Raw genomic sequence first — 857,500 nt, 5'->3', positions numbered from 1 at the left:
CACTTGCGCTTCCGATCTCTCGGAAGCGGGAGGCGAATTCTACAGCGTTACACGCTGCTGTCAACACCTCTTTTTCAACTTCCTTTTGGCTTCGATGAACTGAAGCAACCTGCTGCCGAAACCTACATAACTCATTGAATCTCAAGGAGTTTTCCGTTTCGACTGCGCTGGAAGTGGGGCGAATTATAGACATCTGAAATCTGCCGTCAACCCTTAATTTAGCTTTTCTATCGATCAGTTGAAAAAGGCCTCTTCCATATAGACGTAACTCAATCGAGTGCGCAGTATATTGCCCAACACCAATAATAATGCCTTGCTCTCACCTTGGACGATGCCACGCAATGAATGACCAGCCACGATCTCTTGCCTCAATGCTGTTCCCGGTTGGCCTGCTATTAATAGCCATGGCGTCGATCCAGTCCGGCGCCTCTCTGGCCAAAAGCATGTTCCCTATCATCGGCGCTCAGGGGACCACCACGCTGCGCCTGATCTTCGCCAGCGTGATCATGCTGTTGATACTGCGTCCATGGCGCGCCAGGTTAACCGCCAAATCATTGCGCACGGTCATTGTCTATGGCATGGCATTGGGCGGTATGAACTTCCTCTTCTATATGTCATTGCGCACGGTGCCGTTGGGAATTGCCGTCGCCCTCGAATTTACCGGGCCACTGGCCGTAGCCATCTATGCCTCCCGCCGCGCCATCGACTTTCTCTGGATCGCCTTGGCCGCCGCCGGTTTGATGTTGCTGATACCAACAGGCGCAGCCAGTGCTGGAATCGATCTGGTAGGCGCCGGGTATGCACTGGGAGCAGGTGTCTGCTGGGCGCTATACATTCTGTTCGGCCAGAAGGCTGGTGCCGATAATGGTGTAACGACTGCAGCATTAGGAGTAATGATCGCAGCACTGTTCGTCGCCCCTATCGGCATCGTGCATGCAGGTGCCGCCCTGTTGACTCCCTCCCTGATCCCGATTGCCATCGGTGTTGCCATCCTGTCCACCGCCCTGCCCTACACACTGGAGATGGTCGCCCTCACCCGCCTGCCGGCACGCACGTTCGGCACATTGATGAGTATCGAACCAGCCTTCGGAGCGTTATCGGGCCTTCTGTTTCTGCATGAATTCCTCACACTGTCACAATGGATGGCGATCCTCTGCATTATTCTGGCATCCGTCGGCGCCACCATGACCATGGGTAGTGCTGCCAAACCCGCCATCGCGGCTGATTGAAAGAGGTTTTTACGAAGGTCTGGCAATTGGCGCGCATTTAGGCCATGTTTAGACCCGTAACCCAATGCCAGACATGGATTTTTTCGGACAGGGATTTCACAACGCTTAAAGCGCAAGCGAACACAGGCAAACCCGAGCGTCAGACTCGTGGCCGCTATAAGGACGGTAATGAAACGAATTTTGATACTGATCGCCATACTGGCTGTTGCGGGTTGTGCGGCGACTTCGGAAACTCAGGTAAAACGCGGGAAAAAAGGGCTGCACATCAACTGCTCCGGGCTATCGTCCTCCTGGGACAAGTGCTACGCCAGTGCCGCCAGTGCCTGCTTGCCGAAAGGCTACAAGGTCATCGCCAAATCCGGTGACGCCGTGGAAGAACCCGGCGACTACCCGTTCGGTCTCAATCCTGCGGGTTACACCAGTCGCAGCATGATCGTTATCTGCAAATAGATCAGCGCTGCCCGGCAATCTGCCGGCCGATCTCTTCATGGCTGGACTTCAGCACAGCTTGCTGAACGTCCGGCGTAGCCAACATGCGCGCTACCACCAATGCCCCGACGCATTGCGACAATACCGACCACGCCAGGGTCTCGCTTTCCAGTATCTGCGCCCAACGCGCCTGAAGCCGACAAATCCACAGCTCGGCCTGTTCGCGCACCTGCACATCCGATCGGGCAATTTCTGCCCCCAGCGCCGGCAACGCGCAACCGGCCTCAGGCTGTTCTACGTGGGCCATGCTCAGATAGTGTTTGAGACAGCGTTCCAGTCGCGCACGATCCTGCGTGCCCTCGCCTCCCAGTCGCTCAAGGCTTTGCCCCAACTCACGCTCGACGATGGCGGTGAACAACGCATCCTTTGACGAAAAGTGACTGTAGAACGCCGCACCACTCAATCCGATCGCCTTCATCAAACCATCGACGCCTACTGTGGAAAAACCGCTGCGCTTTGCCGACAGCGCGCTGCTCTGCAGTAACTTTTCCCGTGTTTCCAGCTTATGACTGGCGGAGTAACGCATGTGTTTGCCCTCGAATCGACTGCCTTGACGTTGCCTGGATCCTAGCATAACGTTCGTTCACTTAACGATCGTTTAATAAAGGGATTCACCCATGAACAACAAGAAGGTCGTATTGGTCGTCGGCGCTGGCGATGCCACGGGCGGAGCGATTGCCAAGCGTTTTGCCAAAGAGGGATTCATCGCCTGCGTCACCCGACGCAGCGCCGACAAACTGCAACCGCTAGTGGACGCGATCAACGCTGAAGGCGGCGAAGCCCATGGCTTTGCTTGTGATGCACGCAAGGAAGAAGATGTCATCGCCCTGATCGAAGACGTCGAAACCCGTCTCGGGCCGATCGAAGCCTTTGTCTTCAATATCGGCGCCAACGTGCCATGCAGCATTCTTGAAGAAACCGCGCGCAAGTATTTCAAGATCTGGGAGATGGCCTGTTTCTCAGGATTTCTCAATGCTCGTGAAGTGGCCAAACGCATGGTCTCTCGCCAGCGCGGCACGATTCTCTTCACCGGAGCCACCGCCGGACTGCGCGGCGCTTCCGGATTCGCCGCATTCGCCGGCGCCAAGCACGGCATCCGCGCACTGGCGCAAAGCATGGCGCGGGAACTGGGACCAATGAACATCCACGTCGCCCATGTGGTGGTCGATGGTGCGATCGACACCGATTTCATTCGCAACAGTTTCCCCGAGAAGTACGCCACCAAAGATCAGGATGGCATCCTCAATCCCGAGCACATCGCCGAGAACTACTGGTATCTGCACAGTCAGCCACGGGATGCCTGGACGTTCGAGCTGGATCTGCGCCCGTGGAACGAACGCTGGTAAGCCCACGCCATAACAATAAAGAGAGAGAAGCCCTAATGACCAAAACCGTGGAGTTCTATTTCGACCTCGGCAGCCCTGCCACCTATCTTGCCTATACCCAGTTACCGAAGATTTGCGCCGAGACCGACAGTGAGCTGATCTACATTCCGATGCTGCTCGGTGGCGTATTCAAGGCGACCGGCAACGCATCGCCGGCAATGATCCCGGCAAAGGGTCGGTATATGTTTGAGGATCTGGACCGCTACGCGAAACGCTACGGGGTGCCGCTGAGATTCAATCCGCATTTCCCGATCAACACACTGATGTTGATGCGTGCGGTCACTGGCATCCAGTTTCGTCAGCCAGAACGCTTTGAGGCGTTTATCGATTGTCTGTTCACGGCGCTATGGGTTGAAGGGCGCAGCCTGGACGAACCGGAAACGGTCGCTGCCGTGCTGAGCGAACACGGTTTCGATCCGCTTGAAGTGCTGGCACTGACTAACGACGAGTCCGTCAAAGCCATACTCAAGGACAACACCGAGACCGCGGTTAAACGCGGCGTGTTCGGCGCGCCCAGCATGTTTATCGGCAAGCAGCTGTTCTTTGGCCAGGACCGGCTCGATTTCGTTGAAGAAGCCTTGCGCCAAGGCTAGGCGATCATTCAGGCGCTGGTAACAGCGCCTGAATTCCACCTGATCAGATGGCGGCAGTGCGGCTGTTCAGCCATTCCAGCGCGGCACCTTCAAGCAACGGGCTCAGGCGCTCACGCACTTGCGCGTGATAGTCGTTGAACCACTGCTTCTCTTCCTCAGTCAGCAGCGCCGGCAGCAGGCAACGCGTGTCGATCGGGCACAGCGTCAAGGTTTCGAACTTGAGGAATTCACCGAACTCGCTGCTGCCCGCCTCGCGGTTCATCGCCAGGTTCTCGATGCGCACGCCCCAACGCCCCGGACGGTAGGTGCCTGGCTCGATGGAAGTAATCATCCCCGGCTGCATGGCCGTCTGCGGTGCAGGCGCGGCCTGATAGGCAATCACCTGTGGGCCTTCATGGACGTTGAGGAAGTAGCCAACGCCGTGACCGGTGCCGTGACCGTAATCCACGCTGTCAGCCCAGATCGGCGCGCGGGCAATGGCGTCGAGCAGCGGCGAGAGAATGCCTTTCGGGAACTGTGCACGCGACAAGGCAATCACGCCTTTCAACACCCGCGTGCAATCGCGCTTCTGCTCTTCGCTCGGCGTACCGACCGGCACCATCCGCGTGATATCCGTGGTGCCGCCCAGGTATTGACCGCCCGAGTCGATCAGCAGCAAGCCATCACCCTCAATTACCGCGTGCTCTTCTTCAGTGGCGTGATAATGCGGCATCGCGCCGTTGGCGTTGAACGCGGCGATGGTGTTGAAACTCAGCGATACATAATCCGGACGACGTTCGCGGGCAGCGGTGAGCTTTTCGTCGATGGTCAGTTCGGTAATGCGTTCGCGGCCCCAGGCCGATTCCAGCCAGGCGAAGAATTCGCACAGCGCCGCACCGTCCTGCTCCATCGCTTGGCGGATGTGCTGAGCATCGGCTTCACTTTTCTGCGACTTGGCCAACGTGGTCGGGTTCAAGCCTTCGACCAGCTTCACGCCGCTGTCGAGGTTATCCAGCAAACCACTGGTCACTCGCGCCGGATCAACCAACAGGCTCGCGCCACTCGGCACGTCACGCAGGGCATCAGCGACTTCTGTGTAATCACGCAGCGTTACACCATCCGTCTCCAGCACCGCGCGCAAATCTGCGTCGACCTTGCTCAGCGCTACGAACAACGTGGCCTGGTGCTGACCGATCAAGGCAAATGAAACAAACACCGGGTTGAACGACACATCGCCACCGCGCAGGTTGAACAGCCAGGCGATGTCGTCGAGGGTTGCGATAAAGTGCCAATCAGCCCCGCGCGCTTGCAAGGTTTCGCGCAGCTTGGCGAGTTTCTCGCCACGGCTGACGGTCGCTTGCGGTGGCAGATGCTGATAGATCGGTGCATTCGGCAGGCTCGGGCGATCGCGCCAGACTTCCTGCAGCAAATCGATGTCGGTACGCAGACGTGCACCGCGTGCTTCCAGTTTGCTGCTCAGGGTACGCGCCGATGCCACGGCCATCACCGCACCGTCAACCGCGACCACGCCACCTTCCGGTGTCTGCTCGGCAAGCCAGTCCAGGGGGCTCGGTTGACCGGGTTGCAACTTGACCAGTTCGATACCGCTGCCCTTGAGCTCCTTGGTCGCCTGTTCCCAGTAACGACTGTCGGCCCAGACGCCGGCGAAATCAGCGGTGACGATCAACGTCCCGACCGAACCATGGAAGCCCGACAACCACTGCCGACCTTGCCAGTAACCCGGCAGATATTCCGACAAGTGCGGGTCGGCGGACGGCACCAACAGTGCGTGAATGCCTTCGCGGCGCATCAGTTCACGGGTGTGCGCCAAGCGCTGGGGCACCGATCCTTCGGTCGAGGTCTGGGTACTCATCATGTCTCCTGCTAATCACTTCATCGTTATTGTTCGTAGCCGTTAGGTCGGCTCGTTTAAAGCCCTGTCGCCCAGAATGCCGGAGCACTGGCGCAGGCGGTCTTGATCAGTTGAACAGCCTTGTCGACATCCTCGGCGGTAGTGAAGCGGCCGAGGCTCAGGCGAATGGTGCGACTGGCCAGATGCGCGTCATGACCCAGCGCCAACAGCACGTGGGATGGCGTGTTACTGGCCGAGTTGCAGGCCGAGGTCGCGGAAAACGCGATCGAGTGACTCAGCACCGCGCTGTTGAATTCGCCTTCGCTGAAGGTCAGGCTCAAGGTGTGCGGAATACGTTGTGTGGCGCAGCCATTGAGGCGCACGCCCGGCAAACTCAGCAGTTGTTCGAGCAAGCGCTCACGCAGCGCGACGATGGTTTGCTTCTCGGCCTCGAATGCCTCGGCGGCCAAGGCAAACGCGCTGCCCATGCCGGCAATCTGGTGCGTCGCCAACGTCCCGGAGCGCAAACCGCCCTCGTGACCACCGCCATGAATCTGCGCCTGTAAACGCTGCTGCGCTCGTGGGCCGACATATAACGCACCGATGCCTTTCGGGCCGTAAAGTTTGTGCGCCGAAAACGACATCAGATCCACCGGCCATTGCCCCAGATCGATGGCCACTTTGCCGGCGCCTTGCGCCGCATCGACATGAAACAACGCCTCGCGACTGCGCACGACTGCGCCGATCGCTTGAACATCGTTGACCGTACCCAACTCGTTGTTGACCAGCATCAGCGACACCAGAAAGGTGTCCTCACGCATGGCTTCACTGACCGCTTGCGGCGTGATCAGGCCATCGGCGTCTGGCACCAGATAAGTCACGGCGATGCCGGCGTCCTGCAATTGGCGAGCGGTATCGAGGATGGCTTTGTGTTCGATCTGACTGGTAATGATGTGGCCGCCGGACACCCCGCGCGCCTGCGCCACGCCTTTGAGGGCGAGGTTATTGGACTCGGTGGCACCGGAGGTCCAGACAATCTGTTCGGCATTGGCGCCGACCAGTTCGGCGACTTGCCGACGGGCCTGCTCGACCGTCTGCCGGGCCTGCTGGCCGTAGGCATGGGAGCTGGAAGCCGGGTTGCCAAAGTTACCGTGAAACCCCAGACACTCGATCATCACCTGGATGACCCGCTCGTCAACCGGGGTGGTGGCGGCGTAATCGAAATACAACGGACGTGTGTTCATAAAAGACTCGCAGAGCGTGTTCCGGGATCAGGAGGCTCGTGTCTGCAAACGGCACGGCGCAGCCTTGTGAGCTGCGCGTCGGTTCGAGAGCGTCATCAATACCTGATCGGATGCCGTTAAAGAAGAACAACTTCATTCAAAGTGCGTAGGAACGCTCCTGAAGTCGAGCTTAACAGGCATCCGGCCTGCGGTTGAAGCGATGCGTCAGCTAAAGCTTTCGAGAAGTAACGGGTACAGCGAAATCACCAGTAGTGCGGCCATGCCCCAGTTGAACACGCGCAGCCAGCGCGGATCCTTCAGCACATTGCGCAACAACGTACCGCACGCCGCCCAGACGCCGACACTCGGCAGGTTGATGATGGCAAACACCGCGGCAATCACCACGACATTGGTGAAATAGCCCTGCATCGGCGTGTAGGTGCTGATGGCGCCGATCGCCATGATCCACGCCTTGGGATTGACCCACTGAAACGCGGCCGCGCCGAGGTAGCTGATCGGCTTCGCCTCGCCTTCGGCGCTATCGCCGACCGGCCCCGAGTGGGCGATTTTCCACGCCAGATACAACAGATACGCCGCGCCGACATAGCGCAGAACCGTGTAGAGAATCGGATAGTTCTGAAACACCGCGCCGAGGCCAAAGCCCACGGCCACCACCAGAACAAAGAAGCCGCAAGTAATCCCGAGCATGTGCGGGATGGTGCGGTTGAAGCCGAAATTCACTCCCGATGCCAGCAACATGGTGTTGTTCGGCCCCGGCGTAATCGAGGTGACAAGGGCAAACAGGGCAAAGCCCAACAGCAGGTCAAGCGAGAGGTTCATGGCAGGCAATCCATCAGGGTCATTCAGGTGTTGACCCTATCCCACACCGCCCGGCAAGCCCACGGACAGTTGGGTAAAACTTCTACCAGTACAGTTTGTTTTCAGCTAGGACGACCGTGCAGCTGTACGGCACGTTCGGCACTCATTTCAGCTTTTTTGTCGAACTGGGTCTGACCGAGTAATTGCGCTTTTTTCGCGTGGTATTCGTCGAAGGACAGGCCGCTGCGATTGAGCGCTTCCATCGCCAATTCGCGGGATTCTTCATCAGTGTAAGGACGCAGTTCCGGCGAAACGTGTCCGGCACAACCGGCGAGTACGGAGACAGCGAGCAACAGGGAAACAGTCAGTAAACGATTCATGGGAGCGTCCTGGCGAGCAATGGGGAGTCGATGGACAAAGGCTACGCCCGGGCACGCTCGCGCAGAAATCAACGCTCTCAATAGTGGCTATCAGAAAATCGACACGCGTCGGCGCATATCTCCTAACGATCTATAAATATCAATTAACGTTCTTTTACGGAATAACAAACTGCCTTTATAACTTCATCCATGCGCCGACCACTGTTGCTCCAGCAACTGTTGCCCAGCCAACACCGATTCAACAAAGCGCCCTGATATTCACAGGGACGATCGCCACGCTAACGCTAAACGCCTTGTAAACCGGGGCTTCCAGGAATTGGTACAGCGCTTGCTCAGAACCGGTGAATCATTCACTGCTCGCTGAGCAACTGTTGAAAAAGGAACTGATCATGTCGCGTCCCCTGAAAGTCGTCGCCCTCTCCGGCGGCACCTGGCGTCCGTCCCGTACCTTGGTGCTGACCCAAGCCCTGCTCGCCGAACTGGCCGGGCACCTGACCATCGAAAGTCATTTGATCGAACTCGGTGATATCGCTCGCCCGCTCGGCGCTGCGCTGTCGCGTCAGGAACTCAGTGCCGAAGTTGAAGCCGAGTTGCAGGCCATTGAACAGGCCGATCTGCTGATCGTGGCCGCGCCGGTTTATCGCGGTTCCTACCCGGGTCTGCTCAAGCACTTGTTCGACCTGATTGACCTCAACGCACTGATCGACACGCCGGTGCTGCTCGCCGCAACCGGCGGCAGCGAACGCCATGCGCTGGTCCTCGATCACCAGTTGCGGCCGCTGTTCAGCTTTTTCCAGGCCATGACCTTGCCGATCGGTGTGTACGCCACCGAAGCCGACTTCGCCGATTACCAGATCACCAGCGAACTGTTGAAAGCGCGCATCCGCCTAGCGGCCGAACGCGCAGCGCCGCTGTTCGCCACACAAATCAAACCCTTGCTGAAAATTGCCTGAGGAGCCGTTCATGGATGTTTTCTGGTTCCTGCCGACCCACGGTGATGGCCACTATCTGGGCACCACCCAAGGCGCGCGCCCGGTCACTCTCAACTATTTGAAACAAGTGGCGCAGGCCGCTGACAGCCTTGGTTACCACGGCGTGCTGATTCCCACCGGGCGCTCCTGCGAAGACTCCTGGGTGATCGCTTCGGCACTGGTGCCTTTGACCGAGCGCCTGCGTTATCTGGTGGCGATCCGTCCGGGGATCATCTCGCCGACGGTCTCGGCGCGCATGGCCGCAACCCTCGATCGACTGTCCAACGGCCGCTTGTTGATCAACGTGGTAACCGGCGGCGATCCGGACGAGAACCGTGGCGACGGCAGTTTCCTCAGCCACGCCGAGCGCTATGAAGTCACCGATGAATTCCTGAAGATCTGGCGCCGCGTGTTGCAAGGCGAAGCGGTGGATTTCGACGGCAAACACCTGAAGGTGCAGAATGCCAAGGCGCTGTATCCGCCGGTGCAGAAACCCTATCCGCCGCTGTACTTCGGCGGCTCCTCCGATGCGGCGCATGATCTGGCCGCCGAACAAGTCGACGTCTATCTGACCTGGGGCGAACCACCGGCCGCTGTCGCGGAAAAACTCGCCGATGTACGCGAGCGCGCGGCTCGGCACGGGCGCAAGGTCAAGTTCGGCATCCGCCTGCATGTGATCGTGCGCGAGACCGCCGAAGAGGCCTGGAAAGCCGCGGACAAACTGATCGAACACATCAGCGACGAGACCATTGAAGCGGCGCAGAAATCCTTCTCGCGTTTCGACTCCGAAGGTCAGCGGCGCATGGCGGCGTTGCATGATGGCCGTCGCGATAACCTCGAAATTGCCCCTAACCTGTGGGCCGGCGTCGGCCTGGTGCGCGGCGGTGCCGGTACGGCATTGGTCGGCGATCCGCAGCAAGTGGCGGCGCGGATCAAGGAATACGCGGACCTGGGCATCGAGAGTTTCATCTTCTCCGGTTATCCGCATCTGGAAGAGGCTTACCGCTTTGCCGAGCTGGTGTTCCCGCTGTTGCCCGAGCCTTACGCCAGTCTGGCCGGGCGTGGTGTGACCAATCTGACCGGGCCGTTTGGCGAAATGATTGCCAATGATGTGCTGCCCACGAAAGCCGATGCCTGAACCGGCCCCACTGTAGGAGCGAGCCTGTTCCGGGCGGCGTTCCGACGAATGCGGTGTGTCAGCCAACGATGATGTCGATTGTGCTGACTTCATCGCGAGCAGGCTCACTCCTACAGGGGATTGCGTCGATTCTTTGAGGAATACCGTGTGACCGCCAAACCACAAAGTACTTTGTTATCCCCGCTGCAGACCGCCCGCCAACTGGCCGCCGAATTTGCCCTGACCGCCGTCGAGCGTGATGAACGTGGCGGCACACCGAAGGCCGAGCGTGATGCCCTGCGCGACAGCGGCTTGCTGGCCTTGAGTATTCCGACCCGCTACGGCGGCCTCGGCGCCAGCTGGAGTGAAACCCTGCAAGTGGTCCGCGAGTTCGCCAAGGTCGACAGTTCGATCGCCCACGTTTTCGGTTTTCATCATCTGATGCTCGCCACCGTGCGCCTGTTCTCGCGACCGGAACAATGGCAGCCGTGGTTCGAACAGACCGCGCGGCAGAACTGGTTCTGGGGCAACGCGCTGAACCCGCTCGACACTCGCACCGTGGTCAAGGACCTCGGTGGCTGGCGCGAGTTTTCCGGGAAGAAAAGCTTCTGTTCCGGCGCCAGCGATTCACAGATGCTGATCGCCTCGGCGGTCGATGAAAGCGCCGGCGGCAAGTTGCTGATCGCGGCGATTCCCAGCGGCCGCAGTGGCATCACCCTGCACAACGACTGGAACAACATCGGCCAGCGTCAGACCGACAGCGGCAGCGCCACGTTTGAACGGGTGCGCGTCGAAGAGTCGGAACTGCTGCTCGATCCCGGCCCGTTGAGCACGCCGTTCGCCTGCTTGCGACCGTTGATTGCGCAACTGACCTTCACACACATGTTTCTCGGGATTGCCGAAGGCGCTTTCGAAGAGGCGCGGCAATACACCCTCAGCGAAACCCGGCTCTGGCATAAATCCTCGGCGCGCGATGTGCGCGAAGATCCGTACGTGCTCGCGCATTACGGTGAGTTCTGGGTGGCGCTGGAAGGCATTCGTCTGCTGGTCGAACGCGCGGCCGCATTGCTCGATGAGGCCTGGGCCAAAGGCGCGAACCTCAGCGCCGAAGAGCGCGGTCGTGTCGCCACCGCGATTGCCACCGCCAAAGTCGCCGCCAGCCGCCAGGGTCTGGAGATTTGCAGCCGCTTGTTCGAAGTGACCGGCGCGCGTTCGACACACGCGTCCCTTCGTCTCGACCGCCACTGGCGCAACCTGCGCACGCAGACCTTGCACGACCCGCTGGACTACAAACTCCATGAGTTGGGCGACTGGGCGCTGAATCAGTCGCTGCCGGTGCCGACCTTCTATTCCTGACCTGCCTGCATTTGAACTGAAAAGAAGGACGAGCCCATGCAACTGCTGACCCTACCGCCCTCCCCCGCGCTCGCCACGTCGATCCGCGCCACCGCGCAGGTGTTCGAAGACCCGAAGTCCCAGGCCCTGCTCGAGCATCTGCAGCAGGTCGCGCCGAGTGAAGCGAGTGTGCTGATCATCGGCGAGACCGGCACCGGCAAAGAATTGGTGGCGCGGCATATTCATAACCTCAGCAATCGCCGTCATCGGCCGTTTATCGCGGTCAATTGCGGGGCGTTTTCCGAATCGCTGGTGGAAGCGGAATTGTTCGGTCATGAAAAAGGCGCGTTCACCGGCGCGCTGAGCGCCAAGGCCGGATGGTTCGAGGAAGCGGATGGCGGCACGTTGTTTCTCGATGAGATCGGCGATCTGCCGATGGCGATTCAGGTGAAGTTGTTGCGGGTTTTGCAGGAGCGCGAAGTGGTGCGGCTTGGCTCGCGTAAAAGCATCCCCATCGATGTACGGGTGCTGGCAGCGACCAACGTGCAACTGGAGAAAGCCATCAATGCCGGCCATTTCCGCGAGGATCTGTACTACCGCCTCAATGTGGTCAACCTGGAATTGAGTCCGTTGCGTGAGCGTCCCGGCGATATCCTCCCGCTCACGCGCCATTTCATCGAGGCCTACAGCCAACGCCTCGGTTACGGTCGGGTCAGTATCAGCCCCGGCGCCGAGCACAAGCTGCGTGCTTACAGTTGGCCGGGCAACATTCGTGAACTGGAAAACGTTATCCACCACACCCTGCTGATCTGCCGCAACGGTGTGATCGAACGCGATGACTTGCGCCTGTCGAATCTGCGCATCGATCGCCCGGACGATCATCACAGCAGTGCCGACGATTCACCGGAGGCGTTGCTGGAACAGGCCTTTCAAAAACTCTTCGCGCAGCAGGCCGGCGCGTTACACGAAAAAGTCGAAGACGCCTTGCTGCGCGCGGCGTATCGCTTCTGCCATTACAACCAGGTGCACACCGCCGCGTTGCTCGGTTTGAGCCGCAACGTCACGCGCACGAGGCTGATCAAGATCGGTGAACTGGCGGTGAACAAGCGGCGGCTCACGGAAAATCTGCAAGGCGAGCGCTTGATCCAGCTGTCGATCTAGCCAACCAGGTGACAGTGCAGCGCATCGTCGTGACTGCGGGCGATGCTGCTCAGCACCTGAAACGAGTTGAAGGTGACGGTTTTCGCCTGATGGGTGTGAATCAGTTGCCAGAAATCCTGCTCGCCGCTCTCGAAGCTGCGAAATGCCGCCTCCCCCGCTTCGCGGGATTGCCATTGCAGAAAACTCAGCACCCGCCGGCCGTCATCGCTGGCTTGCACACTGGCGCTGACAAAACCGTCGTAACGCTGAGCCAGGCGCTCGGTTTGCCTCGACAGTGCGGTGACCAGCGCAGGTTGTTGGCGTGGTTCGATTTCAAATTCGATCAATTGGGTAAAACTGCGGTTGTTCATGGAATGCCCCCACTCAGCGTAAGACGAGCCTTGCGACTCGAAGACCTGCAGGGTAAAACCTCCAGTTAAGTCAAGGTCAAGAGCTGTCTTCAAATGATCAGCAAAGAAAATGTGCACAAACAGTTGACGGTTGGCGAAGTCGCCGCACGCAGTGGCGTGGCCGTCACCGCCCTGCACTTTTATGAATCCAAGGGCCTGATCAAGAGCCAGCGCAATGCCGGCAATCAGCGACGCTATCCGCGTGAAGTGCTGCGTCGGGTGGCGTTGATCAAAGTCGCGCAGCGGCTGGGGATTCCGCTGGCGGAGATTGGCGAGGCACTGAAAATCCTCCCGCAGGATCGTGCGCCCAGCGCGGCCGACTGGAAAATCCTTTCGCAGCAATGGCGCCGGGAACTGGATGAGCGAATCGAGCAACTGACGCTACTGCGCGATCGGCTCAATGGCTGCATCGGTTGCGGCTGTTTGTCGATGGAGGCCTGCCCGCTGCGCAATCAGGGCGATGTGCTGGGTGAACAGGGGCCAGGGCCGCACTTTCCCGAAGACTGACGCTCGTCGGGCAAAAATCTGCATGGCGAAGACGGTTCTATAGTGAATCTTCCACAAATCCGGTGGAGCCACATCCCATAGAACAACAATCAGGGAGAACGTCATGAGCGTCAAACCCATTCCCGAGGGGTATCACAGCATTACCCCGTATCTCGGCATCCACAAAGCCGCCGAGGCCATCGATTTCTATAAAAAAGCCTTCGGCGCCACCGAAGTCATGCGTCTGGACATGCCCGACGGCGGCATCGGCCACGCCGAACTGCGCATTGGCGACAGCGCGATCATGCTCGGTTCGCCGTGCGATCAGGGGCCGTTGAGCAGTCCTGATAAAGCCGTGTCGGTGGGTTTGCATCTGTATGTGACCGATGTCGACAAGTCGTTTCAACGGGCGCTGGATGCCGGCGCGACGACGGTGTCCGAGGTCAATGATCAGTTTTACGGTGATCGCAGCGGGACGTTGAAGGATCCGTATGGGCATCTGTGGTTTCTTGCCTCGCGCAAGGAGGATCTGACTGAAGAGCAGATCAAGCAGCGGGCGATGGAGATGTTTCAGCAAGGTTGAGGATTTCAGTGTCTGGACTGGCCTCTTCGCGAGCAGGCTCGCTCCCACAGGGTTTCGTTCGGTGGCATAGATAATGGTCACACCGGAAATTACTGTGGGAGCGAGCCTGCTCGCGAAGGGGCCGGCACTGGCGACCCGAGCCTCATGAACACACTTCATGAACCGGCCCACCACGCTTTGCCCCTTGCCGCAAACGCCGGACAATTTCAGGATGCAGCCAACAAGAACCCTGAAAAAGGATCAGCCCGATGTTTGCCGGATTCCGCAAAGACCAGCGCCACGTCAACGGCGTCGACATCGCCTACCGCCTCGGCGGCAGCGGCCCCGGCCTGTTGCTGTTGCACGGCCATCCGCAGAGCCACGTGATCTGGCACAAGATTGCCGAACAACTCGCCGAACACTTCACCGTGGTCGCCGCCGACCTGCGCGGTTACGGTGACAGCAGTCGCCCGGCGGCCGATGAGTTGCACATTAATTACTCGAAACGCGAAATGGCTCGCGACAATGTCGAGTTGATGCAGTCGCTGGGCTTCGAAGAATTTTCGATCCTTGCCCACGACCGCGGCGCACGGGTCGCCCATCGTCTGGCCCTCGACCACCGCGCCGCCGTGCAACGGATGATGCTGCTCGACATCGCGCCGACCCTGTCGATGTATGCGCAAACCAACGAAGCCTTCGCCCGCGCGTATTGGCACTGGTTCTTCCTGATCCGGCCGGCGCCATTGCCGGAAACCTTGCTCGAAGCCGATCCCGAGAGTTATCTGCGCAGCGTGATGGGCAGTCGCAGCGCCGGACTCAAGCCGTTTACTGATGCAGCCTTCGGCGAATACCTGCGTTGCCTGCAACAACCGGGCAGCGCCCGTGGTATCTGCGAAGACTATCGCGCCAGCGCCGGCATCGATCTTGCGCACGACCGCGCCGACATCGCGGCCGGGCATCACCTGAATCTGCCACTACGCGTGTTGTGGGGCGCCGAAGGCACGGTCGGACGCTGCTTCGAGCCACTCAAGGAATGGCAGCAAGTGGCGGCCAACGTCAGCGGTCAGGCATTGCCCGCCGGCCATTACCTCGCCGAAGAAGTTCCCGAGCTGCTGCTGGCCGAAGCACTGGCCTTTTTGCGCTGAGCAGAGGCATCGAGCCTCGGTGCTATGCTGGCGGCTTGTGCCGCCAGTGTTCGTTTTGACATGTCCCAGAAGAAAGACACCGTGCCCCTGCCCGAAGACCTGCGTGTGCTGCTCACCGTGATCCGCAAGAACGGCTTTGCCGCTGCGGCCGATGAGTTGGGCCTGTCTCCGGCCTATGTCAGCAAACGCATCCAGATTCTCGAAACCACCCTTGGCACTCGCCTGTTGCACCGCACCAGCCGTCGCGTCTCGCTGACCGAGGATGGCGAACGCGTGCAGCGCTGGGCATTGCGCATCCTCGATGATTTTCAGCAACTGCACGACGAACTGTCCGACGCCCACGACAGCCCGCGTGGGCGTTTGCACATCTGCAGCAGCTTCGGTTTCGGGCGCAATCACGTAGCCCCAGCGGTGTCGTTGCTGGCCGAACGTTATCCAGAACTGGAAATTCGCCTCGACCTGTTTGACCGGGTGGTGGACATCATCAATGAAGGCTTCGACCTGGAGATCCGCGTCGGCGATGACCTGCCCGGCCAGCACATCGGTCGACGCCTGGTCAGTAATCGGCGAGTGCTGTGCGCGGCTCCCGGTTATCTGCAACGTCGCGGTACGCCACAAACCCTGGACGAACTGCAGCAGCACGATTGCCTGGTGATCAAGGAGCGCGACAACGCCTTTGGTGTCTGGAATCTGGATCGCGATGGCGGACAAGAAAGCGTGCGGGTCAGCGGGCCGTTGTCGTCCAACAACGGCGAGATTGTTTTGCAGTGGGCGCTGGATGGGCGTGGGGTGTTGTTGCGGTCGTTGTGGGATGTAAAGCCGTTGCTGGAACAAGGGCGCTTGGTACAGGTGCTGGACGAATACAGCCAGAGTGCCAATGTCTGGGCGGTGTACCCGACACGGCTGGCGCATTCCGGGAAATTGCGCGCGTGTGTGGAGTTTTTGCAGGCGCATTTCAAAAGCCTGTCGCTGTAGCCAGAACACCACCCCCCTGTAGGAGTGAGCCTGCTCGCGATAGCGGTGGATCGGTCAAAGTTGTTGTGTCTGACACACCGCTATCGCGAGCAGGCTCACTCCTACAGGGGATCAGTGGTGTGTCAGCAAAGCCAAGGGTTGTTGGCCAGATGTTCGCGTTCGAAGGCCTTGATCTGTTCGCGGCGTTGCAGGGTGCTGCCGATAGCGTCCAGACCGAGGAGCAACGCAGTCTTGCGCAGGGTATCAATCTGGAAATCGATTACGCTGCCATCCGCCAGGCTGATGTGTTGGGCCTCCAGATCAATACTGATCCGCGCCGTTTCAGCCTGACCGGCAAGCTGTCCGATGCGTTGCACCTGCGCTTCATCCAAGGTGATCAGCAACACCCCGTTACGCTGGCAATTGTCGTAGAAGATCCCGGCGAAACTGCTGCCGATCAACGCGCGGATGCCCATCTGCTGCAAGCCCCAGACCGCATGCTCACGGCTCGAACCGCAACCGAAATTCGGCCCGACCAGCAGAAAACTTGCGCCCTGCCATGCCGGTTTGTTCAACACGAAATCGGGGTCGGGGCTGCCATCGCGCAAAAACCGCAGATCGAAAAACACCCCGCGATCCAGCCCTTGCCGGTCGATGCCTTTGAGAAACTGCTTGGGCATGATCACGTCCGTGTCGACATTGGCCGCCAATAACGGTGCGGCCTGGCCGCTGACTTGCGTGAAGGGCTGCAGGCTCATGAGCGTTCTCCAAAGTGGCGGATATCGGTGAGTCGACCGCTGATTGCCGCTGCGGCGACCATTGCCGGGCTCATCAGGTGGGTGCGGGCACCGGCGCCCTGACGGCCTTCGAAATTGCGGTTGGTGCTGGACGCGCAGCGGTCGCCGGGGGCGAGGACGTCGTCGTTCATCGCCAGGCACATCGAGCAGCCCGACTGACGCCATTCAAAACCGGCGTCGATAAAGATCTGCGCCAGCCCTTCGGCCTCGGCCTGAGCGCGAACTTCGCTGGAGCCGGGGACAATCATCGCCCGCACATGCCCGGCCACGTGCTGACCGCGCACGACGCTGGCGGCATCTCGCAGGTCTTCGATCCGCGCGTTGGTGCACGAACCGATAAAGGCGTGGCTGATGACGATATCGCTGAGCGCCATGCCCGCTTCCAGGCCCATATAGTTGAGGGCGCGGCGCATGTCCTGACGCAGGATCGGGTCGCTGATCGCTTGCGGATCCGGGACTCGCGCACCGATCGCGGCAGCCTGATCGGGGCTCGTGCCCCAGGTGACCATCGGTTCCAGCACGCTGGCATCGAGGTGAATCTCGCGGTCAAACACCGCGCCCGGATCACTGCGTAATTCGCGCCACTTCTCCACGCCCCGCTCCCACAACTCGCCTTGCGGCGCTCGCGGCTTGCCCTTGAGATAAGCGAAGACCTTGTCATCCGGCGCCATGAATGCGCCGCGCGCGCCGGCCTCGACTGCCATGTTGCAGATGGTCATGCGCGCTTCAACGCTGAGGGCGTCGATGGTCGAGCCGCAGAACTCGATCGCGTAGCCGCTGGCCCCGGAGGCGCCGATGCGGCCGATCAGGGCCATGATCACGTCTTTGGAGGTCAGGCCCGGCGCCAGTTCGCCGTCCACAGTCACGCGCAGGCTTTTCAGACGTTTGTAGACCAAGGTCTGCGAGGCCAGCAGATGCTCGATCTCGGAAGTACCGATGCCGAAACCGAAGGCGCCGAGCGCGCCATAGGTGGTGGTGTGGCTGTCGCCAGCGGCAATCACCATGCCGGGCAGAATAAAACCCTGCTCCGGGGCGATCACGTGTTCGATGCCCTGACGTTTGTCGAGAATGTCCAGCAACTCGATGCCGAAATCGCGGCAGTTCTCCGCCAGATACGCCACTTGCCGGGCGCCGCCCGCGTCAGGCATTGCCGCGACGCGCACAGGCGTGGTCGGGTTGACGTGATCGACCACTGCCAGCGCCGTGCCCGGCCGCCAGACGTCGCGTCCGGCGGCACGCAAACCGCTGAATGCCTGCGGGCTGGTGTATTCGTTGATCACCTGACGATCGATATACAGCAGGACATGGCCCTGATCGTCGAGGCGGCACACCGTGTGCGAATCGATATGTTTGTCGTAGAGGGTTCTGGGACTCATCAGGGCGCTCACTCAGGGAAATCGGGTGATTCCCATCATAGGGAGCGCGGGTAGGCCATCAATTGGCAGAGAGTAATGGCGTCATCCATGAATCGTGTTTGATCCCCTGTACGCAGCAAAACCCTGTAGGAGCTGTCGAGTGCAACGAGGCTGCGATCTTTTGATCTTGTTTTTAAAGATCAAGATCAAAAGATCGCAGCGTGCCGCAGCTCCTACAGTGGAATCTCTCACACCCTGCGAATTGGGAAACATTTGCTTTCATATCATCCTTCGGGATTTTCCGCGCTCATCCGTCCTATATAGATGCAGGCCGTTCGCGTAGGCAAAAGCCACGACCGGTCGTTCGGGGATCCCGTGCTGCGAAGCCCGTAGCCACGCGCCCTTTCACCGACAACAAGACGCGCAATCATGTCGAAGAAATCCCGCTCCAAACTGTGGTTCCTCGTTCATAGCTGGCTGGCATTACCGATCTGGTTCTTTGTCCTGATCGTCTGCGTCACCGGCACCCTGGCGGTGGTCAGCCAGGAGATCGTCTGGCTGGCCAACCCGCAGATGCGCGCCAGCCAGCCAGCGGACGATGCGCCGCGACTCGGTTATGAGGAAATCATAACGGCCATCAAAACCGCAGAACCGCTGGCACTGGTGCAACGCATCAGCCGCCCGGACGAATCCCATTTCGCTCTTGATGTCACGCTCAGCTATCCGGACGGGCGTTCGTTGGTGACCTACGTCAACCCATATACGGGTGTTATTCAGGGTACGGCACCGCAATTCAATTTCCAGGCATTCACCCGCGCCCTGCATGGCTGGTGGCTGGTGCCTTTCACCAACGGTTATAGCTGGGGCTGGTATCTGGTATCGGCTCTGAGCTTTCCGCTGCTGGCATCGCTGATTACCGGGCTGGTGGTCTATAAACGGTTCTGGAAAGGCTTTTTCAGCCCCACGCTGCGTTTTCGTCACGGTGCGCGGATTTTCTGGGGTGATTTCCATCGCCTGAGCGGTATCTGGTCGATCTGGTTCATCGCGGTGATTTCCATCACCAGCACCTGGTTTCTGATTGAAGCGGTGCTGTCCGATAACCACATTTCCATTTCCAGCGAAGCGATCATTCCAGCCATGGCCCGTGACAGCGTGCCATTGACTGCCGATGGTCTGCCACCCGCCCGGATCAACCTGGATCGCGCCATCGAAATCGCCCAGCAAAAAATCCCCGGGCTGGAAGCCAGTGACATCAACATGCCGTTCAATGCCTACAGCCACCTCGATATCCGCGGTCGCGGCTGGTATCCCCTGATGTTCCAGAGTGCAACACTCAATCCCTACAGCGGCGATATGGCGTCTTCTCGAGTGCTGTCCGACCGCTCCTCGCTGGAATTTGTCACCGAATCCATGCGCCCGCTGCACACCGGTGATTTTGGTGGACTGTGGATCAAGCTGATCTGGTTCTTCTTCGGGCTGATCCTGAGCATGATGGTGCTCAGTGGCTTGTTGATCTGGACCAAACGCACTGCCCTGGCCACCGCCAACGCGCTCAAGCGCGAGAACAAGAAACAACGCGCCAATGCGCAACCACTCGTCAACCGTGAACCTTCGGAGGCCAGCCTGTGAGCAAGATCACCACCGCCCCTCAGCCTTCACGACTGAGCCTGTTCTGGCATAAATGGCGCTTTCACATCAACGTTCTGTTGCTGCTGATCCCGCTGGGGTTCATGCCCAAATACTTCTCCGACGCGGCGCTGTTTCGCGGTGACGCCGGCCTGGGCGAGCGCGAAATCGGTGAAATACAGGTCGGGCCGTGGAGCCTGCGCCTGGCCGAGCTGCGCAATGAAGCGCCACGCTCCGACGGTCCCGCCGGTTACCTGAAAGCCTTCAGCGCCGCGCTGTGCACCGCCTGCGTCGAGCCGGTCAAGGCAACTTACCTGCGTATCGGCAAACCGCGCAGCCTGCGCGCCGCCGGGGTGATTTTCTTCGGCACGCCTTACCGCATGGGCACGCAACTGCCGGTCCCGGTAAAAACCCCGGCCGACGCCGAACTGTGGATCACCATGGAAGGCTGGGACGGCAGCATGCATCAGGCTTCGATCCCTCTGAGTCAGGCCTCCCCCGCCACCATCGCCTGGTTGAACCAACAAGGAGCCAAACCATGACCCGCCCTTTCCGCCTGCGGCTGAGCGCCGTGCTGCTGGTGCTGTGCGCCGGCTTCAGTGCCAGCGCGCTGGCCCACAACCCGATGTGCGAATGCAAAGCCATCGACGCCGAGCAGATCAAATGCACCGGCGGTTTCTCCGACGGCAGCGGCGCGCCGGGGGTGACCCTCGATGTGATCGGCTATGACGAAACCATTCTGGTGCCGGGCAAACTCGGCAGTGATTCGACCCTGACCTTCAAGAAACCCGGCGCCGAGTTCTACGTGCTGTTCGATGCAGGTCCGGGCCACGTTGTGGAAATCGATCAAGCGGATATCGAAGCCCCATGAGCACACCAACCACCCAAATCGTGCGTCCGGCCGGTGCCGGTCATGAAACCCTCAATGTGCTGCTGTTGTGCCTGTTGATCCTTGCGGTCGCCGGCTCAGTCGTCGCGTGGCGCGGGGTTTCCCATGAACCGGAGCCGGTGGCCACCAATCAACTCGACGCGCGCCGCGACCTCAGCGCTTCCGAACAAGGCATCTACGCCGACCTGCGGGTGACCCTCGATGAAATCCGCTTGCTGCGCGAAGAACAGCAAGCCCTGCCGACGCCGCAAACCCTGGCCGACGAAGGGTTTGCTCCGTTTGCCCTCGACGCAAGTTCGGTCAGTCGCGGGGGCCACGCCTGGCAGTTGCTGGGGAATACCGCCTATTTCGGCCATAGCCAAAGCACAGCCGTCGCCGGTTCGTTCGTGATGTTGCTCAGCGCTGACAACAAGGCTGCGCCGGACATCTGGCTCAACCGCGATGCCAATCTGCAAGCGCCGACCGAACTGACCGAAGCCGCCTTGTCCGCCTCTGGCTGGAAACAGATCGTCGCGCAATACGATGCCGGGGTTACCCGCGAACATCGCCATTGATTCCTCGCCCTCATCCGAGAGAAGACCGTTTGCCCATGTCTATTTCATCGCCTCGCCGTCCATTGTTGCGTCTGTTCCTGCTCGGCCTCTGCGCCTGCCTGCTGAGTCCACTGGCCAGCGCCGATCAGGCCAAACGCCTGCGCATCGGCATTACCTTGCACCCGTATTACAGCTATGTGGCGAACATTGTCGGCGACAAGGCCGAAGTCGTCCCACTGATCCCTGCCGGTTTCAACCCGCACGCTTATGAGCCAAGGGCCGAGGACATCAAACGCATCAGCGGGCTGGATGTGATCGTGCTCAACGGTGTCGGCCATGACGACTTCGCCGACCGCATGATCGCCGCCAGCGAAACGCCGAACATCAAAACCATCGAAGCCAACGAGAACGTGCCGTTGCTGGCCGCCACCGGGGTTGCCGCACGCGGTGCCGGCAAAGTGGTGAACCCGCACACGTTCCTGTCGATCAGCGCCTCCATCGCTCAGGTCAACAACATCGCCCGCGAACTGGGCAAACTCGATCCGGACAACGCCAAGACCTACAGCCAGAACGCCCGCGCCTACGGCAAACGCCTGCGGCAGATGCGCGCCGATGCCCTGGCCAAACTGACTCAAGCGCCGAACGCCGAACTGCGTGTGGCCACCGTGCACGCGGCTTACGACTATCTGCTGCGGGAGTTCGGCCTGGAAGTGACTGCTGTGGTCGAACCGGCGCACGGCATCGAGCCAAGCCCAAGCCAGTTGAAGAAGACCATCGACCAATTGCGTGAACTGGACGTGAAAGTGATCTTCTCGGAGATGGATTTCCCCTCCACTTACGTCGAAACGATTCAGCGTGAGTCCGGGGTGAAGCTGTACCCGCTGTCGCACATTTCCTACGGTGAATACACCGCCGACAAGTACGAAAAGGAAATGACCGGCAACCTCAACACCGTGGTGCGGGCTATTCAGGAGTCGGGCGCATGACTTCCAGAGAAAACCTTTCCCCCGAAAACACCGAGCCCCCTGTGGGAGCGACGGTGCGACGATTCGACCTGCTCGCGAAGGCGCCGGATCAGCCGACATCTTTGTTGAATGACACACCGCTATCGCGAGCAGGCTCACTCCTACAGGTTATGGGGCCGACGCTGGATTTCGCGCAGGTTTGTCTGACGCTGGGGCGCACGACGATTCTGGACAAGGTCACCTTCCAGGTGCAGCCCGGCAGCGTACACGCGCTGGTCGGCCCGAACGGTGGCGGCAAGAGTTCGCTGATCAAAACCCTGCTCGGGCAAATGCCCCATCAGGGCCGGCTCAGCCTGCAATGGCCCGGCGAACCCGGCACCATCGGTTATGTACCGCAGGCGCTGGAGTTCGATCGCGGCCTGCCAATGACCGTCGACGATTTCATGGCGGCCATGTGTCAACGTCGCCCGGCGTTCCTCGGTTTGAGCAAGCGTTACGCCGGTGCCATCGGCGAAGCGCTGGAACGCGTCGGTATGCAGGACAAACGCAAGCGCCGCATGGGCGCGCTGTCCGGCGGGGAACGGCAGCGGGTGCTGCTCGCACAAGGCTTGATTCCGGCGCCGCAACTGCTGGTGCTGGATGAGCCGATGTCGGCCCTTGATGAAGCCGGGATTCAGGTGTTCGAGCGCCTGCTCAATGACTGGCGCGCGGCGGGCATCACCGTGCTGTGGATCGAGCACGATCTGGAAGCGGTCGGACGCCTGGCCAATCGGGTCACCGGTCTGAACCGTCGTGTGCTGTTCGACGCCACGCCACAACAGGCGCTGACCCCGGAACGTCTGCTTACGCTGTTTTCCACCCATCCACGGAGCGCTGTCTGATGAGTTACGAAGCCTTTCGTTTGATGGTGCAAGGCTGGGCCTCGTCCGGTTATCTGCCGGAAGCGCTGGCCTACGGTTTCGTGGTCAATGCGTTGCTCGCCGGCCTGCTGATCGGCCCGGTACTCGGCGGCCTCGGCACGCTGGTGGTGGTCAAACGCTTCGCGTTTTTCTCCGAAGCAGTCGGCCACGCGGCGCTGACCGGTGTCGCCATCGGCATCCTGCTCGGCGAACCCTACACCGGCCCGTACGGCAGCCTGTTCGGTTACTGCCTGTTGTTCGGCATTCTGCTCAATTACCTGCGCAACCGCACCGGTCTGGCGCCGGACACCTTGATCGGCGTGTTTCTGTCGGTGTCGCTGGCACTGGGTGCGAGTCTGCTGCTGATTCTCGCCGGCAAGATCAATGTGCACATTCTCGAGAACGTGCTGTTCGGTTCGGTACTGACTGTCAACGGCAACGATCTGGCGGTGCTGGCCATCGTCGGGTCACTGGTCATGGCTCTGGCCTTGCCGTTGTACAACCGCATCATGCTCGCCAGTTTCAACCCGCAACTGGCGGCCGTGCGCGGGGTGGCGGTGAAGACTCTGGATTATCTGTTCGTGATTCTGGTGACGCTGATCACCGTGGCGGCGGTGAAAGTCATCGGTGCGATTCTGGTTGGCGCACTGCTGGTGATTCCAGCGGCAGCGGCGCGTTTGCTCAGCCAGTCGCTCAAGGGTTTCTTCTGGTGCTCGGTGCTGATCGCCACGGTCAGCACGCTGTGCGGGATCCTCGCGCCGATCGTGTTTGACCTGCCGATTCCGTCCGGCGCCGCGATCATTCTGGTTGCCGGTATTGCCTTCGCCCTCGCCGCCATTGCGCGCGGGGTTGTCCCGAGCTTGAAAGGGAATCTTGGATAAATGACTTTTTCACTGCGAAAACTGACCTTGGCCATGACCCTGTGCGGCGTGGTCTGCACGCCGTTGATGGCGGCCGAAAAAGCTAAGCCGCTGCAGGTACTGGCCTCATTGCCCATCACCTTTGGCTTGGCAGAAGCGCTGCTCAAGGGCACTGATGTCAATCTCGAACGCGCGGCGCCAGCGAACCTCCCGGGCAGCCGTCAGAGTGCCTACTTTACGGGGCGTGGAGCTCCGGCCCTGAGCAAACTGGCAACCGGTGCCGATGCCGTCATTGGCGTGCGCTCGCTGTGGCCAGATGACCAGTTGTACCCGATCGCCCGCCGCAGCAACATCCGCATCGTTGAAGTCGATGCGGCGCGTCCGGTCGACGGCGCCCTGCCGGGCATTGCCGTTCAACCGGATCTGAAGGTCGATGGCTTGAACAGTCAGCCATGGCTGGCAAGCAACAACATGGGACGCATGGCGGATGTGATGGCGGCGGATCTGGTGCGCCTGGCACCGAGCGCCAAGCCGAAAATCGAGGCCAACCTGGCGACGTTGAAGCAGCGTTTGCTGAAGCTCAGCGCCGACAGCGAAGCGCGTCTGGCCAGTGCCGACAATCTGAGTGTGATGAGTCTCAGCGATCACTTTGGTTATCTGATCGGCAGCTTGAATCTGGAACTGATCGGCGAGGATCCACGGCCTGATGCCGAGTGGACGGCTGAGGATCTGAAAAAACTCACGGCAACGCTCAAGGACAATGATGTCGCGGTGGTGCTGCATCATCGGCAGCCATCGGACGCGGTGAAAGCGGCAATTGCCGAGTCGGGCAGTCATCTGGTGGTCTTGAGTACCGATGCGGCGGATCCGGTGGCGGAGCTGGAAGGCAATGTGGATTTGCTGCTCAAGGGCTTGAGCGGGGCTTAGTTTCAGTCGGAACTGCGTTATCGTTCTTCGCGAGCAGGCTCGCTCCCACAGGGTTTTGTGCACGACACAGATCCCATGTGGGAGCGAGCCTGCTCGCGAAGGGGCCAGCACGGGCAACACAAATCCAAGGCAAAAAAAACCCGCTGACTGTCACCAGTCCAGCGGGTTTGTTTTTGCCCGGCCGCTTATTGCGCGGCGGCCTGCCCTTCCATCTTCTGGCGCAGGCTCAGCGGACGCATGTCAATCCAGGTTTCTTCAATGTAGGCCAGGCATTCCTTCTTCAGGCCGCTCTTGCCCACAGTGCGCCAGCCTTCTGGCACGGCTTTGTAATCCGGCCAGATCGAGTATTGCTCTTCGTGGTTGACCACGACTTGAAAGAGGATGTCCTCGCGGTCGAATACTGACGTCATGCTGCTTCTCCATCGTTGTAAGGGTGGGCTGCACGCGGGGTGCAGCCGGGTATGTAGAAAGAACGTTCGGCGCGGCGAAAAATTTACAGCGACGCGATGGCGGCGGCCAAAGCGCGACCGAAGATTTCCGCAACATGGTCGATTTCAGCTGCGGTAATCACCAGCGGCGGCAGGAAACGCACCACCGCGCCATGGCGACCGCCCAGTTCCAGAATCAGGCCGCGTTTGAGGCATTCGCGCTGGACCATCGGCGCCAGTCGCGCAAACGCCGGCGGATGACCGAGCGCATCCAGTGGGCCGTTCGGCTCGACCAGTTCGACGCCGAGCATCAGGCCACGACCACGAATATCGCCCAGTTGCGGGAAGTCGCGTTGCAGGATGCGCAGGTGCTCGCTGAGGCGCTCGCCCATGGCAGAAGCGTGTTCGCAGACCTTGTGCTCAACCAGATAACGCATCACCGCAGAACCTGCCGCCATGGCCATCTGATTGCCACGGAAGGTGCCGGCGTGTGCGCCCGGTTGCCAGGTGTCGAGCCAGTCGCGATAGACCACCACGGCCAACGGCAGGCTGCCGCCGATGGCTTTGGACAACACCACCACATCCGGGGTGATACCGGCGTGTTCGAAGGCAAACATCTTGCCGGTACGGGCGAAACCGCTCTGGATCTCGTCGACGATCAGCGCCACACCAGCCTTCTCGGTGATCCGGCGCAAGCCGCGCAGCCACTCGATGTCCGCCGGAATCACCCCGCCCTCACCTTGCACCGCTTCGACGATCACCGCTGCGGGCAGCTGCACGCCGGCCTCGGGGTCGTTGAGCAGGTTTTCCAGGTAACTCAGGTTGGCTTTTACACCCGCCGCGCCACCGAGGCCGAACGGGCAGCGGTAGTCATACGGGAACGGCATGAACTGCACGCCATTGCTGAGCAAGGCGCCCAACGGCTTTTTCGGCCCGAGGCTGCCCATCAGGCTCAACGCACCCTGGCTCATGCCGTGATAACCACCGGAGAACGACAGCACGGTGCTGCGCCCGGTCGCCGTGCGTACCAGCTTCAGCGCCGCTTCCACAGCATCGGTACCGGTCGGCCCGCAGAACTGGATTTTCGCTTCAGCCGCGAGGGCCGATGGCAGCAGACCGAACAGATCCTGGACAAACTGATCCTTGACCGGCGTGGTCAGGTCGAGGGTGTGCAGCGGCAATTCATCGGCCAGCACCTGCTGGATCGCTTCGATCACCACCGGGTGGTTATGCCCCAGCGCCAGCGTGCCGGCACCGGCCAGGCAGTCGATGAAGGTGCGCCCTTCGACGTCTTCGACGTACAGGCCTTTGGCGCGTTTCAGGGCCAGCGGAATACGTCGTGGATAGCTGCGGGCGTTGGATTCCTGTTGAGCCTGACGGGCCAGCAATGGCGATTCACTGAACTGGTACAACGTTTCGGCCGGCGCCGAAGTAACCCGAGCCGACGACTCTTCGATAAGGCTGGTGGCGACTGACATCTCTCGACCCCTCAATTGGCTATGGATAGTGACCAAAACAGCACACCGGACAGGTGCGCATTCCGATCACGGGGCGCACTTGCAGGTTTTCCTGTTCTGGAAACGCTTAAGGGGCCTGAGGATTTAGCCCGTGATCGAGTTGTCAGCCCGGCAATGCCAACGGCTTGCGCATGGGCAGGGCCTGCAAGCCTCGGTATTCGAAGGGCGGCGCAGACTCGCGATAACCCAGACGCCGATAAAAAGCGCGGCCGGTGCGCGTGCTGTTGAGGTCAGCGTGAAGCACTCCGCGAACCCGCAACCAGCCCTCCAGATCCTGCATCAGCGCCCGCCCGACGCCGCGCCGAAAGGATTCCGGCTGCACGTAACACAACGAAATGTCGCCACCGGCCTGGGCCATGCCGACACCGACCGGTTTGTCCGCCAGCAACGCGATACACAGATAGAAGTGCGGGTCGGCGAGCCGGGCACTGATGAAATCGGCGGACTGCTGGCCGATCCAGTCGCTGACGAGTGGCGGGTGATTACGGTGATCGAGTGCACAACCGATGCGGATCGAACGTTCGATGATGCGGCTGATGATACCGGCGTCGGCCAGGATGGCCGGACGAATGCAGATGGGTGCTTCCATGGCGCAGTTCCCTCAATCCATTGAGTCAAAGCTGCGTTGACCTTACCCCCAGGCCAAGCGGATAGCGAACGTCGAGAGGTTACATTTGATGTGCCACATCACCCTCCCCCCTGTGGGAGCGAGCCTGCTCGCGAAAGCGGTTTGCCAGCCACATTGATGTTGAGTATGCCGCCGTCTTCGCGAGCAGGCTCGCTCCCACAGGGGATTTGCGGTGAGGTCAGACAGGTTGCAACGGCATGGTCAGTTCGACCCGCAGGCCATCCGGTCGGCTGTCGAAATGCAGGGCGCAGTCACAACGCTGGACGATCGCCTGAACAATCGCCAGGCCAAGGCCGCAACCGGTGCTCTGGCCGTTGCGCCAGAAGCGCTGGGTCAGATGTTGCAGATCATCCGGCGCGATCCCCGGGCCATGGTCGCGCACAACAAACCGTACGCGGTTGCCAATGGTCTCCAGGCTCAGCTCAACCGCACAATCCTCGGCGGTATGACGCAGGGCGTTGTCGAGCAGATTGCGCAGCGCCGCAATCGACAGCACGGCCGGCATCTGCAGCGCTGCAGCGGAAAGCTCGGTCGGCAGTTGCAGTTTGATGCGCAGGCGCTCGCCACCCGTGGCGTCTTGAATCGCCAGGCGTGCCACTTGCTCGGCGCAGCATTGCGAACCGTCATCGAACGACAGACTGCCCTCGACCCGCGCCAGCAATAGCAATTGTTCGAGCGTACGATGCAAGCGATCAGCGCCCTCCTCGGCCCGCGCCAGCGACTGATCGCGGGCGCTGCCATCGGTCATGCGCGCAACTTGCAGATGGGTCTTGATCGCTGTCAGCGGACTGCGCAGCTCATGCGCCGCGTCACCGGTCAAACGGCGCTCACGCTCAATGGTCTTGCCGATGCGCTGGAACAACTGGTTCTGTGTTTCGAGCAGCGGCTTCAATTCGCTGGGAAAAGTCTGAATCTGCAATGGCTCGAGCGAGTCGGCGTTGCGCCGCATCAGCGCCTCACGCAGACGGTTGAGCGGCGCCAGCCCCTGGCCGATGCCCAGCCACAACAGGCACAGGCAGCCGAGCAGCGCCACGCCCACCGGCACCGATGCCGCCAGCAGAATCGACATGTTCAGGGCTTCGCGCTCGATCTGCCGATCGGCCGTGGTGATGCGCACATCGCCGCGGGCCAGGGTGAAGCTGCGCCACGGCGCGCCGTCGATCATCTGGTCATGGAAGCCCATCTTCTCGGCTTCCAGTGCCTGTTCGGGATTGTTGTGGCTGCGCGCGAGAATTTCCCCGCGCAACGAACTGACCTGGCAGGCCATGCCGCCGGGGATATTCAGTTGCTCGGCACTGAAGTGGGTGCCCTCGCCTTTGCTCGGCAAAGTCGGCAACTGTTCCAGCAGCCCGGCGACCATGCGCGCCGACGCCACCAGACGCTGGTCGAGGGAAAACATCATCTGATTGCGCAGGTCACTGAGCATCCAGGCCGCCGCCAGCGCCCAGATCAGCGCAAACGCAGCGCCGAGGGTCAGGCTCAGGCGCAGTCGCAGGCTCATCACTTGTCTTGCTCTCCACCGTCGGCCGGGCCAAGGCGATAGCCCAGACCGCGCACGGTTTCGACGATGCCTTTACCCAGTTTGCTGCGCAGGTGATGGATGTGCACGTTCAGCGCGTTGCTTTCCAGTTCATCGTTGAAGCCGTAGACGCTGTCTTTCAACTGTTCGGTGGACAGCACCCGCCCACGATTGTGCAGCAGCGCCTGCAACAGCGATTGCTCGCGGCGCGACAGGTCCACCGGTTGCCCGGCCAGCATGGTTTCACGACTGCTCGGGTCGTAGGTCAGCGCACCGTGCTCGATCAGGTTGACGCTGCGCCCGGCAACCCGGCGCAACAGGGTTTGCAGACGGGCGAACAGTTCACGCAGATCGAACGGTTTGAGCAGGTAATCGTCAGCCCCGGCCTGCAGACCGTCAACGCGGTCGGTGACCGAGTCGCGCGCGGTCAGAATCAGCACCGGAATTTCCAGGCCGCTCTGCCGCAATTGTTGCAGCAACTTGAGGCCATCTTCGTCGGGCAAGCCGAGATCGAGCACCATCACGTCAAATTCGGCGACCTTGAGCATCGCCCGCGCTTTCGACGCGGTGTTGACGTGCTCGACGGTCAAACCCTGAGCCGTAAGACCGGCAACGATGCCACTGGCAATCAGCTCATCGTCTTCGCAAACCAGTACGTGCATGGGTGCTCCGTGGATAAAAAAGGCGAGTGAAGCAGGCGAGGATTAAGCGGCAATTATGACCGTCACCGGTGTTTACGCAAAGCCGGGCAAAAACATCGGGGCGCCACCTGACGCTGGGACTCACTCTGCGCTGAAACTTTCCCACTAATAAAGAAACACATTCTCCCTATGTAATAACCCTTCGATCATTTAGTTTTCGACCGGTAAACACCAACAACTTTAAAGGGACTTAAGAAACATGCCTAACCTAACAAACTTCGTCGCGATCGATTGGCGTTCCGGTCCTGATCGTATTTATTTCTTCTTCAAGGACAGCAACACCTATTCCCGATTCGATATCGGTGACAATAAGGTATCCGCCAACTATCCGGCATTGGTCGGCGGTAACTGGGACAGCTTTGGCCCCCATGCCAAAGACTTGCGTTTCGGACTGACAACCACTTCATTCGGCTGGAACACCTCGTCCGATGAAGATATTGCGTGGTTGTTCTTCTATCTGGGAGCCACACCCGTGGTGTGTAAATACAACCAGGACAAGGACAAGGTCGATGCCTTCTATAAAGTTGCCGATTCGATCTGGAAGCCGATACTGCCCTACTTCGACAAGATCATCGCCGGTACCTGGTTCCAACTGACCGGTCAGCCGTTTCTGTTCAGATTTATTCTGAACGACGGACACTATCTATCGTTTAACTACAAGGCAAAGACCCTGACTTACAAATCCTTCGGGGATTATCAACTTGGGGCGCTGAAACCGTACAAGGACCGCATCATCACGGCAGCGCAAAATGACCGGACTTTCGCCGACAGCTACTGGTACATTTTCCTGACCGACAACCAATACCTGACTTACAACATTCAGTCCGACCGTCTGGTCTCCGGCCCGCAAACCATCAATGACCAGAACTGGCCAGGACTGCTGCGCGGCTGATTGGCCGAAACCGGAGGGCCTTGTAGGATAGGGTTAATTATCGGTTAATCGCCGCCGCCCATTCTGCACCTCACTTGCACAGGGACAAGGCTCCTCCATGCGTCATTTTTTTCTCTTTTTTGCTCTGCTGATTTCCAGCCTGGCCCAGGCCGGGAACAATCCATTTGATACCAAACCGGAGTTTCTGCCGGTCGACAAGGCGTTCGTGCTCACCTCCGAACGTCTTGAGTCCGGTGAAACCCAGCTGTTCTGGCAAATCACCGACGGCTATTACCTGTATCAGAAACGCTTGAAATTCGATGGACTGAGCGCGCAGCAGCAGCCCGCGCTGCCTGAAGGCGAATCCCACAGCGACGAGTTCTTCGGTGAACAACCGGTCTATCGCCAAGGGCTGGAAGTGAAAATCCCGGCAACCGCCACAGGCCAGATCAAGGTCAGCTATCAGGGCTGTGCCGACGCGGGGCTGTGCTATCCGCCGCAAACCCGGGTGATTGACCTGGGCGGCAAGGCCGCGGTGGCCGCAGGTGCAGAAGCACCCGATCAGGCTTTGGCCAGCAGCCTGCAACAACGGGCGCTGGGCTGGAGCCTGCTGGTGTTTTTCGGCCTCGGACTGTTGCTGGCCTTCACTCCGTGCACATTGCCGATGCTGCCGATTCTGGCCGGCATGGTGGTCGGCAGTGGCGCGACCCCGCGTCGCGGTTTCGCGCTGGCCGGTAGTTATGTGATCTGCATGGCGCTGGTATATGCGGCGATGGGTGTGATTGCTGCGCTACTCGGCGCGAATCTGCAGGCGTGGTTGCAGAATCCGTGGCTGCTCGGCACGTTTGCCGCGATCTTCGTCGTGCTGGCCTTGCCGATGTTCGGTTTCTTTGAACTGCAATTGCCGGTGGCCCTGCGCGACCGCCTCGAACACGCTTCGCGCAGTCGCAGCGGTGGCAGCCTGATCGGCGCCGGGGTGCTCGGTGCCTTGTCCGGTCTGCTGGTCGGCCCGTGCATGACCGCGCCACTGGCCGGTGCGTTGCTGTACATCGCGCAGAGCGGCAACGCGCTGCACGGTGGCTTGATCCTGTTCTCGCTGGGCATCGGCATAGGTGTGCCGTTGCTGTTGCTGGTGACCGTGGGCAATCGCTTCCTGCCCAAACCCGGCGCCTGGATGAACCTGCTCAAAGGTGTGTTCGGTTTCCTCTTCCTCGCCACCGCGCTGTTGATGTTGCGCCCGGTGCTGGATGCTTCGTTGTGGCTGGGCCTGTGCGGTGCACTGTTATTGATCGCCGCGTTTTGCGCCTGGAAACAGTCCGAAGGTTTTGGCCGCGTTGCGCAGTTGTTCGGCGCCAGTTCGTTGTTGCTCGGGTTATGGGGCAGTCTGCTGGTGATCGGTGCGGCGGGCGGCAGCGATGATCCGTATCAGCCGTTGCAGGTCTACAGCGCCGGCCGCGCCAGCGCAGCGCAGCCATCGGCGCATGACGCGTTCACCACGATCAAGGAGCCGGCGGCGCTGCAACGCGAACTCGATGCCGCCAAGGCTCAGGGTCAGTGGGTGCTGCTCGATTACTACGCCGACTGGTGTGTCTCGTGCAAGGTCATGGAGAAGCAGGTGTTCGGCAAGGACAAGGTCATGCAAACGTTGAGTGACGTACGCCTGCTGCGCCTCGATGTCACTGCCGACAATGCCGCCAGCCGTGAATTGCTCAGCCGCTACAAAGTGCCGGGGCCACCGAGCTTCGTCTGGATCGGCACGGATGGCGAAGAACGCCGCAGCCAGCGCATCACCGGCGAAGTCGATGCCGAGACGTTTCTGCAACGCTGGGCGACCACCCGGGAAGCCAATTAATGCTGACTTTGACCCTCGGCACCTTTGCCATTGCGCTTAATCACCTGCTGCTGATCAGTGCCCTGGCGCTGGCGACCTTTGTCGGCTGGCGGGTGGCCAAGCGTGGTGGCGATAACCCCGAGTCGGCGTTGTTCAGCCTGTTTCTGCTCGGGATGCTCGCGGCGCGTGTTGCCTTTGTGTTGCTGTACTGGTCGCACTATCGCAATGACCCGTGGCAGATCATTGATTTGCGTGACGGTGGTTTCCTCGCCTGGCCGGGCGTGATCGTGCTGCTGCTGGTGGCGCTGTATCGCGGCTGGCGCCGACCGGGCTTGCGTCGCCCGCTGGGTTTTGGTGTGGCCAGCGGCGTGGCGTTCTGGCTGTTGGCGACGCTGTCGCTGAATATCTATGAACAAGGCACCCGGCTGCCGGACATCTCCCTGCGCAATGCGGCGGGGGAAACCATTCAGCTCAGCGACTATCAGGGCGGCCCGCTGGTGATCAATCTGTGGGCGACCTGGTGTCCACCGTGCCGGCGCGAGATGCCGGTGCTGGAAAACGCCCAGCAGCAACGACCCGACCTGACCTTCCTGTTCGTCAATCAGGCCGAAAGCATGCAAAGCGTGGCGACATTTCTCGAAACCCAGGGCCTGAGCCTGAACAACGTGCTGTTCGACCGCAGCGGCCGGCTGGGTCAGGCCGTCGGTTCCATGGCCTTGCCGACTACGCTGTTCTATAGCCCGGACGGTCGATTGCTGACCAGTCACTTGGGCGAGCTGTCCAACGCCAGCCTGGCGCGGGCGCTGGAAAACTTCGCCACCCCGACCCCGAATTCGAACCCGGCCACTGCTCCGGCCACCTCTGCAAGGAAACTGCCATGCCCCGCCTCCGCCACCTGCTGACGCTGACTCTGGGCAGCGCCCTGCTGCACTTGCCGTCGGTGCAGGCCGCTGAAGAATTGCCTGCGGCGATCAAGCAGATCGAAGCCAAAGGCGCGAAAATCGTCGGTCAGTTCGATGCCCCCGATGGTTTGCGTGGTTATGCGGCGCAGTATCAGAATCGCGGCATGGCGCTGTACCTGACCCCGGATGGCAAACACGTGATTCTCGGCAATATGTACGACGCCGACGGCAAAGACCTGAGCAGCGAGCCGCTGCAAAAAATGGTGTATGCGCCGATGGCCAAGGAAGTCTGGGCAAAGTTCGAGGCGAGCAACTGGATTCAGGACGGCAACAAGGATGCACCGCGCACCGTGTACCTGTTCAGCGATCCGAACTGCCCTTACTGCAACATGTTCTGGGAACAGGCGCGGCCGTGGGTGAAATCCGGCAAGGTGCAACTGCGGCACATCATGGTCGGCATCATTCGTGAAGACAGCCCGGGCAAATCGGCCGCGTTGCTGGCTGCGAAGGATCCGGCCAAGGCGCTTGAAGATCACGAAAAGGCTGGCAAGGGCAGCTCGCTCAAAGCCCTGAAAGATATTCCGGTGGCGGTGCAGAGCAAACTGGCGGCGAACATGCAGTTGATGGAAGACCTGGATTTGCAAGCCACGCCGGCGATCTTCTACATGGATGACAAGGGTGAGTTGCAACAGCAGCAAGGCGCGCCTTCGCCGGACAAGTTGGTGAAGATTCTTGGGCCTAAGTAGCTTCGGGTTTTAAGTAGCTTCGGGGTTGTTGGCGCCTGAGATGACGCCTTCGCGAGCAGGCTCGCTCCCACAGGGATCGAATGTGTTCACAGCCTCTGTGTTCACTGCGGTCACTGTGGGAGCGAGCTTGTCTCCGGGCGGCGTTCCGACGAAGAACGGTCACCCGGTCTAACGGTTGCGCTCGTTCAGAAAGGCAAACAACGCCTCGGTGACAAACTGCGGATTCTCCAGATTGGAGATATGCCCCGCCTCCGGCACCAGCACCCACGGGCAACCGATCAACTCCGCCATTTCCTTTGTTTCCGACGGTGGTCGCGGTTTGTCCTGATCGCCGCACATTACCAGCGTGGTCGCCGCATTCAATTCGCTCAGCCGTGGCAACAAATCATCCCGGCCAAAGGTGATACGTCCCATCGGCACGATGCTTTCGCGCAGCCGATCCGACGAGTACGCCGCCAGTTTCGCGCGGAAATCCTGATACAGCGCCGACTGCGGATCGATCCCCGGACGGAAGAAGATCGGCACGACGATGTCCAGTAATTGCTCGGAGATCTCGCCGGTTTCTTCGATCTGCTTGAACAGCGAGAAGTAGTATTGCCGGGTGGGTTCAGGTTCGACGCCGACGTAGGTGTCCATCAGCACCAGACCGTTGATGCGCTGCGGTGCCGACAACGCCAGGCGTACGCCCCACATGCCGCCGACCGACAGGCCAACCAGCGTGACGCGGTCGATATCCAGATGATCGAGCAAGGCCTGTGCCTGACGGGCTATGTCATCCAGTGATGCCGTGCCTTCAGGCAACCGCCCTGACTCGCCATGGCCCCACAGGTCCAGCGCAATCACCCGATAGTGCGGCGACAAAGCGGCAATCTGCGGTGCCCACATGGCCTGGTCCCACAGATAGCTGCCGGCCAGCAACACCGCCGGGCCTGAGCCTTGATCAATGTAATGCAGCGCTTGTCCGTCAACCGTGAAAAAAGGCATCGACCACCCCCGCGACAAAAAAAGAGAACCGGCAGACTGAGCTGCCGGTTGCTGGTCGTCAACCCTGCAAATGTACGCGTTTGTACCGCCGCCATTCGCGAGCAGGCTCGCTCCCACAAGGGATTTTGTGAACGCCAATAATCCAGTGTAGGAGCGAGCCTGCTCGCGAAAGGGCCAGTGCAGCCACTAGAGAATCAAAGCCCCTCCAGCTCCGCCATCAGATCATTCAACCGATCGACCTTCTCCTCAGAGATATCACTCGCCGCCAGTCCATCGATGTACTCGGCCAGTTCCTCCACCGTGCTGCACTCGAACATCGCCCGCAGCGGCACATCGCGCTGCAGGGTTTTCTGCACCCGCGAAGCGATCTGCGTGGCCAGCAATGAATGCCCGCCCAGCTCGAAGAAGTTGTCGCGGACACCGACCTGCTCGACCTTCAACACCTCGGCCCAAATGTCCGCCAATGTCTGCTCGAGATCATTGCGCGGCGCCAGATAATCCTGACTTTGCAACTGGCCGATTTCCAGTGCCGGCAAGGCGTTGCGGTCGAGTTTGCCGTTGGCATTCAGCGGCATCTGATCGAGCCACAACCAGTGCAGCGGCACCATGTATTCCGGCAGTTCGGCGCGCAGGCGCTGCTTGATCCGCTCCAGGCGTTCGCTCGGATTGAGTGCCGAATCGGCCGCAACCAGATAGCCGACCAAGTGCTTGCCGTTGACGCCTTCCTGCACCCCGACTGCGCCATCGCGCACTTCCGGTTGCTCATGCAGACGCGCCTCGATCTCACCCAGCTCGATGCGGTAACCGCGAATTTTCACTTGATGGTCAACCCGGCCAACGTATTCCAGCACGCCATCACTGCGACGCCGCGCCAGGTCCCCGGTGCGATACAGACGCTCGCCCGGCGCACCGAACGGATTCGGCACAAACACTGGCGCGGTGCGCAACGGATCGCTGACATAACCGCGACCGACACCCGTCCCCGCCACGCACAACTCACCCACCGCACCCAACGGCACCAGTTCCAGCGCGCCATCAAGCAAATAAAGCAAGTTGTTGTCGGTTGGCGTACCGATCGGCAAATAACTGCCGCGCGTCGAGGCCATGTCGACACGGAAGAACGCCACGTCATCGGAGCATTCCGCCGGGCCATAAGCGTTGACCAGCCCGATGTCCGGGTAACGCAGCAGCCATTGGTGCGCCAGTTCAGGCGGCATCGCTTCACCGGTCGGCAACATCCAGCGCAAGCCATCGAGGCTCAGGCGATCCGAGGCGAGCATGCCCTGAATCAGCGATGGCACGCTCTCCAGAACGGTGATGCCCTGCGCCTGCACATGCACCAGCAAACCTTGCGGATCGTGGGCAATCGTATTCGGCACGATGTCCACGCGCGCACCGAACACCGGTGCGGCAAGGAACTGCCAGACCGAAATATCGAAGCTTTGCGAAGCGGTCTGGGCGATCACGTCGGCGTCGCTCAAATTCAAGTACGGCACCTTGCTCAATTGGTTGTTGAGCATGCCGCGTTGCTCGACCATCACGCCTTTCGGCAGGCCGGTCGAACCCGAGGTGTAGATCACGTAGGCGAGGTTGTCCGGGCCGCTGTAAATGCCCAGGTTCTGCGCCGACGTTGCCGCCGCTTGAATTTCTTCCCAGACCAGCAAGCGCGGGCGATTGGCGCAGCTGAATTCATCCAGCAAGGTCTGCGCCTGTTCAAAGCATGTTTTAGAGCAGACCAGCACCGGCGTGCGGCTCAGCTCAATGATGCGCTGCAGACGCTGGCTCGGCAGGCCCGGATCCAGTGGCAGATAACCCGCGCCAGCCTTGAAGCTGCCGATGATCATGCCAAGCAGATCGAGATTACGCTCGGCGAGCAGCGCCACCGGTTGATCCATCTGCACACCCGCAGCGACCAGTGCATGGCCGAGACGGTTGGCGTTGTGATTCAGTTCTTCATAACTCTGCCGCTGATCAAGACACGTGGCTGCAATGCGCTGCGGATGCGCGGCAACCTGCGCCTCGAACAGCGCAACGTAGCTCTGCTCCAGCGGATAATCGTGGGCACTCTGGTTGCAACCGTGGAGCAGGAAGTCCTGTTCCTCGCCACCCAGCAGCGGTAGATCAGCCATGTCGCCGTGGAAGCCATCGACCAGCGCCAGCAACAAACGCTTGAACTCGCCGAGCATGCGCTCGATGGTCGATTCATCAAAGTAACGCTGGTCATACGACAGGTGCAGACCGAGGTCATCGCCCGGGTAGCACACCGCCGTCAGCGGGAAGTTGGTGTGGGTTCGGCCGGAGTCCGAAGTCGCGTTCAGGCTCTGCGCCCGATCCAGCACCGAGACTTCCACCGGGGCGTTCTCGAAGACGAACAGGCTGTCGAACAGCGGCTGGCCTTTCGGCAGTTCGCTCTGTTCCTGAATGCTCACCAGCGGCAGGTATTCGTACTCGCGCAGCTGCATGTTGCTGTCGAGCAAAGCACTGAGCCACTGACGCACACTGCTGCGCTGATCGTCCTCAGGCATCTTCACCCGCAGCGCAATACTGTTGATGAACAGGCCGACCGTGCGTTGCATTTCCGGCATGTCCACCGGACGCCCGGCGACGGTCACGCCGAACAGCACGTCACGATCGCCGCTCATACGGCGCAGCACCAAGGCCCACGCGGCTTGGGCAAAGGTGTTGATGGTCAGTTGATGGGCCTGCGCCAGTTCACGCAGACGCGCACCGTCCTCGACATTCAGGCGGGTGTAGCGGTCGCCAACGACCATACCGCCGCTTTCACCGGCGTGTTCGCGCAGGAACGGACGATCGCTCGGGATCGGCGTGGTGCGTTCGAACCCTTGCAGATTGTGCTGCCACCACTGCCGCGCTTCGGCCAGGCTCTGACGTTGCAGCCAGCCGATGTAATCGCGATAACGCGGCGGCACGGCAAGTTGCACTTCACGACCCTCACCCAACGCGGTGTAGATTTCGAAGAAGTCATTCATCAGCAACGAGCGGCACCAGGCATCGATGAGGATGTGGTGGTTGCTCATCATGAACCAGTAGCGCGCCGCGCCGACCTTGATCAGGCGCAGGTGAAACGGTGCCTGATTGAGCAGATCGAAACCGGCCTCGCGCTCGCTCTTCAACAAGGCTTGCAGCTTGGGTTCCTGCTCGGTGTCGGCGATGGCGCTCCAGTCCAGATACTCGATCGGCGTGTGACCCGGGGTGTGAATCACTTGCAGCATGTCTTCGCCGACGTTCCAGCAGAACGACGCGCGCAGCGCTTCGTGACGGGCGATCACCGCTTGCCAGGCCTGGGCGAAACGCTCGGCGTCGAGTTCGCTGTTGATGCGGTAGCGATCCTGCATGTAGTACAGACCGGTGCCCGGTTCGAGCAAGGTGTGCAGCAACATGCCTTCCTGCATCGGCGTCAGCGGATAAACGTCTTCGATGTGTGCGGCCGGCACCGGCAAGGCATCCAGTTGCGCCTGAGTCAGTCTGGCCAGCGGGAAGTCCGACGGCGTCAGCCCACCGGCCTCGTCTTGCAGGCAATGGGCGATCAGGCTTTGCAGCTCGCCGAGGTAGGCATCGGCCAGATCGTTGATGGTTCGCGCCTCGTAACGCTCGGCGCTGAAGGTCCAGCGCAGGAGCAATTCACCGCCGTAAACCTGGCTGTCGATGCTCAACTCGTTCGGCAATGGCGCCTGCGGATCGTGGGCGGCACCGACGGGTTCATCCAGCGGACGGAACAGCGCATCGCTGCCGAAACTCTGGTCGAACTGGCCGAGGTAGTTGAAGGTGACCGGCGCATGCGGCAGCGCGGCCATGCTGCGCTGGCTGAGGTCATCGGCGAGATAACGCAGCACGCCATAACCGAGGCCTTTGTGCGGCACGGTGCGCAGCTGTTCTTTGATCGCTTTGATCGAAGCGCCCTGCCCGGCGGCTTCTTCAATATTGTGCGGGGTCAGGCGCAGCGGGTAAGCGCTGGTGAACCAGCCGACGGTTCGAGTCAGATCGATCTCGTCGAACAGGGTTTCACGGCCGTGGCCTTCCAGTTGAATCAGCGCCGACGGTTGACCGCTCCAGCGGCAGAGTACGCGGGCCAATGCGGTCAGCAGCAGATCGTTGACTTGCGTGCGATAGGCGGCTGGCGCCTGTTGCAGCAACTGTTTGGTGTGCTCGGCATCGAGGCGCACGCTGACGGTTTGCGCGTGACGATTCTGCTGGCCGCCCTGTGGATTTTCACAAGGCAGATCGGCATTCGGGCCGGCCAGTTGGGTCTGCCACCAGTTGAGTTCTTCGCGCAGGGATTCGCTGCCGGCGTAGTCCTGCAAACGCGCGGCCCAGTCTTTGAAGGCACTGGTTTTCGCCGGCAGTTTCACCGCTTGTTCGGCGTCGAGTTGGCGATACACCGTTTGCAGATCGTCGAGCAGAACGCGCCACGACACGCCGTCGACCACCAAGTGATGGATCGCGATAAACAGGCGTTGCTGATCTTCAGGGCCGTCGACCAGCAAGGCGCGAACCAGTGGGCCGTTTTCCAGATCAAGACTGCGTTGCGCATCAGCGAACAGCGCTTCGCACTTGTCCATCGAGGTGACGCGCACTTGCCACAACACGGCTGCATCAGACACCGGTTGGTGCGTGGCTTGCCACTCGCCATTGGCCTCGGTAAAGCGCAGACGCAGGGCGTCATGCTGCTCGATCACCGCCAACAACGCCTGCTCCAGACGATGCGCTTCGAGGGTCGCGGTCGGCTCCAGCAACAACGCCTGGTTCCAGTGCTGACGCTCATGGATTTCAGTGTCGAAGAACCAGTGCTGAATCGGCGTCAGGCGCGATTCACCCGACACCAGACCTTGCTCGGCCGTGACCTGCTCAGTGCGGCTGGCCACAGCGGCCAAAGTCTGCACAGTCTGATGCTGGAACAGATCGCGCGGGCTGAAATGAATGCCCTGCTGCCGTGCGCGGCTGACCACTTGGATCGACAGAATCGAATCGCCGCCCAATTCAAAGAAGTTGTCGTTGAGGCCGACCTGCTCGACGTTGAGCACTTCGCACCAGATCTGCGCCAGGGTCTGTTCCAGTTCGTTGCTCGGCGCGACGTAGTCCTGACGATTCAACTCAGGATCCGGCGCCGGCAACGCGCGGCGATCGAGTTTGCCGTTGGCGGTCAGCGGCATGCTCGCCAGCAGAATCAGATGCGTCGGCACCATGTAATCCGGCAGTTGCGCCTTGAGGTGCGACTTGAGGGCTTCGCGCAGCTCGGCCTGCCTGGCTTCGCTTTGCTCGGCGACTTCAGTCACCAGATAGCCGACCAGTTGTTTGCCGCTTGGCGCATCGAGGGCGAGCACCACGGCTTCGCGGATCGAGTCGTGATCGAGCAGGCGCGTTTCGATTTCGCCCAGTTCGATACGGAATCCACGGATCTTCACCTGATGGTCGATCCGGCCCAGGTATTCCACCAAGCCATCGCCACGCTGGCGCACCAGGTCGCCGGTGCGGTACATGCGCCCGCCATCGGTGGCAAACGGGTCAGCGACAAAGCGCTCGGCGGTGATGCCCGGACGATCGTGATAGGCCTGCGCCAGACCGGCGCCGCCGACGAACAACTCACCGGTCGCGCCTTGCGGCACCAGCGCCAGATCGGCGTCGAGAATATAGGCGACACGCGCGCCAATCACGCTACCGATCGGCACACTGCCGGCGCCCTCTTCCAGCACTTCCGGCGCCAGACTGGCCAGTGGCATGACCACGGTTTCCGTCGGGCCATACGCGTTGAAGAACATCGCTGGTTTGAACGCCGCGCGAATCCGTTGCAGGTGTTCGCCGGTCAACGCTTCGCCGCCGGTGATGATCATCCGCACCGGGAGGATTTCGTTTTGCGTCGAGAGGAACTGCGCCAACTGGCTGCCGTAGCTCGGGGTAAAACCGAGCACGTTGATTTTATGCGTGCGGATCAAACCGCAGATTTCTTCCGCGTCCCACTGACCCTGCGCACGCAACACCACCTGCGCACCGCTGAGCAACGGCACTAACAGTCGCTCGGTGGCGGCGTCGAAGTTGATCGAATAGAAGTGCAGCTCGCAATCGTCCGGGCGCATGCCGAAACGCTCGATCACCGCTTGGCAGTGCATGGCGATTTCGCCGTGGGAGACCATCACGCCTTTCGGTTTACCGGTCGAGCCCGAGGTGTAAATCAGGTAGGCCTGATGCTGCGGCAGACTGATAAACGGCAGCTCAGTGGCCGGATAAGCGTCGAGTGCCGCGCGGTCATCTTCCAGGCACCAGCGCGCCACGCTCGGCGGCAGATCACCGAGGGCTTTGAACATCGCGCGATCACTGAGCAGCAAGCCGATGCGGCTGTCTTCGATCATGTAGTGCAGACGGTCGAGCGGGTATTCGGGGTCGAGCGGCACGTAGGCGCCGCCAGCCTTGAGAATCGCCAGCAGGCCAATGACCATTTCCAGCGAACGCTCCAGCGCCAGACCGACGCGCACTTGCGGGCCAACGCCACGCTCACGCAAGGCCCAGGCCAAGCGATTTGCGCGGGCGTCGAGTTCGGCGTAGCTCAGGGTCTGCCCGGCGAAAGTCAGGGCCGGCGCGTCTTTGCGCGCCAGCGCTTGTTCGGCGAACAGGTGATGAATGCATTGATCGAGACGATGCTCGCCCGGCTCGATGCCAAGGCTGTGGAGCAGATGCTGTTGCTCGGGCTGATCGAGCAGCGGCAATTCGCTGAGACGTTGTTGCGGATCGGCGATCAACGCTTCGAGCAGATTGCGCCAATGCTTGGCCATGCGTGCGATGGTCGGTTCGTCGAACAGATCGGTGCTGTAAGTCAGGCAGCAACCGAGGCGATGGTCGAGGTCGGTGACTTCCAGGTTGAGGTCGAACTTGGTCGCTCGCGCATCGTTGGCCAGATATTCGACGGTCATCCCGGCGAGCATGCGGCTCTGCTGGAATTCCCAGCGCTGCACGTTGCACATCACCTGGAACAGCGGGTTGTACGCAGCGCTGCGCGGCGGCTGTAGCGCTTCAACCAGATGATCGAATGGCAGATCCTGATGGGACTGGCCTTCGATCACGGTGTGACGCACCTGCTCGAACAATTCGCCGACCGACATCATGCCGTCGAGCTGGCAACGCAGTACTTGCGTATTGAGGAACGCACCGATCAGCCCTTCGCTTTCCGGACGGATGCGGTTGGCTACCGGCGCGCCGATGCGCAGATCGGTCTGGCCGCTGTAGCGGTAAAGCAACGTGGCCAGTGCGGCGGTCATGGTCATGAACAGGGTCAGACCGTTTTGCGCGTTGAACGCACGAACTCGCGCCGCGAGGTCATCGCTCAGATCGAAGCGGAACAGTTCACCCTGATGGCTTTGCACCGGCGGACGCGGGCGGTCGCCCGGCAGCTCCAGCAATGGATGCTCACGACCGAGTTGCGCCGTCCAGTAGTCGAGTTGGCGCTGACGCTCGCCGGATTCCAGCCAGTTGCGCTGCCAGACGCTGTAGTCGAGGTACTGCACCGGCAGCGGCTCAAGCGGCGAATCACGGTCGTCAACGAACGCTTCATACAGCGCGCTGAGTTCACGGGCGAAGATGTCCATCGCCCAGCCTTCGGTGACGATGTGGTGCAGAGTCAGGACAAAGTAATGCTCCTGCTCGGCGGTCTTCACCAGGCAGGCGCGCAGCAGCGGGCCGGTTTCCAGATCGAACGGCAGATGCGCTTCTTCGTCAGCCAGTTGCTGAACCTTTTGCTCGCGCACATCGGCGGCAAGTTTTGAAAAATCCTTCCAGCCCATGCGTACGCCGGTTTCGGCATGCACCTGCTGACGGGCGACGCCGTCGACGCTCGGGAACGTGGTGCGCAGGGTTTCGTGACGCAGGATCAGTGCTTGCAGTGCGGCCTCGAAACGCTCGACGTGCAACACGCCGCGCAGACGCGCCATGCCGCCGACGTTGTACGCGGGGCTGTCCGGTTCCATCTGCCAGAGGAACCACATGCGCTGTTGCGAGTAGGACAGCGGCACCGGTTTGCTGCGATCAACCTTGTCGATCGGCGGCTGCTTGTTGGTGCGGCCGCTGGCCTGGATCAGGCGAATCTGTTCGGCAAAATCGCCGAGTTCGCTGTGTTCGAACAAGGCGCGCAACGGCAGTTCGACGTCACAGGCCTGACGGCTGCGCGAGATGATTTGCGTGGCCAGCAGCGAGTGACCGCCGAGGGCGAAGAAGTCGTCGCGCAGGCCGACTTGTGCCAGACCGAGCACTTCGCGCCAGATCGCGGCGACTTGCTGTTCAAGCTCCGTGACCGGCTCTACATGTTCGCGCACTTGCCATTGCGGCTCGGGCAAGGCGCGGCGGTCGAGTTTGCCGCTGGGGCTTAGCGGCATTTCATCCAGACGCATCAGTTGCGCCGGGACCATGTATTCCGGCAGCTCAGCGGCCAGTGCGGTTTTCAGGCGCGTGATTTGTTCGTCTGCAACTTCGCTCGCATCGGATGCGGTGAAGTAGCCGATCAGCTGTGCGCCGGCAGCAGTTTCGCGCACCAGCACCACGGCTTGGGCGACGCCGTCCTGAGCGAGCAGACGCGCTTCGATTTCTTCCGGTTCAACGCGGAAGCCACGCAGTTTGACTTGCTGATCGAGACGGCCGAGGTATTCGATCACGCCATCGCAGGTCCAGCGCGCACGGTCGCCGGTACGGTACAAACGTGCGCCCTGCTCGCCCAGCGGATCGACGACAAAACGCTCTGCGGTCAGCGATGGACGGCCGAGGTAACCACGGGCCAGACCGACGCCACTGATGCACAACTCACCCGGCACACCGGCCGGCACTGGATTGAGATCGGCATCGAGAATGCGGCAGATCACATTGCCCAGCGGACGGCCAATCGGCGAGCGCTCGCCATCGGCCGCGGTGCAATGCCAATGGGTAACGTTGATTGCGGTTTCGGTCGGGCCGTAACGGTTGTGCATTTGCACCGCCGGCAGTTGCGCGAGTACGCGGTTGCGCAGTTCGGCCGGCAGTGCTTCACCGCCGGAGAATACCCGGCGCAGGCGGGTGCATTCGGCGCTCAGCGGCTCGTCGATAAACAGCGAGAGCAGCGGCGGCACAAAGTGCAGCGTGGTCACGCCATATTCTCTAACGAGCTGGGCGATGCGATGCGGATCGCGGTGTTCACCGGGGCCTGCAATCAGCAGGCGTGCGCCAGTGATCAGCGGCCAGAAGCATTCCCACACCGACACGTCGAAACTGATCGGCGCCTTTTGCATCAGCACATCGGTTTCATCGAGGCGGTAAGTGTTCTGCATCCATTGCAGACGTTCGGCCAAAGCAGCGTGGGTGTTGCCGACGCCTTTCGGCTGGCCGGTGGAGCCCGAGGTGTAAATCACATAGGCGAGGTTGTCACCGTGCAGGTGTAGACCCGGTGCGTGGCTCGGCCAGTTCTCCAGATGCAACGCGTCCATGGCGATCACGCTGACGCCATCGCTGGCCGGCAAACGCTCGAGCAATTCAGTCTGGGTCAGCAGCAATTCGACGCCGCTGTCGCTGAGCATGTAGGCCAGACGATCCGCCGGGTAATCCGGGTCCAGCGGCACGTAGGCGCCACCGGCCTTGATGATCGCCAGCAGGCCAATCAGCAGTTGCGGCGAACGCTCGGCGGCGATGGCCACGCAGACATCCGGGCCGACGCCTTTGTCGCGCAGGTAGTGCGCGAGGCGGTTGGCTTGTGTGTGCAGTTCAGCGAAGTCGAGGCTGCCGCCCTCCCACACCAGCGCGGTGCGTTCCGGGGTTTGCCGCACCTGTTCATTCAGCAGTTCCGGCAGCCATTGTTGCGCCGGGGTGCACGGTGCGACGCCCCAGTTTTTTTGCTGATCGTGTTCGCCGCCGGTGAGCAATTGCAGGTCGCCGATGGCTTGCTCCGGACGTTCGCAGACGTCGCGCAACAGGTTGCTGAAATGCTCGGCCAGACGCTCGATAGTCGCGGCGTCGAACAGTTCACTGGCGTAGTCGAACGACAGGGTCAGACGACCGTTACGGTCTTCTTCGCTGTGCAGTTGCAGATCGAACTTGGCTTCACGGCTGTGCCACGGCAGTTCTTCGGCGAGCACACCCGGCAGACGCTTGAGTGCGCTCAGATCGCGTTGCTGATGGTTGAACATGACCTGGAACAGGCCTTGTTCACGGGCTTGCGGGAAGGCTTCGAGGAGTTGTTCGAACGGCAGATCCTGATTCGCTTGTGCACCGAGTGCGGCTTGACGGGTCTGGGCCAGCAGTTCGATAAACGACAGGCGCGAATCGATCTCTGCACGCAGCACTTGAGTGTTGATGAAAAAGCCGATCAGGCCCTGGGTTTCCAGGCGCGGACGGTTGGCATTCGGCACGCCGATACGAATGTCGCGCTGACCGCTGTAGCGATGCAGCAGGCTCTGCAACGCCGCGAGCAACAGCATGAACGACGTCGATTGGTGAGCTTGAGCCGTCTGGCGGATCGCATCGCTGAGGCTCGCGCTCAGACGCACAGTGTGGCGTGCGGCGCTGCGGATTTGTTGAGCCGAACGTGGATGATCGGTGGCCAGTTCCAGCGTCGGATGCTCGTCACCCAGTTGCGCTTTCCAGTACGCCAGTTGCCGCTCGCCTTCACCTTGCGCCAGCCATTGGCGCTGCCAGCTGCCGTAGTCGGCGTACTGGGTTGGCAGTGGCGCAAGGCTGGCCGTCGCCCCTTGCGAAGCGGCGGCGTACAGCCGCGAGAACTCGTCGATCAACACGTTCAGCGACCAGCCGTCGGCGATGATGTGGTGCAGCGTCACCAGCAGTTGGTGATCTTCGTCGTCGAGACGCACCAGCGTCACCCACAGCAGCGGACCTTTTTCCAGGTCGAACTGGGTGCGTGCTTCGTCTTCGCGAATCTGCAGAGCACGGGCTTCGCGTTGATGCTCTGGCAGGTCGCTGATGTCGATCAGTTGCAGATTGAATTCGGCGGCGGCAGCGACTTGTTGCAGGGCCACGCCGTCGCGCTCGAAGAAGCGTGTGCGCAGGGATTCGTGGCGCTCGATCAGTTGCTGGAAGCTGGCGCGCAAGGCGTCTTCGTCGAGTTCGCCACGCAGACGCAGGGCACCGGGAATGTTGTAGGCGCTGCTCTGCGGGTCGAGCTGCCAAGTGATCCACAGACGGTTTTGTGCCAGCGATTGCGGCATCGGCTCGCTGCGCGACAACGCGGTGATTGCACCTTGGGCGCTGCCGCCGTCCTGCTGTTGTTGGGCCACGGCAGCGGCAAATGCAGACAAGGTCGGGGCTTCGAAGAGCAGGCGCAGGTTCAGCTCAAGAGCGAGTTCTTCGCGAACGCGGGCGATGACTTGCGTGGCGGCGATCGAGTTACCGCCGAGCAGGAAGAAATGATCGTCGGCGTTGACCTGTTTGACGTTGAGTTGCTCGGCCCAGATCTTGCCGATCAGGGCTTCGAGTTCGGATGCGCTGGTGGTCGACTCTGGGGCTTCGGCTGCGGACGACGGGAACACCGCGTAGCTGTCGAGGCTGCCATCGGCCAGGCGATTGCGGCACGCCGAGCGCTGCAATTTGCCACTGGAAGTTTTCGGCAAGGCGCCGGGATTAAGCAGCACCACCACGCTCGGGGCTTCCTGATAAGCCTCAGCCACGGCTTGGCGAATCGCTTTGATCAACGCTTCCGGCGGCAGGATTTTCTGCACGCTGCGGCTGATTTCTGCGGCAATACCGATGCCCTCTTCGCCATTCTGGCTGACGGCAAATGCAGCGACGCGGCCCTTGCGCACCACTTCCACTTCGTTCTCGACGGTCTTCTCGATGTCCTGCGGATAGAGGTTGTGGCCACGCACGATCAGCATGTCTTTCAGGCGACCGGTGATGAACAGTTCACCATCGCGCGTGAAACCCAAATCACCGGTGCGCAGCCAGGTGCGGCCGGCGTGCTGGACAAAGGTCTTGGCGCTGGCCTCGGGGTTGCGCCAGTAACCGTGAGCGATACTTGGGCCGGCAGCCCAGACTTCGCCGACGGTGTTGTCGGCCAGTTCTGCGAGGGAGTTTGGTTCGACGATCAGCACCGCATGCTCGGGTTGGCTGATGCCGCAACTCATGATCGGGTTGCCTTCGCCCGGCTCCGCGCGGTTTTGTGCCAATGCCTGATCGTCCACGCGCAGCGCCGGGATGCCGGTGCCGCGCGGGGTGCCGGCGACGAACAGTGTGGCTTCGGCCAGACCGTAGGAGGCCATGAAATTGTCTGTGCTGAAACCGCACGCGGTGAACTTCTCGGCGAAGCGCTCAAGGGTGTCGAGACGGATCGGCTCGGACCCGGAATACGCCACGCGCCAGCGGCTCAGATCGAGACGCTCAAGCGCCGATTCGCTGACCCGCTCGCTGCACAAGCGATAGGCGAAGTCCGGCCCGCCGCTGATGGTGCCGCCGTATTCGCTGATCGCTTCGAGCCAGCGCAATGGTCGGCCGAGGAAATACGCCGGCGACATCAGGATGCACGGCACGCCGCTGAAGATCGGCTGCAACAGGCCACCGATCAAACCCATGTCGTGGTACAGCGGCAGCCAGCTGACGATGACGTCGTCGGGGTTCACGTCGATGCCGAAACCATGACGGATCAGCAGTTCATTGGCGACCAGATTGCCGTGGCTGACCTGCACGCCTTTGGGCAATGCGGTGGAGCCGGAGGTGTATTGCAGGAAGGCGATGTGATCTTGCGGCAGGCTCGGTTCGACCCAGTTTTCGGCTTGAGCGCTGTCGAGCGTGTCGACGCACAACAGCGGCGGCGCACCTTCGATCTGTTGCAAGGCGTCGCGCAGATCGGCACTGGTCAGCAGCAGGCGCGGCTCGGCGTCAGCGATGATCGACAGCAAACGCTCCTGATGGTGACGGCGCGCCGATTCCGGCGGATAGGCCGGCACCGCGATCACGCCGGCGTACAGACAACCAAAAAACGCCGCGACGTAGTCCGGGCCGCTGGGAAACAGCAACACCGCGCGATCGCCGAATTCCGCTTGGGCCTGCAACGCCGCCGCTATCGTACGCGCGCGCTCATCCAGTTCGCGATAACTGAGTACCACAGCCAGCTCTTCGCTTTCGGCAAGAAAACGCAAAGCCAGTCGATCCGGCGTCAGGGCCGCGCGGCGCTGGAGGGCTTGGACCAGGGTGCTGGGGAGTTCGAACGCGTCGGTCATGAGGTTTCCTGCCTGAATTCGGCTTGCTAATGGAATCGGGTTACTGCGTCACACCCTTCGAAGGGCATGCAGGGCGCGGTCTGTGCCGACCGCGCAAGGCATCGGAATGCTGTCTGGCCGGGGATGTGCACCCGGAACCATTCACCAATGAGAACGGATGACGTCTTGAAATAATTAGTCGGCGGGCGGGATCGCCAATGGGGCCGGGGTGTGGCGGCGTGTCGCAGTTCTCAGAACGCACCTTTGTAGCGCATTACTTCTCTTTCTCAATTGACAATCATTATCATTCAACATAATTTGTCGCTCGATGTGTAGGACGGCCCCCTCCCCAGGCGTCCCACTAACCTATTGGCAGCAAGGTGATTTCCATGACGGAACAAGTATCCACAAGCAGGTGCGATTCACCGCTACTTCAGGCATTCGTCGACAATCGACTGATTCTGGTCAAGATTGCAGCGCGCATTACCGGCTGCCGGTCGCGCGCCGAAGATGTGGTGCAGGATGCGTTTTTCCGACTGCAGTCGGCGCCACCGATCACGTCGTCGATCAAGGCTCAACTGAGTTATCTGTTCCAGATCGTGCGCAACCTCGCTATCGATCATTACCGCAAACAGGCGCTGGAACAGAAGTACTCCGGCCCTGAAGAGGAAGGGCTGAATGTGGTCATCCAGGGTGCTTCACCGGAAACCTCGCACATCAACTTTTCGACTCTGGAAAACATCGCCGACGCACTGACCGAGCTGCCCAGCCGCACTCGCTATGCGTTCGAGATGTACCGCCTGCACGGCGTGCCGCAAAAGGATATCGCCAAGGAACTGGGCGTTTCGCCAACCCTGGTCAACTTCATGATTCGTGATGCACTGGTGCACTGCCGCAAGGTCTCGGGCAGTCGCCGGGATGCGGTGGCTGTGGGTCGTCGCTGAGACCGCGTCGACAGATAAAAAAGATCGCAGCCTTCGGCAGCTCCTACATTGCAATGCATTCTTCTGTAGGAGCTGCCGAAGGCTGCGATCTTTTGCTTTTAAATGACCTCAGGCCAATTTGCACCGATCAAAAAACCGCTCACGCCCCAGGATCATCAGCGCCGCACGCTTGTGCGGGAAGTCGAACTCTTTCTCACAGTGAAAGCACTGATTCTGCATATGGCCGATCATCTTCGCGTTGTCCGCCCGAGGTTCAGCGACCACGCGTTGCGTGCGCGGATCATCGAGAAACAGGTAATGCACCAGCGCCGATAACCAGCTCGCCACTTTGTGCGGGCCACGGTGATCCTCTTCACCGACCAGCATGTGAATACCGCGATCGTAATTGTCGGCGTCATAAAACGGCGCAATGCGATCTTCCTTGGCCCAGTAGGCTTCGAAATAGGCAAACGGCTGATCATCGAAACAGCCAATCAGCGTCAGCGTGTGCGGATCAGCATCGAGTTTGCTCAGGTATTCGCGGTGCTTCTCGATACTGCCCTCTTCCTGCCAGAAACTGGCAACGCGCGGGCTGTTCTGCCAGCGGTTGAAGCGCGGCAGGTCTTCTTCGATCTCTACCGTGCGCAGGGAAATCCACGCACCCAGACGCGCATCGAAACGCCGATACACTTCGCCCCGCGGCTTCACCGGACGCAGCGGATGACGCTTGCCCTGGCTGATGACCATTTGCTGCGGATAGCTGCCTGCCAGCGAAGTGCCGAGCCACGGTTGTGGCAATTGCCAGAACAGCGTGCGTTCACAGCGGTATTCACCCGCCACTTCGGTGTTCACCAGCAAGCCACTGAGCAAGGCTTCGGTCGGCGGCTGATCCAGTTGCCAGGTCAATTGCTGGCACGCCGGATCCCGGGCGAACAGCCAGTAGCAAGCCGCCCATAGCGCCTGGCCCGGCGGCAGCGCAAAACGTTCATCGAGCTGGATCGGCCCCTTGACCTCCCGATCAAGACGCAGGCGGATCAGCGGTTGTCCGTCGAGGCTAAGGCTCAGACGGCTTTCAGTTGCATCGGCTTGGAGTTGACTGCCCGAGGGCAACGCCAGGGCAGTCAGATCATTCAGATTGGACATGGGTCAGGCTCACGATAATCGTCGACAGTTCAACGAAGTGACGTGATCCGGGCGGGAAAATTTAGCTTGGAGCACAAATCAGTGCCTCAGCGGTGAAGCACCGGCACCACTGCAATCTTGTACGGATCGAAAATTTTCAGCATCTGGCCATTGTCGCGCAAACCTTGCAGCATCTTGCCGAACGCCTCACCAGTGATCGGCGCCGCCGGGCGAAGAATGGCGTAATGGTGATAAACCTGATCGATGCGTTGCGACACCAGCAACTCGTCGCGCACCTTCTCGTTGCGCAGCAGGTAATCGCTCAGGTACGAGCGGGTCACCAGGGCAATATCCGCACGCGAGCGCAGCACCATCAGCAGGTTACTGTCGTGGGAATAGGTCAGCGTGGCGTTGAAATTCTGCGCGAGGAATTTGGGGTCGGCGTTGAAGTTGGCGAATTCGTAGTGATAACCGCTGAACAGCGCCAGACGCTTGCCGGTGAGGCTCGCAAAGTAACTTTGCTGACGACCGTCTTCGCGTTGCGCAACGAAAATCTCCGCATCCTCGAGGCCCATATCGACATCCGTATGGGGAATTTCCTTCCAGCCCCAATCGGGATTCTCGAAAATCGCCATGTCGATCCGGCCCTGCTTGAAATCCCCGAATCGCCGCGGAATAGAGGTCGGTACCAGGACAAACTGATAGTCGCTTTGCAGGCGATTAAGGGCCTCGACCAGTTGCGGCAAGAGGCCTGTATCGGCACCGTTTTCCGGGCGAATGGTGTAGGGCGGAAAATGCGCCGCGCCCACCCGAACCAGTTGCGCTGCCTGAGCGGGCAATACCCATGATGCAGCCAGCGCTGCGAGCATCAGCCCCGCGGCCGTCCGGATTGGCAAAGACTTCAAAACACCCCACTCCCCGAAAAAATACCGATCAATGCATTCAAGCTAGGCGGTTTCGCCCAGTTAGCCAGTTTCCCGGCCCGATAGAAAGTCGCTCAACGCTCTTCGAGGACCAGAATCAGCGCCTCATCCGCCAACTGATCGAGGCTCAAACTGCCACCTGCACGGAACCAGGTGGTGGTCCAGGACAGTGCACCGGTGAGGAAACGTCGAGTAATAAATACATCACCGCGGATAAATCCGGCGTCCTTCGCTTCACCCAGCACTTGCAGCCATATGTCTTCGTAAACGTCACGCAAAGCGAGAACCTTGGCCTGGCCGTCTTCGGACAACGAACGCCACTCGTAGACCAGCACGGCCATCGCCTCGCCACTGCCGCCCATGATCGATTGCAATTCGCAACGGATCAGCGCCAACACGCGCTCACGCACATTGTTGGCATCGGCCAGTGCGGCGCGCATCAATGCAGTGTTGTAGCGGATGGTTTCTTCCATCACCGCACGGAGAATTTCATCCTTGCTTTTGAAGTGATGAAAAATACTCCCCGACTGGATGCCGACTGCGCCGGCCAGATCGCGCACCGTAGTGCGTTCGTAGCCTTTGTTGCGGAACAGGTGAGCGGCCACTTGCAGCAGTTTGCCGCGGGCGCTGTCCGGGTCGGTCAACTGGCCTTGATCGACCAATTCGCGCATGACCCTCAGGGCTTTTTGCTCGTCCACCCGTTCTCTCCTACAGTCGATCAGTCTGTTGCCCCCTGAAACCGCAGGGTTGCGCGCAATTTAAGCCGCCAACGACGACCAAGCAAGCGCTTGGGCAGAAGATAGTTTCAACTGTTTACAAACCAAGCGCTTGCTTGGTAGCCTCCAGACACTTCTGTCGCAGGTTGCTGAGTCGGAGATAAAAATGCCAACCACCGTTCGCATCGGATGCGCCAGCGCATTCTGGGGTGATACATCGACCGCCGCCGCGCAGTTAGTGGAGGGTGGCAAGCTGGATTACCTGGTGTTCGATTACCTCGCCGAGATCACCCTGTCGATCATGGCCGGCGCACGCATGAAGGATCCTCAGGCGGGGTTCGCCGGCGACTTCATCGAAGTACTGACGCCGTTACTGCCGCAACTCGCCGGGCAGAACATCCGGGTCATCAGCAATGCTGGCGGGATCAACCCGCAAGCCTGCGCCGCCGCCCTGCAAGCGGCCTGCGACAAGATCGGTATCAAGCTGAAAATCGCGGTACTGCTCGGCGATGATCTGCAACCACAATTCAAACACCTCAGCGGCGTCACCGAGATGTTCAGCGGCGCCCCGCTGCCGCCGATGTGCGTATCGACCAACGCCTATCTCGGCGCGCCGGGCATCGTCGAAGCCCTGCGCCTGGGCGCCGACATCGTCATCACCGGGCGAGTAGTCGACAGCGCCGTGGTCAGCGCCGCGCTGGTGCATGAATTCGGCTGGTCGTGGCACGACTACGACAAACTCGCTCAGGCCGCGCTGGCCGGGCACATCATCGAATGCGGCGCACAATGCACTGGCGGCAATTTCACCGATTGGCGTGACGTGCCGGATTACGAACACATCGGTTTTCCCATCGTCGAAGTCAGCGCCGACAGCCAATTCATCGTCAGCAAACCCGAGGGTTCCGGCGGACTGGTCACACCGCTGACCGTCGGCGAGCAGATGTTGTATGAAATCGGCGATCCGCAGGCGTATCTGTTGCCTGACGTGGTCTGCGATTTCACTCACGTCAAACTCCAGCAGCAAGGCAAAAACCTCGTTCATGTCCACGGCGCCAAAGGCCTGCCGCCCAGCGACAAATACAAGGTCAGCGCCACTTTCCCGGACGGCTTCCGCTGCACCGCCAGTTGCCTGATCGCCGGTATCGATGCGGTGGACAAGGCGCGGCGCGTCAGTCAGGCGATCATCACCAAGACAGCGGAAATGTTCAGCCAGCGCGGCTGGCCGCCCTACAGCGAAACCGATATCGAATTGCTCGGCAGCGAAGCCACCTACGGCCCCCATGGCCAGCGCCACGACAGCCGTGAAGTGGTGATCAAACTCGCCGTGCGTCACCCCAATAAACAGGCACTGGTGCTGTTCTCCCGGGAAATCGCCCAGGCCGCCACCGGCATGGCACCAGGCCTGACCGGTATCGTCGGCGGGCGGCCAACGGTGTATCCGCTGATTCGTCTGTTTTCATTCCTGATCGATAAAAGCGCCTGTACCTTGCAGATTGATCTGGCCGGCGTTCGCCATCCTTGTACCCTGCCCTCATTGGCAGCGCTCGACAGTGAAGATTTGCCGATTGCCCAGCACCCGCCGAAACCTCAAGGCCGCGCCGATGCCAGTGTGGCGCTGGTGAAACTGGCCGTGGCGCGCTCCGGTGACAAAGGCAATCACAGCAATATAGGCGTGATCCCGCGCAAACCCGAATACCTGCCGTGGATCGCCGAAGCGCTGACCCCGGCCGTCATGGTCGACTGGATGAGCCATGTGCTCGATCCGGTCCACGGCCGGGTCGAACGCTGGTATCTGCCCGGCACCCACAGCCTGAATTTTCTTTTGGAAAACGCCCTCGGCGGTGGTGGCGTGGCCAGTCTGCGTATCGATCCGCAAGGCAAAGCCTTCGCCCAGCAACTGTTGGAAATCCAGATCCCGGTGCCGCAGAGCATCGCCGAACAGCTCGACTAGAGGATGGTTTGCATGGCTTACGCGTCGATTTTCCACGCCGATCTGTTCAGCGGCCAGACCATCATCGTAACCGGCGGTGGCAGCGGCATTGGTCGCTGCACCGCGCATGAACTGGCAGCGCTCGGTGCCAATGTGCTGCTGGTCGGGCGCAAACCGGAAAAACTGCAAAAGGTCGCCGTGGAAATTGCCGAGGACGGTGGCCGCGCACACTGGAAGGCCTGCGATATCCGTGATGAAGAAGCGGTGAAACAACTGGTCAGGGAGCTGATCGTCGAGCATGGGCCGATTCATGGTCTGGTCAACAATGCCGGCGGCCAATACCCGTCGCCATTGGCTTCGATCAATCAGAAAGGTTTCGAAACCGTGTTGCGCACCAATCTGGTCGGCGGTTTCCTGATGGCGCGGGAAGTGTTCAACCAGTCGATGAGCAAACACGGCGGCAACATCGTCAACATGCTCGCCGACATGTGGGGCGGCATGCCCGGCATGGGCCACTCGGGGGCCGCGCGTTCGGGCATGGACAATTTCACCAAGACCGCCGCTTTCGAATGGGGTTATGCCGGCGTGCGGGTCAACGCGGTGGCGCCGGGCTGGATTGCCTCCAGCGGCATGGACACTTACGAAGGCGCGTTCAAAGCGGTGATTCCCACCCTGCGTGAACATGTGCCGCTCAAGCGTATTGGCACCGAATCGGAAGTCAGTGCGGCGATTGTATTTCTGCTCAGCCCGGCGGCGGCATTCATCAGTGGCAGCACGCTGAAAATCGATGGCGCAGCCAGCCTCGGCAGCCGTGCATGGCCGTTGCACAAGGCCACTCACAGTGAGTCGTTCAACGGCTTTCACCGTGCGTACTTGCCAGATGTGCTCAAGGACAAGGAGTAAGCCATGCCGCAGATCCAGTCCCGACTCGACCCGCACAGCGAAGCGTTTGCGCGCAATCGTGCAGCAATGCTCGCAGCCATCGAGCAAGTGCAGCAGCTCGAACAAAATCTGCTGAATAAAGCAGCCGAAGCGAAGGAGAAGTTCGACAAGCGCGGGCAATTGCTGCCGCGCGAACGCCTGAACCTGTTGCTCGATCCCGGCGCGCCGTTCCTCGAACTGGCCAGCCTCGCCGGCTACAAATTGCATGACGACAAGGACGGCAGCTCGGCCGGTGGCGGGCTGATCGCCGGTATCGGTTACGTCTGCGGCATCCGCGCGATGATCGTGGCGAACAACAGCGCGATCAAGGGCGGCACGATCTCGCCCAGCGGCCTGAAAAAATCCCTGCGCCTGCAACAGATCGCTCAGGAAAACAAACTCCCGGTGATTACCCTCGCCGAAAGCGGCGGTGCCAACCTCAATTACGCGGCTGAGATTTTCGTCGAAGGCGCACGCAGTTTTGCCAATCAGGCACGGATGTCGGCAATGGGTTTGCCGCAGATCACCGTGGTGCACGGCTCGGCCACGGCGGGCGGTGCTTATCAACCGGGGTTGTCGGATTACGTGGTAGTGGTGCGCGGCAAGGCCAAGCTGTTTTTAGCCGGCCCGCCGCTGCTCAAAGCGGCCACCGGTGAGGTCGCCACCGATGAAGAACTGGGCGGCGCAGAGATGCACGCGCAGGTCGCCGGGACGGCTGAATACCTCGCGGAAAACGATGCCGATGGCGTGCGTCAGGTCCGCGAAATCCTGCGCATGCTGCCTTGGAATGAGCAACTGCCGTGGCTGCCGGAGCCGCAATACAAAGAACCGCTCTACCCGATCGATGAATTGCTCGGGCTGATCCCCGATGATCCGAAAAAGCCTTATGACGTGCGCGAAATCATCGCGCGCATTGCCGACGAGTCTTGCTTCGTCGAATTCAAGGGCGAGTTCGATCAGCAAACCATTTGTGGCCAATTGAAGATTCAGGGCCGCGCCTGCGGTTTTATCGGCAACAACGGCCCGATCACCCCGAACGGTGCGAGCAAAGCGGCGCAGTTCATTCAACTGTGTGATCAGAGCCAGACACCGCTGCTGTTCTTCCACAACACCACCGGTTTCATGGTCGGCACCGAATCCGAGCAGCAAGGCGTGATCAAACACGGCTCGAAACTGATTCAAGCGGTGGCGAATGCGCGGGTGCCTAAACTGACGATGGTCGTCGGCGGCTCCTACGGTGCCGGCAACTATGCGATGTGCGGACGCGGCCTCGACCCGCGCTTCATCTTCGCCTGGCCGAACAGCCGTACGGCGGTGATGGGCGGCGCGCAGGCCGGCAAAGTCTTGCGCATCGTTACCGAAGCCAAACAATTGAAAGACGGATTGGTACCCGATCCGAAGATGCTCGACATGCTCGAACAGGTCACCGCGCAGAAACTCGACAGCCAGTCCACCGCGCTCTACGGCAGTGCCAACCTGTGGGACGACGGGCTGATTGACCCGCGTGACACGCGCACCCTGCTCGGCTATTTGCTCGATATCTGCCACGAAGCCGACATTCGCACGCTGCAACCCAACAGCTTCGGCGTCAGCCGGTTCTGACCGCCACGGATCTTACGGAGAACAATAAAAAATGATCTTCACCCCGGAACACGAAGCCCTGCGCCGCACCGTCCGCCAGTTCGTTGAGCACGAGATCAATCCGCACGTCGACGAATGGGAAAAGGCCGGGCGCTTTCCCATTCACGAAATTTTCCGCAAGGCTGGCGACCTCGGTTTGCTGGGCATTTCCAAACCGGAAAAATTCGGCGGTATGGGTCTCGATTACAGCTATTCGATTGTCGCCGCTGAAGAGTTCGGCACTATTCACTGCGGCGGCATTCCGATGTCGATCGGCGTACAGACTGACATGTGCACGCCGGCCCTCGCCCGTTTCGGCTCTGATGAATTGCGCGAAGAGTTTCTGCGACCGGCAATCAGCGGCGAGCAGGTCGGCTGCATCGGCGTTTCCGAAGTCGGCGCCGGCTCCGATGTCGCCGGGCTGAAAACCACCGCGCGCAAGGACCGCGACGACTACGTGATCAACGGTAGCAAGATGTGGATTACCAACTCGCCGAGTGCCGATTTCATTTGCCTTTTGGCCAACACCTCGGACGACAAACCGCACATCAACAAGTCGCTGATCATGGTGCCGATGAACACGCCGGGGATCAGCCTCAGTTCGCATCTGGACAAACTCGGCATGCGCAGCTCGGAAACCGCCCAGGTGTTTTTCGACAACGTGCGCGTACCGCAGCGCAATCGCATCGGCCATGAAGGCGCCGGGTTCATGATGCAGATGCTGCAGTTTCAGGAAGAACGTCTGTTCGGCGCGGCGAACATGATCAAGGGTCTGGAATATTGCGTCGATAGCACCATCGAGTACTGCAAGGAGCGCAAGACCTTCGGCAATGCGTTGATCGACAACCAGGTGATCCACTTCCGCCTCGCTGAATTGCAGACCGAAATCGAATGCCTGCGCGCATTGGTTTACCAGGCCACCGAGCAATACGTGAAAGGTCAGGATGTCACACGGCTGGCGTCGATGGCCAAGCTCAAGGCCGGACGTCTGGGCCGCGAAGTCAGCGACAGCTGCCTGCAATATTGGGGCGGCATGGGCTTCATGTGGGACAACCCGGTGGCCCGTGCCTATCGCGATGTGCGGCTGGTGTCGATTGGCGGCGGCGCCGACGAAATCATGCTGGGGATCATCTGCAAACTGATGGGCATCCTCCCGGGGAAAAAGAAATGAGCGGCCTGCCGGATTGCCAGACGCTGTTGCTGGAGCTGCATGGCGGCGTGCTGCACATCACCCTCCATCGACCGGACAGCCGCAATGCCATGAGCCTGCAGATGGTCAGCGAACTGCGCGCGGTGCTGGCGGCTGTGCGCGATGACCGTGCGGTTCGGGCGTTGGTGCTCAGCGGTGCCGGTGGGCATTTCTGTGCCGGCGGCGATATCAAGGACATGGCCAGCGCTCGCGCTCAGGGCTGCGAGGCTTACCGCGATTTGAATCGCGCGTTCGGTGCCTTGCTGGAGGAAGCACAGCACGCGCCGCAAGTGCTGATCACGGTGCTGCAAGGCGCGGTGCTTGGCGGCGGTTTCGGGCTGGCCTGTGTCAGCGATATCGCGATTGCCGATCATCAGGCGCAATTCGGCCTGCCGGAAACCAGCCTCGGCTTGCTGCCGGCGCAGATTGCGCCGTTTGTGGTGCAGCGTATCGGCCTGACCGAAACCCGCCGATTGGCGCTGACGGCTGCGCGTTTCGATGGGCATCAGGCGCGGCGTCTGGGGCTGGTGCATTTTGTCGAGCAGGATGCGCAGGCGCTTGCCGAGCGGCTCGATGAGGTGTTGCAGCATGTGCTGTGTTGCGCGCCGGAGGCGAATGCGATGACCAAGAAATTGTTGTTGGCGAGTGCCGGGCAGCCTTCGAGTGAATTGCTTGACGAGGCGGCGCAGTGGTTTAGCGAAGCGGTGACTGGCGACGAAGGGATCGAGGGCACCATGGCTTTTGTGCAAAAGCGGAAACCGCGGTGGGCTACCTGAAAGCATCCCGAGCAGGCTCACTCCTACATTTGGAATGCGTTCCCCTGTAGGAGTGAGCCTGCTCGCGATGAGGCCATCACATTCACCGCCAAAACCTCAGGAAACCTGACCATGCCCGCCATCCACAAAATCCTGATCGCCAACCGCGGTGAAATCGCCTGCCGCATCCAGCGCACCGCCCAAGCGCTCGGCTACCGCACCGTCGCCGTCTTCAGCGACGCCGACGCCGAGGCCCTGCACGTCAAAATGGCCGATCAGGCCGTACACATTGGCCCCGCCCCCGTGCAGCAGTCGTACCTGAACATTCCGGCGATCCTCGACGCCGCCCAGCGTAGCGGCGCCGACGCCATTCACCCCGGCTACGGTTTTCTCTCGGAAAACGCCGAGTTCGCCCGCGCCTGCGAACACGCCGGGCTGATCTTCATCGGCCCCAGCGTCGAAGCCATCGAATTGATGGGCAGCAAACGCCGCTCGAAAATCGCCATGCTCGAAGCCGGCGTACCCTGCATCGCCGGTTATCAAGGTGCCGAACAGGACGATGCGACCCTGCTGCGTGAAGCCGAGCGCATCGGCTATCCACTGATGATCAAGGCCAGTGCCGGCGGGGGTGGGCGCGGCATGCGCCTGCTGCACAGCGGCGCTGATTTGCCGGCGCAATTACGCACTGCGCGCTCCGAAGCACTGAACGGTTTCGGCAGCGACGAATTGATCCTCGAACAGGCATTGATCGAACCGCGGCATGTCGAAGTGCAGTTGTTCGGCGATCAGCACGGCAACCTGATCTACCTCGGCGAACGCGATTGCTCGATCCAGCGTCGCCATCAGAAAGTCATCGAAGAAGCGCCCTGCCCGGTGATGACCGCCGAACTGCGCCAAGCCATGGGTGAGGCAGCATTGAAGGCCGGGCGCGCAGTGAACTATGTCGGCGCCGGCACCGTGGAGTTTTTGCTCGATGCGCGCGGGCAGTTCTACTTTCTGGAGATGAACACGCGCCTGCAAGTCGAGCATCCGGTGACTGAATTGATCACCGGGCTGGATCTGGTCGCGTGGCAATTGCTGGTCGCCGAGGGGCAGCCGTTGCCACTGACTCAGGACCAGGTCCAGCTCAACGGGCATGCCATGGAAGTGCGGCTTTACGCCGAAGATCCCGCCCAAGAATTCCTCCCGCAAACCGGCCGTGTCGAAGCCTGGGAGCCGGCGCTGCAGCACGGTGCGCGAATCGATCATGGCTTGCTGGAAGGACAATCGATCAGCCCGTTCTACGACCCGATGCTGGGCAAACTCATAGCCTTTGGCGCCACTCGCGAAGAGGCCCGGCGCAAACTGTTGCGCGCGGTACAGGACACGGTGTTATTGGGCGTGCAAAGCAATCAACGCTTGCTGGCCAGCCTGTTGCAACATCCGCAGTTCATCAGCGGCGAATTCAGTACCGCGTTCATTGCCCGCCACTTCAGCGAACACCCTTGCTTGCACCGTTACATGCCCGATGCCGAGGAACTGGCGATCGCAACAGTGCTTTTCTATCAATCCAGCGCCCTGGCCCATCGCGCGCCGCTCACCGGCTGGCGCAACAATGCCAGTGTGCCGCTGCATTATCGACTCGGGCTTGATGATCAGAACTGGACAGCGCAACTGCTCGCTCACGCGCAAGACGCCTTCACCGTGCAGGTTGCCGAGCGCACGCTCGAGTTAACACTCATCGATCAGGACACGCAGTCGCTGACACTGCAAATCGACGGTTTGCGCCAGCGTCACGCGTATCGACTGGATAGCGGGCACCTCTGGCTGTTCACCCACCCCGGCAGTCTGCGCCTGGAGGATCGAACTCACGCGGTAATCGACAGTCAGACCAGCGTCAGCTCCGGCACCCTGAAAGCGCCGATGGACGGTGCCATCGTCGACGTTCTCGTCAGCGAAGGCAGCCCGGTCAGCAAAGGTCAGTTGCTGGTGGTACTGGAGGCAATGAAAATGGAGCACCCGCTCAAGGCCGGCATCGACGGCGTGCTCAAGCGGGTGCAGGTCAAGGTCGGCGATCAGGTAAAAAATCGTCAGGTTCTGTTGCAGGTCGAGTAGTCGCCCACACACGCATGCGGGTTTTGACTACGCTCTGAGTTATCAGAACGCGGAAATCAGGAACCCTGCGATGCCTCACTGGCTGGTCATAGATCTGGAAGCCACCACCGATGAGGGTGGCTGGCCGGTCACCGAAATGGAAATTATCGAGATCGGCGCCACCCTGGTCGATCGCACCGGGCGCGAGCAGGATCACTTCCAGCGCTTCGTCAAACCGACGCGGCGGCCGTTGCTGACGCCATTTTGTCGTGAACTGACGCACATCACCCAAGCCAATATCGACTCGGCGCAGCCGTTGAACGAAGTCTGGCCGGCGTTCGAACGCTGGCTCGCGCAACATCAGACGCGACTCGAAGGCTGGGCCAGTTGGGGTGATTACGATCGCAAGCAATTGCTCCAGGAATGGCAACGCCTGCACATCGACAGCGCCTTGAGCCATGTGCCGCACATGAACCTCAAACAACGCTTCGCCAAGGCTCGACGCCTGGAGCGGCCCCTGGGTCTCAACGGCGCACTGCAACTGGCTGGCATGCAGTTCAGCGGTCAGCAGCACCGGGCGCTGGAGGATGCGCGCAACACCGCGCGGCTGTTGCCACTGGTCTTGCCACTCTAGGGTCAATTAGAGACTCAGCGGACAGACGTCGGGCAGGTGACGGCGCCAGACGCCTTGTGCATACTGGCCGCCTCCAATTTTTAGCCCTTTTCGAGGAATCGCCCATGTTTAAAGTCAACGAGTACTTCGACGGCACCGTCAAGTCGATCGCCTTTGGCACCGCTGAAGGTCCGGCGACCATCGGCGTCATGGCCCCGGGCGAATACGAATTCGGCACCGCTCAGCGTGAAATCATGCACGTGGTGTCTGGCGCACTGACCGTCAAACTGCCAGACAGCAGCGACTGGGAAACCTTCGCCGCTGGCAGCCAGTTCAACGTCCCGGCCAACAGCAAGTTCCAGCTGAAGGTTGCGGTCGACACCGCTTACCTGTGCGAATACCGCGGCTAAAACAACGGTTTCATTGCACCAATGAAAATGCCCGTGTCCAAGGACACGGGCATTTTTCGTTGCAGTGACGGCTTATTCGAGAATCTCCACTGGCATCCCGACTTCAAGCCGACCATTGCTGTCATTCACCAGATTCTGGCCGAACATCGCGCCGTCGGCTTGAGCACGATATTTCTGCAAGGTGGCCAACGGCTCGCGATCGGCACTGCGCTCACCGGTTTGCGGGTCAATTGTGGTGAGGATGCAGCGCGAACACGGCTTGACCACACGGAACTCGACATCGCCAATGCGAATCCGCTTCCAGCCGTCCTCGGCGTATGCCTCGCTGCCCTCGATCACCAGGTTCGGCCGGAAGCGCAACATTTCCAGCGGACGCCCGACTCTGTCCGAGAGATCCTGCAGGGACGCCTCGCCGATCAACAGCAGAGGAAATCCGTCGGCGAACGCGACCTGATCATCTTCGTAGCCATAGCCAGCTTGCGTGGTGCGAGCGCGATCCAGCGGCACCTGCACCAGACGGGTCGGTTTTCCAATGAAATCGCTGACCCAGCGCGCTGCTTCTTCGCCGGCATCCGGCACGCGCAAAGTGTCACGCCAGATCGTCACACCGCGCAGTTCGGCGTCATTGCCCGGCAAGGCGATGTCGATGGGAGAGTGTTCAGGTGCGTTCAAGGTCAGACCGCCTTGCGCATTCCACAGCGCCGACAACTGACTCATCTTCGCTTCGGCGCGCTGGGTCAGGAAACGGCCGCTGGCTTCATCCACGAGCATCCAGCGTCGGTCACCATCAAGCCCCAGCTTGTCGAGATCGGCGCTTTTTAGAGCGTCGACTTTGCCGGATTTCAACGGGTAACGATAAAGCGCGCTCAGACGCAGCATGGCCAGCTCCCTGGAGAATAAAAACGCCACCCTATACGAGCTTTATCCGCGAATCAAAGCCAGAGTTTGTAAAGCGCAAATCCCTTGTGGGAGCGAGCCTGCTCGCGAAAGCGATATTCGATTCAACCCATGTGTCGAAATTGAATCCGCCATCGCGAGCAGCCTCGCACCTGCAGGGTTGCGTTATCAGGCCGGAACTTCGTCGAGCATCAGGCGCTGGCGCACCACGTCAACCAGTTTGTCCGGCTGGAACTTGGAGAGGAAGTTGTCGCAGCCGACCTTCTTCACCATCGAGTCGTTGAAACTACCGGACAGCGAGGTGTGCAGCACCACGTACAGACCACGCAGACGCGGGTCGTTGCGGATTTCGGTGGTCAGGCGATAGCCGTCCATTTCCGGCATTTCCGCATCGGTGAAAATCATCAGCAGCTTGTCGGTCATGTTCACGCCGGTATCAGCCCAGCCCTTGAGCATGTTCAACGCCTTCAGGCCATCGCTGGCAATGTGCATTTTCACGCCGAGCTGGCCGAGCGTGTCACGCAGTTGCGAAAGCGCCACGTTGGAGTCGTCCACCAGCAGCACTTCACGGCCACGGGCGCGTTCCAGTACCGGATCATCGAGCTTTTCACGCGAGACCTTGGCGTTGTACGGGACGATTTCAGCGAGGACTTTCTCGACGTCGATGATTTCCACCAGTTGATCGTCGACCTTGCTGATAGCGGTCAGATAATGCTGACGCCCGGCACTGGTCGGCGGCGGCAGAATGGCTTCCCAGTTCATGTTGACGATGCGATCCACGCCACCAACAAGGAAGGCCTGTACCGAGCGGTTGTACTCGGTGACGATGATCGTGCTGTTCGGACCCGGCACCAGCGGACGCATGCCGATCGCCTGCGACAGATCGATCACCGGCAAGGTCTGACCGCGCAGATTGACCACTCCGCACACAAACGGGTGACGCTGCGGCATCAAGGTCAGCTTCGGCAGTTGCAGCACTTCCTGAACCTTGAACACGTTGATCGCGAACAACTGACGCCCGGCCAATCGAAACATGAGAATTTCCAGGCGATTCTCACCCACCAGTTGCGTGCGTTGGTCTACCGTGTCGAGAATGCCGGCCATCAATGACTCCTGGGCTTGTTCTGATGAATTCACTATGTGAGGTTATCGGCGGCAAATGGCGGTTCTTGATTGCCAAGCCAGACCCCGTCAAAAATGCCATGATCGGGCATTGATGTCACATTAACATCATGCTTTACTGGCGCAGTGATTTTCATCTGCTACATTCTCTGCGGCGCGACCTCGGTTTGCACGGTAGGTTCCCGCGCCTAAGGGATTCCCCTAGTAACAATCAGGCCCAACCTGATATTCGCAATATCCAATAGCCATTAATGTGACGCCATTCTCATTGCATGAACGGAGTCAGGCTATTGTGTGCGATCGCAATTCAGCGGAAACAAGCCCTCTGGAACCCCTCAGTCTGTGCACCTGCACGTCTGGGCGCGATCTCCCGACGATCCATGACCGTCGCCACAAATGGCATTCCCCCATCAGACATGACGTTGTGGAGATAAGCATGCCGATCGACCGTAAAGAGTGGGCGCAAAGGTTCCCCGAATTTCTTGTCGAGGCTGAAACGCTCCTGGCCAAGTCCGAAGAATGCCTCAGCCATTTGCAGTTGATCAGCAATGACAAGGACGCCATCGACTGCATGCTCAGCACCCTCCTCAAGCTCGCGAGCAGGGCTGAAGCACTGGCGCTTGAAGCCATTTGCGAGTTCTCCCTGCACATTTACAGCTTGCTCAATCTGGCGCAGGATCACGTCGATCTGCACGAACAAGCCCTGGATGCCTTGAAGGATTGCTTTACGTTGATGGCCTGGCAACTTGAATTGGTCGATCAGAGCACCGGACAGCTGAGCCTTGATGAAAGCGAGCAGATTTCGCTGATTGAAGCGTTCGCCTTCCAAGTCGGCCAGCCGCAATTTCAGCCAGCCGTTTCTCCCAAACGTTTGCCTCTGCCGAGCTACGCAGAGCGACAAGCCTGACAGCGCGCCTCCCTGTCCCAGGAACTCGTCGCCTTACACAGCCCTGTCGTTATTGAATAGTTCATACCTGCCAGCGACAAATCGAATTAAATAATCACGCCTGACTCAAGCGGATATTTTTCGCCGGACTCAGGGTTTGCCTGTGTCTGAAGAGCACAACTTCAGGTAACGCCGATATCTTTTAATCGACTTCTCCATTATGGAACTCGCGTCCAACATGGCGTAATTCCTGACCCTTTGGACATATATAGCAAACGCGACCAACGGTATGTTAAGTGGTATTATGCCGCCCACTAGTTGCTTTCAAGTTAATGGCACAGTGACTTCAGAGACAGCCATCCAGCAAAGTTGGCGGCCCAATACATTCACTGAACCGCGTTGAAATCAACAACATAATTGACAGCATTTTCAGACAGAGATCCGCCAGCCACCGGCCGGTCTGCCCGCAGCGAACATCCATTGGCTCCATCCGCTATGTACGCCAGCCTCAAGTCAATCTCCACATGGCCACCCTCCCGGGAAAATGCACGCCGGTTCACGCTCATACTGTGTGTGGCAGCCACACTCGGGAGCCTGTTGACCTATGGTTTTTCCGCGCAACTTTGCCTGGGGCTGCTATTGCTGAACATCGCAGCCACCGCCTGCGTCTGGGTGCAATATCGGCTGTCACGCAAATCGATCAAATTTCAGCCACAGGAACTCGCTGATCGCCTCCTGGAAGTCCAGGAAAACGAACGTCACCGCCTCAGCCGAGAGTTGCACGACGATATAGGCCAACTGCTGACCGCCGCCAAACTGCAGAGTGACTGGCTCAAACGGCGCATGCCGGAAGACTTGCAGGAACAATGCACAGCGCTGTGCGACACGCTCGAAGAAACCCTCAACAAGGTGCGCGACGTTTCGGCCATTCTCAATCCACGCCAGTTGACCAGTCTGGGTCTTGAGGCGAGCCTGCGTGCACATCTGCTCAAGACAATGGCCAATACCAGCGTGCACTGGAGCCTTGATTGCCAGCAACGCCTCAATGGCATCCCGGAAGAAATGGCCGTCGCCGCCTTTCGCATCACCCAGGAGGCAGTGACCAATATCCTGCGACACGCACAAGCGAAGAATCTGGTGATACGCGTACAGCGCCTGCCGAAAGGCTTGACGCTGATGATCAGCGATGACGGTCTGGGGTTTGCCCCGGCGGCCAATCCTGGTCGTGAAGGACAGCGGGGCATGGCCGGGATGGCCGAACGGATCGAGCAATTGGGTGGCACCCTGAGCGTCGTCAGCGAGCCGGGCAAAGGCACTCGAATCGAAGCACTTTTCCCCTGGGCGCCCCGTGCACTCGAGCGGGCCAGTACGAATAAGGTTATGCGTTGACTTGCAACTTACTTCTGGTGGATGACCACTCGCTGATCAGGGCCGGCGTGCGTGCTCTGGTGCTGGATATTCCCGGTTACGCGGTGATTGGCGAAGCCAATGACGGCTCGCAACTGCTCGAAATGGTCGAGCAACTGAGCCCCGATATCGTGCTCCTGGATATATCCATGAAAGAAACCGGCGGCCTTGAAGCCCTGCAACGGCTCAAGCGTGTGCGGCCGCAAAGCAAGGTGCTGATCCTGTCGATGCACACCGACCCGGCGTTGATCATGCAGGCGCTGGAGTCCGGCGCCTATGGCTACCTGCTGAAGGACACCACAGCCACTGAACTCGAACACGCACTGGAAGCCTTGCGCAACAACGAGCGCTATTTGAGCCCCGCCATCGCCCACACCGTGATCAACCAGGCATTGACCCGCAATCAGAAACAGCAGCCGGAAACCGCCGACTCGCACAACCTGACCGCGCGACAACTGGAGATCCTGCGCCTGATCGTGCGTGGCAAATCCACCCGGGAAATCGCCAACGGACTGGGCCTGAGCATCAAAACCGTCGAGACCCACCGCTCGCAGATCATGAAGCGTCTGCAAATCTACGACGTGGCAGGCCTGGTGCTGTTCGCCGTACGCGAGCAGATCATCAGTCTTGATGACTGATTGACGATTTAATGGTCAATAGCGGCGAGTCCTTTGGCAGATGGACCTGCAGCGCCGCCGGACGCGCCTCGAAACGCATGCTGTCGCCTTCCAGCGGCTCACCATCAAGATTGATGTAAAGCCCTTCGGACATTTTGATTTCGACCCACGGCAATCGGGTTCGCACGAACATGTTGTCGATGCCGAAACCGTCGCTCAGCAGGTTCTTCAATGTACCGACAAGCTCCTGGGGCGCCGGCAGAATGCTGATATCCAGCAGTCCATCGTCGGCCAGCGCTTGTGGGCACAACACATGCCCGCCTCCGGCCTGACGGCCATTGCCGATGCCCAACGCCAGCAGCTCGCCGCTCCAGTGAAAATCAGGGCCTTGCAACTCGCCATAAGCGGCATGCAGTTCGCTGAATCGTGACAAACCAGTGAACAGATATGCCGCTCCCCCGAGTACTTTTTTCAGATCCTCTGAAGTATTGGCGGTGACCTGACTGCCGAAACCACCGGTGGCCATGTTGAGGAAGATTTGCCCGCCCACCTGACCCAGATCAATATCACGCGGCGCCACCTCCAGAAGCTCGAGGGCCTCCGCCGGTTCCAACGGAATGCCCGCGGCACGGGAAAAGTCGTTGGCGGTTCCCAAAGGCAAAAGTACCAGGCTGGCTTTGTGCGGATGCGCCGCGAGTGCTTCGGCAATATCGCGCAACGTGCCGTCGCCACCCCCCGCAATAATCTGTGTGTAACCCTCCGCCAGTGCTTGCTCCACCCATCGCTGGGCATCCCCCGCCTCCCAGGTCAGGCGTACAGCCAGGTCCCAGCCTTGTTGGCGCTTGTTCTCGACCGCGGTGCGAACCGCCTCGTTGAGTGCCTGCTTGCCATGCAGGATCAACAGTGCCCGGCGTTCACTCATAGCGTCACTCCCTGAATTGACTTGGTTAGGTCATCTTGACCGCTGAAGCACGCAAAAGAGCCACCTGTGGCCTAATTAATTCAAGCTCGGGAGAGCGGCGTCCTACATAACCGGTATTTTTTCTTACAAAACATGAGGAATCGGCTCAATTGACCATGCATGGCCATTGGTTCACCGTGTGCTGGCGGTATCAATCCTCAATCCAACAACACAAGGAAGTGCAGGTAATGAATGGATACGCCCCCAGGGCTCCGGACAATTCGATTCGTATAAACGTCGGCCAGCATGCATTTGAAGCAACCAGTGGATGTTTTTATGCCAAGCCATGAAGCCAGAATTCCAGTGAGCCCGGTCGCCCCTCTCGGCGAAAGTCGCGCGAATCAAAAGCCCAACTTCAAAAACAGCGCCAAGACCACCGGAGAAGTTCATATGGAACCTCGCGTGACCGAACTCGAAACCCATTTGAAATACATTCGACGGGACATGGACGAAGTCCGCAGTGACGTCAGGACAATCAAACACCGTCTGGCCTACTCTGCAGGCGCGACCGCGGTAGTGCTGGGTCTGTTGGGTTGGGTGGCGAATAGCCGATTCGACCAGCTTGTGACACTGGTCAGCAACTGACCGAATTGCACACGCAGGTATCGGCTGAGTCGTTCGGCACCTGCGCACGCACAACGGGATCAGCCGAGAAGGTCACTCAGCGGAATAAATGCGACCTGGTCTCCTTCGCTCAGCGTGCGGCCCTCCAGGACCTCCACCAGACCGTCCGCCCAGGCTGCGCTGCGTAGCACACCGGAACTCTGATTGCGGTAAACAATCGCCCGCCCTTGCTCGAGACGTCCTCGCAGGTATTCACGGCGATTGCCCGCAACGGGCCAGGCAAAGCCCGCCGGCACCGGGAATTTCAGAGGCTCGACGCCCTGCACACCCTGACGACGCAACAGATAAGGCCGAGCCAGCAGCGCAAAGGTCACCAACGTAGACGCCGGGTTGCCCGGTAAGCCGATGACCGGCACATCGCGAAAATGTCCGAATGTCAGCGGTTTCCCGGGTTTGATGGCCAACTTCCAAAGGGCCAACTCGCCCTCTTCCCGTAAGGCTATGCCGAGAAAATCAGCTTCACCCACCGATACACCACCAGTGGAAAGTATCAGGTCAACATCCTGCAGATCCGTCAAACGGGCACGGGTCAAGGACAGATCGTCCGGGAGAATTCCGGCATCGATCACTTCACAGCCCAAACGTTGTAACCAGCTGCACAGAACCACGCGATTGCTGTTGTATATCTGCCCCGGCCCCAGCGGCTGACCCGGCTCGACCAATTCATCTCCTGTGGAGATCACCGCCACTCGAACCTTGCGTACTACCTTCAGGCCAGCGCAGCCCAATGACGCGCAAAGGCCTTGCTCGATAGGACCGAGCCGGGTGCCAGCCGTCAGGATCAACTCGCCTGCGGTTGTTTCCTGGCCTTGCGGGCGAATGTTCTGCCCGATTGTCATCCGCTCGATGAAGCGCACACAGCCATCGGCCTGAACCTCCGCGTTTTCCTGCATCTCTACACAATCGGCACCCGATGGAACCGGTGCACCGGTGAAGATCCGCACACAAGTTCCAGGCTGCAAGGGTTCAGGAAATTGTCCGGCGAATACCTTTTGACTGACCGGCAGTGGGGTACCCGTCCAGTCGGCCAGATTGAGGGCATAACCATCCATGGCGCTATTGGGCCAGGGCGGTAGATCCAGGGTTGAAACCAGATCTTCGGCCAGCACTCGACCCTCGACCCGAGCCAGCGGCAAAAACTCATGCTCGACAATGGGCGAGGCCTCGGCCATTTCCAGCAGGCGCGCCAGCGCTACCTCGACCGGCATCAACGAGCCCGTTCTGCCCGTTTTACCCGCGCGATTCACAAGGTGCCGCCTGTTTCAAATGAGGTACGAAATTGCATGGTCGATGGCGGGCGTCCAGTTGCTCACCAAGAATGCCATCCCACCCTGTACGCACAGCATTGGTCGAACCTGGCAGGCAGCAAACCAGCGTGCCATTGGCCAGACCGGCCAGCGCTCGGGATTGCACGGTCGAGGTACCGATATCAGCCACAGATATCTGCCGGAACAACTCGCCGAAACCATCCACTTGCTTGTCGAGCAGGCACGCGACGGCTTCCGGCGTGCTGTCGCGCCCGGTAAAACCGGTGCCACCAGTGATCAACACAACCTGCACAACATCGTCGGCGATCCAGTTGGCAACTTGCGCGCGAATTTTATAGAGGTCATCTTTGAGCAGAACCCGCTCTGCCAGATGGTGACCGGCGGCCGCCAGGCGATCGACGAAGACTTGGCCTGAAGTGTCGGTTTCCAGGGTCCGGGTATCGCTGACAGTCAGCACCGCAATATTAAGCGGCACGAAAGGTACATCAGCCTTGGCTTTCATAGGCTCGTCCAGTTGTAGGAGAAACAGCCCGGTGTTATATCACAGCGCCCCATTTCTTTGCCGCCCCTCTGGAGAGCTGCCATGACTGTGAATTCGCAACTGCCGCCCTGCTCCATTCTGCTTCTGGCGGGCGGGCGCGGCCAACGTATGGGCGGTCAGGACAAAGGTCTGCTGCAGTGGCAGGGTGAACCGTTGATCGCGCACTTGCAGCGCCAGACTCGTCCGCTGACCGATGACTTGATCATCTCCTGCAATCGGAATCGCGAGCGTTATACACCGTTTGCAGACCAATTGGTGGGAGATGACGAAGAAGATTTTCCAGGCCCCTTGGCTGGTATCCGCGCAGGCCTGAAAGCCGCGCGTCACCCCCACCTGCTGGTACTGCCCTGCGATGTCCCGAGGATCGATGCCACGTTGCTGCAGGACATGCGCGAAACCGCCAATCTGAATCATGACAAACCTTTAATGTTGCGCCATGACGGGCATTGGGAACCTCTGCTCTGCGTAATTCCGGTAGCCTTGTTGCCGGCCTTTGAGGCAGCGTGGAATGCTGGGGAGCGCAGCCCCGGGCGAGTAATGCGCAGTCTCGGCGCCACCGCGTTGCAATGTCCCGACAATGACCCGCGACTGGCCAACCTCAATACCCCCGAACTGTTAAATGCGCACAACACTGTGTCAGACTGACACCATTCAAGGAACTCTCACGCCTTGTATACGTCTCAAGCTCAGTAACCAAAAGAATTCCCATTCGGAGACACACCCATGACTCAACGGACCCTCGCCACTTTCATGCTCGCACTGGGCCTTGCCACCCTCGCCGGTTGCTCGTCGCCTACAGTGATCACCTTGAATGACGGTCGCGAAATCCAGGCCGTCGACACCCCGAAATACGATGACGATTCGGGCTTCTACGAGTTCAAACAGCTGGACGGCAAAGAAACTCGCATCAACAAGGATCAGGTTCGTACCGTTAAAGAGCTGTAAGCTCTGGGTCGATACCGGATACAGAAAAGCCCGCATTGATTGCGGGCTTTTTCATGGGCGCTCGAAAAACGGCTTCGACGTCACCATTGCAACTTGATCCGGCTCTCGAACTCGCGCTCTGCGCCGGTAACCGGATCAATGAACCGCAACCCCTGCGCCAGCAGTTTCAGCGGATTGTCGTAGTCGTCCTCGACGTCCTTCAACACATCCGGATAAAACGGATCGTTGCAGATGCTCGCGCCCAACGCCGTCATGTGGACACGCAGTTGATGTTTTTTGCCCGTCACCGGAAACAAGCCGTAGCGCCACAGATCGCCATTCTTTTCTCTGACCTCCACCGCCGTTTCGGTATTGCTGGCACCGGCGCCTTCCTGCATGCGGAAAAACGGTTCGCCATCCACCAGGCGGCTCTTGTGCACCAAAGGGAACTTCAGATCAGGCAGCGCCGGGGCGATGGCTTCATAGCGCTTGTCGATCTGCCGCGTCGGGAACAACGACTGATAGGCTGATCGGGTTTGCGGATTGGCCGAGAAAATCACCAGTCCCGCCGTATGCCGGTCGATGCGGTGCAGCGGCACCAGGTGCGGATTGTCCAGGCGACGAATCAGCCTGCGCAACAAGGTTTGCTCAACGTATTCGCCGGCAGGCGTGACCGGCAGAAAATGCGGTTTGTCAGCCACTACCAGATGTTCGTCGGCATACAGGATCGACTCGACCACCGGGATCGGCTTCTCGTCCGGCACTTCACGAAAATAGTGAATCCGCAGACCTTCCTTGTAGGGCAAATCCACCGGGATCGGCTGGCCATGGCCGTCCAGCACACGTCCCCGAGCGATGCGGTCCAGCCACTGCTCACGGTCGATGGCGCTGAAATGCTCGCACAGGCAATCGAGTACGGTCAGCCATTTACCGGGCGGCAGATAAAGTGTGCTCGCCTGATTCTGAGCAGCAGAGAATGTAGATGTGGACATACGGAAATCGAACCCTCAATGCAGGGCGGCATTATCCAGCAGTGAGGGAAACGAACCTAGCGCAGAATGTTCAGGCCGGAATTGTTTTCAGCGCTGCGGCATCGGTGAACTCCTTGAGCCAGCGCAAGACATCGACTGCGTCCCAGCGTCCCGGATCGTATAAGGCGTAAAGCAACCCCTGATAACCGACCACATCCAGTTGCTTGTGGTAACCGGCACGCTGAAACAAGGCCTCGATCTCGGCAAAGCAGGTGTTGAAGTGCAGTTTGTTGAAGGGCGTCTTGCCTTCGGTGACCAACCCGTCCAGGCGCAATTCGAGAACGGCCTCGCGCACCACGTCAACCGACATCCGGTTCACGCTGTTCTTCAACTGTTCGACATTGACCACGGTTCATCCCTCTGACGCATTTACTGTATGAACATACAGTAACCGAACAATCCGCAAAATGCCAAGGAATGGATGGCAGCGGCGACCGGCGGGATGAACCACAAAAGCGGATTAACCCAGAAACGCGACGACTTCATCAGCACTGAATGGCCAGTCCAGTTCTGCCCCGGTGTCGATGCGGCGCAGCACCGGAATTCTCAGGCTGTATGCCGCATACCAAGACTCATCCTCAGCAATATCGACCAATTCAACCAGCAGGCCATGCTCGACAAGAGGCATCAGTTCGGCCTCGGCGACTTCACACAAATGGCATCCAAGGGTGCCAAACAGCTGACATTCAGGAGGCATGATTGCTCAACCAAAAAATGAGTGGGCCTATTCTAGGCCCCACCTGAAAACCCGTCGAGCCACCGCCGCCCAAAGGCTCCAGCGCCCCGACAAAGGTTCACAGGCAAAACCCTGACGCAAATCAGTCCGCAGAAAAACCTTTTACGCGATCCTCCCGGACTTTTTACCTCTACGCTTGAAAAGCCTGAATCTGACATCGGAGTGTCCAGTGTTCGCCAATCTGTTGATCATCCTCGCCTCGTCCCTTGTGGTGATTGCCCTGTTCCGTCGCCTGCGGTTGCCACCGGTTCTGGGTTATCTGTGCGTAGGATTGCTGGTCGGACCGAGTGCGTTCGACTGGGTCAACGAGAGCGAACACTTGCCCGACGTCGCGGAGTTGGGGGTGGTGTTTCTGTTGTTTTCACTGGGTCTGGAGTTCTCCCTGTCGAAGATGATCGCGCTGCGCCAGGTCGTGTTCCGTCTCGGCAGTCAGCAGGTGCTGGTCAGCACCGCGCTGCTCGGGCTGCTATTGATGCTGTTGGGCATGCCGATCACACCGGCGCTGTTGCTCGGCGCCGGGCTTTCGCTGTCATCGACTGCGATTGTGACCAAAGAGTTGGGCAGCCTTGGCGAGGTGTTCAGCAGCCACGGCCAGAATGCCGTTGGTGTTTTACTGTTTCAGGACGTTGTCGCGGTATTGCTGCTGACATTGGTGCCCGTGTTCGCCGGCAGCAGCGAGCAAGCCTGGTACTGGGCGCTGCCGCTGACGCTGGCAAAAACCGTGGTGCTGTTTGTCGGGCTGCTGCTGGCCAGTCGCTGGATACTGCCAAGGTTGTTCCATGAAGTGGCAGCGTCACGCTCGGCCGAGTTGTTCGTGCTGCTGGCACTGGTGATTGTGTTGTTGACCGCCTGGCTGACTCACCTGCTGGGCCTGTCCCCCGCCCTCGGTGCATTTCTGGCGGGGATGTTGCTCGGTGAAAGCCACTATCGTCACCAGATCGAGGCCGACATCCGGCCATTTCGCGACATCCTTCTAGGTGTGTTCTTCGTCAGCATCGGCATGCTGATCGACCTGCAACTGTTCGTCAGTCACAGCCTGCTGATTCTCGGACTTACCGTCGGTTTGATGGTGATCAAGGGCATCGTCGTCGCCTTGTTGGTGAAGTGGCGCGGCAGTGACAGCGAAACAGCGTGGCGCAGTGGTCTGGCGTTGGCCCAGGGAGGCGAATTCTGCTTTGCACTGATGGCGCAGATGCAACAAAACAGCATGATGCCCGAAGGGCTTGGCAACCTTCTGCTCGCGGCGACGTTCTGCTCGATGCTGCTGACGCCATTGTTGTTGCGCGCAGCACCCCGCGTCGCTGCAGGGCTGCACCGCAAACCCAATCAAGAGGCACAGATCGAAGAGATCAGCGCGCTCAACGCCGACCTCAACCAGCACGTGGTGATTTGCGGCTACGGCCGGGTCGGCCAATCCATCGGTCGTTTCCTGCGCAATGCCAAACAGCCTTATATCGCGCTGGACAATGACCCGGTACGGGTACAGGAAGCCGCCAGTGGGGAAAGTGACGTGCATTACGGCGACTCGTCGCGCGGCGAACTGCTGACCGCCGTTGGCCTGCTGCGCGCACGACTCTGTGTGATTGCCGTGGATCAAACCGACGTCGCCCTGCGCATTCTCAAGGAAGCACGCCGCCTCAATGATCAGGTGCCGATTCTGGTGCGCACCCGCGACGACAGCCAATTGGCGGAGCTCAAAGCCGCAGGCGCCACCGAAGTAGTGCCTGAGCTATTGGAATCCAGCCTGATGCTCGGCTCTCACGCCTTGATCATGCTCGGGTTGCCGGCGCGTCAGGTTCAGGAAAAAGTCGATCAGGTGCGAAGTGACCGTTATCGCCTGCTCCACGGCTTTTACCGTGGAGCCGACGATGAAGAGACCTAATCCTGGCTCACTGCGCCGATCTTGTGCAGCGACAGATCCGCGCCGTAATACTCTTGTTCCTGACTCAGGCGCAGCCCGTGCAACGCCTTGATCACGCCGTACACGACGAAGCCACCGATCAGCGCCACAGCGACACCGAGCGCGGTGCCGATCAACTGGCTGATCAGGCTGACGCCGCCAATACCGCCAAGCGCAGTCTGGCCGAAGATCCCGCAGGCAATCCCGCCCCAAACACCGCACAAGCCGTGCAATGGCCATACGCCCAACACATCATCTATGCGCCATTTCACCTGCGCGGCGGTAAAGCACCAGACGAACAGCGCGCCGGCAATTGCACCGGTCACCAGCGCCCCGACCGGATGCATCAGATCGGAGCCGGCACAGATTGCGACCAACCCGGCCAATGGGCCGTTGTGCAGAAAGCCCGGGTCATTGCGCCCGACGAGCAGCGCCGCCATGGTGCCGCCGACCATCGCCATCAACGAATTGACTGCTACCAGACCACTGACGCCTTGCAGGGTCTGCGCGCTCATCACGTTGAAGCCGAACCAGCCGACAATCAGAATCCACGAACCCAATGCCAGAAAGGGAATGCTCGACGGTGCGAAGGCCACCAGGCGACCGTCGCGATAACGGCCATTGCGCGGCCCCAGCAACAGCACCGCCGCCAGCGCCAGCCAACCGCCCATGGCATGCACCACCACGGAACCGGCGAAATCATGGAAAGCGGCACCGAACTGCGTCGTCAGCCACGCTTGCAGACCGTAGTTGCCGTTCCAGATCATGCCTTCGAAAAACGGATAGATGAACGCAACGATCAACGCCGTGGCGCACAACTGCGGCACAAAACGCGCGCGCTCGGCGATACCGCCGGAAATGATCGCCGGGATCGCAGCGGCAAAGGTCAGCAGGAAGAAAAACTTCACCAGTCCATAACCGTGATCGGCACTCAACACCGCCGCCGGCTGCATGAAGGTCACACCATAGGAGATCCAATAGCCTATAAAGAAATAGGCCAGGGTCGAGACGGCGAAATCACTGAGAATCTTCGACAGCGCATTGACCTGGTTTTTCTGACGGACCGTACCAACCTCCAGAAAGGCGAAACCGGCGTGCATCGCCAGCACCATCACCGCACCGATCAGAATGAACAAGGTATTGGAGCTGTGAACCAGGGTGTCCACAGCGCTTTGCAGATTTTCCATAAGCAGGCAGACCTAAAGGCGAAAAAGGCACCAAAGCGGTTCATGCGTACATTTCATGCACCAAGTTGCGACCAAGCAGTCACGAAACGCAGGGTTCGGCGAACTGCTTTGGCGCACCAGGTCGATGTCCTGACACAAACCGGGATTGTTTGGGATAAGGTTTCTCAACGCGCACGCCCGGCAACAGCGCACAACAGCCGGGCAACGCACCATGACACAGCAAAAGTTGTACCAGTCATTTGTACTGAACCTTCGCGCAAGGCTCATACTCGAACGCTTCAGACGTCACTTACGGAGATCCACCCATGGCCAGCATCAAGGCAAAGACTGCTCAAGAAATCCTCATGAACGATTTCCAGACTTTGGTCGCCGACACCGAACGCTTGCTCGAGCACACCGCCACCCTGGCCGGCGATCAGGCTGATGAGCTGCGCGAGCAGATCCACGACAGCCTGCTGCGCGCCCGCGAAACCCTGAAACTGACCGAAGACACCCTGCGTGATCGCGGTCAGGCTGCGGTCACTGCCACTGAAGATTACGTGTCGGCCAACCCTTGGCAGTCCGTCGGTATCGCTGCTGGTGTCGGCTTCCTGATCGGCCTGCTGGCCACTCGGCGCTGATTATGTCGATCGGTGAATCCGGCCCGACTGCGGGCACCGCCTCTTCCACGCGGCGCTTGGGCGCCGCCGTTCTGGGTCTGCTGCACAGCCATGTCGAGTTGTTCGGCATCGAATTGCAGGAGCAGAAATCACGTACCGTCAGCCTGTTGCTGTTTGCAGGTCTGGCCCTGGTCTTTGCCCTGTTGTTGCTGGTGGGGTTATCGACCTTGGTGATGATCGTGTTCTGGGACACGTATCGCCTTGCCGCAATCATCGGCCTGTGCGTTTTCTATACCTTGGCCTCGATCTTTTGCGGACTTCGCCTCAAGGCAGCGATCTTCGATGAATCCTCGCCTTTCCACGGCACGCTCGAAGAGCTGGCCAACGACCGGGAGCGCCTGCTGCCATGAGCCTTCCTGAACTTCCACATAACAGTTCCCGCCGGGAAATGCGCAAGGCGCTGATACGTCTGCGCATGGAAATGCACCGTCAGGAAATCCGCCATGAAGCCGGGCAGGTGCTGCAACCTCTGCAGCGCGTGCGCGGCATGACGCAAAGCTTGCAGGGCGGTTTCGGGATAAAGCACGCGCCGTTATGGGGTGTGGCGGCGGTGACGCTGCTGGGTTTCATCACCGGCAAAGGCACCAAAAGCGGCGGCGTGGGTGGTTTGACCCGATTGGTTCGTCTTGGCACAAGTCTTGGGCCGCTGATCAAAATGGTCATGCAAAACTCCGGCAAACGCTGAAGTACTGCATCTGGCCACATTCTTGCAACATTCTCGGGATGGACCTCTTTTACCAAGAGGTTCAATCCTGAACGCCTATCCGGTCGACAGGTTCAACCAGAACAAGAACGACTAAGGAGGCTCCGTGATCGACGGGCAACCGCTCGCCTGCTTTCAACCCTTCATCGATACCGCCACCGGCCGGATTGCCGGCGTCGAAGCACTGGGCCGGCTGCGCCAGGCCGATGGACAACTGGTGTCGGTCGGGCCGCTGTTCGCCGACCCGCGTACTCCGGCCATCGCCTTGCGCCGTCTCGACCGACAGATCCGCGACAATGCCTTGAGCCGCCTGCATGAAGCGCCCTCGGACTGGTTTCTCAGCCTCAACATGTCGCCGCGCTGGATCAGTCGCTTACGCCCCGAACAAGCGCTGCCAAGTCTCAAGCAAATCGCGCGACACCTTGTCGATCCGCAGCGCATCGTTTTCGAGATCACTGAACTGGGCGGCAACGGCCAACGTCTGGCCGAAGTGGTCGAGCGTTATCGCGAGGCCGGGGCACGAATCGCCATTGATGATTTTGGCGCGGGCTATTCACAACTGGATCGGGTGCTGGCGCTGCAACCGGACATTCTCAAACTCGACATGCGCCTGTTTCAGGCCGCCGCACTCGGTGGGCCGAGCAGTGATGTGGTCAAGGCGTTGGCGCAGATGGCCGAAAAGACCGGTTGCTGGATTATCGCTGAAGGCGTCGAAACCGAGGCGCAGTTGAATTTCGCTCTGGAGTGCGGATCGCGGTACGTGCAGGGTTTTCTGTTCGCTCGGGCGCAGGAAGCTTTTTACCCCACAGACGCTTTTGTGCAACGCTTCGCCGGACTGCGTCAACGCTATGTCCGGCAGAAACTGGCAGAACGGGCCCGCTTGATGCAAATGCGTCAGCAACTGGGCGAATTGATGACCATTCTGCAGAACTGGGCGCAAGCTCACGCACCGCTGAGCGCATTGCCACAACTGGACGCCTTTCCATGGCTGCTGCGGTTCTATCAATGCGACCGCCACGGCACGCAACTGACACCTAATCTGGAATGGCGGCACAGTGGCTGGATCGCCGACAATCGCTATTTGGGGCACAACTGGTCATGGCGTCCGTACTTCTATCATTTACTCGCTGAAGGCTGGGAGGAGCGGCGCCTGACGCTGTCCAACACCTACCGCGATGCAACCAGCAACCAGTATTGCCTGACGGCCGGGCAGTTCTTCGACAATGGCGAACGTCTGCTGCTGATCGACATTGATGCTGCAGGGCTGTAGTTGCGCTTGCAGGCTCAGAGCCGAACCGGGAAGCTAGGGCGAGCGTTGCCCATTAAGTTTCCACACCACAGCGGGGAAACTAATTGGCCCCCCAGTCACCTGTCGGAGAGAATCAGCCTTGGATTGGCAAACCCTGCTCAACCGCGAACGTCTCGGAAAGCCCCTGCACAGCCCGCAAGAACTTGGCCGCAGTCCTTTTCACAAAGACCATGACCGCATCATCTTCTCCGGCGCCTTTCGGCGTCTGGGCCGAAAAACCCAAGTGCACCCGGTCACCAGTAACGACCACATTCACACACGCCTGACCCACTCGCTGGAGGTCAGTTGTGTCGGCCGCTCGCTGGGCATGCGCGTCGGCGAAACACTGCGTAGCGCCCTGCCACAATGGTGCGACCCCAGCGATCTGGGCATGGTGGTGCAATCGGCATGTCTGGCCCACGACATCGGCAACCCGCCGTTCGGTCACTCCGGTGAAGATGCCATTCGCCACTGGTTCCAACAGGCAGCCGGGCGTGGCTGGCTGGACGGCATGAGCGAAGCCGAGCGCGGCGACTTCCTCAATTTCGAAGGCAACGCCCAAGGCTTTCGCGTGCTCACTCAGCTTGAGTACCATCAGTTCGACGGCGGCACCCGCCTGACCTACGCCACCCTCGGCACCTATCTGAAATACCCGTGGACAGCCCGTCACGCCGACTCCCTCGGTTACAAGAAACACAAGTTCGGCTGTTATCAGAGCGAACTGCCGCTTCTGGAGCAAATCGCTCAGAAGCTGGGCCTGCCGCAACTGGAAGAGCAACGCTGGGCGCGCCATCCGCTGGTCTACCTGATGGAGGCGGCGGACGACATCTGCTACGCCTTGATCGACCTGGAAGACGGTCTTGAAATGGAGTTGCTGGAGTACGCTGAGGTCGAATCGCTGTTACTCGGATTGGTGGGCGATGATCTGCCGGAAACCTATCGTCAGCTAGGCCCGCAGGATTCACGACGACGCAAGCTCGCCATCCTGCGTGGCAAGGCCATCGAACATCTGACCAACGCAGCGGCGCGAGCGTTTGTCGAGCAACAGGACGCACTGCTCGCCGGCACGCTGCATGGCGATCTGGTCGAGCACATGCATGGCCCGGCCAAGCGCTGTGTGTTGAACGCCAAGGACATTGCCCGCAAGAAAATCTTTCAAGACAAGCGCAAGACCCTGCACGAAATCGGTGCCTACACGACGCTGGAGATTCTCCTTAACTCCTTCTGCGGCGCCGCGCTGGAGCAACACAACGGTCGCACGCCATCGTTCAAGAGTCGGCGCATCCTCGACTTGCTCGGTAATAACGCACCGGATCCGCAGGGTTCTTTGCATACGTCGTTTTTGCGCATGATCGATTTCATCGCCGGCATGACCGACAGCTACGCCAGCGACATGGCGCTGGAGATGACCGGTCGTTCCAGTCACTGACCCGAATGCATTCAACCTGCCGATAGCGTCGGCCGGTTGAATGCGCAATGATCACTTTCTTGACTTGGAACCTGGATTGACACTTGCCTATTTCGAATAATTCTGTGGCAGGATGCAGCGGCGAAAAATACAAACAACAAGCGACTGTCCCGAGCATTTAAACATTGAACAAAAAGCCATTTACAGCCAGCACTTGCAAAACATTCACGACCAACTATAAGCCGATGAACACCCTGCACTTCCTTACGTCATACCTAGTTTGATCGTAGTCCCTTTCCTCATTAGCTGTAGGAACAATCCGATAACACGACTGGAGCCAAGTCAGCTCATGCGAGCGCTCATTCAACTGAGCTAAGGTGCGCGCTTTATTCGTGCTTGTATGGGACTTGATTATGAACTCCGTTTTTATTGTCGACGATCACCCGGTCATCCGTCTCGCCGTTCGAATGCTGCTGGAACATGAAGGCTACAAGGTCGTCGGCGAAACCGACAACGGGGTCGATGCCATGCAAATGGTGCGCGAGTGCATGCCGGACCTGATCATTCTCGACATCAGCATTCCCAAACTTGATGGCCTGGAGGTACTTGCCCGCTTCAACGCCATGAGTTCGCCGCTCAAAACCCTGGTGCTGACTGCTCAATGTCCGACGTTATTCGGTATTCGTTGCATGCAGTCCGGTGCCTCCGGATATGTCTGTAAACAGGAAGACTTGAGCGAACTGGTCAGTGCGATAAAAGCCGTGCTGTCCGGTTACAACTATTTCCCCAGTCAGGCGTTGAATCCGGTTCGCAGCGACGATACTCGTTATGCAGAACTGGAACTGTTCAAATCCGTCAATGATCGCGAATTAATGGTTTTGCAGTTATTTGCCCAAGGCCGTACCAACAAGGAAATAGCCAAGGGCATGTTTCTGAGCAATAAAACGGTCAGTACCTATAAAAAACGCTTGATGCAAAAACTCAAAGCCAAATCCCTTGTAGAACTTATCGAGATGGCCAAACGCAACGCACTCGTGTGAGACCCCGCATGCCCAGTCGTTTGAAAGACTATTTAATTGCATTGAGCACAGGTCTGTACCTGAGTGCCAATGTGTTTGCCATGCCCGTTGATTCACCGGACTATGCCTTGCTCAGCCGATCGGCAGGCGAGCCGGTGCCGGTTGTATTGGAACAGTCTCAACGACAGTGGCTGCAAACGCGCGACGAGTTGATACTCGGAACGTCCGCTCCTGACTATCCACCGTTCGACATGACCGTCAGCGGTCACGATTATGAAGGTCTCACCGCCGACTATGTCGGGCTTGTCGCTCAAGCCACAGGTTTGCCGATCAAGGTCAAACGTTTTGCCTCCCGGGATGCTGCCATTCGCGCTCTGGTCGATGGTCAGATTGACCTGCTCGGGACAGCCAACGGCTATGAATCCGCCAATGCCAACCTTGCGCTGTCCGAACCGTATGCCAACGATCAACCTGTGCTCGTTACCCGCGAAGGCGAAACCCGCAGCCTGAGTAAAGGCCTGGCAGGATTGCGCCTGAGCATGGTCTACCACTATCTGCCTCTGCATGAGGTCAAGGCGCTGTATCCCAAAGCGCTCATCACCTGCTATCCCTCCTACCAGAATGCCATTAACGCCGTGGCCTTCGACCAGGCCGACGTGTTTCTCGGCGACACGATCTCAACCCACTACATGATCAACAAGGGCTACCTCAACAACGTGCGCATGGCCAATTTCGGCAAACAGGAGGCCCAGGGGTTCAGCTTCGCCGTACGTCGAAACAATCCGCAGTTATTGAATATCGTCGACGCCGTGCTTAAAGCGGTGCCGCGTAGCGAGCGCGAGAACATTGCCAAACGCTGGAGCGCCGGCAGCGACCTGCTGCTCACCGACCAGAAACTGCAACTGACCGAACGCGAAGAAACATGGCTGCAGCAGCATCCGGTAGTGAGCGTGGTGGTGAATGAGGCCTATGCGCCGCTGACCTTCTTCGATGACGCAGGCAATTTTCGCGGGATCAGCGCCGATCTTCTCGAACTGATTCGCCTGCGCACCGGCCTGCGCTTCGAGGTCCATCGCAGCCGCAACGACGCCGAGATGATCAAACAGATCGATGACCACCAGGCCGATCTCATCGCGGCCTTGCTGCCGACCGCCGAGCGAGAAAAAACCCTGAGTTTCAGTCGGCCCTATCTGGAAAACTCCTATGTGCTGCTGACGCGCAAGAGTGCCGACAGTCCGACTAATCTGGGTCAGCTCAAAGGCAAGCAACTGGCGATCGCCCAAGGCAATCCCCTGGTCGAGTACCTGCGACGCGAATTTCCACGGATCCAGTTGATCGAAACGGCAGATACCTTCAGCGCCGTCTCGCTGCTCGCCAAAGGCCATGTCGACGGTGCGGTGAATTCACTGGTGATCGCCAACTACTTCATTTCTTCGCGAATCTTCGAGCAGGCGCTGCAGATCACTACCACCATCGGCACCGGTCAGGCCGAGTTTTCTCTGGCAACCGCACGTGACAACACGGAACTGGGCTCGATCATCAACAAAGCGCTTCTGAGCATTTCCCCGGAAGAACTCGGCGTCATCAACGGGCGCTGGCGTGGATATTCCAGCGCCTCGCAAAACATCTGGCGCAATTACCAGCGCCTGTTCTATCAAGTGATCATCGGCGCCTGCCTGCTCCTGTTGCTCCTGCTTGCCTGGAACGCCTACATGCGACACCAGATCAAACAACGCCAGGCGGCTGAGCGGGCCCTGAACGATCAGTTCGAATTCATGCGCTCGCTGGTCAACGGTACGCCGCATCCGATCTACGTACGCGATCGCCAGGGTCTGCTGCAAAGCTGTAATGACAGCTATCTCGAAGTGTTCAATGCCAAGCGTGAGGACGTGATAGGCAAAAGCGTCATGCAGGGCACCCTGAGCAACGCTTTCGAGGCCCAGGCCTTTCATGCCGATTATCAGCGAGTGGTCGCCGAAGGCACTGCGCTGGTGCTCGACCGGCCTTTGCACATCGGCAAACGACGCCTGACGATCTATCACTGGATACTGCCGTACCGAGACTCCAGCGGCGACGTGAAAGGCATCATCGGTGGCTGGATCGACATCAGCGAACGCCGACAGCTGTTTGAGGAACTGCGTGCGGCCAAGGAACAGGCAGATGACGCCAACCGGGCGAAAAGTACATTCCTGGCCACCATGAGCCATGAAATCCGTACGCCCATGAATGCGGTGATCGGCATGCTTGAACTGACGCTCAAACGCATCGATCAACACCATCCGGATCGCTCTTCGATCGACACTGCCTACCACTCGGCCAAGGATCTGTTGGGTTTGATCGGCGACATCCTCGACATCGCACGGATCGAATCCGGACGCCTGAGTCTGTGCCCGGAACGGGTCAATCTGGTGGACACAGTAGCGTCTGTCGCAAGAATCTTCGACGGCCTGGCCCGGCAGAAGAATCTCGCTTTGCAAGTCATCTTCAATCCGCCGGATCTGGCGGTCGATGTATGCCTGGACCCACTGCGTTTCAAGCAAGTGCTATCCAATCTGATCAGCAACGCCATCAAATTCACTGAGCAAGGACACATCAGAATCAGCGTCGACCTCATGACCACTGATGTGCCTGGGCGGGCTCTGATGCAATTGACCGTACAAGACAGCGGTGCGGGTATCAGTGCAGAGGATCAGCAACGATTGTTCGAGCCCTTTGCCCAGGCAGAAAATAGCCCTCAGCAAGCCCGAAGTGGCGCAGGTCTGGGGCTGGTGATCAGTCGCAACCTGTGTGAAATGATGGGCGGCCAGTTGCAATTGAGCAGCCAGCCCGGCATCGGAACACAGGTCTGCGTTTCCCTGCCCCTGGACAGCTTGCCGGCACAGGCGAGCGCGGCCAGGGATGAGCCAGCGATCAAGACCTCGCAGACACCGCTGCGCGTTCTGGTGGTGGATGATCACCCGGCCAATCGTTTGTTGATGTGTCAGCAACTGGAATTTCTCGGCCATCACTTCAGCATCGCCGAGAACGGCTGTAGCGGACTCGAACGCTGGAAAGAAGGCGCCTTCGATCTGGTGATTGTCGATTGCAACATGCCTTTGATGAACGGTTATGAACTGACGCGCGCCATTCGCCAGCATGAGCTGCAGAACCGCCTCCCACCTTGCTCGGTGCTGGGTTTCACGGCGAATGCGCAACCTGAGGAAATCCAGCGTTGCAAACAGGCAGGCATGAACGACTGCCTGTTCAAGCCCCTGAGCCTGAGTCTGCTCAGCCAATGGATCGACGGCATCGCAGCGGCGTCGCCCCCACCGGCATTCAACCTGCGAAATCTGAACATGTTGACGGGCGGCAGCCCTGCCCAGGCCCGGCGCTTGCTGGTTGAACTGCTCAAGAGCAGCCGCCTCGACCGACAGGAACTGCTCGCGCTGTCGCCGCAGGGTGATCGCGGAGCCTTGGCGGTGGTCGCTCACAAGATCAAGGGGGCCGCACGCATCGCTCAGGCATCACGGGTAATCGAATGCTGCGACGCCCTGGAGCTCGCCTGCACGCAAGACTTGGCGACAAACGAGATCGCTCGTCGTTGCGAGGCGATCAACCGGGCGATACTCGAACTGGAGCAAGCCTTGCAGCAACAATTGGCATTGTCCGATCAAGGCACGATGAGCGTGCCTTAACTATGCTTGGCGCTGAGCAGTGAGTTAAACATCATGGAGAACCTGAAATGCCCAGCCCACTGCGCCCGGAACAGCGCCGGTTCCCGCTGCACGTGCACATCAGTGTCATGTTCACGTTTCTCCTGCTGCTCACCGGCGTGGTGCTGGGGTTGTTCAATTATCGCCAGACCACGCAGATCATCCTGTCGAGCAGCGACAAGCTGTTCAGCCGGATCGAACAGGACGTGCGCCTCGACCTGTCCGCCACCTATCAGCCGATCCGCCATTTGTTGAGCCTGTTGGCGGTCAATCCCGCTACACAGGCCTTGGCCCTGGAACAACGATTGCCGCTGCTCAGGCCGTTCAGCCAGTCGCTCAGTGATAACCCGAATCTGGCCTCGCTGTATCTGGGTTACGCCAACGGTGATTTCTTCATGGTGCGCCCGCTTCGCACCTCGGCGATCAAGGCCCTGTTCAAGGCTCCAGAAGCGGCGGCTTATCAGGTGTGGAGCATCGAGCATGACCCGCAAGGGAAAGCGCGCTCGCAATCGCTGTTCTTCGATCAGGCCCTGACCCCGATCGGCCACCAGGAAAATACCGACGCCCCTTATGATCCGCGCAACCGCGCCTGGTTCATCAATGCCCGCCAGCAAACCGAACAGATCACCACCGAACCCTATGTGTTTTTTTCAACCCACAATGTCGGCACCACACTGGCCCGGCGCAGTGGTGAAAACGCAGTGATCGGTGCCGACCTGACGCTGGCTGCACTGTCTGCGACCCTGAGCAAACATGTGGTCACGCCCTCCACTGACATTGCCCTGTTCGATGCCGACGGTAACGCCGTGGCATACCCCGACAGCAGCCGTCTGATCGTCGACGACAGCTCCACGCATCTGGCCAAAGCCACCGACCTGAGTCCGAGCCTGCACGCGTTGCTGTCCGCAGAGCACACGGGCAAGCGACTGGAAGTCGATGGCCGGCAATGGATAGTCGCTCGCAGCAGCATTGAGGAAGGTGGCCCCAAAGGCTTGCAGTTGGCACTCCTGGTGCCGGAAGACGAATTGCTGGTCGATGCCTATCGCATGCGCTGGCAAGGCGCGTTGATTACCTTGGCCACCTTGCTGTTGTGCCTGCCACTGGGTTGGGTAATCTCGCGGGTTCTGGTCAAACCGCTACATGCGCTGGTCAAGGAAGCCGACGCGATCCGCAGCTTCGATTTCAACTTTCCGCTGACTCGACGCTCGCCGGTACTGGAAGTCGACCAGTTGAGCGTGTCGATGGCGCGGATGAAAGACACGTTGGCGAGTTTCTTCCGCATCACCGACACTTTGGGCGCCGAAACCCGATTCGCCCCATTGCTGCAACGGGTGCTGTTCGAAACGGTACAGATCGCCCAGGCGCAGGCAGGGTTGATCTATCTGCGTGAAAGCGACAGCAGCCGTATGGAGCCTTACGGGTTGGTGATCGATGGCACGCCTCAGGCACTGGAAGCGTTCGACATTCAGGGCCACGACCTGCAACAAAGCACAGGCCCGGAGTGGTTCGAACAATTGGTCAGCGCCAACAATGTCGTCAGCAATTTCGGCGTCGATCAGGCCGCCGATCTGCAGAAAGTCCTGATGGTGATGCAATCGCCACGGGTTCATCTGATCGGCATCCGCCTGCACAATCGCCACGACGAAACCATCGGCCTGTTGATCCTGCTGGTCAACGACAGCGGCACGGCAGCCGACCTGGAAAAACTGCGCCCTGACCGTATCGCTTTCTTGCAGGCAGTGTCAGGCGCTGCCGCAGTGAGCATCGAGAGCCAGCGCCTGCAAGCCCGCCAGAAGCAGTTGCTCGACGCCTTTATTCAGTTACTTGCCGGCGCCATCGACGCCAAGAGTCCTTATACCGGCGGGCATTGTCAGCGCGTGCCAGAGCTGACGCTGATGCTCGCCCAGGCAGCGGCCGCCAGTCAGGCGCCGGCGTTCAGTGCCTATCAGCCGAGCGAGGATGAATGGGAGGCCTTGCACATTGCCGCATGGCTGCACGATTGCGGCAAGGTAACGACGCCGGAATACGTGGTCGACAAGGCGACCAAACTGGAAACCATCAGCGACCGCATTCATGAGATCCGCACCCGTTTCGAAGTGCTCAAGCGTGATGCCTGGATCAGCTTTTGGCAGGCGCGGGCCTTGGGCGGCGATGAGACAGGATTGGCGCAGTTGCGCGACGCCACACTGGCGGCGCTGGACGACGATTTTGCGTTTGTCGCGCGTTGTAATCTGGGCAGTGAGGCCATGGCTGAAGCGGATCTGCAACGTCTTGATCAACTGGCGCAACGCACCTGGATGCGCACCCTTGACGACCGACTGGGCGTGTCATGGGAGGAAAACCGGCGTCAGGCGCGCACGCCCCCACCGATCTTGCCGGTCAGTGAAAAACTTCTGGCAGACAAGCCCGAGCACTTGCTCGCACGTGACCCGAACGAGTTGATTCCCGAAGACAATCCATGGGGCTTCAAGCTGGATGTACCGCGCTACAAATACAATCGCGGCGAGCTGTATAACCTGAGCATCAGCCGCGGCACCCTGACCCGCGAAGAGCGCTATGTGATCAATCATCACATGGTGCAGACGATCATGATGCTCAGCCACCTGCCCTTCCCCGGCCACCTCGACAGCATTGCCGAGATCGCCGGCGGTCATCATGAAAAAATGGACGGCACCGGTTACCCGAAACGCCTGAAGCGTGAGGACATGAGCCTGCCGGCGCGAATGATGGCGATTGCCGATATCTTTGAGGCGCTGACCGCAGCCGACCGCCCGTACAAGAAAGCCAAAACCTTGAGTGAGGCGCTGGCCATCATGGCGACCATGTGCCGCGAAGCGCACATCGATGCCCAGCTGTTTGGATTGTTCATCAATGAAGGCGTGTACATGCAGTACGCCGTGCGTTTTCTCGATCCCGCGCAGATCGACAAAGTCGATCCGGCCAGCCTGTTGCACAAGGCTGGCCTCACCGCGTGATCAACAGTCGGTCAGACGCAGGAAAATTGCCGCCAGTTGCTCGATACCGGCCTGATCCTGCTCAGCAAAACGCGCCAGTTTCGGGCTGTCGAGGTCGAGCACACCGATCAGACGCCCTTCCTTTACCAGCGGCACGACCAGTTCACTGTTCGAAGCGCTGTCACAGGCGATATGGCCGGGGAATGCATGCACGTCTTCAACCCGCTGGGTTTGCAGAGTGGCCGCCGCCGCACCGCACACACCACGACCGAACGGAATACGCACACAGGCGATCTGCCCCTGGAACGGGCCGAGCACCAGCTCGCCGTTGCGATTGAGGTAAAAACCCGCCCAGTTCAGGTCATCGAGCTGGTTGAACAGAAACGCCGAAAACTGCGCGGCGTTGGCGATGAAATCGCGCTCGTCCGCCAGCAGCGATTCCAGTTGTGCGGCCAACATGCCATAGCCTTCAAGGCCCTGGCCGCTTTGTTGCAAATCAATCATGCCTTGTGCTCCAACAATTTCAGTCCCACCCAGTAACGGGCGAATTGGTACGCGCAACGTCCGTTGCGATTACCGCGGCCGGTGGCCCAACGCACGGCGAGGATGTCCAGTTCTTCATCACGCTGCCAGCTCAGACCGGCCTTGGCCGCCAATTGGCCGATCCAGTGCTCGACGACGTTAAGGAAATGTTCTTGGGTAAACGGGTAGAACGACAGCCACAGACCGAAACGGTCCGACAGCGCGATCTTGTCTTCCACGGCTTCGCTCGGGTGCAGTTCGCCGTCGACGCGTTTCCAGTTTTCGTTATCGCTTTCCTTCTCCGGCACCAAGTGGCGACGGTTGGAAGTGGCGTACAGCAAAACGTTGTCCGGGGCCTGCTCAAGCGAGCCGTCGAGCACGCTTTTGAGCACGCGATAATCGCCTTCTCCGGATTCGAACGACAGGTCATCGCAAAACAGCACGAAACGTTGCGGCAGTTTACCGATCTGCTCGACCACCCGCGGCAGATCCGCCAGATGATCGCGCTCGATCTCGATCAGGCGCAGGCCCGCGGCGGCGTGTTCCGCCAGCAAGGCGCGCACCAGCGACGACTTGCCGGTACCGCGCGAGCCCCAGAGCAACGCATGGTTGGCGGGCATGCCATCAAGAAATTGCTGGGTGTTGCGCCCCAGTTGTTCGAGCTGACGGTCAACACCGATCAGGTCGGACAGACGCATGTCGAGGCTGACCTCCAGCGGCAACAGGTAGCCGCTGCGCCCGTCGCGCTGCCAGCGCGCCGCCAGACAAGTGCCCCAGTCGATCACCGGTCGTGGTGCCGGCAACAGCGGTTCGATCCGCGCCAGAACCGACTCGGCGCGTTCAAGAAAAGCATTCAATCGGGAATCCACGTCTTCTCCTCGTGCACGTTCACAGTGATGATGACGATCCAGCGGCGACGCACAGATCAGAATTCACCTACCAAGCCTTGTTACAAGGCGATTCGGGAACCTCGGTATCCATACATGATCGACTATGCTTGAGCAGCGAAGGGAAACGGAAGTGGTTCAACACCCCATGGATATCAAATTCACCCACCGGCTGTCTTACAAGCAAGCCAGGCTTACCGTGCTGGTCGGGTTCATTCTGGGCACGCTGCTCAGCCTGCTGCAAATCGGCATCGATTATGCCAGTGAAGACGCCTCCATCAACCGGGAAATCCTGTCTTTGCTGGAAATCAGCCATAACCCGGCCTCGCGGATCGCCTACAACATCGACGCCGAACTGGCGCAGGAACTGACCCTGGGGCTGTTGCGCTCGCCGGCGATCATTTCTGCGCAACTGATCGACAACAACAGTACGGTGCTGGCCAGCGTCAAACGCCCGGAGCTGCAAAGCGGATATCGGGTGATCAGCGACTTCCTGTTTGGCGCCAAGCGCCAGTTCGAGGATCGTCTGTATCTGGATCATCTGCCCAACGAATCGCTGGGGGTGTTGAGCCTCGAGGTCGACACCTATGCCTTTGGCAGCCGCTTCCTGCGCCGGGCCGAGGTCACCCTGCTCAATGGTTTCGCCCGCAGTCTGATTCTCACCGGCATCCTGTTGGCGCTGTTCTACGTGATGCTGACCAAACCGCTGGTGCGGGTGATCCGCGAACTCAGCGGGCGCGACCCGCGCAGCGCCGAGCCGACCACACTCGAGTGCCCGTCCGGCCACGGCAACGATGAAATCGGTGTGCTGGTCAAAGTCGCCAATCAGCAATTCGAGAACATTGCCACCGAGATCCAGCAGCGGCGTAACGCCGAAAACCGCCTGACCGACTACCTTGGGCAACTGGAAAACATCGTCTCGGCACGCACCGCCGAACTCAAGGCAATCAACGCCCGGCTCAGCCAGTCCAATCAGGAACTCGAAGTCGCCCGCAGCACCGCTCTGGAAATGGCCGAAGCCCGCTCGGCGTTCCTCGCCAACATGAGCCATGAGATCCGCACGCCGCTCAACGGCCTGTTGGGGATGATCGCACTGTCACTCGACGGCCCGTTGAATGCCGAGCAACAGCAACAACTGTCGATCGCGCACGATTCGGGCAAGGTGCTGGTGGAATTGCTCAACGATATCCTCGACCTGTCGAAATTCGATGCCGGGCAACTGGAGCTTGAGCACATCCCGTTCGATCTCGGCTCGTTGATCGAAGACACCGCCAACCTGCTGTCGCAGAACGCTGCACCGAGCGTCGAGCTGACCTGCCTGATCGACCCGCACTTCCCGGCACTGGTGCTGGGCGATCCGACTCGCGTGCGGCAGATCGTCAGCAACCTGCTGTCCAACGCGCTGAAATTCACCCGTTTCGGCCGGGTGGACGTGCGCTTGTCGACCTACCAGGATGGGGTGCGCATCGAGGTCTGCGACACCGGCATCGGTATCGCCCAGGACGCGCAGCTGAAAATCTTCCAGCCGTTCACTCAAGCGGGCGCCGGCATCACTCGCCAGTACGGCGGCACCGGGCTGGGGCTGGCGCTGACCTACAACCTTTGCGAAGCGATGCAGGGGCGCCTGACCATCAGTTCCGAGACCGGGTTTGGCAGTCAGTTCTGTGCCGAGCTACCTCTGCCCTGCCATACCCGCGCGCTGGCACCTGCGCCGCTGCACGGGAAAATCCTCGCCATCACCGCCGCCAGCAGTGGCTTGGCGGAACTGCTGCAAAGCCTGCTGCCGGTGTGGGGACTGACATACGAGCAGCGCACCATCGATGACTCACTGCTGGGCCTGACGCCGGACGTGGTGATCACTGATTGTCCGGAGTGTCTGTTCGGCCTGCGCCCGACGCTCGTTGCGCCGATTTTGCTGGTGACCGCCTACGGCAGCTTCCTGCCGAGCGAAGAAGCGGCCGCGCTCACACCTCTGCAACAACAGGCACGACCGTTGGCGCGCAACGCGCTCTACCAGAACCTGCGGCGCACGCTGCAGCCGGACGTGGTTGCAATCAACGATGCGCAGCTCGAAACCGCTCCCTCGGTGCTGCGCGGGCGGGTGTTGCTGGTGGAGGACAACCCGGTCAATCAACTGGTGGCCAAAGGCATGCTCGGCAAACTGGGCTGCGAGGTCATCGTCGCCGCCCATGGTGCCGAAGCGCTGGATCAACTGGAGTATCACGAATTCGATCTGGTGCTGATGGACTGCAACATGCCCGTGATGGATGGCTACGAAGCCAGCCGGCAGATCCGCCAGAGCGGGCGCTGGCCAAACCTGCCTATCGTCGCCCTGACTGCCAACGCAATGTCCGAGGAGCGCGAACGCTGCCGTGCGGCAGGTATGAGCGACTATCTGGCCAAGCCGTTCCGCCGCGAAGAACTGGCGGCACTGCTCGATCAGTGGATCCCGACTACGACAGCGCTTTGATCTGCCCCAGCAAGTGATCGAGACCTTCACGCAACTCATTGAGCCGGTCCAGATCAACCCCGCTGTCGCACAGTAACCGGGCCTTGAGCGGCCCGACCTGCTCGCGCAAGGCTTGCCCTGCCGGTGTCAGGCTCAGGTGCACTTCGCGCTCGTCACGCGTCGAACGCTGGCGCTGCACCCATTGCAACTGCTCAAGACGCTTGAGCAATGGCGTCAGCGTGCCCGAGTCCAGAGCCAGGCGCTCGCCCAACGCCTTGACGGTCGGCAGCTCCGGCGCGGCGTCCTGCCATTCCCACAACACCAGCATCGCCAGATATTGCGGATACGTCAGGCCGAGCTGATCGAGCATCGGCTTGTAGGCGCGAATCACCGCCCGGGAGGCGGCGTACAACTTGAAGCACAACTGGCTGTCGAGCTTCAGCGAATCGACCGGCAGGCTGTTCATTTGAGCAGAGCTTCGATCTCGCGGCTCAGGTCCTGCGGCTTGGTGGCCGGGGCGAAGCGCTTGACCAACTGGCCGTCCTTGCCGATGAGGAACTTGGTGAAGTTCCACTTGATACCTTGCGAACCGAGTACGCCCGGCGCGCGTTTCTTCAACTGCACGAACAAAGGATGCGCGCCGGCGCCGTTGACTTCGATCTTCTTGAACAGCGGAAAGCTGACGCCGAAGTTCAGCTCGCAAAACTCACTGATGGCGCCTTCGTTACCCGGCTCCTGCTTGCCGAACTGATTGCACGGGAAGCCCAAAACCACCAGCCCCTGATCCTTGTAGGTCTGCCACAGTTCTTCGAGGCCTTTGTACTGCGGGGTGAAACCGCATTTGCTGGCGGTGTTGACCACCAATACCGCCTTGCCGGCGAAATCGGCCAGGGTCTTTTGCTCACCCTCGATCGTGGTGCAGGGGATGTTCAGCAGGTTGTCGCTCATGGCACTGGGCTCCGCAGACAGGTCAGGAAGGGCCAAACATAGCGAGCAATTAAATTGTGTGCAATTTAATTATCGAATAACAAGGCGACCCGAGGGTCGCCTTCAATCGTTTATGCGCGCGGTTCGAGGTTCAGACACACCGAGTTGATGCAATAACGCAGACCGGTCGGTGGCGGACCGTCGGGGAAAACATGACCCAGATGCGCATCGCAGCGCGCGCACTTCACTTCAGTGCGGATCATGCCGTGCGTGGTATCACGGATTTCCGTCATCGCGCTTTCGCCGATCGGCGCATAGAAGCTCGGCCAGCCGCAGCCGGAATCGAATTTGGTCTTGGAATCGAACAGCGCTTCGTTGCAGCAAACGCAGTGGTAGACACCGTCGGTCTTGGTGTCGTTGTATTTGCCGGAGAACGGGCGCTCGGTCGCACTCAGACGACAAACGTTGTATTGCTCGGGGTCGAGCATCGCCCGCCATTCTTCCAGGGTTTTTTCCAACTTTTCCATCATCACACCTCAGCGGCTGAAAAAGCCCGATCTGTACCTTTTCCACGGATCGGGCGGCACGTATGATTGCGCCTCGTCACGCACCAGTCTGGCAGCCAGACCGGGCGCATTCAAACGGATTATGGGAGCCACGGCTCAAGACGTCCGCCTGTGTGAAAACACAGGAATCCCAGCACGGTTGTCCATTCGCCGCCTGGATCGTTCATTTTCGGGATCACATCGCCATGCAGTTCAGCAAATCGAACAAGCTCGCCAACGTCTGCTACGACATTCGCGGCCCGGTGCTCAAGCACGCCAAACGACTGGAAGAGGAAGGCCAGCGCATCCTCAAGCTGAATATCGGCAACCCGGCGCCGTTTGGTTTCGAAGCGCCGGACGAAATTCTTCAGGATGTGATCCGCAACCTGCCGACCGCGCAAGGCTACAGCGACTCCAAAGGCCTGTTCAGCGCGCGTAAAGCAGTGATGCAGTACTACCAGCAAAAGAATGTCGAAGGTGTCGGCATCGAAGACATCTACCTGGGCAACGGCGTGTCCGAGCTGATTGTGATGTCGCTGCAGGCGCTGCTCAACAACGGTGACGAAGTGCTCGTGCCGGCCCCGGACTATCCGCTGTGGACCGCCGCCGTCAGCCTCGCTGGTGGCAACGCCGTGCATTACCTGTGCGACGAAGGTGCCGACTGGTTCCCGGATCTGGCCGACATCAAGGCCAAGATCACCCCGAACACCAAAGCCATGGTGATCATCAATCCGAACAACCCGACCGGCGCGGTGTATTCGAAGGAAGTATTGCTGGGCATGCTGGAAATCGCCCGTGCGCACAACCTGGTGGTGTTTTCCGACGAGATCTACGACAAGATTCTGTACGACGATGCCGTGCACATCTGCACCGCGTCGCTGGCGCCGGACCTGCTCTGCCTGACCTTCAACGGTCTTTCGAAGTCGTACCGCGTGGCCGGTTTCCGCTCTGGCTGGATCGCCATCTCCGGGCCGAAACACAACGCCCAGAGCTACATCGAAGGCATCGACATGCTGGCCAACATGCGCCTGTGCGCCAACGTGCCGAGTCAGCACGCGATCCAGACCGCACTGGGTGGCTATCAGAGCATCAACGATCTGGTGTTGCCACAGGGTCGCCTGCTCGAACAGCGCAACCGCACCTGGGAGTTGCTTAACGACATTCCGGGGGTGAGCTGCGTCAAGCCGATGGGCGCGCTGTATGCGTTCCCGAAAATCGATCCGAAAGTCTGCCCGATCCACAACGACGAGAAATTCGTCCTCGACCTGCTGCTCTCCGAGAAGCTGCTGGTGGTGCAAGGCACGGCGTTCAACTGGCCATGGCCGGATCACTTCCGCGTGGTCACCCTGCCCCGCGTCGACGATCTGGAAATGGCCATCGGCCGTATCGGCAATTTCCTCAAGTCCTACCGCCAGTAACTGGCCAGCGGTGCGCAACGGGCAAACGTTGCGCACTGTCTGATTCAGCAACACTTCTGCGTTCCGCCTCTGCGCACGCCTTCTACACTTGCGATTCGTACCGTTTACCTGCGTCCAGCGTAATGGCGACGGGTCGCGGCTGGTAGTCATCCCTATCGGTATCTGTCGTGGGAAATGTGCCTGGCACCAAAGAAATCGCTGTAGGACACAGTTTGAAATAGTCACTCAGTTGAATAGCCCGGTGCAGCACCTTATATACCCCGCAGTACGCTACATCTTTAGCTTGAGGAGATTTCTACAACCATGATGCGCATCCTGCTGTTTTTGGCCACTAACCTGGCGGTCGTGCTGATAGCCAGCATCACCCTGAGCCTGTTCGGCTTCAACGGGTTCATGGCGGCCAACGGGGTTGATCTCGACCTTAGTCAGCTGCTGGTTTTCTGTGCGGTCTTTGGTTTCGCCGGCTCGCTGTTCTCGCTATTCATTTCCAAGTGGATGGCGAAAATGAGCACCGGTACCCAGATCATCAGCCAGCCACGTACCCGGCATGAGCAATGGCTGCTGCAAACCGTCGAGCAACTGTCCCGCGAAGCCGGGATCAAGATGCCCGAAGTCGGTATTTTCCCGGCCTATGAAGCGAACGCGTTCGCCACCGGCTGGAACAAGAACGACGCGCTGGTCGCGGTCAGCCAGGGCTTGCTCGAGCGTTTCTCACCCGATGAAGTGAAAGCCGTACTGGCCCACGAAATCGGTCACGTCGCCAACGGCGATATGGTTACGCTGGCGCTGATCCAGGGCGTGGTGAACACCTTCGTGATGTTCTTTGCGCGGATCATCGGCAACTTCGTCGACAAGGTCATCTTCAAGAACGAAGAAGGTCAGGGCATCGCTTACTACGTGGCGACCATTTTCGCCGAACTGGTACTGGGCATTCTGGCCAGTGCGATCGTCATGTGGTTCTCGCGCAAGCGCGAATTCCGTGCCGACGAAGCCGGCGCACGTCTGGCCGGCACCAGCGCAATGATCGGCGCACTGCAACGTCTGCGCGCCGAACAGGGTCTACCGGTGCACATGCCGGACACCCTGAACGCCTTTGGCATCAACGGTGGCATCAAACAGGGCTTTGCCCGCATGTTCATGAGCCACCCGCCGCTGGAAGAGCGTATCGACGCGCTGCGTCGTCGCGGTTGATCAGATTGGCGTAAAAACAAGAGGCCCGCAGTGATGCGGGCCTTTTTTGTTGTCATGATTAGTTAGCTGTTCTCACTGGCCTCATCGCGAGCAGTCTCACTCCTACAGGGTTCTGTGGCGGTCACACAATCTGCGATTCAGCACAAATCACTGTAGGAGTGAGCCTGCTCGCGATGAGGCCAGAAAATCCCACGCTATTTATCGGGAAGAAATGCGGTAAACCCGCTCCTCCAGCCGCGTCACGCCCGACTGCAAGAACTTCCCGCTCTCACTCAGCACATCCTGCTCTTCCAATACCTCCACCTGCCAGACACCTCCTAGCAACCGCTGCACTTCATCATCCCCCACCGCAAACGGTGGCCCCGGGATCTGCGCCTGATTGTAATCCAGCGTAATCAGCAACCCTTGCACACCTTGCGGCAGAATCCGCTGAAGATGCGCCGCATAGCGCTCACGCATTGGCGCTGGCAAGGCAATCAGTGCGGCGCGATCGTACAACGCTGTGCAATCGGCCACATCGCTCGCCGTCAGCGCAAAAAAGTCCCCGCACCACAACTCGAAGGCATCGCTGCGATAGACCTTGAACGCGCCCTTCTCGCTGATTTGTGGCTGCACCTGATGCTCACTGAAAAAGTTCTCGACGGCTTTTTCCGACAGTTCGATCCCGAGCACCCGATGACCGCGCCCGGCCAGCCACGCCAGATCCAGACTTTTCCCACACAAAGGCACAAGCACCCGCGCCGATGCCGGAGCCGTCCAGTGCCGCTGCAGATACGGGTTCACCTCGGGCAGATGAAAACCAATCTGCCCCGAAGCCCACTTCTTGTGCCAAAACTCAGGCTGCATGTATCACTCCCAATAATTCGATCAAAAAGCATCAAAACTTATATTAGATTTAGATCAGTGAACTGACTGAAGATGGGTTCATCTTAACGCTCAGGAACCCATCATGTTTCCCAGCCTGTTTATTTCCCATGGTTCGCCCATGCTGGCGCTGGAGCCCGGCGCCAGTGGCCCGGCGCTGGCGCGTCTGGCCGCCGAATTACCGAAACCCAAAGCCATCGTGATTGTTTCTGCGCATTGGGAAAGCCACGAACTGCTCGTCAGCAGCCATGCGCAACCGGAAACCTGGCACGACTTCGGTGGCTTTCCGCGTGCATTGTTTGAAGTGCAGTATCCGGCGCCGGGTGATCCGCAGTTGGCCGCTGAGGTGGCCGATCTGTTGACTGCCAATAATCTGCCAGCACGCCTCGATCCCCAGCGTCCGTTCGATCACGGTGTCTGGGTGCCGTTGTCGCTGATGTACCCGCAAGCGGATATCCCGGTGGTGCAGGTCTCCCTGCCGAGTCGCGCTGGCCCGGCGCTGCAAACCCGGGTCGGCCGCGCGCTGGCGAGTCTGCGTGATCAGGGCATTTTGCTGATCGGCTCTGGCAGCATCACCCACAACCTGCGCGAACTGGACTGGCACGCCGGCCCGGAAAGTGTCGAGCCGTGGGCGCGGGATTTCCGTGACTGGGTGATCGAGAAGTTGGCGGCCGACGATGAGGCGGCGCTGCATGATTATCGCCAGCAGGCGCCGCATGCGGTGCGCAGCCATCCGAGCGATGAGCATTTGTTGCCGCTGTATTTTGCCCGGGGCGCCGGTGGTGAGTTCAGCGTGGCGCACAAGGGCTTCACGATGGGTGCGCTGGGCATGGATATTTATCGTTTCGGTTGACGCCTTCGCGAGCAGGCTCGCTCCCACAAAGGCAAAAATCAGGCAAAAAAAATCCCCGAACCAGTCGGGGATTTTTTATGTTCGATCAATCAGCCCAAGGGCGGATCAATCTTCGCGATAGCGACGCAGTTTCAGCTGCTTACCGGCAACGCGAGTGTCCTTCAGTTTGGTCAGGAGTTTGTCCAGACCATCTTCCGGCAGCTCGACGAGGCTGAAGCTGTCACGCACCTGGATGCGACCGATCGCTTCACGGGCCAGACCGCCTTCGTTGAGGATGGCGCCCAGCAGGTTTTTCGCAGCGATACCGTCACGCGCACCCAGCGCGGTACGGCAACGAGCACGGCCTTCGCCCAGAGGCATTGGCGCGCGACGCTCGCGGTCACCACGATCAGGACGATCACCGGTGCGCTCAGGACGGTCGCCACGCGGTGCGTTGTTCGGCACCAGTGGACGTTCCTTCTCGATCGCCGCCAGGTTCAGCGCTTGACCGTTGGTGGCTTTGCGCAGCAGCGCAGCAGCCAGGGCACGCGGGGTGCAACCGATGTCTGCAGTCAGACGATCGAGCAGCTCACCGTGAGTCGATTCAGCATCAGCGACCAGCGGCGACAGGCTGTTGGTCAGTTTCTTGATGCGCGCATCGAGAACAGCTTGAGCGTCCGGCAGGCGAACTTCAGCGACTTTCTGACCGGTTACACGCTCGATCACTTGCAGCATGCGGCGCTCACGCGGAGTCACCAGCAGCAGTGCACGACCTTCGCGACCAGCACGGCCGGTACGGCCGATACGGTGAACGTAGGATTCCGGGTCGTACGGCATGTCAACGTTGAACACGTGAGTGATGCGCGGAACGTCCAGACCACGAGCGGCAACGTCGGTCGCCACAACGATGTCCAGACGGCCATCTTTCAGCGAGTCGATGACGCGCTCACGCTGGTTCTGGGCGATGTCACCGTTCAGCGCCGCGGCTTTGTAGCCTTTGGCGTCGAGGGCGCTGGCCAGATCCAGGGTCGCTTGCTTGGTGCGCACGAACATGATCAGAGCGTCGAAGTCTTCCACTTCCAGCAAGCTGAGAACGGCCGAAGTCTTCTGGTCAGCGTGAACCAACAGGTGAGCCTGTTCGATCGCGGTAACGGTCTGGGTCTTGGTCTGGATCTTCACGTGTTGCGGATCGCGCAGGTGGCGTTCGGCAATGGCGCGGATCGACTGCGGCAGGGTCGCCGAGAACAAAACGGTCTGACGGGTCGCTGGCAGAGCCTTGAAGATGACTTCCAGGTCATCCATGAAGCCCAGCTTCAACATTTCGTCAGCTTCGTCGAGAACTAGGTGGTTCACGGTCGACAGAACTTTTTCGTCGCGACGCAGGTGGTCGCACAGACGGCCCGGAGTGGCGACAACGATCTGTGCGCCATTACGGATTGCTTTCAGTTGTGGGCCCATAGGCGCGCCGCCGTAAACGGCCACAACAGTAACGCCCGGCATTTGCTTGGCGTAGGTTTCAAAAGCGGTTGCTACTTGCAGCGCCAACTCACGAGTTGGCGCCAGGATCAGGGCTTGCGGTTCGCGCTTGGCAGGATCGATGCGGTGCAGGATAGGCAGTGCGAACGCGGCGGTTTTACCGGTACCGGTTTGCGCCTGGCCAATCATGTCCTGGCCGGCCATGATGATCGGGATCGATTGCTGCTGAATCGCCGAAGGCTCTTCGTAGCCGGTCGCTGCGACGGCTGCAAGAATATTCGGGTTAAGATTAAAAGCGGCGAATCCGCCGGTTTCCTGGGTCATGGGTCTGCCTCTAAGTGCATCCGCAAAGACCCATGCTCCAAAGCTGCGCATGCCGTGTTGAGACTCAAGAGTCGCCCTGGCAGCTTTGTCGGCGGGGATTTGCGAAAACGAATGAATGAAAAAAAGAATCGTCCGGGAAGAGCCCGCAATGCGGACGTGCAGCCGAAGCTGACTTCGGGAAATGCGCTACCTAAACGCGGCCCGGTTAAAGGCCGGCGCGCACTATACCGGATTTTGCCCAAAAAGGGAGCTTTTTTTATCGTCAAAATACCTGTGTCACCGCTGTGTAACGGGGTTTTGCGGATAATCGCGCCAAGGTCTATTTTTCAAAGGCCCGGCCCTGCGGGCGATGACGCTAAAACGATTCATCGACGTGCGGCATACCGTCGCTGCCACCGCCCTTCCCGCCTGAGGATTTCGCCATGAATCAGCCCTGCCCCGGCCGCGTCAGCCGTGAACGCCGTGGTCACGTCCATCTGATTGGCCTGGATCGAGCGGCCAAGCGCAATGCTTTCGACCTCGACCTGCTCAATGAACTCAGCCTGGCCTATGGCGAGTTCGAGGCCGACAGCGAAGCGCGGGTGGCGGTGGTGTTTGGTCACGGCGAGCACTTTACCGCTGGTCTGGATCTGGTCAGCGCCAGCGGCGCACTCGCTGAAGGCTGGCAGGTTCCGACCGGTGGTTGCGACCCGTGGGGTGTTTTCGTCGGACCACGGGTGAGCAAACCGGTGATTGTCGCCGCGCAAGGTTATTGCCTGACCATTGGTATCGAGTTGATGCTGGCCGCCGACATTAACCTGTGCGCGAGCAATACCCGCTTCGCGCAAATGGAAGTGCAGCGTGGGATCTTTCCTTTTGGTGGCGCGACTCTGCGATTTCAGCAGATTGCCGGCTGGGGCAATGCGATGCGCTGGTTGCTGACCGGCGATGAGTTCGATGCGCACGAGGCGTTGCACCTGGGGTTGGTGCAGGAAGTCATGGCCAGCGAAGACCTCCTGCCGCGGGCGATTGAATTGGCAGAGCGGATTGCCCGGCAGGCGCCATTGGGGGTGCAAGCGACGTTGCTGTCAGCGCGACAGGCTCGGTATGAGGGTGAGACCGCGGCGGCGCAGGCATTGCCAGCACTGGTGAAAAAGTTGCTGGCCAGTGAGGATGCCAAGGAGGGGGTGCGGTCGCTGGTGGAGCGGCGTCCTGGCATTTTCAAAGGGATCTGAAATTTTCGCAGGTTATCGACCCTCTTCGCGAGCAGGCTCGCTCCCACAGGGAAATGCATTCCAATGTGGGAGCGAGCCTGCTCGCGAAGGGGCCATCACAGATGCCTCAGGTGGCTGGGCGAATACTGTTGATCAACGACTGCAACGAATACCCCAGCTTCGGCGCCAACGATTCGGCCCGGGCAGTCAGCGCCTGCATGTCCAGCACCTGATCGAGGTCCGCCGGTACAATCAGAATCACATTGCCCTCCTTCACCGGCAGCTCCCAATAATGCCGGTGATACAGCCCGCGCAACAACGCCGCACCCAACGGCTTGCCATCATCGGTGGCCCACTGGTTGATCACCAGCCAGCCGCCCGGATTCAGGCGTTTCTGGCAATCACCGAGAAAACTCCAGGCAAGATGCCCGACGCCCGGGCCGACATCGGTGTACAGGTCGACGAAAATCAGATCCGCAGGCTCTGCCGTTGGCAGCAATTCAAGCGCATCGCCGACGCGGATATACAACCGTGGATCATCATCCAGGCCAAGGTATTCGATGGCCAGGCGCGGCACATCCGGACGCAGTTCAATGGCTTCGACATCGTCCAGCGGCAGAAACTTGAGGCAGGCCTGAGTCAGCGTTCCAGCGCCGAGCCCGAGAAACAGCGCACTCTCCGGCTGCTCATGGCACAACGCGCCGATCAGCATCGCCCGGGTGTAATCGTATTCGAGCCAGCTCGGGTCGGCGGTGAACACGCAGCTTTGCTCGATGGCATCGCCGAACTCGAGAAAGCGGTAATCAGCCACTTCCAGCACGCGAATCACGCCGAACTCATCCTGTACTTCGGCGAGCAGATGCTCGACGCGCTCCTCAGTCATTTCGTCTCCTGATGGTCACCGGGCGCGGTGACGCGATGGCACCGCTGTGGCACCGTGGCAAAGCGGCGATTGTCGGTGATGGGACGGGAGCAGGTCACGCACTAATTGCTGCTAACATGGCCTTCCGTGCGTAGACCCCTAGAGACCGTGATGAGCCAACCGTGGAGCCCTGACAGCTGGCGCGCCCTGCCGATCCAGCAACAACCGCAATACCCCGACGCCGCGCACCTGCGCCAGGTCGAGCAAACCCTGGCCAGTTATCCGCCGCTGGTGTTTGCCGGTGAAGCGCGCGAACTGCGCCGGCAGTTTGCCGAAGTCACTCAGGGCCGGGCCTTCCTTTTGCAGGGCGGCGATTGCGCGGAAAGCTTCGCCGAGTTCTCCGCGGCGAAGATTCGCGACACCTTTAAAGTGTTGCTGCAAATGGCGATCGTCATGACCTTCGCCGCCGGTTGCCCGGTGGTCAAGGTCGGGCGCATGGCCGGTCAGTTCGCCAAGCCGCGTTCGGCCAACGACGAGACCATCGATGGCGTGACGCTGCCGGCTTACCGGGGCGACATCGTCAACGGCATCGGTTTCGACGAGAAAAGTCGCGTACCGGATCCGGAGCGCCTGCTGCAGTCCTATCACCAGTCCACTGCCACGCTGAACCTGCTGCGCGCGTTCGCTCAGGGCGGTTTTGCCGACCTGCATCAGGTGCACAAATGGAATCTGGATTTCATCGCCAACTCGGCGCTGGCCGAGAAGTACAGCCACCTCGCCGACCGCATCGATGAAACCCTGGCATTCATGCGCGCCTGCGGCATGGACAGCTCACCGCAACTGCGCGAAACCAGTTTCTTCACTGCCCACGAAGCGCTGCTGCTGAATTACGAAGAGGCCTTCGTACGTCGCGACAGCCTGACCAACGATTACTACGATTGCTCGGCGCACATGCTGTGGATCGGCGACCGCACCCGCCAGCTTGACGGTGCACACGTCGAATTCCTCCGTGGCGTGAATAATCCTATCGGCGTGAAAGTCGGCCCGAGCATGAACCCGGATGACCTGATCCGTCTGATCGACGTGCTCAACCCGGACAACGATCCGGGCCGTCTGAACCTGATCGCACGGATGGGTGCGAACAAGGTCGGCGATCATTTGCCAGCGCTGATCCGCGCGGTGCAGCGTGAAGGCAAGCAAGTGCTGTGGAGTTCCGATCCGATGCACGGCAACACCATCAAGGCCAGCAGCGGCTACAAGACCCGCGACTTCGCGCAGATTCTTGGCGAAGTGAAGCAGTTCTTCCAGGTGCACGAAGCGGAAGGCAGTTATGCCGGCGGCATTCACATCGAGATGACCGGGCAGAATGTAACCGAGTGCATCGGTGGCGCGCGGCCGATTACTGAAGATGGTTTGTCGGATCGCTATCACACCCACTGTGATCCGCGGATGAATGCCGATCAGTCGCTGGAATTGGCGTTTCTGATTGCCGAAACCCTGAAGCAGGTTCGCCGCTAGACCGCGTCGCCTGAAATCGCTAGCAGGCTAGCTCCCACAGGGGATTTGTGTCGTATACAAACCCCCTGTGGGAGCTAGCCTGCTCGCGAAGAGGCCGGTTCAGTCGCCCCCAATCTGTGCCAATGCCACCCGCAACCGCGCCGCACTCTCACGCTGACAATTGAGCTGCACCCGATCAAGCCCCAACCAGTCCGCCATCTGCCGCAAATTAGCGGCCAGCGCCAACATCCCTTCTTCATCCAGTCCCGGCTCCTCCTCGTGCACCGCATGCACCGCCAACTGCCCCGCCGCCCGCTCGGCGCGCAAATCAACCCGCGCCGCAATTCGCTCGTTGTGCAAGAACGGCAACACGTAATAGCCGTAAACCCGCTTGTCCTGCGGCGTGTAAATTTCCAGCCGATAACGGAAATCGAACAACCGCTCGGTGCGACTGCGCTCCCAGATCAACGAATCGAATGGCGACAACAGCGCACTGGCCGCCACCTTGCGCGGGACTTTCGGCTCCGGCAGGCAATAGGCGATTTGCCGCCAGCCGGCGACCTCGCACAGTTGCAATTGCCCGGCCTCGACCAGCTCCGCCAGACGTGGGCGCGCATCCGCCGGATTCAGACGAAAGTAATCGCGCAGGTCTTTTTCGGTGCCGACACCCAAGGCCTGCGCCGCGTGCAGCAGCAACCCTCGCTGCGCCTCGGCTTCATCCGGCAGAGCTTGTTGCAGGATCGATGACGGGATCACTCGCTCCGGCAAATCATACAAACGCTCGAAACCACGACGCCCCGCCACCGTTACTTCACCGGCCGCAAACAACCATTCCAGCGCATGCTTTTCCGCGCTCCAGTCCCACCATGGTCCGGCCTTGTCTTCGCGAATCGACAAACTGCCGGCGCCCAACGCGCCTTGCTCTTCAACCGAATTCAAGACCCGGCGAACCACGTCCTGCTGCTCACGACCGAATTTCGCCAGTTGCTGATAGATATCCTCGCCGCGCCTGGCTCGCTGCATGCGCCAAGCCATCAACGAATACATCGACAGCGGCAGCAATGACGCTTCATGTCCCCAGTATTCAAACAGCGTACGACGTCGCCCCGAACTCCAAGCAGCCTGGTCGAGCAAATCGGAGGAATAGGAGCCGAGACGGGAGAACAGCGGCAGGTAATGCGAGCGCACCACCGCGTTGACGGAGTCGATTTGCAACAAACCCAGCCGTTCGATCAGCCGGTTGACGTGAGCGGCTTTGACAGTCGGCGGCTGGCGCCCGTTGAAGCCTTGGGCAGCCAGCGCCAGACGTCGCGCCTGTTTGATGGAAAAGGATACTGTTGCGGGCATGAGCATCTCCTTGTCTGCTCGCAACCTACCTCACTGGAAGTTGGTTTGTGTAGCGCTCTGCTCATCATTTATGCATCGGGTCATCCCAGAACGGCCGCACGGCTTCGTGTTCAACGTCGGCACGACTGATGCCGATGTCCTTCAACGCTTCGTCACTCAGACTGGCGAGCAACTCGCGTTCACGGTGCAGTTCGTACCAGCGGCTAAACTTGTGCAGCAGGTCGGAAACGATATGGCCGTGGCCGGAAAATTTTGATTCGTCTACATACTCTCTTTGACCTTTCATCGTGTTGCCTCCTTTGTGGATGGCTCAAGTCTCACGCCGGCGCTAAGATCAATCCAACAAATGTTTCTGATGGCATGCATCACGGAGATTCATCAATTGTCGGCCTACCCCAGTATCGATACCGATGTCCTGCGCACCTTTGTCGCGATTGCCGATCAGGGCGGTTTCACCCGCGCCGGCGAAATGGTCAACCGCACACAATCGGCGGTGAGCATGCAGATGAAGCGTCTGGAAGAAGACGTGTTGCAGCGACAGTTGTTCGAGCGCGACGGCCGTCAGGTGCGCCTGACCGCTGAAGGCCAGGTGCTGCTCGGTTACGCGCGGCGCATCCTCAAGTTGCACAGTGAAGTGTTCAACACCTTGCGCGAGCCACACATGGTCGGCACGGTACGCATTGGTACACCGGATGATTACGTGATGCGTTTCCTGCCGGGAATTCTGTCGCGGTTTGCGCAGTTCTATCCGCTGATCCAGATCGAAGTGCATTGCGAGTCGACCAAACAACTGCTGCAGCGCACCGACCTGGACTTGTCGATTGTCACCCGCGAACCGGGCAACGAGATCGGCCAACTACTGCGCAAGGAGCGTTTTGTCTGGGCCGAGGCGCAGAATTTCAGCGCCCACGAACAGACGCCGCTGCCCTTGGCGATGTTCAACAGTGATTGTTTCTGCCGCTTGTGGGCGTGTAATGCGCTGGATGCGATGGGCCGCGAATATCGCATCGCTTACAACAGCACCAGCCTTTCGGCATTGATGGCGGTGGTCAGCGCCGGTCTGGCGATCACCGCGCAACTGGAGAGCCTGATCACCCCGGACATGCGCATTCTCGGCGCCGCCGAGGATCTGCCGCTGCTGCCAGAGGCCAGCATCATGCTGATCCGCAACCTGAACAATCCGTCGCCGATCACCGAGTGCCTGGCCGAGCACATCGTCGAAGGCTTCAAACTTTAAACGCGAGCATCACCGCACACAGCACCAGGAAACCGCAGAACAGCCCACGCAGGAGTTTTTCCGGCATCGCGTGGGCGACTTTCACCCCCCAACTGATGCTGGCCAGACCACCGATGGCCAGTGGCAGACCGATCATCCAGTCGACTTCGTGGTGTACCGCGTAAGTCACCAGGGTCACGCCGGTGCTTGGCAAGGCCAGCGCCAGCGACAGACCTTGAGCAACCACTTGCGTGGTGCCAAACAGGCTAGTCAGCACCGGCGTTGCCACCACCGCCCCACCGACACCGAACAAACCGCCCATGGTCCCGGACGCCGCACCGAGCACGCCAAGCCAAGGCCAGGAATAGCGCATTTCAGACGTCGCAGCGGGTTGCTTGCCGAACATCTTCAGCAGGTTGTACGCCGAGAGCACCACCAGGAACGCGACAAAGCCGATGCGCATGGTTTGCGCATCAATGCCCACCGCCCAGATCGAACCGATCCACGCAAAGCAGAAGCCCATCACCGCCAAGGGCAACGCATGCCGCAGTTCAATGCGATTGCGCTGGTGATAACGCCACAGCGCCAGCATCACATTTGGCACGACCATCACCAGTGCGGTGCCTTGGGCAATCTGTTGATCAAGGCCAAACCACACACCGAGCAACGGAATGGCAATCAAACCGCCGCCGATGCCGAAGATGCCGCCAAGTGTGCCAAGGGCGGCGCCGAACAGCAGGTACAACACAAACTCCATCACAGCAAATTCCTCTCACGTCAGGCGATTCATCCTACGCAGTCACGGCTGGCGGGGAAACGCATAGCAACGCACAATGGCTATGCCGATTTCGCACAAGCGTTGAACCGATATGAATCCCAATCAATTGACCGATCAACTCGGGCTGTTTCTCGACGTGCTGGAGAGCGGCAGTTTTTCCGCCGCTTCGCGCCGCCATCCGCTGACACCTTCGGCCGTCGCTCGACGGATCGACAGTCTGGAAAGCGCCGTTGGCAGCCAGTTGTTTGTCCGTAGCACCCATGCCGTGCGCGCAACGCCGGCAGGCCTGGCGTTTGCTGAACGCGCGCGACGGATAGTCGCCGAATTGCAACTGGCCCGCGCCGAGGCTGTGTCCCTGAGCAGTGCGCCCGAGGGTTTGATCCGCATCGATGCCCCCGCCGCGTTCGGGCGCCGACATCTGGCGCCGGTGATTGCTGACTTTCTCGTCCTGTACCCGGGGCTGGACGTGCAGTTGCACTTGATCGACAGTTTCGTCGACATGGGCGGCTCGAACCTGGGCAAAGTCGATCTGGTGCTGCGGGCCGGGCAGATGGCGGATACGCGAGTGGTGGCCACACCGCTGGCGAGCATGGTGCGCATTGCCTGCGCCAGCGCCGATTATCTGCAGCGCCGAGGCATGCCAAACACGCCCGCGCAGTTGCATGAACATGATGGCCTGGACTGGGAAGGCCTCGCCCCACCCTTCGCTTGGCGCTTCGAACAGGACGGGCAGATGCAATTGCACCGTCCGGCGCGCATCCGCATGAGCGCCAACAATGCCGAGGCCCTGGTCTGCGGCGCTCTGGCCGGCTTGGGCATCGCGCATCTGCCGACGTGGCTGGCCAGCGAATACCTGTTGCGCGGCGAATTGCTGCCGCTGTTCTGCGAAAACGGCCTGCCCAAACCGGAGTCCACCGGCATCTACGCGCTGCGCATGGAACAACAAACCAACTCGCGCAGCCGCTTGTTGCTTGAATATCTCAAGACCCGCTTCAGTCCGGTGCCGCCTTGGGATCTGGCGTTGCAGCGCGATCTGGGCAGACATTGAATCCGGAGAATTATCTGGCGCATTAAAGGTTCGAGCGCTAGATTCATGACCATCATCGAACAAGGCTTTGACATGACTTCCGAACGCGACACCTGCGACGACCTGCTCCTCGACAATCAGGCGTGCTTCGCCCTGCATTCCACTTCGCTGATGATGACCAAGGTCTACAAGCCGCTACTGCAAGCCTTGAATCTGACCTACCCGCAGTACTTGGCGATGATGGTGCTGTGGGAGAAGGATGGTTTGACCGTCGGAGAAATCAGCTCGCGGTTGCTGACCGATCCCGGCTCGCTGACTCCGCTGCTTAAACGGCTGGAAGCTGAAGGCTTGCTCAGCCGTACGCGCAGTCGTGAGGATGAGCGCGTGGTAATTGTTGAACTGACCGAACAAGGCCGTGCATTGAAAGAGCAAGCCCAGACGGTCCCGCAATGCATTCTCGGCGCCAGCGGCTTCTCTCTGGAACGCCTGCAGAAGCTGCAATCAGAGTTGCAGGCGCTACGTAGCCATCTACAAGAAAGCCTTAGCTAAGGCCCACCAATCCTTGTACGAGTAAGCCTGCTCGCGATAGCGGTGTGCCAGTCAACTCAGAAGTCGACTGAACCAACGCTATCGCGAGCAGGCTCACTCCTACATTTGATCTCGTCGTCTGAAGAATATTTTTCAACGCCTGATCTCCCCGCCATCCCCTCTAAATCGCACTGTTCAGGCTGACCGAGCGATTCGCCGTTTTGTCGAAACGCAGATTTTTCAAAAATTTATCTTGCGCACTAAATATTAGCGCGATACATTCATCTCGCACTTACTTAGCGCACAAACAATTAGCGCACACAAACACACTCAATGAGGCTCACACCATGCAAACTCTCTACACCGCAATCGCAACCTCCACTGGCGGCCGTGATGGTCGTGCGATCTCCAGCGACAACATCCTCGACGTCAAACTCGCTACCCCGAAAGAACTCGGCGGTGCCGGCGGCGCGGCGACCAACCCAGAGCAACTGTTCGCGGCTGGCTACTCGGCCTGCTTCATCGGCGCACTGAAATTCGTTGCCAGCCAGACCAAACGCAAAATTCCTGACGACGCCTCGATCACCGCTCACGTCGGTATCGGCCAGATCCCTGGCGGCTTCGGTCTGGACATCGATCTGCACATCAGCCTGCCAGGTCTGGAACAGGCCGACGCTCAAGCGCTGGTCGACGCCGCTCACCAGGTCTGCCCGTACTCCAACGCCACCCGTGGCAACGTCGATGTGCGCCTGCACGTTACCGTCTGATCACTGATGCCCCAGGCCCGAACAGGAAATGAACATGCACACTTTCAGCAAAGTCTTGACCGGTACCCTTCTCGCCCTGTCTATCCACAGCGCTTTCGCCGGTGATGTCGAACACAACACTCAGGCATTTCTCGATGTGCTGAATGCCGGCACCGGCAAACCGATTGAACAGCTAACGCCCAAAGATGCCCGCGCCGTGCTGGTCGGTGCGCAGTCCGGGATCAAGTTGACGCTGCCCAAAGCGGACGTCAGCGAGAAGACCATCCAGGCCGATGGCCAACCGTTGAGCCTGACCATCGTCAGGCCGGCCGGGCTCAAGGGCGAGCTGCCAGTGTTCATGTTCTTCCACGGCGGTGGCTGGGTGCTGGGCGATTTCCAGACGCACGAGCGGCTGGTGCGGGATCTGGTGGTGGGTTCGGGAGCGGCGGCGGTGTTCGTCAATTACACGCCTTCGCCGGAGGCGCATTACCCGGTGGCGATCAACCAGGCTTACGCCGCAACGAAGTGGGTCGCCGAGCACGGCAAAGAGATCAATGTCGACGGCAAGCGCCTGGCCGTGGCGGGCAACAGCGTCGGCGGCAACATGGCGGCCGTGGTGGCACTGATGGCCAAAGACAAAGGCACTCCGGCGATCAAATTCCAGGTGTTGTTGTGGCCAGTGACGGACGCCAATTTCGATACCGGCTCCTACAATCAGTACGCCGAAGGACACTTCCTCACGCGTAACATGATGAAGTGGTTCTGGGACAACTACACCACCGACGCCAAACAGCGAAACGAGATCTACGCCTCGCCGCTGCGGGCAACCACCGCGCAACTGAAGGGCCTGCCGCCCGCACTGGTGCAGACCGCAGGCGCCGATGTGCTGCGCGATGAGGGTGAAGCCTACGCACGCAAACTCGACGAGGCGGGTGTCGCGGTGACGTCGGTGCGGTACAACGGCATGATTCACGATTACGGCTTGCTTAACGTGGTGAGCCAGGTGCCGGCGGTGCGTTCGGCGATGCTGCAGGCTTCGCAGGAGTTGAAGGAACATCTGAAATAACCGCATCTCCCTGTAGGAGTGAGCCTGCTCGCGATAGCGGTAAATCATTCAACGAAGATATTGGCTGGAATGACGCTATCGCGAGCAGGCTCACTCCTACAGGGGATTGTGTGGAACTCAAATCCCAGGCACAAAAAAGCCCGACTCAATGGTCGGGCTTTTTCTTTCCGCAAAAACCGATGCTTATTTAGCACGGCCTTTGTAGGAACCGCCTTCACGGGTGTCGATTTCGATCTTGTCACCGATTTCGATGAAATCAGCAACTTGCAGCTCGGTACCGTTAGCCAGCTTGGCTGGCTTCATGACTTTGCCGGAAGTGTCGCCGCGAGCCGAACCTTCGGTGTAGTCAACTACGCGCACGATGGTGGTCGGCAGCTCTACGGAAACCAGACGCTCTTCGAAGAAGATCGCTTCGCAAACATCGGTCATGCCTTCTTCAACGAAAGGCAGAACAGCTTCGATGTCTTCAGCGTTCAGCTCGTACATGGTGTAGTCAGTGGTGTCCATGAACGTGTAAGTGTCGCCGCTGATGAAGGACAGGGTCGCTTCTTTGCGGTCGAGGATTACGTCGTCCAGTTTGTCGTCAGCGCTGTAAACGATCTCGGTCTTGTAACCGGTCAGCAGGTTTTTCAGCTTGGTCTTCATGATCGCGCTGTTACGGCCCGACTTGGTGAATTCAGCTTTCTGAACCAGCCAAGGATCGTTCTCGAGACGGATCACGGTACCGGGTTTCAGTTCTTTACCAGTTTTCATTGCGAATATCCGAATTTGGATGGGATTTACAAAAATCTAGGCCGCGTATCATATCCAATTTAGGTAAAACTGTACCAGCGCTGCGGCAAGATCGGCCTGCAAGCCTTGTTCCAGACACCACTCCTCGGCTTTTTCCTGCAGTTCTGGCCAATGATTACGGGCCGCGAGCCAGTGTTCACCGATTGGCCGGCCGGCGCTCCAGGCCTGCCAGAGACCGTTCATCGCCTCGGCAGCGGCCGGTGACAGGCCTTTTGTATAGAGCGCGAGGAAGGCGTCGAGCTTATCCAGATGGATGTCTTCGTCCTGCTGATAGATGTGCCAGAGCATCGGTCGCCCCGCCCATTGCGCGCGGACGAATGAGTCCTCACCGCGCACCGCGTTGAAATCGCAGCACCAGAGCACGTGATCATATTGATCCTGTCGGACGAACGGCAGCACTTGTACGGTGAGCGACTGACGCACATGAATCGCACCGACCGCCAGGGCTTCCACCTCGAGCCAGCGCGCCACATCGCCGAGAATCCGCCCTTCCGGCACCAGCAGATGGGTCGGCGCGGTGTCCGCTGCCAACACGTCCAGCCAACTGGCCAGCCCGGCATTCTCGTAGGCAAACAGCGAAATCAGCTGGGCGTCAGGCGCACGATCGATCCCGAGGCCTTGCAGGAATTGGCGCTGAGCCTCGGCATCCTGCTGAAATTGCCGACGCTGCTCGAGCAATCCTCGCTCACGCAACAGCCCGCCAGTACCCGGTTGAAATCCCGGAAAGAAGAAGAATTTCTGCACCGATTTGTATTTGACCGACGGCAACCCGTGACAGCCGATCACCCAGTCTTCGGCACTGAGGTAGTCGAGGTTCATCCACAGCGGCGGCTGTTCACGCCCTGCCATCGCGTCCATGTAATCACTCGGTAACTGACAGGCAAACGCGGCGATCACCACATCCGCCGCATCCGTGTGCTCCCACTCAACCGGCCAATGCCGCACTTCGACGCCTTGTTGCGATTGCTGTGCGGCGTTTATATCGATCGCCGGGCAAATGCGTTCGAATGCGCGCAGATCATCGACCCACAAGCGCACTGCCAAACCATGCTCAGCCACCAACTGCCGGGCCAGACGCCAGGTCACGCCGATGTCGCCAAAGTTGTCGACCACGGTGCAGAAAATATCCCAGCGGGGTTTCAATTCAGGCATTCAAGACTCCCGTTGGCAAAAGCACCGATTGTCCGCATAAATGACCTCGCGCAGAAGAGCCGACGGCGATTAATCTTCGTGCGACAATCGCTACTTGCCCGTCATCATCCGCCAGGAGGCAGCCATGCCCTATCGCCCCAACCCGCGTCGCCCTTTGCCTGTTCAGCTTAGCGCGCTGCATCTGACCGGCAGTATTGCCCTGGGCATGTGGCTGGGCTTTGTCGCCATTGCACTGACCTGCTGGCTGCTGTCGCATTTGCTGTTCAAAGAACAACTGGCACCGGTTGCCCAGGCTGTGCAGCAATTGGCTAATCCGCCGGCGGTGCAGGTGCAGCCGGATATCCCGCCGCAGAGCCCGCTGTTCCAACAGTACGAAGAAAACCTGCGCAAGAGCGAGCAGCAAGTGCGCATGGATCAGGCCCGCAGCAGCATTCGCAATCAGTCAAATCCAAAGTGCCAGTTCTGGCTGCAGCAGGATCAGACCGCTCCAAGCGAAAAGAGCCGCGCCAACGTTTTGCAATTCTGCGATTGATCATGAACAAGCACATCGTCCACCAACTGATTCTCGACAAACTGCGCATCGACCTCGACATCGCTGAGCGCGCCGCGCAAACCGCTTACGAAACCGCGACCCACGAAGAAAACATCGCCGAGAACAAGTACGACACGCTTGGGCTTGAGGCGTCGTATCTGGCGGCCGGGCAAGCAAAAAGAGTCGAGGAAATCCGTCAGTCACTGGCGCTGTGCCAGAACCTGACGCTGCGTGCCTACGATGAAAATCGAGGTATCGAAGTCGGCGCCTTGCTCGGCCTGGAAGACGAAAAGGGTCGCGAGCAGTGGCTGTTTCTGGCACCGGATGCGGCAGGCCTGAAAGTCGACGTAGTCGGTCAGCCGATAACCGTGATCACCCCGCGCTCACCGCTGGGCAAAGGTCTGCTGGGCAAGTGCGAAGGCGATGAGGTGGAGATTCTGGTGGCGGGCACCCGGCAACAGTTCGCTGTCACCGAGGTGCTCTGAGGCAATTGCTTAGTGGACGGGCAGTTCGACGCCGTCGAACAGCTCTTCCAGTTCCTGCTTGTTGTGGCACTGAATGGCTTTGGCCATGACTTCGCGAGTCAGGTGCGGGGCGAACTTCTCGATGAAGTCGCACATGAAACCACGCAGGAAAGTGCCGCGACGGAAGCCGATCTTGGTGATGCTCGATTCGAACAATTCGCTGGCATCCAGTACCACCAGATCGCTGTCGAGTTTGGTGTCGACCGCCATTTTAGCGACGATGCCCACACCCAGGCCCAGACGTACGTAGGTTTTGATCACGTCGGCATCGGCCGCGGTGAACACTACTTTCGGTGTCAGACCGCGATGACTGAAGGCTTCGTCGAGTTTGGAGCGGCCAGTGAAGCCGAACACGTAAGTCACAATCGGGTATTCGGCCAGTGCTTCCAGCGTCAGCTTCGGCAGCTTGGTCAGAGGGTGGCCCTGGGGCACGACCACGCAACGGTTCCAGCGATAGCACGGCATCATCACCAGATCGCCGAACAGCTCCAGCGCTTCGGTGGCAATGGCAAAATCGACGGTGCCGTCAGCAGCCATTTCGGCGATCTGCATCGGCGAACCCTGGTGCATGTGCAGCGCTACGTCGGGGTATTGCTTGATGAAATTGCTGATCACCGGTGGCAGCGCATAACGTGCCTGGGTGTGGGTGGTGGCGATCGACAGGGTGCCTTTTTTCTCGTTGGAGAATTCCTGGGCGATCTGCTTGATACTCTCGACCTTGCGCAGAATCTCACCGGCAGTGGTGATGATGCGCTCGCCGGCCGGGGTCACGCGGGTCAGGTGCTTGCCGCTGCGGGCAAACACTTCGACGCCGAGTTCGTCTTCCAGCAGGCGGATTTGTTTACTGATGCCCGGTTGCGAGGTGTAAAGGCTTTGGGCTGTAGCGGAAACGTTGAGGTCGTGGTGCGCCACTTCCCAGATGTAGCGCAATTGTTGAAGCTTCATATGTATCCCTCAAAGCAGGTAGACGCCACGGGCATCAGCGACGGTATATAACTATATTAATGGTTTAGAGAATAAATCTAGAACTTTTTTATCAAAGCGCCATTATTCCTGCTTCAGCGATCCTCCCGCCGCCGGCGCTCCACTAACGGCACCATATAAACCGGCACCTTGGCCAATTGCAGGACCCGCGCTGCCGTGCGCCCCAACGGTGTTTCCGCGCCCACCCCATGACTGTGACTGCCTACGATCAGCAAATCGACAGAGAGTTTTTGCACCTGGTCGAGGATCACCTGTGACGGATCGCCCTGCACCACGCGCACCGCGCGAATCCGCTGCAGATCCTGCTCACCTTCATCCCCGAGTTCTTCGCGAAAACTATCCAGCACCCGCTGCTCGATATTGGCGATGACTGTTTTCAGACCCTGGCTGTGAAATTCGTTCAATGCCTGCTCGTCCAGATAACTTTGCAACACCGATTCGGCAAACAGCCCCATCGGCTCCACCGCGTGCACCACATACAAATCGGCATTGAACGTTCGCGCCAACGCCAGGGCATGCTGCATCACTAACGGGGCGTACAGACCGAGGTCAGTGGCATACAGCATCGAACGAATCATATGACCTCCTCGCGTGCCAACATGGCGGAGATTTGATTCAGCTTAGCAGTGCCTTGGCGACTACGACGGGCGACGCAACGTCTTGAACCAAAGGGCTTTAGACCGACGGTTCGTTGCTGATGCCGTGCGGCACGTGGCCAGTGGCAACGACTTCGCGGGCGAGTTCGCAGTGGCCGGCCTGATCGTCGAAAAACACGTCGGCGGCAAACGCTTCGAGGAATGCCGATTTGGTCAGGCCGCCGAGGAACAGTGATTCGTCGAGGCGAATGTCCCACTCACGCAAGGTGCGGATCACCCGCTCATGCGCTGGCGCCGAACGCGCGGTGACCAGCGCTGTGCGGATCGGGCAATCATCATCGGGAAACTCACGCTGCAACAGATTGAGCGCCGCCAGAAAGCCTTTGAACGGCCCGCCACGCAACGGCTCGCGCGCCGACTCGCGCTCCTTGGCCTGGAACGCTTCGAGCCCGCCAGACTGATAGACGCGCTCCGACTCATCGGAAAAGATCACCGCATCGCCGTCGAAGGCGATGCGCAATTCGTCACTGGCCGCACGACTGGCACCACCGGACAGAATCGTTGCGGCGGCGAATCCGGCGTCCAGCGCCGCGCGCACATCTTCGGCATGCGTCGACAGAAACAGGTCGCAACCAAAGGCTTTCAGATACGGATACGGACTGCGCCCACCAACAAACGCCGCGCGGGAAATCGCCAGGCCATAATGATGAATCGAGTTGAAAACGCGCAGGCCCGTGTCGGCGCTATTGCGCGAGACCAGAATCACCTCGACCCGCGCACGGCCAAGACGACTGTTGAGTTTCAGGAGTTTTTCCACCAGCGGGAAGGCATCGCCGGGCGCAAGAATTTCGTCTTCATGCTCGATCTGATATTGCCGATAGGCTTCAACGCCGCTCGACAGATAGACCTTGTGGCTCTCGCTCAGGTCGAACAAGGCGCGCGACGAAATCGCCAGCACCAGTTTGTCATCGATGTTCTTGGCCATTGCCTTCCCCGCTTTCCCCAAAAAAACCGACTCGGGTGTTACGTCGGTCGATAAAACTCAACGCTCGATACAGCGCTTCGATCCGCGGCAGTTCACACCCGGTCGCTTTCGCCGCCACCAGTGGCCGAACGTAGATCGCTTGCAGCTCCAACGGTCGCTTATGCATAAAATCCTGATACATGCTCGGCCAGTAGTCGGGAATTTTCTCGGTCATCGTGAACAGGAAATCGGCATAACCGGGCGGCACTTGCAGACCGCATGCCTTGGCGCCCTGCACGACCTCGGCCATCAACGCCTGGATCAAAGCGCGGCTGTCGGCATCGGCCATCAGCGATGTGGTACCCGCACCGAGCAGTACCGACAGACCGTTGTAGGGAATATTCCAGACCAGTTTCTGCCAGCGTGCGTGATGCAGGTTGGGCATTGCCTGGGAATCGATTCCAGCGGTGCGGAACAACCCAGCGCCTTCTTCGACAATCGCCATGCGCGCGACATCATCAATGGCCGGGCCGCTGTGATAGCCAATGTTGACCGCCCCAAGTGCTTGGTGGGTGACCACTCCCGGCCCCTCGCGGTGCACGCAGATCAGGCACAAACCACCCAGCAGGTGCAGAGAGTCGGGGAGCAATTCACGCAAGCTGTCTTCGACGTCGAGGCCGTTTTGCAGCACCAGCACTTTCGCATCCGGTTTGGCCGCTTGAATGATAGAAGGCGCGAGGCCGGCGTTGCTGGTGGTTTTCGTCCCGACCAACAGCCAGTCGCATTTCGGCATATCCTCGGCAGCCGAATAGGCCTGCACCGGATTCAGTGTCAGCGGGCCATGCACCGCGCTGTTGATGTGCAAACCGCGCTCGGCCACCGCCGAAAACTCGCTGCGCAACAGAAAGTGCACATCGAAACCGGCACGCGCCAGCATTACGCCGTAGAAACCACCAATTGCGCCGGTGCCGATAATCCCCACCTTCGGTTTATCAAAGCCTGGTTTATTCACTGCCCCCATCATGGCAACTCCTCTGCAACTCGACCGAGTGCCTGCGCCAGCGCCGCGCTCAACGCATCGGCCGTCAGGCGCGTGTGCAATGCCCCAAAGAACTCACCGTCGCGCACCAAAAACAGCGCCGGCAAATGAAAGACCTGATAGCGCTCGACCAACCCGCCGTTGTCGCCGGCATCGATCCAGCACAACTGATTGATGGCGAGATCAAGTCCCGGCAACACCTCGCGGGCATAACGGCAACTGGCGCAGCCGACACTGGTGAAAATCACCAGCGAAACGCCGCTCATCGCCAATAGCCGTTGATCGGCGTCGAAATCGGTCAGTTCGGATTCGACCACTATACTGGGGGAAACAATGTCAAATGACCGACACAGGGAGTCTGTGCTCATGGGACGTTTCATTCCTCATCCGGACGAGGTGCCGGTTGAATTAACCTTGCTCAAGCCTGAGTGTATTTCCAGGCAACAGCTGCACACTATCAGCCTCGGCGGCATCGCTTGCAATTACCACCGTGCCTGGCGTCATGGCACAGCGCTGCAAGTGCGCATGCCGACACTCAACGCCGACATCTGTTATCCGGGCTATGTGGCGTGGTGCCTACGGCGTAAAAAAGGCTATCTGGTGGGCATCGCGTTTACCGATGAGCAGACGCTGTTCAGCGCGCGAATGGGTGAACAAGTGTGTCAGATCGAGCGCTACTGCCGCATGCACGAAACCCACGATGACCTGCAAGAAATTCAGGCGGTGGCCCTGCAATGGGTCGAGCAACATGCCGACGAGTTCTCCCACGACAGCGTGCGCAAGGCTTTTGCGCAGGCAGCGCTGGACTAAAGCACCTTTTGCCCATTGTCGAGCAGGCGCTTTACGCGCTAAGGTTCCGCTCCCCGACGCGCTTTAATCTGCTGTGCTCCGCCGCGCGGGGATCGCTGGCGGCCGGCACCCGTGACCTGACGAGTAAACGATGGCTGATTTACCGATCAACGACCTAAACGTCGCCTCTAACGAGACCCTGATCACTCCCGATCAGCTCAAGCGTGATATCCCTCTGAGCGATGCTGCCCTGCGCACCGTCACCAAGGGCCGCGAAGTCATTCGCAACATTCTTGATGGCACCGACCACCGTCTGTTCGTAGTGATCGGCCCGTGCTCGATCCACGATATCAAGGCTGCCCACGAATACGCGGATCGCCTCAAGGTGCTGGCGGCGGAAGTCTCCGACACCCTGTATCTGGTCATGCGCGTGTATTTCGAGAAGCCACGCACCACCGTCGGCTGGAAAGGCCTGATCAACGATCCGTATCTGGACGACTCGTTCAAGATCCAGGACGGTCTGCACATCGGTCGTCAGTTGCTGCTGGATCTGGCCGAAAAAGGCCTGCCAACCGCCACCGAAGCCCTCGACCCGATCTCCCCGCAGTATCTGCAGGACCTGATCAGCTGGTCGGCCATTGGCGCGCGTACCACTGAATCGCAGACTCACCGGGAAATGGCTTCCGGCCTGTCCTCGGCCGTCGGCTTCAAGAACGGCACCGACGGCGGTCTGACGGTGGCGATCAACGCCTTGCAGTCGGTCTCCAGCCCGCATCGTTTCCTCGGTATCAACCAGGAAGGTGGCGTGTCGATCGTCACTACCAAAGGCAACGCCTACGGTCACGTGGTGCTGCGCGGTGGCAACGGCAAGCCGAACTACGATTCGGTCAGCGTTGCCCTGTGCGAGCAGGCGCTGGACAAAGCGAAGATCAAGCCGAACATCATGGTCGACTGCAGCCACGCCAACTCCAACAAGGATCCGGCGCTGCAACCACTGGTGATGGAGAACGTCGCCAACCAGATCCTCGAAGGCAACCAGTCGATTATCGGCCTGATGGTCGAGAGTCATCTGAACTGGGGTTGCCAGGCGATTCCAAAAGACCTCGCCGACCTGCAATACGGCGTGTCGATCACCGATGCCTGCATCGACTGGTCCGCCACCGAGAACACGTTGCGCAGCATGCACGCCAAGCTCAAGGACGTGTTGCCGAAACGCCAGCGCAGCTGATCCGCGTTTTACAGGCATAAAAAAACGCCGGGCATTGCCCGGCGTTTTTGTGTGTGCGATTCAGATCTTGGCGGCGCGGCGCTGATGGCGCTCCATGTAGCGCTCGACGTAAGAGCAGGACGGGATCACCGTGTAACCCATCTCTTCGGCGTACTGCAGCGCGCTTTCGGTCAGCGCTGCGGCAATGCCACGGCCACGCAGGGCGTTGGGCACGAAGGTGCGATAGATATCCAGGGTCTGTTTCCCCAGATCCATATAGGTCAGGTAGGCACGATGACCGTCCACATTGGTCTCGAACTGATGACCAGCCTGGTCATGGTGGATGGACAACGCCTCGCTCATCACTACTCCTCGCGGGTCTTGAATTCTGACCCCTACCTTACCGATGTTTTTCCGGCGAAGGAACATCTACGCCACCCCGTGCCTGATGGACACCGAGAAGAGCCACACCGATCTCGCGCAACCTGGCACCTGATAAATAGTAGGCACCATTGGCAAAAATGCTCAAGGTACGCTCGTCATCAAGCGAGTTGGCGTGGGTTGCTCCGATGGACGCAGGGTGAGCCTGGGAGAAGATCTTCCCGGGCCGCTCACCTGAACATTGCCGGATGTTGAGACTTAAGACGTGCAGCGTTTTTTAAAGTCACCTCAACATGCACAAAGATAAGCGAAGCAGCACGCAGAATCGGAACAAAAGTGTGGACGTATTCATCTAGAAAGACTTTAGCCAAGACTGCAAAAACAGCACGCGGCAGCGGGAACTTTTTCTCATTAACTCGCTCAGCTCGGGGCTTGCAGCTGGGTATTTTTTAAACAACGCAGTTAAAAGTTGCTCGAAAAAGAATCAACGCCTACAATTTTTTTTGCTTCTTGCCTCACGTCAGTTTACTTACTACAAGTAATGGGTAGTATGTACGCCGGCTATTTCCTCAATCGTGAGGAGACAGCCACTTAATTGAAAGTCCTTGAAGGGGAACACGATGAACAACGTTCTGAAATTCTCTGCTCTGGCTCTGGCCGCAGTTCTGGCTACCGGTTGCAGCAGCGCATCGAAAGAAACCGAAGCACGTCTGACCGCTACTGAAGACGCAGCTGCTCGCTCCCAGGCTCGTGCAGACGAAGCTTACCGTAAAGCTGATGAAGCTCTGGCTGCTGCTCAAAAAGCACAACAGACTGCTGACGAAGCTAACGAGCGTGCTCTGCGCATGCTGGACAAAGCTAGCCGCAAGTAATAATCCTTCGGGGTTGTTATCGAGCCGACCCGATTTTTCGGGTCGGCTTTTTTATGTCCGATGCTTTTCCCCGGGCAATAAAAAACCCGCCGACACTCCACGCATCGGCGGGTTCTGCACCCCGACTTATTGCTGCAAGTCGATCGGTGTACTCGAGACCATCGGCGCCGAGGTACTCGGTGTGCCGATTTCCGTTGGCAGGCCATCTTCGGCTGCGACCACATCACGCACCACATCCCAGTTCACGCGCAGGTTGCTGGTGACGTCTTCACGCTTGAGCATCGCGTTGATCACCGCAGTGTGCTTGTCGACCACCGACGGGTTGCCCTTGTCGTCGATCGGCGTGTGCGCTTCCAGATAAACCTTGCCGCCACTGCTGCCGAACTTGTAAGCATCGTTGAGGATGCGCACCGACGTGCCTACCGGCACCATGCCGGCCATTTCCAGCACGTTGTTGTTGAACATGCGGAAGCAGCCGTGACTGGTGCGCATGCCGATACCGAATTTCTTGTTCGAGCCGTGGATCAGGTAACCCGGGGTGCCCAGGGTGAACTTGAACGGACCCAATGGGTTGTCCGGGCCGGCCGGCACTACGTTCGGCAGCGGATCACCATCTGCGGCGTGTTCAGCCTTGATCGACGCGGGAGGCGTCCAGGTCGGATTTGGCGTCTTGGCGGTGATCGAAGTATGGGCGATTGGCGAACCCCAACCTTCACGACCGATACCCAGCGGGAACGTGTAAACCACGTTCTTGCCTTTCGGGAAGTAGTAGAGGCGGTACTCGGCAAGGTTGATGACGATGCCTTCACGCGGGCCCGGCGGCAGAATGAAACGGGTCGGCAAGACGATTTCGGTGCCGGCGCCTGGCAACCAGGCATCGACGCCCGGGTTGGCCGCGACCATCTCCGAGTAGCCCAGATCGTACTTCGTGCCCAGATCGGCGAAAGTGTCTTCGTACTTGGCTTTGATCACCTGCACCTGACCGATGATGTCTTCACCGGGTGGTGGCAGGGGAAACTCCAATGCAGCAACGGGACCGGCCACACACAGGGCGGCAAGTGACAGGCAGCGGGTGACGGCAGGAAAGCGCGGCAACATCCGGAAAATCCTTCGCATGATCAACAAGGGTATAAGGGCGCGATTGTACACCGCACTTTGAATATTCGGGGAGCCACGCCGATGGACCGTGCTGAATGCGAAAAGATCGCAGCCTTCGGCAGCTCCTACAGGATTACGCGAACCCATGTAGGAGCTGCCGAAGGCTGCGATCTTTTGACCTTAAAGCTCGAAACGCAGCTCCGGCCAGATCGGCGAGGTGCCGCGCTTCTGCGATTCCAGAATCGCCCGGCAGAGCGAGCACAGGCGCTGATCCTGAAACACCCGACGATCCACACTCGACCAGCGCGGCTGCGCCGGCAGCAGGCTGCCGCACAGGGTCCGATCGGCCGAGCCACCGAGTTCGAGTTGCCGCGTCACCAGATGCACCCGCACTTCCTGGCAGGCGAACAGATCCAGCTGCTCGTCAGGCTCGATCAGTTGGTAGGCAAACAGGGACCAGGCAGAACGCGACATCGGGGGCTCCAAATAAGGGGGCGCCACATTAGCCGAAAGCCTGCCCTTAGAAAAGCCTCATAACAGCGGTTTTAGCGTCGGCCAGACATTTTCCAGCAACTTGCCCTGAGCCCCGGCTGCCGGGTGCAGTCCATCGGCCTGCATCAAGTCCGGATGCCCGCCGACGCCGTCGAGGAAAAACGGTACCAGCGGGATCTTTTTATCGTCGGCGAGTTTGCCGTAGACCTCGGCAAAAGCATCGGTGTAACGCTTGCCGTAATTGGGCGGCAGCTGCATGCCGAGCAACAGCACCTTGGCCCCGCTCTGACGCGAGCTGTCGATCATCGAGGCAAGATTTTGTTGCAATTGATTTGGCGGCATTCCGCGCAAGCCATCGTTGCCACCCAGTTCGAGGATCACCAGTTCCGGCTTATGCTCTGCAAGCAGCGCGGGCAGGCGCGCCTGGCCTCCGGCACTGGTGTCGCCGCTAATGGAAGCATTGACCACTTTGTCGTCGAAACCCTCCTGTTTGAGCCGTTGTTCGAGCAACGACACCCACCCCAAGCGGGTATCCAGTCCGAAACCGGCGCTGATACTATCGCCAACGATCAGGACAGTACCCGCCGCTGCGTTCTGGGCCATGCACATCAAGGCCAGGCCAGCACTCAAAAACCACACACGCATCGGATTCTCCATGGGCGCAAGCATTCTCACCGCGAAGAACCTCAGCAAAGTGGTTCCCAGCGCGGAAGGTGAACTGACTATCCTGCACGAACTCAGCCTGGAACTGAACAAGGGCGACAGCCTGGCCATCGTCGGCGCGTCCGGTTCCGGTAAATCCACCCTCCTCGGCTTGCTCGCCGGTCTCGACCTGCCGAGCAGTGGCGAAGTCATTCTCGCCGGCCAGGGCCTGAGCAATCTCGATGAAGACCAGCGCGCACGCATTCGTGCCGAGCATGTCGGTTTCGTCTTCCAGTCGTTCCAGTTGCTCGACAGCCTCAATGCGCTGGAAAACGTCATGCTGCCGCTGGAACTCGATGGCCGCAAAGATGCCCGTGAACGCGCAACTGAATTGCTGCAACGGGTCGGCCTCGGCCAGCGCCTGACGCATTCACCGCGCCAGCTCTCCGGTGGTGAGCAACAACGTGTGGCGATTGCCCGTGCGTTTGCTGCCGAGCCTGACGTGCTGTTTGCCGACGAACCGACCGGCAACCTCGACAGCCACACCGGCGAGCGCATCAGCGATCTGCTCTTCGAATTGAACAAGGAACGCGGCACCACCCTGGTGCTGGTGACCCACGACGAACGCCTGGCCCATCGCTGCCGGCGCCTGATCCGTCTTGAAGCCGGGCTGTTGGTCGCCCCTCTGGAGCCTTGATGGCACGTTTGCCGCTGTTGCGTCTGTTCAGTCTCGCCATTCGCCAACTCATGCGCGATGCCCGCGCCGGGGAATTGCGCGTGTTGTTCTTTGCGCTGGTCGTGGCGGTGGCGGCAAGTACCGCCATTGGTTACTTCGGCGCCCGCCTGAACGGCGCCATGATGCTGCGCGCCACCGAATTTCTCGGCGCCGACCTGGTGCTTGAGGGAAGTTCGCCGGCCCGTGAAGAACAGATCAGGAGTGGCACCGAGCTGCGCCTGAAGCATGCGCAAGTGGTGGAGTTTTCCAGTGTCATCGCCACCGACAACGGCATCCAGCTCTCGAGCATCAAAGCCGTCGACCGCGCCTACCCGTTGCGCGGTGAACTGAAGAGCGCACCTGCTCCCTTCGCCGCCGAAGAAACCGGCGGTGAACCGCAACCCGGCGAAGCCTGGGTCGAAGCACGTCTGCTGACCGCATTGGATCTGAAGATCGGCGACAGCATCGATGTCGGCATGAAGACGTTGAAACTGGCGCGCGTGCTGACCTACGAACCGGATCGCGCCGGCAACTTCTATAGCCTCACGCCGCGGGTGATGATCAACCTCGATGACCTCGCCGCCACCGGTGTCGTGCAACCCGGCAGCCGCGTGAGTTACCGCGAACTGTGGCGCGGTGAACCGCAGGCGCTGGAAACCTATCGGCAACTGATCAAACCCGGGCTCGCCGCCAACCAGCGGATTCAGGATGCGCGCGATGGCAACCGGCAGATTGGCGGTGCCCTCGGTAAGGCCGAGCGTTATCTGAACATGGCCAGTCTGGTCGCCGTCCTGTTGGCCGGCGTGGCAGTGGCGTTGTCGGCGAACCGTTTTGCCAGTCGCCGTTTCGATGCCAGTGCGTTGTTGCGTTGCCTCGGTCTTTCGCGCCGGGAAACCATGGTGCTGTTCAGTTTGCAGTTGACCGTGCTCGGCTTGTGCGCCGCGCTCAGCGGAGCGCTGCTCGGCTGGCTGGCACAACTGGGTTTGTTCGCGCTGCTGCATGATTTGTTGCCAAGCGATGTGCCACCGGGCGGTCTGTTTCCAGCCATCGCCGGAATCGGCACCGGGTTGGTGGCGTTGGCCGGTTTCGCCTTGCCGCCGCTGGCCGCATTGGGTCGCGTGCCGCCGCTGCGTGTACTGCGCCGGGACATGCTGCCGATTCCGTCGAGCACGTGGATGGTTTATGGCGCCGCTCTGGGTGCGCTCGGTTTGATCATGTGGCGCCTGAGTCTGGATCTGCTGCTGACATTCGCCCTGCTCGGCGGTGGCGTGGTCGCCGCGTTAGTATTGGGTGGTTTGCTGTTGTTGCTGCTGCAAAGCCTGCGGCGGATGCTCGCCCGTGCTTCGCTGCCATGGCGCTTGGGCCTCGGCCAGTTGCTGCGCCATCCGTTGGCAGCGGCCGGTCAGTCGTTGGCATTCGGCCTGATTCTGCTGTCGATGGCCTTGATCGCCCTGTTGCGTGGTGAACTGCTCGACACCTGGCAAAACCAGTTGCCGAAAAACGCGCCGAACTACTTTGCCTTGAACATTCTTCCGGCAGACAAACAGGCTTTCACCGATCACCTGGTCAAAGTGTCCGCGCAAGCGGCGCCACTGTATCCGGTGGTACCGGGGCGGCTGATCAGCATCAACGGCGAAGCCGTGCAGCAAATCGTCAGTAAGGATTCGGCCGGCGACCGCGCCGTGCAACGCGACTTGAGTCTGACCTGGGCCGCTGATTTACCGGCGGGCAACAAGCTCACTGCGGGTGAATGGTGGAAGGATCAGCCAACCGATGGTGTTCCCGGAGTATCGGTGGAAGGCAAAGTCGCCGAAAGCCTCAAGCTCAAACTCGGCGATCACATGGTGTTCAGCGTCGGCGGGGTCAATCGTGAAGCGAAGGTCACCAGCCTGCGCGAGATCAACTGGGACAACTTCCAACCGAACTTCTTCATGATCTTCCAGCCCGGCACGCTGAAGGATCTGCCGGCGACTTACCTGACCAGTTTCTATCTGGCCCCCGGTCATGATCAGCAGATCGTCGAACTGTCGCGCACCTTCCCGGCGGTGACCATTCTTCAGGTCGAAGCGCTGCTGGAACAACTGCGCAGCATCCTCGCCCAAGTCACCTTGGCGGTCGAATATGTGTTGTTGTTTGTTTTGGCAGCGGGCATGGCCGTGCTGTTTTCCGGCCTGCAGGCGACGCTCGATGAACGCATTCGCCAAGGTGCGCTGTTGCGTGCGCTGGGGGCGGAGCGGCAGTTGCTGATAAAGGCGCGGCGCATCGAATTCGGCCTGCTCGGTGCAGTGAGTGGTTTGCTCGCAGCCATCGGTTCGGAAGTGGTGAGCCTGGTGTTGTATCGCTACGCATTCGATCTGCCGTGGCAACCGCATCCATGGCTGCTGGTGCTGCCGTTGATTGGCGCGGCGCTGATTGGCGGTGCAGGCGTGTTCGGTACGCGCCGGGCGCTGAATGCAAGTCCGCTGACAGTGTTGCGCGAGGGTTGATAGACTCAAGCCGTCCCGATTCCGAGTCTTTTCAAGGAGGCCGCTTGGCCACAAATATCATCACTCGCGGTGGCCACGACGCACTGAAGGCAGAGCTTGATCACTTATGGCGTGTCTATCGCCCCGAGATTACACAGAAGGTTGCGTGGGCGGCCTCGCTCGGCGATCGCAGCGAGAACGCGGACTACCAGTACAACAAAAAACTGCTACGCGAAATCGATCGAAGGGTCAGATATTTGCGCAAACGACTGGAAGACGTCAGGGTGGTCGACTACTCCCCGGAGCAGGAAGGCAAGGTGTTTTTCGGCGCGTGGGCCGAGGTCGAGAATGACGACGGTGAAATCAAAAAGTTCAGGATCGTCGGTTACGATGAAATTTATACGCGCAATGACTACATCTCCATCGACTCACCGATGGCTCGGGCGCTGCTGAAGAAAGCGGAAGGCGACGAAGTCATCGTCCAGACGCCGACCGGTGAGGCAACCTGGTATATCAACAAAATCTCCTATGAATGAATCGACACGCCACGGTGTCGACTCACTCACAGGATTGCCTGACGTCCCTTTACTCCTCGAGCAGAGTCTTTGCAGCGAAGCGTCGACGCTTGAAATACATCCAAAGTCCGACGACGAGCAGCGCAGTCAGCGGTAAGCCATGAAACAGTACGATCACCTGTGCCGGAGCCAACATCACGTAGAAAGGCCCGACGATCAACATTCCGACGCCGAAACCTGTCATCTGCACGAGCGTCAATAAACTGAACAATGGCAAACGCAGCGCATCCGGCTCGCTTTGAGCACGCGAGATCAGTGCCACCTCAGTAATACCATCGCCCAGACCGGCCCAGACGATAAAGATCAACGCCAGCCACAACTGCGTTTGCTGAAACGTGCAGATAAAGCCGGCGGACATCAGCGCCACCCCCACCAGGAACAGACGCTCCATCGCCAGCGTGCCCCGCCCTTTCAACAAGCCATTGGCCAAACGTGCTCCTGCGAATTTGCCACCGGCCCAGACGGCCAGCAAATACCCCATGACGGTGTTCGCCGAATCCGAACTGATGTACCGGGACAGAACAGGGAAGCCGACATTGTGTGCCGCGCTGCCCAGCGTATCGAGCAGGCTGATGATCACCATCGCAGCCAGAACCGGTGAACTGCCAAGTCCATGCGTCAGCGAGCGCCACTCGTCACCCAATCCCCTGTGCACCCTGGCGGACAGCGGATACAACGCACGCAACGGCAGAATAAGCGTGGCAGCCATTACATAAGTGACGATGTTCGTTGCGAAAACCGCTTCAAACCCCCAACCGGCAATCAGCAACCCGGAAATCAGACTGCCGAAGACCGCACCGGCGGCGGCGGCCGAAGTCAGCCATGCATTCGTGGACACGCGCTGATCGGGCGCGACCCAGATCGGCAATTGACTATTGAGTCCGATGGCAAACAGCGAATTGCACAATCCGATGCCAAACGCTATGAACGGCAGAATGTTCAGTTGATGCGCCGGCACAAGAAAGATCAGCGGAGACAGCAAGAGTGCCCTGCAAAGATCCAGTCCCACCAACGTGCTGCGGCCGGCATATCGCCTGAAAAGAGCAGTCCCGAACAGGCTGGCAACAATGCCGCCAACCACGCGGCACGCCAGGAAAACACTGACATAGACCACACTCTGACTGAGCCAGTAAACATAGGTGGATAACGCCACCATATTGAGAAAGGCACCAAAATCGGAAACGCCCCGGGCAAAAACAAGGAGATGCCCATTGCGGGCAGACCGTATCAACGCAGATTCCTTGATCATCGGGTGAGCGCCTTCTCATCCGTGGCCTGGCGGCGAAAACCCACCAGCAGCAGGTCACGCCAGGCCGGTTGCCGAGCCGCCACTTGCCGGACGTCACCGGCACGGTGATAGACAAGGCGGTCATCAATCACGACGGTCTCGAGGAACTGCGCCATGGTTACGTTTAACAGACAACTGTCCGGGGACTGCGTGGCGAAGACTTCGGACTTCACCGCCATCGTGTTGTGCGCATCGATGAAGTGCATGAAAACCCAGTCGAGGCCATCCTGATGAATACCCGACGTTGTCGGACTGCTGGCCTCGTTGTCCGCCTTCACGCGAAATTGATGAATATCGATGCAGTACCCACACTCATCCAGTTGCGCGCCGAGCACGGCCATGTCTACCGCCAGCAGTTGCTGCAAGACAGGATGAGCAATGAAACCGTCTTCGGCATAGCTCAGGGTATTCGTCCCTTGGCGATAGTTGACCGGATAGACCACTGATGACGTGTATTCGGCATTTCTGTCCATCTCCAGTTCACCGCAGGGCAATCGCCGATAACGCAATATGCGCCGCTCCCGATGGGTGTAATCCTTGAAAGCGTCGTCCCGCACCAGGTTCGACCAGTAAGCACGAAAGCTTTCCTGTTCACCGGGTGCGATGTCGATCAATGCGCGAATGTGACGATCATGGCAGTAGTGGTGTTGCCTCAAGTGTTCGCTGATCCGTGAAATTTCCATGGCTCTAACCCGCGTGCCGTTGATCGATGATTGCACTCAGGTTGTGCATCACCGCGTCGTGCATGGCATGAGCCTGTGCAGCGTTGTCGACCTTGACCCAGCATTTGAGCAAGTAGTGTTCTTCTATATCGGCGTCGATATAACCTCCTGGTTCCTGAACGGCGTATTCGACGACCGCCTCATGCCCCTTCAGGAAGTCCACGCCCTCAAATCCTTTGAAGACGCCACTTTCTTGCGGGTAAACAGCTAACATCGCATAGCTTTGCGCGCACTCGGCGGCCTCTTGGGTCGCACGCTCAAGCTCAATATCCGTGGTCTGCTCACCGAGCAGCAATGAGACATAGAGTTGATACGGATCCAGCTTCGCCAGATCGCGCAACGCAGCGTTGACGTACAGCCCCCCGAGTCGTGGATTGATCTCGATGACGACCGGCCCGTCCTCGGTCAGCCGGAATTCGAAATGTACCAAGGCGTTCGTCAGACCGACCGCCCGCAAGCACTCGATGGCGTATTGGCGAATATCGGCGCATTCGCCATCGGTAAAGGATGCAGGAGGTGTAATCAGCAAGTTCTCAAGCACCGTACCGCTGCGTTCGGTCAACATGAGCTTTTCGTTGATCAGGACGGGATGAACCCGTTCGCCGATAACCATGCATTCGACAGTACCTTCGACGCCTTCGATGTAACCTTCCAGCAAAATGCTCTGGCCCGGAATGTAGTTGCGCGGGGGGCCATCACCCTCGGGCAAAACGTGCGTACACCCATAAAAATCTGCGCAAGACGCTTCGCCATGGTGTGCAAGAAAAAGCGCATAGTGGCTGCGCAGTTCACTCCAGTTGGTGCATTTGCGGATGAACGCCGAAGCACCGCCAAAGGCCGGTTTGATGATCAGTGGATAACCGATCCGGGCCGCGCCCTCTTCAAGCTCCTGTTGGTTATTGCACAGGGCAAATGGCACCGACCTGAGGCCATGCCGGGACAAAACCTGACGCATCACGAACTTGTTATTGCAGGCTGCAATAGCATCGGGGCAGGCATAGACCAGGCCGAGTTGCTGACAGACTCGAGCAACAATGCAACCCACCTGCCCCTGAGCGGAGGCGTGTCCGGCATGGCAGAAAATGGCGCGGACGTTGTACTGTCCTTCCAGCTCCTTGACCAAATCAAGAATGGCATCTTCGCGCAACGCTTCGAGCAGGAACAATTCGTCACAGTCCTGCCGCAGCCGCTCCAAATAATCACGCCCCGATACTGCCGCAACCAGACAGGCAAGATCGCGTGAACGTCCTACCGCGAAGTGTGGTTCACGATAGTTGTAACGGGCAGAGGGACTCTCATCGACATCAACAAATAAAATCGCGTCTTTTTTCACACTGTCACCACCTTGGTTTAAAGATTTCATTTACACGTCGTGCCAACTGCAACGTTTTCCACTCCAGTTCGTGAACGTGTAATAACGCTGACCGTCGCGCCATTCGAAGCGTGGTAAATCTTCAGCCTGTTCGAAATCCAGCAGTGGAACAGTGAACTTTCCCTGAGCGTGCGGAAGTACATATTCCGGCATGGCAATATTCGACACACGTCGCTTCAGGCGATTCATCAGTGCTATGGCGTGACTGATTGAAGCCTTGTATTCGGATGCCCCGGGAGAGAATGGCATGAAGTGGTACAAGTAATAGGGCTTGACCCCCATGCGATAAAGATCAATAAACAACTTATGAAGGGTTTCTTCGTTATCATTGACTCCGCGTAACAGCGGCATGTTCGAGAAAACAACCGGAACCGAACCTTGAATACGTTCAATCGCATTGACGAAGTCAGTACTGAGTTCCAGGGGGTGACAGACATGGACACCGAAGGCATTGACCTTGTACTTCTTCAGCATTGCCACTAGCTCATCGGTCACCCGAAACGGGTTGAAACTCAAGGCACGCGAGTGAATACGAATGAGCAGGTCTTCGCTGATCGCGCGCAACGCAGCCAGGTTTTCCTCAAGTTTTCGGTCGGAGAGCATCAGCGGATCGCCGCCACTGAGGATGACTTCTTCAATGCCAGGTGTATTGCGGATGTATTCGAGCGAATCCAGAAACGAATCCGAGTTGGCGTTGGCTTTCTGTGTATCCACTTGCAAAGTGCGAAGGGCTTCAAAGCAGAACTGACAATAAGCATTGCAGGTATTGGTCATCCGCAGAATGACACGGTTATCGTACTTATGCTGGCAGATAGGGGTTTTCATTTCATGATGCAACTCCCAGTTTTCCGAAGTACCGTCGTAGTCGCCCGGCACATTCTCGTTCCAGTAAGGCACCACTTGCCGCCACAGCGGATGTTCAGTTACTTGACTTGAGTTGAGCGAGTTCATAATCAAATCGATGTAATAAGGCGTGATTTGCATCTTCCGCCCTTGCAGGTTGCTTTCGATATGAACGCTGGTTTCGTCGCCCCACCCACCACAAACTTCACGAAGTGCTGGTTCGTCACGCACGGCATTTTTCTGTTGCCAGCGCCAATCATTCCACTGGCTGGAACCGAGAATGTTTTTTTGAAAGGTCGACATTTATCCGTTGCCTCACATAACAGTTTTTATTTTAATGATGAGCTTCTCGTTGGCGTAAGCTCGCCCTCCTTGCAGAGGGACAGGCTCGACAAGAACAACTCTTTATTGATTGATTGTTATAAACCCGAACTAACCGTCGGCCATCTCACGCACTTCGCGATAGAAGCCTTCTGCAGACTCTACTTCGCTCAGACGTTGCCCTCTGATCCAGAGAAAGCGCGTAGCCACCTGATCGATAAACTCCCGATCATGCGAGGCGAAGATACAGGTCGCCTGATGCTGCACCAGTTCCTGCTCCAGTGCTTCCTGCCCCTGAATATCGACATGGTTGGTTGGCTCATCGAGCAAATAGAAATTCGGCTGTTCAAGGCGCAGTACCAACAGCAATAAGCGAACACGCTGCCCTGCACTGAGTTGTGCGATCGGCCGGCCATGCAGGCCCAGTTCGAAGCCGGTTGATACCAGCAATGAAGTGGTCCGGTTTTCGTGCAGACGAAAGCGCTCGCTGATGTACCGCAAGGGTGTCGAGCCGGCATCAAGCGCCTGCATCGCATGGTCGACATAGCCGCAGGAAATGGACGGCGGGATGCGAATACCCGCCTGGGCGCCCGCTTCATGGTCCATGACGGCTGCGTGAATCGCCTGAATCAGGCGTGTTTTCCCTGCGCCATTGCGCCCCAGGATCACCACCCGCTCCCCCTGCCAGATCCGTAGTTCGTCAATACCGAGCAACAGCTGATTATCGGGTGTGCGCAAGGTGAACTTTTGAAACTCCACCACCACCTTCGCATGCGTGCCACTGTTGCTTAGCTGAATCTCGCGAGGTTGTTCATGAACCGCACGGGGAATGGCATCGGCCAGCGTCTGGATTTTCCGATCAAGCTGGGCGGAACGTTTGAGTGCCGCATCGCTGTGCTTGTTGACGCCGATCTGGCGCAATTGGTGGGCGCTTTTGCGCATTCGTTCGAGGTGCCTGGTATCACGCTCGCGACGGCTATCGTCGGCGCGATCTTCAGCCTCCAGCAAGTCGACAGCCCGGCTGTAAGGATGAGTGAAAAACCGCGAACGCGCCGGCCTGACAAACAACGTTGAATCGGTCACGTTGTCGAGAAAGCGTCGATCATGGCTGACAATGATCATGGGCGTATCGCCAGCGTTATCGCGAATCCACCGTTCGAGCACCAGCACCTTTTCCAGGTCGAGAAAGTTGGTTGGCTCATCCAGCAAGGCAATGTCCGGATTGCCAAGCCAGGCTCGCGCAATAAGGGCAAAACGTTGCCAACCGGCACTCAAATCAATCAAATGCTGCTGGCGAACAGGCGTCGGAACATGCAGCACATCGAGGATGTAGTCGACCTCCCACTCGCGCGCGACGTGATCGCCCGGCGGCAATGCCAGGGCCACACACTGTCGGAATGACATACCGAGCAGCGCCTTCGGTACGTGTTGATCGACATGGGCAATACGCAACCCGCGCTGGATCGAGACGCTGCCTTGCGTCGGTTCAAGTTCGCCAGTGATGCACTTGATCAGCGTGGATTTTCCCGCGCCGTTAATGCCGACTACACCGATTTTTTCCTGATTGGCGATGCGTAAATTGATGTCGCTTACCAATGGTCGTGCGTAACCGAGTTCCACATCCTGTAAAACGAGTTTGCTCATTTGCCCTTCTTGATCGGTCCGTTTGCGTAAATCTGTCCAGCGCAAAACTGTCAGGGATAACAGTCGCCTGCAGATTGTCTCCTTCGCGACGCGCTTCTACACTGCGCACCCTGATGACTCATGCAGAATAAAAAATGTTCATACGAAACAAACTGGTGCCCGAACTCATCGTCACCGACTTGCCACGCAGTCTGCAATTCTGGACAAACCTGATCGGGTTCGACGTCGCCTATCAGCGTCCAGAAGAAGGCTTCGCCTATCTTGATCTGCATGGCGCGCAAATCATGCTGGAACAACACAATAGCGTCGAACAGCAGTGGCTTTCGGCCGAACTGGTGGCGCCGTTTGGCCGGGGCATCAATCTGCAGATCGAAGTCACGTGCGTCGACAGCGTCATTGAGCGCCTGCAAACCGCTCAGTGGCCGCTGTTTCTGCAGCGCGAAGTCGTCTGGTATCGGGCGGGCGACAAAGAGATCGGTCAGTGCCAGTTTCTGGTCCAGGATCCAGATGGGTATCTGGTACGCCTGGTCGAAAATCTCGGTGAACGTTCCGTGTTCCAATCAGTTACCCGACCTTGATCAAAAACAAGCCAGCCCAACAGCCGCTGACTCGTGGATTTTCAGACGCCCTAGCCGTTAGTGGGTTCGACTCCGATTGCAACTGACGATGCAGACGTGCCTCGCAATGACGCGTGCACCTGATACAACGCTATTGCGGCCAGACCGATGCACACGGCACACGCAGCAATCAACAAATGACTACCGCCGGCGGTGAACAATACCCCGCCCAGTAAAGGCCCTAAGAAGAAGCCAATCTGTTTGACTTCACCGGCGCCAAAATACAGTGCCTTGTTGTGTGCCGGGGCGATTTTGTCCATGAACACTTCGAAGCAGGGAAACAACAGTGTCTCGCCGATGGAAAACACCACCACTGCCAACAAGCTCATGACGAACACATGCACGTCCACGGTAAAGATCAGGAATCCGACGACCAGCAAAACGATACCGGCGATCACTGTCTGGTTGAACGGCAACCACTTCATGTATCGCAGATGAATGACCTGGAAAATGATCACCACCGCCGCGTTCAACGACACAAGAACACCGAAGCTGGGTCTTGCACCCGCTGATTGCTCGACAATGATCGGCATGAACGCCTCATAACTGCCGTAGGCCATCAGCACCAGCGCAAAGGCTACAACCCAGCAGAGCAAGCGGAAGTCCTTGAGTACCACGAACTTTCCAAACGTCGTGCGAGGCTCATCGTGGCGCTCGACCTTGAAGTCACCGATGTGCAGGAACGCCAGCGTCAAAAGGAAAAAGGCTACATAAACCACCGACGTCAAAGTGAATGCGCCGCTCGCCATGTACTCGTAAGCGTAAACGCCTACCAGCGGGCCAACGACACAGCCGATATTCATCAGCATATAGCGCAGACGGAAATATTTTTCCCGCTCGTGAGGCAGGCACACGCAGGTCATGGCTGCGCGAATAGTGCTGTCGAAAAATGACTTTCCAATACCGAACAGCACCAGGCCCAGGACAAACGTTTCAACATCCTTGGCCACGGCCAATGTCATGAAGGCGGCGCAATTGATGATCGCCGAGGTGCGAATCGAACGCACGTACCCCCAGCGATCGCCGATCATTCCACAGATAAATCCGAAGAAAAATACCGTTGCAGGCCAGACGCCTGACACTAGCCCGATTTCATAAACCGACAGATGAAAAACGTTATAGGCGTGCAAACTGACCAAGGGAATGGACAGGAAGATACCGAAGGTGCTGAGTGCGCTACCAATGAGCAGCACCCACATACTCTTGAGGTGTGAGTTACTTGCTTTCATTTCGGGTCTCTAATTTATAGAAGAAACTGGTTTCTCGTCCCGGAGGCGGCGCAGGTTTGGATCGCAAGGGATTCTTGATCAACGAGCGCAACAATTGAACGTTCAGCTCGATGTAACCCACGGGTGGATGCTTGAGCTTTTCTTCGATCAGTTTGTGCGCCGCCGGAATCTTGTCGGGCGGTACTTGCGGGAAGCAATGATGGGCAGCATGAAAGTTACTGTTGTGATTGAAGAAGCTGAATAGCCTGTTCTGACGAGCGAAGGTTTGCGTGTTCTGCAAAGGATCATCACCCGCCTCCACTCCGGAATGCTCGCCAATCACATAGAAAAAATTCAATGAGAAGGCCAACTGCACGGGCAGCCAGTAAACCAGCAGGACTTGCAGTGGAAACAGCCATGTCAGCCACAGCATCGCGACCATGAACCCCAATGACAGCCACGCGTCGACTTTCACCTCCCGGCACGCTTTCTCACTGCGCACAAAAAACGGGAAGTAGCCGAAAAGACTGCCGATCGACATCCGTGCAAAAGCGCTGATGTAATCCCAGTTCAGGGCGAACCAGAAATACTGCCAGACGTTGCGGATCTCGCCAGCCGGCTCGGAGTCTCCGATCACTGTCGTGCGCCGGTGGTGCTGCATGTGAAAAAACTTGTATGCGGCAAAGTTCATCAACATCGCGCTGGCCAGGAATTGGCCGAAGCGCCGGTTCATGTGCTTTTGGCTAAAGAATGTTCCATGACAACAGTAATGCATCACCGAAAAGAACCCGGCCATCATAAAACCGTTGGCGGCGACGAGGAACACTTTGAACAACACACCTATCGGCTGCAGCAACACCAGCGATGACACTACCAGCAACCCGAATGTGGCGATCAGTCGAGAATAAGCATAGCGATTCGAACGTTTGAGCAACGACGGCTCGACTCTGATCACAATGCCACCTCCTGCGCTGCCAACTGACAGACACGCGCGGTGGCCTGGGCAAATATCTCGGCAACCACTTGTTGTTCTTGTGCTGCCAAGTGGGAGGTCACGGCAAGGTTGCGCGCCGGTAACGACAGCAATCCGAAGGGATCCTCAGCTTCGCCTCTGTTTTCGACCCATTCGTGGTAATAACCATCTATGAGGCAAAAGGCGTCGGGGTGCGTTACCAGGAACGTCCGGAGAGCAACCGGGCAAATGATCTTCGGATTGGAAAGATTGAAAATCGTCGCATCCGGCCGGAGCCGATTCAGCAGTCCCGAATCGAACAGAGAGTGGGTCTGTTCGCTGTAGGTCATGTGAATACAGACGACATCCACTTCACTGACCAGACTTTCCAGCGACTTGTACTCAAGCTCGAGGCTGGCCTCAAGCGGCAGATCGCGACTTCTCGACCAATAGCACACCTGCTCGCAGCCACGCTGTTTCAACTGACGCGCCAACGCTTTGCCAATAGCCCCCAGCCCGACAATACCGATCTTCAACGAGCTCAGTGCAGGTCGCGGTGTTTGCAGCCATTGCCCGCCTTGTTTTACGCCGGCAATGCTTTCAAAAACCCGGGCGGTGCATACAGTTATCATCGCCAACGTGAATTCGACGACCGCCCCCACGTTCAAATGGGGAGTATTGAATATCCGGATCCCGCGTTCACTTGCATAGGCGACATCCACGAAACTTGAAGTTCCAGTACCCATGACGACCAGATTTTCCAGATCGCGAGCCGCATCGATCACGGTCGCCGAAAGATATTCGGGGCCACCCAGAATGTAATCCTCGACATCCGGCAGCACCTCGATGATCTGCTGGAGATCGCGCGGACGGCGGATATGAATCAACTCGAAATCTTGTGGGAATGCGTCAGGCGGGACATCAAAGTCACCTGTGATCAAAACTTTTCTCACGACTAGGCCCCTTCCAGGCAAGGTGTACGGGCCTCGCCAAGTTCGACCTCGAGTACCTCCAGTGCATGCCGCAGTCGCGATATGGAAAAGGCAAACTGCTCGTCCGGCTTCATCAATGCAATACGCAGACGATCATGGCCGGCGACGTGATGGCTGTTCCAATAGAAGTACCGACCCGGCAAGGCGGCGACATCGTATTGAGCCAGGTAATCAATGAGTTCGAGATCCGTCATTCCGGTTTTTTCAATATTCAACCACATGATGGTCATGGTCGAATCGGGATCGACTTCTTCAACCGATACCAACGTATTGGCCAGTTGCTCGCGAACCGTTTGTGCATTTTTCATGACCAGCGCGTGAATATAGGAAACACCGCCCAAGCTGATCGTATGTTCGATAAATGCGCTGATCAATTTCAACGAAAGATTGGAAGAGCATAGATAGATCTCTTCGTAGATATTGCGTATCAAGGGTGCAATATCAGCACTGTAAGACAGCAAGCTGGCTTTGGTATCGAGGGTTGGCCATTGTTTTCCGGAGTCTTCAAGAATGATGAATGAAAGTTCTTTCTCCGTTAACAATGCGTACTCATCGACGTGTGTCCGGTGGCAGAACCGAAACGATGTGTCGAGAATCAGCACGACATCGAGTTGTTTGCACAGATCGATGATTTCAGTCATCAGTGATTGATTGATGACCAATCCGGTCGGATTGTTCGGATTGACCAGGAAAACCGCGTTCAACTGCTTTTCCTGAATCAGCGTTTTCAACGCCTGAGTATCATTGATGGACGACTCTGGAATGGGCTCGAGCTCGACCTCACGACGCCTTAACAGTTGTGCGAGGTTGTCAAACGTCGGTTCAACCAGACCCACGCGATATTTCATCGCCCTTGCCCAGGCACCGACGATATCAATGCTGTTAGACGCGGTGGGACAAATGGAAAAACATTCATGCTGGCGAAGACCGTCCAGACCAAAATATTCGGCGAACGTGTCTTTGAACTCTTTCTCCATTTGCGGAACCGTCGTCTCGGCGGCATGATTCCATAGTTCAGGCAGTGCGGAAAGAACCGGTTGATAATGGGTTTTCGCAGAAATATAGCTATGACCGTCTGCCAGGTTGTATTGTGCCGACAGCCCGAAAACTTCAAGTTCAGTCAGGTTTTTGTTTTTATGATCAGGTGAACGTTTCATCAGTTCTGCGCCCCTACGCGATAATTCTTCATCAAGTGCTGCAAGGTGTCTTTCATCAAACGATGGTCTGGCGAGTTGAATACAAAGGCGCCGAGGTTCGAGGTATACGAGAAAAAGCTCCCGGTATAGTCGTCTTCGTTTGTCGGTATGAACGTCCAGGTCGGCGCCAAATATCCGTTCAGATCAGGGACGCTTACTTCACCCACTTTCGGTGCATGAGCCTGAGGTGCTTGCTTGGGGAAAATCACCCAGCCGAACTGCTCGCTGTCTTCACCTGGAACCTGGGGAGCGATTCCCAATTGGCACTGGATATGCGCTACGTCGAGATTCAGACCGGTGGCATATTCGATGGAAGGCACGATGTAGCAACCACCTGGGCGCGCGCCGATTTCCAGAAACACGCGTTCACCGCTGCTGGTTAAAAATGCTTCGAGGTGGAACGCGCCATCAGGCAATTGCATCACGGCATGCACTTCTCTGGAGAATTCCAGCCAGCGCTTGTGCTCCTCGCGATCCTCTACCGAATGCGAAGCCAGTGGTTGCCCATTGATGTAATTCAGGCAGGTGCCAACGTATTGCGAAGGCACACAGAACATCACTTCGCCGCCAAGAATGTATCCATCGATATGCAGAATTTCGCCGACAATGAACTCTTCGAGTTCCAGATCATTTAGCGAAAACTCGGTGAATGCGACCTCCTTATCAGTAAGTGTTCCCTGGAAATTTTTCGCCAGTTCCAATACCTCTTGTGGCGTACGGAGGACACTTATACCCTTACTACCGGCATACGATCGCGGCTTGACCACCACCGGCAGCAAGCTGTGATCAGCGAGCAGTTGATCTATCGTATAGAGTACAGGCGTACGCACACTCGACCCCAGCAGCGACTCTTTCATCACTACTTTGTCCCTGAACTTGAGCATTTCGCCAACTGTAGGTCCCGCGACGGCCAAGCGTTCTCTCAACTCGGCTGCCAGAATCACCGAATACTCATCAGTAGCGATTACCAGGTCAAATGGCCCCCAGCTACGGCACTGCTCAACCCCGGCATCGATCGCGACACGATTACGCAAGTCATCGATTGCAAACACATTAGCGAACAGTCCATCTGAAGCTGAGGACTCTTCGCCAAATTTCTCGACGAAAACCGAATAGTCCTCCTGCGGAATCGCACCCTTTTCCAGCATGCGGGCAAGACGTTGTTCAATATCAGACGACGAAGATACAACCAGAACTTTTTTCATAATTTGATCAGGTAGTCCGCAATAGAGTAAGGGAGCTCGTACTTATCAAGAGTAATATCGGGCTCGGGATTAACTTCGATCACATAGATTTCGCCATTGTCCGCCTCAACCAGATCGACACCCGCTACGACTAGACCGAGCGTCTGCACAGCTCCAACAGCCAGGTTGTAGATGTGTTCCGGCAAGTTATCGGGACTGAGGAAGACAATCTCACCCCCACGCGTACCATTACAGATTGGCAGTTCGTCATCCGGGTTGTAAGCAAACCGCTGGTTGCACACAATGACCTTGCCGTCGACGACATCGACTCGCCAGATAAAGCGGTTCTTCCGTTCGACAAATGTTTGCATGATCGCCATGCCATCACGCGCCAACATTGCCGTGATCGCCGCCCGGTTGTTGTCGTCGGGATAAAGATAAACATCGTCAGCGCAACAACCGAGAATCGACTTCACGACAAACTTGCATTGAGATTGAAGGCCGGCCAGGTCATCTATTTGGGCGAGACTGTAAACAATCGCAGTTTCAGGTGCGGGCACGCCGCGTTCTTTGAACAGTTGCGCGGTCAAGGCTTTATTACGCGCTACAGTGTAGTGCGACGGTTCATTGATAATCGGGATATCACCACTTAACTTCTGCAGACTGGGCAGCAATGCAAGTTGGGTCGAATAGCTGCGGGTCAATTCGCCCATGCGATCCAGGTAAATGGCATCCAGCCCCTTCAAACAATCAGCCACCCCAAACCCGAACGTCAGTGCCGAGTAGTGAATAAACTGCACCGTTGAACCCTGCGCTATGACGCGCTGTGCAATTTTGTCCAACAGTGGGTGCATATCGTCATGAATGATCCCAATATTCTTAGCCACGGTATTCCCTCACAATGCATCGTTTCTTGACGCCCAGGCGCGGCAGTTCATCCACAAGAAAAACCTTGAAGTCGATATCTGCACCAAACACCGGGAGAAACCGTTGAGTAAATGCTTCTACCGCGTGCCCGCAGTCCTGACCATTGCGTGCAGGTTTAATCAGGAGATGAACTTCCCTCAGGGTCTTTTGCACAACGCGAAATTCAGCGACGCCGGCCGACTCCGGTAACAGCGTGGTATCGGAAATTTCCAGGATGAGGCCAGGATCGATCTGGCCAAACATTGGACTGAGCAGACTCATATCCTGACGCCCGATGATTCGCTCCAGACGCCTCAGCCCCATGTCCGGCACGGCGCACTTCCATTGCGCGTAATCGCCTTGGTTGTAGCGAATCCTCGGCATGGTGAAGTTCCACAAATCGGTACCGATCACTTGCTCCATGCTTTGCTCGTCGGCAGCAACGAGTTCAACATGAACGGTGTCTTCAGCCACCATGTAGGAGCCATCTCGCTGTTCCCAAGCAATGATGCCGAGCTCTTCCGACGAATATTCATCCAGTATCGGAACACCCGTCAGCTTCTCGACTTCGCGTCGTTCGCCAGTCGATGAACTTTCACTATTAGTGGTAAATGCGAGAATCCCCAACGCTTTCGCGTCGGGCAGCAGTCGGGCCACTTTCAAGACGTGGTTGGCAACACCGGTGATCAGTTTTGGCCTGACCCGGCGGATATGCTCGACGACTTTTTGCGTATCGGCGTTCAAACCGACGGTAAATGTCTTGTACTCACCGAAGATGCTCGTCAGGAAAAACGGTTCGTAGTAGATCGAGTACATCCAGTCTTCCGGCGCAAGACGCTGGCCCATCATCTGTTCAAACATGAAAAGGCGTTTGACGAACCAGTGACGCTGGCGGTCGGTATCGTTAATTACCGACAACGGCACGCCGGTAGAACCAGAAGTCCTGGACATGAAGTTAATCTTCACATAGGGATTTGCCGACACCTCTGCGTGCACTTCCTGCAAATCGGCCTTGTACACGATCGGCAACTTCGAGAAGGCTTCCAGAGAGTTGAGATCCCCTGGTTCGAAGCCGACCCCACGGTAGAGTCGGTTATAAAAAGGAATGTGCTGATAGGCATACCCAACCAGGGTTTGAAGACGTCGCAGCGTCGCCTGATCAAGTATCTCGCGACGAGTATTTTCCAGCTCCTGATAAATATTGCGTGTGTCGTGGAATTCTCTTAGACATTCAAGATGGTGTTCAAGAGTTTCGGCCGGCCAAATCGCCGTGCGCACGACATTATCGAGCAACTCGACAGGGCTGCCGGCCTGCTCATAAACATCGGTATACGTAATCGCTTTATTCATAATTACTGTCTTGATTTTATAATGAATTGAATAAAAACACCGACCATCGCACTCAGCGATAGCCGATACTTCACGCACCCTGCATGAGTACACACTACTGAAGAGCAGTTAATAGTTTAGTAAACAGTTACTCTTTTATTATTCAGGAGTCTTCTTCAACAACCCCAGACACGCTCAATCAAGTTCGACCCGAAAAATAATCGTTACCGCCTGCCTTTAACCAATCCTCACGTAATGGCGTAAAGACATCCAGGTCGACAGCATCTTCCAGACACAGAGCGCTATGCGGAACATTGGCAGGAATATGCAATATTTCACCGGCCGCAACGATCGCCTCCTTCTCCATATTCAGACCGTAGCGAAAAAGAACTTTCCCGGAAAGAATGTAGGTGAACTGTTCATTGGGATGACGGTGTTCAGCTACAAACGCATCTTTCTTGAGAAAAAGCTTGGCCATCATTAATTGATCACCTGAGACAACCTGCCGGTCGATATACTCGTTCAGAACTTCTCTGGGCACATCAACCCAACTACCGTAGCTGCTTCCATTCAATCCAGACATCCCCACCTCACAGGTTTCTACCGCTCTTTTTATTATCGATATCCCGTCAGCGATGCGTACTCAGGAGCGAGACTTCCAACGGCTCCGGCGTATCACTGGATCGGGTCATTTTGTCGAGAATATTGTCGGTCGCCAGACGACTCGCTTCCTCGATAATGACATCTTCCTGACCGGCCACCAGGTTGCGCTCGGCCAATCGTTTGTAGAGCTCGAACTCGCTGACGGCGAACTTTCTGGCGGCCCTTTGAACGTGCGGGACATAACCGGAGAACAACCCATACAAGCCACTGGCAATGTTGGAAATCTGAATATGCGGAGTTTCCGGCTGCAATAATTTGTCGGCATCCTTAACCAGTTCGATCATGCGTTCGAATGATGTCGATACCGCCACGCCACTGCGTTCGAGAATGGCTACGAGAGGTTCCAGTTGCGTGTTGCCTGCGCCCGCCCCAAACCCTCGGATACAGCCGTCGACAATAGATGCACCGGCTTCTACAGCTACCAGGGTATTGGCTACGGCAACGCTCAGATTGTTATGCCCGTGGAACCCCACCTGAATATTCAAGTGATTGCTCAACAGACCAATACGCTCACGCACCATGTTCGGACTGGAATAGCCGGCACTGTCCATGATGATCACGGCATGGGCCCCGTAATCTTCCATCAACTTTGCTTGCTCAAGGAGTTTCTCGGGGCTGGCCATGTGCGCCATCATCAACACACCATAGGCTGTCTTGCCGGCAGTTCTGGTTTGCTCGATGAACCGCGCAGTGATGTTTGCCTCAGTGCAGTGACTGGCTACACGTACGATATCCACACCGATGTCGAGCGCCATGGCAATGTCCGCAGACTTGCCCAAGCCAGGGATAAAATGAACGCCCAATAAACTGCGCACCAGTTGCGCCCTTGCAGCTTCGAGCATCTCGCGGTCCGACACGGCGGAGAAACCCAGCAAACTGGAAGACCCCCCGAGGCCGTTTCCGTGGCCTACTTCGACAATATCGATTCCAGCTTTTTCGGCAGCAGCGGCGTAACCGCAAACCTGTTTCAGCGACAGTTGATGCCGGATCGCATGGTTACCGTCTCTTAGAGTGGAATCACTGATAATGACCGACACACCGACCTCATTTTCCAATGGAAGCATATTTATGCTCGGCGACTGCAATGGCCGCACAATTGATGATATCCAGATTACCGGCATAACTGGGCAGGTAATCGCCACTGCCGTGCACTGTCAGACTCAGAGTGATGCAGCTGTTATTCTCCATCGGCTGCAGAACCAATTGATAACCAGGGACATACGACTGAACATTTTCAACCATCTGCGCGAGTTGCTGTTCAACCAGAGCAAAGTCAGCATACGTTGCACGTGCATATAGCGTGGTCTGCATGCATATACCCGGGTCGGCGGGATTTATATTAAGGATAGCCTTGGTTTGTCGCGCCCCAGTGAACATACCCAGTGCATATTCGGTGGTGGTCATATATTCATTTATGTTTTCACGCGTGGCGATACCGGCACTTCGCGAAGAAATGGTGGAGACCACTTCCAAATAATCTATTGACTCTACCGATTGGGCCAGGGCATAGGCCAGGGGAAGACTGGCCTGGCCGCCGCACGTAATCAGATTTACATTCTGGGCATTTTCAATGTTTTGCAGATTGATCGATGGAACACATAACTCACCCAGCTTGGCGGGAGTCAAATCAATTGCGAAAGTTCCACTCTTCTTGAAAAAGTCATTATGTATGAGATGCGCTGCGGCAGAGGTGGCATCAAACACCATATCGAAGTGCTGGACGTTATCCTTGAGAAACTCGATCCCGTCGCTTGATGTTTCCACACCCACTGACTTGGCAATAGACAGCCCGTCACTGTGTTGATTGCGTCCTACGACAAAAGCCAGTTGCAGATTTCTGGAAGCCAAGACTTTATACATCAGATCAATACCGATGCTTCCGGAACCCAGTATGGCTACTTTCGCCGGATGTGACCGCGCACTCATACCTTATCCTTCGGAATTATCATTTTTAGCGCCCTGGGATGTTCAGCATATGCGGCACGCACATAGCTATCTGAAAAAGTCAGTGACTGTAGTCTTTATTTTTATTGAAATCCGTTCGATGGTCCAAGCTTCACCGCACATCAATCTTTACTCAAACTACCGGCGCCCGCACAAAACGTATTGTACGTTTGTGCAGAACTTTACACGCTCAATAATGGTGCATTTAAAAATTCACTCCTATTACCTAGCGGGCTTCGCGGGCGGTTTTACGGGAGGTGTAAACATTTTTTAGTAATGGGTTGTTACATCAGCTCATAGAGTGCTAGATTCTGTCGCCTGCGATTAAGCGACAGAATGCCCGGCACTCTGCTCGCTGCTTTGCAGCAAGGTGTTGCAGCGGTTTGAAAGGACGTTAGTGCTATAGATGTAGCTCAAGGAGGAGTAGTGCAGTCGCTCGCCCATAATAAAGATAAAGAGTGTCGAATCACCTGTACCGGCAAAATCGAACGCATTGAGGGATACTTGTCGACAAAGGCAACAACCCCTCACCGACATGATACTTACTCAATCGGGCGAACCCTGTCGGGCGTCCATAACATCGCGTATCGAGGATCTGTTCGTCATAGCCTGCCGGGCAGCACGTTTGTACTTCACCCGGATGAAGAACATTCAGGCGCTGCTGCGACAGAGGACGGCGTGATTTATCAGGTTCTTCAGATTGAACCCGCGCTGATCCAGCAAGTGCTTGGCGGAAAGCCACTGCCTTTCGTCGCGGAAGGCATTTCCACCAATCGTCGTCTGTTCGACGCCACCGCCCGCCTTTTGCAAGCCGTTGATCACCCGCAGGATCCGCTGCAAGAGGACGATGCGATCTTTGACCTGGCAATGGCTCTGAACGATGCTCATGGCCTTCCTGCTCCGGCGCACTCCTATGATTACAAGGCCGCAGAACGTGCCAGAGCGTTCATCCTTGATTCCATTGAACACACCATCACCATGGAAGAGTTGGCCGACAGCGTCGGTCGCGACCGATGGGCGTTATCGCGGGACTTCAGAATACTGTTCGGCACCAGCCCGCATCGCTATTTGAACATGCGCCGTCTCGATCAAGTGAAAGCAGGCCTGGTTAATGGCGAATCGCTGACAGAAGCAACGATCAATGCTGGATTCTTCGATCAGAGTCATATGACACGCCATTTCACCAAAACCTTCGGCCTGTCCCCGGCCCGCTGGTTGAAGTTGCGCGAAAACAGTTCGACCCCCTCGTCCTCGGCAGCGCTTGATCTGGATTACGCCGCGTTCGGATCTTAGGCAAGACGTCCCCTCTCCTAGCGGCGGGTAATCAGGCCCTGCCGCGCAACGCGGATCAGTTGCTTGATCATCTCCGGCGCATCTTCCGCACTCGGTGCCTGAATCACTGCCAGATCAAAACTGTCGCTGGCAAAACGCGCCAGCGACTCGCCGTCTTCGACGAACTGGATCAGGAACGCGGCAGGACCGCCGCTGCGACGTGGCCAGCCATCGAGATAACGCAACAGCGTCGGCTGATGTTTGCCGCCAAGGAGGATTTTCGGGTTGCGTTGAGTGATATGCGCAGTGATCGGCGCGGGACGTGCTGGAGGGCGTAGTGCATTCATCGTGTCGTGTCTCTGCCTCAAAAGTCTGCATGGCAGGTGAGAGGCAACACCGAACCAGCGCTTTAGCGGTATTTCGAAGCCCTGTTCCGGCTTCTGACGGCAACTGTTGAAGTCACCTGGCGCCCCGCAAGTAGCTGTTTAAATCGGCGCATGGGCAACATCCTAGAGAACGTGACCGATCAGTGTCAAGAATCAGCCGCAACAAAAAAAGGCCCGCACAATGCGGGCCTTTTCCTTGAGCCAGAGCGCTTAACCGGCGATGGCGCGGTCCACCGAGAGCTTGCCGGCGCCTTCGATCAGCACGGCGAGGCTGCCACCGAGCAGGGCCAGCGCGAACTCGTAACCGTTGTTGGCCATAAACAGACCGTTACTGATGTGTACGGTGAAGATCGCCACCAGCGACAGGAAGGTCAGGCCCAATGCTGCCGGACGTACCAGCAGGCCGATGATCAAGGCCAGCCCGGCGAAGAATTCAGTGCCGCCAGCAAGGGTCGCCATCAGGTAGCCCGGGTGCAGGCCAATGCTGTCCATGTACTGAGCCGTGCCCGCCAGACCATAACCACCGAACAGACCGAAAAGTTTTTGCGAACCGTGCGCAGCGAAGATTACGCCGACCGCAATACGCAGGATGGTCAGACCGTAGCCAGCGCGGGTGAACAGTACTTTGTTGATCAGAGAGCTCATGGGGCATTCCTTGTTTTGCGAGAAGTTGTGTGTGTTGGTTGGCCGCTATATTAATCAGTAAATTTCATGTTAAAAGCGCAAATATTCCGCCATAACAATCAGTTTATTAGATCATTTCCGTGAGACGACTTTTTGCGCCCCGGGCTCCAACGACTCCCGCTCCCGGTCGAACGCCAAGTAATACTTGTTCACGCTATTAACATAGCTGACCGGCCCCATTCCCACCTGCTCCATAGCGATGCGCTCGACCTGGAAGAACCACTGATTGGGGTTCAGCCCGCGCCGCCGGGCTTCAGCGCGCATGCCCTGCACGCGCTCGGGGCCGATGTTGTAGGCCGCCAAGGTAAAGGCCATGCGCTCGCGCTCATTGAGCTTGGGGCTGTTGAAGAACTTGCGGCGGATCATCGCCAGATATTTGGCCCCGGCCTGCACATTCGCATCAAGATTCTGAATGTTGCTCACGCCGACTCGCTGAGCGGCGGACGGGGTGATCTGCATCAGCCCGGTCGGGCCACTGCCGCTGCGGGCATTGGGTTGCAGGCGTGATTCCTTGAACGCCAGTGCGGCCAGATTGAGCCAGTCCATGTTCTGCGCCTGCGCGTGCTTTTGCAGGGTCGGACGCAGTTTTTCCAGGCGCTGGCGGTCAGCCTTGGCCAATGGATAGTGGACTTGATAGAGACGGCGATAGATGCGCAGAAACGCGGCATCTTCGTTGGACGGTTTCTTGTAACCACCGAGGAAGCGGTCAATGCTCGCGCGCAACATCGCAGCATCGCGGCGTACAAACCAGTATTCCTCGCCCGGCTCGCTGATCATCAGTTGCCGGTCAAAACGCAATTTCGGCAGGATCTTGCCCCAGCGTTCGGCAATCGGCTGCTCAACGATGGTCAGGTGAAAAATCCCGCCCTGAACCATCTCCAGCACATCTTCGACCGCCAGCGTCGGATCAACCCATTCGATCTTGATCGGCGCCAGTTTGTGCAACGCCAGTTTCTGGTTGAGCTGACTGACCGCCTCCCCCGCCGCACTGCCGGTCGGCAACGCCAGGGTTTTGCCGGAGAGCTGCTCGACCCTGGTGTAGCGGCGCTCACCCTTGATCCCGACCAACACCAGCGGCACGTTGCTGGCGATCGGTTCGCTGCTGGCCACGGCATAGCCAGATTGCAGATCGAGCAATTCGCCCGGCGCGACCAGATCACCCTCGCCACGCTGCAAGGCGCCGAGCAGTTGATCCTTGGCTTTGGGGATGATTTTGAGGGTAAGTTGCTGGCCATCGCGGGCGTGGCCGTTGAGGTATTGCTCGAAGGCGCGCAGGCGATGGTATTCGACGCCAATGGCCTGCCCCTGAACTTCACCGGAGCTGTTGCGGCTCTGATTGACCAGCACGCGCAACACGCGGCTGCTGCGGATCTCGGACAGGTCGCGCACCTTGGCGGCCGGCACGGCTTGCAGCGGCCCGGGCAGGCGCGCGACCGCCGTCATCGGCAGCAGTAACGATCCACACAACAGCAGCAAAACCGAGGGACGAACCATCCACTCTCCGGAAAGAATAGGGGGCGATTTCATTTTAAAATGTCGAAATCACCGACGAAAACAGAGCGCCATGAGCGCTGGCAACGTGCGAGAGACTGGCACAGTAATGGCACTTCTACCAAACCGGTCTGCGTCGCGGCATCAACAGACAGCTATAACTTGTTGTAGTTCTTGGCTTTTCTTATGAATCTACAGCTCTGGTATGCTTTCCGGCCTTCGGCCCGAGGTAGCAACCATGCAACTCATCGATATCGGCGTCAACCTGACCAATCCCAGTTTCGCCGACAAACATCAGGCCGTGCTTGATCGCGCCTATGCCGCCGGCGTGTGCCAACTGGTGCTGACCGGCACCAGTGTCGAGGGCAGCGAGCAAGCCCTGGAGCTGTGCCAGCAACTCGATGAAAGTGGCCAGCGCCTGTTCGCCACCGCCGGTATTCACCCGCATTCGGCCAGTGACTGGAACGCTGACAGTGCCCGTCGTTTGCGCAGCCTGCTGCAAGAGAAAAACGTCGTTGCCGTGGGTGAATGCGGTCTCGATTTCAACCGTGATTTCTCGCCGCGCCCACAGCAGGAAAGAGTCCTCGAAGAGCATTTGGCCTTGGCCGTTGAACTGCAGTTGCCGGTGTTTCTGCATGAGCGTGATGCCAGCCAGCGCCTGCTGGAAATCCTCAAAGACTTCCGCGATCAATTGCCCGCCGCTGTGGTGCATTGCTTCACCGGCGAGCAAAAAGCCTTGTTCAGCTATCTCGATCTGGATCTGCACATCGGTATCACCGGCTGGATCTGCGACGAGCGCCGGGGCACGCATTTGCATCCGCTGGTGAAAGAGATCAAACGCGGGCGCTTGATGCTGGAAAGTGACGCGCCTTACCTGCTGCCGCGCACCTTGCGACCAAAACCGAAAAACGGCCGCAATGAACCGGCGTATCTGACCGAAGTGCTGCGTGAAGTGGCGTTGCATCGCGGCGAGACCGAGGAAGATCTGGCGGCGCACACCACTGCGTGTGCCCGCGCGTTCTACAACCTCCCCGCCCTTCCTGACACACCATAATTCCCTTGTGGGAGCGAGCCTGCTCGCGAAAGCAGTGGTTCAGATGGCAATGATGTTGACTGACACGCCCTCTTCTCGAGCAGGCTCGCTCCCACAGGGGGGCGATGTGTTCTTTTGATATGTATCAAGATCCGCATATCTGCATAGCGGCACAATAATGGCACCTTGCCAAAACTGTTTCCGCTATCAGAGAAGACCTCCATGGGTGCCTGGCTTAGCAATATCTCGCTGAAATACAAATTCTGGGCGGTCAATGCGGTCGCCTTCGTCACCACCCTGCTGCTGGTGCTGTACGCCGTGCAGCTCGAACAACAGGCGCGCAGTCACGCATCACAGGCCTCGGCGCAAGCCCAGGCACAACTGCTCAAAGCCTGGCCGGCCGGGCAGCCGCTGCCGAAAGGCGAGCAGGTGCTGACCTTCAAACGCGGCGAAGCACCGCGCCTGAATGCTCAACCCTTACTGGAAATCACTGAAAGCAACGGCTGGAACGCAATCAATCACATGCCGCTGTTCGGCGACAACCCGTTGATGGGCGCTGAGGTGTTCAGCCGCGCCGATGGCCAACAGGTTGCGGTGATTGCCTATGGCCCGAGCCTGAGTCAGGTATTCAGCGAGCGTTTCGCCAACTATGCGGTGGCGGTGTTCATTCTGATGTTCGCCATGCTGTGTGCCTCGCAATTGCTGATCCGCTTCCTGCTCAGCCAGCTCAATACCTTGAAAGACGTGATGCTCCACGTCGAGAAAAGCGGCGATCTCTCGGCCCGTGTTCCGTTGGCCGGCAAAGACGAAGTCGGGCAGATGGCCAATGCGTTTAACGCGATGCAGGCCGGTTATCAGCGCGTTGTCAGCACCGTGGCCAACACCGCACGGCAACTGGATGTCGGTGCGGCGCGGCTGGCGTCGAGCATGAACGAAGTGCGTAACGGCATGCTCGGCCAGCAGAGCGAAACCGATCAGGCCGCTACCGCGATCAATGAAATGACCGCCACGGTTTATCACATCGCCCAACACGCCGGCGCCACCCGCGATCTGTCGCAGACCGCTGATGGCCTCGCTGGCAGCGGTCAGCAAGTGGTTGCGCGGGTGCAGCATTCGATTGCCGGGTTATCCAGCGGCGTACAGCAGACCGCCGAGATGATTCAACGGCTGGCCGAAGACAGTCAGAAGATCAACGGCGTGGTCAGCGTGATTCACAGCATTGCCGAGCAGACCAATCTATTGGCGTTGAACGCTGCGATCGAAGCGGCCCGTGCCGGTGAGATGGGCCGCGGTTTTGCAGTGGTCGCCGATGAAGTGCGCAATCTGGCCAAACGAGTACAGACTTCGACCGACGAGATCACCACGATGGTCTCGGCCTTGCAGGCTGGCACCCGCGACGCGGTGGATTTCATGCAGGAGAGTTCGTACAAGGCCGACGATTGCGTGCAGCAAGCACAAGAGGCCGGTGCGGCGCTGGCGGAAATCACCGGGGCGGTGGCGCAGATGCGTGAAAGCAATACGCAGATCGCCGTGGCGGCGGAGCAGCAAAGCCAGGTCGCCGAAGAGATGAACCGGGCGGTGGTGAGTATTCGTGATGTGACCGAGAACACCGTGCAGCAGACTGTGGATTCGGCGACGACCAGTAATGAGCTGGCGACGTTGGCCGGGGAGTTGAGCAAGGCAATAGGTCAGTTGAAGCTTTGAAGTTCAAAAGATCGCAGCCTTCGGCAGCTCCTACAGGTGTACGCATTTCAATGTAGGAGCTGCCGAAGGCTGCGATCTTTTTTGTCCATCATTACTATGATGCCAATAGCCAACCTTGATTCGCCGCCCTCCGCGCCCGGGCCTATTCTTCAACCATAAGTTCAACATGGATCGAGGAGTAGAAAACATGGGCAAACGTCACCCCAACCTTCCCGCGTGGCAATGGCGCGCGTACCCCGGTAATCATCAGCACCCGACCAATCTGGTGTTGCACCTGATCGCCGTGCCGTTGTTCATCGTCGCGTTTCTGCTGATCGTCTCCGGGGTGTTCAGCCTGAGCCTGGCCAGCGTCGCCATCGGCGTGATCGGTATCGTTGCGGCGCTGGGTTTGCAGCGTCACGGCCACAGCCTGGAGGCGCAAGCCTCCGAGCCGTTCAGTGATCGTAAAGATGCCGTGTCGCGCTTATTGGTCGAGCAGTTCCTGACCTTCCCGCGCTTCTTTCTCAGCGGCGGCTGGTGGCGCGCCTGGCGTGAGCGCCACCGTCGGCATTGAGTCAGGCGAAAATCGTGACGGTCTGACGACTCATCGCAATCAATTCACCTTCAGCGCTCCACAACTTGGCGGCGACATGGCCGTAGCCGTCGGCGGCGTACTCGATGTCGGCGAGGTATTGGCACCAGTCCAGCGTGCTCAAGTCACGTAACGGCTGAACGAATTCGATGGTCCAGGTCAGCGTGCTGCCCGGGGCGGGCTTCTTCAGATACGGCAACAGCGCGGGCGGCCATGCATCTACCAAGGCCAGCAGATGCGCCTCTTTGACCGGCTCTTCTTTGACATCGCCGCGTAACCGTACCCAGCCTCCCATCAGCCGCGATTGATTGCCGGTGAACGGCATGCCGCCGACGCTCCAGCGCATCGCCAGATGACGCATGAATTCCGGGGTCACACCTTTGATGTAAGGCAGCTCCTGGCATTCGTCCCAGTGTTTCATTGCCGGCGCCGGATACGCTTCCACGGCGACTTCCGAAGGCCGCGAGGCACCGAAGCTGCCTTGAATGATCGTTACCACCTGACCATTCTGCATCGCCCGGCCCATGACCTGGCTGACAGCTTTGCCTTCACGCAGCACATCCACTTCGAAACTCACCGGGACTTCGGGCTCGACCGGGCCGACAAAAGTGATCGCCAGTGAACGCACCGGCCGATCGGCCGGGACTTTCGCACGCATGGCTTCGTATTGCAGCGCGGCAACCAGACCACCGAAACTGGCACGGCCCTGACCCCATTCGGCAGGAATCGTCAGTTCCGGTTGGCGACGGACCGCATCGAGCAGATCGCTAAAGCGCATGGGGCAACCTCAGAAAACGAGAAAGGAATGCAGCGATCTTAACCAGACCTGCAGAGCGCCGCAGCGTCTATTCCGGTCAAAGAGACTGACAGAAAGGCCTTAAACCCATATCAGCCACACTGAAATCCCTTGTAGGAGTGAGCCTGCTCGCGATAGCGGTCTGACAGCCAACACAGTTGTTGAATGTCAGACCGCTATCGCGAGCAGGCTCACTCCTACAGGGAATTTGTGGTGATTCAGGATTATTTGAAACAGGCTGAACTGAGTTTTTCCAGCACGCGATCAGCCTTGCTTTCAGCGTTGATCATGGTGGCCTGCCAAGTGGCGACGCACGGTTGAAGGTCCGCCTCCAGCTCAGCTTTCGCCAACCATTGCCAGCAATCGTGCCAGTCGCCCAACGCGCCCTGGGCCGACTTCAATCGCGCCAGCGCCGCCTCGGGCAGACGATCCAGTTCAGGATAGGCTTCGATGCCGTAGCGCACGCGTTTGATCAGCAAGCGCAAGCGATGACGGTCGTGCGCCGGATCGTGCAGTGCTTCGTCGAGTTTCTGCCATTGCTTGCCGAGGCGTTTTTCGATGCGCTTGTCCAAGCCTTTGAGCAAGCCCTGACGCTGGGAAGCGCGCAGGAATCGCGGGAAAGCGTCGAGAATCATCAGCAGCGAAGCCACCTCGGCACTCGCCGCCAGCGCCGGATAGGCCTCGGCCATTTGCGCCATGCGCCGCTGCGCGGCTTCAGGCTGATCATGCTGGAGCAGATACGCCGCCAACACCTCGCGATCACGCCAGGGGGTGGTCAACTGGCCGACTGCCGAAGCGGCGTCTTCCAGTTGCTCGACACCCGGCAAGCCACGCAATGGCCGCAACAGGCTGCGCAAGCGCCGCACCGTAGTGCGCAGATCGTGCAGCGCCTCGGGGTCGGTGCGTGCCGTCAATCGCGCCTGACAGGCCAACAGACGCACCTCCAGACTCAGGACATGAGCCACCAACCGGTCAACCAACGCAGACATCACTTGCTCCTGATTCAAATGGCTCTGACGATCATTCTGCTGCCCAGCGAACGCAGCCTCCTTGCTTCACGTCAGCAGCTTAGCGGCCGGCGCGGGATTCGCGAATGTAGAAACGCGCTTTCTCGGCTTTCTTGCTGCAGCCTTCGAACCCTTCGAATTGTTGCTGGGTCTTGGCGGCGGTCAGCAGCGACAACGCTTTGGAGTAGCTGACGGTGCCGGCAAAGCCTTCGGCCTTGGCCAGATCCAGCTCATGCCAGGCCGCGTCGAGCTGGCTGCCGCAGCTGTCGCGGTAAGCGGTTTTACCGGCGCAACCGGCCAATACCAAAGCCATCAACGGCACACAGATCCAGGCTTTCATCACTCACACCTCAAAATAGGTCAACAGTCGTGCAGGTAAGACGGCTTGGCTGCGAAAAAGTGCCTCGCCGGCGGGTGAAACCGCGCAACTGAGAAGGATAGCGCCGAAGGGTCATGCAGTATCGAAAAAACGACGTCACCGGCGCACTCAACGACCTCGGCGATTGAGCCAGCCCGACGATGGGTGCATTGTGCAACCTTGTCGGGAGGAAGTTTGATGAAAAAGCGTGTCGCACTGGTGCTGGGCTCCGGTGGCGCCCGGGGTTATGCCCATATCGGAGTCATTGAAGAGATCGAACGACGCGGTTACGACATCGCCTGTATTGCCGGATGTTCGATGGGCGCCGTGGTCGGCGGGATCTACGCCGCCGGAAAACTCGACGTTTACAAGAACTGGATCGAAAGTCTCGACTATCTGGATGTGCTGCGGTTGGTGGACGTGAGTTTCCGACTCGGCGCGATTCGCGGCGAAAAGGTCTTCGGGCAGATCCGCAAGATCGTCGGCGAGATCAACATCGAAGACTTGCGCATCCCCTACACCGCCGTCGCCGCCGACCTCACCAACCAGCAGGAAATCTGGTTTCAGGAAGGTTGCCTGCATCAGGCCATGCGCGCCTCGGCGGCGATTCCGAGTCTGTTCACGCCGGTGATGCAAGGCAATCGCATGCTGGTCGACGGCGGTATTCTCAACCCGTTGCCAATCGTGCCGGTGGTGTCGAGCCACTGCGATCTGATCATCGCGGTCAATCTCAACTCGACCAACCAGCGTCACTACAAATTGCCGGTGATCCAGCGCCCCGCCGCGTTCCGCTCACGCTTCGACAACCTGATCAGATCGCTGGGGTCGAAGATGCCGTTCCGCCGAACACAGGCCGAGCAACTGTTGCGGCTCGAGCAGGAAGCGCTGCGCGCCGAAGCAGCAGACATCAACCCTTGGCTGGAAGGCGCCGAGCCGGAGAGCCAGCAACCGGCCGCCGCGCCCGAGCGTGAAGGCGCGCCGAAATCGGCGACCGGTTCGTTCATCATCGATAACGTCGGGCCGGCCTCGCTGCTGGATTTGATCAACCAGAGTTTCGAGGTGATGCAGACCTCGCTGGCGCAGTACAAGATTGCCGGGTATCCGCCGGATATCCTGATCAACGTGCCGAAGCGGGTGTGCCGGTTTTTCGAGTTTTACAAGGCGCCGGAGTTGATCGCGTTAGGGCGCGAGATTGCGCGGGATACGCTGGATCGGTATGAGAGCGAGCAGGGATGATCTGAGCTGATTTCCCGGGTGTGTTTGATGGCCTCTTCGCGAGCAGGCTCGCTCCCACAGGGGATTTGTGAACCACGCAGATCCAGTGTGGGAGCGAGCCTGCTCGCGAAGAGGCCAGATCAGCCAACATCACTCAACAGCCGATAACCAACCCCGGCTTCAGTAACAATAAACCGCGGCCGCGTCGGATCATCCGCCAGCTTCTGGCGCAAATGCCCCACCACAATCCGCAGATAATGGCTGTCCTCGGTGTGCGTCGGCCCCCAGATATCCTTGAGCAATTGCTGCTGGGTAATCACTCGCCCCGGATGCCGCGCCAGTTGCGCCAGCACCGCGTATTCCTTGCGGGTCAGCGCCACTTCGACACCATCGAGCAACACCCGCCGATAGGCCAGATCCACCGTCAACGGGCCGAAACTCAATGCCGCCTGCTGCGCCTCCCCTGCCGGCGCCTGACGCAACAAGGCGCGGACCCGAGCAAGGAATTCCTGAATGCCGAACGGCTTGGTCACATAGTCATTGGCGCCGCCATCCAGCGCCTGGACTTTCTGCCCTTCGCTGGCGCGCACCGACAGCACCAGCACCGGCGCCGTGGCCCACTCGCGAAACTCGCGCAGCACTTGCTGGCCGTCCATGTCCGGCAGGCCTAAATCGAGCACCAGCAAGTCCGGTTTGTTCAGCGCGGCCTGCGCCAACCCTTCCGTACCGGTGCCGGCCTCGAGCACTTTGTAGCCCTGGGAAGCGAGGCTGATGCGCAGGAACTTGCGGATCTGCGGTTCGTCGTCGATGACCAAAATGGTCGCGATCTGGCTCATGAATTCACATCAACACAAATGATTGGCAAGAGAGTAGCGCAGTCGGCTTCAGCCTTCATCGTCCATCCCCGGTTGCGCCTGCAACGGCAAGTGCAAGGTGATGCAGGTGCCGCGTCCGTCGATGCCGTCGGCGACACTGATGCGACCGCCGTGCGCACCGACCATGCCCTGACAGATCGCCAGGCCCAGGCCGGTGCCCTGGCCGCCGCGATCACCCCGGGCAGCGGTGTAGAACATGTCGAAAATCTTCGCCCGCTCGTCCTCGGGAATCCCCGGTCCCTCGTCGCTGACCGAGAAGAAAATTTCCTGGTCATTCGCTCCCGCATTCAGTTGCAAACGACCGTGCGCTGGCGAAAAGCGCGCGGCGTTTTCCAGCACATTGACCAGCGCCTGTTCGATCAACGCGGCATGCACGAACAACAGCGGCAACTCGCTCGGCACATCGGTGCTGACCTGCAAAGGCGCCAGCACTGCGCGCAGACGATTGAGCGAACTGCCGACGATGTCGGCCGGCGACACCCAGTCTCGCGCAAGTTTCAACGCACCGTGGCCGAGGCGGGTCATGTCGAGCAGATTCTGGATGTAGCGATCGAGGCGTTCGGCTTCGTCGCGAGTGCCTTCGAGCAGTTCACGACGATCCTCCAGCGGGATCGCTTCGCCGAGGGCCAACAGGCTGTCGATGCTGCCGCGCATGGCGGTCAGCGGCGTGCGCAAATCGTGGGACACGGAGGCCAGCAAGGCACTGCGCAGTTGTTCGGTTTCACCGTGCAGGCGCGCAGCTTCCAGATCATCGGCCAATTGCGCGCGCGCCAGCGCTTGGGCGAGCGGCTGACTCAATGCGGTGAGCAAGCGGCGACGCTGGCCACTCAAGGTCTGGCCTTCTTTCGCGCAGACACCGAGCAGCGCCAGCGGTCCGTCCTCGACCGACAGCGGCCACCACCACCAGCGTCCGAATGGCAGCGTGCCGGTGCCCATGCCCGCCGGTTGATCGTGCTGCCAGGCCCAGTCGGCGGCGGCGCGTTCGGACTCGGTAAACTCCAGCGGCCCGCCGGTCTCGACTTTCCAGCCGCCCTGGCCGTCGCGATTGAGCAGGCACAGTTGCAGATCGCTCCAGCCATTGAGGTGTTGCGCGGCGGCGCTGACCACGGCTTGGCGATCGGTCGCGGCGGTGAGTTTGCGCGACAGGTCGAGCAGTTCGGTGGTCTCTTCCTGGGTGTCGCGCAACGCCTGCAATTGCCGACGCTGACGCGCCGCTAGGTTGCCGGTGAGCGCCGCCATCAGCAGGAAAAACAGCAGTGTCAGCACGTCTTCTTCGCGCTGAATGCTGAAAGAAAAATTCGGCGGAATGAACAGAAAATCGTAGGTCAGAAACGACAGCGCCGCACAGGCCAGCGCCGGGCCGAGACTGCTGCGCACCGCGACCAGCAACACGGCCGCGAGGAACACCAGCGAGATGTTCGGCAGCGGCAGCACGCTCGACACCGCCCACGCCAAGGCACTGGCCAACACCGTGGCAACCAGCGCCAGCGCATAGTCGAACCACACCAGTGTCAGCGGGTTTCGCGGGCGTGACTGCGGGTGTTCATGATCATTGTCGAGGACGTTGATTTCCAGCCCATGGGCTTGACGCAACAGACGCGCCGCCAAGCCACCACCGAACAGTCGACGACGCCAACTCGGCCGAGACTGGCCGACCAACACCAGACTCGCACGGCGCTCGGCAGCATGCTGGACCAAGGTTTTCGCGACTTCACCGGCGCGCAATAAAACCACTTCACCACCGAGGCGCTCCGCCAATTGCTGAGCGCTTTGCAGACGCAGGCGTGATTGCTCGTCGCGCACCGCACCGTTATCGACATGCACCAGACTCCACGGCAGATGCCGGCGCTGGGCGACGCGACTGGCATGGCGCACGAGGCGTTCGGCCTGCGCATCACCATCGACGCCGACCAGTAATCGGCCACGCACCGCCGGAGCGGCCTGACCGAGCTGGCGATAGCCTTGGGCGAGATCGTTATCGACCTGCGCGGCGGCGGTTTGCATCGCCAGCTCACGCAACGCGGTGAGGTTGGTTTGGGTGAAAAACGCATCGATCGCCGCGCGCGCCTGCTCCGGCACGTAGACCTTGCCTTCACGCAAGCGCTCGAGCAATTCGCGCGGCGGCAGGTCGATCAGCAGCAGTTCGTAAGCTTCTTGCAGCACCCAGTCCGGCAGGGTTTCGCGCACTTGCACACCGGTGATGCCGCGTACCTGATCGTTGAGGCTTTCCAGGTGCTGGACGTTGACCGTGGTGAACACGTCGATGCCGGCGGCGAGCAATTCCTGAATGTCTTGCCAGCGTTTCGCGTGGCGGCTGCCGGGGGCGTTGCTGTGGGCGAGTTCATCGACCAGTACCAACTTCGGCTTGGCCGCGAGAATGCCGTCGAGGTCCATTTCTTCGAGCATCACGCCACGGTATTCCGAGCGTACCAACGGTTGCTGCGGCAGGCCGCCGAGCAGCGCTTCGGTTTCCGCCCGGCCGTGGGTTTCGACGACGCCCGCAATAACTTTCACGCCTTGGCGCAGCTGTGTGTGCGCAGCCTGAAGCATGGCGTAAGTCTTGCCGACACCGGGGGCGGCGCCGAGAAAAACCTTGAGCCGGCCACGGCCGTCACGGGGCAGGTCTGCTAACAGCGCGTCGGCGCGGCCGGAGTCGCTCATGCTTGATGTTCTCTCTTCCTGATTGATCGTTCCCACGCTCTGCGTGGGAATGCAGCCCGGGACGCTCTGCGTCCCACCAAAGCGGACGCGGAGCGTCCATTGATGCATTCCCACGCAGAGCGTGGGAACGAGCATCGACTACATTTTTTCCAGTGCCATGTTCAGCGCCAGCACATTCACCACCGGCGGCCCCACCAGCGGCTGTTCGATGTGTTTATCAAGCAACTGCTGCAACGACGCTACCGGCACATTTCGCGCTGCCGAGACACGCGCCAGTTGATAGGCAATTGCTGCCGGTGGCAAGTGTGGATCGAGGCCACTGCCGGAAGTGGTCAGCAGCGCCAGCGGCACCGGACCCTGGCCGGGAACCTGCAGTTTGTTGGCGTCGTCGATCACCCGCGTGGCGAGTGTCGGATTGCTCGGCGCCAGATTGCTCGCGCTGCTGGAAACCGTAGCAAACGCACCGGCGGACGGACGTGGATGGAACCACGCATCGCCGACAAAATCCTGAGCAATCAGCGACGAGCCGCGGACCTTGCCGTCGGCGTCATGCACCAGGCTGCCGTTGGCCTGCTCGGGAAAGGCGACTTGCGCGACGCCGGTTACTACCAGTGGATAGGCGACGCCGGTGACCAGGGTCATCAGCACCAGCAGGCTCAGGGCCGGACGTATCATTGTGGACATTGCAAGATCCTCGAATTCGTTGGGCAAACTTTGGTGGGGTGTCAGGGGGATCTTTTCCCCCCTCACCCCAGCCCTCTCCCCCAAGGGGGCGAGGGGGAAAGGGAGCCGATCTTTGTGCAGTTCAAACCTGAGTTCGACTCGGGATTTCAGGTCGGTACAGCTTCCGTAAACACCTAGGTCAGTCCCCTCTCCTCCAAAGTCGCCAAGGGGATAGGGAGCCGATTTCTGTGCTTTTCAAAACCTGAGTTCGGCTCGATATTTCAGGTCGGTGCAACTCTCGTAAACACCTCGGTCAGTCCCCTCTCCATCCGGGAGAGGGTTAGGGTGAGGGGCTCTTTTCCGCCTCACACCAGATGCAGCGCCGTGAGCAGCATGTCGATCGCCTTGATCCCCACGAACGGCACCAGAATCCCGCCCAATCCATAAATCAACAGATTGCGTCGCAGCAACGCCGCCGCACTCGCCGCTTGCACGCGCACACCGCGCAGCGCCAGCGGAATCAGCACGACGATGATCAAGGCGTTGAAGACAATCGCCGAGAGAATCGCGCTCTGCGGACTGGTCAGTTGCATGATGTTCAGCACGCCCAGTTGCGGATAAATCGAGGCGAACAGCGCCGGCAGAATCGCGAAGTATTTGGCGACGTCGTTGGCGATGGAAAAGGTCGTCAGCGCACCACGGGTCACCAGCAATTCCTTGCCGATCTGCACCACGTCGAGCAGCTTGGTCGGATCGCTGTCGAGGTCGACCATGTTCGCCGCTTCGCGGGCAGCCTGGGTGCCGTCGTTCATCGCCATGCCGACGTCAGCCTGGGCCAGCGCCGGAGCATCGTTGGCGCCGTCGCCGCACATCGCAACCAAGCGACCGTCGTTCTGCTCGTGGCGAATGCGCGCGAGTTTCTTCTCCGGGGTGGCTTCGGCGAGAACATCATCGACGCCCGCTTCAGCGGCGATGGCAGCGGCGGTCAGCGGGTTGTCGCCGGTGACCATCACGGTGCGGATCCCCAGTTTGCGCAGTTCGGCAAAGCGTTCGCGGATGCCCGGTTTGACCACGTCCTTGAGGTGAATCGCGCCGAGCAATTTGCCGTCGGCACAGACCAGCAGCGGAGTGCCGCCGCTCTGGGCGATCTTGTCGATTTCCCGCGACAGTGCCGGGGCCAGATCCGAGCGTTTTTGGCCGAGGAAACTCAGCAGCGAATCCACCGCACCTTTGCGGTAGACACGGCCCTGATAGTCGACACCGGACAAACGGGTTTCAGCGCTGAACGGCACGGCGGTCAGGGTTTCCAGCGCCGGCTCAGGCTGCGGGTGCAGACCGCGCAGGTATTCGACGATGGATTTGCCTTCAGCGGTTTCATCGGCAAGCGAAGCAAACAACGCACCTTCGGCCAACTCGCGACCACTCACACCCGGCGCGGCATACACCGCGCTGCAACGACGGTTACCGAAGGTAATGGTGCCGGTCTTGTCCAGCAACAGCACATGCACGTCACCCGCCGCTTCCACTGCACGACCAGACTTGGCGATCACATTGAGGCGCACCAGACGATCCATCCCGGCGATACCGATCGCCGACAGCAAACCGCCGATGGTGGTCGGGATCAGCGTGACCAGCAGCGCCACCAGAAACACCAGCGGCAGGCTGCCATTAGCGAAATGCGCGAACGGTTGCAGCGTCACGACCACCAGCAGGAAGATCAGGGTCAGGCCGATCAGCAGGATATCCAGCGCCACTTCGTTGGGCGTCTTCTGGCGTTTGGCGCCTTCGACCAGCGCGATCATGCGGTCGAGGGTCGACTCGCCGGGGTTGGCGGTGATCTGCACCAGCAACCAATCGGACACCAGTCGTGTGTTGCCGGTAACAGCGGAACGGTCGCCACCGGACTCACGAATCACCGGCGCCGATTCACCGGTGATCGCCGCTTCGTTGACCGCCGCGATGCCTTCGATGACTTCGCCGTCACCGGGGATCATTTCCCCGGCTTCGACGCGCACCACATCGCCTTTGCGCAGGCTAGCGGCTGGCACCACTTGAAAGCTGCCATTGGCCTGTTTGCGCCGTGCGCTGAGGCCTTCGCTGCCAGCCTTGAGGCTGTCGGCGCGGGCCTTGCCGCGACCTTCGGCCAAGGCTTCGGCGAAGTTGGCGAACAGCACGGTGAACCACAGCCACAGGGCGATTTGCGCGGCGACGAAGGTCGGCACGTCGGCATCGGGAATGAAGCACAGCACGGTGGTGAAAATCGCCGTCAGCTCAACCACCAGCATCACCGGCGAACGCTTCAGTTGCCGTGGGTCGAGCTTGACGAAAGCTTGCAGCAGCGCCGGCCGCCACAGGGCCGAGATTGCGGTTTTCGGTGCTTCTGCCGACTTGGTCGGCTCTGCAGGTTTTGCAGGAACGTGCATATTCATGATGGATTCCTTAGAAGCCCATACTTAAATGTTCGGCGATTGGACCGAGCGCCAGAGTCGGCAGGAAGGTCAGGCCGCCCACCAGCAAAATGGTCACGGTCAACAGGGTCACGAACAGCGGGCCATGGGTCGGGAAGCTGTTCTGCCCGATCGGTGCGGTTTTCTTCATCGCCAGGCTGCCGGCCAGGGCCAGAACCGGGAGGATGTAACCGAAGCGGCCGATCAACATGCCCAGACCAAGCATCAGGTTGTGGAACGGTGTGTTGGCGCTCAGTCCACCGAACGCCGAACCGTTGTTGGCACTGGCGGAGGTGTAGGCGTAGAGCAACTGGCTGAACCCGTGCGGGCCGGGGTTGCTGATGGTCGCTGCAGCACTGGGAACCGCTGCGGCAATCGCACCGAGCACCAGCACGCCGACCGGCATGACCAGCAAGGTCACCACCAGCAATTGCACCTCACGCGCCTGGAGTTTCTTGCCGAGGTATTCCGGCGTACGGCCGATCATCAGACCGGCGAGGAACACCGCGATCAGCACGTTGAGCAACATGCCGTAGAGCCCGGCACCGACGCCGCCGAAGATCACTTCGCCGACCATCATGTTGACCAGCGCGACCATTCCGCTAAGCGGGTTGAGGCTGTCGTGCATGCCGTTGACCGAGCCGTTCGAGGCCGCCGTGGTGGTCACCGACCACAGCACCGTGGCGGTGGTGCCGAAGCGCGCTTCTTTGCCTTCCAGCGGTGCAGTCTGTTCAACGGCAGCGTTGTTCAGCGTCGGGTTCGGTTGATATTCGGCCCACAGCGAGGTCGCGCCGCCGATCAGGAACAGCGCGAGCATGCAGGCGATGATCGCGCGGCTCTGACGCAGGTCCTTGACGTAGTGACCGAAGGTGAACACCAGCGCCACCGGGATCAGAATGATCGAAGCGACTTCGAACAAGTTGCTCCACGCGGTCGGGTTCTCGAATGGATGCGCCGAGTTGACGCCGAAGAAGCCACCACCGTTGGTGCCCAGTTGCTTGATCGCAATCTGGCTGGCGGCCGGGCCGAGCGGGATCACTTGATCAACGCCCTGCATCGTCACCGCGTTCACATACTGCGCAAAGGTCTGCGGCACGCCCTGCCAGACCAGATACAGCGCCAGTAACAGGCACAGTGGCAGCAAGCCGTAGAGGGTGGCGCGGGTCATGTCGACCCAGAAGTTGCCGAGGGTTTTCGTCGATTTGCGGCCGATACCGCGGCACAGCGCAACCAGCACGGCGAGGCCGGTGGCGGCGCTGACGAAGTTCTGCACGGTGAGGCCGACCATCTGGCTCAGGTAGCTGAGGGTCGCCTCACCGCTGTAGGACTGCCAGTTGGTGTTGGTCATGAAACTGACCGCGGTGTTGAACGCCTGGGTCCATTCCTGGCCCGGCAGGTTCTGCGGGTTCAGTGGCAAGTGATCCTGGAACAACAGAATCGCGAACAGCAGCAGGAAACCGGCGAGGTTAAACGCGAGCAGCGCCAGCGTGTACTTCTGCCAGCTCTGTTCCGCCTGCGGATCGACCCCGGCAATGCGATAGCAACCGCGCTCGACCGGGCCGAGAACCGGCGTCAGCCAGGTGCGCTGGCCTTCCATCACTTTGTAGTAGAAGCGCCCGAGGAACGGCGCCGGCAGCAAGACCAGCGCAAAAAACGCGAGGATCAGCCAATAGTCATAACTGTGCATAGCCGCTCCTAGTTCCGATCCGCGCGCAACAGCGCAACCAACAGATAAATGAACAGCCCCACTGCCAATAGCAGTGACACCCCGTCCAGAACGCTCATGGAAGATCTCCGTGTTACGGCGTATTGCCGTGTGTGCAGGCATTGTCGGAAAGGAGGCTGTAAAGGAACGAGAGCGAGGGTGTTGGCTGTGCATAAAGAAAGCGTAAAGAGTGGGTTTATGCGGGCGTTACAGCAGGTTTTTGCGCCGTCAGGCCGGGCCTCTTCGCGAGCAGGCTCGCTCCCACAATTTGAAATGCATTCCCCTGTGGGAGCGAGCCTGCTCGCGAAGACGGCATAACCGCCAACATCGCACCCAACTGGCGCACAAAAAGCAGCTATCCCATCGCGAACATCCCCGATACGACAGCTTTCAACTCATTACGACTTGTTTCAGCGCACTGGCACGTCCACTGCAAACGCCCTACCCCGAGCTTTCCAAACCGTTCAGGGAGCAACCGCATGAACACACAACTCAAACCCACACTGGGCACTTTGCACCTGTGGGGCATCGCCGTAGGGCTGGTGATTTCCGGAGAATACTTCGGCTGGAGTTATGGCTGGGGCGTCGCCGGGACGCTGGGTTTCCTGGTGACCTCGTTCATGGTCGCGACCATGTACACCTGCTTCATTTTCAGCTTCACCGAACTGACTACCGCGATTCCCCATGCCGGCGGGCCGTTTGCCTACAGCCGTCGCGCCTTCGGTGAAAAAGGTGGATTGGTCGCAGGTCTGGCCACGCTGATCGAATTCGTCTTCGCGCCACCGGCCATTGCCCTGGCGATTGGCGCCTACCTCAATGTGCAGTTTCCGGCACTCGATCCGAAACATGCAGCCGTCGGCGCCTACATCGTGTTCATGGGCCTGAACATTCTTGGGGTGAAACTGGCGGCTACTTTCGAGCTGATTGTTTGCGTGCTGGCCGTCGCCGAGTTGCTGGTGTTCATGGGCGTGGTCGCGCCGGCGTTCAGTTTCAGCAACTTCGCCCTGAATGGCTGGGCGGGGTCGGATGTGTTTGGCGCACCGGCGATTGCCGGGATGTTCGCCGCTATTCCGTTTGCGATCTGGTTCTTCCTCGCCATCGAAGGCGCAGCGATGGCTGCCGAAGAAGCCAAAGACCCCAAGCGCACGATTCCCAAAGCCTACATCAGCGGCATTCTGACTCTGGTGCTGCTGGCGATGGGTGTGATGTTCTTTGCCGGCGGTGTCGGTGACTGGCGCACCTTGGCCAACATCAACGACCCGTTGCCGCAAGCCATGAAAACCGTGGTCGGCGACAACTCTGGCTGGTTGCACATGCTGGTGTGGATCGGCCTGTTCGGCCTGGTCGCCAGTTTCCACGGGATCATTCTCGGCTACTCGCGTCAGTTCTTCGCGCTGGCCCGCGCCGGTTATCTGCCGGCCTCGCTGGCGAAACTCTCACGCTTCCAGACGCCGCATCGCGCCATCCTTGTCGGCGGCATCATTGGCATCGCGGCGATTTACAGCGACGGTCTGATCAACCTCGGCGGCATGACCCTCACCGCCGCGATGATCACCATGGCCGTGTTCGGCGCGATCGTGATGTACATCATGAGCATGCTCAGCCTGTTCAAACTGCGTAAATCGGAACCGAATCTGGAGCGTACTTTCCGCGCGCCGTGCTATCCGTTGATTCCAATGATTGCATTGGTGCTGGCGGTGGTTTGTCTGGTGGCGATGGCCTGGTTCAACGCGCTGATCGGCTTGATCTTCCTTGGCTTCATGGCGGTCGGTTTCGGCTACTTCCTGCTGACCGGACAACTGCGTGCCGACGCACCGGCCGATGCGATGCTGACCGGTAATTGAGGGATTTCGGGTGTACCGGGTACAAGCGGCCTAGAATGGAACCACTGCGAGTTCACTTCGCTCAAAAGTGGTATGCAGCGTTGCACGGCGAAATCCTCGTCCGTCGACCTGCCCTTAAGGAGAGCCGTTATGCCTTGGTATGCCTGGTTGATTCTGGTCGTTGCAATCGGCTCGATCGTCGGCGGATTGATGATGTTGCGCGACACCGCCAACAAGGTCGATCTGACCGATGAAGAACGCAAGCGCGTTGCCCAACGCAATGCCGAAGCAGATGCCAAAGACGCCCAAGACCGTTGAACACAACCCCGCCTGATCGGCGGGGTTTGTGCTTTTTATAGCCATTGGACCTATCCGCACGCTTTTAAGAAGTAGAAGTACAGTCACCATCTAATTTTCCTTGGTTAAGATGGGGACATTGTTGCGGAGAGTTCCAGATGCGTTATTCGCAGGACCATAAAGCCCAGACCCATCAGCGCATCATCAAGGAGGCTTCGGCACGCTTTCGCAAGGACGGAATCGGCGCTACCGGTCTGCAACCCCTGATGAAAGCGCTGGGCTTGACCCATGGCGGTTTCTACTCACATTTCAAATCCAAGGACGAGTTGGTCGAGAAGGCTTTGCAAGAGGCCGGCAACCAGGTCGACGGGTTATGTGCCGAGATTTTTTCGCAGGATAATCCGCTTGATGCCTTTATCGAGACGTACCTGTCCGAATGGCACCAGACATCGCCCCATGAGGGTTGTCCGTTGCTGACCATTTCTTCCGAGCTGGGCCTGCGCGGCCAACCCAGCCCCACCAGCGACGTGGTCCTCAATGCTCGGCTGGAGCAGATCGAGAACAGCCTCGAAGGTGAGAACAGCGCTGACCGCGCCATCGTCATCATGTCGACACTGGTCGGCGCGCTGCTGCTGTCACGCAGCGTCGCGGATGCCGAGTTTGCGCAACGCATTCTCGATGTCACCCGCGATCACCTGAAGAACCGCGACTAAGCCTGCCAGCGCTTGAACAGCACGCTGGCATTGACTCCACCAAACCCGAAACCATTGGACAGTGCATATTCGATCGACATCGGCCGCGCCTGGCCATGGACGATGTCCACCCCTGCGCTTGCCGGATCCGGATTGTCGAAATTCAAAGTCGGCGGTACCACCTGATCACGAATTGCCAAGAGCGTGAAGATCGCTTCAAGCCCGCCAGCGGCGCCGAGCAAATGACCGGTGGCTGACTTGGTCGAGGTCACGGCGATTTTATTCTGCGTGCCGAACAACGCTTTGATCGCCGCCAACTCGCCGAGGTCGCCCACCGGGGTCGAGGTCGCGTGAGCATTGAGGTGCTGCACCTGATCCGGCGTGATTGCCGCCTGCGCCAATGCCAGCGTCATCGCCCGCCGCGCGCCACTGCCATCTTCAGGCCCGGCCGTCAGGTGATAGGCGTCGGCACTGGTGCCATAACCGACCAGTTCCGCCAGCGGCGTCGCGCCTCGGGCCAAGGCATGCTCCAGGGATTCGATCACCAGCAGCCCCGCGCCCTCGCCCATCACGAAACCGTCGCGCCCGCTGTCGAACGGCCGAGATGCGCGCTCCGGGGTGTCGTTGTAACCGCTCGAGAGTGCCCGTGCTGCCGCGAAACCGGCCAGACTGACGCGGTCTATGCAGGCTTCCGCGCCACCACACACGGCAATATCCGCTTCGCCGGCGCGGATCAATCGCGCCGCATCGCCGATCGCTTGAACACCCGCAGCGCACGCCGTCACCGGCGCGCCCAAAGGACCTTTGAGGCCATGCTGAATGGACACGTGCCCTGCCGCGAGATTGACCAGAAACGACGGGATGGTGAATGGCGACAAACGCCGAGGACCGCGGCTGTCGGTCGTGCGAACAGCGTCGGCAATCGCGCCGAAACCGCCGACACCGGAGCCGATGATCGTCGCTGTACGTTCTTGGTGTTTGCTCTCTGACGGATGCCAGCCAGCCTGTTCCAGCGCCTGCCGGGCAGCCTCCATGGCGAACAGAATAAAGCGGTCCATCTTCTTCTGTTCCTTGGGTGGCGTGGCGCGATCCGGATCAAATCCTGCTTCAGCGTCCTCTTCCAGCGTCGGCACCGCGCCGCCGACTCGCGTGGGCAAATCAGCGACCGTTGCCTCAGGCAAGTTACGCAGACCAGAACGCCCGGCCAGCAAGCGCTGCCATACGACTTCAAGATCGCTGCCCAAGGGTGAAACCAGGCCCATGCCCGTGACGACTATTCGACGCGAATCCATACCGTGGTGACCTCTGATCATTTCAATTGCCGGACTTGTAGCGTTGGGCTGCCGTACTGCGGGAAAGGTTCGGCGCCATGACATGGCGAGCCGCTACAAATGCGTGCCATTCGCCTGCGTCAGGCAGCGAAGGAATGGTGATCAACTCGCCCTGATCCAGCCCGGCCAGCGCCGCATCGACCATCTCGCCTGCATCCATGACCATTTCTGCCGGAATGCCGCTGGCATCGATACCGGAGCGTTCCCAGATTTCGGTGCGGGTTACACCCGGCAGCACGGCCTGGATCCGTACGCCGGTGCCTTCAAGTTCGCTGTTCAACGTTTGAGTCAGGCTCAATACGTAGGCTTTGCTGGCGCTATAAGTGGCGTTAAAACGTTCCGGAAACAATGCCACCACCGAGGCGATATTGATGATCGTGCCACGCCCGGCCTTGGCGAAACCGGCGGCGGCTGCCGACGCCAGGCGCGTGACGGCGGTGATGTTCAACTGAATCAGTTGCTCCAACTGGTCCATATCGGCGTTGGCCAGCAGTCCGTCCGCCGCCACACCGGCGTTATTGACCAGCAAGCTGAGGCTGGAATCGCTGCGCAAGCGTTGTTCGAGTTTGAGCACATCGTCCTTCTGGGTCAGATCTGCCTTGAGCACCTCAACCTGAACGCCATGGGCATCACGCAACTGGCTCGCAGCACTTTCCAGACGCTCCTTGTCACGGGCAACCAGCAACAGATCAAAACCACGTGCCGCCAAACGGTCAGCGTAAATTGCGCCGATACCGGACGATGCGCCAGTGACTAAAGCTGTTCCTTGGGAATGGGCAGAATTCATGACGATGCTCCTGATGCGCTTAAAGGGAGATTGATCTTTGAATCGGAGACTCAAGCGAGACGCAAATTATTATAGGCATAATCCCGCAGCAATATGATAGTCGTAATTTTTACTCTTCCGACGGGCGCCCATTGGGCAGCCGAAGCCACGAGCACCGCAGAATATAAAAGGCCAGTCAGTGACCGGCCTCATGGTGTTGAACAAGTAGCTTAGTCGATAGCGCAGCGATCGCTGAGCAGCGAGACGGTTCTGCGCAGGTTCTGACGCCAATGAAAAAGCCGATCAAATGATCGGCTTTCTGAATCGAGAAGGGCCTTAATTGACTTCGAGTTTATCGCGATTCCGATCCAGGATCGCTTTACCGATACCCTTCACTTCCAGCAATTCGTCGACTGAAGCAAAAGGCCCATTGGTCTCACGGTAAACCACAATGGCCTTGGCTTTCGCCTCCCCCACACCCGCCAGTTCACGTTGCAAGGTCGCCACATCCGCGTCGTTCAAATTGACTTTACCATCCTGCGTCTTGGTCGCAACGTCCTGCGTCAGCGAGACATTGGCAGCCTCTGGGCTGGGCGCCGGCGCTGCGATAACCGCAATCGAGGCGCTGGTGAGCAGGGCAAAAACCAGAGAGTAGAAGTAACCAGTACGCATAAGTGACGCTCCATGACATCGATTGATTAGAAGCAGCTTTTCCTAAGCTGCCTCCCAACGTTAGGCGATGTGTGCGAGCTGTCAAAAATGTGTCAGTTACAGAATGTGAGGAGATTACGGATCGAGCCGGCGCTGCTGATAAATCCAGTCCACGATATCGCCGGAGGGTACGTAACCACTCACGGTTTCTCGCAGCAACTGACGCACGCGAGCGTAATCATCACACTCGACTGCCGCCAACAACTCGCTCAGACGTCCCTTCAGCACGTCCCACGCAATGTGATCCTCACTGGCCGTCATGATCATCGGATGCGAAGTCGCTGAAACATCGTCACCAATTAGCAACTCTTCGTACAGCTTTTCTCCAGGTCGCAACCCCGTGAACTCTATGGAAATATCACCTTGGGGATTGCGCTCCGAGCGAATGCTCAACCCAGACAGATGGATCATCTTTTCCGCCAGCTCGACGATCTTCACCGGCTCCCCCATGTCGAGGACGAAGACATCACCGCCCTGCCCCATCGACCCCGCCTGAATGACCAACTGCGCCGCTTCGGGAATGGTCATGAAGTAACGGGTGATTTTCGGATGGGTGACTGTAAGGGGGCCACCGGACTTGATCTGGCTATGGAACACCGGGATGACCGAACCCGACGAGCCGAGGACATTGCCGAAACGCACCATAGTGAATCGGGTCTTGTTCACCCTCGACACATTGGCCTTGTCGCCGAACAGTACCGGAGCCACCTCACGGCTGAGGGCTTGCAGCGTCAGCTCGGCCAAGCGCTTGGTACTGCCCATTACATTGGTCGGACGTACGGCCTTGTCGGTCGAGATCAAAACGAAATTCGACACCCCTGACTGCAACGCCGCTTGAGCTGTATTAAGCGTGCCGATCACATTATTGAGCACGCCTTCAGCGATATTGTGCTCAACCATCGGTACATGCTTATAGGCTGCTGCATGATAGACCGTGTCTACTTTCCAGGATTTCATGACGTCGAGGAGTTTGTCCGGATGACGAATCGATCCAAGGATCGGCAGCAACCTGACGGATATCGACTTACGACTGCCACGCTGCTCCAGCTCCGACAAAATGCTGTACAGGTTGAACTCGCTATGGTCGAACAAAATCAGGGTAATCGGGCCCAAGGCAAATATTTGCCGACACAGCTCCGAACCGATAGAGCCGCCCGCGCCAGTGACCATGACCGTCTTGCCTTTGATGCAACGCTCGAGCAAATCAGGTTGCGCAGGCACCGAATCTCGCCCTAGCAAATCCGCGATATCCACTTCCTGAATATCTTCGACCTTGACCCGACCGCTGGCCAGATCGGTAAAGTTCGGGACGCTGCGGATATGAAGTGGAAAGCCCTCAAGCAAATTCAGGATTTCCCGGCGCCTGGCACGGGTAGACGATGGCAACGCAAGCAGAATTTCCTTCGCTCCGGTCACATCGATCATCTGCTGAATATGCTTGGGCTTGTAAACCTGCAGGCCCGAGATGGAGCGATCAGAAATGCCCGGATCATCGTCGATGAACGCGACCGGGCGCATGACGCGTCCCATGCGCAGCGCCGCCACCAGTTGATTCCCGGCAACGCCCGCACCATAGATGGCGACCTTGGTCAGCCCATCATCTCGGTTGGTGAAGGGGACATGCTGTACCGCAGTAAACCAGTCCCCCATAAAATACTGGCGCATCAACAGACGGAGTCCGCCGATGATCACCATGCTCAACCACCAATAGTTGAAGATAATCGAGCGCGGCACAACCGTTTCATGGTTGCTGTACCAGTAAACAATCAACGCGAGGATCAACGATGAAAGACTGACAGCCTTGATAATTGCGACCAATGCGTCATTGCCAAAATAACGCATGACAGCCCGGTACATGCCGAACCGGATAAACAGGGGAATCGCCACGAGAGGCGCGGAAGCGAACAACCACATATGGACCCGCAACGGGTTGTACATGTCATCGATGCCGAGGCGGACAATAAAGGCCAACCACAGCGCCAGCCAGACCAGTACGATATCGGTGGCGACCTGAATCAACCTTTTGCGACGCCGGGGCAATCCCAGCAGATACGCTCGAACCTTATCCATCATCCCGTCCACTACCTCAGCACGTTCCTTTCAACTGAATTACTGCGCCGAATCCTGTGATGCAGACGACGTTGACAGCACACTAAACAGTAACATTGTTTTTCAAATATTGGAGGTTCGACCTTCCAATTGTCCCGCCTTGTACTTGACTGCCAGCCATACCAGCGGCACATAGGCCAGGATCAGAGCCAGGGTGCCATCCCAATTGTAGAGGACCACTCCCAACGCAATGGGCAGTAGCCAAAGCAGGTTGATCAGGCCAACGACAAGCGTGACAGGACGATGGCTACCGTGCGAACGGGATGCAAACTGATAGGCATGGCTGCGATGCGCTTCGTAGACCTTGTCGCCGCGAAACAGGCGCCTGAACAGCGTGAACGTGGCATCAACAATGAACACACCCAGCAGAATCAGCCACCCCCACAACAAACCGGGTGAGACCCAGGCCGCTTGCAGGGACAGAAGCCCCAGCACGACGCCGAGAAAACCACTGCCTGCATCGCCCATGAAAATTTTTGCCGGCGGAAAATTCCAGCACAAGAATCCCACGACACATGCAGCCAGAAGCACAACGGGCCATACAAGCTGCAGATTGCCACTGACCCCGTATAGAAGTGCCCCGCCGACGCACACGGTGATCGCTTCAAGGCTGGCAATACCGTCGATACCGTCCATGAAATTGTAGAGATTAAGCATCCACACCAGGTAAACCACAGCCAGAAGGTGCCCGATCCAACCTGCGTCGATGGCAAACCCAAGCACAGTAAACGGCGCCAGCCCGCCCAGCCAATAAGCCCCCCACGCTGCAGCGAAGAAATGCGCAAGCAACCGCCACCGCGCGGCAATATGCCCATGATCATCGAGAAAGCCGATCACAGCCGTGATGCCGCCCGCGCCGAGGAAAGCGAGCAACACAGCAGAAGAAATCAGCCCCCAACCGAACAGCGCCACCAGAGCAGCGCTATAACTCAGGACGATTGCCACGCCTCCGCCACGCGGAGTCGGCACGGAGTGAGAACTGCGACCGTTTGGAACATCCAGCAGACTGCGCGCCAGCGCATAGCGTCGCAGACCGGCTGTAAGGGCAAATGAAACAGCCGCCAGCAGCGGAACAATCCAGTAAAGGTTCATGACTTGTGAGATTCCAGATAAGCCCGCACGGTAGCGCTCAGTCCTTGATCAAGACTCACTGGGGGGACCCACCCCAAGAGCCGTCCATTTTTGCTTATATCAACCTGAAGGGAGCCGAAAAGTCGCTGAGCAAGTGCTTCCTTACCCACAAGTCTCGCGCCCAGACGCATAAGCGGCACAGGAAAAGGCATCAACCTTGCGGGTTTGTTAAGCGCATGACCGATTCTGCGCAGTAACTCCGTTGTGGATACATCATCCCCATCACTGGCAAAGAACGTCTGATTGGCTGCTGCCGGATGGGAGAAACACGTCACGATCAGATCAATCAGGTTATCAATTCCCACCAGACTGCGCTTATTGTCGATCGCACCAAATGGCAATGGCACTCCTCGTTCCAGCCAGCGCATCATGCTGAGAAAGTTTGCTTTCACACCCGGACCGTACACCAGCACGGGCCTGACAATGACGACTTCCATCGATGACGACGAAGAGAGTTGGCGCAGTGCTTCTTCAGCCTCGCATTTGGAAATGCCATAGGGATCAGTGGGGGCAAAAGGATCGTCTGCCGTAAATGCTCGACCCGCAACAGTGGACTCGCCATTCACCTTGACCGAGCTGATGTAGATAAACCGTCGCACACCCGCTTTGACGGCCTGCCGTGCCAGATTCAGCGTGCCATCGACATTGATCAGGCGAAACTCGGCCAAGGGGTCCCCGGCCTGCTCGTCCATCACGTGGACACGCGCAGCGGCATGCACGACAACGTCGACACCGGCCAAGGCATCCTGCCAATCCGCTGTGGCTGTCAGGTCCGGGACATTGAACTTGAGCACCGACGCTGGCAACGCCACGCTGTCGCGCCTTATGGCCGTGCGCAAGGAGTATTCACCGCGTTCGGCCAATTTCCTTAACAAGGCGCCGCCAAGAAAGCCCGATCCACCTGTTACTAAGAGGGTGCTAGCGCTCATCTATCTCATTCTTCAAAAGCAAAATCATTGTGAACAAGGCATTGGCCTTGTCCCTTAGCGCCTGAAACGCATTTATTGAAATGGCGATGCATCGTACTGGCCAACAAGCCACGTCACAAAATGCGTAATCGCACGGATTTGTTACACGGTTATCCAGAAAATCAAGCACGCATCACGGCGGGGCACCCTGTAAACCCGGGCTGCCGCTCTCAACAGTGAAAACTGATGCACGAACATGTTACCTGATTGAGCTCCGTCCGCCGGTCCATCTCCCTGCGCGCAGGCTGCTAAGCACTACTAGGGCAAAGGTATTTTCGCTACAATGCGCGTTTTGACTTTGGTCATTTAACATTAGTCAGAGGGCGCATTTCGCAGTAATGCCTTCGACAAGGACTTTTCTGACCATCGAGTCATTTATTCGCAACGGAGTGCTAGGTGCATAGCCCCTCAACAACAGATTCCAAAGTGGATACTCACCAAGCAAATCAACTCGGGCAGACAAACTCCTTTAACCGCTTATCGTCCAGACGTGTCGCGGTACTCATGTGCACGTTCAACGGCCAGCGTTTTCTGTCCGAACAATTAGCTTCCATCGCCGCTCAGACCCACGAAAACTGGGACGTTGTGGTCTCCGACGATGGCTCCACCGATCAGACCCTGGACATTATCGCTACATTTTCCGCAAGCCAGAACAGAGCAGACCGTGTCCGCGTTTTCAATGGCCCGAAACGCGGTTTCGCCACCAATTTTCTGACCCTCACCTGTAACGAGGCTATTCAGGCAGATTTTTATGCCTGGTCTGATCAGGACGATATCTGGCTGAACAGCAAACTCGAGACGGCATTGACCTGGTTGCAAACGGTTCCCGCAGGCGTTCCCGCACTTTATTGCGGTCGAACCCGTGGGATGAATGCTCTGGGAAAACCCATGGAGTGCTCCCCTCTGTTCTCTCGTCCGCCGACGTTTGCCAATGCGCTGGTACAGAGCCTGGCGGGAGGCAATACGATGGTGTTCAACCAGGCGGCGCGTGACTTGATGCTCGATGCAGGCGGCCATCTGGATATCGTCTCCCACGACTGGTGGGCCTATCTCCTGGTAACGGGTGCCGGTGGCCAGGTTGCCTACGACGCACAACCCTTCGTTCTGTATCGTCAACATGACGGCAATCTGGTAGGCGCCAACTCCGGATTGAAAGCCCGACTGTCAAGGCTTGGCATGATGTTCAAAGGACGATTTTCCAACTGGAACGACCAGAACATTCGCTGCCTGACCTCGGCACGCCGATTACTGACTGCCGAGAATCAGCAAAAGCTCGACTGCTTTCGACTGGCGCGAAAAAGCCACCTTCCAGGCCGTCTGCTTGGACTGCTGCGCGCCGGCGTTTACCGCCAGACACTGCCAGGCAACATCGGACTTTTCCTGGCTGCCATCGTGAAGGGCATTTGATCGATGACCGCCCATCAAACGTTTCGCAGCGGCGATTACAGTGTCTACGCACAGGCAGACTTCAGCCATGGCGCTGCGTCAACCGGACATTTCCAGTCGCCAGTTTCAGGCGATCCGACTAACGTCGCCCACACCCTCTTTCCACTTACCGAACGGCCGCCATTGGAGCTTTTGCCTTGAACATGCATGATTCATTTCCAACGTCGCCTTTGAGAATGCTGATCAGCGCAATCAAAAACCGTCAGCTGATCATGCAACTGACTAAGCGGGAGATTTCCTCTCGTTATCGCGGTTCCGTTGGAGGCGTAGCATGGTCGTTCATCAATCCATTGCTATTGCTAGCCATTTACACATTTGTTTTCTCGACCGTATTCAACGCACGTTGGGGTGGCGCTGCGGGCACAGGGTCAAAGGTCGACTTTGCATTGATTCTGTTTACCGGCCTGATCATTCATGCGTTTTGCGCCGAGTGCATCAACTCGGCACCGAAATTGATCACCAGTAACGTCAACTTCGTGAAGAAAGTCGTTTTCCCGATCGAAACCCTGGCCCCTACTTCAGTGCTGAACGCCTTGTTCCATCTGTGTGTCAGCCTGTCGGTATTGCTGGCCGCACAACTGGTGTTCAATCATTCAATACCTCTCACCGCGCTGCTATTCCCTTTCGTTCTGCTGCCTTTGATCCTGATGGTGATAGGCCTTTCCTGGATCCTGTCCGCACTCGGCGCCTACATTCGCGACATCGGCCAGGTCACGGGCATGGCAGCCACAGCGCTGCTGTTCCTTTCACCCGTTTTCTATCCAATCAGCGCCTTGCCTGAAGAGTATCGCGGCTGGCTGTATATCAACCCGCTGACCGCGATCATCGAAAACGGTCGTGCGACCATGCTTTTCGGTCAGGCTCCGGATCTGCACACATTGGGCACGAGCTATATCGTCGGCATCGTCATTTGCTGCCTCGGCTTTGCATTCTTTCAAAAAACACGCGCAGGCTTTGCTGATGTCCTCTAAAGATGTTGCCATTCACGTCAATGGCCTCTCTAAGCGTTTCAATATGTACGAGAAAGCACACGACCGCTTGCTCCAGATGATCCTGCCGTCGAAGAAACTTCACCATGAGTTCTGGGCACTCAAGGACATCAACTTTGAAGTGGCACGTGGCGAATCCGTTGGCATCATCGGCAAAAACGGCTCGGGCAAATCCACCCTCCTGCAGATTATCTGCGGCACGCTGACGCCGACCTCCGGCACGGTTAATGTCGATGGGCGCATTGCTGCGCTGCTTGAGCTTGGCTCAGGTTTCAATCCGGAATTCAGCGGGCGGGAAAACGTTTATCTCAACTGTGCGATTCACGGCTTGAGTCGCAGCAAGACCGATGAACTGATGGATGACATCCTGTCTTTTGCGGATATTGGCGAGTTCGTCGACCAACCCGTAAAGACTTATTCCAGCGGTATGTTTGTGAGGCTGGCTTTTTCTGTCCAGGCCAACCTGAAACCAGAAATCCTGATTGTCGACGAAGCCTTGGCGGTCGGCGATGCGCTGTTTCAGAAACGCTGCTACGAACGAATCGAAAAGCTCACCAGCAATGGCACCACCCTGCTGTTCGTCTCCCACGATGAAGAATCGGTGCGGACCCTGACGCAGCGGGCGATCTTCCTGTCGAATGGGAAAATTGAAAGCATCGGGTCTTCGGCAGACGTCATCCTCGATTACCGCAGGAACCTGCACGAACAGGAAAGTCTTTACCTGCAACAGTTGACGAAAAACCTTTCCGACAAGGCTGCGCAACATCAGAAGGACGATAACAAGGCTGCCAGGACCGAATCGAAAACTGCCGACCGGTTCTCCTTCGGTAATCAGGATGCCGAGGTTCTGGATGTGCGCGTGTTGAACGCCGAGGGCGAAGAGACCCAGGTTTTCTATGCCACGCAGACGGCTGTCATTCGCGTGTCCTTCCGCTGCAACGTCGATCTTGAGCACCTGAATGTGAGCCTGCGTCTTCGCAACAAGGAAGGCGTCAAGATTTACTCCTGGGGCACGCTGAACCAGGACATGGCCATTGCCGCCAATCTGGCGACGGGCGAGACCTTCTGGACCAAGACATTCACTGCCGGCACCGAGTCATCGGTTGATTTTCAGTTTGAATGCAGTCTGGGCGCCAACCTTTACGAAATTCAGGCTGCCATATCCCAGGAAGGCAAACCTTACTACGCCGAACAACGCATTCTTCACTGGCGAGACGAGGCGGCATTTTTTACGGTGGCGACCAAGCCCCGCGAATACCATTTTGGCGGTGTCCTCGACCTCCGCATGAAAGCAATCGAAATCAAGGGCTGAGCCAATGACTATTTCCACCACAAACATTTGCTCGGCATCACTGACGGCAGGGGAACGCCACCAACTGGTCTCGCAGGTACTTTCAGCCTGTGGTAACGGCAAAGTGCTGCATATCGGCCTGCCAGATACAGAGCTGCTGCGGGCCTTCCTGCTGGCGGGTGTGCAGGCGTACAACGTCTTCCCGGGTGCTGAAACCGAGTGCGGCAATGCACAGCTTCCAGGACGTTTCATTGCATGGGACGGTGCTGACCTGCCATTGGACGACGAGAGTTTTTCGACGGTATTGATCACTCATGCCGACGACGCAGCTCTCTCCCTCAAGCGCTTGGCTGTCGAAGCGCCAAGAGTCTCGAAACGCAACATCTTCCTGTTTCTGGACACCAGTTCCGAACCCGACACGAAAGAAGCCCGCAAGGCATGGGAAATGCTGTTCTTCGAAAACGGCGTACGCAAACACCCTGCCTACTATCGCGTCAACGACTACCAGTCGCTGCAATATGAACAAGGCAAAATTGCCATTCCGCTTGAGAAGCTTCCCAAGGAAGCCGCCACCGTTTATCCATTGGAAGCGCTGAAAGACGAGCGCGACCTGCACATGGACATGACGCGCGAGCCTGGCAGTCGCTCCGATGGCCATATCATTCGCTATCTCCTGGCCAGTCGCTATGTGCGCAACGGCGACCGCATCCTCGACGCAGCCTGCGGACTGGGTTACGGCGCCTATACTTTGTTCAACTGCTCGGACGCCAGCTCGATCCTCGGCGTTGATGGCAGCAACTACGCAGTCAAATACGCTGAAAAAAACTTCTCTGCGGTCAATTCGCAACTCACCTTCAAAGAAGGCTGGCTGCCGGAAGCGCTGAACGATATTCCGGATAACTCGATCGACCTCATTACCTCGTTTGAAACCTTGGAACACGTACCGGATCCGGTTGGATTGCTGGCAGAGTTTTACCGGGTCCTGAGTCCGTCCGGGCGAATCGTACTTTCCGTTCCAAATGACTGGTCAGACGAAACCGGAGAAGATCCGAACGAATTCCACTTTCACGTCTACACGTGGGAGCGCATCGTTAAAGAACTGGAAAAAGACTTCATCGTCGAAGCGGCTTACGCCCAGACAGCGGATCAATACAAACCGAAAATCAACAACGCCTACGAGTGGGCAGTCGGTATTCGCGAGCTGTATGAAGTAGACCCCAAGACATTGATCGAAAAAGATCCGTCTTGTGAATGGTGCCTTCTGGTCGGCATGAAATCGCCGACACTGGGCGCAACCGTGCCTTACCGCGAAACCACCTACGATCTCTATCCGGAAAACCCGGGATGGAAGGTCACGCGTTTTGACGACTATGCCAACCCCTGGCTGGTGAAAGGCCTGGTCACGATCGGTCATCGCATCGAAGACAGTCAGAAGCTGCTCGAACTGTCCCGCGAAGTGGCCGCTCAAGCCTCGGCAACCTCACCGGACCTGGGGGCGGCACTGTGCATTCAGGCTTACCAACTGCTGCAAGCCCCCACACTGACGGTGAATCAGCTGGAAGTGTTTGCAAAAGACGCTGACGCTTACATGGATCAGGCGGATCATTCACCGCAGCAGTTGCGCTGGAAAGTATCGATATCGTTCGTTATGGCCCAACTCTGGCAGGCCGCAGGCGACACTGATCGCGCCATTGATCTGTATAAAACTTGTGTGGCCTATGACTGCACCCAATACAGCCCGACTCTGATTACCAAGCAAATCAGGTCGTACCTGAATCTGGGTTTGATCGAGTCCGGCAAAGGCAACAATCAACAGGCTGCGTTGTATTGGCGTACAGGCGTAATCAGCGCAGAAAAGGCCCTCGCCATCGATTGGTGCGCCTCAATGGGCTCGCTCGAAAAACCGACCGATTTTGGTATGTCCGAACTGGGCGCCATTGTCGAACTCGCTTCTTCGTGCGCTTATGCCTTGCGATACGTTTCCAACACTGAGGATCGCACCCCGCAATGGTGGCATCAGCATCTTCGTGACCGCGACTCTCAACTGTCGAGAGTGCCCGGTATCGTGGCGGAAACCGCGCGACTGAATCGGGTGGTCATCGACAAAGATGCGACCATTCAGTCTGTGATCACGCAGACCGAGGTCGCCGTACAGGCCGCCATCACCAAGACTGAGGCGGCGTTTCACTCTGCGATCACACAGACGGAAGAAGCGTTCGTGTCCGCCATCTCGCAAACCGAGGCAGCGTTCCAATATCTCATCAACAAAACAGAGGCGGTTGCTGAGTCCGCCATCAATCAGAGTCAGAATCTGAACTCCACGCTGGATGAGGTTAATGACGCCCTGCAAGAAGCACTGGCTGCTTCTGAAGCAAGGCAACAGGAGATCAGCGCCCTGAACCAGCACCTGGAACAAAAGAACGCCATCGTGCAACTGCTTAACGCTGAAGTCGCACATCGCGAGCAACGGCTACAAACCATCGGCCGGAGCCGGCTGTTTCGTTTGAGTCAGGCATTTGCAGCGCAACCCAACGATCTGAAGAAATACCTGCGCATCGCCTACACGCTCGCCTCCCTCGTGACCCCTGCCCCCGCACGTCGTTTGCTGAGTCCGACCGTCTCGGCCTTGAAGAAAAGCCTGAGAGGCCAGCCACCGGCTATTGTGTCGAACACTGACGCGCCCGCCGACATCAATGAAGACACTTACATCGTCAAGCAACCAGCCAGGCTGAACGCGGTCCGGCCGCGGGTGCTGCATGTCATCGCCAACTTCATGACCGGCGGCTCCTCACGCCTGGTGGTGGACATCTACGAATACCTGGGCGATCGGTTCGAGCAAAGTATTCTGACCAGCCATGCGCCGACACCCGCCGCGTATTCGGGCATCACCATCAAGGAAATCAAACTGTCTGCAGACGAGATGCCTTTTGTCGAGTACCTGCAAGCACTACAACCAGAAGTCATTCACATGCACTACTGGGGCGATTGTGATGAACCCTGGTATGACCAGACCATGCGTGCCGCGCAACAATTGGGCATTCCTGTCATCCAGAACATCAACACACCGGTTGCGCCTTACTTGTCGCCCGCCATCAAGCGTTACGTGTACGTCAGTGATTACGTTCGCAACGTTTTTGGACAAGCAGAAGCACCGAATGCAACGGTTTATCCCGGCTCCGACTTCTCGATGTTCAAAGCCGATGCGCCCAATCAGACTGCTACCGACACGATCGGCATGGTTTACCGACTGGAAACAGACAAGCTTAATGCTGACTCCATTACTCCGTTCATCAAAGCCGTACAGAAACGCCCGCAGACCCGCGTATTGATTGTCGGTGGCGGAAGTCTGATGGAGACCTTCAAGGAAGCGGTGAACTCGGCAGGCGTATCAGACAACTTTGAGTTCACCGGTTATGTCGCCTACTCGCAACTGCCGGACTTGTACCGCCGCATGAAGCTGTTTGTTGCGCCGGTCTGGAAAGAAAGCTTCGGCCAGGTCAGTCCTTTTGCGATGCGCATGCATGTTCCGGTTGTCGGATATGACATCGGTGCAATTGGCGAGATTGTCGATGACAGCAGCCTGCTCGCCCCTTACGGCGATGCGGACAAGCTCTCTGACATCATCGTAGACCTGCTGAATGACAGTGCTCGTCGCACCTACATTGCCGACCGTCACAGCGAAAGAGCCGAGGCTCACTTCTCGATCCAGGCGATGATTGAGAACTACGACCAGATCTATGCCGAAACCCTGGCGGAAACCAAACAATGAAGATCGTTTTTTTTGTGCACTGCTTCTTTCCGGATCATTTCTACGGAACAGAAACCTATACGCTGGAACTGGCCAAGAATTACCGCAAGTGGGGCCACGATGTAGTCATTGTCAGCGCCTTGTTTCAGGGCGAACCCGCGGCGGCGGAATTGATCACTCGATATGAGCATGAAGGCTTTGAAGTTGTCCTGGTCGACAAAAACAAAATCCCTCACGTCAATATCAAGGAAACGTACTACCAGGCGGAGATGCGTCCGGTCTTGACCGATATTCTCGCCGACTTGAAACCGGACATCGTTCACGTCACCCATTTGATCAACCACACCAGTGCCTTGCTCGAAGCGACCAAGGCCTTGGGCATTCCGACCTACGCAACTTTCACGGACTTCTTCGGTTTCTGCCTGACCAATAAACTGGAAGCAGCCGACGGTGCACTGTGCGCAGGCCCGTCCAGAACTCGCAGCAACTGCGTGGCCTGCTACTTGAAAGAGACTGCGCGCACGTCGAAAGAGGGCTGGATCAAATACGCAAACAATGGCACGTCAGCCAAGCTCATCGCCAGCGCCGTAACTGCTCTGCGCAAAATGCCGGGCGTGAAAAACAGTGTGTTCGATCAAACGATCGACTACATCGCGGAGCGCCCGGACATTCTTGGGGCTCTTTACAACGGCTCCTACGCCGGTGCCGTCGCGCCAACCACCTTTTTAAGGGAAGCCTATGTCAACAACGACATCAAGGTCCCCATGAAAACCTTGTGGTTCGGCATCGACGTCGACCGCACGCCGAAGCCGGAACGAGACGCCGAACACATTCCAGTGATCGGTTTCATCGGCCAGATAGCACCGCACAAAGGTACAGATCTGCTGATTGATGCCTTCAATCGCCTGCCAAAAGGCAGTGCAAGATTGGTGATCTATGGTCCGACCGACCAGGATCCGGCGTACATGGAAGAATTGAAAGCCAAAAGCGCCGGTACGCAAATCGAGTTCCGCGGCGTTTTCGAGAGCAAGGATATGGTCAATATTCTGCGCGACATGGACACCCTGGTGATCCCGTCACGCTGGTATGAAAACAGCCCACTGGTGCTGTTGAACGCTCTGGCCACCCACACCCCTGCCCTGGTATCGGATGTGCGCGGCATGACCGAGTTTGTAGAGGCCGGGGTAAACGGAGAGATATTTGATCGCGGCAGCGCCGAAGATCTTTATCGCAAGCTGTCGGCCTGGGTTGCCAACCCGCAAGCCCTTTACGATCTCGCGAAAACCACGAACTACGAGAGGACGCCGGAAATCATGGCCCGAGAGACATTTGCCATGTATGCGAAGACGCCTGAAACGGTCTGACGGTTTTGTATTGAACAGCAGGGGCCAAGGACGGCCGATGCTGTACGCACTTCACATTCGCTTCAAATACCAAGCGCACGGGATTCACTTATGCATGCGACAGTCAAACTTGACGCACTGACATCATTACGTTTTTTTGCCGCTGCAATGATCGTTCTGGGACACACCCATGGAGCTTTTGGCTCTTTGGGGCTGGCAACGACGCTGTCCCTGGCCCAAGGTGTATCCTTCTTCTTCGTACTCTCCGGCTTTATCCTGGCGTACAACTATCCAACGCTCGCTACACGCCAGGAAACTGCCCATTTTTTTAAAGCACGCATAGCCCGGATCTGGCCTGCACACATTGCAGCAATCATCTTGCTGTACCTGCTGACGTCCGGTTGGAACCTGGGTGGGCTGACCTATCTTCAGGCTATATTTACAGCCTTGGCCAACCTGTTTCTGATTCAGTCCCTTATCCCCCTCAGAGATGTATTTCTCACATTCAACGGTGTCGCCTGGAGCATCTCGACCGAGATGTTCTTTTACTTCAGCTTTCCGTTATTGATTTCCAGTTTTATCCCGGGCTGGAAAGTAAAACTGATTTTCCTGAGTACCGTGGCAGCATTGTTTTTCGGATTCGCGATCGCTTGGAATGTACCGGCAGATGATGCAGCGCCATCGGTGAGCCTGATGGGCCTGTTTTATGTGAACCCATTTGTTCGGATCATTGAGTTTTTTGCAGGGGTCCTCGCTTGCGGGGTGTATCAGAAAATCCACAGCCGTACCAAGAACCAATCCGGCCTGCTCTTTTCCGCTGCAGAGTTACTGGTCGTTGTGCTCGCAGTATTCGCAATGTGGATAACGCCAAAGCTCACGACTATTTTTGCCATGCACGGTGCCATTGGCAGCGCCGTAAACTATTACCTGATCAAGTCCGGCAGTTTCCTGTTTTTTGCAGCCCTGATTGTTGTATTCGCTCTCGGCAAGGGTGTGTTTTCCAAAGCCCTCTCCGCACCTTTTCTCGTGCTGTTGGGAGAAATCAGCTTTTCGCTGTACCTGGTACACATGACGATCTTTCAGTGGTACATGGCAAACTCCTTGTACTTCAGCCATCTTCCGCTTCTTGTGCAAACTGCCGGCTACTGGGCTATCGCCCTGTCAATGGCGTTTCTTCTGCACAAAGCCGTGGAGAACCCCTGCCGCAAGTTGATCCTGAGTGTAAACAAAACCACGATCCCAAAAGCCCTGAGCACGGCATACAATGTAAGAGCAAGTGCCTACCTCGCAGCAGCAGGTGCCTTGATCCTGGCCCTCAATGTATTACCCGCAGCGTTCGCCCCCAAAGGCTGCCAATCAGACGAATGCACTTACCTGGTCAAGAACCACGCATTAACCAGCTCACCGGAATTTGGTGAAAATCTGCGCCTGGTCGCCGCTAAATCCGTGAAGACGAGTTCAGGCGGCGACAACATCGAGTTGGCCTTCGAACTGATCAAGCCTCTTCCCAAGGGATATATTCTGGCGGTTCACCTCCTGGACAAGAACGCGGAGATTCTCGACAAGTCGGACACTGCGCTTTCAAAGTCTGAAAAGCTGAGGCCAGGGGATCAATGGACAGAGGTTGTGACACTCACAGCAGGTCTCAGTAAACCCTCACCGCAAATGCTGGGACTGGCAGTTTATCTTGACCCGGCCAGCCCGATTGCTGTGCACAGCAAGGTCTCTGACTATAACGGACGCCGAGCGCTACTCCAGCTCTCAAACATCCAATCCAATTAAAAGCCTTAGACTTTGGTGAGAATCATCGAAATTATTAAAATACGCAGCGCTGTTGACCACCATGCAAGGTGAAACGCCTTTTGCCAATGGCAAACGTATTCTGCTGTGCGTTCATCAGTTTTTTCCGCAATTTTCTGCGGGAACAGAAGTGCTTACATTATCGACTGCTCAGGCACTGAGAGACGAAGGCTACATTGTTGAAATTGTGACGGCGCAGCTTCAGGGAGAAGAAAACCTGAGTCTTGCCTCTTACGATCATGAAGGCTTCAGGGTTCATCAACTACTGGTGCCCTACATCGCAGGGAAGTTCTCCAGCACTACGCTAGTGGATGAATACAACAACCGTGCGGTATATGCCCCCTTCAAAGGTCTGCTTGATCACTTCCAACCGAATCTAGTGCATTTCTTTCATTTCAAAAACCTGACGATATCAGCACTTCAAGCGTGCGTTGACAAGAATATTCCAACGGTTTACACCCCTACCGACTACTGGATCAACTGCCGATCCTGTCAGCTAGTAAAACCCTGGGGTCAGAATGAGTGCTCTGGACCAAGTCTTTTGGCAAGTAACTGCCTCAAACACGTAGCCATTAATAACCAGAAGGGCACCATGCGCCGGCTTTTGGCGCATACGCCTCAGGTACTATTTTCCGCGTTGATGCTGGCTGCGTCCGCGCCAATCAATACCCGCTTCAAGAACATCATGCTGGCCATGACGGATCTTCGCAATCGTGAGCAGACCATTGCCCAAGCCATGCTCAAAATTGATAAAATTTTACCGCCTACACTATTCATAGAACATTTACTGATCAACGCGGGAATCCCCCAGCATAAAATCAGACGCCTCAAATACGGAATCCAGCCGCCAATCATCTATCCAGTTGATCTGGATCGAATCAAAGTGGCAGGAAAGACTCCCACTATCGGTTTTATTGGAACGCTGACAAACCACAAGGGTTGTCATGTTCTCCTGCAGGCCATCAAGCAACTTCCAAACATGGACGCGGACGTTGTTATTTACGGCGATACACAACAAAACCCGGATTACGTGAAAAATCTCGACGGGATTATTCAGAATGATCCACGAGTTCGGTTCATGGGAACTTTCCCTCACGAACGAATTGGTAGCGTTTTGCAATCGCTGGATGTACTGGTCATCCCTTCTACGTGGAGAGAAAACGCGCCGCTCGTGTTATTGAACGCTTTGGCTTGCGGCACCCCCATCATCGCAAGCGACGTAACGGGAATAACTGAATACTTGGGGGAAAAGGATAACGTAACAGTATTCGAGCCTGGAAACGCCGAAGAATTGGCGCAAAGTCTCCGGTCGTGCCTTGCATTGAATAATGAGCACGCCCACAATCATGGCGCAGGAAGGATAGCCGGTGAACCGCTGCACGCCTACATCAGCGTACTATCAGGTGTATATGCGGATCTCATGCAAATTCATGAAAAATTGGAATAAATTATGAAGTATGTAATTTTCGGCGGCGGTGGCTTCATCGGCTCGAACATAGCGGACAAGCTCCTTGCAGAGGGCCACAGCCTGCGAATCTTCGAAAGGCCCCGAGTCCCTCCGTACCGCGTGTTCGAGGCCCATGAGAACGTTGAATGGATCGCTGGAGATCTTCAAAGCAAACACGACCTTGAAGAAGCGATCAAAGGCGTAGATGGGGTACTCCACTTGGTATCTACTACCCTGCCTAAATCTTCTAATGATGATCCTATTTATGACATTCAAACGAATGTCATTGCGACACTGAACATGCTGAATGTGATGGTGGAGCAAAAAGTTGAGCAGATCGTGTTTATATCATCAGGTGGCACCGTTTACGGGAAGCCCGTGCAATGCCCACTTTCCGAAGAACACCCCACTGATCCAGAAGTATCCTACGGCATCAGCAAACTCACCATCGAAAAATACCTGTATCTCTACAAGAAGCTCCACAATATCAAACCGGTGATTTTAAGGGTTGCCAACCCTTATGGCGAAAGACAACGAATTGAAACGGCACAAGGTGCAATTGCAGCTTTTGTAAGCAGAGCGACAGCGGGAAAAACCATAGACATCTGGGGAGATGGCTCGGTTACGCGAGACTATATATATATAAAAGATATCGCCAACGCATTCTCGAAAGCCCTCAAGTACCAAGGCTCTGAGATTGTTTTTAACATCGGCTCAGGCGAAGGGACATCACTTAACGCGCTAATCGATCTTATTGAGAAGATAACTGATAACGCAGTGACTCGTAACTTCATGCCCGCACGAGCTTTCGATGTGCCTATCAACGTACTTAATTGTTCGCTTGCAGAAAGGGAACTTGGTTGGAAGGCAGAGTTCAGTCTTCATGATGGGCTGAGGCACACAATTAACTGGTACATTGATAGCCTGACAACCGAAAAGAACAAAGGTTAAGTTAAACCATCAAATCAACGGGGCAAAAAAAACCGCTTGCCCCGTCTACAGAGTAAAAAATTGGAGACGGTTACTTGGGATTGTAATATCCACTGCATGCGCGGAAAAGTACCGCCAACACAGCTAGATTCCCCTTAATTCCGTTGATTTTAGTTGGAACTTTGCCGATCGGATATCGCCTTACCGTCGCCAATTCTTTGCATTGGAAACCGAGTTTGGGAGCCCTGTAGCTAAGGTATGCAAGCAATTCGTATGTCATAAAGACATTGCGAAATGGCAAAATCCTGGTATCCAGCAGCATCTTGCGACTATAGGCCCGGAACCCCTGAGTGGTGTCTGTCCACTTAAACCCCGACGAAAGACTCAGCAAAGGTGCATGAATCAATCGAATGGCCAGGTCTCTCGATTTCGGCGTATTTTCTGCAACGCCGCCTTCCAGGAATCTGGAGGCTTGCACGAAATCTGTTCCTTTATCTAGCTCGGCGATGAATTGCGGTATGGCGTCCGGATCATCCTTGTCATTACCGTCAATAGTAACAATTCCCTCATACCCTTGATCGAGAGCGAAGGCATAGGCACAGCGTAATTGCGCACTCAGCTTGCCTGGTCCACGCTTGATTAATAATCCGCGGACCTCGTTGCGACGCAGAAACTCTGCATCGAGTGAGTTATCAGTACTGCCACCGTCTACGATAATGATGTCGGCATGTTCGCTAATAGTCAGGCGACTCATTCTATCTAGAAGGCTTCTGATTCGATCACCTTCGTTAATGACCGGAATCACGACACACCAACGCTTCGAACGACCCAGCCACAGGCTTTCTTCGTACGCGGGCACCTCCCAACTGAGGCGAGTATTATCGGTTTTATCTGTAATCATGTTCATCGTTACCATTAAGTCGAGCGAAGTGTGATCAAGAACACACCGATAATTACCAAGACAATCCCTGCCAATGTCGTGGTATGGAACGGCTCTCTGAATACAAGCACTGAAGAGATAGCAACGGCTGCAACAGCACCGGCGGTGAGAACCGGGTGCGCTACGTTCAACGGTAAACGCGCCAACGCAGCTGCGTAAAGGAGAAATGCCGTACCGTACAATCCCAAGCCCAGCCAAAACGGCCAGTTCGTCAGCGCCGCAAAGGGATCGGAAAATGAAGGGAATTTACGTGGTGCCATCATCGCCATTTTAATTAATACGCTGGCAGACGCATTCGACAAAATGCCCACTATCAGGATTATCCACTTCATGAAGCGCACCCGGATAAGTTTTCTCGGTAGCAACTGACAGCAACGCCCAATGCGCGCTCTATTGATACCGGATTCGGTTCGCTCTTCAGCCCCAACATCTCAATGCAGACGACATGATTAGGTAAACGCTCGTGGAGAATACGGCTCATCGTTACATGATCGGTAGCACCATCCCCTAAGGGCACCAGGTTGGGCTCACTGGCGTGAACATGACCAATAATATCTGCACACTGATCAAGTGTTAATAAAGGATCTTCATTGGAAATCGTTATTGCCCCAGTATCAAACTGCATTCTGATAAAGGGGTGATCGACTTCCCGGACGACTTGCGCGGTCTCAGTATTGGTTACCATATAGTTTGCGCCATAGCAGACCGGATTCGGTTCCAAACAAATGGTAGTGCCATATTCCCCAGCGATGTCTCCAATTGCGCGAAAAAAAGGAATCGCAATTGAGGATACCTCGTTGTCTGACAATCCACTTCGATCCCTGTTTTTTGGAGATCCGAAAACCAGAAATTTTGCACCCAGGCCTTGGCCGACACGACACACATGAGACAAATGCTTGATCAGCTCACCTCTGCTGCGGTCAGAACCGAACACATTCAATCCGGTTGTGCCAAAGAGCAAAGACTGCATACCGGTTATTTCCACCCCCTTGGCTTTCCACCAGTCCCGGACGCTCAATATATCTTCTTTTCGAGCGTTAGCCAGATCAGGAAAATATTTGCTTGGCGCCACATCGATGGCATCAACCGAGTATTGCTTCAGTAGTCCCGCGACGCTTTCGTCGTCCTGCGGATCCCATGCAATATTTGAGATAGATAGCCTCATTGCGCAAGGTTCTCTATCTTCGGTTCGGACTGAACATAGGCCCTGACCGCCTGAATGGTTTCCCGCGAACTATACTGGTAACGACCACTGCCGCCGAACAAATGAGCATGATTAGTCTGCATATTGTAAACAGCCGCAGGCTGATCTTTTACATTATCAAATTCAACACCAAAACCGAGCTCGGATATATGTCCAACAGACACGGGAGCAGCGGTCAAATGAACAAGTTTCAAACCCGAACTAAGCGCGATCGAGATATCATACCAAAGATTAACCATCGGATAGAATTGAAAAACACCCCGACTATCGATAGCTTCAAGGTTATTCCGATTGAGAAAGTCGTAAATAATATTTTTCCGTAAACCAGGCCCAACTAACCCGGGAAGGCGGACAATCAGATGCTCAGAAAAATGACCTTCAACAAACTTCTCTAGCATCCTCCTATTCAGGCCGTAAGGATGAAGCCCGATTTCATCAACGTGCGTATTTTCATCAACATCGACTGCCTTCATGAAAACATCTACAGTACTGATCAAAATGAATCGCTTACATTTGACGGTCTTGAGAACTTCAATCAGCCCACGTATATTTTCGAGATCGGCTTCCGGCTGCGAGTTGGCAATCCACTTTTGCGCGGGGGCGCCAGAGCAGACGACGGTGTCAAATTCCCGCCCCTGAATATCGGCAATATTCGTGGATCGGTAGAGACAATCAAAATGGGTTTGATTTAATAGTGTCCCGCCGACAAATCCACTGTAACCAATGAGTGCACTAGCCATCGTATCCTCCTTACGGGCGACATTGATAATCACTGTTTAACCTCAATTAGATGAGGATAACCATCCAGGTTTGGATTTAAAGGATTACCACTGACAGTCACATTAATATACTGTTCACTGTACTCCAACGCAGTAATCTCTCGCACTCCGGCATCGGAAAAATTTATTCCAGCACCAACAACCAATGACTGTCTATTTGAAAAATCATTTTTGACAAAAAATCGTGTTCCAGAAACTCCGTTCACCCAATTCGCATCAGTAAGATTGAAAGCAGCAAATGTTTTCGCCTGGAGTTGCTTATCAACAAGCATTGAATCCCGCCATATGATGTTGATTGAGCCGTTCACTATTGAATACTGACCAAAATCAATCTTGCTTATACTATAGTTTGGCAACTTCACCAGGGCAATGCACGATACTGAATGCCGAGAAGGCCAATAAGGGGTAGGCACCTCGAATCGCTGCCATTCGAAATCCAGATTTTCGAATTGATCAGCGCCTGATGAAGCCCCGGTCTTATATACATGCAAGTAAAATGTCTTACTTTTATCAAACCGGCGGCAATCGCGCGAATACAGAGCCAACTCTCCACTCCGTGTAGCTTTTGCAACGATCCCGACCGATGTTTTTATCTCACTACCTGGGTCCAACTCCAGCTCGGCCAAACTCTGTTCGAATACCTTTCCTTGCTCATAATTAAAACTGAAGCTAACAAAAGCCAGCATTCCCAAGATATGAAAAAGCATCATCACGGGTTTATGCAGCGAGCGCTGCTTTAACGATAGCTTTAAATCCTCGACACACAAAACAAAGTAAGAAATCAAAACGTAGGTCAGAGCCTGGACAAACCCGAAATACCATAAAACGTAGTTTAATTGAGTATGGATGTAGGAGTGCCCTTTGGCAAGAATCAGCCAAGAAGCGGAAGCGCTAAAAAAAACAAATAAGGTTATGCCATTTTTAAAGTCGAACTGGCGCCTGGAAATAGAAGCATATAAAAATCCAGTCAAAGAAAGTAGAATCAACCACTTGAACAAGGCACCTGGCAGATAGAAAAAAACCGCAGTTTCCCAAATATTGATATAGCGTTTCACTACATCTAGCGGAGAACTTTGAAGCGACGCTTTGAATACATCATCAAAGGTAGATGGATCACCATACGTACGTCGCTTGACATCCTGCTCAAAGATATTTTGCAGTCCAGCGACAATCGTGTCACCGCGCATTCCCGCATGAAGCAATAGAGCAAAAACAAAACCGAGTACGCATAATGCGAAGGTGAGTACAAAAAATTTCAGATTACGCCGATGGTCAGGACGCTCCTCGCGAAAAAAGGGAGCAATAAGGAATACAGAACAGGCGAATAGCGTAATCGCGGAGAGGTACTCATAACCTGCCAAACTCTTCAGAAAAACTGCCGCACCAGTAAGGCCGCAAAACATGAATTTCTTGGCACGCTCATTAGACTTGTATGCTAACGCCGCAAATACCGCAGGTAAAAACCACAGAACGGGGACCCAATAAAGGTTTCTTGCGAAAGCAATGACCCAAGGAGAACTGATCATTACAACAAAAAAAATTGCGGCAAAACGCCCATTATATACTTTCGCATACAACAGTGTGAGCAACCCGACAACCAGTGCAAACAAAACAGAGTTCAATAACTGCAGTTCTGCGACCGAATGAAGACTAAACAAAGAATAAGAAGCTGAGAAGAACAGCCCTTGAATACCATACTGTGACTTATAGGGTGAATAATAAACATCCTTGCCAGCAGCCTCGCCGGCAAATACGGGATAAGCGTCCAACATATTTTGGTTGTAATCGAATTTCTGCCCAATCGACATGAAACCTATATGGGAACCGCCTTTATCCAGACCAGAATCATCCGCAAAAATCCCTCCTAGCACCAGCGCTTGAGAGCCTTTGTCGAAATTATCAAAAAAATAGTCATTAGCAAAATTAAAAAAATTAAGCTGAAAACTTAGCGTAGCTACTATCACCATGGCAAAGAGTTTTAACAAACTCACCTTCCCATTAATCAAGGCGTTCAGCATCTAGCTTCTCCAGCACATCATAAATATTATCAATCTTTCCACCAAGTATTGAAAAACACTTTGGTAAATCTTCGTATTTTTCAAACAAAATTGGCCGACCATCATCACTTTCGTTTTTCATTAGAATTGTCTTGACTTCAAACAATGACTCCACATATTGCGCCGTTGAAAGTGATGGAAGATATCTGGATACATCTCGCACCATACGGTCAACCTGTGAAACCCTTCTGTAATCGTTTAGTTTTCCATAAGGGCTTATCCCAGGCTCATCCACCCACTGAAGGTGTGGCGTGTATCTGACATGAGAAAGTGTGTGAAGATTTCTTGCCGGAAATGGCATCAACGAGAAAAAAGGCCCATCCATAACAGTAATACCCAGGCCCTTCAAGGGAGCCGGCATATCCATAAGTGCCATCTCGGTAATTTCTTGTTTCAACTTCGTCCTTATACCCGGAAAATCACCCTTCAACTGATTGATTCCGCTGTAACTGCAGTTAAAAATATATCGACTGGACACGGAGCTGAAATTGCCATCCTTACTCTTGAAGATAACACCAAGCTCACCATTCACCGCCTTAGAGATAGACTCTACTTCGGTTTCAAGCAGCAAATTTACACCTAGATCTTGCAATTCACTGAGAGCCCTCTTGGCAACAAGATCAGAGTTGAAAGCATACTCCTTGACCAAATAAACCTGCTCAATCAGGCGTGAATCGAATAGCTTTCGCATTTCCGGATCTGGCGCATGTACCTCCGCCCCAATATCAGCACAGAATCGAACAAACTGTTTCGCTGTAACCTTTGAGTTACGTCTGGAAATAGCATATAGCTTGGTAAATTCCTGATTTATAGCCTCAGGCCAATCTTGCACAAACTTTGGCAGATTGAGACGACTGCGAAATGCGGTAGTAAAGCTTCTCGGATAGTGATATCCGTTATGCACTCGCGCTTGATTATTATAGGATGCTCGTTTTAGAAGAGATGCTTCTCTCTCTACAACCAGAACCCTTTCGAAGCCACGATTTTTTGCGAGATAAATAGCGATGGCGCAGCCATAAAAGCCTCCACCAATAACTACCGCATCGAAATCCGTCTCAGACATTGGCATTATTACTCCGCTCGCCAACTAAAACGGAGCCATCTTCAGAAGAGATCGAAACCTCCTCGATATTCAGTTTTTCACGCCGCGTGATCTTGGAACTCGTCAACTCTTGTGCGACATGGTACAACGGTGCCTCATTAGACAGACTCGCCATATGCAGGATATATTCCCCGAGCACAAGCAATACCAATGAAATCAGGAAAAACATTCCCGACTGCTGAAGTGAAACACTAATCCACCCTGGAGCAACATTGGTTTTAAACAGGCCAACCGAAATAACATAGATACAATAAAACAAGTTCGCCATCGCGCCAAACAACGAAAGAGAGGTAACAAGCCGCATGGGCGCTCTGGTAGTCGATACCAACAGCCGCATTCCTCTATCAATACTCTCTGCCAAACGCTTGGGTTGCGATGTTTTTGGCGGTGCACTATATGAAAGCCGCACTTGGGAGAAACCTCCCGTCGCTGGAAGGTGACGATACGTCATAGCCGACTGAGGATGCTGCAGGATGAAGTTAATCACTTTTTTGCTAAGCAATCGAAATTGTGGAGCCTCTTTTGCAAGATGCACCCCATTGAAGTGATTGTACAGGCCATGGAAAACAGCAAACGCGCCCCTGTAAGCGAGACTTTGAGAGTTTTTTTGCTCGTTATTGGCAAAAACAACATCTACACCATCGATCGCCTTTTTGAGCATAGTCGGTAAAAATTCAATGCTGTCGGTAAGTGGATCAATCACCGCAACAAAATCACCCAACGCACTTTCAAGCCCCACCCAGGAAGCAGTGTCCGAATCTACCTCCTTGGTGAGTGCGTAAACCTGGAGATTTGCGATTCCATCTTCGCTTGTCAGACGCTTCATCACCGAAATACTTTCATCTTCAGAAGCATTGTCGACGATTATTATTTCGTAATCACGTACGATATCCGAAATTACATTAGTGGCATTCGTGATGATACTTTCAAGATCCAGTGCCTGGTTCCGAACCACAAAAACAATGGATATAAAACAAGGAAAAAAATTCATGCCATCATCCCTCTAGACAAAAAATACAAATAGCCCTTCAAAACACCATCTCTATATATTGAGACTTTAATTTCTCGACGAGTCATTCGCTGACAAGTCACCAAAAAGGCCTCTTTATCCGCCAGCTATAACCCTGAGACAGCAAACAAAAAAGAAGAATATTTTATCTCGCACACGACGGCGACATTTCCACGCATTCAGCGAAAGGGCGAAAAACCTGAACCTTCCCATCGGCTTCGACGAACAGGCGAATGGGTGAAAATCCGCGCCCACAAGGCCTGATATCAAATTGACCTGTGAAAACCACCATCCATCCTGGATGGCTTTATATCTTGCTATAAGGGATTTGATTCCCGTATTAGCTCCGACCTGATTGTGCTGGTGTTGGCGATACTGCATCGTTGAGTGCGCGTCGATAAACCACTTATATCCATGTGTACGAGCAAAAGCATAAAAATACCAGTCATGAAGACTGACAGATTGAAGCAGCTCCCAGTTACGTAGCATCGACTCTTTCAAAGCGTCGGCGAGCCCCCTTCGAAATACATAAGTACAACCTGGTCCTGCAGCCTCAAACAAGAAATCCCATTCAGCCTGAGGTTGTGCTTTGTCCAGTACACGTGTCCTGCCGTCAGGCCAAAATGCAGTGACGTTGCTGGAGTAGGCATCGCCTTGGTGGTGCTGGAGCATTGCTATGGAACGCTCCAGTTTATCCGCATCCCAAATATCATCCTGATCAGAGAACGCAACATAGTCATAACCGTCGAACGCGACGTCACGAATCAGGCGGAAAAAGTTGCGAGCAGCGCCTCCGAACACCTCGGAGACAGGCAGAAGAACTATGTCGGAGTACTTCGCAGCACTCGCGGCGCACCACTGCTCGGTACCATCAGTGGATGGATCGACACTGATGTAAATCGTCAAATCCACCGCCGTCTGGCGGCGAATTGACTCAATCTGTTCTTCTAGCCAGTGCACACCATTGTAGGCCGCCAGCAAAACAGCGATTCGGGGTTTTACCGGCGTATGATTTTGGCGAGCACTCACGAAACATCCTTTGCATCAAATCGCCATTTCAGCGATTAGTTGGCTCCAAGAGTTTCTGCAAGTACTGGCCATAACCAGTCTTCTTCAGCGCATCGGCTTGGGCACCGAGTTGCTCAGCAGTGATCCAGCCGTTGTGGTATGCGATCTCTTCCAGGCAAGCCACCTTGAGGCCCTGACGCTGTTCGATGGTGTGTACGAAGTGACTGGCCTCAAGCAGCGAATCGTGCGTGCCTGTATCGAGCCAGGCAAATCCACGACCGAGCATTTCAACACTCAGCGTCTTTCTTTCAAGGTACGCACGGTTGACGTCAGTAATTTCCAACTCACCACGCTCAGATGGCTTGATGCCCTTCGCGATCTCGACGACATCGTTATCGTAGAAGTACAGCCCGGTCACGGCGTAGTTGGATTTAGGCTTGAGCGGTTTCTCTTCAATACTCAGAGCACGGCCCGTTTCGTCGAATTCGACAACACCGAAACGCTCTGGATCAGACACGTGATAACCGAAGACAGTAGCGCCTGTTTGCTGAGTGCTCGCAGAACGCAAATTGTCCGAGAAGTGCTGCCCGTAAAAGATATTGTCACCAAGAATCAGGCAGCAAGGATCTTTGCCAATGAACTCTTCACCGATGATGAATGCCTGGGCCAGACCGTCGGGACTAGGTTGTTCTGCATAGGTCAGCTTGATCCCGTAAACGCTTCCATCACCTAGCAATTTGCGAAAACAAGGCAAATCTTCCGGCGTGGAGATGATCAGGATTTCGCGCATCCCCGCCAGCATCAACACGGACAGCGGATAGAAGATCATCGGTTTGTCGTAGATCGGCAGCATCTGCTTGGAAACGCCAAGGGTCAGCGGGTGCAGGCGTGTACCCGAACCACCAGCGAGGATGATGCCTTTACGATTTGTCGTGGTCATTTGTTCAGAACTTCCCTAAGCATTCGGTTCACACCACTTTGCCAATCCGGCAAGTGTAGATAAAATTTGGCACGTAACTTCTGGGTATCAAGACGTGAGTTCAGGGGCCGTTGCGCAGGAGTCGGGTAAGCAGTCGTGTCGATTGGATTGACGGCCGTTACTGCAAGTTTTTCCCCATTGGCCTGAGCGAATGCAATGACATGAGCCGCATACCCATGCCAAGACACTTCGCCGCTGGCCGCCAAGTGATAAACACCTGAAAGCTCCGGCTGCTGCAACGCCTGGCGAATGGCCAAAGCGCTTACATCCGCTATCAGATCAGCCCCTGTCGGAGCTCCGATCTGGTCCGCGATAACATTCAGCGTTTCCCGATCCTTTGCCAACCGCAACATCGTCTTGGCGAAGTTGTTGCCGCGCGCTGCGTAGACCCAACTGGTCCGGAAGATCAGATGCTTGCAGCCCGACGCAATGATCGCCTGCTCGCCTGCCAGCTTACTCGCACCGTACTGATTCACCGGGCCGACAGCATCCGTCTCCAGCCATGGAACGGAACCAGTACCATTGAAGACATAATCGGTTGAATAATGAACCAGCCAGGCATTCAGAGCAGCTGCCTCTTCGGCCAAGACCTGCATCGCCTGGCCGTTCACAATGAAGGCCAGCTCAGCTTCTGATTCTGCCTTGTCGACTGCGGTGTACGCAGCGGCGTTGACGATGACATCGGGCTTGATCTGTCGGATCGTCGCACGCACGGCGGCCAGATCGGCGAGATCACCACACAGCCCATCGGCAGTCTGGCGATCCAGCGCAATCAACTGGCCAAGCGGCTCGAGCGAGCGCTGCAGCTCCCAACCTACCTGACCGTTCTTACCCAGCAGAAGGATTTTCATGCCTTGTTCGAGCGATCCGCATAGTTCTGATCGATCCACTGCTGGTAGCTGCCGCTCTTCACGTGCTCAACCCACTCAGCGTTATTCAGATACCATTCGACAGTCTTGCGAATACCGGTCTCGAAAGTTTCTTCCGGCGTCCAACCCAGCTCACGCTGAATCTTGCTCGCATCGATTGCATAACGCACGTCATGACCTGGACGATCCTGAACATAAGTAACCAGGCTGGCATGAGGGCGGTGGGGCGAATCAGGACGCAACTCATCGAGCAACGCACACAGGGTATGCACCACTTCGATGTTTTGTTTCTCGTTATGACCACCGATATTGTAAGTCTCACCGATGACGCCTTCGGTCACGACTTTGTACAACGCGCGCGCGTGATCTTCGACATGCAACCAGTCACGAACCTGATTACCTTTGCCATACACCGGCAGAGGTTTGCCTTCCAGCGCATTGAGAATGATCAGCGGGATCAGCTTCTCAGGGAAATGGCACGGGCCGTAGTTGTTCGAACAGTTGGTTACCAGAGTCGGAAGACCATAGGTACGAGCCCAAGCGCGAACAAGGTGATCAGAGCTGGCCTTGCTGGCCGAGTATGGCGAGCTTGGCTGGTAAGGCGTGGTTTCGGTGAAGAGGTCTTCCGGACCTTCGAGGTCTCCGTAAACTTCGTCAGTCGAAATGTGGTGGAAGCGGAAATTGGCTTTACGCGCATCATCCAGCGCAGCCCAGTAGTGGCGGGCAGCTTCAAGCAGCGTGTACGTGCCGATGATATTGGTCTGGATGAACTCGGACGGACCGGAGATCGAGCGATCAACGTGGGATTCAGCGGCCAGATGCATGATTGCATCTGGCTGGTGCTCGCGCAGGACACGGTCGATCTGATCACGATCACAGATATCGACTCGTTCAAATGCGTAGCGCGAATTCTGGCTGACTTCTGCCAAGGACTCCAGATTGCCGGCGTAAGTCAGTTTATCGACGTTAACGACAGCATCGGACGTGTTGGAAATGATGTGACGGATGACTGCCGAGCCAATAAAGCCGGCGCCGCCGGTAACTAGAATTTTCACGCGAACGATACCCTTGAGCTGCGGACAGCGCTGCCGATGAGCGCTGTCTAATCCATGAATGCAGAAGCCACTCGCAGTTGGCATCTGTCAGAGTCAGTCTGAATCGACATGCAATAAGGCAAGATCGAACAAGGGACGCATTTTACAGCTTAATGATGGTTTTACTAATGGATAAAGACAGGCAGAGGCGCAATTTCGACAGACGCCCCGCCCCTTGCCGCTTCAGACCAGTCGCTTGCGCGCAGCTCTGGACGAGCGTCCCAAAAACCAGCCCAGCACTGGACCAATCAACATGCCAATGAGCAACGCCAATACAACGACCAGCGAAACCGGCAACTGCGGCCCAGACAAACCTAGAAACAATAAAGACACCGATTGCTGATTCTCCAGCACAAACGCCAGAATCGCCAAGACCAGTAAAAGAATGAATACACCAAGAAAAATGCGCTTAAGGTTACGCATGAGTAACCCCTTGAGAGATAGCGACTGTCAAACCCCCTCCTCCTCTTCTTCGTTCACGCGATCACGCAACTCCTTGCCCGGCTTGAAGTGCGGAACGAATTTACCGTCCAGACTGACCGATTGACCGGTCTTGGGATTACGACCAACGCGCGGTGCACGGTAGTGCAGAGAGAAACTGCCAAACCCACGGATCTCGATACGATCACCGGTAGCTAGACATTGGGACATTTGTTCAAGCATGGTCTTGATGGCCAACTCCACATCCTTGGATGAGAGCAGCCCTTGATGGGTGACAATTCGTTCGATCAACTCCGACTTCGTCATATTTTTCCCTTCTTTTTCAAGCAGCTAGATCAGCGCTTGAAAGGTTTTAGCACGCCCGGAAGATTTTGAACAGCCCAGGGATTGACATATCTTCCACCGCGTCGAAACGCCCGTTTTCAGGGCATCACAGCAACAAACAGGGCACAGCATGCTTAACGGCATATCACCAGCATGGTTCGCGTCACGTAGCCCGCCGGGTTGAAGCCAAAAGGAAACTCATCTTCATCCTTGGCATCATCTGATCTCGTGATCACTTTGTAGCCCGCGCCCTTGCACTCCTTCGCCGCGCGCTTCTGGCATTTCTCCCAGCCAGAGCCCAACCCAGAGCAGTCGACCTCTATACCACTGACACCACGCACGGCATGAGTCTTGGCACTGGTCGTACAGCCAGCCAGAACCAGTACAGCCATGAGGACAATAAACTTGTTCATCCACTTCCTTATGCCAGGCAACTGCCCGACGACTACACACTTAAGACCAAGCTTAGTCGTGAATAGGCGATTGATCCTATTAAAGAAACAGACCGCCCTGAAGCGGGATTGGTTTCACTAAAACCCTCATGCATGACTCGAAACACTAAATCGCGGGCACAAAAAAGGGCGACCGAAGTCGCCCTTTTTATTGCCCAATCAGAACTTAGTTCTGTTTGGCCGCCATTGCCTGGCGCAGCAGGCCAGCCATGGTGGTGTCAGCTGCTTCACCTTCCGGAGCCGATTTCAGGCTCTGGATAGCTTCTTTCTCTTCAGCATCATCTTTCGACTTGATGGAGAGTTGGATCACGCGGCTCTTGCGATCAACGCTGATGATCTTGGCTTCTACTTCCTGGCCTTCTTTCAGAACGTTGCGCGCGTCTTCAACGCGGTCACGGCTGATTTCGGATGCTTTCAGAGTCGCTTCGATATCGTCGGCCAGAACGATGATGGCGCCTTTGGCGTCAACTTCTTTCACGGTGCCAGTAACGATTGCGCCTTTGTCGTTAACCGAGACGTACTCGGAGAACGGATCGCTTTCCAGTTGCTTGATACCCAGGGAGATACGCTCGCGCTCTGGGTCAACCGACAGGATAACGGTGTCCAGCTCGTCGCCCTTCTTGAAACGACGTACGGCTTCTTCGCCCACTTCGTTCCAGGAGATGTCGGACAGGTGAACCAGACCGTCGATGCCGCCGTCCAGACCAATGAAGATACCGAAATCGGTGATCGACTTGATGGTGCCGGAGATTTTATCGCCCTTGTTGAACTGGCCAGAGAAATCTTCCCATGGGTTAGATTTGCACTGCTTGATGCCCAGGGAGATACGACGACGCTCTTCGTCGATGTCCAGAACCATAACTTCCACTTCGTCGCCGACTTGTACGACTTTCGAAGGGTGGATGTTCTTGTTGGTCCAGTCCATTTCCGAAACGTGTACCAGACCTTCAACGCCTTCTTCCAGCTCAGCGAAGCAGCCGTAGTCGGTCAGGTTGGTTACACGGGCGGTAACGCGAGTGCTTTCTGGGTAACGGGCTTTGATAGCAACCCATGGATCTTCGCCCAGTTGCTTCAGGCCCAGGGAAACACGGTTGCGTTCGCGATCGTATTTCAGAACCTTAACGTCGATTTCGTCACCAACGTTGACGATCTCGGAAGGATGCTTGATGCGCTTCCAGGCCATGTCGGTGATGTGCAGCAGGCCGTCCACGCCACCCAGATCGACGAATGCGCCGTAATCGGTGAGGTTTTTGACGATACCTTTGACTTGCTGGCCTTCCTGCAGGGATTCCAGCAGAGCTTCACGCTCGGCGGAGTTCTCGGCTTCCAGGACGCTGCGACGGGAAACGACAACGTTGTTGCGCTTCTGGTCCAGCTTGATGACCTTGAATTCCAGCTCTTTGCCTTCCAGGTGCGTGGTGTCGCGCACTGGACGGACGTCAACCAGGGAACCTGGCAGGAACGCACGGATGCCGTTAACGTCGACAGTGAAGCCGCCTTTAACCTTACCGTTGATAACGCCCTTGACCACTTCCTCAGCTGCGAAGGCCGCTTCCAGAACGATCCAGCACTCAGCGCGCTTGGCTTTTTCACGGGACAGCTTGGTTTCACCGAAACCGTCTTCAACCGAATCCAGAGCAACGTGAACTTCGTCACCGACATTGATAGTCAGATCGCCAGCGTCGTTGTAGAACTGCTCAAGCGGGATGAGTGCTTCAGACTTCAGGCCAGCGTGAACGGTTACCCAGCGAGCTTGGTAATCGATATCAACGATAACACCGGTGATGATGGAGCCTGCCTGAAGGTTCAGGGTTTTTAGGCTTTCTTCAAAGAGTTCCGCAAAGCTTTCGCTCATTTTAATTCCTGTAAATGAGGGCGAAGGATACGCCCATCTCCACACCCCAGACGGTGTGGGTTAGTTTCATATAGAAGAAGCGCCGCAGGACTATGACTGGTCCCCTGTGGCCTTCTTGGTCACCCGGCGATATCGCGAATGGCGATCTCGCTCATGATGCGTTCAAGCACCTGATCGATGGACAACTCCGTGGAATCCAGCTGTATGGCGTCAGCCGCCGGCTTAAGCGGGGCTACCGCTCGCTGGGTGTCACGCTCGTCGCGTGCACGGATCTCATCTAGCAGACTCGACAGACTAACACCCTCGACTTTGCCCTTCAACTGCAAATATCGACGGCGCGCCCGCTCCTCGGCACTGGCGGTCAGGAAAATCTTCAATGGCGCATCGGGAAAAACCACCGTACCCATATCGCGGCCGTCGGCCACCAGGCCCGGCGCTTCCTGGAAAGCACGCTGACGCTGCAGCAGCGCCTCGCGTACGGCGGGCAATGCAGCCACTTGCGAAGCGCCGGAACCGACGCTTTCGGTGCGAATGACATCGCTGACTTCGTCACCTTCCAGGATGATCCGTTGCAGCTGACCTTCGGTCGCGGCAATGAACTGAACATCCAGATGAGCGGCGAGTTTCTTCAGCAGCTCTTCATTGGTCAGGTCGACACCATGATTGTGCGCAGCAAACGCCAGCAGGCGATAAAGCGCACCGGAATCCAGCAGATTCCAGCCCAGACGCTTGGCCAGAATCCCGGCGACCGTGCCCTTGCCCGAGCCGCTTGGCCCATCAATGGTGATGACCGGTGCAATGTTTTTCACGACTGAGCCTCTTGTGCCACACGAATACCGACCTGCCCGCACAGCGCGAGGAAGTTGGGGAACGACGTCGCGACGTTGGCGCAATCATGGATGCGGATCGGTGCAGTGGCGCGCAACGAGGCAACGCTGAACGCCATCGCAATACGGTGATCGCCGTGACCATGCACTTCGCCGCCGCCGATCTGGCCGCCATCGATGATAATGCCGTCTGGGGTTGGCTGGCATTTCACGCCCAGCGCCAACAGACCGTCCGCCATCACCTGGATACGATCCGATTCCTTGACCCGCAGCTCTTCAGCGCCAGTCAGCACGGTACGACCTTCGGCGCAGGCAGCCGCCACGAACAGCACCGGGAATTCGTCGATGGCCAGCGGAACCAGCTCTTCGGGAATCTCGATACCTTTGAGTTTAGCTGCCCGCACGCGCAGGTCAGCCACCGGCTCGCCACCCACTTCACGCTGGTTTTCCAGGGTGATGTCAGCACCCATCAGGCGCAGGATGTCGATCACGCCGGTACGAGTCGGGTTGATGCCGACGTGCTCGAGCACCAGCTCCGAACCCTCGGCGATCGAGGCCGCTACAAGGAAGAATGCCGACGACGAGATGTCGCCCGGCACTTCGATGTGAGTGGCAGTCAGCTTACCGCCCGACTCAACCGATGCCGTGGCACCTTCAACGCTGACCGGATAACCGAAACCACGCAGCATGCGCTCGGTATGGTCGCGAGTCGGAGCCGGCTCGGTCACGGTGGTCTTGCCTTCAGCGTACAGACCGGCGAGCAGCAGGCAGGACTTCACCTGGGCACTGGCCATCGGCATGGTGTAGGTCAGACCCTTGAGCTTGTGCCCACCACGAATGGTCATCGGTGGACGACCTTCAGCAGCGGTTTCGATCACAGCACCCATCTCACGCAGTGGATTGGCCACGCGATTCATCGGGCGCTTGGACAGCGACGCATCGCCGGTCAGCGTGCTGTCGAAGTTCTGCGCAGCCAACAGGCCGGACAGCAGGCGCATCGAGGTACCGGAGTTGCCCAGATAGATCGGGCCCGGCGCCGGTTTCAGACCGTGCAGGCCGACACCGTGGATGGTCACGCGGCCGTGGTGCGGGCCTTCAATGACCACGCCCATGTCGCGGAATGCCTGCAAGGTCGCCAGAGCGTCTTCGCCCTCAAGGAAGCCTTCGACTTCGGTGACGCCTTCGGCCAGCGAGCCGAGCATGATCGAGCGGTGGGAAATGGATTTGTCACCCGGTACGCGAATACGACCGGACAGGCGGCCACCAGGTTGAGCCAGGAAGATCAGATCGTTGGAATTCATAGCGTCCACATAGGCCCTGCGGGCCAGGATTTTACTGAAATGCTCGCGGGCAACCCGGGCGCGCGTGAAAACGCCCAACAATTGGTGCCCATCCCCTGCATCGACCGCGTCGCGCAAGGCGTCGAGGTCGCTGCGAAATGTATCGAGTGTGCGCAGGACGGCCTCGCGGTTGGCGAGGAAGATGTCGTGCCACATCACCGGGTCGCTTCCGGCGATTCTTGTGAAATCGCGGAAACCGCCCGCAGCGTAACGGAAGATCTCAAGATTTTCATTGCGCTTGGCCAACGAATCGACCAGACCAAAGGCCAGCAGGTGCGGTAGATGACTGGTCGCGGCCAGCACCTCATCGTGACGCTCGACCTGCATGTGCTCGACGTCGGCGCCCAATTCACGCCAAAGACGATCGACCACCGCCAACGCCGCCGGATCGGTTTGCTCGAGCGGCGTGAGAATCACCTTGTGACGACGGAACAGCTCGGCATTGGAGGCTTCCACCCCGCTCTGCTCGGAACCGGCAATCGGATGCCCCGGCACGAAACGCGCCGGCATACCACCGAACGCTTCGGTTGCCGCGCGCACCACATTGCCTTTGGCGCTACCGACGTCGGTGAGAATCGCCGAACCCAGATCCATGTTCGCCAACCGCGCGAGTACTTTTTCCATGGCCAGAATCGGCACCGCCAACTGGATCACGTCAGCGCCCTGACAGGCTACTGCCAAGTCACCCTCACAGCGATCAACCACGCCCAACTCGACCGCCAGCTTGCGCGATTGCGGATCGAGATCGACCCCAACCACTTCGCGGCAAACGCCGCTTTCACGCAAGCCTTTGGCAAACGAACCACCGATCAACCCCAGACCGACCACCACAAGGCGACCGATCATAGGTGCAGCAGATTGCAGTGCAGTGACATCACCCACGAGCCAGAACCTTGCGCAGCGCTTCAAGGAAGCGGCTGTTTTCCGCCGGCAGACCGATGGTCACCCGCAGGTGGTTCGGCATGCCGTAGTTGGCCACCGGACGCACGATCACTCCTTCGCGCAGCAAGCCCTGAAACACCGGGGCTGCGACTTGAGCGAGATCGACGCAGATGAAGTTGCCTTTGGATTCGATCCAGCTCAGCCCCAACTCACGGAAGCCGGCCTGCAACTGCTGCATGCCCGACTCGTTGAGCTGGCGGCTTTGCGCCAGATATTCCTCATCCTTCAGCGCCGCACAGGCTGCCGCGAGGGCGAGACTGTTAACGTTGAATGGCTGGCGAACACGGTTCAGTACATCAGCCACAACCGGGGTCGACAGACCGTAGCCAACACGCAATGCCGCCAGACCATAGGCCTTGGAGAACGTGCGCGACACCAGCAGATTCGGGTAAGCGGCAAGGAAATCCAGACCGTCCGGCAGATCGCTGCCTTCGGCGTATTCGATGTACGCCTCGTCGAGCACCACCAGCACATGCTCCGGAACATCCTGCAGGAATTCGTCCAGCGCTTCAGCGCCGAACCAGGTCCCGGTCGGGTTGTTCGGGTTGGCGATAAACACCACGCGGGTGTTGGCATCGATAGCGGCGAGCATTGCTGGCAGGTCATGCCCCCAATCCTTGGCCGGTACCACTTTGGCCTGAGCACCGACCGCTTGAGTCGCAATCGGATACACCGCGAACGCGTGCTCACTGAACACAGCGTTCAGGCCCGGCGCCAGATAGGCACGCGCAACCAGCTCAAGAATGTCGTTGGAACCGTTGCCCAGCGTGACCTGATTCAGCTCGACGCGGCATTGCTCGGCCAGCAGGGATTTCAGCGCGAAACCGTTGCCGTCCGGGTAACGCGTCAACTCGGCCAGCTCTTCGCGGATCGCCGCCAAGGCTTTCGGACTGGCACCCAGCGGGTTTTCGTTGCTCGCCAGTTTGACGATTTTTGCCGGATCCAGGTCCAGCTCGCGCGCCAGTTCGTCCACAGGCTTGCCCGGAACGTACGGCGAAAGTTGTTGCACGCCCGGCTGTGCCAGAGCGAGGAAGTTGCCACTCATTTGCTACCGCCCCTTAGAGAACTGCTTTCGGGTAGGAACCCAGCACTTTGAGTGCTACTGCTTCCTGACTGATCTTTTCCAATACACCTTTGATCAACGGATCACGGTGATGGCCGACGAAGTCGATGAAGAACACGTAAGTCCATTTGCCGCTGCGCGACGGACGCGTTTCGATACGGGTCAGGTCGATCCCGTTGTCGTGGAACGGCACCAGCAACTCATGGAGCGCGCCGGGCTTGTTGCTCATCGACACGATGATCGAAGTCTTGTCGTCGCCGGTCGGCGGCACTTCCTGGTTACCGATCATCAGGAAGCGCGTCGAGTTGTCAGGACGGTCTTCGATCTTCTCGGCCAGACGGGTCAGGCCATACAGCCCTGCCGCCATGTCGCCGGCAATCGCCGCCGAGTTCCACTCGCCTTTAACCCGCTTTGCCGCTTCAGCATTACTGGAAACCGCGACGCGCTCGACATTCGGGTAATGCGCATCCAGCCACTTGCGGCACTGGGCCAGCGACTGCGCGTGGGAATAGATGCGGCTGATGCTGTCGGTCTTGGTACTTTCACCGACCAACAAGTGATGGTGAATACGCAGCTCGACTTCGCCACAGATGACCATGTCGTGCTCAAGGAAGCTGTCCAGCGTGTGGTTGACCGCGCCCTCGGTGGAGTTTTCCACCGGGACCACGCCAAAATTCACCGCACCGGCTGCCACTTCACGGAACACTTCGTCGATCGCCGCCATTGGCTTGCTGATCACCGCGTGACCGAAATGCTTCATGGCCGCCGCTTGGGTGAAGGTGCCCTCAGGGCCGAGGTAAGCCACTTTCAGCGGCTGCTCCAGCGCCAGGCACGACGACATGATTTCGCGGAACAACCGCGCCATCTCTTCGTTGCCCAACGGCCCCTGATTGCGCTCCATCACCCGTTTGAGCACCTGAGCTTCACGCTCGGGACGATAGAACACCGGCACTTCGCCTTCGGCCAGCGAGGCCATCTTTACTCGCGCGACTTCCTGGGCGCAACGCGCACGCTCACTGATCAGCTCCATGACCTTAGTGTCCAGAGCATCGATGCGAACGCGCAGTGCCTTGAGTTCTTGCTCGGACATCAGCCGTGCTCCTTCTCGAATTCAGCCATGTACGCCACCAGCGCGTTGACCGCAGTGATGTCGACGGCGTTATAGATGGAGGCGCGCATGCCGCCCACGGAGCGGTGGCCCTTGAGGTTGAGCAGACCGCGCTCTTCGGCACCGGCGAGGAACGGTTTGTCCAGACGGTCATCAGCCAGACGGAACGGCACGTTCATCCACGAGCGGTCCGACTTGTTGATCGGGTTGCTGTAGAGGCCGCTGGCGTCGATGAAGTCATACAGCGTGCGCTGCTTGACGTCATTGAGTTTAGCGATCGCGTCAACGCCGCCCTGCTCTTTCAGCCACTGGAACACCAGACCGGACAGGTACCAGGCCAGAGTCGGCGGGGTGTTGTACATCGAGCCGTTATCCGCCGCGACTTTGTAGTCGAGCATGGTCGGGCACAGCGCACGCGCCTTGCCGAGCAGGTCTTCGCGGATGATGTTGACGACGATACCGCTCGGGCCGATGTTTTTCTGCGCGCCGGCGTAGATCATGCCGAAACGCGAGATGTCGACCGGACGCGAGAGGATGTCCGAAGACATGTCAGCTACCAGCGGCACATCACCGACTTCCGGAATCCACTGGAATTCCAGACCACCGATGGTTTCGTTCGGTGCGTAGTGAACGTAAGCGGCGTCTTTCGACAGGTTCCACTCGTTCTGGCCCGGGATGGCGAAATAGTCGTAAGGCTTGGCGGTAGCGGCAACGTTGACGTGACCGTAGCGCGAGGCTTCTTCGATGGCTTTCTGCGACCAGATACCGGTGTCGATATAGTCGGCCGAGCCGTTTTCCGGCAACAGGTTCAGCGGGATCTGCGCGAACTGCTGGCTGGCGCCACCTTGCAGAAACAGCACTTTATAGTTCGACGGGATATTCAGCAGGTCACGCAGATCCTGCTCGGCCTGGGTGGCGATGGACACGAACTCATCGCTGCGATGGCTCATTTCCATGACCGACAGACCCTTGCCGTGCCAATCAAGGAGTTCACCCTGGGCACGCTGCAGGACAGCTTCAGGAAGCGCCGCAGGACCGGCGCAGAAGTTATAGGCTCGCTTGCTCACATCCAATCTCGCTCTGATTTGGTGGTCACTTAAATCTATTGGTCTGCGGATGATCGTTCCCACGCTCTGCGTGGGAATGCATCGGATGACGCTCTGCGTCATGGGACGCGGAGCGTCCCGAGCGGCATTCCCACGCAGAGCGTGGGAACGATCCTGTGCAGTGTCGCAAATTTTCAAACAGGACAAATAACAAGGGGGCGAATTCTCATCCGCCCCCTTGTTTGTCCGCTTATTCTTGCGGTTCTTCGTCTGCTGCGGCGTCGAGTTGCTGGTCTTCACCGGCATCGTCGTTTACGACAGTGCCTTCGAATTCCTCGCCCTCTTCACCCTCGAGCTCTTCCCCTTCGACTTCCGAAGGCTCCTGAACCCGCTCCAGTCCGACCAGGGTTTCATCCTTGGCCAGCTTGATCAGCGTCACGCCCTGAGTGTTACGGCCCAGGCTCGACACTTCGTCGACACGGGTACGCACCAGAGTGCCCTGATCGGAGATCAGCATGATTTCTTCGCCATCCTGCACCTGAACCGCGCCGACCAGACGGCCATTACGCTCGTTGCTGACCATGGCGATTACGCCCTGACCGCCACGCTTGTATTCAGGGAACTCGGTAATCGCCGTGCGCTTGCCATAGCCGCGCTCGGACGCCGTCAGGATTTCGCTGCCTTCTTCCGGAATCAGCATGGAGATCAACTTCTGCCCTTCCGGCAGACGCATACCACGCACACCGCGGGCGGTACGGCCCATGGCGCGAACTTCGGATTCCTTGAAGCGAGTCACTTTGCCGCCGTCGGAGAACAGCATGATTTCCTGCTCGCCATCGGTGATGGCGGCGGAGATCAGGATGTCGCCTTCGTCCAGCTCCAGCGCGATCAGACCGACGCTGCGCTGACGACTGAAGGCCACCAACGGGGTCTTCTTGACGGTACCGTTGGCGGTCGACATGAAGATGAACGGTGCTTTCTTGCGGTCGGCAGCCTTGATGCGAGCGCGACGCTCTTCATCAGTCTCGTTGCTGTTTTCGATCTCTTCTACATCAGCTTCAGCGCCTTCGGCTTCTTCTTCATCAGCCTGACGCTTCATGGCTTCGAGATCGACCGGCAGCATGGTGGTGATGTACTCGCCTTCGCTCAATGGCAGAAGGTTGACCAGCGGACGACCACGGGCGGCGCGGGAGGCTTCCGGAATCTCGTAGGTCTTGAGCCAGTACACCTTGCCTTTGCTGGAGAACAGCAGCAGCGTGGTGTGACTGTTGGCAACCAGCAGGTGAGCAATGTAGTCCTCATCCTTGACGCCGGTCGCCGATTTGCCTTTACCGCCACGACGCTGAGCCTGGTACGCAGCCAGCGGCTGGGTCTTGGCGTAGCCACCGTGGGAGATGGTCACGACGCGTTCTTCTTCCGGGATCATGTCACCCAGGGTCAGGTCGAGACGGGCATCGAGAATTTCGGTGCGACGCACGTCGCCGTATTCGGCGCGGATCACTTCCAGCTCTTCGCGGATCACTTCCATCAGGCGCACAGCGCTGTTGAGGATGCGGATCAGCTCGCCGATCTGGTTGAGGATCTCTTGATACTCAGCCAGCAGTTTTTCGTGTTCCAGACCGGTCAGACGGTGCAGACGCAGTTCCAGAATGGCTTGCGCCTGTTCTGGCGACAGGAAGTACTTGCCTTCGCGCAGACCGTATTGCGGGTCGAGGTTTTCCGGACGGCACGAATCGGCACCGGCACGCTCAACCATCGCCACCACTGCCGAGGATTCCCACGGCGTGCTGACCAGCGCTTCTTTGGCTTCCGAAGGGGTCGGCGAGGCTTTGATCAGGGCGATGACCGGGTCGATGTTCGACAGGGCAACGGCCTGGCCTTCGAGGATGTGACCACGCTCGCGCGCCTTGCGCAGCTCGAACACGGTGCGACGGGTAACGACTTCGCGACGGTGACGGACGAAGGCTTCCAGCAGATCCTTGAGGTTGAGGATGCGTGGGCGGCCGTCGATCAGCGCAACGATGTTGATGCCGAATACCGATTGCAGCTGGGTCTGGGCGTAGAGGTTGTTGAGGATCACCTCAGGCACTTCGCCGCGACGCAGTTCGATCACGACGCGCATACCGTCCTTGTCGGACTCGTCGCGCAGTTCGGTGATGCCTTCCAGCTTCTTCTCTTTGACCAGCTCGGCGATCTTCTCGATCAGACGCGCCTTGTTCAGCTGGTAAGGGAGTTCGGTGATGACGATCTGCTGACGGCCACCGACCTTGTCGATGTCTTCAATGATCGAGCGGGCACGCATGTAAATACGCCCGCGGCCGGTGCGGTAGGCTTCGATGATGCCGGCGCGACCATTGATGATCGCGGCGGTCGGGAAGTCCGGACCGGGGATGTATTGCATCAGTTCATCGACGGTCAGCTCAGGGTTGTCGATGAGCGCCAGGCAACCGTCGATGACTTCACCGAGGTTGTGCGGCGGAATGTTGGTCGCCATGCCCACGGCGATACCGCTGGAGCCGTTGACCAGCAGGTTGGGGATACGGGTCGGCATGACCGCCGGGATCATTTCGGTGCCGTCGTAGTTCGGCACCCAGTCCACGGTTTCCTTGTGCAGGTCAGCCAGCAGTTCGTGCGCCAGTTTGGTCATGCGCACTTCGGTGTATCGCATGGCCGCAGCGTTGTCGCCGTCGACCGAACCGAAGTTGCCCTGACCGTCTACCAGCAGGTAGCGCAGGGAGAAAGGCTGAGCCATACGAACGATGGTGTCGTACACGGCAGTGTCACCGTGCGGGTGATACTTACCGATCACGTCGCCGACAACACGGGCAGATTTCTTGTACGGCTTGTTGAAGTCGTTGCCCAGCTCGCTCATCGCAAACAGTACGCGACGGTGCACGGGCTTGAGGCCATCGCGCGCATCCGGCAGTGCACGGCCGACGATCACGCTCATCGCGTAGTCGAGGTAGGACTGTTTCAGCTCGTCTTCGATATTGACCGGGAGGATTTCTTTGGCCAGTTCGCCCATGAGAAGCCTGATTCCTTTTTCTGGTGAAACTTCGTCATATCCATGTGGGAGCAACGAAGCTCGTCGGGGCCGGCCGAGTGCCATGCGCCGACTTACGACAAATCAACATTGGATCGCGGATTTGCGCAGTAAAGACAGCTCCGTGGAGCTGCCTCGGAAAACGCCGGATGTTATCACAAAGGCCGCCACGCACCTATCCCCCTGATGCGCATGGAGCATAGTTAGTTGACCGGTGACAGGCTTAACGGGGACGAGAGAGGCTCAGAGCTTCTTTGAATGCAGAAATGGGGTTCGGTTTAGCGATGTTTATTGACTTTTAGGGCCCTTTCGCGAGCAGGCTCGCTCCCACATTGCTTCGTGGCGATCACAAAACCTGTGGGAGCGAGCCTGCTCGCGAAGAGGACAACGCAGACATCAAGCCAATCAGTGCAGGCGTTTGCGGCACATCAACTGGGCCATTTTCGCGGTATCCGGACGCTCGACGATGCCTTTTTCGGTGACGATCGCGTCGATGAGATCCGCCGGCGTCACGTCAAATACCGGATTGAACGCTTCAACATCCGCACCGACACGCTTGCCGCCGACCTCCAGCAACTCGGCGCCGTCACGCTCCTCAATCGGAATGTCGTCGCCGCTGGCCAGGTTCATGTCGATGGTCGAACTCGGCGCCACCACCATGAAACGCACGCCGTGGTGCATGGCGTTGACCGCCAGTTGATAGGTGCCGATCTTGTTCGCCACATCACCGTTAGCCGTGATGCGGTCGGCGCCGACGATCACCCAGGTCACGCCTTTGGTTTTCATGATGTGCGCAGCAGCGGAGTCAGCATTCAAAGTGACCGGAATGCCTTCGTTGGCCAGCTCCCACGCAGTCAGGCGCGAGCCTTGCAACCATGGGCGGGTCTCGTCCGCATAAACGCGCTCGACCATGCCTTCAATAAAGGCTGCACGAATCACTCCCAACGCCGTACCGAAACCACCGGTAGCCAGCGCGCCGGTATTGCAGTGGGTCAGAATCGCCTGGGCGTTGCCCTGATGTTTGCGGATCAGGTCGACGCCGAGCTGCGCCATGGTCAGGTTGGCTTCGCGGTCGCTTTCATGAATGGCGATGGCTTCGGCCTCCAGTGCCATCAGCGGATCGGCGTTTTCTTTCAAGCGATCGAGGCGATCGTGCATGCGACCCAGGGCCCAGAACAGATTGACCGCTGTCGGACGAGAATCCGCCAGCAAGGCGAAATCCTCTTCCAGCGCCGCGTACCAATCGCCACCTTCAGCGATCCGCGCACGCGCCGCGAGGACGATGCCATAGGCCGCACTGATGCCGATAGCCGGCGCGCCACGCACCACCATCGAGCGAATTGCCTCGGCCACGCCGGCGGCGCTGGTGTAGGCAATCCAGGTTTCTTCGAACGGCAAAATACGCTGATCCAGCAGGTGCAGCGCGCCATCTCGCCAATCGATGGCCTTTACTTTCTCCGCAGCCAACAGTCGATCGCGCATCCCACACCCCGCACTCATGAACAAAAGCCGCCGATTATAGCGATCCCCCCGCGAAGACGCTCGGGTATACTTCGCCATCCTTTACAAAAGCACTGGAACCGACCCTCGATGCCGAAACCTGCCATTGCGCTCGACTTATTATTGCTGCCGACCTGGCTGGTACCCGTCGAACCTGCAGGCGTTGTGCTCAAGGAGCACGGCCTGGGCATCCGCGACGGTCGCATCGTGTTTATCGGCCCGCGCGCCGAAGCATTGAAGTGTAACGCCACGGAAATCCGCGAACTGCCGGATGTGTTGCTGGCTCCGGGCCTGATCAATGCGCACGGCCACGCAGCGATGACGCTGTTCCGCGGCCTGGCCGATGATCTGCCGCTGATGACCTGGCTGGAAAACCACATCTGGCCGGCCGAGGCCAAGTGGGTCGATGAAGACTTCGTTCGTGACGGCACTGATCTGGCCATTGCCGAGCAGATCAAGGGCGGCATCACTTGTTTCTCGGACATGTATTTCTTCCCGAAAGTCGCCAGCGAGCGCGTGCACAACAGCGGCATTCGCGCGCAGATCGCCATTCCGATCCTCGATTTCCCGATCCCGGGCGCCAGCAGCGCCGATGAAGCCATTCGTCAGGGCGTCGAACTGTTCGGCGATCTGAAGCATCACGAACGCATCAAGATCACCTTCGGCCCTCATGCACCGTACACCGTCGGCGACGAGAATCTGGAAAAAATCCGCGTGATTGCCGAGGAGTTGGACGCCTCGATCCATATGCACGTGCACGAAACCGCGTTCGAAGTTCAGCAGTCACTGGAGCAGCGCGGTGAACGCCCGCTGGCCCGCCTCGGCCGCCTCGGTCTGCTCGGCCCGCGCTTCCAGGCCGTGCACATGACCCAGATCAGCGATGACGACCTGGCGTTGCTGGTAGAAAGCAACACCAGCGTGATCCACTGCCCGGAATCCAACCTCAAACTGGCCAGCGGTTTTTGCCCGGTCGAGCGTTTGTGGCAGGCTGGCGTCAACGTGGCCGTTGGCACCGATGGCGCCGCCAGCAATAACGATCTCGATCTACTCGGCGAAACCCGCACCGCTGCGCTGCTGGCCAAAGCCGTCGCCGGTTCCGCCACCGCACTCGACGCCCATCGTGCGCTGCGCATGGCCACACTGAATGGCGCACGGGCACTGGGAATCGAAGCACAGGTTGGCTCACTGGAGATCGGCAAAGCTGCCGACATCGTCGCTTTCGACCTGTCCGGTCTGGCGCAGCAACCGGTGTATGACCCGGTTTCGCAGCTTATATACGCCACCGGCCGCGACTGCGTGAAGCATCTGTGGGTCGCCGGCAAACAACTGCTCGACGACCGCCGCCTGACGCGACTGGACGAAGCACAACTGGGCGCCACCGCCCGGGCCTGGGGCCAGCGCATCAGCGGCCACAAAGAATCGTAAAAACCCCGGAACACAAACCGGGGCTACAGCCTTTTTCAAGTTTTAGAGGATTTAACATGAGCAACGTCGACCACGCCGAAATCGCCAAATTCGAAGCCCTGGCCCATCGCTGGTGGGATCGTGAAAGCGAATTCAAACCGCTGCACGACATCAACCCGCTGCGGGTCAACTGGATTGACGAGCGGGTCAATCTGGCCGGCAAGAAAGTCCTCGACGTCGGTTGCGGCGGCGGCATCCTCAGCGAAGCCATGGCGCAACGTGGCGCCACTGTGATGGGCATCGACATGGGCGAAGCGCCGCTGGCGGTCGCGCAACTGCATCAACTGGAATCCGGCGTCAACGTCGAATACCGCCAGATCACCGCCGAAGACCTCGCTGAAGAAATGCCTGAGCAGTTCGACGTAGTGACCTGCCTTGAGATGCTCGAGCACGTACCGGATCCATCGTCAGTCATCCGCGCCTGCTTCCGCATGGTCAAGCCCGGCGGCCAGGTGTTCTTCTCGACCATCAACCGCAACCCGAAGGCGTATCTGTTCGCCATCATCGGCGCTGAATACATCATGAAGCTGCTGCCGCGCGGCACCCACGACTTCAAGAAATTCATTCGCCCGTCCGAGCTCGGCGCGTGGAGCCGTATGACCGGCCTGACCGTCAAGGACATCATCGGCTTGACCTACAACCCGCTGACCAAGCATTACAAGCTGGCCAACGACGTTGACGTCAACTACATGATCCAGACCCTGCGCGAGGAGTAAGCCGATGGCCATCAGAGCAGTTCTCTTCGACATGGACGGCACCCTGCTCGACACGGCGCCGGACTTCATCGCCATCTGCCAGGCGATGCGCGCTGATCGCGGCTTGCCGCCGATCAACGACAAGCACATCCGCGACGAGATTTCCGGCGGCGCCAAAGCCATGGTCGCGGTGACGTTCTCGATGGACCCGGAATCGCCGGGCTTCGAAGAACTGCGCCTGGAGTTTCTTGAGCGCTATCTGGTCGGTTGCGCCGTACACAGCAAGCTGTTCGACGGCATGGGTGAACTGCTCGCCGATATCGAGAAGGCCAATTTGATCTGGGGCGTGGTGACTAACAAGCCTTTGCGCTTCGCCGAGCCGATCATGCAGCAACTGGGATTGGCGGAGCGTTCGGCCTTGCTGATCTGCCCGGATCACGTGAAGAACAGCAAGCCGGATCCGGAGCCGTTGATCCTTGCGTGCAAGATGCTTGATCTGGATCCGTCGAACGTTCTGTTTGTGGGCGATGATCTGCGTGATATCGAATCGGGCCGCGACGCCGGTACGAAAACCGCTGCGGTGACGTTTGGCTACATTCACCCGGACGACAATCCACGTCACTGGGGCGCGGACGTTGTGGTGGATCATCCGTCGGAGTTGCGCAAGGTGCTCGATAGCGCGCTTTGCAGTTGCTGAGACCTGACGCGGAGCGTCACTGCCTGCATTCCCACGCAGAGCGTGGGAACGATCTGACTTGATGAGGTTTTTATGTTTGATTACTCCGCTCGTCCCGAATTGCTCAAGGATCGGGTCATTCTGGTCACCGGTGCCGGTCGTGGCATTGGCGCGGCGGCCGCGAAAACCTACGCCGCTCATGGCGCTACGGTATTGCTGCTGGGCAAAACCGAAGCCAATCTGACCCAGGTCTACGACGAGATCGAAGCCGCCGGCCATCCGCAACCGGCAGTGATTCCGTTCAACCTCGAAACCGCCCTGCCCCATCAGTACGATGAGCTGGCCGTGATGATCGAGAGCGAATTCGGTCACCTCGACGGATTGCTGCACAACGCTTCGATCATCGGCCCACGCACGCCGATCGAGCAGTTGTCCGGTGAAAACTTCATGCGCGTCATGCAGGTCAACGTCAACGCCATGTTCATGCTGAGCAGCACTCTGCTGCCGCTGCTCAAGCTGTCGCAGGATGCATCGGTGGTGTTCACTTCCAGCAGCGTCGGGCGCAAAGGCCGGGCGTACTGGGGCGCTTATGGCGTGTCGAAGTTCGCTACCGAAGGCCTGATGCAAACCCTGGCCGATGAAGTCGACGGTGTGGCGCCAGTACGCTCGAACAGCATCAACCCCGGCGGTACGCGCACCAGCATGCGTGCTCAGGCCTATCCGGGGGAAAACCCGCTGAACAATCCGACGCCGGAAGAAATCATGCCGGTCTACCTGTACCTGATGGGCCCGGACAGCACCGGCATCAACGGCCAGGCATTCAACGCGCAATAACTGCCATACGTCGCATTTGTTGCCGCGGCAGATTCCTGTCGCGGCACGCATTTGCCGCTGATGACTGTCATATTTCAGTCAATTTTCCAGCGCATCCATCCCTCATCATCAGCCAACTCATTGATTCAAAACGGTTTAAATAAAACCGAACCGAATGGCACGACTTTCGCTCTAATTTCTCTCAAAACAAGCCACGTGAAGGCAATGGGGCGAGCCCGATTTCGATAGCTTACTAATCGTCATCCGGCAGACTAGACTTACGCCAAACGTCCTACGGGACTGATGGATCAGTACGACGCGCAGCCCATAGCCGCTCTCACCCAGCCTGTAAGACAGACTTACTGCTAAGGGTTCACGCCATATGAAATCACCCTCCCAGACCAATGCAATTGACTTTGACAGTGCCAAATTGCAACGCCTGGGCTTTGGTCAACTGCCGCCCCTTCTGGAGCGACCGGCCAATCTGGCGCAATTGCGTCAGCAAATGAGCCTGCAGCTGCAAACCAGTCTTGAGCCGCAACGCATCCTCGGCCTGTTTTTCCGCGAAGTTCAGCGCCTTGTACCGCTGGACGCGCTGAGCTACGTGCACCAGGGCAGCGATCTGCGCCTGGAGTTCGGTACCCGCGGCCACCATTCGATCAGCTATAGCCTGAGCCACGAAGGCGAGCATATGGGCGAACTGGTGTTCCGTCGCAATCAGCGCTTCAACGAACAGGATCAGGGCAACCTTGAATCGCTGTTGTCGTCGCTGCTGTACCCGATGCGCAATGCCCTGCTCTACCGCGCCGCCACGCAGAGCGCCCTGCGTGATCCGCTGACCGGCGCCGGTAACCGCATCGCCATGGAGCAGACCTTGCAGCGCGAGATCGACATGTCGCGTCGGCATGTGCAGCCGCTCTCGGTGCTGATGCTCGACATCGATCACTTCAAACGGGTCAACGACAGCCACGGCCACAGCGCCGGCGATGACGTACTTAAAGCCATCGCCGCGACCATCAAGGCGCAGCTGCGCAATGTCGACATGGTATTTCGTTACGGTGGCGAAGAGTTTCTGGTGCTGCTGTCCAATACCGGCCGGGATGCGGCCGCAATGGTCGGCGAACGGCTGCGCTATGCGACGCAGGCAGCTGAATACTATGCGGACGGGCAGTTGATCGAATTGACTGTGAGCCTGGGATGTTCGACGTTGTTACCGGGCGAATCGGCCGACAGTTTGCTGCGCCGCGCTGACAGTGCGCTGTACGTGGCCAAGCGTGAAGGGCGTAACCGGTTGGCCATGGCGGGCTGACACCTTTCGAGCAGCACAAAACAGTGTGGGAGCGAGCCTGCTCGCGAATGCAATCGGACATTCAACCATGAGTTGACTGACGGACCGCTTTCGCGAGCAGACTCGCTCCCACATTAGTTTCATGTAGCCGGAATCAGCTCTCGACTACCGCCCTGCGCTCTCGGTTGACCAACAAGCGTTCCGACGTTTCCAGTTGCATGCAACGCTCCAGAAACAGGTACATGTAGTCGTAGCTCTTGCACACTGCCTGACGCAGTTCTTCCTGCAAAGCCTTGGTCGGGTTCATCCCGGCCAGGGTGCAGATGATTTCCAGCGCCTCCCAAGGGTGAGCATCGTCATACTGGGCGTGCATCTTCAGCCACTTCATTGCACGCTTGCGGTCTTCTTCAGGAAACGCCGCCGCGTAAACTCCCGTCGAACAAACCACAGCCGACCACTCCCCGGTCGCGCCCTCGATGGCGTAGTTGGTGGCGGCGATAGCCACGATCAGCGAATCGGCCGAACTGGTGTGCCAGCACCAGTGACTCAGGGCATGCAGTTCCGGTGGCACATGTTGGGCCTGGAGATCTTCAAGACTGACGCCATGGGCACGACTCCAATGCACCCAGTAATCAGCGTGATTGAGTTCAACGCGGATATTGCGCATCAGCCAGCGCCGCGCCATGTCTTCGCCCGGGTGGCGGGCAAACCGGGTTTTGGTGAGATTCTGCGCCATGTACAACGCGAACTGCTCGACCACTGGCCAGCCGCCAATCAGGTACTGACGCATGGTTCTGGCACTGAGCTTGTTATCCCGCATGCGCATATACAACTCATGTTCGACAACCCGGCGCTTGCTCTCGCTGCAATCCTCAATGAGCTGTTGCGCCCAGGCAGGATAACTTGCAGCTTCCATGAGTGGTCCGGTTCGGTTGAATGTGTCGATCACTGTTCGGCTCCTTTTGATTTGTGATTGTAAGGATCGGCGAGAGACTTCAACGGAACGTGCCAGGCGCTTTGAATAACAGCGGCTGCGGTCTGGCGGGCCGACTTTGCAAACTGTCACAGGTAAACAACTGTGGGCGTTCTATAACATAACCCTGAGCGTAGTCCACACCGATTTCAAGCAATGCCTGCTCGATCTGGGTTGTTTCAACAAACTCGGCAATTGTCTGCTTACCCATGACATGCCCGATGTGATTGATCACTTCGACCATTGCGCGGTTAATCGGGTCGTCCAGCATATCCTTTACGAAACTCCCGTCGATCTTCAGGAAGTCTACAGGCAAATGTTTCAGATAAGCGAATGAAGACATTCCGGCACAAAAGTCATCAAGTGAGAAATAACAACCTAAGCCTTTGAGTTCATTAATAAATCTAATTGCACTCCCCAAGTTTGAAATTGCACTGGTCTCGGTAATTTCAAAACAAATCATTTCAGGCGGTATCGCATAGTTAACAAATTGCTCTCGCAGAAAGTGCAAAAACGCGTCATCTCCTATAGTAATGCCTGACAGATTAATCGCACACATCGCTAATGGCCGTTTATGCTCTTGCGCAATACATTGAGCAATAACCTTAAATACGTTCTGAACTACCCAGCGGTCCAGTTGACTCATCAAACCATAGCGTTCGGCGGCTGGAATGAAACTGTCCGGCAGAATCATCCGCCCGGCTTCATCATGCAGTCGCAGCAGAATCTCGATGTGCCCACCCATGTTGTCGCCCGGCTTGAGCGGCGCGATTTCCTGGGCGTACAGACAAAAACGGTTTTCTTCCAGCGCCATGTGCAGACGCTGCACCCACGCCATTTCGCCAAAGCGCAGCGACAGCTCGGAATCGTCGGCGTGGTAGACCTGCACCCGGTTGCGGCCCTTCTCCTTGGCCATGTAACAGGCCATATCGGCCGCGCGCAGTGAGGTTTCGAGGGTGGTCGGGGTTTGTGCGATATGCACCAGACCAATGCTCACCGTGGTCAGGAATGGCCGCCCCTTCCAGACAAAATGCAGATTCTGCACCGTCTGGCGCAACGCCTCGGCTATCTTTTCCGCCGCTTCCGGTGCGCAGTTCTCCAGCAGAATGCCGAATTCATCACCGCCAAGGCGCGCCAGCGTATCGCCTTCGCGCAGCCCCGATTGCAACAACGTGCAAATGTGCCGCAACAGCTCATCACCGGCGGCGTGACCACAGGTGTCGTTGACCAGTTTGAATTGATCGAGGTCGAGGAACATCAGCGCATGCCGCCCGGAATGGCGCGTAAGGTTGTGCAGCGCCTGCTCCAGGCGATATTCAAACTCGCGGCGGTTGGCCAGCCCGGTCAGCGCATCATGGGTCGCCTGCCACGACAGATTGGCGATGTATTGCCGCTCCTGAGTCATGTCGTGCAGCACCAGCACCGTGCCGCTGACCTTGCCGGCATTACGGATCGGCGCGCCGACCAGCGTCACCGACAACGTTGTGCCATCGAGGCGCTGGATCAGTTTCGAATGCTCGCTACCGCCGCTGAGTTTGCCGCTCAGAATGTGCTCGATCAGCGTCAGGCCTTCGGCCTGAGCGTTGTCGTCGAGCAAATTGAACAGCGCGGCCAGCGGCAGGCCGGCCGCCTGCTCGGCCTTCCAGTGAGTCATGGATTCGGCGGCAGGGTTCATGTAATCGATGGCACCGCTGACATCGGTGGTGATGACGCCATCACCGATCGAATGCAAGGTGACGTGCGCCCGATCCTTCTCCAGTTGCAGCGCCTCGGCAAAGGCATGACGCTGCTTGAGCAGTTTGTGTGTGCGCCACAAGGCCAGCACGATCAACCCAAGTGCCGTGGCCAGGTTGGTGAACAGCAGCAGACGCATGATCATCCGCGAGCCTTCGCCCAAAGCATCGCTGAAGGCTTTCGCCGCCGGGGTGACGCCATCATTGATAGCGAAAATCCGCGCCTTCCAGCGCTGGACATCGGCACTGTTGGCGGTGTTCTGCGAGATGCTGCGGTGCATCTCCTGCGCCACATCATCCAGCTCGACCAGATAGGCGTCACCGACGGTCCAGCGATCAATGGCAGTTTCCAGATAACTGAAATGGCGGAAGTTGAGGTACAGCCAGATCAGGCTGGAGACGTCATCCGGGTGGTTGCCGCCCTTGAGAATACCTTCGCGCGCTGCGGCCAGATCCGGCGGTTGATGATCCAGCGCCAGGCGCAACTGATGCCCGCCTTGTGGCACGGCAATCGCGTTGCGGTATTTGAGGAAAATTGCCTCGTCGCGGCTATCGGCATACAGATTGAGGTAGTAGATCGCGTCTTTCTGGCCCTTGGACCAAAGGCTTTCACCGGCGACATAACCGCGAACGGCCGACAGCACGTAAAGACTCACGCCACCCAATAACGCTTGAAACAACACGACGGCAATAAATGGCCAGACGATGCCCAACAACCGTGGCGTTCCGAGAGTCCGCTTTTGCTTCATGAGATCCCTTGCGCAAGCACTGCCAGATGAACACCGGAAAATCCCGCTCCTGACAGCTCAGCCTAGGCTAATTTTCGCCAAGTCAAAGGGACAGCTCTGCCGTCCTCTAGGTCGATTGTGCAAATGGCTGGTCTGCGTGAACGTTCCGGTTGAGTTTACTCAATGCAATTCAAGCACTAAGCACAGAAACCGGAACGAAACTCAAGGGCGCTGGATCTGCTGCAGGTGACCATAGAGCTTGGCATACAGGCCACCGTCAGCGATCAACTGCTGATGATCGCCGTCTTCAGCGACCTGACCACCATCGAACACCAGCACGCGATCAGCCTGCTTCACCGCTGACAGACGGTGGGCAATGATCAGCGTGGTGCGGCCATTGAGAAAGCGCGCCATGGCCTGATGCAGGTTGTATTCGGTGGCGGCGTCGAGGGCCGAAGTGGCTTCGTCGAGGATGACGACTTTCGGCTCGGCGAGGATCATCCGCGCAATGGCCAGACGTTGCCGCTGACCACCCGACAGACGCACACCGGAACGACCGACAATACTGTCCAGGCCATTGGGCAAGGCGCGGATGGTCGCTTCGAGCTGAGCGATTTCCAGCGCCTGCCAGCAGGCTTCGTCACTGCGGGTGCGGCCCATGGTCAGGTTGGCGCGCACGGTATCGTTGAACAGCGCCGGGTGCTGCAGCACCACCGCGACGTTTTCCCGCACCGTGTCCAGGCCGATCTCCTGCTGGGTCGAACCGCCGAAACGGATGCTGCCGGACACTGGCGTATACAGCCCGAGCAGCAATTGCACGAGGGTACTTTTGCCACCGCCGCTGGCGCCGACAATCGCGACTTTTTCACCGGGAGCGATCGACAGATTCAGTTGATCCAGCACCAGCTCGTCACCGTAGCCGAAGCTCAGGCCTTGCACCTGAATGCCGACGGTGTCGCGGCCCTTGAACGGATCGACGCCGCCGGGATATTGCGGCTCATCGGCGCGCGCCAGCAGTTCGTTGATCCGCGCCAGCGCCCCGCCCGCCGCGTAGTAGGCGTATTGCAGGTTGAGCAGTTGTTCGACCGGGCCGATCATGAACCACAGGTAGCTGAACACCGCGAGCATCTGACCGATCGACAGGTCGGAGAACAACACCGTGAGCATCGCCGCCGCGCGGAAAATGTCGATGCCGAACTGAAACAACAAGCCGCTGGCGCGGTTGGAAGCGTCGGTTTTCCACTGCGAGTTGACCGCGTAGTTGCGCACTTCCTGCGCACGCAGGCCGAGTCGCCCAAGGAAGAAGCCCTGACGGTTGCCGGCACGGATCTCCTGAATCGCATCAAGGGTTTCGCTCAACGCTTGAGTAAAGCGTGAGGTGCTGTCGTTCTCGAGTTTCTTCAGGTGTTTGACGCGTTTGCCCAACTGCACCGTGGCGTAGATCACCAGCGGGTTGAACAGCAGAATCAGCAGCGCCAGTTTCCAGTGCATCCACATTAGAATGCTGGCGGTGCCAACCAGCGTCAGCATCGCCACCAGAAAACGGCTGAGGGTTTCGCCGACGAATTTGTCGAGGGTATCGAGATCGGTGACCAGATGCGTGGTCACCGTGCCGCTGCCGAGGCTTTCGTATTCGCCGAGGGAAATGCGCTTGAGGCGTTCGATCAAGCGCACGCGAATGCGGTAAACGATGTCTTTGGCCAAGCGCGCAAACAGGCGCGACTGCAATACGCCAAAGCACAGCGAGCCGCATCGCAGAGTCAAGGTGACCAATAGCATCAGACCGATGTAGCCCGCCGCTTGCTGCCACATCGACGGCAGTACATGGTTCATGACTTGCAGTGCCGCATCGCCGTGGCCGAGCAGGACTTCGTCCACCAGCAATGGCAGCAGCAATGGGATCGGCACGCTGCACAGCGTCGCCAGCACAGCCACGCCGTTAGCGATCCACAGGGATTTTTTGTGAGTGAGTGCCAGTCGCCGGACTTCTGCCCAGCTCAGCCGGTCGACATGCTTTACGGCTGGCGTGTCATCGGCCCGATCAGACACAGGCCGCACGCTCCAGCCAGCGGCCGAGCAATGGCGACAGTTCACTGAGCGGTTGATAGCCGTTGGTCAGCAGTGCCAGTTGGCCGTTGCGCTCGGCCAGCAGGGTCGGAAAACCGGCGATACCGAGATCCTGCACCCAACTGAAATCGGCCTGAGTCGCTTTGTGCTGATCGGCATGATCGAACAACGCAGCGAATTCGATGCGCGGCACGCCGGCCTTTTCTGCCAGCTCGACCAGCACGCTGGCCTGGGTGACATCGCGACCTTCAGCGTAAAACGCCTGCTGGATCAGCCCGACGAGTTTCCACGCGCAATCCGGCGCCAGGCTGCGCGCAGTAACGATCGCCCGGCAGGCCGGCTCAGTGTCATAGACAAAACCATCGGGCAACGCACCGTCGAACTTGAACGCCTGACCGGTGGCCTCGGTGACCGCTTGCCAGTGTTCAAGAATGTAGCGACGCGTAGTCGGCTCCAGCGCCGAGCCACTGCCGGTGCGCAAACCACCGACCACCAGATGCAACTCCACCCCGGCTGCCTGCGCCTGCTCGACCAATGCCTTGGCCACCGGAGCAAAACCCCAGCACCAGGAACACATCGGATCCATCACATAGAGCAGGCGTGCAGACATGGTTAAGCCTCGGTGGATGCTTGCTTGTAGTTGTAGCCGATCGGGTGCGGCATGTTGCGCGCCTTGGCCAGTTCGATCTGCTTCTGCCGATCGATGGCGCTGCGGCGGGTTTTCTCGCTCAGCTTGTCCCAGCAATGCGGGCAACTGATGCCGGCGACGTAATGCTCGGAGGCGCGATCTTCAACACTGACCGGTGTGCGGCATGCATGACATTGATCGTAGTCGCCTTCGCTGAGGTCGTGACGCACGGTCACGCGGTTGTCGAACACGAAGCAGTCGCCCTGCCACTTGGTTTCCTCCTGCGGCACCTCTTCAAGGTACTTCAGGATGCCGCCCTTGAGGTGGTAAACCTCTTCGTAGCCTTCGCCGAGCATGTAGCTCGAGGCTTTCTCGCAGCGAATGCCGCCGGTGCAGAACATCGCGACCTTCTTGTGCACGGCCGGATCGAAGTGTTCTTTGATGTAGTCAGGGAATTCGCGAAAACTGGTGGTTTTCGGATCGATGGCGCCTTCGAAGGTGCCGATCGATACTTCGTAATCGTTGCGCGTGTCGATCAACAGCACTTCCGGGTCGCTGATCAACGCGTTCCAGTCTTGCGGATCAACGTAGGTGCCGACCTTTTTGTTCGGGTCGACGCCTTCGACACCGAGAGTGACGATCTCTTTCTTCAGTTTGACCTTGGTGCGGTAGAACGGCTGCTCGTCGCAGTACGACTCTTTGTGATCGATGTCGATCATGCGTGGGTCGTTCTTCAGCCAGGCGAGCAGGCCATCAATGCCTTCGCGGCTGCCGGACACGGTGCCGTTGATGCCTTCTTCGGCGATCAGCAGAGTGCCTTTGATCTGGTTGTCGACCATCGCTTGCAGCAGGGGCTCGCGCAGGTCAACGTAATCTTCGAGGGTGACGAACTTATACAGTGCCGCCACGACAATCGGTTGTGTCATGGGTATTTCTCCAGGTGGCTACCCTCGCAAAGGGTGAACCGGATTCAAAAAAAAACGCGCCGGGTAAGCGGCGCGTTGCGGATTCTAGCAAAAAACCGAAGCTTAATGCTTGCTGCCGCCGGCACAGGTTGGCGACGCCGGAGCGGCGCCGATCTCTGCCCATTCCTGCGGGGTGTAGGTGTGCAGCGCCAACGCATGGAACTCGCCCATCAGCTCGCCGAGCGTGCCGTAGACTTTCTGGTGGCGCTTGACCCGGTTCAGGCCGTCGAACTGCGCGCTGACCACCACAGCCTTGAAGTGCGTCTGCAACCCGCGACTGTGCATGTGGCTTTCATCCAGCACTTGCAGGTGCTCAGGCTGAAGCAGGGCCAGCGTCGATTCGATGCGTTGTTGCATGGTCATCACGAACTCCGCTTACGGCTTTTTCTTGGCCGGAGCAGCGCCTTTCGGGGCCAGCTCGTTGGTCATGTCTTCCAGCAGTTTGTTGACTACCGGTACCGCGCTTTCCAGTTTGGCCTGGGTCATCTGGGCCGATTGCTGAGTCAGCTGCGGCATTTTTTCCAGGACTTTCTTGCCCAGTGGCGACTGGTAGAACGCGACCAGATCTTTCAGCTCGGATTCGCTGAAGTTAGTGGTGTAGAGCTTGACCATGTCAGGCTTGAGCTTGTTCCAGCCGATGGCCTGATCCAGCGCAGCGTTGGCTTTGGCCTGGTAGGTTTCCAGCACGGCTTTCTTGGCTTCCGGGGCTTTGGTCTGCTCAAAACGCTGAGCGAACATTTGCTGCACTTGCATGTACACCGGAGTGCCGAGCTTGTCAGCGTGGGCCAGGGTCAGGAAAGCTTCGGCACTGGCGTTGTGGCTGGCGGTATCGGCAAGCACCTGGCCGCTGGCGCAAACCAGTGCAACCGCGGTGCAGATGGCACGAAGACGAGTCATCGAGTTTCCTTTTAAGCAAAGCGAGGTCAAACCCCAAGGGCGACCATTCTGCGCCTAAAAAACCTCGTGGCTCAACCCCCGGGCCTTGCCGCGCTTGATTGGCGGGGTTTTACCGGTCAACAATCGGATCGAGGGAACCACCTGGGCCCGACCGGGCCTAAACTGCGCAAACAGACCAACAGGAGTGTGCACGATGAGCCGTATCGAAACCGACAGCCTGGGCCAGATCGAAGTCCCGGACGACGCCTACTGGGGTGCTCAGACGCAACGCTCGCTGATCAACTTCGCCATTGGTCAGGAACGCATGCCGCTGCCGGTATTGCACGCATTGGCCCTGATCAAGAAAGCCGCCGCCCGCGTCAACGATCGCAACGGTGATCTGCCTGCCGACATCGCCCGCCTGATCGAACAGGCCGCTGACGAAGTCCTCGACGGCCAGCACGACGACCAGTTTCCACTGGTGGTCTGGCAGACCGGCAGCGGCACCCAGAGCAACATGAACGTCAACGAAGTCATCGCCGGGCGCGCCAACGAACTGGCCGGCAACCCGCGCGGCGGCAAGACGCCGGTGCACCCGAACGATCACGTCAACCGCTCGCAAAGTTCCAACGACTGCTTCCCCACTGCGATGAGCATCGCCACCGCGCAAGCTGTGCAGGAGCAACTGCTGCCGGCGATTGCCGAGTTGTCCGGCGGCCTCGCTGAACTGGCCGCGCGGCACATGAAACTGGTGAAAACCGGGCGTACGCACATGATGGATGCGACGCCGATCACCTTTGGCCAGGAGCTCTCCGGATTCATAGCGCAGCTGGATTACGCCGAGCGCGCCATCCGCGCGGCGCTGCCGGCGGTGTGTGAACTGGCCCAGGGCGGCACCGCGGTCGGTACCGGGCTGAATTCGCCGCACGGTTTCGGTGAGGCGATTGCCGCGGAACTGGCGGCACTGTCCGGTCTGCCCTTCGTCACCGCGCCGAACAAGTTTGCCGCCCTCGCCGGCCACGAACCGCTGACCAGCCTCTCCGGCGCGCTGAAAACCCTCGCCGTGGCGCTGATGAAAATCGCCAACGACCTGCGCCTGCTCGGCTCCGGCCCACGCGCAGGCTTTGCCGAAGTGCGCCTGCCGGCGAATGAGCCGGGCAGTTCGATCATGCCGGGCAAGGTCAATCCGACCCAATGCGAGGCACTGTCGATGCTGGCCTGTCAGGTGCTGGGCAACGATGTGACCATCGGCATTGCCGCCAGTCAGGGTCACTTGCAGTTGAACGTATTCAAACCGGTGATCATCCACAACCTGCTGCAATCGATTCGCCTGCTTGCCGACGGTTGCAGCAACTTCCAGCAGCACTGCATCGCCGGGCTGGAGCCGGATGCCGAGGTCATGGCCCGACATCTGGAACGTGGGCTGATGCTGGTGACGGCGTTGAATCCGCACATTGGTTATGACAAATCAGCGGAGATTGCCAAGAAGGCTTACAGCGAAGGGCTGACCTTGCGTGAGGCGGCGTTGGCGTTGGGCTATCTGACCGACGAAGAGTTTGATGCGTGGGTGCGGCCGGAGAACATGATCGAGGCGGGCGCCAAGGGCTGAGATTTGTAGCGTTTCTTAATAAGTCATCGCGAGCAGGCTCATTCCTACAAGGGAATGCGTTCCAAATGTAGGAGTGAGCCTGCTCGCGATGGCCCTGACGCGGTTAGCCTGCCGCCATCTTCATCCGCCGCGCCTTCAACCCGGCAATCAAGGAAGGCCCCAACGCCACCAGCGCCGAACCCAGTACAACCAAGACCGCGCCGCCATAACCCAACCCATTGATCTGCTCGGCATGCACATATTCCGGCCAGATCCCCGCCGCAATTGCCACCGCGCCAAACGTCACCAACGGCGTAATCGCCAACGTCGCACTGACCCGCGACGCCTCCCAATGCGCCAGCGCCTCAGCGAATGCGCCATAGGCAATCAACGTGTTCATGCAGCACGCCAGCAACAGCCAGCCCTGCAACGGACTCAGATTCAGCGCTTCGAGCGGATGCACCCACGGCGTCAGCAACACTGCGCAGAACAGATAAATCACCATCATCACCTGCAGCGAATTCCACACCGTCAGCAATTGCTTCTGGCCCAACGCATAGAAGGTCCACACCGTCGACGCCAACAGCACCAGCAAAACCCCTGCGGTGTAATCCGACAGCGAGGTCAGCAGCTCCGCCAGCCGCTGATTGAAGAACAGCACAAAACCGATCAATAGCACCGCCAAGCCAATCCCCTGGCCGATACTGAAGCGTTCCTTGAACACAAACAGACTGGCGATCAGCAACATGATCGGCCCCATCTGCACCACCAGTTGCGCGGTGCCGGGGCTGAGCAGATTGAGGCCCATCAGGTACAGCACATAGTTGCCAACCAGCCCGAGCACCGCCATCAGCACCAGCCAGCCGCCCTTCGGCCCAAGCACTTTGCGACCAGGCAAACGTTTTACCGCCGCCAGATAGATGAACAGGCAGCCGCCAGACACCAGCAGACGAAACCAGGTCACCGTGACCGGGTCCATCACCAGCAATACCTGTTTGAGCTTGATCGGCAGGATGCCCCACAGAAACGCGGTCAGCAGCGCCAGGAACAAGCCGTAGACCCAGCGACCGGATGAAATGTGCATGGAAACCCCAAAGCCTGCTGACAAGTGCGCTCATTCTAGGCGCGCAGCAGGTCGGGACACAGGGACAGTTAAGGCCAGGACGCGAATGCAACTGTGCAGGTCGCAGCATAAAATTGACGCTGCGCCGTTGATCGGCTGATCGGGCGAGCCAAGTGCTTCAGGCATAAGCTCATTGGATCCCCTTTCAGCACATCAGCCAAGGAGACCGCTCATGTTAGGAATGCGCGCCCGCGACAACGCCCCCGAAATGCACTTTCGCAGCGACCGGGTGTGCCGGGTCAATGGCGAACTGTTTTTCAGCACTCGGGAAAATACCCTTGAGGGGCCGTTTGAGAATGCCGAGAAGGCTGAGCAGGAAATAAAGGCTTATATCGCGCGGATGCAACTTCTGGATTACAACCGGACACCCAACTGATGCCATCGCGAGCAGGCTCACTCCTACAGGGGAACGCATTCCAATTGTAGGAGTGAGCCTGCTCGCGATAGCAATCCACCAGTCTACAAAACACTTCCTGGCTTAACGCACCGCCTCAAACAACCCCGTCGCCCCCATCCCCCCGCCCACACACATCGTCACGATCCCATAACGCAAATTACGCCGCTGCAACTCGCGCACCAGATGCCCGACCTGCCGCGATCCGGTCATGCCAAACGGGTGACCAATGGAAATCGAGCCGCCGTTGACGTTGTACTTGTCGTTATCGATCTCCAGCCGATCTCGGCTGTACAGGCACTGCGAAGCAAACGCCTCATTCAGCTCCCACAAGTCGATATCCGCCACCTGCAAACCTTTCGCCTTGAGCAGCTTGGGCACCGAGAACACCGGGCCGATGCCCATTTCGTCCGGCTCGCAGCCAGCCACGGTAAAACCACGGAAGAACGCTTTCGGCTTGAGCCCCAGTTGCAGGGCTTTTTCCAGGCTCATCACCAAGGTCATCGAGGCGCCGTCGGACAGTTGCGACGAGTTGCCCGCCGTTACCGAACCGTCCTCGGCGAACACCGGCTTCAGCCCGGCGAGGTTTTCATAAGTAGTGTCGGGGCGGTTGCAATCGTCGCGATCCACCACGCCATCGAGAATCTGCACTTCACCGGTGTTTTTGTCCTCGACGCGGTACTTCACCGCCATCGGCACGATTTCATCGTTGAACAGCCCCGCCGCCTGAGCTTGCGCGGTGCGAATCTGACTTTGCAGCGAATAACGATCCTGCGCTTCACGGCTGACGCCATAACGCCGCGCGACCACTTCAGCGGTCTGGCCCATCGTGTAATAGATGCCTGGCGTCTGCTGTTTGAGCAGCGGGTTGATCAGGTGATCGGTGTTGACGCTTTTCATCGTCAGGCTGATCGACTCGACGCCGCCGGCAACGATGATATCGCTGCAACCCGAGGCAATCTGGTTGGCGGCAATCGCAATCGCCTGCAAGCCCGAGGAGCAAAAACGGTTGAGGGTCATGCCGGCAGTGCCGGTGCCCAGACGCGACAGCACCGCAACATTACGACCGATGTTGTAGCCCTGCGCGCCCTCGTTGGAGCCTGCACCAACGATGCAATCCTCGACGCTGGCCGGGTCGATGTCGTTGCGTTCAAGCAGGGCGTTGACGCAATGAGCCGCCATGTCATCGGGACGGGTCTGGTTGAACTTGCCGCGAAAGGATTTGGCCAGGCCAGTCCGCACGCTGTCGACGATCACCACTTCACGCATGGCATACCTCATTGTTGTGGTCAGTTGAGAGTGGACCTGAGCATAAGTCCACCGCATCAACCACCGCGACAATCATTCACCCCGCGTATGCGCGTCTATCGGCTCAGTCCTTGTGTTTCTTCGCACGCTTGTCGGATTTCTCGAAGGCGTCTTCCAGCGCGCGGTTGATCGTGCGCAGCACCTTGACCCGCGCCCAGCGTTTGTCATTGGCCTCGACCAGGGTCCATGGCGAGATCTCGGAACTGGTGCGGTCGACCATATCGCCCACGGCGCCGCGATAGGCGTCCCACTTGTCGCGATTGCGCCAGTCGTCTTCGGTGATCTTGAAGCGCTTGAACGGGATCTCTTCGCGCGCCTGAAAACGCTCCATCTGCGTGTCTTTATCAATGGCCAGCCAGAACTTCACAACGATCACGCCGGCGTCAGCCAATTGCTCTTCGAAATCGTTGATCTCGCCATAGGCGCGCAGCCAGTCGGCCGGCGTGCAGAAACCCTCGACGCGCTCGACCAAGACCCGGCCATACCAGGAACGGTCGAACACGGTGAACTTGCCGCGCGCCGGAATGTGCCGCCAGAAGCGCCACAGGTACGGCTGCGCACGTTCCTCTTCAGTCGGCGCGGCAATCGGCACGATGTTGTATTGACGCGGATCGAGCGCCGCCGCGACCCGGCGGATCGCCCCGCCCTTGCCTGCCGCGTCGTTGCCTTCGAATACCGCGATCAGCGCGTGGCGGCGCATGCGTTTGTCGCGCATCAATCCGGACAGGCGTGCCTGCTCGGTGATCAGTTGTTCTTCGTAGTCTTTCTTCTCCAGGCGCTGGGTCAGGTCGAGGCTGTCGAGCAGGTTCAACTGATCGACCGGCGTGCCCAACGGCGCGGCGCTGACATCGTGGGGATGAACGTCCGGACGCTTCAGCGCATTTTGCAAACCTTCGAGCAGAATCTTGCCAACCGCCAGGCTGCGGTAGTTGGCGTCGGCGCCTTCGATCACATGCCACGGCGCGTAATCACGGCTGGTACGGCGCAGTACTCGCTCGCCGTATTTGACGAACTTGTCGTAAGTCTCCGACTGCTGCCAGTCCAGCGGGCTGATGCGCCAGCTGTGCAACGGGTCATCGGCCAGTGCCTTGAGTCGCGCCTTCATCTGTTTCTTGGACAGGTGAAACCAGAACTTGAAGATCAGCGCGCCTTCATCGCAGAGCATCTTTTCCAGACGCTCGGCACCGGCAATCGCCTGATCCAGACGCGGATCCTTGAACAAGCCGTGCACCCTGCCCTGCAGCATCTGGCTGTACCAGTTGCCGAAGAAAATCCCCATGCGCCCCTTGGCCGGGAGCATCCGCCAGTAGCGCCACGCCGGTGGCCGCGACAATTCCTCATCAGTCTGCTGATCGAAAGTGCGCACCTCGATCAGGCGCGGGTCCATCCACTCGTTGAGCAATTTGACGGTCTCGCCCTTGCCCGCACCCTCGATGCCGTTGATCAGGATGATCACCGGAAAACGCTTCTGCTGCTGCAATTCGAACTGGGCTTCGAGCAAGGCTTCACGCAATGCCGGGACGGCCGCCTCATAGGTGTCTTTGTCGATGGCGTGACCGATTTCAGCGGATTCAAACATGGGACGGCTCCTTCCAGGATTCAGCAAGACTAGCGGATTGGGCACAGCAGCGGCGCAGAAATTCCCGCGGGTGGCGGATTGTCCGTCAGTCTCGGCGACAAGCCTTGCCATGGATCAAGCAACGCCTGCGCGATCGGCTAGAATGGCCGCCTTGTCGTTGCCGAGCCTGCCATGAAAGCCGTATTGCCCCACGCCCAACTCGACTGGGATGACCAGGGACGCCCGCGTTCGCGGGTGTTCGATGACGTGTATTTTTCCGACAAATCAGGTCTGGATGAAACCCGTTATGTGTTCCTCGAACAAAACCGTCTGGCCGAGCGCTTTGCGGCGTTGCCGGCAAGCGGTCGGTTGGTTATTGGTGAAACCGGGTTCGGCACCGGGCTGAATTTTCTCTGTGCCTGGCAGTTGTTCGAGCAACACGCCGTCGCCGGTGCGCGGCTGCATTTTGTCAGCGTCGAAAAATATCCGCTGAGCCCGGCAGACTTGCAGCGGGCCTTGGCCTTGTGGCCGGAACTCAAGCCGCTGGCCGATCAGTTGCTGCGCCATTACGTGGCGATCCATGCCGGTTTTCAGCGCATCACTCTGGCCAACGGCCGCGTGACGCTGACGCTATTGATCGGCGATGCACTGGAGCAACTGCCGCAGCTCGATGCGCAGATCGACGCGTGGTTTCTCGACGGTTTCGCCCCGGCGAAAAACCCCGACATGTGGACTGCCGAACTGTTTGTCGAACTGGCGCGACTGGCAGCGCCCGGCTCGACCATCAGCACTTTCACCAGCACCGGTTGGGTACGACGTTTGCTCAACGCTGCCGGGTTCAAAATGAAGCGCACGCCGGGTATCGGCCATAAATGGGAAATTCTGCGTGGCGAATTTCTTGGCTGGCCGCAGGAGGTTGCGCCGCCAGCGCCGGAAAAGCCGTGGTTTGCTCGCCCTGCGCCGATCGCCGCTGAGCGTCGTGCGCTGGTGATCGGCGCCGGTCTTGCCGGATGTGCCACGGCGTCCAGTCTGGCGGCTCGCGGCTGGCAAGTGACGTTGCTCGAACGCCATGCAGCCGTGGCGCAAGAAGCCTCGGGCAATCCACAGGGCGTGCTGTACTTGAAACTGTCCGCCCACGGCACGGCGTTGTCACAACTGATTGTCAGCGGTTTCGGTTACACCCGACGCCTGCTGGAAACCCTGCAACGCGGCACCGACTGGGACGACTGCGGCGTGCTGCAACTGGCATTCAATGCCAAGGAAGCCGAGCGCCACGCGCAATTGGCGCAAGCCTTCCCGGAAGATCTGTTGCAATGGCTTGATCAGCCCGCGGCGCAGGCCCGCGCCGGTGTCGGTCTGGCCCATGGCGGCTTGTTCTACCCCGAAGGTGGCTGGGTGCATCCGCCCGCGCTCTGTCAGGCGCAAGCGGCGCAGCCAAACATCGAACTGCTCAGTCATCGCGACGTGCTGGAAATACGCAAGGTCGATGATCAGTGGCAAGCCTTCGACGGCGAATGCCTACTCGCCAGTGCCCCCGTAGTCGTGTTGGCCGGTGCTGCCGAGATCAAGCGTTTTGCGCAAAGCGCCGAGCTGCCACTCAAGCGCATTCGTGGGCAGATCACCCGTTTGGCACAGACCGAACAGAGTCAGGTATTGGCCACAGTCGTCTGCGCTGAAGGCTACGTCGCTCCTGCACGACTGGGCGAACACACCCTCGGTGCCAGTTTCGACTTCAATAGTGACGACCTCACCCCGACCACCGCCGAACACCAGGGCAATCTGGCAATGCTTGCAGAGATCTCCGCTGATCTGGTCGCACGCCTGACCATCAGCGAGCAGGATGTCGACAACCTTGAGGGGCGCGCCGCGTTCCGCTGCACCAGCCCGGACTACCTGCCGATCGTCGGTCCGCTGGCCGACCGCAGCGCTTTCATCCAGGCATACGCGGTACTGAGCAAGGATGCCCGGCAAGTGCCGGACATCGCCTGCCCCTGGCTCGACGGTTTATACGTCAACAGCGGTCACGGCTCGCGCGGTCTGATCACCGCGCCGCTGTCCGGCGAGTTGCTCGCCGCGTGGCTGAACGATGAGCCGTTGCCCCTGCCCAGAAGCGTGGCCGAGGCCTGCCACCCCAACCGTTTTGCGTTGCGTCAGTTGATACGCGGCCGGTAAAACCTTACGCATCGGGCATCGCACAGATGCCCAGATCCATCAGGCGTATCGCGTCCCCGGTCAGGCGCTCGAGCACCGCTTCCTCTGCCTGCTCCCGTTCGAGTCCGATTGCCTCGACCTGGCTGCGAAAATCGGCCGAGGTCAGGTTCTGCGCTTGTTCGTATGCTGCATTCATCCGATCCGGGAAGATTTCATTGATGCTGGCGAATTGGCGGGGGAACGTGCGCTTGAGGTAATCGCACCAGAACGGTTGACGCAGCATGAATCTCAGCCATTCGGATGACAGCTCAGCGGTGTCGACCATGTTCCTTGCCCGCTCCAGATCCGCCTGGCTCACTTTGGCCAGGACCGAAAATCGCATGTTGCGCGGTTGCCCCGGCAGGTCAAGCTGATCGGCAAGACCGATACGAAAAGCGAGGTTGACTTCCAGTGGATCGACGGTCGGGTTCTTGCCCACATGGTCTTGAGCGATCTGGTTCAGCTTGTCCAGCCTGAACAGGCCGCGACCGAGCTGGAGCAAAGGTCTGGCCGTGATAATGCGGCCACCCGCAAGGTTGGTCAGCTTGTCGACTTCCACCGCGACCTCGAGATGGCTGAAGTTGAGCGCCGCCGAATCTGTACAGTTTATCGGGTTGGCCGCCTGGTTCAGCACTTGCTCGCACAAGACCGCATCGGACTCGGCGGCCTCGAGCACTGCCCACACCCGTCGGTGCATGTCGTGACTGACCTTCTCCGAATCCGCCGTGTTGCCGAGTTCGGACAACAACTGGAACAAACCCTCAGCCTTGGGCTCATCCTTGAAGGCGGTCCAGATGCGATTACGCCGCCCCCACTCCGCGCCGGCGCCTTCCTTGAACCACAGCGCACGCGCCTTCTGTTCGTCGAGACGGGCGATATCATTTTCCAGATAGCCCATACCGATGCCGACGTTGTTTCGATAATCGGCCAGGTGCGTGCTGCTTGCCAGCGACAAGGGATTACCTCGCAAGTTGACGGCGCGGCTGAAACCTCTGGAGGTCTTGAACAACCAGTCCGGCAAATCCCTGATGTTGTTATCACGCAGATCCACCCAGTCCAGAACGGGCAATCGCGCCAGGCCCTTGGGCAATTCGGTAGCCTGTGTCTCGCGCAGGGACAGCGTGCACAGATCCAGCATCTTGCTCACGTCCAGGGTTGCCCCCAACGGATTACCGTTCAGATTCAAGAGGTGCAGCGTGCGCAAGTTGCCCAACTTCGCCAGCGTGTGTTCGGTCAGCTTGATCTGGTTGCCCGCGAGGCTCAACCGGGACAGATGGGGCAGGTGCGACAATACCTCGGGCAAGCGGGTGAGTTTGTTGCTGTCGAGTTCCAGAGACTCGACTTGCTTGAATGACTTGAGGAAATAAACAAGATCGTCATCCTGGTCCATGTTCTTCAGCGACAAATGCTTTAAATGGTCGAAGTTCAGCCCTGAAGGCAAAGTCGGCAATTTTCCCACACGCATCCCGTCAAGATTCAGCGCGTAGACGGATTTTCCACTTGCATCGTTCACCGTGAAAAGTCGTCGGAACCCATCCTGTATCTGCTCAGCCGTCGACTTGCGACTTTGCCGTACTTCTCGCACATCGCCACCGAGCGCCTCCATCGCGACTCGATCCTCACTCCAGGCGTCCAGTACGTCGCGCAGTTGCTCGCGTTCACGGCGCAACGCTTTTACCCGGATCGCGCGGGTCAGCGCGTCGGTGCCCAACCCATCGATAAATTCGCTGGCCTGGGCCTCGGAAAAGCGCGGATAGAGTTTTCTCACCTTGCGCAGTAGCGCCCGCGGATGAGCGGTCGCGGTCGATGCATGATCGGCTTGAATACACGCGACTTCGGCGGCCGGCGCCGCAAATTTGCCATCGGTCAAGAGACGGGCACTGGCCTCACGATCATCCAGCGCAACCTGCAGCAGTTGTTTGCGCAGCCGCGCACTGTCAGCGCTGACCGGATCGGGAAAACCGGCAGCGTTACGCTGGCGCGGCGGGAGTGCCTTGAGGATGGCGGCATAGAGGTCGTCGGGACCTGCGGCCACGCGACCGAGGGGTTTACCGTCGCCGGCGAACACTTCATAACCGCCACCGGACTTGACCAGCGTGCACGTGTTCAACGGCGTCGCCGACTCACTGCCGATGGCCTCCAGCACTGGCCCGGTCAGGGTCTTGTCACGCAGCGCAAGACGCAGTCCAGCGTCCCAGCCACTCAATCCCTGTAGTAACCCGATAGTCAGTTTTTCGCTGTCGGCATTGGCGACCTGCGGCATGTGCAGCCCGCTCAGCGCACGATCAAGACGCACCTGGGCAGTGGCGTTGCGGACTTTCTGTGCGAGGCGCAAAGGCACCCGCCCGGTCGAACGCAAATGGATGCGCTCGACACTCGGCGCCTGATCGATCAAACGCTGGGCATAGCGCGCAGGGATGTCTGCAAAGACGCTGCGCAACTTCTTCACCTCGTCAGTATCGCTCTGGTCATAACGTTGATACATCCGCTCGAAAACCGAACGACGATCCGCTTTCAAAGCCGCACCCAGACTTCTCGCCAGCGCCTGCCTTTCGCTGCCGGCATTGGGCCTGGTCCCCAGCAACGTATCGACTTCTTCCTGATAGAGGCCATCGATCACCGTTTGAAGTAATTGACCGCTATCCAACTGGTCCTGGCTGACAACCACACTGAGGGTGTCATCGGCAATGCGGGTGGCCGGATACCTGGCCGTGACGTTGGCGTCGTCATCGATGACCTCAATATAACGATCAGTCGGCCAGCCCGGCAGTTTCGGCAAACCGTGCAGTTGTTCCTGCAACGGCTGGCCAGAATGCGTTTCACCTTTTTCCAGCTCGCGGATAAGTTTGCGCAGCTGGCGTCCGATGCGCAGCCGCTCCACGCTGTCGCGCAGGCGCACCGGCAGCGCCAGATTGTCGCTAAAGGCGCGGTACAACTCATCGTGGGTGACACCACTCAGTCGGCGCACAATGTCGATATCGCTGTCGACGAATTCACTCAGATGCGGGTCCATGCGCTTGAGGGTATAGGCCGCGCTGTTCCACTGTGCTGGGTCTTCAGCGGCAAATCGCCAGCCGCCCTCGACATGTCGCTCAAGCTCGGGGACATAGGCTTGCAAGCGCTGGGGATGGGCCAGGCGCCAGCGATGGGTCTGCGTATCGATGGTTCCGGAAACGATTCGATGATCGACGCGGCCGACGATGTTGCCGCTGATCTCGTATAACTCTTCGGAGTCAGCGGCGACCGTAAACCCCACAGGCAGCCGATGCTCATAGCTCGCAAGATCAGGCTTCCACAGCCGCGGTTTGCCAAGCGCATTGGTGACAGCAATGAACTGTCCGAAAAACTCCGGATGACCACGGACCAGTTTGCGGCCAAGCGTCCCCACCACCTTCTGTCCGGCGCCAAAAGCCGCCATCAAGGCAATATTTTCCGCCACGCTCAACAGGTGTGAAAACGCCTGCTGGTGGTCGCCGCGACGCCAGTCCTCGACACCCTCGTATACCTCCGCCAACAGTTGTCCGACCGCGACGCCCATCATCAATTGCCCCACGACCGGCACAAAAAACCCGGCCACCGAGGCAATCGTCACACCCATCTGAAGGAAATCGAGCAGGCGCTTCTGCCGCACGTCCTCATCGATGTCAGCCGTCGGCACCGCGAGTTTGCGGGCGTCGAGTTGCAGTTTGCCGACGTGGCTCTGCACCATGAATTCGAACAGTGGCACGGTGATCGGCAACTGCCTGATGTGCCCCAGATCCGCCGTATCGGCGAAGGTCTTGAAGAAGTCCGCCTTGTCATCTTCGTCGATGTTGTTGGCGAAATAGTCCTTGTAGCTTTTCACCTTCAATTGCTGCGTGAGGTACTGCTTGAACGCGGTAAAGCTCGGGTATTCGAACAAGGGCCTTTCGGGCTCGTTGGCCATGTACACCAGGCACCATTGATCCGGGTACAACTCGAACGAGCGAGCAGAAAACACCACCACGCCCCAGATACAACTGTCGAGTATCTCGACGCCTTGCATGATCAACGGGCGTTGCTGGTATTGCAGGGTTTTCGCTGACACCACGCCATCAGCGGCAATCAGGCTTTGGATCGTCTGCACGCCTGCCGGTGTGATGTGTTGTCTGAGCCCGGCCAGATGCATGTCCAGTTGCAGCAGGTGTTTTTTCATCGTCGCGATGTCGCGGGTCATCGCGCTGGACGCTACGACCTCGCCGGCACTGTCCTTGAGGCCGAACACTGCCTGGAAATGTTCCTGATAGCGCTTTCCCAGATCCAGTTCGCGACAGAATCTGGCAAACGACGCCGGGGTCAACCCAGGCACGCCTGACGGCCTACTGGCCACGCGCACCAGGCTGCCGACGGGATAGTCTTCAGCTTCCTCGTCCTCACTGAAGTTCTGCATCGCCGCTTGCAATAACGTCTGGGTGGCATGCGGAACCGTTTCAATCGCCTCGCCATCGGTGGAAGTCGGCGGGCAACCGCAATCGGGGCCCGGCAGACTCAACAGGTCTTTCTCGACGTCGAATACCGCTGACCACTTGCTGCTCAGCGCACGGGTCAACTCGGTTTTGCAGAACGTGTTCAAAGGCGTGAGCCGCAGCAGGTCCTTGTCGACCTGCAGTTGAGAGACGTGCAAGTCTCGCGCGGTTTGATCGAGCGCAACCAGGGTGGCGGCCGGACTCTTGAGGAGCATGTCAGGCAGGCTCTTTTGCAATGCCTCGGCGCTGTCCAGATCGCCGGTGGCTTCGAGCAAGGCGCTGAGAATCCCGTTCTGAGTCAGCGCCGGCGGTACGGATTTTTTCTGTGTAGTGATCATCGGCAATAGTCCTTTATTGCAGGTTTGAGGTTTAACCGTACCAATACAAAGTCAAATAAAACACTTTTAACTGATATTTTTCGCCAGTATCAAAACCGGCATATTTCGCCGTTGACAGTGCGGTATCCATTTATATCCAGCATTCAAAATACTGCTAAACCCGACCGGCAAACCATTGAATAATGGCGTTATTCCTGAGCAACACTTGCGCCTACTATGGAAGTTCAATTCAAGGAACGAGTTTGCTGCCATGCCCCCATCAACAACGGATACACCGGTCAAAATCAAACACCTGCACACTGCAAAAACAATTGAACATTACCTGTCGGAAAAACTGGCAAATGCAGATAAAAGGAAAATCACCGAGTATCGAGAAACCCTTGAACAGGCACATCCCTACCAGGTTTTTTTCGACAACTTGTTAGCCCCGCTTAAAACCCCAGACGACTTCTGCAGGCAACGACTTCAGGAGGCATTGCAAAATAAATACAACAGTCAGCTCAATCCCCAGGACTTGATCAGGCTCCAGCCCCGGCATTCCGTGAGCAAGGCGATGCCTCTCTACACCTTGCTCGACGCTGCAATGTTGAACTTCACCGACATCGAAACAGCAGCGCATTATTTTTCCGACGATAGCGAGACACTCACTGACGCTCAAGACATACCAACCGAGGGCTCCACGAACACCAGGATTGGCGCCCGCCAATTCGCTGCATTGAGCCGTATGCTTGATCTTGGAGTGCAGTATCAAAACTACATATCGCGAACTTTCAACGTGTCTTCAGTCAAATTGAACGGTCTGCGCCTGGCAAAACTCAACATGAAGTTGGCGGCCTATGGCAAATACTTCAGCAATGACATCCATCAATCCCTGTGGTTCATGCTGAAAAATCTGAGCCGCGGATCGGCAGATATTGCCAATGGGGATAATTTTAACAATGCACCCCTCCAGTTGTATTCGGTACAACTGTTTGGCAAGTATCTTGTAGACGCGGTTTTAATTACCTGTCGCCTGACAGATCAATCAACCCAGGATCGCTACCTGATATATGTACCTAATGATACGGGCCCCGGCTTTTACCTCAACCCTGACGAAGACAACTGCAGAATCACCCTGGCGGTCGAGCTGCTCGGGCAATCCTCATTGCGCAAAGTGTTCGCCTCCCGACTGCCCAAAACAGATCAGAACGGGTTTCTGACAAGTAACTTGTCTTCCATCTCGTTTATTGACGACATTACGTTTCACCCGTTAAAACAGCGGTTGTTCGAATACATCGCCAGTCGGCATCTGGATACATTTCTCGCCGATGCCAGGCAGTGCGCCGTTCCCGTAGCGGACATCAGCAGATCAAACCATCAGCAGCGGCGAGAGCCCCCTGAACTTCAGCAACGCCGGATGCTATGCGAAACACTGACTGACGACTTCAGCAGGCGTCTGCGCACCTGCGCAACGGATGCGCTTATAAGCGAAGTGTTTACCGGCGTAGAAGGCTGGACGTCCGCTGAAAAGTTGCATGCGATCCATCAACTGTTGGATCTCAAGGAAAAGTCATCCTTGGCCGGTGATGGTGAGCCAACGGCAGCCTTATAACTTATCGTTCTAAAACTCCATTTCCCGAGGCGGGTCAGTTTCTGAGTACCCGCCATTTTGGCGAGGTAGCGTTTGACCCCTCCCCAACGGAAAAACCGGTAAGGACTTTATGTGCGGATTAGCTGGCGAGTTACGTTTTGATCAACAACCTGCAGACCTTGCAGCGATCGAGAGAATCACCCATCACCTGGCCCCTCGCGGCCCCGACGCGTGGGGCTTCCATGCCCAAGGGCCGATTGCCCTCGGGCATCGTCGCCTGAAAATCATGGACCTGTCGGATGGCTCGGCGCAGCCGATGATCGACAGCCAACTCGGCCTGTCGCTGGCCTTCAACGGCGCGATCTACAACTTCCCGGAGCTGCGTGCCGAACTCGAAGCGCTGGGTTACGCCTTCTATTCCGGTGGCGACACCGAGGTGCTGCTCAAGGGCTACCACGCCTGGGGCGAAGCGCTGCTGCCGAAACTCAACGGCATGTTCGCGTTTGCCATTTGGGAACGCGACGCGCAACGTCTGTTCATCGCCCGCGACCGTCTCGGCGTGAAGCCGTTGTACCTGTCGCGCACCGGCCAACGCCTGCGCTTTGCTTCGGCATTGCCAGCACTGCTCAAGGGCGGTGACATCAACCCGATCCTTGATCCGGTGGCGCTCAATCATTACCTGAATTTCCATGCCGTGGTCCCGGCGCCGCGCACCTTGTTGGCCGGCATCGAAAAACTGCCACCGGCGACCTGGATGCGCGTTGAAGCCGATGGCCGCACCGAGCAGAAAACCTGGTGGACCCTGCCCTACGGCCCACATGAAGACGAGAAAAACCTGACGCTGGAAGACTGGGTCGACCGCGTTCTCGACAGCACCCGCGAAGCGGTGGCGATTCGTCAACGTGCGGCGGTGGATGTCGGTGTGCTGCTCTCCGGCGGTGTCGATTCGAGCATGCTCGTCGGCCTGTTGCGTGAAGTCGGTGTGGAAAACCTGTCGACCTTTTCCATCGGTTTCCAGGATGCCGGCGGTGAGCGCGGTGACGAATTCCAGTACTCCGATCTGATCGCCAAACACTACGGCACTCAGCACCACCAATTGCGCATCGACGAGAAAGAGATCATCGAACAACTGCCCGCCGCATTCCGTGCGATGAGCGAGCCGATGGTCAGCCACGACTGCATCGCTTTCTATCTGCTGTCCCGTGAAGTGGCCAAGCACTGCAAAGTGGTGCAGAGCGGCCAGGGCGCTGATGAGCTGTTCGCCGGTTATCACTGGTACCCGCAAGTCGACGGTGCGGCCGATCCTTATGCGGCCTATCGCAACGCGTTTTTCGACCGCAGCTACGACGACTACGCCGCCACCGTGCAGCCGAAATGGCTGACTGCGCATGACGCTGCCGGCGACTTCGTCAAAGAACATTTCGCCCAGCCCGGCGCTGATGCTGCCGTCGACAAAGCTCTGCGTCTGGACAGCACGGTGATGCTGGTCGACGACCCGGTCAAACGCGTCGACAACATGACCATGGCCTGGGGTCTGGAGGCGCGTACGCCGTTTCTCGACTATCGACTGGTTGAGCTCTCGGCGCGTGTGCCAGGCCAATTCAAGCTGCCCGATGGCGGCAAACAAGTGCTCAAAGAAGCCGCGCGCCGGGTCATCCCGAGTGAAGTGATCGACCGCAAAAAAGGCTACTTCCCGGTGCCCGGCCTCAAGCACTTGCAGGGCGATACGCTGAACTGGGTGCGCGAGTTGCTGCTCGATCCGAGTCAGGATCGCGGCCTGTTCAACCCGGCCATGCTCGACAAATTGCTGACCGATCCGCAAGGCCAACTGACGCCGTTGCGCGGTTCGAAGCTGTGGCAACTGGCAGCTCTGAATCTGTGGCTCAGTGAACAAGGAATCTGATCGATGAAACCCCACGCCACGGCCATCAACCAACGGCTGCTACGCGGTCAGACACCGTCCTATGAACGCTTGCAGGCTCGTCTGGCCGAAGACGGCAGCACGCTGGCCGCCGACCCGATTGCGCTGCATTGCGGCTGGGGCCGCTTGCTGATCGGCCACACGTTTCCCGACCCGGCATCGCTCGCGCAGGAACTGCTCAAAGAGCAGCCCGGCGAGCGCGACATCGCCTTGTACGTCGCCGCGCCGCAGCAGATTCTCGGCCTGGAGCCGACGCAACTGTTTCTCGACCCGTCCGACACCTTGCGCCTGTGGTTCAGCGATTACCGACAGGCGACCCGAGTGTTTCGCGGCTTCCGTATTCGCCGCGCGCAAAGCGAAGCGGATTGGCAGGCGATCAATCAGTTGTACCAGGCGCGCGGCATGTTGCCGATCGATGCCACGCGACTGACACCGCATCATCAGGGCGGCCCGGTGTACTGGCTGGCCGAGGATGAAGACAGCGGCGCGGTGATCGGCAGCGTCATGGGCCTCAACCATCAAAAAGCCTTCAACGACCCGGAAAACGGCAGCAGCCTGTGGTGCCTGGCGGTTGATCCGCAATGCTCGCGCCCGGGTGTCGGTGAAGTGCTGGTGCGGCACCTGATCGAGCACTTCATGAGTCGTGGCCTGAGCTATCTCGACCTGTCGGTGTTGCACGATAACCGTCAGGCGAAAAACCTCTACGCCAAACTCGGTTTCCGCAACCTGTCGACCTTTGCCATCAAGCGCAAGAACGGCATCAATCAGCCGCTGTTTCTCGGCCCGGGGCCGGAGGCGCAGTTCAATCCGTATGCGCGGATCATCGTAGAAGAAGCCCATCGGCGCGGCATCGACGTGCAGGTGGACGACGCCGATGCCGGGCTGTTCACCCTCAGTCATGGCGGGCGCCGCGTGCGTTGCCGCGAATCGTTGAGCGACCTGACCAGCGCAATCAGCATGAGCCTGTGCCAGGACAAAAGTCTGACCCATAAAGTGCTGAAAGGCGCCGGATTGAACCTGCCGTCGCAGCAACTGGCGGGCAATGCCGACGACAATCTGGCCTTCCTCGACGAGCATCAACGGGTGGTGGTCAAGCCGCTCGACGGTGAACAGGGCCAAGGCGTGGCCGTGGATTTGCAAAGCATCGAAGAGGTGCAGCAAGCCATCGAAACCGCGAAGCAATTTGATAGCCGCGTGCTGCTCGAAAGTTTCCACGAAGGTCTCGATCTGCGGATTCTGGTGATTGGCTTTGAAGTGGTGGCAGCGGCGATTCGCAAGCCTGCCGAAGTGGTTGGCGATGGTCAGCATTCGATCGGCGCATTGATCGAGGCGCAGAGTCGGCGGCGGCAAGCGGCCACCAGCGGTGAGAGCAAGATCCCGCTGGACCACGAGACCCAGCGCACCTTGCATGCCGCGGGTTATGACTACAGCAGCATTCTGCCGGCCGGTGAACATTTGTTTGTGCGCCGTACGGCGAATCTGCACACCGGCGGCACGCTGGAAGATGTCACGGCGATTCTGCATCCGACGTTGGTCGATGCCGCGGTAAGGGCGGCGCGGGCGCTGGATATTCCAATGGTCGGCCTCGACTTGATGGTGCCGGCGGCGGATCAGCCGGAGTACGTGTTTATCGAGGCCAACGAACGCGCCGGGTTGGCCAATCATGAACCGCAGCCGACGGCGGAGCGGTTTGTCGACTTGTTGTTTCCGCACAGTCAGCCGGCGATTTAACCCTTTCCTGATCGTTCCCACGCTCTGCGTGGGAACGCCTCACCGGACGCTCTGCGTCCACTCTTGGGACGCAGAGCGTCCCCAGCTGCATTCCCACGCAGAGCGTGGGAACGATCAGTGCTCAACCCATCAGGAGTTTCCATGACCACGCAAATCCCCGAACCGGATCTCAACTACCTGCAAAAAGTCCTGCTGGAGATGCTCGCCATTCCCAGCCCCACCGGTTTTACCGACACCATCGTGCGCTACGTCGCCGAGCGTCTGGAAGAACTCGGCATCCCCTTCGAAATGACCCGGCGCGGGACCATCCGCGCCACGCTCAAAGGCAAAAAGAACAGCCCCGACCGCGCCGTTTCCGCGCACCTGGATACCATCGGCGCCGCCGTTCGTGCGATCAAAGACAACGGTCGCCTGACCCTCGCCCCGGTCGGCTGCTGGTCGAGCCGTTTTGCCGAGGGCAGCCGCGTCAGCCTGTTTACCGACAACGGCGTGATTCGCGGCAGTGTCTTGCCGCTGATGGCCTCCGGGCACGCGTTCAACACTGCCGTCGATGAAATGCCGATCAGTTGGGACCACGTCGAACTGCGCCTGGATGCCTATTGCGCGACCAAGGCCGATTGCGATTCCCTGGGTATCAGCATCGGCGACGTGGTCGCGTTCGATCCGCTGCCGGAGTTCACCGAAAGCGGCCACATCAGCGCCCGTCACCTCGATGACAAAGCCGGGGTTGCCGCGCTGCTCGCGGCACTCAAAGCCATCGTCGACAGTGGTCAGGAACTGATGATCGACTGCCACCCGCTGTTCACCATCACCGAGGAAACCGGCAGCGGCGCGGCGGCGGCATTGCCTTGGGACGTCAGTGAATTTGTCGGCATCGACATCGCGCCGGTCGCACCGGGGCAGCATTCCAGCGAACACGCGGTGAGTGTGGCGATGCAGGATTCCGGGGGCCCTTACGACTATCACTTGTCGCGACATTTGCTGCGTCTGGCCGGTGAAAACGAACTGCCGGTGCGCCGTGACCTGTTCCGCTATTACTTCAGCGATGCGCATTCAGCGGTGACGGCGGGCCACGATATCCGCACGGCCCTGCTGGCTTTTGGTTGTGATGCGACCCATGGTTATGAGCGTACGCACATCGACAGCCTGGCGGCGCTCAGTCGCTTGCTGGGGGCTTACATCTTGAGTCCGCCGGTATTTGCCAGTGATGCAGCGCCGGCGAATGCCTCGCTCGATCGCTTCAGTCATCAGATTGAACATGACACGCAGATGGAGAGCGATACGCGGGTGCCGTCGGTAGACAGTCTGGTGGGGCAGCGTAACGATAGTTAGATCTTTGTTGGCAGAACCATCGCCTTCGCGAGCAGGTCGAATCGTCGCACCGTCGCTCCCACATTTGGAATGCGTTCCCCTGTAGGAGTGAGCCTGCTCGCGATGGCGTCAGTACAGGCAACACAAAACTGGCAGCCAACCCGCAATCGCCGTAGCATCCCGCCATTGATTCAGCCGAGGTGCCCATGCTCATTCCCTACGACGCTCTTGAAGTCGACACCCTCACCCGCCTCATCGAAGATTTCGTCACCCGCGACGGCACTGACAATGGCGATGACACGCCGCTGGAAACTCGCGTGCTGCGCGTGCGTCAGGCACTGACCAAAGGCCAGGCGCTGATCGTCTTCGACCCGGAAAGCGAGCAGTGCCAGTTGATGCTCAAGCACGATGTGCCCAAGCATCTGTTCGACTGAACGTCTCAGCGGAGCTTTTCGGTGGCCTGCTTGCGCTTGATCCGGTCATAGACCTCGGCGCGGTGCACGTTGACCTTCTGTGGCGCCTCGACGCCAAAACGCACGCTGGAACCGTTCACTGACAGAACGCGCAAGGTGATGTCGTCACCGATTGAAATCAACTCACCAACGACACGGCTGAGTACAAGCATGAGATTCGTCCTTCAGGGTTAGCGAACCCTGAAGATGCGCGGCTTGCCGTGGCTCTACAATGCGCGCCGAGCAAATCAGTTTTACCTTACACCCCTTCTCGCTTGGAGCTGTCAGACGATTCCCACAAAACCATCAGGCCGCAGAAAACCGCGGCCCGAACAGAATCACGCTGGCGCCGATCACGCACAACGCCACACCGATCCAGTCCGAACCCAATGGGCGAACGCGCTCGACTACCATCAGCCAGCCAATCGACGCAACGATGTAGATCCCGCCATATGCGGCATAGGCACGCCCGGCGTAGTTGGCTTCGACACGGGTCAGTAACAAGGCAAACAGGGTCAGACTGAGCAGCGCAGGAATCACCCACAACGCACTTTTGCCCTGACGCAGCCACATGAAGAAGGCGAAACAACCGGCGATTTCAAACAGCGCCGCGAGGAAGAACCATAAGTAATTGAGCATTGATGCGTCTCGACAGGGTGACCATTGCGGCCACCCTAACGACGCCGCCGACAACGGGCAAGGTCAGCCGTTGTTCTGTTTGGCTTTCGCGCGCATTTTTTCCGCCATGGAAGTCATTTCGTTGTAGAGCAGTTGTGGGTTCTTCTGCTTGATTGCCCAGGCCATGCGACCTTGTTCGTGGGGCAGGATCATGAATTCGCCGGCCGCTACTTGCTGATAGATGTAGTCGGCGATATCCGCCGCGGTGATCGGCGAACTTTCCAGCAACTTGCCGACCTGCGCTTTCATCGCCGGCGTCGGGCCACGGAAAGAGTCGAGCAGATTGGTCTGGAAGAATGACGGACAAACCACATGCACGCCGACTTCCTGTTGTGCCAGTTCAATCAACAGACTTTCCGAAAGCGCCACCACGCCAGCCTTGGCCACGTTGTAATTACTCATCGCCGGGCCTTGCATCAGTGCGGCCATGGAGGCGATGTTGATGATTTTGCCTTTGCTTTGCTCAAGTAGCGGCAGAAACGCTTTGCAGCCCTTGACCACGCCCATCAGGTTGATCGCGATCTGCCAGTCCCAGTCTTCCAGCGACAGCTCGCTGAAGAAACCGCCCGACGCAACACCGGCGTTGTTGACGATGATGTCGATGCCACCCAGCTTCTCTTCGCAGGCTTGGGCGAATGCGGTGAGCTGGCTGTAATCACGCACATCGCAGCGCTGAGTGAAACCGTCACCGCCCGCCTCGCGGACCATTTTCAGGGTTTCCTGCAGGCCGGGTTCGCTGACATCGGACAAGGCCAGTTGCCAGCCTTCACGCGCCCAGCGCAGCGCGATTTCGCGACCCAGGCCCGAGCCCGCACCAGTGATCATCATGCGATTTTGCATAGCACACAGCCTTGTTGTTCCGGGGAAGATGCGCCGAGTGTAGCGAAGGATCGGCGCGCGCCCACGCTCCATCAAGTTGCTGAATGCAAGATCAAAAGATCGCAGCCTTCGGCAGCTCCTACTTGGATTCGTGTAGGAGCTGTCGAGTGAAACGAGGCTGCGATCTTTTCGCTGCAAAGGAAATAATCGAGCAATCCAAATACATTAAAAAAACATTGAATTTTCTTTCACGCGCACCGGTCGGAATTTGTAAGCCGTCTGGAATTACTTATTCTCCAGTCGCCCTTGAATACCAAGACTTCTCGAACACTATCAACAAGGAAATCGACATGGGCACAATTCTAATCATTATCCTGATCCTGTTGCTGATCGGTGGTCTGCCGGTCTTCCCGCACTCCAGAAGTTGGGGTTACGGTCCATCGGGCATTATCGGCGTGGTGTTGGTGGTGCTGTTGGTCCTGCTGTTACTCGGTCGGATATAACGATTCAAGCGCAAAAAAAAGAGGCCCTGTTCAGGGCCTCTTTTTTATTGCGCGGATTTTATTGTCGGCAAGCGATCAATCCGGCTTGCCGTGAATGACGCCAGCGGTGTTATCCATCAGGCTTTTGGTCGCCGTTTGCAGGAACGCTTCCAGCTTGAGTTTCAACTCGGCGGTGCGCGGTGCATTCGGAACGACTTCGGCGTGCGGGTTGGCACCCAACTGGTACTGCCACATCTTCGGCCCCATGTCTTTGTCTCTCGGCAACACCAGAATCTGGTCGGCCGTAACGATAGCGGTGGTCTGCTCACTGCCCGACGGTTTGATCACACCGAAACCGGTGTCGCCTTCCGGCAGGTTGAGCAAGTCACGGCCCCAGCACTGATGGCGCACTTCGCCGCCCAGACGGCCCATGATGGTCGGCACGATGTCGATCTGCGTGCCGACAGTGTGGTCACGGGTACCGAACTTCTCCTGAATGCCCGGCGCAATCATCAGCATCGGCACGTTGAAGCGGCCCAGGTCCATTTCGGTAATCTGGCGCTCGTTGCCAAAACCGTGGTCACCGACGATGACGAACAGGGTTTCCTTGAAGTACGGCTCTTTGCGCGCCTTCTCGAAGAACTGACCCAGCGCCCAGTCGGAGTAGCGCATGGCGGTCAGGTGCTCGTTGAGCGAGCCACGATCGGTTACGCGCTCGACCGGCAACGGCGTCGGCAAGGCGTATGGCGTGTGGTTGGACAGGGTTTGCAGCAGCGCATAGAACGGCTTGCCGTTTTCGCGTGCTTTCAGCTCCTGCAGACCACGGTCGAACATGTCCTGGTCGGACACGCCCCAGGTCGGATCGGAGAACACCGGGTTGACGAAGTCGTTACGGCCAACGAAGTTGGTCATGCCCTGGTTGCTGAAGAAGCCCGACTGGTTGTCCCAGGCGAAGTCGCCGTTGTAGACGTACACGTCGTCGTAGTCACGGGCGCTGAGCACCTGCGGCAGGCCGGACAGCTTGTGGCTGCCTTCCGGGGTCTGCATCAGGTATTCGAAACCTGGCAGGTTGGGGAAGCAGGCCATGGTCGCGAACATGCCCTGGTGGGTGTGCGTCCCGTTGGAGAAGAAGCGGTCGAACAGCAGGCCTTCCTTCGACAGTTTGTCCAGGTATGGCGTGATGTTGCCTGGCGCGCCCAATGCACCGACCGAGTGACCGGCCATGCTTTCCATCAGGATCACCACGACGTTCTTGATCGGCAGGGTCTTGTCGGCCGGCGGCGTGTAATCACGGCGCACGGCGGCAATATCGGCATCGACCAGTTTGTCGTCAGGCATCAGCAGCATGTCGCGCACGACTTTCTGCGCCTGCTCTTGCGGCAACGTGGCTTTCCAGATGTTGTCGCGATCCTCGCCCATGCGCGACTTGGCGGCCTCGATCAGCGACAGCGTGGCGTTGAGGCCGAGCTGGTTGGCGAAGTTGGAATCAGTGGTGTAGACGTCACCCCAACGCATTGGCGGGCCCTGACGCAGAGTGCCGCGAGCGGCGACCACGCAGATCAGCAGGCAGACCACGAATACAGCCAGGCGGGTGTACCACGGCGCGACCTGACGGCTGCTGACGCTGCCGCCGCTGAAAGGCCCGCGCGGACGGGTGGCACGGTCGGCGCCTTTGAACGCCAGCGTCAGGATGACGGTGCCAATGGCCCACGCCAGCAAGTAGCGCACCACCGGGAAACCGTACCAGAGCATGCTCATCACGGTCTTCGGGTCTTCTTTCACGTACTGGAACACCAGACCATTGAGGCGCTGGTGGAACTCACGGTAGAAGTCCATCTCCATCAGGCCGAGGAACAGCGCAATGCTCGACGCGACCGTCAGCCACAGACGGAAGAAGCCGCGCGCAGCCATGGCGCGGGCACTGAACAGCGCCAGCACCAGCGGAATGCACAGGTAAACCACCAGGCGCAGGTCGAAACGCAGGCCGTTGGCGAAGGCTTCGAGGAAGGTCGAAGCCGGGGTGTCGAGGATCATCTCGCGGTTGTAGACCAGCAGCGCGAGGCGCAGCACGGAAAACATCACCATCATGACCAGTGCACACAGCAGCGTGTAGGCCAGATGCGATTTGACGGTCGGTTGCAGCAGGCGAGCAGAAGATCGCTGCTGATTCAGGGCGTCCGGGTTTGCCATGTCGTTTTAGGACCCATTGGAAGTTGAAGTTGCAAAAATACAGCGGCGCCATGCCCTCTATTGGTCATTCCCGACCCCGGGGCTTGCGCAGTGCGCAAATGTTGCACGATCACCCGCACCATTGCCATTGATTACTGCCCCGCCGCCAGAGACTTTCATTTACAACAGCGGGCAAACAGCGCGGGCGGATTGTCGGGAACACTTTGTGAAAATTTCGTGCAACGCATATCTGGAAACACAATATAGATACAAAACAAAACGCCCCGAATCGATCGGGGCGTTTGCCTGTACACGCGACTTTACTTCTCGGCGCGTTCTTTCAGAGCTTTCAAGGTATTGAACGGCGCATCAACAACGAACTTGTTGGCAACCATCGCCGGCACGCTGCCACCTGGTTCGGTGTGCACCTGATAAGTGACTTCAACCTGGTCGCCCTTCGGTACGAACTTCCAGAAGCCTTTGACCTGCTGCACGCGGACAAAGCCTTTTTCTTCAGGAACGTACGTCGGCAGACCTTTGAGGTTGCGGGTCAGACTGCCGTCGGCGCCTTCGACGGTGGTGACTTCGATCACCGAGTCACGCGGAGTTACCGGCCAAGGCGTATTGAACTGGCTATAGGTCCAGCTCTTGTCGCCTTCGTGCTTGAGCAGTTTCTGGGTCTTGCACTCGTGAATCCAGGCGCAGGCGCCGGAGACGTCTTCCTGCAGTGCGCGCAGTTTGGCAACGGTGGTTTTCATCAGCGCAACGCCCTGGTAGGACTTGTAGTCCGAACCCGGCACTTCACTAAGGGAAACCTTGATGCCGTCCTCGTTCTTGGCGACTTTCCAGTCTTCAGCCTGAGCGACGGACGTGGCCAGCACAGCGGTCAAACCACACAACACAGCGATACGATGCAGCGAACCCATAGTCTTATTCCTTATTGTTGAAGTTCCGTTCGTTTGACACATCACGCCGCCGTCATCTGCTCCCACCAGCCTATCAACCTGATCGCTTCTTCCGAACTGCTACCACAGACTTCGACATCCGCCGCGAAGCCGGAACAGACTGCCGGGCGCTCCGGACGGCCGAAAATGCTGCAGAGGTTTTCGACCGAGAGCTGCACGCAACGTTCGCCGGCAGGTTTGCCATCAGGCATGCCGGGAATCGGCGAACTGATGGAAGGGGCAATGCAGCAAGCGCCACAGCCTTCACGGCATTTCATGACGAACGTTTCCTCGCGACGGGCGATGTGTAAAAAGGACGGGGAACAGAGTAACCGCTAAAACGGCTGTTTTAAATTCCCTGAACCGGGGTTTCTGCCGATTACTGAACATGACTGACCAGTCTCCGACAAAGCGTCTGGTCTGCGGGTCACAGATGACCTGAATTTACTGCTTGAATTCGAAATCCAGCGCCGCACCTTCGACTTCGCGACGCTCTTCATTGCGCAGTTGCAACTGCATTTCGTTGCTGAGCAAGCGGCCGTTGAGCTGGAATCCGTTGTTTTTCTCGCCAAACATCTGCGGCAGGATCGGCTCGCGCTTGGGCATTTCAACCGTGCCCTGGGGCTTCAATTCCTCGACCATGTCCTTGGGCAGGCTCAAATCGAGTTTGGCCGACGGCAACCTGGTTTTTACCACTTCACTGGCGGGTTTCGATTTCGAGGCGACTGGCTTGCGCTTCTTGATGACTTTTTGTTGAGGTTTCTTCGCGGGAGCTGCCTTCTGCGCAGCCGTGGCTTTTTTAGCGGGACTCGTCGCAGCCGGTTTTTCCTGAACTGCAGCGGCCACGACGCCAGGCGCATGACCGATCATCAGCAAACCCAGCAACACCCAAGCAGCAGGAAAAATCGCTTTCATGAACCCAACGACGCTAACGGCAGAGGGCCATATGCTCGCTTGTTGAACGCCACAAGACAAGCATCACCCACCGCTCGTTCAGAATCCGCCAGCGGTTTCCTGACACAGTTGCGTCGCCAGCAACCCAAGGGTCATCAACGCCCGCTCCGCCTCGCGGTTCCACGGAATCCCGCAGTTCAGGCGGATACAGTGGTTGAACTGCTCGGTATTACTGAAGATCAGCCCCGGCGCGATGCTGATGCCCTGCTGCAACGCACGCACATGCAATTCTTGTGTATTGACCCTGCCCGGCAGACTCACCCAAAGGATGAAACCGCCCGTGGGCCGGGTCATTTGCGTGCCTTCGGGGAAGTACTGCTGCACTGCTAACTGGAAGGCGCTGAGGTTTTTCCGGTATTCCTGGCGGATGTACCGTAAATGCCGGTCATAACCACCGTTTTCCAGATAAGCGGCAATCGCCATCTGCGTCACGCTGCACGCCGAATGGGTGCTGAAAGTCTGCAAGCGCTGGATTTCCTGCTGGTACTTGCCAGCGATCATCCAGCCGATGCGTACGCCGGGTGACAAGGTTTTGGAGAAGCTCGAACAGTAGATCACCCGATCCAACCGGTCATAGGCCTTGAGCGCTTTGGTTTTGCCTTGCTCGAACATCAGTTCGCCATAGATATCGTCTTCGACGATCTGGATATCGAAGTCCGAGGCCAGGCGCAGCAACTGTTTCTGCCGTTCTTCGGGCATGGTGCCGCCCAGCGGATTGCTCAGCCGCGTGGTCAGCACCAGCGCTTTGATCGACCATTGGTTGGCCGCCAGTTGCAGGGCTTCGAGGCTCATGCCGGTGGCGGGATCGCTGGGGATCTCGATGACTTTCAGGCCGAGCAGGTCAGCCAGTTGCAGCAGACCGTAATACGTCGGCGACTCAGCGGCGATCAGATCGCCCGGCCGGGTCAGCACACGCAACGACATCTGCAGGGCATCGACGCAACCGTGGGTGATCACCACTTCCGACGGATCGACCACCACACCAGCATCGCGCATACGGATCGCTACCTGGCGGCGCAGCGGTTCAAAACCGGGGCTGAACATGTAGCTGAAGGCGCGCGGGCTATGGAAGCGGGTGACCTTGGCCAGTTGCTGATGCAGTGCGCGCACCGGCAAGTAATCGACACTTGGCACCGCAGCGCCCAACGGGAACACACCTTCACGACGAGATTCGACCAGCACCTGTTGAATGATGCTGCTGCGAGTGACCAGCCCCGGCCGCTCGACCCGGGCAATGTCCGGCGTCGGCGCAGTCAGCGCGGGGGTCTGATGCACGTAATAACCGGACTGCGGGCGCGCCCGAATCAAGCCCTGATCTTCGAGATTGGCGTAGGCCTGCAACACCGTTGCATGGCTGACGTTGAGCTGCGAACTCATCTTGCGCACCGAAGGCACGCGCTCCCCCGGTTGATAGACACCACGGCGGATGTCTTCGGCCAGTTGCTGAGCAATACGTTGGTAGAGCAAGAGATTGGTCATGACGCAGCACTCGATTTCACGGGCATTTTATTCTTGTGTGAAACAATACCGGAACAGTTTAGAAGTGTACTGGGACAGTTGCCACATTACTCGACCATACAGTGCGGTGTCTGCCCCTGACTGTACTGATTTGTGGGCCATTCGACAGACGTAAAAAAGCCCGGCACTGCATGACAGCCCGGGCTTTCCAGAGACGCAACCCTTAACGGGCGGCGCCGAGCTGGCCTTTTTCGTCGGAGAAGACGATTTCAACCCGACGGTTCTGTGCCCGCCCGCGCTCGGAAGCGTTGGCGTCCACCGGATACTCGTCGCCGTAGCCTTCGACCTGAATGCGTTTGTCGTCGATGCCCAGGTCCATCAGCACGTCCGCCACCGATTGTGCGCGGTCACGGGACAGTTTGAGGTTTTCCTGTTTGCCGCCGGTGCTGTCGGTGTAGCCCTCGATGCGCACCACGCGTTTCGGGTTCAGTTGCAGGAACTGCACAATCTTCAGCACGACGCGGTTGGCCGAGTTTTTCAGCTCCGCTTCACCGGTGTCGAACAACACATCGCCGAGGGTCATAACCAGACCGCGATCAGTCTGCGTGGTGGCCAGTGCGACGATCTGCTCTTCGAGCCATTTGCCCTGCTGCTGCACGCTCAACAGTTTCGATTCACGCAGGGCCAGTTGCAGGCGCTGACGTTCCAGTTCGAGCTTGGCCGCGCGCTCTTCGTTGAGCACCTGATTGGTGTGCTCGCGGGCGATTTCACTGTAGCGCTGGCTCAGGTAGGCGTAATGCACCACGTCTGATCCGCTGCCCCAGTAGGTCGACAGGCGATCGGCACGGGCCAGCGACTCACCGGCGCGGATCACGTCTTTCGGCGCGATGCGCAGCACGTTGGAGTCTTCCTTGACCTTCTGGAAGTCAGCGCTGGCTTCTTGCAGCGCGGATTCGCTGTGTTGACCGGCGCAGCCGTACAGGCTGGCACAACCGGCGAGAATCAAACCGCCGAGAACTTTCGACTTGAAGCTCATTGGGCATCTCCCAGTTGCTTGCGCAGTCGGACGATGCGGGTATTGAGCACATTCACCTGCTCTTCACTTTTTTGCGTCAGCACTTTGGCTTCGGCCAGACGTGCATCCAGTTCCGCCTGCTCGGAACGCATGCGCGCATTCCGGTAGGACTCGTCAGCCATGTTGCCTTTGGCGCGGTTGTATTTGGTTTCGGCCAGTTTCATTTCCGGCACTTCGTCGGCAGTAGCGCCAACAGCCTTGGCCTGGGTGATGGCTTGCTCGGTCAGGCGCATTTGTTCGATGGGTGCCGGATCGGTCGCGCAACCGGCCAGAGCCAGAACGGCCACAGCCGCGAAAAGAGGTCGAATACTCACTAAGAATCCCTACTGTTTTGGGGCACTGACAGGTGGTTGCGGCTGTTGCTGCTGCGCCTTCCAGCGCTCGATATTGCGTTGCAGCGCGGTTTCCGTCAGTCCGGACGCGGGCAATTCTGTCATCTTTTTGGCCAACTGTCCGCGCAACCACGGATCGTTGCACGCCGAGTTATGGGAAACCGCGAGAAACAGCCCCGGGCGGTCGATGGGTTGCTCGAACGCCAGCAGGTCATTGGCCATGCCCAATGCCTGCGCGGCGGCCATGCCTGAGTAACGGCCGGCGAGTACATATTCCACTTCACCGAGGAGCAGTTTCTGAAAGGCTTGAGTGAGGTTGGCTGTCCGGGTCAGGGTCAGATTCTGCTCGGCGAAAGTGCCGAATGCCTGGGTGATTCGAGACTTTTCCGACAACGCGCCGGCGTGGCCATGCAGGTCTTTGGCTTCGCCGTAGACCAGCGTCGAGCCTTTGCGTGTCCACACCAGATAGTCGTTTTCCAGCAATGGCGGATGGATGTAGTCGAGGTTTTCCAACTCAGTGAAGGTCAGCGGCGCATCGGCCAGCATGTCCATGCGCCCACTGCGCACTTCGTCGAGGGCTTGCGAGCGTTTGCCGGCGTAGAGCAACTCGACCTTGATGCCGAGATCCTTGGCCACTTGTTGCAACAGGTCGGCGCTGGCGCCGATCAACTGCTTGGGATTCTGCGGGTCCTGCCACAGATACGGCGGTGCATCCGGGCTGCCGGTGACGACGAGGCGCTCGCATTTTCCGGCGGCCATCACCAGCCCCGGCAACAGGGCCAATCCCAACAACCATCCGCAACGCAGATCCATGGCAACACGCTCCCACTCAAATCCAAGACAAAAAAAAGCCCGACCAAAAGGTCGGGCTCTTTATAAGTGAAGCCGCTGGATTAGACCAGCTTCTCCAGCTCAGGGACGGCTTCGAACAGATCCGCCACGAGACCGTAATCGGCCACCTGGAAGATCGGCGCTTCTTCGTCCTTGTTGATCGCAACGATCACTTTGGAGTCTTTCATACCGGCCAGATGCTGGATCGCGCCGGAGATACCGACGGCGATGTACAGCTGCGGCGCAACGATCTTGCCGGTCTGACCGACCTGCATGTCGTTGGGTACGAAACCTGCGTCGACCGCAGCGCGCGAAGCACCGACGGCAGCACCCAGCTTGTCGGCCAGGGCGTACAGGTGTTTGAAGTTGTCGCCATTCTGCATGCCGCGGCCGCCGGAAACGACGATCTTGGCAGCGGTCAGTTCCGGACGATCGGACTTGGCCAGTTCTTCGCCAACGAAGCTCGAAGTGCCCGCGTCGTGTGCAGCGCCGACGGCTTCAACAGCAGCCGAACCACCTTCAGCGGCAACCGGGTCGAAACCGGTGGCACGCACGGTGATCACTTTGATTGCAGCGGTCGACTGTACGGTAGCGATGGCGTTACCGGCGTAGATCGGACGCTTGAAGGTATCAGCGCTTTCGACCGAGATGATCTCGGAGATCTGGTCAACGTCCAGCTGCGCAGCAACGCGCGGCAGGATGTTTTTGCCGTTGGAGGTAGCGGCAGCCAGGATGTGGCTGTAGCCAGCGCCCAGCTCAGCTACCAGCGGAGCAACGTTTTCCGGCAGCTGATGCGCGTAAGCCGCGTTGTCAGCATTCAATACTTTGCTCACGCCAGCGATTTTCGCAGCGGCTTCAGCCACGGCGCCAGCGCCCTGACCTGCAACCAGAACGTGAATGTCGCCGCCGATTTTGGCAGCAGCAGCCACGGTGTTCAGTGTGGCCGGGGCCAGCACTTTGTTGTCGTGTTCAGCGATTACCAAGATAGTCATTTTTAGATTACCTTCGCTTCGTTTTTCAGTTTCTCGACCAGTTCAGCCACCGACTTGACCTTGATGCCTGCGCTGCGTGCAGCCGGCGCTTCGACTTTCAGGGTCTTGTTGGTGGAGGCGGTGGAAACGCCCAAAGCGTCCGGAGTCAGCACTTCGAGAGGCTTCTTCTTGGCTTTCATGATGTTTGGCAGGGACGCATAACGCGGCTCGTTCAAACGCAGGTCGGTGGTGACGATTGCAGGCAGTTTCAGGGAAACAGTCTGCGCGCCGCCGTCGATTTCGCGAGTCACGGCAACGCTGTCGCCCGAGACTTCGACTTTCGACGCGAACGTGCCCTGACCGTAGCCGCTCAATGCAGCGAGCATCTGGCCGGTCTGGTTGTTGTCGCTGTCGATGGCCTGCTTGCCGAGGATCACCAGCTGCGGCTGTTCCTTGTCGACCACAGCCTTGAGCAGCTTGGCCACGGCGAGCGAGGTCAGATCTTCAGCGGATTCGACGAGGATGGCACGGTCGGCACCCAGAGCCAGTGCGGTACGCAGCTGCTCCTGAGCGGTGGTCGGGCCGATGGAGACGACGACGATTTCAGTCGCAACACCTTTCTCTTTCAGGCGTACGGCTTCTTCCACTGCGATTTCGCAGAACGGGTTCATCGACATCTTGACGTTGGCGAGATCGACGCCGGAATTGTCCGCCTTGACGCGAACCTTGACGTTGTAATCCACAACGCGTTTGACAGCTACAAGAACCTTCATGGATTCCTCGTTACTCTCCGGTGAAAAGAAAGTCGCCTAGGCGAACCTGGCGGTTGATGCTCATCAGGCTAAAAGGGCACCTCTAAAAACGCCGACCGGGGTGCGAGGTAATTGCACGGCCTTGAGGGGTGCGACCGTTCGTCAGTGGTGACCGACAAGTCATTGATCCTCACGCTGTGTAAACTGCGCGCCAGACTGCGCTGCGCATCACTCTCAACCACCTCTGCCCTGTCTTTAGACGTGCTCTTGAAACCGCCAGTCTGCCTACGACGAGCGCAAAACCGCCCGTATCTTGACCGGAACGCCTATTCCGGTCAATACAGCAAAATGACCATTCATAAGCCGCGCTTCTTTGATTTCTCTGGGCTGGAGCCGATTCAAACAAACGTTTGTATTGGACGCTCGGAGTGGTGTAGATATAATGCGCCGCCTAGAGAGAAAGGTCTGTTCTCCAATATTCCCCTTGACGTTAACGTAAAGGAATAGCGGATGCGACATCAAACCTCCAAATTAGAAAAAAAACTGTTGAGCCTTGAGTAGGAGATAGCCTGTGGAACGCGAATACATGGAATTCGACGTGGTCATCGTCGGTGCCGGCCCCGCTGGCCTGTCCGCCGCCTGCCGTCTGAAGCAGAAGGCCGCCGAAGCCGGTAAGGAAATCAGCGTCTGCGTGGTCGAAAAAGGCTCCGAAGTCGGCGCACACATCCTGTCCGGTGCCGTGTTCGAACCACGCGCTCTGAACGAACTGTTCCCGGACTGGAAAGAACTCGGCGCCCCGCTGAACACACCAGTGACCCGCGACGATATTTTCGTGCTGAAAAACGCCGAAAGCGCGCAGAAGATTCCAGACTTCTTTGTGCCCAAGACCATGCACAACGAAGGCAACTACATTATTTCCCTCGGTAACCTGTGCCGCTGGCTCGCCCAACAGGCCGAGAACCTTGGCGTAGAAATCTACCCGGGCTTCGCCGCCCAGGAAGCGCTGATCGACGAGCAAGGCGTGGTTCGCGGGATCATCACCGGTGATCTCGGCGTCGACCGCGAAGGCAACCCGAAAGAAGGCCTGTACACCCCGGGCATGGAACTGCGTGGCAAATACACGCTGTTCGCCGAAGGCTGCCGTGGCCACATCGGCAAGCAACTGATCAAGCGCTACAACCTCGACAGCGATGCCGACGCCCAGCACTACGGCATCGGCCTGAAAGAAATCTGGGAAATCGACCCGGCCAAACACCAGCCAGGTCTGGTGGTACACACCGCCGGCTGGCCGCTGGACATCATGGGCACCGAGAACACCGGTGGCTCGTTCCTCTATCACCTGGAAAACAACCAGGTCGTAGTCGGCCTGATCGTCGATCTTTCCTACAGCAACACTTACCTGTCGCCGTTCGACGAGTTCCAGCGCCTCAAGCATCACCCGGTGCTGGCGCAGTACCTCGAAGGCGGCAAGCGCATCAGCTACGGCGCTCGCGCGATCTGCAAAGGTGGCCTGAACTCGCTGCCGAAAATGGTCTTCAAGGGCGGCGCGCTGATCGGTTGCGACCTCGGCACCCTGAACTTCGCCAAGATCAAAGGCAGCCACACCGCGATGAAGTCGGGCATGCTCGCCGCTGAATCGGTAGCTGACGCGTTGTTCGCGGAGAAGGACGGCACTGAAGAACTGACCACTTATGTGGACGCGTTCAAGAAGAGCTGGCTCTACGACGAACTGTTCGCCAGCCGTAACTTCGGCCCGGCAATCCACAAGTTCGGCGCCATCGTCGGCGGCGGTTTCAACTGGCTCGATCAGAACATCTTCGGCGGCAAACTGCCGTTCACTCTGCACGACACCAAGCCGGATTACGCTTGCCTCAAGCTCGCGGCCGACTGCAAGAAGATCGACTATCCGAAGCCGGACGGCAAACTCAGCTTTGACAAGCTCAGCTCGGTGTTCATCTCCGGTACCAACCACGAAGAAGAACAGCCTTGCCACCTCAAGCTGACCGACCCGAGCATCCCGATCAGCAAGAACCTGCCGCTGTACGACGAGCCGGCGCAGCGCTACTGCCCGGCCGGCGTGTACGAAGTGATCACCAAGGAAGACGGCGAGAAGCGCTTCCAGATCAACGCCCAGAACTGCGTGCACTGCAAGACCTGTGACATCAAGGACCCTTCGCAGAACATCACCTGGGTCACGCCGGAAGGCGCTGGTGGCCCGACTTATCCGAACATGTAAGTCGAAGCGCTGAACAACAAGGCTCCCGATTTGGGGGCCTTTTTTGTTGCCCGCAATTCCTCTGACACCACAAAACAACTGTGGGAGCGAGCCTGCTCGCGAAAGCGGTGTGTCATATAAAGATGATGTCGATTGATACAGCGCCTTCGCGAGCAGGCTCGCTCCCACAAGGGATCTTCGTCGGATCAGGCAGCGCGCTCGTCTCCAGGACTACGCTCAAAGTAGCGCTTGTACTCGCGGCTGAACTGCGACGTACTCTGATACCCCACCCGATGCGCCACCTGCGCCACACCCAAGCCTTCGGCGACCAACAACGTCTGCGCCTTCAACAAGCGCAAACGCTTCAGATACTGCACCGGCGACAACAACGTGCTGCGCTTGAAATGCTCATGAAACGTCGACACGCTCATGTTCGCGCAACCGGCCAGGGTCTCGACATTCAACGGTTCGGTGTAATGCGCGTGCAGATGACTGATCGACGCCGCCACCCGCGCGAACTGCCCCTGCTGTTCGACCAGCGCGCGCAACACATCGGCCTGCGGCCCGCGCAACGCCACGAACAACAACTCGCGCACCCGCGCCGGCCCGAGAATCTGGCATTCCAGCGGATCGTGCAGGCAACTGAGCAAGCGCTCGACACAGCCACGCATGTCATCGTCGAGCACCACCGAGGTCATCGACTCCGGCGTCTGCGCCGGAATATGCCGGCCCGGCGCCAGCCCCATGGCCAGCACCAGCTCACCGAGCAACACCCGATCAATCGCCACCGACACGCCGAGCAACGGCGCATCCGGCAAGGCAAAGGTCTCGCATTCGAATGGCACCGGCAGCGCCTGAATCAGATAATGCCCGGCGCCATATTCCATTGTGCGCGGCCCGAGAAACGCCAGTTTGCTGCCCTGGGCGATGATCATCAGGCTCGGTTCATAAATGTGCGGGCCGCGGGCGACGTCACAACTGGCGCGCAACACTTGCACACCGGGCAACCCGGTCGGGGAATAACCATCGCGCAGCGCCAGCGGTTCGATCAGCGAAACCAGCCGCGCATTGGCATCAAGATGACGGGTCAATTGCATCGAATTGCTCTTCACAAAAAATCACGAAAATAAGGGATGAAAGCATCATCGCAGATCCTTTTGCCAATGCGACCGATCAAACCCGCATGCCGGAGGATTAGGCATGAGACCCGGAGAAATCGTCATGGCCGACCGGTCAGTCGACGCCCAAAATGCGCCGCCTCACTTGTTCCTGCTTTTGCGAGGTTTCACATGTATACCGCCATCGGTTATGCCGCCCAATCGGCCACCACTCCCCTCGCCCCGATGAAGTTCGAACGTCGCAGCCCGCGCGCCGATGACGTCGCGATCGAAATCCTTTACTGCGGCGTCTGCCACTCCGACATCCACCAGGCGCGCAACGAATGGGGTATCGCCGTTTACCCGTTGATGCCCGGCCACGAGATCGTCGGAAAAGTCACCGCGATCGGTGCGAATGTCACCCAGCACAAAGTAGGCGATCTGGTCGGCGTCGGCTGCATGGTCGACTCGTGCCGCACTTGCGAAGCCTGCCAGTCGAACCTTGAGCAATATTGCCTCGAAGGTCCGACCATGACCTACGCGACTCCGGATCGGGTCGACGGCAGCAACACCATGGGCGGTTATTCCGACAGCATCGTCGTCAGCGAACACTTCGTCGTGCGCATCCCGGAAAAACTGGCCCTCGCCAGCGCCGCACCGATTCTCTGCGCCGGCATCACCACCTACTCGCCGCTCAAGCACTATGGCGTCAAGGCTGGCGACAAGGTCGGGATTCTCGGCATGGGCGGTCTGGGCCACATGGGCATCAAGTTCGCCAAGGCCATGGGCGCCGAAGTCACGCTGTTCACGCGCTCGGCGAGCAAGGCTGAAGAAGGCCGCCGTCAGGGTGCCGATCATGTGATCGTTTCCACCGACGCCGAGCAGATGAAAGCCGCTGCCGGTTACTTCGACTTCCTGCTCGACACCATTCCGGTGCAGCACGATCTCAACCCGTACCTCGACACCCTGCGCTTCGACGGCGTGCACATTCTGGTCGGTCTGATCGAGCCGATCGATCCACCGGTACACGCCGGCAAACTGGTAATGAGCCGCCGTGTACTGGCCGGCTCGTTGATCGGAGGCGTCGCCGAAACCCAGGAAGTGCTGGATTTCTGCGCCGAGCACAACATCACCTGCGATATCGAAATGCTCGACATCCGCCAGATCAACGAGGCTTACGCGCGCATGATCGCCGGCGACGTGAAGTACCGTTTCGTCATCGACATGGCGACGCTCAAGGTTTAAACCTTCAGGCCAAGCTCTGCCGAGAGCCGGGCTGTGACCCCTTTGATCAGGGGAATCAGCTCGGCCATTTTTTCCAGCGGCATGTACGGCACGGTGCTGGCGATACTGATCGCCGCGACAATGCCCTTGCTCGCATCGCGAATCGGCGCCGCCACGCAGCGGATCGACGGTTCGTTGTCCTCCAGATCGAAGGCGTAGCCACCGGCAACGTACTCGGTCATGCGCTGCTCAAGCTGTTCCCACGACTGCTGGGGATGCTGCGGCCAGAACTGACTTTTCCCACCCGCCGGCAGGCTGATGTCGTACAGACGCTGCCAATCTTTCGGCGAGTCATCGAGCATCAACGCCTTGCCAATCCCGGTGCGCGCCAACGGCATGCGATGGCCGACCCGCGAACGCATTTCCGGACCATTGCGGCCCGGATTCTTCAGCAGATACAGCACCTCGTCGCCTTCACGAATGCCCAAATGCACGGTGTCGCCGGTCAGCGCCGACAACTCGTCCAGATACGGCCCGGCCAGGGTCACCAGCGGCAACTCTTCGCGCGCCTGAAAACCCAGCTCGATCAGCTTCGGCCCGAGCAGGTAACCGACTTGCGGCACCACGCGCAGGTAGCGCTCGTCGACCAGGCAACTGGCCAGACGATGGGTGGTGCTGCGCGTGGTGCCGATCAGCCGGGCAATCTCCTTGAGATCGCGGGCGCCACTGGCCACCGCTTGCACCACACCCAAGCCACGCAACAGCGTCTGCGTGCCGGTGGGCGCGGCGTCCTTGGTTTTTTCCGGAGCGTCTTCCTGCATATCCAGCCTTTACCGTTGAGCGAGGGAACGGGCGGCATTATGGTCGCCCGACGCAGACCACTACAACTCGATACGCTCGACCTTGCCGACCAGCAGCACGTAGGACAAAGCACCGATCAATGCGAGAACCGCGATATAGGTGATTGCTGGCGCGAACGAATCGCCGCTGGCGAGGAAGCCGATAACGATCGGCGTGGCGATCGCCGACAGGTTGCCGATGAAGTTGAACACCCCGCCGGTCAGCCCGAGCAAACGCGCCGGCGCCAACGTCGACACCAGCGACCAGGTGATCGAGGCCAGACCATTGCCGAAGAACGCCAACGCCAGAAAGGCAATCACCAGCGGCGTCGATTCAACGAAGTTGGCACCGATGATCGAGGTGGAAATCAGCAGCCCGCCAATGATCGGCAACTTGCGCGCGAAACCGACGGTGTAGCCGCGACGGATCAGGAAGTCGGAAAAGAACCCCGAACACAACACACCAATAAACGCGGCGAGAAACGGCAGCGACGCCAACAGGCCGGACTTGATGAAGTCCATGCCACGATACTTCACCAGATAAGTCGGGAACCAGGTGAGGAAAAACCACAGCGTCGAGTTCAGGCAAAACTGGCCGAGGTAGATGCCCCACAACTTGCGCTTGGTCAGGACGATGCCCAGATCGGTCCAGCTGAACTTGGCTTTGACCTTGGCCGACTCTTGCTGAATATCGACCAGACCACCGCCCTCGCGGATCAGGTCGATTTCCGCCTCGTTCGCGCCTTTGAAATCCCGTGGCTCGCGATACACCGCGTACCAGATCGCCGCCCAAATGATGCCCACCGCGCCGGTCGCGACGAAGACCATGTGCCAGCCGAATTCGTGTTGCAGCCAGGCCAGTACCGGGGTCAGGAATGCCAGGCCGACGAACTGCCCCGACGTGTAAAAACCAATCGCCGTGGCGCGTTCACGCTCGGGGAACCACGTCGTGACCACGCGGCTGTTGATCGGATACGCCGGCGCTTCCAGCGCACCGACCGCCATGCGCAATACAAACAACGCGATGAAACTCGCAGCGAAACCGAGCATCACCGTAGCCACAGACCACAACAACAAAGCGACGCTGTAAAGAATCCGTGGCGGCACGCGATCGACCAGCCAGCCGCCGGGGATCTGCATGGCGGCGTAAGTCCAGCCGAACGCAGAGAAGATCAGGCCGACGTGAATCGGGTCGATGCCCAGCTCACTGGTCAGCGCCGGCGCAGCAATCGACAGGTTACTGCGGTCGAGGTAGTTGATGACCACGGTGATAAACAGCAACACCATGATAAAAAACCGCTTGCGGCTGGGCGCGACTAAAGACGCCTGCCCGATGAGGGTTTGCGGTTGTATGGGGAGAGCCTCTTTTTATGTTTATTGAGGTCGGCCTGAGGCCTGATCGTTCCCACGCTCCGCGTGGGAATGCAGCCCGGGACGCTCTGCGTCCCAAAAGCGGACGCAGAGCGTCCATTGAGGCATTCCCACGCAGAGCGTGGGAACGATCTCACAGGGTTTTGTGGTGTGTCAGGCAGGACTCACCACTCGGCAAAGCTGCCATCGGCATGGCGCCAGATCGGGTTGCGCCAGCGGTGGCCGACGGCTGCGCGCTCGATCACGTATTCCTCGTTGATCTCGATACCCAACCCCGGCCCGTTCGGAATCTTCACAAAACCTTTGTCGTAATCGAACACCCGCGGATCTTTCACGTAATCGAGCAAATCGTTGCTCTCGTTGTAATGGATACCGAGGCTCTGCTCCTGGATAAACGCGTTGTAACAAGCCGCGTCCAGTTGTAAACACGCCGCCAGTGCAATCGGCCCCAGCGGGCAATGCAGTGCGAGCGCCACGTCGTAGGCTTCGGCCATGTTGGCGATCTTGCGGGTTTCGGTGATGCCACCGGCGTGCGAAGCATCCGGCTGGATGATGTCGACGTAGCCTTCGCTCAACACGCGTTTAAAGTCCCAACGCGAGAACAGTCGCTCGCCGAGGGCAATCGGTGTGCTGGTCAACGGCGCCAGCTCTTTCAACGCTTCATAGTTTTCGCTGAGCACCGGCTCTTCGATAAACATCAGTTTGTACGGATCGAGTTCCTTCATCAGCACCTTGGCCATCGGCTTGTGCACGCGGCCATGGAAGTCGACGCCGATGCCGACGTTCGGCCCGACCGCGTCACGCACGGCAGCGACGTTGGCCAGCGCCAGATCGACTTTCTCGAAGGTATCGAGGAATTGCAGTTCTTCGGTGCCGTTCATTTTCACCGCAGTAAAACCACGGCTCACCGCCTCTTTCGCCGCACGCGCGGTATCGGCCGGTCGGTCGCCGCCGATCCACGAATACACGCGAATCTTGTCGCGCACCTGGCCGCCGAGCAGATCACTCACCGACACCCCGAGGGCCTTGCCCTTGATGTCCCACAGTGCCTGATCGATACCGGCCAGCGCACTCATGTGAATCGCGCCGCCGCGGTAGAAGCCGCCGCGATACAGGACGGTCCAGATGTCTTCGATATTGCGTGGGTCTTTGCCGATCAAGTAGTCGGACAATTCTTCGACGGCAGCGGCAACGGTGTGTGCGCGGCCTTCGACCACAGGCTCGCCCCAACCGGTCACGCCCTCGTCGGTTTCGACCTTGAGAAAGCACCAGCGCGGCGGGACGATGAAGGTGGTGAGTTTGGTGATTTTCATCTTTTTGTCTCTCTTATAGATGCAGCGCACGCAGCGCCAAAAAGTCTTAGCGAAGGGCCTTCCACGCGGCCACGTAGGCCTTGGCATTCACCGCCACTTGCTCCGCCGTCATGCCCGGTTTGAACAGGCCGGAACCGAGACCGAAACCTTTCACGCCAGCGTCGATAAACGCCTGCATGTTGTCCGGTGTGATGCCGCCGACCGGCGCCAGCACCGTGCCGGCCGGCAACACCGCGAGCCAGGCTTTGACGACGGCCGGGCCCATCTGCTCGGCCGGGAACAGCTTGAGAATGTCCGCGCCCTCCTCCAGCGCCGCGAACGCTTCCGTCGGTGTGGCAACGCCCGGCGACAGGAACAGCCCCGCCGCTTTTGCCGCGCGCAAGACCTTGGCGTCGCTGTGCGGCATCACAATCACTTGGCCGCCGGCCTCTTTCACCAACGCGACCTGTTCCGGGGTCAACACCGTACCGGCACCGATCAGGCAATCGGCGGGCAAGGTCGTGCGCAGGATGCGGATACTTTCGTACGGCGAAGGGGAATTGAGCGGTACTTCGATGACGCGAAATCCGGCTGCATACAGGACTTCTCCGACAGCGGCAGCTTCCTGCGGATGCAGGCCACGCAGAATCGCGATCAGACCGTTTTGCGCCAATGCTTGCTTGAGCATGTCAGGCCTCCAGTCAGGGTTAACGGGATGAGGAATCGATCAGCCCGGCGGCCAGCGCCAGTTGCCACAGACCACGCTCGGTGGCCTGTTCGGCCAGCGTCACGTTGCTGAAGCCACAGGCGTCGAGGGCGCGGCTGTAGCGCGCACAGAGTTGCGCGTTGCCGATGAGGATGATCGAAGGAAGATTCGGGGTGTTGCGGCGACGCCGCTGAACGATGGCGAGCGCGGCCAATTCATGGCCGATCATCAGGCCGGACAGATAATCCGCCTGCGCGGTCGGGCTGAGTTCGCCGGTCAGGCCCAAGGTACGGGCACTGAATAAGGTCGACAGCACGCCCAGTTCACCATCTGCCGACTGCGCAACCTGCACACCGCGGTCAAACGCCAGAGCATCGAACGTCGCGCCTTGCTTCAGGGTTCGGCCGAGAATGCTGTGTTCGCTGAGCACGGCGAACACTTCGCCGGTCATGAACGTATCGAAATGGGTAATGCAGCCATCGACGACGTCGACCCATTTCGAGTGACTGCCCGGCAGACCGATCAACAGATCGGCACCTGCCTCAATCGGCAGATTCTGCAGCACACCGAGCACTTGGGTTTCTTCGCCACGCATCACGTTCGGCAGGCGCGAACGCTGAATCACACCCGGCACGATATGCACGACCGTGCCGCGCAGACTGACAACTGTTTGTAGGGAGCTTCCGAGATTGGCGACGTTCGCCGGCGTCTCGCAGTAGGCCGCTTCACGCCAGCCCTGCGCACTGCCGACCATGCCGCAGGCAATCACCGGCAGATGAGGCTGCGCATCGAGCCAGTCACCGCACGCCTCGTCGAACGCCAGTTCAAAACCATCGGCGCATTCGCGACCGTTGATGACTCGCGGCGTCTTGGGCAGTTGCATGATCCCGGACGACAGCGCGCGCTGCTCCAGCACCACACCACCCGCCGCGAGTTTGTAAGCACGTAATGAGGTCGTCCCCCAGTCGAGCGCGATCAATTGCGCCAGCATCGCTTCACCTGTTTTGTTTTTGGCAGTGAGTGCGACGGACTATAGACCTCTCAGACGGGAAATCTCAATATGTAATTTTGCATCCCACATTATGGGATAAAGCAATCATTGCACGCGCTGCTGTTCAATGACGTGTACGAGGTCAGTTGCTGGAATCAGCATTGACTTCGAATAGTATCCCCCGAATGAGTAAGCTGAGGTAAACACTCTGCAAGAGACGGCGTTACGTTCATTTAATAATGCCAGCAGTTCTTCCGCGCTCATGAAAACATTTGAAACGCCCTCATCCTCCTTTCTCACTGCGGACAATCTAGACGTATAAATATGGTCTAAACCAGACTTATCGGCGTCAACCTCAACAAGATTACCAACAAAATAATTAGTCAATTTATCGGAGCTTTCAAATTCAAGCTCTTTATCCAGAGAGCAAAACAATGTTTCACCCAACTGTGTTTCTCCCGTCGCATCCTTAAAAAAATTCAACACATCGGTCTTCGAACTAAAGCGAACACTCCAAGACAAACTATCGCCCCCTGTAGCGACAGAAATGAATTCAATCTCGGTATCAGGAAGAATCGGCCGCTTGGCACAAGAACTACATAGAAGCATCGTCAGCACAATAAATAGTCGTATCATTTTTTCGATTCCAAATATTGAGTCACTCGTTCATAAACTATATCGCACGCAGACTTTCCACCTTGAAGTTTGGAGCCGAAAAGCATGCCTGCCTGCCGATGATTCGCAATGATCGCCTCATTTATATCCGGGCCAGACGTCATGATCCAACGCTCTCCCAAGCTGGCAACAGTATCTGAATCGTCTTTTTCCTTCGGGGATGCCAATACATTGATCCAGTAATCTGCCGCGGGCTTTGGCGTCGTGAAATAAATATCAGAAAACATCCATACACCTGTACCACCGCCAACAGGATCGAGTGTTACCAACATCTTGACTGTATAACCTCGTTCTTTCAAAATCGAGGTCAAATGTGCACCATTCCACCCCCCAAGGCTATGACCAACAATCACAAGATAAACCGTCTTATCCCCTTTTAACGGGCGTATTACATACTTCTCGATATCCTTCTCACCGCGAACATCCTTATAGCTTATATAAGGTAAATTAACGTCGAGTTTTTGTTCCGGAGACAGTCTGTTCGACAACTGATTCCACGCATTTTGCACGTTATGATGAGGAGGTTCATTCTGATAATACTCCTCTTTATCCCCAGCACCGCCAATAAAGAAAACGGCTACCTTTTTCACTTTGACAGTAACTTGCTTGACGCTCTGGTCAGTCTTGCAGGTCAACTCATGTCCAGCCACTTCAGTTTTGCAGTCTCTGAGTGCAGGATTTTCGACTTCCATTTCGATCACTCTACAAACAATTTAATAGTTTCAGCCAAGTGAGAACTCACCATATGGGTAAAGCCCTGCTCATTGGTGATGCCATGTTCTATGCGCCCATCACCTCGCTGGATCGCATACGGATGATCGGGGATAGGCTCGCCAGTCGCCTCGTTAACCACTTGCAACCTGTCCGTAAAATGCACCGGCATCGGCAACAGCCCACTAAACGCCGCCCCTCCACCACTCTGCCCAATGATCACAGTCCCCGAACCACCAACCACGACATTGCCATGGCCTCCGGTGCTGTCGAGCGTGGCGGCATTCAAGCCGTTGATAAAAACGGTGCCGGAAACGGCTCCGGTAATCGGGCTGCCACACGCCGATTTATCGGTCATGCGCGCGGCGGCGAGGCCGTCGAAGAAGACGTCGGGCGAGCCGGAAACAATCGGGTTGGTGCCATGGCCCGGCAATGGGCAGGCGGTCGGGTCGGTGACGCGTGCAGCGGGTTTACCACTCAATTCAAAGCTCCTTGCTTCAGGGGTTCCGGGTGCGGCTGATGAATATCGATGTCGGTCGCGGCGAAGCGCCAGCGGTTGTCGACGGGGTCGAACAGGGCGTGGCAATGCTCACGGCTGTCGGGTGATGCGGCGGTTTGCAGGTGTCGCCAGGCTTCGTCGGTTTGCCAGGCCAGTTCGGCCGGCGTCGCATCGTCGAGTTCGTTGAGCCAGGCGTTGTAGTTGCGCAGGTGATTACGCTCGTAAGTCGATTGCAGCAGTTCGGCCATTTGTGCGCCGAGGTCGAGATGATGCTGGGCCGTCCACTGGCCGATATCGGAATAGACGTACCAGCCCATCGGCATCAACCCGCCGTCCTTGAGCAGCGAATGCCCGGCAGGGGCGACGAAACCGCAACAGACGTGCAGTGTCAGCCAGCCTTGATGAGCGTCGATAAACGCCGTCGGATCGAAGGTGCACAGCGGTATCACGCGGTAATCGGCGAGCCCGGCACTGCGCGTCATCAACTCGGCATCGAGGCGTGACACGAACGCACGAATGGCGCTGCCGCCCGTGCGGTTTGTCATGCACAGAATGTCGACCGGCTGGCGCTGGGGGTTGTCGCTCGAGCCTGAGTTTTTCACCAGGCCATACAGACGCATTGACACCCGTAGTCCGCTCATCGCCGGTCACTCGTTGACGCGGCGAAGGCTCCACGGGCGTGGAGAAGTTGTGCCAGAGGCATTGCAGGTGTCGTCCGTGAGCGCGCAAAAATGGCGCGTAGAATGCCGGACTAGAGCGCTGGCGACAATCGAATTACTGCCGGATTGCCATCATTGTGGTCAGCCCTCGGCAAACTCACGCAGGACCTGGCCATCCATGCGGTAGCGCACCCACTCTTCCTGAGGTTGTGCGCCAAGGGACTTGTAGAAATCGATGGCCGGCGTGTTCCAGTCGAGCACGCTCCATTCGAAGCGACCGCAGTCGTTGTCGCAGGCGATTTTCGCCAGGTGGCGCAACAAGGTTTTGCCAGCACCGCCGCCGCGTTGCTCCGGCGTGATGTAGAGGTCTTCGAGGTACAGGCAGTTGCTGCCGAGCCAGGTCGAATAACTGAAGAAGAACACCGCGAAACCGATCGGCACGCCGTCGCGCAGGCAGATCAGGCCATGGGCGGTGGCGCCTTCGCCGAACAGGCTGCGCTCGATGTCGGCAACGCTGGCGATGACTTCGTGGCGGGCCTTTTCGAAATCGGCGAGTTCAGTAATGAAGGCGAGGATTTGCGGGGCATCGCTGGGGGTCGCCGGGCGGATTTCGATCGTCATGGACGGGCCTTGTCGGAAAAGGAAAACGCCATACTAAGGTGGTGAGCGGCGCTCGTCACATGGCAAAACACACACTACCCTGCGCACTGTTGCAAACATTGCAGTTCCCTGTGGGAGCGAGCCTGCTCGCGAAGGCGTCCTTTCAGTCACCTGAATTGTTGATTGACAGACAGCATTCGCGAGCAGGCTCGCTCCTACACAGGGGACTTCGACAATCTGAAAGGATGCTTATGAAGCGTGAGTTTTTCACACCCGTGGCGGCACTGGCAGCAGAGTTGCTGCCGCACGCATTGGAGCCGTCCGACGACGGCGCCCACGACCTCGCCCACTTGCAGCGCGTCTGGCACAACGTGCGTACGTTGCATGAAGAAGAAGGCGGTGATCTTGAGGTGCTGTTGGCCGCCGTGCTCTTGCACGATTGCGTGGCCGTCGAGAAGAATTCACCGCTGCGTTCGCAGGCTTCGCGGCTGGCGGCAGATAAAGCTTCGGCAGTGCTGGCCGATCTGAACTGGCCCGAAGAAAAAATCACCGCCGTCGCCCACGCCATCGAAGCCCACAGTTTCTCCGCCAACATCACTCCGCGCAGCCTTGAAGCGAAAATCGTCCAGGACGCCGATCGCCTCGACTCACTCGGCATGCTCGGCGTCGCCCGTACCTTCTACATCGCCGGGCGTATGGGCTCGGCGCTGTACGACCCGCAGGATCCCGAAGCGAAACAGCGCGACTATGACGACAAACGTTTTTGCCTCGATCACTTCCAGACCAAACTGCTGCACCTCGCCGACGGTTTCCAGACTGCCGCCGGCCAGCGTCTGGCGCAGATCCGCCATCAGCGTCTGAAGGGTTTCATGGAGCAGTTCAAGGAAGAGATCGGCATCGCTTGAGCATTACTCCGGCGTGCAGTGATCCTGACTTCGCCAACCTCAGACCTAAGCCGCATGCCTGACGTGTTAAACAGACGACGCTGAATTTTTCCGGTCAAGGAACCGCGTCATGTCGCCAGCAACACCCAAGGTTTCAGGCAAGCTGTTCGGCCTGTTCTGTCTCGCCAGTTATCTGCTGTCGCTGTCCTATGGCTCGACGTTTTTGCTGTCGCTGCTGATCGGCTCTCGCGGCGGCAATGAACACGATGCCGGCAGTGTGATTTCGGCGGCGATGCTCAGTACGTTTGTTGCGGTACTGGTGTCCGGGCATCTGTCGGACTGGCTCGGCGCGGCGCGCTCGATTGCAGTATTCGGTCTGTTGCTGGTAGCGGCGAGCCTGGGTTTTGCGATGACGCCGGGGTTTGGGCATTTGCTGTTGTTTTTCGGCTTGCTGTTGGGATTGGGTTGGGGTGTTTTCTATACGTTGGGGCCGATCATCGTCGCCAGTCTGGTGACGCCGGCGCAGCGGGCCAAGTACTTTGCGTTGTTGTCGGGCAGCATGATGTCCGGTATCGGCAGCGGGCCGCTGCTAGGTCGTGCGGCGAGTGCAGTGGGTTTGCCGGTGACCTCGGCGTTTTATCTGGCGGCACTGGCGAGCCTGGTTGGCGTGCTGTTGTTCTGGCAACTCGGGGCTCGATTGAAAAGCACGCAAGTAACCTCGACCGCGAGAATCACTTGGCGAGCGACCACCCAAGTGCTCGGTTCGCGCGCGCTGTTCCCGATCATCATGGTTGGTCTCGGCGGTTGCGTATTCGGCGGTCTGTCGAGTTTTCAGACCAGTTACGCGGCGGCACGCTCGCTGGATTATTCGTTGTTCTTTCTCGGTTTCATGAGTGCGGCAATCAGCAGCCGGATGTTGATCGCCGGCTATGTGGTCAAGCGTGATCCGCTGCGCGCTTCTTGCCTGTTGTCGGGGCTGATGCTCGGCTCGATCGTGCTGTTCGCCTTCGGCGTACACAGTGGATTCACCTATTTGCTGGCGGCGTTGATGCTCGGCGTCGGGTATGGGCTGACGTATTCGGTGATCAACGGACTTGCGGCTAACGAAGCGCCGACCGGCACCACGTCACAGGCATTGCTTCTGTTCAGCCTTGCTTACTTTATCGGCGTATTCGGTTTCCCTTTGCTGGCCGGGAAAATCATCGTTGAACAGGGCATGGCGACGCTGCTGCTCACGGTATTGGCTGTGGCACTTGTGAACTGGCTGATCACCGTGGGTCGTCTGCTCTGGCGTCGACTCAAGCTCAAAACGGCAACGGCAATGCAGACCGTTCGTCGCTGATCAGGCACCAATCCGCTCACCGGGCAGACCAACGACAGGTAAGGATTCCAATCACTGGAGACGCCCTATGATCCCGTCAAGGTTGACCGCTTTCGTATTCAGCGCCCTGCTCTGCCCTGCGGTTTTCGCCGCATCCGCCACCGCTGCGGGCACCGGCCCTACCGATCCGACCCCACCACGCGCGCCCGCCATCAACAGTGCCCCCGGAATGAACACCGATGGCTCTGGCGTGCCGTTGATCAATCAGCCTCCCGCCACCGGGACCGACCCGCGCACGCAGGGCAGTGACCCGGGTCGTCAGGGCGGCATGAACACTCCCGACGCCCCCGCCACGCCAGACAACGCGGGCCCCGGCGTCGGCTCTAAAACCACCACTGGTGGCTCCGGTTCCGAAGGCTCCGGTCAGTAGTTCGCCGACGCGAGCGTCCTATTCAATCCAATGAAGAGGTAACCATGAACGTCGATAAAAACCTGGAAAAAGAAGTCCTCACCCGCCTGCTGCACGCTCACCCGAGTGGTCTGGGCAAGGAGGTGCTGGACAATTACCGGGGCGAGAAAGTCGTGGCCAGCGCCCTCGCCGCCCTGCAGGAACGCGGACTGATTCACCATGGTCATGTGACCTGCAACGAGGCCGGCGAACATTCGTTGAACCTGCCGATCAAGCTCAGTGCCGCTGGCGTTGAGGCGGCGCGCAAGCTGGATAGCTGAGCGATGTGATCGCTGATCATGCAGGAGCTGCAGTTGGCTGCGATCTTTGCTTTTATAAGATCAAAAGATCGCAGCCTTCGGCAGCTCCTACATTGGATCTGAGGCGAACATAAATCCCCTGTGGGAGCGAGCTTGCTCGCGAAAGCTATCTATCAGGCGCCTCCGGAATCGAAGATAAACGCATCCACCTCAGCCGCGCCCGGCGAAGTCGCCGGCCCCCACCGCGTCACCGCCAAAGCCGCCGCCGCATTCGCCCGTCGCGCTGCTTCATGGGCAGACAAACCCTGCGCCAACCCTGCGACAAACACACCGGCATGGGCATCACCGGCACCGTTGCTGTCCACGGCTTTCACGGCAAACCCCGGCACATGCCGACGCTCGTCACCTTGATGAATCCAGCAACCTTGCGGCCCGTCACGCACAACCATCAGCACGTCGTTGGGCAGATGCTCAGCGAGACGATCAAGCGCCACCGCAATCTCTTCAGCCCCGGTAAACCGCAGCGCTTCAACACTGTTGCTGGTCCACACATCAATGCGTGGCAGCAGCGCTTGCATCATCGGCGAGTCGGGCGATTCCACCAACGGGCCCGGATCGAACACCACGTTGATCGCGTCCGGCAACGCCAGCGTCCAATCGAGCAATGCCTGCGCCTTGCCTTCGTGGAGCAAGCTGTAGCCGCTGAGGTAAACGTAATCACCCGCCTCGGCGGCAACGCTGTTCAGATCCTCTTCGGTCACCTCACCTTCAGCGCCGATATAGGAAATGAAACTGCGCTCGGCCGACGCATCGGTCAGCGCCACACATAAACCGGTGTCCTTCTGCGCGGGTTCGGTGATGCCGATGTGAATCCCCTCGGCGTTCATCGCCTGCCGCGCCAGATCACCGAAACGCCCAGTGCCATGGCGACCGAGATATACCACCGGCAGGCCGTTACGCAGCGCTGCCGCCATCACATTGAACCCGCCACCGGCTTCGAAACCGGCCGACTGCGCCAGCACGTCACCACCAATCTGCGGCAGTTTATCCACGGCCATGACCAGGTCGATGATGACCTGGCCGGTGTGCAACATCTTAGGCATGAGCATTCTCGGTTTGCGCAGCGCGGCGATCTTTCGCCCCGCCCAGTACAAAGTAAATCCCACCAGCGACGACGAAAGTCACGATCCAGCCGAGGCCGTTGTGGCCCAGCCAAGAGTCGGACAGGAAGCCTTTGAACCAGACGTTCTCGGCGGTGGTGCCAATGGTGGTAAAGCTGAAGCCGAGGACGATGGCAATCGCCCACGCGCCAAATGCACGCCACTCGATGCCGCCGCGATACCAGTAGGCACTGCTCGGGCTGACGTCGAGCAGATCTGTCGGGCTGTAGTAGTGACGGTGAATCAGATCAACGACGAAGATCCCGACCCACGCAGTGATCGGCACCGCCAGCAGGGAAATGAAAGTGATAAATGGGCCGTAGAAGCTATCGGCGATCAGCATGAAGTAAATCGAACCGGCGAAGATCGCGACAATATCGACCACCACCGCGTAGACGCGTTTGACCTTGAGGCCGAGGGTCAGCGTGGTCAAACCAGCGGAATACACCGACAGGTTGTTCGACAGCAGCAAACCACCGAATGCGGTGATCAGGTACGGCACCGCCATCCAGGTTGGCAACATGTCGCGGATTGCCACGATCGGGTCAGTAGCCGACGCCAGATCGTTGTTGCCCACCGACAGCAGACCGCCAAGGGTGATCAGCAGGACCAGTGGAATGCCCGCGCCGAACGCGGCGGACGCAACCAGTCGCACAGCCTTGACGCTGCGATGTTGGTAGCGCGACATGTCTGCACCAGCGTTGGCCCAACCGATGCCGGTGCCCGCAGCCATGGTGCCGATACCGATGATCATTGCGCTCATCGGCGCTGGCGTGGCGTTGAACACCGCGCTCCAGTCGATGGTCGCGCAGAGGAAGCCACCGACGAGAATGTTCAGCGCACCGAAGACGTAGGTCGCCCACTTCTGAATCACTAGCAAGGTCGCATGGCCAAGACCGGACACCGACAGGGTCAGCAGAACGAAAATGGCGATGAAGATCAGCGTCAATATCGGTGCGCTTTTCGCTTCCACCGGCGAGCCGAACAGAATCGAGCACAGCGACAGCAGCACGAAAGCGGCAGTGGTGGTGTTGACGGTTTCCCAACCGAGACGCGACATCAGCGAGACCAGCGTCGGGCCGATATTGCCGCGCACGCCGAAGATCGCTCGCGACAACGTCAGGCTCGGTGCGCGACCACGGCGACCGGCAATCGAGATGATCCCGACCACCGCGAACGAACCGGCAGCACCGATGATCGCGACGATAATTGCTTGCCAGATCGCCAGCCCGCGAAACGCCACCAGCGTCGCGCCCAATGGCAGGCCGAGAATGGAAATGTTGGCGGCGAACCAGACCCAGAACAGTTGCAGCGGGTGGCCGTTGCACTCGGCTTCCGGAACCGGTTCGATGCCGCGGGTTTCCAGTTGCCCGGCGCTTTGCCCGACGTTTGATGAACTCATGAAGGTGCTCCTGTTTGCCTTTTTTGTGGTTGTGGCAATGATGCAAAACGACAAGACATCGCGGCCATCCTCGGCCTGTCTGCGCGATCCATTGCGGGTAAGTATTCAAGATTTGCAGTGCGGCCTTCGCGAGCAGGCTCGCTCCCACATGGGTTATGTGAACACTACAAATCCAATGTGGGAGCGAGCCTGCTCGCGAAGACGTCAGTTCAATCAGCGCAAGACCAACAGCCCCTGCACCAACGGCTCAAGCTCCAGATGATTAACGGCCTTCACCGTATCAATCATCTCGGCAGGCCAGCTCTCAAGGCCCAGGCAGGCACCGAGCATCGCGCCAAGAATCGCCGCGATGGTGTCAGTGTCACCGCCAAGACTGGCGGCCATGCACAGCGCATCAAACGCGCTCATCTCACCGACCGCCACTTGCTGCGCCAGCGCGAACGAGACCACCACCGACTCCTGCGACGCCACCGAAGTGCCAATCACGTCGTAGAGCAGATCCGCCAGCAAGGCCTTGTCGCTATCGACACTGATGGTGCGCGCCCAACTGATGCGCGAAGCAATACGCCCACCGGCGACCCAGTGCCCGTGCGACTCGGCTTGCTGAGCGATGTGCTGACCGAGGTTCAACGCCTCACCCAGGTCCATGCCGTTGATGCCGGCGGATACCACCGCCGCCACGGCTGCCGCACTGGAAATCCCCAGTGTGGTGTTGTGCGTGACCTGGCAGGCCTGCACCACCGCCGCAATAAAGCGCTCCGGATCAGAAACATCCGCCGCAATCCCCACCGGCGTAATGCGCATCGCCGCGCCGTTGGTAGTGCCGTAGCGCCCGGCCTCTTCCGGCGAATGGCCGGCGAGGATCATTTCAATGGCGCGTTTGGTCGACGGCCCAAGCAAATCCTGCGAGCCCTTGGCCTGCATCTCGGCTTCCCATTCGATCAAGCGTTGCGCAAGGATTGCCGGTTCGATGCGACCCTTGCCTTCGACCAGCAACTCGCCGACCAGAATGGCCTGTTCGGTGTCGTCGGTGATCGAGCCTTTGGGCATGTTTGCGGCGATCGGCTGCAACGGACCTGCGTCCTGCAGATCGGTGATCTGGCCGAAACGGGTCTTGATGGTTTCGCGGTTCAGCGATTGCGTCGGCATGCCCAGCGCATCACCGAGGGCCAGGCCATAGAAAGCGCCGAGGGCACGGTTGAGCGCGGTCATTTCGATTCTCCAAATTGCAGGTGCAGACGGAAATGCACCGGGTCGAGCAGGCTTTCGACCAGCTCCATGAACCGGTTCTGCCGGTCGTAAGTGGTGCGCAGGGCTTTGAGGAACACCGTGCCCTCAGGGCGGCCAAGCAGTGCGGCGTCTTCGGCATTCAACGGTTCGGCGCCGATCCATTGATCGCCGCGTTCGCCGATGTAGCCGTAGGCGGCCAGGGTGATGGTCAGTGAATTGTCGATCAGACCAACGCGCGGCAGGCTTTCCAGGCCGCCGGTGGCCGGCATCAATGAGCGTTCGAGAGAGACCAGCGTGCCTTCGCTGGAGCGGCGGCGACGGTCGAGGGTGATGAATTGGTCAGTGCCGAATCGCGATAGCAGGTCTGGCCGGGTCACGGCTTCCAGACGCAACACTTCGGTATTGATCATCGCCCCGCTGTCGGCCAAGGCCTGCGCCCAGCCGCTGCGCTGGTCGAGGGCGACACCGTCGAAAGTGACGATGGAGCCGACGCCGCTTTGCGTGGCGATGTAGTTACGCCGTTTCAGTTCGGCCAGCGCTTCGCGCAGCGTGCCTCGGCTGACTTGGAATTCTTGAGCCAACTGATGCTCGCCGGGCAACAGAAAGCCGTCCTCCATGAGACCGCTTTCGATGCGCCGGACGAGTTCGTCGACCACCCGTTGTTTCTTGTCAAATCGTACCTGTCTAATCATGTACAAATTGATACCCGAAACGGGTGCGGGCGGGCAAGAGATATTTGGTAGTTCGGACAGAAGGCGGGAAGATCAACAGCACCCTCACCCTAGCCCTCTCCCGCAGGGAGAGGGGACTGAATGGGGATGCTCAAGAGGTACGCCGACCTGAAAGTGCTTCGCCGAATCCATAATCGACGAGCACTGTCAGGTTGACGGATCACCTCGGTCGGCCCTTCCCCTCACCCTAGCCCTCTCCCGGAGGGAGAGGGGACTGAATGGGGGATATTGTGGAGGTTCGCCGACCTGAAGGTACTTTGCCGAATCCACAATCGACCCGAAAGTGCTGTTCCGAATCCATAGTCGACGAGAACTTTCAGGTCGACGGATTACGCAAGACCACTCGGTCGGCCCCCTCTCCCTCCGGGAGAGGGCTGGGGTGAGGGTAGCCTTTGACTCAGCGTTGTTTCAGGCGGTCAATCACCACGGCCAACAGCAAAATCGACCCACGAATCACATACTGATAAAACGTGTCGATGTTCTTCAGGTTCATCGCATTCTCAATAATCGCCAAAATCAACACCCCGGCAATCACATGCCGGATCATGCCAATCCCGCCGCTCAACGACACCCCGCCCAACACACAAGCCGAGATCACCGTCAGTTCAAAACCCTGGCCAATCATCGGCTGCCCCGAGGTCATCCGCGACGCCAGAATCACCCCCGCCAACGCACCAATCACCCCATGCACGGCAAAGATAATGATCTTGGTCCGGTCAACGTTCACACCCGCCAGCAACGCCGCTTCCTGGTTACCACCGATGGCCATGGTGTTGCGCCCGTAGGTGGTGTAATTCAGCAACCAGCCAAAAAACAGAAAGCAGACGATGGTGATCAGAATCGGCACCGGCACGCCGAACAACTGGCCATTGCCGAAGACAAAGAACGATTCCTGCGACACGCCCACCGCTTTGCCGTTGGCAAAAATGTACGCCAGCCCACGAACGATCTGCATGGTCGCCAACGTCGTGATCAAGGCATTGACGCGCAACTTGGCAATCACAATCCCGTTGATCAACCCGACAATCAGGCCCATGACCAACGCCGCACTGACACCGAGAAATACGCTGTTGGTGTCACGCATCACCACCGCCGCGACCACGCCAGCGCAGGCAATCACCGAGCCCACCGACAAGTCGAAATGCCCCGACGCCAGGCAGTACAACATCGTGCACGCGGCAATCCCTGTGGTGGAAATCGCCAGGCCGAGGCCACGCATGTTCAGCGGCGAGAGGAAGTTGTCGATCAGCAAGGTGCAGGCGACAAAAATGCCCACGGCCGCCAGCAGCATGACCCAGTCGTCGAGGAAGCGGCGCATGTCCAGAGGTTTGCGCTCTTTGGGCAGGGTTTCGTTTTGGGTTGTCATCATAGTCACCTCTCAGTTCGCCACGCCGTCAGCGCGGTGGCGCGGCAAAGCCAGTTGCAGCAGGTTGGATTCATTGGCCTGGTCACGGCTGATTTCGCCGCGCAAAGCGCCTTCGCAGAGCACCAGAATGCGGTCGGAAATACCCATCACCTCCATCAGATCGCTGGACACCACGATCACCGAAATGCCGTCGGCGGCGAGGTTATGGATGATCTGGTAGATCTCGGCTTTGGCGCCGATGTCGATGCCGCGAGTGGGTTCGTCGAGCAGCAAGACCTTCATCGGCATCGACAGCCAGCGGCCAAGAATGGCCTTCTGCTGATTGCCGCCGGAAAGGAATTTGATCTGCTGGCCGGCGTGCGGGGTTTTCACTTTCAGGGCTTTGATCTGTTTGTCAGCGTTGCCCTTTTCCCACAGACCGCGAATCAGGCAGCCGAGACCCGAATGGGCACCGCGTGCACTGATGTTGATGTTCTCGGCGACGCTGGCCAGCGGGATGATGCCTTCCTTCTTGCGGTCTTCCGGACAGAGCAAAATGCCCGCCGCAATCGCGTCGCGCGGTGAACGCAGTTTCAATTCATGACCGCGCAATTCGAGGCGTCCGGCGGTGTTGCGCTCCAGCCCGCTGAGCAGGCGAAACAGCTCGGTGCGCCCTGCCCCGACCAGTCCGAACAGGCCAAGAATTTCACCTTTGTGTGCCTCGAAACTGATCGGCTCGCGCAGACCCGGGCCGAGCAGGCCGGAGACCTTCAGAGCCACGGCGCCGCGTGGACGATGGCGATAATCGTAGATGTCCTGAATGTCGCGACCGACCATGCAGGTCACCAGTTGATCATGGGTCAACTGGCTCATGTCCTCGAAAGTGCGCACGTAGCGACCGTCCTTGAACACCGTCACCGCGTCGCAGATGCGGAACACTTCTTCCATGCGATGGGAAACATAAAGCACGACTTTGCCTTCGTCGCGCAGGCGGCCGATGATCGTCATCAAGCGGTCGATTTCGCGGGCCGAAAGGCTGCTGGTCGGTTCGTCGAAAGCGATGACGTGGGCGCCGCGCGACAGCGCTTTGGCGATTTCCACCAGTTGTCGCTGGCCGAGGGACAAGCGTCCGACCTTGGTCTGCGGATCGATTTCGTCGGCCAGGCCTTTGAGGCAATTCAACGCTCGCTGGCGTAACACACCGCGGTTGATCAAACCGAAACTGGCCGGCAGATGGCCGAGAAACAGGTTTTCGGCGACGGTCATTTCCGGCACCAGATGCAGCTCCTGGTGAATCACCGCGACGCCGCTGCCGATGCTGTCGGCAGTCGATTTGAACGCCATGGTCTGCTCGCCGATCTGCAACTCACCGCTGCTCGGAATATAAGCACCACCAAGAATTTTCAGCAGGGTCGATTTGCCAGCGCCGTTTTCGCCCATCAAGGCATGAACCTGCCCCGGATGCGCGACGAAACTGATCGCGTCCAGCGCCTTCACCCCGGGAAAGGTTTTGCCGATCCCGTTGAAGCGCAGGCTGCCGCTGGCGCTGTGTTGTTGTGTTTGTACTTGCGCGTGCATAAAGCCACCTCTTCACACCAAAAAACGGCCCGGCTGCCCGGGCCGTCGCGGCATCAGTTCCACAGGCCGATTTTTTCCAGCTCTTGCTTGAAGTTGTCGCGGGTGATCAGGGTGACGTCGTCCATGGCCGTGTACTTCGGCGGTTCTTTGCCGGTGGTGACCCACTCGAACATCATCTCTGCAGTTTTGTAGCCTTCGATGTGCGGGCTTGGCAGCATCGAACCGAAGAAACCACTGTTAGGCTTTTTCAGTTCGCCGATGGCGTCAGTGCCGTTGATGCCGATGCCGATCACGTTGGCCGCGGCAAAACCGGCGGCTTCGGTGGCGCGTACGCCGCCGAGCACGGTGTTGTCGTTCATACCGCCGATGATCAGGTTTTTTGCGCCGCTCGGCAGTTTCACCAGCGCCGAGTTGGTCGCGTCCATGCTGCCCGGTACGTCGAGGGTTTTCAGCGCGGCGAAGAGGATGTGATCCTTCGGCATGCCGGCGTCTTCAAGGGATTTCACCGAGCCGTCGGTGCGTTTCTTGCCGGTGTCGAGTTCGTTGTAGGTGTTGACCACCGCGTAGGTGTCTTTCCAGTCCCAGTTGCGTTTCTTCGCTTCGGCGACCATGGCGTTGCCCTGCTTCTGGCCGACTTCGAACGCGGCCATGCCGAGGTACGGCACGTCTTCCATGAACTTGCCGTTGGCGTCGACGAAACGGTCATCGACGGCAATCACTTTGAGGTCATTGAGTTTGGCTTTGGCCATGATCGCCGGGCCGAGCGAGACATCCGGCGGGCAGATCACGAAGCCCTTGGCGCCGTTGGCGGCAAGGCTGTCGATGGCCGAGAGGGTTTTCTCGCCGTCCGGCACGGCAATCTTGATCAGTTCGAAGCCCTTGTCCTTGGCGGCTTTCTCGGCGAAAGCCCACTCGGTCTGGAACCACGGTTCTTCCGCCTGCTTGACCAGAAAACCGATTTTCACGGTGTCGGCAGCGAGCAGCGCACTGCTCAGGCTGAACGCGGTGACCGCCAGGGCGGTACTGCACAGGGTACGAATCCCGAAACGACGTTTCATAAGCTGACTCCTTGTTATTTTTTTTGAGCAATGTTTGAAAAGCGTTAAAGCGTGTTCCTGCAAAATCTTCTGACAATAGTCATATCGTATGATGATTGGATTGCAAACGGATTTATCCGCGTGAAAGCCACTGCGCTCAGTCGTGGTACATCACCGAGCGCCCACCATCGATGGTGATGCATGAAGCATTGATGAATGGCGCTTCATCACTGGCCAGAAAAACCGCAGTCATCGCCACTTCGAGTGGCTGACCGATGCGTTTCGGCGGGTGCAGATCGAAGGCGCGCTGACGTTCGGCGTGCGGGTCGGCGAAACCGTTCCAGTAATCGACGTTCAGTTGCGTTTCGATATAGCCCGGCGCGATGGCGTTGACCCGAATGCCTTTCGCCGCGTATTCGATGCCGAGCGCGCGGGTCAGGCCGAGCAAACCGTGCTTGGCCACCGGGTACGGGAAGCAGCCAGGAATGATGTGACTGGAATGGGTCGAGGCAATGTTGATGATGCTGCCGACGCCCTGCTCGATCATCTGTGGCAGCACCGCTTTGCAGCCGAACCAGGCGCCGTCCAGATCGATGGCGAAGCAGCGATGCCAGTCTTCTTCGGTCATCTCCAGCGGATCGCGGAACACGTTGACCCCGGCGCAGTTGACCAGCACATCGATACGCCCGTGCAGTTCAACCGCGCGTTTGGCCATGGCGTGCAGATCCTGCTGACGCGAAACATCAGCCTTCAGCGCTTGGATTTCGTAACCCTGCTCACGCCAGTGGGCGGCAACCTGCTCGACTTTTTCGGCCTGGATATCGCTGATAACCAGTTGCGCTTGCTGCGAGGCAAAGGCAGCGACGATGGCTTCACCGATGCCTTGCGCAGCACCGGTCAGCAGCACGACCTTGTTTTTCAGACGCTCGCCCTTCGGCGGTGCGGGCACCGGCGGCAGGGAAAGAGGTTCAGCCATGGATCAGGACTCCTGTTTCGCAAGCGCAAAAAAAACGGGCATCTGCCGATGTCCGGTCTGGAAGGCGGTTTGAACGAAACAGGCAGGCGCGGCCGACGGCATCGAGCCGTTGCGAGACGCGGACTCCACGCGGGAGTGCGATAGACATTCGCTGCATCACTTCACCTGTTTTGTTCTTTTTAAGTGTGAGTGCGTGTTACTGCTGGAGCCGACTATAAACCCGACCGCCAAATAATCTCAATATATAATTTTGCATCCCATATTTTGGGATTTAATCCGCAAAGCGCGTACAGAGTTTTCCTGCGACATCCACGCGCATCGACAGTACCGCGCCATCCAGTGGATGGTTGTGCGGACTCTGGGCGCTGGTGATGAACAGGGTTTTCAGGTCTTCACCGCCGAACACACAACTGGTCGGGCGGCTGACCGGTAGATCGATCTTGCGCTCGACGTGGCCGTCTGGTGTCAGGCGCAGCAGGCAGCTGCCGTCCCATCGGGCATTCCACACGTAGCCTTCGGCGTCCATTGCCGAGCCGTCCGGGCCACCCTGCTGATCGGGACCGTAGAAGACTTGTGCAGCATCGAGGTTGCCGTCGGTGTGAATGAAATATCGGTGCAGTGTGCTGTCGAGGCTGTCGCCGAACAGCAGCGTGGTGCCGTCATCGCTCCACAACAAGGTGTTGGGAATTCCCAGATTACGCAGTAAGGGTGTGACGCGTTTATCCGGATCGACGCGGAACAGGCCACCGGAGCGACGGGTGATCGGCAGATCTTCGCCTTGCTCGCCGATATTGTTTTGCATGGTGCCGAGCCACAGACGACCTTGACCATCGCAACGCGCTTCGTTGGGACGATTGCCCGGTTGCGGGTCGGCGACGCAGAACAGTGTCAGGCGCGGTTCGAGGCCTGGGGAGTCGAGATCGAGGCGATAGACGCCGCTGCTCAGGGTCACCAGTGCGTCACCGCTGGCGCAGGGGATGAACGCGGAGACGTGCTCGGGCATCTGCCAGATCTGCACGTTCTGGCCGATCAGGCGCAGGGCCTGTTTGCCGGCGATATCGACCCAGTACAACGCCTGGGTCGGCGCGTCCCAGAACGGGCCTTCACCGAGTTGGGCGCGGTGTTGGGTCAGGGCGGTCCACGGCATATCAACTCCTCGGATCTTGTTGTTGTTTAATGTGGGAGCGAGCCTGCTCGCGAAAGCGTCGTGTCAGTCGATGCATGAGTTGCCTGATACACCGCCTTCGCGAGCAGGCTCGCTCCCACAGGGAAATGTGTATTAACCAGCTTTTTTGTCGGCCATGACTTTCGGGTAAAAGCGCTTGATTGCCAGATCCGCGTTGTCGATCAGAGTCATGCACGCCCAAACGCCGCGCGCTGAATCTCGCGCCGCGATGGCATCCGCCATGTCTTTGTGAATCGGCAGCGTACGGCGCAGTTCATCCGGGTCGGCCGCAGAAACTTCAAACGACACCGCGAGCAACGCGCCGAGCGCCGGAACCATTTGTTCGATGAATTGATTGTGGCTGGCGGCGAGAATGCATTCGTGGAAGACCTGATCGGCGCGGTTGTAATCGATGCCGCTGTCGACCGCGCGCTCAAGGGCGTTGTAGGCCAGTTGCACCGCTTCGATCTGTTCCAGGGTCGCCCGCTCGCAAGCCCAGCGCACGGCCATGGGTTCGATGGTGCGGCGCAGATCGAGCAAGTCATCGACGAAGTTTTCCGGCAAGCCGTTGCGCGACAGCCAACCGACCACTTGCGGATCGAACAGGTTCCAGCGCCGTACCGGCAGCACGCGGGTGCCGACTTTCGGTCCGACTTCGAGCATGCCTTTGGCGACGAGGGTTTTGATTGCTTCGCGAATTACCGTGCGACTGACGCCGAGCTGCTCACCCAGATCGGCCTCGACCTTGATGGTCTGCCCGGGTTTGACCTGGCCAGCGGCGATCCAGCTGCCCAGCCAGTCGACCGTGGATGCGTGAAAGCTGCTGGACATGAACACCTCAAAGCGGATCGCGATGGGTGATCAAGCTAATCATCATACGATTAAGTGTCAACGACAAAAAAGATCGCAGCCTTCGGCAGCTCCTACAGGTGTACGCCATGTAGGAGCTGCCGAAGGCTGCGATCTTTTAAGGTTCGAGGCCGATGCGGAAGAACTCGCCGCCGCTCCATACACCGAGCCAACGCTGCCCGTCGATTTCGCGACTCACCGCCAGTTCCACCAGTTGGTAGAACACATTGCGATGAATCAGCGCTTCAAGGTTGGTACGCACATGCACGTAGGGCGCGGGCTCTTGTGTCGTCGGATCAATCTCGACCCGGATCGGATGCTCAGGCCCCGCTTCAGCGGTTTCATCAACGTTGGTGGTAAAGCGCAACAGCTGCGTCTCCCCTTCGCCTTCAACCTCGACGGCAATCGCCACAAACGGCGCATCGTCGACCTTGATCCCGACCTTCTCGACCGGGGTGATCAGGAAATAATCATCGCCATCGCGGCGCATGATCGTCGAGAACAGCTTGACCATCGGTTTGCGCCCGATCGGCGTGCCCAGGTAATACCAGGTGCCGTCACGGGCGATGCGCATGTCGATGTCGCCGCAGAAGTCCGGGTTCCACAAGTGCACCGGCGGCAAGCCTTTGGTTTTCGGGATCTGTCCCAACAGGTCATTGGCTTTTTGCGGGCCGCTCATGGCGTTCTCCTTGAATTATTGGTCGCCGACTCCCAACAGGCTGCGCGCGTACTGGGCCAGCGGCGGGCCGATCAGGTCTTCGGGCTTGCTGTCGTGGAACGTCAGTAAACCGCCACGACTCTTGATCCGTGCAGTATCAATCAAATACTGGGTGCTGGTCTCGATCAACATGATCTGAATCACGCCGCCGTCGATGCCGAGGCGATCAACCGCTTCTTCATCGAGCCACTCATCGGAGTTGCCGATGCGGTCGTCAGCTTTGGCGAAACGCGTGTACAGCAGATAGTGCGCACCGGCATCGCGAGCTTCGCCCATCGCCTGATCGAGACCTTCCGGCGCGCGGGCACGGCGGACCATCGGGAAGTATTCGACGAAGCCCTTGAAGGCCTCTTCAGCCACTACGTTCGGGCGCGGGTAGGAACCACCCGGCGGCGCAAAGGCGCCCTGGGCGATGTAGATAAATGAGTCCGGCTGAATGCGGAAGTTGTTCACGCGGCGGCTGTCGCTGTGATCGAGCAGGCCCGCGTCGCTCATCTGATAGCGAGTGCCTTCGGCCATATCGCTGACAGTCATACAGCCGCCAAGCGCCAAAACGGCCAGCAGCAAAACCAGGCTACGCATCCTATTCCTCCAGAGGCCGGTGACGGAAAACCGGCGAATGGCCGTTGGATGCAGCTTTTGCGCCAGCTCAAGAAATTTGTTGATGGTTAAATCGTATTCGCGAGCAGGCTCGCTCCCACAGGGGGAATACATTCCAAGGTGGGAGCGAGCCTGCTCGCTAAAGCAGTTGATCAGCCGCCGATAATTTTCATCACTGTCGCGCCACCGGAGAACGCCACTTCCTGCTTGTCGCCCAACGCCTTGACCAGCAAACGCTGCAGCGCTGGCAACGCCTGATGACGCGGCTTGTCAAGCAGATCACCGACATAGTGGCGGTTGCTCGACGACAGACAGCCATGCAGCCAACCAGTCGACGACAGGCGCAAGCGCGAGCATGTCCGGCAGAACGGCACGCTTTCGTTGGCGATCACACCAAAGTTGCCCAGACCGGGAATGGCGTAACGCACGGCGGTGGCGTCTACGGGCGCATCGGTTTGCGCGTATTCATAACGTTCGCCAATCAGCTCCAGCAACTGTTGCAGACTGACGAACTGTTGCAGGAACGCATTGTTGTCCTTGGCCAAGTGGCCCATGCGCATCAGCTCGATGAAGCGCAGTTCGTATCCACGCTCCAGGCAGTAGTCGAGCAGCGGCATCACTTGATCAAGATTCTGCCCCCGCAACGGCACCATATTGACCTTGATCTTCATCCCCGCCGCTTTCGCCTGATCCATGCCATCGAGCACGGTGGCCAGATCGCCGCCTCGGGCGATGCTGCGGAACGCGCCGGCGTCGAGGGTATCGAGGGATACGTTGATCCGGCGCAGACCGGCTTCCACCAGCAGCGGCAGTTTTTTCGCGAGGAGTTGGCCGTTGGTGGTCAGGCTGATGTCGTCCAGGCCCATCTTGCCGACGGCGGTCATGAACGATTCAAGTTTGGGGCTGACCAGCGGCTCACCGCCAGTAATGCGCAAGCGCTCGATACCGGCGGCTTCGATCAAATACGCCACACCGCGGGCCATGGCTTCGGCCGACAGTTCATCCTGCGCAGCCACCAGCCGCTTGCCGTTCGGCACACAGTAGGTACACGCGTAATTGCAGGCTGAAGTCAGACTGATCCGCAAATTGCGAAAACGCCTGCCTTGACGGTCAACGATCATGATCACTCCGGCGAAAGGATTTCGAGCCGCTAAAACTTGACTCACAAATCAAGTTTTAGCAAGCCCTATGCCTGAGTATATTCCTGCGGTACTGCGACATGTAGCGAAATCATGGCGCAATAAGACAGCTGAATGGCTCAGCTGCTCGGCGTTTCCGGGTCGCGCTTGCGCTTGTTGCCCATGCGCACGCCGATGTCCATCAGGAACTGGAAGAAACCTTCCTGATCTTCCAGCACATTGCTCCAGAACGGCGAGTGATACAGCGCCACGGCGCCGTGCACCAGCGCCCAGGATGCGCAGTAATGGAAGTATGGCGGCACGTCTTCGAGCTTGCCCTCGCTGATGCGGCCCTTGATCAGCAGGGTCAGGCGTTCGAAGTTGGAGGCACGGATCTTGTGCAGCTCCTCGACCATCTCCGGCACCTGATTGCCCTTGACCACCTTCTCTTCGAGGCGGTCGAACAGGCGATAACGCTGCGGGTCGCGCATGCGGAATTCGAAGTAGGCTCGAGACAGCGCTTCCTTGTCCTTGTCGACATCGGCCGAATGCAGCAGCTCGTTCAAATCGCGCTCGTAATCGAGCATCAGGCGCAGATAGATCTCGGCCTTGGATTTGAAGTGTTTGTAGATCGTGCCTTTGCCGATACCCACGGCATCAGCAATCATCTCGACGGTGACACTGTCTTCACCTTGGTCGAGGAACAGCTTGAGCGCGGTATCGAGAATTTCTTGCTCGCGGCGACGAAACTCACGGACCTTACGAGGTTCTTTGTGCATAAGAAAAGGTCTGAAGGGTCAAAATTCGAAGCCGCGTATTATGCCTAACTTGCGCAAAATTGCACGGATCATCCGACCATATCTGTGTTTCATGTTCGTTTTGAGAACGTTTTGGGCGCAATGAGAACTCAACTGAAGCAAACGTATTCCAAATTTGTTTAAAAACCCCGACCGGCTAACTGGACTGCACGCCAGACTGATCAATACTTGAACTGTCGGGCGACATCTCCCCCAAGTGTCGCGCCGGTAAAGGTACCAAGGGACCGCGTGCCTTTGTTTTACTCCTAATGGTCTTAACCCGGATTCACCCCCCAGAACCCGGGTTTTTTTTGCCTGCGATTTAACGCTTGGCCCAGCTACCTGCACATCACTACTGTAGGAGCTGCCGCAGGCTGCGATCTTTTGCCTTTGCCTGTCAAAATCAAGATCAAAAGATCGCAGCCTTCGGCAGCTCCTACACGGCAGATTTAACGGAGGCCAGCGGGAACAGACGCTTGAAGTTCTCGGTGGTCTGTTCGGCAAAACGCTCGTAGTTCTCACCGCGCAGCATCGCCAGGAATTCCGCCACTTCGCGCACGTACTGCGGCAGGTTGGGCTTGCCGCGATAAGGGATCGGTGCCAGATACGGTGAATCGGTTTCCACCAGCAGACGATCCGCCGGGACTTTGCTCGCCACATCACGCAGAGCATCGGCATTACGAAAGGTGACGATGCCCGACAGGGAAATGTAATAACCCATGTCCAGTGCAGCTTTGGCCATGTCCCAGTCTTCGGTGAAACAATGCAGCACACCGGCCTGCGGCAAGGCAGCGTCGCGCAGCAGCTCAAGGGTATCGGCACGGGCGCCACGGGTGTGGATGATCACCGGTTTGCCAGTCTGCTGCGCCGCCTGCAGGTGCAAGCGGAACGATTCCTGCTGCAATTCGGCAGCTTCAGGCTCGTAGTGATAGTCGAGACCGGTTTCACCGATCGCCACCACTTTCGGATGGTTGAGTTCGTGCAACAGCCAGTCCAGCGCAGGCGCCGCACCGGGTTGCACATCGAGCGGATGCACGCCGACCGAACAGTCGACATCGTCATAACGTTCAGCCAGCGCTTTGACGTCGGCAGCGTTGTCAGCACTCACGCCGATGCACAGAAAGTGCCCTACCCCGCGCTCACGGGCCGCATCGAGTGCAGCATCCAGCGAGCCGTCGTGGGCGGCGAGGTCGAGGCGATCAAGGTGACAATGGGAATCTACGAGCATAAAAAGACGGCTACTTACATCGTATGAGTGGGACGGTCGGATTTAAGCGCTCCGGCCAGATGGGTTTCGATGCGACTGCGCGCGGTGTTGTCGCCCTCGTTGAACTGGACGCCGACACCGGCAGCGCGATTGCCTTGCGCCCCTTTGGGGGTGATCCACGCGACTTTGCCGGCCACCGGGATCTTTTCGGCCTCGTCCATCAGGTTGAGCAGCATGAACACCTCATCGCCTAACCTGTAACTCTTGTTGGTCGGGATGAACAAGCCACCGTTCTTGATGAACGGCATGTAGGCGGCGTAGAGCACCGACTTGTCCTTGATGGTCAGGGACAAAATGCCGTTACGCGGCCCCGGGCTGACAGGTTCATTCATGTTGACCTCCACTGCTGATGTTCAGAGTCTAGGTACACATTGTTATCTTTGACCAGGCAATCCCGCCCATTGAACCAACAATGCTTCCAGCAGCAGGGCCGGATTGAGGTTGGCCTTGCTCATGACCTTCTGCCGCTGGGCGAGAATCCAGTCCTGAATCTCGAGGACTTTGCCTTGCGCACTTTTCTGCGCCAGGTACTGCACGACTTTACGCATATCGGTCAGGCCGAGGCCGGCTTCATCCTGAGTCAGCTGATAACGCAGGATCAGGCTCGACCAATCGCAGAACCAGTCAAACAGCCGCAGCATGGGAATGCTTTTCCATTCCTCCGCCAGTTGCGTCGGCGATTGCTGCTGCTTGAGCAGCTTCTTCACGCCTTCGACCACTTGCGCACGTTGCTCACGCACGCCTTGGGATTGCAGACTGACGGCCATCAACGGCGAGCCAGCCGCCAGCGTCAGCAATTCGACACGTTCGTCTTCGGAGCAATCGGGCAACGCTTGCGCCAGCCATTGCAGGCTCATTGCCTCGCCCGGCAGCGGACAGGCCTGCTGCACGCAACGGCTCTTGATCGTCGGCAACAAACGACTGGTCTGATGGCTGACCAACAGCAAAATCGTATCGCCGGAGGGTTCTTCAAGACTCTTGAGCAAGGCGTTGGCAGCGTTGATATTCATCGACTCGACCGGCTCGATCAGCACCACTTTGCGTCCGCCCATCTGCGCGGTCTGCACCACGAAACTGACGAGGTCGCGCACCTGATCGACCTTGATTGCCTTGTCGGCTTCTTCCGGTTCGAGAATGTAATTATCGGGGTGGCTGCCAGCCTTGAGCAGCAGGCAGGATTTGCACTCGCCACAAGCTTCCGGCGTCGGCCGCTGGCACAACAGACTGGCCATTAAACGCTCGGCCAGTGCGCGCTTGCCGATCCCGGCCGGGCCATGCAGCAGATAGGCGTGAGCGTGTTGCTTACGCCCGGCCAGTTGCTGCCAGAGGCTGTCTTGCCATGGATAGGCCTCAGCCACGAGCCAGCTCCAGCAGGTTCGGAATCAAGGTATCCAGCGATTGTTGAACCTTGGCCAGTGGCTGACCGGCATCGATGCGCACATAGCGCGCGGGATCGGCTTCGGCGCGCTTGAGGAACGCGCTGCGCACCGCCTCGAAAAACGCTCGCCCCTCCAGTTCGAAACGATCCAGACGCCCACGGGCACTGGCGCGGGCGAGACCGATTTCCACTGGCAGATCGAAAATCAACGTCAGATCCGGGCGCAGATCGCCCTGCACGAACGTTTCCAGGGTGGCAATACGCTCCAGCGACAGACCGCGCCCGCCACCCTGATAGGCGTAAGTGGAATCGGTGAATCGATCACACAGCACCACCGCGCCACGGGCCAGCGCCGGACGGATCACTTCAGCCAAATGCTGAGCACGCGCGGCGAATACCAGTAACAGCTCGGCGTCCGGGTTCATGACCTCGTCGGCGGGCGCCAGCAGCACATCGCGAATCCGTTCGGCCAATGGCGTACCACCCGGCTCGCGGGTCAGCACCACTTCAATACCGGCGGCGCGCAGGCGCTCGGCGAGGTATTCGCGGTTGGTGCTTTTACCGGCGCCTTCCGGGCCTTCCAGGGTAATAAACAAGCCAGTCACAGGCAGTCCTTAATCAAAGTCATTGCGTGTTTTGTGGGGCGGCGGCTTCCGGTGCCGGGTTCGGTGCCGGCTCCTGCGGTGCAACCTGCGGCAACGCTTCCGGCACAGTATCCGGTGATGCGCCTGGAATCGCTTGTTCCGCAGCCGGAGCCGCTTCAGGCGCTACCGCCGGCGCAGGGCTGGAACGGTAATCCGCACGGCGCTTGAGCTGGTACTCACGCACTGCATTGTTATGCGCATCGAGATCATCAGAGAAGACATGGCTACCATCGCCACGCGCGACGAAGTACAGGCTGGTGCCTTCCACCGGGTTCAACGCCGCATGAATCGCTTCACGCCCGACCATCGCAATCGGTGTCGGTGGCAGCCCGGGAATCACATAAGTGTTGTACGGCGTCGGTTCTTTCAAATGCGCGCGAGTCAGTTTGCCGTTGTAACGATCACCCAAACCGTAAATCACCGTCGGATCGGTCTGTAGTTGCATGCCCAAGGCCATGCGGCGCACGAAGACACCGGCAATCTGCCCGCGCTCTTGCGGCACACCGGTTTCCTTCTCGACCAGCGAAGCCATGATCAGCGCTTGATACGGTTCGGTATAAGGCACATCGGCAGCGCGACTCTGCCACTCTTTGGCCAATACTTCGTCGAGACGATCAAAGGCCTTTTTCAGCAGTTCGGCATCGGACATGCCGCGCACGAAGCGGTAGGTATCGGGGAAAAACCGCCCTTCTGGAAACAGTCCTTTATGGCCAATTTTCGCCATCACGTCGCTGTCGCTCAAACCGTTCAGGGTCTGCTCGACCTTGTCATCCTTGGCCAACGCCGCACGCACCTGATGGAAATTCCAGCCCTCGACCAGCGTCAGGCTGTACTGCACCACTTCGCCACGCTTCCACGAATCAATCAGACCATTGACGGTCATTCCCGGCTGCATGCGGTATTCACCGCTGTGGATCGGTGTGCCGGCGAGATTGAAACGCCAGTAAACCCGCAACCAGAACGCGTCCTTGATGACACCATCGGTTTCGAGTGAAAGGAAAGTACGGGTCGGTGTTGAGCCTTTCGGCACATCCAGCAGCTCTTCCTGCGTGATGTTCAGGGGCTGTTCCAGCGCGGAATGAATCTTCCAGGCGCTGGCGCCCATCAGCAGCCCTGCCAGAACCAGTCCGGTTTCCAGCAGCAGCAAAAGTTTACGTCTCACAAATCAGGCATCCAGTAGGGCGCGGGCAATGGTTTGCAGTTTACGGGTGAGCGGACCAACCGGCCAGCTCAGTGCAGCACAGGCGCGTACCGGCCAGACGCCATACACGCTGTTGCAGACAAACACTTCATCAGCCCATTGCAGCTGTTCGAGGCTGATGTCGGCGATCTGCGTGGGAATAGCCAGTGACTCGGCCTGAAACAATATTTCGGCGCGCATCACACCGGCAACGCCGCAACGTTTGAGGTCCGGCGTTATCAGCGCACCATCGCGCACGATGAACAGATTGCTGAACACCCCTTCAATGACGCGGCCGACCTGATCGAGCATCAAGCCTTCGGCGTGCTCGCTGTCCTGCCATTCGGCACGGGCGAGAACCTGCTCCAATCGATTGAGATGTTTGAGTCCAGCGAGAAGCGGCTGTTTGGACAGTCGCGTGTTGCATGGAAACAGGCGAACGCCTTGTTCAGCATGAACAGCAGGATAAGCCGCCGCAGGATTGCCTTGCAGAATACGTCGGCCCGGTGCCGCCGGATCGGGAGCATAACCGCGCAAACCGTCGCCACGGGTGAGGATGAGCTTGAGCACGCCCTCGCCCATCGCTGCCGCATAGCTCAGCAACTCATCGCGGACCAGCTCGATATCGGCCGCGATGGCCAGACGCGCACAGCCATCGGCCAGACGCGCCAAGTGCCGATCCAGCAGGATCGGCTGGCCGCTACGCACGGCGATCGTCTCGAACAGACCATCACCGTAAGCCAGGCCGCGATCTTTCAGCGACAGACTGTCAGCCGGTTGACCGTCGACCCAGCAGTCCATCAGCCTGCAAACCGGCGGAATGCCAGGGTGCCGTTGGTGCCGCCAAAACCGAAGGAGTTGGACAGCACGACATCGATATCCATGTTGCGCGCAGTGTGCGCGACAAAATCGAGATCGCAGCCCTCGTCCGGCTCATCGAGGTTGATGGTCGGCGGCGCTACCTGGCTGTTGATCGCCAGCACGCTGAAGATAGCTTCAACCGCGCCCGCCGCACCTAGCAGGTGACCGGTCATCGACTTGGTTGAGCTGACCGCCAGTTTGTAGGCGTGATCACCGAACACGGTTTTGATCGCGTTGGCTTCGGCGAGGTCGCCGGCCGAAGTCGAAGTACCGTGAGCGTTGATGTATTGCACTTGATCGGCGTTGATCTTCGCATCGCGCAGCGCGTTGGTGATGCAGCGTGCTGCACCGGCGCCGTCGGCAGGTGGCGAGGTCATGTGGAACGCATCGCCGCTGGTGCCGAAGCCAATCAGCTCGGCGTAGATAGTCGCGCCGCGCGCCTTGGCGTGCTCCAGCTCTTCGAGAACCAGTGCACCAGCACCGTCGGACAGGACGAAGCCGTCACGGCCCTTGTCCCATGGACGGCTGGCGCGGGTCGGTTCGTCATTGCGCGTCGACAGCGCACGGGACGCGCCGAAGCCGCCCATGCCCAGACCGCAGGCGGCCATTTCGGCACCGCCGGCAATCATCACGTCGGCTTCGTCGTACATGATGTTGCGCGCCGCCATGCCAATGCAGTGCGTACCGGTGGTACATGCGGTGGCGATAGCGTAGTTAGGCCCCTGTGCACCCAGATGGATGGACAGAAAACCGGAAATCATATTGATGATCGAGCCTGGCACGAAGAATGGCGAGATTCGACGCGGGCCCGTCTCATGCAGGGTACGGCTGGTTTCTTCGATATTGGTCAGACCGCCGATACCCGAACCCATGGCCACGCCAATGCGTTCACGGTTGGCGTCGGTGACTTCCAGACCGGCATTGCGCACAGCTTGAAAGCCGGCAGCGAGGCCGTACTGAATGAACAGGTCGAGCTTGCGCGCTTCCTTGACCGACAGGTATTCCTCGACATTGAAGCCCTTTACCGAGCCGCCAAAGCGGGTGGAATAGGCAGAAAGGTCGGTGTGTTCGATCAGACCAATGCCACTGCGGCCAGCCAGAATGCCCTGCCAACTGCTCGGCACATCCGTGCCCAGTGGCGACAACATACCCATACCGGTGACTACGACGCGTCTACGCGACACAGCACTCTCCTTTTTCAAATGACGACGACTTTGCATCAGGCCTAAAGAAAAAACCGCACGCCATGATGGCAGTGCGGTTTTTCCATGACAGCAAACAACGATTACAAACTATTACGCCTGGTGGCTAGTAACGTAGTCGATTGCAGCTTGTACAGTAGTGATCTTCTCAGCTTCTTCGTCAGGGATTTCGGTCTCGAATTCCTCTTCCAGAGCCATCACCAGCTCAACGGTGTCAAGGGAGTCGGCACCCAGGTCTTCTACGAAGGAAGCGGTGTTGACCACTTCTTCTTCTTTAACACCCAGTTGCTCGGCAACGATTTTCTTGACGCGCTCTTCGATGGTGCTCATACCTTGTTTTCACTCCTAATGGACAAATTCAGGCAGCTGGCCAGTGGGTAAGTGTATAGAAAGACTTTTCAGTTTTTCAACTGAAAGCTTCACTCCTCAAACCCTGCGACCCTCTGCCTATAAATAGATTGCAGCTTTATAACGGATTTTAGACAGCTCGTATGACATTTTTTTGAAGCAATCCGTCACATTTTACTTACATGTACATCCCACCGTTCACCGGGATTGTAGCCCCAGTGACGTATGCCGCACCGTCGGATGCAAGAAAAGCGACCACAGACGCGATCTCTTGAGCTTGTCCCAGACGACCCAGCGGAATCTGCGTCTGCAAGGCTTCACGCTGTGCTTCAGGCAGTTCGCGCGTCATGTCGGTGTCGATAAACCCTGGGGTTACCGAGTTCACCGTAATCGAACGCGAACCGACTTCACGCGCCATTGCACGGCTGAAACCTTCCAGACCGGCCTTGGCGGCTGCATAGTTTACTTGGCCAGCGTTGCCCATGGCACCCACCACCGAGCCAATACTGATAATTCGACCCCAACGCGCCTTGGTCATGCCGCGCAGAACGCCCTTGGACAGGCGGAACAGACTGTTCAGGTTGGTATCGATCACGTCGTACCACTCGTCGTCTTTCATGCGCATCATCAGGTTATCGCGGGTGATGCCGGCATTATTGACCAGGATCGCCACTGGCGCACCAAACTGCTCCTGAATGCTTGCCAGCACCGCGCTGACCGATTCGTCGCTGGTGACGTTGAGTTCGAAACCCGTGCCCTGAATACCGTTTTCCTTCAGGGTCGCGGCAATGCGCTCAGCGCCTGAAGCGGAAGTCGCGGTACCAATGACGATGGCGCCCTGACGACCCAGTTCCAGCGCGATAGCCTGGCCGATACCGCGGCTTGCACCGGTGACCAGTGCAACTTTACCTTGCAGACTCATGCAAGTTTCTCCTGATTTTCAGGCTTGCGCTGCACGAGCGGCAGCGAAAGCATCTGGGGTATTGAGGTTGGAAGTCGTCACGCCTTCGGCGCAACGCTTGTTCAGACCGGCCAGTACTTTGCCCGGGCCGCATTCGACCAGATTGGTCGCGCCTTTGGCGGCCAGCGTCTGTACCGACTCGACCCAGCGCACTGGCTTGTACAATTGTTCAAGCAGATCACGCTTGAGGGTTTCCAGATCAGCCGGCACTTGCGCGCTGACGTTCTGAACAACCGGAATCTGCGGCGCCTGCCAGTCAATGGCGGCGATGGATTCGGCAAAACGCTCGGCCGCCGGGCGCATCAGCTCGCAGTGCGACGGCACGCTCACCGGCAGCGGCATGGCGCGCTTGGCACCACGCGCCTTGCAACCTTCGATGGCGCGCTCGACAGCAGCCTTGGCACCGGCAATAACTACTTGGCCCGGCGAGTTGAAGTTGACAGCGCTGACCACCTCACCTTGCGCAGCTTCAGCGCAGGCTGCCAGCACGTCGGCATCCTCGAGACCGAGAATGGCAGCCATGCCGCCCTGCCCGGCCGGAACCGCTTCCTGCATCAGTTGACCACGGCGCTCAACGAGCTTGACCGCGTCAGCCAGCGTCAGGCTGCCAGCAGCAACCAGCGCGCTGTACTCGCCCAGGCTGTGACCGGCAACAAAGGCCGGACGCGCGCCACCTTCAGCCAGCCACAGACGCCACAGGGCGACCGAAGCGGTCAGAATGGCCGGTTGGGTTTTATCGGTTTGATTGAGCTGCTCTTCCGGGCCCTGCTGGGTCAGTGCCCACAGGTCATAACCCAGAGCCTCAGAGGCTTCTTTGAAAGTTTCGAGGATCAACGGATATTCCGCGCCCAGCTCGGCCAGCATGCCGAGGGACTGCGAACCTTGTCCTGGAAAGACGAATGCGAGGGAAGCAGACATGTAACAAGCCCCTAATGATCTTGTCGTCGGAAAATGACGCCCCACTGAGGGACGCAAGAAACTGACAGTTTGGATGGCCCTTTGAACCGGGCGGTCACATTTAAGCATTGTCCGACGAAAACGCCTAAGACAACAAATCCTCCAGACGACCGTGGAGGCGTTCGGGCAAGTTCTCCTGAATCTCGATCAGCGCGCGCTGAATCGCACTCTGAAAGCCCTGAACCCCCGCCGAACCGTGACTTTTCACGACGATGCCCTGCAAACCGAGAAAGCTTGCGCCGTTATGTCGCGCCGGCGCCAGATCGGCCTGCAAGCGCTTCATCAGCGGCAACGCCAAAGCCCCCACGGCACGGGAGGCGAGATTTCTTTTGAACAACGCTTCAATGCGCGCAGCAATCATCGTCGCCAGGCCTTCGCTGGACTTGAGCAGGATATTGCCGACGAAACCATCACACACCACGACATCGGCCTCGCCGCGATACAAACCGTCGCCTTCGATAAAGCCGATGTAGTTGATGCCACGGGCAGCCTGCAACAACGTTGCGGCCAGTTTGACCTGCTGATTGCCTTTGATGTCTTCGGTGCCGATGTTGAGCAGTGCGACGCGCGGACGATGGATGCCCAGCGTCTGCGCCGCCACCGAACCCATCACCGCAAACTGCAGCAGATGCTCGGCACTGCAATCGACATTGGCGCCCAGATCGAGCAACTGACAAAAGCCCTTCTGCGTAGGAATCGCCGCCACCATTGCCGGGCGATCGATGCCCGGCAACGTCTTCAGCACGAATCGCGAGAGCGCCATCAACGCACCGGTATTGCCGGCACTGACACAGGCTTGAGCCTTGCCGTCACGCACCAGTTCCAGGGCGACACGCATCGACGAGTCCGGCTTGCCACGCAAGGCCTGGGTCGGTTTTTCGTCCATGGTGATGACTTCGCTGGCCGCAACAATTGTCAGGCGCGCGCGATCGGCAGCCGATTGGCCGTTGATCAATTCTTCAAGAAGGGAGGGTTGACCGACGAGGGTCAGGTGCAGCGAGGGCGTAGCAGACAGGCAAGCAAGGCTGGCCTGAACAATGCTGCGGGGACCGAAGTCCCCGCCCATTGCGTCAATCGCGATGACTTGAGCGGACAAGTGATTACTCGTCAGCGCCCTTGTCGATCACTTTACGGCCACGGTATACGCCTTCTGGCGATACGTGGTGACGCAGGTGAACTTCACCAGTGGTTTTTTCTACAGACAGGGTGCTAGCCTCGAGAGCGTCGTGCGAACGGCGCATGTCACGGGCAGAGCGGGATTTTTTGTTCTGCTGAACAGCCATAATTGATTAACTCCTAAACGTTTGGGTCACGCTTTAACTGCGCCAATACACTGAACGGGTTGGACCGCGTTACCTCGTCCTCGCTCGGTTCGGGCTCATCTGCTCCCGCCGGCTGCTGGCATTCTTCCGGATGATGAGCAGGCACAATAGGCAAAGCGAGCAAAAGCTCCTCTTCGACCAGTGACTGCAGATCCAATGGATCTTCGCCCAGTTCCAGCACGTCATAACCTTTCGGTAACGACTGGGTATTCGCACCCTCCTTCACTACAGCGTAACTGCATTCGCTGTGGATCGGCAGGGTGACCAGCTCAAGACAACGCTGGCAAACCATTTTGACCTCGGTGTCGATAAAGCTGTGGATCACCACAGATTTACGTTCATCTCGTTCAAAAACGAATTTCGCCTGCACCGTACCGACATCGTCGGAAAGCGGGTCGCAGAGTCTCTTCAAATCGGCCAGCAGCAGTTCACCTTGAAGGGTGGTGCCACGGTCAGCCAATTTGCGCGGGTCAACGTGAGGTGGAATCGGGTCATTCAACATAGGCGCAGCATTATAGGGATGCACCCACCCATGTCAAAGGAAATTGTGCCCTGTCCGTCACTTGCGTGCCTCCGCTAGAATTCGCATCTGCCTCAGGAGACGCGAATGCTGCCTTTATTACTCGCTTCAAGCTCGACCTATCGCCGCGAATTGCTCGCCCGCCTGCACCTGCCGTTCGTCTGCAGCTCGCCGGATATCGATGAAAGTCATCGCCCGGGCGAGTCAGCCACCGAACTGGTCAAACGCCTCGCCGAACAAAAAGCCCGGGCACTGGCTGACAGCCACCCCGCTCACCTGATCATCGGCTCGGACCAGGTTGCCGTACTCGGCGAGCAGATCATCGGCAAGCCGCACACCTTCGAGAAGGCTCGCGAACAATTGATGGCCGCGAGCGGCGCCAGCGTAACCTTTCTGACTGGCCTGGCACTGCTCAACAGCCAGACAGGCCAATGCCAGGTTGACTGCGTGCCGTTCACCGTACACATGCGCCAGCTCGATCAGGCGCGCATCGAGCGTTACCTGCGCATCGAGCAACCATATGACTGCGCAGGCAGCTTCAAGGCTGAAGGGCTGGGTGTGAGCCTGTTTCAATCCACCGAAGGCCCTGACGCCACCAGTCTGATCGGCCTGCCCCTGATTCGCCTGATCGACATGCTGCTGACTGAAGGCGTGCAGATCCCATAAAGCAAAAGATCGCAGCCTGCGGCAGCTCCTACAGGGGAATGTAAAACCCCGTAGGAGCTGCCGCAGGCTGCGATCTTTTGATCTTTACAACGAATTAACGCAACGAAGGCCCGTGGAACCCCATCCACATCGCCAACTGCTCAGCCACACTGGCACCGAGCTTCTTCGAGAAACGATCAAACGGCGACTCCTGCACAGTGAAGTCCACCAACTCCTTCTCGCCGATCACATCCCGCGCCACCGAACTGGCATTGCCCAGACCATCAATCAAGCCCAGCGGCAGCGCTTGCTCGCCCGACCAGACCAATCCGGAGAACAGCTCTGGATGATCCTTGTCCTTCAGACGATCACCACGCCCCTGCTTGACGCTATTGATGAACTGCTTGTGCGTGGTATCGAGCACGCTCTGCCAGAACGCCGTTTCTTCAGGCTTTTGCGGCTGGAACGGATCAAGGAACGATTTATGCTCACCCGAGGTGTACGTACGACGCTCGACACCCAGCTTCTCCATGGTGCCGACAAAACCGTAACCGGCCGCCGTCACACCAATCGAACCAACCAGACTCGCCTTGTCGGCGTAGATCTGATCCGCCGCGCTGGCGATGTAATAGGCACCGGACGCACCGAGATCGGAAATGACCGCATACACCTTAATCTCCGGATGCAGGCCGCGCAGGCGCTTGATCTCGTCATACACGTAACCCGACTGCACCGGACTGCCGCCCGGGCTGTTGATCCGCAGGATCACACCCTTGACCTTCTTGTCCTCGAACGCCGCCCGCAGACTGCCGACGATGTTGTCGGCGCTGGCCGGTTCTTTGTCGGCGATCATGCCGGTGACGTCGATCAACGCGGTGTAGTTCGGTCCGCGCGTGGCGCTTTTTTCCATGTCCATCAGCGGCGTGAACAGAATCAGCGCCACAAACAGATAAACAAACGTCAACAGCTTGAAGAAAATCCCCCAACGGCGCGAGCGACGCTGTTCCTGCACGCCGGCGAGCAGCGTTTTCTCCAATAGCTTCCAGCTTTTCTGGTCACCGTCGTCGGCACTTGCCTTGGCCGGTGCTTTCCATTCGTCGGTCATGCCATCCACCCCAGCAAAAACGTATTAGGCCTGCTTCTCCAGCCAGGCATGCAATTCGGAAAAACGGTCGATCGACAGGCGCGGCTCGAACTGCTGCAGCGATTCGATCGATTGCGCGCCATAACTGACCGCCACCGAATCCATCCCCGCGTTACGCGCCATCAGCAGGTCGAAGGACGAATCGCCGACCATCAGCGCCTGCTCGGCGCGCACGCCGCAATGAGCAAGGATCTGCTCCAGCATCAGAGGGTGCGGCTTGCTCGCAGTTTCATCGGCGGCGCGGGTGATATCGAAATAATTTTCCCAGCCATTAGCCTTGAGCACTCGATCCAGACCCCGGCGATTCTTGCCGGTGGCGACGGCCAGGTGATAACCCTGCTCACGAAACGACGCCATCGACTCGACTACGCCTTCGAACAACGGCGAAGGCACGGCTTCTGCGGCGATGTAGTGATCGGCGTAATACTCGCGAAACAAGGTCATTTCGGCGTCGCTGATTTCGGGATACAGCGTACGGATCGCCTCGGGTAAGCCCAGACCGATGATGCCTTTTACGGCGAAATCATCACGTAACTCGAAACCGGAACGCCCGGATGCCGAGTGCATCGCCTCGACGATCCGGTGAATGGAATCGGCCAGGGTGCCGTCCCAATCGAAAATCAGCAGTTTGTAATCAGATGGGCGCACTCAATCGCTCCACGGTCTTGGCCCACATTTCATCGACCGGCGCCTGCAAGGTCAGCTTGCCGCCATCAGGCAGCGGCACGGTCAGCATGTAAGCGTGCAGGAACAGGCGCTTGCCGCCCAGATCGCGGATTTCCTTGGTGAAATCCTCGTCGCCATACTTGCTGTCACCAGCAATGCAATGGCCAGCATGCAAGGTGTGCACGCGAATCTGGTGGGTACGTCCGGTAACCGGTTTAGCCTCGACCATGGTGGCAAAGTCACCGAAGCGGCGCAGCACCTTGAACATCGTCAGGGCTTCTTTGCCTTCGTCATTGACTTCGACCATACGCTCGCCGGAACGCAGATTGCTCTTGAGCAATGGCGCGCTGACTTTCTTGATCGAGGTCGCCCAGTTACCGCGCACCAGCGCCATGTAGCGCTTGTCGACGCCGTCGCCACGCAGCTGCTCGTGCAAGTGGCGCAACATGCTGCGCTTTTTGGCGATCATCAGCAGGCCGGAGGTGTCACGGTCGAGGCGGTGCACCAGTTCCAGCTCCTTGGCATCGGGACGCAACTGACGAAAGGCTTCGATCACGCCGAAATTCAAGCCACTGCCACCGTGAACCGCAATGCCGGCGGGCTTGTTGATCACGATCAGGGCTTTGTCTTCGAAGACAATCGAGGCTTCCAGGCGCTGCAATAAACCCTGGGCCAATGGCACCGGCTCGTCGCGCTCAGGCACGCGAACGGGCGGCACGCGCACGATATCACCGGCCTGCAGCTTGTATTCTGGCTTGATCCGACCTTTGTTCACGCGCACTTCGCCTTTACGCAAAATGCGGTAAATCAAGGTCTTGGGCACGCCTTTGAGCCGGGCGAGGAGAAAATTGTCGATTCGTTGGCCGGCATACTCCGGCGAGACTTCAAGCAATTGAATGCCTGGAGTCGAAGGGGCAGTAGTTGTCATGCCGCGGATGATAACAATTTTTATGGAATTGAAGCACTTAATCATTGCTGCTATAGTCGCGAACGCCGCCAAAAGCGGCCTGGACAGAGGAACCACGGTCAAAAACCGGCCCTGACCAACGCAATTCACCAGGACGCGAGGCCGTCCTACGGGGCTTTCGCTACGTAACGGTGGAGTTTTCAGTTGTAACGAGCGCAGGTGACATGAGGCCTGAATTACACCGCCGAGCAGAGTTTTAACTCGCCTGGCAGGCACACATTCAAGGCCAGTTCACAAAGTGCAGTCAGCTGCAGATGACCCCGAGCGAATGTTTCGGAAACAACGCCTGAATTAGCCATGATGCGTGACCTCCCCTTTCGGAGCTCACGGTAAATGCCAACCCGCTGCGGATTCTGCGCGCGGCAGCACCCGAATTATCAGGGATACGTGTAGGGTGGAGATGCACAACCGCTGGACTGTGTAGCAATAGGCTTTATCAAGACGCTTCATCTCGTCCACAGCCGCCGGTTGATTCCTCCTCCTGACTGAGTGCTTAAGTAGCCACAGCAAGCAGGACGCGTACGTCGCTGTATCGGCCCAATTGGCCGCATATCGCTGGACACGGGAATGGCCAACCACTCCCGACGCACCTGACACCGACCGTGAGAAGTCGTGTGTGCCGAACGCCGTTTCCGGCAGCCCGGAAACCGACGGTACTACATGAAAAGAATGCTGATTAACGCAACTCAACCCGAAGAGTTGCGTGTTGCACTGGTAGATGGCCAACGCCTCTACGACCTGGACATCGAATCCGGTGCACGCGAGCAGAAGAAGGCCAACATCTATAAAGGCCGCATCACTCGCATCGAACCAAGCCTTGAGGCTGCCTTTGTCGATTTCGGCTCCGAGCGCCACGGCTTCCTGCCCCTCAAAGAAATCTCCCGCGAATACTTCAAGAAAGCCCCTGAAGGCCGCGTCAACATCAAGGACGTCCTGAGCGAAGGCCAGGAAGTCATCGTTCAGGTCGAAAAAGAAGAACGTGGCAACAAGGGCGCCGCCCTGACCACCTTCATCAGTCTGGCCGGTCGTTACCTCGTGCTGATGCCGAACAACCCGCGTGCCGGCGGTATCTCCCGTCGCATCGAAGGCGAAGAGCGCAACGAACTGCGTGAAGCGCTGAACGGTTTGGTTGCACCGGCCGACATGGGTCTGATCGTGCGCACTGCCGGCCTTGGCCGTAGCAGCGAAGAAATGCAGTGGGACCTCGATTACCTGCTGCAACTGTGGACTGCTATTAAAGAAGCCTCGCTGGATCGCTCCGCGCCATTCCTGATCTACCAGGAAAGCAACGTGATCATCCGCGCCATCCGCGATTACCTGCGCCAGGACATCGGCGAAGTGCTGATCGACAGCGTTGAAGCCCAGGACGAAGCCCTGACCTTCATCCGCCAGGTGATGCCGCAGTACGCCAGCAAGATCAAGCTGTACGAAGACAGCGTACCGCTGTTCAACCGTTTCCAGATCGAAAGCCAGATCGAGACCGCTTTCCAGCGCGTCGTTGAACTGCCTTCCGGCGGCTCCATTGTCATCGATCCAACCGAAGCTCTGGTGTCCATCGACATCAACTCGGCGCGCGCCACGAAAGGCAGCGACATCGAAGAAACCGCTCTGCAAACCAACCTTGAAGCCGCCGAAGAAATCGCCCGTCAGTTGCGCCTGCGCGACATCGGCGGCCTGATCGTCATCGACTTCATCGACATGACCCCTGCCAAGAACCAGCGCGCCGTGGAAGAGAAAGTCCGCGAATGCCTGGAAGCCGACCGCGCCCGCGTGCAGATCGGCCGCATCTCGCGCTTCGGCCTGCTGGAAATGTCCCGTCAGCGCCTGCGTCCATCCCTGGGCGAAAGCAGCGGCATCGTCTGCCCGCGTTGCAACGGCACCGGCATCATCCGTGACGTTGAATCGCTGTCGCTGGCGATCCTGCGCCTGATCGAAGAAGAAGCCCTGAAAGACCGCACTGCCGAAGTGCGCGCTCAGGTGCCGATCCCGGTCGCCGCGTTCCTGCTCAACGAAAAACGCAACTCGATCACCAAGATCGAACTGCGCACCCGTGCCCGCATCATCATTCTGCCGAACGACCACCTCGAAACCCCGCACTTCGAAGTTCAGCGTCTGCGTGATGACAGCCCGGAAGCCGCGACCAACCAGTCCAGCTACGAAATCGCCGCTGCGGCTGCCGAAGTCGAAGAAGTCCAGCCAGCCGCCGCGACCCGCACCCTGGTTCGCCAGGAAGCCGCGGTCAAGACTGCTCCGGCCCGTGCCAACGCTCCGGTTCCGACCGAAGTCGCCGCACCTGCCGCTCCGGCACCGGCTCCAGTTGCCGCGCCAGAGCCAAGCCTGTTCAAAGGCCTGGTGAAATCGCTGGTCAGCCTGTTCGCCACCAAAGAAGAGCCAGCCGCTCCGGTTGTGGTTGAAAAACCAGCCAGCGAACGTCCGGCCCGTAACGAAGAGCGTCGCAACGGTCGTCAGCAGAGCCGCAACCGTAACGGTCGCCGCGATGAAGAACGCAAGCCACGCGAAGAACGTGCGCCACGTGAAGAACGCGCCCCGCGTGAGCCGCGCGAAGAGCGCGCGCCACGTGAAGCCCGTGAAGTCCGCGAGCCTCGTGAAGCCCGTACCGAAGCTGCACCGGCCGCTCGTGAAGAACGCGCGCCACGTGCACCGCGTGAAGAACGTGCACCGCGTGCTCCGCGTGAAGATCGCAAGCCACGTGGCGAGCGTGAAGAGCGTGTACGTGAACTGCGCGAGCCACTGGACGCCGCTCCAGTGACTGCAGACACCGCAGCCGTTACCGCTGAAGAGCGTCCGGCCCGTCAGCCACGTGAAGAGCGCGCACCGCGTCCGCCGCGTGAAGAGCGTCAGCCACGCGCCGAACAGGCCGCTGCTGCCGTCGCTGAAGAAGAAGTGAACAGCAACGAAGAGCAACTGCCGGAAGACGGTTCGGAGAACGCCGAAGGCGATCGCCCACGTCGTCGTTCGCGCGGTCAGCGTCGTCGCAGCAACCGTCGTGAGCGTCAGCGTGATGCCAACGGCAACGTGATCGAAGGCTCGGAAGAATCCGAAGCCGGCGAAAACGCTGAAGAGCCAAGCACCGCCGATCTGGCTGCTGGCCTGGCTGTCACCGCCGCTGTTGCCAGCACCGTGATCAGCGCTCCGGCCGAAGCTCAAGCCCACGAGCAAGCTGAACGCGCTACCGCTGCCGTGCAGGAAACTGCTGCAGTGGAAGCGCCGGTTGTTGAAGCGACTACGCCAGTTGAAGTGGTTGCTGCTCCGGAAGTCGAAGTGGCTCCGGTTCAGGAAACCCTGCCTCAGGTTGAGCCTGCACCAGTTGTGGTTGCCGAACCGGCTGTTGAAACCGTCGCTGAAACCGTGACCGAAACCGTGCGTGAAGTTCGCGAAGAGCAGACTGCCTTCAACTGGGTTGCCGAGCCGGCTGTTGCTGAAACACCTGCGCCAGTGGTTGAAGCGCCGGTTGTTGAAAAGCCAGTGTTCGAAGCGCCTGCGGTTGAAGCTCCTGTGGTTGAAGAGACCAAAGTTGCCGAGCCAGTGGTCGTTGCTGAACCAGCGCCAGTGTTCGAAGCGCCAGTGGTTGCCGAAGCGCCAGCTCCAGTGGTTGAAGCACCGGCTCCGGTCAGCGCCCTGACACCAAGCGGCCGCGCGCCGAACGACCCACGTGAAGTGCGTCGTCGCAAGCGTGAAGAAGAGCGTCTGCAGAAGGAAGCCGAACTGGCTGCCGCAGCTGCTCCTGTTGCTGAAGTGGTCGAGGCAGCGCCTGCCCCGGTCGCTGAAGAAGCGGTTGTCGAAGCGGTGATTGCTGAAGCACCACGCTCCGTTCAGGACGCGGTCGAGCAACACCAAGAGGCCGAGGAAAAAGAGCACGAGCCTAAACCACTCGTGTAATTCACGAAGCCGTTAAAAAGCCCCGTCCGGTGAAAACCTGGCGGGGCTTTTTTATGCCTCGATTTTTTGTGGTGGACTCTAGACCCAACCCCCTCACCCCAGCCCTCTCCCCACGGGGCGAGGGGGAAAGGGAGCCGATCTCCGTGTGCTTCAAGGCCGGAGTTCGACTCGAAGTTTCAGGTCGGTGTACCTTGAAAGAACACCTCGGTCAGTCCCCTCTCCCTCTGGGCGGTCCGACGTTTCGGGAGGGTTAGGGTGAGGGCTTCTAAGGAATTCACACAGATCTCAAGACGAGGCAAAAACCAAAGCCTCAGGCACATCGATATCCCACAGCACACCTGGGTCATCGACGGCAATCTCCACCACCCTACCCTGCTTGAACAAAGGCCGAGCCCCACGATCGCCGCTCAACGCCTGCAACCCCAAACCAAACGACCGCCCAAACCCCACCGGATGACCAAACTCGCCCTCCTGCACCGGCACGCTCACCGCATCGTCAGCAATCGCCGCAACCACCCGCTCGATACTCGACGGCAAGATAAACGGCATATCCCCCAGCACAATCAACCAGCCATCGGCATCTGGGCAAGCTGCAACCCCGGCGGCAATGCTGTCACCCATTCCGGTCGACTCGATCGAGACAACTTCACAGCCATACGCCTGTGCCATGCGCATCGCCTGCGGTCGTGCTTCAGCTGTCACGAGTACGCGCTTATCCAGACTGGCCGGCAGATTCACCAACACCTGCTCGATCACCGAACGCACCGCGCCATCACGCCCGGTACAGTCCGCCAGCAACTTGTCTTTGTCGGCACCTGCCACCTGGCGAAAGCGGCTGCCCTCGCCTGCAGCCAGCACAATTACCGCAATGGATCGACTCATGCGTCCTCCAGTGTTTTCTTCTGCTTCAACTCGACGCCGTTCTTGATCGCGACAATTTCCGCCAGCAAGGACAAGGCAATTTCCGCCGGCGAATGACTGCCAATGTGCAAACCGATCGGCCCGTGCAGTCGATCGATCGCCTGTACCGACAAGCCTAGCTGAGCCAGATTTTCCCGGCGCTTCTGGCTGTTGACTCGAGAGCCGAGAGCGCCGACATAGAAGGCTGGCGAATCCAGCGCCGTGAGCAGCGCCATGTCATCCAGACGCGGATCGTGAGTCAACGCGACAATTGCTGTGCGCTCATCGGTCTGGATGCTCAACACCGCGTCATCCGGCATGCCCGGGACGAAGCGACCGTGATGCTCTTCCCAGCCGTAAACGAATTCGCTGCGCGGATCGCAGATCAGCACTTCGAAATCCAGCAGTCGCGCCATGTCCGCGACGTAGCGCGACAATTGCCCGGCGCCGATCAACAGCAGACGCCAGCGCGGGCCGTAAATGGCCCGCAGGGTTTTGCCATCGAATTCCAGCGCATCGGATTTACTCGCCGACGTCAAAACCACTTCACCGGTTTCGATGTTCAACTCGCGCGCAACGATCTCGTGAGCCTCGCAACGGGCCAGCAAATCGGCAACCCACGCAGGGTCGCCGACCCGTTCTTCGGTCAGCCGCAAAGTGCCGCCACAAGGCAATCCGAAGCGCGCGGCCTCTTCACGGGTTACCCCGTAAGTGATCAATTGCACTGGCGGCCCATCGGTGGCAATGCGGCCATCGTGCAGACGGGCAATCAAGTCATCCTCGACACAGCCGCCCGACACCGAACCGATCACCACGCCATCTTCGCGCAAGGCGAGCATGGCGCCAGGCGCACGCGGCGCCGTGCCCCAGGTCTGCACCACGCTGAACAGCACCACCCGCTGTCCGGCGCGGCGCCATTCGAGGACGCTGCGCAGAACATTGAGGTCGACGCTGTCCATTACGCCTCTGCCTTCTGCCAGCCCTGCAACTGATAGCGCACCGGCAGGTTGCGGATGCGCTTGCCGGTGGCGGCGAAGATCGCGTTACACAAGGCTGGAGCAATTGGCGGTACGCCCGGTTCGCCGACACCACCCAAGGGCACGTCACCCGGCGGCGTCACCAGATGCACGGCAACTTCCTTCGGCGCCAGCGACATGCGCGCCACTTCGTACATATGGAAATTGTCCTGCTGGACCTTGCCGTCCTTGAAGCTGATTTCGCCCAGCACGGCATTACCGAGGCCCATCACGCAGGCGCCTTCGAACTGCGAACGGATACGTTCAGGGTTGATCTGCGGCCCGCAATCAACGGCGATGTCAGCCTTGTGGACGATCAGCGTGCCGTCGTCTTTGACCTCAACTTCAATCACCGCTGCCACATAGGTGACGAAGCTGTAGTGCACCGCCAGGCCAAGACCCCGACCCTTGGGCAGTTTGCGCCCCCAACCGGCTGCTTTCGCGGCGGTTTCCAGCACGGTGCGCATGCGTCCGGTGTCGATCGGATACCGCTCGGGAGATTCACCGTAGTTCCACTCTTCGCTCAAGGTGCGCGGGTCGATCTGCCGATCCGGGCCGAGCAGTTTGATCTGGTATTTGAGCGGATCTTCTCCGGCCTTGTGCGCCAGCTCATCGACGAAACTCTGGATCGCGAAACCGTGGGGAATGTTCGACACCGAGCGATACCAACCAACCCGCGTGTGCACGGTCGCCTCAGGGTTTTCCAGGCGCACATTGGGAATCGCGTAAGCCATGTTGGTAAAACCCATGCCCAGTTCGAACGCGGCTTCATGGTTCATGCCCGGCGCGAACAACGCAGTGATGCTCGGTGCCACGGTCCGATGCAACCAGCCGGACGGCATGCCGTCCTTGCCCACGCCCGCCTTGAGGTACTCAGCAGACACAGTGTGGAAATACGAGTTGTGGATGTCATCCTCACGCGTCCACTGCACCCGTACGGCTTTGCCGGGAAACTCTTTGGCGAGAATCGCTGCTTCAACAACGAAATCCGGCTTCGATTTGCGACCGAAACCGCCGCCAAGCAACGTGACATTAAAGGTGACATTGTCGAAAGGCAGCCCAAGACGCTCGGCAATGCGCTCGCGGGTGACTTGCGGTGCCTGACTCGGCGCCCAGGCTTCGCAGACACCATCCTTGTAACGGGCGATGGCGACCATCGGCTCCATCGGCGACTGTGCCAGATGTGGCAAATAGTACGACGCTTCGAGCGTACTCGCGGCGCCGCTCAGGGCCTTGTCGATATCGCCAGTGTTGCGCACCACTTTGCCGGGTTTCAGCGAGGCGGCTTCCAGTTCCTTGCGATAAGCAATCGAGTCGTAACTGGCGTTCGGGCCGTCATCCCATTCGATCTTCAGCGCCTCACGGCCCTTGATCGCTGCCCAGGTATTGCTGGCGACGACTGCCACGCCACCCAACGGCTGAAACTCCGAAGGCAGCGGCCGGCTTTCGATCTGCAGCACTTTGAGCACGCCGGGGACTTTCAGTGCGGCGCTGTCATCCACTGATTTGACCTTGCCGCCGTAAACCGCCGGACGGGCGATGGTCGCGTACAACATGCCATCGAAATGCACATCGGCGCCAAACACCGCACGACCGTTGACGATGTCGGCGCCGTCGATGGCTTTGCTGCCTTCCTTGCCGATGTAGCGAAACTCCGACGGCTGCTTGAGGCGCAGGCTGTTACGCGCTGGTACTGGCAACGCACTGGCTGCGGCGGCGAGTTCGCCATAGCCCAGCTCACGGCCGGACGGTTTGTGAATGATTTTATGCAACTGCGCGTGGCATTCGCCGACCGGCACTTTCCACTGCGCAGCGGCGGCCTGCTCAAGCATGGTGCGCGCCGCCGCGCCGCAACGCCGCATCGGCTCGTACCAGTGACGCATGCTGCGCGAGCCGTCGGTATCCTGATTGCCGAAGCGAACTTCATCACCCGGCGCCTGCTGCACTTTGACGTGCGCCCAGTCGGCTTCCAGCTCATCGGCAACGACCATGGTCAGACTGGTGCGCACACCCTGACCCATTTCCGAACGGTTGCACACAACGGTGACGGTGCCGTCGGCGGCGATGCTGACGTAGACCTTCGGATCATCGATCCAGCCATTGGGCATGCCATCGGCGCCGAACTGTTTCGGCTTGTCCTCGGCCAACGCATCCTGCCAGCCCCAACTCGCCGCCAGCACCAGCGCGCTAGTGGCGCCAATGCCTTTGAGGAAACCGCGACGGCTGAGATTGCTCAGGGCGAAATCATTCGGCAGGCGGCTCATGCCTTGGCCTCCTTCAAATGGGTGGAGGCTTGGCGGATCGCAGTCTTGATCCGGTTATAGGTGCCGCAGCGGCAAATGTTGCCGACCATGGCTTCTTCGATCTGCTCGTCGCTCGGATTCGGATTGGTCTTGAGCAATGCAGTGGCCGACATGATTTGCCCGCCCTGACAGAAACCGCATTGCGCTACAGCCGTGTCGAGCCAGGCTTGCTGGACCACCTGGCCGACCGGGTCAGCGTGCAGGTTGTCGATGGTGGTGACGTTCTGGCCGACCACCGAACCGATCGGCGTGATGCAACTGCGCGCCGGCAAGCCATCGATATGAATGGTGCACGCGCCGCACAGGCCCATGCCGCAGCCGAATTTGGTGCCGTTGTAACCGGCGACATCACGAATCGCCCACAACAGCGGCATGTCTTCAGTGACATCGAGGGGATGGTCTTGACCGTTGAGTTTCAGGGTAATCATGGGCACGCCCGCATATTTTTAGTGGTTATGGGGTCGAGCAATCTGCCGCCGGAAAATCAGCGGTGTGGTTCGCGCAGATCGACTCAGGCTAATCAGGCTCTCTTGTGCTGACGGGAACGTCTGCACCGGGCCTTTGGTGGAGCAAATGACGGCTATCGTTAGCTCGCTAAGTTAACCCAGCGTTAACAAAAAAGCCCTGCACTTTTTTATCAGTGCAGGGCTTCGGATGGCTTTTTGAAAGCGTAGCCTCAATAGCGGTTAGGCTCCATTTCCAGCTCGACATTGAAACGTTCGGCAATGTCTTTCTGGATGCGTTGCGCCAGATCGAGCAGTTGCAGACCGGTCGCCGTGCCGTAATTGACCAGCACCAGTGCCTGCAATTTATGCACGCCGGCATCGGCCTCACGGAAACCCTTCCAGCCAGCGCGCTCGATCAACCAGCCAGCAGCCAGTTTCATCTGCCCGTCCGGTTGCGCGTAAGCCACCACATCCGGATGCTGCGCTTTGATCTGCGCGACGATGGCCGCCGACACCAGCGGATTCTTGAAGAAGCTGCCGGCATTGCCGAGCACTGCCGGGTCCGGCAGTTTTTCACTGCGGATGCTGCAAATCGCGCGACTGACATCGGTCGGCGTCGGCTGCTCGATGCCCTGCTCGGTCAGGCGCTGGCGCACCGGGCCGTATTCCAGATGCAGGTGCGCGACGCGGTCGAGGGTAAAACGCACGCGCAGAATCAGCCAGCGTCCCGGCTGTTGCTTGAACAGGCTGTCGCGGTAGGCGAAGTTGCATTCTTCGAGTGTAAAGTCGCGCAGTTCGCCGGTCTGGCGATCCAGCGCGGTGAGCCCGGCAAATACATCCTTGATCTCGACACCGTAGGCACCGATGTTCTGCATTGGCGCAGCGCCGACCGTGCCGGGAATCAGGCTGAGGTTTTCCAGTCCGGAAAAACCCTGCGCCAGGGTGTATTGCACAAACGGATGCCAAGGCTCGCCAGCTTCAGCTTCGATCACCACACGGTCGCCGTCATCGCTGATCACGCGGATGCCACGGGTGGCCATGCGCAATACCAGCGCCGGAATGTCCGCCGTCAGCAGCAAATTGCTGCCGCCGCCGATCACCAGCAACGGCACATCGTGCGCGGTGGCATACGCCAGCGCCTCACGGACATCGGCATCGCTGTGGGCTTCGGCGAACAGTTGCGCGCGCACATCGACGCCAAAACTGTTGAACGGTTTCAGGGAAACCTGCGGTTGCACCTGCAAACTCATAACCGGCCCTTCACTTCGATCAACAATTGGTCACAAGCCGCTTCGATCAGATCCAGCACCTGCTCGAAACCCTGATCGCCGTCGTAATACGGATCCGGCACTTCATCGACCAGCCCGGCATAGCGGCGCAGAAACAGGTCCAGCTCGGCTTTGCCGGTGGACGGCTGCAACGCCTTGAGGTTGCGCAGGTTACTGTTGTCCATCGCCAGAATCAGGTCATAACTGGCGAAATCGGCACGGCTGACCTGCTGCGCGCGTTGCGCCGACAGGTCATAACCGCGCACTTTGGCCGCGGCCTGGCTGCGTTTGTCCGGCGGGTTGCCGACGTGCCAGTCACCGGTGCCGGCGGAAGCCACTTCGACTTGATCAGCCAGCCCCGCTTCACGCAGTTTGTGCCGCAATACGCCTTCGGCCGTGGGCGAACGGCAAATGTTGCCCAGGCACACAAACAGAACGCGCATCAGGCCCCCAGCAGGCGACGAACGCGCTCAAGGTCTTCGGCAGTGTCGACGCCGGTTGGCGGCGCGATCAGCGCATCGGCGACATGAATGCGTACGCCGTGCCACAGGGCACGCAGTTGTTCGAGCGATTCAGTGTTTTCCAGCCAGCACGGGCCCCAGCTCACAAAATCGTGAAGGAAACCGGCGCGGTAGGCATAAATGCCGATGTGACGACGGTACGGCACACCTTCGGGCAATTGCTCGCGGCTCTTGGCAAAGGCATCGCGCGCCCACGGCAAGGTCGCACGACTGAAGGTCAGCGCCAGACCGTTGAGGTCGCTGACGACCTTGACCACGTTCGGGTTGAACAGGGTGTCGACGTCTTCGATCGGCTCGGCCAGCGTGGCCATACGCGCTTCGGTATGGGCAGCCAGATTGGCGGCAACCTGATCGATCACGCTCGGAGGGATCAGCGGCTCGTCACCCTGCACATTGACCACGATGGCGTCAGGCTCAAGGCCCAGTTTCGCCGCGACTTCGGCCAGACGGTCGGTGCCGGAGTTATGATCTTCACGGGTCAGCACCACTTCGGCGCCAAAGGCCTGGCAGGCCTCGACGATACGCGCATCGTCAGTGGCAACCACCACACGAGTGGCGCTGCTTTTGCTCGCCTGTTCCCAGACGTGCTGGATCATCGGCTTGCCGGCGATGTCCAGCAGCGGTTTGCCCGGCAAGCGGGTCGAGGCGAAACGCGACGGGATGACAACGGTGAAGGCAGTGGTCATTTATCCAGACGCTCGTCGGTGGTCAGGGTGCGGGCTTCGCTTTCGAGCATCACCGGGATGCCGTCTCGGATCGGATAGGCCAGACCAGCACCCTTGCTGATCAGTTCGGTCTTGTCGGCGCTGAGCTTGAGCGGGCCTTTGCAGATCGGGCACGCGAGGATGTCGAGCAATTTGGTGTCCATGAACTTTCCCTGATAAATGAGTTAAGGCAAAAGCCGATCGGGCAACAGGCGCATCAGCTGTGTGTCGAACCAGGCCACGAAGGCCGGCGACGGCACGGCATCGACCGCCAGATACCACCAGTCGGCAGCAGCGAAGGCACGGCACTTCACCGCGTCCTTTTCGGTCATCACCAATGGCAATGACGGTGTGAAATTCAAGGCCTGCACGCTGTATTCGGCGTGGTCGGCAAACGCATGGGGGACTGCGCGCCAGTCTAGCGCTTCGAGGGTATTGAAGAAACGTTGCGGATTGCCGATCCCGGCGACGGCGTGGACGCTCTGACCCGGCGGAAAATGCTCGAGCGATTTGCGCTCGCCACTGCGCAGATTGACCAGCGCGGTGGGTTGCAGACGAAAAGCGAAACCGTCGTCGCGATCTTCGGTGGCACCGTTGAACAGCACGCCGTCGACGCTTTGCAGGCGTTCGATCGGCTCGCGCAAAGGCCCGGCGGGCAGGCAACGCTTGTTGCCGAGGCCGCGAGCGGCGTCGATCAACACCAGCTCCAGATCCCGCGCCAGACGATAGTGCTGCATGCCGTCATCGGAGAGGATCAGATCCAGCGGTTCGCTGGCGAGCAAGGCTTTGACGGCGGCGCTGCGATTGGGGTCGATCATCAGCGGCACGCCGGTGCGCTGGACGATCAGCAGCGGTTCGTCGCCGGCGATATCGGCGGTTTGATCGGCCTCAACACGCCACGGCAGCTGTGGTGGTTTGGCACCGTAGCCACGGCTGACCACGCCGACACGCAAACCGCTGCGTCGGCAATGTTCGATCAACCAGAGAATCATCGGCGTCTTGCCGGTGCCACCGACGGTGATATTGCCAACCACGATCAACGGCACCGGCGACTGATAAATCTCGCCTTCGCCATCGAGAAAGCGCTGGCGTTTACCCACCACCACGCGGCGATACAACATTTCCAGCGGCCGCAGCAGCGTCAGGGCCGGATGCCCCTGATACCACGCGGCGAGCAAACGATCAGACAGGCTCATCAGGATTTGGGCGCCGCCTCGACCGTGGTCATGCGCAGATGGCTGAAACCGAGCTTGCCGGCCGCGTCCATGGCGGTGATCACGGATTGATGCTGCGTCTTGCCGTCGGCACTGATCGACAACGGCATGTTGGTGTCACCGTTGGACTCTCTCTGCATGGCTTCCATCAGGGTCGCCAGATCGTTCTTCGGCAGAATCTTGTTGTTCACCGAAAACACGCCTTCGGCGCTGATGGCCACGTCGATCTGCTTGAGCTGCTGGTCTTCGGCCGGGGAGCCGCTGACCGCTTCCGGCAGGTCAACGCGCAACTGGGTTTCGCGAGTGAACGTGGTGGTCACGACGAAAAACAGCAGCAGAATGAACACCACGTCGATCAGCGACGCAAGGTTGATATCGATGGTTTCCCGAGGCTTGCGACGGAATTTCACACCCGGCCCTCGGCCAGATCGACGTCACGATCGCCCTGCACTACCTCAACCAGTTTGATCGCTTCCTGCTCCATGCCCACCACCAGTTCATCGATGCGGCGTTGCAGGAACCGGTGGAAGAACACTGCCGGGATACCCACCATCAGGCCTGCTGCAGTGGTGATCAGCGCCTTGGAGATACCGCCGGCAAGGACCGAAGCGTTGGTGGTCATGCCGGAACCGGTGAAGGCGCTGAATATGTCGATCATGCCCAGCACCGTGCCCAACAGACCCAGCAGCGGCGACATGGCAGCGATGGTACCCAGCGCATTGACGTAGCGTTCGAGCTCGTGAATAACCCGGGCGGCAGCCTCTTCAATGCACTCTTTCATGATCTCGCGACCATGCTTGGAGTTGGCCAGGCCCGCCGCGAGGATTTCCCCCAGCGGCGAATTGGCGCGCAATTCCTTGAGTTTTTCTTTATTGAGCTGCTTGTCCTTGATCCACACCCAGACCTGGCCCAACAGATGCTCGGGGGTGACGCGACTGGCGCGCAGGGTCCACAGGCGCTCGGCGACGATCGCCATGGCCGCGATGGAGCTCAGAATGATCGGCAACATCATCCAGCCGCCGGATTTGACCAATTCCCACACAGTGACAGTCCCCTCGAAAAAGTGCGCCACTTTACCATACCGATCCGCGATTAAGACCCGCCGCTCCGACGACCGTGACACCCCATTCGCCCATATGCCGATCAGCGGGCCAGCGCGGGCGGATCACGCCAGAAACGGCGCTGATGACGCATCGTCATTGGCGGCGTGAAGGTGCCCAGTTGCAGATGAATGGCGCCTTGCTCGGCGCTGTCGTAAATGTGCAGGCCCAGTTTGCGGTAACGCGCCATCACGGTTGGGTGGGGATGGCCAAAGGAGTTGCCATGGCCTCGGGAGATCAGCACAGACTCCGGCTTCAAGACTTTGAGCAGCGCCATTGACGATGAACTGCGGCTGCCATGATGAGGCGCTTGCAGCCATTGCGTCGGCACGGCCAGTGGACTGTCGAGCAGCACGCGTTCGGCGTGGGTGTCGATGTCGCCGGTCAGCAGCAGGCGCTCGCCATTGGCCTCGATCTGCAATACGCAGGAACGCTGATTGCTGTCGCGGGCGTCCGACCATTGCCAGAGTTGAAAACGCACGCCGTCCCACTGCCATTGCTGCCCACTAGCACAGGCTTCGGCACCCAACTGCGCGGGCAGTCCCGCCGGGTCGCCGCTGATCACTTGATCGACGGTCAAACCACCAGTAATCGCCAAAGCGCCGCCAGCGTGATCGGCGTCCGCATGGCTGAGCAGCATCAAATCGAGTTTTTCCACATTGAGTTTGCGCAACGCGGGCAGCACCACCCGCTCGCCGAGATCGAAATCGCCAAAGCGCGGTCCAGCGTCGTAAAGCAACGTGTGATGACGGGTGCGGATCAGGATGGCCAGGCCTTGACCAACATCAAGTTGCCAGATATCGGCCACCCCTTCATCCAGGCGCTCGCGTGGCGGCACAACCAATAGCAACAGCAATGGCCAGCCCAGCGCACGCATCGGCACGCCGCGCGGCAACAGCAACAATACGGCACCGAGGCTGCCGAGCAACCAGACCCAACCCGGCACGGCGGCGGCTGTCCATGCCGGCCACTGCCCGGCAATCACCGCCAAAGCGCTAAACAGCACGTCGATCAAACCGCCGGCCAGCCACAAAAGACCTTCCCCGACATGCGGCACCGGCAACATCAGCGTGCCGAGCAGTGCCGGCGGCAACACCACGAGGCTGACCCAAGGCACCGCCAACAGATTTGCCAATGGCCCGCTCAGGCTGATCGGCAGATTCAGTGCCAGCAACACCGGGCACAGACCGATGGCTATCAACCATTGCGCCCGCGTCCAGGTTTGCCACCAACGCCACCCACCCAAGCGGCCACCAAAGGTAAAAATCAACACTGCTACGGCCGTAAAGGACAACCAGAAGCCGGGGCGCAGGCTGGCCAGGGGATCGAGCAAAAGCACCGCATTGAACGCCAGCAACAACGGCCACCACGCACCAAGATGACGAAAGCGCAGGCGCCACAACAGCACCAGCCCGACCATCACGCAGGCGCGCTGTACCGGTACGTCGAAACCGGCAAGGAGGCCATAACCGAGCGCAGCCGCGAATGCCAGGCCGCAGGCCCACGGCAGCCAGGGCCAGCGCAGCGGCCACAGGCCAAAGCGGGCCAAGCCGGCAACCAGCATGTACATCACCGCCGCCAGCAAGCCAATGTGCTGACCGGAAATCACCAGCAAGTGCACGGTGCCGGTATCCTGCAAAATCTGCCAGTCCTCGCGACTGAGTCCCGAGCCATCGCCCAGCACCAGCGCCGCCAATGCCCCGGCCCGCCCCTGTGCGTCCACCTCGAGCAAACGCTGCCGAATACTGTCGCGCCAGGCCCAGCGTGCCTCGCTCAGGCGTTGGCCGTCCTTGATCGTGCCGGTCACACCGATGCGTTGCGCCAGTAGCCACGCCTCGTAATCGAAAGCGTCCGGATTGAGCAAACCACCGGCACGCTTGAGCTTGACCGCCAGACGCCAGCGCTCGCCGCTGTTGACCGGCGGCCCGCCGTACCAGGCCAGGCGCATCAGGGGTGGCAGTTTTTCGTGACGGGAGAGCGTATCAGCCAATTCGAAACGCACCACGCCGTCGCTGTTCTGCGGCAACCCGACCACCCGCCCTTCAACCCACCGGGTTTCGCCATCCAGCCCGGCCGGCAAACGGTCATTCAACGCCCACTGCGCACCGACACTGGCCCACGTGAAGCCAAACAGCAAAAACGCCAACGGATAGCTGCGAAACGGCAGCAGCATCAAAGCCACAACCGGCAACAACAGCAGCAACCAGACCGGCGGTAATGCCGGCATAAAAACCGCGACCAGCAGACCGACTGCGAGCGCCATCATCCCTGTGCGCATAAGCCCGTCCTTGAGAGTTCCACACTTAGGCATAGCGGGTGTCGGGCACGTCCGTCGTCAACAATTGTCACAAAGTCTGAATGGGCGCTTCGTAGAATCCAGACATACTTGCCGCCTTAACCGACCGAGAAGCCTTATGCCCCGGCGCTTATTCAAACGTTACATGCCCGACCCGACGAGCATCAGGGAACACAAATCCTTACGCTTTCTCGGCAAGTTGCTGCATGACCCGAACCTCTGGCACCTCAATCGTCACTCGGTCGCACGGGCGATGGCGGTCGGCCTGTTCGCCGCATTCCTGCCGATTCCGGCGCAGATGCTGGTGGCCGCCGCACTCGCCGTCATGGTGCGGGGGAACATGCCGATTGCAGTCAGCCTGGTGTGGCTGACCAATCCGATCACCATGCCGGCGGTGTTCTTCTGCACTTATCAGGCTGGGGCGTTTTTGATGGACGTGCCCGCCCGGCATCTTCCGGATGAGCTGACCTGGGAATGGATCAGCGGCGAATTGTCGACGTTGTGGCAGCCGTTTCTGCTCGGCTCGGTGGTGGTAGGGCTGGTGCTTGGCGCCCTCGCCTATTGCCTGGTGATGATGTATTGGCGCTGGTGGGTCGCGCGGCAATGGGCGCGGCGCAAGAAAAGCCGCATGCGCTGAATGCAAAACGGCCTCCGCAGTGGGAGGCCGTTTTGATTTGTGGCGTTTGCATTCGCGAGCAGGCTCGCTCCCACACTGGATCTTTGTTGTGCCGAAGATCCCCTGTGGGAGCGAGCTTGCTCGCGAAGCAGTCGACTCGGTCTGGAGTCAGGTACGCATCCCGCGCCCACTCACCAGCAACCGTGCACAACCGAGGTACAACACAACGGTCGCCACCAGCATAAAGGTGATCGCGATGCCGATGCGGATATCCGACACACCGAGAATGCCGTAACGAAAAGCGTTGACCATGTGCAGCACCGGGTTGGCCAACGAAACGGTCTGCCAGAACGGCGGCAGCAAGGTGATCGAGTAAAACACCCCACCCAGATACGTCAGCGGCGTCAGCACAAAAGTCGGGATGATCGAAATATCATCGAAGTTGCGCGCAAACACGGCGTTGATAAAGCCCAGCAGCGAAAAGATCGTCGCCGTCAGCACCACCACAAGGATGGTCACCCCGAGGTGATGCACCTGCAGATGGGTGAAGAACAGCGACAGAATCGTCACGATCACGCCAACCATCAGCCCACGCAACACGCCGCCAATGGTGAAGCCGATCAGAATCGTGTGCGGCGATACCGGCGACACCATCAATTCCTCGATCGAACGCTGGAACTTGCTGCCGAAGAAACTCGACACCACGTTGCCGTAGGAGTTGGTGATCACCGACATCATGATCAGCCCCGGCACGATGTACTCCATGTAAGTGAAGCCACCCATGTCACCGATCTGGCGACCGATCAGGTTACCGAAGATCACGAAGTACAAAACCATGGTGATCGCCGGCGGCAGCAGCGTTTGCGGCCAGATCCGCGTGAAGCGTTTGACCTCGCGGTAAACAATGGTCTGCAGGGCGACGAGGTTGGGACGGAATTCGGAACTCATACCGCCACCTTCGACAGATTTTTCTCCACCAGGGACACGAACAGCTCCTCGAGGCGATTGGTTTTGTTACGCAGGCTCAGCACTTCGATGTTCTGCTGCGCCAACTGGGTGAACAACGCCGTGATGCCCATGGATTTGTCGACCTGGACTTCGAGAGTGTGGCCGTCGATCAACCGGGCCGGATAGCCGAGCAATTGCGGCGCGGCGTGCAAGTCGTTTTTCAGGTCCAGCAGGAAGGTTTCCACGTGCAACTGGCCCAGCAATTGTTTCATGCTGGTGTTCTCGACGATGGTGCCGTGGTCGATGATGCCGATGTTGCGGCACAACTGCTCAGCCTCTTCCAGATAGTGCGTGGTGAGGATGATGGTGATGCCTTTCTGGTTCAGTTCGGTGAGGAACGTCCACATCGAGCGACGCAGCTCGATGTCGACGCCTGCGGTCGGTTCATCGAGGATCAGCAGACGTGGTTCGTGTACCAGCGCACGAGCGATCATCAAGCGCCGCTTCATGCCGCCGGACAACGAACGCGACGGCACATCGCGCTTGTCCCACAGGCCCAGTTGGGTCAGGTACTGCTCGGCGCGTTCCTTGGCGATCTTCGCCGGAATGCCGTAGTAACCGGCCTGGGTCACGACGATGTCGAAGGTCTTTTCGAACTGGTTGAAGTTGAATTCCTGGGGCACCACGCCGATCGAGCGCTTGAGCTGCGCAGGATTCTTGTCCAGGTCATGACCGAAGATATTCACGCTGCCGCTGGTCTTGTTGACCAGGGTCGAGAGAATGCCGATGGTCGTGGATTTGCCGGCTCCGTTAGGGCCGAGCAAGGCGAAAAAATCACCTTCGGCGACGTCCAGATCGATACCACTCAAGGCCTGGAACCCGTTGCCGTAGGTTTTGGTTAGCTGCCGGATGGACAGAGCGGAACTCATATCTGATTTACGCACCATTGAAAGAAAAAAGGAGACGGCGGCGAAGGATCGAACCGCAGCGCAAGTGCGCAATGGTGCTTGCCGCCGCCGTACAAGTACAGTCAAGTGTGTCGATAGTAGGTATTAAGTCAACGCGGTCATGACGGCTTTCTGGTAGGCCGGACGCTGCTTCAGGCGCTTGTACCAGGCTTGCAGATGCGGTTGCGGGGCGCGTTCGATGGGCATCTCGAACCAGGCATAAATGAAACTGCCGAGCGGAATATCACCCATGCCGATGTCTTTTCCGGAAAGATAAGGCTGACTGGCCAAGGCATTGTCGGCCATGCTCAGCAGCTCATTGCATTCCTTGATCGCGGCGTTGATCGCGGCCCAGTCCTGCTTGTCCGCCGGCGTGCGCAACACGCCCCAGAACACCGTGCGGAAGGGACCGGCAAAACTCGACGTGGTCCAGTCCATCCATTTGTCGGCGATGGCGCGAGCTTGCGGATCGGCCGAATACCAGTTGCTGTCGGGCGCATGCCTGGCCAGCAGATAGCGAACGATGGCGTTGGATTCCCACAGCACAAAACCGTCGTCCTCGATCACCGGCACCCGACCGTTCGGATTCATCGCCCGGTACTCAGGAGTGTCGACTACGCCGAATGCGCCACCGGCATCGATCGCCTCGTAAGCCAGACCGAGTTCCTCGGCGGCCCACAACGGCTTCCTGACATTCGATGAGTTTTTCCGTCCCCAGATCTTCAGCATGACCGCCTCTTTTCAAATGAGTGGGCAGGCAGCATACGCCGGATCAGACGCGGCTCAAATCACTCTGCATATCGCCCAGCAATGGCGGCTGCTGATCGGTGAACAGGTGCGGATAGCACTTTTGCAGATGCTCGAAGAAGAACGTTTCCGGGACATCGGCGAATGGACCGTGATCGACCAGATACTCCATCAACTGCGCACCGTCGCGGTTGAACGGGTGGAAAACGCTGTCGTTGATACCGTCGAACTCAAGCGGCGCGACATTGAACAACTCGCAGAGCTTCTGGTTGAACGCCGGTGTTGCCTTGATCCAGCGATCATTGAGAAAGAACTCGGTATAGCCGTGCATGGCGAACATATCGCTTTTCAGCAACTCGAGCAGACGCGGGGTCGACAGGTGATTTTTCACATCGGCCAGACCGATGCGCGCCGGGATCCCGCAATGCCGCGCGCAACCCGCCAGCAGCGTGGCTTTCGGTACGCAATAACTCTCCCCCGTCGCCAACGCATAGCTGCCACGCAAGGTCTGCGGATCGCGACTGAAGGTGTAGGGGTTGTAGCGCACCGCCTCACGCACGGCGTAATAAAGACTGATCGCCTGCTCGAGTGGATCGCGGCTGGCACCCCGATGTTGTTCGGCGAACTCCACCACCGCCGGGTGGTCACTATCGATGAAGCGGCCGGGACTCAGATACTCGTGCATGACGACAATCTCCTGGGTGAGCCCCGAGTCTAGCGACAGCTTCAGCACAGAGATAACGACGTTTCGGCCAAACTTGGACGCAAAGACGCGGGATCGGCGAACGATTTCCCACACGTGTTGCCCACCGAACCTACGAAAACCATCCGGGGTTTCCCACGATTTCAATCACCTTGCTCTGACCACCCGCTTTTACAGATGCCGTCTAAGCTCTGGAGGGTCGATTTGCCTTGGTTCACGGAGGACTGAATATGCTGTTGTTGTGGATACTGGTTTTGATCGTTGGCGTGGCGTATCTCGCCCACCGGCGCATCGCCCCGCTGCCTGCGTTGGGCATTGTTGCCGTCTACTTGTTGGCGATGGGTATTTTCAGTCACGCGCCGGGCTGGTTATTGGTGATCTTGTGGGTCTTGCTGGCGGTGGTCGCTGCACCGTTGCTGCTGCCTGACCTGCGCCGCAAACATTTCACCGCGCCGCTGTTCAACTGGTTCCAGAAAACCCTGCCGCCGATGTCGCAGACCGAACGCGACGCGATCGACGCCGGTACCGTGTGGTGGGATGGCGAGCTGTTCAGCGGCCGTCCGGACTGGGACAAACTGCTGGCCTATCCGAAAGTACAACTCACTGACGAAGAACAGGCGTTCATTGATGGCCCGACCGAAGAACTCTGTGCCATGGTCACCGACTGGCAGATCGGCCAGTCGATGGACCTGCCGGCCGAAGCCTGGACGCACATCAAGGAACACGGCTTTTTTGCCCTGATCATTCCGAAAGAATTCGGCGGTAAAGGCTTCTCTGCATACGCGCACTCGCAAGTGGCGATGAAACTGGCCACCCGCAGCGGTGACCTCGCCTCCACTGTCATGGTGCCGAACTCACTCGGCCCGGCCGAACTGCTGCTGCATTACGGCACCGACGAACAACGCAACCACTACCTGCCGCGTCTGGCCCGGGGCGATGACATTCCGTGCTTTGCCCTCACCGGCCCGCTCGCGGGTTCCGATGCCGGGGCGATGCCCGACACCGGGATCATCTGCAAAGGTCAGTGGGAAGGTCAGGAAGTCATCGGCCTGCGCCTGAACTGGGAAAAACGCTACATCACCCTCGGCCCGGTCGCGACTCTCCTCGGCCTGGCTTTCAAGGCCTATGACCCGGAACATCTGCTGGGCGACAAGGAAGACCTCGGCATCAGCCTGGCGCTGATCCCGACCGATACCGCCGGCGTGGAAATCGGTCGTCGTCACCTGCCACTGGGTGCTGCGTTCATGAACGGCCCGAACTCCGGCAAGGATGTGTTCATCCCGCTGGACTTCCTTATCGGCGGTCAGGAAATGCTCGGCAAGGGCTGGATGATGCTGATGAACTGCCTGTCGGTCGGCCGTTCGATCTCGTTGCCAGCCGTCGGTACCGGCGCGGCGAAATTCACCAGTCTGGTCACCGGCCAGTACGCGCAGATTCGCGAGCAGTTCAATGTGCCGCTGTCGGCCTTCGAGGGTATTCAGGAAGCCATGGCGCGCATCGGCGGCAACGCATGGATGATGGATGCCGCGCGGATGCTCACTGCCAACGCGGTGGACCTGGGCGAAAAACCTTCGGTGCTGTCGGCAATCCTCAAGTATCACCTTACCGAGCGCGGCCGTGAGTGCATCAGCCACGCCATGGATGTGCACGGCGGCAAGGCGATCATCATGGGCCCGAACAACTACCTCGGGCGCAGCTGGAACGGTGCGCCGATCTTCATCACCGTGGAAGGCGCGAACATCCTCTCGCGCAACCTGATGATCTTCGGTCAGGGCGCGATTCGCTGCCATCCGTTTGTGCTCAAGGAAATGGCGCTGGCGGGGCGTGAGGACAAGGATCAGGCGCTGAAAGAGTTCGACGGCTTGCTGCTCAAACACATCGGTTTTGCCGTGAGCAACGCCGCCAGTACGCTGGTGCTGAACCTCGGCTTCGGCCATTTCGAACACGCGCCGGGCGACAAGATCAGTCAGGGCTACTTCCGCGCACTCAATCGTCAGGCAGCGGCATTCGCCATGCTCGCCGACTTCAGCATGATGCTGCTCGGCGGCGAGTTGAAACGTCGTGAACGTCTCTCGGCACGTCTGGGCGATGTATTGAGCAACCTGTATCTGGCCTCTGCCGCGCTCAAGCGTTATCACGATCTGGATTCGCCGGCGTACATGGAGCCGCTGTTCCGTTGGGCGATGGAAGAAAGCCTCGGCCAGTCGGAACGGGCGCTGGATGAATTGCTGCGCAACTTCCCGAACAAAGTGTTTGGCTGTCTGTTGCGCGCCATCGTATTCCCGTTTGGTCGTCGTCACAAAGGCCCGTCGGACAAACTCGGTGCCGAAGTGGCTGGCGTCATTGGTCGCGCCAAGGGTGATCCGGCGCTGGAAGAACTGCTTGCCGGTTGCTATCGCCCGCAGTCGGCAGACGATGCCGTCGGCGCGCTGCAACACGCCAGCGATCTGCTGAATGCCGCGCAGCCGTTGCACAAAAAACTGCACACCTCGCTGAAAAGCGGTCAGGTCAAACCGGTCGCGGGCGAACACGCCATCGATGCCGCGCTTGAAGCTGGAGTATTACAACCGGTGGAAGCGCAGAGTCTGCGCGATGCCGAAGCGGCGCGACGCAAGGTGATCGATGTCGATGATTTCGACAAAGAGGAGTTGATGCTGGCAGAGGGCAAAGTCCGCTGATCCTGACAACCATGTCCAAGAGGGCGCAGGAGCTTTATACTCCCGCGCCCGTTTTGCTCTTGAGGACTTATCTCGTGTCCAACGTCGTTGCCGATCATCTTGTATTACTCGACCACCTGCGCAGCATCCTGGTCGCCGTAGGTGAGGCCGAACAGGTTCCCGAAGAAAGCCATGCCCTGTTCCTGGAGCGCTTCGACGAACTGCTCGCATCGCTGCCGATCGATCCGATCGAAAGCCAGTACTTGGGCCAGGACATCCTGACTCAAGTGATTAGCCGTTACCCGCAGATCGCCCACCTGATCCCGCGCGATCTGCTGTGGTTCTTCGCCGGTGACTGCCTGCACTACCTGTCCGATGAAGAGATCGACATGTATCAGGCCCTGGAAGAACGCCGTTACGAAGCCGAACAGAACGATGAACCGTTCGACTGGAATCAGGAAAAACAGCTGCTGGCGATGTCCGCTCAGGACAGCAAGCACTGATTTAACTGTTTGGTTGAAAATCAAAAGATCGCAGCCTTCGGCAGCTCCTACAGTGGACTCACGCAATCCCCTGTAGGAGCTGCCGAAGGCTGCGATCTTTTGCTTCTGCGTTACAGCAATCCCTCGCTTTCCGGTAATTCATACGCCATGGCTGCGTTACTCGCACCACCTGACTTGCCCGGCTTGCTCAAGGTCGGCTCTTTCTGCAGACACTCCACCAGATAGTCGATAAACACGCGCAACTTGGGAGGCAGATAGCGCGTCGGCGAATGCAGCAGCCACAGTCCGCCGTGATAGGACGCCAGAAAGGTCCAGTCCGGCAGCACCTGCACAATCAACTTCTGCTCAAGTGCGTAACGGGCAGTGAAATACGGCAGGCTGCCGATGCCGATGTGCTGCAACACCGCACCCAATCGCACACCGGTGTGATTGGCGGCATAGCGACCGCGCACACCCACCGTCACTGCCTTGCTGCCTTTCTTGAATTTCCAGCGTGCGTCGCTGGGGGTCTCACCCAGATAAATACAGCTGTGATTGAGCAAATCATGAGGGTGAGTCGGGGTGCCGTGCTCGGCCAGGTACTGCGGCGTGGCACAGAGCAAATGATCGATGGTCAGCAATTGCCGCCCGACCAACCCGGCCGGTGGTCGATCCGTAATACGAATGGCCAGATCGACATGGTCGTCGATCAAATCGACCTGGCGATCTTCCAGTAGCAACTCGACATCAACCTTGGGATAACGCCGCAGAAACTCTGGCATGTGCGGATGAATCACAAACCGCCCGACTGCTTTTGGCACGCTGACCCGCACCAGCCCTTCCGCTTCATGGGTGAACTGGCCACTGATTTCCATCACTGACTTGGCCGCGCTTACCATCTCCTGACAACGCTTGAATACCTCTTCGCCGCCATCACTCAAACGCAGCTTGCGCGTAGTGCGCTGCAACAGTCGCGTAGCCAAGGCTTTTTCCAGCCGCGAAATACTGCGACTGACCGCCGACGGCGATGAACCCATTTGCCGAGCCGCTTCAGAAAAGCTGCCGGTCTCCACGACCTTCACGAAGATTGCCATCTCACCAAGCAGCGGGAGCGGAAGATTTATGCTCACAGCGCACAAGTCCTTTGATGTTTTAACGGATTATCACGTTATTACACGATTCATATAATAAAAATAGAAATTTAAATTAGGGCATGGAATATGACGCTTCGCCTCTTTTTCCATAGTGATGACCTCAAGGCTAATGTAGAAGTCCTCGACTGCACGCCCCACGAGAACGAATTTGCCGTGGTGCTGCGCGCCACTCTGTTCCATCCGCAAGGGGGTGGACAGCCCTGCGATACCGGCTGGATCGATGAGAGCCAGGTATTACGCGTCGTACAGGAACCGGACCGGATCGTTCATTACGTCGACCGCCCGGTAAAGCTTGGCATGACTTGTATCCGGGTCGATGGAGAACGCCGCAGCTTCAACACCCGTATGCATTCGGCCGGCCACCTGATCGGACATTTCGTTCAGGCCATGGGCTGGATGCCGATCAAGGCACACCACTGGCCGGATGAAGGTCGAGTGCAATTCAAACCCGGCGATGCTGCGCAGGAAGTCGACACCGAGACCGTTCAAACCGGGATCGACCACTGGATCGAGCACGACCTGCCCCGCCTGACCTCGCTACGCGAAGGTGCGCGGGAAATCGGTTTTGGTGAACTGCCCGCCTATGGCTGCGGCGGCACCCATGTACGTAGCCTGAAGGATCTGGGCACAGTCACGATCGCGTCCCTTTCGCAGAAGAAAGGCACGTTGTCCGTCCACTACAGCGTGGATTGAGCATTTCGGGCGCTGCCTCACGCAGCGTCCGACGCCGGGGGAACCGCATTCGCCGGTTCCGTTGACTATCGATAGATGGACCTAAAAACAATGATGCTAGACGTCGAGCGTCTCGATGAGACGTGCATAAAAAAACTGGCCAACGAAGAAGTCCTCGCCATCCGCGTCAAAGGTTTTCTGCCTGAGCCGCTGGCCATTCAGATTGGCAACAAAATTCTTGCTCCAGGTTTTGAGGGTTACATCAACGCACCGAGCATCGGCCGCATCGGCATGGCTTTTTATGAGGCGGAAAACCAGCCGTTACTGATCGAAGACTACTTCGAACGCGCCACCAGCAACATCGCGGAACTGCGCAATCGCTGCGCCCCCTATTCCTCACCGATCGATACCTTGCGCTGCATGCTCGACGAATCCTGGCCGGCCGGCGCACACCTGGAAAATCTCTACGGCCGGAAAATGTATGTCGGCCTGTCGCGAGTAGTGAAACCCGGCGTGTGCTTCCTCGCCCATCACGACATCTTCGCCAAGGACGCCCCGGACAGTTTCCAGGCCCGCAGCCTGGAGGCGCAGTTCGCCTGCAACGTCTATCTGAACATGCCCACCGAGGGCGGTGCGCTGCAGATGTGGGACGACGACATCACCCCGGATCAGTTCGACGAGATGCGTGGCGACAGTTACGGCATCGAACCGGCGCTGCTCGGCCCACCCGCGCTGGAAGTCCGACCGCAACCCGGCGATTTCATCATGTTCAATTCGCGTCGCATGCACTCGGTGACCCCGGGCGTGGCAGATCCGCGCTTGAGCCTTTCCTTTTTTGTCGGCTATCGCGGCAATGCTTCACCCCTGACCTACTGGAGCTGAGATGTATTCGAATTATCTGGGCGAGTTTCTGGCGCTGGCTACTATTCACTTCCTGGCTGTGGTTGCTCCCGGCCCGGACTTCGCGGTGACTATTCGCCAAAGCGTACGCTTCGGCCGACTGGTGGGTATCTGCACGGCGCTGGGTATTGGCGCGGGGATTTCCGTACACGTGCTGTACACGCTACTGGGCGTGGGGGCATTGATGCACACGACCCCTTGGTTGTTGACCGTCGCCAAAGTGATCGGCGGTGCTTACATCCTGTATTTGGGTATCAGTCTGCTGCGCAGTAAACCCAAATCGGCCCTTGAAGGTGAGAAAAACAGTGAGGAGCCGGTGGTTGCCCAAACCTTGTTCAAAGCCTTCAGCACCGGTTTTCTGACCAACGCAACCAACCCCAAGGCCACGCTATTTTTCCTGGCCATTTTCACAACGATCATCAGCGCCGAAACCCCTCTGCAAATCCAGGCGTTATATGGTTTGTGGATGTGTTTTGTAAACGCGCTGTGGTTCGTGATCGTGGCGCTGTTTTTCTCGAGCAGCAAAGTACGCCTGCTGTTCATGCGCATGGGACATTGGTTCGAACGCACCATGGGCGTGGTGCTGATTCTGTTTGCCGGCCGCCTGATGCTATCCTGGTAGGCAGACGCAAAACGCAAAAAGGCCCGCCGAATCGCTTCGACGGGCCTTTTTCTGCATGACCTGATGGCACAACCACACATCACGCGCATACAAAAACGCCGCTCTATTGAGCGGCGTTTTTGTGAATATGGAGCGGGAAACGAGACTCGAACTCGCGACCCCGACCTTGGCAAGGTCGTGCTCTACCAACTGAGCTATTCCCGCAATGGCGTCCCCTAGGGGACTCGAACCCCTGTTACCGCCGTGAAAGGGCGGTGTCCTAGGCCACTAGACGAAGGGGACACAGGCTACAACTTTCACTAATAAAAACGCCGCTCACGGAGCGGCGTTTCTAGAATTTGGAGCGGGAAACGAGACTCGAACTCGCGACCCCGACCTTGGCAAGGTCGTGCTCTACCAACTGAGCTATTCCCGCAAATGGCGTCCCCTAGGGGACTCGAACCCCTGTTACCGCCGTGAAAGGGCGGTGTCCTAGGCCACTAGACGAAGGGGACACGCTACCCGGAACACATGGTGTGTGTTTCGGTGTCCAGATCCGCATCCGAAGACTTGGCTCTGGTTTCACTCAGCACCGCCCGAAAGCAATGCTGTTTAAAATTGGAGCGGGAAACGAGACTCGAACTCGCGACCCCGACCTTGGCAAGGTCGTGCTCTACCAACTGAGCTATTCCCGCATTGGCGTCCCCTAGGGGACTCGAACCCCTGTTACCGCCGTGAAAGGGCGGTGTCCTAGGCCACTAGACGAAGGGGACACGCTACAACATTCACTCCCTGCCGCGCTTCGCTGTGTGCTTTACGCTGCAAGTGGCGCGCATTCTATGGATGGATTGAGAGGTCGTCAACCCCTTGATATAAATTTATTTAAATCAATGACTTCGACCTGCTTTACGGCAGCAACCGGGCTTTTCCGTCGCCCGACGATTGACGCCTATATTCCGCCACTCGCCAAGACGTTATAGTCCACCGCACAGTGATGGCAATCTGCACCCGCAGCGCCAGCATTCATATAAGCAGCGTGCGGCCGATACAGATTGAACCTGCCGATCCAACCAGTCGAGCGGCGCTAGGCGGTTAAATGCCCAGCCACTACACTCGCATGCGAACCCTATAAAGAGGTCTTACCGGTGACACCACTCATGATCACCCTGCTAGTCATAGCCGGGATCGCAATTCTGATCGCCATTGGCTACATGAACCATGTGGTGGAAAACAACAAACTGGAGAAGGCCCGTACCAAGGTCGAACTCAACGACCGCCTGCGCCGCTGCGGCGAACTGACCGAGACCTTCCCGGGCCAGTTCATGACCCCTGCACTCAAACTGCTGCTGACCCGTCTGGAACTGAACGTCTGTCAACGTCTGTTGAACCTGGAAAAAACCAGCGCCACCACCAAAGCACGCATCAGCGAACTGAGCGCCCTGGTCGCCCAAGGCGAATCGATCCCGGTCAACAACCCACCGGCGCCGATCCTGACCGAAGCCAAGGCAAAAGACGTACGCTTCCTGCTCGAAGCCCTTCACGGCCAGATCACCCGCGCCGCCCACGATGGCTTCCTGCCACCGAACGAAGCCAAGCACTGGATCCGCGAAGTCCGCCACATCCTGGTGCTGCTGCACATCGAATTCTTCAACAACCTCGGCCAACAGTCCCTGCAACAAAACCAGCCCGGCCAGGCCCGCCTCGCCTTCGAACGCGGCGTGCAATACCTGCGCAAACAGCAGGACCCGCAGGTGTATGCAGAACAGCTGCAATACCTGGAAAAACTGCTGGCCCGCGCCAACGCCCAGGTCATGGACAAGATTGCACCGGTTGAGGGTGAAGAGAACCAACTGACCGCCGGCCTCAAAGATGCCGAGGCCGATGCCGACTGGAAGAAGAAAGTGATTTACGACTGATTGCAGATGTCGAAAAAGAAGCCACCGAGAGGTGGCTTTTTTGTGGGTTCGGGGGAGTGAACCTGATAGAAAACCGGTGAATGTGAGGCCGCTTTCGCGAGCAGGCTCGCTCCCACAAGGGGGCTGAGTACATCTGACAGAGGTTGGTCGGCTATCCGGCCGCCATCGCGAGCAGGCTCACTCCTACAATGGGATTGAGTACATCCGGCAGAGATGGGTTGGCTGCAAGGCCGCCATCGCGAGCAGGCTCACTCCTACAATGGGATTGAGTACATCCGGCAGAGATGGGTTGGCTGCAAGGCCGCTTTCGCGAGCAGGCTCGCTCCCACATGGTTTGAGTACATTCGGCAGAGATTGGTCGGCTGTCAGGCCGCCTTCGCGAGCAAGCTCGCTCCCACAGAAGAGCAAGAGCAAAACCCGCAGTGCTTCTGCCTCTCACCACTCAACAGGATGAGCGTTAGCTCGGCTGCCGCTCTTGATCTTGATCCACGGGCGACGTCGGAAGGCTGAGTGGAGGGATTGATCCGGGGGTGGGAGCGCAGCGACCGTTTGGCGCAGCCAAACACAGCGAGAGGAGGTGCAGCGAAGCAAACCGTAGGCGCTGCGCCCGGATCGATCCCGGAGCGAAGGAACCCCGAGCCCCAGCGAGCGGGCCGCACGTAGGAGCAAGCCTTTTTGGTTACTTTTTCGGCGCCTGGAAAAAGTGACCCGCTGTAAGAGCGGAACCGTCAGCGGCAACACCCGCAGCAACGGATATACCCCCAAAAACCCCTAGAGCCTGGTCGGCCCAAAGGCCGCCAAGCCCAAAGCGTCAAAGCCGAAAATGCCCAACCATCCCGCGCAACTCACTCCCCAACTGCGCCAGCTCAACACTCGAAGCCGCATTCCCGCGCATCGCGATCGACGACTGATCTGCACTCGCGCGAATACTCGTCACACTGCGATTGATCTCCTCCGCCACCGAACTCTGCTCCTCGGCCGCCGCCGCAATCTGCTGATTCATCTGCTGAATCAACGACACCGCCACCGCAATACTCCCCAGCGCACTCTCGGTCTGCAACGCATCACTCACCGCCAGCTTCACCAACTCCCCGCTGCTCTGAATCTGCTGCACCGACGAATGCGCCGCCGAGCGCAATGCACTCACCAGCCGTTCAATTTCCTCAGTCGATTGCTGCGTGCGCCGAGCCAGTGCGCGCACCTCATCGGCCACCACCGCAAAGCCCCTGCCCTGCTCCCCGGCCCGGGCCGCCTCGATCGCGGCATTCAGCGCCAGTAGATTGGTCTGCTCAGCGACGCTTTTGATCACCCCCAGCACCGTCCCGATATTCTGGATTTCCGCACTGAGGCTTTCGATGCTGGAACTGGCCGACGTCGCCGAATCAGCCAATAGCTCAATGCGCGCCATGCTCTGGCGCACCACCTGCTGACCACTCTCGACCTTGTCATCCGCCGTCTGCGCAGCCAACGCCGCCTCTTCGGCATTGCGCGCAACGTCATGCACGGTGGCGGTCATCTGGTTCATTGCCGTGGCGACCTGCTCGGTTTCTTCCTTCTGGCTGCTGACCTCAAGGTTGGTCTGCTCGGTGACCGCCGACAGCGATTGCGCCGAACTGGCCAGTTGCTCGATACCTGCTTGCAACCCGCTGACAATCGCACTCAGTCCTGCACCCATCTGCTGCATCGCCAACATCAACTGGCCGATCTCGTCACGCCGGGTCACCTCCACGGTCGCACTCAAGTCACCGGCGGCAATCTGCTGGGCGACTTGAATCACACTGCGCAGTGGCGCGACGATAAGACGAGTAATCAACCACGCGGCCAGCAATCCGACCAACAACGCCAGCGCCGATGAACCAACGATCAGCAGCGAGTTTTTCTTCAGTTCCGCCTGCATCGCGCCGTCTTCAGCGACATAAGCCTGATTCACCCGCTCGACCACTTGGTCGGCACGCTGGTGCAATTGCTCGTAGACGGTTTTTTCCTGCGCGAGCAATCCGGTGTACTCGGCCAGTTTGTCGTTGAAACCGGCGATATGCCCGGACACTTCATTGAGCACGGTCAGGTAACCCTCGTCCTTGACTGTGGTTTTCAGTTCTTCGGCTTGCGCCTGAGCCTGCGCGGCCTGTTCGATATTGCCCTTGCCGGCACTGTCGGCATCGCCCTTGCGGCTTTGATCGAGGCGAATCCGCGCTTCGTTCATCGCTTGCAGCATCAACCGCGACACCTGACTGACCTGGTTGGCCTGCTCAATGAACTGCGCTCCGTCCTTGCCCTCGGTGTCCTTCAAGGTATACGCACCGTCGTCGGCAAGTCCGGCCTGCAACACATCGAGGTTATTGGCCACACTGGACACCGACCAACTGGCCATTTCCAGTGCGAGGTCCTTGGCCTGGGTCAACGATACAAACTCATCGAACGCTTTGCGATAAGCGCCGAGCGACTGCTGCACATCATTCATGACCGGCACATTGGCCGCCGACTGGGCCTTGAGCTGATCAGCCAGAGCAACCAGTTCGTCGACGCCCTTACGCAAGGCATCGGCGGTTTTCGGATCGCCGCGCAAGGCATATTCCTGCTCGAGCAGGCGCACTTTGAGCAGGCCACTGTTAAGCGAGGACATCTGTTTCAGCCCGTCGAAACGCTGACTGATGGTTTGCAGGGACCAGACGCCAATGGCCGCCACCAGCGCGGTCAGAAGCAAAACCAATACAAACCCGATACCCAGTTTTTTTGCCATACCGAGGTTGGCAAAACGTCCTTGCATGGCCGAAATCATTGCGCTTAGTCCCCTGCCATTGTCAGTAGAGCGAAGAGTCGCAACGGCCATCCACCCGCACAAGTCTCTGGTGTCGGAATAATGGCAAAAAGCTACGCCCGCGTCGTTTTCAGAACGCTTGAGGTCGATCCGAACCGGTGTTGCGAAAAAACTGCCGAGCGCGTGGATCGCAGGCGTATGCGACGTTGATGCGCAACCAGTCGCCCGATTCGCCACAGGGACTGAACGCATCAGGCGCTGACAGCAACACGCCGCAGTACTGCGCCTGCCGGCGTACCCGAACATGATCGGTCATGCGCGAGCGCGCCCAGATGAACAACCCACCCGCAGGCTTGCCGAAAACCTCCCAATCGGCGTCCTCCAGCGCCTGCAGCGCGGCGGCACGATCGGCATTCAAGCGTTGGCGCTGGCGCTGCACCAGTTTGCGGTAAGCGCCGCTGACCATCAGGCTGGCCAGCACCGCCTCGGTAAACCTCGACGCCCCCAAGCCGCTGATCATCTTGACCTGAGCCAGTCGCCTGACCATTTCGGTTTCGGCGAAGACAAACCCGACCCGCAACGAACTGCTCAGCGTCTTGGAAAAACTGCCCACATAGATGACCCGCCCCTCATCATCCAGCGCCGCCAGTCGCGTACCGTTGCCCGTATGCAAATCCGCGTAGACATCGTCTTCGATCACGCGCAAATCATAGGCCTTGCTCAGTTGCAGGATGCGTTGGGCCACGCTCGCCGACAGGCAGCTTCCGGTGGGATTGTGATGATGGCTGTTGATGAACAATGCGCCAGGCCGAAACTGTTGCAGCAAAGCCTCCAGCGCTTCGATATCCGGCCCGTTCGGGGTACGACGCACCTCGAGCATACGCACGCCGTGCAGGCGCAGGAGATCGAACAGCGGCGCATACCCTGGCGTCTCGACCACCACGCAGTCTCCGGCCTTGAACAAGCTGCGCACGATCAGATCCAGCGCGTGGCTCGCGCCGCAGGTACTCAGCAACTGCGAACTGCGAGCCTCGATACCGAACAGCTTCAGACGTTTGACGATCTGCTCGCGCAACGCAGGAAGTCCCAAAGGCGTGCTGTAGTTGAACAGGCTGGCCATATCGGTGCGCGCCACCTCGCGCAGCGCATAGCTGAGGTCGTCAGGCTCGCGCCAGCTCTGCGGCAGACCACCGGCCCCCAGCTTCACCCCCCCGGCTGCCTCGCACACTGCATCACACCAGGCATAGCGGCCCTCGAATGGCGCCAATTCATCATCGGCGCCCAGTGTCGACGGCGAGGCGGCAACAATGAACCCGGAGCCTTGGCGGGCGCTCAGAACGCCCTGCGATACCAGCCGTTCACACGCCTCGACAACACACGACTGACTGAGCAGATTATCCCGGGCGATTTGCCGCACGGAGGGCAAACGGGTGGCCGGCACTACGCCACTTTGCAGGATCCACTCGGTCAGTCCGTCAACAATCTGCTGCACGACCGGCACCATTGCCTGTCGATCAATTCTCAATTCCATGAGCAAGCAAACTCCTGTCCGTTTTGCTGGCGGCAGTAAATCACAGCCGCGCCGGACAGGCTGTGCGACAACGCCGCCAAAAGCGACCGTTCTAACCATTTGATACACATTGTTTAAGGGGCTTCACGGAACTGACCGTGATCCATAAAAAAGCCCGCAACGAATGCGGGCAGTTTTTATTGCGCGTTGTTCAGAATGCGGTGACGCCGCCGTCGACTGCCAGCGAGTGGCCGGTGGTGAAAGCGGCACCGTCGCTGCACAGGTACAACACAGCGCTGGCGATTTCCTCGACTTTACCGATGCGCCCGACCGGGTGCATGGCATTGGCGAATTCGCCCTTCTTCGGATCGGCCTCATAGGCGCGACGGAACATGTCGGTATCGATCACCGCCGGACACACAGCGTTGACGCGGATTTTCTTCTTGGCGTATTCGATGGCTGCCGATTTGGTCAAACCGATCACCGCATGCTTCGACGCCGCATAGATGCTCATCTTCGGTGCCGCGCCCAGCCCCGCGACTGAGGCGGTATTGACGATCGCCCCGCCGCCCTGAGCCAGCAATAGCGGCAGTTGATACTTCATGCACAGCCAGACGCCCTTGACGTTGACGCCCATGATCGCGTCGAACTCATCCATCGAGCCGTCGGCCAGTTTGCCTTTTTCGATTTCGATGCCGGCATTGTTGAAGGCATAGTCGAGACGGCCGTAGGTATTGATGACCTCGTCCATCAGATTTTTCACTTCGCTTTCGACGGTCACGTTGCAGCGCACGAAGGTCGCTTCGCCGCCGGCTGTACGAATAAGCGCTACCGTACCCTCGCCTCCTGCCGCATCCAGATCGGCCACCACCACTTTCAAACCTTCGGCGGCGAATGCCTGGGCGGTCGCCCGGCCGATGCCGTTGGCCGCGCCAGTGACTACGGCAACTTCACCGGAAAACGTCATGCTCATTGTTGTGTCCTCGGAGGGATAGATGCAGGGGATTTGCAGCATAGCCATTGAGGTATGAGGAGCGTCAGCACTATCCAATGGCTGTTTAGGTGCCCATGCGTCGCAGTGATAAAACCGTCCCGGTGATCATCACTGCACTGGATCGGCGTGCATTCGCCGCATCAGCCAACCTTGCGCCAATGCCGCTGAGGGTCTATCAACAAGGCTTCATTCCGTTCGAGTGCCTGCCATGACCAACCAGACCAATCGCCAGTTCCTGCTCGCCAAACGCCCGGTGGGTGCGGCCAACCGCGAGACCTTCACCTATCAGGAAGTGCCGGTCGGCGAACCGGCGGCGGGCCAGATTCTGGTCAAGAACGAATACCTGTCCCTCGACCCGGCCATGCGTGGCTGGATGAACGAAGGCAAGTCCTACATCCCGCCGGTGGGTATCGGCGAAGTCATGCGTGCACTGGGCGTGGGAAAAGTCATCGCCTCGAACAATCCCGGATTTGCCGTCGGCGACTACGTCAACGGCGCCATTGGCGTGCAGGATTACTTCCTCGGCGAGCCCAGAGGTTTCTACAAAGTCGACCCGAAACTGGCGCCGCTGCCGGTGTATTTGTCTGCGCTGGGCATGACCGGCATGACTGCGTATTTTGCCCTGCTGGATGTCGGCGCACCGAAGGCTGGCGACACCGTGGTGTTGTCCGGCGCTGCGGGTGCAGTAGGCAGCATTGCCGGACAGATTGCCAAGATCAAAGGCTGCCGCGTGGTCGGCATTGCCGGCGGCGCCGACAAGTGCAAGTTCCTCATTGATGAACTGGGCTTCGACGGCGCCATCGACTACAAGTCCGAAGATGTCGTGGCCGGGCTTAAACGCGAATGCCCGAAAGGCGTCGACGTGTATTTCGACAACGTCGGCGGCGACATCCTCGATGCGGTGTTGAGCCGCTTGAACATGAAGGCACGGGTGGTGATCTGCGGTGCGATCAGCCAGTACAACAACAAGGAAGCGGTCAAAGGTCCGGCCAACTACCTGTCGCTGCTGGTCAATCGCGCGCGGATGGAAGGTTTTGTGGTGATGGACTATGCCGCGCAATACGCCAGCGCCGCGCAGGAAATGGCCGGCTGGATGGCCAAGGGGCAACTCAAGAGCAAGGAAGATATCGTCGAAGGTCTGGAGACCTTCCCGGAGACGCTGATGAAATTGTTCAGTGGTGAGAACTTCGGCAAGTTGGTGCTGAAAATCTAAAATCACCACAAAACAAATGTAGGAGTGAGCCTGCTCGCGATAGCGGTGTGTCAGTCAACATTAACGTTTTTGACACACCGCTATCGCGAGCAGGCTCACTCCTACAGGGTTTTGCGGTGCCTGATCAGGCGATTTCGGCTACAACCGACGCCAATGCCTTGGCCGGATCCGCCGCCTGGCTGATCGGACGGCCAATCACCAGATAATCGGAACCGGCATCCAGCGCCTGACGCGGGGTCAGAATGCGGCGCTGATCGTCCTGCGCGCTGCCGGCCGGACGAATCCCCGGAGTCACCAGTTGCAGCGACGGATGCGCGGTTTTCAGTGCCGAGGCTTCCAACGCCGAGCACACCAGACCGTCCATACCAGCCTTCTCGGCCAGCGCAGCCAGACGCAGCACTTGTTCTTGCGGCTCGATGTCCAGACCGATACCGGCCAAATCTTCTCGTTCCATCGAAGTCAGCACGGTCACGCCGATCAGCAACGGTTGCGGGCCAGTGCGCTTGTCGAGCACTTCACGGCAAGCAGCCATCATGCGCATACCGCCGGAACAGTGAACGTTGACCATCCACACGCCCATCTCGGCAGCGGCTTTTACGGCCATCGCAGTGGTGTTGGGAATATCGTGGAATTTCAGGTCGAGGAACACTTCAAAACCCTTGTCACGCAGGGTGCCAACGATTTCTGCGGCGCAACTGGTGAACAGTTCCTTGCCCACTTTGACCCGGCACAGTTTCGGGTCCAACTGGTCGGCCAGCTTCAGTGCGGCGTCACGGGTGGGGAAATCCAGGGCGACGATGATAGGAGTCTGGCAGGCGGACATGAATGGGCTCTCAGGCAGGTCGAAATCGGCGCGCATTGTAGCGGAACCGGCGGCGGCGCGGCACCCGATGATCGGTAAATCGTCGCGCCGACCGTGATCAGCATAGCGCTCGCTGCTATTGTGTCGACTCCGATACACAACCGACATGCCAGCAACAAGCACCCGCGCTAGCCTCGCCAGCCGCAACACGTCCTTACATCAGCACTTCCCGCCTCACGGCTGGACGCCTATGCTGAAACCACCACCTCGCAGCCCATCTTTTGTGGTTGGCGGCCTACTGGCAGATGAACAGCCTCATGCACAACACCCAAATGACCGCGACGGATGAGCCTAAAGACGACAAGCGCTGGAGCATTCGTGCGCTGATCGTCGACGATGACGTGCCGATCCGTGAGCTGATGATCGATTACCTTGCGCGCTTCAACATCCACGCCAGCGGCGTCACCGACGGTGCGGCTATGCGTCAGGCGCTGCTCGCCGAGCATTTCGACGTCGTCGTGCTGGACCTGATGCTGCCCGGCGAAGACGGCTTGTCGCTATGCCGCTGGCTGCGCGCTGAATCGGACATCCCGATCCTGATGCTCACCGCACGTTGCGAACCGACCGACCGCATCATCGGCCTGGAACTGGGCGCCGATGACTATATGGCCAAACCGTTCGAGCCACGCGAACTGGTCGCGCGCATTCAAACCATTCTGCGCCGGGTGCGCGACGATCGAACCGAACAGCGCGCGAACATTCGTTTCGACAACTGGCGTCTGAACAGCGTCCTGCGCCAGTTGATCGCCGACGATGGTCTGGTGGTGCCGCTGTCCAACGCCGAATTCCGCCTGCTGTGGGTGTTTATCGAACGTCCGCGTCGGGTACTCAGCCGCGAGCAACTGCTCGATGCGGCCCGGGGTCGCTCGATCGAAGCGTTCGACCGCAGCATCGACCTGCTGGTCTCGCGTCTGCGGCAGAAACTCGGTGACGACCCGAAAGCTCCACAGTTGATCAAAACCGTGCGCGGTGAGGGTTACCTGTTCGACGCGCGAGACATCGGCTGATGCGGGCGCGCTTCGACACGCTGTTCGGCCGCCTGTTTGGCGTGCTGTTCGTGGCGATTGTCCTGGCGCACCTGCTGGCGTTCGCCTGGTTCCGCCTCTACGGCCCACCGCCGCCTCCGCCGCCGCCGGAATTCTCCCAAGGCGCCAACGGCCAACCAATGGCGCAAGACCCACGCTACCCGCCACGGCCACCGCGTCCGTGGTTCGGTGGCCCGGTGGTGCCGCTGACCTTTCAGTTCATCACGCTGATGATCGCGGCATGGTACGGCGCCAAACTGCTCAGTCGCCCGATCCAGCGCCTGAGCGACGCCGCCGAACGCCTCAGCGAAGACCTCGACAGTCCGCCGCTTGACGAGTCCGGCCCGCGGGAATCGCGACAAGCGGCACACACCTTCAACCTGATGCAGCAACGCATTCGCGAACAGGTGCAGCAGCGCGCGCGGATGCTCGGTGCCGTGTCCCATGATTTGCGCACACCGCTGTCACGCCTGAAACTGCGCCTGGAAAACATCAGCGATGAAAAGCTGCAAGGCCAGATGCGTCAGGATCTCGACGACATGATCGGCATGCTCGACGCCACCCTCACTTACCTGCACGAACAGCGAACCAGTGAAGCCTTGCAGTTGATGGATGTGCAGGCGCTGGTCGAGTCACTGTGCGAAAACGCTCAGGACCAGGGCGCCGACGTGCACGTCAGCGGCCATTGCGCACCGTTGCCGGTGCAGCCGATGGCGCTGCGTTCGTGCATCAACAACCTCATGGACAATGCTCTGCGTTACGCCGGGCAGGCGCGGATTGAATTGCAGGATCAGCGCGAGCAACTGCTGATCCGCGTGATCGACCACGGCCCGGGGATTGCCGAGGACAAGCGTGAAGCGGTGTTTGAACCGTTCTATCGCCTGGAAGGCTCGCGCAATCGCAACTCTGGCGGTGTGGGGTTGGGGATGACCATTGCCCGCGAGGCAGCGCAACGTTTGGGTGGCCAGCTCAATCTTGAAGAAACCCCCGGCGGTGGCCTTACCGCCATCATTCGCCTGCCGCGCCCCTGAGAACACCACCGCCCCCTGTGGGAGCGAGCCTGCTCGCGAAGGCGTCATCTGATCCAACATCTCTTTTGAATGTACCGCCCTCTTCGCGAGCAGGCTCGCTCCCACAGGGGTTCGGCGGTGTTCATTCTGCCGTGTGTACCGTCCGGTACAAACCCCACATACCCCCGACAACTTGCGCCCTGACGCTGCATAAGCCGGTACACCCACCGGTTTTCCATTCCAAGGAGTGAGTCCGATGATCGGTAGCGTCAGCAATTACACGAGCTATACCAGCACCAGCAGCACCTCCACGCAAAACGCCCGCAGCCAGCAACTGCAAAAAGAACTGTTCGCCAAACTCGACAGCAACGGCGACGGCGCGGTGGATCAGGACGAACTGAAAAGCGTCCTGTCGCAGAAGTCCGACGACGGCCTGCTGGCCAACCTGAGCAAACAGTTCGGCGATCTGGACAGTGACGCCAGCGGCAGCCTCAGCGCCGAAGAAATGACCGCCATGGCGCCCCCTCCGCCACCGCCACACGATCAAGCACCAGACACCGACCTCGCCGACGCCCTGATCAGCACCCTCGACAGCGATGGCGACGGCGCCATCAGCAGCGACGAACTGAGCAGCGGCCTGACCAGCGCCGGCAGCACCGCCGACAGCAACGAACTCTTTTCCGCCCTCGACAAGAACAAGGACGGCACCGTCAGCCAGGACGAACTCACCGCCAGCCTGACCCCGCCACCTCCACCGCCGCCACACATCAACAGCGACGAACTGTTCAGCCAGCTCGACGCCGATGGCGACGGCAGCGTGACCGCGACAGAACTGAGCAGCGCAGTACAGACCAGCGCCAGCGCGACTTCAACTACTGACACCAGTGCCGCGCTGCTCAAGGTTCTCGATAGCGACAGCAGCGGCGGTGTCAGCAGCGACGAGCTGAAAGCGGCTTTACAGGCAGGGCGAGAACGGCCGGATGAAGAACAGACCGCTTCTACCCAGAGCACCACCGAAGCCCTGAACCGCATGATTGCCAATCTGAGCAAACAGTACTCGCTGGAGAAAACGGCGTCGGTGGGCAAGTATTTGAATGTGGCGACTTGAGTCGAAGACACTATTTGCCGCGGACAATCAAAAGCCCCTCACCCTAGCCCTCTCCCAGAGGGAGAGGGGACTGACCGAGGTGTTTGGGAGAGGTACGCCGACGTGCGATACCGCGTCGAACTGAGGCTTTGAAAAGCACACATTTCGGCCCCCTCTCCCTCGGGAGAGGGCTGGGGTGAGGGGCAGCTACAACGCAAATCAAACGCCGAACACCCCACGCTCTTCACCACTCAATAGGCCGAGTGTCAGCTCGCCTGCTCTTGATCTTGATCCACGGGCGACGTCGGAAGGCTGAGTGGAGGGATTGATCCGGGCGTGGGAGCTCAACGACCGTTTGGCGCAGCCAAACACAGCGAGAGGAGGTGCAGCGAAGCAAACCGTAGGCGCTGCCCCCGGATCGATCCCGCAGCGAAGGAACCCCGAGCCCCAGCGAGCGGGCCGCACGTAGGAGCAAGCCTTTTTGGTTACTTTTTCGGCGCCTGGAAAAAGTGACCCGCCGTAAGGGCGGAACCATACTCAGCAACACCCACAAAAACGGATATGCCCACAAAAATCAGCGCCGCTCTTCAACCCGAGACTGACTCTTACTCCAATCCGTCAACAAACTATAAGCCACCGCCAACAACGTAGGCCCGATAAACAACCCGATAAACCCAAACGCAATCAACCCGCCAAACACCCCAAGCAACACAATCACCAACGGCAAATTCCCCCCGCGGCTGATCAGATACGGCTTGAGCACGTTGTCCACGCCACTGATGATGAACGTCCCCCAGATCCCGAGAAACACCGCCATCCCATAATCACCCTTCCAGGCCAGCCAGGCCGTGGCCGGCACCCACACCAACGGCGGCCCCATCGGAATAAGACTCAACAGGAAAGTGACAATCCCGAGCACCAACGCCCCCGGCACCCCGGCAATCAAAAACCCGATCAACGCCAGAACCGCCTGCGCCGCTGCCGTCCCGATCACCCCGTTGACCACCCGCTGCACCGTGCCAGCGACCAATTCGATGTAATACCCGGCGCGATCACCGATCAAACGCTCCAGCAAACTGTGCACAAACGCCGCCAGCCGTGGCCCGTCACGATAGAAAAAGAACACAAAGACAATGCTCAGGGTCAGCTCGAGAATCCCGCCGCCAATCTGCGCACTGCGCGCCAGCAGCCAGTTGCCGACCTGCCCGAGATACGGTTTGACCGAGACCATCAGCGCCGCACCTTGCTGATCGATGCTGTCCCACAGTCCCACCAGCCGCTCACCAACAAACGGCACAGCCCCCAGCCAGGCCGGCGCTTCCGGCAGACCGTCGACCTGCACATCCTTGATAAACGCCGTGGCATCGCGCACATGATCGGCCAGGTTGAACCCCAGCCAGACCAGCGGTGCGGCCACGAGCAACATCCAGCCCAACGTCAGAATCGCCGCAGCCAGCGACTCCCGGCCATTGAGCCAGCGGGTCAACAGGCGCATCAGCGGCCAACTGGCAAACGCCAGCACCGCGCCCCAGAACAGTGCCGACCAGAACGGCGCCATCACCCACAGACTGGCCCCAAACAACACCAGCAGCAGGATCTGCACCAGCAGGCGATCGTTATTGAGCATGTAAGGTCTCGAAAAAGTCAGTCAGGCAAAGAGTAGGCGAACACGCGATTCGTGCTCGCCTGAAACAGCTTAACGCAACAGATCGATGCGCAGGCCAGAGCCTTCGACACTGCCGGTTTCCATGCGCGCCGCGCGCACGCCCTGATTGATCAGCGCCTGGCGCCAGGCTTCGGCCTTGGGCCCGGACACCGTGACCCGCAACGTCGTGTCGAGGTTCAGGCCACGGGAAATCAGCCGTAGCCAGGTATCATCCGGCTCATTCACGCGATCAGGGAAATCCAGCTCTCCGGTGCTTTTGAGCTGACGCAACAGCGTCGCCGAGGTCGGCAGCAGCTCACCCAACGGTGCCATTGCTTCGAACTGTTCGACATGCAGATAGGCTTTGCGATTGCCGCGAGTAATGCTGTAAAGCGCCACCAGCGTGTTGTCCTGCGGCGGCGCCAGCCTCAACAGCAGATAGGCCTGTTGCTCGTCGGCGCCATACAGTTTGGCGTTACCGAACACTTCGTTGGCCCACAGACTGCTTTCGCCGCAATCTCGCGCCTGACACCAGAACAGCAATTCAGCGTCCTGCTTTTGCAAGGCTTCGCGGGCGGCGGTGAACGCTTCGGTGGCGGAATGTTCGGGTGGCAACTCGTAGGTCACCGAAGTGGTTTGGCCACGTGCGGTGACCTGGCCATCGAAACGCAGCTGGCCGCTGATCTTGCGGATTGAACCCAGCGGATAGATCCGCTCAAGCTCCACGGGCGGGCGATAGTCGACGATTTGCGCGTCGGCCAGACGCGGCACGATCTGCAAGTCCTGACTGCCCGGCACATCGGCGGCGAACGAAACGGTACTGAAACAGCACAGTGCCAACAGACTGAGTGACCGCATAGTCAGCCTCATCGGATCGGCATGACTGGGTAATTCGAGGTCGCAGCGGTGTAGAAATCCATCGTGGTTGTCTCCCATTTCAACCCGCCCAGCCTCGACAGTTGCCCGCAGCAAGTCAAGGAATGGCGAAGAACCGATTGAAACAGTCTGCGACAAGGTCGGCCCCGGCCTCATCGTTCAGGTGCAAATGGTGCCCGCCCGCCAACTGTTCCCGGCTAAAGGGTAGACGCTCCAGCAGCTCGGGATGTTTGGCCAGCATGCCGTCAGCCGCGACCACCAGATGCGCCGGACAATTGACCCGCAACGCAAAAGCCATCGCCTGTTCCTCGGTCAGGCGCAGCGGTGATGGCAGGGTCAAGCGATTGTCGGTGCGCCAGGTGTAGCCGCCGGGCACCGGCATCAGCCCGCGCTGAGCCAACAATTCAGCCGCCTCACGGCTGACTGCGACCAGACCTTTCATGCGCGCCTCGATAGCACGGTCGAGGCTGTTGTAAACCGGTTTGCGCTTCTCGCGCAGATCCAGTTGCGCTTGCAGAGCCATGCCCATGCGCTCGGCGGCGTTTTCGCCTTTGTCTGTAGGAGGAATGACGCCGTCGATCAGCGCCAGATGGCTAATGCGTTCCGGCAACGACCCCGCCAGCACCATCGAGACAATGGCGCCCATCGAATGCCCGAGCAGGCCGAAACGCTTCCAGCCCAATTGCTCGGCAACCTGCAGCACGTCATGGGCATAATCCCACAGCGCATAGCCGGCGCCATTCGGTCGGTGCCCGGAATGCCCGTGCCCGGCCATGTCCAAAGCGATGATGCGCAAGCCTTTGAGCTTGGGCGCCAAACGGGCAAAGCTGTTGGCGTTGTCGAGCCAGCCATGCAGCGCGATCACTGGCAGACCGTCCTCGGGACCGAACAAATGCGCGGCCAGTTCGATATGCGGCAGGCTCAGGCGCACTTCTTCGAAGCTCGGGCTCATGCGCAATCCTTGTGCTGACGGTTTTCCCAACGGGTAAACAGGTTCTTCAACAACCGTGCGGTGTCCTGCGGGCGCTCAAGCGGGAACATGTGCCCGCCGGGCATGCTCAGTGCCTCACCCTGGGCCAGACGCGAAACGAAACGGGTGTGATGGCGCATGACCACACGACTCTTGTGCCCGCGCACCACCGCCAGCGGCACCTGCAATTGCCGGGTGCGGCCAGGACTGGTGTGCGGCACGCCGCGATAGATGCTGATCTCGGTGGCGGGGTCGAAACGCAGGCGCAGTTTGTCGCCGACCTGATGCAAACCGTGTTGCAGGTAGGCATCAAAGCATTCCGGATCGAAACCACGAAACAGTGTCTTGCCAGCAAAATAGCTGCGCGCACTGTCGAGGTCGGCGAACTCTTCCCGCCGGCCCAGGGTGCGGCCCGCCGGGGTCAGTCTGTCGATGAAGCCAAAACGCTTGGCGGCACGGATCACCCACTGATCAGTGCGAGTCAACACGGGTGAATCAAGCATCACCACACCGCGATACAGCTCAGGGCAACGTAGCGCCGCGTGCAGGTGCAACACCCCGCCAAAGGAGTGGCCAACGCCCCACACTGGTTGATCCTGTTGCTGCAAATGGTGGATCAACTCATCGACAAGGTTGTACCAGTTGTCGTCCGCCGGGAAACGCGGGTCATGGGCATGCTGCTCCAGATGCGCAACCCGGTACTCAGGCGCCAGCGCCGCGAACAACTTGCCATAGGTGCCCGAGGGAAATCCGTTGGCGTGGGCGAAAAAGATCGGTTGCGACATGCTGGTAAATCCATGAGCGGGAAACGTGGCGTTGATTGTCCGTAAGACCGCGTCCTGGAGCAATGACCGTAACTGCCAGGAATGGTGGCGATGTTGTTTTATCCATAAGCGCAGATTGCACCAGTCGTCGCAAACTTCGCTCAACTGTAATTTCTGACAGTTGACCGTCCGGCCCCGTTGCCGAATAACTGAGTCCGGTTCACTGGCTACGGAATGTGACATTCATGCACGCTTACACGCCGACCGTTTCTGTGACGGATCCACGCAGGCTGAACATTGCTACGGTGTCCTATTGCCGTGACACACACGCTGCGGTGGTCGAAGCGCGAATCTACCGCCAGCGCTACGACGCTGTCGGTCGTCTGACTGATGTCTGCGATCCCCGCTTGCACGCCCTGCAAGCGCGCGAGCCAAATGCTGCACCGAACATGAAACTGCGTTCCAGCCTCACTGGAGCGCTCCTTGGCAGCGAATGTGTTGACGGGACTAGTCAACTGACCTTGCCAGGGGCAGCCGGTCAACGCCTGATCGACTGGGACGGCCTGCTGACCCAAACGCAGACCCGCTACGACTTGATGCTGCGTCCGGTCAGTGCCATCGAACAGACCTGTGGGGGGAATGCCAGAAACAGCACATTTTTCACTTACGGTGACAGTACGCCAGCGACTGCAGGGCGCAACCAGTGTGGGCGAGTTGTCCGCCATGACGACAGTGCCGGTACTGAATTCTTTCCGCTCTACGCCCTGAGCGGTGTCCCGATCGCGTGTGTTCAACATTTCCTTGACCAACTCGATGAACCTGACTGGCCGGAAACCGAGGCACAGAGGGATCTGTTACATGAAAGCGGTCAGGGCGCAGCAACCTATTTCAGTCTCAACGCATTGGGGGAGGTGGTCAGCCTGCAAGACGCAATGGGCAACCAAAAGCGACTGCAACTGAACATTGCCGGACAACTGAAACAGATCAGTCTGAAAATCGCGGGAGATACGCAAGAGCGGGTATTACTGCTCGACATCCAGTACAACCCCGACAATCAAATCGTGCGCCAGGTGGCCGCCAATGGCGTGGTCAGCCAGCACCGTTACGATCCGCAAAATGGTCGACTCGAGCAAATCAGTGCCGAGACTTCCGGCAGGCCCACGCTGCAAAAACTGGTTTATCGCTATGATCCGGTGGGCAATATCCTCAGCATCCACGACATGGCACAACGCACGCGCTTCTTTCGCAACCAGAAGATCGAACCGCTCAGTACCTTTACTTACGACAGCCTGTACCAATTGATTTCAGCCACTGGCTGGCAACGAAGCAACACGTCGAATGGCCCCGCAGCCCCCGTTTTCACCTCCCCGCCAGACTCCGCGCAACTGGAAAACTACTGTGAGACGTACACGTACGATGCTGCCGGCAATCTCACGATGCTGGTGCACAACGCGGTCAGCCAGAGCTGGACGCAGCGTACGGCGATCTCGCGGTACAGCAATCGGGGACTTGAACAATCCGACGATGGAACGCTACCCGACGAGCCTGAAATCGCCGCCGCATTTGATGCCAATGGCAACCGCAAAACTCTGCAGCCCGGGCAGCTATTGCAGTGGAACGCTGGCAGGCGATTGAGTCAGGTTGATCAAGTCATACGCCAACAGGCTGCGAATGACTGCGAACGCTACGTGTACAACGGTGCCGGCCAGCGCAAGCGCAAGGTTCGTCTCGTATACATGGAGGGCATCGCGCAACGGCATGAAACGCGCTACTTGCCAGAGCTGGAAATACGCGAGTCGCCCGACGAAGCCCGGCAGGTCATTTCAGTGCAGGCGGGACGCTGTGCGGTTGAGGTTCTGCATTGGCCCGGCAAAGGTGTGGCAGCCAATCAATACCACTACAGCTTCAGCAATCATCTGGGCTCGAGCATGCTGGTGTTGGACCATCAGGGAGACACCGTCAGCGAAGAACACTATTTCCCCTACGGTGGTACTTCCTGGTGGGCGGGCCCCGATCAGGTTCAAGCGAGCTACAAGACCCGTCGCTACGCAGGCCAGGAGCGCGATGCCACAGGACTTTATTACTATGGGCAGCGCTTTTACGCACCTTGGTTGATGCGCTGGATCAGTCCCGACCCGGCCGGCATCGCCGATGGTCTGAACCTGTTTTTGATGGTACGCGGCAATCCTGTCAGGTTCGTCGACAGACAGGGACTGGCGGGGGTAGATACCGCCAGGGCAGCGGGCGCGACAGCCGCTCGAGAGTTTTTCAGCGCAGCCGTTGGCTCGGCTGTCCAGGCGGCTTTCGTGGGCTTCTTGCCGGCGGCGAACACGGCGGTGACGATTGGCGGTGCGGTGGCCGGCGCCATTTCGGGCGGCATCAGTGGCTACGCCGGGTCCAACTGGGCGCAAAGTTCAATGTCCATCGACGACCCGGGAAGCTGGGGGCCGCTGGCGGCAAAAATCGGTGGCGCCGCATTGGGTGCGGCGTTGGGTGCCGCGCCTTCCTTGCTCGGCATACTCGATCCAAGAGGCAATACTGCGGCTGCCAATCAGATTGGCGGCGCATTCGGTACGGTGTTTCGTGAGATGTCGGCCCAGTACCTCGCCAATGTCGGCCAAAGCAATCCCTCCATCGGCCGTGTCGACCTGGCCACGGGAGCGGCCAGTGTCGGGGCAGCAGGGTTGGCAGCAGGCGCCACCGGTTTCGCAGGTTCAGTGCTGTTAGGCACGGATGTGACTGGAAACGCTCTGCAGTCGATTCTTTCTGTCTCGGCGGTGACGGCCACCAGCGCTGCCGGCGCCTCTGTTGTAAGAGGGATGCGCGGCACGCCGGCCAGGCCTTCGAGCAACAGCGATCCAACCTTCAACCCCGACAACGCCTTGATAGGCTTCAGCACCCGCCACTTCTTCATGTCTCTAGGGCAAATCGCCAACCTGGCGGTTGCACAAATTCCCGGATACGACGCCCTGGACGTACACACTCGAACAGCGGTGAACCGGGCAGTCGTCAGTGCCGTCGGCGATATACGCTCGACGTTTGTCACAATTGCAACGCCCGGTTTAAGCGCAGAACTGGGCCGAACCTCCTGGGACCTTGAGAGGAATCAAGTCGGCGCCGACATCCGTCGAGAAAGTCCGCCGATTTCGAGCAATGCAGATTTTGACCCCGCCGCCACTGAAGTTTTGCATTTCGTCAGTGAAACGGGGCCGGGACAACGAAAATACTCCCGGTCACAACTGAATTTCTGAGCGCGTTAGCGCGGTTGAGAGCAGCCATCGCCATCAACGTGCCGGCGGCTGCTCACCCAGCGGCACAACCGCCATGGTCAGCCGCGATACACAACTGGCCTTGCCTTCATCGCTGGTCAAACGGATATCCCACACATGAGTGGTGCGACCAATATGAATCGGCTTGGCCACCGCCGTCACCCGGCCACTGCGCAAGCCGCGCAGATGGTTGGCGTTGATCTCAAGCCCTACGCAATAAAACTTGCTGGCATCGATGCACAGGTAACTGGCCATCGAGCCGACGGTTTCCGCCAGCACCACCGACGCACCGCCGTGCAGCAAACCGTACGGCTGGTGGGTGCGATGGTCGATGACCATGCTCGCGGTCAGCGATTCCTCGTCGAACGCTTCGAAGCGGATGTCCAGCACTTCGCCGATGGTGTTCTTCTGGATTGCGTTCAACTGCTCGATGTTCGGAGTGGTTCGCCACAAGCTCATCGCAGACTTCCTTTGTTGTTGTAGTGGTCGCTCAATCCTGCCACAGCACCGCCTCGCTGCGCTCGCTCCATTCTTCGAAACGCGCGCCATAGGTGTCTTCGATGACGTTGCGCTTGATCTTCAGCGTCGGCGTGAGGAAGCCGTTTTCCACCGCCCAACTGTCCTTGACCACCACCAACCGGCGCAGGCGTTCATGCTTGTCGAGCACGGCGTTGACCTCCTCCAGGAGTTTTTCCAGGCTCGAATGCAGACTCGCCCGGCCCTCCTCCTGATTGACGCTCGACAGCACACACAAACCCAGTGGCGCACTCAAACCGTCCCCCACCACGCACACCTGTTCGATGCGGGAATGCACGGCCAGACGATTTTCGATCGGCGCCGGGGCGACGTATTTGCCTTTGCTGGTCTTGAAGATTTCCTTGAGTCGACCGGTCAGGCGCAGGCGCCCGTCAGCATCCTGCTCGCCCTTGTCGCCGGTGCGCAGAAAGCCGTCTGCGGTGAGGGTTTCGGCGGTCTTCTGCGGTTCCTTGAAATAGCCGAGCATGTTCGCCTGACTGCGCACCTGCACCTCGCCCGACTCATCGATACGTACTTCGACATCCGGGCACGGCTTGCCGATCCAGCCCTGCTTGTATTGCCCCGGCAGGCAGATGTGCGAGTAGCCGCAACTCTCGGTCATGCCGTAGACCTCCAGCACATCCAGGCCAAGTTTCTGATACCAGGCGAGCAAGGTCTGCGGCACCGGCGCGGCACCGGACAACGCCACGCGCAAAGCATCCAGCCCCAGGCCTGCCAATACCTTGTGCCCAACGCGCTTGCCAATGAATGGCAGACCGAGAAGAAAATCCAGACGTTTCGCCGGGATCTTGCTGTACACGCCCATCTGGAATTTCGTCCAGATGCGCGGCACGCCGAACATTGCGGTCGGCCGCGCTCGCTGCAAGTCAGTGATAAAGGTTTCCAGGCTCTCGGCGAAGAACACGGTCTGCCCGGTATAGATCGACGCCAGTTCAACGAACATACGCTCGGCGACATGGCACAGCGGCAGGTACGACAGCAGCCGATCGTTCTCGTTAAGTCCGAACAGTTGCGTGCCACGCGTGGTGGCGAAACCGAGATTGGCAAAACTGTGCATCACGCCTTTGGGCAGGCCGGTGGTGCCGGAGGTGTAGATGATCGTTGCCAGTTGTTCGGCGGCTGGACGCGGATCGTCCTGAATCGGTGAGCTGCGCTGCAGGTCGGCCCAACTGAAATCAAAATCCCCGGGCGGGTGCAGTGGCAGGCTGATGGTCGGCAGCTCCGCCGGCACGCCTTTGGACATGTTCGGCCAGTCGTCGAGTTTGCCAATGAAAGCCAGAACGCTTTCCGAGTGATTGAGCACTTGGGCGACGGAGTCGGCGGTGAGGTTGGGATACAGCGGAACGGAAACGTGCCCGGCCATCCAGATCGCCAAGTCGGCGATGATCCAGTGCGCGCAGTTTTTCGAGATCAGGGCGATATGGCTGCCTTGCGGTAACTCGCGGGCGCGCAACCAGTGCGCGGCGCAGCGAGCCTGATGGCCGACGTCGGCCCAGCTCAGCGTCTCGACCTGCCCGCCACCAATGGGCTGCACGAGGAAGCGCTGGCGCGGGTGCCGGGCTTCACGTTCGTAGAATACGTCCAGCGGCAAACGGAAGGCGGCAGACATGCGACTCGCTCCTGTTTTTCGGGTCTGGAGCAAGCGTAGTCAACCAAGCAAGTGCTTGGTTGGAAAATTCAGACAAATCATTTCATGGCTTACGCAGAAACCAATGTGGGAGCGAGCCTGCTCGCGAATGCAGTGTGTCAGACACATAAAGGGTGAATGACACGCCGCTTTCGCGAGCAGGCTCGCTCCCACAAGGGATCAGCGTTACGGATGTTTGAGGCTGTTGAGGGTCATCGAGCCGATGAGCAACTCTGGGCTTTCCAGCTCGGCCAGGCCGGCCGTGCTGACCTTCTCCGGTGGATACCCGGCGCCATGCTGCAAATAACTCAGCAAATTACCCACCAGCGGGTTATGGCTGACCAGCAGCACATTGCTCACCGCCACCAATTGCTCGGCGACCTTGTCCGGATCGGTCTCCGGCGTCAGCCATTCGACCGTGCGAATCTCCGGCTCGAAACCCAGCGCTTCGCGAACAATCTGCGCGGTTTGCTGCGCACGCAGATAAGGGCTGGCGTAGATCGCCGTCAGCGGCTGGCCGATCAAACGCGCGGCGCTGCTCAAGGCTTCTTTGCGACCAACATCGGTCAGTTCCCGTTCGGAGTCGGGGCACGAGCCGTAAGGCACGGCCTCACCGTGACGCAATACCCAGAGTTTCATAGCTTGGGTTCCTCATCCCGGACCGGATGCGGCGCCGGTGCGACGGCGTGCGGCGCTTCACCTTCCGGAGTACGCGGCGTTGGCCAGTCGGCGAACGGCCAGGGTTTCTGGTCGCTGTGGAAGCTGCCGAAGCGGCCGATCTGCGCCAGAAACTGGCTCAGGCTGTCGCCAAAATTCATCAGGCTGGCGCTCGGGGCGCCATAGATCAAACGATAGATCAGTTGCACCAGCACCACCGCGCCGAGGATGAACTGCGCCACTTGCCAGACCAGCACATAGACGATCATCCACAACACCCGCAGGAGGATGGATTCGTACTTGGCTTCGGTTTTCGGATCGTTCATGGCTTGCTACTCCCGGCTCACTCAGTTGAAACCACTGGTGGAAATAAAATCGACGTCGGTTTTCGGCTCCGCTCGCATCAGTAGACCGATCACCTGCTCCAGCGTGCGTCCTTCAAACAGGATCGCATGCAGCCCGGCGACCAGCGGCATGTACACGCCGACTTCCTGAGACTTGGCCTTGAGCACCTTGAGGGTGTTGACGCCTTCGGCGACTTCACCAAGGCGCGACACCGCTTCTTCGAGACTCAAACCCTGGCCGAGGGCGAAGCCGACCTGATAGTTGCGACTCTTCGGCGACGAGCAGGTCACAATCAGATCGCCAACACCGGCCAGACCGAGGAAGGTCATCGGGTTGGCGCCCTGATTCACCGCAAAGCGAGTCATCTCGGCCAGCGCGCGAGTGATCAGCATGCTCTTGGTGTTCTCGCCCATTTCCAGCGCCACCGCCATGCCGGCGATGATCGCGTAGACGTTTTTCAACGCCCCGCCCAGTTCGACACCGAAACGGTCAGCGCTGGCGTAAACGCGGAAGGTGCGACCGTGCAGCGCGGCTTGCACGGCTTTACAGAGTTCTTCGTCTTCGCTGGCGACCACGGTGGCGGTCAGCGCGTGCTCGGCGATCTCGCGCGCCAGGTTTGGCCCGGACAACACGCCGATGCGCGCATTCGGGGCGATCTCTTCGAGAATCTGGCTCATCAGTTTGAAAGTCTGGGCTTCGATGCCCTTGGTCAGGCTGACCAGCATCTTGCCGCTCAACCGCTCGGCGTGGGCGGCGAGCACCGTGCGCAATGCGCTGGACGGCAGTGCGACGAAGCACAAATCACAGGCGTCGAGGGTTTCCTGCAGATCGGTGACGGCGGTCACCCCCGGCAGAATCTTGATGCCTTTGAGGTAACGCGGGTTTTCGCGATTGACCCGGATGGCCTCGGCCTGCTCGGGGTCACGCATCCACTGCCGGACTTGATGGCCGTTCTCGGCCAGTAGATTGGCCACGGCGGTACCAAAACTTCCGCCTCCCAGGACCGCAATCGGGCGCTGTTCAGTCATATGCAATCCGTTAATCCATACCAGTGGCGATGGCGGCATTATACGGGGCGGCCAACGCGCGGCCAGCCCCAGCAACAATTACCGACACTTGTAGGAAGAAGACCAATAAAACCTAGGAAAATGCCTGCAACGTGACTGGAAAAGTCGCTGCCCTCGGTTAACATGCGCGCCAATTCTTCGCTATCAAGGTTGTGTCGTGTCTTTTGGCTCTGCTTCCCCGCGTTCGTCCATCTTACTGGCGCTACTGTTCAGCCCGGTATTAATGGCGGACGACCTGTTCATGGACAACGAAGCACTGCCGCAGGTGCTGACCGCCACGCGCCTGAAACAGACGCCAGCGGAAGTGCCGGGAAGCATGACCGTACTCGACAGCGAACTGATCAACGCCAGCGGTGCCCGCGACATCAGCGAACTGCTGCGCCTGGTGCCGGGGATGATGGTCGGCAACATCAGCGGCAATCAGGCGGCAGTCAATTACCACGGCACCAACGCCAGCGAAGCGCGGCGCATGCAAGTGCTGATCGACGGCCGTTCAGTCTATCGTGCCGGATTGTCCACGGTGGACTGGAGCGATATTCCGGTGGCCATGGAAGACATCGAGCGCATCGAAGTGTTTCGCGGCCCGAACACCGTCAGTTACGGCGCCAACGCGCTGATGGCGGTGGTCAACATCATTACCCGCCACCCGGCGGACAGCCACGGCACGCGGTTGAAGTACACCCGTGGCCAGCGCGGCATCAATGATTTCTATGCCAGCCAGGGCACCGGCTGGAATGGCGGTGATCTGCGCCTGTCGTTGTCTGGTCAGGAAGATGACGGCTTCGACAGCGATCGCAGCGGCGCCGATTACCGCGACAGCCGTCGCTTGAATCGCTTCAGTCTCGCGGTCAGCCACACCCTCAGCGATAACCAGAGCCTCGACTGGCAGGTCAACGCCAAGGACGGGACAAACCAGCGGCCGTACACCTACCGCCCGGTGTTCTCCGGGATTACCGACGCTGGGAACAATTCCGACGTGGTAGCCAAGGATTACGCTGGTTCGGTGCGCTGGAACCTCGACATCAACCCTGAACACAGCCTTTATATACAAGGCTCGGCGCAACACTGGGATCGCCAGCAAACCTGGCGCGCCTGTGATGCCGAGGTGTCATTCAGCCCCGAGCTGACGCAGCTGTGGCAGCTCAACCCGAATTACACCGAACGTCTGGCGCGCAATATCACGCAGTTCACCGGCCCTGGCGCGGCGCCCGGCACGCCGCAGGAAATGGCCTTGGCCAATCAGGTGCTCGATCAGTGGCGCAACGGCGCCAGTCGAACCCTGTGCGGCGACATCGACCAGAGTGCCCGCGAATCGCGCTACGACCTCGAACTGCAGGACACCCTCAGCCTGTCCGACAGTCTGCGTCTGGTCAGCGGCATGAACTATCGTTACGACCGCGCCGACTCCGAGACCTACTTCAATGGCACGCTGGACGACACCACGTGGCGCGCGTTCGGCCAACTGGAATGGCGTGCGACTGAACACTGGCTGTTGCAGGGCGGTGCGATGTTTGAAAACACGCAACTGATCGGCAGTTCGCTGACCCCGCGATTTGCCGTCAATTACCTGATCAACCCGCGCCATGGCCTGCGCGCGGTGTACTCGGAGGCGATCCGCTCGCCGGACATGTTCGAGAACAATGTCAACTGGAGCTATCAGGTCAGCAACCTGCACCCTTCCGCGTACGGCCAGTCTTCGGCACGTTACTTCGTCAAGACCCGCGGTCCGGGCGACCTCGACCAGGAACACATGCGCTCGCGCGAGCTGGGCTACAACGGCTATTTCGCCGAGCTCGGTCTGGCCCTCGACGTGAAGCTGTTCTACGACGAAATCACCGGGATGATCAGCGAGCCGCTGCGCAACAACCAATACATTGCGAGCAACGCCAACAGCTCGCGGTTTCGTGGCACGGAAACCCAGCTCGACTGGCGCGTGAGCCTCGCCGACCGCTTGCGTTTCACCTACGCGTTCGTCGATGCCGAAGCGAGTAATCCGCTGGATCAGCAATTCACCTCGCGTAACAGCGGTTCGGCCGGCTGGCTGCGTGATTGGGGCCATGGCTGGAACAGCGCCCTCTTCTATTACGGTGACAACGCGCTCAATGGCTACCGTTTCGAACGGGTCGACACACGCATCGCCAAACGCATTGCGCTGGGCAAAGCGCAGCTGCAACTGGCCGGCGTGCTGCAACAGCGCCTCGACCATGAGCCGACCACCTTCGTCGACAATAACTACGACGAGCGTCGGGTGATGTATTTCAGCGCCGAGCTGGAGTTCTAGGATGCGCTACGGGCCGTCACGGAAGCTGCCAACCCTTGGCCACTGGCTGGCCGGGTTCTGTCTGTTTCTGACCGCATGGCTGCATGGCGTGGCGGTGCAGGCCGCCGATATTCTGTTGACCGGTGCCGAGGAAAGTCCCGGCGTGCAAGCGTTTGTGCAGGCACTCAGCGAACTGCGCCCGACCGACAACGTGCGTTTCCAGCCGCTGGCCAGTCTGCCGGCACCGGGCAAACTGCCCGCGAGTCTACGGCTGATTCTGCTCGATCTGCCGAGCCTCGACTGGCGTCTGCAAGAATCCCAGGGCCCGGCAACGCTGGTGCTGCGTATCAGCCGCCTGCAAGCCCGCCAGCGTCTCGGCAGCACGCAACCGGCACATCTGAGTTTGCTCTGGAGTGATCCGCCGCTGAGCCGCCAGTTGCAGTTGATCCGGCGCATTCTGCCCCAGGCCCGACGCATCGGCGTGCTGTTTGATGAGCACAGCGAATTCCTCCTCAAGGAACTGAATCTCGCCGCCGCGCCGCTGAATCTGCAAATCGTCAGCGAGCGCTGGGACAACACCCACGACAGCCGCCCTCTGCAAACCGTGCTGAAGAACAGCGACGTGCTGCTGGGGCTCGACGACCCCGATCTGTATAACCCGAAAACCGCAAAAAACCTGCTGCTCAGCAGCTACTCACGGCAAGTCGCACTGGTCGGCCCCAACGTTGCGTTCGTCCGCGCTGGCAGCCTGGCCAGCAGTTACAGCGACCAGAACGACTGGCTGGCAATCCTCGATCAATTGCTCGATCAACCGCCGGCCAATTGGCCGCGGACGCTCTACCCCGCACGTTTTAAAGTCTCAAGTAATGCGCAGGTCGCTCGTTCACTCGGTATCGAACCGCTGAACGACGCATCTGTTGCCAGCGCACTGGCTGAAGGAGAACGCCGCCCATGAGTTTCCGTCGCCGTTGGGACATCAACACCCGCACCCAGCTGATCAGCCTGGGTCCGGCGCTGTTGCTGACCTTGCTGTTGATCAGCTTCTTTACCTTCGTGCGCATTCAGGATTTGCGTCAGGAGCTGAACCACACCGGCCAATTGATCGCCAACCAACTGGCGCCCGCCACCGAATACGGGGTGATTTCCGGCAACAACGAAGTGCTGGAAAGCCTGCTCAAAGCCACACTGGCCACGCCCAACGTGCGTTTTCTTGAGGTGCAGGACAGCGCCAACCGGATTCTGGTGTACGTCGAACAACCCGCCGCTGCGCACAGCCGGCCACATCAGGTCGAGGTGTTCCAGGCACCGGTACGCTTGCAACGCATCGCCCTGCACAATGATTTCTTTCAGGACGGCAAAGTCAGCAATGGTGGGGCCAGTGAAGACTATCTGGGGCGGGTGATCGTCGGTCTGTCCAATGATGCCTTCAGCCAGCGCCAACAGGAGATCCTGCTCAAGGCCGGGATTCTCGCGCTGTTCGCCCTGCTCTTCACCTTCGTTCTGGCGCGGCGCCTGGCCGGCAGCCTGTCGCAACCGATTCGCGATATCGGCGACGCGGTCAAAGCCATTCAGGACGGCGACTATAAAACCCCGCTGCCGATCGTCGATGACACCGAACTGGGCGCGCTGTCGCAGCACATCAACAACCTCGCCCAGGCGCTGGAACAGGCCAGCCGCGAGCAGCACCAAGCCATGGCGCAACTGATCCAGACCCGCGAAGAGGCGGAAAAGGCCAACAACGCCAAGTCCGACTTTCTGGCGATGATGAGCCATGAACTGCGCACGCCCATGAACGGCGTGCTGGGCATGCTGCAATTGCTGGAAACCACCGAGATGACCGAGGAACAGGTCGAATACGCCGCCCTCGCCTCGGAGTCCACCGAACACCTGCTGAAAGTCATCAACGATATTCTCGACTTCTCGCGCATCGAACGTTCGGAGCTGGAACTGGAGCACATCCCGTTCAACCTCGCCGAGCTGATCGGCGCCTGCGCGCAGTCGTTCCAGCACAGCGCGGTGCAGCGAGGGCTGGCGCTGAATCTGCGCATCCCGGACGACATGCGCGGCTTGCAGGTGCAAGGCGATCCGACGCGGATCCGGCAGATTCTGGTCAATCTGGTCGGCAACGCGCTGAAGTTCACCGAACAGGGCCGGGTCAGCATCGAGGCGCAGTGGCAGTCGCTGGATCACGAACTGCTGTGGTTCACCTGCTCGGTGCGCGACAGCGGCATCGGTATTTCTTCTGAAAGTCTGGAGCTGATGTTCAACGCCTTCCAGCAGGCCGACAGTTCGATTTCACGGCGCTACGGCGGCACCGGTCTCGGTCTGCCGATTGCTCGTACATTGGCCGAGCGCATGGGCGGCACCTTGCGCGCGCAGAGCGAGGAAGGACGTGGTTCGGTATTCACCCTGGAAATTCCACTGGCCCTCTATAAGCAGACGCTGCCGCCATTGGCCGCACCACGGGCGCTGAATGGCCAGGGCCAAGGCGAAGGGCGCAATGTCTTGCTGGTCGAAGACAATCCAGTGAACCAGACAGTTATCGAAGCGATGCTGCGCAGTCTGGGCTTTACTGTCAGTGTCGCCACCGATGGCGCACAAGCGGTACGCAGTGCCGAGGGCAGCGACTTTGAAGTGATTCTGATGGATTGCCGGTTGCCGATTATCGATGGCTATGAAGCCACCCGGCAGATCCGTTGCCTGCCCGGACGCAGCGACGTGCCGATCATCGCGCTGACCGCCAACGCGTTGCAGGGTGACCGCGAAACCTGTCTGTCGGCGGGTATGAACGATTATCTGGCGAAGCCGTTCAAACGTAATGATCTGCAGCAGATTCTGCAGCGCTGGGTGTCGTAGTGTGGGCCTTTCGACCATCTGCGACTGGCGTGAAAAGCGAAAGTGCGGCAGTCTTAGGCACCCGAACGAGCCTCAAAAGGGGCTTGAATAAAAATTTCAGTGCACAAGTGTACATTCATGTCCTTGGTGCTGTGACTTTCACCACAACGCAATAGTCTATGAGTAGGCTGCCGGTTCGAGGCATGAACGCTTCGAACGGTCGGGAAGATTTGCCCCACCTGCCGCATGGGATTATTGAGGAGCTCGCATGACCAAACAAAACGCCTTTACTCGGGAAGATCTGCTGCGCTGCAGTCGCGGTGAGCTGTTCGGCCCAGGTAACGCGCAACTGCCCGCCCCGAACATGCTGATGGTCGATCGCATCACCCTGATCAGCGAAGAAGGTGGCAAGTACGGCAAAGGTGAATTGGTCGCCGAACTGGATATCAACCCTGACCTGTGGTTCTTCGCGTGCCACTTCGAAGGTGATCCGGTGATGCCGGGCTGCCTCGGTCTGGATGCCATGTGGCAACTGGTCGGTTTCTTCCTGGGCTGGCAAGGCCTGCCGGGCCGCGGCCGTGCGCTGGGTTCGGGCGAAGTGAAATTCTTCGGTCAGGTGCTGCCGACCGCCAAGAAAGTCACCTACAACATTCATATCAAACGCGTCCTCAAGGGCAAGCTGAACCTGGCCATTGCCGATGGTTCGGTGACTGTCGACGGTCGCGAAATCTACACCGCCGAAGGCCTTCGCGTCGGCGTGTTCACCTCCACTGACAACTTCTAAGGGTTATTCGCATGCGCCGCGTCGTTATCACTGGTCTGGGCATTGTTTCGTGCCTGGGCAATGACAAAGAGACCGTCTCCGCTAACCTGCGTGCAAGCCGCCCTGGCATCCGGTTCAACCCGGAATATGCCGAAATGGGTCTGCGTAGCCAGGTTTCCGGCTCCATCGACCTCAACCTTGAAGAGCTGATCGATCGCAAGATCTATCGCTTCGTCGGCCACGCAGCGGCTTACGCCTACCTGGCCATGAAAGACGCCATTGCTGACTCCGGCCTGACCGAAGAGCAAGTGTCCAACCCGCGTACTGGCCTGGTCGCCGGTTCCGGTGGTGCTTCCACGCTGAACCAGATGGAAGCGCTGGACATCCTGCGCGAGAAAGGCGTGAAGCGCGTTGGCCCATACCGCGTAACGCGGACCATGAGCAGCACCGTTTCCGCTTGCCTGGCCACGCCATTCAAGATCAAGGGCCTGAACTACTCCATCGCTTCTGCCTGCGCCACCAGTGCTCACTGCATCGGTACCGCCATGGAACAGATCCAGATGGGCAAACAGGACATCGTTTTCGCCGGTGGTGGTGAAGAAGAACACTGGAGCCAGTCGTTCCTGTTCGATGCGATGGGCGCGCTGTCCAGCAAGCGTAACGACACCCCGGAACAGGCTTCCCGTGCCTACGACGCTGACCGTGACGGTTTCGTCATCGCTGGCGGTGGCGGCATGGTCGTGGTTGAAGAGCTGGAACACGCTCTGGCCCGTGGCGCGAAAATCTACGCGGAAATCGTTGGCTACGGCGCGACCTCCGACGGCTACGACATGGTTGCCCCGAGTGGCGAAGGCGCGATCCGCTGCATGCAGATGGCGATGTCCACCGTTGATACGCCGATCGACTACCTGAACACCCACGGCACTTCGACTCCGGTCGGCGACGTTGCGGAAATGAAAGGTGTGCGCGAAGTGTTCGGCGACAAGGCACCTGCGATCAGCTCGACCAAGAGCCTGTCCGGTCACTCCCTGGGCGCCGCCGGCGTTCACGAAGCGATCTACTGCATGCTGATGATGGAAGGCAACTTCATTGCCGGTTCCGCCAACATCGACGAGCTGGACCCGGAAGTGGCCGATCTGCCGGTGCTGACCAAGACCCGCGAGAACGCCACCATCAACACCGTGATGAGCAACAGCTTCGGCTTCGGCGGCACCAACGCCACGCTGGTACTGAAGCGCTGGGAAGGCAAGTAATTCCCCCCGCTTGAGCCACACATGAAAACGCCCCGACTGGTTCGGGGCGTTTTTTTTCGCCTGCAGAAATTAGCCGGGACACTACCGGTCGGTGTTGTTGATCGTTCCCACGCAGAGCGTGGGAACGATCAAAGGCAGGGATCCAGAGTGTTCTGGAGATGAAACTTCTGTCATGAAACTTACCGCCCTGCGACCGAATGTCGCGGATTACGCGGGCTGTAGCACTGTTGCAAAAAACGCAACAACACCTTGCACAAATCAGCCGTTTACTTAGCAGGCTAACAAATTCTATAAAAGAGTCCTGCACACGCCTTGCTGCAGATAACTTGAGATTTGGAGCTAGCAGATGACTGTAAAAGTAACTGAACGCGACGATTCACACATGTCCCACGAAGGCGTAGCCGCCGGTATCCGCATCTGGGATGTGCATCAACAAGACTTGCTGGTCGGCATGTTCCACAACGAGATCGATGCCCACAACTACAAGGCCGAACTCGAAGTGCAAGAACAGCAGCGGGATCTGAAATCCGCCTGATTCACCACAGCATTGAAAACGACAAACCCCGCCATGAGCGGGGTTTGTCGTTGTTGCAGCTTTATCGATTTACCACATCAGATCATCTGGGATCTGATACGCCGCGTACGGATCGTCCTCGGTGCTGACCTCTTCGGTCTGCACGTTGAGCTGGACGATGCGCTGCGGGTCGCGCTCCTGGATCTTCAGGGCCGCTTCACGCGGGATCACTTCGTAGCCGCCGGCATGGTGGACGATCGCCAGCGAACCGCTGCTGAGCTTGTTGCGCATCAGCGTGTTGACCGAGATGCGCTTGACCTTCTTGTCGTCGACGAAGTTGTAGTAGTCCTCGGTGGTCAGCTTCGGCAGACGCGAGACTTCGATCAACTGCTTGACCTGCGCCGCACGCGCCTTGGCTTCGGCTTTCTCTTTCTGCTGACGGTTCAGCTCCTGGTCGCGTTTGACCTTTTCGGCCATGGCTTCCTGAGCTGCACGTTGCTGCGAGTCATCCAGTTCGATCTGGCCTTTGTGGGCCAGACGTTGCTGCTTCTGCTTGTCCTTGCTGACCTGCTTGGCCTGCTTTTGGTTGACCAGGCCTGCTTTGAGCAACTGGTCGCGAAGGGAAATACTCATGGGACTTACTCACTTGGGCAGTTGCTCAGCCGCAGCCGGGCACATTCTTTTCCTGACGTTTGGCTTCACCCCACAGGGCGTCCAACTCTTCGAGGGTGCAATCTTCTATGGGACGGTGGGTGTCGCGCAATGCCTGTTCGATAAATCGGAAACGTCTTTCGAACTTGCCGTTGGCGCCACGCAGCGCGGTTTCCGGGTCGACCTTCAGATGCCGGGCCAGATTGACCACGGAAAACAGCAGGTCACCGATCTCGTCGGCCACGGCTACGGGATCGTTTTCGGACATGGCTTCGAGGACTTCATCGAGCTCTTCGCGCACTTTGTCGAGCACTGGCAAGGCGTCCGGCCAGTCGAAACCGACTTGCCCTGCGCGTTTCTGCAACTTGGCGGAGCGCGACAAGGCCGGCAGCGTTGCCGGCACATCGTCGAGCAATGACAGTTGCTCGGGCGCAGTTGATTTCTCGGCGCGCTCTTCAGCTTTAATCTCTTCCCAGCGCTGCTTGACCTGTTCTTCGCTCAATCGCGGCACATCCAGCGGCGCGTACAGATCACCGGTGGGAAACACGTGCGGGTGACGACGGATCAGCTTGCGGGTAATGCTGTCGATCACCCCGGCGAATTCGAAGCGCCCTTCTTCCTTGGCCAACTGGCTGTAATACACCACCTGGAACAACAGATCGCCGAGTTCGCCCTGTAGATGATCGAAGTCGCCACGCTCGATGGCGTCGGCCACTTCGTAGGCTTCTTCGAGGGTGTGCGGGACGATGGTCGCGTAGGTTTGCTTGATGTCCCACGGGCAACCGTATTGCGGATCGCGCAGACGGTTCATCAGGTGGAGCAGGTCTTCAAGGCTGTACATACAAAATCTCACTCAACCCTTTCTGCGATCTTGATCGTTCCCACGCTCTGCGTGGGAATGCAGCCCGTGACGCTCCGCGTCACTGGACGCAGAGCGTCCCTAGAGGCATTCCCACGCGGAGCGTGGGAACGATCAATCGAAGTCATCTTCACGGAGTGCGGTTACGCCGCGTTTCGATGATGTTCGGCAACTGCGAAATCCGCCCGAGCAACCGGCCCAGTGCATCCAGCCCCGGGATCTCGATGGTCAGGGACATCAGCGCGGTGTTGTCTTCCTTGTTCGAGCGGGTGTTGACCGCCAGCACGTTGATGCGCTCGTTGAGCAATACCTGCGAGACGTCACGCAGCAGACCGGAACGGTCGTAGGCACGAATGACAATGTCCACCGGGTAGGTGAGCACCGGCACCGGGCCCCAGCTGACCTGGATGATCCGCTCCGGCTCGCGTCCGCCCAGTTGCAGCACCGAGGCGCAGTCCTGACGGTGAATGCTCACGCCACGACCCTGAGTGATATAGCCGACGATCGCATCGCCCGGCAGCGGCTGGCAGCAGCCGGCCATCTGCGTCATCAGGTTGCCGACGCCCTGGATCTGAATATCGCCGCGCTTGCCCGGTTTGTAGCCGGTGGCTTTGCGTGGAATCAGTTCCAGTTGCTCGTTGCCACGTTCCGGCTCGACCAGTTGCTGCGCGAGGTTGACCAGTTGCGCCAGACGCAGATCGCCGGCACCGAGGGCGGCGAACATGTCCTCGGCGGTTTTCATGTTGGCCTTGTCGGCCAGCTTGTCGAAGTCCACCGCTGGCAGACCGAGACGCGTCAGTTCGCGTTCGATCAGGGTTTTACCGGCGGCGACGTTCTGGTCGCGCGCCTGCAATTTGAACCAGTGAACGATCTTCGCTCGCGCCCGCGAGGTGGTGACGTAACCGAGGTTGGAGTTCAGCCAGTCGCGGCTCGGCGTACCGTGCTTGCTGGTGATGATCTCGACCTGCTCACCGGTCTGCAGGCTGTAGTTGAGCGGCACGATGCGCCCGTTGATCTTCGCGCCACGGCAGTTGTGACCGATTTCGGTGTGCACGCGGTAAGCGAAGTCCAGCGGCGTCGCGCCTTTCGGCAAGTCGATGGCGTGACCGTCCGGAGTGAAGATGTAGACCCGATCCGGCTCGATATCGACACGCAGCTGTTCCGCCAGACCACCGATGTCGCCCAGTTCTTCATGCCACTCGAGGACCTGACGCAGCCAGGAGATTTTCTCTTCGTAGTGGTTCGAACCGGATTTGACGTCGGTGCCCTTGTAGCGCCAGTGCGCGCAGACGCCGAGTTCGGCTTCTTCGTGCATCGAGTGCGTACGGATCTGCACCTCGAGTACTTTACCCTCAGGGCCGATTACCGCGGTGTGCAGCGAGCGGTAGCCGTTCTCTTTCGGGTTGGCGATGTAGTCGTCGAATTCTTTCGGGATGTGCCGCCACAAGGTGTGCACGATACCCAGCGCGGTGTAGCAGTCGCGCATTTCCGGGACCAGCACGCGCACCGCACGCACGTCGTAGATCTGGCTGAATTCCAGACCCTTGCGCTGCATTTTGCGCCAGATCGAATAGATGTGTTTGGCCCGGCCGCTGATGTCGGCGTCGACGCCGGTGGCCTGCAATTCGTCCTTGAGCTGGGTCATCACGTCGGCGATGAAACGCTCGCGATCAAGCCGTCGCTCGTGGAGCAACTTGGCGATTTGCTTGTATTGATCCGGCTCGAGATAACGGAAGGACAAGTCCTCCAGTTCCCATTTGATATGACCGATGCCGAGGCGGTGCGCGAGCGGCGCATAAATGTCGAAGACTTCGCGGGCGACGCGGTTACGTTTTTCGTCGTCGGCGGTTTTCACCGCACGAATGGCGCAGGTACGTTCGGCGAGCTTGATCAGCGCGACGCGCACGTCATCGACCATCGCCACGAGCATCTTGCGCAGGTTTTCCACCTGCCCTTGCGTGCCCATCACCATCGACTGACGCGGACTGAGACTGGCACTAATGGCCGCCATGCGCTGCACGCCGTCGATCAGCTTGGCCACCACCGGGCCAAAGCGCTGGCCGATGGCCGCGAGTTCAATCTGGCCTTCGCGCACGCCGCGATACAGGACCGCCGCGACCAGCGAATCCTGATCGAGCTTGAGGTCGGCGAGAATCTCGGCGATTTCCAGGCCCGTACTGAAACTGCCGGAGCCTTCGGCCCACAGATTCTTCTTGGCATTGGACTGTTGTTCGGCCTCGCGAGCGAACTCGCAGGCTTCTTTCAAGGCTTCGCGATCCAGTGCCAGATCGACACTGACCGCGTGATCGAGCCAAGCCTCGAGATTGATACTGCCGTCAGTGTTGATCGGCTGGTGTGCTCTCACCTGTACCATCTTGCTTTACCTTCCCTACGACGCAGATTCAATGCGTCAAATCGCTGATCCTTGTTGCCCGTTTGCGCTCGCGGGGCTGATGCGAGCGCTGCGCGGACAGATCAGACGGATTCAGACGAGCCATCCTGGCTCGCTTCAAATAACGCCATGGCCTCGACATGTGCCGTCTGAGGAAACATATCGAGAATCCCGGCACGTTTTAACCGGTAGCCCTGCTTGATCAATTCGACCGTGTCGCGCGCCAGAGTTGCAGGGTTGCACGACACATACACCAACCGTTTGGCACCCAGGGTCGCCAGCTTGCGAACCACCTCGAAAGCACCGTCACGCGGTGGGTCCAAGAGTACCGCAGAAAAGCCGTTTCCGATCCACTGGGCATCGGTCAAAGGCTGGGATAAATCGGCTTGAAAAAACTTTGTGTTATGCAAATTGTTACTGGCGGCGTTCGCTTCGGCGCGATCGACCATGGTTTGCACACCCTCGACCGCCACCACTTCGCGCACGACTTTAGCCAGCGGCAAGGCGAAGTTGCCCAAGCCGCAGAACAGATCGAGCACGCGCTCGTCGCTGCCGGGTTTCAGCCACTCCAGCGCTTGCGCGACCATCGCTTCGTTGACGCCGGCATTGACCTGAATGAAGTCACCCGGTCGGTACGCCAGATCCAGATCCCACTGCTCCAGGCGATAACCCAGCGACTGGGTCGCATCGACCGGTTGCGGCTCGCCTTCGCCATGCAGCCAAAGTTGCGCTTCATGGAACTGGCAGAAGTCCTTGAGGATCGTCAGATCCGCTTCGGACAACGGCGCCATGTGCCGCAGCAACACCGCCAGTGACGAGCCACTGAACAATTCGACGTGACCCAACGCTTGCGGCTTGCTCAAGCGACGGAGCATCTCCGGCAAACGGGTCATGATCGGTTGCAAGGGCTGTACCAGCACCGGGCATTCGCTGATCGCGACGATGTCCTGACTGCCAGCGGCACGGAAACCGACTTCGAGTTTCTTCGCCTTCATGTCCCAGCGCACAGCGATGCGGGCACGACGGCGATAGCCGAATTCGGGACCGGTCAACGGCGCTGCCCATTCTTGCGGTTCGACACCGGCGACACGCGACAATTGCTCGGCGAGCATGCGCTGTTTCAGGGCAAGCTGTTCGCTGTGGGGCAAATGCTGCACGCTGCAACCGCCGCAACGGCCGGCGTGTTGACACGGTGCCGGGCGACGCAGTTCGCTGGCCTTGAACACGCGCTCGGTGCGCGCTTCGACCACTTTGCCGTGGGCGCCGAGCACCCGCGCTTCGACCTCTTCACCGGCAAGGGCGCCGAGGACGAACCAGGTTTTGCCTTCGAAAAACGCGATACCGCGACCGTCATTGGCCAGGCGCTCGATGTTCAAGCGCTGCTTTTTACCAGTCGGAATTTGCGCGGCCTTGCTGCCGCCGGTGGGCTGGAAGCGCAGGCCTCTCTCGTGCTTGGCCATCAGTTGGGCGCGTCGAAAATGCCGGTCGACAGATAACGGTCGCCACGGTCACAGATGATCGCGACGATCACCGCGTTTTCAACTTCTTTGGACAGGCGCAGCATCGCTGCCACCGCACCGCCCGAGGACACGCCGCAGAAGATGCCTTCTTCGCGGGCCAGACGCCGGGTGACGTCCTCGGCCTCGCTTTGCGCCATGTCGACGATGCGATCAACGCGATCGGCCTGATAAATCTTCGGCAGGTATTCCTGCGGCCAGCGGCGGATACCCGGAATGGCCGAGCCTTCCATCGGCTGGAGACCGACGATCTGCACGCTGTCGCTCTGTTCTTTCAAGTAGCGCGAAACGCCCATGATGGTGCCGGTGGTGCCCATCGAACTGACGAAATGAGTGATGGTGCCCTGGGTCTGACGCCAGATTTCCGGACCGGTGGTGGTGTAGTGGGCTTCAGGATTGTCGCCGTTGGCGAACTGATCGAGCACCTTGCCACGGCCTTCGGCTTCCATACGCTGCGCCAGATCGCGCGCGCCTTCCATGCCTTCTTCCTGGCTGACCAGAATCAGCTCGGCGCCGTACGCGGTCATCGCCGCTTTGCGCTCGGCGCTGGAGTTGTCGGGCATGATCAGGATCATTTTGTAACCCTTGATCGCCGCCGCCATGGCCAGCGCGATCCCGGTGTTACCCGAGGTCGCTTCGATCAGCGTATCGCCGGCGTGGATCTGCCCGCGCAACTCGGCACGGGTGATCATCGACAGCGCCGGACGGTCCTTGACCGAACCCGCCGGGTTATTCCCTTCGAGCTTGAGCAACAGGGTGTTGCTGGTGGCACCGGGCAGGCGCTGCAAACGCACCAGCGGAGTGTTGCCGACGCAATCGGCGATGGTTGGGTACTGCAGGGTCATGGCGTATTCGCAATCCAGACGTGCGGGGGCGCCTATCATACCGGCAAACCCGCGCAGGCCATATCACGCAAAGTGCGGTGCTTATGGTTTATGGGAATAAGGGATTGAAAGTCGCACCAGTGGTGCGACTTTTGTGGGGAGCCATTTTCATTGGTGGTGATGCGCTGAGACTCTTCGCGAGCAGGCTCGCTCCCACAGGGAGTAGTGTCATTCGCAGAGTTGATCACACAACCTGCGGCGAACCGAGATCCAATGTGGGAGCGAGCCTGCTCGCGAAAGCGTCAGACGGCGCAACACAATCATCCGCCAGCAACCGTAAATTCAGCCGCAATCCCGCCCCGCCATTCTCCGCCCAAATACTCCCACCCTGACGCTGCACGGCATTGCGCGCGATGCTCAGCCCCAAGCCAAATCCACCGTCTCCGGGCCGCGAGCCGTCGAGTCGGGTGAACGGCGAAAAGATCCGTTCCAGATCCCCTTCCGCTACGCCGCCACCCTGATCTTCCAGCCACAGGTGCCAGAAATCGCCATCGCGCCGTCCATCAAGACGCACAATCCCGCCCTCGGGCGAATGCCGAATGGCGTTGCGCAAAATGTTCTCCAGTGCCTGCGCCAGGGTATTCAAGTTGCCACGCACCCAGCACGACGCCTCGACCGAACACTGCAATTGCAGACTCGGCCAGCCGCTTTCATAACAGGCATTGTCGGTGAGCATTTCCCACAGGGCCTCAACCTGGATCGCCTCTTCGGGAAGTGGCGAGCGGTCAGTGTCGAGCCAGGCCAGCTGCAGGGTTTCCTCGACCAGTCGCTGCATACCGTCGACTTCGCGACCAATGCGCTCGCGCAGTTGCGGCAGGCCTTGTTCACTTTCGCTGGCCACGCGCAAGCGACTCAGCGGCGTGCGCAATTCATGGGACAAGTCGCGGAGCAACTGCTGTTGCAGGGCAACCGTGGATTGCAGGCGCTCGGACATCGAGTCGAACGCCCGCGCCAGCTCACCCAGTTCATCCGGGCGCTGGGTAATCCCGCTCGACAGCCGCACATTCAATTGATCGGCGCGCCAGGCGTTGGCCTGTTCGCGCAGGTTGTTCAGTGGCACGACCAACAAACGGTACAGACCGACGCAGAGCAATAACGTGAACAGCCCGGGAATCACGCCGTTGGTGATGACGCGCCAGAACACCCGGTACTTGCCCGGAACAAATCGTTCGGGCAACTCGATCACCAGGCTGCCCGCAGACGGCTCTTTGGGGAAAGGAATGCGCAACCACGGCCGGCCTTTCTTGTGAATCGGCCAGTCGAGGCCGCGCAAGAAGGTCAGGTGCTGGATTTCCTGCTCATTGAGCGGATCACTGCTCAGCGACTGCAGGTTGCCGCCAATGACGCCAACCCAACTGGCCTCGCGCAACTCCATGCTTTGCAGCCAGTCATCGACACCGCTGCGCCCGCCGTGTTGCCACGCCTGTTCCGCCTGCGCGGCATAACGGCTGAGGGTGCCGCGCGCTTCATCAGAGAGGAACTGGTTGCGCTCCTCCATGTAACGGCCCCATGACCAGCTCAACCAGATCATCAGCAGACAAAATGCGACCAGTAGAAACGCCAGTTTCCAGAACAGCGAATGCCGCCCCGGTAGTTCAGAGCGTTTCATCGGCGCCGCTCAAAACGTAACCCTTGCCCCACACGGTGCGCACTTCACGCTCGGTGTAACCGATGGCTTTGAGTTTGCGGCGGATCTGGCTGATGTGCATGTCGAGGCTGCGATCGTGGGCCGCGTAGCCGCGCTGCAAAACGTGCTGATAAAGGAAGGCTTTGCTCAGCACTTCCTCGTCATTGCGATTGAGGGTTTCCAGCAAACGAAATTCGCTGCGGGTCAGCCCGGCGGCTTGCTCGCGGAAAAACACATCGCATTGTTCATCGTCAAAACGCAGCGTGCCGGCCGCCACTGGCGCCGCCAGCGATGCCGGGCGCCGATCCAGCGCAACCCGGCGCAGGATCGCTTCGATGCGCACATGCAACTCGGCCATGCTGAACGGCTTGGGTAAATAATCGTCAGCACCGAGACGGAAACCGCTGATGCGATCCGCCTCGGCGCCGAGGGCCGACATCAGCAGCACCGGCGTCGAATGGCTCTGGCGCAATTGCGTCAACACCTGCAAACCGTCCAGGCCCGGCAAGAGAATATCCATCAGCACCACGTCGAACGGCTGGCGCGTGGCGATGCTCAGGCCTTCCTGGCCATTCTGGCACCAGGTCACCTGAAAGCCGCTGCGGCCCAGATGTTCGTGAACATAGGCGCCGAGAACCGGATCGTCTTCGATGGAAAGAATGCGTGGCTGGCCAGCGGAAACAGGAGTCATGAGTATCTGCAAGTAATTCTCAGTTGAGAGCGATTATTCAAGATTGTCGGACAGCGGGCAACTCAAGGTTGACCCACCTGACCAACGAGCACCCGCGCCCTGCCCCATCGCGACAGCATTTTTCCGAAGATTGCCTGCGAGCAAATCGCTACACTGCGCCCATGTCGCGTGCCGGATGCACGCATGAGTCAACAGATCAGCGGGATGCAGGAGATAGGCGTGCTCAAGAAACTGGGAATCAAAGGTCGCGTGTTGCTGCTGACCTTGTTGCCGACCAGCCTGATGGCGCTGGTGCTGGGTGGTTATTTCACCTGGACGCAGCAGTCCGACTTGCAGAGCCAATTGATGCAGCGCGGCGAAATGATTGCCGAGCAGCTGGCACCGCTAGTGGCCCCCGCCATGGGGCACGGCAACAACGATCTGCTGGAACGCATCGCCACTCAGTCCCTTGAACAACCGGACGTGCGCGCGGTGACCTTCCTCGCCCCGGACCGCTCACCGCTGGCCCACGCCGGCCCGACCATGCTCAATCAGGCGCCGAGCGGCGACAGCGCGCATTTGCAACGGCGCAGCGGCAATGACGCGACGCGTTACCTGATGCCTGTCTTCGGCAAGCATCGCAACCTCGCTGGCGAACTGATCCCGCAAGAATCCGACCGTTTGCTCGGCTGGGTCGAACTGGAGCTGTCGCACAACGGCATGTTGCTGCGCGGTTATCGCAGTCTGTTTGCCAGTCTGCTGCTGATTGCCGCCGGTCTGGCGGGCGCGGCGCTGCTGGCCTTGCGCATGGGCCGCACCATCAACCGTCCGCTGAGCCAGATCAAACAAGCCGTCGCGCAGCTCAAGGACGGTCATCTGGAAACGCGCTTGCCGCCGCTCGGCAGTCAGGAGCTGGACGAACTGGCTTCCGGCATCAACCGCATGGCCGGTACCCTGCAAAACGCTCGCGAAGAACTGCAGCACAGTGTCGATCAGGCCACCGAAGACGTCCGGCAGAACCTGGAAACCATCGAAATCCAGAACATCGAACTGGATCTGGCGCGCAAAGAGGCGCTGGAGGCCAGCCGGATCAAATCCGAATTTCTCGCCAACATGAGCCACGAGATCCGCACGCCACTCAACGGCATTCTCGGCTTCACCCATCTGTTGCAAAAAAGCGAACTGACCCCGCGCCAGCTCGACTATCTGGGCACCATCGAAAAATCCGCCGACAGCCTGCTGGGGATCATCAACGAGATCCTCGACTTCTCGAAAATCGAGGCCGGCAAACTGGTGCTCGACCATATTCCGTTCAACCTGCGCGATCTGTTGCAGGACACCCTGACCATCCTCGCCCCCGCCGCGCACGCCAAGCAGCTGGAACTGGTCAGTCTGGTCTATCGCGACACGCCGCTGTCGCTGGTCGGTGACCCGCTGCGTCTGAAGCAGATCCTCACCAATCTGGTCAGCAACGCCATCAAGTTCACCCGCGAAGGCACCATCGTCGCCAGAGCGATGCTGGAAGAAGAACACGAAGACAGTGTGCAACTGCGTATCAGCATTCAGGACACTGGCATTGGCTTGTCCACTCAGGACGTGCGTGCCCTGTTCCAGGCATTCAGTCAGGCGGACAACTCGCTGTCGCGCCAGCCGGGTGGCACCGGTCTGGGGCTGGTGATTTCCAAACGCCTGATCGAACAGATGGGCGGTGAAATCGGCGTCGACAGCACGCCGGGCGAAGGCTCGGAGTTCTGGATCAGCCTGAGCCTGCCCAAGACCCGTGACGATGCCGAAGACTTGCCCTCAGCGCCGCTGCTCGGACGCCGGGTGGCAGTTCTGGAAAACCATGAACTGGCGCGTCAGGCCTTGCAGCATCAATTGGAAGACTGCGGCCTCATCGTCACGCCGTTCAATACCCTGGAAAGCCTGACCAATGGCGTTACTGGCGCGCATCAGACCGATCAGGCGATTGATCTGGCGGTGATCGGCATCACCAGCAACGACATGCTGCCCGAGCGCTTGAATCAGCACATCTGGGACCTCGAACACCTCGGCTGCAAAGTGCTGGTGCTGTGCCCGACCACCGAACAGACGCTGTTTCATCTATCGGTGCCCAACCCGCACAGTCAACTGCAAGCCAAACCGGCCTGTACGCGCAAATTGCGTCGGGCGTTATCCGATCTGGCCAATCCCCGCCAACCGCGCAACGAGCCGGGCGAACCGTTGTCGAGTCGCGCGCCGAAAGTGCTGTGCGTCGACGACAACCCGGCCAACCTGCTGCTGGTGCAGACCCTGCTCGAAGACATGGGTGCCAAGGTTCTCGCAGTGGAAAGTGGCTACGCGGCGGTCAAAGCGGTGCAGAACGAATCCTTCGATCTGGTGCTGATGGACGTACAGATGCCGGGCATGGACGGTCGCCAGAGCACCGAAACCATTCGCCAATGGGAAAGCGAGCGACACTGCACGCCGCTGCCGATTGTCGCCCTCACCGCCCACGCCATGGCCAACGAAAAACGCGCGCTGCTGCAAAGCGGCATGGACGACTATCTGACCAAACCGATCAGCGAGCGGCAACTGGCGCAGGTGGTGCTGAAATGGACCGGTCTGGCCTTGCGCAATCAAGGGCCGGAGCGCATCAGAGACAGTGCGGCGGGCAACAATGAACTGCCGGTGCTCGATCACGAGGAAGGTTTGCGTCTGGCCGCCGGCAAGGCTGATCTCGCTGCGGACATGCTGGCCATGCTGCTCGCCTCACTGGAAGCCGACCGCGAAGCCATCCGTACGGCGTGCGAAAACCGCGACCAGAACGCCTTGATCGAGCGCGTCCATCGCCTCCACGGTGCCACCCGTTATTGCGGCGTACCGCAATTGCGCGCGGCCTGTCAGCGCAGCGAAACCCTGCTCAAGCAGGGCGACCCGAAGGCCGTGGCAGCGCTGGAAGAACTGGAGCGGGCGATCAACCGGCTCGCGGCGCAAGCGAAGATCAGCGCCTGATCCACGGCAATACCGGCCAACACCGGCAGCGCTAAAGTGGGGTCAGGTGATTCAATCCGTGTCGATGTTCCAGGAGGATTTCATGCGCACGCTCGTTTTCAGTAGCCAGACCTATGACCGCGACAGCTTCCTCGCCGCCGATTGCCCGGCGGGTATCGAGTTGCACTTTCAACCGGCCCGGCTCAGTCTCGATACGGCGGCGCTGGCCGATCAACATGAAGTGGTCTGTGCGTTTATCAACGACGACCTCAGTGCACCGGTGCTGGAGCGCCTGGCTGCCGGTGGCACGCGCCTGATTGCGCTGCGCTCGGCGGGTTACAACCATGTCGACCTGGCTGCGGCGAAACGCCTGGGACTGGCCGTGGTGCGAGTACCGGCCTACTCGCCACATGCGGTGGCCGAACACGCCGTGGCGCTGATCCTCGCGCTCAACCGTCGCCTGCACCGCGCCTATAACCGCACCCGTGAAGGCGATTTCAGCCTGCACGGTCTGACCGGTTTCGATCTGGTCGGCAAAACCGTCGGTATTGTCGGCACCGGGCAGATCGGCGCGACCTTCGCGAAAATCATGCATGGCTTCGGTTGTGAGCTGCTCGCCTACGACCCCTTTCCCAACCCGGATGTTCTGGCATTGGGTGCGCGCTATCTGAGCCTGCCGGAACTGCTCGCGCAGTCGCGGATCATCAGCCTGCACTGCCCGCTCAACGAGCAGAGCAAACACCTGATCAACCGCGATTCACTGGCGCACATGCAGGCGGGCGCCATGCTGATCAATACCGGTCGCGGCGGCCTGGTCGACACGCCGGCATTGATTGACGCCTTGAAGGACGGCCAGCTCGGTTATCTGGGCCTGGATGTCTATGAAGAAGAGGCGCAGCTGTTTTTCGAGGATCGCTCCGACCTGCCCTTGCAGGACGATGTGCTGGCGCGGTTGCTGACTTTTCCGAACGTGATCATCACCGCGCATCAGGCCTTTTTGACGCGTGAAGCATTGGGCGCAATTGCCGCGACGACCTTGCACAACATCGCGACCTGGGCGGCGGGAACGCCACAGAACCAGGTCGAGGGCTGAGATTTTTTTCAGCTTATTTCGGTGAAAGCGAAGACGCCAGAATCAGCAACGCCAGCCAGCCGAAGCCAAAAAAGCGCTGTTTCATCGAGTGGCCGTAGCGCAGCAGGAACCAGACGAAAACCATCGGCAGCAGGAAGATCATGATCTTCAGCCAGCCTTCCACCGGGCGACTGCCGTCGGCGTTGGCCTGCTCGGCAACAGGTTGCTCGGTTGGCTGCTGGCGCCGACGCCGCGCGGCGGCCGGCATGACTTTCGGCAAAGGTTGCGGTTCAGGCGCTGGAGCACTGACTTCGGGCACTGCCTTGTTACGCGGCAGACTGCCGAACGAGATTGTTGCAGCCTGTATGGGCGCGGCTGCGGTCTGCGCGTGTAATGCTTGCTGCGCCATTGGAGCCCCGCAATGAATGCACGCGTTGGCTTCGGAGCTGATGCTCTTCTTGCATTCATAACATTCGATCAGCGCCATGTTCCGTTCCTTCAGAGTCGAGGCCGGCAGTTTGCCATGAGCGTCGCTTCATTTGAACCGGATCGAAGGTCGCACGCGCGAATCATTCTGCAATCAAGCCCGTGCTAGCATGTCGCGCATATTTGGAGGACCCATGGTCGAACACGATTTCCGCTACACCCTGATGAACCCGCAACACACCCTCACCGAATGCCGCGCCCTCGTTCCAGGCCGCTATCAGGTCACCGGCAACGGTGGCTCGATCCGCATCGGTGACGCCCTGCTGGTCACCCTCAAAGGCAGCAAGGACTTGTCCATGCGCCTGACCGTTGAAACCGTCCGCCACCTGATCAACCCGCCGGGCCAATGGACCGCGATGACCACGGGCCCAGTGTTCGGTGAACTGGCGATCCACACCTGGCAGGTCAACTGCGACAGCTGTGCCAAAGAGCTGAGCTTCGAATTCGCTGTAGACGCCAAACTCGGCAAAACCGCTGAGAAACCGGCTGCCACCGCACGTATCGCCGAGCTCGGCTGGAAAGCGGTCGGCGATAAACACCTGTGCCCGAAATGCCAGGAGCCTGCGTGATGAAACGCCTTGCCCTGACCGCGCTGGTGGGTGCCGGCCTGGTGGGTTGCGCCGCCGAACCCGTGCAACTGCAACAGAACCGCAGCTACATTCTGGAGTGGATCGGCGAGCGGCCGTTGATGGATTACAGCCATTTGACCGTGACCCTCGGCGATGATGGTCGCGCCTACGGCAACGGTGGCTGCAACCATTGGTTCGCGCCGTACACGCTGGAAGGTGACAAGCTGACCTTCGGCAAGATCGGCAAGACCCGCAAGCTCTGTGCCCCGGCGCTGATGGAGCAGGAACAACGCTTCCTGCAGGCGCTGGAGCATGTCGAGCGCTGGGACATCTCGCCGATCGAGCAGATGCGCTTCTGGCCGGCTGAAGGCAAGCCTTTGCGCTGGTGGCTGGAAGAAGGCTAAAAAGCCCTCACCCTAACCCTCTCCCAAAGGGAGAGGGGACTGATTGGGGGATATTGGGGAGCTACGCCGACCTGAACATGCGCAGCTGAATCCATAATTGACTGGATCTTTTAGGTCTGTGAGCCTGCCAAAGCCCTCACCCTAGCCCTCTCCCAGAGGGAGAGGGGACTGATTGGGGAATATTGGGGAGCTACGCCGACTTGAACGAGTGCAATTGAATCCATAATCGACTGGATCGTTTAGGTCGATGAGTCCGCCAAAGCCCTCACCCTAGCCCTCTCCCAGAGGGAGAGGGGACTGATTGGGGGATATTGAGGAAGTACGTCGACCTGGAAGGTTTCGCCGAATCCATAATCGATCGGATCCTGCACTGGCCTCCATAATCGACCGGATGTGGCTCTTGCGAATCCACAATCGACTCGATCTCTCAGGTCGATGTAACTCGCCAGACACCTCGGTCGGCCCCCTCTCCCCCTGGGAGAGGGCTGGGGTGAGGGGCTTTTGACGTTACTGGGTCGCCTGCAGAGCCTCAAGCTTGGCCATCACCCCCGCCGCCGTCTGCTCGCCCATCAACTGTTCACGCACCTTGCCCTTGTTGTCGATGATGTACGTCACCGGCAGCGCTTCACTGCGCGGCAACTCGAACAGCTCCGCCGGATCCTGCGCCAGCACGGTGAACTTGATGCCCAGCTTCTCGCTGGCGTCTTTCAGCTCCACACCCTGCACGTTGTCGAAGTTGACCCCGAAGACGCCAACGTTCTTGCTCTTCAATTCATCAGCCAGATGATTGAGTTCCGGAATTTCGGTCCGGCACGGGCCGCACCATTCGGCCCAGTAATTCAGCACCACCCATTGCTTGTCCAAACGCTCGGACGCTACTTTCTGACCATTCTGGTCGATACCGTAATCATTGCCGCAGCCCCCCAGCATCAACGCCCCGATTATCGTCAATGCCGCTGCCAATCGCCGTGTCATGTCGTGTTCCTTGTGAAAATTTGAAGGCGCCTGCGACCCATTGCCTCCGAAGGTTCTGGATTGCGCGCTGCACAGTTAGAATAGCCGCCACTTTACGCCAGAAGCGACCCGCCATGACCGATCTGACGCTTTATCACAATCCGCGCTGCTCGAAATCCCGCGGCGCGCTGGAGCTGCTTGAAGCACGCGGCCTGACCACGAACGTCGTGCGTTACCTCGAAACCCCGCTGAATGCGGCGCAAATCAAGGCCCTGCTCAGCAAGCTCGGGATCAGCGCGCGTCAGTTGCTGCGCACCGGTGAAGATGAATACAAAATGCTTCAGCTGGCGGACGAAAACCTCAGCGAAGCGCAATTGATCGACGCCATCGCCCAGCATCCAAAACTGATGGAACGCCCGATTCTCGAAGTCGGCGACAAAGCCGTGATCGGTCGCCCACCGGAAAATATCCTGGAGTTGTTGCCGTGAGCGCGCCGTACATTCTGGTGCTGTATTACAGCCGCAACGGCTCGACCAACGAGATGGCCCGGCAGATTGCCCGTGGTGTCGAGCAGGCCGGTCTCGAAGCGCGTTTGCGCACCGTGCCGGCAATCTCTACCGAGTGCGAAGCCGTGGCCCCGGCCATACCGGACGAAGGCGCGTTGTATGCCACGCTCGATGACCTGAAGAACTGCGCTGGCCTGGCCCTCGGCAGCCCGACGCGTTTCGGCAACATGGCCGCACCGCTGAAGTACTTTCTCGACGGCACCAGCAACCTGTGGCTGACCGGCGCCCTCGTCGGCAAACCGGCTGGCGTGTTCACCTCCACCGCCAGCCTGCACGGCGGTCAGGAAACCACCCTGCTGTCGATGATGTTGCCGCTGCTGCACCACGGCATGCTCATCACCGGCCTGCCGTACAGCGAGTCGGCACTGTTGGAAACCCAGGGCGGCGGTACGCCTTACGGTGCCAGTCATCACGCTGGGGCTGACGGTAAAAAAGGCCTCGATCAGCACGAAGTGGCGCTGTGTCGCGCACTGGGTCTGCGGCTGGCGAAAACCGCTCAGAAACTGGTGGGCTGAGATGGCGAAGAAGCCGAAGATTCTGCCGAGTGTCGAGTGGCTTGAGCCACGGGTGAAGGCAATGCGGGTGCTCAGCCTGCTGAGCTTTTTCGCCCTCGCCGGTCTGCTCGCGGCCTACTATCTGCTGTTCGCCGACCTGCACGGCGCGCGGCCGTGGGTGATTCTGCTGGTCGAGTTGATCCCGTGGATTGTCCTCGCGCCAGCGATGATCATGGGCAGCGCCCGTGGGCATTCGTGGATGTGTTTTGTGGTGAATCTGTATTTCATCAAAGGCGCACTGGCGGCGTATGACCCGAACCGGCAGTGGTTTGGCGTGCTGGAGATGGTTGCGAGCCTGGCGGTGTTCTGCTCGGCGCTGCTGTATGTGCGGTGGCGGTATCAGTTGAATCGCAAGTTGGCAGGTGAAGGCGAAATCCCCGTCGCCTGACAAATAGCTATCGCGAGCAGGCTCACTCCTACAGGGGATCTGTGGCGTTCACAAATCCCCTGTAGGAGTGAGCCTGCTCGCGATAGGCGCGACTCGGTCTCAATGGTTGACGGTGTACGCGAGCATCATCGAAATCTGGCTCATCGCCCGCCCGCCGCTCTGCTCATGCCACTGGTTGAACACATCCTGCACGATCGCCAGATCGCGCAGACTGGTCGGCACCTTGTCGACGATCTTCTGCGCATTCAGCGCCGCGACCACGTCGTAGCTCGGCACGAATGTGTCCTTGCCGACCATGCGCAAAAACCGTGGCGCGGACAGCCCGCCCAGTTGATGGCCGTGCTTTTTCAGGTACGTCCACAAACCGACGATATCAGTCACCGGCCAGTCGGCGATCAGCGCACCGAAACTGCCCTTGTCTTTCTCGACATCGAGAATGAACTGCGCATTGCGCGGCACGCTCTTCAGTTTGCCGAGGTGACGGATGATCCGCGCATCCTGCATCAGACGCTCGAGATGCTCGGCACTCATCAGCACGACTTTTTCCGGATCGAACTTGAAGAACACTTCTTCGAAGGCCGGCCACTTGGCGTCGACCAGGCTGTGTTTGAGGCCGGCACGGAACACGCGCAGGGCCATGGTCGAGAGGTAGCGGTCGTCGCTGATCTTGCGCAGTTGCGCCGGGGTCTTGGGAACGGGCAGATGGGCTTCCAGTTCAGCCGCCGAACCGAAGCGGTTCAGACAGTATTCGTGCAGCCACTTGTAATCGCGCATGCCCTCTCCTATTGAATGAAGCAAGAAACCAATGTGGGAGCGAGCCTGCTCGCGAAAGCGGTGTGTCATTCAACCGATTTGTTGACTGATACTCCCTCTTCGCGAGCAGGCTCGCTCCCACATTTGAAATGGGTTTACAGATTGACGACGTTGACGAAGCGCGAAGCCGCAGTCTCGTCGATCTTCAGGCTGGTGAAGTCGAACAGGTTGCGATCGGCCAGTTGCGACGGGATCACGTTCTGCAGACTGCGGAAGATGCTTTCCGTTCGACCGGGGGTCTTGCGCTCCCAGTCCAGAAGCATTTCCTTGACCACCTGACGTTGCAGGTTTTCCTGCGAACCGCAGAGGTTGCACGGGATGATCGGGAATTCCTTCAAATCCGAGTACGCCTGAATGTCTTTCTCGTTGCAGTACGCCAGCGGACGGATCACCACGTTGCGGCCGTCATCGGCGCGCAGCTTCGGCGGCATGGCTTTAAGCGAACCGTTGAAGAACATGTTGAGGAAGAACGTCTCGACGATGTCGTCGCGGTGATGACCGAGGGCCATTTTCGTCGCACCGATTTCATCGGCGAAGGTGTACAGCGTTCCGCGACGCAGGCGCGAGCACAGCGAGCAGGTGGTCTTGCCTTCCGGGATCAGTTCCTTGACCACCGAGTAGGTGTCTTTTTCGACGATGTGGTACTCGACGCCCAGCTCTTTCAGATAGGCCGGCAGCACATGCTCGGGGAACCCCGGCTGCTTCTGGTCCATGTTCACCGCGACGATCTCGAACTTGATCGGTGCAACCTTCTGCAGGTGCAGGAGCACGTCGAGCATGGTGTAGCTGTCCTTGCCCCCGGACAGGCAGACCATGACCTTGTCGCCGTCTTCAATCATGTTGAAGTCAGCAACCGCTTCGCCAGCCAGGCGGCGCAGGCGCTTTTGCAGTTTGTTCTGGTTGACCGTAAGAGTGCCCATGACGCGAAATCCGTGAGGTGTGACGAAAGGCCGGCATTTTACGCAAAAACCCCGGGGTTGTGGGCACAGGTTGTCGCGGCCAGCCGACGACGCGTTAACAGACCCCGAGGCGATTACCCGCCCTGTTTACAGCGCGATTTGCTCTAAGCCCCTAATACCTGTGCGGGTAAGACCTTTCTATACTGCGACATAAGGTCGCACACAATCTGAAGACCTGTATTTGCTCGGCCACCTTGGCCCGTAGGCGCTCCGCTGGGGGGCGATGGCAATAACAAGAGGAGTGACTGGCATGATCCATCACGTAGTGGGACTTTTTACCCACCCCGATCAGGAATGGAAGGAAATCCGTGGCGACCAAGAGGAAAGCATCAGCCACATGTACCTCACCCACACGCTGATTCTGGCGGCGATCCCCGCTGTCTCGGCGTTTATCGGCACTACTCAGGTTGGCTGGGTGATCGGCAACCGCGCACCGGTGATGCTGACCTTTGAAAGCGCACTGTGGATGACGATCATGTCGTACCTGGCCATGCTCGGCGGCGTCGCGGTGATGGGTGCGTTCGTGCACTGGATGGCGCGTACTTATGACGCCAACCCGAGTCTGGCCCGTTGTGTCGCATTTGCCACTTATACCGCGACACCGTTGTTCGTCGGCGGTCTGGCGGCGCTGTATCCGCATATGTGGCTGGGGATGATCGTCGGCACAGCGGCCATCTGCTACACGGTTTATCTGCTGTATGTGGGGCTGCCGACGTTCATGAATATTCCGTCGGACGAAGGTTTTCTGTTCTCGAGCTCGGTACTGGCGGTGGGCCTGGTGGTGCTGGTCGCCATCATGGCGTTCACCGTGATTGTCTGGGGGCTGGGCGTAGGTCCCGTTTATACCAACTGACTCGACAGGCTGAATACAGGCCGCCGCAAGGCGGCCTTGTCGTTTGGCGGATGACCATTCGGCAGCTTGGCGATTCGCAAGTCCACAGGGTTGCGGCATACTCGACGCCTCTGGAGATCCATCAAGCATGCCCGAGCAACTCAATACCCGCGTCGAAGACTGTTACCAACTCGCTGAATCCTTTTTCAAACGTTCTTTCCCACGCCCTGTCGTCAGTCTCAAGCTGCGCGGGCAAAAAGCCGGTGTCGCGCATCTGCACGAGAATCTGCTGCGCTTCAATCCGCAGCTGTACCGGGAAAACGCTGAACACTTCCTCAAGCAGACCGTGGCCCACGAAGTCGCGCACCTGATCGCCCATCAGCTGTTCGGCGACCGTATCCAGCCGCATGGCGAGGAATGGCAATTGATCATGCGCGGCGTTTACGAACTGCCGCCGGATCGCTGCCATACCTATGCAATCAAGCGCCGCAGCGTGACCCGCTATATCTACAAATGCCCGTGCGCCGACAGCGATTTTCCGTTTTCGGCGCAGCGCCATAGTCTGGTGCGGCAGGGGCGGCGGTATTTGTGTCGGCGCTGCCGGAGTACCTTGGTGTTCAGTGGTGAGATGCGCGTCGAGTGACTCCCTGATCGTTCCCATGCTCCGCGTGGGAACGCCGCCATGGACGCTCCGCGTCCACTGTGACGCAGAGCGTCACGGAATGCATTCCCACGCAGAGCGTGGGAACGAGCTACTCAACTACCTTTAAGGCTCGCAACTCAGCAATCCGCTCAACACTGAACCCCAATTCCGCCAACACCTGATCCGTATGCTGCCCCAACACCGCGCCAACATGCCGCGGCGCCGGCAACGCTTCGGAAAACTTCAACGGACAGGCCATTTGCGCCTGCGTCGTGCCATCCCCGCGCGGCACCTGCGTCACCAATTCCCGTGCCCGCAACTGCGGATGGCTTACCGCCTCCCCCAGACTCAACACCGGCTCGACACACGCATCGATCCCGGCAAACAACTCACACAACTCAGCAAAGTCATGCTTTTCAAACTCCACCGTCAGCGCGTATTTCAATGCCCGCTGCTGCTCAGGTTTTGAGGACAAGCCCTGCGCCGCCAACTCCGGCCGCCCCAGCGCCGCACACAGCTGCTGCATGAAACCCGGTTCCAGACTGCCCACCGACATCCAGCGGCCATCGCGGGAACGGTAGTAGTCGTAGAAACTGCCACCGTTGAGCATCTGATCTTCCCATCCAGGCTCTTCACCGCATGCCAGATACCCCGCCCCCGCCATGGCATTCAGGCTGAACGCGCAATCGGTCATGCTCACATCCAGATGCGTGCCCTGCCCCGTTTGCTGCCGCGCAATCACCGCCGCCAACAAGCCGATCACCCCGTGCAGCGAACCACCGGCGACATCCGCCACTTGCATGCCCAGCGGCAACGGCCCGCTGTCGGCGCGGCCGGTGTAACTGGAAAGACCCGCCAGCGCCAGGTAGTTGATGTCATGCCCGGCGCGATCCTTGTACGGCCCGGTCTGGCCGTAACCGGTGATCGACACGTAGATCAGCTTCGGGTTGATCGCCTTCAGCGCTTCATAGCCCAGGCCCAGACGTTCCATCACACCGGGGCGAAACTGCTCGAGGACGATGTCGTAATCGGTCAGCAATTGCTTGACCACGTCCAGCGCCTCGGGGTGTTTGAGGTCCAGCGCCAGGCTGCGCTTGTTGCGATTGAGGTAGGCGTGACAGGCCGAGACTCCGCCATCATGCGGCGGCAAAACGCGCAGCAGGTCCAGGCGCGTTGGCGACTCGATGCGCAGCACTTCAGCGCCCATGTCCGCCAGCAACAGCGAGGCGAACGGCCCCGGCAGCAGTGTCGAGAAATCGAGGATCTTCAGTGAGGCCAGCGGTGCGGACATGGGCGAACTCCTTGGGCGATGCACTCAGCCTAGGCAGCGATACCGCGTACGGCAATCACCGGAAATGTCAGCGGGTGTGACCGTTACGCTCAAATCGCAGGCAAGAAAAAACCCGCCGAAGCGGGTTTTTCCAGGCAAGCAGTGCTTACTTCACATTGCTTGGGGTTGGGCCTTCAGCCACACCCAGGTCATCTTCCGGACGGGTATCAGCGATACCGCGACCGCCCGAGGCCAGCTCGGTTTGCAGCTGATCGGTATCCAGCTCCTTGACCCACTTGGCAACCACGATGGTGGCTACTGCGTTACCGACCAGGTTGGTCAGTGCGCGGGCTTCGGACATGAAGCGGTCGATACCGAGGATCAGCGCCAGACCGGCCACCGGCAGGTGACCTACCGCCGACAGGGTCGCGGCCAGTACGATGAAGCCCGAACCGGTCACGCCAGCCGCACCTTTGGAGGACAACAGCAATACCAGCAGCAGGGTGATCTGGTGGGTGATGTCCATGTGGGTGTCGGTCGCCTGAGCGATGAACACGGCCGCCATGGTCAGGTAGATCGAAGTACCGTCGAGGTTGAACGAGTAACCGGTCGGGATCACCAGACCCACGACGGATTTCTTCGCGCCCAGACGCTCCATCTTGATCAGCATGCGTGGCAGTGCCGATTCCGACGAGGACGTGCCCAGTACGATCAACAGCTCTTCACGGATGTAACGCACCAGTTTAAACACGCTGAAACCGTGAGCACGGCAGATCGCACCCAGCACCACCACCACGAACAGGATGCAGGTGATGTAGAAGCAGATCATCAACTGGCCCAGTTGCACCAGCGAGCCAACGCCGTAGGCACCGATAGTGAAGGCCATCGCGCCGAAAGCACCCAGCGGCGCCAGTTTCATGATCATGTTGATGATGTTGAACATCACGTGGGCGAAGCGATCGATCATGTCCAGCAGCGGACGACCGTACGAACCCAGGCGATGCAGGGCGTAGCCGAAGATCACCGAGAACATCAGCACTTGCAGGATGTCACCGGTGGCGAACGCGCCGACGATGGTGTTCGGGATTACATTGAGGAGGAAACCGACAATGCTCTGGTCTTTACTGGCCGTCACATAAGTGGCGATTTTCGAGGCGTCCAGGGTGGTGACGTCGATGTGCATGCCGGCGCCCGGTTGCACAACGTTGACCACGATCAGACCGATCAGCAGGGCAATGGTGGAAACGATTTCGAAGTACAGCAGCGCGTAGCCGCCGGTCTTGCCCACGGATTTCATGTTCTGCATGCCGGCGATGCCGCTGACAACGGTACAGAAGATGATCGGGGCGATGACCATTTTGATCAGTTTGATGAACCCGTCACCCAGCGGCTTGAGGGCCACACCGGTCTGAGGGTAGAAGTGACCAAGCAGGATGCCGATGGCGATGGCAACGATCACCTGGAAATACAGGGATTTGTACAGTGGCTGACGAGTCGTCATTGCAGGTTTCCTCAAGCGTCCCGCGTGGCAACATCCATCTGTTGACCGCGAAACCTTAATTGCGAACCCTCCTGCACTGGAGGGATTTGTTGTTGGAGCAGCGTTTTCCATCAGGGCGAAACGCACGCTTCTGTGGCTTGTATCGCAAACGTCGTGCCACTTTGGTGCGATTGCCTGCAAGCCTTTTGATATCAGGGATTACAGGTGCATGGATGTCACCATTCGGTGACTCAAGTGTGGCGGATTTCCGCCAACTCGCCGCTTCTCGTCCTACAATTTGGCGGAAATCCGCCTTGTAGGCGTGCCCAGCCGCCGGCTACCATCCGGCGCCTGAGGAAGGATCTGCCGTTTATGCGCGAACGCACCATTGCCAGTCATTTCGCCCGTGCAGCCCTCGGTGGCGCATGCCGCCAAGGGTTCGATTACTCCGGCCTGCTGTTGCAACTGGGCATCAGCCCGGAGCTGCTCGATGAGCCACGCGCACGCATTGCACCGGAACAATTCACCCGATTGATTCAGAGCCTGTGGCTGGCGCTGGACGACGAATACCTGGGTTTCGGCAACGCCGCGAGCAAGCCCGGCAGTTTCGCCATGATGTGCCACGCCTCGATTCACTGCCGCAATCTGGAAAAAGCCCTGCAACGCGGCTTATTGTTTTATAGCCTATTCCCCGAAGCCCCGCGCCTGAGCCTGACGCGCGAAGACGAATGGGTGCGTTTGAGCCTCGACGATTCGCAATTGTGGGATCCCGATCATTTTCTCACTGAGAGCCTGCTGGTGATCTGGCATCGCCTCGGCAGTTGGCTGATCGGCCAGCGGATTCGCCTCGAACAGGCGAGCTTCAGCTATCCGCGCCCCGAGCATGGTGCCGAATACGATCTGCTGTTTCCCTGCCCGCTGACCTTCGGCACCGAGCAAAGCAGCCTTTTATTCCACAGCCGCTATCTGTCTATGCCGCTGCTGCAGGACGAACGCACGCTCAAGCATTTCCTCGAACGCTCCCCCGCCGACCTGCTCTCACGTCCGGACGACGGCGACAGTCTGAGCAGCCGTTTGCGCCGCTTGCTCAGCCGTGACACTGCAAATTGGCCGGATCTGGACGCGGTGGCGGCGCACTTGCACATCAGCCCGCAGACCTTGCGCCGGCACTTGCGTGAGGAAGGCACGAGTTTTCAGGAGTTGAAGGATCAGTTGCGGCGGGATATCGCCATTTATCATTTGAGCCGGGCTGATCTGTCGTTGCAGCAGATTGCCGAACAGCTCGGGTTTTCCGAGCCGTCGGCGTTTCACCGGGCGTTCAAGAAGTGGACGGGGCTGACGCCGGGGGCTTATCGGGCGCAGGAGCAATGAGGCTATAAATCAAAAGCCCCTCACCCTAACCCTCTCCCGGAGGGAGAGGGGACTGATTGGGGGATGTTCAAGATGTACGCCGACCTGAACGCTCTCTACTGAATCCAAAATCGACTGGCTATTTCAAGTCAATGTAAAACGCCAGACACCCTCAGGGAGAGGGGGCTAATTGAGGGATGCTCAAGAAGTACGCCGACCTGAAACATCGCTACTGATTCCATAATCGACTGGCTATTTCAGGTCGGTGTATAACGCCAGACACCTCGGTCGGCCCCCTCTCCCTCTGGGAGAGGGCTGGGGTGAGGGTTCTTACGATCACACCGCCGGAAAATGAATCCTGAACGCCGCCCCACCCATCGGCGAATCGCCCAGGGCCAACTTGGCGTTGTAGCTTTCGATAATGTCCTTGACCACCGCCAAGCCGATCCCCTGCCCCGGATGCTGGGCATCCAGCCGTTCACCGCGTTCCAGAATCCGCGCACGCTGATCCGGCGGCACGCCCGGGCCGTCATCTTCGACGCACAGTTCAATCCCGGCCAGAGTCTCACGCACGCTGATACGCACTTCGCCCAGACACAGGCGATAAGCGTTTTCCAGCAAGTTGCCCATCATCTCCAGCAAGGCACCCTGCTCGATCGGCACATAGCAGTGCTCAGGCAGATCAAAGACCACGCGCACATGCTTGTCGCGGTACACCTTGTCGAGGGTGTCGCACAGGCTTTTGAGCACCGGTTGCAAGCGCACCTGGTGTCGCACCAGTCCGCTTTTGCGCAAACTGGCCCGTTGCAGTTGGTAGCTGATCTGCTGGCTCATGCGTTCGATCTGGCTTTGCAGCACCCAGGCCTGATCGCGTTCTTCGGGACGTTGAGCCATGTCCTCGCTAACGCCCTGCAGCACTGCCAACGGGGTTTTCAGGCTGTGCGCGAGGTCATCGAGAGAGTCGCGATAACGACTGCGCTGCTGGCGCTCGCTGTGCAACAAGCGGTTGAGCGAGCCGGTCAGGCGCAGCAATTCGCGTGGATGTTGTTCAGTGAGACTTTCCCGGGTGCCGCCCTCGATTTCGTCGAGTTCCTGACTGAGCCGGCGCAAGGCTTTAAGGCCCCAGGTCAGGCCGATCCATAGCAGTGCCAGCAGCACCAGCAACGCTGCACCGAAACCCAGGTAGAGATTTTCGCGCAGGCCTTCGAGAGTGGTTTCGTACTCGCGCACCGGTTGCAGGGCAACGATGCTGAACGCCGCGCTTTTGCCGCCGAGCAGTTTGACTTCAACGTCATAGACGAAGAATTCCTGACCATTGCTTTCGCGGATCCGCGCGAACTCGTTACCGAGCCCGTCATAGCGCGGTTTGTAATTGATCTGCTCTTCCTGGGTGGCTTTCGAGCGCCACACCAGGTGCCCTTCGCGATCATAGATGTAGCCGAGCAAACGGAAATCGGTGAGGTTGAAACGCTCATCCGGCAACTGATTGGGCATCACCAGCCGACCGTTTTCGATGCGCGCGGCCGAGATCAGCGTGGTCACGTCCGAAGCCAGGCGCTGCTCGATCGAGTCCTGCAACGCGAGGCTGAACGCGCCTTGCATCGCCGGCAACAAGGCGAGCATGAACAACACCGCCAACGTGGTGGCGGCGAGCATCAAGCGAACGCGAAGAGAACGAATCAAGTGCAGCGCTCATTGAACAGGTAACCGAGGCCGCGCACGGTATCGATCGGCTTGAACCCGGCCGGGCCTTCAAGTTTGCGGCGCAAGCGCCCGACCAGCACTTCGATGACATTCGGATCACGCTCGTCGTCGTCCGGGTAGAGCTGCTCCATCAAGCGATCCTTGGGCACCACTTGCTGGTGATGGCGCATGAGGTATTCAAGGATGCGGTACTCGTAGGCGGTCAGCGCCAGCGGTTGCTCGTCGAGGGTCGCCTGTTTGCGATTGAGGTCGAGCAGCAGCGGCCCGGCGACGATGGTCGACTGGGTGAAACCGCTGGAGCGACGCAGCAAGGCATTCAGGCGTGCGTCGAGTTCTTCGAACTGGAACGGCTTGACCACGTAATCGTCGGCGCCGGCGGCGAGGCCTTCGACCTTGTCCTGCCAGTTGCCGCGCGCGGTGAGGATCAGGATCGGGAAGGTCTTGCCGCCCGCACGCAACTGGCGAATCAGGTCGAGACCGCCCATGCCCGGCAGGCCGAGATCGATCACCGCCAGGTCAAAGTTGAACTGTCCGGTCTGGTACAACGCCTCCTCGGCATTGGCCACGGACTCGACCACGTGACCGCTCTCCGTCAGGCGGGTTTGCAGGTGATGGCGCAACAGCGCTTCATCTTCGACGACCAACAGTTTCATAACGCTCTCCCGGGTAAATCCAGAATCTCCAGTAACACACCTGTGGGAGCGAGCCTGCTCGCGAAGGCTGTGTATCCGTCGATAAATTGATCGACTGATTCACCGCTTTCGCGAGCAGGCTCGCTCCCACATTGAACCTGCTGGCAACTCCTTAGAAATTGTAGTTAGCCGACAGGTAAGTCTGCGCGCTGCTGGTCAAGTCCAGCGAGCCTTGCTTGCTGCCACCACGCTCGCTCATCTCGGTGCTGGCGTTGCTGCGCAGGTAACGGTAACCGAGTTCGACCGAAGTGTTTTGCGATACTTGTTGCAACACACCCAACTGACCACCGACGGCATAACCGATATCACTGTCGCGGCTAAAGCCTGGCGACTCCTGAGTCAGCTTGGTCAGACCGGCCGTTGCACCGCCGAACAACTTGGTGCTGCCGCCCACTGGGTAGAACAGATCGTAGCTGCCCAACAGGTTTTCCTGACGCAGTTTAATGCCATTGTGCGAGCCCGACACGTTGTCGTAGGTGGCGTAGTAGCGACCCTGGCTGTTTTGCTGACCGAGGCGTACGCCGTAAGTATTGTTGCCGTCGATCGCGCCGGTGGCGTTCGGGTGGTCGAGGTTGTTGTTCAGTGCGCGGGACTTGTCGATCTTGTCGCTGGTCTGGCCGAAGGACAGGCCGGCGAAGTTCGACGTGGTGTCGGCCTGGGCCGCGATACTGGCGCTCATTACGGTCAATGCCAGCAACAGTTTGTTAAAAGTCATGGGTATTTCCTCTTTCACAGTGCTGTTTGGGTATGGCGCAAGGTTACTGACCCTCCCCTGTACCGCCCCTGAACCGTCTCTGAACCTGACCTGAACCAAATGAACTAGGCTGATCTGACCTTTTATTGTCAGGAGACCCGACCATGCGCCTGTTCCTTGCCCTCACTTTGCTGGCCGTCAGCAGCCTCACTCAGGCTGCGATCAAGACCGAGGAAATTCCCTACCAAAGTGCCGATGGCACAAAGCTGATCGGCTACTACGCCTACGACGACGCCATCAAAGGCAAGCGTCCGGGCGTCATCGTTGTGCACGAATGGTGGGGGCTGAACGATTACGCCAAGCGCCGCGCGCGCGATCTCGCCGGTCTCGGCTACAGCGCCCTGGCCATTGATATGTACGGCGAAGGCAAGAACACCGAGCACCCGAAAGACGCGATGGCGTTCATGCAGGCGGCGACCCAGGATGCGGCGGCTTCGAGCAAGCGCTTCGAGGCCGGGCTGGATTTGTTGAAGAAGCAGGCGCAGACCGACGTGAATAAAATTGCCGCCATCGGTTACTGCTTCGGCGGTGCAGTGGTGCTGAACGCGGCGCGCCAAGGAGAGCCGCTGGCAGGCGTGGTGAGTTTCCACGGTGCGCTGGCAACCAAAACCCCGGCGACGCCCGGCAGTGTGAAGGCGAAGATTCTGGTCGAGCATGGCGCGCTGGACAGCATGGTTACGGCGGATAACGTCACGGCGTTCAAAGCGGAAATGGACAAGGCCGGCGCTGACTATAAATTTGTCAGCCTTGATGGTGCCAAGCACGGTTTTACCAATCCGGATGCTGATCGCCTGAGCCATGGCGAGCATGGTGGGCCGGACATCGGGTACAACAAGGCAGCGGATGAAAAATCCTGGGCGGACATGAAAGCGTTCTTGCAGAAAATCTTTAGCTGATCAGCGACACCGCGGTGCGGCCTTCGCGAGCAGGCTCACTCCTACAATTGAAATGCGTTCCCTGTAGGAGCGAGCCTGCTCGCGAAAGCTTCACCGCCAATCTCGACCTTGGCCCGACTAACCGGCAAAATGCCCGCCATGAATCTCACCCCCGCCCTCCCCGCCTGCTGCACCGCGCTCGACAGCCATTGGCCGTTGCCGACGGTGTTGCCTGATACCGTACTGCTCAGCACTCACTTCGATCCGGCACAACTGCTCGGCGATGATTTCCAGCGCAGCGCCGTCGTTGCCCCGCCAAGCATTCAGCGCTCGGTGGCCAAACGTCAGGCGGAATTCCTCGCCGGGCGGATTTGCGCCCGTGCGGCGTTGCAGCAATTGGAAGGCAGCAGCGTGGTGCCGGCGATTGGTGAAGACCGCGCGCCGATATGGCCCGCGCATATCTGCGGCTCGATCACCCACAGCACCGGTCGTGCGGCGGCGATTGTTGCCAACAAGCAGCAATGGCGCGGTTTGGGCATGGATCTGGAAAACCTGCTCGACACTGAACGCGCCGAGCGACTTGCAGGTGAAATCCTCACGCCGGCAGAAATGCAGCGCATGACGGCCGCATCGCGGGATCAGCTGGCGTTGTGGGTGACGCTGACGTTTTCGGTGAAAGAAAGCCTGTTCAAAGCGCTGTACCCGATTGTGCAGCAGCGCTTTTATTTCGAGCACGCTGAAGTGCTGGAGTGGACTGAGGCGGGAGAGGTGCGCTTGCGGCTGCTGACGGATTTGTCGGCCGAGTGGCGCAACGGCACTGAACTGGACGCGCAGTTCGGGGTGCAGGATGGGCAGGTGTTGAGTCTGATCAGCATTCAGGCCTGAAATCTTCAGCGCCTGTTCAGGCCTCTTCGCGAGCAGGCTCGCTCCCACATTTTGAAATGCATTCCCCTGTGGGAGCGAGCCTGCTCGCGAAGGCGGTATCGCGGCCACCACAAGATTACCGGCGCTCCTGATTCCTCGGCCAACTCAGGCTAAAACAAGCCCCCCCCAGACTCTTGCTCTTGCCAATGATCGCCCGGCCGTCATGCCAGTGAATGATCCGCCGCACAATCGACAACCCCAAACCATGGCCGCCCGAGGCCCGTGTGCGGCTGTCATCCAGGCGCAGAAACGGCGTAAAAATCCGCTCCCACGCCACTTCCGGTACACCCGGCCCGTCATCCTCGACGTCGACGCGACAGCGCAATTGCCCGACCTGATAACTCACCGTCACGCTCGAACGCGCATGACGCATGGCGTTGCTCACCAGATTCTGCAATGCGCGGTGCAGATAACGCGGCTCGGCTTCCACCCAGGCATCATCGTTATCAGCAGCAGACAGGCACAATCCCCGCTGCACGGTGACCTCGGCGCGCAACGGCGCCAGCTCCTCGATCACCTGATTGACCAAGGCATCCAGGTCGATGCGCTGGAAGGTCAGCGCTGGCGAACCCTGCTCCAGTCGCGCATAGGTGAGCATCTCGTCGACCAGCTTATCGAGGTCTTCGATGTCGTGATCCATGCCCTCGCGGTATTTCTCCAGCGCTTGCGGGGTGGTCGCCGAGCCGATCATTTCCAGACCGAAACGCAGGCGCGCCACCGGTGTGCGCAATTCATGGGACACCGCACGCACCAGTTCACGCTGAATCGCCAGCAACTGTTGCAAGTGCTCGGCCATGCCGTTAAACGCTGACGCCAGACGCCCCACCGAATCGGCACCGCGCGCCGGCACCCGGGTTTCCAGGCTGCCCTTGGCAATCCGCGTGGCCGCTGCTTCAAGGCCGCGCAAACGCCGTTCGAGTTGACGCACCAGCAGATAAACGATGAGGCCGATCAGGCTCAGCCCGAGCGCAGCAATCAACACCAGCCATTCCGGCGGGTACGGGTTCATCTGATACAGCGGGCCGATCTCCAGCACCCACGGCGTACCGACCATACCGGCAAATACGCGGATCGAGTCACCGCCCTTGCCCAGCGCCATCACCGTGTCGCCTTCGGCCACGCGGCGGCTCTGGTCTTCGTCCATGTCGGCGTCATTCACCGTGACCAGGCGCAGATCAAAGCCGAAGCCTTTCTCTTCCTTTATCTGCGCAAGGCGCTTGGGCTGCTCGCCGACCGGCACGCGCACCAGCTCATCGGCCAGCAGGTAAATGGTCGCGCGAGCCAGTTGTTCGCTGATCTGTTGTACTTCCCCAACCAGCACGAGCTGCTCTTTGTCGCTGACCATTCGATAGACTTTCGCCGCGTGCGGTCCGGTCTGCTCGACCAGCGCCTGACCACGCTGTACGCGAGTGCGCTGGGACAGATCAAGGTCGGTTTCGGCAAACTTCTTCAGCACCAGCGGAATTCCCAGTAAACGCTCCCACACCAGCAGTGCGCGATGGCGCTCGGTTTCGTTCATCGGTTGCAGGTTGCCGGCCATCAGCGAGAACGTGCCGTGGGCCAACCGCTCGCGATACTGTTCGCTGCGCACCTGATTGAGCAGGTTCAGCGCCAGCACGCCGAGCACCGCCACCAGAATGATCGCTGCGCACATGCCGCCATAAATGCGCAGGAAGATCGAGTTCACAGCGGCAGGTCTACGCAGGCTTCCGGAACGAACAGGTAGCCTTTGCTGCGAATGGTCTTGATCAGCCGCGGGTGGTCCGGGTCGTCGCCGATTTTCGGGCGGATGCGCGAAATGCGCACATCGATCGAACGGTCCTGACCGTCGTAACCAATGCCGCGTAGTGCGGTGAAGATTTCTTCGCGGGACAGAATGCGCCCGGCGTTGGACACCAGCAGCCATAGCAGATCGAATTCGGCGCTGGTCAGCTCGATGCCGTTGTCGCTCAGCCAGGCTTCGCGCAGGGCATTGTCGACCACCAGCGGGCCGAACTGCAGGCGACGGGATTTCTCTGCCACCGGTTCAGGTGTATCGCTACGTCGCAGCAAGGCTTGAATGCGCGCCAGCAACAGACGTGGGCGCACCGGTTTGCACACGTAATCGTCGGCACCGAGATCCAGGCCCTGGATCTGATCGGCGTCGTCGGTGCGCGCGGTGAGCATCAGGATCGGACCGTCATAACGGTCGCGCACCTTGCGGCAGATGCTCAAGCCGTCTTCACCGGGCAGCATCAGGTCGAGGATCACCAGGTCCGGCTGCTCGCCGATGATCCGCGCCGCTGCCAGCGCACCGTTGCCTTCGATGTCCACGCGCAGTCCATTGGCTTGCAAGTAGTCGCGCGTCAGTTCGGCCAGTCGCTGGTCATCCTCGACGATCAATACCTGAAAGGCTTGTTGCTCCACCGGTGACCTCTGCTTTCTATTGTTATTAATAAAAGAGGAACGTCTGACTCAACACACTTCCCTGTGGGAGCGAGCCTGCTCGCGAAGGCATCCTGTCAGCCAACATCTGAGTCATCTGACATAGCGCATTCGCGAGCAGGCTCGCTCCCACAATTTTGGATCCTCCCGTCCTTTTGTCATGTTTCTGGAGGATAACAATGCCTGCGCATGGGCCGATTGTATAAACGGCGTACAGCCAGAACACAAGTCGGTAAATGCGTTCGGACAAGGCGGTTTTTTGTGATAGGGTTCGCGCCCTTAAAAATCCGCTGAAGCGTTTTTCCCGGTGAAAAAACAGTGACAGACGGTCTAGCTCAGCAGGTTCGCGGCCTACACGCGAATTCCGGATTTCTTACACAATTTACGCACAGGTTTATCCACAGCTAGTACGTTGCAAGCACCCTTGAAACGCATTATCTTGTAGCACGGCGCAAGGAGAGACCCTACATATAGGGTTTTCCGCTCAAACGCCCAACCACATTTAGGGCCTGAAACTCAAGTGCTTTATTGCCAGTTTCCGGTTGAACCAAGCAAGTTTTTCAAAGCCCAAACCGCACTTGCGGATGGCACCGTTTTTTAGGCCGGAAACGACCGGAACGGTACGGGTGTTGCAGTCATTACTGTCACCCTGGAAGGAGTTTGGCTCGAGCCTTGGTTCGGCGCCAAAGACTTCGGCAAGGATGCGGCGTTACAAGCCTTTTTCCTACTGTTCCGAAGTTGTTACGCCGACGCTTGTCGGTTGCAGTGCTTCGGTACAGAACGGTGAGCACCATGACGGTGCCAAACAAACATAGAGAATGTGGAGACCACCCCCCATGCAAACCGACACAACTCGCGAGAACCCGCAGGGCACCTTGCCGCAGGCCGCTGATTCGAATTCGGATCTGGCAGCCACCGCGCCTGGTCAACTGCGCGTGATCAAGCGTAATGGCACTGTCGTTCCTTACACCGATGACAAGATCACCGTCGCTATCACCAAAGCGTTCCTCGCAGTTGAAGGCGGCACCGCTGCCGCTTCGTCGCGAATCCATGACACCGTTGCGCGTCTGACCGAACAGGTCACCGCAACCTTCAAGCGTCGCATGCCATCGGGTGGCACCATCCACATCGAAGAAATCCAGGACCAGGTTGAACTGGCCCTGATGCGTGCCGGCGAGCAAAAAGTGGCGCGCGACTACGTGATCTACCGTGACGGCCGTTCGAAAGAACGCGCTGCCCACGCACCGGCCGAAGAAGCGGTCAACGCGCACCCGTCGATCCGCATCACCCGTGCCGACGGTAGCCTGGCGCCGCTGGACATGGGTCGCCTGAACACCATCGTCACCGAAGCCTGCGAAGGCCTGGAAGAAGTCGATGGCGACCTGATCCAGCGCGAAACCCTGAAAAACCTCTACGACGGCGTGGCCCTGACCGACGTCAACACCGCACTGGTGATGACCGCCCGTACTCTGGTCGAGCGTGAGCCGAACTACTCGTTCGTGACCGCCCGCCTGCTGATGGACACCCTGCGTGCCGAAGGCCTGGGTTTCCTCGGTGTGGCCGAAAGCGCCACTCACCACGAAATGGCCGACCTGTACGCCAAGGCACTGCCGGCCTACATCGCCAAAGGTATCGAGTTCGAACTGCTGAACCCTGTGCTGGCCTCCTTCGACCTGGAAAAACTGGGCAAGGCGATCAACCACGAGCGCGATCAGCAATTCACCTACCTGGGCCTGCAAACCCTGTACGACCGTTATTTCATCCACAAGGACGGTATCCGCTTCGAACTGCCGCAGATCTTCTTCATGCGCGTGGCCATGGGCCTGGCGATCGAAGAGAAGCAGAAAGAAGACCGTGCAATCGAGTTCTACAACCTGCTGTCGTCCTTCGACTACATGTCGTCGACCCCGACCCTGTTCAACGCCGGTACCCTGCGTCCACAGCTGTCGAGCTGCTACCTGACCACCGTGCCGGATGACCTGTCGGGCATCTACCACGCGATCCACGACAACGCCATGTTGTCGAAATTTGCTGGCGGTCTGGGCAACGACTGGACGCCGGTGCGTGCACTGGGCTCGTACATCAAGGGCACCAACGGCAAGTCGCAAGGCGTGGTTCCGTTCCTGAAAGTGGTGAACGACACCGCCGTTGCCGTTAACCAGGGTGGCAAGCGCAAAGGCGCTGTGTGTGCCTACCTGGAAACCTGGCACATGGACATCGAAGAGTTCATCGAGCTGCGCAAGAACACCGGTGATGATCGTCGTCGTACCCACGACATGAACACTGCCAACTGGATCCCTGACCTGTTCATGAAGCGTGTCTTCGATGACGGCAAGTGGACCCTGTTCTCGCCATCCGAAGTGCCGGACCTGCACGACCTGACCGGTAAAGCCTTCGAAGAGCGCTACGAGTACTACGAAGCCCTGACCGAATACCCAGGCAAGGTCAAACTGTTCAAGACCATCCAGGCCAAAGACCTGTGGCGCAAAATGCTCTCCATGCTGTTTGAAACCGGCCACCCATGGCTGACTTTCAAAGACCCGTGCAACCTGCGCAGCCCGCAGCAGCACGTCGGCGTGGTTCACAGCTCGAACCTGTGCACCGAGATCACCTTGAACACCAACAAGGACGAGATCGCCGTTTGCAACCTGGGCTCGATCAACCTGCCGAACCACATCGTGGATGGCAAGCTGGACACCGCCAAGCTGCAACGCACCGTGAACACCGCTGTGCGCATGCTCGATAACGTGATCGACATCAACTACTACTCGGTGCCACAAGCGAAGAACTCCAACTTCAAGCACCGTCCGGTCGGTCTGGGCATCATGGGCTTCCAGGACGCTTTGTACCTGCAGCACATCCCTTACGGTTCCGACGCTGCCGTCGAGTTCGCCGACAAGTCGATGGAAGCGGTCAGCTACTACGCGATCCAGGCGTCCTGCGACCTGGCTGACGAGCGTGGCGCGTACGAGACGTTCCAGGGTTCGCTGTGGTCCAAAGGCATCCTGCCGCTGGATTCGCAACAGATCCTGATCGAGCAGCGTGGCCAGAAGTACATCGACGTTGACCTGAACGAAACCCTCGACTGGGCACCGGTTCGCGCCCGTGTACAGAAAGGCATTCGTAACTCCAACATCATGGCCATCGCACCGACCGCGACCATCGCCAACATCACTGGCGTATCGCAGTCGATCGAACCGACCTACCAGAACCTCTATGTGAAATCGAACCTGTCGGGCGAATTCACCGTGATCAACCCGTACCTGGTTCGCGACCTCAAGGCTCGCGGCCTGTGGGACTCGGTCATGATCAACGACCTGAAGTACTACGACGGTTCGGTTCAGCAGATCGAGCGCATCCCGCAAGAACTCAAAGAGCTCTACGCGACCGCGTTCGAAGTGGACACCAAGTGGATCGTTGACGCCGCCAGCCGTCGTCAGAAGTGGATCGACCAGGCCCAGTCGCTGAACCTGTACATCGCTGGCGCATCGGGCAAGAAGCTCGACGTGACCTACCGCATGGCCTGGTACCGTGGTCTGAAAACCACTTACTACCTCCGTGCCCTGGCTGCGACCAGCACCGAGAAGTCGACCATCAGCACCAGCAAGCTGAACGCTGTTTCCAGCGGCGGCAACCACGGTGATGATTCGGTTCTGGCGGCTCCTGCCGGTCCTGCTCCAGTGCCAAAGGCTTGCGCGATCGACGAGCCGGATTGCGAAGCTTGCCAATAAGCTGAGCTGACTCAGGCGTTGCGAGACGCCTGATACGCTTCAGGCAAAAGAAAACCCCCGACAGACTTCTGGTGTGTCGGGGGTTTTCTTTTGCCCGAGAGAAAAAGCCCTTCCCCCTCACGCCCGCCGTATCTGACAACCCTGAGCGTCCAGGTGAACGGAGGCAAAGTGAATACTTCCGGCACAACTGTTCCGCAGAACTGCCGTCCACCCCCTTATCACGCCCACAAAAAAGCCCCTCGAAACGAGGGGCTCCTGGGTACGACTCAAACCAGAATCAGGTCATCTGAATGATGGTCTGCATGATGGTGCTCTGGGTCGAAATGGTCTTCGCGTTCGCCTGATAGTTGCTCTGGCCCTTGATCAGGTCCACCAGTTCATTGGTCAGGTTAACGTTCGACTCTTCCAGCGAGTTGGACTGAATCGAACCCAAGGTGCCGGTTTCCGGAGCGTCATAACCCGGGATACCCGAAGCGAAGGTTTCCTTCCAGCTGGTGCCGCCTACTGCTTGCAGACCTTGCTCGTTGGTGAAGCTGGCCAGTGCAACCTGACCGATCGCCTTGTTCTGGTTGTTGCTGAAGTTGGCGAACAACGTACCGGTACCGTCGATGGTCAGGTTGGTGATCTGGCCAGTGGCGTAACCATCCTGAGTCGGGATGGTACGCGAGGTATCCGCGTTGTACTGAGTGGTCTTGGCCATGGAAACGGTCACGCCGTTCGGGTTGGCAGCCGCGCCGTTAGGCGTGAAAGTACCGTTGGTGACGGTGCCCGGCACCCAGTTTTTCAGTGTCAGATCACTGCTGATTACCGCAGGATCACCTGCAACCGGAGCAGGAGTGCTGACCTGGACGAGTTTGCCGGCAGAGTCGAACGTCAAAGTCGATGCAATCGGCGGAGTGGCAGCTTTGCTTGGATCACTGCCGGTTGCATCCGGGTTGCGCCCATCGACCAGCGTGTACACCTTCCAGGTGTTTTCGCCCGTCTTCACGACGTACTGATCCATGTTGTGCTTGTTGCCCTGGGTGTCATAGATCGGGGTGCTGAACGACTCGGTGTAAGTCTCGACCTTGGACGGATCGAACTTGACAGCGGTGGCGCCGGTATCAACGATCACCGGTGCCGACGAGTTCAGGTTGATGCTCGAAGCCACGGCCGAAGTGGACTTTGGCGCCAGGTTAGAGGTGTCGATCTTCAGGTCGGTCAACACGCCCTTGATGATTTTGCCGCTGGAATCCACAGCGTAACCTTGCAGGCGCGAGGTGTAGTCGGTGTTGGTGATGAAACCGGCGTCGTCGACTTTGAAAGTACCGGCACGGGTGTAGGAAATCGAGCCGTTGTTGCTCATGGTGAAGAAGCCGGAACCGTTGATACCCATGTCCAACACGTTGCCGGTGTTGTTGATGTCACCCTGGGTGAACTGCTGGGAAACGTTGGCCAGGCGCACACCGTTGCCGATGACTTTGCTGCCGGTGCCCAGGCGGGTCGCCGAGTAAACGTCTTCGAATTCTGCACGGGACGATTTGAAACCGGCGGTCGCGACGTTGGCGATGTTGTTGCCGGTCACGTCCAGTTGTTTGTTGGCTGCATAGAGACCGCTAAGGCCGATATTGAAAGACATATTCCACTCCTTTGTTGCCGGTTAGTCGGCTCTATATACCAATGGTTTGTACTTTGGACAGGGCAACGGAGCCCTTGCCAGCCAGGTTGAGCATCAGCTCGCCACCGGTCTGGCTGATCGTCACGCTGTTGACCGTTGCCGGCAGGTAAGTGGCCAGATCGGTCGCGGTGCCGTTGATCGGTGCGCTCGCCTTGAAGGTGTAGGTACCGGTCGGCACGAGGGTGCCGGACGTGTCCTTGCCGTCCCAAGTGAAGCTGGCACTGCCAGCGGCGCGACTGCCCAGATCGATGGTGCGAACCGTCTTGCCGCTGCTGTCGGTGATGGTCACGGTGCCCTCAGCAATGGACGTCGACAGGTTCACCGAACCGGTCAGGCCTTTGCTCGGGTCGTCGAGTTGCGCGGTGTTGGTCTGCACAATGACGTTGCGACCGACCAGCGACGACGCCTGCAGCGCTTGCGACGAGTTGTAGTTGCCGGCCAGGCCACTCACGGTGGAGTTCAGCGTGGTGATGCCTTCAAGGCTGCTGAACTGCGCTAGCTGGGCAACGAATGCGCTGTTGTCCTGTGGATCGAGCGGGTTCTGGTTTTTCAGCTGGGTAACCAGCAGTTGCAGGAACGCGTCCTTGCCCAGCGCTTGACCGCCGGTGGCGCTGTTGGTCGCCGAAGCGATGCCGCCCGTCGTGGTGCTGCTGGTCTTCGCCGAGTTGGCGAGAATGTCCTTCAGGCTCGGCGTGCTGGTGGTATCGGTAACACTCATGGCAGTCGCCCCTTATTACTGACCGAGGGTCAGTACCTTCTGCATCATGGTTTTGGCGGTGTTCATCATTTCGGCGTTGGTCTGGAACGAACGGCTCGCGGAAATCATGTCAGCCATTTCTTCCACCACGTTGACATTCGGGTAGTAGACGTAGCCTTTGGCGTCAGCCGCCGGATGATTCGGCTCGTAACGCGCTTCGAGGTTGCTCTGGTCTTCGACCACGCCGAGCACCTGTACGCCTTGACCGGCCGCGTCCTGACTCTGGAACAGCGAGTTGCTGCCAGCGTTTTGGCCGCCCTGGAACATGGTGGCGAATACCGGGTGACGGGCGCGGTAGGTCTGGTCGATGCTCGACGAGACGGTCTCGGCGTTGGCGATGTTCGAGGCCACGGTGTTCAGACGTGTGGTTTGTGCGCTCATGCCGCTGCCGGCAATGTTGAAAACGCTGGACAGGGACATGAATTACTCTCCGCGCAGGGCTGATACCAGCCCTTTGAATTTGCTGTTGAGCAGGGTGAAGCTGGCCTGGAAGCCGACGGCGTTTTCCGCGTAGTTCGACTGTTCCAGTTGGGCGTCCACGGTGTTCTGGTCGATCGAAGGTTGCATCGGCGTGCGATACATCAGCGATTCGTCGCCGTTGCCCAGGCCTTCAGCTTCGATGTGACGGCTGTTGGTCATGTTCAACGCGATGGTGCCGTTGGCGTTTTTCTGGGTCTGTGCTTCAAGCACTTTGGAGAAGTCCAGATCCCGCGCCTTGTAGTTCGGGGTATCGGCGTTGGCGATGTTGTTGGCCAGCACTTCGGCACGCTGGGCGCGGAAGCCCAATGCCTTTTCGTGAATGCCGAGCGCTTTATCGAAGCTGATGCTCATGTCGGGAACCTTCAGGTGACCGGTTTTTCGTAACTGAGCTTTAGCAAGCGCCGTGCCAAACCACAAAACCCGCGTAAACCGGGGCTTTGCCGGGAGTCGGCAAAGCGGCAATGCCAGAAAAGCGGCAACCGGTTTCCGCCGGATGCCGCTTTTCTGCCGCTTGCCGTCCATCTCATACACACCACTGTCCCTGTAGGAGTGAGCCTGCTCGCGATAGCGGTGGGTCAGGCATCGATGATGCTGAATGTGCTACCGCTATCGCGAGCAGGCTCACTCCTACAGGGGTTTTGTGGTGTCAGGGAGAATTTCTTCGGGCATAAAAAAACGGCAGGCCTTTGCGGGCCTGCCGTTTTTTGTGTTGCCGATGCAATCATTTCGCCTGGTAAATGATCCCCGGGCTGCACTGCACCATCTGGTAATGGTCCGGCAAACCGTTCAGCGCTTCGGAAGCGCCAAGGAACAGATAACCGCCCGGCTTCAACGTGCTGTGAATGCGCAACAGGATGTCTTTCTTCACTTCGGCAGAGAAGTAGATCAATACGTTGCGGCAGAACACGATGTCGAACTTGCCCAGCGCGGCATAGCTGTCGAGCAGGTTGAACGAGCGGAACTCCACCCGGTTCTTGATCGGCGCCTTGATCACCCAGCGCCCCGGCCCTTTCGGGTCGAAGTAGCGCTGCAGACGTTCCGGCGACAAACCGCGACCGATCGCCAAGCTGTCGTACTCGCCCGTCTTGCAGTTGGTCAGCATGAGGCCGGACAGATCAGTGGCGACGATCTGCACGCCCATCTTCAACTGGCCAAGATTGCTGCGCTCGAACTCGTCGATCGACATCGACAGCGAGTACGGTTCCTGGCCCGACGAGCACGCCGCCGACCAGATCCGCAGACGCTGGTTGGGGCTGGCCTTGATCGCTTCAGGCAGCACCTTGTTCTTCAAGACTTCAAACGGATAGGTATCGCGAAACCACAAGGTTTCGTTGGTCGTCATGGCATCGACCACTTGCTCGCGCAAACCGCTGCGCGGCTGGGTCTGGATGCGCTGAACCAGCTCACCCAGGGATTTGATGCCTTGCTGCTCCATCAGTTTGTTGAGACGGCTCGAGACCAGGTACTGCTTGTTTTCACCGAGCAAAATGCCACAGGCTTTTTCCAGGAAGACCCGGAACTGTTCGAAATCCAAATTACCCGTAGACAATGATGCCGCCTCTTAAATCGTGTTGACCGCCAGGAGCAAAACGCTCCTAGCTGATATCTGCTGCTTTGATCCGGTCGACTACCCGGGATGCCAGGTCATCAGGGCGAAACTTGGCCAGGAAGTCATCGGCACCGACTTTCTTGACCATCGCCTGATTGAATACCCCGGACAACGAAGTATGCAGGATGATGTGAAGCTTTTGCATGCGTGCGTCGCCGCGGATTTCCGCCGTCAGGGTGTACCCGTCCATCTCCGGCATCTCGATGTCGGAAATCATCATCAGGAACTCTTCTTCCGGCTTCTTGCCCTCGTCGACCAGCTTGCGCAGGTAATCCAGCGCCTGCTTGCCGTCGTTCAGCGCCACCACTTCGACACCGATCGTCTGTAGACAACGCGTGACCTGCTTGCGCGCCACCGACGAGTCATCGACCGTCAAAACACGCAACGACAGTGCCTTGGTCTGGGTCTCGACATCGACCACGCCCACCGAAATCGCTTCCGGTGTCGGCGCAACTTCGGCCAACACTTTCTCGACGTCGATGATTTCGACTAACTGATTGTCCACTCGAGTCACAGCGGTCAGGTAATGATCGCGACCCGTGCCCTTGGGCGGTGGATGAATCTCTTCCCAGTTCATGTTGACGATGCGCTCCACCGAGCGGACCAGGAAACCCTGGGTCTTGGTGTTGTACTCCGTGATGATCACGAACGGGTTGTTCTTGTCCTTCAACGCTCCGGAACCGGTGGCCATTGCCAGATCAAGGATCGGAATGGTCGCCCCCCGGATATTTGCCACCCCGCACACGACAGGACTGGACTTGGGCATCAACGTCAGCGACGGGCATTGCAACACTTCCCGTACCTTGAACACGTTGATTCCGTAGAGCTGCTGACCGTCGAGACGGAACAACAACAGCTCCAGGCGATTCTGCCCCACCAGTTGCGTGCGCTGGTTCACCGAATCCATTACACCAGCCATGCCCAGACTCCTACACCAACGCCAAGTGTTGTTGCGACGCACATTCATTGCTAAACGGCACGGCGCTTGCTTTTTAACTCGTATGAACGCTCAAACGACATTTTTTCGACGCCTGACATCTCCCCTCCGCAGAGGGCTTTGTGCTGCGGGCGCTATTTGCTGCTTTTTCGCTGGCAGCCCTGCCATTGCTGATGCGGTTACCTTGCCTGACATGCTTATCGGCGTCACTCAGGGCTTTCTTGAGTTCACCGTAGAAGACTATCTGGCTACCAGTCAAACGGAAGGCCGCTACGAAATCGAAGTAAACCAGCTCGACCCCCGTATGCGCATGCCTATGTGCGACAAGGAATTGACAGCCACGCTGGAGAGTCCGGCACGTCCGCTGGGCCGGGTTACCGTGAAGGTTCGCTGCGAAGGCGCCTCGCCCTGGACTGTGTTCGTGCCCGCTCAAGTCCGCCTGTTTCGCGAGATTGTGACAACCACCCGACCGCTGAAACGTGCCGGGATTATCGAACCACAAGACGTGACTCTGCGTGAGCGCGACGTGAGCACGATCAACCAAGGCTTTCTGACCTCGGTAGACGAAGCGATCGGGCAGAAATTAACCCGACCAACGGTAGCCGATCAGGTCATTACCCTGGTTCATCTGGAACAGGCGGAAGTCATTCGCAAAGGTGATCAAGTGGTCATCACTGCGCGTAGCGGTACGCTGGCCGTGCGCATGCCCGGTGAAGCACTGGCCAATGGCGGTTTGAAAGAGCAGATCCGGGTAAAAAACCTCAACTCGCAACGGGTCATCAAGGCGCAAGTCACCGCGCCGGGCCAAGTGGAAGTGGCGATGTAGAAAACTGGCGCTGACCCCGGCTGTTCCCTAAACTGTGCCGCAGCAGGACACGCGCCGGCGCATGCAAGGCTCATTGTAAATGTGCCTAAAGTTTTCCAGGGGATGGCCGAAAACATGGCAAGCGTCCAAATTCCCAGAGGTTTTTATCATGGTCATCGATTTCAGCCGTTTGAACAGCTCCTCGTCACTTACGGGCAGTACACGTACCAGCAACGCCAAGGAAACCGCCGAAACCGGCACCTCCGCGCCGCTGAATACCCCGGCCGAACAGGCCAGTACCGCAAAAAGCGGGGAATCGGTACACCTCAGCAATGAGGCTCAACAGTTGCAGAAGGTCACTGACAAGCTGCGCGATCAACCTGCTGTCGACAAAGCCCGTGTGGCCGAGTTGAAAGCCGCGATTGCCGATGGCAGCTATAAAGTCGACAGCAACCGTGTAGCCAGCAAACTGCTCAACTTCGAAGCCCAGCGCTAGGCCTTTGCCTGCGCCAGGCTTTTGGACGCTTAAAACCCAAGGCCAGCCATGCACGACACTAATTTATTGCAATTGATCAACGACGACTTTGCTCCAGCTCAACAATTGCTGGAGTTGCTGCAAACCGAATCCCTCGCGTTGCACGGTCGCGACATGCCGCTGCTGGAAGAAATTCTGGCGCACAAACAGGCGTTGATCATTCTGCTTGAACAGCATGGCCGCAAACGCAGCGAAATCCTCGCCAGCCTCAATCTGCCGACTGATCGTACAGGTCTTGAGCAATTGGCTGGCCAGTCGAGCATTGGCGAGCAGTTGTTGACGCAAGGCGACGCATTGACCGATCTGATCGCGCAATGCCAGGCCGCCAACCTCAAGAATGGTCAGTCGATCCAGATCCAGCAGGCCGCCACGGCCAATCAGCTGAAGATCCTCACCGGTGGTGAAGCGCCAGCGCTTTATAACGCCAGCGGTACATTTGCCAAACCCGCCACGCCGCGTCCGCTCAGCCAGGCATGAGCCGTTGATGCGCCAGCTCTATCAACCCGCGGAACATGCTGGCAAAATGCTGGCTAGTCGTCATATTTTGTCTGGAGATTGATAAACCGTGTCCAACGCCCTCAGCGCGGATGATGCTCCGCAGCCCCCTAAGGTGCTTACCACGCCACTGGAAATCTCCAGCAACCTGCGCCAGCTGCAAGAAAGCCACGATCCGCTGATCATCACCTTTCATGAGCGCAGCCAGCGCTTCCAGAGCTACCTGATCAAAGTCGACCGCGACAGCGCTTCGATCGCACTGGACGAGATGATCCCGCGTGATGGAGAACGCTTTCTGCTGGCCGGCGAGCCGTTCAAGGTCGAAGGTTTTCACGACGGCGTTCGTATCGCCTGGGAATGCAACGGCACGCTGAACATTGAAGAATCCGACGGCGACCGTTTCTACACCGGCGAACTACCGACCGAAGTGGTTTACCACCAGCGCCGCAATGCTTTCCGCGCCGCGCTGAAACTGACTGATCTGGTCAGCGTTGAACTGGGCGGAGAAAAGCTCAAGGCGCCGATCAACGGCAAACTGCTGGATATCTCCGCGACTGGCTGCAAGCTGCGCTTCGAAGGCGATATCACTGACCGCCTGCAACTGGGCCAGGTCTATGACCGCTTGATCGCCCCGCCGCTGTTCGGCAACCAGCCGACCTCCGTCGAACTGCGTTATCTGCACTTCGAAGAAAAACTCAACATCACCTTCGCCGGCCTGCGCTTCCACAACATCAGTGGTCAGGCCGCACGTAACGTCGAGCGTTTCGTGTATCAGCTGCAACGTGAAGCACGCCGTTTCGATAAAGACGATATGTGATTCGCAGCGACCAACAAAAAGGGCAGTCCCTGGTGTGACTGCCCTTTTTTATGCGCGGTGTTTTTGTTCAGTTCAGGGTCTGCCACCGCTGAGATCGGGCGCAGGATTATCGGTATCCGGTTCGCCTTCTGCCGCAGGCTCTGACGGCGTAGCAGGTTCAGGCTCGGGGTTTGCCGGCGCCTGCACCGGGTCCTGCACCATCTGCTCCTGCACCACTTGCTCATCGACCCGAGGATCGAGGGCTGCCACCAGCGGCGAACTGGACATGCTGTCCGGCATGGCCACGTGATGCAGCGGCGCGTCGTCGACCTGATGCAGATTGGTCACCGCTTTCGGCCGGATCCGCCACACCAGTACCAGCGCGAAGAAGCTGAAGAACGCATACAGGCTCTGACTGCCGAACAACTTCATCAGCACACCCGCGAGCAACGGCCCGATGCTCGCGCCGACACCATAAGTCACCAGCAGCATCGCGGTCAGCGACACCCGGCGATCACCTTCCACGTGGTCATTGGAAAACGCTACCGCCAACGGATACAGACAGAACTGCACCAGCGAACAGAGAAAGCCAACCCCGAACAGCACCTCAAGCGGCACTTGCGGCAACACCGCCAACGGCAACGCCGCCACCGCCAGGAACCCGGCAAAGCAACGAATCAGCAGCGCCCGGTCGTAACGATCGGACAACCAGCCCAACGGCCACTGCACCAGCAAACCGGCAAAGATGCAGCTACCCATGAACAGACCGACCTGCTCGGTCGACAGCCCCTGTTGCGAGGCATACAACGGCGCCAGACCGTAGAACGAGCCGATGATCAAACCGGCGCCCAGCACCGTACTCAACGACTGCGGCACCCGCTTGATAAAGAAGCGCGGCTCCATCGGCGCCGGATGCAGCGGTGCCGGGTGAATCCGTCGAGTCAACGTCACGGGCACCAGACACAGCGCAAAGCACAGCGCGACCAGCATCAGCAATTCCAGACCCAGCCCGGGGTGCATGACCAGAATCAGTTGGCCCAACACCAGTCCAAGGTACGAAGCGATCATATAACCGCTGAACACCAGACCACGCTGGTTGGCATCCGCCTGCTCGTTGAGCCAGCTCTCGATCACCATGTACTGACACATCATGCCCAGACCGACGATGGTCCGCAGCACCAGCCAGGCCGGCAACCAATCGACCAGACCGTGGCCAAGCACTGCCGCCCCGACGATCCCGGCACACGCTGAATAAGCACGGATATGCCCGACCCGCGCGATCAACCGGTGACCGATCTTGCCGCCCAGCACCAGGCCGAAATAGTTGGCCGCCATCAGCGCACCGACCCAGAGGCCATCGACGTTGTCAGCGGCCAGCCGCAAGGCCAGATAAGTGGATAGAAGGCCCGAGCCGATCAACATCATCAGCGAGGCGAAATACAGCGCTCGAAAGGATTTCCAGATTTGGCGCATCGGCGTTCCGAGCGGCTCCTTGCAGTAAATACCGGGCTATCAAACGATAGCCCGATGGCGACAGTTCGTCAGGCCTGGGCTGCTAGAACACGCCGTTCCCAGGGAGTGATTTCATCAAAGAAGCTGGTCAACTCCATGGTCTTCGAAGCGATGTAGCCTTCGATGAACTCCTGCCCGAACAGTTCCCTCGCCAATTGGCTACGTTTCAGACGCTCGAGTGCGGCGTGCAAGGTACACGGCAGCGAAAGATTGTCCGGCACGTCGAACTCACCCTGAATGGCTTCTGTCGGCTCCAACTCATGCTCGATACCATGCAAGCCCGCAGCCAGACTGGCCGCAATCGCCAGGTACGGATTTGCATCGGCGCCCGGCAAACGGTTTTCCACGCGACGAGCGACCGGCGAACTGGCGGGAATACGCAAACCGGCGGCGCGATTGTCATGGGACCAGCAGGCATTATTCGGCGACGCATAGGGGTGGCACAGGCGCTGATAGGAGTTCACATTCGGTGCAAACAACGCGGTGAAATCGGCCATGCCCGCCTGCTGCCCCGCGATGAAGTGGCGGAACATCGCGGTCGGCTGACCCTGTTCATCGCTGAACACATTCTTGCCGCTGCCGATCTCGACGATGCTCTGATGAATATGCATTGAACTGCCCGGCGTGTGCGCCAGCGGCTTGGCCATGCACACCACGCTCAGGCCATGCTTGAGGGCGACTTCCTTGAGCAGGTGCTTGAACAGGAATGTCTGGTCGGCGAGCAACAGCGGATCGCCGTGCAGCAGATTGATCTCGAACTGGCTGACGCCCATCTCATGCATGAAGGTATCGCGCGGCAGGCCGAGGGCCGCCATGCATTTATAGACTTCATTGAAGAACGGCCGCAGACCGTTATTGGAACTGACGCTGAACGCTGACTGCCCCTCCTCGCGGCGCCCATCGAGGCCAACCGGTGGACGGAACGGCTGAGTCGGATCGCTGTTCGGCGCGAACACGAAGAACTCCAGTTCGGTGGCCACCACAGGCGCCAGACCGCGTGCCGCATACCGAGCGATGACCGCTTTGAGTTGCCCCCGGGTCGACAGACTGGAGCTTTCGCCGGTCAGTTCATCGGCGTCGCAAATCGCCAGAGCACGCGGCTCGTCACTCCATGGCAAACGATGGATCTGGGTCGGTTCGGCAATCAGCGCGAGATCGCCGTCATCGCTGCCGTAAAACCGCGCCGCTGGATATCCGCCCATGATGCATTGCAGCAGCACGCCTCGCGCCAGCTGCAAACGCCGCCCTTCGAGGAAACCCTCGGCGGTCATCACCTTGCCCCGAGGTACGCCGTTCAAATCCGGCGTGACACATTCAATCTCATCAATGCCCGTCAGTCGCTGCGCGAGTGAACGCTGGCCATCGCTTGTCATGACGCAATCCTTGTTATTGTGCGAGCCGCGAACGGCGACCCGTACAAAATAGGCTCCGGCTGTTCGGAATATCAAGCAGCGTCAAACAAAAACCCGTGTCACGGCAGATAAAGGCTGAACACCCCGCCACCGAGCGTTCCGCCGTTGCTGATTTCGGTGCGACCTTCGACACCATTGCGCTGATGCAGCGCGGCGATGCGATTGGCGAAGTACAGGCCAAGCCCGGTGCTGCCGCTGCTGTGATTGATGCCCTGTACGTAATCGGCCTGACGCTCGAGCATCTCGACCGGGTAACCGTCGCCGTCGTCGTTGATGGTCAGGACCAGTTGACCGGCCTCGTCACTGACGGTGATCAGCAACGATTCACGCGCATAACGAATCGCATTGTTGATGCAGTTGCCCAGCACCGACGCAATCAGTTCACGGTCGAAGAAACCCAGCGGGCTCAGCGGATCGACTTCATAGGTGGCGACGATGCCGCGACTGGCGAACACCTCTTGATGCGCCGCCAGTTGCGCCTCGATGAAGTCATCAAGTTCGTGATACGCCGGTTGCAGCGGCATCTGGTTGACGCCGAGCTTATACAGCCCGAGCAGTTGCACCAGCATGCCGTTGAGGTGGGCGAACTCGAAGTCGATCACGCCCTGCTCCGTGCCTTGGCGCTGGGCCTCTGGCAACCGCGCCAGCCACTGGCTGTGGGCCTGCATGAGCATGGCCAGCGAGTTCTTCATGTCGTGAACGGTGGAGGCGATCACCGTGGAAAAATCCAGAGCCTGCTCGTCGTGGTTCATTCGCCAAACGCCTTGCTTTTCAGCTTCTGATAACGCGCAAAACGCGCGTCGGTGTCGGGCATCAGACCGACCATTTTCAGGCAGGCCCGACATTCTTCCAGCTCCGCCGACGGCACACTGGTGTCGGTGCCGTGGAGCAGCGACTGGGCCATGTTCAGCGCGATACTGATGTTCTTCGGTTGCATCTTCAGCGCCTTGCGGAAGACCTCGCGGGCCTCCACCAGGTTGCCGGTCTTGTACACCCGCACGCCCTGACGGTTGAGGTCGGCGGCGGCGTTGCTGGAACTGAGGATCGTCGGATCATCGGTGAGCTTGGCGATGTCTTTCATCACCGCCGGGTCATCACCGTAGATCTCCGCACAGCTCTTGAGCATAGAGGTGCCCGCCTCGGCCTGACCGAGCATCTGCAACTGTTTGGCGACCAACAGCGCCGCCTCCGGACTCATGAATTGCTCCATACCGTCGAGGCGCATCATGGCTTGCTCGGTGAGCTTGTCGGCGGTTTCGGCATCGTTGAGCAACAGGCTGGTGGCCTTCATCAGGCGTGCACGAATCTGCAGGCCCGGATCGGTCGGGTTCTCTTTGGCCACGGCGCTGAGGGTGGTGTTGATCTCCAGCCGCGTGCGCGTGTCGAGACCGCGATCGCTGCCCTTGCTGATCAGCGCATGAGCCAGCCCGAGGTTGCTTTCCGGATCCTTGAAGCGCGACTGCGCGCCTTGCGACACTGCTTGGCGATAGGCACGCGAAGCCGTGTCGAAATCTTCGTTGGTCATCGCCAGTTTGCCGAGCAACGCCTGCCGACGCACCGCCAGCGGCGACAAGCGAATCGCCTCTTCAAGCACCCGTTGCGCGCCCTTGGTATCACCCTCAGCCACCAGCACATCAGCCATGCCGTCATACAGCGACGGCATCATCGGAAACACCTTCAGGGCTTTTTCGTAAACACCTTTGGCCTGCGCAATCTGCCCGCGCTTGAACAACAACTTGCCCAACCCGGCAAACGCCCACGGCAATGGTCGATCAGCAATGATGCCGTCATAGAGACGCTCCAGCGCCTCGTTCTGATTGAGATCACGCAACGCATCGGCACGGTAACGCAGGCACAGCGGCGAGTAGCGGATGTCCTGCTTGCACAACGCGATGCAGGCGTTAAGTACCTCAACCGGTTTGCCACGGTCGAGCGCTTGCAGAATCGGTTTGAGCAACGTCTTGCGCTGCTCCAGGCGCTCCAGGCGCTGGGCCAGGCCGGAGCGGTTGAACGGTTTGGTCAGGTACGCATCCGGCTCGTGCTCCAGAGCACTGAGCACCATCGCCTGGCTGGTCTCGGCAGTGACCATGACGAACACCGCTTCATGGCTGATGAGCTTTTCCGACATCAGATCTTCAAGGACCTGCTGGCCGTTCTTCTTGCCATCGCCGAGATGGAAATCCTGCAGGATGAAATCGTAGGACTTCTGCGCACACATCTTCAGCGCCTGCTCACCGGTGTCGGCGGTGTCGACGTCCTTGACCCCAAGCTCACGCAGCATCGAACGGACGGAACTGCGGAAATCCGAGAAATCATCGACGATCAGAAAACTCTTTTGGTGATACGACAGCATCGAAGATTTCCAGGCAATTGAAGTGAGGGCAATTTCAGGCGCGCAGATGATAGCTGCCGGCCAAATGCTATCAAGCTAATTCACGCGACTTTTAAGTCACCGAGTGGGTTATCGGCCACCAGTGGCGTTCTCTTAAGCCGGCGCTTCAAGATTCCTCGTTCTGCGATTACTCTGCGCGGATTCTTGGCTTTCCACTACAAGGTTTATCTCGTGTACATCAAAGGACGTTGCATCGTGTCCGCCTGTGCGCTGCTGTTTTTCCAGCAGGCGATGGCGGCCGGAATGGATTGTGCGAAAGCGGTGAGTGCGGTTGAGAACGCTGTTTGTGCGGATAAAGGGTTGTATGCGCTGGATACGCAGATGGGCGCTACCTACAGCAAACTCATGAGGTCCATGCCAGATGAAAAGGCCGAGCTGAAAAGCACTCAACGCCTTTGGCTAAAGGACCGCAACCAATGTGCTGAGGATGTCAGCTGCCTGAACCAGCGTTATCGCGAACGCCTGGAATCGCTGCAAGCGCAATGGATCGATACGCTGGCGTATTCGCCCGACGAGATAGACAGACAAGTGATGGCGCAACTGCAGCAGCGTATTGAGGCAGCGCGCAAGGTTGATCCCGAGTTTGCACTGGAGAAGACCCTTGACGCATTCACGGTAAACCTCGATACAACGTCTTTTGCCGGCATCCCCGATGACGATGAGCAAACTCACTTTCCCGAGACGATTCCGAATGGGGTGAGTCAGGATGAATGGAAGGCATTGACTGCGTCCAACATCACCGGGGCCGCCGACACAGGCCAGACAACTTATATCCTCACCGATCTGGATGGCGATGGGCTGCGCGACCTGATCGTTGAAACGTATTCCAGCGGTACAGGGTTGTTCTCGTATACCGAAACCTGGCGCGGTACGGGCACCAGGTTCACCAGACGTGGCGCCAAAGTGGCTCCCGAAGCCAACGCCGAGACAAGCCTTTTCTACACCAATGATCGCGGCGCCAACCAAGCGGTCAACTGGATCAAAGTGCATGGAAAAATCTACGCCGCCTACCGAGACAGCGCCTACGGTGTTGATAAGGTCTATCTGCTCAATCCCCTGCAGATCAACCGTCAGGTCCCGACGATAACAGTGCAGTATCGTTATCAACTGAACGTGCCTCGCACGCAGGCGAATCAGGACAATCCAACAGCCTATGAACTTGAACCTGCGGTGCAAAAGGCGCTCATGCAAGGCCTGACCAAGGTAGGCAATAACCAAACAACGAGCTCCAAACCGATCTGCCCAATCCCTGCGTCAGGCCCCGGGGACGACGACTATTACAGTTACGGTGCAAGTTACTACGCGATTGAACCGGTCGCTGACGTTCCGGTGATCCTTGGCGATGACTGCTTTATCGCCAGACTGATCAACTGGTATGGCACCTACGATGAAAAAGACGGGCTGTTCGCTCAACTGACCCTGCGTAAACCGGGGTCTGAAGAACAGGCACAAAGTTACACGGTCAATGGCCGCCGCCACATCACCCAAGTCAGCACTTCGATAGGCAAGGCTGAGGGTGGCGCGGCGAACTAGGCAGCGCTGAATGAAATGAAAAAGCCCCGGCAGATCGCTCTGCGCGGGGCTTTTTTGCGAGCTTTTGTAATGCTCTGAATGATGGTGTCCCAGGGCAGGTTCGAACTGCCAACCTTCCCCTTAGGAGGGGGATGCTCTATCCAATTGAGCTACTGAGACACTGAGTTGTCGCGGCCAGACGCGATGCGACGGACGGCGTGCATGTTAACGGCCAGGCCCTGATTTGTCATGTCATCCGCAGGGCTTTTTAAGTGTAGGCAGGCGCCCTGCAATGCTGCGGGAAGATTTACCGTGCATTTTGCACTCCCCCAAAAAGCCATCATTGCAGATTGCAACCCGACGCCTTGGAAAAACCCTTCCAAATGCTTGTTTTTAAAGGACTTAACAGCGGTTAGACTGTTGGCACGACAGCTGCTTTGCCTGTTCCATAGAAGAACAATCGGAGCAGCGCCCCATGAACAGCACCCTCTTGCTCGCAAACGCAGCCGCATTGGCGGTTCTACTGGGTTTTCACTTTGTTCCACAGGGTGCTGCGCCGGAATCGGTGGCGCAGCGCATGCCGCATTACTTGCAGGTGCAGAAGGCGCCGCAGTTGGCGGTGCTGAATGATCAGGGCGGCGTCGCCCGTAAAACCGTCAGTGAACCTGGGCAGGCACTGCCGGCGGACGCTGGCGAACGTCTGGTTTTTTGAAATATCTTCAGGAGTACAGCATGTCCAAGTCAGCTGCAGGATTTCTGATCCTCGCCTTATTGAGTGGCGTTGTGCATTTTGCGCTGTTCGAGGAAACCGAAATCACCCTGCCGTTGATTGGCTGTGGTGTGTTTGCGGTGTTGTTCGTATTGGCACTGGTTGCCGGCCGCCGGATCAAGTTTGATCCGGTGTTGCGTTGAGTCGGATCAGCTCAAGCAATTGATGAACGGCGGCCGTCAGGTCGCCGGAGTTATCGATCAAGTGCACCGGTGCGTCGCTTGATCGCCTGTCCTTGAAGAGCGCGTTGCGCGCGAGTCTGGCGTCGATCTGTTCCAGTGTCTCTCGGCCACGGCCCAGCAAGCGTTCGCGCAAGACCTCATCTTTGACTGTCAGCAGAACCGGCAACAGCGTCGGGTAGCTTTCCATCGCCTGACGCAGATTGGCACGCGAACCGTTGACCAGCACATCGCGCCCCGCACGCAACCATTCGTCCATATCTCTGGGAATGCCATAGGCCAGGCCATTGGCTTGCCACGCCAGGGAAAACTCGCCGGCGCGCTGACGTCGTTCGAACTCTTCAGACGTAACGCCGATAGCATCCTCACCCACCGACTCCGCTGATCGGGTAATTACCCGACGCATGATCTCGCAGTGTCTCGCCCGTAATGGCTCACGCGCGGCCTCGATCAGGCTGTCCTTGCCTGAACCGGATGGCCCCATCAGATAAATAAGCCTGCCATCCATCCTGAAAAAGCCCTCGGGCACGTGTCTGCCCCTAGTAAATCGGCAAATTGCCACTATTCTGTACAAGGTAAGGAACAAGGATCGAAAGCCGCATAGCATGCACGTTCTGACGCCTTCGGGCATCAATTGATAGGCATCAGGAAGCGGTCAGTGACGTGGTCGAAGGCAAAGTTTTCCAACCAGTCCGCATTTCTGATAATTGGTGCTGGCATTACGCCTTTACCCGGCTCAATATTTGTCACAGAATTGACGCCAATGATCTGGCAATTTTGAGGCATGATGCCGGCCTCTTAACAATTCAGGTTGAACCATTTGGCGCGGATGCTTGTCCTACCACACATCCTGCGGCCAATCCCGAGAACCGCTCCCCTGAACTAACCGGTTAAATATATGCGCCCATTGAAACAGGCAATTTATTCCAGCCGTACGGCTGACAAGTTCGTCGTACGTCTGCCAGACGGAATGCGTGAACGCATTGCCGAGGTGGCTCGCAATCATCATCGCAGCATGAACTCCGAGATCATTGCGCGCCTTGAGCAGAGTCTTATTCAGGAAGGCGCATTGGGCGAAGAGCTGAGCATGCGCCTGGACAGCCCGGAGCTGTCGCTTCACGAGCGCGAGCTGCTGCAACGCTTCCGTCAGCTGTCTCACCGTCAGCAGAATGCGTTGGTGTCCTTGATCGCCCACGACGCTGAAATGGCTGCAGACGCGTCCTGAGCCGTACCGAACACCTCAAGCCAGCATGATTGCTGGCTTTTTTTTGTCTGCGATTTGAGGACTGCGACAGATAAAGCTCCGCGCACAAAAAAGCCCGCCAATCGGCAGGCTTTCATTGAAGCGGATCAGAGCAGGAAGATTGTCGCCAACCCCAGGAAGATGAAGAAGCCACCACTGTCGGTCATTGCCGTAATCATCACGCTGGCACCCATGGCCGGGTCGCGGCCCATCTTGGCCAGGGTCATCGGGATCAACACCCCCATCAACGCCGCCAGCAACAGGTTGAGCGTCATCGCGGCCGTCATCACCACACCCAGCGACCAACTGCCGTAAAGCAGATAAGCGACCACACCGATCACGCCGCCCCAGACCAGACCGTTGATCAACCCGACTGCCAGCTCTTTACGCATCAGACGTGAAGTATTACCGGTGCTGACCTGGTCAAGCGCCATGGCGCGAACAATCATGGTGATCGTCTGGTTACCCGAGTTACCGCCAATACCCGCCACGATCGGCATCAACGCCGCGAGCGCTACCAGCTTCTCGATCGAGCCTTCAAACAGGCCAATCACACGTGACGCGACGAACGCGGTGATCAGATTGATCGCCAGCCACGCCCAACGGTTGCGCAAGGATTTCCATACCGAAGCGAAAATATCTTCCTCTTCACGCAGACCCGCCATGTTGAGGACTTCGCTTTCACTCTCCTCACGGATCAAGTCGACCATTTCATCGATGGTCAGACGGCCGATCAGCTTGCCGTTCTTGTCGACCACCGGGGCGGAGATCAAGTCGTAACGTTCGAACGCCTGAGCGGCATCGTAGGCGTCTTCGTCCGGGTGGAAACTTACCGGATCGCTGGCCATGACATCAGCCACCTGCTTCTCCGGGTCGTTGACCAGCAAACGCTTGATCGGCAGCACGCCTTTGAGCACACCGTCGTAATCAACCACGAACAGCTTGTCGGTATGACCGGGAAGCTCTTTGAGACGCCGCAGATAGCGCAGCACCACTTCGAGGCTGACATCCTCACGGATCGTCACCATCTCGAAGTCCATCAGCGCACCGACCTGCTCCTCGTCATACGACAAGGCCGAACGGACACGTTCGCGCTGCTGGTTATCGAGGCTCTCCATCAGCTCATGGACGACGTCTCGCGGCAGCTCGGAGGCCAGGTCAGCAAGTTCGTCGGCGTCCATGTCCTTGGCGGCAGCCAGGAGCTCGTGATCGTCCATGTCGGCGATCAGCGTTTCACGAACGGAATCGGATACTTCGAGAAGAATGTCGCCGTCGCGATCGGCCTTGACCAGTTGCCAGAGCGTCAGACGATCGTCCAGCGGCAAGGCTTCAAGGATATAGGCGACGTCGGCGGAGTGCAGATCATCGAGCTTGCGTTGCAACTCGACGAGATTTTGCCGGTGAACCAGGTTTTCAACCCGGTCGTGATGCGCGCCTTCCTGGCGATGAGTCAGGTCTTCAACGACGCGCTGACGCTGCAGCAGCTCGACGACTTGCGCCAGGCGATCCTGCAGGCTTTCCTGTGTTTTCTTTACTTCGATTTCAGACATAGGCGAACTCCACTCCCAGCAGCGGGGCACGCCGGAAGGATCAATCAGTCAATTCATGATTGGTGAAACGGGGTACTGAGTAACTACTGGGTAAGTCCATGGAGGTTTTCCATAAGCCCCGGCGGGGCTGACGGGCGCAATGATACACCGCCTGACGGTTTTAAACGTTAAAAAATCACGGCCGAAACAAGCGCTTGCGAAACAAACCTGAGCACCGTCCTGATCCGTGCAAATGCGACGACTCATCCTGAAAAGAAAACACACCGGCAGTGAAAAATGTAGCGACTACCCTTCAGCGTAGATCGTCATGGAGGACGTCAAATGCCATTGAAATCATCATTGCCTTTACTCACCTGCCTGCTTTTCCTCCCGCCTGCCGAGGGCACTACCACCCTTCATCGCTGCGAAGCTATCGACGGCAGCATCACCTTCACCAGCATGAGCTGCGCGAGCGGCGAACAGCTGTCCGTGCAGGCAGTCCATCCTTATATGCCCGGGTCGGTTGTGGCAGTGATGCCGGAACACAACCACGAAGAAATATCCGGCATGAAAATCAAGGGACGCGAACCTGGCGTTGCTGGCACCGCCGAAGACCCGTGTGGAAACCTGATCGATGCCAGACAACGTCGCGAAGCGATCATCAATCAACGCGTGATTGCCGGGATGACTCAGCAGGATGTCGAAAGCGCGCTGGGCAAGCCGGACAAAGTGAATATTCGAACATCGACGACGAGCTATCGCTATGACCTCAAGCGAGGCCGAAGTGCTCAAGTCGATTTTGATGAGAGGGGCTGCGTGAAAGGAAAAGCCAAATCCCGGACAGCAAAAAGCCCGCGTTAAACGCGGGCTTTTCGGTATATGGTGCACTCGACAGGATTCGAACCTGTGACCGCTCGGTTCGTAGCCGAGTACTCTATCCAGCTGAGCTACGAGTGCAATTTGTGTTTTTAGACCAGACCACAACTGGCTGAAACCAAGTTATTCACATTGCTGCAACTAACTCTTAAATGGTGCACTCGACAGGATTCGAACCTGTGACCGCTCGGTTCGTAGCCGAGTACTCTATCCAGCTGAGCTACGAGTGCATTTGTGTTTGTTAGACCAGATCACACCTGGTTGAAGCCAAGTTATTTACATTGCTGTAACTAACTCTTAAATGGTGCACTCGACAGGATTCGAACCTGTGACCGCTCGGTTCGTAGCCGAGTACTCTATCCAGCTGAGCTACGAGTGCATTTGTTGCGCCGCATTATAGCCCGTCCAATCTCTATTCCAACCACTTTTTCTAATAAATTCAACAACCTACAGAAAAAGCCAGATTACGACGTACTAAGCAAATAATGGCGGAGAACGGGGGATTCGAACCCCCGACACCCTTTTGAGGTGTACTCCCTTAGCAGGGGAGCGCCTTCGGCCACTCGGCCAGCTCTCCGCAACACGGGGCGTATCTTAACCAACCTTTTCCCCGTTTGCAAACATAAAAATCGATAAAAATTAATGGCTTGGTTCTTCGTCCTTCTCTTTCTTTATACGCAGGTAAATTTCCTCACGGTGCACGGCAACCTCTTTCGGGGCGTTGACGCCAATACGCACTTGGTTTCCTTTAACGCCGAGCACGGTCACGGTGATTTCGCCATCACCGATAATCAGGCTTTCTGCGCACCGACGAGTCAGAATCAGCATACCTTTCTCCTCACGCAATTCAGTTCAGGGACAACAGTCTGCAAAAAAAAGGCACCCGACCTACAACCGGAGCGATCGTAGCCCTACATGCCTGAGTATTGACCAGCACGAGCAAAAGAACAGTTCAGGGCTCGCGCCATTCAAAAAATAAAGGGCGCGGTCAGACCGCGCCCTTCAAGAAACGGAATTACTCGCCTTGACGGGCCGGAGCATCCAGTTCGAAAGCCGTGTGCAGGGCGCGCACGGCCAGTTCCAGGTACTTCTCTTCAATCACCACGGAAACCTTGATTTCCGAAGTCGAGATCATCTGGATGTTGATGCTTTCTTTTGCCAGCGATTCGAACATGCGGCTGGCCACGCCTGCGTGGGAACGCATGCCGACGCCGACGATCGAGACCTTGGCAATCTTGGTGTCGCCAACCACTTCACGGGCACCGATCTCGCGAGCGGTGTTTTCCAGCACGGTCTGTGCGGCCTGGTAGTCGTTGCGGTGCACGGTGAAGGTGAAGTCGGTGGTGTTATCGTGCGCAACGTTCTGCACGATCATGTCGACTTCGATGTTCGCGGCACTGATCGGGCCGAGAATCTTGAACGCTACGCCCGGGGTGTCTGGCACGCCACGGATGGTCAGCTTGGCTTCATCGCGGTTGAAAGCGATGCCGGAAATGATCGGCTGTTCCATGGTTTCCTCTTCATCAATAGTAATGAGGGTGCCCGGACCCTCCTTGAAGCTGTGCAGTACGCGCAGCGGAACGTTGTACTTGCCGGCGAATTCCACCGCACGGATCTGCAACACCTTGGAACCGAGGCTGGCCATTTCCAGCATCTCTTCAAAGGTGATCTTGTCCAGGCGCTGAGCGACCGGCACAACGCGCGGGTCGGTGGTGTAAACACCATCAACGTCGGTGTAGATCTGGCACTCGTCAGCCTTCAACGCGGCAGCCAGTGCCACGCCGGTAGTGTCGGAACCGCCACGACCAAGGGTGGTGATGTTGCCGTGCTCGTCGACGCCCTGGAAACCGGCGACAACCACCACGCGACCCGCTTTCAGATCACCACGAATCTTCTGGTCATCAATCTGCAAGATACGCGCTTTATTGTGCGCACTGTCGGTCAGGATCCGCACCTGATTACCGGTGTACGAAACCGCTGGCACACCGCGCTTGATCAGCGCCATGGCCAACAGGGCAATCGTCACCTGCTCACCGGTGGAAACGATCACGTCCAGTTCACGCGGAACCGGTTGGCCATCGCCACTGATTTGCTTGGCCAGATCGATCAGACGGTTGGTTTCGCCGCTCATTGCAGACAGCACAACCACCAGGTCATCGCCGGCATCGCGGAATTTCTTAACCTTGTCGGCGACCTGCTCGATTCTCTCGACAGTACCGACCGAGGTGCCTCCAAATTTCTGTACGATCAAAGCCATTTCAAAGCCGCCTCTGCCCATGAAGGGCGCCCAATAATTACTCGAACAGCCGCGCGGCCCGCCACTAGACTGCGGGCCGCACGGACTGTCTTATAAACCCTGCTCGACGAATGGAACGGTCAGCGCCAATGCACCATCCAGCGCGCCGGCGTCGATACCGCCGCCCTGCGCCATGTCCGGACGACCACCGCCCTTCCCGCCCACTGCCGCAGCAGCCTGCTTCATCAAATCACCGGCTTTGAGTTGGCCAGTCAGGTCCTTGGTTACGCCTGCAACCAGTACGACCTTTTCCTCATGGACACTGCCGAGCAGGATCACTGCGCGGCCGAGTTTGTTCTTCAACTGATCAACCAGCGCCAGCAGCGCCTTGGCGTCCTGACCATCCAGACGTGCGGCCAGAACCTTCACGCCTTTGACGTCCAGAGCCGAGGACGACAGATCGTCACCCGCAGCACTGGCAGCCTTGGCTTGCAACTGCTCGAGTTGCTTCTCCAGTTGGCGGTTGCGCTCGAGCACAGCCGACAGCTTGTCGATCAGGTTGTCGCGGCTGCCCTTGACCAGGCTGGCCGCTTCCTTGAGTTGTTCTTCTGCCGCGTTCAAGTAGGCCAGTGCCGCAGCACCAGTGACTGCCTCGATACGACGCACGCCCGATGCCACACCGCCTTCGCTGATGATTTTCAGCAGGCCGATGTCGCCGGTACGGTTGGCGTGGATACCGCCGCACAGCTCGACGGAGAAATCACCGCCCATGCTCAGCACGCGCACGTTGTCGCCGTACTTCTCGCCGAACAGCGCCATGGCGCCTTTGTTCTTCGCGGTTTCGATGTCGGTTTCTTCGGTTTCAACCGCGGAGTTCTTGCGAATCTCGGCGTTGACGATGTCTTCCAGTGCTTTGATCTGTTCCGGCTTGATCGCTTCAAAGTGGCTGAAGTCGAAACGCAGACGCTGACTATCGACCAACGAACCTTTCTGCTGAACGTGCTCGCCCAGTACCTGACGCAGTGCCGCGTGGAGCAAGTGGGTGGCCGAGTGGTTCAACGAAGTCGCGTGACGCACTTCGGCGTCGACGTGGGTTTCCACTGGCGCGCCGATGGTCAGGCTGCCCGAATCCAGCACACCGTGGTGCAGGAAAGCGCCGCCGGTTTTGGTGGTGTCGCGTACGTCGAAACGTGCGCTGCCGGCCTGCAGATAACCGCAGTCGCCGATCTGGCCGCCGGATTCAGCGTAGAACGGCGTCTGATTCAGCACGATCACCGCCTCTTCGCCTTCATTCAAGACGTCGACCGACTGGCCATCTTTATAGATAGCGACGATTTTTGCCGAACCGCTGGTGTCTTTGTAACCGGTGAACTCGGTGGCCACATCAACCTTGACCAAAGTGTTGTAGTCCAGACCGAACGAGCTGGCCGAACGCGCGCGAACACGCTGGGCTTCCATCTCACGTTCGAAACCGGCTTCGTCGACCGTCAGACTGCGCTCGCGGGCGATGTCGGCGGTCAGGTCCATAGGGAAACCGTAGGTGTCGTAAAGTTTGAACACCACGTCGCCCGGCACCACGGTGCCTTTGAGTTCCAGCAGGTCCTGCTCGAGGATCTTCAGGCCGTGCTCCAGAGTCTTGGAGAACTGCTCTTCTTCAGCCTTGAGGACGCGCTCGATGTTGCTCTGCTGCTTCTTCAGTTCCGGGAAGGCTTCGCCCATCTCGGCAACCAGTGCAGCAACGATCTTGTAGAAGAAGCTGCCGGTGGCGCCCAGCTTGTTGCCGTGACGGCAGGCGCGACGAATGATCCGGCGCAGCACATAACCGCGACCCTCGTTGGACGGCAGCACGCCGTCGGCAATCAGGAAGCCGCACGAACGGATGTGGTCAGACACGACTTTCAGCGAAGACTGGTCGCCGTTTTCGCAACCGATGGCTTCAGCCGAGGCCCTCAGCAGGTTCTTGAACAGGTCAATGTCGTAGTTGGAATTGACGTGCTGCATCACCGCACTGATCCGCTCCAGGCCCATGCCGGTGTCGACCGACGGCGCTGGCAACGGATGCAACACGCCATCGGCGGTGCGGTTGAACTGCATGAATACGTTGTTCCAGATCTCGATGTAACGGTCGCCGTCTTCTTCCGGCGAGCCTGGCGGGCCGCCCCAGATGTGGTCGCCGTGATCGTAGAAAATCTCGGTGCATGGGCCGCACGGGCCGGTATCGCCCATGGTCCAGAAGTTGTCGGAAGCGTACGGCGCGCCTTTGTTGTCGCCGATGCGGATCATGCGCTCGACCGGCACACCGATTTCTTTGGTCCAGATGTCATACGCTTCGTCGTCGGAGGCGTAGACGGTGACCCAGAGTTTTTCCTTCGGCAGTTGCAGAACGCCGGTCAGGAAGGTCCACGCGTAGGTAATCGCGTCCTTCTTGAAATAGTCACCGAAGCTGAAGTTACCGAGCATTTCGAAGAACGTGTGGTGACGAGCGGTATAACCGACGTTTTCCAGGTCGCTGTTCTTGCCACCGGCACGCACGCATTTCTGGCTGCTGGTCGCACGGGTGTACGCACGTTTTTCCTGGCCCAGGAAGCAGTCCTTGAACTGGTTCATCCCCGCGTTAGTGAACAGCAGGGTTGGGTCGTTGCCCGGAATCAAAGAGCTGGAGGCTACACGGGTGTGGCCTTGCTCTTCGAAGAAGCGAAGGAAGGCTTCACGGATTTCTGCGCTTTTCATTAGGTTCTTCCACGGAGGCTGCGGCCAAAGGCCTGTTCGAAACGTCAACAGACGAAGCGACGGCAAAGGGCCGCATTATATCGGCCCTGCGCGCGGGGTACAGCGTGTTTATACGATAGAAACGGTCAATTGGACGGCTAACGCTGTCACTTGCGCGAAAACTCGACGAATGTCGCGATCACTTGCTCGATTTGCGAGCGATTGACGTCCATGTGCGTGACCATGCGCAGACGCGCGGCGGCGCTCAATTTGATCCCGCGTTCGGCGGCAAAGGCCTTGATCGCTTCGGCTTTGTCGCCCATTTGCACATAAACCATGTTGGTTTGCACCGGTTCGACGATGAAACCTGCTTCACGCAGACCGTCGGCCAAAAACTGCGCGTTGGCATGGTCGTCGGCCAGACGTTCAACGTTGTGATCCAGGGCGTACAGCCCCGCCGCCGCCAACAGCCCGGCCTGACGCATGCCGCCACCGACCATTTTGCGCAAACGACGAGCCTTGCCGATCAGTTGCTCAGAACCGCACAACACCGAGCCGACCGGCGCGCCAAGACCTTTGGACAGGCACACCGATACCGAATCAAAGTACTGAGTGATTTCCCGTGCATCGACGCCCAGCTTGACCGCCGCGTTGTAAAGACGCGCGCCGTCGAGGTGCAACTGGAGACCATGGTTTTGGGTAAATTGACGGGCCCGAGCCAGATATTCCAGTGGCAGCACCTTGCCCTGCATGGTGTTTTCCAGCGCCAGCAGACGAGTCCGGGCGAAATGGAAGTCGTCAGGCTTGATCGCTGCCGCCACCTGATCGAGATCCAGCGAACCGTCAGCCTGCACTTCCAGCGGCTGTGGCTGAATCGAACCGAGCACCGCCGCGCCACCGCCCTCGTATTTGTAGGTATGCGCCTGCTGACCCACGACGTATTCGTCGCCGCGCTCGCAATGCGCCATCAGTCCCAGCAGGTTGCTCATGGTCCCGGTCGGCACGAACAACGCGGCGGCGAACCCCAGACGCTTGGCCAATTCTGCTTCCAGACGATTCACCGTTGGATCTTCGCCGTACACGTCATCGCCGGTGTCCGCCGCAGTCATCGCGTCGAGCATGGCCGGAGTCGGTTGGGTAACGGTGTCGCTGCGAAGATCGATAACGCTCATGAACCTGGCCTCAAGTCAGCAGGGGAAATCCCTTTACGAAGTGGAATTACTGCGGTCATCGCGTGGATTAATCAACCCTTGCGCAAGGAAAAGTCGTTTCGAGCCTGCAAAAAAATCGATGACAATCATCAGAAAGGCGCAATGCACAGACACACAATCTGTGTTAAAAACGCTGCGCCGCCCGAGAAAGGGCGGCAAAAACGTTCTCAGGGCGGGGTGCAATTCCCCACCGGCGGTAATTGCGCGCAATGCGCATAGCCCGCGAGCGCTTGGCGACGGACACGGCTTCGGTTGTGAGCGGCGGCAAGGTCAGCAGACCCGGTGTGATCCCGGGGCCGACGGTCATAGTCCGGATGAAGAGAGAACGGGATTAACGCCAAAGGGCCGTCCGCGCGATGTTGTGCGTGTGCGCACCCTTGAATCCCTTTCGATTCATAACGCCCTGTTTTTCACACAAACAGGAGTCAGAACATGCAACCCACCGCTATCGACAGCAAAAGCAAACACCCTCACGGCGAGCGCGTCGCGTTCATCCAGGCCTGCTGGCACAAGGAAATCGTCGACCAGAGCCGTAAAGGCTTCGTCGCCGAAATGATTGCCCTGGGTTATCAGGAATCGGACATCGATATCTTCGAAGTCGGCGGCGCCTTTGAAATGCCCCTGCACGCCAAGTTGCTGGCCAAGACCGGTCGTTATGCCGGCATCGTCGCCGCAGCCCTGGTCGTGGACGGCGGCATCTACCGTCACGAGTTCGTCGCCCAATCGGTGGTCAGCGGCCTGATGCAGGTGCAGCTGGAAACCGAAGTGCCGGTGTTCTCGGTGTCCCTGACCCCGCATCACTTCCATGCTGGCGACGAGCATCAGAAGTTCTTCTTTGAGCACTTTGTGCACAAGGGTCAGGAAGCGGCGCGGACTTGCGCGGATACGCTGCAGAAAGTTCGTGCGCTGCGTCGTACAGAGCCGCGTGCGGTAGCCGTGTAACGTCGAGTGAGTTTTTGACCTCACTCAAATCAAATGTGGGAGCGAGCCTGCTCGCGAAGAGGGACTGCCAGCCGACGACAAGTTGACTGGTAGACCGCCTTCGCGAGCAGGCTCGCTCCCACATTGGTTTTGTGCCGATTCAGATGTCGCTATCAGGCGAGGTTTTCGTCGGTGGTCGGGACGATCAGAATGCCTGCGCGCAAGCCGTTCTTGACCTTGGGATTGGGGAAAATGATCCGCGCGCCCTGCTCTTCGATGATCCAGCGGGTATTGGCCAGATCTTCGGCCAGCACGTAGCCCATCTCCAACTCGGAAAAGTTCTCGATGTCCTGCGGCAGGTTCAAGCGGAAGGCATCGCTGTGCTTGATGATTTCCCGCGCGACGCTGAATAGCTGCAAGCCGTCCAGCTGCGCTTCAGCCATCTCTGGCTCAGTGCCTTCGATGATCTGCTGCAGGCGAGTTTCCAGCAGCGAGACATTAACCCCATCGTTCTGCCCGAACGGCCGCGCCTTGCCCAGTTCCAGGGTGAAGGACTCGGCACCGAGCTTGTCGTAGGTGTACGAGCTGAACACGATCGACGGTTTGTTCTGCAACAGCACCGCTTCCATCCCGGCAGCGCGCAGGCGCGCCAGCTCAACACGCGAATGCTGACGCCCTTCCTTCCACGGATACAAGGCAAACTGCTCGATCTTCGAACCGCGAATGGCGGTATGCAGGTCATAGTGCAGGCGCTGACGATCCGGCAGGCTGAAGAAACTCGCCGCCAGACGCTCCAGCTCACAGGCACGCAGCGCTTCGCTGCCACTGCTTTGTTCATGACGGCCGTTGAACAGCCGATTGACGTCCTGCTCGACGAAGCGCTCGCCTTTGCGAATCGCCTCCGGGTTGCCGAACAGGAACAGAATGCGTGCACGCGGCTTTAAATCACCGCGGGCGATGTCGTGCAGCAGCCGATCAAGTAACTCGATCGGCGCAGTTTCGTTGCCATGGATGCCTGCCGACAGCAACAGGTCCAGGCCGTTGTCGCGTGCTTCCGGTGGCCGGACTTCCAGCGCACCTTCGCTCAACCAGCGCATCCGCACGCCTTCGACAGTCAGTTGAGTCTTCTCCGCCGGTTCGCGGCCGGCGAGGGTCAGTTCAAGCAGTTTGCCGAGGGCGAGCATAGAGCGGTTTCCTTAGTGGTCGTGGTTGCAATCCGGGCCGTGCACGTGGTCTTCGTCGTCGCCGACGTCAGCCGGTTCCATTTCCAGTTGCAGACTTACCAGATTAGTCGCCAATGGGCGCAGCAGCAGGTTGGCGTACTCGGCGTCACCTTCTTCGACGTCCACGCCGATCAGCAGTTGGCCACGGCCGTCCTGCTGGATCCACAGCTCTTTGCCTTGCCACATGACCGCGACGCGGGTGCACGAGGTTTGCAGTTGCGTGCCGTCGGTGTCTTCAAGGATCAGCTGCAGGGAATCGCTCATGTTTTTACTCTCTTGGGGAGACAAGCCGCGCGCCGCGATCAGGCGTCGCGCCGGCCATCAATTGATCTGGAATGGATAAACCGCGCCCAGTTTAAGGATTTGCGTCAGTTCATCCAGTGCCGTCCGGCATTCAAGCAGCAATTGCGGATCCGCCAGATCGGTTTCGCTCAGGCGGTCGCGGTAGTGCTTTTCAACCCATGCGGTCAACGAACCGTACAACGGTGGCGTCATGATAACGCCTGGGTTGACGGCCGCCAGTTCGGTTTCGTTAAGCGCGACGCGCAGACGCAGGCACGCCGGGCCACCGCCGTTCTGCATGCTTTGCTTGAGGTCGAAGACTTTCACTTCACGGATCAGGCCGCCGGAGCTGGTCAGCTCTTGCAGGTAAGTCCAGACGCGTTCGTTGGCCTGGCACTCTTGCGGCACGATCAGCAACATCGAGCCATCAGGGCGCGACAGCAGCTGGCTGTTGAACAGGTAGGAACGCACCGCGTCATCCACGGTGACTGCCGAACGCGGCACACACACGGACTGGAAGTTACCGCCGACTTTGGCCAGTTTGCTTTGCAGCTCGGCCAGCATCGAGTCGGTGTCGAGGAAGGCATCCTCGTGATAGAACAACACCTCGCCATTGCCCACGGCGATCACGTCGTTGTGGAACACGCCCTGATCGATCACGTTCGGGTTCTGCTGGGCGTAAACCACGCCTTCATCACGCAGACCGTGCAGACGCGCAACCGCTTGCGAGGCTTCGAGGGTCTGGCGCGCCGGGTACTTTTGCGGCGCCGGGAAACGGTTGTCGAAGGCACTGCGACCGAACACGAAGAACTCGACGCCTGCTTCGCCGTACTCACGGCAAAAACGTGTGTGGTTGGCCGCGCCTTCGTCACCGAACTGCGCTACTGCCGGCAGCGCGGCGTGATGGGCGAAGTGCTGCTGATTGGCGAACATCGCGCCGAGCACGCGGCTGGTGGTCGGGTGCTCGATGCTGCGGTGGTATTTGCAGTTGAGGTTGGCGGCGGTGAAATGCACGCGGCCGTCTGCGGTGTCGGCACTCGGGCTGACCGTGGCGGCGTTGGCCACCCACATGCTCGACGCCGAACAACTGGCGACCAGCAGCGGCATTGCCTCTTTGGCGGCGCGCTCGATCACTCGCGCGTCAGTGCCAGTGAAACCCAGACGGCGCAGAGCGGCCACGTCCGGACGTTCCTGTGGCGCCAGCACGCCTTGCTGAAAGCCCATCTCCATCAGCGCTTTCATCTTCGCCAGCCCTTGCAGCGCCGCTTCCTTCGGGTTCGAGGATTGCTGGCTGTTGCTCTGGGAGGCAACGTTGCCGTAGGACAGACCACCGTAGTTATGGGTCGGCCCCACTAGACCGTCAAAATTGACTTCATAGGATTTCATCAGCGAGGCTCCACGAGAATCTGTTGTTATAGGCTTCAGTAACTATTCTTTGCGACCGAGGCGCGGCCTTCGCGAGCAGGCTCGCTCCCACAGGTTCGGTGGTGGTCACACATGTTGTGCACGACACAAATCCTGTGGGAGCGAGCCTGCTCGCGAATGGGCATCACGCCATTTTCACGCCAGGCGTCAGGGCCGATGGCAACACCAGGCTCGGGGTTTCCAGAGACGCCACCGGGTACGCGCAGTAATCCGCTGCGTAATAGGCACTGGCGCGATGGTTGCCCGAAGCACCGACACCGCCGAACGGCGCGCTGCTCGCAGCACCGGTCAGCTGTTTATTCCAGTTGACGATCCCGGCACGGCTTTCCAGCCAGAACTGCTGATAACGCGCCTCGGAATCCGACAACAGACCAGCGGCCAGACCATAAGCCGTGTCATTCGCCTCAGCGATCGCCGCTTCGAAATCGGTGTAGCGGATTACTTGCAGCAACGGGCCGAAGAGTTCTTCGTCCGGACGATCGGCAACCGCCGTCACATCGAGAATGCCTGGGGTCAGCAACGCGGCTTGCGCCTGTGGCTGAGTCATCTCCAGCAACGAGACTGCGCCATTGGCCAACAGATGTTCTTGAGCATCCATCAGCGCTTTCGCGGCGCCGAGGGAAATTACCGAGCCCATGAATGGGGCTGGTTGTTGATCGAACGCGCCGACTTCAATGCTCGCGCTGACTTCAACCAGACGCTTCAACAGGCTGTCGCCCCACGCGCCTTGCGGCACCAGCAGACGGCGTGCACAGGTGCAGCGCTGGCCAGCAGAGATGAACGCCGACTGAATAATCGTGTAAACCGCTGCATCCAGATCCGCGACCTGATCAACCACCAGCGGATTGTTGCCGCCCATTTCCAGCGCAAGAATCTTGTCCGGACGCCCGGCAAATTGCTGATGCAAATGATTGCCCGTGCGGCTCGAACCGGTGAAGAACAAACCGTCGATGCCCGGGTTCGCTGCCAGCGCGATGCCGGTTTCACGCGCACCTTGCAGCAGGTTCAACACACCCGCTGGCAGACCAGCTTCGATCCAGCACTTGACCGTCAGCTCGGCGACTTTCGGGGTCAGTTCGCTCGGCTTGAATAGCACACTGTTACCGGCCAGCAACGCCGGCACGATATGACCGTTCGGCAAGTGACCGGGGAAGTTGTAAGGGCCGAACACCGCAACCACGCCGTGCGGTTTGTGGCGCAGCACAGCGGTGGCGTCACCCAACGGGCCGCTCTTCTCGCCGGTACGCTCGCGGTAGCTCTGCACCGAAATAGCGATCTTGTTGATCATGCTGGTCACTTCGGTCGCGGATTCCCACAGCGGTTTGCCGGTCTCTTCACCAATGGTGCGAGCCAGTTCGTCAGCGTGGTTTTTCAGCGACGCGGCGAAAGCCTCAAGCACGCTGATGCGCTCATCCAGCGAACGACGTGCCCACTCAGGGAAAGCCTGACGCGCAGCCTGCACAGCCGATTCAACCTGAGCCGCCGTGGCGCCCTCCCCCGACCACAGCACTTGCTGGGTCACCGGGTTCAACGATTGAAAAGCTTCGCCCTGACCAGCCAGCCACTCACCTGCGATGTATAGCGAATTCATTATTTCGACTCCCGTGCAGCGGACAACGCCACGGCGCGCACTTGGTCGCCAGCGTTGAGTTGAAGACGTTTGGCGGTCTGCGGATCGACCACCAGGGTGCCGGCAGCCAGACGCGCCGGCGCAGCGGTGATGCGGCAGTCTTCACGTTTGCGGTTATGGATGATGAACGGCGTGGCGTCGTCGCCCGGTGTACCGACGGCCAGCACCAGTGCTTCACTGTCACGCACCGCGCGGATCTTGCCGGTTTCGCATTCGATGGCCGGGCCGGCGTCGAAGATGTCGACGTAACCCTGATAGCTGAACCCTTCGCCCTTGAGCATCGCCAAGGCTGGCTCGGTGTCCGGGTGCACCTGACCGATGACACTGCGCGCGCCTTCGGAGAGGAAGCAGGTGTACAGCGGGAATTTCGGCATCAGTTCGGCGATGAACGCCTTGTTGCCAACCCCGGTGAGGTAATCGGCCTGGCTGAATTCCATCTTAAAGAAGTGCCGACCGAGGCTTTCCCAGAACGGCGAACGACCGGCGTCATCGGAGACGCCGCGCATTTCGGCAATGATCTTGTTGCCGAACAGCTCAGGGAATTCAGCGATGAACAGCATCCGCGCCTTCGACAGCATGCGACCGTTAAGACCGCTGCGGTAATCGGCGTGCAGGAACAGCGAGCACAGCTCGGAATTACCGGTCAGGTCGTTAGCGAGGAACAGCGTCGGAATCTCGCGATAGATGTTCAGCTCTTGCGAAGCGCTGACCGTCAGGCCGACACGGAAGTTGTACCAAGGCTCACGCATACCAACCGCGCCAGCAATGGCGGAAATCCCCACCACGCGGCCGTCGTCGTCTTCGAGCACGAACAGGTAGTCCGCATCACCACGGCCAGCTTCACCGCGAAAAGTCTTCTCGGCCCAGCCGACCCGATGGGCCAGACGTTCTTCGTTGGCCGGCAATGTGGTCAGGCCGGTGCCGGTGCTGCGGGCCAGGTCGATCAGCGCGGCTAAATCGCTGCTGCGTACGGGACGAACAATCATGCTATCTCCTCAAACGGGCCGCCTTCGCCACCCGTGAAACTCGCTAAGGCGTTAAACCGCCACCAGGCGCACGCTGGCACCTTCACCGACGCCCAGGGCTTCGGCTGCTTCCAGATCCAGAGTCACCGGTTTGCCCGGCGCGTAATCCAGCTCCAGCAGCACCGCGCGGTAATCCTGCAACTGCGCGTTGGCCACCAGATACTGACGCCCGGCACCTTTCACCGGCTCGCCGATCTTCACTGGCACCACACGGCTCTGGGCGATAGAACGAATCCCCGAAACGCGTGCATGCAGGGTCGGGCCACCGTCGAAAATGTCGATGTAGTGATCGGTCTCGAAGCCTTCGCGCATCAGGATGTCGAAGGTGATCTGCGCTCGCGGATGCACCTGGCCCATCGCTTCCTGGGCGGAGTCCGGCAGCAGCGGCACGTAGATCGGGTAATGCGGCATCAGTTCGGCGAGAAACGTACGGCTTTTCAGTCCGCACAGACGTTCTGCTTCGGCGTAGTTGAGGTCGAAGAAGTTGCGACCGATCGCATCCCAGAATGGCGAGTCGCCGTTCTCATCGCTGTAACCGACGATCTCGGTCACCACCGAATCGGCGAAACGCTCCGGGTGGCTGGCGACGAACAGCAGACGGCCACGGGAGTTGAGTTCGGACCACGGCGACCCGACCAGCTCGCGCTGCACGTAGAAACTGGTCAGCAAGCTGTTGCCGGTCAGGTCGTGGCACTGCGAGAGCACGTGGATCTTGTTGTGGATCTTCAGCTCGCGCGAAGCGTGGACGAAGGTCTCGTTGCGGAAGCTGTAGAACGGCTCCGAATAACCGGCCGAGGCGACGATGGCCGAGCAACCGACCAGCTTGCCGGTGGCGGAATCTTCGAGGACGAAGAAATAGCTCTCTTCACCGTTGAAGCTCACTTCGGCAGCGAACGAAGCTTCGCTTGCAGCGATCTTGTCGCTCAGACGTTCCACGTCATCCGGCAAGGAAGTGACACCAATCGGGCTGTCCGCAGCCAGACGCTGTACCTCGCCCAGATCAGCCATTTGCGCGGGGCGCATCACCAGCATGGTGTCACTCCTTTTCTCTTATCAATCCACAGAAGAAATAACCGGGCCTACATGGAGATCAATGTAGGAGTGAGCCTGCTCGCGATTGCGGTCTGTCAGAAACCAATGAGTCGACTGACACACCGCAATCGCGAGCAGGCTCACTCCTACAGTTGATCTGGTCCGGCATAAAATTTTGATCGGCGCCTGAAAAACTCCAGGCGCCGAAGGCTCTATCAGGCTTGCGTCAATGCTGCGGCAGCGCGTTCGAAGCGGTCCAGACCAGCATCGATATCGGCGTCTTCGACCACCAGACTCGGAGCAAAACGAATCACGTCCGGGCCGGCCTGCAGAATCATCAGGCCTTCTTTTTCAGCGGCGTTGAAGATGTCTTTGGCTTTGCCTTTCCAGGCATCGCTCAACACGCAACCGATCAGCAGACCGAGACCACGCACTTGGGTGAACAGGCCGTACTTCTCGCCGATTTGCTCAAGGCGCGCCTTGAACTTGTCGTGCTTGGCGTTCACGCCGTTCAACACTTCAGGGGTGTTGATCACGTCGATCACCGCTTCAGCGACCGCGCACGCCAGCGGGTTGCCGCCGTACGTGGTGCCGTGAGTGCCGACGACCAGATGTTTGGCCAGCGCTTCGGTGGTCAGCATTGCCGCGATCGGGAAACCGCCGCCCAGGCTCTTGGCGCTGGTCAGGATGTCCGGGGTCACGCCGTAATGCTGGTAGGCGAACAGCTTGCCGCTGCGGCCCATGCCGGTCTGCACTTCGTCGAACACCAGCAGCGCGTTGTTCGCGTCGCACAGTTCGCGGGCACCTTGCAGGTAAGCCAGTTCGGCCGGCAGCACGCCGCCCTCGCCCTGGATCGGTTCCAGAACGACCGCACAGGTCTTGTCGGAAACCGCCGCTTTCAGCGCCGCCAGGTCGTTGTAAGGAACGTGAGTGATACCGGTGATTTTCGGGCCGAAACCGTCGGAGTACTTCGACTGGCCACCGACGTTAACGGTGAACAGCGTACGGCCGTGGAAGCTGTTCAGCGCGGCGATGATTTCGTACTTCTCAGTGCCAAAACGGTCGAACGCCACACGACGGGCCAGCTTGAACGCGGCCTCGTTGGCTTCAGCACCCGAGTTGCAGAAGAACACGCGCTCGGCGAAGGTTGCGTCGATCAGCTTGTGCGCCAGGCGCAGCGCTGGTTCGTTGGTGAACACGTTGGACACGTGCCACAGCTTGTTCGCTTGCTCGGTCAGTGCACCGACCAGCGCCGGGTGCGCGTGGCCCAATACGTTGACGGCGATGCCGCCGGCGAAGTCGATCAGCTCGCGGCCGGCCTGATCCCAGACGCGGGAACCGGCGCCACGCACCGGAATGAAAGCGGCAGGCGCGTAGTTGGGAACCATTACCTGGTCGAAATCGGCGCGTTGTACCGCAGCGTGCTCAACGGACATCGGAGTCTCCTGATGAGGGCCACCCGCCTGAAACTGGCGAGCGATGGGGGGATTGTAAGGACAGTTTTCTGCCCGGCCTTGTCGCCAAGCGACAACTTCTTATAGCGCAAACCCCGGATTTTCACGGGTTTACGGCAATGCGACATATAGCGTCGCAAAGGCGCAGTTTAAACTGGCGCTGCCGATTTGCGGCAGGTCGGGAAGGATATCAACTCAATGCCCTTTCACCGGTATAAATATGTACCGCACTCGCTGTGCGTTGCTCTGTTTTGCTTGGCACTTTCCACCGCCAAGGATTGGCCCGATGTACCCGACCGCAGAGCAGCACACCGCCCCCCGCCAAATCGTCGACTCCCGACAGCCCGATGCTCATTACCTGCATCTCAAAGACAGCCTGCCCGATTGGCTGGGCAACGCCTCGCCAACCCGACGCAACGCCCTCAAGAACACACTTCCGGTGATGCCGCTGAAACTGCAAGGGCTGCCGGTCGCTCAGCATCAGGCGCTTAAAGCCCTCAATGCCGCCCACTGGTCGGCACAAAACGCTGTCGACCAACGGCTGGCCCACTTGCAGGATGCCCGAGCCTTCGCCGAGCCATTGCTCAAAGCCGCGCTCAAGGCCCAGTTCAATCTGGATCTGGATGTCAGAACCACGTTCCTGCACCTGTACATCCCGGTGACCACTCCGGTGTTTTCGATCAAGAGCGGTGCCCGTACCTGGAAAGTGTCGTTGCTGGACGCCGCTTTGCATAACTTCGAGGAAAAGGAAACCGTGGACGATGCCTACGAGGCCGACTCCACTTACATCACCTTCCCCACCAAGAGCGGCCGCCCCCTCCTTGAGGAGGGCGTCGACTCGGCGCTCCCCGCTCAACCCTCGCTGAGTGACGTGTTCGACACCCTGCCCTGGATCAAGCAACAGATGAGCATCCCGGCGTTCACCCGGCTCTGTCGCACGCTGGATATCGGCGCGCAATACATGACCTATCTGGAAGACAACCTCGGAATCAGCGACGGGCAAACCGCCGCGGCCTTGCGCCAGCAAGTCGACAAAAGCCAGCAGGCCGGACTGAAAGCCGCCCTGCAATTTGCGCGCATGAGCGGCGACATCAGTGACAGCTGGTTTCGCACGATCAGCGCTCTGGTCGATGGCATCCCGCATATGCGGATCAACGGTCATTCCGTGTTATGCCACAGCCTGACGATGATGGCCGCGCCGCTGGCCGACATTGTGCTTTTTGCGCCGCCAACCTATGAGCCGCGAAGTGCGGCCCAAGTGGTGGTCTATGTGCCGAACGACCCCGAGCACCCGATCAAGGAGTACGCCTCATCGGCAGCCTTTGAAGTCGAGCTGACCCGCCAGTTGCGCTCCGCCGACTACCAGAACTTCTTCAGTCGTTTCATCAACCATGAACAGCGCGGCTTTTTCTTCTCCAGCCTGAACGCGCGATTGAGCCGGGTCACGTGGCACCCACCGCAAACCGGCAGCTCTAAAGCGCCCTGGCGAGACGAACCGTTGGACAAACCGAAACTTCAATTGAACCCGACACCGATCAGCGGCGAATTATGGGAACACCTTTATCAAGGCAAGTTGAACAAGATCCTTAACGACGCCGCAGTCATTGCCGTCGCCACCGCTGCGGTGGATTCAAAAGCGCGCTGGGCGCTATGGGATTCGTTCGTCGGCATCGCTTCGGCCGTTGTACAGACCGCGGCGTTCATCATTGCGCCGTTCGTGCCGTTTCTGGGAGAGATGATGATGGCGTACATGGCCTATCAGTTTCTCGACGAAGTGTTTGAAGGCATCGTCGAATGGGCACAAGGCCAGAACACCGAAGCGCTGGAACATCTGTTCGGTTGCCTGGAGTCGGCGGTCCAGCTCGGCGCATTTGCCGTCGGTGGCGGCATTGCCGTGAGCGAGTTTCGCAATGTGTTGCCCAAAGAGATTGTCGCCTTCATCGACCGCTTCAAACCGGTGAAGATGCCCGACGGCCAAACCCGCTACTGGGCACCGGATCTGGCCCGCTACGAACAGAAAACCGCACCTGACCACTGGTCCACGCCGAATGGACTCGGGTTGCATCAGCATCAAGGGAAGCAAGTGCTGTCACTGGATGAAGCACATTTCGCCGTCACCGAAAGCCAGATTCCCGGCCAGTATCGAATTGACCATCCCACCCGCCCCGATGCCTACAAACCGCTACTTCGCCATAACGGCAACGGCGCGTGGCATACCGAGCTCGAACAGCCGCTGGAGTGGGATCCGCCTACGGCATTGCGACGAATCGGCCACACGGTCGAAGCGTTCACTCCCGCTCAACGCGAGCGCATCCTTCAGGTCAGCGGCTTTGACCATGACGCCCTGCGCCTGATGCATGTCGATCAGGCGCCGTTGCCGCCATTGTTGGCCGACAGCATTACACGCTTCAGGATCGACCAGGATCTTCAACTGTTCATCGAACAGATGGCCAGCGAACTGCCTGAACAGCAACGTGCCGCCGACCCGCTGACGCAGTTGCAACTGCTCAGCGAATACGGTCGCTGGCCTGCCGGCAAACGCCTGCGCCTGAGCGATCCGCAAGGTCTCGTCATTTGGCAGTCTGCAGCCGACGAGACCTTGCCACTGACCGATATTCACTTGAACAATCTGCGCGACGGCGACGTTCTCAAAACGCTGCTGCAAACGCTCAACGAACAGGATGCCAAAGCGTTATCGGGCGAAACATTCGCCGGGCCGGATCTGTCGCTGGAGGTGCGCACCCGCAATTTGCGCCAGCAACTGCTGCAAGTCGCCAAAGCGCAGCGCGGGGTGTTGTTCGATGCTCGCTACCAGGCCATCGGAACGCCCGAAGACCCATTGATCACCTGCATCACGCAACATCAATCGACACTGCCCCTGCCCGTCACCCAGGAACTGCTCAACAACGCCACCGGCGATGAGCTGCTGCAGATCAGCGAAGGTCAGTTGCCACAGCGTCAGCAAGACCTGATCCAGATCGCCACTGCCCAAGTACGCATCACGCGTGCTTATGAAGGACTGGAGCTGGACTCGACGAGCAATCCGGACACCGACACGCTGGTCCTGCACAGCCTCCGGAACTTGCCCGGCTGGAGCGGTGACGTGCGCCTCGAGATCCGTGATGAGCACTACACAGGCGCACTGCTCGACAGTACCGGCCGTGTCGATGCCCCGTCGCAAAAAGTCCTGGTCAGGCAGACCGATGGCCGCTACCAGCCGTTCGATGACCGCGGCCAGCAATTGCACGCGGTCGCGGATATTTACTCGAGCATCCTCTACGCCCTGCCGGACACTGAACGCCAGGCCCTGAACCTGCAGATTGACCAGGCGCCACAATTGAAAAGTGCAATACGTGCCCGACCGCTGGATCGCGCGAATCTGCGCGTGGCGATTGCACTGCCCCCCGCGCCAGAGGCACAGCTGGAAACCCTGCGCCTGGTGGGGCGTGGCGGTCACCAGCCAACGTTTGGTCTGCCTGCAGCCTATATGCCGCCCGGCGGCTTCGTAGAACCCGCTCCGCTGGAACCTGTTCAGGTGATCTATCGCGGCTACACCGCCCAGGAGGCCGAGGACTTTGCGCTCAGTTTCAACCAGAATCCGGTCGCCATCAGAAACGAACTGGCGCGCCTGAGAGGCGAACTCGGCCAGCTTCAAGATGATCTGCGCCTGTGGGAGGAGCAGGTGCCGGTGAACAACCCCGCCACCGGCCTTCCTTTGACGGCGATTGAACGGCGGGCGGCAAGGCAAAGCCGAACGAATCTGAGGATCGACCTCGAACGCTGCTGGCGCAGAGAGTTACGCAGCTCTGCCGGTTACATCCTGCAGATCAGGGAACCGATCATTGGCGATCTGCCTGTGCTGAATGCCGATTTCAGCCATGTCGTCTTGCTGAGCATCAATGGCAGCGCCCGCACCGGTGCCGTCGACGGGTTTCTGCAGCGATTCCCGCGACTGATGTACCTGGACATCCAGAACCTGAACGTGCCGAACCTGCCGCCCGCCATCAGCACGATGTTGGGCCTGCGAAATCTGACCGTGCGTAACTGCGGCATAGTGCTGCCGGCCGACAGCCGCTCGCTGTTTTCGCCGCTGTCCGAACTGCAGGTGCTGGACCTGCAGGGCAACCGTCTGGGCGCCACGCCCGATTTGCAGGCCATACCTTCGTTGCGCTACCTCAATCTCGACAACACGAACATCACCACGCTGCCGGACGGTCTGCTCAATCATCCACGACTGGCTACCGGCAGGTTCGACGGCAATCGGATCGTGGATATTCCCGAGGCTTATTTCGACCTGTCTGCGGTGTTGAGCGATGGCTTCAGCTTTGCCAACAATCCCTTGTCTGCCGTCAGCCGCGAACGGGCGAAAATCTACTACCAGCGAACCTCAAAACACTTCGGCATCTTGCCGGAACGAGCCGATTTGAATCGGGCCATGAACCTCTTTCCCGTACTCGACACCGAGCGCGCCACTGAACTGCTCTATCGATTGCCCGGAACACTGGTTGACGGCCGCGCCCGGCTCGCCGGTTGGGAAACCGAACTCCACCGGATGCAAAACGACCTCGCGCAATGGACCAATAACGTTCCTGACGTTCACCCCGAAACCGGCCTGGCGTTGACCATGAGCGAGCGGGTAAATGAGCGTCTGGCCCGACAAGGATTCAGCATCAAACTCGAACAGTTCTGGCGCGAAAGATCTCCGGCAGCCCCGAGCCTGCGCAACAACCGCCTGCAAGCGAGCGTCGAGTTCATCGGCGATATGCCGGTGCTCGAAGCAGACTTCGCTCACGTTGGCGAATTGTTGCTCGATGGCAACAAGAACGTTTCGGCCCTGCTGCCCTTCCTGCAACGTTTCCAGAATCTGACGCAGCTGGAACTGAGTTTTTTTGACCTGGAATCCGGCACATTGTCATCCATCGATGCGCAGCAACTGGTCATATTGCGGCTGAAGGATTGCGGGGTGGTGAACACCCCGCAAAATCAGGCAGCGCTGACCGCCATGAACCAGTTGCAAATACTCGAATTGCGCGGCAACCCCCTCGGAACCCTTTTTGATCTGAATCTGCTGCCCTCGCTCAAATATCTGGACGTCTCCGATACAGGCCTGCACGAGCTTCCACCCGGCATCACCGACCATCCCCGCCTGAGATCGGCACTGTTCAGCGAAAACAACATCAGCGAAATACCCGACGCCCTGTTCGAGCTCCCGGCCGACCGCAGCGACGGCATTGATCTGGCCGATAATCCGCAACTCTCGCTGGCCACCCGTGAGCGGATAAAAACCTACTACCGCCGAACCGGGCAGGATTTCGACGTACTCGCGAATCCTGCAGACATCACCCTGGCGCGCGAACTGTTCCCGGCGCTCGACACCGTCGAGGCCAGTGAAATGATCTATGAGCTGCCCGGCACCCTGGCAGACGGCAGGACTCAGCTCTACACCTGGAAAACAGAACTGGAAGGGCTCAAACGCGACCTTCGCGCATGGGCCCTTCAGGTACCGCAACACGATCCCGTGACCGGTGCGGCGATCGATGCCATCGAGATGTACAACAACTACACGGCACGATCGGAATTCGCTCAACGACTGCAGAATTTCTGGCAGAGCCGATCGAGCACATCCAGCATGCGCGAGGATCATTTCTTTACCAATCTGGCCTTCAGCGGAAACATGCCACGGCTGACGGCGGACTTCAGCCATGTGTCAACGCTGAACCTGATAGGCACGCCAGCCATTGGTGAGATCGCCTCCTTCATTGACCGGTTTCCCAACCTGCACGTTCTGGAAATGCGCAACTTCGCACTGGGGCAGGTCCCGGCCAACCTTGCACGCCTGTCAGAGCTCAGGGAGCTGACACTGTCCAGTTGCGGTATCACCTTCACACCTGAAGCCCAGACGTTGCTGCAATCGTTGAGTGAACTTGAACGCCTGAACCTGAGCCATAACACGCTGGTGCAGATTCCCGATCTGGCGGGGCTGCCGATGCTCAATGATATTCGCTTGATCAACACCGGCCTGGCCAACGTGCCCAATGGCCTTGCCACTCACTCCAACCTGCGCACTGCGCTGCTCAACGACAACGCGATCACGGATCTGCCGGAATCCTTTTTCACGATGGACATCGATCTGGCTGACGGCATCAATCTAGGCAAAAACCCGTTGTCCACCGCTACGCGTGATCGTATCAAGGCGCACTACGCGGCCGTTGGTTACGACTTCGGCGTACTTCCCGATCTCGCCGACATCACCACCGCACAGCAATTGTTTCCTGACCTGGACATCGAAGATATCACTCATGTGATCTATGAATTGCCCGGAACACTGGCAGACGGCAGCGCTCAACTGGCGCACTGGGAGATGGAAATCACGCAGCTGGTCAGCGACCTTGTCGAATGGTCAGAACGTGCTCCGGCAGGCCCTTTGGGGTTGTACATGAACGCGGTTGATCGAGCCACGCAACGGTTTGAGCGCCGAGCGTTCAGTCGGCAACTGGAACACTTCTGGCGTAGTCGACAAAACAGCAAAACAGAACTCAGACTCAATGCGTTCGACGCCAATCTGCGGGTGATCGGCGATCTGCCGACGCTGGCGGCCGACTTCAGCCATGTCACCCAACTAACCTTGCAGGGCAACGAAGCGCTGTCCGGCACCGAGGGGTTCCTGAGCTGCTTTAGCGGACTTGAGACACTGGAAATGCGCGGTTTTGCCTTGGGTCAAATACCCCAAGCCCTGTCTCGCATGCCCAAACTGAAAACACTGGTATTGAGCAACTGTGGCGTTGTTCTGGAAGAAGCCGGTCAAGCTGCGTTGTCCTCGCTGTCCCGACTGACCATGCTGGATATGTACAACAACCCACTGGGCGACGCCCTTGACGTTTCTGCATTGAGAGCACTGACGTTCATCGACCTCTCCAGAACCGGGATCGAGCAGATTCCCCCCGGCCTGCTCGAATTGCCGGTACTGGAAACCGCGATCCTTCATCAAAACCGCATCAGCGTGCTGCCAGAGGCACTTTTTCAGCTGTCCCCGGACGCCAGCAATGGTTTTGACTTGAATCAGAACCCACTGTTGCCGGCCATGCGCGAGCGGATAAAAACCCACTGGCAAGCACAGGGCATTGATTTTGGCGTTTCCGTCCCGCAGGAAAACAGCCTGTTGGCCCGCGAGCTGTATCCGCATCTGACCGATACGCGGCTCGACGAACTGGTTTACAGCCTGCCCGGCACACTGGCCGACGGGCACCTTGAACTGGTACGCCGACGCGGCGAGCTGGCGTCCCTGATCAGTGATCTCGAAACCTGGACCACACAGACCCCAGTCGACCCCGTCAGCAATGCCCCGCTGCCCCCCGAAACCTTGCTGCAGGAGCGCGAACGCCGGGAACAATTCAAGACAAGCCTGGAGTATTGCTGGCGCCGAATCGTCACCGCGGGTCAAAGCGAAATCAGTTTCACCTCGAACCTGCCGATCATCGGTGAGCTGCCGACGCTGTCCGCTGACTTCAGCCACATACGCGCACTGAACCTGACGAGCAGCAGCTTCACATCGCCTCGTCTCGGTCGATTCCTCGAGCGTTTTGCCAACCTGCACGCACTTGCCATAGAAGGCTACCAACTGGGGGACATTCCCTACGCGGTTGCAGCCATGGAAAACCTGACGGAACTGAGCCTGATCGACTGCCGCATCACCCTTACCGAGGACACCGCGAATGCATTGCGCAACATGATCAATCTCAATCGACTCAACTTGAGGAACAACACGCTGGGCCGAGTCCCCGACCTCAGTCAGATGACGGCACTGGCCAGACTGGATCTGAACAACACGGGGCTGACAGACATACCGCCGGGTTTATTCAGTAGCGCGCGCCTTGATAATGCCAACCTGGGCAACAACGGCATCAGCGAATTGCCCATCGAAATCATGGACGCCGACACTACCGATTTCGACTTCAACGGCAATCCGCTATCCCCGACCAGTCAGCAAACCCTCAATGTTTACCACAGCAGAAGGGCTGCGCGATTGGCGCTGACGCGAAGAACCCGACAGGAATTCGACGCGTTCGAAGACGACTCGTTTTCCAGTGGCGCCGAAGCCAGGCCGTACATCGACTCTTCTGGAAGCTCCGCTGAGCTGGTCGTCGACTAGGGGTTAGCCGCGCTCAGGCGGCACCGATGACAATTCGAACGGGCTGCTGCTGCGCCGCTGGTTGCGATCTTCCCGCGGCGTGGCACCGAAGAAGTTGCGATAGGCGCTGGAGAAATGCGGCCCCGAGGAGAAGCCACACGAGAGGCCGATCTGGATGATCGACTTGCTGGTCTGCATCAACATCTGCCGGGCCTTGTTCAGGCGCAGTTCCAGGTAGTACTGGCTCGGCACACGGTTGAGGTATTGCTTGAAGATCCGTTCCAACTGACGACGGGATACGCAAACGTGTTGGGCGATTTCGTCGGTGGTCAGCGGTTCTTCGATATTGGCTTCCATCAGCAACACCGCTTGGGTGAGCTTCGGATGACTGGAACCGAGACGGTTCTGCAACGGGATGCGCTGACGCTCGCCGCCCTCGCGGATGCGCTCAACGACCAGTTCTTCCGAGACTGCGCCGGCCAGTTCCGCACCGTGATCACGAGCCAGCACCGCCAGCAACAGATCGAGCACGGACATGCCGCCACACGCGGTCAGGCGATCGCGATCCCAGTCGAACAGATGGCTGGTGGCGATGACTTTCGGGAAACGCTCGGCGAAATCGTCCTGCCAGCGCCAGTGCACGGCGGCGCGATAACCGTCGAGCAAACCGAGTTGCGCCAAGGGATAAACGCCAGCGGACAAACCGCCGATGACGGTACCTGCACGCACCAGCTGCTTGAGCGCACTGCTGAGTGCCGGGGCCAACGTGGTCGGCGGCTCGTCAGCGAGCAGGAACAGTTTCTGGAAGTTTTCGAGCTTGCCAGTCCATGCCTCGCCGGGCAATTGCCAGGCGCCTTCGGCCGGAGGCTCGGCCTGCAGGAACGACAGTTCGTAAACTACGTCCGGGTGCACCCGCTGAGCAACACGCAAGGCTTCCTCCGCCAGCGCCAGCGTCAACGCTTTAGTGCTGGGCCAAATCAGGAAACCAATTCGATGGGCAGTCATGGGCGGGCGATCCGAAACGAAGAACAGTGATGAAGGCATGGGCCAATGCTAGCCCGTAAATGAACACAAATCTTGAAACCAACCGAGATCCAGGCAGGGATCCAACTGTGGGAGCGAGCCTGCTCGCGAAAGCGGTGGATCAGTCGACATCTATGTCGGATGTCACACCGCATTCGCGAGCAGGCTCGCTCCCACAGAGATCGCAGGCCGGCCTTCTGGCTGCGAAGCATGCACTATCACGGTGCACAACGGCAGCCCTGATTTATTTCAAACTGCCCGAGAGGAATTGCTGCAAACGTTCCGATTGCGGATTAACCAGCACTTCACGCGGGTTGCCACTTTCTTCCACCACACCTTTGTGCAGGAACACCAACTGGTTCGACACTTCACGGGCAAAGCCCATTTCATGGGTTACCACAACCATGGTGCGACCTTCCTGAGCCAGCGCTTGCATGACTTTCAGCACGTCGCCCACCAGTTCCGGGTCGAGGGCCGAAGTCGGCTCGTCGAACAGCATCACCTCTGGCTCCATCGCCAGTGCACGAGCGATCGCCACGCGCTGCTGCTCGCCACCGGACATGTGCCCCGGGAAGGCGTCTTTACGATGGGCCACGCCGACCTTGTTCAGGTAGTACTCGGCTTTTTCGCGCGCTTCGTACTTGGGTACGCCGAGCACGTGAACCGGTGCTTCCATGATGTTTTCAATCGCGGTCATGTGCGACCACAGATTGAAATGCTGGAACACCATCGACAGACGCGAACGCATGCGTTGCAGCTGCTTTGGATCAGCGGCTTTCAACGCACCGTCCTTGTTCGCTACCAGTTTCAGCTCTTCGTTATTGAGCAGAATCCTGCCCGCGTGCGGCTGCTCGAGCAGGTTGATGCAGCGCAGGAAAGTACTTTTGCCGGAGCCACTGGAGCCGATGATGCTGATCACATCGCCGGCTGCCGCTTTCAGGGACACGCCCTTGAGCACTTCGTGACTGCCATAGCGTTTATGCAGGTCTTGGACTTCAAGTTTGTACATGCGGTCGGTTCTCACAAAAACAGTCAGTCAGTCGTTGAGCAAGCGCCCGTGACGCAGCGCTTCGCGCCCCGCCACCTTGGCCAGCCAGAAACCGGGTTGGGCATAACGCAGCCGTTCAATGGCAAACAGCACCCCGGAGGTACCAGCACACACCGTGCTGACCCGATCGGACAGAGGATCAATCACTTCAAAAATCTCGTCGCCCGCCTCGACCCATTCGCCGGGCTTGCGCAGAAAACTCACGACGCCCGGATGCGGCGCGAACAGCAACTCGGTGCCTTCGAACGGCATGCCTTCACAGGCTTCGTGTGCTGGATTCGGCCACTCGCCGGTAATCAAACCTTGCTCAGCGAGGAAGGCGAGAATGCCTTCAGCATACGCCTCGGCTTCGGCGCGACCAGTGTCGGCCTGACCGCCCAGCTCAATGGTCGTTGCCAGACACGCCAGCGGAATCTGCGCATCGGGAAACTGCCGCGACAGACGCAGCCACGGCAACGAGCAGGCTTCATCGAACGAACTGCCGCCGGAATCTTCCGCCAGCAATCCGACCTTCACATTCAGGTGCGCGGCCAGCGAACGCCACTGCGGCCAGTGCTGCGGCAACGCGTACATGTGCAGCGCGGCTTCGGCATCGCAGTGCAAGTCGAGCACCACATCAGCGCTGCAAGCGTGGCTGAGCAACACGCGCTGCATGCCTTGCAACTGACTGCTCGCTTCCGGCAATGCGGCCAGGTGATCGGCCATGGCCTGACGGATCAGGCGCACATTAGCGTGCGGATCATCACCGAGACTGTCAGCCAAAGCGGCCGCAACCGGCGCGCTCAACTCAACGAAATCACGGTTGAAGTTCTTGCCGCTACCCGCTTCGAAACGGCCCTGGTGATTGCCTTGCAGCAACTGCCCAAGACCCAAAGGGTTGGCGACTGGCACCAGCTCGATGACACCGTTGAGCAAGCCTTTGGCTTCGAGTTCGCCGAGGCGCTTTTTCAGCTCCCAGGCGGTGCGCATGCCCGGCAATTCGTCAGCGTGCAGGCTGGCCTGAATGTAGGCCTTGCGCTCGCCATGACCGAAGCGAAAGACCGAAATCTTGCGCTCGCTGCCCAGATGGCTCCACGGCAATACGTGGTCAATGCGTTGCATATCAGTGCTTCCGCGGGGCCAGGTAGCTCAACCAGCGACGCTCAGCCAGTTTGAACAGCTTGACCAGAATGAACGTCAGGCACAGGTAGAACACGCCGGCGGTGATGTACGCCTCGAACGGCAGATAGAACTGCGCGTTGACCGTGCGTGCTGCGCCAGTGATATCGATCAGGGTGACGATAGAGGCCAGACTAGTGGTCTGCAGCATCATGATCACTTCGTTACTGTACTGCGGCAGCGCCCGGCGCAGGGCCGATGGCAGCAGGATGCGTTTGTACAGTTTGAAGCGCGACATGCCCATGGCTTTCGCCGCTTCGATCTCACCGTTCGGCGTGGCCTTGAGGCTGCCGGCGATGATTTCAGCGGTGTAGGCGCTGGTGTTGACCGCAAAGGCCAGGCACGCACAGAACGTTGCGCTGGACAGCCACGGCCACAGGAAGCTTTCGCGGACCGCTTCGAACTGCGCCAGACCGTAGTAGATCAGGAACAGTTGCACCAGCATCGGCGTGCCACGGATCACGTAGGTGTAAAGCCACGCGGCGCCGTTGACGACCGGGTTCTTCGAAACGCGCATCAGCCCCAGCGGCAGGGCCGCGAGCAGACCGAAAAACAGCGACAGCGCGAGCAATTTGAGGGTGGTCAGCAGGCCGCCGAGGTACAGCGGCATGGCCTCCCAAATGACGTTGTAGTCGAAGATCATAGATCAGCCGCCCTTACGCCTACCGAGTAGCGCTTCTCAAGTTGACGCAGGATCAGCAACGAAACACTGGTGATCACCAGGTACATCGCCGCCACTGCGAGGAAGAAGGTGAAAGGCTCACGAGTGGCATCCGCCGCCTGCTTGGCCTTGAACATCATGTCTTGCAGACCGACCACGGAAATCAGCGCGGTCGCCTTGGTCAGTACCAGCCAGTTGTTGGTGAAGCCCGGAATCGCCAGGCGAATCATCTGCGGCACCATCACCCGGAAGAACACCTGAAAACTGCTCATGCCGTACGCCATGCCGGCTTCGGCCTGACCTTTGGGAATGGCCATGAACGCGCCACGGAAGGTTTCCGACAGGTACGCACCGAAGATGAAACCGAGGGTGCCGATACCGGCGGCCAGCGGATTCAGATCGATGTAGTCGTCATAACCGAGCATCGGTGCGACGCGGTTGAGCAAGTCCTGACCGCCGTAGAAGATCAGCAGGATCAGCACCAGATCGGGAATCCCGCGGATCACCGTGGAATACAGATCGCCCAGCCAGGCCAGCCAGCGCACCGGCGACAGGCGCAACGCGACACCGATCAGCCCGAGAACGATGGCCAGAGCCATGGACGACAAGGCGAGCTGAAGCGTCAGCCATGCGCCATCGAGGATGACAGCCCCGTAGCCTTTCAACATGATTCAGGTCCTCGAAAGTTGGGATGAAAAAATGGCGCAAACCGCAGAGATCCTGTTGCTTGCGCCATTTCGGACTTGTCGCAGAGACGTATTACTTGCCGTAGATATCGAAGGCGAAGTACTTGTCCTGGATTGCTTTGTATTTGCCGTTTTCGCGGATGGCCGCGATGGCTGCGTTGATCTTGTCTTTCAGGGCATCGCCCTTGCGGACTGCGATGCCTACGCCGTCGCCGAAGTATTTGACGTCGGTGAATGCAGGACCAACAAACGCGAAGCCTTTACCGGCGTCGGTTTTGAGGAAACCGTCGTCCAGCAGGGTTGCGTCAGCCACGGTACCGTCGAGACGGCCAGCAGCCACGTCGAGGTAGATTTCGTTCTGCGAGCCGTACGGCTTGATCTCGGCACCCAGTGGCGCGAGGACTTCGCGGGCGAAACGCTCGTGGATCGAACCACGTTGTACGCCGATGTTCTTGCCCTTCAGCTCGCTCAGGTTTTCGCTGACCTGAGTGCCGGCCTTCATGACCAGACGTGCCGGGGTGTTGTAGTACTTGTTGGTGAAGTCGACCGACTTCTTGCGGTCTTCAGTGATCGACATCGACGACAGAATCGCATCGATCTTGCGCACTTTCAGTGCCGGGATCAGACCGTCGAACTCTTGCTCGACCCACACACACTTGACCTGCATCTGCTCGCACAGAGCGTTGCCGATGTCGTAGTCGAAACCGACGATGCTGCCATCCGGTGCTTTCGAAGCGAACGGAGGGTAAGCCGCTTCGATACCGATCTTCAGAGGTTTTTCGTCAGCGAAGGCGTTCATCGACAGCACGGACAGTGCCAGGGCGCCAAGCAGCACAAGTTTCTTCATCTTGGGACTCCATCGGTAAAGGGCAAAAACGGCAGAGTGAGCGACAGCCCAATATGCGAATGGGTGAATCGGGAAATCGGTTGCTGCATCGGTGGGAAATTTCCCTTCAAAACCGTGGGAGGTTTCAACGTTAGCCACGATGAGCGAGTGATCGGCATTCTAACGACAGGCCCGAAGCCGATATTTCTTCAATGCGACAACTAATTACAGATGCACAGAGAAAGCGACTTTGGCACATTGACAGCCCTGCAATTTCATGCAAGAGCGAAAGACAGTGAACCGATCCATGTTGCAAATTGCGGGCCTATTATTCGCAAACCCTTCTAATCCGGCAAGCGCAGCGTTGTGTCTTATTTTTCACCGGGGGTTTAGAGGCTCTAAAACGGGGCAATGCGTTTCCCTTTGCCCCGCTCCGGGGCGGGCGGTTACACATTCGGTTACGTAGAGGGTGTCGGGTAACAGCGGGAAATGTCTTACGGCACAGATCGATAATTATTGACCCCCCGATCGTTCCCACGCTCTGCGTGGCAATGCAGCAAGGGACGCTCCGCGTCCCAGGAGCCGACGCAGAGCGTCGAGGTAGGCATTCCCACGCAGAGCGTGGGAACGATCGGATTTGAAGGTACTCGGTCAATTGTAGGAGTGAGCCTGCTCGCGATGAGGCCCGCCCAACCACACCCCCCCTGACACAAAAAAAGCCCCGACCGGCATACACCGGGCGGGGCTTTCTTCTCTTCAGACCTGCTACTTAAGCAACATTCATCGTCTTGTGCGTATCAATCAAATGCTGCACCACACCCGGATCCGCCAGGGTCGAGATATCCCCCAACCCGTCATATTCCGCCGTGGCAATCTTGCGCAGAATGCGGCGCATGATCTTGCCCGAACGGGTCTTCGGCAGCCCCGGCGCCCACTGGATCACGTCCGGCGAAGCAATCGGCCCGATCTCCTTGCGCACCCAGTTTTTCAGCTCCAGACGCAATTGCTCGGTCGGCTCCTCGCCATTCTTCAACGTGACGTAGACATAAATGCCCTGCCCCTTGATGTCATGCGGCACACCCACCACAGCCGCCTCGGCAACCTTCGGATGCGCAACCATCGCGCTCTCGATCTCGGCCGTGCCCATACGGTGGCCCGACACGTTGAGCACGTCATCGACACGCCCAGTGATCCAGTAGTAACCATCGGCGTCACGGCGCGCGCCGTCACCGGTGAAGTACATGCCACGGAAGGTCTTGAAGTAGGTATCAACGAAACGATCGTGATCGCCGTACAGCGTACGCGCCTGACCTGGCCACGAATCAAGAATCACCAGATTGCCTTCAGCCTCGCCCTCGATGATGTTACCGAGGTTGTCGACCAGCGCCGGCACCACACCAAAGAACGGACGCGCCGCCGAACCCGGCTTCAGCGCGTGCGCACCCGGCAGCGGGCTCATCATGTTGCCGCCGGTTTCGGTCTGCCACCAGGTATCGACGATCGGGCAACGCGACTTGCCGACATTCTTGTAGTACCAGTCCCAGGCTTCCGGGTTGATCGGCTCACCGACCGAACCGAGCAGACGCAGGCTGCTGCCATCCGCGCCTTCAACAGCGGCCTGACCCGAGGCCATCATCGCGCGAATCGCGGTCGGCGCGGTGTAGAGGATGTTGACCTTGTGCTTGTCGACGATCTTCGCCACCCGGGTGATGTCCGGATAGTTCGGCACGCCTTCGAACAGCAGCGTGGTCGCGCCATTGGCCAGCGGGCCGTAGACGATGTAGCTGTGGCCGGTGACCCAGCCGACGTCGGCGGTGCACCAGTAGACTTCGCCCGGGCGATAGTCAAACACGCGCTCGTGGGTCATCGCCGCGTACAGCAGATAACCGCCAGTGGTGTGCTGCACGCCCTTCGGCTTGCCGGTCGAGCCGGAGGTATAAAGGATGAACAGCGCTTCTTCCGCGCCCATCTCTTTCGGCGCGCAGACGGTGCCTGCCACTTTCATCAAGTCTTCGTACCAGATGTCGCGATGCTGGTTCCACTTGATGTCGCCACCGGTGCGCTTGCAGACGATGACTTTCTGGATGCTGCTGGTTTCCGGGTTGGTCAGTGCGTCGTCGACGTTGGCCTTGAGGGAAATCTTCTTGCCGGCGCGGATACCTTCGTCAGCGGTGATCACCACTTTCGATTTGCAGTCGATGATGCGACCGGCCAGGGCTTCCGGCGAGAAACCACCGAACACCACCGAGTGAATCGCGCCGATCCGGGTGCAGGCCAGCATGGCGACCACGGCTTCGGGAATCATCGGCATGTAAATGGTCACCACGTCGCCGCGGTGCACGTCCTGACCACGCAGGGCGTTGGCCAGTTTGCACACTTGTTCGTGCAGTTCGCGGTAAGTGATGTTGCGGCTCTCGGAAGGATCGTCGCCTTCCCAGATGATCGCGACTTGATCGCCGCGCTCGGCCAGATGACGGTCGAGGCAGTTGTAGGAAACGTTCAGGGTGCCGTCGGCAAACCACTTGATGTCGACATGGTGATCGTCGAACGACGTCTGTTTCACCGTGGTGAAAGGTTTGATCCAGTCGAGACGCTTGGCTTGCTCGCGCCAGAAGCCGTCAGGGTTGACGACCGACTGCTGGTACATGGCTTTGTAGGTCGCCTCGTCAGTCAGCGTGTTAGCCAGAACCTCGGGACGAACGGGATACAGAGAAGCCGCACTCATCTTTCCTACCTCGGTGTAATAGTTGTTTTTGTATGACCCTGTTGTAACGGGGCGGGGGCCATAGAACCATTCGACGATGGTAGTAACAAGCCCCTACAAATCCTCCACCTACCCCGCACGCAGATCTCCCAAACATCCCCAACCCCCTGTGGGAGCTTGCCTGCAAGCGAATCAGACACCTCGGTCCCCCAGACAAACCACCCGGTTATCAATCCCCATATCAAGGGATTGTTACCAAATCTGCCAAAGGTGTTTATCAAAACCCGCTCTGTTTACCCCCGCCCCATCCCCCTAAAATTCACCTCGCCAACAAGGCAAACGCGATTAACAACGTTACAGCCCCCACGAAGGCCGTTAATCCAGCTCTCAAGTAATAACTGCAAACGATGAAGTTACACACGCAACCCCATAAAGGTTGCGTGACCCCACTCGACCTCAAAAAGGTAAATTTGAAATGAAAGCTTTATTGGTTCTGGCCCTCAGCAGTCTGTGCGCAACCGCCATGGCAGATGAGGTTCCGACTGATGTCGCGCAGCAACAACCGGTTATCGAGGAATACACTTACTCCACGCACCTGGACATCGCCAATGTCGTATCGATGAGTGAAATTCCCAACGTCTGCGAAGTAGTACCGGCAAAAATGGAGTACGACGACTCCAAAGGTCAGCGCCACATCCTGCGTTACAGCGTCATGGGCAACGGCTGCACCAATTGATGATTCGAGACTGCACCGAATTGGATCTCTCAGCGCTTTATTGAGGGTCGATTCCAGCCCGACTTCGGTCGGGCTCAGTTGTGTTTGAAGCCGGCAAAAATGCTTGCAAAACACTAGATGTAGTGAAAAACCCATATTTTTGTTCGTTTTTTGAGCAAATTCACAATGGCGAGATTTTTACGAAAAAAAATCTTCCCCCGGCAAAGCCCTGTAAACCCTCACTCTCGTCGAATATCGACCCTCCTCGACCGCTTCATGCGCGGATTCGCCTCAGCACAGCCGTGTTTTTTTCCCTATAATGCCGCCCCATACGGGTCAGCAATATTCCCTTACAGGGAGCAAAAGCCATTCTGAAGCCCCGCAGCAGCGTTCAACGCTGATTGCGCCCATCAGAGGCTCTCGGAACCCGTCAAAATTTCTGTTTATTTGCCTGCGTGCATCGCTGCAAAAAACGACATCCAACGCGGTCTGTACGACCGTGTGAAAAACCAACCAATCAGGTTTCACACGGGCACAGGCCCTCACGCAGGAGACGACACGTCATGCTGAGCTGGGACGAATTCGACAAAGAAGACAGTGAAGTAGCAGCAGTGAAAGGCGCCAACGCCGGCCACGCTACTGAAGCCAACATGGACCGCCTCGACAACGCTGGCGGTGCCGCCGCGATCGAAGCTCGCGCCGTGACCGCCGACGACTCGGCCGCTGTCGCCCGCGCCAAGGCTGCACTGAACTCCCTCGACGTCGCCGAAGGCCTCGCCGAACTCGAAGGCGCCTCCGCCCGTGTCGCCGTTGACGAAAAGCGCATGATCAACTGCCGCGCCGACCTCAACCAACTCGTGCCATTCAAGTACGACTGGGCCTGGCAGAAGTATCTGGACGGTTGCGCAAACCACTGGATGCCGCAAGAAGTCAACATGACCGCCGACATCGCCCTCTGGAAAGACCCGGAAGGCCTGACCGACGACGAGCGCCGCATCGTCATGCGCAACCTCGGCTTCTTCTCCACCGCCGACTCCCTGGTTGCCAACAACCTGGTCCTGGCCGTGTATCGTTTGATCACCAACCCGGAATGCCGCCAGTACATCCTGCGCCAGGCCTTCGAAGAAGCGATCCACACCCACGCCTACCAGTACTGCATCGAATCGCTGGCCATGGATGAAGGCGAAATCTTCAACATGTACCACGAGATTCCATCGGTCGCTAAAAAAGCAGCCTGGGGCCTGAAGTACACCCGCTCGATCTCCGATCCGAAGTTCGAAACCGGCACCCCGGACACCGACAAAGAACTGCTGCGCAACCTGATCGCCTACTACTGCGTTCTGGAAGGCATCTTCTTCTACTGCGGCTTCACCCAAATCCTCTCCATGGGCCGCCGCAACAAAATGACCGGCGTCGCCGAGCAGTTCCAATACATCCTGCGCGACGAATCCATGCACCTGAACTTCGGCATCGACGTGATCAACCAGATCAAAATCGAAAACCCACACCTGTGGGATGCCGAAATGAAGGAAGAAGCGACCCAGATGATTCTGCAGGGTACGCAGCTGGAGATCGAATACGCACGTGACACCATGCCTCGCGGCGTACTGGGCATGAACGCGGCGATGATGGAGGACTACCTGAAGTTCATCGCTAACCGTCGTTTGTCGCAGATTGGTTTGAAAGAAGAGTACCCAGGGACGACTAACCCGTTCCCTTGGATGAGCGAGATTATGGACTTGAAGAAAGAGAAGAATTTCTTTGAGACACGGGTTATTGAGTATCAGACTGGTGGGGCGTTGAGCTGGGATTGATCCCTCCCCATCATGACTAAAGGGGTGCTACCACTAGGTAGCACCCCTTTTTTATGCTTAAGAAACACCTCAAACTAGACACAAAATCAATGTGCCAGTATCTTCCATAAAACCATTGCCAATACTCATTATATAATTTAAAAACTTGAACTGTGGCCATTGGGGATCTGAAAAGTGAAGTACAGCGAAAGCGAAAAAGATAGGAAACTACGCAAGTGGTTTATTAACGACTTCACTCATACACATCTCCGACGCATACACGTATACCAAGGCAACATCAGAGGAGTTTCAAAACTAGAACTACCGATAGGCTTTCCACTTATTTGCATCGCGGGAAAAAATGGGTGTGGAAAGTCTACTATTCTAGCACTTGCATGCTGCGCCTATCACAACAAAAAAGATGGCTTCAAGGCATCTAATAGACAGCGCCCCTACTATACCTTTGCCGACTTTTTCATCCAGCACAGTGAAGAAGTATCACCCGAAGGAATAACTATAGTTTTTGATTTTGCGCACGATAACTGGAGAATAACTAGCACAAACAAAGAAGCCAAACGAATCGGCACGCAAATTCGACGTAAAAACAAAGGTGGCAAATGGAGCGACTATGCTTCACGCGTCGACCGAAATTGTGTTTTTATTGGAATAGAACGAATAGTTCCACACAGTGAAAAGAGCCAATCGAGAAGTTATAAAAGACGCTTTCTCAGCACTGGCCCAAAAGGTTGGGAAAACTCGGTAAAAGAAATAGTTGGTCGCATTCTAAATAAGGACTATGAAGAGTTTCGGCTCACATCTCATTCAAAGTACAGATTACCACTCGCAAAGTCGTCTGGAATTTCATTTTCAGGTTTCAATATGGGGGCGGGAGAAAATGCTTTATTTGAAATTTTCTCAACCATATTCAGCTGCCCTGACGGCGCATTATTCGTAATTGACGAAATCGAGTTGGGGCTACACATCGAAGCGCAAAAACGCTTTATTGATGAATTGAAAAGCGTATGTTTGGAAAGAAAAATCCAAGTAATTTGCACTACCCACTCGAAAGAAATATTTGAGTGCCTTCCTTATGATGCAAGATTTTTCATTGAAAAAAATGGCGTTCAAACAACAGCAAAAATGGGTGTGTCCGCCGAGTACGCCTTCTCAAAATTGAGTGCCGAAAAAACTAGCGAAGTAGATGTTTTTGTCGAAGATGTTATCGCTCAGGCGCTTATATCTAATGTGACCCCTAGCAGCATCCGCTCGAGAATCAACATAGAACCTATCGGCTCAGCTACTGCTCTTTGCATTCAACTGGCCGCGCTGCATCGCCGAGCTAACGCTGAAAAAACATTCGTAGTTTTTGACGGTGACCAAAGAGCCAAAGAATCCAACAACAAAAATCTTGCCCTGAGAACATCCGAAAAAGCTGACAAGAATTTTGATACGTGGTTCAAGAACAAAACAGAATATTTGCCAGGAAATACCTGGCCAGAATTGTGGATAATGCAAAAATGCAAAGAAACTCCTGATACGCTAGCAACAATTTCAGGCACTGACAAAATAGAGCTAACACAAATAATAGATTCGGGAATACGAGCAGGGAAACACAAAGAATTCCATGAGGTCGCAAAGTTACTTGGAGTCACCAAAGATCATGCAATCTTCATGTTTTGCAGTAGCATATCAATCACACACAAACATCTATTTTCTGACATTATTGAAAAAATATCTTCAATATTAAATGAGACACACCAAGCTATTGCATGAGCAATTTTAAGCGCCATAAAAAGTAACCGTACGAAAAATCTTTATTTTTTAAGGATTTTTCCGAAGAGTGCTATCTGCATTGACCATGGTCTTATCACGCCATAATCTCTGTAGCAGGTGCCTAAGAAACACCTCACGCAGCGGACTGACCGCACCCGACAGTAGCGGCTTTTTGTGCCTACGGTTTCCCCGTGCGCATCAAAAACTCTGTTATGCCGGGAGTGGGCGAATACAAGACCCGAAAGGGGAATATGTCCGGCCCTCTGTGTGGGGTTTCTTAGCTCCCGGCACCCAGCCTTAAGAAAGCTGACATCACACAGAGGTAAATGGATATGCCTAAAAATGTCTCCTTCGGCACGAAGAAAATCAGCTTCAACCTGAACATCATCTGCATGCTTCCAGCACTGGAGGCCTGCCATGTCTGAACCTCACAGTTCGACTGTCTTCACCCTGCACAAACTCTCTCTCCACGCCCTTCTCCTTGAAGGCCAGCCATGGTTTTGCGCACGCGATATTGGCCGTTTGATGGGTGTCCATCTCAGTGATCGTATGGTCAGTAAACTGGATAAGGATCAGCATCGTTTTCTGTGGATTGAGTATCACCGCCAGCCTGGTAAGCAGCTGATGCTCAGTGAGTCCGGCGTATATGCGCTGTTGGTGTATCACTACGTCCCAGGGAATCGGCTGTTGCGTGAATGGCTGACCCATCAGGTAGTTCCAGCCTTACGCGATGCCGCGTCCTCGGAAAATTCGGATCTGCCTATGCTGAGTTTTTTGAAATGGCCTGAGATGTCTGTGAGTCTGTTGCATTGGCAGGATGAGAGTTGGATTCGGCTGCGGGACATGCCCTATCTGCTGAGCGATCAAATACCGCGAAAAGCTACCGCGACGAAGCCTTGGTGGCGGAGGGTCGCTCAGGCGTTTCAGTCGTCCAAGCATTCGATGGGTTGAGCGATACGCTTGTAGGATCACATGCGAGATCCGTCGCTATTTTTTGTAGGAATTTTCGTAGACAGCAGTAATGGCCACTCAGTATCGTCCGAGGGTTTTCAACCCTCGGCGACTGTATGGTTATGGAAAAAAGTAACAGCGACTGGAGTGACGTAGAGATTCAGGCGGCGGTCGATGCCTATCTCCGGATGTGGTCGTGTGAACAGAAAGAACAGGCATACAACAAGGCCCACGAGAACCGCGTACTTCGCGAGGGCGTACTGGCTGACCGAACCAAGAGCTCTATCGAATTTCGGATGCAGAACATTTCTTCAGTCATGGTCGAGTTGGGCCGTGAACCTATCAAGGGTTACAAACCTGCCAAGAATGTCGGCGCTAATGTCGCGCGTAGCATTCGTACAGCGCTCGATGCTTCCAGCGTTGTTACTCCTGAAGACTCTGATCCCACGGCGGACGAAGAAAAGCTCGAACAGCGGGCGGCCAAATTTGAGCGGCGACCATTTCTATACATCCCAAAAGGGATAAAGAATCCTGTTTGGACCGAGTCCACCAGAAAGACTTACTTTCGCGATCCTGAATTGAGGGGCTGGGTTCGTCAGCAGGCGAATGGAAAGTGCGAAGGTTGTGGCGAAGAAGCGCCATTTAAGAAGGATGGGGAACCGTTTCTGGAAGTGCATCACGTTAAGCATATGTCGCAAGAAGGATCAGACCAGCATTCGAATGTCGTGGCGCTGTGTCCCAACTGTCACCAGCGTAGCCACCATTCGGATGACAGAGAGGATTTCACTGCTTGGCTTTATCACAACGTTGGAAGACTAGAAAAGGAATAATTGCGGCCTACCCTCGTTAACCGTATTTGCTGGTTTTAGGGCTGCTTCGCAGCCCAGCGGGAGCAAGTTCCCTCGCCACGATTTTGTGCGCTGCTGAACAACGCTTACCGTGAACGAGAGCACTCTCGAGCACACACATGGACGAACATCACATGCCACCAGCCAACTCAATCAAATCAGGTCCATCACGACTCTTGGTCGTCTCATTCCTCATCGTATTTTTCGGCCTGCTAATGATGGCCCTGCGCATCGCCCAAAAAAACGAAATCATGGCCATCGGTGCCGTCTGGGTGGCCAACGCTTTGACGATGGTGCTGCATGTCTTTTACTGGAAGCGTTATGGCCTGACCGTCGGCTTTAAAATCGCGGTTGTGATTCAAATCGTCATTACGATTCTGCCCTTACTGTTTGGCAATCTCGGTTTTATGGCTGTTCTGTTGATGCTGGGTGGCGAGATCCATTACTGGTAACCCACGCCGCCTCCCGCTATTAATACCCCTCCCCCACTCAAGGATCCGAGCCCCACCATGAAATTCGACCTCGCCTACTGCCTCAGCCTCGACGACAAGTTGTCGATCTATGACGTTCGCGATCTCAATTTCGATGAGACGGTGGCGTTTGACTCTGCGAAGGAGCACTTCCAGTGCCCCAACGATGCCTGTCGCTCGGAGTTCGAAGCTTCCAACGAATTGGGTACGTTCAACGCGAAGAACGTGAATTACGTGCGCACACCGCACTTCAAGAATCTGCCCACTACGCAGCATGTCGCTGGCTGTCCGTATGTGAGTTTGAAGGCTTCTGCATCTGGTGTTGAGACAGCGGATGGCGAGGTGGATGACGGGCGTGAGGAACACTTCCCATCAGAGTTGTTGCTGACCCGCCGTGAGTATGTGCGCAAGCCTGTCGCGCCGGCGGGGGCGGCGGATGTGTTGCGCGATGATCCGGTGCGGGTGGCGGCGGACAGTGGTAAAGAGTCGGCGGGGCGTGAATCGGCGCCGGACAAGACCAGTGTGTTTGCGCATCCGGTGGAGTGTTTTGTTTCCAACTTCGCGGACAAGGAGTTGCTCAAGCGCATGCCGTTGAAGGTCGGCGAACACTCGGCACCGTACAGTTCGTTCTTCAAGAAGGTTGAGTATCTGACGGACAACAAGGGGCTGATTTACTGGGGGCGGATCAAGAAGATCGAGGACTTCCACAGCGGTGCCAGTTTTCGTATCGATTTCGAGGACAAGGTCTGGTTCAAGAAGCCCGAGGACAGCAAGAAGAAGCCGTATCCGGTCAGTGTTTATCTGAACAAGAAGTTGATCGACAACTACCGCAAGCGCAAGGCGTTTCTGGAGGAGATCAAGCACGCGGTGGATAGCGACAAGGCGTTGTTCTGTTTCTTCTATGGGGTGACGCCGGAGTTGAAGCAGGTGCCCGGCAAGAAGAACCCCGAAAAGCCTTTCGAGGTCTTCAATGCCAATATCGAGAACCTGGATCACTTCATCATTCGTGAAGCGCCGGGTTTGGAGTGACGGTTAGCCCTGGGGTAGTTGCAGGTTGACGGCGCCGGGGTGTTGTTTGACGAGGGAGTACGGAAGGATCGACCAGTCCGGTCTATCGCAGGAGCGTTGTACGCGAGCGAAGTAGGCGCCGAGGTACAAGCCCTTCTCGGTGAAGTACCAAGGTGAAGTCCCCCAGATACTCTCATCCTGGAAGTTGCAGTCGTCATCTCCCGTCGGTGCCTTCATTTCTGTGGGGTACAGCGCAGTGAATTGCTTGATCACCCAAGGTACCAACTCTTTGCTCACGTACTGATAGCGCGCGTTACTTTCGTCCTTGCTCAGCGGTTTGTCGCCTAGGCTGTCGCGCTCGGCATGTAGCAGCGGTTTGCCCTCTCCGACCCACAGCACATCTTCGAGTGACAATGGGTGGCCGGTTTTTACATCGATGTTGAGGGGTGAATCGCCGAAGTCCGGATGCGCCCCGCCGCAGTAATAGCTGGTCGAGATATTCAGGCTGACCACGGCTGGCGCGATCATTTTCGGTTCTGCCTGTTGCATGAAATCGACGTTCTCTCCGCCACTCAATTGGCAACTGTGATAACGGATGACTTCAAGCCAGAGTCGTCCCAGCAATTGCTGATTAACCCGCTGCAGATCATCTTTCGGCAAACCGGACTCCACACTGAACAAGGCAATTTTCGAGTCGGGCTCCGTCCACCATTGCAGGGTGTAGCCCATGAAGGTCTCTTTCTTCGTGGCTTTGAGATTGAGCCCCTGCACTCGCAAGTATTCGTACAACTCGCCGCTCGGCAGCGCGGCGATGATTGGCAGTGTGTTAGCGGTTGGCGTTGGAGTTTTGGCCTCGGTGAGTTGCACTGACAGTTTCTTGCCCTTCGGACTTTGCCACTCGCCTTGCCAGCCGTCGCCGGTCTCTTCCAGTTTCAGCGTTGGCAGAGGCTTTTCATCACCGTAACGATTGTTGCCCTCGGTCAGGGTCAGTGTGCTGTCCTGCAACGCGCCGCTTAGGGGCAGATCGCGATGGTACTTCTCATAGAAGTAGCGGCCAGTCACTTCGTCCGGCTGGGTGGTATTGAGCTCCACGACAATCGGCGTCTTACCCAGCGTACCGGTAAACACGCGCCGGCCATCTTCGGCATGGGCAGTGGAAATCAGTGAGAACATCACAGCAGCGCACAGCGCTAGGCGCATCAGTCCTTTGAGCATTGATCGTTCCTTGAAAGAGGCGAAGGCCGCGCTTGTGGTTTGCACGCGGGCTCGGAGAAAGTCGGGGCGGATTATGGCTAGGCCAAGCCAGAGAATCGAGTGCAGCCGTGCATTTCGGCTGCACTTGGGCGCTTAATGAAAAGCCCTGATCTCTCGCCATGCCTCTAGGCGTCGCTTCAAAGCACTCTCGATACCCGCCTCATCAACAACGCAATATTCACGCAACCAGTGAGCGACCATTTCGACATTCGGCCAGTAGGTATCTTTCTGACCTTTGCTGCTTCTGGGCGTGTCATTCATTGCGGCATCGAAACCAATCTCTTCACGCTCACTCTGTGGTAAACAACCCCACTCGGCTGCATTGCCCTGGAAATACCAGGCGATTTCATCAATATGTTTTTGTGCACTGCGATGGCTGCGCCGATAAAACTTATAGTCGCGACAGACTTGATCCATACGCTCCGGCATGATGCCGCCATCGACCCAATCCATAAGACCGTGATTGATCGCATCGCGGATCAATCCTTCACGCCAACGATCAGCAAACCAGGCAACGAAACCTTCTGTGTCAGCCTTTTGCGCATTGGCGAAGACCATGCAGTAACGGGTTTTCACATGGATAACCAACAAAACATGCTTGCGTTGCACAGTGATCGCATGGACTAGCCACTGCTCTACGGAACTGGAGGCTTCGTCATCTTCGATGGCCGGTGACGGCGGTTTGTTGTCCACCGGCGTAATCTTTTTGCCTTTGTGAACACGACTGAAAAACTTGCTGGCGGCTTCGGTGCAATTGAAGATCAACATCCTGGTTCTCTGGTCATTGCTGGAGGACAGCGTTCAGTTATCGATTTTGATTTCTTCCGCTGTAACCTGGCAATGGTTCATTTAAGCGAAATGCACAGCAGCACAATAATCAGCAACCCGATATAAACCCAGGCATGCACCCGATCCGGTATCCGTCCAATCCATGGCGCGGCCAATCGAATCCCGATGAGCGACCCCACCGTCAGCACCGCAAACGCCAGCAAATCAACATACCCGACAAACCACGCGCCCAAGTCAGCCTGACTGAACCCGGCAAGCGTCATATACGTCAGCGTCCCCGCCACTGCCACCGGCACGCTCAACGGATTGGCCATGGACGTCGCTTGCGACATGCTCAGGCCACACCGACGTAACAACGGCACGGTCATGACGCTGCCTCCTACACCGAGAAACGTCGCGATGGCGCCAATGCCTACACCGCCTGCGGAAGTTTCCGTAGCGCCAAGTCGGCGTGGGATGACGTCTGGGTTCTGAGTGAGAAAGCCGCGTCGCAGCAGGCAATCAATGATGGTCACGCCGAGGTAGCCGATGAACGCGTAGCGAATGACTTCGCCGCTGACCCACATCGCCGCTATTGCGCCAACGACCGCGCCCAACCCGATGAACCCGCCCAGCGGCCACAGGTAATGACGGATGAGATTGCCGGCACGACGGTGTTTGTCGGTGGCGATCAGGGCGTTGACGATCATCACGCAGGTCGAAGTGGCGACGGCGATGTGCATCGCTGACTGGCCGATCGGGTCGTCGGCGCCGTGGCTGGCGGTGAGCATGCGATACAGCAGCGGCACAACGACGAAGCCGCCGCCGAAGCCGAACAGCACGGCGGTGATGCCGGTCAGGCAGCCGAAGAGGGTCAGCAGTAAATAGAACATGTCGAAGTGTCCGTGGATGGAGAGCGGTCGACGATAGAACGGCATCGCTTGGCCCGCTTCAGCAAGTCAGCCAATAATGCTTGCGTTTACGCCAACCACCGGGAAACGCCAGATGCGCAATGTTTCGATCAATCTGCTGGATGACACGCCGCGCGCGGTGGTGGCGATCGGTACGGATTATTCCCACGGTCACCGGCTGCCCTTTCACACGCATCGGCGGGCGCAGTTGTTGTACGGCGCGACCGGTGTGATGCAGGTCAGCACCGATGACGGTAACTGGGTGGTGCCGCCGCAGCGCGCGGTGTGGATTCCGCCGGGGGTGGCGCATGAGGTGCTGATGCTTGGGGTCAGCACTCGCAGTGTCTATATCGAGCCGGGCACAGTGGATTTGGGCGAGCGCTGCCAGGTGATCAGTGTGTCGCCGTTGATGCGGCATTTGCTGATGGAGGCGGTGGAGGTGCCGCTGGCCTACGACCTGGACGGGCGCGATGGCGTGTTGATCGATCTGTTGCTGCATGAACTGACGCGCAGTGCGCCGCTGCCGTTGCACATTCCGCTACCGACTGACGGAAAGCTCCTATCCCTGTGTCAGAACTTTCTGCATCAGCCGTACGCCCATCAATCTCCACAGCAATGGGCCGAGCAGTTACACATAAGCTTGCGCACCTTCAACAGGATGTTTCGGCAACAGACCGGATTGAGTTTCAGGCAATGGCGGCAGCAGGCCTGCGTGGTTCTGGCGCTGGCGCGACTGGCCTCGGGTGAAGCGGTGACACGAATCGCGCTGGACTTCGGTTATGAAAGCCCGGCGGCGTTCTCGACGATGTTCCGGCGGATCCTCGGGCAGGCACCGTCCGTCTGGTTGCAGGCAGCGAATTAGGGCAAATCAAAAAATGCGTTTGATCCTGGCCGAAAACAACTGTACAAAAACACAGTACATTTTCAATCAGCACTCTTGAGCCCGGAGCACACCATGGCCTCTCTTGCGATGAACCACATCCTCGAACGCATTGCCCTTTTCCAGTTCACCCCGACGCACTGCATCCAGGCCCGAGCGATGCTGGGCTGGAGCGTGGATCAGCTATCGCGGGAGGCTGAGGTTTCGGTTGAAGACATTCAACGCTTTGAAGCGCAGCAGGATGTAGCGGATGCGGCGCGACTGGCGCTGGCTTACCGGTTCGAGGCGCAGGGGCTGGTGTTCTTTCCCGGGTTTGCACCGGGGCGTAGTGCGAGTGTTCAGGGCGTGTCATCGGAAGCGATGGGGCGTGGGGATTTTGCGATGGCTGAGTAAGACAATCGCCCCCGAAGGGGCGAACTGGGCGAGCTATAAGGCGCTCTGCACCACCGCGTCACTCTCCCCTTCAACCGCCAACCACCACGCCTCCCCGCGTTGCGGTTGGGCGATGTTAAACGCCTCACCCATCTGCGGCGTGGTAATGGAAATACTGCGTTCCCACGCCAGTGCCAGAATCCGGTCAAACGGTTCGTGCCAGGCGTGCATGGCCAGGTCGAAGGTGCCGTTGTGGATCGGGAAGAGCCAGCGGCCCTTTAGGTCGATGTGCGCTTGCAGGGTTTCTTCGGGCTGCATGTGCACGTGCGGCCATTCGACGTTGTAGGCGCCGGTTTCCATCAGGGTCAGGTCGAACGGGCCGTATTGTTCGCCGATGCGTTTAAAGCCGTCGAAGTAGCCGCTGTCGCCGCTGAAGAAGATTCGCGTGTCGCCGTCGATCATCACCCACGACGCCCACAGCGTGCTGTTGCCATCGAACAGGCCACGGCCGGAAAAGTGCTGAGACGGGGTGGCGACGAAACGGATGCCGGCAATCTCGGCGCCCTGCCACCAGTCGTACTGGCGGACTTTGCTGGCATCGACACCCCATTTGATCAGGGTGTCGCCGACGCCCAGCGGGGTCAGGAACAGGTTGGTCTTGGCGGCCAGTCTGAGCACGGCCTGGTAATCGAGGTGGTCGTAATGGTTGTGCGACAGGATCACCGCTTCGATCGGCGGCAACTGGTCGATACTGATCGGTGGCTGGTGAAAGCGTTTCGGCCCCGCCCACTGCACCGGCGAGGCGCGCTCGGCGAAGACCGGGTCGGTGATGAAGAATTTGTCGCGCAGCTTCAGCAGCAAGGTCGAGTGACCGAGGCGAAAGACGCTGTGATTGGGCGCTGCCAGCAGTTCTTCCCGGGTCAACGCTTGCACCGGGATCGGCGCGGCGGGCCGCGTGTTGCGCGGTTTGTGGAATATCATGTTCCACATGATCCGCAGCATTTTGCGTACGCCTTCGCGCTGCACGGGTGCGTGATTGCGAAACAGCCCCTGATGCTGCCGCGAGGCTTCAGGCGTGGATGTGTGATCCGGGATCGAAACTGGATTGGCCATGACTGAATGACTCCAGGAAAACCGCGCAATTCACGGTTTTTCTACGGTGGGACGATAAATGGCCAAAGCTGCACGCATAGGCCGAACTATCTGGTTTTTAAGCTGCGAGGATTAACGCAACATTACACTGCTCGGTGTAGTTTCTAGGTTGCATCAAAGCGGATGACAAGTAAACTACCGAGTGTAATTTCATCTTTTCTCTGCCGAAGCGTACTCATGACAGCTCCACAGCGCCTCACCGACCGTAAACGCGAAGCCATTATTCAAGCGGCGATTGCCGAATTCCGTGCCAACGGTTTCGAAGTCACCAGCATGGACAAGATCGCGGCCACCGCCGGTGTATCCAAGCGCACGGTGTACAACCATTTCCCCAGCAAGGAAGAGCTGTTCGCCGAAATTCTCAACCAGTTGTGGGCACGAATCAGCGCTGAGCAATCGGTCGTCTATAACCGCGATCAGCCTCTACGTGATCAGTTGCGGCAAATGCTCCAGGCCAAAGTGCAATTGATGGCCGACGAAAACTTTCTGACCCTGGCCCGAGTGGCAATTGCTGCGACCATTCATTCGCCGGAGCGCGCGCAGAACATGGTCGAGCGGATGGGCGAGCGTGAGGAAGGCCTGACCGTGTGGATTCGCGCCGCGCAGGCTGACGGTCGACTGAAAGCGGTAGATCCGGAGTTCGCCGCGCATCAGGTCCAAGGGTTGCTCAAAACCTTTGGCTTCTGGCCACAGATGTCGATGGGCCGCGCAGCCCTCGATGTCGAGATGCAGAACACCGTCGCCGAATCGGCACTGGAAATGTTTCTCGCCTGCTATCAACGCTAATCCGCCCGTCTCCTGTAACCCGCTCTGCGTGACCCTGCCAGTTGCCGCCGCATGAGGCCTGGAGGGTTGATGGCGCGATGGGTCAAGCATTGAATTCATGCTGTCATCCGCAGGTGCCAGAGTTGCGAGTGGGCCTTAGTATCGGTTTGGCGCGCTATAAACCCTTGTACAAGGATGCCCTCGACTGGCTGAACGATGTCGACAAAGCGCTCTAAACCGCTAAAAACAAGGCCTCAACACCATCAGCCTTGCCTTGAGCAAGGGCGCGGCGGACAACACCGACGCTCTAAAAGTTATACAAAATTACAAAAAATTACTCTCTTGTACAAGTTTATGAAGTTTTGTATAAGTAGCCATCTGCCAGCTAAGGAATACTGGCATTGAGCAGTCATTGCCGAATGCCGTCCGCGCATTCGGTCTGCCGGCGCGGAAATAGGGACTGAATCCTCGATCCTCCCCACTTCCAGAGTAGTGCGAACATGTTCTTCAATCGCCACAAATCCGTCATCGACGATCTTCAGCGCACCCTCACCGAACAAGCCGGCCTGCTCGATGCGATCAATCGCTCGATGGCGGTGATCGAGTTCGACCTCGATGGCGTGGTGCTGCGTGCCAATGACAACTTTCTCAAGACTATGGGTTACACCGCCGAACAAGCGATCGGCCAACCGCATCGACGCTTTTGCACGCCAGAGTTCGGGCGCAGCGCTCAGTACACTGATTTGTGGTCACGCCTGAAAAATGGCCAGTTTCAGTCCGGTACGTTTGAGCGGGTCGACGGCAAGGGCCAGCCAATCTGGCTGGAAGCCAGTTACAACCCGATCAAGGATGCCTCGGGGCGCGTAGTAAAAGTGGTCAAGTACGCGATGGACGTGACCGCCAAGGTGCAGCAGGAAAGCGAAGCCAACGCCAAGTTGCAGGCGATTGACCGGGCAATGGCGGTCATCGAATTCAACCTCGACGGCAGTATTCTCACGGCCAATCAGAATTTTCTGACGCGCATGGGTTACACCCTCGCCGAGCTGAAAGGTAAACATCACCGTTTGTTCTGCACGCCGGCACTGGTCAACAGCAGCGCCTACGAAGATTTCTGGCGGCGCTTGAACCAGGGCGAGCTTTTCCAGGGTCAGTTCGAACGCGTCGATAAACGCGGGCAAACCGTATGGCTCGAAGCCAACTACAACCCGGTTTATGACGCAGCCGGGCGCTTGTGCAAAGTGGTGAAGTTCGCCTCCGACGTGACTACCCGCGTCGAACAACACGAACAGGACGCGCGCAGTGCCAGCGCGGCGTATCACATCTCCGTGGCAACCCGAAAAGTCGCCGAGCAAGGTACGCAGGTGATCCAGCAAGCCGCCAGCGAAATGCGTGAAATCGCCGAAGACATTGCTGAGTCTTCAACGCTGATTGCACAACTGGGGGAACGCTCCGAGCAGATCACCGCCATCGTCAACACCATCCGCGCGATTGCCGATCAGACCAACCTGCTGGCGCTCAACGCTGCGATCGAAGCAGCGCGCGCCGGTGAACAGGGTCGCGGTTTTGCCGTGGTCGCTGACGAAGTGCGGCAATTGGCGGCTCGAACCAGCGGCTCGACCGCGGAGATTTCCAGCATGATCGGGCTGATCCAGAACGAGACCCGCCAGGCCATCAAGAGCATGGAAGGCACCCGGGGGCGCGCGGCGGAAGGTGTCGAGTTGGCGAATCAGGCGGGGACGGTGATTCTGCAGATTCGTGATGGTGCCAGTGAGGCGGTGGATGCGGTGAGCATGTTTGCCAATGAGCGGGTGCCGGGGTAATCGATGCAGAGTCAGTAGACCGAGGCGCGACCTTCGCGAGCAGGCTCGCTCCCACAGGGAAATGCAATCCAATGTGGGAGCGAGCCTGCTCGCGAAGAGGTCATGAGCCGCAACGCAGGGCTATAGTGAGCTTCAGTCCCACGCCCTGCCGAGTGCACCATGACCACTGAAAAACCCGCAACGCCTCACACATCTACCGTCGATCACCTGCGCTTCCACCGCCCCCACGCCCACCTCAGCACCACCTTCGGTAACGACACGTTCGCCCTGCGCGCCGAGGCGTTTGCGCGGTTCTTCGGCACGCCGATGTTTCTCGGTGCGCAAACCCTGATTGTGCTGTTGTGGGTCTGCCTCAACGCGTTTGGCGTGACCACCTTCGACGTCTACCCGTTCATCCTGTTGAACCTCGCCTTCAGCCTGCAATCGGCCTACGCCGCGCCGCTGATTCTGCTCGCACAAACACGCCAGGCTGCCCGCGACAAGGCGCAGGCCGATGCAGACGCACTACATCGGGAAGACCTGGCACAGGCCAATACCGAGCGTCAGGCCCAAGCCGCGAAGAACACCGCGCAACTGCTTGAGCTGCTGGAGCAGAACACCCGCCTCACCGAGATGACCAAAAACCTCACCGAACGCATCGCCAGCCTGACCAGCGAGTTGCACGATCACATGCGCCAGAACCCGCAGCGCTGATCACGGTAAACGCAGCGCCCGCCCCAATTCATCGAACAACGTCACCACCGAGCGCAACGCCCGGCAATCCGGGCGGGTCAGCAGCCACAGCGCGGTGTCATAACCATGCAGCGGCTCGCTCAACGCCTGCACACCCTCGGTGATCAGAAAGTCCGGTAACGCCGCCACGCCGAGGCCCGCGCGAACCAGCTCCGTGACTGACAACATGCTGTTGCAGCGATAGCCCGGTGTCACGCCGGGCAGTTGTTGGCGACGCCAGGCAATCGTCGGATGATCGGGGAGAAAGTCGTCCGGGGCGATCCAGGTCAACGTCGTCAGATCCGAAGCATCGACATTCTGCAGATAGCGCGTACTGGCACAGACCCGGTAGGAAATCTTCGCCAGTTGCCGTCCGACCAGATGCTCGGGCGGTGTCCGCGTCAGGCGCAGGGCGATGTCGGCATCGCGGCGACTGAGGTTGGCGAAATCGTTGGAGGTGCTTAGCTCAATGGTCAGTGCCGGGTAATTGGGCATGAACTGCGCCAGCGCCGGCAGCAGCAAGCTCTGCAATACCGAGTCGGTGCAGGTCAGGCGCACCGTGCCGCTGACCACTTCACCGCCCTGCTCCACGCCGATGCGCGCGGCTTCCAGCGCCTGTTCGGCACGTTCGGCTTGCTCGGCCAGCGTCTGCGCGAGAGTTGTCGGTAAATAGCCGGTGCGGCTTTTTTCGAACAGTTGCTGACCGAGTGCGGCTTCGAGACGGCGCACGGCGCGGAATACCGTCGACACGTCGACCTTCAACAACTGCGCGGCCCGGGCCAGCGAGCCGCCGCGCACCAAGGCAAGAATCAGGGCGAGATCGGGGTAATCGAGCTGATAGTGCGTCGCTGCATTGATCACTTGGGGAAACGCCCATATTGAGTGCGTGAACGCCAATCTATAGTGAGGGCCATCAATCAACAAGCGCAGGGAAATCCCATGGAAAACAGCGCCCTCCGTATCGCCCTGATCGGCGACTACGATCCGCAAGTCACCGCCCACCAAGCCATTCCCGTCGCCCTCGGGCTGGTCGCCGAACACCTCAACCGCAACGTGCAATTCGAATGGTTGCCCACCGAGCAGATCCACGCCGATACGCCGCTCGAGCGGTTCGACGGTTTCTGGTGCGTCCCCGCCAGTCCTTACAAAAGTGAAGCCGGCGCATTGCGGGCGATCCGTTTTGCCCGCGAACAGCGGCGCCCTTTCCTCGGCACCTGCGGCGGTTTTCAGCATGCAGTGCTGGAATTTTCCCGCAACGTGTTGGGTTGGGAGGATGCGGAACACGGTGAAACATCGCCCGACTCTGAACGCGCGGTACTCACGCCGTTGACCTGTTCGCTGGTCGAAGCGGTGGACAGTATTCATTTGGTGCCCGGGTCGTTGATCGCCAAGGCGTACGAAACGTCGCAGATTCGTGAAGGCTATCGCTGCCGCTTCGGTGTGAATCCGCTGTTCGAACGGGAACTGTTGAACGATCGGCTACACGCCGTGGGTCATGATTCGACGGGGGATTTGCGCGCAATTGAACTCAAGGATCAGCGGTTCTTTGTCGCCACGTTGTTTCAACCGGAACGCGCGGCGCTCAAAGGGCAGATGCCGCCGCTGGTGCGCGCGTTTGTTGAAGCTTGTGCGGAGTCACGTTGATGGCTGCCTGCTTTGCGGTGATTTTTACGTCGACTCGAACCGAGGGTGACAACGGCTATGCCGATGCGGCTGAGCGCATGGCTGCGTTGGTGAGTGAGCAGCCGGGGTTTCTTGGGGTGGAGTCGGTTCGAGGGGCGGATGGCGTGGGGATTACGGTGTCGTATTGGCAGAGCGAAGCGGCGATTCTGGCGTGGCGGCAGCATCCTGAGCATCGGGAGATTCAGGCGCGTGGTCGTTCGCAATGGTATTCGGCGTTTCATACGCGGGTGTGCAAGGTTGAACGCGAGTATCGGTTCGGGCCATAAAATAGCGGCGCATTGACGGCCGCCTTCGCGAGCAGGCTCGCTCCCACAGGGGATTTGTGATCGACGCAGATCCAATGTGGGAGCGAGCCTGCTCGCGAAGAGGCCCTCACCCTCACAGCAAAACTTCAGCCCCGCACCAGACTGCGCACCGCCACAATCTCCGGCACTTCAACTTTGCTCATATAAACGCGCAACGGCTCGGTGATGTTGATTCGGTCATCAATATTCTGATCCAGCAACAACTGAATCAACTCGCGTTTAAGCGTCATGGTCTGCGCTGTCGCCGGCGCCCAGACGAATTCATTCACAGGAATAATGCCGTCATCGGCCACGTCCATGCCGAACGAATCTTCGCTGAAGCGCACGATGTATTGACCGGTTTTGCGGTTAAGACCGACAAAACCCTTGAGATCGTCGGCAGCCTGGCAGATGAGTTGGGAGGTGATGCGCATGGTAAACCTCACGAAAAAAGATCGATGGTTTACACGCAGGGCAACTGCACGGCGCGCCCTCTGCCGGAGCGTCTGCCGTTGGCAAGCGTACTGCAAACCGCGCCACAAAAGTGCAGGAAAAATCGCTTTTAATACGTTTATGTCGGTCCTGCGATAGCACCCGAGCGTTTCAGTTGTTAAAAGGTACGTCTTTGAAAATGCCCTGCGAAAGGAACTCGAACATGCCCGCTACTTTCACCAAAAGCGCTCTGGTCCTGAGCCTGCTGCTCGGCCTCGGTCAGGCGCACGCCGCCAGCCAGACTGATCCGAAAGCGATCGCTGCCGCCAACGGTATCCCGCACCCGGCGGTGATCGCCCACCGTGGCGCGTCTTTCGATGCACCGGAATCCACCGCTGCCTCCTACAAACTGGCTCGCGACCTGGGCGCCGATTACCTGGAAATGGACTTGCAGCGCAGCAAGGACGGCGTGCTGTTCGCCCTGCACGACGACAACCTGCAACGCACCACTGACGTTGCCAGCAAGTTTCCGGAGCGCAAAGACGCCTCGGCCACCGCGTTCACCATGGCCGAACTGAAAACCCTCGATGCCGGCAGCTGGTTCAACGCCAAGTACCCGGATCGCGCCCGCCCGTCCTACGCCGGGCTGAAAATTCTGACTCTCGATGAAATCATCGACATCGCTCAGGCCAATCCGCAACACAAGCCGGGCCTGTACATCGAGACCAAAGAGCCGCAGCTGTTTCCCGGGATCGAGAAAGACCTCAAGGAAAAACTGCAGGATCGTGGCTGGCTGAGCCCGGCCGGTTCGAAACTGGCGAAAAGTGCGCTGGGTGTTGGTCAGGGTAAAGGCAAAGTGATCCTGCAGACGTTCGAGAAAAACAGCCTCGAACTGCTGGAAAAAGAAATGCCGCAAGTGCCGAAAATCCTCCTGTTGTGGGTGGGCGAAGGCAGCATCGAGCCGAAATCGAAAGTGACGTTTGCCGAATCCGGCGAGAAAAACAAAAACGTTTTCTACGGCAAGCAAGAGCCGAAGTCCGAAGCCGAATTCAAACAATGGGTGGATTACGCCAAGTCGCAAGGTGCCATCGGTACCGGCCCGTCGGCGAAGCTGACCAAGGGCGGCGACCAGAGCTATTCGGATCTGGTGCAACCGTGGATGAACCAATACACCCACGACCAAGGCATGCTGGTGCACGTCTACACCGTCGACGAGCCGGTGGACTTCGAGAAAGTCATGGCGGCCGGTGTCGACGGCATCTTTACCAACCGTGCCAGCGAGCTGTTGAAATTCTATAAACGCCCGGCGTCCGCCAGTGTTGATCAGGTGCTGAAGAACAACGGTTTCTGATCTGAAATCGAGGCGCCTTCATTGCGGGCAAGCCACACTTCCACAGGTTCTGTGCAGGTGCAGGGCTTGCCCGTTTTGTTTGGGTTTGGGATTTTAAGGGTGAGTTAAGTTGTGCCGGTTAACCTGAGGCCACTTAAACGAATCACCCCAAGGAACGAACCGATGAAAACTTTGACTGCCCTGTTTACCGCCGCTGCTCTGACTCTTACCGCTGGCCTGGCCCAGGCTGATGTTCGCGTTGACCAGATTCCTGAACTGGTTAAGTCGGGCAAGATCAAGTCGCTGGAGTCGATGAACGCCGAAGCACTGAAACTGCATCCGGGTGCGACTATCACTGACACGGATCTGGATAACCACTTCAACGGTTATGAGTATGAAGTTGAATTGAAAACTGCTGATGGCAAAGAGTTCGATGTGGACTTTGATGCAACGACCGGCAAGGTGTTGAGCAACAAGCAAGACACTTGATTGAACGCACCACCAAAAGCCGCACGATTGAAAGATCGTGCGGCTTTTTTGTGTCTGGTGTTTGGCATGGTTGATGTGTTGTCAGTGAGATTTTCTCCCCCTCACCCCAGCCCTCTCCCCCAAGGGGGCGAGGGGGAAAGGGAGCCGATCGGGGGCTATTCAAGACCTGAGTGCGCCTCGATATTTCAGCTCGGCGTAACTCGAATAGTCACCGCGGTCAGTCCCCTCTCCCTCTGGGAGAGGGCTAGGGTGAGGGAAAAGGGCATCACGCCGAGGTGCTGACCAGCGAACCGGAAGTGCTGCTGTCAGAATCCTGCAACGCCTGCAACAGCGAGGCGGTGGCGGTGGACAGGGAGGCCGAGGTGGCGGTGATCTGCGCTTGCGCGGCAGCCACTTCGGCGACCTTCGCATCAGAACTTTCCTGCTTCGCCTGGGCCGCTTGCAACGCTTGCTGCTCCTCCTGCAATTGCTTCTGCAGTTCGGCAATCTGCTTGCGCAGTTCCTTTACCGAATCCGATTCCTCGCTGCTGCTGGAACTGCTGTCACCCGCCGGCGCCGCCCCACCACCGGCGGCGACTTTACCGGTATCGGGCGTAGCTCCCGTGCTGGCGGTTGCTGAGGTAGACGCGTCGTCACCGACGTCACTGATCGAAGTTTTACTGGTGGGTGTCGTGACGGTCTGATTGATCGAAACAGAAGTGATGCTGACCATGAAAAGGCTCCAATGCCGGTTATAGATAACCGGTCATCGACACTGGCCGCATCAATTTGAGATCGACTGTGTACCGACTCGGTATCCGAACCGGTACACAGTCGATGGCGTCAGGCGCTCAGACGCGCGGTGACTTCGTTCAGTTGCCCGGACAGACCATGCAGGTTCTGGCTGGCGCTTTCGGTGCGCTGCACGTTGTCGAGGTTGGTGCTGGCGATCGAAGTGATTTCGGTGAGATTGCGCGAGATGTCCTCGGCCACCGAGGTCTGCTCTTCCGCAGCGGTGGCGATCTGACGGTTCATGTCGCGGATCGCTTCCACGGCGTGGGTGATGCGCTCCAGCATCGCGCCGGCCTGGGTCACCTGCTCGACGCTTTCATCACTGCGCGTCTGGCCGCTGTCGATGGCTTGCGCCGCGTCCACCGCACCGGTCTGCACGCTCTGAATGATCTGGTTGATCTCGATGATCGACTCGGCGGTGCGCTGTGCGAGGTTGCGCACTTCATCGGCAACCACGGCAAAACCACGCCCGGCTTCACCGGCGCGCGCCGCTTCGATCGCGGCGTTGAGTGCCAGCAGATTGGTCTGCTCGGCGATGCCGCGAATCACTTCCAGCACTTTGCCGATACGACCGCTGTCGGCTTCCAGACGACGGATCACCGTGGCGGTGTTGGCGATTTCGCCGCGCATCTGCGTGATCGAGTGGATAGTGCTCTGCATGACCTTTTCACCCTGTTGGGCGGACTGGTCAGCATCGTCCGCAGCACGCGCGGCATCGGCGGCGTGACGCGCCACTTCCTGCGCGGTAGCGGACATTTCGTTCATCGCCGTGGCCACTTGATCGGTGCGGTTGAACTGCTCGTTGGTGCCACCGGCCATGATCGTGGCGATCGCGTTCAACTCACCGCTGGCGCTGTCCAGATCACTCGCGCTGCGCTGCAGACGGGTGAAGGTTTCGGCGAGAAAATCACGCAGGGTGTTGGCGGCAGCGGCAAGATTGCCCAGCTCATCCTGACGGTCGCTGACCACACGTTCGGCCAGTTTGCCGCGGCTCAATTGGGTGACGTAATCGATGAGTTTGCGAATTGGCTCGACCAGGTTGCGGTTGACCAGCCACAGGCTCAACAGGCCGATCAGCAGACCCGACACGAGCATCACCAACAGTCCCAGCCACACGGTGCGATCGGCCTCGGCACTGATCAGCGCCGACTGCGCGGTGCCTTGCTTGCGCAACTCGGCGACCAGTTCACTCATCTGATCGCTGGCGGCGCGGTCGACGCCTTTGACCGCCGCATCACCGGCCGCCGGATCACCACCGGCAGCCACGTAGGCATCACGTCCCCTCTGATACGCAGAACCCAACTGACGATGCTCATCACGCAAACGTTCGATGCGGTTTTTCAGACTCGGCTCTATGCCTTTCTGGCTGGCCAGTTCACCAAGGAGCTTCTGCACATCGCGCTGGCGATCTTCGAACTGGCCCCAATACTTGGCCAGATCCGCCGGTTGCTTGCCGCGCAGCAGGACGTTTTTCCACTCCTGCACCTGCACCTTGAATTGCAGGTTGGCTTCGTCGATCAGTTGCGAGGTATGCAACGGGCCTGCGATCAACCGGCTGTAGCTTTGCACGCCGTTGGACAGAAAATGAAAACAGGCCAGCGCAATCAACAGCACCGCCAGCAGGCTGCCGCTCAGCAGGGCGAGAATTTGCGCTCTCAGGGATTTTTGCAGCATCGGAAGATACTCAGGACAAGGATGAGGCACGCCCGGTAAGGCGTGAAATTGTGCCGGACATCCATGTCGGCGAGCCTTGGTTCATGGCCAATGGCGCGCAACCTAACGCACCTGTGATCGGCGCGCCAGAGCGTTTCTTGAAGAAAATCAGACCATCGGTAAGTCGCTGATTTGACGTCACTTTGCCGTCACATAAACGTCATGTGACATTGCGATGATGCGGCTCAGTGAACCTGCCATTTGCACAACCGACGCACCCTCCTCGCAGCGAGCCTTCATGAACCACAGCCTCGATATCAGCCATCGCGATCCCGATCTGTTTGGCCTGCTCTACGGCTATCGCTTCCTGCCCGGTGAACGTGGCCGCGAAGTCGATTCCGCCACGGCGTTGCGCTGTTTGCAGGACGACAGCGACAGTGGCGAATTTCTTTGGCTGCACCTCAATCTGGCGCACGCGGCGTGCGAGCGCTGGATGAAAAGTCATCTGCAATTGCCCGAGGAGTTTTTCGAGGCGCTGCACGAAGGCTCGCGTTCGACGCGCATCGAGCATGTCGATTCGGCGTTGCTGGCGGTGGTCAACGATGTGGTGTTCAACCTGAGCAGCATGGTCTCCTCGGACGTGTCGACGCTGTGGGTTTGTGTGCGCAGCAAACTGATTGTCAGCGCGCGTTTGCAACCGCTGCACTCGGTGGACAAATTGCGCTCATCGGTGAAGGCCGGCGAACGCTTTCGTTCGCCCTCGGAACTGCTCGTGCATCTGCTGCGCGATCAGGGCGAAGTGCTCACGCAAATCGTGCGCAAGACCAGCATGAGTGTTGATCAGGTCGAGGACGAATTGCTCTCCTCGCGACTGTCGACCAACCGTGCAGAACTCGGTGCCAACCGGCGCGTGCTGGTGCGTTTGCAACGGCTGCTGGCGCTGGAACCGGGTTCGTTGTTGCGTCTGCTTAACCGGCCGCCGCCGTGGTTGCAGAAGGAGGACGTCAAGGAGCTGCGCAAGTCCACCGAGGAGTTTGCGCTGATCATCAACGACCTCACTGCGCTGGGTGAGCGGATCAAACTGCTGCAGGAAGAGATCGCCGCCAACCTCAACGAACAGAGCAACCGCACGCTGTTCACCCTGACGGTGGTGACTGTGCTGGCGCTGCCGATCAACATCATTGCCGGTTTCTTCGGGATGAATGTGGGTGGCGTGCCGTTGTCGCAGGATCCGGAGGGGTTCTGGATATTGGTCGCGCTGGTGGCGACGTTTACCGTGATTGCCGGGCGGTGGGCGTTTCGCAAGCGCGGGGACTATTGATTTCTCCACACGCTCGTTCCCACGCTCTGCGTGGGAATGCATCGAGTGACGCTCTGCGTCACTGGGACGCGGAGCGTCCCGGGCGGCATTCCCACGCAGAGCGTGGGAACGAGCAGAAGACCGACGGTTGGGCTAATCAGCCAAACACTGACATGGCGCAGTCACTCTGTAACATTCTGCAACGATCATGGGCGACATTCCTTCCCTCGCTCAGGATTGTCCGCTCATGGCTACTCCCTCCCTGACCGCCAGCCCCACGTCCGCCCACAGCGGCAGGCCAGCCCTCGACAAGAAAACCGGCCCGTTTACCTACGTGATCTTTTTCGCCGTGCTGGCGATGGGGATGCTGTTCACCGCCTACAGCCTGATGCACGACATGCACGAACTCGGCACGGTGGTCACCACCTGGACCCCGTTTCTGCTGCTCGGTGTGGCGCTGTTGATTGCCCTGGGTTTCGAGTTCGTCAACGGTTTCCACGACACCGCCAACGCCGTCGCGACGGTGATCTACACCCACTCGCTGCCACCCAATGTCGCGGTGGTCTGGTCGGGGTTCTTCAACTTTCTCGGCGTGCTGCTTTCGAGTGGCGCGGTGGCGTTCGGCATCATCGCGTTGCTGCCGGTGGAGTTGATTCTGCAGGTCGGTTCGTCTGCCGGTTTCTCGATGATCTTTGCTCTGCTGATTGCGGCGATCCTGTGGAACCTCGGCACTTGGTGGCTGGGTTTGCCGGCGTCGTCTTCGCACACGCTGATCGGTTCGATCATCGGTGTCGGTGTGGCCAATGCCTTGATGCACGGCCGCGACGGCACCAGCGGTGTCGATTGGGCACAGGCGACCAAGATCGGATACGCCTTGTTGCTGTCGCCACTGGTGGGTTTCGGTTGTGCGGCACTGTTGCTGCTGGCGCTGCGCGCCTTCGTGAAGAATCGTTCGCTGTATAAAGCCCCGGAAGGCAACACCCCGCCGCCGTGGTGGATTCGCGGTTTGCTGATTCTGACCTGCACCGGCGTGTCCTTCGCCCACGGCTCCAACGACGGCCAGAAAGGCATGGGCCTGATCATGTTGATTCTGGTCGGCACGCTGCCGATGGCGTATGCCTTGAACCGCACCATGCCGGAAGAACAATCGCTGCAGTTTGCCGCCGTGGCGCAAGTCACCCAACAAGCGCTGGTGAAAAGTGCACCGTTGCCGACACCGGCCGATCCGCGTGCGGTCCTTTCCGATTACGTGCGCAGCAAGGACGCCACGCCGCAACTGATCCCGGCCCTCGCCGCTCTCACCGGGCACATCGGTGAAGAAGTCAAAGGTTACGGTTCGCTGGCGAAAGTCCCGGCTGAAGCCATGGGCAACGTGCGTAATGACATGTACCTGGCCAGCGAAAGCATTCGCCTGATGGACAAGAACAAGGTCGGCAATTTCGACGCCGACACCAGCGGCAAACTGCAACTGTTCAAGCAACAGATCGACAACGCCACGCGGTTTATTCCGCTGTGGGTGAAGATCGCCGTGGCCATCGCGCTGGGGCTGGGCACCATGGTTGGCTGGAAGCGCATTGTGGTGACGGTGGGCGAGAAGATCGGCAAGACCCACCTGACCTATGCGCAGGGTGCCTCGGCAGAAACCGTGGCGATGCTGACGATTGGCGCGGCGGACATGTTTGGTTTACCGGTGTCGACGACCCATGTGTTGTCATCCGGTGTGGCCGGGACCATGGTCGCCAACGGTGGCGGGTTGCAGATGAAGACTATCCGCAATCTGCTGATGGCGTGGGTGCTGACACTGCCGGCGGCGATCCTGCTGTCGGGCAGCCTGTATTGGCTGTTCACCCAGATCTTCTGACGAACGAAGATCCCTTGTAGGAGTGAGCCTGCTCGCGATAGCGGTGTACCAGTCAACATTGATTAAACTGACACACCGCTATCGCGAGCAGGCTCACTCCTACAGTTTTGACCGGTGTTCAGGTTCAGAGCGCGGAGCGAATCAGATCGCCGAGCCAGTCCATAAACACCCGCACCCGCAGCGGCAAATGCCGTTGCCGCGCATACAACAATGAAATCCCCATCGCCGGCGCGGTGAACTGCGGCAACACGGTGACCAGTTCGCCGTTTTCCAGATGCGGTTGCATGCCGGTGCGCGGCACCTGAGTAAGGCCGAAGCCGCCGAGGCACGCCGACTCGTAAGCGTCAGTACTGTTGACCGTAATGCTGCCAGCCATCGGCAGGCGTTTAACCTGACCGCCCTCCTCGTATACAAAGCCTTCCGAACGCGAACCGAGCACGCCAACGTAATGCACCAGCCGATGCTGCGCCAGGTCCTCCAGCGTTTGCGGCACACCGTAGCGCTCAAGGTAGGCCGGGCTGGCGCAATTGACCATAGGGAAGTCCCCGAGGTGCCGCGCGACCACCGATTGATCGGGCTGCGCGCCAATCCGCACCACGCAATCGAACCCTTCGCTGAGCAAGTCGACGCGTCGATCGGTGCTGCTGATTTCCAATTCCAGATTCGGGTGGCGATCCATGAACTGCGGCAGGCGCGGCATGATCAGACGCCGCGCGAGAATGTTCGGCAGGTCGACACGAATACGCCCGGTCAGCGAGGCCTCGTCCTGCCGAAACAGGCCCTCGATTTCGTCCATGTGCGAGAGCAGATCCTTGCTGCGTTCGTACAACACCAGACCGTCCTGCGTTGCCTGCACTTTGCGCGTGGTGCGTTGCAGCAGGCGTGTGCCGAGCAGGGCTTCCAGCGCTTGCACGTGTTCGGACACGGTTGAGCGGGGCAGTCCGAGACTTTCCCCGGCGAGAGTGAAACTCGACAGTTCGCTGACCCGGACGAAGGTGCGCAGCAGTTCCAGTTTGTTCATGGCAGGCCTTTTATTGTTCGGCTGAGCCGATCAGTGATTCCGGATTCAGTCTGTTTATCACCTCAGGGCGGATAAATAAACTTCATCCCATCACCACTCACCGCAGTCGAGGAAGCCTCCATGAATCGTAAAATCGCATTGATCACCGGCGCCAGCCGTGGCCTGGGCAAAAACGCCGCTCTGCACCTCGCCGCTCAAGGCATCGACGTTATCGGCACTTACAACAGCCGTGCCGATGAAGCTCAGGCGCTGGTGACCGAAGTGCAAGCACTCGGCGGCAAAGCCGTGATGCTGCAACTCGATGTTGGCCGCAGCGAAAGCTTTGCCGATTTCGCTAAACACGTTGAGCAGGCGTTGCAGCAGACGTTCGACCGTCAGCGTTTTGATTTCCTGGTCAACAATGCCGGGATCGGTGTGCATGCACTGTTCGCCGAAACCACGCCGGAGCAGTTCGACTTGCTGATGAATATCCAGCTGAAAGGGCCGTTCTTTCTGACTCAGCAGTTGCTGCCACTGATTAACGACGGCGGGCGCATCATCAATATTTCCAGCGGCCTCACTCGTTTCAGCCTACCGGGTTACGGCGCTTACGCGGCGATGAAAGGCGCGATGGAAGTGCTGACCCGTTATCAGGCCAAGGAGTTGGGTGCGCGGCAGATTGGCGTGAACATTCTCGCGCCGGGCGCTATCGAAACTGACTTCGGTGGTGGCGCCGTACGCGATAACTCGGCGGTGAATGCGATGGTCGCCAGCAACACCGCGCTGGGACGCGCCGGGCAGCCGGATGATATTGGCGGAGCGTTGGCGCTGCTGCTGTCGCCGGGTGGACAGTGGATCAATGGCCAGCGGGTGGAGGCATCTGGCGGCATGTTCCTTTAACTCTTACTGAAAACACTTACCTCCTGTAGGAGCTGCCGAAGGCTGCGATCTTTTGATCTTGCTGTTAAAAATCAAGATCAAAAGATCGCAGCCTTCGGCAGCTCCTACAAAGGTAGGCGTCAGTTCTGGCAAGCGTTGCGCGTCATGAAGCGCTCGCGCAAAACGTCATAGCCCCAGTGATACACATAGGTGTACGGCAGGAAAAACAGCAGCACACCGATATCGAGCAAAAACGCCTGCCAGAGGCTGACCGACAGCCACCAGGCAATCAGCGGCACACCCATCACGATCAAACCACCCTCGAACAGCAGCGCGTGCACCACACGCACCCAGGCATTAGGCGCGATGTTCATGCGCGCCAGCATACGGTCGAAGAAGCGGTTGAACACCACGTTCCAACCCAGTGCCAGCAAGGCGATCAACACGGTCACCGCGCCCATTTCAAGCATCGGTTTTTGCATGATCCACGCCAGCAAGGGCGTGCAGATCAGGATGGCCAGCAGTTCGAAACCAACGGCCTGAAAAATACGTTCTGTGATGGATTTGTGGGCAGTCATGGCCTGACTCCTTGAGTGAAGATGGTTGCCATGATCTATCTTGATACCGATACTTCATAACCAATAACCATCGATCAAGGCGATAGTTGATGATCTCGCAGGAAGTACTGCTGGCATTTGTCCAGGCGGCCACGCAAGGTTCGTTTTCCGCAGCGGCGCGCAAGTTGGGGCGCAGTCAGTCGACGATCAGTGCGGCGGTGGCCAGCCTTGAGATCGATCTGGATCTGCAGCTGTTCGATCGCAGCAGTCGCAAACCGACGCTGACCCCGGCCGGGCATGTGCTGCTGCAACGCGCCGAGGCGATTCTGGCGGCCAGCAGTCGTCTGGAAATGACCGCGCGGCAGTTGTCGCAAGGCGTCGAACCGAAGCTGACGGTGGCGATTTCCGACACCTATCAGTCGGACCGTTTTGAAGCCGCGCTGGTCGGTTTCGAGCAGCGTTATCCGGATCTTGAGCTGGAATGCTTGATCGCTGAGTGCGATGACCTGATCGAGTTGGTACAGCGTGGTCGCGCGCATCTGGCATTCGCCGAAATGCAAGAGAACTATCCGCCGGATCTGGTCACGTCGACGGTGGCGGAACGCACGGAAATTGCCCTGTTCGTCAATCGCGATCACGCGCTGGCCAGGCTTGATCACATTGATCAGCAGATCCTCGAGCAGCATCGTGAGCTGCGTCTGGCGACCATCGTCAATCCCTATGACAGTCGCGGCAAAGGTCGGGTGTGGTCGGCGCCGAGTTATCTGATGTTGCTGGAAATGGCCGAGAAAGGTTTTGGCTGGGCGCCTTTGCCGCGCTGGCTGGCGCAGCGCTTTGGCAATGATTTGCTGGTGGAGTTGAAGGTGCGCGGCTGGCCGAAACCGGTGTTTGTCGATGCGTTGTGGTCGCGGCTGTATCCGCCGGGGCCGGCGGGGAGTTGGTTGTTGAGCAAGATGCTGGAATAGCGTCGCTGCCAATCGCTGGCAAGCCTGAAGTCAAAAGCCCCTCACCCCAGCCCTCTCCCGGAGGGAGAGGGAGCCGACCGAGGTTCTTGCGTCAGACATCGACCTGAAGGACCGAGTCGATTATGGATGTATAGCTACGGTTTACACCTCGATTATGGATTCACAACTGAGCTTTCAGGTCGGCGTAGTTCTACAGCAATCCCCAATCAGTCCCCTCTCCCTCTGGGAGAGGGCTAGGGTGAGGGCAATTCCAGCGCCATGAGCCGTCCTTGAATAAACCGCCGCTCCGGCTCTTGTCGGGTCAACTCCAACGCCCGCAAATACGCCGCCCTCGCCTCTTCCACCCTGCCCAACTGCCGACAAAACTCCGCCCGCGCCGAATGCGCCAAGTGATAATCCTGCAACTCGCCCTGCGTCAAAATCCCTTCAATCAGATTCAACCCTGCCAACGCGCCATCACGCTTGGCCACCGCCACCGCCCGGTTCAACTCGATCACCGGCGAAGGCACCGCGCGCAACAGCACATCATACAAACCAACAATCTGCCCCCAATCCGTCTCCCCCGCCGACGGCGCCTCGGCATGCACCGCCGCAATCGCCGCTTGCAGACAATACGGCCCAAAACGCCGCGTGGTCAGCGCACGCTCGACCAGCGCACACCCTTCGGTAATCAAGCCGGCATCCCACAACGAACGATCCTGATCATCCAACAGCACCAGTTCACCACTCGGCGAAGTGCGCGCCGGACGTCGCGACTCGTGCAACAACATCATCGCCAACAATCCCATCACCTCCGGCTCCGGCAACAACTCCATCAACAACCGCCCCAGCCTGATCGCCTCGCGCGTCAGATCCTCACGCGTCAATTCAGCCCCGACCGAAGCCGAATACCCTTCGTTGAACACCAGATAAATCACCCGCAACACACTGTCGAGGCGTTCGGGCAATTCGCTCAGGCTCGGTACTTGATAAGGGATTTTCGCGTCACGAATCTTGGCTTTGGCCCGCACGATGCGCTGGGCAATCGCCGCTGGCGCCGAGAGAAAGGCACGGGCGATTTCCTCGGTGGTCAGGTCGCAGACTTCGCGCAAGGTCAGCGGCACTTGCGCATCCGCCGCCAATGCCGGGTGACAACAGGTGAAGATCAGCCGCAGACGATCGTCTTCCACATCCTCGCCACTCCAGTCGGCCTGTTCCAGTTCTTCCAGTTGCGCCAACAGCAAGGGCTGTGAAGCTTTGAAGCGTGCACGTCGCCGCAACACGTCAATCGCCTTGAAGCGCCCGGTCGACACCAGCCAGGTGCGCGGGTTGTCCGGCACGCCGTCGCGTTGCCAGCGTTCGACCGCGACAAAGAACGCCTCGTGCAAGGCCTCTTCGGCGAGGTCGAAATCGCCCAGCAGGCGAATCAGCGTCGCCAGAATCCGCCGCGAGTCTTCGCGATAGACCTGCTCGACCCGCGCTCGAACCTCAGACATTCAACTGCCGCACCGGCCGCACTTCAACGCTGCCAACCCGCGCAGCCGGAATGTTGCCGGCGACCTGGATCGCTTCGTTGAGGTCCTTGGCGTCGATCAGATAGAAACCGGCCAATTGCTCTTTGGTTTCAGCGAACGGGCCATCGGTAATCGATAACTTGCCGTTGCGCATACGCACCGTGGTGGCGGTCTGCACCGACTCCAGCGCTTCGGCGGCGACCATTCGCCCACTGCCCTGAATCGACTCGGCATAAGCCCAGCACTCGGCGTCTTCCGGGCTGTCGGGCGATGAATGCAGCAGGCGTTCATCGCTGTAGACCAGGCACAAATACTTCATGGCATTCTCCTGAATCGGACGGATCAACTATGGCTGAAGATCAGGGAATCACATCGAACAGCGTCGCGCCGCTCATCGGATCGAACGGCGCCGACCAGTGTTCGTGGACGATTTTCCACGCCCCGCCAACCTGCCGATAGCAGGCGGTGACGCGCATCCAGCAGCTCTGGGTTTCGCCTTTCTCATTGGTGCCACCGCAGTTCGCCACCCAGTGCGCAAAGGCGATGTTGTCGGCGCTTTCAATGGCGATTTCGTGAAATTCGAAAATGTGCGGGCCGGGGCACATTTCCATGCAGTCGACCCAGTGCGCGCGGTAGGCAGGTTTGCCCTTGAATTGCAGGGCCTTGATCGCATCGAACGAGACGATGTCGTCGGCGTACAACGCCATGACTTTCTCCACGTCTTTGGTCATGACGGCGTCGCGGTAGGTGTTGATCAGGGTCTGGATTTCAGATTGTGCGCTCATGCTGTTCTCCGTGTTTTTGTTGTGAAGACACCCTTAGTCGTTCGGCAATCGGGTAGATCGACAGACGAAACAAAAAATTTCCACTGAAGCCAAAATCGCTAGAATCCGAGGCTCATCTTTGTAGGAAAAAGGAAATTCCCGTGTCAGCCCAACTCGTGCCGTACGACAGCCTCAACGCCTTGCAGCGTCAGCAAGTCGAGGCGATTGAAATCCATGCCGAGCAGATCAAATTCTCCGGCGATATCCATGGCGCCTTGCACACCCTGCTGTCGAAACCCGGCCCGGGCGTGAAGGGTTTTGCCCTGTTGGCAGACGACGTGCCAGTAGCGTTTCTGCTGCTTAAACGCCCGCCAGTGTTGCCGGCCTGGGCCGATGAACACAGCGCCACGTTGCATGCGTTGCAGGTTGATCGCCGGGCGCAGGGCAAGGGTTACGGCAAGGCCTGTCTGCAAGCGCTGCCCGACGTTGCGCGTCAGGCGTGGCCGGAGATCAAGGGGCTGGAATTGTCAGTGGACGCGGATAACGACGCCGCCATCGCGCTGTACGCAAAACACGGCTACGTCGACAGCGGCGAAGCGTACAAGGGCCGGATCGGTTACGAACGGCGCATGGGTCTGTTTTTCTAAGTCATCGAGGGTGCAAGGATGATCGACTCAATCGAAGCGCTGGAAGCGATTTACGGATTGCCGCATGAACGGGCGGTGCGCAAGCAGATCGGTTTTCTCAACGAGGATTATCAGGCGATGGTGCGCCTGTCACCGCTGGTGATTGTCAGCTCGGTGGGGGCTGAGGGCCTGGATAATTCGCCGCGCGGCGACAAGGCCGGGTTTGTGCGGATTATTGATGAGCGCACCTTGGCCCTGCCCGATCGCCCGGGCAACAACCGCATCGATACCCTGCGCAATGTGCTGCAGGATTCGCGGGTGTCGCTGCTGTTCATCATTCCGGGGATTGGCGAGACATTGCGGGTCAATGGCACGGCGACGATCAGCGCAGATCCGCAACTGCTGGAAAGCTTTGCGGTGAATGGCAAACCGGCGAAAACGGTGTTGCTGGTGACGGTGGAGGCGGCGTTTTTTCATTGTTCGAAAGCCTTCGTCCGTTCTGATGCGTGGAACCCGGAAACGCATCTGCCGCGCTCCGCCCTGCCCTCTGCTGGCGCATTCCACAAGCGCCTGAATGACGGGCAGTTCGATGCCGAGACCTACGACTGTGAAGCCCCGAAAAGAGTAAACGACACCCTTTACTAAACGCGGATTTTCAAAAGCCACAACACCCTGTGGGAGCGAGCCTGCTCGCGAAAGCGTCATATCAGTCAACAAATTGGTTGGCTGACACGGCCTCTTCGCGAGCAGGCTCGCTCCCACAGTTTTGATCAGTGCTGGGTCAGAGAGTCAGGATCATCTCGTGCCACGCCATCCCGCCGTGATCCGACTCCGACGGTTTGATGTAGGCAAAGCTAAACCCGGCATACAGCGGAATGTGCTTTTCCTTGCACATCAAATGAATTGTCGCCTTATCCATCCCGCGCATACGTTCAATGAACTCGCCCATCAAACGCTTGGCCAAGCCCTGCCCCTGATAATCCGGGTACACCACCACCGACATGATCACCACGTTCGGCCCTTGCGGGTCGTGGCCGATCAGTTCCTTGAAGGCCTCGTCCGACATCTGCACATCAAACGCCGCGCCGGAGTTGACGAAACCGGCCACCACACCATCCACTTCGGCCACGACAAACCCTTCCGGCCATGTCGCGATGCGCGTGGCGATTTTCTCGCGGGTAGCCGCTTCGTCACCTTCGTAGGCAACGGTTTCGATGGCGTAGCAGCGGTCCAGGTCGGCGGCGGTGACGTTGCGGATGACGGTGTTCATGGCGGCTCGGAAATCAGCAGAAGAAAGTGCCGAAAGCATAAAGGAATAAGGCCTGCATATCGATGCGCACGGGCGGCGTAAAGCCTGCGTATAAGTGCTTTTCTTCGTGTTCGCGGCGGGCTATTTCTCAGGTGTGTCTCTGATCACCCTTGGGGGAAACCGCTTATGAGCAGCGTTGAAATCGGCCTGTTGATGGTGTTGGGCATCAGTACCTTCGGCTTTATCACCTTGGGCATCGACCTGTTGCGGGCGCGACGGTTGGCCAAGGGTAAACGCGGTTGAAAACCATGAGGCGGATCATTGATCCGCCTCATGGTTGTCGGCTCAGGCCTTGGTATCGACCGGTACGCAGATTTCCAGTTTGCCGGTGTGCAGCTTCGGATTGAAATCCGCGCTGTAGCGCTCCAGCTCCGGGGCGTTGAGCTCCACGTAATGAGAGGTCGGCAACCAGGTCTTGTAGATGTATTGCAGGGTTTGCGGCAATTGCTCGAGCGATCCCTTGTGCTCGAACACTGCGTATTGCCGGGGCAGCACTTCGACCCATTGGTAGACCTTCTGGTCGAGGTCATCGAGCTTGCTGATTTCCACCCCGGCGATGTAATCGAAGCCACCCTTGCCATCGAAGTTACTGCAGACCCCGTAGGTCACTTCGTTCTTTTGCCCTTGGATTTTTCCCAGGTGCGGCAAGAACTTTTCCCACAGCGCCGGGATGTCTTTGGCTGTGTCTTGAGTAAATCGACCGCGAAAGCCTGCAATCAGCAGGAAGTGTCCATGTTCGAAGCGAGGTTCAGCCACTTCGACGCGTGTTTGCTCATCCATGACTCGACTCCTGGAACAAAAAAGGGGTTCGGCTGGGAGTATAGAAAGCCCGATCCAATTCGCACGATTACAGCGCGTGCAACTGCTCGACGGCGCCCGAACCGACAAACTCGTTATAGCCGGAAACGATCACGTACACCGCGAAATAGCAGAAGATCGCTGCAGATGCCATATAGGAGTAGCGCAACAGCTTGTCGCCCAGCAGCTTGCCACCGTGGCTCGCGGCAAAGCATAAACCCGCCGACCACAACAGCCCGGCGCAAAGGAAACCGCCAAGGAACAGCGCCGAACTCAGCGACCCACCGCCACCGGAACGGGCGATCAACGTACCGCCAACAGCGGCAAACCAGAGAATCGCACTCGGCGACGACATGGCGAGAAAAATCCCCCGGAAGAATTCCTTGCGATGGGAGTTCTGCCCCACTTCTGCCGTCTCGGCCAGCAGCGCTTCGTGATGAATCGCCGAGTAAATCATCTTCGCCGCAAAGTAGATCAGCAGCACCGAACCACCAATCCACAACACCCAGCGCACAGTCTCGTATTGCAGCAAAACGGTCATCCCGGCCAGCGCCAGCACCGCGTAAATCAGGTCGCCAACGCAGGTGCCGAGGCCCAGCGCAAAGCCCTGAAAGTAACCGCGCTGCATCGCCAATGTGATCATCGCAATGTTGGCCACGCCGATATCCAGGCACAGCGAAAGGCTCAGCAAGAAGCCGCTGGTGAATTCCATCTACCGATTTCCTTGGGACAAAATTGTTTACAAACGGGCTGGACAGTATGCCATCACTGACCTTATCTTCCGCCACAGGTCACCGCAGTGACCAGCGTCGCTCGGACGGTTCCGGGCGCTTACGTTATCCGAGGCAACAATGGCCGAACAAGGTTCGCCGCGCCGCTTTGCGCGCATAGATCGACTCCCCCCTTACGTTTTCAACATCACCGCCGAGCTGAAGATGGCCGCGCGTCGTCGTGGTGAAGACATCATCGACTTGAGCATGGGCAACCCCGACGGCGCCACGCCGCCGCACATTGTCGAAAAACTCGTACAGGTTGCCCAACGCGAAGACACCCACGGTTATTCGACGTCCAAGGGCATTCCGCGCCTGCGCCGGGCGATTTCCAACTGGTACAAGCAGCGCTACGAGGTCGATATCGACCCGGAAAGCGAAGCCATTGTCACCATCGGCTCCAAGGAAGGCCTGGCGCATTTGATGCTGGCGACCCTCGATCAGGGCGACACCGTGCTGGTGCCGAACCCGAGCTACCCGATTCACATCTACGGTGCGGTGATTGCCGGCGCCCAGGTGCGTTCGGTGCCGCTGGTGCCAGGCGTGGACTTCTTCGACGAACTGGAACGGGCCATTCGCGGCTCGATCCCGAAGCCGAAAATGATGATCCTCGGCTTCCCGTCGAACCCGACTGCACAATGCGTGGAGCTGGATTTCTTCGAGCGAGTGATCGCCCTCGCCAAGCAATACGACGTATTGGTGATTCACGATCTGGCTTACGCCGACATCGTCTACGACGGCTGGAAAGCCCCGTCGATCATGCAGGTGCCGGGCGCCAAGGACATCGCGGTAGAGTTTTTCACCCTGTCCAAGAGCTACAACATGGCCGGCTGGCGCATCGGTTTCATGGTCGGTAACCCGGAACTGGTCAACGCGCTGGCGCGGATCAAGAGCTACCACGACTACGGCACCTTTACCCCGCTGCAAGTGGCGGCGATTGCTGCGCTGGAAGGCGATCAGCAATGCGTGCGCGACATCGCCGAGCAGTATCGCCAGCGTCGTAATGTGCTGGTCAAAGGCCTGCATGAGCTGGGCTGGATGGTCGAAAATCCGAAGGCGTCGATGTATGTCTGGGCGAAGATTCCCGAGCAGTACGCGCATCTGGGTTCGCTGGAATTCGCCAAGAAACTGCTGGCCGAGGCCAAGGTCTGTGTTTCGCCGGGGGTTGGTTTTGGTGAGTACGGCGACGATCATGTGCGCTTTGCGCTGATCGAAAACCAGGACCGGATTCGTCAGGCGGTGCGCGGGATTCGCGGGATGTTCCGGACGGATGGCCTGACTCCAAAAACTTCCGCCTGACACTTACCCCCTGTGGGAGCGAGCCTGCTCGCGAAGGCGTCGTGTCAGCTACATCAATGGTGACTGAACCACCGCTTTCGCGAGCAGGCTCGCTCCCACATTGGTTTTGGGTGAACCACAAAATCCACCCACAAAAAAACCGCATCGCTGCGGTTTTTTTGTGTCTGCAAGAAGCGCTTAAACGAACAGCGACAGCAGCAGGATAAAGCCCAACGCGACGATGGACAGGATGGTTTCCATCGCCGTCCAGGTCTTGAACGTCTCGGCCACGGTCATGTTGAAGTACTGCTTCACCAGCCAGAAACCGGCGTCGTTGACGTGCGACAGGATCAGCGAACCGGCACCCGTGGCGAGCACCAGCAACTCACGGTTAACGCCCGGAATCATCCCCACCACCGGCACGACAATGCCCGCGCCGGTAATGGTCGCCACAGTTGCCGAACCGGTCGCGATACGAATCACCGCCGCCACCAGCCACGCCAGCAGGATCGGCGAGATCTGCGCGCTGACCGCCATGTGGCCGATCACGTCGCCCACGCCGCTGGTGACCAGCATCTGCTTGAAGCCACCGCCGGCACCGATGATCAGGATGATCGCCGCGGTTGGCGCCAGGCTTGCGTCGAGCCACTTGAGCATTTGCTGGGAACCAATGCCCTGCTTGTGCCCGAAGGTGTACAGCGACAGCAGCAGCGCCAGCAGCAGCGCCGAGATCGGGTGACCGATCATGTCCATCCAGGTGCGGAAGAAATGACCGTCCGGCAGCGCCACGTCAGCGAAGGTTTTCAGTAGCATCAGGAACACCGGCAGCAGCACGGTGATCAGGGTGATGCTGAAGCTCGGCAGCGTAGTCGAGTCGTCATTTTCGCGGGCCAGTTGATCGACCAGTTCCTGATTCGGGTGACCCGGAATGTGCTTGGCGATGAAGGTACCGAAGATCGGACCGGCAATGATCGCGGTTGGCAGCGCCACGATCAGACCATAAAGAATGGTCTTGCCAATGTCAGCGCCGAACACGCCAATGGCCAGTAGCGGACCCGGGTGCGGTGGCACCAGACCGTGGACGGCGGACAGGCCGGCGAGCAGCGGAATACCGATCTTGATGATCGACACGCCGGTGCGGCGCGCGACGATGAACACCAGCGGAATCAGCAGGACAAAACCGATTTCGAAGAACAGCGGAATGCCCACCAGGAACGCGGCGAACATCATTGCCCACTGGACTTTATCCTTACCGAACGCACGGATCAGGGTCTGGGCGATCTGATCCGCCCCGCCCGACTCGGCCATCATTTTGCCGAGCATGGTGCCCAGCGCGAGGATGATGCCGACGAAACCGAGCACACCACCGAAGCCGTCCTGGAACGCCTTGATGATGGTGCCGATCGGCATGCCCGACGTCAGGCCGAGGAACGCGGCGGCGATGGTCAGGGAAATGAACGGGTGAATCTTGAATTTGGTGATCAGGATAATCAGGCCGATTACCGTGACCACTGCATCGAGCAGCAGGAACGTCTCATGGGACATGCCAAACATTGGGGGTGTCTCCTGGATTGTTGTTGTTATTGAAGCGGGTTAAACAGAAGTCGGGAGGACAGCGCTATCTCTTTCAACACACTCATACCGCCTGTTTCAGACCGTTGGCCTGCCACCAGACGTGAGCCTGGGACGCCAGTTCTTCAACGCTGTGGATCGAGGCATTCAGGGCCAGGGTCAACGGCTCGCCCTTCGGCGATTCGAGGGTGGCGAACTGGCTTTCGATCAGCGTGGCCGGCATGAAGTGGCCCGGACGATGGGACACACGCTCAGCGGCAACTTCAGGGGTCAATTCAAGAAACACGAAGCCCAGGCCCGGCAAGGCACTGCGCAACACTTCGCGATAACTGTGTTTAAGGGCCGAGCAGGTCAGCACCGGGCGTTTGCCCAGCGCATCGACGCGACGCAGTTCATCGCACAGGCTGTCGAGCCAGCCGGCACGGTCGTCGTCGTTCAGGGGGATCCCCGCGCTCATCTTTTCGATGTTCGCGGCCGGATGGAAAGTATCGCCTTCAATGGCAGTGGCGCCGCTCAATTGGCACAGGGCCTCGCTGACGCACGTCTTGCCGCAACCGGCAACGCCCATGATGACCAGGGCGGTGATGGGATGACTCATATAACACCTCAGCGCGCAGACAGCGCTACCTTTGCTAGCTATGACTCTAGTGCACAGGCAGAAGTTGCCGACGCCTTCTTGTCGTTTTTTTGGGTTGCAGCAGGTTTGTTCCCAACGCCAAAAAGCGAAGATCAGGCAGGACCTCGCTTACGCATTTACAGCTGCATCAGGACAGCGCTACCTTAGTGCCTTGATTTTTGTTTGGCAAGCCGCCCGATGACCTCCCCTAAAAACGATAAAAACACTCGCACCACCGGCCGTCCCACCCTGAATGAAGTTGCCCGCCTGGCCGGTGTCAGCCCGATTACCGCCTCCCGCGCCTTGCGCGGTGTCAGCACCGTCGCCACGGAACTGGTGGAAAAAGTGCAGAAAGCTGCCCTCGAACTCAACTACGTAGTGAACCCCGCTGCCCGAGCGTTGGCCTCGGCGCAGAGCCATTCGGTGGTGGTTCTGGTGCCTTCGTTATCCAACTTGCTGTTCATCGATACGCTGGAAGCCATTCATCGGGTGCTCACACCCAAAGGCTTCGAAGTGCTGATCGGTAACTTCCATTACTCGCGCGATGAAGAAGAAAACCTGCTGCGCAACTACATGGCCTATCAGCCACGTGGTTTCTTGCTGACCGGTTTTGACCGCACCGAAAGTTCGCGACGGATGATCGAGGCGAGCAACATCCCCTGCGTGTACATGATGGAACTGGACAGTGCCGCCGGGGTGAATTGCGTCGGGTTCTCGCAGCTCAGTGCTGGCGAGACGGCGGCTGAGCATTTGCTCTCCCGTGGGCGTAAGCGTCTGGCATACATTGGCGCGCAACTCGATCAGCGCACGTTGCTGCGTGGCGAGGGTTTTCGCAAAGCGCTGCAGAAGGCCGGGCGTTATGACCCGGATCTGGAAGTGCTGACGCCTCGCTCTTCATCGGTGGGCTTGGGCGGGGAACTGTTTTTGCAGTTGCTGGCGGCGCATCCGGATGTTGATGCGATCTTCTTCGGTAACGATGACCTGGCGCAAGGTGCGTTGCTGGAGGCGCTGCGCCACGGCATCAGGATTCCCGAGCAGGTGGCGATTCTCGGTTTCAACGACTTGCCGATGTCCGAGCACATGGTGCCGCGCCTGAGCAGCATCAACACCCCGCGTGAAGCGATCGGTCGGCGCGCGGCGGAGCAGATGCTGACGTTGATGGCGGGTAACAGCGTGGCGCGGCCGGTTGAAGACATGGGCTTTGAACTGAAGATCCGCGAAAGTACCTGATCCTTCACAAATGCAGGGCTGAAACACAATCCCTGTAGGAGTGAGCCTGCTCGCGATAGCGGTGTGTCAGGCGATGCATGTGTTGAATGACACTCCGCTATCGCGAGCAGGCTCACTCCTACAGGGGATCTGCGCAATGTTCAGTGGCTGAGCAGGTCAACCAGGGCCAGTGCGCCCTTTTGCAATGGCTGGCTCTTGAGCCACACCGCATGCACCGGCATCACCAGACCGTTTTCTATGTTGCGGAAATTCAGCCGTTTCAATCGCCCGGACTCGATCCGCGACTGCACCACCGACAGCGGGAAGTTGCCCCAACCCAACCCCGCCTCAACCATTTCCATCGCCGTCTCAAGACTGTCGGTGCGCCAATACGACTCCGCCACCAACGGCCGCGTTTCACTGATCGGCAAGTCGCGACTGGCGACGATGATCTGCCGCACATGCACCAGGTCTTCGAGAAACACATCCTGTCCCTGCAACAGCGGACTGTCCGCCGCCAGCGTAGCGATCATCCGTTCGCTGCCGACAAACTGAAAACGCTCCAGCACATTCATGCTCAACCCGGCGAACGCCAGGCACACGCTGACCCGGCCGCTGTGCAGCATCGCCAGCACATCATCCTGCGGCGCGGTCAGCACTTCGATATCGAGCAGCGGATGACGCTCGGCGATCAGCTTGATCGCCGCCAGCAAACGGCGCCGGTCGATGTCCGCGACCACGCCGATCGACAACTTGCTCTCCAACCCCAACGACAATTCCACGGCATGCACTTGCAACTGCTTGAGCTGCTCGGCAATCAGCCGCGCATGCGGCACCAACGACAACGCCATCGCCGTCGGTTGCGGTTCGCGATGGCTGCGATCGAACAGCAGATAACCCAGTTCGGCCTCAAGGTTGCCAATGCTCATGCTGACGGCCGAAGGAACCCGACCTAACGCACGCGCCGCGGCCGAAAACGAGCCGCGTTCGATCACGGCAAGAAACAGCTCAATGCTGTCGCTGTTGAAATTCACTTCGCACACCTATCACCAGAACTGAAAGTAGCTGACTTTTTCTGTCAGCCCTATTGAAGCTATCTTTCGCCGCCTTCGCCAGTCCCACTGGCCAACAAACGGCAAGAAAGAGGCAAATTCCCATGCAAGGCGTCAAACGCAAACTGGTCTATGTGTCGCTCTACGAAGTGATCGGCATGACCTTCTCCGCCCTCGGCCTGGCGCTGTTGTCCGGCACCTCACCGGGCAGCACCGGGCCGCTGGCGGTGATCATTACCACCATCGCCGTAACATGGAATTTCATTTACACCTCGCTGTTCGAGCACTGGGAAAGCCGCCAGCAATCGCGCACCCGCACGGTGAAACGACGCATTGCGCACGCCGTCGGCTTTCAACTGACGCTGATCGTGTTCCTGATTCCGTTGATCGCGTGGTGGATGAACATCAGTCTGGTGCAGGCGTTTCTACTCGATCTGGCGTTGATCATTTTCATCCCGTGCTACACGTTTGCCTTCAACTGGCTGTTTGACCGGATCTTCGGCTTGCCTGCCTCGGCGCTAGCGGATTCGTCGGCCGCGGCATAAATCGTTAATTCGTAAGCAGATATTGCAAGAAATCAGCGGTTTATCTGTGTAAACCGCCGATATTCACAATCCACGAACTCCGATAGCAGGCTAAGCTTTTCCATCAATAAAAAATGGATCAGCCCATGACTGCACACGCCCCCGCCGCCGCCCAAAGCGACGGCATCGACCCGATCCGCGCCGCTCAGGTGTCCGCCCGCATCGATCGCCTTCCGGCGGTCGCGACAATCTGGCGGCTGGTGGCGCTGCTGTCGATCGGTGGATTTTTCGAACTCTACGATCTGTTCCAGACCGCCTACATCAGCCCCGGGCTGATTCGCGACGGCATCTTCGCCACCGGCAATCAGGGCGTGTTCGGCTTCTCCGATCAAGCGGCGTTTGCTTCGGCGACGTTCCTCGGCCTGTTCCTTGGCGCCAGCCTGCTCAGCCCGTTGGCCGATCGCTTTGGCCGCCGCGCGATCTTCACCTTCGCCCTGGTCTGGTACACGCTGGCGACGGTGTTGATGGGCATTCAGAGTTCGGCGCTGGGCATCATCTGCATGCGCTTTCTGGTCGGCATCGGTCTGGGTATCGAACTGGTGACCATCGACGCCTACCTCTCGGAACTGGTGCCCAAACGCATGCGCAGCTCGGCCTTTGCCTTCGCGTTTTTCATACAGTTCCTCTCGGTGCCGGCCGTGGCGCTGATGTCGTGGTGGCTGGTGCCGCAAGCGCCATTCGGCGTATCCGGCTGGCGCTGGGTGGTGTTGGCGAGCGCAGTGTTTGCACTGTTTATCTGGTGGCTGCGCAAGCGTCTGCCGGAATCGCCACGCTGGCTCGCGCAGCATGGCCGCTTTGATGAGGCCAACCAAATTCTCGACACTATCGAGGCCCGTTGCGAGAAAGATCACGGTAAACCGCTGGACGCCCCCGAAGCCGTACCGGTCGACGTCGAAGGCAAGGGTCGTTTCGCCGATATCTGGCAACCGCCGTATCGCCGTCGCGCCTTGATGCTGATCGTTTTCCACATTTTCCAGGCCATCGGTTTTTTCGGTTTCGGCAACTGGCTGCCGGCGCTGCTGTCCGGCCAGGGCGTCAGCGTCACCCACAGTTTGATGTATGCGTTCATCATCACCCTCGCCTACCCGCTCGGGCCGTTGCTGTTCGTGAAATTCGCCAACCGTTTCGAGAACAAGTGGCAGATCGTCGGTTCGGCCCTCGGCGCGATGACCTTCGGCACCTTGTTCGCCTTGCAGACCAGCGCGTTCGGGCTGATCTTCTGCGGGGTGATGATCACCTTCTGCAACGCCTGGTTGAGCTTCAGTTATCACTCGTACCAGAGCGAACTGTTCCCGACCAACATTCGCGCCCGCGCGGTGGGTTTCTGCTATTCGTTCAGTCGTTTGTCGACGGTGTTCAGCAGTCTGTTGATCGGTCTGTTTCTCGACAACTTCGGCACACCCGGAGTGTTGGCGTTCATCGTCAGCAGTATGCTGATCGTGATGCTGACCATCGGCTGGTTCGGCCCGCGCACACGCAATCTGGCACTGGAGAACATTGCCCATCGCTGAAGGTGGCAACGGTCATCCTCTGCCGCTTATCGGCAAGGGATGACCGCCGCGAACGCCTGACCGACGATCAACCTTTTGAAATAAAAGGATTTATTCAGAAGGCACGGTAATTGCTCCGCTACGCCAGTCAGCAATTACCTACAGGTCCACACATCATGTTGATCAGTGCCAAACAACAGCAAATCATTCATCTGCCAAAAGCGCTGAATGACGATGCGACGTCCACCGCTGCGGCCGGTCTGCAAGGTGGCCTGCACGGCGCCATGCTGCAAACCCTGCAAAACCAGACCCAGGCGCAAACCGCCGAAGCCACCGCCAAGGTGCAGGACTCGGCCACGCAGATCGCCACCCAGCAAGTCAGCGAAGCCACGCGCATCAGCGACAACGTCGACGAAGCGTTCGCCAAGACCCGCGTCAACCTGCAAGCCACCGATGCCACCACGGCCTCGGCAACATCCGCCACCGATGAATTCAAGGACTACATGAGCAAGACGCCGGAACAGCGTCTGCGCGACAGTATCCTGCAGTCGATGGGGCTGACCGAAGATGACATCAAAGCCATGCCGCCGGAGAAACAACTGGCCGTCGGCAAAGAGATCGCCGAGCGCTTGCAGGACAAGATGAAGCTGGCGCAGGCGGAGAAAGACAACGACGTGAAGGACAGTGACAAGCAGGCGGACAAGTTTCTCGCTGCGCTGTGATCTTCAAGTCACCCGAAATCAAATGTGGGAGCGAGCCTGCTCGCGAAGGCGGTGAACCCGTCAACACTGATGTTGAATGTTCCGCCGCCTTCGCGAGCAGGCTCGCTCCCACAGTTTTTTGTGTGTTCAGGAAAGATCAGTTCAGTTGCAGGGTTTCATTGAACTGGCTGATCGCATCCACCACATGCCGCGAGCCCTGCTGAATCTCCAGAATCACCTCCCCCGCTTCATTCGCCAGCTCCACGCCAAGCCCGGTACGACTCAGGCTCGACTGCATGCTCGACACCGCACTCAGCGACAGGTCATGGTTCTTGCGTACCACATCGACAATCTCCAGGGTTGCCTGACTGGTTCGCGCCGCGAGGCTGCGCACCTCATCCGCGACCACCGCAAAACCGCGCCCGTGTTCCCCGGCCCGCGCCGCTTCGATGGCAGCATTGAGCGCCAGCAAGTTGGTCTGATCGGCAATGCCGCGAATGGTCTGAACGATGGTGCCGATGATGTCTGACTGTTTGCTCACCGCATCGATACTCGCCGCTGCTTCGTTGAGGTCGCGGGAAATGTCCTGAATGATCTGCACGGTTTGCTGCACGACCTGTGAGCCTTTTTGCGCGCAGGCGTCGTTTTGTACCGAAGTGCTATGGGCCGATTCCGCAGCGTTCTGCAACGTGGTCATTTGATGGGTGATGTCGCTGGCGAACTTGACCACTTTGTACAAGCGGCCCTTGGCATCGAACAGGGGGTTGTACGACGCTTCGAGGTAAACCATCTGCCCGGATTTGTTCTTGCGTTCGAAACGATGCGAGTGATATTCGCCGCGATTGAGCGAGGCCCAGAATGCCTTGTATTGCGAGGACTCGGCTTCGGCGCGATGGCAGAACAGGCTGTGATGATGGCCGACGATTTCGTTGAGCGAGTACTGCATGGTCTTCAGGAAGTTGTCGTTGGCGGTAATGACATTGCCTTCCGGGGTGAACTCGATCACCGCCATGGAGCGACTGATTGCCGCCAGCATGCTTTCTTCTTCGTGTTCTTTATTCACCCGAGCGGTGATGTCGGCAGCCACTTTGATCACGCTCTGGACTTGCTTGTCCGGGCCATATACCGGCATGTAACTGGCTTCGAGCCAGACTTCCCTGCCGGCCTTGTTCAAGCGCAGGAAAGTCCCGCTGATCGGCTCACCGCGCGCCAGGTCACGCCACAATTTGGCGTACTCCTCGCTGCGATAGAAAGCCTCTTCACAAAACACCCGATGATGTTTGCCACGCACTTCATCGGCGCTGTAGCCCATGGTCTTGCAGAAGTTTTCATTGGCATCCAGAACGATGCCCTCAGGGGTGAACTCGATCATTGCCATCGAACGGCTGATCGCTTCCAGCTTGGCGTTGGCCTCGGTCAAGGCGCAGCTGAATCGCTCGATCTGCTGCAGGTCAGCCTTGTGATGTAGGTTGAACATGGTTGTATCACCTTCCGCGCGGACTTTTGATTTGATGAAAGTTCAGTTCTTTCACGATCCACCACTACGTTCCACAGAACAGGCACACGCATTCCTCCACGGGAGGAAGTTGTCAGGTGATAAATGATGATCAATCGGAGCGTCCATGCAGCGACGCTCTAATCAAGACATCCTTCTCTTGATAGCCCGCACGCGGGCCAGCCCTAACGCGTTGAAGAACTTCCATGTAAGCGACGCTCCTTGTTGGTTCAGTGTCGGTGCCTCGGGTTGCGCACTCTGGCAGCATGAATTCACGGACCAACCCTGTGCATCCGCCATGTTTTGACATGACGGTCGACATAGTTAGTTACGGGAAGCATAGCCAGTGCAAAGACCTGCGCAAGGCCACTAGTCGGCCAGTATCTGGCACTTTTTGCACAAGAAACGGTTCAGCGCGGGGAGAATTGTTGGCGGGGCGGACGTTTTCGCGAGCAAGCTCGCTCCCACAGGAGAAACGCATTCCAATGTGGGAGCGAGCCTGCTCGCGAAGGCGCCATAGGAAGCACTACAAAAAAAACAGAAACGACTTACAGACTTCCAGTCACTTTGGTCGCCACCTCAGCAGGCACCCAAGGCTTCCAGACCTGCGGCTGATCACGCAAGAACGCCTGCGCCACCAACCTCGGCTGCAAACGTTTTTCACTCATCCCCGCCAAAGTCTGGTTCAACAGATCAATCGGCAAATCGACCTTTTCAAAGAACGTCACCAGCTCCGGATACTGCGCCTTGAACGGTGCCGACACGCCAATCGCCAGGCTCGCCGGCATCGAACGGGTGCCTTTGGGATTCGGATTATTGGCATCGGCCAAGGTCTTCCAGGCCTCGGCATCGAACGGCGGTTCTTCCAGTTTCACCAGTTTGAATCGCCCCAGCAGCGGCGTCGGCGACCAGTAGTAGAACAGCACTGGTTTACCGCGTTTGATCGACGACGCCACCTCGGCATCCAGTGCCGCGCCGGAACCGGTGCGGAAATTCACGAAGCTGTCGTTCAGCGCATAGGCCTTGAGCTTCTGACTGTTGACGATCTCCGAGGTCCAACCGGTCGGGCTGTTGAGGAAGCGTCCGCGAGACGGATCTTCCGGGTCGCGGAACACGTCTTTGTAGCGCGGCAGATCGGCCACCGACTTCAACTCCGGCGCCAACGCTTTGATGCCGCGCTCGGGGTCACCCTTGATCACATACTCCGGCACCCACCAGCCTTCGGTGGCCCCTTTGACCGTGTCGCCCAAACCGAACACCTTGCCCTCGGCAGCCGCTTTGACCCACGCCGGACTGCGCCCGGCCCATTCCTCGCCGATCACCTGGATATCATTTTTCGCCAGTGCAGCCTCCAGGCTGACCGTGCTGCCGGGCAAGGTGTCGGTCGGGTAACCGTAGCCTTTCTCAACGATCAGGCGCAGCACTTCGGTGATGAAACTGCCGCTTTCCCAAGTGATGTCACCGAAGTGGATCGGCGCGGTTTTTTCCGCCGCCGAAACAGTGCCGACACTCAGGCTCAACGCCAGCAGCGAAGTGCCGAGCAGGGTTTTGATCGATCTCATGCGGACCTCTTGTCTTGCAGGAATTGGTTGGCGCTGTGGCGATCGCACAGCGCTTGGGAACGGTTCATGTACTCGCTGACCGAGCGCTGGGAGATGCCCAGTTCGGCAGCGATTTGCGAGTAAGTCAGGCCATCGATGCGGGCGAGCAGAAACGTCGTGCGGACCTTGTCGGGCAAGCGTTGCAAGCTGTGATCGAGGCGGTTGAGGGTTTGCGATAGCGTGGCCAGGTCTTCAGGCGAGACGGCGTAATCGACAGCAAGCTGCTGGCGATGACGACGCTCCAGATCACCACGCCGCCAGCGTTGATAGAGCAAGCGTTGAGCGATGGTCGTCAGCAAGGCGCGGGGTTCGCGGATGGCCCTCAGCGCCGGGGCTTCAAGCAATTGCGCGAAGGTTTCGGCGGCGATGTCTTCGCTGCCGGCCGCGTCGTGCAGATGACCGCGCAGGTAAGCACAGAGCCAGCGATAGTGAGCGCGAAACAGATCGTCCACGGTGTTGCGATGGGAAAGCTCGGCGCCGGACATAGGGGCTCCTGGTTAGGGGTCGCTGAATGTCCGGTGTTCCGGTGGCGCGATCGTAGCAAGGCGCCTTATTCTTTAATAATATTTAAATTTCATTTTTATATTCCATTAGAGAATATAAAACTAAAGATCGCAGCCTTCGGCAGCTCCTACAGGTGTACGCATTCGATGTAGGAGCTGCCGAAGGCTGCGATCTTTTAGCGTAAGTGGCTATAGCCCCATTCTTCAGCCTCACGCTGATAGTCGAGCAGGATCTGATAATCGCTTTCGCTGGCACCAAGCACCTCAGGCAACCCCAAGGTCTGCGCGACCTCGGGCAGTTCGCGCAAAGTCAGATTCATCATCCGCCGCAACGTCTCTACCTGCTCATCCGTGGCGCTGGCGACAGTAATGAACGGCAGGGTCGGGCTCAGGGCACTGCGCGCAATCACCCGCAAGGCACGGACTTCTTCCGGCGCATGTTGCAACAGATAGGCGTAGGTGACGCTGTCGATGGCGGCCAGATCGGCGCGGTTTTCGCGCAACCAGCGCAGGCTCTCGCGATGGCCGCCGCTGATGCCGACCGAGGCAAAGAATTGTCCGTCCTGCTGCAACGGCGCCAAGCGCTGACGCAGCAGGTTCATGCCGCTGTTGGAGTCCTCACTGTTGATCACCCCGCGACTGGCGCGGAACTCCGCCAAGGTTTTGCGTGGGTCGTCAGCGCGGCCGAGGATCAGGCTGCAATGTTTGCCGGCGCTGGCGTCGGGGAGTTCGTAGCGCGGGCGGCCGACGATGCGCACTTGTCCGCGCAATGCAGTCATCAGCGGGTAGCCGCAGGTTTGTGTGAGCAGTAGATCGGGGGATAACCAGAGTTCGGGTAGAGAAAGCTTTTGCGCATCAAGCCTCGACCGCCCCAAGCGTTCGAGAATGCGCGCAATCCAGCGCTCATTCGCCGCGCGGATGGGCTCGGGGGCGACGTACATCAGAAGTTCGGTGTGGTGTTGGGTCATACACATTTTTCCCGAGTTACAAATATCCAATGTGGGAGCGAGCCTGCTCGCGATAGCGGTGCATCAGTGACATCTTCGGCGCCTGACACACCGCTATCGCGAGCAGGCTCACTCCTACAGGGTTTTGTGGTGGTCTTGGGTCAGTGGAAGGGATGCTCGGGGCTGTCGATCGGCTTGAAGCCATGGCGCCGCCAGAACTCGCCATACCCTTGCACCAGAAACCCGCCACTGCGCGCGATCCATTGCTCGCGATGCATCCGGTAAACCGTCGGCAAGTCGTACCACGCCAGCTTCGGCAAGTCGTGATGCACCAGATGAAAATTCAGATTCAGGAACAACCAGCGCCACGGCCAACCGGCTTCGTTCAACACGGTGCGCTGCTCCGGTTGCGCGTGTGGGCGATGTTCATAGTAGGAGCGGATCATTGCGATCGACAGCGCCGGCACGCTGATCAGCAACAGGTAATGCCACACCGGCAGCACACTGAATCGGGCGACAAACCACAGCACCAGCAACGTGAACACGCCATGGGTCAGCCACATTAACCAGGCCTGGCGCTCGCCGTTTTTCAGCCGCAGCAACTCTTCTTTGGCCAGCGCCATCAGCGCCAGCGGTGCACCGATCACAAAGCGCCCGAGCACGGTTTTGTTCAACCAGTGCAGGCTGCGTTCGAACAGCGAACTGCCTTGCCAGCCAGCGCGGGTCAGGTAACGGCTTTCCGGATCGACGCCGGGCACGGTCAGATGCTCATCGCGGTGATGCAACAAATGGCTGTCGCGATACAGCGTGTACGGATACCACACGGCGAATGGCGCGTAGCCGAGGATTTTGTTGAGCAAGGTCCAGCGGGTCGGATGCCCGTGCAGCAACTCGTGCTGCACCGACAACCACAGCACCAGCAGCGGAATCAGCAGCAACGTGCTCAAGCCACGACCGAGCCACTGACTATTGAGAACAATGGCGAACCAGCCGCCATAGACGCCGATCAGCAACAGCCAGGTTGGCCATTCAGTGCGGGCGGTAAAGCGTTGGCGCAGGGTTTCGATCTGTTGACGATGGGCGGCGTCGAAGTAATGGGGCATGGCGTTGCTCGGAACGGGATTCATCCCCTTCTGTGCAACGACGCGGTGCAATCTTGCAGATTATTTTCGGGTGCAGGTTGGAGCCCGAGAACCGGGCTCCGGAAAGGCGTGATCAATGGCCGAAGATGTCGACTTTCTTGGCTTTTTTCTCTGCGCGTTTTTCAATCGCGGTCTTGGCCGGTTTCTTCTTCGCAGCTTTCTTTGAATCCATACCTTTGGACATGATGCGTACTCCACTCACAGGGGATGTGAGGTCAGGTATACACCTATCCAGAGCCGTGCGTTCTTTTATAATCGGCGCTTTTCACGCCGACAGTCCGATCCCATGCCCGACACCCAATACAGCCTGCTCGACGAGTCGTTATGGCCGTTGATGAACAAGTTTTACCGCAGCCACCAATCGTCGATGAAAGCTGTTCGCGAGGCACAGTTATGGGTGGCGCGGCGCGGAGAGATTGTGGGCGCGTTGTGCTTGCGGCCAGTGTCCGGCGGGCAATGGTTGACCGGGCTGTTTGTGGATCCGGGGTGTCGTGAACAGGGCGTTGCCGCGCAGCTGATCGCGGCGGCGGTGCAGGATGTGAGCGAGCCGGTGTGGCTGTTCTGCCATCCTGATTTGCGTGAGTTTTATGAGCGACGCGGGTTTACGTTCGACCCGGCGCTGCCGCAAGCGATGGCAGAGCGATTGAGCCGGTATGCGCGGAGCAAGCCGATGATTGCGATGGAGCTGGCCCCTTCAATCTGACGCAAAACCTTGTAGGAGTGAGCCTGCTCGCGATAGCGGTATGTCAGTCACCGAAAATGTCACTGACAGACCGCTATCGCGAGCAGGCTCACTCCTACAGGGGGTAGTGGTGTTCTCGGGGATCAGTCGTCGGCGGTGGGATCGAGATCCGGGAACATCACTTCAGTGAAACCGAACTTGCTGAAGTCGGTGATCCGCGACGGGTACAACCGGCCGATCAGGTGATCGCATTCGTGCTGCACAACACGTGCGTGGAAGCCCGACGCAGTGCGCACAATCGGCTCACCCTTCGGATCAAACCCCTCATAGCGAATCTGCTGATAACGCTCCACCGCGCCACGCAAACCCGGCACCGACAGACACCCTTCAAAGCCCTCTTCCGTCAACGGACTCAACGGCGTGATCAGCGGATTGATCAGGATTGTCTGCGGCACGGCTTCAGCGTCCGGGTAACGTTCGCTGTGTTCGAAACCAAAGATCACCAGTTGCAGATCGACACCGATCTGCGGCGCAGCCAGGCCAACGCCACCGACGCTTTCCATGGTCTGGAACATATCGTCGATCAGTTGCCACAGCTCGGGGCTGTCGAACATTTCCGCCGGCACTGGCGGGGCGATGCGCAGCAGGCGCTCGTCGCCCATTTTCAGAATTTCACGGATCATGATCAGACTTCGTCAGTGTCCGGCTTGAGCGAATGATCGCGGCCCAGGCCCGAGACGTGTTGTTTGGGATGTTCATCAAGTTCGCCGGGGACTTTTTCACCCGAATCCTTGCCCTCGCTGGACATGTGTTCGATCACCGCATTCATCTCCGCGCCGAGCAACAGCACCGCAGCGGAAATGTAGAAGTACAGCAGCAGCACGATGATCGCCCCGATGCTGCCATACATTGCGTTGTAGTTGGCGAAGGTTTTTACGTAGAAGGCGAACCCCAACGAAGCGATGATCCACACCACCACCGCCAGGACCGAACCGGGCGTGATGAAGCGGAATTCCTGTTTGACGTCGGGCATCACGTAGTAAATCAGTGCCACGGCGACCATCATCAGAATCACGATCACCGGCCAGCGCGCAATCGTCCACACGGTGACGATGAAGTCTTCCAGCCCCACCTGCGCGGCAATCCAGCCCATCACCTGCGGCCCGAGCACCATCAGCGCGGCGGCCACCAGCAGCATGCCGGCAATGCCGACGGTGTAGAAAATCGACAGCGGGAAACGCTTCCAGACCGGTCGCCCTTCAACCACGTCGTATGCGGCGTTCATCGCGCTCATCATCAAGCGCACACCGGCGGATGCGGTATACAGGGCAATGACAATACCGACGGAAAGCAGGCCACCCTTGGACTGCTGCAACTGGTCGATCACCGGATTGACCTGCTCCAGCGCCTGCGGAGGCAGGACCAGTTCCGATTGCAGACGCAGCCAGGAGAAGAAGTCCGGCAGGTGCAGGAAACCGATCAGGGCGATCAGAAACAGAATGAACGGGAACAGCGAGAACAGCATCTGGTAGGCCAGTGCCGAGGCGTAGGTCGACATCTCGTCGTCGACAAATTCAGTGACCGTGCGCACCATCACCCGGTGCAAGGGCAGACCTTTCATGTCTGGAAAAATCATTCGCGTCTCCTTTCGCCGCAATACAGGTTGAAGTCGTGGCGACTCAGGGGCCGTTTTTTACATCACGGTAGCCTGTTTGGCGAACCTCGTCGGGTCGTCGCAGGCTTTTGACACAAAAACGGCCATCCTTGGATGGCCGTTCGTGTCTTTCGTTCAAGGCTGGATTACGCCTTGTCGACGCCTTTTTTGACCGCGTCCTTGGCTTTGCCGACCGCTTGCTGGGCTTCGCCTTTTTTCTCTTGAATCTTGCCTTCGGCTTGCAGCTTGGTGTTGTCGGTGGCTTTACCGACGCCTTGCTTGACGTTGCCGACCGCTTCGTTGGCCATGCCTTTTACTTTATCGCCTGTGCTACTCATGGTGTTTCTCCTTGGTGCAATTAGGGGGAAAAGTCAGTACGTAATGATTGACTGGCCGGGTTTGCGCCAAGTTTCATTTATTTTCAGGGGTTCATTTCGTCGCGGCGTGCAGGTTGGGCTTTATGTTTGTGTGCGTAGCCCCGAGAATGCGCAACATATGGGCGCCAAGCGCCAGGAACTGATCCCGCAGGAATGTTATGAAACTCGATAAAACGCAGGCCATCGCCCGACGCAACAAGGAACTGGGCGGTGCCGTGCTCGGCACCAACAACTGCCACTTCGCCGAACTGAACCGCAACCGCAACATCTGGTGGTTCGACCTGCCGGTCTCGCGTCTGGCCATCGGTCAGTACGAGTGGATTCACTTGCTGATGCACACGCCGGCCACTGACGAACTGCTGCATCTGAAAGTGCCGACGGTGTTCCTGCGTGAAAAGCTTGAAGGGCTGGTGATCCGCAACGAAGGCAAGCGTAAAGCGGCGTTGAGCCTGGAGTTGAGTGCAGACAAGGATTCGTATCTGCAGGACATGCGTCCGGCGGGGACTAACGTGAATTTTGCGCCGTTCCGTCAATAGCCCTCACCCTAACCCTCTCCCAGAGGGAGAGGGGACTGACCGAGGTGTTTGGACGAGCTACACCGACTTGAAATATCGAGTCGAACTCGGATTCTGAAAAGCCCCCGATCGGCTCCCTTGCCTCTGGTGACTGACCGAGGTGTTTGGACGAGCTACACCGACTTGAAATATCGAGTCGAACTCGGATTCTGAAAAGCCCCCGATCGGCTCCCTTGCCTCTGGTGACTGACCGAGGTGTTTGGGCGAGATACGCCGACTTGAAATATCGAGTCGAACTCGGATTCTGAAAAGCCCCCGATCGGCTCCCTTGCCTCTGGTGACTGACCGAGGTGTTTGGGCGAGATACGCCGACTTGAAATATCGAGTCGAACTCGGATTCTTAAAAGCCCCCGATCGGCTCCCTTGCCTCTGGTGACTGACCGAGGCGTTTGGGCGAGATACGCCGACTTGAAATATCGAGTCGAACTCGGATTCTGAAAAGCCCCCGATCGGCTCCCTTTCCCCCTCGCCCCCTTGGGGGAGAGGGCTGGGGTGAGGGGGTAGATTTACCAGACACTACAAAATCTACAGCCTGCCCCAACAAAAAGCCCCGCATCTGCGGGGCTTCGTGTTTTAAGCGGCGGACTTGGCCTTGATTTTCTTCAGCTCTTCATCACGCAACTCGCGGCGCAGAATCTTGCCGACGTTGGTGGTCGGCAGCGCATCGCGGAATTCCACCGAGCGCGGCACCTTGTAACCAGTGACGTTGGCACGCATGTGATCCATCACCTGCTCTTTGGTCAGGGTCACGCCTGGTTTGGCGACGATAAAGATCTTGATCGCCTCGCCCGACTTCTCGTCCGGCACGCCGATGGCTGCGCACTGCAACACACCCGGCAGGGTCGCCAGCACGTCTTCCAGTTCGTTCGGGTAGACGTTGAAACCGGAGACCAGAATCATGTCTTTCTTGCGATCGACAATGCGCATGTAGCCGTCCGGCTGGATCAGCGCGATGTCACCGGTCTTCAGCCAGCCTTCGCTGTCGAGCATTTCATCGGTGGCTTCCTGACGCTGCCAGTAGCCCTTCATCACTTGCGGACCTTTGACGCACAGTTCGCCGATTTCACCCAGCGGCTGCTCGACACCGTTATCGTCGATGACTTTGCACAAGGTCGATGGCACCGGAATACCGATGGTGCCGATCTGGATGTGCTGGATCGGGTTGACCGTGGCCACCGGGCTGGTTTCGGTCATGCCGTAACCTTCGCAGATGGCGCAACCGGTGACCGCTTTCCAACGCTCGGCAGCGGCCAGTTGCAAGGCCATGCCGCCGGACAAGGTGACTTTCAGTGCGGAGAAATCCAGCTTGCGGAAACCTTCGTTGTTGCACAGCGCCACGAACAGCGTGTTGAGGCCGACGAAACCACTGAACTTCCACTTCGACAATTCCTTGACCATCGCCGGCAGGTCGCGCGGGTTGCTGATCAGGATATTGTGGTTGCCGATCAGCATCATCGCCATGCAATGAAAGGTGAACGCATAGATGTGGTACAGCGGCAGCGGCGTGATCAGGATCTCGCAACCTTCATTGAGGTTGGAACCCATCAGCGCTTTGCACTGCAACATGTTGGCGACGAGGTTGCGATGGGTCAGCATCGCGCCTTTAGCCACGCCGGTGGTGCCGCCGGTGTATTGCAGCACGGCAACGTCGCCGCTGTGCGGATTGGCTTCGGCAACCGGTTGGCCCTGGCCCTTGCTCAGCACGTCGTTGAACTTGACGGCTTTGGGCAAGTGATAGGCCGGGACCATTTTCTTCACATACTTGATGACGCTGTTGATCAGCAGGCGCTTGATCGGCGGCAGCAGGTCGGCAACTTCAGTGACGATGACGTGTTTGACGCCGGTTTTCGGCACCACGGCTTCGGCCAGGTGCGCCATGTTTGCCAGGCAAACGAGGGCTTTGGCACCGGAGTCATTGAATTGGTGTTCCATTTCCCGCGCGGTGTACAGCGGGTTGGTGTTGACCACGATCAGCCCGGCGCGAATCGCACCGAAGACGGCCACCGGGTACTGCAGAACGTTGGGCAGTTGCACGGCGATTCGATCGCCGGGCTGCAAATCGGTATGCTGTTGCAGATACGCAGCAAACGCACCGGACAATTCGTACAATTCACCGTAGGTGATTGTCTTGCCCAGGTTGCTGAAAGCCGGTTTGTTGGCGAAGCGTTGGCAGGATTGCTTCAACACTGCCTGAATGTTCGGATACTCGTCCGGATTGATGTCGGCAGCAATTCCAGCCGGGTATTTATCCTTCCAAAAGTCTTCGATCATGGAAGCCCACTCCTCAGCAACGCGAATTCTTCACCGCATTTGATGCGATTATTATTGGTGTGTGTTTGGTATTGGTGAATCTGGCTTTTACATAGGCCGAGAAGTCACAAAGCGCGCCGAGAGTAGCAGCTTTGCCAAGGGTCGACTAGAGCCAAAAGCGGCCCCTACAGTCACTATGATGACTCAAGACTATCTAGCAGTCATTTTAGAGCAAAAATCCTAGAACACCTTTGAAGCCCCGGTTTTCGGGGACTTAAAGCAAAAGATCGCAGCCTTCGGCAGCTCCTACCTTGGAATGCTTTTCCTATAGGAGCTGCCGCAGGCTGCGATCTTTTCGCTTCTGGTCTTTAAGCGATATCGCGCAACTCCCGCCGCAGAATTTTCCCGACAGGCGTCATCGGCAATGACTCACGCAACACGATGTGTTTCGGCACTTTGTACGCAGTGAAATTCTCTTTGCAGTAGGCCTTGAGCTCTTCGAGGCTGACCCCGGTTTCCCGCGCCACCACAAACAGCTTCACCGCCTCCCCCGAACGCTCGTCCGGCACACCGATCACCGCACAGTTAGCGACTTTCGGATGGGCCATCACCACGTCTTCGATTTCATTCGGATAAACGTTGAAACCGGAGACGATGATCATGTCCTTCTTGCGATCAACGATGCGCACAAAACCGTCCGGATCAATCACCGCAATATCGCCGGACTTGAACCAGCCCTCGGCATCCAGCACCTCGGCGGTGGCTTCCGGTTTATGCCAGTAGCCCTTCATGATCTGCGGGCCTTTGATGCACAGCTCGCCGCGCTCGCCCATAGCCAGCTCGACGCCATCGTCATTGATGACTTTCAGCAACGTGCCCGGCACCGGCAAACCGACCGTGCCCAGCCGCGATTGATCGCCGTACGGGTTGGTGCAGGCCACGGGTGAGGTTTCGGTCAGGCCGTAGCCTTCGGTGATGCGGCAGCCGGTTATCTGCTCCCAGCGCTCCGCAGTAGCTTTGACCAGTGCGGTGCCACCGGAGTTGGTGAGTTTCAGGCTGGAGAAATCGAGGGTCTTGAAATCCGCGTGATCCATCAACGCCACGAACAACGTGTTCAAGCCCAGCAGCGCCGAGAAGCGCCAGTTTTTCAGCTCCTTGATGAACCCGGCGATGTCGCGCGGGTTGGTGATCAGCACGTTGTGGTTGCCGGAAACCATCATGCACATGCAGTTCGCGGTGAAGGCATAGATGTGATAGAGCGGCAGCGGCGCGATCATCACTTCCTGGCCTTCGCGCAACAGCGGCTGGCCGTCCGGGCCGAGCTGGGCGAGACAGGCGCGCACTTGCTGCATGTTCGCCACCAGATTGCCGTGGGTGAGCATTGCGCCCTTCGCCAGCCCGGTAGTGCCGCCGGTGTATTGCAGCACGGCGATGTCGTCGAGGCTGACCTTCAGCGGCTTGATGCCCAGGCCGCGGCCCATGCGCAGTGCGCTCTTGAAGGAGATCGCCTGCGGCAGCGAATACGCCGGGACCATTTTCTTCACTTTGCTGACCACGGTGTTGACCAGCCAGCCCTTGGCTGCGGGCATCAGGTCGCCCATTTTGGCTTCGATCAGGTATTGAATGTCGGTGTCGGGCAGCACTTCCTGGACTTTCTGGCCGAACATATTCAGGTATACCAGTGCCCGTGCCCCGGAATCCTTGAACTGATGACGCATCTCCCGCGCGGTGTACAGCGGGTTGGTGTTGACCACGATCAACCCGGCACGCAAGGCACCGAACACGGCAATCGGGTAATGCAGGACGTTGGGCATCTGCACGGCGATGCGATCCCCCGGGACCAGATCGGTATGCGCCTGCAAGTAACCGGCGAAGGCTGCGCTCTGACGCTCAAGCTCAGCATAGGTCAGGGTGATGCCCATGTTGCTGAACGCCGGGCGATCGGCGAACTTCTTGCAGGAACGCTCGAACACCTCGATCACCGACTTGAACTCACCCATGTCGATGTCTAGCGGTACGCCGGCCGGGCGTTTGTCGTTCCAGAAATCAGGTTGCATTGTTCTTGTCCTCTTTACCTGAGCCGTTCCGGGGCCGCTTTCTGTCATTTCTGAAAAAGCGGAGCTTCACGGACACTAGCAGCTATGGCCATTGAGGCAAATATGGACAAAGCCGTCATTGATCGTGTGAATCTTCCTGCCGTGGCGTGGGCTGATCAGACGCGCTATACAATGATCCGACTCTGAGCAAAGGAAGCGCCATGATCCACGACACCCTATGGCTGGACGCGAGTGACCGCAGCCGCCTCTTCGTCAATCAATGGCTGCCCGCAGCGCCATTGAAAGCGGTGATCCTGCTGGCCCATGGCATGGCCGAACACAGCGGCCGCTATGCGCGACTGGCTGAAACGTTTTGCGACAAAGGCTATGGCGTGTACGCCCCGGATTTACGCGGACATGGCAAAACCGCCAATCACGGTACCCTCGGACACTTCGCCGATGACGACGGCTGGTGCAAAGTGCTCGGTGATCTGGCCAGCCTCAATCAGCACATTGGTCAACAACACCCCGGGGTGCCGATCATTCTGCTGGGCCACAGCATGGGCAGCTACCTCGCCCAAGGTTATCTGTTGCACCACAGCGCCAGCCTGCATGGGGCGATTCTCAGTGGTTCAAACTTTCAGCCCGTCGCGCTGTACGGCGCGGCGCGGCAGATCGCCCGTGTGGAGAAAATGCGCCAGGGAGGCAAGGGCCGCAGCGCGTTGATCGAATGGTTGTCGTTCGGCTCGTTCAACAACAAATTCAAACCGGTGCGCACACGCTTTGACTGGCTGAGTCGTGATCCCGCCGAAGTCGACCAGTATGCCAACGACCCGTTATGCGGCTTTCGCTGTACCAATCAACTGTGGATCGACCTGCTCGGCGGCTTGCAGCAGATCAGCAAAGCGTCCAATCTCGCGCAGATCGACCCGGGCCTGCCGCTGCTGGTAATCGGCGGCGAATGTGATCCGGTGAGTGAAGGCAAGCGTCTGACAGATCTGGCCAATGCATTGCGCTCGGCCGGCAGCCAGCACCTGCAACTGAAGATCTACCCGCAGGCACGGCACGAATTGTTCAACGAGACCAACCGCGACGAAGTGATCGCGGATGTGCTGGCCTGGATCGATCAGGCCCTGAGCCATCCGCGCCCTCAGCGCAGCGAATAATTTTTTCTGGATTCACTGAATCCGTCACAGGAATCGAGACCGATGACCCAGGTTACCAACATCCCTTACGAAGCCCTTGAAGTCGGCCAGACCGCCAGCTACAGCAAGACCGTCGAAGAGCGCGACATTCAACTGTTTGCCGCGATGTCGGGCGACCACAACCCGGTGCACCTGGACGCCGAGTTTGCCGCCGCGAGCATGTTCAAGGAGCGTATCGCTCACGGTATGTTCAGTGGCGCGCTGATCAGTGCCGCCGTTGCCTGCGAGCTGCCTGGGCCGGGCACTATTTATATCGGCCAGCAGATGAGCTTTCAGAAGCCGGTGAAGATTGGCGACACGTTGACCGTGCGTCTGGAAATCCTCGAGAAGCTGCCGAAGTTTCGTGTACGCATTGCCACCCGTGTGTTCAACCAGCGTGATGAGTTGGTGGTGGATGGCGAGGCTGAGATTCTGGCGCCGCGCAAGCAGCAGACGGTGACGTTGCCGACGCTGCCGGCGATTAGCATTGGCTGATTGATTTTTGGTGTGTCAGTGAGAGCTTTTCCCCCTCACCCCAACCCTCTCCCCCAGGGGGGCGAGGGGGAAAGGGAGCCGATCTTGATGCTTTTCAGAACCTGAGTTCACCTTAGATCGTTCAAGTCGGTGTACCTCCCACATTCACCCCAATCAGTCCCCTCTCCCTCCGGGAGAGGGCTAGGGTGAGGGGCTCTTGCTCTTGCTTTTCCCAGCCCCATAAAAAAACGCCAGACTAGCTGGCGTTTTTTGTACCCGGCAAACGCTTACGAACGAGCGCGAGCCTGGTTACGCAGGGCTTTCACCTGGTCGTGGTTACGTTGCACACCGTGGTATTGGCGTTCAACCAGGTCACGAATACCTACCAGATTGTGCTTGCTGATTTTCTCGAGAGCTTCTTTGTAAGCCTTCAGCGCATGGTCTTCACCACGCTCGGCTTCGTTCAGCACAGCTTCTTCGTCCTTGCCGGTGAACATGGCTTTGACGTCGACCCAGCGACGGTGCAGATCACCGCTGACGCTGGTGGAGGTTTCCGGATCGCCGCCCAGCTTGCGAACTTCGGCTTGCAGTTCTGCAGCAGCGGTAGCGCAATCAGCGGAGCGAGTCACGAAAAGGGTTTTCAGTTCTGGGTGCTTGATGTCTTCGGCGCAAGTCTTGAACCCTTCCTGACCGTCCTTGCTGGTTTCAATCAGGTCATTGAGTACAGAGATGGCTTCTTTATTCATGTCGGTCATTTTTCAATTCCTTGCGATTGGTTGAAGATGCAAGGGATATTGCAGTGTGCGTGCCAGCTTTTTTATTTATGAAATTTCTTTATTTATCAACAATTTAAAGATAAGTGAACTATCTGTATCACGGTTATTTGCATGATCTGTCATTTGGCCTGCATGCAGAATGCCTGTATTTTCCAAGCTGATTTGAAGCCAGACGAAATCCCTGATGAATCCCGAAAAACTCGAACTGCTGATCACCCGCGAAATGCCCTTCGGCAAGTACAAGGGCCGGATCATTGCCGACCTGCCGGGGCCGTACCTGAACTGGTTTGCCCGTGAAGGTTTCCCTCACGGCGAACTCGGTGGGCTGCTCGCACTGATGCAGGAGATCGACCATAACGGCCTCTCGGACCTGCTCGAACCGCTGCGCGCCAAACACGGCAAACCTGCCCCGCGCCATTGAAGCGCCCTCCTCTTTAGAGTCAGCCGACCATGCCCGATAACACCCGCCGCGCCCGTGACGAAGCCTTCTGGCAAACGTTCGCCGACCGTTACGACGTTCAACCCGGCCCCGTGAACCTGGAAAACGGTTACTTCGGGCGCATGTCGCGCACGGTAATCGAGGAGTACCAACGCAATATCGAGCTGATCAACAGCAGTAATTCGGTGTACGTGCGCCAGCGTTTCGAGCAGCACGACAACCTCGATATCCGTGCGCAACTGGCCGAGCTGATTGGCGTGCGTGCACAGAGCGTCGCGTTCACCCGCAACGCCACCGAAGCCCTGCAATCGCTGATCCGCAACTACAACCGCTTGCAACCGGGCGATCAGGTGCTGATCAGTGATCTGGAATACGACACGGTCAAAGGCGCCATGCGCTGGCTGGCCAGACATCGCGGCGCCGAGGTGATCGAGATTGCCCACGCGCACCCAGCGAGTTACGACAGTCTGCTGGAGACTTACCGCGAAGCGTTCAGCGGCCACCCGAAGATCAAGCTGATGGCCCTGACTCACGTCACTCACCGCACCGGCCTGGTCATGCCGGTACAAGCCATCGCCGCGCTCGCCAAAGAGCATGGCGTCGATGTCATCCTCGACGGCGCCCATGCGCTCGGTCAGATCGAGTTCGATCTTGAAGCACTGGGCATCTCTTTCGCCGGATTCAACCTGCACAAATGGATCGGCGCGCCACTCACCCTCGGCTTCCTCTATATCGCGCCGCAACGCTTGGCCGATATCGATCCGGACATGGGTGAAATGCATTACCCGGCCAATGACATCCGCGCGCGCACGTCGTACAGCACGCCCAACATTCCAGCACTGATGACCTTGCCGCTAGTGTTCGAGGAGCACCGCTCCCTCGGCGGTGCGCCGGCCAAGGGTGCTCGCGTCAATTATCTGCGCAATCTGTGGGTCAGCGCGGTGCGGCATTTGCCGGGTATCGAGGTGATGACGCCAGACGATCCACGGCTGTATTGCGGCATCACATCGCTGCGTTTCACCCGCCACGATGATCAACAGGCGATGGCCGAGCGTCTGCTCAACGACTACAACCTGTTCACCGTGGTGCGCAACGGCGCAGCCAGCGGGCCGAGCATTCGCATTACACCGGGGCTGACCAGCACGGCTGCCGAGATGCAGTTGCTGGTGCGAGCGTTGAACGAGCTGCGCTAAAACACCGCGCCCGTGGGCTTTTCGTAGCCAGCAAGGCCGATCTGCGACGACACCGCAAAGGTGTCGACGCCGATCGTCAGGCTGCCGAAGTAGCCGTCCTCAAGACCTTCCCCGCCAATCGGTCGCAACACCAGTCGCGAAGCATCATCCCCCGCCGTTTCACAGCTACAGACATCCGGAAGATGCAGCCGTCCTGCCCAGGCCTCCTGATGTGACTGCGGGTGTTGATCATCACTGGCGATGCACACGGTCATGGCGATGCACGAAGCCCCGCCAGAGTGCTGATCCGGGTAAATACTGGTAAACCGTACAATGCCTTGGCTGTCGGTCGACTGGGCGCCGCACAGGCTGTCGGCGCCAACGTTCTGTTCGATCCGGACCTGGGCGCCTACCACTGGCTCACCGGTCATGGCGTCGACCAGGGCCAGACGCAATACCAGTGGCAGGCCTTCGATGCCGCCACTGATGTTGCGCACCTTGCCTTCGGTTTTGCGCCAATCGAAGCTGCCTGGGATATGCGTTTGCCGTTGCCGAAGAGGCTGATGGGGCAAGTCTGCTGATTGATGGTCGTCCATGAGGCGTTCTCTCTTCCATAAGATGAACGCAGATTAGCGCCACACAAACGCGGTTGTGCGGTAACTATGTATCGCGTCGTAACGGTGTCGATGTAGGAGCTGCCGAAGGCTGCGATCTTTTGATGTTGGCGCTAAAGAGCAAGGTCAAAAGATCGCAGCCTCGTTTCACTCGACAGCTCCTACATAGCTTCTACACAGCAATTTTCAGGCAAAAAAAAACGGTGCACCGACCAAGCGCACCGTAAAGCCGTAGAACACACAACGAAGTGTCTGGTAACAATCAGTCCAGCAGCGCCAACGCCTCGGCGGTGCATTCCTGAATACGGGCCCAGTCGCCGTTCTTGATCCACTCCGGATCAAGCATCCAGCTACCGCCCACGCACATGACGTTTTTCAGCGCCATGTAGCTCTTGATGTTGGCAGGACCCACGCCACCAGTCGGGCAGAATTTCACTTCGCCGAACGGGCCGCCGAGGGCTTTGATTGCCGCCACGCCACCGCTGACTTCAGCCGGGAACAGCTTGAAGCGGCGATAACCCAGACCGTAGCCTTCCATGATGCCGGAAGCGTTGCTGATGCCCGGCAACAGCGGAATCGGGCTGTCGACGCTGGCTTCCAGCAGGTCACGGGTAATACCCGGAGTGACGATGAACTGCGAACCAGCGGCTTCGGCAGCCGCGAGCATGTTGCGATCGAGCACGGTGCCGGCACCGGTCATCAGTTCCGGGCGCTGGTCGCGCAGGATCTGAATGGCCTTGAGGCCGAACTGCGAACGCAGGGTCACTTCCAGCGCGGTCAGACCACCGGCAGCCAGAGCGTCGGCCAGTGGCAGCACGTCCTGTTCGCGAGCGATGGTGATCACCGGCAGGATCCGCGCCTTGGCGCAGAGGCTGTCGATCAGGGCAACTTTGTCCGCCATGGAAACGGTCGGGGATGGGGTTGTCATAGCGGCTGTTCCTTGGCTCATGGGCACCAGTAAATCTCTAACGTAGGTTGCAGAAACGCGCGCACCGGCATGGCGGCGACGTCGTCGGATGCCAGTGCGGCATTCAGGGTGGTCAGTTTCGACTGACCGGAAATCGACAGAATCTTGTGCTTGGCCGAGGCCAGTAGCGCACGGCTCATGGTCAGGCGCTGACGCGGCACGCTTGGCGCCAGCATCGGCCAGCAACGGCGTGTGCCATCGGCTTGCAAGGCTTCGGTCAGGTTCGGGCTGTCGGGGAACAGCGACGCGGTGTGGCCGTCATCGCCCATGCCCAGCACCAGCACGTCAATCGGCGGCAATTCGGCGAGCAAGCGGTCAGCCTGTTCAGCCGCCTGCTCGACGTTGGCCGCCGCGCTATAAAGGCTGAGGAACTGCGCTTTCGCCGCCGGGCCTTTGAGCAGGTATTGCTTGAGCAGGCCGGCATTGCTGTCGGCGTGTTCAACCGGTACCCAGCGTTCGTCGGCGAGGGTCACGACGACCTTCGACCAATCCAGTTCCTGCTTGGCCAGGTGCTGGAAAAACGCCACCGGGCTACGACCGCCGGACACCACCAGCACCGCGTTGCCGCGTGCAGCAATAGCGTCGCTCAATTGCTTGGCGACGTTCAGCGCCAGACCTTCGGCCAACAGCACCGGGCTCTTGAATTCATGAGCGTTCACGCCCGCAGGCAGTTGCACATCAGATATCGCCATACCACGACCTCCCGTCCCGCGTGATCAATGCAATGGAGCTCATCGGCCCCCACGACCCGGCCGCATACGGCTTGGGCGCGTCACCGGATTTTTTCCACCCGGCGATCAACTGGTCACACCACTTCCACGCGGCTTCGATTTCATCTTTACGGACAAACAGGTTCTGATTGCCGTTCATCACTTCCAGCAACAACCGCTCGTAGGCATCGGGGATCCGCGCGCTACGCCAGGTGTCGGAGAAATTCAGTTGCAGCGGGCCGCTGCGCAGTTGCATGCCTTTGTCCAGGCCTTGCTCTTTGGTCATCACGCGCAAGGAAATGCCTTCGTCCGGTTGCAGGCGGATGATCAGTTTGTTGCTGATCTGCAAGCGCTGCTCAGGGGCGAAGATGTAGTGCGACGGTTCCTTGAAGTGGATGACGATCTGCGACAGTTTCTGCGGCATGCGCTTGCCGGTACGCAGGTAGAACGGCACGCCGGCCCAGCGCCAGTTGCGGATATCGGCACGCAAAGCGACGAAGGTTTCGGTGTCGCTCTGGGTGTTGGAATTCGGTTCTTCGAGGTAGCCCGGGACGGATTTGCCTTCGCTGTGGCCGGCGATGTACTGGCCGCGCACGACTTGCGTGGTCAGGCCTTCCGGACTGATCGGCGCGAGCGCCTTGAGCACTTTTACTTTCTCGTCACGAATGCTGTCGGCGGACAGGTCGGCCGGCGGGTCCATGGCGATCAGGCAGAGCAGTTGCAACAGGTGATTCTGGATCATGTCGCGCAGTTGGCCGGCCTTGTCGAAATAGCCCCAGCGGCCTTCGATGCCGACCTTCTCGGCCACGGTGATTTCCACGTGGGAGATGTAATTCTGGTTCCACTGGGTTTCAAACAGGCTGTTGGCGAAACGCAGGGCGATCAGGTTCTGAACGGTTTCTTTGCCCAGGTAATGGTCGATGCGGTAGGTGCGGTTCTCCGGGAAGAACTGCGCCACGGCGTCGTTAACCTTGCGCGACGACTCGAGGTCGGAGCCGATCGGTTTTTCCAGCACCACGCGGGTGTTTTCCGCCAGACCGACTTTCGCCAGGTTCTCGCAGATCGCGCCGTACACCGCTGCCGGTGTGGCGAAGTAGGCAATCATGCGTTGCGTGCTGCCGGCCAGTTCGGCCAGCGCCACATAATCTTCGGATTTGAGGAAGTCGACGTGCAGGTAGGTCAGGCGTGCGAGAAAACGCTCGGCGACCGCTTCGTCCAGCTCTTTGCCCACATAGCGACGCAGTTCGGCGGCGATGAACGCCATGTGCTGCTGCTGGGAACCTTCTTCACGGGCCAATGCGATGATGCGCGTGTCCTCGTGCAGCAGGTCGGCGCCATCGAGGTGATAAAGGGCAGGAAACAGCTTGCGTAGGGCCAGATCGCCAAGCGCGCCGAACAAGGCAAAGGTGCACGGTTCAACCGTAATCGAAGGCATGATGTTTGTTCTTTTATCAAGTTAAGCTACAAATACCTTTTTTCAAGGCATCACTCAAGGGAAAATGTAGTAATAACCACAACATTTTCGCAAAATACAGATTCCGAGTGGTGGTCAGTCGGAGCCATCAGTAGGATAGGCCACCGTTACGGGCCATATCAAAGGCCCAATTTGCATAGCCCGGCGCACCTTTGCGCAGGTGAATTAGGAATTCCATATGGACCGCGTGCGAAATTTACTGGAACAGATCCAGAGTCGCCTTGAAGACCTGAACAAGGCCGAACGCAAAGTCGCCGAGGTGATCCTGCTCAACCCGCAGCAGGCCACCCGCTTCAGCATCGCCGCCCTCGCCCAGGCCGCCTCGGTGAGCGAACCGACGGTCAACCGTTTCTGCCGTTCGTTCGGTGTCAGCGGCTATCCCGAACTCAAGCTGCAACTGGCGCAGAGCCTGGCCAGCGGCGCGGCGTATGTCAGCCGCGCGGTCGAGGCCGACGACAATCCCGAGGCTTACACGCAGAAGATTTTCGGCAGCGCCATCGCGTCCCTGGACAGTGCCTGCCAGGCGCTGGACCCGAACCTGATCAGCCGCGCTGTCGACCTGTTGATTCAGGCGCGGCAGATCCACTTCTTCGGCCTCGGGGCTTCGGCACCGGTGGCGCTGGATGCGCAGCACAAGTTCTTCCGTTTCAACCTCGCCGTCACCGCGCATGCTGATGTGTTGATGCAGCGGATGATTGCCTCGGTGGCGCACACCGGTGAGTTGTTCGTGATCATTTCCTACACCGGTCGCACCCGTGAACTGGTCGAGGTGGCGCGCATTGCTCGCGAGAACGGCGCTTCGGTGCTGGGCCTGACGGCGGAGAATTCGCCGCTGGCCAAGGCCAGTACCTTGAGTCTGAATATTCCGTTGCCGGAAGACACCGACATTTATATGCCGATGACGTCGCGGATCATTCAGTTGACGGTGCTGGATGTGTTGGCGACCGGGATGACCTTGCGTCGCGGGGTGGATTTCCAGCCGCATTTGCGCAAGATCAAAGAGAGCTTGAATGCGAGCCGGTATCCGGTTGGAGATGAATTCAACTAAAGATCAGAAGCCCCCTCACCCCAGCCCTCTCCCTGAGGGAGAGGGGGCCGACCGAGGTGCTCTCAGGAGTTACATCGACCTGAACGTTCAAACCGACCTCTGGTTTGGCCAAGCCAAGATCACCGTTGTAGTCGCAAGTCGGTGGACATAGCCAATCCAACTCGGTGAGTCCCCTCTCCCTCCGGGAGAGGGCTAGGGTGAGGGGCTACGATATGACTGACACACTCAAGCCGCCGCCCACGCCTGCAAACTCAAATGCGCCTTCTCCCCCGGCGCCAGATGCAGGCTGTCCGTCCCACCCGCCGCCGCTTCCACACAGACAAACTCCGAAATCTCATCCCACGTCACGCCCAACAACGGCCGCGCGCCCGGATGCCAGACCACCGTGTCCGCGCTGTCGCCGGTATCGATGCACAATTCGCGCTGCCAGGCGTGATCTTTCAGCTGCAATTCGCCGTCATGCTGGAACACTCGCTGACAGCCGCCATCCACCCGCAACTCGCCTTCCTGCTGGCAAACCTGGCGATTCAACTGGTCATAACCCTGCGCCCCTTCGAGCCCAGACAGCGCTATCTCACCGACATCGCCAATACGCCAGTAAGCGTGCAAAGCCTGGCTCAACTGGCACGGCATGTCGTCCTGATGCTCGGTGCTCAGGCGCAGTTCCATGCGTTCACCCAGATGTGCGTGCAGGTCAACCTGCCAGTCGCACAGCTGCAATTGCCAGTGCAGGCGTACGCCATCTTCGCCGCTGCTGCTGTCTAGCAACTTCCAGTCGAGCAAGCGCGCCCAACCATGCGATGGCCAGGCGTTTTCGCTCGGATGACGGCCATACCACGGCCAGCACACCGGCACACCACCGCGAATAGCGCCGACATGCGGCCACTTCGCCGCACACCACAACCACGGTTTTTGCCCGCGCGGCTGAAAGTGCAGCAACTGCGCGCCCTGACGACTGAACACCGCCTGACACAGCGGGTGATCGATCACCAACACATCGCGCATCTGATATCGCTCCCAGGCGAACACCGGTTGTTCACGCAGGGATTTGAAGAAGCGTTGTAGCGGATGCTCATGCATTGGCCACGGTTCCGAATTCAACTGTCACGGGGATTACTGCCCCTCAAAAAAAAGCGGACAGCCTTGGCTGTCCGCAAATATGCGCACATAGAGAGGAGCTTATCGCAGACGCGTCAGAACGTAGACTGAATTTTCAGGCCAGCGACCAAAGCGTTATCAACTTCATCCACACCACCCGGGTGAGTGATGTACTGCAGGTTCGGACGTACGGTCAGCCAGTTGGTGACGTGGAAGCCGTAGTTGATCTCGTAGTTGTATTCGGTTTCACGAATCGGCGAGAACACCGGATTGTCGTAATCCGAAACACCGTTGGAAACGTTCAGCAGCTCGGCGTTTTTCTTCACGTCATCGTTGACGTGGATACGCGCCGCACCGATACCGACGTCATCCTTCGGACGCGCGTCGAACGGGCCTTTGTAGACAAACATCACCGACTGATAGTTGTCGATGAAGTTGGTGTCCTTGTCGTGGAACGTGGCGTTGGCCGCGATGTTCAGACCGCGAGTCGCATCACCGTTGTGGCTGGTGAGTTGCTGTTGCGCCACAAACCAGTAGCCGCTTTTGCTGCTGTGGGTTTTGTACGCGTCGCCAGTGGTAGCCGCGTCGAAACCGTTGACGTCTTCGCGAACGTCGTCGGCATCCGCCGTGCTCTTGTAGTAACCGACGCGGTATTCGCCCGGCAGGCTGTTGACCTTCGGCGACCAGACCAATTCAACCGGCAACACAGTACCTTTGGTGCCGCTGCCGCTGAGCTTGAAGCCGTTGCCGTGTTCCAGCTGCGACGGGTTCTGGTTGTACGCACCGATCTGCGCGTAGAGCTCGTCGTTGATGTTGTACTTCACACGGATCGCGGCCTGGCTGACGGGCCAGTTGTACCAGATGTTGGTTGCCCAGTTACCCACTTGCGAACCGCAGAACGCGAGGTTCTGGAAGTCGCACGGGAAGGTGTTGAAGTCTTCGCCTTCACCGAAGTAACCGGCCTTGACGTCGAGTTTGTTGTCGAAGAACTGGTGCTGAATCCACAACTGGGTCAGACGCACCATGTGGCCACGGCCGTAAACTTCTTGCGAGGAGCTGAGGGTGCCGGCACGCGGATCGCCAACGCGGTCGTTGGAGATGTTGTAGCCGTTACGGTTGGTCAGCTGGATCTTCGCCTGAGTGTTATCCCAGCCCCACAGCTTTTGCAGATCGAGTGCCACGCCCAGACCGAACTGGTCAGCGTAACGCGCGGTCTTGTCGTCGTTGTAGCCACCGTTCAGGTTGCCACCGACTTCCCCAACGTAGTCGGCCTTGATGTCGATACCCTGCTCGATCAGCTTGGTACGCTCGCCACCCCAGTCGCCGGTCATCCATTTCGAATCGGAACTGAAGGCATCCGCCGCCATGGCGTTACCGGCCAGCACCAAGGCCGCCGCAGCCGAAACCTGGCAGATCAACCGGGCATTGACGTGTTTCTTTTTCATCCCTACATCCTCGTCTTTATTGTTATTAACTGTTTTTATCTAACGCGGTTTACATAAATTGCGATGGATTACAGGCCATCCACCGCGTGCTCCTTTGTGGGAGCGAGCCTGCTCGCGAATGCGGTGTATCAGGCGACATCAATGCTGGATGTCAGACCGCTTTCGCGAGCAGGCTCGCTCCCACATTTGTTATTTAGCGGCCTTTGAATTGCGCCACGTTCGCAGACCGCGCATCGGTCTGTGGTTGGCCGGCAGTGCCGAGGCGCTCGCCAGTCTTGGCATCGAACAACAGCACTTTCGACGGATCGAATTGCAGCGTCAGGCTCTCGCCCACCTGCGGTGCGACGTCCGGCGCCAGACGGCAGCAGACCTTGGTGTCATTCAAATTGACGAACACCAGGGTGTCCGGACCGGTCGGCTCGGTGACCTGCACTTCGGCACGAATGCTCGGCAGGCCATTGCCCTCGCCGTTCGCCAACACGATTTGCTCCGGGCGCAGACCGAGGATCACTTCGCGATCTTCGAGACCGGCGTCCTGCATGCTCATCGGCAATTCACAACGCGCCTGGCCGCTGTCGAGCAGCGCCAGCAGACGACCGTCCTTGCGTTGCAGACGCAGCGGGATGAAGTTCATCGGCGGCGAACCGATGAAGCTCGCCACGAACAGGTTGGCCGGGTCGTTGTAGATCTCTTTTGGCGTGCCGAACTGCTGGATGATGCCGTCCTTCATCACCGCAACCTTGTCGCCCAGGGTCATCGCTTCGATCTGGTCGTGGGTCACGTAGACCGTGGTGGTTTTCAGGCGCTGGTGCATCAGTTTCATTTCGGTGCGCATCTCGACGCGCAGCTTGGCGTCGAGGTTGGACAGTGGTTCGTCGAACAGATAAATCTTCGGCCGACGCGCCAGTGCACGACCCATCGCCACACGCTGTTGCTGACCACCGGAAAGCTGACCCGGCTTGCGATTGAGCAAGTGTTCGATCTGCAACAGCTTGGCCACGCGCGCGACTTCTTCGTCGATCGCGGTCTGAGGCATCTTGCGAATCTTCAGGCCGAATTCGATGTTCTCGCGCACGCTCATGGTCGGGTACAGCGCGTAGGACTGGAACACCATGGCGATGTCGCGATCCTTCGGGCTCATGCCGCTGACGTCCTGATCACCGATCATGATCGCGCCGCCGGTGATGGTTTCCAGGCCGGCGATGCAGTTCATCAGGGTCGACTTGCCGCAGCCCGACGGGCCGACGAGGATCAGGAATTCGCCTTCCTTGATCGACAGTTCGATGTTCTTCAGGGTGTCCGGCAGGCCGGCACCGTAGGTCTTGTTGACGTTGCGAAGTTCGAGCGTTGCCATGATTACCCCTTGACCGCGCCGGCCGTCAGCCCGCGCACGAAATACTTGCCTGCGACCACATAGACCAGCAGGGTCGGCAGGCCGGCGATCATCGCCGCTGCCATATCAACGTTGTATTCCTTGGCGCCGGTGCTGGTGTTGACCAGGTTGTTCAGCGCTACCGTAATCGGCTGCGAATCACCGCTGGAGAACACCACACCGAACAGGAAGTCGTTCCAGATCTGGGTGAACTGCCAGATCAGGCAGACCATGATGATCGGCGTCGACATCGGCAGAATGATCCGCCGAAAAATGGTGAAGAACCCTGCGCCATCCAGACGTGCGGCTTTCACCAGCGCATCCGGAATGCTCACGTAGTAGTTACGGAAAAACAGCGTGGTGAACGCCAGACCGTAAACCACGTGGATAAACACCAGACCGGTGGTGGTGCTCGCCAGGCCCATTTTGCCGAGGGTGAACGAGGCCGGCAGCAGCACGGTCTGGAACGGCAGGAAGCAGCCGAACAACAGCAGACCGAAGAACAACTGCGAACCGCGGAAGCGCCAGAACGACAGCACATAGCCGTTCAACGCGCCGATGGCGGTGGAGATGATCACGGCTGGAACGGTGATCTTGATTGAGTTCCAGAAGTAACCGTCAACCGTGGCCCAGGCCTTGACCCAGCCGATGCCGCTGACCACGGTCGGCCAGCTCAGCAGGTTGCCGGTGCTGATGTCTTCCGGGGTCTTGAAGCTGGTCAGCAACATGACCACCAGCGGCACCAGATAAAGCAATACGGCGATGATCAGCACCGCGTAGATCGCGATGCGACTCAGGCTGATAGCAGGTTTGGCAGCGAGACTAGTCATTGCGCTTGGTCCTCAGCTCGGAATACAGGTAAGGCACGATGATCGCGAGGATCGCACCGAGCATCAGAATCGCACTGGCCGAACCCATGCCCATCTGGCCGCGACTGAAGGTGAAGGAATACATGAACATCGCTGGCAGGTCGGAGGAATAACCCGGACCGCCGGCGGTCATCGCCGCGACCAGGTCGAAGCTCTTGATCGCAATGTGGGCGAGGATCATCACCGCACTGAAGAACACCGGACGCAGGCTTGGCAGCACCACTTTCCAATAGATCGTCGGCATGCTCGCGCCATCGATCTGCGCGGCACGAATGATCGATTGATCAACGCCACGCAGGCCGGCAAGGAACATCGCCATGATGAAGCCCGAGGCTTGCCACACAGCGGCGATCACCAGGCAGTAAACCACGCGATCCGGGTCGATCAGCCAGTCGAGACGGAAGCCTTCCCAGCCCCAGTCACGCAACAATTTGTCCAGGCCCATGCCCGGGTTGAGCAGCCATTTCCACGCGGTACCGGTGACGATCATCGAGAGCGCCATCGGGTACAGGTAAATGGTGCGGATAAAGCCTTCGCGACGGATGCGCTGATCGAGGAACACCGCCAGCAACACGCCAATCACCAAGGTGATGCCGATGAACATGCCGCCGAACACCGCGAGGTTTTTGCTCGCGACCCACCAGCGATCGTTGTCGAACAACCGCGCGTATTGCGCCAGACCGGCCCACTTGTAGTTGGGCAGGAAGGTCGAGGTGGTGAACGACAGCACGAACGTCCACAGGATGTAGCCATAGAAGCCCACCAGCACGATGAACATGCTCGGCGCCAGCACCAGTTTGGGTAGCCAGCGTTGCAATGCATCGAACGGCGAGGCCTTGCTGAACACAGCAACAGAACTCATGGGGAAATCCAGTACAGGGAATAAAAACTACAGTGAGATCCCTTGTGGGAGCGAGCCTGCTCGCGAATGCGGTGTGTCAGTCGACGGATGGAGCAACTGACACAACGCCTTCGCGAGCAGGCTCGCTCCCACAGGAGAAGCCTGTGCTACCGACGCTTATTTGGACGACTTGATCGCTGCGCCAAGTTTCTTGGCGGTGTCGGCCGGGTCGGCTTTCGGGTCGTTGATGTAGTTGGTCACGACATCAAAGAACGCGCCTTGCACCGCCAGCGTGGTCGCCATGTTGTGCGCCATGCTCGGTTGCAGGCCGCCGGACTTGGCGTCTGCCAGGAAGTCCTTGGCAGCGGTTTGTGCGCAAGAGTCGAAGCCGAGCTTGTCCATGTTGTTCAACATGTCGTTGCGCACAGGGATCGAGCCTTTGTTGATGCTGAAGACTTTCTGGAAGTTTTCACCCAGCACGACTTTGGCGATGTCCTGCTGACCGGCCGCAGTGCCTGCGTCCTTCTGCTTGAACACGGCCAGCGAGTCGATGTTGTAGGTGAACGCCTTGTCGGTGCCCGGGAAGGCGACGCACTCGTAGTCCTTGCCAGCGACTTTCTTGGCGGCGGTCCATTCCGACTTGGCCCAGTCACCCATGATCTGCATGCCGGCCTTGCCGTTGATGACCTTGGCCGCTTCGAGGTTCCAGTCCTGACCTTTGCCGTCGGCGTCCATGTAGGTCGCGACTTTCTTCAGCTCGGTCAGCGCCTTGACCATTTCCGGGCCGGTCAGCGCGGCGTTGTCCAGATCAACCAGGGCTTTCTTGTAACCATCGACCCCCATGACCGAGAGCACCACGGCTTCGAACACGGTGCTGTCCTGCCAAGGCTGACCGCCGTGAGCCAGCGGAATGAAGCCCGCAGCTTTCAGCTTGTCGCCAGCGGCATAGAATTCTTCGAGGGTGGTCGGGTTCTTGGTGATCCCGGCTTTCTTGAACACTTCCGGGTTGATCCACAGCCAGTTCACGCGGTGAATGTTCACCGGCACGGCCACGTAATCACCGTCGTACTTCACGGTATCGGAGACTTTCTTGTCGAGCAGGCTGTCCCACTTTTCCGACTTGGCGACGTCTTTCAGCACGTCGGTGTCGAGCAGGCCGGTCGACGCCCATTCCTGGATGTCCGGACCTTTGATCTGGGCTACGCCAGGCGGGTTGCCGGCAACGGCACGGCTTTTCAGCACGGTCATGGCAGTCGCACCGCCACCGCCGGCGACAGCGCCGTCTTTCCAGGTGAAACCGTCTTTTTCGACTTGCGCCTTGAGCACATCAACGGCAGCTTTTTCGCCACCGGACGTCCACCAGTGCACGACTTCGACCGAACCTTTGGATTCGGCAGCGGAAACACTGAGAGGCAGAATTGCGAGCGGGAACAGGGAGGCGACAGAAATGACAGTAGCGAGGCGAGAAATCGCATTCATCTGAGATGTACCTTTCTTGTTGTTATGCATTGCAAGTCTGGTGCTTGCGCTGCACAGGAGTTTAAACAGGACGTTTCCCTTCGCAGGTAACGAAGGGACGCGCGAATGTCACCACATGGTTACACAGGACTGCTCTGGGATAACTGTGCCAGCGCAGTCGCCATACTGGGTGACAAGGGTAGACGCGGAATCAGCACGGCTTGCCAGGCGTGATACAGATCGGGTTTGCCTGGCCAGATATCAGCGCTCGGGATGTTTTGCGGGTTGAGTTCGTGGTGCCAACTGCCGTCGCAACGGTCGATGAAATTCATCTCGCAGAATTCCCAGAACAGCCGGTACCAGGTTTCGTATTGCGCATCGCCGCTGCGTTTGAGTAAGGCGCTGGCGGCGGCGCTGGCTTCGGCGTGGGTCCAGTGCAGGCGGTGGCGAACTACCGCTTTGTTGCCCCAGTCGAGGGTATAGACGATGCCCGGCAAACCATCGACGTTCCAGCCGTTACGGCAGTTGTTCTCGAAGAGTTTCTGCGCGTCGGTCGCCAGCCAGCCGGGGGTGAGCATGCCGGCCTGCACGCGGGCCGCTTCGAGGTGCAGCAACAGCCGCGCCCACTCGAAACCGTGGCCAGGCGTGGTGCCGTAAGGGCGGAAACCATCGGCGGGATTGTCGTGGTTGTATTCACGCAGCGGTTGCCAGTCGCGGTCGAAATGCTCGATGACCATGTAACCGTTACCGGCAGCATGACCGTGGATCACCCGCTCGACGATGCGTTGCGCACGCACCAGCCAGCGCGGATCTTCGGTGACATCAGCAAGAGCGAGGAACGCTTCGGTCGCGTGCATGTTGCTGTTGGCGCCGCGATAGGCTTCTTCTTCGCTCCAGTCGCGATTGAAGAATTCGCGCATCGCGCCCTCTTCCTCGCTCCAGAAATACGTGTCGATGATATCGATGGCGTCATCCAGCAACGCCTGCGCACCGGGGCGTTGCGCGACCACCGCAGAACTCGCGGCCAGTGCGACAAACGCATGCAGGTAAGCGTTCTTGCCGGTGTTGTCGTCGCGGTGTTCGGCGACGGCAAACCAGCCGCCGTGCTTGGCATCACGCAACGGCCCACGCAGGGCGGCGATGCCGTGATCGACCAGTTCGGCGAAACCCGGCAGGCCCTGAATATGGGCCATGGCGAAGCTGTGGGTCATGCGCGCGGTGTTCATGGTTTCGGCTTGCGCGTTCGCTGGCAGACGGCCGCGTTCGTCGAGGTTGCCGAAGCCTTGTGGGAGTTTTGCTGCCTTGGCGAAATCCAGCAGACGCAAGCCTTCGGCGGCGAGCCATTGCTGGTGGGCAGGGGCGTTCAGCCAACTGCTGAAGCCGGGTTGGAAGAGATCCATGGGTGGCCTTTTTTGTTGTTATGACTGCGGGCAGTCTAAACAACGGGTCGGGGTGGGCTTGTAACGAAGGGGGCGGGGTTTGTCACTGATCCGTGACAAAAGAGCCACCCTCACCCCAGCCCTCTCCCGGAGGGAGAGGGGGCCGACCGCGGGGTATTGAAGAGTTACGCCGACCTGAAAGTCTTTCAGCGAATCCATAATCGACACGGTGTTTCAGGTCGATGTATGACGCAAGACAACTCGGTCAGTCCCCTCTCCCTCCGGGAGAGGGGGCCGACCGCGGGGTATTGAAGAGTTACGCCGACCTGAAAGTTTTTCAGCGAATCCATAATCGACACGGTGTTTCAAGTCGATGTATGACGCAAGACAACTCGGTCAGTCCCCTCTCCCTCCGGGAGAGGGGGCCGACCGCGGGGTATTGAAGAGTTACGCCGACCTGAAAGTTTTTCAGCGAATCCATAATCGACACGGTGTTTCAGGTCGATGTATGACGCAAGACAACTCGGTCAGTCCCCTCTCCCTCCGGGAGAGGGGGCCGACCGCGGGGTATTGAAGAGTTACGCCGACCTGAAAGTTTTCCAGCGAATCCATAATCGACACGGTGTTTCAGGTCGATGTATGACGCAAGACAACTCGGTCAGTCCCCTCTCCCTACGGGCGGTCCGACGTTTCGGGAGGGTTAGGGTGAGGGAAAGCTTTTGACTCAATCCGCGGAACGCGGCAATTGCAGGGTCACCCGCAACCCACCCTCACGCAGATTCTGCAACGTCACTTCCCCACCGTGGCTGTGGGCAATATTGCGCGCAATGCCCAACCCCAAGCCATAGCCCTGCTGCTGCCCCGCCAATCTGAAGTGCGGCTCAAACACCTGCTCCAAACGCTGCTCCGGCACCCCCGGCCCTTCATCATCAACGTGCAAGACAAACGCGCTGTCATCGTCATCGATGTGCAGATGCGCGTTCTGCCCATACTTCAAGGCGTTGTCGATCAGGTTGCCAATGCAACGCTTCAAAGCCAAAGGTTTGCCCGGATACGCCGCCAACGCACGACCATGCTGAGTCACACGACCGTTGCCGTTCGGCGCCAGGTACGGTTCGACCAGACAATCAAGCACATGGTTGAGGTCCACCGGTTCGATGTTCTCGTGAATATCGGTATCCTTCACGCATTGCAGCGCACCTTTGACCAACAACTCCAGCTCATCCAGATCACGGCCGAACTTGGCTTGCAGCTTTTCGTCTTCAAGCAATTCGACGCGCAAACGCAAACGAGTAATCGGCGTGCGCAAGTCATGGGAAATCGCGCTGAACAACTGGCTACGCTCGGTCAGGTAGCGGCTGATGCGCTCGCGCATGGTGTTGAACGCGCGGCCCACTTCGACCACTTCGCTGCCGCCGCCCTCGGCCACTGGCTCGACGTCGGCGCCCAGCGACAGATCCCGCGCTGCCCGCGCCAGACGCTTGAGCGGCCGACTCTGCCAGTGCACCAGCAGGCCGATGAACAACAGCAAGAATCCGCTGGTGAGGACGATGAACCACACCTGCTGCGAGGGCAGGCCTTGTTCTTCAAGACTGGTGTACGGCTCGGGCAACAGCGAGGCGATGTACAGCCATTCGCCCGGGGCCATTTGAATCTGCGTGACCAAAACGGGTGGGTTCACCGGTTCCAGAGTCAGCGCGTAATGCGCCCACGAGCGCGGCAGCTCATCGAGTTTCAGCCCGGCATTGAAAATCCGCAGATCTTCGGGACTGACGAAGGTCACCGAGATATCGGTGTCATGGCCCAAGGTCTGCCGCAGCACTTCATCGACCGCTTTCATCACCGCCGCTTTACGCGGCGTGACCGGCAGCACGTCCATGCCCAGCGGTTTGTCGTTGAGCGTCACGACGAATCGGGTACCGCCCATGCTGCGCAATTGGTCGAGCACCAACGGCCGATAAGCCACCGGCAACGAGCGGAAATAACTGACGCTGGCGGTCATCGAATGCGCAAGGCTGCGGGCGCTGGTGACCAGGCCTTCGAGCTGTGTGGCGCGCAATTGCGAGACCCAGATCACGCTCGACAATGTTTGCGCGAACAGCACCGCGAGCAAGGTCAGCAGCAGCATCCGCCCGAGCAGCGAACGCGGCACCGGCACCTTGGCGGCGAGTTTACGCAGCGAATCAGTGACCATTGCTGGCAACCACGTTGGCTGCCAGTTGGTAGCCGCTGCCGCGTACGGTGCGGATCAGTCGTGGCGGTTTCTCGGTGTCGCGCAGGCGTTGGCGCAAACGGCTGACGGCCATGTCGACGATGCGATCGAGTGGCATAAGATCGCGGCCCCGGGTGGCGTTGCCGATGGTGTCGCGGTCGAGGATTTCCTGCGGATGATCGAGAAACAACTTCAGCAGAGCGAAGTCGGCACCGGAGAGAATCACTTCCTCGCCGTCGGTGTGAAACAGTCGATGACTGACCATGTCCAGCCGCCACTCGTCGAAGGCCAGCACGTCACTGCCGCTGCGCTCCTGACCGAATTGCGCACGCCGCAGCAAAGCCTTGATGCGCGCTTGCAGTTCGCGCGGGCTGAAGGGTTTGCCGAGGTAGTCGTCAGCGCCGAGTTCCAGGCCGATCACGCGGTCGGCTTCGTCGGAACTGGCGGTGAGCATGATGATCGGCACCTGCGCCTGACGCGGATGCTGACGTACCCAACGGCACAGGCTGAAGCCGTCTTCGTCGGGCAGCATGACATCGAGGATCACCAGATCGCTCGGCGCCTCGTTGAGGGCCTGACGGAAACTGGCACCGTCGGCGGTGGCCCGTACCTGAAACCCGGCGCGGGTCAGGTAGGTTTCCAGCAACTCGCGTATTTCCTGGTCGTCATCGACCAACAATATCGACTTGTTGACTGAGCTCACTTCGAAGGCATCCTTGTTGTTGGAATTGGGGCGGATTATGCCTTAAGCACTGATTTTACAAACACCACAAAACAACTGTAGGAGTGAGCCTGCTCGCGATAGCGGTCTTGGATTCAACACATTCGTTGACTGACACACCGTTATCGCGAGCAGGCTCACTCCTACAGTTTGATTGCATTTCAGGTTGGGATTGATTGATCCAGGGCTACGCCTGCGCCAACCAGGCCAGAATACGGCGCTGTCACCAGCCACACCGGAATGCCTTTGAAGTAATCGCTCATGCACCCTTTGTCAGCGAAGCTGCGGGCGAAACCGCTTTCGAGGAAGAAATCGGCGAAGCGTGGAATCACGCCACCGACGATATACACCCCGCCACGCCCGCCCGTGGTCAGCACGTTGTTGCCGGCGACACGGCCGAGCCAGCAGCAGAACTGCTCGAGCACTTCCAGGGCAATCGGATCACCCGCCAGACCGGCCGCCGTGATCGCTTCCGGCGTATCGAGCTTCGGTTCATGCCCGTCCACTGCGCAAATCGCGCGATAGACTCGCGGCAGACCACCACCGCTCAACGCGGTTTCCGCGCTGACATGGCCGATCTCGTTATAGATGTGCTGCCATAGTTGGGTTTCACGCGGACTGCTCAGCGGCAGATCAACGTGACCGCCCTCGCCCGGCAACGCCGCGAAACGGCCTTCACCCAAATCAAGCAAGGTACCGACACCAAGGCCAGTGCCCGGACCGATCACCACCGCCGGACGCAACGGCTCCGGCGTGCCCTCGCAGACCACACGAAATTCGCCCGGCTGCAAACGGGTCATGCCCAGCGCCATCGCCGAGAAGTCGTTGACCAGCAACAACTGCTCGACCTGCAAGATTTTGCAGAACGCGCTGCGACTCAGGCGCCAGTGGTTGTTGGTGAACTTGAACTCATCACCACTGACCGGGCCGGCCACTGACAGGCACACCGAACCGATCGAACCCGGCGCCAGACCGAGTCCGCTCAGGTAGAGGCTGATCGCCTCTTCCGGGCTGGCGTGGTCGGCCGTGGCCAGCACCTGAACCGATTGCAGTTGCTGGTTTTTCCACAACGCAAACCGCGCGTTGGTGCCTCCGATGTCACCGACCAAAGCCAGTTTCAATTAAGCGTCTCCAGGGCAGAAGTGAAGGCGCTGGCGCCCTGCTCCGCCGAGCTGAAGGCCATGCGCATAAAGCCAAACAGTTCGCGCCCGCTGCCAATGTTATTGCCCAACAGGCCTTTGGCGGGTTCGCGCGCTGCAAATTCGGCGGCGTCGACCTTGAGTTCCAAGGTGCCTTTGACGCCATCGACGCGGATGATATCGCCCTCTTGCACGCGCGCCAAAGCACCACCGACATAAGCTTCGGGGCTGACGTGAATCGCTGCGGGGATTTTCCCCGAGGCGCCGGACATCCGCCCGTCCGTCACCAGGGCGACTTTGAAGCCGCGATCCTGCAGCACGCCGAGGAACGGCGTCATTTTGTGCAGCTCGGGCATGCCATTGGAGCGCGGGCCCTGGAAGCGCATCACCGCGACGAAATCTTTTTCCAGCAGGCCGGCCTTGAACGCGTCGGCCAGATCCTGTTGATCCTGGAACACCATCGCTGGTGCTTCGACGATCTGGTTTTCCAGGGCGACGGCGGACACCTTCATCACACCGCGACCGAGGTTGCCTTCCATCACGCGCAAACCACCCTCCGCCGAGAACGCACGGGCGACCGGGCGCAGGATGTTTTCGTCGAGGCTGTCGACCGGACCTTCACGCCAGACCAGTTCGCCGTTATCAAGGAACGGTTCTTTGGTGTATTTGCTCAAGCCATGACCGAGCACGGTGTTGACGTCTTCGTGCAGCAGACCGGCGCCAAGTAGTTCGCGGATCAGGAACGACATACCGCCCGCTGCCTGGAAGTGGTTGATGTCGGCTTTGCCGTTCGGGTAGACGTGGCTCAGGGTCGGCACGACTTCGGAGAGGTCGGCCATGTCTTGCCAGGTCAGTTGAATACCCGCGGCCATGGCGATGGCTGGCATGTGCAAGGTGTGGTTGGTCGAGCCGCCGGTGGCGTGCAGCGCGACGATCGAGTTGACCAGCGATTTCTCGTCGACGATTTCGCCGATCGGCATGAAGTTGCCGTTCTGTTTGGTCAGGCGCGTGACTTGATGCGCGGCTTCGCGGGTCAGCGCATCACGCAGCGGCGTGTTCGGGTTGACGAAAGAAGCGCCCGGCAAGTGCAGGCCCATGACTTCCATCAGCAACTGGTTGGTGTTGGCGGTGCCGTAGAAGGTGCAGGTGCCCGGGCTGTGGTAGGACTTCATCTCCGATTCCAGCAGCTCTTCACGGGTGGCTTTGCCTTCGGCGTACTTCTGGCGCACGTCGGCTTTTTCCTTGTTGGAAATCCCCGAGACCATCGGCCCACCCGGGACGAAAATCGTCGGCAGATGACCGAAGCGCAGGGAACCCATCATCAGGCCCGGGACGATCTTGTCGCAGATGCCGAGCATCAGCGCGCCGTCGAACATGTTGTGTGACAGCGCCACAGCGGTGGACATGGCGATCACTTCGCGGCTCGGCAGGCTCAGTTCCATACCCGGCTCGCCTTGGGTCACACCGTCGCACATCGCCGGAGTGCCGCCGGCGAACTGGCCGACCGAGCCGATTTCGCGCAGGGCGTTCTTGATCTGTTCCGGGAATACTTCGTACGGCTGATGCGCCGAGAGCATGTCGTTGTAAGAAGAAACAATGGCGATGTTCGCCGAGTTCATCATCCGCAGGCTGTGCTTGTCTTCGCTGCCGCACCCGGCCACGCCGTGGGCGAAGTTGGCGCATTGCAGCTTGCCGCGCATCGGCCCGTCGGTGGCGGCGCCGCGAATCAGTGCAAGGTAAGCCTGACGCGTGGCGCGGCTGCGGGCGATAAGCCGTTCGGTGACCTCAAGGACGCGGGGATGCATGTGTAGAACTCCAGGCTAACGGATGTGGCGACCTGATTGTCTATGCTGATCAAACGCCGTTGTTGTTGGAATGACAGACGGCTTTTTTGACCATTCGGACCAGTTGATTCAGGTCACTCGTTGTAGATAAAACAAAATATTGCCACTAAAAAGGCTTGTTTTCTATTTTTATGCGAATAATCTTGTAATTCCAACAACAAAACGACGGCGGCGCTGTTCCATGACTCTTCGAATCGCAATCAATGGTTTTGGCCGCATCGGCCGTAATGTCCTGCGCGCACTGTATACCCAAGGCTATCGACAGGATCTGCAGATCGTCGCCATCAACGATCTGGGCGACAGCTCGATCAATGCCCATCTGCTCAAATACGACACCGTTCACGGCACGTTCGACGCTCAGGTCGAGCATGACAATGAAAGTCTGACCGTCAACGGCGACCGCATTGCGGTCAGCGCGATTCGCAACCCGGCCGAGCTGCCATGGGCGGCGGAAAAGATTGATGTGGTGTTCGAATGCACCGGTCTCTTTACCGATCGCGCCAAAGCGGCCGCGCATATTACTGCCGGCGCGCGCAAAGTGATCATTTCTGCCCCGGCCAAAGGTGCCGACGCCACTGTGGTTTATGGTGTGAACCACGACATTCTGCGCCAGTCGCACCAGATCATCTCCAACGCTTCGTGCACCACCAACTGCCTGGCGCCAGTAGCGCAGGTGCTGCACCGTGAGCTGGGCATTGAAAGCGGTTTGATGACCACGATTCATGCCTACACCAACGATCAGAACCTCACCGACGTCTATCACACCGACCCGTACCGCGCGCGTTCGGCCACGCAGAACATGATTCCGAGCAAGACCGGCGCCGCTGAAGCGGTGGGCCTGGTGCTGCCGGAACTGGCGGGCAAACTGACCGGCATGGCCGTGCGCGTGCCGGTGATCAATGTGTCGCTGGTGGACCTGACCGTGCAGCTGAAAAAAGAAGCCAGCGCCGAGGAAGTCAACGCGCTGATGAAATCCGCGAGCCAGCACTCGAAGATTCTCGGTTTCAACACGTTGCCGCTGGTGTCCAGCGACTTCAACCATAACCCGCTGTCGTCGATCTTCGACGCCAACCACACCAAGTCCAGCGGCAAACTGCTGAAAGTGCTGGCCTGGTACGACAACGAGTGGGGCTTCTCGAACCGCATGCTGGATAACTGCCTGGCGTTGTGTAACGCCGAATAATCTCAAGTAATCCCCTATCCCTGTGGGAGCGAGCCTGCTCGCGAATACGATGCGTCATTCAACATTTATGTTGGCTGACAAACCGCTTTCGCGAGCAGGCTCGCTCCCACAAGGTTTTTCGTTCTATTCAAAATCAGGGCTTGACCATTCGACTAGATGATAAGCATTATCATTCGCTTGAAATCGATCAGGTCCTCCCGTGAGTCAATCGCGCTTCAACCACGTCTTCCTCACCCAGCGCACATCCTTGCTGCGAACGCTGGAACGGATGGTCAACAATCACAGCACCGCTGAAGACCTGCTGCAGGAGACCTACCTGCGCGTGACGCGGGCGTTGAGCGAGCGGGCCATCGATCACCTCGAACCTTTTGTTTTCCAGACCGCGCGCAATCTGGCGCTGGATCATTTGCGCGCGCGCAAGATCCATTCGCGGACCATGGTCGATGATGTGCCGCAGGATGTCGTGTACAGCATCGCCGCCCCCGCCAGCAGCGCCGAAGACGCCGCCCACGCCGAACAGATGCTGGAGCGCCTGAACGTGAGCCTCAGTCAACTCAGCCCACGCCAGCAGCAGATTTTCATCCTCAGCCGTTTGCACGGGAACAGTTATCAGGAAATCGCTGATGTGCTGAACGTTTCCCTCAGCACCGTGCAAAAAGAACTGAAGCTGATCATGAGCATTTGCATCGGTGTCGCTGAACGTCTGAATGGCGACTGAGATCGTAGGGCTTTTCTGTAAGTGCCAGGATCGCCTGCACGGATCATCGGGCTTTGTTACCCTTGCCCGACTTTTACGCTTCACTTGAAAAACAGCCGTGCGCAGACACTGCCGAGGAAACACCGTGACGGACACCCACCGCTCGCCTTCGCCGAATTCGGTGCAGGACGCTGCAAACGCAATGGACCAGGCTTTGGACTGGATCATCGTGCTCGGCAGCCCGGACGAGGAGCAGACCCGGCAGTTTCATGCCTGGCTCGCGGCCGATCCTTTAAATGCCGAGGCGTTCGCCAAGGCCCAGGCAATCTGGGACGGCCCGCAAATCGCCCAGTGCGCGCAAAACCTGGCGGCGAAACCTGCGAAAGTCACCTTCCTCAATCGTCTGCGTCCGCACTGGAAACCACTGGCCACCGCCGCGGTGCTGATCCTCGGCTTGTTCAGTTTCAGTAACTTGCCGATGCGCATTCAGGCCGACCACCTGACCGTGGTTGGCGAGCGTCAGCGTCTGCAACTGGAGGACGGCTCGAAAGTCCTGCTCAATACCAATTCGGCATTTTCCAGCACCATCAACGACCAACAGCGCGTTGCCCGGTTGTTTCAGGGCGAAGCGTTTTTCGAAATCGCCAGCGGCCGCAGTCAACCGCTGGAAATCGATGCCGGGCCAGTCACTGCCAGCGTGCGCGATACCGCGTTCGCCGTGCGTTATCTCGATGGCGTCGCGCAGGTCAATGTGCAGCGCGGTGACGTCGATCTGCGCGCCACGCACAACGACGCCCGCGTGCGTCTGACTGCCGGTGAGAGCATCCGCATCGGTCCCAACGGTTTCGACCGCCCGGCCAAACTCGACGCCAACACCGATCTGGCGTGGGTACAGGGCCGACTGGTGTTCGAGAACTGCCCGCTGAATCAGGTGCTGGCCGAATTGCGCCGCTACTACCCGGGCTGGATCATCAACAACAACGAGCAACTGGCGGACGTTGCCGTGACCGGCAATTACCGTCTCGACCAGCCGCTCGACGTGGTTCGTTCCCTCGCTCAGATCACCTCGGCGCAACTGAAAGAATTCCCCGCCCTGGTCATCTTGAACTAAATGAGAATTATTTTTACTCGATAGCCAACGTCAGTACGTCTCGTTATAGCCAATGCAATTGATTCGCAACACGCGAGTCAATCAGCACCTATAAAGATTCGTGCGACACGGAGCGCTATCGATGTCCTCACGCCTTACCCGCCAGACTTCCTCCCCTTCCCGCGTCTTGTCGCTGCTGACCGCGGCCATCCTGATGGCGGGCACTGCGCCGCTGATGGCGGCCACCGAGCAACCGACGCGCAACATGGGCGATTACTCGTTCGCCATCGGCCAGCAGCCGCTGGTGTCGGCGCTCAATGCCTTCACCACCGTGACCGGTTGGCAGGTCGGCTTGCCGGCAGAACTGGGTCAGGGCGTGTCGTCGCCGGGCGTGCGTGGCTCGTTGCCACCGGAAAAGGCCCTGGAGCGTCTGTTGGTGGGGACCAACCTGAGCTTCCGCAAAATCAGCAACAACAATGTGGTGCTGGAAAAGCGCAACGCCAGCGGCACGCTCAATCTGGATCAGGTGACCATCAGCGCCACCCGTCAGGAGCAGTCGGTCAACAGCGTGCCGGCTACCGTCACCGTGCAGACCCGTCAGGATCTGGACCGCAACAACGTCAACACCATCAAGGATCTGGTGCGTTACGAGCCGGGCGTTTCCGTCGGTGGCGCCGGTCAGCGTGGCGGTATCAGCGGCTACAACATCCGTGGCATCGACGGCGACCGCATCCTGACGCAAGTCGACGGTGTGGAAGTGCCGGACGGTTTCTTCAACGGTCCGTACGCCAAGACCCAGCGCAACTACGTTGACCCGGAAATCGTCAAACGCGTGGAAATCCTCCGTGGCCCGGCCTCGGTGCTGTACGGCAGCAACGCCATCGGCGGCGCTGTCAGCTACTACACCCTCGATGCCGACGACATCATCAAGCCCGGCAAAGACGTCGGTGCGCGCCTGAAAAGCGGTTACAGCTCGGCCGATGACAGCTGGCTGAAGTCCGCCACCGTTGCCGGCCGTGCCGACCAGTTCGACGGTTTGCTGCACTACAGCCAACGCGACGGTCACGAAACCGATTCCTACGGCAGCAACAATGGCACTGGCCTTGAGCGCACCGCCGCCAACCCGGAAGACGTCAACGCCTACAACGTGCTGGCCAAGATCGGCTGGAACTACAACGAAGATTCGCGCCTGGGCCTGACCTACGAAAAGTACAAGGATGATCGCGACACCGATCAGAAAAGTGCTTACGGCGGCCCGTACTTCAACGGCGCCCCGACCATTCCGAACAGCGTGCTGCCCGGCGGCATGTACCAGTGGCGCACCGGCAACGACACCATCACCCGTGAACGTATCGGCATCGAACACTCGTTCGCCCTCGACAGCCTGCTGGTCGATAACGTGAAGTGGAGCCTCAACCACCAGATCGCCAAGACCGACCAGAGCACCACTGAGTTCTACTACCCGATCACCCGTAAAGTGCTGCGTACTCGCGACACCATTTACGAAGAAAAGCAGTGGGTGTTCGACGCGCAGCTGGACAAGGCGTTCGCCCTCGGCGCCACCGATCACGTGCTGACTTACGGCACCACCATCAAACAGCAGAAGGTCACCGGTTCGCGCAGCGGCGACGGCACCTGCCTGGCGGTCGGTCGTGGCTGCACCGCCATCGGTGCGACCAGTACCGCTGACGTGTTGGCCAAGGCCACCGATTTCCCGGACCCGACCATCAACACCTACAGCGTGTTCGCTCAGGATCAGATCAGCTGGAACAACTGGACCTTCCTGCCGGGTCTGCGCTACGACTACACCCAGCTCAAGCCGCACATCACCCAGGAATTCCTCAACACCGTGGCGGCAGACGGTCAAGGCACGGTCAGCGACGAGAACAAGACCTGGCACAAAGTCTCGCCGAAATTCGGCCTGACCTACGCCCTGACCGAAAACTACACCTGGTACGGTCAGTACGCCGAAGGCTTCCGCACCCCGACCGCGAAAGCCCTGTACGGCCGCTTCGAAAACACCACCACCGGCTACAGCGTGGCGCCGAACCCGGACCTCGAACCGGAAAAAAGCAAAAGCTATGAAACCGGTCTGCGCGGCAACTTCGAACACGGTTCGTTCGACGTGGCGGTGTTCTATAACAAGTATCGCGATTTCATCAACGAAGACGCGGTGACCCCGGGCCGCAACGAGCTGACCTTCCAGTCGGCCAACATCAAGCACGCCACCATCAAGGGTGCGGAAGTCAAAGGTCGCCTGAATCTGGATGCGTTCGGCGCGCCGCAAGGCCTCTACACCCAGGGCTCGATCGCCTACGCCTATGGTCGCAACAACGACAACGGTGAGCCGATCAACAGCGTCAACCCGCTGACCGGCGTGTTCGGTCTGGGTTACGACCAGGACAACTACGGTGGCCTGCTGAGCTGGAGCGTGGTGAAGAAAAAGGATCGCGTCGACGACAGCAACTTCAAGTCGCCGGATGGCGTCAGCAGCCAGTTCAAAACCCCGGGCTTCGGCATTCTTGATCTGGCCGGTTATTACAAAGTCACCGACGACGTCACCGTCAGCGGCGGCATCTACAACCTGACCGACAAGAAATACTGGCTGTGGGATGACGTGCGCGGTTACGACAGCGTCGGCGAAGCGTCGGTGACGCAACCGGCCAACCTCGATCGCCTGACCCAACCGGGTCGCAACTTCGCGATCAATCTGATCTGGGACATCTGATCCGGTCGACCTCACTGCTCGTGTTCAGGCACCGCGCAGTGAGGTTTTTTTACGCTTGCACGGCGTCTTGTTCGTCTCGTTATCAAGCGCCTCTTTTATCAAGGACATGTCATGACCACTTCGGAAAAAGCCCTGCGTTCACAACGCCTGAACCAGATCACCCACGAGCCGCACAGCAAGGTCGACGCCCTGGTCAAAGCCCACGCGCCGTTCGAGACCCGCGCCAATTTCGCCCGTTTCGTCGTCGCGCAGTACCTGTTCCAGTCGGAACTGGTCGATCTGTACAACGACGCCGAACTGATCGCCATCGTGCCTGACCTGCCGGCGCGTTGCCGTGCCGAAGCGGCCAAGGCTGATCTGGCTGATCTCGACACCGAAGTGCCTTCACCGGTCGCCGGCGCGGTGAAAAACCCGAGCAAGGCTCGTGCTCTGGGCTGGATCTTTGTTTCCGAAGGTTCGAAGCTCGGTGCGGCGTTCCTGATCAAACGCGCCGTGGCGCTGGAGCTGAGCGAAACCTTTGGTGCCCGTCACCTCGGCGAGCCTGAAGGTGGCCGTGCCGAAGGCTGGAAAAGCTTCGTGCGCACCCTCGATTCGCTGCAGTTCACTGCTGAAGAAGAGGCTGAAGTGGAGCAAGGCGCGATCGACGCGTTCAACCGCTTCACCGTGCTGCTGGAACAGGCTTACGCCACTGAAGCCGAACCTGCCTGACACAACACTATTCCTTGTGGGAGCGAGCCTGCTCGCGAAGACGGCAGCACATTCAACATTAATGTGACTGATCCACCGCTTTCGCGAGCAGGCTCGCTCCCACATGGGAACTGCGTAAGCCTGTAAGATCTCCCTTCCGCTTCAGAAGCCACCGCGTAGCCCATGCCGCAACCCGCCTCCTCGAAACTCGCCCGCGTGCTGTTCGGCCTGCTGGCCTACGTCAGCCTCGGCATCGGCCTGATCGCTATTGTCGTGCCCGGCCTGCCGACCACCGAGTTCATCCTTCTCGCCGCCTGGGCCGCGACCCGCAGCTCGCCGCGCCTGAGTGCCTGGCTGGAAAACCATCGCTTGTTCGGACCGATCCTCAGCAATTGGCGTAACGGCAAGATCATCGCGCGCAAGGCCAAAGTCAGCGCGACAGTGAGCATGTTACTTTGCGCGACGTTAATGCTGGTGATGCTCAATCACGGCTGGCCGGTCTATCTGGCGATTGCCGGGATGAGCCTGGGCAATCTGTGGATCTGGTCGCGTCCGGAATCGATTCCCGCGTGAACCCGCCCCCGTATCCACACTGAAACATCCCTGTAATTAATCGCTTTTGCAGCACTTTCCCCTGCGCAAACGTTTAGCGCTGACCGTCCGTCGGCACGCGCCTCATGCCCTCTGCTTCCACGCCGATGAGCATTGAATGGCGCTGAATGGATTTGGCGAACCGGGTAGTTCCTGCCCGAATGCCACCCTTTATTCATTCGCGAGATCGCCCCATGTTCGACGCTCTGTCCATTCGCCTGAAAATCGTTCTGCTCTCCGGCCTGTGCCTGCTCGGTGTGGTTGCGCTGATCGTCGGCATGAACATCTACCAGACCAACCAGAACGACGAACTGGTCAGCAACTCCAGCAACCAGTTGCTCACCGCCAGTGTGCAGAATCTGCTGCAAGCCAAAGCCGCCGAACAAGCCGTGCGGGTGCAGAAAACCTTCGGCGAAAGCCTGACGGTGATCACGGCCGTGGCTGACCAGATCAAGGACATGCGCGTCATGGCCGCCAAGCGTTCGCTGGACGCCGGCGCCTTGCGTGAAGAGTTGAACCTGAGCTTGAAAACCGCCTTCGAGCGCAACGACAAAGTGCTCGGCATCTGGCTGGCTTTCGAACCGAACGCTCTCGACGGCAAGGACAGCGAATTCGCCAACGATGCCGCGCGCCAGTCCAACGAAGCCGGACGTTTTGCCACCTACTGGAGCCGCGCCGCCGGCGCCTCGCTGAACACCATCATGGTCGAAGAAGACCTGACCAAAACCACCCTCAGCGTCAGCGGCACGCCCTACAACAGTTGGTACACCTGCCCTCGCGATGCCAAGCGCACCTGCCTGCTCGACCCGTATGCCGACACTGTCGGTGGCAAGGAAATGCTCATGACGACCATTTCCGTGCCGTTGATCGTCGACGGTAAAGCCATCGGCGTGGTCGGTGTCGACATTGCCCTCGATGCCCTGCAAGCGGCGGCCGTGGACTCCCAGCGCAATCTGTTCAACAACGCCGGGCATATGCTGATCGTCTCCGGCAGCGGCGTGCTCGCTGCCGACAGCTCCGACGCCACCAAGGTCGGCAAAAAGATCAGCGACACCCTCGGCGCCGATGGCAAAGATGTGCTGCAACTGCTGACCTCCGGCACACCGAAGATCCTCGAACAGGGCGACCTTATTCGTGCGGTGTACCCGGTCGATCCGATTGGTAACTCGCGCGCCTGGGGCGTGGTCATCGACTTGCCGAAACAAGTGCTGCTGGCCGACTCGGTCAAGCTGCAAGCGGTACTCGATGATGCGCAGGAAACCGGCGTGATCACCGCGCTGCTGGTTGCCGTGGTTGCCGGTCTGGTTGGCCTGCTGCTGATCTGGCTGACCGCCTCCGGCGTGACTCGCCCGATCAATAGCGTTGCCGAGATGCTGAAGAACATCGCCAGCGGCGAAGGCGATCTGACTCAGCGCCTGAACTACAGCAAACAAGATGAACTGGGCGAACTGGTGAACTGGTTCAACCGCTTCCTCGACAAGCTGCAACCGACCATCGCGCAGATCAAACAGAGCATCACCGAGGCGCGCGGTACCGCCGACCAGTCTTCGGAAATCGCCCGCCAGACCAGCGAAGGTATGCAGGTGCAGTTCCGCGAAATCGACCAGGTCGCCACCGCCTCCAACGAAATGAGCGCCACCGCCCACGACGTCGCCAACAGCGCATCGAACGCCGCCAATGCCGCGAAAGGTGCCGATCAGTCGGCCAAGGACGGCATGTCGATCATCGAGCGCAGCACCCGCGACATTAATCAACTGGCCGACGAAGTCAGCAAAGCTGTGACCGAAGTTGAAGCGTTGGCAGTCAACAGCGAGCAGATCGGCTCGGTGCTGGAGGTGATCCGCAGCATCGCCGAACAGACCAACCTGCTCGCCCTCAACGCGGCGATTGAGGCGGCCCGCGCCGGTGAGAGCGGCCGTGGTTTTGCCGTGGTTGCCGACGAGGTGCGCAACCTGGCCAAACGCACGCAGGATTCGGTGGAAGAGATTCGCATCGTGATCGAGCGGATTCAGACCGGCACCCGTGGCGTGGTCGCGACCATGCATTCGAGCCAGACCCAGGCGCACAACAACGCCGGGCAGATTCGTCAGGCCGTCGATGCGCTGGGCAAGATCAGCGATGCGGTGACGGTGATCAGCGACATGAACCTGCAGATTGCCAGTGCAGCTGAGCAGCAGAGTGCGGTGGCTGAAGAAGTGAATCGCAACGTTTCGGCGATTCGTACCGTGACTGAAACCCTGACCGAGCAGGCCACTGAGTCGGCGGCGATCAGCAGCCAGCTCAATGCCCTGGCCAGTCAGCAGATGAAGTTGATGGATCAGTTCCGCGTCTGACGCGAAGAGATCGTTCCCACGCTCTGCGTGGGAATGCAGCCCGGGACGCTCCGCGTCCCAATCGGAAGCTGGAACGCGGAGCGTCCCTTGATGCATTCCCACGCGGAGCGTGGGAACGATCCTCCTCGTGATTTTTTGCACTATCATCGCCCTCTCGCTCCGGAGGGCCTTTGATGACTGATTTGCTCACGTCCATTCAAGCCGCACTCGGCTTGCCGCACACGCCGATTCCATTCACCGCTGATGGCGCCCTGCCCTCGGCGTTCGCCGTCACTGAGCTTGCCTGCGCCAGCATGGCCGCGGCCGGTCAGACCGTCAGCGAATTGCTCCGGCAGCAGACCGGCCTACGGCCCGCCGTTGAAGTCGATCGTCGATTGGCCTCGTTCTGGTTCGCCACATCAATCCGTCCCATCGGCTGGCAAGTTCCGCCCCTGTGGGATCCAGTCGCTGGCGATTACCAGACCTGCGACGGCTGGATTCGCCTGCACACCAACGCCCCGCATCACCGCGCTGCCGCTGAAAGCGTGCTCGGTGCCTGCGCCGACCGTGCCGCGATAGCGGTAAAAGTCGCGCGATGGGCGAGTACGGATCTGGAGCAAGCGGTGGTCGACGCCAAGGGTTGTGCCGCCGAGATGCGCAGTTGGGCGCAATGGCAGAAGCATCCGCAGGGGCTCGCGGTGAATGCCGAGCCGCTGGTGCATTTCCTCGATTCGCAAGATGAGCACAGCCAAGCGTGGCAAGGCTCGGTGGCGCAACCGTTGGCCGGGATCAAGGTGCTGGATCTGACACGCGTGCTCGCCGGCCCCACTGCCAGCCGTTTTCTCGCTGGCCTTGGCGCCGATGTATTGCGCATCGATTCCCCGACCTGGAACGAGCCCGGTGTCGTCCCGGAAATGACCCTCGGCAAACGCTGTGCGCGGCTGAACTTGCAGGATCCGGCGGATCGCGCGGCGTTCGAAGGATTGTTGAAAGACGCCGACATTTTGCTGCACGGTTATCGCGCCGATGCGCTGGAGAATCTCGGATTCGGCGCCGAACGCCGCCGGCAACTGGCACCGGGCCTGATCGATGTCGCCCTCAACGCCTACGGCTGGAGCGGCCCGTGGCAGAACCGCCGCGGCTTCGACAGTCTGGTGCAGATGAGCAGCGGCATTGCCGAGGCCGGACAGCGCTGGCAGCAGGCTGAAAAGCCGACACCGTTGCCAGTGCAGGCGCTGGATCATGCGACGGGGTATTTGATGGCGGCGAGTGCGCTCAGGTTGCTGACTGAGCGGTTGGCGAATGGCCGCTCGGGCTCGGCGCGATTGTCGCTGGCGCGTACGGCGAAGTTGTTGATCGAGCATGTACCGGGGACAACGCAAGCGTTGCGCGTCGAGGATGAACAGGATCAGAGCACGTCAATAGAGCAGACTCCGTGGGGACCGGCGCATCGTTTGCAGGTGCCGGTGAAGATCAGCGACACGCCGATTCAGTGGGCGTTGCCGGCTACAGAATTGGGTTCCCATCATCCACAGTGGAATTAAAAGCCCCTCACCCTAACCCTCTCCCAGAGGGAGAGGGGACTGATTGGGGGATATTCGAGAGATTCACCGACTTGAACGCTTGGCGCTGAATCCATAATCGACTCGGTCTTGCAGGTCGATGTACAACGCAAGACACCTCGGTCGGCCCCCTCTCCCTCCGGGAGAGAGACTGATTCGGGGATATTCGAGAGATTCACCGACTTGAACGCTTGGCGCTGAATTCATAATCGACTCGGCCTTGCAGGTCGATGTACAACGCAAGACACCTCGGTCGGCCCCCTCTCCCTCCGGGAGAGAGACTGATTCGGGGATATTCGAGAGATTCACCGACCTGAACGCTTGGCGCTGAATCCATAATCGACTCGGTCTTTCAGGTCGATGGACAACGCAAGACACCTCGGTCGGCCCCCTCTCCCTCCGGGAGAGAGACTGATTGGGGGATATTCGAGAGATTCACCGACTTGAACGCTTGGCGCTGAATCCATAATCGACTCGGCCTTGCAGGTCGATGGACAACGCAAGACACCTCGGTCGGCCCCCTCTCCCTCCGGGAGAGAGACTGATTGGGGGATATTCGAGAGATTCACCGACTTGAACGCTTGGCGCTGAATCCATAATCGACTCGGTCTTGCAGGTCGATGGACAACGCAAGACACCTCGGTCGGCCCCCTCTCCCTCCGGGAGAGAGACTGATTCGGGGATATTCGAGAGATTCACCGACTTGAACGCTTGGCGCTGAATTCATAATCGACTCGGCCTTGCAGGTCGATGTACAACGCAAGACACCTCGGTCGGCCCCCTCTCCCTCCGGGAGAGAGACTGATTCGGGGATATTCGAGAGATTCACCGACTTGAACGCTTGGCGCTGAATCCATAATCGACTCGGTCTTGCAGGTCGATGTACAACGCAAGACACCTCGGTCGGCCCCCTCTCCCTCCGGGAGAGAGACTGATTCGGGGATATTCGAGAGATTCACCGACCTGAACGCTTGGCGCTGAATTCATAATCGACTCGGCCTTGCAGGTCGATGGACAACGCAAGACACCTCGGTCGGCCCCCTCTCCCTCCGGGAGAGAGACTGATTGGGGGATATTCGAGAGATTCACCGACTTGAACGCTTGGCGCTGAATCCATAATCGACTCGGTCTTTCAGGTCGATGGACAACGCAAGACACCTCGGTCGGCCCCCTCTCCCTCCGGGAGAGGGCTGGGGTGAGGGCTGCAATTTCAGACCGAGCGATGATGTATCAATCTGCCCGGCTCAAAGATGTCCACAAAAGCTGCGCCGCATACCCTCGATAAGGCCGCCAGGCCTCGGCCCGCAAAGACAATTCCCGCGCTGTCGGCCGCTCGCCTTCCAGCACCTCCAACGCCCGCAGCAACCCGACATCCCCGGTCGGAAACCCATCCATATCCCGCAACTGCCGCAACGCAATGTACTGCGCCGTCCACTCGCCAATCCCGTGCAACGCCAACAACCGCGCCACGCCACCCTCGCGATTCGGTTCAAACAAAGAAGGCTCATCCAGCAATGCCTGTGCGACGCCCGACAGCGTCCGCCCGCGACTTTTCGGCATGCCCAGCGCCGCCAGATCTGCCGCTGCCAACACGCTCGCCTCGGGAAACACATGGGTCAATCCAGGCACGCCCGAATCCAGCGGCGCCCCATATTGCGCAACCAGTTTCCCCGCCAGACGAATCGCCGCGACCACCGTAATCTGCTGCCCGAGCACCGCGCGAAACGCCAACTCCAACCCGTTCCACGCACCGGGAATCCGCAACCCCGGACGCTCGGCAATCAACCGCGCCAGCAACGGATCATTTGCCAGATGCCCGTGCATCACCGCCAGATCCGCGTCCAGATCAAACATCCGCCGCAACCTGACAACGATCTCGGGCACCATCAACGGATCAGGAAAATCCAGCTCAACGGCCAAGGCATTCCCTGCCTCAGGCCAAATTGAAACCGTGCCATCAAGCCCGTTCAACCCGATGCTGCGCGAGTACACACCCTCAACCACAACCTCCATCCCGACCACCGCCCGCGCCGCGAGAAACCCCAACATCGCCGTCCAGTCATAAGGCGGCGCATACCCAAGCGACAACCTCACAACGACAGCACACCGCTGTACAACCCATACGCCGCCAGCCCCGCGCCGATAACCACGCAGGTGAAAATGCCTTTCTCGACATGGGTGAACAACGGCTCGCCCTGCTCATGTTTAGCCTTGGCAAACAGGATCACCCCCGGCGCATACAGCAACGCCGACAGCAGCAAATACTTCACCCCGCCGGCATACAGCAACCACACCGCATACCCCAGCGCGATGCCGCCGATCAGCAAATCCTTGGTGCGCTCTGCCGAGGCGTGCTCGTAGGTTTCGCCACGTCCGCTGAGCAGCACCGCGTACGCCGCCGACCACAGGTACGGCACCAGAATCATCGACGAGGCCAGATAAATCAGGCTGGTGTAAGTGCCCGCGGAAAACAGCGTGATCAACAGGAAAATCTGGATCATCGCGTTGGTCAGCCACAACGCGTTGACCGGCACATGGTTGTTGTTTTCCTTTTTCAGGAACGCCGGCATGGTCTTGTCCTTGGCCGTGGCGAAGAGGATTTCCGCGCACAGCAAGGCCCAGGACAGCAACGCGCCAAGCAGTGAAATCGCCAGGCCAATGCTGATCAACAGCGCGCCCCACGGCCCGACGATGTGCTCGAGCACCGCCGCCAGCGACGGGTTCTGCAAATTCGCCAGTTCCGGCTGGCTCATGATCCCCAGCGACAGCACGTTGACCAGCACCAGCAGCGCCAGCACGCCGATAAATCCGATCACCGTGGCGCGGCCGACGTCGCTGCGTTTCTCCGCCCGCGCCGAGTACACACTGGCGCCTTCGATGCCGATGAACACGAACACCGTGACCAGCATCATGTTGCGCACCTGATCCATCACCCCGCCGAAATTCGGGTTGCTGGTGCCCCAGATGTCACGAGTGAAAATGTCAGCCTTGAATGCCACCGCCGCGATGACGATGAACATGATCAGCGGCACGACTTTGGCCACCGTGGTCAGCTGATTGATCAGCGCCGCCTCCTTGATCCCGCGCATCACCAGAAAATGCACGGCCCACAGCAGCACCGAGGCGCAGCCGATGGCGATCGGCGTATTGCCCTGGCCGAACACCGGAAAGAAGTAACCGAGGGTGCTGAACAGCAGGACGAAATAACCGACGTTGCCCAGCCAGGCACTGATCCAGTAACCCCACGCCGAGGAGAACCCCATGTAGTCGCCAAACCCGGCCTTGGCGTAGGCATAGACGCCCGAGTCCAGCTCGGGTTTGCGATTGGCCAACGTCTGGAACACGAACGCCAGGGTCAGCATGCCGATCGCGGTAATCCCCCAACCGATCAGGATCGCCCCGGCATCGGCGCGTGCCGCCATGTTCTGCGGCAGCGAGAAAATCCCCCCGCCAATCATCGAACCCACCACCAGGGCGATCAACGCGCCTAATCGCAGCTTTTGCGTCGGTTGCGACATTTCAGTTTCCCTTTGAATGTGTGGTGAGAATTTGGTTTTAAAGACGATTAACTAAACGGATAAAGGTAGATGACGTTTATCAGGTAACGCCAATTAACGCCTGTTTATATATAGCCGATGACGCTAACGCCTAGCACGTTAAGACAGTTTTGTGCGCTGATCCTGATAAATCAATTCTGTACTGAAAACAGACGCTGAAAATTTGCCAAAAGCTGAAAAAGAACTAGCGTGATAATTCGAAAGTAATAATAGCCATTCCCAACAATGTAGCCACAACGCCTCTAGGACGGGCCTTGCGGGCAGAGTATTTATGCCTTCAGTCGAAGCCTAAGTCATTCATTAACAATGGAATGTGACCATGCACTGATCTAAGTCAGCTGTTTGAACAGACAACAGAACTACGCTGTGATCTCTTCTCTCCTGCAATGGAGTCATGCAATGTCTGAAGCTCCCGGAAAACTACGACTAGGTGCACTGGTTGCATTGGTAGTCGGCTCAATGATCGGTGGCGGGATATTTTCTTTGCCACAAAACATGGCCGCCAGCGCCGACGTCGGTGCAGTACTGATCGGTTGGGCCATCACCGCTGTCGGCATGCTCACCCTCGCTTTTGTCTTTCAAACCCTCGCCAATCGCAAGCCTGACCTGGACGGCGGTGTCTACGCCTACGCCAAGGCCGGATTCGGCGATTACATGGGTTTCTCGTCCGCCTGGGGTTACTGGATCAGCGCCTGGCTGGGCAACGTCGGTTACTTCGTTCTGCTGTTCAGCACCCTCGGTTATTTCTTCCCGATTTTCGGTGAAGGCAACACCGTTGCTGCGGTAATCGGCGCCTCGGTTTTACTGTGGGCCGTGCACTTTCTGGTGCTGCGCGGGATCAAGGAAGCGGCGTTCATCAACCTGGTGACCACGGTCGCCAAAGTCGTACCGCTGCTGCTGTTCGTGTTGATCGCGGTGTTCGCGTTCAAACTGGACATCTTCACCGCTGACATCTGGGGCATCAAAAACCCGGATCTGGGCAGTGTGATGAACCAGGTGCGCAACATGATGCTGGTCACCGTTTGGGTGTTCATCGGTATCGAGGGTGCAAGCATCTTCTCGGCCCGTGCGGAAAAACGCTCGGACGTCGGCAAAGCCACCGTGATCGGCTTCATCACCGTGCTGCTGTTTCTGGTGCTGGTCAACGTGCTGTCGCTGGGCATCATGACTCAGCCGGAACTGGCGAAACTGCAGAACCCGTCGATGGCCGCCGTGCTTGAGCACGTGGTCGGGCCATGGGGCGCGGCGCTGATCAGCGTCGGTTTGATCATCTCGTTGCTGGGGGCGCTGCTGTCGTGGGTGCTGCTGTGTGCGGAGATCATGTTCGCCGCTGCCAAAGACCACACCATGCCGGCGTTTCTGCGCAAGGAAAACGCCAACCACGTGCCGGTCAACGCCCTGTGGCTGACCAACGCGATGGTGCAGATTTTCCTGATCATCACGCTGTTCTCGGCCAGTACTTACCTGTCGCTGATCTACCTCGCCACTTCGATGATTCTGGTGCCGTACCTGTGGTCGGCGGCCTATGCCCTGCTGCTGGCGGTGCGCGGCGAAAGCTACGAAGGCTTCGCGGCCGAGCGGCGCAAGGATCTGATTATCGGCGGCATCGCGCTGATCTACGCGGTGTGGCTGCTGTATGCCGGCGGGGTCAAGTACTTGCTGCTCTCGGCCCTGCTCTACGCACCTGGCGCGATCCTGTTCGCCAAAGCCAAGCTGGAACTCAAACAACCGATTTTCACTAACGTCGAGAAGCTGATTTTCGCCGCAGTGGTCGTGGGTGCCCTGGTGGCTGCCTACGGTCTCTACGACGGCTTCCTGACTCTGTAATCCCTGATTGATTTGTTATCTGGAGGATCTGAAATGACCACGGAAAAAGTTAAGTACGGCGTCCATTCCGAAGCCGGCAAACTGCGCAAAGTCATGGTGTGCTCCCCAGGTCTGGCCCATCAGCGGCTGACCCCGAACAACTGCGATGAACTGCTGTTCGATGACGTGCTCTGGGTGGCTCAGGCCAAGCGCGACCACTTCGACTTCGTCACCAAAATGCGCGAGCGCGGTATCGACGTGCTGGAAATGCACAACCTGCTGACCGACATCGTCGCCATCCCGGAAGCGCTGGACTGGATTCTCGAGCGCAAGGTCACCGCCGATTCGGTGGGCCTGGGCCTGATCAACGAAGTCAAATCCTGGCTGAAAAGCCTTGAGCCACGGCACATCGCCGAATTCCTGATTGGCGGCGTGTCCGCCGATGATCTGCCGGACAGTTTCGGCGGCAAGACCATCCAGATGTTCCGCGACTTCCTCGGCCACTCCAGCTTCATTCTGCCGCCGCTGCCGAACACCCAGTTCACCCGCGACACCACTTGCTGGATCTACGGTGGCGTGACGCTGAACCCGATGTACTGGCCAGCGCGTCGTCAGGAAACGTTGCTGACCACCGCCATCTACAAATTCCACCCGCAGTTCACCAACGCCGAATTCGAGATCTGGTACGGCGACCCGGACAAGGATCACGGCAGCTCCACCCTTGAAGGCGGCGACGTCATGCCGATCGGCAACGGCGTGGTGTTGATCGGTATGGGCGAGCGCTCATCGCGTCAGGCCATCGGCCAACTGGCGCTGAACCTGTTCAAGAACAAAGCCGTGGAAAAAGTCATCGTCGCCGGCCTGCCGAAGTCCCGCGCCGCGATGCACCTCGACACCGTGTTCAGCTTCTGCGACCGCGACCTGGTGACGATTTTCCCGGAAGTGGTCAACCAGATTGTCGCCTTCACCCTGCGACCAGATGAAAGCAAACAGGGCGGCATCGACATCCGCCGCGAAGAAGGCACCTTCCTCGACACCGTGGCCAAAGCCCTCAACCTGCCGAAGCTGCGCGTGGTGGAAACCGGCGGCAACAGCTTTGCCGCCGAACGCGAGCAATGGGACGACGGCAACAACGTGGTGGCCGTGGAGCCGGGCGTGGTCATCGGCTACGACCGCAACACCTACACCAACACCCTGCTGCGCAAGGCCGGCGTGGAAGTCATCACCATCAGCGCCGGTGAACTGGGCCGAGGCCGTGGCGGCGGCCACTGCATGACCTGCCCGATCATCCGCGATCCTATCGATTACTAAACGACCATCTCCCCGGCCGCACCCATCCCGTAGCGGCCGGGCCGATTACCGAATCCAAGGAGAATCATCATGGCGTTCAACATTCACAACCGTAACCTGCTCAGCCTGGAACACCACACCCCACGTGAGCTGCGTTACCTGCTCGATCTGTCCCGCGATCTGAAACGCGCAAAATACACCGGCACCGAGCAGCAACACCTGAAGGGCAACAACATCGCCCTGATCTTCGAAAAAACCTCGACCCGCACCCGTTGCGCGTTCGAAGTGGCGGCGTATGACCAAGGCGCCAACGTCACCTACATCGACCCGAACTCGTCGCAGATCGGCCACAAAGAAAGCATGAAAGACACCGCCCGCGTGCTGGGGCGCATGTACGATGCCATCGAGTACCGTGGCTTCAAACAGGAGATCGTCGAAGAGCTGGCCAAGTTCGCCGGTGTGCCGGTGTTCAACGGTCTGACCGACGAATATCACCCGACGCAAATGATCGCCGACGTGCTGACCATGCGTGAACACGCCGACAAGCCGATCCATGAGATCAGCTACGCCTATCTCGGCGATGCGCGCAACAACATGGGCAACTCGCTGCTGCTGGTCGGCGCCAAACTCGGCATGGACGTGCGCATCTGTGCACCGAAAGCGCTGTGGCCACTGGATGATCTGGTCGAGCGTTGCCATAAATATGCGGAAGAAAGTGGCGCGCGCATCACTCTCACCGAAGACCCGAAAGCGGCGGTCAAGGGCGTCGACTTCATTCACACCGACGTTTGGGTGTCGATGGGCGAGCCGGTGGAAGCCTGGGCCGAGCGTATCCAGCAACTGCTGCCGTACCAGGTCAACGCCGAGCTGATGAAAGCCAGCGGCAACCCGCGCACCAAGTTCATGCACTGCCTGCCGGCGTTCCACAACAGCGATACCAAGGTCGGCAAACAGATTGCCGAGCAGTATCCGCACCTGAAAAACGGCATCGAAGTGACCGACGACGTGTTCGAGTCCCCAGCCTGCATCGCCTTCGAGCAAGCGGAAAACCGCATGCACACGATCAAGGCGATTCTGGTTTCGACCCTGGCTGATCTGTAACCACTGCTGATCCATGATCGTTCCCACGCTCCCGCGTGGGAATGCATCCCGTGACGCTCTGCGTCACAGCGGACGCGGAGCGTCCGTGGCAGCATTCCCACGCAGAGCGTGGGAACGATCAACACGAAAAGGACATGCATTATGCGTATCGTCGTAGCGCTGGGCGGTAATGCCCTGCTCCGCCGTGGTGAACCGATGACCGCTGACAATCAGCGCGCCAACATCCGCATCGCCACCGAGCAAATCGCCAAGATCCATCCCGGCAACCAACTGGTCATCGCCCACGGCAATGGCCCGCAAGTCGGCCTGCTGTCGCTGCAAGCGGCGGCCTATACCTCCGTCACCCCTTACCCGCTGGACGTGCTCGGTGCCGAAACCGAAGGCATGATCGGCTACATCATCGAACAGGAACTGGGCAACCTGCTCGATTTCGAGGTGCCGTTCGCCACCTTGCTGACCCAGGTTGAAGTCGACGCCAACGACCCCGCGTTCAAGAACCCGACCAAACCGATCGGCCCGGTCTACGACAAGGCCGAAGCGGAAAAACTCGCTGCCGAAAAAGGCTGGGCGATTGCTCCGGATGGCGATAAATTCCGCCGCGTGGTGGCCAGCCCACGGCCAAAACGCATCTTCGAAATCCGCCCGATCAAGTGGCTGCTGGACAAGGGCAGCATCGTGATTTGCGCCGGTGGCGGCGGCATTCCGACCATGTATGACGAGAACCGCAATCTCAAAGGTATCGAAGCGGTGATCGACAAGGACCTGTGCTCGTCGCTGCTCGCCGAGCAACTGGAAGCCGACCTGCTGGTGATCGCCACGGACGTCAACGCGGCGTTCATCGACTACGGTAAACCGACGCAGAAAGCCATTGCCGAAGCGCACCCGGATGAACTGGAACGCCTCGGTTTCGCCGCCGGTTCCATGGGACCGAAGGTGCAGGCAGCCTGCGAATTTGCGCGCCATACTGGCAAAGTTGCGGTGATCGGTTCGCTGGCGGATATCGAAGCGATTGTCCAGGGTACTGCCGGTACTCGCGTGACCACCGCGAAGCCGGGCATCACTTACCGATAATTAGAAACTCCGGGGGCAGGCCCCAGGTCTGCCCTTCTCCCATGCCTTGAAAGGAGAAACCCATGGCCCAGTTTGAACCCGGTCATTTGCATATTGAGCGGCACGCGTTGACGCCGGATGACGTCAGTTACAACGTGCACCTCGACTATGAAGTGTTCACCGACCCGCAGAAAGGCAAAGGCATCCAGTTCACGATGCATGGCAATCTTCAGGGCAAGGACATGAAAGAGACCTTCTTCCTGCCCAAAGAGGAGGCCTACAACTTTGCCAACAATGTGACGAAAATCGCCGAGAAGTACGGCATTCCCAAGACGCACAGCCAGATCGGCTCGGTTCACAAGCATTACGACATGATGTTTGAAGACATCCGCAAGCAACTTGATATGAAGTCCGGCGACCCGGTCAATCTTGAGCACTTCGAATAAACTTCAAAAGCCCCTCACCCTAGCCCTCTCCCAAAGGGAGAGGGGACTGATTGGGGGATGCTTCGAAGTTACGCCGACCTGGCCCTGCATCACTGAATCCATAATCGACTCGATTTAACAGGTCGACGTATAGCGCCAGACACCTCGGTCGGCTCCCTCTCCCTCCGGGAGAGGGCTGGGGTGAGGGGACTGATTGGCAGATGCTTCGGAGTTACGCCGATCTGAACTCGCTTTACCGAGTCCATAATCGACTGGTTCTTTCAGGTCGATGTCAAACCTCAGACACCTCGGTCGGCCCCCTCTCCCCCTGGGAGAGGGCTGGGGTGAGGGGACTGATTGGCAGATGCTTCGGAGTTACGCCGATCTGAACTCGCTTTACCGAATCCATAATCGACTGGTTCTTTCAGGTCGATGTCAAACCTCAGACACCTCGGTCGGCCCCCTCTCCCCCTGGGAGAGGGCTGGGCGGGCGGCGTTTCCGATGAGGGTGATTTTGATTTAAGGCATACTTGCCACCCTCCGCACTGCAGATCACTGAACCGCCCCATGCGTATTCACGTCAGCTTCATCGACCGCGTCGGCATCACCCAGGAAGTCCTGGCTATCCTCGGTGGGCGCAATCTCAATCTGGATGCGGTGGAGATGATCCCGCCTAACGTCTACATCGACGCGCCAACGTTGAGCCCGCAAGTGCTCGAAGAGCTGAAAGACGCTTTGTTCCGCGTGCTCGGCGTCGAGGCGGTAACCGTGGTCGACATTCTCCCGGGCCAGCGTCGGCACTTGCAGCTCGATGCCTTGCTCGCAGCAATGACCGATCCGGTACTGGCCCTCGACAGCGCTGGCAAGGTGCTGCTGGCCAACCCGGCGTTGATCGCCTTGTACGGTCGTGAACCAGCGGGTGAAAGCGTCTCTGAACTGTTCAACGATCCGGCCCTGCTCGACACCTTGCTCGAACACGGCTTCCGTTTGCCGCTGCGCGAAATCACCGTCAACGGTCAGACCTTGTTGCTCGACGCCACGCCGATCACCGATGCCGGCGCGCTGCTGACCTTGTATCAACCGAACCGCATCGGCGAACAACTCTCGGCCTTGCACCACGACCATGCCGAGGGTTTCGATGCATTGCTCGGCGAATCCCCGGCAATCCGCACCCTCAAGGCGCGCGCGCAACGGGTGGCAGCCCTTGATGCGCCACTGTTGATCCAGGGCGAAACCGGCACAGGCAAAGAACTGGTCGCCCGTGCCTGCCACGCCATCAGCGCTCGCCACAGCGCACCGTTTCTCGCCCTGAACTGCGCGGCCCTGCCGGAGAACCTCGCCGAGAGCGAACTGTTCGGCTACGCCCCGGGAGCCTTTACCGGCGCGGCGCGCGGCGGTAAACCGGGGCTGATGGAACTGGCTAACCAGGGCACGGTGTTCCTCGATGAAATCGGCGAAATGTCGCCGTACTTGCAGGCCAAACTGCTGCGCTTTTTGAACGACGGCAGCTTCCGCCGCGTGGGCGGTGATCGCGAGGTGAAGGTCAACGTGCGCATCCTCAGCGCGACCCACCGTGATCTGGAAAAAATGGTCAGCGAAGGGTTGTTCCGTGAAGACCTGTTCTACCGCCTCAACGTGCTCAACGTCGAAGTGCCGCCGCTGCGCGAGCGCGGCCAGGACATTCTGTTGCTGGCACGCTATTTCATGCAGCAGGCCTGCGCGCAGATTCAGCGCCCGGTCTGCCGCCTCGCCCCGGGGACTTACCCGGCGCTGCTCGGTAATCGCTGGCCGGGCAACGTGCGGCAATTGCAGAACGTGATCTTCCGCGCGGCGGCGATTTGCGAGAGCAGCCTGGTGGATATTGGCGATCTCGATATTGCTGGCACCTCGGTCGCGCGCCAAGCCGACAGCGATGTCGACAGCCTCGAACAAGCCGTCGAGTCCTTCGAAAAAACGCTGCTGGAAAAGCTCTACGTCAGCTACCCCTCGACCCGCCAACTGGCCAGTCGCCTGCAAACGTCGCACACCGCGATCGCCCATCGGTTGCGCAAGTACGGCATACCCAACAAATCCTGAACCCACCACGAATCCCCTGTAGGAGTGAGCCTGCTCGCGATAGCGGTCTGACATTCAACATTTGCGACGTCTGACACACCGCTATCGCGAGCAGGCTCACTCCTACATTTATTTGTGGCGCATTCGCAATCCGTTCAAAAACGACCTCCAACTGTACTGAATGCGCTACAGCGGAACGATATCGATACATCCTCCTCCGATCACCGCTGTGCAAGGCTTTGATCCCGTTCAGCTTTTATCCTCGCTCCAGGCTGTAGCGATTTCGCTACAGAGATACCTCCCGCGCCGACCCCTTGAATACCTAAATCATTGATTTATAAAGATAAATTAACCTTGGCCGCATTCTTGCTAATCAACCCCTCATAAATAAGGGCCTTCGCGCCCGACCATTCCACCGCGTCCACCAGACGAGTCTGGCCCCCTGAGGAGTTTCCATGAGCGAGTTGCGTTTTACTGAAGATCACGAATGGCTGCGCACCGAAGCTGACGGCAGCGTTACTGTCGGCATCACCGCTTTCGCGCAGAACGCCTTGGGCGACGTGGTGTTCGTGCAACTGCCTGAGCTGCAGGCTTACGAAAAAGGCGCTGAAGCCGCGACCGTGGAATCGGTGAAAGCCGCCAGCGGCGTGTACATGCCGCTCGACGGCGACGTACTGGCCGTCAACCCGGCGCTCGAAGACGCTCCGGAACTGGTCAACGAAGATCCGCTGGGCGAAGGCTGGTTCTTCCGCTTCCAGCCAACTGACGCCGCCGCTGTCGGCAAGTTGCTCGATCAAGACGCCTACGACCGTCTGATCAAAGCCCAAGCCGAAGCCTGAGGAACACCGACATGACTCAAGTAAATCTTGGCACCGCCAACGAATTCATCGCCCGTCACATCGGCCCGCGCGCCAGCGACGAGCAAGCCATGCTCAACAGCCTCGGCTTCGATTCGCTCGAAGCGTTGAGCGCCAGCGTCATCCCGGAAAGCATCAAGGGCACCAGCGTGCTCGGCATGGACGACGGTTTGAGCGAAGCCGATGCACTGGCAATGATCAAATCGATCGCCGGCAAGAATCAGCTGTTCAAGACTTACATCGGCCAGGGCTACTACAACTGCCACACGCCGTCGCCGATCCTGCGTAACCTGCTGGAAAATCCGGCCTGGTACACCGCTTACACCCCGTATCAGCCAGAAATTTCCCAAGGCCGTCTCGAAGCGCTGCTGAACTTCCAGACCATGATCAGTGACCTCACCGGCCTGCCGATCGCCAACGCCTCCCTGCTCGACGAAGCCACCGCCGCTGCCGAAGCCATGACCTTCTGCAAACGCCTGAGCAAGAACAAGGGCAGCCACCAATTCTTCGCCTCGATCCACAGCCACCCGCAAACCCTCGACGTGCTGCGCACCCGTGCCGAGCCACTGGGTATTGAAGTTGTAGTGGGCGACGAGCGTGAACTGACCGACGTAACGCCGTTCTTCGGCGCGCTGCTGCAGTACCCGGCCGCCAACGGTGACGTGTTCGACTACCGCGAACTGACCGAGCGCTTCCACGCCGCCAACGCTCTGGTGGCCGTGGCCGCAGACCTGCTGGCCCTGACGCTGCTGACCGCGCCGGGCGAGTTCGGCGCTGACGTCGCCATCGGTTCGGCACAACGCTTCGGCGTGCCGCTGGGCTTCGGTGGCCCGCACGCCGCTTACTTCTCCACCAAAGATGCGTTCAAGCGCGACATGCCGGGCCGTCTGGTCGGCGTCTCGGTTGACCGTTTCGGCAAGCCTGCGCTGCGTCTGGCCATGCAAACCCGCGAGCAACACATCCGCCGCGAGAAGGCCACGTCGAACATCTGCACCGCGCAGGTGCTGCTGGCCAACATCGCCAGCATGTACGCCGTCTACCACGGCCCGAAAGGCCTGACGCAGATCGCCAACCGTGTGCATCACCTGACCGCGATTCTGGCCAAGGGCCTGACCGCGCTGGGCGCGAAAGTCGAACAAGCCAGCTTCTTCGACACCCTGACCGTGGCCACCGGCGCACAAACCGCCGTGCTGCATGACAAGGCGCACGCTGCGCAGATCAACCTGCGCGTGATCGACGCTCAGCGTCTGGGCCTTTCGGTCGACGAAACCACCACGCAGGCTGACATCGAAACCCTGTGGGGCCTGTTCGCCGACGGCAAGACCCTGCCGGACTTCGCCGCTCTCGCCGCCTCAGTGCAGAGCACCATCCCAGCATCGCTGGTACGTCAGTCGCCGATCCTTAGCCACCCGGTGTTCAACCGTTATCACTCGGAAACCGAGCTGATGCGCTACCTGCGCAAACTGGCGGACAAAGATCTGGCACTGGATCGCACCATGATCCCGCTGGGTTCGTGCACCATGAAACTCAACGCCGCCAGCGAAATGATCCCGGTGACCTGGGCTGAATTCGGTGCGCTGCATCCGTTCGCACCGGCCGCGCAAAGTGCCGGTTACCAGCAACTGACCGATGAGCTGGAAGCGATGCTCTGCGCCGCCACCGGTTACGACGCGATCTCGCTGCAACCGAACGCCGGTTCGCAAGGTGAATACGCTGGCCTGCTGGCGATCCGCGCCTATCACCAGAGCCGTGGCGATGAGCGTCGCGACATCTGCCTGATCCCGTCGTCCGCCCACGGCACCAACCCGGCTACCGCCAACATGGCTGGCATGCGCGTGGTCGTGACCGCGTGCGATGCGCGCGGCAACGTCGACATCGAAGACCTGCGCGCCAAAGCCATCGAGCACCGCGAACACCTCGCCGCGCTGATGATCACTTACCCGTCGACCCACGGCGTGTTCGAAGAAGGCATCCGCGAAATCTGCGGGATCATTCATGACAACGGCGGCCAGGTGTACATCGACGGCGCCAACATGAACGCAATGGTCGGCCTCTGTGCACCGGGCAAGTTCGGCGGTGACGTTTCGCACCTGAACCTGCACAAGACCTTCTGCATCCCGCACGGCGGTGGCGGTCCGGGCGTTGGCCCGATTGGCGTCAAGTCGCACCTGACCCCGTTCCTGCCGGGCCACGGCCAGATGGAACGCAAGGAAGGCGCGGTCTGTGCGGCACCGTTCGGTAGCGCAAGTATTTTGCCGATCACCTGGATGTACATTCGCATGATGGGTGGCGCCGGTCTGAAGCGTGCTTCGCAGCTGGCGATCCTCAATGCCAACTACATTTCCCGTCGCCTCGAAGAGCACTACCCAGTGCTGTACACCGGCAGCAACGGCCTGGTGGCGCACGAATGCATTCTGGATCTGCGTCCATTGAAAGACAGCAGCGGCATCAGCGTTGATGACGTCGCCAAGCGCCTGATCGACTTCGGCTTCCACGCCCCGACCATGTCGTTCCCGGTCGCTGGCACGTTGATGATCGAGCCGACCGAAAGTGAATCCAAGGAAGAACTGGACCGCTTCTGCGACGCGATGATCCGTATCCGCGAAGAAATCCGCGCGGTGGAAAACGGCACGCTGGACAAGGACGACAACCCACTGAAGAACGCGCCGCACACCGCTGCGGAACTGGTTGGCGAGTGGACCCACCCGTACAGCCGCGAGCAAGCCGTGTATCCGGTTGCGTCGTTGATCGAAGGCAAATACTGGCCGCCGGTCGGTCGTGTCGACAACGTCTTCGGCGATCGCAACCTGGTGTGCGCCTGCCCGTCGATCGAAAGCTACGCTTAAACGAATGAGGGGCGCTTCAATCGCCCCGATTTCTGCAACACCACAGATCCCCCTGTGGGAGCGAGCCTGCTCGCGAAAGCGTAGTGTCAGTTAATGAAAGGTTGGCTGACACAGCGCTTTCGCGAGCAGGCTCGCTCCCACAAGGGATCTGCAACCGATTTCGGACTTTCGCCAATTCCTATAACAAGAAACCGGAGAACCACTCATGTCGTTAAGCGTGTTCGACCTGTTCAAGATTGGCATCGGCCCCTCCAGCTCCCACACCGTCGGCCCGATGCGTGCTGCTGCGCGTTTCGCCGAAGGTTTACGCCGTGAAAACCTGCTAACGGCCACCGCCAGCGTTCGCGTTGAACTCTACGGCTCCCTCGGCGCCACCGGCAAGGGGCACGGCAGCGACAAAGCCGTGCTGCTCGGCCTCGAAGGCGAACACCCGGACACCGTTGATACCGAAACCGTCGCCGCGCGCCTGCAAGAGATACGCGGCAACGGCCGGCTGAATCTGCTTGGCGAACACAGCATCGCGTTCAACGAGAAAGAACACCTGGCAATGATCCGCAAGCCGCTGGCCTATCACCCCAACGGCATGATCTTCCGCGCCTTCGATGCGGCGGGGATTCAGATCCGCAGCCGCGAGTACTATTCGGTCGGTGGTGGTTTTGTCGTCGATGAAGACGCGGCCGGAGCCGATCGCATCGTCGAAGACGCCACACCGTTGACCTTCCCGTTCAAAAGTGCCAAGGACTTGCTCGGTCATTGCGCCACCTATGGCCTGTCGATCAGTCAGGTGATGCTGACCAACGAAAGCGCCTGGCGCCCGGAAGCGGAAACCCGCGCCGGGCTGCTGAACATCTGGCAGGTGATGCAGGATTGCGTCGCCGCCGGTTGCCGTAACGAAGGCATTTTACCGGGCGGTTTGAAGGTCAAACGCCGTGCGGCAGCGTTACATCGGCAACTGTGCAAGAACCCGGAATCGGCGTTGCGTGATCCGTTATCGGTGCTTGATTGGGTCAACCTGTATGCCTTGGCGGTCAACGAAGAGAACGCCAACGGTGGGCGTGTGGTTACCGCACCTACCAACGGCGCGGCGGGGATCATTCCGGCGGTGCTGCATTACTACATGCGCTTTATCCCCGGCGCGAATGACGACGGCGTCGTGCGCTTTCTGCTGACCGCGGCGGCCATCGGCATTCTCTACAAGGAAAACGCCTCGATCTCCGGCGCCGAAGTCGGGTGTCAGGGTGAAGTCGGCGTGGCCTGTTCGATGGCGGCCGGGGCGTTGTGCGAAGTGCTTGGTGGCAGCGTTCAGCAAGTCGAGAACGCGGCGGAAATCGGCATGGAGCACAACCTCGGCCTGACCTGCGACCCGATTGGCGGACTGGTGCAAGTGCCGTGCATCGAGCGCAATGCGATGGGCTCGGTGAAAGCCATCAACGCAGTACGCATGGCCATGCGTGGCGACGGCCAGCATTTCGTCTCCCTCGACAAAGTCATCCGCACCATGCGCCAGACCGGCGCCGACATGAAAAGCAAATACAAAGAGACCGCCCGTGGCGGTCTGGCGGTCAACATCATCGAATGCTGATCAAGAACCAAGCCAAACGAAATTGACCACCTCTCCCCCAGGGAGAGAAACGTAATTAGCCCCCTCTCCCTCCGGGAGAGGGCTGGGGTGAGGGGCTTTTGATCTTGATCTTGCCTCTTACCCCCAAACTCAAATTTTCAAGGAGCCACGCATGTCCACCGAACAACTGTCGAAAACCCCGCTGCACGCTCTGCACATCGAACTCGGCGCTCGCATGGTGCCGTTCGCCGGCTACGACATGCCAGTGCAATACCCGCTCGGCGTAATGAAAGAACACCAACACACCCGTGAGCACGCCGGGCTGTTCGACGTCTCGCACATGGGTCAGGTCCGCCTGAGCGGTGCCAATGCCGCCAAAGCCCTGGAAACCCTGGTGCCGGTGGACATCATCGACCTGCCGGTGGGCATGCAGCGTTACGCGATGTTCACCAACGACAACGGCGGCATCCTCGATGACCTGATGGTCGCCAACCTCGGCAACGACGAACTGTTCCTGGTGGTCAACGCCGCGTGCAAGGATCAGGACTTGGCTCACCTGCAAAAAAACATCGGCGATCAGTGCACCATTACGGCGCTTTTCGAGGAGCGCGCACTCTTGGCATTGCAGGGTCCGGCAGCCGTTACCGTGCTGGCGCGACTGGCACCTTCCGTTGAAAAAATGACTTTTATGCAGTTCGCCCGTGTGAATCTGTTGGGCGTCGAATGCTTTGTCAGCCGTTCGGGCTACACCGGTGAAGACGGTTTCGAAATCTCGGTACCGGCCGCCGATGCGGAAAAACTCGCGCGCGCCCTGCTCGCTGAACCGGAAGTCCAGGCCATCGGCCTCGGCGCCCGCGATTCGCTGCGCCTGGAAGCCGGCCTGTGCCTCTACGGCCATGACATGAACACCGAGACCACGCCGATCGAAGCCAGCCTGCTGTGGGCAATCTCCAAGCCACGTCGCGCTGATGGCGCGCGGGCCGGCGGTTTCCCGGGCGCGGAGAACGTTTTCGCTCAGCAACAAAATGGCGTGGCACGCAAACGCGTCGGCCTGCTGCCGCAAGAACGTACGCCAGTGCGTGAAGGCGCAGAAATCGTCAACGAAGCCGGCGAAATCATCGGCAGCGTGTGCAGCGGCGGTTTCGGTCCGACCTTGGGTGGGCCACTGGCGATGGGTTACCTCGACAGCGCTTATGTCACCCTCGACACCACCGTTTGGGCAATCGTACGTGGGAAAAAGGTGCCAATGCTTGTAAGCAAAATGCCATTTGTTCCACAACGCTACTATCGCGGTTGATTGACTGTTTCTATAAGTAACGCGATTGCGTAATGCGTGCACTAATGTGTCACGCAATCGCCACAAAAAAGTGCATTTTCCAACAATCGATTCGAATATGAACTTTGCTTATAACGTTCGAAAACAATTGAACAAGCGAATCGTCTAAGGCTGCACTAGTGAAAGGATTAACTTGCTCAAGCTCAGTAAAACCGGGGGCTTCGCAGGGCTTGTTTTTTCTCCCGTAGTTGGCGTAGAGTTTCTCCACTGTGTTTGCATGGGTCAGCTTGGAATCGTGACCTGGGCAGTAGCCTACAAGTTAGCTACATCCCGTTCGACGTCTTCTTACTCTCCTGCAACCAGCCCCAGTACTCTTTCATGAGAAAGAGACTGTCATCAATTTTTGCGTCAAAGGAAATAAGAAATGTCCACACGTCAGAGCGGTACCGTCAAGTGGTTTAACGACGAGAAAGGTTTTGGTTTTATCACTCCAGAAAGCGGTCCGGATCTGTTCGTGCATTTCCGCGCCATTCAGGGCAACGGCTTCAAAAGCCTGAAAGAAGGCCAGAAAGTGACTTTCGTTGCTGTGCAAGGCCAGAAAGGCATGCAGGCTGACGAAGTACAAGCAGAAGCCTGATTTCTGTTACGAAAAAGCCCCTGATATTGATATCAGGGGCTTTTTTGTGCGCGCGAATCCGTAAAATGGCGCTTCATTTTGCGTTCAGAGGCTGCCATGTCGAAAAACCTGCTCACGCCCCAAGGGGATTTCCCTCCGGTAGGCCTTGGCCGTCGCTTGGCAGCGATGTTCTACGACTTTCTGCTGTGCACCGCTCTGCTGATCGTTACCGGCTTCGTTTACAAAATGATCCAGGCAGCGATCATCGGCGAAGAGCGTCTGCGGGTGATGACCGATGCCGGGCAACTGGACGGTGATCCGCTCTACTCGACAGTGCTGGTATTGGTGCTGTTTGCGTTCTTTGCCAAGTTCTGGACCCATGGCGGGCAGACACTGGGCATGCAGGTGTGGGGCATTCGCGTACAGAACGCCAATGGCACCGCGATCAGCCTGTGGCAGGCGCTGTTGCGGTTTATGGTGTCGATTGCGTCGTGGGCGTGCGCAGGGCTGGGATTCTTCTGGTCGCTGTATGACAAGCAGAAGCGCACGTGGCATGACATCTATTCCGACACCCGCCTCGTCCGAATCCCGAAGAAGACCAAATAACTTCCAGACACCAAAAACCACTGTAGGAGTGAGCCTGCTCGCGATAGCGGTGTGTCAGTCAACATAATTGTTATCTGACACACCGCTATCGCGAGCAGGCTCACTCCTACAGGTTTATTTGTTGCCTGAAAGACCTCAGGCGTTACCGGCCAGCTTCATCCGCGCCGCTTGGGTGAAATCCAGCATGCGCTTCAACGGCCGAATCGCCTGCGGAATCAACGCCGGATCAACAAAGATCTCGTTCGTCCCCTCCTTCAAGCTCTTCAGCGTGCGCTCAAGGGTGTTCATGGCCATCCACGGGCAATGTGCGCAACTGCGGCACGCGGCGCCGTTACCGGCAGTTGGCGCCTCGATGAAAACCTTGTCCGGACACAGCTGCTGCATCTTGTAGAAGATGCCACGGTCGGTGGCGACGATCAGGGTCTTGTTTGGCAGGCTCTGCGCGGCAGCAATCAACTGGCTGGTGGAACCAACGGCGTCCGCCAACTCGATCACCGACGTTGGCGATTCCGGGTGCACCAGAATCGCAGCGTCCGGGTACAGCGCCTTCATGTCTTCGAGCTGCTTGGACTTGAACTCTTCGTGAACGATGCAGGCACCGTCCCACAGCAGCATGTCGGCGCCGGTCTTGCGCTGAATGTACGTGCCGAGGTGCTTGTCCGGCCCCCAGATGATGGTCTCGCCGTTGTCCATCAGGCTTTCGACGATTTCCAGCGCACAGCTCGACGTCACTACCCAGTCAGCCCGGGCTTTGACCGCCGCAGAGGTGTTGGCATAGACCACCACCGTGCGCTCCGGGTGCTGATCACAGAACGCCGAGAACTCGTCGATCGGGCAACCCAGATCCAGCGAGCAGGTCGCCTCCAGAGTTGGCATCAGCACGCGTTTTTCCGGGTTGAGAATCTTCGCGGTCTCGCCCATGAACTTCACGCCGGCAACCACCACGGTCTTCGCCGGGTGAGCGTTGCCGAAGCGGGCCATTTCCAGGGAGTCGGAGACGCAACCGCCGGTTTCTTCGGCCAGAGCCTGAATCACCGGGTCGCAATAAAAGTGAGCCACCAGCACCGCGTCCTGAGCCTTGAGCTCGGCGGCGATGGCAGAACGGTAATAAGCCTCTTCCTCGGCGGTCAGCGGTTTGGGCTGTTTGGCATCGAGGTGAGCTTGAACCAGAAGGCGTTCGGAAATCTGCGTCATGTTCGCAAGACCTGCAGGCGCTTTCGCGCGAAAGTCGAGTATACACCCGGCTCCGGACCGCTTGAGGGTACCGCCGGGAGAGTGAGTATTATCAGGCACGGACAGCGTTGAAGCTGCGCAAGGCTACAGAATATCCCGTTGATACAAAAGATGATTCTGACCTGCCTCAGCGCTGCGGGTAGTGAAATAACGCGGAGCGAATTTACAGGCAAAAAAAAACCCGGAAATCCTCACTTTCGTGGGCCTTCCGGATTTTCTAAACCGCCAAATATGGTGGGTCGTGTGGGATTCGAACCTACGACCAATTGGTTAAAAGCCAACTGCTCTACCAACTGAGCTAACGACCCGCTGTGTGGTGGCGCGTATAATACTGATTTTTAAGGACTATTCAACACCTTTTTGAAAATAATCAAAAATAAGATGTTGGGTCGTCCACACCAGCTGCCGCGAAGCCTTCTGCACGCAGGCGGCAGCTGTCGCATTTACCGCACGCGCGGCCTTCATCGTCGGCCTGATAGCAGGAGACGGTGAGGCCATAATCAACGCCGAGCTTAACGCCCGCCTGAACGATCTGTGCCTTGCTCAGGTTCTGCAACGGCGCCTGGATGCGGAAACCGTTGCCTTCAACGCCAGCCTTGGTCGCCAGATTGGCCATTCGCTCGAACGACTCGATGAACTCGGGGCGGCAATCCGGGTAACCGGAATAGTCCACGGCGTTGACACCAATAAAGATGTCGCGTGCACCCAGTACTTCTGCCCAGCCCAACGCCAGCGACAGGAACACCGTGTTACGCGCCGGCACGTACGTCACCGGAATGCCTTCGCCCAGCTCTTCGGGGATGTCGATGCTGGTGTCGGTCAGTGCCGAGCCGCCCATGCCATTCAGGTTGAGGCCAATCACCTTGTGCTCGACCACGCCCAAGTCGCGGGCGACGCGGGCAGCGGCGTGCAGTTCGGCGTGCGAACGCTGGCCGTAGTCGAAGCTCATGGTGTAGCAGCGGTAGCCTTCGGCGCGTGCCATGGCCACGACGGTCGCCGAATCAAGGCCGCCGGACAGCAGGATGACGGCGCGCTTTTCATTAGTCTTCAGTTGTTCAGTCATCTCAGCGCCCCGGCTCGTCGTTCCACAGATATTTATGCAACTGCAATTGCAAGCGCACCGGCAGGTTATCCGCCACCACCCAGTCCGCCAGATCCCGAGCATTGAGGTCATGGTGACTTGGGGAGAACAGCACTTCGCCGGCACGCCGATCGAGACCGTACTGAATCAGTTTGGAGACGGCCCAGTCATAGTCGTCCCGCGAGCAGATAACAAACTTCACCTGATCGTTGGGCGTCAGCAGTTCGATGTTCTCGTAACGGTTGCGATGGGCTTCTTTCGAATCCGGCGTCTTCAGGTCGACAACGCGACTGACGCGCGGATCGACAGCCGAGACGTCGAGGGCGCCGCTGGTTTCCAGCGAGACCTGGTAACCGGCGTCACACAACTGCTTGAGCAAAGGAATGGCATTCGGCTGCGCCAGCGGTTCACCACCGGTGACACAGACGTAGCGCGGACGAAATCCGGCCACTTGCTCGAGGATGTCGTCAAGGGTACGGACGGTGCCGCCGCTGAAGGCATAGGCGCTGTCGCAGTATTGGCAACGCAAAGGGCAACCGGTCAGGCGCACAAAAACAGTGGGCAGCCCGGCAGTCCGCGTTTCCCCCTGCAACGAGTAGAAAACTTCGGTGATTCTCAATGTGTCTTGCATAGTCGCCACGGGCGTAACAGCTAAACAGGCTGTCCGCCTCCGTCAGGCACTTCAGGCAATCCCGCCAACGCGTAGACCACAAGAAGCGTGTTTCAGAAAAAGGGCGTGAATTCTAACGAAAAAACCCGCGACAAGCGCGGGTTTCTTCCAAACGGGTCAAGCGTACTTACATGCGTTGCAGATCGCGTTGAGCCAACTGAGCAGCGGAGGTACCCGGATATTGGGCCACCACCTGCTGCAGAATGCCTTTGACCTTGTCGGTATGACCGAGGCGGCGTTCTACATCAGCCAGCTTGTACAGCGAATCCGGCACTTTGGCGTGCTTGGGATACAGCTGCGAAACCTTGGCGAAAGCCTGACCTGCACCTTGCAGATCGCCCTTGGCCAGATTGACTTCGCCCAACCAGTACTGGGCGTTGCCCGCGTATTGGCTGTTCGGGTATTTGCGCAGGAAAGCGGCAAAAGCCTGGCTGGCCTTGTCGAAATCCTTGGCTTTGATCAGGTCGAAAGCGGCATCGTAATACAGCTTTTCCTTGGCCGGATCACCCGGTTCGCTGCTTGCAGCAGGTGCCTGGGCAGCAGCCCCGGCACCAGCGGCAGCACCGGCAGCAGCACTTGCATCGCCACCGGCAGAAGAATTCTCAGGAGTCGCGGCAGGTGCAACGCCGGATCCTATGCGCCGATCAAGATCCTGGTATCGCTCCAGGGATTCCTGCTTCATGCGCGCAACCTGATTCTGCAGTTCTTCAATCACACCTTGCTGGCGCGATATCTGATCCTGCATTTGTTGCAGTTGGTTGAACAGCATGCCTTGTGCCGAGGCAGGGGCCGAAGCCGCTCCCCCGGCATAGGCGCCGTTCGTACCGTAACCTGCAGGCGGATAACTGCTCCCGCTATTGTTATAACCGGAGTTGTCATCGACCACAGGAACCGCAGCCCACGCCGCAAGCGGCGCGAGGCTGAGAGCCAGAACAGTTACAGCACGACGGCACGTTCGCATATCGAATTACTTACGCAGTTCGACGCGACGGTTTTGAGCCCAGGACTGCTCGTCGTTGCCGGTAGCAACTGGACGCTCTTCGCCGTAGGAAACCAGTTCCAGCTGAGCTGGGGAAACACCTTGCAGTACCAGGTAGCGCTGAACGGCTTTCGCACGACGCTCGCCCAGTGCCATGTTGTACTCACGAGTACCACGTTCGTCGGTGTTGCCTTCCAGAACAACGCGAGCGCCGTTTGCTTTCAGGTCTTTGGCGTGAACGTCCAGAGCGCGCATGGCTTCTGGCTTCAGGTCCGAGCTGTCGTATTCGAAGTAGAAGGTGGTGATTGCGCGCAGAGCAGCTTCTTCGCTCAGGGAACCGTCAACGGCACCAGTGTTTGCGCCGTAACCAGCGTTTGGATCAACAGCGCCTTCACCGGCGTTGTCGCCGCCTTTGGACGAGCAACCTACAGCTACAGCCATGGCCAGAGCCAGCGCAGCAAATTTACCAAACTTCAGCATTTCCATCGTGAAACTCCTAATGAACCCCAGTGTGTTAAGTAAAACGTGTAGCGCCCGCTCACTTCAGGTAAGGGGACCAGGACGGTTCTCTGACTTCGCCTTGAGCGGTAGGAAGCGGGAGCCTAACGCGTCCATTAATGGACACGAGCATCAAGACTCCCCGGCCCTGTTGGCGGGTGGCGTAGATTACCATGGTGCCGTTGGGCGCAACAGTAGGTGACTCGTCCAGAGTGCTATCAGTGAGGATCTTTACACTCCCTCGCTGCAGATCCTGAGCTGCCACCTTGAAATTGGTGAAGCCATCCTGACGATGGATCATCACCAAAGTCTTTTCATCTGCCGAAAGTTTCGGGTTGGCGTTGTAATTACCTACAAACGTCACACGCTCGGCACCACCGCCACTGGCGCTGGTTTTATAGATCTGAGGCTTACCGCCGCGGTCCGAGGTGAAGTAGATGGTCGAACCATCCTTGCCCCAGTACGGTTCGGTGTTGATGCCAGGACCTGCGGTCACACGGGTGATCTGGCGCGAAGCCAGGTTCATCACGTAAATGTCCGGGTTACCGTCTTTCGACAGTACGAACGCCAGGCGATCGCCATTCGGCGACCAGGCTGGTGCGCCGTTCAGACCTTCGAAGTTTGTGATCTGCTCACGGCGACCAGTGTCGATGTTCTGCATGAAGATGCGCGGACGCTTCTGCTCGAACGATACGTACGCGATGCGCTTGCCATCCGGTGCGAAACGCGGCGACAGGATCGGCTCGCGCGATTGCAGCAGAGTCACGGCGCGGGCACCGTCATAGTCAGAACGTTGCAGGGTGTAACGCGTGTTCTTCTCGGAGAAACGTTCGGCTGTCACGTACAGCAGACGCGTCGAGAACGCACCTTCGATACCGGTCAGTTTCTGGAACGACTGGTCAGAGATGAAGTGCGCCATGTCGCGCAATTGCTCGGTGGTACCGGAAACACTGCCGTCTGCCACTTTCTGCTCGGTGGCCACGTTGAACAGTGCCCACTGCACCTGCAGGCGACCGCCGGCTGGGGCAATGCTGCCAACCATCATGTATTGAGCACCCACCGCCTTCCAGTCACGGAAGATGATTTCGCTCGGCTGGCTTGGCTGGCTGATCATGTTTTGTTTTGGAATCGGCGAGTAGTAGCCCGAGTTACGCAAATCGTTACCAATGATTTCTGCCATGTCGTCCGGCAGCACCGCACCGCCCTGCATGCCGAACGGTACAACGGCGATCGGGGTAGCCCGATCGCTGCCGCTGGTAACCAGAATGTTCTTTTCATCTGCCATCGCGATCCCTGCCATGCAGCAGATCACGACCAGCATTCCTCGAAGAAGGTTTCTCACAAGGCTAGATCCTCAGGTGTGAATGTCATCTTGAATGAACGATACGGAGCGAAATCGCTCGGCTTCATTCCCTGCATTTCTGTCAAACGTCCAATATTCTTCACTGCCGCGACTGCCGAAGCATCAAACGGACCGTCGCCACTGGACTTGGCCACGCTGACCGAAGTCACCGTACCGTCCGGCAACATGCCGATTTGCAGCACGACCGTCATGCCTTTGCGTGCCGAAGGAGGACGAGCCCAACCTTCTGCCGCTCGCGCACGAATCAGGTCATCGAAACTGCCCGCAACTTCGTCACCCTGCTCATCGGCCAAGGCCTGCTGACGCTGCGGCGTGTCGGAAAGCAGATCGGCCAAGGCCTGAGCCTTTTTGTCTTCGGTCGATTTACGTGCCGCATCCTGCGCTTTCTTCTTCGCAGCATCGGCAGCAGCTTTCTTCTTCGCTTCGTCGGCGATTTTCTTCTTCGCCTCTTCAGCTTCAGCTTTCTTCTTGGCGTCTTCGGCGGCTTTCTTCTTCGCGTCTTCGACGATCTTCTTCTTGGCTTCTTCAGCAGCGGCTTTCTTGGCCTCTTCTTCAGCAGCCTTTTTCGCTTCTTCTTCAGATTTCTTCTTGGCTATATCAGCCAATTGTTTCTCTTCAGCCTTCTTGGCTTCGGCGGTCTTCTTGGCTTCGTCGGCTTTTTTGGCTTCGTCAGCCTTTTTCGCCTCGTCTGCTTTCTTCGACTCGTCGGCCTTCTTGGCTTCCTCGGCTTTTTGAGCCGCTTCTTCTTTCTTTTGTTCCGCAGCGGCCTTGATCTCTTCCTGCTCGACCTTCTTCTGCTCCATCTGCTCGACTTCGGTCTGGCGCGCGGCGGATTTCTTCGCCTCACCCGCAATCTTCTGATTGGTCTGGGTGGTTGCCTGACTTTTCGATTTCAGTTGGTAGAGGGTCGCCTGGACAATCGGTTTGGCCGGCGGCAGCTCTGGTGTAAAGGCAAAACTGACGAACAGCATGCCGAACACCAGCACGTGCAGGACAATTGCCAGAACACTAGGCCAGAAGTAGCTTTCCGAGGCGGACGGCTCTCGCTGTTGCTGCATCAGGGGGCCTCGGTAATCAAACCAACATTACCGACCCCGGCTTTCTGCAACCCGCCCATGGCGCCCATGACGGAACCATAGTCGACGGTCTTGTCACCGCGGATGAAGACCTGGGTACGCTTGCCGCCTTCAGTGCCGGCACGAATGATTTTGGTCACCGCGTCGGTCATTTGCGGCAGGGTCATGGCCCTGTCCTGTTGCTTCTCGGTATCGACTTCGCTGCCAAGGTTCCAGTAGTAGGTCTTGTCAGCCTTGATCGAAATGGTCAGGACCTGAGTGTTGTTGTCCTGCGGCAAGGCTTCGCTGGAAACCTTGGGCAGATCAACTTTCACGCCCTGATTGAGCATCGGCGCGGTCACCATGAAGATGACCAGCAGTACCAACATCACGTCGATGTAAGGCACCACGTTCATCTCGGCGACCGGCTTGCGCTTTTTGCGAGCTCGAGCGATTAAAGCCATTGGAAATTACCTGCTTATTCTTCGCTGGTGTGCACTTTGCGGTGCAGGATCGCCTGGAATTCATCGGCGAAGGTGTAGTAGCGGCCCAGCAAGGTTTCGCTGCGAGCGGCGAAACGGTTGTAAGCGATAACCGCAGGGATCGCCGCGAACAGACCGATCGCGGTGGCGATCAGGGCTTCGGCAATACCCGGGGCCACAGTGGCCAGGGTTGCTTGCTGGGCGCTGGCCAGACCGCGGAAGGAGTTCATGATGCCCCACACGGTACCGAACAGACCGATGTACGGGCTGACCGAACCGACGGTGGCGAGGAACGGCAGGCTTTGCTCCAGCTTCTCTTCCTCACGGGAGATGGCAACGCGCATGGCACGGGCGACACCTTCCATCACCGCTTCAGGATCAACACCTGGCTGCTGACGCAGACGGGAGAATTCCTTGAAACCGGCGCGGAAGATCTGCTCCACACCCGAATCCGGATCAGGGTTGCTGCCGGCCTGACGGTACAGTTTGGACAGATCGATACCCGACCAGAAGCGCTCTTCGAAGCTCTCCAGGGCGCGTCGACCGGCGCGCAGCAGATTGCTGCGCTGAAAGATCATGATCCATGAGGTCACCGATGCGGCCACCAGGGTCAACATTACCAACTGCACCACGATGCTGGCATTGCTGACCAGGCTCCACATGGAGGAATGGTCGACGACGTTAGCTTCCACGCTTTATCTCCTGCTTTGAGTGTGTACCCGGGCCGACCGCGTCGGCGAAGGCCGCACGCAGGTCTTCGGGAAGGGCCCGGGGTTTCAAACTGTTAGTGCGCACACAGGCCACCAAAAACTGCCCTTCACAGAGCAGCACATTATCCGTTGCCCGCCTGACCTGCTGTTTGAAGCGCAGGCTGACCCGGTTCAATTCGATTACATCAGCGCTTACCAGCAGTTCGTCGTCCAGTCGCGCCGGCGCGTGATAGCGCGCTTCGCTGGAGTGCACGACAAACAACAGGTCCTCCCCGGCAAGCGCAGATTGGGCAAAGCCCAGTTCGCGGAGCCGCTCGGTTCGAGCCCGTTCCATAAACTTTAGGTAATTAACGTAATACACGATGCCGCCCGCATCGGTGTCCTCGTAATAAACGCGACAACGATGTGCGAACGGCTCAAGCCCGTTTTGCGCGCGCATACTCTAGTGCTTACTCCTCAGGTTGCCAATCCGGCCAGGCAACTGTTTTTCATGGTTTCAGGGCAATACCGCAAAAGTACCGTCGTCTGACAGTACAAACCCTGAATAAATCGCCAAAAAATGTGTATCAATCGTCCACGGCATCGAGAAACTCGTCTGCCACGGGCATTTCACCCATTCGTGACGGAATGTTTAAACCGAAGTGCAGGTACGCATGCCGCGTCACCACCCTGCCCCGCGGCGTGCGCATGATGTAGCCCTGCTGAATCAGATACGGCTCCAGCACATCTTCAATCGTGTGGCGTTCCTCGCTGATTGCAGCGGCGAGGCTGTCGATCCCGACCGGGCCGCCATCGAACTTCTCGATCATGGTCAACAGCAGACGCCGATCCTGATGATCAAACCCGTGTTCGTCGACGTCCAGCAGGTTCAACGCCAGGTCTGCCACCGCTTTGGTGATGTGGCCCTTGGCGCGGACTTCGGCGAAGTCACGCACCCGGCGCAGCAGGCGGTTGGCAATACGCGGCGTGCCACGGGCGCGACGAGCGATTTCGAAAGAACCTTCCGGATCCAGCGGCAGACCGAGAATCGCCGCCGAACGGCTGACAATCGTCGCCAGATCAGCCGTGCTGTAGAACTCAAGACGCTGGACGATACCGAAGCGGTCACGCAAAGGATTGGTCAGCATGCCGGCGCGAGTGGTTGCGCCCACCAAAGTGAACGGCGGCAGATCGAGTTTGATCGAACGCGCGGCCGGCCCTTCACCGATCATGATATCGAGCTGAAAATCCTCCATCGCCGGGTACAGCACTTCTTCAACGATCGGCGACAAGCGATGGATTTCGTCGATGAACAACACGTCATGCGGTTCAAGATTGGTCAGCAGCGCCGCCAGATCTCCCGGACGCTCCAGTACCGGACCGGATGTGCTCTTGATCGATACGCCCATTTCCTGAGCGATGATGTTGGCCAGGGTGGTTTTACCCAGACCCGGCGGGCCGAAGATCAGCGTGTGGTCGAGGGATTCGCTACGGCCACGGGCGGCCTGGATGAACAGTTCCATCTGCTCGCGCACGGTCGGCTGGCCAATATAGTCGGCCAGACTGACCGGGCGAATGGCCCGATCCTGGACTTCTTCGCGCTCGCGCGGGCTGTGCGCGGCGGTGATCAGACGATCAGCTTCAATCACTTAAATCATTCCCTTCAGGGCGCGGCGGATCAGGTCTTCACTGCTCAAATTCTTGTCCTTGATGGCGGTAATCGCCTTGCTCGCTTCCTGCGGCTTGTAGCCCAGGGAAATCAGCGCGCTGACCGCATCGTTCTCGGCAGTGTTGACCGGCGCCGGACCATCCGGCTGATTCGGCACGAGCGCGAACATGGCTGGCGAGGTTTCCCAGGCCTTGAAGCGGTCTTTCAGCTCGACCAGCAAGCGCTCGGCGGTTTTCTTGCCGACCCCTGGCACCTTGGTCAACGCCGAGGTGTCCTGAGACTGCACGCAGCGGATCAGTTCGTCGACTTCCAGGCTCGACATCAAAGCCAGCGCCAGTTTTGGCCCGACACCATTGAGACGGATCAACTCGCGAAAAAAGTCTCGCTCACGCTTGCCGGCAAAACCATAGAGTAACTGCGCGTCTTCGCGTACGACCAAATGGGTGTGCAGGGTCAGTGGTTCACCGACCGACGGCAGACGATAAAGGGTGGTCATGGGCACTTCCAGCTCATACCCGAGGCCGTTTACATCCAGAATCAGGTGCGGCGGCTGTTTCTCAGCCAGGGTGCCGCGCAAGCGTCCAATCACGTTTCAGATCCTTGAGCGTTGGCCAGCCGTGGGCTGGCGACAATCAGAGCGAAAGACTCGGGCCGGCAACACAGGCGCGAAAGTCCACACTCCATAAATTTGATGCTGATGCTATCAGAGACGCAGGCGCCCGCCACGACTGCGTGCCGTTCCCAAGCCGTGTGGCAGCAGACTGGAACGTGTGTGCGCGTGACAAATGGCAATGGCCAGGGCGTCCGAGGCATCGATTTGCGGTTTGCTGGTCAGTTTGAGCATGTGCATGACCATCATCTGCACTTGTTCTTTATTGGCGGCACCGGTGCCGACCACTGCCTGTTTGACCTGAGTGGCCGTGTACTCGGCGATTTCCAGGCTCTCTTCAGCGCCAGCCACGATTGCAGCGCCGCGAGCCTGCCCAAGCTTCAACGCCGAATCGGCGTTTTTCGCCATGAACACCTTTTCGATGCCCATGGTCACCGGGCCGTAGGTCTGGATGATTTCGCGAACGCCGCGATAGACGATTTGCAGGCGTTCGTGCAGTTCGCCCGCACCGGCACGAATACAGCCGGACGCTACATAAATACAGCCGCCACGCCCGGTATCGCGAACAATCCCGTAACCGGTGATGCGCGAACCGGGGTCGATACCAAGAATTAAAGTCATAACGCCTGCAGATTCGGTAAAAGCACGATTTTCAAATCAACCCATAACAAATGTGGGAGCGAGCCTGCTCGCGAAAGCGGTTTCATCATCAGCAACGATGCTGCCTGAAAATCCGCCTTCGCGAGCAGGCTCGCTCCCACATTGAATCGTAGCCGCTCTTAACCGAGCTGAGCGGCCACGTCTTCCGGAATATCGGCGTTGGAATAGACGTTCTGCACGTCATCCAGGTCTTCAAGCATGTCGATCAGCTTGAGTACCTTCTCCGCACCCTCCAGATCCAGTTCGGCGCTGGTGGTCGGCTGCATGACGATTTCCGCGTCATCGCCCTTGAATCCAGCGGCTTCCAGCGCGTTACGCACGGCGTAGAAACTGGTGAACGAGGTGAACACGTCGATCGAACCGTCTTCGTGAGTGACCACGTCATCGGCATCGGCTTCCAGCGCCGCTTCAGTCAGCGCGTCTTCATCGACGCCCGGCGCGAAGCTGATCTGGCCTTTGCGCTCGAACAAGTAAGCCACCGAACCGTCGGTGCCGAGGTTGCCACCGCACTTGCTGAACGCATGGCGCACGGCTGCAGCGGTACGGTTGCGGTTGTCGGTCATGCACTCGACCATCACCGCCACGCCGCCCGGGCCGTAACCTTCGTAGGTCAGCTCTTCAACGTTGTCCGCTTCGGTGGCGCCGGCGCCACGCGCGACGGCACGGTCGATGATGTCGCGGCTCATGTTCGCGCTAAGCGCTTTATCCAGCGCCAGACGCAAACGCGGATTGGAGCCCGGATCACCGCCGCCCTGACGGGCCGCAACGGTCAGCTCGCGGATCCACTTGGTGAAGATCTTGCCTCTCTTGGCATCCTGACGTTCTTTGCGGTGCTTGATGTTCGCCCACTTGGAATGACCTGCCATAACTCGCTCCGAATTCTCTTTGAAACGTTGCCCGCCGTGCTCACGCAGCGGCCAGCAAACAAAAAATCTCGACCTGCTCTCTTATAGAAAGAAAAAAGGCGCATCCGAAGATGCGCCTTCAGGCCCGTCTTACTCAGCCTTTGGCGTTTCGCGCAAACGAATGTGCAGCTCGCGCAATGCCTTGGCATCCACCACACCCGGCGCCTGCGTCATCACGTCGGCAGCACTCTGGGTTTTCGGGAAGGCGATCACTTCACGGATCGACTGGGCGCCGGTCATCAGCATCACCAGACGGTCCAGACCGAAGGCCAGACCACCGTGCGGCGGTGCACCGTACTTCAGCGCGTCGAGCAGGAAGCCGAATTTCTCTTCCTGTTCCGCTTCATTGATACCCAGCAGACGGAACACCGCTTGCTGCATTTCCTTGCGGTGGATACGGATCGAACCGCCACCCAGTTCGGTGCCGTTCAGCACCATGTCGTACGCGCGGGACAGAGCGCCGGCCGGATTGGCTTCCAGCTCTTCAGGAGAGCACTTCGGCGCGGTGAACGGGTGGTGCAGCGCGGAGAAGCTGCCGTCGTCGTTTTCTTCGAACATCGGGAAGTCGACAACCCACATCGGTGCCCACTCGCAGGTCAGCAGCTTGAGGTCGTGACCGAGCTTGATGCGCAGTGCGCCCAAGGCTTCGCTGACGATCTTGGCCTTGTCGGCGCCGAAGAACACGATGTCACCGTCAACTGCACCCACACGATCAAGGATGGCGTTGAGGTTTTCCAGCGGGATGTTCTTCACGATCGGCGATTGCAGACCGTCAACGCCGGCAGCACGCTCGTTGACCTTGATGTACGCCAGGCCCTTGGCACCGTAGATGCCGACGAACTTGGTGTAATCGTCGATCTGCTTGCGTGGCATGCTCGCCCCGCCTGGAACGCGCAGTGCGGCGATACGGCATTTCGGATCGTTGGCCGGGCCGCTGAACACTTTGAAATCGACTTCTTTCAGTTGATCGGCAACGTCGACCAGTTCCAGCGGGTTACGCAGGTCTGGCTTGTCGGAACCGTAACGGCGCATGGCTTCTTCGAAAGTCATGTGCGGGAAGTCGCCGAATTCCAGACCCAGCACTTCCTTGAACAGGTTGCGGATCATTTCTTCGGTCAGGCCCATGATCTCTTTTTCATCGAGGAAGCTGGTCTCGATGTCGATCTGGGTGAATTCCGGTTGACGGTCAGCGCGCAAGTCTTCGTCACGGAAGCACTTGGCGATCTGGTAGTAACGGTCGAAGCCAGCGACCATCAGCAGTTGCTTGAACAGCTGTGGCGATTGCGGCAGGGCGAAGAACGAACCGGCGTGGGTACGGCTTGGCACCAGATAGTCACGCGCACCTTCAGGAGTCGCACGGGTCAGGATCGGCGTTTCAACGTCGAGGAAGCCGTTTTCGTCAAGGAAACGACGGATGCTGGTGGTCATGCGCGAACGCAGGCGCAGCTTCTCGGCCATTTCCGGACGACGCAGGTCGAGGAAGCGATAACGCAGACGGGTTTCTTCACCAACGTCGGAGAACTCGTTCAGCGGGAACGGCGGGGTTTCCGACTCGTTCAGCACTTCCAGTTCGTAACCCAGCACTTCGATCATGCCCGACGCCATGTTGGCGTTGGTGGCACCGGCCGGACGCAGACGCACCTTGCCGGTGATCTTCACCACGTACTCGCTGCGCACGCGATCGGCAGCGGCGAAGCTCTCGGCGCGATCCGGATCGAAAACCACCTGGGCCAGACCGTCACGATCACGGATGTCGAGGAAAATCACCCCGCCGTGGTCGCGACGACGGTGAACCCATCCGCAAAGGGTAATTTCCTGGCCTTCCAGGCTTTCGTTCAGTTGGCCGCAATAGTGGCTGCGCATCATGGTCGTGGTTCGCTTCTCGTAATTCGAAAAATTCGGTGGAGCTCCCGTTGCTTTTCAAGCAATGCGGAACTCACGCGTGTCGTTCAACCCGGGGGTTGAACCCTAGTCAGATTTGTCGCCACCGGCCAGGTTCTTCTTGGCGCCGGTCTTGAAATCGGTTTCGTACCAACCGCCGCCGCTGAGGCGAAAGCCTGGCATCGACAGTTGTTTCTTGAGCTCTGGCGCCTGACAGGCAGGGCAGTCGACCAGCGGGGCCTCGCTGATCTTTTGAATGGCTTCCAACTGATGACCACAGGAAGCACATTGATAATCGTACATCGGCATGGGGGTGTCTCGGCGATCAGATTGCCACCGCGCGCAGGGCTTTGCGGCGAAAGAGCGGGATTATATCGATTAAATGCGGGCTGTGCAGCCGTAAGACTGCACAGCCCGCAACCTCGTTTGCAACCGCTGCTTCGCGCCGACTCAGCTTCCCTGGCGTGCACTCATCACACAGACCACCCGCACCAGTGCGCTGAAATTTTTAACCCCGCCATGACGCAGATGCACTTCCCGGTCGACGTGGGACAACAGCGAACTGATCGAACAGCTGTTATTCCTGGCCATGTTGCCCAGAATATTCCAGTAAACCTGTTCCAGTCGCAGGCATGTCGCGAATCCGTTCAAACGCACGGATCGGGACAGCGGCTGAACCAATGACATGTCGAACTCGCTGACGAACGGATCGAATTTCAACTCATGCGGCAAGCCGACAACCCTGTCGCTTCGCCTGTCTCCCTCTACCATATCGTTGACACTCCTTTGTCATCTCTGCTGGTTTTCAAAGCCACATCCTGTGACTTCATAAAAGCGCAGACGCAAAGTTATATCCAGATGACTTATTGACCATAGCCGTAGGATAAGCCAACGATACAGGTAAGATTCCGGACTGCCCGCGAGCACGCCCTCAGACGTGCCCTCGGGCCCTGATCAGGCTTCGAGCAACGCACGCAACATCCACGCGGTTTTCTCGTGAACCTGCATGCGCTGGGTCAGCAAGTCTGCCGTTGGCTCATCACTGACCTTGTCGAGCAGCGGGAAGATACCGCGCGCAGTGCGAGTCACCGCTTCCTGACCGTCGACCAGTTGTCTGATCATGTCCTCGGCACTCGGCACCCCCACCTCCTCCTTGATGGAAGAAAGGCGTGCGTACGTGGCATAGGCGCCCGGCGCCGGGAAGCCCAGGGCGCGAATACGCTCGGCGATCGAATCCACGGCCAGCGCCAACTCGTTGTATTGCTCTTCGAACATCAAGTGCAGCGTACGAAACATCGGGCCGGTGACGTTCCAGTGGAAGTTATGGGTCTTCAGATACAGCACGTAGGTGTCCGACAGCAGACGCGACAAGCCTTCGACGATGGACTTGCGATCTTCTTCACTGATACCGATATCGATTGCCATGTTTTACCCCCTAACGGCGATTGAATTCATCCAACAGGTGCAGACCCACTCTAGCAAGGCTGTCGACACCCCGCAGCCCCGATCAGGTGCAGCCACTGCGACAAATCGACCGAGGCGATGCCGCTGGCCGGGCTGATTTGAGTAGCCGCAGGCTTTGCTGTTAAATAGGCAGTGTGTCGCCATGCCCCATTTTTCGGGGTGTTGCGCATAGGCTGATGCCGTGAACGTGTCCACCGCCTCTTATTTTGTTCCGAAGCGAACCGTGCGCCTTCAGCTCTTCCTTGTGAGCCGTCATAAACGTGAGCCAATCAAAATGTTGAAAATCGTCCACCTGCTAATGGGCGCAGCGGCATTGCTGCTGTCGTTCATACCCAGCTTGAAATCCGAAGCCGTTCCCTACCTGCAACAACCCGATGCACTTTACCTGGCCTTTTTCGGCCTGCTGAACCTGGTCATCGCTCCAGTAATTCCTTACTGGAACAAAGGCCCGCGTCAGCATCTGCAAAATCTGGTCAGCGCTCTTCTGGTGCTGACCGTCGTCCTGCAAACCTTGACCCTGATCGCCCCGATGCCCGTCATCGCCGGCCAGCCAGCCGTGCTGTTCACTTTGGTGATCGCGCTGGTTGCCGTGGTCTTGCACCTGGCGGTGAGCTTCTATCGTTCTTCACCTGCTGCCGCTCCAACCAGCTATGACATGACCAACCGTGATACCGGTACCGTCAAGTGGTTCAACACCTCCAAAGGCTTCGGCTTTATCTCCCGGGATTCCGGTGATGATATTTTCGTGCACTTCCGTGCCATCCGTGGCGAAGGCCACCGCGTACTGGTCGAAGGTCAGCGCGTGGAATTCTCGGTGATGAACCGGGACAAGGGCCTGCAAGCCGAGGACGTGATCGCCGCCTTGCCGCGGCGCTGATCCAAGGCAATAAAAAACCGCGTGCAGCCTGGCTGTACGCGGTTTTTTTATGTCTTCACTTTCTATTCAAGCAAATGGCTCACTCAATAGTGCGGCGGCGGCGCTTCTTCTTCGAACGATTCGAACTGCCCGACCATCTCTTCCTGACGCTTGAGCAGTGCCGCCATCTGCAATTGCAGGCGATCAACCACACGCTGCTGCGCGACCAGCACGTCGTTCAACGACTGGATGGTGTCATCCTGAAACGCCAGCCGGCTTTCCAGATCGGTAACGCGTTGTTCCAGGCTCATGCTTCAGCCCTCCAGAAACGTGAAGTCTTCGGTCAGCACCAGACGCAAGCGTTCGCGAATGGCCGTCACTTGCTCGGCGCTATAAGGCTTGGCCGGGTGTTTGCCCCAGACCGGCGCCGGCCACGCGGCGTCATCGCGTTTGCGCACAATCACGTGCATGTGCAATTGGCTGACGACGTTACCCAGCGTCGCCACGTTCATTTTGTCCGCATCCAGCAAATCCTTGAGCAACTCGGCCAGCGCGGTGGTTTCCAGCCATAACTGCTGTTGATCGGCGACATCCAACTGAAACAACTCGCTGATATCGTCGCGACGAGGCACCAGGATGAACCACGGATAGTTGCTGTCATTGGACAGCAACAGTCGGCAGAGCGGGAAGTCACCAAGGGTCAGCGTGTCCTGTTGAAGTCGTGAATCTAAAGCAAACACTGCGCGCACTCCGGCTGATCGACATTTTGAGCTTAGCGGCGATCCCGCAGGACGCAGCACCAAGCGACAGACCGGCAGCATACCTGCGATTGCGCCAGCCTTCACGACAGCTGTGCCCTCTTGTCATTCGCCGCACGCCCCGACATGGGACATTTACCGACACGTTGCACCAGCAAAGAACCGGGAACGGCAATGAACACACGCAAATGACCGAAAACCCCTGATGTGCTCAAGATCACCCACTCACCAAGCTGCGTGATTACAGGACAGCGTGCGTGTTTTTTTGCACCAAAACCGCACAGTGCGTCTACGCTCATGCGTCGAAGCATCCGCCGAATACTCACTCACGGGGTGAACCGGTAACGTTTTTGGCTGTCGCGTGCAGCTGACGCCGTGGCAACACCATTGCAGGAATGGCGTCAAGCCCTTGTAAAAATAGGCTTTGCGCCCCGTATTCATGAGGTTTTTACAGGTAACACGCGCTGTGCAGAAAAATAACCGCACTGACATTGCGGTTTGTGCACGCTTGTTGCATTCGCAGACATATGGACTATAAGCGCACCACACGATGTGGATGCCTCAAGCCCAACAAAAACAGTGGCAGGGTTGCCCGATGGAGATTCAAGTGTTTTGCCAGGGACTCTTTTTTAGCGATGCAAACGGCTAAAAAAACAGCGAGAAAGTTGTAGGCCCGATTGCATCGGTACTGTGAATTTGCGACATCTACACAACCGTTTGCGACAGCGTCGTAAAGAAGGTGAAAGGTTAGATTCGCAAGTATCGCCAACATTGTCGGCGTGATATAAGTTTGCGCCGACACAAAAAGAAAGAGCCGCCCAGATAATAAAACAGGTGGGACGGCAGTACTCTTCTAAAAACCAAAGGAGCAAATCACGATGCGCGTGATGAAGTGGAGCATGATCGCCCTGGCTGTTGCAGCAGGCACCTCGCAGTTCGCAATGGCGTCTTCCCAGGATGAGTCCAAAGGTTTCATTGGAGACCAGAGCCTGAAACTGAAGACCCGTTTTGAATACATGAACCGTGACTTTAAAAACGGTGCAGGCAACGGCACTTCCGGTACTGCTGGTTATCGCCAGGATTCCGGTCTCAGCCAACTGCTGACTTACGAATCGGGCTTCACTCAAGGCACCGTTGGCTTCGGTCTCGACGCCATGGCAATGGGTTCGGTCAAACTGGACGGCGGCTCGGGCCACCGCGGTAACGGCCTGTTCGCCAACGACAGCGATGGCAACCCGGAAAAATCCCAGGGCAAAATCGGCGGCGCAGTCAAATTCCGCGTATCCGACACCGTTCTGAAATACGGCCAGCAATTCGTTGCCAGCCCGGTATTCGCCACCGACGACAGCCGTCTGCTGCCAGAAGTCGCCACCGGTACCCTGATCACTTCCAAAGAGATCAAAGGTCTGGAACTGAGCGCAGGTCGCTTCACGTCCCTGAGCAAACAAACCGGTATGGGCCGTGACAGCATCGGCGGTCTGCCTGATGAGAACGGCAATGGCGGCAAAGGCCTGACCAACATCAACATCTTCGGCGCCAGCTACTCGTTCACCGATAACTTCACCGGTGCCTTGGCTGCTTCCGACGCTGACGACTACTTCAAGAAGTACTACGTCAACCTGAACTACACCTTGCCAATCAACGACGAGCAGTCGCTGAACTTCGACTTCAACGGCTACCACACCAAGGGCGAAAGCCGCGGTGACCTGGTTGACGCGATCGGCGACGGCACCACTGGTGTGGACAACAACCTGTGGTCCCTGGCCGCTGCGTACAGCATCGGTGCCCACAAATTCACCCTCGCTCACCAGCGCTCCAGCGGCGACAACGCTTACTACTATGGCGTTGACGGTAACAGCACCATCTTCGTTGCCAACTCCATTCAGATCTCCGACTTCGTGGGCCGCGACGAGCGTTCCTGGCAAGCTCGCTACGACCTGAACATGAAAACCTACGGCGTACCTGGCCTGAGCTTCATGACCCGTTACGTGATGGGTGACCACATCACCACCAACGGTCTGGGTGAAGGTAAAGAGAACGAGTGGAACGCCGAGTCCAAGTACGTTCTGCAAGAAGGTCCAGCCAAAGACCTGTCGTTCCGTCTGCGTTATGCCATGTACCGTTCGAACGGTGCTTACAGCGGCTACTCGTCTGACAACAACGACGTGCGTCTGATCGTTGAGTACCCACTGAACATCCTTTAATAGGGATGCGCAGCTGACGTACTGTAGAGCCATGCTCTAACAAGAACCGCTCACCTGATTCAGGTGGGCGGTTTTTTTTATGCCTGCACTTATTGCATCCCTGCTACAAAGATTAGCCAGCTATCTATTAGCTGGCGAACTTTCACAACAGGCATAAAAAAACCCAAGAGCATGAATGACTCTTGGGTTGTTATTGATTAACTGACTGCAAAGCCAGGTATCAAGATTGTTACTGCGCTGCTGTTTCCTGAACTACGCGAATCGTCCGCTGCGGAAAAGGAATATCAATACCAGCAGTTTTTAAACGATCACGCGACTGCTCGTTAAACATGAACATCACGTCCCAGTAGTCTGCAGTTTTAACCCACACACGCAGGGAAACTGTGATCGCACTGTCACCCAGCGTCGAAATCACCGCCTGCGGTGCCGGGTCTTTCAGAATACGTTCGTCGTTGGCCAGATCCAGCAGCACTTGACGAGCCTTTTGCAGATCGGCTTCATAATCGACGCCCACATCAAACACAACCTTACGGGTCGGCTGACGGTTGGTGTTGGTGATGATGCCGTTCGACAGGTTGCCGTTAGGCATGATGATGGTCTTGTTGTCGCCGGTACGCAGCACGGTATGGAAAATCTGGATACTGTCGACCGTACCCGCTACGCCTTGCGCTTCGATCCAGTCACCAATACGGAACGGACGGAACAGCAGAATCAGCACGCCACCGGCGAAGTTTGCCAGGCTGCCCTGCAAGGCCAGACCGATCGCCAGACCGGCAGCACCGATAGCCGCCACGAACGAGGTGGTTTCAACACCGATCATCGAAGCGACGCTGACAATCAGCAGCACCTTGAGAATGATGTTCGCCAGGCTGCTGATAAAACCTTGCAGCGCCAGATCGGCATTACGCAGGGCCAGCAGGCCACCGAGTTTTTGCGTAACCTTGTTGATCAGCCACCAGCCGATGGCCAGGGTAATCACTGCCAGCAGCACGCGGCTGCCGTATTCCATGATCATCGGGATCCACGCCTGGGATGCCTTGACCAGGTTGTCCACCTCAGCATTCAAATCCATGTTCTATCTCCTGATTTCCGGCCATTCGGCACGCGAAAAATAAGCGGCAGAAACCCGCCGGGTGTACACAAAACAATATGGGAGCGAGCCTGCTCGCGAAGGCGCCGTGTCATTCAGCAATGAGTTGACTGACACACCGCCTTCGCGAGCACGCTCGCTCCCACAGGTCATCTGACCGAGCTTAGTCGCGGAAGTTGTTGAACTGCAGGGGCATGCCGAATTCCTTGGCCCGCAGTGCCGCGATGGCCTCTTGCAGGTCATCACGCTTCTTGCCGGTCACGCGCACTTGCTCGCCTTGAATGGCGGCCTGCACCTTGAGCTTGGCATCCTTGATGTGGCCGACGATTTTCTTCGCCAGTTCTTTGTCGATGCCTTCCTTGAGGATCGCGTCCTGCTTCATCAGTTTGCCCGATGCATAAGCGTCCTTGACCTCAAGGCACTGTACGTCGATCTTGCGCTTGACCAGCGCCAGCTTGAGGATTTCGATCATCGCTTCCAGCTGGAACCCGGCTTCAGCGGTCAGGCTGACGGTCAGGTCTTTTTCCTTGAACTCGAAGCTGCCTTTGCCTTTCAGGTCATAACGACGATCGAGTTCCTTCACGGCGTTCTCGACCGCGTTGGTGAGTTCGTGTTTGTCCAGTTCGGATACCACGTCGAACGACGGCATGTAATCTCTCCAATAAAAAGGCGCGCTCGATGTGGACGGAGCGCGCTTGGCTTGCGGTTAAAATCGGGCTCATTATAACGGGTCTTTTCCCACCGACACGGCGAGCCGCACATGCCTGTACGCAATCGAGCAAAAAACTGATGGCCACCACCTGGCATGTACTGGGCGCTGGCAGTCTCGGCACGCTGTGGGCCACACGTCTGGCTCGTGCCGGTCTGCCGGTCAGGCTGATCGTGCGTGATGCCGAACGCTTGCAGAGCTATCAGGCTGCGGGCGGCTTGACGCTGGTGGAGCAAGGTGTGGCGAGCACCTATGCGGTTCCCGGCGAAACGCCCGACAGCCCCGATCCGATCCGCCGCTTGCTGGTGGCCTGCAAAGCCTACGACGCCGAAAGCGCCGTCGCCCGCCTCGCCCCACGGCTGACAGCGGACGCCGAACTGATCCTCCTGCAAAACGGCCTCGGCAGTCAGGACGCCGTGGCCAACCGTGTGCCGCTGGCACGCTGCATCAGCGCTTCAAGCACCGAGGGCGCCTTTCGCGATGGCGCCTGGCGCGTAGTGTTCGCCGGCCACGGTTTCACTTGGCTGGGCGACGCTGGCCATCCGGTCGCGCCAATCTGGCTGGACGATCTCGACGCGGCGAAAATCCCCCATGAATGGAGTACCGATATCCTCACGCGGTTGTGGCGCAAACTGGCGCTCAACTGCGCGATCAATCCGTTGACCGTGCTGCACCATTGCCGCAACGGCGGGTTGCAGGAACATCACTGCGAAGTCGCTACGCTGTGTGGCGAACTGGTCGAGTTGCTGGAACGCTGCGGCCAACCGGCTGCGGCGGACAATCTGCAACAGGAGGTCGAACGGGTGATCCAGGCCACGGCCGCCAATTACTCGTCGATGTACCAGGACGTCGCCAACCAGCGCCGCACCGAAATCAGCTATCTATTGGGCTACGCCTGCAAAGTCGCCGTGCGCCATCAATTGAACCTGCCGCACCTCAAGCAATTGCAGCAACGACTGATCACGCATCTGCGCAGCCTCGGATTGCCCAGCGACTGAGCAGCGGCTACGCTGGCCACTTGTTCCTCTGCTGTGAAAAACCTGATGCCATTGCGCCAGCGTCTCGAAAACCTGCCGGTCGGCCAGAAACTGCTGGCCGCCCTGCTGGTGCTGTTGACCACTGTTCTGCTGGTCGCCAACCTGACCTTTATCAGTGCCGCTTACTACATTTCCCAGGAAAGCATGGCGCCGCAGGCGTTGCAGACCATCGGCCGGCTGATTTCCAACCCCAGCCTGGTCAGCGAAGCCTTGCAATCACCGCAGAGCGCCGAGCGCCTGCTCAAAGAACTCGACAGCTATTCACCACTGCGCGCCGCCGCCCTGTATGACGGCAAGGGCGAACGTCTGGCGCAAGTGCAGCGCGGCGATAAACTCAACCTGCCGCAGCGCTATCGGCATATCGAAGCCTGGCAACTGACCGAATTTCGCAGCAACCAGTTGATCACCCTGCCCCGCCCCGGCACCGCACCGGGTCATCTGCTGCTGGTGGCGAGCAGCGAACTGCCGATGGCGTTCTATACCGGCACACTGACCGCGAGCCTCGGCATTCTGATTTTCAGCGTGCTGTTGTGGCTGGTGATTGCCCGGCAGATCAAACGCCTGATCACCCGACCGATTCATCAGCTTGAGGAATTGTCGCGTCAGGTGACCCGCGAAGAGAACTACGCCCTGCGCGCCTCACGCGGCAATCATGACGAAATCGGCAGTCTCGCCGAGGCGTTCAACACCATGCTGTCGCGCATCGAAGCCCGCGAGCAGCAACTCAAGCGCGCCCGCGATGACTCGCAAGCCGCCTACGATCAGGCCCAGGGGCTGGCTGAGGAAACCCGCCACACCAATCGCAAACTGGAACTGGAAGTCCAGGTGCGCAGCAAGATCGAGAAGAAGCTCACCGGCTTCCAGAATTATCTCAACAGCATCATCGACTCGATGCCCTCGGCGCTGATCGCCCTCGACGAGCAGCTCTACGTGACCCAGTGGAATCAGGAAGCCAGCGCCCTCTCCGGCACACGACTGGACGAGGCACTGAATCAGCCAATTTTCCTTGCCTTCGAACCGCTCAAGCCGTTTTTGCCGCAGCTCAAGCAGACCGTCGAGCAGCACACCGTGGCGAAAATCGAGCGAGTGACGTGGTTCAAGGACGATGAACCGAGGCATTACGCGCTGACCTTCTATCCTCTGATGGGCGGTGCCGGGCGTGGCGTGGTGATCCGCATCGATGACATCACCCAGCGTCTGTCGCTGGAAGAAATGATGGTGCAATCGGAAAAAATGCTCTCGGTCGGTGGTCTCGCCGCCGGCATGGCCCATGAAATCAACAACCCGCTGGGCGCGATCCTGCACAACGTGCAGAACATCCGTCGGCGTCTGTCAGCCGATCTGCCAAAGAACCTCGAAACCGCCGAGCAATTGGGCATCGAACTGGACACGGTGAACCGCTACCTGCAGGGCCGCGAAGTGCCGCAATTGCTCGACGGCATTCAGCAGGCCGGCGCACGCGCAGCGAAAATCGTCACCCATATGCTCAGCTTCAGCCGCCGCAGCACCCGACAAATGGCGCCGTGCGATCTGCCGGCATTGATCGATCAAGCGGTGGAAATCGCCGGCAACGACTTCGACCTGGCCATCGGTTTCGACTTCAAGGGCCAGGCGATCATCCGCCAGTTCGACCCGGCGCTCGGCCCGGTGCCGGGCACCGCCAACGAGCTGGAACAGGTGCTGCTCAACCTGTTGAAAAACGCCGCGCAAGCGATCCACCAGCGCGAAGATGACAGTGAGCCGGGGCGGATCATCCTGCGCACCAAGCTCAATCCGCCGTGGGCCGAAATTCAGGTCGAGGACAACGGCATCGGCATGAGCGAGAACGTGCGCAAACGCACCTTCGAGCCGTTCTTCACCACCAAGGAAATCGGCCAGGGCACCGGGCTTGGCTTGTCGGTGTCCTACTTCATCATCACCAACAATCACAAAGGGCAGATGGAAGTGCAGTCAGCCCCGGGCCAGGGCACCTGTTTCACCTTGCGCCTGCCGCTGACGCAACCGCTGCCCATCGCTGCCGAAACCAATCAATTATCGAGGTAACCCATGGGCTTTCGCCTGTCGAAAATCTACACCCGCACTGGTGACAAAGGCGAAACCGGCCTTGGCGATGGCCGCCGTGTGCCCAAGGATCACCCACGCATCGAAGCGATTGGTGAGGTCGATACGCTGAACAGTCAGGTCGGCGTGTTGCTGGCCGGGCTGCTGGCCGAGCGCGATACGTATCCGGGGCTGAATGAACTGATCGAAGTGTTGGCGCCTTGTCAGCATCGCTTGTTTGATCTGGGTGGCGAGTTGGCGATGCCGGAGTATCAGGCATTGAATGCGGCGGAGATCGAACGACTGGAAGCCGTGATCGATGTGTGGAACGAGGAATTGGGGCCGCTGGAGAACTTCATTTTGCCGGGCGGTTCGATGCTGATTGCCCAAGCACATGTTTGTCGGAGTCTGGCGAGGAGTGCCGAGCGGCGCTGTCAGCATTTGAATGCGCTGGAGCCATTGGCCGGTGTTGGGCTGGCGTATATCAATCGGTTGTCGGATTTGCTGTTTGTGGCGGCGCGGTTGATTGCGCGGCGGCAGGGGGTTGCGGAGATTCTTTGGCAACCGGCGGTGAAACCTGCAGAGAAGTAGTGCCTTATAGGACGCCATCGCGAGCAGGCTCACTCCTACAATTGACCGCGTTACTTCAGGTAGAACGCGGTCAACTGTAGGAGTGAGCCTGCTCGCGATGAGGTCAGTAGCCGTTAAACAGAATCAGGCCAGAACGCACGAATCCCCGCCACACCTTGAGCCCCGCAATTCCAGGCTTTTTCGCGCTCAGCCGGGCCAACCCCGCCCAACAGAAACACCGGTTTGCTGAAGCCTTCAATCAACTCCTCAGCCTGCTCCCAGCCCAACGGCTGCGCATCCGGGTGCGTCAAAGTCGGCTGCACCGGCGACAGCGTGACGAAATCCACGCCCATCTGTTCTGCCAGCGCCAACTCTTCAGCGTTGTGGCACGAAGCCGCGAGCCAGCGCTCCGCTGGCAACGGGCGCCCCGCCGCTGCGTATTTGCGCAATTGTGCAGAGGTGATGTGCCATCCGGCAGACGGGAAATCGCCAAGCCACTCGAACGGTCCCTTGATCATCAACTGCGCTTTACCGGCACACAGCCCCGCCGCGTCTACAGCCAGATCACGGTACTTGGGGTCGTAACCATTCGGTGCACGCAGCTGGATCAGTTTGATCCCGCCAGCAATCGCCTTCTGGATACCGCGCAGCAGAGCCGGGGTTTCCAGGTCTTCCGGGGTGATCAGGTATTCCGCGGGCAAACGCGCGGCGGCAACGATCGGCTGGTTGGCGGCCGGAAACTCGTAGTTCACCAGTTCTTTCGCCGAGACCCAGGCCAACGGCTGCCCTTCAGCACCGTGCGGCTCGCCGGTGAATGCCGACACTTCCCAGACATCCAGCAAAACCTGCTTGTCCGGGTAGTCATGACGCACTTTGATCAGCGGTCGGGCGGCGCCAACGACGATGCCCAACTCTTCGTGCAGCTCACGGGCCAGCGCGCTTTCGACCGACTCGTCAGCCTCGACCTTGCCGCCGGGAAACTCCCACAGCCCACCCTGATGCTGGGTGTCGGCACGGCGGGCGATGAGGATCTTGCCGCTGTCGTCACGAATGACGGCGGCGGCGACGTGGACGCGTTTCACGGATTCAACTCCTCCAGTCCAGCCTTTTGCCACGCTTTGAAGGCGGGCCATTGGTAGACGGCTTCAACATAGGCTTGGTCGGCGGCCGGCAGCTGCACTTGGTAGGTGCGCAGACGCACGGCAATCGGCGCGAAGAAGGCATCGGCCAGACTCACCCGACCAAACAGGTACGGCCCGCTCTCGGTAGCAGCAGCACGGCATTCGGCCCACAGCGCGAGCATGCGCTCGATGTCGACCTTGACCTCCGGCGGCACCGGGTTCAGCGGCGCGTCATGGTTGAGGTTGAACGGCATGTGATTGCGCATGGCGAAGAAGCCGCTGTGCATTTGTGCGCATGCGGATCGGGCCTGGGCGCGGGCGAAAATATCGCTCGGCCAGAGTTGCTCGGACGGGAACTGTTCAGCGAGGTATTCAGCGATGGCCAATGAATCGGCAATCGTGCCGCGCGCCGTTTGCAGCAGCGGGACTTTGGCGGTCGGCGAATGCTTGAGCAACAGCGCGCGGGTATCGGGCTTGCCGAGTTTGATCAGTTCTTCGCTGTACGGTGCGCCGGTCAGCTCGAGTGCCAGTGCGGCACGCAGAGACCAGGAGGAAAGCAGTTTGTCGCCGATGATCAGGTGCAGGGACATGGATGTGGCGCCTTTTCGTCAGGAGAATCAGGCCAGAATTTTTGGTGGCTGATGGGTCACCATCGCGAGCAGGCTCACTCCTACAGGTAATCTGTGGCGTTTACAAAACCACTGTAGGAGTGAGCCTGCTCGCGATGGCATCGACTCGGTCTCAGGTTAGATCAAGTGCGGTATTCGGCGTTGATCTTCACGTATTCATGCGACAGGTCGGTGGTCCAGATGGTTTCGCTGCAATCGCCGCGACCCAGTTCGATGCGGATAGTGATCTCTTCCTGCTGCATAACCGCTGAGCCCTGGGCTTCAGTGTAGGTCGCCGCACGGGCGCCACGGCTGGCGATGCACACGTCACCGAGGAACACGTCGATCTTGCTCACGTCCAGATCCGGCACGCCGGCACGGCCAACGGCAGCGAGGATACGGCCCCAGTTCGGGTCGGAGGCGAACAGCGCGGTCTTGATCAGCGGTGAATGCGCCACGGTGTAGCCGACGTCGAGGCATTCCTGATGATTGCCGCCGCCATTCACTTCAACGGTGACGAACTTGGTCGCGCCTTCGCCGTCACGCACGATGGCCTGGGCCACGTCCATGCACACTTCAAACACCGCTTGCTTCAACTTGGCGAACAACTCGCCTTCAGCGCGGGTGATTTCCGGCAGTGCAGCCTTGCCGGTGGCGATCAGCATGCAGCAGTCGTTGGTCGAGGTGTCGCCGTCGATGGTGATGCGGTTGAACGACTTGTTGGCACCGTCGAGCATCAGGTTGTGCAGGACGTCACGGGAGACTTTGGCGTCGGTAGCGATGTAACCGAGCATGGTCGCCATGTTCGGGCGGATCATGCCCGCACCTTTGCTGATACCGGTGACGGTGATGGTTACGCCGTCATGCTCGAACTGGCGGCTAGCGCCCTTCGGCAGGGTGTCGGTGGTCATGATCCCGGTGGCAGCGGCTTCCCAGTTGTTTTCAGACAGATCGTCCAGCGCGGCTTGCAGTGCACCTTCGATCTTCTCGACCGGCAGCGGCTCGCCGATCACACCGGTGGAGTACGGCAGGATCTGACTGGCATCGACGCCGGTCAGCTCAGCCAGTTTAGCGGTGGTGCGCTCGGCAGCGGCCAGGCCAGGCTCACCGGTGCCAGCGTTGGCATTGCCGGTGTTGGTCAGCAAATACCGCACCGCGTTCTGCACGCGTTTTTTTGCCAGGATCACCGGTGCCGCGCAAAACGCGTTCAAGGTGAACACGCCCGCCACGGTCGAGCCTTCGGCGCAGCGCATCACAACGACATCTTTACGCCCCGGGCGCTTGATGCCGGCCGAGGCGATACCGAGTTCAAAACCGGCAACCGGGTGCAACGTTGGCAAAGGACCAAGACCAACAGCCATGAATGCGCTCCTTACTCAATGATGTCAGCACCGCCAATCGATGCGGCGGTGGTTTAAATGGCAAAACGCCGCGACGGCAGGAGCCGGTCGCGGCGCGGGTATTTCAGCGATTGAAACGGGTTTTACTGGATCTGCCCGTGGCAATGCTTGAATTTCTTGCCCGAACCGCAGTAGCACAGTTCGTTGCGGCCCAGCTTCTGCTCGTTGCGAACCGGGGCGGCGGCGAGGGCCACATCGACCTCTTCACCGAGCAATTCCGGTTGCTCCAGACCTGGCGCTTCAGCGTGTTCGAACTGCATGCGGGCGGCCAGTGCTTCGGCTTCCTGACGCAGACGTTGCTCTTCGGCTTCCGGATCTTCGCGGCGCACCTGAACGTGCGACAGCACACGGATCGAGTCGCGCTTGATCGAATCCAGCAGCTCGGAAAACAGCGTGAACGACTCGCGCTTGTATTCCTGCTTAGGGTTCTTCTGGGCGTAGCCACGCAGGTGGATGCCGTGACGCAGGTGATCCATGGTCGACAGATGGTCTTTCCACAGATCGTCCAGTACGCGCAGAACGATTTGCTTCTCGAAGGAGCGCAGTGCCTCGGCACCGGCCTGATCTTCTTTCTCGTTGTACGCCGCCATCAGCTCGGTCATGAGCTTCTCGCGCAGGGTTTCTTCGTACAGGTGATCGTCTTCGTCGAGCCATTGCTGGATCGGCAACGCCACACCGAAGTCGCTCTGCAGCGAGGCTTCCAGACCGGCCACGTCCCACTGCTCTGGCAACGATTGCGGCGGAATGTGCGCGCTGACGGTGGCGTTGAGCACGTCCTGACGGAAGTCGGCGATGGTTTCGCCGATGTTGTCAGCGGCCAGCAACGTGTTACGCATGTGATAGATCACTTTACGCTGTTCGTTGTTGACGTCGTCGAACTCGAGCAGTTGCTTACGAATGTCGAAGTTGCGGCCTTCAACCTTGCGCTGCGCCTTCTCGATCGCGTTGGTCACCATGCGGTGCTCGATCGCTTCGCCCGGCTGCATGCCCAGGGCTTTCATGAAGTTCTTCACCCGGTCAGAGGCGAAAATGCGCATCAGGCTGTCTTCCAGCGACAGGTAGAAGCGGCTCGAACCGGCATCGCCCTGACGACCGGCACGGCCACGCAGCTGGTTGTCGATACGACGGGATTCGTGACGCTCGGAGGCAATCACCTGCAAACCGCCGGATTCCAGCACTTGCTGGTGACGTTTCTGCCAGTCGGCCTTGATCTGGGCGATTTGCTCAGGGGTCGGGTTTTCCAGCGACGCGACTTCAACTTCCCAGTTACCGCCCAACAGGATGTCGGTACCACGACCGGCCATGTTGGTGGCGATGGTCAGGGCACCCGGACGACCGGCCTGCGCGATGATCTCGGCTTCTTTTTCGTGGAACTTGGCGTTCAGAACCTTGTGTTCGATGCCTTCCTTCACGAGCAGTGCGGACATGTGCTCGGAGGTTTCGATGGTGGCAGTACCCACCAGCACCGGACGACCGGCAGCCATGCTTTCCTTGATGTCCGTAACGATCGCCGCGTATTTCTCTTCGGCGGTGAGGAACACCAGGTCGTTGAAGTCTTTACGCGCCAATGGTTTGTTCGGCGGAATGACCATCACTTCCAGACCATAGATCTGGTGGAATTCGAACGCTTCGGTGTCGGCGGTACCGGTCATGCCGGACAGCTTGGTGTACAGACGGAAGTAGTTCTGGAACGTGGTCGAGGCCAGGGTCTGGCTCTCGGCCTGGATGTTCAGACCTTCCTTGGCTTCGATGGCCTGGTGCAGGCCTTCGGACAGACGGCGACCCGGCATGGTACGGCCGGTGTGTTCGTCGACCAGTACGACCTGGCCGTCCTGCACGATGTATTCGATGTTGCGATTGAACAGTTTGTGCGCGCGCAGACCGGCATACACGTGGGTCAGCAGGCCCAGATTATGCGCCGAGTACAGACTCTCGCCTTCAGCCAGCAGGCCGACGCGGGTGAGCATGTCTTCGATGAACTGGTGACCGGCTTCGTTGAGTTCGACCTGACGGGTCTTCTCGTCAACGGTGTAGTGGCCAGCCTTGGTGACTTCGCCTTCGACTTCTTCAACGTGCAGTTCCAGCTGCGGGATCAGTTTATTGATCTCCATGTACAACTTGGAGCTGTCCTCGGCCTGACCGGAGATGATCAGCGGGGTACGCGCTTCGTCGATAAGGATGGAGTCGACTTCGTCGATCACGGCAAAGTTGAGTTCGCGCTGGAATTTTTCTTCCATGCTGAACGCCATGTTGTCGCGCAGGTAGTCGAAACCGAATTCGTTGTTGGTGCCGTAGGTGATGTCGGCGGCGTAGGCCAGACGTTTCTCTTCCGGCGGCTGGAACGGCGTCACGACGCCGACGGTCAGGCCGAGGAATTCATACAGCGGGCGCATCCAGTTGGCGTCACGACGCGCCAGGTAGTCGTTCACCGTTACAACGTGCACGCCCTTGCCGGACAGTGCGTTGAGGTAAACACCCAGGGTCGCTACGAGGGTTTTACCCTCACCGGTGCGCATTTCGGCGATCTTGCCTTCGTGCAAGGTCATGCCACCGACGAGCTGTACGTCGAAGTGGCGCATACCCATGATGCGCTTGCCGGCTTCGCGGGCGACCGCAAAGGCTTCTGGCAACAGCTTGTCGAGGGTTTCCCCTTTGGCGATGCGGGCCTTGAACTCTTCGGTCTTGGCGCGCAATTGATCGTCCGAAAGGGCCACCATTTGCTCTTCGAAGGCATTGACGAGCTGCACCGTCTTGAGCATGCGTTTGACTTCACGCTCGTTCTTGCTTCCAAAAAGTTTCTTTAACAAAGGCGCAAACATATCGGCAGGATCTTCCACACTAAAGGGATGGAGGGCGGCCCCGTGAGCGTCGCCCGTGCAGCCCTCATGGCCGCATGCGAACGAGCATTCTACCCGGAAACGGAAGTGAGGAAAGTGGCGATGTTCCACGATGCTGGCACTGCGCTTTGACGGGGCTCACTTAAAATAGGGGCGTTTTGCTCAACTTCAAGTCATACAAGGTAGAAGTTAGTCGTTGATTTAATGGGTAAAGCGAGGGCAAAAGCAATGGGCGAGTGATTTCGACCTTTCTGCTACCATGGCGTTTCTGTTACTTCAGGTGTTCGATCATGGCATTTCGCCCTCTTACGGCCAGAGCACCCGCCGTTCTCCTGCGCGAAGCCAAGCCGCTCAAAGCCATCCTCGGCCATGCCCAACGACTGGGTCATCTGCAGCGCCTGCTCGAAAGCCAACTGCAACCCGCCGCCCGTGAACATTGCCATGTCGCCTCGTGGCGTGAGGGCAGTCTGTTGCTGATTGTCACCGATGGCCACTGGGCCACACGTCTGCGTTACCAGCAAAAACGCCTGCAGCGGCAGTTGCAGATGTTCGACGAGTTCGCCAGTTTGACGCGGATTCTGTTCAAAGTGCAGCCGCCGACGGTTCAACGTGGCGCGGCCGGGCACACGATGGATTTGTCCACGGATGCCGCGGCGACGATTCAGGCGACGGCGGACGGGATCAGTGATCCGGGGTTGCGCGCGGCGCTGGAGCGTCTGGCGGCACACGCCAAGGCCAAAACCTGAGCGCTATCCGAACGTGAATAATTATTTAATGTGGGAGCGAGCCTGCTCGCGAAGAGGTTGTGTCAGATAACATTAAAGTTGAATGACGCACCGCTTTCGCGAGCAGGCTCGCTCCCACATTCTGATCTCCAATACTTCAGGATTAGCGGCGTTTGCTGCCTCCGAGTAATGAGCCCATCAAGCCGCGCACCAATTGCTTACCGAGGTTATTGGCAGCCTGGCGCATCGCCGACTTCAGCGCCTGGCCGGCAGCGGTGCCGAGGAACTCTCCTGCTCTGTCGGCGAGGCTTGGCTCTTCTTCTGCTGGCTTACCCGCTGGCACTTCGGCTTCAGGCGCCAGCCCTTTGCGCCCCATCAGAATTTCATACGCCGACTCCCGATCAATCGGCTTGTCATAGCGCCCCTTGAACGGCGAGCCGGCAATCAGCACCGTGCGTTCGGTTTCAGTCAACGGCCCGATTCGCGATTGCGGTGGCGCCACGAGTACGCGCTGGACCATTTCCGGCGTGCCTTTTTCAGTCAGCGTACCGACCAAGGCCTCGCCAATCCCCAGTTCAGTCAACACAGACAGACTGTCGAACGCCGGATTCGGCCGGAAGCCGTCCGCCACCGCACGCAGGGATTTCTGCTCTTTGGCGGTGAACGCGCGCAAACCGTGCTGAATGCGTAAGCCGAGCTGCGCCAGTACGTCATCGGGCAAATCCGCCGGCGACTGCGTGACGAAGTACACGCCAACGCCTTTGGAACGGATCAAACGCACCACTTGCTCCAGCCGTTCCTGCAAGGCCTTGGGCGTATCGCCAAAGAGCAAATGCGCTTCATCGAAAAACAGCGCCAGCAGCGGTTTATCGGCATCGCCGCGCTCCGGTAACTGCTCGAACAGCTCAGCCAGCAGCCACAACAGGAACGTTGCGTAGACCTTCGGTGCCTCGTGTACCAGACGACTGGCGTCGAGCAAGTGAATGCGCCCACGGCCGTCGGCGGTCGGTTGCAGAATGTCTTCGAGTTGCAGTGCCGGTTCACCAAACAAGGCTTCGGCGCCCTGCTGCTCAAGGATCGCCAAGCGGCGCAACAGCGCCTGACTGGAGCCAGTAGTCATCAACGCGGCGTCATCGCCCAACAGCTGCGGATTGTCCTTGAGGTGATTGAGCAGCGCTTTCAGGTCTTTCAGATCCAGCAGCAACAGGCCTTCACGATCGGCGACTTTGAACGCTGCGTAGAGCGCCGACTGCTGACTGTCGGTCAGTTCCAGCAGGCTGCCGATCAGCAGCGGGCCCATTTCGCTCAGCGTGGTGCGCAATGGATGACCCGACTCACCGTGGATATCCCACAAGGTCACCGGATACGCCTGCGGCTTGTGGTTTAGCCACGACATCCCGGCGATACGCTCGGCGACCTTGCCTTGCGGGTTGCCGGCCGCACCGAGGCCACACAGATCGCCCTTGATGTCAGCGGCAAACACCGCGACCCCGGCGTCGCTGAACGCCTCGGCCAAACGCTGCAAGGTGACGGTTTTACCGGTACCGGTGGCGCCGGCGACCAGACCGTGGCGGTTCGCCAGGCGCATGGCCTGAGCAATCTGTTGGCCTGCGAGGTCGGCACCGATTACGAGTTGCGAGGAGTCAGGCATTTTGTCACCCAATGGTTAATCTTTGATTCTGCATGGCCGATAAAGAAGAGTGAGAGACCCGACCACAAGTCAGGCCGGACATTTCCCTAAGGAGAGACGGAAATATCAGCTTGTTTTCACCCTTGCCCATTTTGCGCGCCTCTATAAAAGCACGCCCTGGACATTAAGACCTTAGCGGAACCCCAAGCCATGAACAAAAATCTGCGCTTCAGCCATAAAATTTTGCTTGCCGCCGCCCTCATCGTCATCGCCGCCTTCGCCTCGTTCACCTTGTACAACGACTGGCTCCAGCGCAATGCGATCCGCGATGACCTGAACAACTATCTCAACGAGATGGGCGAGGTCACTGCCGGCAATATCCAGACCTGGCTCAGCGGTCGCATTCTGCTGATCGAAAACGCCGCCCAGAACATTGCCATCAACCCCGAACCTGCCAACGTCGCCAGCTTGCTGGAACAGAAAGCCCTGACGTCGACGTTCATGGCTTCCTACCTCGGTGACGCCACCGGTCACTTCACCATCCGCCCGGATGCGAAGATGCCGGACGGTTTCGATCCCCGCGTGCGCCCTTGGTATAAAGGTGCCGAAAGCAGCAGCACCTCGACCCTGACCGAACCGTACATCGACGCCGCCACCGGCCAGTTGATCATTTCCATCGCCACCGCCTCGAAAAAGGCCGGTCAGAGCGTCGGTGTGGTTGGCGGCGACTTGAGCCTGCAATCGCTGGTCGACACCCTCGCCGCGCGGGATTTCGACGGCATGGGTTATGTGTTCCTGGTCAGCGCCGACGGCAAGATCCTCGTGCACCCGGACAAGGCTTTGGTGATGAAATCGCTGAAAGAAGCCTATCCGCAGGACACCCCGCGCATCAGCAGCGACTTCAGTGAAGTCACCGTTGACGGCAAGACGCGCATCGTCACCTTCGCGCCGATCAAAGGCCTGCCGTCGGTGAACTGGTACATCGGTCTGTCGGTGGACAAGGATCAGGCCTTCGCCATGCTCAGCGAATTCCGCACCTCCGCAGTGATTGCGACCGTAATTGCCGTGGCGATCATCATCGCCCTGCTCGGCATGCTGATCCGCCTGCTGATCCAGCCGCTACACGTGATGACCCGCGCCATGGAAGACATTGCCGACGGCGAAGGCGACCTGACCAAACGCCTGACCATCGTCAATAACGATGAATTTGGTGTGCTCGGTACCGCGTTCAACCGGTTCGTCGAGCGTATTCACGGTTCGATCCGCGAAGTGTCGTCGGCGACCGGTCAGGTTAACGAAGTCGCTCTGCGCGTGGTCGCCGCGTCGAACTCGTCGATGTACAACTCCGATCAGCAAGCCTCGCGCACCAGCAGTGTCGCCGCAGCGATCAACCAGCTCGGCGCCGCCGCGCAGGAAATCGCCCGCAATGCTGCACAGGCCTCGAATCAGGCCAGCGACGCACGCGGTCTGGCTGAAGATGGCCAGCAAGTGGTGGATCGCAGCATCAAGGCGATGAATCAGCTGTCGAGCATGCTCAGCGCGTCGAGCAGCAACATCGAATCGCTGAACAGCAAAACCGTGAACATCGGCCAGATTCTTGAAGTGATCACCAGCATTTCCCAGCAAACCAACCTGCTCGCGCTTAACGCGGCGATTGAAGCGGCGCGTGCCGGTGAGGCCGGTCGTGGTTTTGCGGTGGTGGCCGATGAAGTGCGCAATCTGGCGCATCGCACCCAGGAATCGGCACAGCAGGTGCAGACCATGATCGAGGAGCTACAAGTGGGCGCCCGTGAATCGGTGAGCACCATGAGCGACAGCCAGCGCCACAGTCAGGACAGCGTGGAGATTGCCAACCTGGCTGGCGAACGCCTGAACAGCGTGACCCAGCGCATTGGCGAGATCGACGGGATGAACCAGTCGGTGGCGACCGCGACCGAGGAGCAGACCGCTGTGGTCGAGTCGATCAACGTCGATATCACCGAGATCAACACGCTGAACCAGGAAGGCGTGGAGAACTTGCAGGCGACGTTGCGCGCATGTTCGGACCTGGAGCAGCAGGCTTCGCGTCTGAAGCAGTTGGTTGGCAGTTTCCGCATCTAAGATCAAAGGCCTACCCCCTCACCCCAGCCCTCTCCCCCAAGGGGGCGAGGGGGAAAGGGAGCCGATCTTCATGCTGTTCAGAACCTGAGTTCGACTGAAGACTTTCAAGTCGATGTATCAAGCCCAAACGCCTCGATCAGTCCCCTCTCCCTCAAAAGGGCGAAGGGGAAAGGGAGCCGATCTTCATACTGTTCAGAACCTGAGTTCGACTGAAGACTTTCAGGTCGATGCATAAAGCCCAAACACCTCGGTCAGTCCCCTCTCCCTCTGGGAGAGGGTTAGGGTGAGGGTGAGGGTGCTCTTCAGCTCTACCGCGCAATCCCGACCGAACATCTATTCTTGATAAAGGTCAACCAAGGGAGAACCACGCAGCGGAGGGTTGATCACCGTGCATATCGCCGACATCACCATGTTCTACGCCCCGGCCAGCGGTGGCGTGCGCACTTATCTGGATGCCAAACACCGCCGGTTGAGCGTCAAACCCGGCACTCGCCACAGCCTGTTGATCCCCGGTGCGCATTTCAGCGAACACGACGGTGTTTATACGGTTCCCGCCCCCGCCCTGCCGTTCGGCAAGGGTTATCGCTTCCCCCTTCGCCTCGCCCCTTGGCGCAACGTGTTGCACGATTTGCAGCCGGAGCTGATCGAAGTCGGTGACCCTTACCTGACCGCATGGGCCGCGCTGGATGCGCGGCGACAGCTGGATGTGCCGGTGATCGGGTTTTATCACTCGGACCTGCCATTGCTGGTCGGCAATCGTATGGGCCATTGGGTCACGCCGAATATCGAGGCGTATGTCACCAGGCTTTACGGTAACTTCGACCGGGTATTGGCGCCCAGTCAGGTCATGGCTGACAAACTTACCGGCCTCGGCGTACGCAATGTCTTCGTGCAACCGTTGGGCGTCGATCTGCACACCTTTCACCCCAATGCCCGCGACCCGCAACTGCGCGCAGAACTGGGCATCGCCGAAGAAACCCGGTTGCTGATTTTCGCCGGACGCGGTTCGAAAGAGAAAAACCTGCCGGTGCTGCTCAAATGCATGCAACGCCTCGGCCCGCGTTATCACTTGTTGCTGGTCGGTTCGTCGATGCCCACGGCCGTGCCGGACAACGTCAGCGTGATCAACGAATTCTGCCCTGCGCCACGCGTCGCGCAGTTGATGGCCAGTGCGGATGCCTTGCTGCATGCCGGCGATCAGGAAACCTTCGGCCTGGTGATTCTCGAAGCCATGGCCTGCGGCATTCCCGTGGTGGCGGTGGCGGCCGGGGCGTTCGAAGAGATTGTCACTGAATCCTGCGGTCTGCTTTGTGCACCGAACAACCCGCAGGCGATGGCCAATGCCGTGCGCGAACTGTTCAGTCGCGGCTGTACCAGGCTCGGCGCTCAGGCCCGCCAGCATGTCGAAACTCACTACGCCTGGGACACGGTGGTCGACAGCCTGTTGGGCCACTATCACGCGGTTCTCGGACATACGCTGCCACGGGTGGCCAATGCCTGAATCGGTGAATAATTCCGCCGTCTTGCTGGTGCTGCACGATGTGGCACCGTCGACGTGGGCGGACTACCAACCGTTTGTCGAGGCCGTCGACGCAATGGGCAACGTGCCGATGACGTGGTTGGTCGTACCCGACTTCCACCGGCACAATGCCCTCGACGATCACCCGGCATTTTGCCAGATGCTCGATACGCGCGTTGCCCGTGGCGATGAGTTGGCGTTGCATGGTTATTTCCACGATGACCAGGAGCCAGGCCCGACGACACCGCGCGACTGGTTCATGCGCCGCGTTTACACCCATGAAGGCGAGTTCTATCGTTTAACCCGTGAAACCGCCCTCGCCCGTCTGCGCGCCGGCATCGAAATCTTCCAGCACCGCGACTGGCCGCTGCACGGTTTCGTTGCCCCGGCGTGGTTGATGAGCGACGGCACCCGCCAGGCCCTGCGCGAGTTACCGCTGCGCTACACCAGTGATCCGCAGCATCTTTATCGTTTGCCGGATTTCACCCCCCTCGATGCCCCTGGTCTGGTCTGGAGCGCCCGCAGCGCCTGGCGAAGGGGCTTATCGAAGATGGTCAGCGAGCAGCGTCAACTGCGTTGGCGTCAGGCGCCGGTGATTCGTCTAGGCTTGCATCCCGTGGACATGCGCCACGGTTATTCCCGTGATTACTGGCTGCACACCCTCGAACGACTACTGAGTGAAGGACGCGTACCGATGACCAAAATCCACTGGCTCGACCAACAGCGCGGTCAATGGGGACACGCTGCATGAGTCGCGGCATTCTCTTGCTGATCGGCCTGCTCGCGGCGGTGCTGATTCCGGTTGTGCTGGGTGGCGGCGAAACCTGGGCGCGACTGCAGAGTTTCCCGTTGCACTGGCTGCTGATCATGTTCGGCATGATCCTGCTCTGCTGGGGCATCAATACCTTGCGCCTGCGCCTGTTGCTCGGTGATCAGCGCGAGCGCGTCACGCCACTGCAAAGCCTTGGCGTAGTAATGGCCGCCGAGTTCGCCTATTGCGCCACTCCCGGCGGCAGCGGCGGGCCATTAACAATCATGGCCCTGCTGGCCCGATCAGGCGTGCGTCCGGCCCGGGGCAGCGCGGTGTTTGCCATGGATCAGCTCAGCGATTTGCTGTTCTTTCTCTGCGCCCTCAGCGGGATTCTGATTTATGCGCTGTTCCAGCACCTCAGTGATCGCCTCGAGTGGTTACTGACCGTCAGTGCAATTTCGCTGTTCGGCGGTTTGTTCAGTTGTGTGCTGGTCGCGCGCTATCACCGCACCTTGATTCGCCTGAGCGGTCGCCTGTTGGCAAGGATGAACGTCAAGGCCGGTACCCGTCGTCGCTGGGCGCGCAAGTTACTGCACTTTCTCGCGGCGTTTACCGATACGTTGAAGTTGCCCTGGCAAACATTGATCAAAGTATTCGCCCTGACCTGTGTGCATTGGTTGCTGCGCTACAGCGTGCTGTATCTGGCGCTCCGCGGGTTGGGCGCCGACTTGCAGTGGGCGTGGAGTTTTCTGGTGCAGATGCTTTCGCTGGGCGCCGGGCAATTCAGCCTGCTGCCGGGCGGTGCCGGGGCGGCTGAGTTGACCTCGGCAGCGCTGTTGGCGCCAATGGTGGGGAAATCCACCGCAGCGGCGGCGATTCTGATCTGGCGGGTGGTGACGTATTACTTTTATCTGCTGGTGGGTGGCCCGGTGTTTCTGTTGATGTTGGGCCGGCCGCTATTGAAGAAGCTAATGAACGTCAGACAGGCTTCTTGACGTCGTCCTGATGCTCATCCTGGAGTTGTTCCCACAACTCGGCAGCGCCGGGAAACTCGGTGCCATCTTCCGGGCTCATGTCTTCGGGATCATATCGACTCAAACACCCCTCGCCCACCGTAGCCGGTGCTTTGGAAGTGGCTTTGTCCAGTGGATCACTCATGAAGGTTTCCTCGGGGCTGAAATGAACAAGGGTCTGAGCGATTGAACGCCCAGACCCTTGGTTTTTCAAGCCTGCGTGAGTTCGATCAGAACACCACAGTCTTGTTACCGTGCACCAGCACGCGATCTTCGAGGTGATAACGCAGGCCACGAGCCAGCACCATCTTCTCGACATCACGGCCGAAACGCACCATGTCTTCGATACTGTCGCTGTGGCTGACACGGACCACGTCCTGCTCGATGATCGGACCGGCGTCCAGCTCTTCGGTCACGTAGTGGCAAGTCGCGCCGATCAGCTTCACACCACGCAGCGACGCCTGGTGATACGGCTTGGCGCCGACGAACGACGGCAGGAAGCTGTGATGAATGTTGATCACCTTGTGCGCATATTCGCGGCACATGTCCGGCGGCAGAATCTGCATATAACGCGCCAGCACCACCACTTCGGCGTCGTGCTGTTTGACCAGACGCGATACTTCGTCGAAGGCCGGTTGCTTGTCCTGCGGATTGACCGGGACATGGTAGTAAGGAATGCCATGCCACTCGACCATGCTGCGCAGGTCGTCGTGGTTGGAAATCACGCAGGAAATTTCGCAGTCCAGCTCATCGCTGTGCCAGCGGTGCAACAAGTCAGCAAGGCAGTGGGATTCGCGGCTGGCCATCAGCACAACACGTTTTTTCTGCTCGGTGTCGGTGATGCGCCAGTCCATCGAGAACTCTTCGGCGATCGGCGCGAACTTCTCGCGCAGCACTTCAATACCGAAAGGCAGCGAATCGGCACGAATTTCGTGACGCATGAAGAACCAGCCGACCTGATTGTCCGAGTGGTGGCTCGCTTCGGTGATCCAGCCGTTGTGGGCTGCCAGAAAATTACTGACTTTGGCAACGATGCCAACGCGGTCCGGGCAAGATATCACCAGCCGAAAAGTGCGCATGAGGGGGGAACTCCAGAACTTCGCAAAGGCGGCCATTCTAGCGATTGCGCGGCAAAACTGCAGTACTGATGAGCGCCCACGCGCGCACTGCCTCGACACTCGGATTTCTGACGGCGACAAACGTCACCCTCGTGGCGCTGCGCGAGCCCTGTTTGATCCTTTGACTGTGAATATCTGTGATGACTGCATCACACTATTTAACTGAACATTCAAATTGCCGGTTTCTTTCGTAACTAATTTAAATAAAAAGTCCGGTTAAATGTTTACTTGATGAAACAGCCTGACTATTATTGCGGCACTGTCCCCTGCCATTCAGCACTCTACTAAGGTAGTAATCATGTCCTTGATCAACGAATATCGCGCCACCGAAGAAGCTATCAAAGAGCTGCAAGCCCGTTTGAAGAACCTGTCCGAAGACGACAAACTGCAAGCCGAGCTGGAATTCGAAGGCAAACTGCGCACCCTGATGGGTGAATATTCCAAATCCCTGCGTGACATCATCGCGCTGCTGGATCCAGAATCGAAAACCAAAGCACCACGCGGTGGCGCAGTAAAAACTACCGGCACCAAGCGTGCTCGCAAAGTTAAACAATACAAAAACCCGCACAACGGCGAAGTCATCGAAACCAAGGGTGGCAACCACAAAACTCTGAAAGAGTGGAAAGCCAAGTGGGGCGGTGATGTGGTTGAAGGCTGGGCTACCCTGCTGGGCTAAGCCGCAGTACCCGTCGCAGACCAATCTGCCACGAAAAGAAACGCCAGCGAATGCTGGCGTTTTTTTTATCCGCGAAAATTAGCGCCGATCATGTTCGATTTCAAAGATTCAAACGTTTGCGTAATGCCTGGACATAATTCTGCCATTCATCGAGTACGGCTCTCTGCATCGGTGTCGCACTAAGCGACCATTGCTCTGCGGCCTCTGTAAAAGATTGCAAGGTATTCGGCGCACCCCATTCAGGTGTGGACAAACGCTGCTGACAAAATATCCGCCAGCGTTCCTGCTCTTCAAAACTCAAGGTCTCGGGAAAGTTACGTGCTCGATATCGAAAGAGTAATTCAGGCAAACGTTCATCATCGAAAGGCCATTGCTCTTGCGCTAATTGCGAAGGGTCAGCGCTCCTCACTTGCTCACATAGACGCCGGTCGCGGTCACCGATAAAACCGTCGTACAACTGTTGTTCCGGATCCTCGCTCGGGGTGAAATCTTCGCTGACATAAATCGCAGCAACTTTATCTTTCCAAACTTGTTGTGCGTCAGTTAGTCGCAGCGCGCGTTCCTGATAAAGCGCCATGTCCAGACCCAGCCTTTGCTGATCCTGCGCACGCAGTACCGACAGCGGAGCCACCACCGGGCAACGGTTGACATGAATCAGCTTGAGCGGCACCGGCAACTCGCCCTCAGGCAAATCGTCACGGCGGGTGTACAAGCGCTGGCGCAGGGTTTGCGCATCCAGATCGAGCAAGCCCTGCGGATCGAGGTGCAGGTCGCAGACGATCAAGGCGTTGCGGTTTTTCGGGTGCCAGGCCAGCGGCAGCACCACGCCAACATAACTGCGCGCCGCCGAGAAGCGCCCGGAAACATGCACCAGTGGCTGCAACAAGCGAATCTGATCCATGACTTTTTGCTTGCTGCGCAATTGGAACAGCCAGTCATACAGTTTTGGCTGCTTCTGACGGATCAACCGCGCCAGGGCGATGGTCGCGCGCACGTCCGACAGGGCTTCGTGGGCATGACCGTGATCAATATGGTTGGCGGCGGTCAGGCGTTCGAGCTTGAGCGTCACCCGCCCGTCGTCGTCCGTCGGCCAGACCAGCCCGTCGGGACGCAGCGCGTAGGCGGCGCGCACCACGTCGATCAGATCCCAGCGACTGTTACCGCCCTGCCACTCGCGGGCGTAAGGATCGAAGAAATTGCGATACAAACTGTAGCGCGTCATCTCGTCGTCGAAACGCAAGGTGTTGTAACCCGCCCCGCAGGTGCCGGGGGCAGCCAGTTGCGCATGAACGCGGGTCATGAAATCCGCTTCGCTCAAACCGTTTTCGGCGAGTTGGCCCGGGGTGATGCCCGTGATGGCGCACGCCGCCGGGTGCGGCAGGATGTCTTCGCTGGGCTGGCAGTAGAGGTTGACCGGCTCATCGATCTCGTTGAGGTCATGGTCGGTGCGAATCCCGGCGACCTGCAACGGACGGTCGCAGCGGGGATTGATGCCAGTGGTTTCGTAGTCGTACCAGAAGATTGAAGTCACGGGCGGTTCCTGAACTGAAGATCGGCGAAGTCTAGGCGTTCAACCGCGCTCGCGGCCAGCCTCGCGTCATTCAATCACTGCGAGCCACACGCAGTGCAATACATAGTTATGTCGTTTCCCCCCGTGAGGCTGCTAGCATCGACCTCACTTGCCCCCCGAACAGGCGAACATCAGGTAGCCCATGCTCGAGCCTACAGCACCGCCAAGGAAAGCACCGCTGGCCCCGCCGCTGGATACGCGGTATCAGGTCGAAACGCCGGAAGGCATCGATCTGCCGTTGCGCCCCGCCGGGCTGATGGTGCGCGCCGTGGCCTTCGCGATCGATCTGGCCTTACGCGGCGTGATCATGGGCGTGCTGCTCATCGCCCTGGCGTTTCTTGGCAAGCTCGGCATAGGCCTGGGTTCACTGCTGCTGTTTGCGATCAGCTGGTGGTACATGGTGCTGTTCGAAGTGCTGCGTCAGGGTCGCTCGCCGGGTAAACAATGGATGGGGCTGCGCGTGGTGCACGACGACGGCACTCCGATTGGCTGGTCGGCCTCGCTGCTGCGCAACCTGCTGCGCTTTGTCGATCTGCTGCCCTTCGGTTACTTCCTTGGCACCCTCAGTTGCCTGCACCACCCGACCTTCAAACGCCTCGGCGACATCGCTGCCGGCACGCTGGTGGTCTACAGCGAACGCCCGCTGAGTCGACCGCAACTGCCTGAAGCCGAACCACGGCGTTCGCCCGTCCCCCTGACGCTCGCGGAACAACGCGCCGTGCTGGGTTTTGCCGAGCGCCAAGGGGAATTATCCTCAGCGCGGGTCAATGAACTGGCGGCGCTGCTCGCCCAGCCTCTGCATATTTCCGCGCCCAAAGCTGTCGCTGAACTCAACGGCATCGCTCGCGGCTTGTTGGGCCCGACATGAAGCAAAGCCTTTTCGAAAGTCGCCACAAGGCCGAATGGGAGCGTTTTGCGCTGGCCCTCGAACGCCTTGAACATGGCAAGGACACCTCACAAGTCGCCGGTTTCCCCAAGGCCTATCGCAGGCTTTGTCAGCATCTCGCGCTGGCTCAGGAGCGCGGCTACAGCAGTTTCCTAATCGACTCACTGCAGCAACAGGTGTTACGCGGGCATCAACAGCTATACCGCCACCGCAGCCGGCTCGGCGCTAATGTGCTGAGTTTCATCCTCGCCGACTTTCCCCGTCTGGTGCGCGCCGAATGGCCCTTTGTACTGGTCGCCAGCCTGCTGTTCTTCGCCAGCCTGATCGGCGTCGGCGTGTTGGTGTATGTGTTTCCCGAACTGATCTACAACCTGATCCCCGCCGATCAGGTGCGCGAGATGCAAGGCATGTATGACCCTGTCGCCGGCCATCTCGGGCGCCCCGCCGAGCGCGCGGCCAGCGAAGACTGGGTGATGTTCGGTTACTACGTGATGCACAACATCGGCATTGCCTTCCAGACTTTCGCCAGCGGTTTGTTGCTGGGCGTGGGCAGTGCGTTCTTTCTTCTCTACAACGGCATGGTCATCGGTGCGGTCGCCGGGCATCTCAGCGAGATCGGTTTCGGCCAGACCTTCTGGTCATTCGTCATCGCCCACGGTGCCTTTGAACTCACCGCCATTGCCCTCGCCGGCGCGGCCGGCCTGGAACTCGGCTGGGCGTTGATCGCACCCGGACGGCTGACCCGCAGCGAAGCGCTGAAACGGGCGGCGCGCAAAAGTGTGCTACTGGTCTGCGGCGTGATGTTGTTCCTGCTGATTGCTGCGTTTATCGAAGCCTATTGGTCATCGAAAACCAGCGTCACGCCACTGACCAAATATCTGGTCGGCGCCGGGCTCTGGGTCTTGGTCGCAGTCTATCTGTTATTCGCCGGACGGACCCGCCATGCGCCTGAGTGACGCCACCGTGGTGATCCGCCCGCGCACAACCTGGGAAGCCATGGACCTCGGCGTGCTGATGAGCCAGCAACATCGGCGTCTGCTGATGACCAGTTGGGCGATCGTCACCCTGCCGCTGTTCGCCCTGCTCAGCCTGCTGCTGTGGGACTCGCCGTCGCTGGCGGTGTTTATCTTCTGGTGGTTGAAACCAGCGTACGAACGCCTGCCGCTGTACATCCTGTCGAAAGCGCTGTTTGGCGAAACGCCGACACTCAAGCAAGCCCTGCGCGAATGGCCGCGCCTGCTCAAACCGCAACTGCTGGCCAGCCTGACCTGGCGCCGCCTGAGTTTCAGCCGCAGCTTTCTGCTGCCGGTGCTGCAACTCGAAGGCCTCGATGGCAACGCGCGGCAACAACGCCTGCACGTGCTGCTGCAACGCAACGCCGGCGCCGCGCAGTGGCTGACGATCATCGGCGTGCATCTGGAAACCGCGCTGTGGATCGGCTTGATGGTGCTGTTCTACATGTTGCTGCCGCAACAGGTCGAAACGGATTGGAGCTGGCAGTCACTGATTCTCGCGGCGGATCAAGACTGGCGCTGGCTGGAACATCTGACCAATGCTTTCTACGCGCTGGTGCTGGTGGTGTGGGAGCCGATCTACGTTGCCTGCGGTTTCAGCCTTTATCTGAACCGACGCACACAACTGGAAGCGTGGGACATCGAACTGGTGTTCCGCCGCTTGCGTCAACGTCTGAACCACGCTGTATTGGGATTGCTGCTGGCGGTCTGTCTGGTGTTGCCGAATATGCCGTCGACCTGGGCGGCCGAGCCTGATGACAGCCCGCAGGCGCCGCGCCTGTTGAATCAGCCGCTGACCAGTCAGGCCTCCCGGGACAGTATCAAGGCGCTGCTTGAACAGCCGCCGTTCAAGAACAAGGAAGTCGTCACCCGCTATCGCTTTGGCGACGACCCGGCGAAACCTGCCGAAGCACAAAAACCGGGTGAAGCGCCGCAGTGGCTGAAAACTCTGCTGGGCTGGCTCGACGGACAACACTTGAATGTGCTGGCGAAGGTCATTGAAGTGCTGTTGTGGGGCACGCTCATTGCTGCGCTGGGCTGGCTGGTCTGGCGCTATCGCGAGTTTCTCAAGGCCTTTGTCAGCCGCCGCCCCAGACTGCCTTCCAAACCAAAACGCGCGTTGCCGCAGCAAGCCTTCGGTCTGGATTTGAACCGCGACACCTTGCCTGACGACATCGCCGCCCATGCCGAACAACTGTGGCAAAGCCAACCCCGCGCAGCGTTGGGCCTGCTCTATCGAGGGCTGCTCAGCCATCTGCTCCACGACTTCGATCTGAGCCTGAAACCCGCCGACACCGAACTTCAGGTGCTCGCGCACGTGGAGCAATTGCAACGCCCCGAACTGCTCGCCTTCAGCCGCAGCCTGACCAACCACTGGCAGAACATGGCCTACGGGCATCGCGTGCCGGCAGCGCCGCTGCAACGCGAATTGTGTGATGGCTGGCGTGCCTTGTTCGGCCCCGGAGCCGCCCGTTGAGTCGCCGGACATTGTGGTGGGTCGCGGCGTTGATCGCCCTGTTAATCGGGACGCTGAGCGTGTTCCTCTATCTCAAGGCCAAGCCTTATCAGGAAGAAGTCGATCACGGCCCCTCACCCGCCGCGCAAGCCAATCCTTATCTGGCGGCCGAGCTGTTTTTGCGTGAGCGCGGCCTCACGGTCAGCCATGCCGAAAGCCTCGCGGTACTGCCGGAAATCGACCCTCGCCGTCATACGTTGCTGTTGTTCAACGACCGCTCGCGCATGACCCCGCGTCAGGTTGAGCAAGTGTTGAACTGGACGCGGGCCGGCGGGCGGCTGGTGTTCGTCGCCGAATCGCTGTGGGATGAGCAGAGCAAACAAAGCAATGACCTGTTGCTTGATCGGGTGCAACTGCATCAATCCCTGAGCAAGGATCTGAAAGACCTGCCCGTCGACGTGGCGCCAGACCGCTTCCCGAAATTGACCAAACTCTATCTGGAAGACGAAGACGCCCCGGCCTACGCCGGTTTCGATACCGACTTCCACCTCGACGACCCGAAGAATCTTGCGCAAGCCTGGGCCAACAGCGCCAAGGCCACGCACATGATGCAACTGCCCTACAGCCTTGGCTCGATCACCGTGGTCACCGACGCCGAGCTGTGGAAGAACAACACCATCAGCCAATACGACAACGCCTGGCTGCTCTGGTACCTGAGTGCCGACACCGACGTCACGTTGATCTACAACACCGAGCACGATGGCCTGCTGACCTTGCTCTGGCGCTACTTCCCGCAGGCGATTGTCGCCCTGCTCGCGTTGATCGGCCTGTGGCTCTGGCACGTCGCGATACGCCACGGCCCGCTTCAGCGACCCGCTCCGAGCGGACGCCGGCAGTTGCAGGAGCACCTGCGCGCCAGTGCCGATTTCCTGCTGCGCCACAACGGCCAACAGGCACTGCTGCAAGCACTGCAACAGGATGTGCTGCGTCGCGCCCGCCGCCGCCATCCCGGCTTTGATCAATTGAACGTTGCCGAACAATGGCTGGCATTGTCGCGCCTGACCCGGCAACCCACCCGCGCTATCAGCCAGGCCCTGAGCCCGGTGCCGAACCGGCGGATCTCCAGCGCCGATTTCTGCCGCCAGGTCGCCCACCTGCAAACCCTGAGGAACACGCTATGACCGAACAGATCGAGCCCGGCAGCGCCAGCCACGCCGCCCAGCAACGCCAGCGTGCCAGCCAGTTGGCGCAAGCGGTGCGCGGCGAATTGCAGAAGGCCCTGATCGGCCAGAACCCGGTGATCGACGACGTGTTGACGGCGCTCATCGCCGGTGGCCACGTATTGCTTGAAGGTGTGCCGGGGCTGGGCAAAACCCTGCTGGTGCGCGCGTTGGCCCGTTGTTTCGGTGGCGAGTTTGCGCGGATTCAATTCACCCCGGATCTAATGCCCAGCGACGTCACCGGCCACGCCGTGTACGACCTGCAAACCGAGCAGTTCAAGCTGCGCAAAGGCCCGCTGTTCACCAACCTGTTGCTGGCCGACGAGATCAACCGCGCCCCGGCGAAAACCCAGGCGGCCTTGCTCGAAGCGATGCAGGAACGGCAGGTCACGCTCGAAGGCCGCGCCCTGCCCATCGCGCAACCGTTCATGGTGCTGGCCACGCAGAACCCGATCGAACAGGAAGGCACCTATCCCCTGCCGGAAGCCGAGCTCGACCGCTTCATGCTCAAGGTACGCATGGACTACCCGGACGCGGACCAAGAGTTGAACATGGTGCGCCAGGTCAGCCGTTCAACCCGCGCCGACATGCTCGATGTGCAACCGCTGCGCACTGTGTTGCAAGCCAAGGATGTGCAAGCCCTGCAACGCATCGCCAGTGACTTGCCGCTGGACGATCAGGTGCTTGACTACGCCGTGCGTCTGGCCCGTAGCACGCGCACCTGGCCGGGGCTGATTCTCGGCGCCGGGCCCCGCGCCTCGATCGCACTGGTGCGATGTGCCCGCGCCCGCGCGTTGTTGCGTGGCGGCGAATTCGTGATCCCGGACGACATCAAAGGCTGTGCACTGGCAGTGCTGCGCCATCGCGTTCGCATCGCCCCGGAGCTGGACATTGAAGGGCTGCAGGTCGATCAGGTGCTGCAGCAACTGCTCGACCAGATTGCGGCGCCGCGCCTGTGAAACCCGCGCGCCTGCTGCTGATCTGGCTGGCCCTGCTGCTGGCCATCGGCATCGTGCTGGGCACTTTGCGGGCACTGGAAGTCGATATCCCTGCCAGCCTGATGTCGATCAACTGGGGGTTGCTGCTGGCGCTATTGGCCCTGGCGGTGCTCGATGCCCTGCGCCTGCAACGTCTGCCAACACCCCGCGTCACCCGACAGATGCCCGGCAGTCTTGCGCTCGGCCGCTGGGGTGAAGTGCGCCTGGAAGTCGAACATGACTTCAGCGAACCGACGCACATTGAACTGTTCGATCACCCGCCAGCAGGGCTGAGTTTCGAAAACCTGCCGCTGTCGATTGAATTGCAACCCGGCCGGCGCAGCCTGCTCGGTTATCGATTGCGCCCGCTCCAACGCGGCCATTTCAGCTTCGCTCACTGCGAAGTCAGCCTGCCCAGTCCCTTGGGATTATGGACAGGCAAACGCCTGCTCGATGTCAGCGACCAGACCCGCGTCTACCCCGACTTCGCCCGACTCTACGGCGGTGAACTGCTGGCCGTGGACAACTGGCTCAGCCAGCTCGGTGTGCGTCAGCGCCAACGGCGCGGTCAGGGTCTGGAATTCCATCAGCTGCGCGAATTCCGTGAAGGCGACAGCCTGCGCCAGATCGACTGGAAAGCCACCGCCCGCCAACGCACACCGATTGCCCGCGAGTATCAGGACGAGCGCGATCAGCAGATCATCTTTCTGCTCGACTGTGGCCGATCGATGCGCAGCCAGGACGGAGAGCTGTCGCATTTCGACCATGCACTCAATGCTTGCCTGCTGCTCAGTTACGTGGCCCTGCGCCAGGGCGATGCGGTGGGCATGAGCACCTTCGCCAGCGAACAGCCGCGCCACCTCGCGCCAGTCAAAGGCGCCGGGCAACTGAACGTGCTGCTCAACACAGTGTATGACCTGGATAGCACACAACGCCCTGCCGACTACCAAGCCGCCGCCAATCAACTATTGGCCCGGCAAAAACGCCGGGCACTGGTGGTGTTGGTCAGCAACCTGCGCGATGAAGTCGACGATGAACTATTGGCTGCCGTCAAACGCCTGAGCACACAGCACCGCGTGATGGTGGCGAGCCTGCGCGAAGAGACGCTAGACGCCCTGCGACATGCACCGGTGCAAACCTTGCCCGAGGCTCTGGCCTATTGCGGGACGGTGAGTTATTTGAACGAGCAGGCAGAACTCCATGAGCGCTTGAGGGCTCATGGGGTTCCGGTAGTGGATGTCCGGCCAGCGGAACTGGGGGGCGAACTGGTGACGCGGTATCTGGCCTTGAAGAGTGCCGGAGGTTTTTAAGCGCCTTCTTCAGCTGGAAAGGTGCTGATTTATTCCCAGGAGCAAAACTCACGATCAGACAGTGCTGCCGTCATAGTGATTGTAAATTTTCAGTTCGGCAGTTACGCCGCTGTACGTATTAACGAACGCTTCACCGGCAAGATCGGTTGTTACGTAGTAGGTCTCGCTTGAATCGGAATGCTGAACGGAGACTTGAACTCCCGGCGCAAGCTCTTTCTCCAATTTGGAGGTCGCCCGAATGAAATTTTGGGTCATTATTTCCCCGTTCCCCATTTGAATGTCTTCGCGCCACCGCTCTGCATCCACCCAGTTATGCGCCAGGCGCATGGCCGCTGGCGAAATAAGCCATTGATCATTCCGTGTCTTCAGCGTCAGGGCAAACGCGCCATCCCGGGTACTTTCTCGGCAATCGAGAGTCCAGAACAACCAGTCTTGTCCGAGTTGATGTTCCTGTGCAAGATCAGGCGTTATGCTCAATCCAAGGCTCTCGGCGCTTTCGCCTTGCCATCCCAGCCTTACATAGGCCCCTGTCAGCGAACTGCCAGACTTTGCCCGCAATCTGATTACATGCGCCACGCGATGACAAGGATACAAAGTGTCATGCCCAAAGACCTTCGCAAAACTGTCGAACTGCATGTCCAGCTCTGCCTCGATATCAAACAGTTGCCCCGGCAACAATCGATCCGGAATGCTGGGACTGGTCAACTTTAAAGTGAAGTCGCCATTGCGCCATGGGCCTTCGTTATTAACGGACCATCGAATGGGTTCACCGTCCACCGGACGCAAGGTTTCAAGATCCGGATCAAACGTCAGCCCGAGCGCCTGCGCCCCAGATGAGTCTTCAAGTGCCACTTCAGCCCAGGGGATCAGCCAACTGTGCGGCCTTACCCTTAATTCCAGGTCGTAAGCGGTTGCGTGAGACAGCAGCAGTTTCCCGTCGACAAGGCTCACCTCTTCGCCATTCAGCCAAAGCGTGAATTCCTGCAACCAGGTGTCCGAGTTTGCAATCGCGGTAAACATCATCGATCTGACCTCCCATCCGGCGTAGCCGCCCTTCACAGCGGCAAGCAACCAACCCTCCTTGATCGGTGGGAGTCTGAACGCGACCTCGGCCTTGCCGTTACCATCCGTTTTCGTCGGGGTGATCTTGATGCCCGGGTATTCCCATTCCACGTCGACATCAACGAGGGGCTCGCCTGTTCTGGCAGAAACCACAATGACCTGTGCGCTCACTTCTTGCCCCGGATATCCCGTCGGATCAGAACTGATCAACGACTGGATTTCCCGAGGCTCATGCACGAAAAACGGCAACGCTATCGAATCCGAGTGCAGTGCTCCGCCCACCGATACGGTCAGCTCCAGCGCTCCCGGTGTAGTCGGCACAAACTCAATCTTCGCCACCCCGTGAAAGTTGGTGATCGATGTCACCTCTCCAAGGTCGGGGCTGCGCCAGGTCACAGTGACCCCAACCATCGGCTTGCCGCTGATCGAGGAGATGACCGTGATCTGTTCAGTCACGGCATCGCCCCAGAACAACGTCTGATTGACCCGCTGGCGTTCAGCGATCTTCACCACCTGTTCGCCTTGTCCCAGCGACATGGCGTTCACGGGAGACAGACTGGCCAGCCGCGTGGACGAGCAGTGCAATCCAAAGCTGCCATCCTTGAGGTCGTCCACCCGGAACCTGTAGGTCAGTCCTGCGGACGAAAACAATCTGGGATCGCCCAACCTCGGTTCCTCAAAACGGATGCCGAGTGCCGCTGGCCCGGACTCCGTCATGCCCAGTGTCAGGTACTGACCCAGCAAGTCACTGCCGTCCAGCGCTCGCACGCGCAGTTCATGTTGACCCTTGCGTCGCGGAAAGAACGTTTGTTGACCCATTGGCTGTTCCGACTGCTTGTCGAAACTGACCATCAGCCCCTCCCAGGGATCACTGGCCAGCGATCTGACTGTCATTGGACGACGATCTTCGTAGTCGTCATAACGACTGAGTACCGCTGCGGTTACCGACTCTTCCCCGGCGACCTGCGGCCTGAAGTCAAAGCCGCTCCAGCCATCGGTCGTGGTTTGGATATCGCGAGGATTGTCATCGATGATCCAGCTCACCGGTGCCTGATCCACGGGGCGGTTGGTGTAATGCGAGTACACCTGCACCCACATCCACGCAGGATCTTGCCCGACAACCGGATCCACCGCCGACTCGCGCCATGCCTCGAATCTGACTTTGTTGTGAGCCAGTGTCATCGGCTTGGCGATCGCCTCGAAACTCAACTGAGGCAGGGCCAGGGTCAGAGCAAAATCGCCTTGCGTCTCACTGCCGGTGAAGTCCAGCGTCCAGATTGCGCCGCCGTCGTTCAGTGTCTGCGTATGCTCCAGCGGCGGGGCGACGGTCGCGCCCAGTGAATCGGCCGGTGTGCCCGACCAGATCAGGGATGCCTCAAGCCCCACCAACGGGCTCAGTGCATGAGGTAAAACGTTGAAACGGTGAACGGCCCCCAGGCACGGATACAAGCTGCGATCATCCAGCGCCGATGGCACCTGATCGAGCATCAGCGCCATTTCCCCCGTCAGTTCCGCAAACATCAGGCGTCCTGCCAACTCGCGAACGTTTGTCTCGCCTTCAAGGCGCAGTTCCAGCTCAAACAGGCTGCTGCGGCTGGTGCTGCTGTCGGAGACCAGTTGCCATTGCGGCCCTGGCAACGTCAATGGCTTGAGCGTTCCCAAGTCTGCGGGCCGCAACCCGATATCAGGATCAACGCCGCGCCAGTGCAGACTGATATTGCGCCCGAGCCAATCACTGCCGGCAACCGGTTCGACTCTGAGGGTATGAGTCTGTCCACGTCGGCAGAGCACGCCAAGTGTATTGTGTTGAACCTCAGCATCGTCGAGCCAGATTTTCACCTGACGTCTCCAGGGGCTGGTGGCATAGGCCGTGACGGTGAAGGGGTGCTCGACCGACATCGCTTCCGGGTGCGCCTTGAGCCGGGCCGTGATGGTCTTTTCCCCGGCAGTTTTCGGCGTATACAGCAAACTGGCCCAGCCGCCCGACCCAGTGGCACTGTGGACCGGGTCACCGTCGGGAATCACCCATTCGACCAACGCATTGCTGACCGGATCACCATCGCCTCTGGCCACTTCATGCACCGCTTGCACCCGCAGCAGCACGCTCTCGGCCTCGTCGACGATCGGATATTTGTTGGCCTCACGCACCTCCCCCACCTTGATCCGGTTGCGCGCCAGCGACATCGGTTTGGCTACAGATGGCAACAACAGCTTTGAGCAGACCAATGACAGATCAAAGCGACCGTCGAGCCGGTCCTCGCTGGTCAGCGTCCAGAGGCTGTCGCGCCCATCGAACGGAACCGGCTCCTCGAGCGGCGGCCTGACCGTGATCCCCAATTGCTCGTGCCCGACGCCGCTCCAGTGCAGCGACAGATCAGTGCCCTGCAACGGGCTGTCGTCGAGCAGGCGCACGATGACAGGGTGCGCGGCGCCCCGGTTGGGATAACCGGTCACGTCCCACTGCGTTTCTATCTCCTCGACGACGGATCGCAACGCCTTCCACGGATCAGTCGCCAACACCTTGACCGCAAATTCGTGGGTCACTTCGCCACTGGCGTAATAAGGGCTTTCGACCGATGCCTTGATGACCACATCACCCGCAGTACTCGGTGCAAAATCAAAGTGAACCCAGCCTTGCTCGTCAGTGATCTCGGCCAACAGTACACCTTGCCCGGACGCCGTCCAGGTCACTGTCCGGCCATCCAGTGCCTGGCCGGTGTAGAACGAAACGACTTGCACGCCGAGCCGGACACTCTGCGCATATTCAAGCACCGGGTAGTAAGCCGCTTCCTGTACCTCGCGAAAGGCCAGGCGGTGATGCCCCAGCGAAACGTCAATCGCATAAGGTTCGGCGCTGTACTGGTTAACCAGGCTTATCGAAAAATCGTCGCTTTTCTCTTCGCCGATCGCCGGGCAGTCGAGCGACCAATCCGACAGCAGCGCCTGATCGACACCCCATTCAGGATCAGCCTTGACCGCGTCCATCGGGTTGCCGTGGCTGGTCAATGCGATCTGGGTATCCAGCCAGGCGCTGCCGGCTACAGGCATAAAAGACAGCTTGTGTGGCATGAAAAGAGGGTCGTCCGATGCGCCGCCAAGGGATGCCCCCAGGCACAGATACAACGTCTGGCCTGGCGTCAGGGTTTCCTCGTCCAGACTTAGCGCCTGCAGTTTCAAGGGCTCCAGTTTCAGTTGAAGGTCGATGCGTGTGATAAGCACAACCGAGCGATTATCTGAAGAATTGCTCGGCACACCGCTGACTTCGAAGGTCAAGGTGTCGCCGCTGTCGAACGCCAGGTGATCCAGCGATTCGCGATAGGCAATCGGAATGAACTCCAACGGCTGTGCCGCCGCCAGACGAGCGTTATCGTCTTCAAGACTGCGAAGCGTCTCGCGCTTGAGTTCGATGCTCATCAACTCCGTGTTGCCCTTGAGGATGCGCAACGTTCCGAGCTGGCCCGACCAGTCAGGCCCCGGGCGAAACTCGCACAAAAATGTCAGTTCGTAACTGGCGCCGGTATCGGGCTTTTTAGGCACTGATACCTGCTGTGTAACCGAGCCACCGACCCCCGCCACCAGGAAACTGATAAACGCGCCTTCATACATTTCACCCGTTAAGCTCACTGGCCCTTTGTGAGTCCAGTGCGTGATATGGTCGGAAAAATCACCGTTGAGCACCAGACTTTGATTCGCTTGGATGACTGGCTCATGCATGATCGCTCGCTCCTTTGGCCTGTTTGTTCAGCCTGGCGTTTTCAGCCTGGGTGACCAGGTCTACGACTTTCTGGACGAAGGTCGGCTCTCCGGCTTTGGCGGTGTAATGGATACGCACAATGATGTCGGTCAACGACGCAAGCATGGCGGCCTGCAGCCGTTTACCCGACCACGGGACACTCAATCTCCAGTTGGAGATCGCGCCAGTGCATTCAAACGGACGGAGCAGGCCTTCATCGGGCTTCATGTTCGTCAGACCGTTGTCAGCGATCCCCACCGACAAGGCTATTTGCTGAGCGCTGCGCAAATTGATCACCACATCCAGCGGCGCTACCCCGCCCGGATTGTGCAAGTACTGCACGGACTGCATGGTTGGCCGGGTCGCCGTCATGCTACTGATCTGCAGCAAGGTCGCCCGCACGTCCTCATAGGGTCCGGTCAGGACCGGCAGATCGACCTCTACTGAACTGATCTGCCGGCAGAAATGTCCGGGATGATCGCGATCGAACAGCAACTGGGTCAGCTTGAATTCCAGTACTCCGGTGTCTGTCAGTTGCTGCAAGGCATCCGCCCAGCTGGCAATGCCCACCTGAGGTTCCACTTCGTCGTCGTCGTCGAACAACTGTCGCAGGGATATGGTTTTTACCAGCTCCAGCCGTCGCTCGTGGCGTTGCAGATATTCACGCTCCAGACGCAGCAGATGCCCGCGCAACTGCTCACCGGCGGTCAGCCCATGACGATGGTCGAGCCACACCTGAGGCAAGGGGATTTGCGTATCGTAATCACCGGTTTCGGCGGCCAGCGAAGCCTGGGCGCTGAGGCACAGGCTGATGACCGCATCGTAGGCCTGATAGTGCAGCGCCTTGAGCTGGCCGAGCATCCAGCCGAACAGTTCGGCATTGCTCGCACGTTTTTTCAGATAGTTGTAGACCGTCAATGCCTGACTGTTGGCCCGCAGGGTCTGCGCAAGGCTGGATCGTGCCGCAGTGACCGCATGATTTTGCGCCACGATTTGCTCATCGAGCGCACGCACCTCCGCCATTGCCTGATTACGCTGCAGCGCCCATTCGCCTCGGCGACGCCGGTAACCTTCGGTCGTGGCCTGGCTGTCGGCATCGATCTGCAACAGCGACGAGGAAACCTCCATGGCGAAAGCCGCTGCATCAAACACATGTTCCGGTTTGAAGCCGCCATTGGAGGTGCCGAATATTTTCGGCAACGCCCCGATGACGCCCCCGGCGGTCCTGACGACCCTGGCCTGCAACGCGGAGGTTTTCGACTGTTTCAGGCTCGACATGACCTGATATTCGATCGCCGAGACGTTTTCGTTGTAAAGCGCTGTGTAAGCATCCGCCCGCTCCTGCGCCATGGTCCGGCTTTGCTGCAGCGCTGTCACATTCGCCTCCAGCTGAGCGATCGACTGATCCTGCACCGTTTCGACGTAGCTGCCCAATTCCACCAGATGGTTTTGCTGCAATTCTTCCTGCTCGGCGCGATCACGCCGCTCCAGCAGATTGAGCACCTGACTGCCGTAATCCTGCAGCGCCTGCACGGCCCGCAGTGCGACTTCGAACGTCACACGCCAGCGGAAGGCATTGACCACCATTCGCCCACCCATCGGTCTCGGCCCGGCCACGCCAGCGGTCGCCAGGTCGCGCAGCAATTGATTGGGATCCGTCGCCGGGCTGAACAGCGCAAGATCCATAGGCCTGCCCTCTATGGTGAGATTGTGGCGCAGGTTGTGCATCCGTAGTTCAGGCGCGGCATACAGGTCGAGCAGCGACTGATTGATGGGGATTTCAAAAGGCCCACAGGCCAACAATCCGAGCATCGGCGGGGTATCGGAAGCGACCGGGTAATCAGCCTGGCTGAAATTCAGCGTCTTTTCAAAGGCTTCGAGCCGCGGCCGCACAGTGCTCTGCTCCAGCAGGTCGGCGACCGTGGTGGTTTGCCAACGGGTCGCCGTGTTGGCGGTCGGTGCCTTGCCCATCAGAAACCCGGCCTGGACGTAGCACAGCTTGGCGGCCACCAGACTGTCGCGGGTCAGTTGCCGGTAATACCAGTCGCCCCAGCTCATCAGGTTTTTCACATAGTCGGTGAATGCCAGAATCTGCATGTGCGCCGGTGCTGCGTAGCCGATGGCATCCGGATCCGTGGGGTTCTGAACTTCACAACCCGGATCGCCTGGAGTCCTGACGATGTCCAGGGGGCGGCAACGCCAGTACGACGGTTTTGGGTTGGGATAATCTGGATGCCCCAGAGGATCGGCAGTTGCCTGTGGATCGAACACGTAATGCAGCCAGTTTTGTGCCTCACGGAAGCGCTCTTCATCGCGCAAGCGCGTGGCCATCAAATGCGGCAGATGGAAAAACAGCTCCCAGAAAAACAGACCATTGGCGCCGTTGAAAGCACCATTGGGCTCAACGAACGCCTCCCCGGTGGGCGGCGGCTCGGCAATGAACTGAGTGTTCCAGTCCAGCACGGCGTCCACGGAACCATTGGAGCGCTGCACCAGTTCCGGGCCAAACAATGAATTGAGCCGGACGAACTTCAGTTGCAAGTCAGACTGATTGAAGGAAAGAAACTGCGCCGCATCGACAGCGTTTTTGCACAAGGAGGGCGGGACGAAATCCTTGAGGTTGACGATGGTCAGGTGAAATCGCTTATCGCCGGTATAAGCGGTGGGGCCGGCTAATGCAAAAGTGGTCGAGCTCGGCCATGAGCCTTTTTCTCGGCTGGATACCAACGATTCGGTTACCCAACCACCCGCCTGATCCAGCTCTTGTTCCAGCACTTCAGGATCCTCACCTGAACCGCCCACAAGCCACAGTTTGATCTTCACCATGGCACTGGCAAGTCCGGTGGGCCTGCAATATCCCTGCACCGTGATCTTGTCTTCATTTCCCACCCGCAACGCCATGACTTGCAGATCCATATGCGGCGTCAGGAAACCCTCTGTCTCAACACGGGGAACGACCGTCACCTGGCTGCTCAGCGGATGCTGAACCGTTTCGTTGCTGACGAATCGATGCTGGAGCGCCAGATCCAGCCATGCCCCACCGTCGCCGGCGACCGGGCGCATCAACACGTCGTAAACCGCATGCACCCTCAGCGGTTCCTCAGGCGGATTGTTACCAGTACCCGCACTTATCCTGCCCGTCAGCAAAACCCCCAGCTTGCCCTTGGGATCCAGATAATCGCAGCGCTCACTCGCAATCAACCGGGTGCCCGGCAAAAGGTTGCGCTCGTATTCCGAACTGTGCAGGCGCAGCGGCGCCGACCATTGGCCGTTCTGGGTCATGAACGCCAGATTGATGTCCAGCTTGTAAGGAATATCGATTGAGCCATCTTTCGCTGCGACCTTCACACGCCATTGCGCCCAGACCAGACAAAACCGGCCATTCCAGAACACCGGGCGAATATCCAGCACCTCGTCGGCAACGGGGATTTCCACGGCTTGCCATTCACTCCAGGCCGCAGGATTGACCGCCACACTCTGGCTGCCCAGTTCAATCTCGGCCTTGCGCCAGAAGTACTGGAAGGGCTGCACCCGCTGTCGCCCGACAAAGTAATAATTGGCGCGGGCCGGCGTCATGCTGTCCATGTAGCAACTGATCACATCCAGATCGCAGGTTTGTTCGAAGGTCTGCAGGTAGTCCTGCAGCGCCGACTGCACGGAATCGTTGCTCAAGCGCGCCTGATTGAGATTGTTTTCAAGGGTTCTGAACAGGCTGGTCTTGCGCAGGCGTACAAAGGGATTGATGAAGTTTTCCGGGTAACACGAAATCAGCTGCACGGCGGCCCAGTCGGGGTAGTTGTTGTACAGCTCCCATTCGAGCAGATGCCGATTGTCGAACGTTTGCTTCTCAAAGCCGGGTTCCAGCTTGCGATACACCGCATGAATGTACTGCTGTGCACAACTGGTCGCTTCGGCTACCCACGAACTCCGCACCTGGTAAGTGTCCAGTGGATCCATGCGCAGCAGTTCGAACAGATCGGCCGCCGTTTTCAAGAACGGATATTTCGCATTGGCCACCTGGCCGATGCAGTATTCGAGCAGTGCCGCGCGACGTTTTTCCAGCAGCCCGCCAATGTTACTCAATGCCATGATCCTGCTCCTTGGGATATGCTCCGGGGACAACCGTTAGCCAGGCGAAACCGCTTACCCCGGTATCGCCTCACCCGCGAAGGTGATGGCATTGATGAACACGCTTTCGCTATCGCCAGACTGACTCCGAACACTGAAAACGAAGGTGCCTCCGGTTTCGCTGGACACAAAAACCCGCGTGAGTCCCTGTTGATCGGTGAACCCCTGACGGGGTCTGATAGTCGCGGTATCCACTTTTGTCGGAGGTACAGTCTTCCAGAACCAATCCACCAGCGAGTCGTGCGCGCGGTTGCCGTAGCCGTCTTCCAGCAACGCGTAGAGTTCGACTTCCTGGCCTTCCGGCACGACTCCCAAGGGCGTTGGTGACAGTTCTGCCAACGGAAAAGTCAGCGTTTTGTGGTCGAAGGTGATTTCGATAGTTGTGGCGTAGCGCGGCTCAAACAGGTCCAGCCAATACACGGGCGTATCGGTGCCCATAGTCTTGCCCGGGGTATAAATGGCTAAAAGCGTTCCATCTACGCCGGTCGCACCTGTTTCAATACTGCCCAGGGAGGCTCGCCAGTGAACCTTGACGCCGCTCAGCGGCTGACCTTGCGCGTTTTTCACGCTCACCCGATACGTGGCTAGCTCACCTGGCTTGTTGGCCACGACACTGCTGCTATCCACCACGTCGCAGGTAATTGAGACCAACTCGTTGAGGTCGCTTGCCACGTGCGCCACAGGCGAGCGCTCACTGGTCGCGCCCAGCAGAGCAAGTTCGGCGGCCTTGGCATAGGCTGTCTTGTCGACGGTTTCGGGCAGACTGCCGATCAGGAAAATCGTCAATGCATCCATGCCGGTCTCGATGGACAGCTCCCGGACGCGCATCAACAGATCGAGTTGGCTGAGGTTTTTCAACACCTTGAGGTTGGTGGGATCGATACGGTCGACACACTCGCGGACTTCCTGCACGCTCCAGCCAAAAAAATTGGCCAGCCTGATGGCGGCGGCCTGTTGCACCAGCCTCATTGCATCCCCCGTGAGATCCGACAGATCGTTGACCTGACGCAGATAGTCCAACAGTTTCTGCGACGGTTGTTCACTCAGGGCAAAGGCACGGGTCAGTGTCGTCAAGTAATACAGTGTGCGTATCGTCAATTCGTGCCTGTTGCTCTGACCGAGCCAGGCTTCGTGACCGTAATCCAGATATTCGTGCAACAGCGCCGCGCTCAACCCCAGCGTCGACACCACTTCACTGCGCCAGCGCACCTGCGCCAGCAGATCGAGCAGCACATCGGCATTGCGGTGCTGTTTTCGGCTTGCCCCCTCTGATTCCACAGGGGTTTGCTCAAGCACTTGTTGCAGCAATTTATAAACCGTGGTGTTTGACCAGCTCAGGATCGGTAGTACCTGCTCCACACCGACACCGGCATACACGGCCAGCGTCTCTTTGACCAACGATGCCTGAGCATCGCGCGCCTGCAGAACCACACCGGTCATGATGTCGATAAGGGTTTGGCGCAATGGCTCCTCGACCAGCCCCAAGGCACTGTCGACCGCCCAGGCAATTTTTCCGCGGACATCGTCCAGGTATTGCTCGGATGTCCCCCACTGAGGCAATACCAGACCATAGGCGTCGACAATAGGAACCAGGCTATCGGCGCGGTTCACCAGGAATTCGAGCCAGTCGGCGACCCCTGCAGACGGCACGCCGGCCATCAGAAACACACCGTTGGACAACAATGCGGTCGGCAGCAAATTGCGCAGCTGCTCGAAAAGTTGCTGATCCTGCTCGGACGGTTGCTGCGCCGCCAGCGGTTCGACCGCATGCTGCAATACCCACAACACTGGCAGATCGCTTTGCGCGCACCACTGCACGCAACTGTGCATGGCTTCGATCAGTTCCAGTACATCTGGCGGGCCCTCTGCAACGGTGTGGATACGAGGGGTACCCGCCAAGCCATCAACCCACTCGATCCCGCCCAGCACCGACAGCATCAGCACACCTTCGACGGGGGTGATGTGCAACAGTCGGGGCAGTCGAACCAGGCGGTAAAAACTCGAGATGATCGCCGGGCTGCGCGTCAGTGTGTCGGTCAATCCATGTGCTCTGGCCACTGTCGTTGCCAGGAGGTAATAAGTCTGCGGGTCAATCGCCAGGCCACGGCACAACTGGCTGATCGTCAGATCGACCTCGCCCGGCGCCGGCGTCACTGGAAACGTAAGGTTGTCGAGCCGCAAGGGCTCGCGGTAATCCGTTCGATCATTGAAGATCTGGTCGAACAGCGAGAGTGCCTCGCCACGGCCGTAGATCGACAGCTCTGCGATGAACCCGGCAAAGTCCGCCGCAGTGCATTCATAAAGCTCACGCAGGGTCTGAAAAAGACCCAGGGCATGCACGACGCCGCTGGATATGTCCATCTCTGACGCAGCGGCGGGGTCCGAAGGCTTACCGCGTTCTACCGCCCGGATCGCAGCCACCAGCAGTGCATCGACCTGATCGAACGGCAAACCGGCCCAGTTGGCCAGACGGACCATTTGGTTTATCCGGTCATAGCGGTTGAAGCCCTGTTCCCTGTCGGGGTCTGCCGTCAGTCGATGGCGAAATTGTGCCTCGTCGTCGATCCGCACGGCGGGTGCGGTGTTGTTGTTGATGTACACCGACCCCGACCGTTCACTTTCGGGTTTCTCGGGTTTTTCATCCGGGTAGTCCACATTGGCTGAGCGCACCGGCGCAGCATCGCGAATCGACAGCAAAGCTTCGATCTGCGTGCTGCTCAACTTGGTTCGCTCGCCTAGAAACTCCACCTGACTAAGGTTCTGGTAACTATCAAGATCATTGGTACCGAAGTGGCGGTCGAAAAACTCTTTACGCTGGGCAAAGCTCTCGCGGGCTTCCGTCAGTATTTGCCGCTGATAGGGACCGAGGCGCGTCGCATGAGCGAAGCCGGGACCGGTATTGGTTCCGCGGGCATCGGGTTGTAAAAAATAGGGGTAAGCCAGGTCGACCCGGTGCTCGAAGTCTCCCACCGACAAGTCATGGGACTGCGCAATAGCATCAATCGTGACCCAATGCTGGTAATACGGCAGACCGTTGGGGTAGCGGGCCTCGATCAACGCGTCTTCAGTCGACTGTCCTGGCGTGGGCATGTTCGCCGCGATGAACTGCTCCAATACCGCGACGATGATGTCGACCGACGATACCGACTGATAGACCGCATTGACGTCGACCTCCAGCGCGAGCAAATCCGTGCGGCGCTTGTGCAACTGATAGTGTTCTTCCTGGTTCTCGGGCCTGATACGGTCACGAATCCAGCGCAGCAAATCGATCAGATACGCTACGGGCGAGACAAGGGACTCCAGTGCATCCGGTGGACACAGTGCAGCAAAGTCGGTACCGATCAGGCCTTGATAAGTGGGGCCGTCAACCATGGATAACAAACCGCTGGAGCTGCGTGTTGTCGCGTTCCGATCACCCGTCAGGGTTTGCTCGATAAACTGACGACGCAGATACGTGGCCATGCTGTTGGCCCCGCGCAAAAACCGCCGGGCGTCATCCGGGCTGAGCCGCTGCTCCCTGACCAGACCCTGGACGCCCTTTTCCACCAAGGGAAAAATCGATCCCCCTTGTTCAAGGTACGTCTTGAGATTGTCCAGCCCGAGGTTTTGTGCGTGTTGTTCGTCACCAAACAATTGATCGAACATTTGCAAAGCGGGGCGACGCGAATCAGCCATGATCAGGTTCCTTGAGGCGAAAGCCGGCCGGAGCAACCTGGCGTTTCCACCAGGCTGCACACTCAGTGATTAAGATTTGGCGCTTCGACAGGTCGAGTGTCTACTGTCAGATCTGACAGGTTTAACAACCGCTCGTCGGGTATGCGTTCAAGAACCTTCCACCGGCGGATGTGCGCGCTCGACCTCGAAGCGCTTGCTCTCGACCCAGTCAGATATCGTCTCGCTGTCCTCCTCATCCGTGAGGGTCTGCCTGAATCGGTACCAGTTGCCGGACTCCGGCAATGGCTGCGTCGCCTCGCCGTGCCATGTGTCACCGGCAATGGGCAACGGCTCCGTCCACTGCACATCCGGGTTGTACCAACTCACCACTGTCCCAACGCCCTTGCGCCCGCGGCCGGCAAACTGCAGCGGATGACTGACCCAGCGGCCCGCCGCCGGGGCGTCGAGGGTGGGCAGAAAAGTACCCAGCATGATCGGGCGCAGTGCCTCGACGGAGGTGAACTCCTCCAGCGACGCCACCGCCTCAAGCACGTAAGGCCCGCCGGCAAGGGAACTGAAGTCCTGTGTCACCGACCAGGTGCAATCCTCCTGCACGATGGCGCTGGACTGCAGCGAGTGCGTGGCTTCGACCAGTGTCACCGTGACCGTGTCGCCAGGCACACCGAAACCAGACACCACCGTGCGTCTGCCGACAGGGTCATCCTCGGTCGGGGTTTCGATCAGCGGTGCAGCCGGGACGACGTCATATTGCCGCGCGTCGCCGAGGTCCGACTCTTGCCGCTGGTCGTTTCCATCGACGAACGTTTGCCGGGCACGAATGATTGTGTGCCCCACCGGCAACTTCACCTCACCTTCCCAATCGCCCTTGTCGTTCACCAGGATGTTGCTGAGCAGAGGCTCGCTGACACCTTCCAGAAAGACCTCGACCCGCCCGTTCGCCATGCCGCTGCCGGTGATTTTTGCGGTACGTGGCAGCTTCCCGTTTTCTGTCGGCTGGGTGATCTGCGGCGGTAATAACACCACATCGAAATAGCAATGGTCACTGCGCTCGGACGGCCGCTCGCCAAGGATTTGCTGTGCATCGATGGTGTATCTGCGGAATTCCAGTCCGGCGAGATCGATCGACCACGCACCGTTTGCATCCAGTGTTTTTTCCGGCCCCAGCGGGCTTTGAAACTGGGCATCCCGCAACTGCATCACCGCACCCTGCATACCGTTCTCGCCCTCGACCGTGACATCACGGCCCACCTTGCTGGTCGGGTCCGGATAGGTGATCCGCGGCCGGGACATGGGCCGTCTCACGGTGAAGGTGGCGCTCGCCGGGAGCGAAGGTTGCTCGGCGGCAAACTGGGTCACGGTGACGGTATGCTCAACACCCGTCTCGAACGGCTTGTCGCGGCGGAATGTCCACTTGTCATTGCTGACCGTTGGCTTGTGCACCACATTATCTTCGTCGCTGTACTGGAGGCTGACCACCGCGCCCGGCCAGCAAGTGCCGCTGAGCCTGGGTGACAGTTCATCCTCGAGCGGGTCGTCAAGACCGGGAGCCATTGGCGGAATATTGATGTAGTACGCAACCCAGTTGGGCGAATGCTGCCCGTCCCGGGATTGCCTGATATTGAGGGGATAATTGCGCGTCGGCCCCCATTGCGTTAACGCCGTGCTCGACCATTGACCATTAGCCACCACGGCATCGGGAAAACCTGCATCGGTTCCACCGGGGTTCAACAATTGCACCGTGGCGCCGTGAGAGCCTTTACCCGTGACCGTCGGCTTATAGTCAGGGGTTGATGTCACCTCGCTCACATCGGGTAATACTTTGATGACTTTGAAATCGTAAGGCAGTGACTCGATCCAGCCACTGGCACCGTCGCCCACTTTTTGCACGATTTGCAGGTTGTAGGTGCCGTATGGCCAGTCCGTTGCGGTAGTTGCCCATTGGCCCCCGGTTGCCTCGACCTCCTCTGGCGGCGTGACCGCATAACCGGGTGCGGTGATCACCACCGTTGCGCCGGCGTGGGCGGAGCCTGAGAACTTGATGGAATTGTCGATGCACTCGACGGCGACACCGGTAAATTTGGCTGGCCGGACTCTGAATCCCCTCGGCGCGCCAAAGTTTCCCTGCACTCCGGATAAAGTCTGGCGGGCGACAATCGAAAAAGGGCCGGGCGACATTTGGTTTTCGAACGACACAATCTTCCAGCTTCCGTCAGACTCCACCACTGCCTGACCGATCCTGACTGCAAGACTCAAATCCACGAACACTTCGACCTTGGCCCCGCTCTCCCCGGTACCGGAGATAGGGCCATTGGGATCAATTAACTGGAGGGGTTGAGGAACGCTGATGATCGGGCTCCCCAGCAATAGGAAACTATGCAAGCCTGACCAATCATTCATACTCCGGTGGCCAGCAGTCATCTCAACCTTCCCCCCACTCGGGTAGTTCGCAAGATTGAAATCCGCCTCCCACGTCATGTCGTCTTTGACTTTGGCCGATGCGTGAAGAATACCGCCACCCGGCGTCATGGCGTCGAGATCCCAACGGTAAGTCCCTGTACCTCGCAACTTCAAGGGGTCGCCCAGACGCAGCACCGCATTCTTGGGTGGGTAAATAATTATTGGGCCGCGTTGGGGGTAAACGTCGACCGAGTTCGATAGCACAGATGTTTGATCACCGATTTTTTGTACAGCAATCAGGATCCCTTTTTCAGTCAAGCCGGACGGCAATTTACAGTTGGCACTCCAGCGTCCGAAAATGTCTCCGGGCCCAACTCCGACCGCAATAGAAACATTTCCATATTTGAAGTAAACGTGGATCGTGCCTCCAACAAGACTGTTGCTGCCCGAGACAAGGAATGACGTCCCTATTATCGTGTTTGGCCCCGGTCCATCGATGAATGGTTGGGCTGCGGGGTACAGCTCAGGACCGAACCCCTCATATGGTTCAACATCATTGTTTGGCCCGTCATAATCGACACGAATATAAATTCTGTTTTTCAGTCCCCCCTCGGCAACGGGCCCCCAGGGGGAATTAGTGATGCGTGAGTAATCGTGCCAAGCTCCATCTTGAAGAAGGGCGTCCGGTGAATACACCACCACACTGGTACGGGTTTTAAGGTAAAGATCTATATTGGCACGGTTCTGGTTGCCGTTCCGTGTTGTCATCTTGTATCGCAGAGTTCTTACATAGAGACTTCCGAGTTCAAACTTGTACTGGCACTGCAGTTGGGTGGTCAATTGAGGTACGCGAGGGTGCGTTTGTTTGAGGGTAACTATCGCCGAATTGGCCCAAAATACCTCGGAATATGGTCCATTGTCCGCCTGCTGATTTGAGCCGTTCCCCAACCCGATGCTCACGGTTTCACCGCCGCCACTTTCATTCAGCAGCGCTTTGCTTTTATCACCGTCATCAACGTTGTCGTTCATTTCAATAGTTCCAGGCAATGGATAACTAACGCGCTTGCGCCAATATAGGCGCCACCGCAACGCGCAACCACTGTCAGATCTGACAGGTTAAATCACCACTGATCGGAAAAACGGGGCGCCGCTTTTCCCTCGCTCCTGAACACTGCCTGCCTGTAAATCTGACAATCTCTATGCCCGGTAACTCTTCGCACAACACTGTTCGGTGGCGTCCTACAGGCGCCCATTTACGGCTACGCCGAGTTGCGCCATTGCCTACACATCCCTCAGAATCCGCCGGCTTGTGCGCCTTGCTGATGCCCCGTAACTTGATCCGTGCCGCTGCCAATCAGTGGTCGGGTTTAGTCGCCCGGTTCAAGTACGATGCGTATAAGCGTCATCCGGTCGGGTAGTCCCTATCCCCGCACTCGATGGTGGCTGTTCGCAGGGCGCTCTCGGGCGCGCCGGTTTTCGTACTCACCGGTCGACTAACCTGCTTACAGCCGCCACCCATTCGTTTAGTCGCGGATAAGGTGGCAGCCCTACTAGCGAGTACGAAATCATGTTCAAAGACACTCCAAATCCACCCGAAACCAACTCGGTTTCCCCCTATGAATCCAGCGATTCGAAAAAGCTCCACGAGGCCGCCGAAAAAGCCCTCGACCACTACCTCAAACCCAAACCCGACCCACGCAACTCCGTGGATCGCGGCATGCAGATGTTCATGATCGCGCCCGACCTCAACCCCGAAGCCGTGGCTATCCAGACCTACGAAACGTTTTCTTCGGTGAGCATTCTGCTGCTCGACCTGGCCGACAGCCTTGAAAACAAGCCGCGACACCTGGCGATGGCGATCTATCAATTGAGCGAGATGGGTTTGTTGCTGGCGGAGAAGGCGCTGGATAACGAGCGGTCGATTGCCGTTACCTGACCTTGGAGAGAGGTTGTCTGTACTGACGTTTTCGCGAGCAAACTCGCTCCCACAGTCGAATGCATTTCAACTGAAAGAATGCGGATCACTGTGGGGCGCGAGCTTGCTCGCGAAGCTTTAGGCGGTTTCCAATCAGGCCGAGGCCGGCAATGGCTGAAAACTGAAGTACTGGCGCAACGCCTCAACCAATTGCCCGTATTCCGGCGGTGGTTGTTGCAGGCTGAAACCGGCGTCGTAGTGCAGCGGGGTCGCGTCTTCGTGGCACCACAGGCAACACGCGGCCAGATCGATTATCTGTTGGCAACCCTCGCCGCAAGGGATTTGCAGCCGCAAATGGAAGTCCACACCCACCATCATCGGCAACTGGCTGATCAGCATCAGCCCGTCTTCGGACACGTTGCCCAGAAAACCGATGGGTTTGTTGGTGACGCTGTTGAACACTCTGAGGAAATACGGCAGTTGATGCCGTTCAATCCGGCGGTCGGTAAACATGCGCAGTTCGCCATGCAAGGCTCCATCACAGAGCCGCACCTTTGCTTCGGAACGCCCCTGTAGCGCAGGCGCGCTCTCCCCGCTTCCGGTGTGACGGTCGCTACGTCGCCGTCACCTGACCACTTGCCAGTCGCAGGTGTTGCTCCGGGTTTACAGATTCGGCTCTAAACCCGGGTTATTCGACTATAGCTCAGCTTGTACACACGGCCAGATTTTGTATGACAACTGTCATCAGAAGCGGGTCGGGCGCACCACGGCAGCAGCGCTGCGTGTCGGGTAATGGCCCAGGCTCTGCAAGGTTTCCAGACGCGCGCGGGCGCGGTAGGCGTATTCGCTGTCGGGGTACGAGGCGATGATGAACTGGTAGGTCTGCGCCGCATCGACAAACATCTTTTGCCGCTCCAGACACTGGCCGCGCATCATCGACACTTCCGGCCACACATACGGGCGGGCACGGCTGGCGCGTTCGACCTTGGACAGTTCGAGCATGACCTGCTCGCAATTGCCGCGGTCATAGGCGCTGTAGGCGTTGTTCAAATGATGGTTCATCGACCAACGGGTGCAGCCCGTCACGGCGAGGACGCTGAGGGCAAGGGCGGCAATGGGTACGAATCGCATGAGGGTTCTCCTGTCTTGTGCTCTTTATCGACCCTTGCCGAGAAATCTTCAGAAGTGTTTGCGCCAATCGTCGTGTTCAATAAAGAAAACAATAAGTAGTGCATTCGAACAATGACTACACCCCAAGAGCATAGTAGCCTTCGCTAGCGCTTGAACTCAGGAGTCTTTGCATGTCCGTCCGTCGTACCAAAATCGTCGCTACCCTTGGCCCGGCCAGTAACTCGCCGGAAGTTCTCGAACAGCTGATTCTGGCTGGTCTGGACGTTGCCCGTCTGAACTTCTCCCACGGCACCCCCGACGAGCACAAGGCTCGCGCGAAGCTGGTGCGTGACCTCGCTGCCAAGCACGGCCGCTTCGTTGCCCTGCTGGGCGACTTGCAAGGCCCGAAAATCCGTATCGCCAAATTCGCCAACAAGAAGATCGAGCTGAAGATCGGTGACCAGTTCACCTTCTCCACCAGCCATCCTCTGACCGAAGGCAACCAGCAAGTGGTCGGCATCGACTACCCGGACCTGGTCAAGGACTGCGGCGTGGGCGACGAGCTGCTGCTCGACGACGGCCGTGTGGTGATGCGCGTTGATACCGCCACCGCCACCGAACTGCATTGCACCGTGACCATCGGCGGCCCGCTGTCCGACCACAAAGGCATCAACCGCCGCGGTGGCGGCCTGACTGCACCGGCCCTGACTGAAAAAGACAAGGCCGACATCAAGCTCGCCGCTGAAATGGAAGTCGACTACCTCGCGGTGTCCTTCCCGCGTGACGCTGCCGACATGGAATACGCCCGTCAACTGCGCGACGAAGCCGGCGGTACTGCCTGGCTGGTGGCGAAGATCGAACGCGCTGAAGCCGTGGCCGATGACGAAACCCTCGACGGTCTGATCAAGGCGTCCGACGCGGTGATGGTTGCCCGTGGTGACCTCGGTGTGGAAATCGGCGATGCCGAGCTGGTGGGCATTCAGAAGAAAATCATTCTGCACGCACGCCGCCACAACAAGGCGGTGATCGTCGCGACCCAGATGATGGAGTCGATGATCCAGAACCCGATGCCGACCCGCGCCGAAGTGTCCGACGTGGCCAACGCCGTGCTCGACTACACCGACGCGGTGATGTTGTCGGCTGAATCCGCTGCCGGTCTGTACCCGCTGGAAGCGGTTCAAGCGATGGCGCGCATCTGCGTCGGCGCTGAAAAACACCCGACCGGCAAAACCTCCAGCCACCGTATCGGCAAGGAATTCACCCGCTGCGACGAAAGCATCGCACTGGCGACCATGTACACCGCCAACCACTTTCCGGGCGTCAAAGCGATCATCGCCCTGACCGAAAGTGGCTACACCCCGCTGATCATGTCGCGTATCCGTTCTTCGGTGCCGATCTACGCGTTCTCGCCGCACCGTGAAACCCAGGCGCGCGCAGCGATGTTCCGTGGCGTGTACACCGTACCGTTCGATCCGGCTTCGCTGGAACCGCACGAAGTCAGCCAGAAAGCCATCGATGAGCTGGTCAAGCGCGGCGTTGTGGAAAAAGGCGACTGGGTCATCCTGACCAAGGGCGACAGCTACCACACCACCGGCGGCACCAACGGCATGAAGATCCTGCACGTGGGCGACCCGCAGGTCTGAGTGATGCGCTGAAAAACAAAGCCCCGCCATGTGAATGGCGGGGCTTTTTGTTGTCTACGTTGAATCGCAAGCCCCTCACCCTAGCCCTCTCCCTATGGGAGAGGGAACCGATTGAGGGATATTGCAGAATTGCACCGACCTGATAGCTCTGCGCTGAATCCGACCGGTTCTTTCAAGTCGATGTATAACGCATTACACCTCACCCCAGCCCTCTCCCTATGGGAGAGGGCTGGGCGGGCGGCGTTCCGATGAGGGTTGGCTTTTCAATACCGTTTGATAAACCCGGTCAACGCCGCCAATGCTTCCGGCGAGCGCAGCCGTTGGGTGAACAGCACGCCCTCCTCTTCGATCACCCTACGGATCAACTCACGATCCGGCGCCTTCATCAATTGCTTGCTGATACGCACCGCTTCCGCCGGCAATTTGTCGAAACGCAGCGCCATTTCCCTCGCCTTGCTTAGCGCCGCATCGCCGCTACCCAACGCTTCGGTCGCAATTCCCCACTGCGCAGCCTGTTCACCGCTAAATCCCTCGCCCAACAGCAACAGCTCAGCTGCTTTGGCCTGCCCAAGCAAACGCGGCAGGATCAGGCTGGAGCCGAACTCCGGGCATAAACCGAGATTGACGAACGGCATGCGCAAGCGCGCATCGCGGGCCACGTAAACCAGATCACAGTGCAGCAGCAATGTCGTGCCAATGCCCACCGCTGCACCGGCCACAGCAGCGATCACCGGTTTGCGGCACTCCAGCAAATTGAGCATGAAGTGGAACACCGGGCTGTCGAGGTCGCTCGGCGGTTGCTGAATGAAGTCAGCGATGTCGTTGCCGGCCGTGAAGCATTCAGCGCTGCCAGTGATCAGCACGGCGTTGATTTCAGAGTCGTTGTCAGCCTGTTTCAACGCCTCGGCGAGACGGCTGTACATGGCGCGGGTCAGGGCGTTTTTCTTCTCCGGGCGGTTGAGGCGCAGGGTCAGTAAACCGCGTTCGCGCTCCAGCAGGATGGCTTCGGTCATGGTCGGTCTCGCGTCGGAAAGATCAGCGCTCAACCACGGCTCAAAAACACATCGGCCAGCAGTTGATTGCGCGGCAATCCGGCCAGATAGAGGCGCCTTGCAAAGGCGTCGACACTGGCCGTCGAGCCGCAGACTAAGGCCAGGGTTTGCCGGGAAACAAGGCGCAGTTGCGCCAAAGCGGCGGCTGACTCGGCCGCCGTCCACAGCTCGACGCTGAGGTTTTCGCGTTGCGCGGCCAGTGCCGCCAAAGGTTTGGCCAGGTAGTGCGCGTCAGCGTCATGGGCCACGTGAATGACACGAATGGCGCCCTGATGATCCTGACGCAAGGCTTCGCGCAGCACACCGAACAACGGCCCCAGACCGGTGCCGGCGGCGAGCAGCCACAGCGGTCGGTTGTGCCAGTCAGGGTCGTAATGCAAGGCGCCGCCACGCAGTTCACCGAGGCGGATCGCGTCGCCGATCTGCAAGCGCCGCGCGGCATCGCTGAATTCGCCGGGCAGGCGGCAATCGAGGTGGAATTCGAGAAAGCGGTCCTCTTCCGGCAGGCTCGCCAGCGAATATGGCCGGGCGATGTGCTCGATCCACAGCACCAGATGTTGCCCGGCGCTGTAGCGCAGCGGCCGCTGTGGGGTCAGGCGCAAACGCAACACGCCGTCGCTCAGCCAGTCGAGCGCCTCGACCACGGCCGGGCGACCGTCGGTCAGCGGATCGAAGGTGTGCACCTGCAAGTCTTCGGTTACCTGACACTGACAGGCCAGTCGCCAGCCCTGTTGCCGCTGTTCAGCGCTCAATGCATCCGGACGGTTATCCGCCGGCAGACCTTGCACGCATTGCACCAGACACGCATGACAGCTGCCGGCGCGGCAGCTGTAGGGCACGGCGACCCCACGCTGATTGAGGGCATCGAGCAGGTTGCTGCCCGCCGCCACTGACCATTGCTGTTCACCGACGCGAAGTTCAGGCATCGACGTTCTCCCACGCCGCGGCACAACGATTGCGCCCGTCACGCTTGGCTCGGTACAGCGCCTGATCGGCACGCTGCAAGGCGTCGTCGAGGTCATCACCCAGTTCCAGCAGGGTCATGCCCGCCGACAGACTGAGGTTGCGCACGCTCAGCCCCACCAACTCGACATCGGTGAAGGCGATGCGCAGACGCTCGCAGCAAGCGGTCAAGCGTTCGGCATTGCAATCGGGCAGCAGCACCACGAATTCCTCGCCACCATAACGCGCCAATACATCGCCGTCGCGCAGACACGCCTGCGCAACGCCGGCGAACGCCTGCAGCACCTGATCGCCGGCAGCATGACCGTGCAGATCATTGATGCGTTTGAAATGATCGAGATCGATCAACGCCAGGCCGTGCACCACGTCGTTGTCCATGGCATTCAGTTCACGCGAGGCGAGGCGCAGAAAGTGCCGGCGATTGAACAACCCGGTCAATTCGTCGGTGGCGACCAGGTCTTCGAGCTGACGCATCATCCCGCGCAGGGTGTCCTGATGCGCCTGCAAGGCAAACCGGCGCTGGCGCTGGCGTTGCCGCGAGACTTGAACGAAGCGTGCGTAAAGCACCAGCCACGCCAGCACCATCGCCAGAATGCACACCTGCAAGGCGGCGAGCGCAGGGTCGGCCAAGAGGAAGTGATAACCGTCCCACAGCGTGATCGCGCAGAAACTGAAGAACACCAGCAGGGCACAGCGGATGAAGGCCCGCCGACTGAGATGGAACAGGCCGAACAGCAGAATCAGTACGTAGAACACCAGAAAGGCGCCACGGGCTTCATCCAGATGCGCGATCAGCCAGGTCTGCCAGCCCAGTCCGAGCAGCACTTGCACTTCGGTCAGGCTGGGATCGGCAAAGCGTTGGTTGCGCCCGCTCCAGAACATTGCGAACAGCGTCGCCTGACTGATTACCACCAGCGCGCTGCCGATGGCCACGGAACTCAGGGACTGGCCGTAATGACCGGCGAAAAACGCCAGCCACAGCAGCAGCAAAGCCAATCCGTAGGTGGCCGCAGCAAGGGCGAAACGTTTAAGCAAAAGACGTTGAATGGCGTTATGGGTCAATCGTTGACTCACCGTGCGATAAGAGGCTGACCGAGTGTCCTACTCTACAGACCGGCTGCCACTTTAGTGGCGTAGTCGATAAATGACCACCGATTTTCGGGCTCGAAATTTGACGTCAAAAGTGTGGCCTGCGTGTGCCGCCAAAAGCCCCTCACCCTAACCCTCTCCCAGAGGGAGAGGGGACTGATCGAGTCGATTGTCGGAGATACGCCGACCTGAAATACCACGCCGCACTCAGGCCTGAACTACATCAGGATCAACGCCTTTTCCCCAACCGAACCCAGGTTCGACAGCATGAAGATCAGCTCCCTTTCCCCAAGCCGAACCCAGGTTCGAACAGCATGAAGATCAGCTCCCTTTCCCCAAGCCGAACCCAGGTTTGAACAGCATGAAGATCAGCTCCCTTTCCTGAGCCGAACCGAGGTTTCGAAGACTGCGCAGATCAGCTCCCTTTCCCCCTCGCCCCCTCTGGGGGAGAGGGCTGGGGTGAGGGGGTAGCTCTTGAAGTGCAAACCCGCTGGCCGATATTCGCCCACCCATGCGACCAACGAATGACTGCCGGCGCGTGTACGCCCCATCGAGGCGCGGTATACTGCCGCGCCTTTTTAGCGTCGCGCCAGCAGCCCCGGCGTGCCCGGCCCCAAGGGCCAGCTTCAAGTTGCAAGCTTCCAGCCGCCAGCTCAAGCAGTCCGCGTACTGCTCCAACTTGCCGCTGAAAGCTTGAAGCCTGTAGCTGCCCCATAGAATGTTCCCGTCTTTTAGAGGAGCGCGACTCATGACCGTGATCAAGCAAGACGACCTGATTCAGAGCGTTGCCGACGCCCTGCAGTTCATTTCCTATTACCACCCCGTGGATTTCATCCAGGCGATGCACGAAGCCTACCTGCGCGAAGAATCGCCAGCGGCCCGTGACTCGATGGCGCAGATCCTGATCAACTCGCGCATGTGCGCCACCGGCCACCGCCCGATCTGCCAGGACACCGGTATCGTTACCGTGTTCGTGCGCGTCGGCATGGACGTGCGTTGGGATGGCGCCACCATGGGCCTGGACGACATGATCAACGAAGGCGTACGTCGCGCCTACAACCTGCCGGAAAACGTCCTGCGTGCCTCGATCCTCGCCGACCCGGCGGGCGCTCGGAAAAACACCAAGGACAACACCCCTGCCGTGATTCACTACTCCATCGTCCCGGGCAACACCGTGGAAGTGGACGTGGCGGCCAAGGGCGGCGGTTCCGAGAACAAGTCGAAAATGGCCATGCTCAACCCGTCCGACTCGATCGTTGACTGGGTGCTGAAGACCGTTCCGACCATGGGCGCCGGCTGGTGCCCACCGGGCATGCTCGGCATCGGCATCGGCGGCACCGCCGAGAAAGCCGCGGTCATGGCCAAGGAAGTGTTGATGGAATCCATCGACATTCACGAGCTGAAAGCCCGTGGCCCGCAGAACCGCATCGAAGAAATGCGTCTGGAGCTGTTCGAGAAGGTCAACCAGTTGGGCATCGGCGCCCAGGGCCTCGGTGGCCTGACCACCGTGCTCGACGTGAAGATCATGGACTACCCGACCCACGCCGCTTCGCTGCCGGTGTGCATGATCCCGAACTGCGCCGCCACCCGTCACGCGCACTTTGTGCTCGACGGTTCCGGCCCGGCTTCGCTGGAAGCGCCACCGCTGGACGCCTACCCGGAAATCGTCTGGGAAGCCGGCCCGTCGGCCCGTCGCGTCAACCTCGACACCCTGACCCCGGAAGACGTGCAGAGCTGGAAGCCGGGCGAAACCGTCCTGCTCAACGGCAAAATGCTCACCGGTCGCGACGCGGCGCACAAGCGCATGGTCGAGATGCTCAACAAGGGTGAAACCCTGCCGGTAGACCTCAAAGGTCGCTTCATCTACTACGTTGGCCCGGTTGATCCGGTCGGTGACGAAGTGGTTGGCCCGGCAGGCCCGACCACCGCGACGCGGATGGACAAGTTCACCCGGCAGATCCTCGAGCAGACCGGCCTGTTGGGCATGATCGGCAAATCCGAGCGCGGCCCGACCGCAATCGAAGCGATCAAGGACAACAAAGCCGTGTACCTGATGGCTGTCGGCGGCGCTGCCTACCTGGTTGCTCAGGCAATCAAGAAGTCGAAAGTGCTGGCATTTGCCGAACTGGGCATGGAAGCGATCTACGAGTTCGAAGTCAAAGACATGCCGGTCACCGTTGCGGTGGACAGCAAAGGTGAGTCGGTGCACATCACCGGCCCGGCGATCTGGCAACAGAAGATCAGCGAAAGCCTGGCGGTAGAAGTGCAGTAAACGCCTGAAGCCGTAAAAAGAAGGCCGACCCGTCATGTGACGGATCGGCCTTTTTTTGTGCCTGCGATTGCATTGGAGATAACTGCTTCGGCGATAAAAAGCCGGGACAACCACACAAATCGGTCTTGTGCACCTGTCAGGTTTGACAGGTTACGCCCGTGGCAATTGTTGATAGCGTCATTTCACTTACGCCACCGCAAGTGCACCGGACGCAATCATGGCCGAACAAGACCTGAGCATCGTTACGCCCTCCATCGCCAAGAGTTCATCGATTGCCACCATCGGTAAAAGCTGGGGTGCCGTGGGGCCGACCGGTGCAGCGTCCTTCGAGCTGCCCATCCCTCTCTCGAGCGGATGGGGTCTGGCGCCGCAATTGTCGCTGACGTACAGCAGCCAGAGCGGTAACGGGTCCTTCGGTATCGGCTGGGGCATGGGGCTGAGCCAGATCAGCCGGCGCACCACCAAGGGTGTGCCGCGTTATACCGAACACGATGAGATCGTCGGTCACGATGGCGAGGTGTGGATGCCGGAGCTGGAAGCTGACGGCACGATCAAGTCGCGTTTTGAATCAACCTACGGCGGCAAGAGCATCGGCCCGCATCGCGTGGTCCGTTATTGGCCGCGCGTTGAAAGCGACTTTGCCCTGCGCGAGCAATGGCAACTGCAGACCCGTACCACGGAAAACGCTGCGTCGACGTTTTGGCTGATACATGGCGCTGATGGCTCGCTGCACGTCTACGGCAAAACCGCCGCCTCACGCCGTGCCGATCCGGATGACCCGCAAAATATTGCGGCGTGGCTGCTCTGCGAAAGCATGAACGCCCACGGCGAGCATATCTGCTTCGTTTACAAAGCCGATGATCAGGATCCTGACCCGACCCACGACTACCGCGCGCAGCGTTATCTGGAGCGGGTGTGTTACGGCAACTTCACGGCAAGCGAGCGGTTGTTCGCCTGGACCGTGCCAGACCCGACCGAGCTGGATTGGCAGTTTCAGCTGATTTTCGACTACGGCGAGCGCACGGCGTCGCTGAGCGAAATCCCGCTGTATGACGGCGACACACTCGGCCCGTGGCGGGTACGCCCGGACCCCTTTTCGACGTACGGTCAAGGCTTTGAAATCGGCACGCGCCGGCTCTGTCGGCAGGTGCTGATGTTTCATCAAAATCCCGCCGACCTGCGAGAAAAACCGCTGCTGGCGCAACGTCTGCTGCTGGAATACCGCACTGCGCAAAACATCACGCAATGGGACTACAGCCAGATCAGCGCCGCGCACTATCAAAGCTTCGATGCCAGCGGCCAGGTCGAACACTCGCCACCGGTGGAGTTCGACTATTCCACTTTCCAGATCAATAAAAACCCTCAGCGCCTGCTTGCTGCAGATAACCAGCCGGGCGTCGAAGATGGCGGGTTCTATCAATGCGTCGACCTGTACGGCGAGGGTCTGCCGGGGTTTCTCTGCCGTTATGACCAGGCGTGGTACTACCGCGAACCGCTGCGAGCAGCGGCGGGAGGTGATGAGATCGGCTACGGCCCATGGACGGCGCTGAACCGGACGCCAGTGGCCGACCGTAATCGTGCAGTCCAGCACATGCTTACCGACCTGACCGGTGACGGGCGGCTCGACTGGATCACCGCCCAGCCAGGCAGCAGCGGGTTCCGTACATTGAATGCGCAACGAGACTTCGCCGATTTCGTCCCGTTCACTGCGTTCCCGCTGGAGTTTTTCAACACATTGGTGCAACTGGGCGATTTGAGCGGTGATGGTCTGAGCTCGATTGCGCTGATCGGTCCGAACTCGGTGCGCCTGTACGCCAACCGCCGCGAAGCAGGCTTCGCCGCCGCCGAGGATGTACCGCATGGGCCGGCCGATGACCGCTTGCCAATTTTCAGCAACGCACCGACCGAACTGGTGCTGCTCGGCAACTTGCTGGGCAGCGACATGCCGGAGCTGTGCCGTATCCGCCATGACGAAATCCGCTGCTGGCCCAACCTTGGCCACGGCAGGTTTGGCGAAGGTCGCAAGATCAGTGACCTGCCGTTCACGTACGGGCAGTTCGATTCTTCGCGGATCCGTGTGGCCGACCTTGATGGATCCGGCGCACCGGCACTGATCTATCTGAAATCCGATGTCTTCGAAATCTATCTGAACCGCGGTGGCAATGGTCTTGAACAGATACCGGTGAGCGTGCCCTGGCCCGAAGGCGTGCGCTATGACCGCCTGTGTCAGGTGAGCTTCGCCGACCTGCAGGGCTTGGGTTGTGCCAGCCTGATTCTGACCGTGCCGCACATCAAGCCGCAGCACTGGCGCTATGATTTCGTCGCGGTCAAACCGTACCTGTTGACCGCCAGCAACAACAACATGGGCTGCAACGCCAGTGTGGTCTACCGCAGTTCCGCTCAAGAGTGGCTGGATGAAAAACAGCAAATCCTCAAGCGTAAAGAGCTGCCGGTTTCGCACTTGCCATTCGCAGTGCCGGTGGTGGTCCAGCAGCAGCAACTGGATGAGATCACCGGTAACTGTCTGACGCAGCTATTGACCTGGCGCGAAGGCGTTTACGACGGTGAAGAACGCGAGTTTCGTGGCTTCGGCCTGCTGCAGCAAACCGACAGCGAAAGCGCCGGCGACGGCGACGAAGGCTTCACCCAGCCGGTGCGGGTCTGCACCTGGTTTCATACCGGGCAATCGATGGATCGCCGCCGTGACCGCTATTTCAATGAAGACAAGGGCGCCATCGGCCTGGGCAGCACCCTGTTCAGCCTTACCCCGCCCAACGGGGAGTTCGATCAGTCAATCGCCCCGCATGACGCCGATACCGAATACCAGATTGCCCGGGCGTTGGTCGGGTCGGTCGCCCGTATCGAAACCTATGCTGACGCAGACAGCGACGCACCGGGCATCGCCACGCCTCTGGTGGTAGAAGAGCTGCGTTATCGGGTGCGCGAGGTGCGCGCTCAGGGGCAGTACGCCGCCGCTGTTTTGCTGCCACTGCTGCTGGAAAAAATCAGCTACCAGTACGACCGGTTTATCGACGATCCGCTGTGCCGTCATGAGATCAGCCTGCGCCAGAACGAATACGGTTCGTCGACTCAGGCGCTGACCGTGAGCTATGCGCGCCGACTGACTGAAGAGAGCCCACCGCCTTTTACCGATCCAGATGAACAACAGTGGTGGCGCGATGCCCATGACGAGGCACAGCAGTCGTTTTACCTGAACGAAACCCGTGCGCAATACATTGACCTGACTGATCCTCAGCAGTGGCGGCTGGGCCTGCCGTATCTGCAACGTGGTAATGCCCTGGTCTTGCCCAAAGGCACACTGCCAAGCGGCCTCAGCCCGGCACAGGTGTCGTTCGAGCAACTGGCGCGCCATGAGGATTCGCCGCACTGGAACACCGAACGGGTACTGACGACCCAGTCCATACAGCGTTACGTGAAATTCGACGGCACAGCGCTGGCTGACGGTGAAGCCGAATTCGAGGCCCTGGCCGGGCCGCTGGAACTGGCGCAACTGGACAAGACTGCCCTGGACGCTTATAGCATCCTGCCGCCGCCGTTCAACATCCATACGGAATTGAGCAAAATCGGTTATACGGCGATGCCGTTTCTGTTTGAACCGGCCGCCCCCGCCGGGGCTGACCCGGCGCTGTATTCGGCGCACTTCGGCTTTGCCGAATACGCCGGCCCGGATCGCTTCTACGATGTCCTGAGCTACCGTGAAACCCCTAGCCACGGCCACACCAGGGCTGAATACGACGACTATGGCCTGGCGATCATCCGCGTCGAATTGCCAGATGGCTGCACCACCCGCATCACTTACGACTATCACGCCCTGCAACCACTGAGCATCACCGACCCCAACGAGAATATTGAAGAGGTCATCTACGCGCCTTCCCGGCAACCACTGGCCACCAGTTTTCACGGCACTGAAAATGGCATTGCCGCAGGATTCAGGCCGCTGAGTGAATACAGGCGACCCGAAGATCTTCGCCCGGATCCGGCCATTGCCAATCCGGAGGCTGCTGTGCAAAAGGCCGCCAGCACCGTGCGCAAGGATTTGTTCAGCTGGATGGGCAGCGTTGCTGTCACCGCGCAATGGGTGGATCAAGGCTATCTGCTGCCCAGCGGCCATGTTCGCGCCAGTGCCCGTCAGCGGCTGGCACGAAGCACTCATCTGACCAGCACCGAAAAGACCTTGCTCGAGGCCATTACCACAGCCCACCGCGAGCCGGTACACAGCGTGATGCTCAGTGCCGACCGCTACCCCGATGAAGAGATCGCGGCGCAGATCCAGATCGTCAAGGCCTGTGTCGACGGCTTTGGCCGGGCACTGCAAACCCAGCAACGGGTTGACCCGGGCATGGCGTACAAGGTTGAAGATGGCTCACTCGTTGTCGAAGATGGCCAGTACGTCGAGGTTCTGGCGAACCCGCGCTGGCGCATCAGCGAACGAGTCGAGTACAACAACAAGGGATTGCCGGTTCGTCAGTTCCGGGCTTTTTTCGCGGATACCCATCGGTACGTCAACGATCAATCCCTGCGCAAACTTGGCCACTTCGATCAGGTGTACTACAACGCCTTGGGCCAGCAGATCAAACTGGTCAACGCCAGAGGCGACATCTCCCGCGAGGCTTACTATCCCTGGTATCGCACCAGCGAAGATTTCAACGACACCGCGCAACCGCCAACCCATTCGGAATCGCCACGGTCATGACCCGCTCACTGGATTGGCGCACGCCTGCGCTTTCGGTGAACGATGGCCGCGGTCTGCCTACTCGTCAGGTGGTTTATTTGCGCACTGTGACGCAGGACACACCCACGCCATTGGTCAACCGTCAGCAGCACAACGCGAGCGGGCAGTTGGCGGCACAGTGGGATCCACGCCTGCCGGTGCCGTGCCTGACCACGGTGTACCGCCTGGACGGCGAGCCGGTGCAAACCGCCAGCGTTGACGCCGGCTGGCGCCTGATCCTGCCGGGCCTGGCCGGCGAACCGGTGCAGCGCTGGGACGAGCGCGACAGTCATTGGCGCACGACTTTCGATAAGCAGTTGCGCGTAGTCGCCGTCGAAGAAAACGGCGTGGCCGATGTCGATGTGTTTACCTACGCCGATGCCAGCGCCGATCCTCGGTTCAATCGACGCGGACAATTGCTGGAACAACACGACAACTCGGGCACCCTGCGCACCGACAGCTTCGCCCTCACCGGTCAGCCACTGGCCGAAATCCGTACCTTTGACGATGGCCAAGGCTTCACCAGCCGTCGTGTGTTCAGCCCGATGGGCGCCGTGCTGGAGCAGACCGATGCCGGCGGCCATCGTCAGAAATCGTGTTACGGCCTGGCCGGGCACCTTCGGCAAGTACAACTATTGATCAAGGACCAGAGCCAATGGCGGCCCGTGCTGCTTGATGCGCAGTACAACGCCGCCGACCAGATCATCGAGCAGCAGGCCGGTAATCTTGTCCTCAGTCGCTGGACCTACGACCCGGCCGATGGTCGTCTGCACACTCAGTCCAGTCGCAAAGACACCGGCGCAGTGCTGCAAGACCTCGAATACTTCTACGACCCCGTCGGCAACATTACCCGCATCGAAGACCACGCCTTCCAGCCGGTCTATTTCGCCAACCAGCTGGTCGACGGTCACCGTGATTTCAGCTACGACTCGCTGTACCGACTGGTCAGCAGCAGAGGTTACGACGACGGCCCGCTCTCGGACATTCCCGACCTGCCGAAGCCCACCGACCCTAACAACCGCCTCAACTACACCCAGACCTACACGTACGACACCGGCGGCAATCTGGAGAAACTGGTGCATGTACGCGCCGGCGCCAACCGCACCGTGCAGATGCGCATTGATTCAGTCAGCAATCGCGGCGTGCGCTGGAAACCGGATGATCCGGAGCCTGACTTCGACACACTGTTCGACCGCCACGGCAACCAGCAGCACCTGCAACCGGGACAGGCCATGCGATGGAATGCACGGGATGAGCTGCAACGCGTGACGCTGATTGCCCGAGACGGCACTGATGACGACGCCGAACACTACCGTTACAGCCAGGGCGTGCGGGTGTTCAAACGCCATGAAACATACACCGACAGCGCTGTGCACTTTCATCAGGTGCGCTACCTGCCGGGCCTGGAAATCCGCAGCAAGGACAACGGCGAAGAACTGCACGTCATCAGTGTGGGCAGTGCCCGCTGCCTGCACTGGGCAAAGAGCCCGCCCCGGGACATCGACATTGATCAACTGCACTACAGGCTCGACGACCATCTGGGGTCCTGCGTGATGGAACTGGATCAAAACGCCCAAGTGGTTAGCCAGGAAGGCTACTACCCGTTCGGTGCCACCGCGTGGATGGCAGCCGGATTGGCAATTGAAGTCAGCTACAAATTCATTCGTTATTCCGGCAAGGAGATGGACGTCAGCGGTTTGTATTACTACGGCGCACGTTATTACGCACCGTGGTTGCAGCGTTGGGTCAGCGCGGACCCGGCAGGCGACGTGGATGGGCTGAATCTGTATGGGTTTGTGGGAAACAATCCACTGCGCTACTTCGATGATGGCGGTACGACGAAGACCCCCTCGGAGCAAAAACGAATCATCGATCAAGAAAGGAAATTTCTTTCAGTTATCCCAGGCAGCATGAGAGATGTGCAGAAGGCGTTGGGGGATTTGACCTCTCCTGCAAGCTTTCGACCGAAGATACTGAGCAACTTCCTCTATCTCAGCGGCCGGGCAATCGTTGCATTCGCTGCCGGATACAACACGACCGGTACGCTCCCGGCCAGCATCCCGGGAGAGTTGCAAGGGTTGAGCCTGGGTAATGCCAGCGCAGATGCGGCCAGTTCTATCTACGCCAGGGTTGCATCGTCTCTCAATCAAATCATTTTGCCGCGACAGTCGGATCTTGATGTGCAATCACTGCGCGCTAAAAGCGCTGGCACCTCTGCCAGCCCTCTGGACAGCTACACCGTCAGTCCAGCGACATGGCAGGAAAGGTCGGAAAACATAAGGGCTTTGTTCAGCTTCGGCCGTGACGGGGTTGGCGGTGCCCTGCTTCCCGCTGTATCTGAACTGGGCGAGTTGTTTAAGGTGTCGAAAGACGCCACCAAAGCTGAACAGCTATTGACCCGCTTTGAAATGGACGCTTATGACTCGATGCTCGACAGTTTGCGCGACGCCATCATCCTTTCATCGAAAGCCGCCCACGCTGCACTTGACGCGCTGGGCGTCGAGCAGGTGTATGCAAACACTGCTGATTTCTTGATGGATCTCGCACAAGGGCGCGTGGCAGCCCCCGACTCTAGAATGGTCAGTCATTCGACAATAAAAACCGATACACAAAGTGCATTGAGCAGCGTCGAATACGCCAGGTCCATACTCGTCCGATACCGTACTTATGTTGCGGACCAAACATTGAAACGAGCGGCATAACGACATGAACGCGCGATCAGCGTTGGTGCATGCTTCTACTCCACAAATCAGTGCATGGGATTCGCGCACATTAGTCGTGAAGAGACTGGATTATCTGCGCAGGGTTGCCAGTGACACGCCCTGTGCCCTTGCGAGCCGCCTGCATCACAATGCAGCGGGCCACTTGATCGCGCAGTGGGATCCACGCCTGCCGGTGCCGTGCCTGACCACGGTGTACCGCCTGGACGGCGAGCCGTTGCAAACCGCCAGCGTTGACGCCGGCTGGCGCCTGATCCTGCCGGGCCTGGCCGGTGAACCGTTGCAGCGCTGGGACGAGCGCGACAGTCATTGGCGCACGACTTTCGATAAGCAGTTGCGCGTAGTCGCCGTCGAAGAAAACGGCGTGGCCGATGTCGATGTGTTTACCTACGCCGATGCCAGCGCCGATCCTCGGTTCAATCGACGCGGACAATTGCTGGAACAACACGACAACTCGGGCACCCTGCGCACCGACAGCTTCGCCCTCACCGGTCAGCCACTGGCCGAAATCCGTACCTTTGACGATGGCCAAGGCTTCACCAGCCGTCGTGTGTTCAGCCCGATGGGCGCCGTGCTGGAGCAGACCGATGCCGGCGGCCATCGTCAGAAATCGTGTTACGGCCTGGCCGGGCACCTTCGGCAAGTACAACTATTGATCAAGGACCAGAGCCAATGGCGGCCCGTGCTGCTTGATGCGCAGTACAACGCCGCCGACCAGATCATCGAGCAGCAGGCCGGTAATCTTGTCCTCAGTCGCTGGACCTACGACCCGGCCGATGGTCGTCTGCACACTCAGTCCAGTCGCAAAGACACCGGCGCAGTGCTGCAAGACCTCGAATACTTCTACGACCCCGTCGGCAACATTACCCGCATCGAAGACCACGCCTTCCAGCCGGTCTATTTCGCCAACCAGCTGGTCGACGGTCACCGTGATTTCAGCTACGACTCGCTGTACCGACTGGTCAGCAGCAGAGGTTACGACGACGGCCCGCTCTCGGACATTCCCGACCTGCCGAAGCCCACCGACCCTAACAACCGCCTCAACTACACCCAGACCTACACGTACGACACCGGCGGCAATCTGGAGAAACTGGTGCATGTACGCGCCGGCGCCAACCGCACCGTGCAGATGCGCATTGATTCAGTCAGCAATCGCGGCGTGCGCTGGAAACCGGATGATCCGGAGCCTGACTTCGACACACTGTTCGACCGCCACGGCAACCAGCAGCACCTGCAACCGGGACAGGCCATGCGATGGAATGCACGGGATGAGCTGCAACGCGTGACGCTGATTGCCCGAGACGGCACTGATGACGACGCCGAACACTACCGTTACAGCCAGGGCGTGCGGGTGTTCAAACGCCATGAAACATACACCGACAGCGCTGTGCACTTTCATCAGGTGCGCTACCTGCCGGGCCTGGAAATCCGCAGCAAGGACAACGGCGAAGAACTGCACGTCATCAGTGTGGGCAGTGCCCGCTGCCTGCACTGGGCAAAGAGCCCGCCCCGGGACATCGACATTGATCAACTGCACTACAGGCTCGACGACCATCTGGGGTCCTGCGTGATGGAACTGGATCAAAACGCCCAAGTGGTTAGCCAGGAAGGCTACTACCCGTTCGGTGCCACCGCGTGGATGGCAGCCGGATTGGCAATTGAAGTCAGCTACAAATTCATTCGTTATTCCGGCAAGGAGATGGACGTCAGCGGTTTGTATTACTACGGCGCACGTTATTACGCACCGTGGTTGCAGCGTTGGGTCAGCGCGGACCCGGCAGGCGACGTGGATGGGCTGAATCTGTATGGGTTTGTGGGAAACAATCCACTGCGCTACTTCGATGATGGCGGTACGACGAAGACCCCCTCGGAGCAAAAACGAATCATCGATCAAGAAAGGAAATTTCTTTCAGTTATCCCAGGCAGCATGAGAGATGTGCAGAAGGCGTTGGGGGATTTGACCTCTCCTGCAAGCTTTCGACCGAAGATACTGAGCAACTTCCTCTATCTCAGCGGCCGGGCAATCGTTGCATTCGCTGCCGGATACAACACGACCGGTACGCTCCCGGCCAGCATCCCGGGAGAGTTGCAAGGGTTGAGCCTGGGTAATGCCAGCGCAGATGCGGCCAGTTCTATCTACGCCAGGGTTGCATCGTCTCTCAATCAAATCATTTTGCCGCGACAGTCGGATCTTGATGTGCAATCACTGCGCGCTAAAAGCGCTGGCACCTCTGCCAGCCCTCTGGACAGCTACACCGTCAGTCCAGCGACATGGCAGGAAAGGTCGGAAAACATAAGGGCTTTGTTCAGCTTCGGCCGTGACGGGGTTGGCGGTGCCCTGCTTCCCGCTGTATCTGAACTGGGCGAGTTGTTTAAGGTGTCGAAAGACGCCACCAAAGCTGAACAGCTATTGACCCGCTTTGAAATGGACGCTTATGACTCGATGCTCGACAGTTTGCGCGACGCCATCATCCTTTCATCGAAAGCCGCCCACGCTGCACTTGACGCGCTGGGCGTCGAGCAGGTGTATGCAAACACTGCTGATTTCTTGATGGATCTCGCACAAGGGCGCGTGGCAGCCCCCGACTCTAGAATGGTCAGTCATTCGACAATAAAAACCGATACACAAAGTGCATTGAGCAGCGTCGAATACGCCAGGTCCATACTCGTCCGATACCGTACTTATGTTGCGGACCAAACATTGAAACGAGCGGCATAACGACATGAACGCGCGATCAGCGTTGGTGCATGCTTCTACTCCACAAATCAGTGCATGGGATTCGCGCACATTAGTCGTGAAGAGACTGGATTATCTGCGCAGGGTTGCCAGTGACACGCCCTGTGCCCTTGCGAGCCGCCTGCATCACAATGCAGCGGGCCACTTGATCGCGCAGTGGGATCCACGCCTGCCGGTGCCGTGCCTGACCACGGTGTACCGCCTGGACGGCGAGCCGTTGCAAACCGCCAGCGTTGACGCCGGCTGGCGCCTGATCCTGCCGGGCCTGGCCGGTGAACCGTTGCAGCGCTGGGACGAGCGCGACAGTCATTGGCGCACGACTTTCGATAAGCAGTTGCGCGTAGTCGCCGTCGAAGAAAACGGCGTGGCCGATGTCGATGTGTTTACCTACGCCGATGCCAGCGCCGATCCTCGGTTCAATCGACGCGGACAATTGCTGGAACAACACGACAACTCGGGCACCCTGCGCACCGACAGCTTCGCCCTCACCGGTCAGCCACTGGCCGAAATCCGTACCTTTGACGATGGCCAAGGCTTCACCAGCCGTCGTGTGTTCAGCCCGATGGGCGCCGTGCTGGAGCAGACCGATGCCGGCGGCCATCGTCAGAAATCGTGTTACGGCCTGGCCGGGCACCTTCGGCAAGTACAACTATTGATCAAGGACCAGAGCCAATGGCGGCCCGTGCTGCTTGATGCGCAGTACAACGCCGCCGACCAGATCATCGAGCAGCAGGCCGGTAATCTTGTCCTCAGTCGCTGGACCTACGACCCGGCCGATGGTCGTCTGCACACTCAGTCCAGTCGCAAAGACACCGGCGCAGTGCTGCAAGACCTCGAATACTTCTACGACCCCGTCGGCAACATTACCCGCATCGAAGACCACGCCTTCCAGCCGGTCTATTTCGCCAACCAGCTGGTCGACGGTCACCGTGATTTCAGCTACGACTCGCTGTACCGACTGGTCAGCAGCAGAGGTTACGACGACGGCCCGCTCTCGGACATTCCCGACCTGCCGAAGCCCACCGACCCTAACAACCGCCTCAACTACACCCAGACCTACACGTACGACACCGGCGGCAATCTGGAGAAACTGGTGCATGTACGCGCCGGCGCCAACCGCACCGTGCAGATGCGCATTGATTCAGTCAGCAATCGCGGCGTGCGCTGGAAACCGGATGATCCGGAGCCTGACTTCGACACACTGTTCGACCGCCACGGCAACCAGCAGCACCTGCAACCGGGACAGGCCATGCGATGGAATGCACGGGATGAGCTGCAACGCGTGACGCTGATTGCCCGAGACGGCACTGATGACGACGCCGAACACTACCGTTACAGCCAGGGCGTGCGGGTGTTCAAACGCCATGAAACATACACCGACAGCGCTGTGCACTTTCATCAGGTGCGCTACCTGCCGGGCCTGGAAATCCGCAGCAAGGACAACGGCGAAGAACTGCACGTCATCAGTGTGGGCAGTGCCCGCTGCCTGCACTGGGCAAAGAGCCCGCCCCGGGACATCGACATTGATCAACTGCACTACAGGCTCGACGACCATCTGGGGTCCTGCGTGATGGAACTGGATCAAAACGCCCAAGTGGTTAGCCAGGAAGGCTACTACCCGTTCGGTGCCACCGCGTGGATGGCAGCCGGATTGGCAATTGAAGTCAGCTACAAATTCATTCGTTATTCCGGCAAGGAGATGGACGTCAGCGGTTTGTATTACTACGGCGCACGTTATTACGCACCGTGGTTGCAGCGTTGGGTCAGCGCGGACCCGGCAGGCGACGTGGATGGGCTGAATCTGTATGGGTTTGTGGGAAACAATCCACTGCGCTACTTCGATGATGGCGGTACGACGAAGACCCCCTCGGAGCAAAAACGAATCATCGATCAAGAAAGGAAATTTCTTTCAGTTATCCCAGGCAGCATGAGAGATGTGCAGAAGGCGTTGGGGGATTTGACCTCTCCTGCAAGCTTTCGACCGAAGATACTGAGCAACTTCCTCTATCTCAGCGGCCGGGCAATCGTTGCATTCGCTGCCGGATACAACACGACCGGTACGCTCCCGGCCAGCATCCCGGGAGAGTTGCAAGGGTTGAGCCTGGGTAATGCCAGCGCAGATGCGGCCAGTTCTATCTACGCCAGGGTTGCATCGTCTCTCAATCAAATCATTTTGCCGCGACAGTCGGATCTTGATGTGCAATCACTGCGCGCTAAAAGCGCTGGCACCTCTGCCAGCCCTCTGGACAGCTACACCGTCAGTCCAGCGACATGGCAGGAAAGGTCGGAAAACATAAGGGCTTTGTTCAGCTTCGGCCGTGACGGGGTTGGCGGTGCCCTGCTTCCCGCTGTATCTGAACTGGGCGAGTTGTTTAAGGTGTCGAAAGACGCCACCAAAGCTGAACAGCTATTGACCCGCTTTGAAATGGACGCTTATGACTCGATGCTCGACAGTTTGCGCGACGCCATCATCCTTTCATCGAAAGCCGCCCACGCTGCACTTGACGCGCTGGGCGTCGAGCAGGTGTATGCAAACACTGCTGATTTCTTGATGGATCTCGCACAAGGGCGCGTGGCAGCCCCCGACTCTAGAATGGTCAGTCATTCGACAATAAAAACCGATACACAAAGTGCATTGAGCAGCGTCGAATACGCCAGGTCCATACTCGTCCGATACCGTACTTATGTTGCGGACCAAACATTGAAACGAGCGGCATAACGACATGAACGCGCGATCAGCGTTGGTGCATGCTTCTACTCCACAAATCAGTGCATGGGATTCGCGCACATTAGTCGTGAAGAGACTGGATTATCTGCGCAGGGTTGCCAGTGACACGCCCTGTGCCCTTGCGAGCCGCCTGCATCACAATGCAGCGGGCCACTTGATCGCGCAGTGGGATCCACGCCTGCCGGTGCCGTGCCTGACCACGGTGTACCGCCTGGACGGCGAGCCGTTGCAAACCGCCAGCGTTGACGCCGGCTGGCGCCTGATCCTGCCGGGCCTGGCCGGTGAACCGTTGCAGCGCTGGGACGAGCGCGACAGTCATTGGCGCACGACTTTCGATAAGCAGTTGCGCGTAGTCGCCGTCGAAGAAAACGGCGTGGCCGATGTCGATGTATTTACCTACGCCGATGCCAGCGCCGACCCCCGGCTCAATCGACGCGGACAATTGCTGGAGCAACACGACAACTCGGGCACCCTGCGCACCGACAGCTTCGCCCTCACCGGCCAGCCGCTGGCCGAAACCCGTACCTTTGACGATGGCCAAGGCTTCACCAGCCGTCGTGTGTTCAGCCCGATGGGCGCCGTGCTGGAGCAGACCGATGCCGGCGGCCATCGTCAGAAATTGTGTTATGGCCTGGCCGGGCACCTTCGGCAGGTACAACTGTTGATCAAGGACCAGAGCCAATGGCGGCCCGTGTTGCTTGATGCGCAGTACAACGCCGCCGACCAGATCATCGAGCAGCAGGCCGGTAATCTTGTCGTCAGTCGCTGGACCTACGACCCGGCCGATGGTCGTCTGCACACTCAGTCCAGTCGCAAAGACACCGGCGCAGTGCTGCAAGACCTCGAATACTTCTACGACCCCGTCGGCAACATTACCCGCATCGAAGACCACGCCTTCCAGCCGGTCTATTTCGCCAACCAGCTGGTCGACGGTCACCGTGATTTCAGCTACGACTCGCTGTACCGACTGGTCAGCGCCAGCGGTTACGACGACGGCCCGCTCTCGGACATTCCCGACCTGCCGAAACCCACCGACCCTAACAACCGCCTCAACTACACCCAGACCTACACGTACGACACCGGCGGCAATCTGGAGAAACTGGTGCATGTACGGGCCGGCGCCAATCGCACCGTGCAGATGCGCATTGATTCAGTCAGCAATCGCGGCGTGCGCTGGAAACCGGATGATCCGGAGCCTGACTTCGACACACTGTTCGACCGCCACGGCAACCTGCAGAACCTGCAACCGGGACAGGCCATGCAATGGAATGCACGGGGTGAGCTGCAACGCGTGACGCTGATTGCCCGAGACGGCACTGATGACGACGCCGAACACTACCGTTACAGCCAGGGCGTGCGGGTGTTCAAACGCCATGAAACGTACACCGACAGCGCTGTGCACTTTCATCAGGTGCGCTACCTGCCGGGCCTGGAAATCCGCAGCAAGGACAACGGCGAAGAACTGCACGTCATCTCGGTGGGCGGTGCGCGTTGCCTGCATTGGGCGAAAAAACCACCCGAAGACATCGAAGACAATCAACTGCGCTACAGCCTCAGTGACCATCTGGGTTCATGCACGATAGAACTGGATCAACGTGCCCGAATCATCAGCCAGGAAGGCTACTACCCGTTCGGCGCAACGGCGTGGATGGCGGCCGACCCGGGGGTTGAAGTCAGTTACCGGTTTATCCGTTATTCCGGCAAGGAAATGGATATCAGCGGTTTGTACTGCTACGGCGCGCGCTATTACGCGCCGTGGCTGCAACGCTGGATCAGCGCGGACCCGGCAGGCGAAGTGGATGGGCTGAATCTTTACGCCTTCGTCGGCAACGATCCGATTGGCCATGTCGACGTCAACGGGGAAACCATGTTGCCGTTTTTGGACGAGATCAATGCCGGAACGGATCGCATGATTGCTTCGCAAAATACGAGCTATGCCAAAAATGCACAACGCCTTGCAGAAAAGCGTATGGCCCGCCAAATGAATGATCAGATGATGCAACACATTGAAATCCTCGGGATCACCCAGCGCCGCGCAGGCGATGCCGCAAAGCAACTCGACAGAATGGGTTCGGGCAGCGACATTGCCTTGGCGACAACACGCAGAACGCTGGTATTTGTCGCGAGCAAAGCCCTCAGTTATGGCGTCGGTCTAACGGTCGGTGTCGGTGCTCAGGCACTCGGCGCAGCGGCACCCGGTGTCGGCAACGTGATAGGCGCAGGGATGGGCTTCGCCGCAAAAATCGGGGTCAGCGCGCTCATCGACTATGCGGCCGAAAGAACCGGACTGAGCGCGCCGGTCAATTTGAAAACCTCCAAAGTGTCAGCGAACACTATTATCGTGAAAGCCCAACACAAACAAATGCAGCCACTTGAGTATTTAAACGCCAAACTCCAGGGCTTGATTCCCCGCGACAAAAAATCCGCACTCAAGTTGGTGAAGGAGGTGGGCGCTCAGCTAACGTCGGCGGGTGCGAAGAAAACCCTGAATTCACTACCTCCCGCAGCGGCCGGCGCCATCGCTAGCGGAGCCGCGGCGTTATGGACGTTGCCGGAAATTGTCAATGAAACGGCTAAGGCCATCTCTGGAAAATCCAGCGAAAAAATGCTTGCATTCGAAGGGGAAATTCTCGGGCTTGCACAGGCTATCGAGGCGAGTAACGACACGGTCCATGAGTATGCTCACGCACTTGGCAGGACAAGCTTGAACGGCGTTGACCTCAACGATCTGGACAAGGAAACAGCCCGCATCACCGACATGCTCCACGGTCTGGCGTTAACGGTGCAAAAGCACAGAACTGCTCACAGCGCAGCCGCGTAAATGGGCGGCTTTCTGAGCAGGGACAATGTTCCCGCCTGCCGGCATGCTATCGTGCCCGCCCGACTGCCATCCGTTTGCCCAGCATGCTGCCGACTTCCCGTACTGTGCGTCTGTCGTTTTATACCCTGCTGATCATCGCTGGTACCGCGCTCGCCGCGACCCTGGCGATCCGTCACGCCGAACGCCAGGCCTTGGAAGAGGACGCCGCCCGCGCCAACCAGCAACTGGCGCTGTATGCCAATTCGTTGCACACCTTGATCGATCGCTACCGCGCCCTGCCCGCCGTGCTCGCGCTGGATCCGCAATTGCGTTCGGCACTGGCCGGCCCCGTCGCTGCAGATGAACAAGCGGCGCTGAATCTGAAACTGGAAAAGATCAACGGCGCGGCGCAATCCTCGACCCTTGAACTGCTTGATCACACTGGTCTCGCCGTGGCCGCAAGCAACTGGCGCCTGCCGAGCAGTTACGTCGGCCACAACTATGGTTTCCGCCCCTACTTCAGCCAGACCCGCACCCAAGGCACCGGGCGTTTTTATGCAGTGGGCGTGACCAGCGGGATTCCCGGTTATTTCCTCTCCAGTGCGGTACTCGGCGACCACGACGAGTTCCTCGGCGCGATGGTGGTCAAACTGGAGTTTCCCGAGCTGGAACGGGAATGGAGCCAAGGCAATGACACGTTGCTGGTCAGCGACGCGCGCGGAATCATTTTCATCGCCAATCAGCCCGGCTGGCGTTATCGCGCGCTGCGGCCGTTGAGTGCCAGCGACATGGCCGAGATCAAAGCCACGCGGCAGTACGACAAACAGTCGCTGCTGCCCTTGACCCACTTGTCGCTGCGCCGCTTCGATGACAACAGCGATCTGCGCCGCGTCGAAGGCCCGCAAGGCACGGCGGATTATCTGTGGGAATCGCTGCCGCTGAGCGCCGAAGGCTGGACCCTGCACCTGCTGCGTCATCCGCAAGTGGCCTTCGAAGACCTGCGCAACGCCGGGCTGGCCGCCGCCGGGGTGTGGCTGGCGCTGGTGTTCCTGCTGCTGTTTCTCAACCAGCGCTGGCGTCTGTCGAAAATCCGTCAGCGCAACCGCGAAGAACTGGAGCAACTGGTCGAGGAACGCACCCGCGATCTGCGCACAGCGCAAGACGGCCTAGTGCAGTCGGCGAAACTCGCCGCCCTCGGGCAGATGTCCGCCGCGCTCGCCCATGAAATCAATCAGCCGCTGACTGCTCAGCGCATGCAACTGGCGACCCTGCGCCTGCTGCTCGAGCATGGCCGCGTCGACGATGCCTATAAAGCGTTGAAACCGGTCGACGAAATGCTCACGCGCATGGCCGCCCTCACCGGCCACCTCAAGACCTTCGCGCGCAAAAGCCCCAGCGGCTTGCGCGAGCGGCTGGATCTGGCGACGGTGGTTGATCAATCCTTGCAGTTGCTCGATGCACGGCTGCGCGACGAACAGGTCAGCCTGGTGCTGCACCTGACGCGTCCGGCGTGGGTGCGCGGTGATGCGATTCGCCTGGAGCAGGTGCTGATCAACCTGCTGCGCAACGCCCTCGATGCGATGCAGGGCAAACCCTGCAAACGTCTGGAAATCCGTCTGGAAGCCGATGAACAATTGTGGCGTCTGAGCGTGAGCGACAATGGCGGCGGGATTGCCGAAGAGCATTTGGGCCAGGTGTTCGATCCGTTTTTCACGACTAAACCGGTGGGTGACGGCCTGGGCCTCGGGTTGGCGGTATCCTTCGCTATCGTGCATGAATCCGGCGGCCGCCTGAGTGCTGAAAATGGCGACAGCGGCGCGGTGTTCAGCCTGACTTTGCCGATCGATCTGGAGGCACACATCTGATGCTCAATTCAGTGATGGTGGTCGATGACGAAAGCAGCATTCGCAGCGCCGTCGAGCAGTGGCTGAGCCTGTCGGGCTTCGAGGTGCAGTTGTTCAGCCGCGCCGAAGACTGCCTCGCCGCCCTGCCCGCGCACTTTGCCGGAGTGATCCTCAGCGATGTGCGCATGCCCGGCATGGGTGGCCTGGCGTTGTTGGCCGAAGTGCAGAAACGCGACGCCGATCTGCCGGTGATTCTGCTCACCGGCCATGGCGACGTGCCGATGGCGGTCGAGGCGATGCGCGACGGCGCCTACGATTTTCTGGAAAAACCGTTCAGCCCGGAAACCCTGCTCGGCAGCTTGCGCCGGGCGCTGGACAAACGCCGTCTGATTCTGGAGAACCGTGCGCTGCACGAGCAGGCCGACAACCGCGCCAAACTCGATGCGACATTGCTCGGTGTGTCCCGTGGTTTGCAGACGTTGCGCCGGCAGGTGCTGGATCTGGCGACGCTGCCGGTCAACGTGTTGATCCGTGGTGAAACCGGCAGCGGCAAGGAATTGGTTGCGCGATGCCTGCATGATTTCGGTCCGCGCGCGGCCAAGCCATTTGTGGCGCTGAACTGCGCGGCGATCCCTGAGCAGTTGTTCGAGGCCGAGTTGTTCGGCCACGAGAGCGGCGCGTTTACCGGCGCCTCGGGCAAGCGCATCGGCAAGCTGGAATACGCCGATGGCGGCACGCTGTTTCTCGATGAAATCGAAAGCATGCCGCTGGCCCAACAGGTGAAACTGCTGCGGGTGTTGCAGGAGCAGAAGCTTGAACGGCTGGGTTCGAACCAGAGCATTCGTGTCGATCTGCGGATTGTCGCGGCGACCAAACCGGATCTGCTCGATGAAGCTCGGGCCGGACGTTTTCGCGAGGATCTGGCCTATCGCCTGAACGTCGCCGAACTGCGTTTGCCGCCATTGCGCGATCGCCGCGAAGACATTCCGTTGCTGTTCGAAACCTTCGCCCACAATGCAGCTGAACGCTTGGGGCGCACCTTTCCACCCTTGAGTGGCGCGCAATTGAGTCATCTGCTCAGCCACGACTGGCCGGGCAACGTGCGCGAACTGGCGAACGTTGCCGAACGTCAAGTGCTGGGGCTGGATGAGCCGGCACCGGGGATTGATCCGGGGCAATCGCTGGCGGCGCAGCAGGAGGCGTTTGAGGCGCAATGCTTGCGTGCGGCGCTGACCCGGCACAAGGGCGATGTGAAAGCGGTGCTTGAGGAACTGCAACTGCCGCGCCGTACGTTCAATGAAAAGATGCAGCGGCATGGGTTGAGTCGGGAGATGTTTTTGGCTGAGTGAGGCTGGGTCGGGATTTTTGGCGTGGCTGAAATCCATCCCCCTCACCCCAGCCCTCTCCCCCAGGGGGGCGAGGGGGAAAGGGAGCCGATCTTCATGCTTTTCGAAACCTGAGTTCGACTCGATCTCTCAGGTCGGTGTAACTATCAAAAGCACCTCGATCAGTCCCCTCTCCCTCCGGGAGAGGGTTAGGGTGAGGGGCTTTTGATCTTCGCCCCAATAAGCGAAAATCCGCTCACGCAATCCATTCCATCGGCACAAAACCGCTCACCCAATCCCGCCACCCCCTCTAAACCGGCACTCCCCCCGTTGGCACACGTCCTGCTATAGCCCTCGCAGGCTGCGTTCCAACGCGCTCCACAAAAACAATTAAACGAAGGATCCTTCAATGGATAACTCCAACGCCCTGCCACTTGGGTCGGCTGCCGTGCCCGCCAAAGAAAGAACCACCGCCAGCCGGATCAAATCGATCTTCAGCGGTTCCGTCGGCAACATGGTCGAGTGGTACGACTGGTATGTGTATGCCGCCTTCTCCCTGTACTTCGCGAAAACCTTCTTCCCTGCCGGTTCCACCACCGCCCAACTGATGAACACCGCTGCGATTTTCGCCGTCGGCTTTCTGATGCGTCCGATCGGTGGCTGGCTGATGGGCATGTACGCCGACAAGGTCGGACGTAAAAAAGCCCTGATGGCCTCGGTCTACCTGATGTGCTTCGGCTCGCTGCTGATCGCCCTCAGCCCAAACTATGAAACCATCGGCATCGGCGCACCGATCCTGCTGGTGTTCGCCCGACTGCTGCAAGGCCTGTCGGTCGGTGGCGAATACGGCACCTCGGCGACCTATCTCTCGGAGATGGCGACCAAGGAACGTCGCGGCTTCTTCTCGAGCTTCCAGTACGTGACCCTGATCTCCGGCCAGCTCATCGCGCTGGGCGTGCTGATCGTGCTGCAGAACGTGCTGACCACTGAACAGCTGTACGCGTGGGGCTGGCGTATCCCGTTCGCCATCGGCGCGCTGTGTGCGGTCGTGGCGCTGTACCTGCGTCGCGGCATGGAAGAAACCGAGTCGTTCACCAAGAAAGAAAAGTCCAAGGAAAGCGCGATGCGCACCTTGATGCGCCACCCCAAAGAGCTGTTGACTGTGGTCGGCCTGACCATGGGCGGCACCCTGGCGTTCTACACCTACACCACTTACATGCAGAAGTATCTGGTGAACACCGTCGGCATGAGCATCTCCGACTCGACCACCATTTCTGCCGCCACGCTGTTCCTGTTCATGTGCCTGCAACCGATCATCGGCGGCCTGTCGGACAAGATCGGCCGTCGTCCGATCCTGATCGCTTTCGGCGTGCTGGGGACGATCTTCACCGTGCCGATCCTGATGACCCTGCACACCATCCAGACCTGGTGGGGCGCGTTCTTCCTGATCATGGCGGCGCTGATCATCGTCAGCGGCTACACCTCGATCAACGCCGTGGTGAAAGCCGAACTGTTCCCGACTGAAATCCGCGCCCTGGGCGTTGGCCTGCCGTACGCACTGACCGTGTCGATCTTCGGCGGCACCGCCGAATACATCGCGCTGTGGTTCAAGAGCATCGGCATGGAAACCGGTTACTACTGGTATGTGACGGCGTGCATCGCGGTGTCATTGCTGGTGTACATCACCATGAAAGACACCCAGAAGCACTCGCGCATCGTTACTGACTGATCGGCTGTTCACAGCCACTGCAACGGTGGCTGTGATGGACTCTTCGCGAGCAGGCTCGCTCCCACATCTGGAATGCATTTCCCTGTGGGAGCAAGCCTGCTCGCGATTGGGGTCGCCGCGTTTCCCTGACCCGCATGAAAAATTCCTTACACACGCCGCAAAGCGATTAATCGCTAATTAATGCTGGCGAAGCATTCTGCCCCTACCTGATCGATGACCTGCGCGGCGTTCGCTTCGACGACGCAAGCGGTTTAAATCCGCCGCCCTTAACATCAAGTTAATCGATTGTTTTTAGCATTATTTTGCGCTTTTCAATCAACTTAATTGGCGTAGCATTAAACCCATGCAAGACACACCCGCCAACAAATCTGGAGTAAAGAACATGAAAACCAAACTGATCCTTGCCTTCGCCCTGTCCGTACTGGCTGCCAACACCTTCGCTGCCGACGGTTACGACCGCACTGGTTCCGCCGTTGCTGCAGATGGTTATGACCGCACCGGTTCTGCAGCTGTCGCTGAAGATGGCTATGACCGTACCGGCTCCGCGACCTTCGCTGAAGATGGCTACGACCGTACCGGCTCCGCGACCTTTGCTGAAGACGGCTATGACCGCACTGGCTCCGCGACTTTCGCTGCCGACGGTTACGACCGCACTCAATCGGCTGCCATCAGCTAACCCCTGCTGTAAAGCGCACAGCCCGGCTTCGGCCGGGCTTAGTCATTTCTGGGGGATGACAATTTCCTGAGTTCACATCAAACCCTGTGGGAGCGAGCCTGCTCGCGAAGACGTCGTGTCAGGCGATATCAATGCAACTGACCCGACGCTTTCGCGAGCAGGCTCGCTCCCACAGGGGAATTTCATAGCTTGGAATATCGGTGTCTGGCTGGAAATATGCGGGACGTCCTTGCACTATGGCTGCATCTAAAAAGCAGCCTCAGGAATTCACCCGCCATGCCCGATGACATCCATTTCTACGAACCCGCCAACGGCCACGGCCTGCCCCACGATCCGTTCAACGCCATCGTCGGCCCACGCCCGATCGGCTGGATTTCCTCACAGGATGCTCACGGCCAGTTGAACCTGGCGCCGTACAGTTTCTTCAACGCCTTCAACTACATTCCGCCGATCATTGGTTTCTCCAGCGTCGGGCGCAAAGACAGCCTGAACAACATCGAGCAGACCGGCGAATTCGTCTGGAACCTCGCCACCCGACCACTGGCCGAGCAGATGAACCAGAGCTGCGCGATGGTCGCGCCTGAGGTCAATGAATTCGAATTGGCGGGATTGACGACGGTCGCGTCAAAGGTGATTTCGGTGCCACGGGTGGCCGAAAGCCCGGTGTCCTTCGAGTGCAAGGTCACGCAGATCATTCAGTTGCAGCGCGCCGATGGCGAAACCGTGCCGAGCTGGCTGATCCTCGGCGAAGTGGTCGCCGTGCACATCGCCAAATGGCTGTTGAAGGACGGCATCTACGACACCGCCGCGGCAGAACCGATTCTGCGCGGCGGCGGGCCGGCGGATTACTTCCAGCTGGGGCCTGAGGCCCTGTTCAAGATGTGGCGTCCGGGCGCCAGCAAGTAACCCGTTACCAGATCAACTCGGCGTCGTCAGTGACGCCCTTGAGGTTATCCAGCTCGTTGATGGCAGCCTCATCGGCGGCGATGGCGCCGGGGAAGACCTGATCATTCAGCAGTTTGTGAAAGCGTGGTGCACCGCCATCGACCAGGGCCTTGACCGCGATTGCCGCGTGATAGCCCTTGTTGCCACCCAACTCGACGGGGACGACTGCGGAAACTGCTTCGAAGTGTTCGAACTCTTTACGTGCCATGTCACATATCCCGGCTCAGACAAACAAGCCGGACATTAAACCCTCAACCGACGAGTTTGTGTACCGGCGCCGGGCATTGACCGAGGGCTTGCGCCGCCGACACGTCCTTGAAGGTGTGGAAGTCGAGGCTGTTGACCACCAGTTCCTGCACCAGCTCGGCGAAGATTTCCATCGACGGGCTGTTGAAATAGTTGGTCATCATTTGCTGGCTGCTCCAGAACCCGCAGACCAGCCACAACTCGGGATCACACTGCGAATGCTGCAAGGCAAAGCTCAGGCAACCGGGAGCGGCGCGGGACGGCTCGATCAATGCGCTCAGGCGTACGCCGAGTTCCGCCGAACGCCCGGCGCGCGCTCGAACGAAGGCCATATGACTGACGGGAATCTGCTTGGACATGTTCAACCCTCCCAGGGAGTCGTGTGGCAGCCGGGGGACGGGCTGCGACAGGATCAAAGGTTAAGGGCCGCACGCCTGACGCCGTTAGTCGATTCCTGCCGCCGCGTTGCACAATCCTGCGAGACTGCACGCAGAACCTGTAACAACCTGTAAAACGGCGTCACACGGTTGTCATACGCGTTTTGTGTAGGAGCTGCCGAAGGCTGCGATCTTTTGATGTTGCCTTGAAGATCAACAGATCGCAGCCTTCGGCAGCTCCTACAGGGTTGGATCGCGACAAGCGCGGGAACACCCCGGGGCAGAATCAGGCAAGCATTTCGCAGGATGTGTCTACCGCTGGCGCTTGCACAAACATATGCTCTGCTCCATTCCACCTCCCCTGCCGAGGATGCCGTGCATGACGTCATTCGATCGTTTTCAAGCCGAACCCAGCGCTGACATGGAAAAACAGCGCGCAGAACTGGCGGCGATCATCCGCCGCAACACCACCGACGATGGCAGCTACGAGACCGCCATCGGCTCGCTGTTCATGTCGCGCCACACAAAATCCCACGACTTTGCCCCGGTGCTCGCGCAACCGGCGCTGTGCATCATGGCGCAGGGACGCAAAGAGGTGCGGCTGGCTGACGAGTACTTCAATTACGACCCGCTGAATTATCTGGTGGTGTCGGTTTCGATGCCGCTGAGCGGGCGCGTGGTCAACGTTTCGCCGGAGGATCCGATCCTCGCCGTGCGCTTGGACATCGATCCGACAGAAATCACCGCGCTGATCGCCGACGCAGGCCCCATGGGCGTGCCGACCCGGCCGACCGGGCGTGGTTTGTATGTCGAGAAGATCGACAGTTCGATGCTCGATGCAGTGTTGCGTCTGGCGCGTTTGCTCGATGCACCAAAAGACATCGCCATGCTCGCGCCGCTGATTCGCCGGGAGATTCTCTATCGCCTGCTGCGCAGCCCGCAGGGGCATCGTTTGTATGAAATCGCGATTGCCAACAGTCAGAGCCATCGCATCAGTCAGGCGATCAAATGGCTCAACGGCAACTTTGAACAGCCGTTGCGCATTGATGATCTGGCCAAGGAAGTGAACCTCAGCGTGTCGACCTTGCATCACCGCTTCAAGGCGATGACAGCGATGAGTCCGTTGCAGTATCAGAAGCAGTTGCGCTTGCAAGAGGCGCGGCGGTTGATGCTGGCGGAGGGGCTGGAAGCATCGGCGGCGGGGTATCGCGTGGGGTATGAAAGTCCGTCGCAATTCAGCCGTGAGTACAGCCGGCTGTTTGGTGCGCCGCCGTTAAGGGATTTGGCGCGGTTGCGACTTTCGGTGTGACCGTTAGAAGCCCCTCACCCTAACCCTCCCGAAACGTCGGACCGCCCAGAGGGAGAGGGGACTGATTGGGGAATACTCAAGAGGCTCACCGACTTGAACGATTGGCTTTGAATCCATAATCGACTGGACTTTTCAGGTCGATGGACAGCGCCAGACACCTCGGTTGGCTCCATCTCCCTCTGGGAGAGGGCTGGGGGTGAGGGTCGGCTTTCCAAGTGCTTTGACCAATCCATAATCGACTGGACTTTTCAGGTCGATGGACAGCGCCAGACACCTCGGTCGGCCCCCTCTCCCTCTGGGAGAGGGCTGGGGTGAGGGTCGGCTTTCCAAGTGTTTTGACCAATCCATAATCGACCGGATTTTTCAGGTCGATGGACAGCGCCAGACACCTCGGTCGGCCCCCTCTCCCTCTGGGAGAGGGCTGGGGTGAGGGTCGGCTTTCCAAGTGCTTTGACCAATCCATAATCGACCGGATTTTTCAGGTCGATGGACAGCGCCAGACACCTCGGTCGGCCCCCTCTCCCTCTGGGAGAGGGCTGGGGTGAGGGTCGGCTTTCCAAGTGCTTTGAGCAATCCATAATCGACCGGATTTTTCAGGTCGATGGACAGCACCAGACACCTCGTCGTCCCCCTCTCCCTCTGGGAGAGGGCTGGGGTGAGGGTCGGCTTTCCAAGTGCTTTGAGCAATCCATAATCGACCGGATTTTTCAGGTCGATGGACAGCACCAGACACCTCGGTCGGCTCCCTCTCCCTCTGGGCGGTCCGACGTTTCGGGAGGGCTGGGGTGAGGGTATGCTTTTACCCCGCCCGGATCACATGCTTGATCTCCTGAAACGCCGCCAACCCCCAAGGCCCGAGCTCGCGGCCAATACTGCTCTGCTTGTACCCGCCCCACGCCGCCTGCGGGAAAATCACTTGTGGCGCATTGATCCACACCATCCCCGCCTGCAAGGCATTGGCCACGCGATCCGCCGCAGCAGCATCGCTCGTCACCACACTGGCTACCAAACCAAACGGCGTGTCATTGGCCAAGGCAATCGCCTGCGCTTCAGTGGTGAAACTGCGCACACACAGCACCGGCCCGAAAATCTCTTCACACCACAGCGCGCTGTCCAGCGGCACGTCGGTGAACACGGTCGGCTGCAAAAAATAGCCGCGCGGCAGATCCGCCGGGCGATTGCCTCCGCAAAGCAAACGCGCACCCGCGCTGAGCCCACGGTCGATGTGCCCAAGCACTCGCTGGTACTGCGCCTGGTTGACCAACGCACCCATTTCCACCTCCGCATCGAACGGGTCGGCTACACGAATGGCCTGCGCACGTTTCTGCAAGCGACGGAGGAATTCCTCTTCCAGCTCATCAGCCACCAGCACACGACTGGTCGCCGAACACATCTGCCCGGCGTTGAAAAATGCGCCGCCACAGGCCAGCTCAACCGCCAGATCGAGATCTGCATCCGCCAACACCAGCAGCGAAGATTTGCCGCCCAACTCCAGGCTGACGCCCTTCACCGTTTCCGCCGCACGCTGCATCACTTGCACGCCGACCGCATTGCTGCCGGTGAAGGAGATTTTGGCGATACGCGGATCCGCCGCCAATGGTGCACCGACCGCCAACCCTGTACCGCAGACAAGATTGAACACGCCATTCGGCAGACCCGATTCCGCGATGATCGCCGCCAGTTCCAGTTCCGGCAGCGGTGTCACTTCCGACGGTTTCAGCACCACGCTGCAACCCGCCGCCAACGCCGGCGCGAGTTTCCACGCCGTGGTGACCATGGGGAAATTCCACGGCACGATCAACCCGACCACGCCGCAAGGTTCACGGCGCAGGCGTGCGCTGAAATCATCGCTGGGCAGCGGCAAGTTGCTGTCCTGTCTGGCGTCGAGGCCTTCGGCGAGTTCGGCGTAATACTCGAACGTGGCGATCACGTCGTCGACATCGATGGCCGCTTCAAACTGCGGTTTACCGTTGTTGCACGATTGCAGTTTCATCAAGTGCTCGCGACCGTTGCGCACACCATTGGCGATGTTGCGCAGGATTGCGCCGCGCTCGGCACCACTGGTTTGCGACCATTCCTTGAACGCGGCAGTGGCAGCGGCGACGGCTTGATCGACCGCGTGCTCGTCACCGCCATTGACCGTGGTCAGCAGCGCTTCGGTGGCCGGGTTGATCACCCGCAGATGTTCGCGGCCGGCCGACCATTGGCCGTTGATGTAGAGGCCGTCGAGTGTGGTCGGGAAACTGATCATTGCGCCACCGCCTGCATCCATTGGGTCTGATCGATTTCAATCAGGGTCGGGCCCTGACGATCGCTTGCACTACGCAACGCGCTGCGTAGTTGTTCGATGCTGCTGATCGCTTCAGCCGCGCAGCCGAGGCCCTTGGCCACAGCGACGAAATCCGGGGTGTAGATGTCCACGCCGACCGGCTCGATGGCGCGGTTGACCATGTATTTCTTGATCTCTTCGTAGCCCTGGTTATTCCACAGCAGGACGATCACCGGCACCCGCGCTTCGACGGCACTGGCCAGTTCCGGCAGGGTGAATTGCAGGCCGCCGTCGCCAATCAGGCACACCACCGGTGGCCGCGCGCCTTGATCGGTTTGACTGCCGAGCCAGGCGCCAATCGCCGCCGGCAAGGCGTAGCCGAGCGTGCCGTAGCCGGTCGATGCATTGAACCAGCGGCGCGGATGATCCGGGTTGAACGTCAGGTTGCCGGTGTACACCGGTTGCGTGGAATCGCCGACGAACACGGCGTTGGGCAGCTCATCGAGTACGGTGTCGAGGAAGCGGGTTTGCGCGAGGGTCGGCGCGTCCCAGCTCGCGGCCAGTTCAGCGCGCAGTTTGCCGGCGCGGACCTGACCCCAATCGCTGCTGCGCTCGGCGAGTTTGTCCTGCGAGAGCATGTTCAACAAAGCTTGCGCGGCGTTGCGCGCATCGGCCACCAGCGCCAGATGCGGCGGGTAGTTGCGTACGGTCTGATCGGCGTCGATATCGATGCGCAACAGTTTGCCGGGAATCTCGAAACCGCCAGCGAACGTGACGTCGTAATCGGTCTCGGCCAGCTCGGTGCCGATGGCCAGAACCACATCGGCATCGGCGACCAGCGCGCGGGTGGCAACCAGCGTTTGAGTCGAGCCGATCAGCAGTGGATGGTTGCCCGGCAGCGTGCCTTTGGCATTTATGGTCAGCGCCACCGGAGCGTCGAGCAACTCGGCGAGTCGGGTTAATTGCGGCGCTGCGTCGATGGCACCGCCGCCAGCCAGAATCAGCGGACGTCTGGCTTCAGCCAGCAGCTCGCTCATGCGTTTGACGGCCGCTTGCGCAGCGCCGGCGCGGTCGATATTGACCGGCACACTGGCGAGCAATTCGTCGGCGTTTTCGACCAGCACGTCCAACGGAATTTCGATGTGTACCGGACGTGGGCGACCGGCCTGAAACAAGGCAAAAGCACGCGCTAGCACTACCGGCAATTCAGCGGCGGACATCAAAGTGTGCGAGAACGCCGCAACGCCTGCGACCAGTGCGCTCTGATTCGGCAACTCATGCAGCTTGCCGCGCCCGCCGCCCAACTGACTGCGTGATTGCACGCTGGAGATCACCAGCATCGGGATCGAATCGGCGTAGGCCTGGCCCATGGCGGTGGTGATGTTGGTCATGCCCGGGCCGGTAATAATGAAGCACACGCCCGGTTTGCCAGCGGTGCGCGCATAGCCGTCAGCCATGAAACCGGCGCCCTGCTCATGCCGCGGGGTGACGTGACGAATGCTCGAACGCGCCAGCCCGCGATACAGCTCCACGGTGTGCACCCCGGGAATGCCGAACACCTGCTCGACCCCGTAACCTTCGAGTAACTTGACCAGTACTTCGCCACACGTCGCCATGTCGATTGCCCTTCTTGCTCGCTGAAGACACAGAGCCTTTCTGTAGGAGTGAGCCTGCTCGCGATGGCGTCTGTACATTCAACATTGCAGTGACTGACTCACCGCTATCGCGAGCAGGCTCACTCCTACAAAGAGCCCTTCATGGCTTCATTGAACGGTCGGCAGGTAGCGGCAACAATCGATTAAAAGTCATACTAGCCATGTCCTCACGTCATACCTTGGATCCTCATGAAACGCCTGCCTCCCCTGCCCGCTCTGCACACGTTTCTGATCACCGCGCAGTGCTGCAACTTCACCCGCGCCGCCGAGCAGTTGCACATCACCCAGGGCGCAGTGAGCCGGCAGATCGCCGGGCTGGAAGCGCATCTCGGTTACCCGCTGTTCATCCGCCTGGCCCGTGGCCTGGCGCTGACCGCCGAAGGACGTGAATGGCTACCGCGGGTGGAAAAAGTCTTCGGCCTGATCAGCGAAGCCACCGAGCAAATCGGCCTGCAGCGCGAAACCCTGCAACTCAAAGCGCCGAGCTGCGTGATGCGCTGGCTGCTGCCGCGCTTGCTGCAATGGCAAAAGGAACGCCCGGACGTGCCGGTGAAACTCACCGCCTCGCTGCAACACGGCGTGGACTTCCAGCGTGAGCAATTCGATGCCGCGGTGATCTACGGCCCGCCCCCGGACAACTCGCCGGGCGCGCTGCACCTGTTCGACGAGCAACTGACACCGGTCTGTTCAGCGGTTTTGCTTAAGGGCTCGCCAGCGCTGAATTCACCGGCAGATCTGCAACAGCATCTGTTGCTGCACCCCACTCACGATATTCAGGATTGGTCGGTGTGGTTGAACGCGGCTGAGCTGCGACTGAACAACCTCGGCAGCGGTCAGCATTTCGAAACGCTGGATCAGGCGATGTCGATGGCGTCCCACGGGACGGGGGTGGCGATTGGCGATTGGTCGTTGATTGGTGATGACTTGCGCGCCGGGCGGCTGGTGATGCCGTTTGAATTGAAGGTGAAGACGGGGCTGGCGTATTACGTCGTCGTGCCTGCGGGAACCGAGCCTTCGCCGCAGTTGGAAGAACTGATGATCTGGCTGGTGGAGCAGGCGCATTTGCGGTGAGGCTTTTTTCCCTCACCCTAACCCTCTCCCAGAGGGAGAGGGGACTGACCGGGTTGTCTGTTTGATCCACGTCGACCTGCAATATCCAGTCGAACTCAAGTTTGAAAAGCATGGAGATCTGCTCCCTTTCCCCCTCGCCCCCTTGGGGGAGAGGGCTGGGGTGAGGGGGAAAAGATCCAGAGTCAGACCAATCCCTCAGAAACGCCTCAATCAGTAACCAACTGTAAACCGCTGACGCGAATGCTTCGGCGTTTCCACTTCGTCGATCAACGCAATCGCATAATCAGCAAACGTGATCCAGCTACGCCCTTCAGCGCTCACCAGCAAATGATCCTGGCCGGCTCGGTAACTTCCTGTGCGCTCCCCTTCGACAAACTCTGCCGACGGCGACAGAAAGGTCCAGTCCAGATCCTGCTCCTGACGCAACGCTTCAAGAAACGCCGCACCGGCACTGGCTTCAGCTTTGTACTCCGCCGGGAAACCCGCACTGTCGATCACTCGCGTATCGTCCGGTAGCAACAGCGAACCGGCACCGCCCACCACCAGCAAACGCTGCACCCCGGCCTGCTTCACCGGTCCGACAATCGCCGCCGCAGGAACGGTGGCGAAATGCGCGGCGGTGATCACCACATCGTGACCGGTCACCGCGTCTTGCAGCGCTGCGGCATCCAGCACATCGACATTCTTGCTGACCACACCGTTACGCGCGCCGATCTTCGAAGTGTCGCGGGCGATAGCGGTCACGCTATGGCCACGACGCAGGGCTTCTTCCAGCAGTTGGCTACCGGCGCGGCCGGTGGCCCCAATGATTGCGATCTTGCTCATGACATTCTCCAGTTGGCTTGAGAGTGCTGCGTTTTCAGATTCGACTTACCACTGCATTTCGCCCTTGGCGACTTTCGCGCTCAGCTCCAGCGAGCTTTCCTCACCCAGTTTCGGGTAACGTTTTTTCATCGCGGCGATCAGTGCGGCGGAATCTTTGGCCTTGGCGGTTTCCACGTCAAAAGCCTTAATGTAGTCGGCGGTGAATTTCACGCTGGCCAGCGAACGGCTGCTGTTGCCGAGGTAATGACCCGGCACCACGGTGTTCGGCTTGAGGGTTTCGATCGAGTGCAGGGTTTCCAGCCAGTCGGCGTGGGATTGCGCGGTCTGGGTGTCGGCCATCCACACATGGATGTTCTCGGCGACAACCACACCACCGACCACGGCTTTGAGCGACGGAATCCACACAAAACTGCGATCCGGTTGTTTGCCATCGAGGCCGACCACCTGCAATTTCTGCCCTTCGAGCATCAGGCTGTCGCCCTTGAGTACGCCCGGCACGATGGTTTTCGCCGGAACGTCGGCGCCCATTTTCGGACCCCAGAAGGCCAGTTTGCCGGCGACGGTTTTGTTGATGTGATCGACGGTCGGTTGCGAGGCGAGCACCTTGGCATCGGGGAACGCTTGGGCCAGGGTGTCGAGGCCGAAGTAGTAATCCGGGTCACCGTGGCTGATGTAGATGGTGGTCAGGTTCTTACCGCTGGCGCGGATCTTTTCCACGACCTGTTCAGCCTGGGACTTGCCGAACTGCGCATCGACGAGGATCGCGTCTTTCTCACCGCTGACCAGCACCGAGGTCACCGGGAAAATCGCGTTGGTCCCCGGGTTGTAGACGTCGAGGGTCAGGTTGGCAGCCGCTGCATGCGCGGCGAAACCCAGGGAAGCGCTGGCGAGCAGAACGCGTTTGAGTGTGGTGAAGCCGATCATCTGTTGCTCCGGTGTCCGAATGCCATGCTTGGCGATGGGACAGAGCTTAGTTGCCTGACTCAGTACAAAAAATGCGATGCTTGAACATAGTTTGTTTCTGAAAGCGGGCAAATCATGGATCGTCTCCAAGCAATGCGGGTGTTTGTCACCGTCGTGGATCTGGGCAGCCAGTCGGCAGCGGCCGATCATCTGGACCTTTCGCGGCCAGTGGTTTCGCGTTATCTGGCGGAGCTGGAGGACTGGGTCGGCGCCCGCCTGATGCACCGCACCACGCGCAAGTTGAGCCTGACCACCGCCGGCAGTGAAATCCTGCCGCGTTGCCGGCAAATGATCGAACTGTCGACCGACATGCAGGCCGCCGTCAGCGAACCCCACGACGCCCCGCGCGGGTTGCTGCGAATCAGCGTCAGCACCTCGTTCGGCCAGGCACAACTGGCGGATGCGATGGCCGCTTACGTCAAACGCTACCCCGGTGTGAGCATCGATCTGCAAATGCTCGATCGCACGGTGAATCTGGTGGATGAACGGATCGATCTGGCGATTCGTACCAGTAACGATCTCGATCCCAATCTGATCGCCCGACGCCTGACCGTTTGTCGTTCGGTGGTCTGCGCCGCGCCGGCTTATCTGCAAGAACAGCCGGCGCCACAACGGGTCGAGGAATTGAGTCGGCATAACTGCCTGACGCACTCGTATTTCGGCAAGAGCCTGTGGCATTTCGAGGAGGATGGCGAACCGGTCTCGGTGCCGGTGCAGGGCAATATCAGCGCCAACGAAGCCAGCACGTTATTGCGCGCGACATTGGCGGGCGCCGGGGTGGCGATGCTGCCGACCTATCAGGCCGGGGTGCATATTCACAGTGGTGAATTGGTCCGACTGCTGCCCCATGCCGAGCCACGACAAATGAACATCTATGCGGTGTACGCCTCACGCAAACACATGCCGGCAGCACTGCGCAGCATGCTGGATTTTCTGGTGCTCAGATTCCCCGAAAACCCCGAATGGGATACCAACCTGTAAACCCGATCCCCTGTAGGAGTGAGCCTGCTCGCGATAGCGGAGTGTCAGCCAACATCTATCCGACTGACACACCGCTATCGCGAGCAGGCTCACTCCTACAGGGGGGTATCAGTGTTCTGAATGGCGGGGTACAACCTCAAGCACACTCGCTGGCAACTCCCCGCCGCTGACCTATGCTGAAAGTAATACCGCAGGGTATGTCGTTCAGAGGTCAACGCCATGAACATCAAAACAAGAAGGTACGTCGCGATTTTCATCACCTGCGCCGCCACGCTGGCGCTGTACGGCACCGCTGCCTGGCGGGTCGAGCAGTTACGACAGTTGCCGCGCGAGTATGCGAGCTGCAACTTCGAGCGGTGCATTCCGCACAATGCCACGCTGAATGCATTGCGCTGATATTCAACTGTAGGAGTGAGCCTGCTCGCGATAGCGGTGTGTCATTCAGATAAAGTTTGACTGACACACCGCTATCGCGAGCAGGCTCACTCCTACAGGGGTTTTGTGGTGTCAGTGATTAATGCTCGGCCTTGAGGCTGTCGCGGAAAGCCTTTGGCGAGATCCCCACTCGGCGCCGAAACAGCCGCGTGAAGTTGGTCGGGTCGGAAAACCCCAACAACTCCGACATCTCATAAATCGTCATGCTGGTGTACGTCAGCAAGCGCTTGGCCTCCAGTAACTGACGTTCATGCATGATCTGCAACGCCGGTTGCCCGGCCAGCTCACGGCACGTGCCGTTGAGGTGTGACACCGAAATGCCCAAGCGATGGGCCAGGTCTTCGACCTTGACGTGCTGGCGGTAAGTCTCCTCGACCAATTGAATGAAGCCATTGAGGTATTCGCGCTGACGCTGCGGACGCTGACTGGCTTTATGGCGCACGATCGCCTGACGGCTGACCCAGACCATAATCACGCTGACCAGCGAATGCATGAGCATTTCCCGCGCTGGTTGATGACCGTTGTATTCGGCCTGCAACGCCGAGAACAGGCTGTTGAGGTAATCGCCGTCGTTGCCTGCCGGGTAGTTTTCTGCGCTGGCCAGCGCGTGTACCGAATCGCCCAGTTGCGCCTGCAAGTGCTTGATCAGCGGGGTGGCGAGGGTAACGATGAACCCTTCGACATCTTCGGAAAAACGAAAGCCGTGCACCGACAACGGTGGCAGCACTTGAATCGCCGGAGTTTGGAGTTGCGTGCGTTGCCCTTCGATCTCAAGCTCTGCCTGACCTTTGAAGACGAAGAGTAACTGGCACAAATCAGCATGGCGGTGGGGTTTGATTTCCCACTCATGTTCGCGACTGCGGGAGGAAATGGTTTCACAGTGCAGCAAGTCAGGGGTCGGCCAGTCCAGGCTTTCACCGTAGAGCTTGAACACTGGAATCGAAGGCAGCTCAGGCTTGTTCATCACTTCAATCCAGGCCTCGGGGTTGTGGGCGATAATCGCACCGATTGGCAGAATGTACAGGTATCAGCTCAGTTTTCACCTTCAATTGACAGACCCGCAAGGGAAAAATGCAAGCACTCGATCCATAAAAATCATTCACCGGTCTTGGCCGCGTGAAGCTTGCGAGTCATAAAAACAATGAAAACGCTGAAAACCCAAGTCGCCATTATTGGCGCCGGTCCGTCCGGATTGCTCCTCGGCCAGTTATTGCACAACGCCGGCATCGACACCCTTATCCTCGAACGCCAGACCCCGGATTACGTCCTCGGCCGCATCCGCGCCGGTGTGCTTGAACAAGGCATGGTAGAGCTGTTGCGTCAGGCTGGCGTGAGCCGGCGCATGGACGCCGAAGGTCTGGTGCATGGCGGTTTCGATCTGGCCCTGGACGGACGTCAGGTGCACATCGATCTGCACGCATTGACTGGCGGCAAGAGCGTGATGATCTACGGCCAGACCGAAGTCACCCGCGACCTGATGGCCGCTCGTCGGGAGGCTGGTGCACCGACGATTTACCAGGCGCGTGATGTCGTTCCTCATGGCATGAAAAGCGACGAAGCTTTTGTCACCTTTGAAAAGGACGGTGAAACCTTTCGCGTCGATTGCGACTACATCGCCGGCTGCGACGGTTTCCACGGTGTCGCTCGGCAGGCGATTCCGGCCGACAGCCTGAAGGTCTTCGAGCGGGTTTATCCGTTTGGCTGGCTGGGGATTCTCGCCGACACGCCGCCGGTGCATGACGAGTTGGTCTACGCCCGCCATGAACGCGGCTTCGCATTGTGCAGCATGCGTTCGGCAACTCGCACCCGCTATTACCTGCAAGTGCCGGCGGATGAAAATGTCGATGACTGGAGCGATCAGCGCTTTTGGGATGAATTGAAAAAACGCCTGCCGGTGGAGCTTGCCGAGAAACTGGTCACCGGCCCGTCGATTGAAAAAAGCATCGCGCCGCTGCGCAGTTTCGTCGTCGAGCCAATGCAGTACGGACGGATGTTTCTGGTCGGCGACGCCGCGCACATCGTCCCGCCCACTGGCGCCAAGGGTTTGAATCTGGCGGCGAGTGACGTCAGCACGCTGTTCAATATTCTGTTGAAGGTTTATCGCGACGACCGCACCGATCTGCTGGAGAAATACTCGGAAATCTGCCTGCGCCGCGTGTGGAAAGCCGAGCGCTTTTCCTGGTGGATGACTTCGATGCTGCACCGTTTCGATGATCACGACGATTTCAGTCAGCGCATCAGCGCCTCGGAACTGGACTACTTTGTCAGTTCAGAAGCGGGGCGAAAAACCATTGCAGAAAATTACGTCGGACTTCCGTACGAGGCTATCGAATAGCTTCCTATCGACTTACACTGGCGAGCATCCACCCGCGCGCGATGGCCGCGCGGGTTCATCACTGCCCGCAGGCTCGCCCGTGACCAATCTCAATCACCCCGAAACGCCCAAACCGGCCATTCGCAGCGTGCTGGTGGCGCTGATGATGGCGATCTTTCTCGGCGCGCTCGACCAGACCATCGTCGCCGTGTCGATGCCGGCCATCTCTGCGCAGTTCAAGGACGTCAGCCTGTTGGCCTGGGTGATTTCCGGGTACATGGTCGCGATGACGGTGGCCGTGCCGATCTACGGCAAGCTCGGCGACTTGTACGGGCGGCGCAAACTGATGCTGTTCGGCATGGGCCTGTTCACCCTCGCCTCGCTGTTTTGCGGCATGGCGCAGAGCATGGAGCAACTGGTGCTGGCGCGGATCCTTCAGGGCATCGGCGCTGGCGGGATGATCTCGGTGAGTCAGGCGATCATCGGCGACATCGTGCCGCCGCGTGAACGCGGGCGCTATCAGGGTTACTTCAGCAGTATGTACGCCGTGGCGAGTGTCGCCGGCCCGGTACTCGGCGGTTACATGACCGAATACCTGTCGTGGCGCTGGGTGTTTCTGATCAACCTGCCGCTGGGTCTCGGTGCCTGGTGGGTGGCACGGCGCAACTTGCGCGGGCTGCCTATTCCACAGCGCAAACCAGTCATCGACTACCTCGGTACGTTGTTGATGATCATCGGCCTCACTGCCCTGTTGCTGGGCATTACTCAGGTTGGTCAGGGTCATTCGTGGCGCAGCGGTGAAGTGCTTGGCCTGTTCGCTTGTGCGGTGGTGGTACTGGCGGTGTTTGTCTGGCACGAGCGCCGGGCGCGGGAGCCTTTGCTGCCGATGCACCTGTTTGCCAACCGCAACGCGTTGCTGTGCTGGTGCACGATTTTCTTTACCAGTTTCCAGGCGATTTCGCTGATTGTGCTGATGCCGCTGCGCTTTCAGACCGTGACCGGTGCCGGAGCTGACAGCGCCGCTTTGCACTTGTTGCCATTGGCGATGGGGTTGCCGATTGGTGCATTTTTCGCCGGCCGGCGCACGTCGATCACCGGGCGTTACAAACCACAGATTCTGACCGGCGCTCTGCTGATGCCGATCGCGATTCTCGGTATGGCGTCCAGCCCACCGGAGGCGACGCTGATCAGCGGCCTGTTCATGCTGCTCAGTGGCATTGCCGGTGGCATGCAGTTCCCGACATCACTGGTGGGCACACAGAACTCGGTGGAGCAACGCGACATTGGCGTAGCGACCAGCACTACCAATCTGTTTCGCTCCCTCGGCGGTGCGGTGGGCGTGGCGTTGATGTCGGCGCTGTTGCTGGCGTTGTTACAGGATTCGAGTTTCGCCCATCTGGCGAGCAGCTCGTTGATGAGCGAGGGGCATTCCGGCAACGTTCTGCTCGATGGTTTGAACGCCGCACCGGGGGATGCGCAGAACGCCTTGCGGGCGGAATTGCTGGTGACGTTCCGGCATTTGTTGTGGGTGAGTGCAGCGGTGTCGTTGCTGGGATTGGCAGCGGCGATTGCGATGCCGAACAACCTGCTGCGCGGGCGTGAGCACGGCGCAAAATAACTGCAACACCACAAAACCCTGTGGGAGCGAGCCTGCTCGCGAAAGCGGTGTGTCATTCAACCACGATGTTGGCTGAAACGACGCCTTCGCGAGCAGGCTCGCTCCCACAGGGGGACGGTGTTTCATTCAAGGGCTGTAGTAACCGACTGCAACGAGGAAATGCCCGGCCTTCTTCAGGTAAGCATGTTTGTCCTCGACCTTGCCGGTCACCGGGTTTTTCCAGCGGTATTCATACTCGCCTTCATCCTGCTTGCCGATCAGCGCCAGAATCGGCTCGCCTACCGGTTTGCCATCCGGATCCTTGATCTTGCCAAAGTCGGTGTTGATCAAGCGCAGATTGGTGCCGTGGGCGACGTAGCGCTGGGTGTCCAGATCGACCACAAACACATACAAGTCGTCCTGCAAGTAGCCACCCTTGAGCGAGTTGATCGCCGTCAGCGTGCCCTTCTCGTCTTTGCCCAAATCAGTCGCTGCTTTGTCCAGCAACGCCTTGGCCTGCTCGGCCGAGGCTCGCGGCAAGTAGTAACCCACTGCCAGAATTCGCTGGCCGATGCGCTGGTAATACACATGCTTGCGCTCGACCTTGCCATCGGCCCAGTTCTGCCAACGGTACTCGGCCTGCTGGATGCCGTTGCCTTCCGGCACTTTCAACGCATCCTTGAAGGTTTTCTGCAGATCCGGGCCGAGCACCTCACTCACGTCACGACCGATCAACGCTGATGAAGGCCCGCCGCTGGCGAGCATCACGCCCTTGGTATCGACGACGAACACATAGCGATCCTTGTCGACGAACTCGCCCTGGCGGCTGAACGCGGCGAACGCCTTGTCGCCGTTGTCGTGGTAGTAGGCCAGGGCTTTTTCCAGCAAGGCGATGGCGGCCTGACTGTCATCCTTGGCGGTAGTGGCGGCGCTGACCTGGCCGAAACCGGCCAGTAACATCACGCCGAGCCAGGCCACTTTATGCAAAAACCCCATAGCGCATCCCTCGTTCTTGTTGGTGTTTCAAGAGCGTAGACGGCTTGGGGTGATGTACGAGTATTCAGAATGATGCAGGGGATTACAGAATCCCCTGCACTGATCAACAAAGCTTATGGGCGGGAATTGATCTGCTGCTGCAAATTCTGAATCTGCGCCTGAAGGGTGTTGATGTTGCGGGTCATCTGCGCACGGAAGGCGTCGAACTCGGCGGTATTGCCGCCACCCTGCGGTGCTGCCGGGCGGTTGTCCTGTTCGCTTTTGAGGACGACGATTTCCTGCTCAAGACGATCGATCGCCGCGCTCGGATTGCCCTGCTTTTTCAGTGCAGCGATATCGGCACCGAGGCTTTTGAACTGAGCGTCGAAGGCTTTCAACTGCGTGTCGACCTTGCTGGTGTCGGCCGGTGTGCTTTTCACCGTCGCCAATTCCGCGCTCAAGGCTTTCACCTGCGCCTGCAACTGGGTGTTGGCGTTCTGCTGTTCGGTGGTCTGCGCGGTCATCTGTGCCAGGCGTTTGTCCAGATCGCTGGCCTGCCCCGCTACGCCTTGCTGCTGTTTGCTCTGATCGAGCAGCTTGCCTTCGAGCTGTTTGATCTGCAGCTTCAAGGCTTCGCTGTCGCTGGTGACATTGGACTGGCTGGCGACGACCTTGCCGGAAATGTCCTGCAAGCGCCCGGCGGCTTCTTCGCTGATCCGCGCAAAGCTTTCCTGGGTCGCGACCAGTTGCTGCTCCATCAGCGAAATCTGCTGGAAACTCCACCAGGCCAGACCGATGAAGGCGAAAAACAATGCGCCGACCAAAGCCCACAACGGGCCGGTGCTGGCCGCCTTGACCTTGACCACGGGCGGCGTACGCGAGTGCACAGAGGTGCGGGCGGTGGTAGGAATGTCATCGTCGTCGAAGGCGTCGGCACGCAGGCTCGGGACATCATCGAAATCGTCGTGGGCATCATTACGCATGGACATTGAGGCAACCTTTGTGAAACGCGGTGATGGCTAAATGCTGCGAAGTATAACCGCCGCAGCCGCAGGGATTGACCCCCAAGCGGCTACACGGTTCATTGCCGCCCGGCCGAATCGTTTCAACGGATGTCCTGAGCTTTCCACCACGCGCAGAACTCATCCAGCGCCGACCACAGGCTGACTTTCGGATCGTAGTCGAGATAATGCCGGGCGCGGCTGATGTCGAGGGTGAAATTTTTTTTCATCACCTGCATGCCCAGACGCGACAGGGTTGGCTCCGGACGCCCGGGCCAGAGCTTGCACGCACCCTCATTGAGCGCTGCGACGCTGTAGGCCAGCCCATACGAACGGTACTTGGTGACTTGCGGCACTTCCATTTTGCGCATCACGTAATTGACCACATCCCACAGCGGCACCGGCGCGCCGTTGCTGATGTTGTAGGCCTTGCCCAGTGCGGAGCCGGCGGCCAGCAAGCTGCTGAGCATCGCTTCGTTGAGATTCTGCACACTGGTGAAGTCGACTTTGTTCAGGCCATTGCCGATGATCGCCAGGCGGCCCTTGCGCTGCATGTTGAGCAGACGCGGGAAGATGCTCATGTCGCCGGCGCCGGTAACGAAACGCGGGCGCAGGGCGATGGTTTCCAGGCCGAATTCCTGGGCACCGAAGACCTTTTGCTCGGCCAGGTACTTGGTCGCGGCGTAGTGATGCTTGAAGCGCTTGGGCACTTGCTCTTCGGTCAGGTTGAAATGATCGCGCCCATCGAAATAGATCGATGGCGACGACAGATGCACCAAACGCCGGACGCGCTGTTTGAGACAGGCTTCGACAACGTTTTCGGTGACCTGCACGTTGCCCTGGTGGAAGTCCTGATAGCGGCCCCACAGTCCGACGGCGCCAGCGCAATGCACCACCGCTTCGACGTCGGAACACAACTCGCGGACCAGATCGGGATCGGTCAGATCGCCGGGGACAAACTCGGCACCCCGGCGCACCAGATGCTCGACGCTCTCGGCCCGGCGACCGTTGACCCGCACGTCCAGGCCCTGCTCCAGGGCGAAACGCGCAAAGCGTCCGCCAATGAAGCCGCTTGCGCCGGTGACCAGAATTTTCATGTAACGCTCCGATGTCTTTCGTTTTGCCTGATTCGAGTGTCTTGACGCTGGCCGTCAGTCCAACGGCACCAGCCATTGCGCCGATGAACGCAGCAATTGCTCGGTCAACAAGCCTAGAAGCTGACCGCCATTGCGCCAATGATGCCAGTACAACGGCACGTCGATCGGTTTATCTGGCAACAGTTCGCGCAACACGCCGCGTTGCAGTTGATCGCGCACTTGCAGTTCCGGCACCAGCCCCCAGCCCAATCCGGCTTCGGTGAGGCGGATAAAACCCTCCGAGGACGGGCACAAATGGTGTTCGAATCCACCGTCGACGCCCAACGAGGCGAGATAGCGATGCTGGAGAAAGTCGTCCGGGCCGAACACCAGCGCCGGGGTGCGCGGCAATTGTTCGGCACGCACGCCGTCGGGGAAATGCCGCTCGATAAACGCCGGGCTGGCCAGCGCGCGATACCGCATCGCCCCGAGCAACACACTGCGCGCACCCGCCACCGGACGTTCGCTGGCGCAAAGGCACGCGGCCACTTCACCGGCGCGCATGCGTTTGAGGCCCACGGTCTGGTCTTCCACCACCAGATCCAGCAATAAATGCTGTTCGGCACAGAAATCGCCAACCGCTTCGGCCCACCATGTGGCGAGGCTGTCGGCATTAAGGGCGATGCGCAAACGTTCCGGCAAACCCTGCTCGTCCAGCGCGGGCACCAGGGTTTGCAAGTCGCGCTCAAGCAACCGCACCTGCTGCACATGGTTGAGCAGGCGCCGGCCAATCTCGGTCGGCGACGGTGGCGTGCCGCGAATCAACACCGGCTGGCCGACCCGCGCTTCAAGCAATTTGATCCGCTGCGAGATCGCCGATTGCGACAAGCCCAATACCTGCGCGGCCCGTTCGAATCCGGCCTGCTCGACCACGGCGGCCAAAGCAGAAAGCAATTTATAGTCGAACATCAGTTTTCCTAATGAGCGATCAGCACTATTGGTTTTTCTTATACAGCTTTCGCCCGGAGAATAGCCAGCAAGCACTCTTTCTCAAGGATCACTCTCATGGCTGGCGAAACTTCACTCACAACCCTGTTGCGCAGCATGAGCCCGCAACTCAACGCCGGCGAATACGTGTTCTGCACCCTGCGCGACGGTGTGTTGCCGAGCGGTCTGGAGATTGTCGGCAGCTTCCGCGAGCAGGAAGGTCTGACGGTCATTGTCGAACGTTCCCGCGCCGAACAGGCCGGTTTCAGCTTCGACTACGTCGCCGCGTGGATCACCTTGAATGTGCATTCGGCGCTGGAAGCCGTTGGCCTCACCGCCGCGTTTGCCACGGCATTGGGCAAGGCCGGGATCAGTTGCAACGTGATTGCCGGTTATTACCACGACCACTTGTTCGTCGGTCAGGCCGATGCCGAACGCGCCATGCAAGTGCTGCGCGATCTCGCAGCCAACGCGGAGTAATTGTTATGTGGCAAAGCTATGTGAACGGCCTGCTGGTGGCGTTCGGGTTGATCATGGCGATCGGCACGCAGAACGCCTTTGTATTGGCGCAAAGCCTGCGCCGTGAACATCATCTGCCGGTGGCTGCATTGTGCGTGGTCTGCGATGCGCTGCTGGTGGCGGCCGGGGTATTCGGGCTGGCGACGATTCTGGCGCAGAACCCGACGCTGCTGGCGATTGCCCGTTGGGGCGGCGCGACGTTTCTGATCTGGTACGGCAGCCAGGCGCTGCGCCGGGCCTGTTCGAAACAGAGCATGGGTCAAGGCGAAAACCAGACGGTGCGCTCGTTGCGGGCGGTGATGCTCAGTGCGTTGGCAGTGACGCTGCTCAACCCGCACGTTTATCTGGATACGGTGTTGCTGATCGGCTCTCTCGGCGCGCAGCAATCGGTGCCGGGGGCTTATGTGGTCGGTGCTGCGAGTGCTTCGCTGTTGTGGTTTTTCACGCTTGCGCTGGGTGCAGCATGGCTGGCGCCATGGCTGGCACGTCCGAGTACCTGGCGAATTCTCGATCTGGTGGTGGCGCTGATGATGTTTACCGTGGCTGGGCAATTAATTTTCTCCAGCTGATTTATTCCAAACAGCTCTGGAACCTCTATCCCACACAGTTGTTGCGTGGTTATGGCGCAACCCCGGTGCTATGATCGAAACCCTGCGCCGCAAAGAGTAAAAACTCGCCGGTGCATTTCTGGCCGCCCGTGATCGGCCTTGCGCTCACCGCAACAGACCTGATTAGGAGAATCATCATGGCTTTCGAATTGCCGCCGCTGCCTTACGCACACGATGCCCTGCAGCCGCACATTTCCAAGGAAACCCTGGAATACCACCACGACAAGCACCACAACACCTATGTCGTGAACCTGAACAACCTGGTGCCAGGCACCGAGTTCGAAGGCAAGACCCTGGAAGAAATCGTCAAGACTTCCTCGGGCGGTATCTTCAACAACGCCGCTCAGGTCTGGAACCACACTTTCTACTGGAACTGCCTGGCGCCAAACGCCGGTGGTCAACCAACCGGCGCGCTGGCTGAAGCCATCAACGCAGCCTTCGGTTCGTTCGACAAGTTCAAGGAAGAATTCAGCAAAACCTCGATCGGCACCTTCGGTTCCGGCTGGGGCTGGCTGGTGAAAAAGGCTGACGGTTCCCTGGCCCTGGCCAGCACCATCGGCGCCGGCAACCCGCTGACCAGCGGCGACACCCCGCTGCTGACCTGCGACGTCTGGGAACACGCTTACTACATCGACTACCGCAACGTTCGTCCGAAGTATGTCGAAGCGTTCTGGAACCTGGTCAACTGGAAGTTCGTTGCTGAGCAGTTCGAAGGCAAAACCTTCACCGCTTAAGCTGCGCGCCAGTCAAAAAACCCGGCTTCGGCCGGGTTTTTTTATGCCCGGATAAACCCCGTACGATGATCGTTCCCACGCTCCGCGTGGGCATGCAGCCCGTGACGCTCCGCGTCACTGGACGCAGAGCGTCCCTGGAGGCATTCCCACGCGGAGCGTGGGAACGATCAAACAGAAAATGCAGCCTCAGGCCGCTTGCCGCCGTGCCACTGCGGGCTAACATCAAAAAGAGGAAAAAATGCTGCGAACCGCTCAAGTTGAGAGCCGAAACTACCGACATAGTGCAAATAGGGCTAATACTCCAAAACAGCAGGATTTTGGCCAAGGCCACAGGCAAGTCCTCCTGAGTCTGATTGTCCCTTTGACTGCCAACACGGGATTGCCAATACTCATGGCAACTTGACGCTACCCGCACGGAACAAGGAATAACCCTTTGAAGCTGGAACTCAAGAACAGCTTGTCGGTGAAGTTGCTCCGGGTCGTGCTCCTGTCGGCATTGATCGTCGGCGTAGTCTTGAGCTGCGCGCAGATTGTTTTCGATGCTTACAAAACCCGTCAGGCGGTTGCTGGCGACGCCGAACGCATCCTCGACATGTTCCGCGACCCGTCGACCCAGGCCGTTTACAGCCTGGACCGGGAGATGGGCATGCAAGTGATCGAAGGCCTGTTCCAGGACGATGCCGTGCGTCAGGCCTCCATCGGCCATCCCAACGAAGCCATGCTCGCGCAGAAATCCCGCGACCTGCAGCAGTCCAACAGCCGCTGGCTGACTGACCTGATTCTCGGCCAGGAACGCACCTTCACCACCCAATTGGTGGGGCGTGGCCCGTACAGCGAGTATTACGGCGATTTGAGTATTACCCTCGACACCGCCACTTATGGCGAAGGGTTTATCGTCAGCTCGGTGATCATCTTCATTTCCGGGGTTCTGCGCGCACTGGCGATGGGGCTGGTGCTGTATCTGGTCTATCACTGGCTGCTGACCAAGCCGCTGTCGCGGATCATCGAGCACCTCACCGAGATCAATCCGGATCGCCCCAGCGAGCACAAGATTCCGCAGCTCAAGGGCCACGAAAAAAACGAACTGGGCATCTGGATCAGCACCGCCAACCAGTTACTCGAGTCAATCGAACGCAACACTCACCTGCGCCACGAAGCGGAAAACAGCCTGCTGCGCATGGCCCAGTACGACTTCCTCACCGGCCTGCCGAATCGCCAGCAATTGCAGCAGCAACTGGACAAGATTCTGGTCGACGCCGGCAAACTGCAACGGCGGGTCGCGGTGTTGTGCGTGGGGCTGGATGATTTCAAAGGCATCAACGAGCAGTTCAGCTACCAGACCGGCGATCAATTGTTGCTGGCCCTGGCCGATCGCTTGCGTGCCCACAGTGGCCGCTTAGGCGCCCTCGCCCGCCTGGGTGGCGATCAGTTCGCCCTGGTACAGGCCGACATCGAACAGCCTTATGAAGCAGCGGAACTGGCGCAAAGCATCCTCGATGACCTGGAAGCGGCGTTTGCCCTCGACCATCAGGAAATCCGCCTGCGCGCGACCATCGGCATCACTCTGTTCCCGGAGGACGGCGACAGCACCGAGAAGCTGTTGCAGAAGGCCGAGCAGACCATGACGTTGGCCAAGACCCGCTCGCGCAACCGCTATCAGTTCTATATCGCTAGCGTCGACAGCGAGATGCGTCGCCGTCGCGAGCTGGAAAAAGACCTGCGCGATGCCTTGCTGCGCGATCAGTTCTATCTCGTCTATCAGCCACAGATCAGCTATCGCGATCATCGCGTGGTCGGCGTCGAAGCGCTGATTCGCTGGCAACATCCGGAACACGGTCTGGTGCCGCCGGACTTGTTCATTCCGCTGGCTGAGCAGAACGGCACGATCATCGCCATCGGCGAATGGGTGCTCGATCAGGCCTGCAAGCAATTGCGCGAATGGCACGATCAGGGTTTCGCCGACCTGCGCATGGCAGTGAACCTGTCCACCGTGCAACTGCACCATGCCGAACTGCCGCGGGTGGTCAATAACCTGCTGCAGATGTACCGCCTGCCACCGCGCAGCCTGGAACTGGAAGTCACCGAAACCGGCCTGATGGAAGACATCAGCACCGCCGCCCAGCACTTGCTGAGTCTGCGTCGTTCCGGCGCACTGATCGCCATCGACGACTTCGGCACCGGTTACTCATCGCTGAGTTATCTGAAAAGCCTGCCGCTGGACAAGATCAAGATCGACAAGAGCTTCGTTCAGGATCTGCTCGATGACGACGACGATGCGACCATCGTTCGCGCGATCATTCAACTGGGCAAGAGCCTCGGCATGCAAGTGATCGCCGAAGGCGTGGAAACCGCCGAGCAGGAAAGCTACATCATTTCCGAAGGCTGCCACGAAGGTCAGGGTTATCACTACAGCAAGCCGTTGCCGGCACGCGAGCTGGGTGCCTATCTCAAGCAAGCGCAACGCACTAACGCGGCCATTCTCTAGACGATCAAAAGATCGCAGCCTTCGGCAGCTCCTACATGAATCGCATTCCCCTGTAGGAGCTGTCGAGTGCAACGAGGCTGCGATCTTTTGATCGGTGCCATCACACCGACGTAAATAAGAAATATTTCCAGCCACAACCCTTTACACATAATGCGAAAGATTTGCATTATGTCGCAGTTTTGCGCACCCCCAGCGCGAGTCCACTCAACTATCGAAGCAGGATGTTCGCCATGATTCGTATGCCTCTGGCTACCGCCAGTCTGCTGGCCATCGCTATTTCCCTCGCCGGATGCGGCGAAGGCAAAGACAAGGCTGCCGCTCCGGCCGCACCGACGCCAGCCGCCAGCACCACCGCTCCAGCGGCTGCGCCTGCCGCTGCCGCTGCCGGTAAAGTCGACGAAGCCGCCGCCAAGGCTGTGGTCGCGCACTACGCCGACATGGTCTTCGCCGTCTACAGCGATGCCGAATCCACCGCGAAAACCCTGCAGACCGCCGTCGACGCCTTCCTCGCCAAGCCGAACGCCGACACCCTGAAAGCCGCCAAGGCTGCCTGGGTCGCCGCGCGCGTTCCGTACCTGCAAAGTGAAGTGTTCCGCTTCGGCAACACCATCATCGACGATTGGGAAGGTCAGGTTAACGCCTGGCCGCTGGACGAAGGTCTGATCGACTACGTCGACAAATCCTACGAGCACGCACTGGGTAACCCGGGTGCCACCGCCAACATCATCGCCAACACCGAAGTTCAGGTCGGCGAAGACAAGGTCGACGTCAAAGACATCACCCCGGAAAAACTCGCCAGCCTCAACGAGCTGGGCGGTTCCGAAGCCAACGTTGCCACTGGCTACCACGCCATTGAATTCCTGCTCTGGGGCCAGGATCTGAACGGCACCGGCCCTGGCGCTGGCAACCGTCCTGCCTCCGACTACCTGGAAGGCGCCGGCGCCACTGGCGGTCACAACGATCGTCGTCGTGCCTACCTGAAGTCCGTGACCCAACTGCTGGTCAGCGACCTGGAAGAAATGGTCGGCAACTGGAAGCCGAACGTGGCTGACAACTATCGCGCCACGCTGGAAGCCGAGCCGGGCGAAACCGGTCTGCGCAAAATGCTCTTCGGCATGGGCAGCCTGTCCCTGGGCGAACTGGCGGGCGAGCGCATGAAGGTTTCCCTGGAAGCCAACTCCCCAGAAGACGAGCAGGATTGCTTCAGCGACAACACGCACAACTCGCACTTCTACGATGCCAAAGGCATTCGTAACGTTTATCTGGGCGAGTACACCCGTGTTGACGGCACCAAAATGACCGGCGCCAGCCTGTCGTCGCTGGTGGCCAAGGCTGATCCGGCTGCCGACACCGCACTGAAAGCCGATCTGGCGGCCACCGAAGCCAAGATCCAGGTCATGGTTGATCACGCCAACAAGGGTGAGCACTACGATCAACTGATCGCTGCCGGCAACACCGCAGGCAACCAGATTGTTCGCGACGCCATCGCCTCGCTGGTCAAGCAGACCGGTTCGATCGAAGCCGCTGCCGGCAAACTGGGCATCAGCGACCTGAACCCGGACAACGCTGATCACGAGTTCTGATCAACCGCGTCTGCATCAAAAAAGGCGACCCTCGGGTCGCCTTTTTCATACCTGCCGTACACGGCCCCTTTGTAGGAGTGAGCCTGCTCGCGATAGCGGAGTGTCAGTTGACGAATGAGTGACTGATACACCGCTATCGCGAGCAGGCTCACTCCTACAGGGGTATTGCATGGGCTTCAAGGCTTGCGTCATATCAAGCAAACGATAATTCCTCTTATTCAAACCCCCTCGCCCTGTTAGACTTTGCGCCTTTGTTTTCGCCCGTCCGCAGGATGTCTGATGCCCTCGCTGCCTCTTCGCTTGTCCGCACTGTTGCTGGCCCTGGGCCTGAGTGCCTGCGATGACGCCCCGCGTTTCACCAAGGCCGAGCCTGGTGAAGCGCGTTCGGGCGGTGCAGCGACTGTGCGCAAGACCGATCAGAATGCATTCTCCCTGCCCTCGGCCAACCTGCCGCCGTCGCGGCGGGTGGATTTCAGCGTCGGTAACAGCTTCTTCCGCAGCCCTTGGGTGATTGCGCCGTCGACCACCACGGCGCGCGATGGCCTCGGCCCGTTGTTCAATACCAACGCCTGCCAGAACTGCCACATCAAGGATGGTCGCGGCCATCCGCCGCCACCGGATGCAACTAACGCTGTGTCCATGCTTGTTCGCCTGTCGATTCCTGATGCACCGCAATTCGCCAAGCTCATCGAGCAAGTCGGCGTGGTACCGGAACCGGTGTACGGCGGCCAGTTCCAGGACATGGCCGTGCCCGGTGTCGTGCCGGAAGGCAAAGTCCGCGTCGATTACACGCCAGTGCCGATTCGTTTCAAGGACGGCACCGAAGTCGAGTTGCGCAAGCCAGTGTTGCAGATCAGCCAACTGGGTTACGGCCCGATGCACCCGGACACGCGTTTCTCGGCCCGTGTTGCCCCGCCGATGATTGGCCTCGGCCTGCTGGAAGCAATCCCCGAGGAAGCGATCCTCGCCAACGCCGCCGCGCAAGCCAAAGACAACAAAGGCATCAATGGCCGCCCCAATCAGGTCTGGGATGACGTGTTGCAAAAGACCGTCATGGGCAGATTCGGCTGGAAAGCCGGGCAACCAAACCTCAATCAACAGAATGTTCACGCGTTTTCCGGTGATATGGGCCTCACGACCAGCCTGCGCCCCTTCGATGACTGCAGCGACGCGCAAACCGCCTGCAAACAAGCGCCAAACGGTAATGGCCCGGACGGCGAGCCGGAAGTCAGCGATAACATCCTGCGTCTGGTGCTGTTCTACAGCCGTAACCTCGCTGTGCCGGCACGTCGTGGCGTTAACGATGCCGACGTCATCGCCGGCAAGAACCTGTTTTTCCAGGCCGGCTGCGATTCCTGCCACACGCCGAAATACACCACCGCCGCCAACGCGGCCGAACCTGAACTGGCCAATCAAGTGATTCGCCCGTACAGCGATCTGCTGCTGCACGACATGGGCGACGGCCTGGCCGACCACCGCACGGAATTCCAGGCCTCCGGCCGCGACTGGCGCACGCCGCCGTTGTGGGGGATCGGCCTGACGCAAGCGGTCAGCGGCCACACACAGTTTTTGCATGACGGTCGCGCGCGCAATCTGCTCGAGGCCGTGCTCTGGCATGGCGGCGAAGCGCAAGCCGCACAGCAACAGGTTTTGTCTTTCAATGCCGAGCAGCGTGCCGCGCTGCTGGCGTTTTTGAACTCACTTTAAACACTGATAAAAGAATCGGGAGCCCGACATGTTCCGTCCCAAGCTACTGTTCACCAGCCTTGCCGCGCTCGCCCTCGGCGCCTGCTCGCCGCAGGATCCGCAAGCGGTCACCTCGGCGGCCATCGCCAAATCGGTGATCCTGCCGACCTACACCCGCTGGGTCGAGGCCGACAAGCAACTGGCGGTCAGCGCCCTCGCCTACTGCCAGGGCAAAGAAACCCTGGAAACCGCCCGCGCCGACTTCCTCCACGCACAGAAAGCCTGGGCCGAGTTGCAGCCGCTGCTGATCGGCCCATTGGCCGAGGGCAACCGTTCGTGGCAGGTGCAGTTCTGGCCGGACAAGAAGAACCTCGTCGGCCGTCAGGTCGAGCAACTGGTCGTCGCCCAGCCGCAGATCGATGCCGCTGCATTGGCCAAGTCGAGCGTGGTCGTACAGGGTCTGTCGGCCTACGAATACATCCTCTTCGACGCCAAGCCTGACGTGGCCAACGCCGAGCAGAAAGCCAAGTACTGCCCACTGCTGATCGCCATTGGCGAACGACAGAAGCAACTAGCCGAAGAGATTCTGCAGAACTGGAACAACACCGACGGCATGCTCGCGCAGATGACCAAGTTCCCTAACCAGCGTTACGCCGACTCCCACGAAGCGATCGCCGATCTGCTGCGTGTGCAAGTCACCGCACTGGACACCCTGAAGAAAAAACTCGGCACGCCAATGGGCCGCCAGAGCAAGGGCGTGCCACAGCCGTTCCAGGCTGATGCATGGCGCAGCCAGTCTTCGCTGACCGCACTGGAAGCCAGCCTCGCGGCGGCGAAAACCGTGTGGGAAGGCGTCGACAACAAAGGCCTGCGCGGTCTGTTGCCAACTGAGCAAAAGCCACTGGCCGACAAGATCGATGCCGCTTATGCCGCGTCGCTGAAACTGTTCGACAGCACCCAGCGCTCGCTCGGCGAAATGCTCGAAGACGACGCCGGTCGTCAGCAACTCAACGACATCTACGACAGCCTCAACGTCGTCCATCGCCTGCACGAAGGCGAACTGGCCAAGGCGCTGGGCATCCAACTGGGCTTCAACGCCAACGACGGTGACTGATGAGGGCAAGTGCCATGCTGCGACGTCAGGTTCTGACTTTAGGTAGTGCACTGCTGGGAGCAGTGACGCTGGGCGGCTGGACGCTGTTCAAACGCAAGGATCAGAGCCCGCTGTTGCTGTCGGCGCGCGACGACACTGACGGCAAGCACTACGCCGTCGGCTATCGTCTCGATGGCACGCGGGTGTTCGCGACCGAAGTCGGCCAGCGTTGCCACGACATCATCAATCATCCGACGCAGCCGATTGCGTTGTTCGTCGCGCGGCGTCCGGGCACCGAGAGTTACCTGATCGACCTGCGCGACGGTCAGTTGCTGCAGACGGTGACGTCGCAGCCGAACCGGCACTTCTACGGTCACGCCGTGGTACACAAGGACGGCGAATACCTGTACGCCACCGAGAACGACACCACCGATCCCGGCCGTGGTTTGCTCGGCGTTTACAAGTTCGAAGGCGAACGGCTGGTGCACAGCGGTGAGATTTCCACCCACGGCCTCGGCCCGCATCAGGTGTCGTGGATGCCCGACGGCGAGACGCTGGTGGTGGCCAACGGCGGGATTCGTACCGAGGCGGAAAGCCGCGTCGACATGAACCTCAACGCCATGGAACCGAGCTTGGTGCTGATGCAGCGTGACGGTACTTTGCTGAGCAAGGAAACCCTCGCCCAGCAGATGAACAGCGTGCGCCATCTGGGCATCGCCAGCGATGGCACCATCGTTGCCGGTCAGCAATTCATGGGCGCCTCGCACGAGCGTTCGGAGTTGCTGGCGATCAAGCGTCCGGGGCAGCCGTTCGTGGCCTTCCCGGTGCCGGAGCATCAGTTGCAGTCGATGGGGCATTACACCGCCAGCGTTGCGGTGCACAGCGACTTGCGTCTGGTTGCGCTGACGGCGCCACGTGGCAATCGGTTCTTTATCTGGGATCTGGACAGCGGCGAGGTGCGCCTCGATGCGCCATTGCCCGATTGCGCCGGTGTCGGTGCGGTGAAGGACGGTTTTGTCGTGACCTCCGGCCAAGGCCGTTGCCGTTACTACGATTGCCGCCAGGATGAGCTGCTGGCCAAGCCGCTGGAATTGCCGGCAGGGCTCTGGGACAACCATCTTCACTTGATGGCGTAAAACAGCCTTAAAAGATCGCAGCCTGCGGCAGCTCCTACATTGGAATGCATTCCCCTGTAGGAGCTGCCGCAGGCTGCGATCTTTTTGCGCCCCCCTGTAAGAACTGCCAGTTGGAATCCCCCCTGTACTCGGAGTAATGTGCCCGCCTGTCTCACCTGATTTATCCAAGGAACTGGAAATATGCTGCGTCGCCGCATGCTGATCATGTTGGGTGTTGTTTTGCTGATCGTCCTGGTGCTGGGCGGGTACAAAGCCTTTTCGATCTACACCATGATCCAGGGCTTCTCCAAGCCGAAACCGCCGATCAGCGTCGCCGTGGCCAAGGCCAGCGAGCAGCCGTGGCAGCTGCGCCTGCCGACTGTCGGCACGCTCAAGGCGCTGCAAGGTGTCGAGCTGAGCCTGGAAGTCGCCGGCACTGTCACCGAACTCAAGTTCGAATCCGGACAGAAGGTCAAGGCCGGGCAACCTTTGCTGCAACTCGACAGCGCCGTCGAGACCGCCCTGCTGGAAACCGCCAAAGCCGACCTGGGTCTGGCGCAACTGGACTTCGGCCGTGGCGCGCAACTGGTCGACAGCCGCGCAATCTCCAAAGGCGAGTACGACCGCCTCTCCGCCGTTCTGCAAAAGAACAAGGCCACGGTCAATCAGCTCAACGCCTCGCTGGCGAAAAAACGCATCCTCGCGCCGTTCAGCGGCACCATAGGCATCCGCCAGGTCGACGTCGGCGACTACCTCGCCAGCGGCAGCAAAATCGCCACGCTGCAGGATTTGAGCAGCCTTTACGCCGACTTCTATCTGCCCGAGCAATCGGTGCCGAAACTGGCCATCGGTCAACCGGTGCAAATCTCGGTCTCCGCTTACCCCGGGCAAAACTTCGCCGGCAAGATCAGCGCGATCAACCCGATCGTCGAAAGCACCACGCGCAACATTCTGATCCGCGCCACCCTGGCCAACCCCGACGGCAAACTGTTGCCGGGCATGTTCACCAGCCTTGAAGTGCTGCTGCCCGACCCGCAGAAACATATCGTGGTGCCGGAAAGCGCGATCACCTACACCCTCTACGGCAACTCGGTCTACGTGGTCGGGCAGAAGAAAGCCGAGGACGGCAGCCTCGAAAAGGATGACAAGGGCCAACCAGTACTGATCGCCGAGCGCCGCTTCATCGAAACCGGTGAACGCCGCGATGGCCTGGTGATGATCAACAAGGGCGTGCAGAGCGGCGAACAAGTGGTGACGGCCGGCCAGATCAAACTGGACAACGGCGCCCACATCGCCATCAGCGACGACAAGACCCTCGGCGAGCAGAACAGTCCGCCTCGCGCCGACTGATCAAGGAATCCCCATGGCTTTTACCGATCCGTTCATCCGTCGCCCGGTGCTCGCCACCGTGGTCAGCCTGTTGATTGTGTTGCTCGGCTTCCAGGCCTGGAGCAAGTTGCCGCTGCGCCAATACCCGCAAATGGAAAACGCCCTGATCACGGTGACCACCGCGTACCCCGGGGCCAACGCCGAAACCATTCAGGGTTACATTACCCAGCCGATGCAGCAGAGTCTGGCCAGCGCCGAGGGCATCGACTACATGACCTCGGTCAGCCGGCAGAATTTCTCGGTAATCTCGATCTACGCACGCATCGGCTCGAACACCGACCGTTTGTTCACCGAGTTGCTGGCCAAGGCCAACGAGGTGAAAAACAAATTGCCGCAGGACGCCGAAGACCCGGTGCTGAGCAAGGAATCGGCCGACGCTTCAGCGCTGATGTACATCAGTTTCTTCAGCAAGGACTTGAGCAACCCGCAGATCACCGACTACCTGTCACGGGTGATCCAGCCAAAGCTCGCGACCTTGCCGGGCATGGCCGAGGCGGAGATTCTCGGCAATCAGGTGTTCGCCATGCGCCTCTGGCTCGACCCGGTAAAACTCGCCGGTTTTGGCCTCAGCGCCGCCGACGTGACCAATGCGGTGCGCCAGTACAACTTCCTCTCCGCTGCCGGCGAAGTGAAAGGCGAATACGTGGTCACCAGCATCAACGCCAACACCGAACTGAAATCCGCTGAAGCCTTCGCGGCGATTCCGCTCAAGGTCAGTGGTGACAGCCGCGTGCTGCTCAGCGATGTCGCGCGGGTGGAGATGGGCGCGGAGAATTACGATTCGATCAGCTCGTTCGGCGGCACGCCGTCGGTGTACATCGGCATCAAAGCCACACCGGGCGCCAACCCGCTGGATGTGATCAAGGAAGTGCGCAAGCTGATGCCCGAGCTGGAAGCACAGCTACCGCCGAACCTGAAAAGCGAGATCGCCTACGACGCCACATTGTTCATTCAGGCTTCGATCGATGAAGTGGTGAAAACCCTGTTCGAAGCGGTGCTGATCGTGATTGTCGTGGTGTTTCTGTTCCTCGGCGCACTGCGCTCGGTGGTAATCCCGGTGGTGACCATCCCGCTGTCGATGATCGGCGTGATGTTCTTCATGCAGATGATGGGCTACTCGATGAACCTGCTGACGCTGCTGGCGATGGTGCTGGCCATCGGTCTGGTGGTGGACGATGCGATTGTCGTGGTGGAGAACATCCACCGGCACATCGAGGAAGGCAAGACGCCGTTTGATGCGGCGCTGGAAGGCGCACGGGAAATCGCCATGCCGGTGGTGTCGATGACCATCACCCTGGCGGCGGTGTATGCGCCGATCGGTTTCCTCACCGGGCTGACCGGAGCGCTGTTCAAGGAGTTTGCCCTGACCCTGGCTGGCGCGGTGGTGATCTCCGGGATCGTCGCCCTGACCCTGTCGCCGATGATGTGCGCGTTTTTGCTGCGCCATGAGGAAAACCCCAGCGGCCTCGCGCACCGCCTCGACCGTATCTTCGAAGGTCTCAAGCGCCGCTATCAGAGCATGCTCCACGGCACGCTGAACACGCGGCCGGTGGTGCTGGTATTCGCGGTGATCGCGTTGTGCCTGATCCCGGTGTTCCTCAAGTTCACCAAATCGGAGCTGGCCCCGGACGAAGATCAGGGCATCATTTTCATGATGGCCACTGCGCCGCAGCCGACCAACCTTGATTACCTGAGCACCTACACCGACGAATTCATCAAGATCTTCAAAGAGTTTCCGGAGTACTACTCCTCGTTCCAGATCAACGGCTACAACGGTGTGCAGGCGGGAATCGGCGGCTTCCTGCTCAAGCCGTGGAACGAGCGCAGCCGCACGCAGATGCAGATTCTCCCCGAGGTGCAGGGCAAACTGGAGGGCATACCGGGCCTGCAGATTTTCGGCTTCAACCTGCCCTCCCTGCCCGGCACCGGTGAAGGCTTGCCGTTCGAGTTCGTGGTCAACACCGCCAACGACTATGAACTGCTGCTGCAAGTGGCTGACCGGATCAAGAAACGCGCGATGGAGTCGGGCAAGTTCGCCTTCGTCGATCTTGATCTGGCGTTCGACAAACCCGAGGTGGTGGTCGACATCGACCGCGCGAAAGCGGCGCAGATGGGCGTGTCGATGCTCGATCTGGGCAGCACGCTGGCAACGCTGCTGGGCGAGGCGGAAATCAACCGTTTCACCATTGATGGGCGCAGCTACAAAGTGATTGCTCAGGTCGAGCGCCCCTATCGCGATAACCCGGACTGGCTGAACAACTACTACGTGAAAAACACTCAGGGCGAATTGTTGCCGCTGTCGACGCTGATCAAGGTCAGCGACCGCGCACGACCGCGCCAGCTCAACCAGTTCCAGCAGCTCAACGCCGCGAAGATTTCCGGTTTCCCGCTGGTGAGCATGGGCGAAGCCATCGACACCGTATTGCAGATCGCCCGGGAAGAAGCGCCAGCCGGGTTTGCTTTCGACTACGGAGGCGCCTCACGCCAGTTCGTGCAGGAAGGCAGTGCCCTGTGGGTAACGTTCGCGCTGGCGCTGGCGATTATCTTTCTGGTGCTGGCGGCGCAGTTCGAGAGCTTCCGCGATCCGCTGGTGATTCTGGTGACGGTGCCGTTGTCGATCTGCGGGGCGCTGATTCCGTTGTTCCTTGGCTGGTCGAGCATGAACATCTACACCCAGGTCGGGCTGGTGACGCTGATCGGTCTGATCAGTAAACACGGGATTCTGATCGTCGAGTTCGCCAACCAGTTGCGCAAGGACAAAGGCCTGACGGCGCGGGAAGCGGTTGAGGAAGCGGCGGCGATTCGCTTGCGGCCGGTGCTGATGACCACGGCGGCGATGGTGTTTGGCATGGTGCCGCTGATTCTCGCCACGGGCGCCGGTGCGGTGAGCCGTTTTGATATTGGTATGGTGATTGCCACGGGGATGTCGATTGGCACGTTGTTTACCCTGTTTGTCCTTCCGTGCGTTTACACCCTGCTGGCGAAACCCGATCCCAAGCCAACCGCATAACCCTGTGGGAGCGAGCCTGCTCGCGAAGGCGGTGTGTCAGACACCATAAGTATTAACTGACAGACCGCTTTCGCGAGCAGGCTCGCTCCCACAGGGGGCCAGACCCGAATTCCTGGCATAAAAAAAGGCCTCGCATCTGCGAGGCCTTTTATGTGGGCTTCAATCGGTTCAACTTTGCGGCCTCATCCCTTGAGAAAGTCCGAACATGAACAACAACAAATCATGATCAGGTTTGGTCGCCACGGAGGCTTTCGCCACCCGTGGGACTGCGCAGTGGGCGTCGTCTACAGACGCGCCAACCACCTGCATGCGAGGCTGCTCCCAGGCAGCCACCGCCAATGACGCAACTGCCAAGGCTCCAACCAAAAACAAACCTCGTGCAATTTCTAGTTTCATCGCTATAAACCTTTGATAGCGCTGCCAAACGCCGTCTCATAAAAGTAGACGAGTTTCTTCCAGTCCGCGTCGCGGAACGACGAATGGCGGCGCAATTGCTTCATGTCATGGGAAGCAGCGCGATAGGCGGTCAGACGCTGACGGCATTTCTCCAGATCGATCAAAGCGACCTCGACCTTGGCCGACTCGCCTTCACCAGTCACCCGCACAAACACGTGCTTGATGTAGATGCAGCTGTGCTGCCAACGGCCCTTGTGCATGCGCGCCAGATTCTCGGCGAGGTCCTTGAGCACACGCTCATACACCCCGTCGCCACACTGATCGCGACCGCCGGCCGCCGCCAGCCAATGTTCCAGTTCCTGGAAACCGTCCAGGGATTTGGTTACCAGCAGTGCACGCCATTTGTGCTGCGGATCAGGCTGGGCGCCGCAGAAAACGATTTCCGGCACTCGCACACCGAGCTTGCTCACGCCGGTCAGTGCGTCGAGTTCGCGCAATACGGTCGGACGGCCGAACGGATGCAACCAGCTGCGGTAGATATGTCCGGTCTGACGCTTGGCGTACAGCAGTTGTCCGTCGCGCCCAACGATACGTTGCACACCGCTTTCACCACCCCGGCGCACGTTGGGCTCTTCTACCCATTCACCGCGCTGACTCCAGTAGTAGTCGAAGCGGTCTTGCGGAGCGACTTCCGTTCCCGCTGCAAATTGCACTGCCATCCTGTTACCTCTTGCGTAATACGTAAACTCGCCACATGGCATAGAGCGGAATAAAGTCCAGTTGTTCCTGAATTCGAAAACCTGCCTCCTCGAACTCCTTTTCGACCGTAGCGGCCGGTAACACAAAGCGATTCTGATACTCGCGTTTGTCACGGTTGCGCTCGGCACGCTGGCGTTTCCAGGCCTTGAAATTGCCGTCGACCCACAGCGAAACAATCACACTGTCTCGGGTGACACGCTCGAACTCGCGCAGAATCGCCCGGCGGTGCTCGGCTTCACCGATGTGATGAAGCAGACGCATGCAGAAGATGCTGTCGACGGCGTTATCCGGCAAGGCAATGTCGAACGCAGATGTGTGCAAGGGTTGTACCCGTTTCACCACATCGGCCGGTTGCGCTTGCATGGCCGTCTTGATCATCGACTCGGAATTGTCCGCGCCGATGATTACCCGGTTGGCCTTTTCGCCCAGCAATGGCCAGAACCGCCCTGCACCGCAAGGCAGATCCAGCACCAGCCCCGGTTCGCCGACCAGCGCCAGCGCCTTGCGAGCCAGTTGTTCATCACGCCAGTGAGAGAGCCGACGTCCAAGGCTTTCCTTGTGCTTGCGCAGATATTTCTGCGCGTGCTGATCGTCGTACTTCTCGGAAAAATCGAGTTTGATCGGGCCGGTCATCACCAGGACTCCTGAATTGCTGATGGCACCACCTTAGGGAGCGGCGTGTCAGCGTCAGGTCATCCGTTTGTGAAAAAAATGTCAGGTAAACAGACAAATTATTACAGCGTTATACAGGATTCAGACAGGTTAGAGGGAGTAGCCTTGCGCCACCCCCTGCGTCAGATTCTGCCCAGATCCACTTCGAAGCGGCAGCCATTCGGTTCCATCGTGCTCAGACTGACGGTCCAGCCCTGGTTCTCGCAGATCCGCTGCACCAGCGACAACCCCAGCCCCAGCCCTTCGCCGCGCTTTTCGCTGCCACGCACGAAAGGCTCGAACATGGCTTCGCGCTTTTCTTCCGGAATGCCGACGCCGGAGTCTTCGACCGCGAAGCCGTTGGCAGTGAGTGTCAGGCGAATGAAGCCGCTTTCGGTGTAATGCAGCGCGTTGCGCAACAGGTTGCCCATCACGGCATTCAACAGGGTCGCGTTGTAGCGAATGTCTGATGGACTGCCCGGTTCGAAGACCAGTTCCAAGCCCTTGCTCTCGATCGGCCCGCGCCACAGACACAACAGATTTTCGGCGACTTGCGAGAGGTTTTGCTGAAGTGCCATGCCGGCATCTTCATGCTGGGCGCGCGCCAGCATCAGGAAGGTTTGCACCAACTCGCGCATTTCCTCACTGGCGCGAGCAATACGCTCGACCTGGGAGCGACCACGCTGGTCGATCCCGGGGTTTTCCAGCAGCAGCTCGCAGGAACTGGCCAGCACCATCAGCGGCGTGCGCAATTCATGGCTGACGTCGCTGGTGAACAAACGCTCGCGTGTCAGCGCCTGACGCAGGCGCCCCAATGTGGCATCGAAGGCCACCGCCAGCTCACCCACTTCGTCAGCCGCATAATCCGGTGCCAGCGGTGGTGCCAGCCCGAGTAACTGGTCGCGGTGGCGCACCTGCCGGGCCAGGCGTACCACCGGCGCCATCACCTTGCGCGCGAGCACCCAGCCAAGGAACACCGCCAGTGCCAGGCTGAGCACGAACCCCACCAGCACCACGGCAAACAGCACACGCTCGCGCTCTTCGAAATCGCTTTGATCCTGGAGCAATACGTAACGTCGACCGTCAACGATCTCGACCATCGCGTGATACGACAGCTGCTCGCGAAACACTTCATGGAAACCTGAATCGAGGTGGCGCAGATCCTTGGGCAACTCGAAATCGCCCGGTCCGCCGCTGAAATAGAACAATTGATCCGGCTCCGGACGGTGGCTCCAGTCCGAAACGTTGTCCATCAGCAGCAAACGCTGCAAATCACCGCCCAGCCCTGCCGAAATCAGTTTTTCTTCGACAAGGTGCACGGTCGCGACGATGCCCATGGCAAAGGCACCGGCGACCAGGGCGCTCATCAAGGCAAAGGCAATAATGATCCGCTGGGATAGGCTTTGCTTAAACTCCATTACACATCGGCCAGCCGGTAACCCACGCCGTGCACGGTGTGCAGCAATGGTTTGGTGAACGGTTTGTCGATCACCTGACGCAATTGGTGAACGTGACTGCGCAGGCTGTCGCTGTCCGGGCAATCATCGCCCCACAACGCCTCTTCGAGAATTTCCCGACGCAGCACGTGCGGGCTCTTCTGCATCAACACCGCCAGCAATTTGAGGCCGACCGGGTTGAGCTTCAGCAGTTTTCCGTCGCGGGTCACTTCCAGCGTGTCGAGGTCGTAGCTCAGATCGGCGACCTGCAACGCACGGCGGCCACCCCCCTGTGCACGGCGCATCACCGCTTCGACCCGCGCGGCCAGTTCGGACAAGGCAAATGGTTTGATCAGATAATCATCAGCCCCGGACTTGAAACCCTGCAGACGATCATCGAGCTGATCACGAGCAGTGAGCATGATCACCGGCGTGTCCCGACGGGCGTCTTCACGCAGGCGTTTGCACAGGGTGTAGCCGTCGATGCCCGGCAACATGATGTCGAGCACGATCAGGTCGTAATGCTCGGTGGCGGCCAGATGCAGACCCGACAGACCGTCCTGGGCGCAATCGACGGTATAGCCTTTGAGGCCCAGATAATCGGCCAGATTGGCCAGGATGTCGCGGTTGTCTTCGACCAACAGAATTCGCATGGACACCTCCTCCGTACGGGGTAACGGCCTACTTGGCCCGCGCAGCTTACGGCCAAGTGTGGCTCAGGGCTAGGCGTGTGTCGGGTTGTTTAGCGATAAAAATGCTCATTGCGCACGCCAACGTTTTTTTCACTTTCGGTTAACAAATCGGCGACGCCCGCACGCGCAGACTCCGCGCGGTTGCGCTCCTCAGAACATACTTACCGACCAAGGAATTGCCCATGGCGTCGACTTCTGCCCGTCCCGTTTCCAGGCCACTGAATTTCTGGTTGTGTCTGGGAATACCCGCCGTCGCGGCGATCATTCTGATACTGCTCGAATTGACCGAGCTGGACATGTATCTGGCCCGCCTGTTCTACGACCCGGTTGCCGGCGACTTTATCGGGCGGCACAGTTTTTTTCTTGAAGACATCCTTCACGATCGCGCCAAGCAGGTAGTGATCGCGTTCTCGGTGTTTGCCATCCTCGGTTTCATCGGCGCGTTTTTCCTCGACAGACTAAAACCGTTCAAGCGTGAGCTGGGCTGCCTGGTGCTGTCGCTGGGCCTGGCGACCTCGTTTGTCACTCCGGTCAAAGCCGTGACTGCGGTGCAATGCCCATGGAGCCTGGAGCAATTCGGTGGCCATGAAACCTATAGCAAGTTGATGGAGCATCGCCCACAGACCGACAAGCCCGGGCGTTGCTGGCCGGGTGGTCATGCGGCGACGGGTTTTACTTTGTTTGCGTTGTTCTTTGTCCTGCGTGATCGCCGTCCGCGTCTGGCCAGACAGGCGTTTATCTCTGCCTTTGCATTGGGTTCGGTGTTCTCGATCAGCCGGATGATGCAGGGCGCGCACTTCTTCTCGCACAACGTGTGGACGGCGATTTTCTGCTGGCTGATTTGTCTGGGGTCGTATTACTGGGTGCTGTATCGCCCGGCGGTGAAGGTTCAGCCGGTATTGGCATCAAAACCGGTTAGCGCCTGAAACACAAATCCAATGTAGGAGTGAGCCTGCTCGCGATAGCGGTGTGTCTATCAACATGTATATCGACTGACACACCGCTATCGCGAGCAGGCTCACTCCTACAAGGGTTATGCATGAGGCTAAAATTTGGGCAATAAAAAACCCCGCTGGCTTTCGCCAGCGGGGTTTTGCGTTACAGGGACAAGGCTGGCTTACATCATGCCGCCCATGCCACCCATGCCGCCCATGTCTGGCATGCCGCCGCCAGCAGCGCCGTCTTTCTTCGGCGCGTCAGCTACAGCTGCTTCGGTGGTCAGGATCAGACCGCCGATCGACGAGGCTGCTTGCAGAGCGGAACGGGTAACCTTGGTTGGGTCCAGGATGCCCATTTCGATCATGTCGCCGTATTCGCCAGTCGCAGCGTTGTAACCGAAGTTACCTTTGCCGTTCTTGACTTCGTTGACCACAACGCTTGGCTCGTCGCCGCTGTTGGCAGCGATCTGACGCAGCGGCGCTTCAACAGCGCGACGCAGAACGGCGATACCGACGTCCTGATCAGCGTTGTCGCCTTTCAGGTCAACCAGGGTTTGCAGAGCGCGGATCAGCGCAACACCACCGCCAGGTACCACGCCTTCTTCAACGGCTGCGCGGGTTGCGTGCAGGGCGTCTTCAACGCGGGCTTTCTTCTCTTTCATTTCAACTTCGGAACCAGCGCCAACCTTGATCACTGCAACGCCGCCGGACAGCTTGGCCAGACGCTCTTGCAGTTTTTCACGGTCGTAGTCCGAGGAAGTTTCGGCAACCTGGGCGCGGATCTGAGCGATACGCGATTCGATGTCGCCTGCAACGCCAGCACCGTCAACGATGATGGTGTTTTCCTTGGAGATGGTCACGCGCTTGGCGCTACCGAGGTTTTCCAGGGTAGCGGCTTCCAGGCTCAGGCCGATCTCTTCGGAGATAACGGTACCGCCGGTCAGAACGGCGATGTCCTGCAGCATGGCCTTGCGACGGTCGCCGAAGCCAGGAGCCTTCACGGCTGCGACCTTAACGATGCCACGCATGTTGTTCACAACCAGAGTCGCCAGGGCTTCGCCTTCAACGTCTTCGGAAACGATCAGCAGTGGACGGCCGGCTTTGGCAACGGCTTCCAGCACTGGCAGCATTTCGCGGATGTTCGAGATCTTTTTGTCGACCAGCAGCACCAGTGGGTTGTCCAGTTCGGCAACCATGGTTTCCGGCTTGTTGACGAAGTACGGGGACAGGTAGCCACGGTCGAACTGCATGCCTTCTACAACCGACAGTTCGTTTTCCAGGCCAGTGCCTTCTTCAACGGTGATCACACCTTCTTTACCGACTTTTTCCATGGCTTCGGCAATGATGTCGCCGATGGAGCTGTCGGAGTTGGCCGAGATGGTGCCTACCTGAGCGATGGCCTTGGTGTCAGCGCATGGCTTGGAAAGGTTCTTCAGCTCTTTGACGATAGCGATGGTCGCTTTGTCGATACCGCGCTTCAGGTCCATCGGGTTCATGCCGGCAGCGACGGCTTTCAGGCCTTCGTTGACGATCGACTGAGCCAGAACGGTAGCGGTGGTAGTACCGTCACCAGCGTCATCGTTGGCACGGGAGGCAACGTCTTTGACCAGCTGCGCGCCCATGTTTTCGAAACGGTCTTCGAGTTCGATTTCTTTGGCGACGGAAACGCCGTCCTTGGTGATGGTCGGAGCGCCGAAGCTCTTCTCGATGATCACGTTACGGCCTTTCGGGCCCAGGGTCGCTTTTACTGCGTCAGCCAGGACGTTGACGCCCTTGAGCATTTTTTTACGGGCGGAATCGCCAAACAGAACTTCTTTAGCAGCCATGATCGATATTCCTTAAATACTTTGTAGTAGCGGGAAAATGAACGGGGGTATCAGCCTTCGATAACGGCGAGGATTTCGTTCTCGCTCATTACCAGCAGGTCTTCGCCGTCGACTTTCACAGTGTTGCTGCCGGAGTAAGGACCGAACACAACCTTGTCGCCTTCTTTAACGGACAGTGCGCGCACTTCGCCGTTTTCCAGAGCTTTGCCCGGGCCTACAGCGAGAATCACACCGTGGTTGGCTTTTTCAGCAGCCGAACCTGGCAGGACGATACCGCCAGCGGTTTTCTTTTCTTCTTCGCTGCGACGGATTACGACGCGGTCATGCAGAGGACGAAGCTTCATTGTCGATCTCTCCTAATTGTGGTTTTCATCGGCCGGTGTAGTCCCGGCGGGTTTAACAAATCCGGCCTGCGCCGGTTGCGGTTCGTCAAGCGAGCCGCGGAAGACTGACTGGCTCAAATGCCAGAAACCTTTCGGTGACCGATACATAAGGGCGCATAAGCTTATTACAAGGGCCAGGCGAAAAATTTTTCACCGATGTTCTGCATAAATGCGGCCCATAAACGAGCACGGCACCCGAAGGTGCCGTGCAGCGAGCGCAGTTACTTGCTGTCGCGGTGTTCGAACTCGCCTTCGATCACATCACCCTCGCGGCCCAGAGGCTGACGCGGTGCAGGACCGCCACGGGGTTGCAGGTCGTCGGCGAACGCGCGCTGACGCATGGCCTGCTCTTCGGCGCGCTGGCGCATTTTATTCGCCAGCAGACGACGCGTGAACGGCAGCAGCATGACCAGACCGACCACATCGCTGATAAAGCCAGGCAGGATCAACAGGCCACCGGCCAATGCCAGCATCAGCCCTTCAAGCATGGTTTGCGCAGGCAGTTCGCCACGGTTCAGGCTTTCACGGGCACGCAGGGCCGTAGCCAGACCGGCGACGCGCAGCACGAACACGCCGAACATCGAGCCGAGAATAATCAGCAGCAGGGCCGGGAAAAACCCGATGGAACCTGCCACTTTGACGAATACGAACAGCTCCAGCACTGGAAACAGCAGAAAGAGCAACAGAAAAGGGCGCATCAAAGTTTCCTCAACGCAAGAAATGCCTTGCAGTAAGCCTTAGATGACGTCGCCCTTTCGTGAATTCAAGCGTCGGCCACTGCATTTTTTGGCCAGACCTGTGCGTGAGCCAATGAAACCAAGGCTTCGCGCACTTGTGTCGGCGTATGACAAGGAGCTTGAAACGGTAGCCAGTACAGCGCCTGACCGATGCGCAGGTGCATGCCTTCGCTGTCGATCCCGGCCAGTTGCGCCGGTACGCTTTTCGGTAGACCGGCGAGATCGACATAGTGCGCGATGGCTTTGCCGTGGTCGCTGTTCATGTGCTCGACCATGCTGACTTCAGCCTTGCCGGCGAACGGGTTGGCCAGGGTCAGTTGATCAATCCAGTGAATCGCGCCGAAACCGCCGATGTAGCGGTGGCGCACCGGGCTCAGTACCCAGAAATCGAAGTCGTGGGCCTTGTGATAGTTCTGCGAGTCAGGGAAATAGCGGTAATAACGCTCGGCCGCCGCTTCAATGCTGGCCGTGTCTTCGAGCTTTTGCGCTTCGGCCAGATAGGTCAGGCGACCAACGGCTTGCACATCATCGGCCTCGCGCTCGCCGACGAGCATCGAGCATTTCGGGTCTTTCTGCAGGTTGTGGGTGTGCTGGGCGATGCGGCTGATCAGGATCAGCGGCCGGCCCTGCTCGTCCAGGCAATAAGGCACTACGGAGCCAAAAGGAAAACCGGGCATCGATTTGGAGTGGGTCGACAGCACTCCACGGTATTCCTTGAGAAGCAATTCTCGGGCATTCTTCGCCACTTCAACGCTCAATTTATGACTCCTTAAATAGTATCCGTCGAAAAAACGGACGGGCGCCCGGGATCAAGTCCCAGTCACGCCAGCGGGCAATTCTCATGTGCAAACCAGCCACGGCCGGTGCAGATCGGGAGTCGCTGAAAACAAAAACTACTCAGACCTGCTATCGGGGCATGCGAATGCAACTCAACGACAAAGTAATCATTATCACTGGCGGTTGCCAAGGTTTGGGCCGTTCGATGGCCGAGTATTTCGCCGGCAAAGGCGCGAAGCTCGCCCTCGTCGACCTCAATCAGGAAAAGCTCGACGACGCGGTCGCGGCTTGCAAGGCCAAGGGCGTCGAGGCGCGCAGTTATCTGTGCAACGTCGCCAATGAAGAGCAGGTCGAGCACATGGTCGCTCTGGTTGCCGCTGACTTTGGCGCGATCCACGGCCTGATCAACAACGCCGGGATCCTCCGTGATGGCCTGCTGCTGAAGGTCAAGGATGGCGAAATGACCAAGATGAGCCTGGCACAGTGGCAGGCGGTGATCGACGTCAACCTGACCGGCGTGTTCCTCTGCACCCGTGAAGTGGCGGCGAAAATGGTCGAGCTGAAGAACAGCGGCGCGATCATCAACATCTCGTCGATCTCGCGTGCAGGCAACGTTGGCCAGACCAACTACTCCGCGGCCAAGGCCGGTGTTGCCGCAGCCACCGTGACTTGGGCCAAGGAACTGGCGCGTTATGGCATTCGTGTCGCGGGGATTGCACCGGGTTTCATCGAAACCGAGATGACCCTGGGCATGAAGCCGGAAGCGCTGGAGAAAATGACTTCGGGGATTCCGCTCAAGCGCATGGGCAAGCCGGAAGAGATTGCGCATTCGGCGGCGTATATCTTCGAAAACGACTATTACACCGGACGGATTCTGGAGATGGATGGCGGGTTGCGGATCTGACTGCCAACACAAAACAAATGTAGGAGTGAGCCTGCTCGCGATTGCGGTCATTCATTCAACAAATCTGTTGAATGTTATTCCGCTATCGCGAGCAGGCTCACTCCTACAGGGTTATCGCTGTTGCTGATTGATCAATCGTCGCTGATGGTGATATTCGGCATCGCCGGCGTCGCCGCTTCCTGCAACACAATCCGCGCGCCGACGTGGCGGGCCAGTTCCTGATAGACCATGGCAATCTGGCTGTCCGGCTCGGCGATCACCGTTGGCTTGCCGCCATCGGCCTGCTCACGGATCAACATCGACAACGGCAGCGAAGCCAGCAGTTCCACACCGTACTGGGTCGCCAGTTTCTCACCGCCGCCCTCACCGAACAGATGCTCGGCATGCCCGCAGTTCGAGCAGATGTGCACGGCCATGTTTTCCACTACGCCCAGCACCGGAATGTTGACCTTGCGGAACATTTCCACGCCCTTGCGCGCGTCGAGCAGGGCTAGATCCTGCGGGGTGGTGACGATGACAGCGCCGGCCACCGGGACTTTCTGTGCCAGGGTCAACTGAATGTCGCCAGTGCCCGGCGGCATGTCGATAACCAGATAGTCCAGATCGCCCCACGCGGTTTGCGTGACCAGTTGCAGCAGTGCGCCGGAGACCATCGGCCCGCGCCAGACCATCGGCGTGTTGTCGTCGGTCAGGAACGCCATCGACATGACTTCAACGCCATGGGCCTTGAGCGGCACGAACCACTTCTGATCCTTGACCTCCGGGCGGGTGCGCTCGGGGATGCCGAACATGATGCCTTGGCTCGGGCCGTAGATATCGGCGTCGAGAATGCCGACTTTGGCGCCTTCACGGGCCAGCGCCAGCGCCAGGTTGGCGGCGGTGGTCGATTTACCCACACCGCCCTTGCCCGAGGCCACGGCGACCACGTTCTTGACGTTGGCCAGCCCCGGGATCTGCGCCTGGGCTTTGTGCGCGGCGATGACTGTATTGATCTCTACTTTCGCGGCCGCGACACCGTCAAGGTTCTCGATGGCCAATTGCAGCATTTGCGCCCAGCCGCTCTTGAACAGGCCGGCGGCGTATCCGATTTCCAGCTGCACGTTGACGCGGTCACCGACGATCTCGATGTGCTTCACGCAACCGGCGCTGACCGGGTCCTGGTTCAGGTAAGGGTCGGTGTATTGGCTGAGGACGGCTTCCACCGCTGCGCGAGTGATGGCGCTCATGGGCAACTCCGATAACAAGACTGGGAAAAGATGGCGGGTATCCTACCCCTTCTATCCTCCGGACGGCATGCCCGGCAACGATTTGCAGGGGTGAAATATCTTGCCCGGCGCTTTATAGTGGCCGACCTCCGTTTCATCAAGTAGCGAAGCCCCACATGTCCGAACCACGCAAGATCCTCGTCACCAGCGCCCTGCCCTACGCCAACGGTTCGATTCACCTTGGCCATATGCTGGAATATATCCAGACCGATATGTGGGTGCGCTTCCAGAAGCATCGCGGCAATCAATGCATCTACGTCTGCGCCGACGACGCCCACGGTTCGGCGATCATGCTGCGCGCGGAAAAGGAAGGCATCACCCCGGAACAACTGATCGCCAATGTGCAGGCTGAACACAGCGCCGACTTTGCCGAGTTTCTGGTTGATTTCGACAACTTCCACTCCACTCACGCCGAAGAAAACCGTGAGCTGTCGAGCCAGATCTACATCAAGCTGCGTGACGCCGGGCACATCGCCCAACGCTCGATCACCCAGTATTTCGACCCGGAAAAGAAAATGTTCCTGGCCGACCGCTTCATCAAGGGCACCTGCCCGAAATGCGGCACCGAAGACCAATACGGCGACAACTGCGAAAAGTGCGGTGCGACCTACGCACCGACTGACCTGAAGGATCCGAAGTCGGCCATCTCTGGCGCCACCCCGGTGCTCAAGGATTCCCAGCACTTCTTCTTCAAACTGCCAGACTTCCAGCAAATGCTGCAGACCTGGACCCGAAGCGGCACCCTGCAAGACGCCGTCGCCAACAAGATCGCCGAATGGCTCGACGCCGGCCTGCAGCAGTGGGACATCTCCCGCGATGCGCCGTACTTCGGTTTCGAGATCCCGGGCGAGCCGGGCAAGTATTTCTACGTGTGGCTGGATGCGCCGATCGGCTACATGGCCAGCTTCAAGAACCTCTGCGAGCGCACGCCGGAACTGGATTTCGACGCGTTCTGGGGCAAGGACTCCACTGCCGAGCTGTACCACTTCATCGGCAAGGACATCGTCAATTTCCACGCGCTGTTCTGGCCAGCGATGCTCGAAGGCGCGGGCTACCGCAAGCCGACCGGCATCAACGTACACGGCTACCTGACTGTCAACGGCCAGAAAATGTCCAAATCGCGCGGCACCTTCATCAAGGCCCGAACGTATCTGGATCACCTGTCGCCGGAATACCTGCGCTATTACTACGCGGCCAAACTCGGTCGTGGCGTCGATGACCTCGACCTGAACCTCGAGGACTTCGTGCAGAAGGTCAACTCCGACCTGGTCGGCAAAGTGGTCAACATCGCCAGCCGTTGCGCCGGTTTCATCCACAAAGGTAACGGCGGCCTGCTGGTCGGCACCAATGCCGCGCCAGAACTGACCGAAGCGTTCCTCGCTGCCGCGCCAAGCATTGCCGATGCTTATGAAGCCCGCGACTTCGCCCGTGCCATGCGTGAAACCATGGCCCTGGCCGACCGTGCCAACGCGTGGATCGCCGACAAGGCGCCGTGGTCGTTGAACAAACAGGAAGGCAAGCAGGATGAAGTCCAGGCGATCTGCGCCACCGCCATCAACCTGTTCCGCCAACTGGTGATCTTCCTCAAACCGGTGCTGCCGCTGCTGGCCGCCGATGCCGAGGCGTTCCTCAATGTCGCCCCGCTGACCTGGAACGACCACACCACCCTGCTGGCCAACCACCAGTTGAACGAATTCAAGCCGTTGATGACCCGCATTGACCCGGTAAAAGTGCAAGCCATGAGCGACGCCTCGAAAGAAGACCTGACCGCCAGCCAGACCGACACCGGTGCTGCTGCGCCTGCCGGCAACGGCGAACTGGCCAAGGATCCGCTGTCGCCGGAAATCGACTTCGACGCGTTTGCCGCCATCGACCTGCGCGTCGCATTGATCGTCAAGGCCGAACATGTGGAGGGTGCCGACAAACTGCTGCGCCTGACACTGGATATCGGTGACGAGCAACGCAACGTGTTCTCGGGCATCAAGAGCGCTTACCCGGATCCGTCCAAACTCGACGGTCGCCTGACCATGATGATCGCCAACCTCAAGCCACGGAAAATGAAGTTCGGTATCTCCGAAGGCATGGTGATGGCGGCCGGCCCTGGCGGTGAAGAAATCTACCTGCTGAGCCCGGACAGCGGCGCCAAGCCGGGTCAGCGCATCAAGTAACAGCTGGCGGTCAATTGATCCCACAGGCGTGCCCGGCATGCCTGTGGGATTTTTCATATCTGGCCGGATAATGCCTAACCTAAAGAGACACACGCCCGTTTCGCTGGCAGAACCATGACCGAACTTGTGCTTACGCTCATCAGTGCTGCACTGCTCAACAACTTCGTGTTGCACTGGCCGCTGGGCGTCGATCCGCTGTTGGCGGGCAGTCGTCGCCAGGTGCATGCGCTGGGGCTGGCGACGTTGTGTCTGATGCTGGTCGTCGGTGTACTCGGTTACGCGCTCTGGCATTGGCTGTTGGTGCCATTGCAACTGGAAGCCCTGCACCTGTTCGTCTTCCTGCCGCTGAACGTGCTATTGATCGCACCGATCCTGAAACTGTTGGCGCATTGGCTGCCCGCCTGGCCATTCGACGGGTTGTGGCCGCTGTTGCTGGGCAATGCCGGCGTACTCGGGCTGACGTTGATCAATGTGCAAGACGATCAAGGCCTGTTGCACGCGACGGCTTTGAGCCTCGGTGCCGGGCTGGGCTTCTGGCTGGTCCTGAGCCTGTTCCAGGATTTGCGTGAACGCACGGTCGACAACGATATTCCCCTGCCCTTCCGTGGCCTGCCGATCGATCTGATCGGCGCCGGACTGATCGCAGTGATTTTTCTCGGATTCAGTGGACTGATCAAAACATGAGTCTGATTCAACGCATCGATGCCCTTCTGCCGCAGACCCAATGCGGCAAATGCGGCCATCCCGGATGCAAGCCGTACGCACAAGGCATCGCCGAGGGCGAGCCGATCAACAAGTGTCCGCCGGGCGGTGAAGAAACCATTGTGGCGCTGGCCGAGCTGTTGAAAGTGCCGGTGCTGGAACTCGATATCAGTCGCGGTTCGGCGCCGCCGCAGGTTGCCTTTATCCGCGAAGCCGAATGCATCGGCTGCACCAAATGCATTCAGGCCTGTCCGATCGATGCCATCGTCGGCGCGGCAAAATTGATGCACACCGTGATCATCGATGAATGCACCGGATGCGACCTGTGCGTCGCCCCATGCCCGGTGGATTGCATTGAAATGCACCCGCTGCCGCTCGGCACGCTGCCGGTGGTGGGAGGTCTGGCCGTCAATCTCGACGAGCAACGCGCCCGCGCCGCAAAGCGTGATCACGCACGCCAGCGCTTTGAGCGACGTAATGAGCGTCTGCGACGGGAAGAACAACAGAAACAGGCTGAGCGTGAAGCCCGAGCGAAACGGGCGGCGCAACCTGAAGTGTCCGCAACCGACCCGGTGCAGGCGGCGCTGGAACGGGTGCGTGCGCAAAAAGCGGCGACCGCAGATGCGGCGTTGAAGAAAGCCAAGATCGATGTGGCGATGAGCCGGGCACAATTGCACAAGTCGTTGAAAGCTTTTGGCCATCCGCCGACGTTCGAGCAACAGTCGCAACTGATCGTGCTGCAGCAGCAGTTCGAGGTCGCGGAACACGCTTTGGCAAAACTCGAAACCAGCGCCCCTCCGGCCCCGATCGTCACGGCGCCGGCGAAAGATGCTGATTTGAAACGGGCGAAGATCCAACTGGCCATGCGCCGCGCCGAACTGAAAAAAGCGCAGACCGCCGAAGCCGCGCCGGAACAGATCGCTACCCTGGAACAGGCTTTGCGCGATGCCGAGCAGGCTTTGCATGATGCCGAAGCGGCCAGCGAGCAGCCTTTGCCTGACCTGGTGCGAGTAGAAAAGCGCCCTATCGACAGCCACCTTCGCCAGTTGAAAACCGAATTGGCCTACGCTCGCGCGGACCTCAACAAACTCGAACGCCGCGCCGACACCCCGGCCGAAACCCTCGACAAGGCCCGCGCCCGCCTGCAAGACGCCGAGCGCCAGGTGCAAGACCATGCCGCCCCTTGAGGCTCTGGACTTTCGCCTGCAACAGGCAATGAGGCAGGTGCTGCTAGCCACTCTACCGGGACTGCTGGCCCTGGTCTGGTGGTACGGGTGGGGCGTTTTGATCAATCTGATCCTGTCCGCCAGCACTGCGTTGGTGGTCGAGGCCGGTATTACCCGCCTGCGCCGGCAACCGTTGCGGCCCACCCTGAGCGACGGCAGCGCGCTGGTCAGTGCAACGCTGCTTGCCGCAGCCTTGCCGCCATATTGCCCTTGGTGGCTGACAGTGGTCGCGATCGCTTCGGGCCTGCTGTTTGGCAAACACCTGTACGGCGGCGTAGGCAAAAACCCGTTCAATCCGGCCATGCTCGGTTTTGCCCTGGCGATCGTGATGTTCTCGCAGCCGATGACGCAGTGGCCTGTCCACAGTATGAGTCTGCTCGACGCCGTCCAGCAGGTATTCAACCCACGGCAGGCGCCGGATGCCTGGGTTCAGGCCACGGCGCTGGACACCTTGCGCATCAACAAAAGCCTGACCATCGATGAACTCTTCGCCGCCAACCCGGCCTTCGGGCAATTCGGCGGACATGGCGTGGAATGGGTGAATCTGGCGTTTCTGGTTGGCGGGCTGTTTTTGCTGCAACGGCGAGTGTTCGGCTGGCACGCGCCGGTCGGTATGCTCGCCAGCCTGTTTCTGGTCAGTCTGCTGTGCTGGAATGGCTCAGGCTCCGACTCTCACGGCTCGCCAGTGTTCCACCTGCTGAGCGGCGCAACCATGCTCGGCGCATTTTTCATCATTACTGAACCGGTGTCCGGCGCCAAAAGCGCGCTCGCCCGCCTGCTTTTCGGTGTTGGCGTCGGGTTGCTGACTTATCTGATTCGTACGTGGGGTGGTTACCCGGACGGTGTTGCGTTTGCCGTATTGCTGATGAATCTCTGCGTACCGGCACTGGAACGCTTTGCCGTAAGCCGACAGGCACGGACGGCGCCATGAACCGATTGACGAGTGCACTCACCCTGCTGCTGTTGACCATTGTCGGCGCCGGTACGACGTATCTGGTGCAACGCAGCAATGCCCCGCAGATTGCCGCCGAGCAACGCCTGATCGACAGCCACAAACTGCTCGATGTGCTCGCAATCAATAGTTACGACAATCAACCGCTGGAGCAGCCGCTGGCATTGGCGAATATCGCCTTGCCCCATAGCACGCTGACCGGCGGCTATCGCGCGACCCAGGCTGGGCGACCGGTAGCTGTGTTGTTGCGTAGCCAGTCCCAAGGTTATGCGGGCACTATCGAGTTACTGATCGCCATTGATGCCCAGGGAAAACTGCTGGGTGTGAAGTCCCTCAAGCAAAATGAAACTCCAGCGCTCGGCGGGCATTTGGGTGACTGGCCGAATGCCTGGCTTGGGACATTCACCGGCAAATCCAGTGATGAACCGACGGATACCGGTTGGGCTTTGAAAAAGGATCAAGGCCAATTTGATCAGATAGCCGGGGCGACGATTACGTCCCGCGCGGCGATCAACGCGATCCATGACGCGTTGCGCTACTTCGATGCCCATCGAACGGCGCTGCTGGGGAGCGAACCATGAAGCGGATGGCAAAGCTGTCGAACTCACTGATGCTGGTAATCCTGCTGGGCACAACCAGCTCCCTGGCGGGCGCGTTGGGAGCCGCTTTGATGTTCATCACTGTGGCCGGTGCATACGGCTTTTGCATGGCACCTTTGCGATGCCGTACGTCGGGGGCAAGGACATTGCTGGCGAGTTTGTTGCTCGCGGCTACGTTGACCAGTTGTGCGGAGATCTTCGCGCAACGCTGGTTTTTGCCATGGCACCAGGCTTTTGGTCTCTACGCTGGCCTGATCGGGCTGCAGTGCGTGGTGCTGGAGCACCATGGATTTTTCCGCCAGACACTGACCGAGCGCCTCAGACCCAGTGCCGGATTTGGCGTTTTGATGCTGATACTTGCCGGGTTACGAGAGCTCGCGGGCCGCGGAACCCTCGGTCACGGCCTGTTCGAACACTGGCAAGGTCTGCTCTTATTCAGTGCCGGGTTGCATTTGGCAACCGTGGTTCCCGGCGCTTTGATTTCGTTGGGGCTGCTGCTCGCAGCTCGTCAGGCGTGGACCGGCTCGAACTCTATTTTCAAGGAAACGCATCGCCCATGAATGCCGCAAAACGTCTTGAGATTTTTCGTCGACTGCATGAGGACAACCCCGAGCCGAAAACCGAACTGGCCTATACCTCGCCGTTCGAACTGCTGATTGCGGTAATTCTTTCAGCGCAATCGACCGACGTCGGTGTCAACAAAGCGACAGCGAAGCTGTTTCCGGTTGCCAACACGCCTTCAGCGATCCATGCACTGGGCGTCGAAGGGCTGTCCGAATACATCAAGACCATCGGCCTCTACAACAGCAAGGCCAAGAACGTCATCGAGACCTGCCGCTTGCTGGTCGAACGCCACGGCGGTGCAGTACCACAAACGCGTGAAGAGCTTGAAGCCTTGCCCGGCGTCGGTCGCAAAACCGCCAATGTGGTACTCAATACAGCTTTTCGCCAGTTGACCATGGCCGTCGATACGCACATCTTCCGCGTCAGCAACCGGACCGGCATCGCTCCCGGCAAGAATGTTGTCGAAGTGGAAAACAAGCTGATGAAGTTTGTACCCAGGCAATTCTTGCTCGACTCCCATCACTGGCTGATTCTCCACGGGCGCTATGTGTGTCTGGCCCGCAAGCCGCGGTGCGGTAGCTGCCGAATTGAAGACCTGTGCGAGTACAAACACAAAACATCGGACGATTGACCGGCTATTGGAATTATTGAATGGTCGATTGAAAAAATCTTTTTTACCCGACGCGGGAATGTCGATATAAGGAGCGCCAAAGGCAGTCTTAGTGTGGGAGTGATTTATGAGTACTGACAAAGAGGAACTGGAGCTGGATGACGACATCACGGAGGCAGATGACGCCGAACCGGCGGTTGAAGTTGCCAAGACCAATCTGAGCAAGCGCCGCACTATCGACAACCTGCTTGAGGAGCGCCGACTGCTAAAGCGATTGGCCGATTACGACTTTGATCTTTGAAACTTGAAAGCCTCCCGAACCGGAGGCTTTTTACTTTCTGCGACTCACTGAATTCGATCGGCCCATGACCCCGTCAGCGACTGAAAGATTCAGACGAGCCCATTGCGCTGCGCTAACTCGATCAGATCTACCAGCGAGCGCGCATTGAGTTTCAGCAACAAGCGGGTCTTGTAAGTGCTCACGGTTTTGTTGCTCAGGAACATGCCATCGGCGATTTCCTTGTTCGTCTTGCCCCGCGCCAACTGCTGCAACACCATCATTTCGCGACCGGAAAGGCGATCCACCATATCGGCTTCACTGGCATTACCCAAACTGGTCCGCACTGTGTGGAGTGCCTGATTGGGAAAGTAACTGTATCCGGATAAAACCGCCTTGATCGCACTCAACAACTCGGTGAGATCCTGCTGTTTACAGACATAACCCGCCGCCCCTGATTGCATGCAGCGCATCGAAAAGTGCCCAGGGGCTTGCGAAGTCAACACCAGCACTTTAATAGGCATGGTTGTCGAAGTCAGGCGAGCAATAACCTCAAGCCCATCAAGTTTCGGTATTCCAATATCCAGAATGACTATATCCGGCATTTGCTCGCGAGCAAGTTGTAATGCATCTACACCATTATCAGTTTCTGCAATCACTTCGTAGCCATGACGTTCCATCAGCATACGTACCGCGAGACGAATGACGGGGTGGTCATCCACGATCAGCACTTTATTCATGGGCAAGTCCAGTTTCGCTGTTCGAGTTTTTAGAACACGCACAATAGCCCAGTCACTTGCCCCTTAGTATGCCAAGCCTTTCATGGACTCGCATCGCAAGACATCCCCTACAGTGATTGAGGATTATTCCTACAAAAAATCATTGCCCTCCTAAATATCCGACGACATACCGCTCTAGATACTGCGCAACCTGTCCGTTGCAGATTTGTAACCGCGTGCGCCTGCAAAGACCGAAAAGCCTGCCAGAGCCTACGGTCACTGCATTACAAGCGTACGAACCGGATCAATACCCTTCCTACTAGTTAATAAACACTGAAACAAGATATTTACGGCCTTACAAAGGCTTTTTGCTATAAATACAAGTTCCAATCAACCACTTTACTAACAACCAAACAAAACGACGCCATCAAATGAGAAAACCAAAACAAAAGAACAAGACCATGTTAAGGATAAAAAACAAGATCAACAACCCAATGACAGTCATCGCAATATTTGCTGGACTCTCCGAGGCCTCGGCCGCTATTTCTCTACCCTTCCTCAATAATGAGGACCGGGCCGTATACGTGTGGTTCTTGATCAGTTTTCCGTTTTACTTGTTATTTCTTTTTTTTATAACGCTTAACTTCAACTACCGCTCCCTCTATTCGCCTTCCGACTTCGGCAAAGACGAGAGCTTTTTAAAAGCAATGGACAGTAATGATCATGACAACAAACGAAATACGTTAACGCAGGAACCAGGCACACTCGATACGTTTGAAATATCAAGCCACATCGTGCCCTGCGAGAGCGCGGCTGCACTGTGCAAGGATTCGTGCAAAATCCATAACGTCCCCGACCCTCCGCCACGCCTCGATACGAATCAAAACCTAACCGTTCAACACAATATTCGCTTACCCGCATCCATCAGCAACCTTCATATTGTTGATGCACGCAATATTGAGGCGTCGAGAGAGTTCGCCACGATTCTGGAAAAAATCCGAAATTCCGATAAAAATACCGACCGGGTCATCGTGTTTCTTTCCAATCATGTGTCAGATGCTTCACTGACTAAAAATGCACTCATGCAGATCAAACATGCAAAGAAAGGTTCGAGCACAACACTTTGCATTGTTTACAACCTGTGCTCACAAGCGGTGACGCTGCTGGGTCGCAATTGAACAGTCTGTCCTCGCCGCACATGCAGCCAGGTATTGGCATCACTCGACAACAAACTGACAACGAATTTAAAAAAAAGGCGGCCTTGTCTCGAAGACAAGGCCGCCCTTTCATTGCGCCTCAGCCTGAAAAATCTCAGAACAGCTTGCGGCCCTTGTTGGCAGCAATGCGCATGCGCAGCGCGTTGAGCTTGATGAAACCCGCCGCGTCGGCCTGGTTGTAAGCACCGCCGTCTTCTTCGAAGGTCGCGATGTTGGAATCGAACAGCGAATCGTCGGACTTGCGGCCAGTGACGATCACGTTGCCTTTGTACAACTTCAGGCGCACAACGCCGTTCACGTTGACCTGCGAAGCGTCGATCATCTGCTGCAGCATAAGACGCTCTGGGCTCCACCAGTAACCGGTGTAGATCAGGCTGGCGTATTTCGGCATCAACTCGTCTTTGAGGTGAGCGACTTCGCGGTCCAGGGTGATCGATTCGATGGCGCGGTGAGCGCGCAGCATGATGGTGCCGCCCGGGGTTTCATAGCAACCACGGGACTTCATGCCGACGTAACGGTTCTCGACGATGTCGAGACGGCCGATACCGTGAGCACCACCGATTTTGTTAAGCGTCGCCAGCACGGTGGCCGGAGTCATTTCGACGCCGTCCAGTGCAACGATGTCGCCGTTGCGGTAGGTCAGTTCCAGGTATTGCGCTTTATCAGGAGCGTTCTCCGGGGAGACGGTCCATTTCCACATGTCTTCTTCGTGCTCGGTCCAGGTATCTTCCAGCACGCCGCCTTCGTAGGAGATGTGCAGCAGGTTGGCGTCCATCGAGTACGGGGACTTCTTCTTGCCGTGACGCTCGATCGGGATCGCGTGCTTCTCGGCGTAGTCCATCAGCTTCTCGCGGGACAGCAGGTCCCACTCACGCCAAGGCGCGATCACTTTTACGCCTGGCTTGAGTGCGTAGGCACCCAGTTCGAAGCGCACCTGGTCGTTGCCCTTGCCGGTGGCGCCATGGGAAATGGCGTCAGCGCCGGTTTCGTTGGCGATTTCGATCAGACGTTTGGCGATCAGCGGACGTGCGATGGAAGTACCCAGCAGGTACTCGCCTTCGTAAACGGTGTTGGCGCGGAACATCGGGAACACGAAATCACGCACGAACTCTTCGCGCAGATCGTCGATGTAGATTTCTTTGACGCCCATGGCCTGAGCCTTGGCGCGGGCCGGCTCGACCTCTTCGCCTTGACCGAGATCAGCGGTGAAGGTCACCACTTCACAGTTATAAGTATCCTGCAGCCACTTGAGGATCACCGAAGTGTCCAGGCCGCCGGAATACGCCAGAACGACCTTGTTTACGTCCGCCATGCCATCACTCCACGGGGTTCTACGGAAAGCCGAGGAGTCTACCGCTCAAACGCGATAATTTACAGAGGCGCGACAGCTTAAGACGACAAAGCGACAGAATCTGTCGACAGCGCGACGATGACCGGCGGGTCAGGAAGTCGCTGCGGTGCTGGCTGGGGTGCTCGCCTGAGGCGCTGGAGCGGTGGTTGGCGCCACGCGTGCAAGCTTCACCGCAACTCGACGGTTCTTCGCCCGGTTGGCCGAATTGGTGTTCGGAACCAATGGGTATTGTTCACCGTGGAAACGTACTGTGATCTGCGATTCGGCGATGCCATTGGCCTTGAAGAAGTCGACCACTGCCAATGCTCGGCGGCGCGACAGTTCACGGTTGGTCAGGCGATTGCCGCTGTTGTCGGAATGGCCATCGAGTTCGATGTGATTGACCGTCGGATCGGCCTTCATGAATTCGAGCATCACTTGCAGCTTGGCCTTGGCGGCGGCATCGAGGTCAACGCCCTCGCCGGGGAAGCCGATCTGCGATTGCTTGATCTGGTCGAAATTCTGCGGCAGCAATTTCGCTACACAGGTCTGATAGTCGTTAAACGCCTTGCTGAATTTCACCGGCAATAAACGCACTTCCGAGACACGGCCATCGCCAGACGCACGACGTACAACCGGGCTGCGTCCGTCCAGCAGGCCGCTGATCAAACCGCCGGCCTGCGACTGCGAACTGCTGAACAGCACGTTGCCACTGCCGAGCCGGACGTTGCCCAGATTGATGTCACCACGCCCCGGCTGCCAAGGTGCAGCGGCCGCAAGCAACGTCGCCGAACCACCGCCAAGCATGGCGTTGTAGGCATTCAGACGGAAGATCGCCTGTTCGCCGGCCTTGCGCACGAACTCACCCGAGCCGAAATCAGTGATCGGTTGGGTCAGACGACATTCGAACTTGTCGCCGGCGACCGTCCACTCAATGTTCTCCAGACGGGTCTGGTACGTGAGCGCCATGGCCGGAAGGCTGGCAAACACACTGAGCAAGGCTAAATAACGCTGGCGCACGGGAGGCTCCATTGGCTTCTGAAACACAAAGACCGATTCACACTATGTTTACGGCATACCTACGGGATATCGGAAGGTTCCCGCAAAACTTGATAGCGAGTGCCTGCAAGAGTCTTTTCCGGTAGCATTCGCCTCAGTTTGACCCGCCTGGAAGCCCCTCATGTCCGACCGCCTGACCCTGCTGCGTCCCGACGACTGGCACATTCATCTTCGCGATGGTGCCGTGTTGACCAATACCGTTGCCGATGTTGCGCGCACTTTTGGTCGCGCCATCATCATGCCCAACCTGGTACCCCCGGTGCGCAACGCCGCTGAAGCCGACGGCTATCGCCAGCGGATTCTCGCTGCCCGCCCGGCCGGCAGTCGCTTTGAGCCGCTGATGGTGCTGTACCTCACCGACCGCACCCAGCCCGAAGAAATTCGTGAAGCCAAGGCCAGTGGTTTTGTCTACGCCGCCAAGCTGTACCCGGCCGGCGCGACCACCAACTCCGATTCCGGCGTGACCAGCATCGACAAGATTCTGCCGGCAATCGAAGCCATGGCAGAAGTCGGCATGCCGCTGTTGATCCACGGTGAAGTCACCCGTGGCGACGTCGATGTGTTCGACCGCGAAAAGATTTTCATCGATGAGCACATGCGTCGTGTGGTCGAGCGCTTCCCGACGCTGAAAGTGGTGTTCGAACACATCACCACCGGCGACGCCGTGCAGTTCGTCAACGAGGCTTCGGCCAACGTTGGCGCGACCATCACCGCGCATCACCTGCTCTACAACCGCAATCACATGCTGGTTGGCGGGATTCGGCCGCACTTCTATTGCCTGCCGATCCTCAAGCGCAATACGCATCAGGAAGCCCTGCTCGACGCCGCCACCAGTGGCAGCGCGAAGTTCTTCCTCGGCACCGATTCGGCGCCGCACGCCCAGCACGCCAAGGAAGCCGCTTGCGGTTGCGCCGGCTGCTACACCGCGTACGCCGCCATCGAGATGTACGCTGAAGCCTTCGAACAGCGTAACGCGCTGGACAAGCTCGAAGCCTTCGCCAGCCTCAACGGCCCGCGTTTCTACGGCCTGCCGGCGAACACCGATCGCATCACCCTGGTTCGTGAAGAATGGACTGCCCCGACCAGCCTGCCGTTTGGCGAGCTGACCGTTATCCCGCTGCGCGCCGGTGAAAAACTGCGCTGGCGCCTGCTGGAGGAACACGCGTGAGTGAAGACCATTTCGACGACGAACTGGACGGTCAAAGTGGTGGTGGCGGTTCCCGTCACCCGATGGCAGCACGCTTTCGCGGCTACCTGCCGGTTGTCGTCGACGTAGAAACCGGCGGCTTCAACTCGGCCACCGATGCGTTGCTGGAGATTGCTGCGACCACCATCGCCATGGATGAAAAGGGCTTTGTTTACCCCGATCACACCTACTTCTTCCGCGTTGAGCCGTTCGAAGGCGCCAACGTTGAAGCAGCAGCGCTGGAGTTCACCGGGATCAAGCTCGATCATCCGCTGCGCATGGCGGTCAGCGAAGAAACCGCGCTGACTGACATTTTCCGTGGTATCCGCAAGGCGCTGAAGGCCAATGGCTGCAAGCGCGCGATTCTGGTTGGTCACAACAGCAGCTTCGACCTTGGCTTCCTCAATGCCGCTGTCGCGCGACTGGACATGAAGCGCAACCCGTTCCACCCGTTCTCCAGCTTCGATACCGCGACGCTGGCCGGTCTGGCATACGGTCAAACCGTACTGGCGAAAGCCTGCCAGGCCGCCGACATCGATTTCGACGGTCGTGAGGCGCACTCGGCGCGTTACGACACCGAGAAGACCGCAGAGCTGTTCTGCGGCATCGTCAACCGCTGGAAACAGATGGGCGGCTGGGAAGATTTCGACGACTGATTGGAGGTCGTCGGGTAAATCCCGCGCATAAAAAAACCGGCCACTTGGGCCGGTTTTTTGTACCTCTACGTTGCGCCTTACAGGGCAGCAGCGTTCTCGGTCAGGTATGCAGCAACGCCTTCTGGCGAAGCGTTCATGCCTTTGTCGCCTTTCTTCCAGTTGGCAGGGCAGACTTCGCCGTGCTCTTCGTGGAATTGCAGAGCGTCGACCAGACGGATCAGCTCTTCCATGTTACGGCCCAGTGGCAGGTCGTTGATGATCTGCGAACGGACAACGCCTTTGTCGTCGATCAGGAACGCGCCACGGAAAGCTACGCCGCCTTCGGATTCAACGTCGTAAGCCTTGGCGATGTCGTGCTTCATGTCGGCAGCCATGGTGTATTTCACCTGGCCGATGCCGCCATTGTTCACTGGAGTGTTGCGCCATGCGTTGTGAGTGAAGTGCGAGTCGATCGACACAGCGATCACTTCAACGTTGCGTGCCTTGAAGTCAGCCATGCGGTTGTCCAGAGCGATCAGCTCGGACGGGCAGACGAAGGTGAAGTCCAGTGGGTAGAAGAACACCAGGCCGTATTTGCCTTTGATGGCCGAGGACAGGGTGAAGCTGTCAACGATCTCGCCATTGCCGAGTACGGCCGGGACGGTGAAGTCAGGGGCTTGTTTGCCTACGAGTACGCTCATTGATATCTCCTGGTGTAAAAACTTGAAGTTCAGGGTCCGCGCCAGCCTGCCACCCTCAGGCGACAGCCCTGTGACACGAACCCCCTTCGCAAGGGCCGACCATCATACACTGCGAATTTGGCCTGTCTTCAACGGTTTTTCAAAGCAGGCGCAGAACGACGCTGCATTTAAGGGGCCAGGCAAATCGCCAGCAAATACCGTTCGTCAGTCATGGCTGTTAATCAGCTGAAGCGTTCCGAAAGCACTTTGACAATCATTCTCGTTAACATTAAGATCCATCGCAATTGAGTCACAACCAGCGACGGTTCTCACTTATGTATGTTTGTCTCTGCACTGGCGTCACCGACGGACAGATCCGCGAAGCGATCTATGAAGGTTGCTGCAGCTATAAAGAAGTTCGCCAAGCCACCGGCGTCGCCAGCCAATGCGGCAAATGTGCCTGCCTTGCCAAGGAAGTCGTTCGCGAAACCCTGACCAAGCTGCAAACCGCCCAGGCCGCGATCCCCTATCCGGTAGAATTTACTGCTGCGTAATAACACCTCATTTCAAAGAACCGGACTTATGTCCGGTTTTTTTATGCCTGTAAATCAACTGCTTAGGCTCCAGACGCGGAACACAAACATTCTTATTCCGATTAATTTTCATATATTATTCAATAACTTAGGTTTGACACTTATAAGTGCGAAGCTCAAACTCTGGCGTATATACAGCTATTACAGGGCAGGACTCCGATCATGAAAGGCGACATTACAGTCATCCAGCATCTCAACAAGATCCTTGCCAATGAGCTGGTCGCGATCAATCAGTACTTCCTGCATGCGCGCATGTACGAAGATTGGGGTCTGAACAAGCTCGGCAAACACGAATACAAAGAATCCATCGACGAGATGAAACATGCGGACAAGCTGATCAAGCGCATCCTGTTCCTCGAAGGCCTGCCAAACGTGCAGGACTTGGGCAAGCTGCACATCGGCGAGCACACCAAGGAAATGCTGGAGTGCGACCTGCGTATCGAGAAGACCGGCCACGCTGACCTGAAGACCGCGATCGCGCATTGCGAAACCGTCGGTGACTTCGGTAGCCGTGAACTGCTCGAAGACATTCTCGAATCCGAAGAAGAACATATCGATTGGCTGGAAACCCAACTGGGCCTGATCGATAAGATCGGTCTTGAGAATTATCTGCAATCGCAGATGGGCGAAGAGTAAGTTAGCGCCCGCTAAACTCGAGACACTAAAAAGCCCCGCCCTCTTTCGAGGCGCGGGGCTTTTTATTGCCCGGATTGCGGTCAATACCGTAATCCCTGTGGGAGCCAGCCTGCTGGCGATAGCGTCATGTCAGCCGACAACGTAGTCAGCGGCAGAAAGCATTCGCGAGCAGGCTCGCTCCCACAAAAGCCGGATCAGGCTTCGGACTTGTTCGCCGCTGCCGCTTCAACAGCCGACTTGATGGTGCTTTGCAGCGAACCGTCTGCAAACATCTCGGTCATGATGTCGCTACCGCCGACCAATTCACCGCCGACCCACAGTTGCGGGAAAGTCGGCCAGTTGGCGTACTTCGGCAGGTTGGCGCGGATTTCCGGGTTCTGCAGGATGTCCACGTACGCAAACTTTTCGCCACACGCCATCACAGCCTGCGCAGCTTTCGCAGAGAAGCCACACTGTGGGGCATTCGGCGAGCCTTTCATGTAAAGCAGAATGGTGTTGTTGGCAATCTGCTCTTTAATCGTTTCGATGATATCCATGGAGCACCTCGGCTGAACTTTCCGACTCATGGGTCGGCACGGTGGCGCATTGTAACGGAATCCCGAGCGCCATGCTCGGTCTCCCCGACAGACTAGATCAAGCCGCCGCCACCGTCACCGGCACACCATTGAGCGCTGCGTTACCGGACAACTCGTCGAGCTGGCATTCATCGGTCAAGTCATTGGCACTTGACCCCGGCTGACCGCTGGCAATCGCCATTTGCACGCCCGGGCGCGCATGGCCCCAACCGTGCGGCAGGCTGACCACGCCTTTCATCATGTCGAGGCTGCCGAGTACTTCGACTTCGATTTGCCCGACCCGCGAACTGACGCGCACCAATTGACCATCGTTGAGACCACGACTGGCAAGGTCATCCGGGTGCATCAACAACTGGTGACGCGGCTTGCCCTTCACCAATCGGTGATAGTTGTGCATCCAGGAGTTGTTGCTGCGCACATGACGGCGGCCAATCATCAACAGCTCATCGGCGGCCGGTGCTTGCAATGCAGCGAAACGCGCGAGGTCAGCAAGGATCTCCGGCGGAGCGGCCTGTACATGCTGATCAGGCGTTTTCAGGCGCGGCGCCAGATTAGCTTTCAACGCCCCCAGATCAATACCGTGCGGATGATCAAACAGTGTCGCCAAAGACAGCTTTTGCTCAGACGCGTCACCGTACATGCCCATGCGCAGGCCCATGTCGATCATCTTCGCCGGTGGCATGGTCGGTTTCAGCTCCTTGCCGGTCTTCTCGGCAAACGCCTTGGCCAGGCCCACGAAGATCTCCCAGTCATGTAAAGCACCCTCAGGCTTGGCGAGGATCGCGCGGTTGAAGCGGGTGACGTTGCGCACCGCGAACAGATTGAAGGTGGTGTCGTAGTGATCGTTTTCCAGCGCCGAGGTCGACGGCAGGATCAGATCGGCGTAGCGCGTGGTTTCATTGATGTAAAGGTCGATGCTGACCATGAACTCCAGGCCGTCCAGCGCTTGCTCCAGTTGCCGCCCATTCGGCGTCGACAGCACCGGATTACCGGCGACGGTGATCAGCGCACGGATCTGGCCCTCGCCTTCGGTGAGCATCTCTTCGGCCAGCGCCGAAACCGGCAACTCGCCGCCGTATTCAGGACGTCCCGAGACACGGCTCTGCCATTTGTTGAAATGCCCGCCCGAGGTCGACGCCACCAGATCTACCGCAGGTTCGGTGCACAGCGCGCCGCCAACCCGGTCGAGGTTGCCGGTGACCAGATTGATCAACTGCACCACCCAATGGCACAACGTGCCAAAGGCCTGGGTCGAGACGCCCATGCGCCCATAACACACCGCACTCGGCGCAGCAGCGAAGTCACGCGCCAGCTGGCGGATCTGCTCGGCAGGCACGGCGCACAACGGACTCATGGTTTCAGCGGTAAACGCGGCGACTGCCGCGCGCACTTCACCCAGACCATCGACCGGCAGATGACTGTCGCGGGTCAGGCCTTCACTGAACAACGTGTTGAGCATGCCAAACAACAGCGCCGCATCGCCACCGGGACGCACGAACAGGTGCTGGTCAGCCATGGCCGCCGTCTCGCTGCGCCGTGGATCGACCACAACGACTTTACCGCCGCGCGCCTGGATTGCCTTTAAACGCTTCTCAACATCCGGCACGGTCATGATGCTGCCGTTGGAGGCCAGCGGATTACCGCCAAGGATCAGCATGAAGTCGGTGTGATCGATGTCCGGAATCGGCAGCAGCAAACCGTGGCCGTACATCAGATAGCTGCTCAGGTGATGTGGCAACTGATCGACCGAGGTCGCCGAAAAGCGATTACGCGTCTTCAGCAACCCAAGGAAATAATTGCTGTGAGTCATCAGCCCGTAGTTGTGCACGCTCGGGTTGCCTTGATAGACCGCCACAGCGTTCTGGCCATGACGCTCCTGAATCGCCGCCAGCCGCTCGGCCACCAGCGCAAAGGCCTCGTCCCACTCGATTGGCAGCCATTCACTGCCAACGCGGCGCATTGGCTGACGCAGGCGGTCCGGATCGTTCTGGATGTCTTGCAGGGCCACGGCTTTGGGACAAATGTGGCCACGGCTGAAGGTGTCGAGGGCATCACCTTTGATCGAGGTGATCGCGACGTGGCCATCGGTTTCGGTGGTTTCGATGGTCAGCCCGCAAATGGCTTCACACAGATGGCAGGCACGGTGATGGAGAGTCTTGGTCATGGCCAGTCTCTGTCTTGTTCTGGGCGGGCAATAACGTCCGCGGGAACAAAACTATGGCCCCGGCGCCGTTCAGGCGCCAGCGACGTTCGTCTTGTGAATCGACGCCTATCAGGTGCGCCGATATACCGCCCCGATCAGTTCGACGGCAGCTGCGGCGGCGCGGCCAGCTGAATTTCCTGGATGGTTTCGATCTGCTCATGGGCGACGTGGACGCCGGTGAGTTCGCCGATCAGGCGCCAGTGCTCGTCGAGGCCGGCGCTGATGGTCGCCATGCGATCAATCATGTGGCGGCCGGCGGTCTTCACCACTTCGTCTTCGCTGCGCAGCAGTTCGAAGGACATTGAGGTGACCGACGCGGTGAGATGGGTCAGGGAGCGAGCCGTGTGGCCCAGCAATTCCATTAACAGTTTTTCTTTCGATTCCATGCGGAGGCTTCCTGCGTCGCTCGAAACTTATTTATAACCCAGCACTTTGCTTTAGCAAATGTTTCAGCCTGAACATCCGACCAAATGATGGCATGGCGCCACGGTGGTAAACCGACCCAAGCGACGCAATCCCCGTCACGCCGCATTGCCAAGCCCTGCGAGGCCGGTGTACAAAGGGACTCGCTGCTGTCCTGAACCCGGCTTCAAATGCGCGACTGCAATATCCAGTGCGCCCTTCGATTTTCGCAAAAACTGTAGCCTATTGGAAAAACGCGACATTTAGTGTCAATATCGCGCCTCCCCCTATTTCGTCGCCCCGTGCGGCTTACGCCGCAGGTCTCGCCCGTTGTTCCGTTAAACAAGGCTTTGAGCATCTGCGGTTTGTAGCAAAAAGGTAGTCAATGATGAGCGCAAGGCACTTTCTCTCCCTGATGGATTGCACGCCCGAAGAGCTGGTCAGCGTGATCCGTCGAGGCGTTGAGCTCAAGGACCTGCGTAACCGCGGCGTACTGTTCGAGCCTCTGAAAAACCGCGTGCTGGGCATGATCTTCGAGAAGTCCTCGACCCGCACGCGGATCTCCTTCGAGGCCGGCATGATCCAGCTCGGTGGCCAGGCGATCTTCCTCTCGCCGCGCGACACCCAGCTGGGCCGTGGCGAACCGATCGGCGACTGCGCCATTGTCATGTCGAGCATGCTCGATGCGGTGATGATCCGTACCTTTGCCCACAGCACCCTGACCGAATTCGCCGCCAACTCGCGCGTGCCAGTGATCAACGGCCTTTCCGATGATCTGCACCCGTGTCAGTTGCTGGCCGACATGCAGACTTTCCTTGAGCATCGTGGCTCGATTCAGGGCAAGACCGTGGCCTGGATCGGCGACGGCAACAACATGTGCAACAGCTATATAGAAGCGGCGATGCAGTTCGATTTCCAATTGCGCGTAGCCTGCCCTGAAGGCTACGAACCAAACCCTGAGTTCGTCGCCAAGGCTGGCGATCGCGTGACCATCGTTCGCGATCCGGCCGATGCCGTGCGCGGCGCGCATCTGGTGAGCACCGATGTCTGGACTTCGATGGGTCAGGAAGAGGAAACTGCCAAGCGCCTCAAGCTGTTCGCGCCGTTCCAGGTCAACCGTGCCCTGCTCGACCTCGCTGCCGAGGACGTGCTGTTCATGCACTGCTTGCCTGCGCACCGTGGCGAAGAAATCAGCCTCGACCTGCTTGATGATCCGCGCTCCGTCGCCTGGGATCAGGCAGAAAACCGTCTCCACGCACAGAAGGCCCTGCTCGAGTTCCTCGTCGAACCGGCATATCACCACGCATGAGCCATGAATTACTGCTGAACCTGCGCAACCTCGCTTGCGGCTATCAAGATCAACGTGTGGTGCAGAACCTCAATCTGCACCTCAACACCGGTGACATCGGCTGCCTGCTCGGCTCGTCCGGCTGCGGCAAGACCACCACCCTGCGCGCCATCGCCGGTTTCGAGCCGGTGCACGAAGGTGAAATCACCCTCGGCGGTGAGACCATTTCCAGCGCCGGCTTCACCCTGGCGCCGGAGAAACGCCGGATCGGCATGGTGTTTCAGGATTACGCGCTGTTCCCGCACCTGAGCGTTGCCGACAATATTGCCTTCGGTATTCGCAAGCATCCGAACAAGGAGCGCGTCACCGAAGAGCTGCTCGAACTGGTCAACCTGAAAAACCTTGGCAAACGCTTTCCGCACGAGTTGTCCGGCGGCCAGCAGCAGCGCGTAGCCCTCGCCCGCGCCTTGGCGCCGGAACCGCAATTGCTGCTGCTCGACGAGCCATTCTCCAACCTCGATGGCGAACTACGCCGCAAGCTCAGCCATGAAGTGCGCGACATTCTCAAGGCCCGTGGCACCAGCGCGATTCTGGTGACCCACGATCAGGAGGAAGCCTTTGCCGTCAGCGATCACGTTGGCGTGTTCAAGGAAGGTCGACTGGAACAGTGGGATACGCCGTATAACCTGTATCACGAGCCGGCAACGCCTTATGTGGCCAGCTTCATTGGTCAGGGTTATTTCATTCGCGGCCAGCTTGGCAGCCCGGAATCGGTGCAGACCGAACTGGGAGAGTTGCGCGGTAATCGGGCTTATACCTGGCCGATTGGCGGCGCCGTGGATGTGTTGCTGCGTCCTGATGACATTGTTTATGCGCCGGACAGTGGGTTGAAAGCACGGATTGTCGGCAAGACCTTCCTGGGCGCTTCGACGCTGTATCGCCTGCAACTGCCGACGGGGGCGCAATTGGAGTCGATTTTCCCGAGCCATGCGGATCACCATGTCGGTGCGCAAGTGGGGATTCGTGTTGCCGCGGAGCATCTGGTTTTGTTCCAGGCCTCTGGCAGCACCGCAGCGCAAATCCCGGTAGTGGAAAACGGCGTGCGCCGCTACAGCACCACCCTCTGATCCGCTCTGGATCAAAACTGTGGGAGCGAGCCTGCTCGCGAATGCAATGTATCAGTCACAGATGATTTGACTGAACGACCGTATTCGCGAGCAGGCTCGCTCCCACAGTGCTTTTGGGCTAGCCCAACAACAATGTACCGCTCGCAACCAGCGTCGCATTGCCGCCGATTTTTACGCGCTCGCCCTCTAGCCGACAGAACAACTCCCCACCCCGCGCCGAACGCTGATACGCGGTCAGGCTCGACTTGCCCAGTCGCTTCGACCAATACGGAATCAAGCTGCAATGCGTCGACCCGGTCACCGGATCCTCATTGATGCCAATCGCCGGCGCGAAATAGCGCGAAACGAAATCGTGCTGATTGCCCCGCGCCGTAACGATCGCGCCCAGCCACGGCAGTTTGGCGAGTGCAACCATGTCCGGCTTGCAATCAAGCACTGCCTGCTCTGACTCCAGCACCACAAACAGTTCGTTAGAGCCGAGCACATCCACCGCCTCAACACCCAGCGCCCGCTCGACGTCCAGCGTCACACCAATCTCTGACGGCACGATCGACGGGAAATCCAGCCACAACCGATCACCTTCGCGAGTGACGCTAAGCGCGCCGGACATGCAAGTGAAGTCGATACGCTCGGCGCTTTCCTTGTAGATTTCGAACAGTACATAAGCGCTGGCTAACGTGGCGTGTCCGCACAACGGTACTTCAGTGGTCGGGGTAAACCAGCGGATATGCCAGGCCTGCCCCTCGCGCACCAGAAACGCGGTTTCCGCCAGATTGTGCTCGGCGGCAATCTTCTGCATCAGCTCATCCGCAAGCCAGGCATCCAGCCGATAGACCATCGCCGGATTGCCACTGAACGGTCGATCACTGAACGCGTCGACCTGATGAAACTCGAGCTGCATAACCTTCTCCCTAAGTCAGTCGGCAGAGCATGCAACCACGAGGCGATCAACGCCAGTGACAGAACCGGCCAATTTTCTGCATACAGTGATAACGACTACGCACGGCCGATATCGGCAAATTTCGCTTGGGTGTGTTCGGCGAGCACGGCAGGTGCCAATTCAACTTCCAGCCCTCGCCGCCCGGCGCTGACATAAATAGTCGCAAAACCCTGAGCCGAGTTATCGATGAAGGTGCGCAGGCGCTTCTTCTGCCCCAACGGACTGATACCACCTAACAGATAACCGGTGGAGCGCTGTGCCGCTGCCGGGTCCGCCATCTCGACTTTTTTCACGCCTGCTGCATGCGCCAGACCTTTGAGGTCGAGGCTTCCGACGACCGGCACCACTGCCACCAGCAACTCGCCCTTTTCGCTGGCCGCCAGCAGGGTTTTGAACACCTGCGCTGGCTCAAGCGCGAGTTTTTCTGCGGCCTCCAGCCCATAGGACGCGGCCTTTGGGTCATGTTCGTAACTGTGCACGCAATGTTCGGCACGAACTTTTTTCAACAAGTCCAACGCAGGGGTCATGGCAGCTCCGGGCTCGGCAGTGATGGAAAAACACTGTGCCGGATTCTAGGTGATCAGCCCCTAAAAGGCTCTATCCCAAGCCACGATTCCCGTGGCTTGCAGACATTCTGCAAACACCATCGCGCGTGGACGACACAGGATCATTCACACAACGAATAGTTTTATTGTGACCGACGGTTCACTTTCGACCTTTGACAGGTTTGTTTCTTGTCTATATTTTTTCGAATCTGAATAATGTAAGAATTATCGACACCGCAGCATTCAGCAGTAAACCGCGAAAGGAATGGGGATTCCTGACCGGGGAAAATCGCGCCCTGCCCTGACGGCATCGCGCCAGACAACAACAAAAAACGAGGTTTTCAATGACAACTGCTTTACAGCAACCAACGCTCTCGAGCCAATGCATGGCCGAGTTTCTGGGTACTGCCCTCCTGATCTTTTTCGGCACCGGTTGTGTCGCCGCGCTCAAAGTCGCGGGCGCCAGCTTTGGCCTGTGGGAAATCAGCATCATCTGGGGCGTCGGCGTGAGCATGGCGATCTACCTCACTGCCGGGGTTTCCGGCGCGCACTTGAACCCGGCCGTGAGCATCGCTCTGGCAATCTTCGCTGACTTCGAAAAGCGCAAACTGCCGTTCTACATTCTTGCGCAGATCGCCGGCGCCTTCTGCGGCGCGCTGCTGGTTTACACGCTGTACAGCAATCTTTTCTTCGATTACGAACAAACTCATCAAATGGTCCGTGGCTCGGCCGCCAGCCTTGAGTTGGCCTCGGTGTTCTCGACCTTCCCCAATCCGGTGCTGTCGACTGCTCAGGCGTTCCTGGTCGAGATGATCATCACCGCGATTCTGATGGGCGTGATCATGTCGCTGACCGACGACAACAACGGCCTGCCGAAAGGCCCGCTGGCACCGCTGCTGATCGGCTTGCTGATCGCGGTGATCGGCAGCTCGATGGGCCCGCTGACCGGTTTTGCGATGAACCCGGCACGCGATTTCGGTCCGAAACTGATGACTTTCTTTACCGGCTGGGGTGAAATTTCCTTCACTGGCGGCCGCGATATTCCGTACTTCCTGATTCCGATTTTTGCACCGATTGTCGGTGCCTGCCTCGGCGCTGCCGGGTATCGCGGGCTCATCGCCCGTCACCTGACCGGCGCCACACCTGCTACAAAGGATGCAGAACCGGCCATTGACGGCAAACCAAGAACTTCTTGAAACAGTCGGCGCGGGTTCCTGCCCTTTAGAGCCTGCGCCACGGCCCACCCTCCCTTATTTCGTCCAAGGCAATCGACATGACCGACATTCAGAATAAGAACTACATCATTGCCCTTGATCAGGGTACGACCAGCTCTCGCGCGATCATTTTCGACCGCGACGCGAACGTGGTCTGCACCGCGCAGCGCGAGTTCGCCCAGCATTACCCACAGGCCGGTTGGGTCGAACACGACCCGATGGAAATCTTCGCCACTCAGAGCGCGGTAATGGTTGAAGCGCTGGCCCAGGCCGGTCTGCATCACGATCAGGTTGCCGCCATCGGTATCACCAACCAGCGCGAAACCACTGTGGTCTGGGACAAGACCACCGGCCGCCCTGTCTACAACGCCATCGTCTGGCAGTGCCGCCGCAGCACCGAGATCTGCCAGCAACTCAAGCGCGATGGCCACGAAGAGTACATCCGCGACAACACCGGTCTGGTTACCGACCCGTACTTCTCCGGCACCAAACTGAAGTGGATCCTCGACAACGTCGAAGGCAGCCGCGAGCGTGCGCGCAACGGCGAACTGCTGTTCGGCACCGTCGATAGCTGGCTGATCTGGAAATTCACCGGCGGCAAGGTGCACGTCACCGATTACACCAACGCCTCGCGCACCATGCTCTTCAACATCCACTCGCTGGAGTGGGATTCGAAGATGCTCGAGATCCTCGACATCCCGCGCGAAATGCTCCCGGAAGTTAAAGCTTCTTCGGAAATCTACGGTCGCACCAAGAGCGGCATTGCTATCGGCGGTATCGCCGGCGACCAGCAAGCGGCGCTGTTCGGGCAGATGTGCGTCGAGCCGGGCCAGGCGAAAAACACCTACGGCACTGGCTGCTTCCTGCTGATGAACACCGGTGACAAAGCGGTGAAATCCCAGCACGGCATGCTCACCACCATCGCTTGCGGCCCGCGTGGCGAAGTCGCTTACGCGCTGGAAGGCGCGGTGTTCAACGGCGGCTCTACCGTGCAGTGGCTGCGCGATGAACTGAAGATCATCAACGACGCCCACGACACCGAATACTTCGCCAATAAAGTGAAGGACAGCAACGGCGTGTACCTGGTACCGGCGTTCACCGGTCTCGGCGCTCCCTACTGGGACCCGTATGCCCGTGGCGCGCTGTTCGGTCTGACGCGTGGTGTGCGTGTGGATCACATCATCCGCGCCGCGCTGGAGTCGATCGCCTACCAGACCCGCGACGTCCTCGACGCCATGCAACAGGACTCCGGCGAACGCCTCAAGGCTCTGCGTGTGGACGGTGGCGCGGTGGCGAACAACTTCCTCATGCAGTTCCAGGCCGACATCCTTGGTACCCAAGTCGAGCGCCCGCAAATGCGCGAGACCACGGCACTCGGCGCGGCGTATCTGGCCGGTCTGGCGTGCGGTTTCTGGGGCAGCCTGGACGAACTGCGCGGTAAAGCGGTGATCGAGCGCGAGTTCGAGCCGAGCCTGGACGAAACCGAGAAAGAGAAGCTGTACAAAGGCTGGAAAAAAGCCGTCAGCCGCACCCGTGACTGGGCGCGTGAAGACGCTGAATAAGCCAACCTTAGGACTGGCTGAAGCGGTCCAAACAGCGTGAAAGCGTAGCGAGCGAAGGCAAGCCAAGGCAAAAACAGGCGAGGACGCGGAGTTTACGGGCTTGTAAATGAGCAGTCCGAGCCTGTTTTTAACGCAGGATGGCTTGCGTAACGCCGTAGGCGCCCAGCACGAAGTAGCTTTCACGTTGTTTGGAAACTGGTCGGGAGCGGATTCCTGCGTCATCATGGGCAAATTTTGCACGGCAGCCCAAAGGAAGCCCCATGAATCTGCCTCCCCGTCAGCAGCAAATCCTCGAGCTGGTCCGCGAACGCGGCTATGTGAGCATCGAGGAAATGGCCACGCTGTTCGTTGTAACCCCGCAAACCATCCGCCGCGACATCAATCAGCTCGCGGAAGCCAATCTGCTGCGTCGCTACCATGGCGGTGCTGCCTACGATTCCAGCGTCGAAAACACTGCCTATGCGATGCGCGCCGACCAGATGCGCGATGAAAAACAACGCATCGGTGAAGCCATCGCCGCACAGATCCCCGATCACGCCTCGCTGTTCATCAACATCGGCACGACCACCGAATCGATCGCCCGCGCCCTGCTCAATCACAATCACCTGAAAATCATCACCAACAACCTGCACGTGGCGTCGATGCTCAGTGCCAAGGATGATTTTGATGTGCTGCTGACTGGCGGCAATGTCCGTCGTGATGGCGGTGTAGTGGGTCAGGCGAGTGTGGATTTCATCAATCAGTTCAAGGTGGACTTTGCCTTGGTCGGGATCAGCGGGATTGATGAAGACGGCAGTTTGCTGGATTTTGATTATCAGGAAGTTCGGGTTTCCCAGGCGATTATTGCCAATGCGCGGCAGGTGATTCTGGCGGCGGACTCGAGCAAGTTCGGGCGCAACGCGATGATTCGGTTGGGGCCGATCAGTCTGATTGATTGCCTGGTCACGGATCAGCAGCCGGTGCCGGCGCTGGCGCAGTTGTTGAGTCAGCACAAGATTCGCCTGGAAGTCGTTTAACTACCTTTCTCTTCATTGTCTGTACTGACGCCTTCGCGAGCAGGCTCGCTCCCACAGAGATACGAGCCAATCACAAGATTTGTGAGTCTTCCACCCACTGTGGGAGCTAGCCTGCTCGCGAAAGAAATTGATCAAACAAAACGTCTTCTGCGCCCTTGCGCGCATTTAGTGTTCGAAAATTTTCTTTTAATCGCCCTTCGATGAGTTTTTTCAATCGAACGTGACTGGCTGCGCGCGTGTTTATGGGCTACCATTTTCGCAAATGAACATTCATGTTCGATTTCCAATATAGAAAATCAAAAGAACCCGAGGCCAGCCGATGTCCACCTCTACCTTGCGTACGCCCCCACTCTCCGAGATCTACGACATCGCCGTTATCGGCGGCGGGATCAATGGCGTGGGGATCGCAGCGGATGCCGCCGGTCGCGGGCTTTCGGTGTTCCTTTGCGAAAAAGACGACCTCGCCAGCCACACCTCGTCGGCCAGCAGCAAGCTGATCCACGGTGGCCTGCGCTACCTCGAACATTACGAATTCCGTTTGGTACGTGAAGCGCTGGCTGAGCGCGAAGTGTTGTTGGCCAAGGCGCCTCATATCGTTAAACCGATGCGCTTCGTGCTGCCGCACCGTCCGCACCTGCGCCCGGCGTGGATGATCCGCGCGGGCCTGTTCCTCTACGACAACCTCGGCAAGCGCGAAAAACTGCCAGGTTCGAAAAGCCTGAAATTCGGCGCCGACAGCGCGCTGAAAAGCGAAATCAAGAAAGGCTTCGAATACTCCGACTGCTGGGTCGACGACGCCCGCCTCGTGGTTCTGAACGCCATGGCCGCCCGTGAAAAAGGCGCCCACGTGCACACCCAGACTCGCTGCGTCAGCGCCCGCCGTGCCAAGGGCCTGTGGCATCTGAATCTGGAGCGTGCCGACGGCAGCCTGTTTTCGATCACTGCCAAAGCGCTGGTGAACGCCGCCGGCCCGTGGGTTGCCAAGTTCATCCGTGACGACCTGAAGATGGAATCGCCGTACGGCATCCGCCTGATTCAGGGCAGCCACATCATCGTGCCGAAGCTGTATGAAGGCGATCACGCGCACATTCTGCAAAACGAAGATCAGCGCATCGTTTTCACCATTCCGTACCTGAACAACCACTTCACCCTGATCGGCACCACCGACCGTGAATACACTGGCGATCCGGCAAAAGTGGCGATTACCGATGCCGAAACCGATTACCTGCTGAAAGTGGTCAACGCGCACTTCAAGCAGCAGATCAGCCGCGACGATATCCAGCACAGCTATTCCGGTGTGCGTCCGCTGTGCAACGACGAATCCGACAACCCGTCGGCTGTCACCCGCGATTACACCCTGGCCTTGTCGGCCGGCGGCGAAGAAGCGCCGCTGCTGTCAGTGTTTGGCGGCAAGCTGACCACCTACCGCAAACTCGCTGAATCGGCGATGGCGCAGTTGCTGCCGTTCTTCACCCAGATGCGACCAAGCTGGACCGCCACCGCCACCCTGCCAGGTGGCGAAGACATGACCACCCCGCAGGCCTTGTGCGCGCAGATTCGCGACAAGTTCGACTTCGTGCCGACCGAGATCGCTCGTCGCTGGTCCACTACTTACGGCAGCCGCACCTGGCGCATGCTTGAAGGCGTGGAAACCCTGGCCGACATGGGCGAACACCTCGGCGGCGGGCTCTACACCCGTGAAGTCGATTACCTGTGCAGCGAAGAGTGGGCCACGACTGCCCACGACATTCTGTGGCGCCGTAGCAAACTCGGTTTGTTCACGACGCCGGCTGAGCAGGAAAAACTGGCGGCGTATCTGGGCAAGGTTGAACAGAACCGCAAGATCGAAGCGGCCTGATTTTCGGATCGTCGCTTGAACGAAAGCCCCTGAATTGTGAGATCCAGGGGCTTTTTGTTGTGCCAATGAAATCCAGCCCAGCCCTCTCCCCCCAAGGGGGGCGAGGGGGAAAGGGAGCAGATCGGGGGGCGTTCAAATACCGCGCAGGGAAAGGGAGAGCCGATCCGGGGCTGTTCAAATTCTGAGGTCGACTCGATATTTCAGGTCGGCGGAACTCGCAAGGACAACCCGATCAGTCCCCTCTCCCACTGGGAGAGGGCTAGGGTGAGGGGCTTTGGGGCCGGGATCACTGCGCCAAATGCAACAACAGAAAATCAATGAACGCCCGCGACTTGTGCGGCAAATGCGGGGTGTTGGGAAATACCACATTGATTGACTGCGAAGGCAGCGAATACTCCGGCAACAAGCGCAGCAGACGTCCGGCGGCAATGTCATCTGCTACCACCCACGCCGGCAAGACCGAGACACCGAGCGACGACAACGTCATCGAGCGAATCGCCGTCGACGAGTTCGACTCGAAGTGGCTGGTACCGCCAACCTCGACGCCCTGCCCTGACCCATGACGCAATGTCCACTGGGTCGGCGCCTGCAAATTGCTGTTGGCAATCCACGGCACGTTGTTCAGATCCTGCGGTTCACCCACAGGGTGTCGGGCGAGAAATTGCTCGGTGGCGACCAGCACGATTTCATAATCGGCCAACTTGCGGCTCTTGAATGCCGAATCCGCCAAGTTGCCCAGACGAATCACCAGATCAAGCTTTTCCGCCACCAGATCATTCAATGAAGAGTTGAAGTTGTAGCACAGGCGAATTTCCGGATAACGCTCGGAGAACAGTGGGATCAACGGCAGAATATACTTTTCACCGTATTCACTGGTTGAACTAATCCGCAACTTTCCGGATACCCGATTATTACCTTTCAGAACATTATCAAACGCATTGTCGATGTCCGCGACAATACCCTTGAACTCCTCATAAAACTCCTGACCTATTTCGGTCAGCGATATATTGCGGGTATTACGGATCAACAGCGTCGCCGACAAAACTTCTTCCAGTGCCTTGACATGCAGGCTGGCCATGGCTTTGCTGATGCTCAGATAATTCGCGGCTTTGGTGTAAGAACCAAAATCCACCACCGCGAGGAACGTCTGAACCCGATTAAGATGAGAATGCATGGCGCTATGGCTCACTGTTAAATCCTGTCAAACATTGTTTTAAGCATAGTCGTATCGACACTTCAAGTCCATCGCCCCTATGCTGCGCGGCAAAGGGGATACAACATGAACTATCGCTACAAGATTGCGCTGATCTTTTTGATCGGCTTTTTTATTGACTGTATAAACATATTCATGTCGGCTGTGGCTTTGCCGAGTATATCGGCAACTTTACAGGTCAGTACTTCATCGGTGGCGTGGGTCGCCAATGCTTATATTCTTGGCCTGACCCTGATTATTCCGGTCAGCACCTGGCTGGCCGGGCGTTTTGGCAGTCGCGAGATTCTCACCGCTTCGATGCTGGTGTTCACCGGCTCTGTGTGGATGTGCGGCATGGCCGACAGTTTCCACGAACTGGTGATCTGGCGGTTCATTCAGGGCGTCGGTGGCGGGCTGCTGATTCCGGTCGGTCAGGCGCTGACCTTCAATCTGTTTCAGGGCGAGCAACGGGCGAAAATATCCACACTGGTGATGGCCGTCGCGCTGATTGCCCCGGCGATTTCACCGACGGTCGGCGGCATCATCGTCGACAGCAGCTCCTGGCGTTGGGTGTTCTACAGCAACATTCCGTTCTCGCTGATCGCCGCCGGGCTGTCGTGGTTGTGGATCAAGGAAAGCAAACCAGCGGACCTGCCACGTCCGGACATCAAAGGCCTGCTGTTGGTCAGTGCCGCACTCGCCAGCCTGCTGATGGGCATGTCGCTGTACGGCGGAGACTACCCGGCGCTGGCCGCGTTGAGCTGTGTCGCGGCGGGCTTGCTGTTCATCGCGCTGTACCTGCGGCACTACCGCCGCTGCAGCAACGCGATCATCGAACTGAGCCTGCTCAAAAGCAAGAAACTCAGCACCTCGATCCTCATCTATTACGCGATTCCCGGCGTGTTCACCGGGGTCAACCTGATGAGCATTTTCTTCCTGCAGAACACCCTGCACTTCAGTGCCCGGCTGACCGGGATGTTCATGATCCTCTACGCCATCGGCGCGTTCATTGCGATGACGATTTGCGGCCGGGTCTACAACCGCGTCGGCGCGAAACGCCTGTTCACCCTCGGCATGCTGCTGCACAGCGCCGGCATCGCCACGCTGATGCTGGTCAACGCGCCGACGGACCTGTGGGTAATCGTCATCGCTTACAGCCTGATGGGCATCGGCGGCGGCATCGGCGCCAACACCGCGCAAACCACCTCGTTGATGGATTTCGCCGGCGGTGATACGCACAAGGCCAGCGTGATCTGGAACATCAATCGGCAGATGTCGTTCAGCCTCGGTGCCGCGTTGTTTCTGATGATTTTCAATGTGCTGCTCAAGCAGTTCGACACCACACAGGCCTACCACGCGACGTTCGCGATTGCGGCACTGGTCGGGCTGTTCCCGCTGTTTCAGATGAGTCAATTGAACCCTCCAAAGGAATGCCATGAACAACAACCTGGTTGAACGAGCGCAACACAGTATTCACCACGTGCACGAACTGATTCACCGCGTCTTCACCGATGCCGACGGTGCTGGCGCAGAAGCCATCGCGCCGCTGATGGCGGTGTTCGCCGAACACTTCAGCATGGTCACCACGTCGGCCGCCGTGATCGGTCGGGCACAAGTCGAGCAACTGTTCAGCGGCGCCGTCGGTGCCCGTAAAGGTCTGGAGATTCTGATCAGCGACCTGCACACGGTCTGGCACGAAGGCTCGACCGTGGCCCTGCGCTACAAGGAAAGCCATCGCTTGAACCAGATAGAAACGTCGCGCATCTCGGTCGCGATCCTTCGCGTCCAGCACCATGACGTCCAATGGTTGTACCTGCACGAAACGCCGATCAGTCAGGAACAGCCTGCATGAAATTCACCGTCACTCAATGCCGGATGCTCTCGGCGTCGATCAAGGAAGTTACCGTCAGTGGTCCGGCCACCCTGGCGGACATGACCCATGCCGGTGCGCACTTCAAATGGCTGATTCCGGGGCTGGACGAGTGCCGTCATTATTCGACAGTTCATGTGGATGAGGTGGCCGAAGGTTGCTTCACCTTCGCCATCCGCCTCTCGCCGGACTCCGCCAGCAGCCAGTACATCCGCACCTTGGCGGTCAATGACAGCGTGGAACTTGAAGGTCCGCTAAACACCTTCAACTACCCGCTCAATGCTGACAGCGGGCGTGACATCGCGATTGCCGGCGGCATCGGCATCACGCCGCTGACCGGCATCCTGCGCCACTTGGACGCATTGAACCGCCCTGCGCACCTGCACTACTTCGCCAAAAGCGCCGACGACGCAGTCTATGCCCGACACCTGCAAGAACAGCTGCAAGAACGTCTGCAACTGCACCTCTCCGGCAGTCGCCCGGCGATCAGCGAGGTGCTTGCCGACCTGAGCGCCGATGACCGTCTGTATGTCTGCGGCCCGGCGGCGATGCTCAGCGCCGTGCTCAGCCACGCCGAAAGCGTTGGCCTGGCGCGGGAGCAGATCCATCTGGAAGTGTTCAACGTTGCCCGCGATGACGCCGCGCAAGGCTTTGTCATCGAGGCAGCCGACTCTGGCGTCAGCGTTACCGTCAGCGCTGAGCAATCGCTGCTCGAAGCCCTCGAAGCGGCCGGACTCGACCCCCTCTACGACTGCCGTCGCGGTGAATGCGGCGTCTGTGCGCTGGACGTACTCGAAGGTGAAGTCGACCACCGTGATTTCATCATGAGCGAACAAGAAGCTGCCTGTAGCGCACGGATCTATCCCTGCGTCTCCCGCGCCAAAAGCCCGCGCCTGAAACTGGCAATCTGAGAGAGGACACCCCGTTGGACAACTATTTCAATGGCAGAGAAGTGCATAAATCTCTGTTCCTTGATCAGGCGCTTTTCGAACAGGAACAGCAGCGCGTATTCGCCGCGAGCTGGTGCTACCTGGGTCATGACAGCCTGATCCCCGAGACCGGCGACTACTTCACCACCACCCTCGCCCAACAGCCGCTGGCGATGGTGCGGCAGAAGAACGGCGCCATCGTCGTGCTGCATAACCGTTGCCCGCACAAAGGCGTGAAAGTCCTCGCCGAAGCGCGCGGCAATGTCGGCCGCTTCATGCGCTGCCCGTATCACGCGTGGACGTTCAAGACTGACGGCGAACTGCTGAGCATTCCGCTGAAAAAGGAATACGACGACTGCGACCTCAGCAGTTGTTCTGCGCACAAAGGCATGCGCCCGGTGAACGCGGTGCACAACTATCGCGGCTTCGTCTTTGTCCGTCTGACGGAACAAGGCATCGGCTTCGAGGAGTTTTTCGGCGAGTCGCTGTCGACGCTGGACAACATGGTCATGCGCTCGCCGCAAGGCCAGTTGAAAGTGATCGGCCAGCCATTGCTGCACCGCCATCGTTGCAACTGGAAAATGGTCGTCGACAACCAGACCGACACCTGCCACCCGATGATCGCCCACGAATCGTCGGCCGGCGAAGCCATACGCCTGTGGCAGGAAACCGGTGATCACGGCAAGCCACCGATGGCGGTCGAACTGTTCTCGCCGTTCATGGCCTCCTACGAGTTTTTCGCCGGCATGGGCATTCGCGTCTGGGCCAACGGCCACGGGCACACCGGGGTCAGTAATTCGATCCACAAGGCGTACACCGACATCCCCGGCTACTGGGAACAGATGGTCGAAAGCTACGGTGAAGAGCAGGCCCGAGCAATCCTCGACGACACCCGCCACAACACCGTGTATTTCCCCAACCTGATGGTCAAGGGACCGATCCAGACCTTGCGCGTGATCAAACCGGTCAGCGCCCGCGAAACCATCGTCGAGTCGTGGATCTTCGAACTGCAAGGCGCGCCCGTGCAGTTGCTGGAAAGAACCGTGCAGTACAACAACCTGATCAACTCGCCGTGCTCGATGGTCGCCCACGACGACGTGGAAATGTACGAGCGGGCCATGGAAGGCCTGGGCAGCGACGCCAACGAATGGGTCAACGTCGCCCGCCTGTTCAGCCCGAACGAATCCTATGCGCAGACCCAAGTGGTGTCCGGCACCAGCGAAATGGCCATGCGTAATTTCTATAACAGTTGGCAGCACTTGATGCGGGACGACCATGCAACACGATCAATCTAATCACCACGCCATCGAGCAACTGATCGAGACCGAACTGCACTTGCTCGACCAGCAGGATTTCGACGCCTGGCAACAACTGCTCAGCGATGACTACCACTACTGGATTCCCATGACCCGTGAGCAGGTCAGCCCGTTGCACGAATCGTCGCTGGTGTATGAAGACCGTTTTCTGACCACGCTGCGGATCAACCGGCTGGCCAACGCGCGCAACTTTTCCCAGCAACCGAAGAGTCGCAGCCTGCATATCGCCCAGCGCCCGCGGATCACCCTCGACGCAGCCTCATTCAGCGCTTTCGCCAGCTCCAACATGCTCTATTGCGAAGCCCGCGGCGACAACGAATGGCACTACCCGGTGACCGTCGAACATCAACTGATCAACATCGATGGCACGTGGAAGATTCACGGCAAGAAGATCCTCTTGCTCAACCCAGCACGCGCCCTTGAAAGCCTGCAGCTCATTATCTGATCGATCGAGAATTCCCCCCTGTGAAGCCTATTTCCCATGATTCCAGTCAGGCGTCCGCGTGCCTGTCTTTTCCCTACGTCGATCTGCTGTATGACTATGGCCAGTTCCTGCGCAGTGCCGATGAGGCCATTGGTTACCTGCCAGCGGAAACTGCCGAAAAACACATCGGCATCGTCGGTGCAGGCCTCAGCGGGCTGGTCGCCGCTTACGAATTGCTGCGCGCCGGTGCGCGTCGCGTGACGTTGTTTGAAGCCGAACCTGAGCATGTCGGCGGGCGTCTGCTGACCCAGTGCTTTGACGAAGACCAACCGCAATTCATCGCCGAAATGGGCGCCATGCGCTTTCCGCCGAGTGAAGTCGGGCTGTTTCACTACCTCAATCGTTTCGGCATCCAGACCACCGAAGCGTTTCCCGACCCGGGCGTGGTCGACACCGAAATCCATTACCGTGGCGAAGCCCATCACTGGGCGGCGATGCAACCGCCGCCAGCACTGTTCAGCACCGTGCACCAGGGCTGGATCGCGTTTCTCAGCGAGGGCGTGACCCTCGATGACGGCACGTGCCTGGCACCGCCACTGCTGATCACCGAATTGCTCAAGCAGCACAACTACTGCGAAGTGCAGCCCGAGTGGCAACGCTATCTGGACTGCTTCGGCGACAGCTCGTTTTACTCGGCGATGGTGCGCATCTTCACCGGCAAAAAGCCGCCGGGCGGCAAGCCGTGGCGCAAGCCTGAAGACTTCCACTTGTTTGGCTCGCTGGGCATTGGCTCGGGTGGTTTCCAGTCGGTGTATCGCGCCTCGTTCACCGAGATCCTGCGGCTGGTGGTGAATGCGCTGGAGGTCAATCAGCGTCTGGTGCCCAACGGCATTTCTTCGCTGGCCGAGCGGATTGCCGACAGCGAATTCAACGGTATTCAGGTGCGCGACATGATTTGCCGCACGCGCATCGAGTCGATCAACAAAGGTGCGCACGGCGAGATTCTGCTGGCCGGCAGCAATGGCGAAACCTACGCCTGCGACCGGGTGATCACCACCACCACGACCCGCGCCCTGCAAGTGAACCTCAAGCTCACGCAGAACCAGGCCTTCGTCAATCGCGACGTCGCGCGGGCGATCAACGAAACGCACATGGTCGGTTCATCGAAACTGTTCATCCTGACCAAGGACAAGTTCTGGCTCAAACATGGCCTGGCGCAAAACATCCAGACCGACACCCTGGTCAAGGGCGTGTATTGCCTTGACTACGCGCCGCACGATGCGGATTCCTGGGGCGTGGTGTTGATCAGTTACACCTGGGAAGACGACTCGCACAAGATGGTTTCGATGACCGACAAGGTGCAGCGCTGCCTGCGTCTGGTCGATGAATTGGCGATGAGCGCGCCGGAATTTGCCAGCCATCTGCTGCCGCTGGACGGTGACTACCAGCGTTACGTTCTGGAATACGACTGGCTGACCGACAAGCACGCACTCGGTGCTTTCAAGCTGAACTTCCCCGGCGACGATATTTATTCCGAGCGCCTGTTCTATCAGTTCCGCACTGCACTCGATCCGCAACAGGACACCGGTTTGTACCTGGCCGGTTGCGGCGCCTCGTTTACCGGCGGCTGGGCCGAAGGCGCCATCCAGACCGCGCTGAATGGCGCGTGCGCGGTGATCAGCAGCCTGGGCGGCGACCTGATTGCCGGTAACCCGCTCGACGACTTGCACTCGCAGTACCGCTACTGCTGACCCAGTCCCTTTCCACGCCGAGAATCATCCATGTACAGCCAGCTTTCTATTGAACAGCTCGTCAACGGCTTTCGCAGTGGCCAACACTGCCCGGACACCTGGCAGCGCGCCTTGCGCGAGCGTCATGTGCAGATGCAGCACTTGAACAGTTTCATCACTTTCGACCCGTCAGCGTTCAAGGCAAATGCTGCCGGGCGCGACAGCGCACTGTATGGCCTGCCGGTGTCGTTCAAGGACAACATCAACGTCAGCGGCCTGCCGACCACCGCCGGAACACCCGGCCTGGCCGACTATGTGCCGCAGGCCGATGCCGGCATCGTCGAGCGCTTTCGGCAATTGGGCGCGCAGATTGTCGGCAAGAACAACATGCACGAATTGTCGTTTGGCGTGACCTCGGCCAACCATTCTCATGGTGCCGTGCTCAACCCCGTCAACGAACGCTACAGTGCCGGCGGCAGCAGCGGTGGTTGCGCGGCGGCCGTCGCCGCCGGGCTGGTGCCCTGCGCAGTCGGCACCGACACCGGCGGTTCGGTGCGGATACCGGCGGCGTTCTGCGGCACCGTCGGGTTTCGACCCACCACCGGCGTGTATCCGGTCGACGGCATCGTCCCGGTGTCGCAGACCAAAGACACTCCGGGCCTGCTGACCCGCACCGTGGAAGATTGTCAGTTCGTTCACGCGCAATTGACCGGCAGCCTGCATCAACCTGAAACCCGGCCGTTGCGCATTGGCATTCCCGAGCGTTTTCTCTGGGCCGAGCTCGCCGACAATGTGCAGCGTGATTGCCGCGCGGCCATCGCTACCCTGGCCGAGCGCGGTGTGATCCTCGTGCCGGTCGACGATGCCGTGATTGGCGAGATCAACGAGAGCATTCAGTTTCCGCTGCCGATCTACGAGTTCTTCATCGACTTTCCACGCTTCCTGATGAAAGCAGGACGCGGCGAACAGTTCCTCGACATCCTCGCGCAGATTCGCGATCCGGCGATCAAGAAAATCCTCACCGCGCAACTGGAAAGTCCGGCGATTTCCTACACGGATTACGTGCAGGCATTGATGAGCAAACTGCGTCTGGAAAAGGAATACCGCACCCTGTTCAGCCGCCATCAACTGGATCTGCTGGCTTACCCGACCGTCACTTGCAGCGCGCCACTGCTCAGCGCTTGCGCGGATGAGAGCAACTTCGAAACCTTCGTGCGCAACACCGACCCGGCGAGCAACCTGGCGGCGCCGAGTATCAGCGTTCCGGTCGCGGCGGCGGGTGAGTTGCCAGTGGGTTTGTCGTTCGATGCGTTGCCGGGGCAGGACGGCTTTTTGCTGGCGAATGTTCAACGGTTAGCTCGTTTGCTCAACATCGCCTGAACCACGATCCCTGTGGGAGCGAGCCTGCTCGCGAAGGCGTCGTGTCAGTCGACATCAACTTCGTCTGCCACACCGCTATCGCGAGCGGGATCACTCCCACAAGGGCTCTGCGTCGATGCACCTATAACAATTCAGATTGCAGGCCTTGCCATGCGCGTCACCTCAATATCCTCCATTCCCGCGGTCGAACGCTCGCCGTCGATCCTCGGCGGCGCCATGATCATCGGCGGCACCATCGTCGGTGCCGGCATGTTCTCGCTGCCAGTGATCATGTCCGGACTGTGGTTCTACGGCTCCGTCGCCGTGCTGCTGTTTGCCTGGTTCTGCACCTTGCACTCAGGCTTGATGATCCTCGAGGCCAATCTCAACTACCGCGAAGGCGCGAGTTTCTCCACGATCACCCGCGATCTGCTCGGCCGTGGCTGGAGCCGTTTGAACGGCTTGAGCATTGTGTTTGTCCTCTACACCCTGACGTACGCCTACATTTCCGCCAGCGGCTCAGTGATTCACCACACCGCGCAATCCTTCGGGCTGGAGTGGTCATCGCGCGCCGGCGGTTTGGGGTTCACGCTGCTGGTGGCGTTCATTGTCTGGTTGAGCACCACGGCGGTGAGTCGCATGACCACGCTGGTGTTCGGGGCAAAAATCCTCGCATTCTTTTTGACCTTCGGCGGTTTGCTCGGCCATGTGCAAAGCACCACGCTGCTTGATCTGAACGGCGGCGACAGCCACTACTGGCCCTATCTGTTGGTGACGCTGCCCTTCTGCCTGACTTCGTTCGGTTTTCACGGCAACGTGCCGAGCCTGATGAAGCATTACGGCAAGGACCCGCAGCGAATTCGCGCCTGTCTGGTTGGCGGCACCTTGATCGCACTGACGCTGTATCTGGTGTGGATGCTCTGCAGCATGGGCAACATTCCCCGCGACACGTTCAAGGACATCGCCCAGCGCGGCGGCAACATCGATGTGCTGATCAGCGCACTGGGCGCACGGCTCAACAGCGCCAACGTCGATCTGCTGCTGACGTTTTTCTCCAACTTCGCCGTGGCCTGTTCGTTTCTCGGGGTGACCCTTGGCCTGTTCGATTACCTGGCCGATGTGCTGGGTTTCGATGACAGTCCCCTCGGTCGCTTGCAGACCGCCGCCGTGACCTTCGTGCCGCCGATGCTTTGCGGCTTGCTCTGGCCGGAAGGCTTTCTGCATGCCATCGGCTTTGCCGGTCTGGCGGCAACGTTGTGGGCGGTGATCACCCCGGCGCTGCTGGCGCGGGCTTCGCGCAAACGCTTCGGCAGCCCGCGCTATCGCGTGTGGGGCGGCACGCCGATGATCGCGCTGGTGCTGTTTTTCGGAGTGATCTGCGCGGTATCCCATTTGTTGTTCGTGTTTGATTGTCTGCCGGTGTGGCGCTGAAGTGTCTCGTTCGGTTTTCCGAACGAGACTTGACGGTCGATTCGGTTAACCGGATCAGCCAAGGTGAAAAATACCGCCACAAAACTTTAATAACGTTATAAATCATCAGGTTAGCTATCAGCGACTGGCCTGGCACGACTCATGCTCTACACTCTCTCGACGAATGCCTGTTGTGCCAACACTTCAGGAGCCGTCAGGCATTCGAAGCACAAAAGGGCCGACGAACTGGCTCCATAAAAAAAACAATTCGAGGAAAATTTGATGCGCATCGTTCCCCATATCCTGGGCGCAGCCATTGCGGCCGCTCTGATCAGCACGCCAGTTTTCGCCGCCGAACTCACCGGCACCCTGAAGAAAATCAACGATTCGGGCACCATCACACTCGCTCACCGCGACAGCTCCATTCCGTTTTCCTACATTGCCGATGCTTCCGGCAAACCAGTGGGCTACTCCCACGACATTCAAGTGGCAATCGTTGAAGCCCTGAAAAAAGACCTGAACAAGCCAGACCTGCAGGTCAAATACAACCTGGTTACCTCGCAAACCCGTATCCCGCTGATCCAGAACGGCACCGCGGATATCGAGTGCGGCTCCACTACCAACAACGCCGAACGCGCTCAACAAGTCGACTTCACCGTCAACATCTTCGAAATCGGCACCCGTCTGCTGGTCAAGAAAGACAAGGATGGCAAGCCGTCCTACGCTGACTTTGCCGACCTCAAAGGCAAAAACGTCGTGACCACCGCCGGCACCACGTCCGAGCGCATCATCAAAGCGATGAACGCCGACAAGCAGATGGGCATGAACATCATCTCTGCCAAAGACCACGGCGAATCCTTCAACATGCTGGAAAGCGGCCGCGCCGTTGCCTTCATGATGGACGACGCCCTGCTGGCCGGCGAAGAAGCCAAGGCCAAGAAACCGGCTGACTGGATCATCACCGGTACTCCGCAGTCCTTCGAAGCCTATGCGTGCATGGTTCGCAAAGACGACCCGGCCTTCAAGAAGGCTGTCGATGACGCCATCGTTGCTCTGTACAAGTCCGGCGAGATCAACAAGATCTACAGCAAGTGGTTCGAGAGCCCGATTCCACCAAAAGGCCTGAACCTGAACTTCCCGATGAGCGACAAGGTAAAAGGACTGATCGCCAACCCGAGCGACAAGCCGGCGCCTGACGTAAAAATCTGATTACTGACTAACCTTATCTCCTGAGGGAGCCACCCTCCCTCAGGCGTCTGTTACTACCTGCTGGCTATACAGTGGAACACTCGACCTGGCGGTTTTCGAGCCGATCGCGTGTGCCTGGCGTTCAACGTCAGGCGGGAAAGGATTTTCCCCACGCGGGTGCTTGTACATCGATCGATTTCGAGGGGAGACCCTAATGAATTACAACTGGGACTGGGGCGTGTTCTTCAAGTCCACCGGCGTCGGCAGCGAGACTTATCTCGACTGGTACGTCTCCGGTTTGGGCTGGACCATTGCCATTGCCATCGTGGCATGGATCATCGCCTTGCTGCTGGGCTCCATTCTGGGGGTCATGCGCACGGTGCCAAACCGCATCGTATCGGGCATCGCCACCTGCTACGTCGAGCTGTTCCGTAACGTGCCGCTGCTGGTTCAGCTGTTCATCTGGTACTTCCTGGTACCCGACCTGCTGCCGCAAAACCTGCAGGACTGGTACAAACAGGACCTCAACCCGACCACCTCGGCTTACCTGAGCGTTGTCGTATGCCTGGGCCTGTTCACCGCCGCCCGTGTCTGCGAACAAGTGCGTACCGGTATCCAGGCGCTGCCACGCGGCCAGGAAGCCGCCGCCCGCGCCATGGGCTTCAAGCTGCCGCAGATCTACTGGAACGTGCTGCTGCCCCAGGCCTACCGGATCATCATTCCGCCGCTCACCTCGGAATTCCTCAACGTCTTCAAGAACTCCTCCGTGGCGTCCCTGATCGGCCTGATGGAACTGCTGGCGCAAACCAAACAGACCGCTGAATTCTCGGCCAACCTGTTTGAAGCGTTCACCCTGGCCACGCTGATCTACTTCACCCTGAACATGAGCCTGATGCTGCTGATGCGCATGGTCGAGAAGAAAGTCGCAGTGCCCGGCCTGATCTCCGTGGGGGGTAAATAATGGACTTCGATTTCAGCGGCATCATCCCCGCCATTCCGGGCCTGTGGAACGGCATGGTCATGACCTTGCAGTTGATGGTCATGGGCGTGGTCGGCGGCATCGTGCTCGGTACCATCCTTGCGCTGATGCGCCTGTCGTCGAGCAAACTGCTGTCGCGGGTGGCCGGCGCTTATGTGAACTACTTCCGTTCGATCCCGCTGCTGCTGGTGATCACCTGGTTCTATCTGGCGGTGCCGTTCGTGCTGCGCTGGATCACCGGTGAAGACACGCCGATCGGTGCGTTCACCTCCTGCGTCGTGGCCTTCATGATGTTCGAAGCCGCGTACTTCTGCGAAATCGTCCGCGCCGGTGTGCAGTCGATCCCCAAAGGCCAGATGGCTGCTGCGCAAGCGATGGGCATGACCTATGGCCAGACCATGCGTCTGATCATCCTGCCCCAGGCGTTCCGCAAGATGACGCCGTTGCTGCTGCAACAGTCGATCATTCTGTTCCAGGACACCTCGCTGGTTTACACCGTGGGCCTGGTGGACTTCCTCAACTCCGCCCGCTCCAGCGGCGACATCATTGGCCGGTCCAACGAGTTCCTGATCTTCGCCGGTGTCGTCTACTTCATCATCAGCTTTTCCGCCTCGCTGCTGGTCAAGCGTCTGCAAAAAAGGTTCGCCGTATGATCTCTATCAAGAACATCAACAAGTGGTATGGGGACTTCCAGGTGCTGACTGATTGCAGCACCGAGGTCAAAAAAGGCGAAGTGATCGTCGTCTGCGGCCCGTCGGGTTCCGGCAAATCGACCCTGATCAAATGCGTCAACGCGCTGGAGCCGTTCCAGAAAGGCGACATCGTCGTCGACGGCACCTCGATTGCCGACTCGAAGACCAACCTGCCGAAACTGCGTTCGCGCGTGGGCATGGTGTTCCAGCATTTCGAACTGTTCCCGCACCTGACCATCACCGAAAACCTGACCATCGCGCAGATCAAGGTGTTGGGCCGCAGCAAGGAAGAGGCGACCAAAAAAGGTCTGCAACTGCTCGAGCGCGTTGGCCTGTCGGCGCACGCTCACAAGCATCCGGGGCAACTGTCCGGTGGTCAGCAACAGCGTGTGGCGATTGCCCGTGCGCTGGCGATGGACCCGATCGTCATGCTGTTCGACGAACCGACCTCGGCGCTCGACCCGGAAATGGTCAACGAAGTGCTCGACGTGATGGTGCAACTGGCCCACGAAGGCATGACCATGATGTGCGTGACCCACGAAATGGGCTTCGCCCGCAAAGTGGCCGACCGCGTAATCTTCATGGACGCCGGCAAGATCATCGAAGACTGCCCGAAAGAGGAATTCTTCGGCGACATCAGTGCTCGCTCGGAACGCGCGCAGCACTTCCTCGAGAAAATCCTGCAGCACTAAAAGCAACACACCCGCCGGGGCATTGCTCCTTCCCTGTGGGAGCGAGCCTGCTCGCGAAGAGGCCATTACATTCAGCCTGGATGTTGAATGTCAGTGCGCTTTCGCGAGCAGGCTCGATCCCACAAGGGCCGGCGTTGCCCTTGCAACAAGTGTGGTGGTTGACCCAAGGCAACTGTGATGAAATGCGACCCCAATCTTTATCGCGCCGCGCCGCCATCACTTGCCGTGAAGCCTCGTCTGATTCGTCATTTGTTCCTGCCGCCGCTGGTCATCATCCTGATGATCGGCTTGGGTTTTATCGGCTTCTGGACCAGTGAGCATTTCGGCATTCGCAGCCTCGGCGAGAACGGCCAGCGTCAGCTGGAACTGCATGCCCGCGCGGTCGAAAGCGAGATCAGCAAATACACCTACCTGCCCAGCCTGCTGGAACTCGAAACGAGTGTGTCGCAGTTGCTGGCCGACCCGACCCCGCAATACCGGGAAACGGTCAACGCTTACCTCGAAGGCCTGAACCGGCGCAGTCGCAGTCGGGCCATCTACGTCATGGACACCACCGGCCGCGTCATGGCCACCAGCAACTGGCGCGATGTCGACAGTTACCTCGGTGAAGACCTGTCCTTCCGCGCCTATTTCCAGAAAGCCGTACGCGGCGAACCCGGGCGTTTCTACGGCATCGGCAGCACCAACGGCGAACCCGGTTACTACCTCGCTCATGGCCTCGAAGAGCATGGCAAGATCATTGGCGTCGCCGTGGTCAAAGTGCGCTTGGAAGCCATGGAAGAACGTTGGCAACGGGCGCGTCTGGAAGCCTTCGTCAGCGATGAAAACGGCATCATCATTCTCTCCAGCGATCCGGCCCGGCGCCTGAAAGCAGTGATTCCCTTGAGTGAAGCCACCAAGGAAAAACTCGCCCGCAGCCTGCAGTACTACTGGTTCCCGCTCAACGAACTGCAACCGTTGGCTCGCGAAACCCTGTCCGAAGGCGTGGAGAAACTCACCTTCCCGGCCAACAGCGAAGTGCAGTCCGGCGAGGATGACATCAGCTATCTGGCGCAAACCCGACCGCTGAGCGACACGCCGTGGAATTTCACCCTGCTCACGCCATTACAGGACTTGCGCCGCGAAGCGATCAACCAAGGCATTCTGGTTGCCGTCGCGTTCGCCTTGGTGGCCTTCCTGCTGATCGCCTGGAACGAGCGGCGCAAGGTCATCGCCACTCGGCTTGCCGCCCGCGAAGCCTTGCAGGAAGCCAACAATCAACTGGAGCGTCGGATTACCGAACGCACCACCGACCTGCGCGCCAGCAACGAGCGACTGAAAAGCCAGATCCGCGAACGCCGCCAGGCCGAAGAGACCTTGCGTCGTGCCCAGGATGAACTGGTCCAGGCTGGCAAACTCGCCGCCATCGGCCAGATGTCGACCAGCATTGCCCATGAATTGAACCAGCCGCTGGCCGCGATGCGCACGCTGTCGGGCAACACCATACGCTTCCTCGAGCGCGGTCAGCTCGACGTCGCCAGCACCAACCTGAAGACTATCAATGACCTGATCGACCGCATGGGCCGGATCACCGCCAGCCTGCGCTCGTTCGCCCGCCGTGGGGACGATCAGGGCCAGGCCAGTCTTGGCAAAGCGGTCGATGCCGCGTTGCAAGTGCTCGGCGCGCGGGTGGAAACCTCGGGGCTGGACGTGCATCGTCAGTTCGTCGACGTACAAGTGCAGATCGACCAGACCCGCCTCGAACAGATTCTGGTCAACCTGATCGGCAACGCCCTCGACGCCATGCAGGCGCAACCACAGCCCGAACTGTGGCTGGAGGGCGAAGAGTTCAACGCCAAGTATCGCCTGCGCGTGCGCGACAACGGCCACGGCATCGACGCCGAAGCGCGCAAGCATCTGTTCGAGCCGTTCTTCACCACCAAGCCCGGCGAACAAGGCCTGGGCCTGGGCCTGACCCTTTCCGCCAGCCTCGCGGCCGCCACCGGCGGGCATCTGGGTGTCGAACACCCGGCCAGCGGTGGCACCACCTTCGTCCTCAGTTTACCGTTGGTAAGCCCTACTCCTGCCGAGCCAATATGAACCACGACCTTAGTGTGCTGATCGTCGAAGACGACCCCCATGTGCTGCTCGGCTGCCAACAGGCGCTGACGCTGGAAGACATCCCCTGTGTCGGCGTTGGCAGCGCCGAAGAAGCGCTGGAGCGTGTCGGCGACAACTTTGCCGGCATCGTCATCAGCGACATTCGCCTGCCGGGCATCGATGGCCTGGAACTGCTGACCCGCCTCAAGCAGCGCGATCGCAGCCTGCCGGTGGTGTTGATCACCGGCCACGGCGACATTTCCATGGCCGTGGGCGCGATGCAGAAAGGCGCCTACGACTTCATGGAAAAACCGTTCTCGCCGGAGCGTCTGGTGGATGTCGCGCGACGGGCACTGGAACAACGCAGTCTTGCTCGCGAAGTGTCATCGCTGCGCCGGCAACTGGCCGAGCGTGATTCCCTCGAGGGGCGGATCATCGGCCGCTCACCGGCCATGCAAAACCTGCGCGAATTGATCGCCAACGTCGCCGACACCTCGGCCAACGTGTTGATCGAAGGCGAAACCGGCACCGGTAAAGAACTGGTCGCGCGTTGCCTGCACGACTTCAGTCGGCGCCACAGCAAGCAATTTGTCGCGCTGAACTGCGGCGGTCTGCCGGAAAATCTCTTCGAAAGCGAGATTTTCGGCCACGAGGCCAACGCTTTCACCGGCGCCGGTAAACGCCGGATCGGCAAGATCGAACACGCTGATGGCGGCACATTGTTCCTCGACGAAGTGGAGAGCATGCCGCTGCCGCTGCAGATCAAACTGCTGCGTGTGTTGCAGGAACGCACCCTCGAACGCCTCGGTTCGAACCAGAGCGTGGCGGTGGATTGTCGAGTGATCGCGGCGACCAAGTCCGACCTCGACGAAGCGAGCAAGGCCGGCGAATTTCGCAGCGACTTGTACTATCGCCTGAACGTGGTGACGCTGGAATTGCCGCCACTGCGCGAGCGCCGTGAAGACATTTTGCAACTGTTCGAGCACTTCACCCAGCAGTCGGCCCTGCGTTTCGACCGCGCGCTGCCGGAACTGGACAACCAGACCCTGTCGAACCTGATGAGCCACGACTGGCCGGGCAACGTGCGTGAACTGCGCAACGTTGCCGAACGTTTTGCCCTCGGTCTGCCGGCGTTCAAAAAGTCCGGCGCCGGCAGCGCTGGCCAAGGCCTGGCGTTTGCCGAAGCGGTGGAAGCGTTCGAACGCAACCTGCTGAGCGATGCCTTGCAACGCAGCGGTGGCAACCTGACTCAGGCGAGTCTTGAGCTGGGCATGGCCAAGACCACGCTGTTCGACAAAGTGAAAAAGTACGGGTTGAGCCACTGATGGATCTGTTTTTCAAAGCCCTGTTGGGCGCCGCGGTAGTACTGATCATCGCGGCGCTGTCGAAAACCAGAAACTATTACATCGCCGGGCTGGTGCCGCTGTTTCCGACGTTTGCGCTGATTGCGCATTACATCGTCGGCAAGGGGCGTTCGATTGAGGATTTGAAGACCACGATCGTGTTCGGGATGTGGTCGATCATTCCGTACTTTGTGTATCTGGCGACGTTGTATGTGATGGTCGATCGGATGCGGCTGGAGGCATCGCTGGCGATCGCGGCAGTGGCTTGGTTGATGGCTGCTACGGTTTTGGTGACTGTTTGGGTTCGGTTGCACAGCTAAGGTCAAAAGCCACCCTCACCCCAGCCCTCTCCCACTGGGAGAGGGGGCCGACCGCTGAATATTGAAGATCTCCGCCGACGTGAAAGTGCTGTACCGAATCCATAATCGACTCAATGCATCAGGTCGGCGGATAGCCAAATACAACTCGATCAGTCCCCTCTCCCTCCGGGAGAGGGTTAGGGTGAGGGGCTTTTGCTCTTCAGTTGACGGTACCGCCCTTGGACTCCGCCATGATCTGCCGGATCGCCCCGACAAACGTTTCCACCGGTTGCCCCCCCGTCACCGCATACTGCCCGTTGAACACCACGGTCGGCACCGAACTTACCCCGCGTTGCAACCACAACTGCTCTTCTTCGCGCACCTCATCGGCAAACTCGTCGGACGCCAGAATCACTTCTGCACGCTGACGATCAAGCCCGGCACTTTCAGCAATCTGCGCGAGCTGTTGATGATCCGACGGATTGCCGCCATCACTGAAATAAGCCTTGAACAGCGCCTCTTTCAACGGTAGCTGCACACCTTCAAGCCCCGCCCAATGCAGCAAGCGATGTGCATCAAAGGTGTTGTAGATGCGGCTGCTGCCATCGGTGCGAAAGGCAAAACCCAATTCAGCACCACGGGCACGAATGGCTTCGCGATTCTTCTGCGACTGCTCCGGCGTCGAACCGTATTTCTCTTGAATGTGCTCGGAAATGTTCTGCCCGGCGGCACCCATTTTCGGATTGAGTTCGAACGGCTGAAAACGGATCTCGGCCTGCACTTCGTTGCGCAGGATTTCCAGTGCCTCTAACAGGCCATATAAACCGACGACGCACCAAGGGCAGGAGACGTCGCTGACAAAATCGATTTTCAGGGCAGAACTCATCACACACCTCGCGGGGGAAATCGTGCGGGAAAGTTTGCACGATACACCTGCTCCAGATTTTTTGGTGACCATAGCGGCCCCTTCGCGAGCAGGCTCGCTCCCACCCTTGGAATGCGTTCTCCTGTGGGAGCGAGCCTGCTCGCGAAGAGGCCCGCTCAGACAATACAAAGACCTCGGTTACAGCAGATTCGCGCCCACCACCGGCTCAATCTGCGCCCAGTGCGAGGTGTCTTCACGATGCGCCTGCAAATACGGCAGCACCGCCGCCAGCAACGGTTCCTTGAACGCCTCCTGAAAACGATGCGCCAGCCCCGGAATCAACCTCAACTGACTGCCGCGAATATGCGCCGCCAGATGTACGCCGTGCATCACCGGCAACAACGGGTCCGCCGTGCCATGCACCACCAGCGTCGGCACCCGCAATTGATTGAGCAATGCCACCCGGCTCGGCTCGGCAAGGATCGCCATGATCTGCCGCTTCACGCCCTCGGGGTTGAACGCGCGGTCATACGACAGCGCGGCCTGATGCAGCAAGGCCTGCCGATCATCCGTCACCGCCGGGCTACCCAGTGCCGCCAGCAGATCAGCCTGTTGCTCCAGCGCCACCTGACGATTCGCTGCACCGCGTCGCGATAGAAGCTGCACCAGCGCCGCACTCGGTGCCGGCAATCCTTCGGCGCCCGAAGTGGTCATGATCAAGGTCAGGCTCTCGACCCGCTGCGGTGCCATGGCCGCCATGTGCTGGGCAATCATCCCGCCCATGCTCGCGCCCAGCACGTGAAATTGCTCGACGTGCAGCGCGTCCATCAAGCCCAGCGCATCGTCAGCCATGTCGGTCAAACTGTAGGGCGCCGACACCGGCAGACCGAGCTTGTAGCGCAGTACTTCGAAGGTCAGGTTGGCTTCGGCCGGCGCCTGACGCCAGGTCGACAGACCGACGTCGCGGTTGTCATAGCGAATCACCCGAAAGCCCTGCTGACATAGCGCGACCACCACTTCGTCCGGCCAGTGGATCAACTGTCCGCCCAGGCCCATGACCAGCAACAACGCCGGATCCGACGCGCGACCAATGCTCTGGTAAGCCAGGCTCACCTGCTGCAGATCAACGTGCTCTGTCGGCACATTGACGTCGCAACGCGCCGCCGCCCAGGACGACGATCCGAAAAAAATCGCGACCAAAACAGCCGCGACCGATAAAAAAGCCTTAACCATGAAAAACACCGAAACGCAGAACCCCAGTAGAGCGCGAGTCTGATGAAGTTTGTTCAAGCGCGCTGCCACACTTCCATGACAGTTTGATGAAGAGTGCCGAGCGGTCATGGACGCTGGTTGCAAACAATATCTATGTACCGCCATCGCCTCGCGCGATTTCTCTTGAATGACCCGCTCAGGGACGGATTCCCCGCCCCCGCCAATGCGAGTCACGCCACCATGCCCGATCGCCTTATTCTGGATGAGCTCCCCGCACCGTCACCGTTGCCAGAGACCGTCGAGCACCTGCCGAAAACGATTGATCACAGCCTGTTGCTGCAGGCCAGCCAACGCTGGCGCACCAGCAGTGAGGGTTTGCGCGACTTGTTTGCCACCAGCCCGGCCCTGCGCGACAGCGTCAATGAACTGCTGCGCCAACAACTGCAACTGGATGGCGAAAAAACCGGACTGCGCTTTGCTGCCACCGATGACCAGCCGGAACATATCGTCAGCCTCACCGATGCCTGTGCCTTTGTCGTTCAACAGCCGACGCTGGAAACCGACCTGGATCAGCGCTGTGACCTCACCGGTATCGGCGCAGATCATCCGTTGTATGCCTTGAAGCCCCTGCAACTCCTGGAAAAACTCAAAGCCCTCGACCCACGCAAAAGCCACGAGATTCGCTGGGTACAATTCTGGGATGCGCGAGCGCCGCGCACGGCTGTGTCGCGCCGTACCCGAGCCACGCAGCTTTACCGTGCGCATTTCGAAGCCACCGCGCACATGGCTCTCGCTCACCAGACGATTACTGCGGCGCAACTCAAGACGCTGCAACTGATCATTGATTCAGGTGCTGACGCGCTGACGGTCGATGGTCAGCCCATTCATACGGAAAAACTGGCGCTGGTACTGAGCAACGACAGCAAAGTCAAACTCCCCGGTGCATGGGTCGTCAGCGTGGGCGATGTGGACACAGCGGCTCCATTGCTTTATCTGCCCTGCAGCGCCATGTCGATCCAGACCTTCAATTCACGCGCAGCAATGCAGACGTGGCTGACCCGTCAGGTATCTATCCCCACTGGACTGCCCAAGGAAATACTGCGCGTTGACTACAGCGCAGCGCTCGAGCCGATGGTCACTGGGGCAAGCGATCTGTTCGCAGGTCGACACCACGCGCAACTCGACGCGTTGAGCAATACCAACAAAGACACTCCCGGGATCAAAGAGCACGGCGCGCAATCACTGATACATGTCGACCTGATCGATCATCAGCGCAGCAACGCGATCATTGTGGCGGCCCCGCCAAAACCGCTCACGCCCTTCAGTGATAACGAGATGGAAGACAAATTGCTGTTCGGCAGCTTGTCGGCCGGCATTCCACTGGCCGTGCGACAAGCAACGCTCAAACGCGAACGCGACGCGCTCGAACGCTTGCAGAGCAACGACGGCGACGGTGCTCGATATCGGCAATGCAAGGAAGCCCTCAAAACGCTGGAAACCGCTGAGCAAGCCGGCGAGACCGCCGCCTCATCGCTGCTGTACCGCGACAATGCCCTCGACGTCAGCACTTTCAACTCGGCGCTCACGGCCCTGCGTCAGGCGCACCGGGATGGCTTGTATGCCGAAGGCAATCTGCAAGCGGCGTTGGGCCAACTCGCCAGCGCCGAACACGATCTGCTCAAAGCCGTGCTGGACAACCCTGTTGCGGCCGAACGCGACCCGGACATCACGGCAGCGAGCCTGACCTTGTCACTGACCGAAACCAGGGACGAGATTCGTACGACGCAGAGTGAACGGCTCAAAGGCGTGCTGGTGATCGGACGGCAGGCGATGCTCACGGACCGGGCATCGACGTCCAGTCTGCTGCTCTACTGGCCAGGCACCGGTGGGGGCCTGCAGCGCTTTGCTGATCGCCAGACACTGGAGCGCGAGGTGTTCAGGATTGCGGACCACGCCAGCGATCTGACCCTGCAACTGAGCCCGCTCACCACAGACCCGCTGCATCACTGCCTCAATGAGCTGATAACCGACTTCGAATCAAAAGCCACCCTTCTGCGCGGTCAGCCCGAGCAGGCGGACGCCCTGGAAATTCTGCGCCAAGGCTGTCTCGCCACTGTGCAGGTTCCGCTGCACGACGCCCGAAGCCTGGCCTTTGCTCACCTGCAAGAGCAGGAACGCACCGCCACCCTCGCCGGCCATCGGCCAGGCTGGTTGGCCAGACTCAACGAGAATGAGCGTAACGGGCTGAAACACAACATCGAGGCGTATATCGCAGCGATGCGCACAAGCCACGCCCTTATGACGCTCGCGCTGGAACCGCGTGACGACTTCACCCGCCGACACCTGTACGCCCGACTGCGCAAGGATTTTTCCCTTGAAGGCCATTTTTCCATACAAGTCGAGTTCCCCGACTCGACCACCACCGAACAGGTTCCTGAGGCAGGGCCCGGTGGCACTCGCAAAACCACCGTCATTGTCCCTGGCAAGTCCCGCAGCAAAATGTCACTTGAGGACCTGGCTCAGCTGAATATCGATAATGTGCAATCCGTGCTCAATGACTCGCTGTCGCAACGTCTGGTCTTCCTGCGTCTGGAGGTCACCGCGACGCATAAAAAGGATCGCTCCCGTCTGCTCAACGGCATCGACCTGAGGTATCTGCGCAAGGTGCTGCCGGAACTGGATTTGCCCAAGGCGTATGAGCGAAAGATCAACGACGCATTCAGGGGAGCAAGCAGCGAGTCGCTCTTCGTCAAACAGCATCGCCGGGAAAGCCTGATCGAGCCATGGCGGCTGATGCTCAAAATACAAAGCGAGACTGCCCGCCTGCAAAAGCATCTCAGCCGTGAAGAGTCCGCCTTGCTGAACAGCGCCATCGATGCCAGCACCGTAGAAGCATGGCAAGCCAACGGCAAGCGCCTGGCCCTGCTGCCGGTCGCTCTGAAAGCGGGCGGCAAGGATACCCCCGGCGAAGGGCCGGTAACCCTGTCCGGCGTCAGCCTGATCGAAGAACAGATCAGCGGCGTCACTTTGCTGTATCTGCCAGACAGCCAGGATGGGCAGTTTTTACGCCGCTACGACAACCTTGAAGCGGCGCGCAAAGGGTTGTTCAGGTTGTGCGGGAGTGACAAGTGGATCGAGTATCTGGCGGGCAAGACGTTGCAGGGCGACGTCAGGGCTCATATCAGCCGTATCGGCCAGGCCGTGGAAAAAAACTTCGATGCCATCATTGAAGTGGGCGTGCGCTGGCCGGCAAGTACCTCGCTGGCGGCACACCTGCTCGATGCACACATGGGCCGGTTGATCGAAGCCCATCGCGGCACGTCGCGCTCCAACGATGAACTGTTCTTCGAGCGCTATGCCCTGAAAGGTCCGCGCGCTTTCAACTACATAAAAATGGCGCTGGGGATGGTGCCCTTCGTCGGCAGTGTGCTGGCGCTTTATCAGGCCTGGACCGCTGCCAATCAGGCCGCCGCCGCATTTCTGCGTGGCGACGTGGCGGACGGGCTGGTGGAAATCGAGTCGATGCTGCTGTCGTTGATCGACGCTTTCATGGATTTGCTCCCGGGCGAAGCAGCCGCCTCGACTCTCTCGCGCACCACCCGCGCGTTGACTCGGGCACGCCAACTTCACGCGGTGATCCGCAACGGGGCGGCATTGCAGAGCAAATCGCAGCGTCACGCCCGGCATGTGCTGGCGCGCTTCAAGGATTACGAATATGAAAAGCCGATTTCCCTGGCAGGCACAGAACCCGCCAGCCATGGCCTCTACCGCGGGATCTACCGGCAAGCCGATGGCGATTTCATTGAACGTCAGGGTCGCCTCTACCCAGTGGAGCTGAGCCGGGATTCGCGCAGCTGGCGTCTGTCCGGCAACTCGCGAAAAACTTACAAGCAACCGATCGCACTGGATGAAAACGGGCACTGGGACACCTGGTTCGGCGTCTACGGGGAGACCCTTGAAGGCGGCTTGTCCGGTGGTGGCAACGTCGCCGGGCGTGTAGCCGATACGCTGGATGCTTACTGGCCACCGGCAATTCGGCAGCGCCTGCCGCGCTGGCTGGTGGATCGAAACTTCCGCCGTCACCATCAACTGACCGCCGCCGCTGACGATCTGGCCGACCAACTGCAGGCCCGAGGCGCAAAAAGCGACCTGGTACTGAACGCCTACCGCGCCGCCCCGGTAGCGGAACGCCCAGCCATGTGGCCGACGGTCGAAGCCGCCTGCGTCGGCGATATCAACATAGCCAGACAGCGTTACCAGACATTGACCGAACTGACGGAGCTGACCCATGGCAGAAAGCGCAGGGAAGTCGCCGCTATGCAAAGCAAGACCGCATGGCTATTGACCGATCGCTATCGGCGGCGCGCAGTTCACGCATCGCACAATATTCACGCCATGACACTGAAGATCAAGGAGCTCAAGCAGGTACGCGATGCTCTGCCAGACGGCACACTGGCCCGGCGCCTGGAAATCATGGAAGAGATACGTGTCTTGCGTGTCGAGATCGTGAAAAAACTCGACCATATGGAAGGGTTCAAGGAGCAGGTCAATCAATGGTATGAACGTATGCTCGCCAAAGACCGGCCGAAGATATCCGCACTCGTCGACAACATCAACGTTCTGCACAGCGATACATCCCTGCTGTACCTGAAAACCTCGCAACGCCTTGAGATCGTCAAGAAAGCCGGCAGCCCCGATGATGCGTCGTGGCTCTATCTGCTGGAACTGGCGGAGCCTCTTCGAAATAACATCGACCGTGTCCTGTACAGCCAGTACGACCTGCCGAACATTCTTGGCACGGTCGCCCAACGTAACCGGATTCTTCAGGAGTGCGTCGACGTCTGTGTCCAGTACCGTCGCGAGATGGCCGCCTGGACCGCCAGCTATCCGCAATTCTTTCATCTGGAAGTGGTCGAGCCATTGCTTGAAGGCGTTGACCGACTGGCCGATCGGGCGCGCGCCGGGATCAACAAGCCGCCCGGGCCAAGCGTCGCAGGACAACCGCAACAGCGTGTGTTCATCACGGAAGACAATCAACTGCGCCATGGCGTCGAGCAATGGGACAGTGCGACCCAGACCCGACAATATAAAAGTACCGGGCCTGGTGGCCATGAAGAGATCTGGGAACAAGGCGCCGATGGCAGATTGCGCCTGACCAATCCGCAAAACATCGCAACCCGTTCGCCCGCCGCGTTGAGTCTGGCCAAACTGCTCACCGAAGCACAGCAGCGTCTGGATAACGTGGCGGCTTACCGCGCCAAAGTGCAGAGCAACGCCGACCGGGACATGCTCCCTGTCAACCTGGAACACATGATGACCAGCCAGGCAGGCGAGCTCAATACCCGCGCCAATCGCATCGCCGCCAAGTCGGCAGAGCAGCCGATCATTCAGCAATTGCGCGATCAGGCCGCTGAGCTGATCGTCGAAGGTCGTGCCCTGCGCACCCAATACTCACTGACCAGTCAGAAGCCCACCGACGGTATGCTTGATGACCTCATTGGGCAGAACGCTGTGGAGATCCGCCGACCCCTTGCGATCCGGCGTATCACCGACCATCAGGGCCAACCCGACTACCTGCAGGAATATGAGATCTGGAACATCACGCGCGAACCTGAGCAACTGCTCTGGTACGCGCACTTCCATTACCGCTCGGCGACCCGACCTTTGCGCAAATTCGAAAGGGCTCACCTGAAACTGCCGGCGCATCGCCACCTGACTCACGCTGACGACCCGACCCTGCTCGATTCCAGAATCACCGCACAGTCGATTGTTTTGCAGCATTTCGAAGGGATTTGAATCCACACGTGCTACTGCCCGTCGCTACTGTCAGATCTGACAGTAGCGCGGCGAGGTGTTCGCGCAGCCAATGGTTCGACGACGGAACCCACGTTGAGCCGTTGAAACGATCAGGGAATGGCAGGCGACTTCGAGACTGCACGCGTAAAAAGGTGTAATCGTCGACAGCGCTCTCAACTTGAGACAAACTCACCCTCTTTGCGTTAATCACAAGTTTTCCTCATGGAGCCATCGGTGCTTGAAATCCGTCACCTGAAAACCCTGCATGCCTTGCGCGAAGCCGACAGTCTGGTCGATGCCGCCGACCGTTTGCACCTGACGCAGTCAGCGCTGTCGCACCAGTTCAAGGAACTTGAGGAACGCCTGGGCATGGCTCTTTTCGTGCGCAAGACCAAACCGGTGCGCTTCACCAGTGCCGGTTTGCGCCTGCTGCAACTGGCCGATGCGACCCTGCCGCTGTTACGCGCCGCTGAACGGGATATCGGTCGGCTGGCCGGTGGCACCGCCGGGCGTTTGCATATGGCCATCGAATGCCATAGCTGCTTTCAGTGGCTGATGCCGACCATCGACCAGTTCCGCGATGCCTGGCCGGAAGTCGAACTCGACCTCGCCTCGGGTTTCGCTTTCGCACCGCTGCCGGCACTGGCACGAGGTGATCTGGATCTGGTAGTGACCTCCGATCCACTGGAAATCGCCGGCATCACCTACGTCCCCCTGTTCACTTACGAAGCCATGCTCGCGGTGGCCAATCAGCATGCTCTGGCGAGCAAACCGTGCATCGTCCCCGAAGACTTGCTGACGGAAACGCTGATCACCTACCCGGTGGAACGTGATCGCCTCGACATCTTCACGCGTTTTCTCGAGCCTGCCGACATCGAGCCGGCACAAGTGCGTACCTCAGAGCTGACAGTGATGATGATGCAACTGGTCGCCAGCGGCCGCGGCGTCTGCGGCATGCCGCACTGGGCGCTGCACGAATACAGCTCGCGTGGTTACGTGAAGGGCAAACGGCTGGGGGAAAAAGGCTTGTTCGCGACGTTGTACGCGGCGATCCGCACCGACATGCTCGATGCGCCGTACATGCGTGATTTTCTGCTGACGGCGAAAGACACGTCGTTCTCGACTCTCGACGGTGTCAGCGCCGTGCGCTGAGTCACTTGTGGGAGCGAGCCTGCTCGCGAAAGCGATGTATCAGACACACAAATAGTGACTGTCAGATTGCCTTCGCGAGCAGGCTCGCTCCCACAGGGATCAGTGTGAACTCAGATCTCGCGCCACATGTGGATCTTGTCGAAGTAGTCTTCACCCACTCGCACCGCCAGTGGTTCGAGGCCGAACTGGACGAAGCCGCAGCGCTGATAGAGATTGAACGCCGCGTCATTGCCGGCGGTGACGGTGAGCTGGAGCAGTTTCAACGCCGGGTGGTTTTGCGCTTCGGCAATCGCCGCCTGCACCAGTTCATGGCCCAGGCCGTGCTGACGAAAATCCGCCGACACGTACATGCCGAACAGCGTGGCTTTATGGCGGGCCTTTTCGCGCGGCTCGAAGGCCAGGCCGACGATACCGGCCAACGTGCCGGCTTCAAACGCGCCAAGCACCACGTCGAGCTTGCTGGTCAGGCGCCCTTCCCACCAACTCAGCGGCATCACCGCGCGTTCGCGCACGCTGGAGGTGAAGGCCTGCGGATGGCGGTCATAGGCTTCGAGCATCAGTTCGCGGTAAGCCAGGGCATGACTGGCGTCCAACCGTTCGATCCACATGCTCACGGCGTCCTGCGTTGCTCAAACATCAGCCGCACAGCAAGGCCGCCGAGGACGAAGCCCATGAAATAACGTTGCAGCGCCAGCCACGTCGGGTTGCGCACAAACCATGAAGCGATACCCGCCGCGAACAGCGCGATCAGCAGATTGACGCAGAAACTCACGCTGATCTGGGTCAGACCGAGCACGATGCTTTGGGTGAACACCGAGCCGTGTTCAGGGGTGATGAACTGCGGAAATACCGAGAGATAGAACACGGCGATTTTCGGGTTCAGCGCGCTGGTGAGAAAGCCCATGGTGATCAGCTTGCGCGACGAGTCCGCCGGCAATTGCTGTGCTTCGAACGGCGAGCGTGCACCAGGCTTCACCGCTTGCCAGGCCAGCCACAGCAGGTACAGCGCGCCGGCCCATTTCAGCACTTCGTAGGCCATCGGCACCGCAAGAAACACAGCGGTCAAACCGGCCGCCGCCGCAAACAGATGCACAAAGAACCCCGCCACCACGCCGAGCAACGACGTCACCCCGGCCTTGCGTCCCTGACAGATCGAACGCGAGATCAGGTAGATCATGTTCGGCCCCGGCGTCAGCACCATCAACAATGCGGCAGCAGCGAAAATCAGCAGGTCTTGCAGCGGGATCATGGCAAAGTCCTTTGCGGAGATGATCAGGCGATCTCGATCAGCGAGTTGCGATAAAACGGCAGGATCAGGTCGCGTGTCAATGGCGCCAGAACGACAGCGGGGTCAGTGGTCGGATCGACCCAGATCACTTCTTCGATTTCCGCCGCCGGCGTGACGTCGCTCGCGATGGTCAGCTGGAAAATTTCAGCCTGGACGGTAAACCCCGGCTCGTTGGCCGCAGGCGCCGAGAACTGGCCGAGAAAAGACGCCTGCGCCGGATCGATCCGAAGGCCCAGCTCTTCTTCCAGCTCCCGGGCCAGCGCTTGCACCGGCAGCTCGTGCGCTTCGATCTTGCCGCCCGGTTGCATGAACGCCGTGGTCCCGCGCTTGCGCACCAGCAGGGTCTGCCCTTCGGGGTTGAGCAACAGCGCGGCAGCTATACGAATGAGGTTTGCAGAAACAACGGATGCACAAGTCATGGGTCGGCTACCGGCCTGGAAAACCGCTAGGATCCCATGCCCGGCCCAATGACGTCACCTCGCCGCTCATTCGCCCTGCGCCTTGAGCGTGGCTTCAACCTCCTCCGGCACCTTGACGAAAATCGTGTACTTGCCGCCCTCCATGGCTTCGAACGCAATCAGTTTATCCACCAGCAGCGCGCTGAGCACCTTGCCGGCGTTGAGCAGCAGCATGCCGTTATCGGCATTCAGATTGCGCGCCAGCATCATCCCCGCCGCCAGATCCCGAGTAGACAGCACCTTGACCGACGGATCGGCCAGCGTCACGTCGCTGAGGAACGCCGCGCACACCTGAATGAAGTCTTCGACCAGATCGGGATCGTACAAACGTCCGGCGTACTGGCGCAGGTACAGCAGCGCTTCATCGCTGTTCATCTGCCGCTCAAGGATCAGACCGCGCTGCAACTCGACGAAATCCACCGCCAGTTTCAGCAAGCGTGAACCGAACGGAATGCCCTCGCCCTTGAGCCGGTCGGGGAAACCGCTGCCATCCCAGCGCTCCTGATGATGCAGGATCAGACGCGCCGCATCCTTCATCGGGTCCAGGGTCATGAGCAACGATTCGCTCTGCTTCGGATAACTGCGATAGCGCTCGCGTTCGGTATGGCGCAGCAGATCCGAGGGCGTGGTCATCATCGCGTCGGTCCAGCTCAGCTTGCCGACGTTGTACAGCGCCGCCGCCATGGTCAGATCGCGGCTGGTAGCCTCGTCCAGGCCGTGCTGTTTGCAGTAGCTGCGCACCAGTTCGATGATCTGCCGGTTGGTCTGCTTGGCAGGTGGCAAGCGCAGATTGGCCAGCAGCGAGAACACTTCAGTGCCGGTGACGTAGCTGTGCTTGAGCTCTTCGTACGCCAGATCGAGCATGTCGGCGGTCTGCTGCAGTTCGGCGGTGCGCGCCACCACATGTTTTTCCAGGGTGCTGTTGAGCAGTTTCAGCTGGTCGTTCTGCACCCGGGTCAAGCGCTCCAGACGCTGGCGCTCCTGCTCGGAATGCTGGTGCTCGAGGGACTGGCGCAAGATCAGCAGCAGCTCTTCGTCATTCCACGGTTTGCTGATGTAACGGTGAATCTGCCCGTCATTGATGGCTTTGATGATGGCGGCCGGGTCAGCATAGCCGGTGAGCATGATCCGCGCGGTCGCCGGATAACGCTCGCGGACATGCGCCAGTAACGAAGCCCCATCCATGCTCGGCATGCGCGCATCGCTCATCACCAGGTTCACCGGCTGCTGCGCGAGAATCTCCAGCGCCTGGGCGCCGCTGGTCGCCAGCAGCACATCGTAGGGTTGGCCGCGCAACAGGCGACGCAGACTGTTGAGGATCGACTCCTCGTCGTCGACCAGCAGCACTGTGGGTCGATGCGCCGGCATCGGCGCGGATGGCTCTTCCATGGCATGGCCTCAAGCAAACAGGGAAATTACGACGCACCGAGCCAACACTGCACCGGTCCGCGCCTGAGTCCAAGGCTAGATGATTTTCGCCGGCATTCACGCCGATCTTTGTCCGGGGCCGAAAGCGCAGTACCGGGGAGCCGACTATGCTGAAGACAGCGCAAGACACCATCGGCTGATACAAGCAGGCAAATGGCGAGGGAAAAGGATGCCCCGAATGACCACAGCATGCCTCCCCACGGGCGGCGCGGCATGACAGCAGCAACCGTGCACATCAATCGCCGCGTGCTGATCGTTGACGACAGCCCGGCGATCCATGGCGACTTCGCCAAGATTCTCAGCCCGGTCATCCCCGGCGACGATGGTCTGGGCGAAACCGAGAGCCTGTTATTCGGCACCCCGTCCGCCAGGCAATCCCAACATTTCGAACTGGATTCGGCGTTTCAGGGCCGCGAAGCCCTGGAAAAACTCCAGGCCGCACTGGCGCAAAACCGTCCCTACGCCATGGCCTTCATCGACATGCGCATGCCGCCGGGCTGGGATGGCCTGGAGACCATCGAACGGCTATGGCAGGTCGACCCCAAGCTGCAAGTCGCGCTGTGCACGGCCTATTCCGATTACTCCTGGGAGGACATCGACCGGCGTCTGGCACTGAACGACCGGTTGCTGATCCTGAAAAAGCCCTTCGACGCCATCGAGATCCGCCAGATGGCGAGCGCTCTCACGGTCAAATGGCAGATGACCGAAGACGCAGAACTGAAGATGAGCCTGCTCGAGCAAGCGGTGCAGGAACGCACCCGCGAGCTGTCGGACGCTAACGTGATCGTGCAGAACAGCCCGACCATTCTTTACCGCTTGCGCGGCGAACCCTCGTTTGCGCTGATGTACATCTCCCACAACATCACCCGTTACGGTCATGTCGCCGCCGACCTGGTGGGTTCGCCCGACTGGGCGCAAGCATTGATTCATCCGGATGATCAGGCGAACGTCGATGCGGCCATGGCCCGAGTGCTGGACCGGCATGCGTCGGGCGCGTCCATCGAATTCCGCATGCGCACCGGCCAGGGCACCTGGCGCTGGGTGGAGAACCGCTACATCCCGGTGCGCGATCAGGACGGCCGGCTACTGGAAGTCGAAGGCATCATCCTCGACATCACTGAACGCCGGCTGGCCGAAGAAAAACTGGCCTTGCTCGCGCGCTCCGATGGCCTGACAGGCCTGGCCAATCGCGCCACGTTGATCGAACGCCTGCATCAGGCGTTTGCTGCCGCGCGACGGGGCGCCATGCCGTTCGCGGTGTTCTACCTGGACCTCGACCATTTCAAGCGGATCAATGACACCCTGGGCCACCCGGTGGGCGATCTGCTGCTGCAGGAAGTCGCCCGGCGCATCAAGTGTGGCGTTCGCGAAAGCGACGTGGTGGCGCGCCTGGGCGGCGACGAATTCGCGATCCTGCAACTGGACGTCAGCGACCCAACCCAATCGGCAACGATGGCTGCCAAGATCCGCGACACGCTGCTCGCGCCCTACAACCTGGCCGGTAATGCGCTGCATATTTCGGTGAGCATCGGCATCAGCAGTTACAGCGACCTCAGCCTCGACGCCGACAGCCTGCTCGGGCAAGCCGACATGGCGCTGTACCGCGCCAAGGAAATGGGGCGCAACCAGTATCACTTCCACTCCGAGGAAATCTCCCGGGAAGTGGCCGAACGCATGACCCTCGTCAGCGAATTGATGACGGCCCTGGAGGGCAATGAGCTGATGCTGCGGTATGCGCCGGAAGTCGATCTGCACAGCGGCAGGATTCTCGGCATGGAGGCACAAGTCCTCTGGCAACATCCCCGTCGCGGCCTGCTGCAGGCCTGCGACTTCGTGCCGATTGCAGAGAAAACCGGCGCAATCATTCCGCTCGGGCGCTGGGTGCTGGATCACGCCTGCCACCAGATGCATCTGTGGCGTAACGAAGGGGTTGCGCCGCCGGTGATGGCGATCAAACTTTCGCTGGCGCAACTCAAGAGCGGCCCCGAACTGATCTACAACGTGCTACGCACCACCGCCCGCTGGGAGCTCGCCCCTTGGGATCTGCGCTTCGATGTCACCGAGGCCACGCTGGCCCAGACCAAGTGGACGCACAACGATGCGCTGCCGCGCCTGCGTGAACTGGGCGTGGCCATCGCCATCGATGATTTCGGCACCGAATACTCCTCGTTCGACTACCTGAAAACCTACCGGGTCAATCACCTCAAACTGGCGCAGAGTTTCGTCGACAGTGCTGCCCACGATGTCGCCGGTGCCAATGCCCTGCGCGCGATCGTCAACTTCGCCCGGGACCTGGACATCGGCATCATCGCTGAAGGCCAGCCGTCGTCGGATCAGCCTTGCACACCACCCGCCGCGCCCCCGCTGCCGAGCGCCCGGGGCATGTATTTCAGTGCAGCGGTCAGCGCCGAACAGGCCGGGCATTTGCTCAAGGACAGTGCCCGTCTGGCGCCAAGGGAGGACGAGGCATGAAAGCGCCTTTTCCCCAGACCAACCGGCGCATCCTGATCATCGACGACACGCCGGCGATCCACGATGACTTTCGCAAGATCCTCGCCCCGCAGGTGGCGGACGCCGTCGATTTGCAGCAACTGGAACAGACGCTGTTCGGCAGCCAGCAGACGCCGCGCCTGAGCTTCCAGCTCGACTCCGCCTATCAGGGCCAGGAAGCCTTGGCACTGGTCAACCGCGCACTGGCCAGTGGCAATCCCTACGCCCTCGCCTTTATCGACATGCGCATGCCGCCCGGCTGGGATGGCCTGGAAACCATCGAGCAACTGTGGCGGGTCGACCCGAACCTGCAAATCGCCTTGTGCACGGCGTACAGCGACTACAGCTGGGAGGCGATGGCTGAACGGCTGGAGTTTGGCGACCAGTTGCTGATCCTGAAAAAGCCGTTCGACAGTCTGGAAATCCGTCAGATGGCCAACGCCCTGACCTGGAAATGGCAACTGGCGCAGGACGCGGCGCTGAAGATGCTCAGTCTTGAACGGACCATCGAGGCGCGGGTGCACGAACTGCTCAAGGTCTCGCACCTGCTGCAGTACGACAGCCTCACGGAACTGCCCAACAGCACCCTGCTCGGTGATCGCCTGAGTCAGGCCATGGCGGTGTGCCGACGGCATGACAAACAACTGGTGGTGATGTTTCTCGGCCTCGATCGCTTCAAGCGTATCAACAACGCGCTGGGTCATCCGGCGGGTGACGAAATGCTCAAGCGGGTCGCCCGGCAACTATTGTCCTGCGTACGCGATTCGGACTCGGTGTTTCGCTACGGCTCCGACGAGTTCGTGGTGATCCTCGGCGACATCAACCACCCTCAGCAAACCCACGCCGTCGCGGAAAAACTCCTCACTGCCATTCGCTTGCCGCAGACGATTGCCGGCCATGACGTCAGCGTTACCGCCAGCGTAGGCATCAGCGTCTACCCCGATGACGGCCTCGAAGCCACCGAGCTGATCAAGAAGGCCGAGACCGCGATGCGCAACGTCAAGGAACTGGGGCCTGACAACATCGGCTTCTTCATCGAAGCCATGAACCAGCACGCCCGGGAACAGCACAGCATCGAGTCGGGCATTCGCCGAGCGCTGCAAGAGCATGAATTTGTCCTGCACTATCAGCCGAAAATCGACCTGCGCAGTGCCAAAGTGGTGGGTGCCGAAGCACTGCTGCGCTGGCAGAAACCCGGACATGGCTGGGTCTATCCGGCGGACTTCATACCGGTGGCCGAGGACAGTGGTCTGATCGTGCCGTTGAGCAAATGGGTGCTGGCTGAGGCCTGTCGGCAGACCCGGGCCTGGCAACTGGCCGGACTGCCGCCGATCCGTATGTCGGTCAACACTTCACCCATCGATTTTCGCCAGCGTGACTTCGTCGCCGGCATCGAGCGCGTACTGCAACAGACAGGTCTGGCGCCCGAGTGGCTGGAACTGGAAATCACCGAAGGCGTGCTGATGCAAAACGTCGAGGCGACGATGACTGCGCTCAATCGCCTGAAGGGGCTGGGCACGCGTCTGGCCATCGATGACTTTGGCACCGGCTATTCCAGCCTGAGCTACCTGCGGCGGTTTCCCATCGACGTGCTGAAGATCGACCAATCGTTCATTCGCAACCTGTGCAACGACCGCAGCGATGCCGCGCTGGTCAGCGCGATCATCAACCTGGGCAAGAGTCTTGGCCTGAACGTCATCGCCGAGGGCATCGAAACCGCCGAACAACTGGCGTTTCTCAAGGCCCATCACTGCGAAGAAGGCCAAGGTTACTTTTTCAGCAAAGCGCTGCCGGCAGATGCGTTTGCACGCTTGCTGGCCGGCACGCAACCCGCGCCGTGGACGATGGGATTAACACTGTGAAACCGGCCTTGAGTCAGGGAGACAATTGCCAATGAAGCTTTTCCACCACGCCATGGCGTTACTGCTGTGCGGACTCTCTGTCTGCGCCAGTGCCGAGCCGCTGGACGAGCCGCTGAAACCGTTGCCCACAGTGCCGCCGCAGGATGCCCGGCACGTGGAACTCGGTCGACGGCTATTCCACGAGCCACGGTTATCGATCAACAACACGCTGTCCTGCGCCAGCTGCCACCAACTGGACAAGAACGGTGCCGACAGCCGCGCCTTGTCACTGGGCTTCGACGGCAAACCGGTGGCCTTCAACACGCCGACCGTGTTTAACGCGGCCCTCAACTTTCGCCAGTTCTGGGATGGCCGCGTCGAAACGCTGGAGGAACAAAGCAACATCGTCATCACCAGCCCTCATGAAATGGGCAGCGACTGGAACACGGTCATCGAGCGGCTCGGGCAAAACCCCGACTATCGCCGCGACTTCGCCGCCATCTTCCCGGACGGTGTAACAAGGGCCAATGTCCAGCAGGCGCTGGCCAGTTTCGAACGCACCCTGCTGACGCCCAACTCGCGCTTCGATCAATACCTGCTCGGCAACACCGACATCCTCACTCTGGAGGAAAAGTACGGTTACCAGCGCTTCAAGGAGTACGGCTGCATCGCCTGCCATCAGGGGGTGAACATCGGCGGCAACATGTTCCAGAAGTTCGGTGTGTTCGGCGATTACATTGCCGACCGCGGCAACCCGACCGTGGCCGATCAGGGCCGCTTCAACGTCACCGGCGACGAAGCGGACCGGGCCGTGTTCAAGGTGCCGAGCCTGCGCAATGTCGCGATCACCGCGCCGTACTTTCACGACGGTTCGGCCCCCACCCTCGAACGCGCCGTGGATGTGATGTTCCAGTACCAGTTGGGGCGCATGCCGAGCGCTGAGGACAAACGGTTGATCATGCTGTTTCTTACAACCCTGACCGGCCAACGGGAAGACAAGCCATGATCAACATCTCGCGGCGACGCAGCCTGTTGTTGCTGACCCTGGTCGCCCTGACGCTGGCCTCGATCCTGTTGTTCCTGTACATCAAATCCAGCTCTGACCAGACCATGACGTACACCGAATCGCGGGATCTGATCCGGCAGATCAAACAGCAGAACTCGCTGTGGGAAAACGAGCTCCTCAAGGCGCGAGTGGCGCTCAGCCACAACTACGATCCGCTGGTGTCACCGATGAACGAGATGAACCGGCTCTGGGCGCGCTTCGACGCGATCGAGTCCGGGCATGGGCGCAACAACTCGGCGCAATGGAACGACGCTCACGAAAGTTTCCGGCAGGCGATGCAGGAAAAAACCCGTCTGGTCGAACAGTTCAAATCGCACAACGCGCTGTTGCGTAATTCCCTGGCCTTTTTGCCCACCGCTGAAGACGACATCCAACAGCAACTGGCCAGCCTGTCGGACTTCGATAAATTGCAGCTGCAAAACATCACCACCGACACCTACGACCTGCTGCTCAGCGCCCTCGAATTTGCCCAGGTCACCTCCGACGACCGGGCCGCCGACATCGAGCTCGGCCTGAACAAGCTGAAGGTGAATGCGCAACGCCTGCCGCTCGCGTTTCAGACCCCGATCAGAATCATGAGCAGCCATATCTCCCTGATCGCTCGCGAACAGCCTTTGGTCAATCAGTTGCTCGAAAACATCGAAAACATCCCCGTGGCCGAGCGCCTCGACAACATCACCACCATGCTCGATCACGATCAGCAGCGCGCCGATCAGGTCGACCGGCAATACCACTTCTACCTGCTGTTGTTTTCGGTGCTGTTGATGTTGTCGCTGGTGTGGCTGGCCATCCGCCTGATCGGCAGCTTCGCCGAGATCAACCGGGTCAACAGTGAACTGCAAACGGCCAACGATGCGCTGGAACAAAGAGTCGAAGAACGCACCCGGGAACTGCGGGACGCCCAGAGCGAACTGCTCGGCGCGGCACGTCAGGCGGGCATGGCGGAAATCGCCACCAATGTGCTGCACAACGTCGGCAACGTGCTCAACAGCGTGAACATCTCCAGCGACCTGATCACGCGCAAGCTGCGCAACAGCAAGAGCCAGGGCCTGGGCAAGGCCATGCAATTGATCAACGAACACCCGGATGACCTCGGCGCGTTCCTCAGCGAAGACGCCAAAGGCAAATTGCTCCCCGGCTACCTCAACCAACTGGTGGTCGCGATTGCCCAGGAACAACAGGAAATGCTCGACGAATTGAATCAGATGAACAAAAGCGTCGATCACATCAAGGACATCGTCGCCACCCAGCAATCCTATGCCGGCGCCAACAGCATGACCGAGCCATTGTTCATCAACGAATTGCTCGAAGATGCGTTGCGCATGAACGCCGGCGCCCTGACCCGCCACCACGTCACGGTGGTCCGGGAATACGCCGACGTGCCGCAGGTGATGGGCGACAAACACCGTTTGCTGCTGATCCTGATCAACCTGATCAGCAACGCCAAATACGCCATGTCCGACCTCAGCAACCGCCCCCGCACCATGACCCTGGCGGTCAGGATCGTCGATGACACTTTCCTTGAGATCAGCGTCAAGGATGACGGCGAAGGCATTGCGCCGGAAAACATGACGCGGATCTTTGCCCACGGTTTCACCACCCGCAAGGAAGGCCACGGCTTCGGTCTGCACAGCTGCGCCCTGGCGGCCATCGAAATGAACGGCCATCTCACTGCGCACAGCGACGGCCCGGGCCAGGGTGCGTTGTTCACCTTGCAGATACCCCTGATCAGCGTCACGGAGAACGCATGAGCGAGCTGTCGAACCGCCGCATTCTGCTGATCGACGACATGCCGTCGATTCATGAAGACTTTCGCAAAATTCTCGCGCCGCCAGCGGCGCAGTCCGTGCAACTGGACGAGATGGAAGCGGCACTGTTCGGTGCCCAGGCACGCCCCCAGCGCCCGCTGTTCGAACTCGATTCCGCCTATGGCGGCGAAGAGGGCCTGGGCAAACTGATACAGGCCCAGGCCGAACAACGCCCCTACGCGCTGGCCTTTGTCGACATGCGCATGCCCGACGGCTGGGACGGCGCGAAAACCATCGAGCATCTGTGGCAGCAGGATCCGCAGTTGCAAGTGGTGGTCTGCACGGCCTACTCGGATTATTCCTGGGATGAACTGCTGGAGCGTCTGCAGGCGCATGACCGCTTGCTGATTCTGAAGAAGCCGTTCGACAACATCGAAGTGCAGCAGATGGCCAACACCCTGCTGACCAAATGGCAGATGACCGAACGCGCGTCATTGCAAATGCATCACCTGGAACATCTGGTCGATCAACGCACGGCCCAGTTCAAGCAGGCCAGCGAAGAACTGCAGCGGGAAATCGATGAGCGCAAGCAACTGGAAAGTCAGTTGGTGCAGTCGGAAAAACTTGCCTCACTGGGGCAAATGGCGGCGGGCGTAGCCCATGAAATCAATAACCCGATCGGTTTCATCTCCTCCAACCTCGGCACGCTGGACGGCTACTTCAAACAATTGCTCAGCGTACTCGATGCCTGGCAGACGCTTGGGCCAACGCCAGACAGCGAGTCAGTGGCGCGGCTTGAGCAATTGCGCAAAGACGCCGATCTGGATTTTCTCCTCGAAGACATCCCGGTGCTGATCCGCGAATCCAAGGAAGGCATTGGCCGGGTCGGGCAGATCGTCAAGGACCTGAAGGATTTCTCCCGGGTCGATACCCAGCAGCAATGGCAGTGGGCCAATCTGCAACAAGGCATCGAGTCGACCCTGAACATCGTCGCCAGCGAACTCAAGTACAAGGCCGACCTGATCAAGGAGTACCAGCCCCTGCCGGACATCGAGTGCCTGCCGTCACAAATCAATCAAGTGATCATGAACCTGGTGGTCAACGCGGCACAGGCCATGGGCCCGGAACGCGGCACCATCACCCTGCGCACCGGGCAACAACGAGACACGGCTTGGGTGGAAGTCGCCGACACCGGCGCGGGGATTGCGCCGGACATCCTGCAGAAAATCTTCGATCCGTTTTTCACCACCAAACCGGTCGGCCAGGGCACCGGGCTTGGTCTGTCCCTGTCCTACGGCATCGTCAAAAAGCACGGTGGCGACATTTCAGTCCGCAGCGAACCGGGCGTGGGCACGACCTTTCGCGTCGAATTGCCGATGCGCCAGAACCGGCCCGCTGCCTGAGGGCGCTTCAGGTGGTTTCCTGAAAGTCCATCTCCGGCGGCTGCCGACGGAAACCACCAGTGAGCACCGCCAGGTACACCACGCCGATCGCCAGCCAGCTCAGCCCCAGATACACCGCCAGATGATCAAGGCTGACCATCAGCCACAAGTCCGCCACCAGCCCGATAAACGGGAAAACCAGAAACAGCAGGCACTCGCGCGGGCCTTTTTTCTCACCGCTGATCCAGTAATGAAAGATCACCGACAGGTTGACCAGACTGAACGCCAGGAAAGCGCCGAAGTTGATGAACGAGGTCGAAGTGGTCACGTCGAGTTTCAGTGCCAGCAATGCCACCACGGCGCAGAGCAGGATGCTGTTGACCGGTGTGCCGAAGCGCGCGTGCAGCGTGCCGAAAAACGACTTCGGCAGAACGCCGTCACGGCCCATGGCGAACAGCAGTCGCGAGCCACTGGCCTGTGCCGACAGCCCCGAAGCGAACTGGCCGACAATCAGACCGATGAGGAAGATCGACACGAACAGATCGCCGCCGATATTGCGGGCGATTTCATAGGCGGCGGAGTCGACGCTGTCGAACTGGAACGACGGGTGCGCGATCTGCACAAAGTATGAGACGCCGACGAAGATCAGTCCGCCGATCAGTGTGATCAACATGATCGCTCGCGGAATGGTGCGGCGTGGATCGCGGGTTTCTTCGGTCAGGGTGCTGACCGCATCAAAACCGAGGAACGAATAGCAGGCAATCGCCGCGCCGCTCATGATCAGCGGCATGTGCATGTCGCCATTGAAGAACGGTTTGATCGACCACAATGGCGTGCTCGCATCGCCACCGATGTAGTGCACGCACAGCGCGACGAAAGCGATCAGCACGAGAAATTGCACCAGCATCAGCAAGGCGTTGATGCCGTTGGCCAGTTTCAGGCCGATGATGTTGATTGCACTGGTGATGCCGATGAACGCCAACACCCAGATCCATTGCGGGATCGACGGGAATGCCGAGGCCAGATATGCCGCGCCGATCAGCCAGATCGCCATCGGTAGAAACAGGTAATCGAGCAACACCGCCCAACCGGCAATAAAGCCGAGTTTCGGGCTGATCGCCTTGCGCACGTAGCTGTAAGCGGAACCAGCGACGGGAAATGCAGCGGCCATGCGTCCGTAGCTCATCGCGGTGAAGAACATCGCCACCAGCGCCGCCAGATACGCGGCGGGCACCATGCCGGCGGTGGATTGGGCGAGGATGCCGAAGGTGCCGAGGACAATGATCGGCGTCATGTAGGCGATGCCGAACAGCACCACCGACCCTAATGAAAGGGTGCGTTGCAAACGAGCCATGGGCGACTTACTCCGAATGTTATTGGATTTATGGCAGAGCCGGGTTCGGCGAATGTTTTCGGGTGTGTTTTATTGTTCTGGTGTTGCCTGGTTCTTTTGTTCGACTTGAAATCTTTTCCCCCTCACCCCAGCCCTCTCCCCCAAGGGGTAGAGGGGAAAGGGAGCCGATCTCCATGGGTTTCAAATCCTGAGTCCGACTCGAATTCGCAGTTTCAAACCCTGAGTTCGATTCGCAGTTTCAAATCCTGAGTTCGATCTTGAATTCGCAGTTTCAAATCCTGAGTTCGATTCGCAGTTTCAAATCCTGAGTGCGGCTCGGTATTTCAGGTCGGCGTACCTCGGACAATCAACTCGGTCAGTCCCCTCTCCCTCCGGGAGAGGGTTAGGGTGAGGGCAGCGGTCAACGGCGTGGAATCAACAACTCACGTACACCATCGCCACGCTCCACCACCTCCCCCGGCAACTTCAACCGCTGATCATCCAGATAGCGGTAATCCCTGCGCGCAATCTCCAATCGAGCGAAATCCAGTTCAACGCTGAACGTCCCTTCTTCCCGCCCGCCCTCGAACAGCAACGTCCCCAGCGGATCGACCAGCGCACTGCCACCCGCGAACACCAAACCGTCATCCCCCGCCTCGACGCGATTGACCATCAACGCAAACGCCTGATTCTCCTGCGCGCGGGCCATGATCGCGGTGCGGTGAGTCGACGCGTACGGGTCCATGTTGCCGTTGGTTACGATGAGCAACTCGGCACCCAGTTGCGCCAAGGCACGGGCCGACTCCGGAAACTCGATGTCGTAGCAAATCAGCAGGCCAACGCGCACACCGCTCCACTCGCAGGTGGCGTAGCGGTCGCCGGCCTCGAACACGCCGCGATCCGACGCCCACAAATGCGTCTTGCGGTATTTCAGGGCGATGCCTTCAGGGGTGATCAACAGCGTGGTGTTGTAGAAGCGCCCGTTGTCGTTCTCGGCCATGCCGATCACCACGGCAATGTTGCGTTCGCGCACGGCCGCCAGCACGGCGCTGACGGTCGGGCCGTCGACGGATTCGGCGGTTTGCGCCACGGTTTCGGCTGTCGGGAAGCCCATCAGGTGGGTTTCCGGGAACACGATCAATTGTGTGTCGGCCGCACATGCGGCAATCACCGCCAGGGCGCGTTCGAGGTTGTATGCCGTGGCATTGTCACGGCCCGCCAGTTGGGCGAGTTCGACTTTCATGAGGGTTCCCTTGTTATGAGCGCCGGGCGCGGAAAGATTGCCCGGTGGCTGTCTGTGGGCCAGTATGCGCAGCAAGCGAGCGGCCAGGGAATTACGCGGCCGGGGTAACCCGATAGGGGTAGATCGATGACACTTTCGTTTGACGACATCACCTGGCACCGCGCCGTCGGGCAATTGATCGACGCGCTCGACAAGCCGAATTTCTGGGCGCAACTGGTGCGACTGCTCGACCAGTACGTGCCGTTCGATAGCTGGGTGGTGCTGCTGTTCAGCGCCGATCAACACCCGCAAGTCTTCGCCGAATGCCCGGGCGCAGACGGCAACCCTGACCCGTTGTTTCAGGATTATCTGCGCGGCCTGTACCTGCTCGACCCGTTCTACATCGCCTGCCGCGAGCAAACCCGCACCGGTCTGTATCGCCTCTCGGAAGTGGCACCGGAGCATTTCGAACTGACTGAGTATTACCAGCGATACTTTCGTCTGAATGTCGTGGCCGACGAAATCCAGTTCAATTGTCAGCTCGAAGGTGATCGCACGCTGTGTCTGTCACTGGGCAGTGAAAAACGTTTCACTGGCGAACATATCGCCTTGCTGTCATTGATCCAGCCTTGGGTGCTGGGCCTGCTGCGCCAACGACTGCCCTATGAGATCAACGAAACCGTGGCCCTCGCCGCCGCCCCTGTCCGGGCAGACTGGCGGGTGCAACTGGAAGCGTCGGTGCAACAACTCAAAGGTGCGCAACTGACCGCCCGCGAGCTGGATGTCGGGCGTTTGATGCTCAGCGGTTGCTCCAGTAAAGAAATCGCCCGTAAGCTGGAAATCTCCGTAGAAACCGTGAAAGTCCATAAGAAACACATGTACAGCAAGCTGGGGATCAAATCCCAGTCCGAGCTGTTTTCGATTTTTCTTCAGGCGCAAAACGCCTGATCGTTTGGTGAAGTTGCTTTTTGTGGGAGCGAGCCTGCTCGCGATGGCGTCGGGTCAGTCAAATCATTTGTAGCTGATACACCGCTATCGCGAGCAGGCTCACTCCTACAGGGGAATGTGTTTATCCCTGAATCTTCGCTGAATATTCCGAGTCCGAACCAAGGAAACCGTATGAGCCTGTCACTCCTGAGCCGCTACGCCTTCTTTGCCGTCTGCGTGATTTTCACCCTCGCCAGCCTGCCTTTCCTCGAACATGACTGGCTGTGGCCGATCACCGCCGTCACCGGCGTACTGAGCCTGATCGGTCTGTTCGACCTGTTGCAAAGCCCGCACGCGGTGCGCCGCAACTACCCGATCCTCGGCAACATCCGTTACCTGGTCGAAGGCATCCGCCCGGAGATTCGCCAGTACCTGCTGGAATCCGACAGCGACGCCCTGCCCTTCTCCCGCGCGCAACGTTCGCTGGTCTATTCGCGCGCGAAAAACGAAACCGCCGACAAACCGTTCGGCACGCTGATCGATGTCTATCAATCCGGATTCGAATTCATCGGCCACTCGATGCGCCCTGCGCCACTGAGCGACCCGAGCAGTTTCCGCGTCACCGTCGGCGGCCCGCAGTGCAGCCAGCCGTACTCTGCGTCGGTGTTCAACATCTCGGCGATGAGCTTCGGCTCGCTCAGCGCCAATGCCATTCGCGCACTCAACCAAGGCGCGAAACTCGGCAACTTCGCCCACGACACCGGTGAAGGCAGCATCAGCCCGTATCACCGCGAATACGGCGGCGACCTGACCTGGGAACTGGGCAGCGGCTACTTCGGCTGCCGCACCAGCGACGGCCGTTTCGACCCGGAGCGCTTCGCCACCCAGGCACAGAATCCGCAAGTGCGAATGATCGAAATCAAGATGAGCCAAGGCGCCAAACCCGGCCACGGCGGCATCTTGCCCAAACACAAAGTCACCAAGGAAATTGCTGAAACCCGCGGGATCATGATGGGCGAAGACTGCGTATCGCCGTCACGCCACAGCGCGTTTTCCACGCCGCTGGAAATGATGCATTTCATTCAGCAACTGCGTGAACTGTCCGGCGGTAAACCGGTGGGTTTCAAGTTCTGCCTCGGCCACCCGTGGGAGTTCATGGGCATCGCCAAAGCCATGCTGGAAACCGGCATCCTCCCGGACTTCATCGTTGTCGACGGCAAGGAAGGTGGCACCGGCGCGGCACCGGTCGAGTTCACCGATCACATCGGCGTGCCGATGCGCGAAGGCCTGCTGTTTGTCCACAACACCCTGGTCGGCCTGAACCTGCGCGACAAGATCAAACTCGGCGCCAGCGGCAAGATTGTCAGCGCCTTCGACATCGCCAGCGTGCTGGCCATCGGCGCCGACTGGGCCAACTCCGCGCGCGGCTTCATGTTCGCCATCGGCTGCATCCAGTCGCAAAGCTGCCACACCAACAAATGCCCGACTGGCGTGGCCACGCAAGATGCTTTGCGTCAGCGCGCACTGGTGGTGCCGGACAAGGCGCAGCGCGTGTTCAACTTCCACCGCAATACCTTGAAGGCGCTGGCGGAAATGCTCGCAGCGGCCGGGCTTGAACATCCATCACAACTGTCGGCCAAGCATCTGGTGCGGCGCATGTCGGCGACCGAGATCAAGTTGTTCTCGCAGTTGCATGTGTTCCTGAAACCGGGGGAATTGCTCACCGGGGAAGTGAATGGCGAGTTCTATTCGCGGATGTGGCAGATGGCGCGGGCGGACAGTTTCGAGCCGCAGGAAGTCGCGGCCGCGTAACGGCCAATGCGCCAGTCTGCACAACGGACTGGCGCGTTACTGCTGATTTTGGCGCAACAAGACAAAGCGGAAATACAGATAGCCTGCCAATAGATTGAGCAGCGTGAAAGACGCCACGGTGACCAATCCATGCCAGTGCTGCGCATCGGCAAGCAAACCGATGGCAAAACTCACCCCGCCCATCCCGCCGATAAACAATAGATAACCAAGCACCGACGTATTGCGCTCGAAGGTATACAGCACATTCACGTAAAACGAGAACGCCGCGGCCACGCAAAACGCGGCGAAATTACTCACCGCTTGAGTCAGCCCTGCGGCGGTGCACAGGACAAAAAATATTTGCCAGTGAATCAGCCCATCGGCGAGGCCGATCACAGTCAATGCACAGAATCCTTTCATCTCGGTTCCTTGCCAAAGCCACTTTTGGCGAACAGCCAACCTAGGTCATCACGCGCTAGCGGTCTACTGTCAGAAATTACAGGTACAGGTTGATTGCGACGAATGGTAAACAACAGGGCCTGGCGACGACCGAGCGCGAACGACAAATTCGCTGGTCCTCATGGCTGCGCCCTGTTCACGGTTGCGCGGGGAGTGATGTGTGATGAAGCTTTGAGTCGCCATGGCGGTTATGTATCGCAGTTTCAGGCCAGCGTTCGGGCTACGACACTGCCCACAAAAAAGCCCCGATCTCGCGACCGGGGCTTCGTTTTTCAGCCGCTACGACTCAAGAGGCCGAACGCGCAGCAGCCTGCGTTTCGCCGGTCGGTTGCAACTTGAACACATAGAACAACACGCTCAGCAGCACCAGGAACGCCGGGCCCACATACAGCGCCACGCGCGTGTCGGGGAAGTACGCCATCAGGCCGACTACCAGCACCAGGAATGCCAGGGCAAAGTACGAGCTGACCGGGTACAGCCACATCTTGTACTTGAGGCCGGCACGTTCGCTGGCGCTCAGGCCTTTGCGGAATTTCAGCTGCGCCAGCAGGATCATCACCCAGGTCCAGATCGCGCCAAAGGTGGCAATCGAGGTCACCCAGACAAAGACTTTCTCCGGCACCAGATAGTTGAGCATGACGCCCAACAGCAACACCGCAATCGACAGCAACAGCGCACGACGCGGTACACCATTATTTGATGTTTTGGCAAAACCGGCCGGGGCCTGGCCGTTCTGCGCCAGGCTGTAAAGCATGCGCCCGGTGCTGAAGATGCCGCCGTTGCACGACGACAGCGCCGCGGTGATCACCACGAAGTTGATAATGCCGGCGGCGGTCTTGATGCCCAGACGTTCGAAGGTCATCACGAACGGGCTGCCCTGGGTGCCGATCTCGTTCCACGGGTAGATCGACAGAATCACGAACAGTGCGCCGACGTAGAACAGCAGAATCCGCCAGAACACCGAGCCGATCGCATCGGGAATGGTCTTCTGCGGGTTCTTCGCTTCACCGGCGGTCAGGCCGATCATCTCGACGCCGAGGTAGGCGAACATGACCATTTGCAGCGACATCAGCACGCCGGTCACGCCGTTGGGCATGAAGCCGCCGTGCGCCCACAGGTTGGAAATTCCCAGCGCCACACCATCATTACCGAAGCCGAAGGCGATAATGCCGATGCCGCCGATGACCATGGCGATAATCGTGACGATCTTGATCAGCGCGAACCAGAATTCGAATTCACCGAAGGCCTTTACCGCGATCAGGTTGATCGAGCCCATGCTGATCAGCGCCGCGAGGGCCCAGATCCAGCGCGGCACATCGGGAAACCAGATGCCCATGTACACGGCCACCGCGGTGATTTCCGCGACGCAGGTCACCAGCCACAGGAACCAGTAGTTCCAGCCAGTGAGGAAGCCCGCCAATGGGCCGAGGTAGTCTTGCGCGTAACGGCTGAACGAACCGGCCACCGGATTGTGCACGGCCATTTCGCCGAGCGCGCGCATGATCACCAGGATCGCCAGACCGCCCAGGATGTACGACAGCATGATTGCCGGGCCGGCCATTTCAATGGCCTTGGCCGAACCTAGAAACAGACCGACGCCGATACAGGCGCCGAGCGCCATCAGGCGAATATGCCGTTCGCCGAGTTCGCGTTTGAGCGGACCGCCCTGAGCGGTGTCGCCGTGAGGCAGTTGATTGCCGACTGGCATAGGGGTGCAACCTCGTCTTGTTATTGGATATGACCACCGAGTGTCGAAGCGTCGGCCGGTAGGCCTTGGCTGCGGTGAAACCGCGTCAGCTTCGTGGGCAAACGCGTCTTGCAAGACAACCTGCAAGATCAGCGGGACGTGCAGTATAAAAACCTTGTTGCAGGTCTTTTCACTCTATAAACCACAAGATTCAGCGGGAGTTGCCACAAATGCGCTAGCTGGTCGGGTAGATCAACTGGTAGCCGTAGGAAAACTCGCCACTAAAAACGGCGGCGAGTATTGCACAACCTTGGTGCGTCGTCTTTTCAACGCGCGTTTTTTATCCTCAGGAATCTGCCATCAAGCTGCGTTGCTTTGCCGTGTCGGGTTGACCACGGTTTTCACGACTCTGGAACCGGTTCTGATGACCTTATCCTGAAAAAAAGCCTTGGCCACTCGGGTTGGCTTGTCAAAAAAACCGGGATCTTTAACGGAATATTGGGCGATGGTCGGGGCACCATACTGGGCTTGGTAGTGAAGTACCCATTCACCCGTAGTCCGCTCATATTTCATGTAAGCAAACCCCGTCAGAATCATGTACGCGTTGCCGTTTTCATCATTACGCAAGCCGTAATCCGGAAACTCCATGGCGGCACTCAATCCCCAACCATGTTCGTGGCTGGGCAGATCGTTGTATTGAGCAGCTTCTTTGCCTGCTTCCACGTGTCTTACGCGCAGGACGTTTTCCCCCATCTGATCGACGATAAAAGAGCAGCCGCTGAACCCAGGTGTAAACACATGATCGGGCTCACCCCATCGAGGGTGAACGGGAATGTCGACATATCCTCCCTGAGGCGCCCAATACCCCGATAACGCATTGGTCTGGTGTGGCAGTTCGTCAGGATTGCTCCACACGCTGATAGCGTTGAATTCGCCTTCAACCACGCCGGAAGTTGTCATCCTTTGCATGGAAAAAATCATCTGCCCTCCTCCTTCGGCATTGGTCATTTGCGGATCTATCTTGCGGATATCCGACCAGAACTGGGACTTGAAAAGATCAGTGCTGATAGAAAGATTATCGAATTGCGGGGCCGCCAGTGCCTGATGAATATTCGTCGGCCTGCTGGTGAAAGGGACAAATTCAAACTGCCCCCAGTCGTAGGAAAGATGGCGAACATCGTTGAGTGTGACCACTTCGATCCGAGGCTCCCACAGACCGTTGGGCAAACGCTCGCGCTGGAACGGTGGGCGCACCCAGACCGGCCTGCCAGAGGTACCTGGCTGCGGTTCGCCAGCGACGTCCGTCTCATGCGGATCACCGGTGATATCGCCGCCGAACAGCGACTGCGGTTGCCATTGATCCGGCGCCACTTGCCGATACCGGCGAGCCGCAAGTTCATTGAAAGCGGAATCGACAAGGATGACGTCGACAACCTCCGCGTTAAGGGTGAAATCATTCTTGACGCGGTACACCGCGACTTTGCCCCGCTCATCGATATTGCGAATATAGCGGCGCTGTCCGTCAGCACTTTGCAAGATGCCTTTACCTGCCGGGCTGAGGCGGGACACTTCGGATGGCCTGACGGCATTGCGACGAAACTGCCTGTTACTGAACCCGGCAGGTGTCGGTTCGACTTTTGTCGAAGGAGGTGGCAACGCATGTTGCCATTCACCAGCGCCGTCTTGCTCAACCAGCGGCTGGTAGGCCTGCGGTTTGTGCGGATGAAGAATTCTCGATTGCCCGGTGGCCGGTTCGATGACTGTCTCGAAGACGCCGTCCTCGACCTTCACATAGTGCTTGGTGCCGACCGCAAATTGATTCTGTGGATCAGGTTTCACGTCTGCCAACGAGACGTCGCTTCGATAAGGTGCGAGGTCAGGCTTCCACAAACGCTTCTGTCCAGCGGGCATTTCAATCGGCGTGAACTCCGAATGAACGCCGGCCAACAACGGAAGAGTCGCCACACCAATACCGATATTTTCCAGCACGTCGGTGATGTGTTGCCAACCGGCTTCCTTATCGCCCTTGCTGAGTTCCTCAAGCCCTTCCAGCACTTCGTCCATCATTTGCACGGCCGACACCCCGAGCATGACCAACCCCAATGGAGGGACGGCAAAAGACAGCACATTGAGTGCGGTCAGGCCGACTTCGAGGAATACCGAGAGCAAGGACTGCTCATCCCGCACGTCGGCATCGGCATTGGACACAGCAGCATCGCGGGCATCGCTGAAAATCCGCTGGTTGAACTCGCGCTGCAATGTTGTCCAGATGTCATAGTGCTGGGCCCATGGATCCCCCGATGGGTCCAGCACCCTGAGCTGCAAAAGAAAATCGGGCTGATGTTTTTGCCGACGGGTTTCATGATCCCACAGCCGCGGTTTGCCTGACGCCGTTGGAACCTCTTCGGTAAAGCTGTAGTAGAACGTCGAACGATCCTTGTAACGCATGAACCGGCTGAAGAACTGTTGATAGGCCGTTGGCGCTTTGGGCGAGTCACTTTCAGCGCGACGCACGAACTGTTCGATCAAACGGGCCTTGAGTGCCGTCACTGTTGCGTAGTGCTTGACGGGATGATCGGGATCGTCAGGAATGTAAGCGATGAAACCGTTATTGGCGTAACCGTCAACGGTCGGCAGCAGGTAGTCCAGAATGCTTTCATCGTCGGGGTCGGCGATCTCGAAAATGATACAGCTGTGCACGGGCAACTCATTGAAACTCAAGCTGCGATACCACAGCGTCTTACCGTCTACGTGAACGGGTTCCTTGCCTCCAACACTCGACATCAGCGCTTCAAAATGTTCCCGGCGAATATCACCCTTACATAATGCAATGTAACTCGCTGCCTTCAGCGCTGCTTTCTGGTAGTTGACGAACAGTTTATTCAGCTTGTTCCGAGCACTGCTGTCATCCCAGCGCAGTGCAGTATGCAAATGGGCCTGATACTGTTTGCCGATATCAAGCAGCCTGCACAACTCAACAAACTCATGAACACCAAGCCCGACCTCGACAGCCCCCCTTCCAGACGCCGTCATATAGCAATTCGGCTTAAAGAAGAACATTGCCTTTTTTTCCGCCGGACAGTTATGCAGGGCGGCGTCAAGCAGTGAAGCGGGCGCAACTTGCGAGGTGTGAAAATCACTTTTACCGGACAAATCCACCTGCACCCGATTGACGTCCAGATCCAGGCCGGACCTTTCCTTGATGGCCCTTGCCAGCAACGGTGCGGCGAACTCATGGGGTGTTTTCACCGCTGCCATGGCGTTATTCAGCAACGTGTGCGCCGTCACACTTTCTTCTATCAGGCGTTGAGCTTCTTCGCGTTGTTTCGGCGACGCACTCTTTAACCATTGCGGTGCATTGGCATCAAAACTTTTTAACATCTCCAAGTTTTCTTTTGACATTTTCAACAGTGGTGACGGCGTTGCCGCGGCAACAATATCAACATGTTCGGCAATACTAAAAACCTGACCACGAAACTCAAACATGGCGTTATCCCAGACAAATAAAATTGAACGCCGAGTTAACACCAAAACATTCAACAGCCAAAGTTCTCGAGTACTACCAGACTTTAGCAACTTGAATTTATAAAAATAACCGTCGCCAAAAAGTTACACGTGTGTGTTTTTGATGCGAAGTCTCTCGACCCGCCCACATCGCATCGCATGTTCCGTGCCGTACCTCTACGCCGGCCGCGACCGCACATTTTTTTCACCAGCGCCAACCACCGTCTAAGCTTCAGACAGATCCGATCAATCTGCGTAAATGGATCAATCGACTATGGGCGCTTTGTGGCAAACCGATTCGAGTAAAGCCGTGGTTCCGACTGAACGTGTGGATGATCAAGCGCCTGTCCCTGAAAAACCCCGCCGCAGCCGGCACGGGTGGAAGGCTTTCTGGTTATTGTTGCTGATTATCGCAATCGTGGTAGGGCTGGCGGCTGCCAAGGAGATGCGTACCTCTCGTTTCCAGTCCCGTGAACTCAGCCAGTATGCGGCGTCCCTGACTTACAAGCTTGAGCCGGGGCCCAGCGAAGCGATCCGTTATCCGGGCAACGGGCCGTTCGATATGCGTCTGGGTTACAGCGCTCTCGATGAATTTTTGCCGCGTCTGCTCAAGCGCAACTATGTCGTGACCCAACAGACGCGTTTTTCGCCCGCCCTGCTCAGCTACACCGACAAGGGCCTGTTCGTGCCCTATTCGGAGAAGATCCAGGCCGGACTGTCGATCACCGATTGCCGCGCCGCACCGCTGTACAAGTACAACTATCCGCAACAACTGTATTCGAATTTCGCGGCCATCCCGCCGGTGGTGGTCAGCAGCCTGCTGTTCATCGAAAACCGTTTTTTGCTCGACACCAAACAGCCGTTGGCCAACCCGGCCGTGGACTGGCCGCGGTTCGGCATGGCTGCGTGGTCGCAAGTGGCCAAGGTGCTGCGCCTGCCGGGGCAGTCGGCCGGCGGCAGTACTCTGGCGACACAACTGGAGAAATATCGGCATTCACCGGATGGCCTGACCGTGTCCGGTGCCGAGAAGATTCGCCAGATGATTTCCGCCAGCGTTCGCGCTTATCAACCTGGCCCGCAAACCCTCGGTGCACGGCAAAACATCATTCGTGACTACCTCAACAGCGTGCCGCTGTCGGCAGTGCCGGGTCACGGTGAAGTGCATGGCATGGCCGAAGGCTTGCGCGTCTGGTACGGCACCGACTTCAGTAAGGCCAACGAACAACTGAACAGCCCGGCGAGCGACCCGAAAACCATGGCGGAGAAAGGCCTGGCCCTGCGCGAAATGCTCTCGCTGATGATCGCCCAGCGTCGGCCGTCGCATTACCTGACCAAGGGCCGCGAAGAACTCGCCGACCTCACCGACAGCCACTTGCGCCTGCTCAAGCAGAACGGCGTGATCGACACAGCCCTCGCCGATGCCGCCCTGGCCAGCACCGTCAGCTATCGCGACTGGCAGACCCAGCCGACCCTCCAGCCGATTGAAACCAACAAAGGCATCAGTGTTGCCCGCAGTCGTCTGGCAAGCATGCTCAACCGCCCGCTGTACGACCTCGATCGCCTCGATCTTTCGGCCACCAGCACCCTGCAAGGTGACCTGCAAACCCAAGCCACCGCCTACCTGAAAAAACTCGCCGACCCGGCCTACGCTGGCGAAATCGGTCTGCTCGGTGAACGCCTGCTGACACCCACCAGCACCACTCAGGTCCGTTACAGCTTCACCCTGTTCGAACTGACCCCGGATGGCTCGCGCGTGCGGGTGCAGACCGACAGCACCGACCAGCCCTTCGATATCAACGAAGGCAGCAAGCTCGAACTGGGCTCCACGGCAAAGATGCGCGTGCTCACCACTTACCTGCAAATCATCGCCGAACTGCACGACAAGTACGCCGCCATGAGCGTGCCGGAACTGAAAAAAGTCGATGTACCGGATCAGGACCGCCTCAGCCAATGGGTCATCGATTACCTGATCCAGAACAAGGATCACGACCTGTCGAAGATGCTCGGCGCCGCACTGGACCGCAAATACTCGGCCAGCCCCGGCGAGGCGTTTTTTACCGGCGGCGGGCTGCACGTATTCCACAACTTTCGCAAGGAAGACAACGGCCGCCTGCCGACCCTGCGTGATGCCCTGCGTGAGTCGATCAACCTGCCGTTCATTCGCCTGATGCGCGATGTCGTGCGCTACGTCACCTATTCCGGCCCCAACAGCAGCGCCGAACTGCTCAAGGACGACCGCGACCCGCGGCGTCAGGAATACCTGGCGAATTTCGCCGACCGCGAAGGCACCTCATTCCTGCTCAAATTCTGGAAAAAGTACAAAAACAAAGACACCCAGGCGCGTCTCGAAACCTTCCTCGACAGCATGCGCCCGACGCCGATCCGCATGGCCGCCGTACACCGCTACCTGCTGCCCAATGCCAGCCAGGAAGACTTCAACAGTTTCGTGCGCTCGCACCTCAAAGGCGCCAAGCTCACCGAGAAGCTGACCGACGACCGCCTGATCAGGCTCTACGACGCCTATGGCCCGGGTACCTACGACTTGCCGGATCAGGGCTTCATCGCCAAGGTGCACCCGCTCGACCTGTGGCTGATGGGCTATCTGCTGAGCAACCCGGACGCGACGTTCACGCAGATCGTCAAGGCCAGTCACTTCGAACGTCAGGAAGTCTACAGCTGGCTGTTCAAGAGCAAACACAAGGGTGCTCGCGACAGCCGCATCCGCACCATGCTCGAGATCGAGGCATTTCTGGAAATCCATCAGCGCTGGCAGCAAGTCGGCTACCCGTTCGATCATCTGGTGCCTTCGCTGGCCACCGCCATCGGCAGCTCCGGCGACCGTCCGGCCGCACTCGCCGAGCTGATCGGCACCCTCCTCAACGACGGCGTGCGCATGCCGACCCTGCGTATCGACAGCCTGCACTTCGCTGCCGACACACCGTACGAAACCCGTCTGGTGAATGACCCGCATGTCGGCAAACGGGTAATGCCATCGGCAGTCGCCAATGCCATGCGCGAAGCACTGTCGCAGGTGGTGGACGCCGGTACGGCGAAACGTGTTTCCGGCAGTTTCAAACTGGCCGATGGCAGTCCGCTGGCCATGGGTGGCAAGACCGGCACCGGCGATAACCGGATCGAAGCAATCGGTTCGGGTGGACGTATCCTCAGTTCGAAGTCGATCAACCGCACCGCGACCTTTGTGTTCTACATCGGCGATCACCATTTCGGCACCCTCACCGCGTTCGTTCCGGGACGCTCGGCGGAGAACTTCAAATTCACCTCGGCCCTGCCGGTGCAGGTGCTCAAGGGCATGGCGCCGATTCTGACGCCTTACCTGCAACCGGGCAGCGACTCGCAATGCCGTCCGGTGGAGGCACCCCGCGTCGCCATGACCGGCCCGTTGCAGCCGTTAGCGAGGTAACAATTCGTGTCAGGCATTTCTGATTCAGCGTGACGTTTTTTCTCGCTCGCGGGTGGTATCCATGTATTTTTCAGATTCGAATTTTCGTCGGGTTAGCGCCCCGTAGCGCCATTTGCCCGCTGATCTTTGAACTTTTGTTTTACCCCCTCGCAGGTAGGCTGATCATTCCTTCAACAATCAAGGATGATTGGCCATGTCTGATTCCCCCGTGCCTGCAGCAACACCGGACAAAGGGCGGCACTACGACTTTATCGCCAGCGCAGTCGATGACAATTTCAAGACCGCCACGATCACTCGAGTCGAGGCACTGGCGGCGACGCCACTGAACGCCCAAGCCTGGTACACCAACGCACCAACTGCCTATCTGGAAAAACTCAGAGTCGCCAATATCAAAGCCTGGGGTTCTCAGAACGAGGTCGACCGCTTGCTGGCCAGGATCGACCTGACCGCCTTCGCCACTCCACTGCTGCAGGCCAGGCTCAAGGAACGCTACGGCATTGAATTGACCAGCGACACCGACAGCGATAGCGACATCGAGCGAACGTGGCTGCACCTGTACATGCCAAAAAGCAATCCCTGGTATGCGTTCAACCTCTCCGACGGTGGCACCGCCCGGCAGGTATCGCTGCTGCAAGCTGCCCTGCACAACTTCGCCAGCAACGAGCAGGTCGCGGACGGTTCGGACTTCATCAGCAAACCCGATAAAATCGGCAACTTTGATGTGCTGCCGATCAGACAGACGATGAGCATCCGTCAGTTCCAGACGCTGTGCCGGGAACTGGACATCGGCGCACAGTACAAAAAGCACCTCGAAAGCTACCTGCTGCCTGATGAACCGGTCGCGAAGGCGGTGCTGCAACACAAAGTGACGCAAAGCCAGAAAGATGCCCTGGCGGTCGCCGCGCACATTGCGTTGCTCACCCACGACATCGAGTACGACGCCTACAAAACGCTGCTCGCGCTGGCCGAGGGGCAGACCCGGCTGATGCTCAACGGCCGACGGCAGCAATGCTGCGACCTGTCGATGCTCGGTACGCGCCTGACCGGCATCCTGCTGCTGATCCCGGCGGTGCGCGACAGCCGCGGGATCAATCGATTGATTGCCTACCTGCCCAACGACCCCGATCATCCGCTCAAGGAATATCCGTCGCCGCAGGCTTTCCAGGCCGAGCTGGCGCGCCAGTTGCGCGAAAACAAAGTCAGCGCCGTGACCAGGCAAAGCTACCAACAGTACTTCAGCCAGTTTGTCGACCAGCAGCAGCGCGGACACTTTTTTGCCGAACTTGAACAACGCCTGTTTATCGTCAGGTATCACCAAAAAGAGTATCCCGACGACAGCCGCCCGGCATGGCGCAAGGACGATGTAGCCAAACCGCAACTGCAGTTGCAGCACGTGCCGCTGGCACCCGACTACTGGCCACACGCCTACCAGAAGAAACTCGACAAGATCCTCAACGATGCCCGCGAACTGGCCGTGTCCACCGCCGATGCCGACAGCAAGGCGCGCTGGGCCTGGTGGGACAACTTCAAGAAGATCGTCTCGGACATCTTCAATGCCGCACTGTTGATCGCCACACCGTTCGTGCCGGGGCTGGGCGACTTGATGATGGTTTACACGGCTTACCAGATCACCACCGACGTCATCGAAGGGTTGGTCGATCTCGCGCAGGGGCTCTGGCAGGAGATGGGCGAACACATCATCAGTGTGGTCACCAACGTCATTCAACTGGCGGCATTCGGCGCCGGCAGCCAGATCGGCGACGCTTTCAAGTTGAAGCTGTCACCGCTGGTCGAAGGCATGAAACCGGTGAAACTGCCCAATGGCAAACCGGCGCTGTGGCACCCGGATCTGGCGCCTTACGAACAAACGAAACTGATGCTGCCGGCCGCTTCGAAACCCGACGGGCATGGCCTGCATCAGATGGGCCGCGAAACCCTGCTGCCATTGGAAGGCAAACTCTACAGCGTCGAAAAAGCCTCGACACAACCGACCTCGAAAACGCACCGGATCAAACACCCGTCACGCCCCAACGCCTACCGGCCGAAGATCGAGCACAACGAGCATGGTGCCTGGCTGCACGAAGCCGAAAGTCCGCACGACTGGGCGGATCAGACCCTGATGCAGCGCCTGGGCCACAACGTCGAACGGTTCACGCCCACTGAGCTTGAGCAGATCCGCATCAGCAGCGGCACCGCCACCGATGCGTTGCGCCAGATGCATGACCACAACAGCCCGCCGCCACCCTTGCTGGCCGACACCATCAAGCGCTTTGGCACGTATGACGACGTCCAGCTATCAAGCACCCACATTCGCGACGGCCAGCCGCTCGCCCTCGACGCCGTCTGGTTTGAACCCATTACCACCGGCTTGCCCGGATGGCCTCGCGAACGGGCGTTGCGGGTGTATGAGCATGCCGATTTGCGCGGGTATTCACGCCAATACGGCAATCCCGCTGCGACAGAGGCGAACACCCTGAACATCAGCCACGCAGCGCTTAACAACGGCGAATTGCCCGAACGCCTCGCAGGCTTTCTCGATGATGCCGAGTGCAAGGCCCTGCTCGGTCGTGACGTGGCGTCTGCGCAACGTCCCCAGGCCCTGCGCGATCTTTTGGCCGAGGCGGTGCTGGCCCGTCGGGGCGAGGTGGCCGAGCGCCTGTACCAGGCTGGCGAGCGGTCGAACAAGGCCGATATCCGCGTGGTGCAACAGACATTTCCTCAAATGCCGCTGACGCTGGCGGAAAAACTACTGACCCAGGCCAGCCCCGCTGAAGTGCAGCGTATCGTCGATGACAACCGCTTGCCGCTGCGGATCAAGGCACAAGCCCGGGAACTGAATTTCGAAGCCTCCACTGCTCGTGCCTATGAGGGTTTTTATCGCGACGACAGCGTGGTGCCCGACACCGAACGGCTGACACTCAACGCACTCAAGGTGCACACCGATACCTTTGCCGATCTGCGCATTGAAGTGCGCGATGGCGTCCATGATGGTCCGTTGCGTTGCAGCGCGGGGGCGGATGACGCCACCCTTGTGCGGCGGCTCGTCCGCAATGAGCACGGCCAGTACGAGGTGCTGGATGGCAACAACCGCGCCCTCCATGAACCCAGTGATTTTTATCAGGCCACGCTCGATGCCCTGCCCGAGGGCAAACGCACGGCACTGGGCGAAAAAGGCGCCGATGCTGGCCGGTTCAAGTCGTGGATCATGGAAACCACCGCAGCGCCGAGCGAGCGCAGAACCTTGTTGGCCGAACCGCCCATTCGCCGGGTAGCGACAGTTGAAACAGAAACCCTGGTGCGCGGCTGGCCGACCTTCTTTGGTGAGCTTACGCCAGAGCAGAGGATCAAAAAGCTGTACCCGAAGATGAACGAAAGGGAGGTCGAGACGTTCATCAAGGTGCTCAAGCGCAACGGCGGTCACGAAGAGGCCATCCAGCGACTGGAGAACGATCGCAAGGCACTGAAAGACATCTTGCAGCGGTGGCGTGACAGCTATCGTCAGGACACCGACAGTTATGGAGAAACCATTCCAGGACCACCCGGTGAATACCTGCACAATGGCGGAAGGTATCTCGAGGAGCGCTTGCTCCAGTGTTTCGAACGCCAAAGCGAGATATTCGGTGAACGCCGCAACCACCCGGAACAGGGCTACGCCCTGGACCTGTCCGACGACTTTTCCGGCCCCAACCTTGAAAAATGGTGGCGGGCGCTGCGCCAGCAACCGGGCATCGACCTGCACCTGGCCCGGATCAGAGCCCTGAACCTCGACAACGCAAACTTTTCCAAAGCCGCCGATGGCTTGCTGAGCAGCTTCCCGCATCTGAATCAACTGAGCGCTCGCCAGTGCGGCCTGACCCAGGTGATACCGGCGATTGGCAGGATGCGTCAGCTTCGGGAGCTGGATCTGGCCGATAACAAAATCAGCCTGACCAGCCCTTCCGATGAGCCGTTCAGTGAGCTGACACAGCTGCAAACATTGAACCTGAACGGCAACCCCTTGCGCTATCCACCCGATATCGGGCGGATGGATCGGTTGAATGAGCTGAGTCTGGCCAACACCGATATCCAGACCTGGCCCCAAGGTCTGTTCAAGGTCGGTGATATGGACACACCGCGTCTGCGCAGTTTCATGCTCGACATGCGCCAGGCGCCGATCAATACCCTGCCGCAGGTCACGCCCGGCTCCGACCAGGCGTTCATCCTCAGCCGGGCGCGATTCGATCCGGGCAGGCTTGCCCCTCTCGACCGGATCCGTTACGGCGACTACCGTGAGTCCACGGGTTTGACCGCGCAGCAAGTGCTATCACCCGCAGCCGGCAATGAGCTTTCCTATTGGCGAGATCTGCCCAAAGACCATGGGTTCAGCCCCTCGGCGCAACTCGCAAAGTACCGCGAGGAGTCCTGGCATGACGTGTGGGCAGAGCCCGGCTCCGAAGGTTTTTTTGCTGTGATCGCCTACCAGAAAAACAACGGGTTCTACCAGAACGCAGCGTCACGTCCCTACCTGACCAGGCGGGTCTGGGAAATGATCGATGCAGTCGCCGTTGATTCGCGACTGCGCGCAAAACTGTTCAGCGAAATCACCTCGCCACAAGACATCAACAATGCCGGCGCCCAGCTTTTCAACGCCATGGGCATCGATGTGTTGGTGGCCAAAGCCTACGCCGAGTCGCCATCGGTCGAGGTGCTGGACGACAAACTGGTCCGGTTGGCCCATGGCGCTGCGCGTCTTGACCGAATGAGCGATCTGGCCAACGAGGAAGTCAGCCGCCAGGCACAAAGAACCCGGCTGGACCCGACGCAACCGCCACCGCATGAAATGGACGTGCATATCGCATTCGAGACAGGACTGGCCGAACGCCTGGAATTGCCCTGGCATGCCGAAAGCATTCCATTTCAACCGGCCTCGGGTGTCAGCAAAAAGACCATCGATGCTGCCTACGACGCAATCATCAAACGTGAAGCCGGCGATGGATTGGTCAACGGCATGATCGACTTGTACGGCGATGCCTTCTGGGAGCGTCATTTGCGCAACACCCACCCGGATCGTTACGCGACAAACGACCTGCATGCCGCGCACAAGATCAGTCTGCTCGATGAATTGCGCCAGGCGCAGGCGCAATGGGTCGACGAAAGTGATCTGTCGCGCCTGAACCCGCTCGCCCGCCGAATAATGCTTCTGGCAGATCAATTGCAGCTCGACCACGTTGAGGTCTTCAGCGGGGAAAAAATGAGCCAGGCCCGTTACGACAGACTGGTGAAGGACATCGGTTATGCCCGCAACGACTTATCCCGACAATTGACCCGCCAGGCGCTGAGCCGGGCCGGACTCTGAAGCTCGAACCAGGCCAGCCCCTTTCCCGGGGGGCTGGTGACCTCAGCCCACCTCCGAATCCCAGATCACCATGACGTTGCCCGAATAGCGGCGCGATGTTCCCTCCTTGATCATTTCATCCACCGCGTCACGGGCCACCTCGAAATGCAGCGTGCCGACCTTGCGATCCAGATAGAACCCGGGCTGAAACAACTCGGTGCCACTGCCATCGCGCAGCAACCGGCGGCGATTGACCGGCTGCCCTGCGCCATCGGTCAACCCGTTGGGCAGGCTGACGCTGACTTCCAGCGGTGCCTCATGGCCGGCGTTCGCTTCCCACAGCGCGCAGTTGTTGCCCATGACGTACTGGCATTCGATGCTCATCTTGAAGCGGCTCGATGCCGAAATCGTGAACGTCTGATCGCGCATCAGCCGGGTCGGCTTGCGCCCCTGGTTCAGCCAGGATTGCCAGCCCCCGAGCGGCTCCAGCACCACGCGGTTGCCGCCGGGAGGAATATCGACCTTCATGGTGTGCGTGACCTTCAGATTGAAATTGAGGGTCAGCATCGAGTCGGACGGAATCATCACATCGCCCATGTCGAAATCCATGTTCGGGCCGACGGTGTAGGTGATGGAACCGGTGTAGTCGCCTGCATCCATCTTCAGCGGATCCGGTGTGCGCAGTTCGTAGGCGTAGACGAAATACTGATAGTTCATGCCAACAGGAATATCGAACAATGCCTTTTTGGCGCAGGTACCCGCCCCCTCCGGAACTCTCCAGAAGCTGTTGTAACCATGGTGGCCCGCCGTAACGGTACCGACCCCCAGGCACGGTGGCGGAGCATAAACCCAGGCGCCACCCTCCCACAGGTCATCCCACCAGCCGCCTCCGGTCAATTCACCGACCGACAACGGGAACCCGGCTTCGTGACCAATACCGGCAATTCTCACCTCGACAATGTGTGTATCACCGGAAGCGTTCGTCACCGAAACCGTGCTCCAGTTGGACGGCACTTTGGCCATGCCGCCCCGACGCGGATCAGCATGATTGGCCTGAATCGGTGCATTGGCCGCGAACGGAATACGCGCGATCAGGCTGAACAGACCAATCGGCTCACAAGCGCTCGGCACTTGGCGACAAAATCCCTCGGACTGTGTCTGATTCTTGAACTGATTCTTTTGCGGATTGGCAAAGTCAGGCTCGAAGGTCGCGTCAATGTTGTGCACTTCGGCCGCTGCCGCGACGCTGAACAACGTCAGCAAACCAATCCAAGCCCGGATGCCCGGGGCGCTAAAAAAACTCAAGGGCGTTCTCCAAAAATATACCAATACCAGCGCTACACGCGCCGGTTCACTCGCCCGGCGCTCGGGCACTGAACAGCAGCAGCACGTTGCCGGCGTAATCACCGGCGCGGTAACCGCCCTCCGGTCTGATCGGGTCGATTTGCAACAACACCCGACTGCCCGCGGCGGCTTCGGCCTGCGACACCACCTGGCGCGGCGCCATCTCGGCGCTCAACTCCACTTCGTTGAAGGTCACGCGCAGTCTGATATCGTCCGCCGGCCGACCGTTCGAAAGGTAGGGCGCGGACTCCAGGCGCGCCTCAATCGCACCGGTGTCGTGGCGCACGTCGAAGTATTTGCGCACACTGCTCAGGCTTGAGGTCGGATGGTTCCAGTGGAGCTGCTGCGGCCGGTGAATCCAGTCCGGCTCCGCCGGAATGATGTAGAACGCTCGGCTGGGGACGTTCAGTGTCACTTCGAAGGTGTGTTCTTCCCGAGCCGCCCAGGCCGCGTCGCTGGTCAAAGCCGCCGCGGCAATCAGCGCGACGACGGTGCATTGCTTGATCATGTTGGTTACCCGTAGCGTTCAATGAAAAGCAGACCTAGCGGCTGCTGACCGTCAGGTTCTTCTTCTCGCTGCCCTCGATCAGAAAGAAGCGGTACGCACGGCCCTTCTCCTTATCGAAAGCGAAGGTTTTGCCCGCCAGCACATGGTGTTTGGTGGTCGCGCCGCAGTCGGTTTCGTTACTCAGCGAACAGCTTTTGAACTCGTCGACGATCACCACGGTATTGCCGTCATTGCGCAGTTCGTAGCGACTGGCGGTTTCATTGATCGCCGTGGCGAAGCGTGCTTCCTTGGGGCGGACAAAGAACACCGTGCCAAAACCGGTCATCACGTTGACCCCGGCCGTCAGTGCCTTTTTGTAGTCTTCACGCTCTTCCTGGCTGACTGCGAACTCGTCTTCTTTTTCCGGCACCACCGGCACGAACCGCACGCGGAAGTAACGCTCGCGATCGCGTTCGCCCATGTACAGCAAGCGGGTGCCCTGCATTCCCTGAGCCGGCACGATCAGCCGCGCCGGACTGGCCATCAAGCCGTTGCGCGAGGCGCCGTCGGCAGCGTTCTGAACCGGGATTTCCGTCGGTGTGCCGTCGGCACCGTAGACAATCTCCAGCACGTTGACCTTGACGAACGCAGTGGCGTCACCGCTGTTGAACACCCGTTTCAGGTAGGTACTTTTATCGGCATCCAGATAGTCGTACACCGTACCGACATTGATCTGCGGCCCGGCCTGCGCCGTCAGGCAAAACACGCTGAGCACGCCCAGCAAAAAACCACGGTTCATCGTCTTCAACTCCATGAAAAAAGGAAAAAGGCCCCGGCCTGCACGTTCACACGTCCGAGTCCCAGATAACGGTGATATTGCCGCTGAGCGTGTCGGTGAAACCCGGCCGCAAAAGAAAGTCGATGGCATCCCTGGGCATCTCGAAACGCAATGAGCCGGCCTTGCGGTCCACATAAAAACCCGGTTGAAAAGGACCGACCCACGTGTTGTAAAGCAGCTTGAGCTGACTCACCGTGCGCCCCATGGGCCCATCGATGCCGGCGGGCAGCGTGAGATAGGTTTCCACCTCGGTGACATTGCCTCTGGGGCTGCGCAATTTGCAGCGCGTACCGCCCGTGGAGTCGCACAGGATCATGACCTTGAAGCGCGACGAGGCGGAGATGTAGAACAGTTGATCGCGAAAGATGCGTGTCGGCGGACGGCCATTGTCGACCCAGCGCATCCAGCCGCCCTCGGGTTCGAGCAGCACTTTGTTGCCGCCCGGTGGCAGATCGACCTTGAGGGTGTGCTGCACGTCGAGCACGAAATCCAGATTCAGGCTGCCATCGTCCGGCGCCATCAACGGCCCCAGATCGAAATCGCCGCCGTTGCCGATGGAATACGCCAGCGAACCGGTGTAAAGGCCCGATGACATGCCTAACGGATTGGGCGTGCGCAACTCGTAGGCGAAATCCAGATTGTTGAAGTACATCGATGGAATGGTGAACGCGGCAATCTTGGTGCAGGCCGTTTCCACCGGCGTTTTCCAGAAAAACCGGTAGTAATTGGGCGCAAAGAAACCGACACCGCTATAGATACAGGGAGCAGGAGCATAGACCCAGCTGCTGCCGGTCCAGAGTTTCTGATGGCCTTCAAGCGGGTCGCTCACGCCCACCAGATTGGCCGCGGTGTCGCTCAACACAAATGTCGAACCGATGCCGATGATGCGGATTTCGACGGTTTCGGTTTCCTGCGTCTCGGCATTGGTCACCGTCAGCTGCCGCCAATTGGCCGGTGCCTTGACCGTCACAGCATCACCGGGCTGGAGACTGCGGGTGGACTCGAAACGAATCGGAAATTGAATACTGAACATGCGGTTATCGGCGCACTCGCTCGGGGCAGCCTCGCAATACCCGCTGCTCGGCGTTTGGTTGATAAACACGTTTTTGCTCGGCTGCGACGGATCAGGCTGAAACAACGCACGGATCTCCTGGCTCGCCGCCTCGGCGGCCGGCATCGCCAATGCCAGCCAGAGGCCCAGGCCATACGTGGATTTGTTCATCGATTCAACCCGCCTTCTGTGCGGCGGCACTGACGTCAGCCACGGTGTCCGGTGTACAGCGCAGATCGCCGATCATCAGCACATTGTTTTCACTGCGGTACTGGTTGGCATCAAGGCGGAACTGACACAGCAACCGATTATCGCGACGGATTTCGAGGGTCGGCGAACCGGCGTTCATTTCCATCGAAAAGAACCCGTCGACCTCGGTCACGCCACGGCTGGCGTGGTTGATCACGTGATGGCCCTTGAGCGGCTGCTCTGCTTCATCGATCAGTCGACCGAGCACTGTCAGGGTTTTCATCACACGGATCTTGCGATACTCCACCCCGCCTTTGTTCAGGTGATAGCGAGTGCGCGCCGGCTCGATCGTCGCCGCCGGTACGTGATTGCCTTCGAAATCGAAGCTCACCGAGCTGTTCTGATACGCGGTGATCGGGATGAAATTGCGCCCCGGTTTCAACGCCGCGCTGCCGCCGCTGTAATCGTCGGCACGCAAGGCGATATCGTCGATGTCCGACTCAACATCGACGATCATTCCGGCGCCGCGCATTTCGTACTGACTGGTCATCAACATCTGCTGACCGCCGACCACCAGCGTGCTGTCGAGGTTCAGGCCGCCGGTGAAATTGCCGTTGTAGGACGAGCGCTGGATAAAGCCATCGCCATTGACCGAATCGGTGCGGAAATTCGCCAGGCTGGACATGCCGACACCGTAGGTATCGGTCAACGCCGTGACCGAGACGTTTTGCAGGACATGATCCTTGAAGTCCTTGCGCCAGCCGATCGATCCGTTGTTGTCGCGGCTGCCGTCGCGAGCAGTGCGCGAGCCGATGCTGCCGGTAATCTGCTGGCCGGGGGCGCCAAGCGCCATATTGACGCTCAGGTCGACCCCGCGGTTGCGCGCATCGCCACTGCTGTAGCTGCCCGGCCGATCAAACAGTGACAAGCGCCAGCTGGCATCGCTGCCAAACAGTTGGGTGCGTTGGGTCCACCCCAGATCCATGCCCAGGCCTTCGACATTGCCTTCGCTGTGCGACACCCGGGCGTTGAGGGTGTTCTTGCTGTTGATGCGATGGTTGAGCGCCAGCGACGAGTTGCTGGTCTGGCCGATGAACACGTTGCGCGGGCGAACCCGGGTGCCGTCGGGCAAGGTGTCATAGGTGTTGGTGGTATCGAGCCAGCTGCGGTTGTGGCTGATCACCACACTGCCGGATCCGTAGTTGTAGAGGCTTTGCAGATCCAGACCGGTGCCGTAATCCTCGGTCTTGTAGACGTTGGCGTAGAGACTCATGTGATTGGCCAGCGTCCAGTCGATGGACGTACCGTATTGCAGCTTTTCGCGAATCTGGCGCGCCGACAACCCGAGAATCACCCGCGGGTGCAACAAGTAATTGACCGCCGCTCCGGCGGTGGGGCTACCACTGGACTGCGTGTCCCAGTTGCTCAGCAGTTTGCTTTCCTCGCCGGCAAACACGTTGTAGCGCCAGCGCTCGTCGAGGTTGCGCCAGTTACTGGGCTTGTACACCAGCTCCTGGGTGGTCGAGGTGATCTGGCCGTCTTCGATCAGGCGCACCTCCACTTCATAAATACCGCCGGGCAAAGGCCGAGTGTCGAGGGTCTGCAAACCGGCAGGCACCGACTGGGTGTTGATCAACAGACCGTCACGCCAGATCTCCACCGAACCCTGACGGTTGGCAGTGACATAAATCGGATAAACGCTGGGCATCGGGCTGTTGATCGCCAGGCTGTCGGAGCTGCCGTACATGACCCCGACCGCCGTATCCGGGCTGGTGCCGAACGTGCGCGGCTGGCGGGTCAGCCCCTCGGAATTGGGAGTGAAATAGCCCAGGCGAAAAAAACTGCCTTGCAGTTCGCGCTGGGTGTGCAGTTCGTGTACAGCGTGATAAAGCTTGTCGTCCGGCCCGCCAAGACGTGCCAGTTGCAGGTTCAGCGTCTGGCTCCAGTTACCCAGGCTGCTGCTGGCCTCAAGACCAAAGCGTCCGCCCAGATCCTGATCCTGGCCGCCGTTGAGGTTCAGTTGATTGCGCACCATCAAGCCATGGCTGCCACCTTCGGGCTGCTCGTAATAGCGCTTGGCTTCAAGGTCGCGCTCAGCGTTTGCGGTGAGAATCGAAACCAGAGAACTTTCCAGGTTGTAATGCACGGCCAGCACCTGATCCGGACAGGAACCGGTGCAGCTGCCCAGTGGCACGCCGGGCTTGAGATAAGCCGCCCATTTCTCGCGATCAGCGGGGCCGTAGCGGTTTTCGCTGGTGTCGGTGAATTCGAGCAGGGTGATGCGATCATCGCGGGACAACACCACCATGGCCTCGCCCAGGGGCTGATGATCGAGTTCGACCCGAACCGCCAGAGGCACATCGAAGAAGTGCTCCTCGAAATCTGCCGGCAGGCCTTTGGCCTGGGCCAACAGACTGCGCGGCGTAGTACCGGCAGAGTTGGAAGCCACGGCAGCGCTGGCACAAAACAACAGCGCAAGCGCAGCCGCGATGGGTGTCATCGGGAACATGAACTCTCACTCTGATTAGAACGGTGGAAGTCCGCCGGGACAGACTGTGCTGCCCCCGCGGTGAACGCTGACAGAACGTCAGCGTTTGTTGCCGGATCAATCGATCAAGGCGTACCGACCGGTGGAACGGCGTCGAAGGTCAGCGCTACAACACCGGTGTAATCACCCGGCTGAAAGTTGGAACCGATGGCACTGATCTTCAGTGGCGCGCGGAAGTTAACGTCGGACTCAGACTCGCCTACGACTTCCTGAGGGGTGGTGGTGAGGGCTTTGTTGTTGATCGCGACCTGGAGATCAATGCTGTTGGCACCCGAGATCAGTTTTGGCGCACTGTCCACGCTGGCATGGACCGAACCGTTGTTGTTGCGCACATCGAAGAAACCGTTGACTTCGCCCATCCTGCCGGTGGCCGGCTGGTAGCTCATGTCCTGATCCTTGTTGACCAGATCGGGATCGGTCGGCACCACGTAGAAGCCGTTGGTCGGCACGTGAGCGACGATGCTGATCGAGTGAGCGGCTTCACCCGCGGCGAACGCTCCCGAGGAGCCCAGCGCCAAAAGTGCCAAAGGAGCAGCGATTGCGATTTTCTTGAACATCGTTCAGTACCTTGTTTTCTTTATTGAGAAGGAGTGCATTGAAAGTTCAAGAAGCGGTCAGGGGAGTTGAGCAAAATCAACTTGTACTTTCAATGCCGGGGCATCATCGACTGTTGCCTCTGGAAAGTAAGCAAGTAACTTCCTATAAACGCGTAGTTCAACAACCCTATGACCTGCAAGAAAAAAGACCAAAAAATCGATATTCAAAACAGTGACTGTAAGTTCCGCCCTACATACAGATAAAGTTAAAAAACCATACAGCACTTGCGCCCTTGCACGGCAAGGGATCAGTTGAACTTTAGAATACTTGCTCGAATAAATAGAGTGATGACTTTAACTTCAAAGTTATTCTTCGCCAGACATTCGCCGAAAAATACCTGTTGCATTCGCGCAAGACAGCGCCGCTCGTCTGCTGGTCGAGGATCGGAGAAAAAACGCCTTGCACCCCCGTTAAGATATATCTTAAGTTGTATCTAAACACGACGAGAGAAGATCGAAATGAGAGACCATCATTCCCCCCACCGTGATCACGCTGACGGCCGTGACGGTTTTGAGAAACGCCCCGGACGCGAGCGCGGCGGTCGTGGCCCCCGGGTGTTTGCCCCTGGGGATCTGAAGTTATTGTTGCTGGCGCTGGTCGCCGAACAGCCGTGCCACGGCTATGACCTGATCCGCCAGATCGAAGGCATGTTCGACGGCGCGTACAGCCCCAGCCCCGGCGTGATCTACCCGACCCTGACCTTTCTTGAAGAGAGCGAAATGATCAGCGGCGACGCCGAGGGCGGCAAGAAACGCTACAGCGTGACCGATGCCGGGCGCCTGTCCCTGAGCGAACAAGCCGTGGCGCTGGACGGCGTGCGCATGCGCATCGACGTCAGCAAACGCTCGCTGCGTGGCCATGACCGCCCCGCCGAAATCCACGAGGCGGTACACAACCTGCGCCATGCCCTGCAAATGCACCACGGCCGCTGGAGCCCGGCAGAAATCCTGCGCGTGCGTGACCTGCTTAACGACACCGCCAAAGCCATCGTCGACGGCCCTGCCGTTCAACCTGTTTCGGAGAAAAGCGAATGACTGCAGTCGATACCCAAACCATTCACCGCGTGATGCACGAAATCAAACGCCGCAAGCTCGAAGTGCTGCGCGTGGTCGACCTGACGCCGCGCATGCGCCGCATCACCCTAGGCGGGCCGGAGCTGGCCGGGTTTATCAGCCTGGGCACTGACGATCACGTCAAACTGTTGTTCCCGCAGAACGCCGAACAGGCTGCGGCCCTCGAGACGATGGTGCTCGGCGCCGGCAAGGACGACGGACCGAAGCCGGAAATGCGCGACTACACCCCGCGTCGTTATGACCTCGATGCGCTGGAACTGGATATCGATTTTGTCCTGCACGGTGACGGCCCTGCGTCAACCTGGGCCGAGCAAGCTGCACCGGGGCAATTCCTGCATATCGGCGGCCCGCGTGGCTCGATGATCGTCCCGGACATTTTCGACAGCTACTTGCTGATCGGCGACGAAACCGCCCTGCCCGCCATCGCCCGCCGCCTCGAAGGCCTGGCGGCCAATCGCAAGGCGCTGGTGGTGATCGAAGTGGAAAACGGCGCCGAGCAGCAAGTGCTGGAAAGCCCGGCGCAGGTCAATGTGATCTGGGTGTTGCGCGAAGGCAGCAAGGACAACCTGCTGGCGACGGTGAAACAATTGCAGGTGCCCAAGGGCAATCTGTATGCGTGGGTCGCGACCGAAACGAAAGTCTCGCGGCAGATCCGCCGGGTGCTGATCGATGAGCATGGGCTGGATGAACAACTGATCAAAGCCGTCGGCTACTGGCGCGCCGAAGGCACTCCCGAAGAGGACTGATATCCCTTGTAGGCCTTCGCCTGCTCGCGATAGCGGAGTGTCAGTAAATGAAGTTTTGACTGATCCACCGCGATCGCGAGCAGGCTCACTCCTACAGGGATCGCCAGCGGTCCAAGCCAATGACCAACAACCCAATCACCACAAACCCCAGCAAAATCCCCCCCGCATTGACCAGCACCTGTGGATAACCCAACACCGCCACATCAATGAACGGATACGCATACGCGCCGAGCAAATGCCCGCGCAGCAGCGCGTAGATGAAATACACCAGCGGATAAATCAGCCACACCGGCAGATGCCACAGGCGCAAAGTGCCTTTCGCTACGCACAACCACCAATACCCCAGAAACAGCAACGGCATCACGTCGTGCAGCAACTCGTCTGCGATAAATTGCCAGCCTTGCGGGTGCCACAAATGCCGCAGCAAAATGCTGTAGGCAAGCCCGACCACAGCAATGCTCACGGCAATCCCGCTATTCACCCACGGCTGCAAAAACCAGCGGCGCACAGCAGACTCACGCTCGGTCACCGCGCAGGTCAACACCGTCGCCACCAGCGTATTGGTCAGAATCGTGAAGTAACTGAAAAAGCTCACCAGCCCGCCCAACAGGCTGGCGCCGACACTCAAGCGCGCGAAGAAAATCAGGTAAAGCTGAATGCCCAACCCCGCCCAGCCCAGTACGGCTGCGCAGGTGATCAGGCGACGACGCCAACAACCGGCGTCCATCTCAAAGCGGTCGCTTGGTGCGCATCAACTTCACGTACAGACGCTCGACCTTCTCACGTGCCCATGGGGTTTTGCGCAGAAACGTCAGGCTCGACTTGATGCTCGGATCACTCTTGAAGCAACGAATATCGATGCGCTCGGCCAGCCCCGACCATTCGTAATGGCTCACCAGCGCATTGAGAATCTGTTCAAGGGTCACACCGTGCAGCGGATCGGGGGTTTGTTCGTTCATGCCAGGCCTTTGGGCGAAGTGAAAATGCAGAAGCCGCGCACCTTAGCCGAGGGGGTGATCGGGTGGAAGGCCTACCTTCAAATGTAGGCCAACCTGAGAAGATCGCAGGCCACAACACGGGCCACAATGCGCCCGTTTGCCGCACTGTTACCGAATCCGAAACGCTGCATGTTCACAAAAGGCCTTTGTCTTTTTGTAACAGATCATTATCCTGCCGCCCTTCCGCTGAATCGCTTCACTGCCTGCGACATATTGAAGCGCTCGAATTGCACCCCGAAAACACCAAAAAAAGACTGAGCCATGCCCGATTTTTCCTTCTCCCGAGACAGCGCTATCTCAACCCTGCGCACCCTTGGCGGCTGCACCGCCCTCGGCCTCGCCACTTGCGTTCAAGCGGCGCCCGCGTTCGACAGTGAATCACCGTACATGCTCGGTGACTGGAACGGCACGCGCACCGAACTCTCGGAAAAAGGCTACGACTTCAAACTCGATTACACCGGCGAAATGGGCAGTAACCTGCACGGCGGCTACGACCACGACCGCACCGCGCGTTACAGCGATCAGTTCGGCCTGGGCACACACCTGGACCTGCAAAAGATCCTCGGCTGGGACGACGCCGAGTTTCAACTGACCATCACCAAGCGCAGCGGCAACAACATCAGCAACGACCGCATCAACGATCCGCGCGTTGGCGGCTTCACCTCGGCCCAGGAAGTCTGGGGCCGTGGCCAGACCACGCGCCTGACGCAGATGTGGTACCAGCAGAAATTCTTCGATCAGAAACTCGACATCAAGGTCGGCCGTTTCGGCGAAGGCGAAGACTTCAACAGCTTTCCGTGCGACTTCCAGAACCTCGCGTTCTGCGGCTCGCAGGTCGGCAACTGGGTCGGTGGCATCTGGTACAACTGGCCGGTCAGCCAATGGGCGCTGCGCGTCAAATATCACCTAACCCCGGAACTGTACGCACAGGTCGGCGCCTACGAGCAGAACCCGTCGAACCTCGATCGCGGCAACGGTTTCAAACTCAGCGGCAGCGGCACCCAGGGCGCGATCCTGCCGATCGAACTGGTGTGGACGCCGAAGCTCAACGGCCTGCCGGGCGAATACCGCGCCGGTTACTACTACAGCAACGCCAAAGCCAGCGACGTCTATAAAGACAACCACGGCCAACCGGCCGCCCTCAGCGGCGAAGCCTATCGCAGCGCGTCGAGCAAACACGGCGTATGGCTGGGTATTCAGCAGCAAATCACCAGCGTCGCCAGCGATAACAGTCGCGGCTTGAGCGTGTTCGCCAACGGCACGATGCACGACAAGAAAACCAACGCGATCGACAACTACGTGCAGGCCGGCATCACCTACAAAGGCCCGTTCGACGCGCGCGCCAAGGATGACATCGGTTTCGCCCTCGCCCGCGTGCACGTCAACCCGGCCTTCCGCAAAAACGCCGAAGCGAGCAACCGTGCCAATGCGGTCTACGACTATGACGATCCGTCGTTCCTGCCGCCGCAAGACACCGAATACAGCGCCGAACTCTATTACGGCGTGCACGTGACCAACTGGCTGACCGTACGCCCGAACCTGCAATACATCCGCCACCCCGGTGGCGTGAACGACGTCGACGACGCCCTGATCGGCGGTATCAAGATCCAGTCCTCGTTCTAAAGAACCACGCAAATCCATTGTAGGAGTGAGCCTGCTCGCGATAGCGGTGTTTCAGTCACTGGAGATGTTGCCTGAAACACCGCTATCGCGAGCAGGCTCACTCCTACAAATGAATTTCGTTAGCTACACAAGTTTTTATCTGAACCATGCCTGTGCCAAATCGTCATCTAAAGTGACTACAGCGCGGGACTACATAAACGTCACGGAGAATCACACTATGAGCACCGAAAGTGCTTCGAGTCGGGGCCGTTTGCTACCGAGCCTGCTCGGCATTCTGCTTCTACTGATGGGCCTGGCCATGTTGGCCGGAGGGGTCAAGCTGAGCATGCTCGGCGGCTCGCTGTACTACCTGCTGGCCGGTATCGGCATTGCACTGAGCGGCATTCTGCTGCTGATGCGCCGTCGCGCGGCGCTGGGCCTGTACGCCATCGTCCTGTTTGCCAGCACCGTTTGGGCGCTGTGGGAAGTCGGTCTGGACTGGTGGCAACTGGTGCCACGTCTGGCCCTGTGGTTTGTCCTCGGCTTCGTGATGTTGCTGCCGTGGTTCCGTCGTCCGCTGCTGCTTAACGGCCCGGCGCCGATGGGCACTGGCGGTCTGACCGTCGCCGTGGTGCTGGCCGGCGTCACCGCTCTGGCCAGCCTGTTCACCCACCCGGGCGAAACCTTCGGCGAACTGGGCCGCGACACTGCGGACACCACCAGCACCGCGCCAGCCATGCCCGATGGCGACTGGCAGGCCTATGGCCGCACCGAATTCGGTGACCGTTACTCGCCGCTGAAGCAGATTACCCCGGCCAACGTCGGCAAACTGCAAGAAGCCTGGCGCATCCAGACCGGCGACCTGCCGACCGCCGATGACCCGGTTGAGCTGACCAACGAAAACACCCCGCTGAAAGCCAACGGCATGATCTATGCCTGCACCGCGCACAGCAAAGTGTTGGCCCTGGATCCGGACACCGGCAAAGAACTGTGGCGTTTCGACCCGCAGATCAAGAGCCCGGTCGGCTTCAAAGGCTTCGCCCACATGACCTGCCGTGGCGTGTCGTACTACGACGAAGCCGCGTACGCGAAAACTGAAAACGCTGCCTCGGCGGTGATTTCCGAAGCCGGCAAAGCCGTTGCTCAGGCGTGCCCGCGTCGTCTGTACCTGCCAACCGCTGATGCCCGCCTGATCGCCCTTAACGCCGACACCGGCAAGATCTGCGAAGGCTTCGGCAACAAAGGCGTGGTTGACCTGACCCAAGGCATCGGCCCGTTCACCGCTGGTGGCTACTATTCCACCTCGCCGGCCGCAATTACCCGTGATCTGGTGATCATGGGCGGTCACGTGACCGACAACGAATCGACCAACGAGCCATCGGGCGTGATCCGCGCCTTCGACGTGCGCGACGGCCACCTCGTATGGAACTGGGACAGCGACAAGCCAGACGCCACCGAGCCTTTGGCACCGGGCGAAACCTACAGCCGCAACTCGGCCAACATGTGGTCGCTGGCCAGTGTCGACGAAAAACTCGGCATGGTTTACCTGCCACTGGGCAACCAGACCCCAGACCAGTGGGGCGCTGATCGCACCCCGGGCGCCGAGAAATTCAGCGCTGGCGTCGTAGCCCTCGACCTGGCCACCGGTAAAGTGCGCTGGAACTACCAGTTCACCCACCACGACCTGTGGGACATGGACGTTGGCAGCCAGCCAACCCTGCTCGACATGAAAACCGCCGACGGCGTGAAGCCTGCGCTGATCGCCCCGACCAAACAGGGCAGCCTGTACGTCCTCGACCGTCGTGACGGCACGCCGATCATTCCGATCAAGGAAATCCCGGTCCCGCAAGGCGCCGTGAAAGGCGACCACACCGCCCCGACCCAGGCCCGTTCGGACCTCAACCTGCTGGCCCCGGAACTCACCGAAAAAGCCATGTGGGGCGCGAGCCCGTTCGACCAGATGCTGTGCCGCATCCAGTTCAAGGAACTGCGTTACGAAGGCCAGTACACCCCGCCGTCGGAACAGGGCAGCCTGATCTACCCGGGTAACGTCGGCGTGTTCAACTGGGGCGGCGTCTCGGTCGACCCGGTTCGCCAAATGCTGTTCACCAGCCCGAACTACATGGCTTTCGTTTCGAAAATGGTGCCACGCGAGCAAGTCGCCGCCGGCAGCAAACGCGAAAGCGAAACCGCTGGCGTGCAACCGAACACCGGCGCGCCATACGCGGTGATCATGCACCCGTTCATGTCGCCATTCGGCGTACCGTGCCAGGCCCCGGCCTGGGGCTACGTGGCCGGTATCGACCTGACCACCGGCAAAGTCGTGTGGAAACGCAAGAACGGCACCAGCCGCGACAGCTCGCCAATCCCGATCGGCTTCACCTTGGGCGTGCCGAGCATGGGCGGCTCGATGGTCACGGCTGGCGGCGTCGGCTTCCTCAGCGGCACCCTCGACCAGTACCTGCGTGCGTACGACGTGAACAGCGGTAAAGAGCTGTGGAAATCGCGTCTGCCGGCAGGTGGTCAAGCGACTCCGATGACCTATACCGGCAAGGACGGCAAGCAATACGTGCTGCTGGTTGTCGGCGGTCACGGCTCGCTGGGCACCAAGATGGGTGACTACGTGATTGCGTACAAACTGCCGGAATAAGATTTCGCGGCGGTAAAAATGAAGGCGATGTCCCGCAAGGGGCATCGCCTTTTTTGTGCACGCCATTTCTGCATACACCTGAGGACCCTGTGGGAGCGAGCCTGCTCGCGAAGGCGTCAGCACATTCAACATCTACGGTGCCTGACACACCGCTTTCGCGAGCAGGCTCGCTCCCACAGGTTGAAAAGTGTTTATCTGTGGGAAATGTACTCGTCCTACAGATGTTGAAAGTGGCGCGGAGTTTTCCGACAAGTCGCGTCGGTTGTGCCTCGGAAATCGGCTGGATAGGCTCTGGGGGTCGCTGCAAATTCAGCGATGGGGCGTCGCGGCCCGATAACTGATGCATAATCGCCAACCTGACGGCACCTTGGTGCCCGTTGTTTGTGTCATGGCGGCTGTGCGCGGGATACCGTCCTTGGAGGTATGCCGATTTCTCAGTTATCGGTCCGCGAACCCGCGTACAGCTGCCACCTCAGATTGCGTCGCGGCAATCGAAGGCAGCTCCACTTTCACCAACTGAGTATTCATCATGAAAAAGCCAACACCCAATCCCCCCGAAACCAACGACACCTCGCCCTACGAATCCCCCGATTCCAAGAAATTCCACGAAGCCGCCGAACGCGCCCTCGACCACTACCTCAAACCCAACGCATTAACCCTGCGCTTCCACAAACCCAGCACCATGTTCCAGGTCGCGCCGGAACAGGACAGCGAAAGCCTGCTGGTCCACGCCTGCGAATCCCTGGCGCAAGCCAGCCTGATGACCAGCGACATCGCCGCTTATATCGACCTGCCGCAGCGGAGGACGATTCTGGCGATCCAGCAGATCATCATGCTCGCCGAACTGGCCGTGAATCGCGTTCTGGATAATGTCGAGATAACAACGCAAAACTGATGGATGATGCGCTGTGCGCGTGTGGGTTCGTTCATAGGTTGCACAACCCGACACGCGCACGACCTCCTCGCCAAAGAGCGGAAGAGGCATTTACATCATTCGTTTCGCAAATCAAAGTGCCCGAGAATATCTATGCTGCCGGCGTACGGATCATTAACCACTACATGGAAAGACATCTTGTAGTGCTGAGCTGCCGTATCAAAATCGATAGTAAACGTACCGTCCTTGGCTGTAGCTTTTTCCAGGTCATGGCCTGATTGGGCGATATACAACATCTCATGGAACGTCGCTGGCTCGGTTGATGGATTGCGCCTCACATTAAAGTACAGAGTTCTGAAAACGTCGGGATCCAGGCCCGCCTCTGACCCCGAACAGTGATAATACTCGCCATCGAAATAGACATTAACCCTGGTCGCAGCGAAGTCAGGGCGCCCCTGAATCCTGGCAGTAAACGTGCCCGTCGTACTGGAAGTTACAACCTTCTCGATCGTCATACTCAGTTCCATTGAATTTCGAAGTTGAAGGACGATCGTCTCGGAAAATCGATAAATACGTAACTGTCAGACCTGACAGGTATCTAGATCAAATAGAGATAATGCAGCGAAGCTGCTATAGCCGCAGTGCCGAAGCCTCCGATCTTTGATCAACATCGTGTCTCCTATATAACTCGTATCAAGAGACGTCATCGCGAACAAGTATAAAACCCTGTCAGATATGACAGGTCACCGTTTTTAGTTTTCCTCTCAGACTTCCTTCTCCAACCAAATCAATAAAAGGAAGCTCCCCATGACCAATCCAAACGCATCCCCAGCCGTATGGGTAAACGGTATTCTTAATTTCGATGTCAAAGGCACCATTGGCGACACGCCAGTCAAGCTGACCAGCTTCCTGACGACCAGCCTTAGTACGTCTTTCAACCAGCTTGGCGGTTACAATTTTTCTTTCGAAGATAACCACAGTTCATCGAGCCGACGATCACTCACCATCTCGCTTCGCAAGCTGCTGGATCCTTCAATCGCTGGCTACTTTGAATATGTCGTGACCGAACGAGGTCTTCAGCCTTATGTCTTTGAAGTGACATCCTCTTCCGGCATTGCTGTAAGTCAACTCAATAGCGGCCTGTACTTTTACTCCCTCGACAACTTGCAAATTTCCGCCAAGGCAGTCCACGGTGATGAAACGCGTGAGCTCACCGGTAACGGATACTTTTTTCTCCAAGAGCTGACTTACCCTATCTAACAAGCAGGTCAGGACTTCAGTCATCGGGTTAATCGTGCGTCTGCCTTTCCGTTACATGGAGGGAACTGACGGAGGAGGCATGCCGACATGAATACCGAGTCGAACTCAGACTCTGAATCAGATCAAAAGCCCCTCACCCTAGCCCTCCCCCAAAGGGAGAGGCGACTGACCGAAGTGTTTGGGAGAGCTACGCCGACTTGCGATAGCGCATTGAACTCAGATTCTGAATCAGATCAAAAGCCCCTCACCCTAACCCTCTCCCGGAGGGAGAGGGGACTGATCTGAAGTGTTTGGGAGAGCTACGCCGACGTGCGATAGCGCATTGAACTCAGATTCTGAATCAGATCAAAAGCCCCTCACCCTAGCCCTCTCCCGGAGGGAGAGGGGACTGACCGAAGTGTTTGGGAGAGCTACGCCGACGTGCAATAGTGCGTTGAACTCAGACCCTGAATCAGATCAAAAGCCCCTCACCCTAGCCCTCTCCCGGAGGGAGAGGGGACTGATCTGAAGTGTTTGGGAGAGCTACGCCGACGTGCAATAGCGCGTTGAACTCAGATTCTGAATCAGATCCAAAGCCCCTCACCCTAGCCCTCTCCCGGAGGGAGAGGGGACTGATCGCGGTGTTTGGGAGAGCTACGCCGACGTGCAATAGCGCGTTGAACTCAGATTCTGAATCAGATCAAAAGCCCCTCTCCCTAACCCTCTCCCGGAGGGAGAGGGGACTGACCGAAGTGTTTGGGAGAAGTACGCCGACGTGCGCTACCACGGTGAACTCAGGCTTTGAAAAGCCCACAAATCGGCCCCCTCTCCCTCGGGAGAGGGCTGGGGTGAGGGGCGAATCCACCACAAATCCAAAGCCGACCAAGCTGTGCTCCTCACCACTCAACAGGATGAGCGTTAGCTCGGCTGCAGCTTTTGATCTGTAAGGCGACGTCGGAAGGCTGAGTGGAGGGGTTGATCCGGGCGTGGGAGCGCAGCGACCGTTTGGCGCAGCCAAACACAGCGAGAGGAGGTGCAGCGAAGCAAACCGTAGGCGCTGCGCCCGGATCGATCCCGCAGCGAAGGAACCCCGAGCCCCAGCGAGCGGGCCGCACGTAGGAGCAAGCGTTTTTTGCTTACTTTTTTTGGCGTTTGAAAAAAAGTGAGTCGCCGTAAGGGCGAAACCCTAAGCCGCCGTTACCTAAACAACGGATATACACACCAAACACCCCCAACATGGTCGGCCCAAAGGCCGCCAAGTCAAAGCGTGACCCCTGTCAAAACCCTGAACACACAAGCAGAAACACCGCCCCCCCATTGAAACCACCCAAGCCCTGCCCCATCTAAGACCCATACCCCATTGCGCAGGTGCCCCATGAGCGACCAGCAAGAATTCCCGGAAAACCCCGACGACTACACCGAAGCCGAAAACATCGAACACACCTCCTCCGGCAAAGGCCTCGCCCTGCCAGGCCAAAACCTGCCGGACAAGGTCTACATCATCCCGATCCACAACCGCCCGTTCTTCCCGGCGCAAGTCCTGCCGGTCATCGTCAACGAAGAACCCTGGGCCGAAACCCTCGAACTGGTCAGCAAATCCGAACACCACTCCCTGGCCCTGTTCTTTATGGACACGCCCCAGGAAGACCCGCGCCACTTCGACACCGGCGCCCTGCCGCAGTACGGCACCCTGGTCAAAGTCCACCACGCCAGCCGCGAGAACGGCAAACTGCAATTCGTCGCCCAAGGCCTGAGCCGCGTACGCATCAAAACCTGGCTGAAACACCACCGCCCACCGTATCTGGTGGAGGTCGAATACCCGCACCAGCCCACCGAGCCGACCGACGAGGTCAAGGCCTACGGCATGGCGCTGATCAATGCGATCAAAGAACTGCTACCGCTCAACCCGCTGTACAGCGAAGAACTGAAAAACTACCTCAACCGCTTCAGCCCCAACGACCCGTCGCCGCTGACCGACTTCGCCGCCGCGCTGACCTCGGCCACCGGCCCCGAGCTGCAAGAAGTGCTCGACTGCGTGCCCATGCTCAAGCGCATGGAAAAAGTCCTGCCGATGCTGCGCAAGGAAGTCGAAGTCGCGCGTCTGCAAAAAGAGATCTCGGCGGAAGTTAACCGCAAGATCGGCGAGCATCAGCGCGAATTCTTCCTCAAGGAACAACTCAAGGTCATCCAGCAGGAACTCGGCCTGACCAAGGATGACCGTAGCGCCGACCTCGAACAGTTCGAGCAACGCCTGGAAGGCAAAGTCCTGCCGGCGCAGGTGCAGAAGCGCCTCGAAGAGGAAATGAACAAACTGTCGATCCTCGAAACCGGCTCGCCCGAGTACGCGGTCACCCGTAATTACCTCGACTGGGCGACGTCGGTACCGTGGGGCGTGTACGGCGAGGACAAACTCGACCTCAAGCACGCGCGCAAAATCCTCGACAAACACCACGCCGGCCTCGACGACATCAAGGATCGCATCCTCGAATTCCTCGCCGTCGGTGCCTACAAAGGCGAGATCAGCGGCTCCATCGTGCTGCTGGTCGGCCCGCCGGGTGTGGGTAAAACCAGCGTCGGTAAATCCATCGCCGAATCCCTCGGCCGGCCGTTCTACCGCTTCAGCCTCGGCGGCATGCGCGACGAAGCCGAGATCAAGGGCCACCGCCGCACCTACATCGGCGCGCAGCCGGGCAAACTGGTGCAGGCGTTGAAAGACGTCGAAGTGATGAACCCGGTGATCATGCTCGACGAGATCGACAAGATGGGCCAGAGCTACCAGGGCGACCCGGCCTCGGCACTGCTGGAAACTCTCGACCCGGAGCAGAACGTCGAATTCCTCGACCACTACCTCGACCTGCGCATGGACCTGTCGAAAGTCCTCTTCGTCTGCACCGCCAACACCCTCGATTCGATCCCCGGCCCGTTGCTGGACCGGATGGAAGTGATTCGCCTGTCGGGCTACATCACCGAAGAAAAAGTCGCCATCGCCAAGCGTCACCTGTGGCCAAAACTGCTGGAAAAGGCCGGCGTGTCCAAGGGCAGCCTGAGCATCAGCGACACCGCGCTCAAAGCCTTGATCGACGGTTACGCCCGTGAAGCCGGCGTGCGCCAGCTCGAGAAGCAAATGGGCAAACTGGTGCGCAAAGCGGTGATGAAGCTGATCGACGAGCCGAAAGCGGTGATCAAGCTCGGGCCGAAAGACCTCGAAGCGTCACTGGGTCATCCGGTGTTCCGCAACGAACAGGTGCTGTCCGGCACCGGCGTCATCACCGGTCTGGCCTGGACCAGCATGGGCGGCGCGACTCTGCCGATCGAAGCGACGCGGATTCACACGCTCAACCGTGGCTTCAAACTCACCGGGCAATTGGGTGATGTAATGAAGGAGTCGGCAGAGATCGCCTACAGCTACATCAGCTCGCATCTGAAACAATTCGGCGGTGACGCGAAGTTCTTCGATGAGGCCTTCGTCCACCTGCACGTACCGGAAGGCGCAACACCAAAAGACGGCCCGAGCGCCGGCGTGACCATGGCCAGCGCCCTGCTCTCGCTCGCGCGTAATCAAGCGCCGAAAAAAGGCGTGGCGATGACCGGCGAACTGACGTTGACCGGGCATGTGCTACCGATTGGCGGGGTGCGCGAGAAGGTGATTGCGGCGCGGCGGCAGAAGATTTTCGAGCTGATTTTGCCGGAGCCGAATCGGGGGAATTTTGAGGAGTTGCCGGATTATCTGAAGGAAGGGATTACGGTGCATTTCGCGAAGAAGTTTGCGGATGTGGCGAAAGTTCTGTTCTGACAGGCAGCCCCCCTCACCCCAGCCCTCTCCCTGAGGGAGAGGGAGCCGACCGAGGGATATTGCAGAGTTACGCCGACCTGAAAGTACTTCGCTGAATCCATAATCGACTCGGTCTTTCAGGTCGATGTATGACACAAGACACCCCGGTCAGTCCCCTCTCCCCCTGGGAGAGGGAGCCGACCGAGGGATATTGCAGAGCTACGCCGACCTGAAAGTACTTCGCTGAATCCATAATCGACTCGGTCTTTCAGGTCGATGTATGACACAACACACCTCGGTCAGTCCCCTCTCCCCCTGGGGGAGGGAGCCGACCGATGGATATTGCAGAGCTACGCAGACCTGAAAGTACTTCGCTGAATCCATAATCGACTCGGTCTTTCAGGTCGATGTATGACACAACACACCTCGGTCAGTCCCCTCTCCCCCTGGGAGAGGGGGCCGACCGAGGGGTATTGCAGAGCTACGCCGACCTGAAAGTACTTCGCTGAATCCATAATCGACTCGGTCTTTCAGGTCGATGTATGACACAACACACCTCGGTCAGTCCCCTCTCCCCCTGGGAGAGGGAGCCGACCGAGGGATATTTCAGAGCTACGCCGACCTGAAAGTACTTCGCTGAATCCATAATCGACTCGGTCTTTCAGGTCGATGTATGACACAAGACACCTCGGTCAGTCCCCTCTCCCCCTGGGAGAGGGAGCCGACCGAGGGGTATTGCAGAGCTACGCCGACCTGAAAGTACTTCGCTGAATCCATAATCGACTCGGTCGTTCAGGTCGATGTATGACACAAGACACCCCGGTCAGTCCCCTCTCCCCCTGGGAGAGGGAGCCGACCGAGGGATATTTCAGAGCTACGCCGACCTGAAAGTACTTCGCTGAATCCATAATCGACTCGGTCTTTCAGGTCGATGTATGACACAAGACACCCCGGTCAGTCCCCTCTCCCCCTGGGAGAGGGCTAGGGTGAGGGCTTGGCGTTGTCACACTTTGTCTCATCTTCAGTTATGCTCGCCGTTCGTCGCCAACGCCGGAGCCGCTGACCTTATGTCCCCCACTCGCCTGTTTCTCCCCCTCGCCCTCTCGTTGCTGGCCGCTTGCGCCACACAACCAAAACACAACGTGACCGTGGAAAAACAAAGCGAATGCCCCGTACGGCTGACCAACGGGCAAAACCTCATCATCATGCTGCCAAGCAACCCGACTACCGGTTACCGCTGGGCCATTCAGGACTCGGCTGGCGGCGTGCTGCGCGCACTCAGCCCCGAGGTTTACAGCAATCCGGAAGATGCCGGTGTGGTCGGTGCCGCAGGTCTGTCGACCTGGCGCTTCCAGGCTTTTGCCCCCGGCACCGGCCGTCTACGCCTGACCTCGCAACAGCCGTGGGCACCGGAAGTGCTGCCGGTGGAAACCTTTGACTGCGCCATTTCGGTGAATTGATCGTGGGCTGGCTGATTCTGGCGCTGATGGGCGCGGTGACGTTTCTCTACGGCGTCAGCACCCATGCGGCGCTGCTGTGCCTGCTGGTCAAACCGTTGCCAGTGCTGGCGTTACTCGGCTGGTTGCACGATGCGCCGCCCAGCGACTATCGGCGCTGGATCAGTCTTGGTCTGATTTTCTCGCTGCTGGGTGATGTATTGCTGGCGTGGCCGGGCGATCTGTTCGTGTTTGGCCTCGGTGCGTTTCTGGTTGCGCATCTGGCTTATCTGAAGGCTTATCTGAGTGACTGCAAGCGTCTGGCGATTCTGCCGCTGGTACTTGCCCTCGGAGTGGGCGCGGTGCTGCTGGGTCTTCTGATTTCCAGCGGTCTTGGGCCATTGCTGGTGCCGGTGATTGTTTATGGCACGGCGATCAGCGCGATGCTCTGGCGCGCCCTCGCACGTCTCGGCACTGACGTGCCCAAGCGCTCGGCGTTGCTGGCGGCGGGCGGTGCGCTGGCGTTTGTGTTCTCGGACAGCGTCATTGGGATTGATCGTTTCGTCGCCCCATTCCACGCCGCGCCGTACGTCATCATCCTCAGCTACTGGCTGGGCCAGTGGGGCATCGCCGCCTCCGCTTTCTCCCAAACCAAACGGATCTGATCGTTCCCACGCTCCGCGTGGGAATGCATCCTGTGACGCTCTGCGTCACTTGCGCAGGGACGCGGAGCGTCCGGGGCGGCATTCCCACGCAGAACGTGGGAACGATCACTGGCAAAAAAACGCTTTATCAGACAACCCAAGCATCCGCGCGCCACTTTGGCTAAAATGCCGGCCTTTTCCACCGACACCGCCGGAACCGCCGTGAGCAAAGAACCCGATCGCATTTTCGCCAAGCCCTTGGCTCAGGTACCTGACTTCGCCTTCAACGAAGACGTGGTGCGGGTGTTCCCGGACATGATCAAGCGCTCGGTGCCGGGTTACCCGACCATCGTCGAAAACCTCGGCGTGCTCGCCGCGCAGTTCGCCCAGCCGAACAGCGTGCTCTACGACCTCGGCTCATCGCTGGGCGCTGTCACTCAAGCCCTGCGCCGTCACGTGCGCACCGACGGTTGCCGGGTGATCGCTGTGGATAACTCTGCAGCGATGGTCGAACGCTGCCGCGAATACCTCAACGGTCAGGACTCGATGTTCCAGGAGTTGCTGCCGGTCGAAGTGATCGAAGGCGACATCCTCGCCCTCGATTTCCAGCCTGCGTCGGTGGTGGCGCTGAACTTCACCCTGCAATTCATCGCTCCCGATCAGCGCACCGCGTTGCTCGCGCGCATTCGCCAAGCGCTGCTGCCGGGCGGCGCGCTGATTCTCTCGGAGAAGCTGCGCTTCAACGATGCCGAAGAACACGCGCTGCTCACCGATCTGCACGTCGCCTTCAAACGCGCCAACGGCTACAGCGAACTGGAAATTGCCCAGAAGCGCAGCGCCATCGAAAACGTCATGAAGCCCGACAGCCTCGAAGAACACCGCGAACGCCTGCTGGCCGCCGGGTTCTCGAAAGTCGTGCCGTGGTTCCAGTGTCTTAACTTTGCCTCGTTGATTGCCTTGCCATGATTGATCTGTCCCCCCTCGCCCGCCGTCTGGCCGGCACACCGCTGGCCGAATGGGCCAACACCCTGCAAGCGCAACTCGACAAGAAAATGGAGAAAGGTCACGGCGATCTGGAGCGCTGGCAAAGTGCGCTGGATGCCTTGCCGAACATTCAGCCGAGCGAAGTTGATCTGCTCAACGGTTTGAAACTCGACACCGACTGCGACGATGAAACCCGCGCGCAGATGCACACCGCATTGATGGGCCTGTCGCCGTGGCGCAAAGGGCCGTTCGATTTGTTTGGTGTGCACGTCGACACCGAATGGCGTTCGGACTGGAAGTGGTCACGGGTTGCACCGCATCTGGATCTGAAGGGCAAGCGCATCCTCGATGTTGGCTGCGGCAATGGTTACTACATGTGGCGCATGCTCGGTGCCGGCGCGAACAGTGTGATCGGTGTTGACCCGAACTGGCTGTTCTTCTGCCAGTTCCAGGCGGTGCAACGTTATCTGTCAGAGCCGAATGCCTGGCACCTGCCCTTTCCGTTCGAAGACCTGCCGCCGAACCTTGAAGGTTTCGACACGGTGTTTTCCATGGGCGTGTTCTACCACCGTCGCTCGCCGATCGAGCATTTGCTGGCGCTGAAGGATTGCCTGGTCAAGGGCGGTGAGCTGGTGCTGGAAACGCTGGTGGTCGAAGGCGACAAGCATCAGGTGCTGGTGCCGGAAGATCGTTATGCGCAGATGCGTAACGTGTGGTTCCTGCCGTCGGTGCCGGCGCTGGAGTTGTGGTTGCGTCGTGCGGGGTTTACCGATATTCGTTGTGTAGACGTGAGCACCACGACGGTCGAAGAACAGCGCGGCACCGAATGGATGAAGTATCAGTCGCTGAGTGATTTCCTTGATCCCGAGGACCACAGCAAAACCATCGAAGGATTGCCGGCGCCGATGCGCGCGGTGATTGTCGCTCGTAAATAATCCAATCGCCCAAACACCGCGGTGAGCCCACCCCTCACCCCAGCCCTCTCCCCAAGGAGAGGGAGCTGATCTTGGGGCTTATCAAGATCTGGGCTCAATTCGATATCCTGGTTGCCAAATTTCTGCCAATCACCTCGGTCAGTCCCCTGTACCTCTGGGAGAGGGAGCTGATCGTTGGGCTTTTCAAAACTTGAGTTCGACTCGGTATCTCAGGTCGGCGGACCTCGCCTCCAACCCAGTCAGTCCCCTCTCACTCTGGGAGAGGAGGCCGATCTTTGGGCTTTTCTAAACTTGAGTTCAACTCGATAACTCAGGTCGGCGGACCTCGTCCATCCAGCTCGGTCAGTCCCCTCTCCCTCGGGGAGAGGGTTAGGGTGAGGGGCTTTTCGCTCTTCGGGCGCGGAAGAACTCGGTCAACACCGCGCCACACTCCTCCGCCAACACCCCACCCTCATACAACACCCGGTGATTCAAAAAACCCTGGGTAAAAAACTGCCCCTGACTCTGCACAATCCCCGCCTTCGGCTCCAGCGCGCCATACACCACCCGCGCCACCCGCGAATGCACGATCAAACCGGCGCACATGCTGCACGGTTCCAGCGTCACATACAGCGTGCTGCCTGGCAGACGATAGTTATCCACCGCCTGCGCGGCCGCACGAATGGCGACCATTTCCGCGTGGGCACTCGGGTCGCTGGTGCTGATCGGGCAGTTGAAACCGCGCCCGATGATCTCGCCGCCCTGCACCAGTACCGCGCCCACCGGCACTTCGCCGAGGGCTGCGCCTTGTGCAGCGAGGGTCAGCGCTTCACGCATGAAGTCTTGGTCACGGCTGCGGTCGATGATCGCCGCAGGGCGAATCTGGCGCATCACTTCACCTCGATGGCGGCCATCAGGCCGGTTTCCATGTGATCGATCACGTGGCAGTGGAACATCCACACACCCGGATTATCGGCCACCAACGCCACTTGCGCGCGCTCGTTCTTGCCCAGCAGATAGGTGTCGGTGAAGTACGGAATGATCTTGTGCCGGTTCGACGCGATCACCTTGAAACTCATGCCGTGCAGGTGGATCGGGTGCTGATACTGGGTCATGTTCTTCAATTCGAAGATGTAGCTCTGCCCCAGTTTCAGACTGGCAATCGGCCGGTCGGCGCAGGTCTTGTCGGTGATGTCCCACGCTTTGCCGTTGATCTGCCACAGACTCGGCGGCCGGCCATTGTCGACGTTGACCGACACCGAACCGACCCATTCGAAATTGAAGTTGAGTTTCTCGGCATTGGCCAGGTCCGGCTCAGCCACCGGGTTGGCCGGCAACGCTTTCGGCCAGTCGCTCGGCGCATCGTTATTGGCCACCGAACGCAGCGTGCCCAAACGCACCGGGCCGTTGCGCAGCGACAATTCTTCGCCCGCCGCCGGCGCCTTGATTGCCAGACAAATACGCATACCCGGACCCAGCCAGTATTCCTTGCCCAACGGCCGCGGTTCGACCGGGTTACCGTCCAGCGCATAGATCTGCGCTTCGACGCCGGGAATGTTGATGCGGTAAGTCAGCGTGTTGTCGAGGTTGAGCAAGCGCACCCGAGTGATCTGCCCGGCAGGCAAATCAATCACCGGCAACGGCACACCATTGATCGTCGACAGTCGCCCCGCCGTGCCGCCGCGCGCGGCTTCTCGCGGGATACTGAACTCGACGAAGTTGCCTTCGTCATCAATGTGCCAATTCTTCAGGCTCAGGGTCTTTTCGTATTTGAAACCGGTCGGCTCGCGCTCTTCGATGATCAGCGGCCCGACCAATCCGCGGCCGAGTTCTTCGCTGCTGCTGACGTGCGGGTGATACCAGTAGCTGCCGGCATCCGGCACGCGGAACTTGTAATCGAAGTATTCGCCCGGCAACACCGGCAGCTGCGACACGTACGGTACGCCGTCCATTTCCAGCGGCAGGCGAATGCCATGCCAGTGAATCGTGGTCGCCACCGGCAAATGGTTGATGAAGCGCACTCGCAACCATTCACCCTGACGCACACGCAGTTCGGTGCCCGGCGCCGATGGGCCGAACGCCCAGGCCTCGGTCTTGTGCCCCGGCACCAGCTCGACGTCCAGCGGTGCGGCGATCAGTTCATAGTCGTGGCCCGCCTCGGCGTCGGCCATTTTGCCGAGCCAGTATCGCGACGCGCCCCCCGCTCCAACGCCAACGACAACAAGACCGGCCAGGCCACCGAGGATTTGGCGACGGGTAAAGGACATGAACTCAACTACCTCACGTATCAGCGACGGCCCCTGAAGACCCGTAAAAGGCGAATACGATACACCTGCGGTTGAGAAACAGTAAGGGCGACCTGAGGCCGCACTTACCCTTCGGGTTCAGGGCCGCAGGCCGGTAATCAAGTGCACCACGCCACGCTCTTGCAGCATGACACCCGCGACACCGGCATCGCTCAGCGCCTGGCGATCCATACGTGTCAGATCGCGCAACGCCACCCGCACCCGAGTCAACGCCACCGGTTGCTGCGACTTGAGGTTATCCGCGCCTCCAAGTGCCGCGATGATCGCTGTGCTCAATCCACTGTCAGGCTCGGCCTGCACTTTAGGTACGTCGACCACGAGATCCGGAGTCAGGGCTTTCCAGAACGCCTTCTGCAATTTATCGAACATGCTCAGTTCTCCAGAACCGGTAAAGTATCGGCTGTCGCCTCGTGATACAGGCGCAGCGCCTCACGCACCTCTTCAGCACTCTCGAGCCCCAGCACTTGTTCGGCTATGGCCTTGCAGTCGAGCAGATTCACCTCGCGCACCGCCGCTTTGATCGCGGGAATCTGCGGCACGCTCACGGACAATTCATCCACGCCAAGCCCCAGCAGTAGCGGCACCGCGAGCCGCTCGGAGGCCATCGCACCACACACGCCCACCCATTTGCCATGGGCGTGCGCGGCTTCGACGGTCATGGCAATCAGGCGCAGTACCGACGGATGAAAGCTGTCCGCCTGACTGGCCAAGCGCGGATGATCGCGATCCATCGCCAGGGTGTATTGCGTCAGATCGTTGGTGCCGATCGAAAAAAAATCCACATGCGGCGCAAATCGGTCAGCCATCAATGCCGCCGCCGGGACTTCGATCATGATACCCAGCTTCGGCAGTTGGCCAAGATTCAGCGCCCGGGCTTGCTCCTCCAGTATCTGCCGGGCCTGACGCAATTCCGCAAGCTGGGTAACCATCGGCAACATGATGTGCAGACGCGTCAGGCCGACACTGCCGAGGATCGCCCGAAACTGCTCGCGCAACAGGTCCGGTCGCGCCAGACACAGTCGGATCCCGCGCAGTCCGAGGAACGGATTGGTTTCACTGTCCATCGGCACGTACGCCAGCGGCTTGTCGCCGCCGACATCCAGCGTGCGCACCACCAGATTATGCGCGGGGCCTACCGTCCGGGCGATTGCGTTGTAGGTCGACACTTGTTCGTCGCCCGTGGGTGCATGATTGCGATCCAGATACAGAAACTCCGAACGCAAAAGCCCCACGCCTGCAGCGCCCAAGGTCATCGCCTGCTCGGTTTCGCTCAGCGATGCGACATTGGCTGTCACCTCGACGTGATGCCCGTCGCGGGTACGGGCCGCCAGCGCCGCCTGCGCGTGTTCATGCTGATGGCGCAGACGTTGTCGCTCATGCCGGGCCTGCCATTGACTGATGACTACGGCACCCGGATTCAGCTGCAACTCGCCTTTGTCGGCATCAAGTAATACCTGGGCGCCATTGGCTAACGCGAGCATTTGTGCAGGCATCCCGCAGATCGCTGGCAGCCCCCACGCTCGGGCCAGAATGGCCACATGACTGGTCGCCCCACCGCCCACAGTGGCGAACCCCAACACCTTGTCGGTATCGAGTCCGGCGGTTTGCGAAGGCGTCAGTTGATCGGCGATCAGGATTGTCCCGGCCGGCAGCGCCAGCGCCTGCTCGCTGACCCCGAGGATCAGTTTCAGGACCCGCGAGCCGACATCAGCCAGATCCGCCGCCCTTTCCGCCAGCAACGAAGTCCCGAGTTGCTGGAAAAGTACCGCTGTCGACTCGGTGGCTGCGCGCCAGGCAAACGCTGCACTTTTGCCCTCGGCGATCAACGCCTGAGCCTGATCGAGCAGGCCTGGATCGGCGAGGAGTTCCTGGTGCGCCTTGAATATTTCCGCCTGAGCATCGCTGCCGGCAATGTCGCGCAGATGCTGCAAGGCCATATCGGCCTCGATCAGCGCGTTTGCCAGTGTTTCGCGCTCGATATGCGAACCGACGCCGAACGTATTGACCTCGAGCGTCGGCTCGCTGATCTGCATCACTTGCCCCAACGCCGAACCGGGTGAGGCACAGACCCCGCGTAACACCGTCAGGGTTTCTGGCTCGACGGACTCGACTGTCGCCGCCGTCGTCGGAGCGGTCACCGCTTCGCCGCAGCCCTCGGCCAGCAATCGGGCCAGCGTGTTGACCGCGACATCCGCGTCTTCGCCCAGCGCACTCACCTGCACGCTGTCACCCCAAGCCGTCTGCAACGCCATGATCGCTACCAATGACTTGGCGTTGGCTTCAGCCTGCTGTCTGTGCAAATAAATCCGCGCCGAAAAAGCCTTTGCCGCTTGCGCCAGAACGGCCGCCGGACGCGCGTGCAGACCATTGGGGTTGGGCAGTCTCAGCAACGGCGAAAACAGCCTTTCACCTTCGGCCCCCGCCGACGCTTCGCTGGTCACCTCTGGATTGGCAAGGCTCAACAGCGGCTGGCCGGTTTCGACCAGACCGGTTGGCGCGGCCAGCCAAGTGAATGGCTCACCGCTGACCACCAACATCAGGGTCATCAGGCTGCGGGCGTGCAGCGCGATGTAATCGGCGTCGAACTCGATCAGCGCCTGCCCGGCTTCAACCCGCTGACCTTCCTCGACCCGTCGGCTAAACCCCTGCCCCGCCAGATTCACCGTATCCAGACCGATGTGCATCAATACCTGAACGCCGTTGTCATCGGTGATGCTCACCGCATGCCCACTGGCCTGCACGGTGCTGACCACCCCGGCCAGCGGCGCGCGCAGCGTTGCCGAAGTCGGGTCGATGCACAGGCCGTCGCCGATCACTCGGCTGGAGAACACTTGATCCGGCACTTGATCAAGCGGTATCAGCACGCCGGACAAAGGTGCCAGCAATTGCAATTGTTGGGGTGTGGCCATGGACGTCACCTGCAGTTTGTTCTCTGAAGTGCCCGTGGAGCGCAACGCCCCACCAGCATCGCTTATTTCCACCAGTATTCGACCTGCAATCCGACGTTCGCACCGTGGCGAGCGGTGCCGAAGGCACCGGTGTCGGACAGCGCCGAGCCCTTGGCCAGTTCATTGGCCGCCCGCTTGGCGGCCTCGTTCCAGGTGGCGTAGGTGTAATACAGACGCACCTCGGGCCGCGCCCAGAATTCCGGCCCCTTGGGGGACCAGGTCGGGGCCACGGTGAACTTGCTCAGCTTGCGCGTGCCGCCCGCTGCTTCGACTTGATCGTGGCCCAGCTCGGTCACCAGTTTGAATTGTTCGGTGAGCGCATATGTCGGCCGCACGCCCAGGGATATCCAGTTCTGATCGGCACCGTCCGGGCGAATGTCTTTCTGATACACCGCCTCGATCTGACCACCGAAGCGCGGCGTTACCTGCCAATCGAAAAACTCGACGATCCGGTAACTCTTGTTGCTGTCGTCCAGCCTGACGTTGCCGGTGTAGCCCAACCCGGTGCCGGGCCCTTCACCGTATTGCAGGGCGAGTTTGTTCTTGCCGCCGAAAAAGTCTTTCTGCACATGCTGGGTGGTGACCGCCCAGCCCCGGTGTGCATCGCGACTGTCGGGTTTGGCGATGAAGCTCAAGCCGAACTCAAGCGCTCCCCCCGGATTGCTATCGAACCCGGCCACGTTGAAGTCGTGCCGGTTGATGTAGTCCTTCTGGTACAGGTTGTCCTTGCGTGAAAAGGCGTAGCTGTATTTCAGATCGCCGATCAGTACGTCCTCGACGCCGCCGCCCGTGGCGCTCTGATTCCAGTAATAGAAGTCGGAAATGTGGATGTCATTACGTTTGTAGTAGCGACGCCCGGCCCACAGTGAACCACCGTTGAGCGCAGGCAGGTTCGACCACTGTGTGTACAGCTGTGGCAGGCGCACCGAGCCGTTGTCTTCGTTGAACGTCAGGCTGCGGTTGTAGCGGTTGTACAACGAGGCCATGCCGTCGACGCTGAACACCGAGCCGTCGTCGAAGGTGTACAGATCCTGACGCAACTCCAGTTCGCCGTACTGCTCGCATTCGTTACCCAGGCGGTATTTGGTTTGCGCCCCCGGCAACTGAAAACACGATTGGCCGCCGCCCTTGAGCGAGTTGCCGAAGCCACTGCGCAGGTAACCGCCGAACTCCAGCGCGGGTGACGACTGTGGGAACGCGAGGCATATACCTGCGATTGCAAGGCTGCGATTTATTGTTGTTTTCATAAGCCATCCCATTGTTTTTATTGTGTGCTTGCATGAATTCAGCGCGCAAAACTCCCCCGCGCAGGGCTCTGCGTGTTTTTTTGGAAACGTTGGTGTTGCCGTCAGGGATCAGGAATCGATCAGATGCAGGACGAACGATTCGTAAGGTCGCAACGTTATCTGTCGACGGCGCAACGGGCCGTCCGGGTAATTGCTGATCAACTGGCGCTGGCTCATCGACTCGCTGATGACCGTCGATGGCAATTGCACTTCACAGGTTGTCCCGTAGAAGTTGTTCACCACCAACAAACGCTCGGCGTTACCTTCACGCACATAAGCCCAGACTTGCGGATGCTCCAGCAGCAATTGCCGGTACTGCCCCTCGGTGATCAAAGACTCGCGGCGACGCAGCGCGATCAGATGACGGTAGTGATGCAGCACCGAGTCCGGGTCGTCGAGCTGATTGGCGACGTTGATCTGCGCGGCATTGGCGGGTACTCCGATCCACGGTTCGCCACTGCTGAAACCGGCGTTTGGCCCGGTGTCCCAATGCATCGGTGTGCGACCGTTATCGCGGGATTTCTGCATGATCGCCGCCATGTTGTCGGCATCGCTGCTGCCGGCTTCGCGCTTGAGGCGAAAGATATTCAGCGTCTCGACATCGCGATAATGTTCGATCGATTCAAACCCCGGATTGGTCATGCCCAACTCTTCGCCCTGATACACGAACGGCGTGCCCTGCAGAAAGTGCAGCGCGGTGCCAAGCATCTTTGCCGAGAGTTCGCGGTACTCGCCGTCATTGCCGAAGCGCGAGACCACTCGCGGTTGATCGTGGTTACACCAGAACAATGCATTCCAGCCACCGCCAGCCTGCATGCCGGTTTGCCAGTCGGACAGAATGCGCTTGAGCTGGAGGAAGTCGAAATCGGCACGTACCCATTTCTGCAGGTTCGGATAATCGACTTTCAGATGATGAAAGTTGAAGGTCATCGACAGTTCTTTCGACTGCGGATTGGAGTACCGGATGCAGTGTTCGAGGCGGGTGGATGACATCTCGCCGACGTTGATCAGGTCATGCCCTTCGAAGACCTCGCGGTGCATCTCTTGCAGGTATTCGTGAACGTTTGGCCCGTCGGTGTAAAAGCGTCGGCCGTCGCTGTGGTCTTCGGGGAAGTCGGCAGGTTTGGAGATCAGGTTGATCACGTCCAGACGAAAGCCGCCCACGCCCTTGTCACGCCAGAAGCGCATCATCCTGAACACTTCTGCGCGCACCTTGGGATTGTCCCAATTGAGGTCCGCTTGGGTGTGGTCGAACAGATGCAGGAAGTATTGGCCGGTCTGGGCTTCGTACTCCCAGGCAGAACCACCGAACTTGGATTCCCAGTTGTTCGGCTGATCACGCCAGATATAGAAATCGCGATAAGGATTGTCGAGGCTGCTGCGCGCCTGCTGGAACCATTCGTGTTCGATCGAGGTGTGATTGACCACGATGTCGAGCATCAACTTGATGCCGCGTTTGCCGGCTTCGGCAATCAGCAACTCGCAGTCGGCCATGCTGCCGTAACTCGGGTCGATCGCGTAGTAATCGCTGATATCGTAGCCGTTGTCACGTTGCGGCGAACGCAGGAATGGCGTGATCCACAAACAGTCGACACCCAGCCAGTGCAGGTAGTCGAGTTTGGCGACAATGCCGAGCAGATCGCCGGTCGGATTGCCGGCGTGGCTGTGGAAACTCTTCGGGTAGATCTGGTAGATCACTGAACGTTGCCAGTCTTGCATGGCACATTTTCCTCTTGAATTTACGAGTCCTGCAGGTGCGACTTCAGGCAACCCGGTAACCAGGCCGGACAATCTTCATGCTCAGCGCACAGGTCAGAACGAACGGCACAACCATGGCAATCAGCATCCCGATCACAAACATCGGGATGAACTGCGGCATGATCGAGATGAAACCGGGCAGGCCGCCGACGCCGATGGCCGACGCCTGAATCTTGTTCAGCGAAAGGAAAATGCAACCCAAAGCGGAGCCGGCCAGTGCCGCGTAGAACGGAAACTTGTAGCGCAGATTGACGCCGAACATCGCGGGTTCGGTGATACCGAAGTAGGCAGAAATAGCCGAGGTCGACGCCATGCTCTTGTCCCGTGCACTACGGGTCATCCAGAACACCGCCAGGGCGGCACTGCCTTGAGCGAGGTTGGACATGACGATCATCGGCCAGATGAAGGTGCCACCTTGGGTCGAGATCAATTGCAGGTCGACCGCGAGGAACATGTGGTGCATGCCGGTGATGACCAGCGGCGCATACAGCAGTCCGAAAATCGCGCCCCCGACCATCGGCGCCAGGTCAAACAGCATGACCAGACCTTCGGTGATGAAGATGCCGATGTGACGGGTCATCGGCCCGATCACCGCCAGCGCCAGCACGCCGGTGACGACGATGGTGGTGATCGGTACCACCAGTAATTGAACGGCGTTGGGTACGCGCGCGCGCAACCATTTTTCGATGACGCTCATGACGTAAGCGGCCAGCAATATCGGCAGGATCTGACCCTGGTAACCGACTTTTTCGACTTCAAACAAGCCGAGAATGTCGAAGTACGGCATTTGCTGACCGTCGAGCCCGGCAACGGCCTTGCCGTAGTTCCAGGCATTGAGCAGGTCCGGGTGAACCAGCATCAGGCCCAGCACGATGCCGAGGATTTCACTGCCGCCAAAGCGCTTGGCCGCCGACCAGCCCACCAGTGCCGGCAGAAACACAAAGGAAGTGTTGGCCATCAGATTGATCAGGCTCCAGAGCCCGTCGAGCTTCGGGTAGGCATCCAGCAGCGTCTGCCCGTCGATGAACATGCCCTTGGCACCGAGCAGATTGTTGATGCCCATCAGCAGGCCGGCAATGATCAGCGCCGGGAGGATCGGCATGAACACATCGGAAAACACCCGCACCAGACGCTGCATGGCGTTGATCTTTTCGGCGCTTTTCTGTTTGACGTCAGCGATGGTCGAGGCGGCGAGACCGGTTTGACGGCGCAGCTCGGCGTAGACTTTCTCCACCTCGCCCGGCCCGATCACCACCTGGTACAAACCACCGGTGAAGAACGAGCCTTTGACCAGATCGATCTGATTGAGCGTGGCGCTGTCGACCAGGCCCGGATTCTTCAACGCCAGGCGCAAACGCGTGACGCAGTGCGCGGCCTGCTCGAGATTTTCGCTACCGCCAAGGCTTTGCAACAGCTCTCTGGCGATATTCGGATAGTCGTGGCTCATGCTAGTTCTTCCGCTGTGGATTGTTGTTATTGGCAGCATGCCGAAGCGAAAAGTACTCGTCTGTACGAGTTAATGCAACAACTCGTACAGACGAGTTTGTTTTTGTATGTTTTTGCCGGATCAACCGGGATATTTCCTACTTCACCTTCAGGCGATTCCAATCCCTGAATGGACAAAGCCCTACCCTGCCCTTAAGGTTCGAAGCTTTGAGTTCAGCCGGCAGCGAGCCCCTCCATGAGTAAATACAACCAGATCTATAGCGATCTGCTGGCCAGCATTACCACCGAACGCCTGGAACGCGGCGCGCGACTGCCCTCCGAAACCGAACTGATGGACAGCTATCAGGCCAGCCGCGGCACCGTCCGCAAGGCAATCGAGCTGCTGCAGGAACGCGGTTTCGCGCAGAAGGTGCATGGCAAAGGTACGTTCGTCCTGTCGACCAACCCGATCGAGTTTCAACTCGGTGGCATTGTCAGTTTTCAGGAAACCTACCCGCGGCTGGGGAATGACGTCAGCACCGACGTCGTCGAGCTCACTCAGTTCGCGCTTGAAGGCAGTCTGCTCGAGCACATCAAGGCCGAGCCCGGCAGCCTGATAACCCGGGTCAAACGTGTACGGCGGATTGACGGCAAACGGGTCATCCTCGACATCAATCATTTTGTCACCGAGGTCATTCCCGGCCTGTCCCTCGATATCGCCGAGCAATCGATCTACGCCTATATCGAACAGACCCTGCAGCTGCAGATCGCTTACGCCCAGCGCACCATCGAAGCACAGCCACGCAGCAGGGATGACCAGTTGCATCTGGATCTCGATGGCCAGAGCCACGTGATCGTGGTCAGCAACCAGACATTCCTGCAGGACGGCCGGCAATTCGAATACACCGAGTCACGGCACACCCTCGACAAGTTCTACTTCTCCGACGTGGCCCGGCGCTGACCCCTGCACATTTCGAACGGTAATGTGCGGTACATAGATAGTGCACTCCCCTTGAGTGATTGAGTCATGCTCGGCGTTCATTTCTCAAGGATGGAGAAAGCATGAAATCGCCCGAACAGCGCCCTCTGCCGAATGCAGCAGACAAAGCCTCTCTCAAAGCCATGGCTGCGACAGTCGTTCAAATGTGCCCAGGTCTTCACGACGAGGCGCATCAAGTCGCCCGCGAGTTGCTGGAGCGTAAACACCTGAAGGGGATCGATCCGGACCGGGTCTATTTCCATCGATTCAAATCTGCGCAAAGCAGCACCCGCTCGTTTACCGGCTGGGAGCACATCCGCGAAAAGCCCTACGAATCGATAACCCTCACACAACTGGTGATTCATCGCTTTCGGGCCACCGATCAGGACAACGCTGACCTGCTGGATCTCTATGCCGGTTTCTATACCGACGGCCCCGACAACGAAAATTTCGATCATCGCAATGAATGTCGCCTGCACGGCAACGAGGTACTCGACGCCTTCTGGGACATCGACTTCAGCACGCGGTACCACAACCAGCTGACGGCCTTCTGGAACACCCACGGCAATGATTTTCGCACGCTGGCCAAATGCACTTTTCTCAGCCGTGCGGTGCAGGCACTTGAACTCAAGCAACTGACCGACAGTGATTTCCGGTGCATCGTCGGCGCGCTGATCGGGCCTGTCACCTGGCCAGTGACCCTGGCAATGATGCAATCGAGCCACACCGTGGACGGTGACGTGCGCGCTTTCGATATCAGTGGACATGTCGCCACCAATCTCCTGCGCGTCGTCGCTCCCTCTGGCCGGCAAATCATCTATATGCCCGGTGAAGAGTTGGCATTCGTCGTCAGGCAAACTCCGGCGGACATGCACTGGTGGGTGCTCGAGCAGATGAATCAAATTACTCGGCGGCAGAACTTCTTCAGTCACTTTCCACTCGCCGAACGTCAGCGAATGACCGAGAACATCACCGATCTGATGAACCGGCTGGTGAGCACCTGGGGCCACGCCGATCATCATCTGATCAATCAGCACAACCTGGCGCTCAGTGGTGATGCGTTCAGTGGATTACGTGACACCACCCGCAACGCAATGTTCGCCGAAGCCAGCCTGTCGCTGACGTCCAACGGCGATCTGCGTAAAAAACTGTGGATCGGCTATTTGAGCGCCGGCCTCAAGGTGTTCGGCCCGATGGCCGCTGTAGGCTGGCCTGTTGCGCTGCCGGTGATTGGCGCCGGCATTGCCAGCATGGGCTTGAACATCGATCAGGCGGTCAACGGCAAAACCGCCAGCGAACGCAAGGCCGGGGTGCTTGGCGCCGTGGCGAGCGGGATTGAAACGCTGTTCAATCTCCCGTTCCTCAAAGGCACCAGTGCAATGCTCGAGACAGGCGTACAGGTCGAAGCGGCCGAGGCAACGGAAATGGCGGAGCTGATCGAGTCAGCGTCGGCCGTGGAACCGGAGCCGCCTGTCGATACGCAGCAAATCATGGTTCCGGATAGCCCCGACGTCTTCGTTTCTGAACCTGATCCCCCCAGACTGATTCCGGCGGCCAGCGCGCCGCCGCCACAGGTTCCGCACAAATACCTGTGCAATGAACTGCTCGACGGTTTGCAAGCGGAAAGCGAACCTGGACAGTTCGAAGGTATTTTTCGACTTGATGCTGATCCTCCCTACGCCGTCCTGCTGGATGAAAATCCTTACTACGTCAAATATTTCACCGACTCGCGTGGGGGTGGCTATTGGGCAATCGTTGACCCTGAGCGACCCAATCAGCTTGTTCATTCATTACCGATTCGCCTGAATGCCGAAGGTCTGTGGGAGCGTATGCGATCGCTGGGCCTTTCGGGCGGCGGCCAGTGCATGGGCAAGGCGTGTGCCCCGGATATCGAGCTCGACACCTTTGAACCCCCAGCGCCCGAAGTGGCTGTCGAACCGGAGTTCGAATCAGCCGCGACAGTCGTGCGCCCGATCCGCATCGTGCCCTCTGCCTACGATATCGAGCCGACGGTGCGCCGTTCGATAAAAGGCTGGGCGCTGAACCTGAACGAAACCCATGCCCAACTGCTGCCCGATGCCTCCGGCGCGTTGAGCATGACCGACCCCTTTGAGCTCTACGCGGTGAGCAAGCGCAAACTGCTGCAGACCGCCGCCAGAAAATTCTTCAGCAATATTCCATGGATTACCTCACCTGCGCGACCGCCAACGCCAGAAATCACGGCATCGCTGGATATTCCCGGCCTGTTGGATCGCATCTTTGAATCAGCCTCGGGGCTGGTGGTGGGCGAAACCCTGGATCGTATCGCCAGCATGCGTTTCATGATTGAAAACATGCCCGCCCTGGCAAGGCACGCAAAAACCCTCTACATGCGCGGGATCCTCAGTGACTTCGCTCAAGTGGAATTGAACCGCTATTTCACCTCCGGCACCCTGTCGGCGGATCTGCAAACCTACCTGAGCAGCCTGGGCACCGATCCGGCGGGGCGCTTCAATGCATTGGAACTGGTCAAGATTGCCAGGCAAAACGGTGTTCGTATCCAGGGGATTGATTGCGCCGCGAGCTACAAGATGAAGTCCCCGCTATCGCCCTATGACGAGCAGATGATCGGTACTTATCTGGCGAGCGACATCATGACGGGAGACACCTACCTCAACAGCCCCCGGAAATGGATCGTGCTGATCGGTGCGCAAAACACCAACACGCTCAGAGGCCTTGCCGGTATCAGCGAAATAAAGGGTGGCATCGGGTTGCGCATCGAGGAAGTCGGGATGGAAACGACCATGGACATCGAGGCTGATCCGGGTATCGAAGTGCGTCGTGGATCATTTCCAAACGGCTCTGCATCACCGGGCAATAACGACGTGCTGCGCGCTGACCTGCGTCTACGAGTACCGGCCGAACCGGTGAACTGGACTGAGGATACGTTAGAGAACCTGTTGCACAGGCGCGGTATGTTCATGCTCAGAAAAATCGCCGATACCTACACCGTGGTGCACCGCAGCAAGCAAGGCATGCTCGTGCGAACGCGCGTGAGTCAACTGCCGGATGGAAGCGTTTCGTTGCACCGCCCTTCATGGCCGCAAGTGAACGATGTCCCGTTCGCCAGCATCGAGCAAATGTCTAACCGATTGATCGAAATGGGCCTGACATTACAAAGCCGTCTTCCGGACTGACAGCGTGGCCCGAGACAGCCGCTGCCCTGCCCTCGGGAGCCGTTGCTCAGCGGGATCACGCCATCCGTCGGCCTTGCAGCATGCAATACATATGTAGTGCATCGCTCTTGAGCTTTTCGGTCATGCTTGATTCTCGTTTTCCCCATGGATGGAGAAGTACATGAACGCTCCCGAACGCCGTTTGCTGCCGAACGCAGCTGACAAGGCCAGCCTCAGGGCAATCGCTACATCACTCGTGCAGGCTTGCCCCAGCCTGCTGGAGGCGGCCCGTGAGGTCGCCCTTCAATTACTGATCGACAAAGGACTGCCGGGCCTTGATCCGGACCGTGTCTATTTCCACCGATTCAGGGCCGCGCAGAGCAGCAACCTGACCTTCACCGGCTGGGAACATCTGCTGGAAAAGCCCTATGAATCGTTGACCCTCACCCAACTGGTAATCCAGCGCTTTCGCGCCACCGATCAGGACAATGCTGATCTGCTGGGGCTGTACTGCGGCTTTTACGCAGACGGGCCGCAGGCCGACAATTTCAATCAGGATAATGAAATTCGGCTGCTGGGCAGCGATGTGCTGCAGGCGTTCTGGAATATCGATTTCAGCAGCCGCTACACCCGGCAACTGACCACTTACTGGCAAACCTCGTCGCACCATTTCCGGACACTGGCCAAGTGCAACTTTCTCAGCCTGGCAGTACAGGCGCTGCAACAGGGCCACCTTGACGGTACAGATTTTCAGCGCGTGATCGATTCGGTTATCGGCTCCGTGACCTGGCCTGTCACCCTGCAAATGCTACAAGCCTCGCACCCGGTGGGCGCTCATGTACGCGCGCTGGATCTTGATGGGCACGTCGCCCCCCATGCGCTGCGTTTCGTTGAGGACAATGGTCGGCAAACCCTTTACTTACCCGGCGAAGTGCAACCCTTTCGGCTGATGGAAGATCAAGCGGATCTGCACTGGTGGATGCTGGAACAGATGAATACGGAGGATAAGCGCAAGATTTTCATGAACCGCTTCTCCCTGGCCGACCGCAACCGGATGGGCGAAAAACTCAATGACCTGATGACTCGCCTGGTGACCACTTGGGGTCATAGTGATCACCGGATGATCAACCACGGCAACGTCACCATCAGCGGTGACGCATTCACCTGGTTAAGCGATTCGACACGCAGCGCCATGTTTGCCGAAGCAGACATGGCGCTGACCTCCAACAGTGATCTGCGCAAAAAACTCTGGATGGGTTACCTCAGTGCCGGTCTCAGGGTATTCGGCCCGATGGCAACCGTAGGATGGCCGCTGGCACTGCCGGTGATTGGCGCCGGTATCGCCAATATGGGGTTGAACATCGATCTGGCGGTCAACGGCAGGACGGCTGTCGAGCGCAAGGCCGGCACCCTTGGCGCGGTGCTCAACGGCATTGAAGTACTGTTCAACGTTCCGTTCCTGATCGGTACCGGCGCGCATCTGGAAGTAGGCCCGCAGGTCGAGTTTGCCGAAGCCGAAGAAATGGCCGGACTGATCGAATTCACCTCGGGCAACGATCCATTTCTGCCACCGCTGGATCAGGCGCCGTTGCTGACCACTGACGAGGAGACTGACGAGATGGCAAACGCAATTCCCATCGAGACATCACCCCGCCCCACGCTGCACGGTCCGCTCGCGCCACAGATTCCTGCCCGCTACCAGTGCAACGAATTGCTTGATCGTTTATCTGTAGAAACCGAGTCCGGGAAGTTTCAAGGCATTTACCGACTCGGTAACGCCCAGCCCTATGCCATCGAGATCGAAGGCAACGCGTACTACGTGCGGTACTTCGACGCCTCCGGGGACAGTGGCAGTTGGGCCATCGTCGATCCGGAACACCCCAACCAGTTCGCGTATTCATTGCCAGTGCGTTTCAGCGCAACCGGCAAATGGGAGCGCACGCCGGCGTTGCGTCTCAGAGGCGGCGGGCAGTGCGTGGGCACGCCATGCGCGTCCGAAATCGAACTGACCTCGCAGGTCATCTCATCAACCCCGTCGCCAGGCCTGCCATTGGTCGAACCGGTGCCATCCACTGCCCGTCCGCTGCGCCTGGTGACCACCCTCGGCGATACTGGAGAGCTGGACTTGGCCAAACTGAAAAAGTGGGCAATGAACCTGCCCCAGGATTCTGCCGATATGGAGAACATCGCCCCACACCATCCATCTGACGATGAACAATTCGCGCTGTTTTTCAGCCAAAAACGCACACGACTCCTGAACGAAGCCAAAGAGCATTACTCAGAGCTGGACTGGACCAATCTGCCTGCGCGTCCGGTAATACCCGAAGTCAGTCACACGATGCCGACCGATGAACTCATTGATCGCGTCTTCGAGAAAACGATGGGGCTGGTGGTGGGGGAAACCCTCGATCGCATCACCAGCATGCGATTCATGATCAGCAACATGCCAGCGTTTGCACGACACATCAGGACGCTCTACGTGGGTGACCTGCTGAGCGATTTTGCCCAGATGGATCTGAACGGTTTCTACACGACCGGGCAGATGTCAGAGGATCTGCGGATTTATCTGGGCAATCTCGGAACCGATCCGGGCGAGACGTTCAACATCCTCGAACTGGTCAAGACCGCGCAGGCAAATGGCGTACGCGTTCAAGGCCTTGGTTGCGCGGCGATCTCCAAAATGAAAGTGCCGCTCACCTCGATTGAGGAGCAAATGATGAACGCTCAGCAGATGAACAGAATCATGTGGGGCGACGCACTCCTCAACCGACCGGGCAAATGGGTCGCCTTGATCGATCCACATAACACCAATAATTTCAGAAACCTGCCAGGCATCAGCGAACTCAGAGGCGGTATCGGCTTGCGTATCGAAGAATCCTTACCTTCGGAAGTGCCAGGCGTCAGCATCGACCCGGGAGTCAAGGTGGCTCGCGGGCCCTTCGACAATGGTGCATCGACCCGCAACTCGTTCGACTACCTTTACGCTGACCTGCGCCTGCAAATCGACGCGCCGCCGGTGATCTGGACAGAGCAAGCGCAGGCACGCCTGCTCCATCGCAATGGCATGTACCTGGTCGAGAAATCGCAAAACGGTTACACGCTGGTGCGGCGCGGCAGTACAGGCAGCATTGTTCGAACGCCGGTGAACCTGACGCAGGACGGCCAGGCTTATATCTGGCTTCAGTCAATGCCGCGCATCAGTGGCGTATTGTTTCCAGATATCGCAGCGTTATCTCAGCGCCTGATAGAAATAGGCCTGAAACTGCAAAGCCGCTTACCCACCTGAAAGGATTCGAGCGGCGATTGAAACGAAAAACCCCTGGCCTGGGCCAGGGGTTTTCGTTCACTCAATACCAGCTTCGACGCGCGGCAGGATCACTCCCACTCAATCGTCGCAGGCGGCTTGCTCGACACGTCGTAAGTGACGCGGGAGATGCCTTCGATTTCATTGATGATGCGGCCGGAGACGGTTTCCAGCAGTTCGTAAGGCAGGTGAGCCCAACGCGCGGTCATGAAGTCGATGGTTTCCACGGCACGCAGGGCAACTACCCAAGCGTAACGACGGCCGTCGCCAACAACGCCAACCGATTTCACTGGCTGGAACACGACGAAGGCCTGGCTGACCTTGTGGTACCAGTCGGCTTTGCGCAGTTCTTCGATGAAGATGTGGTCGGCACGACGCAGCAGGTCGGCGTATTCCTTTTTCACTTCACCGAGGATGCGCACGCCCAGGCCCGGGCCCGGGAACGGGTGACGGTAGACCATGTCGTACGGCAGGCCGAGTTCCAGGCCCAGACGACGGACTTCGTCCTTGAACAGTTCGCGCAGTGGCTCGACCAGTTTCAGGTTCATCTCTTCCGGCAGGCCGCCCACGTTGTGGTGCGACTTGATCACGTGAGCCTTGCCGCTTTTCGCGCCAGCCGACTCGATCACGTCCGGGTAGATGGTGCCCTGCGCGAGGTACTTGATGTTTTCCAGTTTGTTCGACTGGGCATCGAATACATCGATGAAGGTACGACCGATGATCTTGCGCTTCTTCTCTGGGTCGGCTTCGCCGGCCAGGTTGTTGAGGAACTGATCTTCAGCGTTGGCGCGAATGACTTTGACGCCCATGTTTTCCGCGAACATAGCCATCACTTGCTCGCCTTCGTGCAGACGCAGCAGGCCATTGTCGACGAAGACGCAGGTCAGTTGATCGCCGATGGCCTTGTGCAACAGCGCAGCAACTACCGAGGAGTCAACGCCGCCGGACAGACCCAGCAGCACGTTGTCGGTGCCGACTTGTGCGCGGATGTTGGCAATGGCGTCTTCAGCGATCTTCGATGGCGTCCACAGGGCTTCACAGCCGCAGATGTCGAGAACGAAACGCGAGAGGATGCGACCGCCCTGTTTGGTGTGGGTCACTTCCGGGTGGAACTGCACGCCGTAGTAGCCACGGTCGTCGTTGAACATACCGGCGATCGGGCAGCTTGGGGTGCTGGCGAGGATGTGGAAGTCTTCCGGCATCCTGGTGACCTTGTCACCATGGCTCATCCACACGTCGAGGCCGAACAGGCCGTCGGCGTCGATGTGGTCTTCGATGCCGTCGAGCAGGCGGCTCTTGCCGACCACGTCAACGCGGGCGTAACCGAACTCACGCAGTTCGGAACCTTCAACCTTGCCGCCCAGTTGCTCGGCCATGGTCTGCATGCCGTAGCAGATACCGAAGACCGGTACGCCCAGATCGAACACTGCCTGTGGGCAGCGCGGGCTGTCGGCGACGTGCACGGACTCGGGGCCGCCGGCGAGGATGACGCCTTTAGGAGCGAATTCGCGGATCGCATCTTCGTCCATGTCGAACGGGTGCAGTTCGCAGTACACACCGATTTCGCGCACGCGGCGGGCAATCAGTTGGGTGTATTGCGAGCCGAAGTCGAGGATCAGGATGCGGTGAGCGTGAATATCGAGGGCCATGATTCAGTCTCGTCTAAGTCGTTCAGAAACAGTCGTGATTCAGAAACAACTCGGGGCTGAATCAAACAGCCCCGGTTGCTTACTTTATTGCTTGAAGGCTCAACCTACGCGGTAGTTTGGCGCTTCTTTGGTGATCTGCACGTCGTGCACGTGGGATTCGGCCATACCAGCGCCGGTGATCCGCACGAATTCAGGCTTGGTGCGCATTTCTTCGATGTTGGCGCTACCGGTGTAGCCCATCGAGGAACGCAGACCGCCCATCAACTGGTGAATGATCGCGCTCAGGGTGCCTTTGTAAGGAACACGGCCTTCGATGCCTTCCGGAACGAGTTTCTCGGCGCCTGCCGAGGAGTCCTGGAAGTAACGGTCGGAAGAACCTTGAGCCTGGGACATGGCGCCCAGCGAACCCATGCCGCGATAAGCCTTGTACGAACGGCCCTGGAACAGTTCGATTTCGCCCGGTGCTTCTTCAGTACCGGCGAACATCGAGCCCATCATCACGCAGGAAGCACCGGCTACGATGGCCTTGGACAGGTCACCGGAGAAACGGATGCCGCCGTCGGCGATCAACGGAACGCCAGTGCCTTCAAGGGCAGCGGCGACGTTGGCGATGGCACTGATTTGCGGGACGCCGACACCGGCGACGATACGGGTGGTGCAGATCGAGCCAGGGCCGATACCGACCTTGACTGCGTCAGCGCCTGCTTCGGCCAGAGCCTTGGCAGCGGCGCCGGTGGCGATGTTGCCGCCGATCACCTGCACTTCAGGGAAATTCTCTTTGACCCAGCGAACGCGGTCGATCACGCCTTTGGAGTGACCGTGCGCGGTATCAACTACCACGACGTCTACGCCAGCATTGACCAGAGCGGCAACGCGGTCACCGGTGTCTTTACCGGTACCGACCGCAGCGCCAACGCGCAGACGACCTTGATCGTCCTTGCTGGCCAGCGGGTAGGCTTTGGCTTTTTCGATATCGTTGACGGTCATCATGCCTTTGAGGGCGAATTTGTCGTCGACGATCAGCACGCGCTCGATGCGGTGCTTGTGCAGCAGTTCGCGTGCTTCGTCCTTGCTCGCGCCTTCCTTGATCGTGACCAGACGCTCTTTGGGCGTCATCACTTCACGGACGGTGGCTTCCAGACGGCTTTCGAAACGCACGTCACGGGAAGTCACGATGCCGACCAGGTCGCCATCGTGCAGAACCGGAACGCCGGAAATGTTGTGCATGCGGGTCAATTCGAACAGGTCACGCACCGTGGCATCAGCCTCGATGGTGATCGGATCCTTGACGACGCCGGCTTCGAACTTCTTGACCTTGCGCACTTCGGCAGCTTGCTGCTCGATGGTCATGTTCTTGTGGATAATGCCGATGCCACCTTCCTGAGCCATGGCGATTGCCAGACGGGCTTCAGTAACGGTGTCCATTGCAGCAGAAACCAGAGGAATGTTCAGCTCGATGCCACGGGTAAGGCGGGTCTTGAGACTGACTTCGTTAGGAAGTACCTCGGAATAACCGGGCACTAGGAGAATGTCGTCGAATGTCAGAGCTTCTTGGCTGATACGCAGCATCGCGGGGGCTCCCGAGCGGGAAAATGGAAGCGCGCCATTATAGTCATCCACCCCCTGCTGTTCAATGTAAAACTCAGCTTAATATCAATGTTGCTGATATACGGAGATCCCCGGCCCTACAGCTCCACCTTGACCCAAGAGACAGGTTGATCGAGCCAATCGGCGAACTCATCGATAAAGCTTTGCTTGAAACCCGCTTCCAGCCAGTTGTTGAAGATGAAGCCGAGGTTGGAAAACGCACATTCCTGCAAAAACAGAAAACCGTTGATGTCATCTTCATGGCCGCATTCCGGGCAAGTGAAGTTGTCTGTGCGGCCCGGGAACCAGTCTTCAAGACTTTCGAACAGCGCTTCGCCGACTTCACGACGGCACTCGGCGCAACCGGCTTCTTCGAGAAAGCCTTTGGCCGGGGTGTAGATGCAGCGCTTGGTGACGATCTCCAGCCCGTTGATCGGCTCACCGAATGGCAAGGCTTGCGGGTGCAGCACCACAGCACGGGCGCCATCGGCAATCGCGTAAGCCATGCGGTTACCGGTGCGGCCACAGGTGGTCAGCTCTTCTTTGATGATGTTCTTGCGCACCAGCCAGCGCACGATCGCCCGGGCCCGGGGTTCGTGGACCGGCAGGGTGGAGATTTTCGGGACGATGATGCTTTGCGAATTCATGGAAAGTCCTGCGGTGTGGCTTCTGACGCCTTCGCGAGCAGGCTCGCTCCCACATCGGAATGCAGTTCCCTGTGGGAGCGAGCCTGCTCGCGAAGAGGCCTTAAAGGCCGGCAGCTTAATCCCTGACGAAATCCGGTCAAGTGCTGAGGTAGCGCCCGATCAACGCCAGCCCGCTCGCCAGCACCAGCCATGTCACCAAACGCACAAACGCCTCACGCGACAAGCGCAGGGTCAACCGCCGGCCAATCCATAGCCCTAGCGCCATCGCGGGCAACAAACACAGCGCCAGCATCAACAAGGGTAGCTCGGCATACACACCGGCGATGGCAAACAGACTCAAACGCACCACCGTGCTGCAACTGATCAGCGCACTTTGCGTGGCCCGGGCCGCGTCTTTGGGCAAGCGGCTGTTGAGATAGATCGCATAGAGAAAGCCGCCACTGCCAAACAGCGCGCCGAACAATCCCCCCACCGTCCCCATCGGCACGGCCCACGCCGCCGACAATTGTGCCGGCCGCGCTTTCACCCACAGGCTGTAAACCGCGTAAGCGCTGATAAACAACCCCATCAACAGCAACAACACATCGGATTTGAGGTTGAGCAGGAAAATCACCCCCAGCGTACAACCCACCGCCATACACGGCAGCAGCCGTAACAATTCCGGTTTGGCCACATCCCGCCGCGACGGCAGCAGATTGCCGAACGCCGCGACAAAGTCCAGTAGCACCAGCAGAGGCACGATCTTCGACAGCGGCATGAACAGAATCAGAATCGGCCCCGCCACCAGCGCCGTGCCGAATCCGGCGATACCGAACACGATGTAAGCCAGGGCGATGCCCAGCCCGATCACCGCCCAACCGCCGGGGCCCCACGCCCACTCACTCAACAACCCCGCCACGCTCATCGATGCGCTTCCTTAATAAGCCTGTGATGACTTTAGCCAGCGCCGAGAGTTGCGACTAATATCTTAAAAGTCGCTTACCCATCTCAAAAAGGCATGCCTGATGCTTTCAACCCGTCAACTGCGTTACTTCGTCGAAATCGCTGAGTGCGGCAGCTTCAGTTCGGCAGCCGAACGGTTGTTTATTGCGCAATCGGCGCTGAGCCGGCAGATCAAGGACATGGAAACGCGTCTGCAAACGCCGTTGTTCGAACGCACGGCGCGCCAGCCCAGACTGACCGCGGCGGGCGAAGCGTTTCTGCCGCGGGCAAGAAATCTGCTCAATGAGCTGAGCAAGGCCAGCACCATGGCCACTGAGGTCGGCAATGGTCAACTCGGCACGTTGCGCCTCAGCCATTCCAGCACAGTGTCGATCAGCGGACGTTTGCTCAGTGACATCGGCGCTTATCTGCAGCAGCAACCTGGCGTGTCGCTGGATATCGGCAAACTGTCTTCGGAAGCGCAACTCGAAGAACTCGCCGAAGGACGCCTTGATGTCGGCCTGCTGCGCCTGCCGGTGTTGCGTCAGCGTGAAGGGATTCAGATTGTGCCGCTGTTTACTGAACGGTTGCTGCTGGCAGTTCCGATGGATCATCGATTGGCCGCGGCTGAGCGTGTCGACCTGGCACAGTTGAAGGACGAAGCGTTCATCTCGATCCCGCACCCGCAACGCGGCGGCTTGAGTTATCTGTGTGCCGATCTGTGCATGCGCCAGGGCTTTTTCCCGAAAGCGGCGCGGGTGATGTCGCGCAAGACCACGCAATTACAATTGATTCAGGCCGGGTTCGGCATCGCCCTGCTGCCGGAATCGATGCAGGACATTGCGCCGAGCGGCGTACGCTTTCTGCCGCTGACCGATCCCGATTGCCAAAGCACCGTCGCCCTCGCCTATCGCCAGAATCCCACCCCCCTGATTCACCACTTCATCGAAACCTTCACACCCCCTTGTAGGAGTGAGCCTGCTCGCGATAGCGGTTGAACATTCAACCTATCCTGCGACTGACACACCGCTATCGCGAGCAGGCTCACTCCTACAGGGGACTTGTGGTGATTCAACGGCAAATGCCTTTAAACTGCGCCCCATGATTAAAGATCCCTTTGCAAGACTTGGCCTGGACCGTGAAGTCCTGACCGTCAGCCAGCTCAACGGCCGCGCGCGGGTGTTGCTTGAAGACGTGTTCAGCAACATCTGGGTCGAAGGCGAAATCTCCAACCTCGCCCGCCCGGCGTCCGGCCACATCTATTTCACCCTCAAGGACAGCGGCGCGCAGGTGCGTTGCGCGCTGTTCCGGCAGAACGCTGCCAGGGTGCGTCAGGCGCTCAAGGACGGCTTGGCGGTCAAAGTGCGTGGCAAGGTTTCGCTGTTCGAAGGCCGTGGCGACTATCAACTGATCCTCGACACCGTCGAACCTGCCGGTGACGGTGCGCTACGCCTGGCCTTCGATGCGCTGAAAGAAAAGCTCAGCGCCGAAGGCCTGTTCAGTGCCGAACGCAAAGTGCCGCTGCCGGCGCATCCACAACGCATCGGCATTATCAGTTCGCCAACTGGCGCGGTGATTCGCGACATCATCAGCGTGTTCCGCCGCCGTGCGCCGCAGGTGCAACTGACGCTGATCCCCACCGCCGTACAGGGCCGCGAAGCCACCGCACAAATCGTCCGCGCCCTGAAAATGGCCGATGCCCGTGGTTTCGACGCACTGATCCTCGCTCGTGGCGGCGGCTCGCTGGAAGACCTCTGGTGCTTCAACGAAGAAGCCGTGGCCCGCGCCGTCGATGCTTGCGTGACACCGATTGTCAGCGCCGTCGGCCATGAAACCGATGTGTCGATCAGCGACTTTGTTGCCGACGTCCGGGCGCCGACGCCTTCCGCGGCAGCCGAATTGCTCGCGCCCGATTCCAGTCATTTGATCCGTCAGGTCGAAAGCCTGCATCGCCGCTTGGTGATGCGCATGCGCGATCGCTTGATGCGTGATCGCCTGCGTCTGGAAGGCATGGCGCGGCGCCTGCGTCATCCCGGCGAACGTCTGCGCCAGCAGGCGCAGCGTCTGGACGATCTGGACATGCGCATGCGCCGGGCGTTTGAGCGTCATCTCAATACTCGTCGCGAACGCCTGATCCGCCTGGAAACCCGCCTCGCCGGGCAACATCCGGGACGTCAGTTAGCGATGTTGCGCCAACGCCTCGACAGCCTTGCCGAACGTCTGCCCCGCGCCATGCGTGAAGGCCTGAAAAACCGTCGTCTGCAACTGCACAGTCAGATGCAGACGCTGCATGTGGTCAGCCCGCTGGCAACGCTCGGGCGTGGTTACAGCATTCTGCTCGATGAGCGCGGTCATGCGATCCGCAACGCCGCGCAGACCCACACCGGCCAGCGCCTCAAAGCCAAACTCGGCGAAGGCGAACTGCAAGTGCGCGTCGAGGACAATCACCTGACGCCTGTCACCCTCTCTTTACTGGACTGATCCATGCCGCGTTTTCTGGCTCCATTGTTTTTGCTCTGTCTGACCTTTAACGCCCATGCCGACAGTTACATCACCCGGCTGCTGAACAAACCGGTGCCGGGCGGCGTCGCGGTGGTTGATCTGGGCGCGGCTGCACAGGCGCCGAAAGCCACGTACCAAGGTAAACCGGTGCTGGTGGTAAAAGAGCAGAACAACTGGCTGGCGATCGTCGGTGTGCCGCTGACGGTCAAACCCGGCGCGCAGCAGATCAGCAGTGGCGGGCGCAATCTGCCGTTCACCGTGGGCAACAAAAAATACCCGGAACAGCGCATCACCCTGAAGAACAAACAGCAAGTAAACCCGGATCAGTCGAACCTCAAGCGCATCGAGGGTGAACTGGCCGAGCAGATCAAGGCGTACCGCAGCTTCAGCCCGAACACGCCGAGCAATCTGCTGTTGGACAAACCGGTCAACGGGCCGCTATCGAGCAAGTTTGGCGTGCGTCGCTTCTTTAATGGTGAAGAGCGCAATCCGCACGCCGGCCTCGACTTCGCGGTGCCGATGGGCACGCCGATCAAGACCCCGGCGGCGGGCAAGGTAATCCTCACTGGCAACTATTTCTTCAACGGCAACACGGTGTTTGTCGACCATGGGCAAGGCTTTATCAGCATGTTCTGCCACATGTCGAAGATTGATGTGAAAGTCGGCGATCAACTGGCGCGGGGCGCGGTGGTCGGCAAGGTTGGCATGACCGGCCGCGCGACCGGCCCGCACATGCACTGGAATGTCAGCCTGAATGATGCGCGGGTGGATCCGGCGATTTTCATTGGCGCCTTTCAACCTTAAATATGTGTTGAGGCGACCGGCCTCTTCGCGAGCAGGCTCGCTCCCACACTGGATCTTATTCACAACAAAGATCCCCTGTGGGAGCGAGCTTGCTCGCGAAGGCGGCCTATAAAGCACATCAACAGTTACTGAATTGCTATAAACCTCAATTGCGCCCCAATCAAACCTCGCGCAAATATCACAACGATCAGCGACCTCCAGCGCAATAAAATCCCGCAAAAACCCGCTTTCCGAGTATTCCTCTCAATTTTTTTCGACTGCTTGCCATCCTCTGCCCTCGCGGTTAGGGTTGAAGGCATGAAAACCTCTCACACCCTCATTCAGCTTCGCCAGCACCGCAGCCTGTGCCTCGTCAGCGCACGACTGCCAGGCTGAATCGCGGCACCTCGTCCCACGCTTTTCCCAGAATATTCGTAACACCGGCAGGCCGCCTCTTTTCGGCCCAGACAATAAGGAATTTCCCGATGAGCATGCTCAAAGATCCGTCTTCGAAATACCGCGCGTTTCCTGTCATCAACCTGCCGGATCGCACCTGGCCATCGAAAACCATCGACACTGCGCCGATCTGGTGCAGCTCCGACCTGCGTGACGGCAACCAGTCGCTGATCGAGCCAATGGACGCGGTGAAGAAGCTGCGCTTCTGGAAAACCCTCGTGCAAGTCGGCGTGAAGGAAATCGAGGCATCGTTCCCGGCGGCTTCGCAAACCGACTTCGACTTCGTGCGTACCCTGATCGAAGAAGGCCACATCCCGGACGACACCACCATCCAGGTGCTGACCCAGGGCCGTGAAGACCTGATCGAGCGCACCTTCGAATCCCTGCGCGGCGCGAAGAAAGCCATCGTTCACTTGTACAACGCTACCTCGCCGTCTTTCCGTCGCATCGTCTTCAACCAGGACAAGGACGGCATCAAGGCCATCGCCGTGAACGCCGCCAAGCTGTTCGTCAAATACGCGGCGATGCAGCCGGACACCGAATGGACCTTCGAATACTCGCCGGAAACCTTCAGCGCCACCGAGCTGGAGTTCGCCAAGGAAGTCTGTGATGCGGTGATCGAGGTGTGGAACCCGACGCCTGAGCACAAGATGATCCTCAACCTGCCGGCTACCGTTGAGTGCGCGACCCCGAACATCTATGCCGACCAGATCGAGTGGTTCGGCCGCAACATCAACCGTCGTGACAGCGTGATCATCAGCCTGCACACCCACAACGACCGTGGCACTGGCGTTGCGGCTACCGAACTGGGCCTGATGGCGGGTGCGGACCGCGTCGAAGGCTGCCTGTTCGGCAATGGCGAGCGTACCGGTAACGTCGACCTCGTCACCGTCGCACTGAACATGTACACCCAGGGTCTCGACCCGCAGCTGGACTTCTCCGACATCGACGGCGTGCGCAAAGTGGTTGAGGAGTGCAACCAGATTCAGGTTCACCCACGTCACCCGTACGTTGGCGACCTGGTGCACACCGCGTTCTCCGGCTCGCACCAGGATGCAATCCGCAAGGGCTTCTCCCAACAGAAACCCGATGCACTGTGGGAAGTGCCGTACTTGCCGATCGACCCGGCCGACATCGGCCGCAGCTACGAGGCGGTAATTCGCGTCAACAGCCAGTCGGGCAAGGGCGGCATCGCTTACTTGCTGGAGCAGGAATACGGCATCAGCCTGCCACGTCGCATGCAGATCGAGTTCAGCCAGGTCGTGCAGCGTGAAACCGACCGCTTGGGTCTGGAGATGACCGCCAAGCAGATCCACTCGCTGTTGATCAGCGAATACCTGCAAGCCAACACCCCGTACGCGCTGGTCAGCCATCGCCTGCAGGAAGAAAACGGCAACAGCAATGTTGAAGTGGAAGTGGCGAGCAAAGGTCAGGGTGAAACCAACCTGCACTGGCGCGGCAAGGGCAACGGTGCGCTGGAAGCACTGGTCGCCGGCCTGCCAGTTCCGGTGGAGATCATGGACTACAACGAACACGCGATCGGCGCAGGCACCAACGCCAAAGCAGCCGCTTACATCGAGCTGCGTGTGAATGGCGAACGTGCGGTGCACGGCGTGGGCATCGATGAAAACATCACCACGGCCAGCTTCAAGGCGCTGTTCAGCGCACTGAACCGCTCGCTGAGCCAGCCTGAGGCGAAAGCGGCGTAATCGACCGCTGAAATGCAAAAGGCCCCGGAGTGCGAACTCCGGGGCCTTTTTTTGCGATCGTTCCCACGCTCTGCGTGGGAACGATCGGCTGCCTCAGGTGAACTCGAAGGTGTCAGCATCCAGATTCGCTGGAAAGCGCTCGCGATACGCCGCCAGTGGCGCCGCCTCAAGCACGACCTTGAACACCCCATCCGCCTCCCCCGCCGCCAGCAAGGTTTCACCCTGGAAATCCAGCACCTGACTGTCGCCGGTGTAAGCGAAACCCTTGCCGTCGGTGCCAACGCGATTCACCGCCGCCACATAGCAAAGGTTTTCGATGGCACGCGCCGGCAACAGGCGATTCCAGTGCAAACGCCGCGCACCCGGCCAATTGGCGGTGTACAGCAGCAGATCCGTATCCTGCGCATCGCGGCTCCACACCGGAAAGCGCAGGTCGTAGCAAATCAGCGGACGCACACGCCAGCCGTTGAGCTCGAACTGCACCTGACGTTCGCCGGGGGTGTAATGGTTGTGCTCGCCGGCCATGCGGAACAGGTGACGCTTGTCGTAATGCAAGACTTCGCCGTCCGGCCGCGCCCACAACAGGCGATTACGATGGCTGCCGTCAGACGCCTGAATAATCACACTGCCGGTGATCACTGCATCGAGCTTTGCCGCCTGAACCCGCAGCCATTTGCTGGTCGGGCCGTTCTCGGCTTCGGCGAGGGTTTCGGACTCCATGGAGAATCCGGTGGTGAACATTTCCGGCAGGATGATCAGATCCGCCCCGCGCGCCTGCTCCAGCAACACCTCGAAATGCTCAAGGTTGGCCTGGCGGTCATGCCAGGCCAGGCTGGTCTGGATCAGCGCCAGGTTGAGATCGGGTAACGCACTCAGATCACGCATAGCTTCGCCGCCGCTTCACGCAGCGTCTCCTCGCGTTTGGCAAAACACAGGCGCACCAGGCGCTGGCCTTGCGGTGGGTTCTGGTAGAACACCGACACCGGGATACTCGCCACGCCGTGTTCGCGGGTCATCCACATGGCCATCTCGACATCGTTCAGGTCGGGACGAATCTGCGAGTAATCGACCAGTTGGAAATAGGTGCCAGTGACTCGGGTGAAACTGAAGCGCGACGGCGCCAGCAGATCGCAGAACAGATCGCGCTTGGTCTGATAGAAGCCCGGCAACTCTTCGACATGTTCCGGATGCTCGGCCATGTAATCGGCCAGCGCGTATTGCAACGGCGTGACGCCGCAGAAGCTGACGTACTGGTGAACCTTGCGCAGCTCCGCGGTCAGTGCTGGCGGTGCAACGACGTAGCCGGTCTTCCAGCCAGTGACGTGATAGGTCTTGCCGAACGAGCTGACCACAAAGGCACGCTGATACAGCTCTTCGTGAGCAAGTACGCTAACGTGCGGCACGCCATCGAACACCAGATGTTCATAGACTTCGTCGCTGATCAGGTAGATGTCGCGATCGCGGATCAGCGCCGCCAGTTGATCCAGCTCGGCACGACTGATCAGTGCGCCGCTAGGGTTGTGTGGGGTGTTGATGACGATCATTTTCGTGCGCGGGCTCAGGGCCGCGGCGAGCTGGTCGAAATCGATGGAGAAGTCGTCCGGGTTCAACTGCACATGCACGCAACGACCGCCCGCCAACTCCGTCGCCGGTGCGTAGCTGTCGTAGCACGGATCGAACACGATGACTTCATCGCCGCTGTGGATAACCGCCTGAATCGCACAGAAGATCGCCTGGGTCGCGCCCGGCGTGACCGTCACTTCGCTGTCGGCATTGACCTGCACGCCATAGCTGCGAGCGATTTTCGCCGCGATCTGCTCGCGCAGCGCCGGCAAACCGGTCATCGGCGAATATTGGTTATGGCCACTGGCGATGTGTCGACCGACTGCATCACGCAGTGACTGCGGGCCGTCAAAATCAGGAAAACCCTGGGACAGGTTGATCGCGCCGGTTTGCGCCGCGAGCTGAGACATCTGCGTGAAAATAGTGATGCCGACATTCGGCAGCTTACTGGTGATCATCGGGGGTTCCCTGCTCAACACCCGGCTCTGACGACGGCGCGGGAGAGCCCGAGGATAGCCCATCCGGCGCCCATAAAAAAAGGGCGCCGGATGGCACCCTTCTCTCATATTGATCGTTCCCACGCTCTGCGTGGGAATGCAGCCTTGGACGCTCTGCGTCCACCGCTTATGTGACGCAGAGCGTCACGGGATACATTCCCACGCGGAGCATGGGAACGATCAGCGACCTGCGACCTTATTTCTTGTCGCGGCGCTTCTTGTCGGCTTTCTTGTGGTGCGACATCAAGCGACGCTTCTTGTTGACCTGGCGGTCGGTCAGCGTGGTCTTGTTGCCTTCGTACGGATTCTCGCCGCCCTTGAACTCGATGCGGATCGGCGTACCGACCAGCTTCAGCACACGGCGGTAAGTGTTCTCCAGATAGCGTACGTACGACTTCGGCACTTTCTCGATCTGGTTACCGTGGATCACGATAATCGGCGGGTTAGCACCACCCAAGTGAGCGTATCGCAGCTTGATCCGGCGGTTGTTGACCATCGGTGGCGCGTGCTCGCCAACCGCGTCTTCGAGAATCTGGGTCAGACGGTTGGTCGGCCAGCGGGTGACCGCCGACTTGAACGAGTTCTGTACGGATGCGTAGAGGTTGCCCACGCCAGTGCCGTGCAGGGCCGAGATGAAGTGAATGTCGGCGTAATCAACGAAGAACAGACGACGTTGCAGCTCGACTTTTACATAGTCGCGCTCGCTCGGCGTCATGCCGTCCCACTTGTTGATCGCGATGACCAGCGCACGACCCGACTCGATGGCAAAACCGAGCAGGTTGAGGTCGTGATCGACCACGCCTTCGCGGGCGTCCATCACGAAGATCACCACGTTGGCGTCTTTGATCGCCTGCAGGGTTTTGACCACGGAGAATTTTTCGACTTCTTCGTGGATCTTGCCGCGCTTGCGCACACCGGCGGTGTCGATCAGCGTGTACTTCTCTTCATTGCGTTCGAACGGAATGTAGATACTGTCGCGCGTGGTGCCTGGCTGGTCATAGACGATTACCCGGTCTTCACCGAGCATGCGGTTGACCAGGGTCGACTTGCCGACGTTCGGACGGCCGATGATCGCGATCTTGATGCCGTCTTTTTCGCTTGGGCCAGGAATGCGCTTGGCTTCCTCGCCTTCGGCAACGATCTCTTCTTCGCCGTCTTCAGGCTCTTCTGCGTCTTTGGGGAAATCACCCAGGGCGATTTCCAGCATCTGCGTGATGCCACGGCCGTGAGCACCGGCGATCGGGATCGCGTGACCCATACCCAACGGAGCGAATTCAGCGCGGGCCATTTCCGGGTCGATGTTGTCGACCTTGTTGGCGACCACGTAGGAACGCTTGTTACGTTTGCGCAGGTGTTCGGCGATCATCTGGTCGGCGGCGGTGAAACCGGCCTTGGCATCTACCAGGAACAGCACAACATCTGCTTCTTCAATGGCCAGCAGCGACTGCTCGGCCATTTTTTCGTCCATACCATGCTCGTCACCGGAGATACCACCGGTGTCGACCAGAATGTAGGAACGCCCTTGCCACTTGGCCTCACCGTACTGGCGATCACGGGTCAGACCGGACAAGTCGCCGACGATGGCGTCACGAGTCCTGGTCAGGCGGTTGAACAAGGTGGACTTGCCGACGTTCGGTCGGCCCACCAGGGCGATTACGGGAACCATGCGGCTCTCCACTTCGTTATTTCAGAAAATACAAAAGCCGCTGCGAGGCAGCGGCTGGTGCTCGGGGCAACACTGTGGGTGTTCTTTGTGGGAGCGAGCCTGCTCGCGAAAAACGCCAAAGCACCGCGTTTATTCAGGCCATCTGCGTAATCGTTGACGCCCATCGCGAGCAGGCTCGCTCCCACATTCATACTCACAAGTGAAGCTGCCTGGGGGTGTTAACCCCAAGCATAGTTGTTACTTGATGGTCAGGGCTTCCAGTTTGCCGCTGTTGCCATATACATAAATCGTGTCACCCACCACCAGCGGACGGGCACGCAGGCCGTCGCTGTCGATGCGCTCACGGCCGACGAAACGACCGTCAACCTGGCTCAGCAGGTGCAGATAACCTTCCAGGTCACCCACTGCAACATAACTGGAGAACACTTCCGGAGCCGACAGTTGACGGCGAGCCAGCGAGTCGTTGCTCCACAATGCTGTGGTGGAACGTTCGTCGACGCCTTCAACGGTGCCCGAAGACAGGCTCACGTAAACGCTGCCGAAACCCTGAGCGATACCAGCGTAGCTCGACGCATCGCGCTGCCAGAGTTGACGACCGCTTTCCAGGTCCAGTGCCGCAACGCGACCCTGGTAGCTGGCAACGTACAGCGTACCGCCGGACAACAGCAGACCGCCGTCGATATCGACCACGCGCTCCAGTTCCGAACGACCCTGTGGAATCGCGATCCGTTGTTCCCAGACCGGCACGCCGTTGGAAATGTCCAGAGCGACCACTTTACCGGTCGACAGGCCAGCCACCGCGAGGCGGTTGGTCACCAACGGGGCACTGGTGCCACGCAGGGTCAGTACGGCCGGCGTGCTGTCATACACCCAGCGCTGGGTACCGGTCGATGCATCCAGACCGATCAGACGATCGTCCTGAGTCTGCACCACCACGACGTCACCGTTGTTGGCCGGTGGCGCAAGGACTTCGCTGTTGACGCGGGCACGCCACTTCTCTTCACCGTTGCTGGTGTCGAGAGCGACGACTTCGCCACGCAGGGTGCCGATCAGCACCAGACCATAACCCACGCCGACAGCGCCGGAGACAGGCAGATCAAGATCCTGCTTCCATTTCACGTCGCCGTTGCCGCGATCCATGGCCATCACCACGCCGGTTACATCAGCGGCGTAGATGGTGTCACCGTCGATCGCCGGCACCAGCATGTTGTAGGTTTCGCCCTGACCGTCACCGATCGAACGACTCCACTGCTTTTGCAGAACCACTTCTTCTTTGAAGTCGGTCAGTTCAGCCGGTGGCAATTCTTTCTTGCTGTTGCTGCTGCAACCCGCGGCCAGAAGGGCCAGAGCCAGCAATGCTGCATGCTTCCAACGGATCACGTCACGCATCCCCTTTGGCCAGGTCGTCGAGCTTGATTTGAAGGCCACCGACCGCCGCTTCATCCGACAGTGCCGCCTTGGCTTTTTGATACGCCTTGTTCGCGTCATCGGTACGGCCCAGCTGCACCAGCAGGTCGCCCTTGAGTTCTTCGCGAGTGGCCAGGAACGCCTTGTCGGCATCGCCGTCGAGCAGTTTCAGGCCGTCTTCAGCCTTGTTCTGCGCACCCAGCACCTGCGCCAGACGCTGACGGGCGATCTCGCCCAGCGCCGGATTGGCCGGTTTGTCGACGATGGCTTTCAGCTCGGTCGCGGCGTCATCCAGCTTGCCGCTGTCGACCGCCACTTTGGCCACGAACAGGCTGCCGTACTGCGCGTAGGCAGAACCGCCGAATTCGCTGTTGAGCTTGCCGGCCAGATCCGCAACGCGGGCAGCATCAGGCTTGCCGTCAGGCGTCAGCGTGGTTTCCAGCAATTGCTGATAGAGCACCGAGGCGCCTTGCGACTGGTTGCTCTGATACTTGTGATAAGCCTGCCAGCCGAACACGATGACCAGCGCCAACAGGCCGCCAGTGACCAGAGGTTTGCCGTTGCGTGTCCACCAGTCCTTCAAATCCGCCAACTGTTCGTCTTCGGTACTCGACACCCCAATACTCCTTAATCGCTAAATCGGCTGTTTGGACAGCTTCAACCCTGCACGACGCAGGTGGCCAGGTGAGCGGCGAGCGCATCCCAGGCAATGCTTTGTTGTTCGCCCTGGCCACGCAGGGGTTTGAAACCTACCACTTGCTGGGCCATTTCGTCGTCACCGAGGATCAGTGCGTACAGCGCACCGCTCTTGTCGGCCTTCTTGAACTGGCTTTTGAAGCTGCCGGCGCCGGCATTGACTTGCAGACGCAGGTTTGGAAGTTGATCACGAACACGTTCAGCCAGAGCCAGACCAGCCAGCTCGGCTTCTTCACCGAAGGCGCAGAGGTAGACGTCGACCTGCCGGGAGATTTCTTCCGGGATCTGCTCGAGGGTTTCCAGCATCAAAACCAGACGCTCGATGCCCATGGCGAAACCCACGCCGGTGGTTGGCTTGCCGCCCATCTGCTCGACCAGACCGTCGTAACGGCCGCCGGCGCAGACAGTGCCCTGAGCGCCGAGCTTGTCGGTGACCCATTCGAAAACGGTTTTGCTGTAGTAATCGAGGCCACGCACCAGCTTCGGGTTGAGCACGTAAGGAATGCCGACGGCATCCAGACGCGCTTTCAAGCCTTCAAAGTGCGCACGGGATTCGTCGTCGAGGTAGTCGGCCATTTTCGGCGCATCGACCAGTACCGCTTGAGTGTCGGCATTTTTCGTGTCGAGCACGCGCAGCGGGTTGGTTTTCAGGCGACGCTGGCTGTCTTCGTCGAGCTTGTCGTGGTGCGCCGAGAGGTACTCGACCAGCGCTTCACGATAGCGACCACGGGACTCGCTGGTGCCGAGGCTGTTGAGTTCGAGCTTGACCGCATCACGAATGCCCAGCTCACCCCACAGGCGCCAGGTCATGGTGATCAGCTCGGCGTCGATGTCCGGACCGTCGAGGTTGAACACTTCCAGACCGATCTGGTGGAACTGGCGATAACGGCCTTTCTGCGGACGCTCGTGGCGGAACATCGGGCCGATGTACCAGAGTTTCTGCACCTGGCCACCGCCGGTGATGCCGTGCTCAAGCACTGCACGCACGCACGCTGCGGTGCCTTCCGGACGCAGGGTCAGGGAGTCACCGTTGCGGTCTTCGAAGGTGTACATCTCTTTTTCGACGATGTCGGTCACTTCACCGATCGAGCGCTTGAACAGCTCGGTGAATTCAACGATCGGCATGCGAATCTGCTTGTAACCGTAGTTATCCAGCAGACGCGCAACAGTGCCCTCGAAATAACGCCACAGCGGGGTCTGTTCGGGCAGGATGTCGTTCATGCCACGAATGGCTTGCAATGACTTGCTCACTTTAAATCCTTAAATTCGTTCGGCTCTTCAGTCAGGGTCAGCCGCGCGCAATTACGGCAGCGTCAGCTTCGACCTTTTCGGCCGCTTTCTGGCGGATCAGCCTTTCCAGCTCGTCCACCAGATTGTCATTCGTCAGTTTCTGCGCCGGCTTGCCGTCGATGTAAATCAGGTTTGGCGTGCCGCCGGTCAAGCCGATATGGGCTTCCTTGGCTTCGCCGGGGCCGTTGACCACGCAACCGATCACCGCGACATCCAGCGGCACCAGCAGGTCTTCAAGGCGCCCTTCCAGCTCGTTCATGGTTTTCACCACATCGAAGTTCTGCCGCGAGCAGCTCGGGCAGGCGATGAAGTTGATGCCACGGGAACGCAGATGCAAAGACTTGAGAATGTCGTAACCGACCTTCACTTCCTCGACCGGGTCGGCCGCCAGCGAGATGCGGATAGTATCGCCAATCCCCTCGGCGAGCAGCATACCTAGGCCCACGGCGGATTTCACTGTGCCCGAACGCAATCCACCGGCTTCGGTGATGCCCAGGTGCAGCGGCTGAACGATTTCTTTCGCCAGCAAGCGGTAGGCTTCGACGGCCATGAACACGTCGGAAGCCTTAACGCTGACCTTGAAGTCCTGGAAATTCAGGCGTTCGAGGTGTTCAACGTGGCGCAGAGCAGACTCAACCAGCGCGGCTGGCGTCGGCTCGCCGTATTTCTTTTGCAGGTCTTTTTCCAGCGAACCGGCGTTGACGCCGATGCGGATCGGAATACCGCGATCACGCGCAGCATCAACCACCGCGCGAACACGGTCTTCACGACCGATGTTGCCCGGGTTGATACGCAGGCAATCGACACCCAGTTCGGCGACGCGCAAGGCAATCTTGTAGTCGAAGTGGATGTCGGCAACCAGCGGCACCTTGACCAGTTGCTTGATCTTGCCGAACGCCTCGGCGGCGTCCATGTCCGGTACCGAAACGCGAACGATGTCGACGCCGGCGGCTTCCAGACGATTGATTTGCGCAACAGTGGCGGCAACGTCATTGGTGTCGCTGTTGGTCATGCTCTGCACCGCGATCGGCGCATCGCCGCCCACCGGTACGTTGCCGACCCAGATCTTGCGCGAAACGCGACGTTTGATTGGAGATTCGCCGTGCATGACTTATTGACCCAACTTCAGGCGAGCAGTCTCGCCACTGGTGAACGGAGCGATATCGACCGGTTGGCCGTTGTAGCTGACCTGTGCGGCGCGAGCTACGCCCAGACGTACGTTAAGCGGCGGCTTGCCGGAAACGGTCACGCTGTCGCCTTTATGCTTGAGACCACTGAAAATCACTTTGCCACGGCCATCGGTCACTTGTGCCCAGCAATCGGCGCTGAACTGCAGTTGTACCTGACCATCGCCAGCCACCGGAGCAGCCGCTTCTGCGGTTGGCGCGGCGGTCGCAGCCGCTACTGGCGCAGTGGTGGTCGGTGCTGGAGTCGCCGGAACGTTGGGTGCCGGGGTAACCGGGATAGCGACAACCGGCGCTGGCGTATGAGCCGGGGCGGTCGGCGTTGCAGCCGGCGCAACCGGGGCGGCCGGAGTGGTTGCCGGGGTGGTAGCTTCGGCACCGGTCGATTCAGCGGTGGTTTCAGACTGAGGCAGCGCCAACGCTGTGGAAGTATCGGCCTGATTTTCCTCGACAGCCTGATCTTCCGGCTCGTCGATCGGGTGAATCTGCGTCGTACCGTCAGCACCTTCGACTTCAACGTGCTCAGGGGCCAGGGACGTCAGGTCCTTGGTGCGCTGCGAAGTCTGATCCTGCCACCAGACGAAACCGCCGCCGATGACCGCGATCAGCAACAGCAGGCTGACAATACGCAAAATGGTGTGGGAAACCCGCACCGGCTCTTCGATACGGCCGAGGGCATGAACGTTGCTGCCCTGGGAGTCGGTGCCGGTGGACTGGTCGAATTGCTGAACCAGAACGGTCTGGTCCATGCCGAGCAACTTGGCATAGGCGCGAATGTAACCGCGAGCGAAGGTATGCCCCGGCAGCTTGTCGAAAGCGCCGGCTTCAAGATTGCTCAGGGAAGTCACGGTGAGGTTGAGCTTGAGGGCCACTTCGGCCAGCGACCAGCCATTGCTTTCGCGGGCCTGGCGCAGGGTCTCACCGGGGTTAACGCGATTCGCTGCTACAACTTCGGGATGCGCCGCTTTCATCATTGCTCCGACAGGTATTGCTGATATTCCGGCGTACCGGGATAGAGTCGTTTTAATTGCAGGCCATAACTGGCGGCCTTGTCGCGATCTTCAAACACTTTTGCCAGCCGAACGCCGAGCAATAGACTACGTGCATTTTGTTCGGTCAGCAGGCTGAAACGGTCGTAATAGTCACGCGCGGGCACATAATGCCTGTCTTCGAAGGACAACTCAGCCATTTCCAGCAATGCGCGTGGTTGTTGGCGGTTCAAACGCAGCGCTTTTTCCAGCTGCTGCTGCGCCAGATCACGCTGCCCGAGCTTCGCCGCCGTCATGCCGAGGTTTTCGAACACACGCGAACGCTCAGGATACAGGGTATCGGCAGCGGCCTGTTCAAAACGCTCGTAGGCTTCTTTATAACGCTGTTGTTCGTAGAGAAAACTGCCGTAGTTGTTGAGGATGCGCGCATCGGCGGGACGGGAGGACAAAGCCTTGCGGAAGTGTTCGTCGGCCAGCTCAGGCTCCAATTCGGACTGAAACACCAATCCGAGGGCAGCGTTGGCGTCAGGATCGGAACCGTCGATGTCCAGCGCCTTCTTCAGCGGCACCTTGGCCCGCTCGCTCATGCCTTGCTGCAAGTACCCCAGCCCCAACTGCACGTAGGCAGCCCGCGCTTCATCGCGGCCCTTGCTGGTCTTCATCGGGTTGTAGTCACCCGACAGGACACAACCAGCACACAGGCTGGTCAACAGCAACAGCAGCGCAAAGCGCAGGGACATAGAGATCCTCTCTTAGTTAGTGTTCGCGGCGTTCTGTGCCAGATCGCTGTCGGCGCTCAACTCGCGCACGGCGATGTAACGTTCGCTGCGACGGGTGCGATCCAGCACCTGCCCTACCAATTGACCACATGCGGCGTCGATGTCTTCACCACGGGTGGTACGGACAGTGACGTTGAAACCGGCCTGATGCAACTGATCCTGGAACCGACGGATCGCGTTGTTGCTCGGACGCTCGTACCCGGAGTGCGGGAACGGGTTGAACGGAATCAGGTTGATCTTGCACGGAATGTTCTTCAGCAGCTCGATCATCTCAACGGCGTGTTCAACCTTGTCGTTGATGTCCTTGAGCAAGGTGTACTCGATGGTCAACACACGTTTCTCGCCAAGGGCGGACATGTAGCGCTGGCACGACTCGAGCAGCATCTTAAGCGGATATTTCTTGTTGATCGGCACCAATTGGTTACGCAATGCGTCATTCGGTGCGTGCAGGGACAACGCCAGGGACACGTCGATGTGCTTGGCCAGCTCATCGATCATCGGCACCACACCCGAGGTGGACAGGGTCACGCGGCGCTTGGAGATCCCGTAGCCGAGGTCATCCATCATCAGATGCATGGCGGCGACGACGTTGTCGAAGTTCAGCAATGGCTCACCCATGCCCATCATCACCACGTTGGTGATGGCACGGTCGACGGTTGCCGGGACACTGCCGAAAGATTTGTTGGCAATCCACACCTGGCCGATGACTTCGGCGGCGGTGAGGTTGCTATTGAAGCCTTGCTTGCCGGTGGAGCAGAAACTGCAATCCAGGGCACAGCCTGCCTGGGACGAAACGCACAGAGTGCCGCGTTTGCCTTGGGGAATGTACACGGTCTCGACGCAGCTGCCGGACGCCACGCGCACCACCCACTTACGGGTGCCGTCGCTGGAGATGTCCTCGCTGACCACTTCCGGACCACGGACCTCAGCAATAGCCTTGAGCTTATCGCGCAAGGCCTTGCTGACGTTCGTCATGGCGTCGAAATCATCGACGCCAAAGTGGTGAATCCATTTCATTACCTGACCGGCACGGAAACGCTTCTCCCCGATTGAGTCGAAGAATTTTTCCATTTCCTGTTGAGTCAGACCCAGCAGGTTGGTTTTTACAGTCGATGTAGTCATGGATTCACCTTCACTCTTAAGCCAATGCTTAGCGAGTGGTTACTTCAGTAGCTGCGAAGAAGTACGAGATTTCACGAGCAGCTGCGGCTTCGGAGTCCGAACCGTGAACAGCGTTGGCGTCGATGGAATCAGCGAAGTCAGCGCGGATGGTGCCGGCAGCAGCTTCTTTAGGGTTGGTAGCGCCCATCAGCTCACGGTTCAGAGCGATAGCGTTTTCGCCTTCCAGAACCTGAACAACAACAGGACCGGAGATCATGAAAGCAACCAGGTCGCCGAAGAAACCACGAGCGCTGTGCTCAGCGTAGAAGCCTTCAGCTTCAGCTTTGGACAGTTGCTTCAGTTTCGAAGCTACAACGCGCAGGCCGGCTTTTTCGAAACGAGTGGTGATTTCGCCGATGACGTTTTTTGCAACAGCGTCAGGCTTGATGATGGAGAAAGTGCGTTGAACAGCCATGGTGTAACTCCAGAAACGGTAATTTGCGAAAAATTAAACCCGCGAATTATACGCGGGTTCTTGGGTATTGCCTAACCTGCGAGGACGATCAGTCCAATTCTTCAGCCCAGAGCGTCTGAACCGCTTCCAACACCTTCTCGCCAACCCGGCCAGAGGTATTGTCAAAATCCGGCAGCTCTTTGATCCATTGCTGCAGATCGACGAAATTGACAGAAAACGGGTCTACGCCCGGTTTGGCCTCGGCCAGTTCTTCTGCAATACGTTGAACATCATTCCAACCGTAGCTCATGACAGTCTTACCAGTCAGTGCGGCGCTTCGGCCGCATGGTTAAGCGAATATTTCGGAATTTCGACGGTGATGTCTTCTTCACCGACGATCGCCTGGCAAGCCAGACGCGATTGCGCTTCCAGACCCCAAGCCCGATCAAGGAAGTCTTCTTCCAGCTCGTCAGCCTCTTCCATCGAGTCGAAACCCTCGCGGATGATGCAATGGCAGGTGGTGCAAGCGCAGACGCCGCCGCAGGCGCTTTCCATCTCGATGTGGTGTTCATGAGCCAGTTCGAGAATCGATGTGCCGGGCGCAGCCTCGACCACCATGCCTTCAGGGCAGAACTTCTCGTGGGGCAGAAAAATGACCTGCGGCATCAGATATCCTCGATTTCATTCAGATTGCGCCCCGACAGAGCGGCTTTCACCGTCAGATCCATGCGGCGGGCAGCAAAAGCATCGGTCACTTGCGACAGACGCTTGGTCTGCTGCTCGATGGCGTAACCATCGGTACCTTTCATCAGTTCAGCCAGTTCCTGCAACTGCAGGTCGATGACCATGCGCTCTTCGGCGTCGAGCAAACGCTCGCCATCAACCTCCAGAGCGCCCTGCACCGCTTCGATCAGGCGCTGGGCATCGACTTGCTGCTCACGCAGAACGCGGGCGACTTTGTCGTCATTGGCATGCTGGAACGAATCCTTGAGCATTTTGGCGATTTCGCCATCGGTCAGACCGTAGGACGGTTTGACCTGAATGCTCGCTTCAACGCCCGAACCCAATTCACGGGCGGCAACGCTGAGCAGACCGTCGGCATCGACCTGGAAGGTCACGCGAATCTTCGCTGCACCGGCGACCATCGCCGGAATACCACGCAATTCGAAGCGCGCCAGCGAGCGGCAGTCGCTGATCAGCTCGCGCTCACCCTGCAGGACGTGAATCGCCATGGCCGACTGGCCGTCTTTATAAGTGGTGAAATCTTGCGCGCGCGCGACGGGGATGGTGGTGTTGCGCGGAATCACCTTCTCCATCAGGCCACCCATGGTTTCCAGCCCCAGGGACAGCGGAATCACGTCGAGCAGCAGCAGTTCGCCGCCATCACGCTTGTTGCCTGCCAGGGTATCGGCCTGGATCGCGGCACCGATGGCCACCACTTGATCCGGGTCGATTTCAGTCAGAGGCTGACGACCGAAGGCTTCGGCAACGGCTTCGCGAACACGCGGCACGCGAGTCGAACCGCCGACCATGACCACTGCGTGCACGTCTTCCAACTCAATGCCAGAATCGCGAACGGCGCGACGGCAGGCTTTCAGGCTGCGCGCGACCATTGGCTCAATCAGCGCATCGAAGGCTTCGCGAGTCAGCGACGCTTTCCAGTCGCCATAGGCCACTTCAACGCTGGCCGCATCGGTCAGCGCTTCTTTGGCCGCACAAGCGGTTTGCAGCAGATTACGTTGCGCGCCCGGATCGAGATCGGCGGACAGGCCCGCGCTCTCGATGATCCAGCCGGCAATCGCGTGATCGAAGTCATCGCCACCCAGCGCGCTGTCGCCGCCAGTGGCCAGCACTTCGAAAACACCGCCAGTCAGACGCAGAATCGAAATATCGAAGGTGCCGCCGCCCAGGTCATAAATGGCGACCAGGCCTTCAGCGTGCTGGTCCAGACCGTACGCCACAGCAGCAGCGGTCGGCTCGTTGAGCAAACGCAGAACGTTCAGGCCGGCCAATTTGGCCGCATCCTTGGTCGCTTGGCGCTGGGCATCATCGAAATACGCTGGAACGGTGATCACCGCGCCAACCAGCTCACCACCCAACGTCGCTTCAGCGCGCTGACGCAGCACCTTGAGGATATCGGCGGAGACTTCGACCGGGCTTTTCGGGCCTTGCACAGTGTCGATGAACGGCATGTGCGACTCGCCACCGACAAAGCGGTATGGCAGTTGCTCGCCCAATTGCTTGACGTCGGACAGACCACGACCCATCAAGCGCTTGACCGACAGCACGGTGTTCAGAGGATCGGAAGCGGCGGCCAGTTTGGCCGACTCGCCGACTTCGACGTGATCGGCGTGGTAACGCACAGCGGACGGCAGGATGACCTGCCCGTTTGCGTCAGCCAGCGGCTCGGAAAGACCACTGCGCAACGCAGCGACCAGCGAATTGGTAGTGCCCAAGTCGATCCCTACAGCCAGACGACGCTGGTGCGGTTGAGGACTTTGGCCGGGTTCGGCGATCTGCAGTAGGGCCATCGTGATCAGGACTTATCTGTATATCAGGCGTGCGACCGGAGCGGCACTGGGTTAATCGTCGAGGCGCTCTTCTAACTGGCGCACTTCGTAGGTGAGCTTGTCGAGGAACTGCATGCGCCGCATCAGGCGTTCGGCCTGTTCGCGTTGCGCTGCATCATCCCAACAGGCTGCGAAGCTTTCATTGAGTTCTTCCTGAGCCACTTTCAAGCGCCGCTTGAACACCGCGACACCGTCGAGGTCGACACTGTCCTGGAGGTCTTCAAGTTCTTCGCGCCATTGCATCTGCTGCAGAAGAAACTCGGGATCATGGACGGTAACTTCCATCGGCACTTCATGCCCGCTGATGGTCAGCAGGTAGCGTGCGCGCTGGGCCGGACTCTTGAGCGTCTGATAGGCGTCGTTGAGACGCGCAGACTGCTCGAGTGCCGACCGCTGCTCACGCTCGGAAGCGTCGGCAAAACGGTCAGGATGAACGCCGCGCGCCAACTCACGATAGCGCGTGGCCAACTGCTCGAGATCCAGACGGAAACCCGGTTGCAGCTCGAATAAAGCGAAATGACAAGGAATACCCACGACAAGCCTCAGATGTTGAAGCTTTCGCCGCAGCCACATTCACCGCGTACGTTGGGGTTGTTGAACTTGAAGCCTTCGTTCAACCCTTCCTTGACGAAATCGAGCTCGGTGCCGTCCAGGTAGGCGAGGCTTTTCGGGTCGATGATCACTTTTTCGCCGTGACTCTCGAACACCTGATCCTCTGCAACCACCTCGTCGACAAACTCCAGCACGTAGGCAAGGCCGGAACAGCCTGTGGTGCGAACACCCAGACGAATCCCTTCACCTTTGCCGCGCCCGTCGAGGGAGCGCCGCACGTGTCGAGCAGCCGCTTCTGTCATGCTGATAGCCATCGGTGACTCCTTACTCGTCGCCAAATCCAGAAAGTCAGATCAAGCCTTTCTTCTGCTTGTAATCGCGAACAGCTGCTTTGATAGCGTCTTCAGCCAGTACCGAGCAGTGAATTTTCACTGGCGGCAGGGCCAGTTCTTCGGCCAGCTGAGTGTTCTTGATGGTTTCTGCTTCGTCCAGGGTCTTGCCCTTCATCCACTCGGTGGCGAGGGAGCTGGAAGCGATAGCCGAACCGCAGCCGTAGGTCTTGAACTTGGCATCTTCGATGATGCCAGCGTCGTTGACCTTGATTTGCAGACGCATAACGTCGCCGCACGCCGGAGCGCCGACCATGCCGGTGCCGACATCAGGATCTTCCGCGTTCATCTTGCCGACGTTGCGCGGGTTTTCGTAGTGGTCGATGACCTTTTCGCTGTAAGCCATGATTCTAATCCTCACTCATCAGGGCCGCTCTTGAGACCCTGCAACTGCGCTGCGTAAACCGCCGCGTCGCTACAGGATCTGTATCTGGCGGCTTCTATATTTAGTGTGCCGCCCACTCGATTTTCGAGATATCGACGCCGTCTTTGTACATGTCCCACAGCGGCGACAGAGCGCGCAGCTTGGTAACGGCCTCGCAGACTTTCTGCGCGGCGTAGTCGATTTCTTCTTCGGTGGTGAAACGGCCGAAGGTGAAGCGGATCGAGCTGTGTGCCAATTCGTCGTTGCGGCCCAGGGCGCGCAGTACGTACGAAGGCTCCAGCGACGCCGAGGTGCACGCCGAACCGGACGATACCGCCAGATCCTTGAGCGCCATGATCAGCGACTCGCCTTCAACGTAGTTGAAGCTCAGGTTCAGGTTGTGCGGAACGCGGGCGGTCAGGCTGCCGTTGACGTACAGCTCTTCCAGATGCTCGACCTGCTTGTAGAAGCGGTCGCTCAAGGCTTTGATACGGACGTTTTCAGCCGCCATGTCTTCTTTGGCCACACGGAACGCTTCGCCCATGCCGACGATCTGGTGGGTCGCCAGGGTGCCGGAACGCATGCCGCGCTCGTGACCGCCGCCGTGCATGGTCGCTTCGATGCGCACACGCGGCTTGCGGCTGACGTACAGCGCGCCGATGCCTTTAGGGCCGTAGGTTTTGTGGGCGGAGAACGACATCATGTCGACTTTCAGTTTCTGCAGGTCGATCTCGACCTTGCCAGTGGACTGAGCGGCGTCGACGTGGAACAGAACGCCCTTGGCGCGGAGCATTTCGCCAATAGCGGCGATGTCGTTGACGGTGCCGATTTCGTTGTTCACGTGCATCACGGAGACGAGGATGGTGTCTTCGCGCAGTGCAGCTTCAATCATGGCCGGGGTGATCAGACCGTCTTCGGTCGGCTCGAGGTAGGTGACCTCAAAACCTTCACGCTCCAGTTGGCGCATGGTGTCGAGGACAGCCTTGTGCTCGATCTTGGAGGTGATCAGGTGCTTGCCCTTGGAGCCGTAGAAATGCGCCGCACCCTTGATTGCCAGGTTGTCGGATTCGGTGGCACCGGAGGTCCAGACGATTTCGCGCGGATCAGCGTTGACCAGATCGGCCACCTGACGACGGGCGTTTTCGACGGACTCTTCAGCTTTCCAGCCGAACACGTGGGAACGGGACGCCGGGTTACCGAAGTTTCCGTCGACCAGCAGGCATTCACTCATCTTTTGCGCAACACGCGGATCAACCGGGGTGGTCGCAGAGTAATCAAGGTAAATCGGCAATTTCATGGACTATCTCCTAAATCAGGGCTGGCGTGCCGCTAGCTCTCTGGCTGTCATTCGACGGCGGACGCTTCAATCTTGTCCAGGCGTGGCGCCTTGCTGTTGCAACGGCGCTGGTCCTGACGCTGGGCTACTTCTTGCACCTCACGGCGAGTCACAAGATCAGCCAAGCTGATACCACTTAGAAATTCGTGAATCTGCAGGCTCAAATCGCACCACAGATGGTGAGTCAGGCAGGTGTCGCCGGAATGGCAATCGCCTTGGCCCTGGCATTTGGTGGCATCGACCGATTCGTTTACCGCATCGATCACCTGAGCGACCTGAATGCCCTGCATGTCGCGGGACAACTGGTAACCACCACCCGGGCCGCGAACACTGGAAACCAGGTTGCTGCGGCGCAGCTTGGCGAACAGCTGTTCGAGGTAGGACAGGGAGATGCCTTGGCGCTCGGAGATATCGGCCAGGGACACGGGCCCGTGCTGCGCGTGCAACGCCAGGTCAAGCATGGCGGTCACGGCGTATCGGCCTTTTGTAGTCAGTCGCATGGACAGTTACCACGGAGTTCAGAATGGGGCGAGTATGCAATTCCCGAGTATTTAAGTCAACTTTAAGACCTAGTACTTTAGTCAGGATTACCCGCAAAAGAGCGCGCGCATCATAGCAAAGGCTGGCGGCGTACAGCCAGCGGTACCGCGTTATCGTTCTTCGCGAGCAGGCTCGCTCCCACAAGGGCAATACATTCCAATGTGGGAGCGAGCCTGCTTGCGAAGGCAGCGCTGAGGTTTAGCTGGCTTTGGACTCGTCTTTGCCTTTGACGCAGGCGAAGTCTTCTTCACGCAGTTCAGGCAGATCTTTCGCACAATAATTGCTGCCCAGATCCTTCAGCGCACCACACATCCCTTCCAGCCGTCCGTCCACCGCTTGCAGGTGATCGAGCAATTGACCAATGGCGCGCGCCACCGGGTCGGGCATGTCTTCGCTGACACCGTAGGCGTCGAAACCGATTTTCTCGGCCATAGCCTTGCGCTTGGCGTCCTGCTCCTCATCGGACTTGACGATGATTCGCCCGGGAATACCGACAACAGTGGCGCCCGGCGGCACCTCTTTGGTCACCACGGCGTTGGAACCGACCTTGGCACCAGCGCCGACGGTAAACGGACCGAGCACCTTGGCGCCCGCCCCCACGACAACTCCGTCACCCAAGGTCGGGTGACGCTTGCCTTTGTTCCAGCTGGTGCCACCGAGAGTCACGCCCTGATATATCGTCACGTCATCGCCAATCTCGGCGGTTTCACCGATGACGATGCCCATGCCGTGGTCGATAAAGAAACGACGACCGACTTTGGCCCCCGGATGAATCTCGATCCCGGTCAACCAGCGACCGAAGTTCGATACCAGCCGCGCCAGCCATTTCAGTTCATTGCGCCAGAGCATGCCGGCCAATCGATGAATCCAGATCGCATGCATGCCGGGGTAGCAGGTCAGGACTTCAAAAGCGTTACGCGCCGCCGGGTCTCGATGGAATACGCTCTGGATATCTTCACGCAAACGCTCAAACATCATTTAGTCCTTCCGCTTAAGAAGCTCACCACGGGCCGCTTTCTGGGTTTCCGTGAGGATGCCACGCAAAATATTCATTTCCGCCCGACTGACCGAGCTGCGTCCGTACAACCGGCGCAGGCGCGCCATCAAGTGCCGGGGTTTTTCCGGATCGAGGAATTCGATAGCGACCAGCGTCTGCTCCAGATGCTCATAAAAGCGCTCCAGCTCATCCATGGTCGCCAGCTCGGCGCTTTTCACCGAAGCCACTTCTTCTTTCTCGATCTTGCTCGGCTGACCTTGGGCGGCCAGCCAGGCCATGCGCACTTCGTAACTCAACACCTGCACCGCCGCGCCGAGGTTCAGCGAGCTGAACTCAGGGTCGGAGGGGATATGCACGTGAAAGTGACATCGCTGCAGCTCTTCATTGGTCAGACCGGAATCTTCACGACCGAAGACCAGAGCGATTTCGGCGCCCTGCCCGGCTTCCTCGACCACTTTGGTGCCGCACTCGCGCGGATCCAGCAGCGGCCAAGGGATTCGACGGTCACGGGCGCTGGTGCCTAGCACCAGATTGCAGCCGACCAAGGCGTCTTCCAACGTGGCGACGACTTGCGCGTTTTCAAGGATGTCACCGGCACCGGAAGCACGAGCATCGGCTTCGTGGTGCGGGAAGACCCGCGGTTCGACCAGCACCAATCGCGACAGACCCATGTTTTTCATGGCGCGCGCGGCCCCGCCGATGTTGCCGGGGTGGCTGGTATTGACCAGGACGACACGAATGTTCTGCAGCAAGGGAGGCGCTCTCGGACACAGGAAAGGGGTGCAAATCTTACAGAACAGCCTACCGTTAAGCTATGAAAGCGAACAGCGTCCTTCACCTGAAGAAAAGTTCTGATAGAATGCGCGGCTTTCTTTAACAACCTTAGGTGACACATCCATGCAGCCCATGCTGAATATCGCGCTGCGCGCCGCCCGCAGCGCCAGTGAACTGATCTTCCGCTCCATCGAGCGCCTGGATACCATCAAGGTCGACGAAAAAGACGCCAAGGATTATGTATCCGAGGTCGATCGCGCCGCCGAACAGAAAATCATCGACGCCCTGCGCAAGGCTTACCCGAATCACTCGATCCAGGGTGAAGAGACTGGCCTGCACGCCGGCACCGGCATCGAAGGCGAAGAGTACCTGTGGATCATCGATCCACTGGACGGCACCACCAACTTCCTGCGTGGCATTCCGCACTTCGCTGTCAGCATTGCCTGTAAGTACCGTGGTCGCCTGGAACATGCAGTGGTTCTGGACCCGGTTCGCCAGGAAGAATTCACCGCCAGCCGTGGTCGCGGCGCTCAACTGAACGGTCGCCGTCTGCGCGTCAGCGGTCGCACCAGCCTCGACGGCGCCCTGCTGGGTACCGGCTTCCCGTTCCGTGACGACCAGATGGACAACCTCGACAACTACCTGGGCATGTTCCGCGCTCTGGTTGGCCAGACTGCCGGCATCCGCCGCGCCGGTTCGGCGAGCCTGGACCTGGCTTATGTGGCTGCCGGTCGTTTCGACGCGTTCTGGGAATCGGGTCTGTCCGAGTGGGACATGGCTGCAGGCGCCCTGCTGATTCAAGAAGCCGGCGGCCTGGTGAGCGACTTCACCGGCGGTCACGACTTCCTTGAAAAAGGCCACATCGTTGCCGGCAACACCAAATGCTTCAAGGCAGTGCTGACGGCGATCCAGCCGCACCTGCCGGCCTCGCTGAAGCGCTAAGCTTCCGGCGAGACGAAAAAAGCACCCTTCGGGGTGCTTTTTTTATGCCTGGAATTCGTCACTCGCCACACCACGGGACCAATGCAGGAGTGAGCCTGCTCGCGATAGCGGTGTATCAGCCACCACCTGCATCGAATGATAAATAGCTATCGCGAGCAGGCTCACTCCTACAGGGGATTTGTTGCGTGGCTTAAATGGCGAGCACAAAAAAAGCACCCCGCAGGGTGCTTCCTTTTAAAACAGTCGGTACTTACTGAGCCGGCTCATTCTGCGACAGAATCAGCTTGCCTTCCTTGTCGACCGGAATCTGGTTGCCCGGATCGCGATCCATCCGCACTTTGCCTTCCTTGCCATCAAGCGAGTAACGCACGTCGTAACCGACGACCTTGTCGCTGATGTCATTGACCGTGTTGCAGCGGGTTTGCGTGGTGGTGTAGGTGTCACGTTCTTGCATGCCTTCCTGCACCTTGTTACCCGCATAACCACCACCGACCGCACCGGCCACCGTGGCAATCTTCTTGCCGGTGCCGCCGCCAATCTGATTACCCAGCAAACCACCTGCCAGCGCACCGACGACGGTACCGGCAATCTGGTGCTGATCTTTTACCGGTGCCTGACGAGTCACTGTCACGTCCTTGCACACTTCACGTGGAGTCTTGATCTGTGTTTTAACCGGTTCAACGGCCAATACTTGCGCATACTCAGGGCCGCTTTTAACCAGGCTGTAGGTGGCAACAGCACCCCCGGCAGTCACACCGACAGCACCCAATACCGCACCAACCAGCAACGACTTGTTCACATGAACCTCCTGACCATCACATGCGGGACGCGCCCGCGCTTCTCCCAGCCTTGGAGCATAAAAAAAGGCGCGAGTTCAACTCGCGCCTTTCTTGGGCTGACAGCCGGGAAAATGATGGCCGTTATGGACGGTCGTCGACTTCCTTCTCGGTGTTGGCCGGAGGAATCAGATCCTCGGTGGTCAGGTTCAGCCAGATCAGCACCACGTTAGCGATGTAGATCGACGAGTAAGTACCCGCCAGAACACCGATAAACAGCGCGATCGAGAAGCCGAACAGGTTGTCACCGCCGAAGAACAGCAGCGCAGCGATCGCCAGCAAAGTCGAGATCGACGTCGCCATGGTGCGCAGCAGGGTCTGCGTGGTCGAGATGTTGATGTTCTCGATCAGCGTTGCCTTGCGCAGCACACGGAAGTTCTCACGAACCCGGTCGAATACCACGATGGTGTCGTTCAGCGAGTAACCGATGATCGCCAGCACCGCCGCCAGCACGGTCAGATCGAAAGTGATCTGGAAGTACGACAGGATACCGATGGTTACGATCACGTCGTGAATCAGCGAAACGATGGCGCCGACCGCGAACTTCCACTGAAAGCGGAAAGCCAGGTAGATCAGGATGCCGCCGAGCGCCAGCAGCATGCCGAGGCCGCCCTGGTCGCGCAGCTCTTCACCGACCTGCGGGCCGACGAACTCGACACGCTTGACCGTTGCCGGGTTGTCGCCGCCGACCTTCAGCAGCGCTTCCGCCACCTGATGGCCCAGTTGCGGGTCTTCACCCGGCATCCGCACCAGCAGATCGGTAGTCGCACCGAAGCTCTGCACGATTGCTTCGTGGTAACCCGACGTCGCCAGTTGCTCACGCACCTTGGTAACGTCGGCCGGACGCTCGTAGGTCAGCTCGATGAGCGTACCGCCAGTGAAGTCCAGACCCCAGTTCATACCCTTGGTCACGACACTGAACATAGCCAGCAACGTGAGAAACACTGTGACGCCGAACGCGAAGTTGCGAACGCCCATGAAGTTGATTGTACGTAACATGGCAGCCCCTTAAATCCACAACTTCTTGAAGTCACGTCCGCCAAAGATCAGGTTGACCATTGCGCGGGTCACCATGATGGCCGTGAACATCGAGGTAAAGATCCCGAGGGACATGGTCACTGCGAAACCTTTGACCGGGCCTGTACCCATGGCAAAGAGAATCCCGCCGACCAACAACGTGGTCAGGTTGGCGTCGAGAATCGCGGTGAATGCCCGGCCGAAGCCTTCGTTGATTGCACGCTGCACGGTCATGCCGGCGGCGATCTCTTCACGAATCCGCGAGAAGATCAGCACGTTGGCGTCGACCGCCATACCCATGGTCAATACGATACCGGCGATACCCGGCAGGGTCAGCGTTGCACCCAGCAGCGACATCAAGGCCAGCAGCAACACCATGTTCACTGCCAACGCGACAGTGGCGATGATGCCGAAGAAGCGGTAGATGGCGATGATGAACAGCGACACGAACAGCATGCCCCACAGCGACGCATCGATACCTTTGGTGATGTTGTCAGCGCCCAGGCTCGGGCCGATGGTGCGCTCTTCAGCGAAGTACATCGGTGCAGCCAGACCACCGGCGCGCAGCAGCAGCGCCAGTTCGGACGATTCACCCTGACCGTTCAGGCCAGTGATACGGAACTGAGCACCCAGCGGCGACTGGATGGTCGCCAGGCTGATGATCTTCTTCTCTTCTTTGAACGTTTGCACCGCAACGTCTTTCTCGACGCCATCGACCACTTGCTTGGTGTAAGTGGTGATCGGACGCTGCTCGATGAAGATCACCGCCATGCTGCGACCAACGTTCGAACGAGTAGCGCGGCTCATCAGCTCGCCACCGTGACCATCCAGACGGATGTTCACTTCCGGGGTGCCGTGCTCGCCGAAACCGGCCTTGGCATCGGTGACCTGGTCACCGGTGATGATCAGACCACGCTCGATCTGTGCTGGCGGACGATTGCCCTCACGGAACTCGAAGGTTTCGGAGGTGGCTTTCGAAGCACCCGGCTCGGCAGCCAGACGGAACTCAAGGTTGGCCGTCTTGCCAAGAATACGCTTGGCTTCGGCAGTGTCCTGCACGCCCGGCAGCTCAACCACGATGCGGTTGGCGCCCTGACGCTGAACGATCGGTTCGGCAACACCCAGCTCGTTGACGCGGTTACGTACCGTGGTCAGGTTCTGCTTGATGGAGTATTCACGGATTTCCGCCAGCTTGGCCGGGGTCATCGCCAGACGCAGCACCGGTTGACCGTTGAGGTCGGCCGGAACAATGTCGAAATCGTTGAAGTTCTTGCGGATCAGTGCACGGGCCTGTTCGCGGGAATCTTCATCGCTGAAGCCCAGCTGAATGGCACCGCCCAGTTGCGGCAGGCTGCGATAGCGCAGCTTCTCTTTGCGCAGCAGGCTCTTGACGTCGCCTTCGTAGACTTTCAGGCGTGCATCGAGGGCTTTGTCCATGTCCACTTCCAGCAGGAAGTGCACACCACCGGACAAGTCCAGACCCAGCTTCATCGGGTGCGCGCCCAGATTGCGCAGCCACTGCGGAGTGGTCTGTGCGAGGTTCAGCGCGACAACGTAGTCGTCACCCAATGCCTTGCGCACAACGTCCTTGGCCGGCAGCTGGTCTTCAGCCTTGCTCAGACGGATCAGACCGCCCTTGCCGTTGGCGGCCAGCGTGGCTGCCTTGACGTTGATCCCGGACTCCTTGAGCGCAGTGCTCACACGATCCAGATCAGCCTGATTGACTTGCAGCGCAGTGCTTGCACCGCTGACCTGAATGGCCGGGTCATCGGGGTATAGATTCGGAGCGGAATAAATCAGACCGATCGCCAGCACCGCCAGGATCAGAATGTATTTCCACAGAGGATATTTGTTCAGCATCACGCCGCCCGTTATGAACGCGGGGCGCCTTGCGCGCCCCGTCGATTGAGTAGAAGTTGTTGCTTCAGATCGCTTTCAGCGTGCCTTTTGGCAGCGTGGCGGCGATGGCGCCTTTCTGGAACTTCATTTCGACGGTGTCGGAAACTTCCAGAACCACGAAGTCATCGGCCACTTTGGTGATCTTGCCAGCGATGCCGCCAGTGGTCACAACTTCGTCACCTTTTTGCAGGCTGCTCAGCAGGTTCTTCTGCTCTTTGGCGCGCTTGGCCTGTGGACGCCAGATCATCAGATAGAAGATGACCAGGAAGCCGACCAGGAAAATCCACTCGAAACCGCCGCCCATTGGGCCGGCAGCAGCCGGTGCAGCCGCGTCAGCCATGGCGTTAGAGATAAAAAAGCTCATTTAGCACTCCAGTTGCAAATGTTGAATCTTGGGGTCAGAAAACTCAGTCCAAAGGCGGAACGGGGAGCCCGCGTTTGGCGTAGAAGGCATCGACAAAGGCGGCCAATGTACCCTGTTGAATAGCCTCGCGCAAACCAGCCATCAGCACCTGATAATGGCGCAAGTTATGGATGGTATTGAGCATGCTTCCCAGCATTTCGCCGCACTTGTCCAGGTGATGCAGATAAGCGCGGGAGAAGTTCTGGCAGGTATAGCAATCGCAGGTCGGATCCAGCGGCGATTCATCATGGCGATGGAACGCGTTACGGATCTTCAGCACGCCGGTATCAATGAACAGATGCCCATTGCGGGCATTACGCGTTGGCATCACGCAATCGAACATGTCCACACCGCGGCGCACACCCTCAACCAGATCTTCCGGTTTGCCAACACCCATAAGGTAACGAGGTTTGTCAGCCGGCATCATGCCTGGTAGATAATCCAGAACCTTGATCATCTCGTGCTTCGGTTCGCCCACCGACAGACCGCCAATGGCCAGGCCATCGAAGCCGATCTTGTCGAGGCCTTCGAGCGAGCGCATGCGCAGATCCTGGTGCATGCCGCCCTGAACGATGCCGAACAACGCGGCGGTATTGTCGCCGTGAGCATTTTTCGAACGCTGAGCCCAGCGCAGCGACAACTCCATCGATACGCGAGCAACATCTTCGTCAGCCGGGTACGGCGTGCATTCGTCGAAAATCATCACAATGTCGGAGCCGAGATCGCGCTGCACCTGCATCGATTCTTCCGGGCCCATGAACACTTTAGCGCCGTCGACCGGGGAGGCGAAGGTCACGCCCTCTTCCTTGATCTTGCGCATCGCGCCGAGGCTGAACACCTGAAAACCGCCGGAGTCAGTGAGGATCGGGCCTTTCCACTGCATGAAATCGTGCAGGTCGCCATGCTCCTTGATCACTTGGGTGCCAGGGCGCAGCCACAGGTGAAAGGTATTGCCCAGAATGATTTCAGCGCCGGTGGCAACGATGTCACGCGGCAACATGCCCTTGACCGTGCCGTAAGTACCCACCGGCATGAACGCCGGGGTCTCGACGGTGCCACGCGGGAAGGTCAGGCGACCACGCCGGGCCTTGCCATCGGTGGCCAGAAGTTCAAAGGACATGCGACATTCGCGACTCATTCTGTTTCCTCTGGGCCTGTTTGTTCAGGGGCAGTCGGTGCGGGATTACGGGTGATGAACATCGCATCACCGTAGCTGAAAAAACGGTAACCGTTATCGACGGCGGCCTTGTAGGCAGCCATGGTCTCGGGATAACCGGCAAATGCCGAAACCAGCATCAACAGCGTCGATTCCGGCAAATGGAAATTGGTCACCAGGGCATCAACCACATGGAACGGCCGGCCCGGGAAGATAAAGATATCGGTGTCACCACTGAACGGCTTGAGCACGCCATCGCGTGCAGCACTTTCCAGTGAACGCACGCTGGTGGTGCCGACCGCAATCACTCGACCACCGCGCGCACGGCACGCTGCAACCGCATCGACCACGTCCTGGCCGACTTCCAGCCACTCGGTGTGCATGTGGTGATCTTCAAGTTTTTCGACGCGTACTGGCTGGAACGTCCCCGCGCCAACATGCAGCGTGACGAACGTTGTCTCGACACCCTTGGCAGCAATCGCCTCCATCAGCGACTGATCGAAATGCAGGCCCGCCGTAGGCGCCGCCACTGCACCCAAGCGCTCGGCGTACACAGTCTGATAACGCTCGCGATCCGAACCTTCATCCGGGCGATCGATATAGGGAGGCAACGGCATGTGCCCGACACGATCGAGCAGCGGCAACACTTCTTCAGCGAAGGCCAGTTCGAACAGCGCATCGTGACGCGCGAGCATTTCTGCCTCGCCGCCGCCATCGATAAGGATCTTCGAACCCGGTTTTGGCGACTTGCTGGAGCGCACATGAGCCAGTACGCGATGTGTATCGAGCACGCGTTCGATGAGGATTTCCAACTTGCCGCCGGACGCTTTCTGCCCGAACAGCCGCGCCGGAATCACCCGGGTATTGTTGAACACCATCAAATCGCCCGGGCGCAAATGCTCAAGCAAATCAGTGAATTGACGGTGTGCAAGGGCGCCGCTTGGCCCATCCAGGGTCAGCAGGCGACTACCGCGACGCTCGGCCAAAGGGTGGCGGGCGATCAGCGAATCAGGGAGTTCGAAAGTAAAGTCAGCAACGCGCATGATGGGGTTCGTCTAGCAGGGTCGGAAAGTTTAGCGGAAATATCGAAAATAGACCATGAAACGTGATTGACCAACGGTAATCTCATCTCTATACTTCGCCGCCATTGAGCCCTGATGGCGGAATTGGTAGACGCGGCGGATTCAAAATCCGTTTTCGAAAGGAGTGGGAGTTCGAGTCTCCCTCGGGGCACCATTTGCAAGACATAGACGACTACCAGCGTCTACGTAACACCTCTAAAGCCCGCTAACTGCGGGCTTTTTTGTTTCCGGAATTTCATCCCCCCTCGCAAGACAGCTTCTTTTTACAAGCGCTCTACAGACTCCAGAGCGCACAGTCACGCCCCACCTCACTCGCTCGCAAATCAAAGCCTCCAGGCAACCGAGAAGCAAGACACATTGCTTAATAGCTCGGGCATTGCCCTTATGCTTCAACCAAGCAAGCGCAGCTCCGCTACAAACTCTTCTGGCGCTCTCATAGGGCCGTCAGGCGCATCTGTCCGAACAAAACCTTACAGAGGCTCATAAGAGGACTGCTGAGCGAATATCGACTCGTTGCGCTCATCACATCGCGGGCGCGCTGCTACGCGAACGTGGACGGCCTAAGGGCCCTATGGCGAATGTCGCAGACGGCACCGCTGGGGAGCAATACTGGCGCTGCCCTGACATAACAACGAATCATGATTGGAGTTGCCCGAGAACGCTCAAATACTTTCCTGCGGACAAAACAAAACCCCAACTGCTTTCGCAATTGGGGTTTCGGAATTTAATCTTGACGATGACCTACTCTCACATGGGGAAACCCCACACTACCATCGGCGATGCATCGTTTCACTGCTGAGTTCGGGATGGGATCAGGTGGTTCCAACGCTCTATGGTCGTCAAGAAATTCGGGTACCGAATCGTGGCCAAGTGGCCTCGCTTCAGCAAATTGGGTATGTGACAGCTTTCGGTGTTTTGTGCTGCTTTTTTAAGTGCAGTCGAACTTTCGGTTCGTTTCGTCTTCACACACCGCAATCTGGTGCCTTTTCAGGTCAGCAAATTGCTTGGGTGTTATATGGTCAAGCCTCACGGGCAATTAGTATTGGTTAGCTCAACGCCTCACAGCGCTTACACACCCAACCTATCAACGTCGTAGTCTTCGACGGCCCTTCAGGGAACTCAAGGTTCCAGTGAGATCTCATCTTGAGGCAAGTTTCCCGCTTAGATGCTTTCAGCGGTTATCTTTCCCGAACATAGCTACCCGGCAATGCCACTGGCGTGACAACCGGAACACCAGAGGTTCGTCCACTCCGGTCCTCTCGTACTAGGAGCAGCCCCTCTCAAATCTCAAACGTCCACGGCAGATAGGGACCGAACTGTCTCACGACGTTCTAAACCCAGCTCGCGTACCACTTTAAATGGCGAACAGCCATACCCTTGGGACCGGCTTCAGCCCCAGGATGTGATGAGCCGACATCGAGGTGCCAAACACCGCCGTCGATATGAACTCTTGGGCGGTATCAGCCTGTTATCCCCGGAGTACCTTTTATCCGTTGAGCGATGGCCCTTCCATACAGAACCACCGGATCACTAAGACCTACTTTCGTACCTGCTCGACGTGTCTGTCTCGCAGTCAAGCGCGCTTTTGCCTTTATACTCTACGACCGATTTCCGACCGGTCTGAGCGCACCTTCGTACTCCTCCGTTACTCTTTAGGAGGAGACCGCCCCAGTCAAACTACCCACCATACACTGTCCTCGATCCGGATAACGGACCTGAGTTAGAACCTCAAAGTTGCCAGGGTGGTATTTCAAGGATGGCTCCACGCGAACTGGCGTCCACGCTTCAAAGCCTCCCACCTATCCTACACAAGCAAATTCAAAGTCCAGTGCAAAGCTATAGTAAAGGTTCACGGGGTCTTTCCGTCTAGCCGCGGATACACTGCATCTTCACAGCGATTTCAATTTCACTGAGTCTCGGGTGGAGACAGCGCCGCCATCGTTACGCCATTCGTGCAGGTCGGAACTTACCCGACAAGGAATTTCGCTACCTTAGGACCGTTATAGTTACGGCCGCCGTTTACCGGGGCTTCGATCAAGAGCTTCGCGTTAGCTAACCCCATCAATTAACCTTCCGGCACCGGGCAGGCGTCACACCCTATACGTCCACTTTCGTGTTTGCAGAGTGCTGTGTTTTTAATAAACAGTCGCAGCGGCCTGGTATCTTCGACCGGCATGAGCTTACGGAGCAAGTCCTTCACCCTCACCGGCGCACCTTCTCCCGAAGTTACGGTGCCATTTTGCCTAGTTCCTTCACCCGAGTTCTCTCAAGCGCCTTGGTATTCTCTACCCAACCACCTGTGTCGGTTTGGGGTACGGTTCCTGGTTACCTGAAGCTTAGAAGCTTTTCTTGGAAGCATGGCATCAACCACTTCGTCACCCAAAGGGTAACTCGTCATCAGCTCTCGGCCTTAAGATCCCGGATTTACCTAAGATCTCAGCCTACCACCTTAAACTTGGACAACCAACGCCAAGCTGGCCTAGCCTTCTCCGTCCCTCCATCGCAATAACCAGAAGTACAGGAATATTAACCTGTTTTCCATCGACTACGCTTTTCAGCCTCGCCTTAGGGACCGACTAACCCTGCGTCGATTAACGTTGCGCAGGAAACCTTGGTCTTTCGGCGTGGGTGTTTTTCACACCCATTGTCGTTACTCATGTCAGCATTCGCACTTCTGATACCTCCAGCAAGCTTCTCAACTCACCTTCACAGGCTTACAGAACGCTCCTCTACCGCATCATCCGAAGATGATACCCGTAGCTTCGGTGTATGGTTTGAGCCCCGTTACATCTTCCGCGCAGGCCGACTCGACTAGTGAGCTATTACGCTTTCTTTAAAGGGTGGCTGCTTCTAAGCCAACCTCCTAGCTGTCTAAGCCTTCCCACATCGTTTCCCACTTAACCATAACTTTGGGACCTTAGCTGACGGTCTGGGTTGTTTCCCTTTTCACGACGGACGTTAGCACCCGCCGTGTGTCTCCCATGCTCGGCACTTGTAGGTATTCGGAGTTTGCATCGGTTTGGTAAGTCGGGATGACCCCCTAGCCGAAACAGTGCTCTACCCCCTACAGTGATACATGAGGCGCTACCTAAATAGCTTTCGAGGAGAACCAGCTATCTCCGAGCTTGATTAGCCTTTCACTCCGATCCACAGGTCATCCGCTAACTTTTCAACGGTAGTCGGTTCGGTCCTCCAGTTAGTGTTACCCAACCTTCAACCTGCCCATGGATAGATCGCCCGGTTTCGGGTCTATTCCCAGCGACTAGACGCCCTATTAAGACTCGCTTTCGCTACGCCTCCCCTATTCGGTTAAGCTCGCCACTGAAAATAAGTCGCTGACCCATTATACAAAAGGTACGCAGTCACAGAACAAAGTCTGCTCCCACTGCTTGTACGCATACGGTTTCAGGATCTATTTCACTCCCCTCTCCGGGGTTCTTTTCGCCTTTCCCTCACGGTACTAGTTCACTATCGGTCAGTCAGTAGTATTTAGCCTTGGAGGATGGTCCCCCCATATTCAGACAAAGTTTCTCGTGCTCCGTCCTACTCGATTTCATGACCAAGAGATTTTCGCGTACAGGGCTATCACCCACTATGGCCGCACTTTCCAGAGCGTTCCGCTAATCTCAAAGCCACTTAAGGGCTAGTCCCCGTTCGCTCGCCACTACTAAGGGAATCTCGGTTGATTTCTTTTCCTCAGGGTACTTAGATGTTTCAGTTCCCCTGGTTCGCCTCTTGCACCTATGTATTCAGTACAAGATAACCATCTTA

The 857,500-nt window shown here is 58.9% G+C and carries 737 protein-coding genes, 13 tRNA genes, 2 rRNA genes, 6 pseudogenes and 1 riboswitch (1 of these 759 cut by a window edge); of the genes and pseudogenes, 320 read left to right on the top strand and 438 right to left on the bottom strand.

The window, feature by feature from the left end:
- The first annotated feature begins 341 nt into the window (after positions 1–341).
- Both rhtA and ACOYXJ_RS18745 read left to right on the top strand, forming a co-directional pair.
- Positions 342–1,229 carry a threonine/homoserine exporter RhtA gene (gene rhtA / locus ACOYXJ_RS18750; RefSeq protein WP_460370927.1) on the top strand — a complete coding sequence of 296 codons (888 nt, stop codon included), beginning with the start codon at positions 342–344 and terminating at the stop codon, positions 1,227–1,229.
- A 168-nt stretch (positions 1,230–1,397) separates the two neighbouring features.
- Positions 1,398–1,679: a hypothetical protein gene (locus ACOYXJ_RS18745; RefSeq protein ID WP_095120409.1), complete on the top strand. Its 282-nt coding sequence runs from the start codon at positions 1,398–1,400 to the stop codon at positions 1,677–1,679.
- Position 1,680: 1 nt separating this feature from the next.
- Here ACOYXJ_RS18745 and ACOYXJ_RS18740 read toward each other — a convergent pair whose 3' ends face one another.
- On the bottom strand, positions 1,681–2,244 hold the full coding sequence (locus ACOYXJ_RS18740) for a TetR/AcrR family transcriptional regulator (protein ID WP_460370925.1): 564 nt from the start codon (positions 2,242–2,244) through the stop codon (positions 1,681–1,683).
- 91 nt (positions 2,245–2,335) lie between these two features.
- On the opposite strand from ACOYXJ_RS18740, the gene ACOYXJ_RS18735 reads away from it, so the two are divergent.
- Both ACOYXJ_RS18735 and ACOYXJ_RS18730 read left to right on the top strand, forming a co-directional pair.
- The gene (locus tag ACOYXJ_RS18735) at positions 2,336–3,064 is read left to right on the top strand and encodes an SDR family oxidoreductase (protein ID WP_150792933.1); all 729 of its coding nucleotides are present in this window, start codon (positions 2,336–2,338) and stop codon (positions 3,062–3,064) included.
- A gap of 35 nt (positions 3,065–3,099) precedes the next feature.
- Positions 3,100–3,696, top strand: a complete 597-nt coding sequence (locus tag ACOYXJ_RS18730) for a 2-hydroxychromene-2-carboxylate isomerase (RefSeq protein ID WP_460370923.1) — start codon at positions 3,100–3,102, stop codon at positions 3,694–3,696.
- 43 nt (positions 3,697–3,739) lie between these two features.
- Here ACOYXJ_RS18730 and ACOYXJ_RS18725 read toward each other — a convergent pair whose 3' ends face one another.
- The 4 genes from ACOYXJ_RS18725 to ACOYXJ_RS18710 form a co-directional block, all read right to left on the bottom strand.
- Complete coding sequence (locus ACOYXJ_RS18725; protein ID WP_460370921.1) at positions 3,740–5,548, bottom strand: aminopeptidase P family protein; 1,809 nt, start codon at positions 5,546–5,548, stop codon at positions 3,740–3,742.
- A 56-nt stretch (positions 5,549–5,604) separates the two neighbouring features.
- Positions 5,605–6,771 (bottom strand): aminotransferase class V-fold PLP-dependent enzyme, encoded by a 1,167-nt coding sequence (locus ACOYXJ_RS18720; RefSeq protein WP_460370919.1) that lies wholly within the window; start codon positions 6,769–6,771, stop codon positions 5,605–5,607.
- 204 nt (positions 6,772–6,975) lie between these two features.
- Entirely contained in the window at positions 6,976–7,590 is a 615-nt protein-coding gene (locus ACOYXJ_RS18715) for a LysE family translocator (protein WP_150792937.1), read from the bottom strand.
- 101 nt (positions 7,591–7,691) lie between these two features.
- Positions 7,692–7,949 (bottom strand): hypothetical protein, encoded by a 258-nt coding sequence (locus ACOYXJ_RS18710; RefSeq protein ID WP_007917547.1) that lies wholly within the window; start codon positions 7,947–7,949, stop codon positions 7,692–7,694.
- A 389-nt stretch (positions 7,950–8,338) separates the two neighbouring features.
- Here ACOYXJ_RS18710 and msuE point away from each other — a divergent pair, with 389 nt between their 5' ends.
- The 4 genes from msuE (at position 8,339) to ACOYXJ_RS18690 (ending at position 12,533) form a co-directional block, all read left to right on the top strand.
- Positions 8,339–8,902 (top strand): FMN reductase, encoded by a 564-nt coding sequence (gene msuE / locus ACOYXJ_RS18705; RefSeq protein WP_007917546.1) that lies wholly within the window; start codon positions 8,339–8,341, stop codon positions 8,900–8,902.
- Positions 8,903–8,912: 10 nt separating this feature from the next.
- Positions 8,913–10,058: an FMNH2-dependent alkanesulfonate monooxygenase gene (ssuD, locus tag ACOYXJ_RS18700; protein ID WP_460370916.1), complete on the top strand. Its 1,146-nt coding sequence runs from the start codon at positions 8,913–8,915 to the stop codon at positions 10,056–10,058.
- A gap of 147 nt (positions 10,059–10,205) precedes the next feature.
- Positions 10,206–11,393, top strand: a complete 1,188-nt coding sequence (locus ACOYXJ_RS18695) for an acyl-CoA dehydrogenase family protein (RefSeq protein WP_460370914.1) — start codon at positions 10,206–10,208, stop codon at positions 11,391–11,393.
- A 36-nt stretch (positions 11,394–11,429) separates the two neighbouring features.
- Complete coding sequence (locus ACOYXJ_RS18690) at positions 11,430–12,533, top strand: sigma-54 interaction domain-containing protein (protein ID WP_110720988.1); 1,104 nt, start codon at positions 11,430–11,432, stop codon at positions 12,531–12,533.
- Here the strand turns inward: ACOYXJ_RS18690 and ACOYXJ_RS18685 are convergent.
- Entirely contained in the window at positions 12,530–12,883 is a 354-nt protein-coding gene (locus ACOYXJ_RS18685) for an antibiotic biosynthesis monooxygenase (RefSeq protein ID WP_137217724.1), read from the bottom strand. The two genes, ACOYXJ_RS18690 and ACOYXJ_RS18685, sit on opposite strands and share 4 nt — an antisense overlap.
- A gap of 93 nt (positions 12,884–12,976) precedes the next feature.
- On the opposite strand from ACOYXJ_RS18685, the gene soxR reads away from it, so the two are divergent.
- From soxR to ttdR, 4 genes are all read left to right on the top strand, one after another.
- The gene (soxR, locus tag ACOYXJ_RS18680) at positions 12,977–13,429 is read left to right on the top strand and encodes a redox-sensitive transcriptional activator SoxR (protein WP_077573871.1); all 453 of its coding nucleotides are present in this window, start codon (positions 12,977–12,979) and stop codon (positions 13,427–13,429) included.
- A 103-nt stretch (positions 13,430–13,532) separates the two neighbouring features.
- Positions 13,533–13,991: a VOC family protein gene (locus ACOYXJ_RS18675; RefSeq protein ID WP_460370911.1), complete on the top strand. Its 459-nt coding sequence runs from the start codon at positions 13,533–13,535 to the stop codon at positions 13,989–13,991.
- A 248-nt stretch (positions 13,992–14,239) separates the two neighbouring features.
- Complete coding sequence (locus tag ACOYXJ_RS18670; protein WP_460370909.1) at positions 14,240–15,115, top strand: alpha/beta fold hydrolase; 876 nt, start codon at positions 14,240–14,242, stop codon at positions 15,113–15,115.
- Between the two features lie 24 nt (positions 15,116–15,139).
- The gene (gene ttdR, locus ACOYXJ_RS18665; RefSeq protein WP_460370907.1) at positions 15,140–16,090 is read left to right on the top strand and encodes an L-tartrate utilization transcriptional activator TtdR; all 951 of its coding nucleotides are present in this window, start codon (positions 15,140–15,142) and stop codon (positions 16,088–16,090) included.
- Between the two features lie 122 nt (positions 16,091–16,212).
- Here the strand turns inward: ttdR and leuD are convergent, their stop codons facing one another.
- Entirely contained in the window at positions 16,213–16,827 is a 615-nt protein-coding gene (leuD, locus tag ACOYXJ_RS18660) for a 3-isopropylmalate dehydratase small subunit (protein WP_460370905.1), read from the bottom strand.
- Positions 16,824–18,242 carry a 3-isopropylmalate dehydratase large subunit gene (gene leuC, locus ACOYXJ_RS18655; RefSeq protein ID WP_460370903.1) on the bottom strand — a complete coding sequence of 473 codons (1,419 nt, stop codon included), beginning with the start codon at positions 18,240–18,242 and terminating at the stop codon, positions 16,824–16,826. The genes leuD and leuC overlap by 4 nt, the downstream gene beginning before the upstream one ends.
- Positions 18,243–18,650: 408 nt before the next feature.
- Between leuC and ACOYXJ_RS18650 the strand changes: the two genes are divergently transcribed.
- The 8 genes from ACOYXJ_RS18650 to ACOYXJ_RS18615 all read left to right on the top strand — a co-directional run bounded on the left by ACOYXJ_RS18650 (position 18,651) and on the right by ACOYXJ_RS18615 (position 24,920).
- Positions 18,651–19,850: a PepSY-associated TM helix domain-containing protein gene (locus tag ACOYXJ_RS18650; protein WP_150706413.1), complete on the top strand. Its 1,200-nt coding sequence runs from the start codon at positions 18,651–18,653 to the stop codon at positions 19,848–19,850.
- Positions 19,847–20,389, top strand: coding sequence for a thiamine pyrophosphate-binding protein (locus ACOYXJ_RS18645; RefSeq protein WP_150792945.1), 543 nt, complete (start codon positions 19,847–19,849; stop codon positions 20,387–20,389). Before ACOYXJ_RS18650 ends, ACOYXJ_RS18645 begins: the two co-directional genes overlap by 4 nt.
- Positions 20,386–20,718 (top strand): hypothetical protein, encoded by a 333-nt coding sequence (locus ACOYXJ_RS18640; RefSeq protein ID WP_150792946.1) that lies wholly within the window; start codon positions 20,386–20,388, stop codon positions 20,716–20,718. The genes ACOYXJ_RS18645 and ACOYXJ_RS18640 overlap by 4 nt, the downstream gene beginning before the upstream one ends.
- The gene (locus ACOYXJ_RS18635) at positions 20,715–21,290 is read left to right on the top strand and encodes a DUF6162 family protein (protein WP_460370900.1); all 576 of its coding nucleotides are present in this window, start codon (positions 20,715–20,717) and stop codon (positions 21,288–21,290) included. Before ACOYXJ_RS18640 ends, ACOYXJ_RS18635 begins: the two co-directional genes overlap by 4 nt.
- A gap of 35 nt (positions 21,291–21,325) precedes the next feature.
- Positions 21,326–22,255, top strand: coding sequence for a metal ABC transporter substrate-binding protein (locus tag ACOYXJ_RS18630; protein ID WP_460370898.1), 930 nt, complete (start codon positions 21,326–21,328; stop codon positions 22,253–22,255).
- Positions 22,256–22,404: 149 nt separating this feature from the next.
- On the top strand, positions 22,405–23,115 hold the full coding sequence (locus ACOYXJ_RS18625; RefSeq protein WP_460372980.1) for a metal ABC transporter ATP-binding protein: 711 nt from the start codon (positions 22,405–22,407) through the stop codon (positions 23,113–23,115).
- The gene (locus ACOYXJ_RS18620; RefSeq protein WP_007917717.1) at positions 23,115–24,014 is read left to right on the top strand and encodes a metal ABC transporter permease; all 900 of its coding nucleotides are present in this window, start codon (positions 23,115–23,117) and stop codon (positions 24,012–24,014) included. Before ACOYXJ_RS18625 ends, ACOYXJ_RS18620 begins: the two co-directional genes overlap by 1 nt.
- Positions 24,015–24,920 carry a metal ABC transporter substrate-binding protein gene (locus ACOYXJ_RS18615; protein WP_460370896.1) on the top strand — a complete coding sequence of 302 codons (906 nt, stop codon included), beginning with the start codon at positions 24,015–24,017 and terminating at the stop codon, positions 24,918–24,920.
- 185 nt (positions 24,921–25,105) lie between these two features.
- Here ACOYXJ_RS18615 and ACOYXJ_RS18610 read toward each other — a convergent pair whose 3' ends face one another.
- The 5 genes from ACOYXJ_RS18610 to ACOYXJ_RS18590 all read right to left on the bottom strand — a co-directional run bounded on the left by ACOYXJ_RS18610 (position 25,106) and on the right by ACOYXJ_RS18590 (position 29,674).
- Positions 25,106–25,330: an MbtH family protein gene (locus tag ACOYXJ_RS18610; RefSeq protein ID WP_460370894.1), complete on the bottom strand. Its 225-nt coding sequence runs from the start codon at positions 25,328–25,330 to the stop codon at positions 25,106–25,108.
- Positions 25,331–25,413: 83 nt separating this feature from the next.
- Positions 25,414–26,826, bottom strand: a complete 1,413-nt coding sequence (locus ACOYXJ_RS18605; protein WP_460370892.1) for a diaminobutyrate--2-oxoglutarate transaminase — start codon at positions 26,824–26,826, stop codon at positions 25,414–25,416.
- 142 nt (positions 26,827–26,968) lie between these two features.
- Positions 26,969–27,454, bottom strand: coding sequence for a GNAT family N-acetyltransferase (locus tag ACOYXJ_RS18600; RefSeq protein ID WP_460370890.1), 486 nt, complete (start codon positions 27,452–27,454; stop codon positions 26,969–26,971).
- 217 nt (positions 27,455–27,671) lie between these two features.
- A complete protein-coding gene (locus ACOYXJ_RS18595; protein ID WP_460370888.1) occupies positions 27,672–28,994 on the bottom strand; it encodes an ATP-binding protein in 1,323 nt (440 codons plus the stop codon).
- A complete protein-coding gene (locus tag ACOYXJ_RS18590; RefSeq protein ID WP_016985441.1) occupies positions 28,994–29,674 on the bottom strand; it encodes a response regulator in 681 nt (226 codons plus the stop codon). The genes ACOYXJ_RS18595 and ACOYXJ_RS18590 overlap by 1 nt, the downstream gene beginning before the upstream one ends.
- A gap of 238 nt (positions 29,675–29,912) precedes the next feature.
- On the opposite strand from ACOYXJ_RS18590, the gene ACOYXJ_RS18585 reads away from it, so the two are divergent.
- The 4 genes from ACOYXJ_RS18585 (at position 29,913) to dsbG (ending at position 34,063) form a co-directional block, all read left to right on the top strand.
- On the top strand, positions 29,913–30,605 hold the full coding sequence (locus ACOYXJ_RS18585; protein WP_150792954.1) for a hypothetical protein: 693 nt from the start codon (positions 29,913–29,915) through the stop codon (positions 30,603–30,605).
- Positions 30,606–30,702: 97 nt separating this feature from the next.
- On the top strand, positions 30,703–32,436 hold the full coding sequence (dsbD, locus tag ACOYXJ_RS18580; RefSeq protein ID WP_460370886.1) for a protein-disulfide reductase DsbD: 1,734 nt from the start codon (positions 30,703–30,705) through the stop codon (positions 32,434–32,436).
- The gene (locus ACOYXJ_RS18575; protein ID WP_150792956.1) at positions 32,436–33,317 is read left to right on the top strand and encodes a TlpA disulfide reductase family protein; all 882 of its coding nucleotides are present in this window, start codon (positions 32,436–32,438) and stop codon (positions 33,315–33,317) included. Before dsbD ends, ACOYXJ_RS18575 begins: the two co-directional genes overlap by 1 nt.
- Positions 33,293–34,063 carry a thiol:disulfide interchange protein DsbG gene (gene dsbG / locus ACOYXJ_RS18570; protein ID WP_102900413.1) on the top strand — a complete coding sequence of 257 codons (771 nt, stop codon included), beginning with the start codon at positions 33,293–33,295 and terminating at the stop codon, positions 34,061–34,063. Before ACOYXJ_RS18575 ends, dsbG begins: the two co-directional genes overlap by 25 nt.
- Positions 34,064–34,231: 168 nt before the next feature.
- On the opposite strand, the gene ACOYXJ_RS18565 is transcribed toward dsbG, so the two are convergent.
- Together ACOYXJ_RS18565 and ACOYXJ_RS18560 are read right to left on the bottom strand one after the other, a co-directional pair.
- Positions 34,232–35,047, bottom strand: a complete 816-nt coding sequence (locus ACOYXJ_RS18565; protein ID WP_460370883.1) for an alpha/beta fold hydrolase — start codon at positions 35,045–35,047, stop codon at positions 34,232–34,234.
- Positions 35,048–35,241: 194 nt separating this feature from the next.
- Entirely contained in the window at positions 35,242–48,240 is a 12,999-nt protein-coding gene (locus tag ACOYXJ_RS18560) for a non-ribosomal peptide synthetase (protein WP_460370881.1), read from the bottom strand.
- A gap of 368 nt (positions 48,241–48,608) precedes the next feature.
- On the opposite strand from ACOYXJ_RS18560, the gene ACOYXJ_RS18555 reads away from it, so the two are divergent.
- Complete coding sequence (locus tag ACOYXJ_RS18555) at positions 48,609–49,163, top strand: RNA polymerase factor sigma-70 (RefSeq protein WP_064120208.1); 555 nt, start codon at positions 48,609–48,611, stop codon at positions 49,161–49,163.
- 108 nt (positions 49,164–49,271) lie between these two features.
- Here the strand turns inward: ACOYXJ_RS18555 and ACOYXJ_RS18550 are convergent, their stop codons facing one another.
- The 3 genes from ACOYXJ_RS18550 to ACOYXJ_RS18540 form a co-directional block, all read right to left on the bottom strand.
- Positions 49,272–50,285 (bottom strand): GNAT family N-acetyltransferase, encoded by a 1,014-nt coding sequence (locus ACOYXJ_RS18550; RefSeq protein WP_150792960.1) that lies wholly within the window; start codon positions 50,283–50,285, stop codon positions 49,272–49,274.
- An 86-nt stretch (positions 50,286–50,371) separates the two neighbouring features.
- Positions 50,372–51,169, bottom strand: coding sequence for a substrate-binding periplasmic protein (locus ACOYXJ_RS18545; protein WP_460370878.1), 798 nt, complete (start codon positions 51,167–51,169; stop codon positions 50,372–50,374).
- A 92-nt stretch (positions 51,170–51,261) separates the two neighbouring features.
- Positions 51,262–51,885 carry a TetR/AcrR family transcriptional regulator gene (locus ACOYXJ_RS18540; RefSeq protein ID WP_016985451.1) on the bottom strand — a complete coding sequence of 208 codons (624 nt, stop codon included), beginning with the start codon at positions 51,883–51,885 and terminating at the stop codon, positions 51,262–51,264.
- Positions 51,886–52,069: 184 nt separating this feature from the next.
- Between ACOYXJ_RS18540 and ACOYXJ_RS18535 the strand changes: the two genes are divergently transcribed.
- The 8 genes from ACOYXJ_RS18535 (at position 52,070) to ppnP (ending at position 61,414) form a co-directional block, all read left to right on the top strand.
- Complete coding sequence (locus tag ACOYXJ_RS18535; protein ID WP_460370876.1) at positions 52,070–53,854, top strand: acyclic terpene utilization AtuA family protein; 1,785 nt, start codon at positions 52,070–52,072, stop codon at positions 53,852–53,854.
- 12 nt (positions 53,855–53,866) lie between these two features.
- Positions 53,867–54,736, top strand: coding sequence for an SDR family oxidoreductase (locus ACOYXJ_RS18530; protein ID WP_460370874.1), 870 nt, complete (start codon positions 53,867–53,869; stop codon positions 54,734–54,736).
- A 3-nt stretch (positions 54,737–54,739) separates the two neighbouring features.
- A complete protein-coding gene (gene atuC, locus ACOYXJ_RS18525) occupies positions 54,740–56,356 on the top strand; it encodes a geranyl-CoA carboxylase subunit beta (protein ID WP_460370872.1) in 1,617 nt (538 codons plus the stop codon).
- A gap of 31 nt (positions 56,357–56,387) precedes the next feature.
- The gene (gene atuD / locus ACOYXJ_RS18520; protein WP_460370870.1) at positions 56,388–57,545 is read left to right on the top strand and encodes a citronellyl-CoA dehydrogenase; all 1,158 of its coding nucleotides are present in this window, start codon (positions 56,388–56,390) and stop codon (positions 57,543–57,545) included.
- Positions 57,542–58,339 carry an enoyl-CoA hydratase/isomerase family protein gene (locus tag ACOYXJ_RS18515; RefSeq protein WP_150792966.1) on the top strand — a complete coding sequence of 266 codons (798 nt, stop codon included), beginning with the start codon at positions 57,542–57,544 and terminating at the stop codon, positions 58,337–58,339. Before atuD ends, ACOYXJ_RS18515 begins: the two co-directional genes overlap by 4 nt.
- A 111-nt stretch (positions 58,340–58,450) precedes the next feature.
- Positions 58,451–60,412 (top strand): acetyl/propionyl/methylcrotonyl-CoA carboxylase subunit alpha, encoded by a 1,962-nt coding sequence (locus tag ACOYXJ_RS18510; protein ID WP_460370868.1) that lies wholly within the window; start codon positions 58,451–58,453, stop codon positions 60,410–60,412.
- Positions 60,413–60,482: 70 nt separating this feature from the next.
- Positions 60,483–61,025 carry a 3'-5' exonuclease gene (locus ACOYXJ_RS18505; RefSeq protein WP_460370866.1) on the top strand — a complete coding sequence of 181 codons (543 nt, stop codon included), beginning with the start codon at positions 60,483–60,485 and terminating at the stop codon, positions 61,023–61,025.
- Positions 61,026–61,129: 104 nt separating this feature from the next.
- Positions 61,130–61,414 (top strand): pyrimidine/purine nucleoside phosphorylase, encoded by a 285-nt coding sequence (gene ppnP, locus ACOYXJ_RS18500; protein ID WP_003226701.1) that lies wholly within the window; start codon positions 61,130–61,132, stop codon positions 61,412–61,414.
- Positions 61,415–61,486: 72 nt separating this feature from the next.
- Here ppnP and ACOYXJ_RS18495 read toward each other — a convergent pair whose 3' ends face one another.
- Together ACOYXJ_RS18495 and ACOYXJ_RS18490 are read right to left on the bottom strand one after the other, a co-directional pair.
- Positions 61,487–62,293 (bottom strand): MOSC domain-containing protein, encoded by an 807-nt coding sequence (locus ACOYXJ_RS18495; protein WP_460370864.1) that lies wholly within the window; start codon positions 62,291–62,293, stop codon positions 61,487–61,489.
- A gap of 186 nt (positions 62,294–62,479) precedes the next feature.
- Positions 62,480–63,415: a chemotaxis protein CheV gene (locus tag ACOYXJ_RS18490; RefSeq protein ID WP_102900403.1), complete on the bottom strand. Its 936-nt coding sequence runs from the start codon at positions 63,413–63,415 to the stop codon at positions 62,480–62,482.
- A gap of 454 nt (positions 63,416–63,869) precedes the next feature.
- Between ACOYXJ_RS18490 and ACOYXJ_RS18485 the strand changes: the two genes are divergently transcribed.
- The 3 genes from ACOYXJ_RS18485 to ACOYXJ_RS18475 all read left to right on the top strand — a co-directional run bounded on the left by ACOYXJ_RS18485 (position 63,870) and on the right by ACOYXJ_RS18475 (position 66,364).
- Positions 63,870–64,340 (top strand): hypothetical protein, encoded by a 471-nt coding sequence (locus ACOYXJ_RS18485; RefSeq protein ID WP_150792970.1) that lies wholly within the window; start codon positions 63,870–63,872, stop codon positions 64,338–64,340.
- Between the two features lie 474 nt (positions 64,341–64,814).
- Positions 64,815–65,708 carry a sensor histidine kinase gene (locus tag ACOYXJ_RS18480; RefSeq protein ID WP_095120450.1) on the top strand — a complete coding sequence of 298 codons (894 nt, stop codon included), beginning with the start codon at positions 64,815–64,817 and terminating at the stop codon, positions 65,706–65,708.
- On the top strand, positions 65,705–66,364 hold the full coding sequence (locus ACOYXJ_RS18475) for a response regulator (protein ID WP_095120451.1): 660 nt from the start codon (positions 65,705–65,707) through the stop codon (positions 66,362–66,364). Before ACOYXJ_RS18480 ends, ACOYXJ_RS18475 begins: the two co-directional genes overlap by 4 nt.
- Here ACOYXJ_RS18475 and yegS read toward each other — a convergent pair.
- Positions 66,348–67,265: a lipid kinase YegS gene (gene yegS, locus ACOYXJ_RS18470; protein WP_095120452.1), complete on the bottom strand. Its 918-nt coding sequence runs from the start codon at positions 67,263–67,265 to the stop codon at positions 66,348–66,350. The genes ACOYXJ_RS18475 and yegS overlap by 17 nt on opposite strands.
- 315 nt (positions 67,266–67,580) lie before the next feature.
- Between yegS and ACOYXJ_RS18465 the strand changes: the two genes are divergently transcribed.
- Complete coding sequence (locus ACOYXJ_RS18465; RefSeq protein ID WP_191622620.1) at positions 67,581–67,889, top strand: hypothetical protein; 309 nt, start codon at positions 67,581–67,583, stop codon at positions 67,887–67,889.
- A 59-nt stretch (positions 67,890–67,948) separates the two neighbouring features.
- On the opposite strand, the gene ACOYXJ_RS18460 is transcribed toward ACOYXJ_RS18465, so the two are convergent.
- Together ACOYXJ_RS18460 and moaB are read right to left on the bottom strand one after the other, a co-directional pair.
- Positions 67,949–69,175: a molybdopterin molybdotransferase MoeA gene (locus ACOYXJ_RS18460; RefSeq protein ID WP_460370860.1), complete on the bottom strand. Its 1,227-nt coding sequence runs from the start codon at positions 69,173–69,175 to the stop codon at positions 67,949–67,951.
- Positions 69,159–69,698: a molybdenum cofactor biosynthesis protein B gene (gene moaB / locus ACOYXJ_RS18455; RefSeq protein ID WP_095120454.1), complete on the bottom strand. Its 540-nt coding sequence runs from the start codon at positions 69,696–69,698 to the stop codon at positions 69,159–69,161. The genes ACOYXJ_RS18460 and moaB overlap by 17 nt, the downstream gene beginning before the upstream one ends.
- Before the next feature lie 81 nt (positions 69,699–69,779).
- On the opposite strand from moaB, the gene mobA reads away from it, so the two are divergent.
- Complete coding sequence (gene mobA / locus ACOYXJ_RS18450; RefSeq protein WP_460370858.1) at positions 69,780–70,382, top strand: molybdenum cofactor guanylyltransferase MobA; 603 nt, start codon at positions 69,780–69,782, stop codon at positions 70,380–70,382.
- Positions 70,383–70,460: 78 nt separating this feature from the next.
- Positions 70,461–70,682: a YgdI/YgdR family lipoprotein gene (locus tag ACOYXJ_RS18445; RefSeq protein WP_007908660.1), complete on the top strand. Its 222-nt coding sequence runs from the start codon at positions 70,461–70,463 to the stop codon at positions 70,680–70,682.
- Positions 70,683–70,762: 80 nt separating this feature from the next.
- Here the strand turns inward: ACOYXJ_RS18445 and ACOYXJ_RS18440 are convergent, their stop codons facing one another.
- The 3 genes from ACOYXJ_RS18440 to ACOYXJ_RS18430 form a co-directional block, all read right to left on the bottom strand.
- Entirely contained in the window at positions 70,763–71,653 is an 891-nt protein-coding gene (locus ACOYXJ_RS18440; protein WP_460370856.1) for a pseudouridine synthase, read from the bottom strand.
- 70 nt (positions 71,654–71,723) lie between these two features.
- A complete protein-coding gene (locus ACOYXJ_RS18435; RefSeq protein WP_016985469.1) occupies positions 71,724–72,041 on the bottom strand; it encodes a transcriptional regulator in 318 nt (105 codons plus the stop codon).
- 111 nt (positions 72,042–72,152) lie between these two features.
- Positions 72,153–72,389 carry a glutaredoxin family protein gene (locus ACOYXJ_RS18430; protein ID WP_150792975.1) on the bottom strand — a complete coding sequence of 79 codons (237 nt, stop codon included), beginning with the start codon at positions 72,387–72,389 and terminating at the stop codon, positions 72,153–72,155.
- Positions 72,390–72,597: 208 nt separating this feature from the next.
- Between ACOYXJ_RS18430 and ACOYXJ_RS18425 the strand changes: the two genes are divergently transcribed.
- On the top strand, positions 72,598–74,310 hold the full coding sequence (locus tag ACOYXJ_RS18425; RefSeq protein ID WP_150706442.1) for a cation:proton antiporter: 1,713 nt from the start codon (positions 72,598–72,600) through the stop codon (positions 74,308–74,310).
- Here the strand turns inward: ACOYXJ_RS18425 and ACOYXJ_RS18420 are convergent.
- The gene (locus ACOYXJ_RS18420) at positions 74,307–75,515 is read right to left on the bottom strand and encodes an ammonium transporter (protein WP_150792977.1); all 1,209 of its coding nucleotides are present in this window, start codon (positions 75,513–75,515) and stop codon (positions 74,307–74,309) included. The two genes, ACOYXJ_RS18425 and ACOYXJ_RS18420, sit on opposite strands and share 4 nt — an antisense overlap.
- A gap of 305 nt (positions 75,516–75,820) precedes the next feature.
- On the opposite strand from ACOYXJ_RS18420, the gene ACOYXJ_RS18415 reads away from it, so the two are divergent.
- The 8 genes from ACOYXJ_RS18415 (at position 75,821) to ACOYXJ_RS18380 (ending at position 87,259) form a co-directional block, all read left to right on the top strand.
- On the top strand, positions 75,821–76,135 hold the full coding sequence (locus ACOYXJ_RS18415) for an ElaB/YgaM/YqjD family protein (RefSeq protein ID WP_025113166.1): 315 nt from the start codon (positions 75,821–75,823) through the stop codon (positions 76,133–76,135).
- Between the two features lie 2 nt (positions 76,136–76,137).
- Positions 76,138–76,524: a phage holin family protein gene (locus ACOYXJ_RS18410; RefSeq protein WP_016985474.1), complete on the top strand. Its 387-nt coding sequence runs from the start codon at positions 76,138–76,140 to the stop codon at positions 76,522–76,524.
- Positions 76,521–76,859, top strand: coding sequence for a hypothetical protein (locus tag ACOYXJ_RS18405; RefSeq protein WP_150792978.1), 339 nt, complete (start codon positions 76,521–76,523; stop codon positions 76,857–76,859). Before ACOYXJ_RS18410 ends, ACOYXJ_RS18405 begins: the two co-directional genes overlap by 4 nt.
- Positions 76,860–76,983: 124 nt before the next feature.
- Positions 76,984–78,147 carry an EAL domain-containing protein gene (locus ACOYXJ_RS18400; protein WP_150792979.1) on the top strand — a complete coding sequence of 388 codons (1,164 nt, stop codon included), beginning with the start codon at positions 76,984–76,986 and terminating at the stop codon, positions 78,145–78,147.
- Positions 78,148–78,265: 118 nt separating this feature from the next.
- Positions 78,266–79,594, top strand: coding sequence for a deoxyguanosinetriphosphate triphosphohydrolase (locus ACOYXJ_RS18395; protein ID WP_016985477.1), 1,329 nt, complete (start codon positions 78,266–78,268; stop codon positions 79,592–79,594).
- Between the two features lie 392 nt (positions 79,595–79,986).
- On the top strand, positions 79,987–80,613 hold the full coding sequence (locus ACOYXJ_RS18390) for a response regulator transcription factor (protein WP_095120461.1): 627 nt from the start codon (positions 79,987–79,989) through the stop codon (positions 80,611–80,613).
- Positions 80,614–80,621: 8 nt separating this feature from the next.
- Positions 80,622–84,266, top strand: coding sequence for a transporter substrate-binding domain-containing protein (locus tag ACOYXJ_RS18385; RefSeq protein WP_460370851.1), 3,645 nt, complete (start codon positions 80,622–80,624; stop codon positions 84,264–84,266).
- Between the two features lie 47 nt (positions 84,267–84,313).
- The gene (locus ACOYXJ_RS18380; protein ID WP_460370849.1) at positions 84,314–87,259 is read left to right on the top strand and encodes an HD domain-containing phosphohydrolase; all 2,946 of its coding nucleotides are present in this window, start codon (positions 84,314–84,316) and stop codon (positions 87,257–87,259) included.
- On the opposite strand, the gene ACOYXJ_RS18375 is transcribed toward ACOYXJ_RS18380, so the two are convergent.
- Together ACOYXJ_RS18375 and ACOYXJ_RS18370 are read right to left on the bottom strand one after the other, a co-directional pair.
- The gene (locus ACOYXJ_RS18375) at positions 87,260–87,742 is read right to left on the bottom strand and encodes a GAF domain-containing protein (RefSeq protein WP_460370847.1); all 483 of its coding nucleotides are present in this window, start codon (positions 87,740–87,742) and stop codon (positions 87,260–87,262) included.
- Entirely contained in the window at positions 87,739–88,629 is an 891-nt protein-coding gene (locus ACOYXJ_RS18370; protein ID WP_007908631.1) for an ATP-binding protein, read from the bottom strand. The genes ACOYXJ_RS18375 and ACOYXJ_RS18370 overlap by 4 nt, the downstream gene beginning before the upstream one ends.
- A 166-nt stretch (positions 88,630–88,795) precedes the next feature.
- Here ACOYXJ_RS18370 and ACOYXJ_RS18365 point away from each other — a divergent pair, with 166 nt between their 5' ends.
- On the top strand, positions 88,796–91,117 hold the full coding sequence (locus tag ACOYXJ_RS18365) for a hybrid sensor histidine kinase/response regulator (protein ID WP_460370845.1): 2,322 nt from the start codon (positions 88,796–88,798) through the stop codon (positions 91,115–91,117).
- Here ACOYXJ_RS18365 and ACOYXJ_RS18360 read toward each other — a convergent pair.
- From ACOYXJ_RS18360 to msrB, 3 genes are all read right to left on the bottom strand, one after another.
- Positions 91,101–91,562, bottom strand: a complete 462-nt coding sequence (locus ACOYXJ_RS18360) for a MarR family winged helix-turn-helix transcriptional regulator (RefSeq protein ID WP_150792985.1) — start codon at positions 91,560–91,562, stop codon at positions 91,101–91,103. The two genes, ACOYXJ_RS18365 and ACOYXJ_RS18360, sit on opposite strands and share 17 nt — an antisense overlap.
- Positions 91,559–92,044 carry a glutathione peroxidase gene (locus ACOYXJ_RS18355; protein ID WP_460370843.1) on the bottom strand — a complete coding sequence of 162 codons (486 nt, stop codon included), beginning with the start codon at positions 92,042–92,044 and terminating at the stop codon, positions 91,559–91,561. Before ACOYXJ_RS18355 ends, ACOYXJ_RS18360 begins: the two co-directional genes overlap by 4 nt.
- 110 nt (positions 92,045–92,154) lie before the next feature.
- Positions 92,155–92,550, bottom strand: coding sequence for a peptide-methionine (R)-S-oxide reductase MsrB (gene msrB / locus ACOYXJ_RS18350; protein WP_095120468.1), 396 nt, complete (start codon positions 92,548–92,550; stop codon positions 92,155–92,157).
- Between the two features lie 224 nt (positions 92,551–92,774).
- Here msrB and ACOYXJ_RS18345 point away from each other — a divergent pair, with 224 nt between their 5' ends.
- Both ACOYXJ_RS18345 and htpX read left to right on the top strand, forming a co-directional pair.
- Complete coding sequence (locus ACOYXJ_RS18345; protein ID WP_007908620.1) at positions 92,775–93,986, top strand: pyridoxal phosphate-dependent aminotransferase; 1,212 nt, start codon at positions 92,775–92,777, stop codon at positions 93,984–93,986.
- Positions 93,987–94,289: 303 nt separating this feature from the next.
- Positions 94,290–95,177: a protease HtpX gene (gene htpX, locus ACOYXJ_RS18340; protein WP_007908619.1), complete on the top strand. Its 888-nt coding sequence runs from the start codon at positions 94,290–94,292 to the stop codon at positions 95,175–95,177.
- Positions 95,178–95,375: 198 nt separating this feature from the next.
- Here htpX and ACOYXJ_RS18335 read toward each other — a convergent pair whose 3' ends face one another.
- Positions 95,376–96,023, bottom strand: coding sequence for a thiopurine S-methyltransferase (locus ACOYXJ_RS18335; RefSeq protein ID WP_460370840.1), 648 nt, complete (start codon positions 96,021–96,023; stop codon positions 95,376–95,378).
- Positions 96,024–96,126: 103 nt separating this feature from the next.
- Here ACOYXJ_RS18335 and ACOYXJ_RS18330 point away from each other — a divergent pair, with 103 nt between their 5' ends.
- Positions 96,127–96,894 carry a DODA-type extradiol aromatic ring-opening family dioxygenase gene (locus ACOYXJ_RS18330; protein ID WP_150792987.1) on the top strand — a complete coding sequence of 256 codons (768 nt, stop codon included), beginning with the start codon at positions 96,127–96,129 and terminating at the stop codon, positions 96,892–96,894.
- A gap of 105 nt (positions 96,895–96,999) precedes the next feature.
- On the opposite strand, the gene ACOYXJ_RS18325 is transcribed toward ACOYXJ_RS18330, so the two are convergent.
- Complete coding sequence (locus ACOYXJ_RS18325) at positions 97,000–98,673, bottom strand: DEAD/DEAH box helicase (protein WP_008088238.1); 1,674 nt, start codon at positions 98,671–98,673, stop codon at positions 97,000–97,002.
- Between the two features lie 422 nt (positions 98,674–99,095).
- Here ACOYXJ_RS18325 and ACOYXJ_RS18320 point away from each other — a divergent pair, with 422 nt between their 5' ends.
- Positions 99,096–99,887, top strand: coding sequence for a crotonase/enoyl-CoA hydratase family protein (locus ACOYXJ_RS18320; RefSeq protein WP_150792988.1), 792 nt, complete (start codon positions 99,096–99,098; stop codon positions 99,885–99,887).
- 106 nt (positions 99,888–99,993) lie between these two features.
- Here ACOYXJ_RS18320 and ACOYXJ_RS18315 read toward each other — a convergent pair whose 3' ends face one another.
- Positions 99,994–100,749: a spermidine synthase gene (locus ACOYXJ_RS18315; RefSeq protein WP_150792989.1), complete on the bottom strand. Its 756-nt coding sequence runs from the start codon at positions 100,747–100,749 to the stop codon at positions 99,994–99,996.
- 150 nt (positions 100,750–100,899) lie between these two features.
- Here ACOYXJ_RS18315 and ACOYXJ_RS18310 point away from each other — a divergent pair, with 150 nt between their 5' ends.
- On the top strand, positions 100,900–102,246 hold the full coding sequence (locus tag ACOYXJ_RS18310) for a class II 3-deoxy-7-phosphoheptulonate synthase (RefSeq protein ID WP_003226774.1): 1,347 nt from the start codon (positions 100,900–100,902) through the stop codon (positions 102,244–102,246).
- A gap of 99 nt (positions 102,247–102,345) precedes the next feature.
- On the opposite strand, the gene ACOYXJ_RS18305 is transcribed toward ACOYXJ_RS18310, so the two are convergent.
- Positions 102,346–103,572 carry a winged helix-turn-helix domain-containing protein gene (locus ACOYXJ_RS18305; protein ID WP_460370836.1) on the bottom strand — a complete coding sequence of 409 codons (1,227 nt, stop codon included), beginning with the start codon at positions 103,570–103,572 and terminating at the stop codon, positions 102,346–102,348.
- Between the two features lie 64 nt (positions 103,573–103,636).
- Positions 103,637–103,858, bottom strand: a complete 222-nt coding sequence (locus ACOYXJ_RS18300) for a DUF1127 domain-containing protein (protein ID WP_150792992.1) — start codon at positions 103,856–103,858, stop codon at positions 103,637–103,639.
- Positions 103,859–103,954: 96 nt separating this feature from the next.
- Between ACOYXJ_RS18300 and ACOYXJ_RS18295 the strand changes: the two genes are divergently transcribed.
- Complete coding sequence (locus ACOYXJ_RS18295) at positions 103,955–104,809, top strand: LysR substrate-binding domain-containing protein (RefSeq protein ID WP_007908606.1); 855 nt, start codon at positions 103,955–103,957, stop codon at positions 104,807–104,809.
- On the opposite strand, the gene ACOYXJ_RS18290 is transcribed toward ACOYXJ_RS18295, so the two are convergent.
- The gene (locus ACOYXJ_RS18290; RefSeq protein ID WP_176091755.1) at positions 104,799–105,548 is read right to left on the bottom strand and encodes a sulfite exporter TauE/SafE family protein; all 750 of its coding nucleotides are present in this window, start codon (positions 105,546–105,548) and stop codon (positions 104,799–104,801) included. The two genes, ACOYXJ_RS18295 and ACOYXJ_RS18290, sit on opposite strands and share 11 nt — an antisense overlap.
- A 109-nt stretch (positions 105,549–105,657) precedes the next feature.
- On the opposite strand from ACOYXJ_RS18290, the gene ACOYXJ_RS18285 reads away from it, so the two are divergent.
- From ACOYXJ_RS18285 to ACOYXJ_RS18270, 4 genes are all read left to right on the top strand, one after another.
- Complete coding sequence (locus tag ACOYXJ_RS18285; protein WP_460370833.1) at positions 105,658–106,614, top strand: LysR family transcriptional regulator; 957 nt, start codon at positions 105,658–105,660, stop codon at positions 106,612–106,614.
- A gap of 72 nt (positions 106,615–106,686) precedes the next feature.
- Complete coding sequence (locus tag ACOYXJ_RS18280; RefSeq protein ID WP_460372978.1) at positions 106,687–107,142, top strand: MarR family winged helix-turn-helix transcriptional regulator; 456 nt, start codon at positions 106,687–106,689, stop codon at positions 107,140–107,142.
- Between the two features lie 326 nt (positions 107,143–107,468).
- Positions 107,469–107,888, top strand: a complete 420-nt coding sequence (locus ACOYXJ_RS18275) for an organic hydroperoxide resistance protein (RefSeq protein WP_007908600.1) — start codon at positions 107,469–107,471, stop codon at positions 107,886–107,888.
- Between the two features lie 34 nt (positions 107,889–107,922).
- The gene (locus tag ACOYXJ_RS18270) at positions 107,923–108,933 is read left to right on the top strand and encodes an alpha/beta hydrolase (protein ID WP_460370831.1); all 1,011 of its coding nucleotides are present in this window, start codon (positions 107,923–107,925) and stop codon (positions 108,931–108,933) included.
- A 183-nt stretch (positions 108,934–109,116) separates the two neighbouring features.
- On the opposite strand, the gene ACOYXJ_RS18265 is transcribed toward ACOYXJ_RS18270, so the two are convergent.
- Positions 109,117–109,686 (bottom strand): elongation factor P, encoded by a 570-nt coding sequence (locus ACOYXJ_RS18265; protein WP_007908599.1) that lies wholly within the window; start codon positions 109,684–109,686, stop codon positions 109,117–109,119.
- A 48-nt stretch (positions 109,687–109,734) separates the two neighbouring features.
- Positions 109,735–110,877 (bottom strand): elongation factor P maturation arginine rhamnosyltransferase EarP, encoded by a 1,143-nt coding sequence (earP, locus tag ACOYXJ_RS18260; protein WP_460370829.1) that lies wholly within the window; start codon positions 110,875–110,877, stop codon positions 109,735–109,737.
- 124 nt (positions 110,878–111,001) lie between these two features.
- Between earP and ACOYXJ_RS18255 the strand changes: the two genes are divergently transcribed.
- Together ACOYXJ_RS18255 and ACOYXJ_RS18250 are read left to right on the top strand one after the other, a co-directional pair.
- Complete coding sequence (locus tag ACOYXJ_RS18255) at positions 111,002–111,409, top strand: hypothetical protein (protein ID WP_095120479.1); 408 nt, start codon at positions 111,002–111,004, stop codon at positions 111,407–111,409.
- Between the two features lie 2 nt (positions 111,410–111,411).
- Complete coding sequence (locus ACOYXJ_RS18250; protein ID WP_034155245.1) at positions 111,412–111,894, top strand: GreA/GreB family elongation factor; 483 nt, start codon at positions 111,412–111,414, stop codon at positions 111,892–111,894.
- 9 nt (positions 111,895–111,903) lie between these two features.
- Here the strand turns inward: ACOYXJ_RS18250 and cysB are convergent, their stop codons facing one another.
- From cysB to ACOYXJ_RS18225, 5 genes are all read right to left on the bottom strand, one after another.
- On the bottom strand, positions 111,904–112,878 hold the full coding sequence (cysB, locus tag ACOYXJ_RS18245) for an HTH-type transcriptional regulator CysB (RefSeq protein WP_008079948.1): 975 nt from the start codon (positions 112,876–112,878) through the stop codon (positions 111,904–111,906).
- Between the two features lie 113 nt (positions 112,879–112,991).
- On the bottom strand, positions 112,992–113,495 hold the full coding sequence (locus tag ACOYXJ_RS18240; protein WP_150792995.1) for a universal stress protein: 504 nt from the start codon (positions 113,493–113,495) through the stop codon (positions 112,992–112,994).
- A 97-nt stretch (positions 113,496–113,592) separates the two neighbouring features.
- A complete protein-coding gene (locus ACOYXJ_RS18235; protein WP_008079944.1) occupies positions 113,593–114,498 on the bottom strand; it encodes a 5'-nucleotidase in 906 nt (301 codons plus the stop codon).
- The gene (locus ACOYXJ_RS18230; RefSeq protein WP_460370825.1) at positions 114,479–115,501 is read right to left on the bottom strand and encodes a putative 2-dehydropantoate 2-reductase; all 1,023 of its coding nucleotides are present in this window, start codon (positions 115,499–115,501) and stop codon (positions 114,479–114,481) included. The genes ACOYXJ_RS18235 and ACOYXJ_RS18230 overlap by 20 nt, the downstream gene beginning before the upstream one ends.
- Positions 115,498–115,884 (bottom strand): thioredoxin family protein, encoded by a 387-nt coding sequence (locus tag ACOYXJ_RS18225; protein ID WP_460370823.1) that lies wholly within the window; start codon positions 115,882–115,884, stop codon positions 115,498–115,500. The genes ACOYXJ_RS18230 and ACOYXJ_RS18225 overlap by 4 nt, the downstream gene beginning before the upstream one ends.
- On the opposite strand from ACOYXJ_RS18225, the gene ACOYXJ_RS18220 reads away from it, so the two are divergent.
- Positions 115,883–116,326 (top strand): PilZ domain-containing protein, encoded by a 444-nt coding sequence (locus tag ACOYXJ_RS18220; protein ID WP_460370821.1) that lies wholly within the window; start codon positions 115,883–115,885, stop codon positions 116,324–116,326. The genes ACOYXJ_RS18225 and ACOYXJ_RS18220 overlap by 2 nt on opposite strands.
- A 130-nt stretch (positions 116,327–116,456) precedes the next feature.
- Positions 116,457–117,533: a 3-deoxy-7-phosphoheptulonate synthase gene (locus ACOYXJ_RS18215; protein WP_016985505.1), complete on the top strand. Its 1,077-nt coding sequence runs from the start codon at positions 116,457–116,459 to the stop codon at positions 117,531–117,533.
- 60 nt (positions 117,534–117,593) lie between these two features.
- On the opposite strand, the gene ACOYXJ_RS18210 is transcribed toward ACOYXJ_RS18215, so the two are convergent.
- Positions 117,594–117,875 (bottom strand): GNAT family N-acetyltransferase, encoded by a 282-nt coding sequence (locus ACOYXJ_RS18210; RefSeq protein WP_003226804.1) that lies wholly within the window; start codon positions 117,873–117,875, stop codon positions 117,594–117,596.
- A gap of 638 nt (positions 117,876–118,513) precedes the next feature.
- Between ACOYXJ_RS18210 and oprI the strand changes: the two genes are divergently transcribed.
- Positions 118,514–118,765 (top strand): outer membrane lipoprotei OprI, encoded by a 252-nt coding sequence (gene oprI, locus ACOYXJ_RS18205; RefSeq protein ID WP_003199355.1) that lies wholly within the window; start codon positions 118,514–118,516, stop codon positions 118,763–118,765.
- Positions 118,766–118,891: 126 nt separating this feature from the next.
- Here oprI and ACOYXJ_RS18200 read toward each other — a convergent pair whose 3' ends face one another.
- The 3 genes from ACOYXJ_RS18200 to ACOYXJ_RS18190 form a co-directional block, all read right to left on the bottom strand.
- Positions 118,892–119,863, bottom strand: a complete 972-nt coding sequence (locus tag ACOYXJ_RS18200) for a L,D-transpeptidase family protein (RefSeq protein ID WP_034155252.1) — start codon at positions 119,861–119,863, stop codon at positions 118,892–118,894.
- A gap of 180 nt (positions 119,864–120,043) precedes the next feature.
- The gene (locus ACOYXJ_RS18195; protein WP_007908575.1) at positions 120,044–120,337 is read right to left on the bottom strand and encodes a hypothetical protein; all 294 of its coding nucleotides are present in this window, start codon (positions 120,335–120,337) and stop codon (positions 120,044–120,046) included.
- 57 nt (positions 120,338–120,394) lie between these two features.
- Positions 120,395–121,000, bottom strand: a complete 606-nt coding sequence (locus ACOYXJ_RS18190) for an arylesterase (RefSeq protein ID WP_007908573.1) — start codon at positions 120,998–121,000, stop codon at positions 120,395–120,397.
- A 10-nt stretch (positions 121,001–121,010) separates the two neighbouring features.
- Here ACOYXJ_RS18190 and ACOYXJ_RS18185 point away from each other — a divergent pair, with 10 nt between their 5' ends.
- The 3 genes from ACOYXJ_RS18185 to greB are packed head-to-tail and all read left to right on the top strand — an operon-like array spanning position 121,011 to position 124,713.
- Positions 121,011–121,694: an ABC transporter ATP-binding protein gene (locus ACOYXJ_RS18185; RefSeq protein ID WP_007908572.1), complete on the top strand. Its 684-nt coding sequence runs from the start codon at positions 121,011–121,013 to the stop codon at positions 121,692–121,694.
- The gene (locus ACOYXJ_RS18180) at positions 121,694–124,198 is read left to right on the top strand and encodes an ABC transporter permease (RefSeq protein ID WP_460370817.1); all 2,505 of its coding nucleotides are present in this window, start codon (positions 121,694–121,696) and stop codon (positions 124,196–124,198) included. The genes ACOYXJ_RS18185 and ACOYXJ_RS18180 overlap by 1 nt, the downstream gene beginning before the upstream one ends.
- 44 nt (positions 124,199–124,242) lie before the next feature.
- Positions 124,243–124,713, top strand: a complete 471-nt coding sequence (gene greB / locus ACOYXJ_RS18175) for a transcription elongation factor GreB (RefSeq protein WP_150793000.1) — start codon at positions 124,243–124,245, stop codon at positions 124,711–124,713.
- A 49-nt stretch (positions 124,714–124,762) separates the two neighbouring features.
- Here the strand turns inward: greB and ACOYXJ_RS18170 are convergent, their stop codons facing one another.
- From ACOYXJ_RS18170 to ACOYXJ_RS18150, 5 genes are all read right to left on the bottom strand, one after another.
- Entirely contained in the window at positions 124,763–126,001 is a 1,239-nt protein-coding gene (locus ACOYXJ_RS18170; RefSeq protein ID WP_460370815.1) for an MFS transporter, read from the bottom strand.
- The gene (locus ACOYXJ_RS18165; protein WP_460370813.1) at positions 125,998–126,723 is read right to left on the bottom strand and encodes a 2OG-Fe dioxygenase family protein; all 726 of its coding nucleotides are present in this window, start codon (positions 126,721–126,723) and stop codon (positions 125,998–126,000) included. Before ACOYXJ_RS18165 ends, ACOYXJ_RS18170 begins: the two co-directional genes overlap by 4 nt.
- Positions 126,724–126,727: 4 nt before the next feature.
- Complete coding sequence (locus ACOYXJ_RS18160) at positions 126,728–128,125, bottom strand: ATP-grasp domain-containing protein (protein ID WP_460370811.1); 1,398 nt, start codon at positions 128,123–128,125, stop codon at positions 126,728–126,730.
- Complete coding sequence (locus ACOYXJ_RS18155) at positions 128,126–129,280, bottom strand: KamA family radical SAM protein (RefSeq protein WP_150793003.1); 1,155 nt, start codon at positions 129,278–129,280, stop codon at positions 128,126–128,128.
- 129 nt (positions 129,281–129,409) lie between these two features.
- Positions 129,410–130,942 carry an ATP-binding cassette domain-containing protein gene (locus ACOYXJ_RS18150; protein ID WP_460370809.1) on the bottom strand — a complete coding sequence of 511 codons (1,533 nt, stop codon included), beginning with the start codon at positions 130,940–130,942 and terminating at the stop codon, positions 129,410–129,412.
- A 134-nt stretch (positions 130,943–131,076) separates the two neighbouring features.
- On the opposite strand from ACOYXJ_RS18150, the gene ACOYXJ_RS18145 reads away from it, so the two are divergent.
- A complete protein-coding gene (locus ACOYXJ_RS18145) occupies positions 131,077–131,520 on the top strand; it encodes a bleomycin resistance protein (RefSeq protein ID WP_150793005.1) in 444 nt (147 codons plus the stop codon).
- 50 nt (positions 131,521–131,570) lie between these two features.
- On the opposite strand, the gene ACOYXJ_RS18140 is transcribed toward ACOYXJ_RS18145, so the two are convergent.
- The 10 genes from ACOYXJ_RS18140 to ACOYXJ_RS18095 all read right to left on the bottom strand — a co-directional run bounded on the left by ACOYXJ_RS18140 (position 131,571) and on the right by ACOYXJ_RS18095 (position 141,915).
- Positions 131,571–132,788 carry an MFS transporter gene (locus tag ACOYXJ_RS18140; RefSeq protein WP_460370807.1) on the bottom strand — a complete coding sequence of 406 codons (1,218 nt, stop codon included), beginning with the start codon at positions 132,786–132,788 and terminating at the stop codon, positions 131,571–131,573.
- Positions 132,775–133,722 carry a fatty acid desaturase family protein gene (locus ACOYXJ_RS18135; RefSeq protein WP_150793007.1) on the bottom strand — a complete coding sequence of 316 codons (948 nt, stop codon included), beginning with the start codon at positions 133,720–133,722 and terminating at the stop codon, positions 132,775–132,777. The genes ACOYXJ_RS18140 and ACOYXJ_RS18135 overlap by 14 nt, the downstream gene beginning before the upstream one ends.
- Complete coding sequence (locus ACOYXJ_RS18130; protein WP_191622610.1) at positions 133,719–134,672, bottom strand: NAD(P)-dependent oxidoreductase; 954 nt, start codon at positions 134,670–134,672, stop codon at positions 133,719–133,721. Before ACOYXJ_RS18130 ends, ACOYXJ_RS18135 begins: the two co-directional genes overlap by 4 nt.
- A gap of 2 nt (positions 134,673–134,674) precedes the next feature.
- Positions 134,675–135,868, bottom strand: coding sequence for an aminotransferase class I/II-fold pyridoxal phosphate-dependent enzyme (locus tag ACOYXJ_RS18125; RefSeq protein WP_150793009.1), 1,194 nt, complete (start codon positions 135,866–135,868; stop codon positions 134,675–134,677).
- Positions 135,868–137,112: an ATP-grasp domain-containing protein gene (locus ACOYXJ_RS18120; RefSeq protein ID WP_150793010.1), complete on the bottom strand. Its 1,245-nt coding sequence runs from the start codon at positions 137,110–137,112 to the stop codon at positions 135,868–135,870. The genes ACOYXJ_RS18125 and ACOYXJ_RS18120 overlap by 1 nt, the downstream gene beginning before the upstream one ends.
- A complete protein-coding gene (locus tag ACOYXJ_RS18115) occupies positions 137,109–137,978 on the bottom strand; it encodes an ATP-grasp domain-containing protein (RefSeq protein ID WP_460370804.1) in 870 nt (289 codons plus the stop codon). The genes ACOYXJ_RS18120 and ACOYXJ_RS18115 overlap by 4 nt, the downstream gene beginning before the upstream one ends.
- Entirely contained in the window at positions 137,971–139,347 is a 1,377-nt protein-coding gene (locus ACOYXJ_RS18110; protein WP_150793012.1) for a phenylacetate--CoA ligase family protein, read from the bottom strand. Before ACOYXJ_RS18110 ends, ACOYXJ_RS18115 begins: the two co-directional genes overlap by 8 nt.
- Positions 139,348–139,525: 178 nt before the next feature.
- Positions 139,526–139,909 carry a cupin domain-containing protein gene (locus ACOYXJ_RS18105; protein ID WP_460370802.1) on the bottom strand — a complete coding sequence of 128 codons (384 nt, stop codon included), beginning with the start codon at positions 139,907–139,909 and terminating at the stop codon, positions 139,526–139,528.
- A gap of 46 nt (positions 139,910–139,955) precedes the next feature.
- Positions 139,956–141,053: a 4-hydroxy-2-oxovalerate aldolase gene (dmpG, locus tag ACOYXJ_RS18100; RefSeq protein WP_150793014.1), complete on the bottom strand. Its 1,098-nt coding sequence runs from the start codon at positions 141,051–141,053 to the stop codon at positions 139,956–139,958.
- Positions 141,034–141,915 carry an acetaldehyde dehydrogenase (acetylating) gene (locus ACOYXJ_RS18095; RefSeq protein WP_150793015.1) on the bottom strand — a complete coding sequence of 294 codons (882 nt, stop codon included), beginning with the start codon at positions 141,913–141,915 and terminating at the stop codon, positions 141,034–141,036. The genes dmpG and ACOYXJ_RS18095 overlap by 20 nt, the downstream gene beginning before the upstream one ends.
- Positions 141,916–142,359: 444 nt before the next feature.
- On the opposite strand from ACOYXJ_RS18095, the gene ACOYXJ_RS18090 reads away from it, so the two are divergent.
- The gene (locus tag ACOYXJ_RS18090) at positions 142,360–143,226 is read left to right on the top strand and encodes a helix-turn-helix domain-containing protein (protein ID WP_460370799.1); all 867 of its coding nucleotides are present in this window, start codon (positions 142,360–142,362) and stop codon (positions 143,224–143,226) included.
- Positions 143,227–143,243: 17 nt separating this feature from the next.
- Here ACOYXJ_RS18090 and ACOYXJ_RS18085 read toward each other — a convergent pair whose 3' ends face one another.
- The 3 genes from ACOYXJ_RS18085 to ACOYXJ_RS18075 form a co-directional block, all read right to left on the bottom strand.
- The gene (locus ACOYXJ_RS18085; protein WP_150793017.1) at positions 143,244–143,552 is read right to left on the bottom strand and encodes a class I SAM-dependent methyltransferase; all 309 of its coding nucleotides are present in this window, start codon (positions 143,550–143,552) and stop codon (positions 143,244–143,246) included.
- A 249-nt stretch (positions 143,553–143,801) separates the two neighbouring features.
- A complete protein-coding gene (locus tag ACOYXJ_RS18080) occupies positions 143,802–144,236 on the bottom strand; it encodes a DoxX family protein (RefSeq protein WP_007908568.1) in 435 nt (144 codons plus the stop codon).
- Between the two features lie 111 nt (positions 144,237–144,347).
- Positions 144,348–145,769: an MltF family protein gene (locus ACOYXJ_RS18075; RefSeq protein WP_460370796.1), complete on the bottom strand. Its 1,422-nt coding sequence runs from the start codon at positions 145,767–145,769 to the stop codon at positions 144,348–144,350.
- Positions 145,770–146,004: 235 nt separating this feature from the next.
- Between ACOYXJ_RS18075 and ACOYXJ_RS18070 the strand changes: the two genes are divergently transcribed.
- The 3 genes from ACOYXJ_RS18070 to ACOYXJ_RS18060 all read left to right on the top strand — a co-directional run bounded on the left by ACOYXJ_RS18070 (position 146,005) and on the right by ACOYXJ_RS18060 (position 149,056).
- The gene (locus ACOYXJ_RS18070) at positions 146,005–146,820 is read left to right on the top strand and encodes a TatD family hydrolase (RefSeq protein WP_150793019.1); all 816 of its coding nucleotides are present in this window, start codon (positions 146,005–146,007) and stop codon (positions 146,818–146,820) included.
- 201 nt (positions 146,821–147,021) lie between these two features.
- Positions 147,022–148,503 carry a methyl-accepting chemotaxis protein gene (locus ACOYXJ_RS18065; RefSeq protein WP_460370793.1) on the top strand — a complete coding sequence of 494 codons (1,482 nt, stop codon included), beginning with the start codon at positions 147,022–147,024 and terminating at the stop codon, positions 148,501–148,503.
- A 187-nt stretch (positions 148,504–148,690) separates the two neighbouring features.
- Positions 148,691–149,056: a DUF962 domain-containing protein gene (locus ACOYXJ_RS18060; protein WP_007908547.1), complete on the top strand. Its 366-nt coding sequence runs from the start codon at positions 148,691–148,693 to the stop codon at positions 149,054–149,056.
- Position 149,057: 1 nt separating this feature from the next.
- Here ACOYXJ_RS18060 and ACOYXJ_RS18055 read toward each other — a convergent pair whose 3' ends face one another.
- The 3 genes from ACOYXJ_RS18055 to ACOYXJ_RS18045 form a co-directional block, all read right to left on the bottom strand.
- Positions 149,058–149,852, bottom strand: a complete 795-nt coding sequence (locus ACOYXJ_RS18055; protein ID WP_150793021.1) for an acyl-CoA thioesterase — start codon at positions 149,850–149,852, stop codon at positions 149,058–149,060.
- 242 nt (positions 149,853–150,094) lie between these two features.
- Positions 150,095–150,859, bottom strand: coding sequence for a CHAD domain-containing protein (locus ACOYXJ_RS18050; protein ID WP_150793022.1), 765 nt, complete (start codon positions 150,857–150,859; stop codon positions 150,095–150,097).
- A 79-nt stretch (positions 150,860–150,938) separates the two neighbouring features.
- Positions 150,939–151,217: a hypothetical protein gene (locus ACOYXJ_RS18045; protein WP_016770894.1), complete on the bottom strand. Its 279-nt coding sequence runs from the start codon at positions 151,215–151,217 to the stop codon at positions 150,939–150,941.
- A 216-nt stretch (positions 151,218–151,433) separates the two neighbouring features.
- Between ACOYXJ_RS18045 and ACOYXJ_RS18040 the strand changes: the two genes are divergently transcribed.
- Positions 151,434–152,471: a patatin-like phospholipase family protein gene (locus ACOYXJ_RS18040; protein WP_150793023.1), complete on the top strand. Its 1,038-nt coding sequence runs from the start codon at positions 151,434–151,436 to the stop codon at positions 152,469–152,471.
- Between the two features lie 119 nt (positions 152,472–152,590).
- Here ACOYXJ_RS18040 and ACOYXJ_RS18035 read toward each other — a convergent pair whose 3' ends face one another.
- From ACOYXJ_RS18035 to kdpF, 6 genes are all read right to left on the bottom strand, one after another.
- On the bottom strand, positions 152,591–153,286 hold the full coding sequence (locus tag ACOYXJ_RS18035; RefSeq protein WP_460370790.1) for a response regulator: 696 nt from the start codon (positions 153,284–153,286) through the stop codon (positions 152,591–152,593).
- 48 nt (positions 153,287–153,334) lie between these two features.
- On the bottom strand, positions 153,335–155,986 hold the full coding sequence (locus ACOYXJ_RS18030; protein WP_460370788.1) for a DUF4118 domain-containing protein: 2,652 nt from the start codon (positions 155,984–155,986) through the stop codon (positions 153,335–153,337).
- Positions 155,987–156,124: 138 nt separating this feature from the next.
- Positions 156,125–156,670: a potassium-transporting ATPase subunit KdpC gene (gene kdpC / locus ACOYXJ_RS18025; RefSeq protein WP_460370786.1), complete on the bottom strand. Its 546-nt coding sequence runs from the start codon at positions 156,668–156,670 to the stop codon at positions 156,125–156,127.
- 344 nt (positions 156,671–157,014) lie between these two features.
- The gene (gene kdpB / locus ACOYXJ_RS18020; protein ID WP_150793027.1) at positions 157,015–159,078 is read right to left on the bottom strand and encodes a potassium-transporting ATPase subunit KdpB; all 2,064 of its coding nucleotides are present in this window, start codon (positions 159,076–159,078) and stop codon (positions 157,015–157,017) included.
- A 10-nt stretch (positions 159,079–159,088) separates the two neighbouring features.
- The gene (kdpA, locus tag ACOYXJ_RS18015; RefSeq protein WP_122597149.1) at positions 159,089–160,783 is read right to left on the bottom strand and encodes a potassium-transporting ATPase subunit KdpA; all 1,695 of its coding nucleotides are present in this window, start codon (positions 160,781–160,783) and stop codon (positions 159,089–159,091) included.
- 8 nt (positions 160,784–160,791) lie between these two features.
- On the bottom strand, positions 160,792–160,881 hold the full coding sequence (gene kdpF, locus ACOYXJ_RS18010) for a K(+)-transporting ATPase subunit F (RefSeq protein ID WP_007899818.1): 90 nt from the start codon (positions 160,879–160,881) through the stop codon (positions 160,792–160,794).
- A 399-nt stretch (positions 160,882–161,280) separates the two neighbouring features.
- Here kdpF and eat point away from each other — a divergent pair, with 399 nt between their 5' ends.
- The 3 genes from eat (at position 161,281) to ACOYXJ_RS17995 (ending at position 163,634) form a co-directional block, all read left to right on the top strand.
- Positions 161,281–162,645, top strand: a complete 1,365-nt coding sequence (gene eat, locus ACOYXJ_RS18005) for an ethanolamine permease (RefSeq protein WP_460370783.1) — start codon at positions 161,281–161,283, stop codon at positions 162,643–162,645.
- 129 nt (positions 162,646–162,774) lie between these two features.
- Positions 162,775–162,942: a DUF2897 family protein gene (locus ACOYXJ_RS18000; protein WP_095120497.1), complete on the top strand. Its 168-nt coding sequence runs from the start codon at positions 162,775–162,777 to the stop codon at positions 162,940–162,942.
- A gap of 137 nt (positions 162,943–163,079) precedes the next feature.
- Positions 163,080–163,634: a TetR/AcrR family transcriptional regulator gene (locus ACOYXJ_RS17995; protein ID WP_038364332.1), complete on the top strand. Its 555-nt coding sequence runs from the start codon at positions 163,080–163,082 to the stop codon at positions 163,632–163,634.
- Here the strand turns inward: ACOYXJ_RS17995 and fabF (ACOYXJ_RS17990) are convergent.
- From fabF (ACOYXJ_RS17990) to ACOYXJ_RS17965, 6 genes are all read right to left on the bottom strand, one after another.
- Complete coding sequence (fabF, locus tag ACOYXJ_RS17990; RefSeq protein ID WP_460370780.1) at positions 163,631–164,905, bottom strand: beta-ketoacyl-ACP synthase II; 1,275 nt, start codon at positions 164,903–164,905, stop codon at positions 163,631–163,633. The genes ACOYXJ_RS17995 and fabF (ACOYXJ_RS17990) overlap by 4 nt on opposite strands.
- A gap of 22 nt (positions 164,906–164,927) precedes the next feature.
- A complete protein-coding gene (locus ACOYXJ_RS17985; RefSeq protein WP_460370778.1) occupies positions 164,928–165,731 on the bottom strand; it encodes an SDR family NAD(P)-dependent oxidoreductase in 804 nt (267 codons plus the stop codon).
- Between the two features lie 315 nt (positions 165,732–166,046).
- Positions 166,047–166,382: a ComEA family DNA-binding protein gene (locus tag ACOYXJ_RS17980; RefSeq protein ID WP_102899962.1), complete on the bottom strand. Its 336-nt coding sequence runs from the start codon at positions 166,380–166,382 to the stop codon at positions 166,047–166,049.
- Positions 166,383–166,496: 114 nt separating this feature from the next.
- Positions 166,497–168,491, bottom strand: a complete 1,995-nt coding sequence (locus ACOYXJ_RS17975) for a polysaccharide biosynthesis protein (RefSeq protein ID WP_102900048.1) — start codon at positions 168,489–168,491, stop codon at positions 166,497–166,499.
- 102 nt (positions 168,492–168,593) lie between these two features.
- A complete protein-coding gene (locus ACOYXJ_RS17970) occupies positions 168,594–169,622 on the bottom strand; it encodes an MraY family glycosyltransferase (protein WP_460370775.1) in 1,029 nt (342 codons plus the stop codon).
- Positions 169,619–170,590, bottom strand: a complete 972-nt coding sequence (locus ACOYXJ_RS17965) for a UDP-glucose 4-epimerase family protein (RefSeq protein ID WP_150729606.1) — start codon at positions 170,588–170,590, stop codon at positions 169,619–169,621. The genes ACOYXJ_RS17970 and ACOYXJ_RS17965 overlap by 4 nt, the downstream gene beginning before the upstream one ends.
- A gap of 543 nt (positions 170,591–171,133) precedes the next feature.
- Between ACOYXJ_RS17965 and ACOYXJ_RS17960 the strand changes: the two genes are divergently transcribed.
- The 8 genes from ACOYXJ_RS17960 to ACOYXJ_RS17925 all read left to right on the top strand — a co-directional run bounded on the left by ACOYXJ_RS17960 (position 171,134) and on the right by ACOYXJ_RS17925 (position 183,644).
- Positions 171,134–172,036 carry a glycosyltransferase family 2 protein gene (locus ACOYXJ_RS17960; RefSeq protein ID WP_150793033.1) on the top strand — a complete coding sequence of 301 codons (903 nt, stop codon included), beginning with the start codon at positions 171,134–171,136 and terminating at the stop codon, positions 172,034–172,036.
- Between the two features lie 176 nt (positions 172,037–172,212).
- Positions 172,213–173,046 carry an ABC transporter permease gene (locus tag ACOYXJ_RS17955; RefSeq protein ID WP_412071112.1) on the top strand — a complete coding sequence of 278 codons (834 nt, stop codon included), beginning with the start codon at positions 172,213–172,215 and terminating at the stop codon, positions 173,044–173,046.
- Positions 173,036–174,376 carry an ABC transporter ATP-binding protein gene (locus ACOYXJ_RS17950; protein ID WP_102899966.1) on the top strand — a complete coding sequence of 447 codons (1,341 nt, stop codon included), beginning with the start codon at positions 173,036–173,038 and terminating at the stop codon, positions 174,374–174,376. Before ACOYXJ_RS17955 ends, ACOYXJ_RS17950 begins: the two co-directional genes overlap by 11 nt.
- A 4-nt stretch (positions 174,377–174,380) precedes the next feature.
- A complete protein-coding gene (locus ACOYXJ_RS17945) occupies positions 174,381–178,124 on the top strand; it encodes a glycosyltransferase (RefSeq protein WP_460370770.1) in 3,744 nt (1,247 codons plus the stop codon).
- Positions 178,121–179,467, top strand: a complete 1,347-nt coding sequence (locus ACOYXJ_RS17940) for a glycosyltransferase family 4 protein (protein WP_150793035.1) — start codon at positions 178,121–178,123, stop codon at positions 179,465–179,467. The genes ACOYXJ_RS17945 and ACOYXJ_RS17940 overlap by 4 nt, the downstream gene beginning before the upstream one ends.
- 90 nt (positions 179,468–179,557) lie before the next feature.
- On the top strand, positions 179,558–181,228 hold the full coding sequence (locus ACOYXJ_RS17935; RefSeq protein ID WP_150793036.1) for an acyltransferase family protein: 1,671 nt from the start codon (positions 179,558–179,560) through the stop codon (positions 181,226–181,228).
- Between the two features lie 61 nt (positions 181,229–181,289).
- Positions 181,290–182,693: a glycosyltransferase gene (locus ACOYXJ_RS17930; protein ID WP_460372976.1), complete on the top strand. Its 1,404-nt coding sequence runs from the start codon at positions 181,290–181,292 to the stop codon at positions 182,691–182,693.
- A gap of 3 nt (positions 182,694–182,696) precedes the next feature.
- Positions 182,697–183,644: an NAD-dependent epimerase/dehydratase family protein gene (locus ACOYXJ_RS17925; RefSeq protein WP_027612436.1), complete on the top strand. Its 948-nt coding sequence runs from the start codon at positions 182,697–182,699 to the stop codon at positions 183,642–183,644.
- A 70-nt stretch (positions 183,645–183,714) separates the two neighbouring features.
- On the opposite strand, the gene ACOYXJ_RS17920 is transcribed toward ACOYXJ_RS17925, so the two are convergent.
- From ACOYXJ_RS17920 to mtnA, 22 genes are all read right to left on the bottom strand, one after another.
- Positions 183,715–184,524 (bottom strand): glycosyltransferase family 2 protein, encoded by an 810-nt coding sequence (locus ACOYXJ_RS17920; RefSeq protein ID WP_150706486.1) that lies wholly within the window; start codon positions 184,522–184,524, stop codon positions 183,715–183,717.
- A 14-nt stretch (positions 184,525–184,538) separates the two neighbouring features.
- Positions 184,539–184,895 carry an EamA family transporter gene (locus ACOYXJ_RS17915; RefSeq protein WP_027612434.1) on the bottom strand — a complete coding sequence of 119 codons (357 nt, stop codon included), beginning with the start codon at positions 184,893–184,895 and terminating at the stop codon, positions 184,539–184,541.
- The gene (locus ACOYXJ_RS17910; RefSeq protein WP_150793038.1) at positions 184,892–185,728 is read right to left on the bottom strand and encodes a sugar phosphate isomerase/epimerase family protein; all 837 of its coding nucleotides are present in this window, start codon (positions 185,726–185,728) and stop codon (positions 184,892–184,894) included. The genes ACOYXJ_RS17915 and ACOYXJ_RS17910 overlap by 4 nt, the downstream gene beginning before the upstream one ends.
- Positions 185,725–186,507 (bottom strand): NAD-dependent epimerase/dehydratase family protein, encoded by a 783-nt coding sequence (locus ACOYXJ_RS17905; RefSeq protein ID WP_102899972.1) that lies wholly within the window; start codon positions 186,505–186,507, stop codon positions 185,725–185,727. Before ACOYXJ_RS17905 ends, ACOYXJ_RS17910 begins: the two co-directional genes overlap by 4 nt.
- 29 nt (positions 186,508–186,536) lie before the next feature.
- The gene (locus tag ACOYXJ_RS17900; RefSeq protein WP_460370766.1) at positions 186,537–188,564 is read right to left on the bottom strand and encodes a hypothetical protein; all 2,028 of its coding nucleotides are present in this window, start codon (positions 188,562–188,564) and stop codon (positions 186,537–186,539) included.
- Complete coding sequence (locus tag ACOYXJ_RS17895; RefSeq protein WP_460370764.1) at positions 188,545–189,666, bottom strand: FAD-dependent oxidoreductase; 1,122 nt, start codon at positions 189,664–189,666, stop codon at positions 188,545–188,547. The genes ACOYXJ_RS17900 and ACOYXJ_RS17895 overlap by 20 nt, the downstream gene beginning before the upstream one ends.
- Positions 189,659–190,696: a glycosyltransferase gene (locus ACOYXJ_RS17890; protein ID WP_150793042.1), complete on the bottom strand. Its 1,038-nt coding sequence runs from the start codon at positions 190,694–190,696 to the stop codon at positions 189,659–189,661. Before ACOYXJ_RS17890 ends, ACOYXJ_RS17895 begins: the two co-directional genes overlap by 8 nt.
- 114 nt (positions 190,697–190,810) lie before the next feature.
- A complete protein-coding gene (locus ACOYXJ_RS17885; protein ID WP_150793043.1) occupies positions 190,811–191,743 on the bottom strand; it encodes a glycosyltransferase in 933 nt (310 codons plus the stop codon).
- Positions 191,744–191,771: 28 nt separating this feature from the next.
- Positions 191,772–192,662, bottom strand: coding sequence for a glucose-1-phosphate thymidylyltransferase RfbA (gene rfbA, locus ACOYXJ_RS17880; RefSeq protein WP_027612427.1), 891 nt, complete (start codon positions 192,660–192,662; stop codon positions 191,772–191,774).
- The gene (gene rfbD / locus ACOYXJ_RS17875; protein WP_186613824.1) at positions 192,659–193,552 is read right to left on the bottom strand and encodes a dTDP-4-dehydrorhamnose reductase; all 894 of its coding nucleotides are present in this window, start codon (positions 193,550–193,552) and stop codon (positions 192,659–192,661) included. Before rfbD ends, rfbA begins: the two co-directional genes overlap by 4 nt.
- Complete coding sequence (rfbB, locus tag ACOYXJ_RS17870; RefSeq protein ID WP_460370761.1) at positions 193,549–194,625, bottom strand: dTDP-glucose 4,6-dehydratase; 1,077 nt, start codon at positions 194,623–194,625, stop codon at positions 193,549–193,551. Before rfbB ends, rfbD begins: the two co-directional genes overlap by 4 nt.
- Before the next feature lie 222 nt (positions 194,626–194,847).
- Positions 194,848–195,087, bottom strand: coding sequence for a lipopolysaccharide assembly protein LapA domain-containing protein (locus tag ACOYXJ_RS17865; protein ID WP_102899977.1), 240 nt, complete (start codon positions 195,085–195,087; stop codon positions 194,848–194,850).
- 27 nt (positions 195,088–195,114) lie between these two features.
- On the bottom strand, positions 195,115–195,411 hold the full coding sequence (gene ihfB, locus ACOYXJ_RS17860) for an integration host factor subunit beta (RefSeq protein WP_003189779.1): 297 nt from the start codon (positions 195,409–195,411) through the stop codon (positions 195,115–195,117).
- Positions 195,412–195,563: 152 nt separating this feature from the next.
- Positions 195,564–195,842, bottom strand: a complete 279-nt coding sequence (locus ACOYXJ_RS17855; RefSeq protein ID WP_007908433.1) for a hypothetical protein — start codon at positions 195,840–195,842, stop codon at positions 195,564–195,566.
- A gap of 205 nt (positions 195,843–196,047) precedes the next feature.
- Positions 196,048–197,736, bottom strand: a complete 1,689-nt coding sequence (gene rpsA, locus ACOYXJ_RS17850; RefSeq protein ID WP_122609279.1) for a 30S ribosomal protein S1 — start codon at positions 197,734–197,736, stop codon at positions 196,048–196,050.
- Between the two features lie 119 nt (positions 197,737–197,855).
- The gene (gene cmk, locus ACOYXJ_RS17845; protein ID WP_064391442.1) at positions 197,856–198,545 is read right to left on the bottom strand and encodes a (d)CMP kinase; all 690 of its coding nucleotides are present in this window, start codon (positions 198,543–198,545) and stop codon (positions 197,856–197,858) included.
- A complete protein-coding gene (locus tag ACOYXJ_RS17840; RefSeq protein WP_460370758.1) occupies positions 198,542–200,749 on the bottom strand; it encodes a bifunctional prephenate dehydrogenase/3-phosphoshikimate 1-carboxyvinyltransferase in 2,208 nt (735 codons plus the stop codon). Before ACOYXJ_RS17840 ends, cmk begins: the two co-directional genes overlap by 4 nt.
- 28 nt (positions 200,750–200,777) lie before the next feature.
- Positions 200,778–201,890, bottom strand: a complete 1,113-nt coding sequence (gene hisC / locus ACOYXJ_RS17835) for a histidinol-phosphate transaminase (protein ID WP_095120519.1) — start codon at positions 201,888–201,890, stop codon at positions 200,778–200,780.
- 13 nt (positions 201,891–201,903) lie between these two features.
- Positions 201,904–202,998 carry a prephenate dehydratase gene (gene pheA / locus ACOYXJ_RS17830; protein WP_102899981.1) on the bottom strand — a complete coding sequence of 365 codons (1,095 nt, stop codon included), beginning with the start codon at positions 202,996–202,998 and terminating at the stop codon, positions 201,904–201,906.
- Positions 202,998–204,083: a 3-phosphoserine/phosphohydroxythreonine transaminase gene (serC, locus tag ACOYXJ_RS17825; protein WP_460370756.1), complete on the bottom strand. Its 1,086-nt coding sequence runs from the start codon at positions 204,081–204,083 to the stop codon at positions 202,998–203,000. The genes pheA and serC overlap by 1 nt, the downstream gene beginning before the upstream one ends.
- Positions 204,084–204,312: 229 nt before the next feature.
- Positions 204,313–207,087 carry a DNA gyrase subunit A gene (gyrA, locus tag ACOYXJ_RS17820; RefSeq protein WP_134176368.1) on the bottom strand — a complete coding sequence of 925 codons (2,775 nt, stop codon included), beginning with the start codon at positions 207,085–207,087 and terminating at the stop codon, positions 204,313–204,315.
- A 423-nt stretch (positions 207,088–207,510) separates the two neighbouring features.
- Positions 207,511–208,587 (bottom strand): S-methyl-5-thioribose-1-phosphate isomerase, encoded by a 1,077-nt coding sequence (mtnA, locus tag ACOYXJ_RS17815; RefSeq protein WP_150729923.1) that lies wholly within the window; start codon positions 208,585–208,587, stop codon positions 207,511–207,513.
- A 108-nt stretch (positions 208,588–208,695) separates the two neighbouring features.
- On the opposite strand from mtnA, the gene ACOYXJ_RS17810 reads away from it, so the two are divergent.
- From ACOYXJ_RS17810 to ACOYXJ_RS17790, 5 genes are all read left to right on the top strand, one after another.
- On the top strand, positions 208,696–210,030 hold the full coding sequence (locus ACOYXJ_RS17810; protein WP_460370753.1) for a TRZ/ATZ family hydrolase: 1,335 nt from the start codon (positions 208,696–208,698) through the stop codon (positions 210,028–210,030).
- Between the two features lie 56 nt (positions 210,031–210,086).
- On the top strand, positions 210,087–210,785 hold the full coding sequence (gene ubiG / locus ACOYXJ_RS17805; protein ID WP_460370751.1) for a bifunctional 2-polyprenyl-6-hydroxyphenol methylase/3-demethylubiquinol 3-O-methyltransferase UbiG: 699 nt from the start codon (positions 210,087–210,089) through the stop codon (positions 210,783–210,785).
- Positions 210,786–210,789: 4 nt separating this feature from the next.
- Positions 210,790–211,461: an N-acetylmuramic acid 6-phosphate phosphatase MupP gene (gene mupP / locus ACOYXJ_RS17800; protein WP_460370749.1), complete on the top strand. Its 672-nt coding sequence runs from the start codon at positions 210,790–210,792 to the stop codon at positions 211,459–211,461.
- 72 nt (positions 211,462–211,533) lie between these two features.
- Positions 211,534–212,274, top strand: a complete 741-nt coding sequence (locus ACOYXJ_RS17795; protein ID WP_460370747.1) for a YciK family oxidoreductase — start codon at positions 211,534–211,536, stop codon at positions 212,272–212,274.
- 361 nt (positions 212,275–212,635) lie between these two features.
- Complete coding sequence (locus ACOYXJ_RS17790) at positions 212,636–213,562, top strand: GGDEF domain-containing protein (protein WP_095120525.1); 927 nt, start codon at positions 212,636–212,638, stop codon at positions 213,560–213,562.
- 133 nt (positions 213,563–213,695) lie between these two features.
- Here ACOYXJ_RS17790 and ACOYXJ_RS17785 read toward each other — a convergent pair whose 3' ends face one another.
- The 7 genes from ACOYXJ_RS17785 to ACOYXJ_RS17755 form a co-directional block, all read right to left on the bottom strand.
- A complete protein-coding gene (locus ACOYXJ_RS17785; RefSeq protein ID WP_189683916.1) occupies positions 213,696–214,457 on the bottom strand; it encodes a TenA family transcriptional regulator in 762 nt (253 codons plus the stop codon).
- Positions 214,458–214,536: 79 nt separating this feature from the next.
- The gene (locus ACOYXJ_RS17780; protein WP_460370744.1) at positions 214,537–216,996 is read right to left on the bottom strand and encodes an EAL domain-containing protein; all 2,460 of its coding nucleotides are present in this window, start codon (positions 216,994–216,996) and stop codon (positions 214,537–214,539) included.
- A gap of 201 nt (positions 216,997–217,197) precedes the next feature.
- Positions 217,198–219,024, bottom strand: coding sequence for an ABC transporter ATP-binding protein (locus ACOYXJ_RS17775; protein WP_460370742.1), 1,827 nt, complete (start codon positions 219,022–219,024; stop codon positions 217,198–217,200).
- On the bottom strand, positions 219,017–219,619 hold the full coding sequence (locus ACOYXJ_RS17770) for a DsbA family protein (RefSeq protein WP_174245131.1): 603 nt from the start codon (positions 219,617–219,619) through the stop codon (positions 219,017–219,019). Before ACOYXJ_RS17770 ends, ACOYXJ_RS17775 begins: the two co-directional genes overlap by 8 nt.
- 35 nt (positions 219,620–219,654) lie before the next feature.
- Positions 219,655–220,596: an oxygen-dependent tRNA uridine(34) hydroxylase TrhO gene (trhO, locus tag ACOYXJ_RS17765; RefSeq protein WP_150729928.1), complete on the bottom strand. Its 942-nt coding sequence runs from the start codon at positions 220,594–220,596 to the stop codon at positions 219,655–219,657.
- A 102-nt stretch (positions 220,597–220,698) separates the two neighbouring features.
- Positions 220,699–220,998 carry a BolA family protein gene (locus tag ACOYXJ_RS17760; RefSeq protein WP_007908388.1) on the bottom strand — a complete coding sequence of 100 codons (300 nt, stop codon included), beginning with the start codon at positions 220,996–220,998 and terminating at the stop codon, positions 220,699–220,701.
- A 12-nt stretch (positions 220,999–221,010) separates the two neighbouring features.
- On the bottom strand, positions 221,011–221,532 hold the full coding sequence (locus ACOYXJ_RS17755; RefSeq protein WP_053122485.1) for a DUF2059 domain-containing protein: 522 nt from the start codon (positions 221,530–221,532) through the stop codon (positions 221,011–221,013).
- Between the two features lie 193 nt (positions 221,533–221,725).
- On the opposite strand from ACOYXJ_RS17755, the gene ACOYXJ_RS17750 reads away from it, so the two are divergent.
- The gene (locus ACOYXJ_RS17750) at positions 221,726–223,120 is read left to right on the top strand and encodes a class II fumarate hydratase (RefSeq protein WP_007908383.1); all 1,395 of its coding nucleotides are present in this window, start codon (positions 221,726–221,728) and stop codon (positions 223,118–223,120) included.
- A gap of 103 nt (positions 223,121–223,223) precedes the next feature.
- On the opposite strand, the gene ACOYXJ_RS17745 is transcribed toward ACOYXJ_RS17750, so the two are convergent.
- Entirely contained in the window at positions 223,224–224,183 is a 960-nt protein-coding gene (locus ACOYXJ_RS17745) for a DMT family transporter (protein WP_460370739.1), read from the bottom strand.
- 211 nt (positions 224,184–224,394) lie between these two features.
- On the opposite strand from ACOYXJ_RS17745, the gene ACOYXJ_RS17740 reads away from it, so the two are divergent.
- Positions 224,395–224,598 carry a DUF6316 family protein gene (locus ACOYXJ_RS17740; protein ID WP_460370737.1) on the top strand — a complete coding sequence of 68 codons (204 nt, stop codon included), beginning with the start codon at positions 224,395–224,397 and terminating at the stop codon, positions 224,596–224,598.
- Between the two features lie 102 nt (positions 224,599–224,700).
- Here ACOYXJ_RS17740 and ACOYXJ_RS17735 read toward each other — a convergent pair whose 3' ends face one another.
- Positions 224,701–225,885, bottom strand: coding sequence for a thiolase family protein (locus ACOYXJ_RS17735; RefSeq protein WP_460370735.1), 1,185 nt, complete (start codon positions 225,883–225,885; stop codon positions 224,701–224,703).
- A 103-nt stretch (positions 225,886–225,988) separates the two neighbouring features.
- Positions 225,989–227,503 carry a polyphosphate:AMP phosphotransferase gene (gene pap / locus ACOYXJ_RS17730; protein ID WP_460370733.1) on the bottom strand — a complete coding sequence of 505 codons (1,515 nt, stop codon included), beginning with the start codon at positions 227,501–227,503 and terminating at the stop codon, positions 225,989–225,991.
- Positions 227,504–227,674: 171 nt separating this feature from the next.
- Between pap and mnmC the strand changes: the two genes are divergently transcribed.
- On the top strand, positions 227,675–229,654 hold the full coding sequence (gene mnmC, locus ACOYXJ_RS17725) for a bifunctional tRNA (5-methylaminomethyl-2-thiouridine)(34)-methyltransferase MnmC2/FAD-dependent 5-carboxymethylaminomethyl-2-thiouridine(34) oxidoreductase MnmC1 (RefSeq protein WP_150793056.1): 1,980 nt from the start codon (positions 227,675–227,677) through the stop codon (positions 229,652–229,654).
- A 4-nt stretch (positions 229,655–229,658) separates the two neighbouring features.
- Here mnmC and ACOYXJ_RS17720 read toward each other — a convergent pair whose 3' ends face one another.
- Positions 229,659–234,494 carry an NEL-type E3 ubiquitin ligase domain-containing protein gene (locus ACOYXJ_RS17720; protein WP_460370731.1) on the bottom strand — a complete coding sequence of 1,612 codons (4,836 nt, stop codon included), beginning with the start codon at positions 234,492–234,494 and terminating at the stop codon, positions 229,659–229,661.
- Between the two features lie 250 nt (positions 234,495–234,744).
- On the opposite strand from ACOYXJ_RS17720, the gene ACOYXJ_RS17715 reads away from it, so the two are divergent.
- From ACOYXJ_RS17715 to ACOYXJ_RS17695, 5 genes are all read left to right on the top strand, one after another.
- Positions 234,745–236,085: a dermonecrotic toxin domain-containing protein gene (locus tag ACOYXJ_RS17715; protein ID WP_460370729.1), complete on the top strand. Its 1,341-nt coding sequence runs from the start codon at positions 234,745–234,747 to the stop codon at positions 236,083–236,085.
- A gap of 109 nt (positions 236,086–236,194) precedes the next feature.
- A complete protein-coding gene (locus ACOYXJ_RS17710) occupies positions 236,195–237,967 on the top strand; it encodes an N-acetylglutaminylglutamine amidotransferase (RefSeq protein WP_460370727.1) in 1,773 nt (590 codons plus the stop codon).
- Between the two features lie 3 nt (positions 237,968–237,970).
- Positions 237,971–239,716, top strand: coding sequence for an N-acetylglutaminylglutamine synthetase (gene ngg, locus ACOYXJ_RS17705; RefSeq protein ID WP_150706509.1), 1,746 nt, complete (start codon positions 237,971–237,973; stop codon positions 239,714–239,716).
- Between the two features lie 141 nt (positions 239,717–239,857).
- The gene (locus ACOYXJ_RS17700) at positions 239,858–241,048 is read left to right on the top strand and encodes an osmoprotectant NAGGN system M42 family peptidase (protein WP_016985987.1); all 1,191 of its coding nucleotides are present in this window, start codon (positions 239,858–239,860) and stop codon (positions 241,046–241,048) included.
- 185 nt (positions 241,049–241,233) lie between these two features.
- The gene (locus ACOYXJ_RS17695) at positions 241,234–241,461 is read left to right on the top strand and encodes a YheU family protein (protein ID WP_003192759.1); all 228 of its coding nucleotides are present in this window, start codon (positions 241,234–241,236) and stop codon (positions 241,459–241,461) included.
- A gap of 5 nt (positions 241,462–241,466) precedes the next feature.
- Here ACOYXJ_RS17695 and csrA (ACOYXJ_RS17690) read toward each other — a convergent pair whose 3' ends face one another.
- From csrA (ACOYXJ_RS17690) to ACOYXJ_RS17680, 3 genes are all read right to left on the bottom strand, one after another.
- Positions 241,467–241,652 (bottom strand): carbon storage regulator CsrA, encoded by a 186-nt coding sequence (csrA, locus tag ACOYXJ_RS17690; protein WP_095120541.1) that lies wholly within the window; start codon positions 241,650–241,652, stop codon positions 241,467–241,469.
- Positions 241,653–241,785: 133 nt separating this feature from the next.
- Entirely contained in the window at positions 241,786–242,118 is a 333-nt protein-coding gene (locus ACOYXJ_RS17685; RefSeq protein WP_008088571.1) for a YnfA family protein, read from the bottom strand.
- A 63-nt stretch (positions 242,119–242,181) separates the two neighbouring features.
- Positions 242,182–242,997, bottom strand: a complete 816-nt coding sequence (locus ACOYXJ_RS17680) for an SDR family oxidoreductase (RefSeq protein WP_095120542.1) — start codon at positions 242,995–242,997, stop codon at positions 242,182–242,184.
- 323 nt (positions 242,998–243,320) lie between these two features.
- Between ACOYXJ_RS17680 and ACOYXJ_RS17675 the strand changes: the two genes are divergently transcribed.
- Positions 243,321–243,479: a DUF3309 family protein gene (locus tag ACOYXJ_RS17675; protein ID WP_169432680.1), complete on the top strand. Its 159-nt coding sequence runs from the start codon at positions 243,321–243,323 to the stop codon at positions 243,477–243,479.
- Positions 243,480–243,554: 75 nt separating this feature from the next.
- On the opposite strand, the gene ACOYXJ_RS17670 is transcribed toward ACOYXJ_RS17675, so the two are convergent.
- The 10 genes from ACOYXJ_RS17670 to ACOYXJ_RS17625 form a co-directional block, all read right to left on the bottom strand.
- Positions 243,555–245,648, bottom strand: a complete 2,094-nt coding sequence (locus ACOYXJ_RS17670; RefSeq protein ID WP_102899998.1) for an LTA synthase family protein — start codon at positions 245,646–245,648, stop codon at positions 243,555–243,557.
- 299 nt (positions 245,649–245,947) lie between these two features.
- Positions 245,948–246,553, bottom strand: a complete 606-nt coding sequence (locus ACOYXJ_RS17665) for an START domain-containing protein (RefSeq protein WP_038364418.1) — start codon at positions 246,551–246,553, stop codon at positions 245,948–245,950.
- A 41-nt stretch (positions 246,554–246,594) separates the two neighbouring features.
- Positions 246,595–246,849, bottom strand: a complete 255-nt coding sequence (locus tag ACOYXJ_RS17660) for a YkgJ family cysteine cluster protein (RefSeq protein WP_007908349.1) — start codon at positions 246,847–246,849, stop codon at positions 246,595–246,597.
- A 166-nt stretch (positions 246,850–247,015) separates the two neighbouring features.
- Positions 247,016–247,486 carry a translation initiation factor 2 gene (locus ACOYXJ_RS17655; RefSeq protein WP_150793061.1) on the bottom strand — a complete coding sequence of 157 codons (471 nt, stop codon included), beginning with the start codon at positions 247,484–247,486 and terminating at the stop codon, positions 247,016–247,018.
- 78 nt (positions 247,487–247,564) lie between these two features.
- Positions 247,565–249,004, bottom strand: coding sequence for an aminotransferase-like domain-containing protein (locus ACOYXJ_RS17650; protein WP_016985994.1), 1,440 nt, complete (start codon positions 249,002–249,004; stop codon positions 247,565–247,567).
- A gap of 202 nt (positions 249,005–249,206) precedes the next feature.
- Positions 249,207–250,019 (bottom strand): OmpA family protein, encoded by an 813-nt coding sequence (locus ACOYXJ_RS17645; RefSeq protein WP_095120547.1) that lies wholly within the window; start codon positions 250,017–250,019, stop codon positions 249,207–249,209.
- The gene (locus ACOYXJ_RS17640; RefSeq protein ID WP_038364424.1) at positions 250,016–250,372 is read right to left on the bottom strand and encodes a DUF4398 domain-containing protein; all 357 of its coding nucleotides are present in this window, start codon (positions 250,370–250,372) and stop codon (positions 250,016–250,018) included. Before ACOYXJ_RS17640 ends, ACOYXJ_RS17645 begins: the two co-directional genes overlap by 4 nt.
- A 9-nt stretch (positions 250,373–250,381) precedes the next feature.
- On the bottom strand, positions 250,382–251,203 hold the full coding sequence (locus ACOYXJ_RS17635) for a substrate-binding periplasmic protein (protein ID WP_460370721.1): 822 nt from the start codon (positions 251,201–251,203) through the stop codon (positions 250,382–250,384).
- Positions 251,204–251,283: 80 nt separating this feature from the next.
- Positions 251,284–252,213 (bottom strand): electron transfer flavoprotein subunit alpha/FixB family protein, encoded by a 930-nt coding sequence (locus ACOYXJ_RS17630; protein WP_007908340.1) that lies wholly within the window; start codon positions 252,211–252,213, stop codon positions 251,284–251,286.
- Between the two features lie 2 nt (positions 252,214–252,215).
- The gene (locus tag ACOYXJ_RS17625; protein ID WP_007908338.1) at positions 252,216–252,965 is read right to left on the bottom strand and encodes an electron transfer flavoprotein subunit beta/FixA family protein; all 750 of its coding nucleotides are present in this window, start codon (positions 252,963–252,965) and stop codon (positions 252,216–252,218) included.
- A gap of 550 nt (positions 252,966–253,515) precedes the next feature.
- Between ACOYXJ_RS17625 and ACOYXJ_RS17620 the strand changes: the two genes are divergently transcribed.
- Positions 253,516–255,180, top strand: a complete 1,665-nt coding sequence (locus tag ACOYXJ_RS17620) for an electron transfer flavoprotein-ubiquinone oxidoreductase (protein WP_038364428.1) — start codon at positions 253,516–253,518, stop codon at positions 255,178–255,180.
- 185 nt (positions 255,181–255,365) lie between these two features.
- On the opposite strand, the gene ACOYXJ_RS17615 is transcribed toward ACOYXJ_RS17620, so the two are convergent.
- Complete coding sequence (locus ACOYXJ_RS17615) at positions 255,366–256,256, bottom strand: AraC family transcriptional regulator (protein ID WP_008085522.1); 891 nt, start codon at positions 256,254–256,256, stop codon at positions 255,366–255,368.
- A 192-nt stretch (positions 256,257–256,448) separates the two neighbouring features.
- Between ACOYXJ_RS17615 and ACOYXJ_RS17610 the strand changes: the two genes are divergently transcribed.
- Entirely contained in the window at positions 256,449–257,501 is a 1,053-nt protein-coding gene (locus tag ACOYXJ_RS17610) for an NAD(P)-dependent alcohol dehydrogenase (RefSeq protein ID WP_007908332.1), read from the top strand.
- On the opposite strand, the gene ACOYXJ_RS17605 is transcribed toward ACOYXJ_RS17610, so the two are convergent.
- The 10 genes from ACOYXJ_RS17605 to ACOYXJ_RS17560 all read right to left on the bottom strand — a co-directional run bounded on the left by ACOYXJ_RS17605 (position 257,498) and on the right by ACOYXJ_RS17560 (position 265,844).
- Positions 257,498–258,301: an IclR family transcriptional regulator gene (locus ACOYXJ_RS17605; RefSeq protein WP_034155326.1), complete on the bottom strand. Its 804-nt coding sequence runs from the start codon at positions 258,299–258,301 to the stop codon at positions 257,498–257,500. The two genes, ACOYXJ_RS17610 and ACOYXJ_RS17605, sit on opposite strands and share 4 nt — an antisense overlap.
- A 60-nt stretch (positions 258,302–258,361) precedes the next feature.
- Positions 258,362–259,672: an MFS transporter gene (locus ACOYXJ_RS17600; RefSeq protein ID WP_460372974.1), complete on the bottom strand. Its 1,311-nt coding sequence runs from the start codon at positions 259,670–259,672 to the stop codon at positions 258,362–258,364.
- A 182-nt stretch (positions 259,673–259,854) separates the two neighbouring features.
- Complete coding sequence (dgoD, locus tag ACOYXJ_RS17595) at positions 259,855–261,003, bottom strand: galactonate dehydratase (protein WP_007908327.1); 1,149 nt, start codon at positions 261,001–261,003, stop codon at positions 259,855–259,857.
- A gap of 46 nt (positions 261,004–261,049) precedes the next feature.
- Positions 261,050–261,670, bottom strand: coding sequence for a 2-dehydro-3-deoxy-6-phosphogalactonate aldolase (locus tag ACOYXJ_RS17590; protein WP_150706517.1), 621 nt, complete (start codon positions 261,668–261,670; stop codon positions 261,050–261,052).
- A gap of 19 nt (positions 261,671–261,689) precedes the next feature.
- The gene (locus ACOYXJ_RS17585; protein ID WP_460370717.1) at positions 261,690–262,679 is read right to left on the bottom strand and encodes a 2-dehydro-3-deoxygalactonokinase; all 990 of its coding nucleotides are present in this window, start codon (positions 262,677–262,679) and stop codon (positions 261,690–261,692) included.
- Between the two features lie 105 nt (positions 262,680–262,784).
- Positions 262,785–263,315 (bottom strand): hypothetical protein, encoded by a 531-nt coding sequence (locus ACOYXJ_RS17580; RefSeq protein ID WP_134176393.1) that lies wholly within the window; start codon positions 263,313–263,315, stop codon positions 262,785–262,787.
- A complete protein-coding gene (locus ACOYXJ_RS17575; protein WP_150706520.1) occupies positions 263,312–264,046 on the bottom strand; it encodes an alpha/beta hydrolase family protein in 735 nt (244 codons plus the stop codon). Before ACOYXJ_RS17575 ends, ACOYXJ_RS17580 begins: the two co-directional genes overlap by 4 nt.
- A gap of 5 nt (positions 264,047–264,051) precedes the next feature.
- A complete protein-coding gene (locus ACOYXJ_RS17570) occupies positions 264,052–264,546 on the bottom strand; it encodes a PAAR domain-containing protein (protein ID WP_150793067.1) in 495 nt (164 codons plus the stop codon).
- Positions 264,543–265,205, bottom strand: coding sequence for a hypothetical protein (locus tag ACOYXJ_RS17565; protein ID WP_460370714.1), 663 nt, complete (start codon positions 265,203–265,205; stop codon positions 264,543–264,545). The genes ACOYXJ_RS17570 and ACOYXJ_RS17565 overlap by 4 nt, the downstream gene beginning before the upstream one ends.
- Before the next feature lie 159 nt (positions 265,206–265,364).
- On the bottom strand, positions 265,365–265,844 hold the full coding sequence (locus ACOYXJ_RS17560) for a GNAT family N-acetyltransferase (protein WP_102900012.1): 480 nt from the start codon (positions 265,842–265,844) through the stop codon (positions 265,365–265,367).
- Positions 265,845–266,074: 230 nt separating this feature from the next.
- On the opposite strand from ACOYXJ_RS17560, the gene ACOYXJ_RS17555 reads away from it, so the two are divergent.
- The 4 genes from ACOYXJ_RS17555 to ACOYXJ_RS17540 all read left to right on the top strand — a co-directional run bounded on the left by ACOYXJ_RS17555 (position 266,075) and on the right by ACOYXJ_RS17540 (position 268,757).
- Positions 266,075–266,728 (top strand): HD domain-containing protein, encoded by a 654-nt coding sequence (locus ACOYXJ_RS17555; protein WP_460370712.1) that lies wholly within the window; start codon positions 266,075–266,077, stop codon positions 266,726–266,728.
- Between the two features lie 109 nt (positions 266,729–266,837).
- On the top strand, positions 266,838–268,049 hold the full coding sequence (locus tag ACOYXJ_RS17550) for an MFS transporter (protein ID WP_460370710.1): 1,212 nt from the start codon (positions 266,838–266,840) through the stop codon (positions 268,047–268,049).
- A 67-nt stretch (positions 268,050–268,116) separates the two neighbouring features.
- Positions 268,117–268,458: a hypothetical protein gene (locus ACOYXJ_RS17545; protein ID WP_007908306.1), complete on the top strand. Its 342-nt coding sequence runs from the start codon at positions 268,117–268,119 to the stop codon at positions 268,456–268,458.
- Positions 268,459–268,502: 44 nt separating this feature from the next.
- Positions 268,503–268,757 (top strand): hypothetical protein, encoded by a 255-nt coding sequence (locus ACOYXJ_RS17540; protein WP_064588665.1) that lies wholly within the window; start codon positions 268,503–268,505, stop codon positions 268,755–268,757.
- Between the two features lie 152 nt (positions 268,758–268,909).
- On the opposite strand, the gene ACOYXJ_RS17535 is transcribed toward ACOYXJ_RS17540, so the two are convergent.
- The 27 genes from ACOYXJ_RS17535 to ACOYXJ_RS17405 all read right to left on the bottom strand — a co-directional run bounded on the left by ACOYXJ_RS17535 (position 268,910) and on the right by ACOYXJ_RS17405 (position 294,064).
- The gene (locus ACOYXJ_RS17535) at positions 268,910–269,839 is read right to left on the bottom strand and encodes a PfkB family carbohydrate kinase (RefSeq protein WP_150793072.1); all 930 of its coding nucleotides are present in this window, start codon (positions 269,837–269,839) and stop codon (positions 268,910–268,912) included.
- Positions 269,832–271,298 (bottom strand): purine-cytosine permease family protein, encoded by a 1,467-nt coding sequence (locus ACOYXJ_RS17530; RefSeq protein WP_150793073.1) that lies wholly within the window; start codon positions 271,296–271,298, stop codon positions 269,832–269,834. The genes ACOYXJ_RS17535 and ACOYXJ_RS17530 overlap by 8 nt, the downstream gene beginning before the upstream one ends.
- A 213-nt stretch (positions 271,299–271,511) precedes the next feature.
- Positions 271,512–272,510, bottom strand: a complete 999-nt coding sequence (locus ACOYXJ_RS17525; protein WP_460370706.1) for an ADP-ribosylglycohydrolase family protein — start codon at positions 272,508–272,510, stop codon at positions 271,512–271,514.
- Positions 272,507–273,220 carry a GntR family transcriptional regulator gene (locus ACOYXJ_RS17520; RefSeq protein ID WP_123595145.1) on the bottom strand — a complete coding sequence of 238 codons (714 nt, stop codon included), beginning with the start codon at positions 273,218–273,220 and terminating at the stop codon, positions 272,507–272,509. Before ACOYXJ_RS17520 ends, ACOYXJ_RS17525 begins: the two co-directional genes overlap by 4 nt.
- 436 nt (positions 273,221–273,656) lie before the next feature.
- A complete protein-coding gene (gene araH, locus ACOYXJ_RS17515) occupies positions 273,657–274,625 on the bottom strand; it encodes an L-arabinose ABC transporter permease AraH (protein ID WP_026000669.1) in 969 nt (322 codons plus the stop codon).
- Positions 274,626–274,637: 12 nt separating this feature from the next.
- Complete coding sequence (gene araG / locus ACOYXJ_RS17510) at positions 274,638–276,182, bottom strand: L-arabinose ABC transporter ATP-binding protein AraG (protein WP_460370702.1); 1,545 nt, start codon at positions 276,180–276,182, stop codon at positions 274,638–274,640.
- A gap of 53 nt (positions 276,183–276,235) precedes the next feature.
- Positions 276,236–277,240, bottom strand: a complete 1,005-nt coding sequence (locus tag ACOYXJ_RS17505; protein ID WP_460370700.1) for a substrate-binding domain-containing protein — start codon at positions 277,238–277,240, stop codon at positions 276,236–276,238.
- A 136-nt stretch (positions 277,241–277,376) separates the two neighbouring features.
- Complete coding sequence (locus ACOYXJ_RS17500; RefSeq protein ID WP_460370697.1) at positions 277,377–278,195, bottom strand: SDR family oxidoreductase; 819 nt, start codon at positions 278,193–278,195, stop codon at positions 277,377–277,379.
- A gap of 271 nt (positions 278,196–278,466) precedes the next feature.
- Positions 278,467–279,342 carry an SMP-30/gluconolactonase/LRE family protein gene (locus ACOYXJ_RS17495; protein ID WP_460370694.1) on the bottom strand — a complete coding sequence of 292 codons (876 nt, stop codon included), beginning with the start codon at positions 279,340–279,342 and terminating at the stop codon, positions 278,467–278,469.
- A 132-nt stretch (positions 279,343–279,474) separates the two neighbouring features.
- Positions 279,475–280,191, bottom strand: coding sequence for a FadR/GntR family transcriptional regulator (locus tag ACOYXJ_RS17490; protein WP_095120571.1), 717 nt, complete (start codon positions 280,189–280,191; stop codon positions 279,475–279,477).
- A 136-nt stretch (positions 280,192–280,327) separates the two neighbouring features.
- On the bottom strand, positions 280,328–280,888 hold the full coding sequence (locus tag ACOYXJ_RS17485) for a DUF1285 domain-containing protein (RefSeq protein WP_150793077.1): 561 nt from the start codon (positions 280,886–280,888) through the stop codon (positions 280,328–280,330).
- 15 nt (positions 280,889–280,903) lie between these two features.
- Positions 280,904–281,509 (bottom strand): DUF4823 domain-containing protein, encoded by a 606-nt coding sequence (locus tag ACOYXJ_RS17480; protein ID WP_007908280.1) that lies wholly within the window; start codon positions 281,507–281,509, stop codon positions 280,904–280,906.
- A gap of 170 nt (positions 281,510–281,679) precedes the next feature.
- Entirely contained in the window at positions 281,680–282,648 is a 969-nt protein-coding gene (locus tag ACOYXJ_RS17475; protein ID WP_150793078.1) for a GTP 3',8-cyclase MoaA, read from the bottom strand.
- 137 nt (positions 282,649–282,785) lie between these two features.
- The gene (locus ACOYXJ_RS17470; protein WP_007908276.1) at positions 282,786–283,424 is read right to left on the bottom strand and encodes a TetR/AcrR family transcriptional regulator; all 639 of its coding nucleotides are present in this window, start codon (positions 283,422–283,424) and stop codon (positions 282,786–282,788) included.
- Between the two features lie 454 nt (positions 283,425–283,878).
- Positions 283,879–284,670, bottom strand: coding sequence for a TatD family hydrolase (locus ACOYXJ_RS17465; protein WP_186613770.1), 792 nt, complete (start codon positions 284,668–284,670; stop codon positions 283,879–283,881).
- A gap of 14 nt (positions 284,671–284,684) precedes the next feature.
- Positions 284,685–285,041, bottom strand: coding sequence for a PilZ domain-containing protein (locus ACOYXJ_RS17460; protein ID WP_122597218.1), 357 nt, complete (start codon positions 285,039–285,041; stop codon positions 284,685–284,687).
- Between the two features lie 42 nt (positions 285,042–285,083).
- A complete protein-coding gene (locus tag ACOYXJ_RS17455; protein ID WP_095120576.1) occupies positions 285,084–286,067 on the bottom strand; it encodes a DNA polymerase III subunit delta' in 984 nt (327 codons plus the stop codon).
- Complete coding sequence (tmk, locus tag ACOYXJ_RS17450) at positions 286,060–286,692, bottom strand: dTMP kinase (RefSeq protein WP_102900024.1); 633 nt, start codon at positions 286,690–286,692, stop codon at positions 286,060–286,062. Before tmk ends, ACOYXJ_RS17455 begins: the two co-directional genes overlap by 8 nt.
- 19 nt (positions 286,693–286,711) lie before the next feature.
- The gene (gene mltG / locus ACOYXJ_RS17445) at positions 286,712–287,893 is read right to left on the bottom strand and encodes an endolytic transglycosylase MltG (protein ID WP_460370688.1); all 1,182 of its coding nucleotides are present in this window, start codon (positions 287,891–287,893) and stop codon (positions 286,712–286,714) included.
- Positions 287,894–287,896: 3 nt separating this feature from the next.
- Complete coding sequence (gene pabC / locus ACOYXJ_RS17440; RefSeq protein WP_460370685.1) at positions 287,897–288,712, bottom strand: aminodeoxychorismate lyase; 816 nt, start codon at positions 288,710–288,712, stop codon at positions 287,897–287,899.
- Complete coding sequence (gene fabF / locus ACOYXJ_RS17435) at positions 288,712–289,956, bottom strand: beta-ketoacyl-ACP synthase II (protein ID WP_034155353.1); 1,245 nt, start codon at positions 289,954–289,956, stop codon at positions 288,712–288,714. The genes pabC and fabF (ACOYXJ_RS17435) overlap by 1 nt, the downstream gene beginning before the upstream one ends.
- A gap of 111 nt (positions 289,957–290,067) precedes the next feature.
- Positions 290,068–290,304, bottom strand: coding sequence for an acyl carrier protein (gene acpP / locus ACOYXJ_RS17430; protein ID WP_003175607.1), 237 nt, complete (start codon positions 290,302–290,304; stop codon positions 290,068–290,070).
- Between the two features lie 196 nt (positions 290,305–290,500).
- Positions 290,501–291,244 (bottom strand): 3-oxoacyl-ACP reductase FabG, encoded by a 744-nt coding sequence (gene fabG, locus ACOYXJ_RS17425; protein WP_095120581.1) that lies wholly within the window; start codon positions 291,242–291,244, stop codon positions 290,501–290,503.
- Between the two features lie 18 nt (positions 291,245–291,262).
- The gene (fabD, locus tag ACOYXJ_RS17420) at positions 291,263–292,201 is read right to left on the bottom strand and encodes an ACP S-malonyltransferase (protein WP_150793134.1); all 939 of its coding nucleotides are present in this window, start codon (positions 292,199–292,201) and stop codon (positions 291,263–291,265) included.
- 124 nt (positions 292,202–292,325) lie between these two features.
- Entirely contained in the window at positions 292,326–293,336 is a 1,011-nt protein-coding gene (gene plsX / locus ACOYXJ_RS17415; RefSeq protein ID WP_460370682.1) for a phosphate acyltransferase PlsX, read from the bottom strand.
- A 4-nt stretch (positions 293,337–293,340) separates the two neighbouring features.
- On the bottom strand, positions 293,341–293,523 hold the full coding sequence (gene rpmF / locus ACOYXJ_RS17410) for a 50S ribosomal protein L32 (protein WP_003179396.1): 183 nt from the start codon (positions 293,521–293,523) through the stop codon (positions 293,341–293,343).
- A 13-nt stretch (positions 293,524–293,536) separates the two neighbouring features.
- The gene (locus ACOYXJ_RS17405; RefSeq protein ID WP_038364482.1) at positions 293,537–294,064 is read right to left on the bottom strand and encodes a YceD family protein; all 528 of its coding nucleotides are present in this window, start codon (positions 294,062–294,064) and stop codon (positions 293,537–293,539) included.
- Positions 294,065–294,169: 105 nt separating this feature from the next.
- Between ACOYXJ_RS17405 and ACOYXJ_RS17400 the strand changes: the two genes are divergently transcribed.
- Positions 294,170–294,748 carry a Maf family protein gene (locus ACOYXJ_RS17400; protein WP_150793136.1) on the top strand — a complete coding sequence of 193 codons (579 nt, stop codon included), beginning with the start codon at positions 294,170–294,172 and terminating at the stop codon, positions 294,746–294,748.
- Positions 294,749–294,842: 94 nt separating this feature from the next.
- Here ACOYXJ_RS17400 and sppA read toward each other — a convergent pair whose 3' ends face one another.
- The 3 genes from sppA to rluC are packed head-to-tail and all read right to left on the bottom strand — an operon-like array spanning position 294,843 to position 297,465.
- The gene (sppA, locus tag ACOYXJ_RS17395; RefSeq protein ID WP_034155357.1) at positions 294,843–295,832 is read right to left on the bottom strand and encodes a signal peptide peptidase SppA; all 990 of its coding nucleotides are present in this window, start codon (positions 295,830–295,832) and stop codon (positions 294,843–294,845) included.
- Positions 295,833–295,856: 24 nt separating this feature from the next.
- Positions 295,857–296,519 (bottom strand): HAD-IA family hydrolase, encoded by a 663-nt coding sequence (locus tag ACOYXJ_RS17390; protein WP_460370679.1) that lies wholly within the window; start codon positions 296,517–296,519, stop codon positions 295,857–295,859.
- On the bottom strand, positions 296,506–297,465 hold the full coding sequence (gene rluC / locus ACOYXJ_RS17385; protein WP_460370676.1) for a 23S rRNA pseudouridine(955/2504/2580) synthase RluC: 960 nt from the start codon (positions 297,463–297,465) through the stop codon (positions 296,506–296,508). Before rluC ends, ACOYXJ_RS17390 begins: the two co-directional genes overlap by 14 nt.
- 699 nt (positions 297,466–298,164) lie before the next feature.
- Here rluC and rne point away from each other — a divergent pair.
- Positions 298,165–301,404, top strand: a complete 3,240-nt coding sequence (rne, locus tag ACOYXJ_RS17380) for a ribonuclease E (protein ID WP_460370674.1) — start codon at positions 298,165–298,167, stop codon at positions 301,402–301,404.
- 285 nt (positions 301,405–301,689) lie between these two features.
- Here rne and ACOYXJ_RS17375 read toward each other — a convergent pair whose 3' ends face one another.
- The 12 genes from ACOYXJ_RS17375 to ACOYXJ_RS17320 form a co-directional block, all read right to left on the bottom strand.
- Positions 301,690–302,286, bottom strand: a complete 597-nt coding sequence (locus tag ACOYXJ_RS17375; RefSeq protein ID WP_460370672.1) for a nucleotidyltransferase family protein — start codon at positions 302,284–302,286, stop codon at positions 301,690–301,692.
- Positions 302,283–303,263, bottom strand: coding sequence for an XdhC family protein (locus ACOYXJ_RS17370; RefSeq protein WP_460370669.1), 981 nt, complete (start codon positions 303,261–303,263; stop codon positions 302,283–302,285). Before ACOYXJ_RS17370 ends, ACOYXJ_RS17375 begins: the two co-directional genes overlap by 4 nt.
- Positions 303,263–305,584, bottom strand: coding sequence for a xanthine dehydrogenase family protein molybdopterin-binding subunit (locus tag ACOYXJ_RS17365; RefSeq protein ID WP_460370667.1), 2,322 nt, complete (start codon positions 305,582–305,584; stop codon positions 303,263–303,265). The genes ACOYXJ_RS17370 and ACOYXJ_RS17365 overlap by 1 nt, the downstream gene beginning before the upstream one ends.
- Positions 305,581–306,051, bottom strand: coding sequence for a (2Fe-2S)-binding protein (locus tag ACOYXJ_RS17360; RefSeq protein WP_095048621.1), 471 nt, complete (start codon positions 306,049–306,051; stop codon positions 305,581–305,583). Before ACOYXJ_RS17360 ends, ACOYXJ_RS17365 begins: the two co-directional genes overlap by 4 nt.
- A gap of 248 nt (positions 306,052–306,299) precedes the next feature.
- Positions 306,300–307,319 (bottom strand): UDP-N-acetylmuramate dehydrogenase, encoded by a 1,020-nt coding sequence (murB, locus tag ACOYXJ_RS17355; protein ID WP_460370664.1) that lies wholly within the window; start codon positions 307,317–307,319, stop codon positions 306,300–306,302.
- On the bottom strand, positions 307,316–307,780 hold the full coding sequence (locus tag ACOYXJ_RS17350) for a low molecular weight protein-tyrosine-phosphatase (RefSeq protein WP_102900035.1): 465 nt from the start codon (positions 307,778–307,780) through the stop codon (positions 307,316–307,318). Before ACOYXJ_RS17350 ends, murB begins: the two co-directional genes overlap by 4 nt.
- A complete protein-coding gene (kdsB, locus tag ACOYXJ_RS17345) occupies positions 307,780–308,544 on the bottom strand; it encodes a 3-deoxy-manno-octulosonate cytidylyltransferase (RefSeq protein WP_150793143.1) in 765 nt (254 codons plus the stop codon). Before kdsB ends, ACOYXJ_RS17350 begins: the two co-directional genes overlap by 1 nt.
- Entirely contained in the window at positions 308,541–308,726 is a 186-nt protein-coding gene (locus ACOYXJ_RS17340) for a Trm112 family protein (RefSeq protein WP_003174668.1), read from the bottom strand. Before ACOYXJ_RS17340 ends, kdsB begins: the two co-directional genes overlap by 4 nt.
- 21 nt (positions 308,727–308,747) lie before the next feature.
- Entirely contained in the window at positions 308,748–309,758 is a 1,011-nt protein-coding gene (gene lpxK, locus ACOYXJ_RS17335) for a tetraacyldisaccharide 4'-kinase (protein WP_460370661.1), read from the bottom strand.
- Positions 309,758–310,186 (bottom strand): ExbD/TolR family protein, encoded by a 429-nt coding sequence (locus ACOYXJ_RS17330; protein ID WP_420646504.1) that lies wholly within the window; start codon positions 310,184–310,186, stop codon positions 309,758–309,760. Before ACOYXJ_RS17330 ends, lpxK begins: the two co-directional genes overlap by 1 nt.
- Entirely contained in the window at positions 310,183–310,818 is a 636-nt protein-coding gene (locus ACOYXJ_RS17325) for a MotA/TolQ/ExbB proton channel family protein (RefSeq protein ID WP_038364506.1), read from the bottom strand. Before ACOYXJ_RS17325 ends, ACOYXJ_RS17330 begins: the two co-directional genes overlap by 4 nt.
- A gap of 101 nt (positions 310,819–310,919) precedes the next feature.
- The gene (locus ACOYXJ_RS17320; protein ID WP_460370658.1) at positions 310,920–313,154 is read right to left on the bottom strand and encodes a DNA internalization-related competence protein ComEC/Rec2; all 2,235 of its coding nucleotides are present in this window, start codon (positions 313,152–313,154) and stop codon (positions 310,920–310,922) included.
- A gap of 136 nt (positions 313,155–313,290) precedes the next feature.
- On the opposite strand from ACOYXJ_RS17320, the gene ACOYXJ_RS17315 reads away from it, so the two are divergent.
- Positions 313,291–313,809 carry a DUF2062 domain-containing protein gene (locus ACOYXJ_RS17315; protein ID WP_007908202.1) on the top strand — a complete coding sequence of 173 codons (519 nt, stop codon included), beginning with the start codon at positions 313,291–313,293 and terminating at the stop codon, positions 313,807–313,809.
- Between the two features lie 147 nt (positions 313,810–313,956).
- On the opposite strand, the gene ACOYXJ_RS17310 is transcribed toward ACOYXJ_RS17315, so the two are convergent.
- From ACOYXJ_RS17310 to ACOYXJ_RS17295, 4 genes are all read right to left on the bottom strand, one after another.
- A complete protein-coding gene (locus ACOYXJ_RS17310; protein WP_007908200.1) occupies positions 313,957–314,736 on the bottom strand; it encodes an ABC transporter permease in 780 nt (259 codons plus the stop codon).
- Positions 314,733–315,665 (bottom strand): ABC transporter ATP-binding protein, encoded by a 933-nt coding sequence (locus ACOYXJ_RS17305; RefSeq protein ID WP_460370655.1) that lies wholly within the window; start codon positions 315,663–315,665, stop codon positions 314,733–314,735. Before ACOYXJ_RS17305 ends, ACOYXJ_RS17310 begins: the two co-directional genes overlap by 4 nt.
- Before the next feature lie 123 nt (positions 315,666–315,788).
- Positions 315,789–316,412, bottom strand: a complete 624-nt coding sequence (locus ACOYXJ_RS17300; protein ID WP_460370653.1) for a glutathione S-transferase family protein — start codon at positions 316,410–316,412, stop codon at positions 315,789–315,791.
- A gap of 43 nt (positions 316,413–316,455) precedes the next feature.
- Positions 316,456–317,115 (bottom strand): transglutaminase-like domain-containing protein, encoded by a 660-nt coding sequence (locus tag ACOYXJ_RS17295; RefSeq protein ID WP_460370651.1) that lies wholly within the window; start codon positions 317,113–317,115, stop codon positions 316,456–316,458.
- A gap of 248 nt (positions 317,116–317,363) precedes the next feature.
- On the opposite strand from ACOYXJ_RS17295, the gene ACOYXJ_RS17290 reads away from it, so the two are divergent.
- Entirely contained in the window at positions 317,364–319,811 is a 2,448-nt protein-coding gene (locus ACOYXJ_RS17290; protein WP_460370649.1) for an acyl-CoA dehydrogenase, read from the top strand.
- A 74-nt stretch (positions 319,812–319,885) separates the two neighbouring features.
- Positions 319,886–320,293: a PA2817 family protein gene (locus ACOYXJ_RS17285; protein ID WP_102900043.1), complete on the top strand. Its 408-nt coding sequence runs from the start codon at positions 319,886–319,888 to the stop codon at positions 320,291–320,293.
- Between the two features lie 110 nt (positions 320,294–320,403).
- Here ACOYXJ_RS17285 and ACOYXJ_RS17280 read toward each other — a convergent pair whose 3' ends face one another.
- Positions 320,404–321,402 (bottom strand): LysR family transcriptional regulator, encoded by a 999-nt coding sequence (locus ACOYXJ_RS17280; protein ID WP_460370645.1) that lies wholly within the window; start codon positions 321,400–321,402, stop codon positions 320,404–320,406.
- A gap of 90 nt (positions 321,403–321,492) precedes the next feature.
- Here ACOYXJ_RS17280 and ACOYXJ_RS17275 point away from each other — a divergent pair, with 90 nt between their 5' ends.
- The 3 genes from ACOYXJ_RS17275 to ACOYXJ_RS17265 all read left to right on the top strand — a co-directional run bounded on the left by ACOYXJ_RS17275 (position 321,493) and on the right by ACOYXJ_RS17265 (position 323,620).
- Positions 321,493–322,119, top strand: coding sequence for an alanyl-tRNA editing protein (locus ACOYXJ_RS17275; protein ID WP_102900045.1), 627 nt, complete (start codon positions 321,493–321,495; stop codon positions 322,117–322,119).
- A 90-nt stretch (positions 322,120–322,209) separates the two neighbouring features.
- Entirely contained in the window at positions 322,210–322,980 is a 771-nt protein-coding gene (locus ACOYXJ_RS17270; RefSeq protein ID WP_095120600.1) for a 2OG-Fe(II) oxygenase, read from the top strand.
- A gap of 1 nt (position 322,981) precedes the next feature.
- Positions 322,982–323,620, top strand: a complete 639-nt coding sequence (locus ACOYXJ_RS17265) for a LysE family translocator (RefSeq protein ID WP_460370642.1) — start codon at positions 322,982–322,984, stop codon at positions 323,618–323,620.
- A 128-nt stretch (positions 323,621–323,748) separates the two neighbouring features.
- On the opposite strand, the gene ACOYXJ_RS17260 is transcribed toward ACOYXJ_RS17265, so the two are convergent.
- From ACOYXJ_RS17260 to ACOYXJ_RS17235, 6 genes are all read right to left on the bottom strand, one after another.
- Positions 323,749–323,824, bottom strand: a tRNA-Gly gene (locus ACOYXJ_RS17260).
- A 2-nt stretch (positions 323,825–323,826) separates the two neighbouring features.
- Positions 323,827–323,902: transfer RNA gene (locus tag ACOYXJ_RS17255), tRNA-Glu, on the bottom strand.
- 57 nt (positions 323,903–323,959) lie between these two features.
- Positions 323,960–324,035: transfer RNA gene (locus tag ACOYXJ_RS17250), tRNA-Gly, on the bottom strand.
- A gap of 3 nt (positions 324,036–324,038) precedes the next feature.
- A tRNA-Glu gene (locus ACOYXJ_RS17245) sits at positions 324,039–324,114 on the bottom strand.
- A 104-nt stretch (positions 324,115–324,218) separates the two neighbouring features.
- Positions 324,219–324,294, bottom strand: a tRNA-Gly gene (locus tag ACOYXJ_RS17240).
- Positions 324,295–324,296: 2 nt separating this feature from the next.
- A tRNA-Glu gene (locus tag ACOYXJ_RS17235) sits at positions 324,297–324,372 on the bottom strand.
- A gap of 384 nt (positions 324,373–324,756) precedes the next feature.
- On the opposite strand from ACOYXJ_RS17235, the gene ACOYXJ_RS17230 reads away from it, so the two are divergent.
- Positions 324,757–325,515: a hypothetical protein gene (locus ACOYXJ_RS17230; RefSeq protein ID WP_460370640.1), complete on the top strand. Its 759-nt coding sequence runs from the start codon at positions 324,757–324,759 to the stop codon at positions 325,513–325,515.
- Positions 325,516–326,326: 811 nt separating this feature from the next.
- Here the strand turns inward: ACOYXJ_RS17230 and ACOYXJ_RS17225 are convergent.
- The 4 genes and pseudogenes from ACOYXJ_RS17225 to ACOYXJ_RS17210 form a co-directional block, all read right to left on the bottom strand.
- Positions 326,327–327,190, bottom strand: a complete 864-nt coding sequence (locus tag ACOYXJ_RS17225) for a methyl-accepting chemotaxis protein (RefSeq protein ID WP_460372972.1) — start codon at positions 327,188–327,190, stop codon at positions 326,327–326,329.
- Positions 327,188–327,412: pseudogene (locus tag ACOYXJ_RS17220) on the bottom strand (HAMP domain-containing protein); the annotation flags it as partial. The gene ACOYXJ_RS17225 and the pseudogene ACOYXJ_RS17220, both read right to left, overlap by 3 nt.
- 991 nt (positions 327,413–328,403) lie before the next feature.
- Entirely contained in the window at positions 328,404–329,804 is a 1,401-nt protein-coding gene (locus ACOYXJ_RS17215) for an aminotransferase-like domain-containing protein (protein WP_460370638.1), read from the bottom strand.
- A 190-nt stretch (positions 329,805–329,994) separates the two neighbouring features.
- Positions 329,995–330,756, bottom strand: coding sequence for an SDR family oxidoreductase (locus ACOYXJ_RS17210; protein ID WP_038364530.1), 762 nt, complete (start codon positions 330,754–330,756; stop codon positions 329,995–329,997).
- A gap of 95 nt (positions 330,757–330,851) precedes the next feature.
- Between ACOYXJ_RS17210 and ACOYXJ_RS17205 the strand changes: the two genes are divergently transcribed.
- Both ACOYXJ_RS17205 and ACOYXJ_RS17200 read left to right on the top strand, forming a co-directional pair.
- A complete protein-coding gene (locus ACOYXJ_RS17205; protein ID WP_460370636.1) occupies positions 330,852–330,989 on the top strand; it encodes a hypothetical protein in 138 nt (45 codons plus the stop codon).
- Positions 330,986–331,990 (top strand): NADP-dependent oxidoreductase, encoded by a 1,005-nt coding sequence (locus ACOYXJ_RS17200; protein WP_150793154.1) that lies wholly within the window; start codon positions 330,986–330,988, stop codon positions 331,988–331,990. The genes ACOYXJ_RS17205 and ACOYXJ_RS17200 overlap by 4 nt, the downstream gene beginning before the upstream one ends.
- Before the next feature lie 124 nt (positions 331,991–332,114).
- On the opposite strand, the gene pyrF is transcribed toward ACOYXJ_RS17200, so the two are convergent.
- Positions 332,115–332,813, bottom strand: coding sequence for an orotidine-5'-phosphate decarboxylase (pyrF, locus tag ACOYXJ_RS17195; RefSeq protein ID WP_191622618.1), 699 nt, complete (start codon positions 332,811–332,813; stop codon positions 332,115–332,117).
- 296 nt (positions 332,814–333,109) lie between these two features.
- Between pyrF and ACOYXJ_RS17190 the strand changes: the two genes are divergently transcribed.
- The 3 genes from ACOYXJ_RS17190 (at position 333,110) to xopAW (ending at position 335,995) form a co-directional block, all read left to right on the top strand.
- A complete protein-coding gene (locus ACOYXJ_RS17190; RefSeq protein WP_016983639.1) occupies positions 333,110–333,859 on the top strand; it encodes a response regulator in 750 nt (249 codons plus the stop codon).
- Positions 333,859–334,908 carry a sensor histidine kinase gene (locus ACOYXJ_RS17185; RefSeq protein WP_460370633.1) on the top strand — a complete coding sequence of 350 codons (1,050 nt, stop codon included), beginning with the start codon at positions 333,859–333,861 and terminating at the stop codon, positions 334,906–334,908. The genes ACOYXJ_RS17190 and ACOYXJ_RS17185 overlap by 1 nt, the downstream gene beginning before the upstream one ends.
- A 235-nt stretch (positions 334,909–335,143) precedes the next feature.
- Positions 335,144–335,995, top strand: a complete 852-nt coding sequence (xopAW, locus tag ACOYXJ_RS17180) for a XopAW family type III secretion system calcium-binding effector (protein ID WP_460370631.1) — start codon at positions 335,144–335,146, stop codon at positions 335,993–335,995.
- A 553-nt stretch (positions 335,996–336,548) separates the two neighbouring features.
- On the opposite strand, the gene ACOYXJ_RS17175 is transcribed toward xopAW, so the two are convergent.
- From ACOYXJ_RS17175 to ACOYXJ_RS17160, 4 genes are all read right to left on the bottom strand, one after another.
- Positions 336,549–337,601 (bottom strand): AI-2E family transporter, encoded by a 1,053-nt coding sequence (locus tag ACOYXJ_RS17175; RefSeq protein ID WP_460370629.1) that lies wholly within the window; start codon positions 337,599–337,601, stop codon positions 336,549–336,551.
- 69 nt (positions 337,602–337,670) lie between these two features.
- Positions 337,671–338,477: a DUF4892 domain-containing protein gene (locus ACOYXJ_RS17170; RefSeq protein ID WP_460370627.1), complete on the bottom strand. Its 807-nt coding sequence runs from the start codon at positions 338,475–338,477 to the stop codon at positions 337,671–337,673.
- 115 nt (positions 338,478–338,592) lie between these two features.
- On the bottom strand, positions 338,593–339,447 hold the full coding sequence (locus ACOYXJ_RS17165) for an alpha/beta hydrolase (RefSeq protein WP_150795107.1): 855 nt from the start codon (positions 339,445–339,447) through the stop codon (positions 338,593–338,595).
- The gene (locus ACOYXJ_RS17160) at positions 339,444–340,250 is read right to left on the bottom strand and encodes an alpha/beta fold hydrolase (protein ID WP_150795108.1); all 807 of its coding nucleotides are present in this window, start codon (positions 340,248–340,250) and stop codon (positions 339,444–339,446) included. The genes ACOYXJ_RS17165 and ACOYXJ_RS17160 overlap by 4 nt, the downstream gene beginning before the upstream one ends.
- 224 nt (positions 340,251–340,474) lie before the next feature.
- Between ACOYXJ_RS17160 and ACOYXJ_RS17155 the strand changes: the two genes are divergently transcribed.
- Positions 340,475–343,480 (top strand): RHS repeat domain-containing protein, encoded by a 3,006-nt coding sequence (locus ACOYXJ_RS17155; RefSeq protein ID WP_460370623.1) that lies wholly within the window; start codon positions 340,475–340,477, stop codon positions 343,478–343,480.
- 33 nt (positions 343,481–343,513) lie between these two features.
- On the opposite strand, the gene ACOYXJ_RS17150 is transcribed toward ACOYXJ_RS17155, so the two are convergent.
- The 5 genes from ACOYXJ_RS17150 to ACOYXJ_RS17130 all read right to left on the bottom strand — a co-directional run bounded on the left by ACOYXJ_RS17150 (position 343,514) and on the right by ACOYXJ_RS17130 (position 347,692).
- Entirely contained in the window at positions 343,514–343,957 is a 444-nt protein-coding gene (locus ACOYXJ_RS17150; RefSeq protein WP_042560476.1) for a hotdog fold thioesterase, read from the bottom strand.
- 31 nt (positions 343,958–343,988) lie between these two features.
- The gene (locus tag ACOYXJ_RS17145; protein WP_460370621.1) at positions 343,989–345,644 is read right to left on the bottom strand and encodes an AMP-binding protein; all 1,656 of its coding nucleotides are present in this window, start codon (positions 345,642–345,644) and stop codon (positions 343,989–343,991) included.
- A 204-nt stretch (positions 345,645–345,848) separates the two neighbouring features.
- Positions 345,849–346,301, bottom strand: a complete 453-nt coding sequence (gene sixA / locus ACOYXJ_RS17140) for a phosphohistidine phosphatase SixA (protein WP_150795111.1) — start codon at positions 346,299–346,301, stop codon at positions 345,849–345,851.
- Positions 346,298–346,645 carry a DUF4389 domain-containing protein gene (locus ACOYXJ_RS17135; RefSeq protein WP_008087808.1) on the bottom strand — a complete coding sequence of 116 codons (348 nt, stop codon included), beginning with the start codon at positions 346,643–346,645 and terminating at the stop codon, positions 346,298–346,300. Before ACOYXJ_RS17135 ends, sixA begins: the two co-directional genes overlap by 4 nt.
- 21 nt (positions 346,646–346,666) lie before the next feature.
- A complete protein-coding gene (locus tag ACOYXJ_RS17130; protein ID WP_150731337.1) occupies positions 346,667–347,692 on the bottom strand; it encodes an NAD(P)H-dependent glycerol-3-phosphate dehydrogenase in 1,026 nt (341 codons plus the stop codon).
- Between the two features lie 196 nt (positions 347,693–347,888).
- On the opposite strand from ACOYXJ_RS17130, the gene ACOYXJ_RS17125 reads away from it, so the two are divergent.
- The 6 genes from ACOYXJ_RS17125 (at position 347,889) to ACOYXJ_RS17100 (ending at position 355,377) form a co-directional block, all read left to right on the top strand.
- Positions 347,889–350,012: a TonB-dependent receptor plug domain-containing protein gene (locus ACOYXJ_RS17125; protein ID WP_150795112.1), complete on the top strand. Its 2,124-nt coding sequence runs from the start codon at positions 347,889–347,891 to the stop codon at positions 350,010–350,012.
- A gap of 1 nt (position 350,013) precedes the next feature.
- Positions 350,014–350,946 (top strand): ABC transporter substrate-binding protein, encoded by a 933-nt coding sequence (locus tag ACOYXJ_RS17120; RefSeq protein WP_460370618.1) that lies wholly within the window; start codon positions 350,014–350,016, stop codon positions 350,944–350,946.
- The gene (locus tag ACOYXJ_RS17115) at positions 350,943–352,847 is read left to right on the top strand and encodes an ATP-binding protein (protein WP_460370616.1); all 1,905 of its coding nucleotides are present in this window, start codon (positions 350,943–350,945) and stop codon (positions 352,845–352,847) included. The genes ACOYXJ_RS17120 and ACOYXJ_RS17115 overlap by 4 nt, the downstream gene beginning before the upstream one ends.
- Positions 352,848–353,094: 247 nt before the next feature.
- A complete protein-coding gene (fabA, locus tag ACOYXJ_RS17110; protein ID WP_003227150.1) occupies positions 353,095–353,610 on the top strand; it encodes a 3-hydroxyacyl-[acyl-carrier-protein] dehydratase FabA in 516 nt (171 codons plus the stop codon).
- Between the two features lie 11 nt (positions 353,611–353,621).
- Positions 353,622–354,842 (top strand): beta-ketoacyl-ACP synthase I, encoded by a 1,221-nt coding sequence (gene fabB, locus ACOYXJ_RS17105; RefSeq protein ID WP_034155815.1) that lies wholly within the window; start codon positions 353,622–353,624, stop codon positions 354,840–354,842.
- A gap of 346 nt (positions 354,843–355,188) precedes the next feature.
- On the top strand, positions 355,189–355,377 hold the full coding sequence (locus ACOYXJ_RS17100) for a hypothetical protein (protein ID WP_007917473.1): 189 nt from the start codon (positions 355,189–355,191) through the stop codon (positions 355,375–355,377).
- A gap of 69 nt (positions 355,378–355,446) precedes the next feature.
- Here ACOYXJ_RS17100 and ACOYXJ_RS17095 read toward each other — a convergent pair whose 3' ends face one another.
- From ACOYXJ_RS17095 to ACOYXJ_RS17065, 7 genes are all read right to left on the bottom strand, one after another.
- Positions 355,447–355,989: a DUF2058 domain-containing protein gene (locus tag ACOYXJ_RS17095; RefSeq protein WP_016987455.1), complete on the bottom strand. Its 543-nt coding sequence runs from the start codon at positions 355,987–355,989 to the stop codon at positions 355,447–355,449.
- Between the two features lie 25 nt (positions 355,990–356,014).
- Positions 356,015–356,848, bottom strand: a complete 834-nt coding sequence (mazG, locus tag ACOYXJ_RS17090) for a nucleoside triphosphate pyrophosphohydrolase (protein ID WP_435038483.1) — start codon at positions 356,846–356,848, stop codon at positions 356,015–356,017.
- A 148-nt stretch (positions 356,849–356,996) separates the two neighbouring features.
- Entirely contained in the window at positions 356,997–359,240 is a 2,244-nt protein-coding gene (gene relA, locus ACOYXJ_RS17085; protein ID WP_016987453.1) for a GTP diphosphokinase, read from the bottom strand.
- Positions 359,241–359,341: 101 nt separating this feature from the next.
- Entirely contained in the window at positions 359,342–360,718 is a 1,377-nt protein-coding gene (gene rlmD, locus ACOYXJ_RS17080) for a 23S rRNA (uracil(1939)-C(5))-methyltransferase RlmD (RefSeq protein ID WP_460370611.1), read from the bottom strand.
- The gene (gene cysM, locus ACOYXJ_RS17075) at positions 360,718–361,620 is read right to left on the bottom strand and encodes a cysteine synthase CysM (RefSeq protein WP_026000780.1); all 903 of its coding nucleotides are present in this window, start codon (positions 361,618–361,620) and stop codon (positions 360,718–360,720) included. The genes rlmD and cysM overlap by 1 nt, the downstream gene beginning before the upstream one ends.
- Before the next feature lie 223 nt (positions 361,621–361,843).
- Positions 361,844–363,268, bottom strand: coding sequence for a histidine kinase sensor domain-containing protein (locus tag ACOYXJ_RS17070; RefSeq protein ID WP_460370609.1), 1,425 nt, complete (start codon positions 363,266–363,268; stop codon positions 361,844–361,846).
- Complete coding sequence (locus ACOYXJ_RS17065) at positions 363,255–363,977, bottom strand: response regulator transcription factor (protein ID WP_460370606.1); 723 nt, start codon at positions 363,975–363,977, stop codon at positions 363,255–363,257. The genes ACOYXJ_RS17070 and ACOYXJ_RS17065 overlap by 14 nt, the downstream gene beginning before the upstream one ends.
- A gap of 219 nt (positions 363,978–364,196) precedes the next feature.
- Here ACOYXJ_RS17065 and ACOYXJ_RS17060 point away from each other — a divergent pair, with 219 nt between their 5' ends.
- Together ACOYXJ_RS17060 and ACOYXJ_RS17055 are read left to right on the top strand one after the other, a co-directional pair.
- Entirely contained in the window at positions 364,197–366,950 is a 2,754-nt protein-coding gene (locus ACOYXJ_RS17060; RefSeq protein ID WP_460372970.1) for a response regulator, read from the top strand.
- 82 nt (positions 366,951–367,032) lie between these two features.
- Positions 367,033–368,022 (top strand): 2-hydroxyacid dehydrogenase, encoded by a 990-nt coding sequence (locus tag ACOYXJ_RS17055; protein ID WP_460370604.1) that lies wholly within the window; start codon positions 367,033–367,035, stop codon positions 368,020–368,022.
- A 13-nt stretch (positions 368,023–368,035) separates the two neighbouring features.
- Here the strand turns inward: ACOYXJ_RS17055 and ACOYXJ_RS17050 are convergent, their stop codons facing one another.
- The gene (locus tag ACOYXJ_RS17050) at positions 368,036–368,488 is read right to left on the bottom strand and encodes a hypothetical protein (protein ID WP_460370602.1); all 453 of its coding nucleotides are present in this window, start codon (positions 368,486–368,488) and stop codon (positions 368,036–368,038) included.
- A 133-nt stretch (positions 368,489–368,621) separates the two neighbouring features.
- On the opposite strand from ACOYXJ_RS17050, the gene ACOYXJ_RS17045 reads away from it, so the two are divergent.
- Complete coding sequence (locus tag ACOYXJ_RS17045) at positions 368,622–369,056, top strand: hypothetical protein (protein ID WP_038367468.1); 435 nt, start codon at positions 368,622–368,624, stop codon at positions 369,054–369,056.
- A complete protein-coding gene (locus ACOYXJ_RS17040) occupies positions 369,056–369,460 on the top strand; it encodes an META domain-containing protein (RefSeq protein ID WP_175553475.1) in 405 nt (134 codons plus the stop codon). Before ACOYXJ_RS17045 ends, ACOYXJ_RS17040 begins: the two co-directional genes overlap by 1 nt.
- Positions 369,461–369,967: 507 nt before the next feature.
- Here ACOYXJ_RS17040 and ACOYXJ_RS17035 read toward each other — a convergent pair.
- Complete coding sequence (locus ACOYXJ_RS17035) at positions 369,968–370,435, bottom strand: TlpA disulfide reductase family protein (protein ID WP_102901697.1); 468 nt, start codon at positions 370,433–370,435, stop codon at positions 369,968–369,970.
- A gap of 113 nt (positions 370,436–370,548) precedes the next feature.
- Here ACOYXJ_RS17035 and arsC point away from each other — a divergent pair, with 113 nt between their 5' ends.
- Genes arsC through ACOYXJ_RS17020 form a run of 3 tightly spaced genes read left to right on the top strand, consistent with a single transcriptional unit; the run spans position 370,549 to position 371,922 of the window.
- Positions 370,549–370,902 (top strand): arsenate reductase (glutaredoxin), encoded by a 354-nt coding sequence (gene arsC / locus ACOYXJ_RS17030; protein WP_460370598.1) that lies wholly within the window; start codon positions 370,549–370,551, stop codon positions 370,900–370,902.
- Positions 370,899–371,495 carry an NAD(P)H:quinone oxidoreductase gene (wrbA, locus tag ACOYXJ_RS17025; RefSeq protein ID WP_093442184.1) on the top strand — a complete coding sequence of 199 codons (597 nt, stop codon included), beginning with the start codon at positions 370,899–370,901 and terminating at the stop codon, positions 371,493–371,495. Before arsC ends, wrbA begins: the two co-directional genes overlap by 4 nt.
- A gap of 1 nt (position 371,496) precedes the next feature.
- Positions 371,497–371,922: a DUF2069 domain-containing protein gene (locus tag ACOYXJ_RS17020; protein ID WP_460370596.1), complete on the top strand. Its 426-nt coding sequence runs from the start codon at positions 371,497–371,499 to the stop codon at positions 371,920–371,922.
- A 99-nt stretch (positions 371,923–372,021) separates the two neighbouring features.
- Here the strand turns inward: ACOYXJ_RS17020 and ACOYXJ_RS17015 are convergent, their stop codons facing one another.
- The gene (locus tag ACOYXJ_RS17015; protein ID WP_093442173.1) at positions 372,022–372,696 is read right to left on the bottom strand and encodes a DNA-3-methyladenine glycosylase I; all 675 of its coding nucleotides are present in this window, start codon (positions 372,694–372,696) and stop codon (positions 372,022–372,024) included.
- 134 nt (positions 372,697–372,830) lie between these two features.
- Positions 372,831–373,655, bottom strand: coding sequence for a tRNA 2-thiocytidine(32) synthetase TtcA (ttcA, locus tag ACOYXJ_RS17010; protein ID WP_038367448.1), 825 nt, complete (start codon positions 373,653–373,655; stop codon positions 372,831–372,833).
- Positions 373,656–373,944: 289 nt separating this feature from the next.
- Between ttcA and ACOYXJ_RS17005 the strand changes: the two genes are divergently transcribed.
- Both ACOYXJ_RS17005 and ACOYXJ_RS17000 read left to right on the top strand, forming a co-directional pair.
- The gene (locus ACOYXJ_RS17005) at positions 373,945–374,547 is read left to right on the top strand and encodes a Yip1 family protein (RefSeq protein WP_016773629.1); all 603 of its coding nucleotides are present in this window, start codon (positions 373,945–373,947) and stop codon (positions 374,545–374,547) included.
- A 127-nt stretch (positions 374,548–374,674) separates the two neighbouring features.
- Positions 374,675–375,169, top strand: a complete 495-nt coding sequence (locus tag ACOYXJ_RS17000) for a SprT family zinc-dependent metalloprotease (RefSeq protein ID WP_064391623.1) — start codon at positions 374,675–374,677, stop codon at positions 375,167–375,169.
- Between the two features lie 109 nt (positions 375,170–375,278).
- Here ACOYXJ_RS17000 and ACOYXJ_RS16995 read toward each other — a convergent pair whose 3' ends face one another.
- Entirely contained in the window at positions 375,279–376,460 is a 1,182-nt protein-coding gene (locus tag ACOYXJ_RS16995; protein WP_460370592.1) for a CaiB/BaiF CoA transferase family protein, read from the bottom strand.
- A gap of 145 nt (positions 376,461–376,605) precedes the next feature.
- Entirely contained in the window at positions 376,606–377,940 is a 1,335-nt protein-coding gene (locus ACOYXJ_RS16990; protein ID WP_095123044.1) for a dicarboxylate/amino acid:cation symporter, read from the bottom strand.
- Positions 377,941–378,291: 351 nt separating this feature from the next.
- Between ACOYXJ_RS16990 and ACOYXJ_RS16985 the strand changes: the two genes are divergently transcribed.
- Entirely contained in the window at positions 378,292–379,290 is a 999-nt protein-coding gene (locus ACOYXJ_RS16985) for an AraC family transcriptional regulator (RefSeq protein ID WP_460370589.1), read from the top strand.
- Positions 379,291–379,605: 315 nt separating this feature from the next.
- Here the strand turns inward: ACOYXJ_RS16985 and ACOYXJ_RS16980 are convergent, their stop codons facing one another.
- The 3 genes from ACOYXJ_RS16980 to ACOYXJ_RS16970 all read right to left on the bottom strand — a co-directional run bounded on the left by ACOYXJ_RS16980 (position 379,606) and on the right by ACOYXJ_RS16970 (position 382,380).
- Positions 379,606–380,952 (bottom strand): ATP-binding protein, encoded by a 1,347-nt coding sequence (locus ACOYXJ_RS16980; protein ID WP_460370587.1) that lies wholly within the window; start codon positions 380,950–380,952, stop codon positions 379,606–379,608.
- Positions 380,949–381,626, bottom strand: a complete 678-nt coding sequence (locus ACOYXJ_RS16975) for a response regulator transcription factor (protein ID WP_016987432.1) — start codon at positions 381,624–381,626, stop codon at positions 380,949–380,951. Before ACOYXJ_RS16975 ends, ACOYXJ_RS16980 begins: the two co-directional genes overlap by 4 nt.
- A 151-nt stretch (positions 381,627–381,777) precedes the next feature.
- Positions 381,778–382,380: a hypothetical protein gene (locus tag ACOYXJ_RS16970; protein WP_460370583.1), complete on the bottom strand. Its 603-nt coding sequence runs from the start codon at positions 382,378–382,380 to the stop codon at positions 381,778–381,780.
- Positions 382,381–382,523: 143 nt separating this feature from the next.
- Here ACOYXJ_RS16970 and ACOYXJ_RS16965 point away from each other — a divergent pair, with 143 nt between their 5' ends.
- Both ACOYXJ_RS16965 and ACOYXJ_RS16960 read left to right on the top strand, forming a co-directional pair.
- Positions 382,524–383,315: a dienelactone hydrolase family protein gene (locus ACOYXJ_RS16965; RefSeq protein WP_460370581.1), complete on the top strand. Its 792-nt coding sequence runs from the start codon at positions 382,524–382,526 to the stop codon at positions 383,313–383,315.
- A gap of 138 nt (positions 383,316–383,453) precedes the next feature.
- A complete protein-coding gene (locus ACOYXJ_RS16960) occupies positions 383,454–384,179 on the top strand; it encodes a 4'-phosphopantetheinyl transferase family protein (RefSeq protein ID WP_460370579.1) in 726 nt (241 codons plus the stop codon).
- Between the two features lie 115 nt (positions 384,180–384,294).
- On the opposite strand, the gene ACOYXJ_RS16955 is transcribed toward ACOYXJ_RS16960, so the two are convergent.
- Together ACOYXJ_RS16955 and ACOYXJ_RS16950 are read right to left on the bottom strand one after the other, a co-directional pair.
- A complete protein-coding gene (locus tag ACOYXJ_RS16955) occupies positions 384,295–385,905 on the bottom strand; it encodes an ATP-binding protein (protein ID WP_460370577.1) in 1,611 nt (536 codons plus the stop codon).
- Complete coding sequence (locus tag ACOYXJ_RS16950; RefSeq protein WP_150707451.1) at positions 385,902–386,624, bottom strand: response regulator; 723 nt, start codon at positions 386,622–386,624, stop codon at positions 385,902–385,904. The genes ACOYXJ_RS16955 and ACOYXJ_RS16950 overlap by 4 nt, the downstream gene beginning before the upstream one ends.
- Positions 386,625–387,478: 854 nt before the next feature.
- Between ACOYXJ_RS16950 and ACOYXJ_RS16945 the strand changes: the two genes are divergently transcribed.
- Entirely contained in the window at positions 387,479–390,373 is a 2,895-nt protein-coding gene (locus ACOYXJ_RS16945; protein ID WP_460370574.1) for a ribonucleoside-diphosphate reductase subunit alpha, read from the top strand.
- A gap of 277 nt (positions 390,374–390,650) precedes the next feature.
- Here the strand turns inward: ACOYXJ_RS16945 and flgE are convergent, their stop codons facing one another.
- From flgE to ACOYXJ_RS16915, 6 genes are all read right to left on the bottom strand, one after another.
- Positions 390,651–391,991, bottom strand: coding sequence for a flagellar hook protein FlgE (flgE, locus tag ACOYXJ_RS16940; RefSeq protein ID WP_110718734.1), 1,341 nt, complete (start codon positions 391,989–391,991; stop codon positions 390,651–390,653).
- A 31-nt stretch (positions 391,992–392,022) separates the two neighbouring features.
- Positions 392,023–392,748: a flagellar hook assembly protein FlgD gene (gene flgD, locus ACOYXJ_RS16935; RefSeq protein ID WP_122598560.1), complete on the bottom strand. Its 726-nt coding sequence runs from the start codon at positions 392,746–392,748 to the stop codon at positions 392,023–392,025.
- Positions 392,749–392,763: 15 nt separating this feature from the next.
- Entirely contained in the window at positions 392,764–393,207 is a 444-nt protein-coding gene (gene flgC, locus ACOYXJ_RS16930; RefSeq protein ID WP_053122816.1) for a flagellar basal body rod protein FlgC, read from the bottom strand.
- 3 nt (positions 393,208–393,210) lie between these two features.
- Positions 393,211–393,618: a flagellar basal body rod protein FlgB gene (gene flgB, locus ACOYXJ_RS16925; RefSeq protein ID WP_007917581.1), complete on the bottom strand. Its 408-nt coding sequence runs from the start codon at positions 393,616–393,618 to the stop codon at positions 393,211–393,213.
- A gap of 370 nt (positions 393,619–393,988) precedes the next feature.
- The gene (gene cheR, locus ACOYXJ_RS16920) at positions 393,989–394,816 is read right to left on the bottom strand and encodes a protein-glutamate O-methyltransferase CheR (RefSeq protein ID WP_007917583.1); all 828 of its coding nucleotides are present in this window, start codon (positions 394,814–394,816) and stop codon (positions 393,989–393,991) included.
- Between the two features lie 46 nt (positions 394,817–394,862).
- Positions 394,863–395,795, bottom strand: a complete 933-nt coding sequence (locus ACOYXJ_RS16915) for a chemotaxis protein CheV (protein WP_007917585.1) — start codon at positions 395,793–395,795, stop codon at positions 394,863–394,865.
- 82 nt (positions 395,796–395,877) lie between these two features.
- Between ACOYXJ_RS16915 and flgA the strand changes: the two genes are divergently transcribed.
- The 4 genes from flgA (at position 395,878) to ACOYXJ_RS16895 (ending at position 398,465) form a co-directional block, all read left to right on the top strand.
- Positions 395,878–396,639 carry a flagellar basal body P-ring formation chaperone FlgA gene (flgA, locus tag ACOYXJ_RS16910; RefSeq protein ID WP_095123060.1) on the top strand — a complete coding sequence of 254 codons (762 nt, stop codon included), beginning with the start codon at positions 395,878–395,880 and terminating at the stop codon, positions 396,637–396,639.
- Positions 396,640–396,787: 148 nt separating this feature from the next.
- On the top strand, positions 396,788–397,114 hold the full coding sequence (gene flgM, locus ACOYXJ_RS16905; RefSeq protein WP_007960324.1) for a flagellar biosynthesis anti-sigma factor FlgM: 327 nt from the start codon (positions 396,788–396,790) through the stop codon (positions 397,112–397,114).
- Between the two features lie 48 nt (positions 397,115–397,162).
- The gene (locus ACOYXJ_RS16900) at positions 397,163–397,630 is read left to right on the top strand and encodes a flagella synthesis protein FlgN (protein ID WP_095123062.1); all 468 of its coding nucleotides are present in this window, start codon (positions 397,163–397,165) and stop codon (positions 397,628–397,630) included.
- An 88-nt stretch (positions 397,631–397,718) separates the two neighbouring features.
- A complete protein-coding gene (locus ACOYXJ_RS16895) occupies positions 397,719–398,465 on the top strand; it encodes a flagellar brake protein (protein ID WP_134178243.1) in 747 nt (248 codons plus the stop codon).
- 72 nt (positions 398,466–398,537) lie between these two features.
- Here the strand turns inward: ACOYXJ_RS16895 and ACOYXJ_RS16890 are convergent, their stop codons facing one another.
- From ACOYXJ_RS16890 to ACOYXJ_RS16875, 4 genes are all read right to left on the bottom strand, one after another.
- Entirely contained in the window at positions 398,538–399,917 is a 1,380-nt protein-coding gene (locus ACOYXJ_RS16890; protein WP_460370569.1) for an MFS transporter, read from the bottom strand.
- Between the two features lie 68 nt (positions 399,918–399,985).
- Positions 399,986–401,227 (bottom strand): glutamine synthetase family protein, encoded by a 1,242-nt coding sequence (locus ACOYXJ_RS16885; RefSeq protein WP_191622693.1) that lies wholly within the window; start codon positions 401,225–401,227, stop codon positions 399,986–399,988.
- A 200-nt stretch (positions 401,228–401,427) separates the two neighbouring features.
- On the bottom strand, positions 401,428–402,120 hold the full coding sequence (locus ACOYXJ_RS16880) for a sensor histidine kinase (protein WP_460370567.1): 693 nt from the start codon (positions 402,118–402,120) through the stop codon (positions 401,428–401,430).
- Positions 402,117–403,721 (bottom strand): response regulator, encoded by a 1,605-nt coding sequence (locus ACOYXJ_RS16875; protein ID WP_460370565.1) that lies wholly within the window; start codon positions 403,719–403,721, stop codon positions 402,117–402,119. The genes ACOYXJ_RS16880 and ACOYXJ_RS16875 overlap by 4 nt, the downstream gene beginning before the upstream one ends.
- 210 nt (positions 403,722–403,931) lie before the next feature.
- Between ACOYXJ_RS16875 and ACOYXJ_RS16870 the strand changes: the two genes are divergently transcribed.
- On the top strand, positions 403,932–405,293 hold the full coding sequence (locus tag ACOYXJ_RS16870; protein WP_460370563.1) for a lysozyme inhibitor LprI family protein: 1,362 nt from the start codon (positions 403,932–403,934) through the stop codon (positions 405,291–405,293).
- A gap of 82 nt (positions 405,294–405,375) precedes the next feature.
- Here ACOYXJ_RS16870 and ACOYXJ_RS16865 read toward each other — a convergent pair.
- Positions 405,376–405,452: transfer RNA gene (locus tag ACOYXJ_RS16865), tRNA-Arg, on the bottom strand.
- Positions 405,453–405,747: 295 nt separating this feature from the next.
- Between ACOYXJ_RS16865 and ACOYXJ_RS16860 the strand changes: the two genes are divergently transcribed.
- Positions 405,748–405,984: a hypothetical protein gene (locus ACOYXJ_RS16860; RefSeq protein ID WP_095123075.1), complete on the top strand. Its 237-nt coding sequence runs from the start codon at positions 405,748–405,750 to the stop codon at positions 405,982–405,984.
- A gap of 20 nt (positions 405,985–406,004) precedes the next feature.
- Positions 406,005–406,184, top strand: a complete 180-nt coding sequence (locus ACOYXJ_RS16855) for a PA3371 family protein (RefSeq protein ID WP_016983966.1) — start codon at positions 406,005–406,007, stop codon at positions 406,182–406,184.
- Here the strand turns inward: ACOYXJ_RS16855 and phnN are convergent.
- Entirely contained in the window at positions 406,159–406,728 is a 570-nt protein-coding gene (phnN, locus tag ACOYXJ_RS16850; protein ID WP_460370560.1) for a phosphonate metabolism protein/1,5-bisphosphokinase (PRPP-forming) PhnN, read from the bottom strand. The two genes, ACOYXJ_RS16855 and phnN, sit on opposite strands and share 26 nt — an antisense overlap.
- Before the next feature lie 390 nt (positions 406,729–407,118).
- Between phnN and ACOYXJ_RS16845 the strand changes: the two genes are divergently transcribed.
- Complete coding sequence (locus ACOYXJ_RS16845; RefSeq protein ID WP_003178899.1) at positions 407,119–407,445, top strand: Arc family DNA-binding protein; 327 nt, start codon at positions 407,119–407,121, stop codon at positions 407,443–407,445.
- A gap of 125 nt (positions 407,446–407,570) precedes the next feature.
- Here the strand turns inward: ACOYXJ_RS16845 and mgtE are convergent, their stop codons facing one another.
- Positions 407,571–409,013, bottom strand: coding sequence for a magnesium transporter (gene mgtE, locus ACOYXJ_RS16840; protein ID WP_016983964.1), 1,443 nt, complete (start codon positions 409,011–409,013; stop codon positions 407,571–407,573).
- Between the two features lie 321 nt (positions 409,014–409,334).
- Here mgtE and ACOYXJ_RS16835 point away from each other — a divergent pair, with 321 nt between their 5' ends.
- Positions 409,335–409,853 carry a cell envelope protein SmpA gene (locus ACOYXJ_RS16835; protein WP_460370558.1) on the top strand — a complete coding sequence of 173 codons (519 nt, stop codon included), beginning with the start codon at positions 409,335–409,337 and terminating at the stop codon, positions 409,851–409,853.
- A 19-nt stretch (positions 409,854–409,872) separates the two neighbouring features.
- On the opposite strand, the gene ACOYXJ_RS16830 is transcribed toward ACOYXJ_RS16835, so the two are convergent.
- From ACOYXJ_RS16830 to ltaE, 8 genes are all read right to left on the bottom strand, one after another.
- Positions 409,873–409,949: transfer RNA gene (locus ACOYXJ_RS16830), tRNA-Arg, on the bottom strand.
- Positions 409,950–410,021: 72 nt separating this feature from the next.
- Positions 410,022–410,098, bottom strand: a tRNA-Arg gene (locus tag ACOYXJ_RS16825).
- A gap of 72 nt (positions 410,099–410,170) precedes the next feature.
- Positions 410,171–410,247 (bottom strand) — tRNA-Arg (locus ACOYXJ_RS16820).
- A 107-nt stretch (positions 410,248–410,354) separates the two neighbouring features.
- A tRNA-Ser gene (locus ACOYXJ_RS16815) sits at positions 410,355–410,445 on the bottom strand.
- 62 nt (positions 410,446–410,507) lie between these two features.
- Positions 410,508–410,696 carry a carbon storage regulator CsrA gene (gene csrA / locus ACOYXJ_RS16810; protein ID WP_002554426.1) on the bottom strand — a complete coding sequence of 63 codons (189 nt, stop codon included), beginning with the start codon at positions 410,694–410,696 and terminating at the stop codon, positions 410,508–410,510.
- 187 nt (positions 410,697–410,883) lie between these two features.
- Positions 410,884–412,125 carry an aspartate kinase gene (locus ACOYXJ_RS16805; protein WP_008086083.1) on the bottom strand — a complete coding sequence of 414 codons (1,242 nt, stop codon included), beginning with the start codon at positions 412,123–412,125 and terminating at the stop codon, positions 410,884–410,886.
- Positions 412,126–412,215: 90 nt separating this feature from the next.
- The gene (alaS, locus tag ACOYXJ_RS16800) at positions 412,216–414,834 is read right to left on the bottom strand and encodes an alanine--tRNA ligase (protein WP_460370556.1); all 2,619 of its coding nucleotides are present in this window, start codon (positions 414,832–414,834) and stop codon (positions 412,216–412,218) included.
- 146 nt (positions 414,835–414,980) lie between these two features.
- Positions 414,981–415,985 (bottom strand): low-specificity L-threonine aldolase, encoded by a 1,005-nt coding sequence (ltaE, locus tag ACOYXJ_RS16795; protein WP_460370554.1) that lies wholly within the window; start codon positions 415,983–415,985, stop codon positions 414,981–414,983.
- 198 nt (positions 415,986–416,183) lie between these two features.
- Positions 416,184–416,355, top strand: a riboswitch (FMN riboswitch).
- 101 nt (positions 416,356–416,456) lie between these two features.
- Here ltaE and ACOYXJ_RS16790 point away from each other — a divergent pair.
- Entirely contained in the window at positions 416,457–416,966 is a 510-nt protein-coding gene (locus ACOYXJ_RS16790; protein ID WP_016983960.1) for a 6,7-dimethyl-8-ribityllumazine synthase, read from the top strand.
- Between the two features lie 152 nt (positions 416,967–417,118).
- Here the strand turns inward: ACOYXJ_RS16790 and astE are convergent, their stop codons facing one another.
- From astE to ACOYXJ_RS16755, 7 genes are all read right to left on the bottom strand, one after another.
- Positions 417,119–418,129, bottom strand: coding sequence for a succinylglutamate desuccinylase (gene astE / locus ACOYXJ_RS16785; protein WP_150795144.1), 1,011 nt, complete (start codon positions 418,127–418,129; stop codon positions 417,119–417,121).
- Between the two features lie 12 nt (positions 418,130–418,141).
- On the bottom strand, positions 418,142–418,432 hold the full coding sequence (locus ACOYXJ_RS16780; protein ID WP_016983958.1) for a hypothetical protein: 291 nt from the start codon (positions 418,430–418,432) through the stop codon (positions 418,142–418,144).
- Positions 418,433–418,489: 57 nt separating this feature from the next.
- A complete protein-coding gene (gene astB / locus ACOYXJ_RS16775; RefSeq protein WP_460370551.1) occupies positions 418,490–419,836 on the bottom strand; it encodes an N-succinylarginine dihydrolase in 1,347 nt (448 codons plus the stop codon).
- Positions 419,837–419,999: 163 nt separating this feature from the next.
- Entirely contained in the window at positions 420,000–421,469 is a 1,470-nt protein-coding gene (gene astD, locus ACOYXJ_RS16770; RefSeq protein ID WP_460372968.1) for a succinylglutamate-semialdehyde dehydrogenase, read from the bottom strand.
- Complete coding sequence (astA, locus tag ACOYXJ_RS16765; RefSeq protein WP_008077921.1) at positions 421,466–422,491, bottom strand: arginine N-succinyltransferase; 1,026 nt, start codon at positions 422,489–422,491, stop codon at positions 421,466–421,468. Before astA ends, astD begins: the two co-directional genes overlap by 4 nt.
- A 51-nt stretch (positions 422,492–422,542) precedes the next feature.
- Positions 422,543–423,562 carry an arginine/ornithine succinyltransferase subunit alpha gene (gene aruF / locus ACOYXJ_RS16760; protein WP_016983955.1) on the bottom strand — a complete coding sequence of 340 codons (1,020 nt, stop codon included), beginning with the start codon at positions 423,560–423,562 and terminating at the stop codon, positions 422,543–422,545.
- 215 nt (positions 423,563–423,777) lie between these two features.
- Positions 423,778–424,998, bottom strand: coding sequence for an aspartate aminotransferase family protein (locus tag ACOYXJ_RS16755; RefSeq protein WP_008077923.1), 1,221 nt, complete (start codon positions 424,996–424,998; stop codon positions 423,778–423,780).
- Positions 424,999–425,302: 304 nt separating this feature from the next.
- Between ACOYXJ_RS16755 and ACOYXJ_RS16750 the strand changes: the two genes are divergently transcribed.
- Positions 425,303–433,165, top strand: coding sequence for a dermonecrotic toxin domain-containing protein (locus ACOYXJ_RS16750; RefSeq protein WP_460370548.1), 7,863 nt, complete (start codon positions 425,303–425,305; stop codon positions 433,163–433,165).
- A gap of 3 nt (positions 433,166–433,168) precedes the next feature.
- Here ACOYXJ_RS16750 and argR read toward each other — a convergent pair whose 3' ends face one another.
- The 7 genes from argR to acs form a co-directional block, all read right to left on the bottom strand.
- Positions 433,169–434,149 (bottom strand): transcriptional regulator ArgR, encoded by a 981-nt coding sequence (gene argR / locus ACOYXJ_RS16745; RefSeq protein WP_034153329.1) that lies wholly within the window; start codon positions 434,147–434,149, stop codon positions 433,169–433,171.
- Positions 434,150–434,411: 262 nt separating this feature from the next.
- On the bottom strand, positions 434,412–435,176 hold the full coding sequence (locus ACOYXJ_RS16740; protein ID WP_186529828.1) for an ABC transporter ATP-binding protein: 765 nt from the start codon (positions 435,174–435,176) through the stop codon (positions 434,412–434,414).
- Positions 435,177–435,203: 27 nt separating this feature from the next.
- Positions 435,204–436,316 carry a M14 family metallopeptidase gene (locus tag ACOYXJ_RS16735; RefSeq protein ID WP_460370545.1) on the bottom strand — a complete coding sequence of 371 codons (1,113 nt, stop codon included), beginning with the start codon at positions 436,314–436,316 and terminating at the stop codon, positions 435,204–435,206.
- A 1-nt stretch (position 436,317) separates the two neighbouring features.
- A complete protein-coding gene (locus tag ACOYXJ_RS16730; RefSeq protein ID WP_007912703.1) occupies positions 436,318–437,016 on the bottom strand; it encodes an ABC transporter permease in 699 nt (232 codons plus the stop codon).
- Positions 437,013–437,702 (bottom strand): ABC transporter permease, encoded by a 690-nt coding sequence (locus ACOYXJ_RS16725; protein WP_007912702.1) that lies wholly within the window; start codon positions 437,700–437,702, stop codon positions 437,013–437,015. The genes ACOYXJ_RS16730 and ACOYXJ_RS16725 overlap by 4 nt, the downstream gene beginning before the upstream one ends.
- A gap of 91 nt (positions 437,703–437,793) precedes the next feature.
- The gene (locus ACOYXJ_RS16720; RefSeq protein WP_150795148.1) at positions 437,794–438,567 is read right to left on the bottom strand and encodes an ABC transporter substrate-binding protein; all 774 of its coding nucleotides are present in this window, start codon (positions 438,565–438,567) and stop codon (positions 437,794–437,796) included.
- A gap of 748 nt (positions 438,568–439,315) precedes the next feature.
- The gene (gene acs / locus ACOYXJ_RS16715) at positions 439,316–441,271 is read right to left on the bottom strand and encodes an acetate--CoA ligase (protein WP_007912698.1); all 1,956 of its coding nucleotides are present in this window, start codon (positions 441,269–441,271) and stop codon (positions 439,316–439,318) included.
- 454 nt (positions 441,272–441,725) lie between these two features.
- Between acs and ACOYXJ_RS16710 the strand changes: the two genes are divergently transcribed.
- From ACOYXJ_RS16710 to ACOYXJ_RS16680, 7 genes are all read left to right on the top strand, one after another.
- Positions 441,726–441,986, top strand: coding sequence for a DUF2790 domain-containing protein (locus tag ACOYXJ_RS16710; RefSeq protein ID WP_008084846.1), 261 nt, complete (start codon positions 441,726–441,728; stop codon positions 441,984–441,986).
- Positions 441,987–442,528: 542 nt separating this feature from the next.
- Positions 442,529–443,779, top strand: coding sequence for a ribonucleotide-diphosphate reductase subunit beta (locus tag ACOYXJ_RS16705; protein ID WP_064119947.1), 1,251 nt, complete (start codon positions 442,529–442,531; stop codon positions 443,777–443,779).
- Between the two features lie 174 nt (positions 443,780–443,953).
- Positions 443,954–445,531, top strand: coding sequence for an ATP-dependent nuclease (locus ACOYXJ_RS16700; RefSeq protein WP_460370541.1), 1,578 nt, complete (start codon positions 443,954–443,956; stop codon positions 445,529–445,531).
- A gap of 417 nt (positions 445,532–445,948) precedes the next feature.
- A complete protein-coding gene (locus ACOYXJ_RS16695) occupies positions 445,949–446,482 on the top strand; it encodes a BRO-N domain-containing protein (protein WP_460370539.1) in 534 nt (177 codons plus the stop codon).
- 122 nt (positions 446,483–446,604) lie between these two features.
- The gene (locus ACOYXJ_RS16690; RefSeq protein WP_460370537.1) at positions 446,605–447,312 is read left to right on the top strand and encodes an HNH endonuclease; all 708 of its coding nucleotides are present in this window, start codon (positions 446,605–446,607) and stop codon (positions 447,310–447,312) included.
- A gap of 137 nt (positions 447,313–447,449) precedes the next feature.
- A complete protein-coding gene (locus tag ACOYXJ_RS16685; RefSeq protein ID WP_460370535.1) occupies positions 447,450–447,782 on the top strand; it encodes a hypothetical protein in 333 nt (110 codons plus the stop codon).
- Between the two features lie 57 nt (positions 447,783–447,839).
- Positions 447,840–448,829, top strand: a complete 990-nt coding sequence (locus tag ACOYXJ_RS16680) for a hypothetical protein (protein WP_460370533.1) — start codon at positions 447,840–447,842, stop codon at positions 448,827–448,829.
- A gap of 3 nt (positions 448,830–448,832) precedes the next feature.
- On the opposite strand, the gene ACOYXJ_RS16675 is transcribed toward ACOYXJ_RS16680, so the two are convergent.
- The 3 genes from ACOYXJ_RS16675 to ACOYXJ_RS16665 form a co-directional block, all read right to left on the bottom strand.
- The gene (locus tag ACOYXJ_RS16675) at positions 448,833–450,023 is read right to left on the bottom strand and encodes a hypothetical protein (RefSeq protein ID WP_460370531.1); all 1,191 of its coding nucleotides are present in this window, start codon (positions 450,021–450,023) and stop codon (positions 448,833–448,835) included.
- Positions 450,024–450,155: 132 nt separating this feature from the next.
- Positions 450,156–450,830, bottom strand: coding sequence for a DUF6933 domain-containing protein (locus ACOYXJ_RS16670; protein WP_141126173.1), 675 nt, complete (start codon positions 450,828–450,830; stop codon positions 450,156–450,158).
- Positions 450,831–450,907: 77 nt separating this feature from the next.
- A complete protein-coding gene (locus ACOYXJ_RS16665; RefSeq protein WP_460370528.1) occupies positions 450,908–451,723 on the bottom strand; it encodes a sulfite exporter TauE/SafE family protein in 816 nt (271 codons plus the stop codon).
- 112 nt (positions 451,724–451,835) lie between these two features.
- On the opposite strand from ACOYXJ_RS16665, the gene ACOYXJ_RS16660 reads away from it, so the two are divergent.
- A complete protein-coding gene (locus ACOYXJ_RS16660; RefSeq protein WP_460370526.1) occupies positions 451,836–452,603 on the top strand; it encodes an AraC family transcriptional regulator in 768 nt (255 codons plus the stop codon).
- 93 nt (positions 452,604–452,696) lie between these two features.
- Positions 452,697–453,014, top strand: coding sequence for a helix-turn-helix domain-containing protein (locus tag ACOYXJ_RS16655; protein WP_460370524.1), 318 nt, complete (start codon positions 452,697–452,699; stop codon positions 453,012–453,014).
- 33 nt (positions 453,015–453,047) lie between these two features.
- Here the strand turns inward: ACOYXJ_RS16655 and ACOYXJ_RS16650 are convergent, their stop codons facing one another.
- Entirely contained in the window at positions 453,048–454,106 is a 1,059-nt protein-coding gene (locus ACOYXJ_RS16650; protein WP_460370522.1) for an MBL fold metallo-hydrolase, read from the bottom strand.
- Between the two features lie 216 nt (positions 454,107–454,322).
- Here ACOYXJ_RS16650 and ACOYXJ_RS16645 point away from each other — a divergent pair, with 216 nt between their 5' ends.
- The 4 genes and pseudogenes from ACOYXJ_RS16645 to ACOYXJ_RS16630 all read left to right on the top strand — a co-directional run bounded on the left by ACOYXJ_RS16645 (position 454,323) and on the right by ACOYXJ_RS16630 (position 457,423).
- Positions 454,323–454,931: a TetR/AcrR family transcriptional regulator gene (locus ACOYXJ_RS16645; protein WP_102900872.1), complete on the top strand. Its 609-nt coding sequence runs from the start codon at positions 454,323–454,325 to the stop codon at positions 454,929–454,931.
- A gap of 479 nt (positions 454,932–455,410) precedes the next feature.
- Positions 455,411–456,136 (top strand): annotated as a pseudogene (locus ACOYXJ_RS16640) (PAS domain-containing protein); the annotation flags it as partial.
- A gap of 12 nt (positions 456,137–456,148) precedes the next feature.
- Positions 456,149–456,730 carry a methyl-accepting chemotaxis protein gene (locus ACOYXJ_RS16635; protein WP_460380912.1) on the top strand — a complete coding sequence of 194 codons (582 nt, stop codon included), beginning with the start codon at positions 456,149–456,151 and terminating at the stop codon, positions 456,728–456,730.
- 159 nt (positions 456,731–456,889) lie between these two features.
- The gene (locus ACOYXJ_RS16630) at positions 456,890–457,423 is read left to right on the top strand and encodes a DUF1003 domain-containing protein (RefSeq protein ID WP_460370520.1); all 534 of its coding nucleotides are present in this window, start codon (positions 456,890–456,892) and stop codon (positions 457,421–457,423) included.
- On the opposite strand, the gene ACOYXJ_RS16625 is transcribed toward ACOYXJ_RS16630, so the two are convergent.
- On the bottom strand, positions 457,424–458,365 hold the full coding sequence (locus ACOYXJ_RS16625; RefSeq protein WP_460370518.1) for a LysR family transcriptional regulator: 942 nt from the start codon (positions 458,363–458,365) through the stop codon (positions 457,424–457,426).
- Positions 458,366–458,380: 15 nt separating this feature from the next.
- On the opposite strand from ACOYXJ_RS16625, the gene ACOYXJ_RS16620 reads away from it, so the two are divergent.
- Together ACOYXJ_RS16620 and ACOYXJ_RS16615 are read left to right on the top strand one after the other, a co-directional pair.
- On the top strand, positions 458,381–459,085 hold the full coding sequence (locus ACOYXJ_RS16620) for a CTP synthase C-terminal region-related (seleno)protein (protein WP_460370516.1): 705 nt from the start codon (positions 458,381–458,383) through the stop codon (positions 459,083–459,085).
- Positions 459,085–459,390 carry an antibiotic biosynthesis monooxygenase family protein gene (locus tag ACOYXJ_RS16615; protein WP_460370514.1) on the top strand — a complete coding sequence of 102 codons (306 nt, stop codon included), beginning with the start codon at positions 459,085–459,087 and terminating at the stop codon, positions 459,388–459,390. The genes ACOYXJ_RS16620 and ACOYXJ_RS16615 overlap by 1 nt, the downstream gene beginning before the upstream one ends.
- A gap of 125 nt (positions 459,391–459,515) precedes the next feature.
- Here ACOYXJ_RS16615 and ACOYXJ_RS16610 read toward each other — a convergent pair whose 3' ends face one another.
- Entirely contained in the window at positions 459,516–459,842 is a 327-nt protein-coding gene (locus ACOYXJ_RS16610) for a DUF2025 family protein (protein WP_108227136.1), read from the bottom strand.
- A 221-nt stretch (positions 459,843–460,063) separates the two neighbouring features.
- Here ACOYXJ_RS16610 and ACOYXJ_RS16605 point away from each other — a divergent pair, with 221 nt between their 5' ends.
- The gene (locus ACOYXJ_RS16605) at positions 460,064–461,191 is read left to right on the top strand and encodes a glycerophosphodiester phosphodiesterase (protein ID WP_460370512.1); all 1,128 of its coding nucleotides are present in this window, start codon (positions 460,064–460,066) and stop codon (positions 461,189–461,191) included.
- Positions 461,192–461,353: 162 nt separating this feature from the next.
- A complete protein-coding gene (locus ACOYXJ_RS16600) occupies positions 461,354–461,659 on the top strand; it encodes a PepSY domain-containing protein (RefSeq protein WP_007917758.1) in 306 nt (101 codons plus the stop codon).
- A gap of 265 nt (positions 461,660–461,924) precedes the next feature.
- Here ACOYXJ_RS16600 and ACOYXJ_RS16595 read toward each other — a convergent pair whose 3' ends face one another.
- Positions 461,925–462,371: a hypothetical protein gene (locus tag ACOYXJ_RS16595; protein WP_460370510.1), complete on the bottom strand. Its 447-nt coding sequence runs from the start codon at positions 462,369–462,371 to the stop codon at positions 461,925–461,927.
- A 110-nt stretch (positions 462,372–462,481) separates the two neighbouring features.
- On the bottom strand, positions 462,482–464,104 hold the full coding sequence (locus tag ACOYXJ_RS16590; protein ID WP_460370508.1) for a methyl-accepting chemotaxis protein: 1,623 nt from the start codon (positions 464,102–464,104) through the stop codon (positions 462,482–462,484).
- 277 nt (positions 464,105–464,381) lie between these two features.
- Here ACOYXJ_RS16590 and ACOYXJ_RS16585 point away from each other — a divergent pair, with 277 nt between their 5' ends.
- Entirely contained in the window at positions 464,382–465,404 is a 1,023-nt protein-coding gene (locus ACOYXJ_RS16585; protein ID WP_007917764.1) for a transporter, read from the top strand.
- A 226-nt stretch (positions 465,405–465,630) separates the two neighbouring features.
- A complete protein-coding gene (locus ACOYXJ_RS16580; protein WP_150795169.1) occupies positions 465,631–467,244 on the top strand; it encodes an inorganic phosphate transporter in 1,614 nt (537 codons plus the stop codon).
- A gap of 124 nt (positions 467,245–467,368) precedes the next feature.
- Here the strand turns inward: ACOYXJ_RS16580 and ACOYXJ_RS16575 are convergent, their stop codons facing one another.
- Positions 467,369–468,265: a LysR family transcriptional regulator gene (locus ACOYXJ_RS16575; RefSeq protein WP_273917172.1), complete on the bottom strand. Its 897-nt coding sequence runs from the start codon at positions 468,263–468,265 to the stop codon at positions 467,369–467,371.
- 120 nt (positions 468,266–468,385) lie between these two features.
- On the opposite strand from ACOYXJ_RS16575, the gene ACOYXJ_RS16570 reads away from it, so the two are divergent.
- Complete coding sequence (locus ACOYXJ_RS16570; RefSeq protein WP_460370504.1) at positions 468,386–469,144, top strand: SDR family NAD(P)-dependent oxidoreductase; 759 nt, start codon at positions 468,386–468,388, stop codon at positions 469,142–469,144.
- A 119-nt stretch (positions 469,145–469,263) separates the two neighbouring features.
- Here ACOYXJ_RS16570 and ACOYXJ_RS16565 read toward each other — a convergent pair whose 3' ends face one another.
- Positions 469,264–469,701: a multidrug/biocide efflux PACE transporter gene (locus tag ACOYXJ_RS16565; protein ID WP_460370501.1), complete on the bottom strand. Its 438-nt coding sequence runs from the start codon at positions 469,699–469,701 to the stop codon at positions 469,264–469,266.
- An 89-nt stretch (positions 469,702–469,790) separates the two neighbouring features.
- Here ACOYXJ_RS16565 and ACOYXJ_RS16560 point away from each other — a divergent pair, with 89 nt between their 5' ends.
- On the top strand, positions 469,791–470,645 hold the full coding sequence (locus ACOYXJ_RS16560; RefSeq protein WP_150795173.1) for a LysR family transcriptional regulator: 855 nt from the start codon (positions 469,791–469,793) through the stop codon (positions 470,643–470,645).
- A 233-nt stretch (positions 470,646–470,878) separates the two neighbouring features.
- Here ACOYXJ_RS16560 and ACOYXJ_RS16555 read toward each other — a convergent pair whose 3' ends face one another.
- From ACOYXJ_RS16555 to ACOYXJ_RS16545, 3 genes are read right to left on the bottom strand one after another with little or no spacing between them, the layout of a single operon-like run.
- A complete protein-coding gene (locus tag ACOYXJ_RS16555) occupies positions 470,879–472,120 on the bottom strand; it encodes an RNA polymerase sigma factor (RefSeq protein ID WP_460370498.1) in 1,242 nt (413 codons plus the stop codon).
- Positions 472,113–472,457: a YciI family protein gene (locus tag ACOYXJ_RS16550; protein WP_008081988.1), complete on the bottom strand. Its 345-nt coding sequence runs from the start codon at positions 472,455–472,457 to the stop codon at positions 472,113–472,115. The genes ACOYXJ_RS16555 and ACOYXJ_RS16550 overlap by 8 nt, the downstream gene beginning before the upstream one ends.
- A gap of 40 nt (positions 472,458–472,497) precedes the next feature.
- Positions 472,498–472,923 (bottom strand): YybH family protein, encoded by a 426-nt coding sequence (locus ACOYXJ_RS16545; protein WP_460370496.1) that lies wholly within the window; start codon positions 472,921–472,923, stop codon positions 472,498–472,500.
- A 140-nt stretch (positions 472,924–473,063) separates the two neighbouring features.
- Between ACOYXJ_RS16545 and ACOYXJ_RS16540 the strand changes: the two genes are divergently transcribed.
- Entirely contained in the window at positions 473,064–473,549 is a 486-nt protein-coding gene (locus ACOYXJ_RS16540) for a GNAT family N-acetyltransferase (RefSeq protein WP_460370494.1), read from the top strand.
- An 18-nt stretch (positions 473,550–473,567) separates the two neighbouring features.
- A complete protein-coding gene (locus tag ACOYXJ_RS16535) occupies positions 473,568–474,173 on the top strand; it encodes a pyridoxamine 5'-phosphate oxidase family protein (RefSeq protein WP_460370492.1) in 606 nt (201 codons plus the stop codon).
- A gap of 136 nt (positions 474,174–474,309) precedes the next feature.
- On the opposite strand, the gene ACOYXJ_RS16530 is transcribed toward ACOYXJ_RS16535, so the two are convergent.
- The 3 genes from ACOYXJ_RS16530 to ACOYXJ_RS16520 all read right to left on the bottom strand — a co-directional run bounded on the left by ACOYXJ_RS16530 (position 474,310) and on the right by ACOYXJ_RS16520 (position 476,347).
- Entirely contained in the window at positions 474,310–474,798 is a 489-nt protein-coding gene (locus ACOYXJ_RS16530) for a GNAT family N-acetyltransferase (protein ID WP_460370490.1), read from the bottom strand.
- Between the two features lie 324 nt (positions 474,799–475,122).
- A complete protein-coding gene (locus ACOYXJ_RS16525; RefSeq protein ID WP_150795178.1) occupies positions 475,123–475,617 on the bottom strand; it encodes a GyrI-like domain-containing protein in 495 nt (164 codons plus the stop codon).
- Positions 475,618–475,684: 67 nt separating this feature from the next.
- On the bottom strand, positions 475,685–476,347 hold the full coding sequence (locus ACOYXJ_RS16520) for a LysE family translocator (RefSeq protein ID WP_460370487.1): 663 nt from the start codon (positions 476,345–476,347) through the stop codon (positions 475,685–475,687).
- Between the two features lie 139 nt (positions 476,348–476,486).
- Between ACOYXJ_RS16520 and alaC the strand changes: the two genes are divergently transcribed.
- Positions 476,487–477,704, top strand: coding sequence for an alanine transaminase (alaC, locus tag ACOYXJ_RS16515; RefSeq protein WP_460370485.1), 1,218 nt, complete (start codon positions 476,487–476,489; stop codon positions 477,702–477,704).
- A 177-nt stretch (positions 477,705–477,881) separates the two neighbouring features.
- On the opposite strand, the gene ACOYXJ_RS16510 is transcribed toward alaC, so the two are convergent.
- Positions 477,882–479,237 carry a GntP family permease gene (locus ACOYXJ_RS16510; RefSeq protein WP_038362591.1) on the bottom strand — a complete coding sequence of 452 codons (1,356 nt, stop codon included), beginning with the start codon at positions 479,235–479,237 and terminating at the stop codon, positions 477,882–477,884.
- 82 nt (positions 479,238–479,319) lie between these two features.
- On the bottom strand, positions 479,320–479,853 hold the full coding sequence (locus ACOYXJ_RS16505) for a gluconokinase (RefSeq protein ID WP_158959174.1): 534 nt from the start codon (positions 479,851–479,853) through the stop codon (positions 479,320–479,322).
- A gap of 216 nt (positions 479,854–480,069) precedes the next feature.
- On the opposite strand from ACOYXJ_RS16505, the gene gntR reads away from it, so the two are divergent.
- A complete protein-coding gene (gene gntR / locus ACOYXJ_RS16500; RefSeq protein ID WP_102900893.1) occupies positions 480,070–481,101 on the top strand; it encodes an HTH-type transcriptional regulator GntR in 1,032 nt (343 codons plus the stop codon).
- A 140-nt stretch (positions 481,102–481,241) separates the two neighbouring features.
- On the opposite strand, the gene ACOYXJ_RS16495 is transcribed toward gntR, so the two are convergent.
- Positions 481,242–482,114 carry a LysR family transcriptional regulator gene (locus ACOYXJ_RS16495; protein ID WP_150731247.1) on the bottom strand — a complete coding sequence of 291 codons (873 nt, stop codon included), beginning with the start codon at positions 482,112–482,114 and terminating at the stop codon, positions 481,242–481,244.
- Between the two features lie 122 nt (positions 482,115–482,236).
- Between ACOYXJ_RS16495 and ACOYXJ_RS16490 the strand changes: the two genes are divergently transcribed.
- The 3 genes from ACOYXJ_RS16490 to ACOYXJ_RS16480 all read left to right on the top strand — a co-directional run bounded on the left by ACOYXJ_RS16490 (position 482,237) and on the right by ACOYXJ_RS16480 (position 484,928).
- Entirely contained in the window at positions 482,237–482,677 is a 441-nt protein-coding gene (locus ACOYXJ_RS16490) for a PACE efflux transporter (RefSeq protein WP_460370481.1), read from the top strand.
- Between the two features lie 125 nt (positions 482,678–482,802).
- Entirely contained in the window at positions 482,803–484,227 is a 1,425-nt protein-coding gene (locus ACOYXJ_RS16485) for an MFS transporter (RefSeq protein ID WP_460370479.1), read from the top strand.
- Between the two features lie 155 nt (positions 484,228–484,382).
- Positions 484,383–484,928 (top strand): hypothetical protein, encoded by a 546-nt coding sequence (locus ACOYXJ_RS16480; RefSeq protein WP_150795183.1) that lies wholly within the window; start codon positions 484,383–484,385, stop codon positions 484,926–484,928.
- Positions 484,929–485,064: 136 nt separating this feature from the next.
- Here the strand turns inward: ACOYXJ_RS16480 and ACOYXJ_RS16475 are convergent.
- The 6 genes and pseudogenes from ACOYXJ_RS16475 to ACOYXJ_RS16450 form a co-directional block, all read right to left on the bottom strand.
- Positions 485,065–485,490 (bottom strand): annotated as a pseudogene (locus ACOYXJ_RS16475) (methyl-accepting chemotaxis protein); the annotation flags it as partial.
- A gap of 165 nt (positions 485,491–485,655) precedes the next feature.
- Positions 485,656–486,279: pseudogene (locus ACOYXJ_RS16470) on the bottom strand (PAS domain-containing protein); the annotation flags it as partial.
- A gap of 671 nt (positions 486,280–486,950) precedes the next feature.
- Positions 486,951–487,964, bottom strand: a complete 1,014-nt coding sequence (locus ACOYXJ_RS16465; protein ID WP_460370477.1) for an ABC transporter substrate-binding protein — start codon at positions 487,962–487,964, stop codon at positions 486,951–486,953.
- Positions 487,961–488,488, bottom strand: coding sequence for a sigma-70 family RNA polymerase sigma factor (locus tag ACOYXJ_RS16460; protein WP_460370474.1), 528 nt, complete (start codon positions 488,486–488,488; stop codon positions 487,961–487,963). The genes ACOYXJ_RS16465 and ACOYXJ_RS16460 overlap by 4 nt, the downstream gene beginning before the upstream one ends.
- 194 nt (positions 488,489–488,682) lie before the next feature.
- The gene (locus ACOYXJ_RS16455) at positions 488,683–489,474 is read right to left on the bottom strand and encodes a phosphate/phosphite/phosphonate ABC transporter substrate-binding protein (RefSeq protein ID WP_150795762.1); all 792 of its coding nucleotides are present in this window, start codon (positions 489,472–489,474) and stop codon (positions 488,683–488,685) included.
- Between the two features lie 140 nt (positions 489,475–489,614).
- Positions 489,615–490,556 carry a fatty acid desaturase gene (locus tag ACOYXJ_RS16450; protein ID WP_460372966.1) on the bottom strand — a complete coding sequence of 314 codons (942 nt, stop codon included), beginning with the start codon at positions 490,554–490,556 and terminating at the stop codon, positions 489,615–489,617.
- Positions 490,557–490,881: 325 nt separating this feature from the next.
- Between ACOYXJ_RS16450 and ACOYXJ_RS16445 the strand changes: the two genes are divergently transcribed.
- Complete coding sequence (locus ACOYXJ_RS16445; RefSeq protein ID WP_150795760.1) at positions 490,882–491,298, top strand: GNAT family N-acetyltransferase; 417 nt, start codon at positions 490,882–490,884, stop codon at positions 491,296–491,298.
- Between the two features lie 122 nt (positions 491,299–491,420).
- Here ACOYXJ_RS16445 and def read toward each other — a convergent pair whose 3' ends face one another.
- The 3 genes from def to ACOYXJ_RS16430 form a co-directional block, all read right to left on the bottom strand.
- Entirely contained in the window at positions 491,421–491,960 is a 540-nt protein-coding gene (gene def / locus ACOYXJ_RS16440; RefSeq protein ID WP_095121269.1) for a peptide deformylase, read from the bottom strand.
- A gap of 2 nt (positions 491,961–491,962) precedes the next feature.
- Positions 491,963–492,913 (bottom strand): YihY/virulence factor BrkB family protein, encoded by a 951-nt coding sequence (locus ACOYXJ_RS16435; RefSeq protein ID WP_223027455.1) that lies wholly within the window; start codon positions 492,911–492,913, stop codon positions 491,963–491,965.
- 164 nt (positions 492,914–493,077) lie between these two features.
- Positions 493,078–493,269 carry a CsbD family protein gene (locus ACOYXJ_RS16430; protein ID WP_008082339.1) on the bottom strand — a complete coding sequence of 64 codons (192 nt, stop codon included), beginning with the start codon at positions 493,267–493,269 and terminating at the stop codon, positions 493,078–493,080.
- A gap of 197 nt (positions 493,270–493,466) precedes the next feature.
- On the opposite strand from ACOYXJ_RS16430, the gene ACOYXJ_RS16425 reads away from it, so the two are divergent.
- A complete protein-coding gene (locus ACOYXJ_RS16425; RefSeq protein ID WP_007917843.1) occupies positions 493,467–493,844 on the top strand; it encodes a hypothetical protein in 378 nt (125 codons plus the stop codon).
- A gap of 612 nt (positions 493,845–494,456) precedes the next feature.
- Here the strand turns inward: ACOYXJ_RS16425 and fadD1 are convergent.
- Positions 494,457–496,154, bottom strand: a complete 1,698-nt coding sequence (gene fadD1, locus ACOYXJ_RS16420) for a long-chain-fatty-acid--CoA ligase FadD1 (protein WP_095121271.1) — start codon at positions 496,152–496,154, stop codon at positions 494,457–494,459.
- A 347-nt stretch (positions 496,155–496,501) separates the two neighbouring features.
- Entirely contained in the window at positions 496,502–498,190 is a 1,689-nt protein-coding gene (gene fadD2 / locus ACOYXJ_RS16415) for a long-chain-fatty-acid--CoA ligase FadD2 (protein ID WP_460370470.1), read from the bottom strand.
- Positions 498,191–498,390: 200 nt separating this feature from the next.
- Here fadD2 and ACOYXJ_RS16410 point away from each other — a divergent pair, with 200 nt between their 5' ends.
- Both ACOYXJ_RS16410 and ACOYXJ_RS16405 read left to right on the top strand, forming a co-directional pair.
- Positions 498,391–499,335 (top strand): lysophospholipase, encoded by a 945-nt coding sequence (locus ACOYXJ_RS16410; RefSeq protein WP_460370468.1) that lies wholly within the window; start codon positions 498,391–498,393, stop codon positions 499,333–499,335.
- Positions 499,336–499,377: 42 nt separating this feature from the next.
- Positions 499,378–499,848 carry a MaoC family dehydratase gene (locus ACOYXJ_RS16405; RefSeq protein WP_003227420.1) on the top strand — a complete coding sequence of 157 codons (471 nt, stop codon included), beginning with the start codon at positions 499,378–499,380 and terminating at the stop codon, positions 499,846–499,848.
- Positions 499,849–500,114: 266 nt separating this feature from the next.
- On the opposite strand, the gene ACOYXJ_RS16400 is transcribed toward ACOYXJ_RS16405, so the two are convergent.
- On the bottom strand, positions 500,115–500,582 hold the full coding sequence (locus ACOYXJ_RS16400; RefSeq protein ID WP_016983691.1) for a ferritin-like domain-containing protein: 468 nt from the start codon (positions 500,580–500,582) through the stop codon (positions 500,115–500,117).
- A 205-nt stretch (positions 500,583–500,787) separates the two neighbouring features.
- On the opposite strand from ACOYXJ_RS16400, the gene ACOYXJ_RS16395 reads away from it, so the two are divergent.
- A complete protein-coding gene (locus ACOYXJ_RS16395; RefSeq protein WP_003227425.1) occupies positions 500,788–501,024 on the top strand; it encodes a DUF3820 family protein in 237 nt (78 codons plus the stop codon).
- Between the two features lie 29 nt (positions 501,025–501,053).
- On the top strand, positions 501,054–502,235 hold the full coding sequence (locus ACOYXJ_RS16390) for an aminotransferase class V-fold PLP-dependent enzyme (protein ID WP_460370466.1): 1,182 nt from the start codon (positions 501,054–501,056) through the stop codon (positions 502,233–502,235).
- Here the strand turns inward: ACOYXJ_RS16390 and ACOYXJ_RS16385 are convergent.
- From ACOYXJ_RS16385 to zwf, 4 genes are all read right to left on the bottom strand, one after another.
- The gene (locus ACOYXJ_RS16385; protein WP_150795755.1) at positions 502,232–502,810 is read right to left on the bottom strand and encodes a peptidase associated/transthyretin-like domain-containing protein; all 579 of its coding nucleotides are present in this window, start codon (positions 502,808–502,810) and stop codon (positions 502,232–502,234) included. The genes ACOYXJ_RS16390 and ACOYXJ_RS16385 overlap by 4 nt on opposite strands.
- Positions 502,811–503,090: 280 nt before the next feature.
- Positions 503,091–503,756, bottom strand: a complete 666-nt coding sequence (locus ACOYXJ_RS16380; protein ID WP_008082815.1) for a bifunctional 4-hydroxy-2-oxoglutarate aldolase/2-dehydro-3-deoxy-phosphogluconate aldolase — start codon at positions 503,754–503,756, stop codon at positions 503,091–503,093.
- A 17-nt stretch (positions 503,757–503,773) separates the two neighbouring features.
- Positions 503,774–504,487 (bottom strand): 6-phosphogluconolactonase, encoded by a 714-nt coding sequence (gene pgl, locus ACOYXJ_RS16375; RefSeq protein ID WP_460370463.1) that lies wholly within the window; start codon positions 504,485–504,487, stop codon positions 503,774–503,776.
- Positions 504,474–505,940, bottom strand: a complete 1,467-nt coding sequence (gene zwf / locus ACOYXJ_RS16370; protein WP_077574250.1) for a glucose-6-phosphate dehydrogenase — start codon at positions 505,938–505,940, stop codon at positions 504,474–504,476. Before zwf ends, pgl begins: the two co-directional genes overlap by 14 nt.
- Before the next feature lie 226 nt (positions 505,941–506,166).
- Here zwf and ACOYXJ_RS16365 point away from each other — a divergent pair, with 226 nt between their 5' ends.
- Complete coding sequence (locus ACOYXJ_RS16365) at positions 506,167–507,027, top strand: MurR/RpiR family transcriptional regulator (protein ID WP_171057240.1); 861 nt, start codon at positions 506,167–506,169, stop codon at positions 507,025–507,027.
- A gap of 225 nt (positions 507,028–507,252) precedes the next feature.
- Here ACOYXJ_RS16365 and ACOYXJ_RS16360 read toward each other — a convergent pair whose 3' ends face one another.
- The 11 genes from ACOYXJ_RS16360 to edd form a co-directional block, all read right to left on the bottom strand.
- Positions 507,253–508,107: a D-hexose-6-phosphate mutarotase gene (locus ACOYXJ_RS16360; RefSeq protein ID WP_460370460.1), complete on the bottom strand. Its 855-nt coding sequence runs from the start codon at positions 508,105–508,107 to the stop codon at positions 507,253–507,255.
- A gap of 113 nt (positions 508,108–508,220) precedes the next feature.
- Positions 508,221–509,570 (bottom strand): carbohydrate porin, encoded by a 1,350-nt coding sequence (locus ACOYXJ_RS16355; protein ID WP_150795753.1) that lies wholly within the window; start codon positions 509,568–509,570, stop codon positions 508,221–508,223.
- Between the two features lie 193 nt (positions 509,571–509,763).
- Positions 509,764–510,924, bottom strand: coding sequence for an ABC transporter ATP-binding protein (locus tag ACOYXJ_RS16350; protein WP_460370458.1), 1,161 nt, complete (start codon positions 510,922–510,924; stop codon positions 509,764–509,766).
- A 2-nt stretch (positions 510,925–510,926) separates the two neighbouring features.
- The gene (locus ACOYXJ_RS16345; RefSeq protein WP_093430462.1) at positions 510,927–511,772 is read right to left on the bottom strand and encodes a carbohydrate ABC transporter permease; all 846 of its coding nucleotides are present in this window, start codon (positions 511,770–511,772) and stop codon (positions 510,927–510,929) included.
- Positions 511,765–512,673: a carbohydrate ABC transporter permease gene (locus tag ACOYXJ_RS16340; RefSeq protein ID WP_007917874.1), complete on the bottom strand. Its 909-nt coding sequence runs from the start codon at positions 512,671–512,673 to the stop codon at positions 511,765–511,767. Before ACOYXJ_RS16340 ends, ACOYXJ_RS16345 begins: the two co-directional genes overlap by 8 nt.
- Before the next feature lie 156 nt (positions 512,674–512,829).
- Entirely contained in the window at positions 512,830–514,131 is a 1,302-nt protein-coding gene (locus ACOYXJ_RS16335; RefSeq protein ID WP_016983700.1) for an ABC transporter substrate-binding protein, read from the bottom strand.
- 119 nt (positions 514,132–514,250) lie between these two features.
- Positions 514,251–515,510: a D-mannose isomerase gene (locus tag ACOYXJ_RS16330; RefSeq protein ID WP_460370456.1), complete on the bottom strand. Its 1,260-nt coding sequence runs from the start codon at positions 515,508–515,510 to the stop codon at positions 514,251–514,253.
- A 703-nt stretch (positions 515,511–516,213) separates the two neighbouring features.
- On the bottom strand, positions 516,214–517,683 hold the full coding sequence (locus ACOYXJ_RS16325) for an ATP-binding protein (RefSeq protein WP_095121285.1): 1,470 nt from the start codon (positions 517,681–517,683) through the stop codon (positions 516,214–516,216).
- A complete protein-coding gene (locus ACOYXJ_RS16320) occupies positions 517,673–518,404 on the bottom strand; it encodes a response regulator (RefSeq protein WP_102900192.1) in 732 nt (243 codons plus the stop codon). Before ACOYXJ_RS16320 ends, ACOYXJ_RS16325 begins: the two co-directional genes overlap by 11 nt.
- Before the next feature lie 179 nt (positions 518,405–518,583).
- Positions 518,584–519,543 carry a glucokinase gene (locus ACOYXJ_RS16315; RefSeq protein ID WP_460370453.1) on the bottom strand — a complete coding sequence of 320 codons (960 nt, stop codon included), beginning with the start codon at positions 519,541–519,543 and terminating at the stop codon, positions 518,584–518,586.
- Positions 519,540–521,366: a phosphogluconate dehydratase gene (edd, locus tag ACOYXJ_RS16310; RefSeq protein ID WP_095112266.1), complete on the bottom strand. Its 1,827-nt coding sequence runs from the start codon at positions 521,364–521,366 to the stop codon at positions 519,540–519,542. Before edd ends, ACOYXJ_RS16315 begins: the two co-directional genes overlap by 4 nt.
- 220 nt (positions 521,367–521,586) lie before the next feature.
- Here edd and gap point away from each other — a divergent pair, with 220 nt between their 5' ends.
- The 9 genes and pseudogenes from gap to ACOYXJ_RS16265 all read left to right on the top strand — a co-directional run bounded on the left by gap (position 521,587) and on the right by ACOYXJ_RS16265 (position 532,237).
- Complete coding sequence (gene gap / locus ACOYXJ_RS16305) at positions 521,587–522,588, top strand: type I glyceraldehyde-3-phosphate dehydrogenase (RefSeq protein WP_007917884.1); 1,002 nt, start codon at positions 521,587–521,589, stop codon at positions 522,586–522,588.
- A 199-nt stretch (positions 522,589–522,787) separates the two neighbouring features.
- Positions 522,788–523,306: an RNA polymerase sigma factor gene (locus ACOYXJ_RS16300; RefSeq protein WP_460370451.1), complete on the top strand. Its 519-nt coding sequence runs from the start codon at positions 522,788–522,790 to the stop codon at positions 523,304–523,306.
- 124 nt (positions 523,307–523,430) lie between these two features.
- A complete protein-coding gene (locus tag ACOYXJ_RS16295; RefSeq protein WP_460370449.1) occupies positions 523,431–524,396 on the top strand; it encodes a FecR family protein in 966 nt (321 codons plus the stop codon).
- A gap of 121 nt (positions 524,397–524,517) precedes the next feature.
- Positions 524,518–527,103, top strand: coding sequence for a TonB-dependent receptor (locus ACOYXJ_RS16290; protein ID WP_460370447.1), 2,586 nt, complete (start codon positions 524,518–524,520; stop codon positions 527,101–527,103).
- Between the two features lie 111 nt (positions 527,104–527,214).
- A complete protein-coding gene (locus ACOYXJ_RS16285; RefSeq protein ID WP_460370445.1) occupies positions 527,215–527,811 on the top strand; it encodes a biliverdin-producing heme oxygenase in 597 nt (198 codons plus the stop codon).
- Between the two features lie 162 nt (positions 527,812–527,973).
- A complete protein-coding gene (locus ACOYXJ_RS16280; protein WP_460370443.1) occupies positions 527,974–528,363 on the top strand; it encodes a YbaN family protein in 390 nt (129 codons plus the stop codon).
- 146 nt (positions 528,364–528,509) lie between these two features.
- Positions 528,510–529,808 (top strand): annotated as a pseudogene (locus ACOYXJ_RS16275) (methyl-accepting chemotaxis protein); the annotation flags it as partial.
- A gap of 150 nt (positions 529,809–529,958) precedes the next feature.
- Positions 529,959–530,714 (top strand): methyl-accepting chemotaxis protein, encoded by a 756-nt coding sequence (locus ACOYXJ_RS16270; RefSeq protein WP_400507418.1) that lies wholly within the window; start codon positions 529,959–529,961, stop codon positions 530,712–530,714.
- 173 nt (positions 530,715–530,887) lie between these two features.
- The gene (locus tag ACOYXJ_RS16265; RefSeq protein ID WP_460370441.1) at positions 530,888–532,237 is read left to right on the top strand and encodes a CoA transferase; all 1,350 of its coding nucleotides are present in this window, start codon (positions 530,888–530,890) and stop codon (positions 532,235–532,237) included.
- Positions 532,238–533,485: 1,248 nt separating this feature from the next.
- Here the strand turns inward: ACOYXJ_RS16265 and ACOYXJ_RS16260 are convergent.
- Together ACOYXJ_RS16260 and arcD (ACOYXJ_RS16255) are read right to left on the bottom strand one after the other, a co-directional pair.
- Positions 533,486–534,349: a DNA-3-methyladenine glycosylase family protein gene (locus ACOYXJ_RS16260; protein WP_460370439.1), complete on the bottom strand. Its 864-nt coding sequence runs from the start codon at positions 534,347–534,349 to the stop codon at positions 533,486–533,488.
- Positions 534,346–535,773, bottom strand: coding sequence for an arginine-ornithine antiporter (arcD, locus tag ACOYXJ_RS16255; protein WP_460370437.1), 1,428 nt, complete (start codon positions 535,771–535,773; stop codon positions 534,346–534,348). Before arcD (ACOYXJ_RS16255) ends, ACOYXJ_RS16260 begins: the two co-directional genes overlap by 4 nt.
- Positions 535,774–536,211: 438 nt before the next feature.
- Between arcD (ACOYXJ_RS16255) and arcD (ACOYXJ_RS16250) the strand changes: the two genes are divergently transcribed.
- From arcD (ACOYXJ_RS16250) to ACOYXJ_RS16195, 12 genes are all read left to right on the top strand, one after another.
- Entirely contained in the window at positions 536,212–537,639 is a 1,428-nt protein-coding gene (arcD, locus tag ACOYXJ_RS16250) for an arginine-ornithine antiporter (protein WP_150794529.1), read from the top strand.
- Between the two features lie 33 nt (positions 537,640–537,672).
- Positions 537,673–538,929, top strand: a complete 1,257-nt coding sequence (gene arcA / locus ACOYXJ_RS16245; protein WP_038366599.1) for an arginine deiminase — start codon at positions 537,673–537,675, stop codon at positions 538,927–538,929.
- Between the two features lie 69 nt (positions 538,930–538,998).
- Positions 538,999–540,009, top strand: a complete 1,011-nt coding sequence (locus ACOYXJ_RS16240; RefSeq protein ID WP_008086805.1) for an ornithine carbamoyltransferase — start codon at positions 538,999–539,001, stop codon at positions 540,007–540,009.
- A gap of 141 nt (positions 540,010–540,150) precedes the next feature.
- Complete coding sequence (arcC, locus tag ACOYXJ_RS16235) at positions 540,151–541,080, top strand: carbamate kinase (protein ID WP_038366601.1); 930 nt, start codon at positions 540,151–540,153, stop codon at positions 541,078–541,080.
- 62 nt (positions 541,081–541,142) lie between these two features.
- Positions 541,143–541,505, top strand: coding sequence for a DUF5064 family protein (locus tag ACOYXJ_RS16230; protein ID WP_007908047.1), 363 nt, complete (start codon positions 541,143–541,145; stop codon positions 541,503–541,505).
- A 546-nt stretch (positions 541,506–542,051) separates the two neighbouring features.
- The gene (locus tag ACOYXJ_RS16225; RefSeq protein ID WP_460370433.1) at positions 542,052–543,560 is read left to right on the top strand and encodes a sigma-54-dependent transcriptional regulator; all 1,509 of its coding nucleotides are present in this window, start codon (positions 542,052–542,054) and stop codon (positions 543,558–543,560) included.
- A 434-nt stretch (positions 543,561–543,994) separates the two neighbouring features.
- Positions 543,995–544,378 carry a glycine cleavage system protein GcvH gene (gcvH, locus tag ACOYXJ_RS16220; protein ID WP_150794534.1) on the top strand — a complete coding sequence of 128 codons (384 nt, stop codon included), beginning with the start codon at positions 543,995–543,997 and terminating at the stop codon, positions 544,376–544,378.
- 11 nt (positions 544,379–544,389) lie between these two features.
- On the top strand, positions 544,390–547,242 hold the full coding sequence (gene gcvP, locus ACOYXJ_RS16215; RefSeq protein ID WP_460370431.1) for an aminomethyl-transferring glycine dehydrogenase: 2,853 nt from the start codon (positions 544,390–544,392) through the stop codon (positions 547,240–547,242).
- Positions 547,243–547,447: 205 nt separating this feature from the next.
- Positions 547,448–548,824: an L-serine ammonia-lyase gene (locus ACOYXJ_RS16210; protein ID WP_064391759.1), complete on the top strand. Its 1,377-nt coding sequence runs from the start codon at positions 547,448–547,450 to the stop codon at positions 548,822–548,824.
- A 151-nt stretch (positions 548,825–548,975) separates the two neighbouring features.
- Positions 548,976–550,100, top strand: coding sequence for a glycine cleavage system aminomethyltransferase GcvT (gcvT, locus tag ACOYXJ_RS16205; protein ID WP_460370429.1), 1,125 nt, complete (start codon positions 548,976–548,978; stop codon positions 550,098–550,100).
- A gap of 403 nt (positions 550,101–550,503) precedes the next feature.
- On the top strand, positions 550,504–550,716 hold the full coding sequence (locus ACOYXJ_RS16200; protein ID WP_003227496.1) for a cold-shock protein: 213 nt from the start codon (positions 550,504–550,506) through the stop codon (positions 550,714–550,716).
- A gap of 96 nt (positions 550,717–550,812) precedes the next feature.
- Positions 550,813–551,301 carry an RDD family protein gene (locus tag ACOYXJ_RS16195; protein WP_150794537.1) on the top strand — a complete coding sequence of 163 codons (489 nt, stop codon included), beginning with the start codon at positions 550,813–550,815 and terminating at the stop codon, positions 551,299–551,301.
- A gap of 135 nt (positions 551,302–551,436) precedes the next feature.
- Here ACOYXJ_RS16195 and nadA read toward each other — a convergent pair whose 3' ends face one another.
- The 19 genes from nadA to ACOYXJ_RS16100 form a co-directional block, all read right to left on the bottom strand.
- Positions 551,437–552,495, bottom strand: a complete 1,059-nt coding sequence (gene nadA, locus ACOYXJ_RS16190) for a quinolinate synthase NadA (RefSeq protein ID WP_150794538.1) — start codon at positions 552,493–552,495, stop codon at positions 551,437–551,439.
- Between the two features lie 271 nt (positions 552,496–552,766).
- A tRNA-Lys gene (locus ACOYXJ_RS16185) sits at positions 552,767–552,842 on the bottom strand.
- A gap of 62 nt (positions 552,843–552,904) precedes the next feature.
- Complete coding sequence (gene queC, locus ACOYXJ_RS16180; protein ID WP_460370428.1) at positions 552,905–553,597, bottom strand: 7-cyano-7-deazaguanine synthase QueC; 693 nt, start codon at positions 553,595–553,597, stop codon at positions 552,905–552,907.
- A 1-nt stretch (position 553,598) separates the two neighbouring features.
- Positions 553,599–554,246 carry a 7-carboxy-7-deazaguanine synthase QueE gene (gene queE / locus ACOYXJ_RS16175; RefSeq protein ID WP_460370426.1) on the bottom strand — a complete coding sequence of 216 codons (648 nt, stop codon included), beginning with the start codon at positions 554,244–554,246 and terminating at the stop codon, positions 553,599–553,601.
- A 166-nt stretch (positions 554,247–554,412) separates the two neighbouring features.
- Positions 554,413–555,246, bottom strand: a complete 834-nt coding sequence (gene ybgF, locus ACOYXJ_RS16170; protein ID WP_007912724.1) for a tol-pal system protein YbgF — start codon at positions 555,244–555,246, stop codon at positions 554,413–554,415.
- A 6-nt stretch (positions 555,247–555,252) separates the two neighbouring features.
- On the bottom strand, positions 555,253–555,750 hold the full coding sequence (pal, locus tag ACOYXJ_RS16165) for a peptidoglycan-associated lipoprotein Pal (protein ID WP_003178634.1): 498 nt from the start codon (positions 555,748–555,750) through the stop codon (positions 555,253–555,255).
- 52 nt (positions 555,751–555,802) lie between these two features.
- Positions 555,803–557,083 (bottom strand): Tol-Pal system beta propeller repeat protein TolB, encoded by a 1,281-nt coding sequence (gene tolB / locus ACOYXJ_RS16160; RefSeq protein ID WP_016983828.1) that lies wholly within the window; start codon positions 557,081–557,083, stop codon positions 555,803–555,805.
- Between the two features lie 17 nt (positions 557,084–557,100).
- Positions 557,101–558,183 carry a cell envelope integrity protein TolA gene (tolA, locus tag ACOYXJ_RS16155; RefSeq protein WP_016983827.1) on the bottom strand — a complete coding sequence of 361 codons (1,083 nt, stop codon included), beginning with the start codon at positions 558,181–558,183 and terminating at the stop codon, positions 557,101–557,103.
- Entirely contained in the window at positions 558,183–558,635 is a 453-nt protein-coding gene (gene tolR, locus ACOYXJ_RS16150; RefSeq protein ID WP_161806672.1) for a protein TolR, read from the bottom strand. Before tolR ends, tolA begins: the two co-directional genes overlap by 1 nt.
- Before the next feature lie 23 nt (positions 558,636–558,658).
- On the bottom strand, positions 558,659–559,354 hold the full coding sequence (gene tolQ / locus ACOYXJ_RS16145) for a protein TolQ (RefSeq protein ID WP_008080223.1): 696 nt from the start codon (positions 559,352–559,354) through the stop codon (positions 558,659–558,661).
- On the bottom strand, positions 559,344–559,811 hold the full coding sequence (gene ybgC, locus ACOYXJ_RS16140; protein WP_102900172.1) for a tol-pal system-associated acyl-CoA thioesterase: 468 nt from the start codon (positions 559,809–559,811) through the stop codon (positions 559,344–559,346). The genes tolQ and ybgC overlap by 11 nt, the downstream gene beginning before the upstream one ends.
- A gap of 127 nt (positions 559,812–559,938) precedes the next feature.
- Positions 559,939–561,000, bottom strand: a complete 1,062-nt coding sequence (gene ruvB / locus ACOYXJ_RS16135) for a Holliday junction branch migration DNA helicase RuvB (RefSeq protein ID WP_007912736.1) — start codon at positions 560,998–561,000, stop codon at positions 559,939–559,941.
- Positions 561,001–561,609 carry a Holliday junction branch migration protein RuvA gene (gene ruvA, locus ACOYXJ_RS16130; RefSeq protein WP_003227522.1) on the bottom strand — a complete coding sequence of 203 codons (609 nt, stop codon included), beginning with the start codon at positions 561,607–561,609 and terminating at the stop codon, positions 561,001–561,003.
- Positions 561,610–561,723: 114 nt separating this feature from the next.
- Positions 561,724–562,251 carry a crossover junction endodeoxyribonuclease RuvC gene (ruvC, locus tag ACOYXJ_RS16125; RefSeq protein WP_460370422.1) on the bottom strand — a complete coding sequence of 176 codons (528 nt, stop codon included), beginning with the start codon at positions 562,249–562,251 and terminating at the stop codon, positions 561,724–561,726.
- A gap of 158 nt (positions 562,252–562,409) precedes the next feature.
- Positions 562,410–563,156, bottom strand: coding sequence for a YebC/PmpR family DNA-binding transcriptional regulator (locus tag ACOYXJ_RS16120; protein ID WP_034153419.1), 747 nt, complete (start codon positions 563,154–563,156; stop codon positions 562,410–562,412).
- A 129-nt stretch (positions 563,157–563,285) separates the two neighbouring features.
- The gene (aspS, locus tag ACOYXJ_RS16115; protein WP_095121315.1) at positions 563,286–565,061 is read right to left on the bottom strand and encodes an aspartate--tRNA ligase; all 1,776 of its coding nucleotides are present in this window, start codon (positions 565,059–565,061) and stop codon (positions 563,286–563,288) included.
- Between the two features lie 102 nt (positions 565,062–565,163).
- The gene (locus tag ACOYXJ_RS16110; RefSeq protein ID WP_007912741.1) at positions 565,164–565,385 is read right to left on the bottom strand and encodes an FmdB family zinc ribbon protein; all 222 of its coding nucleotides are present in this window, start codon (positions 565,383–565,385) and stop codon (positions 565,164–565,166) included.
- Positions 565,386–565,526: 141 nt separating this feature from the next.
- Positions 565,527–565,847 (bottom strand): ribbon-helix-helix domain-containing protein, encoded by a 321-nt coding sequence (locus ACOYXJ_RS16105; RefSeq protein ID WP_460370419.1) that lies wholly within the window; start codon positions 565,845–565,847, stop codon positions 565,527–565,529.
- Between the two features lie 183 nt (positions 565,848–566,030).
- Positions 566,031–566,501 (bottom strand): Dps family protein, encoded by a 471-nt coding sequence (locus tag ACOYXJ_RS16100; protein ID WP_016983820.1) that lies wholly within the window; start codon positions 566,499–566,501, stop codon positions 566,031–566,033.
- A gap of 313 nt (positions 566,502–566,814) precedes the next feature.
- Here ACOYXJ_RS16100 and ACOYXJ_RS16095 point away from each other — a divergent pair, with 313 nt between their 5' ends.
- Positions 566,815–567,417 carry a cold-shock protein gene (locus ACOYXJ_RS16095; RefSeq protein WP_008080216.1) on the top strand — a complete coding sequence of 201 codons (603 nt, stop codon included), beginning with the start codon at positions 566,815–566,817 and terminating at the stop codon, positions 567,415–567,417.
- An 83-nt stretch (positions 567,418–567,500) separates the two neighbouring features.
- On the opposite strand, the gene ACOYXJ_RS16090 is transcribed toward ACOYXJ_RS16095, so the two are convergent.
- Both ACOYXJ_RS16090 and ACOYXJ_RS16085 read right to left on the bottom strand, forming a co-directional pair.
- Positions 567,501–567,707: a SlyX family protein gene (locus ACOYXJ_RS16090; RefSeq protein WP_008080215.1), complete on the bottom strand. Its 207-nt coding sequence runs from the start codon at positions 567,705–567,707 to the stop codon at positions 567,501–567,503.
- A gap of 3 nt (positions 567,708–567,710) precedes the next feature.
- A complete protein-coding gene (locus tag ACOYXJ_RS16085; protein ID WP_016983819.1) occupies positions 567,711–568,136 on the bottom strand; it encodes an HIT domain-containing protein in 426 nt (141 codons plus the stop codon).
- 896 nt (positions 568,137–569,032) lie between these two features.
- Here ACOYXJ_RS16085 and ACOYXJ_RS16080 point away from each other — a divergent pair.
- Entirely contained in the window at positions 569,033–570,358 is a 1,326-nt protein-coding gene (locus ACOYXJ_RS16080; RefSeq protein WP_150794540.1) for an OprD family porin, read from the top strand.
- A gap of 229 nt (positions 570,359–570,587) precedes the next feature.
- On the opposite strand, the gene ACOYXJ_RS16075 is transcribed toward ACOYXJ_RS16080, so the two are convergent.
- Positions 570,588–571,430 (bottom strand): mechanosensitive ion channel family protein, encoded by an 843-nt coding sequence (locus tag ACOYXJ_RS16075; protein WP_016983189.1) that lies wholly within the window; start codon positions 571,428–571,430, stop codon positions 570,588–570,590.
- Positions 571,431–571,611: 181 nt separating this feature from the next.
- Positions 571,612–572,097, bottom strand: coding sequence for a YajQ family cyclic di-GMP-binding protein (locus ACOYXJ_RS16070; RefSeq protein WP_008080210.1), 486 nt, complete (start codon positions 572,095–572,097; stop codon positions 571,612–571,614).
- Between the two features lie 140 nt (positions 572,098–572,237).
- Between ACOYXJ_RS16070 and ACOYXJ_RS16065 the strand changes: the two genes are divergently transcribed.
- Genes ACOYXJ_RS16065 through ACOYXJ_RS16055 form a run of 3 tightly spaced genes read left to right on the top strand, consistent with a single transcriptional unit; the run spans position 572,238 to position 575,825 of the window.
- A complete protein-coding gene (locus ACOYXJ_RS16065) occupies positions 572,238–573,155 on the top strand; it encodes a putative 2-dehydropantoate 2-reductase (protein ID WP_460370414.1) in 918 nt (305 codons plus the stop codon).
- 45 nt (positions 573,156–573,200) lie between these two features.
- The gene (locus ACOYXJ_RS16060; protein WP_460370412.1) at positions 573,201–575,237 is read left to right on the top strand and encodes a sensor histidine kinase; all 2,037 of its coding nucleotides are present in this window, start codon (positions 573,201–573,203) and stop codon (positions 575,235–575,237) included.
- Positions 575,238–575,240: 3 nt separating this feature from the next.
- Positions 575,241–575,825 (top strand): cob(I)yrinic acid a,c-diamide adenosyltransferase, encoded by a 585-nt coding sequence (locus ACOYXJ_RS16055; RefSeq protein ID WP_460370410.1) that lies wholly within the window; start codon positions 575,241–575,243, stop codon positions 575,823–575,825.
- 113 nt (positions 575,826–575,938) lie between these two features.
- On the opposite strand, the gene ACOYXJ_RS16050 is transcribed toward ACOYXJ_RS16055, so the two are convergent.
- The 4 genes from ACOYXJ_RS16050 to secA form a co-directional block, all read right to left on the bottom strand.
- Positions 575,939–576,886 (bottom strand): Nudix family hydrolase, encoded by a 948-nt coding sequence (locus ACOYXJ_RS16050; protein ID WP_460370408.1) that lies wholly within the window; start codon positions 576,884–576,886, stop codon positions 575,939–575,941.
- The gene (locus ACOYXJ_RS16045; RefSeq protein ID WP_150794545.1) at positions 576,883–577,515 is read right to left on the bottom strand and encodes a glutathione S-transferase family protein; all 633 of its coding nucleotides are present in this window, start codon (positions 577,513–577,515) and stop codon (positions 576,883–576,885) included. The genes ACOYXJ_RS16050 and ACOYXJ_RS16045 overlap by 4 nt, the downstream gene beginning before the upstream one ends.
- A 161-nt stretch (positions 577,516–577,676) precedes the next feature.
- Complete coding sequence (gene argJ / locus ACOYXJ_RS16040; protein ID WP_038366685.1) at positions 577,677–578,894, bottom strand: bifunctional glutamate N-acetyltransferase/amino-acid acetyltransferase ArgJ; 1,218 nt, start codon at positions 578,892–578,894, stop codon at positions 577,677–577,679.
- 122 nt (positions 578,895–579,016) lie between these two features.
- Positions 579,017–581,752 (bottom strand): preprotein translocase subunit SecA, encoded by a 2,736-nt coding sequence (secA, locus tag ACOYXJ_RS16035; RefSeq protein ID WP_095121328.1) that lies wholly within the window; start codon positions 581,750–581,752, stop codon positions 579,017–579,019.
- Between the two features lie 308 nt (positions 581,753–582,060).
- On the opposite strand from secA, the gene ACOYXJ_RS16030 reads away from it, so the two are divergent.
- Positions 582,061–582,516: a DUF721 domain-containing protein gene (locus ACOYXJ_RS16030; protein ID WP_034153434.1), complete on the top strand. Its 456-nt coding sequence runs from the start codon at positions 582,061–582,063 to the stop codon at positions 582,514–582,516.
- 142 nt (positions 582,517–582,658) lie between these two features.
- Here ACOYXJ_RS16030 and ACOYXJ_RS16025 read toward each other — a convergent pair whose 3' ends face one another.
- Complete coding sequence (locus tag ACOYXJ_RS16025) at positions 582,659–584,146, bottom strand: helicase HerA-like domain-containing protein (RefSeq protein ID WP_150794546.1); 1,488 nt, start codon at positions 584,144–584,146, stop codon at positions 582,659–582,661.
- 189 nt (positions 584,147–584,335) lie between these two features.
- Between ACOYXJ_RS16025 and ACOYXJ_RS16020 the strand changes: the two are divergent.
- The 5 genes and pseudogenes from ACOYXJ_RS16020 to ACOYXJ_RS16000 form a co-directional block, all read left to right on the top strand.
- Positions 584,336–585,319, top strand: a pseudogene (locus ACOYXJ_RS16020) (HAMP domain-containing protein); the annotation flags it as partial.
- A 141-nt stretch (positions 585,320–585,460) separates the two neighbouring features.
- The gene (locus tag ACOYXJ_RS16015; RefSeq protein ID WP_371043227.1) at positions 585,461–586,225 is read left to right on the top strand and encodes a methyl-accepting chemotaxis protein; all 765 of its coding nucleotides are present in this window, start codon (positions 585,461–585,463) and stop codon (positions 586,223–586,225) included.
- 409 nt (positions 586,226–586,634) lie between these two features.
- Positions 586,635–587,726, top strand: coding sequence for a glycosyltransferase family 4 protein (locus tag ACOYXJ_RS16010; protein ID WP_460372964.1), 1,092 nt, complete (start codon positions 586,635–586,637; stop codon positions 587,724–587,726).
- Positions 587,719–588,495 (top strand): DUF2334 domain-containing protein, encoded by a 777-nt coding sequence (locus ACOYXJ_RS16005; RefSeq protein ID WP_150794548.1) that lies wholly within the window; start codon positions 587,719–587,721, stop codon positions 588,493–588,495. Before ACOYXJ_RS16010 ends, ACOYXJ_RS16005 begins: the two co-directional genes overlap by 8 nt.
- Positions 588,492–589,490, top strand: a complete 999-nt coding sequence (locus ACOYXJ_RS16000) for a lysylphosphatidylglycerol synthase transmembrane domain-containing protein (RefSeq protein ID WP_460370404.1) — start codon at positions 588,492–588,494, stop codon at positions 589,488–589,490. The genes ACOYXJ_RS16005 and ACOYXJ_RS16000 overlap by 4 nt, the downstream gene beginning before the upstream one ends.
- On the opposite strand, the gene ACOYXJ_RS15995 is transcribed toward ACOYXJ_RS16000, so the two are convergent.
- Entirely contained in the window at positions 589,474–589,653 is a 180-nt protein-coding gene (locus ACOYXJ_RS15995; protein WP_460370402.1) for a hypothetical protein, read from the bottom strand. The two genes, ACOYXJ_RS16000 and ACOYXJ_RS15995, sit on opposite strands and share 17 nt — an antisense overlap.
- Before the next feature lie 85 nt (positions 589,654–589,738).
- The gene (gene purU / locus ACOYXJ_RS15990; RefSeq protein ID WP_007912774.1) at positions 589,739–590,587 is read right to left on the bottom strand and encodes a formyltetrahydrofolate deformylase; all 849 of its coding nucleotides are present in this window, start codon (positions 590,585–590,587) and stop codon (positions 589,739–589,741) included.
- A 337-nt stretch (positions 590,588–590,924) separates the two neighbouring features.
- Here purU and mvaT point away from each other — a divergent pair, with 337 nt between their 5' ends.
- Positions 590,925–591,302 (top strand): histone-like nucleoid-structuring protein MvaT, encoded by a 378-nt coding sequence (gene mvaT / locus ACOYXJ_RS15985; RefSeq protein WP_016983124.1) that lies wholly within the window; start codon positions 590,925–590,927, stop codon positions 591,300–591,302.
- 100 nt (positions 591,303–591,402) lie between these two features.
- Here the strand turns inward: mvaT and sbcB are convergent, their stop codons facing one another.
- Positions 591,403–592,833 (bottom strand): exodeoxyribonuclease I, encoded by a 1,431-nt coding sequence (gene sbcB, locus ACOYXJ_RS15980; protein WP_150794552.1) that lies wholly within the window; start codon positions 592,831–592,833, stop codon positions 591,403–591,405.
- A gap of 181 nt (positions 592,834–593,014) precedes the next feature.
- On the opposite strand from sbcB, the gene ACOYXJ_RS15975 reads away from it, so the two are divergent.
- From ACOYXJ_RS15975 to ACOYXJ_RS15950, 6 genes are read left to right on the top strand one after another with little or no spacing between them, the layout of a single operon-like run.
- Complete coding sequence (locus tag ACOYXJ_RS15975) at positions 593,015–593,740, top strand: RDD family protein (RefSeq protein WP_150794553.1); 726 nt, start codon at positions 593,015–593,017, stop codon at positions 593,738–593,740.
- Positions 593,737–594,714, top strand: coding sequence for a stage II sporulation protein M (locus ACOYXJ_RS15970; protein WP_460370399.1), 978 nt, complete (start codon positions 593,737–593,739; stop codon positions 594,712–594,714). The genes ACOYXJ_RS15975 and ACOYXJ_RS15970 overlap by 4 nt, the downstream gene beginning before the upstream one ends.
- A complete protein-coding gene (locus ACOYXJ_RS15965) occupies positions 594,701–596,248 on the top strand; it encodes a DUF4129 domain-containing protein (protein ID WP_460370397.1) in 1,548 nt (515 codons plus the stop codon). The genes ACOYXJ_RS15970 and ACOYXJ_RS15965 overlap by 14 nt, the downstream gene beginning before the upstream one ends.
- A complete protein-coding gene (locus ACOYXJ_RS15960) occupies positions 596,245–597,408 on the top strand; it encodes a DUF4350 domain-containing protein (RefSeq protein ID WP_460370395.1) in 1,164 nt (387 codons plus the stop codon). Before ACOYXJ_RS15965 ends, ACOYXJ_RS15960 begins: the two co-directional genes overlap by 4 nt.
- Positions 597,405–598,406 carry an AAA family ATPase gene (locus ACOYXJ_RS15955; RefSeq protein WP_460370393.1) on the top strand — a complete coding sequence of 334 codons (1,002 nt, stop codon included), beginning with the start codon at positions 597,405–597,407 and terminating at the stop codon, positions 598,404–598,406. Before ACOYXJ_RS15960 ends, ACOYXJ_RS15955 begins: the two co-directional genes overlap by 4 nt.
- Positions 598,403–599,734, top strand: a complete 1,332-nt coding sequence (locus ACOYXJ_RS15950) for a DUF58 domain-containing protein (protein ID WP_460370391.1) — start codon at positions 598,403–598,405, stop codon at positions 599,732–599,734. Before ACOYXJ_RS15955 ends, ACOYXJ_RS15950 begins: the two co-directional genes overlap by 4 nt.
- 54 nt (positions 599,735–599,788) lie before the next feature.
- On the opposite strand, the gene ACOYXJ_RS15945 is transcribed toward ACOYXJ_RS15950, so the two are convergent.
- From ACOYXJ_RS15945 to ACOYXJ_RS15930, 4 genes are all read right to left on the bottom strand, one after another.
- A complete protein-coding gene (locus ACOYXJ_RS15945; protein ID WP_460370389.1) occupies positions 599,789–604,510 on the bottom strand; it encodes an Ig-like domain-containing protein in 4,722 nt (1,573 codons plus the stop codon).
- A complete protein-coding gene (locus tag ACOYXJ_RS15940; RefSeq protein ID WP_460370387.1) occupies positions 604,503–608,618 on the bottom strand; it encodes a Tc toxin subunit A-related protein in 4,116 nt (1,371 codons plus the stop codon). The genes ACOYXJ_RS15945 and ACOYXJ_RS15940 overlap by 8 nt, the downstream gene beginning before the upstream one ends.
- Before the next feature lie 54 nt (positions 608,619–608,672).
- Entirely contained in the window at positions 608,673–612,302 is a 3,630-nt protein-coding gene (locus ACOYXJ_RS15935; protein WP_460372962.1) for a Tc toxin subunit A, read from the bottom strand.
- Positions 612,303–612,479: 177 nt separating this feature from the next.
- The gene (locus tag ACOYXJ_RS15930; protein WP_460370385.1) at positions 612,480–615,758 is read right to left on the bottom strand and encodes a hypothetical protein; all 3,279 of its coding nucleotides are present in this window, start codon (positions 615,756–615,758) and stop codon (positions 612,480–612,482) included.
- Positions 615,759–616,296: 538 nt separating this feature from the next.
- On the opposite strand from ACOYXJ_RS15930, the gene ACOYXJ_RS15925 reads away from it, so the two are divergent.
- Positions 616,297–616,665: a DUF6124 family protein gene (locus tag ACOYXJ_RS15925; protein ID WP_460370383.1), complete on the top strand. Its 369-nt coding sequence runs from the start codon at positions 616,297–616,299 to the stop codon at positions 616,663–616,665.
- 132 nt (positions 616,666–616,797) lie between these two features.
- Here the strand turns inward: ACOYXJ_RS15925 and ACOYXJ_RS15920 are convergent, their stop codons facing one another.
- Positions 616,798–617,157 carry a PilZ domain-containing protein gene (locus ACOYXJ_RS15920; RefSeq protein ID WP_095121398.1) on the bottom strand — a complete coding sequence of 120 codons (360 nt, stop codon included), beginning with the start codon at positions 617,155–617,157 and terminating at the stop codon, positions 616,798–616,800.
- A 231-nt stretch (positions 617,158–617,388) separates the two neighbouring features.
- Positions 617,389–617,775 carry a tetratricopeptide repeat protein gene (locus ACOYXJ_RS15915; protein ID WP_230733160.1) on the bottom strand — a complete coding sequence of 129 codons (387 nt, stop codon included), beginning with the start codon at positions 617,773–617,775 and terminating at the stop codon, positions 617,389–617,391.
- A gap of 170 nt (positions 617,776–617,945) precedes the next feature.
- On the opposite strand from ACOYXJ_RS15915, the gene pyk reads away from it, so the two are divergent.
- A complete protein-coding gene (pyk, locus tag ACOYXJ_RS15910) occupies positions 617,946–619,397 on the top strand; it encodes a pyruvate kinase (protein WP_077574310.1) in 1,452 nt (483 codons plus the stop codon).
- Positions 619,398–619,660: 263 nt separating this feature from the next.
- Here pyk and ACOYXJ_RS15905 read toward each other — a convergent pair whose 3' ends face one another.
- The 3 genes from ACOYXJ_RS15905 to ACOYXJ_RS15895 are packed head-to-tail and all read right to left on the bottom strand — an operon-like array spanning position 619,661 to position 622,474.
- Positions 619,661–620,410 (bottom strand): enoyl-CoA hydratase-related protein, encoded by a 750-nt coding sequence (locus ACOYXJ_RS15905; protein WP_460370380.1) that lies wholly within the window; start codon positions 620,408–620,410, stop codon positions 619,661–619,663.
- 29 nt (positions 620,411–620,439) lie between these two features.
- A complete protein-coding gene (locus ACOYXJ_RS15900; protein ID WP_150794562.1) occupies positions 620,440–621,375 on the bottom strand; it encodes an iron-sulfur-binding ferredoxin reductase in 936 nt (311 codons plus the stop codon).
- Positions 621,368–622,474 carry a GGDEF domain-containing protein gene (locus tag ACOYXJ_RS15895; protein WP_102900148.1) on the bottom strand — a complete coding sequence of 369 codons (1,107 nt, stop codon included), beginning with the start codon at positions 622,472–622,474 and terminating at the stop codon, positions 621,368–621,370. The genes ACOYXJ_RS15900 and ACOYXJ_RS15895 overlap by 8 nt, the downstream gene beginning before the upstream one ends.
- Positions 622,475–623,249: 775 nt before the next feature.
- Here ACOYXJ_RS15895 and ACOYXJ_RS15890 point away from each other — a divergent pair.
- From ACOYXJ_RS15890 to ACOYXJ_RS15840, 11 genes are all read left to right on the top strand, one after another.
- Positions 623,250–624,773 (top strand): fumarate hydratase, encoded by a 1,524-nt coding sequence (locus tag ACOYXJ_RS15890; RefSeq protein ID WP_007916251.1) that lies wholly within the window; start codon positions 623,250–623,252, stop codon positions 624,771–624,773.
- A gap of 217 nt (positions 624,774–624,990) precedes the next feature.
- Complete coding sequence (locus ACOYXJ_RS15885) at positions 624,991–629,487, top strand: SpvB/TcaC N-terminal domain-containing protein (protein ID WP_460370377.1); 4,497 nt, start codon at positions 624,991–624,993, stop codon at positions 629,485–629,487.
- Complete coding sequence (locus ACOYXJ_RS15880) at positions 629,484–632,207, top strand: RHS repeat-associated core domain-containing protein (RefSeq protein WP_460370375.1); 2,724 nt, start codon at positions 629,484–629,486, stop codon at positions 632,205–632,207. Before ACOYXJ_RS15885 ends, ACOYXJ_RS15880 begins: the two co-directional genes overlap by 4 nt.
- A gap of 4 nt (positions 632,208–632,211) precedes the next feature.
- Positions 632,212–634,944, top strand: a complete 2,733-nt coding sequence (locus ACOYXJ_RS15875) for an RHS repeat-associated core domain-containing protein (protein ID WP_460370373.1) — start codon at positions 632,212–632,214, stop codon at positions 634,942–634,944.
- A 4-nt stretch (positions 634,945–634,948) separates the two neighbouring features.
- On the top strand, positions 634,949–637,681 hold the full coding sequence (locus ACOYXJ_RS15870; protein WP_460370373.1) for an RHS repeat-associated core domain-containing protein: 2,733 nt from the start codon (positions 634,949–634,951) through the stop codon (positions 637,679–637,681).
- A 4-nt stretch (positions 637,682–637,685) separates the two neighbouring features.
- Positions 637,686–640,511, top strand: coding sequence for an RHS repeat domain-containing protein (locus tag ACOYXJ_RS15865; protein WP_460370371.1), 2,826 nt, complete (start codon positions 637,686–637,688; stop codon positions 640,509–640,511).
- Between the two features lie 83 nt (positions 640,512–640,594).
- Positions 640,595–642,355: an ATP-binding protein gene (locus ACOYXJ_RS15860; protein ID WP_460370369.1), complete on the top strand. Its 1,761-nt coding sequence runs from the start codon at positions 640,595–640,597 to the stop codon at positions 642,353–642,355.
- Positions 642,355–643,683 carry a sigma-54-dependent transcriptional regulator gene (locus ACOYXJ_RS15855; RefSeq protein ID WP_460370367.1) on the top strand — a complete coding sequence of 443 codons (1,329 nt, stop codon included), beginning with the start codon at positions 642,355–642,357 and terminating at the stop codon, positions 643,681–643,683. Before ACOYXJ_RS15860 ends, ACOYXJ_RS15855 begins: the two co-directional genes overlap by 1 nt.
- Positions 643,684–644,068: 385 nt before the next feature.
- The gene (locus ACOYXJ_RS15850; protein ID WP_007912608.1) at positions 644,069–645,388 is read left to right on the top strand and encodes an MFS transporter; all 1,320 of its coding nucleotides are present in this window, start codon (positions 644,069–644,071) and stop codon (positions 645,386–645,388) included.
- Between the two features lie 382 nt (positions 645,389–645,770).
- Positions 645,771–646,064, top strand: coding sequence for a hypothetical protein (locus ACOYXJ_RS15845; RefSeq protein WP_102901088.1), 294 nt, complete (start codon positions 645,771–645,773; stop codon positions 646,062–646,064).
- Between the two features lie 276 nt (positions 646,065–646,340).
- Positions 646,341–646,970 (top strand): flavin reductase family protein, encoded by a 630-nt coding sequence (locus ACOYXJ_RS15840; RefSeq protein WP_150794569.1) that lies wholly within the window; start codon positions 646,341–646,343, stop codon positions 646,968–646,970.
- Positions 646,971–646,974: 4 nt separating this feature from the next.
- On the opposite strand, the gene ACOYXJ_RS15835 is transcribed toward ACOYXJ_RS15840, so the two are convergent.
- A complete protein-coding gene (locus ACOYXJ_RS15835) occupies positions 646,975–647,217 on the bottom strand; it encodes a hypothetical protein (protein ID WP_016985292.1) in 243 nt (80 codons plus the stop codon).
- Between the two features lie 43 nt (positions 647,218–647,260).
- Positions 647,261–647,614, bottom strand: coding sequence for an antibiotic biosynthesis monooxygenase family protein (locus ACOYXJ_RS15830; RefSeq protein WP_095048248.1), 354 nt, complete (start codon positions 647,612–647,614; stop codon positions 647,261–647,263).
- A gap of 397 nt (positions 647,615–648,011) precedes the next feature.
- Between ACOYXJ_RS15830 and ACOYXJ_RS15825 the strand changes: the two genes are divergently transcribed.
- Positions 648,012–648,941 (top strand): AraC family transcriptional regulator, encoded by a 930-nt coding sequence (locus ACOYXJ_RS15825; RefSeq protein ID WP_123593701.1) that lies wholly within the window; start codon positions 648,012–648,014, stop codon positions 648,939–648,941.
- A 799-nt stretch (positions 648,942–649,740) separates the two neighbouring features.
- Here ACOYXJ_RS15825 and ACOYXJ_RS15820 read toward each other — a convergent pair.
- Positions 649,741–651,189 (bottom strand): aldehyde dehydrogenase family protein, encoded by a 1,449-nt coding sequence (locus tag ACOYXJ_RS15820; protein WP_460372961.1) that lies wholly within the window; start codon positions 651,187–651,189, stop codon positions 649,741–649,743.
- Positions 651,189–652,826 carry a 5-guanidino-2-oxopentanoate decarboxylase gene (locus ACOYXJ_RS15815; protein ID WP_460370363.1) on the bottom strand — a complete coding sequence of 546 codons (1,638 nt, stop codon included), beginning with the start codon at positions 652,824–652,826 and terminating at the stop codon, positions 651,189–651,191. The genes ACOYXJ_RS15820 and ACOYXJ_RS15815 overlap by 1 nt, the downstream gene beginning before the upstream one ends.
- Before the next feature lie 228 nt (positions 652,827–653,054).
- Here ACOYXJ_RS15815 and ACOYXJ_RS15810 point away from each other — a divergent pair, with 228 nt between their 5' ends.
- Positions 653,055–653,936 carry a LysR substrate-binding domain-containing protein gene (locus tag ACOYXJ_RS15810; RefSeq protein WP_150729724.1) on the top strand — a complete coding sequence of 294 codons (882 nt, stop codon included), beginning with the start codon at positions 653,055–653,057 and terminating at the stop codon, positions 653,934–653,936.
- A gap of 210 nt (positions 653,937–654,146) precedes the next feature.
- On the opposite strand, the gene ACOYXJ_RS15805 is transcribed toward ACOYXJ_RS15810, so the two are convergent.
- Positions 654,147–654,761, bottom strand: coding sequence for an NAD(P)-dependent oxidoreductase (locus tag ACOYXJ_RS15805; protein ID WP_460370360.1), 615 nt, complete (start codon positions 654,759–654,761; stop codon positions 654,147–654,149).
- Positions 654,762–654,806: 45 nt separating this feature from the next.
- Positions 654,807–655,685, bottom strand: coding sequence for an MBL fold metallo-hydrolase (locus ACOYXJ_RS15800; protein WP_460370357.1), 879 nt, complete (start codon positions 655,683–655,685; stop codon positions 654,807–654,809).
- 114 nt (positions 655,686–655,799) lie between these two features.
- Between ACOYXJ_RS15800 and ACOYXJ_RS15795 the strand changes: the two genes are divergently transcribed.
- Both ACOYXJ_RS15795 and ACOYXJ_RS15790 read left to right on the top strand, forming a co-directional pair.
- Complete coding sequence (locus tag ACOYXJ_RS15795) at positions 655,800–656,705, top strand: LysR family transcriptional regulator (RefSeq protein WP_460370355.1); 906 nt, start codon at positions 655,800–655,802, stop codon at positions 656,703–656,705.
- 219 nt (positions 656,706–656,924) lie between these two features.
- Entirely contained in the window at positions 656,925–657,101 is a 177-nt protein-coding gene (locus ACOYXJ_RS15790) for a hypothetical protein (RefSeq protein ID WP_007912636.1), read from the top strand.
- Between the two features lie 118 nt (positions 657,102–657,219).
- On the opposite strand, the gene ACOYXJ_RS15785 is transcribed toward ACOYXJ_RS15790, so the two are convergent.
- On the bottom strand, positions 657,220–658,104 hold the full coding sequence (locus tag ACOYXJ_RS15785) for a helix-turn-helix domain-containing protein (protein ID WP_460370352.1): 885 nt from the start codon (positions 658,102–658,104) through the stop codon (positions 657,220–657,222).
- 177 nt (positions 658,105–658,281) lie between these two features.
- Here ACOYXJ_RS15785 and pobA point away from each other — a divergent pair, with 177 nt between their 5' ends.
- Positions 658,282–659,475 carry a 4-hydroxybenzoate 3-monooxygenase gene (pobA, locus tag ACOYXJ_RS15780; RefSeq protein WP_460370350.1) on the top strand — a complete coding sequence of 398 codons (1,194 nt, stop codon included), beginning with the start codon at positions 658,282–658,284 and terminating at the stop codon, positions 659,473–659,475.
- 79 nt (positions 659,476–659,554) lie between these two features.
- Positions 659,555–661,072, top strand: a complete 1,518-nt coding sequence (locus ACOYXJ_RS15775) for an MDR family MFS transporter (RefSeq protein WP_460370348.1) — start codon at positions 659,555–659,557, stop codon at positions 661,070–661,072.
- Positions 661,073–661,198: 126 nt separating this feature from the next.
- Here ACOYXJ_RS15775 and ACOYXJ_RS15770 read toward each other — a convergent pair whose 3' ends face one another.
- From ACOYXJ_RS15770 to ACOYXJ_RS15755, 4 genes are all read right to left on the bottom strand, one after another.
- Positions 661,199–662,047 (bottom strand): cache domain-containing protein, encoded by an 849-nt coding sequence (locus ACOYXJ_RS15770; protein ID WP_102901068.1) that lies wholly within the window; start codon positions 662,045–662,047, stop codon positions 661,199–661,201.
- Positions 662,048–662,160: 113 nt separating this feature from the next.
- Positions 662,161–663,015: an ATPase gene (locus tag ACOYXJ_RS15765; protein ID WP_460370346.1), complete on the bottom strand. Its 855-nt coding sequence runs from the start codon at positions 663,013–663,015 to the stop codon at positions 662,161–662,163.
- Between the two features lie 116 nt (positions 663,016–663,131).
- On the bottom strand, positions 663,132–664,124 hold the full coding sequence (locus ACOYXJ_RS15760) for an NAD-dependent epimerase/dehydratase family protein (protein ID WP_457465246.1): 993 nt from the start codon (positions 664,122–664,124) through the stop codon (positions 663,132–663,134).
- Between the two features lie 54 nt (positions 664,125–664,178).
- Positions 664,179–665,072: a LysR family transcriptional regulator ArgP gene (locus tag ACOYXJ_RS15755; RefSeq protein ID WP_460370343.1), complete on the bottom strand. Its 894-nt coding sequence runs from the start codon at positions 665,070–665,072 to the stop codon at positions 664,179–664,181.
- Positions 665,073–665,168: 96 nt separating this feature from the next.
- Between ACOYXJ_RS15755 and ACOYXJ_RS15750 the strand changes: the two genes are divergently transcribed.
- The 10 genes from ACOYXJ_RS15750 to ACOYXJ_RS15705 all read left to right on the top strand — a co-directional run bounded on the left by ACOYXJ_RS15750 (position 665,169) and on the right by ACOYXJ_RS15705 (position 679,312).
- Entirely contained in the window at positions 665,169–665,570 is a 402-nt protein-coding gene (locus ACOYXJ_RS15750; RefSeq protein WP_150794579.1) for an ACT domain-containing protein, read from the top strand.
- A 5-nt stretch (positions 665,571–665,575) separates the two neighbouring features.
- On the top strand, positions 665,576–666,178 hold the full coding sequence (locus ACOYXJ_RS15745) for a LysE/ArgO family amino acid transporter (RefSeq protein WP_460370340.1): 603 nt from the start codon (positions 665,576–665,578) through the stop codon (positions 666,176–666,178).
- Between the two features lie 176 nt (positions 666,179–666,354).
- On the top strand, positions 666,355–666,951 hold the full coding sequence (locus tag ACOYXJ_RS15740) for a superoxide dismutase (protein WP_007918933.1): 597 nt from the start codon (positions 666,355–666,357) through the stop codon (positions 666,949–666,951).
- Positions 666,952–667,384: 433 nt separating this feature from the next.
- Positions 667,385–669,436, top strand: a complete 2,052-nt coding sequence (locus ACOYXJ_RS15735; protein WP_102901059.1) for a putative bifunctional diguanylate cyclase/phosphodiesterase — start codon at positions 667,385–667,387, stop codon at positions 669,434–669,436.
- A gap of 230 nt (positions 669,437–669,666) precedes the next feature.
- On the top strand, positions 669,667–671,019 hold the full coding sequence (locus tag ACOYXJ_RS15730) for an imelysin family protein (protein ID WP_460370338.1): 1,353 nt from the start codon (positions 669,667–669,669) through the stop codon (positions 671,017–671,019).
- A gap of 279 nt (positions 671,020–671,298) precedes the next feature.
- A complete protein-coding gene (locus ACOYXJ_RS15725) occupies positions 671,299–672,726 on the top strand; it encodes a di-heme oxidoreductase family protein (protein WP_460370336.1) in 1,428 nt (475 codons plus the stop codon).
- Positions 672,727–672,754: 28 nt separating this feature from the next.
- Entirely contained in the window at positions 672,755–673,819 is a 1,065-nt protein-coding gene (locus tag ACOYXJ_RS15720) for an imelysin family protein (protein WP_077574348.1), read from the top strand.
- A gap of 14 nt (positions 673,820–673,833) precedes the next feature.
- The gene (locus tag ACOYXJ_RS15715; protein ID WP_460370334.1) at positions 673,834–674,934 is read left to right on the top strand and encodes a DUF1513 domain-containing protein; all 1,101 of its coding nucleotides are present in this window, start codon (positions 673,834–673,836) and stop codon (positions 674,932–674,934) included.
- A gap of 180 nt (positions 674,935–675,114) precedes the next feature.
- On the top strand, positions 675,115–676,263 hold the full coding sequence (locus ACOYXJ_RS15710) for an efflux RND transporter periplasmic adaptor subunit (protein ID WP_460370332.1): 1,149 nt from the start codon (positions 675,115–675,117) through the stop codon (positions 676,261–676,263).
- A gap of 13 nt (positions 676,264–676,276) precedes the next feature.
- Positions 676,277–679,312 carry a multidrug efflux RND transporter permease subunit gene (locus tag ACOYXJ_RS15705; RefSeq protein WP_460370330.1) on the top strand — a complete coding sequence of 1,012 codons (3,036 nt, stop codon included), beginning with the start codon at positions 676,277–676,279 and terminating at the stop codon, positions 679,310–679,312.
- Positions 679,313–679,480: 168 nt separating this feature from the next.
- Here the strand turns inward: ACOYXJ_RS15705 and ACOYXJ_RS15700 are convergent, their stop codons facing one another.
- The 5 genes from ACOYXJ_RS15700 to colR form a co-directional block, all read right to left on the bottom strand.
- The gene (locus ACOYXJ_RS15700; protein ID WP_034153490.1) at positions 679,481–679,708 is read right to left on the bottom strand and encodes a hypothetical protein; all 228 of its coding nucleotides are present in this window, start codon (positions 679,706–679,708) and stop codon (positions 679,481–679,483) included.
- A gap of 2 nt (positions 679,709–679,710) precedes the next feature.
- A complete protein-coding gene (locus tag ACOYXJ_RS15695) occupies positions 679,711–680,427 on the bottom strand; it encodes a lipopolysaccharide kinase InaA family protein (protein WP_095123301.1) in 717 nt (238 codons plus the stop codon).
- Positions 680,428–680,431: 4 nt separating this feature from the next.
- A complete protein-coding gene (locus tag ACOYXJ_RS15690; protein ID WP_122598847.1) occupies positions 680,432–681,100 on the bottom strand; it encodes a class I SAM-dependent methyltransferase in 669 nt (222 codons plus the stop codon).
- Between the two features lie 161 nt (positions 681,101–681,261).
- Complete coding sequence (locus ACOYXJ_RS15685; RefSeq protein WP_150794585.1) at positions 681,262–682,536, bottom strand: sensor histidine kinase; 1,275 nt, start codon at positions 682,534–682,536, stop codon at positions 681,262–681,264.
- Positions 682,536–683,207 (bottom strand): two-component system response regulator ColR, encoded by a 672-nt coding sequence (gene colR, locus ACOYXJ_RS15680; protein WP_095123294.1) that lies wholly within the window; start codon positions 683,205–683,207, stop codon positions 682,536–682,538. The genes ACOYXJ_RS15685 and colR overlap by 1 nt, the downstream gene beginning before the upstream one ends.
- Positions 683,208–683,428: 221 nt before the next feature.
- Here colR and ACOYXJ_RS15675 point away from each other — a divergent pair, with 221 nt between their 5' ends.
- Positions 683,429–684,172 (top strand): phosphatase PAP2 family protein, encoded by a 744-nt coding sequence (locus tag ACOYXJ_RS15675; RefSeq protein ID WP_460370326.1) that lies wholly within the window; start codon positions 683,429–683,431, stop codon positions 684,170–684,172.
- Between the two features lie 191 nt (positions 684,173–684,363).
- On the opposite strand, the gene groL is transcribed toward ACOYXJ_RS15675, so the two are convergent.
- The 4 genes from groL to ACOYXJ_RS15655 form a co-directional block, all read right to left on the bottom strand.
- Entirely contained in the window at positions 684,364–686,010 is a 1,647-nt protein-coding gene (groL, locus tag ACOYXJ_RS15670) for a chaperonin GroEL (protein ID WP_150794587.1), read from the bottom strand.
- 50 nt (positions 686,011–686,060) lie between these two features.
- Complete coding sequence (locus ACOYXJ_RS15665; RefSeq protein WP_007916610.1) at positions 686,061–686,354, bottom strand: co-chaperone GroES; 294 nt, start codon at positions 686,352–686,354, stop codon at positions 686,061–686,063.
- A gap of 260 nt (positions 686,355–686,614) precedes the next feature.
- A complete protein-coding gene (locus ACOYXJ_RS15660; protein WP_102901046.1) occupies positions 686,615–687,091 on the bottom strand; it encodes an FxsA family protein in 477 nt (158 codons plus the stop codon).
- Positions 687,092–687,156: 65 nt separating this feature from the next.
- Complete coding sequence (locus ACOYXJ_RS15655) at positions 687,157–687,888, bottom strand: HugZ family pyridoxamine 5'-phosphate oxidase (protein WP_150794588.1); 732 nt, start codon at positions 687,886–687,888, stop codon at positions 687,157–687,159.
- Positions 687,889–688,052: 164 nt separating this feature from the next.
- Here ACOYXJ_RS15655 and ACOYXJ_RS15650 point away from each other — a divergent pair, with 164 nt between their 5' ends.
- On the top strand, positions 688,053–688,811 hold the full coding sequence (locus tag ACOYXJ_RS15650; RefSeq protein WP_460370323.1) for an SDR family oxidoreductase: 759 nt from the start codon (positions 688,053–688,055) through the stop codon (positions 688,809–688,811).
- A 131-nt stretch (positions 688,812–688,942) separates the two neighbouring features.
- Here ACOYXJ_RS15650 and apbC read toward each other — a convergent pair whose 3' ends face one another.
- Positions 688,943–690,037, bottom strand: a complete 1,095-nt coding sequence (gene apbC, locus ACOYXJ_RS15645) for an iron-sulfur cluster carrier protein ApbC (protein WP_007916614.1) — start codon at positions 690,035–690,037, stop codon at positions 688,943–688,945.
- A gap of 155 nt (positions 690,038–690,192) precedes the next feature.
- Here apbC and metG point away from each other — a divergent pair, with 155 nt between their 5' ends.
- From metG to ACOYXJ_RS15605, 8 genes are all read left to right on the top strand, one after another.
- Positions 690,193–692,244, top strand: coding sequence for a methionine--tRNA ligase (metG, locus tag ACOYXJ_RS15640; RefSeq protein WP_460370321.1), 2,052 nt, complete (start codon positions 690,193–690,195; stop codon positions 692,242–692,244).
- A 114-nt stretch (positions 692,245–692,358) separates the two neighbouring features.
- On the top strand, positions 692,359–692,928 hold the full coding sequence (locus ACOYXJ_RS15635; RefSeq protein WP_460370319.1) for an electron transport complex protein RnfA: 570 nt from the start codon (positions 692,359–692,361) through the stop codon (positions 692,926–692,928).
- The gene (gene rsxB, locus ACOYXJ_RS15630) at positions 692,925–694,133 is read left to right on the top strand and encodes an electron transport complex subunit RsxB (RefSeq protein WP_460370317.1); all 1,209 of its coding nucleotides are present in this window, start codon (positions 692,925–692,927) and stop codon (positions 694,131–694,133) included. Before ACOYXJ_RS15635 ends, rsxB begins: the two co-directional genes overlap by 4 nt.
- Positions 694,120–695,103 (top strand): RnfABCDGE type electron transport complex subunit D, encoded by a 984-nt coding sequence (locus tag ACOYXJ_RS15625; RefSeq protein WP_460370315.1) that lies wholly within the window; start codon positions 694,120–694,122, stop codon positions 695,101–695,103. The genes rsxB and ACOYXJ_RS15625 overlap by 14 nt, the downstream gene beginning before the upstream one ends.
- Positions 695,100–695,705 (top strand): RnfABCDGE type electron transport complex subunit G, encoded by a 606-nt coding sequence (locus ACOYXJ_RS15620; protein ID WP_460370313.1) that lies wholly within the window; start codon positions 695,100–695,102, stop codon positions 695,703–695,705. Before ACOYXJ_RS15625 ends, ACOYXJ_RS15620 begins: the two co-directional genes overlap by 4 nt.
- On the top strand, positions 695,702–696,283 hold the full coding sequence (locus ACOYXJ_RS15615; protein WP_460370311.1) for an Rnf-Nqr domain containing protein: 582 nt from the start codon (positions 695,702–695,704) through the stop codon (positions 696,281–696,283). Before ACOYXJ_RS15620 ends, ACOYXJ_RS15615 begins: the two co-directional genes overlap by 4 nt.
- Complete coding sequence (gene nth, locus ACOYXJ_RS15610; protein ID WP_016986660.1) at positions 696,280–696,918, top strand: endonuclease III; 639 nt, start codon at positions 696,280–696,282, stop codon at positions 696,916–696,918. Before ACOYXJ_RS15615 ends, nth begins: the two co-directional genes overlap by 4 nt.
- 106 nt (positions 696,919–697,024) lie before the next feature.
- Positions 697,025–697,198 carry a PA3496 family putative envelope integrity protein gene (locus tag ACOYXJ_RS15605; protein ID WP_191622670.1) on the top strand — a complete coding sequence of 58 codons (174 nt, stop codon included), beginning with the start codon at positions 697,025–697,027 and terminating at the stop codon, positions 697,196–697,198.
- Positions 697,199–697,287: 89 nt separating this feature from the next.
- Here ACOYXJ_RS15605 and ACOYXJ_RS15600 read toward each other — a convergent pair whose 3' ends face one another.
- Positions 697,288–697,914, bottom strand: a complete 627-nt coding sequence (locus tag ACOYXJ_RS15600; protein ID WP_095123262.1) for a response regulator transcription factor — start codon at positions 697,912–697,914, stop codon at positions 697,288–697,290.
- Positions 697,915–698,354: 440 nt separating this feature from the next.
- Between ACOYXJ_RS15600 and ACOYXJ_RS15595 the strand changes: the two genes are divergently transcribed.
- Positions 698,355–699,071 carry a hypothetical protein gene (locus ACOYXJ_RS15595; protein WP_460372959.1) on the top strand — a complete coding sequence of 239 codons (717 nt, stop codon included), beginning with the start codon at positions 698,355–698,357 and terminating at the stop codon, positions 699,069–699,071.
- Between the two features lie 133 nt (positions 699,072–699,204).
- Here ACOYXJ_RS15595 and ACOYXJ_RS15590 read toward each other — a convergent pair whose 3' ends face one another.
- Together ACOYXJ_RS15590 and ACOYXJ_RS15585 are read right to left on the bottom strand one after the other, a co-directional pair.
- Positions 699,205–700,422: an argininosuccinate synthase gene (locus tag ACOYXJ_RS15590; protein WP_007916658.1), complete on the bottom strand. Its 1,218-nt coding sequence runs from the start codon at positions 700,420–700,422 to the stop codon at positions 699,205–699,207.
- A 129-nt stretch (positions 700,423–700,551) separates the two neighbouring features.
- Complete coding sequence (locus tag ACOYXJ_RS15585; RefSeq protein ID WP_460370307.1) at positions 700,552–701,460, bottom strand: flagellar protein MotY; 909 nt, start codon at positions 701,458–701,460, stop codon at positions 700,552–700,554.
- A 160-nt stretch (positions 701,461–701,620) separates the two neighbouring features.
- Between ACOYXJ_RS15585 and pyrC the strand changes: the two genes are divergently transcribed.
- Positions 701,621–702,667, top strand: a complete 1,047-nt coding sequence (pyrC, locus tag ACOYXJ_RS15580; protein WP_007916661.1) for a dihydroorotase — start codon at positions 701,621–701,623, stop codon at positions 702,665–702,667.
- On the top strand, positions 702,664–703,341 hold the full coding sequence (gene rnt, locus ACOYXJ_RS15575; RefSeq protein WP_016986654.1) for a ribonuclease T: 678 nt from the start codon (positions 702,664–702,666) through the stop codon (positions 703,339–703,341). The genes pyrC and rnt overlap by 4 nt, the downstream gene beginning before the upstream one ends.
- A 77-nt stretch (positions 703,342–703,418) precedes the next feature.
- Here rnt and ACOYXJ_RS15570 read toward each other — a convergent pair whose 3' ends face one another.
- On the bottom strand, positions 703,419–704,021 hold the full coding sequence (locus tag ACOYXJ_RS15570; RefSeq protein WP_003227723.1) for a peroxiredoxin: 603 nt from the start codon (positions 704,019–704,021) through the stop codon (positions 703,419–703,421).
- A 314-nt stretch (positions 704,022–704,335) separates the two neighbouring features.
- Between ACOYXJ_RS15570 and ACOYXJ_RS15565 the strand changes: the two genes are divergently transcribed.
- Positions 704,336–704,554: a bacterioferritin-associated ferredoxin gene (locus tag ACOYXJ_RS15565; RefSeq protein ID WP_003227725.1), complete on the top strand. Its 219-nt coding sequence runs from the start codon at positions 704,336–704,338 to the stop codon at positions 704,552–704,554.
- Between the two features lie 201 nt (positions 704,555–704,755).
- On the top strand, positions 704,756–705,229 hold the full coding sequence (gene bfr, locus ACOYXJ_RS15560; RefSeq protein ID WP_095123255.1) for a bacterioferritin: 474 nt from the start codon (positions 704,756–704,758) through the stop codon (positions 705,227–705,229).
- A gap of 194 nt (positions 705,230–705,423) precedes the next feature.
- On the opposite strand, the gene grxD is transcribed toward bfr, so the two are convergent.
- The 3 genes from grxD to ACOYXJ_RS15545 form a co-directional block, all read right to left on the bottom strand.
- The gene (gene grxD / locus ACOYXJ_RS15555; protein ID WP_150794597.1) at positions 705,424–705,765 is read right to left on the bottom strand and encodes a Grx4 family monothiol glutaredoxin; all 342 of its coding nucleotides are present in this window, start codon (positions 705,763–705,765) and stop codon (positions 705,424–705,426) included.
- A 97-nt stretch (positions 705,766–705,862) separates the two neighbouring features.
- Positions 705,863–707,968, bottom strand: coding sequence for a molybdopterin oxidoreductase family protein (locus ACOYXJ_RS15550; protein ID WP_460370303.1), 2,106 nt, complete (start codon positions 707,966–707,968; stop codon positions 705,863–705,865).
- Positions 707,969–708,102: 134 nt separating this feature from the next.
- Positions 708,103–708,393 (bottom strand): hypothetical protein, encoded by a 291-nt coding sequence (locus tag ACOYXJ_RS15545; protein ID WP_027612069.1) that lies wholly within the window; start codon positions 708,391–708,393, stop codon positions 708,103–708,105.
- Positions 708,394–708,797: 404 nt separating this feature from the next.
- Between ACOYXJ_RS15545 and argF the strand changes: the two genes are divergently transcribed.
- The gene (gene argF / locus ACOYXJ_RS15540; protein ID WP_038369078.1) at positions 708,798–709,718 is read left to right on the top strand and encodes an ornithine carbamoyltransferase; all 921 of its coding nucleotides are present in this window, start codon (positions 708,798–708,800) and stop codon (positions 709,716–709,718) included.
- Positions 709,715–710,824, top strand: coding sequence for an ABC transporter ATP-binding protein (locus tag ACOYXJ_RS15535; RefSeq protein ID WP_460370301.1), 1,110 nt, complete (start codon positions 709,715–709,717; stop codon positions 710,822–710,824). The genes argF and ACOYXJ_RS15535 overlap by 4 nt, the downstream gene beginning before the upstream one ends.
- A 118-nt stretch (positions 710,825–710,942) precedes the next feature.
- Here ACOYXJ_RS15535 and ACOYXJ_RS15530 read toward each other — a convergent pair whose 3' ends face one another.
- Both ACOYXJ_RS15530 and ybaK read right to left on the bottom strand, forming a co-directional pair.
- The gene (locus tag ACOYXJ_RS15530) at positions 710,943–711,725 is read right to left on the bottom strand and encodes a PhzF family phenazine biosynthesis protein (RefSeq protein ID WP_150794600.1); all 783 of its coding nucleotides are present in this window, start codon (positions 711,723–711,725) and stop codon (positions 710,943–710,945) included.
- Between the two features lie 95 nt (positions 711,726–711,820).
- Positions 711,821–712,291 (bottom strand): Cys-tRNA(Pro) deacylase, encoded by a 471-nt coding sequence (ybaK, locus tag ACOYXJ_RS15525; protein ID WP_460370298.1) that lies wholly within the window; start codon positions 712,289–712,291, stop codon positions 711,821–711,823.
- A gap of 362 nt (positions 712,292–712,653) precedes the next feature.
- On the opposite strand from ybaK, the gene ACOYXJ_RS15520 reads away from it, so the two are divergent.
- The 4 genes from ACOYXJ_RS15520 to glpD all read left to right on the top strand — a co-directional run bounded on the left by ACOYXJ_RS15520 (position 712,654) and on the right by glpD (position 717,959).
- Complete coding sequence (locus tag ACOYXJ_RS15520; RefSeq protein WP_095123248.1) at positions 712,654–713,505, top strand: MIP/aquaporin family protein; 852 nt, start codon at positions 712,654–712,656, stop codon at positions 713,503–713,505.
- A 77-nt stretch (positions 713,506–713,582) separates the two neighbouring features.
- Positions 713,583–715,085, top strand: coding sequence for a glycerol kinase GlpK (glpK, locus tag ACOYXJ_RS15515; protein WP_110718865.1), 1,503 nt, complete (start codon positions 713,583–713,585; stop codon positions 715,083–715,085).
- A 260-nt stretch (positions 715,086–715,345) separates the two neighbouring features.
- Entirely contained in the window at positions 715,346–716,101 is a 756-nt protein-coding gene (locus tag ACOYXJ_RS15510; protein ID WP_007916700.1) for a DeoR/GlpR family transcriptional regulator, read from the top strand.
- A gap of 319 nt (positions 716,102–716,420) precedes the next feature.
- Positions 716,421–717,959, top strand: a complete 1,539-nt coding sequence (glpD, locus tag ACOYXJ_RS15505; RefSeq protein ID WP_102901022.1) for a glycerol-3-phosphate dehydrogenase — start codon at positions 716,421–716,423, stop codon at positions 717,957–717,959.
- A 286-nt stretch (positions 717,960–718,245) separates the two neighbouring features.
- Here the strand turns inward: glpD and ACOYXJ_RS15500 are convergent, their stop codons facing one another.
- Positions 718,246–719,133 carry a LysR family transcriptional regulator gene (locus tag ACOYXJ_RS15500; protein ID WP_460370294.1) on the bottom strand — a complete coding sequence of 296 codons (888 nt, stop codon included), beginning with the start codon at positions 719,131–719,133 and terminating at the stop codon, positions 718,246–718,248.
- Between the two features lie 105 nt (positions 719,134–719,238).
- Between ACOYXJ_RS15500 and ACOYXJ_RS15495 the strand changes: the two genes are divergently transcribed.
- From ACOYXJ_RS15495 to ACOYXJ_RS15425, 15 genes are all read left to right on the top strand, one after another.
- The gene (locus ACOYXJ_RS15495) at positions 719,239–720,606 is read left to right on the top strand and encodes an MFS transporter (protein WP_460370292.1); all 1,368 of its coding nucleotides are present in this window, start codon (positions 719,239–719,241) and stop codon (positions 720,604–720,606) included.
- The gene (locus ACOYXJ_RS15490) at positions 720,587–721,003 is read left to right on the top strand and encodes a DUF4440 domain-containing protein (protein ID WP_102901018.1); all 417 of its coding nucleotides are present in this window, start codon (positions 720,587–720,589) and stop codon (positions 721,001–721,003) included. The genes ACOYXJ_RS15495 and ACOYXJ_RS15490 overlap by 20 nt, the downstream gene beginning before the upstream one ends.
- A complete protein-coding gene (locus ACOYXJ_RS15485; protein WP_460370290.1) occupies positions 721,000–721,932 on the top strand; it encodes a flavin reductase family protein in 933 nt (310 codons plus the stop codon). The genes ACOYXJ_RS15490 and ACOYXJ_RS15485 overlap by 4 nt, the downstream gene beginning before the upstream one ends.
- 14 nt (positions 721,933–721,946) lie before the next feature.
- Positions 721,947–723,245, top strand: coding sequence for a Rieske 2Fe-2S domain-containing protein (locus ACOYXJ_RS15480; protein WP_460370287.1), 1,299 nt, complete (start codon positions 721,947–721,949; stop codon positions 723,243–723,245).
- Positions 723,226–723,711, top strand: a complete 486-nt coding sequence (locus ACOYXJ_RS15475) for an aromatic-ring-hydroxylating dioxygenase subunit beta (protein ID WP_095122369.1) — start codon at positions 723,226–723,228, stop codon at positions 723,709–723,711. Before ACOYXJ_RS15480 ends, ACOYXJ_RS15475 begins: the two co-directional genes overlap by 20 nt.
- 20 nt (positions 723,712–723,731) lie before the next feature.
- The gene (locus ACOYXJ_RS15470; protein WP_460370284.1) at positions 723,732–725,441 is read left to right on the top strand and encodes an NAD(P)/FAD-dependent oxidoreductase; all 1,710 of its coding nucleotides are present in this window, start codon (positions 723,732–723,734) and stop codon (positions 725,439–725,441) included.
- A 30-nt stretch (positions 725,442–725,471) separates the two neighbouring features.
- On the top strand, positions 725,472–726,800 hold the full coding sequence (locus ACOYXJ_RS15465) for an amidase family protein (RefSeq protein ID WP_460370282.1): 1,329 nt from the start codon (positions 725,472–725,474) through the stop codon (positions 726,798–726,800).
- A 150-nt stretch (positions 726,801–726,950) separates the two neighbouring features.
- Positions 726,951–728,210, top strand: coding sequence for a tryptophan permease (gene mtr, locus ACOYXJ_RS15460; RefSeq protein WP_460370280.1), 1,260 nt, complete (start codon positions 726,951–726,953; stop codon positions 728,208–728,210).
- Between the two features lie 261 nt (positions 728,211–728,471).
- The gene (locus ACOYXJ_RS15455; protein WP_102900366.1) at positions 728,472–729,398 is read left to right on the top strand and encodes a glutamate/aspartate ABC transporter substrate-binding protein; all 927 of its coding nucleotides are present in this window, start codon (positions 728,472–728,474) and stop codon (positions 729,396–729,398) included.
- A 193-nt stretch (positions 729,399–729,591) separates the two neighbouring features.
- On the top strand, positions 729,592–730,338 hold the full coding sequence (locus ACOYXJ_RS15450) for an amino acid ABC transporter permease (RefSeq protein ID WP_102900365.1): 747 nt from the start codon (positions 729,592–729,594) through the stop codon (positions 730,336–730,338).
- Positions 730,338–731,009: an amino acid ABC transporter permease gene (locus tag ACOYXJ_RS15445; protein ID WP_003227756.1), complete on the top strand. Its 672-nt coding sequence runs from the start codon at positions 730,338–730,340 to the stop codon at positions 731,007–731,009. Before ACOYXJ_RS15450 ends, ACOYXJ_RS15445 begins: the two co-directional genes overlap by 1 nt.
- Complete coding sequence (locus ACOYXJ_RS15440; RefSeq protein WP_007963947.1) at positions 731,006–731,740, top strand: amino acid ABC transporter ATP-binding protein; 735 nt, start codon at positions 731,006–731,008, stop codon at positions 731,738–731,740. The genes ACOYXJ_RS15445 and ACOYXJ_RS15440 overlap by 4 nt, the downstream gene beginning before the upstream one ends.
- Before the next feature lie 177 nt (positions 731,741–731,917).
- Positions 731,918–733,819 carry a two-component sensor histidine kinase AauS gene (gene aauS, locus ACOYXJ_RS15435; RefSeq protein ID WP_095122381.1) on the top strand — a complete coding sequence of 634 codons (1,902 nt, stop codon included), beginning with the start codon at positions 731,918–731,920 and terminating at the stop codon, positions 733,817–733,819.
- Positions 733,820–733,863: 44 nt separating this feature from the next.
- Positions 733,864–735,144 carry a two-component response regulator AauR gene (aauR, locus tag ACOYXJ_RS15430; protein WP_241002242.1) on the top strand — a complete coding sequence of 427 codons (1,281 nt, stop codon included), beginning with the start codon at positions 733,864–733,866 and terminating at the stop codon, positions 735,142–735,144.
- Positions 735,144–735,482, top strand: a complete 339-nt coding sequence (locus ACOYXJ_RS15425) for a GlpM family protein (RefSeq protein ID WP_460370277.1) — start codon at positions 735,144–735,146, stop codon at positions 735,480–735,482. The genes aauR and ACOYXJ_RS15425 overlap by 1 nt, the downstream gene beginning before the upstream one ends.
- Before the next feature lie 199 nt (positions 735,483–735,681).
- Here the strand turns inward: ACOYXJ_RS15425 and ACOYXJ_RS15420 are convergent, their stop codons facing one another.
- On the bottom strand, positions 735,682–736,347 hold the full coding sequence (locus ACOYXJ_RS15420) for a DsbA family oxidoreductase (RefSeq protein WP_460370275.1): 666 nt from the start codon (positions 736,345–736,347) through the stop codon (positions 735,682–735,684).
- Positions 736,348–736,524: 177 nt separating this feature from the next.
- A complete protein-coding gene (locus ACOYXJ_RS15415) occupies positions 736,525–737,559 on the bottom strand; it encodes an alpha/beta fold hydrolase (protein WP_460370273.1) in 1,035 nt (344 codons plus the stop codon).
- 219 nt (positions 737,560–737,778) lie between these two features.
- Here ACOYXJ_RS15415 and ACOYXJ_RS15410 point away from each other — a divergent pair, with 219 nt between their 5' ends.
- Both ACOYXJ_RS15410 and metR read left to right on the top strand, forming a co-directional pair.
- A complete protein-coding gene (locus ACOYXJ_RS15410; RefSeq protein ID WP_460370271.1) occupies positions 737,779–743,334 on the top strand; it encodes a dermonecrotic toxin domain-containing protein in 5,556 nt (1,851 codons plus the stop codon).
- Positions 743,335–743,568: 234 nt separating this feature from the next.
- Positions 743,569–744,486, top strand: coding sequence for a transcriptional regulator MetR (gene metR / locus ACOYXJ_RS15405; protein ID WP_460370269.1), 918 nt, complete (start codon positions 743,569–743,571; stop codon positions 744,484–744,486).
- Between the two features lie 110 nt (positions 744,487–744,596).
- On the opposite strand, the gene ACOYXJ_RS15400 is transcribed toward metR, so the two are convergent.
- From ACOYXJ_RS15400 to ACOYXJ_RS15385, 4 genes are all read right to left on the bottom strand, one after another.
- Positions 744,597–745,094, bottom strand: a complete 498-nt coding sequence (locus ACOYXJ_RS15400; RefSeq protein WP_460370267.1) for a GNAT family N-acetyltransferase — start codon at positions 745,092–745,094, stop codon at positions 744,597–744,599.
- A gap of 2 nt (positions 745,095–745,096) precedes the next feature.
- Positions 745,097–745,735, bottom strand: a complete 639-nt coding sequence (locus tag ACOYXJ_RS15395) for a LysE family translocator (RefSeq protein WP_460370265.1) — start codon at positions 745,733–745,735, stop codon at positions 745,097–745,099.
- A 23-nt stretch (positions 745,736–745,758) separates the two neighbouring features.
- Positions 745,759–746,193: an NUDIX hydrolase gene (locus ACOYXJ_RS15390; protein WP_460370263.1), complete on the bottom strand. Its 435-nt coding sequence runs from the start codon at positions 746,191–746,193 to the stop codon at positions 745,759–745,761.
- A 66-nt stretch (positions 746,194–746,259) separates the two neighbouring features.
- Entirely contained in the window at positions 746,260–747,621 is a 1,362-nt protein-coding gene (locus ACOYXJ_RS15385) for an HD domain-containing phosphohydrolase (protein ID WP_460370261.1), read from the bottom strand.
- A gap of 252 nt (positions 747,622–747,873) precedes the next feature.
- On the opposite strand from ACOYXJ_RS15385, the gene ACOYXJ_RS15380 reads away from it, so the two are divergent.
- Genes ACOYXJ_RS15380 through ACOYXJ_RS15360 form a run of 5 tightly spaced genes read left to right on the top strand, consistent with a single transcriptional unit; the run spans position 747,874 to position 756,208 of the window.
- Positions 747,874–750,132 carry a GGDEF/EAL domain-containing response regulator gene (locus ACOYXJ_RS15380; protein WP_460370259.1) on the top strand — a complete coding sequence of 753 codons (2,259 nt, stop codon included), beginning with the start codon at positions 747,874–747,876 and terminating at the stop codon, positions 750,130–750,132.
- Positions 750,129–752,012, top strand: coding sequence for a putative bifunctional diguanylate cyclase/phosphodiesterase (locus tag ACOYXJ_RS15375; RefSeq protein WP_460370257.1), 1,884 nt, complete (start codon positions 750,129–750,131; stop codon positions 752,010–752,012). The genes ACOYXJ_RS15380 and ACOYXJ_RS15375 overlap by 4 nt, the downstream gene beginning before the upstream one ends.
- Positions 752,013–752,043: 31 nt before the next feature.
- A complete protein-coding gene (locus ACOYXJ_RS15370; RefSeq protein ID WP_460370255.1) occupies positions 752,044–752,997 on the top strand; it encodes a cytochrome-c peroxidase in 954 nt (317 codons plus the stop codon).
- Positions 752,994–754,808, top strand: coding sequence for a DAHL domain-containing protein (locus ACOYXJ_RS15365; protein WP_460370253.1), 1,815 nt, complete (start codon positions 752,994–752,996; stop codon positions 754,806–754,808). The genes ACOYXJ_RS15370 and ACOYXJ_RS15365 overlap by 4 nt, the downstream gene beginning before the upstream one ends.
- Positions 754,805–756,208, top strand: a complete 1,404-nt coding sequence (locus tag ACOYXJ_RS15360; RefSeq protein WP_460370250.1) for an ATP-binding protein — start codon at positions 754,805–754,807, stop codon at positions 756,206–756,208. The genes ACOYXJ_RS15365 and ACOYXJ_RS15360 overlap by 4 nt, the downstream gene beginning before the upstream one ends.
- Before the next feature lie 7 nt (positions 756,209–756,215).
- On the opposite strand, the gene ACOYXJ_RS15355 is transcribed toward ACOYXJ_RS15360, so the two are convergent.
- Complete coding sequence (locus ACOYXJ_RS15355; RefSeq protein ID WP_460370248.1) at positions 756,216–757,541, bottom strand: APC family permease; 1,326 nt, start codon at positions 757,539–757,541, stop codon at positions 756,216–756,218.
- Positions 757,542–757,941: 400 nt separating this feature from the next.
- Positions 757,942–758,763 carry a carbon-nitrogen hydrolase family protein gene (locus tag ACOYXJ_RS15350; protein WP_460370246.1) on the bottom strand — a complete coding sequence of 274 codons (822 nt, stop codon included), beginning with the start codon at positions 758,761–758,763 and terminating at the stop codon, positions 757,942–757,944.
- 126 nt (positions 758,764–758,889) lie between these two features.
- Between ACOYXJ_RS15350 and ACOYXJ_RS15345 the strand changes: the two genes are divergently transcribed.
- Positions 758,890–759,690, top strand: a complete 801-nt coding sequence (locus ACOYXJ_RS15345; protein ID WP_095048312.1) for a helix-turn-helix transcriptional regulator — start codon at positions 758,890–758,892, stop codon at positions 759,688–759,690.
- 171 nt (positions 759,691–759,861) lie between these two features.
- Positions 759,862–761,481 (top strand): FMN-binding glutamate synthase family protein, encoded by a 1,620-nt coding sequence (locus ACOYXJ_RS15340; protein ID WP_460370244.1) that lies wholly within the window; start codon positions 759,862–759,864, stop codon positions 761,479–761,481.
- Between the two features lie 36 nt (positions 761,482–761,517).
- Here ACOYXJ_RS15340 and ACOYXJ_RS15335 read toward each other — a convergent pair whose 3' ends face one another.
- The 3 genes from ACOYXJ_RS15335 to ACOYXJ_RS15325 form a co-directional block, all read right to left on the bottom strand.
- Positions 761,518–761,880 (bottom strand): polysaccharide synthesis protein GtrA, encoded by a 363-nt coding sequence (locus ACOYXJ_RS15335; protein WP_150794629.1) that lies wholly within the window; start codon positions 761,878–761,880, stop codon positions 761,518–761,520.
- 325 nt (positions 761,881–762,205) lie between these two features.
- Positions 762,206–763,627 carry an amino acid permease gene (locus ACOYXJ_RS15330; protein WP_460370242.1) on the bottom strand — a complete coding sequence of 474 codons (1,422 nt, stop codon included), beginning with the start codon at positions 763,625–763,627 and terminating at the stop codon, positions 762,206–762,208.
- A 339-nt stretch (positions 763,628–763,966) separates the two neighbouring features.
- Entirely contained in the window at positions 763,967–767,092 is a 3,126-nt protein-coding gene (locus ACOYXJ_RS15325; protein WP_460370240.1) for a dermonecrotic toxin domain-containing protein, read from the bottom strand.
- Positions 767,093–767,384: 292 nt separating this feature from the next.
- Between ACOYXJ_RS15325 and ACOYXJ_RS15320 the strand changes: the two genes are divergently transcribed.
- On the top strand, positions 767,385–770,531 hold the full coding sequence (locus ACOYXJ_RS15320) for a transglycosylase domain-containing protein (RefSeq protein ID WP_460370238.1): 3,147 nt from the start codon (positions 767,385–767,387) through the stop codon (positions 770,529–770,531).
- A 193-nt stretch (positions 770,532–770,724) separates the two neighbouring features.
- Positions 770,725–775,866 (top strand): dermonecrotic toxin domain-containing protein, encoded by a 5,142-nt coding sequence (locus ACOYXJ_RS15315; protein ID WP_460370236.1) that lies wholly within the window; start codon positions 770,725–770,727, stop codon positions 775,864–775,866.
- 42 nt (positions 775,867–775,908) lie between these two features.
- Here ACOYXJ_RS15315 and ACOYXJ_RS15310 read toward each other — a convergent pair whose 3' ends face one another.
- The 6 genes from ACOYXJ_RS15310 to ACOYXJ_RS15285 form a co-directional block, all read right to left on the bottom strand.
- Entirely contained in the window at positions 775,909–777,150 is a 1,242-nt protein-coding gene (locus tag ACOYXJ_RS15310) for a hypothetical protein (RefSeq protein ID WP_460370234.1), read from the bottom strand.
- Positions 777,151–777,196: 46 nt separating this feature from the next.
- Complete coding sequence (locus tag ACOYXJ_RS15305) at positions 777,197–777,697, bottom strand: fimbrial assembly protein (protein ID WP_095122434.1); 501 nt, start codon at positions 777,695–777,697, stop codon at positions 777,197–777,199.
- 34 nt (positions 777,698–777,731) lie between these two features.
- The gene (locus ACOYXJ_RS15300; protein WP_016987550.1) at positions 777,732–778,475 is read right to left on the bottom strand and encodes a p pilus assembly chaperone; all 744 of its coding nucleotides are present in this window, start codon (positions 778,473–778,475) and stop codon (positions 777,732–777,734) included.
- Positions 778,476–778,521: 46 nt separating this feature from the next.
- A complete protein-coding gene (locus ACOYXJ_RS15295; protein WP_460370231.1) occupies positions 778,522–779,736 on the bottom strand; it encodes a hypothetical protein in 1,215 nt (404 codons plus the stop codon).
- A 4-nt stretch (positions 779,737–779,740) separates the two neighbouring features.
- Positions 779,741–782,263, bottom strand: coding sequence for a TcfC E-set like domain-containing protein (locus tag ACOYXJ_RS15290; RefSeq protein WP_460370229.1), 2,523 nt, complete (start codon positions 782,261–782,263; stop codon positions 779,741–779,743).
- 104 nt (positions 782,264–782,367) lie between these two features.
- Positions 782,368–782,859 (bottom strand): CS1 type fimbrial major subunit, encoded by a 492-nt coding sequence (locus ACOYXJ_RS15285; RefSeq protein WP_016987547.1) that lies wholly within the window; start codon positions 782,857–782,859, stop codon positions 782,368–782,370.
- Positions 782,860–782,897: 38 nt separating this feature from the next.
- On the opposite strand from ACOYXJ_RS15285, the gene ACOYXJ_RS15280 reads away from it, so the two are divergent.
- The 3 genes from ACOYXJ_RS15280 to ACOYXJ_RS15270 all read left to right on the top strand — a co-directional run bounded on the left by ACOYXJ_RS15280 (position 782,898) and on the right by ACOYXJ_RS15270 (position 784,718).
- Positions 782,898–783,074, top strand: a complete 177-nt coding sequence (locus tag ACOYXJ_RS15280; protein WP_460370226.1) for a hypothetical protein — start codon at positions 782,898–782,900, stop codon at positions 783,072–783,074.
- Between the two features lie 283 nt (positions 783,075–783,357).
- Positions 783,358–783,933, top strand: a complete 576-nt coding sequence (locus tag ACOYXJ_RS15275) for a PadR family transcriptional regulator (RefSeq protein ID WP_150795451.1) — start codon at positions 783,358–783,360, stop codon at positions 783,931–783,933.
- A complete protein-coding gene (locus ACOYXJ_RS15270) occupies positions 783,930–784,718 on the top strand; it encodes a siderophore-interacting protein (protein ID WP_460370224.1) in 789 nt (262 codons plus the stop codon). The genes ACOYXJ_RS15275 and ACOYXJ_RS15270 overlap by 4 nt, the downstream gene beginning before the upstream one ends.
- A gap of 91 nt (positions 784,719–784,809) precedes the next feature.
- Here the strand turns inward: ACOYXJ_RS15270 and ACOYXJ_RS15265 are convergent, their stop codons facing one another.
- Positions 784,810–785,445: a Pr6Pr family membrane protein gene (locus ACOYXJ_RS15265; RefSeq protein ID WP_460370222.1), complete on the bottom strand. Its 636-nt coding sequence runs from the start codon at positions 785,443–785,445 to the stop codon at positions 784,810–784,812.
- 1 nt (position 785,446) lies between these two features.
- Entirely contained in the window at positions 785,447–785,677 is a 231-nt protein-coding gene (locus tag ACOYXJ_RS15260) for a VF530 family protein (RefSeq protein ID WP_007916799.1), read from the bottom strand.
- 300 nt (positions 785,678–785,977) lie between these two features.
- Here ACOYXJ_RS15260 and ACOYXJ_RS15255 point away from each other — a divergent pair, with 300 nt between their 5' ends.
- From ACOYXJ_RS15255 to ACOYXJ_RS15245, 3 genes are all read left to right on the top strand, one after another.
- Positions 785,978–787,339 carry a carbohydrate porin gene (locus tag ACOYXJ_RS15255; RefSeq protein ID WP_460370220.1) on the top strand — a complete coding sequence of 454 codons (1,362 nt, stop codon included), beginning with the start codon at positions 785,978–785,980 and terminating at the stop codon, positions 787,337–787,339.
- 217 nt (positions 787,340–787,556) lie between these two features.
- The gene (locus tag ACOYXJ_RS15250; protein ID WP_460370218.1) at positions 787,557–789,968 is read left to right on the top strand and encodes a glucose/quinate/shikimate family membrane-bound PQQ-dependent dehydrogenase; all 2,412 of its coding nucleotides are present in this window, start codon (positions 787,557–787,559) and stop codon (positions 789,966–789,968) included.
- Between the two features lie 529 nt (positions 789,969–790,497).
- Positions 790,498–790,863: a DUF6124 family protein gene (locus ACOYXJ_RS15245; protein WP_150706985.1), complete on the top strand. Its 366-nt coding sequence runs from the start codon at positions 790,498–790,500 to the stop codon at positions 790,861–790,863.
- Positions 790,864–790,958: 95 nt separating this feature from the next.
- On the opposite strand, the gene ACOYXJ_RS15240 is transcribed toward ACOYXJ_RS15245, so the two are convergent.
- Entirely contained in the window at positions 790,959–791,357 is a 399-nt protein-coding gene (locus ACOYXJ_RS15240) for a hypothetical protein (protein ID WP_460370215.1), read from the bottom strand.
- A gap of 292 nt (positions 791,358–791,649) precedes the next feature.
- Between ACOYXJ_RS15240 and ACOYXJ_RS15235 the strand changes: the two genes are divergently transcribed.
- The 6 genes from ACOYXJ_RS15235 to cmoB all read left to right on the top strand — a co-directional run bounded on the left by ACOYXJ_RS15235 (position 791,650) and on the right by cmoB (position 799,852).
- Entirely contained in the window at positions 791,650–792,102 is a 453-nt protein-coding gene (locus ACOYXJ_RS15235) for a hypothetical protein (RefSeq protein WP_460370213.1), read from the top strand.
- Between the two features lie 1,354 nt (positions 792,103–793,456).
- Positions 793,457–795,874 (top strand): endopeptidase La, encoded by a 2,418-nt coding sequence (gene lon / locus ACOYXJ_RS15230; protein ID WP_150795446.1) that lies wholly within the window; start codon positions 793,457–793,459, stop codon positions 795,872–795,874.
- 1,046 nt (positions 795,875–796,920) lie between these two features.
- Positions 796,921–797,313: a protease inhibitor I42 family protein gene (locus ACOYXJ_RS15225; RefSeq protein ID WP_007916811.1), complete on the top strand. Its 393-nt coding sequence runs from the start codon at positions 796,921–796,923 to the stop codon at positions 797,311–797,313.
- Between the two features lie 2 nt (positions 797,314–797,315).
- On the top strand, positions 797,316–797,954 hold the full coding sequence (locus ACOYXJ_RS15220; RefSeq protein WP_177413881.1) for a lysoplasmalogenase: 639 nt from the start codon (positions 797,316–797,318) through the stop codon (positions 797,952–797,954).
- A 165-nt stretch (positions 797,955–798,119) separates the two neighbouring features.
- The gene (cmoA, locus tag ACOYXJ_RS15215) at positions 798,120–798,899 is read left to right on the top strand and encodes a carboxy-S-adenosyl-L-methionine synthase CmoA (RefSeq protein WP_016983666.1); all 780 of its coding nucleotides are present in this window, start codon (positions 798,120–798,122) and stop codon (positions 798,897–798,899) included.
- Entirely contained in the window at positions 798,896–799,852 is a 957-nt protein-coding gene (gene cmoB, locus ACOYXJ_RS15210; protein WP_460370210.1) for a tRNA 5-methoxyuridine(34)/uridine 5-oxyacetic acid(34) synthase CmoB, read from the top strand. The genes cmoA and cmoB overlap by 4 nt, the downstream gene beginning before the upstream one ends.
- Before the next feature lie 369 nt (positions 799,853–800,221).
- Here the strand turns inward: cmoB and tadA are convergent, their stop codons facing one another.
- The 7 genes from tadA to treP form a co-directional block, all read right to left on the bottom strand.
- On the bottom strand, positions 800,222–800,722 hold the full coding sequence (gene tadA, locus ACOYXJ_RS15205; protein WP_150706989.1) for a tRNA adenosine(34) deaminase TadA: 501 nt from the start codon (positions 800,720–800,722) through the stop codon (positions 800,222–800,224).
- A complete protein-coding gene (locus tag ACOYXJ_RS15200; protein WP_102900331.1) occupies positions 800,722–802,098 on the bottom strand; it encodes a multicopper oxidase family protein in 1,377 nt (458 codons plus the stop codon). The genes tadA and ACOYXJ_RS15200 overlap by 1 nt, the downstream gene beginning before the upstream one ends.
- Before the next feature lie 117 nt (positions 802,099–802,215).
- The gene (locus ACOYXJ_RS15195) at positions 802,216–802,506 is read right to left on the bottom strand and encodes a PTS transporter subunit EIIB (protein WP_460370207.1); all 291 of its coding nucleotides are present in this window, start codon (positions 802,504–802,506) and stop codon (positions 802,216–802,218) included.
- A 2-nt stretch (positions 802,507–802,508) separates the two neighbouring features.
- Complete coding sequence (gene ptsP, locus ACOYXJ_RS15190) at positions 802,509–805,046, bottom strand: phosphoenolpyruvate--protein phosphotransferase (RefSeq protein ID WP_460370204.1); 2,538 nt, start codon at positions 805,044–805,046, stop codon at positions 802,509–802,511.
- A 62-nt stretch (positions 805,047–805,108) separates the two neighbouring features.
- The gene (locus tag ACOYXJ_RS15185; RefSeq protein ID WP_460370202.1) at positions 805,109–806,332 is read right to left on the bottom strand and encodes a carbohydrate porin; all 1,224 of its coding nucleotides are present in this window, start codon (positions 806,330–806,332) and stop codon (positions 805,109–805,111) included.
- 108 nt (positions 806,333–806,440) lie between these two features.
- The gene (treC, locus tag ACOYXJ_RS15180) at positions 806,441–808,090 is read right to left on the bottom strand and encodes an alpha,alpha-phosphotrehalase (protein WP_460370200.1); all 1,650 of its coding nucleotides are present in this window, start codon (positions 808,088–808,090) and stop codon (positions 806,441–806,443) included.
- 43 nt (positions 808,091–808,133) lie between these two features.
- On the bottom strand, positions 808,134–809,576 hold the full coding sequence (gene treP, locus ACOYXJ_RS15175) for a PTS system trehalose-specific EIIBC component (RefSeq protein WP_150795440.1): 1,443 nt from the start codon (positions 809,574–809,576) through the stop codon (positions 808,134–808,136).
- Between the two features lie 234 nt (positions 809,577–809,810).
- On the opposite strand from treP, the gene treR reads away from it, so the two are divergent.
- From treR to ACOYXJ_RS15160, 3 genes are all read left to right on the top strand, one after another.
- Positions 809,811–810,515 carry a trehalose operon repressor gene (treR, locus tag ACOYXJ_RS15170; protein ID WP_016984355.1) on the top strand — a complete coding sequence of 235 codons (705 nt, stop codon included), beginning with the start codon at positions 809,811–809,813 and terminating at the stop codon, positions 810,513–810,515.
- A gap of 101 nt (positions 810,516–810,616) precedes the next feature.
- The gene (locus ACOYXJ_RS15165) at positions 810,617–813,709 is read left to right on the top strand and encodes a membrane-targeted effector domain-containing toxin (protein ID WP_460370197.1); all 3,093 of its coding nucleotides are present in this window, start codon (positions 810,617–810,619) and stop codon (positions 813,707–813,709) included.
- 160 nt (positions 813,710–813,869) lie between these two features.
- Positions 813,870–816,974 carry a membrane-targeted effector domain-containing toxin gene (locus ACOYXJ_RS15160; protein ID WP_460370195.1) on the top strand — a complete coding sequence of 1,035 codons (3,105 nt, stop codon included), beginning with the start codon at positions 813,870–813,872 and terminating at the stop codon, positions 816,972–816,974.
- An 89-nt stretch (positions 816,975–817,063) separates the two neighbouring features.
- Here ACOYXJ_RS15160 and guaA read toward each other — a convergent pair whose 3' ends face one another.
- The 4 genes from guaA to ACOYXJ_RS15140 form a co-directional block, all read right to left on the bottom strand.
- Positions 817,064–818,641 (bottom strand): glutamine-hydrolyzing GMP synthase, encoded by a 1,578-nt coding sequence (gene guaA, locus ACOYXJ_RS15155; RefSeq protein WP_108226546.1) that lies wholly within the window; start codon positions 818,639–818,641, stop codon positions 817,064–817,066.
- Positions 818,642–818,740: 99 nt separating this feature from the next.
- Positions 818,741–820,210, bottom strand: a complete 1,470-nt coding sequence (guaB, locus tag ACOYXJ_RS15150) for an IMP dehydrogenase (RefSeq protein ID WP_007916845.1) — start codon at positions 820,208–820,210, stop codon at positions 818,741–818,743.
- 116 nt (positions 820,211–820,326) lie between these two features.
- On the bottom strand, positions 820,327–820,875 hold the full coding sequence (locus tag ACOYXJ_RS15145; RefSeq protein WP_038363001.1) for a sugar ABC transporter ATPase: 549 nt from the start codon (positions 820,873–820,875) through the stop codon (positions 820,327–820,329).
- Between the two features lie 136 nt (positions 820,876–821,011).
- Entirely contained in the window at positions 821,012–821,779 is a 768-nt protein-coding gene (locus ACOYXJ_RS15140; RefSeq protein ID WP_150795436.1) for a sulfite exporter TauE/SafE family protein, read from the bottom strand.
- Positions 821,780–821,879: 100 nt separating this feature from the next.
- On the opposite strand from ACOYXJ_RS15140, the gene ACOYXJ_RS15135 reads away from it, so the two are divergent.
- The 4 genes from ACOYXJ_RS15135 to leuA all read left to right on the top strand — a co-directional run bounded on the left by ACOYXJ_RS15135 (position 821,880) and on the right by leuA (position 827,246).
- Positions 821,880–822,794, top strand: a complete 915-nt coding sequence (locus ACOYXJ_RS15135; RefSeq protein ID WP_460370192.1) for a LysR family transcriptional regulator — start codon at positions 821,880–821,882, stop codon at positions 822,792–822,794.
- Positions 822,795–822,897: 103 nt separating this feature from the next.
- On the top strand, positions 822,898–824,277 hold the full coding sequence (gene xseA, locus ACOYXJ_RS15130) for an exodeoxyribonuclease VII large subunit (RefSeq protein ID WP_016984362.1): 1,380 nt from the start codon (positions 822,898–822,900) through the stop codon (positions 824,275–824,277).
- A gap of 3 nt (positions 824,278–824,280) precedes the next feature.
- Positions 824,281–825,102, top strand: a complete 822-nt coding sequence (locus tag ACOYXJ_RS15125) for a M23 family metallopeptidase (RefSeq protein ID WP_102900320.1) — start codon at positions 824,281–824,283, stop codon at positions 825,100–825,102.
- 464 nt (positions 825,103–825,566) lie between these two features.
- The gene (leuA, locus tag ACOYXJ_RS15120) at positions 825,567–827,246 is read left to right on the top strand and encodes a 2-isopropylmalate synthase (protein WP_008082522.1); all 1,680 of its coding nucleotides are present in this window, start codon (positions 825,567–825,569) and stop codon (positions 827,244–827,246) included.
- Positions 827,247–827,339: 93 nt separating this feature from the next.
- Here leuA and ACOYXJ_RS15115 read toward each other — a convergent pair whose 3' ends face one another.
- The 21 genes from ACOYXJ_RS15115 to trmJ all read right to left on the bottom strand — a co-directional run bounded on the left by ACOYXJ_RS15115 (position 827,340) and on the right by trmJ (position 846,372).
- Positions 827,340–828,131: an amidohydrolase gene (locus tag ACOYXJ_RS15115; RefSeq protein ID WP_460370190.1), complete on the bottom strand. Its 792-nt coding sequence runs from the start codon at positions 828,129–828,131 to the stop codon at positions 827,340–827,342.
- Positions 828,119–829,267 carry a pyridoxal phosphate-dependent aminotransferase gene (locus ACOYXJ_RS15110; RefSeq protein WP_150795433.1) on the bottom strand — a complete coding sequence of 383 codons (1,149 nt, stop codon included), beginning with the start codon at positions 829,265–829,267 and terminating at the stop codon, positions 828,119–828,121. Before ACOYXJ_RS15110 ends, ACOYXJ_RS15115 begins: the two co-directional genes overlap by 13 nt.
- Before the next feature lie 235 nt (positions 829,268–829,502).
- Positions 829,503–830,972 carry a ribosome biogenesis GTPase Der gene (gene der / locus ACOYXJ_RS15105; protein ID WP_095122497.1) on the bottom strand — a complete coding sequence of 490 codons (1,470 nt, stop codon included), beginning with the start codon at positions 830,970–830,972 and terminating at the stop codon, positions 829,503–829,505.
- A gap of 237 nt (positions 830,973–831,209) precedes the next feature.
- The gene (gene bamB, locus ACOYXJ_RS15100) at positions 831,210–832,361 is read right to left on the bottom strand and encodes an outer membrane protein assembly factor BamB (protein WP_016984368.1); all 1,152 of its coding nucleotides are present in this window, start codon (positions 832,359–832,361) and stop codon (positions 831,210–831,212) included.
- Positions 832,354–832,995, bottom strand: a complete 642-nt coding sequence (locus ACOYXJ_RS15095; RefSeq protein WP_007916865.1) for a YfgM family protein — start codon at positions 832,993–832,995, stop codon at positions 832,354–832,356. Before ACOYXJ_RS15095 ends, bamB begins: the two co-directional genes overlap by 8 nt.
- Before the next feature lie 41 nt (positions 832,996–833,036).
- Positions 833,037–834,326, bottom strand: a complete 1,290-nt coding sequence (gene hisS / locus ACOYXJ_RS15090; protein WP_016984369.1) for a histidine--tRNA ligase — start codon at positions 834,324–834,326, stop codon at positions 833,037–833,039.
- A gap of 37 nt (positions 834,327–834,363) precedes the next feature.
- Positions 834,364–835,473, bottom strand: a complete 1,110-nt coding sequence (gene ispG, locus ACOYXJ_RS15085) for a flavodoxin-dependent (E)-4-hydroxy-3-methylbut-2-enyl-diphosphate synthase (RefSeq protein ID WP_008084646.1) — start codon at positions 835,471–835,473, stop codon at positions 834,364–834,366.
- A gap of 3 nt (positions 835,474–835,476) precedes the next feature.
- Complete coding sequence (locus tag ACOYXJ_RS15080; protein ID WP_460370185.1) at positions 835,477–836,520, bottom strand: RodZ domain-containing protein; 1,044 nt, start codon at positions 836,518–836,520, stop codon at positions 835,477–835,479.
- Positions 836,520–837,278, bottom strand: coding sequence for a type IV pilus biogenesis/stability protein PilW (gene pilW / locus ACOYXJ_RS15075; RefSeq protein WP_460370183.1), 759 nt, complete (start codon positions 837,276–837,278; stop codon positions 836,520–836,522). The genes ACOYXJ_RS15080 and pilW overlap by 1 nt, the downstream gene beginning before the upstream one ends.
- Positions 837,279–837,290: 12 nt before the next feature.
- Positions 837,291–838,439 (bottom strand): dual-specificity RNA methyltransferase RlmN, encoded by a 1,149-nt coding sequence (gene rlmN / locus ACOYXJ_RS15070; protein ID WP_016984373.1) that lies wholly within the window; start codon positions 838,437–838,439, stop codon positions 837,291–837,293.
- Positions 838,440–838,467: 28 nt separating this feature from the next.
- Entirely contained in the window at positions 838,468–838,893 is a 426-nt protein-coding gene (gene ndk, locus ACOYXJ_RS15065) for a nucleoside-diphosphate kinase (protein WP_007916882.1), read from the bottom strand.
- An 88-nt stretch (positions 838,894–838,981) separates the two neighbouring features.
- Entirely contained in the window at positions 838,982–839,182 is a 201-nt protein-coding gene (iscX, locus tag ACOYXJ_RS15060) for a Fe-S cluster assembly protein IscX (protein ID WP_008084655.1), read from the bottom strand.
- A 14-nt stretch (positions 839,183–839,196) separates the two neighbouring features.
- The gene (fdx, locus tag ACOYXJ_RS15055; protein ID WP_007916885.1) at positions 839,197–839,538 is read right to left on the bottom strand and encodes an ISC system 2Fe-2S type ferredoxin; all 342 of its coding nucleotides are present in this window, start codon (positions 839,536–839,538) and stop codon (positions 839,197–839,199) included.
- Positions 839,538–841,403, bottom strand: a complete 1,866-nt coding sequence (gene hscA / locus ACOYXJ_RS15050) for a Fe-S protein assembly chaperone HscA (RefSeq protein ID WP_460370180.1) — start codon at positions 841,401–841,403, stop codon at positions 839,538–839,540. The genes fdx and hscA overlap by 1 nt, the downstream gene beginning before the upstream one ends.
- 51 nt (positions 841,404–841,454) lie before the next feature.
- Positions 841,455–841,976, bottom strand: a complete 522-nt coding sequence (gene hscB, locus ACOYXJ_RS15045; protein WP_460370178.1) for a co-chaperone HscB — start codon at positions 841,974–841,976, stop codon at positions 841,455–841,457.
- 8 nt (positions 841,977–841,984) lie between these two features.
- The gene (gene iscA, locus ACOYXJ_RS15040; RefSeq protein ID WP_003227904.1) at positions 841,985–842,308 is read right to left on the bottom strand and encodes an iron-sulfur cluster assembly protein IscA; all 324 of its coding nucleotides are present in this window, start codon (positions 842,306–842,308) and stop codon (positions 841,985–841,987) included.
- Between the two features lie 34 nt (positions 842,309–842,342).
- Complete coding sequence (gene iscU / locus ACOYXJ_RS15035; RefSeq protein ID WP_007916892.1) at positions 842,343–842,729, bottom strand: Fe-S cluster assembly scaffold IscU; 387 nt, start codon at positions 842,727–842,729, stop codon at positions 842,343–842,345.
- Positions 842,730–842,829: 100 nt separating this feature from the next.
- Positions 842,830–844,044, bottom strand: coding sequence for an IscS subfamily cysteine desulfurase (locus ACOYXJ_RS15030; RefSeq protein WP_007916899.1), 1,215 nt, complete (start codon positions 844,042–844,044; stop codon positions 842,830–842,832).
- A 47-nt stretch (positions 844,045–844,091) separates the two neighbouring features.
- Positions 844,092–844,583: a Fe-S cluster assembly transcriptional regulator IscR gene (iscR, locus tag ACOYXJ_RS15025; protein WP_003227911.1), complete on the bottom strand. Its 492-nt coding sequence runs from the start codon at positions 844,581–844,583 to the stop codon at positions 844,092–844,094.
- Between the two features lie 238 nt (positions 844,584–844,821).
- Complete coding sequence (gene cysE, locus ACOYXJ_RS15020; RefSeq protein WP_007916901.1) at positions 844,822–845,598, bottom strand: serine O-acetyltransferase; 777 nt, start codon at positions 845,596–845,598, stop codon at positions 844,822–844,824.
- A gap of 3 nt (positions 845,599–845,601) precedes the next feature.
- A complete protein-coding gene (gene trmJ / locus ACOYXJ_RS15015) occupies positions 845,602–846,372 on the bottom strand; it encodes a tRNA (cytosine(32)/uridine(32)-2'-O)-methyltransferase TrmJ (protein ID WP_007916903.1) in 771 nt (256 codons plus the stop codon).
- Between the two features lie 145 nt (positions 846,373–846,517).
- On the opposite strand from trmJ, the gene suhB reads away from it, so the two are divergent.
- A complete protein-coding gene (gene suhB / locus ACOYXJ_RS15010; RefSeq protein ID WP_016773320.1) occupies positions 846,518–847,336 on the top strand; it encodes a type III secretion system regulator SuhB in 819 nt (272 codons plus the stop codon).
- A gap of 250 nt (positions 847,337–847,586) precedes the next feature.
- On the opposite strand, the gene ACOYXJ_RS15005 is transcribed toward suhB, so the two are convergent.
- From ACOYXJ_RS15005 to queA, 6 genes are all read right to left on the bottom strand, one after another.
- Positions 847,587–848,135: a glycine zipper 2TM domain-containing protein gene (locus tag ACOYXJ_RS15005; protein WP_007916907.1), complete on the bottom strand. Its 549-nt coding sequence runs from the start codon at positions 848,133–848,135 to the stop codon at positions 847,587–847,589.
- Between the two features lie 121 nt (positions 848,136–848,256).
- Complete coding sequence (secF, locus tag ACOYXJ_RS15000; protein ID WP_095123431.1) at positions 848,257–849,171, bottom strand: protein translocase subunit SecF; 915 nt, start codon at positions 849,169–849,171, stop codon at positions 848,257–848,259.
- A 9-nt stretch (positions 849,172–849,180) separates the two neighbouring features.
- Positions 849,181–851,049, bottom strand: a complete 1,869-nt coding sequence (secD, locus tag ACOYXJ_RS14995; RefSeq protein WP_077574432.1) for a protein translocase subunit SecD — start codon at positions 851,047–851,049, stop codon at positions 849,181–849,183.
- Positions 851,050–851,113: 64 nt separating this feature from the next.
- Entirely contained in the window at positions 851,114–851,452 is a 339-nt protein-coding gene (gene yajC / locus ACOYXJ_RS14990; protein WP_007916913.1) for a preprotein translocase subunit YajC, read from the bottom strand.
- A gap of 43 nt (positions 851,453–851,495) precedes the next feature.
- Positions 851,496–852,611 (bottom strand): tRNA guanosine(34) transglycosylase Tgt, encoded by a 1,116-nt coding sequence (gene tgt, locus ACOYXJ_RS14985; RefSeq protein WP_162130185.1) that lies wholly within the window; start codon positions 852,609–852,611, stop codon positions 851,496–851,498.
- Between the two features lie 14 nt (positions 852,612–852,625).
- Positions 852,626–853,690, bottom strand: coding sequence for a tRNA preQ1(34) S-adenosylmethionine ribosyltransferase-isomerase QueA (gene queA, locus ACOYXJ_RS14980; protein ID WP_016984383.1), 1,065 nt, complete (start codon positions 853,688–853,690; stop codon positions 852,626–852,628).
- Positions 853,691–853,798: 108 nt separating this feature from the next.
- Between queA and ACOYXJ_RS14975 the strand changes: the two genes are divergently transcribed.
- A tRNA-Leu gene (locus ACOYXJ_RS14975) sits at positions 853,799–853,883 on the top strand.
- 574 nt (positions 853,884–854,457) lie between these two features.
- Here ACOYXJ_RS14975 and rrf read toward each other — a convergent pair.
- Together rrf and ACOYXJ_RS14965 are read right to left on the bottom strand one after the other, a co-directional pair.
- Positions 854,458–854,573, bottom strand: a 5S ribosomal RNA gene (rrf, locus tag ACOYXJ_RS14970).
- Positions 854,574–854,744: 171 nt separating this feature from the next.
- Positions 854,745–857,500 (bottom strand): 23S ribosomal RNA (locus ACOYXJ_RS14965) (it continues 138 nt past the right edge of the window).

The organism is Pseudomonas sp. Tul2A7 (assembly GCF_054790505.1).
Note: the sequence above shows the minus strand (reverse complement) of the source record. Positions and strands in the feature narration are given on the sequence as shown.

Bases quoted from the DNA above. Each gene is read 5' to 3' on its own strand.
- ACOYXJ_RS17190 (WP_016983639.1), top strand. From the start codon at position 333,110: ATGCACAACACCCAAATGACCGCGACGGATGAGCCTAAAGACGACAAG.
- ACOYXJ_RS18165 (WP_460370813.1), bottom strand. From the start codon at position 126,723: ATGGAAATTTCACGGATCAGCGAACACTTGAGGCAACACCACTACTGC.
- ACOYXJ_RS17740 (WP_460370737.1), top strand. From the start codon at position 224,395: ATGTTAGGAATGCGCGCCCGCGACAACGCCCCCGAAATGCACTTTCGC.
- ACOYXJ_RS18365 (WP_460370845.1), top strand. From the start codon at position 88,796: ATGGATATCAAATTCACCCACCGGCTGTCTTACAAGCAAGCCAGGCTT.
- ACOYXJ_RS16725 (WP_007912702.1), bottom strand. From the start codon at position 437,702: ATGTTGAAAGGCTACGGGGCTGTCATCCTCGATGGCGCATGGCTGACG.
- ACOYXJ_RS16330 (WP_460370456.1), bottom strand. From the start codon at position 515,510: ATGGATCTCTTCCAACCCGGCTTCAGCAGTTGGCTGAACGCCCCTGCC.
- ACOYXJ_RS17550 (WP_460370710.1), top strand. From the start codon at position 266,838: ATGTCGCCAGCAACACCCAAGGTTTCAGGCAAGCTGTTCGGCCTGTTC.
- nadA (WP_150794538.1), bottom strand. From the start codon at position 552,495: ATGACGCAGATTTCCGAACGCCTTCTGGTTCAAGCTCACCTCGATGCC.
- ACOYXJ_RS15790 (WP_007912636.1), top strand. From the start codon at position 656,925: ATGAACATCAAAACAAGAAGGTACGTCGCGATTTTCATCACCTGCGCC.
- ACOYXJ_RS18160 (WP_460370811.1), bottom strand. From the start codon at position 128,125: ATGAAATCTTTAAACCAAGGTGGTGACAGTGTGAAAAAAGACGCGATT.
- ACOYXJ_RS15725 (WP_460370336.1), top strand. From the start codon at position 671,299: ATGCCCTCGCTGCCTCTTCGCTTGTCCGCACTGTTGCTGGCCCTGGGC.
- ACOYXJ_RS15330 (WP_460370242.1), bottom strand. From the start codon at position 763,627: ATGCCAGTCGGCAATCAACTGCCTCACGGCGACACCGCTCAGGGCGGT.
- ACOYXJ_RS16855 (WP_016983966.1), top strand. From the start codon at position 406,005: ATGTCCAAGTCAGCTGCAGGATTTCTGATCCTCGCCTTATTGAGTGGC.
- ACOYXJ_RS18255 (WP_095120479.1), top strand. From the start codon at position 111,002: ATGCCCTATCGCCCCAACCCGCGTCGCCCTTTGCCTGTTCAGCTTAGC.
- grxD (WP_150794597.1), bottom strand. From the start codon at position 705,765: ATGGATATCATCGAAACGATTAAAGAGCAGATTGCCAACAACACCATT.
- ACOYXJ_RS15870 (WP_460370373.1), top strand. From the start codon at position 634,949: ATGAACGCGCGATCAGCGTTGGTGCATGCTTCTACTCCACAAATCAGT.
- der (WP_095122497.1), bottom strand. From the start codon at position 830,972: ATGGTTCCCGTAATCGCCCTGGTGGGCCGACCGAACGTCGGCAAGTCC.
- atuD (WP_460370870.1), top strand. From the start codon at position 56,388: ATGATCTTCACCCCGGAACACGAAGCCCTGCGCCGCACCGTCCGCCAG.
- ACOYXJ_RS16595 (WP_460370510.1), bottom strand. From the start codon at position 462,371: ATGGTCAGCATCACTTCTGTTTCGATCAATCAGACCGTCACGACACCC.
- aspS (WP_095121315.1), bottom strand. From the start codon at position 565,061: ATGATGCGCAGCCACTATTGCGGCCAACTGAACGAAAGCCTGGAAGGC.
- ACOYXJ_RS15690 (WP_122598847.1), bottom strand. From the start codon at position 681,100: ATGACCGGCCCGATCAAACTCGATTTTTCCGAGAAGTACGACGATCAG.
- ACOYXJ_RS16555 (WP_460370498.1), bottom strand. From the start codon at position 472,120: ATGTCTGAGGTTCGAGCGCGGGTCGAGCAGGTCTATCGCGAAGACTCG.
- ACOYXJ_RS16505 (WP_158959174.1), bottom strand. From the start codon at position 479,853: ATGAGTCATCCCATCACCGCCCTGGTCATCATGGGCGTTGCCGGTTGC.
- ACOYXJ_RS17465 (WP_186613770.1), bottom strand. From the start codon at position 284,670: ATGCTCGTAGATTCCCATTGTCACCTTGATCGCCTCGACCTCGCCGCC.
- ACOYXJ_RS16960 (WP_460370579.1), top strand. From the start codon at position 383,454: ATGAATCTCACCCCCGCCCTCCCCGCCTGCTGCACCGCGCTCGACAGC.
- ACOYXJ_RS16945 (WP_460370574.1), top strand. From the start codon at position 387,479: ATGCAAACCGACACAACTCGCGAGAACCCGCAGGGCACCTTGCCGCAG.
- ACOYXJ_RS17760 (WP_007908388.1), bottom strand. From the start codon at position 220,998: ATGACCATGCAACAACGCATCGAATCGACGCTGGCCCTGCTTCAGCCT.
- ACOYXJ_RS17135 (WP_008087808.1), bottom strand. From the start codon at position 346,645: ATGAACGATCCGAAAACCGAAGCCAAGTACGAATCCATCCTCCTGCGG.
- ACOYXJ_RS17610 (WP_007908332.1), top strand. From the start codon at position 256,449: ATGTATACCGCCATCGGTTATGCCGCCCAATCGGCCACCACTCCCCTC.
- tolB (WP_016983828.1), bottom strand. From the start codon at position 557,083: ATGCTGGTCGTGATCTGCTGCATGGCAGGGATCGCGATGGCAGATGAA.
- ACOYXJ_RS15890 (WP_007916251.1), top strand. From the start codon at position 623,250: ATGACCGTGATCAAGCAAGACGACCTGATTCAGAGCGTTGCCGACGCC.
- ACOYXJ_RS18150 (WP_460370809.1), bottom strand. From the start codon at position 130,942: ATGAGCAAACTCGTTTTACAGGATGTGGAACTCGGTTACGCACGACCA.
- ACOYXJ_RS16485 (WP_460370479.1), top strand. From the start codon at position 482,803: ATGACTGCACACGCCCCCGCCGCCGCCCAAAGCGACGGCATCGACCCG.
- atuC (WP_460370872.1), top strand. From the start codon at position 54,740: ATGCCGCAGATCCAGTCCCGACTCGACCCGCACAGCGAAGCGTTTGCG.
- ACOYXJ_RS16200 (WP_003227496.1), top strand. From the start codon at position 550,504: ATGTCCACACGTCAGAGCGGTACCGTCAAGTGGTTTAACGACGAGAAA.
- yajC (WP_007916913.1), bottom strand. From the start codon at position 851,452: ATGAGCTTTTTTATCTCTAACGCCATGGCTGACGCGGCTGCACCGGCT.
- ACOYXJ_RS17320 (WP_460370658.1), bottom strand. From the start codon at position 313,154: ATGCGCACAGGGATGATGGCGCTCGCAGTCGGTCTGCTGGTCGCGGTT.
- ACOYXJ_RS16550 (WP_008081988.1), bottom strand. From the start codon at position 472,457: ATGAAGTATTTGTGCCTGGTCTACAGCGATGAACGCCTGCTGCATTCA.
- ACOYXJ_RS17185 (WP_460370633.1), top strand. From the start codon at position 333,859: ATGCGGGCGCGCTTCGACACGCTGTTCGGCCGCCTGTTTGGCGTGCTG.
- secA (WP_095121328.1), bottom strand. From the start codon at position 581,752: ATGTTTGCGCCTTTGTTAAAGAAACTTTTTGGAAGCAAGAACGAGCGT.
- ACOYXJ_RS15755 (WP_460370343.1), bottom strand. From the start codon at position 665,072: ATGTTCGACTATAAATTGCTTTCTGCTTTGGCCGCCGTGGTCGAGCAG.
- ACOYXJ_RS15700 (WP_034153490.1), bottom strand. From the start codon at position 679,708: ATGAAACTAGAAATTGCACGAGGTTTGTTTTTGGTTGGAGCCTTGGCA.
- gcvH (WP_150794534.1), top strand. From the start codon at position 543,995: ATGAGCGAGTTGCGTTTTACTGAAGATCACGAATGGCTGCGCACCGAA.
- ACOYXJ_RS17585 (WP_460370717.1), bottom strand. From the start codon at position 262,679: ATGCTGGCGCAATTGATCGCGCTCGACTGGGGGACGACCTCATTACGT.
- ACOYXJ_RS18720 (WP_460370919.1), bottom strand. From the start codon at position 6,771: ATGAACACACGTCCGTTGTATTTCGATTACGCCGCCACCACCCCGGTT.
- ACOYXJ_RS16460 (WP_460370474.1), bottom strand. From the start codon at position 488,488: ATGTCCGGCGCCGAGCTTTCCCATCGCAACACCGTGGACGATCTGTTT.
- ACOYXJ_RS15935 (WP_460372962.1), bottom strand. From the start codon at position 612,302: ATGTTCGATCAATTGTTTGGTGACGAACAACACGCACAAAACCTCGGG.
- ACOYXJ_RS17040 (WP_175553475.1), top strand. From the start codon at position 369,056: ATGAAACGCCTTGCCCTGACCGCGCTGGTGGGTGCCGGCCTGGTGGGT.
- ACOYXJ_RS16325 (WP_095121285.1), bottom strand. From the start codon at position 517,683: ATGGTCACTGATTCGCTGCGTAAACTCGCCGCCAAGGTGCCGGTGCCG.
- ACOYXJ_RS17500 (WP_460370697.1), bottom strand. From the start codon at position 278,195: ATGGCTGAACCTCTTTCCCTGCCGCCGGTGCCCGCACCGCCGAAGGGC.
- ACOYXJ_RS17095 (WP_016987455.1), bottom strand. From the start codon at position 355,989: ATGAGTATTTCCCTTCGCGACCAGTTGCTCAAAGCAGGCCTGGTCAAC.
- ACOYXJ_RS18305 (WP_460370836.1), bottom strand. From the start codon at position 103,572: ATGCCCGCAACAGTATCCTTTTCCATCAAACAGGCGCGACGTCTGGCG.
- pilW (WP_460370183.1), bottom strand. From the start codon at position 837,278: ATGTCCCTGCGCTTTGCGCTGCTGTTGCTGTTGACCAGCCTGTGTGCT.
- groL (WP_150794587.1), bottom strand. From the start codon at position 686,010: ATGGCTGCTAAAGAAGTTCTGTTTGGCGATTCCGCCCGTAAAAAAATG.
- ACOYXJ_RS16880 (WP_460370567.1), bottom strand. From the start codon at position 402,120: ATGAACCACGACGAGCAGGCTCTGGATTTTTCCACGGTGATCGCCTCC.
- cmoB (WP_460370210.1), top strand. From the start codon at position 798,896: ATGATTGATCTGTCCCCCCTCGCCCGCCGTCTGGCCGGCACACCGCTG.
- ACOYXJ_RS15740 (WP_007918933.1), top strand. From the start codon at position 666,355: ATGGCTTTCGAATTGCCGCCGCTGCCTTACGCACACGATGCCCTGCAG.
- cysE (WP_007916901.1), bottom strand. From the start codon at position 845,598: ATGTTTGAGCGTTTGCGTGAAGATATCCAGAGCGTATTCCATCGAGAC.
- lpxK (WP_460370661.1), bottom strand. From the start codon at position 309,758: ATGAGCCTGTCTGATCGTTTGCTCGCCGCGTGGTATCAGGGGCATCCG.
- ACOYXJ_RS17115 (WP_460370616.1), top strand. From the start codon at position 350,943: ATGAGTTTCCGTCGCCGTTGGGACATCAACACCCGCACCCAGCTGATC.
- ACOYXJ_RS15660 (WP_102901046.1), bottom strand. From the start codon at position 687,091: ATGCGCCCTTTTCTGTTGCTCTTTCTGCTGTTTCCAGTGCTGGAGCTG.
- tgt (WP_162130185.1), bottom strand. From the start codon at position 852,611: ATGTCCTTTGAACTTCTGGCCACCGATGGCAAGGCCCGGCGTGGTCGC.
- ACOYXJ_RS15245 (WP_150706985.1), top strand. From the start codon at position 790,498: ATGAAAAAGCCAACACCCAATCCCCCCGAAACCAACGACACCTCGCCC.
- ACOYXJ_RS18055 (WP_150793021.1), bottom strand. From the start codon at position 149,852: ATGCGCTTTAGCGATCTGCTCGATGCGGTCCGTCGCCAACCGGAACTG.
- ssuD (WP_460370916.1), top strand. From the start codon at position 8,913: ATGGATGTTTTCTGGTTCCTGCCGACCCACGGTGATGGCCACTATCTG.
- ACOYXJ_RS17535 (WP_150793072.1), bottom strand. From the start codon at position 269,839: ATGCCTAAGATGTTGCACACCGGCCAGGTCATCATCGACCTGGTCATG.
- rluC (WP_460370676.1), bottom strand. From the start codon at position 297,465: ATGACAACTACTGCCCCTTCGACTCCAGGCATTCAATTGCTTGAAGTC.
- iscR (WP_003227911.1), bottom strand. From the start codon at position 844,583: ATGCGACTGACTACAAAAGGCCGATACGCCGTGACCGCCATGCTTGAC.
- secD (WP_077574432.1), bottom strand. From the start codon at position 851,049: ATGCTGAACAAATATCCTCTGTGGAAATACATTCTGATCCTGGCGGTG.
- csrA (WP_002554426.1), bottom strand. From the start codon at position 410,696: ATGCTGATTCTGACTCGTCGGTGCGCAGAAAGCCTGATTATCGGTGAT.
- ACOYXJ_RS15600 (WP_095123262.1), bottom strand. From the start codon at position 697,914: ATGAATAAAGTGCTGATCGTGGATGACCACCCCGTCATTCGTCTCGCG.
- ACOYXJ_RS17630 (WP_007908340.1), bottom strand. From the start codon at position 252,213: ATGACTATCTTGGTAATCGCTGAACACGACAACAAAGTGCTGGCCCCG.
- ACOYXJ_RS18530 (WP_460370874.1), top strand. From the start codon at position 53,867: ATGGCTTACGCGTCGATTTTCCACGCCGATCTGTTCAGCGGCCAGACC.
- ACOYXJ_RS15270 (WP_460370224.1), top strand. From the start codon at position 783,930: ATGACTGCAGTCGATACCCAAACCATTCACCGCGTGATGCACGAAATC.
- gyrA (WP_134176368.1), bottom strand. From the start codon at position 207,087: ATGGGCGAACTGGCCAAAGAAATCCTCCCGGTCAATATCGAAGACGAG.
- ACOYXJ_RS17370 (WP_460370669.1), bottom strand. From the start codon at position 303,263: ATGGACAGCGTCGACCTCAATGTTCTGCGCAGCGTCCTCGAATGGCGC.
- ACOYXJ_RS18495 (WP_460370864.1), bottom strand. From the start codon at position 62,293: ATGCTGCGTCTGAGCGCGCTTTATCGTTACCCGTTGAAATCCGGCAAA.
- ACOYXJ_RS16750 (WP_460370548.1), top strand. From the start codon at position 425,303: ATGTACCCGACCGCAGAGCAGCACACCGCCCCCCGCCAAATCGTCGAC.
- ACOYXJ_RS18745 (WP_095120409.1), top strand. From the start codon at position 1,398: ATGAAACGAATTTTGATACTGATCGCCATACTGGCTGTTGCGGGTTGT.
- ACOYXJ_RS17480 (WP_007908280.1), bottom strand. From the start codon at position 281,509: ATGCGTAGCCTGGTTTTGCTGCTGGCCGTTTTGGCGCTTGGCGGCTGT.
- ACOYXJ_RS18685 (WP_137217724.1), bottom strand. From the start codon at position 12,883: ATGAACAACCGCAGTTTTACCCAATTGATCGAATTTGAAATCGAACCA.
- ACOYXJ_RS17315 (WP_007908202.1), top strand. From the start codon at position 313,291: ATGCCCCGGCGCTTATTCAAACGTTACATGCCCGACCCGACGAGCATC.
- ACOYXJ_RS15530 (WP_150794600.1), bottom strand. From the start codon at position 711,725: ATGCAGCTCGAGTTTCATCAGGTCGACGCGTTCAGTGATCGACCGTTC.
- lon (WP_150795446.1), top strand. From the start codon at position 793,457: ATGAGCGACCAGCAAGAATTCCCGGAAAACCCCGACGACTACACCGAA.
- ACOYXJ_RS18640 (WP_150792946.1), top strand. From the start codon at position 20,386: ATGACCCGCCCTTTCCGCCTGCGGCTGAGCGCCGTGCTGCTGGTGCTG.
- ACOYXJ_RS17590 (WP_150706517.1), bottom strand. From the start codon at position 261,670: ATGCTCAAGCAAGCATTGGCGCAAAACGGTCTGATCGCGATTCTGCGT.
- queE (WP_460370426.1), bottom strand. From the start codon at position 554,246: ATGCAAGACACATTGAGAATCACCGAAGTTTTCTACTCGTTGCAGGGG.
- def (WP_095121269.1), bottom strand. From the start codon at position 491,960: ATGATCCGTGAAATTCTGAAAATGGGCGACGAGCGCCTGCTGCGCATC.
- ACOYXJ_RS18125 (WP_150793009.1), bottom strand. From the start codon at position 135,868: ATGAAACGTTCACCTGATCATAAAAACAAAAACCTGACTGAACTTGAA.
- secF (WP_095123431.1), bottom strand. From the start codon at position 849,171: ATGTTACGTACAATCAACTTCATGGGCGTTCGCAACTTCGCGTTCGGC.
- treP (WP_150795440.1), bottom strand. From the start codon at position 809,576: ATGAGCCACGACTATCCGAATATCGCCAGAGAGCTGTTGCAAAGCCTT.
- ACOYXJ_RS18285 (WP_460370833.1), top strand. From the start codon at position 105,658: ATGAATCCCAATCAATTGACCGATCAACTCGGGCTGTTTCTCGACGTG.
- ACOYXJ_RS18650 (WP_150706413.1), top strand. From the start codon at position 18,651: ATGTCGAAGAAATCCCGCTCCAAACTGTGGTTCCTCGTTCATAGCTGG.
- ACOYXJ_RS18000 (WP_095120497.1), top strand. From the start codon at position 162,775: ATGCCTTGGTATGCCTGGTTGATTCTGGTCGTTGCAATCGGCTCGATC.
- ispG (WP_008084646.1), bottom strand. From the start codon at position 835,473: ATGCACGGCGAATCTCCAATCAAACGTCGCGTTTCGCGCAAGATCTGG.
- ACOYXJ_RS15355 (WP_460370248.1), bottom strand. From the start codon at position 757,541: ATGGCTCGTTTGCAACGCACCCTTTCATTAGGGTCGGTGGTGCTGTTC.
- ACOYXJ_RS16065 (WP_460370414.1), top strand. From the start codon at position 572,238: ATGGCCACCACCTGGCATGTACTGGGCGCTGGCAGTCTCGGCACGCTG.
- ACOYXJ_RS17965 (WP_150729606.1), bottom strand. From the start codon at position 170,590: ATGAGCGCTAGCACCCTCTTAGTAACAGGTGGATCGGGCTTTCTTGGC.
- ACOYXJ_RS15625 (WP_460370315.1), top strand. From the start codon at position 694,120: ATGCCGCCCCTTGAGGCTCTGGACTTTCGCCTGCAACAGGCAATGAGG.
- ACOYXJ_RS15595 (WP_460372959.1), top strand. From the start codon at position 698,355: ATGTTAAGGATAAAAAACAAGATCAACAACCCAATGACAGTCATCGCA.
- ACOYXJ_RS16690 (WP_460370537.1), top strand. From the start codon at position 446,605: ATGGAAAAAAGTAACAGCGACTGGAGTGACGTAGAGATTCAGGCGGCG.
- ACOYXJ_RS18410 (WP_016985474.1), top strand. From the start codon at position 76,138: ATGTCGATCGGTGAATCCGGCCCGACTGCGGGCACCGCCTCTTCCACG.
- trhO (WP_150729928.1), bottom strand. From the start codon at position 220,596: ATGACACAACCGATTGTCGTGGCGGCACTGTATAAGTTCGTCACCCTC.
- ACOYXJ_RS15835 (WP_016985292.1), bottom strand. From the start codon at position 647,217: ATGGCACGTAAAGAGTTCGAACACTTCGAAGCAGTTTCCGCAGTCGTC.
- ACOYXJ_RS17745 (WP_460370739.1), bottom strand. From the start codon at position 224,183: ATGCACATTTCATCCGGTCGCTGGGTCTACGGCTTGTTCCTGGCGCTG.
- queA (WP_016984383.1), bottom strand. From the start codon at position 853,690: ATGCGCGTTGCTGACTTTACTTTCGAACTCCCTGATTCGCTGATCGCC.
- ACOYXJ_RS15255 (WP_460370220.1), top strand. From the start codon at position 785,978: ATGCCCGATTTTTCCTTCTCCCGAGACAGCGCTATCTCAACCCTGCGC.
- rpsA (WP_122609279.1), bottom strand. From the start codon at position 197,736: ATGAGCGAAAGCTTTGCGGAACTCTTTGAAGAAAGCCTAAAAACCCTG.
- ACOYXJ_RS15545 (WP_027612069.1), bottom strand. From the start codon at position 708,393: ATGGAATCGAAAGAAAAACTGTTAATGGAATTGCTGGGCCACACGGCT.
- astB (WP_460370551.1), bottom strand. From the start codon at position 419,836: ATGAAATCCTATGAAGTCAATTTTGACGGTCTAGTGGGGCCGACCCAT.
- ACOYXJ_RS17405 (WP_038364482.1), bottom strand. From the start codon at position 294,064: ATGTTGAATGACCCGATTCCACCTCACGTTGACCCGCGCAAATTGGCT.
- fabD (WP_150793134.1), bottom strand. From the start codon at position 292,201: ATGTCTGCTTCCCTCGCATTCGTCTTTCCAGGACAAGGTTCGCAGTCC.
- ACOYXJ_RS15675 (WP_460370326.1), top strand. From the start codon at position 683,429: ATGGCGTCGACTTCTGCCCGTCCCGTTTCCAGGCCACTGAATTTCTGG.
- ACOYXJ_RS15260 (WP_007916799.1), bottom strand. From the start codon at position 785,677: ATGAACGAACAAACCCCCGATCCGCTGCACGGTGTGACCCTTGAACAG.
- ACOYXJ_RS17785 (WP_189683916.1), bottom strand. From the start codon at position 214,457: ATGGAAGCTGCAAGTTATCCTGCCTGGGCGCAACAGCTCATTGAGGAT.
- ACOYXJ_RS16780 (WP_016983958.1), bottom strand. From the start codon at position 418,432: ATGAGCGATTCCCTGCAGCTGATCCTTGAAGACACCGACGGCACGCAA.
- ACOYXJ_RS15765 (WP_460370346.1), bottom strand. From the start codon at position 663,015: ATGTCCATGCGTAATGATGCCCACGACGATTTCGATGATGTCCCGAGC.
- ACOYXJ_RS16410 (WP_460370468.1), top strand. From the start codon at position 498,391: ATGATCCACGACACCCTATGGCTGGACGCGAGTGACCGCAGCCGCCTC.
- ACOYXJ_RS15465 (WP_460370282.1), top strand. From the start codon at position 725,472: ATGTACAGCCAGCTTTCTATTGAACAGCTCGTCAACGGCTTTCGCAGT.
- ACOYXJ_RS17070 (WP_460370609.1), bottom strand. From the start codon at position 363,268: ATGAAACGCTCTGAACTACCGGGGCGGCATTCGCTGTTCTGGAAACTG.
- ACOYXJ_RS17855 (WP_007908433.1), bottom strand. From the start codon at position 195,842: ATGAACAAGTTTATTGTCCTCATGGCTGTACTGGTTCTGGCTGGCTGT.
- ACOYXJ_RS18310 (WP_003226774.1), top strand. From the start codon at position 100,900: ATGAGCCAACCGTGGAGCCCTGACAGCTGGCGCGCCCTGCCGATCCAG.
- ACOYXJ_RS17680 (WP_095120542.1), bottom strand. From the start codon at position 242,997: ATGCAAAATCGCATGATGATCACTGGTGCGGGCTCGGGCCTGGGTCGC.
- edd (WP_095112266.1), bottom strand. From the start codon at position 521,366: ATGCATCCCCGCGTCCTTGAGGTCACCGAACGGCTTATCGCCCGCAGC.
- araH (WP_026000669.1), bottom strand. From the start codon at position 274,625: ATGACAACCCAAAACGAAACCCTGCCCAAAGAGCGCAAACCTCTGGAC.
- ACOYXJ_RS18595 (WP_460370888.1), bottom strand. From the start codon at position 28,994: ATGAGCCTGCGACTGCGCCTGAGCCTGACCCTCGGCGCTGCGTTTGCG.
- pabC (WP_460370685.1), bottom strand. From the start codon at position 288,712: ATGGACTGCTGGGTCGACGGTCAACCGGCTGACAGTCTGTCGCTGAAA.
- ACOYXJ_RS18590 (WP_016985441.1), bottom strand. From the start codon at position 29,674: ATGCACGTACTGGTTTGCGAAGACGATGAGCTGATTGCCAGTGGCATC.
- ACOYXJ_RS17980 (WP_102899962.1), bottom strand. From the start codon at position 166,382: ATGCGTACTGGTTACTTCTACTCTCTGGTTTTTGCCCTGCTCACCAGC.
- ACOYXJ_RS17340 (WP_003174668.1), bottom strand. From the start codon at position 308,726: ATGGACACCAAATTGCTCGACATCCTCGCGTGCCCGATCTGCAAAGGC.
- ACOYXJ_RS15485 (WP_460370290.1), top strand. From the start codon at position 721,000: ATGAAATTCACCGTCACTCAATGCCGGATGCTCTCGGCGTCGATCAAG.
- msrB (WP_095120468.1), bottom strand. From the start codon at position 92,550: ATGGAAAAGTTGGAAAAAACCCTGGAAGAATGGCGGGCGATGCTCGAC.
- ACOYXJ_RS16650 (WP_460370522.1), bottom strand. From the start codon at position 454,106: ATGGCCAATCCAGTTTCGATCCCGGATCACACATCCACGCCTGAAGCC.
- mobA (WP_460370858.1), top strand. From the start codon at position 69,780: ATGACTGTGAATTCGCAACTGCCGCCCTGCTCCATTCTGCTTCTGGCG.
- ACOYXJ_RS18735 (WP_150792933.1), top strand. From the start codon at position 2,336: ATGAACAACAAGAAGGTCGTATTGGTCGTCGGCGCTGGCGATGCCACG.
- rfbD (WP_186613824.1), bottom strand. From the start codon at position 193,552: ATGAAAATCCTTCTGCTGGGTAAGAACGGTCAGGTAGGTTGGGAGCTG.
- ACOYXJ_RS17155 (WP_460370623.1), top strand. From the start codon at position 340,475: ATGCACGCTTACACGCCGACCGTTTCTGTGACGGATCCACGCAGGCTG.
- ACOYXJ_RS15125 (WP_102900320.1), top strand. From the start codon at position 824,281: ATGCCGCGTTTTCTGGCTCCATTGTTTTTGCTCTGTCTGACCTTTAAC.
- ACOYXJ_RS17265 (WP_460370642.1), top strand. From the start codon at position 322,982: ATGTATTCGAATTATCTGGGCGAGTTTCTGGCGCTGGCTACTATTCAC.
- ACOYXJ_RS18110 (WP_150793012.1), bottom strand. From the start codon at position 139,347: ATGAATAAAGCGATTACGTATACCGATGTTTATGAGCAGGCCGGCAGC.
- ACOYXJ_RS15455 (WP_102900366.1), top strand. From the start codon at position 728,472: ATGCGCATCGTTCCCCATATCCTGGGCGCAGCCATTGCGGCCGCTCTG.
- ACOYXJ_RS17715 (WP_460370729.1), top strand. From the start codon at position 234,745: ATGCCCCCATCAACAACGGATACACCGGTCAAAATCAAACACCTGCAC.
- ACOYXJ_RS17905 (WP_102899972.1), bottom strand. From the start codon at position 186,507: ATGGCTAGTGCACTCATTGGTTACAGTGGATTTGTCGGCGGGACACTA.
- ACOYXJ_RS16680 (WP_460370533.1), top strand. From the start codon at position 447,840: ATGAAATTCGACCTCGCCTACTGCCTCAGCCTCGACGACAAGTTGTCG.
- flgM (WP_007960324.1), top strand. From the start codon at position 396,788: ATGGTCATCGATTTCAGCCGTTTGAACAGCTCCTCGTCACTTACGGGC.
- ACOYXJ_RS17460 (WP_122597218.1), bottom strand. From the start codon at position 285,041: ATGAATGAACCTGTCAGCCCGGGGCCGCGTAACGGCATTTTGTCCCTG.
- ACOYXJ_RS18385 (WP_460370851.1), top strand. From the start codon at position 80,622: ATGCCCAGTCGTTTGAAAGACTATTTAATTGCATTGAGCACAGGTCTG.
- ACOYXJ_RS16110 (WP_007912741.1), bottom strand. From the start codon at position 565,385: ATGCCGATGTACGATTATCAATGTGCTTCCTGTGGTCATCAGTTGGAA.
- mupP (WP_460370749.1), top strand. From the start codon at position 210,790: ATGGCCATCAGAGCAGTTCTCTTCGACATGGACGGCACCCTGCTCGAC.
- ACOYXJ_RS18275 (WP_007908600.1), top strand. From the start codon at position 107,469: ATGCAAACTCTCTACACCGCAATCGCAACCTCCACTGGCGGCCGTGAT.
- ACOYXJ_RS16070 (WP_008080210.1), bottom strand. From the start codon at position 572,097: ATGCCGTCGTTCGACGTGGTATCCGAACTGGACAAACACGAACTCACC.
- ACOYXJ_RS16195 (WP_150794537.1), top strand. From the start codon at position 550,813: ATGTCGAAAAACCTGCTCACGCCCCAAGGGGATTTCCCTCCGGTAGGC.
- ybaK (WP_460370298.1), bottom strand. From the start codon at position 712,291: ATGACCCCTGCGTTGGACTTGTTGAAAAAAGTTCGTGCCGAACATTGC.
- ACOYXJ_RS16240 (WP_008086805.1), top strand. From the start codon at position 538,999: ATGGCGTTCAACATTCACAACCGTAACCTGCTCAGCCTGGAACACCAC.
- ACOYXJ_RS16270 (WP_400507418.1), top strand. From the start codon at position 529,959: ATGCAGGTGCAGTTCCGCGAAATCGACCAGGTCGCCACCGCCTCCAAC.
- ACOYXJ_RS15940 (WP_460370387.1), bottom strand. From the start codon at position 608,618: ATGGCATTGAGTAACATTGGCGGGCTGCTGGAAAAACGTCGCGCGGCA.
- ACOYXJ_RS18070 (WP_150793019.1), top strand. From the start codon at position 146,005: ATGCAACTCATCGATATCGGCGTCAACCTGACCAATCCCAGTTTCGCC.
- ACOYXJ_RS17930 (WP_460372976.1), top strand. From the start codon at position 181,290: ATGCAAGGTGAAACGCCTTTTGCCAATGGCAAACGTATTCTGCTGTGC.
- ACOYXJ_RS17020 (WP_460370596.1), top strand. From the start codon at position 371,497: ATGGCGAAGAAGCCGAAGATTCTGCCGAGTGTCGAGTGGCTTGAGCCA.
- ACOYXJ_RS15770 (WP_102901068.1), bottom strand. From the start codon at position 662,047: ATGGGGTTTTTGCATAAAGTGGCCTGGCTCGGCGTGATGTTACTGGCC.
- ACOYXJ_RS18240 (WP_150792995.1), bottom strand. From the start codon at position 113,495: ATGATTCGTTCGATGCTGTATGCCACTGACCTCGGTCTGTACGCCCCG.
- ACOYXJ_RS18715 (WP_150792937.1), bottom strand. From the start codon at position 7,590: ATGAACCTCTCGCTTGACCTGCTGTTGGGCTTTGCCCTGTTTGCCCTT.
- relA (WP_016987453.1), bottom strand. From the start codon at position 359,240: ATGGTACAGGTGAGAGCACACCAGCCGATCAACACTGACGGCAGTATC.
- gcvP (WP_460370431.1), top strand. From the start codon at position 544,390: ATGACTCAAGTAAATCTTGGCACCGCCAACGAATTCATCGCCCGTCAC.
- ACOYXJ_RS18300 (WP_150792992.1), bottom strand. From the start codon at position 103,858: ATGAAAGGTCAAAGAGAGTATGTAGACGAATCAAAATTTTCCGGCCAC.
- sppA (WP_034155357.1), bottom strand. From the start codon at position 295,832: ATGACCGACGAATGGAAAGCACCGGCCAAGGCAAGTGCCGACGACGGT.
- ACOYXJ_RS15930 (WP_460370385.1), bottom strand. From the start codon at position 615,758: ATGAACGACAACGTTGATGACGGTGATAAAAGCAAAGCGCTGCTGAAT.
- treR (WP_016984355.1), top strand. From the start codon at position 809,811: ATGAGTAAATACAACCAGATCTATAGCGATCTGCTGGCCAGCATTACC.
- ACOYXJ_RS17840 (WP_460370758.1), bottom strand. From the start codon at position 200,749: ATGATCGGTCGCCTTGTGGTGGTCGGTCTGGGGTTGATCGGTGGTTCG.
- arsC (WP_460370598.1), top strand. From the start codon at position 370,549: ATGACCGATCTGACGCTTTATCACAATCCGCGCTGCTCGAAATCCCGC.
- guaA (WP_108226546.1), bottom strand. From the start codon at position 818,641: ATGGCCCTCGATATTCACGCTCACCGCATCCTGATCCTCGACTTCGGC.
- ACOYXJ_RS15250 (WP_460370218.1), top strand. From the start codon at position 787,557: ATGAGCACCGAAAGTGCTTCGAGTCGGGGCCGTTTGCTACCGAGCCTG.
- ACOYXJ_RS18445 (WP_007908660.1), top strand. From the start codon at position 70,461: ATGACTCAACGGACCCTCGCCACTTTCATGCTCGCACTGGGCCTTGCC.
- alaS (WP_460370556.1), bottom strand. From the start codon at position 414,834: ATGAAAAGCGCAGAAATCCGTGAAGCCTTCCTTCGCTTCTTCGAAGAG.
- ACOYXJ_RS16755 (WP_008077923.1), bottom strand. From the start codon at position 424,998: ATGTCCGTTGAGCACGCTGCGGTACAACGCGCCGATTTCGACCAGGTA.
- ybgC (WP_102900172.1), bottom strand. From the start codon at position 559,811: ATGCGCGCGCAAAACGGGCTTGAGCCGTTCGCACATCGTTGTCGCGTT.
- ACOYXJ_RS17230 (WP_460370640.1), top strand. From the start codon at position 324,757: ATGATCACCCTGCTAGTCATAGCCGGGATCGCAATTCTGATCGCCATT.
- rhtA (WP_460370927.1), top strand. From the start codon at position 342: ATGAATGACCAGCCACGATCTCTTGCCTCAATGCTGTTCCCGGTTGGC.
- glpK (WP_110718865.1), top strand. From the start codon at position 713,583: ATGACCGACATTCAGAATAAGAACTACATCATTGCCCTTGATCAGGGT.
- astE (WP_150795144.1), bottom strand. From the start codon at position 418,129: ATGCTCGCCCTCGGCAAACTGCTTGAACTGACCCTCGCCGGCCGCGAA.
- ACOYXJ_RS17660 (WP_007908349.1), bottom strand. From the start codon at position 246,849: ATGAAATGCCGTGAAGGCTGTGGCGCTTGCTGCATTGCCCCTTCCATC.
- ACOYXJ_RS17015 (WP_093442173.1), bottom strand. From the start codon at position 372,696: ATGCGCGATTACAAGTGGCTGCACGAATACTGTCTGAACCGCTTCGGT.
- ACOYXJ_RS16405 (WP_003227420.1), top strand. From the start codon at position 499,378: ATGACCCAGGTTACCAACATCCCTTACGAAGCCCTTGAAGTCGGCCAG.
- iscX (WP_008084655.1), bottom strand. From the start codon at position 839,182: ATGAGCTACGGTTGGAATGATGTTCAACGTATTGCAGAAGAACTGGCC.
- ACOYXJ_RS15195 (WP_460370207.1), bottom strand. From the start codon at position 802,506: ATGTTCGATAAATTGCAGAAGGCGTTCTGGAAAGCCCTGACTCCGGAT.
- ACOYXJ_RS17645 (WP_095120547.1), bottom strand. From the start codon at position 250,019: ATGAGCTTCAAGTCGAAAGTTCTCGGCGGTTTGATTCTCGCCGGTTGT.
- fabF (WP_460370780.1), bottom strand. From the start codon at position 164,905: ATGGATTCGCGTCGAATAGTCGTCACGGGCATGGGCCTGGTTTCACCC.
- ACOYXJ_RS17000 (WP_064391623.1), top strand. From the start codon at position 374,675: ATGCCCGAGCAACTCAATACCCGCGTCGAAGACTGTTACCAACTCGCT.
- mtr (WP_460370280.1), top strand. From the start codon at position 726,951: ATGCGCGTCACCTCAATATCCTCCATTCCCGCGGTCGAACGCTCGCCG.
- dsbG (WP_102900413.1), top strand. From the start codon at position 33,293: ATGCCCCGCCTCCGCCACCTGCTGACGCTGACTCTGGGCAGCGCCCTG.
- ACOYXJ_RS17890 (WP_150793042.1), bottom strand. From the start codon at position 190,696: ATGAATTTTTTTCCTTGTTTTATATCCATTGTTTTTGTGGTTCGGAAC.
- ACOYXJ_RS15635 (WP_460370319.1), top strand. From the start codon at position 692,359: ATGACCGAACTTGTGCTTACGCTCATCAGTGCTGCACTGCTCAACAAC.
- mvaT (WP_016983124.1), top strand. From the start codon at position 590,925: ATGTCCTTGATCAACGAATATCGCGCCACCGAAGAAGCTATCAAAGAG.
- xseA (WP_016984362.1), top strand. From the start codon at position 822,898: ATGATTAAAGATCCCTTTGCAAGACTTGGCCTGGACCGTGAAGTCCTG.
- ACOYXJ_RS15975 (WP_150794553.1), top strand. From the start codon at position 593,015: ATGCTCGAGCCTACAGCACCGCCAAGGAAAGCACCGCTGGCCCCGCCG.
- flgB (WP_007917581.1), bottom strand. From the start codon at position 393,618: ATGAGCATCAGCTTCGATAAAGCGCTCGGCATTCACGAAAAGGCATTG.
- leuC (WP_460370903.1), bottom strand. From the start codon at position 18,242: ATGAGTCCCAGAACCCTCTACGACAAACATATCGATTCGCACACGGTG.
- ACOYXJ_RS17915 (WP_027612434.1), bottom strand. From the start codon at position 184,895: ATGAAGTGGATAATCCTGATAGTGGGCATTTTGTCGAATGCGTCTGCC.
- ACOYXJ_RS17055 (WP_460370604.1), top strand. From the start codon at position 367,033: ATGCGCACGCTCGTTTTCAGTAGCCAGACCTATGACCGCGACAGCTTC.
- ACOYXJ_RS16985 (WP_460370589.1), top strand. From the start codon at position 378,292: ATGCGCGAACGCACCATTGCCAGTCATTTCGCCCGTGCAGCCCTCGGT.
- soxR (WP_077573871.1), top strand. From the start codon at position 12,977: ATGATCAGCAAAGAAAATGTGCACAAACAGTTGACGGTTGGCGAAGTC.
- ACOYXJ_RS17750 (WP_007908383.1), top strand. From the start codon at position 221,726: ATGAGCCGTATCGAAACCGACAGCCTGGGCCAGATCGAAGTCCCGGAC.
- ACOYXJ_RS17925 (WP_027612436.1), top strand. From the start codon at position 182,697: ATGAAGTATGTAATTTTCGGCGGCGGTGGCTTCATCGGCTCGAACATA.
- ACOYXJ_RS15800 (WP_460370357.1), bottom strand. From the start codon at position 655,685: ATGATCGGCTTCACCACACTCAAACGCGTTCTGCTCGCCAGCGCTTCC.
- ACOYXJ_RS15875 (WP_460370373.1), top strand. From the start codon at position 632,212: ATGAACGCGCGATCAGCGTTGGTGCATGCTTCTACTCCACAAATCAGT.
- kdpC (WP_460370786.1), bottom strand. From the start codon at position 156,670: ATGTCCACAATGATACGTCCGGCCCTGAGCCTGCTGGTGCTGATGACC.
- ACOYXJ_RS18235 (WP_008079944.1), bottom strand. From the start codon at position 114,498: ATGGCCAAGAACATCGATGACAAACTGGTGCTGGCGATTTCGTCGCGC.
- tadA (WP_150706989.1), bottom strand. From the start codon at position 800,722: ATGCGCCAGATTCGCCCTGCGGCGATCATCGACCGCAGCCGTGACCAA.
- ACOYXJ_RS16425 (WP_007917843.1), top strand. From the start codon at position 493,467: ATGAAACTCGATAAAACGCAGGCCATCGCCCGACGCAACAAGGAACTG.
- ACOYXJ_RS16225 (WP_460370433.1), top strand. From the start codon at position 542,052: ATGCGTATTCACGTCAGCTTCATCGACCGCGTCGGCATCACCCAGGAA.
- gap (WP_007917884.1), top strand. From the start codon at position 521,587: ATGACTCTTCGAATCGCAATCAATGGTTTTGGCCGCATCGGCCGTAAT.
- ACOYXJ_RS15695 (WP_095123301.1), bottom strand. From the start codon at position 680,427: ATGGCAGTGCAATTTGCAGCGGGAACGGAAGTCGCTCCGCAAGACCGC.
- ACOYXJ_RS18575 (WP_150792956.1), top strand. From the start codon at position 32,436: ATGCTGACTTTGACCCTCGGCACCTTTGCCATTGCGCTTAATCACCTG.
- ACOYXJ_RS16645 (WP_102900872.1), top strand. From the start codon at position 454,323: ATGACAGCTCCACAGCGCCTCACCGACCGTAAACGCGAAGCCATTATT.
- ACOYXJ_RS15475 (WP_095122369.1), top strand. From the start codon at position 723,226: ATGCAACACGATCAATCTAATCACCACGCCATCGAGCAACTGATCGAG.
- ACOYXJ_RS16900 (WP_095123062.1), top strand. From the start codon at position 397,163: ATGCACGACACTAATTTATTGCAATTGATCAACGACGACTTTGCTCCA.
- ACOYXJ_RS17525 (WP_460370706.1), bottom strand. From the start codon at position 272,510: ATGACCGCGCTCAACCGTGCCCTCGGCGCTTTCTATGGCCTGGCCCTC.
- ACOYXJ_RS15535 (WP_460370301.1), top strand. From the start codon at position 709,715: ATGAGCCATGAATTACTGCTGAACCTGCGCAACCTCGCTTGCGGCTAT.
- ACOYXJ_RS18430 (WP_150792975.1), bottom strand. From the start codon at position 72,389: ATGCCTCCTGAATGTCAGCTGTTTGGCACCCTTGGATGCCATTTGTGT.
- ACOYXJ_RS16965 (WP_460370581.1), top strand. From the start codon at position 382,524: ATGCGCCTGTTCCTTGCCCTCACTTTGCTGGCCGTCAGCAGCCTCACT.
- ACOYXJ_RS18045 (WP_016770894.1), bottom strand. From the start codon at position 151,217: ATGAAAGCCTGGATCTGTGTGCCGTTGATGGCTTTGGTATTGGCCGGT.
- ACOYXJ_RS16280 (WP_460370443.1), top strand. From the start codon at position 527,974: ATGCCGCAACCCGCCTCCTCGAAACTCGCCCGCGTGCTGTTCGGCCTG.
- ACOYXJ_RS16105 (WP_460370419.1), bottom strand. From the start codon at position 565,847: ATGGTAGAGGGAGACAGGCGAAGCGACAGGGTTGTCGGCTTGCCGCAT.
- ACOYXJ_RS18535 (WP_460370876.1), top strand. From the start codon at position 52,070: ATGCCAACCACCGTTCGCATCGGATGCGCCAGCGCATTCTGGGGTGAT.
- ACOYXJ_RS15420 (WP_460370275.1), bottom strand. From the start codon at position 736,347: ATGAGTTCTGCCCTGAAAATCGATTTTGTCAGCGACGTCTCCTGCCCT.
- ACOYXJ_RS15880 (WP_460370375.1), top strand. From the start codon at position 629,484: ATGACCCGCTCACTGGATTGGCGCACGCCTGCGCTTTCGGTGAACGAT.
- flgC (WP_053122816.1), bottom strand. From the start codon at position 393,207: ATGTCCCTGTCCAGCGTTTTCAACATTGCCGGCAGCGGCATGAGCGCA.
- ACOYXJ_RS15715 (WP_460370334.1), top strand. From the start codon at position 673,834: ATGCTGCGACGTCAGGTTCTGACTTTAGGTAGTGCACTGCTGGGAGCA.
- ACOYXJ_RS15375 (WP_460370257.1), top strand. From the start codon at position 750,129: ATGAAAGCGCCTTTTCCCCAGACCAACCGGCGCATCCTGATCATCGAC.
- ACOYXJ_RS18280 (WP_460372978.1), top strand. From the start codon at position 106,687: ATGACTTCCGAACGCGACACCTGCGACGACCTGCTCCTCGACAATCAG.
- ACOYXJ_RS17485 (WP_150793077.1), bottom strand. From the start codon at position 280,888: ATGAGCGGCCCGCAAAAAGCCAATGACCTGTTGGGACAGATCCCGAAA.
- ACOYXJ_RS16705 (WP_064119947.1), top strand. From the start codon at position 442,529: ATGCTGAGCTGGGACGAATTCGACAAAGAAGACAGTGAAGTAGCAGCA.
- ACOYXJ_RS17605 (WP_034155326.1), bottom strand. From the start codon at position 258,301: ATGCAGGAAGACGCTCCGGAAAAAACCAAGGACGCCGCGCCCACCGGC.
- ACOYXJ_RS18325 (WP_008088238.1), bottom strand. From the start codon at position 98,673: ATGACCCAGGAAACCGGCGGATTCGCCGCTTTTAATCTTAACCCGAAT.
- ACOYXJ_RS16740 (WP_186529828.1), bottom strand. From the start codon at position 435,176: ATGTACAAACTTGAAGTCCAAGACCTGCATAAACGCTATGGCAGTCAC.
- fabA (WP_003227150.1), top strand. From the start codon at position 353,095: ATGACCAAACAAAACGCCTTTACTCGGGAAGATCTGCTGCGCTGCAGT.
- ACOYXJ_RS17865 (WP_102899977.1), bottom strand. From the start codon at position 195,087: ATGCGTAACCTTAAGCGCATTTTTCTTGGTGTATTCATTCTTTTACTG.
- ACOYXJ_RS18555 (WP_064120208.1), top strand. From the start codon at position 48,609: ATGACGGAACAAGTATCCACAAGCAGGTGCGATTCACCGCTACTTCAG.
- ACOYXJ_RS15365 (WP_460370253.1), top strand. From the start codon at position 752,994: ATGATCAACATCTCGCGGCGACGCAGCCTGTTGTTGCTGACCCTGGTC.
- ACOYXJ_RS15490 (WP_102901018.1), top strand. From the start codon at position 720,587: ATGAACAACAACCTGGTTGAACGAGCGCAACACAGTATTCACCACGTG.
- ACOYXJ_RS15295 (WP_460370231.1), bottom strand. From the start codon at position 779,736: ATGAACAAATCCACGTATGGCCTGGGCCTCTGGCTGGCATTGGCGATG.
- ACOYXJ_RS15865 (WP_460370371.1), top strand. From the start codon at position 637,686: ATGAACGCGCGATCAGCGTTGGTGCATGCTTCTACTCCACAAATCAGT.
- dgoD (WP_007908327.1), bottom strand. From the start codon at position 261,003: ATGAAAATCACCAAACTCACCACCTTCATCGTCCCGCCGCGCTGGTGC.
- ACOYXJ_RS15385 (WP_460370261.1), bottom strand. From the start codon at position 747,621: ATGGAAGAGCCATCCGCGCCGATGCCGGCGCATCGACCCACAGTGCTG.
- rsxB (WP_460370317.1), top strand. From the start codon at position 692,925: ATGAGTCTGATTCAACGCATCGATGCCCTTCTGCCGCAGACCCAATGC.
- fabG (WP_095120581.1), bottom strand. From the start codon at position 291,244: ATGAGTCTGCAAGGTAAAGTTGCACTGGTCACCGGTGCAAGCCGCGGT.
- ACOYXJ_RS15905 (WP_460370380.1), bottom strand. From the start codon at position 620,410: ATGACCGAAGCCATCCTGCTGGAGCGCGAACGCGGTTTACTGACCCTG.
- ACOYXJ_RS16600 (WP_007917758.1), top strand. From the start codon at position 461,354: ATGAAAACTTTGACTGCCCTGTTTACCGCCGCTGCTCTGACTCTTACC.
- treC (WP_460370200.1), bottom strand. From the start codon at position 808,090: ATGCAAGACTGGCAACGTTCAGTGATCTACCAGATCTACCCGAAGAGT.
- ACOYXJ_RS16630 (WP_460370520.1), top strand. From the start codon at position 456,890: ATGACCACTGAAAAACCCGCAACGCCTCACACATCTACCGTCGATCAC.
- ACOYXJ_RS15080 (WP_460370185.1), bottom strand. From the start codon at position 836,520: ATGAAAGCGGCGCATCCCGAAGTTGTAGCAGCGAATCGCGTTAACCCC.
- ACOYXJ_RS16100 (WP_016983820.1), bottom strand. From the start codon at position 566,501: ATGGCAATCGATATCGGTATCAGTGAAGAAGATCGCAAGTCCATCGTC.
- iscU (WP_007916892.1), bottom strand. From the start codon at position 842,729: ATGGCTTACAGCGAAAAGGTCATCGACCACTACGAAAACCCGCGCAAC.
- ACOYXJ_RS16790 (WP_016983960.1), top strand. From the start codon at position 416,457: ATGCAACCCACCGCTATCGACAGCAAAAGCAAACACCCTCACGGCGAG.
- ACOYXJ_RS18515 (WP_150792966.1), top strand. From the start codon at position 57,542: ATGAGCGGCCTGCCGGATTGCCAGACGCTGTTGCTGGAGCTGCATGGC.
- ACOYXJ_RS18210 (WP_003226804.1), bottom strand. From the start codon at position 117,875: ATGAGCGAGGCGTTGTCCATCCACCATGACCAGGCTGGTCATCAGTTC.
- ACOYXJ_RS15360 (WP_460370250.1), top strand. From the start codon at position 754,805: ATGAGCGAGCTGTCGAACCGCCGCATTCTGCTGATCGACGACATGCCG.
- ACOYXJ_RS17290 (WP_460370649.1), top strand. From the start codon at position 317,364: ATGCTGTTGTTGTGGATACTGGTTTTGATCGTTGGCGTGGCGTATCTC.
- ACOYXJ_RS16995 (WP_460370592.1), bottom strand. From the start codon at position 376,460: ATGTCCGCACCGCTGGCCTCACTGAAGATCCTCGATTTCTCGACACTG.
- ACOYXJ_RS16660 (WP_460370526.1), top strand. From the start codon at position 451,836: ATGCGCAATGTTTCGATCAATCTGCTGGATGACACGCCGCGCGCGGTG.
- ACOYXJ_RS18485 (WP_150792970.1), top strand. From the start codon at position 63,870: ATGCCGATCGACCGTAAAGAGTGGGCGCAAAGGTTCCCCGAATTTCTT.
- ACOYXJ_RS15710 (WP_460370332.1), top strand. From the start codon at position 675,115: ATGCTGCGTCGCCGCATGCTGATCATGTTGGGTGTTGTTTTGCTGATC.
- ACOYXJ_RS18330 (WP_150792987.1), top strand. From the start codon at position 96,127: ATGTTTCCCAGCCTGTTTATTTCCCATGGTTCGCCCATGCTGGCGCTG.
- aauS (WP_095122381.1), top strand. From the start codon at position 731,918: ATGAAATGCGACCCCAATCTTTATCGCGCCGCGCCGCCATCACTTGCC.
- ACOYXJ_RS16435 (WP_223027455.1), bottom strand. From the start codon at position 492,913: ATGATTTTTCCAGACATGAAAGGTCTGCCCTTGCACCGGGTGATGGTG.
- ACOYXJ_RS18690 (WP_110720988.1), top strand. From the start codon at position 11,430: ATGCAACTGCTGACCCTACCGCCCTCCCCCGCGCTCGCCACGTCGATC.
- ACOYXJ_RS16875 (WP_460370565.1), bottom strand. From the start codon at position 403,721: ATGCTGTCGTATCACCAAAAGAGTTTTCTGATCGTCGATGATTTCTCG.
- ACOYXJ_RS17650 (WP_016985994.1), bottom strand. From the start codon at position 249,004: ATGACCAATCTCTTGCTCTACCAACGTATTGCTCAGCAACTGGCCGAA.
- ACOYXJ_RS17545 (WP_007908306.1), top strand. From the start codon at position 268,117: ATGATCCCGTCAAGGTTGACCGCTTTCGTATTCAGCGCCCTGCTCTGC.
- ACOYXJ_RS16335 (WP_016983700.1), bottom strand. From the start codon at position 514,131: ATGAATGCGATTTCTCGCCTCGCTACTGTCATTTCTGTCGCCTCCCTG.
- ACOYXJ_RS16575 (WP_273917172.1), bottom strand. From the start codon at position 468,265: ATGAACAAACTGGAACTGCTGCGCACCTTCGTCCGGGTCAGCGAACTG.
- ACOYXJ_RS15135 (WP_460370192.1), top strand. From the start codon at position 821,880: ATGCTTTCAACCCGTCAACTGCGTTACTTCGTCGAAATCGCTGAGTGC.
- kdsB (WP_150793143.1), bottom strand. From the start codon at position 308,544: ATGACCACTGCCTTCACCGTTGTCATCCCGTCGCGTTTCGCCTCGACC.
- ACOYXJ_RS15290 (WP_460370229.1), bottom strand. From the start codon at position 782,263: ATGTTCCCGATGACACCCATCGCGGCTGCGCTTGCGCTGTTGTTTTGT.
- ACOYXJ_RS15970 (WP_460370399.1), top strand. From the start codon at position 593,737: ATGAAGCAAAGCCTTTTCGAAAGTCGCCACAAGGCCGAATGGGAGCGT.
- ACOYXJ_RS16265 (WP_460370441.1), top strand. From the start codon at position 530,888: ATGACTGATTTGCTCACGTCCATTCAAGCCGCACTCGGCTTGCCGCAC.
- ACOYXJ_RS15265 (WP_460370222.1), bottom strand. From the start codon at position 785,445: ATGGACGCCGGTTGTTGGCGTCGTCGCCTGATCACCTGCGCAGCCGTA.
- ACOYXJ_RS15565 (WP_003227725.1), top strand. From the start codon at position 704,336: ATGTATGTTTGTCTCTGCACTGGCGTCACCGACGGACAGATCCGCGAA.
- pheA (WP_102899981.1), bottom strand. From the start codon at position 202,998: ATGTCCGAGCAAGAACTCAAGGCACTGCGCGTTCGCATCGATGCTCTG.
- ACOYXJ_RS17700 (WP_016985987.1), top strand. From the start codon at position 239,858: ATGACCACGCAAATCCCCGAACCGGATCTCAACTACCTGCAAAAAGTC.
- bfr (WP_095123255.1), top strand. From the start codon at position 704,756: ATGAAAGGCGACATTACAGTCATCCAGCATCTCAACAAGATCCTTGCC.
- argF (WP_038369078.1), top strand. From the start codon at position 708,798: ATGAGCGCAAGGCACTTTCTCTCCCTGATGGATTGCACGCCCGAAGAG.
- ACOYXJ_RS18710 (WP_007917547.1), bottom strand. From the start codon at position 7,949: ATGAATCGTTTACTGACTGTTTCCCTGTTGCTCGCTGTCTCCGTACTC.
- flgD (WP_122598560.1), bottom strand. From the start codon at position 392,748: ATGAGTGTTACCGATACCACCAGCACGCCGAGCCTGAAGGACATTCTC.
- ACOYXJ_RS15450 (WP_102900365.1), top strand. From the start codon at position 729,592: ATGAATTACAACTGGGACTGGGGCGTGTTCTTCAAGTCCACCGGCGTC.
- ndk (WP_007916882.1), bottom strand. From the start codon at position 838,893: ATGGCTGTTCAACGCACTTTCTCCATCATCAAGCCTGACGCTGTTGCA.
- fadD1 (WP_095121271.1), bottom strand. From the start codon at position 496,154: ATGATCGAAGACTTTTGGAAGGATAAATACCCGGCTGGAATTGCTGCC.
- ttcA (WP_038367448.1), bottom strand. From the start codon at position 373,655: ATGGGCACTCTTACGGTCAACCAGAACAAACTGCAAAAGCGCCTGCGC.
- ACOYXJ_RS18420 (WP_150792977.1), bottom strand. From the start codon at position 75,515: ATGGAAAATCTGCAAAGCGCTGTGGACACCCTGGTTCACAGCTCCAAT.
- ACOYXJ_RS17130 (WP_150731337.1), bottom strand. From the start codon at position 347,692: ATGACTGAACAGCGCCCGATTGCGGTCCTGGGAGGCGGAAGTTTTGGT.
- ACOYXJ_RS17960 (WP_150793033.1), top strand. From the start codon at position 171,134: ATGTGCACGTTCAACGGCCAGCGTTTTCTGTCCGAACAATTAGCTTCC.
- ACOYXJ_RS15650 (WP_460370323.1), top strand. From the start codon at position 688,053: ATGCAACTCAACGACAAAGTAATCATTATCACTGGCGGTTGCCAAGGT.
- ACOYXJ_RS17810 (WP_460370753.1), top strand. From the start codon at position 208,696: ATGCCGAAACCTGCCATTGCGCTCGACTTATTATTGCTGCCGACCTGG.
- rne (WP_460370674.1), top strand. From the start codon at position 298,165: ATGAAAAGAATGCTGATTAACGCAACTCAACCCGAAGAGTTGCGTGTT.
- ACOYXJ_RS15030 (WP_007916899.1), bottom strand. From the start codon at position 844,044: ATGAAATTGCCGATTTACCTTGATTACTCTGCGACCACCCCGGTTGAT.
- ACOYXJ_RS16710 (WP_008084846.1), top strand. From the start codon at position 441,726: ATGAAAGCTTTATTGGTTCTGGCCCTCAGCAGTCTGTGCGCAACCGCC.
- ACOYXJ_RS16045 (WP_150794545.1), bottom strand. From the start codon at position 577,515: ATGTCCCTGCACCTGATCATCGGCGACAAACTGCTTTCCTCCTGGTCT.
- ACOYXJ_RS17050 (WP_460370602.1), bottom strand. From the start codon at position 368,488: ATGGCGCTGATCGAATGTTATGAATGCAAGAAGAGCATCAGCTCCGAA.
- ACOYXJ_RS15315 (WP_460370236.1), top strand. From the start codon at position 770,725: ATGTCTGATTCCCCCGTGCCTGCAGCAACACCGGACAAAGGGCGGCAC.
- ACOYXJ_RS18030 (WP_460370788.1), bottom strand. From the start codon at position 155,986: ATGAGCGACTCCGGCCGCGCCGACGCGCTGTTAGCAGACCTGCCCCGT.
- ACOYXJ_RS16990 (WP_095123044.1), bottom strand. From the start codon at position 377,940: ATGACGACTCGTCAGCCACTGTACAAATCCCTGTATTTCCAGGTGATC.
- ACOYXJ_RS18250 (WP_034155245.1), top strand. From the start codon at position 111,412: ATGAACAAGCACATCGTCCACCAACTGATTCTCGACAAACTGCGCATC.
- ACOYXJ_RS18225 (WP_460370823.1), bottom strand. From the start codon at position 115,884: ATGAGCACAGACTCCCTGTGTCGGTCATTTGACATTGTTTCCCCCAGT.
- ACOYXJ_RS15395 (WP_460370265.1), bottom strand. From the start codon at position 745,735: ATGATCCCGCTGCAAGACCTGCTGATTTTCGCTGCTGCCGCATTGTTG.
- ACOYXJ_RS17685 (WP_008088571.1), bottom strand. From the start codon at position 242,118: ATGCTCAATTACTTATGGTTCTTCCTCGCGGCGCTGTTTGAAATCGCC.
- ACOYXJ_RS17365 (WP_460370667.1), bottom strand. From the start codon at position 305,584: ATGAGCCGCCTGCCGAATGATTTCGCCCTGAGCAATCTCAGCCGTCGC.
- ACOYXJ_RS16385 (WP_150795755.1), bottom strand. From the start codon at position 502,810: ATGGACGACCATCAATCAGCAGACTTGCCCCATCAGCCTCTTCGGCAA.
- ACOYXJ_RS15275 (WP_150795451.1), top strand. From the start codon at position 783,358: ATGAGAGACCATCATTCCCCCCACCGTGATCACGCTGACGGCCGTGAC.
- ACOYXJ_RS17350 (WP_102900035.1), bottom strand. From the start codon at position 307,780: ATGCGCGTTCTGTTTGTGTGCCTGGGCAACATTTGCCGTTCGCCCACG.
- ACOYXJ_RS17695 (WP_003192759.1), top strand. From the start codon at position 241,234: ATGCTCATTCCCTACGACGCTCTTGAAGTCGACACCCTCACCCGCCTC.
- guaB (WP_007916845.1), bottom strand. From the start codon at position 820,210: ATGCTGCGTATCAGCCAAGAAGCTCTGACATTCGACGACATTCTCCTA.
- ACOYXJ_RS18405 (WP_150792978.1), top strand. From the start codon at position 76,521: ATGAGCCTTCCTGAACTTCCACATAACAGTTCCCGCCGGGAAATGCGC.
- mtnA (WP_150729923.1), bottom strand. From the start codon at position 208,587: ATGCGCGATCGACTGTTGGCTGCGGAGAAAGTAAAGGCCATCGATTGG.
- ACOYXJ_RS16390 (WP_460370466.1), top strand. From the start codon at position 501,054: ATGCCCGATAACACCCGCCGCGCCCGTGACGAAGCCTTCTGGCAAACG.
- ACOYXJ_RS15570 (WP_003227723.1), bottom strand. From the start codon at position 704,021: ATGAGCGTACTCGTAGGCAAACAAGCCCCTGACTTCACCGTCCCGGCC.
- ACOYXJ_RS17035 (WP_102901697.1), bottom strand. From the start codon at position 370,435: ATGACACGGCGATTGGCAGCGGCATTGACGATAATCGGGGCGTTGATG.
- ACOYXJ_RS16655 (WP_460370524.1), top strand. From the start codon at position 452,697: ATGGCCTCTCTTGCGATGAACCACATCCTCGAACGCATTGCCCTTTTC.
- ACOYXJ_RS16025 (WP_150794546.1), bottom strand. From the start codon at position 584,146: ATGCCTGACTCCTCGCAACTCGTAATCGGTGCCGACCTCGCAGGCCAA.
- ACOYXJ_RS18415 (WP_025113166.1), top strand. From the start codon at position 75,821: ATGGCCAGCATCAAGGCAAAGACTGCTCAAGAAATCCTCATGAACGAT.
- ACOYXJ_RS18600 (WP_460370890.1), bottom strand. From the start codon at position 27,454: ATGGAAGCACCCATCTGCATTCGTCCGGCCATCCTGGCCGACGCCGGT.
- ACOYXJ_RS16355 (WP_150795753.1), bottom strand. From the start codon at position 509,570: ATGAAAAAGAAACACGTCAATGCCCGGTTGATCTGCCAGGTTTCGGCT.
- ACOYXJ_RS16455 (WP_150795762.1), bottom strand. From the start codon at position 489,474: ATGACCCAACACCACACCGAACTTCTGATGTACGTCGCCCCCGAGCCC.
- murB (WP_460370664.1), bottom strand. From the start codon at position 307,319: ATGAGTTTGCAGGTGCAACCGCAGGTTTCCCTGAAACCGTTCAACAGT.
- ACOYXJ_RS18380 (WP_460370849.1), top strand. From the start codon at position 84,314: ATGCCCAGCCCACTGCGCCCGGAACAGCGCCGGTTCCCGCTGCACGTG.
- ACOYXJ_RS18490 (WP_102900403.1), bottom strand. From the start codon at position 63,415: ATGGCCGGCATTCTCGACACGGTAGACCAACGCACGCAACTGGTGGGT.
- ACOYXJ_RS17950 (WP_102899966.1), top strand. From the start codon at position 173,036: ATGTCCTCTAAAGATGTTGCCATTCACGTCAATGGCCTCTCTAAGCGT.
- ACOYXJ_RS18620 (WP_007917717.1), top strand. From the start codon at position 23,115: ATGAGTTACGAAGCCTTTCGTTTGATGGTGCAAGGCTGGGCCTCGTCC.
- ACOYXJ_RS16490 (WP_460370481.1), top strand. From the start codon at position 482,237: ATGCAAGGCGTCAAACGCAAACTGGTCTATGTGTCGCTCTACGAAGTG.
- ACOYXJ_RS17995 (WP_038364332.1), top strand. From the start codon at position 163,080: ATGCGTTATTCGCAGGACCATAAAGCCCAGACCCATCAGCGCATCATC.
- ppnP (WP_003226701.1), top strand. From the start codon at position 61,130: ATGTTTAAAGTCAACGAGTACTTCGACGGCACCGTCAAGTCGATCGCC.
- ACOYXJ_RS17470 (WP_007908276.1), bottom strand. From the start codon at position 283,424: ATGCACAAAGAACCTCGTAAGGTCCGTGAGTTTCGTCGCCGCGAGCAA.
- ACOYXJ_RS17205 (WP_460370636.1), top strand. From the start codon at position 330,852: ATGCGTCGCAGTGATAAAACCGTCCCGGTGATCATCACTGCACTGGAT.
- ACOYXJ_RS16285 (WP_460370445.1), top strand. From the start codon at position 527,215: ATGACCACTTCGGAAAAAGCCCTGCGTTCACAACGCCTGAACCAGATC.
- ACOYXJ_RS16520 (WP_460370487.1), bottom strand. From the start codon at position 476,347: ATGGAATTCACCAGCGGCTTCTTGCTGAGCCTTTCGCTGTGCCTGGAT.
- ptsP (WP_460370204.1), bottom strand. From the start codon at position 805,046: ATGGCCACACCCCAACAATTGCAATTGCTGGCACCTTTGTCCGGCGTG.
- ACOYXJ_RS17305 (WP_460370655.1), bottom strand. From the start codon at position 315,665: ATGAGTTCCGCTCTGTCCATCCGGCAGCTAACCAAAACCTACGGCAAC.
- ybgF (WP_007912724.1), bottom strand. From the start codon at position 555,246: ATGCGAACGTGCCGTCGTGCTGTAACTGTTCTGGCTCTCAGCCTCGCG.
- ACOYXJ_RS16565 (WP_460370501.1), bottom strand. From the start codon at position 469,701: ATGACTGCCCACAAATCCATCACAGAACGTATTTTTCAGGCCGTTGGT.
- sixA (WP_150795111.1), bottom strand. From the start codon at position 346,301: ATGAAACTCTGGGTATTGCGTCACGGTGAGGCCGTGCCTTACGGCTCG.
- ACOYXJ_RS17100 (WP_007917473.1), top strand. From the start codon at position 355,189: ATGACTGTAAAAGTAACTGAACGCGACGATTCACACATGTCCCACGAA.
- ACOYXJ_RS16525 (WP_150795178.1), bottom strand. From the start codon at position 475,617: ATGGATGAGCAAACACGCGTCGAAGTGGCTGAACCTCGCTTCGAACAT.
- ACOYXJ_RS18630 (WP_460370898.1), top strand. From the start codon at position 21,326: ATGTCTATTTCATCGCCTCGCCGTCCATTGTTGCGTCTGTTCCTGCTC.
- ACOYXJ_RS16685 (WP_460370535.1), top strand. From the start codon at position 447,450: ATGGACGAACATCACATGCCACCAGCCAACTCAATCAAATCAGGTCCA.
- ACOYXJ_RS18040 (WP_150793023.1), top strand. From the start codon at position 151,434: ATGAAAAAGCGTGTCGCACTGGTGCTGGGCTCCGGTGGCGCCCGGGGT.
- ACOYXJ_RS15830 (WP_095048248.1), bottom strand. From the start codon at position 647,614: ATGTCCAAGCAGATTCCCGTCAGTCATATGGCCTTCGTTCGAGCGCGC.
- ACOYXJ_RS16590 (WP_460370508.1), bottom strand. From the start codon at position 464,104: ATGCTGCAAAAATCCCTGAGAGCGCAAATTCTCGCCCTGCTGAGCGGC.
- ACOYXJ_RS16610 (WP_108227136.1), bottom strand. From the start codon at position 459,842: ATGCGCATCACCTCCCAACTCATCTGCCAGGCTGCCGACGATCTCAAG.
- kdpF (WP_007899818.1), bottom strand. From the start codon at position 160,881: ATGAGCGTTCTGGACGGGGTGTCACTGCTATTGGCAGTGGGGCTGTTC.
- ACOYXJ_RS16400 (WP_016983691.1), bottom strand. From the start codon at position 500,582: ATGACCGACATGAATAAAGAAGCCATCTCTGTACTCAATGACCTGATT.
- ACOYXJ_RS16720 (WP_150795148.1), bottom strand. From the start codon at position 438,567: ATGAAGAAACTTGTGCTGCTTGGCGCCCTGGCACTGTCCGTGCTGTCG.
- ACOYXJ_RS17310 (WP_007908200.1), bottom strand. From the start codon at position 314,736: ATGAGTTCCGAATTCCGTCCCAACCTCGTCGCCCTGCAGACCATTGTT.
- yegS (WP_095120452.1), bottom strand. From the start codon at position 67,265: ATGAGTGAACGCCGGGCACTGTTGATCCTGCATGGCAAGCAGGCACTC.
- argR (WP_034153329.1), bottom strand. From the start codon at position 434,149: ATGACTGCCCATCGAATTGGTTTCCTGATTTGGCCCAGCACTAAAGCG.
- ACOYXJ_RS18265 (WP_007908599.1), bottom strand. From the start codon at position 109,686: ATGAAAACTGGTAAAGAACTGAAACCCGGTACCGTGATCCGTCTCGAG.
- ACOYXJ_RS18360 (WP_150792985.1), bottom strand. From the start codon at position 91,562: ATGAACAGCCTGCCGGTCGATTCGCTGAAGCTCGACAGCCAGTTGTGC.
- ACOYXJ_RS18550 (WP_150792960.1), bottom strand. From the start codon at position 50,285: ATGTCCAATCTGAATGATCTGACTGCCCTGGCGTTGCCCTCGGGCAGT.
- ACOYXJ_RS15860 (WP_460370369.1), top strand. From the start codon at position 640,595: ATGCTGCCGACTTCCCGTACTGTGCGTCTGTCGTTTTATACCCTGCTG.
- ACOYXJ_RS16530 (WP_460370490.1), bottom strand. From the start codon at position 474,798: ATGAACACCGTCATCCGCAACGTCACCGCCGCCGACCTGGACCGCTGC.
- ACOYXJ_RS15855 (WP_460370367.1), top strand. From the start codon at position 642,355: ATGCTCAATTCAGTGATGGTGGTCGATGACGAAAGCAGCATTCGCAGC.
- gcvT (WP_460370429.1), top strand. From the start codon at position 548,976: ATGTCCACCGAACAACTGTCGAAAACCCCGCTGCACGCTCTGCACATC.
- ACOYXJ_RS15305 (WP_095122434.1), bottom strand. From the start codon at position 777,697: ATGATCAAGCAATGCACCGTCGTCGCGCTGATTGCCGCGGCGGCTTTG.
- ACOYXJ_RS17145 (WP_460370621.1), bottom strand. From the start codon at position 345,644: ATGTCTGCCGCCTTCCGTTTGCCGCTGGACGTATTCTACGAACGTGAA.
- ACOYXJ_RS17655 (WP_150793061.1), bottom strand. From the start codon at position 247,486: ATGAAAGCGATTTTTCCTGCTGCTTGGGTGTTGCTGGGTTTGCTGATG.
- ACOYXJ_RS17505 (WP_460370700.1), bottom strand. From the start codon at position 277,240: ATGAAACGTCGTTTCGGGATTCGTACCCTGTGCAGTACCGCCCTGGCG.
- moaB (WP_095120454.1), bottom strand. From the start codon at position 69,698: ATGAAAGCCAAGGCTGATGTACCTTTCGTGCCGCTTAATATTGCGGTG.
- ACOYXJ_RS17170 (WP_460370627.1), bottom strand. From the start codon at position 338,477: ATGCGGTCACTCAGTCTGTTGGCACTGTGCTGTTTCAGTACCGTTTCG.
- ACOYXJ_RS18155 (WP_150793003.1), bottom strand. From the start codon at position 129,280: ATGTCGACCTTTCAAAAAAACATTCTCGGTTCCAGCCAGTGGAATGAT.
- ACOYXJ_RS18035 (WP_460370790.1), bottom strand. From the start codon at position 153,286: ATGAGCCAGATCGCGACCATTTTGGTCATCGACGACGAACCGCAGATC.
- ACOYXJ_RS18060 (WP_007908547.1), top strand. From the start codon at position 148,691: ATGGGCAAACGTCACCCCAACCTTCCCGCGTGGCAATGGCGCGCGTAC.
- ACOYXJ_RS17615 (WP_008085522.1), bottom strand. From the start codon at position 256,256: ATGCAATTGACCCGTCATCTTGATGCCAATGCGCGGCTGGTTTCGCTG.
- ACOYXJ_RS18145 (WP_150793005.1), top strand. From the start codon at position 131,077: ATGTTCATACGAAACAAACTGGTGCCCGAACTCATCGTCACCGACTTG.
- pyrF (WP_191622618.1), bottom strand. From the start codon at position 332,813: ATGTCCGCCTGCCAGACTCCTATCATCGTCGCCCTGGATTTCCCCACC.
- ACOYXJ_RS17400 (WP_150793136.1), top strand. From the start codon at position 294,170: ATGCTGCCTTTATTACTCGCTTCAAGCTCGACCTATCGCCGCGAATTG.
- ACOYXJ_RS18565 (WP_460370883.1), bottom strand. From the start codon at position 35,047: ATGCCTTTTTTCACGGTTGACGGACAAGCGCTGCATTACATTGATCAA.
- ACOYXJ_RS15795 (WP_460370355.1), top strand. From the start codon at position 655,800: ATGGATCGTCTCCAAGCAATGCGGGTGTTTGTCACCGTCGTGGATCTG.
- ACOYXJ_RS16730 (WP_007912703.1), bottom strand. From the start codon at position 437,016: ATGATCTTCGACTACAACGTCATTTGGGAGGCCATGCCGCTGTACCTC.
- ACOYXJ_RS16395 (WP_003227425.1), top strand. From the start codon at position 500,788: ATGAATCCCGAAAAACTCGAACTGCTGATCACCCGCGAAATGCCCTTC.
- ACOYXJ_RS16430 (WP_008082339.1), bottom strand. From the start codon at position 493,269: ATGAGTAGCACAGGCGATAAAGTAAAAGGCATGGCCAACGAAGCGGTC.
- ACOYXJ_RS18075 (WP_460370796.1), bottom strand. From the start codon at position 145,769: ATGGTTCGTCCCTCGGTTTTGCTGCTGTTGTGTGGATCGTTACTGCTG.
- colR (WP_095123294.1), bottom strand. From the start codon at position 683,207: ATGCGAATTCTGTTGGTCGAAGACAACCGCGACATCCTGGCCAATCTG.
- ACOYXJ_RS16465 (WP_460370477.1), bottom strand. From the start codon at position 487,964: ATGAGATCGATCAAAACCCTGCTCGGCACTTCGCTGCTGGCGTTGAGC.
- acs (WP_007912698.1), bottom strand. From the start codon at position 441,271: ATGAGTGCGGCTTCTCTGTATCCCGTTCGTCCCGAGGTTCTGGCTAAC.
- xopAW (WP_460370631.1), top strand. From the start codon at position 335,144: ATGATCGGTAGCGTCAGCAATTACACGAGCTATACCAGCACCAGCAGC.
- ACOYXJ_RS16860 (WP_095123075.1), top strand. From the start codon at position 405,748: ATGAACAGCACCCTCTTGCTCGCAAACGCAGCCGCATTGGCGGTTCTA.
- ACOYXJ_RS16535 (WP_460370492.1), top strand. From the start codon at position 473,568: ATGATCGACTCAATCGAAGCGCTGGAAGCGATTTACGGATTGCCGCAT.
- ACOYXJ_RS16670 (WP_141126173.1), bottom strand. From the start codon at position 450,830: ATGTTGATCTTCAATTGCACCGAAGCCGCCAGCAAGTTTTTCAGTCGT.
- ACOYXJ_RS16360 (WP_460370460.1), bottom strand. From the start codon at position 508,107: ATGCATGAGCATCCGCTACAACGCTTCTTCAAATCCCTGCGTGAACAA.
- ACOYXJ_RS15410 (WP_460370271.1), top strand. From the start codon at position 737,779: ATGCCCGATCGCCTTATTCTGGATGAGCTCCCCGCACCGTCACCGTTG.
- astA (WP_008077921.1), bottom strand. From the start codon at position 422,491: ATGATTGTTCGTCCCGTACGCAGCAGCGATTTAGCCGCGCTGATCGAC.
- mazG (WP_435038483.1), bottom strand. From the start codon at position 356,848: ATGTACAGCCTTGAAGACCTGCTCCACCTGATGAACCGTCTGCGCGAT.
- ACOYXJ_RS15240 (WP_460370215.1), bottom strand. From the start codon at position 791,357: ATGACGATCGAGAAGGTTGTAACTTCCAGTACGACGGGCACGTTTACT.
- ACOYXJ_RS18355 (WP_460370843.1), bottom strand. From the start codon at position 92,044: ATGAGCGACAACCTGCTGAACATCCCCTGCACCACGATCGAGGGTGAG.
- tolA (WP_016983827.1), bottom strand. From the start codon at position 558,183: ATGCAGCAACAGCGAGAGCCGTCCGCCTCGGAAAGCTACTTCTGGCCT.
- ACOYXJ_RS15225 (WP_007916811.1), top strand. From the start codon at position 796,921: ATGTCCCCCACTCGCCTGTTTCTCCCCCTCGCCCTCTCGTTGCTGGCC.
- ACOYXJ_RS17900 (WP_460370766.1), bottom strand. From the start codon at position 188,564: ATGCTGAACGCCTTGATTAATGGGAAGGTGAGTTTGTTAAAACTCTTT.
- ACOYXJ_RS16350 (WP_460370458.1), bottom strand. From the start codon at position 510,924: ATGGCAACGCTCGAACTTCGCAACGTCAACAAGACCTACGGTGCCGGC.
- oprI (WP_003199355.1), top strand. From the start codon at position 118,514: ATGAACAACGTTCTGAAATTCTCTGCTCTGGCTCTGGCCGCAGTTCTG.
- ACOYXJ_RS17565 (WP_460370714.1), bottom strand. From the start codon at position 265,205: ATGAGCGGACTACGGGTGTCAATGCGTCTGTATGGCCTGGTGAAAAAC.
- ACOYXJ_RS15350 (WP_460370246.1), bottom strand. From the start codon at position 758,763: ATGAAAGTCGAACTCGCCCAACTGGCGGGCCGTGACAATGCCACGGCA.
- cysM (WP_026000780.1), bottom strand. From the start codon at position 361,620: ATGACCCTGCAGTACCCAACCATCGCCGATTGCGTCGGCAACACTCCG.
- ACOYXJ_RS15345 (WP_095048312.1), top strand. From the start codon at position 758,890: ATGACACTTTCGTTTGACGACATCACCTGGCACCGCGCCGTCGGGCAA.
- ACOYXJ_RS17935 (WP_150793036.1), top strand. From the start codon at position 179,558: ATGCATGCGACAGTCAAACTTGACGCACTGACATCATTACGTTTTTTT.
- ACOYXJ_RS15915 (WP_230733160.1), bottom strand. From the start codon at position 617,775: ATGCGATTCGTACCCATTGCCGCCCTTGCCCTCAGCGTCCTCGCCGTG.
- pal (WP_003178634.1), bottom strand. From the start codon at position 555,750: ATGGAAATGCTGAAGTTTGGTAAATTTGCTGCGCTGGCTCTGGCCATG.
- ACOYXJ_RS16030 (WP_034153434.1), top strand. From the start codon at position 582,061: ATGGCATTTCGCCCTCTTACGGCCAGAGCACCCGCCGTTCTCCTGCGC.
- ACOYXJ_RS18140 (WP_460370807.1), bottom strand. From the start codon at position 132,788: ATGAAAGCAAGTAACTCACACCTCAAGAGTATGTGGGTGCTGCTCATT.
- ACOYXJ_RS15850 (WP_007912608.1), top strand. From the start codon at position 644,069: ATGGATAACTCCAACGCCCTGCCACTTGGGTCGGCTGCCGTGCCCGCC.
- ACOYXJ_RS17635 (WP_460370721.1), bottom strand. From the start codon at position 251,203: ATGGATCTGCGTTGCGGATGGTTGTTGGGATTGGCCCTGTTGCCGGGG.
- ACOYXJ_RS18585 (WP_150792954.1), top strand. From the start codon at position 29,913: ATGCCTAACCTAACAAACTTCGTCGCGATCGATTGGCGTTCCGGTCCT.
- msuE (WP_007917546.1), top strand. From the start codon at position 8,339: ATGTCGCGTCCCCTGAAAGTCGTCGCCCTCTCCGGCGGCACCTGGCGT.
- ACOYXJ_RS16885 (WP_191622693.1), bottom strand. From the start codon at position 401,227: ATGACCGCCGAGGGTTTCCTCGAAGGGCGGCGTTTGCAGCTGGCGCGA.
- ACOYXJ_RS15620 (WP_460370313.1), top strand. From the start codon at position 695,100: ATGAACCGATTGACGAGTGCACTCACCCTGCTGCTGTTGACCATTGTC.
- ACOYXJ_RS16090 (WP_008080215.1), bottom strand. From the start codon at position 567,707: ATGAGCCTGGAACAACGCGTTACCGATCTGGAAAGCCGGCTGGCGTTT.
- ACOYXJ_RS18740 (WP_460370925.1), bottom strand. From the start codon at position 2,244: ATGCGTTACTCCGCCAGTCATAAGCTGGAAACACGGGAAAAGTTACTG.
- ACOYXJ_RS16570 (WP_460370504.1), top strand. From the start codon at position 468,386: ATGAATCGTAAAATCGCATTGATCACCGGCGCCAGCCGTGGCCTGGGC.
- ACOYXJ_RS18050 (WP_150793022.1), bottom strand. From the start codon at position 150,859: ATGTCTGCGTTGGTTGACCGGTTGGTGGCTCATGTCCTGAGTCTGGAG.
- ACOYXJ_RS18610 (WP_460370894.1), bottom strand. From the start codon at position 25,330: ATGACGTCAGTATTCGACCGCGAGGACATCCTCTTTCAAGTCGTGGTC.
- ACOYXJ_RS17275 (WP_102900045.1), top strand. From the start codon at position 321,493: ATGACGCTTCGCCTCTTTTTCCATAGTGATGACCTCAAGGCTAATGTA.
- cmoA (WP_016983666.1), top strand. From the start codon at position 798,120: ATGCCGGCCTTTTCCACCGACACCGCCGGAACCGCCGTGAGCAAAGAA.
- ACOYXJ_RS15200 (WP_102900331.1), bottom strand. From the start codon at position 802,098: ATGTCCTTTACCCGTCGCCAAATCCTCGGTGGCCTGGCCGGTCTTGTT.
- ACOYXJ_RS16480 (WP_150795183.1), top strand. From the start codon at position 484,383: ATGTTGATCAGTGCCAAACAACAGCAAATCATTCATCTGCCAAAAGCG.
- flgA (WP_095123060.1), top strand. From the start codon at position 395,878: ATGAACGCTCAAACGACATTTTTTCGACGCCTGACATCTCCCCTCCGC.
- ACOYXJ_RS15815 (WP_460370363.1), bottom strand. From the start codon at position 652,826: ATGGCGACGTGTGGCGAAGTACTGGTCAAGTTACTCGAAGGTTACGGG.
- ACOYXJ_RS17520 (WP_123595145.1), bottom strand. From the start codon at position 273,220: ATGATTAGACAGGTACGATTTGACAAGAAACAACGGGTGGTCGACGAA.
- rpmF (WP_003179396.1), bottom strand. From the start codon at position 293,523: ATGGCTGTTCAGCAGAACAAAAAATCCCGCTCTGCCCGTGACATGCGC.
- phnN (WP_460370560.1), bottom strand. From the start codon at position 406,728: ATGGATGGCAGGCTTATTTATCTGATGGGGCCATCCGGTTCAGGCAAG.
- ACOYXJ_RS18220 (WP_460370821.1), top strand. From the start codon at position 115,883: ATGGGACGTTTCATTCCTCATCCGGACGAGGTGCCGGTTGAATTAACC.
- ACOYXJ_RS17790 (WP_095120525.1), top strand. From the start codon at position 212,636: ATGAAATCACCCTCCCAGACCAATGCAATTGACTTTGACAGTGCCAAA.
- ACOYXJ_RS16675 (WP_460370531.1), bottom strand. From the start codon at position 450,023: ATGCTCAAAGGACTGATGCGCCTAGCGCTGTGCGCTGCTGTGATGTTC.
- ACOYXJ_RS16290 (WP_460370447.1), top strand. From the start codon at position 524,518: ATGTCCTCACGCCTTACCCGCCAGACTTCCTCCCCTTCCCGCGTCTTG.
- ACOYXJ_RS17970 (WP_460370775.1), bottom strand. From the start codon at position 169,622: ATGAACCTTTACTGGATTGTTCCGCTGCTGGCGGCTGTTTCATTTGCC.
- ACOYXJ_RS16585 (WP_007917764.1), top strand. From the start codon at position 464,382: ATGAACCACAGCCTCGATATCAGCCATCGCGATCCCGATCTGTTTGGC.
- aruF (WP_016983955.1), bottom strand. From the start codon at position 423,562: ATGCTGGTGATGCGCCCCGCGCAAATGGCTGATCTGGGCGAGGTACAG.
- ACOYXJ_RS15730 (WP_460370338.1), top strand. From the start codon at position 669,667: ATGATTCGTATGCCTCTGGCTACCGCCAGTCTGCTGGCCATCGCTATT.
- ACOYXJ_RS16975 (WP_016987432.1), bottom strand. From the start codon at position 381,626: ATGAAACTGTTGGTCGTCGAAGATGAAGCGCTGTTGCGCCATCACCTG.
- ACOYXJ_RS17940 (WP_150793035.1), top strand. From the start codon at position 178,121: ATGAAGATCGTTTTTTTTGTGCACTGCTTCTTTCCGGATCATTTCTAC.
- ACOYXJ_RS17770 (WP_174245131.1), bottom strand. From the start codon at position 219,619: ATGTGTTCCTGGTGCTGGGGTTTTGCTCCGGTGGCCAAGGCATTGGTC.
- ACOYXJ_RS17670 (WP_102899998.1), bottom strand. From the start codon at position 245,648: ATGGCAAACCCGGACGCCCTGAATCAGCAGCGATCTTCTGCTCGCCTG.
- ACOYXJ_RS16075 (WP_016983189.1), bottom strand. From the start codon at position 571,430: ATGGATTTGAATGCTGAGGTGGACAACCTGGTCAAGGCATCCCAGGCG.
- metG (WP_460370321.1), top strand. From the start codon at position 690,193: ATGTCCGAACCACGCAAGATCCTCGTCACCAGCGCCCTGCCCTACGCC.
- ACOYXJ_RS15705 (WP_460370330.1), top strand. From the start codon at position 676,277: ATGGCTTTTACCGATCCGTTCATCCGTCGCCCGGTGCTCGCCACCGTG.
- ACOYXJ_RS17665 (WP_038364418.1), bottom strand. From the start codon at position 246,553: ATGGGTTCGCTGCATCGTATCGCTGTGTTGTGTGGTTTGACCGCTGTG.
- ACOYXJ_RS17160 (WP_150795108.1), bottom strand. From the start codon at position 340,250: ATGTCGCAACCGATCTTTTTCGCCCACGCCAACGGATTTCCCTCGGGC.
- ACOYXJ_RS17120 (WP_460370618.1), top strand. From the start codon at position 350,014: ATGCGCTACGGGCCGTCACGGAAGCTGCCAACCCTTGGCCACTGGCTG.
- ACOYXJ_RS15425 (WP_460370277.1), top strand. From the start codon at position 735,144: ATGGATCTGTTTTTCAAAGCCCTGTTGGGCGCCGCGGTAGTACTGATC.
- ACOYXJ_RS15785 (WP_460370352.1), bottom strand. From the start codon at position 658,104: ATGAACAAGCCTGAGCTGCCTTCGATTCCAGTGTTCAAGCTCTACGGT.
- leuA (WP_008082522.1), top strand. From the start codon at position 825,567: ATGAGCATGCTCAAAGATCCGTCTTCGAAATACCGCGCGTTTCCTGTC.
- ACOYXJ_RS17530 (WP_150793073.1), bottom strand. From the start codon at position 271,298: ATGAGTTCATCAAACGTCGGGCAAAGCGCCGGGCAACTGGAAACCCGC.
- ACOYXJ_RS15380 (WP_460370259.1), top strand. From the start codon at position 747,874: ATGACAGCAGCAACCGTGCACATCAATCGCCGCGTGCTGATCGTTGAC.
- ACOYXJ_RS15325 (WP_460370240.1), bottom strand. From the start codon at position 767,092: ATGTTTGAGTTTCGTGGTCAGGTTTTTAGTATTGCCGAACATGTTGAT.
- ACOYXJ_RS16445 (WP_150795760.1), top strand. From the start codon at position 490,882: ATGCCCGACACCCAATACAGCCTGCTCGACGAGTCGTTATGGCCGTTG.
- ACOYXJ_RS18105 (WP_460370802.1), bottom strand. From the start codon at position 139,909: ATGTCTGGATTGAATGGAAGCAGCTACGGTAGTTGGGTTGATGTGCCC.
- ACOYXJ_RS18440 (WP_460370856.1), bottom strand. From the start codon at position 71,653: ATGTCCACATCTACATTCTCTGCTGCTCAGAATCAGGCGAGCACACTT.
- ACOYXJ_RS16095 (WP_008080216.1), top strand. From the start codon at position 566,815: ATGTTGAAAATCGTCCACCTGCTAATGGGCGCAGCGGCATTGCTGCTG.
- ACOYXJ_RS17065 (WP_460370606.1), bottom strand. From the start codon at position 363,977: ATGACTCCTGTTTCCGCTGGCCAGCCACGCATTCTTTCCATCGAAGAC.
- ubiG (WP_460370751.1), top strand. From the start codon at position 210,087: ATGAGCAACGTCGACCACGCCGAAATCGCCAAATTCGAAGCCCTGGCC.
- ACOYXJ_RS15840 (WP_150794569.1), top strand. From the start codon at position 646,341: ATGCCCGATGACATCCATTTCTACGAACCCGCCAACGGCCACGGCCTG.
- ACOYXJ_RS17560 (WP_102900012.1), bottom strand. From the start codon at position 265,844: ATGACGATCGAAATCCGCCCGGCGACCCCCAGCGATGCCCCGCAAATC.
- ACOYXJ_RS15805 (WP_460370360.1), bottom strand. From the start codon at position 654,761: ATGAGCAAGATCGCAATCATTGGGGCCACCGGCCGCGCCGGTAGCCAA.
- cysB (WP_008079948.1), bottom strand. From the start codon at position 112,878: ATGAAGCTTCAACAATTGCGCTACATCTGGGAAGTGGCGCACCACGAC.
- ACOYXJ_RS18080 (WP_007908568.1), bottom strand. From the start codon at position 144,236: ATGAGCTCTCTGATCAACAAAGTACTGTTCACCCGCGCTGGCTACGGT.
- alaC (WP_460370485.1), top strand. From the start codon at position 476,487: ATGGCCGAACAAGGTTCGCCGCGCCGCTTTGCGCGCATAGATCGACTC.
- ACOYXJ_RS18375 (WP_460370847.1), bottom strand. From the start codon at position 87,742: ATGATTGATTTGCAACAAAGCGGCCAGGGCCTTGAAGGCTATGGCATG.
- nth (WP_016986660.1), top strand. From the start codon at position 696,280: ATGAATGCCGCAAAACGTCTTGAGATTTTTCGTCGACTGCATGAGGAC.
- ACOYXJ_RS15510 (WP_007916700.1), top strand. From the start codon at position 715,346: ATGAATCTGCCTCCCCGTCAGCAGCAAATCCTCGAGCTGGTCCGCGAA.
- ACOYXJ_RS16060 (WP_460370412.1), top strand. From the start codon at position 573,201: ATGCCATTGCGCCAGCGTCTCGAAAACCTGCCGGTCGGCCAGAAACTG.
- ACOYXJ_RS15300 (WP_016987550.1), bottom strand. From the start codon at position 778,475: ATGAACCGTGGTTTTTTGCTGGGCGTGCTCAGCGTGTTTTGCCTGACG.
- araG (WP_460370702.1), bottom strand. From the start codon at position 276,182: ATGCACGCGCAAGTACAAACACAACAACACAGCGCCAGCGGCAGCCTG.
- ACOYXJ_RS16345 (WP_093430462.1), bottom strand. From the start codon at position 511,772: ATGACTAGTCTCGCTGCCAAACCTGCTATCAGCCTGAGTCGCATCGCG.
- ACOYXJ_RS18480 (WP_095120450.1), top strand. From the start codon at position 64,815: ATGTACGCCAGCCTCAAGTCAATCTCCACATGGCCACCCTCCCGGGAA.
- ACOYXJ_RS15885 (WP_460370377.1), top strand. From the start codon at position 624,991: ATGGCCGAACAAGACCTGAGCATCGTTACGCCCTCCATCGCCAAGAGT.
- ACOYXJ_RS16615 (WP_460370514.1), top strand. From the start codon at position 459,085: ATGGCTGCCTGCTTTGCGGTGATTTTTACGTCGACTCGAACCGAGGGT.
- fabB (WP_034155815.1), top strand. From the start codon at position 353,622: ATGCGCCGCGTCGTTATCACTGGTCTGGGCATTGTTTCGTGCCTGGGC.
- ACOYXJ_RS17270 (WP_095120600.1), top strand. From the start codon at position 322,210: ATGATGCTAGACGTCGAGCGTCTCGATGAGACGTGCATAAAAAAACTG.
- arcC (WP_038366601.1), top strand. From the start codon at position 540,151: ATGCGTATCGTCGTAGCGCTGGGCGGTAATGCCCTGCTCCGCCGTGGT.
- hscA (WP_460370180.1), bottom strand. From the start codon at position 841,403: ATGGCCCTACTGCAGATCGCCGAACCCGGCCAAAGTCCTCAACCGCAC.
- ACOYXJ_RS16450 (WP_460372966.1), bottom strand. From the start codon at position 490,556: ATGCCCCATTACTTCGACGCCGCCCATCGTCAACAGATCGAAACCCTG.
- ACOYXJ_RS15685 (WP_150794585.1), bottom strand. From the start codon at position 682,536: ATGGAGTTTAAGCAAAGCCTATCCCAGCGGATCATTATTGCCTTTGCC.
- ACOYXJ_RS15320 (WP_460370238.1), top strand. From the start codon at position 767,385: ATGGGCGCTTTGTGGCAAACCGATTCGAGTAAAGCCGTGGTTCCGACT.
- ihfB (WP_003189779.1), bottom strand. From the start codon at position 195,411: ATGACGAAGTCGGAGTTGATCGAACGAATTGTCACCCATCAAGGGCTG.
- mnmC (WP_150793056.1), top strand. From the start codon at position 227,675: ATGAAAGCCGTATTGCCCCACGCCCAACTCGACTGGGATGACCAGGGA.
- zwf (WP_077574250.1), bottom strand. From the start codon at position 505,940: ATGCCTTCGATTACGGTTGAACCGTGCACCTTTGCCTTGTTCGGCGCG.
- rlmN (WP_016984373.1), bottom strand. From the start codon at position 838,439: ATGACTACATCGACTGTAAAAACCAACCTGCTGGGTCTGACTCAACAG.
- ngg (WP_150706509.1), top strand. From the start codon at position 237,971: ATGAAACCCCACGCCACGGCCATCAACCAACGGCTGCTACGCGGTCAG.
- ACOYXJ_RS15925 (WP_460370383.1), top strand. From the start codon at position 616,297: ATGTTCAAAGACACTCCAAATCCACCCGAAACCAACTCGGTTTCCCCC.
- purU (WP_007912774.1), bottom strand. From the start codon at position 590,587: ATGCGCACTTTTCGGCTGGTGATATCTTGCCCGGACCGCGTTGGCATC.
- ACOYXJ_RS15400 (WP_460370267.1), bottom strand. From the start codon at position 745,094: ATGTGGATCGAACGGTTGGACGCCAGTCATGCCCTGGCTTACCGCGAA.
- ACOYXJ_RS17495 (WP_460370694.1), bottom strand. From the start codon at position 279,342: ATGCCGTGGACCGCCCTGACCCAACACCGCGCCCAACTCGGTGAAGGC.
- ACOYXJ_RS16845 (WP_003178899.1), top strand. From the start codon at position 407,119: ATGCGCCCATTGAAACAGGCAATTTATTCCAGCCGTACGGCTGACAAG.
- ACOYXJ_RS16005 (WP_150794548.1), top strand. From the start codon at position 587,719: ATGCCTGAATCGGTGAATAATTCCGCCGTCTTGCTGGTGCTGCACGAT.
- ACOYXJ_RS18345 (WP_007908620.1), top strand. From the start codon at position 92,775: ATGCAGTTCAGCAAATCGAACAAGCTCGCCAACGTCTGCTACGACATT.
- ACOYXJ_RS15495 (WP_460370292.1), top strand. From the start codon at position 719,239: ATGAACTATCGCTACAAGATTGCGCTGATCTTTTTGATCGGCTTTTTT.
- pap (WP_460370733.1), bottom strand. From the start codon at position 227,503: ATGTTTGAATCCGCTGAAATCGGTCACGCCATCGACAAAGACACCTAT.
- ACOYXJ_RS15665 (WP_007916610.1), bottom strand. From the start codon at position 686,354: ATGAAGCTTCGTCCTCTGCATGACCGCGTCGTAATCCGTCGCAGCGAA.
- ACOYXJ_RS17555 (WP_460370712.1), top strand. From the start codon at position 266,075: ATGAAGCGTGAGTTTTTCACACCCGTGGCGGCACTGGCAGCAGAGTTG.
- ACOYXJ_RS17215 (WP_460370638.1), bottom strand. From the start codon at position 329,804: ATGGAATTGAGAATTGATCGACAGGCAATGGTGCCGGTCGTGCAGCAG.
- ACOYXJ_RS15340 (WP_460370244.1), top strand. From the start codon at position 759,862: ATGAGCCTGTCACTCCTGAGCCGCTACGCCTTCTTTGCCGTCTGCGTG.
- ACOYXJ_RS16120 (WP_034153419.1), bottom strand. From the start codon at position 563,156: ATGGCAGGTCATTCCAAGTGGGCGAACATCAAGCACCGCAAAGAACGT.
- pobA (WP_460370350.1), top strand. From the start codon at position 658,282: ATGAAAACGCTGAAAACCCAAGTCGCCATTATTGGCGCCGGTCCGTCC.
- ACOYXJ_RS18180 (WP_460370817.1), top strand. From the start codon at position 121,694: ATGGCACGTTTGCCGCTGTTGCGTCTGTTCAGTCTCGCCATTCGCCAA.
- ACOYXJ_RS15900 (WP_150794562.1), bottom strand. From the start codon at position 621,375: ATGCCTGAACTTCGCGTCGGTGAACAGCAATGGTCAGTGGCGGCGGGC.
- arcA (WP_038366599.1), top strand. From the start codon at position 537,673: ATGACCACGGAAAAAGTTAAGTACGGCGTCCATTCCGAAGCCGGCAAA.
- ACOYXJ_RS18615 (WP_460370896.1), top strand. From the start codon at position 24,015: ATGACTTTTTCACTGCGAAAACTGACCTTGGCCATGACCCTGTGCGGC.
- ACOYXJ_RS15810 (WP_150729724.1), top strand. From the start codon at position 653,055: ATGAAACGCCTGCCTCCCCTGCCCGCTCTGCACACGTTTCTGATCACC.
- ACOYXJ_RS15160 (WP_460370195.1), top strand. From the start codon at position 813,870: ATGAACGCTCCCGAACGCCGTTTGCTGCCGAACGCAGCTGACAAGGCC.
- ACOYXJ_RS18230 (WP_460370825.1), bottom strand. From the start codon at position 115,501: ATGATGGGGGCAGTGAATAAACCAGGCTTTGATAAACCGAAGGTGGGG.
- ACOYXJ_RS15500 (WP_460370294.1), bottom strand. From the start codon at position 719,133: ATGCATTCTCATCTTAATCGGGTTCAGACGTTCCTCGCGGTGGTGGAT.
- pyrC (WP_007916661.1), top strand. From the start codon at position 701,621: ATGTCCGACCGCCTGACCCTGCTGCGTCCCGACGACTGGCACATTCAT.
- ACOYXJ_RS17005 (WP_016773629.1), top strand. From the start codon at position 373,945: ATGATCCATCACGTAGTGGGACTTTTTACCCACCCCGATCAGGAATGG.
- ACOYXJ_RS17225 (WP_460372972.1), bottom strand. From the start codon at position 327,190: ATGGGTGCAGGACTGAGTGCGATTGTCAGCGGGTTGCAAGCAGGTATC.
- ACOYXJ_RS16380 (WP_008082815.1), bottom strand. From the start codon at position 503,756: ATGACAACCCCATCCCCGACCGTTTCCATGGCGGACAAAGTTGCCCTG.
- ACOYXJ_RS18625 (WP_460372980.1), top strand. From the start codon at position 22,405: ATGGGGCCGACGCTGGATTTCGCGCAGGTTTGTCTGACGCTGGGGCGC.
- ACOYXJ_RS18605 (WP_460370892.1), bottom strand. From the start codon at position 26,826: ATGTCAGTCGCCACCAGCCTTATCGAAGAGTCGTCGGCTCGGGTTACT.
- ACOYXJ_RS16915 (WP_007917585.1), bottom strand. From the start codon at position 395,795: ATGGCTGGTGTAATGGATTCGGTGAACCAGCGCACGCAACTGGTGGGG.
- ACOYXJ_RS17710 (WP_460370727.1), top strand. From the start codon at position 236,195: ATGTGCGGATTAGCTGGCGAGTTACGTTTTGATCAACAACCTGCAGAC.
- argJ (WP_038366685.1), bottom strand. From the start codon at position 578,894: ATGGCTGTTGGTCTTGGTCCTTTGCCAACGTTGCACCCGGTTGCCGGT.
- dmpG (WP_150793014.1), bottom strand. From the start codon at position 141,053: ATGCTTCCATTGGAAAATGAGGTCGGTGTGTCGGTCATTATCAGTGAT.
- iscA (WP_003227904.1), bottom strand. From the start codon at position 842,308: ATGGCTATCAGCATGACAGAAGCGGCTGCTCGACACGTGCGGCGCTCC.
- ACOYXJ_RS18635 (WP_460370900.1), top strand. From the start codon at position 20,715: ATGAGCACACCAACCACCCAAATCGTGCGTCCGGCCGGTGCCGGTCAT.
- ACOYXJ_RS16015 (WP_371043227.1), top strand. From the start codon at position 585,461: ATGTACAACTCCGATCAGCAAGCCTCGCGCACCAGCAGTGTCGCCGCA.
- ltaE (WP_460370554.1), bottom strand. From the start codon at position 415,985: ATGAGCGTTATCGATCTTCGCAGCGACACCGTTACCCAACCGACTCCG.
- ACOYXJ_RS17300 (WP_460370653.1), bottom strand. From the start codon at position 316,412: ATGCTGAAGATCTGGGGACGGAAAAACTCATCGAATGTCAGGAAGCCG.
- ACOYXJ_RS16545 (WP_460370496.1), bottom strand. From the start codon at position 472,923: ATGAGCGCACAATCTGAAATCCAGACCCTGATCAACACCTACCGCGAC.
- arcD (WP_150794529.1), top strand. From the start codon at position 536,212: ATGTCTGAAGCTCCCGGAAAACTACGACTAGGTGCACTGGTTGCATTG.
- ACOYXJ_RS15335 (WP_150794629.1), bottom strand. From the start codon at position 761,880: ATGAAAGGATTCTGTGCATTGACTGTGATCGGCCTCGCCGATGGGCTG.
- ACOYXJ_RS18195 (WP_007908575.1), bottom strand. From the start codon at position 120,337: ATGTCGCGTTCTGCCTGGTCCCTGTTTGCCTACCAACTGATCGAGCCT.
- ACOYXJ_RS16805 (WP_008086083.1), bottom strand. From the start codon at position 412,125: ATGGCTTTGATCGTACAGAAATTTGGAGGCACCTCGGTCGGTACTGTC.
- ACOYXJ_RS17540 (WP_064588665.1), top strand. From the start codon at position 268,503: ATGAACGTCGATAAAAACCTGGAAAAAGAAGTCCTCACCCGCCTGCTG.
- ACOYXJ_RS15390 (WP_460370263.1), bottom strand. From the start codon at position 746,193: ATGACTTGTGCATCCGTTGTTTCTGCAAACCTCATTCGTATAGCTGCC.
- ACOYXJ_RS16890 (WP_460370569.1), bottom strand. From the start codon at position 399,917: ATGCGCCAAATCTGGAAATCCTTTCGAGCGCTGTATTTCGCCTCGCTG.
- ACOYXJ_RS17795 (WP_460370747.1), top strand. From the start codon at position 211,534: ATGTTTGATTACTCCGCTCGTCCCGAATTGCTCAAGGATCGGGTCATT.
- ACOYXJ_RS15760 (WP_457465246.1), bottom strand. From the start codon at position 664,124: ATGAAAATTCTGGTCACCGGCGCAAGCGGCTTCATTGGCGGACGCTTT.
- ACOYXJ_RS17910 (WP_150793038.1), bottom strand. From the start codon at position 185,728: ATGAGGCTATCTATCTCAAATATTGCATGGGATCCGCAGGACGACGAA.
- ACOYXJ_RS18505 (WP_460370866.1), top strand. From the start codon at position 60,483: ATGCCTCACTGGCTGGTCATAGATCTGGAAGCCACCACCGATGAGGGT.
- pgl (WP_460370463.1), bottom strand. From the start codon at position 504,487: ATGGCGATATCTGATGTGCAACTGCCTGCGGGCGTGAACGCTCATGAA.
- ACOYXJ_RS17575 (WP_150706520.1), bottom strand. From the start codon at position 264,046: ATGGAAGTCGAAAATCCTGCACTCAGAGACTGCAAAACTGAAGTGGCT.
- ACOYXJ_RS18675 (WP_460370911.1), top strand. From the start codon at position 13,533: ATGAGCGTCAAACCCATTCCCGAGGGGTATCACAGCATTACCCCGTAT.
- ACOYXJ_RS15965 (WP_460370397.1), top strand. From the start codon at position 594,701: ATGCGCCTGAGTGACGCCACCGTGGTGATCCGCCCGCGCACAACCTGG.
- ACOYXJ_RS16055 (WP_460370410.1), top strand. From the start codon at position 575,241: ATGGGCTTTCGCCTGTCGAAAATCTACACCCGCACTGGTGACAAAGGC.
- ACOYXJ_RS15115 (WP_460370190.1), bottom strand. From the start codon at position 828,131: ATGCGTGATCTGAGTGCGTTACCCGATCTCAACCTGGCGCTGATCCAG.
- ACOYXJ_RS15615 (WP_460370311.1), top strand. From the start codon at position 695,702: ATGAAGCGGATGGCAAAGCTGTCGAACTCACTGATGCTGGTAATCCTG.
- ACOYXJ_RS18315 (WP_150792989.1), bottom strand. From the start codon at position 100,749: ATGACTGAGGAGCGCGTCGAGCATCTGCTCGCCGAAGTACAGGATGAG.
- ACOYXJ_RS15370 (WP_460370255.1), top strand. From the start codon at position 752,044: ATGAAGCTTTTCCACCACGCCATGGCGTTACTGCTGTGCGGACTCTCT.
- acpP (WP_003175607.1), bottom strand. From the start codon at position 290,304: ATGAGCACCATCGAAGAGCGCGTCAAGAAAATCGTTGCCGAGCAACTG.
- ACOYXJ_RS17150 (WP_042560476.1), bottom strand. From the start codon at position 343,957: ATGAGCTTGTGGCGAACCACTCCGAACATCGAGCAGTTGAACGCAATC.
- ACOYXJ_RS17210 (WP_038364530.1), bottom strand. From the start codon at position 330,756: ATGAGCATGACGTTTTCCGGTGAAGTTGCCGTAGTCACTGGCGCGGCC.
- leuD (WP_460370905.1), bottom strand. From the start codon at position 16,827: ATGAGCCTGCAGCCCTTCACGCAAGTCAGCGGCCAGGCCGCACCGTTA.
- ACOYXJ_RS15550 (WP_460370303.1), bottom strand. From the start codon at position 707,968: ATGACCAAGACTCTCCATCACCGTGCCTGCCATCTGTGTGAAGCCATT.
- ACOYXJ_RS15110 (WP_150795433.1), bottom strand. From the start codon at position 829,267: ATGATCACCAGTAAGCTGCCGAATGTCGGCATCACTATTTTCACGCAG.
- bamB (WP_016984368.1), bottom strand. From the start codon at position 832,361: ATGCGTGACGTGATCCGTTGGAAGCATGCAGCATTGCTGGCTCTGGCC.
- flgE (WP_110718734.1), bottom strand. From the start codon at position 391,991: ATGTCTTTCAATATCGGCCTTAGCGGTCTCTATGCAGCCAACAAACAA.
- csrA (WP_095120541.1), bottom strand. From the start codon at position 241,652: ATGCTTGTACTCAGCCGTGTCGTTGGTGAGTTGATTTCAATCGGTGAC.
- kdpA (WP_122597149.1), bottom strand. From the start codon at position 160,783: ATGCACAGTTATGACTATTGGCTGATCCTCGCGTTTTTTGCGCTGGTC.
- ACOYXJ_RS15995 (WP_460370402.1), bottom strand. From the start codon at position 589,653: ATGAGTGATCCACTGGACAAAGCCACTTCCAAAGCACCGGCTACGGTG.
- ACOYXJ_RS18065 (WP_460370793.1), top strand. From the start codon at position 147,022: ATGGGTGCCTGGCTTAGCAATATCTCGCTGAAATACAAATTCTGGGCG.
- ACOYXJ_RS15945 (WP_460370389.1), bottom strand. From the start codon at position 604,510: ATGCATGAGCCAGTCATCCAAGCGAATCAAAGTCTGGTGCTCAACGGT.
- arcD (WP_460370437.1), bottom strand. From the start codon at position 535,773: ATGTCGCAACCGACGCAAAAGCTGCGATTAGGCGCGTTGATCGCCCTG.
- ACOYXJ_RS16580 (WP_150795169.1), top strand. From the start codon at position 465,631: ATGGCTACTCCCTCCCTGACCGCCAGCCCCACGTCCGCCCACAGCGGC.
- kdpB (WP_150793027.1), bottom strand. From the start codon at position 159,078: ATGAATATGCACGTTCCTGCAAAACCTGCAGAGCCGACCAAGTCGGCA.
- ACOYXJ_RS18335 (WP_460370840.1), bottom strand. From the start codon at position 96,023: ATGCAGCCTGAGTTTTGGCACAAGAAGTGGGCTTCGGGGCAGATTGGT.
- ACOYXJ_RS16080 (WP_150794540.1), top strand. From the start codon at position 569,033: ATGCGCGTGATGAAGTGGAGCATGATCGCCCTGGCTGTTGCAGCAGGC.
- ACOYXJ_RS16000 (WP_460370404.1), top strand. From the start codon at position 588,492: ATGAGTCGCGGCATTCTCTTGCTGATCGGCCTGCTCGCGGCGGTGCTG.
- ACOYXJ_RS16970 (WP_460370583.1), bottom strand. From the start codon at position 382,380: ATGACTTTTAACAAACTGTTGCTGGCATTGACCGTAATGAGCGCCAGT.
- ACOYXJ_RS16620 (WP_460370516.1), top strand. From the start codon at position 458,381: ATGGAAAACAGCGCCCTCCGTATCGCCCTGATCGGCGACTACGATCCG.
- ACOYXJ_RS18510 (WP_460370868.1), top strand. From the start codon at position 58,451: ATGCCCGCCATCCACAAAATCCTGATCGCCAACCGCGGTGAAATCGCC.
- ACOYXJ_RS15415 (WP_460370273.1), bottom strand. From the start codon at position 737,559: ATGGTTAAGGCTTTTTTATCGGTCGCGGCTGTTTTGGTCGCGATTTTT.
- apbC (WP_007916614.1), bottom strand. From the start codon at position 690,037: ATGAGCGCCATCACTCGCGCAGCGGTGGAAGCCGTCCTCAGCCAATAC.
- ACOYXJ_RS18085 (WP_150793017.1), bottom strand. From the start codon at position 143,552: ATGAATGCACTACGCCCTCCAGCACGTCCCGCGCCGATCACTGCGCAT.
- glpD (WP_102901022.1), top strand. From the start codon at position 716,421: ATGTCCACCTCTACCTTGCGTACGCCCCCACTCTCCGAGATCTACGAC.
- ACOYXJ_RS18465 (WP_191622620.1), top strand. From the start codon at position 67,581: ATGCCAAGCCATGAAGCCAGAATTCCAGTGAGCCCGGTCGCCCCTCTC.
- htpX (WP_007908619.1), top strand. From the start codon at position 94,290: ATGATGCGCATCCTGCTGTTTTTGGCCACTAACCTGGCGGTCGTGCTG.
- ACOYXJ_RS18320 (WP_150792988.1), top strand. From the start codon at position 99,096: ATGAATCAGCCCTGCCCCGGCCGCGTCAGCCGTGAACGCCGTGGTCAC.
- ACOYXJ_RS16735 (WP_460370545.1), bottom strand. From the start codon at position 436,316: ATGCAACGCATTGACCACGTATTGCCGTGGAGCCATCTGGGCAGCGAG.
- ACOYXJ_RS17735 (WP_460370735.1), bottom strand. From the start codon at position 225,885: ATGCGTGAAGTGGTGATCGTCGACAGCGTGCGGACTGGCCTGGCCAAA.
- ACOYXJ_RS17200 (WP_150793154.1), top strand. From the start codon at position 330,986: ATGACCAACCAGACCAATCGCCAGTTCCTGCTCGCCAAACGCCCGGTG.
- ACOYXJ_RS16230 (WP_007908047.1), top strand. From the start codon at position 541,143: ATGGCCCAGTTTGAACCCGGTCATTTGCATATTGAGCGGCACGCGTTG.
- hisC (WP_095120519.1), bottom strand. From the start codon at position 201,890: ATGAGTGGCAACTTCCTCGCTCTGGCACAGCCGGGCGTGCAACAACTT.
- ACOYXJ_RS15165 (WP_460370197.1), top strand. From the start codon at position 810,617: ATGAAATCGCCCGAACAGCGCCCTCTGCCGAATGCAGCAGACAAAGCC.
- ACOYXJ_RS17755 (WP_053122485.1), bottom strand. From the start codon at position 221,532: ATGACTCGTCTTCGTGCCATCTGCACCGCGGTTGCACTGGTTTGCGCC.
- ACOYXJ_RS16665 (WP_460370528.1), bottom strand. From the start codon at position 451,723: ATGTTCTATTTACTGCTGACCCTCTTCGGCTGCCTGACCGGCATCACC.
- ACOYXJ_RS18215 (WP_016985505.1), top strand. From the start codon at position 116,457: ATGGCTGATTTACCGATCAACGACCTAAACGTCGCCTCTAACGAGACC.
- ACOYXJ_RS17895 (WP_460370764.1), bottom strand. From the start codon at position 189,666: ATGTCTGAGACGGATTTCGATGCGGTAGTTATTGGTGGAGGCTTTTAT.
- queC (WP_460370428.1), bottom strand. From the start codon at position 553,597: ATGACTGAACAACTGAAGACTAATGAAAAGCGCGCCGTCATCCTGCTG.
- ACOYXJ_RS15845 (WP_102901088.1), top strand. From the start codon at position 645,771: ATGAAAACCAAACTGATCCTTGCCTTCGCCCTGTCCGTACTGGCTGCC.
- ACOYXJ_RS15825 (WP_123593701.1), top strand. From the start codon at position 648,012: ATGACGTCATTCGATCGTTTTCAAGCCGAACCCAGCGCTGACATGGAA.
- ACOYXJ_RS17945 (WP_460370770.1), top strand. From the start codon at position 174,381: ATGACTATTTCCACCACAAACATTTGCTCGGCATCACTGACGGCAGGG.
- ACOYXJ_RS17295 (WP_460370651.1), bottom strand. From the start codon at position 317,115: ATGCACGAGTATCTGAGTCCCGGCCGCTTCATCGATAGTGACCACCCG.
- ACOYXJ_RS18670 (WP_460370909.1), top strand. From the start codon at position 14,240: ATGTTTGCCGGATTCCGCAAAGACCAGCGCCACGTCAACGGCGTCGAC.
- ACOYXJ_RS16605 (WP_460370512.1), top strand. From the start codon at position 460,064: ATGCCCGCTACTTTCACCAAAAGCGCTCTGGTCCTGAGCCTGCTGCTC.
- rfbA (WP_027612427.1), bottom strand. From the start codon at position 192,662: ATGACCACGACAAATCGTAAAGGCATCATCCTCGCTGGTGGTTCGGGT.
- ACOYXJ_RS15440 (WP_007963947.1), top strand. From the start codon at position 731,006: ATGATCTCTATCAAGAACATCAACAAGTGGTATGGGGACTTCCAGGTG.
- ACOYXJ_RS15145 (WP_038363001.1), bottom strand. From the start codon at position 820,875: ATGAATTCGCAAAGCATCATCGTCCCGAAAATCTCCACCCTGCCGGTC.
- ACOYXJ_RS17580 (WP_134176393.1), bottom strand. From the start codon at position 263,315: ATGATACGACTATTTATTGTGCTGACGATGCTTCTATGTAGTTCTTGT.
- ACOYXJ_RS18185 (WP_007908572.1), top strand. From the start codon at position 121,011: ATGGGCGCAAGCATTCTCACCGCGAAGAACCTCAGCAAAGTGGTTCCC.
- ACOYXJ_RS17920 (WP_150706486.1), bottom strand. From the start codon at position 184,524: ATGATTACAGATAAAACCGATAATACTCGCCTCAGTTGGGAGGTGCCC.
- ACOYXJ_RS17720 (WP_460370731.1), bottom strand. From the start codon at position 234,494: ATGATCACTACACAGAAAAAATCCGTACCGCCGGCGCTGACTCAGAAC.
- earP (WP_460370829.1), bottom strand. From the start codon at position 110,877: ATGCCTGAATTGAAACCCCGCTGGGATATTTTCTGCACCGTGGTCGAC.
- ACOYXJ_RS18190 (WP_007908573.1), bottom strand. From the start codon at position 121,000: ATGCGTGTGTGGTTTTTGAGTGCTGGCCTGGCCTTGATGTGCATGGCC.
- ACOYXJ_RS15605 (WP_191622670.1), top strand. From the start codon at position 697,025: ATGAGTACTGACAAAGAGGAACTGGAGCTGGATGACGACATCACGGAG.
- ACOYXJ_RS16695 (WP_460370539.1), top strand. From the start codon at position 445,949: ATGTCTGAACCTCACAGTTCGACTGTCTTCACCCTGCACAAACTCTCT.
- gntR (WP_102900893.1), top strand. From the start codon at position 480,070: ATGACCTCCCCTAAAAACGATAAAAACACTCGCACCACCGGCCGTCCC.
- ACOYXJ_RS15955 (WP_460370393.1), top strand. From the start codon at position 597,405: ATGACCGAACAGATCGAGCCCGGCAGCGCCAGCCACGCCGCCCAGCAA.
- ACOYXJ_RS15185 (WP_460370202.1), bottom strand. From the start codon at position 806,332: ATGAAAACAACAATAAATCGCAGCCTTGCAATCGCAGGTATATGCCTC.
- ACOYXJ_RS15590 (WP_007916658.1), bottom strand. From the start codon at position 700,422: ATGGCGGACGTAAACAAGGTCGTTCTGGCGTATTCCGGCGGCCTGGAC.
- ACOYXJ_RS17475 (WP_150793078.1), bottom strand. From the start codon at position 282,648: ATGATCGTTGACCGTCAAGGCAGGCGTTTTCGCAATTTGCGGATCAGT.
- ACOYXJ_RS17780 (WP_460370744.1), bottom strand. From the start codon at position 216,996: ATGAAGCAAAAGCGGACTCTCGGAACGCCACGGTTGTTGGGCATCGTC.
- ACOYXJ_RS15235 (WP_460370213.1), top strand. From the start codon at position 791,650: ATGACCAATCCAAACGCATCCCCAGCCGTATGGGTAAACGGTATTCTT.
- ACOYXJ_RS16510 (WP_038362591.1), bottom strand. From the start codon at position 479,237: ATGTTTGGCATGTCCCATGAGACGTTCCTGCTGCTCGATGCAGTGGTC.
- ACOYXJ_RS18170 (WP_460370815.1), bottom strand. From the start codon at position 126,001: ATGATCAAGGAATCTGCGTTGATACGGTCTGCCCGCAATGGGCATCTC.
- ACOYXJ_RS18730 (WP_460370923.1), top strand. From the start codon at position 3,100: ATGACCAAAACCGTGGAGTTCTATTTCGACCTCGGCAGCCCTGCCACC.
- ACOYXJ_RS16835 (WP_460370558.1), top strand. From the start codon at position 409,335: ATGCCATTGAAATCATCATTGCCTTTACTCACCTGCCTGCTTTTCCTC.
- ACOYXJ_RS15520 (WP_095123248.1), top strand. From the start codon at position 712,654: ATGACAACTGCTTTACAGCAACCAACGCTCTCGAGCCAATGCATGGCC.
- ACOYXJ_RS18120 (WP_150793010.1), bottom strand. From the start codon at position 137,112: ATGAAAAAAGTTCTGGTTGTATCTTCGTCGTCTGATATTGAACAACGT.
- suhB (WP_016773320.1), top strand. From the start codon at position 846,518: ATGCAGCCCATGCTGAATATCGCGCTGCGCGCCGCCCGCAGCGCCAGT.
- pyk (WP_077574310.1), top strand. From the start codon at position 617,946: ATGTCCGTCCGTCGTACCAAAATCGTCGCTACCCTTGGCCCGGCCAGT.
- ACOYXJ_RS15720 (WP_077574348.1), top strand. From the start codon at position 672,755: ATGTTCCGTCCCAAGCTACTGTTCACCAGCCTTGCCGCGCTCGCCCTC.
- mgtE (WP_016983964.1), bottom strand. From the start codon at position 409,013: ATGTCTGAAATCGAAGTAAAGAAAACACAGGAAAGCCTGCAGGATCGC.
- ACOYXJ_RS18200 (WP_034155252.1), bottom strand. From the start codon at position 119,863: ATGTTGCCGCGCTTTCCTGCCGTCACCCGCTGCCTGTCACTTGCCGCC.
- ACOYXJ_RS18560 (WP_460370881.1), bottom strand. From the start codon at position 48,240: ATGACCGACGCGTTCGAACTCCCCAGCACCCTGGTCCAAGCCCTCCAG.
- ACOYXJ_RS17490 (WP_095120571.1), bottom strand. From the start codon at position 280,191: ATGTCCAGCAGCTTTCACGCATCCACGGTCGACTGGCTGGGCAGCTGG.
- ACOYXJ_RS18725 (WP_460370921.1), bottom strand. From the start codon at position 5,548: ATGAGTACCCAGACCTCGACCGAAGGATCGGTGCCCCAGCGCTTGGCG.
- ttdR (WP_460370907.1), top strand. From the start codon at position 15,140: ATGCTGGCGGCTTGTGCCGCCAGTGTTCGTTTTGACATGTCCCAGAAG.
- fadD2 (WP_460370470.1), bottom strand. From the start codon at position 498,190: ATGCAACCTGATTTCTGGAACGACAAACGCCCGGCCGGCGTACCGCTA.
- ACOYXJ_RS17175 (WP_460370629.1), bottom strand. From the start codon at position 337,601: ATGCTCAATAACGATCGCCTGCTGGTGCAGATCCTGCTGCTGGTGTTG.
- ACOYXJ_RS18390 (WP_095120461.1), top strand. From the start codon at position 79,987: ATGAACTCCGTTTTTATTGTCGACGATCACCCGGTCATCCGTCTCGCC.
- rlmD (WP_460370611.1), bottom strand. From the start codon at position 360,718: ATGGCCAAGCACGAGAGAGGCCTGCGCTTCCAGCCCACCGGCGGCAGC.
- ACOYXJ_RS16010 (WP_460372964.1), top strand. From the start codon at position 586,635: ATGTTCTACGCCCCGGCCAGCGGTGGCGTGCGCACTTATCTGGATGCC.
- ACOYXJ_RS16560 (WP_150795173.1), top strand. From the start codon at position 469,791: ATGATCTCGCAGGAAGTACTGCTGGCATTTGTCCAGGCGGCCACGCAA.
- ACOYXJ_RS18270 (WP_460370831.1), top strand. From the start codon at position 107,923: ATGCACACTTTCAGCAAAGTCTTGACCGGTACCCTTCTCGCCCTGTCT.
- ACOYXJ_RS18095 (WP_150793015.1), bottom strand. From the start codon at position 141,915: ATGAGTGCGCGGTCACATCCGGCGAAAGTAGCCATACTGGGTTCCGGA.
- dsbD (WP_460370886.1), top strand. From the start codon at position 30,703: ATGCGTCATTTTTTTCTCTTTTTTGCTCTGCTGATTTCCAGCCTGGCC.
- ACOYXJ_RS17165 (WP_150795107.1), bottom strand. From the start codon at position 339,447: ATGAGCCCGAGCTTCGAAGAAGTGCGCCTGAGCCTGCCGCATATCGAA.
- ACOYXJ_RS15920 (WP_095121398.1), bottom strand. From the start codon at position 617,157: ATGTTTACCGACCGCCGGATTGAACGGCATCAACTGCCGTATTTCCTC.
- ACOYXJ_RS17045 (WP_038367468.1), top strand. From the start codon at position 368,622: ATGGTCGAACACGATTTCCGCTACACCCTGATGAACCCGCAACACACC.
- ACOYXJ_RS15445 (WP_003227756.1), top strand. From the start codon at position 730,338: ATGGACTTCGATTTCAGCGGCATCATCCCCGCCATTCCGGGCCTGTGG.
- eat (WP_460370783.1), top strand. From the start codon at position 161,281: ATGAACACACAACTCAAACCCACACTGGGCACTTTGCACCTGTGGGGC.
- ACOYXJ_RS15285 (WP_016987547.1), bottom strand. From the start codon at position 782,859: ATGTTCAAGAAAATCGCAATCGCTGCTCCTTTGGCACTTTTGGCGCTG.
- ruvC (WP_460370422.1), bottom strand. From the start codon at position 562,251: ATGACTTTAATTCTTGGTATCGACCCCGGTTCGCGCATCACCGGTTAC.
- ACOYXJ_RS15745 (WP_460370340.1), top strand. From the start codon at position 665,576: ATGTGGCAAAGCTATGTGAACGGCCTGCTGGTGGCGTTCGGGTTGATC.
- ACOYXJ_RS15750 (WP_150794579.1), top strand. From the start codon at position 665,169: ATGGCTGGCGAAACTTCACTCACAACCCTGTTGCGCAGCATGAGCCCG.
- ACOYXJ_RS16340 (WP_007917874.1), bottom strand. From the start codon at position 512,673: ATGAGTTCTGTTGCTGTGTTCAGCAAGGCCTCGCCGTTCGATGCATTG.
- ACOYXJ_RS15140 (WP_150795436.1), bottom strand. From the start codon at position 821,779: ATGAGCGTGGCGGGGTTGTTGAGTGAGTGGGCGTGGGGCCCCGGCGGT.
- ACOYXJ_RS17975 (WP_102900048.1), bottom strand. From the start codon at position 168,491: ATGGATAAGGTTCGAGCGTATCTGCTGGGATTGCCCCGGCGTCGCAAA.
- ACOYXJ_RS17625 (WP_007908338.1), bottom strand. From the start codon at position 252,965: ATGAAGGTTCTTGTAGCTGTCAAACGCGTTGTGGATTACAACGTCAAG.
- fdx (WP_007916885.1), bottom strand. From the start codon at position 839,538: ATGCCGCAGGTCATTTTTCTGCCCCACGAGAAGTTCTGCCCTGAAGGC.
- ACOYXJ_RS17375 (WP_460370672.1), bottom strand. From the start codon at position 302,286: ATGAGTCGATCCATTGCGGTAATTGTGCTGGCTGCAGGCGAGGGCAGC.
- ACOYXJ_RS17985 (WP_460370778.1), bottom strand. From the start codon at position 165,731: ATGAATTCTGCCCATTCCCAAGGAACAGCTTTAGTCACTGGCGCATCG.
- ACOYXJ_RS17360 (WP_095048621.1), bottom strand. From the start codon at position 306,051: ATGATTACCCTGAAACTCAACGGTCAAGACCATCCCCTCGATGTCACT.
- ACOYXJ_RS16210 (WP_064391759.1), top strand. From the start codon at position 547,448: ATGTCGTTAAGCGTGTTCGACCTGTTCAAGATTGGCATCGGCCCCTCC.